The sequence below is a fragment of the Bifidobacterium sp. M0307 genome (genome assembly GCF_016100445.1).
GTDB classification, from domain to species: Bacteria; Actinomycetota; Actinomycetes; order Actinomycetales; family Bifidobacteriaceae; genus Bombiscardovia; species Bombiscardovia coryneformis.
In genome coordinates this window covers 576,715-1,499,460 of sequence record NZ_JACFSL010000001.1, presented here as the reverse complement: position 1 = coordinate 1,499,460, position 922,746 = coordinate 576,715, and the positions used below count along the sequence as shown (strand labels likewise).

Here is a 922,746-nt window from a genome sequence, read left to right as displayed (position 1 = left end):
CGCAGGCACGCCGCGCAAGGCTCACACGGAGGGGCGGAAGAACACCCCGCCGGCCGCCGAAACCGCCAAGACTGCCAAGACTGCCGAAACCGCCAGCCCCGCCAAGACCGTCAGCAAAGGCAAGGACGGCATGACCGCCAGGCCCGGCAAGGCCGCGCCGGCACAGACGGCCAAAAAAGACCGCAACGAATTCCTGACCATGCTCAACAAGCGCACCGAGCACAAGCTCGCCGAGAGCAAGGAAGCCCCCAAGCGGGCCATCAAGCACGGAAAGGGACGATGATGGACTACGCGACACGGCTCGCCATGACCGCCCGGATGCAGGACACCATCAACGACATCCGGGAGGAGGAACGCGGTCTCAACCCCATCGGCTGGGTCATCCAGGACGACACGCTGCGTGTCATCCAGCCCACGTCCATGAGCGGACCGACCGTGCGAAGAGGCCTGACGGTGGACCCCGACACCATACTGGTGCTCTCATACACCGCCGACCGGGAAACCGGGGAACTCTCCCAGTCGGAGTCATGGACCTTCCCCAACCCCATCGAAAACGACCTGCGCGGCCCCACCGACATGTACGCCAACCGGGTGCTGGGAGAGGCGCTGTTCGACCTGTCCAGACGCGACCAGCGCCCGATCGATGCCCAGGGTGCCAGTTTTTCCAAGCCCGTGACCCTCGCAGACCCCATCAGCGGTGCAGAACTCCCCAAAGGTTGGCACGCCGCCACCGAGGATACCGTGGCCAGACGGACTGCAATGGAGCCGGACCTGGTGCGCGCCTCATACCTGCAAAAGGCCCTGGACGAGACCCCCAGACCATTCGCCTGGGCGATGGAGGAGGGGGGGAAGGACATCCACATCGTGGCCTGGAGCGACCTGAAATCCCCCCAGGGGGCCGCCTACACGTTCACCCACATGCAGTACGACGACCAATTCGGGCGGCCGATTCTCGAGACCCGCGCCTACACGGAAGTACCCGAACGGGCCAAACCCGGACCCATGGACGAAAACCGGATGATGGACGAAAGCGTGAGACTGATCCACTACTACCAGCAGGAAGTCCGTCACCCGTTAGGCACCGAGCATCCGCCCGAACCCGACTACATCCAGGGCGGACTGGTCCGGCAGGGGCAGCAGCCGCAGATCCTCACGCCGCGCGGGACACCCGTCCCGCAATGGGACCGCATGATCGCCCGGTTCACCAAAGTCACCCTCGAAAGAGCAACAAGACCAACGTCCCGGGACCACGGGACGCCAAAGAAAGGAAAAACCATGGCAGAACAACCGCAGTATGACGAGGTTCACGGGATTCTCGTCGTCATCGACAACACCGAACGCCTCAACGCACGCATTGAGGGATACGCCACAGGGCTGTACGCGGCCTGGCGCGATAACCCTCAGGCAGAAGTGAGCGACGAGGGCATTGAGCAAGTTGCGGCGGCCATAGCCCAGGACGGCATCGAGCAGTACAGGGTCACCGAAGACCATCAGGTCCGCCCGTCGGCCGAGGTGATGGCCGGTGTCACTGCCGGTGTCGTGGAGCGCATGCGTGAACACATGGAGTTCCTGGGCATGGTCCGGGACTCGCCGGCCAAGGACGAACCGGGCGAAAAGAAAACCCAGTGGGCCAGGGTCGGCATTCCCTCCCAATATCTGCGCCCATACCAGATGAAGGCCAAGGACGGGCGGACCTTCGAAAAGGCCATCGTCAACATGCCCAATGGCACCAGGGTCAACGGTGTTGACGTTTCCGGGTACGCCCTCGACCGGTTCATGTCCGACTCCATGCGCCAGGCAAAGGCCAACGGGCGGCGCGTCACGCTCAGCTTCCCGACCGACAAGCGGATCGAACTCTTCAAAGGCAAGGGGGCCGAACGCAAGACCCTTCAGCTCGACAACCCGTGGGAACTTGTCAAAGGCATCAAGGCCAGCCTGCAACCCCGCAGGGAGGAGCAGGCCGCACGGCCCGGACAGGAGCCGGCCTCTCCCGCCCAGGAACCCGCCCAGGCTCCGCCCGCCCAGGCCGCGCCTGTCCAGGAACCCGGCCCGAACCCATCTCAGGACGGCCCCCACGAGCTGGCCGCCTACATCCAGGCCGACGAGAAGACCGGCAAGGCCATGAAATCGGTGCTGGGCTCGGCCGCCCGGGACATGGCCGCAGGCAACTACGACCGGGACCACGCCAGGGAGGTCGTGCAGCGAATCACCGACAAGGCGGCCGAACGGTACACCGGCCCCCAGGGGCCGCGCCCAGGAGGTCCCGCTTTCAGCAAGGAGTCCAGGGCCGCCGCCACCGAGGAAATCATGAAGTCCGTCGATGCTGGAATCCAGGCCAGGGCCGAAACCCCGCAACAGGCCCACCCGGCCCCGCAGCGGGACGGTGAGGCCACCGGCCGGCCGGCCGCCGCAGGCAAAAGCAGCTTCATGGCCGACCTTGTGCAGCGGACCGACAGCAGGATGCAGCAGCAGGCCCCGGCCATGGACGTGCAGAAACACGCACACTCCAAGGGGAGCCGCTGACCATGCCGGAGCAAGAACCCGTACGTGTGTGGGTGACCGGCCAACTGCTCACAGATCCACGGTACGACCAGGACGGGGCCGGCTTCGACCTGGTTCTCGCCCAACCCGACGGACAGGAGCTTGCCGTCGGGGTCATGGCCGGACCGGACCTCGCCGGCTACCTGAAGAGCCGCCAGGCCCGACAGAGGGACACCATCCTGGTCGTCGGGACCGTGGACGAGGAGGACGGCCGGCCGATGCTCACGGCACAGGTCATCTGCTGCGGCACCAGTCTGGACGGCTCCCATGCCGATTGACCCGACAGCAGGCTCCACCCTGCTGGTGACAGCACACCCCGGCTCCCATGCCTGCCAGCTGGCCGACATGGGGGCCGCCCCCGACCGGACCATCGACCCCGACACCCCCGCCGGGCGGCTTGTCGCCATCATGGCCGGCCGGGAAGATGCCCTCCTGTCCGACCAGGGGGCGATGGCCACGGTGGTGCCGTTGCCGGCCGGCAAGCCGGCGGCCGCCGGCGGCGGGAGCCATCTCCCCGTCCGCCAGGAGACGGACACGACACCGATCCAGGTCCAAAGCCTCCCGGACACCCTGGAGATCCCCGCCCTCCTGCGCCGAGAGGATCTTCTGGACCGGATATCGGAACGCGCCACCGACTACATCAGAAACGGCGATGGGAAGAAAAAACGGCGGAGCGGCCGCGCCCACGCCGGCACCAAGGAAAGGAAAACGCAACCATGCGCCACAGCAACCGAGCAGTGATCGCCGTCACCGAACTGGCTGCCTTCTGGGCGGCCGACCTTGTATGTATGCAGGTCCGCCACCTCGCCGCCGCCGGCTCGGACCTGACCGACATCCTGCAACAGGCACCCATGGTCCTGTACCAGGACCCGCTCAGGCTCAGCTTCGACCAGATGGACATGCTCGCGGGGCTGACGGCGGCCGGCATCATGGCCCTGGTCTGGTTCTACCGGTGGATCGACCGCAAGAACTACCGGGACCGTGAGGAATACGGCTCGGCCGAATGGGGCGAGGGTCGGGACATCGAACCCTACTGCGATCCCGAGCCGGCCGAGAATCTGCAAATGACCGCCACCGAGGCGCTGAGCCTGGACGTGAACGCCACCCACCGCAACCTCAACGTGGCCGTGATAGGTGGTTCGGGTTCCGGAAAGACCAGGGGATATGTCAAACCCAACCTGATGCGCATGAACATGAACTACGCAATCACCGACCCCAAGGGGGAGATCTACCGCTCCTGCTCCGATGCCCTCCGGGAACGGGGGTATGCGGTCCGAAAACTCGACCTGGTGGACATGGCCACAAGCGACAGGTTCAACCCCCTGGCCTATATCAACCCGGACAAGCCGGAGGAGTCCATCATGCTGCTGTCGGACAACCTGATCCGCAACACCGAGGAGCGGCAGAACGCAGGAGCCGGCGGCGACCAGTTCTGGACCAAGGCGGAGAAGGCCCTCTACAACGCGCTGCTCACGTTCGTGTACTACACGGCCGAGCATCCGTCCATGCCGGCCATGATTGACCTGGTGGCCGCCATGCAGGCCAGCGAGGAGGACGAGCAGGCCATGAGCGAGGTGGATGCCCGTATGTCCGCGTCCCGCGACATGATCCGGGAAGTGCGGGAACACCCCGACGAGTGGGACGACGAGGTGCACCGGATCGTGGATGGCCTCGACTTCGCAACAGCCCAGTACCGCACGTTCGAGCAGGGTGCCGGTGAGACCAAGAAGAGCATCATCATCAGTGCCGGCGTACGTCTCGCCCCCATGCAGGTTCCCCAGGTGAGGGCGCTCCTGGGTGGCCACGAGGGCACGGACACCATCGGCCTGGACGATTTCTGCGACGGGGGCCGGACGGCCCTTTTCCTGGTCCTGCCGGACACAAACAGGACGTTCAACTTCCTGGCCGCAATCCTCTACCAGATGCTTTTCGAGCGCACCATCTACGAGGCCGACCACACCCCCGAGGGCCACCTGCCCGTCCCGCTGCACTGCTTCCTGGACGAGTTCGCCAACATCGGACAGATTCCCAACTTCGAACAGCTGATAGGCACCATCCGAGGACGATGGATATCCGTGAGCGTCATCCTTCAGGACATCGCACAGATCAAGGCCCGCTACAAGGACAACTGGGAGACCATCGTCGGCAATTGCGACTCGATCCTGTGCCTGGGTGTCGGCAAGGGCGACGAGACCACCCCCAAATGGGTTTCCGGACTCCTGGGCAAGGAGACCATCGACCTGCGCGACAACAACATCACCAAGGGCAGCCACGGGTCATTCACGATCAACAACAGGCGCGCCGGGAGGGAACTCCTCACCCCGGACGAGATAGGCAAGCTCCCGGACGACCGGTGCATCTACCTGCTGCGTGGCGTAAAACCCTTCCTCAGCGCAAAGACCGACCCGGACCGGCCGGTGGCCAGTCCCAGGTCCAGCCTGCGCCATACGCCCGGCTGGGCGGCCATGTCACAGGCCGGGGTCCCGGTCAGGGAGTCCCGTATCAGGACCGCTTGGGGCCGGCACCGACCATGACGGCCGGCCGCCTCCCTGCCCCGCTCCGCCTCCGGCGGGCGGGGCATTGTTCTGTCCATCCACGAGCTGCGGCGCGACCGTCCCAGGACCCGGGGCCACGTACGTCGGTGACTGCGGTCGGGGCACATCCGCCTCCCTGGCCGCCGCTTCAGCAGCCTCCCGGGCCTGGCGTTCCGCGTCGGCCTGCACGGATGTGGCCAGGCGGTCGAGGTCGGTCGCGGCCTGGGCGGCCTCGGCGAGGTTGTCCCGGTCGACCCTGCGGCCCCGCCAGTCGTCGGCCAGGGCGGCCAGGGAGCGGTGGTCTTCGGAATCGGGCGCACCGGCCAGGCCGTCGGCCCTGCCGACAAGCCCATCCAGCATTCTGGCCAACTCTTCGGCCCGAGTGTCCATGAGCGACCCCCACACCTTGTCCAGCCGCCTGCACGCACGCCCGATTCTGGCCGCCTGGTCCGGTCCACGGCCATCATCGAGGGCGCTACGGACCTCAGCCACGGGGCCGGGAAGAGAGCCATCGTCGGCGACCGGACTGGCGGCCACCTTCTTCAGCAGATCCTCCGCGTCCCTCCTGGACCTGGCAAGCTGCCCCTTCTGGACCTGCCGCCGGTCATGACCGGCCTGGGCGGTCTGCCCGTCCACCGGACGCATCGCGAGGGTCACGCCGGCGTAGCCGATGCCGGCAAGCATGACCGTGGCGAGGGTGAACGCGACGGGCCGGGCCAGGCTGCGGACATGGCCGCGCCAGGCCATTCTCGGCCGTTCCTCGCATATCTCGGCCGGGGGGACGGCCGGGAACGTCTGTGTGGCCTCGGTGTCGCGGTCCGGGGCCGGGGCGGTGGATGCCGGCCTCCCGTGCTGGGTACGGCGGAACGGCCAGATCGAGCGTGCCCGCTCCGGGGGTTCGGGCGGCTCCCCGGCCAGCTCCGGGCCGACCTGCGCCGCCTGGTCCGCCCAACGGCGGAAGTCCGGCCAGGCGGCCGGCGAAGATGCCAGTTCCCCGATCAGGTCCCAGTATTCCGGGTCCAGGGCCATGCGGTACAGATCCCCGCACGACTCACGCCCCGACAGCGGCCCGCTCATGGGCGCGGCCCGCCGGAAAGGGTGTACGCCCCCTCGGCCGGACCCTGGACCATGACGGCCAGCCAGCCCGCCTCGTTCGTGTACCGGTACTGGAGTATCCACGGGGACTCCAGACCGGTCCACACGCTGCACACCGCCATCGACCGGTCCGCCCCGGTGTTCAAGGAACCGGTGAACGTCTCGACCGGCTGGGGGGCGATTCCGGACACGGGCACATCCAGACCCTGCGCATCTTCGGTGAACCAGGGGCCTTTCAGCCTGGAACGGTCCTCGCCCATGTACGCCTTCAATGTCCGGGGAGCCAGATCCACACAAGCCGCCGAGGCCGTGGCGGCCACGGACCTGCCGGGGGCGGTTTCCGGCCGAGGGGTCGCCGCCGGCTTCCTCGATGTCGCTACCGGCTCCGGTTCCGGCGTGGTCGTGGCCATCCGGCCATCATTCAGGCCCGAGAGCAGCCAGCCGGCCGCCAGGACGGCCAGGGCCGCCAGAATCGTCAGACCGGCCGACAGTTTCGCTTTTCCGCTCATGTCAATCCCCTTACCTGATGAAAGAGACCCCGCCGCCGAAACCGGCAAGCTGGGCCGCGCTTATGGTTTCCGTGACCACGGCCATCCAGCCCGTGCCGGACTGGCTGATCATGATCGACCCGTCCGCGTTCACCGCCTCGACCACGGCCACATGCCCGTAAATGGGGCTGCTCCCGTGCACGCCGCCCTGGAAACACATGACATCGCCCGGCGAGGGCTTGGACGACACCTGCCATCCCAGCGAGCGGGCCTTGCCCGCCCATTGCGCGCCGTTACCCATGAATGGATCCACCGGCCGGCCGATCTGCGCCCTCCGTATGGCCGCCCACCAGGTGCACTGGAACCTGTCGTAGGTGGGGGCCGCTCCCTCATTCGTGCCGGTGGCGGGCACATTCACATGCCAGCCATCCGAGTACATGACCAGCGGCGGTACCAGCTGCCCCGTGCCGCCCCCGAAATCGTCGTCGTCGCCTTCCCCCTGGTACTTGACCATGAGACTTCTGATCCGCGCCACATACTTTCGGGTCTCCTCATACGGGGGGATGCCCCCTGCGGACAGGACCGCGCCGGAGCCGGCGTTGTAAGCGGCCAGGGCCAGGTCCACCACATCGCCGCGCACCCGGCCCTGGTCGAGGTGCGACTGCATCTGCGCGGCCAGGGAGCACATGTAGTGCGCCTGGGTCCAGATGGCATCATGGGGGTTCATCACATCGGCCCTGCCGTCCCCGTCCCCGTCCATGCCGACGGAAGCCCAGGTGCCCGGCATGAACTGGGCGATGCCCTGCGCGCCGGCCGGCGAGCCGGCATTCGGGTTCCAGCCGGACTCAGCCTCGATCTGCGCGGCTATCAGCGGGGAGGTGATGACCGGGCACACCGTCCCGGCCCGTTCCACATCCGCCTGGTACTCGGCCGGAACATTGGATATCTTCGGCTGCCGGCTGGTGGCCATCCACGTCATGGCCGCCACCAGCACCAGGGCCACGGCCATGACTGCGGCGACCACGATCATCGCCTGCCCGCCCATGGCTCCGGCCACGGCCTGCGCGGTCCGGCCGACACGGGCCGCCAGCCGCGTCACCGCCCTCCCGGTCGCCTCCGCCGCCTGTTCGGCAGCCTTGCGCATCTGGCCGGCCGAACGGCGGGCCGCCGACCCTCCGCGTCGGATTAAAGTGGCCATCCTCCGGCCCGAGGCCCGGCCGGCCGAGGCGGCCACCCCGCCCGACCTGCGGACACCGGATGTGGCCAGTTTCGATATCCCGCGGCCCGTCTGCAAGGCGATTGCGCCCTCGGCCCCGTCGCTCCTGTCGGATGCGCCCGCCTGAATGGCCGCCCCGCTCCTGTTCGCCGCCTTGCGGCCCTTCCTGGACAGCGAGTCGGACCAGCTGCGTATCCGGCCACGTGCAGACGGGCGGGATGCCTTCCGTCCCGCGCCCGTCCCCGGCTGGGTAGGCTTGCGGTGTCCGGAGAGATTCCCCCTCCGAATGTCCGAGGTGATGGACAGGCGGCCCTTCTTGATGGCATCGGCCAGGCCGGCTCTGCGCGCCCCAGCTCCGCGCAGCCTGGAACGGAGCACATGGGAAGGGCCTTCGCCGGATTTGGACTCGCCGGCCATCAGTCCTCGAACTTCGTGTCGAACAGCCTGTACAGCTCGCCGTCACTCGGAATCCGGCCATCGAACGGCACATAGGCCGAATCCACCTTCATGAGGCCCTGGCCGGGGAGGACCCCGGTGAAAGCGGTACGTTCCTCGTCGCTGAGTTTCAGCAGGTCCTGTAGGGCATCCGCGTCGGTGGGCGTTTGGTCCAGAAGAACCAGGAAATCCGAGTTGGAGAGCATCTTGCGGGCCGAATCGTCCTCCAGCATGTCCTCGATGTTCTGGGTGATGCCCGTCACCCCGAGGCCGTACTTCCTGGCCCTCTTCCAGATGTCCAGGAACTGCTCGCTGGCGTAGACGTTCCTGAAGAACCGGTGGAACTCGTCGATATACAGCCATGTGCGCCTGCCGGCGGCGCGGTTGCTCCTGACCCGGTTCCACACCTGGTCCATGATGACCATCATGCCGAACGTCATTAGCTCCCCGCTCAGGTTGTGCACGTCAAAGACCGTGAACCGGTTGCCCAGATCCACGTTCGTCTGCCCGTTGAATCCGGACAGGCTGCCCCTGGCGTACTGCTCCAGCCCGATGGCCAGGTCGTGCCCCTTGGCCTCGCCCGTGGCCTCCAGCGCCTCATACAGGTCCAGGAGCGTGGGCTGTTCCCCCTCACCTCCCGTGTCGCGGAATTTGCGGAACAGGGCCATGGCGCACCGGTCCACAAGGCCAAGCTCGACCTTATCGAGTCCGTTCCGGCCGCCCAGAAGTCCGCCCACCATGTTGGTGACGGTCGCGGCCTTCTCCGCAACCACATCGACCACATCCGAAGGGTCCAGGTCAAGTTCCAGGTCCATGGGGTTGATGCGGTCCCTACCCCCGGCGCTCACCTCAATCCTTGACCCGCCGAAAGCCTCGCACAGCGGCAGGTACTCGCGTTCGGGATCTATCACGATGATGTCGTCGTTCCGTCCCAGGACCACGCCGGCCATTTCAGCCTTGACGGTGAAGCTCTTGCCGCCGCCAGACGTTCCCAGGAACACCCCGTTGGCGTTCATATGCCGCCGCCGGTCGAGGGAGATCAGATTACCGGACCTGGAGTTTCTGCCGTACACGATGCCCCCGGGGGTGTAGGCCTCCCTGGAGGAGAACGGGACCAGGATGGCCGCCGCGTTCGTGGTCAGGGTGCGCTTCATCGGCAACGGGTCGTGGCCCAGCGGCATTTCCGCGACAAGGCCCTCCGGCTGCATGTAGGTCAGGGTTTCGGCTTTGCAGGACTGACGGGCGGCGGCGGCCACCACGTCCTTCACCGTCTGATCCAGGGCTTCCCTGCTGTCGGCGCTGACCCCCACCACGATGATCGTGTTCACCAGCCGTTGGTTCGAATGCTGAAGGTCGGCCCTCAACGCCGTGATCTGGTCCTTGTCCTCCTGCAAGTCGGCGGGGATCATATCCGGGGGCAGGTGCTGTTTCTCGGCCTTCTTCCGTCGGTCGCCGATTTCCATGTCGAGTTCGGCATCACGTCGCTTGACGATGGACAGGCCCTCATTCTTGTCATAGGGTTCCAGATGCACCGACACCTCGATGTGGGCCTTGATGCCCGCTATGTCGCTGAGCAGTTGGTCCGACAGGTCTGGCGGGAACTCGCCTATCCACAGGCACCTATGCCAGGTCTGCCGCCCCATTGACTCCAGGACCAGGGTCTTGGGGTCCTTTCGGGTCACGGACCATGGGCAGATCCAGTCCTTCGCGCTGGTGCGGGAATCGGCGAACCGTTCCTCGGTGAAAGTGAAGTCGTCATAGGGGCGCAAAGTCTCGGACAGGAGACGCAGGCGGTCCGCACGGAGCAGGCGGGTGGCCTTGCAGCCGTCGATACCATTCAACTGCGCCGTGAGCCGCATGGCCACACGGTTCAGGGTCGTGGTCGCCCTGGACGGGTCGCTTTCCTCGATGCTCACCGTCAGGGTCTTCACGGTATCCGTGTTGCTGGTGGCCGAGCCGAGCAAATGCCGCAGGTTACGGTTGTAATCCCGCCTGAGCACGTCATAGGGGTCACCCCGGTCCGGCATCTCGCACTCCTCCAGCATCTTCTCCACGCCCTTGGTGCGAGAATGCACATTGATTTGCAGGCTCTCGCCCGCGCCGAAACCGTTCAGCACCCCGGCCCAGCGGTCGATGATGTCCAGCTGGTGGTCTTCCGGGGCCATTTCGTAGTTGATGTCCTCAATCAGCAACGACACCGACCAGCGGTTGTCTCCCAGGTAGGCAATGCCGTTTTTCAGCATGGAATCGAAGCCAAGCATCTCCTTGGCCGTCTTCTGCTTTTTCCTGTCTGGCTTGGCCGGTTCCTTCTGGCGGTCGCGGCCCTTCTTCTCCTTAGGGAACAAAACTCTCACCTCTCCTTCATGCTTGGCTTGGCCGGCGAAGCCGGCGCGGCGGCCGGACCATCCTGGAGCAGGGTCCGGGGTGTGGTCCAGTGGCGGATCACGTATACGAGATACTTTTCGGGTTTCAGCCCCTTGGGCCGCCACCATCCATAGGCGGCCAGCGGCAGGGCGATGGGCATGACCACCCAGTTGGCCTGTCCGCTGGGAATGCCCAGTTTCAGCCACAGCAGCAGATACAGCGGTATGCCCAGCGTCGTCATTAGACCGGCTGCCAGGCACTGCCTCCAGGTCATACCGAAGAACACCTTCGGCTCGACCGTGCTCACCTCCCGGTACACGGGCATTTGCAACATCAGTGTCTCCTTTCACTCCCCGCCGGTGATGGCGCGGGCGGTCTGCTGGGCGATCAGCACCATCCCGAGCAGCAGAAGGCTGGCCATGAGCAGCTGGCCGAAATTGCCGACGATCCAACCGGATACCGAGTCGCCCTCCTGGTAACTGCCTGCGCCCATGACCCCCTTGACCATCACCCGGTACAGATAGATCCCGAGCCACAGGCACGCGCCCCTCACCCCCACGGCCGCGTAGCTTTTGAAATAGCTCACCCCTATCGCCTTGGTCTCCTGATGGCACAGGAACACCAGAGGCAAGGCGTTGAAACATGTCAGCATGTAGAACTGGACGAACACCAGCATGATGACCACTGACACGATTACCTCTGCCAGCTTCGAGACCACAAACGGGATGATCAACAGGACGATGCACGCCACCTGCGTGCCCCATCCCCCGTCCTCGATGGGCTTGCGCATCTGGTCCCCCAGGCCGGCCGCCTGCTGCACTGCCTCCAGCTTTGCCACATCCGAGAACTTGCCGGTCATAAGACCCACCAGGTAATCAATGAGCTTGACGAACATATCGGCCGACCCGATGGCCAGCACCACCAGCGACCCCTTGAACATCGTCACTCCCACAAGCTTGGCCCCCGTCTCGCTGTCGCCCTCCGTGGTGGAGGTGATGCGCACGAACTCCAGGAGCATCACCACGGCAAACACCATCATGGCCACGGGCTTCACTGCCCAGTTGGCGATGTTGGTGCTTGCCTCGTACAGGCCCCTGTTGTACTGAATCGGACTCAGCAGCAGCTGGTTGACCGTATCATCCCCGACCCCGGACCCTATCGCGTTCAGCAGGGATACACAGGTGTCCGCCATGCCGCTGGCCAGAACCATCCCCTCCATATCAGACCACGTGTGAGAAAAGCTGGGCGGCGACGATAACCATGATCCCGCCGATGGTCTTCCATACGCCCTGCTTGAGCTCCGGGCCGTTCTGGTCGTTGAGAGCACCGGCGATGGCGACCACTCCCCATACGGTCCAGAGGGCCCCGCCAATGCTGACCCAGGTAACCATGATGCCTTTCACATCGCTGAAGATTGACTGGGCATCTGCGGCCAGCACTACGTCGGAAGCCATCCGGTACGGCAGGGCCTTGGCCCACAGGTGCACGGAACGGGCCGCCTCCAAGGCCGGCAAGGCGACGGTGTGTAATGAATGAAACATGACTACTCCTAGCGTGTATCGCACATGAAGTGTGCAAGAGAAGGAAAACGGAGTGACCGGCGACCGTTAGAAGGGGGGTAAAGTCACCGGTCCTCCGCCGACCCGTGGCCAGATTTGAACTGAGGGCCACGGGGATGGAATCCCGCCCGAAAGAGGAACATCGGGCGGGAAGTGTTAGGGGGTCCGCACCCCGCCGGGGGCGCGGACCGTGTGGCTCACCTGGAGCCGGGGATGTGCCGGTCGTCCGGCTGGGCCGTGCCCTGGCCGCCGGCAACGGAGGCGGTGCGGAGACGGCGGGATTGCAGCCACCGGCCGCCTCCCAGGGCGGCACCGGCGACGACCGTCAGCATGAGGGCCATCAGCAGGATCCATGCCACGTTGGAGCCGGTGTCGGCCAGGGCCTCGACCCTGCCGTTCCAGTCGTCGGTGTTGGATTCCACGGTGGTGTCCCCGCACATGGCCACACCGTCGATGACAACGGCATCCTTGGGTGCCTGGGCCGTGTCCGGACCGTTCTGGCCGAACGGGTCGTTGTCGGCCGGGACCGGGCATGGGGTCAGCGGTGTGCCGGTGGCCTTGACGCGATCCGTGTGGTGGTCCGTGACACCGCGCAGGGTGCCGTGGATGTCCACGTACCCGCCCGGCTTGAGCCGGTGTTCCGCCCACCCGTCGGGGTAGCGCCAGTCCACCACCTGGCCGTCACCGGCCACGGTGCGGTCGTCAAGCCGCAGGTCGCGGCCCAGGAAGACGGGGCCGGTGCCGGTCTCCGGGTCGATGCCCGAGTCGTTGAAGACGCGGACGGTGATATCCGTGTCCCCATCGACCGTCAGGGCCTGGGAGGGGTCGTTGCGGTCGCCCTCCTCGATGCCGGACGCGGTATCGAACTTGACCACCCGCAGGCGGGGGGTCATGTCCGGCGTGCGGGTCCAGACCACGTTGGAGACGGTTTCCTTGTCCTGGTAGTACTCGGTGAACCTGTTCTCATGCCGGTCGGTGGTGGCTATGCGCTGGCACTGGATGTAGGCCACCCAGCCCACCTCGCGGTCACCGGACGCGGACACCAGGGCCAGGTAGGCCGGGGTGGCACGCAAGGTCACCTTGCCGGTCTGGTCCTGGTCCATGGTGAACAGGTCCCCGCCGAACAGGGAGGTGTCCATCCCGGAGCCGGCTATCTTCTCGCCCTGGCGTGCCAGGGGGTGGCCGTTGCGGTACAGGTCCCGGCTGGCGTACACCGCCCACTGGCCGGTGAACCGGTCCACCGACGGGTCAAGCTGGTCCTCGATGCGCCACTGGTCGGTCTGCGGGTAGGCCCTGTCGGCGGGAAGGACGCTGCTCTCAAGCCGGTACAGGAACAGGCCGTCCTTGTAGATGCTCTTGCCGTTGGAACTCTCGCCGTTGACCTTCACCACCACGTCCTTGGCCGGATTCAGCGGGGCGAGGGGGGTGTGCACCTGGTTGGTGGCCTTGCGCACGGAGTTCGTGACCTGGACCGCCTCGTTCTTCACCACGTGGCCCTTCTCGACCTTGATGACCTTGAAGGGAACCACCAGGACGTAGGTGCGGCCGAGAAGCGCCTGATCGATGGCCGGGTCCCTGAGCGGGTCGTACCTGTCGGACTCGGCGTAGGCCTTGAGGTCGGACGGCTGGGGGTCGCCCTTGGCGGTCATGCCGGTGGCGGGGATCTCGGTGTCCACGGTCCTGGCGAACGCGTACACCACGCCGTCCCTGACCTGGATGTTGAACGCCTTGGTGTGGTCGCGCCCGTCGGACCCCTGGACCTCGATCCCCGCAGGGTCGATGCCCAGGTACTCCTCCTCGAAGTCGTCCACGACACCCAGCCTCCACACCCTGTACGCGGTGTCGGCCTGGAGCGCGTCGATGGTGACCCGGTACACGCCGGTGTCGCCCAGCATGAGGGTCTTCCCGTCGATGCTGATGGTCTGGTCCTTGGAACTGACGACCTGCTTGGACGGGTCCATCTTCGGGGGCGTGTTGAACACCTCGTTGCTCGGGGTCAGGCTGTTGTTGATGGTCAGCATCCACCGGTTCCCGACCTTGGTGTCCGTGGGGGCGTCCTTGGACACCGTGCCCTCGAAACGCACCTGGATACGGGGGTTGCCACCCGCCCTCCACTGGCCTATGAGCGCCTGGTCGGTGAAAACGACCTGCACCATGTGCGCGTCGTCGTCCCACACGGTCCGGTACCTGTTCTTGGCGACCACGCGCCCGTCGCCCAGGTCCATGATCTCCAGCGTCTGCTTGTCCACCTCAAGCCACCGGTCGTACACGTCGGTAAGCACGACCCGCTCGCCCTGGTAGGCCAGCAGGTCGGGCAGTTTCGGCTGGGTGGTCAACTGGTACTCGACCCGCTGGCCCGGATGCACCACCTTGCCGTCAACGCTGGCCTGGTCGCCGCCCTGGCTGGCCTCGGCCACCACGTCCTTCCTCACCGGGGGCACGTACCCGCAGATGCCCGGCTCGTTGGTGTCCACGGTCTGCCCGTTGACCCGCTCGGAACCCTTGTTCACGAACGCGGGGCCACCCGGGGTCCCGGCGCAGAAGGTCAGTTCGTCGCCCGGCCTGCGCCCATGGTCCTTGCGGACCTGCTCCGCGCCCTTGCCGTTGGCGAAGTTCACCGTGAACGGCACCAGCATCGTCACCTGGAGGCCGCCGCCCATGCCCTTGAGCCGGTCGCGGTACGCCTGCTTGGCCGTGGCCGTGGCCCGCCCTGCGGACACCTCGATGTCGAACATGTCGGTCACATCCCGACCCACGGCCGTGATGTCGTCCACACTGCTCTGACGATAATGGCCGTCCGCACCCGCAGCGGCATCAGCCTCATACACGCGGATAGCGTCACGACCGTCCTGATCGACCAGGTAATCCGCAGCCGACCAATCATCCGTCAGCACGAACACCCCGGGAACCTCGACCAGATCCGGGTCCACGGTCGCGTTCACCACACCGGCCACACGGTCGCCGTCCATGAACACATGCCCGTCACCGCCGGTCGCATCCGAACGCGAAGGATCCACCACCGCGTCCCACTTGCCGGCCGCGCCGTTCCACAACACCCACGACTTGTCCGGGTTGGGCTTCCACGTCGGAAACTCCCCCGAAGGGGTCTCCTGGTCCACCTCGACGGACGAACCCTTCCAATACACCGAACCCGTATCACGCACACGGCCCGTCTCCGGCCCATGCACCACAACATCAAGCTCATACACCAGCTCATGATCATCCGGAAGACGGCCACCCGTCCACGTCGCCGTCGCCAGATCGCCGGCGGGCGTGGAACCGTTCGGGGTGCCGAAAGCGAACTGCCCCGACACATCCCGGCCATCGGTCAAATCCGTGACGCGCTGACGCTCGATCGTATACTGCTTACCCTCCGGGAAGAACAGATCCCGGATGACCAGGGCCTTGACACCCCGGCCGGTACCCGTGAACACCTTCGTATGGTTGGACATGGAATCCGCACTCGTACCCGGCTGAACCGACTTCGACGGCGCAGCGGGCGGAACATCCGCAGGAATCGGCTCATACTGATTCAAAGTGACCACGACAATACTGGTCGAATCACTCGTATACTGATCCACCAGCGAATCAATCGACGTACCGGGCTGATCGGTAAAGGTCGAATTGTGCTTATAAGTTGCACCGTTGTTGCTGTATAACTGGCCACGGACGGTGTTCATCCAGGCGCTTATCCAGTCGCTTTTCAGGTGGTGGGCCTCGCCGCTGAACTGCTTGCTGGGGCCGGTCATGACACCAACGCCGGTCACGCGGCACTGCCCCTGGCCGAACTGGTCGGGGTGGGCCTCGTTGAACCGGGTCCAGCAGTTGGCGTTGGCTTCGTTCAACGCCTTCTGCGCGTGGGCCACGCCGCCCGGGAGCATGGTGACCCCCATCCGGGCGAACGCATTGTAGACACTGTTCAAATCCGCAGCGGGGCCGAACGCGCCATCATCCGCATCATGGTAGGCCCACGTCACCTGCGTGGCCATCACCCCGCCGCCGGAGCCGTCCGAATTGCCAGCACCGCCACCGGCGAATGCTGCGGGGACACCCGCCATCATCGAGGCCCCCGCCACGACGGCGGCAAGGCCCTTGCGCAGTATCGCCCCGGAGTCCAGTTGCCGGAGCCGACCGGCCCAGGCCCTGATCTTCCCTGACTTTTGCATATTATTAATTCCCTTCCGATATCATGAAGGGGACGGCCTTATGGTCGTCCACAGTAAAAGCCAGCGGGATCGAGTACTTGGTAGGTGTCAGTCCCGCTGGCACATCTTTAATCAATCACCCAATGCCGCAGCCGCCATCCGGCCTACAACCATGCATTGAGTTATCAGGCTCATTAAGAAAGTCATTCCAGCTCTGGCTGTTTCCTTGTGGTGTTGAAGGTGCGGGTGCGGCCGGCGCGGGGGCTGACCAGCCGCCGCCTCCGCCGCCCTGCCCGTAGGAGGGCCGGTAGGAGGGCGTGTACCCGCCGCCGTAGGAGGGGGCCGCCTGCTGGACGGGCTGAGCCGCTGCCTGTGCCGCTGCCTGGGCGGCTTGTTCTGCGGCCTGCTGGTCCGCCTGGGCCTTGGCCTGCATGGAGGCGTTCACCTGGTCGATGGCCGACTGGAGCGGACCGGCCGCATCACGCCAGGCCTTGGCCTTGCCGCCCTTGGTCTGCCCGGCCAGGGTGATGGCGTTCTGGAGGGCCTCTCGGGTGGCGTTGTCCGCCACCTTCCCGTCGCTGTCGCCCAGCAGCCTGGAGGCCTCTTCCTTCTTCGCGGCCAGGGCGGCGCGTGCGTCGTCCAGGTCCTTCGCGTCCCGGGAGGCCAGCACCGCCTTCGCGGCCCTGTCCAGCTTGCCGTACCTGCCGTTCAGATCCTCCGCCTTGTCGGCGGCGGCCTTCAGCTCCCCGGTCGTCATGGACGCATCGCACCTGACCGGCTGCGGCTTGATGCCGCCGGCGTTCTTGACGGCCCTGGCCATGTCCACCACCGTCTTGGCATCCTTGACCTGATCGGAACTGATGGCGGCGGCCTCCTGGTAGCGTGCCGTCCTCGCGGCTGCACCACCGGCCGGTTTCTCCAGACGCGCCACGGCCACAGAGCACCGCTCAACAGCCTCGGTATGCTGCACCCAGTCAAAAACGAAGAAAGTACCAAAGCCCATGCCCGCAATCACACCGCACCCCAACGCGAGCCGGAGGATCCAATCCCTGATCGCATCCAACTTGTTCCTGGTCTTCTCTTTCCTGAGTTGTGCCTCGCGTTTTGCCTTGAGGTCCTGATTGAGTTTGCGAAGCCGCGCGTTGTTTTTATCATCCGCGCCTGATGACGTGATCGTATCGGGTTCCCTTGTATCGGACTGGTCTTTCGTGCCCTGGTCGCCTGGGGCGTATTCCTTGTCCATGATTCCCTCTTTCTCGGCCTGGGCCGCTCAGTTCTTCTCCAGACTCGCACGAATCGGAGAAAAAACGGGTCCCAACGAGAAAAAACCCGATTTTTTTTCCGACCCGTCGTCCTGGGGTCCTCGGTACTTCTATACTTCAGTACTTCGATACTTCTGTACTTCTATATTTCTGTGGCGGCCTGCTTGTCCGCCTGGGTCTTGGCCTGCATGGAGGCGTTCACCTGGTCGATGGCGGCCTGGAGCGAATCGTACGCATCCCGGCAGTACCTGATCTTGCCCTTGGACAGGTCGGCCAGGATGATGGCCTTCTGCAAAGCCTCGCGGGTGGTGTTGTCCTCCACTTTCCCGTCGCTGTCGCTCAGTAGCCTGGATGCCTCCTTTTCCTTCATGCCCAGGTCGGCGCGGGCATCATCCAGGTCCTTCGCGTCCCTGGAGGCCAGAACCGCCTTAGCGGCCCTGTCCAGCTCCTCGTACTTGCGGTCCAGAGCGTTCCCTTCAAAAGCGGTGTCATCAAGCTGCCACCAATTCGCAGAGGCATCACACTTGATGATCTCGGGCTTGATGCCGCCGGCATCCTTGACTGCCTCGGTCATGTCGGCCACCGTCCTGGCATCCTTGACCTGATGGGAGTTGACGGCCCAGGCCTTCGTCCAGAGGTCTGCCCTGGATGCAGAGGCCTCCTCCAATCTGGTCGCAGCTCTGGAACACTGTTCTCTGCTTGAGTTGGTTAGGAATGTCCCGATGCCGAAAAGGAAGAGGGACACTACAAACAGTTGGAAAAAAATACGGAGGAAGATGCCCTGAGCAATCGTCTTCCAGTCGGGTCTTTCGTTTGCATATCCCGTGGATTCGGGCGTTGGAATGGTCTGGGTGTCCTCCATCTCGGATGGGGTCCTGGTCTCCTGCTCCCCTGGGGTGTGTTCCTTCTTCATGATTTCCTCTTTCTCGGCCTGGGCCGCTCAGTTCTTCTTCAGGCTTGCGCGGATCGGTGAAAACCGGGGAAACCCGATTTTTCCCGACCCGTCGTCCTGGGGCCGGCGGTACTTCTATACTTCGGTACTTCTATACTTCGGTAATTCGTTACTGTTCAGGTAGTTGCGCAGGGCGATGTCGATAACCTCCTGCATGTGTATGCCGTGTTCCAAGGCGTGCAGTTTCACGGCACGTCGTGTCCCCTCGCGCATTTTGATGCTGGTCTGCACCCAGGGGCCGGTTTCCGGCTCGGCGGCCGGCCTGGCGGTGGGGGAGGGGTCGGGTTCGGCGGAGAAGGCCTCTCCCAGGGCCTGCGCGTCGGTGCCGTGGACGGATACGGGGGTGAAGTTCAGATCCTTCATCAGAACAGCCTTCCAGTGAAGTGGAGGTATTCGCCGTAGACAAGGCCTGCTACGGCAATAAGGTTGATGACCTTGGTCATGATGGCCTCGATGGCGTTGAGAAGGGGGTCGTCCACCCATCGCCACAGCAAGGCCAGGCACACGCCCAGTAGGCAGTTGAGCAGCATGTAGGCCGCGAACACGGTCGTGAGCCAGGCCGCCTGGAATATCAGTTGGTGTTTCATGCCGGAATCTCCTTCATCATTGTTTCGAGTTCCCCGTATGCCTGCGCGTACTCATACAGTTTGCCGGGAGCCGTTCCCATGCATGACTTGATTGCCTGGCGTTTGCGGATGACGGCATCGAATCGGGGCGTGTGCTGGGCGCTGAGCGCTTCCGTCACGGCCCGGTACAGCCTGGTGCGTGGTTCGGTCCGGCACAGGAGGACGGCGGCCGGTACCCTGTTGCGGATGCCGTTGAGGGTGCTCCATGCCTGTTGCAGGTCCAGCTCGGTGTCGGTTGAGGGGACCACCACGAAGTCGGCGGCCTCGACGGCGGCCACGGCGATGGCCCCGGCCGGAGGGGTGTCGATGATGGTCAGGCCCTCGAATCCGTCGCGGTCCAGCCGCTCCACGTCCAGCAGTTTCGCGTCCTGGACCAGGAAGGGGAGGGTGTCGCCGGACTCCTGGGCCTCCAGCGCCCACCTGGCCGCGCAGGATTGTGGGTCGGCGGCCAACACCCTCACCCTCGCCTCGGGGTCCTTCCTGACAGCCGCCGCCGCCAGGTACATGGATGAAGTCGTCTTGCCCACCCCGCCCTTGGCTGCCGCCAGGGCCACTGTCTTGTTCATGATTCGCCTTTCCGGTTGGGTACTGAATTATTGAAGTATTGAATTATTGAAGTAATGAAGTACTGAAGTATCGAAGTGCTCCGGTACCTGTGCGTCGGGGGCGGGACCGTCCGGTTTGCCGGCCGGCCGCCGCCCGGTGGATTCATGCGGGGGAGGTCTGCCGCCTGGTGGTCCTTTCCGGGGCCTGCCGTGCGTCTGTGGCCCTGAAGCGGGTGAGGCTCTGCCTCCTGGCTTCGGGGATGGCCCAGGGATTACGTTCAAGCCAGGCGATGGCCTGCCGGTAGCGGTCCGCTTTGCCGTCCTTGCGTCTGCGCATGTCCAGGCCGTCCCGGCGCATCATCCTGGCCAGGGTCTGGAGACCTCTCCTGCGCAGTCCGCCACGGAGGGTCTCGTCGTCGCCCGGGGCGTAGACCAGGGCGTAGGCGACGCACTGGAGGAGCGCCGGGCACTGCATGCAGATTCGGGTGGCGTTGCGGATTTGGGACTTGGTCCTGTGGCTGCCCCGCCCGGTCGGGGTCCAGGCGGCCACTCTCTCGTCGGTGACGCGGCTGCACAGGCCTGTGGTCATTGGTTGTGCCGCGATCCTATGAAATTCCATTCCTGCCTCCATGGTTCGGGTTTCGGGGTCGGCTCCGGTTCGGGTCTGCGCTCTTGGCTCCTGCGCAGTCCCACGGCGTGCCATTCACGGTTTCGTTCGTCCTCTGCACAGCAGGGGCAGTTGTCCAGCTCGACCCCGCCATCGATGTGGTCGCGCAAGGTGTCCATTTTCCATGGGCGAGACTTGTACACCGGCACCCTGGCGGCCAAGCCGGTGGTGACCCTGACGGGGATGTTGCCATCTGGCGGCGGCTTGATGCCGCCTCGGCCGGATTTGCTGGGTCGGTCCCGCTGGAGCGTGAGCGTGGTCCAGTGCTTATCCAGGGCCTTGCAGGAGACGATGACGGGCCGCCAGAACCCGTCTGGTCCGTCCAAGGCCCACCGGGCCAGGTCCAGGCAGGCATCGACCCCGTGCCGGGCGGCCAGCCGTCTGGCGGCCTGGCGTTCGCGCCGGCTGTCGGCCGGGGCCGGGATGTGCCGGCTTTCGAGCAGGGCTGCAAGGCCGGTGCTGAGGAGATGACCATTTGAAGGCTCGGCTCCCCCTGGGGAGATGTCCCCTTTAGGGGACAAAGGGGATATAGGTTTATTGTTTATTGGTTTGTCTGCCACGGGTGTCACCCCTGAGGTACCTCCGGTGTCACCCCTGGTCTCCGGTCCCGGTGTCAGGGGTGTCAATTTGTCACCCCTGGTCTGCGGGTCCTTACCTTGGCTGTCGGTGTCCTCGGAATCGGCTTCGTTCCGCCCTTTTTGCAGGGGTGCCAATTTGTCACCCCTGGTTTTCTTGACCTCGGCGACGGGTTCGGGTTCCACCCCCATGCACAGGTCCCAAACCACGGGACGGTACCTGGCCTCGATGGCGTGCCCGTGCTCGTCGCACATGGACAGGCCCTGGTTTCCCCGGCGGATCACGCCGGCCTTCTCCAGCTCCGCCAGCTTGCGCCTGATGGTCCTCTCGCTTATTTGCAGTTCCTTTGTTAGCGTCCGCACGCTCGGCCATGCGGCCGACCCGTCGGGGTGGGCACGGTCCGCCAGGGCCACCAGCAGTAGCCTGGCCGTCGTGTCGCCACCCACGGGGGCCTCCCGCAATGCCCAGGTGGTCGCCTGCCAGCTCACCTGTCTTCATCCCCCCGAGAACCGCCAAAGACCGGATGCGAGACCATCAGGAACCGTACGGCGTATGCGAACCGGATGCCTTCGGCCAGGACCGGGACGTAACCATGATCGAACACAAATGGCCGGCTGGGGTTTGAGGTGATGTCCGTGACCCGACCGTAGGGGAAGACCCTGCCATCCATGCGCAGGTACACGGTGTCGCCCACCCGGACGTCCGCTTTGCGACGGATGACGACGCTCGAACCCCGTCGCCCGTCGAACCCTCTCGGGGGGTAAATTTCTCGTTGGGACCCGTTTTGCGGGAAACCCGCACTACCATAGAGATATGCCTCGCGCCGCGCGGCATTGGTAAAGTCGTACATGTGTGATGACGCTCCTAAAAGAGTGAAGAATCTCGGAATTCTGCCAGGAATAGAGCGAGATGCTTCGATGGGTTGTTGCACATACTGGCTCCGGATTGCAGTCCGGAGCCTTTTCTATGCCACCTCCATTTCTTGGACTGGCCTGGGTAGATTGATGACAAAATCGGCTGACAGACCATACTGCTCATTGATTTTCAGCAGGTCTTTCTCCTGCCAAGGCGTGATGCCGTTGACCTTGTTGCTGATATTTGCGGATGACTGGCCTAACAGGACCGCAAGCGAGGAATACGGTATCCCATGATCCTTGAGCCATTTCTTCATGTTTGACATGCGGTCTCCATCAGATAAATGTACTTGACAGTTACATCCTAACGTTAAGTTTGACTTAGTGCAAACCGGTAGTTACGATTAATGCTCAAATAGAGCAAATTCAAAGGTCAGGAGATGCGATGACTTCGCAGATAGTGATGCCGACGTTAACTGGGGAATCAGACCATGCAGACTATGAGGACAGTGTGCTCCGGTTCAACATCAAGCTGCTTCTGGCTAAATCGCAAAACGTTACGCAGACAGTGTTGGCAAAGAAGTTCGGAATAACCACGGCGGGCATGTCCCAGAAGATTAACAAGCCAGGAAGAATCAGCGTAAGGGACGCAGTAATCATCGCTGACGAGCTTGGGGTTACGCTCGGGGATCTCTTGGACGATCGAGCAATGGTTGAGGACATAGAACGTCGTGGGCGAGAAGTGGGCCAGTTGCTGGAACTCACCCAGCGCGGTCGAGCAAGCTCATACAAGCCTGGTGACCAGTCCGCCCCTGAATCGGGTCGCGGACGCGAAGCGAATGGTGCCCCCCGTGGGACTCGAACCCACAACCCACGACTTAAAAGGACGCTGCTCTAACCATTGAGCCAGAGGGGCAACACAACAAAAATACACGGCTGGGACGATATTTTCCAATCTCGCGGTTTCTTCCGAGGTGTGGTGTCAGATGAGATGGCGGAAAGAAGAGCAGTCACGGCTCCGTTTCGCGGCGTGTAGAATGGTTGGCTAATCAAGGAGCGGGTATGGCTATTCGATTGATTCGTCTCGATGCGGCTTCGACGGGGTATGCCGACGAGGCATGGGAGTACATGCAGGCATGCAAGGCCGTAGCCGGTGATGAACTGGCTGGTCTGGGGTGTCTGGAGGACTGCACGTCGCTTGAGCAGGTCAGGCGGCACTGGTTGCCCCAGGTCGTCAATGAGGCCGAGGGGGAAAACCTGCCTCCGGGATACGTGCCGGCCTTGCAATTCCTGGCCTTGGAGTCTGATGGGACCCTGGTCGGGATGATTCAGTTGCGCCTCGATTTGAATGATTATCTGCTGGAGCTGGGAGGAAATATCGGCTATTCGGTCCGCCCGGACAGGCGGCGTCGTGGGTACGCCAATCAAATGTTGGCAGACTGCCTGGGTGTGGCTCGGCAGGAAGGGCTGGCCAGGGTTCTGGTCACCTGCGACGAACATAATGAGGGCAGCCGACAGACCATCCTGTCAAATGGCGGCAGGCTGGAAGACACCCGATATACAGCAAACGGGCTTGGAATTCAGCGGTACTGGATTGACTTATAAGGTACGGGTCCGTCCGCTCATGTAGGTGATCTGCGCAGAGGCGGACCCACGAGCCGCGAGCAGTTCCGATAACCGTCGAGGGTCAGTGAATCAGTCCAGGCCGAGGTCGTAGGCGGCGTCCATGTCTTCACGGGAATATGTGCGGAAGGCCGTAAGGGTCTGGGTTCCGGTCACGCCGGGTACCTTGGCGATGCCACCGGGGATGACGGCGGTCAGATCGTCGAACTTGCCGGTGGAGACCACGGCCACCAGGTCGACCTCTCCAGCCACGGAATAGACATCCTTGACCCCGTCGATTTCGACAATGGCACGTGCCACTTCGTTGATTCTGTCGGACTGGACCGTAATCAGTACGATGGCGTTTGTCATGGCGGCTCCTTGCCTAGGTGTGCTCATGCCCAGTATATGGTCTGCCGGTCGGCCGCCGCGGGCATGGTCCACAGCGTGGAGCATCGCGGGTCAGCTTGTGAAATAGGTTGGCATATTCAACCATTGCCACCACATCGGCATCTCCGTCTGAGAGAATGAGACCATGGTCTGGGTGATTGTGCTCATATGGGTGCTGGTAGTGGTGGCATTCATCGTCTACGTCCTGCGTCTGGCGCGCGGGGAATCAGCGAATCGCGCCTTCTCCCAGTCTTTGAATGAGCGTGTGTTCAGGGGTGCCGGGCGGCGGCGTGAGGACAGGTTGCCCCGCATCGGTGGAGGCAGGCTCTCCTTTATTCCCAACCCGGACGGAAGCGCGGAGGGCTCCAAGGAGGGTAGGCCAGGTTCCATCAAGTGCCCGGTATATGTCAACTCCGCCTCGGTGGTGGAAATGAGAGCGCTTTTGTCTTCGGACTTTACGGACGAGATCGAGCTCTGGCAGACCAATGAGGGGAACTTGGTCACGCCTCTGAAACCGCATACGGACGATGGGTTCGAAGGATTCATCGTCGAAGAATCCGCACAGGCCGGTGAGCCGGTGGCGGTAACGTCGGATGTCATACCGGCGGTCGGCCCCACCGCCTGACAGGTCGTCTCAGGGAATCACCCTCTCCCTTGACGGCATAAGATACGGGAGCGGTCTCCTTCACCCGTCGTCGAGAGAATTGCGGATGTGGTTACCCGGTATCCGGTCCGTTGCCCGGCTTCCCAGCTGAACAAGTGACGGGCTATGCGTCTTGCCTTCCCCGTGTCCGTTCGCGACCCTAATCTTGTCGGTATGACTACGTCCTACCTGTTTATAGCCATAGCACTTGTCGTCGTTCTGGCCCTGGTCGTGGCAGGGGTATGTCTCCTGTCCAAGTCCCGGCACAAGAACGGGGACGGCTCGCAGCCCGCAGGATCCGATTCGAATCCGGCGAAGCAGCAAGAGGTCCCGGGCAGGACCGAAAAGGGTTCCGACGGGGGCACGCGGGCATCAGGAGATACCGCAAGGGGCCAGGACGGGGAACCCTCGAAGAGCGGGGCGTCTCTGGAACCGGAGTCTTCTGCCTCGCGTATGACCAGGCTCAAGGCCAAACTGGCGAAGAGCCCCAACCCTTTCGGGAAGGCACTTTTTGCCATCCTCACCAAGGACCATCTGAGTGAATCCGACTGGGAGGAGGTCGAAGACACCCTGCTCATGGCGGATGTCGGGGCTGAGGCCAGTGAGCAGCTGGTCGATCAGCTGCGCTCGGATGCCCGGGTCAGTGGTGAGAGGGATCCCAAGGCGGTTCGCGCTGGTCTCAGGAAGCGGTTGATCGACCTGGTGGATCCCGGCATGGACCGAACCCTGGAGGCCGATAAGCCCGAAACCGGCAAACCCTCGGTCATCATCATGGTCGGGGTCAATGGAACCGGCAAGACCACGACGGCCGGCAAACTGGCACGCCTCTTCGTTGCCGATGGCAAGACCGTGGTCATGGGGGCCGCCGACACCTTCCGCGCCGCAGCCGCCGACCAGCTGGAAACATGGGGCAGCAAGGTGGGTGTTCCGGTCGTCCGCAGCGACAAGGAGGGTGCCGACCCGGCCTCGGTTGCCTTCGAGGCTTCATCCAAGGCCAAGGAGATGGGTGCCGACGTCCTGATTGTGGACACCGCCGGCAGGCTTCAGAACAAGGCCAACCTGATGGATGAGCTGGGCAAGATCCGCCGCGTGATCGAGAAGAACCTCCCCGTGGAGGAGGTCCTCCTGGTCCTGGATGCGACCACCGGGCAGAACGGCATGATCCAGGCCAGGGTCTTTGCGGAGGCCATCGGTGTAACGGGCATCGTCCTGACCAAGCTCGACGGTTCGGCCAAGGGTGGTATCGTAATCTCCGTTCAGCGGGAGCTGGGCGTGCCGGTCAAGCTGGTTGGTCTGGGCGAGGGGCCCGATGATCTTTCCCCCTTCAATCCCGAGTCCTTCGTGGATGGGATTCTGGGCGAGGAGTGAAGCCCTGCCGGCCTGCTCTGAACCGGGTTGAACGAAGGTTGGACAGGAATACCGGGGATTACGTTCCGGTTACGGTTTCCCGGTCCAGGTTACTGATGGGAAACGAACGGTTGACCTGGATGAAACCCTTTGGCTGTTCTATGACCTTGAAGATGAACGACGATTGGCGTCGTCCGGGTCCGCCCGCCGCGACGCGGGACTTGACGGCTCCGGGCGTGGAAAGAGAGGTGTGAGCATGGATTCGGGAAATGCTGCATGGATGTTGATGGCCGCGGCCATGGTCTTCTTGATGACCCCCGCAGTGGCCTTCTTCTATGGAGGTATGGTCCGGGCCAAGGCTGTGCTGAACATGCTGATGATGTCAACGGTGGCCATCGCCGTCACAGGCATCATCTGGACCCTCTGGGGCTGGTCGATTGCATACGCGGGCAAGGATGTGGGTGGAATCTTCGGTGACCCGGTCACCGGCTTCCTCCTCAAGGACACGGTCACGGCCAAGGATGGGATTTTCACCTCGGTCGATCTGAAAGACGCCCCCTATCCCCACACCATCGATATCGCCTTCCAGGTCGCCTTCGCCATGATCTGCGTGGCCCTGATTTCCGGCGCCCTGGCAGAGCGCATCAAGGTCAGCACCTGGATGATTTTCGTGGCCCTCTGGATCACCTTGGACTATGCCCCCATGGCCCACATGGTCTGGAACGACGGTCTCCTCTCGGCTGACGGTGCCATCTCCAACGCCATCGGTGCCCCGGCGCACGACTTCGCCGGCGGTACGGTCATTCACATCAATGCGGCAGTGGCGGCCCTGGTCATCGTCATGATCATCGGGCGGAGGATTGGCTTCAAGAAGGAGCCTATGCGTCCCCACAACGTGCCCATGGTCATGCTGGGCGCCTTCCTGCTTTGGTTCGGCTGGTTCGGATTCAACGCCGGATCCGCTTTCGCGGCCAACGGCACCGCCGGGTACTCCTGGGTCTCCACCACCATCGCCGCCTCTGCGGCCACCCTGGGGTGGCTCTTCACCGAGAAGATCCGTTCCGGGCACTACACCGCCATGGGCGCGGCCTCGGGCATGATTGCCGGCCTGGTTGCCATCACTCCGGCAGCCGATGTGGTTTCCCCCCTCTGGGCCATCGTCATGGGCCTGGTGGCCGGTGTGGTCTGCTGCTTCGCCTGCGGTCTCAAGTTCCGGTTCAACTATGACGACTCCCTCGATGTGGTCGGTATCCACGGTGTGGGCGGTGTGCTCGGCACCCTCATGGTCGGGCTCTTTGGTGCGGGGACAGGTCTTCTGGCTGGTGGCGACTACAGGCAGCTGCTGGTACAGTTCCTGGTGGCGCTGATCGCCATGATTTACGCCGCGGTCGTGACCGGGGTCATCGCCTTCGCCCTTGAGAAGACCGTCGGCTGGCGCGTCAGCGACAAGGAAGAGGTTGTCGGTGTCGACCAGAGCGACCAGGGTGAGAGCGCTTACGAATTCGCCCTGTCCGCCAATTAATCATCAAAGGAGTGTAGAGACATGAAGCTGATAACGGCAATTCTCCAGCCTCAGAAGTTGGAAGACGTCAAAGAGGCACTCTCCCAGGCGGGTGTTCATGGCATGACCGTCTCCTCCGCAAACGGCTACGGTCGCCAGGGTGGGCACAAGGAGGTCTACCGCGGTGCCACCTACACGGTTGACCTGATTCCCAAGATTCGTGTGGAAGTGCTGTCCGATGACGCCAAGGCGCAGTCCCTGGTGGATGTCATCGTCCAGACCGCGGGCACCGACACGATTGGTGACGGGAAGGTCTGGGTCCAGTCCCTGGATTCAGTCACCCGTGTCAGGACGGGTGAAACAGGTGCCGCCGCCATCTGAGGGTGGCGCTGGCTGATGGATGACCGCCGACCAGGTCCCGGTAGGGGCTCGGTCGGCGGTTTTCGTATTTTGGCTGTCCCTGCAATCGGAGCGTTGAGCGGGGCGTGCAATGGCGCACTGCGTCCGGGCGGAGTCCGGTTGTTGCGGCAGGGAGGGGATACGCCGGGCGAGATGGGGTCAGTCGGCCACCAAGGCCTGGTCCATCCATGTATCCGTTCGGGCTCTCAGACCGTTGAAGATGGCACGGATGCCGATGAAGAGGATGTTGATTGCCCCCCACAGCATGGCGATCCGCCAGGTGTCCTCCCAGTCCTGCGCCAGGTTGGTCAGCCCCAGCAGGCAAGCCACGTAGATCAGGGCTGTGAGCGAGCAGGTGGCGGCCAGATACCGGTAGTCCTCGGCTCCGATCAGGATTCCGTCCAGGGCCCACATCCAGCCTGCTATGGGCATGAAGGCCCCCTGAACGATCATGCCGACGGTTATCAGGGAGCGGATGGCGGGGGTGGGACTGAAGAGCGGGGTGGCGAAGAGTCCCAGGGCAATCATGACCAGGCCCACCAGAACACCCATGATCATGCCGGCCTTTGCCGAGAGGTCCGTCATCATCCGGGCCCGTGCCTTGTGATGGGCCCCCAGTTCGGTGGCCACCAGGGACTGCCCTGCGATGCCAACGGCATCCAGCATGTTCAGGCCGAAGTTCCACGCCGAGTTGACCCCCTGATAGGCTGCCAGGACCCGTTCGCCCAGGTGGGCGGCCGCGACCACGGTCATGACCAGGCAGACCCGCAGGGCCAGGGTGCGCAGGAAGAGGGGGAAGCCGTCGCCCATGCTGCTGGCTATCCCGCTCATCCGGGGCCGCAGGCTGGCCCCCTCTCGCCTGGCCCAGATCAGGGCCGGGATGGTAAGGAAGAGACCCATGTACCACTCGGCGATCAGGGTGGCCAGGCCGGATCCGAGGATGCCCATGTGCAGTCCGAAAACGAAGAGCACCTCCAGGATTGTGTTCAGTATCGCCCCTGATATGGCGGCGACCAGGGTGATGTTGACCTTTTGCAGGCCGCGGAAGATACCGTTGGCTGCATAGACCAGGAGCATGGCGGGCAGGCCGAATATCAGCGCATTCAGATACTGCTGGGCGGCGTCCAGGACCTGCCCCGAAGCTCCCATGACCGAGCAGAGCGGGCGGCTGAAGATCATCAGGATGGCACAGACCACCACCCCGATGATGAAGGCCAGCCACATACCGTCGATTCCGATTTCCATCCCCTCCCTGCGGCGGCCCGCGCCCATCAGACGAGCAACCTGGGAGGTGGTCCCGTAGGCCAGGAAGACGCAGAGGCCCACGGTGGTTAGGACCACGGTCGATCCGATGGAAAGCCCCGCAAGGGCCGAGTCGCTGACGTGACCGACGATGCCCGTATCGATCATGACGAAGAGGGGCTCGGCGATCAACTGCCCGAAAGTTGGGATGGCCAGAGAGGCTATCGCGGCATAGGTGGAACGGCCTTGGCGTTTTCGGTCGGGCTTGTTCCTCGCCTGGTCCTGGTCTGATGAAGTCACGGATGCCATGCTACAACCGGGCTTCGGTCCTCTTCCCGTTGGGGCCTCATCGTGGCTGACGCAAGAGGCACTACCACTGATGAAGAGCAGGCGCAACTGCCAGCCGACGGAGAGAACTCTATCCCCAGGTTTTCCACACAGTTATACCCATGAGGTGGATAAGTCAGACATATATCCTCTATGACACGCCTAAAATGTGGATAACTTTTATTTTATGCACAATGGGGTGTGGCCCAGCTCACTTCACACGGTCATCCCTCTCGACATGCCTGTGGATGTGGAGTAATGGTGCCGAAGATTCCTGGTGTATTTGCGGTCCGAACCGGTCCCAGGGGTTTTCCAGCCTTTGTGCCTGGCCCGTAAAAGCCTTGGGCTAAAACCTGCCGAACCCTCGCAAGCGGTAGGTGCCGTCCGTAGAATCGAATCTATGGTTTCTGAAAACTCCACCGACTACACCCACCCCGAGCAGCGTCCGCTGCGAGAGGATGGCGGCTCGCGTGACGTGATCTTCGATCGGGTCCCCCCGCATGACGACGATGCCGAGATGGCCGTCCTTGGCGGGATGCTGATGAGCAAGGACGCCATCGGAGAGGTCAGTCAGATGATTGACGTGGCCGACTTCTACCAGCCCAAGCATCAGACCATTTATGAGGCCATCATCACCCTCTTCTCGGCCTCGCAGCCCGTGGATGCTGTTCTGGTGGCCAACGAACTCCTCAAATCCGGTGACCTGGACAAGATAGGCGGCACCGACTACCTCCACTCCCTGGTGGCCTCGGTCCCTACGGCGGCGAACGCTACCTACTACGCCGAAATCGTCCACCAGAGGGCCATCCTTCGCAACGTCATCGCCGCTGGTACCAAGATTGCCCAGCTGGGGTACTCGGCTGAAGGGTCCCAGGCTGAAGACATCGTCAACATGGCACAGGCCGAAGTCTACGAGATGAGTTCGGGCAAGGTCCGTCAGGATTACGAGGCCATCGGGCCGGTGGTCCACGACACCCTGGAGCAGCTGGACAAGCTGCAGAACGGATATGCAGAGCGTGGTGTGCCCACCGGATTCAAGAGCATCGACGATGTGACCCAGGGTCTTCAGCCCGGGCAGATGGTCGTCGTGGCAGGCCGCCCGGCCATGGGTAAGTCCACCCTGGGTATCGACTTCGCCCGTGCCGCCGCCCTTCACAACAACCTGACCACCGTTGTCTTCTCCTTGGAGATGAGCAAGACCGAGTTGGCCCAGCGCATCATCTCGGCCGAAACCGATATTCCCCTGGTCGCCCTGCGCAGGGCCGACGACATCACCCCTGAGCGTTGGAACACCCTCAACACTTTCTGGAGCAAGTTGCAGGAGGCCCCGCTCTTCCTGGATGATTCCCCCAACATGAGCCTGATGGAGATCAGGGCCAAGTGCCGCAGGCTCAAGCAGACCAATGACCTGAAGCTGGTCGTCATCGACTACCTTCAGCTGATGACCTCGGGCAAGCGGGTGGAGTCTCGTCAGCAGGAGGTTTCCGACTTCTCGCGCGCCCTGAAGCTCCTGGCCAAGGAGCTGGAGGTTCCGGTGGTGGCCCTGAGCCAGCTCAACCGAGGCCCCGAGATGCGTAACGATAAGAAGCCCATGCTGTCCGACCTGCGTGAGTCCGGCTCCATCGAGCAGGATGCCGATGCGGTCTTCCTGGTTCACAGGCCAGACTTCTACGACAAGGAGGACCGCCCGGGCGAGGCCGATATCATCCTGGCCAAGCACCGTAACGGCCCGACCGACACCTTCCAGCTGGCCTTCCTGGGCGAAAAGTCCAAGTTCAAGGACATGCCCCAGGATTACCAGCAGGGAGGGGTCTGATCATGGCTCGGCAGGTCGCGACGGGCGAGGGGAAACAGGTGGGCAGGACCCCCTCCCGGCACTGGTACTCCTTCCTGGCGCTGCCCGCAGGCAAGGCGGTCCGCGTCCTTTCCCGCCTTACCCGTCACGGAGGCTCCGCCCTTCCGGGCAAGGTGGTCGAACGGATCGACCCCACCTTCCTGGCCCGGACCCTTTCCCGTCTGCCCCGGGGCGTGGTCCTGGTGTCGGGAACCAACGGGAAGACCACCACCACCCGCATGGTCGCCTCCATGCTTGAGTCTCTCGGTCTGAAGGTCTTCACCAACCCGACCGGCTCCAACTTCACCCGGGGTGTGGTCTCATCCCTGGTCTCCACCCTCGGCCCGGGTGGGAAGTTGGATGCGGATATAGCCGTTCTGGAGCTGGACGAGGCCTACGCGGTCCACTTCGTCAGGCAGGTCAAGCCCCGCCATGCCCTCCTCCTCAACGTCATGCGCGACCAGTTGGATCGGTTCGGCGAAATCGATACCACCGCAGGCCTCCTGGCCCAAGTGGCCGAGGCCACCACCGGCACCGTGGTCCTGAATCGTGAGGATCCGCGCATCTCCGCCCTAGCGGCGCAGACCCCTGCCCGGACCAGGGTGGCCTATTTCGGTCTGGCCGATGACCTGCTGACCTATTTCCCGACTGATGACGACATGCATGCCCAGACCGAGACCGGGACACCCGGGGAGGACGCAGATGTTCCTTCCCCGAGGCCCGGTCATTCTCTTCCTGCGGATGTGGTCCTGGAAAAGGTCATGGACCATCGGGCCGTCTTCCGGGTGGATGGCAGGCGGCTGGAGACGGATGTGCGCTTGGAGGGTGTATACAACCTCTACAATGCCGCGGCGGCCCTTGCCCTTGTCCGTTCCGTACTGGCGGATAATGAGCCGGATGATGCCCGGTTGATGGCGGCCCTGGCGCAGGTGACCCCGGCCTTCGGGCGTGGTGAGGTCATTACCTATGAGGGGGCGCCGGTGGAACTGGTCCTGGTCAAGAACCCCATGGGATTCCGACTGGCACTTTCCTCCTTCGACCCTGATGGACGGGATACGATGATTGCCATCCGCGACGACTATGCCGACGGGCGCGATATGAGCTGGCTCTGGGATGTGGATTTCGCCTCACTTAGGAAGTCCGGTGTTGCCATGGTCTCTGGGACCCGGGCCTATGACATGGCCCTCCGCCTGGCCTATGAGCAGGTACCTGTTGATGCGGTCGATACCGATCTGGAGAAGGCCCTGGCCGCCTTCCTGGATGCTCATTCCGGCCGGCCCAAGCGAATCTACTGCACCTACACCTCCATGCTGCGTCTGCGGGCCGAGCTTGGCCGTGTGACCGAGGTCAGCGATGCCGGAGTGGGGGTATGAGCATGGAAGACACCGAGGTGGCCCAGATGGGCGCGGATGAGTCCCGGTCGAGCGAATCTGCCGGAAATGGAAAGGGGACTTCGAACATGGACCACCCACCCCTGCATGTCCTCTCCCTGTACCATCGCGACATGAACATCTACGGGGATTCCGGGAACATCCTCAGCGTGACCCGGCGGGCTGAGCTCTACGGGTTCCGGCCTATGATCCGGTACTACAATCCCGGTGACCCATGGCCTGACCAGGTCGATGTGATTCTCGGCGGCGGTGGGCAGGACCACGGCCAGGAGCGAATCATCCAGGACCTCCAGAAGAGAGGTTCCCTCCTCGCCGACCTGGCCGATCGGGGCACTCCCATGCTGATGATTTGCGGGCTCTATCAGCTTTTCGGCCATTACTTCGAGACCTCGGACCATGAACGCCTGGAGGGAATCGGCATCCTGGACGTGCACACCGTGGCCAGGTCGGACCGGATGATTGGCAATCTGGTTGAGCACAGTCCCGATTTCGGCCAGGTGGTCGGGTATGAGAACCACTCGGGTCTGACCTACCTGGGGGAGGGAACCCAACCTCTGGGGACCGTAGACCAGGAGGGGCGCGGCAACAACGGCGAGGACCACACCGAGGGTGCCCGCCGAAACAAGGTGATTGGCACCTATATGCATGGTTCCCTCCTTCCCAAGAACCCGGCCATCACGGACTATCTGATAGGGGCGGCCGCCGATGGACGGTATGGCGAAGGCTCTCTGGACCAGATGAAGCAGGCCATGACCGAGGACGCCAGGCAGGAACTGGCCCGTCTGGATTCCCTGGCCGAGCAGGCCAGCAGGATAGCCGTATCAAGACCCAGGTGAGGCCGGTGTGGCGGTAGCCGTCTGAATCGGATTCCCCTCATCGCACATATGCATTTGCGCGATGCTAGCGTGGGTGGTGATACATCCGTTGGCAGGAGGCGATGATGGGGTCGAAGAGACATTCAGTCGGCAAGGCCGCTCTGGGTCTGGGACTCGGGACCTTGGGGGCGTGGTGCTGGGCTTTGGCACCCGGTTTGCCGGTGGTGACCGGTCGGAGGAAACCCGTCGGTCTTTCCCGGAAGCCCTATGCCCATCGGGGATTGCATGATGCCGGATCGGGTATGGAGTCCGCCGAGCTCAGTCCCGGGCAGGAGGCCTATCGGAATCGGGTCCATGAGTGTCTGACGGCGGAGGTGCGGGCCGCTGACAACAAGGTGGTGGCGCCCGAGAACTCCCTGGCGGCCTTCGAAGCCGCGTGCAAGGCCGGTTACGGTATCGAGTTGGACGTGCATCTGAGTCGCGACGGTCAGGTGGTGGTCATCCATGATGGGGACCTGCGACGGGTGGCGGGCGACAATCGTGCCGTGGCGGATCTGACCTATGCGGAATTGCAACGGATTCCCCTCCGCTCCGGAGCGACGGTCCAAGGCGGGAAATCAGCTGAGACGAGCGCCGGAAGCCCTGAGGCCCAATACGTGCCGCTCCTGTCCGATGTGCTTGCCCTGGTGGACGGCCAGGTGCCGCTGGTCGTCGAAATCAAGATGGATCGGGGGCTGGACCGGGAACTCATGCGCAAGACCGACGTCCTCCTGTCTGGTTATCAGGGGGACTATGTCATTGAATCCTTCAACGTCCTTGCCCTCGCCTGGTATCGGAAGCACAGGCCGGAGGTGACCCGGGGGCAGCTGGCGGTTCCCTATCGCGGTAGGGTGGATTCTCCTGATTCGGCCCTGCGGTGGATGGCCGGTTCCCTCCTCTTCAATTGGCTGGGGCGCCCGGACTTCGTGGCTTATGAATGGCATGGCGGGCATTCCCTGCCCATGCGCATCTACCGGTTCCTCGGCGGAACACCAGTCGCCTGGACCGTTCGCTCCGAGCGGGCTCAGGAGGAGTCCCGCCCGGACTTCGATGGAATCATCTTCGAGTCTTATCTGCCCGGGAACTGAACCGGCCGTAAAGTCCGGAGACCACGGCGGCCAGGGCCAAGCCCAATCGCAAAAAGGTGCCACCACCCTATGCGGGGATGGTGGCACCTTCAGTGCAATCAGGGCGGAATCTATCGCGATGGTTGAGATTCCGCCCTATCGACGCTTGGTTCAGTCGATGACGCCGTAGAGACGGTCGCCGGCATCGCCCAGGCCGGGGACGATATAGGCGTGCTCGTTGAGTTTCTGATCGACTGCGCAGACCACGACCTTCAGATTGATGCTGGGGTCAACGTCCTGCTTCAGGCGCTCCAGGCCCTCCGGAGCGGCCAGGATGTTGATGGCGGTCACATCCTTGGCGCCGCGTTCTGCCAGATAGTGGGTGGCGGCGACCAGGGTGCCGCCGGTGGCCAGCATCGGGTCCAGGAGGAAGCACTGGCGACCGGAGAGGTCCTCGGGCAGGCGGTTGGCGTAGGTGACGATGTCCAGGGTGCTCTCGTCGCGCTTCATGCCCAGGAACCCGACCTCGGCGGTCGGCAGAAGGCGGGTCATGCCGTCGAGCATGCCCAGGCCCGCGCGCAGCACGGGAACGACCATGGGGCGAGGGGAGCAGAGCTTCTTGCCCACCATGGGTGCCACGGGGGTTTCGATCTGGCGGTCTTCGATGTCGAGATTGCGGGTGGCCTCATAGGCCTCCAGCATGACCAGCTCGCTGACCAGTTCACGGAAGGTGTTCGAGGGGGTGTTCTTGTCCCGCAGTACGGTCAGCTTGTGCTCAATCAGCGGGTGTTCCAGTACATGAAGTTCCATACCTTCTAGCGTAGCTCAGTCACTGGTCCGGTCCAAGAAAAGACGGGGTATTCCATGGCGGGCGTAAGCGAGTCCCCGATGCCGAGGCCGACTGCGATACGGCCACGGTGCCTTGCGGGTTGGTCAGAGTAAAGGAAAACGCCGAACCATGAAAGCGCCTGTCGGCGCAAACGCCGCTCGCAGCGGCAAAAAACGGAGCCCGGGGCTTAAGCATGGTCCGACGCATGCACCATTGTACGGCAAGAGTCCCAGCAGTCCAGATAGGAAACGCGCTTACTTTCCGGGATTCAAACTCGGGAGCAAGCGTCGAACAACCCTGCTCCAGGAGCCCTGCCGGGGAAATCCGGTCTGGGGATCGATACGCCTGCCCGAGACGTGGGCTGCCTGAGCCAGTCGGGGGGTGGAGCGGGTACCAGGGTTGACCGATTGAGCTGCGGAATCAACCTTTGTGCCTTACTCCAGGCGGCCCCGGCGCCAGAGGGCCGCCCCGTGCAGGAAGTCCCGGGCGGTGCCGTTCAGGGATGAGGCTGTGCGGAGAGCGGCCTCATCCTGTTCGGATTTGGTTTCCGCAGTGCCTGTGGACCTGCGGACCGAGGCCTTGATTCCTCTGGCTATGACATCACAGAATGCCCCCGCACGTTCCAGGGCCACTGCGAAGTCACCGGTGAAGGCGCCGGAGAGGATGGAATCGGCGGTCCTGGCTATGTCGTCGGCCTCCGGGGCCGGGTCCACGCCGGCTATGGCCGAGGCGGCCGTATCGGTCGGTTCGCCAAGGCGCCAGAGCCGGGATATCCCGTCGGCATCACGCCGCATCCAGGAGCGGAGCATATAGAGCCGCCAGAGGATGCCGGGCAGGGAGTCCGGATCGGTGTCGCTCCAGAGCTCCGCAATCAGGTCCACCCCCTCGCGGTCAACCAGGGTCAGTACCCGCTCCACCACCTCCGGATCCTCGGTATGGTGCACCTTGTCCAGGAGGGACGCGGCCGAGACATGGCTCATCTCGCTCACCTGCTGGGGGTCCATTCCTCCGGTGAGCTGGGCTGCTAGGGAAGGGTCCAGCTGCCCAGGTCGTGAGGGCCTGGACGACCCGGTGCCGGAGGCCACGAAGCCGGTACGTGAGGGGCGGATGGAGGAGGACCCGACCTGTGAGTTGCTGTCAGTAGACAATTGGAGTCACCTTCTGTACATCGATGATGGATGGATGTGCGGGGTCACCTGTCAGGCTGAGCACGATGGCGCTGCCGGTGGGCATGAAGGGGGACCCTTCAGGTAGGCGTTTCGCCATGCCCTTGCTATTGCACAACCCGCGTAGGTGCTCGAAAATTCCACCCAGAACGGGCCGGTGCATGCAGACCATCGCGGTCCTGTCGCCCAGGCTCAGAAGGTCCGCCATCTGGTCATCCATCCACTTGACGGCCTGGGTCGGATTCCTCTTGAACGCTGATTCGGTCAGACACCCCGCCGTTGTCAGATGCATGTTCGCTTCGTCTGTATAGGGTCGGAGGGTCTGTACGCAACGTACCCAGGGGGAACTGAGCGCCAGGTCCGGTGCGAAGGCTACCAATTCCCGGGCCAGGGCGTAGGAGGCTGCGGCGCCTTTCGGTGTTATCGGACGGTCGGCATCCCTGCCGGTCCATTCCTTGCGCGGCACCGCCTTGCCGTGCCGGACGATGATGAACTGCCGGGCATTGAGCGCCCCCTCGTCCACCCTGTCGATGAAGGCGGCCAGGACGGCTCGATCACTGTGATGGGTCAGGAGGCCCCTGGCGGTCTGTACGCTGACCCAGCGAATCTGATCGACTTCCTTGACGCGGGGTTTATGTATGGGACCCATGAGTGTGCGCTGCCTCTCGGCCCGGTCCTCCCCGGCAGGGGTCGCCATCCAGTACCGGATGTGCTTGAGGCGGCCTCCCCTGGAACTGCTGCGCCTGCCTTCGCTTTCCAGGGGGTATTCCACATCAGCCAGGTAGGGGCCCAGGCGCGCGATCTGACCGGTCTCCTCACCCACCTCGCGCAGGGCGGCATGCATGTGGGTCTCCCGGTTTTCCAGCTTGCCCTTGGGCCAGCTCCAGTCGTCGTATTTGGGCCGGTGGACCAGGCAGAGCTCCAGGTCATCCAGGGCGGCCCGGGGGCTGGTGCCTGCTGGGGGTCTGCCATCATCGCTGAACTTCATCCAACCTCGGAAGTCCTGCCGACTTCTGTAGAGGATGGCCCCGGCGGCTTCGACGGACTGGCTCATGGCATGGCCTCCTTACGGGCCGGTCCATCCGGTCCACTTGGTGCCGGCAGCCTCCATGAAAACCTCTGGAGGCTGCCGGCCAGGCCTCCGGCCTTCAACGGCGCCGGGACCTCAGCGCGCGGGTGTGCTTGTCGATCAGATACTCCTGGCAGTCCACCAGGGGGTCGCCCTTCTCGTTGTGGGAGTGGCGCACATAGGTGCCATCCGCCTGCATGTGCCAGGAGCTGGTCGTGTCGGCCATCTGCAGGTCCACGTACTCAATCAGCTCCTGGACCTGGTCCGGCGCAGTGATACGGACCAGGGCCTCCACGCGCCGATCCAGGTTGCGGTGCATCAGGTCCGCCGAGCCTATCCAGACCTCTGGGCCCGACAAGGGTCCCTCGCCAATCTGTGGGCCCTGTGAGTTGGCAAAGGCGAAGATGCGGCTGTGCTCCAGGAAACGCCCCAGTATGGAGTGAACCCGGATGTTCTCGCTCAGCCCCGGTACTCCGGGCTTCAAGGCGCAGATACCGCGCTCGACGATGTCGATCTTGACCCCGGCCTGGCTGGCCCTGTAGAGGGCGTCGATGGTCTTTTCGTCAACCAGGGCGTTGACCTTGATCTTGATCCAGGCCTCTTTACCGTCCAGGGCGGCCTCCTCTTCGCGGGCGATGCGCTGCAGGAGCCCCGACCTGACGGTGCGGGGGGCCACCAGGAGGCGGTGGAAGGAGGACTTGGGGGCATACCCGGAGAGCTGGTTGAAGAGCCTGGCAAGGTCCTGACCCACCACGGGGTCGCAGGTCAGCAGACCCAGATCGGTGTACTGGCGGGCGGTCTTCGGGTTGTAGTTGCCTGTGCCCACGTGGCAGTAACGCCGCAGGCCGTCTTCCTCCTGGCGGACCACCAGGGAGAGCTTGCAGTGGGTCTTGAGTCCGACGATGCCGTAGACCACGTGGACGCCGGCACGTTCCAGCTGCCGGGCCCAGGCGATGTTGGCCTCCTCATCGAACCTTGCCTTGATTTCAACCAGGGCCAGGACCTGTTTGCCTGCGTGGGCCGCATCCACCAGGGCGTTGATGATGGGGGAGTTGCCTGAGGTGCGGTAGAGGGTCTGCTTGATGGCCAGGACTTTGGGGTCGGCCGCCGCCTGCTCCAGGAAGGCCTGTACCGAGGTGGAGAAGGAATCGTACGGGTGGTGCAGGAGGACGTCGTGCTCGCGGATGGCGGCAAAGATGTCCTGGGCCTGGCTGGATTCCACCTCGGCGATCTGCCGGTTGGTCGTCGGGATGAACGGCCGGAACTTCAGGTCGGTCCGGTCGATGGACTGGAGCTCGAAGAGGACGGTCCAATCAAGGGGTGCCGGCAGACGGTATACCTCGTCCGGGTTGACCCGAAGCTTGGTGGCCAGGAGCTGGGAGAGGAAGGGGGAAGTGGTGTCCGAGATCTCCAGGCGTATAGGGGGGCCGAAACGGCGCTGGAGCAGTTCCTTCTCCATTGCGTTCAGGAGGTTCTCGGCATCGTCCTCCTCCACGTCGATGTCCTCGTTACGGGTGACGCGGAAGGAACGGGCCTCCTTGATGATCATGCCGGGGAACAGCGACTCCAAGTGGGCGATGATCAGGTTCTCCATGGTGATGAAGCCATAGCGTTCGTCGCGCCCCTCCTCGTCGGTCAGATCGTCGACGGGGACCAGGCGGGAGAGGTTGTCGGGAATCTTGACCCGGGCGAAGTGGGTCTTGCCCGAGGTCGGGTTCTCGACCAGGACGGCCAGGTTCAGGGAGTTGCCCGAGATGTAGGGGAAGGGGTGGGCCGGGTCCACTGCCAGAGGTGTCAGGACAGGGAAGACCTGGTTGCGGAAGAAGCTTGAAAGACGCTCCTGCTCCTGGCTGCTGAGCTGCTTCCAGCTGAGCAGGATGATGTGCTCCTTGGCCAGGTCAGGCAGGATGTGGTCGATGACGTAGTGTGCCTGTTCTTCCTGGAGTTTGTGGGCCTGCTCCGATATGGCGCGCAGCTGCTGGCGGGGGCTGAGGCCACTGGCTGCAGTGACAGCGATACCCGTGTCCACACGACGCTTGAGTCCGGCCACGCGGACCATGAAGAACTCATCCAGGTTCGAGGCGAAGATTGCGGCGAAATTCGCGCGCTCCAGCAGGGGGACAGTCTCATCCTGAGCCAGCTCAAGCACGCGCTTGTTGAACTTGAGCCAGCTGATTTCGCGGTCGAAATAGCGGTCCTCCGGCAGGGGTGCTTCCGGCTGGCCGTGCCTGACTGCGGGGCGGCGGGACTGCTTGTCGGTCTCGGCTATGTGCTCCGCGATCTGGCTCTTGAGTAGGGCCTTGGAGGGTGCGTCGAATTTCTGAACCATACTATAGAACTCTATTCCGTAGTGTGGTCCGGAGCAATCGCTGAACGGCAATAGCTCACACGCATGGAAAAGGGCGGCCCCCGAAAGGGCCGCCCTGCAAGGTCTGCTCCAGTGGAATCTCTGCACAACATCGTCGTTGCAACGGTTAAGTCTGCAATGCCCGTTCAACGCATTGGTCCATGTGGCCATACACTTTGTGGGCTTCCACTCTGTTGAGTTTTCCTTGTACTTGGTATTATGCCAGGTTCTTCAGGGGGCGCAAGCCTTGCCGGAGACCCTCTGAGGGATGGGAGGTTCTGTTCGGTACGGTGCGAGTGAACGGTCCCACAAGGAGGGCGATGGTCGTTTCGAATCGGCCTGTGTTCACATATGTGCTGAATCGGGGTTGAGTCCACAGGTTTCGTAGCAATTTCAGGCGTGTCGCGGTTTTGCGATCTGGGAGGTCCCAATCGGGCATTGACGCTTGTGCGGGTTGCATCCAGTCCTCTTGCTTTCCGGCCTCCTCCCGCTTTTCCTGTCTGTCGGTACACACTTGACCACATGGATCTCACCTCCTGGTCCAGGCGCGGATGCGCATGTGTACTTGCGTGTATTGGCAGTTGGATATCGGAAATCGGGTCAGGTCTGGACCGAGTGAGGCAGGTGGTGACGTCATGGGAATCTCGAACAGGGCGGATAAGACTGGCGTCGCCAATCGTAGGCCGTCTGATGGGGGTCTGGCTGACCGCCCTTGCGGAAGGGGCGAGGGGTTGCATGGCCTGGTCTTCCTCTGTGCTTCGGGCGGGGTGGGGTTGACCACCTTGGTTGCCCTGGTGGCAAAGAGTCTGGCAGGGCGTTCCCGTGTCTGCGCCTTGGCTGATCTGGATTTGACCGGTGGGGGAATGGATGTCCTTCTGGGAATTGAAGGTGTGCCAGGCCTACGACTTGAACAGATCCGTGCTCCACTGGGAAGGATGGACTCCCGGGCTTTGATGGAGGAACTTCCCGTCTGGGACGGTATCCCGGTCCTGAGCAATGACCCCTGGAATGGCCCTGCACCGGGCTGGTGGGATATGGATGCGGCCTTGAAAGCCATGTCGGGTTCTGCTGAGCTGCTTCTTGTTGATGCCGGACGGGGAACCGGTCTGCGGACTCTGCGTTCAATAGCGGGGTTGCCCCGGGTGCTCTTGGTTGACATGACCGTCCTGGGGCTGGCCAGGGCTCGATCTCTTCTTGCTGGTTCCAAGCCGCCGGGAGGGGTGAACAGGGAAACCGCTGATGCGCATGGAAGTTCCGATGCTCACTGGGCTGGTCAGGTGGATATGGGCAGGGGGAGGCGCGCGCCGGGTTCGACTGGAAGGGATGTGGCTGCGGGAGTCCCAGCCGGGTCAGAATCTGGCGGAGCGAATCCGATTGATGTGGATCCCCTGGTGGTCATAGGCGTCCGGCCACATGTTGGGCGGTCATCCGACCTGGTCGGGCAGGATGAGGCGGCTGATTTCCTTGGACTCCCGCTCATCTGTGTTCTGAAACCTGAAGCCTCGCTGGCTGGTTCGGTTCAATCGGGTCTGGGTTTACGGAAGATACCGCGATCCTATCAGAAGGCTCTCAAACCTCTTATCGATGTGATTGAGGATTCCCTTCCATTCCGTCCGGGCGGCATCGGTGGTTGAGGGATGGGAGTCGAGGTTGACCTTCGGGTACCTGAACGATTTGGTGCAGGACTCGGCCGTCACGGATATCGCCGTCACCGGAGAAGGAAGGGTCTGGGCTGACAGGGGGAGGGGCATGGAGGAAGAGATGCTGGAGCCTGGGTTTGCATCGCCCGGGGCCGTCCGCGATTTTGCGGTCCAGCTCTGCTCCCAGCTGGGCAAACGGTTGGACGATGCCCGCCCTATTGCGGATGCCTCAAATGAGGCGGGCATCCGCATCCATGCCGTGTTGGCCCCGCTGGTCCCCTCCGGGGCCTCCCTGTCCATACGACTTCCCTCGCATCGGCACCCTGGCTTGGAGGAGTTGGTCGCTTCGGGACTCTGCCCCCATAACTGGCTCTTCATTCTCAAAGCCCTGGTGGTGAACCGTGCCACCCTCCTGGTCACCGGGGGAACGGGGGTGGGCAAGACCACTCTTCTGCGGTCCCTCTTGGCGCTCTGCCCACCCTGCGAGCGACTGGTCACCGTTGAGGAGGTGCGTGAGCTGGGCACCATCGCAGGGCATGGCAACCAGGTCGCTCTGGCTGCGCGGGAGTCCAATGTGGAGGGGGCAGGTGCCGTTGGACTGGTTGACCTGGTCAAGGCCACCCTGAGAATGCGGCCGGACCGAATCATCCTGGGGGAGTGCAGGGGTGAGGAGGTATCCGACCTCCTGAGAGCCTTCAACTCCGGACATACGGGAGGGATGGTCACCCTCCATGCAGACAGCGTGGAGCGGGTTCCTTCACGGCTGGCCTCTCTGGGCCTTCTGGCTGGTCTGAGACCCACTGCAATGGCTGCCCTGGCCGAAGGGGCGTTCGATGTGGTGATTCATCTGGAGCGCGACGGGGGCCAGCGCCATATTGCACAGATAGGAAGGTTGACCATGGGGAGGGAGGGGGCGCTGGTGGGTTTGCCGGTCTGTACATGGTCGGGAAAAGGCCAGCCCCGATACGGTCCGGCCTGGGGTCCATTTGCCAAACAGTGGGGAATCAGGACCAGCACCGGGGATCGAGGCGGGGGATGAACGCCGACCTGCTTTCCGTCCAATTCGGTGTCCTGATTCTGATTGCAGGGGTGCTTGTTCTGTCGAGTCGAGGTGATGCCAGGCGCCGTCTGGAATCACTGACCAGGAAGAAGGCCCTGAATGCCGAGGCTGAAGGGTCGGCGGTCCTGATTGCCTCCCTGGCTGCCCTGGTCCGTAACGGCAGTGGTCTGGTGGAGGCGTACGAGGAGTTGTCCGACCAACGGTTTGCCACCAAGGAAGTCACCTATGACCGTGTTCACACCATGCTTCGGGAGTGGTGTCTACCCGATGAACAAGATGAGGGCATGGAAGCCATTGCCGTTGCACTGGTGGCTTCGTATCGATTGAGTGCCGATTCGGGGTGCAGGGCTTCGGACTGTCTGCGGGTGGTGGCCGACATGCAGAAACGTCAGGCTGCGATGAAGGATGCCCGTGACGGGGCCTTTGCCATGCCCAGGGCCACGGTGAAACTCCTCTCTGGTCTGCCGATTCTTACCGTTTTCCTAGGTGAGCTGATGGGTGCGCATCCGCTGTTCTTCCTTTTCCGGCCAGGCGCAGGATTGGGTTGTCTGGTTGTGGGGACCTGTTTTTACTGTGCCGGACTTATCTGGATGCGGGGGCTGCTCAACGGACTGGAGAAGGGGGAATCACTGTGACGAAGGCGTTGGGGATTGCCATGCTGGTTGCTCTTGCGCGGGTGTTGTTCCGTGACCCGGTCGCGCTGCGCTCGCGGTTGGGATGTGGCGGGAGGGTCAATCCTCCGCTCACGCTGGTTCTGGAGATGGTGGCGGTAAGCCTGCGTCAGGGTGCCTCGATTCCCTTTGCTCTGGAGGGTGTGGGGCGCACCCTTGGCGGTGCCTATGCGGAGACCATGATTCGGGTGGCCCGGTTGCTGGTCGAGGGCAATGACTGGTATTTTTCCTGGGCGCAGGCCATGAGGCATCCCCGGATCGGAGAGGCGATGACCGTTCTTTCGGGTTGTTTGGAATCCTCATGGTTACATGGAACTTCGCCCCTGAACCGGATGGACACCACCATTGAACAGGTGGAACGGAAGGCCCGCAGTCGACTGGATCAGGAGACTGCCAGGCTATCCATCCGGATACTGATGCCCACCGGGCTTTGCATCCTGCCGGCCTTTGTCCTCATCGGTGTCATTCCCTGTATTGCTGCCTTTGCGGGCGGGATGTTCTGAATCGAGCGTCTCGGCTGGGGTATCTTCCGTCTTGCTCCCCATTTCGTGGTGTTCTCATGTGATCCTCTGCGGCCCGTCTTTTAGATCTGGGCCATTGTCCGGTTTCTTGGGCGCCTCGGAGATGAGCCATACGGGAGCGGCAATCCACGGAGGATTTCATCGATGCCCATTCGACCACATGTGCATTGCCGGAGGTCTTGCACGGCACAACCGAGGCAGAGTGGGAGACGTCAGACGGGGAGGTTCCTTGGAATCGGCGGAACCCGATTGATTGGGGCTTGCGAAAATGAAAGGTGGCAGTAATGACAAGTATGCAATTGGTGGTTAATGGTCAAGATTCCTGCGGGGAAGGAATCGAATCCGCCCAGCTTGAGGAATGCGCTGATGCCGAAGTGGCTACCGTGCCCAAGGGGGGTCATGGATTCGCCAGACTGAAAGCGGTACGGGCGAGATTGTCCCAGGTGGTGTACGACCTGGTTCGCCGTCTGCGTCTTATGGCTCTCGTACTGATTCGACGAGGTGCCGCCAGGTTGAAGGTGCTGACCTCGCGGCCAGAGTCCGGAGCTGCGACGGCCGAGTATGCCGTGGTTCTGATAGCCGCGACGGCCTTTGCCGGTCTGCTCCTGGTCATACTCAAGTCCGATACCGTGCGTTCCCTCCTGTCGGCACTGGTCAAACAGGCCTTGAGCGTCTGATGGCGGGCCTGGATGTGGCAAGACCGGGTGGGCGCAGCCAGCCGGAGAAAGACGGGTCTGATTCGGGGACGGTAACGGCGGAGTTTGCCATAGTGCTTCCGGCTGTCATGGCTTTGGCCATACTGCTCCTGGCCCTGACCCAGACCGTTCGCACCGGCATGATCTGTCAGGAAGCCGCTAATGCCGCGGCTCGTGAAGTGGTGGTTCACCAGGGTGGGGGCGACCCGGCCGCAATTACGGCCCGGATGGCCGGGGGCTCTTCTGTTTTGTCGCGCGAACGTTCCGGTCACCAGGTCCGGGTCACCCTCTCCTGCCCCCTCGTCTCCACTCCGCTTGGGGTCCTGCCTCCCCGTATCCAGGGCAGGGCCGTAGCGATTCTCGAGGAGTGAGACTGTGGCTGTTGAAGGGAATCGTTTCCACCGACTGGCCCCAGCTGACGTCCGGAGGGATTCGCGCCGGGTGGGATCAGAGGCCGCTGAACCAGGGCAGATGGTGTTCGACCGGCGCGAACGGTCGGACTGTTCGTCGCTTTCCGGCAGTAGAGCAGGACGGTGTCGCTGGTGCAAGGCAGGAGTTGGCTCCGTGAGGCCGTGGTGGGATGGTGCAGATAACGGGTCCGGGTCGGTCTTGGGTATCGTTCTTGTTTCCTTGGCAGCGGTGGGGCTGGTGCTTGTCGCTACGGTGGGGAACCTGCTCATCTGCCGGGGCAGGGCGCAAACGGCAGCCGATGCAGCAGCCCTGTCCGCCGCGACGGCCTTGCACGAAGGCAGGGACTCACCCTGTGCCCGGGCCGCGTCTGTGGCTGCCGCCAATAAGGGGACCCTGACAACCTGTACGGTTGAAGAGGAGGATGTCCTGGTCGATGTCGGGGTTGATACCTCGGTTCTCATCGTTCCCAGGGTGGTCCAATCGTCTCGCGCCGGGCCGGTCGACTGCGGCTGAGGCGAACGGCGGCTAAAAGCGAACGTGTCTAAAGAAATGGATAGCCTTGAATCATGGCATTAGCACTCTATAGGCGGTATCGTCCTGACACATTTGACGGCATTATCGGTCAGGGCCAGGTCACGGTACCCCTGTCTCGGGCACTGGATGAGCACAAGCTCACCCATGCCTACCTCTTCTCGGGTCCCAGGGGATGCGGGAAGACCAGTAGTGCGCGAATCTTCGCCCGGTGCGTCAACTGCGCCGAGGGTCCCACCAGCCACCCCTGTGGGGAGTGTGACAGCTGCAAGGACCTGGCCACAGGCGGCCCGGGGTCAATCGATGTGGTGGAGATTGATGCGGCCAGCCACAACGGGGTCGATGATGCAAGGGAACTCAGGGAGCGTGCGGGCTTCGCGCCTGTGCGTGACCGGTACAAGATATTCATCCTCGATGAGGCCCATATGGTCACCCAGCAGGGATTCAACGCCCTGCTCAAGATTGTCGAAGAGCCGCCAGAGCATGTCATGTTCATCTTTGCGACCACCGAACCGGAAAAGGTCATCGGCACGATCCGTTCCAGGACCCATCATTACCCCTTCCGTCTGGTTCCCCAAGAGGTCATGGGGCCGTACCTGGAGGAAATCTGCTCCAAGGAGGACATCAAGGCCGAGCCTGGTGTGCTGAAGCTGACCATGCGGGCAGGCGGCGGTTCCGTGCGCGATACCCTCTCTGTTCTGGACCAGCTTATGGTGGGGGCCGTGGACGGTGCCATCACCTATGACTCGGCCGTGGCCCTCCTGGGCTTCACCCCCGAATCCCTGATTGGTGAGGCGGTGGATGCCCTGATCAATCATGACGGGACCGGCCTGTATGGAGTAATCCAGAAAGTGGTGGTTGGCGGATTCGAACCGCAGCGGTTTGTCGAGGATCTCCTGGCCCGTGTCCGCGACCTCCTGGTGTTGAAGTTGGCCGGCGACAAGGCCGAGAGTGTGCTGAGCGAGGACTCCGATGCCGATCAGGTCGCAGATCTGCACCGCCAGGCGGATGCCCTGGGATTGACCACCTTGACTTCGATGGCCGACTGTATCAACAAGACCCTGGCCAGCATGAGCGGGACCACCTCGCCCCGAATGCGGCTGGAATTGCTTGCGGCGCGCCTCCTTGCCATAGGGTGTGAACCCATGGAGGCCCCTCAGCAGGCCCGGTCTGCCGACTCTGCGGCCACCAGGCCGGCCGTGCCTGCTCGGTCAGGTTTTATCGGATCCGGCAACCGTACCGGTCAACAGGAACGCAATAACCCTGAAGCAATGCCGGACAAGACCGCATCGCAGACACATTCCAGCGATGGGCCAGTCCAGTCCCCAACCCAGCAGGCCCCAAGCACCAGGCAATCCCAGACTGACGACCAGACCGGCCCGGCTCGTTCGGAATCTGGGGCGCAGTCGGATACTGCTCCACAATCCTCTCCTGCTCCGCAGGGCTCGTCCTCTGTTGCAGGTGGCCAGGAACCGATTCCAAGCGGAGCCGAGCTGGACAGGCGTTGGGATGCCCTGGTTGCCGCCTTGCCGGATGAGGTCCGCGATTATGTGACCAGGAGCAAGGTGCCTACCGTGTCCTTGAAGACCGGTTCCTCAGGTAGGCAAATGCTGGCCATGACTTTCGACAGGCCACTGAGCCAGCACGCCTTCGCCATGGCTGTAACCTCCCAGAGCGTGGATGGCGAGACCAAGGTTCCCAAGATCGTCATGGTCCGGGCTCGGCAGGAGTTCGGCGACAAGACCATGATTGCCCCCTCCGGGACGGCCGCCAATGGTGAGCAGGTGGAGTCGGTCGCCAAGATGACGCCACAACGCCGTGCCGAGGTGAAGAAGGAAGTCGCCTTGGCGCGCGCCAACCTGTCGACCATGAATCTGGATTCGGCCGTCATGCCTCACGCCGCCTCCGACATGAACCACACGGGACGCGACACGGCAGGCACCAAGAGTGAAACCGGTGGGAAGAAGTCCCCTGCCGGTGACCAGGCGGAATCCGGCGACGGATCGGATGACGCCCACCACCCAGGAAGACCTACCGGCCCGGAAACGGCAGTAGGCCAGGTTGTTCCGGAGGGGCGGGCCGTTCCGGACATGGAGGCGGATTCGGCCAAGCAGTCGGCTTCCGGCCCCCTGCCGGCAGCAGGATTCGGCTCAACAGACTCCTATATGCAGGATGATGAGGATGACCCCTGGGCCCATCCGACACCTGTGCGAGCGACCGGGAAATCCGGCGACCGAAAGCAGGATGAACAGCCCGAGGAACATGAGACCAAGAAAGTCGCTGTTCCTGATCTGAGTGATGATATTGATCCCTGGGCGGTTCCCGAGCAGGCAGCCCCTGCTGCTGAGTCGGGTTCGGCTCCGATTGATTCCAGCGGGAGCACCGTGCCTGCCGCTGGGGATGCGGCAGCTGGCCTATCGTCCGGCAGTGCTGAGCGGATGACCGGGGATGAGGACGGGCAACCAGCAGGTAACCCTCGGAGCGGCCTTCGGCAGCAGCCGCAGACCGTTCCTGTCGGCTTCCAGAGCGAGCGATCCGACGTGGCCAAGCCGTCGAATCAGACGGTCGCTGGGCAGGATTCCGGCCCGCAGCCTGGCGGTCCCGGATCACCGGATGAGTCCGGATCGGATCTGGGCGGAACTCCCGCGCCTGCAGACGTCAGCCCCGATGAAGACGTCTACTCAATGCAGGATGCCCGGTTGGGGGCCGATATGACCCTGAACCAGGATGACCTGGCCAAGATGTTCGATGTATCCAAGGTCGAGAACTTCTCCGCCGACGATCCAGCCAATCCGCTGAATGTGCAACGCAGGCGACAGGAACGACAGGCGGGTGAATGATGGCGGGAACCTATGACGGAGCCATTCAGGATCTGATTGACTCATTTGCCAAACTCCCCGGGATAGGGCCTAAAGGGGCGCAACGGATAGCCTTCCACCTTTTGGGTGTGGACAGGCAGAGTGCCCAGGACCTGGCCGATGCCATCATTACGGTCAAGGAGAAGGTCCGCTTCTGCGAGATCTGCGGAAATGTCTGTGAAACCAGTCCCTGCCCAATCTGCCAGGATCCTCGCCGCGACCGATCCGTCATCTGCCTGGTCGAGGAGCCCAAGGATGTGATGAGCATTGAGCGGACCGGCGAGTACCGCGGTCTGTACCACGTTCTGGGCGGGGCCATTGACCCCATGTCCAACGTGGGGCCCGGCGACCTGCGAATCCCTGAGCTGCTGCAGAGGCTCAAGTCGGGCGAGGTCAAAGAGATCATCCTGGCGCTGGACCCCAATATCGAAGGCGAAGCCACAACCACCTACCTGGCCCGGCTCCTTGATCCGCTGGAAATCACAGTGACCAGGCTGGCCAGTGGTCTGCCTGTAGGCAGCGATCTGGAGTATGCGGACGAAATAACCTTGGGTCGGGCCATCTCCGGTCGTCGCGCGGTCTGAAACGAGGCCGACGACCGGGCCATCCCTGCAACCTTAAGTTCACGGATGTGGTGATGAAGAGGCGATGCGGAATCGGTCGCCGAAAGCCGGAGCAATCGGCGCCGACAGGTAGTCGTTCCCTCCATTCCCGACTGTAGCTGGTGGTTTTGGGTCCACATGCTGGTGACCTGGGGGTTCAGGACCATGGACGTTCATATAATGGCCTCTCGTAACGTAAGTTCAAGTGGCTCAACCTTCGCGGATGGAATAGCAGTGGCTCTTATCGTTCAGAAATTCGGCGGATCCTCGGTAGCGGATTCGGATTCCATCAAGCGTGTGGCCAAGCGCATCATCGAGACCAAGCATGCAGGCAACGATATGGCTGTCGTGGTTTCGGCCATGGGAGACACCACCGACGATCTGATTGACCAGGCCCTGGACGTGGACTCCAATCCTCCCGCCCGGGAGATGGACATGCTGATGACAGCCGGTGAACGTATTTCCATGAGTCTCCTGGCCATGACCATCCATGCACAGGGTGAGAGCGCCCACTCCTTCACCGGCTCCCAGGCCGGTTTCATGACCGATGCCCGGTATGGTGCGGCCCACATCCGCAATGTCAAGCCCTATCGCGTGATGGATGCGCTGAAGCATGGCGAGGTCGGTATCGTGGCGGGGTTCCAGGGAGTCAATGCCGACGGCGACGCCACGACGCTCGGTCGCGGGGGGTCGGACACTTCAGCGGTGGCCCTTGCGGTGGCCCTTCACGCGGATGTCTGCGAGATTTACACCGATGTGGATGGGGTCTTCACAGCGGATCCCAGAATCGTTCCCACCGCCCGCCGTATTTCCAGGATTTCATACGAAGAGATGATGGAGATGGCTGCGGGCGGATCCAAGGTTCTGGCCCTGCGCTGCGTGGAATACGCCCAGCGGTTCCGCATGCCCATCCACGTGCGCAGCTCTTTCTCGCACCGGCCGGGGACGCTGATCATGTCCCAGGATATGGATGTGGCGGATATTCCCAACCTGGCGCCGAATCAGTGTCAGGTGGCCCAGGCACAGCTGGACAACCAGCCGGACCGTGAAGGATGACGGAAGGATGAATATGGCAGGCGGCAAATCAATGGGCGACCTCTTCCCGGACCTGAACGGTCCCGAGGCACCCATCATCTCGGGCGTGGCCCATGATCGCAGCGAGACCCAGGTTACCCTGCGGTCGGTCCCCGACAAGACGGGTGTGGCCGCCAAGCTCTTTACCATCCTGGCCGAGGGTGGCATCAACATCGACATGATCGTTCAGGCTGGTGCCTCCACCGGCACCGTTGATATTTCCTTCACCCTGCCCAGTGCCCAGGCCGACCAGATCCACCCCCTGCTGGATCAGGCCAGGGACGTCATCGAGTTCAAGTCGGTCGATCTCAACTCCGATGTAGGCAAGGTCACCCTGGTCGGCGTGGGCATGAAGACGCACTCGGGCATCACCGCCACCTTCTTCCGGGCGCTGAGTGACAAGCACATCAACGTGCTGATGATCTCCACCTCGGAGATTCGTATCTCGGCCCTGGTCCCCCTTGAGGATCTGGATGATGCCGTCAAGGCCGTCCACACAGCCTTCGAATTGGATGCGGATCAGGTCGAGGCGGTCGTCTACGGCGGTACGGGCCGCTGACCCGCGGATCATCGTTACAATCAAAAACCAGGGAAAATCAAGCAATCCGGATCAATCCATGCAGGGAACCGGCGTAATTCCGGTCCGGTTCCATACGTCCGTTCTGCGGTGGATGGGTCGGAGAGGAGATTAGGATGACGACGATCAACGATCGGGGCATCAACGTTGCGGTGTTGGGCGCCACAGGGCAGGTCGGCATGGTTGTGCGTCGAATTCTGGCCGAGCGTGGTTTTCCCGTCAAAGACCTGAGATTCATGGCCTCGGCCCACTCCGCAGGGCAAGAACTTGATTGGTGCGGGCATCCCATCATCGTGGAGGACGTCGAGAAGGCGGACCTGGCGGGTATCGACCTGGCCATTTTCTCGGCCGGTGGCGCCACCTCGAAGGTCTGGGCTCCCCGCTTCGCCGAGGCGGGTGCCTATGTGGTCGACAACTCCTCCCAGTGGCGGATGGACCCTGAGGTGCCCCTGGTGGTTTCCGAGGTCAACCCCGAGGATCTGGATCGGATTCCTCGCGGCATCGTGGCAAACCCCAACTGCACCACCATGGCCTGTATGCCTGTGCTGAGCCCCCTGGCCAAGGCATATGGTCTCAATCGACTGATTGTCTCCTCCTACCAGGCGGTTTCCGGTGCCGGTCGGGCGGGAGTTCTCCAGCTCAGGAACGAGGCGGCTGCGGCGGTTGAGCAGGGCACGGACAAGCTGGCGTTCGACGGTTCGTCCATCGACTTCCCCGCCCCCACCAAGGTGGTCAGGACCATTGCGTTCGATGCGGTTCCCTTTATCGGTTCGCTGGCGGATGACGGAAGCGAGGAGACCGATGAGGAGCAGAAACTGCGCAATGAGAGCCGTAAGATACTCCACCTGCCCGGTCTCCAGGCCTCCTGCACCTGTGTTCGTGTCGGGGTCTTCACCTCGCATGGCATGAGCATCAACGCCGAATTCGACCAGGACGTGACACCGGACCAGGCCAGGGATCTCCTGGCAGGGGCTCCTGGTGTGAGCCTTTCCGATATCCCGACCCCGCTCCAGGCGGCGGGCAAGGATCCCAGCTTTGTTGGCAGAATCCGTCAGGATCAGGCCGTGCCGGGCAGGAAGGGGCTGTCCATGTTCGTCGCCAACGACAACCTGCGCAAGGGCGCCGCCCTGAACGCCGTGCAAATCGCCGAGGTCATCGTCGCCAAACACTTTGCGGACCGGGCCTGAGTCCTGGGGGTCGCCTTGAAGGGCATGGTCGGGGAGTGGGGAAGTGCGGATGCCTGACCGCTGAGCTGACGCACCCCCGGTCACGGCATCACTGCCGTTTTCTGCCCCCGGTTTGCCTATCATCCAGCTCCAGGATCCCCTCCGCGGTCTCCCTGTCGGTGGCCAGGGCCGAGATTAGCCCCGCCCTGAGGCAGGCCAGGATTCCCGGCACCTTCTGGTGCCCCCAGGCCACACCGATGACCAGGGGGATGCGCTTGAGCCGGTCGAAGTCGATGGATATGGTCCGCTCGCACAGGCTGGTGCGGATGTGGTTGCCCTGGGCATCGATATGGTGGCCGCAGATATGCCCCACCGCCTTCCGGGCTGTCACCTCCCGAACCAGGTCGGCGTTCTCGTAATCGTGGAAGATATGCCCGGAGCGCCCATCCTCCACGGACCCGACGCCGACCACGGCCACGTCCGCATGGCCGCCCAGGGTCAGGGTGTCGGCAATCTGCTTTTCCTTGAGCATGGCCTTGGCGATGGTCTTGGAGGAGAGAATCATGGGTACGGGCAGGGAGGTGTAGTTGCCTCCCAGGCGTTGGGCCAGCATCCTGCAGATCTCCGGCGAATCCGTCATGGGGTTGTTGGGGGAGAGGGAACCGATCATCTGCGCCACGTTGGTTTTGCCCCAGTTCTGGAGCGGTACCTCCCGCACCGTATAGGCCACGGCATTGCCGTTCGAGACCGTAACGAGGGAGTCGGGCCGGGTATGTTCCACCAGGAGGGACGCAGCGCTGCGTGGGACCACATCGTAGCCTGTGCATCCCGAAGGGGGCTCGGAAACCCTGGCATAGTGCAGGTTGAAACGGCCTATCAGCTCGTTTTCCAGGTTTTGCAGCCGCTCCAGGGGGTCCCTGATGGTGACGGAGACCAGGCCCTGGTCCTCGGCTTCCTTGAGCATCCGCGAGACGGAGGGCCGTGAGTACCCGACCCTTGCCGCAATCTCGGACTGAAGCATGTGGTCCTCGTAATACATGCGGGCGATTTTCAGGAGGAGCTGGACCCGGTCGCGCGCCTGTGCGGAGGTCATCAGCTGCACGTTGCTGAACATATGTACATCTTATCAAGTACTTGTGGTGCCAGCAAGGCAAAACAGAACTGGGCAGTTGATGAATAAATCAGCTATTTTTGCCCGGAAGGTCCCGGTTGTAGTAGAACTGGCAAGCATATGTACATTACCTGGGTTGCCATTGTGTTTGGTCCTTACCTATCCTGGACCCTGTACGAGGGCACCGGTGCCATAGGGTGGCCGGATGTGGTGCCCGACAGCCGCAGAGAAGACAAACAAAGGAGTTCGAATGGCATTCGCAAGAACGATCCTCGGAGATGTGGACCCCGGGACCCTGGGTGTCGTCAACAGCCATGACCATCTGATTCGCGTCGGGGCCGGAGAGGTCTACCTGGATGGTGACCACCAGCTGGATTCCGTCGAGAAGGCCCAGACCGAGGCCGGGTACTTCGCCAAGGCTTCCCTGAACTGGAGCGACCAGGGTGGCACCGTGGTCGATATGTGCCCGATCAACTGTGGTCGCGATATCGAAAAGCTGGTCGAGGTGGCCCGCTCCGTTGACCATCTGCAGGTCATCGGTGCCACCGGCTTCCACCGTGAACACGTCTACCTGGAGACCCAGTCGCACTGGATCAACCGCTACAGTGTGGACCAGATCGCCGACCTGGTCATCGCCGACATCACCGAGGGTATCGACCGCAACGACTACACGGGTCCTCTGGTGGACCGCAGCCCCTACAAGGCCGGTGTCATCAAGATCGGCACTGCTTACGGCAAGATCACCCCCTTCGAGCGCAAGTGCATGGAGGCCGCAGCCAAGGCCGCCATTGCTACCGGTGCCCCGATCAACACTCATACCACCTACGGCACCTGCGGCCTGGAGCAGGCCCAGACCCTCATCGAGCTGGGCGTCCCGGCCGATCAGATTGCCATCGGACACATCCAGCGCAATGCGGATGTCTACTACCTGGAGCAGATTCTCGACCTGGGCGTCTACCTGGAGATCGACGGTACCAACCGCATCAAGTACCAGCCCGATTCCAACAGGATCATGGAACTGAAGGCCTTCAAGGACGACGGCTTCGAGGACAGGATTCTCCTGGGCACCGATTCGGGCAAGCGCTCCTACCAGAAGGTCTACGGATCGGTCAGCGGCGTTGACTACAACCCCGCCGTGGACGGCCCCCGCATGATCGCCGAGGGGTTCGATCCCGCCTACGTCGATAAGCTGCTTATTGGCAACGCCCGCACCTTCTTCACCTTCCGCAAGGAGGCCTGATCGCCATGGCGAAGGAGAACCAGCCGGGCACCGAGGGAGCCCTGGAGCGGCCGCAGTTGCAGATTGCCCTGGACACCTTCGACATGCCTTCTGCCTTGAAGCCGCTTAACGCGGCCATCAGCAAGATTGACGTCATCGAGTGCGGTACAGTCCTGATCATTGCGGAGGGACTGAAGGCCGTCCGTGAGATCAGGGCGCTCTACCCCGGGAAGACCATCCTGGCCGATGTGCGTATCGCCGAGGCCGGAGCGGTCATTTCCAGGGCCTGCTTCGAAGCCGGTGCCAACTGGGTCTCGGTCGTGGCCGGGGCCAGCATGACCACGGTGGGGCAGGTCGTCAAGGTCGCCCAGGAGTTCGGTGGTGAGGTCCAGATTGAACTCGGGGAGAAGTACGACTCCGACCAGGCCAGGCAGTGGCGTGAACTTGGTGCCACCCAGGTCATTGTTCATCGTTCCCGGGATGCCGAGGCCGCAGGAACCTTGACCTGGGGTGAAAACGACAAGGCTCGCATCCGTGAACTGCATGATATGGGATTCAAGGTCACCGTCACAGGTGGCGTCACCGCCAAGGACCTCCCCTTCTTCGAGGGTGTTCCTGTCGGTGTGGTCATCTCGGGTCGCGGCATTGTCAAGGCTGACGCCCCGCTGGCGGCGGCGACCGAGTTGCGGGACACGATTGACAGGGTCTGGCCCTGACAGTCCCAGAGAATTCCGCTCGTCCGTAGTACGGATGAACGGTTCCGGCCCGGTGGTCCGGATGGATCCACCGGTGCCGGACCGTAACCCCTGCCGGAGTTGCCGGGCTTCGGCGGGGCAATGACCGACCAGGCAGTAGAAGGTTGAACCGGTGGACCACCACCGCAGGTGGTCCACCTGGACCTGATTCGTGTATGACGGATCGAACAAGGAAAGACCGGAAAGGGACATGGCTGTCCTGATACGGTTCGAGTGAAACAGACTAAGGAATACGATGGCAGAGCATACCTATGACCTTTCAACGATTGGCGAGGGTCAGATCAGACTTACGGTCAGGAGGGGCGAGCGCCTGATGAATGCGCGCTCCGTCCTGATGAACCCGGCATGTTCGGAGGCCAACGTGGCCGGTGTTCTGGCCCAGTTGCAACGCAAGACCCTCTGGACCTCGTCACTGCCCGAGGGTGATCTGGGCGAGTATGTGCTGAGCGAGTACCGCTCGGTGGGGGTGGACATGAGCACCATGGTCCGCAAGCCTGCCAGCCGTATCGCCCTCTACTTCATGGAGCCGGGCGAACCTCCGATGCCGGCCAACGTGATCTACGACCGGGAGTACACCCCATTCAGAACCACCGGGGTGAACGATTACGACTGGGACCGGATGCTTGATACCCGTCTGGTCTTTTTGACCGGCATCACCGCAGCCTTGACCGATACCACTGCCGAGGTGGTGACCTACGCCGCGGACCAGGCCGCCAAGCGGGGCATTGACATCGCCCTGGACGTGAACTTCCGTAGCAAGCTCTGGACGGGTGAACAGGCCCGGCACATCCTGGAACCCATCGCCGAGAAGGCCCGCATCCTCTTCTGCTCCATCAAGGACGCCAAGAGCGTCTTCGGGATAGAAGGAAGTGGGGAAGAGGTCTGCGAACAGCTCTATCGGCGCTTCGGCAATGAGTACATCATCTCCACCAACCATCTGGACGGTCCCTATCTGCATACCGCCAAGGGGGTCAAGAAGTACACGACCACCACGGTTCCCGTCGTTGACCGCCCCGGTGCCGGTGACTCCTTTGTGGCCGCGACCCTGCATGGCTTCCTCTCCGATGATGTGGATTGCGGCGTGCGCTGGGGCCAGCGGGCCGCCGAATACGCTCTGACCCATATGGGCGACCTGACCCGTATCCGCGCCCATGAACTCGATATCCCCCTGGGCGATGACATCAACCGTTGAGAGCCGAAACCGACTTTCAGCATACTTACGAAAGAGAACGCACCATGAGTGACACACAAGCCCAAACGGGTCGGGGAGGTCTGACCGCTTACGAGCAGATCGACACCCGCCCCCTGACCGGGCATCAGAAAAGCATCATCGGGCTGGCCATAGCCGGAAACATATCCGAGTTCTTCGATATGTTCCTGATCGGATTCGTGGTCTCCCTCCTGACCTCGGCCTGGCATCTGACCGGCGTCTCGGCCGGTATCATCCTGGCCTGCTCCGGTCTGGGCACGGTCATCGGTTCCATTGTCTGGGGCCGTCTGGCCGATCGTTTCGGACGCAAGCACGCCTTCCAGTGGTGCGTGCTCTGTTTCGTTGTCTTCACGGCCCTGTCGGTCTTCCTGCCGGACGGCGCCTGGATTCTCCTGGCCGTCCTCCGCATCGGCGTGGGTATCGGTGTCGGGGGTCTGAACATCATCTCCATCCCCTACGTCCAGGAATTCGTGCCGTCCAAGCAGCGCGGCATGCTCTCCGGACTGGCCTCGGTCTTCATCCCCCTCGGCCTTCTGCTCGGCTCGGTGGCCCAGAGCGTGATTGGGGAGAACTGGCGGATACTGGTGGCGCTGGGTGCCATCCCGGTCCTGCTTCTTTTCTGGCTGGCCATGGTTCCTGAATCACCAAGGTTCTACCAGAGCGTCGGGCGTGATGACGATGCCCGCAAGGCCCTGGGGTGGGCCCTGGAACTGCCGACCGACCAGGTCGGTGCCCTTCCCAAGGTCGAGCAGGAGCAGAAGGCCAGCTACGGCCTGCTCTTCTCCAAGCACCTGAAGCCGCTGATCATCATCTCGGTCGGTTCCTTCTGCTTCATCCTGGGTTCCTTCGCCATCCAATCCTGGGGTCAGACCCTGATGAAGGATGCCTTCGGTTTCTCCACCAAGATGGTGGCCTACCTCTTCATGGGTGTTTCCGTGGCGGACTGCATCGGGAGGTTCGGTTCGGCCTGGCTGGCCGACGTCATCGGCCGTCGCTGGACCATGTTCTCCTTCGGCATCATCGGTGCCCTGGGTTGCTTCTATGCAGCCTTCTTCCACAACTCGGGCTGGCAGTTCTACATCGCCGTCCTGGTCATCATGACCTTCGCCGACGGTGTCTTCGGTATCCTCAACGCCTTTGGAGGCGAGCAGTTCCCCAATGATGTGCGTTCGACGGGTCTGGGTCTGGGGTACGGCATCGGAGCCACGGCAAAGATCGTCGGCCCCATCTTCATGGGCCTCCTGGTCGGTGGGGATTATGTCTCCCAGCACATCAACATCGGTGTCGTCACCACGGCCTTCACCTTCTTCGGTGTCTGCCTGGTCATCGGAGCTGTTGTCTACCTCTTCGCCCAGGAAACCAAGGGCAAGGATCTGGAAAGCCTCTGATTTGGATTTCCACAGGGCGGGGCCGTCTTCACGGGAAGCGGCCCTGCCCCTTGCATGTCCGGGAGGTCCGGGCGCGAGTGCAGGATTGCCGGGTGGCCTTACACTTGATGGCATGACCAAATCATCTGACGAGGCTCGGCGGCAGCTGGACAGAATCGTGGCCCTGGGCTATCCGGACGTGGCCGACATCAGCGCCGCGGCCTTCAGATCCCTGGCCCAGCCGCTTATCTCGGCCCTGGAGGGGACCGAGTTGGGTGATCGGATCCTGCTCATACCGACCCGGGAGCTGGTCAGCCCCGAGTCCCTGATATCCCGTACCAGCATCAACCGGATGGCCGGATTCACAACCATGCCGCCCCGGGATATCGCCAGCTTCATGCCGCAGAACGGGTTCGAACCCCCCGAGGGACCCTTCTACATCGTTCTGGAACCCCACACGGGTACCTGCTATGTCAACAGGGAACCCGATGTGGCTCGCAAACTCATCGATTCCGATGACCGCCTCCCGCTCACCCTGGAGGAGGGGCTGGCCATAGCCACCCAGCATCCGGACTGGCTGGCGGTGAAGAACGGCTTCAACCTGCTGGGGTCCCATAGTGCGGACGGGCGCGTCCCCAGCATCTGGATGAGCCAGAACGCACCCCGGCTGGGGTCGGTCTGGCCCAACTCGCGCCATACCTGGCTGGGTAACGCATACTGCCTTGGTCGTCGCGGCATCTCACTGTTCAGGTAGGCCCGGCCCTCTCCGTCTGCCGAGGCATCGCCGAAGTCTGGACCTGGCGGTGGGCCAAGCACATATTTGGTGCACAATGTACAGAAAATGAAAACAAGAGAGCAGCAGAAGGAGGAGTGATGGATCGGGATCATACATCCGTATTCGATCTCGCGGCACAGGCCGCAGCGTCCAATGGAGGTAACAACGATCTGTTGCTGCCTCCCCGTCGGTTCGTGGGCTCGCCCCAGAAACCCAGCGCCATGCCTTACACCAAGTACGTGGCCTATAACAAGCAGGTTCCCTTCGATTATCCAGAGCGGACCTGGCCCGAGAAGACCCTGAAGCGGGCGCCCCGCTGGTGCTCCGTCGACCTGCGCGACGGTAACCAGGCCCTGGTGGACCCAATGGACTCCGAACGGAAGCTGCGTTTCTGGAACCTCTTGCTTTCCATGGGCTTCAAGGAGATCGAGGTGGGGTTCCCCTCGGCCTCCGAGACCGATTATGACTTCATCCGCCTCCTGATAGAGCGTGAGCTGATTCCCGACGATGTGACCATCGTGGTGCTGACCCAGGCCAGGGAGCATCTGATTCGACGCACGTACGAGGCCCTGCGCGGGGCCAATCGGGCCGTGGTCCATTTCTACAACTCGGTTTCGGTCCTCCAGCGTGAGGTGGTCTTCCGCAAGGACAAGGCCGGCATCAAGAAGCTGGCCACCGACGCTGCCGAGCTCTGCAGGTCCCTGGAGGCGGATGCCGGGGAGACCGAACTCTATTACGAGTACTCACCCGAGTCCTTCTCCGGGGCCGAGCCCGAGTTCTCCCTTGACGTCTGCAACGCGGTCATCGATGTGATCAAGCCGACACCGGAGCATCCGATGATCATCAACCTGCCCAACACGGTCGAGATGACCACCCCCAACGTCTTTGCCGACGAGGTGGAGTACATCTCGAACAACCTGCACGACCGAGATGCCGTGGTCCTCTCCCTCCACCCACACAACGACGAGGGCATGGCCGTGGCCGCCACCGAACTGGGCCTCCTGGCCGGTGCAGACCGGGTCGAGGGGTGCCTCCTGGGCAACGGGGAGCGTACCGGCAACGTTGACATCTGCACGGTCGGGCTGAACATGCTGGTCCAGGGCATCGACCCCCAGCTGGATTTCTCCGACATGCCGAATATCCGCAGAACCGTGGAGTACTGCAACCAGATCAAGATCTCCGAGCGGCACCCCTACGCCGGCAACTTCGTCTACACGGCCTTCTCCGGCTCCCACCAGGATGCCATCAAAAAGGGTCTGGACGCCCGCCAGCAGGCCGCTCTGCGTGACAACGCGAATCCGGAGGACTACCTCTGGCTGGTGCCCTATCTGCCCATGGACCCCAAGGATGTCGGTGGTAGTTATGAGGCCATCATCCGTGTGAACTCCCAGTCCGGCAAGGGGGGAATGGCCTATCTGCTCAAGGCCAACCACAACCTGGACCTGCCCAAGCGCCTGCAGGTCGAGTTCGAGCGACTGGTCCAGGCTTATGCCGACAAGACCAAGCACGAGGTCAAGGATGCGGATATCTGGCGCCTCTTCAAGGACGAGTATCTGCCCGTCGAGGAGAGCGGCAGCGTGGCCGGTGGCGAGTCCATGGCCGACAAGGACGATGAGTCCCTCAGCCAGTGGGGCCGCCTCAAACTGCTGAGTGTTTCCGTCTCCTCGGGCGAGGACGGCTCGGACACCGAGCTGGAAGCGACCGTGCTGGACAGGGGTCTGGGCCCCCAGGACGAGGAGAGCAAGCGCCGCATCAAGGGGCATGGTAACGGTCCCATCGCCGCCTTCCTGGATGCCCTGAAGTCGCAGGACCTGACCGTTTCGGTCCAGGATTACGCTGAGCACGCCATGACCGCCGGGACCGATGCCCTGGCCGCCTCCTATGTGGAGTGCAAGGTGGGTGAGCCCGCAGAAGCCCGAGTGATTTGGGGCGTCGGCATCGACTCGTCGATTTCGACCAGCTCCCTCAAGGCCATCATTTCGGCCATTAACCGGTTCGAACGAATCTGACCGGAGTGTCCGGTGACGCGGAAAGGCCGTTCCCCCGATTGGTGGGAACGGCCTTTCCGTTTCGCCTCACGGGCCGTTGCGTCCGGTCCTGCGGGCTCTGCTTTTCGGGTCTTCCCCGACTACTGCCCTGTCGCCGGCGGGCTGTTGCTCTGTGTTGTCTGACCTTCCTGGCCGCCTTCGCTTCCGGTATCGGTGCTTCCGCCCTGTGCCGGGGTTTTCTCATCGTCTGAGCCGCTGCCGGTGGAACTGCTCTCATCCTTTTTGGCTTCGGGCGTCGGTGTTTGGGAGGGTACGGCCTGTTCGTAGGACCGGGGGGTGTAGTTGCTGCGTCCTCCGCCGGTTCCCCAGGTCCCGTCCGGGCCGCCGATCTTGCCCTTGTCGACGGCGTTCGGGAACTTCTCGACCGGGCTGTCGCCCAAGGCGCCCTTCATGTACTGGGTGAAGAGGCGGACCGGGTAGAACTGGTTCTGGTAGACCTCGGGTACCTTCAGGGCGCTTCCATCCTCGCCCTGGTTCCAGACCGCGAAGGTGGTCAGGACCGAAGGGGTGAATCCGATGAAGGAGATGGCCGTCTCGTCGTTTGCGGTTCCGGTCTTGCCTGCGATGGGCCGCCCCAGGGACCGGGCATAGGAGCCGGTGCCGTACTGGACCGTCGAGGTCATGGCCTTCTGAAGGAGTGCTATCTGATCCTGATTGAAGACCTGGTCGCCCTTGATGACGGCTGTGTACAGTTCCTGATCCTTGGAATCCTTGACCTGGCTCACCAGGTGGAGCTCGGGCTTCTTTCCCCCGTTGGCTAGGGTGGCGTAGCCCTGGGTGGCGTCGTATACGGTCAGGGCATCCAGACCCAGGGTATCGAAGGTGGTCGTGTCATCGATCTTCCCGGTGATACCTGCCGTGTGGGCCAGCTGGGCGGTCTTCTGGGAGGTGACATGCTCGCCCAGGTCCATGAAGACGGTGTTGACCGAGTTGGCGAAGGCCGAGTAGAGATTGATGTATCCGTAGCTCACCTGACCTGCGTTGGCCACGGACTTGCCAACGCTGGAGAAGGTCCTGGGGGAGTTGCCGTTGAAGACGGTGTTGAGACTGACCCCTTCCTGGATGGCGCCCAGAAGGGTATAGGCCTTCATGGTCGAACCCACCTGGAAGGTGGCCTGATCCACGTTGTTGAGCTGTTTGACCAGGTAGTCGTCGCCCGCATAGAGGGCGATGATGGACCCGTCTCGCGGGTTGACCGAGAGGCCACCGGTCTGCAGGGTCGGCGGAAGGTCCTTGTCTCCGGTGGAGGGGCTGGCCACCTGGAACATCAGATCCTGCTTGTCCTTTTCGATGGTCGTGATGATCTTGTACCCGCCCGTGTCCAGGTCATCCGCGGTGAAGGGGGCCTTCTTTCCTTCCGTCAGCTCGTTGCGGACCATTCTCAGCAGGTACCCGTTCGGACCCTGGTAGACGTTCCTGGGGGAGTAGTCGATGGTCTGGGGCATTGATGCCTTGACCTTGTCGGCATGGCTGATGTAGTGGTCTTCCTCCATGATGCCCAGGACCCGGTGGAATCTGGACTCCGCCTGCTTGGGGCTGACTGCGGGGTCCCAAGTGGTCGGAGCTGGGATGATGCCCGACAGCATGGCGGCTTCGGACAGGGTCAGGTCCTTGGCGTTCTTACCGAAGTAGTTCTGGGCTGCCGCCTCGATTCCATAGGCCCCGCGCCCGAAGTAGATTGTGTTCATGTAGTTGCACAGAACCTTGTCCTTGCTTTCGGTCTGTGAGATCTTCAGGGCCAGGATGGCCTCGCGCAGCTTCCCCTTGTAGGTGGTCGTTTCGCCCAGGTAGTAGCGTTCGGCATACTGCTGGGTGATGGTGGATCCACCCTGGCGGGTCCCCTTGGTCACGTTGTTGAAGAGGGCTCGACCGATGCCTTTCAGGTCGATGCCGCTGTCGTTGTAGAAGGAGCGGTTCTCGGAGGCGACGATTGAGTTGCCTACATACTGGGGCAGGACGGCACAGTCGATGATTTCCCTGTCCTGGTTGGCGTAGGTGCCGATCGGGGTGGTCCCGTCAGCGAAGTAGACCGTGGTCTTCTGGGCCAGGGCCTGCTTCTCGGGCGGTACAATCTCGGTGGTCAGGTAGAGGTAGGCGAAGCATCCTATGGCGGCTACGATAAGGGTCGCCAGGATGCCCAGAATCCACTTGAGCAGGAGATGCCGCTTCTTCTTGGGCGGCTGACGGTGTCCGCCCCGGTCAGATCTCACATCCGAGCGGTGCGAGGGGGCCTTGTTGTTCTTCTTGCCCCTGATCTTGGTGGTTTGCCCCACCTGGCGGGTCGAGGGGGCTGGACGCCTTCCCTTCGCTGCCGAGTTGACTGTATGAGTCTGTTTGGCCATGAGAACCACGCTAACCGTCCTGGTTGAAAACCGTTCGACTCAAGGCTGAACGTTCATCATTCCCGTACGTTTCCGTCGCTCGGTATCTGCTGTTGCTTCCCCGGCGGGAGCGGGCAGGTGCAGGTATGTATATATCCTGTACACATATATGCGCCTGGTTCCAGGGTTTTGGCTGCGGTACGTCCGCACTCCCGCGGCATGAGGCTCTGTCCGGGGCCATTCTCGCTCCGGGAACGAATTCCTCGTCCTGTTCCTTGCAACTCGCTGGGAACAGGTATGCTTAGGTTGGAATAACTCAGTTAATCAGAGGAGTTTGTATGAGCATCCGTGTAGCTATAGCGGGCGTGGGCAACTGCGCTTCCTCGCTGGTGCAGGGAGTCGAATATTACAGGGACGCCAAGGATGATGACAAGATCCCCGGCATCATGCACGCCAATTTCGGTGGGTATCGCATCCGTGACATCGAATTCGTGACCGCCTTCGATGTGGATTCACTCAAGGTGGGCAAGGACCTGAGCGAGGCCATCTTCGCTTCCCAGAACAACACCTACAAGTTCAGCGACGTGCCCAACCTGGGTGTCGAGGTCATGCGTGGCCCCACCAACGACGGCCTGGGTGAGTACTACAGCAAGATGATCGAGGAGTCCGACGTCGAGCCCGTCGACGTGGCCCAGATCCTGCGTGACAAGAAGGTCGACGTCCTGGTTTCCTACCTGCCCGTCGGTTCCGAGGAGGCCGACAAGGCCTATGCGGCGGCGGCCCTTGAGGCCGGCTGCGGCTTCGTCAACTGCCTGCCCGTCTTCATCGCTTCCGACCCCGAGTGGGCCCAGAAGTTCCGCGATGCCGGCGTGCCGATCGTGGGCGACGACATCAAGAGCCAGGTGGGCGCGACCATCACCCACCGTGTCATGGCCCGTCTCTTCGAGGACCGCGGTGTCCGCCTGGATCGCACCTACCAGCTGAACGTCGGCGGCAACATGGACTTCATGAACATGCTGCAGCGTTCCCGCCTGGAGTCCAAGAAGATCTCCAAGACCCGAGCCGTCACCTCGATTGTTCCCCACGAGATGGATGAGCACAACGTCCACATCGGCCCCTCGGATTACGTGGCCTGGCTGGATGACCGCAAGTTGGCCTTCGTTCGTCTGGAGGGCACGACCTTCGGTGATGTGCCGCTGAACCTGGAGTACCGCCTCGAAGTCTGGGATTCCCCCAACTCGGCCGGTATCGTCATCGACGCGGTCCGCGCCGCCAAGATCGCCCTGGACCGCCACCTGGCCGGCCCGATCCTGGCCCCCAGCTCCTACTTCATGAAGTCCCCGGCTGTGCAGCATGAGGACAACGAGGCTCGTCAGCTGGTCGAGGATTACATCGTCGGCAAGGTCGAAGGCGACGAGGATGCCCTCAACGCCGATGTCAAGACCGCCAAGGACAACGGCAAGGACGTCTGGCACGCCTGAGCCAAAGCAGGTCCGCCCTGGTTCGGTCCTATGGGGCCGGATGGGGCGGCGTGCATGAAATCGCCAGTGTCCTGTTTCGCTGGCATTTGTGCTTATGGGAACGGCCGGTCACCTATCGCAGGTGACCGGCCGTTCGCCTATCCCAACCGGACCAAGGGTGCCGCCTCAGGACCAGGCGTGCATCCGCTCAGTCAATCAGAGGCTTGACCTTCTTTTCCCAGGCATCCAGGGCGGAGTTGATGACCTGGTGCATGTCGTAGTAGGCATAGGTGCCCAGGCGGCCCCCGAAGACCACCCGGGGCTCCTGCTCGGAGAGACCCTTGTACTGGGAGTACAGGGCTCGGTCACCGCTCGTGTTGATGGGGTAGTAAGGCTCATCTCCCTTGCCGGCGAAGCGGCTGTATTCCTCCCAGACCACGGTGCGTTCATGGTTCTGGCGGTCATGGCGTTCGGGGTTGAAGTTCTTGAACTCGATGGCCCGGGTGTAGGGGACGTCCGGATCGGAGAAGTTCATCACCGGGCACCCGAAGTGGTCGTCTTCGTCGTAGCGCCTCTCCTTGAAGTCGACGGTGCGCCACTTGAGTTCACCCAGGCGATAGTCGAAGTACCGGTCGACCGGGCCTGTGTAGACCAGGGGGACCTGGCCTACCAGGGCATCACGGTTCCAGGGCTGGGTGGTGTCGAAGAAGTCCGTGCCCAGACTGACCTCGATGCGGGGGTCGTCGATCATCCGCTCGAACCAGGCGGTATACCCCTCCTTGGGCAGCCCCTCCCAGGTGTCCTTGAAGTAGTGGTTGTCGTAGTTGAACCGCACGGGGAGGCGCTTGATGATTGATGCGGGGAGCTGGGAGGGGTCGGTCTGCCACTGCTTGGCCGTGTAGTTCTTGATGAAGGCCTCGTAGAGGGGTCGTCCAATCAGGGAGATGCCCTGGTCATTCAGGTTCGCCGGGTCAGTTCCTGCCAACTCGCCGGCCTGCTCCCGAATCAGGTCCCGGGCCTCCTGGGGGGTGTAGCGGGCTCGGAAGAACTGGTTGATGGTTCCCAGGTTGATGGGCAGGGGGAAGACCTCCCCCTTGTGGGTGGTGTAGACCCGGTGGGTGTAGTCGGTGAATTCCGTGAAACGGTTGACATACTCCCAGACCTTCCGGTTGGAGGTGTGGAAGAGGTGGGCCCCGTACTGGTGAATCTCGGCACCGGTCTCCTTGTCCATATAGGAGTACGCATTGCCTCCGATATGATTCCGCACGTCGATGATCCGCACCCGTGCTCCGGAGTGCTCGACGGCCTGTTGGGCCACGGTCAGGCCGAAAAGGCCAGCACCGACGATAACCAAATCTGCATCCATACTGTGACTTCTTCTGTTCTTCCGGTCCTGCCGGATTCCTAACTTCCTGGCTGGGTTCATGATATCGGAGCCTTCCTGGTGCCGGGAGCCGGCCCTGATGAAACAGACTGAATTTTTACCTCCACCCGGTAGGCCGGGCACGGCCTGGCCCTATTTCAATGAGGCGCGTCAATCGTTGTGGTCTGCTATCATGGTGACTTGCTCTCACGTGGCGTTATGTCACCCAATCCCCCCAGGGCAGGAATGCAGCAAGGGTAAGTGGCCTCTGTCGGGTGCGTGGGAGTTTTCTTATGCCCGGTGTTTGCGGATTGCCGTTTGGGTGTGAACGACATGCGCTTCTTATACGTCGGAGCCGTGTCCAGGGCCCGGGGTTTGGATAAAGTCGGGTGATATGACCGATATGCGAAATCAGGGTCAGGCCGAGCAGGTCTGGTATCAGGACCCGAAGGACCAGCACGTTGAGGACAGTGGGGCCTTGAAGGAGATGGACCCGCTGACGGTCCGCCCGCGCATGTCGAGCCGCATGCTCTGCCTGGTCCTCGGGCTGTTGATGCTGGCCGCCTCCGCCGGTGTCTGGTGGCTGGCCGTCTACACGATGGGCGGGCAGTCCTATGACGACATGGTCATTTCGAACTTCAACGGTTTCGTCGATCAGGTCCCCCTCATCAAGGCCTACCTGGGCATCTTCACCATGCCCTATGTGGCCGCCGGAATGTGCGTTCTGATTGGTCTGATTGCCCTGGTGGTGGTTCTGGTCCGCAGGCGTTGGTGGCTCCTGGGCCAGGTGGTGGTCTACCCCCTGCTCGCCTATCTGTCAGGGAGGATTCTCAAGAAGTACCTTCCCCGCCCCCTCCTGATCAATGTCCTGTCTACTAAGGAGAACTCCGCCCCCTCGGGGCACACCATCATGGCCGTGACCGCAGTTCTGGTCCTCCTGTTCGTGGTGCCGAGGGTCTGGCGGGCCCTGGTGGCTTTGATCGGTTTCGCTTTCACCCTCTCCATCGGCTGTTCCCTGATTCTGGGCGGATGGCATCGACCGGCCGATGTGGTCATGTCCATCCTCATCGCAGGGGGGCTGGGGCTGATCACGCTGGTCTTCACCCGGTCCTCCGGCATGGATCTGCCGGGAACCCGCATGTCGTCGGCATCGGTCCAGATCGTCTCCACCCTGATGATGACCCTCGGAACCCTGGGAACCCTCTATGCGGTTTTCGTCATCTGGCAGATTTCCTCCGGCTTGGAGATGAGCGCCAGGTGGACCTTCTACGGGGCCCACTGTTCCGCCGTCATCCTCATCGCCTCCCTCCTTTCGCTCCTGCTCGGCCTGTCCCTTGCCATGCGTCAGGTGACTGCCTCGCCCCTCACCCGTTTGGGGCTGGTCGGTGAACCCCCCGCCCCTCCGCGCGAAATCTAAGGCCGTCGGCGTATCTGCGAGAGCATCCGTCACGTCCATCCACGCACAGTGGCGTTGATTTGCGACATGACGACCTCTGGTGAGTAAGATGGCGTGCGAAGAACACTATATAAGGAGAGGCCATGGCATCCGGCAATAAGCTTGTCATTGTTGAGTCGCCAACCAAGGCAAGGAAGATCGGTGGATATCTGGGCAAGGGATACACCGTCATGGCCTCGGTCGGTCATATTCGTGACCTGGCCCAGCCCTCTCAGGTGCCTGCCTCCCAGAAGAAGGAATACGGCAGGTTCGGGGTCGATGTGACTGACGGGTTCAAGCCCTACTACATCGTGGACGATAAGAAGAAGAAAACCGTTTCCGAGCTGAAGAAGGCCCTGAAGGGTGCCGATGAGCTGTATCTGGCAACTGATGAGGATCGCGAGGGGGAGGCCATCGCCTGGCACCTGGTGCAGACCCTCAAGCCCAAGGTCCCCGTCAAACGCATGGTCTTCCACGAGATAACCCCGGAGGCCATCAAGGACTCCCTGGACCACACCCGCGATGTGGACGCCGACATGGTCGATGCCCAGGAGACCCGGCGGGTGCTGGACCGCCTCTACGGGTACGAACTCTCTCCCGTGCTCTGGCGGAAGGTGGGGCCTGGCCTGAGTGCGGGACGTGTCCAGTCCGTGGCCACCCGGCTGATTGTCGAGCGTGAGCGGGAGCGAATGGCCTTCGTCCGTGCGCCCTACTGGGATTTGGTGGCCGAGCTGGCAGCCGGATCGGCCGCTGATGCCGAGGATGACCAGCCTTCGACCTTCAAGGCTCAGATGGTCCAACTGGGTGACCGGCGCCTGGCATCTTCCAAGGACTTCACCAGCAAGGGGCAACTGACCGAGACGGCAGCCAAGGACCAGGTCCTCCAGATGGATCAGGCCCAGGCCGACCGGATCGCCGAAGCGCTCGCAGACCAGCCCTTCACCGTTGTCGGGATGGAGACGAGGCCCTATCGGCGCCGGCCCCAGCCCCCCTTCACCACCTCGACCATGCAGCAGGCTGCCGGTAACAGACTGGGGATGAGTTCGCGGGCTGCCATGAGGGCGGCACAGGGACTCTACGAGAACGGTTACATCACCTACATGCGTACCGATTCGGTCACGCTCTCCCAGGAGGCCATCGCGGCCGCACGAAAGAGCGTCACCAGGGTCTACGGGTCCGAATACCTCTCGGCCAAGTCCAAGCAGTATGTGACCAAGACGGCTGGCGCCCAGGAGGCCCACGAGTGCATCCGTCCCGCAGGTTCATCCTTCCGACGGCCCGAAGATCTGGCTTCCGTCCTGCCCCCTGACCAGCTCAAGCTCTACACCCTGATTTGGCGCAGGACCCTGGCTTCGCAGATGGCCGATGCCACGGGATCGACCGCTTCCGTACGCCTATCGGCCCAGGCCGGTGAGGATGGGGAGGCCATTTTCCAAGCCTCCGGTACCGTCATCGAGTTCCCTGGTTTTATGAAGGCCATGGGGTACGGGACCGAGAAACCCAAGGGCGCCGCCGGTAAGCGCGACAGGGCCGAATCGACCGATTCCGAGGCCGACAACGGGTCCCTGCCGCCGATGAAGAAGGGCGACCGGCTCAAGGCCTTATCGGTGAACCCCGATGGTCATGAGACCCAGCCCCCGGCCCGCTATACCGAAGCCTCCCTGGTCAAGACCCTTGAGGCCAAGGAGATTGGTCGGCCTTCCACCTACGCCAGCATCATCTCGACCATTATCGATCGTGGCTATGTCTACGAGCGTGGTCGCGCACTGATTCCCTCCTGGCTTGCCTTCTCGGTGGTCAGACTTCTGGAGACCAACTTCCCCCGGTATGTGGACTACCAGTTCACGGCCCAGATGGAAAACGGCCTGGACATGATTGCCCACGGCAAGGAGAAGGGGAAGGACTGGCTGACCCGCTTCTACTTCGGATCCGGAGAGGGTGCGGCGGAGAGCACCGACCAGGCCCACCAGGGACTCCAGGAGCAGGTTGCCCAGCTGGGTGACATCGATGCCCGGAAGATCAACACCATCGAAATCGGCGATGGACTGCAGGTCCGTGTGGGCCGCTACGGCCCCTACCTGGAGGATACGGCCGATTTGGATGCCGAAGGGAACCCCAAGCGTGCCTCCCTTCCTCCGACAATGGCCCCCGACGAGCTGACGCCTGCCGTTGGTCATGAGCTCATTGCTTCCAATGCGGGCGGCCCCAGGCAGCTGGGTATCGATCCGGAGACCGGTGGTCAGGTCGAGGTTCGCAAGGGTCGGTTTGGCCCCTATGTGGCCCTTGTCGATCCGGAGAGCCAGGAGGCCGAGGAGAAGAAGACGGTCGCATCCGCCAAGTCGGGCAAGGGTGGACACGCAGCCAAGTCCGAGGCCCCCAAGCCAAAGATGGCCTCGCTGTTCAAGACCATGGACCCCGATACGGTGACCCTGGAAGATGCCTTGAAACTGCTCGGTCTGCCCAGAACGGTGGGCACCATCGAGCTGGTCGATACCAAGACCGGGCAGATTGACCAGGCTACGGTCACTGCCAACAACGGGCGGTATGGCCCCTACCTGACGGCAACCAAGCCGGATGGCGGTACCGAGACCAGGTCCCTGAGCAACGAAGGCGAGATATTCACCGTCGACCAGGCCGCGGCCAAGGACCTCTTCGACCAGCCCAAGTATGGTCGCCGTACCCGTGGAAGCGCCAAGCCGCCCCTCCGTGAGCTGGGCCAGGACCCGGAAAGCGGGAAGCCCGTCACCATAAAGGATGGATTCTACGGGGTCTACATCACCGATGGACAGACCAATCGGACCCTGCCCAAGCAGTACACGGCTCAGTCCATAGAGCCCGAGGAGGCCTTCCGTCTCCTGGCCGAGAAGCGAGCGGCCGGTCCCAGGAAGCGTCGGACCAAATCATCCGGAACCAAGTCCAAGACCGCAAGAAAGACCACCAGGAAGGCGACGACGAAGACCGCTAAAACCACTCGCGCGAAGACGACCGCGGCCAGGAAGACCACCAGCACGCGCAAGAAGAGCGCGACTACGGAGAAGAAGGCATGAGCGACGGATTATTCATATCCTTCGAAGGCGTTGACGGGGCCGGAAAATCGACCCAGACCCAGCGGGTTCACGCCTACCTGCAGGAACGCGGGCTGAGGTCCCTGGTAACCCGGGAGCCTGGTGGTACGCCGGCCGGCCTGGCCATCAGGGAGCTGGTCCTGCATGGCATGGCCTCCTTCCCCTCCCTGGCAGTGACCGGGGGAACGGATGTGGTTGATTCGACCGATGACCTGGCACCCCGCACCGAGGCCCTTCTCTATGCGGCAGACCGTGCGGAGCACGTGGCCCAGGTGGTCAGACCCGCCCTGGACCGGGGTGACATCGTGCTGTGCGACCGGTACCTGGATTCCTCGGTGGCCTATCAGGCGGGGGGTCGTGAACTCTCGGCCGATGTGATCCGGCAGTTGAGTCTTTGGGCCTCGGACGGCCTTCTCCCCACCAGGACCTATCTTCTGGATGCCGATCCCAGCCAGTCCAAGCAGCGGTTGGACCATGAGCCCGACCGGTTGGAATCAGAGGGTGACGACTTCCAGCGGAACGTGAGGGAGGCCTTCCTTCGCCTGGCCGAGGAGGAGCCCGACCGGTTCGTGGTCATCGATGCCTCCCGGTCCGTGGAAGAGGTCTGGTTGCAGATTCAGCATGATTTGGACGGTCTGATTGAAGGCAGGACACCCAATCTTCCCGCCCCGGCCGAGGGGCCCGATGATTCGTCCTACGACGAAGACGGTGCGGATGGTGAATTGGATGCCGACGAGCCGGACCAGAATGACGATATCGAGGATGAGGATGCATCCGATTCCGAGGCTGGCGATGCTGGGAGGAATCATCCCCCTTCCGCGGCTGTGACGGCACGGGGAATCTTCAGGGGCCACCTCCTCAGGAAGGCACGATGAGCGTCTGGGATGCCATCGTCGGGCAGGAGCCCACGGTGGCCCTGCTTAAGCAGATTGTCGCCTCGCAGGGACACGACCGTGACTCGGTGGCCCAGTCCTGGCTGATTTGCGGACCTCCTGGATCCGGGAGGTCGAACCTGGCGCGTGCCTTTGCGGCGGCCCTGGTCAGTCCTGATCATGGGCTTGACGACCAGCCCAGCCGTATCACCCAGCAGGTCTTGGCCGGGACCTATCCCGATGTGACGGTCCTGTCGACCAACAAGGTCACCATCGGCATTAACGAGGTTCGTGAGCTCATCATGACCTCGGAGCAGATGCCGTCCACCTCGCCCTGGCGGGTCATCATCATCGAGGACGTGGATAGGATGCTGGAGCGGACCACCAATGTCCTCCTCAAGGAGATAGAGGAGCCCGCCCCCCACACCATCTGGCTTCTCTGCGCCCCCAACGCCCAGGACGTTCTGCCGACCATCCGCTCGAGGACCAGGGTCGTCAACCTGGCCATCCCTTCGAATACGGCCGTTGCCGGTTTCCTGACCGATCAGGTGGGTGTGGAACCACCCCTGGCGGCCAAGGCGGCCCGCCTGGCCCAAGGGCATATCGGAATCGCCAAGCTCTACGCCACCCGCGAGCAGGTACTGGTGGACCGTGACGACCTGGTGGTGGGTCTGCTCAACCTCCACCGTGCCTCGGATGCCGTGGTCCTGGCCGGGAGGGTTGTCGATGCGGCCAAGGACCAGGCCACCGATACGGTCAACGAGCAGGTCAAGCGTGACGAGCAGGAGTTCAGGGCCATCAACGGACTTACCCCGGACGAGCGCATTCCCAGGCAGCTAATCGGTGCCTACCACGCGCTGAGCAGCAAGGACCAGGTTCGTCGCCGCGTGACCAGGTTGACCAGGGACGTGCTGGATCGGAATCTGACCACCCTGGCAAGCGTCTACCGGGACGTGGGCGTTCTCCAGAACCAGGCCGAGGAGACGGCCGGACTGGTCAATCTCGAGAACCGTGCGGCCATCGCCGAACTCTCAGTACGGCTCTCCCGCGAGGATGCCATAGAGCGGCTGGAGATCATAGCCAGAACCCGTAGGCGTCTGGCTGCCAACGGCTCCACCCTACTGGACTTCGAGGCCCTGTTCTGCGGTCTCCTGGCATAGCCTTCTCTGGGTGGGCAGCCGGTTACGTCCGGATCCGTACCTTCCTCATGGAATTAGACTCCCGATTGGGAGCGGCAGGCATTAGAGTAAAAACATCGCAAGTCGGCCCCGAATCGGGCGCGGTCGTCCCGCTGGTCGTTCATCGGCAGTGGATCGGTCCCTCGTCGGGATTCTGATACATCCGAAGAAAGGGAGGCACGGTTTCATGCCCTGCACCACGCTGCTGATTGGCAAAAACGCCAGCTACGACGGGTCCACCATCATCGCCCGCAATGAGGATTCGCCCAACGGGGAGTTCCGCCCGAAGCGGTTCGTCGTGGTGGAACCGGACGAGCAGCCCCGCCACTACCGCAGCGTCCTGAGCCATGTGGAGATGGACCTGCCCGACAACCCCATGCGCTATACCTCGGTGCCCAATGCCGTACTGGATCAGGGACTCTGGGCCGAGGCGGGTGTCAACTCCGCCAACGTGGCCATGTCCGCCACCGAGACCATCACCTCCAATGAGCGTGTTCTGGGTGCCGACCCCCTGGTGGAGCTGGCACCCGCTCTGGGCAAGCCCGGTGAGGAAGGTTACCTGGCGGAGGTGCCCGGTGGCATCGGCGAGGAGGACCTGGTCACCATCGTCCTGCCTTACATTCGTTCCGCCCGTGAGGGCGTGCAGCGTCTTGGTGCCCTTCTGGAAGAGTTCGGCACCTATGAAATGAACGGCATCGCCTTCAGCGATCTGGACGAAATCTGGTGGCTGGAAACCATCGGCGGCCACCACTGGATTGCCAAGCGGGTTCCCGACGACTCCTACGTGACCATGCCCAACCAGCTCGGTATCGATGAGTTCGATTTGGACGACGCCCTGGGTGACCAGGAGGATCACATGTGCTCGGCCGACCTGCGCACGTTCATCGACGACAATCATCTGGACCTGGCCGTCGAGTCCGAGTCCCCCTTCAACCCGCGTGATGCCTTCGGTTCACACAGTGATTCGGACCATGTCTACAACACCCCCCGCGCCTGGTACATGCAGCGCTTCCTGAATCCGTACGACGAGGTCTGGGACGGGCCCGATGCCGACCATAACCCCACCAGCGACAACATCCCCTGGTGCCGTCAACCCGAGCGGAAGATCACCATCGAAGATGTGAAGTACCTGCTGGGCTCCCACTACCAGGGAACCCCCTACGATCCATACAGCGTGACCGGCGACGAGCACACCCGAGGTCTCTTCCGTCCCATCGGAATCAACAGGAACGATCAGCTGGCCGTCATCCAGCTGCGTCCCTACCGCCCCGAGTCCTGCCGGGCCATCCAGTGGATGTCGTACGGGTCCAACGCCTTCAATGCCCTCATTCCCCTCTATGCCAACGTCGATAGGACCCCCGAATATCTGAGCAACGCCACCAACCGGGTCTCCACCGACAGTCTCTACTGGGCCGACAGGCTGATTGCCGCCCTGAGCGACTCGGCCTTCGCTTCGACTTCGGCGGCCATCGAGCGGTATCAGCAGAGTGTGGGCGGGGCCGGTCACCGGATGATTGCCGCCGCCGATGAACAGGTCGGCCGCCTTGAGGGGGATGACCAGAGTACGGATAATCTCGAGGTTCGCCGGATTCTCGAGGCTGCCAACCAGGAGTTGTCCGACAAGGTTCGCAAGGAGACCGACGATCTCCTGGGTGAGGTCCTGTACACGGCCAGCATGTCGATGCGCAACGGCTATCACCTCTCCGACAACTGAGCCGGACCGAGCCGGTCCCCCTGTCCGATACGAGAAGAGAAGCGAACAAGTCCGCCGCCGCCAATGCCACGACGACACGGCGCAAGGAGGAGGAAATCATGACCGATTTCGAGGATTACGTCAGACCGTATGGGCTGTTCAGCAAGATTGATGCCTTCGGCTATCTGAAGGATCTTCAGGAGCATCCCGACCAGCCGCGCAAAGAGGGCAAGGTCATCCTGGTCACCGCGGATACCCCCCTGAAGGCCTCGCGCGGCGAGGGCAAGACGACCACCACCATCGCTCTTATCGATGCCCTGCGGGCAAGGGGTGTGGATGCGGCCGCCGTCCTGCGTCAGCCCAGCATGGGTATCACGGCGGCAGGATCCAAGGGGGGTGCATCCGGTGGCGGAAAGGCCTCGCTGACCCATCCGGAGCTGGTGGACTGGGGTCTGTGCGGTGAGATGGCCGCCATCGAGTCCGCCCAGAATCTTCTGGTCTCCTTTGCCGAGAAGGCCGTTGACGAGGGGAGGCTCGACACGGTTCTGGTGCCCAGGGTATCCGAGGTTCCTTCTCGTTCCCTCCGCCAGATTGCCGTGGATCGCGGCAAGGGGAACCTGTCCGAGCGGACCGTTCTGACCCCCACCTGCGAGCTGATGCAGATAGTGGTCCTCTCCCGGAGCATGGAGGAGATCGGGCAACGGGTCGCCGCCATGGTGGCGGGCACCCTGGATGGGAAGCCCGTCAGGTTCGGTGACTTCATCGATCTCTGGAGGATTACCGGTATCCTGACCGATGCCGTCAAACCCGCCTACACCGAAACCCTCCAGGGTTCCCCTGTCTACGTGCACTGCGGCCCCTTCGCCAACGTCTCCATCGGTATCCCCAGCCTGGTCAGTGTTCAGATGGCCTGTGCCCGACACGACGTGGTCATCGTCGAGGCCGGATACGGGGCTGATGCCGGAGCTCAGAAGTGGCTGGATATCGCCGCCCGTGAGTATGGGGCCCAATGGCCCGCCGCTGCGGTTGTCGTCACCCGGGCCACCACCTGGCGTGACGATCCCAAGCTCCAGTGGCGCTATCCCTTCCATGTCAACCGTCTGGAGAGCCTGGGCATCCCCACCTTCCCGATGATCAACCTGTGGGAGGGCGAGGACGGCCAGGCGGGCCAGCTCCGCCATACGGCTTCCGATTTGGGCTTCCGCAGTCCCATTATGGGGAATCTCTTCCGCGATGGCGGACAGGCCCTGGAGGACCAACTGGATGGTCTTATCGAGGCTTTGGGAGCGCCTGCCCCCGCTGATGCGGATACGGTCAGCCATCATGGGATGGACGTGATGGATCAGATTTGCTGGATTGCTCGGAGCGCTTATGGTGTTCCCGGCAACCGAGTGGTGGAGAAGGACGGGTTCGCCCAGTCCCTGGGGCAGGCCAGACAGCTCTGTGCCCAGGTTGGCGTGAACCTGGAGGATATGACCATCGTGGCGGTCAAGTCCCCGGCCACCATGACCGATGACGACACAGCCCCGGAGGATCAGCGAACGGTCACCCTGAAGAAGGTTGAGCCCCATGTTGGAGCCGGTCTGCTCCAGGTCAACCTGACCACCTCCCTGACCACTCCCATGCCCAAGATTGTCTGATGTGAGAGTACGCCCGGCCTTTCCGCACTGGACGGAAAGGCCGGGCAATCCCTGTACTTCGGGTGACGCGCCGTGTTGCACGGTATGGAAAACAGTGTATAGTTACATCTTGGCTCAGCTATGTGCCACACGCCCCTATAGCTCAGTTGGCTAGAGCAGCTGACTCTTAATCAGCGTGTCCGGGGTTCGAGCCCCCGTGGGGGCACAGAGTCAAAACCCTACAGCCGCAACGGTTGTAGGGTTTTCTTTTATCTGCATAGCCTCTCATTGGGGCGGAAATGTATACCAAATGTATACCAGAGTGAAGCGCAAAAACAGAACACTCCGGGCAAAGGGAAGTGTGCTGGAGTAGGACCATACGCAGTAATTGGTGACTTATAAGGCGAAGGTATTCGTGGCAAATCGCATAGGTGCGTTTGGCGTGACGGAGGACGGAATGGGGCACGCGGACCTATGCATTTGGACCATTCTTGAGTGGTTTTCCATATCGCGGATAATATGGGTCATAAACAGGATTCCTTATGCTGGTTCACCGGAGAAATGGAAAGCAGGTATGACTATGGGGCGTCTTCAAGGCAGGAAAGAACGTGAACCGTTTGTGCTGGAACACGCCAGCATCGCGACCGGTGACGAGGCGGGCACCGTTGAGACTGACATGTCCATCCTGGTGTCGGCGGATGGGCGCATCGAACAGGTCTGCCCCACCGAGTTGGCCTATGTACCTTCGGGGTACCATCGCATCGATGCCACCGGCAAGTTCGTGGCACCCGGTCTGATCAACGCCCATGTCCATCTTTTCGCCGATGGAAAGCCCCTTTCCGGCGGTGGCAATACTTCGCCTCGTGTGATCAACGGGGTCATGAAGGCCTTGCACAGTCCCGCGGGCAGGCTTCTCATGGACGCCCGAATCAAGAAGAACGTCTCCGCCCTGCTGAACTCTGGTGTAACCACGATTCGGACCCTGGGCGATATCGGCTATGAGGGGGTCCGCCTGCGCGACAAGATCGATGCTGAAGAGGTGACAGGTCCCCGTATCCTTGCTGCCGGGCCCCTGCTGGCCATTCCGGGTGGGCACGGCGATCCCTTCATCTCCCTTTCGTGCACTTCACCCGAAGAGGCCAGGCGCAGGACCAGGGAGAACATTGACCACGGTGTCAACGCCATCAAGGTTGCCGCAACCGGTGGTGTGACCGATGCCACCAAGGTCGGTGAGGCCGGCAGCCCTCAGATGACCCAAGATGAGATGGCCGCCGTCTGTGATGAGGCCCATGAGTTCGGCGTTCTGGTGGCCGCCCATGCCCAGAGCCCGGAGGGTGTCAAAGCCGCCCTGAAGGCCGGTGTGGATACGATTGAACACGGCAGTGCCATGGATGACGAGATTATCGGGCTTTTCTTGGATAATCCGCGCTCGCTGCGTGGCTTCTCGGGTCTGGACCCCACCCTGTGCGCGGGTCTGCCCTTGATTAAACTGCCTCAGGACCAGCTTGGGGTCAGTGATATCGTCCGCAGCAACTCCGAGTTGGTCGTTGATGGAATGGTCCAGGGGGCCAGGCAAGGCCGTGAGAATGGTATCTCGGTCGGCGTCGGCACTGATACCGGTATGACCTTCGTACCCCAGTACGGTACCTGGCGTGAACTGGACTACATGGTCAAGTATGCGGGCTTCACCCCCGCCCAGGCTTTCCACTCGGCCACCCAGGTCAATGCACGCAACCTTGGATTCAGCGATGTGACAGGTTCTGTTGAGGCTGGCAAGGATGCCGATTTGATTGTCCTGGCCGAGGATCCTGCCAAGAATCTGCGCACCCTGGCCAATCCCCAGCTGGTCATCGCCCGGGGCAAGCCGGTCTGGCACCCCGAGGTCAAGCACTTCGAGGACATCGACCACCTGCTCGATACCTTCTGATTCGATACCACCGCCCGTAACATGCCTACGGGCGGAGGCCGTCGATTTGTATGCGCAGCCTGCGGCCCTTTCGATATGCCCCCGCCTTCTCCCATGACGAGGTGCCGTGGGAGCATGGCGGTATGCAGAACGGAGATTCGGGACTGAACCGGTCGGGTTCTGCCCAGGTTGTCGGGAGGCTGGCGCCTTCGCCGACCGGGCGGATGCACCTGGGCAACATCTACGCATGCCTGGCGGCCTGGTTGGGTGTCAGGTCTTCTGGGGCTTCCGGGGTGTTGCGCCTGCGAATCGAAGACATCGACGGGCCTCGTGTGGTCGAGGGCGCCGACCGGTGGATCATGGATGACCTCGATTGGTTGGGGTTGGACTGGGATGGTCCTGTGGTCTATCAATCGCGGCGCAGGGCTGACTATGACCAGGCCTTGAACGTGCTGCAAGACCAGCATTTGACGGATGGCGAGCCCCTGGTATATCCCTGCTTCTGCTCGCGGGCTGATATCCGTGCGGCCTCGGCCCCCAATGAGGGTGATGGATTCCTGGTGTATCCGGGAACCTGCCGGAATCTTCCCGTGGATGTGGTTGCGGAACGGTTGGACCAGGGCGACCGGCACAGTCTGCGTATCGCGGTTCCTGCCGACTCTGTTGGTCCTGATGCCATCTGCCGGTTTGACGATCTGGTATTCGGGGCCAGGTCCTTCAACCTGCCCCGGGATGTGGGTGACGTGGTTATCAGGAGGGCGGATGGGTTGGTCTCCTACCAGCTTGCCGTCACGGTCGATGACCTGGCCATGGGGGTGAATCAGATTGTGCGGGGGCGGGACCTTTTGCGGTCAACGGCGATCCAGACCTGGATCCGGAGCCACCTGCGGATGGACGCCCAGCCCGTTCAGTATGCCCACCTGCCCCTGATAGACGGTGCGGATGGCAGGCGGATGTCCAAGCGGTTCGGCTCGCCTGATATGCAGACCCTCCGTGAACAGGGGTGGACTGCACGGCAGGTGATTGGAGTCTGTGGTTGGCTTCTTGGACTTCTGGACCATCCCGGGCCTGCAAGTGCGCAGGAGCTACTGGATTGCTTCACATGGAAGAGACTGGCCTGCAATCAGGAGGACCGTCGACTTGACTTCGAAGGGCCGAATCTGGCCGGGATTGGTTCGGAAGCCTCCAAACTGGCCTGATTTCCGGTGTTCACGGGTCGATGGTGGTTCCCCGGCGGACGCATATGATTCGGCCCGGTGGTAGGAACCCCTGGTTACCATGGCCTCAGTCGAAGCTTCCGAATATGAGGAGGTACTGGGGCATGGTCGCTTATATGGACCACAAGGATTTGTCTAATCGGATCATCAGCCAGGAACGGACCGTGCAGATTGCCGACGGGGTCAAGAAGGTGGCTGAGCGAATCGCCAAGGCGGAAGAAGCGGCGGGGCGGCGCGAGGGGTCGGTCGCACTCCTGGCGGCCACCAAGACCCGGGATGTGGGTGAAATCATGGCTGCCATCGATGCTGGCATCCATCTGATTGGGGAGAACCGGCCCCAGGAGGTCACGGCCAAGGCCGAGGGGCTGATTGAGTCCTGCCGCGAGAGGGGGCTGCGACTCGGCGGTGATTCGTCCGGCTCACAGACCGTGGGATTCCACCTGATAGGCCAGCTCCAGTCCAATAAGATCAACAAGGTCCTGCCCTATGTCGACACGGTCGAGTCCGTAGACGGTCTGGAGCTTGCGCGGAAGGTAGCCTCCCGTGCCCAGGCCAAGGGCTTGGTCAAGGGCATTTTCCTCGAAGTCAACGAATCGGGCGAGGAAGCCAAGTCGGGCTGTGGCCCCGACCAGGCCCTGGACCTGGCTTACGAGTTGGCAGGCATGGAGGGGATACGGCTGGATGGACTCATGACCATCGGAGCCCATGTGGATGACGAGGTGACGATTCGCCAAGGATTCAGCCACCTGCGAGGCCTACGTGACACCATTCGGTCCTCGGGTGAGCCCGGGGCCGATTCCTGCACCGCTCTTTCCATGGGCATGACGGGCGATCTGGACTATGCAGTGGCCGAAGGGTCCACAATCGTTCGCGTGGGTACCGCCATTTTCGGTCAGCGCGCTTTCATCTGAGGGGTGGACCGGCCTCCTCGACGGACTCTCCCAGGGGTTAGACTGTCCCTATGAGAATAGCGCGTTTTTCCATCGGTAATACTCCTCGCTATGCCTTCGTCCAGGAGGACAAGCAGGACGGCAAGGACTATCTGGTTGAGCTGAGCGGGTACCCTCTGACCGGGCAGCAGGTGGAGCCCACGGGTAAGCGTTATGCCCTGGACGACGAGAATGTACGCCTGCTGGCGCCGGTCATTCCGTCCAAGATATATGGTGCCGCCAAGAACTATCGGGCCCATGCCGCCTATATGGCGGAGAAGGGTCAGGCTGTGAACCCGGAGCCGCCTGAGCGCCTTATGGTCTTCATGAAACCATCCACCTCGGTTATCGGCCCTGATGATCCGATTATCAAGCCCTCCTACAGCAAGGACATGAACTACGAGCCCGAGGTGGCCGTGGTCATAGGGCGTATCGCACGCAAGGTCAGCGAGGCCGAGGCCATGGACTACGTGCTGGGATATACCTGCGTCAATGATGTGACCCTGCGCGACCTCCAGCAGGATGACCCCATGTGGACCCGCTGCAAGGGTTTCGATACCGCCTGCCCGCTCGGTCCCTGGATTGAAACCGATCTGGATTACCGGGATGCGAGGATATCCTTCAGGCTCAACGGCGAGGAGGTGCCCGAGGCCAGCGGTACCACGGCCAATCTGATTCACTCCATCCCCGAGCAGATTGCCTTCATCTCCAGTTTCGCCACCTTGCTTCCGGGTGACGTGATCATGACCGGCACCCCCAATGCATCAGGTTCCTTGCAGGGGCGGGATGAGGCCACTGTCCACGTTGATGGCATCGGTGACCTGCGCAACGTGGTCATCGACGAGTAAGGCCGATTTTCCGAATCGGTTGTTAGGGGTTGCAGGCGGCCCTGGGTCGCAGCCGGGATGACCCTCATCCGGTGTGACGTCTTCCTTGGTGAACGGGACCCTGTTCGATTGACGGGGTCCCGTTTTCTGTATCTGACTCACTTAAAAAACTTGAGTCATATAGACTCAAGTTTTGGGAATAAGTATGTCCATCTGTGGGTTGATTAATGCAGATATGACCGAAGCATGGTCTGATCGGGCGGCTCCGACGGGTCATGCGGAAGATTGTTGGAGGACAACCATGGAACAGAACTTCACCACCATGGCCCAGGAGGCCATTGGAGATGCTATTCAGTCCGCCTCGGCGGCGGGCAACCCCCAGGTGGATGTGCTTCACCTGCTGGATTCCCTGCTCAGGCAGCAGTCCGGAGTGGTTGGTGGATTGATTCAGGCGGCCGGCGGCGACAGCAAGCAGATAGGGGCCGCCGTCCGCAATGCCCTTGTGGCCCTGCCCTCGGCCAGTGGGTCGACGGCCTCTCAGCCCCAGGCCAGCCGCCAACTGAGCATGGCAATCAGCCAGGCCGAGAAGGAGATGCAGCAGATGGGGGACGAATACGTCTCCACCGAGCACCTGCTCATCGCCATCGCGGAGGTGCCCGGTCAGGCCGCGGACATCCTGCGTCAGGCGGGTCTCACGCCTGAGGCCCTGCGCAAGGCGACGCCCGATGTGCGCGGTGGCGCCAAGGTGACCAGCCCCGATGCCGAGGGCACATACAAGGCCTTGGAGAAGTACTCGACCGACCTGACGGCCCAGGCCAAGGAGGGGAAACTGGACCCGGTGATTGGTCGGGACCAGGAGATTCGTCGCGTCATGCAGATCCTGTCGAGGCGTACCAAGAACAATCCTGTTCTGATTGGTGAACCCGGCGTGGGCAAGACCGCCGTCGTCGAGGGCCTGGCCGAGCGGATTGTGGCCGGTGATGTTCCTACCACTTTGGAAGGCAAGAGGTTGATTTCGCTCGACCTCGGCTCCATGGTGGCCGGCAGCAAGTATCGTGGCGAGTTCGAGGAGCGTCTCAAGGCGGTCCTGAACGAAATCAAGAGTGCGAACGGGCAGATCATCACCTTTATCGATGAGATTCACACCATCGTCGGAGCCGGCGCCAGCGAGGGCTCCATGGACGCCGGCAATATGCTCAAGCCTATGTTGGCCAGGGGCGAGCTCCGTCTGATTGGGGCCACTACCCTGGATGAGTACCGCGAGAACATCGAGAAGGATCCCGCTCTGGAGCGTCGCTTCCAGCAGGTCTTCGTGGGTGAACCCACCGTGGAGGATACGGTGGCCATCCTGCGTGGTCTGAAGCAGCGGTATGAGGCCCACCATAAGGTGACCATCGGTGACGATGCCCTGGTGGCGGCCGCCACCCTGTCAAACCGGTACATCTCCGGCCGCCAGCTTCCCGACAAGGCCATCGACCTGGTCGACGAGGCCGCCGCCCATCTGAGGATGGAGCTGGATTCGCAGCCCGAGGAGATCGATGAGCTGCAGCGGAGGGTCACCCGCCTCGAAATGGAGGAGATGCAGCTGAAGAAGGCCGACGATCCGGCATCCCATGACCGCTTGGAAAAGCTCCAGGGTGAGTTGGCCGACTCCCGCGAAAAGCTGGTCGGGCTCAAGAGTCGCTGGGACCAGGAGAAGGCCGGGCACAACAAGGTTGGCGACCTCCGTGCACAGTTGGATGCCAAGAGGGTGGAGGCGGACAAGGCCACCCGCGAAGGCGATCTGGAGAAGGCCTCCAAGATTCTGTACGGTGAGATTCCCGGCATTCGTAAGGAGCTTGCCGAGGCGGAGAACGCCGCGGACAAGGCCAAGGCTGCTGCTGATTCGGAGGAATCTCAGCCGGACGGGGCGGACGCCGTCGGCGGTCCGGCGCAAGAACCCATGGTTCCCGACCATGTGGATGCCGATTCGGTGGCCGAGATCGTTTCCGATTGGACCGGTATTCCCGTGGGCAGACTCATGGAGGGTGAGAATGAGAAGCTGCTGCACATGGAGGACTACCTGGGCAAGAGGGTAATCGGGCAGAAGGAAGCCATCCGTGCCGTCTCCGATGCGGTTCGCCGCTCGCGTGCCGGCATATCGGACCCCGACCGTCCGACCGGGTCCTTCATGTTCCTTGGACCGACCGGCGTGGGCAAGACCGAGCTGGCCAAGGCCCTGGCCGACTTCCTCTTCGATGACGAGAAGGCCATGGTCCGCATCGACATGTCCGAGTACATGGAGAAGGCCTCCGTTTCTCGGCTGATAGGCGCGGCCCCGGGCTACGTCGGTTATGAGGAGGGCGGTCAGCTGACTGAGGCGGTCCGTCGTCGGCCATACTCGGTGGTCCTCTTCGATGAGGTGGAAAAGGCCAACCCTGAAGTCTTCGACATTCTCCTGCAGGTCTTGGATGATGGTCGCCTGACCGACGGGCAGGGACGGACCGTGGACTTCAAGAACACGATTCTGATCATGACCTCCAACCTGGGTTCCCAGTTCCTGATCAAGGATGAGCTGGACCAGGACGCCAAGCGGAAGGCGGTCTTGGATGCGGTTCAGGCCAACTTCAAGCCCGAGTTCCTGAATAGGTTGGATGAGCTGGTCATCTTCGACCCGCTCACCCGAGATGAGTTGGGCGGCATCGTGGATATCCAGGTCAGGCAGGTCTCCCAGCGTCTGACCGACCGCAGAATCACCCTTGATGTATCCGACTCGGCCAGGGAGTGGCTCGCCAGCATGGGGTATGACCCTGCTTTCGGTGCCCGCCCGCTGCGTAGGTTGGTCCAGACCGAGGTCGGGGACCAGTTGGCGCGGATGCTCCTGTCCGGCAAGGTGCATGACGGCGACACCGTACTGGTCGACCAGACCGGTGGTGAGCACCTGGAGCTGACCGCCTGGCCCACCGATACCCTGGTGGATGATGATGTGAGCGTCGGCAGCATCACCACCGACGGGGATGCTGCTCCCGGGGACGGGAGCCGTGGTAGGCACGCCGCGCCCGATGGGGGTCAGGACTCCGCACCGAAAGACTGATGCGGCGAATCGAAGAGAAGGCCGGCACTCCGTAGTTGTTATCGGAGTGCCGGCCTTTACTATGCGGAATCAGAACAGGATGCCATCGCCAGGTCTAACGGGTGTTGGGGTTGTCGGGATTCCACTGGCTGTCGACGATGATCTGGGGCCGACGCGCCGCCACTGTGGGCAGGTGGTCGGTGTCGATTTGGGCCAGGCCCCTCCAGCTTCGACGAAGGTGATGGAGATGGTGCAGGCGGCGGGTGTTTGCCATAGGCAGGATGGCGGCAATGGCCGCTGCCGCCGGGGCGATCATCGGATTGAGCATCCAGCCGAAGAGCGGATAAAGAACGCCTGAGGCGACAATCAGCGCCGCGATGTTGTAAACGGTCGACCAGGTCAGGTTCTCTTTGACTATTCGCTTTGTGGCTTGGCTCAGTTCGATGGCGCGGGCAATGCCGTCCAGGTCTCCGTTGCGCAGAATCAGGTCGGGTTCCGTATCTGAGGTGGATTCCCGCCCGGGTCGGGTCCCAAAGGAGATGTGGACCTGGGCCCTCTTCATGGCTTCGGGCTGGTCGTGGCTGTCTGCGGCCAGGGCCACCAGCCTGTCCGGACTGGGGGTGTGGCTCGTGTCTTCGATTCCATCGGAGGGGGCATCGCCCGTATGCTTCCCCAGGTCATGAATCAGCCGTTCCAGACAGTAGGCCTTACGGGTATCAGACAACTGGGTGACCAGCATATCCACTCCGGCAACCCGGGCTGCGCGCTCAATGCGTGCGCTGATGCTGTGACCTGATGCCTTGTCCGTTTCGGCCCTGGTGCCGTCCAGGACCAGGCTCATGACTTTCAGGGAGCGCAGGTGTGTGGCCGCCCGGATAAGGGATTCCTCGCATACCTGTGCCCCATCGGAGGAGTCTGACTGATCAGCCAGGGCCGAATCGTCTACGGCCACGGCCGCAACCCGACTCAGATTGCTCATGGCCCTGGGTGAGGTGAAGAGGACTCCGTTCTGTATCCCGGTATTCAGAGCCGTTCTGAACGCCAGAGGTACGGTCACGGTGGCTGCCGTCGGGCAGGTTACGGCCAGGACGCAGAAGGCGCTGGCGACGGCGTGTGCCAGGTTGGGATCGGGGCCGAAAAGGAGCCAGGCCATCAAGGTCCAGACGGTTGCAATCAGAATCCAGGCGATGGCGGTGTGTATCTTTCGGTCGATGGTGTGCACAGCGGGAGAACGGCCGGTCAAGGCATCGGGAATGACCTGCATGAGTCTGGATACATAGGTGTCCTTGCCCGATGCCTCGACCTTGATGATCAGGTTGCCTTCGACCAGTTTGGTGGAAGCAAGCACATGGTCACCAGGCCCGTACCTGAGGGGGGCCTCCGCGCCGGTCAGCTCCTTTTCGTCGATGGTGGCGAATCCGGCCACCACCTCTCCGTCGTCTGCCAGTCGCTCGCCTTGCCTGACTAGGAGCAGGCTTCCGGTGGCTATGTCGTCCTGGGCCACCTGATGTCCTGTCAGACCGGACCAGGATTCGTCCCCGCTGTCTGTATCCAGTCCCTGGAGTTCCGTAGTGTCGAGCACCCTGCCTGAGCCGGGTCGGGTCCGTGCGAGCAGTTCATATGACCGGGCCAGGGAGGAGTGGGTCCTGACCTCAAGGATCCGAGCAAGGAGGAGAAGGGTGATTACCACGCCCACTACGTCGAAGTATGGGGATCGGGATCCCTCAGGCAGGAGGGAACCGGCCACGCAGGTTGCCAGGCTGTACAGGTAGGCGATGCCGGTTGCCAGGGTGGCCAGGAGATTGGGGGTGCATCGTCGATGCTGTATGGCGCTCCAGCCGTCTAGGATGATGCCGCGTCCACAGTGGAAAAGGACCGGGGTGATCAGGATGGCCTGGATCCAAGGGTTTGCCAGCCATGAGGGGAGGGCATCGGGTGCGAACCGTCCGAAGAGGTCCAGAATCAGGACCGGGGCGGTCAGGATGGTACTGATTATGGCCAGACGCACCAGGTGGTGGCGTTCGGCATCGAGTCCATCGATCCGGCGACCCATATCGGTCCATTCGTCCCGTGCCGGCTCCTCGCCCCCGTCCCCCTCCTGCCCCTGCTTGGCATCCGTGCTGCCCGAGGGCATGAGGAAGTACCGGATGATGAACCAGGTTGCAGCGCAGGCTGCAACAAGACCGACTATCGCCAGAAAGATATCGATACCCACCGGTTCTCCTTCGTCATGGTCTATTGTTTCGGACGTCGCTGTACGGATTCGGGCCTCCGATATGTCTATTTTGCCCTCTTTGCATGGAATGCGTTCCCTGTTCCGACCGTTCCTTGCCGAATAAACTAATTACCTCACTGGTCTTCCTATATGGACATGCTGCCGGGCGGGTCCATGAGATGGGGTTTACTAGAACATATGTTCGATTCTATAGGTTCTGCAATCATCCTTGCTCTGGTTCTCCTGGTCGGGCTTGTCCTTGGAGGGGCAGTCGGCTATGCACTCGGGAAGGCCCAGGGTCGGCAGACCCCCCTGCCTGTTCGGGAGGGGGAGACGGAAGATCTGCGCTCGCAGCTGGAACAGTCCCGGCAGGAACTGCGTGAGTCGGAATCCGCCGCAGTGGAATACAGGACCAGGGTTGATGGACTCAGCCAGGAGTTGGCCTATGTCAAGTCCCAACTGGCCCAGGCCCAGCAGGCTGAACAGGTCCGCCTGGATCGGGAGAGGCTCCGAGCCCAGGCCCAGGAGGAGGAAAAGCGCCACAGACAGGCCGAGGCTCTGCAGGAGGAGAGCAAGGTCCTTTCCGCTTTGGCGCCGGTACAGAAGAACCTGGATGCCCTGCAGCAGAAGGTCTCTCAGATAGAGGAGGGCCGCAAGCAGGAGATGGGCTCCCTGGGGCAGCAGCTCAAGATCCTGGGGGAGCAGCAAGGCAGGCTCGATAAGGAGACCAGCTCCCTGGCATCGGCCCTGCGCAACAACAAGGTCCGTGGGGCCTGGGGTGAGGCGCAGCTCAAGAACATCGTCGAATCCGCAGGGCTGATGGAGCATGTGGACTTCGATACCCAGGTAGTGGTCACCTCGCCGGATGGCAGGACTCTTCGCCCCGACATGGTGGTTCACCTGCCCGGAGGCAAGACCATACCCATCGATGCCAAGGCCCCATACTCGGAGTACCAGCGGGCCTGCGAGATTCCCGATACTGCATCGGATGACGACCTCCGCCGTCGCGACGATCTCCTCAAGGCCCATGCCAAGGCTTTGCGCGACCATGTCAAGACTCTGGGCGACAAGCAGTACTGGAACGCTTTCGACACGGCTCCTGACTTCGTTGTGGCCTTCATACCCAATGACTCCCTCCTTCAGGCCGCTCTGGAAGTGGATCCGACCTTGATGGATGATGCCTTCGCGCAGAAAGTGGCCCTGACCTCCCCGGTCACCCTCTGGGCTGTGCTCAAGTCGGTGGCCTATGCCTGGCAGCAGCAGAACCTGACCGATGATGCCAAGACGCTTTTCACACTGACCCATGAGCTCTATGAGCGGTTCGTCGTACTGGGCGACCGTGCCAACAAGTTGGGCAAGTCCATCACCAGTACCGTTGCCGCCTACAACAATTTCGCCGCCTCGCTGGAATCCAGGGTCCTGGTCACGGCCAGGAAGTTGCAGAACCTGGATCCGACCAAGATCATCGACCCGGTGGATATGATCAATTCCGAAAAGGCCAATCTGCGGGAATTGACCGCTCCGGAGGTTCTGCCTGACGGTCCCCAGGATGAGGCCTGACCTGCCTGGACTGCCTGCCCGTTGGCAACCGGCGTTAGTCTGGTAGGCATGAGCAAGGCAACAGACACAGAACGGACCGGCTCCTTCCGTCCCACCGGGGCCCCCGACCTGGCGCTTGACCAGTCCGCCCGGAGCATGATGGAGCCGATCGATCAGCTGAGGGAACTTCTGTCACGTGAGATTGACGGGCGCCCCTTTACGGAACTCAGCGGGGTCACCTTCGACCATCAGGGTGCGGAGCTGGCCGGTCACGTCCTTCTGGATACCCTCGAAGATGCCGGCTACTCGGTCGATGATTACGATGCAGTCGGTGCCCTGACCGCTGCCGCCGTCCCCCTGGCCGATGCCATGCTCCACGCCGCCGCTTCAAGGGGGCAGGCCCTGAACGCCTTCGTCATGGATTTCGTCTACCCGTCCATCAAAGGACCATCCATTGAGGGGAAGAGGGTCATCCTCCTGGATGCCTGGCTCAGTCAGAAGTCCTATGTGCAGACATCATCACTGGTCACCCTGCGTAAGGGGAACGAACTCAGTCTCGATTGCAGCATCATCCGGCGGCAGGGTGCCGAACCTCTGGCCATCGCCTCCCTGGTCGGAGGGCTCGGCCCTGAAGCCGCTAGTGGGTTGGGCGAGCTCGACGGCGGACTGCCCACCATCCAGGTTGTCGATACGGTCGATGATTCGAAGACCAGCCTGCCCTTCATCTGTGCCTTCAACGAGCAGCAGTTCAACCCGGGCAAGGACCAGGAGCGATGAGGGAACCGAATCCCATCACCCAGGCGGCCAAAGAGTCGGGCGAACCTGTTTTCCGGCAAGTGGGATTGGGGCCCTGGGCCGAAGAACATCCTGATCTGCCCCGCCCGGACAATCCCGGTTCCGTCGCCTATGATCCGAGATTCGACAGCGATCTTCTGGACCAGGGCGATCGACGGAATGTGCTTGATCGCTATCGGTATTGGACTGTTGAGGCCATTCGGGATGATTTGGACCGCAGAGGTCGTCACGGGTTCGAAGTGGCTGTCGAGAACTGGACCCATGACTTCAACATCGGTTCCATGGTCCGCACGGCCAACGCCTTCGCCGCAGGTCGGGTCCACATCGTCGGCCCCCACAAGTGGAACCGCAAGGGTGCCCTGATGACCGAGCTGTACCAGCACGTGGTCCACCATCCCAGTATCGATACCATGGTCGATGACCTGCGAGACGAGGCCGGCAGGTCCGGTATCCCCATGCCCAGGCTGATCGCCATCGACAATGTGCCCGGTGCCGTTCCCATCGAGACCTACGACTTCCCGGATCGTTGCCTGATGATTTTCGGAGCCGAAGGGCCGGGTCTTTCCCAGAAGGCCCTGGACCTGGCCGATGATGTGGTCTATATCTCTCAGTTCGGTTCCGTCCGCTCCATCAATGCCGGGGCCGCTGCCGCCGTGGCCATGCATTCCTGGATTGCCCAGCGTGCAGGGGGCGGACGCCTTTCCTGAGGTTTCGGTGTGCATACGTGCCGCCCGTACCTCATTTGCATTGGCGTGGGGCCGGGCGGATGCACGACAGGTGTAGTGAGAAACTGTTATGCTCAGGACATGATAGAGGTTGAACATCTGACTAAGAGCTTTCGTGGCAAAAAGGCCATAGATGATGTCACCTTCACAGTCCCGGATGGCCGCGTCACCGGTTTCCTCGGACCAAACGGGGCTGGAAAATCCACCACCATGCGGGCCTGCCTGGCCTTGATCAAGCCTGAAAAAGGGCGTGCTCTGATAGACGGCAGGCCTTTCAACAAACTCGAGTCACCGATGACTTCGGTCGGGGCGGTGCTCAATCCCAGGTCAGCCCACAAGTCGCGCTCGGCTTATGCCCATCTGCGTTCCCTGGCCGCCTCAAACGGGATTCCTGTGGCTCGGGTCGACGAGGTCATGGAGATGGTGGGACTGACAGGCGTAAAGAACAAGAGCGCCGGCTCCTTCTCCCTGGGTATGAGTCAAAGGCTCTCCATTGCGGCGGCCCTTCTGGGCGATCCCAGGAACCTTGTCCTGGACGAACCCATCAACGGTCTTGATCCCGATGGGGTCAAGTGGGTGCGCGAACTCTGCAGATCCGCTGCCGCCCAGGGCAAGGCGGTCCTCTTGAGTTCCCATCTGATGAGCGAGGTGGCCTTGACCGCCGATGACCTGGTCATCATCGGGCAGGGCCGTATCATGGAGCGAACCACGGTCGACCGCTTCATCCAGGAGCACTCGCACGAATCCATCAGGGCGGTCACTCCTCAACCCAATGAGTTCATGGCCGCCCTGTCAACGGCCGCCGGAATCCACATCACCCGGCTGCCGTCGGACTCGGCATGCCCGCCCGACGCGGCCCTCTTCCGTATAGAGGGGGCGCCTCTGGCGTCAACGGCCACCATCCTGGCCAATGACCAGGTCGTCCTGTACGAGTTCTGCCAGGAGAAGGCCTCGCTGGAGGAGGCCTACATGAAAGCCACCCACGGGCAGGTCGAATATCGGTCCCGGGTTGTTGCCGACCCCGAGGCAGATGCCCGCAACAAGTCGAGGGGAGGCAGGCGATGAGACGTGTGGCGCACAGGGCCCCCGATGGTGCCCGACACATAGTCGATATCCGCGCAGCGTCCACCGGGAACAGGAGGGACCTCGCCCCCTCGCGGGTCCATCTCTCCTTCCTCCGGGCCCTGCATGGCGAAATGCTCAAGCTGAATTCGCTCAAGTCGACATGGATCATGGTCGCCCTGGCCCTGCTCCTTGAGCCTTTCGGAGCCTTCGCCTCGGCCTGGAGCTACAAGTACCTGAGCACGATCAATCCAACAACGGGGAAGCCTCTGAAAACCCCCGCTCCCATAGCCATGTCGGATTACTGGCTATCCACGGGGGCGGGGCTGAGCATGGCCATCATCGTGGTCGGCGTCATGGGTGTTCTCTGCATCAGTTCGGAGTTCACCGGATCCTCCATAACCGCCACCCTGACCAGCAATCCACGTCGCGGCACAGTTCTGGCCGCGAAGGCCACCTACCTGGCCGTCCTGACATGGATAACCTCCCAGATTGGGGTCTTTCTTTCCTGGGCTGCTGTGCAGCTCACCCTTTCAGCACCCGGCAAGACCGAACTCGAGGCCTCCCAGGTATCACTGCCCTGGTTGAACCTCCTGGGTGGTCCCCTCTTCCTGGCGGTTTTCGCCGTCATGGCCCTGGGCATCGGTGCCGCGTGCCGGTCGACTGTCGGCGGTGTCATGACGGTGTTGGGGTTGATTCTGATAGCCCCCATGCTTCTCAGCATCCTTCGGGCGGTAAGCAGGTACTTTGCCTGGTTGGATACCCTGACCAGCATTCTACCGATGGATCTGCTCGGTCTCTTTTTGGGCGGGCAGACTGCACCTCCATCTGACGTTACGGGTTTCCTTCCGCTGTGGTGGCAGGCTGGTCTGATCATGGTTGTGTGGGCGGCGGTCTTCTATTTCCTGGGAACCCTGATCGTGAAAAGGGTCGATATCAGCTGACCAATCCGCCGATTGGCGACGATCGGTTTGGGGACATGACACTGCAATTGGGCCTCTGTATCCGCGACCGATGAGGTGGCCTCCCGGGCGTCTGGACCGTTGCACGACCAGGCTTGGATCACCTCCCGAATGCCGACCCCTTCGTGTCACACAGCACCAATATGATGGGGGTATGCCAACTTTTACACGTGAAGAGATCAAGCATCTGGGCGATCTGGCCCGTATCGCTCTGACCGATGATGAGGCGGACCGTCTCAAGGGCGAACTCAACGTCATCGCCGAATCCATCGCCAAGGTCCAGGAAGTGGCCGGGGATGATGTGCCTCCCACAGCCAATCCGATACCCCTGGAGGCATACCTGCGCCCTGATGAGGCGGAGGAACCCCTGACCCAGGAGGAGGCCCTGTCGGGGGCCCCCGCCACCGAGTCGGGCATGTTCGTGGCACCGCGCATCCTGGGTGAGGAGTGAGTGAATCAATGAGCACTACAGAATTGGTCAAGGAATCCGCCTCCGAGATGGCCCGGCAGCTGCGGGCCAAGGAGATCTCCAGCCGTGAATTGGTCCAGGTCCAGCTTGATGTGATCGAGGCCGCGGAGCCCAGTATCGATGCCTTCCTGCAGGTCTCCGCCGACCAGGCTCTGGAACAGGCCGATGCCTTCGATAAGCGCCTTGCCGCCGGTGAAACCGAGGGCATGTCCGAATTGGCCGGCGTTCCAATCGCCATCAAGGACATGATTGTCACCAAGGGCATCCCCACCACTGCCGCCTCAAGGATTCTCGAAGGCTGGGTGCCTCCCTACGATGCCACGGTCATCGAGAAGATCAAGGCCGCAGGTCTGCCCATTCTGGGCAAGACCAACCTGGACGAGTTCGCTCAGGGGTCGTCCACCGAGCACTCAGCCTACAAGTCCACGCACAATCCCTGGGACACCGAGAGGGTGCCCGGCGGTTCCGGAGGCGGCTCCGCCTCTGCCGTTGCCGCCTTCGAGGCCCCTCTGGCTCTGGGCACCGACACCGGTGGCTCCATTCGCCAGCCCGGAGCCCTTACCGGCACGGTCGGTGTCAAGCCCACCTATGGTGGCGTCTCCCGCTTCGGAGCCATTGCCATGGCCTCTTCCCTGGACCAGATCGGTCCGGTGTCCCGGTCGGTCCTGGACTCCGCACTCCTGCAGGAGCTGATTGGCGGTTACGACCGTCGCGACTCCACCTCCATCCCCAAGCCGGTTCCGCCCCTGGCTGCCGCTGCCCGCGAGGGCATGAAGCGCGACCTGAAAGGCATGAAGGTCGGTCTGGTCAAGGAGCTGGGCGGTGAGGGTTACCAGCCTGGTGTCGAGGCCCGGTTCAATGAGGGAGTAAGACTCCTGGAGGACATGGGTGCCGAGGTGGTTGAGGTCTCCTGCCCCCACTTCCCCTATGCCCTGGCGGCCTATTACATCATCATGCCTTCCGAGGTGTCCTCCAACCTGGCCAGGTATGACGGCATGCGCTACGGCATGCGGGTCATGCCTCCGGAAGGGGTTGAACGGACCGCGGCCAACATGATGTCGGCAACCCGCGAGGCCGGGTTCGGTGATGAGGTCAAGCGACGCATCATCCTGGGTATCTACGCCCTTTCCGCCGGTTACTACGATGCCTGGTACGGGTCGGCGCAGAAGGTGCGCACCCTGATTATCAGGGACTTCGAACAGGCCTTCGAGAAGGCCGATGTCCTGGTCTCGCCCACCTCGCCCACAACCGCCTTCAAGTTCGGCGATAAGATGGACGACCCCCTGGCCATGTATCTGAACGATGTGGCCACCATCCCGGCCAACATGGCAGGCTCGCCCGCCATGTCGATCCCGGCCGGACTCAGTGATGACGGTCTGCCGGTGGGCTTCCAGTTCTTCGCCCCCCAGATGCGTGACGAGGTCATGTACAAGCCCGCTGCGGCCTTGGAGGCGGCTCTCCAGGAGCAGTGGGGCGGCCCGGTCTTCAAGGACCTCAAGGCCCCGTGGCTGGACGGCCTCACCAACGGATCTGCCAAGTAGGCATCGGAAGGAAACGGAATCACAATGGCTGAAAAACTCATGAAGTATGCCGATGCCGTGGCCAAGTACGACCCGGTGTTCGGCCTGGAGGTGCATGTCGAGCTCTCCACCAACACCAAGCTCTTCTGCCCGGCCCATATCGAGTTCGGCGGTGAGCCCAACTCCCAGCTGACCCCGGTGTCCCTGGGTCTGCCCGGCAGCCTGCCAGTGGTCAACAAGACCGCCATAGACTATGCCGTCAAGCTGGGTCTGGCCCTGCACTGCCAGATCAACGAGTGGAGCCAGTTCGCCAGGAAGAACTACTTCTACCCGGATATGCCCCGCGACTATCAGATATCCCAGTACGACAAGCCCCTGAACGGGGAGGGATACCTGGACGTGGAGCTGGACGATGGGTCCATCTTCCGCGTGCCCATCGAGCGTGCCCACGTTGAGGACGATGCCGGCAAGAACACCCATCTCGGTGGTGCCGATGGCCGTATCGAGGGCGCCGATCACTCCCTGGTTGACTACAACCGTGCCGGTGTGCCCCTGGTCGAGATCGTCACCAAGCCCATCGAGGGCGCCGGGGATCGCGCCCCCGAGGTTGCCGGGGCCTATGTGCGCGCCATCAGGGACATCGTGCGGTCCCTGGGCATCTCGCACGCCCGGATGGAGCAGGGCAATATGAGGGCGGACGTCAACGTCTCCCTTCATGCCGGTCCCGATACTCCGCTGGGTACCAGGTCCGAGACCAAGAACGTCAACACCTTCAAGGGCATCGAGAAGACCCTGACCTACGAGATTCGTCGTCAGGCAGCCCTGCTTGAATCCGGTGGGGAGGTCCTCCAGGAGACCCGCCACTGGGATGAGTCCACCCAGACCACGGCCGGTGGTCGCGTCAAGACCGACGCCAATGACTACCGTTACTTCCCCGATCCCGACCTGGTCATGGTTCATGTGACCAAGGACCATATCGAGGAGCTCAAGGCCGAGATGCCTGAGATGCCTCGTGAGCGCAGGGCCCGACTGAAGCAGGAGTGGGACTTCACCGATCGGCAGATGCAGGATGCGGTCAACGCTGATGCCGTGGACCTGATTGAGGAGACCGTCAAGGCCGGTGCCACGGCCGCCGGTGCACGCAAGTGGTGGCTTGGCGAGATTTCCCGTGAGGCCAATTCCCGCGGGGTCACCCTCCAGGAACTGCCCATCTCGGCCCAGGATGTAGCCGATGTGGAGCAGCTGATTGCTGAAGGAAAACTCAACGACAAGCTGGCCAAGCAGACCGTCTCCGGCGTGCTTGCAGGCGAAGGCGGCCCTGCCGAGGTCGTCAAGAAGCACGGATACCAGGTGGTTTCGGATGATGGTGCCTTGGATGCGGCCGTCGACCAGGCCCTCAAGGACAACCCCGATATCGTGGCCAAGCTCAAAAGCGGCAATATGAAGCCCATGGGCGCCATCATCGGTGCCGTCATGCGTGCCACCAAGGGCCAGGCCGATGCCAAGGCGGTCAACAAGATCGTCATGCAGCGCATCGCCCAGTGACCAATGTTTCGCGCCCCGGGGATTTTCATGGTTTTCCCAGGGGCGCGGGATATGATTAACTGTCATCGCGAGGTGGCGGTCATGGAGGTGACGTGATGTCGACAAGCGGCGGCGGTAATGAGGGACCGCAGACGGAACGCGGGGAATCAGAGGATGTCGAAGGCCGACAGCTGCCTGACCGTATAGAGATTCCTGTCATTCGCGGCGAGATGGTGCATCTGCGCCCGGCTGCGATATCCGATTTGACCGCTATGGACCATCTGGAGGCCTTCTACAATTCGACGGGCATCACCGGCAAGGGGCCTGAGGCCGAGCGGGCGGTGGTCAATGCCTGGGTGCGCAGATCGGTGGCCTGGTCCAAGGGTCTGGCCCCCAAGGAGTCTGGTGTGGGGGACCCTGAGTCCAGGCGTACGCTGGCTTGGGCCATGGTGAGCGATGCCGACTCCAGCCAGAGCGGCGCACCCGATACCAGCAAAACCGGCGGTGTCATCGGCATGATATTTCTCATCGATGTTGACGGTTGGTCGCGTTCCGCGCGGATCCAGGTGGTTCTGGGGAAGGACTTCCGGGGGCGCGGATACTCCCGTGACGCCATGCCCAGGGTTATGACCTACGGGTATGCCGCAGCTCCTACTGGACTTGGGCTCCACCGAATCTGGGTGGCCGTGCCCGAGAAGAACACCAGGTCCATATCCGTATACCAATCACTGGGCTTCATGGTCTCGGGAACCTCCCGCGATGCGCTTTGGGACATCGAGAATGGCAAGTACCAGGATCAGATCGTCATGGATGCCCTGGCCGACGAGTACGACCCCATCCAATCCCTGAACGCGTTCGGAATGCATGTCATCGATGAGAACCCCGGTGTTGCCCAAACCTTGATTGCCCGTGGGTATACCACCGAGGACGGAAGGCGAATGACCGCTGCGGGAGCCCAGCGACATGCCTCCGAGATCGAAGCCGGCCTGGCGGGGAACGCCGCAGAGCACGACCTGATCCGAGCGGCTGGGGAATCCACTGATTTCGAAGTGGGGACACCCGCCTCACCCTCCCCGTCGGAGGACACACCGCGGAGCGGGCCCCATACCGGAGCCGATGGGTCGGAAGCGGACCATGACGAAGAGGGCCAGCCCCAGGAGGGCGGAGGGCACAATTCCTCCGACTGGGCCTACGGGTCCTCCAAGGCCAAGCGGTCCAAGCGGGCCTGGTGGCGAAACCTTGGTCACGGTCGTGACCGTTCCAACGGAGGTGGCCGATGAGCGCCGAGGATCTCGACAACTATGAAACCGATGCCGAGCTGGCCCTGTACAGGGAGTACCGCGATGTCATCAAGCTCTTCACCTATGTGGTCGAGACCGAGCGTCGCTTCTACCTGGCCAACAAGGTCGATTTCAACGTGCGGTCAGCCGGTCAGGATGTGTACTTCGACGTATGCCTCACCGATGCCTGGGTCTGGGATGTCTACCGTTCCAGCCGTTTCGTAAAGAATGTACGTATCGTCACGTTCAAGGATGTCAATGTGGAGGAGGTCCAGAAGACGGACATCGACATCCCCGACTCCCTCTCCTGAGTTCAGGGTCACCTCACCTGGCCCGGTATCGTACCCGGGCTTTCCGGGTCAGAGGGGCAGGGTGGCTGGTGACTTGACCGAGGTAAATCCGATTGTCCCAGCAAATGGATTGTATGGCTTCTGCGGATTCATCTCCGCGGTTGAGTGGGAAGGTTCCGGAATGGCTGGGAATCGTGAGGGAAGTGGTCAAACGACCCGCGGTTCCAGAGTCCTGGGTAGAGTGAACATGATGTATCCGGTTTTCAGGAGGTTGGCAAGGTGAGCAAGCAGTCCGTGGTTATCGTCGGTGGAGGTCCTGCTGGACTGACGGCGGCATGGGAGCTGGTCAAGGACGGCGGAGACGACAAGTACGACGTCACGGTCCTGGAGTCCACCGATACCTTCGGCGGTATCTCGCGCACTGTCAGGCACAACGGGAACCGTATGGACATCGGCGGCCATCGTTTCTTCTCCAAGGACGATCGGATCATGGACTGGTGGAAGGAGGTGCTTCCCCTCCAGGGAGCCCCCTCCTACGACGACAAGAAGCTGGGTCGCCACCACGACCTGGAACCGGGTGGTCCCGATCCCGAGCAGACCGACAGGGTCATGCTCAAGCGTCACCGCGTCTCAAGAATCTACTGGAACCACCACTTCCTGGACTACCCCATCTCCCTTTCGCTCCAGACCTTGCGGGCAATGGGTTTCAAACTGACCATGCAGGCCGGTTTCAGCTACCTGAAGTCCTTGATCCACAAGCTGCCTGAAGACAACCTGGAGAATTTCTACATCAACCGCTTCGGGCGCAAGCTCTATTCCATGTTCTTCGAGGGGTACACTGAGAAGCTCTGGGGCCGTCACCCCCGCGAGATCAGTGCCGACTGGGGTGCCCAGAGGGTCAAGGGACTGAGCATCATGGGCGTGCTCAAGAACGCCTTCCAGAAGCTCCTCCCCAAGAAGCGTGATTCCCACGAGGTCGAGACCAGCCTGATTGAGGAGTTCTGGTACCCCAAGCTCGGGCCCGGTCAGCTCTGGGAGACCGTGGAGCGCCGCAACGTCGAGCATGGCGTCCACGTCATCACCGAAGCCGAGGTGGTGGGACTGAACCAGGAGGATGGGCGCATCTCCTCTGTGATCTACCGGGATGCCGACGGTCAGGAGGTCACTCTCAAGGCCGATCAGATCATCTCGTCCATGCCGGTCAAGGACCTGGTCGAGGCCATCGCCCGTGAGGATTCCTCAGCCGACAAGGAGATGGTCCGCGTTGCAGACGGCCTGCCATATCGTGACTTCGTTACGGTCGGTCTGCTCATCCGTCACCTGCGTATCCGCAACACCACAAAGATGAAGACCCTCGGCGATCCTCCCATTGTTCCGGATTGCTGGATTTACGTGCAGGACCCGGGCTACAAGATGGGTCGCATCCAGATTTTCAACAACTGGAGTCCCTACATGGTAGAGAAGGCGGATGATACCGTCTGGATCGGCCTGGAGTACTTCTGCGAAGAGGGTGATGACTTCTGGAACATGAGCGACAAGGAGGCCACGGACTTCGCCATTAAGGAACTGACCAGGATGGGAATCATCAACGGTCCCACCGACGTGATGGATTCCCACCGTGAACGGGTGGCCAAGGCCTACCCCGCCTACTTCGACACCTACGACGAGATGCCCGGACTGGTCGAGTGGCTGGATTCCTTCGGAAACCTCTACTGCGTGGGCCGCAATGGGCAGCACCACTACAACAACCAGGACCACTCCATGGCCACTTCCATGGAGGCCGTCAAGAACATCAAGTCCGGTAGGACGGACAAGGCCAACGTCTGGAACGTCAACACCGAGCAGTCATATCACGAAGAGAAGTAATCGCCTGGGGCATCTTCAGGGGCCGTCCCAGCAGCTGGGAGAGGAAGGCCACGGCCCCCTCGAAGAGAACTGCGTACATCTCGTCCTCGTTTGACGTGTCCAGGGCCATTTTCCTGTTGTCGATTACCGATGACATCCCATCACTGATCAGCCAGGCCAGTGTTTCGGTGTCGATTGCATCGGTCAGCACGGTCCGGGGCAGTTTTCCCTGCTCCAACCAGCGGCTCAGGGCCTGGGCGAGGTGGGAGATTATCTTCGTCATGAACCCGTTTACCAGATTCGCATTTGAACCCAGGTAGTTGTACCAGTTCTCGTTGTCGGCGAACGCCTCGCTCAGTTTCTGGATCCCGGCGATGAGCGGGATGGCAACACCGTCAAGGACATCCTGCACATCAAGGGAGGGGTCGTCCAGGATTTCGATGGCATCCTGGGCCTGGCGGTCGAAGTATGTACTCAGACAAGCATTGACCAGGTCGTCCTTGGACTCGAAGTAGTAATAGAAAACACTCATGCCGACACCCTTGCCGTCGTTCATGGCCTTGATGATATCGCGTAGCGAGGTGGTGGTTACACCGTTTTGGGTGAAGAGCCGCATGGCGGTCTCCACGAATTCACGACGGCGGTCTATGCGAGCTTTGTTTCTCTTGTCCACAATGGACAGTTTACGGCCTTAATGACACGCGGGGCCTGTGCTTGCGGGAATCCGGGCCTCGTTGTATCCTTTATTTAAGTTCGAACGGTTGAATCAGTATCGATCTTTCATTAGCGGTTTACCCGCATATTCTCAAGCTATTTGCCTGGTTGTGTTTGGCATGGCGTAGGAAAGGCAATATAACAGTGGCAACAAGCCAAGATTTACATTCTATGAAACTGCCTGAGCTCAAGGAACTGGCCAGACAGTTGGGTTTGCGTGGCATTTCCACCATGCGTAAGCCGGTCCTGATCGAGACCATAGAGGCCGCCCGTACCGGTGGCGAGGCCCCGGCAGGCGTTACCGTCAGGACTCCGGAGTCCGCGCCCCAGGCCAGGAAAGATGCAACCAGGTCCGATGTGGAAGTGTCCGTCAAGGAAATGGATCTGGATGGTTCCGATGAGGGGACCTCAGGCATGGAAGGCCGGACCACAGCGTCGCAGCAGAAGAGCTCGGACCGTCAGGACGGAAAGAAGATCGGCGACCTCTTCGATGTTCTGGGCATCGATGAGAAGGCCTCCGTCCACAAGGAAGGTCGGGACGGCAAGGAGGGAAGGTTCCCCCACACCGTGGCCGACGAGGAGAACGTGATCATCTCCCGCCGCCGTCATCGTTCCACTGATTCGACGCGTGGCAATAGGGCCGCCCGTTCTCGTAACGAGCGCGACCATGAGCGTGAGCCCGAGGGCAGCGAGGAGCAGGGCAGCGGAAACGTGCGTAATCTGGACGATATCCTGGCCGCCCTGCCCGCGCGCAATGACCACTCCCGCAAGCGTTCCTATGAGGAGGGCCGCGAGTACCGGCACAACTCCTTCGACCGTCGCAATCGTAATGAGCGCACCGATCGTACCGATCGGAACGACCGGCACAACAGTCGCAACAACCGCCGCAACTCCCGTGACTTCGAGCCCAGGGAGGAGCGGCGAGAGAGCTTCAAGGCAGAGGACATGGTCCCGGTGGCGGGCATCATCGATGTGCTGGACTCCTATGCCTTCGTGCGCACCTCCGGGTACCTGCCCGGCCCCAACGACGTCTATGTTTCCATGGGCCAGGTCAAGAAGTACGGCCTGCGCAAGGGCGATGCCGTCCACGGCTCCATCCGCCCCCCGCGCGAGGGTGACCACCGTAACCAGAGGCAGAAGTTCGTTCCCCTGCAGGCCATCGACACCATCAACGGGATGAGCGTCGAGGATGCCGGTGACCGTCCCCACTTCAACAAGCTGACCCCTCTCTATCCGCAGGAGCGCATGCGGATGGAATCCCAGCCCACGAACATCACCGGTCGTCTGATCGACATCGTTGCCCCCATCGGCAAGGGCCAGCGAGGTCTTATCGTTTCGCCCCCCAAGGCAGGCAAGACCCTGACCCTCCAGTCCATCGCCAACTCCATCAGTGCCAACAATCCCGAGGTTCACCTGATGGTGGTCCTGGTCGACGAGCGCCCGGAAGAGGTCACGGACATGGAGCGCACGGTCCAGGGTGAAGTCATCTCCTCCACCTTCGACCGTCCGGCGACCGACCATACGACAGTCGCCGAGCTGGCCATCGAGCGCGCCAAGCGCCTGGTGGAGCTGGGCCAGGATGTGGTGGTCCTCCTTGACTCCATGACCAGACTGGCCCGGGCCTACAACATAGCGGCACCGGCCTCCGGACGTATCCTCTCCGGCGGTGTGGATGCCCAGGCCCTGTACCCGCCCAAGCGTTTCTTCGGTGCCGCCCGCAACATCGAAAACGGCGGATCCCTCACCATCATCTCCTCGGCCCTGGTGGAGACCGGGTCCAAGATGGACGAGGTCATCTTCGAAGAGTTCAAGGGAACCGGCAACATGGAGCTGCGCCTGACCCGTGACCTGGCCGACAAGCGCATGTTCCCCGCCATCGACATCAATGCTTCCGGCACCCGCCGTGAAGAACTGATCACCTCACCCGATGAGCTGGCCGTGGTTTACCGGCTGCGTCGTCTCCTGGGCGGCATGGAGACCGAGCAGGCCTACCAGACCCTGGTGCCGAGGTTGAAGAAGACGGCCACCAACCGCGACTTCCTCGCTGCCATCAACCAGTCCATGCTGGGTCAGAAGTAGCCTGCGCCGACCGGCCCATGCCGGTCACCAAGCGTCATTGCTGCAGGGTCGTCCCCATCCGGTTCCAACGGATGGGGACGACCCTTGCTGTATCCGCGTCCTGCCAATCAGGTCAGGCGATAGACTGGGATGTTATGAGCAACCAGGAAGCAGAGACTTCGATTCATGACCAGGCCGGGGCGGGGGACCCGGAGGTGGCGAATCGGGCCCGTGAGGTGGAAGAACTCCGAGCCGGCGTGGACAATATCGATGCTGCGGTTATCCACATGCTGATCGAGCGTTTCCGGGTGACCAGGCAGATAAGCCACCTGAAGGCCGAGGCGGGTTTCGCCCCCGCGGATCCGGGGCGGGAGTCGGAACAGGTGGAGCGTCTGCGTTCCCTGGCCCAGGACGGCGGGTTGGATCCCGACCTGGCCGAGGCCTACCTGCACCTGGTGGCGGATGCCGCCAAGCGCATCCATTCCCGCGTGGCAGGGGGAGAGGCGTAGGGGTATCCTCTCCCGGCATCCGCCAGACGGAGGCGGACATTTCCGAGACGCATGGAAGGCAAGAGCGCCTGTGGAACCGGCAATCCGCCCGGTTCCACAGGCGCTCTTGTGTACCGTTTGTGGGGAGGAAAATCGACCCCGGTCCGAACTACTTCTTCGGCTTCTTGGCGGGAGGCTCGCCCAGCTGGCTGGCGGTCACCCGTATGCCCGCCTCCTCATCGGCGGGGCCGGTTGCACCTGAGCCATCGGATTCCTCGACGAGGCTCAGGTCTCCAGTCGCCCTTCCGGCCTCGGCCACATCATCCAAAGCGGCTCTGACGGCATCCATGCCTTCGGGTGCCACACTCAGGGTGACCGAAAGGATGGGGGTCTTCATGGAGACCTTGGCCTCGGACTTGATCCTGCGCAGGGAGGCCAGGGCCTTCCCCGCCCAGGTCAGCAGCTCCGGGTCCTGTCCCTGTGCGGCCTCCCGGTATGCCTCCGCCTGAGGCCAGGGGGCGCGATGCACGGAGCCTTCGCCCTGGTGCATCCACTGCCAGACCTCTTCGCTGGCGAAGGGCAGGAAGGGGGCAAGGAGGCGGTCGAGTGCATCCAGCACCAGCCCCAGGGTGGTCCGGGCGCTCAATACCTGGGCCTGATCGGGGGTCCTTCCGGTGGCTTCCGCTGTTCCGTAGGCGCGGTTCTTGGCCAGCTCGATGTAGTTGTCGCAGAAGTTCCAGAAGAAGGATTCCACTGTTTCCAGGGCCTTGGAGTGCTCGTAGTCATCGAGGGCCTGGGTGGCCTGGTCAATCACCCGGGCAAGCCCGGCCAGAACCGCGCGATCCAGGGGAACGGTCACATCCGCGGGGTTCCAAGTAGCCTTGGCGGCCTGGCCCACATGATGGTTTTCGTCCTCACGACCTATGGCCAGGGCGAACTTGGTGGCGTTGAGCAGTTTGACGGCCAGACGGCGGCCGATCTTCATCTGCCCCTCGTCGTAGGTGGCATCCAGTCCGAGTCGGGCCGATGAGGCCCAGTAGCGCACGGCATCGGCACCATACTTCTTGATGGGTTCGTCGGGGACCACCACGTTGCCCTTGGACTTGCTCATCTTCTTGTGGTCCGGGTCCAGGATCCACCCCGACAGGGTTGCATTGCTCCAGGGCAGGCAGCCGTTTTCCAGGTGTGCCCGGTCGATGGAGCTGAAAAGCCAGGTGCGGATGATGTCCTGGCCCTGGGGGCGCAGATCCATGGGGAAGGTGGCCTTGAAGAGGGCCTGGTCTTCTTCACCTGGTTCGGCCCAGTGGGTCACGATCTGAGGAGTCAGAGAGCTGGTGGCCCAGGTGTCCATGATGTCCTTCTCGGCTGTGAAGCCGCCGGGCTGGTCACGTTGGGTTTCGTCGAAGCCCTCGGGCACATCGGTGCTGGGGTCGATGGGGAGCCGGTCCTCCGCTGGGGTGATGGGGTGGGCGTAGTCGGTCTCCCCATCCTCGGTCACCGGGTACCAGAGGGGGAAGGGGACACCGAAGAAGCGCTGGCGGGAAATCAGCCAGTCACCGTTCAGACCCTCCACCCAATTGCTGTATCGGACCCGCATGAAGTCGGGGTGGAAGTCAAGCTCCCTGCCCCTTTCCAAGAGCTCCTGGTTGAGCTTCTTGTCGGTGCCGCCATTACGGAGGTACCACTGGCGTGAAGTCACGATTTCCAAGGGTTTATCGCCCTTTTCGTAGAAGTTGGTCATGCGCTTGGTGGGCTTGGGCTCCCCATCCAGGTCGCCGGCCTCACGCAAGGCGTCCACGATGATCTTCCGCGCGGAGAAGGTGGTCTTCCCCTCGATCTGCTCGAAGATATCCTTGCCGCCCTGGTCGGTGATCCAGTCCGGCGTTGCCATGATGATTCGGCCGTTGCGTTGGATGATGGAACGGGTGGGGAGCTTCAGGTCGCGCCACCATTCGACATCGGTCACGTCGCCGAAGGTGCAGCACATGGCTATGCCCGCGCCCTTGTCCATTTCGGCGGCCGGGTGGGCCAGGATGGGAACCTCCACCTTGAAGAGGGGGGAGTAGACCATCTGCCCGAAGTACTGCTGGTAACGCTTGTCGTCCGGATGGGCGATCAGAGCCCCGCAGGCCGCCAGGAGTTCCGGCCTGGTGGTCTCGATGTAGATGGGGGTGCCGTCCTGGAAGCGGAAGGCCACCCGGTGGTAGAAGCCGTCGTACTCGCGCGACTCGAGCTCGGCCTGGGCCACGGCGGTCTGGAAGGTCACGTCCCAGAGTCCGGGGGCCTCCTTCTGGTAGGCCTCGCCCCGGGCAAGGTTCCGCAGGAAGGCCTTCTGGGCCACCCGACGGGGATGCTCGCCGATGGTGTGGTAGGTCTGCGACCAGTCGATTGAAAGCCCCAGGGAACGCCAGAGACTCTCGAAGAGTTTCTCGTCCTCGGCGGTCAGCTCCTCGCAGAGCTCGATGAAGTTCTGCCGGGAGACCGGAACCTGGTCCTTGGCGTTTATCTTCTTCCCGTCCGTGCCGTGGAAGGGTGGCTTGAAATCCGGGTCATACTTGAGGGAGGTATCGACGCGCACCCCGTAGTAGTTCTGAACCCTGCGCTCCGTTGGCAGTCCGTTGTCGTCCCAGCCCATGGGGTAGAAGACGTCATAGCCCCGCATCCTCTTGAAACGGGCGATGACATCGGTGTGGGTGTACGAGAAGACATGACCCACGTGCAGGTGGCCGGACACCGTGGGCGGCGGGGTGTCGATGGAATAGACGGACTTGCGGTCGCGGGAGTTGCGGAAGCGGTAGACCTCGGACTGCTCCCAGTCCTGGCACCACTTCTCCTCCAGGCCATCCACGCCCACCCTGTCGGGCAGGGGGGTCAGGCTGGCGTTGACGATTCCTTGGTTTTCAGCAGACATACCAGCATTTTATGGACGAACAATGACAAGGAGCCGGCGTCTGCCGGGCATGTCAGTGCCTGACCTCCAGGTTCCACAGGGGGAGGTACTGGTCGACCATGGTATGGGGCATGCCCTGAAGTCTGGAGGAGGCCAGAATCCGGGGGGTGCGGGCATAGAGCCAATCACTGGGGGAGAGGTCGCTGACCTGGCGTGCGTATGCCCCGAGCCGAGTCGCATACTCCTCCTGATTGGCCGAGCCGAGTACCTGATTCCAGGCGTCCTGGACTGCACGGTTGTCGAAGAGCATGGTGGTGTTGGGGTCTGCAAACCGGCCGATCTGATCGTTATCCATGGTCAGGATGGTCATGTCGTAGTCGTGGCGGTTCAGGACCTGGTCGCGGAAGGTGGGGCGGTCCACCATGGTGACCCTGCTGGGTATCCCCACTGCCGAAAGTTGGGAGGCGATCATGTCTCCGATCTGCCTGCCGTAGGTGTCCTGATAGACCAGGCGCAGGCCGCCCTTGTAATAGGACTGGGAGTAGTAGGAGGCGAACTGGGAGGCCTTTTCGGAGTCGTGCGGGAAGGCCTGGAGCCCGGCATCAAAGCCCGGACTCATTTCATTCAGCGGCCCACCCAGGGGTTTGGCGCCTCCGGCCTCAAGACTGGCCAGGGACTGGCGGTCAAGGGCGTAGCGGACGGCCTCGCGTACGTGCTGGTCGGAGAACAGGGAGTCGGGACTGTTGTTGAAGGCCAGGACCAGGTTGTTCTGACTGGGGCTGGTGGAGAGTTTGACCTCACTCCCTGCCCCGTCCGCCGCTTCCTCGGCCGGGGCCGCCTCGGTGGGGGTGAGGTCGACGATGGCGTCGAGGGTTCCCTTCTGCACCTGCTCGACCGCGTTTGCATCCTGACTGTTGTAGGTCAGGACGACGGTCGCCGTTTTGGCCGTGTCCGGCCCCTTGTACTGGTCGTTTCTGGTCAGGATCAGCGATGATCCCGGTCGCCAGTCCTTGACCTTGTAGGGGCCTGATCCTGCGGATGCGACGGAGTAGTTCACCTGGGCCCGACGGTCGTAGACAATGCCTGCACGGCCGCAGAGGGCCCTGGGGAGGTGGGCATCGGGCTTGCTCAATCCGATGGTCAGGGTGGTGGTGGACGGGGTGTTGACTTTGGCCAGGTTGGTCAGCCACTCATGTCCGACATACTGTTTTTCGACAATCTGCTGGAGGGACCAGAGGGCATCGGAGGAGTCCAGGGCCCGTCCGTCCGCGAACCGTGCGTCGGCACGGATATGGAAGGTGTAGATGAGTCCATCGGTGGAGACGTCCCAGCTCTGGGCCAGACCAGGGGCTGGATTGCCCTGTGGATCGGGGGTGAGCAGGGTCTGGTAGACGTTCCCAAGGAGGGCCTGCTCGATCGGCAGGTCGGTTTCGGTACGGATGTCCAAGGACTGCGGGGCTTCGCGGGCGGCTATGTGGATGGTGTCATCGGATCTGAGGATTCCCAGGCGGGGATTGCCCCTGCCGATGATCAGAGGCCAGGCCAGATAGACACCGGCAGCCAGCATCGCGGCCACCAGGATGAAGACGATGCCTGATTTGGAGGCCTTGCCCTTGTGCTTTGCCATGCTCCCGATTCTAACGGGGCGGCGGGTCAGTCCAGGATTCCGGCGCTGGGGCAGGTTGCGGACAGCGGGCAGTTCAGGCAATCCGGCTTGCGGGCATGGCAGGTCTGCCTGCCGTGGAAGATCAGTCGGTGGGAGAGATCGGTCCAGTCCTCGGGAGGGAAACAGTCACATATCTCGTGCTCGATTTTGACGGGGTCGGGGTGGGTGCTGCGCCAGTCCGTCCTCCATCGCAACCGGCCCGTGACCCGAGTGACGTGTGTATCCACCGGGAAGCCGGGAATCCTGAAGGCATTGCCCAGGACCACGTTGGCGGTCTTGCGCCCCACTCCCGGCAGCTGGGTGAGCTCCTCCATGGTCTTGGGCACCGTTCCCTGGAAGTCGTCGACCAGCATCCGGGAGAGTCCCACCAGGTGCTCCGCCTTGGCGTGGTAGAACCCCACGGAGTGGATGATGTCCTCGATATCGAGGGGGTTCGCCCCGCCCATGGCCGCGGGGTCAGGGTAGCGCTCGAAGAGCTCCGGAGTGACCGAGTTGACCCGTTTATCCGTGGTCTGGGCACTCAGGACCGTGGCTACAAGAAGCTCGAAGGGGTTGTGGAAGCGAAGGGCGCAGTAGGCTTCCGGGTACACATCCCGGAGGATGTCATATTCGGCATGCATTCTGGCCAGGCGCTCGGCCTTGGACTCCCTTCCGCCGGTTCGCCTGCCTGCAGTGCCGTCCCCATCGGTATCGTTCTTGCCGGATTCTCTCCTACTGGTCACTGTCGTTCGACTTCTTTTCCTCTGCCTTCCCCTTCCGGGGTGAGGCGGTTGAAGGTGCAGGACCCTGGGTTTGGGGGTCGCCCTGCGATGGGGGCTGTACCCGACCCCTGCCTGCCTTGGCTGATTCGGGCGGGTCAAACCGGTATCCCACGTTTCTCACGGTCCCGATCAGGTGTTCGTATTCGCCACCCAGCTTGGCTCTCAGACGGCGGATGTGCACGTCGACCGTTCTGGTGCCGCCGTAGTAGTCGTAACCCCAGACCTCCTGGAGGAGTTGGGCCCTGGTGAAGACCCTGCCCGGGTGCTGAACCAGGTACTTGAGCAGTTCGAATTCCTTATAGGCCAGATCGATGGGGCGGCCGTGGACCCTGGCCGTGTAGCTCTCGGTATCCACCACCAGGTCACCGCAACGAACCCGGCCCGTGGGGACCTGATCCTCGGTGATGCGTTGATGCTGGTCGGCCTGGACCTGGGGGGTGTCCCGCTGGCAGACCAGGCGCAGGCGGGCCTCCACCTCGGCCGGGGAAGCGGTTTGGACCACCACGTCCGCCACGCCCCATTGGGCGTTGACCACGGTGAACCCTCCCTCGCTCAGAATCAGGATGATCGGTGTCGTCAGTCCCGAGGCGCGTAACAGGCTGCAGATGGTCTTGGCATTCGCCAGGTCGTCGCTGGCGTCGATGAAGAGGACGGTGTCCTCGGGCATCTTGACCAGTGAGGCGGCATCGAGGGGGAGGACCCTGACGCGATGGGAAAGGAGGGCCAATGCCGGCAGAACGGTCGCGGGATCCTTGGCAAAGGTCATCAGCGTCAGATCGGTCATGCCCCACCCTCCTTCATCGTGTGCAGTCCACTGTATGCGAACAGGATGAACAATTGTCATCATTGTACAATCAGGCTTGTCGCCGGTCTCACAATCCGATACAGGGTATTCCGTGCCGTGACCGTCCTCAGGGAGGGTGCCTGACTTAGGATTGTTGGTAACGATCGGTCAATGAAACCTGCCGAAACCGGCGAACAGGAGGATACGTGGTGGATACCGTCAAGCGGACCGGGGGTAAATCCCCCATGGTGGCCCAGCTGCTGACTCTTGCCCTGCTGATTCTGCCCTCCCTGGCGGCCTGGGCGCTGGGAGTCCTTGGTGTGTCCGGTATCCTTCAGTCCGTTCTTGTGGTGGTCGCCATATTCGCCCTGGTGGTCTGCTGGCCCTTCGTGGGTCCAGGTATCCCCATCGATCCGGATAGGGGTATCGCCGCCCTGCTGGGTCTGATATCGCTGGCTCTTGTCTTCATCCTGCCCGGCTTTACGGGTCTGGAAGGGATCTGGAGCAGTGGGGGCGACCCGGGTTCCACCTGGCCCCTGGCCAGGCTTTGGTTGGAGTCCACCGGCCTCCTGCTGACCATCCTGGCTGTGGTCATGTTCGTCCGGCAGATGGCCCGGAAGAATCGGCGAATGGTGATTCGCGGCATCTCCGCCACCGCCCTTTCCGGTCTGGCGGTGGTCTGTGCGTCGGGATGGGTCCTTCTTCCCTCCTTCTGCTCGCTTGTCGCCGGCTCCATGGAGGCCGCCCCTCTGGCCGTGGTGCTGGTTGTGGTGGTCGGTCTGATTCTGCTGGTGGGGCTTGTCCTGGCCGGTAGGGAGTGGGGGCGGGATCTGGCTATCGCGGATGCCGAAGAGGTCGAAAAGACCGGCCAGACCAATCGTGTTGGGCCTGCCTGGTTTGGGATGGCCCTGGTGCCGGTCATGCTTTCCGGAGCCTTGGTGGTGCTGTCCATCACGGCCCTGCACTTCCTGGTCTGACAACTCCCCTGTCTGCTTGTGGTTCAGGGGAGGATGCCCAGGTGCTCCATGAATATCTGGACGCCCATGGCGATAAGTATGATGCCGCCTGCTATCTGGGCCGGCTTGCACCATCGCGCCCCGAAGAGGTTGCCGATTCGCAGGCCGAGCATGGAAGCCAGGGCCGTCACCGTTCCTATGACCAGTACGGCCAGCCAGATATTGACATCCATCAGGGCCAGGCTGGCACCGACCCCAAAGGCATCGATGCTGGTGGCGATGGACAGGGGGAGCATGTTCCTCCAGGAGAAGGGTTCCTTGGCCTGGGTCGACGGCTGGTCCTCCTTGTAGGCAATCGCCTTCGATCCGGTCTCCTCTGAATCGGTTTCTTCCCGGCCTGCCTCGCCCTGTTCGGCTCCCTCCTCCTCATCGGGTTCGAAAACCGCCTCGCGAATCATGTTGATGCCGATGATTCCCAATAGTCCCATGATGATCCAGTGATCAACCGCTGTTACATAATCTTCAAGCAGGGAGGCGGCGAAGTAACCGATCAGGGGGAACAGGGCCTGGAACCCTCCGAACCAGAGTCCGACCAACCAGTGATGACGTACTTCAAGCTTACGGACGGTGAGTCCCTTGCCTATGGACACGGCAAAGGAATCTGCGGACACGCCTAAGGAAATCAGTATGAGTCTGATGAACACAGCATTCCTCGATACGTTCATCCCATAAGGGGATGGGCCTCGACCAGGTTTCCTCGAACCCGCCTACGCCTCGGGTGCGTTGACAGCGGAACTGCCGAATAGTCGGCTTTGAATTCGCTGAATGCTGTTCACTTGTCACGCCTACTAGATACGAGTGCTCAGTATACCCAACTGAGGCGGGGCGTGGCAAGGTGTCTTCATCGACGGGCCGCCCTATTTATCCCGATATGTGACCGCGTAGAGATTCCCGTTCTGATATCGGGCCATGTAGACGTCAGAGACCTTCCTGATCCCCTTGTCGTTCAGGCTCTTCATCAGCCACTCCTCGTCCTTGCCCATCATGTCCAGCACATCGGGATCGGCACGGCCGTCCAGGATTACCGGATAGCGCACGTCCTGGTCCTCCTTGGAGATGACCGTCAAACCGCCGTTCTGCTCGACGATGCATCGCTTGACGTCCCGGATATCGTTGATTCCCTTGGTCCGCAGCTTGAAATCAACCTCTTTGGCGGTCAGGTTCACCTTCAGGCAGTTCCTGACGAGGAGTTCCCCGTTTTTGATGATGGTGACCGGTTCCCCGTCAATGTACTTCCCCACGATGTGGATGTGGGTCTTGGCATACCTGGTCAGCAGAATCAGCGCAGCCCAGATCAGCAGGATGACGACATACTGGGCCATGGAAATGGAGTTGCTGTAGATCACGCCGCCGATGATGCCGCCCAGCACGTAGTTCTGCAACTGGTCCATGGGTGAGGTGGGGGCAAGGTTCCCCTTGCCGGTCACGTTGATCAGGAGGGTGATGAAGAGAAGACCGACAATCAGCTTCAGGGCCACGTTGACGTAGAAATTGATATCCATGGGTCACTCTCCAATCACGGTGATGTCGGGCTTGTAAAGGTCGGCCTTCTCCAGGAGGAACTCCGAGCCGGAACTGTTGAACACCAGGGTGTAGTAGCCCTTGGGTGTCTTGATGATCATGTCGTTGTTCCTGGAGGTGTCGTTGATGCTGATGGTCCGGGGGTCCACGTCCAGCTTGGCCGCCGACTTCTCGATGACGACGGTCAACTGGCCGCTCTGGACACTGGCCGTGCGCAGGTTGGTGAAGTCGCTGTACTGTATAGCGGCAGCCAGCAGGAGGAGGGTGCCCAGGATGATGGCCAGGTCCTTGAATTTCCGATCCCACTTACGTCGGGCATACATGACCAGGAAGAAGAGGAAGGCCAGGGCCAGGGCGACGATGATGACGATCTTGATCAGCCGCCAGTCGGTCTGGCCCCCTTTGAGATAGGTATAGGTATAAAAGGTCATAGCGGCTCCCTGCTATTACGGGCATCTCCTACTTCGCATGGTAGACGGGTCAAGCAGTAATCGATGGATTTGAGGCGGTGCGAGCGCCCTTGCTCGGCAACACTGTGAGCAGTTGCACATTCATCTGCGGATATGCAAGTGGTGTGCCGACAATACGGGGAATGTCGACACACCACTTCCGCCACAATGGGCGGTGAAATCAGAACGGTCCGTTGACCTTACTTCTGGTTGGCCAGGCGCTCGCGAGCGGCCTTGATCTCGGTTTCGGCAGCCTCGGCATTGGTCCAGAAGTCGCCGGGCATGACCTCCTTGCCGGGCTCCAGGGCCTTGTACTGCTCGAAGAAGTGCTTGATCTCCTGCTTGTGGAAGTCGGAGACATCGTCGATGTCCTTGATGTCATCGAAGCGGACATCGGCGGGCACACAGAGAACCTTGTCGTCACCGCCCGCTTCGTCGACCATGTGGTACAGGCCAACGGCGCGGCACTCGATGATGCAGCCGGGGAAGACGGAGTTCGGAATCATGACCAGCGCGTCCAGGGGATCGCCGTCCTCGCCCAGGGTGTCCTCGATGTAGCCGTAGTCGTCGGGGTAGCCCATGGAGGTGAAGAGGGTACGGTCCAGCATGATGCGTCCGCTTTCGTGGTCCACCTCGTACTTATTGCGCGAACCGCGGGGAATCTCGACCAGCACGTTGAAGGTCTCTGCCATAGTCCTGTCTCCTTTGTCTGGCCGTGGCCACGCGGGCTCGGCCGAATCGGGTGTTTTCTCATACACAGCATAGCCAGGCGGGCGCACATTCGACCACATCCTTTCCGGGGTGAGAGCCTGGCCGGTTCCCGGGGTCATACTCAGGGTCCGCGGGGTGGAGGATGCCTGGCTGGATGACTTTCGAAGACAGTGCATTTCCGCCCCTGCTCCCAGCCTTGACCATCCCTGGCCGAGGATTTCAATCCGAAGAAAAGGACGAAGATGAAACAAAGAAGACAAGGCCCCAGTCCGCTGGCTTTGGTGATTGCCCTGGTGGTCATGCTGGTGCCGCTGTCGCCGGCCATGGCGGGAGGTGGGTCCGGGCATGCCGGAGGCGGCGCAGTAGGGCATGGCGCCTTTTGGCAGGGCTGGGCCTACCGTGACGATGATTCGGGAGGGTTTGGTGGTTATACGGTAGCCAGTATCGACAAGGCCTTTGGGGTCATGCGTATCAGGGACGGGGCGAATGGCACCACGGCCCGGGTCAAGCGTGAGGCCTTGGAGGAGGCCAACAGGAACTGCATGGGCAGATTTGACCAGGCCCATCCCGACAGGGTCGGTCAGGGGAACTGCCGGGTCACCGGCGTGGGCGTCGTTGTCGGCATGAGTGATGGGCAACGGGTCTTCGACGGGGTGAGCATGGCCCAGCACTCCATTTGGATGGACAACTGGCGACGGTCCGTGGCGGTCCGGCCATACAGCAACCGGGGTGTCTCCTACCGAACAAGCCAGGCTTTTTGGGACCAGCCCGGAGATTCGCTGGATGGATTGGCCGAGCGGTATGCCGGCAACGAGCGCAGCATCTCCCTGGTGGTGCTCATGCTTAACGACTTCGAACCCAGGCCGGCCGATCAACCGCCAACCCAGGCCGACAAGCAGGTCGAGCTGGGGACCAGTGCGGACCAGATGACGAATCAGACGCGGATTACCACCGATACAGGAGCCAACGGCCGTGAACTGGTTTTCCGAGACGACTTCCAGCCCATGGGGCAGCGGTACACCGTCGGCAACCAAAGGGTGATTGACCTGACGGATGGGCAGGATCTGAGCGGTCGCTTTGACTTCAACACCGTGACCGGGGCCACCCCACCCGCGAATCGTGCCGTGGCCGTTTGGCGGGGAGGTGACATGCCGGCGAACCATGTCTGGCAGTGGGGCCTGGATGTGACCGTGCACCAGCCGACCATCAATATCCTGCAGGATACGGGTGCTGTCTGGTGGAAGGGGGTAACCCTTGAGGTCGAGCATCCTACCCCGACACGGAGCTTCCCCACCTGGGCGCCCAACCCCGACAAGTCTTGGGTGCTCCGAAACCCTTCAACAGGCCAGTGGCACACTGTCATCGATCCGGAACGCACCAACCGGACCGGAGCCGATGGTCATGTCTTTCTGGACGGTGACGAGGTCGGTGCCGTGGTCAACGCCACCGTGGATTCCGGCCTCATCCAGGCTCCCGACTTGCTTTCCTTGGATGACGACTGGTCCGCTGCCGACTATCTGGTTGATCAGGAAGGTGCCGAAAAGGTGCGGGTCTATGAGGCCAAAGGTGTAGCGGATGGTGATGGCCGTTACCGGCAAAGCAGCGTTTCGGACATCAGTGAGCATGGTGTTGACGTGACCGATCGGTTCGATATCACCGCTTCTGGAACGACGGTCAGAGCCAGGGCCAAGAGCGGTTACCTGGCGCGTCTGCAGAGGATGCCGAACCCCTTGCAGGTGACCATGCTGGTGCCGTTCGTCGTCAACTTCGCCAATGGTGGCGGGGCGGCGCAGGTCCGGCAGGATATGGGCAAGGGCCCGGGTGAAGAGGTGAACTTCTGTGCTGCCATGCCTGCCCAGCCGGGTGGGGACGGGTCCTTGACCAACAGGGGATTCCAGACCGTCAATGGGCAGACTGCTGAAACCAACCGTCCGGGTATCTGCGCCTACCTGCCTCCCGTCAGGAAGGACGTGGTCTCCGAGTCCAGCCAGGGAGGCACCCAGGGAAGTGTGGACGGAAAGATCGTCCATCCCGGCCAGCGACTGGAGTACCAGCTGGACTCACAGCCCTCCCTTCCCGCAAGCCTGGCCTATCCGGTCAAGGAGATTACCTTCACCGACACCTACGACCAGTGGTTCAGGCCGGACAAACAAACCCTTGAGATGATGGACCTTGCCAAGGGTAGGCCGATTCCCAAGAGCGGATACTCCACGCATTGGGACGATCGCCTGCACCTGGTCCGTGTTTCCCTGAAGGATGCAGGTCTGATTGGGCAGTGGCTGGCCTCGGGCAATCCCAGGGTCCAGCTTCGCTTCGAGGGAGTGGTGGATAAGGCGGCCCCGACCGATCATCGGGTGGACAACCAGTGGGTGCTCACCATCAATAACTCCCTGACCCCCTCGAATCGGGTCGTCAACCCGCCCCCGAAGGTCAACCCTGTCAAACGTGTTGTCAGCTCCCGCGATCAGACGGTCAACATCGATGGGCGGACCCTTCTCCAGGGGGATACGGGGGTTTACCGGATAACCATGGATGTCAGCCAGTCCGACCTGGCATACAAGGTATGGAGACTTGGCCTGGTGGATGACTTCGACGATGAGCACCTCAGCATTGATCCGGGCCACATCCGGGTCATGGGATCAGACGGGCAGGACTACACCGCTCGGTTCAACATTCAGATTCAGGGTGGGGTTGTGTACGCCTTCGCCAGGACCGTCGACACCTTCATCCCGGCAACCGGCCTGACTGTAAACGGCGATCCGCAGCCCGCGGATCTGGCGGCCTATGCTCGCAGAATCGGGCATAGCCCTCTGGGTGAACCGTCCATCGACCAGTCCCTGCTCGGGCGCACCTATGATCTCATCCTGCCCTACCGGGTCATCAGGGTCGGGCGCGGACAGGTGCTGAGGAACCAGGGCATACAGGTGTTGAATGACATCAGGCGCAAGACCAACGTCGTCTCCAACCCCCTGCAACCCCTCAATCCGACCAAGGACGTTGTGGTGGCAGTGGGAGGCAGGGGCTCAGATGGCAGGAGCGTCTACCGTGACGATTCCTTCCTGTACAGGTTGGACTCAAGCATCCTTCCCCCAGGCAGGGCCTACCCCCAGGTGGACCAATGGCGGATTGAAGACCAACTGGTCCCTGCCGTGGATCGGTTTACGGGGCAGTGGGCCGTCTACGCCTCTCGGGACCTGTACCGGGGTGGCAAGGTTCTGGTTCATAAGGGTGGGCAACTGGCTGGTTCCGACTTTGATGCTTCGCCATTGGGCGGTGATCTCTTCACCCTGGTTTCCGGGTCGGATGGGAAGGTTGCGATTACCGCCACGGCAACATATCTGGCCATGGTTTCCGCCATGCCCGACCAGGAGGTGGGGTGGCGAGCCTACCTGCAGTGTCGTCGCCTGGTCACCGTCGATAGGCATGAGAACCGCTTCACCGAGTACTACCAGGACAAGGTGATTCCCTCCAATGCGGTGTGGACCAGGACACCGGAGCTGACCCCAGGCCTGCATGTGGAGAAGTTCGACAAGGTCAGCGGGTATCCGGATGGCGATCGGGACCATCCCAGCCAGGCCCTGCCTGTCGCCGGTGATACGGATATTGTCTTCCGCATCACCAACGATTCCGGCAAGGATCCGGGTACAGGAGGAGGTCCCCTTTTCCGGGCCAAGGATCTCACTCTGGAGGATTGGACGGTCAATGGCGGTGGCCGGGTCATTGACTTCAGGTATCCGCAGGGGTGGAATGACCTGATTCTCAAACCCGGACAGTCAGTGGACGTTCATGGAACCCTGGTGGGGGTGTCCGGACACCATACCGACAGGGCGAGGGTAAAGGGAAGTCCACTGACCACCTGTCCGGTCGATTCTCCTGACTCCATGCCGGATCAGGACGGCTCCCTGACCCGGACGGCCGCAGCCGGAGGATCCGAGCCGGTCGAGGGGCAAACCCTGTGCGCAGACACCGAGGTTGAGTCCAACCTTGATGACTGGAATGGGACCTCGTCAGGCTTGTCGGCAACAGGTGCCCAGGTTTCCCTGGCCCTGGTCCTGCTCACCATCTCGTCCTTCGTCGGGTTGGTCGTCCTCCTTCTCGTCAGGAAGAGGCGGAAGTAGCCGGTGATCCGAAAAGGCAGCCGGTTTTGACCCCTGGAGACCCCTACCCTTTTGCCCGTCCTGGCCCCTGCTCTCCAGATTTCCTCCGGGAAACCTCAGAGTGGTGAGCGATGGCGGGAGAAAAGAAAAACCTGGAATTCCTCAGAATTCCAGGCCACTGGTAGCGGGGTCAGGATTTGAACCTGAGACCTCTGGGTTATGAGCCCAGCGAGCTACCGAACTGCTCCACCCCGCGTCGGCTGTGTTGCACAGCAGTTATCCATCTTACGGATTGGTCGACTTTTGTCAAGTTTCGGCGATTGCGTGGGTCACCAATCGGAAGTCCCGGGGTCGCAGAAACCGGATAGGGGATAATGGACCTATGCCTATCACCGTCCCCACCGGGTTGCCTGCCAGATCTATCCTGGATTCGGAGCGCATCTTTGCCCTGGAGACCCATGAGGCGGAGCGTCAGGAGATGCGCCCGCTCAGGCTGGTCATCCTCAACCTGATGCCCAAAAAGGTGGAGACCGAGACCCAGCTCCTGAGGCTGATTTCCAAGTCGCCCCTCCAGGTCGACGTCGACTTCATGAAGACCTCCACCCACGAGGCCACCCACACCAGCCAGGACCACCTGGTCAAGTTCTACGAGAACCTGGATGTGCTCCGGAACAACTGCTACGACGGCCTTATCGTAACCGGGGCCCCGGTGGAACAACTGGAGTTCGAAGAGGTCGACTACTGGGATGAACTGACCCGTATCCTGGACTGGGCCGGTAGCCATGTCTTTTCGACCATGTATCTCTGCTGGGGTGCCATGGCCGCCCTCTACCATCGGTACGGCGTCGCCAAGCACCTCCTCGACCGTAAACTCTTTGGGGTCTTCCCCCAGTACCTTCAGGACGAGTACTGCTTCATTACCAACGGGTTTGACGAGATTTCCCTTCAACCCCACTCCCGCCTGGCCGGTGTGGACGAGGACCAGGTGCGGGCCTGCCCGGACCTGCAGGTGCTGACCTGGGGCCCGCAATCTGGTCCCGGCCTGATCTGCACCCAGGACTTTTCGGAGATATTCTCCCTGGGCCACTGGGAGTATGACCGCGCCACCCTGGCCCAGGAATATCGCCGCGATACGGATAGGGGGCTCTGCAATGTCCCCTTCCCGACCAACTACTTCCCCCACGACGACCCCACCCTGGAACCCGTCTTTTCATGGCGGGCCCACGCCAACCTCCTTTGGCGCAACTGGCTGAACTGGGTATATGAGACCACTCCCTACGACCTGGCCATGGTTCCGGCCCTGCGTGCGGCCGGCAAGTTGGGCACGGACCGGTCCATCAGGCACGAGCCGGGTGCGCCCCGTCGTGACCGGTACCGCCCCCTGGAAACCGATGGATATGGGCTGGTCAGGGGAGGCTTCGACAAGGTCGATGAAGAGTTTTAATCTTCCTATCGGCCAGTTCCGGATGGAATTTTCGGTGCCCAATCTGATTTTCGTAACAAGCCTGTGAGGTGTCGGTTACGAGCAAGCGATGTGTTGGGCTACACTACCGATACGGTGCCGCTAAATAGAGCGTATCCGCGCTATAGTGAGCACTACGTCGTTTCAGGAGGCGATAGATGTTAGAGGCAATAGGGAGTGGGACAATCAGTCTGGCCATGGCCACGCCGAGCGAGCTCCCTTCCGTTGACGATTTTCTGCCTCCGGAGATCCTTTTCCAGGGGACGCCATTCGCCATGAACCGGATCATTCTGGTCAGGCTTGTCGCCATGGTGGTCATTCTTTTGGTCCTGGGCATTACGGCTTCCCGGGCCAAACTGATTCCCTCGCGCTGGCAGGGGGCTGTCGAGTGGGTCATCGAGTTCATTCGCGACTCCGTGGTCTACGACACCCTGGGCGAGGTACGTGGCAAGCGCTACGTACCCATGATCACGACCATCTTCCTGACCGTCCTGGTGTTCAACCTCTGCGGCATCATTCCTGGCATGAACATCGCGGCCACGGCCACGATCACCATGCCCCTGGTGTTCGCGCTCTGGACCTTCTGCCAGTACATGATCACCGGCATCCGGGAGCAGGGGTTCTGGGGCTACTTCAAGACCGAGCTCTTCCCCGCCGGGGTGCCCTGGCCCTTGTACATCATTCTTACCCCCATCCAGTTGCTTGAGATGATCATCGTCAAGCCGGCCTCCCTGACCATCCGGCTTTTCGCCAACATGGTCGCCGGCCACCTCCTGGTGGCCGTCAGCCTGGCCTTCACCCAGTTCTACGTCATCGAGGCCACCAACAAGCTTCTCGCCCTGGCGGGCGTCGGCTGGTTCGCTCTGGGCTTTGCCCTGACGGCCTTCGAGATTTTCGTGGCTGCCCTGCAGGCCTATATTTTCGCCATCCTTTCAACGGTTTATATCTCCATGAGTTACCCCGAGGAGGACTGAACCGATGAATCGCAACCGCAGACTCCGGTAAGGGGCATATCCTGGAGGCCCCGTACGGGAGTCTGACGTTTGCATCAATAGAGTTTTGCGGTACCGACAGGTTCACAGCGATCGGTACCGTGCCAAGATCCAAGAACCGGCAACGGTCTAGGAAAGGAAAATAAATGGACATCATCACTCTTGCTGAGGTCTCCGGCAATCTGAGCATCCTGGGCTACGGCATCGCCGCCCTGGGTCCTGCCCTGGGACTGGGCATCGCGGTGGGCAAGACCGTTGAGAGCATGGCCCGTCAGCCCGAGATCAGCGGACAGCTGCGTACCACCATGTTCATCGGTCTGGCCCTGATTGAGGTGCTGGCACTGCTGGGCTTCGTGGCTCTCTTCATCGCCTGATTCCATGCGGCGGATGCATCGCCATGATGCACAAGATGGCATGGCTTCGATAGCGGAAAGGAGGAGCCAATGAACGCAGTAGCAGCCGGCAACGGGATAGAACTGTTCATCCCCAAGCTCTACGACATCGTATGGTCTTTGATCATCCTGCTCATTCTTGCTGTCTTCTTCTATAAGTTCTTCATGCCGAAGTTCCAGTCGATTTTCGATGAGCGCTCGGCCAGGATCGAAGGCAACATCCAGAAGGCCAAGAAGGCGAAGGATGATGCCGATGAGGCCAAGAAGAAGTATGAGGACCAGTTGGGCAAGGCCCGCGTGGAGGCTTCGCAGATTCGGGATGATGCCCGGGCCGAGGCATCCAGGATAGTCGCGGATGCCCGTAGCAGGGCCGAGACCGAGGCGAGCCAGATTACCGAGAACGCCCAGCGTTCCCTGCAATCCCAGCAGCAGCAGGCCCTGGTCTCCCTGAAAGGTGAGGTGGGTACCCTGGCCACCGCACTGGCGGGCAAGATCCTGGGTTCCCAGTTGCAGGACAGTGCCGTGCAGTCCTCCATGATCGACTCGATCATCGCGGATGCCGACAAGGACGAAGCGGACAAGCAGAAGGCATGATGACTGACAGGCAGACTGCAGGATCATCGTTCACGCGGAAGGGGAGGTGAGATGCGAGGAGAGACTTCACTGGCCTCCGACAAGGAGACCCGCGACAAGTATGCACCCCGGCTGAAGAGCAAGGGGGAGGATGCTCTCCGTGTCGCCACGGAGCTCTATGCCTTCGTCAACCTGCTGGATGCCAACAAGACCCTGGAGAGGGCCCTGACCGACCCCTCCCGTTCGGCCGCCGACAAGCAGCAGGTGATCGACCTGATTCTGGGCCAGGAGGCCGACCCCCTGACCGTGGATATCCTCCACGACCTGGTGGGCCACCAGTGGAGCAGGATTGCCCACATCGCCAATGCCGCGGAGGACCTGTCCGTGGATGCGACGGCCTATTATGCCGACGCCCTGGGTATCACCAACCAGGTGGCCGGTGAGCTGGCGGAGATACACTCCGCCCTCCTGGGCATGCCCCTGGTGCTCTTCCACCTTTCGGATGAGTACGGCAGGCCCGAGGCCCGGGTGAATCTGCTGAAGTCCCTGTTGGACGGGCAGGATATGCACCCGGTCACTGAGCAGCTCGCCCTGAACGCCACCCAGGATCTACGCGGGCGGCGCTTCCCCGACACGGTCATGTGGCTGGTCGACAGGTTCTCCGAACACATGGACCAGGTCATGGTCACCGTCACCACGGCGGTCCCCATGAGCGATGAACAGTCCAGCCGTATCCAGGATGTATATGGACGCAAGTTGGGTAAACCGGTCCATATCAATTCGGTTGTTGACTCATCGGTCCTTGGTGGCATGAAGGTCCAGTACGGGTCGGTCTCCACGGACGGCACGGTGGCGACCCAGCTGAAGCACCTGCGACGGCGGATGACGACGGCGGGATGAGGCCGGAAAAAGAATGACAGACTTGAACAAGAACGAAAATAAGGAGTGATCATGGCAGAAATGACCATTGATCCCGCCGTTGTGCGCAAGGCGCTCGACCAGTTCGTCGAGTCCTACCAGCCGACGAATACCCCCACCGAGGAGGTGGGCTACGTTCGGACGGCCGGCGACGGTATCGCGCACGTAGAGGGACTGCCCGGCTGCATGGCCAATGAGTTGCTGACCTTCGAGGACGGCACGCTGGGCCTGGCCTTCAACCTGGACGCCAGGGAGATTGGTGTGGTCATCCTTGGTGACTTCGCAGGGGTCGAAGAGGGCCAGGAAGTCCACAGGACGGGGGAGGTGCTCTCGGTCCCCGTCGGTGACGGCTACCTGGGACGCACTGTCAACCCGCTGGGTGAGCCCATTGACGGTCTTGGTGAAATCAAGAGCGAGGGTCGAAGAATACTCGAGGCCCAGGCTCCTGACGTCATGCACAGGCATCCCGTCGACGAGCCCCTGTCCACCGGCATCAAGGCCATCGACGCCATGACCCCCGTTGGCCGGGGTCAGCGCCAGCTGATCATCGGTGACAGGCAGACCGGCAAGACGGCTATCGCCATCGACACGATCATCAACCAGAAGCGGAACTGGGAGTCGGGCGACCCCAAGAAGCAGGTGCGTTGCATCTACGTGGCCATCGGGCAGAAGGGCACCACGATTGCTTCGGTCCGTTCCTCCCTGGAGGAGGCCGGGGCCATGGAGTACACCACCATCGTGGCCTCCCCGGCTTCCGACTCCGCAGGGTTCAAGTACATCGCCCCCTACACCGGTTCGGCCATCGGCCAGCACTGGATGTACGGCGGCAAGCACGTTCTGATTGTCTTCGACGATCTGAGCAAGCAGGCGGAGGCCTATCGGTCCATCTCCCTCCTGCTCCGCCGCCCGCCGGGGCGTGAGGCGTATCCCGGAGACGTCTTCTACCTGCATTCGCGCCTGCTGGAACGCTGCGCGAAGCTCTCCGATGATTTGGGTGGCGGTTCCATGACCGGTCTGCCGATCATCGAGACCAAGGCGAACGACGTCTCGGCCTATATCCCGACCAACGTGATTTCCATCACCGATGGTCAGATATTCCTTCAGTCCGACCTCTTCAACGCCAACCAGCGTCCTGCCGTCGATGTGGGCATCTCCGTCTCCCGAGTGGGTGGCGCCGCCCAGACCAAGGCTCTGAAGAAGGTCTCCTCGACTCTGAAAATCTCCCTGGCCCAGTATCGTTCGCTCCAGTCCTTCGCCATGTTCGCCTCGGATCTGGATGCGGCCTCCAAGGCCCAGCTGACCCGTGGAGCCAGGCTGACCGAGCTGCTCAAGCAGCCCCAGTTCACGCCTTACTCCATGGAGAAGCAGGTTGTTTCCGTCTGGGTCGGCACCCACGGCAAGCTGGATGATCTGGACCTGGAGGACGTCCTACCCTACGAGTCCGGCCTCCTGGATTACCTGGACCACAACACGGACATCCTCAAGACCATCCGCGACACCGAGGACTTCACCAAGGAGACCGAGCAGGCCCTGGAGAAGGCCGTGGACGAGTTCGCCAAGACCTTTGTGACCCATAACGGCAAGACCCTGGACGGTCGTCAGGCCGAGCAGGATGAGGAGGACCAGCCGGTCGCGGTCCAGCAGGAGAAGCTGGTCGCCGAGGGTGGCAAGAGCGGTAAGGCCGGGAAGCGGTAGATCATGGCCTCACAACTCGCATTCAAGTCAAGGATCGCCTCTACACGGGCCTTGGAGAAGATCTTCAATGCCCAGGAGATGATAGCCTCCTCGCATATCGCCAAGGCCCGTACCGTGGCCCTGGATGCGAAGCCTTACTCCGATGCGATCTTCGATGCGGTCCAGGCTCTGGTGGCCCATACGGACGACATTCGTCATCCGATTGTCCGGAAGGACGAAAAGAACCCGCGTGTGGCCGTTCTGGCACTGACCGCCGACCGTGGCATGGCCGGTGCCTATACCTCCTCGGTCATCAGGGAGACGGAGTCCCTGCTGGAACGTCTGGACCGGCAGGGCCGTCAGCCTGAACTCTTCGTCTACGGACGTCGTGGTATCTCCTACTACAAGTACCGCAACCGAGACATCGCCAGAACCTGGGAGGGTGAAAGCGATCGGCCTGGGGTGAGTGTAGCCAGGGAGATATCGGATGCTCTCCTGGAGACCTATATGACTCCGGCCGAAAAGGGCGGGGTCTCCGAGCTCTATATCGTGTTCACGGAGTTCATCAATATGGTCGTCCAGAAGGTACGCGTCCTGCGGATGCTGCCGCTGGAACTGGTTCGTCCCGATGAGGAGGACCCTCAGCAGGCCGTGGATTCACCCGAACCGGGAGACCAGGGCACGGTTGGCGAGCCCGGCAGCCACTATGCGGCCCTGTATGACTTCGAACCCAGTCCCCAAGAGGTATTGGATGCAGTTCTGCCCAAGTACATCCAGTCACGCATCCACGAATGTCTGCTCACCTCGGCCGCCTCGGAGACGGCCAGCAGGCAGAACGCCATGCACACGGCAACGGACAACGCCAGAAGTCTGATCGACGATCTGACCAGGAAGCTTAATGCCTCCCGTCAGGCCTCGATCACCCAGGAACTTACCGAGATCGTCGGCAGTGCCGATGCGCTCAACAAAGAGGAAGAGTAGGAACGCCAATGGTTGCACAGCAAGCAGAGACGACCACAGCGAGCCACCAGCAGGATTCGGCCTCCAAGGGCCGGGTCACCCGTGTCCAGGGATCGGTCATCGATGTCGAGTTCCCGGCAGGCCACCTGCCGGATATCTACAACGCACTGACCGTCGATCTGAGCAAGTCCTCCGACACGGAGGGCGAGTCCCTGACCACAATCATGCTGGAGGTCGAGCAGCACCTGGGTGATTCCACGGTGCGTACGGTGGCCCTGAAGCCTACGGACGGTCTGGTCCGCGGTGCCACGGTCACCGACACGGGTGGCCCCATCGAGGTGCCCGTGGGTGATGTGACCAAGGGGCACGTCTTCGATGTGGCCGGAAACATCCTGAACAAGAAGGATGGCGAGAAGATAGAGGTCAAGGATCGCTGGCCCATCCACCGCAATCCTCCTGCCTTCGACCAGTTGGAATCCAAGACCCAGATGTTCGAGACGGGCATCAAGGTCATCGATCTGCTGACCCCCTATGTAGAGGGTGGCAAAATCGGTCTGTTCGGCGGTGCAGGCGTGGGCAAGACCGTGCTCATCCAGGAGATGATTCAGCGTGTGGCCCAGAACCACGGCGGTGTTTCGGTCTTCGCAGGCGTCGGAGAGCGTACCCGTGAGGGCAACGACCTGATCGGGGAAATGGAAGAGGCCGGCGTATTGGAGAAGACCGCACTGGTCTTCGGCCAGATGGACGAGCCCCCGGGGACCCGTCTGCGTGTCCCGCTGACCGCCCTGACCATGTCGGAGTACTTCCGCGACGTGCAAAACCAGGATGTGTTGCTCTTTATCGACAACATCTTCCGGTTCACCCAGGCCGGTTCCGAGGTCTCGACCCTGCTGGGTCGTATGCCCTCCGCCGTAGGCTATCAGCCCAACCTGGCGGATGAGATGGGTGCCCTCCAGGAGCGCATCACCTCGACCCGCGGTCATTCGATCACCTCCCTCCAGGCCATTTACGTGCCTGCGGATGATTACACCGATCCCGCACCCGCCACCACCTTCGCCCACCTGGATGCCACCACCGAGCTCAGCCGCGATATCGCCTCCAAGGGCATCTACCCGGCTGTCGACCCGCTGGCCTCGACCTCCAGGATTCTGGACCCCCGCTATGTCGGCCAGGCTCACTATGACTGCGCCAACAGGGTCAAGGCCATCCTGCAGAGGAACAAGGAGCTTCAGGACATCATCGCCCTGATCGGTATCGACGAGCTGGGCGAGGAGGACAAGACCACCGTCAACCGAGCCCGTAAGATCGAGCAGTTCCTGGGGCAGAACTTCTACGTGGCTGAGAAGTTCACCGGTCGCAAGGGTTCATATGTTCCGGCGGACGAGACCATCGAGGCCTTCACCCGCATCTGCGACGGCGCCTATGATGACGTGCCCGAACAGGCCTTCTCCGGTATCGGCGGTATCGATGACCTGGAGAAGAAGTGGCATGACATGCAGAAGGAATACCAGGCATAATGGCAGGCACTGAAAAGACCTCCATGCAGGTCACCATCGTTTCGGCCGACAAGCCTGTCTGGTCAGGGCAGGCTCGGTCGGTCACGGTGCCGGCCACGATGGGTTCCATGGGTATCATGCCGGGCCATGAGCCGATTCTCGCCCTGCTCAAGGAGGGGGATGTCTCGGTTCAGACTCCGGACGGAGGGAAACGGAGCTTCCACGTTGACAGCGGCTTCGCCTCTTTCGATACCAACATACTGACCGTGGCCGTCGACCACTCCATGGACGACCAACAGGGCTGAAATCGGTCCCGTCCGGCCGGTGGAGGCTCCGCTTCCACGGCCGGCCAATCCGGACCGTCGAGGGTCTGCCCCTACCGGGCAGGCCCTTTTCTGTTCCCTTATCAGGGCATCTTTGAATACCACGAGCGGACGGTCCGATGTCGGCTTGCTGATATATTGGCTCACGTGCGAATCATTGTTGCCGATTGCTCGGCCGAATACTCCGGACGACTCAACACCACCCTGGGTCCCGCCAAGCGGGTAATCCTGGTCAAGGCCGATCAGAGCTGCCTCATCTTCTCGGAACTCGGATCCTATAAGCCCCTGAACTGGATGTGCGCCCCCTGCACACTCAGGGAAATCGTTCCCGAGGAATGCCCCGAAACCAGCCCGGACAATGGGGGAGACGGTGATTCCGGCGACAAGAAGGCAGGCGATGCCGATATTGCCGGGCCGGGAGGCGAAGAAGGGGGCCCGACTTCCGCAGAGGAGGCGGACCAGGTCGAATCCGCAGCGCCTGAAAGCCTGATTGCCCAGGAGCAGGATGAGAACCAGTCCGGCTCGGTTCGTAAGGTGCTCAGGGTGTCTGCCGGCAAGAACAGCGATGTGCTGACCATACGGCTCTACCAGATCTACTCTGATCAGACCTTTGACCTCGGTGCGGACCCGGGGGTGGTCAAGGATGGAGTGGAGGCCCATCTTCAGCGTTGCCTGGCCCAGCAGATCGAACGGATCGGCGAAGGTGCCAGGTTGGTCAGGCGTGAGTATCCCACCCCAATCGGGCCTGTGGATATCATGGCCATTGACGGCGAAGGCATGCATGTGGCCGTCGAAATCAAACGAAATGGCGGCATAGACGGGGTGGAGCAGCTCACCCGTTACTGCCAGCTTCTCAACCGCGACCCTCTGCTGGCCCCGGTCCGTGGAATCTTTGCCGCCCAGACCATCACACCCCAGGCCCGTACCCTGGCCGAGGACAGGGGGTTCGAGTGTCTGGTGCTGGACTACGAGGAGATGAAGGGCACCGACGACGGCGAACTGACCCTCTTCTGATGGAATCGTCGCCACGTCGGTCGGGTTGTGAGACGGATATCACACATGCGTGATTTTCGGCCCGGAAGGGCCTGATATCACTAGATATAGTGACTCGACCTATGACACGCCACTACTGATGGTGTTGTGCTTTCTTGTGGGGCTGTGTACAGTGCAATCAACAGGTTCTGGTTGGACCCGGTTCGGTTTACCGGAAAAGGTGAGCTGAACGGACTTCCGAACGAGTGAAGGATACAAACCCTACCATCATGGGGAAGGCGATTATGTCGATTACGGTCTACACCAAGACGCACTGTCCGCAGTGTGATGCCACCAAGCGTCAGTTGACCAAGCAGGGCTTGGACTTCGACCAGGTGGATCTGACCGCGAATCAGGAGCTGGTTGACCAGTTCATTGCCAAGGGCTTCAAGCAGACCCCGATCGTGGTTACCGATGAGGATACATGGAGCGGATACCGTCCCGACATGATCAAGAAGGTAGCGGCGACAGCCAAGGTCTACGCCTGATCAACAGGACGAAGAAGGGCCCGGTTCATGGAATATGAACCGGGCCTTTCTGTATTTCTCCCAGGTTTCGTCCACTCGGCATTCGCTGCGCATGGTGGGGAAGTCAGGGAGCAGGTGGATAACACGATATCCGTTATTCATATAACCAGAAGCGCACAGGGGAACCCCACGTCCCCTAGGATGGGCACCAGATACCGGCCTGCATCAGAGGAAGCCTCGAACAGGGTACCGGAAAGGAGGCTGATGGCATGAACTGGTCCTTCATGGCACAGAATGTGCATTTCTTCGTCAATGCGGCTTACATGACCGTCTTCATCTCCTTCTTTGGTGTGGTCTTCGCTCTTCTGGTCGGGTTTCTCTGTGCTGCCGCCGAGGTCTCGCACATCCCCCTGGTGGCCCCCGTCGCCAGGGTCTACATCGAACTCTCCCGGAATACGCCACTTCTGGTTCAGCTCTACTTCCTCTACTTCGGATTGCCAAAGCTGGGAATAAGCTGGAGTGCCCAGACCTGCGCCATCGTCGGCCTGGCCTTCCTGGGAGGATCCTACATGGCCGAGGCCATGAGGGGCGGGTTTGAGGCCGTGCCCAGGGTGCAGCGTGAATCGGCCAAGGTCCTTGGGTTTTCACCGAGTCAGACTCTGATTCATATCATCCTCCCCCAGGCCTTGGGCAGCGCGATTCCCGGGGTGGTCGCCAACGTGATTTTCCTGGTCAAGGAATCTTCGGTGGTCTCCGCCATCGCCTTGGCCGATGTCATGTACGTGACAAAGGACCTGATGGGGATTTCATATGACACCTACGAGTCCCTGGCGCTGTTGATTGTCGCCTACCTGATCATTCTCCTGCCCATATCGATCATCGGAACGGTCCTGGAAAGGAGGTTTGACTATGCACGGCGTTGAAATCCTCTTCCAGCCTGGCGTTTTCCCCCGTCTTTTCACGGGGCTCTGGGTGACTGTCTGGATAGCCGGCATCTCGGTCATCCTATCGATTCCGGTCGGTCTTCTGGTGGGGTGGCTGATGACGGTCCGAAACGGACTGGTACGTGCTGCCATGCGCATATACCTGGATTTCATCCGGATTATGCCCCAGCTGGCCCTGCTCTTCATCGCCTTCTATGGGTTCGCTCGGGCCTTTGACTGGAATCTGGATGCGACCGGGGCCTGTGTCCTCGTCTTCGTCCTCTGGGGTGGGGCGGAGCTGGGTGACCTGGTCCGCGGTGCCCTCGAATCCATCCCACGCAGCCAGTACGAATCGGCTTACGTGCTTGGTCTCAGCTCATGGCAGACCTTCCGGCGGATTATCCTGCCCCAGGCACTCCGGCGGATGCTTCCTGCCAGCGTCAACCTGGCCACGCGCATCGTTAAGACGACCTCGCTGGCGGCGCTTCTGGGTGTCATCGAGGTGATCAAGGTGGGGCAGCAGATCATCGATGCGAACAGGTTTGCGTACCCTCAGGCGACCCTGTGGATATACGGGGTGATTTTCTTCATGTATTTCTTCATCTGCTGGCCCCTCTCCCTGGTGGCGCGGCATCTGGAAAAGAGGTGGGCTCATGACTGATGGACAGGAAAACCGACCATCCGCCGGGACCGTAGACCAGGTTCAGCCTGGTGAGACGGATGGCAGGATGGGTCTGGCCGGATACCCGGACCCCTCGGGGCATACGGGGATCCCTGCATCGGCTCAGGGTCCGGTCCTGGAGGTTGAGCACCTGGTCAAGCAATACCCGGGGGCTGCCGAGCCGGTCCTGAACGATGTGTCCTTCCGGATACCCAAGGGGAAGGTCTTCGTGGTTCTGGGCCCGTCGGGGTCTGGCAAATCCACCCTTCTGAGGACCATCGCCGGTCTGGAACCCATCCAGGGCGGCAGGATTCTCCTGGATGGGGAGACCGTCGAGGCAGGCAGTTCCGACAAGGGCGGGAAAGCGCCTGGGGGGAGCCGGATCCCGGGATCCCGGAGCGCCGATCTTCGTACCAGGATTGGCATGGTCTTCCAGAGCTATGACCTCTTTCCCAACAAAACCGTCCTGGACAACGTGATTCTGGCACCGGTCCTGGTGCAGAAGCGAACCAGGGATGAGGCCCGCCAGGAGGCCCTGGAGCTGCTGGCAAGGGTGGGGTTGGCCGACCGGAAGGATGCCTGGCCCAATGAACTCTCGGGTGGGCAGCGTCAGCGGGTTGCCATCTGCCGTGCGCTGATTCTCCACCCTGAAATCATGCTCTTCGACGAGGTGACCGCGGCTTTGGACCCGGAGATGGTCCGCGAGGTCCTCCAGGTCATTCTTGAGCTGGCCGACCAGGGATTGACCATGATGATCGTAACCCACGAGATGGCGTTCGCCAGAGGCATCGCCGACCACATCGTCCTCCTGGATGGGGGAAGGCTGGTCGAGGAGTCCGATGACCCCGAACGCTTCTTCATCAATCCGGCCACGGACCGGGCCAGGCAGTTCCTCTCCACCTTTACGTACGAGCGCAGGCGTGGTGACGGGAGCGGGGGAGCGGACCGATAAGCAGATGAGCAAGTCGTCAGGCTTGCAGAGCCGGCGATTGCGATTTGAGATTTTCCGGAGGGCAACCTCCGGGAGCCGTCCATGAGGGCGGATGACCAATATGGAAATCAAGGAAAAGAGGGACTATGGCGGCGAAATCGGTGAGCCGGTTGGTTCGAGCAGCGGTGGCGGTCGGAGCTTCGATCGTAATGATGGCCTCGGTTGCGGCCTGCGGTCCGTCCGCATCCGCACCCAGCGACGCGAAGGGTGACGAGGGCAAGTCGGCGGGCACATCCCAGTCGGCACGATCCCTGGATGCCATCAAGAAGTCGGGCAAGCTGAAGGTTGCCGTCTTCTCTGACAAGGCACCCTTCGGGTATGTGGACAAGGATGGGAAGTACCAGGGGTATGACGTGGTTCTTGCGGAGCGGCTTGCCAAGGACCTGGGTGTGGAACCGGAGTACACCTCGGTCGATCCGGCAGCCCGTGTGGATGTCCTGTCCAGCAACAAGGTCGATGTGACCCTGGCCAACTTCACGGTCACGGACGAACGGGCCCGCAAGGTGGATTTCGCCAAGCCCTACATGAAGGTCTTCCTGGGTGTGGTCTCCCCTGAGTCGGCTCCCATCCAGAACGTCGAGGACCTGGAGGGGAAGACCCTGATTATCGCCAAGGGCACCACCGCCGAGCCTTTCTTCGAGAAGAACTACCCCAAGGTGAAGCTCCAGAAGTATGACCAGTACGCCGACGCGTACAGTGCCCTGCAGGACCACCGTGGAGACGCCCTGAGCACCGACAACACCGAGGTCCTGGCCTGGGCCAAGGCCAACAAGGGATTCACGGTCGGCATCACCAAGCTGGGCGATGAGGCCACAATCGCTCCAGCCGTTCAGAAGGGCAACAAGGCCCTCCTTGATTACATCAATGAGGAGATCGCCAAACTGGGGAAGGAGAACTTCTTCCACAAGGACTATGAGAAGACCCTGGCTCCGGTTTACGGTGAGGCAGCCAATCCCGATGACATCGTCATCGAAGGCGGAGTGGGCTGAAGCCTGAAATGACCGGTACCTGTATCCGCCTATGAGCGGATATGAAGGAGACCGGATACGGAAAGGGCCGGAGATTCCACCCAGATTCATAGGGTGGGACCTCCGGCCCTTTATCGGTGTTGGCTGCTAAGCCGGTCCTGTCAGTATGCGGCCAGGATATCGACCACGAAGATTAGGGTGGAGTTTGCGGGTATGCCCGACTTCTCCTGATCCCCATACCCCAGATCCGGGGGAACGATGACCAGGACCTGTGAACCTACGGTCTGGCCTGCCAGCCCCTGCTGCCAGCCCTTGACGACCTGATCAAGGCTGAAGTCCGAAGCCTGGCCCCTGTCCCAGGAAGAGTCAAACTGCTTGCCGTCGCTGGCGAGCCAGCCCGTGTAATTGGCGCTGACTGTCTGGTGCTCGCCCACCTTGGTTCCCTTGCCCTTGATCAGGGTCTGGGAGACCAGCGTATTGGTCGGCTTGTAGTTGTTCAGATCCAGGGAGGGCTTGCCTGTATTGCTCAGGCTGATTTTGGGCAGGTCGGCGGGGATATCCTTGACCTTCTCGCCCTCGGCCCGCTTGAGGTCCTTGGTCTTGGAAACGAAGGTGAGAGCCATGATGTAGCTGGACCCCTGGCTGTCCTTGCTGCTGCCCGACTGGCTGCTTTCCTGCTGGTCGTCGATGCCGATGGCGATTGTGGTGTTGATCTTCTGGCCCCGGAAGACGTCATAATAGGCGGGGATCGAGGTCTTGTCGATTACGATGGAGCACTCCGGCTTTTCCTCGTCCCAGGTGGAGTTGATTTCCTTGCCGGTCTTGGAATCGATGGCAACGCTCCGGGTGCAGACCCTGTCCCCGTCCTGAATCACATCCCCATCACCCTTCTGGATGACCTGGTGGGACTGGTTCTCCACCTTGAGGGGGGTGTCAAAACTGATCTCGGGTTTTGAACCCGGCTTCCCCTTCGCCGAGACGCCGCTCATCGTGTCGGAGGCGGACTTGGGGGCATCGGAGCTTGACGAGCAGGCGGAAAGGCCTGCACAGAGGGCCAGAGCGGTCGCAGCACAGACGAACTGACGGATGGTGTCGCTTTTCCTGTTGAGTTTGGTCATAAGGCCCAAGTCTAGGGGGTAATGGAGATTTTGCCCCATGCAAAAAGACGATTATAAGTCCATGACTGTAGAATGTCGATGTTATGGAGCAAGAAACTGAAGGAACCGAACGCGCATCCCGGCCTGGTAAGCCGTCGCGACGCAGCACAATCATGCGTGGGGTGATCACGCCGATCTTCGGATTGCTGGCTGTGACCTGCATTGTGCTGGGTGTCATGAATGCCACGGTATGGAAGCCCTCCCCCCACGTTGACGCGCAGGGCAAGGCGGATACTCGATATGTGGTGACCGATCCGGGAGTGCTGCCCTTGGTCGACAATCGCGTCAGTATCCGTGCCACACCTGAGCGGACCAGGGGGAAGGCCCAGGTCTGCATGGCTCTGACCACGGCCCAGGACGCAGCCGGTTGGACGGCAGGCCAGGATGTGACCCGGGTCAAAGGGCTTGATGACTGGGAGACCCTTGACCTCTCACGGGGCAAGACCGCGGCCAAGCGGGCCAAGGATGGCGCTGATGGTGTCGCTTTCGCGGATTCCGATATGTGGCGTCAGGTCAAATGTGGTGGCGCCTCGACGGTGATGACGATCGAGGCCGACAGGCCTGATTTGGTCCTGTTGGTTGATACGCAACCAGGAGCAAGTGCCGACCAGCAGGAGGCCAAGGCCTCCGCAGCCCAATCGGCTGTGAAGCTGCAGCTTTCCTGGGAACGCAGCCAATTGCCCGATTTCGCCATCCCCTTCTACTTCAGTGGCGGCCTTCTGGTCATCATGGCGGTTCTTTCCGCCACGGTCTTTGCCATGGACCCCGCCAAACGTCGTAAGAAGCAGGCTGCATCGGTGAAGGAGCAGGAGCCGGAAGTGACCGTGGCCCAGGCTTTGGGCAGCATGGTGGCACCCGGATTGGGCAAGAAGAGGAAGAGTACAGGCCGGCATCGTCGGCACGCTGTCGAAGGTTCCACCCAGGTGCCCGGCTCGGGTACCGTACCCAATGGGCAGGCGCCGCAGGTGATTGATCCTACAGCCATGAATATGGTCGCCAATCAGGCGACTTCACAGCAGGGCACGGCCAATGTTGAGGGGCAGGGCCAGAGTCAGCCCCAGGGGTGGTCTCAGGTTCCGCCCCAACCAGGGCAAACGGAAGGCTCCCAAGGCTTCACCGGCAGTGCTCCGTCCCCCATGGGAGGAGAGAAGGCGGTTGCGGATTCAGCCGAGACCACCCAGTCCGAAGCGTTCGAGCCGGGCAGGTCCGTCACCGGTGACCGTGGTGCGGATGACATCTCACAGACCTCGGTCATTTCCCTGGAGGAGATGAGTTCCTACCTGGCCAGGCTGGCAAATGAGGGGAATATCAAGCAGGACGGTGAGGAGCAGTCATGAGCAGGATGCAACGAGTCGTAACCAGGTCCCTGGCGGCGTTCATGTCCTTGGGGTTGCTCTCATCCCTGGCGGCCTGCCAGGGCCAGGTGCCCAAGGTCCAGAAGCCCGGTGCCGCACCCGCGGGTGTCGCCACCAGTGCCCCAAATCTGACAACCAAACAGGAAGCCGCGATTCGCAAGGACATCGGTCAAGTACTCGACAAGGCCAACGAGTCCAAGGACCCGACTGGCCTGGATGCGCGGGTCACCGGTCCTCAGCTGCAAATCAGGACCAGTGAGCTTGAAATCGCCAGGGCGACAGGAAATCTGAATCCCAAGACGACCATTCCCACAACCATTGCCCAGACCGTTATACCGGGCGATCCGGGGTGGCCGCGTTCGGTTTTTGCCATCACGACGACCACAGAGGATCAGCAGTCTAAGCGCCTCCTGGTCCTCAACCAGGAATCGGCCCATGAGAACTACAAGCTCTGGGGGGTCGCCAGACTCTTCCAGGGGGCCCAGTTGCCCAAGTTCCCCGTGGACACCATCGGTGCCCAGATGGGCACTCCGGCCGACGAGGGCCTCAAGGCGACTCCGGCCGAGGCGGTCCGTCGATATGCAGATGTGCTGCAGAATCCTGGCTCCAGCCAGTATGCCAAGGAATTCGCCCAGGATGATTTCCGCACCTCAATGGACACCCTGACCCAGGCCGTTCAGAAAGGGATTGAAGCCAATCGTGGCTCGCAGGAGCAGACCTTCGCGCCTCAGGATGGAGAAATCCGGGTCATGCACTCCTCAGAAGGCGGTGACCTGGTGGTGGCGCAGATCAACTCTGTCTGGACCCGGCGTGCGGGGGAAGGACGGGAGTCCTCTCCGGCATCGGATTCCGAGAAGGCCCTTTTCGGTGACGGAAAGGCCACCAGCACGATGAAGGTCACCTATGTCAACGTCATAGCCCTGTATATTCCCTCCTCAACCTCCCAGGACCCGATTCGGGCGGTGGGTGCGGAACGAGAGCCCATCAAGGTGGAAGCGGTCTGAACCGGTGAGATTGCGGTGGGTGAAAGACGCCCGGACCGACTAGATTGAGTGGGAGAGACTTGACCGGGGTAGGGGTCGGAAGACTCAAGGAGATATGAGCATGGTGAGCAATGACAGACAGGGTCAGCCCGGTGTTTCACTGGCGGGTGCAGTCGATTTAGGTGCTCTCAAGCACCAGGTGGATGCCCAACCGGGCCAGACCGGTGGGGCTCCGGCGGCCGGTGGATATGTAGTTGATACCACCGAGGCCAGTTTCCAAGCCATGGTGCAGACCTCCGCCACCTTCCCCATCCTTCTCCTGCTCTGGGTGCCGACCGATGACAGGCTTTTCCCCCTGGCTACCAAGCTCGGGCAGGTGGTCAACGCCCAGGAGGGGAAGATTCAGCTTTCCCGTATCGACATCGCCTCCAATCCGCAGATTGCCCAGACCTTCCAGGTCCAGGGTGCGCCCGCCCTCTTTGCACTACTGGCTGGACGCCCCATGCCCATTATTGAAGGGCTGCCAACGGATGATGAACTGGCGCAGATTACAGATCAACTCATCCCTCAGGTCATCCAGATGGCTCAGCAGGCAGGTATCACAGGCACGGCGCCATACCAGGAGACCAGCCAGGAGGGATCTTCGTCCGCCGAGGACCCGGGTGTACAGGAGCAGGCCGTACCATCATCCCACCAGGAGGCCAACCGACTGGCCCAGGAGGGTGATTATGCGGGTGCCGCCGAAGCCTACGCCAAGGTGATTGAGGCTGATCCCAATGATGACCTGGCGCGGCGTGAACACGCCAAGGCTCTCCTCATGGACCGTTCCTCCGCGGCTGACGTCCGCCAGGTGCGGCAGATGGCGGCCGATGCCCCTGACGACCTGGATGCCCAGTTGGCCGTGGCTGACGTGGACATGATTGGTGGTCAGATTCAGGATGCCTTCGACCGCCTTTTGGATTTCCTCGGCAGCCACCGCGACCAGATGGAGCCGATACGTCAGCGGCTTCTGGAGTACTTCACGATTCCTGAGCCTGCCGACCCTCGGCTGACCAAAGCGCGTCGTCGGCTTTCGACGATGATGTACTGACGGCTGTTCCCCGGCGGGCCTATTCGTGCCTTTGCTGAGGGCGGGGTCTCCGCATTCAGCAGTTTCTCCGGTGGATTCCGGTAGAAGAGAGGGCACCAAACTCGCAGTTTTGCCTTCCTTGGCCACCGCATTCCTACAGGGTTGCGGTGGCCTCTGGTTTTACAGGTTCCCAGCGGTTGTGTCCGGGTATGGAAAACCCGGTCCCTGCGAACGGTGTCGGGGGACCGGGTCGGGTTGTTGATTACCGCGTTATCGAACTCTTGGAACTCTTGCGTGACCGAAGACGGGCTTGGCAGACAAGCCCGCCAAGCGCTATGGCCAGAGCTGTAAGCACCAGCCCCAGGAGTGCCGGCCCCGTGGATGCCAGGGTACCTGTCCAAGGTCCTCGTGCGATCGTGTCGGGGTTGACGGGAGTCGTTTGACTGACCGGGTTCTCCGGAATCAGGGGGTTAACGGGGGTTGGGGGTATGTCAGGGTTGACCGGCGTATCTGGGTTGACCGGTGTGCTCGGAGTATTGGGTGTGCTAGGTACCACCGGGGTTACCGGTGCTGTCACCGGTAACCACTGAGCGTACACGGTGGTGTCCTGTCCTATCTGCTGGGTGAAGTCCACGGATGTGCCGTTCTGCGCTGCGGTGGACCAGCCTTTGAAGGTGTATCCGGCACGGGTAGGGGCTGTCGGCTCCTTGGGTGCATGGTCGGCACGGACGGTCTGGGATGGCACGGCGCTGCCGCCCTGGCTGTCGAAGGTCAGGGTGTAAAGCGGGGTCCACCGCGCGGTCAATACGATGTCCTTGTTGACCCTTGTGCTGGCGAAGTCGAACGGGACTTCCTTCTGGGTGGTGTTGGTGTCCGTGGAATCGTCTTCTGCGGTGTCGTCGGAATCCGGGAGGTTCCTGGTCAGGGTATCGCCGGGGTTGGTGAGGTTCCTGGTCAGGATGTCTCCCATACCGGTGAAGTTCCGGCTAAGGGTGTCGTCCGAATCATCGGGGGTCTCGTCCGGGGTGGCGGGGTTCACCTTCATGTACCAGCCGTCGAAGTCGTGCTTGTACCGGATGGGATCGGGGACCTTGCTCGCCAGATTCCCCGAGTACACCAACTGATCGGGAATCCAGGAAGACGCAGGGTCGGTGCCCAGTTCGAAGCGAATCTGGCAGATGTCCCGTGCAGACAGGTCTCTGCGTGGCCGGTCGGTTACTGTTCCTTCGTAGTACCATGCGCCTTCTCGTGAGCTCTCTTCCGAGAAATCGAAACGGTGGGGTTTGTCCAGGACCGGGACTTCCCAGACCACCTCATAGTTGCTGGCGTCGTAGTGGCCCTGGTTTATTATTCTGCTGATGTCCGACTCCGCGTATTTTCCGTCTGGAGTAATGGGCACAGGCAGGGTCAGTTTGGTGCCGGGTAACTCATGCCGGTCTGCAACAATCTCCTGACCGGATATATCGATCATGGCTGCTGATGATTCGAAAGCCTTGAGAGGGCTTGCATCGGAGATATGATTCTCACTGAGTTCGACGTTTTGCAGTGAGGACAGGTCGCTGAGGGCTGCCAGCGGCCTGACATCAGTGATCTGATTATCGGTCAGGTCCAGTTCTGTGAGCTCTTTCATGTTTGTGAAAGACTCGATTCCGTTCGGACTCTTCAATCCTGCACCGTTGATGGAAATCTGCTCCATCTTTTCCAGCGTGGACAGGGGTGTGAAATCGGTGACCACGGGGGACATCGGCGTATCCTCGTCGGCCATGACGTACAGCCAGAATGCTGTGGTTTCTGTCAGTGCGGAGAGGGGACGTAAATCAACTGTGGGACGGTCCGTTCGAACCGACTCGTCTTGGGTGTAGTCGTAGTCCAGTGAGATGGTCTTGATGTTTTTGAGGATCTGTATGCCGTTGAGGTTCCATACGTCGTTGAGGGCGACGTCGTTGTTGAATTCGCGGTCGATGTCGTCCTGGGTGAGGGTGTCCTGGGGTTCCTTGCCGGCTGCGGCCGCGAGCTGTTCGGCGAGGTTCTCGTCGGGGAAGCACTGGGTGTAGGTCGAGGTTCCGGGTTCGCAGGCGACCTTTTCGAGTTCGGGGAGGGGCGTCTTGGTCTCGTCGGGGTCCGGGGTGGTGGTCCCGGTGGATCCGTTCTGGTCGTCGCCGGGGTTGTTGTCGGTGTCGCTGATCCACCGTCCGTACAGGGGGGTGTTCTCCATGACGGGCTTTTCGAAGTCGTAGTGTTCGCCTCCTATCCTGGGGGAGGTGTACCAGCCGACGAAGCGGTATCCGGGGCAGGCGGGATCGGCGGGTTTCGTGACGGTGCGGCCTTGGGCGACCTGCTGCCCGGTGGTGGGCTGCGGATCCACTGGCTGGTTAGGGGTGAAGGTGACCAACCTGGGCTCGGCGGTCACCACCTCCAACTGCACGGAGCCTTCAAAGTAGTAGTCTCGGTCCTCGTCGTAATCGGTTTCGAATCTGAAGGAGCGGGTGCCACCGGCTGCCGGTGCGGACCAGATGAGGTTGGTGCCGGCCTGTTCCATGCCTTCCGCCGGTTCGATGTCGATTGGGGTGACGGGTGCCCCGTTCTTGCCGATCGGGAGGGGCATGCTGACGGCCTGGTTGGGATCGTCCCGCAGGTCCTCACGGCCCAGATATATGGTCTGATCCGATACATCGAGGTCGCTGGGTTGCAGGTCTTTCAGGGGAGACAGGTCGAAAATGTGATTGTTTGACAGGCTGATGTACCTGGCGTTGGTGTAGTTCCTCAGGGGCGTGATATCGGAGATTGCGTTATCGCCGAGGTCCAACTCCGTGATGTTCTGTGTCAGAACAGGGTTGCCCAAGGGGGTCAGGTCGATAATACCGCCGTCACCGAGGTTCAGCTCGGTGAGGGCCGTGAGGTTTTCGATGCCCGCAATGTTGGAAACTCCGTAGGCAGAGAAGCGCGTCAACCCGTCCACATCAGTCTGCGTTATGATATCTGTTGGATTCTTGCTGGGCCTGGCATGCTCCGCCACCTGTTCCGCCAGTCTGCGATCAGGGAAGCAGTCGGCGAAGGTGGAGCTCCCGATTATGCAGCCTGAGGTATCGGCAGGCGCAGGTTCGGTTCCGTTCCCGTCTTCATATCCGAAGGCCGATTTGTTGGTTGCGGTCATTCCGCCGGCCAGGACAGTGGCTAGTGCCACGGCCGCCGCCAGCGGACGTAATTTGATAGAGACTGACATTTGTAATTCCCCTTTTGCCTGTTTCTCTGTTTTGGGGACGTGAAATCTGGGGTTTCGACTCGATTACACGGTCGAACCCACAATTCAACATCCCCTGTTATCCCTGCCTGTCAGAATACACGATTTCGCTAAAGGGGCCTCGCATGAGCCAATCATGTTGTTAAATCCCTCACAAAAGAGTTTTTGTTGGGGTGAGAGGCGGGGAAGTGACTGCTTGCTTCCGGGAAAATATGCGATGGTCTCGGGTTGCACCCCTTGATATACGAAACCCGGTCCCTGCGGACAGTGTCCGGGGGACCGGGTCTTTGGCTCAGGCGGATGCCTGAAGTACCGGGGCTATTCAGCCTGGATCGGATCCTTGTTTAGCGCGGCACCGAGCTCCTTCGTGACCGAGGGCGGGTCCGGCAGACAAGGCCGCAAATGGCTATGGCCAGTGTGGCAAACACCAGCCCCAGGAGAGCCGCACCCGTGGATGCCAAGGTGTCCACATGGGACCCTCGTGGTGCTGGATCAGTCGTTTGGATGATTGGGTTCTCGGGAACCAGGGGATTGCCGGGAGTCGCAGGGCTGATCGGTGTTGTTACCGGTGCCCATTGGGCGTATATGGTGGTGTCCTGTCCTATGTGCTGGGTGAAGTCGACGGGTGTGCCGTTCTGTGCTTCGGTGGACCATCCCTGGAAGGTGTACCCGGCCCGGGTCGGGGCCGTCGGCTCGTTGGGTGTCCGGTCTGCGCGGACGGTCTGGGAGGACACGGCGCTGCCGCCCTGGCTGTCGAAGGTCAGGATGTAGAGCGGGGTCCACCGGGCGGTCAGCTCGATGTCCTTCTTGACCCTTGTGCTGGCGAAATCGAACAGGACCTCATCCGCAGCGGTGCCCGAATCCGCCGAACCGTCGCTTGCGGTGCTGTCGGAGTCGCTGGAGTCGCGGAGGTTCCGGGTCAGGACATCGCCGGGTTCGCCCAGGTTCCTGGTCAGGATGTCGCTTGCGCCGGAGCGGTTCCAGGGCCAGATCGGCATGTCGTCCTCGTCCTCGTCCGTGGGGTCGGGGGTGTTCTCCATGTACCAGCCGTCGAAGTCGTGCTTGTACCGGATGGGATCGGGTACCTTGCTCGCCAGATTCCCCGAGTACACCAGCTGATCGGGAATCCGTGAGGATGTGGGTGCGGTGCCCAGATCGAAGCGGATCTTGTATATATCCCGCCCGGTCACATCACCAATCGGCCGGTCGCTTACAGTTCCTCCGTGGAACCAACCGCCTTCTCGCTGGCTCGCATCATCGAATGAGTAACTGTGCACTATATCCTGGACCGGGACATCCCAGACAACCCCATGGTTTTTAGGATCATAGCGGCCTTCAGCTGTAATCGTTCCGATTTGCCGCCTATCAAGGTAGCAGTTCCTGCCGTCCGGAAGCGTGGGCAGGGGCAGGGTCAGTTTGGTGCCGGGGAATTCGTGCCGGCCTACGATGATTTCTTGATCACCTACTAAAACCATGGCGATTGACTTATCCACGAATGGTATGAGAGGACTCGCGTCCAAAATACTGTTGCCGTCGAGGTTGAGCTGCTTCAGTGAGGGCAGGCCGCTGAGGGCCGCCAGCGGACCGGGATCAGTGATCTGATCATAGCTCAGCTCCAATTCCCTGAGCTCTTTCATGTTCGCTAAGGACTCGATTCCGTTCAGGCTTTTCAATCCTGCATTGCTGATGGAGAGGTTATCCATCTTTTCCATCTTGGACAGGGGCGAGAAATCGGTGACCAGGGGGAAGACAGGCGTGTTCTTGTCGGCTGTGCCGGTCAGCAGGAACGTTGTGGTTTCGGTCAGTGCGGAGAGGGGGCGCAGATCCACCGCAGACTGGCCGTGCGTGTAGTCGTAGTCCAGTGAGATGGTCTTGATGTTTTTGAGGATCTGTATGCCGTTGAGGTTCCATACGTCGTTGAGGGCGACGTCGTTGTTGAATTCGCGGTCGATGTCGTCCTGGGTGAGGGTGTCCTGGGGTTCCTTGCCGGCTGCGGCCGCGAGCTGTTCGGCGAGGTTCTCGTCGGGGAAGCACTGGGTGTAGGTCGAGGTTCCGGGTTCGCAGGCGACCTTCTCGAGTTCGGGGAGGGGCGTCTTGGTCTCGTCGGGGTCCGGGGTGGTGGTCCCGGTGGATCCGTTCTGGTCGTCGCCGGGGTTGTTGTCGGTGTCGCTGATCCACCGTCCGTACAGGGGGGTGTTCTCCATGACGGGCTTTTCGAAGTCGTAGTGTTCGCCTCCTATCCTGGGGGAGGTGTACCAGCCGACGAAGCGGTATCCGGGGCAGGCGGGATCGGCGGGTTTCGTGACGGTGCGGCCCTGGGCGACCTGCTGCCCGGTGGTGGGCTGCGGATCCACCGGCTGGGAGGGGGTGAAGGTCACCAACCTACGCTCGGCAGTCACCACCTCCAACTGCACAGTACCGTCAAAGCCAGAGAGGCTGTGAAAGTCGCCGAATCTGAAGGAGCGGAGGCCGTTGGCTGCCGGTGCGGACCAGGTGAGTTCGGTGTCGGCCTGCTCCATGCCTTCCGCCGGTTCGATGTCGATTGGGGTGACGGGTGCCCCGTCCTTGTCGATCGGGAGAGGCATGCTGACGGCCTGGTTGGGATCGTCCCGCAGGTCCTCACGACCGAGGAATATCTCTTGACCGTACGCTCTCATGGTTCTGGGATGCAGGTCCTTCAAGGGCGACAAATCTGAAATATGGTTCCACGACAGGTCTATGTACTCGGCATTGGTGTAGTTCCGCAGGGGAGTGACATCGGAGATTGCGCTAAGAGAGATTTCCAGTTTCGTGATGTTCTGTGTCAGAACAGGGTTGTCCAAGGGACTCAGGTCGGGAGTAAGGCCATCTTGGATGTGCAGCTCGGTAAGGCCGGTGAGGTTTTCGATGCCCGCCAGGTTGGCAACGTCGTTGGTATAAAGACGCGTTAACCCGTCTACGTCAGCCTGCGTCAGGATATCCGTTGGACTCTTGCGGGGCGTGATGTACCAGGCCACATCTTCCGCCAGCTCCCGATCGGGGAAACAGTCGGCGATGGTGGAGCTTCCGATTATGCAGCCCGAGGTGTTGGCAGGGGCGGGTTCGGTCCCTGTCCCGTCTTCATCCCCCAGGGCAGATCTGTTGGTTGCGGTCATCCCACAGGCCAGGACGGCGGCCATTGCCACGGCAGCCGCCAGCGGGCGCATCTTTATGGAGACTGACACTTGTGTTTTCCCCTCTTACCGGTTTCCTATTTCGGGAACGCGAAACTTGGGGTTTCGACTCGATTGCACAGTCGAACCCGTATTTCACATCCCCATTCCCCCATCTGTCAGAATACACGATTCAGCAAGGCGGCTCGCACGCGGCAATCTTGTCATTGAATCCCTCATAAAGAGCTTCGGCGGGGTCATGCGAGGGTGAAGTACTTCCCTGCTTACGAAGGTATGTGCTGGCCTCGGAATGTGCTGCACTCCCCTATATATAGCGAAACCCGGTCCCTGCAGACGGTGTCCGTAGGGACCGGGTCTTTGGCCCAGGCGGCTGCCTCAAATATCGGGGCTTATGCGGTCTGGGTCGGGTCGTCGTTTAGCGCGGCACCGAACTCCTTCGTGACCGGAGGTGGGCCTGGCAACCAAGGCAGCAGAGTACTATGACCAGTGCGGCAAACATCAGTCCCAGTAAATCGGAACCCGTGGAGGCGAGGGTACCCAGTCGGGACCCCCTTGATGTCGTAACGTACTTCCCGGTAGTCATTCGACTGACCGGAGAGTCAGTGCTGATCTGGCTGGTTGAGTTCCCGGAAACCAGGGGGTTATCAGGGGTCGGAGGAGTACCTGGGTTGACCGGGGTGTCCGGAGTAACGGGTGCTCCCGGGTTGACTGATGTATCCGGGTTGACCGGTGTGGTGGGTGTGTCCGGCACCGTGGGGTTTACCGGTGTCGTTACCGGTGCCCATTGGGCGTATATGGTGGTGTCCTGTCCTATGTGCTGGGTGAAGTCGACGGGTGTGCCGTTCTGTGCTTCGGTGGACCATCCCTGGAAGGTGTACCCGGCCCGGGTCGGGGCTGCCGGCTCCTTGGGTGTCCGGTCTGCGCGGACGGTCTGGGAGGACACGGCGCTGCCGCCCTGGCTGTCGAAGGTCAGGATGTAGAGCGGGGTCCACCGGGCGGTCAGCTCGATGTCCTTCTTGACCCTTGTGCTGGCGAAGTCGAACAGGACCTCATCCGCAGCGGTGCCGGAATCGGTCGAGTCGTCGCCCACAGTTGTGCTGGTGTCTGTGGATTCGTCGTTTGCAGTGTCGTCGGCGCCAAGGAGGTTCCTGGTCAGGATGTCGCCCGTGCCGGAGAGGTTCCTGGTCAGGATGTCGTCGGAGTCAGCGGGGGTCTCGTCCGGGGTGGCGGGGGTTTCCTTCATATACCAGCCGTCGAAGTCGTGCTTGTACCGGATGGGATCGGGGACCTTGCTCGCCAGATTCCCCGAGTACACCAGCTGATTGGGTATCCGGGAAAGTGTGGGAGCGGTGCCCAGATCGAAGTGAATCTGGTATATATCCCGCCCGGATACATCATCAGCAGGCCGGTCGGTTACGATTCCGTCGTAGTACCACGAGCCTTCTTGATAACCCTCATCCCAGAATTCGTAACTGTGAACCGTGTCCTGGACAGGGACGTCCCAGACCACCTCATAGTTGCTGGAGTTATAGTGGCCTTTATCCGAAATCGAATGGATGTTTTCTTCCCCGTTGAAGACGTACTTGCCGTCTGGACGAGTAGGCAGAGACAGGGCCAAGGTGGTGTCGGGTAATTCGTGCCGACCTACGATGATTTCCTGATCAGATATGGAAATGTAAGCGGGTGACTGTTCAAATGGTTTGAGGGGACTCGCATCCAAGATAGCGTTTCCTCTCAGGTCGATACCCGACAGTAAGGGCAGGCTGCCGAGGGCTGACATCGACCTGAGGTCAGAGATCCGGTTATTGCACAGGTCTATGTCATTGAGCTTGGTCATGCCCGTGAAGGACTCGAATCCATTCACGTTCTCCAATCCTGCCGTGTTGATGGTGATCGTCTCCATCTTCACCAACTTGGATAGAGGCGTGAAATCGGTGACCAAGGGGAAGGCCGTCGTGTTCTCGTCAGTTGTGCCGGTCAGCAGGAACGACGTGATTTCGGTCAGCTCCGAGAGTGGACGCAAATCCACCGCAGACTGGCCCTGTGAGTAGTTGTAATCCAAAACAATGGACTTGATGTTCTTCAGGATCTGTATGCCGTTCAGGTTCCATGCATCAATCAGGACAAGGCTATCAGCGAACTCCCTGTCAATGTCATCCTGGGTGAGGACGTCTTCGGGATACTTCCAGGCTTTGGAAGCAAGCTGCTCGGCAAGATTCTCATCAGGGAAGCACTGGGTGTAGGTCGAGGTTCCAGGTTCGCAGACGACCTTCTCGAGTTCGGGGAGGGGCGTTTGGTTGTCGCCCGCATCGGACCCGTCCGATGACCCATCCTGGCTGTTGCCGGAGTCATCGGTGTCGCTGACCCACCGTCCGTACAGGGGGATGTTCTCCACGATGGGCTTTTCGAAGTCGAAGCGTTCCCCTCCCACTCCGGGGGAGGGGAACCAGCCGACGAAGCGGTATCCGGGGCAGACCGGATCGGCCGGTTTCGTGGCGGTCAGGCCATGAGCGACCCGTTGCCCGGTGGTGGGCTGCGGGTCCACCGGCTGCAGGGGAGTAAAGGTGACCAGCCTGGGCTCGGCGGTCACCACCTCCAGCTGCATGGAACCATCGAAGAGGTAGGTCAGATTGTCACCGCCATCAAAGTTGAAGAAGCGGGGGCCGCCGGCTGCCGGTGCGGACCAGATGAGTTCGGTGTCGTTCTGTTCCAGACCTTCCATCGGTTCGATATCCGTCGGGGTGACGGGTACCCCGTCCTTGTCGATCGGGAAGGGCATGCTGACGGCCTGATCGGGATTGCTCCGGATGTCTTCACGGCCCAGATATATGTGCTGATCCGACGCCTTCAAAGTGTGGGGATGCAGGTCTTTCAGGGGCGACAAATCTGAAATGTGGTTGCATTTCAGATTTATGTACTCGAGGTTGGTGTAGTTCCGCAGGGGCGAGATGTCGGTGATTTCATTCTCGTCGAGTTCCAACTCCGTGATGTTCTGTGCCAGAACAGGGTTGTCCAAGGGGGTCAGGTCGGTAATGCCGCCGATGGCGACTGTCAGATCGGTGAGGGCGGTGAGGTTTTCGATGCCCTCCAGGTTGGAGACCCCCTCAGCATAGAGGCGCGTTAACCCGTCCACATCAGCCTGGGACATGATGTCTTCTGGGGTCTTGGCTTCGGGTTTGACTCTCTCCGCCACTTGTGCGGCCAGGTTGTAATCAGGGAAGCAGGAGGCGAAAGTAGAGCTCCCGACTATGCAGCTCGAGGTATCGGCACGGGTAGCTTCGTTCTCGTTTCCTTCTTCTCCGAAGGCCGATTTGTTGGCTGCGGTCATTCCGCAGGCCAGAACAGTGGCTACTGCCAGGGCCGCCGCCAGCGGACGTATCTTTATAGAGACTGACACTTGTAGTATATTCCTTTTCACCGGTTTCACTGTTTAGAGGGTGAGGAACCAGAGGATTCGACTCGATAAGGTTGCTGAACCCACACTTTCAACATCCCTAAATAACCCCGAAAGTAAGAATACACGATTAAACGGAGAGCAAATTACACCTGGTAGCCGTGCAGTCTGGCTCCTTGCAACCGGGTTTGTGTTTCGGATGGTGCCGTGTTCGCTGCTGTCAGCGGTTGTCCGGGTTTCATTCGGTTCGGTTGTGCCCGAAATTGCTCATGAAATGGGGGCCGCTTTCCGTGAGCTCCCTATCGAAGTCGTCTGCCCAGAGGCTGAAGGGTTTGTTGGCCAGGCCGTCGTTGGAGAATCTGGGATCGTCGGTGATCTCCGTCAGGCAGAAGTCGGGGATGGTCAGATCGGTGACGGGGCCGCTGCGTTCCACCTCGGCGACAACAAGCGGCGCATTCTCTCCGCCGAAGACATCCAGGTTCCACCAATCCTCATCGAGCCAGATGCCGTAACGGTTCTTGACGATTGGGGATCCGCCTCTGAGCATGAGCTCCTGGGCGATGCCGATGTCGATGGCGCGTTCCGCCTCGTACCGTGTTCCGCCGACTGATGGTCCCTTGGCCGTCATGGAGGCGGCGGTGAAATGGTCGCCTGTTTCCAGGAGAGTATGCAGGGCATCGGTCTTGCTGTTCATGTCAAGCTCGTGGTCGTCGGCCTGGAGGCGTATTCGGAGGGCGTAGTTGTCTTCGTGCACGTAGTAGCTCTGCACTATCAGGGTGGGGGTCTCCCCGCTCGTCAGCTTCTCCGGTAGGTTCCGGCAAAAGAAGCGACGTTCAAACTCGAAGTCCTTGTGTTCCTCTTCCAACGGCATTCCTTCATGGTACGTGGTGGCCTCTGACAGCGCCATTCATCGATGGGCTGTGGTCGGATATGGGAACCCGGTCCCTGCGGGTGGTAACCGGGGGACCGGGTTCATTGCCAAGGCAGCGGTCTGATACCTTGGGACTCTTCAGAGCGGGCTCGTGGCAGCGACTAGCGCGGCATCGAACTCCTGCGTGACCGAAGGTGGGCCTGGCAGACAAGACCGCACAGCGCTATGATCAGTGCGGCAAACACCAACCCCAGGAAATCGGAACCTGTGGATGCCAGTATGCCGGACAGGGAGCCCGGTGCTGCCGTGCCGGGATTGTAATCACCAGGGTTTCCGGGAGTGATGAGATTCGCGGGGGTTGGGTCCAAACGCCAGTGTGCATACACGGTGGTGTCCTGCCGCAGCGGTTGGGAGAAGTCCGCGGATTCGCCGTCCTGCGCTTCGGTGAACCAGCCCAGGAAGGTATGGCCGGCCCAGGTCGGATCTGTCGGTTCATCGACCGTTTCGCCGTCGCGGACGGTCTGGGAAGGCACGGCGCTGCCGCCCTGGCTGTCGAAGGTCATGGTGTAGAGCGGGGTCCACCGGGCGGTCAGGACGATGTCTCTGTTGATCCTTGTGTTGTCGAAATCGAACGGGTCCTCCTCCGCGGTGCTGTCTGAGTCACTGGGCCCCTCACCCGTTGTGGTGTCGGAGTCGGTCGGACTCTTGTCGTCGCTGCCGCCAGAAACAAGGAGGTTCCTGGTCAGGATGTCTCCCGGTTCGGCGAGGTTCCTGGCCAAAGCGTTGCCGGAATCAATGAGGGTTCCGCTCGAGCTGCCAGGGGAATCAGATTTGTTTCCGCTTGAGGAGCGGCTGGGGGTAAGGGGTTCCCCGTTCAGGTACCAGCCGTCGAAGGCGTGCTTGAAACGGACGGGATCGGGCACCCTGTTCGCCAGATTCCCCGCATAAACCAGTTGGTCGGGAATCTGGGCAGGAGAGGTGCTCCCGGTGCCCAGGTCGAATTCGATCTTATATATATCTCGCGCCGAAGATTTGTCGTCAAGGGGCCGATCCGTTACGGTCCCATCGAATTCCCATGAGTCGAGGCGGGACCCACCTTCCATGAAATCGTAGCTATGGACGCTGTCAACGACCGGGGCGTCCCAAACCACCGCATAATCGCTGCGCTTGTGATAACCGTTGCCACTTATCGAGTCGATATCCGTCTCGGCATATTTGCCGTCTGGGCGGATAGGAAGACTTATGGCCATGGCCTCTCCGGGTAGCTCATGTCGAGGTACGACGGCTGTCTGGTTGATGGCACTGAGCTCAATGGGGCTCTTGGAGAGATCCTTGAGGGGGGACATATCGAAGATGCGATTGCTCTCGAGAGAAAGAAGCTCCATACGGGGCAGGTCTTTCAGGACTGCCAGTGGCTTGACGTCGCTGATCTGGTTACCTTCCAGCTCCACTTCCGTCAGCCTGGGCATATCTGTAAAGGACTCGAATCCCTTCAGGTCTTTCACCCCTGCCTCGTCGATATAGAGTTCACTCAGTTTTTTGAGCTTGGACAGAGGCGTGAAATCAGTGATCAGGGGATCCATCTCTGTTTCCGCGTCCCCCGATCCGGACAGCCAGAATGACCAAATTTCAGGCAGCTCAGCTACGGGACGCAAATCTACCGCGACCTGGTCTGATCGCGGTGACTTTTGGTCCGGATAAGAGTAATCCAAATTAATGTACGTAGCCTTCTTCAGGATCTGTATCCCGTTCAGATCCCAGACATCGGTCAGGGAAATATCTCTGAACTGCGTGTCCACGTCCTCCACGGTGAGTACCGCATCGGGCTCTTTTTCAATTGAAGATGCCAGTTGCTTGGCAAGATCAGGGTCGGGGAAGCACTGGCTGTATGTCGAGACTCCGGGTTCGCAGACGATCTTCTCGAGTTCGGGGAGCGGCGTTTGGTCGTCATCCGAATCGGGGGTGCCTGGTCCGGGGATGTCGGGTTCGTCGTCATTGTCGTTGTTGGGGGTATCGCTGACCCACCGCCCATATAGGGCAGTGTTTTCCAAGATGGGTTTTTCGAAGTTAAAACGAACCCCTCCCATCCCTCGTGCGGACGTGTACCAACCCACGAAACGGTATCCGGGGCAGACGGGATCGGCCGGCTTTGGCACGGGTAGTCCCAGGCCTATCTGTCGCCCGGTTGTGGGTTGTGGGTTTACCGGCTGGGAAGGGGTGAAGGTGACCAGTCTGGGTTCGGCGGTCACCACCTCCATTTCCACGGTCCCCTGGAACTCGTAACTCTTGTCGTCGGTGGCCTCGCTGAAAGAGAATGACCGGGTGCCGCCGGCTGCTGGTGCGGACCAGACGAGATCGGTGTTGGTCTGTGTCATACCTTCGGTCGGGTTGATTTCACTTACGGCGACAGGCTCGCCGTTTTTCCCAAGCGGAAGGGGGATGCTAATGGCCTGATTGGGATTGTCGCGTATGTCCTTGCGGTCCAGGTATACGGTCTGCTCCAGTACGGTCAGTTCCTTGGGGTGGAGGTCCTTCAAAGGTGAAATATCGGAAATCCGGTTGAACATCAGGTCGATGATGTCAGCATTGGTGTAGTTCCGTAGAGGCGAAACATCGGTGATTTCGCATTCTTCGATGTACAGACGCTTGATGTTTCGGCTAAGAACGGGATCGTCCAGCGGGCTCAGGTCCGAGACTCCACCGGTATCGATGCTTAGCTCGATGAGGGAGGTGAGGCTTTGAATACCTTCCAGACTGGAGATCTGGTCGAGAGAGAGCTTGGTTATCTGATCCACATCGGCCTGGATCATTATGTCTGTGGGTTTCACGCCTTTACGTGGAACCGCTTCCGCTACCTGTACTGCCATTCGGTGGTCGGGGAAGCACTCTTCGTAGGTGGAACTTCCTATTACACAGTTGGAGGTGCCGATTCGGGTACTTTCATTCCCGTCTTCTTCGCCGAATGCCATTTTTACGGTTGCGGTCACCCCGCAGCCCAGGAGCATGGCTACGGACAGAACCGCAGCCAGCTGTCGTATTTTCACAGAGACTGACACTTGTAGTATTCCTTTTCCGGTTTCACCATCGTTATGGGCGTGGAACCAGGGGATTTGGCTCAATTGCGCAGCCAAATCCAACCCCCAACATCCGTAATAACCCCACCTATGAGGATACACGATTCGGCAACAAGTTGTTACGTTCCTCACATTTCAGGTTTTAATAGTGTAATGAGGTAGGCCAATCCAGAACCGTGGTGACGAATGTGAAGACCGCTTGAGGAGCGAAGGCGGAATCACTACAGTGGAACGCAACCCGAGGGAAGAAGTCGGGATCAGGTGGTGGCTTCGCGGGATTGTGGATGGTGCAACGGCGCGTCTGAGACGATTCTGCGGAGTCCTGCCATTGCGTGCTGTGCCGGTTCTCGTCGGTTTCCTGTGCTGACACACCGCGGGGAGGGCCGTATCGCGCGACACCAGACCCTGGGCTGGGTGCGGTTTTCGGCAAGGTGTCCTAATATGGTTTTTGTTGTCCGTTCTTGAACGGCCATAATCGGGTTCGTAGCTCAGTGGATAGAGCGTCTGTCTCCGGAACAGAAGGTCGAGGGTTCGAATCCCTTCGAGCCCACTCCATTTCGACTTCCTTTATATTGTGTTTCTTCTCATGCCCGGCTCAGGTATCTCCTGGACCCTTTGTGTGCCTTGAACGAGATCCTCCGAGCTGGTTTATCGGTGAGCCCATACTTGGTCACTGCCCGACATCCGGATTGCCGGCGGTTTATAGTTAAAGGCAATTCGACCGGAACCCGGTCGGCCACTGGTCCCTGCCTGACCGCCTGCTGGGCGGCATCGGAGGGGTATGTACAGGAGGAGGACGTTCATGGATGAGGGTCTTGAAGAGATTGGCACCCCGTATGCACCCCAGGCCTTGGGTGCCTATAGCCAGGCGGTCAGTGCGAACGGGTTTGTTTTTGTTTCCGGGCAGCTCGGTATCGACCCGGAGACCAGCGCACTGGTGGAGGGCACGGCCGGTGACCAGGCAGCCCAGGCCCTGAAGAACATCAAGAGCATACTCGATGCCGCCGGTACAGGAATGGAAAAGGTGGTCAAGGCTACGGTCTACATGCGGAATGTTGAGGATTTCGCCGAGATCGACAAGGCCTATTCCCAGGTCTTCATCGGCTCCGTGCGCCCCGCCCGCGTGGCCTTCGGCAACAATATGATTCCCAAAGGCGCCCTGGTCGAGATAGATGTGATTGCCCTGGCCTGAGTCCGGTTTGGGTTCGACGGCCATCTCGTCGCCAGGACCGTTAGACTTGGGGTCATGAGTCCTGAAGCACTTGCCCGTATCATTTCCTCAACCGCCGTCGAGTTGGCTCAGGCGGGCCGCCTGGGTGACCTGGATGCCTCCATGGTCCCCGCCGCCGAAAACCTGGCCGTCATGCGGCCCAAGGACCGTTCCCACGGGGACTGGTCAACCAATATCGCCATGCAGTTGGCCAAGAAGGCCGGCATGAATCCCCGTGATATGGGGCAGACCCTGGCCGAGGCCCTGGCCCAGGCCGACGGAATCTCCGGTGTGGATGTAGCCGGCCCCGGTTTCATCAACATCAGTCTGGACTCGGCTTCGGCCGCCGCTGTGGTCGACACCGTTCTCAGTGAGGGTAGGTCCTATGGGGCCAACAACCATCTACAGGGTCGGACCCTGAACCTGGAATTCGTCTCCGCGAATCCCACCGGCCCCATCCACATCGGTGGAACCCGCTGGGCTGCGGTCGGCGATTCCATGGCCCGGGTCCTGGAGGCCAACGGAGCCAAGGTGGTACGTGAGTATTACTTCAACGACCATGGCACGCAAATCGACCGATTCGCCCGTTCCCTGGTTGCTGCGGCACATCATGAGCCCGTACCTGCCGATGGATACAAGGGTGCCTACATCGATGAGATCGCCCAGAGGGTGGTTGACCAGGCCAAGGCCGAGGGGCTGGATGTACTGGCTCTGCCCCGGGTCAGGGACGAGGACGGTGCCGAGGGCGACAGCGAGCAGCGCGAGGCCTTCCGCAGTCGGGCCGTTCCGATGATGTTCGACGAGATACGAAGGTCCATGCAGGACTTCCGCGTTGATTTCGACGTCTGGTTCCACGAGAACAGCCTGTATGAGTCGGGTCAGGTTCAGGAGGCCATCGAAGAACTGCGCACCCGTGATGACATCTATGAGAAGGACGGAGCCACCTGGTTCCGGTCGAGCAGGTATGGCGATGACAAGGACCGCGTGGTCGTCAAATCCGACGGGAACGCCGCCTATGTGGCTGCCGACATCGCCTACTATCTGAATAAACGCAGGCGGGAGAAGGACCCCTGTGATGAGGCCATCTACATGCTTGGGGCGGACCATCATGGCTACATCGGCAGGATGATGGCCATCTGCGCCGCATTCGGCGATACGCCGGGCGTCAACATGCAGATTCTGATTGGACAGCTGGTCAATGTGCTCAAGGACGGTCAGACCGTGCGGATGAGCAAGCGGGCAGGCAATGTGGTCACCATCGATGACCTGGTCGAGGCCGTCGGGGTGGATGCGGCCCGGTACTCTCTGGCCCGTACCGACTACAACCAGACCGTCGATATCGACCTTGACCTCCTGGCCTCCCATACCAATGAGAACCCGGTCTACTATGTCCAGTACGCCCATGCCCGGTCCAAAAACGTCGACCGGAACGCGGCCGATGCGGGCATCGAATCCGCCAAGGCCGATTTGTCCCTCCTGGACACCGAGGCGGACAATGAGGTTCTGGCCACTCTGGCCCTCTATCCAAATGTTGTGCAGACCGCCGGTGACCAGAAGGCTCCCCACCGGGTGGCCCATTACCTTGAGCAACTGGCGGGTGTGTACCATCGCTGGTACAACCTGGAGCGGGTGGTTCCCATGGAGTTGACCGGGGCGGATGATCCGGCCCGGCAGACGGACAAGAATCCCGAACCGGCCCGCGCCGCTGCCAGACTCAGGCTCAACGATGCGGTCCAGCAGGTCATTGCCAACGGTCTCGACCTCCTGGGTGTCTGCGCGCCGGACAGGATGTGACCCGAACGTCCACAGGGAGAACACGCTGCCAAGGAGGGGGTGCCGTGAGTCAACGGAAAGAAGAAGGGGCGGCCCTGGGTGATATCTGGCCGCCCACTGTCAGGCGGGATGATGCCGGTGCAGTGGATGTCCGGAGCATCCCGGTAGAGGATCTGGCTGAGCGGTACGGCACCCCGCTCTATCTGATGGACACCTCCTTCATGGCCGACCGGGCCAGGATTTTCAGGGAGACCGCCAGCCGCAGTCTTCCCACAGCCACCACCCAGGTAAGCTACGCAGGCAAGGCCTTCCTGAGCAAGGAAGTCGTCCGGATCATGCTGGACAGGGGCCTCAACATCGATACCTGTACCCTGGGCGAGATGCTGATTGCCAAGGCAGCCGGTGCCCCCGGACGCCGCCTGGTGCTGCACGGCAACAACAAGTCCGATCGGGAGATATCCCTTGCCATAGAGGAGGGATATGGGAAGATCGTCATCGATGCGGCCGATGAGCCGGAGCGTATAGCGGCCATAGCCCATGGCCTGGGCAGACGGGCCCGGGTCATGCTCAGGGTCACGGTGGGGGTCCATGCCGGTGGGCACGAGTACATCTCCACATCGCATGAGGACCAGAAGTTCGGTGTCCCCATGCTGGCCCCAGGGGCTGATGCCAGCCCGCTTGATCGATTTGGCGCCGGCGACGGGCAGGAATCAATGTCCCGAACAGCGGAGGTTGGCAACGGGGTCTTGTCCGCGAACTCCTCCGACCTTTTCCACGTAGGTGCCGCCGGGGCTCCAATCAATCCGGTCCTGGCCGCCGCTTTGGACACTCTGGCCAACGGTCCTGCCATCAAGGTTCTGAAGGATATCCAGGCCCATGCAGACGACCTGGAACTGGTGGGGATCCATACCCACATCGGATCACAGATTCACGGGGATTCGGCCTTTGGGCAGGCAGCCAATCGGATGATGTTGCTCAGGCGGACCTTCTGGGAGACCGACGGTTTCCTGCTGCCCGAGGTGGATTTGGGTGGCGGTTTCTCCGTTCCCTACCTGCCGGACGAGGATCGGATGGACCTGTCGGGTGCTCTTGGCGACCTGGGTCTGGCCATCGGCAAGATAAACGACCGGCTGGGTATGCCCATGCCCATCATCTCCTTCGAACCTGGCCGGTGGATTGCAGGCCCCAGCGGTATGACCCTGTACCGGGTGGGGACGGTCAAGCCCGTGCCCCTCTCGGACGGGACCGTGCGGACTTACGTGTCAGTTGATGGCGGCATGAGCGACAATATCCGCCCGGCGCTTTACGGGGCGGACTATACGGCTGTTCTGGCCAACAGGAGGGGCAGCTCGGAGACCATCCGCGCCCGGGTGGTCGGCAAGCACTGTGAGTCGGGCGATATCGTCGTGCGCGATGTTTCCCTGCCCAAGGACATCCGTCGAGGGGACCTTCTCCTGGTGCCGGTGACCGGAGCCTACGGGCGGACCATGGCCAACAACTACAACCAGGTTCTGATACCGCCGGTCGTGGCGGTGGACGGTGCCGGTGACCACCTGATGCTGCGGGGGCAGGCCATGGACGACCTGCTCGAACTGGATCAGGGCTAGCATCACACAAGCCGGAAGGCAAGGAGAACGATCATGGATGTTCGCCAGGAGTTCCTGAGGATCATGGACACGCAAAAGCTCATGGCCCTGGCCACCAGTGTCGATGGGCAGCCTGATGTGAGGATGATCGGTTTCGTCTACGACAAGGTCAACAAGGTCATCTACTTCGTCACCTATCCGAAATCGGCGAAGGTGGAGCAGATCAGGCAGAATGACAAGGTGGCTTTCACCACCCTCCCCGCAGAGAGAATCGAGTGTGTGCGGGGCGAGGGAGTGGCCAGGCCCAGTTCCCGGACCCTTGAGGAGGTGGCGCCGGTCCTTGAGGAGAAACGGCCGGGATACATGGAGCACATCAGGCCGGTCCGAGACAGGGTGGCCCTCTTCGAAATCGTCGTCGATGAGGTCAGGGTGGTCCTGTCGGATAAGCAAGACCACTTGCTGCGGGTCTGAGGTTTCGTTCATGACCGCTCCGGACCAGCAGTCTGCGGCTTAGGATGATGGATTCCGGGGGGTGGAATCATCCCCGCAGGTGTCGGATTGATTCTTTAGGATGAGGAATCACAGTACCCGGTGCCTCGGGTGCAAGCTTAAGGAGCGCACATGTCCGCGAAGCCCGAAGTCGAGTCCGATAAACCCATCCGCATAGCCCTTCTGGGGGCCGGAACCGTAGGCTCGCAGACGGCACGCCTGCTGGTAGAGGAATGCGATGACCTGGCCAGCAGGGTCGGGCGCCCACTCGAATTGGTCGGCATTGCCGTGCTGGATCCCTCCAAGGTCACGGCGGATTGGATCGACCGTTCCCTTCTGACCACCGATTCGGAGGGCCTGGTCACCCGGGCCGATATCGTCATCGAGTTGATTGGCGGCATCGAGCCGGCCAGGACCCTCCTTCTCAAGGCCATCGAATCCGGTGCCTCCGTGGTCACGGCCAACAAGGCCCTTCTTGCCCAGCACGGGCCGGAACTCTACCGGGCCGCCCAGGACCATGGTGTGGATATCTACTTCGAGGCGGCCGTTGGTGGTGCCATTCCCATCGTCCGTCCTCTGCGTGAGTCCCTGGTGGGCGACAGGATCACCAGTCTGGTGGGAATCGTCAATGGAACCACCAACTACATTCTCGACGAAATGACCACCAAGGGCCTCCAGTTCGAGGAGGCGCTGAGCGATGCCCAGGCCAAGGGGTTCGCGGAGGCCGATCCCACGGCCGATGTGGACGGTCTGGATGCGGCTGCCAAGGCCGCCATCATGGCCACATTGGCCTTCCACCGGGATGTGAGGATGGATGACGTTCCGGTTGAGGGAATCAGGTCAATCACAGCGGACGACATCGCTGCGGCCAAGGCCGAGCGTCGGGTCATCAAACTTCTTGCCGTGGCGGAGCGGACGGACCAAGGCATCTCCGCCAGGGTCTACCCGGCTCTGATTCCGGACACCCACCCGCTGGCTTCCGTCCGGGGCAGCTTCAACGCGGTCTTCGTCACCGCGGAGGCGGCCGACGACCTGATGTTCTACGGACGTGGTGCCGGTGGTGCCCCTACGGCCTCCGCCGTGGTTGGTGATGTGGTCACCGAGGCAAGGCACATAGCCCAGCAGGGGATGGGACCAATCATTCCCATGTACGCCCGGATTCCCATGGCCCCGCTTGAGGCTTCGCGGGCGGCCTTCGCGGTTCGTTTCCTCATCCATGACAAGCCCGGCGTCCTGGCTGCCATCGCCCAGGTCTTCTCCCGGGAGGGAATATCCATCAACGGGGTCAACCAGGACATCAAACCCACCATGCACGATCCGGGCTACAGCGGGGAGATCCAGCAGCTCAGGGTCGTCACTCACCTCTGTGATGAAGTGACCCTGCGCCGAGTGGTCAAGCAGGTTTCCACCTTCGATTCGGTGACCGGTCAGGCATCCGTCCTGCGTGTCTTTGACCAGGATGCCCTCTGATGGGCGCGGACCGTCCCTGCGCGCGGACCGTCCGAATACGGGTGCCGGCGACCAGCGCCAACCTGGGTTCGGGATTCGATACCGTGGGCCTGGCGCTGGATTATCACGACGAGATCGTTTTCACCCGGTCGGACGACCCGGCCGACACGGGTGTCAAGGTCATCATCGAAGGGGAGGGAGAGGACACCCTTCCCAGGGATGAGACCCACCTGGTCGTCTCCGCATTCCGAAAGGCCTGCCAGGTTTTTGGCCTACCCAGGTTCGGCTTCCTCATGACTGCCCGCAATCGAATCCCGCAGGCCAGGGGCCTCGGATCCAGCGCCGAGGCCATCGTGGCCGGAATCAGCGCGGCTGCAGCCTTCGCCCACACGGGAGGATTCTCCAGGGATGCGGTCTTCGATCTGGCTGCACGGATCGAGGGGCACCCCGACAATGTGGCGCCGGCGGTCTATGGGGGCTTGACCGTCTCCTACGATCTCATCACTGATGAGGGGGTGGGGTCACTGCCCATAGCGGGAGGGACACCCTTGACCCCCGGTTTCCATAGTCTGCGCTACCAGGTTGACCCTGCCATCAGGGCCACGGTCTTTGTGCCCGACTTCCGACTGTCCACCCAGAAGGCCCGACAGGCCCTGCCCGACCGAGTGCCTTACGCCGATGCCATTCACAACCTGTCCAGGGTCGCCCTGATACCGGGAGCATTGAACCCTTCAGGCATGGCCGACATGGGGAGTGGTCAATTCGATGGCCAGGGGAATCTCGCTGCCAGGGCCAACGCGCTCCTGTTCGCGGCCACGCAGGACCGGCTCCACCAGCCTTACCGGGCGGGACTGATGCCACCTGCGACCGATCTGATCGGCCTTTTCCGCCGGCACGGGTATGCCGCGGCGGTCTCGGGTGCCGGTCCCTGTGTCATCGTCCTTCACTACGGGGATGCTTCGGAGGACTTGAAAACCCTGGCCAAGGGTGAGCTCGAATCGGGGCATTGGCAGGTTCTGCAATTGGATGTGGACCGTAATGGGGTCCAGGTGGAGAGTGACGAGGAAGGTGACCTGATTGGCAGTTGAAACCCGGAAACCAATGGCGGCAGTACGAACCGGAGGCAACGGGGAACACGTCCCCTTCATTCTGGCCTCCCAGTCCCCTTCCCGCCAGGCGCTCCTGGTCAAGGCGGGAATCAGCCCGGTGATTCGCAAGTCCCACCTTGACGAGCCCAGGGCCTTGGAGGACGCTGCCCGGTCGCGGGGATTGAAGGCGACGGACCTGTCCATAGAGGACCGGGTCTCTGTTCTGGCAGCAGGCAAGGCGGATCTGATTCTGCATACCCTGCAGTCGGTTGCCGAAACCGAGCATCGGGTCCAGGGAGACCTGGTTGTGGTTCGGCCCCTTGATGGGCAGGCCGCTTGCCCTGCGCAGGTTCGACCCATGCAGCAGGCCGTAAGGTCCTGGTCGGGTATGGCACAGGCCAAGGTTGGCCCCCTGCTGTTGGGATGCGACTCGCTTTTCACCCTGGACGGGCGAATTCTTGGAAAGCCCCACAGGCCGGAGGTTGCCTTGGAGCGGCTCATGGCCATGCAGGGCCGGACCGGCACACTGGTCACCGGACACTGTCTGATTGATGTGGCTACAGGGCGTCGGGTTCAGGGTGTCAGCCGGGCCAAGGTCTCATTCGGGCACTACGACCAGGCCGACATGGAGGCCTATATCGCCAGTGGAGAGCCCTTGGAGGTGGCTGGTTCCTTTACCTTGGAGGGCCTTGGGGGTGCTTTCATCACCGGAATCGAGGGTGACCCCAGCGGGGTCATGGGGCTGAGCATGCCCACCCTGCGTTCCATGGTCGAGGAATTGGGATTGCACTGGGCCGACCTCTGGGATCCCGTCCTGGTCGGGGCCGAGGAGCCGGTGGAAACCTGTGCCGATCCGGCCGGTGTAGTCCCACCCGAGGGGAATGTCCACCAACCGGGAGACGGGTGGGTGAAGTGTGCCTGCGGAAAGCAGCATTGGGGGCTGAATGGGGCGGCCGGTGTTCTCCTGGCCAGGCGTGACAAGCAAACCGGTGCGGTGACCGATGTCCTCCTTCAACACCGAGCCAAGTGGAGCGCCGAGGGTGGCACCTGGGGTGTGCCGGGCGGTGCCATATCCGATGGGGAGAACCCCCTGGAGGGTGGCCTGCGTGAGAGCTATGAGGAGGCCGATATCCATCCGGAGGATATCCAGGTGGTCGGTTCCCATTGTGAGGATCACGGTCCGTGGGGGTACACAACCATCCTGGCCTTCGAACGGCCCGGACATCGGGTGAGTCCGCATATGAACGATGACGAGAGCATTGAATTGGCCTGGGTTCCGGTCGATCAGGTCGATTCACGCCCTCTCCTGGGTGCCTTTGGCCAGGACTGGCCCAACTTCCGTCGTCGACTCGAAGGGTTGGCTGCCCGGAACTGAGCCGGTCCAGGACCCTCAACGGGCTCTTGTGCGGTCTTAGCCGAGAACGATGGCGATCAGGGCGATGACAACCGGCGAGGTTACCGTGCTGACCAGGATTCCGTCCCGGGCAAAGGTGGTGCCCACGTTATACCTGGCCGCGTAGTTGTAGACGTTCTGACCGGTGGGCAACGCGGCAAGAACCACGCACCCGTAGAGCTCGGCACCGCGGAAGCCCATGACGAACCAGGCCAGGAAAAAGGCGATGAGGGGCATGACCAGGTTCTTGAGGATGACCACGGTCAGAGTGGCCCGACGGTTGGTTTCCTTGCCGAATGGTCTGGAGCCGCGCAGGGACATACCGAAGGCCATCAGGATCATGGGGACGGCCGAGGCGCCGATCATGTCGATGGGCTTGAAAACGAAGTCGGGGATGACGTAGTGCCCGACACCGGCACTGATGGCCGAGACCAGGATGCCTCCCAAAGAACCGATCAGGATTGGTTGTTTCAACGGCTGCTTGGCGATGGTCTTCAGGGAGAGCCTTCCGGTGGTCGACGCGTCCAGCATGGTCAGGCCGATGGGTGTGAAGATGGCCTGCTGCATGACCAGGATGGGGGCGACCAGGGTGGGATTGCCCAGGATGTAGGTGGCAACCGGCAGACCGATGTTGTTGGAGTTCAGATACAGCGAATTCAGGACTCCGATTGTGGTGTTCGCCGCATCCATATGAAGGGAGACGGCATTGATGATGACGAAGACGAGTCCCACGGCCGCCGCCGAGAAGAAGGCCACAATGATGCTGGGATGGAAGATGACACTGAGCCGTTGCTTGGAGAGGATGGCGAACATCAGGCAGGGGGTGGAGACGAAGAAGGAGAACTTGTTCAGCACCATCTGCGCCGAGGGGCCTCCGATATGGAATCGAGCCGCCACGTAGCCTACGGCGATGACGACACCGATGATGAAGAAGCCTTCCATGGCGCTGAGCAGACCGGGCATCTTTATTGTTCACCAACTCCCAAAATCGTGGTCGTGCGGACGGCGGCAGGCAGAGGCTACGCCACCGGGCACACCTATTCTGCCACCCGGGCACCAGGTTCGTCAGGGATGTTCCACGCACGAGAGGCCATCCAAGGCTTGGAAGCTCATTCCGCCCCGGAGCCATCTGCCTATAGCATGGTCGTATGAATACGATCCCGCAGGATAAGACACCCCACCAGTTCGGTTCGCGGGTGGAGGGGCTCCTGGACGGCACTGCAAACATGCCCCAGGAAGAGGCCCTGGCCCTGATACTGGAGCGGATGGTGGCCACGGCCTCGGTCAGCGATGAGGAGGGCCCTCTGGCCGACGCGGTCCAGTCCGCGCTCGCGACCTGCCCTGGTTGGCGGGTCGACAGGCTGGGAGACACGGTAGTGGCGAGGACCGACTTGGGTAGGGACCACAGGATCGTCATGGCCGGGCATCTGGACACGGTCCCCATCAATGCGAACATGCCTCCGCGGTGGCTGGAGCCCGGGGATTCTGAAATCAGACCCGACGTGGCCGAAGCCCACCCGGATTCCCGGGTGCTCTGGGGGAGGGGCACCGCAGATATGAAGGCCTCGGATGCGGTCATGCTCCACCTGGCCGCCACACTCGACAATCCTGACTACGACCTGACTCTGGTCTTCTATGACCATGAAGAGGTGGCGGCCGAGAAGAATGGCCTGGGCAGGGTGGTGTCCGCCCATCCCGACTGGGTTCGCGGAGATTTCGCCATCATCGGCGAGCCGACCAATTGCGGCATCGAAGCGGGCTGCAACGGGACCATGCGCTTCGACGTGGTAACCCATGGGGTGGCCGCCCACTCAGCCAGGGCGTGGATGGGCAGCAATGCCATCCATGCCGCAGCCCCCATCCTGGCGAGGCTTGAGTCCTACCGGCCCCGGACCGTCACCGTGGATGGACTGGACTACCGGGAAGGCCTCAACGCCACAATGATCAGAGGGGGGACCGGAACCAACGTCATACCTGACTCATGCCGGGTTCACGTCAATTACAGGTTCGCGCCCGATAAGAGTCTGGCCGAGGCCAAGGCCCTGATGATGGGCGCAACTGCGGGGGCGGAACTGGGCAACGGTGAGCACAGGGCAACCGGAGGGGTCTTTGCGGGGTTCGATATCGAGATGCGCGACGAATCCCCGGCCGCCCGTCCCGGGCTTGTTTCTCCTTGGGCCCGCTCCCTGACGGACCTGATTGCCGGGGCCAATGGATCAACCCCCCAGCCCAAGCTGGGGTGGACCGATGTGGCCAGATTCTCCGCCCTGGGTATCCCCGCCGTCAACCTGGGTGCCGGGGACCCCCTTCTTGCCCATAAGGCCGATGAGCAGGTTCCTCTGGATGATTTGGTCTCGTTGGAGTCAATCCTGGTCTCCTGGCTCAAAGAACGCGATTAGTTTAGTTTTGTGTCATACTAGATAGTGGTGGTTCTGCCTGACCACTTGAAGCGTAGGCGTTGATCCCCCTGCTTGGATCCTTCCGAATCCATGCAGGCGACGGTGTCCGCCCGCGCCAGGAAGACTTTTTTCGAAGGCGTACCGACCTGCGCACCCCCGGGGTGGGCGGCCACAGTGAGAGTGTGGTGTGACAGGGTGTCGGAGCCATGAGCGCGGTTCGAGTCAGCGTGCCGCAAGGAGCATAGTGCCCAGGAACAAGAACGAGGACAGTCAGGAAGACTCCTCAGCAAACTCAATGCAGACCAGTCAGCAGGCAACCGACCAGCCTCAGGCCGAAAAGGGAACAACCCGGCGTCGTCGCAGTGGCAGGCGTGTGGTGCGCGTGGCCGGTGCGGCCGGTGCTCATGTGCCCGTCCAGGTCGAGGCCGATGAGCATGAGGAGGCGGCCCCCGACAAGGGGCGTCGTCGCCGTGTCAAGGTCCAGGACGAGGGTGGGGATACCCGTTCGGAGTCTGTCTCCCGTCGCCGGTCACGCAGGAACGATCCGGAAGAGGAATCGAGCCTGAGCGAATCGCAGGCTTCGGACAGGGATGCGACCGAAGAAGACGAGGAGGTGCCTACCTCCCGGCGGCGTAAGGCGCAGACCAGGTCACGCAGGTCAACCCGCGCCAAGGCCTCGGAATCGACTGAACCCGGTTCCCGCAGCCGTTCCGGCGCTGGCCGTGATTTCGAAGACGGTCGGGATGACCGCCAGGAACGTGCTCTGGAGGCCGTGGAGTCCCTGACCGGCACCGATCTGGGGGATGATGATCAGGACCACAAGTCCAGATCGACCAGGTCCCGGTCCCGTTCTTCTCGTTCCGATTCATCCAAGTCGGCACCGGCCCGGCCCATGACCTCCCTCCTCTTCCAGGAGCCGGTGATTCCGGTCGCGCAGGATGATGACGACGAGCCCGTCATGGAGGATGACGAAGAACCGGCACCGTCCAGGTCATCCCGCAGGTCCAGGAGTCGTCGCTCCCGCAATGCCATCGATCGTGAGCCTCTTGTCGAGGACGAGCAGCGTTCCGAATCGGGATCCCGCCGGTCGCGAAGGCTCAACGCCGAGGAGCGTCGTGCCGCCGATGAGGTGGAGCAGATCGAGGAGGACCTCGACCACGAGGGCATCACCTTCATCAACGATGAGGACGAGAGTGAGGAGGAGGTCACCTCCCGCTCTTCCAGGCGACGTCGTCGCAGCAAGGGCGAGCGCACCCATGAGGACGAAGCCGAGAAGTCCGGTTCTCGTCGCAATCGCCGCTCGCGCGACCATGAGAGTGAAGAGGAGGAAGAAGGGGGGCTGACCCGTCGACGCAGGCGGAGGCGCGGCTCCAAGTCTTCCGATTCCGAGACCGAGGAGACCGGCGGCACCCGGCGCTCCCGCAAGCAGCAGTACATCGACGAAATCACGGATATCGAGGGGTCCACCCGCCTGGAGGCCAAGAAGCAGCGCCGACGCGACAACCGTCGAGAGCGTTCGCGCCAGTCCCAGCTGGTGGAGCAGGACTTCCTGGCCCGCCGCGAGAGCGTAGACCGGCTCATGGTGGTGCGTGAAAAGGAACAACACACACAGATTTCGGTCATTGAGGACGACATCCTGGTGGAGCACTATGTCTCCGACATACAGGAGGTCTCCACGGTCGGCAACGTCTACCTGGGGCGGGTCCAGAACGTCCTGCCCAGCATGGAGGCGGCCTTTGTCGATATCGGGCAAGCCCGCAACGGCGTTCTCTATGCCGGTGAGGTCAACTGGGACACCACACGTCTGGAGGGGCAGCCCCGACGCATCGAGCTGGCCTTCAAGTCCGGTGATCCGGTCCTGGTCCAGGTCACCAAGGATCCGATCGGGCACAAGGGTGCCCGTCTGACCTCCCAAGTGACCCTGGCCGGACGTTTCCTGGTGCTGGTGCCCTCCGGGGGCATGACCGGCGTCAGCCGCAAGCTGGCCGACCATGAGCGCTCCCGTCTGAAGGGAATCATCTCACGTATCGCCCCCAAGGACATGGGGGTCATCATCCGCACCGCGGCCGATGGTGCCAGCGAGGAGGCCCTGACCAAGGACCTGGAGAACCTCCAACGCCAGTGGGAGGAGATCGAGTCCAAGCGCAAGGAGTTCCTGCACGGCAAGCGACCCAAGCTCCTTCAGGGCGAACCCGATGTTGCCATCCGTGTGGTACGAGATATCTTCAACGATGATTTCGCCAGTCTGGTTGTCCAGGGCGATCGGGTCTATGACCGGGTCGAGAACTACCTGGACACCATGGCCCCCGATCTCAGGGACAAGCTGGTGGGGTGGGACCCGTCCGAGCATGAGGGCAAGGACGTGTTCGACAAGTGGGGCATCGACAGCCAGCTGCGCAAGGGGATGGAGCGTCAGGTCTACCTACCCTCCGGCGGCTCCCTTGTCATCGACCGTACCGAGGCCATGACCACCATCGATGTGAACACAGGCCGATTCATCGGTAGGGGCAAGTCCCTGGAGGAGACCGTGACCAGGTGCAACCTGGAGGCCTCCGAGGAGATTGCCCGCCAGTTGCGTCTGCGCGACATCGGCGGCATGATCATGATCGACTACGTTGATATGGTCATGCCGGCCAACCGCGACCTGGTGCTTCGCCGCCTGGTGGAGTGCCTGGCACGGGATCGCACCAAGCACCAGGTGGCCGAGGTCACCTCTCTGGGCCTGGTCCAGATGACCCGTAAGCGGGTGGGCCAGGGTCTGGTCGAAGCCTTCTCGGAGGAGTGCCCCACCTGCCATGGGCGCGGGTTCATCCTCCATGATGAGCCGACCATCTCCGCCTCCTACGACGACCCCTATGCCGTCAAGGGCGGTGATCCCTTCGTCAAGACCAATAAGCACAGTCACAATGCGCCGGCCAAGGAGAGCACGACCACCGGTTCCACGCCCGCCGTCAAGGCCAAGCTGGCCAGGATCGCTGCGGCCGCCCAGGCCGCTGCAGACGAGGATGTGCAGGACAATGACGAGATGGAGGCCACGAATCCGCTGGATGTCGACAAGGAGTCGTAAGCTGAAACCCGTTTTGCGATCGGGCGAACGCATTTGACGATGCAGAGTGTTTGATTATATAGTAGTTAGCTGGTGTTCGGACTGAGGTTGCGGGCACGCTCAGCTTTAGACAAACAGGCAAGGTAGGGTTATGTACGCGATTGTGAAGGCCGGAGGCCATCAGGAGAAGGTCCAGGTCGGTGACCTGATCGAGGTCAACCGTCTGGGCGCCAAGAAGGGCGAGCCGGTCGAGTTCCCGGTCGCGCTGGTCGTCGATGGAGCCAAGGTGACCATGGCCGCCAAGGATCTGGCCAAGATCTCCGTCAAGGGCGAGATTGTGGACGATGAGGCCAAGGGCCCCAAGATCAACATTCAGAAGTTCAAGAACAAGACCGGTGTTGCACGCCGCAAGGGTCACCGTCAGAAGCTGTCCGTGGTCAAGATCACGGCCATTGCCTGATCAGGGTCGAAGAGCTTAGGAAAGGAATCCAGACATGGCACATAAGAAGGGCGCGTCCAGCTCTCGGAACGGGCGCGATTCGAATCCTCAGTACCTGGGTGTCAAGAAGTTCGGCGGCGAGGCCGTCGTGGCGGGCAACATCATCGTCCGTCAGCGCGGCACCAAGTTCCACCCCGGTCAGAATGTGGGTCTGGGCAAGGACCACACCCTCTTCGCACTGGTGGATGGCGAGGTCAGGTTTGCCGAGCGTCGTGACCGCAAGGTCGTTGACGTCGTCACGGCCTGAGCTGGCTTCAAGACTTCAGCCGCGCCCGGTAAGGACGCGGCTTTTTTCATTATTCGGACGGCGGCCGCTTGGTCGGAGAGCATAGAGGTTTGTTGGAATGAGTGCATTCGTGGATCGTGTCACCGTCCATGTCAAGGGTGGCGACGGCGGGAATGGAGCGTCCTCCATACGTCGTGAGAAGTACAAGCCATTGGCGGGACCTGACGGTGGCGACGGCGGGCATGGTGGATCGGTCATCCTGGAGGCCGATACCAATGCCACCAGCCTTTTGGACTACCGCTTCCTTCCCCACCGCAAGGCCGACTCAGGCACCATGGGTCTCGGCGGGGACAAGGACGGCAGCCGTGGGCAGGACCTGATCCTGCCGGTTCCGGTGGGCACGGTGGTATTCACCGCCGAAGGGCGTGAGGGTGAAATCAAACATCCCGGCAAACGACTGGCCGACCTGAATCATCCGGGGGACCGGTTCGTTGCCGCCCAGGGCGGTATCGGCGGCCTGGGTAATCGGTCACTGGCCAATAAGGCCCGGCGCGCACCCGGATTCGCCCTCCTGGGTGAACCTGGGCAGGACAGGGACCTGGTCCTGGAACTCAAGTCGATAGCTGATGTGGCCCTGGTGGGCTTCCCAAGTGCCGGCAAGTCCAGTCTGGTGGCAGCCATGAGCTCGGCCAAACCCAAAATCGCCGATTACCCCTTCACCACTCTGGTTCCTAATCTGGGTGTGGTTCAGGCCGGGGATGAGCGCTTCACCATGGCCGACGTTCCCGGGCTGATACCCGGCGCTTCGCAGGGCAAGGGTCTGGGCCTGGAGTTCCTTCGCCACATTGAGCGAACCGAGATCATCGCCCATGTGATTGACTGCGCCACCCTGGAGTCAGGCAGGGACCCGATCAGTGACTACCATGCTCTGGAGGACGAGCTGGCCAAGTACGCCGATCAGCTGGAGCTGCCCTTGGGGGTTATCCCTATCGAGAAGCGCCCCCGGGTGGTCATTCTCAACAAGGCAGACCTGCCCGAAGCCCGGGAGTTGGCGGAGTTTGTCCGCCCCGAATTCGAGCGCATGGGGTTGAAGGTCTTCGTGGTCTCCACCGCCTCCCACCAAGGGCTCAATGAACTGGGCTACTACCTGGCCGCCCTGGTGGCCCACCTGCGTGGCAAGCTCAAGGCCCAGGCCGCTGAGGAGGAGGCCAGGGTGGTCATTCGCCCCCTGGAAACCCAAAAAAGCCGCAGGGGTGATGCCAACGGCGCATTCACCGTGGAGCGGAAGCAGAACCGCAACGGGGAGCACTGGTTCCAGGTTCGTGGCGAGAAGCCGGAACGCTGGGTCCGTCAGACCAACTTCGACAACGAAGAGGCCGTGGGCTTCCTGGCTGACCGCCTGGCCGGTCTGGGAGTCGAGGACGCACTGCGACGTGAAGGCGCCCGGCCTGGTGATGAGGTCAGGATCGGACCCGGGGATGACGCCATGGCCTTCGATTGGGACCCGACCATCGCGGCCGGTGCCGAGATGTTGGATGGTACTCCCCAGATCGCCCGAGGCAAGGATATCCGCCTGGAGGAGACCGAGGGGCGCACCCGCCGCCGGACCAACAGCCAACGACGCGAAGAGTACCACCGGATGATGGATGCCCGCCAGGCCGTACGTGAAGTGATGGACCAGGAGCGGAAGGCCGGTCACTGGGCCGACCCCTCCGTGGCTGACGATCCCCATGATCTGGAAGGACTCCTGGGTCGGCCTGGAGCCGACGACCGGGCGGACCAGGCCGAGGGAGAGGACTGAGCAGCCATGGCCGCGCCCAGTCAGGATGAAATCCGGGCCAGGGTGGCCCAGGCCTGCACGATAGTGGTCAAGGTGGGTTCCAGCTCGTTGACCACCCCCGATGGGCACCTGGACCCCACCCGCCTGGATGCACTGGTCGGGGCCCTGGCATCGGCCGCCAATGATGGGGCCAGGCTGGTCCTGGTAACCTCTGGAGCCATCGCAGCTGGGTTCGGGCCCCTGGGTTTCCGCTCGCGGCCCGATGATGTGGCCACCCAGCAGGCCACCGCCTCGGTGGGCCAGGGACTCCTCATGGCCCGGTACGAGGCCGCCTTTGCCAGGCGGGGACTGAAGGTCGGTCAGATTCTGATTACGGCCCGCGATACCACCCTGGCCGTTCAATACCGCAATGCCCGGCGGACCCTCTGCCGCCTGCTTGATTTGGGGGTCATCCCCGTAATCAACGAAAATGATGCTCTTGCCAGCAACGAGATCCGATTCGGTGACAATGACCGCCTTTCGGCGCTGATAGCCAACATCGTCAGTGCTGATGCCCTGGTTCTGCTGACCGATGTGGATGCGCTGTATACCGCTCCTCCGAGTCATCCGGAGGCCAGACGGATGGAATTCGTCCCCGATGTGGACGAGGCCTTGAATCAGGTTGACGCGGCCGGATCCTCCTCGGGCCTGGGCACAGGAGGAATGACCACCAAACTGGATGCCGCCAGAATGGCTGCTTCCTCGGGAATCCCCGTGGTCCTGGCCAGGGCCGACCAGGCCGGGCCGGCCCTGGCCGGGGATCGTGTCGGCACCCTCTTCGCTCCGATCCATCGGCGGGGGTCATCGAACAGACTCTGGATCAAGTACGCCTCCCGCCCTCAAGGGGGCTATGTGGTGGATGCGGGCGCGGCCGAGGCAATCCGCGGTGGTCGTGCCAGTCTCCTGGCAGCAGGAACGGTCAGCATCAGAGGCGGTTTTTCGGCCGGCGACCCGGTCTGGGTATGGGACCGGTCCGGTACCCGGCTGGCAAAGGGGCTCTCAGGATACGACTCCGAGGAGGCGGAGGAGATGCTGGGCATGACCACAGCGGACCTTCGAAGAAGGCAGGGGGCGCATTTCGCCCACCCTTTGGTCCACCGGGATTCCCTGGTCCTTATCTGAGAAAACCGCGGCTTGGGCGGTACGATGGGAACCATGAGCATGGCTGAATGGCAGACCCTAAGCAACCGTATCGATTCCGTGGCGCCCAGCGCCACCCTGGCCGTGGACTCCAAGGCCAAGGCCATGAAGGCCCAGGGAATCGATGTAATCAGCTTCGGGGCGGGCGAGCCCGACTTCCCCACTCCGGACTTCATTGCCCGTGCCGCCTCGCAGGCCTGCCTGGACCCGCGCAATCACCGGTACACACCCACGGCAGGCCTGCCTGAACTTCGTCAGGCCATAGCCGACAAGACCGAGCGCGACTCGGGCTATGCCGTGACGCCCGACCAGGTGGTGGTCACCAACGGCGGTAAGCAGGCCGTCTACGAGACCTTCCAGATACTGCTCAATCCGGGCGACCAGGTCATCATTCCCGCCCCCTATTGGACCAGTTACCCTGAAATGGTCACCCTGGCCGGTGGGGAACCGGTACCGGTCCTGAGCGGAGCCGATCAGGGCTACCTTCCCTCCCTGGATGCACTGGAGGCGGCGAGGACCGAGCGGACCAAAGCCAGCATCGTCAATACTCCTTCCAACCCCACTGGGGTCGTCTGGGATGATGATCTGGTTGGGGCCATAGGCCAGTGGGCCCTGGAACACCACATATGGGTCGTCAGTGATGAAATCTACGAGCACCTGACCTACGATGGCGCTCACACTCCTTATCCGGGTGCCCTGGTGCCGGAGCTGCGCGACCAGCTGATTGTCCTGAACGGGGTGGCCAAGACTTACGCCATGACCGGATGGCGTGTCGGATGGATGGTGGCCCCGACCGCGGTATCTAAGGCGGCAGGCAAACTCCAGGGGCATATGACCTCCAACGTGGCCAACGTCTCCCAGCGAGCCGCCCTGGCAGCCATTCAAGGGCCCATGGACGCGGTGGAGACCATGGGGAGGGCTTTTGCCCTCCGCCGAAAGTCCATCATGGTCGCCCTGAACCAGGTGCCGGGGGTCGAGTGCCCTGAGCCCAAGGGCGCCTTCTACGCCTTCCCTGATGTAACGGGTCTCCTGAACCGCCCGCTCGGGCCTCATGGGACCATCAGCCGGACCTCGTCCGACCTGGCCGCCGCAATCCTGGAGGAGACCCATGTGGCCGCAGTGCCGGGAGAGGCTTTCGGGGCCCCGGGCCATCTGCGTTTCTCCTATGCCCTGTCCGACCAGGATCTGGCAGAGGGGATGCGACGGTTCCAGGCGTGGATCGGAGCTTGATTCGGGGTCTTGCCGGTACGATGACGGCACGCGGTTGGACTCAGACCACCCTTTGGGCTAAACTAGCGATTTGGCGGTTTTTCTCCAATAGAGGAGGCGGTTTCGTCTCCTTCGAGTACTGTTGAGAGAAGTTCCGATAGGGAAGTGGCGCAATTGGTAGCGCAACGGTCTCCAAAACCGTAGGTTGTGGGTTCGAGTCCCGCCTTCCCTGCTAAGTGTTGCAGCCGGCAGTGCACGACAGTGAAGGACAGTAGACCATGGCAAAGAAAGAAGACAAGCCAAACTTCTTCATGCGTATCGGTCTGTTCATCAAACAGGTCATTGATGAGATTCGCAAGGTGGTCGCGCCCACCGGGAAAGAGCTCCTGGGCTGGTCCGTGGCGGTCTTCATCTTCGTCCTCCTGCTCATGCTCTTCGTGACTGCTCTAGACTTCGGACTGGGTAAACTGGTCTTCCTCATATTCGGCTGAAGCGAAACAAGGTAGAAGGTGGAGTAATCCATGAGTGATGATCTGACGACTGAGGGTCTGGGCGACGATTTGGCCCAGGAACCGCAGGATACGGTCCCGGCCGTTGCCGAGGGGGAGAGTGCTGCCCCGATTCAGGATCAGCCTGTCGACCAGTCGGCTCAGGATGATGCCGCCCCCGCCTCCGACCAGGCCCAGGGTGGCCAGGCCGATGAATCGGCGCCGGAGTCCGCGGACGCGGATGCCCCCGATCAGGAGGATGCCGGGCAGAAGGCCGTTGACGAGTTCTCCAAGAAGCTGCGCACGCTCGAAGGCAAGTGGTACGTTCTCCACACCTATTCCGGGTATGAGAAGCGGGTAAAGGCCAACGTCGAGTCCCGTATCGTGTCCTTCGGTCTTGAAGACCAGATCTTCCAGGTTGAGATTCCTATGGAAGAGGTCGAGAAGCACACCGACAAGGGCAAGAAGGTCGTCACCCGCGTCAGGGTTCCCGGGTACGTGCTCATCCGTATGTGGCCCGACGAGAACGCCCGCCGCATCATTCGCGATACCGAGGGTGTCACCGGATTCGTCGGCCCGAGCAAGGAGCCTGCGCCTCTGTCCCGCAAGGAAGTCGTGCGCATGATGGCCCCGATGATTGCCTCCGAGGCCCTGAAGGCTGCGGGTGACAAGCCCGAGGCCGCCAAGAAGCGTACTGTGGAGGTCTCCTACGCCGTGGGCGACCAGGTCACCGTCACCGACGGACCCTTCGCCACCATGGCCGCCGTGGTCTCCGATGTGGAGCCGACCACCCAGAAGCTGACAGTGCTGGTCTCGATCTTCGGTCGTGACACACCGGTCGAGTTGGGCTTCGATCAGGTCGAGAAGATCTCCTGACCGTAATATCGGCCACGACCGGTTATGGTCGTCGGTACGTGTCATAATCAACAAGCTTGTGCGCCCCGTAGGGGGTGCATGCGGAAAGAACAAGTTGCGGGAGGAGGCTCAGGCCTCCGACATCACCGCTTCATAGAAAGAAGAACCAGCAATGGCTGCAAAGAAGAAAGTCACCGCGCTGATCAAGGTGCAGATTGAGGCCGGCAAGGCCAATCCTGCCCCGCCGCTGGGTCCTGCATTGGGTTCCCATGGCGTCAATATCATGGACTTCTGCAAGCAGTACAACGATGCCACCAAGGACAAGATGGGTCAGGTCATCCCCTGCGTCATCAGCGTCTATGAGGATCGTTCCTTCACCTTCATCACCAAGACCCCGCCGGCTGCGGACCTGCTCCGCAAGGCTGCTGGCGTGGCCAAGGGTGCCGGCAACCCGCTGACCACCAAGGTGGGCTCCGTCACCAAGGCCCAGGTTCGCGAGATTGCCGAGACCAAGATGGAGGATCTCTCGGCTCGCGATATCGAGGCCGGTATGAAGATCATCGAAGGCACCGCCCGTTCCATGGGCATCACCGTCACCGACTGAAATTGTTGTGAGCGGTAGGGCATACGCTTGCCCGCACCGCGACTGCTGATAGGAGAAGCAGATGACCAAGCGTTCCAAGAAGTATCGCGAAGCGGCCGAGAAGGTCGATCGTACCAACCTGTACAGCCCCGAAGAGGGTCTGGCCCTGCTCAAGGGCATGCCCAAGCGTGGGTTTGACGAGACCGTCGAGGCCGTCTACCGACTGAACGTCGATCCCCGCAAGGCCGATCAGCTGGTCCGTGGCACCGTGAGCCTGCCCAACGGCACCGGCAAGACCGTTCGCGTTCTGGTCTTCGCCCGTGGACCTCAGGCAACTGCGGCCACCGAGGCCGGTGCCGACGTGGTCGGCGATGACGAGCTGGTGACCAAGGTCGCCGGCGGCTTCCTCGACTTCGATGCCGTGGTGGCCACCCCCGACATGATGGGCAAGGTCGGTCGCCTGGGCCGCGTCCTTGGTCCCCGTGGCCTTATGCCCAACCCCAAGACCGGCACCGTCACCATGGACGTGGCTAAGGCCGTCTCCGAGATCAAGGCCGGACGTATCGAGTTCCGCGTCGACAAGAACGGCAACCTGAGCTTCCCCGTGGGCAAGGTTTCCTTCGATGAGAAGGCCCTGGCCGAGAACTTCCACGCCGTTGATGAGGAAGTCAAGCGCATGAAGCCGGCCACCGTCAAGGGCCGCTACATCACCAAGGCCACCCTGACCACGACCATGGGCCCCGGTGTTCCCCTGGATATCGCTCTGCTCTGAGTCCGGCGTTCGGGGCGTGTCCCTGACATAGAACTCGCAAGGACGGAAGGCTGTACGGCCTTCCGTCCTTTTTGTTGCCCGCCGTGTGTTTTCCGGCTCCGACCTCATCTGCTTCCGGTTGCCGACCGTGCTCGGGTGCTGACACCTGCTGTTTTGCCGAGGACTTCAGAAGGTTCACCACGGTCCTGGTGCCAAGGCGGTTAGTTCCTCCGAGTTCCTTCCCGGTCCGGAGAGCAATCGTCCTGATTGGCTCCGGCTAGGACGTGTCGGCGTTCGCAGGACATGGCCAGTATCAGGAAAGGTACGACCATGGCCACAGGGAGCATGTGACGTTCGAAATTGTTGGCCGGTGCGGTGACCATGACCCCCATGATCAACAGGAGGGGAAGGAACTCAAGGAGATGGCGCCATCGCCCGGCACTCAACCAGGCGGCAATCAGAATCAGAGCCAGAACCACCCAGAAGTTCCCCTGGGCGATCCAGCCCAGTACGGGTATGCTGGCCCAGGTCCTGGCCACGCCGGTGACTCCGTTCCTCCAGTCGCGGCACCAGTACTGAATCCAGGTGCTGGACTCTTGGACGTAGGAGTTGTTCAGGTAATACGACATGGCCACATAGGCCGAATCGTTGACGTCGAAGTAGCCGTAGCACTCGGCCATGAGGGCATCCAGGTAGGGGACGGCGTGCCCCTTGGCCAGGTTGAGCCAGGCCTTGTTGAACTTCTTCATCTGGTCGTCCGTGACCGTGCGCCACTTGTAGACAATCAGTTTGGGCTGGTTCCCGGATGACTTGACCCGGTCGGCCTCCCAGGGTGTGTAGTTGGAAGCGGCCGAATCCAGGTCAAGGATGGGGTCCAGATCCTGTCTGTTCTGACTGTCGATGCCAGACGGGTCCACTCTGGCTACTCTGGCCACCTGCTGGAGCTGGATGCTCTTACTCTCTATCGGGTCGCCCTTGATGACGTGCCCGGCCCCTTCCAGGCCACTGACCAGGGCCGTGAAGGCCATGGCGGGCAGGAGGAGGCAGATCAGATAGGTCTTCCAGTACCGGCGGCACATAATCAAGGCCAGCGCAATCTGGGCGATGACAATGTAGATGCCGTACTTGGCGCTGATCAGCATAATCAGGGTACTGACAGCCAGGCCGACAAGTGTTCTGGGGCTGGCGAAGGGGTGGTTGCCGGGCCCGTCCTGCCTGATGGCCTGGTACCAGATGCCGAACCACCAGACGAAGGAGAATGCGAAGAGGGGGGACTTCGTCAGGCTGATTGAGCTGAAGACGTTGAAGGGGCAAACAAGGAAGAAGAGGATGACCAGGGTCCGGGCCAGGGGTCCCGCCCGATAGGCATCGGAGTCCGTCACTGCCGTGGTCATATGGCGGCCGCTGTCGTCCGGATATCCTCCTGTGAAGAACCGGTTGGCTGTGACGGAACAGCAGAAGGCTCCGAAAACGAGTTGCAGGCCTGCCAGGAGAACGATTCCCGCATCATAGGATCCGGTTAGTCGCTGGGAGGCCAGGGCCGTCATCCCGTAAAAGAAGGTCAGGACCAGGTTGTGCTGGTCGGTCAGGAAGGTCGGCTCGGACGGCCAGAGGTAGTGGCCGATGGGGTAGACGTCCATCTGGGTGAAGGCGTTGCCACCATATTGGGGCACGTCACCACGCAACTGCAGAATCCAGTTGGTGCACTCGGCAATCTGGGCATAGAGGTCGGCTCCGTAGGCCGCCAGCAGGGTCACCAGGGCCCAGGACCAGCCGATGACCAGGAGGCGCATGATGGGTTTCCATCCCCGGGTCTCCCGCATGATAAAAGACCGGTAGGCTCTGCCTGCGGACCGAAGTCGCTTCCGCTCCGAGAGGGAGGCCCGAAGCTTCCCGATGGTCCTTCCAATGGCTCCATCCGATCTCCTCAACATGGACAGGGGAGACTCACCGCCGTAGAGAAGGTGTCTGACCAAGGCGACGAGGCCCAGGCAAACGGCCAGAGCGCACAGGAGAATCAGGGCATTCTGCCAGCCGAACTCGGCCATGGATCCGCTGCGGCGGTAGATAGGACCCACCGAGGTGCACCAGGCTATCCAGAGACAGATGAGAAAGGCCAGCACCCGGCCCAGAATGGTGCCGGGAGAATTCCGATGGTCACGCAGAGAGTTGGCGCTGGTGCCTGTGTCTGCTGCCAAGTGGTCCCCCTTGTGGACGGAGCGTGTGTTTCGGACCATGCAATTCTACCTTTGGGCCACAATCCTGACATGGCGGTGTCTCCCGTCGGTACGATTTGCTCAAAAGGACACATGATTTGTGAAAAAAGTATCAAATTGAATGACCGGTTTTGTTGATTCCCGGTTTTCGGGAACCGTGCATGATTTATAGTTAAGGATGTGCCTCATCAGAATACCGAGTGGCAACCATCGGCATCGCTGCGAAGTGGTGTTGTGTCTTCTATCGCGGTGCTCGATACCGTCGATTCGACCAATACCCCTCTGGCCCATGCTCTGGGAACCTGTCTGTATTCAGACGCGCGCCAACGGGTGGAGAAGCCGTTTGGGGACGACACGTCCACAACAGACGCGGGGACGGCGAAGGGGTTTGTAGTTCCTGGCACACGAGGGAAAGCCGAAGATATGCCTCGAAACGATGCCCGCGAGGGCATTCCTACGGCTGAGAGATATGAGGGAAGAGCCGCAAGTAGAGGTACTCGGCGATGGCCCGGCACCGGGCCTTGTAATCCGCCACGTAGTGTGGTTGTTGATGTACAGGTTCGGTGCCGCGGTCGTCTCGACCGTGGCTGGGCCAGCCAGACTGGTTGATTCCTTTTCCCGTGAACCGTGAACCTCCCTGCCCCTCAAAGGTGTCCTTCGCCCAGGGACCGGCTTTTCGTGGAGTGGTCGACGCAAGCACTGCCAGGGGCCCGCTCTATTTGTCCATTGAATACCGCCGTTTCCATGAGGACGGTCACGGCCTTGCCGCGACTGCGAAGTCGAGAAGGCCGAGCTTCTTGATCCAGGTACCCGACCGGGCGTCTATGGCCATCTCGACAAGGTCTGAACGGTTCAGGAGGTGGGGAAGAAAAACTTGTAGGAGCAGGTACCTCATCTGGTTAAAGGAGAGATACTCCCAATTGCATACCCAGGGAGGTTGATACAATATCCGACGGTAAGAAGGGAAGTGCATATGGTGACAGAATCCAAGGAATCATCCTCTGACCGGGTTCGAGGTTCATCGGGCGAAGTCCGGAACTCCAGCTTCGAGCTGTTGCGCCTCCTTGCCATGTACATGATAATCCTGCACCATTATGTGGTTCATAACCCGTTTCCCGTATATGACGAGCCTGCTTCGGTCAGCCAGTTCATATATACCTGCTTCTTGCCCTTGGGCAAGATCGGTGTGGACATCTTCTTCGGCATATCAGCCTGGTTCCTCTGTCAAAACCGTGATTTGAGCCCCAGGAAATCCCTAAAGCGCATTTGGGTGCTGGAGCGGCAGATGCTCTTCTACAGTGTTCTGCTGATGCTTGGGTTCGTCCTGTTCGACCGCAAGGGCATCTCCCGGTCGCAGATTGTCTACTCCGTCTTCCCCCTGATTTCGAATCTGTGGTGGTATCCGACCAATTATGCTCTCTTCCTCCTCTTCTATCCGTTTGTGACTGTGGGGCTGCGCAAGATGGGGCAACGTATGCACGGCTACCTGGCGGTGATTCTGCTGGTGGTCTGGGGTCTTATCTATGGACTGACACCCAATGATTACGTTGGTTTCCTGGCTTCTACATTTGTGAGTTTCATCTACCAATATCTGCTTATCTCGTACTATCGGTGGTATTTGAAAAAGGCATCGAAAACACTGGGCTGGTCAATGGTCGGCCTTGGGTCCGCGGCGGTCCTTGGCCTGATTTTGTTTGGTGATTGGATGCGGACGTTCACCCATGGCGGGTTTCCTCGGATGATTTTCGATTACATCAATCGGGAGAGCAAGCTGCCCCTCCTGCTTATCGCTTTTGGGGCGCTTCTGGTTGCGGATCGCATCCACATCAGGAGTCGGTTGATTAACTATCTCGCCAAGGGCACCTTCGGGGTTTACCTCATGCATGACTATCCGCCGGTCAGGGCTCTGCTCTGGGGGCGCTTCGATATTCGGAAGGTATGGGGGCAAGACGCTGCCGTGGTTTACTCCATGGCTTTGGTTCTTTTGATTTTCATGGTCTGCCTGGCCATCGATCTTATCCGCGACCGTCTATTCGCCCTCACCATCGATCGTCATAAGGGACGCTGGTTCGAGCTCCTTGCCGATCGGATCCAGTCAAGTCATGCCGCACGTAGGTGCAAACAGTATCTGTTGAGCATCCACCGGGGCGCTTTGGAATGAGTGAAACCTGATTCTGCCCCCGCTCGGGTGTGGTAGCACCATCGCCGCCTTTCCTGGTCATATCATGGTGCCCAGATGGGCCGCTCAGACGTTTGGCGGCTCTAGGAGAGAGGGGTAGAACATGAGTGAGCAAGATGAAAAAGACCAGGTCAGGAACCCGGAAACGGTGCAGAAGGAGACCGTGGTCGTCAAGGAGGAAACCGAGAAGCACCCCGTCAGTTCCATGGCCATCATCAGTCTGGTGCTGGGCGTGATCAGTCTCCTGGCATCGGTCTTCAAGGAGCTTGACCTGGTGGCTCTGTGTCTTGGTGCCCTGGGTGTGCTCTGTTCCCTGATAGGTTTCTTCACGGCCCGGAGTACAGGGCGGCACCGGGGTAAGTCCCTGGTTATCGTTGGCCTGGTCCTGAGCCTTCTGGCCATTGTCGTCGCCTTCTTCATGCATGGCGGCATCAACCAGCCCTTCGTGGTTCCCAGCATCAAGTTCTGAAGGACTTAATTCGGGGTGTTTCGGTTCTGGGTCGGCGGTCGTCATCTGCATCGCCGAGTGCTCGGTCACCGAACACACCGACGAAGCCGTATACCTGGATACTGGGCGCGGTGACCCAAAGCCGGCGCATAGGCCTCACTGATGCGGATACGCAGTCTAGGCCCTGCTACGGGCAGTGAGCCGCGCCCACTTCCACGGATAAGACTTTTTGCAGGCAGCGGTTGCATTCAGGTGCGTAGTTTGGCCGGGATATGGTTTCTCTCGATAGATGTCAGCGATATCCCTCAGTGAGTAGCCGCCGATGCCATTGGTGCAAAGGAGGCATGCTGTTTCAGGATTGTCTGATATAGGGAGCTCAGGGGCATACAGGTTGCAAAATCGCGAAAGGCAATTCCCAATACCCACAATTTGAATCGAAATGTGGGTCCAAGTGGAGCGGGCGACGGGAATCGAACCCGCGTAATCAGTTTGGAAGACTGAGGCTCTACCATTGAGCTACGCCCGCAAAGCCGTCGGCTCGTTACAGAGCATACCACATGGCCGGACAGGGGAGGACCTTGCCGTGTTCAGCGGGGCGAAGCTGCGGCGGGTGAGGGTGTCTTGATCCTGCTTCTGGTTCGGCCCGTATCCCCGATTGCGACTGAGGCGGGCGCCACCCGCTGTACTCGATTGCGCAGGTCGGTATAAGCTGTGTGACAGTGAATCTGTAAATGAGCGGGCTTTGGGATACGGGTGGACATGACGGAGCACAATCGACGAGATGTTGAGACAACCTCGGGGAAGGCGGACCGATCTTCGGTTTCTTCTGCGTCTTCGGTGCCTTCGACCACCATTCCGACCGCCGAACAGCGTCGCTTGGCTCACCTGGATGGTCCCGAGTCCAGTAATCCGGCTTCGGCCCACCCCGAGGCCACCATCGCCGAGTCGGAGTACTCCCTGGCGGACATCGAGCGGAAAAAGGCGCGGCCCATACGCTGGGTCATTTTCGCGCTGGCCATACTCCTGGCAATCATCCTGCCCTATGGATACGGGCGCTCGCTGGCAATCAACCACACGCAGGGGGTCCTGCACTATGCCTCGGTCATGGATCCGCGCGGCATAGCCCTGATTGCCTGGATGGTCACGGTCCTGGCCTTCATGGGGATCGGCATGTCGATCATCGAATCGCAATCCTGGTTCTGGCGGGTGGTCTTTGTGCTGGGGCTGGCCGCCGAACAGCTCATCGCCGGACTCTGCCTCCTGAAGATGAACTTCTGGTACGGTACCTTCGTCATCTACCAGCACCAGGCCGTCCTGGCCAACGCGGCCAATCTCGGCATCATCGCGGCCGGTCTTGGTGTGGCCGTCTTCGCCATCCTCTTCGTCGCCATCCTGGTCTGTGTCAAGAAGGACTCTCCTTGGAACGCCCTGACCCATAGCTGGTCGGCCCTGTCCATGTTCTTCATCATTGAACTGGTCGCCATAGCCGTCGTTCTCTTCGGGGGTATCATCACCGCGGTCTGAGGCGGCTTCGGTTGCGTCTGCCGTACATCGGTGCCGAGTGCTGCTCCCCATGCGGTCGGCGAAGTGTGTATAATTGCTCTTTGGCGTGTTTCGCCCGCGGATTCAGAGCGCTTCGGCATAGGGCCGGTGCACCGCGTAACGGAAGAAACAGAGGAGGAGCCGTGGCTCTTACGACTGAGCAGAAGCAGGCAATCGTCAAGGAATATGCGACGCACGAGGGCGACACGGGTTCTCCCGAGGTTCAGGTGGCCTTGCTGAGCAAGCGCATTGCCGACCTGACCGAGCATCTCAAGGAGCACAAGCACGACCACCATTCGCGTCGTGGCCTCCTGCTCATGGTTGGTCAGCGTCGCCGGTTGCTGGACTACCTCAAGAAGGTTGATATCAACCGCTATCGCTCCCTGGTGGAGCGTCTTGGACTGCGCCACTGAAATACACTTCCGCCCGGGCCTTGGTGCTCGGGCGCTTTTGCATGTTGGAAATGAGGATTGAAAACCGAGATGTGGATGAAACGGTCCCAGGATGGGACCGTGACCCGGGTAACGGGCTGAGTCCAATCGGGAGCCCCACAGGATGAAACAGTGCTGGACAGGGTCCGGCAGGGGAGTCCCGGTCAGCGCGATCAGGTATATCGCGTACGGCATGCACGAGAATGATGAAGTCAGTTGATAATCAGGTAATAGGAAGTAAACAAAGGAGGAACCCTATGGAGGGTCCCGAAATCACGGCTGTAGAAGCCACGATTGACAATGGTTCATATGGCAGGCGCACGGTGCGCTTCGAGACGGGTCGTCTCGCCCAGCAGGCGGATGGGGCAGTTGCCGCCTACCTCGATGATGATTCGATGGTCCTGTCGACCACCACCGCCGGATCCAGCCCCAAGGAGAACTACGACTTCTTCCCGCTCACCGTCGATGTGGAGGAGAAGATGTACGCCGCGGGCAAGATTCCCGGCTCCTTCTTCCGTCGTGAGGGTCGTCCCTCGACTGAGGCCATCCTGGCCTGCCGGTTGATTGACCGTCCCCTGCGCCCCCTCTTCCCGCATACTCTGCGTAACGAGGTCCAGGTTGTTGAGACCATCCTGGCCCTCAACCCCGAGGATTCATACGATGTGCTGGCTTTGAACGCCGCATCCGCCTCGACCCTCATTTCCGGGCTGCCCTTCGAGGGGCCGGTCTCGGGTCTGCGCCTGGCCCTCATCGACGGCCAGTGGGTGGCCTTCCCCCGCTGGAGCGAGCGTGAGCGCGCGGTCTTCGAGCTGGTTGTGGCCGGTCGTGTGGTCGAGGACGGCGATGTCGCCATCGCCATGATCGAGGCTGGCGCCGGCAAGAACGCCTGGACCCTTATCTATGACGAGGGCCAGATCAAGCCTGATGAGGAGGTCGTGGCCCAGGGTCTGGAAGCCGCCAAGCCCTTCATCAAGGTCCTGTGCGAGGCACAGGGTGAGCTCAAGGCCAAGGCGGCCAAGCCCACCAAGGAGTTCCAGCTCTTCCCCGAATACACCGAAGAGCTCTACACCCGTATCGATCAGATTGCCCACGCTGACCTGGATGAGGCCCTCTCCATCGCGGAGAAGCTGCCCCGTCAGGACCGCATCCATGAAATCAAGGAGAAGGTCCGCGAGGTCCTGGCCAATGAGTTCGTCGAGATGGATGAGGCCGAGAAGGAGAAGGAGCTGGGCAACGCCTTCAAGGAGCTCCAGCGCCAGATCGTCCGTCGTCGTATCCTGACCCAGGATTACCGCATCGACGGCCGCGGCCTGCGCGATATCCGTACCCTGTCCGCCGAGGTGGACGTGGTGCCCCGGGTGCACGGTTCGGCCCTGTTCCAGCGCGGTGAAACCCAGATCCTGGGTGTCACCACCCTGAACATGCTCAAGATGGAGCAGACCATCGACGCCCTGTCGGGTCCCTCCACCAAGCGCTACATGCACAATTACGAGATGCCGCCCTATTCGACCGGCGAGACCGGTCGTGTGGGTTCCCCCAAGCGTCGCGAGGTGGGCCACGGCAACCTGGCCGAGCGTGCCTTGATCCCGGTCCTGCCCAGCCGTGATGACTTCCCCTATGCCATCCGTCAGGTCTCCGAGGCCCTCGGTTCCAACGGATCGACATCCATGGGTTCGGTCTGCGCCTCCACCATGTCCATGCTGGCCGCCGGCGTGCCCCTGAAGGCCCCGGTCGCAGGCATCGCCATGGGCCTGGTCACCGGTGAAGTGGACGGCAGGCCCACCTACAAGACCCTGACCGATATCCTGGGCGCCGAGGATGCCTTCGGCGACATGGACTTCAAGGTTGCCGGCACCTCCGAGTTCATCACCTCCCTCCAGCTGGACACCAAGCTGGACGGCATTCCCGCCGATATCCTGGCCGCCGCCCTGCAGCAGGCCAAGGAGGCCCGTGCCACCATCCTGGACGTGATTGACGAGTGCATCGACGGTCCGGCTGAGATGAGCCCCTACGCACCGCGGATCATCACCACCAAGGTTCCTGTTGACAAGATCGGTGAGGTCATCGGGCCCAAGGGCAAGATGATCAACCAGATCCAGGAAGATACCGGTGCCGATGTCTCCATCGAGGACGACGGTACGGTCTACATCGCCTCCGAGGGTGGCGAGGCAGCGGCCAAGGCCAAGGAGGTCATCGACCAGATCGCCAACCCGCACGTTCCCGAGGCGGGCGAGACCTTCAACGGCAAGGTCGTGAAGACGACCAGCTTTGGCGCCTTTGTCAATCTGACCCCGGGCACGGATGGCCTTCTGCACATCTCGCAGATTCGCAACCTGGCCAATGGTGAGCGCATCGATGCCGTAGAGGACGTGCTCAAGGAGGGTGATACCGTCGAGGTCATCGTCCAGGGAGTGGACGATCGCGGCAAGATCTCTCTGGCAGTTCCAGGATTTGAGGACCAGGAGTCCGGTGCAGGTCGGGACCGCGGTGGCCGTGGAGACCGTCGCGATCGTGGAGGCCGCTCCGACAGGGGCGAGCGCCGTGAGCGTTCCGACCGCGGTGAGCGTCGCGAACGTCGCGATCATCATGACCACGTCGAGCGCCCCGAGCGCGAAGATGACGACCGGTACCCGTCGCGCAGGGCCTCCAGGCCCGAGCGTGAGGACCGCTACTTCGACGAGGACGACCGCGGGGAAGCCCCCCGTCGTCGCCGTCCCCGTCGTGACGGTGGATTCGAGGGTGACGACTGGTCGGAGGACGAGGATGGTGCCTCCCGTTATGACCGTCGCCGCCGCACCGGGCGTGATGACGAGGAGGAGCGTGGTGAGCGTTCCGGACGCCGCCACTCCGATCGCCGTGAGCGTTCCGACCGTGGAGATCGCGGAGACCGTGGCGGTGAGCGCTCTGGTCGTCGTGAGCACCGTTCCTCGGGTCGTGGTGGATACCGTGGCCGCAGGGAGAACCCCCGCTATGCCGCCGATGAGCATTACGACGAGTACCGTGCCGACCGCGAAGAGCGCTCCGAGCGTCCCCGCCGTCGGGTTCGCAGGGACTTCGATCCCTTCGACAGCGAGGACTGATACAGGCGACTACAGGTCGCTGAGCCCTTCCGAGGGCTAATCGCCTTAGGGTCCCGCCTCCGGGCGGGGCCCTTTTCCATGGTCGGGGCGTTAGAATCGTCTGGACAGGAAAACGGAACATCATATTCAAGCAATACCGAGGAGTGGATGATGGCATCATCGATGAGAGTACTGGGGCCTTTTACGACCACGTCGGTCGGTCTGGGCTGCATGGGTCTTTCCATAGAGGGGAAGCCCGATGAGCAGACCGGAATCGAGACCATCCATACCGCTCTTGATGCAGGATGCCGACAGCTGGATACGGCCTGGGCCTACTATGAGTCGGGCGGCCCGGAGCAAACCAACGAGCGGCTTGTCCGTGCAGCTCTGGAATCCTGGAAGGGACCCCGTGAGGAGGTCCTGGTGGCAACCAAGGTGGGGCACTACCGTAACTTCACCGATGGCAAGCCCACCTGGGCCGTCGATGGCCGCCCCGAGAGCCTGATCAGGCATGCCAAGGAATCGGCCCAGGCGCTGGGTGTCGACACCATCGACCTTCTTTACTTCCACCGTCCCGATCCCCAGGTGCCCTACCGCGAATCCCTGGAGGCCATGGAATCCCTGGTTCAGGAGGGTGTGGCCCGGACGCTGGGCGTCTCCAACGCCAACCGTGAGCAGATTGATATGGCCAGGGAAGTGATGGGTGGAGATCTGATTGCCGTTCAGAACCAGTTCTCTCCCACGTTCACCTCCAGCAGGGATGAGCTGGAGTACGTCTCTGGCCTGGGGCTGGCCTTCGTCTGCTGGAGCCCCCTGGGTGGCTTCCGCAAGGCCAAGGATGAAACAAAATACGATTCCTTCCGCAAGGTGGCCGAGGACCGGGGTGTGTCCTACCAGTCAGTGGTCCTCGCCTGGGAACTGGCGAAGAGTGAGCATGTGTTCGTCATTCCGGGGGCCCATAGGGCGTCCACCATCGTGGATTCCCTGACGGCGGCCCGGCTTGAGCTGAGCCCAGAGGATCTGGCGGTTCTGGGATAGTCCGGTCTTCAAATCCGGTGTTGGTTTCCCCAAACCCTCCAAACGGTTTGGATGACGATAAAAGGAGTGAATCCAGTATGACCAAAGGGGCGGTGGAACCCGGGTTCGGAACGGCCGATCAGTGGTCCGATACTCACGAGGTGGTGGACAGCTCAGCCATTGCCACCCATGATGTGGACGGGGCACCCATCCCGGTCACCATACCCGTCAACCTGGCACCGGGTGTCAAGGTGGTGTACACCACCCGTCTGGGTGGAGTCTCGCGAGGCGGCTATGCATCGCTCAACCTGGGGTCCAAGGGCAATGACGATCCCGCTGCGGTGGAAGCGAACCGCCGTGGCCTGGTCCGGGAGCTGGAGAAGCCGCTTCGCCTGGTCTCCCAGGTCCATTCGGCCCAGGTCGTGGATGCGGATGGACCGAACCCCCTCGATGCCGGCATGGAAGCCTCTCCTGGCGATGCCCAGGTGACAACCCGTACCGACCAGGCACTGGGTGTGTTCGCAGCCGACTGCCTGCCCGTCCTTCTTGCCGACCCGGAGGCAGGCGTCATCGGCGCAGCCCATTGTGGAAGGAAGGGGCTGATGGCCGGGGTCGTCGCCTCGGTGGTGGATGGCATGGTGTCCAAGGGGGCGGTCCGGAACAGGATCGTGGCCACCCCGGGTCCCTGCATCTGTCCGGATTGCTATCAGGTCGACGAGGAACTTGCCCACTCCTTCGATCAGCGCTTCCCCGGTACGGCAGGGGTGAGCCGGTTCGGAGGGGCATCCATCGATATCGCCATGGCGGCCCGGATGGATCTTCAGGAGGCCGGTGTTTCCGTGGTGGTCGATTCCGGTCCGCGCGTGGCCGCCGCCACCCACTATCTGAAGGACGACCAGGAATTGGAAGCCATTCGCAAGATCGACGATGGGGCCAAGCAGGCCCGCGACATCCGTGTCGACCAGGCGGGGCATTGGCTCTGCACGGTTGAGAATCCACTCTGGTTCTCGCATCGCCGGTCCGTCCTGGCAGGTACCGGGGACGAGGGCCGAATGCTGGCCTTGATCATGCGCGAAGGCTGAGCGTGCATAAGTTCAGTGCAGAAATTCTATCCCCGCTGATTTCATCCACAAGGGCCGATAGCGTGTGACTATGAGCGAGATAAGAGAACCTGAGGATGGAGTGCGTGCGGATGCCCCCCGGTCCTCCGCACCGGTCGTGGCAGTGATTTTGGCCGCGGGTCTGGGCGTTCGATTCGATACGGACAATCCCAAGCAGCTGTTCAAGGTGGGCGGCAAGCCGATAGTGGCCTGGTCCATCGAGGCCTTTGAGGCCAATCCGGGCGTCACCGATATCCTGCTGGTTGTCAACGACAAGGTGCGCTCGCCGATTGAAGCGATTGTGGCCGAAAATGCCTACCCCAAGGTCCGGATGGTCATCACGGGGGGTGCGGAGCGTGCTGACAGCACAGAGGCCGCCCTGCAGACCCTGGCCGAGGCCGGTATACCGAGCGATGCCAAGGTGCTGATTCACGATGCGGTCCGTCCCTTCGTCAGCCAGGAGTCCATTACGGGGTGCATCGAGGCCTTGGACGGTTTCAAGGCCGTGACGGTTGCAGTCCCCTCGACCGATACGATCCTCTATGCTCACGACCTGGGTGACCGCAAGGTGGTCCGTGACGTGCCGGACCGGGCTGATATGTTCCGCGCACAGACCCCACAGGCCTTCCGTTTCGATACCCTCCGCCTCGCCTATGCCAAGGCTGCCAGCGATCCTGAGTTCCATCCGACCGATGACACCCGCGTGGTGGTGGACTACCTGCCTGACGTGCCGGTGGCCATCGTGGCCGGCAGTGAGACCAACCTCAAGATCACCCTTGCCTCGGATATCCCCATCGCCGAGTGGATGGCACGCTCCTTCCAAGGGAAGTGAGGGGAGACCAACCCTACCTGACCTGTGTACCATGGATGGCATGGAGCAGATCAAGGTCATCGTCACTGGATACGACCGTTATCAGGGGGTTGACGTCAACCCCTCCTATCTGGTTCCCCAGGCCCTGGCGGACCGTGGCGTGGGTGGGCTGAACCGAGGCGGCACCCGGCTGGAGGATCCCCTTCTGGGAGTGGATCTGGACATCACAGCCGTCACCCTGCCCGTCAGCTTTGCCAAGGCATGGCCCATACTCCACCAGGCCATTGAGCGGGTGGAGCCCGACCTGGTCATCTCCACCGGACTGAAACGTGACGCCCGCGGCATATCCATGGAGAGGTGTGCGGTCAACGTCAAGGCGGTTGGCGATGACCGTGCCCGCCAGGAGGGAAGCGGACATGGGCGTACCGAGCCCGTCGATCCGGATGGGCCTGCCGCCTATTGGACCCGGCTTCCCCTTCGTGCCATCCTTCAGGAATTCGGCCACTGCGGGATTCCCGCCACGCTGAGCTCGGACGCCGGCACCTACGTCTGCAACGCCCTTTTCTACAACCTGCTGGGGTGGGCCACCAAGCATCCGGAAGTGCTGGCCGGGTTCGTCAGCCTGCCCCTGGCCAATGAAAACGACCGCCAAGGGCTGGGTCTGCCCATCGAACAGCAGATCCGGGCCGTCCAGGAGGTGGTGAGGGAGACCGTGCGGTACTATCGCCAGCCCTCGTCCAGTCCCATCCTTATCGCCTGACCACAGGATCGATGTCCTTGGCGAAAGAGCCAAGCCTGCGGTGAATGCGGCGCCGACCATGCACGGAATGCGGCCGGAACAGAGTAAAGTCAAAAGGGTCCGCCCTTGGCTTCAGCCTGGGCGGGTGCAGGTACGTTTTGGTGGCAAAGAGGAGTGAATCCATGGCCGAAGATCAGTTTCCGGTGGTTCTGCGCGGGTATGACAAGGAACGGGTCGACCAGGCCCTGGCGGTCTCGCGAGAGAACCTTGGCCGCCTCCGTCAGCAAATCAAAGCTGATGATGACCGCATACTGAAGCTTGAGGCCGAGCTTCAGGAGGTCAAGGCCCGCAAGGCCGCAGTCCCTGCGGGAAACTCCTTCGCCTCCCTGGGAGCCAATGCCCAGCAGCTCCTGGCCTCGGCCGAACAGACCAGCACCGAGCTGCTGAACCGGGCCAAGCAGGATGCTGCTTCCACCAGGACCTCTGCCCAGGAGAAGGCCACGACACTGGTCAATGAGGCCAAAATCGACGCCCAGCACATTGTGGATGATGCCGAAGCCAAGGCCAAGGCCATCATCGAATCCGCCAATGACGAGGCACGGACCGTGGCCACCACGGCCAAGCAGCAGACGGAGCAGGACAAGTCCTCGTCTGCCAGGGTGATCGCGGAGCGCAGGCAGGCTCTGGACCTGGAGCTGCAGAACTCGCGCGAGGAGCATGAGAAGCGCCTTGCGACGGAGAAGGCCGCCCATGAGCGTGAGCTGGCCGATGCGAAGGCTGCGGCAACCGAGGAGATTGCCGACAAGCGCCAGAAGAACGACCAGGAGATGGCCAAGCTCAAAGCCGAGGCCAACGACCAGATTCAACAGGCCTTGGCCGAGGCCAACAAGAAACTGGCCGATGTGCGTGAGCAGGTCTCCCAGACCCTGAATGGTGCCCGTCGCCAGGCCGGGGAGATTACCGACAAGGCCAAGGCGGAAGCCCAGCGAATCGTCGATGAGGCCAACGTGACCAGCGCCCAGACCATGGCGAAGGTCCAGTCCGAGGCCGAGCAGATCCGTGCCGATATCTCTAACCAGCAGGATGAGGCCACAGCCAAGGTGAGTGCCCTGTTGAAGAGCCTGGAAGACCGGCGCGAGCAGACCGAGAGGGAATCCCAGGAACTGATAGAACAGGCCAAGGCCGCCCGGAAGGATGCCGACTCCTTCGCCTCCTTCAAGCGGGAGGAGTCCGAGCGGAAGGCCGCCGAGATTTTGGAAGAAGGCAAGGAGCGGGCCCGGGCCGAGGTGGAGAAGCGCCGTGAGGCGGCGCAGTCCGAGCTGGACGGCCTTAAGGAGCAGATAACCAAGCTCCAGCATCGTGAAGCCGCCATTACGGCCCGTGTGGATGAGCTACGGTCCATCTTTGCCAAGTCCTTCGGCCAGTTCGACGGATTCCACGATGAAGATGCCATCCGGGACCGGGATGACACCCCGGCTCCAAGTGTGCCCGTGGTCAACGCGGTGCCGGTGGAGACGGTTGAACCGCCGGTGATGGATCCGGTCACCCCTGTCGCCCAGTCTGTAACGGAACCGATGGGAGGCAATGAGCCGGCTACCGTCACTCCCGAGACGAGGCCGGAGGTCCAGTCCGTCGACGATTCCGCCGAAGAGCCGATTCCGTCCCAGGTGACGGATGGGGCAACGACTGTCGAAAGCGGACATGAGGGCGACTCCGATGCTGTCCTTGAAGGCGACGGGGTGACTGATGGCTTGCCGTCTGTAACGGCCTCATCCCCGAGTATCGATGACCAGGAAACAACCGTGATTCCCCCGATTTCGCAAGCAGGTCCATTTTCCGGGGTTGACCGGTAAGGAACTGGGGAGACGGCTTTTCGACCGGCCCGGCAGGAGGGATTCCTGCCGGGCCGGTTTTCTTTTGCCGGGTCCGGGTTTCGCTGCGGTCCCTCACCCTGTTCCAGGCATAGAGTCAGTGGTACTACAGGCAAGAGAGGTGGGGCGAAATGAGCAGGGGACCAGTGCAGGACGATTCATCCGGGAAGGAGCCGGTCCATTCTGATGGGTGGGCCGAGTCGGGTGGCGGGTCTCAATCGGATGCGTATCGGCATTCGGGAAGGCGGTATGAGTCGGGAGCGGGGCCCCAGCCGGAAACGTCGGCCCGGTCAGGAGGTCAGGTCGGTTCCGGTTCCTGGGTCACCCGGGTCAGGAGAGCCGTCAACGAGCAGGGGTTCTATGCCCTGGTCTATCTGATTCTGGCCAACCTGATCATCTTCGTTCTGAACCTTCCGCAGGTTTCGCGATTCCTGGGGACTGCCGGTGTTCCCGGGCTCAATGATGCAATCAGTGAAGTGCTCCTGTTCCTCTTTCTCCTTGCCACCAGGTTCGACGAGGTGACCGGCAGGCGGGAGGATGGCGTTGGCTACCATTCATCCAAGGCACCGGGGGTCCTCTTCCTGGTGGGTGCCTTCATCCTGATGATCTTCTTCGGGAGCCTGGAGACCGGACTGACCGGTCTGGTCGACCGGGGCTCCCAAGCACTGGGGCTGGTCTATAGGTCCACCACAGCTCAGATAGAAGCCACCCAGTTCGGTATCTGGGCCCCGCTCGACACGGCCATACTGGTTCCGATTGTCGAGGAACTCCTCCTTCGTGGCGTGGTCGTGGCCAGGCTCAAGCCCTATGGGCGAACCTTCGCCATCGTCACCTCGGCTTTCATCTTCGCCTGCATGCATGGCGACCTGACCCAGGGCGTCTTCACCTTCCTCCTGGGACTCCTCCTGGGCTATGTGGCCATGGAGTACTCCCTGACCTGGTCCATCATCCTCCACATTGCCAATAACCTGATTCTGGCGGACGGTGTGATGTGGCTGACCCAGTCTCTCCCGACGTCAACGGGGGATATGGTTAACCGAGTTATCGCAATATTCGGTCTGGTTGCCGGTCTGGTCGTCCTCACCGTCTGTAGGCGCCCCCTGGTCGAATACGTCAGGACCCACCGCGCACCGAAGGGATCCTATAAGGGCTGGTTGGCCCTTGGACTGATTCTTCTCGTTCTCCTGGCCCTGGTCAGCGCAGCGCACCGCTTCTCCGTGGCCTGATCCCCTGTCGTTCCTGCCTGAGGCCGGGCCGAATCAGGCGGTGGACCAGATTTCGGCCTGGGCTGACCGGTCCTGTCATGCAGGCTTCCCACTATGCTTGAAAGTGGTGAACGCACATATCGATGAAAGGAATCAGGGATACCCCGTATGACATCAGCATTGACACCCCTTGATCAGTCGCAGTTGAACGACCTGGGCACCGCCTTCGACCAGCGCGAGGCCAACCGTATCGCCATGAACGCCGTCACCCAGGCCGGCATCGACCAGGTGGCCCACAACTATGACCGGTCCCGTCTGGTCCAGCACCGCTTCTCCGTCAGCGTCGACAACGGCAAGGTGACCTCCCAGGCCCATTCCGGTCGCTGCTGGCTCTTCAGCTCCCTGAACGTGGCCCGGTTCGTGGCACGCAAGGCCCTGAACATCGATGACTCCAGCACGGCCAACCCCATGGGCGACTTCGAGTTCTCACAGAACTACGCCATGTACTACGACAAGCTTGAGCGGGTCAACTACTTCCTCCGCGATATGGCCGCCCTGGTCCGCGCCGGGGAACCGACCGATTCCCAGCTCATGCAGTTCCTCCTGGGTGATGTCATGGGAGATGGCGGCCAGTGGATCATGGCCATGAACATCTACAAGAAGTACGGTGCCGTTCCCAAGCAGTTCTACCCGGAGACCGCCTCCTCCCAGAACACGGGAGAGATGGATCACCAACTGCGTCGCCTCCTCCATCAGGCTGTGGCCCATATGGTGGCTGACCCCTCCAAGATAGATCAGATCATCGCCGAGACCACACAGGCCGGGCACCGCATCCTGACCATCCACCTGGGCACCCCGCCCACCAGCTTCGACTGGGAGTGGACCGACAAGGACGGTGTCTTCCACCGCGATGGACGGATCACTCCCCAGGAGTTCTGGAAGAAGTATGTCGATGCCGGGCTCGAGGACTACGTCTGCCTGGTCGACGATCCCCGCCGCGAACACCCCAAGGGGACCAAGATCGGTATCGAACACCTGGGCAACGTTGCCGGTGGCGACCCCACCGAGTACCTGAACGTGCCTATGGACTTCATGAAGGACTGCGCTCGCAGGCTCATGGCCGAGCAGGGTCTGCCGGTCTGGTTCGGCGCCGACTGCCATCCGATGATGGACCGCAAGGCCGGACAGTGGGCCACCGACCTCTTCGAGTACGGCCGGGTCTACGATGTGGACTTCGACATGGACAAGGAGGAGCGTGTGCGCTTCGGCGATTCCGCCCAGAACCACGCCATGGCCTTCGTGGGTGTCGATGTGGCCGACGACGGCACCACCACCAACCGGTGGCGGGTCGAGAACTCCTGGGGTGGCGATATCGCCAACAAGGGCTACTTCACAATGAGTGATGACTGGTTCACCGAGTACGTGTACGAGGTGGCCGTACCCAAGTCCATGCTGCCTGAGGAGTACCGTAAGGCCTTCGATCAGCCGGCCCTCATGCTGCCGGCCTGGGATCCGATGGGCGCCCTGGCCTGAGCCGATAGAGAACGGCATCCGCCGCCTTCCTGCCCACATAGGGACATGGGGGCGGCGGATTCGTACCTGCCCAGGTACAGTGTGACCAATAGAGAGAAGCCCGATATGTGGTCGGGGAGGAGAACGCGATGGCAGTGATCAAGGGGCCTGGTAGCGGTCAGGACAAGGAGAGGCACAGGCTGGGGGATGAGGCCGTCTATCCCGAGACCGTCGATGTCAACATCAGCCAGCTTGATCCCATCCCGGCTCCGCGTCACTTCATCAAATCCCTGCCCCTGAATGCCGAACAGACGAGGTTGGTACTTGAGTCGCGCCAGGCCATCAAGGATGTTCTCCATGGCCGTGACGACCGGCTCCTGGTGATTGTGGGGCCCTGCTCCATTCATGATCCCAAGGCGGCCCAGGAGTATGCCCGACGTCTGGCGGCAGTGAATCAGGAGCTCAATGACCGTCTGGTCATCGTCATGCGGGTCTACTTCGAGAAGCCGCGTACCACAGTGGGATGGAAGGGCCTCATCAACGACCCCGACCTGGATGGTTCCTTCGATATACGAAAGGGCATCTGGCAGGCGCGGAAGGTCTTGACCGACGTGCTGTCCGCCGGTGTCCCTGCAGCCACCGAGTGGCTGGATCCCATCACCCCGCAGTATCTCTGTGACGCGGTGAGCTGGGGGGCCATAGGGGCCAGGAACACGGAAAGCCAGGTCCATCGCGAGCTCGCCTCGGGCATGTCCATGCCAATCGGCTTCAAGAACTCCACAGACGGGAATGTGGATGTGGTCGCAGACTCTTGCTATGCCGCCTCTTTTGACCACCACTTCCTCTCCATCAACCTGGACGGGCATGTCATTTCGGCTGAGACCAAGGGGAATCCGGACTGCCATCTGATCATGCGGGGATCCTCCAAGGGTCCCAACTATGATCGGGATTCGATTCGCCAGGCCCTCGAGGAGCTGGACAAGTCCAAGGCAGGGCCCGATGCATGCCCGGGGCTTATGATTGATGCCGCCCACGGCAACTGCGGCAAGGATCCGGATCGGGAGGCCGGAGTGGTCGAGGAGCTGGCCGCCCGCATCGGCGGGGGAGAACGCGGCATCCTGGGCATCATGATGGAGAGTTTCATCGAAGGCGGTCGGCAGGATCCCGCCCCATTGAACCAGCTGGTCTTCGGCAAGTCCGTGACCGATGCCTGCATCGCCTGGGACAGAACCGAGGAACTTCTGCATACCCTGGCTGATGCCATCGACCGCCGCCGTTCGGCCCGGGAAGGTGGCGAGCATCGTGAGCGGTAAGGACAGGGAAACAAGGGAAACTCCCGAGGATTCACTCAACGGGTTGCAGGATCCACCTCTGCGTAAACCGCGCAAGGCATACGAGGTGGAGCTCCTCCACAAGGCCATTGCCGAGGGGGTGGATCCCCTCAAGTCCGGGGCCGTGCCTCGGTGGGAGGATGAGGTCGGCATCGGGCGCATCGTCAATCGTCGCGTCTTTGAGCTGGACAGATTGCCCTCACCGGCCGAGGTCCTGACCAGGTACCCTCTGGATCGGGACGCCAGGAACCTGGTCATCCGTTCCAGACAGGAGATCAGAGCCTGCCTTCAGGGCGAGGACGATCGTTTCCTGGTCATCATCGGTCCCTGCTCCATTCACGACCCCAAGGCCGCCCTGGACTATGCCAGGCGCTTGGCAGCCATGAAGAACGAGCTCTCCGACCGTCTTCTGATCGTCATGCGGGTCTACTTCGAGAAGCCCAGGACCACCATCGGCTGGAAGGGGCTGATCAACGACCCCGACCTGGATGGGTCCCATCACATTCAGAAGGGACTACTCCTGGCCAGGAAGACGCTCTTGGGTGTCCTCGGGGCCGGTCTGCCCGCAGCTACGGAGTTCCTGGAACCCACGTCGCCCCAGTACATCGCAGACGCGGTGAGTTGGGGGGCCATAGGGGCCAGGAACACGGAAAGTCAGGTGCACCGTCAACTGGCTTCGGGCATGTCCATGCCCATCGGTTTCAAGAACGCCACCGACGGCAGTGTGGATGTTGCCGTTGACTCCTGCTACGCAGCGGCCCAGCGGCACACCTTCTTCGGCATCGACCACGAGGGGCAGGCCGCTGCCGTTGAGACCCTGGGCAACCCTGACTGCCACCTGGTCCTGCGCGGGTCCAAGCATGGGCCGAACTATGACAAGGAATCGGTGCGGCTGGCCCTGGAGGCGAGCCGTCAAAAGATGCCTGCCGACAGTGCGGCCACCCACGGTCTGATCATCGATGCATCGCATGGCAACTCCGGCAAGGACGAACATCGTCAGATTGGTGTGATCGAAGAACTGACCGACCGCATCGCCGCCGGGGAAGAGGGCATCACCGGGCTGATGGCCGAGAGCTTCATCAAGGGTGGCAACCAGTCTGCGGCCCCACTGGACCAGCTGGTGTACGGGCAGTCCGTTACGGACCGGTGCATCTCCTGGCCTGACACCGAGTCCCTGCTCAGGAACCTGGCCCGGGCGGTGGATGAACGACGCAGCCGACAGGGCTGAGAAGTCACACCAGGCGACCCCTGCGGGTCGTCTTGCTGTAGGCTGGACGGGCAGAGACAGTCGTGTAGCAGTGAGGAGACCCAGGATGAGCGAAGAGAACCGGCGGCAGGGTCGCGACCAGGTGGTCGCAATCATTGGTGCCATGGATGAAGAGGTGGCCCTGATTGCCAAGGGGTTGGAGGATCCGATCCATGATGAGAGGTCGGCTCAGGCCAGCCTGGACGTGGTCAGGGGGAGTCTGCAGGGTGCCTCGGGCCCCATCCAGGTCGTGGCGACCGTCGGCGGAATGGGCACGGTCAACATCGCGGCCACCACCCAGTACCTGATGGACACCTATCGTCCGGATGCCGTCATCTTCTCCGGCATTGCCGGCAACCTCAACAAGGACCTGCACATCAATGACGTGGTCCTGGGGGGAACCCTGCGGTACCTGGACACCGATATGCGGATGGTGGCCCAGTTCGCTCCCGGGACGGATGAGTTCCATTCCGATCCCCACCTCCTGGATCTGGCCCAGCGGACACTCGATACGATGGGAATCAAACACCTGGTCGGCACCATCGCCACCGGGAACTACTTCGTTGATTCGGCTGAAAAGATCGCCCAGGTCAAGGAGGCGACCGGAGCCGATGCCGTGGAGATGGAGGGGGCCGCTGTCTGCCACGTGGCTGCCCGTAACCATGTGCCGGCACTGGTGATTCGCGCACTGAGCGATAATGCCGATACCGACTACGAGGTCTTCAGGGATTTCGACATCTCGGAGTATGCGGACACCGCTGCCAGGCTGGTCCTGAACATAGCCAAGGGCCTCTGAGTCAGGATTCCCGAAGCGGACGGGTCACCGACCCCCGGTCTATCAGCCGGGGGTCGATGTATACGTGCTCGGTCTGCCGCGTCCTGTCGCCCATCCGCTTGGTCAGGAGGCGCAGGGCGGACTGGGCTAGATCGAACTCGGATGATCTCAATACGGTCAGGGGCCTGGTGCTGGGTGTGGTATACCCGTCGATGGAGATCAGGGAGACATCCTGGGGCACATGTTTGCCGCGCTGTTGCAGCGCCTGGGCCACGGCAATCGATAGGTAGTCGGGATGGACCAGGACCGCTGTGGCCCCTGTGCGGATGATGGCGTCGGCAATGTCATTGACGTCATCGGCTTCATAGGCCTCTCGTCCGGTCAGGAGGAAGGCCTCTTTCATCGTGTCTTCCCGGTCCTGCATCATCAGGCGCCAGCCCAGTTCTATATCACCGGAGGTGGGGGTGTACCCCAGAGCCAGCCCTATACGGGTATGACCGTGGTCCCTGAAGTGGAGCAGCGCCTTGCGCACACCTACGGGATGGTTGGTATGAACGGAATCGATGAAGTGGTCGCTCCAGAGTGGGGGTTCGCGCTCCAGTACGGTGACGGGGAGGGGGGAGTCGGCCAGCCACCGCCAGGTGGCCTCGGCGATTGCCGGGTTGATGCTGGGCGCCACGATGATGCCGCGCAGATGATCCGTCTTGGACAGTTCATCCAGAATGCCGGTTTCCGGGTAGTCCTCGTAGGAGGTCTCCCTGGCCACAATATCCATGTTGTACAGGTCACGCGCAATCTGCCTGATGTGCTCGGTCACCGCAGGCCAGAAGAAGCTGGGCTCGGGGAGCACCACACCGATGGTTCCCCGGCTGGTCTGGCCGGAGCCGATGGCAGGGGCTCCGGAAGAGACCGACATGAGCGATCCAACGCTATACAGATCGTTATCAGGATTGCTCTCCAGCATGGAGTGGGTCGATGCTCCTCCCACCGAGGCGCCGGGTCCTTCCCGTATCGGTTTTTCCTCGGCCTCCGGTGCGGCTTCCGTGGAATTGAGTGAGAGCGCACCTCCGCGGACCCGCCTGATGAGACCGGCCTTGCTGAGTGCATCCAGGTCCCGCCGGATGGTGATTTCCGTAGTCGACATCATCCGGGCAAGGTCGGGCACCCTGACCACGTCATCGCGGAGGAGGAGGTTCAGAATCATGTCCCGGCGCTGGGCCGGCAGCCAACCCTGGGGTGGCGGCGTAGGTAGGCCTGGTTGATTCCCCGGGTTGTCTTGTTGCACGTCGCTGTGTTTGGTCATGTCTGTATACCCACCCTATGGAATCGGCAATACGCCGTCCTCCTCTGGAAGAGTTCTCCTACATGTGAGAGTACACCCGGTAACTAACTGAAACAAACTGCAACAAACCAATAGAGGCACTTTTGTCGCCCATATACTTAAAAACAACTGTTGGAAGTGATGCTAAATCAATGGGGAGTGTTCTTTCCGTTATATTTTGCGGTCATTTGATAGCAGTAAGGAACCGGTGGGCAGTGCTCGCCTGATTCCTCGGCGGTGTAGCCGAAGGAAAGGAAAAACAATGAAGTTCAATTCAGCATGCAAGGCCTTGGCTGTAGCATCAGCGGCCGCCATGCTCTTGGCCGGTTGTGGTGGGGGATCCGGCACGGATGCCTCCGACAAGAGCGGCGCTGGCTTCGACGAGAACGCCAAAACCACCATCTCCCTTGCGGGTTGGTCACTCGACATGACCCCCGAATTCAAGACACTGGCCGATGGGTTCCACAAGGCCCATCCCAATGTGACAATCAACATCAAGCAGTATTCCGCAGACGATTACGACAAGCAGCTGACCGCTGACATTTCGTCGGGCGCCCAGCCCGATGTATTCCCCGTCAAGACCATGGTCAAGTATGTCACCTATGCGGACTCCCAGGGTCTGGCGGACATCTCCGACATCGCCAAGGGTTTCCATGGCGACAAGCACATCGACCTGAACGGGTACGACCACGATGGCAAGTACTTTGCCCTGCCGTATCGCAGCGATACCTGGGTGCTCTTCTACAACAAGGACATGTTCCACAAGGCCGGGGTGGAGGAGCCCAGCGCCAAGTGGACCTGGGACGATTACACCAAGGCCGCCAAGGAACTCAAGGAGAAGCTCCCGGAGGCGGGCTACGACGGCAACAGCGTCTACCCCATGTACATGCACAACTGGCAGTCCGTCGTGCAGTCCTTCGCTCTGGCCCAGTCCGGCAAGTCGGCGGACGACACCTTCCTCAAAGGCGATTTCTCCTACATGGAGCCCTACTACAAGAGGGCCTTGGAGTGGCAGGATGAGAAGTACACGATCGACTGGAACACCTCATTTACCAACAAGGTCCAGTATCAGCCGCAGTTCGGTACTCAGAAGGCTGCCATGATGCCTATGGGCACCTGGTATGCCGCCGTCCTGGTGAATCAGCAGCAGACAGGTGAGGCCGATAAGTTCAGCTGGGGCATGGCTCCTGCTCCGCAGAACCCCGACAAGAAGCTGCCTTCGACCCCTATTACCTATGGCAGCCCCACCAGTCTGGCAATCTCCTCCAAGATCTCCGGGCAAAAACTGGCCGTAGCCAAGGAGTTCGTCAAGTGGGCCGTCGGCCAGGGTGGAGCCGTCGAACTGGCCAAAATCTCCACCACTCCGGCCTACATCGACGACAAGGTGACCGAGGCCTTCTTCTCTCCTGAGGGCATGGCCTCCGACCAGGCCTCCAAGGATGCCTGGAGCAAGCACGACAGGAAGATGGAAGTCCCGGTAAGCGGGGCATCCGACACCATCAACTCCATCCTCAAGGACGCCCACTCATCGATTATGACCGGGGCCAAATCCCCGTCCGATGGGCTCAAGGAAGCAAGGCAGAACGTCAAGGATCAGGGCATCTTGGACGAGTAGTGCCCGCGGTGGTGGGGAGTCTCCGGGGAAGCAACAGGCCCTGGAGTCTCCCCGCCATCGGCCTTTGTGGCTTGGCCCGGTGAGAGCACGGATGGAATGAGCGTGCCAGGTGTTTTTCAAACCCGTGACACGGTGACGGCAGTAAGGAGTAGGGACAGATGACGGAAGAAACCGGAGTAATCGGCAGCCGACAGGCGGTTGCGGATCGCAAAACCGGGTCCCAGGGACCCGGCGATGGGCGGCGAGCCCCCAAATCCAGACAGGGCAAGTTCAACGCCAAGGCGATTTCACGAAGGAATCTGCGCAATGGCCTGATTTTCATTTCACCGAACTTCATCGGCTTCATCTGCCTGACCCTCCTGCCCACCCTGACCCTCTTCTATATAGCCTTTACCAAGTGGTCGGCCTTCGGCAAGCCTGTCTTCAACGGAGTGAAGAACTGGGTCAGGCTCTCCCATGACAAGATCTTCATGACCTCGGTGTGGAACACCTTCTACTACTCGATAGTCCACATCCCCCTGACCCTGATTCTGGCCTTCGCCCTGGCCGTCCTGCTCAATTCCAAGCTGCGTGGTCGAGCCTTCTTCAGGACGGTGGCATTCTTCCCTTACATCACCTCCCTGGTGGCTGCTGCGCAGGTATGGGGCATGCTCTTCGACCCCAAGTCCGGCCCCATAAATTCCTTCCTCAGGCTGTTCATCAGCAACCCTCCCGGGTGGCTGGGTTCAACGGCCTGGGCCATGCCCGCCGTCATCATCGTGGGCACCTGGCGTGAGGTCGGCTACTATATGATTCTGCTTCTGGCTGGGTTGCAGACCATCCCCTCCGAGCTTTATGAGGCGGCCGAGCTTGACGGTACCAGCGGATGGCAACGCTTCTGGCATGTGACCGTCCCCATGATGCGCCCCACGCTCTTCTTCGTCATGATCACCCTGACCATCGGATCCTTCAAGATTCTCGATCTGACACTGGTCATGACCGATGGCGGTCCCGGCACCAGCACCCTGGTGCTGGCCCAGTACATCTACCGTGTGGCCTTCGAGCGTGGTGACTTCGGCTACGCCTCGGCCGTCTCTCTGGTTCTTTTGGCCATCTGCATGGTGGTCACGCTGATTCAGTTCTGGTACAACAACCTGAAGGAGGACTGAGACCATGTCCACCAACACAGTGTCTTCGGCCCTTGCCTCGCCTGTCGTTGAGGAGATTCCCTGGAACAGGAAGAAGGCCTCTCCGACCAAGATCGCCGGGACCATCATCGGGTATCTGTCCATGGTCGTCGTCTCGGCCTTCGTCCTTCTGCCCTTCTTCTGGATGGTGCTTTCCTCACTGAAGCCCAACAACGAGGTGTATGCCATTCCCATCAAGTGGTTCCCCTCAGTCTGGCATTGGGAGAACTACGCAACCATCTGGACCAAGTCGGATATGACGACCTGGTTGCTCAACACCGTTTTCTTCGCTGTGGTCGTGACCCTCCTGCAGGTCTTCACCGGGTCCTTCGCGGCCTATGGTTTTTCGAAGATTCCCTTCAGAGGGCGCACCACGCTCTTCCTGATCTACATCGCCACCATGGCGGTGCCCTGGCAGGCCTACATGATTCCGCAGTTCAAGCTGGTCTCAGCCGTCGGCCTCTCCGATACCAGGTGGTCCATCATCCTTCTGCAGGCCTTCGGAGCCTTCGGTGTCTTCATGATGAAGCAGTTCTACGACACCATACCCGAGGACTTGTCCGAAGCGGCCAGACTCGATGGTCTGAGTGAGTTCGGCATCTATTGGAGGGTTGTTCTGCCCCTGTCCGGCCCATCCCTGGCGGCCCTGGCCATCATCACCTTCACCAACACCTGGAACGACTACATGGGTCCGCTGATCTACCTGCGCTCCCAGAAGCTCTATACGATCCAGCTGGGTCTGAAGCTCTTCATTTCCCAGTACAACGCTGATTTCGCAATGATCATGACGGGTTCGGTCATTTCGGTCCTGCCCATTCTGATTGTCTTTCTCCTTGGGCAGAAGCAATTCATAGCCGGTATCGCCACTTCCGGCATGAAGGGCTGAATTTCATACGCGGAGACAGCGAATCAAGCAAGGGCGGACCAGAGATTGGGGCATGGCGTGAGCGTTCGTGATGACCGTGACAGTGAGACCGCAGGTTCGAAGGGGCATGCCATGCGTGCCCTCCTGGGGGTGACCAATTCCGTTGCGGTTGTACTGGGTTCGGGGTTCTGCACCCTTATCGGCATGCTCCCCCTGGTTCTGGTCCTGGTGTTCATGCAGAGTCCGGAGTATTACCCTGCCTGCATTCTGGCCTGTGTCCTGAGTGCGCCTGGGCTGGCGGCACTCTTTGCGGTTTTCCGGGACCATCCCGGTCTGGCCTCGTCCTCCACGGCTATCCGGTTTCATGTGCTGGAGACCTTGGAAGAGGAGGGGCGGAGGTTGCCTGATTGGATTGCCCGGCCATACGTGGACCAGTCGGTCACTTCAGGGTTCTTCACCTATTACTTCAAGGCGTACGCCCGTCTGGCCGTGCGTTCCTGGATGGCATGGCTCCCCCTTGGCATCATCGCCTTCGCCCTGGTATATGACCTGCAGATTGCCGCGGCGGTCTCCTGGGGAGGGCTGCTCTGGCCTTTGATCGTGGTCTGCCTGGTCCTTCTGGTGCAGACGGCCTTCGTCTCCCTGGTTCTGGTCGTGGAATACCCCAAGGCCGTAATTCGGTGCCTCCTGGTCAATGCCCTCCTCCTCTCGGTCAGACGTTTCTACATGTTGCTGGTCTCCATCCTGGCTCTCGCCGGATATGTCTGGGGATTGCTCAGGTCGCCGATTCTGGTTGCCCTCCTGGGTACCGGGCTGATCTGGTATCTGATTTGGGCGGCCGCCCGTTGGCAGGCGCAGCCCTTCTTCCTGCAGATGGCCAAGGAAAGCCGCGACCCCGTAATCGAGTCCATGTACCGGCAGGGGTCCGGGTCCCCGTCCTTCTCCCCCTTGTCCGACTACCGGCAGTAGCGAGGCATCATGCTGTCTGATTCGAATCATGGAGGCGGGGCCGCCCCGGTACCTGACGGTCGGATTCGGATTCTTGTCGATGACCGGGTGAACCCGGTTGCCTTGGAACCCTATGAGGTTCCCCGGGTCAGATGGCGCCTTGACCCCATGTTGGCTGCGGATGATTCCGTTTGCTCGGCACGGGTCATCGTGGCTGACAGGCCGAATCCCGACATGGGGAACGGCTTTTCCCGAGATTCCGTTTTTACCTGGGAGAGCGGCATCCGTCCGATTGACGAACTCAACGGGGCTGCACTGCCTGAGGTCCCCATGGGACCCTCGGAGCGGTACTGGCTGATGGTGGAACTGCTGGATGCCCAGGAACAGGTGGTGTTCCGGTCCAGGGCCGCCACCCTCGGAACCGGCCCCGGTTCCAGATGGTCGGCCCAGGCCATCTGGACCGAGAGAGACGAATCCCCCCAGGCCCAGAACCGGCCCCAGAACGAAGGTGGAAACGCTTGGGGTTGGGCCTTTCTGCGTGGCGTGGTCGCATTGCCTGCCAAACCGGTACGGTGGGCGACCCTGAACGCCACGGCCTCGTCGACCAGGCCGGCCAGGCAATTCGTCTACAGACTCTGGATGAACGGTGCCTTCCAGGGGTGTGGACCGGTCTTCCCCCTGGGCGACGAGGCCCGCTACGACGGGTATGACGTAGGCGGGATCCTGCAGCCGGGCGGAGACAACTTCATCGGCGTCATCGCCTATGCAACGTCGGATCAGAGGTTCGCCGCCCAGCTCGATGTCTGTTTCGAAGACGGACAGGTGGAGCACTACGGCACGGACGCCTCCTGGAAGGCCCTGCCGGGTGGTGCCGCCTTCCCGGACAGCGCCTCCATCGGTACCGGGTACTACCGGGCTCCTGCCGAGGATATCGACCTGTCGTTCTATCCCGGGGGTCTTTCGGCGGCCGGCTTCGACGACAGGAACTGGCCGCCCGCCAGGGTGAAGGAGCCATTCGACCACTGCCTGGCTTCGCCTGTTGATTCTTTGCAGACCTCCTACCTGCATCCGAAGGATATCTGTCGCACCACGCCGAAAAGCGTGCTTCTGGATTTCGGCTCCGTGGTGATTGGGGGTATACGGCTGCGGGCGACCCTTTCGGGCGGTATGGATCTTCTCATCCGGTATGGGGAGGTTGTTCAGGACGATGACCGGGTCAGATACCATCTCACCGCAGGCAACGTGTATGAGGATCGCTGGCGGATGGCGGCAGGGGAGCATGCGGCCGAGACATGGGGGATTCGCGTCTTCCGGTATGCGGAGCTGAGCTGTGAGGAACCGGGGGAGGCCTGGGAAGAGCTGGTCTCGGCCGTCGCCGCCGGGCAGGTGGAGGCCGCCGCTCTTCTGACGCCGGCGATTGACACCCATGCCGACTTCCGATCCTCCCGGCCTGTCCTTGACAGGGTCTGGAAATTGGGGCGGGACACCGTCACGAGACTCAATGCCAACATATATGTTGACTCTTGGACCAGGGAGCGGGCTCCCTATGAGGCAGATGCTTGGATTCAGCAGCGGGCTCATCAGGCCCTGGATGACGCCCCGTCCATCGGCCGCTACACGGTGGATTATCTGGTGGAGAATCGAACCTGGCCGACCGAGTGGCCCCTGTATTCCATCCTGGCCGTGCACGATGCCTGGATGTCGACCGGCGACCTCGGTCAGATGCGCAGCCGATACCGGCGGCTCTGTAGTCTCCTGCCCTTCAGGTACCTCGACCGGGAGAGCGGCCTGGTGGTCAAGGAACCGGGCCGGTCAAGCCAAATGGACGGGGATCTGGTCGACTGGCCTGAGAGCGAGCGTGACGGGTATCTCTTCGGCAGGGTCAATACGGTTGTCAATGCCCTATCCTCCCGTGCCTTCGCCGATATGGCTGATATGGCCAAGGCCCTGGGCCGCCATGGTGATGCCGTCCTCTTTGCCCGCGTGGCCTCCAGGATGCGTGCCGCCATCAACGGTCGTCTCTATGACCCCTCTGCCGGTGCCTACTGGGATGGACTGGATCATGGACCCTCCGGACGTCCCCTGGCCCACCACTCCCTCCACGCCTCGGCCTTCGCCCTGGCCTTTGCGGAACCACCCAGGGCGAGAATCGAACGGGTGGGGGACTTCCTGCGCGGTCGGGGTATGGCGTGCAGCGTTTACGTGGCGGCCGTCTATCTGGATGGCCTTTACCGATCGGGCCTGGGGGCGGATGCCACTGCTCTGATCAGTGCAACCACAGGCTTACGGACATGGAATCACATGCTCAATCAGGGCAGTGGTGGAACCATGGAGGCCTGGGATCCTTGTCTTAAGCCCAATACCACCTACTCCCACCCCTGGGCCGCATCGCCCGTCTACCTCCTGCCCTCTGGCCTGATGGGAATTCGTCCCTTGGAGCCTGGGTACCGCTCCCTCGCCTGCATCCCGCAACCGGGTGATCTTGAACAGGCGTCTGTGGTCCTGCCCCTGCCCAGGGGTGACCTGTCCGTGGGTTACCGGACTTCAGGACAGGTACGGACCGCTGGTGGTCGGACCAGCCTCTCCGGCATCCGAGTGGAACTCGATCTGCCGCAGGGGTGCCGTGCCCATTTGGTTCTTCCCCCGATGATTGGGGTCGGCGCGGGGCAGGAAGTCGCCGTCACCGTTGATGGGGTCGATACGGTGGTCAAGGCCGAGGGGGATGGACTGGTGCTTGGCCGCACCGTATGCCCGAGGGGTTCCCTTCCCCTGGAGCCGCTGGGGGCGGGAGCCCATACGGTCAGTGCCTGCTCGCCCTTGACTTGACCTGGTCCACCCGGGTGTGTACAGTTTCACTCCGTACACCAAAGACTGTTGGTCGGGGCCGTAAGGTCCCCGAAGTTCGGTGCGCCGAGCCAGCACAGGTTGAGTTTATCGGGTTGTTCTATCCGATTCGTTTATGCTCCGCCTGTGAGTGGGGTATTCCCCTTTCTTCCGCTGGTTCCTTGTGCTGGGCTATGCCATGGTCTACTCAGGAAGGAACGCCATGAAAAGGCCCGAAAAGGAAGAGGTCGTCGCCAGGCTGACGGACAAGTTCCGTGACGCCGACGCGGTGATCCTCACCGAGTACCGCGGGCTCAGTGTTCCGCAGGTCGCCGACCTGCGAAGCAAGCTAGGCCGCGATACTTCCTACTCAGTGGCGAAGAACACGCTCGCCCGTATTGCAGCCGGGGAGGCTGGCATTGAGGGTCTCGATGAGATGCTCGCCGGTCCCTGCGCCATCACCTTCGTCAAGGGTGATTACGTCGAGGCTGCCAAGACGCTGCGTGATTTCGCCAAGGAGAACAAGGCACTGGTCGTCAAGGGTGGTTTCATTGATGGAACCGTCGTCGATGCCGATGCCGTGAAGAAGATCGCGGATCTGGAGTCTCGCGAGGTCCTGCTTTCCAAGATGGCGGGCGCGCTCAAGGGCACCATGTCCAAGGCCGCCAACCTCTTCGTCGCTGTGCCTACCAAGGCCGTGCGCACCTTCGATGCGCTGCGCGAGAAGCAGGAAAAGGCCGCTTGAGTTCAAGGCCCTCGGCCCTGATTCAAGCTGCTGTAAACAAAAGAATGTTCGGTGGCCGGTCAACCAAATACACCGGTTGCCACAAATGAAAGGAAGCCATCATGGCTAAGCTCTCTGCTGATGAGCTCATCGACGCGTTCAAGGAAATGACCCTGGTCGAGCTGTCCGACTTCGTCAAGAAGTTCGAGGATGAGTTCGACGTTGAGGCCGCCGCTCCCGTGGCAGCCGTTGCCGCCGCCCCCGGTGCCGCCGCACCGGCCGAGGAGGAGAAGTCCGAGTTCGACGTCATCCTCTCCAGCGTTGGCGACAAGAAGATCCAGGTCATCAAGGCCGTTCGCGCCATCACCAACCTGGGCCTGGCCGACGCCAAGGCTCTGGTCGACGACACCCCCAAGCCCGTTCTGGAAGGTGCCAAGAAGGAAGACGCCGACAAGGCGAAGTCCCAGCTGGAAGAAGCCGGCGCCACCGTCGAGCTCAAGTGATTGCAGGCTCCTGAAGGAGCTGCTTGAACTGCAAGCCCCGCACCATGGTTCTCCATGGAGCGGGGTTTTTCATATCGCAATGAGGTTTGGCCGGGTCGAAGCGGAGCCGACGAGGGGGAACCTTCATCGATGTAGATGGGGCGTTCGCGACCGTCGTGATGATCTATATCAGCAGTTGATTGTTTCTGACTCAAGTTGAGCAATAGTGATTAAATATGTTACTATGCCTCTGTATCTTGGTTTACTGCCCTGATTCTTCCCGTTCGAGGTCGACGTTAAGAGGAATGCAATGACGCACATGTTCAGCAACCAGTATTGGACCGTAACATCGGGAGACCTGTCGGACCGGCGGCGCCCCCTGGATTCGCCGGGGTTCGCCGATACCCCAGATGGTGCCACGCCGATAGTCATCGACCCGAGTCAACAGCATCAGCCCTGGTTGGGTGCCGGAGCCGCCATCACCGATGCCGCAGCCTCGCTGATTTGGGGATGCCAGTCCAAGGAACAGCGCCATGCCATGTTGGACGACATGTTCAATCCCGACAAGGCCGGGTTCTCCTGCATCCGCATTCCCCTGGGGTCCTGCGAACCGTCCTCCCAGCCGTATTACACCTATGACGACATTCCCTACGGGGACCATGACAAGGACCTGAAACACTTCTCCCTGGGTGAAGGGGAACCGGGCGCGCCCGATGCCACCAAGGACTTCAAGTACATCATCCCGGTCGTCAGGGAAATCCTCTCCATCAATCCGGCCGTGCGAATCATCGCCTCCCCCTGGAGCGCCCCGGCCTGGATGAAGAACACGGGGCATCTCTGCCAGGGTGGTCACCTCCGGTTCAATGAGTGGACAGGCAATGGGTATGACCCACTGGAGGATTCGTTTGAGGGGGTCTATGCACGCTACTTCGCCAGGTACGTGGACGAGATGGAGACCCTGGGCATCCCCATCTGGGCGGTTACGGTCCAGAACGAACCCTCCAATGCGGCTCCCTGGCCCGCCATGACATGGACCCTGGCCCAGCAGGCGGACTTCGCCCACAGATTTCTGCGCCCGGCTCTCGATAGGAGCCACCCTCAGGTCAAAATCTTCATCAACGATGATTCCGCGCACAGCCTGACCGGTCCGGTCGACCGGGATGTCAGCCCGGCCCAGGCTGGATCGATTGACGGCCTGACGCTCCATGTGTATGACGACGACTACACCAAGCTGCCCAACGCCACCAGGGTCTACCCCCAGTGGGTCTACGGGATGACCGAGCGCAGGTGCATGCTCAACGAGACGGTCGAGGACGCGGCCCACATCATGTCGGGCGTGATTGGAAACTGGCTTGTCCGGAACGGGGAATCCTTCATCACCCTCTGGAACATGGCACTGGACGAACGGGGCCTGCCCAACCAGATCGGAGCGGATGGCCGCCGTGGCGTCGTCACCATCGACCATGCCACCGGGCGGGTTCGCCGCAACCTCGAGTACTTCATGCTCAGGGCCTTCGGTCAGGATGTGGAACCGGGGTCCAGGGTCATCGAGTCCAGTAACTACACCCCCAACGGATGGAGCGGAGGCCTGGGGTCGGTGGCTTTCATGGCTCCGGACGGGTCCATCAGCGCCCACATCTACAACCCGACAGGTACCCCGATAAGGGCGGCCGTCACTGTGAACGGGTGGGGGAATCGCTGGCAGCTGGTGTCGGTGCCCGCCTGGGGAACGGTGACCATGCACCAGTCGGATGATTCAAGGATCAACAGGTCGTCGGTTCCGGATGATGAGGAGTTCGTCCTGGATATTCCCGCTTCGGGTCTTATGGATGACAAGGCCCCGGGCAAGTCCTGAACGTGACAGAGCGGCAGGGTGGGCCCGGGCAAACCCCAATGGCGGTAGTCGTGGAAATTCGTGAAACGAGGCAAGCATGAAAGAACTATGGACAATCACATCGGGTGACCTCTCCCAAAGGCGTCGGCCAATGGACTCTCCGGCCACGGTGGCCGATCCGGGCCAGGCCGTCCCGATTCAGGTTGATCCGACCCGGCAGTATCAGCTTTGGGAGGGTGCCGGAGCGGCCCTGACCGATTCCAGTGCCTACCTGTTCATGACCAGTATGGACGCTGGTCAGCGCAGCAGGATACTGACCGAGATGTTCGATCCGGCCCAGGGCGGATTCTCTACCCTCCGCATCTGCATCGGGTCCTGTGACTTTTCGAGCCAGCGTTACTACTCGTATGACGACCTGCCCGATGGCGTGGTGACGGATGCGGCCCTGGACCACTTCTCCATCGGCGAGGGGGAGCCCGGCTCTCCCGATGCCACCAGGGACATGAAGTATGTGGTACCGGTCCTTCAGGAGATCATGGCCATCAACCCCGGCATCCGTATCCTGGCCTCTCCCTGGACGGCTCCGGCATGGATGAAGACCAGCAACCGACTTGAGGGGTCGGGCCGGTTGCGGCTGGGTGAGTACTGCGGCAACGGGTACCGGAACAAGGACAAAATCGATTACGTCTACGCCCAGTACTTCGTCAGGTTCATCCGGGCCTACCGCGACTTGGGCATCCCGATTGCAGCCGTGACCATGCAGAACGAACCCTCCAACAATCCCTCCTGGCCCATGACCGTCTGGACCCCGGAGGAGCTGACACGTTGGGGCGTTGACTATCTGCGCCCGGCCCTGGACCACAGTTTCCCCGAGGTCGAGATATTCTTCGGGGATGATGGACTTCGGTTCTTCACCCGGCCTGTCGGTGAGTACATGACCCCGACCGAGTCCCTCAGCTTTGCCGGCTTCGCCCTCCATACCTATTCCGGCCTCCCGAAGTGGGTCTTCAACGCAAGCCGTCAGTTCCCCCAGTGGAGGGGCGTCATGAGCGAGCGTCGTTGCATGCTGGATGAGACCGTTGAAGAGGCCAGTCATGTCATGTTCGGCGAAATCGGCACGGGCCTGGTCCGCCAGGGCGTGGGCATGATCGATCTGTGGAACCTGGCCCTGGACGAGCGTGGTCTACCCAGTTGGGCCAAGACCGTAGGCCGCCGTGGCGTCATCACGATTGACTCAGGGACCGGCAAGGTGAAGCGGAACATGGAGTACTTCATGCTGCGCAACTATGGCCAGGATGTGCCGGTGGGGGCGCGCAGGGTTGCCTCCACCTCCTATACCCCTGATGGCCGTAGGGGTGGTCTTGGTTCGGTGGCCTTCGTCCGAGGGTGTGGAGAAATCAGTCTCATCCTCTATAACCCGACCGGAACCCCCGTTCAGGCGGCGGTAGGCATCAATGGGGAGGGGGCCGGATGGCGACTGGTTGAGGTCCCGGCATACGGGACGGTTTCCTACCATCGGGTTCCCGGCGAACGGATCAATGACTCCACTGTTCCTGATGATGAGGAGTTCGAGGTCTACATGACTCCCCACCCCGAGGATGACAGGGATGAGACCGATGTCTGACGGCACTCGGCACTCTTGACCGGCAGTGATCTGCTGCACGGTCGTATCGGTTCCGGCCGACGCCTTTCGGGGTGTCGGCCGGAACCGATTGTACTTTTGATCGTCCTTGCCGCCGGGCGTCCCCGGCGTTTGCGGATAAGTCCTGATTTCGTGTAATGGGGCTCTGGGATGGGTGCCCGGCCTGTCGATAATGTGGATGATGTGCCGGTTATCGGTCGATTCATATCGCGGGCGGACCTATTTCAGGATTTCATGACACAATAGCCTTATTACTGTGTGAAGGCGGCTGCAGATTGGGAGGTCCATAGCGTGAGTGACGGTCAGAGACCAAAGCTGGAGTGGATGATTAAGGTCAATGGGGTCGAAGAGACCAGACTGGAACCCGGTCAGAGCTTGGAGATTGGGCGTAAGCCCCTGAGGCCTCTCGGCGATGATGGCAGACGACGCCTTGAGGTTCCCGATGGGACCAAGTCCATGTCCAAACGCCATGCCGTCTTCACCTATGGCAAGGATGGTTCCGCTGTCCTGCGTGACATGGGATCCACCAATGGCTCCTATCTGGTTCAGGGCGATGGTTCCCTGGTCCGTCTGCCCAGCCAGGCCGACTTCCTTCTGCCGGGATCTTCCGTGCGTTTCCAGTTCGGGGATGTGCCGGTGGACTTCGTTCAGGTCGAGGCACAGGTCCTGGCGGAGGACAGCCAGGCCCGCCAGGTGCCTGATCTCTTCTCCTACGCGAATGAGCGGAGGGAACCAGTGGAACCGGATGCCTCCGGTATGTCGGTGGACGACATCCTTGACATGAGGGCGGGCGAACCCACGGGTATTTTCCGTGCCGACGGGGTCCGGAACCGGGTCAGTGCCCTGCATGACATGGCCTTGGGTGCAGGTGATGCCGCAGCCACCCAGTCGCAGATTCCTCCTCAGGGCAACCAGGCGCCAGCACAAGGTGGACAGTCTGCAGGAGTTCCATCACAGCCTCAGCCCGGTGTTGAACCCCAGCCCCAGGTCCGACAGCAGCCACCAGCCCAAAGCCTGCCCGAAACGTCTGAACGGCAGCAGGTGCCCGCCCGATCCGCACAAGGCAATCAGCAGGTGGACGGTCTGCCGGTCCTGGCCCAACCCGGAGGACAGGAAGGAAAGCCCCCGGTCCAGCGCAATCTGTTCGACGATGCCAGAAACGCCCAGGCAGGCGAGGCAGGTACTCCTGCTCCGGCTGAACAGGGTCAGCCGCAGGTTCGGCCGTATGCAGGTGCCATGCCCCAGTCGCAGGCAGAAGGCCAGTCTCAGCCTCAGGTCCAGCCTCAGGCTCAGGTCCAAGCCCGACCTCAGCCTCAAGCCCAGCCCCAGCCTCAGGTTCAAGCCCAGCCTCATGCTCAACCTCAGTCCCAGCAGCCGTTGCAAGCCCAGACCCAAGCCGGGATGCAGCCGGCTACCCAGCCTCAGCAGCACCCCACCCAGGTACAGCCTGAAGCCCCAGTCCAGCAGCCCACACAGGAGGGGGCCTTCCAGCCACTCGGCGCAGTCGAACTGGCCCGTATGGCCCAGCAGGAACAGGAAATGGCCGGGGAACGCCAGGAGATTGAGGTCAGTTCGGCAGATGCTGAGCAGACCTACCGGCCTGCATTCGAGCCGGGTTCCGTCTTTGATCGGGTTGCCAAGGGGGAGTATGGCAATCAGGAGGAAGTCATCGAAGTGGATGGGATGAGTTCGGACGACGCCAAGCGCACCTCGGATTTCGCCCTCCAGTTCGAGATGGCCAAACACACCCAGCTGCTGCCCTTCCTGGCCATGAATCCTGCCCTTTATGATGACCTTTACGCCTGGTTGTCCGCCCAGGGCAACGAGGATATCGATGAGGCCCTTCAGGCCAACGAGGGCTATCGCGAGTATCTGAATGCCATCGGGAAGTGAGTCAGGAATGAGCGAACAGATAGTGAACAGTGACGAGATGGCCCAGGAGCAGGGAAGCGTAGGAATGAGCCAGGAAGATCGAAACGGGTCCGCCCGCGAACCTGAGCGGGAAGAGACCGGCATGTCTGCCTTGGACCGCATCCGGTCGTGGAGGCAGGACTACCAGAACCAGGCCGGGGTCACCCCCCTGGAAAATGTTGGGCAACTGGCTGCGCAAATGGATCTGACCCATGCCCATCCCTCGGGAATCGCCCAGCTGTTCGCCAGCGGGCAGGTGCACCTGAATGCCCTCTTCCGGGACAGGGGGATGCTTCGCGCCGCCCATCGACGTCTGGAGCGGGTACTCGACGACCAGGCGGCAAAAGAGCGTATAAGCGGTTGCGCCCAGCTCTCCCTGGTGGTGGGTGTGGCGGCCTGGCAGGGCAAGGCCATGCCTGTCCTTCTCTACCCGGTCTGCATCGAGGAAGGGCGGGAAGGGGCATCCCGGGCCTCCATCCGCTTCACGGGAAAGGTCGACCTGAATCCGGTCTTTATCTCCGCCATGCGGGAGAGGGGGGTCAATCTGGACACCTCCAGGCTCTTCTCCGCCTCGCACTACGAAGGTGGCACCCCAGAGACCTCGTCCCTCTTCAAGGACATGACCGAGCTGATTGCCCCCAAGATCAACGACTTTACGATTGAACGGAAGATCGTTCTTGGATGCTACATCGAGCCCTCCGCCCAGCTGCTGGGGGAGAGCCTGACCATCCTGGACAGGATGGAGGCCGGGCCGACCGGCAATGATCTGCTGGATGCCATGGCGGGAGACCAGGAGGCCTCTGCCAGGCTCAGGGGCGAGTCCGTACCTGAGTACAGTCCTTTCGATGCCGACCCGCACAGTGAATTCGAGGCCGGAGACGTTGATAACCAGGTCAGGTATGCCGCCCAACTGGTTGGCTCGGGCCACAGCGTCCTCCTGGATGAACAGACCGGTCGGGAGAGCGCGGAAGATGCTCTGGCCATCGCAGCCCGCTGTGTCGCGGCGGGGCGGACGGTTCTCTACGTGCCCTGTGTGGTTGAGCAGAAGCGTCGGTTCCAGCACCGGCTTGAGGCCAACGGCATGGCTGATATGGTCCTTGATATGACCGACGGTCAGTTCAGTCAAGCCTTGGATAGACGTCTGATTGATGCTGTGGGCTTCAAGCCCGGTAAGGCGACCGAACACTTCGACCAGGTGGCCGACGAGTTGGTGGGCGTGCGTACCCGGCTCACCCGGTACCTTGGCGACCTGCACGGTGTGGACACGGGTTGGGGAGTCTCGGCCTACCAGACCATCCAGAATCTTGCCCAGATTGCCAACCTTCCCTCCCATCCTGTGACCAGGGTCCGCCTGAGTGCGGCTACGGCCCACTCCCTCCAGGCGCAGATGGATGTCTGGGCCGAGAAGTTGGAGCGTGCGGCTCAGCTGGGTGAATTCACCATCGGGCCCGACGACACCCCCTGGTTCGGGGCCACCCTGACCAGCGAGAATGAGGCCGTGGACGCCTATGCCAGGGTCGTCCGCCTCCTTCAGCGGCTTCTGCCCGCCACCCGTGAGCAGGTCAAGTCCACCGTGGAGACCTGCGGTTTCCCGGTGCCTGCCACTGTTCGTGACTGGGGAAAGCAGGTGGTTGTCCTGAAGAACCTGCGCCGGGTCCTCGACGTGTTCCAGCCAGCCATTTTCGAGCGTGATATTCCGGCCATGATCGAGGCCACCAAGTCCAAGGCCGACCGAAAGGTCAACGGAACCAATCTTGGCTTCTGGGAACGCCGTCGACTGGTCAAGGAGGCCAAGAGCCTGCTCAGGCCGGGTGCCCAGGCCGAAGACCTGCATGCGGCACTTCAGGTGGTGGCCAAGCAGGCCGACCAATGGCGCACCTTTGTTCCCCATGGCGGCTGGCCCGTTCTTCCGCCCAAGCTGGATACGATAATCGACACCCAGGATGCCCTGATCCAAGACATGACGGCCCTGGATACGGTCCTGACCACCACGCCCAGCGGCGGCGACCTGGAAATCATGGAATTCAACAAGGTGGAGGAGAGGCTCAAGGCCCTCTTTGATGACCACCTGTCCCTGGATACCCTGCCGGAGCGTTGCTCCCTGGAAGGGGAGTTCAAGGCTGTTGGGCTGGATGATCTTGTTCAGGACCTCCGCACCCGGCAGGTGGAGCGCGAGGCCGTCCGAGGAGAGCTGGGACTGGCCTGGTGGACCACGGTCTTCGATGACATCATGCACTCCTCCCAGATCATCTCCAACCAGGATGGCTCGGCCCTGTCCAATGCCGCTGAGCGTTTCAACCAGGTTGATGCACAGCACGTGGCCAGTGTTGGACCCATGGTGGCCCAGGAGAGCGAGAAGCGTCTTTCGGAGCTGCTCTTCTCCCGCACCCAGGAGGCCAACCAGTTCCATACCATGCTGGCCGGGAACCCCGGTGCATCCCTCTCGGCCTTCCAGCAGGCGCATCCCGGCATTCTGGCAGCTACAAAGCCCATCATCATCGCCACCCCTGCAACCCTGGCCACCCGGACCAATCCGACTCAGCTGGCCGATACGGTCATCATCGATGCCGGGGCCCATATGCCCTCCATCCAGGTCCTGACCGTCCTGGCCAGGGCCGGGCAGGTGGCGGTCATCGCCCATCGTCCGACCATTACCTCGGAGGGTCTCCTCCAGCTGGTCGACCAGCTGGTTCCGGTCCAGGCCCCCGCCCGCCCGTCCAGGCGCAGCCCGATCCTGTCCGGCTTCCTCCAGGAGCATGGGTATGGAACCCTTCCCGCTTCGCTGCCTTGTGAACGATCCTGCGGAAGGGTCAGGCTGACCAGGGTCGAAGGTACCGGTGTGCCTGTCATGGCGACCGGCCTGGTCGAGTCCAACCAGCAGGAGGTGATGGCCGTTGTGGACCTCCTCCGGCAGCGGGCGGCCTCCTTCTCCATCGTGCCTGCCTCATACATCCTGACTGTCGTGACCCTCTCCTCCAACCACCGTTCCAGGTTGGGGGCCGAGTTGAAGGCCGCGGCCGCCAAAGATCAGGCTTTCGGCAAGTTCCTCCGACATGTACGCATCATCGGTATCGATGAGGTATGCGGGGCCAAGGCCACGGATGTGGTGCTGACCCTGGGCTTTGCCAAGACCTCTCATGGTCGTCTCCTGCAACAATTCGGCGAGCTGGAGGGTGACGGCGGCAGCGGAATGCTCCTGGATGCTCTGGCTTTGGCCGACCGTGACCTGGATATCATCACTGCGTTCGAATCCCAGGACCTGGAGGATGATCGTCTCCACCAGCCTGGCCCCAAGCTCCTGAAGGAGCTCCTGGCCTGGGTTGAGGGCCTGGGTGATGAAGAACCCCAGCCGGGTTCGGCAGCCGAATCGACCAACGTCCTCTTCCGCGACCTGGCCCAGCGTCTGCGCTCGCGTGGATTGGATGTTGCGGTCGACTACGGATATGAGGATTCCCCCAGGATTCCGCTGGTGGTTGGTCTCAAGGACAAGCCCTACGCCCTGGCCGTCCTGACCGATAATGTCGAATTCATGCATACCCAGTCCACCCGTGAGCGCCATCGCTTCAACACGGAGGACCTGCAAAGGCTGGGTTGGTCCGTCATGACCGTCTGGAGCGTCTCGACCTTCGTCAATCCGGATAAGGAAGCCGACCGTATCGTTGCTCGCCTGGCGGATATCTACCAGCAGGCCCACTGATGGTGGAAGCGGAAAGTCCTGGTCGTCCCCGCCGACACCGTCGTGTGGTGCGCACGGGGACGGAACGGTTCGATGCCGACAGCACCTTCATGGATTCCACAGATAGGCAGACCGAAGAGGACCGACGGAGTGAGGATGACCGTCGCATCCTGGACGAGCTTCCTCCCCATTGGGGTCTCTTCCCGGCTGAGGGCAAGGACTGAGCATCGGATGGCCGGCTCTTTGTCTGCGGGCCGCTCTCCGGACCGGGAGTCCGTTTGAGTACTGAAAGTCCCTGCCTGCAACCGGTTGTTCTGGTTGCAGGCAGGGACTCTTTTTGAAATCCGGCCCCCGTCGGGAGCGTTCCCCTCGGGGCTCACCTTGCCATGATTCCAGGCTGTTTGAAATTCACAGGCTGGATTCGGGACGCTCTGCGGCATGCTCACCCTGGTTTTCATCCGTCCGGGTTGCGCGGATGTCGGCGGCAATCTGCTGCAGGAGCTGGAGGGTCTGGTCCTCGGTGGAGGGGGTTCCGGGCTTGTCCTTGACCCCTGAGGCCGCCCTGCTGATCTGCCTCAGCTTGTTGATCGGCAGGATGATGCAGAAATAGACGGCAAGGGCGATGAGGAAGAAGTTCAGCAGGGCCGTGAGCACCGCACCGAAGGATATGGTGGCGTTCCGGTAGGTGATGGTCAGTAGTCCCGACAGGTCCGGCTTGCCGAAGATCATGGCGATCAAGGGGCTGATCAGGTTGTTGACGATGGAGTTGACGATGGTGGTCACGGCGGAGCCCATGACCACACCGACGGCCATGTCGATCATCGACCCCCGGGAGATGAACTGCTTGAATTCTCCCACCACGCCCTTGTTGCTGACCTCGGAGATTTTCCTGGCCGCCTGTGTGGTCTCCTTGACTGCGAAATGATTGATTGAGTCCATGACTTTCCTCCCTATCCTTCACTGTGCTCAAGGCACATGTCTGGATTTCTGTTTTCATTATCGGTGTCATGGCCTCGGGATGGTGCTTATTGTCTTCGGAGGGTGTCGGACCGGGACCCTCGATACCGTCCCCGTTCTTCAGGCGGACGGCCACCAGGGGAGTGTCCGGGTCCATGGAGAGGACCCTCACAGCATCATCGGGCTCCATCGCCATGGTGACAAGGCGAGCCTCCTGCTTGGGCGTGGAGGTGTCCGGGCCGGTGGTTGATGAGGTCTTGGGCTTCGGGGGGAGGTCGAGAATCAGTGCCTGCTGTGATAGGACGCATGGCCCGTCAGAACCGGAGTCGCCGGTTGCCGAAGTGGGGTGGACGACAAGATTCGAAGGGACTGCTTCCTGAGGCCGACAACCGTGGGGAGCCAGCAGCTTGACCTGGTCGCCCGGGTCCAGGGAGTCGGTGCTGCTGGACAGGTGGAGGCTTACGGAGGTCGTCCCGGGTGGTTCCGGATGACGGCCGGCGACCATAACATCCAGAAGTGGGCGGTCTCGGGTGACGGATACCCGGGTGATTTGGCCCAGGACCTGGTCGGGTGAGGAAAAAGAGCCGGGCAGATCGTAGGAGCCGGTCATGGTTCTGGTCGAGACCATGGATGTGGTGATTGTATCGCCGCGGGCTATGTCAGAGGCCGCAACAAGAATCTCCCGGTGTCCCATCAGGCCCATCAATATCTGCAGGAGGGAAAAGACCGCCAGACCCAGGCAAAATGAGGCGCCCAATCGGCGTACCGTATGGAGGCGCCTTCGAACGGCCAGTTGGTTGTCTGTCCGACCGGAAGAGCCGTGTGCCCTGGAGAGATGAAAATCAGCCATGGACCCAGGCTGTCAGGTGATTACCTGATTTGCCGGGTTCCATGGCTGATGTGGTCAAGTATGACTGGGAGTGCTACTTGCCGGAGTCGGAGGACCCCGAGGCCCCATCGGTGCGATAGAAGCCGTGCCCCTTGAACTCGATGGGAACAGCGGAGAAGACCTTGCGGACCTGTTCCTCATTGCACTTGGGGCAGATGGTGATGGGGTCGTCGTCGAAGGACTGCTCCTCCGTGAAGTCGTAACCGCAGTTCTTGCAACGGTAATGATAGGTAGGCACCGTTCGTTCCCTCCGCTGGTAATCGTTCTCTACACGAGTCTGGTCAACACCCACATCCTAGCGGTACTGGCGACCATAGGCGGTGGGTTCTGACTCTTCCGACCCTTATTATGACCCGAAAGACGCTCGACGTGACCGGCCTGCCGCTGTAAGCGTGAATCCCGTCGGGGTCAGGACGGCATCGACCGGCAGGTCATGGGGCAGGTGGGGGAGAGGATCCGTGACCAGCTCCTCCTCCCAGCAGATGCCCACAACCAGGGCTCCGTCGGTCCGATTCACCAGGGCCCGGTCGTACCAACCGCCGCCCCGACCCAGCCTGGTCCCCAAGGTGTCTATGGAGAGGGCGGGTACCAGAATCAGGCGGGCTCCGGCCAGGCTTTCGGCAGGTAGGCTGACGCCCTCGGGTTCATCGGGCCGCCAGCCGCCGATGGTCTCCATCCGGCCTAGGTCGGTCGGTCCGCTCATGAGGCCCCATCCGACCTCCAAGCCGGTGCCCAGTTTGGGTATGAGGACCTGATAGCCGCAATCCAGGAGGGTCTTGAGGAGGTCGTCCGTAGGAACCTCGCCCCGTATGGAAGAGAAAGCGGCGGCCCTCGGGATGTCGCCAAGGACGGATCCCTCCCTGCCGTGATCTGACGCATCCATCCGGTTGTCTTCTTTCGATGCAACCATCGGGAGAACCGATTCGAGCAACTGCACGGCCAGATTCCGACCAGCCTTGGAGAGTCGGTCGTCGCTGATGTGGTGCCGCTCCGACAAGCGCCTCTTACGCAGGGCGTTCTTGCAACTTCCATTCTGGTCCATGACCCCACCGTGTGGGGTTTGGGCGCTCGCGCCCATCCTCCCCGTGCTCGGGTCGTTCTCCACTGGCATGGCTTCTCCTATCCGGTGGTTGACGAAACGCGACCGGAGACGTGAGCGGCAACATGACAGTGTGCCGGGCCGTCAGGGTCATAAGGACCGTTTTATCAGGAGATTCCCACGATTGGTAGTCCCCAGCGGTGGCCGGACGAGGATACCGGTGAGTTCGGGGCGATTTGGCGATCGTTTGGTGAGACCATGGAGATATGTCCGTCCTCCAGTCCTTGCGTGATGCCTGGCATGGCAGTCAGTCCCGTTATCAGACCCGTGCCCTGATTCTCCCCGATCGGCTCACTGCGCCACCGGGGCACGGTGATTTTTCCCTGAGACCCATCCGGGAGAGTGACCAGGAGGAGTGGAACCGGGTGCGGTGGGATAACCGGGACTGGCTTGCGCCTTGGGAATCCGGGGACCCCACGCACGGTCCAGGCATGAGTTACGCCCAATGGATGAGCTCCCTGGAGCGGTCCAGGCGTGAGGGAAGTTCGGCCCTCTTCCTGATGGAGTTTCAGACCAGGCTGGTCGGGCAGATATCACTTGGGGCAATCTGCTACGGGGCCATGCGAACGGCTGTGGTGGGCTATTGGGTCGCCGAGAAGTGGATCGGTCATGGTTTCGCACCGCTTTCCCTGGCCCTGCTGGCTGACTGGGCCTTCCGGGCCGATTCGGGCCCTCATCTGCATCGCATAGAGGTGGCTATTCTGCCGGAGAATCAAAGATCCCTTGCCGTGGCACGTAAGGTGGGTCTGAAGCCTGAGGGGCTGAGAAGGGGATACATGTATGTGAATGGGGCCTGGAGGGATCATCTGACCTTCAGTCTTTTGTCGGAGGATTACGATCCGCGGATTCTGGACCGGCTTTAGGGCCGTTCATGATCCGTCCCATTCGTCCAGGAAAGGTCCAGAAGGCCGACACGCCTCGCCTTCCCGGTCTATTTGGGGTATGCCGTCAACTAACGTAGGGCCTTATGGTTTACGAATCGCTCAGCAGCATCGTTATGGTGGTGATTGCGGCGATTCTGGTACTGGCTTGGTTGCCGGGGCGGACCGTAAGAGGTATGAAACGGGCCTCGGAGCACCGTCAGGACAAGCTGTCCACCTCCCTTCACATGGTTGGGGAGCAGGACGGCATGCGGTTCGGTGATGCCGGGCCGCAAACAGCGAAAGGGTTGGTCATGCAGCAGAAGCAGCAGGACAAAGCCTCGCTGGGTGAAGCCCAGCGAATCCGGCGCGTTCGGCAGATGCGCCGGGAGGCGATTCGCAGGCGGCGCATTCTGGTCGTCTCCCTGCTGGTGGTGACGGCCCTGGTTGCCGGGTTCTCCTTCCCTATGGAGTACAGCTTCTGGTTCATGCTCATTCCCCTGGCTCTGACGGTCATGGTTCTGATTGCCGGGGCCCATGCATCGGCTCAGGCCCGTGCCTGGGAGGCCAACCTGGCCCGGCGCAAGGCCCTCCAGCGTCGCCAGCGTGCCGCCAGCCTGACGAAAGGTGGCGGCCGTCCTTCCGGCAGGGCCGCCGTGGCTCCGGCTGATGGCGGGGAGTCCGTGGGGTCGCCCTCGGAGATTGCAACGGATGTCCTTGACCAACAGGAAATCAACCGGACCATTGCCAAGGCCCGCGAGGACAAGCGCGCTGCCCTGAGTGCCCGTAAGCGCAAGACCGAAAATGCGGCGGCGAATACCAGGACCGGCGAGAAGGGTGCAACCAAGGGCGGGAAGACCCCGTCGGCGGATGCCAAGATTGCCGATCGCTCCGAGCGCCGTGGCGGTGTACGGAATGCTCCTGAGAGGAACTCCACTTCAAGTGCCGAGAAAGCAGGGCAGCCTGCCGGGGCCGGGAAAACGGGGAAGGCTGTGCGGAAGGCAGGAAAAGGTACGGTCTCTCTTCGAGGACAGCAGGTCAACCTGGAGTCCTTCACTGCTGCTGCTGCTCCTGCTCAGGTATCGGGCGACGCGGGTCAGGATGCCACCCACGAACTGGAGCGGATCAAGCCCTCTCCTGCCCTGGACGCCTTTGAGATGGCCGCATCCCAGGATTTGATTTCCTTCTCCCTGGGTTCACCCCGGAATGGATCGATGCCGGAGTCCGAAGGGCCGCAGAGTCTGGAGATCAAGTCCACAAGGCAGGTCTCCAAGGCCGAGCCGGCCAAGGCGGAAACCCGAGGGAAGAAGGCAGGGAAGCGAAAGAACGCCGACCGTGCAGGCAAGACCGGAACCGACTCTTCCGAAAAGGGCCGGGTGGATATGCCCAAGGACTTCCATCAGCGTGAGATGGAGGCCGATGTGGAGGTTCCCAAGCAGAGCTCGGACTCGCTCTCCATCGGAGTCGAGGCCATCCTGGCCCGTCGGCAGCCGTCCAGGCAGGACTGAGTGCCCGACCCTGCGGTGACTGTTCACTGTCGGCATTAGCACTCAAGTTGGCAGAGTGCTAATTTCGCGCTACGATGACAGGTAGCGCAAAGGAATGCGTGGTGAGTGTTCGTCAGCCTCTCATCGACGTTCCGGCGTGGGTTTATTGGCTGTTCTCACAGATGTAGGGAGGTCCACAGTGTCGATTGCACTCACACCGTTGGAAGATAAGATCGTCATCAAGCAGGCTGAGGCGGAGACCAAGACCGCTTCGGGTCTGGTGATTCCTGATACCGCCAAGGAGAAGCCCCAGCAGGGCGAAGTCCTGGCTGCCGGTCCCGGACGCCGTGATGACAAGGGGGAGCGTATCCCCATGGATGTCAAGGTTGGCGACAAGGTTCTGTATTCCAAGTACGGCGGCACCGAGGTCACCTATGGTGGTGAGGACTACCTGATCGTGTCCGCGCGCGACGTGCTGGCCATCCTCAAGTAGGCTGGACCTTATCGATTTTTCTGGCCGGGTGCCCTGAGGGGCCCCGGCTTTTTCGTATCCGGGCGCCGTCCAGGTCCGCTATCCGAGCCCCTGTGGTGTCGTAAGTGGTCCTGAAGCTTGTGCCCGGCGCATGGCCCGCTACCATGGTGGCCATGGCATACAGACATCGCTCCTCCATTGATGCCCTGCCCGGCTACAGGCAGGGCAAGGCGGCTCCGGTCACCCCGGGGCTGACCCCCTATAAGATCTCCAGCAATGAGAACCCCTATCCTCCTCTGGCCGCTGTCAGGGAGGCCGTGTCGGACCGGGCCCTGGTGCACCTGAACCGCTATCCGGATATGCGTGGGACGGTGCTCGTCGAGCGCCTGGCCCGCCTGCACCAGGTTGCCCCGGAGAACATCCAGCTGGGGTGCGGGTCAACGGAGGTCATCACCCAGCTGGTCAATCTTGTGGCCGGCGAGGGGGATGAGGTGATGTATCCCTGGCGGAGTTTCGAGGCCTATCCCATCATCGTGACCGGTGCCGGAGCCACCTGCGTGCCGGTGCCGTTGAACGACAGGGGCGGGCACGACATCGAGGCCATGATTGCCTCTCTGACCGACAGAACGCGTCTGGTCATCGTCAATAATCCCAACAATCCTACGGGTACTTCGGTTTCGCAGGAGGAGGCGCTGCGTCTGCTTGAGGCGGTGCCCGATGATGTCCTGGTTCTCTTCGACGAGGCGTATTTCCAGTTCAATGACGATCCCGCCCAGGCCAAGGGGCTGGAACTCATGCGGAATCATCCCAACGTGGTTGTGGCAAGAACCTTTTCCAAGGCCTACGGCTTGGCCGGCCTGCGCATCGGCTACGCTGTGGCACCGGCCGAGGTGGTCCAGGGACTGAGCAAGGTGGCCCTGCCCTTCGGTGTCAGCGACATGGCCCAGGAGGCCGCCATGGTCAGTCTCGATGCGTCCGACCAGCTCCGGGATCGCGTGGAGGGCATCATGAAGGAACGTGCCAAGGTGGTTGCCGCCCTGGAGGGGCAGGGATGGCGGATTCCCCGCTCCCGGGCCAACTACTTCTGGTTGCCCCTGGGTGGGGCCACGGACCAGGCCTATGAGAGCTTCCTTGCCAACGGTCTCGCGGTCAGGGCCTTCCCGAACGAAGGCATCCGCATAACCATCGGGGAGGCCGAGGCCAACGACCGGGTCATCCGGGTCTGTTCCAATCTTAAGGAGCAGGGGCTGGTCTGAGGATTTGTGGGAGCCGCGGGCGGTCAAGGGAGACCGCCCGGCTCTGTATGCGCTGGCATGGCCTTTTCTGTCCTTCGCTTCTTTCCCCCTCTGTTTATGGCTTGTAGAGCAGGGATGCCAGGTCCCGAACAACCAATCTTTGAGGGGTCGAAGTTTTTGTTAGGTTTCTCACAAGCTGCCATAAACACCCGCTTTTAGGCTTGTGTCCGCTCTTGGGAGCCTATATATTGTGGTTGCCTGCAATGGAGATAACAATATCTAGTGCCTATACGGCAGTAGCCCTATCCATATCCGTCTGTTGCAGGGTACGTCCAAGGACTGCTGCGGACGAGAACCATATGAGCGGGGGTAGAAGACGTTATGAAAGGTAGGACGGACATGAGTGCGAAAGTCGAGACCGAGGCAGCCGGGGCCTATGCGGATGATGCGATGATGAAGGCCTCCATCACCCCGCCCGAGTACCGGGTCAATCCCGAGGGCAGGGTCCGACCGGTCAATTGGAATCACATCACCGATGAGAAGGACCTGGAGGTCTGGAATCGCCTGGTCTCCAACTTCTGGCTCCCCGAAAAGGTTCCTCTGTCCAATGACATTCCCTCCTGGAATGGTCTGACCGAGCATGAGCGGCAGACCACGGTCCGGGTCTTCACCGGTCTGACCATGCTGGATACCACCCAGGCCACCATCGGAGAGCTGGTCCAGATAGATCATGCCCGCACCGAGCAGGAGCAGGCCATCTATACCAATATCGCCTTCATGCAGTCGGTCCATGCCCGGTCCTACTCGTCGGTCTTCTCCACCCTCTGCTCCAGTGACGAGATAGACAAGGCCTATCGCTGGGCCGTGGCCAATGACGTCCTCCAGGAGCGGGTCCATGCGGTCCTGCAGGAGTATGTCAGCGATGATCCGTTGAAGCGCAAGGTGGCCTCCACCATGCTCTCCTCCCTCATGCTCTATGCCGGGTTCTATCTGCCGCTGTATTTCTCCAGTCACGCCAAGCTGATGAACACGGCTGATATGATTCGCCTGATTCTGCGCGACAAGGCCATTCATGGCTACTACTCTGGTTATAAGTTCCAGCGGGGCCTGGAGGATAGGACCGAGGGTGACCGCGTCATGCTGGAGAAGTTCACCAATGACCTTCTCGACAGGCTCTATGACATGGAGATGGTCTACTCGGGCCAGATCTATGAGGGGTTCCCCTTTGTGGACGATGTCTTCGCCTTTGTTCGGTACAACGCCAACAAGGCGCTGATGAACCTGGGCTATCCGGCACGGTTCGGATCGGACCAGACCGCTGTCAGTTCGGAGATTCTGGCCGCTCTGTCTCCGTCGGCCAATGAGAATCACGATTTCTTCTCCGGGTCCGGGTCATCCTATGTCATGGGACATTCGGAGTCCACGGATGACGGCGACTGGGATTTCTGAAATATTGCCCGGGATGGGCATCTATGTGAGATGAAGAACAGTTAGCACAATATGTGGTGCTCGTTTTGCGGCGAGTCCCCATATATAGTAGTTGAGGCTTCCTGATTTGAAGGCAGGGAGCACGCAGGTTTTATCCGGGGAGATCCGGAGGCTTCAGGAGGTCATCGTATGTCGGATATGGCGAAACCGGGTCCAGTCGGGCCGGGGGACCAGGGGGAGGTCAGCCCTCCGGAGCTGGCTGCAAAGGGGGACCGTGTAGGGTCGGTGGTCTATTTCTCCTCGGCCTCGCAGAACACGGCCAGATTCATCGCCAATTGCCATCTGGAGGATGAGGGGATTGATGTGTTCCGAATCCCCCTCCGTCCCAAGGATCCTGAGCTCAAGGTGAACCAACCTTACATTCTGGTGGTGCCGACCTACGGTGGCGGTTCGGCCAAGAAGGCGGTCATGCCCCAGATAAAGCGCTTCCTCAACGATCCGCAGAACCGGGCCTGCATCCGTGGGGTCATCGCTTCGGGCAACACAAACTTCGGCGACGCCTTCTGCATGGCCGGTGACATCATCTCACGCAAGTGCCAGGTGCCCTTCCTCTACTATTTCGAACTCATGGGCACCAAGGAAGACGAAGACAAGGTCCGTAAGGGTGTGCTCGACTTCTTCCACAATCATCCTGAATAAAAACAACAAGACACCGATACAGACAAGCCAGGAAAGGACGCAGATGGGCGCCTACGACGATACTTCGCTCAGTTTGGACAAGACGGGGACCCGTGAGGAGCAGGACCATGATCCAGCGCATGACTATCATGCGCTGAACGCCATGCTCAACCTCTATGACGCGGATGGCAGGATTCAATTCAACAAGGACAAGGAGGCCGAGCGCCAGTATGTCACCCACCATGTGGCTGCCAACACCATGGCCTTCCCCTCCACGGCCGAGCGGCTCAGGTATCTGCTGGATAACGAGTACTACGATCGGAAGGTCTTCGAGCGTTACACCCCCGAGTTCCTGGACAGGATCTACGACCACGCAGCCAAAAGCGGATTCGAGTTCGATACCTTCCTGGGTGCCTTCAAGTTCTATACCTCCTATGCGCTGAAGAGCTTTGACGGCAAGCAGTACCTTGAGGACTTCCCCCAGCGTTCAGTGGCCGTGGCCCTGGAGCTGGCGGACGGTGACGAGGACGCGGCAATCAAGTATGCGGATGAGATCATCTCCGGCCGCTTCCAGCCCGCCACGCCCACCTTCCTGAACCTGGGCAAGGCTCAGAGGGGAGAGCCGGTCTCCTGCTTCCTGGTGCGTATCGAAGACAACATGGAGTCCATTTCCCGTGGCGTCAATGCCGCCCTCCAGCTCTCCAAGCGCGGCGGTGGCGTCGCCCTTCTCCTCAGCAATCTGCGCGAGATGGGCGCACCCATCAAGCACATCGAGAACCAGTCCAGCGGCGTGGTGCCGGTCATGAAGCTCCTGGAGGACTCCTTCTCCTACGCCAACCAGCTTGGTGCCCGTCAGGGTGCAGGTGCCGTTTATCTTTCGGCCCACCATCCCGATATCATGCGCTTCCTGGATACCAAGCGTGAGAACGCGGACGAGAAGATTCGCATCAAGTCCCTCGCCCTGGGCGTGGTCATTCCCGACATCACCTTCGAGCTGGCCAAGCAGAGGGCCCCCATGGCCCTCTTCTCTCCCTACGATGTGGAGAGGATCTACGGGAAGCCCTTCGCGGACATCTCCATCAGCGAGCACTACGATGAGATGGTCAAGGACAAGCGAATCCACAAGAAGTACATCGACGCCCGTGACTTCTTCATGACCCTGGCCGAGATCCAGTTCGAGTCCGGTTACCCCTACATCCTCTTTGAGGACACGGTCAACAAGGCCAACCCGATTGACGGGCGCATCACCATGTCGAACCTCTGCTCGGAGATTCTTCAGGTCCAGGAGCCCAGCACCTATACCGAGAACCTTGACTACGACCATGTCGGTCGCGACATTTCCTGCAACCTGGGGTCCCTCAACATCGCCAAGGCCATGGATGGTGGTCTGGCCGACACGGTGGAGACCTCGGTGCGGGCCCTGACCTCGGTGGCGGACCATACCAACATCGAGGCCGTCCCCTCCATCAAGCGGGGCAACGATGAGGGTCACGCCATCGGTCTGGGGCAGATGAACCTCCATGGATTCCTGGCCCGTGAGGGAATTCACTACGGGTCCGAGGAGGGGTTGGATTTTACGGACATGTACTTCATGACCGTTGCCTACCACTCCTACAAGGCCTCGCATAGGATTGCCGTCGAGCGGGGGAAGGCCTTCGATTCCTTCCCCAGGTCCGACTATGCCAAGCCGGCCGGGCAGGGGAACTACTTCGATAAGTACACGGATGGCCGCAGGTCCCTGGAACCCAGAACCCAGCGGGTCAAGGATCTCTTCAACCAGTACGGGGTGGAGATTCCCACGGTCGAGGACTGGAAGCAGCTCCAGGCGGACATCCTCAAGGACGGCATCTACAACCAGAACCTCCAGGCCGTTCCCCCCACCGGTTCGATTTCATACATCAACCACTCAACCAGCTCCATCCACCCGATTGCCTCCAAGATCGAGATTCGCAAGGAGGGTAAGATCGGGCGCGTCTACTATCCGGCTCCCTATATGACCAATGAGAACCTTGAGTACTTCGAGGATGCCTATGAGATTGGTTGGCAGAAGATAGTGGATACCTACGCCGAGGCCACCCAGCATGTGGACCAGGGGCTCTCGCTGACCCTCTTCTTCCCTGATACGGCCACCACCCGTGACCTGAACAAGGCCCAGATCTACGCCTGGCGCAAGGGGATCAAGACCCTCTACTACATCCGCATCCGCCAGCAGGCCCTGGAGGGTACCGAGGTCGAGGGCTGCGTCAGCTGCATGCTCTGACCCCTGCGGGTCCGCCATCTCGGACCGCTACCGTGACCGGCTCCGCCCCTTTTGGGACGGGCCGGTCGCCCTCTGTCATGGCCCTGCATGTCGGTTCGTCCGATAGACTGGTCATTCCACCCGATGCCCGCCAGGCCGCGCCCCCGGTCGTCGGAATCAAACGTTGACTTATATAGAAGTAGTCAGGGCCGGTTTCAAGCCCGTCCCACCCAATAAAAGGAGCGTCATCATGGTCCCACCTATTTCCATCCCGCGCCAGCCGCTGAAACTGATCGATCGGGTCACCGCCATCAACTGGAACCGCCTGGAGGATGATAAGGACCTGGAGGTCTGGGACCGTCTTACCGGTAACTTCTGGCTGCCCGAGAAGGTTCCGGTCAGCAATGATCTGCCCTCTTGGCAGGCCATGACCGAAGAGGAGCACACGCTGACCATGCGTGTCTTCACCGGCTTGACCCTCCTCGACACCATCCAGGGCACGGTGGGCGCCGTCAGCCTGATCCCTGATGCCCTGACCCCGCACGAGGAGGCTGTCTACACCAACATCTCCTTCATGGAATCGGTGCATGCCAAGTCCTACTCCTCCATCTTCTCCACCCTGGCCTCCACCCCCGAGATCGATGCGGCCTTCCAGTGGAGCGAAGAGAACGAGTTCCTTCAGCGCAAGGCCCAGATCGTTCTGAACTACTACGAGGGTGACAACCCCCTGAAGCGCAAGGTGGCCTCCACCCTGCTGGAGTCCTTCCTCTTCTATTCCGGCTTCTATCTGCCCATGTACTTCTCCAGCCATGCCAAGCTGACCAACACGGCCGACCTGATCCGCCTCATCATCCGGGACGAGGCCGTGCACGGGTATTACATCGGGTACAAGTACCAGAAGGGCCTGGCCAAGGTCTCCGAGTCCGAGCGACAGGTCATGAGCGACTATACCTACGAACTTCTGGGTGACCTCTACGATAACGAGGTGGAGTACACGGAGAGTCTGTACTCGGGTGTGGGCCTGGTCGATGATGTGGAGAAGTTCCTGCGGTACAACGGAAACAAGGCGCTGATGAACCTGGGCTATCCCGCCCTCTTCCCCGCCGACACCACCGACGTGAACCCGGCCATCATCGCCTCGCTGAGCCCCAACGCCGACGAGAACCACGATTTCTTCTCCGGTTCCGGGTCCTCCTATGTCATGGGGAAGGCCGTGGAAACCGATGACGACGATTGGGACTTCTGAGTTCTGAGGATATTGCTCCGAGCAACCTGCGACACGGGGTCGGTTGGACTTGCGAAAAAAAACAAAACGTGTCATTATAGGCAAGTTGTCGTACGGAACCTTGGTTTTAGTGCGGCATGGCGGATTTCCCAAGCGGTCAAAGGGAGCTGACTGTAAATCAGCCGCGTAATGCTTCAGTGGTTCGAATCCACTATCCGCCACGCCTCGGTAGCTCAGTGGCAGAGCACTTCCTTGGTAAGGAAGAGGTCGTGAGTCCGATTCTCACCCGAGGCTCTCTGGCGGGGTAGCTCAGCTGGCTAGAGCGTACGACTCATAATCGTAAGGTCAAGAGTTCGAGTCTCTTCCTCGCTACTGTGGCCGACATACGTCGGTCGTGCAACGACTATAGAGGTGAACCATGGCAAAAGCCGCAGATATCCGTCCTGGCATTACGCTGGCGTGCACCGAGTGCAAGGAGCGTAATTACATTACGACCAAGAACCGTCGTAACACTCCTGACCGTCTGGAGCTCAAGAAGTTCTGCCCGCGTTGCGGCAAGCACACGCTGCATCGCGAGACCCGTTGATTGCATAGCGCTTACGGAAAAGGACCCGGTCATCTGGCCGGGTCCTTTCATATTCTCCCTGGGATGGGGTTTGGCTATCCTGGTCGCCTGGCTCAGTCCCAGTCCTGATAGGCCACGGCGAAGGCCTGATCCAGGTCGGCGATCAGATCGTCGGGGCTCTCCAGACCCACGGATATTCGAATCAGATCGTCACTCACTCCGGCGCTGAGGCGGTATGGCCCGGGGACCTCGCGGTGGGTGATGCGCGCTGGGTCCACAATCAGGGTCCTGCAGTCACCGATGTTGGGCATGTAGGCCAGGAGATGGACCGAGTCCACGATTCGCTTCACCTGCTCATATCCACCCCGGACCTTGAAGGAGAGGATCGTGCCTACTCCCTTGGGCAGCATGGTCGAGGCCAGACGGTCCTGCAGGTCCGCATCGCCCCTGTGCCGGCCCTCGGGAATGCCCGAGTAGTTGACATACTCCACCTGGGGGATGCTCAAGAGGTGACGGGCCAGGGTTTCCGCCGTCCTCACCTGGGTGGTGACCCGTTGGGCCAGGGTCTCCAGCCCAGTCAGCTGCAGGTAGGCCGTGAAAGGGCTCATGACCGCCCCGAAAGTGTGGAGATACTTGGTGTGGACCCTGTTGAGGAAGGCCAGGTTGCCGAAGGCATCGAGGAAACTGACCATGGATCCGCGGCGCTCGTCGCTGATGATCAGCTCAGGCTGGGTCATTTGAGGGTACCGTCCGTTGCCCCAGTCGAACCGTCCGGCATCGATGACCACGCCTCCTAGTGCGTTGCCGTGCCCGGCGACCCCCTTGGTGGTGGAGTGGACGACTATATCAGCCCCGAAGTCAATAGGATTGAGCAAGTATGGGGTGGGGACCGTATTGTCGATGATCAGGGCGACCCCGTGCCGGTGAGCCAGGTCCGCCAGTCCCGGTATGTCGGCTATCGCCGTGGACGGGTTGGACACGGACTCGGCGAAGATGGCCCTGGTGTCATCCCTGATGAGGGATTCCACCGCATCGAGATCGTTGATATCTTCGACGAAGTCGGTCTCGATGCCGAAGCTGGGGAAGAAGGTCTTCATGGCATCCACCGAGGTTCCGTAGAGGTCGACCGGTGAAATCAGCCTCCCGCCACCTTCGGCCGCACAGAGGAGTGCCGATGATACGGCGGCCATGCCCGAGGCCATGGCCACGGCCCCCTTGCCTCCCTCCAGACTGGACATACGGTCCTCCAGGACCTTGACCGTCGGATTGGACAGGCGTGAGTAGGAGAACCCTTCGATTTCGCCGGCAGCCAGGGCATCGCCCCGGTTGGCGGTGACCATGTCAAAGGCGGCCGACTGGTAGATGGGAACGCTGGCCGAGCCCCCTCCCTGGCTTCGACAGTCGTAGCCGCCATGGACGGCCCTGGTCGCAAATCCTTGGCTCATGGCGGTCAACCCCTCTTCATGTGATGGAAGCACCCATTTCACTCATTTATCAAACCCTCTTCAGGTGGCTGCGGCAACGGCACCACCATAGATGTTCCTTATAGGGCGTTATCGAGGGCGTATATTTCGTCAGTCGGACCATCTGGCGGGGGCGTGGTCGCGAATTTGTAGACCGATTGATGTTGCAATCGGCGACCGTCTACGTGTCTGGAGCCACTCTCCGGTGCGCGATGATACAGTGAAAGACATGCCAGAAGCATCTTCCACCAAGGCCTCCACTCCAACCTTTGCCGATATCACCACCATGGGTGTGGGAGGGCGGATTGCATCCTTCGTCCAACCCCATGACAGGGTCGGGCTGATCGAAGCGGTGGAGAACGCCGATTCCAATGGTCTGCCGCTCTGTATGATCGGCGGCGGGTCCAACCTCCTGGTTTCGGACAGGGACTTCCCGGGGGTGGTGGTGCGCGATACCCGACAAGGCATCTCGGTTCCTGACGAGGTGGCGCCCCCGGAGGGCGGGGACCCCACCGTCCACATCAATGCCCCGGCCGGGACCAACTGGGATGACCTGGTCTCCTACTGTGTCCGGATGCATCTGATCGGTATCGAGGGACTGTCGGGGATACCCGGAACGGTCGGCGCCTCGGTTGTTCAGAACATCGGTGCCTACGGACAGGAGGTCGGCGGCCTTGTCGACTCTGTCGAGGTCTGGGACCGTCGGGACAAGGTAACCGCCTATCTCAAGGCTGCGGATCTGAACTTCGGCTACAGGACCTCCCTTCTCAAGCAGACCATGTATCAGGCCCCGGCCGTTCCCGATGACCACTTCTTCCCGACACCACGGTATGTGGTCCTTTCGGTCACCCTGGTCCTGCGGCACGGTTCGTCCGCCCGGGTGGGCTCAGCCCAGCTGGCCAAGGCCCTGGGTGTGGAACCCGGGTCCTCCCTTCCTTTGGAGCGGATTCGCCAGGCGGTGCTGACCGTCAGGGCAGGCAAGGGGATGCTGGAGGACCCCTATCGCTATCTGACCGACTGGATGGGAGGTTGCCGAAGGGCGTCCGATCTGGAAGAGGCCTTGGCTGCTGTCCAGGGTGACCTCCAAGGTCCACGGGGTGAGCGGGTGCTCCTTGACCGCCACAGTTGCGGCAGCTTCTTCACCAATCCGATCGTCACCCGTGAGGTTGCGGATGCCCTGCCGACGGATGCCCCACGCTATTTCGTCGACGCCGTACACGGCGACCCGGCTGCCGGTCCATCCTTGGTCAAAACCTCGGCGGCCTGGCTGATCGACCATTCCGGTTTCCATAAGGGATTCTCTCTCGGGGAGGGGTCTGCTGCCGCCCTGTCCGACATGCATACCCTGGCCCTGACCAACCGGGGAGGGGCCGGGTCCGATGACCTGGTGGCCCTTGCCCGGGCCATCCAGGAGGGGGTGGATCGCACCTTCGGCATCCACCTGGTTCCCGAGCCCGTCACTCCTGGCATCAACCTGGCCTGACAGCCCCGGCGAATACTGCGCGTACGGGCGAGAGCCGTGTGGATGCCGATTTCGCGCGGCCCTCGTCTCTCTTCGGTTTTCTCGTGTTTCCCGCCCCTGAGCCTTATGTGCCTGCGGGTCTGATTTCCTCTCCTGCCATAGCTGTCGGGGCAAGCAACAGCTGGCAACTTATTCCTCCGTCCTCCTTCGTCCGCATAGCTTGAAAACAGCAGCGGACGTGTCAGGTCGTCCCCGCGTCGGCGCGGGATGTGACGGACCTGTTGGGTCCATCGGTCCTTGGCATGGAGGAATGGTATGGCGGCTTCCCACGACATGGTTGTCAGCGGTGTCCGTCCCGGAAAGGTCCTTCTGGTTGGCGAGAGCATGGGGCTTTTCTCGGCAGGTGAGGAAGGCCCATGCAGTGAGGTGGGGTCCTTCAGGGCATCGGTGGCCGGTGCGGAACTCAACGTTGCGGTCGGCCTGGAGCGGTTGGGTCAGCACCCGGTCTACATGACCCGCCTCGGTTCCGATCCGATCGGAGATCGGATTCGATGTTTCATGCGCCAGAACGGTCTGGATACCTCATTGGTAGGTACGGATGCCTCCCGCTCCACAGGCTTCATGATGAAGTCCAAGGTAGAGCGGGGCGACCCCAAGACCTACTACTTTCGCAAGGGGTCGGCGGCCTCGGCCATCAGCCCCTCCGATATCGGGTCCATCGATTGTGCAGGCATCTCCCTGATGCATATGACCGGTATCCTCCCGGCCCTTTCCGCCAGCACCATGGAAGCGAGCGAGGCCCTGATGGATATGTCCCGGGCAAACCGGATCTTCATCTCCTTCGATCCGAACGAACGCCCGGCCCTATGGAAGAGCGACGGGCATATGAGACGGACCCTCCTGTCCCTCTGTGCCAAAGCAGACCTGGTCCTGCCGGGCATCTCCGAAGGCAGGCACCTGTTCGGCCTGGACAAGGTCCGCGATATCGGCCAGGCCTTCATCGACAACGGTGCCCGCTACGCGGTCGTCAAGGACGGGCCGGACGGGGCCTACGCGACGGACGGCCACGAAGGGGTCTACGTTCCGGGTTTCAAGGTGGATGCGGTGGTGGACACGGTCGGTGCCGGTGATGGTTTTGCGGCAGGTGTCCTCTCTGCACTCCTGGAGGGCAGGCCCCTGTCGGAGGCTCTGGAGCGCGGGTGTGCCATCGGCGCCATGCAGACCCAGGTGGTCTCCGATAACGAAGGTCTGCCCACAAGGGCCGAACTGGACGACTTCATGGCCCGCCACGAACGGGCGGATGTCGCGGACGGGACGATGGAGCCGGTCTTGGTCGCCCCGGATTGAGACCCCGCAGAGGAATAAGAGACGAATCCGATTCCACTGAAGAAGGAAACAAGCATGAACGATGTCGAAAAGGCGGCCGTTGCGGAAGACGGAACAGGACTGATCGATCTGATTCGCCGGATCAAGGTGGTCCCCCTGGTCACCCTGCATTCGGTCGAGGAGGCGGTCCCTCTGGCCAAGGCTCTGGCGGCCGGTGGGGTGCCCATCGCCGAGATCACCTTCCGCTCCCCGGCGGCCCTTGAAGGGATGAGGGCCATCCACGACCAGGTGCCTGAGGTGACCCTGGTGGCCGGAACCGTGCACACCGTCGACCAGGCCCGCCAGGCGGTCCGGGTCGGTTGCCGTGGAATCGTCTCGCCGGCTTTCAGCGACGCCGTAGTCGACTGGTGCCTGGGGTCCCTGATTCCGGTGCTGCCCGGAACCGCGACCCCGAGCGACATAGAAAAGGCCTATGACCGCGGCCTGCGCTTCACCAAGTTCTTCCCGGCCGAGGCCTACGGCGGCGTCGGAACCCTCAGGGCGCTCTCCGGTCCTTTCGCTGAGATGAGCTTCCTGCCTACGGGGGGAGTGGGGTTGAAGAACGTTCGCGAGTACATGGCCCTCCCCAATGTCTTCGCCGTAGGGGGGAGCTTCCCCGTGCCGTCCCTGGCTCAGCGCCGGGGCGATTGGAAGGCCGTTACCGAAGCCTGCGTCCAGGCCCGGCAATTGGTGCAGGACTGACGGGAACCATCCTCCTGGGGTTGACCGGACCTGAGTCGTTCCCCACAAGACCAGTCGGCAACATCAGGCGCAAGCGGATACTTCCTCAACGGTTGTTCCGGTAGGCATCCCAAACGCCGAGCAGATACTGGATGCCCATGGCACGGTCATAGAGGCCGTACCCTGGGCGGGGTCTGCCGGCCTCGGTGTTCTCGCTCCACAAGTGCCGCCCATGGTCGGGGCGGATGTATCCCTGGTAATCAGCCTCGGCGTAAGCCTGCATAATGCCGACGGTGTCCACGTCGCCCTCACTGGCCCGGTGGCCCACCTCGAAGAAAGACCCCTCCTCGTCGGTGAAACGGATGTTGCGGACGTGGCTGAAGTGAATCCTGTCCATGAAGGTCCTGACCGCGTCGACTGCGTCATTCCCCCTCCTGGAGGAGAAGGAACCCAGGCAGAGGCAGAGACCGTTGTAAGGACTGGGATTCAGATCCAGTACCCGCTGGATCCCCTCCTTGCTGGAGACCACGCGCGGCCATCCGAACAGGTCGAAGGCCGGGTCGTCCGGGTGAACGGCCAGCCTGACGTCGTAGCGCTCGCAGGTGGGAATCACGGCATCCAGGAAGTACTTGTAGTTGGCGTACATAAGTTCATGGTCCATCCCCTGGTAGGCTTCCATCAGCTCGGGGAGATGGGCCAGACGCTCGGGCTCCCAGCCAGGTACGGTCAGGGTCCCGGCCCCTTTGAGGGTCTCGTCGATGATGCCCTGGGGGCTGAGCTGGTCCACCTGGTGCTGGTTGTAGTACAGGGCCGTCGATCCGTCGGGGCAGGGATGGAACATCTCCGTGCGTAGCCAGTCGAAGACCGGCATGAAGTTGTAGGTAACGACCCTGACCCCGGCCTTGCCCAGGTTGGCTACGGTTTCGATGTAGGCATCGATGGCCTGGTCGCGGCTCATTCCCAGGACCGTCGACCCGGTCTTGATGGATTCGTGGACATTGACCGACTCGACCACATCGGCATTGAAGGTCTTGGTTATGCCGACCGCGCGGTCCCTGGCCGAAAGCCCGGTTATTGTGGCCATGGCCTCTTCGATTTCGCCCGGCTGCCAGACCTCCCCGGCCTGCTTGTGGTGGAGGGACCAGACGATGGTCTCCACCCCCGGAATCTGGCGGATGTCATCCAGACTGATGGTGTCGTTGCCTTCGCCGTACCAACGGAATCCCATATGCATGTTGATCTCTCCTTATGGTGGGTCAGGCGGTCCTGACCCTTGCTTCCTGTCCGAGTGACCAGTGGGCCGGAATCGGAAGGGGTTCGGAATTCACCAGGTGCATGCGACCTGGTGGAGGGTGCCCGCCACTGCACCCGCGCCCTGGCACATGGCGGCCAGGGAGTCGGCGATTTTGGCTGCCAGCGGTGTGGCGTTCAAATCCGTGCCGAAGACAGATTTGTCGGCCAGGATGGGTCTGATGATTGTGGACAGGTTCTCTCTCCCGGCAGAACCGTTCAGGGGGATGACCGAGAGGATGCCCTGGAGTTCCTTGAGGCGGGGGTCGGGGCTGAGTTTGACCGGCATCCCGGCATCGTCGGTTCCATGTCCGTCCGAGCCGACCAGGAGCCGCAGCCAGGCGGCGATGATCAGGGGGATGGCTTCCAGGGTGTTTGCATCCAAGCCATCGGTGCGTAGGTACTTGCTGATGGTGTTTCCGTACCTGACCGGTATCTTTTGGGAGGTGTCGGTGCATATACGGGCAGGTGTATCGGGCAGACCGGGATTGGGTATCCTGACCTCGATTACCTGGCGGAGGAATTCCTTGGGGGAGAAGATGCCCGGGTCCTCGACCACCGGGAGTCCTTCCACATACCCCAGCCGGGTGACCAGGGCCTTGAGGTCCGGGTCGGCGATGGTCTCCGACATGGTCGGATACCCCAGGAGCATCCCGAAGACGGCCAGTGCCGTGTGGAGCGGGTTCAGGCAGGTGGTGACCTTCATCTGGTCGGCGGCGTTGACCGTATCCTTGTCGGTCATGTAGACCCCGGCCTTCTCCAGGGGCGGGCGGCCTGCGGGGAAGTCGTCTTCGACCACCCAGTACCAGGTCTCCTCGGTGTTGGCGTAGGGGGCCATGGCGGTCCCGCCTCTGGTTCGGAAGGGTGAAGCGTCGGCCATGCCCATGGCCTCAAGCCTTCGTCCTACCTCCTGGTCGGGGTTGGGGGTGATCCTGTCAATCATGGTCAGGGGGAAGGTTATCCTCATGCCGTCATCGAGGTAGCCCCCGAAGTCCTGCCCGGCCAGTCCCCTACTGATCCACTCGTCGGCCATCCGCCTGACTGACTGTCCGAACCTCTCCCCATTTCGGGAGAAGTTGTCGGTGCTGACCAGGGCCAATGGGAAGGCTCCCGCCTGGTAACGCTCAAGGAGGAGGGCCGTGATGACTCCGATGGCGCTCTTGGCCTTGGATGGACCGCCTTCGAATTCGGGGGCGATCCAGGGCAGCGCATCACCCTTGGAATCCACCAGTGCGTAGCCCTTCTCGGTGATGGTTGTGGTGACCATCTGCAGGCCGGGATCGCGGAAGACCTGCCTGAGGTCATGGAAGGGTTCGGGACCCTCTCCCAGAGGGTAGGTACCCGCCACGGAAGCGATCAGGGAGGCGTCCATGGACCCATCCGCCTTCAGAATGACCTGAAGAAAACGGTTGTTGAACGGGGTGTAGGCCTGGTCGATGATGGACGGGTCGAAGGACTCGGCCACCAGAATTCCCCGATCGGTGGCACCCAGGTCCAGGAGCCTCTGGGCGATTGGGGCATGAACGGCCCTGAAGAGGTTGCCAGCCCCGAAATGAACCCAGACGGGTGACTGGTTGGTGGCCTGGCGCATCGTGGTTGTATCGAATGCAGGCAGGGACACTCCGGCCTCCTGCCAGGCTGTGGTCTCGTTGTTCATGTCGTCGCCCAGGTGAAGCATCGGCGCCTTCCTTTGCTCAAAGAACCTTCTGCCGGAGCCGGACGTCGCCGTCTCGACCCCTGCCTTACCGAAGAACCTATCAAGTCGATTCGCGCATGTTCACGGAGTTGCCGTTTGTTTCCCATGATGGTCGTTTCGGTTGCCATGGGCAGGGCTGTGGCATTTATACTTGGATGCAGGAAGACTCGAAGACGCTGGCGTGCATTTCGGGCACCAGGGGCAGGCGTGGGAAGGCTGATTGGGACAGATGAAGACCGAAGCGGGTTCGGAGAACGGTTCCTCCAAGGTCACCATATATGATGTGGCCCGTCAGGCCGGTGTATCACCCTCGACCGTCTCACGCACCTTTTCCCGCCCTGATCGGGTCAGCATCTCAACGGCGCAGAGGGTTCAGCAAGTCGCGGATGCCTTGGGCTATCACAGCGACATGGTCGACAGCCGTTCGGGTTCCCAGGGTAGGGGATTGGTGGCCGTCATCGTGCCCGACCTGGGCAACCAGTTCTTTACCGGAGTCATCCGCAACATCCAGGACGAGTGTGAGCGCTTCCGCTTCGAGACCATGATCCTGGAAACCAGGGAATCCATCACCAAGGAGCGCCGTATCGTCGATACCGTGGCACCTGTGGTCTCCGGAATCATCTTGGTTTCCCCGAGAATGCCGGACGCCATGATACGCAAGTGCGCACAGTTGCGCCCCCTGGTCAGCGTCAACCGTGACGTCCGGGGTGTCTGCAGCATCAGTATCGACGTTTCGAAGGGGGCGTGTCAGGCGGTGGACCACCTGCACACCCTGGGTTATCGAAGTCTGACCTACTTGGACGGTCCGGCGGCCTCATGGTCGGGAGGCATCCGCTGGAGGCAGATATTCAGCGAGTGCGATGCCAAGGGGATAACGGTCAAGCGCTCGATGCCCTGTGCCCCGACCTTCTACGGGGGCTATTCCTTCGCTGAAAAATATCTGGAAGACCCGACGGGTGCGGTCATCGCCCACAACGACCTGATGGCCATAGGGCTGATTGTGGCCCTGAGAAAGCTAGGCTGTGAGTGCCCCCGGGATGTTTCGGTCATCGGGTTCGACAATGACACCATGTCCATGGTGAGCACGCCGCCCCTGACCACCATTCACATGTCCCTGTCCGCCCTGGGACGGGGGGCGGCCGATCTTCTCATGAGCCGTCTGGCGGGGGCCACCTCATCCACCCCCACTCCTTCCCCTACGGTGCCTGCCCACCTGATTATCCGGCAGAGCACCGGCGCCAAGTCGGATAAGTCCTAGGGGCGGGCAGGAAGCCGACGTCGGGATACGGCTGAGAGCGTCCGGCAATTCATGGCAACTCCATCCCCAAGGTCGTCCGGGCACGGATAGGCTGACTGGTGGTATACGAGAGTTTTGTTCCGTGACGGCTCCAATCGCCCATATGGTCTATATGTCCGGTTTTCGGGTAGCCGGGGAACAGGAACGCCGGACCTGCCATTTTCGACTAAGGAGTTAGTAGTGGCTTTCCTGGATGATGATTACCTGCTCGGGACACAGTTGTCCCGGGAACTGTTCCATGACGTGGCCGAGAATCTGCCGCTTGTGGACTACCACTGCCATCTGCGTGCCAAGGAGATCTATGAGGATCCCAATTTCGACAATATCGTCGATGCCTGGCTGACCGATGGGCACAACTACGGTGACCACTACAAGTGGCGGTTAGAGCGGGCAAATGGGGTGCCGGAACGTCTGATTACCGGAGACGGAGACCCCTGGGACAAGTTCCTGGCTTACGCCCGCACCATGGAGCAGGCTGTGGGCAGTCCCGTCTATATCTGGACCCATATGGAACTGCGCCGGTACTTCGGCATTTCCGAGCCCCTGACCGTCGAGACCGCCAGGTCCATCTTCGAACGGACCAACGAGCAGTTGGCCGATCCGGACTTCTCGCGAAGGGCCCTCCTACGCAGGATGAAGGCCAAGGTCATCTGCACCACCGACTCCCCCGAGGACAGCCTGGAATACCATGAGCGGTTCGGCGAGGAGGGAGAGTCCTTCAGGATGGTGCCGGCCTTCCGCCCGGATGAGGCCCTGAATCCGGCTGTCGGCGGATATGGGAGATGGGTCGGCACCATGGAGTCGGTCTGCGGAAGGTCCATGAACAGCTTCGGTGACCTGGTCGATGCCCTGCGGGAAAGGGTGGACTACTTCCATGAGCACGGTTCCCGGCTGGCTGACCACGGTGTGGATGCGGTGGAGTTCGCCCCGGCCACGAGCGATGAGCTGGACGCCATCTTCAACAAGGCCAAGGCGGGCCGGGAGCTCGACGGGCATGAACGGGCACAGTACCGTGCCGCCCTCCTTCTTGAGCTGATGCGAATCTACAAGAGCAAGGGATGGACCATGCAGATCCACCTTCATGCAAGCCGCAACAACAATTCGACGGCCTTTCGAAGGCTGGGCGCCGATACGGGGTACGATGCCATGGCCGATGGTGCAGTGGCTGCACCCTTGGTGGACCTTCTTGACCAGGCGCAGAGTTCGGGAGTCCTGCCGAAGACCATCATCTACTCCCTCAATCCCAACGACTACATGGCCATAGCCACCGACCTCAGCTGCTTCGGCGGCGAAGACCGTGGCCAGCTTCAGCTGGGCAACGCCTGGTGGTTCAACGACACAATCACTGGAATGCGCCGCCAACTGGAGGTCGTGGCCGAAACCTCCCTCCTGGGCAATTCGGTAGGGATGACCACGGACTCCCGCAGTTTCCTCTCCTTCCCCAGGCACGAGCTCTTCCGCAGGGTGCTCTGCGGTCTTCTGGGTGACTGGGCCGCCCAAGGCATCATCCCCGACGATGAGGGGTATCTGGCCCCCCTGGTTCGTGCGGTCTCCTACGAGAATGCCCTGGCGCTCTTCGAAGACTGATGGGGCGGCCGCCGTTCCCGTCCAAGAGACCCCAGGGCCGGAAAACCTCTCCGGATGAGGGTGGCGATAGACCGGTTACAGGGGCTCTACGGTTTCGAGGTGAACGATTCCTCTCCCGGAATGAACTGTCGTTCAGAACCGGTCTTATGCCTCGGATGGACTTTTGCTTGCGCCCCGCCCCCTGAGGGGTACTATCCGGTAGTGAACAAGGTCCCTGATTGCGGGTCCCCATCTCCTATGGTGACGGCCGGGGCCACTGGCGTGCACCGTGAGTCACGATTGGAAGAACGATGGAACTTTTCAGGAAAAAGTCGGTTGAGCAGACCCTTGCCGAAACCGGGGAGGAGGGACGCTCCCTGAAACGGACCCTGTCCACCTGGGATCTGGCCATCATGGCGGTGGCCGTGGCGGTCGGGGCGGGTATCTTCTCGGTTGGCGCCCAGGCTGCGGCCTTCCACGCCGGTCCAGCCGTCATCATCTCCTTTGTCATAGCGGGTGTCGTCTGTGCCTCTGCCGTCATGTGCTATGCGGAGTTCGCCTCGATGATTCCCGTATCGGGATCCGCCTATACCTTTACCTACACCACAATCGGGGAGCTGGTGGCCTGGATCATCGGATGGGATCTGATACTGGAAATGCTGATGGCCGCCTCGGTCATCTCCAAGTACTGGGGTGTCTACCTGAACGATTTCGTCCACCTGATGGGTGGGGAATCCTTCTCCACCAGCTTCCACCTTGGTTCCTTCGAGATTGATCTGGCACCCCTGGTGGTCGTGACCTTCTTCACGGTTCTCCTGGTTTTGGGCACCAAGCTGTCGGCACGGTTCGACGGGGCACTTACCGTCCTGAAGATCGGCATCGTGGTCTTCGTCATCATCGTCGGCTTCTTCTACATCAAGGCCGAGAACTACCATCCCTTCATCCCGCCTGCCGAACCCGCAGCCGACGTGCCTGGGGCCACGGTCTCGGGCATCATGGGTCAGCCCCTCTGGCAGTGGGCATCGGGCATGCAGCCGACCATCTACGGCATATCCGGCATCCTCTCCGGGGCTGCCCTGGTCTTCTTCGCCTTCGTGGGCTTCGATATCGTGGCCACCACGTCCGAGGAGGCCAAGGAGCCGCACAAGACCATTCCCAGGGGCATCGGTCTGGGCATGCTGATTGTCATCGTTCTCTACATCCTCGTCGCCATCGTCACCACGGGCATGGTCTCCTACAAGGATCTGGCCAAGTCCAAGAACCCCTCCCTGGCCACCGGCTTCGAGATGGTGGGAGCCTCATGGGCCGCCAAGATCATCTCCTTCGGCATCGTCATCGGCCTGACCACCGTGGTCATGGTCCTCCTGCTGGGATTGACCCGTATCGTCTTCGCCATGAGCCGTGATGGTCTCCTGCCAAGGTCCTTCTCCAAGACAGGAAGGCATGGTACCCCCGCCCGCATCCAGATTGCCGGGGGCATCCTGGTTGCCATTGTGGCCTCCTGCTTCCAGATCGATGTCCTCTCCGACATGGTCAACATCGGCACCCTTTCCGCCTTCCTCCTGGTGGCCATCTCCCTGCCCATCATGCGTAAGCGCCGCCCCGACCTGCCACGGTCGTTCAAGATGCCGGGGAATCCCTGGGTTCCGATCCTGATTGCCCTGGCCTGCCTGTGGCTCATGCTCAACCTGACCGTTCTGACCTGGATTCGGTTCGTGGTCTGGCTGGCCTGCGGCTTTGCCATCTACTTCTGCTACTCCTATAGGCACTCACGCCTGGGTCAGCATCGCTTGTCCGGCGAAGTCCCCGAGCCCACCTTGGCGGGCATCGAGGATTAGGGTCCCAGACCGGAGGTAGACTGAACCCAGTTATTCAGGAGGTTTACCTATGACGTACGTCATCGCCCAGCCCTGTGTTGATGTCAGGGACAAGGCATGCGTGGACGAATGCCCGGTCGACTGCATCTACGAGGGAGTGCGCTCGCTCTACATCAACCCCAACGAGTGTGTTGACTGTGGTGCCTGTGAACCCGTCTGCCCGGTTGAGGCTATTTTCTACGAGGATGATCTTCCTGACGAGTGGGCCTGGTACAAGGATGCCGCCAATGACTTCTTCGCCGAGGTCGGCGACGCCGGCGGGGCAGCCGCAGCCGGTGCCTATGATCACGATCCCGAGAAGGTGGCGGCTCTGCCTCCCCAGAAGTGAGGCCAACCGGGTCGTAAGGCCCGTTCCGTAATCTACATCCCAGGGGGTTCCATGGGTTTTCAGACCTTTTCATCTCCCTACGACTGGTCGCGCATAGATCGCTACCGCCGGATTGCATCGGCCGTGCCCGGCGGTGTGGCCGATCTCTCGGTCGGGTCTCCCGTGGATCCTGTTCCGGACTCCGTCCAAGATGCCCTGGCCCGTTCTGCCGACGGAAAAGACGCCCACGGATATCCCGTAACAGCCGGTAGCCCGGCACTTCGCCAGGCCTTGAAGGTTTGGTTCAGGAGTGAGCGCGGTGTCGATCTGGACTCCTGTGGGGCTTCCCTTTTGCCCACGGTCGGGTCCAAGGAGGCCGTCTCCCTCATGGCCTCGCTCCTGCACCTGGGGGAGGGGGATGTGGTGGTCCAACCCGCAGTCTCCTATCCGACCTACGCCATAGGTACCCAATTATCAGGTGCCCGCGTGGTCACAGTGAACGACCCGTCCGATGTGGAATCCTGGGTGTCCATCCCTGGGGTCAGGGCCATCTGGGTCAACTCCCCGTCCAATCCGACCGGCGCAGTACTCGATGCAGAGGATCTCGCCGCCATTGTCCGCGCGGCTCGCTCCATCGGTGCCGTCGTGCTGAGTGACGAGTGCTATGCCCTCCTGACCTGGACTCCTGAGGGCCCTGCAGGGGAACCTGCCCCCTGCATCCTCGATCCTGAGGTCTGCCAGGGGTCTGCTGATGGTCTGATATGCCTCTATTCCTTGTCCAAGCAGTCCAACATGGCCGGCTACCGCTCCGCCTTCATGGCGGGCGATCCGAATCTGCTCGGACCGATGACCACCTACCGCAAGCAGATCGGGATGATTATCAGCGGCCCTGTTCAGGCGGCCATGGTCGCGGCTTTGGCCGACCGGCAGGAGGTCCGTATTCAGCGTGACCGGTATTTCCGCCGCCTCCGTGTCCTGGTCGATGCCCTGCAGTCATTCGGGTATCAGGTGACTATGCCCCAGGGAGGCCTCTACCTTTGGGTCCGGTCCCGTGGTGGGGATTGCTGGGAGGACATGGAGACCCTGGCGAGTCTGGGTATCCTGCCCAGCCCGGGGGAGTTCTACGGGGATTCTTCCCATCTGCGCCTCTCCGCGACTGTCAGTGATGCCGTCATGGATCAGGTGGCGGACCGGCTCGGTAGCTGACCTGGGCTTGGTCATTGGTTCATCGATGACCACGGTTGCAGGCAATGGTTGATGTGGCTGGCTGCCTGCTTGCATGTTGTATTCCTCCGGACTACTACACGCCCAGGTGCACCGACCGCCTGCCATACCGGTTCCGGATCGTGTCGATAGCAGCTTCGGCGTTGTCCATCCTCTTGGCGCCTGAACCCGACTTGTGGTCGTCCTCCTCGAGTACATCCTCCAAGGATGGTTGAATCGGGGTCTCTTTGACCTTGCTCAGTCCTGAAGCACTCACGCCCGCCAACCGAATCAATCGAGGAAGGGGAGTGGTCATAGGCGCCAGATCGGGGATGCCCAGCATCCGTTTGAGGAGCTCAACTGCCCTGGGATAGATGCGCGTGGCCGTACTGACGGGGGTCTGAAGGGTCCTGGCCTTGGTCATATACCGCAGATCGTCGAAGCGCAGTTTGACGGTGATGGTCCGGGCGAACAAGTCCTGGGCCCTAAGACTGGTCGCCACCTCGTCGCTACATATACGCAGAAGACCACAGACCTGCTCCATGCTGGTCGTGTCGTGCATGAAGGTCCGTTCGGCGCCGATGGACTTCTCGGGTGGGCGGTGACGCACCTTGCTCTGATCGAGACCATGAGAGGAAAGGTAGAGCATCCTTGCCGAGATTTTCGACCCGGTAGCCCTGGCCAGGTCGTGCTCGCTCATTTTGGACAGGTCCGCCACGTCCTTGACGCCCCAGGCATTCAGTCGCTTCTCCAGGGCCGGTCCGATTCCGGGAATCCCCCGCAGGGGCATGAGTTGGACGAAATCGGCCTGTCGGTCCTTTGGGATGAGCAGCATCCCATCGGGTTTGGCATTGGTCGAGGCCATTTTGGCCACCAGCTTGTTGGAGGCGATGCCTACGGAACAGGTCACGTTAAAGTTCTCGGCCACGGTGCTTCGGATCCATCGGGCGATGCTCGTCGGTGAACCCCATCTCATCAGCGCTCCCGAAACATCCATGAAGCACTCATCCACCGAAACCTGCTCGATCCGGTCGGTGACGCGCGAGAATACGGTCTTGAAGATCTCATGGGAGACGTAATGGTAATAGGCCATATCAACGGGAAGGAAGATTCCCTGCGGGCATAGCTTGCGTGCCCTGCTGACGGCCATGGCCGAGTTTACCCCGTAGACGCGGGCCTCATAGCTGGCGGCGGATACAACGGATCGTGTGCCGGTGCCGATGATGACGGGTTTCCCCTTGAGTTCCGGATACCGGGCCACCTCGCAGGAGGCATAGAAGGCATCCATATCAATATGCAGTACTGTGCACCCGGTCTCGTCGTGTCCCCAGTCCTTCTTGGCGGCTGCCAGCCTTGGTGCAGTACTCATGGCTCCATGATAGGCAGAGTTCAGTGATAACACCCGATAGCAGATCTCGTATATGGGTCAAAGCGTCGCCCGGGAAGAATCCGGCGAGTCCCATCTTGGAGGGATGGTATTCTAGTGATTTGTTCTGGCCTTATCCGGACCTCTTCTCGGATTCCGGTGCTAGGGTTGGATACAGGGAGACGTGCCTGAGTGGCCGAAAGGGGCACCCTGCTAAGGTGTTGACTGCGCAAGCGGTCCAGGAGTTCGAATCTCCTCGTCTCCGCATGATCGCCGGGAACCGTTCGAGAGATACGGTTCCCGGTTTTCCATATTCAGGCTTACCGTCATGGGGCGTGCAAACCCGGGAATCAGGTCAGGGAAACAGGGCTTTGTACCGTCTCCAGTTCAGTTGGGGGAGCTCCTCCTTGGAGGAGATTGCTTAGGCTCCTGCCGAATTCCTCGGTCTGGTTGAGGGGAATGTCGTATGTCAGGGTCACGTTGTCTGTGAATGTCTCTTCGGCGACGGATCCTCCAACGGACTCCACAAGACGGAGCAGGGGGCCGTGGTCGGGGTAGGCGACGGATATTCGGTACCTGCGTGAGATCACTAACCTGGCCGGATGGGCAGCCTTCAGAGCCAGGGAGGCGGCCGAGGAGTAGGCGCGTATCAGTCCGCCCGAACCCAGGAGTATGCCGCCGAAGTACCTGGTTACGGTCACCACGCAGTCGGTAAGGTTCTGGCGGCGCATCACCTCCAGGATGGGCTTGCCTGCCGTGCCTGACGGTTCGCCGTCGTCACTCAGGCGCTCGCTGGTATGGCCTTCCGGGCCCCAGACGGCACAGTGGCAGACATGCCTGGCCTTGGGATTGGCTCTGCGGACCTGCTCCACGAAGTCCAGGGCCTCATCCTGGTTCCCGATGTGGCAGGCGCTGCCGATGAACTCGGATTTCCTGTCGACCAGGGACCCCATGGAGGGGTTGTCGGATGGGTCCAGGATGGTCTGCATGGTGGTCCCTTCCTGCGGCGGTCCGCTTCTGAGAGTTCTGGCTATATGGTAGGTGGGGGTGGGGGACCACCGCTCGCCTCGAGGGAACACCCTATGACCAGGCCGCGGAATCGTAGATCGTCCCCGCAATTCACAGGTGTGTCCAGGAAATCACGGAGTGGACATAAGCTGGCACCATGAGCAATCCCCAGGAACAGCCGGAATCGGAATCCCCGGCCCAGACAGGTGCAGACCAGGGGGAGGACCGTAATTCCCATGAGGCGCTGACGGTCTTCTATGAGCGGCTGAGGCACTCCACAGACTCCGAAGAACTGCATGAATTTGCCCGCCGCCCCCTGCCCGACCGCTCGGACCAGGCGGCATTTTCACGGTTCACGGCCCTGCTGGAGGCTGTTGCGGGCAATGACCACACGCCGGTCGACGATAGAGTTTTCCTGGCTGAGACCATGCCCTTCCCGAATATCCTGGTCAAGCTCTCCAAGGATGCCGACCCGAAGGTGCGTCAGGCGGTTGCGTCCAATAGGGACGACAAGAACTGGTTGGTGGGCATCCTGACCAAGGATGGGGATCCCCAGGTCAGGGCCGCCGCCCTTACCAATCCGATGGCCTCCTGGAAGATGCGGTTGGAGGGGGCCCAGGCTTCGACGACCGATGCGGACACCCTTGATTACCTGGGTGGCCTGGGAACAAGCACCGAAGAGGGTGCCCCCATGATTCTGGCCTCCATGGTGCGCAGGGCGGTGGCCCTGAATCCCAACACCCGTATGGAGACCGTGAAGACCCTGGCACAGGATGATCGGGTTGAGGTTGCCAATGCGGCGCAGAAGCGGTTGGACCAGTAATCTTCGACTCGCGTTTTGACGAACAGCCGTCAGGCGTTACAATTGTGGATTGTTGTGTTTCCCTAAGGGGTCCTCAAAGCGCTTTTCCCACTCGCCGTCTAGGACTTTCAGGGAGCCCACGGATAATATGGCCTCTCATCGGTATGGCATCATGCCGGGTGGGAAGCCCGAAACACAATGCAAGGAAAAGGTTGAATCGTGAAGACTTTCACCCCGAAACCAGCCGATCTGACTCATGACTGGTATATCGTCGACGCCACCGATGTGGTGCTTGGCCGTCTGGCTGCGCAGGTGGCCGACCTTCTGCGTGGCAAGAACAAGCCCACGTTCGCACCCCATGCCGATTCAGGCAACAACGTCATCGTCATCAATGCGGCCAAGGTCGCTCTGACCGGCGACAAGAGCGGCAAGGTGCTCTACACCCACTCCGGTCGTCCCGGCGGTCTGCGTCGCGACTCCTACGGCGAGCTGCTCCAGCACAACCCTGAGCGCATCATCACTACTGCCGTCAAGGGCATGCTTCCCAAGAACAAGCTGTCCAGGGCCCAGCTGACCCGTCTGCGCGTCTTTGCAGGTGAGGAGCACCCCCACACCTCGCAGCAGCCCGTTCCCTACGAGATTCACCAGACCTCCCAGCAGGCCAAGTAGAACCAGAGGAGATAGATCACCATGGCTGAAAACAACAACAGCTCCGCGGTTCTCGAGTCTGAGGAGACCGCAGCTTACACTTCGGAGACCAACGCCGGTGCAGGTACCGGTACCTCCGCCATCGAGCCCGGATATGGCACCGGCCGCCGCAAGGAGGCTGTCGCCCGGGTACGTCTGGTTCCCGGTTCCGGCAAGTGGACCATCAATGGGCACACCCTGGAGGAGTACTTCCCCAGCCGTCTGCACCAGCGCGAGGTCAACTCGCCGATCGTTCTGCTCAAGCTTGAGAACAAGTTCGACATCATCGTCCGCGTTGACGGCGGCGGCGTGACCGGCCAGGCGGGTGCAATCCGACTGGGTGTGGCCCGTGCCCTGAACGCCATCGACCGTGATGCCAACCGCCCGGCCCTGAAGAAGGCCGGATTCCTGACCCGCGATGCCCGTGTCGTGGAGCGCAAGAAGGCCGGTCTGCACAAGGCTCGCCGTGCACCTCAGTTCTCCAAGCGCTGACCTTCGGTCAACACTGCAATCCCCGTGGTCTTCGGACCCGGGGATTTTTCGTATCCTGCCCGCTCCGGTCTGAGACCGGGGAGACTCACAGCACTTCGCCAGAAAAACGAACGTGAAAATTAACGAAACCTGTTCTGTATTGACCAGAAAAAAGAACGAATATCCACACGACACGCGACAAGTGAACGTCGCCGCGCACACAATCGGGATTGGTAGCCCCTCTTCGCTATATTGTGACCTTGGTCACTATGCCGGGGTTGAGTGTTCACCCGGTAGGCACCGGATCATCCGGTTTCGTATGTCTGACAACTGCTCATCAAGGGAGGGCAAGTGGTCTCGGAAAAGAACAATGCGCACATCAATAAGGGGGCTTCCGCAAAGCAGGGAGAAGCTGCAGTGGTCAGCCCCGACAAGGAGGTCGATGTTCTGGTCACCAGAGCCCAGGCGGCTCTGAGGAAATTCGAGGAGCTCGATCAGGCCCAAGTCGATCGCATCGTCGCCAAGGCCTCGATTGCGGCCCTCAACAAGCACCTGGTTCTGGCCAAGATGGCCGTCGAGGAGACGGGGCGTGGTCTGGTCGAGGACAAGGCCACCAAAAACATCTTCGCCTGCGAGCATGTGACCAACCACCTGGCAAAGCAGCGCACGGTGGGCATCATCAACGAGAATGATGTGGACGGCATTGTTGAAGTGGCTGAGCCCGTTGGTGTTGTGGCCGGTGTTACCCCGGTGACTAATCCGACCTCCACCGCCATCTTCAAGTCTCTGATCGCCCTGAAGACCAGGTGCCCGATCGTCTTCGGTTTCCATCCCTTCGCTCAGAAGTGCTCAGTCGAAGCCGCCAGGATCGTTCGTGACGCAGCCATCGAGGCAGGCGCCCCGGAGGACTGCATCCAGTGGATCGAACACCCCTCGGTCGATGCCACCGGTGCCTTGATGAAGCACCCGGGTGTGGCCACCATCCTGGCCACCGGCGGTCCGGGTATGGTCAAGGCCGCCTATTCCTCGGGCAAGCCCGCCCTGGGTGTCGGGGCCGGAAATGCCCCCGCCTATATCGATAAGGATGTCTGCGTCCCCAGGGCCGTCAATGATCTGATTCTCTCCAAGCACTTTGATTACGGCATGATCTGCGCCACCGAGCAGGCCATCATCGCCCACCAGGACGTCTACGATCGGGTGATCGATGAGATGAAGCACCGCCGTGCCTACTTCGTCAATAAGGAGGAGAAGGCCAAGCTGGAGCAGTACATGTTCGGTGTCACCGCCTATGCCGGCAAGGATGCCCCCGCCCCCAAGCTGAATTCGGTGGTGCCCGGGAAGTCACCCCAGTTCATCGCCCACCAGGCCGGCTTTGAGATTCCCGAGGATGCGACCATTCTGGCTGCCGAGTGCCAGGAGGTCGGTGAGATGGAGCCCCTGACCCTGGAGAAACTGGCACCGGTCCAGGCTGTGCTCAAGGCCCGCAACAAGGAGGATGCCTTCACCAAATGCGAACAGATGCTTCGCCATGGTGCCGGACATACTGCCGCCATCCACACCGACAACGAGAAGCTGGTCCGCGAGTATGGTCTGCGCATGCATGCCTGCCGAATCATCTGGAACCAGCCCAGCTCCCTGGGCGGCATCGGTGACATCTACAACTCCATCGCTCCCTCCCTGACCCTTGGTTGTGGCTCCTACGGCGGCAACTCCGTGTCGGGCAACGTACAGGCGGTCAATCTGATCAACGTGAAGCGCATAGCGCGGAGGAACAACAACATGCAGTGGTTCAAGGTGCCGGCCAAGACCTACTTCGAACCCAACTCGGTACGGTATCTGCGCGACATGTTCGGCATCCACCGCGCCGTCATCGTCTGCGACAAGGTTATGGAGCAGCTGGGCATCGTCGACAAGATCATCGACCAGCTGCGTGCCCGTCCTGAGCCCGTCACCTTCCGCATCATCGACTATGTTGAGCCCGAGCCGAGCGTGGAGACCGTGGAGCGCGGTGCCGAGATGATGCGCGACGAGTTCGGCCCCGATACGATCATCGCGGTGGGTGGCGGCAGCCCCATGGATGCAGCCAAGATCATGTGGCTCCTCTACGAGCGTCCGGAGATATCCTTCGCCGATGTGCGCGAGAAGTTCTTCGACATCCGCAAGAGGGCCTTCAAGATTCCGCCGCTGGGTTCCAAGGCCAAGCTGGTCTGCATCCCCACCTCATCAGGCACCGGCTCGGAGGTTACCCCCTTCGCTGTCATCACCGACCACAAGACCGGCTACAAGTACCCGATCACCGACTATGCCCTGACCCCCAGCGTGGCCATCGTCGACCCGGTCCTGGCCCGGACCCAGCCCAAGCGGCTGGCCTCGGACTCAGGTTTCGATGCTCTGACCCACTGCATGGAGGCCTTCGTATCGGTCTACGCCAATGACTACACCGATGCCATGGCCCTGCGGGCAGCCAAGCTCATCTGGGACAACCTGGCCGTTTCGGTCGGTACAGAAGGCGGCCGGACCAAGACCCGGGCCCAGGAGAGGATGCACAACGCGGCCACCATGGCAGGTATGGCCTTCGGTTCGTCCTTCCTGGGTATGTGCCATGGCATGGCACATACCATCGGAGCGCTGTGCCACATCGCGCATGGACGGACCAACTCCATCCTCCTGCCCTATGTGATTCGCTACAACGGGCAGATCCCGCAGGAACCCACTTCCTGGCCCAAGTACAGCGAGTACATCGCGGCCGAGAGGTACCAGGAGATGGCACATGTGCTGGGCATCGAGTCCTCCACCCCTGAGGAGGGTGTGGAACTCCTGGCGCGGGCCGTCGAGGACTACCGTGACCAGAAGCTGGGCATGGACAGCTCCTTCCAGGCTGCAGGTGTGGATGAGGACTACTTCTGGAGTGTCCTTGATCAGATAGGCATGCGTGCCTATGAGGACCAGTGCACCCCGGCCAACCCCCGCATTCCCCAGATCGAGGACATGAAGGACATAGCCATTGCCGCCTACTACGGTGTTCCTCAGGAAGAGGGCCATCGTCTGCGCGTCAGCAGGGAGGGCGAGGCAGCCACGGAGGAAGCTTCGCAGCGCATCTGACCCTGTCTAAGACAGGTTGATTGGTCGGCCTCTTCACCGGGAGCTAACGCTCGGTGAAGAGGCCGACCATTTTCATGCGCGAGGCACTGGTATGAGCGGTTTTGGGATCCATAGCAGAACGACACGCCCGGATTATGCTAGGGGTGACCTCGTGGTTAAATATGAAAGTTGCCTGTTTTGGGCTCGCACTTTGTAATTCAAAATAGCGGGTACAGCTCGGGACCTGACCCCACTGGGTTCCGGACGGCTGTGCATGGATGCGGTTTTGGCTTGTCGGGTGGAATTCCCGCTGAGCCCTGCCGATCAGTGCCCTGCAACAGGCTGGATAACCAGTCATATAGATCGCTAGAAAGGGCGGACGGCAATGGCGGGACAGAAAATCCGCATCAGGCTAAAGTCCTATGACCATGAGGTCATCGACCAATCGGCGAAGAAGATCGTCGAGACGGTGACGAACGCGGGCGCAACTGTGGTTGGCCCCGTTCCGCTGCCGACTGAGAAGAACGTGTATGTCGTCATCCGTTCTCCTCATAAGTACAAGGACTCCCGCGAGCATTTCGAGATGCGCACTCATAAGCGTCTCATCGACATCGTGGATCCCACGCCCAAGGCTGTGGATTCTCTGATGCACATCGATCTGCCGGCGGACGTCAACATCGAAATCAAGCTGTAAGGGAGGAGGAAACCGTATGGCTGAAGATCAGAGGAACCGAAAGGCCCTCCTGGGCCGCAAGCTGGGCATGTCCCAGGTCTGGGATGAGAACGGCTTCTTCGTCCCGGTGACCCTGGTGGATGTTTCCACCAACGTGGTGACCGCGGTCAAGAACGAGGAGACGGACGGCTACAAGGCCATCCAGATCGGCTACGGCCAGATCGATCCCACCAAGGTGACCAAGCCCCTGGCTGGCCACTTCGCCAAGGCCGGTGTGACCCCTCGTCGTCACCTGGTCGAGGTCCGAACCGGTGATGCCGATAGCTACCAGCCCGGCCAGGAGCTCGGTCTGGAGCTGCTGCCCGAGGGCAGCGAGGTCGATGTGACCGGCACCACCAAGGGCAAGGGCTTCGCAGGCACCATCAAGCGTTGGGGCTTCAAGTCCTATCGCCGTACCCACGGCTCGCACAAGAACGAGCGTCGTCCCGGTTCTGTCGGCGCATGCGCCACCCCCAGCCGCATCCTCAAGGGGAAGCGGATGGCAGGCCGCATGGGTCACGACACCTCGACGGTCCAGAACCTGACCATCGTCTCCGCGGATACCGAGAAGGGCGTCATCGCCATCAAGGGTGCCGTCCCCGGCCCCCGCGGCGCCATCGTCCTGGTCCGTTCGGCAGTGAAGGGAGCCTGAAATCATGGCTAAGTTGACTCTGAACATCACGGACGCCAAGGGCAAGGCAGCCGGCAAGGTTGAGGCCCCCGAGGACATCTTCGGCATCGCCGAGGATGACGTCCAGGCCCACGTGCCGCTGATCCACCAGGTCGTTGTGGCCCAGCTGGCCGCGGCTCGCCAGGGTACCCACTCGGTCAAGACCCGCTCCACCATCTCCGGTGGCGGTCGTAAGCCTTGGAAGCAGAAGGGCACCGGTCGTGCCCGTCAGGGTTCCATCCGCGCCCCTCAGTGGGCCGGAGGCGCTGTGGTCCACGGACCCCAGCCCCGCGATTACTCCCAGCGCACCCCCAAGAAGATGAAGGCTGCAGCATTGCGCTACATCCTCTCCGACAGGGCCAATGCAGGGCGTATCCACGTGGTTGATTTCGGTATCGGTGAGACCCCGTCCACCAAGGCGGCCAAGGCAGCTCTCCTGCCCCTGGTCGAGAACCGCTTCACCACCATCGTGCTCTCCCGCGAGAACATCAACGAGTGGCTCTCCGTGAGGAATCTGCCCACCGTGCATGTGCTCTTCGCCGATCAGCTCAACACCTACGACGTGGTCACCGCCGAGGATGTCGTCTTCAGCAAGGACGGCTTTGATGCCTTCCTCGCTTCCAGGGGCGACGCCAAGTCCGAGACCGTCAAGGAGGCCTGATTTTCATGGCAGCAATCCATAAGCCCGCGCACGATATCATCCTGCGCCCGGTCGTCTCCGAGAAGAGCTATGCCAACTCGGATCGCGGCCAGTACACCTTCGTGGTGGATCCCTCCGCCAACAAGGTGGCCATCAAGCAGGCCATTGAGCAGATCTTCAATGTGAAGGTCACATCGGTCAACACCCTGAACCGCAAGGGCAAGCGTGTTCGTACCCGTGCAGGGTACGGCCAGCGTGCCAGCGAGAAGCGCGCCATCGTCAAGGTGGCCGAGGGGCAGTCGATCGATGTCTTCGGTAGTGGTAACTGAAGGCTAGCCGAGAAAAGTTAAGGAAGAACTACATTATGGCTATCCGTACATATAAGCCGACGACCGCGGGCCGTCGCAACGCTTCGGTTTCGGACTTTGCCGAAATCACGCGCTCCAAGCCCGAGAAGTCGTTGGTTCGCAAGCTCAGCAAGACCGGTGGACGCAACTCCTATGGTCGTGTGACCAGCCGTCACCGTGGTGGTGGACACAAGCGTCAGTACCGCCTCATCGATTTCCGTCGCTGGGACAAGGACGGCGTGCCCGCCAAGGTTGCCGAGATCGAGTACGACCCCAACCGTTCGGCCCGTATCGCCCTCCTGCACTTCGCGGATGGTGAGAAGCGCTACATCATCGCCCCCCAGGGCGTCAAGCAGGGTGATGTCATTGAGACCGGCCCCAAGGCCGATATCAAGCCCGGCAACAACCTGCCGCTGCGCAACATCCCGACCGGTACCGTGGTCCACGCCATCGAGCTGAGGCCTCTTGGCGGTGCCAAGATCGCTCGTTCGGCCGGTGCGGCCGTTCAGCTGGTCGCCAAGGATGGTGCTTACGCCCAGCTGCGTATGCCCTCCGGAGAGATTCGCAACGTGGATGCACGCTGCCGCGCCACTGTGGGTGAGGTCGGTAACTCCGATCATGCCAACATTCAGCTCGGCAAGGCTGGTCGCGCCCGTTGGCTCGGTCGTCGACCGATCACCCGTGGTGAATCCATGAACCCCGTCGACCACCCGCATGGTGGACGCACACGCGGTGGTAAGCCGCCGGTGTCTCCTTGGGGCAAGGGCGAGGTCCGCACGCGCAAGCCCAAGAAGGCATCCAACAAGATGATCGTGCGCCGCCGTCCAAATGGTAAGAACCGCAAGTAAGGGAGTGCCGAAGAGATGACTCGTAGCATCAAGAAGGGCCCATTCGTCGACGCCCACTTGCAGAAGAAAGTCGACGAGCAGAACGAAAAGGGAACCAAGAACGTCATCAAGACCTGGTCCCGTCGTTCCATGATCACCCCGGACTTCATCGGGCACACCTTCGCTGTGCATGACGGTCGTAAGCATGTCCCGGTCTTCGTGACCGAGGCCATGGTGGGCCACAAGCTCGGCGAGTTCGCCCCCACGCGCACCTTCAAGGGGCACGTGAAGGACGACAAGAAAGCACGCCGCTGAGGCGAGGGAGAGTAGAGACACATGGAAGCTAAGGCAATTGCACGTCACGTCCGCGTGACGCCTCGCAAGGCTCGCCGCGTCGTCGACCTCATCCGAGGCAAGCAGGCGACCGAGGCCGTGACCATTTTGAAGTTCGCCCCCCAGGATGCGGCCGTTCCGGTCCGCAAGTGCCTGGAGAGCGCCATCGCCAACGCCCGTGTCAAGGCGGATAGGGCCAATGAGCCCTTCCGTGAGAACGAGCTTGTGGTTCGTGAGACCTATGTGGACGAAGGCACCACCCTGAAGAGGTTCCGTGCCCGTGCCCAGGGTCGTGCGGCCCGCATCAACAAGCGGACCAGCCACATCACGGTCGTGGTGGCCGACAAGGAAGGAGCCCGGTAATGGGGCAGAAAATCAACCCGTTTGGGTACCGACTCGGCATCACCGAAGAGCACCGCAGCAAGTGGTACTCCGACTCCAGCAAGCAGGGGGAGCGTTACAGCGACTTCGTGCTTGAGGACGACAAGATCCGCAAGGAGATGAACAAGGACCTGGAGCGCGCAGGCGTTTCCAAGATCGTCATCGAGCGGACCCGTGATCGTGTACGCGTCGACATCCACACTGCCCGTCCGGGCATTGTGATTGGTCGCCGCGGTGCCGAGGCGGAGCGCGTCCGTGCCAAGCTGGAGAAGATCACCGGCAAGCAGGTTCAGCTGAACATCTTCGAGGTGAAGAACGCCGCGATTGATGCGCAGCTGGTTGCTCAGGGAATCGCTGAGCAGCTGACCAACCGCGTCACCTTCCGCCGCGCCATGCGCAAGGCCCAGCAGGATGCCATGCGCGCCGGGGCCAAGGGCATCAGGATCAAGCTCTCCGGCCGCCTGGGTGGAGCCGAAATGAGCCGCTCGGAGTTCTACCGCGAGGGCCGTGTGCCCCTGCAGACGCTCCGTGCCCTGATCGACTATGGCTTCTTCGAGGCCAGGACCACCTATGGTCGCATCGGCGTCAAGGTATGGATCTACAAGGGCGATATGACCGAGCGTGAGTTCGAGGAGCAGCAGGCTCAGCAGAACAACCGCCCGGGTCGTCGTGGAGACCGCCGTCCCCGTCGTGGTTCCCGTCCCACTGAGGGACGCACCAGGCGTGAGCAGGACGCAGCCCAGCAGAACAGCGGTGTGGCGACTCCGCCAGCGGCAGCTGAAGAGCAGACCGCAGCGGCACCCGTCGCAACTGAAGCAAAGGAGTGAGCTGTGCTTATCCCAAAGAGGACTAAATACCGCAAGCAGCATCGTCCGGTTCGTTCGGGGATGTCCAAGGGCGGCAACGAGATCGCCTTCGGCGATTTCGGCATTCAGGCTCTGGCTCCGGCTTACCTGACAAACCGCCAGATCGAGGCGGCCCGTATCGCCATGACCCGTTACATCAAGCGTGGTGGTCGAGTCTGGATTACGGTCTTCCCCGATCGCCCCCTGACCAAGCACGCCCTGGGATCCCGAATGGGTTCCGGTAAGGGTGCGCCCGAGTTCTGGGTGGCCAATGTCCGTCCCGGCAGGGTGCTCTTCGAAATCGGTGGCGTCTCTGAGGAAGTGGCCCGCGAGGCCCTTCGTCGTGCCGTCGACAAGCTCCCTATGAAGTGCCGGATTATCGCACGCGAAGGCGGTGACATCTGATGTCAGTCGGAACAGCCGAATATTCCATCAAGAATCTGAACGAGAAGACCGATGCGGAGATCGAGGACTTCCTGAAGAAGTCAAAGGAAGAACTCTTCAACCTGCGCTTCCAGTCCGCTACGGGCCAGCTGGAGAACACCTCCCGCCTCAAGGCCGTCAAGCACGACATCGCCAGGATGTACACGGTGCTGCGTGAGCGCGAACTGGGCATCAGCCAGGCGCCCTCCGATGCAAAGGCCGATAGCAAAGCTGAGGAGAAGTAAGCATGGCTGACAAGCAGGAGCGCAACTTCCGCAAGGTACGCACCGGATATGTCGTCTCCGACGGTATGGACAAGACCATCACCGTCGAGCTGGAGCAGCGTTCGACCCACCCCCTTTACGGGAAGGTCGTTCGCAGCAACCGCAAGGTCAAGGCTCATGATGAAAAGAACGAAGCGCATGTTGGCGACTTCGTGAGTATCATGGAGACTCGGCCTCTGAGCAAGACCAAGCGCTGGCGTCTCGACTCCATCGTCGAGCGCGCCAAGTAACAAGTTCGGCCAGGCTCCGCATCCATCCGCCTTTGGCAAGGTGTCTGCGGAGAACCAGCGCGGCTAAGGAGAATCAATGATTCAGCAGGAATCGCGGCTTCATGTCGCCGACAACACGGGTGCCAAGGAGATTCTGGCCATCCGCGTGCTCGGCGGGTCGAAGCGTCGCTATGCCGGCATTGGTGATGTAATCGTCGCCACCGTCAAGGATGCCATTCCCGGCGGGTCGGTCAAGAAGGGCGAGGTCGTCAAGGCGGTCGTCGTCCGTACAGTCAAGGAGCACCGTCGTCCCGACGGCTCCTACATCAAGTTCGACGAGAACGCGGCGGTCATTCTGGGCAATGGCCGCGAACCCCGCGGTACTCGTATCTTCGGGCCGGTCGGTCGTGAGCTGCGCGACAAGCGCTTCATGAAGATCGTGTCCCTCGCACCGGAGGTGATCTGAGATGGTAGCCAAGATCAAGACAGGCGACCAGGTCAAGGTCATCCGTGGCAAGGATCGCGGCAAGGAAGGAAAGGTCGTCAGGATTCTTCCCAACGACCGTCTGATCGTCGAGGGCGTCCAGATCGTCAAGAAGCACGTCAAGGCGACTCAGCAGGGTCAGGAGTCGGGCATCGTACCGACTGAGGCCCCGATCCACCGCTCCAACGTGATGGTCATCGATCCGGACACCAAGAAGCCGACCCGTGTCGGTGTCAACATCAAGGAGGAGGCGCGCGACGGTAAGGTCAAGATCGTGCGTACCCGCTTCGCCAAGAAGTCAGGCAAGGAGCTGTCATGAGCGATACAACCGTTGAAGCACCGGCAGTCCCTCGTTTGAGGCAGCAGTACAACGAGCAGATTGTGCCCGCACTGAAGAAGGAATTCAACTTCTCCAACCCCATGCAGGTCCCGAAGGTCGAGAAGATCGTCGTCTCCATGGGTGTAGGTGCAGCAGCTCGTGACTCCAAGCTGATCGAGGGTGCGGTCAAGGACCTGACGGCCATCACCGGCCAGAAGCCCAAGATCACCAAGGCCAAGAAGTCCGTTGCGCAGTTCCATCTGCGTGAGGGCCAGGCCATCGGCGCCTACGTCACCCTGCGTGGCGAGCGTATGTGGGAGTTCCTGGACCGCCTGCTGACCCTGGCTCTGCCCCGTATCCGTGATTTCCGCGGCATCAGTGGCCGTCAGTTCGATGGTCAGGGCAACTACAACTTCGGCCTCACGGAGCAGTCCATGTTCCATGAGATCGATCCCGATCAGATCGATCACCAGCGTGGTATGGATATCACCGTGGTGACCTCCACCAAGAACGATCAGGAGGCCAGGGCACTGCTGAAGCAGCTCGGCTTCCCCTTCAAGGAGAACTGATATGGCAAAAACCGCTCTGAGAAACAAGGCGGCACGCAAGCCGAAGTTCAAGGTGCGTGGCTATACGCGCTGCCAGGTCTGCGGTCGTCCTCATTCCGTCTATCGCAAGTTCGGCCTCTGCCGCATCTGCCTTCGCGAGAAGGCCCATCGCGGTGAGCTCCCCGGAGTTACGAAGTCCAGTTGGTAAAGATCGACGCTGAAGGTCCGCGGCTGTTGCAGGAATCTGCACGGCGGCGGAAACCACGGCGAGGAAGGGCATAAGCCCACATGACAATGACAGATCCCATCGCAGACATGCTCACACGTCTGCGCAATGCGAGTGCGGCCAAGCATGAAACAGTCGACATGCCGTACTCCAAATTCAAGGCGAACATCGCGCAGATTCTCAAGCGTGAAGGCTACATCGCCGACTTCCGGGCCAAGGAAGCACGGGTTGGGCAGGATCTGGAGATCACGCTCAAGTACGGCCCCGACGGACGTCAGTCCATCCAGGGCATCAAGCGCGTCTCCAAGCCCGGTCTGCGCCGTTACGCCAAGTCCGATTCTCTGCCCATGCCCCTGGGCGGGCTGGGAATCGCCATCATCTCGACCAGCTCGGGACTGATGACCCAGAAGGAATGCCTCGACCGAGGCATTGGTGGCGAAATCGTCGCCTACGTGTGGTGAGAAAGGAGAGCTGAACATGGCATCGCATATCGGTAAGCTCCCCATCGCCGTACCGGCAGGTGTGGAAGTCTCCATCAATGGCCAGGAATTCGCGGTCAAGGGTCCCAAGGGCTCCAGCAGCTACACCATCCCCGACGGGGTGGAAGGCAAGGTCGAAGACAACCAGATCATCATGGTTCCGGTCAATGATGAGCGTCCCACCAGGGCCAAGCATGGCCTGAGCCGCTCCATCGTGGCCTCCATGGTCGAGGGCGTCTCCAAGGGGTACAAGAAGCACCTGCTGATCGTAGGTACCGGTTACCGCGTGGTGGCCAAGGGCAAGAGCCTGGAGTTCTCTCTCGGTTATTCCCACACCATCACCGTGAACCCCCCGGAAGGCATCACCTTCGAGACCCCGAACGCCAACGAGGTGATTGTCTCCGGCATCGACAAGCAGGCCGTCGGTCAGGCTGCGGCCAACATCCGCCGCCTGCGCGCCCCCGAACCCTACAAGGGCAAGGGCATCAAGTACGCCGATGAGCACATCATGCGCAAGGCCGGAAAGGCTGGTAAGTGATATGACAGTCACGATTCTAGGTAAAGGCAAGAAGGTAGCCCGCCTGCGTCGTCACGCCCGTCTGCGCAAGCGCGTGGTGGGAACCGCAGAGCGTCCTCGTCTGGTGGTCACCCGTACCAACCGCAACATGATCGCCCAGATCGTCGACGACTCCAAGGGCGTCACCCTGGTGAGCGAGTCGACGATGGCCTCGGATTATTCCTCCTTCGAGGGAACCAAGACCGAAGCAGCCCGCAAGGTGGGCGAGCAGATTGCGGCCAAGGCCAAGGATGCCGGCATCACCGCCGTGGTCTTCGACCGTGGCGGCAACAAGTACCATGGCAGGGTCGCAGCGGTTGCAGAAGGCGCCCGTGAGGGAGGTTTGGCACTGTGAGCGACAACGAGAACACGAAGGAAACAACCCAGGTGACTGAAGATTCCAAGAACACTCAGTCCAGCCAGGGTGGCAGGAACGACCGGAACGATGACCGCCGTGGCGGTCGCCGTGGCGGTTCCCGGGATGGTCGTCGTGACGGTCGCCGTGGCCGTCGCGATCGTGACGATAACCGGGATGATCTCCTGGACAAGGTCGTGACCATCAACCGTGTGTCCAAGGTCCACAAGGGTGGACGTACCTTCAGCTTCGCGGCCCTCGTGGTCGTGGGTGATGGCAAGGGCACCGTCGGTGTCGGCTACGGTAAGTCCCGTGAGGTTCCGGCAGCCATCGCCAAGGGTCAGCTGGACGCCAAGAAGCACATGTTCACGGTTCCCCGCATCCGTGGCACCGTCACCCATCCGGTGATTGGCCACGATGCAGCAGGTACCGTCCTCCTGAGGCCTGCGGCCCCCGGTACCGGCGTTATCGCCGGTGGCCCGGTCCGCGCCGTCCTGGAGTGCGCCGGCATCACCGACATCCTCAGCAAGTCCATGGGTTCGGCAACGGCCGTCAACATGGTTCGCGCCACCGTGGATGCCCTGAAGCAGCTGGAGGAGCCCGAGGAGATTGCGGCCCGCCGTGGTCTGCCCCTGGAAGAGGTTGCACCCGATTCCCTGCTCCGCGCACGTGCCGCCGGCATTGCCGAGGCCCGCAAGGAGCGTGAAGAGGCCAAGGACAAGGCTAACGACGACGCTAAGGCAGGTGAGTGATGGCCAAGCAGATCAAGATCACACTGACCAAGGGCCTCGTGCACACAACTGCACGCCAGAAGGAAAACGTCAAGTCCCTGGGTCTGCACAAGATCGGGCAGTCCGTCATTCGTGAGGACACGCCCGTCTACAGGGGCATGGCCAACAAGGTCCGCCACCTGGTCACCGTAGAGGAGGCTGACTGACAATGGCTAGCGAGAAGCAAGAGCCCACGATTCTGCAGATGCATGATCTGCGCCCGGCTCCCGGAGCCAAGCGTGACCGCATTCGCGTGGGTCGAGGCGAAGGTTCCAAGGGTAAGACCTCGGGCCGTGGCATGAAGGGCACCAAGGCGCGCTATCAGGTGCGCCCCGGATTCGAAGGCGGCCAGCTGCCTCTGTACATGAGGCTGCCCAAGCTGCGTGGATTCCGTAGCCCTTTCAAGAAGCAGTATCAGGTTGTCAACCTCAACGCATTGAGCGAGCTCTTCCCCAAGGGCGGCGAGATCACGGTCGATGATCTGGTCAAGGGCGGGGCGGTCCGCAAGGGCTGCCCGGTCAAGGTCCTCGGCGAAGGTGAGGCCAAGTCGGCCTTCACCCTCAAGGGCATGAAGGCTTCGGCCACTGCCAAGAGCAAGATCGAGGCGGCAGGCGGGTCCATCTCCGAAGACTGAAAGTCGGAGGGGACATAACCTGCCTGGCAGGAATGGTTCATCGGTCCTCCCCGTTCTACGGGTGAGGGCCGATTCCAATTTCGAGCCGGTATGACTGACCCATCGGTTATGCTGGATTGAGCAAAAGATGAGCGCGGCTTTAGGGCAGGTCTCAGGCGCGGTAGGGAAGGAACATAGGTGAGGACGTTAATCCAGGCCTTCAGGACCAAGGAGTTGAGGAAGAAAATCCTCTTCGTCTTCGGTATCATCATCATCTATCGGATCGGTTCTTTCATACCGACCCCCGGAGTGGACTACCCTGCGGTGCAGAAGTGCATTACGACAGCGGGCAACGAGGACTTCATCGGCCTGGTCAACCTCTTCTCGGGTGGAGCCCTGCTCCAGCTCTCCATCTTTGCACTGGGCATCATGCCCTACATCACGGCTTCCATCGTGGTTCAGCTCCTTCGTGTGGTCATTCCTCGCTTCGAGGCCCTGCACAAGGAGGGGCAGTCGGGTGAGGCCAAGCTGACTGAGTACACCAGGTATCTGACCATCGGCCTGGCCATCCTCCAGTCCACGACCATCCTGGTCACTGCACGGTCCGGGGCCCTCTTCAACGGGGCCTGCCAGAGTCAGGTCATTCCTGACAGCTCTGTATGGAACCTGGTCGTTATGGTTCTGATTATGACTGGTGGCACCGGTCTGATTATGTGGATGGCCGAGCTCATCACCGAGAAGGGCATCGGCAACGGTATGTCGGTGCTCATTTTCACCTCCATCTGCTCGGGCTTCCTGCCCCAGCTCTGGAACATCGGATGGGGAACCACCGGCAAGAACGGCGACTGGACCAAGTTCGGCATCGTCGTTGCCGTTCTGGTCTTCATTCTTATCTTCGTCGACTTCGTGGAGCTGGCCCAGCGCCGCATTCCCGTTCAGTACACCCGCCGTATGATCGGCAGGAAGATGTACGGGGGATCCTCCACCTATCTTCCGCTGAAGGTCAACATGTCGGGTGTCATCCCGCCGATCTTCGCCTCTTCGATTCTGGCCATCCCCACCCTGATTGCGCAGTTCGGCAAGCCTGAGCAGAACTGGGTCAAGTGGATAGACGAGAACCTTGCCAACACCACGTCGGTCTGGTACATCGCCCTCTACTCGGTCATGATCGTCTTCTTCTGCTTCTTCTACACGTCGATTACCTTCAACCCGGATGAGACCGCCGACAATATGAAGGAGTACGGTGGCTTCATTCCCGGCATCAGGGCAGGACGTGCCACCAGCCAGTACCTGAGCTACGTCATGAACAGGCTCAACACCGTGGGCGCCATCTATCTGCTCTTCGTGGCTCTGATTCCCACCGTCCTGATCATGTTGCTCAAGATCAACTCGAAGCTGCCCTTCGGCGGTACCACCGTCCTGATCATCGCTGGTGTCGGCCTGGACACCCTACGGCAGGCCAAGGCACAGACCGAGCAGTTCCAGTACACCGGGTTCCTCCTGGACGGGGACCACAAGGAAGGCTGATTCCTCCTGTCGGTTCCGATCCGATTCGGCTGAAGAAGAGTTGAAGGTCCGACCACCATGCCGGTGGCCGGACCTTCCTGGTTTAGGGAATGGCCGCTTTGGACCGTGCAACCGCTAACATACGTAGATGAGGGTTCCGCGCGGCTGACGCGTCGGGGACCGGATAGACAAGGACTCGAGCAAAGGACGAGGAATGGTACAGCGACTGTTGATCATGGGACCGCAGGGAGTGGGCAAGGGTACTCAGGCGGCCCTGCTCAGCAAGCATTACGGCATACCCGCCATCTCCACCGGTGACATCTTCCGATACAACCTGAAGAACGGTACGGAGCTGGGCATGCAGGCCAAGGCCTATACCGACAAGGGTGAACTGGTGCCCGACGAGCTGACCAATAAGATCGTCAAGGACCGGCTGGGTATGGAAGATGCCGCTCAGGGGTGGATTCTGGACGGATACCCCCGCTCTTCCTCGCAGGTTGAAGCCTTGGACCAGATGCTCCAGGAGCTGGGTACCCCCCTTACGGCCGTGGTCGCCCTGGATGCCGATCATGACATCCTGATGAAGCGCATTGCCAAGCGTGCAGAGGAGGAGGGGCGCGCTGACGATACCCCCGAGGCCATCGCCAAGCGTCTGGATATCTACGCCGAGAAAACCGCACCTCTTCTGGACACCTACAAGTCCCGTGATCTCCTGGTTGCAGTCGATGGACAGGGCGAGGTCGACAGGATCTCCCAGACCATCATCGAAGAGCTGGACAGGCGCTGACCTTTGAGGATGTGCGCCGCGATAAGCAGACACGTCCGTTTGCGCGGCGGGATGGATGAGCCATCCGGCTCCCGGCGGCTGGCCTCCGGTTCCGGCGTCATCTGACCGGCATATTCTTCAAGGAAGTTGCATGACCTGAACGGTCGTGCAACTTCCTTTTTCGTGAATGGTTGAATACCAGCCCTAGTTACCCCAATAGGAAAGAACAAAGTGGTAGCGTTGATTCGTTCATTCCCATGCCTGCCGAATGCAGAAGCCGGTATGGATGAGACCGCACAGAAACCAGGGAGGGCAATTTGAAGGGTTCTACTACATCCGAGACGGAATCGGACAGGCAAGAACCAGCCCACCCGCAGCACACCGTCCGCACCATTCTGGGTTCTCTGCGCGAATACAAGAAGGCAAGCCTGCTGGCGCCGGGCTTTGTTTTCCTTGAAAGCGTCCTGGAGATAGTGATACCGACCATCATGGCCTCCCTGATTGATCAGGGTGTATCAGGACGCTCCATGCCGGCCATCATAAAATTCGGACTGATACTGCTGCTCTGCTCGGCGGTCTCCCTCTTCTCGGGATTCATGTCCGGAAGGTACGCGGCGATTGCATCCTCTGGCCTCGCAAAGAACGTCCGCAGTGACCTCTTCGCCCAGGTGCAGTCCTTCGGTTTCACCAACATCGACAGGTTCTCCACCGGGTCCATCATCACCAGACTGACCACCGACGTGACCAACCTGCAGAACGCCTACCAGATGGTTATCAGGGTCGGTGTCAGGGCACCGATCATGGTTATTGTGGCCTGGTTCTTCTCTTTCAGGATATCCAAACCCATATCGTTGGTCTTCCTGATCGTCATCCCCATCCTCGGCCTTGGCCTGATCGGTCTTTCCCTTCTGGTCCATCCGATATTCGAGCGGGTTTTCCACACCTACGACCGGCTCAACAATGTGGTGGATGAGAACCTTCAAGGCATCCGTGTGGTCAAGTCCTACAACCGGGAGGACTATGAGGAGGGCAAGTTCGGCAGGATTTCCCAGTCCATATACCGGGCCTTCTGCAAGGCCGAGCGAATTATGAGCCTGAATCCCGCCCTCCTCAACTTCTGCATCTATGCCTCTCTCCTGGTCATATCCTGGATGGGTGCCTCACAGATCGTGGCCTCCGGCAACAACGCCTCCCTGGGTCTGACCACGGGTGATCTGACTGCCCTGGTCACCTATGCCATTCAGATTATGATGGCCATGAACATGGTCTCCATGATTGTGGTCATGGTCGTCATCTCCCAGGCCTCAGCCGAGCGTATCTGCCAGGTCCTGCAAGAGGTGAGCACCGTGCAGGATCCCGCAGATCCCGTCATGGAGGTTGCCGACGGGTCCATCAGGTTCCAGGATGTGACCTTCCGCTATTCGGATCGGTCGGAGCGCCCCGTGCTGAGCCACATCGACCTGGACGTTCCTTCCGGCTCGACTCTGGGCATCGTAGGCGGGACAGGGGCCTCCAAATCCAGCCTGGTCCAGCTCATTCCCCGCCTCTATGACGTGACCGAGGGATCGCTTCAGGTAGGTGGTGTGGATGTGCGCCGGTACGACCTGACGGTCCTGCGCGACCAGGTGGCCATGGTGCTCCAGAAGAACGTCCTCTTCAGCGGCACCATTGCGGAAAACCTGCGCTGGGGCAACCCCCAGGCAAGCGACGAGGACCTGGTACATGCCTGCTCTCTGGCCCAGGCGGATGGTTTTGTACGGGAGTTCCCTGATGGCTACCAGACCCGTCTGGACGAGGGGGGGTCCAACCTTTCCGGCGGACAGCGCCAGCGTCTCTGCATAGCTCGGGCCCTGCTGAAAAAACCGGACATCCTGATTTTGGACGACTCCACCAGTGCCGTGGATACCAAGACCGACCAGCTGATTCGCCAGGCGTTCAGGCAGGAGATTCCCGACACCACCAAGATCATCATCTCCCAGCGGCTGGCTTCGGTGGAGGACGCGGACATGATTCTGGTTTTGGAGGAGGGGAGGATCCTCGATAAGGGTACGCACCAAGACCTCCTGCGAACATGTCAGGAATACCGATCCATATACGAATCACAGACCAGGAATAAGGACGGGGAGGACAAGGACCATGAGTGACGGATCATTCAAGAACCGCAAGCCCCGCCTGGACAAGGCCGCACCGGGAACGACCCGCCGCCTCCTGGGTTATCTGATGGCCTACCGCTGGCAGATGGTCGTGATTGTGGTTTGCATCATCATCAGCGCAGGGGCCCAGGCGGCATCCGCCTTCTTCCTCCAGCCCCTGATCGATCACTACATCCTTCCCCTGGTGGGAGTCACCGACCCGGATTGGGGCCCCCTGATGCGGACGCTGATTCTGATGGGATGCCTCTACCTGGTGGGGACCTTCTGCTCGTGGTTCTGGAATTGGCTCATAGTCGGGGTGGAGCAAGGCACGCTGAAAACCATCCGCGACCAGATGTTCGCCCACCAGCAGGAGTTGCCCATCGGCTTCTTCGACACCCACGAACACGGTGACACCATGAGCCGATACACCAACGACACGGACACTCTCCGCCAGGCCATCTCCCAGTCCTTCCCGCAGATGGTCTCCTCGGTCCTCTCCGCCCTGGCCGCTCTGATCTCCATGCTCTTGCTGTCCATTCCCTTCACCATCCTGACCCTGGTCTTTGCAGCGGTCCTGATTGTGGTGGTCCGGGTCCTGGTTACCAGGAGTGGTCGGTATTTCGTTCATCAGCAGCGCTATCTCGGCCAGGTCAACGCCTTCGTCGAGGAGGCCGTAAACGGGCAGAAGGTCATCAAGGTCTTCAACCATGAGGAGGCCACGGCGAAGGCCTTCGAGGCACGGAACGAGGAACTCTTCCACGCCTCGGCCCAAGCCAACACCTATGGGAACGTCACCATGCCCGTCGTGGGCAACATGGGGTACCTGCTCTATGTCATCCTGGCCATCGTTGGTGGCCTCGCCGGCATTGCAGGCATGGGGAACGTGGGGCTGACCGGAAAGGGGCCGCTCACATTGGGGACCATCGTCTCCCTCCTGACGCTCTCCCGGTCGTTCATCAATCCCATTGGTCAGGTGTCCATGCAGTTCAACATGGTCATGATGGCCCTGGCCGGTGCCTCCCGGATTTTCGACCTGATGGACGAGCCTGTGGAATCCGATCAGGGCTCGGTCAGTCTGGTTCATGTCGAGCTCGCCTCTGATGGACGAACCATGACCCCTGTCGATTATGAGACCGGGCACTGGGCTTGGAAGCGCGCCGCTGATGATGACGGCAGGCGCTCGCTGGAGGCCGCCATGAAGCTCCCCGGCGATGCCCGGGATGTGGCTCTTAAGGCCAAGGACCAGGCCATCACCTCGGCCGACGGTAGATACACCCTTCTCCAGGGGGACGTGCGGTTCACGGATGTCGGTTTCGGCTATGATCCGAAAAACCCCGTCCTGCATGACATCACCTGGTTCGCCAAGCCCGGGCAGAAGGTGGCCCTGGTCGGAGCCACCGGTGCCGGCAAGACCACGATCACCAATCTGATCAACCGCTTCTATGACATCCAGCAGGGGCAGATACTCTACGATGGGATAGACGTGAGGAACATCCGCAAGCCGGATCTTCGCCGCTCCCTGGGCGTTGTTCTCCAGGATGTCAATCTCTTCACCGGCACCGTCCTCGACAACATCCGGTACGGGCGCCTGGATGCCACGGATGAGGAGTGCATCGAGGCGGCAAGGATGACCAATGCGGACAGTTTCATCCGGATGCTTCCCCAGGGTTACCAGACGGTTTTGGAGGGGGACGGGAGCGGCCTCTCCCAGGGGCAACGGCAGCTGATATCAATTGCCAGGGCTGCCGTTGCCGACCCGCCGGTCATGATTCTGGATGAGGCCACGTCTTCAATCGACACCAGGACCGAAGAGGTGGTCCAACGAGGTATGGATGCCCTGATGCAGGGAAGGACCGTCTTCGTCATAGCCCATAGGCTGTCCACGGTCCGGAACTCCGACGTGATCATGGTGCTGGACCACGGCCGTATCATCGAGCGCGGCAACCATGATGAACTGATTGCCAAGCGAGGGGAGTACTACCAGCTCTACACGGGTGCCCTGGAGCTGGAGTGAGATAGGTGTCCGACCTCATTGTGGTCGGAGGTGCCGAACGTAATGGAGGGGGCCGACCCTGATGAGTCGGCCCCCTCCATTGATGTTTCCGGAGAATCAGGTAGCGGGTTCTTTTGCTGTTCCGCTTCGGCAGGTCGGTTCAGAGCACGCCCTGGGCCACCATTGCGTCTGCGACCTTGGTGAATCCTGCCACGTTGGCACCCAGCATCAGGTCGCCGGGGGTGCCGTACTCTTTGGAAGCCGCATAGGACTTCTGGAAGATGTCGGCCATGATGTCCTTCAGCCGCTGGTCCACCTCGTCGAAGGTCCACTGGAGACGGAGGGAGTTCTGGCTCATCTCCAGGCCTGAGACGGCCACGCCGCCTGCGTTCGCGGCCTTGGCAGGACCGTAGAGCACGCCATGGTCCTGATAGACGGCGATGGCCTCGGGGGTGGAGGGCATGTTCGCGCCCTCACAGACCACGGTGCATCCGTTGGCAACCAGGGTCCTTGCGGATTCCTGGTCGATTTCGTTCTGGGTGGCACAGGGAAGCGCGATGTCGCAGGGAACGGTCCAGACCCCCTCGCAACCCTCGTGATACTCGGCTCCGTCGACCCGGTCGGCATACTCCTTGATTCTGCCGCGGTGGCCCAGCTTGATGTCCTTCACGATATCGAGATCGATACCATTCGGGTCGAGGATGTACCCGTTGGAGTCGGATGCGGTCACCACCTTGGCACCCAGTTGCTGGGCCTTTTCAGTGGCGAAGATGGCCACATTGCCCGACCCGGAGATGGCCACGGTCTTGCCCTGGAAGGAATCCTGATGCAGGGCCTTCAGTGCCTCCTGGGTGTAGTAGCACAGACCATAACCGGTGGCCTCGGTACGGGCCAGGGACCCACCGAATGTCATGTCCTTTCCGGTGAGGACCCCCGAGTACTCATCGCGCAGACGCTTGTACTGGCCGAAGAGGTAACCGATTTCGCGACCGCCCACATTGATGTCGCCGGCGGGGACATCGGTGAACTGGCCGATGTGGCGCTGGAGCTCGGTCATGAAGGCCTGGCAGAAGCGCATGACCTCGGCATCGGAGCGCCCCTTGGGGTTGAAGTCCGATCCTCCCTTGCCTCCGCCCATGGGCAGGCCGGTCAGGGAGTTCTTCAGAATCTGCTCGAAGCCCAGGAACTTGACAACCGACTCGGTCACCGTGGGGTGGAAGCGCAGCCCTCCCTTGTAGGGTCCGATGGCTGAGTTGAACTGGACCCGGTAACCCCGATTGACCTGGATTCCGCCCTGGTCGTCCGTCCATGCCACTCGGAACTTGACGACCCGCTCAGGCTCGACCAGGCGCTCCAGAACGCCATTGGCCTCGTATTCGGGATGTTTGGACACAACCGGTTCCAGGCTCTCGAACACCTCGCGGACGGCTTGGAGGAATTCGGGCTGGTCGCCGTCGCGGCGCTCTACCTGCTGATAGACGCGATTGACGTATTCGTTGGTAAACACACAAGGCTCCTTAGTCTTGATGGTTCTTGACAGTCGGCTGCACGGCGGGAATCGTGTCCCCATCCACTGTTGCCGGTTTGGCAAATCGGTTTCATTCTAAAGTCCGGCCTTGTGCGGAAACAAGGGTCCGGCCCTGAAGTGTCTGACATATGGGCGGTTATCTCTCGGCAGACGGAATGCGCGGAAGCAAAACTTGAGTCACGTACACTCAAGTTTTTGCCTCAGAGTGAAATCCGGGCATGATCTGGGTGCCTGGGGGATTGAATACAGTGACAGGCAACGAAGAGGCGAAGACCTCGGATGTCTCGCCATCCATGTGTTTCCGAGTGGGGGTGCGGGGCGGCTGCCGGGATATTCGGACAGACAGTACTGAAGGAGCGCAATGATGGCTATGTTCCCTGCATTGATGAACAACTCGATTTTCGGTGATTTCTTTGACGATCCCTTCTTCAACAACTGGCATGACTCCCGTCGCCAGGGCGATGGAAAGGGGCTTGCAATGAACAGTATCCTGATGAATACGGATGTCCGCGAGACGGAAGATCAGTATCGGATCGATGTGGACATGCCTGGATTCGACAAGAAGGACATCGCACTGCGCCTGGAGAACGGGTATCTGGTGGTCTCCGCCCAGAAGAGCGGTGATCAGGGCGACAAGGACGACAAGGGGCGCTGGATTCGGCGTGAGCGGTACACCGGTTCATGCTCCAGGAGTTTCTATGTGGGCGACCAGGTCCGTCAGGAAGACATCCATGCCAAGTACACCAACGGGACCTTGGCGATCAGCCTGCCCAAGGCCAGTGTCAAGCCGGTCGAGAACAAGAAGACCATCGCCATCGAGGACTGAGGTTCCCCTATGGCCAAGGCGCTGAAGAGCGCGTACCGGGCGGTTTAAAAGCTCCGCGGGCTGAATCGGGTAATCTCCACCACCGATCGGTCCGCGGTTTTTCATGTCTGCTGGCTGATTGGAGAAGCCGTTCCGATACGCTGCTATGATTGGATTGCATAGCGGGTCGTATGGGTGCGGCTTTTTTTGCTATATCAACACGCCACTTTACTGAGCGCTATTGAAGGTGCTATACTTGCAAGTTGGCGTGTCTTCTGACACGTTGTGTAATCAGCCGAGGATCGGATAGAAGGCTTATGGCAAAAGATGGTGTGATTGAAGTTGAAGGGCGTGTCGTCGAGGCGTTGCCGAATGCAATGTTTCGCGTCGAGCTCGAGAACAAGCACATTGTCCTGGCCACCATTTCAGGCAAGATGCGCAAGAACTACATCCGTATCCTGCCCCAGGACAGGGTGGTGCTTGAAATGAGTCCCTACGATCTGAACCGCGGTCGTATTACGTACCGGTACAAGTGATAGGTACACAAGTAAAGGAAAACCATGAAGGTCAGCCCTAGTGTGAAGAGAATCTGCGAGAACTGCCGCGTGATTCGTCGACACGGCCGCGTCATGGTGATCTGCAAAAACCCGCGCCACAAGCAGCGCCAGGGCTGAGCGGATTTCCAGCGGCAATGTAACAAAGGCGCTAAGTCACAGCCGACAGGCTGAACCCCGGGTGCGCAGGCCCGGGCCGGGAGACCGGATGACTTGGTGCACGACCTGCGTAGAACAAAAGGAATCGCAATGGCACGTCTTGCCGGAGTCGACATCCCCAACGAGAAGCGCATCGAGATAGCCCTCACCTATATCTTCGGTGTCGGGCGCACTCGTGCCAAGGAAACACTTGCCGCGACCGGAGTGAATCCGGACACCCGCGTCAAGGATCTCACGGATGAGCAGCTGATTACGCTGCGTGATTACCTCGAAGGCAACTATAAGATCGAGGGTGATCTGCGTCGTGAGATTGACGCCGATATTCGCCGTAAGATCCAGATCAATTGCTATCAGGGCCAGCGCCACCGCAGGGGTCTGCCCGTGCGTGGTCAGCGCACCAAGACCAACGCCCGTACCCGTAAGGGGCCGAAGCGCACAGTCGCCGGAAAGAAGAAGGCGACCAAGTAAGGCCGGATTCGGGACCGGGGGAGCAGTGCTCCGACCGTCCCGGGCAAGCAATTCAGTAATTCGTTAGAAGGAAACGAGGATCAATGGCAGCAGCAAAGCAGGCCGCGCGCAAGCCTCGTCGCAGGGACCGCAAGTCGGTTCCCGTCGGGCAGGCGCATATCAAGTCAACATTCAACAACACCATCATCTCCATCACTGACCCCTCCGGCGCAGTCGTCGCCTGGGCCTCCGGTGGCGATGTCGGTTTCAAGGGCTCCCGTAAGTCCACGCCCTACGCAGCGGGTATGGCCGCGGAGTCTGCCGCACGCAAGGCCATGGAGCATGGCGTCAAGAAGGTGGACGTTTTCGTCAAGGGCCCCGGTTCGGGTCGTGAGACCGCCATCCGTTCCCTGCAGTCCGCAGGTCTCGAGGTCGGTTCCATCTCCGATGTGACTCCACAGGCACATAATGGTGTCCGTCCCCCCAAGCGCCGTCGCGTCTGAGCACTAGAAAAACCATGGAATCCACCCGCGAAGACCGGTGTGTGCACCGCCGGTCGGAGCTGAAAGGATAGCAACAGTGCTTATTGCACAGCGTCCGACACTTACTGAAGAAGTCGTCAATGCCCAACGCTCACGCTTCACCATCGAGCCCCTGGAGCCCGGTTTTGGTTACACACTGGGCAACTCGCTCCGACGTACCCTGCTGAGCTCCATCCCCGGTGCGGCCGTCACCTCGGTCCGTATTTCCGGAGCCCTGCATGAGTTCACCACCCTGCCCGGTGTGGAAGAGGACGTGACCGAGATCCTCCTCAACATCAAGGGCATCGTGCTGACCAGTGAGTACGACGAGCCTGTGGTCATGTACCTGCGTAAGAGCGGCAAGGGCGAGGCCACCGCCGGGGACATCACCCCGCCGGCCGGCGTCACCATCGCCAACCCCGACCTCCACATCGCCACCCTGGCAGATGATGGGGAGCTGGAGATTGAGTTCACCGTTGAGAGGGGTCGTGGCTATGTCCAGGCTCAGCTCAACAAGCAGGACGGCGACGAGATCGGCCGGATTCCGGTCGACTCCATCTACTCGCCCGTCCTGAAGGTCAGCTACAAGGTCGAGGCCACCCGTGTTGAGCAGCGCACGGACTTCGACAAGCTGGTCCTGGATGTCGAGACCAAGCCGGCCATCTCTCCGCGTGATGCCGTCGCCTCGGCAGGTTCCACCCTGGTGGAGCTCTTCGGTCTCTGCCGTGAGCTCAACACCCAGGCCGAGGGCGTGGAAGTCGGTCCGGAGCCGGTCGTGGAAGAGGCCGATCCGGAGATGTCCGTACCGATTGAGGACCTGAACCTGACGCAGCGTTCATACAACTGCCTCAAGCGCGAAGGTATCCATACCATCGGTGAGCTGGTTTCGCACACCGAGCAGGACCTGCTTGACATCCGCAACTTCGGTATGAAGTCCATCGACGAGGTCAAGGAGAAGCTCGAAAGCATGGGTCTCTCCCTGAAGGCTTCGCCTTTGGGATTCGATGCCAACAATCTCGAAGGAGGCACCTTCTTCTCGCCTGATGACGAGTGAGGATGCCGTCAGCCTTCGTAGGAGCGGATGCCGGAGTTCTGTCGCGGCGCCCGCTGAAGTAAGAGATCCCCGGGATCGGATGTTCGGGCGAATGCCCACCTGGTCACCGGGGCCTGTAAGGAGATAATCCAATGCCAAAACCCAGCAAGGGCCCACGTCTGGCCTCCAGCCCGGCCCATGAGCGGCTGATGCTGGCCAACATGGCCACCAGCCTGTTTGCCCATGGTCGTATCACCACCACCCTGCCTAAGGCCAAGAGGCTTCGTCCTCTGGCCGAGCGTCTGATCACCTTCGCCAAGCGTGGGGATCTTTCGTCCCGCCGCAGGGTCATGAGGGTCATCCGCGACAAGTCCGTGGTCCACATCCTCTTCACCCAGATTGCAGAGCAGATGGAGCAGCGTGAAGGTGGATACACCCGTATCACCAAGATTGCTCCGCGTCGTGGAGACAACGCCCCGCAGGCTGTGATCGAGCTCGTGACCGAGCCCCTCTCCGCCAAGAAGGCCACCGTCAAGGAGGCCGAGGCTGCCGCCAAGGTGGCTGCCAAGGATGAGGATGCCGAGGTTGCAGCAGCAGCCGATGCCGCCATCGCCGATGGTGCTGCGGATGATGCCGTGAACCAGGCTGTCGATGCCAATGAGTCCGGTGCGGATGTGGCCCAGGCTGATGAGGCCGCCGAGGATCTGGAGAAGACCGCTGATCAGGCTGACGAAGCTACAGACGCTGCTGAAGAGGCAGCTGACGTGGCCGCGGACGCCGAAGAGGCTTCCAAGAAGTAAGCCTCGAAGCAGGCGCCGGCAGGTGCCTGTTCAGGTCTGAACGAGGGTCGGGAGTTACATCCCGACCCTCTTCCGTATTCCGTCCCTCTTGTTTTGTTGACTCCGGCTTGGAGTGTGGGGAGGGCATACCAAGAGCAAAGGAAAGCCGATGGCTGAGAATCTGAGAGAGGGTGGCGTCCCGGAGGCGGATGAACCGTCAGATACCGTCAGGTTGCGCCTAGATCTGGCCTACCAGGGAGGGAATTTCTATGGATGGGCCCGGCAACCTTCGCTGAGGACCGTTCAGGGATGCCTGGAGGAAGTCCTGGCCCTGGTCACCCATCAACGGGGGAAACGGGCAGGCAGCCAGGGAGCGGTATGGAACCCCCGTCTGGTGGTGGCTGGTCGGACCGATACCGGTGTGCATGCATCCCATCAGGTCTGCCATCTGGATATGCCTCGACCCATCCTGGAGTCCTGCAGGGGCCACATGGATGTCGACCCGGCAGAAGCCTTGAAGAGACGGCTCCGGCATCTTCTGCCCTCTGATATTGCCCTTCATGATCTCTGCCCGTCTCCAACAGGGTTTGATGCCCGCTTTTCCGCACTTGAACGCACCTACGTCTATCGGGTCTGTGATCGGCCGGAAGACCTGGACCCAAGGATGCGCGGGTTTGTCCTTCCCGTTGATGGGCACCTTGATCTGGAGGCCATGAACCAGGCGGTTGGCTCCTGCCTGGGGTTGCATGACTTCGGGTCCTTTGCCACGGCCAACGAGGGTGGAACCACGATTCGGAAGGTTCTGCTGGCACACTGGGACAGGGTTGAAAGACGCTCGCTGATTGAACCGTCCGCCAAGTCGATCGAGGGTGCAGGCTCTGGCCGAATGAACTACGACACACCGATGATGGAGTCAGAGCTGGTCTGCTTCACGATTGTGGCCGATGCCTTCGCCCACAACATGGTCCGATCCCTGGTCAATGCCTCGCTCCGAGTCGGGTTGGGCAAACGGTCCGTCTCATGGTTCGCCGATAAGGTGGAGCATCCCGTCCGGGAAGGATCGACGGGTCCCATTGCGGCTTGCGGTCTGACACTTGAGCATGTGCAGTATCCTCCTGACGACCAGTTAGCGGCACGGGCTGCGTCCATCCGGGCCAGGCGTACTCTGTAGCTCTGCTCCTGCGCCACGCGGTTTGTCAGACGGGGAAGGTGTGGCATAATGGAAAAGTTGTTGTTCGGCAGCGTCGTGCAACGACATTGGTTGAGTGTCCGAGCGGTCTAAGGAGCACGCCTCGAAAGCGTGTGAGGGCAACCCCCTCCGAGAGTTCGAATCTCTCCTCAACCGCCAATGAGAGCCCTGGGATTCCCGGGGCTTTTTTCTTATGTTCTGTCGGACTCGTGCACGGAGATGTTCGAGTGCGGAGTCCCGTAGAAGAACGAAGAGAGGCTGAAAGCGGTCTATTCGTCAGGTTTCTCTCACCATGCAAGCAGTTGAACCAGACTGATGAATCACCGGGACGGCTCAGTGAGGGTGGCAGCCGTATGCCGGACACCCGTCAACGCAGGGGAGCAGGAACAGTGTTCACCATCCCCTACGCTGACTTGGTGATACCCCCCGTGTTCCAACGGAATAGCCGCTCGGAACACGTTCTATCTTAACACCGTTAGATACCGTCAACACCATGAAAATCAACCGGAACACGGGTTAATTCCCGACCTGCCCAACTGGGGGAGGAACTGGGGTCAGGATGCGGAGAGTGGCGCGAAGATGGCCGTCTTGGTATTGGGGTAACCGAATGCCAGGGAGAGGTATATGTGGGAGACGGCCAGGTCGGTCAACTCCCGCACGGCCTTCCGATGGTTCCTGGCGGCCTCGTCGGCCGAGCCTTCTTGGTGCTTACCGGTTCCTGATGTGGTCTTGGACATGGCATCGGTGGAGGCCAGGATGGAACGGGCCGCGTTCATTTCCACAAGGGCAGTGGTTGGGGCCCGAAGCCCGTTGGCCTTGTCGATGATGGTGTCAGGGTGGGCCAGGAGTTCCTGGACCGAGTAAGTGCCTGGCCGTGGGTCGGCTTCCAGGTGGGAGACCAGAATCTGCCCGGCCGTGGTATGGGCGTCCGAAAGGGAGAGCATCCATTCCGCGCCGGCATGGCGTGCCGCCAGGACCGACATGGCGAAACCAGCCATGTCCTCGCCTTTGGCCGCCTGGGTGGCCGCCTCCTTCCCCATGGTTGCGGCGGCGGTATCCAGGTTGTCGGACGAGGAGATGGCGAGGCTTGTGGACGGCTTCGCCCCTGATGCATCCCCACTCTTTACGCGCCAGGCCCGCATATGGGCGCGGGCGGCATAGACGGCCGCTTCATCACGTCTGGAGGGGCACTCGACGGCTGCATCTATCCACGACTGGGCGGTTTCTTCATAAGACTCCGCCGTGGCGATACCGAAAGGCCCCATATCCAGGTGCTCCCGCGTGGAGGCCCTGGAATAGGCGGTTTCACAGGTACTGGTCCGGAGACCGCCCGGCTCCTGGACGGATACCTTGATGGGGGTGGGATTGGAACATGCAGTCAGGGCGGGAGTCAGCAGAAGTCCTGCAAAAGCCGCTGACATGAGACGGAGGATTCGCCCCCTCGAACGCCCTGAAGAGCTGGAGGAGCGGAAATCCTGAAGTGTCTGCATGAATGGCTAGAATAGTAGGGATTGCAGACCAGGAAGAAGCAGGGTCTGATAACTTCATAGGAGGTCTTGACATGGAACTGGACCTGGCTGAGATTCATCAGCTGGCTAACGAGCAAGGGATTGATGCCGAGACCTTGGACCAAGCCTTGAGCGAGGCCCTTTTGCTTGCCTACCAGAAATCGCCGCATGCAGCCCGCCATGCCAGGGTGGAACTGGATTCACGGGCAGGTACATTCACCGTCTGGGCCCAGGACGAAACCCCTCGGGAGCCCACAGAATACGATCCTCACCCCGGATATGACCTTGGGGAGGAATACGACGACACGCCCAAGGACTTCGGCAGATTGGCCGCTTCCACGGCAAGACAGGTTATTCGCCAGCTCTTCCGCCAGGCTGAGGATGAACGGATTTTCGGTGCCTTCTCCGGGCAGAAGGGACACCTGATTACCGGCGTGGTCCAACAGGACGCCAATGACCCGGGCAATGTGCATGTGGCCGTAGGAGACGTGGAGGCCATCCTCCCCAGGCGCGAGCAGGTTCCTGGTGAACGCTACAGGCATGGCGAGCGTATCAGGGTCTATGTGGTCAACGTGAACCGTGGACTCAAGGGGCCTGAGATTGTGGTTTCCCGGTCCCATCCCGAACTGGTCCGTCGTCTCTTCGAGCGGGAGGTGCCGGAGCTGGTGTCCGGGGCCGTTTCCATCATGTCCATCGCCCGCGAGGCCGGTGCGCGCACCAAGATTGCGGTCCGTGCCACCTCCAAGGGGGTCAACCCCAAGGGTGCTCTGATCGGCCCGTCCGGTGCTAGGGTCCGTGCCGTCATGGAGAACCTGGGACCCGAGAAGATCGACATCGTCGACTGGTCCGAGGACCCCGCAAAGTATGTGGCTGCGGCCCTCTCACCCGCTGTGGTGAGGCAGGTCGAAATCGTCAGCGAGACCAACCGCACGGCCATCGCCTTCATCAAGGATGCCCAGCTCTCACTGGCCATCGGCAAGGAGGGGCAGAACGCCCGTCTTGCCGCCAAACTGACCGGTTGGAAGATCGGCATCGAGTCCGAGGAGGCTCGCCAGCAGAAACTGCGCGAACAAGCGACGGGGGAGACTTCTTCCACCGACGAAGAGAAGTGACCTGGAACATCCGACCAGGCGAGTATGCTGGACTTGATATTCCGAGCTTGGTGGCCCATGCCCCCAGCTCCGGCACTGAGACGAGGTAACACAATCATGGTCGCACGATGATACAGGATATGTTCGCCGTCATGGAAGAGTGATCGCGCCATTCATATGCGCGGTCCGGTAAAGGAGAAAAGTAAGTGCCCAAAGCACGCGTATATGAATTGGCCAAGGAACTTGGCGTGGACAGCAAGACTGTCCTTGAAAAGCTGAAGGACATGGGGGAGTTCGTCAAGTCCGCTTCCTCCACTGTCGAAGCGCCGGTGGTTCGCCGGCTCAAGAGCTCATTCCCCCAGGGCGGGGCCGGCCAGTCCTCCCCCGAGGGCGCAGCGAAGCCTGGACAGTCTGCCCGCGCAGCCTCGACGAATCGCACCAGTGCCAAGTCGGGCGCGGCGGCATCATCATCGGAAACCGGTCCCAAGCCTGGGGCCCCAAGTCCCAAACCAGGGCAGTCCCGTAAGGCCTCCCAGCCTGAGGCCCCTGTGTCTCAGCCCCAACAGTCTTCGGATGCACACGCACCCAAGCCCGGTTCCTCCTCGTCCCGCGAGGACGGCAGGCCAGAGCGTGGAGCTCAGGCCCAGCCCTCCAAGGGCCGTGAGGACGGACAGCCCCGTCAGGCAAGGCCTGCCTCCTCCGCCGGCCGTCCCGGCCCGCAAGCGCAGCGTGGTGGTCGTCCGGGTGCAGCTGCTCCCGGTACTCCTGGGGCTCATGGTGGGCGTCCTGGTGCTTCGGCACCCAGGCCCGGCAATAACCCCTTCAGTCGCAAGCAGGGCATGAAGGCACCGGTTCCTTCTGATATCCCCAGGCCGCATCCCATGGCAAAACCGACCGTCAACGATGGCCGGAGGGGCGGCGGTCATGGTGGGTTCCGCAATGGTCGAGGTGGCGGCGCTCCCAGGGGAGGCCAGGGAGCACGGCCGGGCCAGTGGGGCCATAACCGCCCCGGACAGCAGCAGCATCAGGGTGGTGGCAATAGGTTCGGAGCCTCATCGACTCCTGCTTCAGGCGGATTCCATCCTGGTGGCGGTAGCGCTGCCCCGCGTGGTCGTGGCCGGGGCGGTGCCGCAGGTGCATTCGGGCGCCAGGGCGGCAAGTCCTCCAAGGCCCGTAAGAATCGGATGGCCAAGAGGCAAGAATTCCAGGAGATGAAGGCACCTGTCATCGGCGGTGTGCGCATCCCCGCCGGTAACGGCCGTACCGTTCAGCTCCGTCAGGGCGCAACCCTGGCCGATCTGGCCGACAAGATCAACGTCAATCCCGCGGCCCTGGTCACGGTCCTCTTCCACCTGGGCGAGATGGCTACGGCCACGCAATCCCTGGACGAGGCCACCTTCCAGATTCTGGGTGAGGAGATTGGCTGGAACATCAAGATCGTCTCCGCCGAGGAGGAGGACAAGGAACTCCTTCAGCAGTTTGACATCGACCTTGATGAGGAGCAGCTGAGCCAGGACGACGAGAACCTGAAGCCGCGGCCTCCGGTGGTTACGGTCATGGGCCATGTCGATCACGGTAAGACGCGACTGCTGGATACCATCCGGCAGACCAACACCACGGCAAGCGAGGCCGGTGGCATCACCCAGAGGATCGGTGCCTACCAGGCCACCGTCAAGCTGGAGGGCGAGGATCGCAAGATCACCTTCCTGGATACTCCTGGTCACGAGGCCTTCACGGCCATGCGAGCCCGAGGTGCCGAGCTGACCGACGTGGCGATTCTGGTCGTTGCTGCGGATGACGGCGTTATGCCCCAGACGGTCGAGGCCATCAACCACGCCCAGGCGGCGCATGTGCCGATTGTCGTGGCGGTCAACAAGATCGATGTGGACGGGGCCAACCCCGAAAAGGTTCGTGGACAGCTGACCGAGTTCGGTTTGGTTTCCGAGGAGTACGGCGGCGACACCATGTTCGTCGACATCTCCGCCAAGATGGGCACCAACGTCGATAAGCTGCTCGAAGCCGTTCTCTTGACGGCTGATGCCGACCTGGATCTGAGGGCCAATCCCGACATGGATGCTCGAGGAGCCACCGTCGAGGCCCGACTGGACAAGGGCCGTGGAGCTGTAGCCACCGTGCTGGTCCAGCAGGGTACCCTGCACGTGGGCGATGCCATCGTGGCGGGTTCGGCCTATGGCCGCGTCCGTGCCATGTTGGATGAGAACGGCAAGCAGATGGATGCTGCGGGTCCCTCGACCCCGGTCCAGGTGCTTGGTCTCACCTCCGTGCCCACCGCAGGCGACCTCTTCCTTGTCGCCCCTGACGACCGCACAGCCCGCCAGATTGCGGAGAAGCGTGAGGCCACTGCCCGCGCGGCCCAGCTGGCCAAGCGTCGCAAGGTTGTCTCCCTGGAAAGCCTGAAGGAGCAGTTCGCAAAGTCCGAGGTCGACATGCTCAACATCGTCATCAAGGGCGATTCCTCCGGTTCCGTCGAGGCGCTGGAAGACTCCCTGATGAAGATCGAGGTGTCCGACGAGGTCGGTATCCAGGTGATTCACCGCGGTGTGGGCGCCATCACCCAGAACGATGTCAATCTGGCAACCGTCGACAAGGCCGTTATCATCGGCTTCAACGTGCGTCCCAACCGTCAGGTCCAGGAGTTGGCGGACCGCGAGGGTGTGGAGATCAAATACTACTCGGTCATCTACAACGCCATCGAGGATATCGAGGCCGCCCTCAAGGGTATGCTCAAGCCGGAGTACGAAGAGGCCACCACCTCCCACTCCGAGATCCGCGAGATATTCCGCTCCTCCAAGTTCGGCAACATCGCGGGTGTCATGGTCCAGGATGGTACGGTCAAGCGCGGCACCAAGGCTCGTATCGCCCGCAACGGTGTCGTCACCATCAACGACCTTGAGATATCTTCCCTGCGTCGTTTCAAGGACGATGTCAACGAGGTGTCCGAGGGGTACGAGGCAGGTATCAACCTGGGCTCCTTCAACGACATCGAAATCGGCGACATCATCGAGACCTTCGAAATGCGCGAGGTCGAGCGCAAGTAATCACAGACGGACGGTATCGGGGGACCGGTGGTTGAAGTCGCCGGTCCCCATCGGATGCCAGGTCTGGTCCTCCGCCCCGGTTCGGGTCATCCCGTCCGGGGCGGACTTCCATGACAGACCATGAGAAAGGAACCAGGATGGGAACCAATCCGCGCGCCGTACGAATCGCGGCGCTGATTCAGCGGGTCATTGCGTCATCCTTGGAATCACAACTGCACGATAAACGGCTGAGTGGTGTCACCATAACCGAGGTGAGGGTGACCAACGACCTGCAGATCGCCAAGGTCTACTGGACCCAGTTGGGCCGGGAGGGTCGAGAGCAGGGTGAGCGGAAGCGTGCCCAGCAGGCCCTTCGCCAGGCCAGCGGGCGTCTGCGCTCCCTGGTCGGTGCCAGGGCGGGCCTTCGCCTGACGCCGACCCTGCGGTTCATCTATGATGAGGTGCCGGCCGAAGCCACCGAAATCGAGGATGTGCTCACCGCCGCCCGTCACAGGGACGAGGAAATCGCCAAGGCCAGGGCCACCGCCCAGTATGCCGGAGACCCTGATCCCTACCGTCATGACGATGACGAAAACCAGGATTACGAAAACACGGACCAGGACGGGACCGCGACCGGTGACGTCGACTTGGGTACGGATGGGGAGCAGGCCGCGGAAGCTGCGGGGATTGCTGAAGAACAGGACGATCAACCCCTCGGCCCCGCCTCCCGGACGGCTTCCATGCTGTCCTGGCCGGACGAGCAGTGACTGGTTCCTGGTTGTCGAACAACCAGGAATGGTCTCATCCTCATACTTCCCGTCGCCAGTGGTGTGCCGGTTTCGGCATCATCGGAACCGGCGCCCGGTGGTATCGCAGAGCACGAGGATGAAACCCGCTCCCCGTATGTAAGTTGCGCTGTATCGGTTGTATATGTGCCGGAAAGGTGGATGGTATGAAGGGTTCCGGACAGGAAAACCGGTCTGGTATTGTCCTGGTCGACAAACCCCAGGGGGTGACCAGCCATGACCTGGTGGCGGCTGTGCGTTCCACGCTGGGCATGCGGCGGGTGGGACATGCCGGAACCCTGGACCCTATGGCCACAGGCCTGCTGATTATTGGGTTTGGGCAGGCCACCCGCCTGCTCAAGGTGGTCGTCGGTCATGACAAGACCTATCTCGCCACGATTCGTCTGGGACAGGCCACAACCACCGACGATGCCGAGGGAAGGATGCTTCCCTCCGGGCCGGACGTCCGGCAGGCTGTCAAGGGTCTGGACCGTGCTGCCGTGGAGCAGACCATCGCCGACCACCTTACGGGTGATATCAATCAGGTGCCCGATTCGTTCTCCGCCATCAAGGTGAACGGCCGTCGGGCCTATGATCTGGCCAGGCAGGGCAAGGAGGTCGAGCTGGCGGCTCGGCCCATACACATCGCTCGTTTCGAGGTGTTGGATTACCGCACTCTGGTCCTGCCGGGCAAGGACATGGGCGGTGTCGACCAGCAGCCTGAAACAGGTGAGTTCGATAGGTCGTCATCCTGCGAAGGTGCCTTACCTGCAGAAGCACCCGGTAGCCCGTCAGGCGGGCTGGAAGTGGTGGATCTGGATGTGGTGGTGACCTGTTCCAGCGGGACCTATATCCGTGCCTTGGCCAGGGACTTGGGTGACCTGCTGGGCACCGGTGGGCACCTGACCAGTCTGCGTAGGACCAGGGTGGGTCGGTTCGATCTTGAGGCTCCGGACCTGGAAGACAGGTTGGTCACCGGGCAGGTCTCGGCCAGGACCTATACGGACCGTCAAGGTCAGACGGTCTCCAGGAACAGGGTCGATCTGGACCAGTCTTCCGAGGAGATACTGCGAGGCTCCATCAGCCTGGTCGATGCTGCCAGGCTGATCATGCCCACCATCGAGGTCGATGGGGAGGAGGCCGCCATGCTGGCAAACGGCCGCTTCCTGAAAGCGGGGGTCGAGGGGGCCACGGCCGCCATCGCCAGGGATGAAACAGGCCCATACCTCGCTGCCGTCCTGGTATCCCATGGGGGCCAGCTGTCGAAACCGGATGTCGTCTTCCGCCGTGATTCCCAGCGGTGAATCGTATTGCCTGGCTTTCCAGGCTGGGTTAAAGTGCTAATGAGTCTGGCCTTGTCCGTTCCGGGAAGGCCTCAACAGTCGACGGGACACAGATGAAAGTCAGCAGGTTGAAACCGAATCCGGCCGGTATCGTGGAGTGGCCGGTGCTGAGTACGACCAGGGGTTCCGTGCTGACCGTGGGTGAGTTCGATGGGGTCCATCGGGGTCATCAGGCTGTTCTGGAACGTGTGGTGGACCTTGCTGCCGAATCGGACTCCACAGCGGTGGCCATCATGTTCGACCCAAGTCCCAAACGGGTTCATCTCTATGCGGACACGCATGCCATGGCTGATTTGCCCAATGACCTGCTGGGCCATGACCCCGAAGAGGTCATGGGGGTTGATGAGCGCATCCGCCTTATGGAGGAGATGGGGCTGGACCGGGTACTGATTGTTCACTACACATTGGCATTTGCTGCCAAGTCATACCGCTTTTTCATCAGGCAGTTGGTCGACAGGCTGGGCATGCAGACTCTCGTTCTGGGCCGGGATGCTCGGATGGGTGCCGGGCGGACCGGCGATGTCGCTGCCATCGGAGACCTGGCGGAAGAGACGGGCATGTTCCGTTTGGATGTAGTCGACGACAGGGGTCCGGGATATGTCTCCCTGGGCGGGGACGGGGCGGTTGAACCCAGCGAAGCCTCCTCTGGTGAAGGGCGCCGGAGGGTCCGGGTCTGGAGCACCACGAACCTGCGTCACCTCCTGGCCGAGGGGCGTGTTCGGGAGGCTTCCGAGATTATGGGTCGAGTCCACTCGGTCGAGGGGCTGGTGGTTCATGGGGAGCAGCGGGGACGGGAGCTTGGTTTTCCCACTGCGAATCTGAGCAGTGAGCATAGCGGATATATGCCGATGGATGGAGTCTATGCCGGCTGGCTGGTCGACATGGGGCCGGTACGTGATGCCAGCCGAGATGGTGAGGGGGAGGGGCCAACCGGGGGTGTGGCCAAGACGCTTGACAGACATGTTCGTCTGGCTTCCGGTTCTCCCTGGCGGATGCCGGCGGCGATCTCCATCGGTACCAAGGAGACCTTCCAGTCCGAAGGCGGGCATGCAGAGCGGGTGCTGGAAGCCAATGTCATCACCGATACCTGGCTGGAACTGTATGGGCACCGGGTCCGTATCGAGTTCCTTGACTTCCTGCGTCCCCAAGAGCGGTACGCGGGTGCTGACGAACTCAAGGACCAACTTGCATTGGATGCTCAGCACACCGGCGTCTTGACCGACAAGGCGGTAGGGTAACCCGACAGGGCTCCGGCGTGATGCGGCAGCCCCGCCCAGATTGGAATCGTGGATGGGGCCGGCCTGGCCGGGTGCTTGTTCCGGTTCTCAGATTCTGGTTGAGATGATGACGATCGTGCCGCTCAGTACCGGGCTCCGAGTCGAAGATGAGTGATTGACATATGGGTGTGCCCCACCGATTGCAACCGGTGGGGCACACCCATACATACCTTGTCTACAGGCCTCGGAAGTGGCTGAAGAACTCCTTGGTCTTGGGATTTTCCGATTCGTCCATGACCTCGCGGGGAGTTCCGTTTTCGGCGATGACCCCGTTCAGGAGGAGGACGATTCTGTCTGCCGCGTGGTGGGCGAAGCTCATCTCATGGGTGGCCATAAGGATGGTGGTTCCCTTGTCGGTCAGCTCTGAGACCATCTCCAGGACCTCGCCAACCAGCATCGGATCCAGAGCCGATGTGATTTCGTCAAGCAGAAGGAGCTCGGGGTCGGTCATCAGGGACCGCACGATGGCCACACGCTGCTGCTGGCCTCCGGAGAGCTGGTCAGGATAGGCGCCGGCTTTCTGCTTCATACCAATCCTGTCCAGGAGTTCCAGGGCCCTCTCCCTGGCCTGGTCCTTGGGGACACCGTGGACCTTGATGGCACCCAGGGTGACGTTCTTCAGAACGTTCATATGGGGGAAGAGGTTGAACTGCTGGAAGACCACACCAATCCGCGACCTGCATTGATCCCGGTTCACCCGCGGGTCGGTGATGTCGGTGTCGCCCAGCCAGATCTGTCCATCGTTGACCCGCTCCAGCAGGTTGATGCACTTCATCAGGGTGGATTTACCCGACCCGGAGGGACCCAGGAGGGCTACGGTCTCGTGGGGCTTGATGTCGAAGGAGATTCCCTTGAGAACCTCGTTGCCTCCATAGGACTTGCGAACCTGGTCCAGGCGCAGGACCGGGGTTTCCCCACCGGTTTCGGGAACGCGTGTCGTGGTGTTCATACCATCCCTCCACTCTGCTCACGCTTGCGAAGTCTGTTGGAATACCAGTCATTGAGAAGAATGAAGGGCACCGAGGTGCAGATGAAGAGGACCGATGCAACCACATAAGGTGTGAAGTTGTAGCTGGTGGCCACCACGATTTGGGCTGCCCGTACCGCGTCGACGGCACCCAAGACCGAAATCAGCCCCACATCCTTCTGCATGGAGATGAAGTCGTTCATCAGGGCAGGGGCCACCTTGCGCAGGGCCTGGGGGATGACCACGATACGCATGGTCTGGCCCGAGGTCAGGCCCAGGGAACGGGCCGATGCCCGCTGTGAAGGGCTTACATCCTCAAAACCGGCCCTGAGGACCTCGGCCACATACGAGGAGTAGGAGAGAATCACGGCCACCGTGCCCAGGAGAGCCACCGGAATCCGGCCGAAGATGGCCAGTCCGGGAATGCCGAACCCGATCAGGTAGAGGACCACAATCATGGGGATACCGCGCATGATTGTGGTATAGACCTGGGCCAAGGCCCGGAGCGGGAAGAGGAAGGGGGAACGGCTGGTCCGGATCATGGCCAGGAGGGTTCCCAGAATCGCCACCCCGATTACTGCGAAGAAGAGGACCTGGAGGTTGAGCCAGAGTCCCTGGAGCACCTTGGGGAAGGCGAGGGCGAAGTACTTGCCCGAGAAGAAGGATTCCTTGACCCTGGGCCAGCCCGGGGCGTAATGGAGACCCAGGGCCACCAGGAAGGCCAGCACCAGGGTGCTGACGATGCTGGTGGCCACTGACTTCAGGTTCTGGTGACGGTCATACTGCTCCCGTTCCCTCTGAACCTCACTGATGTGTATTTGCGCGGTTGAAGACATACCTGACCGATTCTGATCCGTCTGTTCCGACTCTGGTCAGCCCAGGGTGGGGGTGGAGGTGTACTCGTGCAGCCACTGCTCCTGCAGCTTCTTCAAGGTGCCGTCCTTGTCCAGTTCGGTCACGGCCTTGGAGGCTGCTTCCGTCAGCTTGGAATCCTTGGGGAGGACGATGCCCATGCCCTCGGGATCCTCGGACCCCTTGATCTGACCGAGTACGGCGCCCTCTTTGACCTGCTTGGATTCGACGATGTTGTAGGCCGAAGGGGTATCGATGACCAGTGCGTCGATCTGGTTGGTATCCAGTGCCTGGGCCAGGGTGGCGTTGTCGTTGAAGGTCTGGACGTCCTTCTTGAGCTTGTCCTGTGCCACAGTGTATGAGGTCGAACCCACCATGGCGCCGATCTTGGCGTCCTTGAGCTCGCTCAGGGACTTCGCCGAGGCGTACTTGGAATCCTTGTGGACAACCAGGGACTGGGTGGAGTTGTAGTAGCTGGGGGTGAAATCGACGGCATTCTTGCGTTCCGAAGTGATCGAGAACTGCTGGATGTTCATGTCGAAGTCCTTGGTGCCCGGGGCGATGGCGGCATCGAAGGAGGTGCGGGTCCACTTGACCTTGTCCTTGCTGAAGCCCATCTTCTCGGCGACCGCGTAGGCGACGGCGGCCTCATAGCCCTTGCCGCTCTCGGGATCGTTGTCTTCGACGTAGGGCGTGTATGCGGGATCCCCCGTGGCGATGGTCAGGGTACCGGGATTGATGGTCTCTTCGGTGATGGCTCCCGACTTGGTGTCGTCCTTGGCCGAGGACGAGCCGGAACCGCAGGCCGCTCCCGACATCAGGGTAGCGAAGGTGAGTGCTGCGACCATGAACCTGGTCGTTGTCTTCCTGGTGAAGAGGGTCATGTGTGGATTGCTCCTTAGTGACAATGACTGTGGTGGCTACTGGGATCGGATCCGGTCAACAACCAGTCTCGGCGATAATCTCCTCAACCGTCCGGACGGGAACCATACTAGCGGCAAAGGTCTACCGGAGCGCGCCCGTACAGACATCCATATGGAGGATAGCACTTCAGTTTTTCTTATAAGGGCCTCTAGATTTCATCTATGCGACCAATGTTTGTCGGCCATGTCGGCGACCATCGAACCATGGACAGGAAACAGATCAGCACCGTGACCATTCAATGCGCCTTGGACAGGGAAGCGGCCCCAATCAGGGCCGCACTGGAGGGGCGGCAGGAGCTTGTCCTGCTCGGGAACCATGTGTGGACCGGAACCTATGCCGGCATGAATCTGGCGGTCTGCGTCGGTGGTATGGGAGTGGCCAATTCGGCCTCCTGCGCCCAGTTCCTGATTGACCGGTTCAATCCGCAGGCGGTGATTTTCAGCGGAATCGCAGGATCGATCAACCCCAACCTGGCCATTGGAGACCTGCTTATCGGGGCCGAGCAGCATTATGCGGAAACCAACACGGCAATCATTGCCGAGTGTCCTCCCTACCTGGAGTACTTCCCGGCTGATTCGGACCTTCTCCAAGCCGCCACCTCAGCGGCCGAGGCACTGGGCTACCAGCGGGCTGAATCCGTAGGGGACCTGGTCGCATCGGGGCGTTGGAGGGGACGCGATGCCCGCCCGGCACCGATAGTGGAACCAGGAGGGGAAAGGAGTGGCCAGGAGACTCATTTTGTGGTCGGCAACATCTCGACCAGCGATCGCTTCAACACCGCTCCTGAGGTGTTGGACGAGCTGGTCACCAGGTTCCGGGCCGACGGGGAGGCCATGGAGGAGGCCTCCGCCGCTCAGGTCTGCGGTAAGTGTGCGGTGCCCTTCCTCTGTGTGCGGGGCATCAGCAACCCTTGCGGCCAGGCCTATGATGACCTGAACAGCCATGAGGCCGATATGGATAGGGCCGCCGATGCCGCCGCGCGGGTTGCCCTCAAGACGGTCAGTCTGTTGAATCCTCAAGGATGAAGCCGTCGAAGGTGAAGCCGGGGCTGACCACGCAGGAAACCAACGCATCGCCCTGGCCTGGGAGGGTCCTCTGCCAGCATCCCTCAGGAACCAGATAGTGCCCGCAAGGGGTTGCATCGGCTGCGGTGTCTCCGCCCTCGGTCAGCTGTGATCCCAGCGTGATATCGGTCAGCTGGTCCGGCTCCCGGGCGGGGGAGTCGCCGTATCCTCCCAGTTGCAGATGGACGGGTGCCGGTCCGTGCCAGAGCCAGATTTCGTCGGCATCCACCTTGTGCCATGCGCTGGCATCGCCCTGGGCCAGGAGGAAGTAAATCAGGGATGAGAGCGGCCTCTCGCTGGCGGTGTCCATACGGGTGCTCCGCCAATCACTCACATACCAGCCGCCTTCGGGGTGGGGCTCCAGTCCCAGGCGGTCCACCAGGGAACGTGCGTAGGGACTCATGTCCTGTAGTGCCAAGCTCATAAGGGTCTCCGTCCTTCTCGGTTCAATCAGAAGATACCGGCATTGTAGGCCACCCGGCCGGATATGAGGGTGGCTCGGTTGTGGCCGCCGCCGGAGGCGACCAGCTCCTCCAGGGTCCGATCGATGGCGTCCGCGTTTTCCGTCCGGACGGGAATATCCATGAAGGCGAGATCGGCCAGTGATCCGGCGTTGATCTGCCCTATCCGGTTGGCTGCCAGATGCAATCCCATGGCGGAGGCCCCGTTCAGGGTCAGCATGTGGATCAGTCTGCGGGGGAGGTCCCTGCCTCCGTACCCTTGTTGGCGTGCCAGCCGGTACAGCGCAGCGGCCTCGTCCATAAGGTCCAGGCTGGGGGAGCTGGAGAGGGAATCGGTACCCACGCAGAGGGCATTTCCCTCCTTGAGGTACCGGCTTACCGGTGCGTCCTTGCCGGTGTTGGTGATTCGGTTGGACCTGGGGCAGAGGGCCACGGAGACCTGGCGCTGACGGAGGGTTCGACGGTCCTCCTCATCCGCCCAGACCCCATGGGCGATGTGCACGTCCGGCCCCAGGGAGCCCAGCTGGTCCACGAACTGGATGGCCGAGAGTCCCTGTCCCTCCCGCTTGTATTCTCGATAGCTGGTCCAGGTCTCGTCGCCTCGGATGGCGGACGATATGGCCCGTTCCGATTCAGGGGCCTCCGTTCGTGCCTCCAGGGGTGTTTCAGCCAGATGGATGTGGAGCCGCATGTTCAGACGCCTGGCGATGTCGGGCAGGTCCACAAAAGGCTCGGCCTCCAGGGTGTAGGGGGCATGGGGGCTGATGCCCAACTGCCGGACATGCTCCTCCTCCAGTCGATGCAGCTCGAGGTTGAGGCGGTACCGGCCCCTGTCGTCCCAGTCCTCGTTTCCCCAGCCCATGACCTCCCAGTAGGTGATGCCGTGCATACCTTGGGACACCATGCCCGCAGCCGCGTCCAGGTCGGTGACGATATCGGCCGCGGCCGTGGTGCCGGACTCGACACACTGACGGGCTCCCTCCATGGCCCAGTAGCGCCAGGCGTGGGGCAGGCTCTCATCGTCGTAAATTAGGTTGAAGGCCTCTTCCCAGGCGTGGAAGTCCTTGTACTCGCCTTGACCCACCTCGGCCATGCCCGTGTACTGCAGGTGGGTGTGGGCGTTGACCAGACCCGGCATGAGAATCCCGTCCCAGTACCGTTCGGTCACCTTGCCCCCGGGTGCCTCCTCCTTGAGCTCCTGGAGGACCCAGGCCCGTGTGCCCACATGGACCACCCTGTCGCCGCTTACCGCAACGGCCCCATTGACGATGACCGGTGCGGTGACGGGGATGACGAGCTTGGCGGAGTATACGGTCACATCCGCCAAGCGGTCTTCTCCCAGCCCCAGGTTGCCCAGTGCCGATGATGCTGTCTTCATGCCTGCGATTTCTCCCTTCGGGCATCAAAACGGGTGGTTCTCCAATCCTGGACGGTCTCGGATGCCTGATGGCGTACCTGGTAGCCGCGGGCCTCCAATGCCAGTGAAGCGATGCGCCTGTCGACCTGATCGGGGAGCCGGTGGACCCTCCGATCCAACTCCCTGCCATGCCTGATCAGATGGGCCAGGGCGGATACCTGGACGGCGAAGCTCAGGTCCATGATTTCAATCGGATTGCCGCCCCCTGCCGTGTAGTTGACCCCATCACCCTGGCTGATCAGGGTGAGCTCCGGCCCGTCCGGGACACTGATGGTCATGACCTCATCGACCTGGGAAGGGAGCCAGTTCGGGATTCGGTCCAGGGCCACCTCATTGGCGATTCCCCCAATGACGGCCAGGACCGCTCCCGATTTCATGGCTTGCATGTCTTCCAGGTCGATGGTGTGGGTGACCCCCGTGGCCGAGATGACCATATCGGCCACGGGCAGGGCCTCCGAGGTGTCCTGGGAGGGGAAGCCATCAAATACCGCACGGAGCGCGGCCCGGGGGTCGGTGTCGCTGACGCTGACATGGGCGCCCAGAGCCCGGGCGCCCAGGGCGAACCCGCGCCCGACAGGTCCGTATCCGACAACAAGGACCCGCTGCCCTTGGAAACAGTGTGCCCCCAGGAGTGATTGCATGGTGGTCAGGCAGGTCTCACCGGTGCCGTGGGCGTTGTCGAAGTCCGTCTTCATCAGGCTGTCGTTGACGGCGATGACCGGGAAGGTCAGGGCTTCATCCCTTTCCATGGCGGCAAAGGCCCTCACTCCGGATGTGGTCTCCTCGGCGACGCCCATCAGGTCCGCAGCCATGTGCGGGCGCTCGCGGAGAGCCAGGCGGGCGAAGGAGGCGCCGTCATCGATGATCAGGTTGGGGTTGATCCTGTCCATCAGGTCCAGGGCACCCTGCCTGGCCTGGTCGTCGTCCCAGGAGGAGTCGGCGCATACGGTGATTCCCTCCTGCTTGAGCTGATCGGCGACCCGCTGGTCCACGGCCCCGGGTTCGCAGTAGACACCCACCTCGGCCCCTGCACGCTTCAGCTCCCTGAGCAGCACGGCGGTCTTGGGTTCCAGGATCAGACAGGTGGCGATCCGTGCCGAGCCGAAGTCCACTTCGGACTTGAGCCTTGCCATAAGCCCGGTCAGGATGGGCATCCGGGATTGGGCCCAGTCTATGGCCTCGCCCCCGCTGGACCGACGCATATCCACCATGGTCTCCGTGGGGCCGAATGGCAGGTCGAAGTCAGCGGGATGGGGGCGGGCGGAATCCTCGGATGCGGTGGCGTCCACACTGTCGACATCCTGCACGACCATTCCCCACTCCTGGGCCTGGCTGATCAGTCGCTGACGCTGGCAATCGGTCATGGTGTCGTCGGGCAGGACCAGCCTGGCTCCGGCCAGTGACCGGTTGCTGGTTTGCGACATGGCTGCCGCCCAGGTGGGGAAGTCAGGGACTTCCCCATGCGCGTGATTGATGGGCATGCTATCTCCTGAGACTAGGGTTTCCTGCCATCTTATAGCCTTTCGGGCACCGGCCCGTATGGCTGTGGTCAGCGGACCCCCAGGGCATCCAGGGCATCGGTCAGGGTGGATACCTCAACAACCTCCAACCCGGGAATGGGCTTGGTGGTTCTTTTCCCCCTGGCGACAGGTATCAGGGCACGGGTGAATCCCAACCGGGCGGCCTCGTTCAGCCGATGGTTCAGTTGGGGCACCGGCCGTACCTGGCCGGTCAGGGAAATCTCGCCGATGGCGCAGGTGGTCTTTCCGATGGGCTTGGCGCTGGCGGCGCTGGCCAGGGCCGAGACGATGGCCAGGTCGCAACCCGGCTCCTTGGCCAGCCCGCCGGCAATCGTGGACACGTACAAGTCCTTGGTAAGCAGGTTCACATGCCCGTGCCGGTAGAGGACCGCAGCCAGCATGGACAGACGGTTGGCGTCGATGCCGTTGGTGTTCCGCCTGGGTGTCGGCAGGACGGAGGCTGTGACCAGTGCCTGGATCTCGATGGGCAGGCTCCTGTGTCCGTCAAGTGTGAAGGTGACACAGGTCCCATCCACCTGGTCCTGGGAGGCCGAAAGGAAGAGGCCGGTGGGGTCGGTCACCTCTTCGATGCCCTGCTCGCCCATGTCGAAGCAACCGACCTCGTCGGTAGGGCCGAACCGGTTCTTGGTCGCCCTCAGCATGCGCAGGGCGGTCTGGGAGTCGCCCTCGAACTGGCAGACCACATCGACCAGATGCTCCAGGGTGCGTGGACCCGCAATGGACCCATCCTTGGTTACATGACCCACCAGGAGGACGGGAATGTCATAGGTCTTGGCCATGTCGATCAGGGATATGGCCACCTCCCGTACCTGGGTCGACCCTCCCGAGATTCCATCGACCTTGTCGGAAACGATGGTCTGGGCCGAATCGACGATGACCAGGTCGGGCTTCTCCTGTTCGATAAGCCCCAGCACCGTGGCCAGATCTGTTGTGGAGGCCAGGAGGAGTGAATCCTTGACGGCCCCGACACGGGTGGCCCTCATGCGCACCTGGGCCTGGGATTCCTCTCCGGATACATAGAGGACCTTGGTGCCGTCATTGTTCCTGCCGGCCACCCGGCCAGCCGTTTCCAGGAGAAGTGTGGACTTGCCGATTCCGGGCTCCCCGGCCACCAATATGACCGACCCGGGCACGATCCCACCGCCCAGGACCCTGTCGAACTCGGTGAATCCGGTGGGTACCCTGGTGGGGTCTTCGGAACCTACCCGGGTGATGGGTTTCGCCTCTTCCGAGCCGGGCTTGGCCGGGCGTGTGTGACCTCCGCCTGCGGCGGAACCCGGCCCCTCAGCACTCCTGGATCGGGGTTCGCGGAACTCTTCGACGGTTCCCCACTGCCCGCATTGAGGGCAGCGCCCGAACCACTTTGCGCCGGTCCATCCGCAGTCGGTGCAGACGTATTGCAATCCAGTCTTGGCCATACCAGCACGCTATCCAAATTGAGCGACAAGGGGTAGTCATATTCACTCGGAGGTGGATGGTTCATCGAAAGGCGAATCGCTTGCAACGACTCTTCGCATCGGTCGCGTCGCGCCTATGAGAGAATAGGGGTATGCCAACTACTCCATCAACTGCTGTTCGTCGTCGCCGTATCAGGCTGGTCATCGCCCTGGCTGCCGTGGTTGTTCTGGTCCTTCTCTCCGCATTCGTCTGGCCTCATTGGGCCGTTAAGGGTCAGGGGCCAAACGCGGGAGCGGCTGCAACGGCCGGGCAGAGCCAGGGGCAGTCAGCCAAGCCCAGTCCCAGGATCGCCGCCGTGCCGCTTCCGGAGAACTCAAGTGAGTTGCTCAAGGCCATGCCCGATGCGGTCTCCAATTTTGCCCGTACCGAGGCCGAAGCCGCCACGGACTGGGGGGCCAGGGTGCCGGTCGAGGAATATACCCTGGCCTATTCCACCGGTCAGGACGGCGAGGAGGTGACCCTCCACCTGGCGCAGTGGACCAAGGCGGCTGATGCCAAACAGGCCTACGACGCCTTTGCGGCCGGGATGACCGGCAAGGAGCTTGCTTCCGGCAGGGTCAAGGCTGAAGGCGGAGCCACCGGTGTCTATGTGGAGAGGGAAGTCGCCGGGGATGCCAAAACCGCCCAGGCGCTATGGCAGAATGACACTGTTGTCTTCCAGGCTCAGGGGCCCAAGGCGGCCCTGGAAGCCTTTTACAAGGCATTCCCTCTCTAGTAGTCGCCCAAGCGGTGTACTATTGGGCAAGTTGGACACTTCCAGGTATATAAGGATCGGAGGCTCGGATGGGTTCTGTCATCAAGAAGCGCCGCAAGCGGATGAGCAAGAAGAAGCACCGCAAAATGCTGCGTAAGACTCGTCACCAGCGCAAGTAGCTTTATGACTTACGGCCCCCAGGGTCGGAGAAACCCCCGAATCGGTATGATTCGGGGGTTTCTTGTTTCTTCTGCTGCCTACTTGTTGGAGTTCGTCATGACTCGTGGGCCGTTGGGGTCGCCGACAATGACGGTGTCGACCATGTTCAGGAAGAGTCCATGCTCCACCACGCCTACGGTGGTGATCAGGTCCTGGGCCAGATCCTCGGGATGCTCGATCTTCTCCATGTGGAGGTCGATGACGTGATTGTGCTCATCGGTCAGTACCGGCTGGCCCTGGTCGTCGAGACGGAGGACGGGTTCGTAGCCCCGCTCCTTGAAGCGGTCCAGGACGTGGCGCTCGCCGAAGGGGATGACTTCCACGGGCAGGGGGAATCGGCCGATGGTGTCAACGACCTTTGACTCATCGACGATCCAAACGATCTTGCTGGAATTGGTGGCGACGATCTTCTCCCAGAGCAGTGCGGCGCCGCCACCCTTGATGCCGTCGAAGTTCTTGTCAACCTCGTCGGCGCCGTCGATGGTGATGTCGATATGGTCCACATCATCCACGTCAACGATGTTGATGCCGTATCCCTCGGCCTGTTCCTTGGTGCGGAGGGAGGTGGTGACCCCCGTGAACGTCAGCCCCTCCTCCTGCACGCGGCGACCCAGTTCATCGACGAAGAATCGCACCGTCGATCCGGTGCCCAGGCCGACGATCATGTCGTTCTCGACCAGCTTGGCCGCTTCGATGCCGGCGGCCATCTTCAGCCTGTCCTGTTCGGTCTTGTCCATTGTTCTCCTTATCCAGCCCCATTACGAGGTGTGGCCTATACAAAGCTTGGTTCCATAGTACGCGAACCCGTTCGTCATCTTGCTGCCGGGCGGTCAGTCATCGATTTCGATGCCGTGCAGGCGGAAGGGGGCCTGGTCGATGACCACCCTGCCCTCCTGGTCTATGTACCCGTCGATTTCAATCGAGCCGGTGATGTGGAGCCTGTGTCCAGCGAAGCTGGGGCTCTGCGAAGGGGGCGGGGTTATGAAGACCTCACCCTTGGTCAGCAGCCCCCGGGAGGTCGGGGGAGTGTCCGTCGGCTCTGCTGATGATGGGGCCCCGTCCTCTTCGGGCGGACAGGCCATGTCTGGTTCTGTGCTCTCCGGGGAATCAGGGACCTGTGTGTTCATTGCCTGTGCCGGCGGATCGTCATTCCGCTCCTCAGGTGCTGCATCTGCCGATTGTTTTAAATCATCCTGCTCTTCCGGCTCCGCTTGTTCATTGATGTCAGAATCGTTCTCAGGCGGCTGTTCGGCTTGCGACTGGGTGTTTGTGATTGACGAATCTTCTGTTTCTGCGGTCGTTGCTTCCATCTCTTCCTCCTCGGCGGGAAGCGGCCGGTCGTCGGAGCTGGTGGCGCTGCGCTTGCGTCCCCGGGCATCCAGAACGGCGGGTCCCCCATCCAGCTCCTGCTGTACCTCATCCGGTACCTGCAGTCCCTGGGTGTAATCGGAGCACAGGAGCGACTGCCACCCCTCGATGGGCAGGCATCCGGTGCGTCCACCGTTCTTGGCTGATTCGGCGTACCCCCGGGCCAGAGAGTCGACCTTCTCGTTGAAGGTATCGCCGGCATGGCCCTTGACCCATACGAAGGTCACGGACCCCTCGCGTTGCCTGATTTCCTTGTCGATGGCCTCAATCAGCTGGCGGTTCTTGACCGGCTTGCCTGCGGCGTTCTTCCACCCCTTCTTCTTCCATCCGTGCACCCACTTGGAGGAGCAGTTGATGGCGTACTGCGAGTCGGTCTGAATTACCAGGGAGTCGCTTCCGGGGTGGGCACGCAGGGCCTGGAGCACGGCGCAGAGCTCGCCGATCTGGTTGGTGCCGTTGCTGGCCCCTCCTGCGTCTGCATCCCCACCCTGGTGGTCGGCCCAGGCCCATCCCATGGGTCCGTTGGGATTGCTCAGGGCGCTGCCGTCTGTTGAGACGACCACGGTCTTATCGTTTGTCATGGTTTCCAGATTAGACAGCATGTCAGAAAACCCCCGCAACCAGCCAGTTTGGTTGCGGGGGTTTGAGATTGCGTATGCGGCTCAGCCCAGGGCCTTGTCAACCACCTGGCCGGCCTCGTCCAGGACCTGGTCCAAGGCCTCGGGGGAGACGAAGGACTCGGCGTAGACCTTATAGATGTTCTCGGTGCCGGAGGGGCGGGCGGCGAACCAATTGTTCTTGGTGGTCACCTTGATGCCCCCTATCCTTGCCTGGTTGCCAGGTGCCTCGGTCAGCTTGGCGGTGATGGGTTCACCGGCCAGGGTCGAAGCGGTGACGTCGTCGCCGTTCAGACGGGTGAACTTCTGTTTCTGTTCCAGGGTGGTGGGGGTGTCGACACGCGTATACCAACTCTGACCGAAGCGTTCGACCTGCTCCTGGTGGAGTTGGGCCGGGTTCTTCCCTGTCCGCGCCGTGATTTCCGCGGCCAGGAGGTCGGGAATCAGTCCGTCCTTGTCTGTCGTCCAGACCCGGCCGTCCCGACGCAGGAAACTCATGCCGGAGCTCTCCTCACCGCCGAAGGCGACCTCACCCTTGAAGAGGGGGTCAACGAACCACTTGAAGCCCACGGGCACCTCGACCAGTCTTGCCCCGATGGAGGCGGCCACGCGGTCGATCAGGGATGAGGAGACCAGGGTCTTGCCGATACCGGCGCCCTCGGGCCATCCGGGCCGGTTGCCCGAGAAGAGGTACTCGGCGCAGACGGCGATGTAATGGTTGGGATTCATGACTCCACTGCCTGGGCAGACGATGCCGTGACGGTCCGCATCGGGGTCTGTGCCGCCTACCAGGTCGTAAGCATCCCAGGCCCCGGCTTCGAGCCTGTTCACCAGGCCCTTCATGGCAAAGGGGGAGCTGGGATCCATCCGTATTTTTCCGTCGTGGTCGACGGTCATGAACCGCCAGGTTGGGTCCACCTCAGGATTCACGACACCGATGTTCAGCCCATACCGTTCGTTTATCAGGGGCCAGTAGTTGACCGATGCACCGCCGAGCGGGTCGATGCCCAGACGTACGCCCGAGGAGCGAATCAGGTCGAAGTCGATGACGTTGCCCAGGTCTGCCACGTAGTGCTCTCGGAAGTCGAACCGCTCCACCAGATCGGACTCGATGGCCTGCTCGAAGGGAATCCGCCTTACCTGCCGGTAGTCGCCCAGAAGCTCATTGGCTCGTTCGGCGATGGCATTGGTCGTCTCGGCGGGAGCCGGCCCCCCTGTGGGCGGGTCATACTTGAATCCGCCGTCGGTGGGCGGGTTGTGTGAGGGGGTCACCACGATTCCGTCTGCCAGGTCAGAGCCAGTGAAGCGCTGGGTTCCGTCAGCGGCACGGTTGTGGGTCAATATGGCTTGGGAGACGGTGGGGGTGGGGGTGTAGTCGTCGTTGGCGTCTATCCGAACCCGGACCCCGTTGCCTGTCAGTACCTCGATTGCGGTCTTCCATGCAGGAAGGGATAGGCCGTGGGTATCCCGCCCGAGGTAGAGGGGGCCGGTGACCCCCTCGGCCTTGCGGCGTTCGGCAATGGCCTGGCTGATGGCGACGATATGAGCCTCGTTGAACGAGGTGGTCAGGGCCGACCCGCGATGACCTGAGGTGCCGAAGGAGACCTTCTGGGCATCGTTGCCAGGATCGGGAACAAGGTCGTAGTACTTGCCGATCAGGTCGTCCAGGTTGATCAGATCATCAGGTGTGGCGGGCATGCCCGCATTCTGTGCTGCCATGCCTTCTATCATGCCACCGGCATGGGAGAACTATCCGAGGGGAGTGGGGGCAGGGAGGAAGGCGTCAGTCGGTCTGGGGCACCCGGACATTCAGGGCCTGACGCTCCACCTCAAGGGCGATGTGGCGGGTCTCTCCCAGGATGTCCCCGTCAACCTGTGCCAGGGCAGGGTCATCCAGCTTGATTTCCGCCCGGGGCCCCTGGAGCTGGACGATGGTCGAGTTGGTGGAAAGGGGTGACTTGCTGGCCTTGCGGGTGATGGTCTGGTGCATGACATCGCCGAAGAGGTTGGCCCAGCCTATGAGTCCCGCCGAGGTGTCGATGATTTCGAAGTCAAGGTTTCCGTCGTCCCAGGACGCGTTGGGCATCAGGGAGAATCCCGGAATCTCGCCGCAGTTGCCGGCCATGAAGGTGCGGAAGGTCACTGATGTGTTGGTCTGGGTCACTTGGTCGGGGCGGGTGATGGATATGTCGCCGGTGTATTTGGGGGCGAACAGGTGCTTGGCTCCACTGATGAAGTAGGCCAGCCAGCTCACGGTCTTCTTGAGATTGGGGTCCGTGTCGTCGATCATCAGTGCGTCGAACCCGATTCCGGCGATGATCAGGAAGGCATGCCCGCGGTCCTTGTCCTGTCCGTCCAGGAGGAACATGCGGCCCACGTCCACCAGGTTGGATCCGTGTGAGGTCGCCACGGCCAGGGCGGCGTCCAGATTGCCGACGGGAATGCCCATGTTCCTGGCGAAGAGGTTGCCGGTCCCGATGGGAATGATGCCCATGGCCTGCCCGGTTCCAGCCAGGGCGCTTGCCACTGTCCGAACCGTCCCGTCGCCACCGACGGCGACGACCACCTGGGCCCCCTGTTCAAGTGCCATCAGGGCGCATGCCTTCCCATCCCTGTCCAGCCGGGTCTCAATGAAGCGAAACTCACGGATGTGTTTGGCCTTGCAGTAGGCCTGGATGTGTTTACGGGTCTCGGCGGCCTGGGGTTTGGAGGGGTTGATGATGAAGGCGTAACTGACCTGGTCGTCGTCCCTGGCCTCCAGTTTGCGTGCGAACTCCCGCTGTTTGTAAGCGCGCATGAGGAGGGCCACCGCCGCAAAGACAATGGCAAGTCCTGCCAGAGTGCACAGGAAGACGACTGCTGGAGTTGGCATGATTCCATTGTGCCGTCCCTGGTGGCGAGGCATCGGGAGCCGGCCAGACATGAACGAATCCTCTACGTTGCCTGTCACCTTGCGCATTCATGATTCGGGGTGTAAACAATGCAAGGACGTGATGTGCCGCTTGAAGTCGGGCGTGACTGCCGATGCAGGTGAGAAAACGATGGTTGAAGGGTGATGATGGGGCTCAGCAATGGGTAAGTACCGCAGTGTGTTCGACATCATCGGCCCTGTGATGATCGGGCCTTCCAGTTCCCATACGGCGGGGGCCGTCTCCATCGGGAGAATCGGTCATATCCTTGCAGGTGGCATACCTGACAAGGCCATGATTCATTACTATGAGTCCTTTGCCCGGACCCACAAGGGGCACGGTACCGATTACGCCATCGCCAGCGGTCTTCTTGGCCTGGCCCCGGATGATCCCAAGGTTCCCAACGCCTTGGCCATCGCCTGCGGCATGGGTGTGGATATCGAGTTCATCGAGGAGGATGGCGACAGCCCCATCCACCATCCCAATACGGCCGTCCTGGATATGGAAAAGGACGGGAAGGTCGTCTCCTTCTGGGCCTGTTCCATCGGCGGAGGGACCATCGAGGTCCGTCGAATCCGAATGGATGGTTATGACATGAGGCCTTCCGGTCTCCTGCCCATGCTCTTCATCGAGGAGAACCATTCCCGGAGTGACTCCGACAAGGCGCTTTCAACCGTTGAGGCAATGCTGGGCCGGGGCGGCCATGTCATGCAGAAGACCATATATCCCAAAATTGATGGCGAGGGTCGGCGGATGATTGGTTTTGAGTTGGAGCATCCCCTCTCCGCGGCTCAACAGGACGAGATCGATGTCCTCGCGTCGCGGCTGATCTACCTTCACTGAATTCAAATCGAGAAATAAGGAATGTGTCATGTTCGGTTCGATTGCTGAGTTGGTCGGCGCTGCAGAGAAGACAGGGACACCCATCTCCGAGCTGATGATCCAGCAGGAGTGCGCCAGATCGGGGCGGACCCGGGACCAGGTCTGGTCGAGGATGTCGCAGGATCTGGATGTCATGCTGGCCGCCGCCAAGAAAGGGTCGGAGGGCCGGGGCGTTTTCTCCAAGACCGGGCTGAGCGGGGGAGAGGCCGCGCTCCTGGACAGGTATAGGCGAAGTCGGACCACCTTGAGCGGTGACACCATGGTCGGGGCGGTGGTTGCGGCCATGGCCACCAATGAGGTCAACGCCGCCATGGGGGTTATCTGCGCAACGCCGACGGCAGGTTCCTCCGGCACTCTGCCAGGGGTCATCAATGCCCTCAGGGAGCGGATCGATCTTTCCAGGGAGGGGCAGGTCAGATGTCTGTTCACTGCTGGGGCCTTCGGTCTGGTTACTGCCAACAAGGCGATGATTGCCGGGGCCACTGGTGGCTGCCAGGCCGAGGTCGGGAGTGCGTCCGCCATGGCCGCGGCTGCCGCGGTCGAAGCCGCAGGTGGGGATCCGGCAACCTGTGCCGAGGCATTCGCCATGGCGTTGAGCAACCTCCTCGGCCTGGTCTGCGATCCGGTGGCCGGACTCGTTGAGGTTCCTTGTATCAAGAGGAACGCCATAGGTACGACCAACGCCCTGATTTGCGCCGACATTGCCCTCTCCGGAGGGACAAGCAAGATTCCTGCCGACCAGGTGGTTGCGGCCATGAAATCCATCGGAGAGGCCATGCCTGCATCCCTGCGCGAGACCGGGGCGGGTGGTCTGGCCGATACCCCTGCCGGCAGGGAGTTCAGAAAGACCGTTTTCGGCGAATAGGTGCCGTAGGCGGGGTGGTCCGATTCGTTGATTACCGCGCCCCGGCGAAGCCATCCGTGTCGATTGGCGGAAGTAGAATCCAACTATGCTAGATATCCAGTTCATTCGCGAGCATCCCGATGTGGTTAAGGAATCCCAGCGAAAGCGCGGCGAGTCCGTGGAACTCGTCGACGAGGTTCTCAAGGCCGACGACCAGCGCAGATCGGCGCTCCAGGCCTACGAAACCTCCAGGGCCGAGCAGAAGTCCTTGGGCAGACAGGTGGCCTCGGCATCAGGTGATTCCAAGGCGGAGCTGATTGCCGGGACCAAGAAGCTGGCCGAGCAGGTCGGACGCAACAAGACCGCTGCTGATGAGGCTACGGCCGAATACACGAATCTCCTGTGGCGATTCAGCAATCTCGTGGAGCCCGAGGCACCCGAAGGCGGAGAGGATGATTACGTGGTCGTCAAGCAGGTCGGCACGCCGCGGAACTTCAAGTCCGAAGGCTTCGACCCCAAGAACCATCTGGACCTGGGTGTGGGTGTGGCTGGAATCGACATGCGCCGGGGCGTCAAGATCTCAGGATCCCGCTTCTACTTCCTCCGGGGAGATGTGGCCCGTATGGAGATCGCCATGCTGACCATGGCCGTGGATCAGGCGCAGGAGCATGGCTTCATCCCGACCATCACCCCGACACTGGTCCGCCCCGAGGTCATGGCAGGCACCGGCTTCCTCAATTCGCATGCAGATGAGATATATCGTCTGCGTGAGCCCGATGACCAATACCTGGTGGGCACTTCTGAGGTGGCCCTTGCCGGTATGCATGAGGGCGAGATTCTCGATTTGTCCGATGGGCCCCTGCGTTACTGCGGATGGTCCAGCTGCTACCGCCGTGAGGCAGGCGCCGCCGGCAAGGACACCATGGGCATCATCCGCGTCCACCAGTTCAACAAGGTGGAGATGTTCGTCTACTGCAAGCAGGAGGACTCCCGCGAACAGCACCAGCAGCTGCTGGCCATGGAGCAGGAGATGCTGGAGAAGGTCGACGTGCCCTATCGCATCATCGATACGGCGGCGGGCGATTTGGGATCCTCTGCCGCAAGGAAGTTCGACTGCGAGGCCTGGGTGCCTACTCAGAACCGTTATCGCGAGCTGACCTCCACCTCCAACTGCACCGAGTACCAGGCCCGCCGTCTGAACGAGCGTGAACGCCTGGAAGACGGGTCGACCCGCTCGGTCAGCACCCTGAACGGCACGCTTGCCACGACTCGCTGGCTGGTTGCCATCCTGGAGAACCACCAGAACGCCGACGGATCCATAGTGGTACCGGAGGCCATGCGCTCCTATATGGGTGGCAAGGAGGTCCTTGAACCCACCAAGTGGGAGGTCTGAGCCTGATTTGCGGTGCGGCCCGCGACCCTCGGCGGAATGTCGATGGAGCGGATGTCGTATCATGATAGTTGTGCCTGATGGTTCAGGCTCATGGACAGGTGTCTGAGCGGTCGAAAGAGACGGTCTTGAAAACCGTTGAACGAAAGTTCCGCGGGTTCGAATCCCGCCCTGTCCGCACGGCTGGCCCTGGAAGAGATTCCAGGGCCTCTTTGTATATGGGGCGACGGGCGTGAAATGCGCGAGGACGGTGCGTCTTGGCCCTGTATCGGTACTATCGTGGCAGCGTCGGCGATGTTCATATGAAAGGTGCAGAATCATGACCTACTTCGTCACTATCGTCTCCCTGTTGGGTGACTGGCTCCTTTTCACCTTCCCCCTGTATCAAGGGTTGATGGAGCTGAACGACTACCAGGAGCTCCTGGTGGGTTTCGATGAGATAAGCGGGAAATGGAAGATGATATCGCCCTGGTGGTGGTTGGTTCCCGTGGTCAAGATACAAAAGGAACGTACCCGGGGGTACAGGATTTTGCGCGAGGCCACCAAGAGCAAGAGTGAGCGGCATCGGGCGCTCAGTTTCATCGATAAGGCCACAGCCTGGTACTTCGTCGCACTGGCCGGATGGTTGAAGATGATTGCCTCCTCCTACGAGGTCCTGGAGGCCTTTGGCTGCGGCGAGGCAGTTTGGCTCCTCATCGTCATGGTTGTGCTGATGACGGCCGGCGGCCTCTTCAATGCCTACTACCGTATCGGGAAGAAGCGTGTAAGCCGTAAGGAGGAGGAGCTCAAACCGGGGGATGAGGTCAGCAACGACTGACTTCTCGCCGCTCACCTAGCCTCCCCGCCAGGGCAGCTTACGTAAGGGTTTCAGATGGTGGCCAGGTGGTTCAGAGGATGGACAGGCACCTGTCGCATACCCTGATGACCTGGCTGTTGGTGATGGCGACGATGGGGAGGGAATCCCGGTACTGCTCGATGATCTGGTAGTTGGTTTCGGCGAAGGGTTCCTCGGTGTAATGCGGTAGTGGATGGAAATCCACCAGGTTGAGTCCCTCGGTGGAGGTCAGGTCCGGGGCTGCCGATCTCGGGTCCATGGCCTCCAGGTAAGCGATGTCCGGTCCGGTGACGACGGAGCCTGCTGACTCGCCGATATAGAGTTTGCCGCGGTTGACCTGGTCCTTGATCTGCTCGCCGGCACCGGTCTTCTGCAGTTCCTGCAGGAGAAAGAAGGTATTGCCTCCTGACAGGTAAATCAGCTCATCCTCTTCCAGGCTCTTCCTGATGGTGTCCTGGTCGGCGGTCGATATCTCCAGCTCGTCAATCCGGCATCCTAGGTCGGCAAAGGCCTTGCGGGCATCCTGTACGTACCAATCGGATTCCTCTGGCAGGTTGGCCGTAGCAATGAAGGCGACGGTCCGTCCTTTCAGGGAATCTCCGGCAGCGTCTTCAACCTTGTCGGCTACTTCGGCGAACGATGAAGTCAGGAAAAGCTGTTTCATTTCTGTCCTTAGACATATGGGCGAGACTCCGTGCCCGGGTTATGCAGACCTGGTTTCCATCTTCACCGCGTGGTCCGCCTGTTCACTTGCATTCCCCTGGCAGTATACCGCCGGTTGTTTCCAGGTCGGGGCAGGCAAGGAAAGGGCGTCTTGTAGTTCAGCCTGGTTACCATATGGACCATGGGTACGCGGGGAGAGGGAATCGGCGGTTTTCAAACGGATGAAGAGGACGGACGCATCCGTCATCTGCTGTTTTCCGCACGAGGGGTGCTGGTCGATTGGAACCCCCGCAAAGCGCTGGTAGGGCAGTATCCTCAGGGCGTCATCGACATGGTTCTGGATCCTTGCGACGAGTGGGGAATCTGGCGTTATCGGACCCTGATGAATCTGGGCTGGGACGAGGAGCGTGCCCTGGCTGATTACGAGAGTACCCATGGGCCTGCCGTGGCCTGGGTATTCCGCCTCTACCTGGAGCGATTCGCCCTGACGATCACGGGAATGCAACCCGGCATGGACGAGCTGCTTGATGACCTTCACGATCAGGGCTTCACCTTGTGGGGACTGTCCAATACCACACGGTCCCATGCCAGGTTGGCTGAACGGAAACTGGAGACGCTCGGCCTCCTGGATGGCGCCCTTATATCCGCTGAAGAGCATGTGCAAATGCCTGATTCTCTGTTCTTCCAGCTTGCCCTGCGCCGGTTTGGTATATCTCCCACCCAGGCGGTTTTCATCGGTGACTCACCAGATCAGGTGGAAGCCGCCGAGTCCTGCGGAATAAGGAGCATCCTCTTCAAAGGCGCAGACCATCTTCGTGAGGAAATACTGAAACTGTCATGACTTCCTGACTTTGATCCAGGGATCTCAACGTACGCATACAGCAGGCAGATGCGTCTTATCGGTAGGCGCCCGAATGCCTGTCCTGCATCAGACGATGCGGCGGTCAGCCGCCCAACGCGTGAGCTCGCTTCGGTTGGAGAGCTGGAGTTTGCGCAGCACGCTGGAAACGTGGGTCTCCACCGTCTTGACCGAGATGAAGAGTTCGGAGGCCACCTCCCGGTAGGTGTATCCGCGAGCAATCAGGCGCATGACCTCCTGCTCCCGGGAGGAGAGTCTGTCCAGTTCATCGTCCTGGGCGGGTAGGCCGGTCTCTGTGGCCTCGTCGTCCTGGAAGGCCGAGAGGACGAATCCCGCCAGTTTGGGTGAGAAGACCGCATACCCTTCGTGAACCTGGCGGATGGCTGAAATCAGATCGTTGGAGGAGATGGTCTTGGTCACATACCCCTGAGCACCGGCCCTGATGACCGAACCGACGTCCTTGGGCGAGTCGGAAACGGACAGGGCCAGGAAGACGGAGTTCGGCGAAAGGGGGTGGGACCTGGTCAGGATTTCAGCACCTCCGCCACCCTGCCCGCCCGGTACGTGAACGTCGAGGAGGACAACATCCGGCTGGGTCTCCCGCACCATGAGAATGGATGATTCCACATCCGGGGCCTGCCCGACGATGCTGAAATAGGGTTGGAGCGTGGCGATGACGCCGGTGCGGAACATCTCATGGTCGTCAACAACGGCGACACGTATTGACTGAGTATCATCCGGCCTGTCGGCGGAGGCATCGATGCCTGAATCCGGACCGTCCCCGACTGTCCTCCGACCGCCGTTCTTTGCGGTCAAATCATGGTTTTCCACAAGCAGAATCCTATCATTCCGTCGTCTGTCGGAGGTTTCGGCCTCCATTGGTCTCTTGCTGTTTGCCCGCCTGCTGGCTGGCTGTCGAAAGAGGCATGTGCATCCTCACCTCTGTGCCCCAGCCAGGTCGTGAAACTATCTCGACCGTACCGCCCTGTCGCTTGATGCGTCCCACGATGGACTGCCTGATGCCTAGACGGTCCGGTGGCACCTTGTCCATGTCGAAGCCGGAACCGTGGTCTCGCACGAACAACTCGACCTTGCTGTGCCCGGCCTCGCAGTATACCGATATGGGTTCGCCCCCGTGGGTCACCGCATTGACCAGGGCCTGGCGTGAGGCATCGAGAAGGGCGTCCGTCTGGGCGCAGGGCATGGCATCGCCGACGGTGACCACCTCGATTGGCCTTCCGAACGAATCCTCGATCTCGGCGGCTATGTCGCGGATACCGGTCCCTACCGACCGCTCCGAGGGGGTCCGGTCCTGGTAGAGCCAGTTGCGCAGGTCGCGTTCCTGGGACCTGGCCAGGGTGAAGACGGTCTGGGGATTGTCGGCATGGAGCTGGATGAGTGCCAGGGTCTGCAATACCCCGTCATGCAGGTGGGCGGTCATGTCGGCGCGTTCCTCCTCGCGTTCCTTCAAAGCGCTCTCCCTGCTGAGTTGGTGGATCAGGGAGCCGATCCAGGGTACGGCGACGGCCGTGATTCCCAACAGGAGTATGGCTGCCATCGACATCATGGTCAGCGCCCGGTTGAGCGGGAGGGTGGAAAGGAGGAAGGTGATGACCGAAGCGAGTATGAGGCCCAGGCTGGTCAGTAGGAGGGGGATGCGGAGACCGGAGTCCCCGGTTTGGATCCAGGAGAGGCCGATGCCGGTCAGGAAGAGGAGAGCCGGTATGACGACCGCGGGTCTCACGTTGCCGATGAGCATGAAGAGGGCCAGGAGCAGAAGGATGACGCCCAGACCTGCTATCAGTTTCGGCCTGGAGGTGTTACCAAAGAGCTGGCCCAGGACAGTGCGCTGCTTCTCTTCGGGGTGTTGACCAGGGTTGGGGGGTGTGTTGCCCCGTGAGAGAGGGGACCGACTCTGGGGAGGGACCATTGCTGCGGCAACCGGGTCTCCGGAGGGAAGTGTCAGCCAGAGGAAGACATACGGTATGGCGCCCACAAGAGTCAGAGCCAAAAGGAGGGCGACGATGCGCACCCACCCCACCTTGATGCCGAGATGAAGGCTGATTCCCATGCAGACACCGCAGACCATACGTCCGTCTTGGGGGCGCATCAGAGGAAGCCTTGCAGGATGGATGGGGGTCGGGAACTGTTCCGGATAGGGACGTTCCTGCCATTGGTATACCTGCTGGGGCGGCACCCCCTGCCGGTTTTCAGGATTCTGTTGCGAACCAAACCGACCTTGGAAGTTCCTCTGTGTCGAGTTCATGTTTCCATTATTTACCGTCTGGAGTAATCAGGGGGAGGTTTCAGGGTTTTTCAGGGTCGAATCAGGGTGTTTCCCTATGCCCGGGCAGACTTCTTTCTGCTGTAATACAAGTATGAGCGGATATCAAAACAATCGTAACGGGCAGCCCGATGAAAGGCTGAGCGATAAGCTGTTTCGGATGAGCCGGGAATCCTATCTGGTGCGTCCGGATGACAGGTGGATTGGTGGGGTCTGTGGTGCCATCGCCCGGCGTATGGGCTGGAATGTGGCCCTGGTCAGAGCCGTGATGATTCTCTGCGTATTCCTGTTCGGGGCTGGCGCAGCCTTCTACGGGTTCGCCTGGTTCGTATTCCCTGACAGCTACGGAGCCATCATCGCCGAGGATATACGTGACGGGCGGTGGCAGGGTTCCATGGTCGGCATCATCATCTGCTGGCTCTTGGCTGCAGGGGCCTTGGGAATCGGAGTGGCTTCCTTCCTTATTGCGGGACTCCTGCTGTATTGCCTCATCAGATGGAGCAGACAGGAGGCCTTGCGGTACTTTACCGGCAACGATGGCCCCGGCGGAGGTCCAAATGCCGCCCCGGGGTATGGCTCAGGACCGCTCGGTCCCTCCCCGGCAGGTCCTGGCCCATACGCTCCCGGGCCATGTGGTGCGCAGGGGCCATACGGAGCAGGTCCTTACGGTTATGGTGGCAATGGTTCCGGCGGCTACAACCCGGGTGCGGGTGCCCCAGGTGTCAATGGTCCCAATACCGGTGGTCCCGCCCCCTATGGGGCTGGTATAGGTAACAACGGTCCTGCTGGGCCCAACCCCCATGGTCAGGGGATTCAGAACCCTGGCCCCTACGCCTTGGGTTCCGGCGGTCCCGGTTGGCAGGGCGGACCGCAACCTCAGGCCCCCGATTCCTTCCCCGACGCAGGGCAACTCCATTCCACCGGAGTTGGTCCTGACCTGCATCGGTCCAGTGCCGGTGGCGGACCGGCCTCCCCAGGCGTTCACGCGGCTTCTTACCCTTCTGCGAGCGCTCCGGTTCCGGCCTATACCGGTCTGTCGCCGGAGCCTCGGCCCCGTGTACGCAGGCTGCGTCGGAAGCCCGCAGGCCCGGGGTTGGTCAGCCTGATGCTGGGGCTGATACTGGTCTCTGGCGGAGTTGTCTGGATAGTGGCCGTCAATCCATACCGCGGCCTTCCCGATACCATGCGGATAGCGCTGGTCTGGGCTGCTGCCGTGACCCTGGTGTTGGGAATCACCATCCTCGTTCTGGGATGCATCGGGCGGCGTTCCGGAGGGCTGACCCCGATTGCGATTATTTCGGCCCTGGTTGTTTTGGTTTTGAGTTGCATCAGTATATGGGTCGGTAATACGGAATACGCCGTTCGCTCCAACCTCGATACCTACCGCACGATCCGCGTGGGTGAGGGTGGCAGAACAATCGGATCGACCAGAGAGGAGATGGAGAGGTACAGGTCCGGAATTCTCCTGAAGGGTGATGTCGACCACCGGGGCAAGGCGATCATCGATCTGACCGACTTTGAAAAGAACAACGGCACCCATCAGGTCGAGATGACCGACTCGGACAGTTCGACCTCAGGCTGTCCGACCGGTGAAATCCGTCTTGCTGCGCTATTCGTCGATATTGAGGTCATCCTGCCCCAGGGTTGCACGTATTCCTTTGCACATCCGGGCGACGACCTTCTCAACTACGGACCCGATGTCGAGCCACGTCTCCTGATGAACGGGGACTGGTGGAAGCAGCAGATTCAGGACAGGAAAGAGCACAACCTGGTGCCTTGGTATTGGAGTAATTTCAATCAGGGCGACGACAAGCACAGGCCGGACAATCCGGAGTTGAATATCATGCTTCGGCCGGACATCGGAGGCCACCTCGAGGTCACTACAAGGGGTACCGCCACCCTGCCCGAGAGGAAGGTGGTTGAGAACGACAACCACCGAAACAGGTACCGTGACGACGATGATGATTGGTACTCGGATGAGGAGGATGGGGACGATGAGTGAACTGACGGATTCCGAGAAGGACAAGGGTGAGATGGGTATGGAGGAAGTGAAGCCGACCGGAGTGGAAACCGCTGAGACGGAATCGACGGGTACGGACCCATCCGTGACGAATACGGTTGAGGCGAACAAGGCCGCAAGGGATACCAAGGCATCTCTTGGAAGCGATGCGCCCGTTGAAGCTGCCGATAAGGGCGGGTCGGATACCGATACGTTACGTATGGATGAAACGAACACGACAGGGGCGCCGGCATCGGGGTCAGGTCCTCAGAAGGCACCCTTCCAGCCCAACTCCGCTCCCATGTATCGGGCCCCCAGGCAGCCCGAGCCTGCACCGATACGGCCTACCGGAGCAAGCACCCCGACCATCGTTCTGGGATGCATCATTTCCCTCTTCGCCCTGGTCTTCCTTATCCTGGGCCTGATTTACCTCCACTACGGGCAGAAGATGACACAGGCCCTCAACTGGTCGGTCATTTTCCCCGCTTTCTTTGCGGTCATCGGCTGCCTCCTGGTGGTCATTGCCATCATGTACTGGATGTCGGGAATGTACAGGCGGCACCGAGATTCCAAGAATCTGCGAGGAACAGCCGAATTCCAGGAGGATCAATCGTCACAGGTGAGCGAGAAGGACGCTTCGGCGGTCAATCGGTCAGATACCGGGCCCACGGTCAGAAGCTGAACAGCCCCCAGAAGGCCAGGGTGGCGAGAATCATGATGGATCCGGTCACGGTCAGGACCAGGGTGAGCCAGTGTTCCCAGCCTGCTGCCAGATGGATTACATGGGGCGGCACCTCAGTCCCTTCCTCCTGATTGTTTGAAGGAACCCTGATTACAGCCCGTGTAATCAGCGAGGCCAGGACCAAGCTCAGGACCAGGGCCAGGCATCTGAGCCCGGTCCATCCTGCCACGGATGCTGACGACAGAGGTTCGAGGGTCAGGGCGTGGCGAACAACACGCAGCGCATACCAGACCAGGAGCCCCATAACGACCAGTGACCCCAGACCCAAACCACATAGTCTGACGGCAATCCCGCTACCGTATCCGGTTGTTCCGGCCCGAGCCTCTTCCGGGTCGCGCTGCAATTTCCGCTTCCTGACCCAGGCTGCCAGGGCTGTCCCGCAGGAAGACAGGAGCGCAAGCAGGAGGAGGACAGGTCCGCCCACCATCAGTATCAGGAGTGTGTCCAGTGAGCGCAGGAGCCCAGGGCTGGTCTTCTGGGGTGCGGCAAAGAGCTGATCGGGGCTGCTTCCGGCAATCATGGGCGTTGCCCACTGGTCGGCACCGGTGCCCTCGGCAATCCCGTTGATCCAATCCTCCAGGTCGTGCGTGTAATGGGACTCCAGCGGGAGCCCATCCTTGGCCAGGCGCGATCCGGTTCTGATTTGATGGTTGGTGGGGTAATACCGGACGGTCATGTTCCGGTTGCCGGCATTCCGGGTGCGGCGCATGATTTCCCTGGTCCCCTGTTCCACTGGCATGGAGACATCCTCGGTACCGTAGTTGACCAGGGTCGGCTGGGTGATGTGGTCAAGATAGGGGAGGGATGCAAAGTCGGCATATTCGAGGCCCAGGGATGAGAAGTCCATCCCCAGGAGTTTCGGTATGACCTTCTTGATGCCCGACGGGGCCTTGATCAGATCGAGATATGAGGTTGCGGCCATGGGCATCTGCTGGCGTCCCGGATAGACGGGGGCGGAGGTCAGGATGGTGTAGGCCACGTCATGTCGGCGGGCGGTCATGATGCTTGAAATCCATGTGCCCTCGGATTCGGCGTATATGCCGACCATGGCCGGGTTGACTCCGGGCCAGGACCTCAGCTTTTCGAAGGACTTGTCGTAATCTCGCGACATGGCCTCGTAGTTCCTGTGCAGGGTGGAATACGTGTCCAGGCGCTTGTCGGGTACCAGGGTGGTGATGCCTGCCGAGGCCATGGCTGAGGCAAGATCTCCGTATACCTCGGAAGCCTTGCCGGTTCCTGCCCCGTGGATGAAGAGGCAGGCCGGCCTGGGGCCGGGGGCTCCCACGGGTTGGCGCACGATGGCATCGATGGCATGTCCAGGAGCCAGCTCGATTTGGATCTGGCTCTCCCGTACCTTGTAAGTGCCTTCAGGGGTTGTCGGCCCTTTTGTGGAGGCGATGGCCGTCTTCCTGGTGTCGACCTTGATATGGTCTTGGTACCGTTCCACCTGCCAGTTCGTGTTCATGGCCGAACCCAGCTGGACAAAGGCCACCAGGATGATGATGTATGTGGCCGCCAGGACCATCAAGCGTTTTCCGATTCGCACTGGACCAACTTTAGCGAGTCCCTGACCCATACATGGTGCGAGGAGGTCTCGCCCTGCCTAGGACTGCGCCCGCTCAGCCTCATCCAGGCTGTTGAACCCGTTCTGCTTGACTGTGAACAGGATTGTCTCCGCCGTCAGATTTCGCCCTTGGGATGCCATATCGGCAATCATCCGCTCATACAGGCCCAGGGTCCTGGCTGAATAGGTGCTCAACTCGCCTCGGAGGTAGGTTTCGAACGAGGTGGAATCAGGGGTGTCCTGGCTGGTTCTGAGCACCCTCATCTCCCTGCCAAGTCTGGGGTAGCGCTCGCGGAATTCCTTGGCCCAGGCCACCTGCTGGTCGATGATGGCCTCCTGTCGGGTCTGACGCTCGATGCCCAGTTTCGGCAGGTAGGGGGCGATGTCGCGCCGGTACTGGTCGGGGACCGTGGACTCCATCATCCTTCCGTACTTCTCGGTCAGGAGGTTGCGCCCCGTGGCATCGGCCTGGTTCAGGTCGTCACCATAGCTGGATAGGAGGTCGGCCGGCCAGGTCATGAACTGGCTCAGTCTCATCTGGTGGAAAACCAGCCAGTTCCCCTGGCAGTTTGCGGGGCCGCCCTCGTTGTTGACACCTTGGAACTGAGCCCACTCGTGCCTGACGATATCCTCCCGCAGGGATTCGTCGTCCCGCTGGTCTTGCTCGTCGCCTTCGCTCGTCATTCGACGTCCTTTCCGGATTCGCCCCGTTTTGCTGCCCTTCGAGGGTCCTTTAGATGCTGTGCAGGACCGGGTCGGTGCCATGGATATGTGCCTCGATATAGGGGCGCTGCCATTCCAGGAAGGTCTCCTGACTGTTCGTGAGCCCCTCGGCCTGCAGTTCATGGACGATCCGAGCGCAGATGCCCTCTATCTTCTCCTGTACCTGCTTGGCGGCAGGGCCTGCCCCCTGGCCGCCCTCGCCGAATCCGGCTCCGCCGTAGCAGGCGGCCGAGGCGAGCCTGAGAATGTCCTCCAGTTCCTGGGTGACCTCTCCCAGCCGGGCGGCCATGAGTCTGCTGAGACGACGCAGGGCCGCGAACTGCCACTTGTAGTAGGGGAGGTAACCGACGGTCAGGGGGTTGTTGACCAGGAAGACCAGGGAGGCGGTGGCCCGAACGAATTCGTTGATGGAGAGCATCGCCGCCGCCCCATCCCCACGTGCCAGGGACCTGGGAAGGTTGTACTGACCCGCCTGGGATATCATGCCCAGGCGGCGCGATATGAGGCTGAAACGCACGTCATCCGGCATGTTCTTGAAACCCTGCCGGACTGAGAGCATCCTGCCCAGGGGGTCGGCGAAGATCTTCCCGTTCGTGGCGGCGGCCAAGGTCGGCTCGTCCAGGAGGAGCCACTCGTGAGGATGATCCTCGGGAGGCGCCTGCCTGTACCCGGTCAGGGATTCGAAGAAGTCGCCGATTTCAAAAACGCCGACCCTCCTGTTGGCCCCCTTGGCCCGGACGCTGTCGGTACGGGGATGGAAGCCCATGAAGTCCTGGGGGAGGGCCAGGTAGTCGGCTTCCAGATCCTCTCCAATGGCCTGGTAGTCCTCCTCCGTCAGCCAGATGCAGAACCCTGGTCCGAAATCATGGTCCCTGGAGACGGCATCGTCAAAACCGTAACAGTCCGACCCGTGCCCCATCAGTCCTACCGCCATACGACTGAAATACCGGGGGTACCTTTCTTGAATCATGGGTTTGCCGATTTGCTCCCAGTATGCCTTTGATAGGGCCAGCCCACTGATGTCAGGTGTGGCCGAAGTCCTGTGGGAATCCGGGTTGTGTCCGGTATCTGAATCGTAGTCGGTGCCGGTATTCCCTTCATCCTTCAACGGATGTGCGGTGGTGGGTAGGGAGGCATCGACGGCATCGGGATTCTGTCCGGCCTCTTTGGCTGCCTCTTCGGCCTGGTCGAGGTTCTGGCTGGTGATGGTGTAGTAGTCGCTGCCCTTGCCATACCTGGACTCGGTGATTGCCAGGGATTGACGATAGGCCTGTACCGCCTGGTCGAACCGGCCGGCAAAGAATCTGACCTGGGCGTATCCGGCCAGCGCCGAGGCGTAGTGGGCGCTCTCCTCCAGATGGCCTTGCCGGTAGATTTCCAGTGCTTTGGCGGCGTGGTCCGTGGCATCCTGAACGATTGCCTCGCGTTTATCCTCGTGCTTGCCGTCCGTACCCTCCTGGAGGAGCAGGAGGGCCAAATTGGTGTTGGTCGATGCCAGATCCAGGTCTGCTGAGGGATCGGGGCTCGAGTCCTCCAATATAGTCATCGCCTGGCGTAGTTCCTGCTCGGCCTGGTCGAACCGCCCGGTCTCGCTGTAGAGCATGGAGAGGTTGTTGTGCAGGGCTGCCAGCCTTCTATCATCGGGTTTGAGGGTTTTTGCTGCCGAGGCCAGGGCCTGCCGGTAGAGGTCCTCTGCCTGGTCATACTGCTTGGCAGCGCGCAGGCCTGTGGCCGCATTGATCAATGTGGTGGTCCAGGCCTCGGAGCCTTCGATTCGCATCCGTGTGGCCAACTCAATGGCTCGCTGGATAATCCACATGTTCTCCTTGTGCCGTCCCTGGGAGCGATAGAAGCCCATGGTCTCGTTGAGTACGGTCAGGAGTCCTGCGTCGTCTCCGGCGTTTTCGGCATCCACCAGGGCCTGCTGTAGGTAAGGTTCGGCGTCGTCCTTGGCCTTGCCTGCCTGGAAGATGGCATCCAGGCCGTCCAGGAACGCCTGGCTGTCAAATTCCCCATCAGTCTGCATATGTGCCGCGGAGTCTTCCCCCTGATGATTGTCGGCCTGCCTGTCGTCGACCATGTGGCCTCCCTCGCCTTTGATGACACTGCGAACCTGGCGGTACGTAGAGCAGTGTTCCCATTCTAAATCCGCAAGCATGAACGAACGCGGGAAACGGACGTTGATTTGGTCACACCGTTGCTGTGGTCTTGCCTGCATCGGTGATGGAAGTGATTACGTGCAGAGGAACGTCCGGTTGCGATTACGGATAGACGCATTAGGGCAAATAAAACGCAAGGGCAGACGGTAACCGTCTGCCCTTGCGTGTGCATGTCGGGGTAGGGGGATTTGAACCCCCGGCCTCTTCGTCCCGAACGAAGCGCGCTACCAAGCTGCGCTATACCCCGTGACAAGTCCTTGATTTTACACGGTGGGGTGGTACAAGACCATTCGGCGTGGCGATTGGGGCTCATCTATAGGTGCCGTGTATCGGCTTTTGCGTACACTGTTGGGTTATGAGTGAGACTAGCGAAACCACGGAAAGACCACAGGACCAGGAGCCCGGCGAAGAGGTTATGAATACCATCCAGCGCGCCCAGATGTTGCTGGATCAGGACAATGCCATCGCTGCCCGGGTTGAATCCGGAGCCAGCCCCGAAGAGGCCATAGACTCCAGCAACAAGGAATTCGGCCCCCAGGCGCATCCTGAGCAGGTGCAGATCCGTGTGGCCAAGCGTGCGCAGATGCTCAAGGATGGCCTTGAGCCATATCCGGTTCATCTTGATGTGACGGAGACCATCAATCAGGTTCGGGACCGTTATGATGGCAAGCTTGAACCTGGCCAGGAGACCGAGGACGTGGTCGGCATCGCCGGGCGCGTCCTCTTCCTCCGCAACGGCGGTGGTCTCTGTTTCGTTCAGCTTTCCTCGGGCGACGGTACCCGTATCCAGGGCATGGTCTCCAAGAGGGAGATAGGTGCCGATTCCCTGAAGCGGTTCAAGCAGCTGGTCGACCTGGGCGACCACCTGTACCTGCGTGGCAGGGTGGTGTCCTCCAAGACCGGTGAACTCTCGGTCTTCGCCACCGAATGGGATATCGCCGCCAAGGCATTGCGGCCCATGCCGGCCCTCCACAAGGACCTGACCGAAGAGCAGCGTACCCGCAAGCCCTACCTGGCCATGATCGCCGATGAAAAGGCGCGCGATATGGTCAGGCACCGTTCGGCGGCCGTCTCCTCCCTGCGTCGCACCTTCGACGGGCATGACTTCATGGAGGTGGAGACCCCCATGCTGCAGACCGTCCATGGGGGAGCGGCGGCGCGACCCTTCACCACCCACATGAACGCCTTCGATATCGATCTCTTCCTGCGCATCGCCCCTGAGCTCTTCCTCAAGCGTTGCCTGGTGGGAGGCATTGAGCGGGTCTTCGAAATCAACCGTGATTTCCGCAACGAGGGCGCTGACGGCACCCACGCCCCGGAGTTCACCATGCTTGAGGCATATCAGGCCTATGGCACCTACGACACCATCGGTGATCTGACCAAGGAGCTGATACAGAACGCCGCCCAGGACGCCTTCGGTTCCATGGAGGTCACCCTGCTCGACGGGCAGAAGTACGACTTCGGTGGCGAATGGAAGCAGATCAGCATGTACGAGTCCCTGTCCGAATCCCTGGGTGAGGAGATCACCCCGGAGACGGGCAAGGATCACCTGCGGGCCATCGCCGACAAGCTGGGTCTGGAGGAGGAGCCGGCCGAGAACCACGGCAAACTGGTCGAGCATCTCTGGGAGCACTTCTGGCAGGACAAACTCTACGAGCCCACCTTCGTGCGGGACTTCCCTGTCGAGACTTCGCCCCTGGTCAAGGCTCACCGGACCAAGAAGGGCGTCGTGGAGAAGTGGGACCTCTACGTGCGCGGGTTCGAATTGGCGACCGGATATTCCGAGCTGAACGATCCGGTGGTCCAGCGCCAGCGCTTCGTGGAGCAGGCCAAGATGGCAAGCCAGGGCGATGTGGAGGCCATGGATATCGATGAGGACTTCCTGGAGGCCCTGGGTGTCGGTATGCCGCCGGCCGGGGGTATGGGCATGGGTATCGATCGGCTTCTGATTGCTCTGACCGGTGCCTCCATCCGGGAGACCATCACCTTCCCCCTGGTCAAGCCCCTGGCTTGATCATCCCACCGGCGCGACCGGCGGAAGCAGACGGACAAGGTGGCGGCAATCGCCAATGCATGAGGAGTCGTGATGAATACGAGATTGTGGATTACCGGCATGAGGCCCAAGACCCTTCCTGCCTCGGTGGCGCCTGTCTGTGTGGGCACGGCCGCCGCCCTGGTGGTCCGGGCCCGCCTCCAGGAGCAGTGCAGCAGTAGCTGCTCGGCCACCCCTCCCGATCCCAATCTGGTGCAGGCCACTCCCGGCAGGATTGCAGTGGTCTTCGTCCTGCTTGTTTTCCTGGCCCTGTCCATGCAGATTGCCGCGAACTTCTCCAATGACTATTCCGATGGCATACGCGGAACCGACGAGAATCGCGGGGCTGCCGAGGCGGTTTCGGGGAAGCCCCAGCGTCTGGTCGCAGCGGGGGTGGATCCCCGGAAGGTCCTTCGAGCCACCCTGATCGCTGCTGGAATTACCTGTGCCATGGGTCTGGCCGTCATGGCCATCACCGGTCACTGGTGGATGATTCTCGTGGGCATCTGCTGTCTGGCTGCCGGATGGTTCTATGTCGGTGGCAAGCACCCATACGGATACCATGGCCTGGGTGAGCTCAGTGTCTTCATTTTCTTCGGGCTGGTGGCAACCCTGGGTACCGAGTACTTCATCATCGGATCGGTGGACCTGACCGGAATCCTGGCCGCCTGTGTCTGTGGTCTGAACTCCGTGGGCCTGCTCATGGTCAACAACTATCGCGACATCGATTCTGACCGTGAGGCCGGCAAGCACACATATGCGGTCCTGGTGGGGAAGAAGATGGCCCGTATTTCCCTCTACCTGGTCTATGCAATCAGTATTCTGATTTCCCTGGTCCAGTTCGCCACGATTTCCTGGACTTTCGGCACGGTCTCCGTTCCGGCTGTCATCATTGTTATCCCCATCGCGGCCTTCCTCCTGCTCATCTGCATGAAGTTCGCCAAGGGGCATCAGTCCAAGGCCTCTGTGCTGGCAGGTAAGGGAACCTTGGTGTCGGCGCTGTGCTGGACTGTCGGGCTTCTTCTGGAACTGGTGTGACTCTCAGCCGATGAGTATCAGGTCTTTGAACCGTCGGTAGCTCTGTGACAGGTTGCGTTGCAGTGCTCCGCCCGTCTTGTTGGCGCCGCACTGATTTGGATGATCGACTGCGGCGACACTCAACCAACTGGGGCCGGGCGATTTCGGGATATCGCCCGGCCGATAGGCCTTCTGATGAGGTGTCTCATTCTCCCACGATATGGCCGTGTACTCGGGAGAACCTCGGTAATCCCCTCCGCTTGTTTCAGGATGGGGAACAGGTTGAGATAAACCTGGTCGGGAGTCCCACTCAAGTCTTAGACTCTTGTATATGACTTACAAACTAGTACTGCTCCGGCATGGCCAGAGCGCATGGAACAAAACCAATCAGTTCACCGGCTGGGTGGATGTCCCGCTGACCGAGCAGGGTGAGGCTGAAGCCAAGAAGGGCGGCAAGCTCCTCAAGGACAAGGGTGTTCTGCCTGATATCGTCTTCACCTCCCTCCTGCGTCGCGCCATCAACACCGCCAACATTGCCCTGGATGAGGCGGACCGTCTCTGGATTCCCGTCAAGCGTGACTGGAGGCTGAACGAGCGTCATTACGGAGCCCTGCAGGGTAAGGACAAGAGCGAGATTCGCGAAGAGTACGGCGATGAGAAGTTCATGCTCTGGCGTCGCTCCTATGCCACCCCTCCGCCCGAGATCGACCCGGATGACAAGTACTCCCAGTCGCATGATGCCCGTTACGCGGGCGATCCCGTGCCTCGCGCAGAGGCCCTGGCCAACGTGGTCACGCGCGTCACCCCGTATTGGGAGAGCGATATCGTTCCCGAGCTCAAGACCGGCAAAACCGTCATGATTGCCGCCCATGGCAACTCGTTGCGGGCCATCGTCAAGATGCTCGACAACCTGACCGAGGAAGAGATCGCCAAGGTGAATATCCCCACGGCCATCCCCCTGCTCTACGAGCTGGATGAGAACTTCAAGCCCATCAAGCCCCGTGGCGAGTACCTGGATCCGGAGGCGGCCGCCGCCGGTGCCGCTGCCGTCGCCGCCCAGGGCCAGAAGTGATTCTGAGTCGGTAATTCAGTCCGGCCTGGTATCACCAGTCCACATAAAAGGTGGTGCCCCCTCAATGAGGGGGCACCACCTTTTATATACCGGGCGAGTCTGGTGTCTTCCCGACGCCCAGTGATTGATTATCTGGTCTTGATCTGCAGGTTGATGCTTGTCCCGGGGGTGACTTCCTCCTCGACTCTGACGGCGGACCCGTCATGCAGGTGGAGCACGCTGGCCTGGTATCGTCTGCTCTCGCCATTCAGTGTCACATCTTCCAGCATGGTGTTTGGTTGCATGGCGATCTGAAGACTGACATGGAGGGTTTCGTTGGTCCGGTTGGTGAAATGGAGGGTGTTCCCATCCTGTCCGAAGTCGATTGTGCCCCCGCAGAAGGCCAACCCCTCCCAGGTGAAGCTCCTCCATGGCGTATAGGGGGCCACCTTGATGCTGCGGGTATCCTGGTCGCGCTCGATGCCCATGATGTCGTGGAGAAAGAAGCTGACGAATTCGCCAGCGCACCAACCGCACTTGCCCAGACCGCGCTTGACTCGGGTCGGGTCCTGCTCGGCATGTTCAAAGGGCCACCACCAGAATGAGCCGTCCAGATCGGTGGTCTTGCGCAGTTCGAGCAGGCTCCGATTGAGCTCCTCCCGGGTGTTCGCTCGGCAGAGGCCATGGATGTGACCGGGATAGGTGATTCCATTGCTGTCATCGAAGTCCCAGAAGTCGATTCCGCCGGTAACTGGGGCGTAGTAGGGGTCGCTGGTGCTGTGGGCCCAGATGGCGTGATTGCGGATTCGTTCGTCGTCGCGGCTGGCGAACCCGTAGACCGATGCCAGGGTCAGGTCGCTCTCTTCCCCGTCATGGACGCCGATGATCGTTCCATCCTCGTTGGCCCCTTCCACGTACATGGGCATGCCGTCGATGGTTTGGACGCACTCATCGTGCAGTGACCGGCGAAGTTGGTCCGCTATGTCGTCCAACTGCTCAGCCTGGTCTTCGTCCAGGAGGTCGGTGAAGTCCTCGGCCATGGCTTTGGCTGCCTTCCAGGCCAGTATGTTGGATCCGGTGTGGTAGTCGCCGCGAGAGGGTCCATCCGAGATGTATAGAGTCTCATAAAGGCGTCCGGGTTCCGGTCGTTTTGCGATCAGGTCCGAGGCCAGTCTGCGTATGTAATCGGAGAACACCACTTGGTTGACATGGAGGGCCTTCGCTCCGTACCGGTGCGTCAGCATCGAGGCCAGGACGACGGCCAGACAGGAGTTGCCCAGAGAGTGCTCGAATCCGCTGGCATCCGGGTGCATTCTGGCCTCGCGTTCCCAGGCCTGCTCTGGTATGCCGTATTGGGCCAGGAATTCGATCATCGGATTGGCCAGGTCAGGATTGCTGTCGACCAGCCCCATGGCGCAATATCCGAAGTCACGCGTCCACACATCAGGGAGTGGATTGGCGTTGGAGCCCCAGAACGAGCCGGCGGCCCGACCGTCGTCAAGGAGCAGGAGACTCTGCCGGGCCAGTTCGGCTGAGCGGGTCACCAGTTCGCCGTACCAGGGATCCCCGGGAATGGTCAGCCTGCCCAGGTGGTTGCGTCGGGCGGCCAGGGTCTCTTCAAGGGCCTTCCGGCAGTCTTGGATGCTGGCATATGTGGTTAGATTCCTCCGGTCTTCGGAGAAATCGAGAACTGCGGCCACGTCCTGGCTTTCACCTGCTTCCAGATGAATCTTTCCGGTTTCTTGAGGGGATATGCCAGGTTTTGAGGCATCTTGGTCAATATGGTCCTGGTACTTTGTTTGGTCGCGCAGGAGATTGACCGACAGGGGGAGGAGCGCCGTTCCCTCCTTTCCTTGAACGGAGGTGAGGGTGGACAGGTCCACGTCCACCGGCCCACTGCCCTTGTTGGTCAGCCTGCACAGCTGGATCAGGCTCAGGGGCCGCCGCCCGCCCTGCTGCGGCACGAAGACCGTGGTCCGACTGTGAAGGCCGTCGATGCTTGCGTCGAAAACTGGAATGAGGTCATCAATGAAGGAGAGTGCGGGGGACTGGCTCCTGCGGCCATGGCAGGAGACCTGCAACCCCATGTGTCCCTGGCGGAATGCCATTTTCTTATATACGTAGACACCGGGAATGGTTTTGCCTCGTACGTCATCAAGTCCGACCGCGGTAACGGTCCTTCTGACCTGACCGTTCCTGTCCAGGGCGGCCAGGAGGCGGTTGTTGGACACATCCACACTGAAGGGGTAGTCGGTGAACCTGCCCAGATCGCACTCCATGACCATACCGTCGGGCCATTCGAGACCGGCTGCGGCGAAGAGGCTGGTCCTGTTACGTGCAGCCCCTTTCCGGTCGTATCCCATCAGGGAGGTATCGGCAGTGGCTTCCTGAGTTTCCGGGGTTGGAACCGGCATCAATTGCTCCTTCCAGCAAGAGTGTGGAAAGTCCGTATCGCGCCGGGCATCGATCTTCGGCCGGCACATGATTCCAGGAATCACCTCATTGCGGATTCCTGCTTTCCTTAGCCAATGATAACGTATACATCAGCAAAATCAAATGTCGAGGTGGCATGACGGATGCCTGTCAGTGTTTCGGGGGTGCTGTGGTGCTACGGACCGCCAGGAAGGAGGGTTGGATCCGTACGCTTTCGGAGGGCTCCTGACCGGCGAGCAATCCAAGGAGGGTGGTGGCCGCTGACCGTCCCATTTCGTAAGGGTCCTGGTGAATGGTGGTCAGCCCGATCTCGCGAGCATAGGTCGAATCGTCGAATCCGACCACCGACATGTCCCGGGGCACCATCCAGCCTGAGCGCTGCATGCAGAATATGAGTGGGAGGGCGTATTCGTCGTTCATGCAGATTACGGCCGTGGGGGGTCGATTCATCCTGGACAGCTGGGAAAGGGCGTAATCCGCCCGCGTCTCGTCCTTGGGCGCATGGATGACTGTAGGTTCCACCTGGTCGCCGAGCTTGGAGCAGGAGGAAAGAAAAGCCTGGAGTCGAGCACGGCCGTTCCACTTGAAGGACTCGGTATCCGGGTCCAGGCATACGTAGGCAATGCTGCGGTGTCCCTGGTTGAACAGGTGGTTGACAACCAGTTCCATGCTGCTGGTCTCGTCAATGCCGACCGTTGCAGAGAACTCCGGAATCGGCTCGGTGTTGATTCCCAATAGGGGGATGCCGGTCGTTGCCAGTTTGTCCGCTTCGGTGTGGGATATCTGGAAGGACACGACCATGACGGCATCAGCGTTGCGTTTGATGGACATGTCGGAGAAGAAGGCGTGACGCTCCTGAACATCGGATACGGCATAGAGGGGTATGTCGTACCCCTCGTCATGGAGGATGGAGTTCAGTCCCGCCAGGACGTGGGAGTCGTACCAGGAGTCCAACTCCCCGCCTGTCAAGAAAGCGATTCGGGATGACTTCCCCGATTTCAGGGCCGATGCGGATCTGGATATGGTGTAGTCAAGTTCCCGGGCGGCTTCGAGGACCTTCTTCCTGGTTTCCGGAAGCACCTTGTCGGGGAGGGTGAAGGTCCGGGAGACTGTGGCTATGGAGACCCCGGCCCGTTCGGCCACGTCCTGTATGGATGCTCCCACGATGCCCCTCCATTCCCCCGCTCAGGCTTGCAATACCAAGGGAATACTATCATGGCGAGCTATGTGAGTGGATACGTATACATAGGATGCCTGGTTTTTAGTCAGCGCTCATCTCTTTCCCGGTGGCGCGAGTGTTAATAGAGCGCTGATTTTACGCCATTTCATCGTGACAACCTTATAAGGCTCTGATGAGGTTGCCAATCGCAGAAGTGGGTGCTAACGTTTACATCAACAATCGGGGTGCCAATGGCGGTTCAGGTGTTCACCATCCCGATGGGTTGCAATCGCAAGTCGAACTTCGTCATCAATCCAGGCCGGTTCGGACGGGCAGAGGAGAACTGTCAATGAAGATAAAAGAGAACAAGCTGATGCGTGCCATTACCGTGGGGCTAGCCGTGGTGGTTCTGGCACCCCTGTCTGCGTGTGCCGGCTCGGGAGGGGGCGAAGTGACAACCCTGAGCTTTTTCCAGACCAAGCCGGAAGCAGTGGAGGACTACTCCAGAATCATCGCGGATTTCGAGAAGTCGCACCCGAATATCAAGGTGGTGCAGAATCAGGTCTCATCCGCAGATACGGCTCTGAGGGCCCTCCTGGTCAAGGACCGCACCCCCGATGTCATAGCTCTGAACCCAAACGGAAGCATGGGCAAGATGGCCAAGGCCGGAGTCTTCTATGATTTCAGCAAGACGTCGATCGCCCCGCGGGTACGGCCGGCCATGCAGACTGTGATTAACGGGCTGGGGCGCGACGGTGGGCAGACCAATATGCTTCCATACGCGGGCAACGTCTGTGGCATCACCTACAACATCGATATTTTCAAACGGTACGGCATTGAGGAACCGCGCACCTGGAAAGACCTTGAGAATGCCGTGACCGTGCTGGAGGCCAACGGAGTGGCTCCCTTCATCGGTACCCTTGGCGACCCCAACCGTGTTTCCACGCCCTTCGACGGCCTGGCGCCGTATTACGACAATGACGGGTTCTGGGACAAGATGCGTGACGAGGGCAGGAGCGTGGGACCGGATTCCCCCGTCTCCTTCGAAAAGAACTTCAAGCCTCTGATGGAACGACTCCATTGGATATACCAGCACTCGACCAAGGATGTCAGAACCATGACATACGAGGACGGCAACTCGGCCTTCGCCAGGGGTGAGGGGGCCATGCTCCTGGCCGGGAACTGGTCCATGGCCCCGGTCACGCAGATCAACCCCAAGATACATATAGGCTTTTTCCCCTATCCGACGGACGATGCCAGGGATGCCATCCTGGTCTCGGGAGGGGATGTGGCCATCACCATGGGGGCCGATCCCAAGCATGAGAAGGAATCAATGGCCTTCATCGACTATCTCTTCTCCGATGAGGTGCAGCGCAGATTCGTCAAGTCCCAGCAGCTCATCCCCTCCCTCTCGTCCATTCCGGTCGATGAGGTCCCTACCCTGAAACCGGCGCAGTACTGGATCGATTCCGGCAGGATCAAGGGGTATGCGGATCATCAGATACCCTCAAGCATCAGTTACAACCCCATTCTGAACAAGGCCATGCTGGATGGCGACCTTGATTCGGCCCTGTCCACACTCGACAAGGAGTGGGGCAAGGTCGCGGCCAGGACCATCGAGTGAGCGGAGGCAATCCCATGACTATGACACAGGCTCGACCCGCAGTGGGCGGGGGTACGATGAGGCGCAAGCGCCGCAAACTGGCGGAGGCAACCTATTATTGGATGGTCTGGCCCTTTGTCATTCTGTTCGCCATCTTCCACACCATCCCCATGCTGGCCGGCATCTTCTTCAGCTTCACGAACTATGCCGGCTACGGCAAGTGGCACATGGTAGGGTTCTCGAACTACATCAACCTCTTCGGGGACGACAGGGTTCTGCACTCCTACCTGTTCACCATATTCTTCTCCTTGGTGGCCACGATACTGACCAATGTCATTTCCCTGGCGGTCGCCCTGGCCTTGAATGCCAAAATCAAGGCCAGGAACTTCTTCAGGGGGATATTCTTCATACCCTACGTCCTGTCCATGCTCATCATCGGCTATGTCTTCCAGTTCTTCTTCTCCAAGTCGGTGCCGAGGATATTCTCTTCGATTCCCCTGCTCAGGGACAACATCCTGACCAACGAGCACTGGGCCTGGATTCCCATCGTCATCGTGACGGTCTGGCAGGCCTGTGCTTTCGCCATCATCATCTATCTGGCGGGTCTGCAGACCATACCCGAGGACCTGTATGAGGCCGCTTCGCTTGATGGGGCCACGGGGTTCAAGGCCTTCAAGTCCATCACCCTGCCCCTGATCATGGGGTACGTGACCATCAACGTGGTGCTCAACATCAAGAACTTCATGCAGGCCTTCGACCAGATAGTCGCCCTGACCGATGGAGGGCCTGGCATGGCCACCGAGTCCGTGACTTTGCAGATATACCAGGGAGGGTTCACGGGAGGGGAATTCGCCTACCAGTCCGCCGATGCCGCGATTCTCTTCCTTATTATCACGGCCCTCTCCTTCATCCAGCTCCGTTACCTTAATCCGAAGGAGGATTAAGAGCCATGACCGCCAGTCAAGTTATGAACCCAGCCCCGGCACAGTCGGGCGATGCGTCGCCTCATACCGGAAGAAGCTTCGGCAGGCGCCTCCACGGTGTCAATTGGTGGTTGACGGCCCTGGTTGCCGTCTGCTCCCTGACCGTTCTGGTGCCGCTTTATTTCGCTGTTGCCATTGCCCTGAAGAGCCCTGAGCAGTTGGCCCAGGGAACCGGCTTCGAGTGGCCGAACCCGGTGCACTGGAGCAATTTCGCCGAGGCCTGGGAGCGGACCAACTTCCCCAGCGCCCTGCTGAACACGGCACTGATAACGGTTTGCTCGGTGGTTCTGACCCTGCTGACCAGTTCCGTATTGGCCTATGCCCTGGCAAGAAACATGCACAGGCCGTTCTTCAAGATCGTCTACTACTACTTCCTGGCAGCCATGTTCATCCCCTTCCCGATCGTCATGTTGCCGGTCGTGAAAGAGACGGGTCTGCTCGGGTTGGACAATCAGGCCGGTCTGATTGTGCTCTATACCCTGTATGGGTTCTCGATGAACATCTTCCTCTACACGACCTATCTGCACTCCATTCCCATGGAGCTGGAGGAGGCCGCCCGGGTTGATGGCGCCTCTACCTGGCGGGTCTTCAGGCAGATCATTTTCCCCCTCCTGATGCCGATGAACGCTACGGTGGGCATCCTGACCTGTGTCTGGGCATGGAACGACTTCATCATGCCCTTGGTGGTGCTGACGGACCCCAGCGCAAGGACCCTGCCGCTGGCCCAGTACGTCTTCCAGGGTCAGTACAACACCAACTACACCGTGGCATTTGCTTCCTATCTGATGGCCATGGCGCCACTGCTGCTTGTCTATATCTTCTCCCAGCGGTGGGTCATCTCCGGTGTGGTTCGCGGCTCCGTCAAGTAGACGGATGGTTTGACCGGTCGTCCTCCTTATCATCAGAGCTGTCCGACACCAGGGTGCCGGACAGCTCTGATTCATGCATCGATTGCCGTTTTACTCCGCTCAGGGAGCGTATGGAAAGGCGGCCCCTTCCAATGTCGGCCACGCCAGATGCGGGGGAGGGGTCAGTCCAGGTCGGTGTCCAGGTCCCTGGGGTCCTTTGACGGATCGAATCCCGATACGATGTAGACCACGCGGCGGGCGGCCGAGACGCCGTGGTCGCCAAGGCGCTCCATGAAGCGGGCCACCAGGACCATATCGATCAACTGTTGCCTGGACCCCCTCCAATCGTCGGAAAGCGCATATTCAAACGTCTTTTGGTGGAGTTTGTCCATTTTGTCGTCGTTGATGATGATCCGCTCGGCAATGGTCGTGTCCCTGTCGGAGAGCATATCGACCAGGCGGTCGGCCAGGACGTCCAGGAACTCCTGCATCTGTTGGAAGAGGGGGACAACCTCTTCGGGCAGGGTGGGGTCGGGGTAGGACCGGCGGGCGGTCTCGGCGATATGCCGTGCCAGGTCACCCATGCGCTCGAAGGTCGCCGAAAGACTCAGAGTGGAGACCACTACACGCAAGTCGGTGGCCACAGGACTCTGCTTGGCCAGTAGCCTGATGCACTGGTCGATGATACTGGCGTGGAGGCGGTCGATGTCGGCATCACCGTCGATGACTTCCTGGGCGGTCTCGACGTCGCACTTCAGCATGGAACGACCGGCCTTCTTGATGGCATCGCGGACACTCAGAGCCATACGGTCGAGGTCGTCGGCAACCAGCCCCAGTTCCTCGTTGAAGATCACTCGCATGTCTGTTCCCTTTCGGCCTTGGTCAACGGTATGGTCCCAGTCTATGCGACCGGGGCGGCAAGGAAAAGTCCGGAGCAAGCGGCGGGTGGGTGTGCTGAATCGGAATCGGGTATGCGAGAATGGTGCCGAAACGATCAATGGCAATCGGTCCACGGCACGACGTCCACCGTCGGTGCGGAGAGACCGGAGGGAGTCGGCATATGGCATCGATCATGGCACGTCTGTGCAGCTTCCTGGGAGACCATGGGGAGGATGACGATCAGGAGGAAGAAGAGGACCTGGACGATTCGACCGAGGCCCTGCTTTCCCTGATTCCGGCAGCCACTGTGGTGGTCGATGGGGACGACGAGGTGGTCAGATCCAGTCCTGATGCCTACAGACTCGGCATCGTCGGGAACGACGAGATATGCGACCAGCGAATCCTTGACGCAATCGCGCAGGTTCGCCGGTCCGGTGGGCGTCGGAGCCTGTCGCTGACGACAAGGACACCTACGGAATTCGCCGTCGATACCGTGGCCTCGATCGGAACGGACCAGGATGATAAGAATCCTCAGGGTACCGGTGCGTCGGATGAGGGGTTGCCGGAAGATGGGGATGAAGAAGACATCGTCCGCGCCCGGGCCGTGTCCAGGACCAACTGGCTCAAGGTCACCCTGGGACGAGTAAACGACTCCCTGGTCGTGGTCCTCATTGACGATGTGAGTGAGTCGGTCAGGTTCGCGCGGACCAGGGATGCCTTCATGACCAATGTCTCGCGGCAGTTGCTCAAGCCGGTCCAGGCCCTGGAGGAGCTGGCCGCACAGCTCAAGACCACCTCAGACCTGGAGGGTGACGACCCCGACCTCCTCCGTAGCCACCTGCGCAGCGTCTCAAAGGATGCCTCCTCCGTGCAGCGGTACAGCGCCTACCTGGGGCACGTACTCAAGGACCTGCTCCTCCTGATTCGTGCTCAGGAGCGAATCAAACCCAGCAAGGAGAACACCCTGGATGTGGCCGGGGAAATCGAGGAAGTGGTTCGCGATGAGCGGGATAGCGCGGACCTGGCCGATGTCAGGTTGCAGTGGCGGTGTGACAGACCCCTGACCATCCATGGCGACGGGCAGCAGATCAGGGTGGCCCTGGCCAAACTGGTCGAAAACGCCATCTCCTATTCACCGGAGGGCTCGACGGTCTCCCTGGTGGCGCAGCCGTCCAAGGACGGGCGCTTCGCGGTCATCAGGGTCATCGACCGCGGCAGGGGCATAGACAAGGCCGACCAGGGCCGGATATTCGAGCGGTTCTATCGTGCCGACAATCAGAATAAGCAGACAGCCATCGGTATCGGGCTGGGATTGTCCATCGTCAAGCATGTAGCCCTGACCCATCATGGCTCCGTGACGCTATGGAGTGCGCCAGGACAGGGGAGTACCTTCAGCCTGATCCTGCCCCTGGCCGGAGAAGGCGACGAAGAGGACGTTACTCGGCCAACCGGCGATAATCCCAACGATTGAAATGCTCCCAGACAATCAGGAGTATGCCGACTCCCACACCGGAAAGGCAGACAATCAACGGCTTCGTGGTTTCGAATCCGATCAGTTTGAGGACTGCCATGACGGCCAGGACCAGGGTCCACACCACTGTTCCGAAAAGGAAGATCTTGCGCAGGTCGACCTGGACCGGCTTGGGGGAGGGTCTGCGTACATCCGGGTCGAAAATTGGGGCAAGCTTCATGGCTACCACTGTATCCGATTTCTCGACATCGGGCCATGTAGGTAACACCCGCGTCTTTGTCAATCTTGCTCCGAAACCGAGTCCTGTCATATCATGACGTGATTGGCGGGGGCTTTGTGCCCGATCTGTGCAATGACTTCTTCAGAAAGGGGCTTGTGTGTTTCCGATCCGAGCCGTGGAGAAGCATTACGCCTGGGGGTCCTATGACCGACTGCAGCAGATGTTCCACCTTGGTCAGGAGGGTGGCGGCAGCTCCGAACCCCTGGCAGAGATGTGGTTCAGTGGCCACGCTGAATCCCCGTCGGCCCTGACTCTTTCCGGTGGGGACACGGTTCCCCTGACCGATGCCATCCGGCGCGATCCCATGACCATGCTGGGCGAGCAGGATTCGCGGCTCTTCGGCCCGACCCTGCCCTACCTCTTCAAGGTAATATCCGCCCGGATACCCCTATCCCTCCAGGTTCACCCCTTGGATTTCGAAGCCCGGGCAGGATTCAACCGGGAGAACGCCGCCGGCATACCCCGGGAGGCGCCTGACCGTTCTTTCAAAGACACCCTGGCCAAGAACGAGATGGTGGTGGCGTTGGAGCCCTTCACGGCCTCTGTAGGTTTCTCGCCGGTGGCTTTCCAGCTGACCCTCTTGCGCGCGGTCGACCACCCGCTGGCCCGATTGATGGCAGAGGCCCTGACTGCGCGGACCTTCCACATGGGGGTTCCCCCGGCCCAGTTCGCCCAGGCCGATGCCATGATGCCCGTCTCCTCGCTGATATGGCCGGACTCCAGGCGACGAGTCTTTCGGGCCTTCCATACCGCCATCACGGCTCCGGAGGAGTCATCCGCCGCGCTTGGTGCCGCGCTTGAGTCGGCCAGCCAGAAGGTCAAGGGGCGTAAGGCCCATGCCGTCATGGACAACGCTCTCCAGGCCGCACAAGCCTTCCCGGGAGACCCGTCGGTCCTGTGTCTGTTGATGCTCAACCCGGTCTGTCTGGAGGAGGGTGAGTCCGTTTATATTCCTGCGGGCACCCCTCATGCATATATTCACGGTACGGCGGCTGAGATCATGACCAACTCCGACAACGTGCTCCGTGCCGGCATGACCCCCAAGCACCGCGACATCCCCAACCTGTTGCGCAGTCTGGATTGCCAGCCCAACGCCCCTATCGACCCGTCCAGCTCCATGATCGCCACCCTGATCATGCACAACATGGTGACCTACAAGCCCAAGATCAGCGAGTACATGCTGGTATATGGGAATGTGTCGGCAGGTGAGGCGGCCTGGCCCCTGATGGCAAGACTGAACCAGCGGTACGGTGACCTGATCGAGAAGCTGGGGCCGCGCCGGCTCATGATTCCCCGCAAGGGTCCTCGCATCCTCCTCTGTACCGAGGGGGCGATTCAGTGTTCGACCGAGTACAGCTCCGTTACCTTGAAGCAGGGTCAGGCCGTCTTCATCCCGTCAGAGGACGGGCGGGTTGTCATCACCATGCCGGAACCTACCGCCCAGGAGTCTGGAACGGCGCCGGAGAACGGCTCCTTCCTCCTGGCCGCGACCCCTGTCTGAGTGGCGGCGCCAGTTCGCTTTCGGTGGATTGAGAGGCCGACACGCCCGGATAAACACGCCGCAATCAAGTGTCCAGGGTCACGATTGACCAACTTTTCGCCAGGCCGTATAATCCTTATGAACTTGCGGTTGCTCAAGTTGGGTGGCGTACAGGGAGTGGGTTGAGTACGCCAGTATGGACAACCGATCACAGTTGTCGAACGTAGTGGTTTGGTTTAAGGTGTTCACCTGTGAAGTTTTAGAGTGGTACGACACGATAGTCGTGTTGGAACGCAATAGGAGTGATTGATATATGAAGCATGCTGCGCACAGGGCTCCGGCCAGGAAAGGCGCACGTATAGGCAGATTAGTGTCCCCTCCTTCGAGCTCCACCCAGCAGGATGGCATGGATGCCGATGATGCCCTGGTTGCGAAACTTAATGAGGTGGCCCCTCCTACACGTCGCTCCATTCGCCTGGCCGCCAAGGCCGAGGCACGTCGCGCACACCTTGTGACCGGTTCGGCCCTGACCGTTCTGGTCGGTGCCGCAGCTTCTTCTCTGACTTTCTCGCAGAACAGGAATGATGCGGTTTCCCCCATGGCCAGCAGTACCGGGAGCTATCTGGCCACTCCGGCCGGGTCCCTGGATTCGACCGTCTATGGCAGCACCACCGTTTCCCGTTCGGAGACCCGTCAGAGTCTTCCGACCGAGTCCCAAACGAATGAGGGTTCCTGGCAGCTCGGTGATAGTGATCTTGATGCTAGCCAGATGTCCAAGTCTTTGGCTGAGAATCCGGTTGTCGCCAACCTGATGGACGAGAACCGGGACGCGATTCCCGAGGGGTTCAACCCCAACCATGCCACTGGTGAGAGAGGCAACGCTTACGAGTTCAGCCAGTGCACGTGGTGGGCCTATGTTCGCCGTCATCAGCTAGGCCTGCCTGTCGGTTCCCACCTGGGCAATGGCATGAACTGGGCTAATTCGGCCAGGGCGCTGGGGTACTGGGTCGACAACACCCCCCGCAATGTCGGCGATGTGATTGTCTTCCAGCCGGGTCAGGAAGGGTCCGACATGACCTATGGTCATGTGGCAATCGTCGAGAAGATCAACCCCGATGGTTCGATAGTTACTTCGGAGTGCGGTGCCGTCATGAACGGCAAGACCTATTCCCGCACCCTGACCAATGTTCACGCGCTGCAGTACATCCACTACTGAGTGCAATCCCCTGAATTCCCGGGCGGTATGTTCGGGAGTTCATCACTGTGCCGGGCTTCCCGCCACCTCGGTGCGTTCGCCAATTCCGTATCGGATGCACCTGAGCATTGAACAGTCATCAGTTGTTGTGTTAGGATTGTAATTGATGAATAACTTACACAAAAAAGTGACTCGTCTTGTGACAGCCGCCCTGTGCGGTTCCTTACTTGCAGGTATCCCTGCTGTGGCTAATGCCGCTGGTAGTGCGGATTCTGTTGTTGCCTCGTCACGATCTTTCACACCTCATAACAGGGTGAAGGCAAACCTTCTTGATGAGTCGATTTCGACTACGGTCGAAAAGGACTCCAACTGGGGTGGCATTGAATCCCTGGATGTTCCTGTGACCAAGTCCCAGGCGGAAAAGGATGCCGAGGCCCGTCAGGCGGCCCGCGCTGCTCAGGCTGCCCAGGCCGCTCAGAACGCCCAGACAAGGAGTCAGTCTGGAGTTGCCAGCCGCTCCAGTCAGCGGGCTACTCAGCAGGTTGCCGTTGATGATGCCCCGGTGACCGGGACCGGTCAGGATGTCGTTAGCTACGCCATGCAGTTCCAGGGTGTCCCTTATGTCTTTGGTGGTGAGACCCCGAGCGGATTCGACTGCTCAGGATTCACCAAGTACGTTTTTGCCCACTTCGGAATCGCGCTTCCGCACAATGCCGATGCTCAGGCCGGATTCGGCACGCCGGTCAGCACTCCTGCCCCAGGTGACCTGATGGTTGCTCCCGGGCACGTGGCCATCTATGTGGGTAACGGATACATGATTCATGCCCCCGCTCCAGGCCAGACCGTCAAGGTACAGGCTCCCTACCGGTCTTTCGAATACAGGAGACTGGTCTGACGTTACCGAGGTTGTTTAAGTAAAAAGGCCGACTGGAATAGGACTTGCCAAGCGCCCCCTTTTGGGGGCGCTTTTTGTGTGCAGGTCAGGTTTCTGCGGGTCGTTTGCGGCAGTTGGCATGAGTGCTGGAATCCCTGTCGCGGCAGACGCAGGTCATGGAAGGCGTTTTGTCCTTGGGCGTGTTCCCCGTCCGCCGACTTATTTGTCGAACGCGAGTGAGCTATTCTGACAGTAGAGCGATACCGGGTTGCAGTATCGCCTTGAGCACAAGGAGGTCGTCTCATGAGCAACGATAAGGCTGTTCTGGTAGGTGTCGACGGTTCGGATGCGAGTTACAAGGCTGCCTGGTGGGCTGCCAATTTCGCCAAGCATGCAGGTCTGACTTTGCAAATCGTATGCGCATACTCCCTGCCAAGCTATGCAGCGGTTTCATTCGATGCCACCTATACCACCATGGGCGATGATGTGGCCGCCCACAATGATGCTCAGGAGATCCTCTCCAAGGCCAAGGCCATCGCTGATGACCAGGGTGTCAGCGCGGCGACACTGATTGTCACCGGCGACCCCTCCTCGGTCTTTGTCGAGCTCAGCCGTAACTACAAGCTGATAGTCATAGGAAACAGGGGCAAGGGTGGACTGGCCGAGCGTCTGCTGGGTACCACCAGTTCAAGTCTGCCTGCCTACGCCTACTGCCCGATTGTGGTCGTGCCCTATACCGACGATGATGGGAACCTGATGCACCTGAACAATCAAATCAGGAGCGTGGCAGTCGGATCGGACGAGTCGAAGTGGGGACTGAAGGCCCTGCAGATTGCCGCCGGGTTTGCCGACAGCTGGGGGGCCGAGCTGAACGTCATGTCGGCCGTTCCCAACATCTCGGGCCTGACGGGTACCGGATCGGCGGAGGAGCAAAGCGTCATGGAATCGTACATGGACGATTTGAACACCCGTATCGCCCCTCTGCTGAAGACCTACCCCAATCTTCACGTGACCAAGAGTGTGGTGCCTGGTTCGGCTGTCGAGGCCCTTACCCAGGCCAGCAAGACCCATGATGTGGTGGTTGTCGGATCCCGAGGTCGCGGAGGCTTCACCGGTCTCCTGCTCGGGTCAACGAGCCAGGGCCTGCTGCAGCATGCCGTGAGCCCGGTCTATGTGGTCCCTCGTAAGTACGTGGAGGCCGAGGAGTCCGGGCTCAAGGCCGCCGCAGAGGGTGGTCTGATTGTCGAAACGAAGGACATCGATCAGATAACCGGAGTGGAACAGGTCTCCGTCGATACGGCGAAACCTGAGCAGCTGGCCGATATCGAGTCCACGATTGACCCGGAACGGCGGAAGTAAGGGCGAAAACCTGGCTCCTGACATTCGCGTAAGGAATTGAGCCTAGATGGTGGTACGTTGGCCGACTTTATGATTGCCGGGCAGGATTCAGATACAAGGAAGATCCTCTGGGAGGAACTCTAGCCCAGAGGGTCTTCCTTGTATGCGAGTTGACCTGCGCAGACCTCGTCCGGTGTCAGTGACGAACCTTGACGGACAGCCTGACCGGGGTCTCATGCTCATAGGTGTGCTCGACCGTGCAGGCCTTGGCGATGTGACGACGGATCCGCTCCTCGAGCTTGTCGGCATCCTCCTGGCTCAGATGGGCATCGGTGGCATCCACGTCCACCTGCTCTGTGAAGTTCAGGTAGGCGTCGTCATCAGGGTCATAGGTCCCGTCGACGACTATCCTGGCGCCCTTACCCTCGCCAAGTGAGTTCTCAATGGCGAACTGGCTGGACAGGGCCCCACAGCCGGCCAACGCGATTTTCATCAGGTCGCCGGGGTTGAACTGCCCCTTACCCTTGCCGAACTTGATGTGGGCGCCCTCATCCGAATAAGCGTCCCAGGAACCGTCCTTGTTGCGTTCCACCCACAGTCTCTTTCCCATGTTTCCTCCTTGGTCAGGTATCCCATAAAGGGGCACCGGTCGCCGTCGGCACCTGCCGTCGGTCCCGTTTTCTTCAATCTAACCCTAGCCGACCACATTGGGCGTTATTCTTTGTCACCGGCGTAGAGGTGGTGCAGGAAGGCAGCAGGCAGAGGATGAGGCGTCGATCTGGGGGAGGGGCAATGACCGGCGTCCGCGGTTGGGACTGCAGGAGGAGTCCTCCCGCTCCAGTACAGAGATTCAGCTCCTGGGGAGGATACGGCTTGGTAGACTGGCTACCATGGTTTTGTCCCAAGAACAGTTGCAGGAAATTCGTTCCAGGATTCCGGAACGCCCACAGACGGATATCCCCATGCCCTATGAGGATCTGGTCCGCAGGATACTCATGGAGGGCAACCTCAAATCGGACAGGACCGGGACGGGTACGATCTCCCTCTTCGGTCAGCAAATGAGGTTCGACCTCTCCTCCTTCCCCCTGCTGACGACCAAGAAGGTCTACTTCCGCGGCATTGCCTACGAATTGCTTTGGTTCCTCAAGGGGTCGCAGAACGTGCGCTGGCTTCAGGAGCACAACGTGCACATCTGGGACGAATGGGCGGACCCGGAGACTGGCGATCTGGGCCCTGTATACGGGGTGCAGTGGCGCAGCTGGCCCGCGCCGACCCCGGATGACCCCAACCGGACCATCGACCAGATTCAGAAGGTCATCGACCTTATCAAGACCCATCCCGACTCCCGTCGGATGATTGTCAGCGCTTGGAATCCCGCCGAAATCGATCAGATGGCCCTGCCGCCCTGCCATGCCCTCTTTCAGTTCTATGTAGCAGACGGTCGCCTGAGCTGTCAGCTGTACCAGCGCTCCTGTGACATGTTCCTGGGTGTTCCGTTCAACATTGCCTCGTACTCGCTTCTCACCATGATGATGGCCCAGCAGGCCGGCCTTGAACCCGGGGAGTTTGTATGGACTGGTGGGGACTGCCACGTTTACGACAACCATATCGATCAGGTCCTGGAGCAACTCTCCCGTGCGCCCTACCCCTATCCCGGGATGCGGATCCGGAAGGCTCCTTCGATTTTCGAATACCAATATGAGGACTTCGAACTGGTCGACTACCAGAGCCATCCGGCCATCAAGGCCCCGGTGGCCGTCTGAGAGTGTGCCCGGATAAGCTTGCGCCGTCAGTGCAGGCGATTATCATGGACTCGTATATCCAACTCTTCACGAGGAGTGAACGCAACAGATGGAGCATGACAGTAGTAGCCGTAGCGGCTATCACGAACCCGAGCCCGGGCAGGCCGGGCTTTTAGGTGGTGAGGATTGGCAGGATCTGGAAGGTGACATCGAACGTCCTTCGTCCGTCAATCTGATCTGGGCACAGGCGAGGTCCATGGATGGACGGCCTGGTGCCATAGGAAATCAGAATGGGATGCCCTGGCATCTCAGTGAGGATATGCGGCACTTCAAGGAGCTGACCATATCCCACCCCGTGGTCATGGGGCGTAGGACCTGGGAGTCCATGGGGTCCAAGCCGTTGCCCAACCGGGACAACATCGTCGTCACGACCGATCCCCGGTACCGGGCACCGGGTGCCACGGTGGTTTCGGCCGCAGAGGATGCCCTGGATCTGGCCCGGCAGGAGACCATACCTGCGGATGGGATGGACCGGGGGGAGATCTGGATCATCGGTGGGGCCAAACTCTTCGAGCACTTCTTCTCCCTGGCCGACCGTGCCTTTGTGACAGACCTGGACCTTGAGGTCCCCGCCGATACCTTCATGCCCGACATGGATGATTTGGTCCAGGAGCGGTTCTGGCGGGTGGCCGAGCAGGGGGAATGGCAGGTCCCGGCCGATTCCGAACAGCGCTCCAGGATTGGACGGTATCGTTTCACGACATATGAGAAGGTGCGATGATGGGCACAGGTAAGAAGGAAGGCACTCGCGAGTCGGGGCCATATACGGTCATGACGGTCTGCACCGGCAACATCTGCCGCTCGCCCATGGCGGAAATCATCCTCCGGAAGTTCTTTGCTGATCGGGGGTTTGAGAGCGATAGGGTCGTGGTCCAATCCAGTGGGGTCAGCGACGAGGAGTTCGGCAACCCCATAGACCGCCGTGCCCAGAAGGTCCTGCGTGATCGGGGGTACGAGGTGCCTGCCGATCACTTCGCCCATCGCATCAGCCGGGAGGAGGCTGACGAGTCGGATCTGCTTCTGCCCATGACCGCTGAGCATATGAGATCCCTGCTTCGTCTTCTTCCGGCGGAAAAGCGTCAGGCCGTCCATCTGTACAGGAGTTTCGATCCGGATCTGCCCAAGCCGGCACCCGGGCAGGAGAGCCGGATTGATCTGGTTGACCCCTGGTACGGCGGCGCCCATGAATTTGAGGTGGCCATCGACCAGATTGAGCACACGGCCCCCTATATTGTCGACTGGGTGGTTGAGCGGCTCTGAGCAAGGAAGGGCTGCACTGCTGTAGTTGCGCCCATTGCTGTCCCAGCAAGATCGCCTGGGGTTGCTGATTGCGGTGGTGGTCGGGGCGAATCTGCCTCGGCCATTTTTGTCTATTGGACCGTCTTGCCCAAGAGGTAGTCGCATCGACAGATATGAAAAATCCCTCTTACCGCAAGGGGAGAGGGATTTGTGCTGGTGGCTCCGAGCGGGATCGAACCGTTGACCTAGCGATTTTCAGTCGCTCGCTCTACCAACTGAGCTACAGAGCCATGAACAGTCGAAAAGACCCGGACGAACCGGGCCAGACCATTCAGAGCGACTCCGGCCGGACTTGAACCGGTGACCTCCGCCGTGACAGGGCGGCGCTCTAACCAACTGAGCTACGGAGCCGTGGCTGCGTGAACAGCCAAGAGAAAAGTCTACATGACGGCCGAGGGATTGCAAGCCCCCGGCGCGTCGTTGATGGAATCGCCGTATCAGTCGGTCTGGTTCCAGGTGGCCACGTCGATGTGATGGTCGGGATTGGCCTGCCATGCCTCCCATGCGGACTCGACGATGTCGTGCACGTTGTACTTGGCATGCCAGCCCATTTCCGTATTGATGCGGGAGGGGTCGCCGATGAGGTGTGGCGGGTCGCCTGCGCGGCGCGGTTTGACGGCCTCGGTGAAGGGGAGACCGGTGACCTTCTTGACTTCGTCGACGATTTGGCGGACCGAGGTGCCCTCTCCGGTTCCGACATTGAAGGCGTCGTACTTGCGTTCATCCTGGTTCAGGTATCCCAGGGCCGCGATGTGGGCATCGGCCAGGTCGGAAACGTGGATGTAGTCGCGTACGCAGGTGCCATCGGGGGTGGGGTAGTCATCGCCGAAGATGGCTGGCGCCTTGCCCTGCTTGAGTCTATCGAAGAGCATGGGAATGAGGTTGAGGATGGCGGGATCTTCGAGTTCCACGGGTCCGCAGCCGGCTACGTTGAAATAGCGCAGGGCGCAGAAACGGATGCCATGAGGTTTTTCGCAGGACCGGGCCATCCACTCGCCAACGAGTTTGGTCTGCCCGTAAGGGTTGATCGGGAGCATGGGCTGAACATCCTCGGGCACCACGTCGACAGGGGGCTCGCCGTAGGTGGCGGCCGAGCTGGAGAAGACCAGCTTCTTGGCGTCCGTCTTGGCCATGGCCGCCAGGACGTTGATCATGCCGTTCAAATTCTGTCGGTAGTACCAGATGGGCTTTTCCATCGATTCTCCGACCTGTTTGCGGGCGGCGAAGTGGATGACCGAGTCGACCCCGTTCTCTCTGATGATTTCGATCAGGCGTTCATCGGCTCCGGGTGCGGCTACGTCTGCTCCGTAAAGACGGGCATTGCCGATGCGGGTGGGTTTGCCGTAGCTCAGGTCGTCGACCACGACGACCTCCGTGCCGGCTTCCTGCAGGGCGTGGACCACATGGGCACCAATGTACCCACATCCACCTGTAACCATAACTGACATGCGCATGCCTTTCCTGTCGATAACCGGCCCGTAGGCTGTTCGGTTTTGCTATATTTTGTTATTTTTTGTTACATATTGAGTATATCACGGGCACATATTCTTGCCGTGCCCATATTCATGCACGTTCTAGGATATATAGGAGATGTGATGAGCACAGAAACACAGAGCAATGCGGGTCGGCGGTCCATCGTCTCTTATGTGAGGCGGTCCGAGAAACTCAACGACCGACTGGCGAGGGCCTGGGCCGAGTATTCCTCCCGATATCTTCTTGACCTGGGCCAGGCTGAGGGTTCGCTGGCGGTAGGCGAGGGTTTCCGCTTTGATTCCGAAACGGTCGAATCGATCTGGGGCAGGAAGGCCCGGCTGATTGTGGAAATCGGATCCGGTCAGGGGGAGAATGTTGTTGCTTCAGCCCGGGAGCATCCCGATTGGAATTACCTGGCCCTGGAGGTCTATCAGCCAGGGTTGGCCCATACCATGCTGATGGCGGGGAAATCCGAACTGGATAATCTGCGTCTTGCCCAGGTCAACGCCCCGGACCTCCTGACCCGAATGGAATCAGGACTGATCGCCGAAGTCTGGACCTTCTTCCCCGACCCCTGGCCCAAGATGAAGCATCACAAGCGTCGTCTGGTCCAACCGGCTCTGGCCGATGACCTGGCGGATTGCCTGGAACCTGGAGGGGTCTGGAGAATAGCGACCGACATCGAGGATTATGCGCTGCATGTGCACGAGGTGATGGACGTGAATCCGCGATTCAGAAACCTGGGCAATCTGCAGGTAAGTCTGCCCACCCAGCATGTCGGCAAGGGAACGGCAGACCAGGCCGGGACCCTTCCTCATGCCACTTTTATGGAATCTGATCGGTTCGACGGCAGAATCGTGACCAACTTCGAGCGGAAAGGCATCGAAGCAGGTCGGGTCATCCATGACCTGACCTATCAGGTCTCTTCCGAACGGTGATCAGGTCGGAAGGATATCTCGTTTGAATCTTCCGGGGCATGCGGAAGGCGGCTGGTGTCATCTTTTGGCCGTGAAGTTTGTCGAGGAGGTCCCCGGGAGGGCGGGGTATATGCCTGGTCGGTTCGGTCTGGGGGAGTGAGGGAGGCCCGCGATGGTCAAGAGGATAGTGGTGGGGATGCTGGCCCATGTCGATGCCGGCAAGACCACACTCTCAGAGGCCATGCTGTACCAGGGAGGGCGGATTCGCCGTCTGGGCAGGGTCGATCATGGCGATGCCTATCTGGATACCTCGGATCTGGAGCGGCGGCGTGGTATCACCATCTTCTCCAAGCCGGCCCAGCTGACCTATCGAGATGTGGATATGACCCTTGTCGACACACCCGGTCATGTGGATTTCGCCGCCGAGATGGAGCGGACCCTGTCGGTGTTGGACTATGCCCTGCTCGTTATCGATGCCACCTCCGGGCTGGAAGGTTATGCCGATACGCTTTGGCGACTTCTGGCCCGATACGGGGTACCCACCTTCATCTTCGTCAACAAACTTGACGCAGCCGGTGCCGATGCCACCCGTATTCTCGATGCGTGCAGGCGTCGTTGGTCCCCGGGCTGCTTTGATTTGAGTCGAGGACTTGATCGCGACAATGCAGAGGATGTGGCCCTGCTCGACGAGTCCGCCATGGATGAGTATCTGAAGTCCGGCGGTATTACGGATGAGAGTCTGGCAAGATTGGTGGCTGATCGCCGTCTCTTCCCCTGCTTCTTCGGATCCGCCCTGCGACTGGATGGGGTGGATGCCCTTCTTGAAGGACTGGATCGGTACACCCTATCGCCCGTGTACGGTACGGAGTTCGGTGCCAGGGTCTTCAAGATATCGCATGACGACAAGGGCGCCAGATTGACCTGGCTCAAGGTGACTGGTGGTGACCTGCCGGTCAAATCTTCTCTGGCTACGGAGGTGGGCAGACCCACCGGGAATTCCGGGAAGGCCGACTGCACGGAGACCGACGAGACGGTTGATCAGCTCCGAGTCTATTCCGGGTCCACCTATACCTTGACGGACTGTGCCCGGGCAGGCGGTATCGTGGCGGCAACCGGTCTGGACCTGACCCGACCTGGGCAGGGTCTCGGGTGTGAGAGGAGAGACCAGACACCGGTTCTGGAGCCGGTGCTCACCTATGCGGTGGTGACTGAGGGGTTGGACCCGCACCCGGTGTTGAAGGCCTTGCGCATCTTGGAAGATGAAGATCCCCTCCTGCACGTGGTCTGGCAGGAACGGCTCCGGGAGATTCACCTGCGCCTCATGGGCCAGGTTCAGTTGGAAGTGATACAGGAGGAGCTGGATCGACGGTTCGGTATACAGGTCTCCTTCAGTCAGGGCGGGATCCTATACAGGGAGACGATTGCGGCTCCGATTGAAGGGGTCGGGCATTTCGAGCCCCTCCGACACTATGCCGAAGTCCACCTGCTCCTGGAACCCACAGAGCCGGGGAGTGGTCTCAGTTTCGCGTCGGACTGCAGCCTCGACCGTCTAGACGGGAACTGGCAACGGCTCATCATGACCCACCTGGCTGAAAAGGAGCACCTGGGGGTTCTGACGGGAGCACCCATTACCGATATGCGCATCATCCTCTTGGACGGCCGCGGGCACATCAAACACACAGAGGGAGGGGATTTCCGCCAGGCCACCTACCGGGCCGTCCGACAGGGGCTGATGAAGGCGCGCAACATCCTGCTGGAGCCTTGGTATCATTTCAGGCTCACCATCCCCCAGGCGAATCTGGGCAGGGCCATGTCGGATATCTACCGGATGAAGGGGAACTTTGCGGAGCCGCAGACGGACGGCGATGCTGTCGAACTGGAGGGGGACGCGCCGGTATCGCAGATGCGCGATTATGCCATGGAGGTCAGCACCTACAGCCATGGCTGCGGACATCTGACATGCGTCTTTAACGGATATCGCCCCTGCCAGGACCAGGGAGCAGTGGTGGATTCCATCGGTTATGACCCTGAATCCGATCTGGAGAGCACCCCTGACTCGGTCTTCTGCGCCCACGGGGCCGGGTATACGGTCAAATGGAACAGAGTGGAGGATTTCATGCATCTTCCCGGCGGTGCGTATATCTGAATCCCGGAGTCCCCGTTTTGGAAAGTGCGGATCGGGTGTTCTCCAGGCAGGGGTTATGCCGTGACCACTAGTGGGTCAAGTGTGTACTAGGTTGGCTCGGAATAGCCTGAAACAGCTTGATTCGCGTTATTTGGGTGCAGTCTGCCAACTTCTGATTAGCGGTTGAATTCCGCCATTTTCCGGCCTTTTCTCTGGTACCCCCGGAGAGAGTCGAACTCTCGTTGTCAGATTGAAAGTCTGGTGTCCTAACCGTTAGACGACGGGGGCGAACGTGCCTATAATACCTGGCTCCCCCGGACCAGGCAAGCCTGGTGTGCCGTGTCGGGGGAGAGAGGCTGTATAGGGGGGCATGGAAGAAGGTTTGATCAGTCTTCCTGATCCATCTCCTGCTCATGGCGGTGGAAGAGCTCCATCTGCTCGCTGATCCATACCCGTTCCGCCGGGTTGATGTCAGCTGATTCCAGGTACTTCTGGTAAACGGGGTAGAAGGCCCGCAGAATCGGATAGAGGGCGTAAAGCGTGTGTTCCGGCTTCTGCTCGCGAGTGTGCTGGGGGTGGGCGTCGAAGGTGTTCTTGAACCGCTGCATGTAGTGACGGAAGGAGGTGAATGAGGTATCCATCCTGCGGGCCGATATGCCTGCGTTCATGTCCTTGCAGTAGACGGTTTTGAACCCCTGGTCGATCAGGTGGAGGGAGACATCGACATCCTCGTGCAGAATGTCGGCCTTGTCTCTGCAGACCTCGTTGCGGATGGCCTTCCATGCCGTGGCGCGAAGTGCCATGTTGGAGCCGTACAGCAGGTACTGGCCATCGTCGGCACGATAGATGGCCTTACGTATGGTGTCATCGCCCTTAAGGCCGATGTTCTTTCCGGGCATGTCGTAGTATGCGACAGGGCCGGTGGCCCCCATGGCATCCGGGTCCTCGGTGAAAGTACGGCTGACCACCTCGACCCAGTTCGGTCTCAGCATGCAGTCAGCATCGATTCGGCCGAGAATGTCACCCTTGGCCCTGTCCAGCCCGTAGTTCCGGCTGGGAATCAATCCCTGGTCCTTGTCCTGATGGAGAAGTTCCACGTGCTGGTCGGGATTGCGGTCGATGAAGTCCTGGACGATGGCCGCTGTGCGGTCGGTGGACTTGTTGTCCACGACCAGAACCTCGAGCGGGGCCTGACTTTGCCTGGTGGCATTGACGAGGCAATCACCTATGCGATCCTCCTCGTTCCAGGCAGGAATGACTATGGAAACGGTCAACATGGTTTACAGGATACGTGTCACGGGATACACCGGCAGAAAATCGGCAGGCCGGACGGATTACCGAGGGCTCTTTCCCCGGGGTCGAATCATGTCAGCATGATTGGGATAATGGAGACCATGGCGAACGATAAAAAGCAGCTGTTCGATTTTGCGACTGTCTTCCCGCCCAAGGGTGACCCCCGCAGGCCACCGGAGTGGTTCGGTCGGGCCCTCTTCTATGTGGTCATCGCGGTGTTCCTGGCCTGGTTCGCCTATTCATCCTGGTGGAAGCTTGAATTCCTGGTGCTGGACGTGATTATCTCGGTCTTCGTCGCCCTGGCCATGGAACCCCTGGTGGTCAACCTGGTTCGACACGGTTGGAAGCGGGGTGCGGCGTCGGCTGTCACCCTGATCGGGTTGATTATCGTTGTCATCGTCCTGATGGGTTTGTTCGGCAACCTTTTTGTCAAGCAGCTGATTGGCATGGTCAATGGGGCTCCGGCCTTCTATGACCAGATAGTGGATTTCATCGGGAAGTACACCCAGTGGCGCATGCCTCCCATGCAGGATCTGGGGGGTGAGATAGCCAAGAACATCCAATCCTCCTGGGTGACTGATTTCGCCGGTCAGGCCGTGAACACGACCGTGGGCTTCTTCGGGGTCATCATCAACATGATGACCGTCCTTCTGGTCACCTACTACATTTCCGCAGCCGGTCCGAAACTGCGCAGGAGCCTCTGCCAGTGGCTGGGTCCCAACAGCCAGCGGCGTTTCCTCTTCGTGTGGACCATCGCCCAGGACCAGATTTCCAGCTTCCTCTTCAGCAGGACCATCCTGGCCCTGATCTCGGCAGCCTGCATGTCGGTCTTCCTGGTCGCCCTCAATGTGCCCTACTGGTTGCCGCTGGCCCTGTTCTGCGGTCTTGTTTCCCAGTTCGTTCCCACCATCGGCACCTATATCGGCGGTGCCATACCGATTGTCGTGGCCTGGGGGAGCAAGGGGCTCCTGATTGCCGTGGCCGTCCTCGTCTACATCATCATCTACCAGCAGATCGAGAACCTTCTCCTGGCGCCGAAGATATCCGAGCGGACCATGGACCTGAATCCGGCCGTTGCCTTCCTCTCCGTCTTGGCATTCGGTGCAGTCTTCGGGGCTCTCGGAGCCTTCCTGGCCCTGCCCCTTGCCGCCAGCTTCCAGGCGATCTTCAATGCTTCCATCAAGCACTATGAGCTGATTGATTCCCCGCTGATGCAGGATCCCAAGCCGGTAGGAAAGTCCAAGGTGGTCGAGAGCGTCGAGGCCTTCAACGAGCACGTGGTCCAACCGGTCACCAATCACGTAGGTGCCCGGTCGGCCAAGGGGAGCAGTGCCCGGGTGAGCGTTCAGGACCCTGTTTCCAGGATTGCGGAACAGCTTTATCGGCCGCCGACGGCGGAGGACCTTGACGAGTCACGGACCGTTGCCATTCCCAAGTCCGACAAGGCCAAGGCCAAGGGCAAGAGTCCGCTCAAGGGGGCCGAGGGTGGTGAAGCAGGGCAGGGAAACCCTGAATCCGGAAGTCCTGCGCAATCCTCCCAAGAGGCTAATCCTCGTAAGGAGTGGCGCTGATGGCCTTTTTGAAGGTGCTTGACATCCTCATGATGATTCTGGGGTCGGTCGGCGTGGTCTATCAGGCCATCTGCATCGTAACCTCATTCGTGTCCAAACCTGTGGTCTTCCCCAAGGCCCCTTATGACAAACGTTTCGCGGTCCTGATTTCGGCCCGTAACGAGGAGGGTGTGGTCGGGACGCTGATCGACTCCATCCAGTCTCAAACCTATCCCAGCAGTATGGTCGACATCTGGCTGGTGGCCGACAACTGCACCGATGATACGGCCGGGCTGGCCCGGTCCAAGGGCTGTCACGTGGTCGAGCGGCAAGACTCCGAACGGATAGGCAAGGGGTACGCCCTCTCCTATCTTCTCGACAACATCATCAGCCAGGGGTACTCAGAGCAGTATGACGCCTTCTTCGTCTTCGATGCCGACAACCGGCTTGACCGTCACTACATCGAAGAGATGAACAAGGCCTTCCAGTCCGGGTTCCGTATCCTGACCAGTTATCGCAACTCCGTCAACTTCTCCGACAACTGGGTTTCCTCGGGATCGGCCCTGTGGTTCATCAGGGAATCACGCTTCCTCAATTCCTCCAGGATGGTCTTCGGGTCCAGCTGCCACGTGGGCGGTACCGGATTCATGTTCTCCAGGGAGGTCATGGAGCGCAACAATGGTTGGAAATTCCACCTTCTGACCGAGGATCTGGAGTTCACCATGGACTCCGTTCTCCACGGCGACAGAATCGGGTATTGCGGTACCGCAATCCTCTATGACGAGCAACCTGTGACCTTCAAGCAGAGCTGGCGACAGCGGTTGCGGTGGAGCAAGGGCTTCCTCCAGGTCTTCCGCTACTACGGGCCTGCCTTGATAAGTCGTGCTTTCAGGGAGCGTGACTTTTCGGCAGTCGATCTGACCATACTCATCTGCCCCTTGACCGTTCTTGCCGTCATCCGTTGCGTCTTCGGCGTCCTGTTCCCCGCCCTCGGCTTTGTGACCTGGGCGAGTCAGATAACGGAACTGGTGGATTGGGTGGCTTCTGCGCTCCTGGGCATTCTGGCATTGATGGGTCTGGCTGCCATCACCGTCCTGGCTGAGCGTGACAAGATCGGTGCCTCCAACAAGGAGCTCTTCGCATACTGCCTGAGTTTCCCAATCTTCATGTTGAGCTACCTGCCCATCTCCTTCCAGGCCATCTTCGCCAACCCTGGGTGGAAACCCATCGAGCACAGCGGGAAATAGGCTCTCCACGGAGACCCGGGCGTGAGGGCCGGGGTCGGGGTGGACTAGGCTGTCTGATGTTCATACCAGTTCCCCCGGGGTGGGGGTCTTCCTCGCAGGAGTGTTCAATTGGATGGTAGACACCAAGTGGTGCAGACCCGAAGGTCGCTGGTGGCGCGGCGGTGGAGAGTGGCCTTGTCCATCCTGATGTCGGTGATCCTGATCGGTGGGTATGCAGTTGCGGACGTCATGGACCTCCTGCCAGGTCCCTTGACCCTGGAAACATCCAGAACCAGAACCATATCGCCGGCCAGATCCGTCCGTACACCTGCAGATGACCTGGGGGATGACGGTGCCGGTGGTCCTGTTGACCAGGCTGTGGCCCGGCAGCTGGTAGAGGAGTTCACTACTACTCCGGGGTTGGGGCATGACTACTCCCTGGTCGTCCACCAGGCGGATGGGAGGCCGGTCGTTGAAGAGTCTGCCCAGGTGGTGCGGCAGCCCGCTTCGACCATGAAGACCCTGACGGCAGCCGCAGCCGCCTCCGAGCTGGATATGTCATCCTGTTTGACCACCGATGTGCAGCTCAGAGAGGTCTCGGGTGACCACGCTGTGCTGGTGCTCAAAGGGCATGGCGATATGCTGCTGGGGACAGGCAACAATGATCCCGCGCATGTCAACGGCCGTGCAGGTCTGTCCAGTCTGGCCGCGAAGACGGCTGGAGCCCTGCGTAAAGCCGGTGTCAGCCGGGTGTGGGTGGCCTATGACGACAGTCTCTTCGGTGAGGATGGGGAACCCGAAGGAATCCAGGAGAACAATCCCGATGGTGTTTACTTCCAGCATCCCACCTCCATGGCCATCGACCAGGCCCGTGACTGGACCGGCATCCAACAAGGCACCAATCCGGATGCAGGCGGTGTATATCTGCCCAGGGTCGTCGATCCGGCGGCCGAGGCCACCAAGGTCTTTGCCAGGGCCCTGGCAGGCAGCGGTATAGAGGTCGATAATCCGGATCAACCCAATCAGGCCGAATCCGGGCAGGGGTCGGTCATCGCCAGTGTTCAGTCAGCTCGTCTCAGTGAAATCATGGCTCTGATGCTCAGAACATCAGACAACACGCTGGCAGAGCTCTTCGGCCGACTGACCGCAGCCAAACTGGGCAAAGAGAACAGTCCCAATGGAGCCGTAAAAGCCGTTACAGAGGCACTTGACCACCTTGGAGTGAATACAGGTGGATTGGTCATGGCCGATTGCTCCGGGCTGGCCCCCGGGTCCGAGCTGAGTGTGAACACCCTGGTTCAGATACAGGAGCTTGCCCTTGAATCCAAGGGAATCACCCCCGTAGCCAAAGGACTATCGGTCGTTGGGCTGACCGGAACCGCAGCGGAGAGGAAAGTGAATGATCTTGCAGATGGTCTGGTCAGGGTCAAGACCGGCACCCTGGATCAGGTCACATCCATGACGGGCAACGTTTCCCGAAGATCCGGCGGGAGTCTGGTCTTCGCCGTCATCGTCAACAACCCGGAGGATATGGCTGCCGTCCGGCAGGCCGTGGATCGGTTGGTCACCTCCCTGGACCGTTTGTAACCGTGCGTACGCCGAGGAGGGATGGTGCATCGTGGTGTATTCCGCTCAGATGAAGAAGGCCGTGGGAGCCCTCCGCTCCAGTCTTGAGGACGCCGGGCTGGGCAGGCAGGGCGATCGGTTCACCCGACACGGCAGCCATCTGCCCGACCCCGATGCGCCGCTCGTACTTGTTGCCTGCTCCGGCGGGCGGGACTCCATGGCTCTGGCATCGGTTGCTGCTACGGTCTCGGCCATGTTGGGTCTGCGATGCGGGGCGATCCTGATTGATCATGGGCTCTCCGAGGGGTCCGATCGGGTCAGCCTCGAAGCCGCAGCGAACTGCCGGAAGCTGGGCCTGGACCCTGTCCTGGTCAGGTCCGTCCAGGTGCGCCGCACCAGTGCCGGTCTGGAGGCCGATGCCCGTGAGGCCAGGTATGAGGCCATAAGGGAAGAAGCCGGACGCGTCAACGCCTCGGCCGTCCTTCTGGCCCACACCATGGATGACCAGGCCGAGACCGTGCTCATCGGGCTTATCAGGTCCCAGGGTCTGGATGCCATCACCGGTATGAACCATCGGATGAAACGGGACGGGCTCGACTATCTGCGTCCCTTCCTGGGACTTACCCGGCAGGAGACGACGGAGATATGCCGGCAACAGGGGCTCTCCTGGTGGGATGATCCCACCAACGGCGACGGGTTCCCTGACGACCAGCCCCTTCCTGCGGACCTTCCCCTGCGCTCGCGGGTGCGGCATGACCTCCTGCCTGGACTGAGCCGGTTTGCCGGCCGTGACATGGTCCGTCGTCTGGCCCAGGGGGCGGACCATGCCAGGCGGGATGCCGCATATCTGGACCGGCAGGCGGATGCTCTGGCCGACCAGGTGGTCATGCCCCCCGAACCCGATGACGCCGATCAGGGGATTCTGGCTCGTCTGGATGCCCGTAGCCTCTCCACCCGGGATTCGGCCCTTCGCTTACGGTTCCTGGCCCACCTTCTGTCCAATCTGGGAGTCCCGGCAAGCTCCCAACAGGTTGCGTCGTTGGATGCCCTGGCTTCGGATTGGCACGGCCAGCAGGGGCCCGTTTTTCCCAGTTCGTATTCAGCTTTTCGTAAGTGTCAAGTCATTCTCATATGCAATGATGGAGTCCATGCGAATCGCTGATATTGAATCCCACATTGATCATGAGTTGGTATCCAAGCAACAGATAGAGGACCTGATTCAGAAGACGGCCGTCCGTATCAGCAAGGATTATCAGGACAAGGACCTGATGATGGTGGCCGTGCTCAAGGGGGCTTTCAATACCCTGGCCGCCATCTCCCAGGCCGTCACCATCCCGGTCCAGATCGAGTTCATGAGCATCTCCAGCTATCCCGGTCAGAAGACCACGGTTTCGAACGGTGACATTACGGTGCGGATGGATCTGGGGTGCGATGTACGCGGCCGGCACATTCTGATCGTCGAGGACATCATCGATTCCGGATACACCCTGCATTGGTTGGTGAACGAGCTGAAATCCCGTGGGGCCGCATCCGTAGAGGTCTTCGCCCTACTCGACAAGACCGTCAGGCATGAGGTTGAAGTGGACGTCAAGTATCCCGGATACACCATTCCCGATGAGTTCGTAGTCGGCTTCGGTCTTGATTATGACGAGCAGTACCGTAATCTTGACTCGATCGCCGTGCTCAAATCGGACGAGTATCTGACGCAGGAACAGAACGAGGGGGAAAGCGCATGAGCTACTCGCAGGGACCACAGCAGGGTCCGCCCAGGAACAACGGCGGCAACCGAAATGGGGGAAATGGCCCAGACAAGGGCAACAACCCCTTCTTCAACTTCAACCAAAACGGGGGAGACGGGAAAGGGCCGGACTCGAACCGGTCCTTCTGGCGTTCTCCCTGGCTCTGGGCGGTACTGGCTGTACTGATCATGATGGGCATCTTCGGCTTCTTCAGCAGCCAGAACAGCCCTCAGACCATCGATACCAAGGATGGTCTGGAGCTACTGGCCGGTAATCACCGGAGCGGGGCCGTCAAATCCGCTGAGATAACCGAGAAGATGCAGGTGGTCGAGCTCAAGCTCAACGACGATTTCACCAAGGACGTCGAGGGCTTCCAGGGGAAGAAGACCAACAAGAACTTCGGCAAGGACGTTCAGTTCTACTACGTGTTCGACCAGGGTCCCCAGGTGGTCAAGGCCGTTGAAAAGGCCAACCTGAGCGAGGGCTACAACTCGGTTGTTCCCCAGACCAGCATGATGAGCCTGTTGATTTCCTCGGTTCTGCCCATGTTGATCATCCTGGGTGTGTTCTGGTTCCTGCTTTCCCGGATGTCCTCGGCCGCCGGGGGCAACATGTTCGGCATGGGGGGCAAGAAGAACTCGGCCCGGCTCAATGACGGGCAGACTCCGAAGACGAAATTCGCCGATGTGGCCGGTGAGGAGGCCGCTGTACAGGAGGTCGAGGAGATCAAGGACTTCCTCAAGGACCCCTCGAAGTACAAGGCTCTCGGTGCCCGTATACCTCGCGGTGTCCTGCTCTACGGCCCTCCTGGAACCGGTAAGACCCTTCTGGCCCGGGCCATAGCCGGTGAGGCCAGCGTTCCCTTCTACTCCATGGCAGGTTCTGACTTCGTCGAGATGTTCGTCGGTCTGGGTGCATCGAGGGTCCGTGATCTCTTCGACGAGGCCAAGAAGAACGCACCGGCCATCATCTTCATTGACGAAATCGATGCCGTGGGTGGCAAGCGCGGCTCCGGCATGAGCGGTGGTCATGATGAGCGTGAGCAGACCCTGAACCAGCTTCTGGTCGAGATGGATGGTTTCGACAACGATACGAATCTGATCATCATCGCCGCCACCAACCGACCCGATATTCTGGACTCGGCCTTGCTGCGTCCCGGTCGTTTCGACCGCCAGGTGGCCGTTGAGGCACCTGACCTGGAGGGGCGTGAGGCCATTCTCAGGGTTCATGCCAAGGGGAAGCCGTTTGTGCCGGATGTCGACCTGCACACCGTGGCGGTCCGCACCCCCGGATTCACCGGTGCGGACTTGGCGAATGTCCTAAATGAGGCCGCGCTCCTGACGGCCCGCTCGGATGCGCAGCTGATCGACAACCGGGCCATCGACGAGGCCATCGACCGTGTGCTCAGCGGTCCCCGACGTCGTACCAAGGGGATGGCCCTGGAGGAAATGCGCAATACCGCCTACCACGAAGGTGGTCACGCCATGGTTGCCGCCGCCCTTCACCACACCGATCCGGTCACCAAGGTCACCATCCTTCCTCGTGGCCGTGCTTTGGGCTACACGGCCGTCATGCCCACCCAGGACCGTTACTCCCAGTCTCGCAACGAACTCCTGGACCAGATGGCCTACGCCATGGGTGGCCGTGTGGCCGAGGAGGTTGTCTTCCACGACCCGACCACCGGAGCCTCCAACGACATTGAGAAGGCCACCAGCATCGCCCGCCAGATGGTGGTCGAGTACGGGTTCTCCTCCAAACTGGGTGCCATCAAGTGGGCTGATGGAAGCGATCAGGATTCCGGTCTTGACGCCCTGAAGCCCCGGGCCTACTCGGAGCAGACTGCCGAAGCCATAGACAGGGAGGTCCTCGACCTGGTCGAGACCGCCCACACTGAGGCCTGGCAGATCATCAGCAGGAACAGGGATGTGCTGGATGAGCTGGTCCGTCAGCTCCTGGTCAAGGAAACCCTGAACAAGGATGAGCTGGCTGCAATCTTCGCCAATCTGAGAAAAGCGCCTGAGCGGGAGCTTTGGCTCTCCGATGTGAATCGGCCCGATTCCGAACTGCCACCGGTGGAAATACCCAAAGAGCTTGAGCAGAGTGTGACCGGCACGACCTCCCCGTCCGGTCCGGCATCGAATACCACCCCCGCACAGGGGTAGTGGGTTTTCACGCCACAAGCGCTGTGTGGCCTGTCGCCCTGGTCGTGATGGGGTATGGGGATTGCTGTGCCGCTGAGAGGGGCTGACGCATGGATTCGATTCAACTGAGCAGGATCAGGGCCAAGCCCCTGAGTCCTCCTGATGGACACGATTACACCTACCAGGTCGATGCCACGCTTTTCCTTGATTTGAGCGAGGCCGGCAGGTTTGATGATGCGACCGCAACCGTGGATTATGTCCAGGTGGTCAATAGGATTATCTCCCTGATCGAGCATGACTCCACGGATCTTCTTGAGGCCCTGACCACGAGAGTGGCTGATGCCATCCTTCTCTCGCATCAGGTCAGGCGGACCAGGGTATCGGTAACGCGTCTAGGTGCCGATGATCAGACCGAGGCGGACTTTCAGGTGACCGTGACCATCGAAAGGGCGGCTGAAGGGGATGACCAGGCTACCATGGCCTCCCTGGTTTCAGCCGAGGAGCATGAGGCTGTCCCGGTGGAGCCGGGATACGGGGAGGCCCACCGGATGCAGGCACGTTCCGCTTCTCATCCGGCCTTGGGCGCGGCGCTCGCCAGACATCATGACGAGGCGCGGAACCGGCACTATGCGGATGAAGACCATACGCGAATCGGCTCAGGTCCGGATGTGGATGGCGCAGATGGCAGGTGGACATCCGAGCCGCAGACGGATACATCCGAGGCTGAAGGCCCCGTCCAGATACATCAGGCGGTTGTTGCCATGGAGTGCGACGATGAGAATTCCAAGCAGGCCATGTATGTGGCCCTGGCATCCCTGGACGGGGTCCCGGGCAGTCAGGTAGTCGGGATATCGCCTCTGTACGCTTCCGTCCATCCGGGTGCCGGGCGTGGCACCAGCCTTTGCGCCGTGGTCTTGGTGCAGACACCATTGGGGCCTCGAGACCTCTACCGGACCCTGACCATGGTTGAGTCCACTTGCCGGGGCGGAGACTCCGGATCGGAGGATTCCGGCCCCCTCGCCCTGAATGTCGTTGATTATGAAGGCATGGAGGTCAATGAGGACGGGCTGAGGTTGCCCCTGGCCGGGGCATCCACCAGGGCTTCGATCCTGGTGCCTTGGGCCGCCCTGGACGCCGATGCTGTTCTGGTTGGTCCGGACGGCGGATCCGTGGCCGAACTCTCGCGGAGGGCACCGGATGTGGGATGCCTGCATCTCCTGTCCGAGGACTGGATATTGGATGGTTTGTCATGAGAACACGTCGTACGCCGTTGGCCTACTACCTGGTTGCGCTGATTCTGGGAATGGCAGGAGGCCTGACCATATCCGAAATCAGCATGTCATCCCGAACCGACCTGATGGGGGCGCCCTGGTTGGTCTCCCTCCTGCTCTTCATCCTCGGTGTCATGATTCTGCTTATGGCCATCCAGGTGCACAGGTACGCCAAGGGCGAGCGAAAAGAGATGGATTCCCGTTTTGCCGTCAACACGCTGGTCATGAGCAAATCTCTGGGAATTGCCTGCGCTGCCCTTCTTGGGTGGTACGGCAGCCAGGCCCTGGTCAGCATGGGGCATTCCAGTGCGCCCTACTATGCTGCGGTCATGCGGGAATGCCTGGCTGCTTCGGCAGTGTGTTTGATTGATGTAGTCATCGGGGCTGTGGGGGAGTGGCTCTGCCAGCTACCTCCGGATGAGGGGCCCGAGAACCCTGAGAAACGTAACTCGGGGAAACGTCGCTTGCCGGATGCGGCTCAGAAGGAGAGTCTGGACCGCTGAGCTAGACCGCAGGCTACATGCGACTCCGGCCTCGCAAAGACTAGACAGAGTCATATGCGAGGCCGGAAAGCAACCAGATGTCAGGCCTTCTCCTGGCTGTCTTGGGGAACCCGAATCATGGCTTCCTGCACCATTGTGGCGGCAAGAGCCCCATCCTGGGTGTAGACCTTGGCCACGCAGAGGCTACGACCATGGTCGGCGACAGGGGAATCCTGGACGAAGAGGTGCCACTGGTTGAGATCGATGTCCTGATACCACCACATGGAGTGGTCGATGGAAGCGAAGGAGATTCCCTTGGTGGTGATTCCCAGGCCGGAGCGCCGCAGGGCGGGCTCCATCATGATCTGATCGCACTCAAGCGCCAGGAGGGCACGGTTCATGGTCTGTGACATGTCCAGATGACCATCCGTCCGGCTCCATACCATCTGCCGGCCGGAATCGTTGGCAACGGCCTCCTTGTCGACACCCATCAGGACGGTCTTGCCCAGGTGGCGGATGTCGAAAGGCGACTGGGTCACGTAATAGTCAGCGAAGGGAGACTTCTCGGCATAGGGACGCATGAGGTCCTTTGCGCTGGTCAAATCCTCGGGGTCGGGCAGATCCGTGGGCATGGGGTCTGCGTACCTGACGCCCTGCTGTCCGGGTTCCTGATAGGAGAGGATGGTTGTCAGTATCGTGCCCTTGGACTGGGTCACATCGGCACGGCGCGAGGAAAAGGACCTGCCGTCACGCATGGTCTCCACATCGATTCCGACCTTCTCCTCGATACTGCCTGTACGGAGGAAGTAGGCGTGGGCAGAGTTGGGCTGCCGCCCCTCGGGGACGGTCCGTGACCCGGCCATGATGGCCTGAGCCACGATCTGCCCCCCGTATATTCTCTTGGTAGGGAAGTAGAGGGAATCCCCCTCAAACAGGGTGTGGGCACCCTCCTGGCCCGTCCCTGCGACATCCAGGACCTTTACCACGTGCTCCAATGGAGTTTCTTCAATGGTCATATTCTCCCCCATCCCTTGATGATTGTGTGCCGGAGCCGGTTCAACGGGTCAGCTTGCGGTGAATCCTATGAGGACGTGATGCCTCCTCGCCCAAACGCTGGATCTTGTTCTCCTGATAAGCCTGGAAGTTGCCCTCGAACCAGTACCAGTTTGCCGGGTTCTCATCCGTGCCCTCCCAGGCAAGGATGTGGGTGGCGACCCTGTCCAGGAACCAGCGGTCGTGGGATATGACCACTGCGCAGCCGGGGAATGCCAGCAAGGCGTTCTCGAGGCTTTCCAGGGTCTCCACGTCCAGGTCGTTGGTGGGCTCGTCCAGGAGGAGGAGGTTGCCTCCCTGCTTCAGGGTGAGGGCCAGGTTCAGTCTGTTGCGCTCACCACCGGAGAGGACCCCGGCCGGCTTCTGCTGGTCCGATCCCTTGAACCCGAAGGAGGCCACGTAGGCGCGGGTGGGAACTTCGACGCCGGCCACTTCGATGAAGTCCAGACCGTCGGAGACCACCTCCCAGAGGTTCTTCTTGGGGTCGATGCCTTCGCGGTTCTGATCCACATACGAGATCTTAACCGTATCGCCGACCTCCAGGGAACCCGAGGTCAGGGGCTCCAGGCCTACGATGGTCTTGAAAAGGGTCGACTTGCCGACGCCGTTGGGGCCGATGACGCCAACGATGCCGTTCCTGGGCAGGGTGAAGCTCAGATCGTCAATGAGGACCCGGTCGCCGAAGGCCTTGTGGATATGCTCGGCCTCCAGGACCTTGGATCCCAGGCGGGGCCCCGGTGGAATCTGAATCTCGGAGAAGTCCAGTTTCTTGTTGTTCCTGGCCTCGATCTCCATCTGCTCATAGCGCTCCAGGCGGGCCTTGTTCTTGGCCTGCCGGGCTTTGGGGGAGGAGCGGACCCATTCCAATTCGGAGTTCAGCCGCTTGGCCAGTCGGGCATCCTTCTGCCCCTGGACCTCAAGACGCTTGGCCTTGGTGTCGAGGTAGGTGGTGTAGTTGCCCTGATAAGGGTAGAGATGCCCACGGTCCACCTCGCAGATCCACTCGGCCACGTTGTCAAGGAAGTACCGGTCGTGGGTCACGGCCAGGACGGCTCCCTTGTAGGTGTGGAGATACTGCTCCAGCCAGAGTATGGACTCGGCATCAAGGTGGTTGGTGGGCTCGTCCAGAAGCAGGAGGTCGGGGGCCTCAAGCAGGAGCCGGCAGAGGGCCACGCGGCGGCGCTCGCCACCGGAGATGACCGAAACCGGGGTGTCCGGGTCGGGGCACTGCAGGGCATCCATGGCCTGATCCAACTGGGAATCCAGGTCCCATCCGTCTGCCGCGTCGATCTCCTCCTGGAGCTTGCCCATCTCGGCCATCAGCGCATCGTAGTCGGCATCGGGGTTGGCCATCTCCTCACCTATCTGGTTGAAGCGATGGACCTTCTCCATGATGTCGCCGTAGGCCATGCGGATGTTCTCTCCGACGGTCTTGTCCTCGTCCAGGGGCGGCTCCTGCTGAAGGATGCCCACCGAATAGCCCGGGGTTAGCTGGGCCTCGCCGTTGCTGACGGTCTCCAGACCGGCCATGATCTTGAGCAGGGTGGACTTGCCCATGCCGTTGGGGCCCACCACGCCAATCTTGGCTCCCGGGAGGAAGCTCAGCGTGACGTCATCGAGAATAACGCGGTCGCCGAAGGACTTGCGCGCCTTGATCATCTGATAGATAAATTCGGCCAAGGAAACTACCTCGCAAAGGGTTGGAAAACGACGGTTCAAACTCCATTAATCGTAATGGAGACTTCCGACTTACGCAGCAGGCCATCCGGGTCTCATCCCATGAGGGACCTATCAATTTTCCCTATACCCTCATGCGGGATTTGCTGAGCGACAGAGGGTAGCCTTGAGGAGGTGTTCCCGCCCGACATGCGCAGGTCAAGGAGCGCCGACCGGGTCTTTGCCGATACGGATGGGGCCGGGCCTTCGGCTGTGCGCATGAGGAATGGGCCGTGAGCTGTATGCGGTCGCAAGGGAGTATCAATGACAGAGAAACGGCAACATGGTCGGATTTCCGCAACCCATCGGTTGCGCTGGAGACCTCTTGATATTGCGGTCGGTGCCGGCTTGGGGGCGGTGTCAGGGTTGATTTACTGGGCTGCCAGTCTGCTCTCCTCATGGATATTCCCTCTGATGACGGCCATTCTTCCCGGGATGGCGGCCCTCCTGCATGGGGTCTTCTACTTCCCCTGTACCTTGTCCCTGCTGATATTGCGCAAGCCCGGTGCGGCCGTCTATGTTGGAATCATCAGCGTCCTGGTCGAGATTCTGCCAGGCAACGCCTATAACGGGCCGATGATTTTCGTGCAGGCCATCGTCGAGGCCCTCTGCGCGGAGCTGGCCTTCGCGATATTCCGCTACCGCCGGTGGACCCTGGGAACGACCATTCTGGGAGGTCTCCTGATAGCCCTGGCGTACAACGCCTTCCTCCTGGCTTTCTACTACCAGGGAGTCTCCCCGCTCAGCCCAAGGGGAATCATCGGCACCATCTGTGAACTGATCAGTGGGGTGGTCCTGGCTGGTCTGACCAGCTGGTTCCTCTTCCGGGCCATCGGCAGGACCGGAGCGCTGGATCGGCTTGCATCCGGGCAGGATGTCAGGCGGGTCTGAAAACCGACCCCTCCGCCCGCCAGTATTGACCATATGTTTGTGAATCTGTGACAAGGCCCGTACCGGGCAGGAAGGGTCCAACCATGACCAACCTTCGCTCCTACTTTGCGGCTGCGGTACTGCCGCTCATCCTGGCGGCGGGTGCCTGCGGACCCTCCCAGGCCTCCGAAGAACATCGGATTGACCCCCAGGCCGCCATCAGCGTCAACAACGTCGAACCCACGGCTCCGTTGATTCCTTCCAGCACCAATGACACCGCAGGTTGGAAAGTGGTGACCCAGCTCTTCGACGGGTTGGTCACCTTCGACGCCAAGGGTGGGATGACCCTGGTCGAGGCCAAATCAATCACCCCCAATGAAGATGCCAGCCGGTACACGATCGTCCTCAAGCCCGGACTCACGTTCAGCGATGGGGAGAAGATCACCGCCAAGACCTATGCCGACTCCTGGTCCTTTGCGGCGAATGCAGCCAATGGGCAGCTGGGGGCTTCGGCCTTTTCGACCATCGCCGGATATGAGCAGGTGCAGGATGAGCATGGCGACTCCAAGGCACCACTATCGGGTCTTCGCGTGGTTGACGACCTGACCCTGGAGGTGACCATGGATAAGCCGGATTCCTCCTTCCCCTACAAGGTGGGAGATGTGGCCTTCCTTCCCCTGCCGTCGTCCGCCTACAAGGACATCAAGGCCTTCGGCAAGAAACCAATCGGGAACGGGCCTTACCGCTTCAAGTCATGGGTGCCCAATCAGGGAATCAGGTTGGAGAGGGACTCCGCATACAAGGGACCACGCAAGGCCCGGAACGGAAGTCTGGAGTTCAGGGACTACCAGAGTCTTGATGCTGCCTATGCCGATGTTCAGGCCGGACACCTGGATGTGCTCGATACGGTTCCGGTTTCCCGTCTGAAAACGTTCCGTACTGATTCGGGTCTGCAACCCTTGGTCAGGCCGGGGCCGGCCTTCCGGTCCCTGACCATCCCGCAAGGCCTGCAGCATTTCCAAGGACAGGAAGGCGCCTTGCGCCGGGCGGCCCTGTCGTATGCCCTTGATCGAGCGGAAATAGCCGACAAGGTCTTCGCCGGTTCGGTCACTCCGGCCACCGATTTTCTTGCCCCCACCATCAGGGGGAATGCCTCCGACATCGGAGGCAGGAAAGTGCTGGACCACGATCCGGACCAGGCCCGTAGCCTCTGGAAGGAGGCTGACGCCATCTCTCCATGGGAAGGTACGCTCCGCATTGCCTACAGTGCCGACGGGACCGACAAGGACTGGGTCGATGCGGTTCTGCACGAGTACGCCCAGGTTCTGGGCATCAAGACGGAGTCGAACATCTTCCCGACTGGCAAGGAGTTCAATACGGCGGTTCATAATCGCCAGGTCGACAGTATTTTCAATTCCGGCATCACCTCGGACTATCCCCATCCCGAGGGTTACCTTGTTCAGGGGTATGCCTCCAGTCAGGCGGACGGCAAGGGGTTGAACAACGGGGACTACAAGAGTGCGGAGTATGACACCCTTCTTGCCCAAGCCGCCTCGAAGACCGACCAGGACGAAGCCATGCAGGATTACCGCCAGGCCGAGGCCGTCCTCCTCAGGGATCTTCCGGTGCTGCCGCTCTGGTACAGGAAGGTCTCCGCAGTGGCCGGCAAGCAGGTTCGTCAGGTTTCCTTCGGTTACATGGGTCTGCCGGTCTACAACCAGGTCACCAAGTAGGTTCGACGAACCGTACCTGGCTGATGACGAGTCGTTTTGATACCATGACTCTGGCCGATGTGATCGGCACGGGGCCTTAGCTCAGTCGGTTAGAGCAAACGACTCATAATCGTTCGGTCCAGGGTTCAAGCCCCTGAGGCCCCACCAGACGAAACCCCTACAGGCACAAAGCCTGCGGGGGTTCTCTGTTTCTTCCTGTCAGCAAATCTCTCGGTCCTGTGACGGGCAAGTTCTGAAGGATTGAAGCAAGACCGATTGCCCTATGTGCCGTGGCGAGATGTTCATGTGGGGACTTTGCCCTGGAACCGCTGGTTGTTGCTAGGCTTATTGAAAGGACGGACCGTGAGTGGTTCGCGGTCCGTCCTATCGCAGCCTAGCTCTAGCACCATGCTGTGTGCCGATTCCATATGGGTCGACGAACATGGCAGCCGGGGGAAATGGAGCTAGGCGCGTTTCCTCGTATCGAACCGACCTCTTCACTTCCCGGCCTGCGGCTGCCAGGTGAACGGGGTGATGAGCATGGTTCGGAATTGGTCTAGTGACCAAAAAGCTGTATATCGACTGGGCATATGGGCAGAGATATGCCTGATTCCTGGCACAGTCTGATAGTGATTGCGGTATATAGCCGCACAGATGGGAAAAACTGATACATGCGCTCTCCATACTGAGACTCTGCATAAGGCAGATTCTCAAGCGAAACTATCGTGTATACGTTTTCCCCCGTATAGAGATATTCTCTGGGTTACAGCATACACCCGCCCGTATCGGTGTCAAAGGGGTCGGGGCGTATTCCAGATTCAAATGGTCGTACACTCCGGCATACTGGAGGAAGCGGCTGGGTAGGGGCCTGTCCAGGGCGGAATCGTCAGGCCGGGCTTTGGTCATGAGTGTGTTCGTGAAGAAGGCTCCCGGTAGAATTCAGGATGGACACCGTTCCGGCGACGGCTACCGTCCTCTGATTGCAACTGGTGGATGCCGGCCTGTCATCCGAGGGAAAGGAAAACGATGAAGTACGATTTCACAACGATTATGGACAGGCATGGCAGGGATTCCATAGCGGTGGACGGGCTGGGTGCGGAGCCCGGTTTCGCCCCTGATCCCCCAAAGGCCGGGTTCGATGTGATTCCCATGTGGGTGGCCGATATGAACTTCCCGACCGTGCCCACGGTCCAGGAGGCAATAATCGAACGTGCCAAGCATCCGGCGTTCGGGTACTTCGATCCGACTGATGAGTATTACGATGCCATCATCGATTGGCAGCGTGCCCGTAACGGTGTGGAAGGTCTGACCGCTGAAGACATCGGTTATGAGAATGGGGTTCTGGGTGGTGTCGTATCCACCCTGACGGCATTCGCAGCGCCTGGAGACAAGGTCCTCCTGCATAGTCCGACCTATGTGGGATTCACCAACTGCATCGAGAACAACGGATACCATATCGTCCACAGCCCCCTGAAGAAGGATGAGCAGGGTGTCTGGCGGATGGACTTCGAGGACATGGACCGCAAGCTCAAAGAGAACAACATTCATGTGGCTGTCTTCTGCAACCCACACAACCCCTGTGGGCGCGTCTGGGAGAAGTGGGAGATCGAGAAGGCCATGGAGGTATACAAGGAGAACGACTGCGTGGTCATCTCCGATGAGATTTGGTCCGATCTCATACTGGCCGGTAACAGGCACACCCCCACCCAGTCGGTGAGTGAGGATGCCCGGAACAGGACAGCCGCTTTCTACGCACCAAGCAAGACCTTCAACCTGGCCGGTCTGGTGGGCTCCTACCACATCATCTACAACAAGTACCTTCGCGACAGGGCGGTCTCCAAGGGTTCCAAGGCCCACTACAACGATATGAACGTCCTGTCCATGCATGCCCTGATTGGAGCCTATAAACCGGAGGGGCAGGAATGGGTCGATGAACTGCGCCAGGTCCTGACCGGGAATGTGGACTATGCGTGTGACTACATCTCCAGGCATTTCGAGGGGGTGGATGTCTCCAAGCCCCAGGGAACCTACATGCTCTTCGCGGACTGTTCGCAGTGGTGCGAGTCCCACGGCATCAGCCTGGACCAGCTGGAGAAGCGGGCCTGGGATGTCGGCGTGGCGATCCAGGACGGACGGCAGTTCAAGGCCCCCTGTGCCGTCCGCATGAACCTCGCCCTGCCGCTGAGTCGGGTCGAGGAGGCCATGGAGCGTCTGGACAGGTACGTTTTCAACGCTTGAGTGACAGGGGGCTGCACAGCCCTGTAATCACTGGAACTGCATGCCTCCATCGACGATCAGCGTCTGCCCGGTGATGTAGTCGGAGTCATGGCCGGCCAGGAAGGCGACGGCGTTGGCCACATCGCTGGGCTCGGAAAGGCGGCCCATGGCGATGCCATCGGAGAAGGTCGACATGCCCCACTCGTCGTCCTTGCCGGCATTCTTGCCCACCTGATGGGCAATGTCCATCATCATGGGCGTCTTGACGATACCCGGGGCGTAGGCGTTGGCGGTGATTCCCTCCTTGGCCAGGTCCCGTGCGGCGACCTGTGTCAGGCCGCGGATGGCGAATTTGGTGGAGGAGTAGAGCATCAGATTCGGATTGCCCACTACGCCCGCCTGGCTGGTGGCGTTGATGATCTTGCCGCCGTGGTGCCGGGCACGGAACTGCTCGACCGCGGCCTGTATGCCCCATATGGTGCCTGCCACATTCACGTGGTAGACCTGATCGAACATCTCGGGGGTAATGGACTCGATGGGGGTGGTGGGTCCGAGACCGGCGTTGTTGACGATGACATTGAAATCACCGAGCTGTGTGGCGGCCTTTTCGACGGCGGAGCGGACCTGGACCTTGTCGGTCACGTCCAGGGTGACGGCGATGGCCCTGCCCCCGTCCTCAGTGATGGAATCGGCGACGCTGGTTGCCTTGTCGCCGTTCATATCGGCCACGGCCACAGCGAATCCGTCTGAGGCCAGACGCCGCGCAATGGCCTCTCCTATGCCCTGGGCGGCCCCCGTGACGAATGCGACTTCCTGTGTCATGCTCTCCTCCTTCATTGGATGAACCGCCAATCAGGTGGTCTGGTTGTTTGATTATAGGTACGGGGTATTGGAATCTTGGGGAAACCGTTCGGCGTGTGGCGCAATAGGTTCGGTTCTCCTGAAGGTGCGCTACAATTGTCTCCGGTTCCGGTTCACGTTGACCATAGGGGTCGGCGACCCGGTGCCCTTTGTCTCCTAGGAGTCCATTATGAAGCAGGGAATTCATCCCGATTACCATCCCGTAGAGGTCACGTGCTCGTGCGGCAACACCTTCATTACCCGTTCGACCGCCTCTGGCGATCATATGACGGTTGATGTCTGCTCGCACTGCCACCCCTTCTACACCGGCAAGCAGAAGATTCTGGACACCGGTGGGCGTGTGGCAAGGTTCGAAGCCCGTTACGGCAAGAAGAACAAGTAGCATTTCAACGCCAGTCCCGACCCGGGTCGTCTGCTATGCCCGGTTTGGAACTGGCGTTTTTCTATGCAAATCGGCCAGAGAGGGCAGGATTCGATGAGTGAGGAAGAGTTCCCGGCGGCCAAGGTCGCTCTGGAGGAGTACCAACGCCTGGAGCATCAGATGAGCCAGCCCGAGGCGGCCTCGGATCCGGCCCAGATTCGTAAGCTGGGGCGTCGTCATTCCGAGCTTGCCCCTATCGTCGAGGCATACCGTAGGTATACCGGTCTTCTTGAAGACCATGAAGCCGCCCAGACCATGGCTGGTGAAGACCCGGAGTTCGCTCAGGAGGCCAAGGACCTGGCCGACCGGATTCCAGCCGCTCGGGAACGCCTGCGGACTGCCCTGATTCCACGCGATCCCGATGACTCCCGCGATGCCATCATGGAGATCAAGGCCGGAACCGGTGGCGAGGAGGCCGCCCTCTTCGCTGGTGATCTGATGCGTATGTACATCCGCTATGCCGAAAAGCGCGGATGGTCCACTGAAATCATGAATGAGAACCGCACCGAACTGGGTGGGGTCAAGGACGCCGAAATGGCTATCCGTGCCAGGGGACAGGTGGCCCCTGCCGATGGGGTGTGGGCCTCTATGAAGTACGAGGGCGGGGTCCACCGGGTCCAGCGTATCCCCGTTACCGAGTCCCAGGGGCGGATCCAGACCTCGGCGGCAGGTGTGATTGTCTTTCCCGAGGCAGACGAGGACGATGACGAGATTCAGATCGACCCCAAGGACCTGAAGATTGATATCTTCATGAGTTCGGGGCCGGGCGGTCAGTCCGTCAACACTACATATTCCGCCGTCCGCATGACCCATATTCCCACCGGAATCGTGGTCTCCATGCAGGATGAGAAGTCGCAGATACAGAACCGTCAGGCGGCCCTGCGGGTGCTCAAGTCCCGGCTGCTGGCCATGAAGCATGAGGAGGAGGCCGCCCAGGCGGCCGACATGCGCCACTCCCAGGTGCGCTCCCTGGACCGGTCCGAGCGGATTCGGACCTACAACTTCCCAGAGAGCAGGATTGTCGATCACCGTACCGGGTACAAGGCCTATAACCTGGAGCAGGTGCTGGACGGGGATCTCCAGGCCGTTATCGATTCGGACATCCAGGCCGATGAGGCCCAGAGAATGGCCTCCCAGGAGTGACTTCCGCAGGCGGCGACCCCCAGGGCCTCCCAGCCCTGATACAGGAAGGGTGCAGCGTACTCCGCGCAGCCGGTTTGGAGACTGCTGAGCACGATGCCAGGGTTCTCCTTGCCGAAGCTGCCGGTGTGGACCTGCACGATCTTGACAAGGGACTTCTGCTCGGGTGGGACCTTGACCAGCTGGCAGTCCCGACAAGGAACGCGGCGCAGGCTCTAGGGGACTACCGCAGCTGGCTGCAGAGGCGGTCTGAACGTGAGCCCCTTCAGTACATCCTCGGCCATACGGCATTCAGGATGCTTGACTTGGCCGTGGGACCCGGCGTTTTCATTCCCAGACCCGAGACCGAGACCGTGGTCCAGACGGGATTGGATTGGATAGCCGCCCAGGGGTTGTCGGAACCGGTAGTGGTCGATCTCTGTGCCGGAAGTGGGGCCGTGGGACTTTCGGTCGCCGCCGAGGTCGGCGGGGCGCGGGTCTGGGCTGTGGAGATTTCGGATGAAGCGGCTGTCTGGACCCGCAGGAATGCCGATGCGCAGTCGGAGACCCTCGCCCGGTCCGGTTCTTCGTATCACCTGGTTTTTGGTGATGCCACCAGCGGGACGGTGCTCACCGAACTTGACGGTCGTGTTGACCTGGTCATCAGCAATCCCCCATACGTCCCCATGGATCGGGTGCCCACCCAGCCCGAGGTCAGGGACTGGGATCCGGCACTGGCCCTATACGGTGGTTCTCCCGACGGATGCCTGATACCGGAGGGCATCATCAAGCGCGCGGCGGACCTGCTCCGCCCCGGGGGCCTTCTGGTCATGGAACACGACTGCAGCCAGGGGAGGGCGCTGCGCAGTATGGCCAGGCGGGCTGGGTACGTGAATGTCTCAACAGGGCAGGACCTTGCCGGTCTGGATCGGTATCTCTTGGCTCAGGTCATATGATTGGACTGGCAACGGCCCTGACCATGGGGCACAATAGTGAGGTACGACCGGGATTGCCCTTTGACGGGCGGTTGATTTTTGGTGTGCCGATTGGTCGGCAGAAGCGGAAAGGGCAGTGAATCGGATGAGTCAGGTGCTGGATTGCAGCCATGATTCCCTGCTGCGTCTGGCAGAGGTCATTGGCAGGGGGGAACTGGCGGTTGTCCCGACGGATACGGTCTACGGCATCGTCTGCGACCCCTTCAACGACCAGGCCATTGCCAGGCTCTTCGCTGCTAAGCAGCGCGCAAGAACCAAGTCGATACAGGTGTTGCTGGATTCCGTCGAGGCCATACCCGCCCTGAAACTGAGCCTGCCCAGCCCCTTGGATATCCTGGCTGACCGCTTTCTGCCCGGTTCATTTTCGCCGATTTGCCTGGTCGGGGAGGAGTGTGGACTCTGCACCCCCCGCCAGGAATCTGATTGCAGGACACAGGCCATAAGGGTGCCTGATTCCGACGTGTGCCGCTCCCTCCTTGGGATGACCGGGCCCTTGGCCGCTTCCAGCGCCAACAGGTCCGGGAACCCCAGTGTCCGCACCGTTGAAGAGGCCCGCGAACAGTTGGGGGACTCGGTTGCGTGCTACCTGGATGGTGGGCCGACCCCCGGTTCGGTAGCCAGCACGGTCGTTGAGGCGGATGCCGACGACCCCGAGGGCATACGCATCCTTCGCCAGGGAGTGATTGACCAGGCGGCCCTGCGCAAGGTCATCAGGGAAGTCGCTGCGGAAGGCGGTCGGGCATGAGGGTCTATCTGTTCATCGCTGCAATCGCTGGCGGGGCCACCTGGCTGGTCATGCCCATGGTTCGGCATATCGCTATCCGTATCGGAGCGGTGGGGGAGGTCCGCGCTCGCGACGTGCATACCATTCCGACACCCAGATTGGGTGGCCTGGGCATGCTGATCGGGTTTGCCGTCGCCATGTTCTTTGCCTCGCGAATACCGTTCATTACGGGTCTTTTCCAGACCGGCCACCAGGCCTGGGTCATCCTGGGCGGGGCCGTGGCCATCTGCCTGCTGGGCATGGCCGATGATCTATGGGACCTGGACTGGATGCTGAAGTTGGCCGGTCAACTGCTCATATCGGTATTCGTCTCCTGGGGAGGGGTACAGATCATCTCCCTTCCGTTGGGCTCACTGGTGGCAGCCTCTCCCAGCCTTTCCATGGCCATCACGGCCTTCCTGATTGTGGCCTCCATCAATGCCGTGAATTTCGTGGACGGCCTGGACGGCCTGGCGGCGGGGATTGTGGCCATCGGTGGCATCGCCTTCGCCATCTACTCATACATCATCGCCCGCATTTCGCCTGACTACGCCTCCCTGGCCACCCTGATCGATGTTGCCATGGTGGGGACCTGCGTGGGATTCCTCCTCCACAATTGGCACCCCGCCAAGCTTTTCATGGGAGACTCGGGGTCCATGCTTCTGGGATACCTGATCACCTGCGCCTCCATCGTGGTCACCGGTCGTCTGGATCCAGCCACCATCCATACCAGCATCTATCTGCCGGCCTTCATGCCCATCCTCCTGCCCATCCTGGTCCTCTTCCTGCCGGTGCTCGATATGTGCCTGGCCATTGTCCGCAGACTCAGTCACGGTCAGTCGCCCATGCATCCCGACCGGATGCACCTTCACCACAGGATGCTGCGCATCGGTCATTCCGTCCGCTCCGCCGTCCTGATTCTCTGGGGCTGGGCGGCACTGATATCGTTCGGGTCCCTCTTCATCCTCTTCTATCGTCCGCTCTATGTGGGCATAGGCTTCCTGATTGCCACACTCATTCTGACCTTTGCCACCCTGTATCCCTATTACCGCAGGCGCATTCCTGAAATCCGGCAGGAAAACGCCCGCCTCAAGACGCAAGGGGCCGGTCATGCCGGGGACCTTGTTCGTCATGATGATTCGGACCGGGAAGACTGAGTATTCCCGGTCAACCAGGGTTTGTAGAATAACGACATGGCCTTAGATAATTCAAATATCGACTCTGCCCCATACTCGCCACTTCCCCCGATGTTCCAAAAGCTCGGACTCGCTTACGACGACGTGCTTCTGTTGCCCAACGAATCCGATGTGGTTCCCTCCGAGGTGGATACCACCACCCACCTCACCAGGAACATCACCATGAAGTCCCCGGTGCTCTCCGCGGCCATGGACACCGTCACCGAAGCCACCATGGCCGTAGCCATGGCCCGGAACGGCGGTATCGGCGTCCTCCACCGCAACCTGAGTATCGAGGACCAGGCCAGCCAGGTGGATATCGTCAAGCGGTCCGAATCCGGCATGATCTCAGATCCTCTGACCGTCACCCCTGATGCCACCCTGGCCGATTTGGACAAACTCTGCTCGGTCTATAAGGTGTCGGGCCTCCCGGTCGTCGACCGAGAACAGCGCCTGGTCGGCATCATCACCAACCGTGACATGCGTTTCGTCAATCCTGCTGATTTCGACAGGCTCAAGGTCAGCGACGTCATGACCAAGGATCACCTGGTTACCGGACCGGCCGACATCACCAAGGAAGATGCCCACGCCCTCCTGGCCAAGTACAAGGTGGAGAAGCTCCCGCTGGTGGATGGACAGGGCAAACTTGCGGGCCTGATTACCGTCAAGGACTTCGTCAAGACCGAGCAGTACCCGCAGGCCACCAAGGATGAGCAAGGTCGCCTGAGGGTGGCCGCAGCGGTCGGATTCTTCGGAGACGCCTGGCAGCGTATCACCGCTCTGACCGACGCGGGGGTGGATGTGCTCGTGGTCGATACCGCCCACGGCCACGCCAAGCTCATGCTCGACATGATTCGCCGGATCAGGTCCGATCATGCCTTCGACCATGTCGATATCATCGGTGGCAACATCGCCACCAAGGAGGGCGCCCAGGCTCTCATCGATGCCGGAGTGGATGCGGTCAAGGTCGGTGTGGGTCCCGGTTCCATCTGCACCACCCGCGTGGTGGCCGGCGTCGGTGTGCCCCAGCTGACCGCCGTCTACGACGCCGCCCAGGCCTGCAAGGCCGCCGGTATCCCCCTGGTGGCGGATGGTGGTATCCACTACTCCGGCGACATAGCCAAGGCCATCGTGGCCGGTGCCGATACGGTCATGCTGGGTGGTCTCCTGGCCGGTACCGAAGAGGCCCCGGGTGAGAAGGTCCTCCTGCGAGGCAAACAGTACAAGGTCTATCGCGGCATGGGCTCGCTGGGTGCCATGGCGCCTCGTGGCAAGAAGTCCTATTCGAAGGACCGCTATTTCCAGGCCGATGTGACCAGCAACGACAAGGTGGTTCCCGAGGGCGTAGAGGGAGAGGTTCCCTACCGCGGGCCGCTCAACTATGTGCTGTACGAGCTGGTGGGCGGACTCCATCAGACCATGTTCTACACGGGTGCGCGCACGATTGCCGAGCTTCAGGAGAAGGGCCGCTTCATCCGCATCACCGACGCGGGTCTGCGCGAGTCCCATCCCCACGACATCGTCATGACCAAGGAAGCCCCGAACTACTCCGGCTTTCATGACTGAGTGACATATTTCCACTCCGGAGATGAACGGCGCAGGACCTTTGGTGGTTCTGCGTCGTTTTGCATAAGCGTGCACCATCCGGTCGGTTCCCGCCTTGCGGATTTCGTGGCGCACAGGTATTGCCGGAAAAGCGGAATCGCCGAAGGGAAATCCGTTTCCGGTCATGTCCTGGCGGTATCTTGAAATGTTCCGTCCAAGGTGGCGGAAGGAGTGACCCGGGATGCCATCCGGGTCTGAAAGGTGAGCAGATGAGCGACAAGAATGATCTGACCTTCAGTACCGAGGAATCCCGCATGATTTGGATTGATTGCGAGATGACCGGTCTGGATATCTTCCATGACGAGCTGTGCGAGGTCTCCGTGGTTCCCACCGACTTCAACATGAAAGTCCTGGACAAGGGCATCGACCTGGTCATCAAGCCCTCCCAGTCGGCCCTGGACCATATGGATGACTTCGTCAGGCACATGCATACTTCCTCCGGACTGATCGAGGAGATGAAGACCGGTCTGACCCTGGACGAGGCCCAGCGCCAGGTCATCGAGTACATCACTCCCTTCCTTCCCGAGCATGGAAAGGCCCATCTGGCAGGGAACTCGGTAGGCTCCGACAAGAAGTTCCTTGACCGGTACATGCCCGACCTGATGGGGTTGCTGCACTACAGGGTCATCGACGTCAGCACACTGAAGGAGCTGTCGCGCCGCTGGTATCCCGATGTCTACAAGAACAAACCGGCCAAACACGGTGGTCACAGGGCTCTGGCTGACATCATCGAGTCCATGGACGAGTTGCGGTACTACCGCTCCATGTTCTTCACGCCCGCTCCCGGCCCGGATGCAGCCCGGTCCAAGGACGGGGCCGCGGAGATCGAGAGGACCAGCCTGCTCCGGCATTACGAAGAGTCCGGCAACCCGATCGAGGATGCGGGCAGCCCCGAGAAGACCGACTACTGACCACAGTTCTGTCCGAGTCCGGGTACAGTCCATGTACCTCAGGCGTGGCACCATGGAGACATGCAGCAATCCGAAGCCCTGACCATATTGAACGCGGGGGCCAACGTCTTCCTCACCGGTGCCCCCGGAGCGGGTAAGACCTATGTTCTGAACGAGTTCGTCAGCCAGGCCCGCAAGAACGGGGCGGCCGTATCCGTGACCGCCTCGACGGGCATAGCGGCCACCCACATCAATGGTCAGACCATCCACTCCTGGAGTGGGGTGGGCATCTCCACCTCCATGACGGAGTCTCTGCTGCGCCGCATCAAGACCCGGCGCGGTCGGCAGATCGAAGGAACCGACATCCTGGTCATCGACGAGGTCTCCATGATGCACGCCTGGCTTTTCGACATGGTGGACCAGGCCTGCAGGGCCGTTCGCCACAGCCCCGAACCATTCGGGGGAATCCAGGTGGTTCTTTCAGGGGACTTCTTCCAATTGCCGCCGGTGACCCGGCCCAACCATGTGGGTGGCACGATTCCCGGGCCTGAATTCCAGGTATCGCGGGAGCGTTACGCCCAGATGGGTAAGGACCCGGAGGGGTTCGTCACGGAATCCCTGGTCTGGGACGACCTTGATCCGGTCGTTTGCTATCTGACGGAACAGCACCGTCAGGATGATGGGCAGTTGCTGACCGTGCTGACCGACATCAGGGAGGGCGGGGTCACCCAGGAGGACCATGATGTCCTTGCCACACGGGTGGGTGCAGTACCTGCTCCCGGTACGGTGGCGGTGCATCTCTTCCCTGTCAACAGGCAGGCCGATGCCCTCAACGATCAGCGTCTGGCGGCCATAGGCGAGGAGGCCCACCACTACGAGGCCACATCGCGGGGTGAAACCAAGCTGGTCGAGCGGTTGAAGAAGAACATGTTGGCCCCGGATGACCTGACGCTGAAGACCGGAGCTGCGGTCATGGCCCTGCGCAATGACCAGGATCACCAGTATGTCAATGGTTCGATAGGCACGGTAAAGGGGTTCACCAGCCAGGCCAAGGGGGGCTGGCCGATTGTGTCCTTCCAGAACGGGAACGAAGTCACGATGAAGCCGGCGGCTTGGGAGACCATGGACGGGGACACGGTGCTGGCCGCCGTCAACCAGGTTCCCCTGAGGTGCGCCTGGGGAATCACCATCCACAAGTCCCAGGGTATGACACTTGACCGAGCAGTCATGGACCTGAGGCGCACTTTCGCCCCCGGTATGGGGTATGTGGCGCTCTCTCGTGTGGAGGGTCTGGATGGGTTATACCTGGCTGGCATCAATGAACGCGCCTTCCTGGTTTCACCGGATGCCGTTGTCCTGGACGCGGACCTCAGAGCCAATTCCAAGGCCGCCTGTGCCCGGCTGGGGGATGAGGGTGCCCGGTCCTTCACCAAGCGGTCGGTCGGTCAGGCTCCTGAGGATGAGTTCTCCCAGGACCAGCTCTTCTGACCTGGTGCCGCAGCTTTCCTGATTCAGGGGTGGGCGGGAATGCGGAGTTGTTCCGGGTTGCTGTGCGGATGAGGCTTATATTCGAAGGGGTATGTCCCTTTGCGCGAATATCTTTGAGGATATGAGAACCAAAGCCATGCGCATGTCAACACTGTTCCTGAGGACCCTTCGCGAGGACCCCGCCGATGCCGATGTGGACTCGGCCAAACTCCTGCAGAGGGCAGGATACGTGCGCAAGGTCGCGCCCGGCATCTTCACCTGGCTCCCCTTGGGGCTGAAGGTGCTCGAAAAGGTCCAGGATGTTGTCCGTGAGGAGATCAATGGAATCGGGGCACAGGAGGTCCACTTCCCGGCCCTCCTGCCGCGAGAGCCCTACGAGGCCACCCATCGCTGGGAGGAATACGGCGAGAACCTCTTCCGCCTCCAGGACAGGCACGGGGCCGATTACCTCCTGGCTCCCACCCACGAGGAGATGTTCACCCTCCTGGTCAAGGACATGTACTCCTCGTACAAGGACCTTCCCGTGGCCCTCTATCAGATTCAGACCAAGTACCGTGACGAGTTCCGTCCACGCGCAGGGCTGATTCGTGGCCGTGAGTTCGTTATGAAGGATGCCTACTCCTTCACGATGGATGAGGAGGGGCTGCAGAAGGCCTACCAGGACGAACGTGGGGCGTATGAGCGCATCTTCAAGCGGCTGGGCGTGGACTACGTGATTGTCCATGCCGTCTCCGGTCCCATGGGCGGATCCCAGTCCGAGGAGTTCCTCGCCCCCCTGCCCATCGGAGAGGACACCTTCGCCCTGGCTCCTTCGGGGAAGGCCTGGAATGTTGAGGCGCTGACCACGCCCGAGCCTGAGGGGATCGACTTCTCGGCCACCCCTGATGTGGCGGAAGTGGATACGCCTGATTCCAAGACCATCGAGAGCATGGTGGGCCGGCTGAACGAACTCCATCCCCGCAGTGATGGGCGCGAGTGGACCGCCGAGGACACCCTGAAGAATCTGATCATCGCCGTCAGGCATCCGGCCGATGATGACCATCCTGACGGATGGCGGGAGCTCGTGGCGATAGGTCTGCCCGGAGACCGTAAGGTCGACATGAAACGGCTTGAAGCGCAATTCGCCCCGGCGGAAATCGAGGAGGCCAACGAGGTCGACCTGGCCTCCCATCCGGAATTCGTCAAGGGATACATCGGACCCAGGGTCCTGGGACCGCAGCGTGATGACACCGAGTCCGCCGCCCATGTGAGGTATCTGATTGATGCCCATGTGGCTTCCGGTTCCGAATGGGCAACCGGGGCCGATGTTGAGGGGAAGCACCTTGTTCATGCCGTCTACGGGCGTGACTTCCAGGCTGACGGCGTGGTCGAGGCGGCGGAGGTCCGTCATGGCGACATGAGTCCGGACGGTTCGGGTCCTCTGAGCTTTGAGCGAGGAGTGGAGATTGGACAGGTCTTCCAGCTGGGGCTCAAGTACTCCCAGGCCCTGGACCTCAAGGTCCTGGATCAGAACGGCAAGGCTGTCCCTGTGTGGATGGGCTGCTACGGCATAGGGATCTCGCGGGTCCTGGCCTGCATCGCCGAGATGCACCACGACGAGCGAGGCCTGGCCTGGCCCCTGGCGGTGGCCCCGGCAGCGGTCCACGTGCTGGCTACAGGCAAGAAGGAGGAGGCCTTCCAGGCCGCCGAAGGACTCGTCTCCCAGCTGGAGGAGCAAGGGGTTGAGGTGCTCTACGACGACCGCCCCAAGGTATCGCCCGGGGTCAAGTTCAAGGATTCCGAGCTGATTGGTGTGCCTCTGGTCGCCATTGCCGGCCGTGACACCATAGAGAACGGGACCATTGAAATCCGCAATCGCGACGGTTCCGACTCGGTCTCAGTGCCTGTTGATCAGGCCGCCCAGGTCATCATGGGCAGGATTGCCGCCCTGGGCTGATGCGAATCAGGGCACTTTGCCGGAGCTGTGGATGAGGAGCGGCCCGGGTCAGCTTTCGAGCATGACCCGGACCGCCCGCTTGTATATGAAGACCGGGGGCCGGTCCGGTTCATCGCCTGCACCGGAGGCTGGTTGGTTCGAATCAGATTCTGAGCAGGATGGGCAAGTGGTCCCTGCGTGAGCCGGTATCGACCGGTTCGCAGGCCTGGACCCTGTCGGCCAGACGGTCGGAGGTCAGCCAATAGTCGATTCTCCAGCCGGAGTTGTTGGCCTTGCTGGTCATGGCCCGCTGGGCGAACCAGGTATAGATGCTTCGCTGATTATCGAAGAAACCCGCCGCCTGGCCATGCACCTTCCGGAAGGTGTCGGTGAAACCTGCATCCAACAGTTGCCCGAATTTGCTGCGCTCCTGGTCGGTGAAACCTGCTGAGTGGTGGTTGGACTGGGGGTTGGCGATGTCGATCTCCTCGTGGGCTACGTTGAAATCGCCGCATGCCAGGACCGGTTTGCTGGCATCCAGTTTCTTCAGATAAGCGCGGTAGCAGTCGTCCCAATGGCCGCGGGGTTCAAGGCGCACCAGTCCGGAACCGGCGTTGGGGGTGTAGACCGTGGTGACAAAGCAGTCGGGGAACTCCAGGGTGATCATCCTACCCTCGTCATCCATGGTGTCGGGAGCGCCAATCTTCGGATAGGTGACTTCGGGTTTCGGCAGGTCCTTCCTATAGAGCATCATCGTGCCGGCGTATCCGCGCCGGGCCGGCGGCTCGGAAATACGATGGACTTCCTCATAATCGGGGAAGTACTGCATCAGGGCTTTGAGTATCGTATCGGTCTTCTTCCGGTCATCATTGAGCTTGGTCTCCTGGATGGCCAGAACATCGGGGTTCAGGTCCCTGATGGATTCCACTACGTTCAGAGAGAGGGACCCGCGGGCACTGTTGCCGAGCAGGGCTGCGTTGAGGGAGTCGATGTTCCAGCTGACCAGTGTGTGCACCATGAGTGATGATCCTTCCGTGCCGGTATTCACTGTCTGTTTTCCTCAGTCTATCGTTGTTGCCCTCAGGCGGGGCCTGCTTTGCTCTGTAGGCTGCCGGGCCGAACTTACTGATGTTCTGCTCGTTCGCACAGGTAGTCGATTTGTTCACAAGTCATGGCTGAGGTGATGTTCGACCACATGGTATGGCTGCAGGGAGCGAAAGGTCCTTCCGAGCCCATGATGGGTCTACCACTTGATGGGATGCACCCGGAACGGAGGCCGTGTCCCCTTCCCCCGCTCTGGCAGTCGGTTCTTCCGGTCAGGGCCCATCGAGTGGCATTCAACGGGAATACCCGGTTACAACGAAAGAGGCAAGAGATGGCAGCCAATGAATCAAAGGTCAGCATGTTCGGATTTGTGGGGAAGGCCCCCGTGCGAATCGGGCAGCCGGAATCCGCTCCGGTGTGTACATTCAGGCTGGGTTCCACCCCGGCCTATTATGACGCGGCCAAGGGGGCGTGGATCAGAAGGCCCACTACCTGGATTACGGTCAAAGCCTTCAGAAACCTGGCTGTGAACCTGTTTCACTCTCTTCACAAGGGCGATCCCGTCATAGTGACCGGCAGCCTGATTACCGAGGAGTGGACCAAAGAGGGGCAGTTGCATTCGTCTCTGGTTCTGGAAGCCGACGGGGTGGGGCATGATCTGAACCTGGGACAGGGCGTCTTCACCAGAGTCAAGCCGGAAGAGACTGATTCACCGGGACGCAGAGACCCCTGGGACGATAGGGCCGATTCCAAGGCAGGGAATACCCCTGATGATTCTGAGGATCTTGGAGCCGCCACCAGGGAAGGGGTTTCTCCAGGACAAGAGATGGCGGGGTCGCATACCGCAAATGAAACGGCGAAGGCACCCACACAACCTGTGGATGCCTTCTGAATCTATGTGTCAGGTTCTGTCTGCGGGTTGACCGCAGACATGACCGGAACCGCATAACCTACCAGATATGGACCCGTTCTTTCGGGTCCAGCCACATCCCATCGGAGGTCTGCACCGTAAAGGCGTCATAGAACTTGTCGACGTTTCTGGCAATCCCGTTGGTTCGGAATTCGGCGGGGGAGTGGGGGTCGATCTGGAGATACTGCTCGGCCAGTTGGTCTCGGTTCTTGGTCCGCCAGATGGAGGCATAAGAGAGGAAGAACCGTTGGAGACCGGTGTAACCGTCCAGATACGGCGCCTGCTCCAGAGCCTCGTCCATCCCCCGGGCGCTGGTGTCGATATCGCTCCCTGCCTTGCACTGCAAGGCCAGGGCATAAGCCTTGATGGCGATGTTGACCCCGCCCAGGTCGCCTATGTTCTCGCCAATGGTCAGGGCTCCGTTGACATGCGGTGCCTTATCGGGTTCGTCCGCGTACTTCTCCGCCAACTGTTCGGGAACGAATCCGTTGTACTGCTCGATCAGTGCCTTGGTCCGCTTTTCGAAGTTGGCCCTGTCCTGAGGGGTCCACCAGTCGTTGAGTCTGCCGTTTCCGTCGTACTTGCTGCCCTGGTCGTCGAATCCGTGCCCGATTTCGTGTCCGATTACGGCCCCGATGCCCCCGTAGTTGGCGGCATCGTCGGCTGCGGGGTCAAAGAAGGGGGGCTGTAGGATGGCGGCAGGGAAGACGATGACGTTCAGGGTCGGTTCATAATAGGCGTTGACGGTCTGTGGGTTCATCAGCCACTCGTCATTGTCGACGGGCTTGCCGGCCTTGCCGAATTGATATCCGGACTCGTACAGGTTGGCCTGGCGTACGTTTTCCACCAACCCTGCATCCTCCGACACCCGCAGCGCCGAGTAATCGCGCCACTTGTCGGTGTAGCCGATTTTGGGAGAGAACTTGTCGAGCTTGGTCAGGGCTTTGAGTTTGGTCTCCTCACCCAGCCAGTCGGAGGTCGAAATCGAGATGCGGTAGGCCTCGATCAGGTTACCGACCAGCTCCTCCATGCGTTCCTTGCTGGACTGGGGGAAGTGCCGCCTGACGTATTCCTTGCCCACCTCTTCGCCGCTGATTCCGTTCACCAGGGAGACAGCCCGCTTCCAACGGTCACGCATCTGGGTGGTGCCTGAAAGGACCTTTCCGTAGAAATCGAAGCGGGCCGTGTCGAAGTCCTCGGTCAGGAAGCTGGCCCACTCAATCAGGACGTGCACCCGGGACCAGAGTTTCAGATCCTCAAGGTCGCTCTCCTTCCAGAACCCGTTGAAACCCTTCAGGAAGGTCGGCTCATGGACGATGGTGTGGTCCAGGGCCGCGGTAAGGTCTACGGGCTGCCATGCCGACGCCGTGCTGGCATCGTAGGCCGCCTGCCAGGCCTTGATCCAGGCGGATAGGTTGAAATCCGACAGGGTCTCCTGCAGCTGGTCCATGTCAGTGGGGTTGTAGGTCTTGTCCTCGTCCCTGGTCGATACGTTGTCCCAGTGATAGGAGGCGATGCGGGTCTCCAGATCCAGGAACCTGTCGGCCTGGTCCATGGCCTGGCTCTGGTCAGGGGCATAGGCGGCCAGCCTCAGGAGCCTGGCGACCATCTCCTTGTACTCCTGACGGACCGACTGATAGTTGGATTCGCGGTAATAGGCCTCATCGGGTAGTCCCAGTCCGGCCTGCTCGATGTGGGCCACGTTGGTGACAGGGTTGCCCGGATCGCCGTAGATGGCTATTCCGAAGAAATCGGGGCCGCCGGTGGGATTGAGCCGCCCCAGGAGGGACGTCAGTGAGGTCTTGTCCCTGGCGGCGTCGATGGCTGCCAGGTCGGAGCGAATCGGGTCCAGCCCCGCCGCCTCTATGGCCTGGGTGTCGAGGAAACTCCGGTAAAGAATGGCCGATTTGGTGGCGGGACTGTCCGAGTCCTCCAGGATGTCCCTGATCTGACTTTCGGCATCCTCGGCGAGTTTGTCGAAGGACCCGAACCGGGAGCGGTCCTCGGGAAGGGTGTAGGTATCGATCCAGGGCCCATTCACATAACGGAAGAGGTCGTCTTGGGGTCGGATGACGGAAGAAAAGGATGTTGGGTCCAGACCGGACCTGACAGGTGATTGTGCTGCATGTCTCATACCTTGCAAGCCTAACTGTTTTTTATGACATGGGCCATAATGCCCATCGATGCCTGGGCCTGGTCGATTCGGGGGCTGCATTGCCTTGCGCAGTGTGAGCGTAGGGATGAAAAACGCGGTCGAAGCTTCTGTCGCGCCTAGACTGAGCATAGGAGCGCGCACCTGTACAGGTGCGCCAACACCATCTGAAAGGGGCATCATGTCAGATCCCAACCAGGGCCAGGATCCGGATTGGTACAGCGACGGGCAGTACCAGGGTCCGTACGGTAACGGGAATCCCCAGGCCGGATACCCGCGGTCGGGGTCCATGCCCACCATGGACCCCTTCAGACTGATTGTCGAGGACATGGCCGGCGGAACCATGAAGGCCATACGCATCCTGCTTGGGGCCATGGGCGCCCTTGGAGTGGTTCTTGGCCTGGCTCTGCTGCTCTGGCCCGATAAGACCCTGATTGCCCTGACCGTTATTCTCGGTATCTACTTCATCATCTCCGGTGTGGTTAGGTTGGCTACCTCCATCGTGGCCCAGGGGCTGCCGGGCGGATGGCGTGTTCTGGGGATTCTCTTCGGCGCCTTGATTGCCATCGGCGGCATCGTCATCATTAAGAATACGGCCCTGTCGGCATCGGCCCTGACGATTCTGGTTACGATGATTGTCGGCATTGGCTGGATCATGGAGGGCGTCATGAGCCTGGCCGCCTCCTGGGGGATGCCTCACTCCGGTTGGGCCATCTTCTCCGGAGTCGTGTCGATCCTGGCCGGCATCTGCGTCATGATCTATCCGCTGGGTTCGGTCATGTTCCTGGTCATCTTCAGTGGATGCGCCCTTCTGGTTCTGGGCATCGTCTCCATCATCAGGGCGTTTTCGTTCGGCAGGCGATGACCCTCGTTCCATCGGTCCCTATTGCAGGATAAGACTGATACCAGAGCATGGGTGGGCCGGGCGGAGCAATGGCCACTCAGACCTGGTAGCCGCAGAAGCAAGGGCGGCAAGTGTGCGGAGAACCCGAAAGGATGTACAGGCATGATTGAGCTGAAGACCAAGCAGGAGATCGAGGAGATGAAGCCGGCCGGCAGGTTCGTTGGTCGTATCCTCAAGGAACTCAAGGCCATGAGCAAGCCCGGGGTCAATCTGCTGGACCTGGACAACCATGTCAAGGAGCGCATTCAGTCCCGCAAGGGGGCCACGTCCTGCTACGTGGATTATGCGCCAGACTTCGGCACCGGCCCCTTCGCCCACTACATCTGCCTCTCGGTCAATGACGCGGTCCTGCACGGGGTTCCCTTCGACTACGACCTCAAGGACGGCGACCTGCTTTCCCTTGACCTGGCCATCAATGTCGACGGGTGGGTCGGTGATTCGGCCATCAGTTTCGTGGTGGGTGATGATGCCGACCCCGAGGACCTTCGTCTGATCAAGACCACCGAGGATGCCCTGGCGGCCGGTATAGCCCAGGCCCAGCCCGGCAATCGTCTGGGAGACATATCCGCTGCAATCGGCGAGGTGGCCCACGAAAACGGCTACAGCGTCAACCTGGACTTCGGCGGGCACGGCGTGGGGCGCATCATGCACGGAGATCCGCATGTCCCCAATGACGGCACCCCGCATCACGGATACAAGCTGCGTCCCGGGTTGGTCATCGCCATCGAACCCTGGTTCCTGGCAACCACCGACGAGATATTCCAGGATCCCAAGGACGGCTGGACCCTGCGCTCAGCCGATGGTTCCCGCGGGGCTCACAGCGAGCACACCATCGCCATCACCGAGGACGGGCCGGTCATCCTGACCAGCCGGGACTGAATTCCCGTCACACCATGTTGCAAGGACTTACGCATCACACGATTTGACATCATCTTCCGGTAACGGAAGGAGTGATTCCGTCTGTTAGTATGACCGAAATTCCGCGCCGGTATAGGGAAACACCGCATCGTCGCCAGGATCCTGGTGGCTGTACCGGCAAGACGGTCCGTCGGTTGCAGATGGAGGTGTCGGATGTCAACAGCCCATTTGGTTGTCGGAGATGCGAAGTTCGATCTCCCTCTGGTCGAATCCACCGAAGGACCCAAGGGCATCCTGGTCTCCTCCCTCCGCAACGACGGATGGGTCACCTTGGACCCGGGGTTCCTGACCACGGCCCAGTGCGAGTCGGCCATAACCTTCATTGACGGCAGACGTTCCATCCTGCGCTACCGGGGATATCCCATCGAGGAGCTCTGCGAGGGGTCGAACTTCCTGGAGGTGGCCTGGCTCCTGATTCATGGGGACCTGCCCGACAAGAGGCAGTATGACGAATTTCGCGAGCGGATACTCCACCACACCTTTGTAGGGGAGGACTTCCGTAATCTCCTCTCCTCCTTCCCCAGGAGCGCCCACCCGATGAGTGTCCTCGCCTCGGCGGTCAACGCCCTGGCCACCTTCCATCCGGATACCTGCGGATTCGGCGACCCTAACGGGTTCGAGGAGGCCTGTGCCATCATCATGGCCAAGGTCCGCACCATCGTTTCCCTGATCCACCGTCGTCGTCGGAACGAACCGCTCCTCTACCCGGATGAGACCCGTGGCTACGTGGAGGACTTCCTCAGGATGAGTTTCGCCATTCCCTACGAGCCATACCAGATCAACCCGCTTATGGTCCAGGCGCTCGACAAGCTCCTCATCATCCATGCGGACCATGAACAGAACTGCTCCACCTCGGTCGTCAGGGTGGCAGGATCCGCCCATGCCAACCTGTATTCGGCTGTGGCGGCGGGTATAAACGCCCTCTCGGGGCCCCTGCACGGTGGTGCCAATGAAGAGGTGCTTCGACAATTGGAGGAGATTCGGGACTCGGGACTCGGCGTGCGCGCCTTTGTCGAGGAGTCCAAGAAGGAGGGGAGCAGGATTTCAGGCCTGGGACATCGGATATACAAGTCCTATGACCCCAGGGCCGCAATCGCCAAGAAATGGCTCTATGCCGTCATGGACGATGAGGTGAGCCAGCTGGGTTCAGCTGACAGGTCCCTCTTCGACGTGGCCCTGGAGTTGGAAGACATGGCCCTTCATGATGACTACTTCATCGAGCGGCATCTCTACCCCAATGTGGACTTCTATACCGGGCTGATCTATCGGGCCATCGGATTCGATCCCCAGATGTTCACGACCCTCTTCGCCTTGGGGCGCATACCTGGATGGATAGCCCAGTACCACGAGATGATGAACGATCCCACCTCGAAAATCGGACGGCCCCGTCAGGTCTATACCGGGCCGGGCAAGCGGGACTTCGTTCCCATCGAGCAACGCCGGTGATCAGGGCATGCAAATGGACCGGCGAAGGAATCGAATCACTTCAGCCGGTCCATTGTGGTGAGGCGGGGTCAGTTCGCGTGGAGGCTTTCGTTCAGTTCGATGCCCTTGGTCCGTAGACGGACCTGGACCTGTCCGGTCTGGGAGTTGCGGATGAAGAGCAGGTGGTCCTTGCCGCTGAGTTCGGACCCCTTGACCGTGTCCTTCCTTATCCCCAGGAACTTGGCCGCTTCACTTTCGGCACCCAGGGTAATCTTCGTTCCGGCGGTGACATAGAGGCCGGCCTCCACCACGCAGTTGTCGCCCAGGGATATGCCGATGCCTGCATTGGCTCCCAGGAGGGAGTGCTCGCCGATGGAGACCCGGTGCTTGCCACCGCCGGAGAGGGTGCCCATGATGGAGGCCCCACCGCCGATGTCGGAACCATCGCCCACCACGACCCCTTGGGAGATGCGACCTTCGACCATGGATGTGCCAAGCGTACCTGCATTGAAGTTGACGAACCCCTCGTGCATGACCGTGGTGCCAGGCGAGAGGTAGGCACCCAGGCGGACCCTGTCGGCGTTGCCGATGCGAACACCCGAGGGAACCACATAGTCCACCATCCGGGGAAGCTTGTCGATGGCGAGTACGGTCACGTCGGTTACGGGGATTCCCGGCATGGATCGGGCTGCGGTCCCGAGCAGGTCGGTCTTGCGCAGGGTGAAATCCTCCGGCGCGAAGGGGCCGTAGTTGGTCCAGACCACATTGGTCAGCTTTCCGAAGATCCCATCGAGGTTCATCGAGTTGGGCTTGGTCAGACGCATGCTGAGCAGGTGGAGGCGCAGGTAGGCATCGGCCGCGTCCTTGATGGGCTTGTCAAGCTCGGACACTGTAAAGACGGGCTGCCTGCGAACGCCGCGGGCATCAGGCTGGTCCTGCACAAGGTCCCCGAGCCCGTGTGCCGGACGATTCTCCGGACTGGGTGGGGTTGATATCTCCGCCTTGGGATACCAGACATCCAGGGTCCTGCCCTGGGCGTCCATGCTGGCCAGACCCCAGCCCCATCCTGTAGCTGTTGCTGTCATCGCGACTCCTTACCTGTCGTCCGGCGGGCCATCTGGTCCTCGTGTGCTCCACTCAGGATAGAACAGGATCGGTTCAGGGCTCCGGGCGGTCTTGGGGGTTGGGACCGGTCCTGGCTAAGATGGTGCCCTGTGAACAAGTACAGGGATGAACGCGAGCGCCGCGAGCGCAGACGCAGGAATGTGGCCCGGGTGGTCTGCCTCGTCATAGCCGTCGCCCTCCTGGGTTCCCTGCTTGTTCCTGCTCTTTTCAGTGGTCTTTGACACCATGCTTGCCGGTCTCCCCGCAGGGTCCGCTATCGGGGAGTGGGGAGTGGCCCAGTGGGATCTGGCGCTGCTCCGGTAATGGACGGTCGGGATGACCGTATCCGGATGAAACAGGTATGAAAACGTATGTTGTCGGCATGGTTCGGTGCCGACGTATGGAATGGTGAAACAGTATGGCAGAAGTTGATTTTTCACAGGCTCTGGCACAGGCCCGGGCAAAGTACGAGATGATCGCCAAGGCACTGGACCCGGAAGGTCTGCGCTCGCGGATTGCCGATCTCGAGAAGGAGGCCAGTGCCCCCGGGCTTTGGGACGACCAGGAGAACGCCCAGAAGGTCACCAGCAAACTCTCCTCCCTTCAGTCCCAACTCAAGCACCTGGAGTCCGCCTCCAGCAGGCTGGATGATGTGGAGACCCTGGAGGAGCTGGGGCGAGAGGAGAATGACCGGGATGTCCTGGCGGAGGCCAGCAGGGAGGTCGAATCCCTGAATTCCGACCTGGCTGACATGGAGATTCAGACACTCCTTGACGGCGAGTACGACGAGCGTGCGGCCGTTGTGACCATCCGCTCCGGAGCGGGTGGCGTGGATGCAGCCGATTGGGCGCAAATGCTCCTGCGTATGTACATGAGGTGGTCCGAGCGGCACGGATTCAAGACCAAGATCATGGACACCTCCTACGCCGAGGAGGCCGGTATCAAGTCGGCCACCTTCCAGGTGGACGCTCCCTACGCCTACGGTAGGCTCTCGGTCGAGGGCGGCACCCACAGGCTGGTCCGTATCTCCCCCTTCGACAACCAGGGCCGCAGGCAGACCTCCTTCGCGGCTGTCGAGGTCATCCCCCTGGTGGAACCCACCGATCACATCGATATTCCGGATTCGGACATCCGAGTGGATACGTATTGCTCCTCAGGACCCGGCGGACAGGGTGTCAACACCACCTATTCTGCGGTCCGCATCACCCACTTGCCCACCAATATCGTGGTCACCATGCAGGATGAGCGCAGTCAGATCCAGAACAGGGCGGCCGCCATGGCCGTCCTCCAGTCCCGTCTTCTGGTTCTCCGTCATGAGGAGGAGGCCAAGAAGAAGAAGGAACTGGCCGGCGACATCAAGGCCAGTTGGGGCGACCAGATGCGTTCCTATGTGCTCCATCCCTATCAGATGGTCAAGGACTTGCGCACCGGCTATGAGACCTCGGATACCCAGGGGGTTTTCGATGGAAACATCGACGCCTTCATCGAGGCAGGCATACGTTGGCGCCACCAGCAGCGTCGCGAGCAGCAGGAGGAGCGCGAGGCAGCCGGAGAGTGAGCCTCCGGCTCGCCGACGTGGAGATGATGCCATGATTTCGCCCCTCGGGCCTGATCGGGTGCTGCTCCGGTGAGTAAGGTCGTATTAGTTGATAATGTCGGTGTGATTACCGATGAACGGAGGGTCCATGGCGCTGATTTCACTTGATGGCGTGACCAAGATCTACCCAAGGGGGTCCCGCCCTGCCCTGGACAACATCAGCCTGGCAATCGACCGAGGGGACTTCGTCTTCCTGGTGGGTGCCAGCGGTTCCGGCAAGACCTCCCTGCTCCGTCTGCTCCTGCATGAGGAGGAGGCCACCGAGGGCGAGATCAGAGTGGCGGGGAACGACCTGCGGAGGTTGCGCAACAGCGAGGTCCCCGGTTACAGGCGTTCCATCGGTTTCGTTTTCCAGGATTACAAGCTTTTGACCAACAAAACGGTGTGGCAGAACGTCGCCTTCACCCTGGAGGTCATCGGTGCCCGTCGTTCCACCATCAAGACCCTGGTACCGCAGGTGCTGAAGACGGTGGGGCTGACCGGCAAGGAGGACAACTACCCTCACGAGCTGTCCGGCGGTGAGGCTCAGCGTGTGGCCCTGGCCCGTGCCTATGTGAACCATCCGCAGATTCTTCTGGCCGATGAGCCTACGGGCAACCTGGATCCGACCACGTCCCTGGGCATCATGGAGGTCCTTGACGCCATCAACCGCACGGGGACCACGGTGGTCATGGCAACCCACAACGAGGAGATCGTCAACTCCATGCGCAAGCGGGTGGTGGAGCTCCATGCCGGCAAGATCATGCGTGACCAGGCGCACGGCTCATATGATTCCTCGAAGTTCTTCCCCGACGCTGAGGTGGAGGCCAAGGCCCACCATGCCATCGGAGACCCGAATGACGGGGATGCCCTTGATGATGCCCGGCAGGGAGCGCGCCCGAAGGTGCGAGTCAGGGTTGAGGCTCCGAGAAACAAACCCATAAGCGATGGGACCAAGGGGGCCGTCGAGGTGGTTGAGGCCGTGGCTGAGGCCGTGCACGATTCGCAGTATGGGGATGAGGGAATAGCCCGCCTGGCGAATTCCGTTCACTCAGGTCGGACCGGACGCTATGGGGAGGTCTTTACCTCTGTGGAGAACACCCTTACCTGGGGCAAGGGAATCAAGAATCTGGATGAGGCCGGCCAGGCCCATGAGACGGAAACGGGCGATGAATCCCGCCGGGGGAGCGGTTCGGCCGATGGGCAGGCTGATGGGCCCGATGGCCAGGCCGATGCGGGAACCGGGAAAATGGACGCGCAGGTGGACGGGGTCCGACAGACCGGTGGTTTGACCCAAGAATCGTCCTCTTCTCGAAGTGGGGTGGAACCCAGTGCCGCTTACGACCGTTTCAGGCCGTCCACGGGACGGCCGGTTGCCACGGACGGCGGGCCGAGTCAGGCCGCTGTGCGTGACTCCGCCAAGGCCCCACATCCGACTTCCGGGCACCGGGTGAAATCCGCAGGCGAGGCAGGCACGGTCCCTGTTCAGGCACCGCCCGCCCCTCCGTCCCCGCCTTCGCAGCCAGGGGCTACGGAGGAACATGTTCAGGAGGATGATAGGCAATGAGACTTCGGTTCATTCTTTCCAGTACCTGGGATAACCTCCGACGGAACGGTTCCATGATTCTCTCCGTCATGTTGGTGACCTTCATATCCTTCCTCTTCATCGGGGCTTCAGGTCTGATGCAGGCCCAGATCACGAAGGCCAAGGGGGATTGGTACGAACAGGTCGAGGTCGTTGTCTGGCTCTGCCCGGACGGGACCAGCCAGGCCACATCCTGCGCGACCGGCAAGGCTCCGACCAAGGACGAGATCGTCAAGTTGGAATCCACGATTCACAATGAACTTCGGGACTCGGTGTCAAAAATCACCTACCAGAGCCGAGATGAGTTCTTCAAGAACACCTTCCTCAAGCAGTACCCCAACGGGACCTATGAAGGCCGGACCCTGACGGCGGCCGATATGCAGGATTCCCTCCGCCTGAAATTGAAGGACCCGACCAAGTACCAGGTGGTCTCCGAGGTGCTGAGCGGGCGTGACGGGGTTGAGGAGGTCTCCGATCAGCGGCAGATCTTCGACCCGGTGTTCAAGATCCTGAACAGGGCGACCGTGGTCACCCTGGTCCTGGCTGTGGTCATGGTGGTGGTTGCCATCCTCCTCACCGGTACCACGATCAGGATGAGTGCCGCCTCAAGGAAAAACGAAACGGAGATCATGCGTCTGGTCGGTGCTTCGAACTGGACCATCCGCCTTCCCTTCATCCTCGAAGGCGTCGTTGCCTCCTTCCTGGGGTCCCTCCTGGCTGTGGGGGCCCTGAGTGCCATCGTCAAGATCTTCATCACCGATTGGCTGGCTCAGACCGTTCAATGGATGCCGTATATCAACCAGACAACGGTCATGGTCATGGCCCCGGCCCTGATTCTGGGTGCCATGGTCCTTTCCGCTCTGGCCTCCTCCATCTCCCTGCGCCGGTATCTCAAGACCTGAGAGGTCTTGTGATGAGATTTCCCGGAATCTCCTGCCGGAAAGAGAAACTGACATAATGTCTACTGATTACTTGGAAGTGAATGAAAGGCCATGAACATGAAGCGTGCGAAGCGGATTGACACGGCGCTTGGCCTCGTGCTGTCCCTGACGACCCTGGTGGGCACCCTGGCCTTTGGGTATGTCGACCAGGTGCCACAGGCCCAGGCCGCCCCGACCTGGTATGACCTCCAGCAGAAGGTGCGGAACAATGAGGCCCTGAAGAGCAAGTTGGCCGGTGTGAACGAGGATTTGGCCAACCAGATTCTCAGTCTGGACGATCTGAACTCCAACCAGATTCCCGCAGCCCAAAAGGAGGCCTTGGACGCCCAGCAGAATGCGGAGCAGGCCAATAGCCTGGCACAAGCCACCAATGAACGCCTTGAGGCGGCCAGGCGCGACAAGGCCGACCTGGAAAAGAAGATCAAGCAGACCGGCATTGATTATGACGATGCCAAGGACGGCGTGGCTCAGATGGCCCGCAAGGGGTTCCACGGGTCCGATGCCTCCCAGGTCATGGACATCGTGACCAAGTCATCCAGTACCCAGGATTTCGTCGATAAGATGCAGTCTGACGCGGCAGTAACCAGATCCGAGGCCAATACGGCGAACGCTGCGGCCAATGCGTTGAATTCCTCCATGAACCGAAAGGATCGGCTGGAGGCCATTGAGAAGCAGATCTCAAGCTTGAAAACAAAGGCTGACCAGCAGGCCGCCGCTGCGCAGCAAGCTGCGGCCCAGGCCCAGGCCAAGCAGGACAGCCTTCAGGCCCTGCGTGATCAGGGTGCCCAGGCCAGGGCCAACCTGGAAAGCCAGAAGGGCATGCTGACAACCCAGGCCGCCCGTGAAGCCGCTGATATTGTGGCCACCCAGTCGATGATCCAGTCCCTGAACCAGCCCGGTATAGGCGGGTCAGCAGACCCCTCGGCTGGTGGTGCCCAGCAGACCGGTGGCGGCGGTGGCGGCGGAGCGCGTCCTCCAGCCCCTGCACCCCCCTCCGGCGGTGGTGGTAATGGCGGCGGTGGCGGCGGCTGGGCCAGCGGCATGGATTATGCCGTTCCCGGCAACTGCCCTGCGGGCTCGGGATACTGCTACGGCCACGCCACCGGCAACACCGTTGGTGGTGCTGCCTATCCTCCCCGCCAGTGCACCCTATGGGCATATATCCGTCGTTCGCAGCTCAGCCTGCCTGTTGGTTCATACATGGGCAATGGGGCCGAATGGGCAAATACGGGTCGAAGACTGGGCTACCTGGTCAACAACACACCGCACGTAGGTGCCGCCATGGTCTTTGCCAGGGGTCAGCGTGTGGGGTACTGGAATGCAGATTGGACCTATGGGCACGTTGCAATAGTGGAGCGTATCAATGCTGATGGATCCGTGCTGATTTCCGAGGGTGGGACGGGCTTCTCCTCGTTCCCTGCCTACGAGACCGTCTATGGAGCCAGCAACTACCAGTACGTGCACTACTGATTTCCTGTCCCGCCTTGGGCCGGGGAACCGCAATTTGCTGCAGGCGCCTTCCTTGCGGGAGGCGCCTTTGTGCTATTCTCGGTGCAGCACAGCCCTGGAGCAACGACCAAGACGGAAGGAGGATGCCATGGCTAAGGAGACCGGGACGACCCTGATTGCGCAGAACAGAAGGGCCCGCCACGATTATCAGGTCGAGGACAGATTCGAGGCCGGCATCGCCCTGACCGGGACCGAGGTCAAATCCCTCCGCGAGGGGAGGGCCTCGCTGGTCGAGTCTTTCGTCAGCATTGACAGGCATCATGAGGTCTGGTTGGAGAACGCCAACATTCCGGAGTATCTGAACGGCACCTGGAACAATCATGCCCCGAAGCGCAAGAGGAAGCTCCTGCTGCATGCCCGGCAGATTGTCAATCTGGAGCGACAAGTTCAGGCCAAGGGGTACACCATTGTCCCCCTGAGCATCTATTTCAAGGACGGCAGGGTCAAGGTGGAGATTGCTGTCGCCAGGGGCAAACGGGAGTACGACAAGCGTCAGTCCCTCCGTGAGGAGCAGGACAAGCGCGAGGCCCTGAGGGTCATGCGCTACAAGAACAGGCGCCGCTGACCTGGCGGGGATGCTGCATTGCTCCTGATTGGTCCGGTCAGCAGAGATTCCCCGCAATTCCCAATGCGTTTACTGGTATGAATAACGAATGATATTTATGCATACGACACGCCCGAGTGTTTCATGTGGCTGAAGTGAGAATTGCCCGATAAATACCGCAATAGTGCGGAAAAGGTGCGATGAAGCGAGAATGAACGGTAAGGTCATTTCGCTGTATCGAAGTGCATAAAAATGCAAAAGAGTGCATAATGGTGCATGTCAAGTAAGGACGGATGTGGAGACAGCTACCAGGTGGCTGCCTTCGGAGAGGGAGCTGAATGATGATGGGGAAGATGAAAGCAGCGGCTGCGGCCGCACTGAGCGTGGCCCTTCTGGCATCGGTCGGAGCCTGTGGAACGACGGATGAGGCCGACAAGACCAGCCAGGGAGGAAAGGCCGAAACAAGCTCCCACCCGGCAGCCTTCGACGTCAGCGGCATACAGAAGGACCCGGCAATCGCCGCCATGGTGCCCGAGTCGGTGGCCAAGGACGGGAAGCTGACCGTGGGCATGGAGACCACGTATGCGCCCGGAGAGTTCATGGATGAGGACGGGAAGACCCCTATCGGCTACGACGTGGACCTGTCGAAGGCCATCGCCAAGGTCATGGGGCTCGAAGGCGAAATGGTCAGCGCCTCCTTCGATACCATCATCCCCGCCATCGGCAGCAAGTATGATGCCGGCATCTCCAGCTTCACCATCACCAAGGAGCGGATGCAGTCGGTCGACTTTGTTTCCACCTTCAAGGCGGGCATGGCCTTCGCCGTCAAGAAGGGCAACCCCTCCAAGATTGATCCGAACGATATCTGCGGCGCCAAGGTCGGTGTGCAGACCGGCACCATAGAAGAACAGCAAGCCACCGACACGATATCCGCCGACTGCAAGGCCAAGGGCAAGAAGCCTGTGGATGTGCAGTCGTACAAGCAGCAGACCGATGCCGCCACAGCGGTGGTCAACGGCAAGATCGACGTGTTCTACGCTGACTCCCAGGTGACGGGGTATGCCATCAAGCAGACCGGTGGGCAGCTGGAGAAGCTGGGCAAGGACACCGATATCGTCCTGCAGGGTGCGGCCCTGAAGAAGGACAGTGGTATGGCCGAAGCCACACAGGCGGCCATGCAGAAGCTGATCGATGACGGCACCTATGCCAAGATCCTCAAGAACTGGGGGGTTCAGAGCGGCGCCGTCGAGAAGGCTGAAACCAACCCCGCAGTCTCCGACTGAGCAGGGTTGCGAAAGTCGTCAACAACTGACCCTGTATACACGCTTGGTCCGGCATTGGGTTCACGCACCCCACTGCCGGACCTTCAATGGTGAGAAGCGGGCGATGCCCGCCTCGCCACAGCAGTAGGCTGGACCTTAATCATGCCGGCCGTTCGGAAGGAAGCGCACGATGCAAACCAAGAAGAGGACGGAATCGGTTCGGATTCCCGACCGGATACAGGCCCGGCCTGTGCGCAAGCCGGGACCGATCGTGGCAGCCATCATCGTGGCCATTTTCGTTGCCATGTTGATTCACGGCATGGTGACCAACCCCAACTTCGACTGGCCCACGGTCTGGAAGTACCTCTTCAATGAGCACGTTCTGGACGGTATCAAGTGGACCCTCCTCCTGACCGTCTACTCCATGGTTCTGGCCACGGTTCTGGCCATCATCCTGGCTGTCATGCGCAAATCGTCCAATCCGGTCCTGCGCTGGGTCAGCTGGTTCTTCATTTGGTTCTTCCGGGGCACGCCCGTATACACCCAGCTGGTTTTCTGGGGCCTTCTTTCCGTTCTGATTCCCAAGCTGGCCATCGGGATACCTTTCGGACCCGAATTCTGGAGCATAGACACCAAGACTGTGTTGAACGCAACCGTGGCCACGATTCTGGGTCTGGGACTCAACGAGGCCGCCTACCTTTCCGAGATTGTCCGTGCCGGCATCGAGGCAGTTGACCCCGGGCAGAGCGAGGCTGCCAAAGCCCTGGGCATGCCCCCTTCGATGATCATGCGTCGAATCGTCCTTCCCCAGGCCATGCGCATCATCGTGCCGCCCACCGGGAACGAGACCATAGGCATGCTCAAAACAACCTCTCTGGCCCTGGCCGTCCCCTTCACCCTGGAGCTCCAGTTCGCCACCAATGCCATCGCCAACCGCATCTACAAGACCATCCCCCTCCTGATTGTGGCCAGCATCTGGTACCTGGTCATCACGTCGGTGCTTATGGTCGTCCAGGCCCAGCTTGAAAAGCACTACGGCAAGGGATTCGATTCACGGCCTCTGGCCAGCAAGTCCCCCAAGGGGACCGACGGCAGTGAGGACGGTCAGGAGGTTGACAAGATCAACCAGGTCCTGATGGCAGGGTTGAACGCATGAGCAGGAGAGCGGAGTCGGGCATGAGGACAGACCCAGAGGAAACGGAAGGACCGGTCGTGAAAACGGATCAAAGCGAGGATCGGAAGCAGCCGGACTCTTCAAAACCGGCCATCATCATCAGGGACGTGCACAAGGCCTTCGGTGACCTTCACGTGCTCAAGGGAATCAGCCTGGAGGTCATGCCGGGCACGGTGACCGCCATCCTGGGCCCTTCGGGGTCGGGCAAGTCCACCCTTCTGAGGATGATCAACCAGCTGGAGACCAGGACAGCCGGTGAAATCTACGTCAATGGGGAGCTCACCGGATACAGGCAGGTGGAGACGTCGCATGGTCCGGTCCTCCAGACTCTGGACGATAAGGCCGTCGCCCGCCAACGGGCCAGGATTGGCATGGTGTTCCAACGGTTCAACCTCTTCCCCCATATGACAGCCCTGGGCAACGTCATGGAGGCTCCCGTCCATGTCGGAGGGGTTTCCAAGGCCAAGGCGCGTGAGGAGGCCGAGGTCCAGCTGGACCGGGTCGGTCTGGGTGACCGCATGGACTACTATCCCGCCCAACTGTCAGGCGGTCAGCAGCAGAGGGTGGCCATTGCAAGGGCCCTGGCCATGCACCCTGACATCATGCTCTTCGATGAACCAACCAGTGCCTTGGATCCCGAGCTTGTCGGGGAGGTCCTGGGCGTCATGCGCCAGGTCGCCGGCGAGGGGATGACCATGGTTGTGGTCACTCATGAAATGGGCTTCGCCCGTGAGGTGGCCGATCAGATCGTGTTCATGGACGAGGGAGTGGTGGTTGAGCAGGGCGGGCCGAAGATCATCGACCACCCTGCCACGGATCGCTTCCGGAGCTTCCTCGATACCGTTCTGTAAGGAGGAAGGGACCGCTAAGCGGTTTGGTCGTTCCTTGTGGGGTTCCGGGCCGTTCCTTATTCCGATGCCTTTGGTCCGGTGGGCTTGTAGAAATTCAGGCAAGAAGACCCCCTGACGGCGGGGTCGCCCAGGCACCTGGCTAGACTAGTGGACCATGTGTGGAATCGTTGGATATGCCGGATCGGTTCATGCGGCCTGCGGAAGGCCGCTTGAAGTCTGCCTGAATGGCCTCGGGCGCCTTGAGTACCGTGGATACGACTCCACCGGTGTGGCCCTGGCGGCCCCCGGTATGGAAAAGGTCGAGGTGCGTAAGAAGGCCGGGCGGTTGAAGAACCTCCTTGCGGATATCGAGAAATCCCCCCTGCCTGACGCGACCGTGGGTATCGGTCACACCCGCTGGGCCACCAACGGTGAACCGACCGATCTGAATGCCCATCCCCACCAGAGCCGGGACGGCAAGGTCGCCATCATCCATAACGGAATCATCGAAAACGCTTCGCAGCTTCGACTGGACCTGCAGACCGAAGGGTACACATTCGCCTCCGCCACCGACACCGAGGTGGCCGCCAAGCTCATCGGCAAGGCCGCCCAGGAGATCATCGATACCGAGGGAGCCCCGGATATCTTCAAGGCTACCCGTCGTGTGGCCCGGATGCTCAAGGGCGCCTTCACCATCCTGGTCGTCGACAGCCGGCAACCCGACCTGGTTATCGGGGTCCGGCACGACTCTCCGCTGGTTGTGGGCCTGGGCGATGGGGAGAACTTCCTGGGTTCCGACGTGGCCGCCTTTGTCGCCTACACCAAGGAGGCTTTGGAGCTGGGCCAGGACCAGGCGGTCTGCATCAGCGCCGATTCGGTCATCGTCACCGATTTCATGGGGGAGCCCGTCCCCGAACCTCGCCGTTACACGGTCGACTGGGATGCCTCGGCTGCCGATAAGGGCGGCTGGGAGTCCTACATGGACAAGGAGATCCATGAGGATCCGGCCTCGGTATCCGATACCCTCCTTGGGAGGTATGACGACAAGGGGCACCTAGACCTGGACGAGGTCCACATTGATGCTGACGTCTTCCGCCAGATAGACAAGATCATCGTGGTGGCCTGCGGTACGGCCTCCTATGCCGGACTGGTGGCCAAGTATGCCATCGAACACTGGGTTCGGATACCGGTGGAGGTGGAGCTGGCCCATGAGTTCCGCTACCGGGACCCGATTCTGACATCACGAACCCTGGTCGTGGCCATCTCCCAGTCCGGAGAGACCATGGACACCCTGATGGCACTGCGGCACGCTCGGGAGCAAGGGTCGAGGGTCCTGGCCATCTGCAACACCCAGGGGTCCACGATTCCCCGGGAGTCCGATGCCGTGCTCTACACCCATGCCGGGCCCGAGGTGGCTGTGGCATCCACCAAGGCCTTCCTGGCACAGATCGTCGCCGCCTACCTCCTGGGGCTCTACCTGGCCCAGGTCAAAGGGACCATGTACCGCGACGAGATCCATCAGACCGTCGACAGCCTCAAGGCCATGCCCTCCAAGATCCAGTGGGTCCTCGACACCCAGTCGGAGAAGGTGCAGGAGACGGCTGCGCGGATGATCGATGCCCGTTCTTTCCTCTTCCTGGGTCGTCATGTGGGCTACCCGGTAGCCATGGAGGGCGCCCTGAAACTCAAGGAGATCGCCTACACCTTCACCGAGGGGTTCGCGGCCGGGGAATTGAAGCATGGCCCCATCGCCCTTGTCGAGTCGGGGGAGCCGGTCGTGGTGATTGTTCCCAGTCCGCGCGGGCGGGATGTCCTCCACAGCAAGGTCATCTCGGCCATCGAGGAGGTCAAGGCGCGTGGCGCCTTTACCATCGCCGTGGCCGAGGAGGGCGACGAGGATGCCGGACGGTATGCGGATGTGGTCTTCCGCAGGCCCCAGTGCCCGACCCTGATGAGCCCCCTGGTCGATGTGGTCCCCCTGCAGCTCTTCGCGCTGGACATGGCCCAACTTAAGGGTCTGGACGTGGACAAGCCCAGAAACCTGGCCAAGTCCGTCACCGTCGAGTAAGGGAGGTCATCCGGTGCCCGAGAGACCCCATCGGTGGGTTCTGGACGAACCGGATATTCTCTTCGACATGCCCATCCTCTATGAGGATTCCAGGATTATCGTTGTCGACAAACCGCACTTCCTGGCCACCACGCCGCGGGGGATGTGGTACAGGAGCACGGCTCTCATCAGACTCAGGGAGATGAGCGGCGAGAACAGTATCACTCCGGCCCACCGCCTGGACCGGGCAACGGCCGGGGTCCTGGTCTTCGTCCGGGACCCTGCGGCCCGAGGGGCCTATCAGATGCTGTTCCAGGAGCACCGCGTCAGGAAGACCTATGAGTGCCTTGCCCCGGTCCGTCCGGTCTGCCGGCCGGTGACCGGAACCGTGACCGGTCTGAACCGGCCCCGTCCCTTTCCCCTCCTGCGCCGGTCGCACATCGTCAAGGATCGTGGTCGGCTCCAAGCCTTCGAGGTGCCCGGCAGGGTCAATGCCGAGACCCGTATCGAGTCGGCCGCCGACAAGGGGCCGGTGTTCCGGTCATCATCCGGGCTGGTGGGTGCCTATACCCTCCATCCGCGAACAGGAAAGACCCACCAGCTCAGGGTTCATATGAACTCCCTGGGACTTCCCATCGTCGGTGACGACCTGTATCCCCGCGTCCTGGAGCGCCCTTACGACGACTTCAGCAACCCTCTTCAGCTGGTTGCGCGCTCCCTGGCTTTTGTCGATCCTTACTCAGGTCATGAGCGTTTGTTCTTCTCCAGCGTACCGCTCGGCTTCGTCTCAAACTCAGGTCATAATGAACGAGTGGCATCCGATACAAGGTCGTGACCATGCCAAACCCTGAGGATGGGGTCGAGGGATGGTTATCAGGAGCCCGGACAGTGCAGCGATGAAGAGCATCCAGGAGGTTTCATTCCATGAGCAAACCCGAACGTCGTCCCTACCGGTGGCCCAACCATCTCAAAAAGCAGGCATCCAAACTGTGGTATGGCTGTGACTACAACCCGGACCAATGGCCTGAGGAGGTCTGGGATGAGGATATCCGCCTCATGAACCAGGCCGGGGTCAACGTGGTGGCTCTGGCGGTCTTTTCCTGGTCGCGGATAGAACCCTCCGAGGGCGTGTTCGACTTCGATTGGCTTGATAGGATCATCGCCAAGCTGGGGAAGGCCGGTATCGGGGTCAACCTGGCATCCGCCACGGCCTCCCCGCCCGCCTGGCTGACCCAGTCACACCCGGAGATTCTCTGGAAGGATGAGCGCGGCGATACGGTCTGGCCCGGGGCACGTCAGCACTGGCGACCCACGTCGCCCATATTCCGCACATATGCCCTGAAGCTCTGCAAGGCCATGGCCGAACATTACAAGGACAACCCCTATGTGGTGGCCTGGCACGTGGGCAATGAGTATGGTTGCCACAACCGTTTCGATTATTCGGATGATGCCATGCGCGCCTTCCAGCGTTGGTGCAAGCAGCGTTACGGCACCATCGACGCGGTCAACGAGGCCTGGGGCACCTCCTTCTGGGCACAGCGGCTCAACGATTTTTCGCAGATACTCCCGCCGAGATACATCGGAGAGGGGAACTTCCAGAACCCGGGTCGGCTCCTGGACTTCGAGCGGTTCAGCTCAGACGCCCTCAAGGAGTTCTTCATCGCCGAGCGTGACGCCCTGGCCAAGATCACCCCGGACATCCCCCTGACCACCAACTTCATGGTCAGCTCCCAGGGATTCATCATGGATTATGACGACTGGGGATCCCAGGTGGACTTCGTCTCCAACGACCACTACTTCATGCCTGGAGAATCCCACCTGGACGAGCTGACCTACTCCTCCGGTCTGGTCGACTCCATCGCCAGGCGCAAACCCTGGTGGCTCATGGAGCACTCCACCTCGGCGGTCAACTGGCGACCCATCAACTTCCGCAAGGAGCCGGGGCAACTTGTCAGGGATGCCCTCGCCCACCTCTCCCTGGGGGCGGATGCCATCTGCTACTTCCAGTGGCGCCAGTCCCAATCCGGGGCGGAGAAATTCCACTCGGCCATGGTGCCCCACGCCGGCGAGGACTCACAGGTCTTCCGCGACGTCTGTGAGCTTGGCAGCGATCTGGTCGGCTTCTCCGATGCCGGGCTTGCCGGAACCGTGCTCGACAAGTCCCCGGTGGCCGTGGTCCTCGACTATGAGAGTGAGTGGGCCAGCAAACACTCGTCCGTTCCCAGCAAGAACGTCAGTCATGGCACCGAGCCGCTGGATTGGTACCGCGCCCTTCTGGACTTGGGCATCAGGGCGGACGTGGTGCCGGTTCGTTCCGACTGGGATACCTACCCGCTGGTCGTGCTGCCCTCCCTCTACCTGCTCAGCAGGGAGAACTCGGAGAGGCTGCATGACTACGTAGCCAAGGGCGGAAAGGTCATCGTCACCTATCTCAGCGGCATAAGCGACGCCCATGACCGCATATGGCTGGGTGGATACCCCGGGTCCATCCGGGATCTGCTGGGTATCAAGATCGAAGAGTTCGCCCCCATGGATCAGCACGTCGAAGGCGGCATGGACCACCTTGACCTGACCAACGGAACGGTGGCTCATGACTGGGCCGACGTCATCGCCTCCATATCCGATGACACCCGTGTCCTGGCCCGGTACCAGGCGGATTCATGGACGGGTATGGATGGCATCCCGGCCCTGACCCTGCATGACTGGAAGCAGGGGAAGGCGGCCTATCTTGGGTGCAGGCTGGGGCGTGAAGGTCTGAAGAAGACCCTGCCTGAACTTCTGAAGGCCCTGAAGGTGGAGGGTCTGCAGGAGGCCGATGAGGCCCGCGGTGATGTCCTGCGGGTGGAGCGGGTCGGCGAGGACGGACGCAACCGGTTCGTCTTCCTTTTCAACCGCTCCCATCACCAGGTCCAGGTCGACCGGGAGGGGAGCGTCCTGGCGGCATCCCTGGCCTGGGAGGATGCGGACGCGAAGACGGCCACCCTGGATGTGAACGGCGTCCTGGTTGAAAAGGTGGTCACCCGTCGGCATTGAGGTCGTGGATATAGGCCATGCCCTTGAAAATGAGTTCAGGGTCGTAGACGTCGATCAGGTCAGTGTCCTGTGAGAAGCTGCGACCCATGCCTCCGGTGGCGACCACCTGGAAATCCTGACTGATTTCGGTCTTGAACTGGGTGATGATACGCTCCAGGCCGCCGAGGAAGTTGTAGTAGAGACCCGCCTGCATGGCCGTCCTGGTACCTGTTGCCAGGATGGTATCCGGGCGGGTTATCTCGACCTGGGGCAGCTGTGCGGTCTTCTCGAAGAGTGCCCTGGCCCCGGAACGTATCCCTACGGTAATCAGCCCTGATCTGATCGTCCCCTTGGCGTCGACGTAATTGAAGGTGGTGGCCGTGCCGAAATCCACCACCAGGACAGGTCCGCCATAGACCCGATAGGCACCGACGCAATCGGCCAGGCAGTCCGCACCCAGGGAGCGGGGGTCGTCCAGGCGGATGTTCATGCCCGTCCTGACTCCGGGGCCGACCACCAGGGGCTCAATGCCGAAGAACTTGACCAGGCAGGCCTTGAGGGGGTGCATGACATCCGGTGCGACCGAGGAGATCACGGCATCGTCCACATCCTCCGGACGGTATCCGGCCATGGCCAGGTACTGGGTGAGCATGAGTCCGAACTCGTCGGCCGTATGGTCCGTATGGGTGGTCAGGCGGTAGGAGTCCCTGACCTGGCCCCCCTCCATGAATCCGACCTCGATGTTCGTGTTGCCAATATCCACGGCCACCAGCATGCTCGTCTCCCTTGCCATTCGGTTGGATTCCCTGAACGGGTGCCGACCTCTTGGACGGCTTCATCCCCTGGTTCCGATTCCATCATAGGGGGACGGGTGCGGTCATGTCGCCGCAATCCTGTTCCAGCCGGGTTTCGGGGCTATGCTGGTCAGTGGTGATCGACCAGTATGGCGGTCAACCGGAATTCGCAAGGAACACAGGTATGAGACCAGATGAACCCGGCGTGCATGCTCCTGGCAGCGCGACCGAAGCAGATAAAAACCATGACCCGCTAAGTCGGGGGACGGGTGCCGAGAGTCGTCCGGGCCCAAGCACCGATCCGACCCTGAACGAGGCGTACCGGCCCATGTCGTCCTACGGCAATCCTCTGCCCTGGAAACTGCTCAGCCTGGTCCTGGCGCTGGCCCTGGTGGTCTCGCTCTGGACCGGCCATAGCGGGGGGCGCTTGGACCGGACCGAGGGGGGCCTGGCCGATTCAATCAGCATTGGTTTGAAGCTGGCTCCCGGCAACCTGGACATCCGCAACCAATCGGGGACCGCCCTGGACCAGCTCCTGATTGGGAACGTCTACGAAGGCCTGGTCGCCCGGGATTCGAACAACACGGTGATTCCCGGTCTGGCCAAGGACTGGGACATCTCCAAGGACGGGCTGGAGTACGTCTTCCACCTGCACAAGGGGATGCACTTTTCAAATGGGCACACCCTTGATGCGGATGACGTGGTCTGGTCCCTGCAGGAGCTCATGGACCACCACTACCAGGGCAGCGAAATGCTCAAGAACTACAGGTCCATCGAACGGGTCGATGCCACAACGGTCAGACTGCGGCTGACCCGGCCATACCAATACCTGCTCTGGGAGTTGAGCGGACGGGCGGGATTGGTCTTCGACCGCCAGGCCACCTATGACATGAAGACCGCAGCCCAGGGATCAGGCCCCTATCTGATCGAGACCTTCCGTCCCAACGACTCGGTCCTTCTCAAGGCAGACCCCCACTACTGGGGGGACAGGAAACCCAAGACCAGGACCATCCGGATACGGTATCTGACCGATGACAATGCCGCCGTCAACGCCCTGCGAAGCGGGGATGTGCAGGCTCTGGCACCCATCACCGCCAACCTGGCCGGCCCCTTCCGGGGCGACCCGTCCTTCCAAGTTCGGACGGGGGAGGACACGGACAAGTTCGTCCTGGCCATGAACGGCAAGGGGGAGGCGACCTCCGATATCAGGGTTCGTCAGGCCATCCGGTATGCCATCGACCATGAGCAGCTGATTGCCTCCCGTGGCGGTGTCGACAAGGCCATGGGAGGGCCGATCCCCTCCCTGGACCCGGGATATGAGGATCTGACAGGCCTTTTCCCCCATGACCCCGACAAGGCCCGCCAGTTGCTGGGCGAGGCCGGTTACGGGCCGGGGCATCCTCTGCGATTGCGGTTGACGTATGCCAATACCTACGGCACCGAGCTGGGGGATCAGCTGCGCTCGCAGCTCAAGGTCGTCGGCATCGAGCTGGACGTCAGGGTGGTCGAGTTCTCGGTCTGGCTCCAGGATGTCCATGCCAACAAGAACTACGATCTCTCCCTGGTCGACCACGGTGAGAGTCACGATTTCTATCAATGGGCCACGCCGACCTATTACTACAACTACGATTCGCCCGAAGTGCGCCGGCTCTACGACCAGGCCATGGATACGGTCTCGCAGGAACGTTCGCAAGAACTCCTGACCCAGGCTGCGCGCAAGGTCAGCGAGGATGCTGCGGCCGACTGGCTCTTCAACTACCGGATCACCACAGCCTGGCATCAGGGTCTTGAGGGGTTTCCGGTCAATCTGAACCAGTCGCTCCTGCCCCTCTCGGACCTGACCTATCGGAGGGATTGACCATGGTGAGATTCCTGACCAGGCGCCTGGCCCTTTTTGCCCTGGCGCTGGTGTTCATCTCCATCCTGGTGTTCGCCGCGCTACGTATCCTGCCGGGCGATGTGGCATCCGTGATGGCCGGGCTGAATGCCCCTCCCGAGCGGGTGGAGATGCTGAGGCAACAGATGGGGCTGGATCATTCCTATCCCAGGCAATACCTGGATTGGGCGAACGGGCTGATTCATGGTGACCTCGGGCGATCCCTCCTGACAGGTCGTCCGGTCGCCGCTCAGGTGGGGGAGAGGGCCCAGGTCACTTTTCCGCTCATCCTGTGCGGTCTGGTCGTCGCCCTTGCGCTGGGTATTCCCCTGGGTTGTGCCTCGGCCTTGGCACGGAGTCCGAGGTTGAGGTCCTTCAGCCATATGGTCGCCATCGTGGGGGGAGCCGTTCCAGCTCTCTGGTCCGGTCTGCTGCTCATCATGCTCTTCTCCAAGGGGGGAGGTCTGGTTGGTCTCCTTCCATCCCAGGGCTTCCCCATCCAGGGTTGGGGCCAGCCGGGACGGGCCCTGGAATCCCTCATCCTGCCTGCCCTGTCAACGGGCATCATCGTGGGTGCCGGCATCATGCGATACACGCGCTCCCTCCTGGGTGACATGCTCTCCTCCGGATATGTGGACATGGGTATGGCCTGTGGGATGACACGGACCCAGGCCGCCCTGTGTATCGGTCTGCGGGTGGCTTCGCCGCAGCTGGTTTCCGTTGTGGGGCTGACCATGGCCGAGATGATTACCGGGGTCATGGTCAGTGAGAACCTGTTCGCCCTGCCGGGGCTGGGTTCCATGTTGGTCACCGATGTCGGGAATCGTGATCTTCCGGCCGTCCAGTCGGAGCTCTTCCTCCTGGCGGTCTTTTTCCTGTTTCTGGGATTGCTGGTGGATGTTGCCCATAGATTGATTGATCCGCGGCTGCGAGGCGCGGTCAGGCAGGAGGTGGATGCCTGATGAAGACGGAATATGCAGGCAAGGGACACTGTGGGAGGACCTCCGTCTTTCCCGGTCATCTGGGCTTTTCCGGACGGACCCGGGTTGTTCTGGGCACTATGTGGAAGAAGGCCTCGGGGCGGTATTCCCTGATTGTCCTGGCAATCTGGGCTCTGGTTTCCCTGATTTCCCGATTCTGGACACCGGTCCCTGTCTGGGCCACTGACGGCTACCGAATCTGGCAGACCCCAAATAGTGCCCATCTCCTTGGCACGGATGGCACCGGGGCCGACATCCTCTCCTGGTTGATGGCGGGGTCGGCGACCAACCTGGTCATCAGCCTCCTGTCGGTTCTCCTGTCGGGTGTGCTGGGGCTTGGCCTGGTCATGGCCATGGTTTCACGCCATTCGGGGTTTTCCCAGGCGGTCGTGGTCCTGGTGGATGCCTTGATTTCCCTGCCTACGGTCCTCCTGGCCTTGATTCTGGCGGTCCCCCTGGGGCCCAGTATGGCTGTCGTCATTGTGGCCTGCGGAATAGGCTACGGATTCAATCTGGCTCGAATCGTGCGACCGCAGGCTCTTTTGGTGGCCGGGTCGGATTATGTACAATCCGCCAGGCACAGCGGGGTGGGGTCCGTCAGGATATTCTTCACCCATCTGGTGCCCAATATTGTTCCGGTTCTCTGCGTTCAGCTCTCCATGTCGGCAGGGACATCTGTCCTGGCCGAGTCGGGTCTGACCTATCTTGGTGTGGGCGTTCCATCGGGTCTGCCATCCTGGGGGCACTCGTTGTCTACGTCGGTCAGGTTCATCGACATCTTCCCCCTGACCGTGGTCTGGCCCGGGCTGGTGGTCACCATGGTCGTGGTGGCTCTGAATCTCTTCGGTGATGCCCTGCGTGACGCAATCGATCCGGTCACCAACCCCGGCCTCAGGGCTGCCGTGGCCTCCGCCAACCGGCCCCTCCACCGGTCCGGGAGTGGGGAGGCCTCGGAATTGCGTCCATGCCGACTCGACCCCCAGGCCGGCCGTCCATGACGGTCGTGCGGATCACTCCACCCAAGGAGGCTGTGATGTCGCTGAAGATTGAAGGTCTCACCATGTCCATCAGCGGGCATCCCATCCTTGATGGGGTGGACCTCAAGGTGGCGGACGGGCAGCGGGTCGGACTGATCGGCTCCTCGGGTTCAGGGAAATCGATGATTGCCCGGAGCATCCTGGGGACTGCGCCTCTGACGGCATCATTGTCGGGTTCCATCCTGGTAGACGGATTGCAGGTTGTGGGTTCGGATGATCGCTCATTGGCGGACATGCGTGGCTCACGGGTGGGGATGGTCTTCCAGAACCCATCGACGGCCCTGAACCCGGTCAGGCCGGTCGGCACTCAAATCGAGCTCCCCCTTCGTCGTCACTACCGTCTGAACCCAGGGGAACGACGCCGGCGGGTCGCGGAGGTGCTGACCGAGGTCGGGTTGGATGAATCGTTGGCCGGCTCGTATCCGCATGAGCTGTCCGGTGGTCAGCAGCAGCGTGTGGCCATCGCTACGGCCCTGGTCACCAGACCGCGACTGATTCTGGCCGACGAGCCGACCACGGCCCTGGATGCCATCACCCAGCGGCAGATTGTGGACCTCCTGGTCTCCCTGGCCGAGAGGAGCGGGGCCTCCCTCCTCTTCATCACCCATGACTTCTCCGTCCTGACCAGGGTTGCCGATTACTGCTACTTCCTGGATGCCGGTCGGGTGGTCGAAGAGGGGGAGACCCGAAGGGTCCTGCGCAATCCCTCCAGCCATCAGGGTATGGCCCTGGTGCAGGCGGCCAAAGAACTGACTCTCGGTACGGAGGAGCGTGGACCCGGCGATAGGTCCGAACCCCGGCAGGGTACTGTGGCGGGACCGGTCGCGGAAGGGAGGCGGCCATGAACAGGCATGAAAGAGCGGGGCTGCCAGGTATGGCAGATCCCGAGGCTGTCAGGTCTTCGCCCGCCGTCCCCTCCACTCCTGATCCGATTCTGGTCGGGAGTGGGCTGACCAAGGCATATTCTTCAGTCGGCCGTGGGAAGGTGGGGAAGGCCGCAGTGTCGGGAGTCGACGTCTCCCTCTCCCCCGGGGAGTGTCTGGCGATCATCGGTGAGTCAGGCTCGGGCAAGACCACCCTCTCCCGCCTCCTCCTGGGCCAGTTGAGGCCGGATGCCGGGCAGGTGACATACCGGGGGGTGCCCGTCCTGGATGGGTTGTCGTCCGACAGGTCCCTCGCCCAGGACTCCGCCCTCGTCTTCCAGAACCCCTTCGCCTCCCTTGATCCCCGGTGGACCATCGGCCGCTCGGTTGCGGAACCTCTTCTGGCTGCGGAAAGGAGGGATGGCAAATGCGGATGGGGTCGCCGTCGTGTCGATGAAAGCGTCGTCGATAGGGTTGCCGATGTCCTGTCCCGGGTGCGGCTCGACCCGGCCCGGTTCATGGCTTCCTATCCGGCGGACCTTTCCGGTGGGCAGGCTCAGAGGGCTGCCTTGGCCCGAGCACTGATCGCGAAGCCGCGAATCCTCCTGGCCGATGAACCGATGAGCGCCATTGATGTTTCGGCCAGGGTGGGGATTCTTCATACGCTCCAATCGGTCATGGCCGAGTCCAGGCAGCAGTCCCGTTCATCCGACGCGATGGCGATGATTATCATCTCCCACGACCTGGGCGTGGTCCAGCACATAGCGGACAGGGTCATGGTGCTCAGGCGGGGAGTGGTTGTGGAGGAGGGGCCTGTGGAGGCCATACTTGCCCATCCCGGAGAGTCCTATACCCGGCAGCTCGTTGCTGCGGCGACCATGTGATTGGCTCCGCCCGAGATTCCGTCCATACGTGAGTCAGCGGGGACGGTGGCGGGCAGCCGCTCAGGGATCCGTCCCGATGGCGATTGACCACATGGTCATTTCGCCCACTGCGTCACTCCCGGCAAGGCAATAGACTGGAGAATCATGGTGGACGTAGAGGATGCAGGACGGGCGCTGAAGCGATATTTCGGGTATGAGTCCTTCAGGCCGGGTCAGGGTGATCTGGTCAAGGCCGTCCTGGGTGGACAGGACTGCCTGGGCGTTATGCCGACCGGGGCCGGCAAGTCGATTTGTTATCAGATTCCAGCCACCCTGCTGGATGGTTTGACCATGGTCATATCGCCTCTGGTCTCCCTGATGAAGGACCAGGTGGATGGGCTGGAGGATGCCGGTATTCAGGCTTCATTCGTCAACTCCACCCAGGATATGGATGAACAGGCCCTGGCTCTGGCCCAGGCGGCACAAGGGCGGAGCAAGATCCTGTATGTGGCCCCCGAACGGTTGGACGCCCCCAGGTTCAGGGACTTCGCCCAGCGTGTGAGGATATCCCTACTGGCTGTGGACGAGGCCCACTGTGTATCCCAGTGGGGACAGGACTTCCGTCCCTCCTACCTGGGTATCGGCGACTTCATCAGGTCCCTTCCGCAGAGGCCGACGGTTGCGGCCTTCACCGCCACGGCCACCGAGAAGGTGCGTCGCGACATCGTATACATGCTGGGCCTGAACGACCCTTATGTGGCGGTGACGGGGTTCGATCGTCCCAACCTCTTCTTTGATGTGATCAAGCTGGAGACCAAACACAAGAACAGTTGGGTTGCCCGGTACGCCCGGAAGCACCAGGACGAATCGGGCATCGTCTACTGCGCCACCCGTAAGGAGACCGAAGCCCTGGCCGATGACCTGACCAAGGTCGGCATTAGTGCCGTCAGCTACCACGCAGGCATGGATGCCCAGGACAGGGAGCGAGCGCAACGGGACTTCGTCAACGACAAGGTGCAGGTGGTTGTAGCCACCAACGCCTTCGGTATGGGCATTGACAAGTCCAATGTGCGATATGTGATACACCACAATATGCCGGAGAGCATCGAGGCTTACTACCAGGAGGCGGGCAGGGCCGGACGCGATGGGGAGCCCGCCAGATGCTCCCTGCTCTGGAATGAGAGTGACATAGTCACGCGCAGGCGGCTGCTCGACATGGATAGCGGGAATGACCGCCTGACCGGTGACCAGGCCGAAGCGGTCCGGGCCGAGCACCGGCGTCTGCTCAATGTCATGATCGGATACTGCCGGACCACCGGCTGCCTGCACCAGTACATGCTGCGGTACTTCGGTGAGGAGATGGCACAGGCCGCCGCCGGTCCGTCGCCTGCCGCCGCCGACAAGGGGGAATCCGCCCAGGTCGGACGCTCCGGAGCGGGGAGCGAGGAGGGTGAAGAAGGGTCAGGCCAGGATGGTTGCCGTAATTGCTCCAACTGTCTGAGCACCTTCGAGACCATCGATGTCAGCGACGTGGCCCGCGCCATCAGCAGGTGTGTGCATGATGTCAACCAGGGGTTCGGATCGGGGAAGATCACCCAGATACTGCGGGGGTCGCGGTCGCAGGACCTCCTTCGGCGTGGACTTGATCGATGCCCCAGCTACGGGGCCCTTTCCTCAGTTCCGGAGGCGCGAATCCGCGATGTGCTCAACCAGATGGCCTCGGACGGGTACCTGAATATCACCGAAGGCCGGTTGCCCATGGTCCACTTCGGACCCAAGGCCGCGCAGACGGTCGCTCCCCACTTCCACTATGAAATCAAGCGGACGGAGCGGCGGGGAGTGGCTGTTGCCGTGGACGACCAGGATACCGGCAGGGTCCACGGCGCCGGCTCCTCCTTGGGCGATGCCCCCTCCTCGATGATGGGGGAGGACGGCCTCGACCAGGCCGGGGTCGGCGATGTCAGCCCCGCTGATGAAGAACTCTTCCAGAAGTTGCGCGATCTGCGAACCGTCATAGCCAGGGAAATAGGGAAACCTCCCTACATCGTCTTCTCCGACAAGGCCTTGCGAGATATGTGCCGGCTCCGTCCCACCGATGATGCTGCCTTCCTGGCGGTCAACGGTGTGGGGCAGCACAAGCTGGAGCAGTATGGTACCCGGTTCATGAAGGCCATCGCCGATTTCTCCACCGAAGGCGGGGTTGAGGGTTAAGAGACGCAGAGATGGACGAAGAGGCAGATAGACCGGTCGGCCTACCATGAAACGTATACGATTTCATCAGGGTCGCCTTCCATTTGGGGGCGGCTGGCAGGAAAGGAAACGAATATGGACGACAAGCCTGTAGTCGAAAGCTTCGAACTTGACCACACCAAGGTCAAGGCCCCCTATGTCCGTCTGATTGACGAGGAGGAGGGCCCCAAGGGCGACATCATCTCCAACTATGACCTGCGCCTGGTCCAGCCCAACGAGAACGCCATACCGACCGGAGGCCTCCACACCATCGAGCACACCATCGCCGTGCTGTTGCGTGAACGGATTCCCGGCTACATCGACTGCTCACCGTTCGGTTGCCGCACTGGATTCCATCTCCTGGCCTGGGGTCGTCATTCCACCGAGGAAGTCGCCAAGGCACTGAAGGAGTCCCTGGAGTTCATCGCAGAGAAAGCCACCTGGGATGATGTACCCGGTACGGAAATCACCTCCTGCGGCAACTACCGTGACCATTCCCTTTTCTCCGCCAAGCAGTGGAGCCGCGACATCGTGGACGCCGGTATCAGCTCCGACCCCTACGAGCGCAAGCTGGTCTGACTTCGACAGAGATTTGATTCCGGGACCATCGAAGGTCCCGGTTTTTTGTGCCTGATGACGTATATGGGGTATGCCGCTTCCTGCTGCGCTAAGCCGGAGTATGCGGTTGCTGGCTTGCCGTGAGGGCCGGTCGTCCCAGGTTTTCGCACGACATTGGAACACGGAATGAGCAGGAGTATTCCCCGATTCGCTCAATGCGTAGTGGTTTTCCCACGACCCGCCATTGGTTACACTCGTACATCGGCAAAGCGCAGGGGCCTGGAAACCCCTGCCTCTCAGGTTAGAAAAGAGGTGCCAAGAGTGCGCAGGTACGAAATGGAAACGGCTCGTTGGATTCGCCATGCCACCATGGATGACTTCGATGCCATCATGTCGGTCTATGCCTATGCCCGCAAGAAGATGTCCGAAACAGGCAACCCACGCCAGTGGGGCGACAAGTATCCGTTGCCCGAACGTATCCAGGCGGACATCGAGGGAGGGCACACCCTCCTCCTGGTGGATGACGCGGCGGCCCTGGCCGACCCTCCCGAGGATCCGAACTACCCGGAACCTGAACTGGACGAGCATCGCGGCGAGCACGAGCGCATCATCGGTGTCTTCGCCATCTTCCATGACGAGGACCCTGACTACAGGGTCATCGACGGAGAGTGGTTGGATGACCAGCCCTACACCACCATCCACCGGGTGGCCTCCTCCGGTCTGGGACGTCATGCAGCCCACGACCTGCTGAGCTGGAGTATGCGCCATTTCGAGAACGTTCGTGCTGATACCGGAATGAAGAACTATGCCATGCAGCACATCCTTGAGACCCACGGATTCACCAAGTGCGGAAACATCGTCATGCCCCAGAACAAAGATATCGACCAGGTGAGGCTTGCGTATCAGCGCCATGACGTTACGGACGGCACCGCCTGTGGTCCGAAGGACACAGCCAGGCAACTGCTTTCCGTATAAACGAAGGCAGCAAGGATGATGTGCCGTTCATGCCCCGATAAGCGGAAGTCGTGGACGGTGTAAAGCAAGAGAATCACGGTCCCCCTCCTCTCCCGGAGGGTCTGTGGTCCACGGGACGGCAAGTGCCGGTATGGTCAGGGTATGGACCATACCGGCACTTTTTGACTCAGGCCTGTCGCACAATGGTCCCATGAGTTTGAATGCAGCACCGTCCTGGGACTTCTCTTCGGATGCCGGCCGAGATAACTACGAGAAGGCCCTGGAGGCTTATCCCGGCCAGGTCGTCGTCGACCTTGCAACCCTCAAGGCCAACATGGGGGAGCTGGTCAGCAGGGTCGGGGAGTCCGGGTCCGGTGCGCAGGTCATGGGTGTGGTCAAGGCCGATGCTTACGGTCACGGTCTGATACCGGCCGCCTTGGCCGCGCTCGCGGGAGGTGCCACATGGCTCGGAACCGCCCAGCCCCGTGAGGCTCTTCATCTTCGAAGGGCAGGTATCGGTCCGGACCGGTGCCGGATACTGACCTGGATGTACAACGTCGACAAGGCCCCCCTGGATGACCTCATTCACGCCGACATCGATTTGGCTGTCGGTTCCCTACACATCATCAATCGGGTGGAGGAGGCGGCCAGGCGGGTCGGCCGTCCGGCCAGGATACATGTGAAAGTCGATACGGGCTTCGGTCGTAACGGGTTCACGCCGCAAACCTTCGACTCGGCCCTGGAAGAGCTGGGCCCCCTGGCGGCAGAGGGTGTCCTTGACGTCGTCGGGCTCTTCAGCCACCTGGCAGTGGCCGATATGCCGGACGTCCCTGAGTTCGTTGCCTCGACCGACGCTCAGATCGCCTCCTTCGAGGAGTTCGCCCGTCGCCTGACCGCGGCTGGAATGAGGCCGATGATTCGCCATCTGGCCAATACCGCCGCAACCCTGAGCCGTCCCGATATTCACTACGAACTGACCCGCCCCGGTATCGGTATGTATGGGTACGAGCCGGACCCCTCCATGGGCAGGTCCGTCGATTATGGCCTCAAGCCAGCCATGACCCTCCAGGCCCAGCTGAGCACGGTCAAGGATCTGGAGGCCGGGCACGGGGTCTCCTACGGTCGCACCTATTTGACCAGCTCCGATACCTCTACGGCCATCCTGCCCCTGGGGTACGCGGACGGCATTCACCGATCCGCATCAGGATTCGATGTCCAGGGTTCCACCGGAACCATCCACCAAGGTGGTCCGGTTCGACTGATGACCAAGCAGGGGCCACGTCTTGTGCGAGTCTCGGGTCGGGTCTGCATGGACCAGTGCGTTCTGGACCTGGAGGGAAAGGCCTCGACCCTGGGGGTTGGGGAGGGCGACACGGTGGTCCTGTTCGGACCCGGGCGAGGTGAGTCTTTCTGCGAGCCCACCGCCGACGACTGGGCCAGGGCGGCGGGGACCATCAGTTATGAGATCTTCACCTGCCTGCGCAACCGGATACCCAGACTCTATCTGCATGCCTTCGAAGTCATCCGCCCCGAGGATATGCACCTCCTGGACCCGGCCACCGTTCTCTGAGATTGACGGTCATGCCCGATGATCCAGATCGAATCTTCCGCCTTGGGAAGATGGACAGCCGGTGGTGTCCGTGTCGGACCAATTGCTGCTGAGTCGCTCTGAATTGGTGAGATGTCCCACAATCCTTGCCCGGACGGGAGAATCGTTCCCCTATATCCTTGCCAAGCTCCCGTCTGCGTGATGAGATGAAGGCATGAGCACATATGCAGGTAAGGAACCAAGCAGCATTTCGTACACGGCAGTTGCCGACATCACTGGAGGCCGTAATGGTCATGCGGTCAGCCACAACCCTGATCTCGCCCTGGATCTGGACACTCCCAAGGCCATGGGAGGCCAGGAAAACGGAACCAACCCCGAGCAACTGTTTGCCATAGGGTGGGGTGCATGTTTCCAGGGTGCCATGGGGCTGGCCGGCAAGGAACTGAGGGTGGCGGCCACCAAGCTGGCCCAGAGCAAGGTCAGGGTCCATATCTCCCTGGGTGACGAGGGCGAATCCTTCGGTATCAAGGCCAGAATCGAGGTGGTCCTGCCCGGCATTGACCAGGAGACGGCCCAGCGCCTGGTTGACAGGACCCAGGAACTCTGCCCCTATTCCAAGGCCACAGCGGGCAATGTTCCCACAGAACTGGTGGTTGTCGATTCGCTGGACTGAATTCTTGGACTGATCGAGACCCCCACGTTTCGAAATACCTGGTAATGGACGGTGGCCCAGCCTTCCGGCAGGTGGTCCTCTCTATCGGAGCGCCATCTGGTTCCGAGTTGTGGTTCCCGTACCGGATGGGGGACAATTGGAACATCGGTAGGGGATAGGGCAGGTGATGTTTCTGCCGGCTCGCAAAAGACTGACGGTTGTTTTGGTTCGGAAGGAGGCCCACCCAGATGGAAATCAGTGGAAGGCAGCGCCTCAGTGATGAGGGCTACACGGCCTTCGATGAGGAGCGCTGGGCTCCGGAGCCTCCAAAATCCAACTCCCGTACAGCCTTCGAACGTGATCGGGCACGGCTGGTCCATTCCTCCGCCCTGCGCCGCCTCGGAGCCAAAACCCAGATTCTGGTGGCGGGAACCGATGATTTCGTCAGGACCCGTCTGACCCATACTCTGGAGGTCGCCCAGATAGGCCGCCAAATCGGCACCATGCTGGGTTGCGACCCCGATGTGGTCGATTGTGCCTGCCTGGCGCACGATTTGGGTCACCCGCCCTTTGGGCACAACGGTGAGCGGGCGCTTTCCTCCATCGCCTCCTCCATAGGGGGATTCGAGGGAAACGCCCAGACCATGCGGCTCCTGACTAGACTGGAACCAAAGGTCTTCCATCCTGATGGCCGCAGTGCCGGTGTCAACCTGACCAGGGCGGCCCTGGATGCCGCCGTCAAGTATCCCTGGACCTTGGCCGATGCGGCTAAACACCCCAAGGGGGAGCGGTCTGCCAAGTACTGCGTCTATCCCGATGATGAAGAGGTCTTCACCTGGCTGAAGCGGGATGCGCCCGTCAACACTACGCCGATGGAATGCCAGGTCATGGACCTGTCCGACGACATCGCCTACAGCGTGCATGACGTGGAGGATGCCATCGTCATGGGCTCATTCGATCCCCTTGTCCTGGCCGACCCGAGGGTCATGGATGGGGTGGTCGCTGCTGCTCGGTCCTGGTACGGCGAGCGCTGGGATGCGGATTTGCTCGTGCAGGCCCTGGGAAGGATGAAATCCATGCTTCCCCTGCATTTCAACGGTTCGCGTCGGTCCCTGGCCCAGCTCAAGAACATGACCAGTGCCTTGATAGGACGGTTCGCGGGGTCTGTTGAGGCCGCCACCCGTCAGAAATACGGGCAAGGCCCTCTTACTCGGTACTCGGCCACCGTGGTCATCCCCGAGGGAACATCATACGAAATCGTGGCACTGAAGGGGATCGCCGTCTACTTCGCCATGGAGCCCAGGGAACACGAGCCCTTCCATGAAGAACAGCTGAAAATCATCACCGACCTGGTGGAGGTCATGATGGCTGATTCCCCCAACCCCTCGGATGCGCTGGAAACGGTCTTCCTGGAGGACTGGGTAAAGGCTGGATCCGACGATGAACGTCTCCGCGTGGCTGTCGATCAGGTGGCCTCGCTGACCGATGGTTCGGCCTTGTCGCTCCATTCCATCATCTGCCAATAGGTTCGACAGGCCAGGGACCCCTACTGTTTCCCTGTCTGATCGAACCAGTTCCCGCGCCACGGCTAGGCTGGAGTATATGCCAGGACTGATCAAGAAAGACGACATCGAGAAGGTGCGGGCCAAGGCCGACCTGTATGAAATCGTATCCGAGAGCGTGACCTTGAAGCCCTCGGGTTCGGGAACATACGTGGGTCTGTGCCCCTTCCACGATGAGAAGTCTCCCTCCTTTTCGGTCCGACCCTCCATGGGGGTCTGGCATTGCTTCGGCTGCGGCTTGGGTGGAGATGTCTTCACCTACGTCGAGCGGGAAGAGAACGTAGAGTTCGGTGATGCGGTTGAAATCCTGGCGGACAAGTACCACATCGAGCTTCACTACGACAATGACCGCAGGGAACAACGGAAGGGGTCCAAGAGGGCCCGGCTGCTGGAAGCCAATGAAGAGGCCCAGCGGTTCTTCGTCTCACAGATCATGACCAAGGAGGCCCTGGCCGCCCGCAAACTCCTGGCAGGGCGAACCTTCACCCAGGCTGACAGCACCCATTTCGGATGCGGTTACGCCCCTCGCGGCTGGGACAACCTCGTTCGTCACCTCTCCACCAAGGGATTCACTCAGCAGGAGATGCTGGATGCGGGGCTGGTCAGACAGGGTCAGCGCGGTATCTATGACTACTTCCGCGGCAGGGTGACCTGGCCCATTCGCGACTCGACGGGCCGCACCCTGGGGTTCGGTGCCCGCAAGCTCTTCGAGGATGACAGCATCGGTGCCAAGTACATCAACACCCCCGATACCCAGCTCTACCGGAAGAACCAGGTTCTCTACGGTATCGACCTGGCCAAGGATGCCATCGTCAAGAAGCGCCAGGTGGTCATCGTCGAGGGGTACACCGATGTCATGGCCTGCCACCTTGCCGGTGTCGATACCGCTGTGGCCACCTGTGGAACAGCCTTTGGGGAGGATCACGCCAAGATAGTCCGCCGCCTCATTTCCGACGATGCCCTGGGGGCGATTCAGCTGGTGGGGCCTGTCCGGGGCTCCCGTGTGGTCTTCACCTTTGATGGGGACGCAGCGGGACAGAAGGCCGCCCTCCATGCCTTCGGGCTTGACGGCAGCTTCCTCACCCAGACCTTCGTGGCTGTGGCGCGGGACAACCTGGATCCCTGTGATCTGCGTATCCAGCATGGAGACCAGGCGGTCAAGTCCCTGGTGGACGAGGCAAGGCCCCTCTATGATTTTGTGATTGATTCGGCCATTGACATGTTCGATACCCAGTACACGACCGGACAGATGGGGTCGGTCAAGGCCGTGGCGCCTATCATCGCCCAGATCAGGGACCACTCGCTGGTGGACATCTATACCCGGAAGGCGGCCCGCAGAATCGGTGTGGATCTGGACCTGCTTCAGCGGGAGGTCAGTGCCACTCGGCGGAGTATGCACATACGCGACCAGAGCGCCTATGCAGTCAGGCAACCCCGGTACGGCAATGCTGGGAGGGAGCCGTCCGATCGGAATCCCTACGAGGAGTCTGCGCGTCGCCGGGAGCTGGAGAAGAAGGATGCGGCCGACCAGGGATACTACAGGATTGACGATTCCGTTTTTATCTGCGAGCAGCAGTTCATGGGCCTGTTGATTCAGATACCTCGCGCCGTCAATCGTGATGTGTATAGCCAACTGAGCGTCGACAGCTTCGTGGTTCCCATCTTCCGCACCCTCTATCAGGCCGTGGAAGCCGCAGGCGGGCTGCCAGCCGCAGACACCCCACAGGGTCTGTGGATGCACAATCTGAGCAAGGAGGCTGGGCCCTTGCTGGAGTCCGCCATCAATGAGCTGGCGGTCATGCCCCTGCCCTTGGCTGCTCCCGACAAGGATGCGCAGTCTCCGGTATCGGGCCGCGTCGGTCCTGCCGGTGGTCCGGGTGCCGGTCAGGAAGCGGAGCCTGCCGCAAACGCTGCGGCCATACAGCTCAGAGAGGCCACCGCAGAAGAGCGGCAATACGCCTCGGAACTTCTGGCCAGGCTTCTTGATGCCACCTATATGCGGTTGATTTCCGCCGCCCGTCACCAGATGAACCGACTTCCGGATGGTCAGGAGAAGTTCGACCTTCTGGGCAAGATCACCGAGTATGAAACCCTCCGTAAGGAACTCAGCAACCAGGTGTTCGGCAACGTCAACTGACTGAGGAATGGTAGTGGTCCGGTTTGCATCCTTGCTTGAAAAAGGGAGCGGACCGGGTCCGGGGTGGTGGTGAGTCCTGTCGATAAGCTGTCAGTATGGAAAACGACTGGCAGAGCGAAGTGCCTATATCCGGCGGCGAGGCTGTAGAAGCATGCGAAATCTCCGATTCGCCAAGGGGCGGTACCCGCTGCTCTGGCAGGATGGACGGGGATGGGCTCCCTCTGGCTGTCTTCTGGGATATGGACGGTACCCTCATTGATTCGGAGCCTTACTGGCACCAGGTGGAGATAGAGCTGACGCAGCAGTATGGCGGGTACTGGAACGACGAGATGGGGTGGCAGGTGTCAGGGAAACCGCTTCCCCAGGTTGCGCGACTTCTCAGGGAGCATGGGCTACAGGTTCCCGAGGAGGATATCCCCGGTATGCTCATCGATGGTGTTGCCCGCAAGGAGCAGGAGCGCATGCCTTGGATCAGTGGGGTGTTCGACCTCTTGAAGGCCCTGTCGCAATCAGGTGTCCCCTCTGTTCTGGTCACCACATCACCGCGGCGCATGGCCCGGGCGGTGGTCGAGCAGGCGCCCCGAGGTGCATTTGTGGATTTCGTCTGCGGCGATGACGGGCTGGCCCAGAAGCCTGATCCGGCACCTTATCTACATGCGGCGAAACTTGTGGGTATAAAAGAAGACGATTGCATGTCCGCCTGCATCGCCTTCGAAGATTCGGCGACGGGCATTAGATCGGCGGTTGCTTCCGGTGCCACAACGATTGCCTTCACCGGAGTCACCCCCAATCCACGTGTCGATGGCCCGCAATTCGCCTCCGTTGACAGCTATGTCGGTCTCGGCCCGAGCGATCTGGGCGCCTTCGTGGCAGGCAGGGGTTCCAGGCTGTAACCCTGACCGTGTGATAGCAAAGCCTGATGGATGACTTGCAGGCCCATTGCCTTTTTTGCAACCAGCTGTTTCTGTGTCGCCCTGGTGACTGGCTTTGGGCCGGGGGTAGACTGTCACGAACAAGCTGAGATTGGAGAAGTTGATGAGTAAGGGGAATCGGATGTCGGGGGACGTGTCGGGCAGGGTGTTTACCCGTCGGAATCTGGGTATCCTTGCAGGAATCATGGCCTTGGCGGTCATGTCACGGTTCGATTCCATCATCTCGCCTTCGGTTGCGGCCATCCAGGCCTCCTTCCCTCATGCCGACCCATCCACGGTGGAGTCGGTGGTGTCGGTAGGTGCGTCGGCCGCCATCGTTTCCGCCCTCCTTTTTGGTCAGCTCATGACCTGGATGAAGTTCAGAACCGCCGGCTGCATCAGCTGCTTCTGCATCGCCCTGGGCGGGTTGCTTCCCCTGCTCATCCATGACAACGTCAATCAGCTTCTTGTCTTCGCCCTGGTGGTTGGCTTCGGTGTGGGCATCACGACGACGATTCTTCCCAGTCTTTCCGCGCGCTTCTTCAGGGGGGATCGGCTGGCGGGACTCATGGGGGTGGTTCTGGCCGTCCAGGATGGTTCATCCATGCTCATCCTTGCGCTGGGAGGTTTCCTGGCTAAGGGCGGATGGCTCCATAACTACTGGCTGTATTTACTTGCACTGCCCGCCCTGGTCATGGTCTTCTTCCTGGTGCCCAATGTGGGCACGGTCGAGGAGGGCGAAGCGGAAACCTCCCGTTCGGATTCTCCGACACACGAAGTGGGGCAGCAGTGCTGGTGGGGTATCGCCTCCTGCATCCTGATAGGATTCCTCAGCATCTTTTTGGTGGCTGTTCTCTACAACAAGCTGGCGGTCTACATAGCCGGTTACGGCCTGGGGGATACTGGCGCGGCAGGTCTGGCATTGATGTTCAATACGGGGTCCTCCGTCGTGATAGGACTCAGCATCAACGGCATCCGGCGTCTACTCCGCGAATGGACGATTCCTGCCGCCTTTGCCCTGATGTCCGTGGGCGCGCTCCTCTTCCTGACCACCCGCTCATTCCCCCTGGTCTGCCTGTCCGCCTTCCTGGTGGGGTCGGGCAGTGCCATCATCATGGCCACAGGCCCCTTCCTTCTATCCAATCTGACCCTTCCCAAGCGGTACCCACTGGTAATGGGCATCTTCTCGGCCACCACCAGTCTGGGATTCACCACTTCGACCTGGGCCTTCAAGGGACTTTCCGGCCTTTTGGATTTGAATCCGGTGACCGGCAGCTTCGCCGGTATGCTCGTGATTTCCCTGGTGGCGGCGGTCATCCTTGCGGCAACGCGGTTCCAGAGGCGTATGGAGACCCACTTCATCAAAGGGTGAGTCGGTTCAAGGACGCAGTAAACCGGAGTGCCCGGAATGACCGTGGACGGGTCCGGTTCGACGTCTCAATCCTTGTCGATGGCCTTGTTGGAAGTCTGCACCTCCAGGAGGCATCCTTTCGGGGAGGCGAAGGGCTCCAATCGGGTCCTTGTCCGAAGTCCCCTGCCTGCCATGATCCCCTGGATCATGCCCAGGTGGATGGTGCAGATGATGGGGTGGGCTAGGGCGTCATCCATGAAGGGGCAGGCCGTCAGATAGCAGCTTCGTTGATCTTCTCCAACGGGTTCCGGCTTGAACCCCAGGTTTTCCAGGACGTTCAGTGGCGGTCCGGAAGGGTTTGACGGTGAAGATCCGCCGGCTGATCGGTGTTCCCGATTGGACAGGTGCCGGCCCCAGGTCCTCCCTGCTTCAAGGGCGGACTCGACTCTGGCCTGAGGGTCGGCGATGGATGATTCCAGGGCTATGCAGAGCGAGGCAATCATGTCCTCCCTTGCCTGCTCCTGGTCTGCCGGAGTGTAGATGATACTCGGCCTTCCGCGGCCGCTCTTGTGGCTGTTCGGAGAATTCGCTCCGGCGGTCTCCGCTTGGTGGCGAATCAGCCTGCTCTGCTTCACCAGATGTTCGAGATGGAAGCGGGCTGTTGTCGGATGGATGCCGAAGATCATCCCGACTTGATATGCGGAGAGGCCCGGGGCGCCGGAGCGGGTTTCCCCCTGAATGCGGTCGAGGATTGCGGAACGCAGAGCTTCCCCGTTTCGTCGTTTGGCGGGGGTCTCGTTTCCGCTGGAAGGGGTTTGAATTTCCTGACTCATCGATTAAATTGTATAACTATCCAATTAAATTTGAAACCACGGCAAGGTGGTCGATTCCATGCAGGATGACAAGACGACGCGCAGGACCGGAGACAAGGCTGCCCTGCCCAAAGCAAGGATTGCTCTCCTGGTCGGTGCGGGACTGGCGGCCCTTCTCGGTCTGGTTGCGGCACTGATTCGTGCCGACCTGATTCATCCCTCCGGCAGGGTCCCCCTGGCCGACCTACATGGAGGCTTGATGGTCTACGGGTTTCTGGGCTCGGCCATAGGCCTGGAACGGGCAGTGGCTTTCCGCTCTGGCGGTCCCGGCAAGCCGCGCTGGGGATTCCTGGCTCCGGCCATGGGCTTGCTTGGATCGCTCCTGGGCATCATGGTCCTGGTGGCTTCCGCTTTGGGTGCCCAGTCCGGGGTTCTCAGGATTGAGCTCTTGGCAGGTATTCCCTGGACCCTGTCCATGTTGGCCTTGACGGCTGTGTATGCGGCCATATGGCGCCGTCAGGCATCGGCTGAAGTGCTGATACAAACACTTGCGTCCTTGTTGGGTCTGGTCGGGGCCGCCGGTTGGGTGGCTGGATTGGACTCCGCCGTTCTTTCTCCCTCCTGGTTGCTCTTCCTGGTACTGACCATAGTGGGGGAGCGGGTTGAACTGACCAGGGCCGCTTTTTCGAGTGTTCGTTTGGAATCGGGGATACTCGGTTTGAGCCTCCTGCTGGTGCTGATGTTGCCTGCCCAGTGCATGGCTCCCCAGGTTGGGTATCCGCTTCTGGGATTGTCCCTGGCCCTGCTTCTTCTGGTTATGGCTGGTAACGATGTGGCCAAAACCACCTTCCGACATGGTGGACTGCCTGGATTCATGGGAACCTGCATGATGTCCGCCTACGGATGGGGTCTGCTGGCGGCTCTGATCTGGATGGTCGCCCCGTTGGATTCGCAGACCTATTGGGGAGACATGGCTCTGCATGCCCTGGCCATAGGGTTCATCCTGACCATGGTCATCGCCCACGTGTGCATGATCGTCCCCTCGGTCATCCGCAGGCCCCTGCCCTTCCACCCATTGCTCTGGGTGGCCTGGGGCTTCATGCAGGCCGGACTCCTCATTCGGCTCCTGGGTACCATTCGGCTCTTCACGCCCATGTGGAAGGTGGGGAATGCCCTGAATGTTGTGGGGATGCTGTCCATGATGATGACCGTGGTCTACCTGGCCGCCTGCGGGAAACGGATTCTGGCATCCAAGCGGCAGCACCGCCGGCAGGGTGAGAATTCGGTAGACGGAATGCCCGAGGCGATTGTGCTGCGCAACGATTTGGTCCTTACCGCCATTACCGTCCTGCTCCTGGTCGCTGGAATGGTTCTGATGGTGATTCGTCCCGGGCTGGTCAAGTCGGCAGGAGACACATCCGGTATCGGGAATGGTTCGGTCCACGCGGTGGAATCCGGCGTGATGCCGGCGGAAAATGTCAAACCCACCGGACATGTCACCCAGGTGACAGTTGGGGTGAAAGGCATGGCTTTTGCGCCTGACGTAATCACCGTGCCGGCAGGCGACCGCTTGGTCGTGGACTTCCGGAACACCGGCGACCAGAGACATGATTTGGTTTTTGCGAACGGTAAGGCGACAGGTGTGGTCCCGGTCGACGGGACCGCGCGTATCGATGTTGGCGTAATCGGGACGGATACTCTCGGCTGGTGCTCCCTGGCAGGGCACCGCCAGATGGGTATGGAGCTGAAGGTCAGGGCCAAGGGGGCGGCATCCACGGTCGGTGACCATCACATGGAGGGTATGGCGACGATGGGGTCTGGAGATGTCGCGGACTCCTCCATTCCGACAGCCGCCAAGCTCAAGACCCAGGCCGAGAAGTCCGATCCCGCATCAGCGGCCCTTCCGCCCCTGAAGGACGGAAATCGGGCGGGAGTCCGGCAATATGTATTGGATATCAAGGAGCGCAAGGAAAAGGTGGCTTCCGGGATCGAACGGACTGTGTGGAGCTTCGACAACGCCGATGACCCGCGTGATTCGGATTCGCGCCCCCGTGCCGAGGGCCCGGTGCTCAGGGGGCATGTGGGCGACACCTTCGAAGTGACCGTTCGGAACAAGGGCAGTATGAGCCACTCCATCGATTTCCATGCCGGCCCCGCTGTGCCGCAGGTCATGATGCGCAACATCGAACCCGGCAAGGACCTTCGATACACCTTCGAAGCAGAGCACGCGGGTATTTGGATGTACCACTGCAGCAGCGACCCCATGTCCAACCACATAGCCAACGGTATGCATGGGGCGGTGGTCGTGGATGATGGCACTCTGCCGGACGTTGATGCCGAGTATGTCCTGGTCCAGTCGGAAACATATCTGGGTGCCAGGGGTGGAACGGCCGATTCCGTCAAGGTGGCGTCCATGAACCCCGACATCATGGCCTTCAATGGTCGGGCATTCCAATATGACGCCCACCCGCTCGGGCTCAAGGTTGGCGGTCGGGTCCGCATATGGGTGCTGGATGCCGGTCCCAATCAGCCCCTGGCCTTTCATGTGGTCGGTACCCAGTTCGATACGGTCTGGACCGAGGGGCGTTATCTGATTGGCGGAACGTCTGCTGCGGACCCATCCGTATCGGCTTCTGCCGGTGCCCAGGTCCTGCCCCTCCTGCCTGCACAGGGTGGCTTCGTGGAATTCAGTGTTGACCAGCCTGGTGACTACCCCATGGTCAATCACACGATGAGCCTGGCCGAAAAGGGCGCACACGGACTCTTGCGGGTCTCATGAGTGATGACAATATAACTGCATATCGATGATGCCGCTTGACTTGACCTGGCTCGACTGACCGAGGCTGAGCGGGCAGGACCGCGAGCGCTTGGCGGAAATGTACGGCAGGTGAGGGCGGAGATAGCCTCCATCCGGTATGGGGCCAGGGAAAGCGAGGTCCGCGACCTGGAACGCAAATACAAGGGTGTGTGCTCGTGATTTGGCTTGGTTTCTTTTTGCAACTTTGTGTCGCACATGTGTCACACACTTTGGGGTGTTGTGATGATTGGTGAGCTATAGAGAAACCCTCACTTCCCAATGGGGAGTAGGGGTTTTTGGTTGGTGACCCCGGCCGGATTCGAACCGGCGACCTACAGATTAGAAGTCAGTTGCTCTATCCAGCTGAGCTACGGGGCCAAACGTTACCATTGTACCCACAGGGCCAGCCCGGCGAGTTACCGGCAGACGGTCGGTGCGCGAGGGCCGGTACTGGGCCCAATGGCATGGACTAGTCTTTACCGTGAAGGGCGGCGATGATGGAATCGGTCATATCCTCTGTGTTCAGCCCGTACCGCTGATTGAGGGTGGTCAATGGCACACGGTCATTGATTTCCTTGTCGGCGCCGAAGGTGAGGACTTGGATGGTGTTGGATTCGAGGCTGGCTGCGATTCCTTGTCCCCATCCGCCCAGGAGCTGCCCGTCTTCCATGGTCACCACCAGACGGTGGTTCCGGTCCAGTGCTTGCAGGGTGGTCAAGTCGGGATGTGAGTACTGATGGGGATCCATGACCGTCGCATTGATGCCGGCCCGCTCCCGGAGGGAATCGGCGACCCGGCAGGCTTGGGGAAGCATGTCGCCCAGCCCCAGGATTGCCACGGTATTGCCCTTTCGCACGATTCCGTAGGAGTCCCACGGGTCCTGGGAATCAGTGCCGGTTCCGGAGTGGTTGGAATCTGGAGCCATCCCGGGTTCCATGGACAGCCGACCCTCCAGGGTATCGGGCAGTCCGGCCGCACGTTCGGAGGCTAGGATGCGTTCTCCTGGCACTCGAATGACGACAGGACGGCGGGCGGGGCCGGTGGCCCAGGCCAACATCCGGAGGAAGTCGTCGCCGCTCCCGGGCGCCAGGCAGGTCAGTCCGGGGATGGAGTTCATCATGGCGATGTCGCTGGCGCCCGAGTGGGTTGCATCGGTCCCGGATATTCCGGTGGAGAAGTTCAGCAGGGTGATGGCGCTCCCATTGATGGCCATCTCTTGCTCGATTTGGTCATAGGCCCGCTGGAAGAAGGTGGATGAGGTCGCTACGACGGGGGTTCCGCCAGCCTTGGCCAGCCCGGCGGCGAAGGCCACGGCGTGTGATTCGGCGATACCCACATCCAGATAGTGCCGTCCCGCCTCGCTACGGAACTCGGGATCGATGCCATTGGACAGGGGGGTTGCGGGGGAGATGACGACCAGTCCGGGGTCGTTCTGGAATCGTGGCAGGAGAGCCTGCATGGCCATTCTCCCGTAGACCTTACGGGAATTGGCTGCCTTGCTGTTGGCTTTGATGCCGTTCTGCCAGTGGTTGGCCTCCACCTGCCCCTCGGCCGGCAGGGCCGGCAGGGTGGGGTCATCCACCCCGGCTCCGGGTTCTTCGCCTCTGCCCTGTCCGAGTCCGAGCCCCTTGCGGGTGTGGATATGGACCACCACCGGATGATCGATGTCCTTGACTTCCGAGAAGGCCTGCACCAGGGGGCCTATGGAATTGCCCTCCTCCACATATCGGTAGTCCAGGTTGAGATCCCGGAAGGGATTTCGCTCGGATTGGCCGCCGGTGGCCCGCAGGGCGGCCAGTGACCGGTAGAGTCCGCCGTGGTTCTCGGCGATGGACATTTCGTTGTCGTTGACCACGATGATCAGGTTGCCGCCCTGTTCGGCTGCCCAGTTCAGGCCTTCAAAGGCCGGGCCGCTGCTCAGGGCGCCGTCGCCTATGAGGGCGATGACGTTTCCCGTGCCTCCCGCAAGGTCTCGGGTCTTGGCCAGGCCGCAGGCCAGGGAGATGGAGGTTCCGGTGTGTCCAAGAACGAAGTCGTCGTATTCGCTTTCCTCCGGGGATGTGAAGCCGGAGACTCCGCCAAAGCGCTCGGGGTTGGTAAAGGCCTGCTTCCGACCGGTCAGGATCTTGTGGGTGTAGGCCTGGTGGGAGACGTCGAAGACCAGGTGATCATGGGGCAGGTCAAAAACCCTGTGCAGAGCGATGGTGGCCTCCACGACGGCCAGATTGGATCCGAGGTGCCCCCCGTATCGTCTGCAGTAATCGATCAACAGGGTACGGATTTCCTGGGCCAGGCGGTCCAGCTCATCCCCGGTCAGGTTTTTCAGGTCCTGAGGGGAGTCGATTCCATCGAGAAGTGTACCCATGCCTGTCAGCTTTCCCGTCCTTCCGGTCCGTAGACCACGACCAACACGATGCGGCAACGATTCTATCGGCTGGGTGATGCGATGTCTTCCAGAACCCCATATGTTCACGATGCCCGGCCCTAACATCCATCAGACTGACACGATTCGCATGGCAGGAGTTCCGGTTGGTCGATGAACTGGGTGATTCGGCCTGTTTTTCAACGGGAATCTCTCCGGGGATGGGTACTATCGAAACTGCCGAGCGAGGGAGATCCGAATGGTTGATACAGACGACGATAAGGCCCTGGTTGCAGTGGTGATGGGGTCATCCAGCGATTGGGAGACGATGCGGGAGGCCTGCGCGGTTCTGGACAGGTTCCAGGTCCCCTACATGAAGCAGGTCATTTCGGCTCACCGGACGCCGGGACTCATGGCTGACTTCGCCCATGAGGCTCGGTCCAAGGGCATCAGGGTCGTCATCGCCGGAGCGGGGGGTGCCGCCCACCTGCCTGGTATGTTGGCTGCCCAAACCACCCTGCCGGTCATTGGGATACCCGTTCAGTCACGTGCTCTGAGTGGCGTGGATTCCCTTCTCTCCATTGTTCAGATGCCCTCCGGGATTCCTGTGGCCACCACCGCCATCGGCAAGGCGGGAGCCACCAATGCCGGCCTGCTGGCCGTCAGTATCCTGTCCACAACGGACCAGGGTTTGGCGGCGGACCTGGCGGATTATCGCGAGGGACTCGCCAAGAAGGTGGAGGAGTCGAATGCCGAGCTTGTCTGAGGAAACGGCGGGGCGTATCGATCATCTGGAACCCGGCGCGGTCATCGGCATCGTCGGGGGTGGTCAACTGGGGCGGATGATGGCTCTGAGCGCCAGGTATCGCGGATTCCGCATCGGCGTGCTGGACCCTATGCCCGACTGTCCGGTGGGGCAGGTGGCTGATTTTCAGATCACGGCCGACTATGACGATCGGGATGCAATCCGTCGGCTGGCGGAGCGCAGCGATGTCCTGACCTACGAGTTCGAGAATGTTGACGCCGAGGCCTTGGACGGGGTCCGGGACCAGGTGGCCATTCCCCAGGGGACCGAGCTTTTGCGGGTCACCCAGGACAGGGTCCACGAAAAGACCTTCGTCAACCGGCACGGGTTTGCAACAGCGCCCTGGAGGCAGGTCGATGGGATGGACGACCTGGAGAAGGCCTTGGATGAGTTGGGTTACCCGGCCGTGCTCAAGACGCGCACTGGCGGCTATGACGGCCACGGGCAGATGGTCCTGCGGTCGGCGGACGACCTGGGGCAGGTGGCCGAGCGGACCAGACAGGACGCAGCAAGAGGAGCGGGGTTCCCGCCCTCGATTTTGGAGGGATTCGTCGATTTCGCCTTTGAGGCCTCGGTCCTGGTGACCGGCAACGGAAGCCAATATGTGACCTTCCCGATGGTCCGCAATGACCACCGACACAACATCCTGCACATGACCCTGGCACCGGCCGGGGCCGGCCGGGAGATCGAGGAGGAGGCCGGACGACTGGCCCTGAGTCTGGCTGAAGGATTCAGGCTGGCCGGCACCCTGGCCATAGAACTCTTCGTGATGCCGGACGGAGGCCTGGTGGTCAACGAGATGGCCCCCCGTCCCCACAATTCCGGTCACTACACCATCGAGGCCTGCTCCCTGGATCAGTTCGATGCCCACATCCGAGGTATCGCCGGATGGCCCCTGGCTCAGCCACGTCTGCTCAGTCCTGCCGTTATGGTCAACATCCTGGGGCAGCATGTAAGGCCGGTCTTGGAGCAGCTTACAGATCATCCTGAGTGGAACCTGCACGACTATGGCAAGGCCGAGGTGCGGACCGACCGGAAGATGGGGCATCTGACCGTCCTCACCGATGACCCCCGGGCCGCGGCTCGGGACCTGGAAGCCTCCGGCTGCTGGGATGACCTGCGCTGAGCCGAAACCACTTACCTCTTTAGTCGGGGTGCTGTAGGGTGGAATGGCTTAAGGAGGGCTCTGAACGATGACCACCAGTGCTTCCAGGAAGACCAGGCAGAAGGACGCCGTCTGGCAGGCCCTGCGCGCGCAGGATGATTTCGTTTCGGCCCAGGACCTGTATACGGTCCTGAACGATTCAGGGAGCCATATCGGTCTGGCCACTGTATATCGGCAACTCAGTGCCCTTCACCTTTCGGGGAACCTTGACTGTATAGAACACGGCGGAGTGCGTCTGTACCGGATCTGTGCAGCGCAACGCCGCCATCACCATCATCTGGTCTGTGAATCATGTGGAAGGACCGTCGAGATCACGCCCCCGGATGGGGGGTGGCTCGACTCGGTGGCGCAGGCATACGGCTTCACGGTCTCGTCCCATACCCTTGAGGTCTATGGCCTCTGCGGCGATTGTCAGGCGGCCCCGGTCGAGCAGTGAATCGGTGGTCTGGCCTCAGGCGGCCGGGTGGTCCGGTTGGTCGTTTTCCCTGTCGGTTTCTCCGGGTTGCCCGGTATCCGGCTTCCTTCTTCCGGCCCTCTCTTTGGAGGAGCTGCTGGGCATGATGGACTTCAAGGCATCCAGTGCCTGGGATGCCTTGAGATCGGGCAGATAGGCCTGGAGTACCGACAGCCCGATCTGTGCCAGCTGGGCGGGGTCGGGGTAGCAGATGTAGACAGGATGTTCAGCCGGTTGGAACTTCTTCTTGAAGAAGAAGAGTGAGTGGAACCCGTAGGCAGGCTCCATCAAATCGGCCACCATGCCCAGAACGTGCTGGAGGAACTCGGTGTTGCTTGGTGCCTCGTCCTGGTCGGGGTCCATTCCGGCCAGTGGTGCAGCCGAGAGGCTCATGAATTCGACGGTGCCCTGGTCGCGCAGCCTTTCGGCCATGCGGGCTATGAGGAACTCCATGATTCCGTTGGGGCTGTCGGTCCGGTGCCGCATGAAATCCAAGGTCCATCCGATGATCTGCCCCTGCCGGTAGGTGGGCATCCAGCTGGTCACCCCGAGGACCGTTCCCTCGGCGTCAATCGCATAGAGGATGGCCATGCGGGGGTCTCGGAGCTCGTCCAGACCGCCCAGGGTGAACTTCATTTCGGGCAGGGCCTTGAGCTCTGCCCACTGTTCGGATATATCCACGATCTGGGACTGGACATCCCAGGGTGCGTCGTTGAAGGTGGTCAGCACGTCGGTGATATTGTCCCGCTTGGCCTTGTTGATGGCGGTGCGGATATCCTGCCATTTCTTTCCTCGGGTCTGCCACTGGCTGGGGGTGACGACCATCTCCGAGCCCACTTTCAGGGTGGACCAGCCCCGGAGGGCCAGCTGGTCCCGCTGGGGCTTGTGGACGCTGTAGAAGACCGGGGACCAGGAGTGCTCGGAGCAGTACCGGGAGAAGTCATCCAGATCCGTCATGAATTCGTCCGGGTCGCCGAAGGGGCCGGTGGTGGTCAGGGCGATGCCGTGCATGACCCGGTAGGCGATTGCCGACCGGCCGGTGGGTGAGAACCAGTAGTTGTTGCCCTCCCAGGTGGTCATGAACGACATGCTTTCACCGCCGGTCTGAACCAGGGCGCCGGCCCGTAGGCGCTGGCTCTCATTCTGGATGACGGAGGAACGCATCCAGGCCAGGAGGACCACCAGGAAGACCATCCAGAAGATGAATCCGACCGCATCGCTGACCACCAGGCTGGTCAGCGTCCGGGGAACCATGAAGGGGCGGAACCGTCCGGCAATGCCGTTGGGGAGGTAGAGCTCAGGCAGTTCGGACATGACCGTGTTCAGTGTTGCCCTGGGCCGGAAGGACCAGGGGCTTGCCGTGGCGAAGGCGATGTACCCGACTGCCGTGGTCACGAATCCCACCAGGATCGCCACCCAGCCGATGCGGATACGGGAGGGTATGGTGCGCACCAGGAAGACATGCATGTTGCGGATGATGAAGAGGCAGAAAACCAGTGGAGGGAGGGCGATGACCAGGAGGGACGGGATGGCTCCGTGCCTGATGGCCTGAGGCAATCCGTCGCCGATGGTCATGGGGAAGACCAGATAGTAGAGCAGGGCGAGCACCACGGTCAGACCATTCAAAGCCAAGCTTGCGGCGGCCGCCACCCGCCGACCGTGGTAGATGCCCCAGGAAATGGCCAGCATGACCAGGGTCGGCATAAGCAGGGTCAGCAGGGCTCCACCGATGGTGTGGTTTGGCGTGAATCCATACTGGGCATAGCAGCTGGCCTGGTTGTCCCTGGACAGGCAGCGTGCCAGGCTGGTGCTGGTGGCATGGTTCGGACTCAGGAACATGCCCAGGGGGGTGAAGAACCCCGCCCTGACCTTGGATGAGACGGTTACCAGGGGGCCGAGCGCAAGGACCGTGGAAATGGCTCCGAGGAGGTGTCTGGTCTCATAGGCTCCGCTCTTGCCCGGCAGGTCGGCATCCTTGACGGGGCCGTGCCAGATGTGGCCGACCATGTGGCCGATCAGGGCCGCGGCCAGGGTGCAGTAAACGCCTGGATTGCCGGTGTAGAGGACCAGGAGGATAAGGGCCGTGTATCCGATCAGCCCGATTCTTCTGCGCCAGAGGAAATCGCTGAAGGGGATGGAGGCCATCAGGGCGCCGATGACCAGTGCTATCGGATTCAAGGTCATGGGGATGCGGAGGAACCAGGACCAATGGTCTTCCAGGGCATTGATGCCCGCGCATATCAGTAGGCCAACCACAGCCCCGCCCATGGCGCTGATCAGGGAGGCCATGATTGTTCTGCGCCTGCCCAGGCGGGTTTCCGCGATGCAGAGCACCACCAGAACCAGGAGGGAATCGACAATCAGCTGCCCGGGATTGCTGGTGATGAAGAGGGTGATGAGGAGTCGTGCGAATTGGAGGGGGAGCCCTGGCGCATGGGACCCGGGCGGGGGCGCCAGGTGCTGGCGGGCAATCAGGTCGGCCAGGGGGGTTCCCATGCGGGTGGAACGGGGTATGCCCAGGAACCATATGATCAGCCATGAAAAGAGATTGACGGTCACCAGGACCAGGGTGAAGGTCAGGGCAAGAACATGTCGCTTCATCCACCTGATTGCATCCTGGGCCAGAACGGCCCGGGCGGACTTCTCCATCATGCTCGGGCCTTGCTGCATTGTTTCCATGTTCGCTTCGATTCCTGTTCCTGCCGATGGTCTGTGGTGATTACTGCAACTGCAGTCTGGTGATATTGGGATGGTCTTCGATGGCTCGGTCCATGGGGCCCATCCCCATACGTTCTCCCAGCCATTCCAAACCGGGGCTCCAGGCGGTCCTGACCGTATGCCAGTCGTGGCCTGATCCTTGGGCCACGACCACCTCAACCGTCATTCCAGCGGATTTGGCGGCCTTGGCGATGGTCATCATGCTCTCCCGGGAGTGGGGGTCCTGGGAGCCGGCGGCCGTGAAGAGGGTCTGCTTGGACGGTGCTTTGGCGGCGATGGCCTTGGTCGGGACCTGGGCCAGGAACCTGGAACGGTCGCCGCCGAAGTAGTCCCGGATCATCTGTTCCTGCTTGCCCTGGGTGGGTTCCAGCTCCCCGTCGGCGGGAAGGATGTTCCCGTAGATTTCGGGGTGGCGTGGTCCGAGCTGGGTGGAGCAGGTGCCGCCCTGGGAGAATCCGCCGATGGTCCACATGGAAGGCTGGTTGGCGACTGGCAGGTGTTCCCTGATCCAGTTCGGTACGTCTCGGCTCATGTAGGCTTCCGCATTTCCGTAAACGGGGGAGTCCACACAGAGGCTGTTGTGGGTGGAGGATCCGTTCTGGTCGGGGGAGACGACGATGGGTGCCAGTCCGTTGTGACGGGTGGCGTAAGAATCCATGAGCGATGGGATGCCCGCGGCGGTGAAGAGACGGTCGGGGCTGCCGGGCTGACCTGCCAGGAGGACGAAGACGGGCAGTGCGGGTGGTTTGGGGCTCAAGGCCGCCGGTGGCAGATAGACATCGGCGGGGCGGGCGTGGAAGCTGGACTCGCTGCCGACGATTCTGACTGTATATGCCTGCCCCCGGGTTGGATGCGGTGGTGTCTCCCCCCTGGAGGCCAGGCCCTGCCAGTCCGCAACCGACATGACCGGCTGTTTAAGGGAGGACTCTTTCAGTTCCTGGTAGATGGGCACGCTGAAGATGGACCCGATGGTTGTGTATTCCCCGTATATGATGTCGATGCGCAGGGCTGCGGACAGAACCGTGAAAAGTATGGTCAGGGCGGCCAGGGCCCGTTTCCATCCATGATTGTGCATCAGGGCCATGGTTGCGAATCCGGCGGCAAGGCAGCCCAGACCAACGGTCAGGATGACCATCCAGCCCAGGGATACCCCGAAGACCATGAAGACATCGGAGACAAGCCAGGCCAGGAGGAGTCCAGTAGCGCCGCTGATGAGACCAACGGCCACTTGACGGAGCAGGTCCCTGGGGCGGCGGTCCAGGAGTGCCATGACAATCAGGGCCACCAGCGTCAAAGCGGTCAGGGTGAACAGGGTGGTGGGCAGTCCCCCTGATGTCAGACGAATCCGAGACAACCACTTGAGCATGGGTTCCTTCCAATCAAATCATCGTCCCGTTCGGTGTGTGGACCGTCCCGAACGGGGTGGAATTCCGTCTCTGCTGATGACTGTTTTACTCCTATTTGCCCCCGCATTACGTTCCCCTGGCGCAAACTTCAATACTATCCAGTTCTCTTCACGGGTAGCGCTACTCCGAACCTGGCCGAATCCCGTGGTGATACAGGCCGGGCCGTCGGCGTGTCGGCCCGGGGCACCGGGACTGTCCACAGGGTGGAGGATGCTACTCTTATTGATAATCAATCTCAGTAAAGTTATCCGGATGTAACAGGTCCGGAGAAGGAGCCCGTGAGCAACCATGCCCAAACGCAGTCTTCTCTCATCCCTCCCATCCATTGTGGCTGCCCTGGTCTGCCTGGCCCTTCTGGTTTCCACGGCAGCCTGTGGTGCCTCCGAGCAGGGTGGGCAGGGTTCCGGGCCGATTTCCGTGGTCACCAGCATCAACCAGTGGTCCTCCCTGGTCACACAGCTGGGCGGGGACCAGGTCGAGGTGAAGACCATCCTGAAGAACACCTCCACCGATGCCCACGACTACGAACCCACCACGGCCGATATCGCCATGATCAGCAAGGCCGACCTGGTCATCGTCAACGGGGCCGGGCTGGATGGATGGGCCACCAAGGCCGCCAAGACCAATGGGACGGAGCTCGTTGACCTGGCGGCCCGATCAGGGCACCGGACGGGCGACAATCCGCATATCTGGTTCTCCTCCCAGGCCCGGTCCGATGCAGCCAAGGCCGTCACCCAGGCTTACAAGAAGCTGCGGCCCCAGGAATCCAAGCAGTTCGACAGCCTCAATAAGGCCTGGAACCGGAAACAGACCGAGCTCAAGGAGCGTATCGCCAAGGTGGGGGAGGAGACCAGGGGGAAGCGGTTCGCGGCCACCGAATCCGTGGCCAACTACCTGACCGAGGACCTGGGCATGGAGGATCTGACCCCGCAAGGGTACCTGAGGGCGGCGGCCAACGAGAGCGAGCCGTCTCCGGACGATATCCGTCAGTTCCAGGAACTTCTCAGAGAGGCCAAGGTGGACCTTCTGGTCTTCAATTCCCAGGAGTCCAACAGCGTCACCGACCAGATCATGGGGGCGTCCATGGCCTCCAAGATTCCCGTTGTCCGGGTCAGCGAGCAGATGCCGTCCGAGTATCAGACCCTGGAGGATTGGATCGACGCTCTGATTGAGGAGTTTGCCACCGCCGCCGATTGAGTCCGGTAGTGCCCGACATGCCACCCTGGCCTCGCTGCCTGCGTGGAGGGGCCCCGGTGGAGGCGCGACGAACCGGTGCGGATCCGGAAAGGGATTCGGGTGAAGCCTCTTTTGCCTGCGGATTGTCTCATCGGCTGTGAAGAATTGCCTGGTATGGTGTTTCCGATGATTCCATCATCGTGCAGATTGTGAATTGTATTGAGGTCAGGAGTTTCCCGTGAGTCAAACAGATGCCAGCTCTGAGTCCGTCCAGGATTCTCAGACCCGGCAGGAGCGCCCGCAATCAAGGTTGGATGCCTTGAAGGACCGTTTCTCCCCGAAGGCATGGGTCTATGCCTTGGTTTTCATATGCATGGACTTCATGACGGTGGGCATCCTGCAGTGGGGTGTCTCCCTGGACAGCTCCCGGGTGGAGCTCTCCAATCCCCTGATCGGGTTCTGGGGATTCATCTCGGCCATGTGGACCGATTGCCGTTTCGTACTCATCCTCAACATGCTTGCCATCGGTCTGGTCTATGCCGCTCTGATTTTCCTGACCAACCGGTTCTGGGTCTCCTCCGGCATCATCGTGACCGTGGCTGCCGTCATTGCCGTCATCGAGCGACTCAAGGTCCAGTCCAGGTACGAGGTCATTCTTCCGTCCGATCTGAATTTCCTCCATGCCGATGCCGGTAATCTGGTCTCCTTCATACCCTCCGGTGCCCTGATCAAGATTCTGGCCGGTCTGGTGGCGTTGGCCCTGCTGGTTCTGATCTGCTGGCTTCTTACCCGTATGGACGCCGGGCGCGGTCGTTGGGTCCGTACCGGCAACAAGCCTCTGGGGGCATCGGTCCGCGTTGTCGGTGTTCTGGTTCCGACACTGGTGATTGCGATCTTCATGTCAACGGTCGGCACCTACGGCAGCCCTGCTTATCATGTCTCCCAGTGGATGGGCGACAAGCCCTCCATGTGGGATTCGGTCTATGACGCCCAGCGCAACGGTGTCTTCGTCTCCTTCTCCCGTCAGCTCAAGCCCAAGGTCATGGAAATGCCCGACGGGTACAGCAAGGACACCATGGAGTCCGTGGCCAAGCGGTACAGGTCCGAAGCCCAGAAGATCAACCAGAGCAGATCGGCCTATACCGATGAGTCCACCCTGGTCTACATCCTCTCCGAGTCGTATTCGGATCCGACCAGGGTGCCCGGAGTCCTTCTGAATGAGGACCCCATGCCCAACATCCGCCAGATCAAGCGGGAGACGACCAGTGGCCTCATGCTCTCCTCCGGCTACGGCGGTGGCACGGCCAACCTGGAGTTCCAGGCCATGACCGGCCTGAGTATGGCCAACTTCGACCCCTCGCTGACCTCGCCTTATCAGCAGGTGATTCCCCACCTGCAGTGGATACCGACCGTCAACCGCGCCTGGGCCAAGCCTTCACAGTCCCAGGCCTTCCATCCCTATGAGTCCTCCATGTACTCAAGGGCGGATAACTACAAGAAGTTCGGATTCTCGCATTTCTACTCCCTGACCGGCCCTGACTACATCGCCCATCAGGAGAGAATCGGTCGCAGCCAGTACGCCTCGGACAAGGCCTCCTATGACAGTGCCCTGGAGAAAATGGGCGATGACCAGGGCAACCAGTTCATCGAGATCATCACGATGCAGAATCACATGCCCTATAGCGACTGGTACGACGACAACCAGTTCTCGGTCTCCACGGATGACCCGTCAAGGCCCTTGGGTGATGACGAGATGAACTCGATCAGAACCTACGCCAAGGGGGTCAGTCTGTCCGACCAGGCGACCAAGGACTTCCTGGACGCTCTGGACAAGCAGGAAAAACCCGTAACCGTGGTCTTCTACGGTGACCACCTCCCCGGAATCTACGGCACGGCAAGCTGGGACAAGAACAACTCCCTGGCCCTCCACCTGACCGACTACTTCATCTGGTCCAACAAGGCCTCGGCTTCCTCGGGGCGGCAGATACCGAACAGCCAGTACTCGTCGCCGAACTTCTTCCAGGCCCAGGCGGCCGAGCACATGGACACCAAGGTGTCGCCCTATGTGGCCTTCCTGACCTCCTTGCATCAGCGGATCTCGGCCCTGGAACCGCCGGTGGCCAACCAGATTCAGGGATGGGACAGGATTCCCGAGGGGCAGACCAATTATCTGGATGGCCAGGGCAATCCCATGGATGCCAGGGAGTTCGATAAGAGAACCAAGCAGTTGATGGAGGATTACCGGCTGATTCAGTACGACATAATGGCCGGGGAGCAGTACCTGAAGGAAACGGACTTCATGTCCACGCCCACCAGGGCATCGGATGCCAAGGCCGCGCGGGAAAAGGCCCAGGCCCAGGCCGCGAAGAAGGTCAAGGCCACCAAGGCCGGGCAGCAGGTGCGTGAAGACCAGGAGGGGAAGCACACCTCTTCCGGGCAGTAGGATCAGGCTCCGGGAATACAGCAGGACCCGCCAACCATCACGGGGAGGCGGGTCCTTGTTGTTCCTCGGGTACGGACTTCAGAGCGTTTCCAATCCCTTGTGCCCTATGTCATGACGGTAGAAGAGGCCGGATGTGTCCAGGCCATCCAGGAGACCGTAGATTCTCTTTTGTGCCTGACGGAGGTCAGGGCCGCTTGCCCGGATTACGGCGGTTCTGCCGGAAGCGGCGGTCAGCCCGCCCTGGATGGACCCATCAATCCCGGCATAGTAGGCCTGAAGGCCCTCCTGCGGTTCAACCAGGGGTACCGGGGCACCCTTGTCGGGATGTCCGGGATACCCGTCGGCTGCCAGGACCACACAGATTTCACTCACATCCCGGCGCCAGGTGAAGGTCGGTTCCCCTCCGTCCATCAGCGTCCTGATGCCGAGGGCCAGGTCGCTGGTGAGGAGGGGGAGCACGACCTCGGTCTCAGGGTCCCCCATCCTGGCGTTGAATTCGACCACCTTGGGGCCCTGATCCGTGACCATCAGTCCCGTATAGAGGATGCCGGTGAAGGGTGTGCCTTCTTCAACCATGGCTCTGACCGTAGGCTTGACGATGGTCTCCAAGGCCATGTCGGCCAGGTCGTCACCGAACTGGGGGAGGGGGCTGTAGGCACCCATTCCCCCCGTGTTGGGCCCCTTGTCTTTGTCATAGGCGGGCTTGTGGTCCTGAGCGAGGGGCATGGGCCAGACCTGCTCGCCCCGGACGAAGCACATCAGGGAGCATTCCTGGCCGCTCATGTAATCCTCGATGACCACCCTGGCCCCGGCCTGACCGAAACGCCTGTCGACGAACACCTGCTCCAGGGCATCCAGGGCCTGATCCAGGGTCATGGCCACGGTCACCCCCTTGCCGGCAGCCAGTCCGTCGGCCTTGACCACAATCGGTGCGCCATGCTCCCGTACGTACTGTTGTGCCGGTTCCAGGCGATCGAAAGTGGCGTAGGCGGCGGTGGGAATCCCATGGCGCCTCATCAGGGCCTTGGCGAAGTCTTTGGAACCTTCGATCTGCGCGGCGGCCCGGGTGGGGCCGAAAGCGCGTACACCGGCCTCGGTCAGTTTGTCGACCAGACCTTCGATCAGGGGCTGCTCGGGGCCGACGAAGACCCAATCGATGGAGTGCTGATGGACATAATCCACCACTGCCGTCGAGTTCGTCGTGTCCAGGTCGGCCAGATGGATGCCGTCCAGGGCCATACCAGGATTGCCCGGGGCACAGAAGACCTCGTCCACGGTCTGCCCGGCCAGGAGTGTGACCGCTATGGCATGTTCCCTTGCTCCCGAACCGATGACCAGAATCCTATCCGACATTCTCCGTCTCCTTTTCCGATTCCGACGATTCAGTCGCCTCGGGTCAGAACGACCCGCTCGCCCCGGTCCTCGACCACTTGGCCAATCAGGTAAAAGTCCTCGTGTTCCTGATTCAGGGCCGCCTGCAGGGCATCAAGCTTGTCCGGATCGACCACCAGGACCATGCCGATACCCATGTTGAAGATGTTGTACATCTCCATATGGTCCACCTGGCCGTAGCGCTCGATCATGTCGAAGATGGGCGGCACCGTCCAGGAATCGACCCTGAACTCGGCCGCCGTACCTGCGGGCAGAATCCGGGGGACCTTCTCCACGAATCCGCCGCCGGTGATGTGGGCGACGCCATGAAGGAGGCCCTGCTCGAAAAGGGGTTTCAGTGCCGATACATAGATTCTGGTGGGTGTGAGGAGTTCCTCCGCCAGGGTCGGACCGCCCAGTTCCTCGGGTCGATCGCCTGGATTCAGACCACCCTGCTCGAAGAGCGCTTTGCGAATCAGGGAGAACCCGTTCGAGTGGGCGCCGGAGGAGGGCAGTCCCACCAGCACATCTCCTGGCCGGATGGCGCTGCCGTCAATGATTCCTTCCTTCTCGACCACACCCACCGTGAACCCGGCCAGGTCGTACTCGTCGGGCTGATACATGTCGGGCATCTCGGCGGTTTCGCCGCCTACCAGGGCGGCTCCGGCCTGCACGCACCCATCGGCGACCCCTTTGACCACCTGCTCCAGAAGGGCCGGGTCGTTGCGCCCGCAGGCGATGTAGTCCAGGAAGAAGAGCGGTTCGGCACCCTGGGCGATGATGTCATTGACGCACATGGCCACGCAGTCGATTCCGATGGTGTCGTGCTTCCCCGCCGCCTTGGCCACCATGAGTTTGGTTCCGACCCCGTCGGTGCCTGAGACCAGGACCGGTTGCCGGTATCCAAGGGAGGAGAGGTCGAAGAGGCCGCCGAATCCGCCAATCTGGCCGGCACCAGGCCTTGCCGTGCGGGCGGTATGGGACTTGATTCGCTCAATCAGCTCATAACCGGCTTCGACCTTGACGCCTGCCTGCTCATATGCTCCTGGCATGGTTCTGCTCTCCTGTCTTTCCGGAAGGATTGGTGGCCGTCGATGTCTGATGCATGGCCCGGCTGTTTCTGTCCACTGGCATGGTCAGCCCATAGGACCCCTTGGTTCCTGACAGCCCCTCCCTGTCCTGGGCGGTAAGGGAGGAGAGGAAGGAATCCTCGTAGTCGTCCAGGTCGGTCGGGTAGTCCCCGTTGAAGTAGGCCACGCAGAGTCCCTGATATGGACCCTCCTCATGCAGGCCTATGGACTCCACCAGCCCGTCCAGGCTCAGGTAGGCCAGGGAGTCCGCACCGATGAAGTCCCTGATTTCGTCAATCGACTTCTTGGCGGCGATCAGCTCGGAAGTGCGTTGTATGTCGATGCCGTAATAGCAGGGGTATCTCAGGGGAGGGGAGGCGATACGCATGTGGACTTCACTGGCCCCGGCCTCGCGCAGGAGCTGGACGATTCGGTGTGAGGTGGTTCCCCGGACGATGGAATCATCGATGACGACCACCCGTTTGCCGGCCACGACGCCGCGGACGGCTGCCAGCTTCATGCGTACACCCTGTTCCCGCAGTTCCTGGCTGGGCTGGATGAAGGTCCGGGCCACATACTGGTTCTTGATCAGTCCCATCTCATTCGGCAATCCCGAGGCCTCGGCGTACCCTGAGGCTGCAGAGAGGGACGAGTTGGGCACCCCGATGACCATGTCGGCGTCAACCGGGGATTCCAGGGCCAGTCTGGCCCCCATCCTCTTCCTGGCCGAGTGGACGTTGACCCCGTATATGTTGGAGTCCGGTCGGGCAAAGTAGATGAACTCCATGGAGCAGATGGCCAGTTGCGTGTGGTCGGTGTACGACTCGATACGGTAGCCCGAATCATCAACGCGGACGATTTCGCCGGGTCGGATGTCCCGGATGAGTCTGGCACCGACCACGTCGAGGGCGCAGGTTTCGGAAGCCAGGACATAGGCCCCGTTACTCAGCTGCCCCAGGGAGAGGGGGCGGAATCCGTTGGGATCCAGGGCCCCAATCATGCAGTCCCCGGTCATGAGGAGGTAGGCGAAGCCACCATGCACCTGGGCCAGGGCCTCTTTCAGGGCGGCCATGAAGTCGGAGTGGTGTGAGCGACGAATCAGGTGCATGAGCACCTCGGTGTCGGAGTTGGAACGGAAGATGGCCCCCTCGTCCTCCAGCTGCCTCTTGAGGCTCTGGCAGTTGGTCAGGTTCCCGTTGTGGGCCAGGGCCAGGTCCCCATCGCGGAACCGGAAGACGAAGGGTTGGATGTTGTCTATGGATGCGGACCCGGCGGTGGCGTAGCGCACATGGCCGATTGCCCTGTTCCCGGTCAGTTCGGAGATGCTGGCCTCGTCGGGGAAGACCTGGGTCAGGAGACCCAGGCCACGACGCCCTATCAGGTGACCCTGGTCGTTTGAGACGATGCCTGCTCCCTCCTGTCCACGGTGCTGGAGGGCATGCAGGCCGAAGTAGGTCAACCTGGCTGCGTCCGGATGGTTCCAGACCCCGAAGATCCCGCACTCCTCGTGGACGTTTTCAAGTTCCAAGGACATGGATTGCCTTCCTTCCTGGATTGGCCATATGTGCGGGGATTGGTGTGCGTGGCCTAGTCGGCAAAGTAGGTCACCCCCGAGCGGAAGAGTGGTTGGAAGCACCTGTCCGGGATGTTCCTGTACAGGTCGGGGCCGCTGCGTTCCGTGTGGCCCATCTTTCCCAGGACTCTGCCGTCCGGGCTGGTGATGGCCTCGATGGAGAGGCACGACCCGTTGGGGTTGATGTCCAGATCCATGGAGGGGTGTCCGTCGGCATCCACGTACTGGGCCGCCACCTGGTCCTGCTGTATCAGACTGTGCAGGGCCGCCTGATCGCCCACGAATCTTCCCTCCCCATGGCTGATGGCCATGGTATGGATGTCTCCCACCCTGCAGGCCGAGAGCCAGGGGGAGCGGTTGGAGCTGATTCGTGTGTTGACCAGTTTGCTCTGGTGGCGTCCGATGGTGTTGTAGGTCAGGGTGGGGGCTGTTGGTTCTGCGGCGACGATATCGCCGTAGGGGACCAGTCCCAGCTTGATCAGGGCCTGGAAGCCGTTGCAGATGCCCAGCATAAGGCCGTCCCGGTTCTTCAGGAGGTCGCGGACTGCATCGGCCACCCGGTCGGAGCGGAAGAAGGAAGCAATGAACTTGGCCGACCCGTCGGGTTCGTCGCCGCCGGAGAATCCGCCGGGGAGCATGACGATCTGGCTGGATCCGATGGCATCGGCCAGGGCGCGGCTGCTGGTGGAAACGTCCTCGGGGGTCAGGTTCTTGATGACCAGAGTCTCCACCTCGGCACCGGCCTCGATGAAGGCCATGCGGGAATCGTACTCGCAGTTGGTGCCGGGGAAGACCGGGATGACGACCCGGGGTTTTGCCCGACTGCCCAAGGTGGGCCCGGTGGTCTTGTCCCTGGCCTTGCCGCCTGCCTGCTGCGCCACCCCAGCCTGGTGGAAGGCTCCATCAGGTCCGGGCCGGCCTATGGTCTCGACCTTTTCACCCCTGCCTCGATAGGGGAAGACGTCCTCCAGGCCTTCCGCCCAGATCTCTTCCAGTCCATCCAGGTCAAGATCATCCTGCCCCAGAACCAGGTGATACTCCTCCTCGACCGTTCCCATCCTGGTCAGGGATGTGCCGGCAGGGCAGTCGGGCATCGGGGTGTTCCGGTCGAGCTCGAAGATGAAGCTGCCATATGCCGGGCGGAAGAGACGGTCTGCCTCCACGGAGGGGTCAAGGGTCAGTCCCAGCCGGTTGCCCAGGCACATTTCGAAGATGGACTGGGCCGGGCACCCGTATCCGGGCGTGGACGCAGCCCGGACCAGTCCACTGCCGGACAGGTCTTCCATCAGGTCCATCGCGGCCTTGAGACCGTTGGCCGAGGGAAGGAGTTCCTGGTCGGATGCGTCGGGGGTCAGGAGGTAGACCGGGTTGCCGGCCTGCTTGAACTCAGGTGAGACGACTGATTGGGCCTTTCCCAGGCTGACCGCAAAGCTGATCAGGGTTGGTGGAACGTCCAGGTCCTCAAAACTGCCGGACATGGAGTCCTTGCCCCCTATGGCTCCGACACCCAGGTCAAGCTGGGCCTGGAGTGCCCCCAGGACCCCAGCAACCGGCAGACCCCAGCGGTTGGGGTCCTGACCCGGCTTGGGGTAGTACTCCTGAAGACTCAGATAGGCTCTTGAACGGTTGAATCCGGATGCCACCAATTTGGACAGGCTCTCCGCAACGGCCAGGTAGGCGCCTGAGTAGGGGTTGCACTGGCTGATATAGGGGTTGAACCCCCAGGCCATGGCGGAGGCGGTCGATGTGGATCCGTCCACCGGCAGCTTGGAGACCATGGCCTGCGCCGGGGTCAGCTGCCGGGCGCCGCCGAAGGGCATGAGGACCGTGGAGGCGCCGATGGTGGAATCGAAACGTTCGGCCAGCCCCTTGTTGGAGCATACGTTGATATCGGCCAGGAGCTCCTTGTATCGCGACTCCAGCGACCCCGGGTGGTCCCAGGGGGTGCGGTAGTCGCGCCCGGCGGGGACATGGGCGCTCGCCTGATGCGGGGCACCGTTGGATCCCAGGAACTCCCTGGGGATGTCGACAATGGTCTTGGACCGCCAGGTCATATGCAGGCTGGGTTCCTCGGTCACCTCGGCGATGACGGTGGCTTCAAGGTTCTCCTCTCCGGCATACCCGATGAAGGTCTGGGCATCCCGGGCCGACACGGCCACGGCCATCCGTTCCTGACTTTCGGAGATGGCGATTTCCGTGCCATCAAGCCCCTGGTACTTCAGCGGAACCCGGTCCAGGTTTATCTTGAGGCCGTCCGCGAGCTCTCCCACGGCCACTGCCACGCCGCCCGCTCCGAAATCGTTGCAGCGCTTGATGAGGCGGCAGGCGTCCTTACGGCGGAAGAGACGTTGCAGCTTGCGCTCCTCAGGGGCGTTGCCCTTCTGCACCTCGGCTCCGCACTCGTCGAGGCTCTCGGTGTTCTGCGACTTCGAAGCGCCTGTTGCTCCACCTATCCCGTCGCGCCCGGTCCGACCGCCGACCAGGATGATCAGGTCTCCGGGGGCTGGTTCCTCACGGATGACATGGTCGGCAGGGGTGGCCGCCACGACTGCGCCGACCTCCATGCGCTTGGCCTGGTATCCGGGATGATAGAGCTCGTGGACCTGCCCGGTGGCCAGACCGATCTGGTTTCCGTAGGACGAATACCCGTCGGCCGCTGATTGGACGATGCGGCGCTGGGGCAGCTTGCCGGGCAGGGTCTGCTCCAAGGGTGTTCTGGGATCGGCCGCTCCCGTCACCCGCATGGCCTGGTAGACGTAGCTGCGTCCCGACAGGGGGTCGCGGATGGCGCCGCCGATGCAGGTTGCCGCCCCTCCGAAGGGCTCGATTTCCGTGGGATGGTTGTGGGTCTCGTTCTTGAAGAGGAACAGCCAATCCTGGTCCTCCCCGTCCACGTCGACGGTGGTGCGAACGGTGCAGGCGTTGACCTCTTCGGACTCGTCCAGTCCCCGCAGAATCCCCTCCTTCTTCAGGTATCGGGCACCGATGGTGCCCATATCCATCAGGCAGAGACGGCGGTCCTGGCGGTCCAGGTCCTTTCTGAGGGACAGATACCTGTCGAAGGCCTGGCGGACTACCTTGTCGTCGATTTCGATATTGGTCAGGTCGGTGCCGAACGTGGTGTGGCGGCAATGATCGGACCAATATGTGTCGATTACTTTCAGCTCGGTCAGGGTCGGGTCCCTGTCCTCTTGCCGGTAGTGGTCCTGACAGAAGCGGATATCGTCCAGATCCATCGCCAGGTCCTGACTGGTCATCAGATCATGCAGGGCCTGCTCGTCAAGGTCTCGGAAACCGGTCAGGACGGGCACCTCTTTCGGGCTGCCCGGATTCAACTGCAGGGTTTCGGGCTTCTCCAGGCCGGTCAATCGGGATTCGACAGGGTTGATGACGTAATCCTGGATGGCCGACACCTGGTCATCGCTGAGTTCGCCCATAAGCACATAGACGGTTGCGGTGGCCACGGTGGGCCGCTGCCCCTGTCCAATCAGCTGGACGCACTGGGCCGCCGAATCGGCGCGTTGGTCGAACTGGCCCGGCAGGGCTGCAACGGCAAAGACCCTGGAAGGATCGCCGTGGGCGTCCCTTCCAGGGTCTTTTGCCGCCAGTGCCTGGTCCAGGGTTCGGGAGACCCGGTCGGTCTGAGGCTGGCTGAATACCGTGGGCAGGCTTTCCTCGAAGAGTTCGGTATCGATACCCTCCAGGTCGTACCTGTTGATCAGGCGGACGGATTGCAGCTGGTGGATGCCCAGGACGGTATGGATCTGTTCGGTCAACTGGCGGGCCGCTACATCGAAGCCGGGCTGTTTTTCTGTATAGACACGGAAGACCAAGGAAGGTGCCTCTCTGAGTGCTGGCGTTTGAAATCAGAAGGAATGATGGGGGAGAAGGTGATCCAGGTTCGGCACAGACCGGCCTCAGTCCTGCCCGGTCTCTTCGGCCTGATCCAGGCGGGTAAGACCGTCCAGAATGGTCTGATAGGCAGGAATGATGCTTCCCAGGTCCCTGCGGAAGATGTCCTTGTCCAGGTGGGTGATGCCCTCATCCCGGTTCTGGGTTGACCATAGGCGGCAGGTGTCGGGGGTGATTTCGTCGGCCAGGAGGATGACCCCCTGGGAGGAGCGGCCCATTTCGATTTTGAAGTCCACCAATTCAACCTCGATGGCCTTGAAGATGGCGGTCAGGGCCTGGTTGATTTCACGGGTCTTGGCGGCGATGATGTCCAGGTCCTGCGCGGAGGCCAGGTCCAGGGCCAGAATGTCCTCCCGGTTGATGAAGGGGTCGTTCAAGGCATCGGACTTGTAGAAGAACTCGAGGACCGGCTGCTTGAGGACGGTCCCCTCTTCGACCCCGTACCGTTCCGCGAAGGAACCTGCGGCCTTGTTCCGCATGACAATCTCCAGAGGGAACATGGTCATGTGTCGGTTGAGTTGTTCGGTGTCGGAAATCCGACGGATGAAGTGGCTGGAAATCCCCCTCCGGGCGAGGAGTTTGAAGACCACCGAAGTGATTTGATTGTTGAGATGGGCCTTGCCGGCGATGTTCTCTTTCTTGGCCCCGTTACCTGCCGTCGCCTGGTCTGTGTATTCGACCCAGAGCACATCTGGATTATCCGTCTCGTAGAGCTTCTTAGCTTTGCCTTGGTAGAGCATTCCCAACTTTTCCATGGTTCGCCTTCCTGAGCCGTGCTCGCGAATTGGAAATAACCGGACTGCGGACGAGGCCAGAATACCAAGGCCGAGTTACAAATCCGGGACTCGTCAGGAGCGGCGTGGCGGTATGAGGAGTCTTACATCCGGCTTTTGACGGTTGACTCCGGCTTTCGGATTTGTGCTCAGCCTTTACCCACCCGGGCATGAAGTCCTTGGACCATCTGGTCGGTCTTCCGTCTGGCCTCATCCTGGTCGGGTCCCTGGGCCAGGGCAACGGCCATCCGTCGTTGACCATGGACTTCGGGCTTGGAGAAGATGCGCAAATCGGTGTCGGGTTCGGACAGGACCCGGGGAACTCCAGTGAAGGTGACCTCTCCCTCGCCCCGGGTGAGCACGGCCTGACTGGCGGCGCTCCATCCCGGAGGCAGGACGAGTCCCAGATCCCCTTGACGGACCGGGATGCCCAGGATGGCCCGGGCATGGAGGTCGAACTCCGAAAGCCGCTGGGAGATCATCGTGACCATGCCCGTATCATGCGGTCTTGGTGACACCTCGTTGAAGAGGACGCGGCCGTCTTTGAGAACGAAGATCTCCACCCCGTACACCCCCCAGCCGGTTTCCCCCTGCTTCCGGGCCAGGTTGGTCATGGCCAGGACCAGCTTTCGTGCCATGGAGGTTGCCCCCTCCAATATGGCCTGGTCCAGACCTGCGGGCTGCCAGGACTGTCGGTAATCCCCGTCCTCCTGGCACTGTCCGATGGGCTCGCAGATGGCGATTCCGGCACTGGAGGAGACGGTCAGGACGGTCAGCTCGTGGGCCAGGGGGGCCAGGGCTTCGACAATCACCCTGCAGGGTCGGCCCTCATGGACACCCGCCCGGGCATCCGTCTGGGCCACCCGCCAGGCCTCATCCAGGTCCTGCCAGGTGCGCACCATGGTCTGCCCGTGCCCGGATGAACTCATGACGGGTTTGACGATGCAGGGCAGCCCCACCTGCTCGGCTCCCAGGCGGAGCTGGTCCGGATTCTGGGCGAATCGATAGGGGGTCGTATCCAGGCCTACGGTGTCATGGGCGAAGGTTCGAAGGGCCTCCCTGTCCATGCACATGGCGGCCAGTCCGGAAGACGGAACAACCTGGATGCCCTGCTTGGCGGCCCATTCCAGTTGGTCGGTGGCGATGGCCTCTACCTCGGGCACAATCAGGTCCGGTCGGATTTCGGCAATCAGGGCACGCAGGCCCTCAGGGTCGGTCATGGGCAGAACCTTGGAAGACTGGGCCACCTGGGACGCCGGTGCGCCCTGGTAGGAATCGACGGCGCAGACCCACGCCCCCAGCCGAATCAGGCTGATGCAGATTTCCCTCCCCAGTTCACCTGATCCGAGCAGGAGAACCCTGGTGGGTTGACTGCCCAGTGGGTTACCCAGGGGGCGGTCGGTGGCGGATGGCGGTCCGGCGGACATGACGGAATTGGTCATGGTCCCATTCTGCCACCGGGTGCCCGCAGGAGGGTTCACTTGGCCCGGATGGCACACAGGTGGACCGCCTCCCGCCCCGCCCTTCCGCCCAGCAATAAGCGCTCATAAATAAGACCTATAAGGAATGGCTTGGTTCCTTGCCTTGGCGGTCGTTACCATGACACTCAGTCGACATGGAAGGCGGGAAGGTGAACGATCAGACACCGGCGGTGGAGATTCGTGATCTCACCAAGACATATCGCAGTGACGATGAAGAGGACAAGACGGCCCTGGCTGATGTCTCCTTGCGTATCGAGGAGGGGGACATCTTCGGCATCATCGGCCTGAGCGGAGCCGGAAAGTCCACTCTTGTTCGGTGCATCAATGGCCTGGAGGGGTACGACTCGGGCAGTGTCAGGGTGCGGGGACGGGAGGTGTGCGACCTGAATCCGGCCGATCTGCGCTCCCTCCGGCAGCGCACCGGGATGATTTTCCAGCACTTCAATCTGATGCCCTCCCGCACCGTGGCAGGCAATGTGGAGCTTCCCCTTCTTGGGGGCGGTATGCGGAAACCTGAGCGGGCATCCAGGGTGGCCGAACTTCTGGACCTGGTCGGATTGTCGGACCTGGCAGACCACTACCCCGCAGAGCTCTCGGGTGGTCAGCAGCAGCGTGTGGCCATCGCCAGGGCACTGGCCAACGAGCCGGACATCCTGCTCAGTGATGAGGCCACCAGCGCCCTGGACCCCAACACCACCAAGTCCATCCTCCAGCTTCTGCGTGACCTCCATGACAGCCTGGGCATCACGGTGGTCCTGATTACCCACGAAATGTCCGTCATCAGGCAGATATGCAACAAGATCGCTGTCATTGACCACGGCACGATCGTGGAGCAGGGGAGGGTCTTCGATGTCTTCGCCGACCCCCAGGCCCAGCTGACCAGGTCATTCGTGGACACCACCTCCAATCTTGACAAGATCACCGACCTCCTGGCCCAGGATTCGCCCTTGGTGGCCCTGGATCCGGGGCAGGTCATCCTGCGCATGTCCTATGTCTCCAAGGAGATATCAGAGGCCTTGGTTTCGCATATCTCCCGCGCCTTCGACCTGGATGTCAACATCATCTTCGGTGATATCGATGTGGTCGAGGGTTCTCCACTAGGGGGCCTGGTGGTCAAGGTCGCCGGGACGGAGGGGCACATCGAGGACGCCCTGGCGTACCTGAAGGGTCGCAATATCGGAATCGAGGTTCTCAAGTCATGACATCGTTGCTTACCGCCTGGTTCCCCAATGTGATGAGCCGGCTTCCTGAGTTCTTCGACAGCCTGGTCCAGACCCTGGTCATGGTCGGGGTATCCGGAGTCATCTCCTTCGTCCTGTCCCTGATCATCGGTGTGGGCCTGATTGTGACCCGCCGCAACGGCATCAGACGCAACGGTCTGGTCTTCAATGTCCTCGACAAACTGATCGACTTGTTCAGATCCATCCCCTTCATCATCCTGGCGGCCGCCCTGGTGCCGTTGACCAGGCTGTTGATGGGGACGGCCATCGGGCCCAAGGGTGCCATCTTCCCCCTGGTTGTGGGAATCACCCCCTTCTTTTCCAGACAGATAGAGTCCGCCCTGGCGGGTTTGGATCCGGGATACATCGAGGCCGCGGAATCCATGGGCATGTCCACCTGGCAGATTATCTGGCACGTATATCTTCGTGAAAGCATCCCGGCCATCATCCGGGTGACAACAATCACCATCGTCAGTCTGGTGGGGGAGACGGCCACGGTGGGTATCGTGGGCGGAGGCGGGTTGGGAGATTTCGCCATCCGGCTGGGCTACCAGCGGTACATGTATGACGTGACCATGGCCACAATCATCGTTCTGGTCATTTTCATCGCCCTGATTGAACTCTTCGGCCGGCTCCTGGCCGAGGTCATCGAGCACTGAGCGCCGGGTGGAGGGTCGAGCAGAGTGGCACAAACCAAACGTACGGGTCGGAAAAGCCGGGCAAAGAAGGAGCTGACGGTCCTGAGCCTGGTCATGATACTTCTCCTGACGGCAGTGGTGGGGGTCGACCTCCACCTGGATCGCACCGGTGCCGGAGCCCAGACGGTCACCATAGGGGTCATCGGCAGTTCCGACGATCAGATATGGAAGGCGGTCCAGCAGGAATTGGACCGCCGGAACGAACATATCAGGATTAGGCTGAAGCCCTTCCAGGATGCCATCTACGTCAACCAGGCCACGGCCAACCGGGAGGTGGACCTCAATGCAGCCCAGCACTATGCCTATCTGGAGGATGACGCCAGAACGAACCACTACAAGCTCTCGGTCATCGGGGACACCTACATTTCTCCGATGAACCTCTACTCACGGAGGTACTCCAAGCCCTCCCAATTCCAGGATGGCGACAAGGTGGCCATCCCCAACAACGCCACCAACATGGGTCGCGCATTGAAGGTCCTGGCAGATGCCAAACTGATTGGTCTGCGCGACCCCAAGGCCACCAACCCCCTGCCTGAGGATGTGGTTGAGAACCCCAAGCATCTCCGGTTGGAGCAGGTGGATCCGGCGGGGATCCTCAACCTCCTGCCCGATTATGCCGGTGGGGTGACCAATGCCAATTTTGTCGTGGATGCGGGCATGAGTGTGCACGATGCCATCCACGAGGTCCCCTACGACCTGCAGAATCCGGCCAACAAGCCTTATATCAACATCATCGTTACAACCAGTGATCAGAAGGACAATCCGACCTATGCCAAGGTGGTCAAGGCCTACCACTCCAAGCTGGTGGCCGACACAATCACCAGGGTGTACAAGGGGGCCTGTGTGCCGGCCTTCAAGGTTTGACAGGCGGGAACGGGGCGGCGCGCAGTCCGGGAAGAGGGGAAGAAGATGGCAAACAGAAGAACCAGGGCCAAGAGGGAACTGGCTGTCGTGTCCGTGCTCATGGTGGTTGTGGCCATCCTGATGGGCGTTGCATACGTCCGTATCAACCGGCCGACCCAGGGGGAGCGGGAAATCAGCATCGGTGTCGTGGGCAATGCGGACGAGGAGATATGGAAGGCAGTCCAGCATGAGCTTGATGCCCGCAACACCGGAATCCGGGTGAGGCTGAAGTCCTTCCAGTACGGGCGATACGCCAACCAGGCCTTGGCGAATAAGGAGACGGATCTCAACGCCTTCCAGCACTATGCCTTCATGGAGCAGGAGTCCAGGAAGAACGGGTACCACTTCGCTGCTATAGGCGACACTTACATCTCCCCGCTCAACCTCTATTCCAAGCGTTACGCCAGCGTCGACCAGATCAAACCGGGTGAGCGTCTGGCCATCCCCAATGATCCGATAGACCTGGGGCGGGCCTTGAAGGTCCTGGACAGTGCCGGGCTGATTACGTTGCGTGACCCCAAGGCCACCACACCGGTACCGGAAGATGTTGTGGGCAATCCGCGGGGTCTGGTCCTGGACCAGGTGGATCCGACCGGCATCGTGAACCTGCTGCCCGACTATGCCGCTGGAATCACCAACACCAACTTCATCATCGATGCCGGCATGAAGGTTGACGATGCCATCTACCAGGTGCCGGGCGGTCTCAAATCACCTGCCAACCACCCCTATGTCAACATCATCGTGGCCAGGGCCGCCGACAAGGATCGTGCGGATTTGAAAACCCTGGTTTCCGCCTATCACAGCAAGTATGTGGCCGACGCCATCAACCGTTATTACAAGGGGGCCGCCGTCCCTGCCTTTTCGTACTGATGCGTGGTGATGGGCCTGGAGCCGATATAAAGAGTTTCCGGGTCTAACTGCGTCAAGGGAGTATGCCAAAAAGGAAGAGGTGGGGAGTGGAGCGGGCAACGGGACTCGGACCCGCGGTCTCGACCTTGGCAAGGTCGCGCTTTACCAACTAAGCTATGCCCGCACTGATGGCGTTTCCGCCGGAAACGACATCGACGGCCCGCAATCGCGGGCAGTGCTGTACCAGTATACCGATGGGTGGGACGAAGTCGGGGTCGTGTCGTCACACGCTCCGTGCCTGGCCAGGTTCAATCAGAGCAGATCAATCAGGGCCTTGGTGTCCTCGATTGATGTGGCCCAGGATGTGGCGAACCTGATTATTGTATGGTCGGCATCGCTGCGCTCCCAGAAGTCAAATGCCACATGCTCTGCCAGCTCCTCCATCTTCCTGTTGTCCAGGCGCACGAAGGTCTGATTGGTGGGGGAGTCCATATAAATCTGATAACCCTTCTCCCTCAAGGCCTCCTTGATCATTGTGGCGGTGTCGATGGCATTGCGGCTTATCTGTTTGTACAGGTCATTGGTGAAGAGGGCATCAAACTGTATACCGAGCAGCCTTCCCTTGGCCAGGAGGGCCCCACGCCGCTTGATCATCGTGCTCATATGCTCGGGGGCGTCACCCTTGGGGAAGACCACGGCCTCCCCGCAGAGGGCGCCGACCTTGGTTCCGCCGATATAGAAGATGTCGCAGAGAGCGGCGATGTCGTCCATGTCCACATCCGTCCCCGGCGCCACCAGGCCGTATCCCAACCGGGCGCCATCCAGATAGAGGGGGATCTCATACCGGTGGCAGATTTCCGAGAGCTGCTCAAGTTCCTGCCGGGTGTAGAGCGTGCCGTATTCGGTGGGGTGGGATATGTACACCATGCCGGGGAAGACCATCTGTTCGTGGTTGCCGTCGGCGTAGAACCCTTCAAGATATGAATCCAGGGTGTCGGGGCGAATCTTCCCTCGGTCTCCCTCAACCGTAAGGACCTTGTGGTCGACTGCCTCGATGGCCCCTGCTTCGTGGACGTTCACGTGCCCGGTATCCGCGGCGACAAGGCCCTGCCAAGGTTTGAGGGTGCAGGAGACGATGGTCTGATTGGTCTGTGTGCCACCCGCCATGAAGAAGACCTGGGCCTGGGGGCAGGCGCAGGCTTCGGCTATTTTGCGTGCTGCCGAGCTGCAATACCGGTCCCTGCCGTATCCGGGGAGCTGTTCCATGTTGGTGTCGATCAGCCGCTGAAGGACTGCGGGGTGGGCGCCTTCGGAATAATCGTTGACGAATGAGAGCATGTCTGTCCTTTCTGTCCGGTCTTCATTTCCGGAGTCTGCCCGTGATGCGTGTGCCAATCTCTATCAGCATATGGCTTAGGGCTCCCATGCGGTGCAGGTGGGAGATGTGGCTGGACGGGTGCGGATGTGGCGAATGGGTGGGGCATGAGAATCAATGCCCCACCCATTTATCTCAGCATCTGGTGCGGGCGAGGGTGCAAAAGATGCAGATGGCGCAGATGGTGCACCTTTTGCATCCACACCCTATGCTGTCGGGATGGCTTTTGAGGATGCACAGCCGGTCTCATTCCCCGTCGGTCATTGTTTCGGAGGCAACGTCTCCTGTTGATCAGCGTCCTCCTTGGGCTGAGGTTTCGGGGCCTTGGAAGAAGGGTTGTGGCGGTAGATCAAGGCGAAGGCGGCGATGGTTTCGACCACGGTGGCAAGAATCCAGGTGATGATGACCGGGTTCTGGTACTTCTGGACCGACCCCATCCTGGTGAAGATGAAAACGTCCATGATGAATGTCTGGAGGACCAGGAGGACCGCAGTTATCACAACCGTCGTAGTGTGCCGGTCGGTTCCAGAGCCTGGTTCTGGTGCCTGGTCGGGGGATTGGAGACTGGCATAAGAAAGCAGCCAGATACCGATTCCGAAGAGGACCGCAGCCAAGGGGATGGAGAAGAAGATGGGTAGCGTGCTCAGACTGAGTCCCAACGCGGCCACCAGGAAGGCGGAGGCTAGGCCAAGGTAGAAGGAACCGAGATTCTTGGTCCTGCCGCGCTTGCCAGTTCCGGCACCTTCCTGCTTCTTGTTGCTATGCGGATTGTCCGGCCGACTTGTTCGTGGTGAGTCATCCTTGACGCGACCTGCCTTGCCGACCTCGGCTGCATCCGCTCGACTCATATCGGGCTTGGGCCTCTCGCCACCGGGAGCAGAGGGGCCTTCGTTGCCTGCTCCGACTTTGGCTTCCGGTTTCCGGCCGGGTCCTTCCACGTCAGGCTTATCCTCACCAGAATCGGTTTCCGCTGCTGATGTCATTTCTTGCTCACCTTCATCGGTTGCGGATTCTGTGGTTCCGGATTCATCTGTGCCAGCCCTGTCTGATTTGCCTGCGTTGGAGTGATCTTCATCGGTCTTGGAGGATTCAATCTCTCCACTTCCGGCGTCGTGGGCATCGGACCGGCTGGAGGCGTGGCTACCTTCTTCTGTATTTTCCTGATTTTGCTGTTGAGCCTCGCCCGGTTCAGGCAGCAGAGGCTCATCTGGTGCTGTAGATGGGACTTCATCCATCTCACCTGCGTCCGGGCGCTTCGGTTGCCCTGTATCGTCACTGTGAATCCTGTACCGATCCTGATGCCGACCGTTTCTTCTGTTCTGCTTACTGTTCATTTCAACTCCCACCTGTAAGCGCCCAGAAGGTCCGGGGAAGAAGAAGTCCGCCCGAATCTCGAGGGCTATATGACTGCCTTTTCTGTCAGTGTATGCAGCTGCGAATGGCAAAGCGGGTATTGAAGTGAAGAATGCAACCGAGTGTTTGTTGTGCCGAGGTAGGCCGGTTTTTCAAGGCCTGAGTCAAGCTTGATTGCGCTCTTTCGAAACCGTGAATCAGCGGTCGGCAGTAGGGGGGGGGGAGGTGACTTTACGACGGCACCAACGACTAGGGCGACATGTACTGATGTTCATATCGAGGTGAGTGAGAACTTATGGGCGAGTCCTATATACTCAGTCGCACGATTATCTTGGGCCGGTCAGTCGTACGGGAGCGTGCGGCGAGATCAGCTCCATCTATGTCAGGGACCCGGACAGGAACCTCGCTGAGCTCTCAGTTTACGAAAATCAGGAATCATAAGCGCACAGAGTCGACTCCTGTATTCCTGATGGGTAATTGTGCCAGCTAATTATCGGAGAATTGCAAATATCATGGGAGGTGCAACACCGAGTCGAGTCGGCTGTTTGTCACTGTACCGTCATGCCGATCGTATCGAACCTCGTCGTTGCGATTGTCTTGACAGGATCCATGCGAAAAGAGGAGGCCCCGACGGAGCGGGGCCAGGTTTATGCAGTCGGCAGGGAGATATCACATGCCCAGGCCGTGCTGCATCACGTCTGGTGCTGCCTGCATTTGCTGGGAAACCACGGAAACGGGGGCTTCCGCCTTGGTGCGGTGAGACAGTCCGCTGCCCACATTGGCGGCTACCATAGCGGCAAGCGCTGCTATGAGGATACTGGGCCACTTTGCCTTTTTATCCGGTTTCTTCTCTTCCTTCTTGGGCTCAGGAAGTGGATTCGGCGCCTTCGAGGGCCTCTGGTCCTGTTCGGGGTTGGTCATGATATCCCTTTCTTTTGCCTACACTGACGAAGCAAGCGTAGCAAAAGCTTTTTGTGTGGGGTGAAGAGGACCTGTTCTGCCCGCAAAGATCTCGAAAACCCCCTGGGACGGGGTCGTCGCTATCGGACTGAATGTGGGCAACATTTTTGCAAGCTTCGGGGTGACAGCGCAACCGGTGCCGAAGGTCAGCACACCTACAACTCTACCTGACAGCGGCATTTTGCCACAGGTAATGCCCCGGATGCCCGCGCAAATCGAATTCCTGGACGACGACTGGTGGCTGTGTGACACGGTATGCCGTCCAGATAAATAAGCGTCCCGTAGGTTCTTCTTCCCTTTGCCCTGTCCCAAGCTACAATTCTAGCCCTTGGACGGGAGCCGGGCACTTACCTGTTCTTACGTGGCCTTCCGCCGCCGACCCCACGGCCCGGTCTTGCGGCGTTCCAATTGTCGATGGTTTCCTCGCTCCAACCGCGTGTCCTGCCCACGAGGACGTCGGGCTCGGGCAGCTTGTAACCAGCGAGCGCGCCTGTGGTGATGCCGAGCCGGCGGGCCGCTTCGGTCATGCTGAGATACCTGCGAGTCACGGGCGTCGTCCTGAGGCGAGCCCGAACCCTCCTGCGGCGAAGCCGAAAATCCCTGCGGAGATCGGGTTCCAGAAGGCGAGGGCCAGGCTGTATGAGCCGAAGGCGAGCGCCACCCATCCTGATGTACTGAATCTGTTCATAAATGATTGCCGTTGGACTAGTCTGGAAGACCGGGGGTTCCGGTTTCTAAGGGTAACCGGAACCCTTATGTCATGTCACATCTTCCAGTTCTGGAAGATGGCAATTTCTGCGGCAACAGCCGAAACCACCGAAGCGATGGAGCTGATTGCCGTCCAGATGTTATCTGCTGGTTTTCTCCTTTCTGATGACCATTACTATAATGACAAATTGAGTAAAGTATCAAGTGAGGCGATCAAAATCAGTGCACGCCGACACCTGGCAGGAAGCTGGCACCGGCATCCGCCACTCGCCAGCAGGTGAAGACGGATATCGCTTCCATCAGGTATGGGGCCGGGAGAGCGAGGTCATTGGCCTGGAGCGCAAGTATGGAACACGCCGTTGAATTCTGTTTTGCTGATTGTGGATATTTGGTTTATCGGACTCGGAATCTGCATACAGTAAACCTCTGCTTCCCTGTCGGGAGTAAGGTCTGAGGTGGGGTGGTTACGAGTTTCGAACGCGCGACCTCCTTAACCACCCGTCGGCGCCCACTACGGTATCGGCGGCGACGGCGCCATACACCAGTACGTGGCCGAGACTGACGGATCATACTCGGATGCCAACTATGTGAGCAACAACTCCACCATCTCGATCAAACACGAGGGTGGTCTTCCTCAGGCTGCCTTCACAAAGGCCTGTATGGGATGCCTCGGCCGAGTTGTGCACTGACATTGCTTGCAGGCAGGGATGTAACCGCCTATGGCACGACCGCCTGGTCGGCAACGTCTGGCTACACCGAGTGATACCCGGCACGACCATGCAGGTTGCCCGGACCTGGCTCCCAACGGCCTGGATGTGGACTACGTGATATCAAATACCTGTGGGCCAATCCGCCGGAGAGTGACGAGCTCAAGCGATACTTCAACTTAATAGGGCGTCGGCTTTCCACTACTTCGGCGGGCGTGGGTTCCATCCATCCGGACTGGGGAACCGCGTCGCAGACGGTGGTGGTCCAAAGCGCAGGCCATTGCCTACTTTCGCCTTGAGTACTGCGGATGCCACCCTGGGTATCAGACTGGCTGGCCGTGGACAGCGCCGCCCTGGCCTGGTTTCAGCCTCCGTCGCCAACGGTTTCGACGTGGTCTACCCCCCCCCCAACTCACAGATAAGTAAGGGTTACAACAGGGTGCGTATTTCCCGCGGACATGCAATGGCCTGTTAATCCTGCCTATCACGGCACTCATATGAACAGCATCGCCCTTCCGCTGTCACGGCAGGGGAAGGGCGATTTCCTGCTTTACAAAAGCCGGCTGTTCGGGTTATAGGTTGGCGTGATAATAACGATAGGCAGTTTCAAAGTCCTCGGAGAGAAATAGTTCTAGGGTTTTGATTGCGGTGCAGAACTCGTCTCTTGATGTGCTGCGAGTTGTCGCTGAGAAAATCTGTCGGTACACTGGGGCGCGCCGGATTGTGAAATCATCCGTATTGTTTTCGTATTCGTCACCGAAGTAGCGGGTGAAAGCCACGGCATCAGATTCGCTTGAGTTGAAGGCGGCTAGTTTGCCGGAGAACGCGTTGATGCTTTCAACCTTCTCGAGTACGGTCTTAGGATCGCTGAAGTATCCGGGCACGTCCAGCGCCATGCCAAGCAGGAGTTTAAGCGTGCGCTTGCTTGTTCTGTTTCTGCGTACTGGTGATGGTAGCGCTGCTATGGAGTTGATGCCTTCGTTAAGGTGCTTGATGTAGGTTATCTGCGTAGCGTCCAGAAAATCGAGGTTGTCGACGAAATTAATGACGTTCTGGTCGGATGAGTTGATTTGAAGTTTGCCAAACCATAGACCAAGCATCGAATAGTATACCTTTTCAAACTCGGCGCGCTTATAGTGGAAACCGAGTTTTTCAAGGAAATCTTCGTATTTGACCCTCTCAAAATATGGACTCATGGGGTTGTCCGGAAGGGCGTTGATAATCTCCCCGGCCTTGAGTTTCTCCTGGTTCTGCAATACTTTGAAATAATCACGGATTTGTGCTGGGTCGGCCGCTTGCATAGTGTACACAGGGATGCCGTATGCTCCAAAATTCATCTGTATGCTGTGGGGTAGGTCCTTGTATGAAAGGCGTTTGGCCCGGTTCATCTTCTTGACGCCATCCGGGTCTGATTTTCCTACTATTTTCTCAATGATCTCTTTGGCTTGGTCGGATGTTTTCTTGCTTAGCTTGAACCAATCGTCTTCGTCGTCAATCCACTGCGATACGTTCCCGTTTTCGACGAACCTAAGTATCGTGGTGAGGCGCTGTTTGCCGTCTACCAGCTCCTGCATTGCATTTTTATCATTGACGGCATTGAGGTTGTTGATAACAATGTTGCCAATTGGGTAGTTCAGGATGATGCTCAAAATCAGTTGGTCCTTGAACTCGTTCGACCAAATATAGCCGCGCTGGTAATCAGGTGAGATGTCTAGTCCGTTCATCCTGACGTTCTTTATGCTCGATATGATTGACACCATGGGTAAAGTCGATGGTGTTATATTGAGTCTCGAAAAAACCACTAAAACTCCTTAGGCCCTATTGCTTTTTATTGATTATAACATCATTTTGATTCAGGGCCTAAGGTTTCGAGTAGAACAAAGCAAAGGCACGTGCTCGGTATCTGCTCGGCGACTATGAGCAGGTCCGCATACGCCTGGAGCGCATCAAGGACCAGATCATCGACCAGGAACACCAGCAGGGACTGACCAGACAGGAACGCGAACGCCTGTCCGGACTGCACCGGCAGGTGAAAGCGGATATCGCCTCCATCAGGTATGGGGCCAGGGAGGGCGAGGTGCGGGATTTGGAGCGCAAGTACAAAATCGGTCGCTAGTTTTTTGCCTCTTATGGCACACACTTGGCACGCAAGAACGATCTGGATGGTGCACTTGCTACATATAGTAAAACCCCTGCTTCCCTGTCGGGAGTAGGGGTTTGAGGTGGTGTGGCTAACGCGGCTCGAACGCGCGACCTCCTGAACCACAATTATGGGAAACGCTCTTCCGGTGGTAGACTTGTCAAAAAGGAAACGGCGGAATTCCAACGTTTGCCAGGCTATAACCATGCTGCAACCTTGCTGTAACCGTGCAGTAGGATGGGTCACACATGGGTCACACATGGGTCACACATGGGTCACACATTTGGTTCAGGAGGTCGTGATGCCGAAGCAGAGGGCCGCAGGCGCAGCCAAGCCGTATCGCTATTGGCACACCTACAAAGTCGTAGGCGAGGACGGGAAGACCGTCACCAGGCGCAGCCAGCGGTGGATGGTCAGGCTTGATCTGGGGTACGACTCCTCCGGTCGGCGCATACGCAGGACCATCACGGGGAAGACCAGCGAGGCGGTCAAGGAGAAGCTCAGGGAGGCCCGGGCGGAGCTCGCCGAGACCGGCACCGTTGACCGAGCTAAGGTCAAGCTGGGAGACTACGCGCACCAGTGGCTTGAACACAAGTCCCGCGAGGCCGACCCCAAGACGATTGAGATGTACCGTACCGTCATCGACCGCCACCTCGACAGGTACGCGGGCCTCCCGCTCGCGAAGATCGTGCCGAGCACGGTCCGGCGCATCCTCGAAGAGGCCCAGGCGTACGACCAGAAGGGCAGCCCGAAGGGTCCGGCAGGCGTGAGCCTGAAACGGCAGATACGCACCTGCCTGAACCAGGTCATGCAGGCCGCATGGGCCGACCGGCTCATACCCTCGAACCCGGTCCTGGCGGTCAAGACGCCAAGCCGGAAGGACCAGGGGGAGGGGCGCAGCGCGTTCAGCGTGCCCGAACTCCGCTCCATGCTCGACGTGTCATCCCGCATGCCCGTGGAGGAGGGCACCATCTGGTGGTGGCGGCTCCTGACCGGCATGCGGCAGGGGGAGATACTCGGCGCGACCTGGGACAGCCTCAACATGCGCACCGGCGTGTACACGGTGGACTGGAAGCTCCAGACCGTGACCAAGGCCCACGGCTGCGGAGAACCGGACCATGGCGCGTACCCGTGCGGCAGGAGGAATCCCGCCCTGTGCCCGGACGCGCGGTGGCTCACCCCGGACGGGTACGACATGCGCCCCCCTGTGCGGCTCCTACGCACTCACCCGGCCCAAGTCGCGCACCGGCAGGACCGTGCCCATCGTGCCGCCGCTCATGGAGGCCATGCGCCGCTACCGGAAGGCCACCAGGGACACCCCCAACCCGTACGGGCTCATCTTCCGGCGCGAGGACGGCATGCCCATCTCCAAGAAGAAGGACACCGAGGCCTTCGCCTCCCTCATGCGCGCAGCCGGTATCGACCCGTCCAAGCACACCGGCCACGAGACCAGGTACAGCGCGGTGACCCTCCTCGCCAGTCAGGGAGTCGACCTGCAGCTGATCCAGGAGATCGTCGGACACTCAAGCGAGGCCATGACCATGCACTACCGCACCGCAGGCCTCGAGGAACGCAAGCAGGCCATGCTCAAACTCGACTCGGCGCTCGGCATAGACTGAGCCGCAGCGGGAAGCAAAGATAACGAAAACGGGAGCGGGAATTGGCGCAAAGCCTCTTCTGTCAGACGCTGACGATGCTCTGCATGGTAGCTGGTCAGGCGTATCAGGGCTACCACTTTGCAGGGCTATCGCAAGTGAGGAAAAGCAGGGCGGTGTGCCCCCCCGTCTGTTAGGCTGAAACCAGATCGTGATAAGGAGGTGGCGAAAATGAGTACGAAACCGTCGAGAATCTCCAATGATGATATTCGGGTCTTTGCTGACGGACTGTCAATGTTCTTTCGAGAGTCGAATGAGCCGGGTGATTTGAAGCTCGACTTAGACCGTGTTTTGGAGGCACTGAATGTTGATGTTCTCCGCGTTCAGGGCATGGAATCTTCCCTCGTGGATGAGGATATTTATCCCCTCCATGACATCGAATCGCAGAAATCGCTTTACGATAAGCCACGAGATAGGTCATTATTTCCTGCATTACAGGTTACTTCCTCCCGAATCGGTGAAATTGCCTATCAAATACGGGCGTGGTGACAGGAACCGGGCCGAGACTCAGGCAAACGTGTTCGCTTCATCTTTCCTGATGCCCGAAAAGCTCTTCAAGGATGAGTATGAAAGGCTGGGTGGCGACTCTTGGGCTGTAGCGGAATCTTTCGATGTTTCACCTGCCGCCGCTGGGGTGCGAGCGCAGGTGCTTGATTTGGCATGACACTTTGAATGGGCAGGTTGGTATGGGTGCGAATTCTGGTATTCCGTTGGAGAGACCACAGACTCGACTGTTCTTTTCCGTGGACTTGGTAGGGTCCACTGCTTACAAGCAAACCGAACCGAAATGGCAGCCTAAGTTTCTGTCCTTTTACCGCGAATTCCCCCAGTGCTTAGCCAATTCACTGCGGGAGCAGGAGGCAAAACTGCCCAATGGGACAGAGTTGCCTAAGCCGGTTTTTGGGAAAGCGGTCGGTGACGAGCTTTTGTACGTGTGCCCGGTGGAGAGTATGGCACAGGTCAGGTTCGCGGTTGATGCCTGGCTTGAAGCACAAAAGAAATACAAGGAGAGCACCCTTAAGGGTGAGAGTCTTCAAAAGACAAAATGAGCTGTATTCGCAGCCACTTTTCCAGGTCCGGATTGCATGGTCGCCATTCCGCGTGATCCTGATGACAGTGCGGATAGCGACAGTTCCGTAATCAACCTGAACGACAAGGCCGTCAAAAAACTGGCACAAAGTAACAAGATGGCGGATGATAAGTACTTGCTCGACTTCTTGGGACCATCCATTGATACGGGATTTCGGATAATATCCCAGAGCACCGATCGGTACTTCACGATGAGTCTCGAGGTTGTCTGGGCTTATGCCGAGAATTCCAGTATCCGTGAAATCAACAATGCACACGAGATAGAGCTGCTGGGGGAGAAGCAGCTTAAAGGCGTGTGGAGGAGCCGGGCCTATCCGCTTTTTGCAATTGACCGTATGGCGAACGACCCAGTCAATGACGCTCTGAAGGAGATTCATGATCCTAGGTGCTCTCACGACAAAATCACCAAGATTTTCCTCGCATGCTCCCAATCGGAGAACTGGCCTTCGAGGTTGTACCTCAAAGATAGTATAGTGCCCTGTGTCAATTCTGAACCCGAGGACGTGATTCACGACGGCGATAACACGTCCACTGATACGGAAGGATACGAGCTACAGGATCAAGAAGAGGGAGAACGAGGTGCGCCAGATGGGTCCCCAATTGCTTATTCGACCATGCCAAAGGCTACTACGGCCGTAATAGAGTCAATGCTGGCGGATAAAGCAGCGTACCAGCGTAGTATTAACGCGCTTTCGGAAGGGCTTAAATCGCTCAGGTTCTACTCCGAAGAGAGTTAACGCTTTTCGCCTACTTCAGCAGGTCCAAGAGGCTGAAAGTGGTTCCTGTACATCTTGTTGTGATAGGCCTTCCTAGGGTTTCTTGGGCCATCCTGCGCCTTTCTTCCCGTATCCGGGTATGAAGCCTTCTTCGCGCGCCTCTCCCACGTGGCCGTGGTGTGTGCCTTGAACGAGCGACGGGGGGCTGAGCGTGTGCATGCCGTATTTCATGCCGTCTTCACCGGTGATGCCGGTCTCGTCGTCCACCTGCTTGACGATGTTTCACTTACTGTTTAACTTGGCGAATCTGCGGGATCGCTGCCGGTTTGTCCTTCATATTGGTCGTGGTCTCGGCAGTGCCGCAGACTGACAACGTCAGTACGGGCGCTAATGCGGCTGCGACAGTGGGTTCATGATGGTTCCTTGTCCGCTGTGACTGTAAGCAGGCCATCAGTCGTTTTGTATGGCGAATATGGCTGATTCGATTAGCGTGTTGCGTTGTAGTGCGAGTGGTTTGTGTCGAGTATCCGTTGGTAGTCCTGAATAATCTGGAGGGTCACGTCAAGTTCGCAGGCAATTTGGTAGGAGTCCCCCTCGTAGATGGTTTCGGCGGTCTGGTACTCGATTGGATCCACGAGCTTGAGTGCGGTCTCTCGTCGTGCTCGGTTCTCTATGCGCGACCCGTACACGCCTGAGCGGGTGGTGTCGGCATGCTGCCAATGGATGAGTTCATGGACGAGTGTGCAGCGTTTCTGGCAGTAAGTAAGCCTACGGTCGATGAGGATGGTTCTGGTGGCTTCATCGTAGAAGCCGGTCATGCCTTCCGGCAGGAGTGCGCTGCTGATGGTGACGTCCAGGGTGTCGGTGTAGCAGCGCATCTGCCCGTATGTCATCGTCGACATCAGGCCGTCCAGGAGCCTCGGGCCCTTATCTGCCATCGCCGCCTTCTGCTTCCTTCTCCTTGTTCGGGTCGTTCATGGCCGCCAACGCCTGGTCGTTTGCCTTGACCTTGTCGAGCACGTAGGCCACCTTCTCCTCCTCGGGGAGCCAGGAGAGATCCATATCGGTTCTTTTGGTTGCATCGGCTCTTTCGGCCGCGTCGCTGAGGATAAGGAATGGGTCGACTCCCATGGCTCTGGCCAGCGCGTCGATGTCTTCGGTGGTGAAGCTGGTATCCCCGCGCATCTTTCTGAAGAACGTGGATCGTCTGATTCCGGAACGTTGGATGAGTTCCTGAGTCGTCATGCCCACTTCCTGCCTGGTGGACTCAATCGTTTTGATTGCCTGGTCAGTGAATGCGTCTATCTCTTTCATGTTCCTCATAGTAGTCAATTTTGGCACTTTTTGCAATAAGTACCGTTCTTGGTTGACAGATAGTCCCAAATATGGCACTATCAGGATGTGCCAAAAATGAGACTCAAGCAATCCTCCACTCGGGTGATCCGGGCAGTGAGGGCGGAAGCGGCCCGTTGCGGATATAGCGGTAAGGACGTGGCAAAGGCACTGGGCAGGGACCCGAAATACGTATACGAGCGGTTCAGGTTTCAAAAGCCATTTTCGACCGAGGATCTGAATCAGGTGGCTGAATGGCTGGGTATCACCTTTAACGACTTGATCAAATCAGCTGAGTTCGATGCTGCCATGCGTAAGCAAGATTTGTCTGACAGCAGTCTGGTGGCGTGAGGTGGATTGGCTAAGGCTAGGTGAAGGACTGCTCGAACTTGTCGTTTCGTCTCACCCGGAGGGACCTGTCGCAACCCCGATGGAAGAGATGATCATGCTTCGCGTCCTATCGTCATCGCCTCTGTTTCTTGCCCAAGTAAGAAGAATGCCGCAGCTGCAACTGCGGCGATGACAAAGAAAGTAGGTAAGCAATCAATGTCGGATTTCAGTGTATCAACCGCTCCGACGCGAAGGGGTAATCCTGAGACGTCGTTTGCGGCTGCGGCTGAGGTGAGGACTGGTCGTATGCAGGCTCTTACCCTGCAGGCCTTGTCTCGCCTGTGTTCTGAAAGACCGGGGCCGTTCACGCAGTGGGAGGTTGAGGCTGAGGTGGAGCAGCGGTTGGGGCGCAGGCTGGCGGACAGCACGGTTCGTAGTCGTCTTCCAGAGCTCGTACGTAAGGGCCTGGTCTTGTGCGCGGACCGTGAGGGCATCAGTCCCAGCGGGCACGCCTGCTCCCGGTACCGTCTCTCGGATGTGGGGATGGCGGTATGAGCAGGGCATTGCTGAGTGAGGAGGAGGCCCGTGAGTATGTGGGCGGGATACCGGAGCGTACGTTCAAAACGCTCTGCGGTGACCGTGTGATTCGTCTGGGGAAACGGAACTATTGCAGACCGTCCGATCTTGACGAGGCGGACAGGGTGCTTGATGATGCGGCGGACAAGGTGGAGCGGTTGTCGCGGTGGGTGTTGGTCGCGAATAGTCGCGTGAATGCTGTCAATGCTGTGAATGCCGGTCGTCGTCATCGTCACCGCACGTTGAGGAGCAGGCGCAAGTCAAGGGAATCAAACAAAACAATCGTGAAGGAAACAGGAAATGAGTGTTCTATTTGACCGCTTGGACCCGGGGGAAATGACGGGCATGCATGTCCGCGCCAGGTTTGACAGCGACACCGTGATTGAAGGCCGAATTGAAGGGGGAAACTGATGGGGTTTGAGATTAAGGAGATGGCGGATCGGGAGTACTTCGCTGACCCGGCGTTGGATCAGTCTGCATTGAAGCGGTTCATGGTGTCGCCGTTGTCGTATGTGGATTATCTCGATCATGGTCTGGATGTGTCCGGTGATGCTCTGGATTTTGGCAAGGCGGCGCATGCGCTGGTGCTGGGCACTGGTGCGGAGGTCGTCGACAGGCCGAATCTGCGTACGAAGGCGGGCAAGGCCCTGATGGAGGAGCTGCGCGCTTCGGACGCGGTGGTTGTCTCCTCCGGTGACAGGGAGCGTCTGCGGAAGATGGGGGCTGTTTCGGCCGCGTATTTCCGTTCGCTTCCCGGCAGGCCGGAGATGGTGGTGGTCGCGGACGACCCGGGGAGTGGGCTGCGGTTGAAGGGCAAGTTCGACTGGCTGCCTGACGGTCCGGACGAGGACGGGGTACTGCGTATCCGTGATTACAAGACTACGAGCGCGGACCCGAGGGAGTTCCCCGGCGAGGTGGCCCGTTTCGGCTACCACATCCAGGCGGCCTTCTACATGATGCTGTACCGGCTGACCGGTTTCCAGGGCCTACTCGGGTTCGAGTTCGTGGTGCAGGAGAAGAAGCGTCCTTACGACTACATGGTGTGGCGGATGGACGAGGATGGCCCGGAGACCGTGCTGGCCGGTGAGCGTATCGCGCAGGCGTTGGATGAACTGGCCGGGTTCAGGCGTGACAGTCCGGACGACTGGAAGCGGCGCATGGGGGAGTACGGGCTGGACAAGACGCCCCGCACGGTGGCGTTCCCCGGCTGGCGGATCGACAGAGAGTGCGAGGAGATGGAAGTATGAGCGGTCAGGAAAACAAGACAAAGCAGGAGCAGGCTGAGCAGGAGCTGACGATGTGGGAGCGCCTGCAGAAGGCGCGCATGGAGATGAAACCGGAGCAGTCCGGCCAGCTGACCATCAGCGGTAACCGGGTCAGGTACTCGACGATCGACGACCTGTACAAGGCTGTCACCGATGCCCTGGCAAAGCAGGACCTGTGGCTGTCCACGCACCTGGCGGACAAGGCGGTGCGCGTCCGGGTCGTGGACGTGAAGACTGGCCAGGCCGAGGATCTGCTCGACTACCCCTGCGTGTTGACGGGGAAGGATGTGAAGAAGGACGCGGGCACATGGACCAGCTGCAAGCGGTACGCGATCACGAGCGCCTTCAACCTGTCTTCGGGCGACGAGGGCGGCTCCGAACAGGCGGCCGCAAGGGAGGCGGAGCGCCAGCAGCGGGGGTTTGTGAGCAGGCAACGGTTCGCTTCGGCCTCGGATTCGTCCCTGACGCGCATCCGTGCGGCCCTGGCGGCGGCGGGGGTGAGTGTACCCGCCGAGCAGAGGGAGACGGTGAGCCGCCTGATCGGCAGGCAGATCACCGGCAACCTGGGCTCCGCGAACCTGACGCCCGCCGAGGCGGACAGGATACTTGATGAACTCGGCAAGGTGGGTGATTCCGATGATGCCTCTCGTTGATTTCCTCTGGCTGTGCGCCGCCGGTTTCTGCGGCGCGGTGTGCGTGTTCGCTTCCTGCTGGACGCTCGCACACCCTCAGCTTGGTCTGCTTGACCTGGCCGCCCTGGCAGGGTTCGGCTGGTGCATGGAAAGGGGTGAGCGCTCATGAGCAAGCGCAAGGTGCATGGCTATACGGTGCACGTCCCCGAGGACGGGTGGCGGTTCGGCTGCGATGTGCCCAACTGCATCAGATTCATCTCCATCTGCAGGGACGGGCACGTAATCGACGGCACCCGTTTTCGCTCCGAGTTGCACCAGCTGGTGTGCGGAGTCGACGACGCGGAAACCGCTTTCGACCTGGGAGTCGTCAAGTACGGCTGGCAGAGGGGAGATGTGTTGGACCGGCTCTACTGCTGCCCGGAGCATCGAGAGGATGCCGACTCATGACGCTATCAACCAGGGCCGGCTGTCCTTGTTCGACTTGTTCCCGGCTCACCCAGGGCGAGTGCTGCAAGTGCTGGTCTCCGTCGTGTGCCAAGACCATCTGGCATGGCTATACATGCAACTGGGAAGCCGAGCGTTCACATCCTGTCACTCGCCGTTACCAGAGCGAGGACAACCCGATTGTAATCGACGACTTCAAGAAGGAGGCCTGACGTGGCCGGAGACGCCATCATTACCATCATCGGCAACCTGACGGCGGCCCCTAAGATTCGGTCGACGTCGAACGGGGGCAGAGTGGCGAACGTCACCGTCGCCTCCACGCCCAGGCAGTTCAACAGGACGTCGGGTCAGTGGGAGGACGGGGATGCTCTGTTCATGCGTTGCTCGGCATGGGATACGCAGCACCAGCCCCTGGCCTCGAACATGCAGGCGAGCCTGACCAAGGGCATGAGGGTGATTGCCCAGGGCCGTCTGGTGCAGCGCTCCTACCAGGACCGCAATGGCAACAACCGTATATTCGTGGAGCTGTGCCTGGACGAGATTGGCCCGGCCCTGACTCGGAGCACCGCCCAGGTGACTCGGAACAATAATAGTGGCGGCAATTCGGGCGGCGGTGCTGGGTTCGGCGAGCAGTTCGCGTGGGGTGGGGGAGCGTCCCCGATTCCCGCGTCATCGGCCTCATGCGCACCGGGACCGGCAGGTGGACAAACAGGTGCGCCGGAACAGGGCCCGTGGGTAGGGGGCGGCAATGACGGACCCGAGTTTTGACCCGTTCGCCGGGGTTGAGACGCCGCCCGAGCCTGACCGCGTGTGCCCCGAGTGCGGTGGCGCGGTCGGCATGGTGGGCCGCTGCTTGGGCTGCGGGTGGCCGTCCTGGGAGGCGTACGCATAAGCAGACGGAAGAGAGGACAAGGGTACGAGGTTCGAGACCGCCGTCTTGCGGCACCTGCGTGACCGTATAAGCGACCCCGAGGGCATGATCCGCCGGAAGACCCTACACGGGAACACCGATGAGGGCGACATCAAAAGCCACAGGGAGTCTGGTCCTGGCGTGCAAGAACGCCAACGGGTTCTCGCTCTCGGACTGGCTGGGTCAAGCTCTGCAGGAGGCGGCGAACGCGGGGTCGACTACGGGATGGTGGTCTTCCACCGTCTTGGCAGGGGCGAGGCGAACATGGACCAATTCGTGCCGATGGACTGGATACGCTCGCCCGCATCGTAGGAGCGGAGGACGTGAACAAGGAAAGGGAAGAACATGAGTGAACCGCACATCTTCGCAAGCTGTGTGCATAAGCGGGGCGGTCTCGGGCCGGGGGCAGTCGAGTGAGGTATGTGAGCCTGTTCAGCGGCATCGAGGCGGCGAGCGTGGCGTGGGGGCCGTTGGGTTGGGTCCCGGTGTCGTTCAGTGAGATCGACCCGTTCTCTTCGGCGGTGCTGGCCCGCCGGTTCCCGGACGTGCCGAACCTTGGTGACATCACGAAGATCGATTGGAGCAAGCATGGAGAGTGTGTATCAGCCGACCTTGTGGTCGGGGGAAGCCCCTGCCAGTCCTTCAGCGTCGCAGGGACCCGAACCGGTCTCGACGGTGCCTCCGGACTCATGTGGGAGTATGTTCGGGCGGTACGTGAGCTCCGTCCTCGCTGGCTTGTCTGGGAGAACGTCCCGGGAGCGCTCAGCAGTTCGGGCGGGCGTGATTTCGGATGCCTGCTCGGCGCGTTGGATGACCTCGGGTACGGTCTGGCATGGCGGGTACTGGACGCGCAGTTCTTCGGAGTGGCCCAGCGCCGCCGCCGTCTGTTCCTTGTCGGCAGTCTTGGAGACCAGCGTGCCGCAGAGGTACTTTTTGAGCCCGAAGGCCTGCGCTGGGATCATCCGTCGATCCGCGAAAAGAGGCAAATCCTTGCCGGACCGGCTCAAGGACGCACTGGAGGCGCAGATGATGGTGCCAGCTGCCTGACCCCGTGGGACGTCCAGTCGCGCAGTATCCACGACTGCGACCACGCCTGGCCTGCGCTTTACGCAGAAGAGGGTGGCGGCCACGGATGCACCTCCGTGCCCTACGCGAGCGGTAAGGCAAACTCCACGACGCTAGGCGAGGAAGAGAGCCCGACACCCAAGATCGACCATAACCCCGCCGTGTTGTGCGCCACGGACAGCGGTTCCAATTCGTCCATCGCCGAGGACCTCGCCCCCACGTTGACAGCTCATGAGGGCAAGGCCGCCAGTTATGTGACCGGCCCCTGCCCCATACGTCGTCTCACCCCCACCGAATGCGAACGCCTCCAGGGTTTCCCGGACGGATGGGCCGACATCCCGTACAGGGGGGCGAGCCACGCGCCTGACAGCCCCCGCTACAAAGCCCTTGGCAACAGCATGGCGGTGCCTGTCATGAAGTGGATCGGACAACGCATACAACACGTCGAGGGTGCTTTCCATGGCGTGGCTTGACAGGGGGAACACTGATGGTCACTTGCCGATTACGCCAAATCGACCCCAAGCACCACCAGCCGAGGACAAGCGCGAGCTGCACCCTCTCTAGGGGCTAGGGTCCTGTTTCCCGGGTGCGTGCGTCGCATCGAGGCTCCCGGGGACTGACGGCTCGGGATGCTGACCATGCTCGGCTATGCGGGACGAAGCGGGGCCGACGTCATGCTGGTATGCCGGTGCGATTGCGGGCAGGTCGGCACCAAGGCCGGGCGGAACCTGACGGGCGGACAGTTCAAGTCACGCGGATGCCAATGAGGCAGTAAAGAAAGGAAAAAGAAAGGAGGGCTGTCATGGCCGGTAGACGCGGTTACGCGAAGTTGAAAAACGACTTCTACCTGAACGGGAAGGTCAAGGAGCTACGTGTCGTCTGCCCATCTGCGGTGGGGGCGTTCGTGTTCGCCATCGCCTACTGCTCGGACAATCTGACAGACGGTCGCATCCCCGATCGTGACCTTCGTTATGTGCTCGGGGTCACCGATGAGGAGATCAACGCGCTGTGCAAGGTCGAGCTGTTGGAGCCGGACGGCAACAGCGGGTATGTGATCCATGACTACACGGAGCACAACAGCAGGCGTGACCAGGTGGAGAAAAGTAGGGAAAGGAACGCAGAAAACTACCGAAAGCGCAGATTCAACAGAGATTCAACAGCGACTCATCGTGATGAATCCGAGTTGAACCGGACTAAACACAAAAACACCAGAACACAAGAACATTTACCCGACGGTAAATCCCCCAACCCCCCAACGGGGGCCGACGCCGACCAGCAGCCCGTCAGGGAGCCGTCGTCGGATGAGACGGCCCAGTTCCGACAGTTCTGGTCGCTCTACCCGAACCACGACTACCCCGATGCCGCCGTCCGCGAGTTCAAACGCGTCCTGCGTCGGACCGGACCGGAACGCGTGAACCTCGTCGCCCTGCTTCAGGGAGCCCAGATGCTCCGGGACGAACAACGGGACCCCCGGTACATTCCCGCCGCATCCAAATGGCTCCACGATGGCGGCTGGAAGAACAAACCCAAACCGCGGGCCAGGCAGCCGGACCGGCAGGCGAGCAGGGCTCAGCAGAACCAGGATGCGAACGCCGCCCTCATAGCCCGGTATGCGCAGGAGGAAATTCCGCAGATCCAGAGAAAGGAGATACCCGCATGTTAACCCTCGCCGAAAGCACCCTCGTGCTTGCCAAGATCCGGGCGCACCACGGCAACGCACCCATCACCGACCTGGAGGCGCGCACCTTTCATGAGGAGCTTCGGGCCGAAGCGAACCTGGCCGACGCGATGGAATCCGTCAGACGTTTCTACGCGGACAACGAGACGGGCCGGTGGATGCTCAGCGGGGACGTCAACGCAGGCATCCGCCGCATCCAAGGCCCGCGAATCCCCGATGCGGTACGAATCCATGAGCTCATGGAGCAGGACGGCATCGGCATCAGCAGTCCCCGGTCAATCCCATACAGGCGGACCCTTATAGCCCAGACTCGCCAGGGGGCCCCAATCCAGGAGGCTCGCGTCAAGGCCATGAAAGCCGCCCAGCTTGTCATTGAACCGCCCAAGCCAGAACCAAAACCCCGCCTAACGGGCCACTTTATCGGCGGTGGGGTTGAGCGGCTTGGTGCCGAAGACCTCAGCAGCATGATAGGAGGCGCAAAGTGAGCAACCATACGAACCGCAAAAAGAACCCTCTGAGTGTCCGGCAAAACCTGGGTGCGGGTGGGACGAGGAACGGACGAGTAAGGGATGTAAAAGCATGTACGGGGACTATCCGGGAGGAAGTTTGAGCTACGCATCCGATCAAACCAAATCCCTGGCCGGTATCCACGAAACGGCCTCCGACCATGACATCACCCGCAGGTACAGGTACAGGCAAGCCGTCATCAATGCCATGCACGTCACCATCTCCTGGGAGTCGAACATCAAGAAGGAAGGACCTAAGTTTTGACCAGAAACCAATGCCCGATATGCGAAGGACTGCCGCGCGGACCCCTGTGCAAAGCCCACCGGCAGGAACTTGCCAAGACAATCCATGAGCTCAGGCTCGGCATGTACGAGCTGAAGCGTATGGAACGTCGCGAGGTGCGCCATAAGCCGCACGGTGAGAGAGCCGTCAGATCCGTGTTCTCGCCAACCCTCATAGACATGACCGCCGCCAGCCTGTACGACTATGCGGAGGAAATTATCCAGGACGTGGCGGGAGACATCGGCCTGTGGGCCGGCGAGGCCCTACAGCTCCTCACCAAGCTGGCCAGCAGGATGGGCAGGCTGGCGAACGCGCCTAACAGCGGACGTGACTACCGCGACCTCACTCGTACCAACCGGAAGGTCCAACTGCATATAACACCGCCTGAGGAGCGCATCATCCACGGACACTGCCTCAGCCCTACCTGTGGGGCCGAGCTGTCCGGACTGCCCGACGACACCATGTCCACCTGCAGCAAGTGCGGAAACGCGTGGGTGGTGGCCGAAGTCAGACGGGTACGCCGTGAGCGTATGGAGGGACAGTACATCATCGGGCAACCCAAGGTGGCCGCCCAGTGGGTCTGCCGGGAGACAGGGTTGGAGATCAAAAGGGGCGATGTGAGCAATTGGCGGAGTAGGGGACTGCTTCATCCTGTGGAGACCGAAACCAGGGGCGTATGGCAGTGGGCAAAACCCGAGCTGCTGGAGTGTGCCGAGGGAATGCGCCTGGCGACTTGACAAATTGTCATTTGAGTGCGATAGTTAAATATAGTTGATTTAACTGTAAGGGTCGGGCAATTGTGTCCGGCCTTTACTTTTTGTTTCCTTGCGCCTGGGATTCCGGTATCCGATCGGGCTATCTTCGTGATGAAGTAACGTGCCTCACCGCTCTCTTTATCATGAGCAGCACCTCTTCAAACCGGTTACAAAGGGCTATTACTGCTGGAGTCAACCAATCGCTCGAGTGCCCCAAGGAACATCGCGAGGTTGTCGCCGCCCGTTTGCCCCACTGGAAGCAAGACGCGAGCATCAAGCTGTGCAAAGCCCATGACGACCCAGAGACCGGGGCGGCAGGACAGCCTACGCATGACCACCTGACCACATCATTCCGCTATGGGTACATCCCCTGGGTCCCCACGCTGTTCGAACTCCTGAATAACGGCTGGCGGCTGAGCGACGCCGAATGCCAGCCAGCCTCATAAAACTTGCCCGCAGGCTTTCCTACCTTTCCCCTGTGGGCATCATTCTTGCCCGGCCGTGCCACAATTCCAATACTCGGACGTGAGCCGGGCAACTTCAACCGCGCGGGCCCTCATGGATGAGCTGCGTGAACAGACCACCAGGAACGCAACCAGTCAGGATGTCGTCGATGAAACCCGGTCGCCCATCGCCGCCGTCGTGGATGACTCCTGCTTCGGCTGATACCTGGTGGTCGACGACCTGGACGTGTTGGCCCGGATGATGATCGTCGAATACTCCGTTGTGGGCGAGCCTGTATAGCCCGCACGCCAAACCAACCCAAATGTGGGGGTCTCCGCCGTGGAGGCCCCTTTTTGTGATTCCCAAGGAGGATCAACATGGCACAGAACCAGACCGGCCCCGACAGTCAGGGCAACGACCTCATACGCGTCGGTGTACCCATCGGCGGGTATATCGCGTTCGCCCCGTACGCATCGGAGAACGTCATAGCCGATGACAAGCTTGGCAAGGTCCCGCTGGAGCTACCTGAAGGGTACCGCAAGCTTGGTCTCATCAAGGCGGACGGTGCACCGCAGAAGGGGCTCGAAGCGGGCGAGGCGACCGACCTCTGGCAGGAGGGTTACAGCATTCCCGGTGACGGCAAACGCAGCATCCAGGCCAGCCTCGCGGAGAACAACACCGCCGTGATGAAGCTGACCGAAGGCAAGGAACCTGACCAGAACGGCATCGTCTACGTGGATTCCGGCCTTCCTGCGGCAAAGGTCATCCTTCTGGCCGTCACCAAGTTCCGCAACGGCGATGAGGAACGGCTCCATGGTGTAGCCCAGGTCACGGCCATGGAGATGGACCAGGAGACCACCGGAGAGCCGCGCGGCAAGAGTGTGACCCTCGAATGGCGGCCCGACCCCTTGTTCAAGGACAAGCCCTATAAGCAGTTCGGCCCCCAGCCCCCCATCGAATCGTCGGCCCCTGAAGCCAGGCAGACCGGCTCATCCAAGTAGTCAGAAAGAAAGCAAAGGAGAACAGCGCAAATGAACCCCATCGATGAGCAGACACAGGCTGATTATGACTTCGACAATTTCGACGAGGACAAGATCATCGACGCTCTGCGAGATGAGCTGAGCGTCAAGTACATCATCCTGGAGAAGGGCAAGGCCTTCGTCGCCAAGTTCCATGACGGGAAGGTGGTCGAAGTGCCCCTGCTCTTCTCGGTGCAGGAGGTCGAAAAGCTCAGCTCCCTGGAGGAGCAGGGGGCGGTCGCGCAGCTGCGTGAACTGCTGGATGCCATGTGTGAGGACGAGAAGACGGCTCAGTTGGTTCTGGAGCATTCGTTCGCCGAGGTGCAGGACTTCGCGACGAAGTACTTCCGTGTCGTTGAGAAGATGTCCGGGGCCTCACTCCCGGAATAGCTTTCGTCGCCAGGGTGTACCACGAACACCCGGACACTCTGACGGCGACACTGAGGGGCTGCTACGGGATTGGAACCGGGCAGAAGGGGCCGGGTCTGCTGGGTGAGGCGGTGCGTCTCACCCGGCATGCCATGGCCGACACGTCCACGCCTCTGGGTGCTGAAGTGGCCGGGTGGGCCTACCCGGTCGGCATGAACGACCTGTTCCTGCTTGCGGCGTCCATCAAGGATCGGAAGACCTTTGAGAAGGCGACACCGTGGGCGGTCCAGGCGGACATCGAGGAGAAGGCCCGATATGAGGTCAGCCCGGAGGAACGGGAGCAGGCCCTCCGCGAACTCGACGCGGAAATCAAGTTCACTAGCTAGCGGCACACGCCAAGGAGACGCCATGACAGCCATCGTCGGCCAGGGGGCCATACACATCTTCCCGGTGATGACCGGTTTCAAAGCATCCGTCTCCAAAGGCGTGAAGTTTGCCGGCGAGGCCGGTGCCAAGGCCCTGGCCGACGCGTTCAAGGGCTGCGGCACAGGCATAGGGCGCACCCTCGGTAAGGAGCTCCAGTCCAGCATGGACAGGCTGACCCGGGACCTGTCCAGCACTGGTATTGACAAGCTTCGCGCGGATACGGCAGCGGGCGTCAAGCAGCTGGAAGCAGCCCAGTCCTCCCTATCCGCTGCCACGAGGACCGCAACAGAAACGACTGAGCATCAGACCGGCGTCCTGGGACAGCTCACGGCCCAGATCGACTCGTTGATCGGCAAGACCGGTAGCCTGGGCAGTGCTTTGAAGACCAGCTACTCCCTCGCATCCTCCGGGATTAGCGCAACACCTTTCATTTCATCCATCTCCTCCAGCCTGTCACTCCTAACTGGGGCCATCGCCAAGGCCCTACAGGACCTTTCCCTGGAGCTGACGAAGAGCGTAGCAGAAGTCGGGCAGGGGGTGTGGGCCGAACTCACCCGTGTAGGGACCCTCGTCGGGTCGTGGGCCACGAACCTGGTTTCGACGGTCGGGGCCGGTCTGTCGACGCTGGCCTACTCTGTCGCAGGGTTCTTTCAACCGGTGGTCTCATCGGTGTCCTCCGCAGTCGGCAGTATTGGCGCGGTTCTCTCCACGTTCTCAGGACCTGTGATCTCGGCCTTCGGGAACGTCTCGTACCAGGCCCTTGCCCTGTTCCAATCCACGGGGCAGAAGATTTCATCAATGTCCTCCACTGTTGCGGACGGTGTGGGGCGGGCGCTCCTGTCAACCGTGTCCATCGCAGAATCCGTCTCTTCCCAGGTGTCCGCCATCGCCTCACGGGCGGCTTCCGCTGTCTCCTCCGCATTCTCAACTCTCTCCTCGCAGACCTCAGCCGCGGCGGCATCCATCATGGCACCCTTGTCGGTGGTCGGGCAGAAGGCGGGAGAGTTCCTGTCCCCGGCTGTCAGCGCGGCAGGACGGGACATGACGGCTGTCGAGGGGCACGTATCTAACTTTGCGTCCTCCGCGGGAACGATGTTCCTCAATATGGGTTCCGCCATCAGCACCCCGTTCCAGGGTCTGGGGACCAGGTTCAAATCGGCTCTGTCCCCCATGATGCCGGCTGTCACACAGCTGGCATCGTCCCTCGGCGGCGCGCTCGGAGCCACCGTCGGCAAGATCAAGGGTGGATTTTCCGAGATCCCCCCAGCGGCCAAGGCGGCGTTTTCGCTCGTCATGGAGGTCGGGAAGGTGGTCGCCGAAGGCCTTGGCAAGGCGTTCGCCGTCGCCTTCTCGGGTATTGGCAAGATACTCGGTTCTCTGGCAAGCATGGTTACCTCTGCCTTGTCGGGCATAGGTAGGGGCATCGCGTCCGCCGTCAGCAGTGTGGGACAGACCGTCAAAAGCTTTGCCACCGGAGCTGTGGCCGCAGGGGCCGACAGCATAGGCGCGCTCATTAGCGATGGCTTCAGTCATATGAAAGGCATCGATGATCTCCAGGCGGCATGGAGCCGTATAGGCCAGAACCTGCAATCGGGCCTGCTCCCCAGACTTGCACCGTTGCTCAATGCCATTACCCAGGCCCTCGCACCAATCGAGGAGAAAGCCTCGGCCATAGGGGCCGCTTTGGGAGACAAGATCGGCCCGGTAGTGGACTGGCTGACCGACAGGTTCCGCGGATTCGGCGAGAACTCCGACGCACTCACCGGCAAGCTTGCATCACTCAAGCCGATCCTGGGGCCGCTCACGGCGGCATTCGTGGCCCTCGGCTCCGAAGGGCTCGCAGGCCTGCTCACGCGGGTGCCGGTAGTCGGCGGTATGCTCGGCGGCCTCAATGGACCGTTGAAGATTCTCAGCGGGCCGGTCGGCGTACTGACCGCAGCCGTCATCGGACTGGCCGCGACAGGCGGTGACATGACGGCGTTTAGTGGACAGGTGTCCAGGATGGCGGACGGCATCGCTTCGGGAATACCCAAGGCGGCGGAGTCGTTCGCTGGGATGGTGCCCGCCATCGTGCGCGCACTGGGCACGGCACTACCGGCGCTCTTGGATGCTGGAACCAGTCTCGTCAACGGTCTGATTTCAGGGGTCATGAGGTCTTGGCCGACACTGGCGCAGTCGTTCGGCGAGATTCTCGACAGCCTCGTGTCGGGACTGACACAGAGCCTCCCCGATATGGCGACCGCCGCCACTGACCTGATAAGCATGCTCGCACAGGGACTGGTGGACGCGCTGCCCGCTATCACCACGGCGGCCATGACCATCGTCAAGACCCTGGCCAAGGCCATTGCGGACAATATGCCCGCCATCATCACTGCGGCGACTACGCTCATCAAGGGCCTGGTCGATGGATTCACCACAAGTCTTCCGCAGCTTATAGAGGCGGCCCTGACCATCGTCAAGAGCCTGGCCCAGGGAATTGTGGACAACCTGCCCTCTCTGATTGAGTCAGCGCTCAAGCTCATACAAGGCCTGATCGAGGGAATCGACCAGGCTCTGCCGCAGCTGGTGGACGCGGCCTTGGACATCATCGCAGCCGTGGCCCAGGGGCTGATCGACAACCTTCCCCTGATCCTCGAAGTCGCCGTGCAATTCGTGGAAGCCTTGGTGAGAGGAATTGTTGACAATCTCGACAAGATCATCGAAGCCGCCTGTCAAATACTCGAAAATCTGGTAACGGGACTTATCAACAACATGCCAGAGATAACAGAAGCTGGACTCAAGATAATCTGGGCGCTCGCCGTTGGACTTATCAAAGCCATCGCTTACATCCTCGATGCGGTTGTCAAGATAGTCGAGGCCATATGGAACGGCATCCTCAACGCGGACTGGGGCGAGGTGGGCAGGAAGATCATCAACGGCCTGGTTGATGCCGCGCTCGCCCTCGGCGAATGGTGCGGTCAGATGTTCGGCAATGTCAAGGACTGGATCCTGGGCGCGTTCAGCGGTGCGGGTTCCTGGCTGAGCGACATCGGCAGGAATGCCATCGAGGGTCTGTGGCGGGGCATGGAGAATGCCAAGCAGTGGCTCAAGGACAGGATTGCGTCCGTGGCCGATTGGATACCCAAGTGGATCAAGGACCGTCTGGGCATCCACTCGCCCTCACGGGTGATGGCGAAGCAGGTGGGTCCCTTCATCCCCGCAGGCATCGCAAAGGGTGTCGAAGATGGCGCTCCTGCGCTCTATGACTCGGTGACCCAGATGGCTGACATGGCCGCACGTAAGGCCAGGTCTACGGTCGTCGCCATGCGGATTGGTGCCAGCGTCTCGGCGGATGGTCCGTCCTCCCAGGGCGGACACCCAGGCAAGGGGGCTCCTGCTTTCGCGCAGGAGGTCAACATCACCAACTATGGGGTGAGCAACCCCTTCGTCGAAGGCACCATCCTCGGTCGCCAGCTGGCGGCTGCGGCGATGCAGACGGTAAGGAGTCAATGATGGCTGACGCGTATCTCTACGACGGTGACCGTACGGTGCGATTCCATGGGGGCCGGTCCCGGCCTCCGGATGGGCGCGGCGTGATGATCGCCAAGGAAGGCATCGAGGGGTGGCTGTCCACCCCGCCGATCAAGACCGAGCTGGTGGAACGAGCATGGGGCAACGGCGCACACGATGTCCCCGCGGACGGTATCTCGTATTCCGCGCGCACCGTTACCATCCACATCGACCTTGTAGGCACCCTCCGTTCCGAGCTGCAGGCCCTGGCGCGGCAGGTGAACTCCATGAGCGGTCGAATGCTACGACTGCGAGTGGCTGACGAGGGCGAGGACACGTATGTCGAGTGCTATCTGCGCTCGGAGTACGGGTCGGACTGGAGCCGTCAGCTGCTTTCAGGCACGCTCACCTTTGTGTGTCCGAGACCTGAACGTCTGGCTTGGGAGGCGCAGACTGGACAGATCGTCGCCCCTGAGGCCACGCCTGGCGGGCTGTCGTACGGCGATGGGGGGCGTGGACTTGCATACCCGCTGGATTACGGGGTGCAGTCTGCCGACCAGAGCAGGCTTCTGTTGCGCAACGCGGGCACCACCTGTGCCTACCCGGTACTGACGGCCAACGGTGACTGGCCCGATGGTCTCCTGTTCATGTGGGGCAAGGGCGGCGGCCTTGAGTGGAGGGGGCGCGTGAGCCCAGGCGTGCCTCTGGTTCTGGACTGCCGTTCGCAGACCGCCACGATGGGCGGTGTGGATGTCAGCAGGGGACTGGTGCGGCGCGGTTTCCCCCAAATCGAGCCGGGCGGTGACATCATGCTTCGTCTGCTGAGTGCAGGCGGCGGCTGGGTGGACGTGCTTACGTGCGACACCTACATCTGACAGGCAAGCGAAATACATATAGAGGAGGTTCTTATGGTGACGGCTTTGGGTGTTGCCCAGGACGTAGATGGCAACGGACTTGATGCGTTGACGCACCGCCGCATCCTGGCGGCGCACTACGAAAATACGGGCGTGGTCGAAGGGCTGGAGGTGTCCGGCGACTCCGGACTCCGGTACAAGGCGGCTTCCGGGGTGGCTGTATGTTCCGACGGCCTGGCGGACGGGTTTGTGGAGGCGTACTGGCCTGGCGGGCCGACTGAGGAGGCTGTGTCGGCGGGAGACAGCGCCTACCCACGCATCGATACCGTCTACCTTTTAGCGGACACCAAGGCTGGCGGCCAGGTGAGCCTGCACGTGGCCGAAGGGACACCGTCCGCATCAACCCCGATGCCTGACCTGCCGTCAGGTGCGTTGCCGCTACGGTCCTTCGTCATGCCAGCGGGTGCGGCCTCCACGATGTCGGCCACATATGCGCAGAGCATGGAGTACGCCATCCCCTACGGAGGGTCGCTGGGCAGGCTGGGCTACGCACAGCGGACGGACACGGACGGCCTGCAGTGGGCCAGCATGGAGCAGCACCAGTTGTCCCTGACGACAAGCCGGCTTTCCACGGATCGCCTGGTGGACGTGGTGTGGGCCTACAGGGCGTCCACGTCGGGCGGGATAGGTTCGTTCGTGGCGAACCTGTACGTCGACGATCAGCCGGTCAGTGACGGCAAGGACGAATGCGCGGTGTTTGAACCCTGGGCGCGCCAGTCGTGCCGCTGGCGGGTGGCGTTGGCGGGCGGGGACACGCACAAGGTGCATGTCGCCATCAAGCCTGCTGTCAGCAGGCCGCGCTGGTGGTGGAGGGGGTTCCGGTCGCTCGAAGTGACCGATGTGGGGGTATCCAGGTGAGCTGGAGACACTACATCTGCGACGCCCGCGATGGACGGATCGTATGCCCCATCGACATCCCCAGCTTCCAGTGGGAGTCCAGTGGGCGGCAGCAGAGCTTCAACACGTCGACCAGGGAGATGGGTGACCGGTCGGCCAGTAACCTCACCGTCCCCTGGACGGCGGTCCCGGCTGACGACCCCATCGGGCGGAACCGGATGCTGGACTCGACCAGGCGGGCCCTGTGCGTGTGCTGGAAGGATGACGACACGGATGACCGGATAGGCGATCCCGTCCTATGGGGAGTCATCGGGGCCCGCCAGGACAGACAGTCCGATACCAGCTTCCCTCTTGAGTCACCTTTGGACATGCTGTCCGAGCGCATCGCGGTACGCGAGGGGACGTTCAAGGACGGATACAGCACCGACACGGTAAGTTACAACGGGCTCTCGTATCGGGCCATCATGAGTGACATCGGGCTGCTGGCTACGAGCCGCAAACAGGGTGGTGAACTCCCCATCGACTGGCCGTACGCGAACGAGAAGGGAACCAGGGAGAAAAGTTCGCTCCACGCATGGAACGTCCAGAACAACAAAGCAGACAAGCTCCTGACTGACATAGCCAATCTCGTCAACGGCCCCGATTTCGCCTTCGAACCCTATCTATCGGACCAGCAGCACATCCGGGTCAGGTTCGTGGCAGGCTCGGACGCCGACCTCGGACTTTATGCCGGAGCAACCCCCATCGAACTGACCTACTATCCAGGCACGGGCCATCTTAATGACCTCCAGGTGTCCCACGCCGCCCCGATTCAGAGGTGGTACGCCAGCGGTGCGGGAACCGATGAGGCGACGATAACCGCATATGCGGAGGACATGGCCGAGGTCGTAAGCCGCATGGACCCACAGATACTGCGTGAAAGCGCATACTCGGACACCGACACGGAGAACGTGGACGTGCTCAAGGACCATGTGCGGTCACGCCTTGCGGCGAACAAGCGCAAACTCATCCAGATATCGGCGGACATCGACTTCTCCGACACCGCCGCAGGTGGGATCCGTTGCTCGCCCGCAACCCTGCGCCCGGGAATGCCGGCCACACTCCACATTGGTGGCTTCCCGAGTCTGCTGGACGGCGACTACCCCGGAACGATCATGAAGATCTCTGGCAATCAGACCACAAAGGCACGAATCACCTTCGATGTCATGGACAACCCGATCCAGTAAGGAACAGGAATGGTATACCACCCAAACCTCACACTCAGCCCAATGGAACAGGTGCTGGCCGCCACCACCGACGCGCTCACCTCCTCGTCCCATCAGCAGACGAGTCTCTCGGCGAGCACCGCCTGGCATAACGTTGATGGTTCGCGGACCTTGGTAGGCCCCGCAGCGGGGAGCGAGGGCATCGTGCAGTGGGTGGGGGACACGACCGCCCCGGGGGTTCCGTCCGGCATCGATGTGGAATCGGCGGCGGGCATGGTGATGGTGTCCTGGGACGGCACCCTTGAGGGCGGTGTTCCCGCCGATTTCGACCATGTGCAGGTCCTGGTGGATAACGTGGAGGCGGGCAGAATGACGGCTCGTGGCACGCTGGCCCTAGGCCCATACGAGGTCGGGTCTTCGCATTCGGTTTCCGCTGTGGCATGGGATGACGCGCACGGTGAGGACGGCAGCCCCGCCCCCAACGGCAGCGAACCCACCGCGCCCGTACAAGTCGTTGTGTCGGGTGCCGACATCGACCCGGAGCGTCTGGGCATCGAACGCACCAGGAGCGAGACGCCGCCTCAAGGCGAGGGCAAGAACCGCGGTGATCTGTGGATGCAGTACGGGACGGGGGATAAGCCGGCCCTTGTGGCCGAGTGGTGGTGGGACGGGTCCGAGTGGGAGCCGATTCCGGTCGCCATGTACTTGGACCAACTGTCCGCACGCGACGTGCAGGTGGATGCGGCGGTCATCGGCCTGCTGTGCGCGGGTATCATCCGGTCAGGCTCGTTCACCACGGCTGATGGGCTGGTGGGCTTCGACAAGTCGGGCTTCTGGGCCAAAGACGAGGACGGTAACACTCTGTTCAAGGCGACCGGGGATGGCGTGCATGCGGTCGGTGGGTTGCAGACTGCTTCGAGCGGGGACCGTGTACAGCTGAGCCAGACACTGATCCAAGGCACCAAGACGGGCGGGCTGCAAGGCATCGGCGACGACAAGACGCACCCGTACTGGCTGATATGGGGGACCCATTCGGACGAGTTCGACCGTCTGTCGATGGGCACCAGCCCGCAGCAGCCCCAGTTCACGGCTGTAGCGAGCCGCGAAGGCGACTCAGCCTCGATGGTGGCGGGCAGAGTGGACCTCGCCGGGGGCAGCATCAACATGTATACGTCCAGAGTGACGGTGAATGAACTGCCTGCCGGGTTCAAGGACTACAACCCTTCCTCCTACCTGGGCTGGTCTGCGGACTACGAGGACTATAACGGCGCTACCCGCCTGTACAAGAGGGCCGGGGTGTACTTCCTGGAACTGAACATCAAGGTGAGGACAGGGGTCGTTCCCTCACAGAAGACCATCCCCGTGGTGCGCCTGGACCCGTCGATCATGCCCGACCACAGCCTGGACGTGCTGGCCTACGGCACCTCGTACGCCATGGGCCGCTTCCATGTGTTCGGACCAGGGGAGAGCCAGCCGCAAGGCACCATCAGCATCGGTACCGCGAATACGACCGCCAACTTCTTCAGTGGCCAGATGTTCTGGGCGGAGGCACGATGAATGAAGTGCTGATCGATCTGGTGGAGAACCTGGTGTCTCCCATGCTGATACCCGTCCTGACCGGTGTCTGCGGCTGGCTGCTGAACGGGCACCGCAAGGAGGAGGAGCGGGACCGTGCCGTGGAGGCCGGGCTACGCACACTCCTACGTGCCGAACTGCTGGAGATCCATGCCAGGTACGTTCCCTTGGGCAGTATCCCGCTGGTGGCCATGGAGGAGGTGGAGCGCATCTACCAGGCGTACCACAGCCTGGGCGGCAATGGGACGGGCACGAAGATCTATGAGGAGATTAAGGTCCTGTCAACCGTGGGCTGACCAGTCCCTTCCTCCATGCATGCCACTCCGTCCGGGTGGCTTTTCTTTTATCCCTTTGAGAGGAGGTCGTATGCGGCTGCCGAGATTGAAGACCGTCGCTCTGTTCTGCCTGACCTTGCTGGCCGTGGTCGCGGTCGGTGCGGTGGTGGTGGCGGCGGTCAGGCTGACGTTGTCGTGGTATGTGGGACGGCTCCTGGCGTTCTGCCTGGCGCTCATGTTGCTTACCGCCTGACCGCGTTCACGCGGTTCCGTTTTTGTTCGTGCCGCCCGCCTGGGTGGCGTTTTCCTGCGAGGAGGTATCCATGTCCTACCAGGACATTACCCAGTACAATGCCGCCTGTTTCACGCCCGGCAGGCCGTATGGCATCACATCCATCACGATCCACTGGTGGGGCGACCCGAGCGACGTCCCCACTTTCGATGGCGTCATCCGTACGTTCACGTCCGGTGCGCGCGGCACGTCCGCCCACTATGTGGTCGAGGACGGGCGTGTGGCCTGTCTCGTTGCCCCGGGTGACCGCGCCTGGGCGTGCGGGGACGGCGTGGGCGTCGGGTCGGGCGGCAACGACACGAGCATCTCGATAGAGTGCAACCCCCGCCAGAGCGACGGGGATTACCGGACGGTCGCCGAACTGGTGCGGGACCTGCGCGCCGTGTACGGGGACCTGCCCCTGTACCCGCACAGTCGCTGGTTCAACACCCGGTGCCCCGGCACTTATGACCTGTCCAGGATCGACCGGATCGCCCGGGGCCTGCCTGACACCGGACATACACCCCCCGCCCTTATGGGCACGTCCAAGGTCCGGCCCGGCCTCGCCGCCCATGTCCACTACCGGCTGCATCGGCAGGGCGGAGACTGGCTCGACGAGGTGACCGACTACGGGCCGGGCGACGAGGGGTTCGCTGGTCTACCCTGCTCTGCCCACGACCTGCTGACCGTGCGCGTGGATGAGGGCAACCTGCGCTACCGGGTCCACATGCTGGGCGGAGACTGGCTCGACTGGGTGGACCGCTCCGACATCAACGACACCGTGAACGGGTGCGCGGGCGTGCCGGGACATGTGATTGACGCAGTGCAGCTTCACTACGCGACACCGGCAGGGCGCACCCTCGCCCAGGCCTGGTACCGCAGTCAGACCGCCGCCCGCCAGGGATGGCTGCCCACCGTCTGCGATGACGGCACCAGCTATGGCGGGGATACCTTCGCGGGCATGTTCGGCGAACCTCTGGACCGCCTCCAGATCGCCATCAGTGACGGCAACCCCTTCTGACTGAGAGGAGACACTCATGACCGACCCTGAGACCATGCCCCGGCACGCCGCTCCCTGCCTGCCTCGGTCGCAGTCAGGCCTCGCCAACTGGGCCAAGGCCGCCGCCGTACGCGCGGTCAAGACCGCAGCCCAGGCGGCCTTGGCGGCTGTACCCGCCAGCGCCGCGACCATCGGCACGGTGGACTGGTCCCTGGTGGCCGGCACCGCTGCCCTGTCCGCGATGATGAGTCTTTTGACCAGCATCGCCGGCCTACCCGAGGTGGATTCCGGTGCCAGTGTCCGGCAGATGGCCGGCAGATAGATTGTGCCCTCGGTCGTCCGGCCGGGGGCGGAAACAATAGGAGGATAAATGAAATCAATGAATGGAGGTGATCCTGGTGGCGAGTGTCTCAAAGTTCATTGAGCGCATGAGATATTGGTGCGTGCAGGCCAACATGGGCTATTCGCAGTCCGACCGGTGGCATTTCGATCCCGCCGCCGGTAACTGTGACTGCTCTAGCCTGGTCATTCACTGTCTACGTGAGGCCGGTTTCGACACCGGTTCAGCCAATACGACCAGGGATTTGAGTGCGAACCTCACCGCTCGCGGCTGGGCGAGGGTGTCAAACGACGGGAATCCCTATCCGGGTGACATCCTGCTCAACGATGCCAACCATGTGGCCGTGTACATCGGCGGGGGCCTAATCGCCCAGGCTTCCGTCAGCGAGACCGGAGGTATCGCCGGTGCCCCCGGCGACCAGACCGGTGGTGAAACCAATGTGAACAATTACTATAACTTCCCGTGGAACTGCTACCTGCGGTGGACGGGGAACAACGATTTACAAGGAGAAATTGATATGCCAGTGAAGACTGATCCGATCAACTGGGACGGCATGAACACGACCGTGGAGTACGCTCTGCAGGACATCAAGCACAAACTGGATGCCTTGGGCAATGCCCAGAACATCAGCGATAAGATCTGGTTCGGGCCCGGCAACGGTGTCCTTGAGGAGACCCCGCTGTATGCGCTGCGGGAGATTCGAAACAGCGTCAATTCCAAACTCAAGTAGACTGACTCTCCCGGCGTTCTGTTACACGATGGGGGTCGGGTAGCTGTACGTGCACCCTCGCTCCGGGAGACCGGAGCGAGGGTGTTTTCTGCGTTTAGGAAGCGCTGAAAGAGGGTAATCAGCGTTCAATGGGGGCCTGTTTGATGGTCAGCCGGCCTTCCAAGAGCAGTTTGTGCAGCAGGTTCCTGCCGTGGTCTTCATTGTCGAGAGTGGTACCGTAAGCGGTGATGAGACGATTGACCTTCTCGAACATCTCCTCCTTCACGTCTTTCCCCTGGACCGTTTCATTTGAGCGGTTCTTGTTGTAGTAAAAGACCAGGTGCGTATCGCTCTCGTAAAGGTTCACCTCGTCGAATATGGCCTGGAAATACGAGTAGTCAGCATCGCCAAGCGAATGCCCGAAGAACTTGATTACCCCCGTCGCACTGCCGGGGAACCCTGCAACGTAAGGGTGGACCAGCGTTTGGTGCGGTCTGCCGCTCAGTGCCATGAGTCGGTAGGTCTTGGTGAATTTGACCGTGCTGGTGTAGTAGGGCTGGCCCAGACCTAGGTCCTTACCGTCCATACCGAAGATGATGTTGTGGTTTTCCGCCAGCCCATGGACGTTCAGCATGTCAGATGGGATATCTGAGGATGTCGGTATTGGCTGCGTGTAGTTAAAGTTGAGCGCGGTATCTTCTCCGTCGAGTTCTTCGCATGGTATGTTTTGCGTGGATTCCCTCTGATTGAGATGTACCCGGTCGGCCGCCAGCGTATTTAACAGCTTTGCGGCTTTGACCGCGTACCAGATGTTGTTTTCCTGTTGTTTTCTCAGGTAGTCAGCGAATATTTCCTCAAAACGATGCAGTTCCTCCAAGAGGACGGACAGGATTGAGGCTGGGTCCCCTTCCTTTCCGGTCAGGTACACATCTCGTGCGAAGAAGTACACTGCTCTCTCAGCTGTAGTTTCTATGCCAGGCCAATTCGGGTATCGCATGGAACGTATATGCTGCATGTGTTTTGAGCAGGGGGTAACCATGGTCCCCGTTCCGTAGTCCACCCATGTTCTGATGCACTCCTCGACGTCGTACCACGTTCGCTCCTGTTCATCCTCTTTCAGGATGTAATCCCACGCGGTCAGACCCATCTTCTTGAGCACGAGTGCTGAGCCATCCTCATCTGACAGCTCGCCATACGGTTCGTCCGGGCTTTTGCGTAGCGACGCCGAGTCCACGTCCCACGTCAAGGACGCTTTCTCCATTAGCTGGTCTCTTGGTTTCATGAAATCAGTGAAGGCTGACTTCAGTCCGCATTGAAGGTCGAATCCGTTGCCGAGAACCAATAACTGGTCGTGCTTGCCCACTGCTGACCCCTTCCTCTTCATCTCCGGTGGCGTCGTTGCCGGCTCTACCGTGCGTCCCGCATGGTAGAGCATACCCTCGCGCGAGAACCCGGGGCTGTCACAGGGGCCTTGCGGATGTGCTTTTGCGTCGTTGACAGATCTCAGGGACTGACGACGTATCATCCGGGTACGGTCTACTCCCTTCGATGATGTTTCACAGATACCCGACAACCATCCCGACTACATCCCCGCTCCTCCGACCAGAGGGCACGACTCATGGCCCTCATACACAAGCGCCTCGACCAGATTATCGACCAGGAACACCAGCTGTGGCTGACCAGACAGGAACGCGAACGCCTGGCCGGACTGCACCAGCAGGTGAAAGCGGACATCGCCTCCATCAGGTACGGGGCCAGGGAGAGCGAGGTAATGAGGCTGGAGCGCAAGTATGGAACACACCGTTGAATTTCGTTTTGCCGATTATGGGTCACACATTTGGTTTGTTGGTCTCGGAATCTACATACAGTAAAACCCCTGCTTCCCTGTTGGGAGTAGGGGTTTGAGGTGGGGTGGCTAACGCGGCTCGAACGCGCGACCTCCTGAACCACAATCAGGTGCTCTACCGACTGAGCTATAGCCACCATGGAACGAACACGTCACACGAGTCCGTACAACAAACGATAACTATACACGATATCCGGATTTGGCACGCCGGGATTCCAATCTAAGTTCAGGCATCCAGAGGGGGGAAACGGTCCACGCTATGAATTGTCGCCGTAATCATAGTGATTCGGATCAATCACTGGTTTCCAAGGCTGCTCTTATCGGGGCATAATCTGCAATGAGGTCGTCCAGGCTTTTGGCCGCGTTGGCTGGGCTGGTCGAGGGAAGATTCACCATGGTTACATCGAGCCCGATGGCATCGAGAGCCGGCTGGCAGTAGCGGGTGTAGAGCTGCCCCGCCTTCCGTCCTGTGGTGAATACAGTACGGATGGGGGCCGCAGTCAGGATGCTGCTGATATCGGTGGGGACTACGTCGGTGATGCTGGCGTCGCTGGCTCCATGGATGTCACATTCCTGGATGACGTCCCAGAGGGCTATATGATGCTCGAGCGCAAACCGCCGGCGTACGTCGGGGTCCGGTTCAGGTACAGGGCTGTCGAAGAGAGCGGCCAGTACCGGCCAGAAACGGTTGCGTGGGAACATGTAGTAAAAGCCGGCCTTGCGGGACATGAGGCTGGGCATGGAACCGAGAATCAGCACCTGAGACCGTGAATCCCACACCGGGCCGAAACCATGGGTCACATGTTGCATTGATACCGTCTCATGATGGGCGGTCGATGATGAACCCTGTTTGCGGTGTGTTTGCCGTGAAGGAGCCATACAACAGTTCTACCCTCGCATGAGTATTTCGCCGGGGTAGGGAAGAGCGCGTCAAGGAAAAGTGGCACCACGGTGGGCTGGGATGCCACCCTAGTATTAAAGGAACAGCCCCACTCCATGAAGGGCGGATGTGATTGGCCCGGCAGTTCCGATGGTCACCAAGAAGACTACAAGGCTGGCTATGCTCTCGACCATGCCTACCTGCTTGATGGGGATACGTCGCTTCCTGGCGATTGCAGGCAGTGCTGCGGCGCGAATCACCAGTATGAGCGCCGCGAACAGGGGCCAGAATCCGACCTCGGGCAGGATTAGCGCGGCACCGATTGTCAGCATCAGATTCCATACCACGGAGGCCACCGTGCACCATAGGTGCTTGCGCTCGCGAACCAGGGACTTCACATAAAGAACCGATCCGAACTCGGTATAGGCGAAGATAAGCGTAGCCACCAGACCGACTGGGGGAAATGCCTGTGCGGGGAAGAGTCCTCCGCTGAAGCAGTTGACGGCTGGATTGGGTGGGCAGCCGAAGTATCCGCCAGGGGAGTGGGTCGTCTGTGACTGGGGGCCGGACCCGAGCGAGTAGGCAATCAGGCATAGTGTGCAGGCGGCGATGATGGATACCAGGTTGTTCCACCAGGACCGCTCCACACGTCTCCAGGCGGCCAGGAAGGTCAGGGCCGCCAGGACCGTATATAAAGGAACCCATCGCAGAAGACCGGGTGTGGTAACCAGCAGGGCAAGACCGAAAACGCCGGTCACGGCTGCATAGGCGGCAACGGGAGGCAGGAAGCGTTTGGACATGCGGGAGGTCAGCCACCGTGCGGTGGTGAATTCCATGCAATAGCAGAGGACCCATGCAAGAAGCAGGAGGAGGTTGCGCCAGGAGACACCTCCCATGAACGTTCCGGCCAGTGGCGGCATAAGGGCCATGGCCCATGCACCAGGTTGGTTCGGGATCCACCGGCGGAGCGTATTCGAACGGGTGCCGGTTGGTTTCCGGTCGGACTGTTGGGGCTTGGCAAGCGTAGCCCCTCCAACGGCGCTCGCGTGACCATTGCTGCCGCTTGTGGTGTCTCTTTCCGGTCCCTGGTTCATGGTCTCCACCATATGCCTTCGCGGGATTCCGAACAAGGAAAAGCCTCGCGAAACGCTTCCTTACGAGCCGACTGCCACCTAGTCTGGAATCGTCATCAACCAGTCGATTCTGGAGGTGCACAGCAATGGGCGAGGTAAGAATCAAGCGGGTCTACGAGGAGTCGGACAAGGAGGATGGGGTCAGGATCCTGGTGGACCGCCTCTGGCCGCGAGGGGTCAGCAAAGAAGCCGCGGCCCTGGACGGCTGGCTCAAGGATGTGGCACCGAGCCCTGGCCTGCGTACATGGGGAGCGGGCTTGTCCCGCGTGATGGTATACTGATAACTTGTGTGTGCCGGCAGCATGCCTTATGTCACAGGTGTGTGGGCCGGGATATCCCCAAGTCCGTGGATTGCAGACAGTAATGTCCTGCAGGAGGGCAAGGGGCCATCGGGCCGGTGGACAGTGGCTGATTTCTCCCGTCTGTTCGGGTGACTGTGGCTGCAGTGTGGCGGCCTCACAGAGGAACGAACAAGAGTGACACCTACTGAATCGGAGAGAATCAGTTGCCAACAATTGAACAGCTCGTCCGCAAAGGACGTAAGGCCAAGCCTCGCAAGTCGAAGACCTTGGCACTGAAGGGCAGCCCGCTGCGTCGTGGCGTCTGCACCCGTGTGTACACCACCACCCCCAGGAAGCCGAATTCGGCACTGCGTAAGGTGGCCCGTGTCCGCCTGAGCTCCGGTGTGGAGGTCAGCGCCTACATTCCTGGTGAGGGTCACAACCTCCAGGAGCACTCCATCGTGCTGGTGCGCGGCGGTCGTGTGAAGGATCTGCCCGGCGTGCGCTACCACATCGTGCGCGGTGCGCTGGATACCCAGGGAGTCAAGGATCGCAAGCAGGGACGTTCCCTGTACGGAGCAAAGAAGGCCAAGTAAACCATGTCACGTAAAGGACCAGCCAAAAAGCATCAGCTCCTGCCCGATCCCATCTACGGTTCGACCGTGGTGGCCCAGCTGATCAACAAGATTCTGCTTGACGGCAAGAAGTCCATCGCCGAGGACATCGTCTACACGGCCCTGGAGCAGGTCAAGGAAAAGACCGACCAGGAGCCTGTGGCGGTGCTCAAGCGCGCCCTGGACAACATCCGTCCCAGCTTGGAGGTTCGCAGCCGTCGTGTCGGTGGCGCCACCTACCAGGTCCCCGTTGAGGTCAAGCCCAACCGTGCGAACACGCTCTCCCTGCGCTGGCTGACCGATTACAGCCGGGCCCGTCGTGAGAAGACCATGTCCGAGCGTCTTGCCAACGAGATTCTCGATGCTTCCAACGGTCTGGGCGCAGCGGTCAAGCGTCGCGAGGACACCCACAAGATGGCCGAGGCCAACAAGGCCTTCGCCCACTATCGCTGGTAATCAGAAGAGAGCGAGAACACAGGATTATGGCACAAGACGTGCTCACGGACCTGACCAAGGTCCGCAACATCGGCATCATGGCCCACATCGATGCCGGCAAGACAACGACGACGGAGCGCATCCTCTACTACACCGGCGTCAACTACAAGATTGGTGAGACCCACGACGGCGCCTCCACCATGGACTGGATGGACCAGGAGAAGGAACGTGGCATCACGATCACCTCCGCCGCCATCACGGCCTTCTGGAACCGTCAGTCGCACGACACCAAGGACACCTTCCAGATCAACATCATCGATACCCCCGGCCACGTGGACTTCACGGCCGAGGTGGAGCGCTCCCTGCGCGTCCTCGATGGTGCCGTCGCCGTCTTCGACGGCAAGGAGGGCGTTGAGCCCCAGTCCGAGACGGTCTGGCGTCAGGCCGACAAGTACGGCGTGCCCCGCATCTGCTTCATCAACAAGATGGACAAGCTGGGTGCTGACTTCTACTACTCGGTCGACACCATCAAGGACAAGCTGGGTGTCAAGCCCCTGGTCATGCAGCTCCCGATCGGTGCGGAGAACGACTTCCACGGCGTGGTCGACCTGATTCGTATGGTCGCCTACTACTGGAAGGACGAGGCCGATCTGGGTGCCAAGTACGACACCATCGACATCCCCGACGATCTCAAGGACAAGGCCGAGCAGTACCGGACCGAGCTCATTGAGGCCGTCGCCGAGTCCGACGAGGCGCTCCTGGAGAAGTACCTGGGTGGCGAAGAGATCTCCGAGGAGGAGATTCGCAAGGCCGTTCGTAAGATGACGATCGACCAGACCGCCTTCCCGGTCTTCTGCGGCTCCGCCTTCAAGGACAAGGGTGTGCAGCCCATGCTGGATGCCGTTGTCGACTTCCTGCCCAGCCCCGAGGACATTCCCGCCATCAAGGGCTACAAGGTTGGCGACGAGTCGGTTGAGATGGACCGCAAGCCCAGCGTGAACGAGCCCTTCTCGGCTCTGGCCTTCAAGGTTGCGACCCACCCCTTCTACGGCAAGCTGATCTATGTCCGGGTCTACTCCGGCAGGATTGCCCAGGGCGACACCATCCTGGATTCCACCAAGGGCAAGAAGGAACGCGTCGGCAAGCTCTTCCAGATGCACTCCAACAAGGAGAATCCGGTCGACGAGGCCATCGCCGGTAACATCTACGCCTTCGTCGGTCTCAAGAGCGTCACCACCGGTGACACCCTGTGCGACGAGAAGGAGCCGGTGGTGCTGGAGTCCATGACCTTCCCCGATCCCGTGATCGAGGTGGCCGTGGAGCCCAAGACCAAGGCCGACCAGGAGAAGATGGGCGTCGCCCTCCAGAAGCTCTCCGAGGAGGACCCCACCTTCCAGGTCAAGACCGATGAGGAGTCGGGCCAGACCCTGATTTCCGGCATGGGCGAGCTTCAGCTCGACATCCTGGTTGACCGCATGCGTCGTGAGTTCCATGTGGAGTGCAACGTGGGCAAGCCCCAGGTCGCCTACCGTGAGACCATCCGCAAGCCCGTCATGAACCAGGAGTACACCCACAAGAAGCAGACCGGTGGTTCCGGTCAGTTCGCAAAGGTGCTCATGAACTTCGAGCCCCTGGACACCACCGAGGGCGAAACCTACGTCTTCGACAACAAGGTCACCGGCGGCCACATCACCAAGGAATTCATCCCCTCGGTCGATGCTGGTGTGCAGGAGGCCATGGAGTCGGGCGTTCTGGCAGGCTTCCCGGTTGTGGGCGTCAAGGCGACCCTGACCGATGGTCAGATCCACGAGGTCGACTCCTCGGAGATGGCCTTCAAGATCGCCGGATCCATGTGCTTCAAGGAGGCCGCTCCCAAGGCCAAGCCCGTGATCCTTGAACCCATCATGGCTGTCGAGGTCCGTACTCCCGAGGAGTACATGGGCGACGTCATGGGCGACATCAACTCCCGCCGTGGCTCCATCCAGTCCATGACCGACGCCACCGGCGTCAAGGTCATTGACGCCAAGGTGCCCCTGTCGGAGATGTTCGGGTACATCGGCGATCTCAGGTCCAAGACCCAGGGACGCGCCATGTTCACCATGCAGATGGACTCCTATGCTGAGGTCCCCAAGGCCGTCAGCGACGAGATCATCAAGGCCCAGCGCGGCGAGTGATTCGTCAGGTCCGCCGACACGGCGGACCGCACCGTCAGGCGTTTTCTGTCACCAGTCAGCGCTACACTCTTGTAGCGCTGACTGGGCGGAGGGCATAACTGGCAAAGAACCCAATTACCCAGTAATATGTAGCGAGTGCTCTGTGCGTGGTTCGTGCAGGCAAACTACGAACGTCCAGGAGGACAAACACAATGGCAAAGGAAAAGTACGAGCGGACCAAGCCGCACGTTAACATCGGCACCATCGGCCACGTCGATCACGGTAAGACCACCCTGACCGCGGCCATCTCCAAGGTGCTGCACGAGGAGTTCCCTGATGTGAACCCTGAGTATGATTTCGCCGCAATCGATGCTGCTCCGGAGGAGAAGGAGCGCGGCATCACCATCAACATTGCGCACATCGAGTACCAGACCGAGAAGCGTCACTATGCCCACGTTGACTGCCCCGGCCACGCTGACTTCGTCAAGAACATGATCACCGGTGCCGCCCAGATGGATGGCGCCATCCTCGTGGTCGCCGCCACCGATGGCCCCATGGCACAGACCCGTGAGCACGTTCTGCTGGCCCGCCAGGTCGGCGTGCCGAAGATCCTGGTTGCGCTAAACAAGTGCGACATGGTCGAGGACGACGAGCTGATCGAGCTGGTCGAGGAAGAGGTCCGCGACCTGCTCGACGAGAACGGCTTCGATCGTGATTGCCCCGTCATCCGCACCTCCGCCTACGGCGCTCTGCACGATGATGCCCCCGATCACGACAAGTGGGTTCAGACCGTCAAGGATCTGATGGATGCCGTCGACGACTACATCCCCACCCCTGTCCACGACCTGGACAAGCCCTTCCTGATGCCCGTCGAGGATGTCTTCACCATCTCCGGCCGCGGCACCGTGGTGACCGGCCGTGTCGAGCGCGGCAAGCTGCCCGTGAACTCCACCGTGGAGATCGTCGGCATCCGCGACACCCAGTCCACCACCGTCACCTCCATCGAGACCTTCCACAAGCAGATGGATGAGGCCGAGGCTGGCGACAACACCGGTCTGCTCCTGCGCGGCATCGGTCGCGAGGATGTCGAGCGTGGTCAGGTTCTGGCCGCCCCCGGCAGCGTGACCCCTCACCACAAGTTCGAGGGCGAGGTCTACGTGCTGACCAAGGACGAGGGTGGACGTCACTCGCCGTTCTTCTCCAACTACCGTCCTCAGTTCTACTTCCGCACCACCGACGTGACGGGTGTCATCACCCTGCCCGATGGTGTCGAGATGGTCCAGCCCGGCGATCACGCCACCTTCACCGTCGAGCTGATTCAGCCCGTCGCCATGGAGGAGGGTCTGACCTTCGCTGTTCGTGAAGGCGGCCACACCGTTGGTTCAGGTCGAGTGACCAAGATCATCGACTAGTAGCTGTACTCGGGCGGGATTGATTCCCATCCGAAACTGAAGGGTCCGGTGCGCTTCGGCGTTCCGGACCCTTTGCCTTGCTTAGCCGGTCGTACGCGGACTGCCGATAGGGGAGATTGCCCCGAAGGTTCGTGTGTTCATGCACCGTGGCATAATAGGCGAGGATTCAACGCGAGCAGGTCATCCCCATGGGAGGGCCGTTTGGGAGCTGGAGGAACGGGCCGAGCGTCGGCCCTTGCGGATTCCCGCCCCAGTCATTCATGAGATAGGTGGTATCAAGGTGGCACAGACTTCAAACGACATCAAGAACGGATCGGTCATCAACCTGGACGGCAAGCTCTGGACCGTCATCAAGTTCCAGCATGTCAAGCCCGGCAAGGGGCCGGCCTTCGTCCGCACGACCATCAAGGATGTTCTTTCGGGCAAGATCGTCGACCGTACCTTCAATGCCGGTATGAAGATGGAATTCGAGACGGTGGACAACAGGACCATGCAGTTCTCCTACCGTGATGGAGACGCTTTCGTCTTCATGGATATGAACACCTACGATCAGGTCAACATCCCCGCCAGCCTGGTCGGGGACCAGGAGAACTACCTGCTTGAGGGCACGGACTGCATCATCAGCTTCCATGACGGGAACCCCCTTTCCGTGGAATTGCCGGCCTCCGTGGTCCTGACCGTGACCGAGACGGAGCCTGGTGTGCAGGGCAACCGCTCCAATGCCGGTACCAAGCCCGCCACGGTCGAGACCGGAGCCGAAATCCAGGTTCCCCTCTTCGTCGGGCAGGGTGAGAAGGTCAAGGTGGATACCCGCGACGGTTCCTACCTGGGCCGCGAGAACTGAGCCGTACGAATAGATGGCACGTTCCACAGCCCGTAAGCGGGCGCTGAACACTCTGTACGAAGCGGATGAGAAGGGACAGGATATCCTGTCCCTGCTCGATGAGCGCATAGCCCATCCAGGGGCCCAGACACCCCTGCCCGACTACGCCATCCAGATTGTCCGCGGCGTTGCCGAGCACAAGAGGAGTATCGACGCCACCCTTGATCGTCACTCGACCAGGTGGCCCCTGGGCCGGATGCATGTCATCGACAGGAATCTCCTGCGTATCGCGGCCTGGGAGATGCTCTACAACCCTGAGGTGCCCGACAAGGTGGCGATAGACGAGGCGCTTTCCCTGGCGAAGAGTCTGTCGGACTCTGATGCCCCATCCTTCATACATGGCCTGCTCAGCGCGGTTCAGCAGGAAAAGGATGAGGAATCCGAGCATGAGGAAGCCGAGACGGTCCGTCGCCAGGAGGCTTCCAGGATTGCTGACCTGGCACTTGCCGAGGCCGACAAGGCAGAACAGGAAACCTCCCGGATAGATGCCGAAGACACCCATGAGTCCGAACATCAAGTTGATGGTTCGGCGGGTAAGGGTGATGGCTTCGATCCAGATGTTACGACGAACGAGGACGAGAACAATGGTCTTCAGGGTGAGGAAGTTTCCCTTGCCGATCTGACTTTGACCATGCCGGAAGAACTATATGGTGAGTCTTCCGACCAATAGACCATCGTGATGTGACATGGCTCGCCGATACTGAACGTGCGGTGGCCTGGCGGATACAGCCGGGCTATCGCACGTTCCTGTTTGTATGACCTGTCTGCCGTCGTCCGTTTCGGCCCATCGGACCGTGAGGAACCGCAGCGGATGCAGAAGTGAAAAGGAACCGTGCTGCGCGGTTCGGATGCGTGGTTGTTATCCACGGGTCTGACTAGTGTGGTTTCGAATATCCACGGTAATCAAGGGGGTTCGGTGAACCTGAAGGACACCAACGCCATCACCTCCGATAGCCGTTTTTCCAATCGGGCCTTGCTCATCCTTGAGGATGGGGAAGTGTACCTGGGGAGAAGCTTCGGAGCGGTGGGCACTACCATAGGTGAAATTGTTTTCTCGACCGGGATGACGGGGTATCAGGAAACCCTGACGGATCCCAGCTATGCTCGGCAGATCGTCGTACAGACCTTCCCCCACATCGGCAATACCGGTGTCAACGACCAGGACGGGGAGTCGGACAGGATCTGGGTGGCTGGATACGCGGTCCGGGAACCCAGCCCCAACGTCAGCAACTGGCGGGCCCGGGGCGGTCTCCATGACCAACTGGTCGATCAGGGCATCGTCGGTATCAGTCACATAGACACTCGCCGGCTCGTGCGGCACTTGCGTTCTGCAGGTGTTATGCGGGCCGGCATTTTTTCAGGCCCGAACATCATGCTCAACGATGGCGGCATGCCCAGAACCATGCAGGAACTCCTCGATGAGGTTCGTTCGGCCCCCCAGATGAGTGGGTCCCACCTGACCGGCGAGGTCAGCACGGATGGATCCTATATCGTCGAACCGGTCGGAGACCATGAGGGGAAAGAGCCCGTCTGCACGGTGGCGGCGGTGGATTTGGGAATCAAGTCCATGACACCTTACCGGCTGGCTGAGCGTGGGTGCAGGGTCCACGTGCTTCCCGTAGATGCCACCATCGAGGAGATACGGGCCCTGGGGCCTGACGGGGTCTTCTTCTCCAACGGTCCAGGCGACCCTTCGACCGCAAACGAAGAGGTGTCGCTCCTCAGACAGGTCCTGGATGCCGGGCTGCCCTTCTTCGGGATCTGCCTCGGCAATCAGCTCCTGGGGCGTGCTCTGGGATTCGATACCTACAAGCTCAAATTCGGTCATCGTGGCATCAACCAGCCGGTCATGGACCTGACGACCGGCAAGGTGGAGATAACCGCCCACAACCACGGATTCGCCGTGGACGCCCCCAAGGGCGAGCCGGTTCCGGCCCCTTACGGAGACGGTCGTTATGGTCGCGTCCGCGTCTCGCACATCGACCTGAACGATGATGTGGTGGAAGGACTGGAGTGCCTTGACATTCCGGCTTTCTCGGTCCAATACCATCCGGAGGCGGCGGCCGGGCCGCACGATGCCTCCTACCTGTTCGACCGGTTTGTCGATCTGATGCGGAACGCCAAGGGAGGGAAGGCACATGCCTAAGCGGCAGGACATCCATTCGGTCATGGTCATCGGCTCCGGCCCCATCGTCATCGGTCAGGCTGCCGAATTCGATTACTCGGGAACCCAGGCTTGCCGGGTCCTCAGGGAGGAGGGAATCAGGGTAATCCTGGTCAACTCCAACCCCGCCACCATCATGACGGATCCCGAGATGGCCGATGCCACCTACATCGAGCCCATCTCCGTTCCCTTCCTGGAGCGCATCATCGCCAAGGAGAAGCCTGATGCCATCCTGCCCACGCTGGGCGGGCAGACGGCCCTGAACGCTGCTGAAGCCCTGGGCAAGGCCGGTGTGTTGGAGAAGTACGACGTTGAGCTGATCGGTGCCTCCCTTGAGGCCATCGACAGGGGAGAAGACAGGGAACTCTTCAAGAAGGTCGTGGACGAGGCCGGTGCCGAGTCCGCCAGGTCCCGAATCATCCACACCCTGGATGAGGCTGATGCCGTGGCCGACGAACTCGGCTACCCCCTGGTGGTGCGTCCATCCTTCACCATGGGTGGTCTGGGATCCGGCATCGCACATGATCAGGAGGAGCTTCACCGAATTGCCGGTGCAGGCATCCACTATTCGCCCACCGATGAGGTCCTGCTTGAGGAGGGCATCGAGGGGTGGAAGGAGTATGAGCTGGAGCTCATGCGCGACCGCAATGACAATGTGGTCGTGGTCTGCCCCATCGAGAACGTCGACCCGGTCGGTGTTCATACGGGCGACTCCATCACCGTGGCTCCTGCTTTCACCCTGACGGACCGCGAGTATCAGAAGATGCGCGACATCGGCATCGCCATCATCCGTGGTGTGGGTGTCGATACCGGTGGCTGCAACATCCAGTTCGCCGTCAATCCCGACAATGGGCGCATCATCGTCATCGAGATGAACCCCCGTGTTTCGCGGTCCTCGGCCCTGGCCTCCAAGGCGACCGGGTTCCCCATCGCCAAGATTGCGACCAAGCTGGCCCTGGGTTACACCCTGGATGAAATCGAGAACGACATCACCAGGTCGACCCCGGCCTCCTTCGAGCCGACCATCGACTACGTGGTGACCAAGATTCCGCGCTTTGCCTTCGAGAAGTTCCCCGGTGCAGACACCACCCTGACCACCTCCATGAAGTCTGTGGGTGAGGCCATGGCCCTGGCCGGCAACTTCCAGGAATCCCTGGGTAAGGCCATGCGGTCCATCGACAAGCGGCATATGACCTTCGACTGGGACGGTCCACGCCCCGACCAGGCCGAGGTGGACCGTCTCCTTGAGCTCATGCACACTCCCACGGAGCATCGCTATCTGCAGATCCAGCGGGCGCTCTGGGGTGGGGCCAGCATAGATCAGATATTCGAGGCCACCAAGATCGACCGCTGGTTCCTGGAGCAGTTCAGCCTGATCAACCAGCTCGCCATGGAGATCCGTGGCAGTGAGTTCCTCGATGATGATCTCCTGCGCCGGGCCAAGCAGGCAGGGCTGAGCGACCTGCAAATATCCCATCTGCGTGGTCTGGGAGACCAGGGGGAGTCCGTCATCCGCGAGCTGCGCGGTGCCTTCGGCATCCACCCGGTCTATAAGACCGTCGACACCTGCGCGGCCGAGTTCGATGCGGCAACCCCCTACTACTACTCCTGCTATGCCGATGAGTCCGAGCTGAGGCCCAGGGACCGTGAGGCGGTCATCATCCTGGGTTCCGGTCCGAACAGGATTGGACAGGGCATCGAATTCGACTACACCTGCGTCCACGCGGTCCAAGAGCTGGGCAAGGACTATGACACCATCATGGTCAATTGCAACCCCGAGACCGTCTCCACCGACTACGACATGTCCGACAGGCTCTACTTCGAGCCCCTGACCTTCGAGGATGTACTGGAGATTTACCAGGCCGAAAAGAAGATGGGCCCGGTCAAGGGCGTCATCGTCCAGCTGGGCGGCCAGACCCCGCTATCCCTGGCGGCCAGGCTGAAGGCTGCTGGTGTGCCCATCCTGGGCACCAGTCCCGAGTCGATCGACCTGGCGGAGAACCGCGAGCTCTTCGGCGAGGTTCTGAAGAAGGAACACCTGAACGCACCCAGGTATGGCACGGCCCTCTCCCTGGAGGAGGCCCAGGAAGCGGCCCACGGCATCGGATATCCGGTACTGGTCAGACCCTCCTATGTGCTGGGAGGCAGAGGCATGGAGATCGTCTATGACGATGCCCAGCTGGAGAAATATGTTGACAGGGCCCTGCAGGAAGCCAAGGCCGATACGGTCGTCTCCGGCCGCCTGCCCTCACCCCTCCTGATCGATAAGTTCCTTCAGGATGCCATAGAGGTTGATGTCGACGCCTTATACGACGGCAGCGATCTGTATATCGGCGGCATCATGGAACACGTGGAGGAGGCCGGGGTCCATTCCGGTGATGCGGCTTGCACCCTGCCCCCGTCCACCCTCTCCGACGACCAGATCGAGCGACTTCGCCAGGCCACCAAGGCCATCGCCGAGGGGTGCGGGGTCCGGGGCCTGATCAACGTGCAGTACGCCTTCATGGCCAACACCCTCTACGTCATCGAGGCCAATCCCCGAGCCTCCCGCACCGTCCCCTTCGCCTCCAAGGCCACCGGCACCGCCCTGGCCAAGGCGGCGGCCCGGATCATGGTGGGGGAGACCATAGCTCAGCAGCGGGCCAACGGTCTCCTCCTGCCCCTCCAGGACGGGGGTACGGTCCGGGTCGGGCAGCCGGTGGCGGTCAAGGAATCGGTCCTGCCCTTCAAGCGCTTCAGGACACCGGTCGGTAGGACGGTTGACATCCTCCTGGGGCCCGAGATGCGTTCCACCGGTGAGGTCATGGGCTTCGACAGGGACTTCCCCCACGCCTTCGCCAAGAGCCAGTCGGCTGCTTACGAGGGCGGTCTGCCCACCTCCGGGGTGGTCTTCCTCTCGGTCAATGATTCGGACAAGCGCCAGCTGCCCATGCTGGCCGCCCGACTCCAGGAACAGGGCTTCACCATCTGCGCCACCGAGGGAACGGCATCCGTCCTGCGCAGGTACGGGATTGATGTGGCCGTGGTGGACAAGATCACCGCAGGTTCTGCCGACCAGGCATCCGGCCCCGGTGAGGATGATGGTGTCAGGCGCATGGGAGGAAACCCCGTCCAGCTGATTGAGGAGGGGCGGATTGACATGATTCTCAACACCCCGAGTTCCAGGGATTCCCGCTCCGACGGTTATCTAATTCGAGTCTCGGCCATCGCGGCGGATATTCCCCAGTTCACGACCATCACCGAGTTCTCTGCCGCCTTGATGGCCATCGATGCCGTCAAGACGGGCGACTACGAGGTGCTGAGCATCCAGGAACACGCCCAGCGTCTTTTGGAGCTGGAAGGTCTGGGCCGGTAGGCCGGAGCCTGGTCATAGGACCGGAACCGAACCGGTTGGTCGTCCTGCACCGATGAGGTAGGGGCAGGACCGGATGATTGGTTTGCCACGGGGACCGGGAACGGATGGGCAGTGCCCCGATCCGTTCCCGGTCCCCGCTATTCTGGCTGTGTAAGTGCTCATCAGGGCCGTCTGCGGAAAGGAAGATTCATGTCAGCTAGCAGTGACGCCGTCAGGGAATCAGATCAAGAGATTCTCACCCAGGGCAAGGGGCGTAGGAGGCTGATTGTCCTGACCGGTCCGACAGCGGTCGGCAAGGGGACCGTAGAGGCGGCACTGCGCGCGGCACATCCGCAAATATGGGTTTCGGTCTCGGCCACGACCCGCGCACCCCGCCCGGGTGAGAGCAACGGTATTACCTACTGGTTCATGGATGAAGAGGAGTTCGCCCGGAAGGACAAGGCCGGCGAGTTCCTTGAAAGTGCCCTGGTGCATGGCATGTCGCACTACGCCACCCCGCTCAAGCCTGTTCTGGAGCATATGGAGGCAGGGGTGCCCACCATTCTCGAAATCGACCTTCAGGGGGCGCAGCGGGTACGTCAACGCGCCGAGGAGCTGGGTCTGGATGTGGTCTATGTCTTCCTGGCCCCGCCCACCTTCGACGATCTGGTCATCCGGCTGAACAAGCGGGGGACCGAAAACGAGGAGCAGCGTAAAAAGCGTCTGGAGACCGCCAAGGTCGAGCTGGCGGCAAAGGACCAGTTCGATGTGGTCGTCGTCAATGACTCCGTGGAGAAGGCCTCCGATGCGCTCTGGCAGATTATCAGCCGGGAGTATGACCTTCCGGCCTGATATGCGGTGATTCGCGGTCAGGGGCGCAGGGTTCCCGACCGTCTGCCCCGGCCTGCGCGGTCCCCGCTCTCCGAGAGCGATATTGCAAGTGCCGCACTGGTTTCCGAATACCGGTGCGGCACTTGCAATATCGGGTTACTGCGCAATCACTCCAACCCGGAGAGCCTGTTGATCAGTTCAGGGTCCCTGGTGGCGCCCTTGTCGGCGGACCTGGCGAAGGCCGCGTACGCCTTGAGGGCCAGGGAGACCTTCCTGTCGCGGTGGGCCACATAGCCGTCGCCGGCCTCCACCTCCGCGCGTCGTTGACTCATCTCCTCATCGGTCAACTCCACGTCCACCTGCCGGTTGGGGATGTCTATGCTGATCATGTCGCCGGTGCGAATCAGGGCAATGGGTCCCTTGTTCGCCGCCTCGGGGGCGATGTGCCCGATGGAGAGACCCGAGGAGCCGCCGGAGTACCGCCCGTCGGTCAGAAGCGCCACATCCTTGCCGATACCCTTGCCTTTGACGAAGGAGGTCGGGTAGAGCATTTCCTGCATACCGGGTCCCCCCTTGGGACCCTCGTAGCGGATGACCAGGGCCTGGCCCTTCTTCAGGGTGCCGTTCAGAATGACCTCGACGGCCTGCTCCTGGGACTCGACCACCAGGGCCGGCCCGCGGAAGTTCCATATCTCCTTTGGAACACCGGCGGTCTTGACCACACACCCGTCGGGTGCCAGATTGCCCCGGAGAATGGCCAGACCGCCCTCCGTTACCGCAGGGTGTTCCAGGTCGTGGATGGCTCCGTGGACCCTGTCCGTATCCAGGTCGTCCCATTCCTTGGACTGGTTGAAGGGCTCGGGGGAGGTGATGTGCCCGGGTGCCGCGTGGTAGAGCTCCTTGGCCTCATCCAGGCAGGTGGGGCGCATGATGTCCCACTCTCCGAGTTTGGATTCCAGGTCGGGGTAGTCGATGGAATGGGTGTTCCTGTGCAGGGCGCCGCCCCGGTCGAGCTCGCCCAGGATGCCGCAGATGCCCCCGGCCCTGTGGACATCGGATATCTCCCAGTCGCCTGACGGTGATGCCTTGCAGATACAGGGGACCGTATGGGAGATGCGCTCGATGTCGTCGAGGGTGAAGTCCACGTCGGCGGATTGGGCTGCGGCCAGAATGTGCAGGACCGTGTTGGTGGACCCTCCCATGGCCACATCCATGGTCATGGCGTTCTCGAAGGCCTCCTTGGTGGCGATGGCCCGGGGGAGTACCGATTCGTCGTCCTCCTGGTAGTACCGGTTGGCGATTTCGACCACCATCCTGCCGGCCTTTTCGAAGAGCATCTTCCTGGCTGTGTGGGAAGCCAGGGTGGTGCCGTTGCCGGGCAGGGCCAGGCCCATCGCCTCGGTCAGGCAGTTCATGGAATTGGCGGTGAACATCCCTGCACAGGAGCCGCATGTTGGGCAGACGGACTTCTCCAGGGCCAGGATCCCCTCGTCGTCGACGGCGTCGTCGGCCGAAGCGTACATGACGTCGATCAGGTCGGTGTTCTCCTTGACCGTTCCATCAGGCATGACCGTTCGGCCGGATTCCATGGGGCCTCCGGAGACGAAAACCGTCGGTATGTTAAGCCGCAGTGCCGCCATGAGCATGCCAGGAGTGATCTTGTCGCAGTTGGAGATGCAGATCAGGGCATCGGCACAGTGGGCGTTGACCGAGTACTCGACGGCGTCCGCGATGATGTCCCGGGAGGGAAGGGAGTACAACATGCCGGTGTGGCCCATGGCGATGCCGTCATCGACGGCTATGGTGTTGAACTCCCGGGGAATGCCACCCGCTGCCTGAACGGCCTTGGAGACCAGTCGGCCCACCTTGTTCAGGTGGACGTGGCCGGGAACGAACTCCGAGAAGGAATTGGCGATGGCCACGATGGGCTTGCCGAAGTCCTCACCCTTGACGCCGGCGGCACGATAGAGAGCACGGGCGCCCGCGAACTCACGTTCCTTCATCAACTTGGCTGATCTCATCTGCATATTCTTATTCAAGTGACCGGGCCAGGACCGTGCCGGAGCATGGCCGCATAGTGGAATACGGCAATCTTCGTCCGGATGTGAACACTCATTCCGAATATCCAACCTGAGCGGTAGAATCGTGACCGATTGAACGGTTGTTCATCCACTTGAATTGGAGTATGAACTTATGGCATTTGGCACCGAGCCCCATCCACAGGGATTTGCGAATCCTCCCATCGACGATCTGATGCAGCACGCCGATTCGAAGTACGCCCTGTCCATCTTTGCGGCCAAGCGCGCCCGCCAGATCAATTCCTACTTCACCCAGCTCAACGAGGGCCTGCTGCAGAACGTCGGCCCCCTGGTCGAATACCAGAACCAGGAAAAGCCCCTCTCCATCGCCTTCCGCGAGATCGATGAAGGACTGCTGGAGGAGACCCTGGGCGAGGATGATCTGAGCGAAGGCAACTGAGTCTGCCCTTATACACCGGTATATACGGGGAAGGCTCGGGAATCGAAGCGTCCCACGGCTGAGTCGGTCGTTCACGCAGAAAGCAAGAGGTGGTTGTAATGGCAGAGCGACGGTTGATTTCGGCTGAATCCGTGACGGAGGGACATCCCGACAAGGTATGCGATCAGATTTCGGATGCCATCCTCGACGATCTGATAGCTCAGGACCCCCACTCCCATGTTGCTGTGGAGACTTCTGCCGCGACCGGGCTTTTCCTGATTTTCGGAGAGGTCTCCTCGCAGGGCTATACCGACATTCAGAGCCAGGTTCGTTCGGTCCTGCGTCGGATCGGATACACCTCTTCTGAAATTGGTCTGGACGCCGACTCCTGCGGTGTCACCGTATCCTTGAGTGAGCAGAGCCAGGAAATCAACCAGGGCGTGGCCCGTCTGAGCGGAACCCAGGAGAGCGCGGCCACCCGTGAGGAGCGGTACGAGTCCCAGGGGGCGGGCGATCAGGGCGTCATGTTCGGATACGCCTGCGACGAGACCGACACCCTGATGCCCCTCCCGATTTATCTGGCGCATAAGCTGTCCTACCGCCTGTCCCAGGTTCGCAAGGAGGATATCGTCCCCCACCTACGTCCCGATGGGAAGACCCAGGTCACCATCGAATATGACGAGAACGACCGACCGGTTCGCGTCGACACGGTTCTCATTTCGACCCAGCACGACCCCGAGGTTGACCACGACTGGTTGCTGGACCAGCTTGTGGAGCATGTCATCACCCCTGTCCTTGACGAGGTGTGCGGTGATTCCATCGAACACCAGGGATACCGTATCCTGGTCAATCCGACCGGTTCCTTCGTTCTGGGCGGTCCTGCCGCTGACGCTGGTCTGACCGGTCGCAAGATTATCGTCGATACCTATGGTGGGGCTGCCCATCATGGTGGCGGAGCCTTCTCGGGCAAGGATCCGAGCAAGGTCGACCGTTCCGCGGCCTATGCGGCTCGCTGGGTGGCCAAGAACATCGTTGCCGCCGGTCTGGCTCATCGCGTCGAGGTCCAGGTGGCCTACGCCATCGGGGTGGCTGACCCGGTGAGCGTCAATGTTGAGACATACGGCACCGAGGAGGGGGTGACCCGCGAGCGGATTCAGCAGGCCGTCCGCACGGTCTTCGACCTGAGGCCCGCCGCCATCATCGATGAGCTTGACCTCCTCCGTCCCATCTATTCGAAGACCGCGGCCTATGGGCACTTCGGACGTAACGATCCCGATTTCACCTGGGAGCGGACCGACAAGGTCGATGAACTCAAGGCCGCCGTCGGCATGGACAGGTAAGGACCACAAGGAATCCACGGACCACGATGCACTCCTGGAGGAACCTGGGGCGGTCGTGGTTCTTTCGTATCAGGGTCTGGTGTAGTCGATGAGGGAGCGGGGGCAGGCCCTTCCCGGGAGGTGCCGATTCCGCATCAGGATTTTTGGAGGCACGAATAAGCGTCGGTGCGGATATCCTGGAGGCAGGCCGCCCACCGGGTCATGAACCCGGCATTACAAGAAGCACGTCAGGAGGTCGGAGCCGATGAGTGAGGCTGATGCCCAACAGCTTGTCCTGGATGGTCTTGCCCAGGGGAAGCCGCGCAAGCCACGCGTTGCAAGGCGCCGAACCCCTGCCGGCCAGGATCCGGTGGCCCAGGTGGTCCTGAACGTCCAGGCAACCCACTTGGGGGGCACCTTTGACTATCTCGTCGACCAGGATCAGGACAAGGGTGCACAACCTGGGTCCCTGGTCAGGGTCCGCTTTGGACGTCAACTGATCAACGGGGTGATCTGGGGGCGGCAGTCGACCAGTGAGGTTCCCGAGTCGTCCCTTCGCTACCTGGAGCGTGTCATCACCCCCCACGCCCTGGTCTCGGACTCCATGCGGGAAGACATCACCCTGATAGCGCGGGCCTATGGGGGTACAGAGGCCAATATCCTCCGCCTGGCCGTACCCCCCAGGGTGGCACGGATAGACAAGGAGCAGCAGCTGGTTCCAGGTCAGCCCAGGCTGGCCTCCGACACTGACTGGGTGGCTGGGCTGGACCGGGCTGCAACCGATGCAAGGGCCGACCTGAATCGGGATTACGACCGTCTTGAGGAGTTTGACCAGGCCCTGCAATCCGATGGGTTCTCCGCCTTCCTTGCCGATATAGGGCCGGGGCCAGGCCGTGCCGAACACCTGGCAGCCTGGTCCCTGGCCGCTGCCCTCTTGTCCGGGAGGTCGGCCGTTATGGTCCTGCCGGATATGCAGGTGGTTGAGCGCCTTTCCGCTGCCTTGCAGGCCTTGGAACTGGTGCCTTTCGGTCCTAGGACAGGAGGCGGTGGCGACCCCGGCGGGCCGGGTTGGGCAGGGGACTACACCATCCTGGATTCCTCCATGGCCCCGGCAGAACGATATCGGTCCTATCTGGCCCTGGCCTCCGGTCAGGTTCGATGCGTCATCGGGCTCCGTGCGGCCATGTATGCCCCGGTGGAAGGTCCGGCCCTGTTCGCGGTCATGGACGACGCGGCCTATCAGAGTGCCGATGGGATGATGCCCTATGCCAATGCCAGGGGGGTTCTGAGGCTCCGGGCCAAGTCCCATGGTGGCGTCTTCCTTGCCCTGGCGCGGTCAAGGAGCGTCCGTTCCCAGTGGGAGAGTACTCCGGAGGCCGAGGAGGTTGGCTCCGGCGTTACCGGACCGATTCGTTCTTTGGACTCTGCACACACCCCGGGTAGGGACCGTCTGCCCTGGATCAGATGGCTGAACAGGGAGGAACTGTCCCGTCTGGCCGACCCCACAATCGGTGCCAGGGTACCCCACACCGCAGTCGTCGCACTGCGGAAGGCCTTGGATGATGGTCCTGTCCTCTTGTCGATTCCCCAGGACGGATACAGCCAGGCCCTGAGTTGTGCCCGTTGCCACCACCAGGCTCGTTGCCCGCGCTGTACAGGACCACTCCGCTCCGACCGTGAATCTGCACCCCGTTGCGCCTGGTGTGGTGCAGCGGCCACCAACTGGAGTTGCCCGAACTGCGGTGGGGAGCGGCTGCGAGTGATCAGGGTCGGGGCGGCCGGAACAGCCCAGGAGCTGCGGATGCTCTTCCGTAACGTCCCCATTCTCATCTCTTCGCCGGGGCAACCCCGGGGGCCGGTCTTCGAGGTGGATCAGAAGCCCCGGTTGGTCATCGCCACACCAGGGGCCGAGCCGATTGTGATTCAGCGAGGTAGGGGTGACGGTGATGGTGATGCTGCCAGGCAGGACCCTCTCCCCGAGGCCCATCGGGCAGGATACACCGCCGTCGCCATACTGGACGCGTGGACCAGCCTGTATGCACTGGGTGTGGATGCCCGTGTCGATACCCTGTCGTCCTGGATGCGTGCGGCCTCCCTTTGCCGGTCCCGCGATAGTGGGGGGCAGGTCCTCCTTCTGGGGGAGACGGACCCTCAGCTGGCCCAGGCCCTGGTTACATGGAGGAGCCCCCTCCTGGCCGGAGCCGAGCTGGAGGACAGGCGCATGACGGGAATGCCTCCGTCCTGCTCCCTGGCTACGGTCTGGGGCGGACGCAAGGCCGTTATGTGGATACTGGACCGTATCGGGGCGACCACGGGTGAACTGTCCCTGCTTCGGACCGAGGAGGGCGAGGTTCCATCCATGCTGGGCCCCGTACCGATTCCACCCCCGAAGACCCTTGCGGCCAGGCAGCTGGAGGGGACCCAGGATCGTGTCCGGGCCCTGGTCCGGGTCCCCTTGGAGAAGCGTGACTTCCTGGCCGATCGACTCAGGGAAGGGCTGTCGGAGTACTACGCCAAACGAGGACGTGAGGAATTGAAATTCCAGATGGATCCCAAGGATCTGACGTAGCGAATCCCGGGGTCTATGAGGCGTGCTTGCATGGGAAAGACGATGAGGTGCGAGGAAGGTGACGTGAACGATGATTGGATGGCCCGGAGAGGTTGAAGTGCCCACTGATGTCATCCTGGCCGATGACCAGGCGGAATCAACCAAGGGCAGGCCCATCAGGCAGGTCATCTTCGACTTTGGCAACGTCCTGATCTACTGGAAGCCCGAAGCGGCCATGGTGTCCTGGTACGGCCCTGAGGCCATACGGGACATGCTGGATAACGACAAGTCCGGTTTCTTCGATGCCAACAACATGATGGACGGTGGCGCGCCATGCGCGCAGGCCCAAGCCTGGGTCCAGGAACACCATGGTGCCCCCTGGGATGAGATGTTCACCTATTACTGCGACAATTTCGTTGATTCGCTGACCGGTCCCGTTCCCGGTGCCAGGGTATTGGTCAAGGATCTCAAGGCCGCCGGGGTCGGGGTCTGGGGTTTGTCGAACTGGGGCACCGAACTCTTTCCCTACGCATGGGGGCAGTACCCCATTCTGCATGAGCTGGATGATCTGGTCGTATCCGGCCCCATCCATATGCGTAAGCCCCATCCGGATATCTATCTTCATGCCCTTGAGCGGTTCGGCATCAGGGCAGAGGATGCCCTCTTCGTGGACGACAAGGGGATGAATGTGGTTGCGGCCAACAAGGTGGGTATCAGGAGCGTCTGCTTCACGGATCCCTATAAGTTGCGGAACTTGCTGATTGAATCCGGGCTCGACATTCCCCGGGTCCGGTAAAAGGTACGGTTGTTCTCGCGGGCCGATTCGTATTTTCGGACGCGACAGGTTATGGAGGAGTGAATCCACATGGTGATGAGGTTATTGTTTGCGGGAACACCTGATGTGGCCCTGCCGTCCCTGAGGCTTCTGGCCGGCGACCCGGAGCACTTCCAGGTGATGGCCGTCCTGACCAGGCCCGATGCCCCCAAGGGGAGGGGCCGGAGATTGGAGCCGAGTCCGGTGAAGGCGGCGGCCTTGGAACTTGGCATTCCGGTCATCGAATCCGACCCCGGGGAGGCCGACTTCATCGACACGATCCAACGGACGGGAGCCGAGTATGCCGCCGTCGTGGCCTACGGGAAGATTCTGAAACGACCGGTTCTGGATGCCATGCCCGGTGGCTGGTACAACCTTCATTTCTCCCTCCTGCCCCAGTGGAGGGGCGCTGCCCCGGTCCAGCGTGCCATATGGTCCGGCGAGACGATTACCGGAGCCACGGTCTTCCGGCTGACTCCGGGCATGGACGAGGGGCCCATCCTTGCCCAGTCCACGGTCGAGATCGGGGCCCACGAGACGTCCGGGCAGCTCCTGGAGCGACTGGCCGAGGATGGTTCCCATCTGCTTGGTGCGTCGCTGGAGGCCCTGGCCGAGGGGCGGGCCCTTCCCATTGAGCAACCCCAGGGTGCCTATGAGGTGGCGCGGAAGGTCACCAGCCAGGATGCCCATATCCGCTTTGATCGGCCCGTATTCGCCCCGGACCGGCAGATTCGGGCCTGCACCCCCAATCCCGGTGCCTGGTGCCGGATTCACGAGGATGGGGAAAGCGGCAACCGGATAACCCAGGTCCAGGTGATTGAGGCCGCACCCGCCCAGCCGGACCAGCCGGGCCTGCCCGAGGACCTGAAACCCGGTCGTCTGGGAATGAGCAAGAAGCATATTTGGGTGGGGACCGCTTCGGCACCCCTGGAGCTGCTGCAGGTCAAAGCGGCCGGGAAGAAGGCCATGAAGGCCATCGACTGGGCCCGTGGTGCGCGGCTTGAGAAGGATGCCTTCTGCGACTGACGGGTTGCAGATGGGGATGAATCCCTGATGGGAGGCTGCTGCACCGGTATGCGGAACCAAAGGTCCGAGTGGGTCTCTGGTCCGGCTAGCATCTTGGGAGAGCACAGTCGGATTCACAATGGGGGCCGAGGAGGATACGGTGAGCAGACAGGACAGTGGGATTGCCGGTGACGCCCTGAAGGACGACGGTTCATCACCCTCCGCTTCCGAGGGAGATGGTCCGGGAAATCAGGCCGCGGTCATGGATGCCCTTAGGGAGCGTAACCACGCCCTGGCCCAGGCCCTGAATCGGGCGGGTAAGGAACTGACCAAGGCCAAGACACGGCTGGCCCAGATGGCGTCGCCTCCCTTGAACTTTGCCCTGGCGCTGGGAGTGGATTCGGTCTCGTTCGATGAGATGGGTGTCCAGCATGCCTCCCTGGAGGTGTTTTACGGGTCCCGGCGTATGGTCCTGGCCCTGGCACCGGGGGTGAGGGCCGACAGAATCAGACCCGGACAGACCCTGTTGCTTGACGAGAACATGGTGGTGGTACAGGTGCGTGACCAGGCGACCACCGGACCGCTGCGCCAGGTCAGCCGAATCATGGACTCCGGCATATTGGAGGTCAAGGATGCTTCGGGCGCCTCAAGCCTGGTCGGGCGTTCAGGTGCCCTGATGGATGCCGACCTGAGTGTGGGGAACCAGGTCATGGTCGACCCCGCAGGGCAGCTGGCCCTGTCGTTGGTCCCGGAGCATGAGCAGAACGACCTGGTCCTGGAGGAGGTGCCGGATGTCACCTTCGCCGACATCGGTGGCCTGGACAGACAAATCGACCGGATTCGCGATGCCGTCCAGCTTCCCTTCCTTCACAAGGATCTTTTCCGCCGCTTTTCCCTCAACCCACCCAAGGGTCTTCTCCTTTACGGTCCTCCCGGGAATGGGAAGACCATGATCGCCAAGGCCGTGGCCAACAGTCTGTCCAAGGGGTCGGGCACGCCGGGTGTCTTCCTGTCGGTCAAGGGGCCGGAGCTGCTCAACAAGTTCGTAGGGGAGTCGGAACGGCTCATGCGACGGATTTTCGAACGGGCCCGTCAGCGGGCCGGTCAGGGCGGTCCCGTCATCGTTTTCATCGACGAGATGGATTCCCTCCTGCGTACCAGGGGATCGGGCATCTCATCGGACGTGGAGACGACGATTGTCCCCCAGTTCCTGGCCGAACTGGATGGGGTTGAAGCCCTGGATAATGTTATGGTCATCGGGGCCTCCAACAGGGTCGACATGATCGATCCCGCCGTGCTGAGGCCGGGTCGGCTGGATGTGAAGGTTCGTATTGACAGGCCGGACAGGGATGCCGCGGCATCCATTCTTTCCCGATATGTGACGCCTGATCTTCCCTTGAAGCCTGAAGAAGGGGGAGTGGATGATCTGGTCCAGGTCCTGGTGCGCGATATCTATCGCGAGGATCAGGGGCGTAAGGTCTGTGACCTGCTCGACCAGGATGGTCGCTGGTACCCCTTCTACATGAGCCAGCTGATTTCCGGGGCGGTCCTGCGCAACATCGTCGACAGGGCGAAGACCATGGCCGTCAAGGACTCCATCCGGCAGGACCGTGAGGTTACCCTCGATGCCGACCGATGCCTGCAGGCCGTTCAGGAGGAGTATCTGGATATGCTCGATTCCGTGGGTGACCAGAACCCGCAGCAGTGGGCTCGGACGGCCGGTCTGTCCGTGGGGCGGGTGGCCGACATCCGTCTGATCGGCCGGACGGATACCGAATCATGAGGGTGGAGCGTGTGGTCGGCACGGAAACCGAATACGCCATCGCCGCCGAGGATGGATCACCGGCCAATCCCGTGTCCCTTTCCATGGCGGTGGTCAGGGCCGCGGCCGATCCTGAACGCTCACACATTCACTGGGATTACGGCCGGGAGGACCCTGTCAACGATGCCCGTACCGGACGGCTGCCCAGGGCCATGGCCAGCCCCGGTATGCTGACGGATTCACCCCAGTCGGCCCTGATGAATGTGCTGGCCCCCAATGGCGGTCGCATCTACGTTGATCATGCCCATCCCGAGTACTCCTCTCCTGAGACCACCGATCCCTTCCAGGCCCTTGCCTATGACCGGGCCGGAGACCTTCTCATGTCCAGAGCGGCAAGATGCGCCGGTCGGAAGGGGGCCACGCATGGTGTGCGGCTCTATAAAAACAACGTGGATGGGAAGGGGGCCTGCTGGGGGACCCATGAGAACTACCTGATGGACCGATCCGTCCCCTTCAGCCGGGTGGTTGCGCTGATGACCATCCATTTCGTGACCCGCCAGATATACACCGGCTCCGGCAGGGTGGGCCTGGGGGTCGATGGTCGGGAACCCGGTTTCCAGATCGGGCAAAGGGCCGATTACCTCCAAACACGGGTCGGTCTGCAGACCACCTTCGACCGCCCAATCATCAATACCAGGGATGAATCACACAGTACCGCCTCCACCCGCAGGTTTCATGTCATCACCGGGGACGCGAACCGGATGGATCTGCCCCAGGTCCTCAAGCTGGGGACAACCAGCATGCTTCTGGGACTCCTGGAAGATGCCGATGCCGCTGGATTCGACCTGGATGCCCTCCTGGACCGACTGGCTCTGAACGACCCCGTGTCGTCTCTGAGGACCGTCTCGCGTGACCTCAGCCTCAATGCGCCGCTCGTCTTGGAGTCAGGCAGGCGGGAAACCGCCCTGCAGATTCAGCAGGACCTGTTCCAGGCGATCTGCCGGGTTGGGGTCATCCTCTACGGTGAGGACAGGGAGGGGAGGCCCGCCTGGCCTGGTCAGGTCACAGGGCGGCTCATGAAGTTGTGGGAGGCGATTCTGGATGACCTGGACCGGGTCCGCAGGGCTGATGCCGACGAACGGCTGGGTATGTCCGACCAGGCGGGGCGTCTGGAGTGGCTCATGAAGTGGCAGCTCCTTGAGAGCCTGCGTCGTCGTCGCTCCATCCATGATTGGTCCGATCCCCGCCTGGCGGCCCTGGATATCGAGTGGGCCTGTCTGGATCCCGGTCACGACCTGCCCTCCAGACTGGGGTCGCGAATACAGCCCGTAACCTCCCAGCCGGCTGTCGAGGATGCGTCTGACATGGGTCCTGACGGTACCAGAGCCTGGTTCAGGTCGCGTATCCTGCATGACTGTCCGGATATCATCCGCTCCATGTCCTGGAGTCGGGTGGTTCTGGAAGATCCGGAAAACGATGAGGGTCGGCCCCTGATTGTGGATTTGACTGATCCGTCGGGTCACACCAAGGCCGACTGCCCGGGGGTATTGGAACATTCTGGGGATATTGCCCGGTGGCTCCTCAAGGGGGAGGGTCGCGACCTATACTGCTGATATCGGAGGAGCGGGGTCATGCTCGAGGACGTATCTGATTCGGATTCTCCCCCGGGCTACGTTGCGAAAGAGAGAGATATGGAATTGCGTGAATTGGCCATGCAGGTCGCAACCATAGCGGTCGAGGCAGGTCGTCATGCCCTCCAGGACCAGATCAACCCCCACGATCCGCGCAGCACTTCCGCCATCGACCGGGGAACCCAGTTCTCATCCGGTATCGATACCCGACTGATTCGCTACTGCCGGACCAGGATTGCCGATCTGGAGCCCTTTGACGGATTCTGGGAGGAGGAGGCCGGTAACCGCAAGCCGGGCGGTCGCTACTGGTGCATCGGGCATATCGATGGGCCGGTCAACTATGTCAGGAACATGGCCGAATGGACCGTCACCGTCTCCCTCTTCGCAGTCGATGAGACGGGCCACGCCTCGCCCATATTAGGCATCGTCCATGCCCCGGTGCTGGGTCTGACCTACCTGGCCGCCAAGGGCCAGGGCGCGATACGTATCCGCCGGACCATCGTCGGGGATAAGAGGGAGAAGATCATCCCCTCCACCATGGATACCCTCAAGGGTTCGGTCGTCAGCTTCGGTATGTCATACTTCCCCAACGAGTCTGAGCAGGTGCTTCAGATTGTCTCCAGGATGGCCGGGAAACCGGCCGATATCAAGCGTGTGGGTCCGGTTTCCCTGGATCTGTGCAGGGTTGCGGACGGCAGCTATGACGCCTACTTCGAGCCTGCCCTCCATTCCTGGGACATCCCTGCCGTGTCAGCGGCCGCTGTGGTGGTCCGTGAGGCCAAGGGGACCCTCTGGCGCTGGGACGGCGGCCACGTCCGCTGGGAGGGCAGCAACGACGTCGTGGCCACCAACGGAATCATCGACAAGGAACTGGGTTCCTATCTGGTATTCGACTAGTCCCTGACGAGTGAAAACGATATAAGGGTCGGCGGTTGTGCCGGGATGCGTCCGGGCACTGGAGCAGGAGGACAGGATCATGCCACAGGAGTTCAGCCAGCGTTCATCTTCGGCACAGTCGGGTCAGGAGGGGATGGAAGAGGGAACCCTGTCCGGTCGTGCATCGGCCCGTTCTCAGGACACCTCCCTGGATTCCGTGCTTGACGACATCGAATCCACCCTGGAGGACAACGCCGAGGAGTATGTCAAGGGGTTCGTGCAAAAGGGAGGGGAGTGAACTGATGCATCAGGCCCCCGGCATCGATCATCGTCGTATCTTCGGCATCGAGACCGAGTACGGGGTCAGTCTGACCGGAGGAGATGGGGCCTGTAGTGCTGGGCAGGTGGCCATGGCCATGTTCCACCGCCTGGTGGAGCAGCACAGGTCGACCAATATCTATCTTTCGAATGGTGCCAGACTCTACCTGGACGTCGGCTCCCATCCCGAGTACGCCACGGCCGAGGCGCTGACCCCCATGGATGCCCTGGAGCAGGATTTGGCTGGGGAGCGGATCATGGCCGATCTGGCCCGTGAGGCATGTTCGGTCCTTGCCGACAGGTTGGGGCCAGGGGTCACGGTGCATGTGTTCAAGAACAACGTCGATGCCCAGGGGCATTCTTTCGGCTGCCATGAGAACTATCTCCTCCGTCGCCAGGTTCCCCTGGACGTGGTCAAGGAGCAGTTGGTGCCCTTCCTGGTCACCCGCCAGCTGTTCGCAGGGGCCGGGCGATTGGGGGAGGCCGGCTATCAGCTTAGCCAGCGCGCGGATTTCCTGGATGAGGCCGTATCCTCCGCCACAACGCGAGCCCGCCCCATGGTCAACACCCGCGATGAGCCCCATGCCGATCCTGACCGGTACAGACGCCTGCATGTCATTCTCGGGGATTCAAACCGTTCTCAGACGGTCACCTGGCTCAAGCTGGCCACCACCCACCTGGTCCTGAGTCTGATTGAAGAGGAGGTGCTGTCCGGACGGCCCCATGGCTTCGGGGCCTGTGCCCTGGCCAATCCGGGTGAAGCCATGAGGGCCACCAGCAGGGACATGACGGGAAGGGCCTCCCTGGACATGGAGGGCGGCGGGGTCATGTCGGCCCTCGATATCCAACGCCGGTACTGGGAGGGTTGCCGGGCCTATGTCGATGAGCTGGGCGACCAGGTCGACACCGTTCTTCCTATGGCCGATGAGGCCCTTGGCCTGTGGCGGTCGGCCCTGGATGCCCTGGATGATGGTCACTGGGAGGCCTTGGCCGGTTGGGTTGATTGGGCTGCCAAGCTCAGACTACTCAATGCCGAAGCGGCTCGTGATGCGGATATCTTCAAGGCCAGGCGGCTGGATTTGGACTACCATGACGTAGCTGCCGGTCGGTCCTACGGGGCGCTGGTAGACCACGGGATGATGGACACCCTGGTGGACGTGAACCGGATAGGGGAGGCTGTGAGAAGGCCGCCGCAGACCACCCGTGCCCGTCTACGTGGCGACTTCGTATCCAAGGCGGAGGCGACAGTCCTGTCGTGGTCCTGCGATTGGACCCATCTGGTCATCAAGGGCACCCACAGGCACGAAGTGACCCTGATGGATCCGTTCGCCTGCGACCCAGACGAGTCATACAGGGCCTTGTCCGAGGAGTTGAACCGCGAACGGACAAGGCCGGACTCGGTCTAGGTTTCCTTGTTTGGGGCGTTCGTCCGGTTGAACGCGAGGTGAAAAGCGGGAATGCCGCAAAGGGCCACTGGTGGACAGAAGGCCCCTGACATACAGAACGGACCTGATCACCGTGGATCAGGCCCGTCGAAAAACCTATGAGGTTGTCAGCACATCACTTGTCGGAGACAGCCTTCTTCAGCAAGGAGCCGGCGGAAATACGAACGCCGTAGCTTGCCGGAATCTTGATGGTCTCGCCCGTGCGGGGGTTGCGGCCGGTGCGAGCGGCGCGCTTGACGCGCTCGGCGGAGAAGAGACCGGTGAGCTTCAGGCCCTCGCCGGACTTCATGGCCTCAACGAAAACGTCCTGGAAGGCGTTGACGGCTGCCTCGGCCTGGGCCTTGGTCAGGTTCGACTTCTGGGCGATCTTCGAAACGAGATCAGATTTGTTGTATGCCATAGAGCATCCTTCTTTCGGGGGGCTCCCCTTTTTTCCTGTATTCACGGAAAGCCCAACGGTCAATGACTGATATTAGCGCAGGTGAGAGTCAAGTACCTCATTTTTCGGGGGTTTCCCGCCAATTCTGCCTCATTTGGCCCTAAAATTCCATCTTTCGGACCTCTAGAGACCCCCAAAACGACGCCCAAAGGTCCGAATCCGGCTCAGGATAAGGTTGAAACCCCTATACATCAGATCAGATTATGGCGACCGAGCCACCGCATGGCCAGTGCACCGAGGGGGATGCGTAGCCAGTAGTTGGCGACGCGGAAGACCAGGGTCGCCGAAATGGCCACGCCTGAGGGCACACCCGCAAGGCGGAATGCCGAGAAGAGGACCGCCTCGATGGCGCCCAGACCACCCGGTGTAGGTACCGCGGAACCAAGGGTGTTGGCCAGGAGGAAGACGAAGGTGGTCTCGAAGATGTTGGTCCTGCATCCGAAGGCCATCAATGCCGCCCAGAAGCTCATGCCCAGGGCTGCCGACTGGACGACGGACCCCGAGGCGGCCAGGGCGAGCTGACGGGGCTGGGTCAGAATGTCGAGCAGGTGGCGGGCGTACGAGGCGACGATTGGCATGAGCTTGTCCATGATCAACCGCCTGGTATAGGGGATGGCCATGGCCAGGGCGGCCACGATGGCCACCACCCCGATGACGATGACCAGGGTGTTGGTGGGGATCATGCCTGAAAGGGTGTTCCTGCCGGTGAAGAGACCGATGACGATCAGGAGGACAAAAGTGGTGGCGAACTGAACCGCCACCACGGCGCTCATGATGGCCGTCGCCATGGTGTTGCCGTATCCGCTCTTGCGCAGGTACTGGAGGTTGACGAAGGCAGGGCCCACACCTGCGGGCATGGATACCGAGGTGAATGAGGAGGCCACCTGGGAAAGGAATATCCCCGGGATATTCCGCTTCTTTTTGTCGACCAGGACTCCGAGGGTGATGGCGCCGCCCACCCAGGAGAAGGACCCCAGCAGGAAGGAGAGCCCCGCCATCCAGGGATTGGCGTTCCTGACGGCCTGGATGACCTGTTGGAGGTTGAACTGGGTGAAGATGACGACGACCGCGATGACCAGGAGGACCAGGGCGAGGAAGCTGCGCAGGCTGAATCTGGATAGGGTGACCTGGTCCGTGGTTTCGACCGACTCCGGCGGGGCCAAGGAGCGTAGGCGGGCGCGCAGGTCCGACATGACCTGGCGGTTCCATCCGGGCAGGGCCTGGGTCTGGGATGGGATTGCCACCATCTGAATAAAGGGCATCAGGGCAATGAGGGTGTCCTTCCCCCAGGATTCCAGTGCAATCCTGACTGTTTCCTCGACACCCAGTGAGGCGGCGATCAGGCTGAGGAGCTGGACCCTGTCCAGGGCGATGTTGGCCGAGGAACTGGCGCTGTCGCTGTTCTCCCAGCCCGCTATGACGGCATGGCCCTCATTGTCGGTCGCCAGGGTGTTCGGGGTGATGCGCCGATGGGTATACCCCCGGCTGTTGGCCCTGGCCAGGAAGTCCATGAGCTGACGGGCCTGGTCGGCATCCAGGAGGTCCGGCTCGATGGATGTCAGGTGGGTATCGTCATAAAACACCAGGATGGATGATTCGGCGCTTTCGGTCAATCCGTAAGGGTGAAGGGCGGATAGGTCAAGGTCGCGCAGTTCGAAGAGGACGGCCATATGGTGTTGCATGGAGTCCATGGCGGAACGGTCACGGCGCATGGAAACCCCGGAGAGCTTGATCCACTGCCACAGCTGCATCAGATAACCGGCGGTATGGAGCTGTCCATCCATGACCGAGACGGTGTACCTGGTCCCGCTCGCGTCCTTGGCCCGGTAGATGCGTGAGGCTTCGATCAGGTCGTCATTCAGGCAGGGGATGGGCTGTCCGTCCTTGTCCAGCGTGGCATCGACACGGGTCAGTTCGGTCAGGTCGATGCCGATGGAGGCGACGGCCTGTGCCACGGCCTCCCCCCAGGCACCCTTGTTCTGGGTCCCGACGATGTAGCGGATGACCATGCCGGCTATCCTGCCCAGGAGCAGGGAGACGAGGACCCCGCTGACCGAATTCGAGGAAATGATGATCATGATGACGGCCACTGCATAGAGGGCGTTCCAGCCCCACTTGACCGTGCTTCGGAGGCGGCGGGGCCCGGCGGCGCTCAGAAAGGCCGCCAAGCCGGCATATATGTCGGGCAGGAGAACCGTTGAGCCGAAGGCGTTCTGGGGATTGAAGGATGCAATCAGAGTCGTGTTGCGGGTGGAGACAATCAGGTTGGAGATGATCAGGACCAGGCTGTACCCCACGAACATGGCCAGGGGTGCGGTAATGGACTGGAGCCACTCCCGGTTGACCAATAGGTGGATCAGAACCGCAAGGACCACGGTTACGGTCACGATCTGCTGGAGGAAGTTGGTGGGTACATCCATGAGCCAGTCCATGGCGTGACCGGCCTGGCGCATGTCCGACTCGACACCCGCGGCCGTTCCCCTCAAATAGACGGCGGCCAGGGTGACCAGCAGCCCCAGAATAAGTGATACCAGGGCACGAAGCAGATCCCCGGCATCATGGACCCGCTGTGGAGGGGTATCCACCACGACGGGGCTGTGTGTGGAAGAGGGTCGATCATTCCGGATTGTCTTCCGGTCTTGGTTGGGAACGTCGGTCATGGTCAGGCGCGGTCGAAGTCCACCAATGTCCCGGCGGCCCCGGTGTAGGAGGACGGGGTCAGCGTCTTGAGCCGTTCGGCCATGGCAGGCTCCAGGTCCAGTGTGTCGATGAAGTCCTCGACGTTCTTCTTGCCGATCTGATGGCCTCGCATCAGCTCCTTGACCCGTTCATAAGGGTCGTCCATGCCGTTCCGGCCGGCAAGACCAGCAGCCCGCATGGCGGTCTGGATAGGTTCGCCCAGGACCTCCCAGTTCTGGTCCAGTTCCTCCTGCATGGCCTTGATGTTGGGGTGGATGGCCGCCAGGCCCCCCTTCAGGTTGTCCAGGGCCAAGAGGCTGTATCCCAGGGCGGAACCGACGTTGCGTTGGGTGGTTGAGTCGGTCAGATCGCGTTGCCACCTGGTCTCGGTCAGCGTGGACGACAGGCTATCCAGAAGGGCGCAGGAGATCTCCAGATTGGCCTCGGCGTTCTCGAAGCGAATCGGGTTGACCTTGTGGGGCATGGTGCTGGAACCCGTGGCACCCTTGACCGGCTCCTGGGCGAAGATGCCCCGGGAGATGTACATCCACACGTCAACGGCCAGGTTATGCAGAATCCGCCCGGTATGGCTGATGGCCGAGTACAGCTCGGCCTGCCAGTCGTGGGACTCGATCTGGGTGGTCAGGGGATTCCAGACCAGGCCCATGCGATTGGTGACGAACTCCTTGGAGAGCCGGACCCAATCCACATCGGGAGCAGCGGCCAGGTGGGCGCCGAAAGTGCCGGTGGCCCCGTTGAGCTTGCCTAGATAGTCCTGGTGCCGGATGTGGCCAAGTTGGCGGTTGAGCCGGTATACGTAGACGGCCATCTCCTTACCCAGGGTGGTGGGGGTTGCGGGCTGACCGTGGGTCAGTGCCAGCATGGGCAGTTCGCGATGTGTGACAGCCATTTCGGACAGACGGTCCACAATGGTCTGGGCCGCAGGGAGCCAGACCTGCTCCACTGCGCCACGGATGCACCGGGCGTAGGAGAGGTTGTTGATGTCTTCACTGGTGCAGGCGAAATGGACCAACGACTTCAATCGGGGCAATTGAGTATCGGCTCCCAGGCTTGCCTCGGCCTGTTCCAGACGCCGGTCCAGGTAGTATTCCACGGCCTTGACGTCATGATGGGTCTTCGCCTCGATCTGAGCCAATTCCATGATGCCCTGGTCATCGAAATCCTCGGGTATGGCGCGCAGGTAGGACTGTTCGTCATCGGTCAGAGGCTCAACGCCTGGCAGAACAGGGTGGTTGCCCTGCTCCGGATACCCGTTGGCCAGCAGAATCATCCACTCGACCTCCACCCGCAAGCGCTCGCGGTTCAGGGCCGGTTCGCTCAGATAATCCACCAAAGGTGAGGTCTGCATCCGGTATCGACCGTCGAGAGGACTGAGTGCAATGGCAGGCGTGATTCGGCTCAGGTTCATGACCTCCAGTCTAGGCGAAACCGCCAACCGAACGACATTCACCGCCGGGTTCGGAATGTTCGGCTCCACCTCTTCATCGATCGGCTGGCTGCCTCCCCTCATAGTAGGTGGTCTTCACCAGGTCGCCGCTGGTCGATTGGGCAAAGTGACGGTCCTGTTCGTTTGCCTTGGGCACGCCCTTGTTCAGGGCGTTCCGCCAGGCGGCCCTCTGGTAGTTCATGCCGTGTGTAGATTCCACGGCTTCTGAGGAAAACTCGACAGGTTGCCTGGCATAGGAGCCGTTTACAGAGGCCGGTGAGATGCCTTCGTCCCTCCCGCGGACGGTCAGACGGTTGGTTGCATCGGTATTGTCCCGGGCATCCAGGCTGGAGACCAGCTCTTCCTTCATCTCCACGCTGGTGACCCAGGTTTGTGGTGCTATGGGATGGTTGGCGATGGGGGCGCCTGCCGTAACCACGTGTTCGAAGCGGTATTGGTCCGCCATGTCGCTGGACAGGGTGGCAGCCACTATTCCTCCCTGGGAGTGACCGACCAGACTGACCCGGTCTCCGGGTGCTATTCCGGACCTGCGCATGGCCTCCATCACCAGGCGGGTAGATGCGGCCTCCGCACGGGTGCTCGCTGTGTCACTCATGAGTTGGAGATTCTGACCCCATCCTATGGCTGAGTCACGATGGGAACTGGTTCCCGGTATGTAGACCACCCAGTGTGTGCTTCCATCCGTGTCCCTGTACTTTTGAACGGCGACGGTATCGTAGGCGAACCCCTTATCGCGTGAGCCGAGATTCTGTAGGTTCTCCAGGGCCTGGTCGATGCTGTGGGCGCTTCCCAACCCACCGCCGGTCGGACTGACCTGGGTCACCTCCAACCGGTGCTGGGACCCATGGGCGGCCAAACACGACCACTCCGCAATGCGGCCTATGGGGGACGCCGAACGCGGAGCGATTCGACTGGACAGGTCACTGAGTGCTTCCTGGTGGAGGGAGCCCGTCTTTTTGAGGAATTCCGCCATGGTGATCATATGGCCTTCAAAGAGGGACAGTCCCAGATAACCGGCGATGGATATCCCCGCCGCAGTCAGCAGGTTTCCCACTGGTGTGGGCCAGGAGGGGGTCATGAGAAGGCCTCTCAGGAGCAAGGTTACGAATGACTCCGCTGAAGAGTAAAGGGAGTAGGCCTCGGTCAGGGCCGCAGCCTGGTCGGACAGGATGGTGGCCAGGGTCCGGCAATCGTCGCACCGGCAATCGCAGGTCCTGATGGCGCAGTCGAAGGGGAAGGCTGCGTGCCCTTGAATCAGGACCTGCCCTCCATCTAGGCAGGGACAGGTCTGAATCATCCTGTTTCGTTCCAGCTGCAATCCGGTCAGGTTCCATTCTCCCTGCAAGGACAGGAGGTTGCCGGACAACTGGTTGAGGCTGTCCGCCACGCGGGTCATTTGGTCGAGTTGGACCCGGGTATATCCGCTGGAACTGACCTGGGAGGATACCTGGCGACTCATGCTCGGGTCTCCTCCTCAAGGAGCCGCCTGGCCTGCACCAAGGAGAACAACTGGCCGTCGGCCATGTCGGAGGCTCTGACCAGACCTGCCCTGAACGCCTGGGCGGCCTCGCCTTCCCAGTCGATTGTGCCGGCCTGATCCATCAGGACTCGCGCATCACCCAGCACCCTTTCGGTCTGGTCGATGAGGTTGGTCATCGTCTCGAAAGACCTGGCCACGATTCGATGACAGCTGCAGGAGAGCATACGGTCGACGCTTGGTCCGTCCGGTCCTGCAGCCGGTTGCATCGAAAAGGCGGGCGGTGTGAAAGAGGGGGAATCGATCATGGACCAATTCCACCAAGCCGGACAGGATGGAGGAACTTCGGGGATAAATGTGGTCGAACGTGCGCAAGGAACCGGATATGCAAGTCGTGGTTCGGTTCAGCGCCAGCTAGTCAGGGGAGCAACAGGCCCGTCGACTGTGGTGCCTTGAAGTTCATGCTTACCACGGCTTGACTGTTTTCGGGTCTTCTTTCCCCTGACTGGTTTGGGGGCCTGTGGACGGATCCTGGACCTGCTGGTTCTGTCTCAGGATTTCGTCCACCTTGTCCTGCTGTTCCTGGGTGAGTCCTTGCTGCCCCTGGCCGTTCTGTTCCTGCAAGTCGGCGGCCTGCCCTTCCTCGCCCTTGGCGACCTCCTGACTGCGAATCTGCCTGGTAACCCTTCTGGTCAGTTTGTCACTGACGGCCTTGCTCTTGTGTATGGCCTGTCTGGTTCCCGGCAGGAGGATCGGACCCAAGGATTCCGCCTGATGGAAGAGCTTATCGGTCTGGTCCTGGATGGCCTTGATCCTGTCAGGGTCCGCATCGGACCGGTTGGCTTCGGCAATGCTGGTGTTCAGGGACCGGGTGGCCTCATTGTAGGTACTGATGGCGTGGATGTTGGCCAGCCCCCAGACCGCCACCAGGGCCATGACCAGACCCAGGATGACCAGGATTATCCTGACACCCGGCAGGGGTTTCCTGTTTGCTGGTTTTGTTTCCATCCCCGCGGGCTGTTGCTGTTTTGCCGAACTCATAGGAGTCTCCTTGAGGTGCGGATCCAATCGGCCAGTTCCCAGATCAGGAGGGCGGCTTCCACCAAGGTCAGAGGCCAGACCAGTGGTGTGACATGCTGCCGGGTCTTGGTCACCGTGGTCACCCGATACCGCTTCGAGGCCTTGGCCGTGTTCCCGGAATCCAACGTTCGCCCCTGGCCGAGATGCTCGTATGAGCCGCTCATTTCGTCTGCCAAGGCCTTCAGGTTCTTTTCGTCCATGACGGAGATACCGGGCTGACCGGTCTGGGGGTCATTGACCCATTGATCCGCTTCGGTAGGTGGGTTCTCTTCATCGGTGCCCAGGGAGTCCGGGCTGACGGGGATCCGCCCGCCCTCGCTGGAGCCTGTTCCCAGCACGAAGGCATCGTCCAGATAGGCGCGCAAGGCCGAGAAGGAGCGTCTGGAGTGATTGCTTGTCTGCTCACCGTCGGTGATCAGATAGAGCAGTATGCGGTCATCCGGGTGGTGCTCACGGGTCTCCTTCATGGAGAGGACAAGCTGGTCCAGGGGGGCATCCAGGTTGGAGCCCGTCGATTGGGAGGTGGGCTCCGTCCGCAACCCCCGGGCCCAGTTTCCGACGGCCCTGTCATCCGGCGTCAGGGGAAGGTCCAGGGTGCCGGATGCCCCAAAGCGGAGAGCCGCGAAAGAGGCATCCGGATAGGCACTGGTCAGGTCGGCAACGGCGAGGCGCGCGGCTTCCAGACGTGAGATGCCGGTGTGATCCCCGTAGGCGGCATCCTTGACGGACATGGATCCTGTCACGTCGACCGCTATATATACATCGGTGGCGTTGACTGCCCGGTTGGTGGTCTGACTGACTGAGCTGGGTGTCAGAACCATAAGAGCCAGGACGAGCACCATGGCCGTTCGCCGCACCATCGACAGGGTGCCTGCGTCCGTATGGCCCCTGGCCCTGTGGTGGGCGATGGGGATGGATATTGCCAGGATCACGAGGACGGAGGCCAGTATTCCTCCACCCACCCATCCCAGGGAGGGGGACAGGGTCAGACCGTTCAGGATGTTCACCGCTTCAGCCTCCAGACCAGAATCAGGTATCCGCCCAGGGTCAGGCTCATGGCAAGGACCCACCAGCCGGGGGAGTCCACCTGACTCGATTGCCTGATGGTGCCCGGGTTGCCGCCATGGCGTTGTTCGATCTGCCTTACCAGTGAGTCGATGGAATCACCGTTCTGTTGAAGCAGGAATATGCCTTGGTGCGATTCGATCAGACGGCGCATCTCCTGGGTGCTGTCGTCCGAGATGCTCTCCTTGGGGCCCGAGTAGAGGCCGTCCACGGCGATTCCGGTTCTTGAGGTCAGATTGAGGGCCTCCTCCAAGGTGTACGTCGGCTCTCCCGAGACCACGTTGTCGGTGGCCAGGACCACCGAGGCGGCGCGCCCCTTACCCTGTTGCTTACCTGCATCCTTAGTGGTGAAACCGGGAAGGAGGCTGGCGCAGCCGATGAGACCATCGCCGATCAGGGAGGTGGTGTCCTTGCGGTTCTGGGTTCCTTCCAGCCAATCGCTGACGTCCTGGTACTGCTGGTCGCTCATCTTGTCGATTTCGTCCTGGGATTGGACCCCTTTGAGGATGTCGTTGGCCCTGCGCAGTTCCTTGGTGACCATGTCGTAGTCGTCTGTCAGGGGGAAGACTGTGCGCGAGGTGGAATTGAAGATGCTCAGGGCGATTCGTTCCCCCCTGAACCTCCCGACAAGGTCCAGGTAGGATGCCAGGACCTGTTGGTCATAGGGGAGGGTGGAACCGGAGACGTCCAGGCAGAGAACGATATCCCTGCTGTGACCGGTTTCCTGGGTTGCATCGACGGTTGAAGGACGTCCTGCCAGACCGATACCGGCCAGGAGGGTCAGAATCAGGAGCAGGCAGGCCAGACGACCCAGACTCCGCCACTGGCGGAAGAGCCCGACACCGGCCTCGGTATTCAGGTCATCGTCCAGGCTCCAGACCTCGATCCGTGCTTCTTCCTGCTTGTTGTTCCGTCCATGGACATCTCGTCTGGATTCGACCCAGAAGACCGCCAGGACCACCACTATGGATACTGCCAGGACCAGGGCCATGATCCAGGGCCAGCGCCAGGTCACTTGACCGATGCTCATCAGCGCCACCTTTCGATCAGGGCCCGTACCCACTCGGCGGCCTGGTCCACGGAGACGGGGGAGGAGCCGCTCATTTCAGCCGGCGGAGCGAACTCCGGCGGATACAGAGCGTCGATGGTCTGACGGAGGAGGTCAAGCCCCTGTGACGTACTGCTGGTTCTGGGCTGAATTTTGATCTCTGTCAGGGTCTTCGCGCTCATATCCCGGCTCCATGCCTGGGAGGCGAACCGGCGGGCTATCCCCGCCAGATCCTTCAAGGCCTGATCCCGTGTTGACTTGCCGGCCTTGTAATCGGTGACGACCTGATCGATTCGGGCCAGGCAGTCTTCCTTGGGGCTGACCTGCACAAGGCTGCTCCTGGATTTTTCCTGTACCTGGCGGAATCGGGGGAGGAATATGGCCAGGGCAATCGTCAGAACGGCAAGGAAGATGCAGATCAGAGTGAGTCCGAGGAGCCATCCGGGCTGTTCCATGGAGGGAAGGGGTTCAAGTTTCTGAGCTGATATCGGTTGGTTCTGCATGGGTGTCACCGGCCCGTCCTCCCAAGTCCTGAAACCAAGCCGGGCCGTCCTGGGGGATTCCCCAGGGAAGACGCGGGCAAGGCGACCGACAAAAGATGGATGAACTGATCGAACATGGTCTGACTGGATTCGGCCCTGACCAGTGTGGAACCACTCCGGGCCAGTTCTTGCTTCAGGGCGGCGGCCATGTATTCCCGGTGCACCGCCACCTCCTGCCCGGTACGCTCGGTCTGCAGGAAGGCCGGGACCTTTCGGCCGGTCTGGGCCTCATAGACCGGGCCCGGCCCGCCCTCCGCGCGTAGGGGGTTGAGGAGGCGTACGGAGACCAGGTTGAGCGGGTGGGTCTGGGCCAATCGGTGAATCATGTCCAGATGGTCCCCGTTCAGGGCGGTCTCGTCCGTGGCCAGGACCAGGAGGGAGTGCCTGTCCTGGAGCCTGTTGGCATAGTCCAGGAGAGCCTCGATGTTCCTGCCCGTGCTTTGGCGGTTCAGGAGGGTTCGGTCAAGGGTCTGCTCGAACTGCGCGAATCCTCCGTGGCAGGGTATACGGGTGATGGTGGAGCTGTCGGCCAGGACCAGGCTTACCTCGTCGGATCGTCTCAGCGAGAGTGCCGCAAACATGCAGAGTGCATTGGCTGCGACCTGTATCGCCTGCTCGCCACTGGGGCAGGTGCCGGTCATCTCCCGTCCGACGTCGAGGAGGAGCCAGACCTTGCTGGTCAGCTGTCGCTCCTTGTCGACCACCATGGGCCTGCCTATCTTGGCTGAGGATTTCCAGTCGATCAGCCGGGTTTCATCGCCGGGCTCATAGGCCCGGATTCCGGCCGTATCATACCCGTTTCCACGCAACCCCGAGGGGTGTTCCCCCTCGAGGATTCCCATGGCCTTGCGTACGGTGGGCAGGCTCAAGCTGGACCCCAGTGCTTCGATTCGCCGTCTGACCGGGTCCTGGTGTCCGCGGTCACCGATCATGGCACAGGCACCGTTTCCAGGATGGTGTCGATGATGTCATCGCTGCTGATTCCATCGGCCATGGCCTCGAAGGTAAGCAGGATGCGATGGCGGAGGACCTGGTGGGCGAAGCCCTTCAGGTCCTCGGGAACGACAAAGTCGCGACCGCTGATCAGGGCCTGGGCCTGTCCGATGCGGATCAGGGCGATTGAGGCTCGGGGGCTGGCACCGAGGCGGACCTTTGAAGAGAGTCCCTGGATGGGCTTGGGGCCGCTGCCTCGACTGGTCGCCACCAGATCGACCGCGTACTGCATGATTGGCTCGGCCACGTGGACACGACGGGCGCTGCGACGGAGGAACTCCACGTCGGCGATGGTCAGCCTGCCCTGCTCGTCAGCCAGGGGCATGTCTGTTCCCCGGGAGGTCAGGAGCTGAAGCATCCGAGTTTCCTGGTCCTTGTCGGGGTAGGTCATGACGGCTTTCAGCATGAACCGGTCCATCTGGGCTTCAGGCAGGTTGTATGTGCCCTCCTCCTCGATGGGGTTCTGGGTGGCGATGACCATGAAAGGTTGGGGGAGGGCAATCCGCTGACCGCCGATGGTCGTGGCCCCTTCGGCCATGGCCTCCAGCATTGCCGACTGGGTCTTGGCGTTGGACCGGTTGATTTCGTCCAGCAGGACGAAATTGGCGTGGATGGGTCCCAGCTGGGTGGAGAAGCGCTGATTGGAGAAGTCGTAGACCTGGGTGCCCACCAGATCCGAGGGCATCAGGTCGGGTGTGCACTGGACCCGCTTGAAACTACCCGAGACCGAGGTTGCCAGGGTCTGGGCGGCCGTTGTCTTGGCCAGTCCGGGTACGGACTCGATCAGAATGTGACCCGAGGCGACCAGGGTGGCGATCATGGCCTCGCGCAATCCCTCTTGCCCGACCAGGTTCTTGGCGAACCGGGTTCGAATCCGGTCAACCAGCTGCCGGGAGCGTTGCAGGTCGTCACCGCTTACCAGTGGTGTGGCCTGACGCGGTTGAGGCTGCGGCTGGGGTTTGGGCGATTGTTGTGTGCCTGCACTTGGTCTTGGTGGGAATAAAGACATAGGTGCCATGGTAACGGTCTTTCCTGACGAGGGCCGAAAGCCGCATGGAAAGACTCCTGGCCGGGCAGGGTTTGGTCAGGTCAGGGACCAGTCAATCGGACTGGTCCCCATGCTCTCAAGGGCTTGGTTGGCCTTGGAGAAGGGTTTGGATCCGAAGAACCCGTACCGTGCGGACATGGGGCTGGGATGGGGCGATTTGATGATGGCCGCCTTGGTCAGGAGGGGTTCCAGGCTTTGCGCCTGCCTGCCCCAGAGGATGGCCACAAGAGGAAGGGGTCGCCCCTGGGCATCCTGCCGGTCGTTCAGGGCCCTGATGGCCTCATCGGTGATTTCCTCCCAACCCTTGTTGCGGTGGCTGGCGGGTTTGCCCACCTGAACGGTCAGGCATCGGTTCAGGAGCATGACACCCCGTTGGGTCCAAGGGGTCAGATCTCCATTGGAGGGGGTGGGCAGACCCAGGTCGTCGGTCAGCTCCGTATAAATATTGCGCAGTGAACCGGGAATGGGACTGACTGCCGGGTCCACGCAGAAACTGAGACCGACAGGATTGCCAGGGGTGGGGTAGGGGTCCTGGCCGACTATCAGAACCTTGATGGAGTCAAAGGGGATCGTGAATGCCCGGAGGATGTTCCTGCTTGCCGGCAGGTATCGGTGCCCCTGTGCCAATTCCTGGCGCAGGAAATCACCCATGTGGTGGATGTTCGGTTCCACGGGGGCCAGAGCCTTGGCCCAGCCCGGATCGACCAGCTCGCCCAGGGGTTTGCGGTGTGTGCTCCCCTGTCCTTCCTTGACGGCCTGGCGGGTATCTGGCGAACTGGGGACCGACTCGCCCGAAGGGGTTGGAGATGACTGGTCTGTGCTCATGTGGACACTATAACGCGCCTGGGAATCGTATGGGCAGGTGGGGTCTGCAGGGTCATGACCTGACTGCTCGCTAAGCTTACATATAATAGTGCCGGTTTCAGGCGAGCAGAGGAGTGTTTCATGGCTAGCATTCAGGCGGGTCAGGCCGACAAGTCCCCACAGGGTCAGGATGAATTCGACAATCCACCCAAGGGGCCTGTGGGTGTGCATCGCGGTCCCAAGTCCCTGTGGATCAGGGCACTGCCATACCTGATTGTGATTCTTCTTGCCGTCGTGTGCGGTGTGGGCGTCTGGGCGGGTGTCAGTGGATCCCTTCCCTGGCAGCAGCAGAAGCCTGCAACGACCTCTCAGGCCATCAAGAAGCCTTCCATCAGCAGGAAATCGACCTCCACACCGAGCAAGAAGGCAAAGGAAGCCACGCCGGCCCCGTCTTCACCGGTTCAGGAGCCTAGCCAGACGCCCTCCACGCCGGCTCCGGTGATTGACAAGAACACCCGGGTGCTGATTGTCAACGGCACGGGTGTCAGCGGCTATGCGGGGAGCAAGCGCCAGATTCTGGTCAATGCAGGGTATGGTGCGGTCACCGCAAGCAATCCGACAGGAAGTCTGCCCTCATCCGACGTGGTCTGGTACCAGAACGAGGCCGACAGGGCAACCGCTCAGGATGTGGCTGCCCAGCTGGGTATCGCCCGGGTCGAGCAGTTGGCCGAGGCCGGAAGCCCCGTCGAGGTTGTCCTGATGCGGTAGGTGGCCTGCCCTTGCCGTCCGCACGGTATGGGTTCTCCCGGGCGAGGGTGTCTCACAGTTTGGTACTGCGTGTTTTGCTTTTCTTCCGAGGTTTGCCGTACAATAATTTTGCCGACCAGACAGATGCGGTCAGTCTCGTATCTGCTGTGACGCGGCACCTATGTTAAGGAAGTTAGTTATGGCACAAGGCACTGTGAAATTCTTCAGCGCTGGCAAGGGTTACGGATTCATCAACCCCGACGATGGCGGGGAAGATGTCTTCGTCCACTATTCGGCTATTCAGTCGGATGGTTTCAAGACCCTTGATGAGGGAGATAAGGTCGAATATCAGGTTGAGCAGGGCCCGAAGGGCCTTCAGGCAACCGAGGTCGCCAAGATCTGATTGTCGTTCTGAATTCGTCTTTTTCATAAAGGCCCTGGTCTGACTGGGGTCTTTTTTTATGCCGATATTACGGTGGTGGATTCCGGTCGGAGAAGGTGCGTTTCTAGCCAGAAGCATATTTGACTATCCGTGTTGGCAGTCGGTGGGTTCGAGTGCTAATCTGCTGAATTAGCACTCGAGGTGTGGGAGTGATAACGAGGCAGCTGACGGTTTCGTCCATTCCGCATCGACGGTGGGTCATATACCTCAAGCCATTACGGAGGAAGCAACGATGGCAAAGATCATTGAGTATGACGAGGAAGCTCGTCAGGGAATGCTGGCCGGTCTGGACAAGCTGGCCGACACCGTCAAGGTCACCCTGGGACCCAAGGGCCGTAACGTGGTTCTGGACAAGTCCTACGGCGCACCGACGATCACCAACGATGGTGTCTCCATCGCCAAGGAGATCGACCTGGAGGATCCTTACGAGCGCATCGGCGCCGAGCTGGTCAAGGAAGTTGCCAAGAAGACCGATGACGTTGCAGGTGATGGCACCACCACCGCTACCGTTCTGGCCCAGTCCCTGGTCCACGAGGGTCTGAAGAACGTGGCCGCCGGATCCAACCCGATTGCCCTCCGTCGTGGCATCGAGAAGACCGCTGACGCCATCGTCAAGGAACTGATCGCCCAGTCCAAGGATGTCGAGACCAAGGACCAGATTGCGGCCACCGCGACCATTTCCGCCGGCGACCCCGAGATTGGTGCTGAGATTGCCGAGGCCCTCGACAAGGTGGGCCAGGATGGTGTGGTCACCGTCGAGGACAACAACCGCTTCGGTCTGGACCTGGAGTTCACCGAGGGTATGCGTTTCGACAAGGGGTACATCGCCCCCTACTTCGTCACCAACAATGACGAGCAGACGGCTGTTCTGGACGACCCCTACATTCTGCTGACCTCGGGTAAGGTCTCCAGCCAGCAGGACGTGGTGCACATCGCCGAGCTGGTCATGAAGACCGGCAAGCCCCTGCTGATTGTTGCCGAGGACGTCGATGGTGAGGCTCTGCCCACTCTGATCCTCAACAAGATCCGCGGAACCTTCAACTCCTGCGCTGTCAAGGCTCCCGGCTTTGGCGACCGTCGTAAGGCCATGCTGCAGGATATGGCCATCCTGACGGGCGCACAGGTCGTCTCCGAGGAGCTGGGCCTGAAGCTTGACTCCATCGATATGAGCGTCCTGGGCACCGCCAAGAAGGTCATCGTCTCCAAGGACGAGACCACCATCGTTTCCGGTGGCGGTTCCAAGGACGAGGTGTCCGCCCGCGTGGCCCAGATCCGTTCCGAGATTGAGAACACCGATTCCGATTACGACCGCGAGAAGCTCCAGGAGCGTCTGGCCAAGCTGGCCGGCGGCGTCGCCGTTATCAAGGTCGGTGCGGCAACCGAGGTTGAGGCCAAGGAGCGCAAGCACCGCATCGAAGATGCCGTCCGCAACGCCAAGGCCGCCATCGAGGAGGGCTTGCTGCCCGGCGGTGGTGTCGCTCTGGTCCAGGCTGCTGCCAAGGCCGAGAAGACCGTCAAGCTTGAGGGTGACGAGGCCACCGGTGCCTCCATCGTCTTCCGTGCCATCGAGGCTCCGATCAAGCAGATTGCCGAGAACAGCGGTGTCTCCGGTGACGTAGTCATCAACGAGGTTCGTTCCCTGCCTGCCGGACAGGGCTTCAATGCGGCCAACAACGAGTACCAGGATCTCCTGGAGGCCGGTGTCGCCGACCCCGTCAAGGTGACCCGTTCCGCCCTCCAGAACGCCGCTTCGATCGCTGGTCTCTTCCTGACCACCGAGGCCGTTGTCGCCAACAAGCCTGAGCCCCCGGCACCCGCTGCCCAGCCTCAGGCCGACATGGGCTACTGACAGTCCTCGGGACTTCCTGGCCCTGACCTAACGGCAAGGCCAGGAAGTCCGGATTATCGATATACAACAGACCGCCGCTTCCTTGAAAAGGGGAGCGGCGGTCTGTTGTATTCGTTGAGCTTCGCTGGGTGATTCGCCTCGACCCATTTCCCGCCGAGTTGGATGTGTCGTGACTTCATTGACGACATGAAGGTTGCCGATAGAACTCAGGGCAGGCGGAGCGTTGAGACCCTGATATCGGGTATGCCAGGGCCAGCAAAAGCCAAGGGGTCCTGATCCTTTCAGGAGCTGGCAAAGAGTCGGGTGGCTTGGTCCTCGGTGTCTGCGTAGAGGCTGGATGCTTGGGCCAGGGCCGCTTGAATCCCCTCAAGGGATTCCTCCATCTGTTGTTGGGAGGCTCTCCACTGTTCGGCTACCGTACTGAACTGAGTGGCAGCCCCGCCCCTCCAGACGTTCTGTAGGTTGCCCAGATTGGTATACATACCTGATACTGCATCGCGGATGGAGCCAATCGATGAACTGACCGCTCCGGCGGCGGATTGCATCTCTTCCGAGTCGACTTGAAACTGTGGCATGACTGTCCTTTCCATAGGTAAGTGGTGACGCCTGCAAGACAACGCAAGGAAGAACCACTACTCTGTAACCTATGGCAGTTCAGCACGAAGAATATCTCTCACCCGGCCATGTGGTCGAACGTGGTATCGGCAACATCCTGGATTCACGAAGGGGGCGACCTGCTCGATGTGCTTGCCGGTTTGCCCTCCTTCTCGTCGTGGCCTTGCTTATCTTCCCGCTGGTCGGAGGGGTGGAAGCCAGAGCTGAGGAAGGTCAGACGGACTCAGGGGAGGGGACCGTTTCGGAGCAGATAACCGATACCCAGAACCTTCTTGGCTCCGATGTCGGTTCGATCACCGATGCCATCAAGTCGACGAAGGAGGAAACAGGGGTATCCGTTCGCCTTCTCTATCTGCCCAGCTTCTATCAGAAAATGAAGCCGGAGGATTGGGCCAAGCAGGTGCTGGCATCCATGAAACCGGCCCCCAACACGGTCCTCCTGGCCGTAGCGTCCCAGGACGGCAAGTTGGTCGTGGCCGTCTCCAACAACTCAGATGAGTGGCTGCGTGACCAGAAGACCGTCGATCAACTCTCCCAGGATGCCCTCGGTCCGATCAGCAAGGCCGGTAATCCCGACTGGGTCGGTTCGGCCAAGGCCCTGATGGATGGAATCTCACGAATCGATGCGCAGCGCAAGCAGCAGCGACAGGTCACCATCATCCTTGTTGTTCTCGCGGTTGTCGTGGTTCTGGGGGTTGGTGCATTCCTGCTGATTCGGAAGAGGCGGAAAAAGTCCGGGAGCGTCGTTGAAGCAAAGCCAGATGTTGATACGGGAAAGAAAGCTGCGAATGACGCAGGTAAAGAGACCGTGTCCAAGGCCGGAACTGAGCGTAATGGCGGGACCGATACCGGGACCGACACCCTTGACGGCATGAAGAGCGCTGATGCCGGTGATTCGGCCGATGCCAGATTTGCGCCTCGCCGGGAGGACGAGGACAAAACCCGGCCCGGAGCCAAGTAACCGGTCCGCTTCCACGTGTCTTGATGAGGTTTCAGCAGGTTTTCAGATAACCTTCAGGAAAGGGCGGCAATCTTAGGGCATGAGCAAACCAACCGAAGCACGCCTGGTCGTTGTAGATGACGAGCCTTCCATCAGGGATCTTCTGGTGGCCTCTCTCCACTTTGCTGGATTTGAGGTGACCACTGCGGCATCGGGTTCCGAAGCCATCGAGGTCATAGAGAAAACCAAGCCGGACCTGATTGTTCTGGACGTGATGTTGCCCGACATCGATGGTTTCACGGTTACCTCCCGCATTCGCCAGGAGGGGATCGACGCGCCGGTCCTCTTCCTCACCGCCCGGGACGACACCCAGGACAAGGTCATGGGGCTGACCGTGGGCGGGGACGACTACGTCACCAAGCCCTTCAGCCTGGAAGAGGTCGTTGCCAGGATCAAGGCCATCCTTCGCCGCACCAGGGAGCATGAGGAGGATGACCCCCTGATCAGGGTGGGAGATCTGGAGATCAATGAGGACTCCCACGATGTGACCCGCGCAGGTCAGCCCATCGGCCTGAGTCCCACCGAGTACAAGTTGCTGCGCTATCTGATGGACAACGAAGGAAGGGTCCTGAGCAAGGCGCAGATTCTGGATCATGTATGGCAGTATGACTGGGGCGGTGACGCAGCCATCGTCGAGTCCTACATCTCCTACCTGCGCAAGAAGGTGGACGGCATCAAGGTCAAGGATCAGGATGGTCGCCTCCGCAAGGTGACCCCGCTGATTGAAACCAAGCGCGGCATCGGCTATATGATTCGCAGTCCCAAGGATTCAACCTCGCCTCTGACAGGGGACTGAGGCCGAACGGCGGCAGGTATGAAGTCATCAACGTACAGAGCACCCGTCAGACCCGAGGGCGGACAGCAGGGGCAGAGGCGCCCACGCCATGATTCACTCCTGGCGGGTATACCCCTGAGTACCAAGTTGGTGGCCTCCATGCTGATTCTTCTCATCGTGGGTACGGTCGGCATCTCGGTGGCCATCTGCCAGATGGCCGATGATTACCTGATGAAGAAGACCGATACCCAGCTGATTCGCCAGGCAAACCTGGGCATTAGGAATGCCACACTTCTCAAGCAGGAGGACCTGAGCAAGAGTGGTCTCGGGCCAACCGATTACTTCCTGCAGATTCGTGACGACCAACTGCAGATCATCGCCGATGACCTCAACCCCATGCAGTTCAACGGGGTTGTTTCCCGGCCCAGGCTGCCTGCCAACGGCACCATGGGGTCGATACCCCTGGGGCAGCCGACCACGGTCCCCGCTTATGTAAAGGTGAATTCGAAGGCATCGCCGGATCGGGATTCCCTCAAAAGGGCCGGGGCCTCATGGCGGGTCGTGGCCATGCAGTGGAGACTGCACAGCGACCTGGAGGACTCCGATATCAGCGGGGTGCTCTACATCGGTCTGTCCATGAGCGACCAGAATGAGGCCCTTCATGCCCTGACCACCTTCTGCCTGGTCATGTCGGTGATTGTCGTTCTCCTGGGCGGGGTCGTGTCCGCCCTGCTCATCCAATCCACCCTGGTGCCTCTCAAACGTATAGAGAAGACAGCTGCCATGATTGCCGCGGGCAACCTGCACCAGCGCATTCCCAGCTTCCCCGAGAACACCGAAGTCGGATCCCTGGCCGCGTCCCTGAATGTCATGCTGGCCCGGATAGAGCAATCCTTCAATGAGCAGAAGCGGACCACAGAGAAGATGAAACGCTTCGTCTCCGATGCCAGCCACGAGCTGAGAACACCCCTGGCCGCCATCCATGGATATGCCGAACTGTATCGGATGCAGCGCGCCTACCCTGGGGCCCTGGAAAGGGCCGACGAATCGATCAAACATATCGAGGACTCCAGCAGCCGGATGACCGATCTGGTCTCCGACCTCCTCTCCCTGGCCAGACTGGACGAGGGTAGGGGTATCAACACCAACCTTCCGGTCGATATGACCGGCCTGGTGCGGGACTCGGTGGATGATCTGCATGCTCTGGACCCGGAGCGTCAGATCATCTGTGGAACCGTCACGGTGGTGACCGATACTCGCGAGGACCCGTCTTCGCCTCCCGCTCCCAAGGGGCGGGGATCGGCCAAGGGCAAGGGGCGCGTTCGCACAAAACCGGTCGGTCGTGTCGGGGTGGTCACCTCTCTGTCCCTTCAGGAGGGTCCACTGCCGGGGGTTGAGGTTGTGGGAGATCCCAGTCGCCTGCGTCAGGTGGCGACCAACATCGTAGGGAACATCCATCGATACACACCCTCCGATTCGCCGGTCCAGGTATCGATGGGGCTCCTCAACGCGGCCATACCCCCTGAGGCCATGGCCAGGCTGGAGTCTGATGAAACAGGCATGGCGCATTTCCTCGATGCTGTGCAGGTGGCTCAGAACAGTCGTGTGGGCACTCCCTATCTGGTTCTGCGCTTCATCGACCATGGGCCGGGTGTGCCAGCGGAATCCAGGGCGAGGCTCTTCGAACGCTTCTATACGGCAGATCCCTCCCGCGCCAGGGAAAAGGGCGGGACCGGCCTGGGGCTGGCCATCGTCCAGTCCATCGTCAAGGCACATCATGGGCTGATATGCGTGGAGGAGACCCCGGGTGGCGGGCTGACCTTCACTATGGCGATTCCACAGGGCCAGGTTGAGTCTCTTCGGCAGACCCCGGGTTCGGCCGAGCCGGACAGGTCGGGACGACAGGGCCCGCACTCGCAGGAGTCGGTACGGACCTCTCAGGGGTTGAGGACTCATCCTGAGCCGCCGAAACAGCAGGTTGGGAGCTCGGGCTGTACGCCTTTGACGTGATGGCCCCACATGCACAGGGCATTGGGCTAGACTGGACAGGTATGCAGCAAGGCCGGTAAAACGGCTCGGAATCATCCAGTGAGGAAGTGCCAGACTATGCCCAGTGGGAAAGTGCGTTGGTTTGATGCCAATCGTGGGTTCGGTTTCATCACGGGCGATGAGGGTCAGGACGTTTTCCTTCCTGCCTCAGCCCTTCCTGCCGGCATCTCCACGGTTCGAAAAGGTGCCCGTGTGGACTTCTCTGTTGCCGAGGGGCGCAAGGGGCCCCAGGCCTTGGACCTGAAACTGGTGGGTTCCGCACCCTCGATCGTCAAGGCCACCCGGCCCGCCCCGGATGACATGGCCGCCATAGTCGAGGACCTGATCAAGCTGTTGGATTCCGCGGGCAATGGTCTGCGACGACATCATTATCCCGCCCCTGCGGAGTCGAAGAAGCTGGCCACCCTGCTCAGGGCGGTGGCGGACGACTTCGACGTACCTGCGTGAATCACGGCGGGGCAGGAAGAGACATGGGCCGGCCTGGTGCCGGGCCCATCAGAGTATGAAGGTGTGATACATGGCTGAAGTGGATTTTGACCCCGAGGAACTGGCCAGGAGCGTGGCTTTGAGTGTGGCCTCCAAGAGTTCCGAGGTGGGCGATTTCATCACCAGCACCATGCTTGAGGACGGTGTGTACGACTACCGGTTCGACTCCCATATCACCGGGTATGAGGGTTGGCAGTGGTCGGTGACCCTCTATCATGACCAGGATGCAGATACCTGGACCGTTGATGAGTCCTCCCTCATTCCCTCGGCCGAAGCCCTGCAACCGCCCAAGTGGATTCCCTGGAAGGATCGGCTGCTTCCCTCCGACCTGAGCGTGACCGATGCCATGGGGACCGACCCGGATGACCCGAGACTTGTCAAGGGATACGAGGCTCCCCAGGTCGAGGAGCCCTCTGACCAGGAGACGGAATCGGACCCTGAATCGAATCCGGGTCAGGAGACCGCTACCAAGAATGATGAGGGCGGGTCAGGTGCCGTTTTCCGCATCGACGATGAATCCGGCACCGGTCAGTCAGCGGCGGAAGGTGATCCGGATCTGGATGATGAAGGCGACCCACAGACCTCTCAAGAGGACTTGGAAGAGGTCGTCGACGAGTTGATCCTGAGCCGCCGTCACGTCATGACCGCCGAGGCGCGAGCAGCTACAGCCAAGCGTTGGTATGAGGGGCAGCATGGCCCCAAGTCCCTGTCGACAAGGACGGCCAAGGGCAATGCCTGTGAAACCTGTGGGTTCCTGATTCCCCTCAAGGGGGAGCTGGGCACCATGTTTGCCGTCTGTGCCAATCGGTGGAGCCCCGATGACGGGCGGGTGGTGTCCCTGGACCATGGCTGTGGGGAACACTCGGAGATTCTGCCCCAGGAGGATACCCACCTATGGGTCCAGTCCGAGCCTGCCTTTGATGACCTTCATATTGATGTGGTCCGCCAGAAGCCCCGTGAGGAGCGGCCCGAGGTGGAGCTGATGGAGGAGCTGACCGCCGAAGAGGATGAGGCCGAGTCCGGACTGGAATAGGAATCCCTGGTTGGAACACCTGGGTTAAGGCCTGATATTCCAACGCTTTGCGTTGAGAGCGCAATCAGGGGCAGGCCGAGAATAAACGTCACCGCGAATCTGTAGAGTGAGGTACAGATCAAAGGGAAGGACAAGTATGTTCGAACGGTTTACCGACCGTGCGCGGCGGGTGATTGTGCTGGCGCAGGAAGAGGCCCGCACCCTTCAGCACAATTACATCGGCACCGAGCACCTCCTGCTGGGCCTGATCCGTGAGGGGGACGGTGTTGCCGCAAAGGCCCTGGCTTCCAAGGGTGTTGAACTAGAAGCGACCCGCAAGCAGGTCGAGGAAATGATCGGCAAGGGCAATGCCGCTCCCAATGGGCATATTCCCTTTACACCACATGCCAAGCAGGTTTTGGAGCTCTCACTCAGGGAGGCTCTGCAGCTGGGACACTCCTACATCGGTACCGAGCACATTCTGCTGGGCCTTATTCGAGAGGGCGAGGGCGTCGGCACCCAGGTCCTGATCAAGATGGGCGTGGACCTGGGAGACCTGCGGACAGCCACGATTGACATGATTCGCGGCAACCACGAGGGCGGGGAGTCCGGCAAGGGCGACCTGGCCAATGCTGGTGGGGTGCAGAACAAGGGCGGGCAGACCGGTTCCGCCATCCTTGACCAGTTTGGCCGAAACCTGACCCAGGAAGCCGCCGAAGGCAAACTTGACCCGGTCATTGGGCGTGCCAACGAGATAGAGCGGGTCATGGTGGTCCTGTCCAGGCGCACCAAGAACAACCCGGTCCTGATTGGCGAGCCCGGTGTGGGCAAGACGGCCGTGGTCGAAGGTCTCGCGCAGAAGATTCATGAGGGTGACGTTCCGGAGACCCTGAGGGGCAAGCAGGTATATTCTCTTGATCTCGGCTCCATGGTGGCCGGTTCCCGATACCGGGGTGATTTCGAAGAGCGGCTGAAGAAGGTCCTCAAGGAGATCAAGACCCGCGGCGACATCATCCTTTTCATCGACGAGATTCACACCATCGTCGGTGCCGGCTCCGCGGACGGTGCCCTGGGTGCCTCCGATATGCTCAAGCCCCTGTTGGCCCGTGGCGAGCTCCAGACCATAGGTGCCACCACCACCGACGAGTACCGCAAGTACATCGAGAAGGATGCGGCCCTGGAGAGGCGGTTCCAGCCCATCCAGGTCTCCGAGCCGACCATCGCCCAGACCATTGAGATACTCAAAGGTCTGCGTGGTCGCTACGAGCACCACCACCACGTCACCATCACCGACAAGGCCCTGCAGTCGGCTGCGGAACTGTCCTCCAGGTATATCCAGGACCGTAACCTGCCCGACAAGGCCATCGACCTGATTGATGAGGCCGGTGCCCGGCTTCGAATCAAGCGTCTGACCGCACCGCCTGAGCTCAAGGAACTGGATGCCAAGGTCGATAAGGTCTCTGCCCAGAAGGATCAGGCCATAAAGGACCAGGACTTCGAAAAGGCCGCTGAACTGCGCGACAGCCAGGAAAAGCTTGAGGCCGAGCGCAAGGAGAAGGAGAAGGCCTGGCGCCAGGGCGAGTCCGATGTCAAGATGGTTGTGGATGAGGATGTCATCGCCGAGGTGGTCTCTTCGACCACAGGAATTCCGGTCTTCAAACTCACCCAGGCCGAGTCCAAGAAGCTTCTGGGCATGGAGAAGGAGCTCCACAAGCGGATCATCGGTCAGGATGAGGCCGTTTCCGCCCTGTCGCGCTCCATCCGTCGCACCCGAGTCGGCCTCAAGGATCCCAAGCGTCCCGCCGGTTCCTTCATCTTCGCCGGCCCGACCGGTGTGGGCAAGACCGAGCTGGCCAAGTCCCTCGCCCGGTTCCTCTTCGACGATGAGGACGCCTTGATTCGCGTCGACATGTCGGAGTTCTCGGAGAAGTACGCGGCTTCCAGGCTCTTCGGTGCCCCTCCGGGGTACGTCGGATACGAGGAGGGTGGCGAACTGACCGAGAAGGTCCGTCGCAAGCCCTTCTCCGTGGTCCTCTTCGATGAGATCGAGAAGGCCCACCCGGACATCTTCAACACCCTCCTCCAGGTCCTGGATGATGGGCACCTGACCGATGGGCAGGGACGGACGGTGGACTTCAAGAACACCATCATCATCCTGACCACCAACCTGGGTACCCGTGACATCGCCAAGGCGGCCAACACCGGCTTCAACGCTTCGGGCAACACCGAGACCTCATATCAGCGGATGAAGGACCAGGTGACCAGTGAGCTCAAGCAGCAGTTCAGGCCCGAGTTCCTGAACCGTCTGGACGATATCATCGTCTTCCAGCAGCTGACCGAACCCCAGGTGCGCCAGATCGTGGATTTGGATGTCAACCAGCTCAATGACCGTCTCTTCGAGCGTCATATGTCGCTGGATCTGAGCGCCAAGGCCAAGGATCTTCTGGCGGAGAAGGGCTTCGACCCGCTCCTCGGTGCCCGGCCCCTGCGTCGTGTCATCCAGCGTGACATAGAGGATGCCATCTCTGAGAAGATACTAATGGGCGAACTCAAAGACAATGAGTCGGTCCGTGTGGATGCCGAAGGTGAGGGTATCCTCGGCGAGTTCACCTTCAAGGGTGTGCCCTTCGAAGGTGGGGACGAGGATGCATCAGGGGAGCGGGAGCCAGAGCTGGTACGTGCTCAGGTTTCCACCTCGACCGAGGATGATTCGGACTCTGACCTTGCCCAGCCGGAACAGGCGGACAGTGAATCATCCGAGCTGCCGGGTTCCGGGTCTGACGGAGCCCCTGTGCAGGAGTGACATGAGTTCCCGCTGAAACCGTACTGCCGGCCGCGGCAAGCAGATTGTAGTCAGGAAGGGACGGAACCGTAACGGTTCCGTCCCTTTTTGCATGGCGCTTAGCCTACCGAGACACGGAAGTTCCGCACATGCATGTCAGAGGAAAATCAGGACCACCAGGAGGACGAAGTAGACGGCGACCAGAGTGACGAACCCGTAGTCTATGCCGTGCATCCGGGAGACCCGGTAGTGGGTGCGGCCCTTCCCGCCTTGGTAGGAGCGGGCGTCCAGTGCCTGCCCCAGATTGTCTGCATGGCGCAGGGCGGCGGCGAAGACCGGTATGATGATGGCGGCCATGGCCCGAGCCCGTCGGGAGGGGCTGCCACTTTCGATGCTCCCGCCTCTGGCGGCCTGGGCTTCGCGGATGGATTGCATCTCCCGAACCAGGGTGGGGATGAACCGCAGGGCCAGGGAGAGGACCAGGGATATCTCGCTGGTATGGACTCCGAGCTTGCCCAAGGGGGAGAGGAGGGATTCGAAGGCATCGGTCATCTGTGTCGGCGTTGTGGTCATGAGCAGGATGGCCCCCAGGATGAGGACAAGGCCAAACCGGCAGGTGTATACCAGAGCGGCCCATAGCCCCTGGTCGGTAATAACCAATGGTCCCCATCGGATCAGGGCGGTGCCGTCGCGGGCGACCAGGAGATTCAGCACGGCGACCATTACCAGGAGGGCCAGGAGTCCACTGACCGATTTCGCCAATTTCAGCGGGGATATTCGCGCTGCCATGATGATTGCCAGAGTGACCAACGCCCCCAGGATGAGCTGTAGCCCAGTTCCGATGAAGAAGGAGGTGACCATGAGCATCAGGAAACAGACCATCTTGGCTCGGGGATCCAGGCGAGCAATCAGGGAAGGCCTGTCCGCCTGGCCTTTTGCCTTGCTCTCGGATGCTGGTTCTTCGATTTGTTCGGTCCCGGAGTCCTCCTTGTGGTTTCCCGAAGAGCTGATATGGGCCCGTAGGTCGTGGTAATCCTTGAGGACCTTCTCCACATCGCCGTGCGAGACCACGTGTCCCTGGTCCATGAGGAGGGCCTGGTCGGCCAGGCGGATGACCTCTTCTTCGTCATGGGTGATGAGAATGATCGTCACACCCTCACCTTGGAGGCGCTCCAACACGGTCATGATGGTTTCGGACGCCTTGGGATCCAGACCGGCCGTCACCTCGTCCAGTACCAGAATCTTCGGAGATGAGGCCAGAACACCAGCCAAGGCGACCAGGCGCTGCTGACCACCTGAAAGGTCGAAGGGGGAGCGGTCGGACAGCCCTTCCAATCCCAACATGGTGAGAACCTGTTTCACGCGTAAGGCAGTAGCGTCCTTGTCGAAACCGAGATTGCTGGGGCCGTAAGCCACATCCTGCGCCACGGTTTCGGCGAAGAGCTGGTGTTCGGGCTTCTGCATCACATATCCCACCCGCTGCCGCAGCATGCCGAGCCGACGTTTGCGGGCCCGTCGTGGGGTGTTTCCCTCAACGGTCAGCGGTATACCCGCTACTGAGAGATCCCCTCCGGTCGGGCGAATCAGCGCACAGGTCAACCGGGCAAGGGTCGATTTGCCGGAACCGTTGGGTCCTAGTACGGCCAGTGTCCGTCCCTTTTCCAGTCTCAGGTCAAGGTGATCCACCACCTGGCGTCTTCCCTCACCGAACCTGTAGGAAAGGCCCTTGGCCTCCACAGCGGGTTCCTCTTCGTCGGAGGTGTCGTGCCGGTGCTCGTTGCGCAGACCCGAACCGACCCCTGATGTGTCGGCATCCCACTCGGCTACATGCCCACTTGCCGCTGATGCGGGGGAGTCGGTGTTGAGTTGCCGGTACAGGGTGGGCAGCGCCTGGTCGGGAGGACCGTCGGCGATGATGCGACCCTGATCGAGGACAATCACCCTGCTGGCAGTGCCGGCCTCGTCGAGATGATGGGTGATGTGAACCACCGTCTTACCCTGCTCGGCCATGGTGGCCATGATGGCGGAGATTCTGCTTCGACCGGACGAGTCCAGCATGGCGCACGGCTCGTCCATCACCAACATGTCAGGGTCCATGGCCAGGGCACCGGCAATGGAGACCCGCTGCTGCTGGCCGCCGGACATCCTGGTCGGGTCAGACCGTTCGCGGCCGGACAGATCGACCTCCTTGAGAGACCTCACGACGGACGCCTGCATGGCAGGTCGTGCCATGCCCTGATTCTCCGGTCCGAAGGCAACGTCATCCTCAGTGACGGTGGTGACTATCTGATCCTCCGGATTCTGGAACACCATCCCGATGCCTTCCCTGACCTGGCGGTAGGCATCGGTGTCCACCCGTTCGGCCCAGGGGCGGGCGGAGTCGAATACAACCTGCCCTCTCAGCTTGATGCGTCCCCGGTCAGGTGCCAGGGCGCCGGCCAGCAGGAGGGCAAGGGTTGACTTGCCTGACCCATTGGCCCCGACGACGGCAACCCGTTCTCCTCGATGGATGGTCAGGCTCACATGGTCGAGTACCCAGGTTCGACCCTGGTCATAGCTGAAAGAGACCTCGTCCAGGACGGCCAAGGGTTCGTCGTCCCGAATCGTCTGTACCGGTTTATAACTCACGGTTCGTCCAATCCCTGCTGAGGAAGCTGTTCCGGAACTGTCAGGGATGTTCAGTGGTTGACCAGGACTGAGATGGGCTTGTAGATCAGGAAGGTGATGACCCCGTGGATTGCGAACTTCATGAGGTTGAAGGGCAGGAGGACGGGGATGATCATGCCTAGAACCTGCTGGAAGCTCATGTGGGCGTATATGGGGGTGATGATCACATTGCAGAGTATGGCGGCAGCCAGACCCGCCACCGATCCGACCAGAATGCCGATGACCGCACCCTTTCGAGTGCGGATCCGCTTGTAGATGAAGGCCGCCGGCAGCCCCAGGGCCAGGGCGACGATGATGGCGATCAGGGCCCCGAAGGGATTACTGAAGATGTGGGGCACGAATCCGAGAGTGCCGACGACGGCGGCGGCCAAGGGACCGAAAGCAAATCCTGCCACCAGGACCACGATTCCGGAAGGGTCATACTTCAGAAAGGGGGCAGCAGGGAAAATCGGAATGGAAACATAGCTCAGGACGATGGTCAAGGCCACGAAGAGGGCGTATATGGAGATGCGCTTGGTTGACCAACGTCCTCCTCGTCCTGCCGTCGTTGAGTGGGATTCGAAGGACCCACCGAGATTCGCATCGTGGTGTTCCTGGTTTTCGGTATGCGAAGGCATGCTCATATAGAGCCTCGTTTCTTTCATCCGGACTGTAACCGTTGGCTTCGGACTCTCACCGATATCCACCGCTCGCGCGGGTCGCGGGCTCCCGGATTGCAACCGGATACCGCCAGTAAGGACTCTCACCTTCCCTGAAACTTGACGGTTTCAATCTAGCAGTGGGCCATATGGAGGTCAAACCTCTGTATCCAATGACACATCGGCCCAATACGGATCGATACCCACACTGCGGGGAGTACATCCTGCGGATGTTCCGCCGCGCTCGCCTGTTCGGTCTCCGGAGGTGCAACAATGGAGGCATGGAAAAAGTGATAGACAAGGTCGCCATGGTCGTCGTGACCTACAAACGGCAGGAACTCCTGTCCAATCTTTTCGAGTCCATCCTCAGCCAGACCGTCGCCCCCTGGCGGATTGTTGTGGTGGACAATGAGAATTCCGACCGGACCCGGCAGATGGTTGAGGCATTCTCCGAGCAGATCGATCGACTCTGGGGGAAGACCGTCGTGGACGGTCAGGGCGGTGAGCACCGGGTGGTCTACCTTCCTCAGGAGCACAATGGTGGTGGTGCCGGTGGGTACTCGGCCGGTGTGGGCAAGGCCTACCGTCTTGGCGCACAGTGGTTCTGGGTCATGGATGACGATGTGGCCGTGGAACCTGAGGGGCTGGAGCGCCTGTCCAAGTGGACCGACCGTTTCCAGGTCATCCAGGGGTCTCGCCTGGACTACGACGGTGGACCCTTCTACTGGCAGTACCATTTCATCGTTCCCATGGGCATTCCGGACCCCGTTGCCCCGGCTGCCTTCGATTCATCGGGATACAGACCGATGAACACCATGTGCTTTGAGGGTGCCCTCTTCTCGCGCACGGTGGTTGAGCAGATCGGACTGCCCGACCCCAGGTTCTTCATCTACTGGGATGACACGGTGTACGGGTATCTGTCCAGCAAGGTGACCAGGGCGGTACAGGTCAGCGACGTGGTCATGCGGCGGACCAGAAACATCGACAATTGGGACATGGGCGGTATCCGTCAGCTGAATTCCACCTCGGACATCAACCGCTATCACATCATGCGAAACCGCGGGTACATGGCCAGGTACTTCATGCTCCACGGTGACTACCGCCCTCTGGCTTTCGCCCTGGGAACCATGGCGACGGCCGCCAAAGAGGTCATCCGCCTCCTGGCCGTGGACCGGGGGCACCTCATGACCGGCATTCCCAAAATCATCCAGGGGTGGGTGGATTCGCGCAAGATCCTCCACGATCCGGATTGGAAGCCCATGGAGCCGCTCCAGAAGTAACCTGCCGGAGTCGGGGGAGAGCGGTTTGCCTACTCTTCCCCGCCGGCCTGGAAATACTCCATGGAGGCCAGCGGCCCGGCCAGGCTGAACCTGCCGTTGGCATAGGCGACCTTGGTGACCGACGTGTTGGCCATGTCGGGTACGTCGATGTCGTCTCCCAGGGTGATCAGGAACTGTTGGAGGGACATGCCGGAGCTGACGACCAGCACGTTGCCTCCGCCGCGGGCCAGTGCATCCTCACCGATGCCGGTCAGGGCCCTCTTCATACGGGTCAGGACCTGCTCGGTGGTCTCGGCCCTGTCCTCCGGAGCCAGATCGGTGCCCAGCGGATTTTCCAGGTCCAGTCGGTGGAAGGCGTCCTGCATGTAGGCCGATATCATCCGACCCTTGGCCTCGCGCAGCTGGTCGCGGTTCTCATACCCCATGTAATTGCAGACGGTCGTCAGCGTTTCGATTTCGTCGCGGCCCTCATAGCTGCCGAAGTTGTCCTCACGCAGGTCGGGATCCACTTGAATTCGAAGATCACTCTGGCCGGAAGCATCCAGGGCTTCGCGGGCTGTGTCGTAATGGCGGGTCAGGTTGCCGCACCAGGCGGAAACAAAGTGTATTCCCCGTAGTCCCCGCCCGAACCGGCGGACACCCTCCCTGCCCTCCTTGGTCAGGGGGAAGTCGGACCACCCCTGCATCAGGCGCATGCTGTTTGCTGTGGTCCTGCCGTGCCGGGTCAGGAAGAGGGTCACCCGGCCGGTGGAATCGGGGTCAAGGTTGTTCAATACTGCTGATGATGCTCCATTGGTCATGGCGCACAACCCTACACGGTGGTCCTGCCACAATTCCCATGCAGGGTTGGAGATTCAGGCCCTGATGAAGTGGCCTTCGTTGCCCCATACCCAGGTGCCGCCACCGGCCCCGATCTGGAAGTTGAGCTTTGCTATGCCCAGGTCGACTGGCGAGCCGGTCTCCGCGGAATCATCCAGGCGGGCAAGGGCATCGCCCGATTCCCGGTCCCAGGTGAAGAGGATGGGTTGACCATTCATGCTCGACGGAGCCTTGGCGGCCGCGTTCACCCCGGACTTGAACCAGTCCGGGGCCGAAGCCCTGTCTTCCTGGCTCATGGGGGCTGTCAGTTCCTCATAGGACTTGGATGGCCTGTGCCTGGCCTGGCGTTGACATAGCTGGTCGTAATCCTGATTTCCATAGTCCGCCTCTGTGGCCGAGTTGCCCAAGGTGATGCCCAGATAGAGATCTTGACTGGGTGTTACGCGGCAGTACCGCTGAGCCGCCTCGCTGTCCCAGCTCCCGGCCACCCAACCGGTTCCCAGTCCGTACAGGGTGGCCGTCAGGACCAGACGCTGACCATAGAAACCCGCTTTTTCCATGCTCTCCAGGTCGCCCCTAGGGCCGACCAGGGCCAGGTAGTTGGCGGCGTTGGCGAAGTGCCCGGAGGTATTGACTTCCGAAAATACGTCGGGTGCATCGGTCACCAGCTGGATATCCAGGCCGCTCAGCATGTTGATCGCGTTCAGGGTGCTGGATAGCTGCCGGATTGTGTCCATGTCGATGGGGGAGGGGTCGTAGTGCCTGGTGGTGATGCGTACATTCAGTGCGTCGATGAGTTGGGTGTGTTCTGTCATATTGCCCATTATCCACCTATATACTGCTCAATGAGGGTTGATGGTTCCACCCCTTGCCTGGGTGTAATCCATCGGGGTCGGGGGAATCAAGTCATGCTATGGGGTACAATTCCTACGTGCCGGTTCGTCATCCTAACTAGTCAGCACCTGAAGGAGCAGCAATGATTGATACAGCGCAGGCTTTTGGAGTGGATATCGGCGGATCCGGCATCAAGGCTGCCCCGGTTGATCTTACCGTTGGCGACTTTGCCGAGCCCCGCAAGAAGATTCTCACTCCGGAGCACTCCACCCCTGAGGCGGTGGGCGCGGTGGTCAAGCAGCTCCTGGACCAGTTCGAAGTCACTGATGATATCCCCGTGGGCGTGGCCTTCCCCGCCCCGGTCAAGCCCGGACAACCGCTGAACTTCATGGCCAACCTGGATCAGTCCTGGGTGGGTGCCGACGTGGAGGCCGTCTTCTCTGAGGCCTGCGGGAGGCCCATCACCGTGGTCAACGATGCGGATGCGGCTGGCCTTGCCGAGGTGCAGTACGGCGCCGCCAAGGGGCAGAAGGGTCTGGTCATTGCCACCACCCTGGGCACCGGCATCGGTACGGCACTTATATACAACGGTGTGCTTATTCCCAACAGCGAGCTGGGTCACCTGGATCTGGACGGTAAGGACGCCGAGAAGTATGCGGCCTCCTCGGTCCGTGACCGCAAGAAGCTCAGTTACAAGAAGTGGGCGAATCGCCTGACCAAGTACTACCGTCTGCTTGAGCACTACCTCAACCCTGACTTCTTCGTTGTGGGTGGCGGCGTGAGCAGGATGAGCGAGAAGTTCCTGCCCCACATCGAGATCGAAACGCCTATCGTGGCCGCCAAGCTGCGCAATCAGGCAGGCATCGTTGGTGCCGCATACCTGGCCGATCTCCAGCAGAAGCATCTGGGGTGACCTCGGGGGACGAAAACGACGGTGCGGTGCGTTTCTCCCATCGCACTGGTCCTGAGCATCCCAACCCCATAGCCTTGGCCGAAGCACGGTCCAGGGCTATGGGGATTCGCTTAGGAGGGCTCAACGACTCCAACCCGACAAGGTTCGGACTGTCTCCGGATTTCCTGCCGCAGACGTACCAGGCACAGCCCAGGGGCCCCCTCCAGGCCCGTATTGATCTGGCCTCCTTCCTTTCTTCACGCAGTTCGGGTGAGGCTTGCGGCAGAGACGGGTCAGCCGGATTGCCATCCGAACAACCCTGGGCAGCCCCGATATCATCGGTGGCGACGTATGCCGATTCAGGGCCTTTGAGGCTTTCATCTTCTCGTTCGAGTTCTCTCGAGCAGCTGCTTGTGAATCCCGACGATCTTTATCTGCTCTCCTCTACCTCCCAGGCTTATTCCTGGCTGATGAAGCTCCTGTGCGACCCCGGAGACATCATCCTGGAACCCCGGCCGGGATACCCGCTGATCGAGTCCATCGCCGGCCTCGAATGCGTGAGGACCATGCCTTACCGTCTTTCCTATGACGGGTCTTGGGCCCTGGACCTGGCAAGCGTCAGGCAGGCTCTGGAGGGGCCTGCGGGGGAGAGGATTCGGGCCATTGTCCTCATCAACCCCAATAACCCCACCGGGTCATATGTGCATCCTGAGGAACGTGGAGCCATCCTTGACCTCTGCAGTGAGCATGGGGTGGCCATCATCGCCGACGAGGTCTTCTATGACTATCCTCTGGATTCCTTGCCCGGACGGGCCCGGCTGGCGGGAGAGGACCGTGTCCTGACGTTTGCCTTGGATGGGTTCTCCAAGAGTCTGGCCGCTCCCCATGCCAAGGTAGGGTGGATTCAGGTTTCAGGGCCGGAAAGCCAGGTGGCCGAAGCCAAGCGTCGCCTGGATTTAATTGCCGATGACTACCTGCCCATGAGTCAACTGATTACCGACCGGATGGGGACCATGCTCGATGCCGTCCCCGTCCAGACGCGCCGCGTGGGCGATCGGATCCGAGGCAACCTGGACCAGGTGCGCGGCCTTCTGAGCGAGGGGGATTCGTGTATATCCCTGCTCAGGCCCGAGGCCGGATGGAACGTCCTCTTACGGTTCCCCGCCGTCATCGACGAGGATGAGCTGATTCTTCATCTGATTCACTCTTACGGGTTGACCGGCCAGCCTGGGTACTTCTTCGACATGCCGAGCAACGGATATCTTGCTCTTTCTCTTCTTCCGAGAGCCACGGAATTCCAACGGAATATCCAGGCAGTGAGTTCAGCTATCAGCGAATTGCTGTAAATGGTCCCGCCTGTTGTTGATTTCGCTCTCTCGATAGTGTGAGATTGAAGAGTTGACTATTTCCGAAAGGGGAAAGGCAAGTAAGGGCTCAAAGTTGAGCCGTGATGATTGCAATGTAGCAAAATAACAAGGGGTATCGAATCATGCACAATTCAATACAAGGGGATGAGGATTTCCTGACACCGTCTGCTGATGCAGTGGTCGGTGCGACCATTGATCCGACACTGGCGCCGGATTCAGGTAGGAAACTCACCACCTCGGAGAAGGGTCGCTTCGCCGTCGGATTTGCCCTCATATCCATATTGTGGGCCACACCCTTCGCCATGGGATCCGGAGTGCTTCTACCTCAGGTCTTCAACACGATTCCGGGAGTCAGCGCCGAGGCCGCCCTTGGCACCATGAACTCCATCGGCTGTGTTTTCGCCCTGATAGCGAATATCCTCTTCGGGGCCCTGTCTGACATGTCCCGGTTCAAACTGGGCAAGCGCACACCCTGGATTGTTCTGGGCGGCATCATCGGAGCGGTCGGATTCTTCATCGTCTTCCAGTCCCATACCCTCTGGCCCATTATCGTGGGCTGGTGCATAGTCCAGGTCGGTATCAACTGCCTGATTGCGCCGGCTGTGGCCGTTCTCTCGGACAGGATTCCAGAAGCAACCAGGGCAACCTTCTCCTCCCTCTACGGTGCCAGCATGGTCGTGGGCACCCAGCTGGGCAACTTCATCGGCAGCTACTTCCTGAAGAATGCCTCCACCGGATTCGCCATCGGGATGGTCATCTTCTTCTTCTCGGGCATCGTAACGGTTCTGGTCTGGCCCCGTGAGGCGTCGGCAGCCAGCAACAGGGCGGAACGCTCCTGGGCCGACGTAGCCAGGTCCTTCATTCCGCCGACCAAGAACTGCCGTGACTTCTATCTGGCCCTATTCGGCCGTCTCGCCTTCGTTCTTGGTTGCTATATGATCATCGGGTACCAGCTCTACATTTTGCAGAAGTACTGCAATATGAATGATGACGTGGCCTCTTCGACCATGAAGATTCTTGCCGTCATCACCACAATCACGACTATCCTGGCGGCAGCCGTATCCGGGCCGCTCTCGGACTACCTGCAACGACGCAAAATCATCGTGGCTGCCAGCAGTGTTGTCATCGCCGTGGGCATGCTCTTCCCGATCTTCATGCCCAACGCCATGGGCATGTACATCTACGGTGCTCTTGCCGGCCTGGGCAACGGTTGCTATATGTCCGTCGATCAGGCCTTGAACGTTGATGTGCTGCCCAACGGGGAAGAGGCAGGTAAGGACCTGGGCATCCTCAACCTGTCGAACACGATCGGGCAGGTGCTGGCCCCGGTCTGCACCACGGCCGTCATCGGCATCTTCGGCGGGTATCGGATGGTCTTCCCCGGAGCCATCATCTGCCTCCTCCTGGGTACCGTTTTCATCATGATGATTCGTAAGGTGAAATAAGCTGGGCACATCATCGTCGAACTGCCGCAGTCTGAAAGGAAGAACCACTATGACCACTGACAAGCATCTACAAGCCAAGGATCTGGATATCGAAAAGGAGGCCTCGCTGACCTCCGGCTCGGACGCCTGGCACCTGCAAGGAGTACCGGACCAGGGCTATCCGGAGTACATGATCACGGATGGGCCCTACGGGTTGCGCAAGGCCACAGGATCGGATGTATACGGTTCCGTCCCCGCCACCTGCTTTCCGCCGACCGCCGGCCTGGCCTCATCCTGGAACCCGGATTTGACCTATCAGGTCGGGCAGGCCATGGGTGAGGAGTGCATCCAGGAGGAAGTGGCCGTTATCCTCGGCCCTGGCATCAACATCAAGCGCAGTCCGCTTGGGGGCCGCAACTTCGAGTACTATTCGGAGGACCCGGTCCTGGCCGGTCATCAGGCCGCAGGCCTGGTCGATGGGGTCCAATCCAAGGGCGTGGGCACCTCCTTGAAGCACTTCGCTGCCAACAACCAGGAGACCGATCGTCTCAGGGTCAGCTCCGACATCGATGAGCGCACCCTGCGCGAGATATACCTGCCCGCCTTCGAGTATGTAGTCAAGCACGCCAAGCCCTGGACCATCATGTGCGCCTACAACAAGCTCAACGGGGTGTATGGATCGGAGAACCGCTGGCTGCTGACCGACGTGCTGCGCGGTGAGTGGGGTTATCAGGGTCTGGTCATGTCGGACTGGGGCGCCGTGCATGACAGGGCCGCGGCCCTTCGTGCCGGTCTCAACCTTGAGATGCCGCCATCCGCCAGCGACCATGAGGTTGTCGAGGCGGTCAGGGCCGGAAACCTGGATAAGGATCAGCTCGACAGGATGGCCCAAGGGGTTCTGGACCTCATCGAGAAGGCCAAGCCCGCCATGTCGCAGAAGGGCTACCGGTATGACGTGGAGGCCCATGACCAGGTGGCCCGCCGGGCCGCCCAGGAATCCATCGTCATGCTCAAGAACGAGGATGGTGTGCTTCCACTGGCTCCGGGCGAAAAGGTCGCTCTGATCGGCGAATTCGCCCGCACCCCGCGCTACCAGGGTGGCGGTTCCTCCCACATCACCCCCACCAAGGTCACCACGGCCCTGGACTCCTTCAAGGAGACGGGCATGGATGTGGACTTCGTTCCAGGGTTCACCCTGGATGAGGCTCCCCAGGATCCGTCCCTGACCGACCAGGCCGTCAAGGCCGCGGCGGATGCCGATAAGGTGGTCCTCTTCCTCGGTTTGCCCGAGGACGCCGAGTCCGAAGGGTTCGACCGCACCGATATTGATTTGCCGACCAAGCAGCTCGATCTTCTCAGGGCTGTGAGCCAGGTCAATGACCAGGTGGTTGTAGTACTTTCCAACGGTTCGGTGGTCTCCGTAGTGGACTGGCTTCCCCAGGCCAAGGCGGTTCTGGAATCCTGGCTCCTGGGTCAGGCAGGCGGACAGGCCGTCGTTGACATTCTGACTGGTGGGGCCAACCCCTCCGGCAGGCTGCCGGAGACCATTCCCGTGCGCCTGGAAGACAATCCCTCCATCACCTCCTTCCCCGGCGAGGAGGGACACTCGCGCTATGGGGAGGGTATCTATGTGGGCTATCGCTACTACGACACCTTCAATAAGCCGGTTGCCTTCCCCTTCGGTTTCGGTCTTTCCTATTCGACCTTCGAAATTTCGGATGTCCGCGTGGAGAAGACCGGCCCCAATGCCGTCCGGGTCGACCTGACCGTGACCAATACCTCGGGTATCGATGGGGCTGAGACCGTCCAGGTCTATGTGGCTCCCTGTGCTTCCAAGGTGGGTCGCCCCTCCCACGAGCTCAAGTCCTTCGCCAAGGTCTTCCTCAAGACGGGCGAATCCCAGGAGATCAGCTTGGACCTGGATGAGCGTGACTTCGCTTACTGGTCGACCGCCATGAATGAGTGGCATGTGGAGGCCGGCACCTATGGCATCGAGGTGGGTACCTCCTCCAGGGACCTGGTTTCCAAGCTGGACGTGGACCTTGACGGGGATGGGCTTTTTGTCAGGCTCAACTCCAATTCCACCATGGAGGAATGGCGTGAGGATCAGGTCGGTGGGCCGATCATGAAGTCCCACGTTGAGGGTGGAAAGGTTCCCCTTCCCAATGATCCCAATACGGCCAAGCTCTTCGACAGCATGCCGCTGGCTTCGGTCATCACCCTCTCCGGAGGGGATGGCAACAGCGTGGTCGCCGATATGATTACCGACTACCAGAAGGCAATCGAACAGCAAGGGCTGACCGGGGCTTCTAGGGGGAGCGAGTAAGGACCGGACAGATTCGGTTAACCGATAAGAGGTAGGGGCCGGCATCCATCCCATATGAGGTGGATGCCGGCCCCTCTGTATGCTTCACCATCCAGCACGGCAGCTCATGGAGCATGCCGTTTCCGCCGGGCTACAGGCAGGTGAACCAGACTTCGATGGTGGAGAATATCGAGGTCTCGAAACGGGAGAGGAGGACCAGAACATATCCGGTCATCAGCAGGACGGATACCAGGCAGGACAAGGTCAGAAGGAATGATACCGGTTTTCCGACCGGTCCATCCGTCCGATCGGTGTACCCTGCCGTTCCGTTCAGTTTCCTCAGGGTATCCTGACCAGACCGGTCGCAGGAGGATATGACCACGACCGCCACCAGGGCCAGCAGCCAGGCGAAATCAATCATGTACCGGTCGGAGAATCCACCCAGGTAGGCATCCATAATCATGACCAGAAGAGCCAAGGGAATGGACAGAAGGGTCAGCCCGTACAGGTTCCGGTCCTTCAGATTTCGGCGCACCCGGATTGAGCAGAGGAGAATCAGGCAGACCAGGATCACCGGTGTGGTGACCAGGAGCCCTCCGATGCCCGGTTCGGTGTAGTGCCATACATTCAGGGGGGCGGGTGAGGTTCTCAGGAAGGGGAAGGAGGCCTTGGTGGACAGCGGCTGGAATAGGTAATAACCAAAAAGCCGGGGGAGGCTGCCAAGGTCGGGATGATATCGGGTCAGGTCCACAACGGTCATCTGGTATCTGTTGCCGAAATCCAGGGCGGAACCGAACCGCCAGTGGTTGTACCAGAGTAGAGGGGCTGCCACGATGAGCAGAGGAAGCAGGGCGGTACCGAGCAGGGTGGCGGAAACGGCTGGTGAGGGCCCGACTCCTTCCTTGGCTGAAGAGGTCCCTGTCCGAGGGTGGAGGGAGCTCACCATATCCTTGATTTCCTGGGAGAAGATGGGGATGGCCAGAAGACCGGCCACTATGAAAGTGGGCCGGCACCCCAGGGTGGCCGCCATGCAGAGCGACCCCAGGAATACGCGTGGCTTTGACAGTGTCCACCCTGGCTCCTGAGCTCTCGGGGTATGGAGCCATTCGCCACCATCTGCCAGGGTCCACATCCGGGTTCCTCCCCCAACCGAGTGGACCCTGCGGGCTCCGAGCCAGATCCATAGGCCGGTCATCACAAAGAGCAATCCTGCGGCAAAGGGCGCCGTGTAGAAGTTCTTCCTGCACCAGAGGTAGGCGATGTTCGACCCGGTCAGGATCGCTGTCAGGGACAGGATGGTCGAGGCCAGGCTGATACCCGGGAAGTGACGGTCCAGGAGGCGGATGATCGCCAGGACCATCGCGACAGTAGCCAGGAGGGTCAGGAGGGAGGCTGCGGCCGAGGTGGGCAGGGCGTACCCGCCGGGATGGAAGAGGGAGGTCAGGACCCGATAAGGCATGAAGAGGAGGATGGCGGGGAGGACTCCGAAGTAGGAGTACCAGTGACCCTTCCAATAGACATAGTCCCAGTAAATGGGTTTTTGATCCTGGGCCAACAGATTGTTCCTGGTGACGATGTCATAGGGGTTCTCGGCTGTGGCCAGGCCTGGTGCCTGGTCAAGATCCAACCAGGGGCGACCCTGGAGAAGGGCCTGGGCCACATGGTCATATTGGTTGAAGTCGTAGGTGTAGGAATCTGGATTGTGGAAGTCCCCGGGCACGAAGGTCGACAGGTCGTTCAGTATGGAGCAGATTGCCCAAACGGTCAGCGGAGCCAGGGCCAGGGTCAGGGCCAGCCGTTGTCCCCGTGATTTCGTATTCAGCGGTGTCCTCCAGAGGCGTGAACCAGGCAGGAAGGCCGCAATCAGGAGGATTAGGGCCGCCATGGCGATCAGGCGCACAGGATTGATGTTCAGAGGAACCCTGACATCGGGAGTCATGGTTCTGATGGACAGTCGCGTTTCTGCCGGTTCTTCCACCCAGAGCCGCAATGCGGTCAGTCGGGCCCCTGTCTGTGGTGGTTTGGCCGTGTTCCTCAGGTAATGCGATCTGGTTGATCGGTACACCACCATACCGCTGCCGCCTCTGGTCCACCCTGCCGAGGGGGAATACCTGGCATCCAGTCGGACATGGACCCGTCCGGGGACATGGCCTTCGTGGTGATTGCCGTCTTTTGCCTTGGACGTCTCTACTTTGACGAATTTCGCCCCACGGGTGGAAGCGGGGATCTGAATCCAAGCCCCGGCAGGGTCCGTGACCATCAGACCCCCACCTGGAAGGGACTCCAGACCCGGACCGAGTTCGGGTTCGGTGTCTGCCTGCCGGGATGTTTCAGGGGTCTGCCCTCCCAGGGATTGCCAGTGGGACAGGTTGAACACACCAACCTCCAAGACCAGGACGAGGAGGATGCCCAGGCAGAGGGCAAGACGGCCTGATGCCCTCAGTCGAGGTATGGCGGGGGTTCGTTTCACCCCTTTATTCTATAAGCGACATGTCTGGATGAATTGGGACAATTGTGAACATGTCCAAGAGCGTGAACAAGTCTGACGGCCTGGGGGATTTTTCTAGGAAGGCGCGTTCCCTGTGGTCGACCCTGGCGGGGAAGGCCGAGGACTTCCTGGACGGGGATACGGCCGATCACGAGCAGCCGCTGAATGACCTTGTCAAAAAAGCGGCACAGGTTTATGCCCAGACAGGAAAGCGCCCTGATGACCAGTTCATGCACGATCTGCTGACTTCAACCAGCCACCAGCTGGGCCCCATGGTCAAGCGTCATCTTTTCCCCGAAATCCAAGGGGTGCCCGAGGGATTGACCCTGGGCTGGGTCCAGTGGCCCGGGACGCGGGGGAGGTTCTTCTCGCTCGGGGTCTTCACCGATCGTTCCCACTTCGCCCAGATCGCCTTGGCCGATGACCATGGCCGGGTCTTCGTCGGCCAGCAGAGGCAGATGGATGTACAGAACCAGCAGGCGGCTTTCATGCTGGGAAAGGAACAGGAGATCTCCCTGCCCTACGGACGCCGATTCGGTCGCCAGGAAGGTGACGGTCGGGTTCCCACCGTCCGCGCCATTCAAGGCGGCATCGTGGGAAGGGACCAGACCGGCAACCTCTGCTGGTTGGCTTCCTGGCTTCGGTATGACGGCCGGTACACCCTGGAACAGCTCCGACCCCAGCTACCGCCCGACCTCCGATTCAACCTGGAGTACCGGGACGCTGTGGCCATCTCCTTTTTTGCGGCCTACATGCTGCCCCATATCCAGGGGGTTTTCACTGGGTTCGGCTCCGGCAACATCTTCCACAGACTCAATCGAGAGGCTCCCATGGGAGCCATCCGTCGCAGCGTTCAGGACACGGTCCGGGCCAGGTCCAGTGGTCAGCGCGTCTCGGGCCTGGAAGACCTCTTCTCCGACCTGATGCAGGAGTCGGGCGCCCTGGGAGAGGTTCCCGGTCTGGAGGCCGTACATGGGGCCGAGCCGCTCCACCTCTACGCCTCTTCATATTCCGGAGCCTACTTCCTGACCTGGGATACCGGGCTGGAATTTTCGGCTGCCCTTCGGGCCTTGCAGATTGAGGGGAACCTGAACCGGTTCGCTTCTGTCAGTGCCTGGCTGGAACGCAATGCGGACCTGGGTATCTACCCCACCGAGGACACGGTGACCAGGGTTCAGGCCGCCCGGTTGGATCAGGCCCTCTTGGACGATCCGGCCATTGCCGCCCTGCTCAGGTCGGGCGACCTGGACCGGGACTTCGACCCCATCCATAATGATGGGCGGACGGCTCTGAATGCCATCCTGTCAAAGGCGGCAGCCACAGCCGAGAAGGTCCGCCAGGAGGCCCCACGAGCGGTGCCGGTTCGGGCCGACCAGGGTGAGGTTACCTCGTCGGAGTGGGTTTACCGCCAGACTTTCGCCCTGTTGATGCGCAGCCTGCGTCTGCCCTTCCGCTTCGATGTCGAGTTCCGTTCGAACCTCGAAGAGGGGGAGGTTGCCATTGCCTTCACGTCGGCGGGGCGGGCCATGATGCCATCCAGCCGATACGATGATGACCGCCATGCTTGGGTTGACCTGGACGATGACCAGAGAGCGGCCATGAGCGCTGATTACAACCTCCGGGTGGGACTGATTATGGCCGCCTTGGCCTTCGGAGTGGATCCCTCGGTGCGACAGGTCAGTCTTCAGATTGATTCGGTCGGTCTGGAGGAGGCTGTTGATGAGCAGAATTCCGCCATACGCACCATGATGGGTCAGGCCTTGGAGGCCTTTGAGAGGATGCGGTCGGGCGATATGGGGACGACTGGGTCCAAGGCCGATCCCAAGGACGGTGACATTCACGGTGATCCAACTCACCCAATCGTCACCGATGCGGTGTCTCCCCAGGAGGAGACCCCTGAAACCTCGAACAGATCCGAAGCGGAGCCGTCCGGGAACGAGGGGGAAACCGGAGATGATCGGTCTGAGCGCGACGGCGGGTCGATTGCCGAGGACTCGCCGAGCGAACGTCCGATCAATACGGAGGACGAGAGTGAGGTCAACCAGGAATTCAGGGATCTGATCAAGGGGGTGGACCTGGATGAGGTGGCCTTCGCCATGCCTTCCAGTCAGAACCCCGCCCAGGATTCGGATGACGGTGCAGGTGCGGATGCCTCCGGCGACACGTCCGGCCGTCCTCGCAGCGAGGGCAACGAACAGAACCCGTTGAGTGCTCTGCAGAGCAATCCTACGGTACGCAACCTGGTCACCGTCACGTTCAGCAGGGAACTCTTCCTTTCCCGTGTCAGGCAGGCGGGGGTCACCGATCCCAAGGCCGTCTTCAGCTTCTTCGACGCTGCGATGGAGGTCACCCCCGCAGGTGGCCTGGCCCCGGTTGATGCGGATTTCGACATGCGGGACGATCGATTTTCACCCCGGGCCTCCCAGGAGGAACCCGAGTTCTCCGATACGGTCTTCACGCCCCAGGCCGCCGAGGTCCTCGGTGCCGACCATGCATCTGGCCTGTCCATCCAGCGGGCCGATCTCCTCCAGCATGCACTGGGTCTCTTCCATGCGCTCAGCGGGAACCAGAACATGTCCTCAGCCGAAAAGGCCCAGGAAGCCACGCGAATCATCAAGGAGATCGCGGACCCGGAATTGGACCAGCTGGCCCCCCAGGTGGCTTCCGCAATGATAGACGAGACCAAGGTTCCGGATTTCGACTTCGCCCTTTCCTCCCAGCTCGACAAGGAGCGGATTCGGGCCAGGGACCTCCTCTTCTCGGGTGCCGCCCCCCAGGCCATTCAGGTGGAGCAGGATGCCATCGACCGCATGGACGCCTTCTTTTCGACCGATGGTCGCGTGCCGCGTTACTTCAATTCCTACGCGGAGCGGGTGGTCTATAACCGGCTCTTCGCCACGCCGGGGGAGCAGACCCTGCTGATTCCCGACAACCTCTTCTACGCCCATCTGGAGATCGCGGACGTTCTCTCCCAGCTCAAGGAGGACCAGGCGGCCCTGCAGCATCTGAATGCCATGGTGGCGTATGCCCCCGCCTATCCGCTCTCCCACCTGAAGTTGGCTGTCATGCTGGCCAACCAGGAGGACTGGGACTCGGCCCGGGCGGCCACCCTGAATGCCCTGAGGGTGGCTCTGGACAGGGACGATGCCTCTTTCGCCTATTATCGTCTGGCCTACGCCGCCTGGATGCGTGACGAATTCGACGTGGCTGCCGCCGCCTATATCATGAGTGAGCACATCAGTCCTGACAGGATTCCCGCCCTGAAGGAGGAACTGTCCGAACTGAGGAGTCGTGCCCAATCCCAGTGCATGGTCCTGCCGGATGACTTCAGCTCCGCACGGGCGGTTCTGTCCGAGCATGGGCTGCCGATATGGCCCCATACCGAGGTTGCGGGCATAGTGCGGGATGCGGCACGCATCTGCGTTGATGGGGGCATGTTCGTTCCGGCCCGAACCCTCTCAATGGCGGCCGCGAGGATGAACGACGACGATAATGAGGGTGTTGACGTGGTACAGGCACAATTCATGAGGTCACTCAATGCGTAACGAAGAAGACGAATATACGGGCGGTGGAACCGGGCACGAGGGTGCCTCGGAAGAGAGGCCGGCAATCGGGAGTGACCGCTGGATAGCATCACTGCAACCCGATGATGCCGATGCCATGCGGCTGGGTGAGCTGGATGCCGGTTCCCTGAGGGCCGAGGCGGCCCAGCGTCTCTGGTCCAAGCTGGCGGCCTGGGTCGAGTCGGACCAGGTGGCCTATTACATCGATGACGCCCCGGTCTCTTCCGACGCGGCCTATGATGCCAGGATGCGCTGTCTCCAGGAATTGGAGTCAAGCTTCCCCAGTCTGGACACCCCCCAGTCTCCCACCCACCGGGTGGGCGGAACCTTCTCCAACGATTTCACCTCCGTTCGTCATCCCTCCCGGATGCTCAGCCTGGACGACGTATTCAGCATCAACGAACTCCGCCAGTGGTACGACGGAATCCGCAAGGACCTGGATTGGCCCGAAAACAAGGCCCTCGCCATGACCAGCGAGGTCAAGATCGACGGGCTGGCCCTGAACCTCCTCTACCACAATGGGGTCCTGGAGCAGGGACTGACCCGGGGAGACGGGGTGACCGGCGAGGACATCACCCTGAACGTCCGAACCATTCAGACCATCCCGCAGAACCTGTCGGGGCCGGCCGAGGACATCCCCGAGTTTGTGGAGGTCCGTGGCGAGGTCTTCATGCGGTTCGACGATTTCCAGGCCCTGAATGAGCAGCAGGCAAAGGAGGGCAAACCTCCCTTTGCCAATCCGCGCAACGCTGCCGCCGGGTCCTTGCGTCAGAAGGACCCCCGCATTACGGCAACCCGCCGACTGAGCTTCTACGCACATGGTATGGGCTCCCTGCGGTGGGGAGCGGCCCACCCCAAGGGGTCACACGATGAGGTCATCGACCAGTCCCAGGCCTATGGGCTCTACAAGCAGTGGGGGATTCCGGTTTCACCCCACAACAGGGTCGTTGCCTCCTTCGATCAGATTCTCGACATGATCGACTACTACGGACAGCACCGCAACGACATCGAGCATGCCCTGGACGGCATCGTGGTCAAGCTTCAGGACAGGGACCTTCAGCGCAGGCTGGGTGCCACCTCCCGTGCACCCCGCTGGGCCGTCGCCTACAAGTATCCGCCCGAGGAAGTCAATACGAGACTTCTGGATATCACCGTCCAGGTGGGCAGGACCGGGCGAATCACCCCGGTGGCCATCCTGACCCCCGTCTCCGTGGCCGGTTCCACGGTCTCCCGAACCACCCTCCATAACGCCTCCGAGGTCAAGCGTAAAGGGATTCTGATTGGCGACACGGTCGTGGTCCGTAAGGCCGGTGACGTGATTCCCGAGCTGGTCGGTCCCGTCATGGAGGCCAGGAAGGGACGGGAAAAGGACCTGAAATCCTTCGTCATGCCCGAGACCTGCCCCAGCTGTGGTGCCCGCCTGGCCCCGGCCAAGGAGGGGGACGTGGATATCCGTTGCCCCAACGTGGAGTCATGCCCTGCCCAGCTGACTGAGCGGGTCATCCATATGGCCTCTCGGAAGGCGCTGGATATCGAGCACCTGGGGGAGCAGAGCGCCATCGCCCTGACCAACCCCGATGAAAACCGCCCCGACTCCGTTGATGTCTATGCTCCCGGATTGCGTGAGGTCCTGGTGGACCAGGGTGGGCAGGCGGCGCCTTATCAGCCCGCACCCGATCTGGAGCTCCCTCCCCGGCAAAGCCCGGTCCTGACCAGTGAGGCTGGTCTGTTCGACTTGAAAGTCGATGACCTGCGCCACGTGCATGTCTGGCGTGAGGTTCCGCTGATGGAGCAGGTTGAGGTGGAGGGGAAGGATGGGCCTAGCACCAGCAAGCGTCGTGTCGGAGGCAGTGGTCTCTGGTACCGGGTGCCGGCCTTCTACAACCTCCCCAAGAGCGACCAGGCTGCCCAAGGTGACAGGGCCATGAACAGCTACGAGGTCCAGGCGGAGGATGCGGCCCTGGGCAAGGCCGGTGCAGAACCTTCCCGAACCACTTTGCAGATGCTTCAGGAAATCGACAAGGCCCGACATGCCGACCTGTGGAGGGTCCTGGTTGCCTTGTCCATACGACACCTCGGCCCCACCTCGGCACGGGCCATAGCCACCCGCTTCCCCTCCCTGGACGCCATTGAGCATGCCGGGATCGATGAATTGTCGGAGCTGGACGGGGTCGGCCCCGAGATCGCCTCCTCCATAGTCGATTGGTTCACCGGCGCCCGCCAACCGGGTGACTGGCGTGGGAAGATTCTGGATGCCTGGAAAGCGGATGGTGTGGGGTCCCATGTGGAGCGCAGCACCAAGCCCCAGACCCTGAAGGGCATGACGGTTGTGGTGACCGGAAGTCTGGAGGACTTCTCCCGGGATTCGGCCAAGGAGGCCATAGTCGAGCGCGGAGGCAAGGCCTCGGGGTCGGTCAGCAAGAAGACCACTTATGTTGTGGTCGGGGACAGCCCCGGTTCCAAGGCGGAGAAGGCCGAGAGCCTTGGTGTGCCCATCCTCGACGAGGCGGCCTTCCACCGTCTCCTGGATACAGGCAGTCCCGATGGACAGGGTGACCAGGCAGAGGGCTGATCAGGCTCTTCGCAATATCCGACCAGTCCCGCTCTGGAGATGCGCCCTGGTCTCGGGCTATGGTGGGCGGCATGGGTCAAGAGCAGTTTGGAACGGAAAACGGTGGTAACGGAGTGAACGACCAGACGGATTGGGAGGATTTCCCTCGTCGCATCAAGGGCGAGGTCTTCGAACGTCTAAGCAAGGTCATCGACCCCGAACTGGGCCGATCCATCACTGACCTGGGCATGATAACCGACATCGTGGTGGTACCCCGCCGTGATACCACCGAGGCCGACTACGATGTGACGGTCAGGGTGGAGCTGACCATCAAGGGGTGCCCCCTCTCCCAAACCATCACCAACCAGATCAACGGGGCCGTTTCCTCCTACCCCCGGGCCAGGCTGCACTCCCGGATTGATGTGGCATCCATGAGCAAGGAGAAACTGAATAACCTCGTTGCGGACCTCAAGGCTGCCAGGCGAAGCAACCCCTTCACCAAGCCGGGTATCAAGACACGGATTTTCGCCATTGCCTCGGGGAAGGGCGGTGTAGGCAAGTCCTCGGTCACGGTCAACCTGGCAGCCACCCTGGCAGCTCTGGGGTACGACACCGCCGCCATTGATGCCGATATCTATGGGTTCTCCCTGCCCAACCTCTTCGGTGTGGACACCCAGCCCACGAATCTGAACGGGATGCTCATGCCTGTCACGGCTTGGGGGGTCAAGCTGATATCCATCGGCATGTTCGCAGGGTCCGACCGGGCCATCCTCTGGCGGGGTCCACGGCTGCAACGTTCCTTGGAACAGTTCCTCTCGGATGTCTGGTGGGGCGACCCGGATGTGCTCCTGCTGGACCTTGCCCCCGGGACCGGGGATATGGCGCTTTCGGTGGCCCAGGCCCTGCCCAACAGCGAGCTGGTGGTCGTCACCACCCCCCAGCCCAGTGCCTCTGATGTGGCGGTCAGGTCCGGTCTGGTGGCGCTTCAGGTGCCCACCAGGGTCCGTGGGGTCGTGGAGAACATGTCCTGGTACGACCATCAGGATGAACACCTGGAGATATTCGGCAGTGGCGGTGGGCAACGGGTTTCCGACCAACTGACCGAGGCCCTGGAGTACCAGGTCCCCCTCCTTGCCCAACTGCCCCTGCAGCCAGAGGTCCGGACCGTGGGAGAATCCGGCCGGCCTGCCGTGCTCAAGCCGGATGGTTCACTGGATGATTCCGACCTGTCGCACCGCTTTGTGGACCTGGCCAAGACCCTGATGTCCGCCACCTCCTGATGGATCGGGCGGCATGACGCCCGGTTGCAATCGGTTTGCAGTCCAGACCAGGAAGGTCTGCATGAGGTCTTCGACCGCCAGGCAAGGGGTATCGGAGACGAGTGAATATCGGGATTATTGACTAAGCGCGACGTTCACCCGAGGGAATGAAGAGGAGCCAGGGAAGACTGACCACGATCAGGCCGATGGCGCACATGGCAAGGAGTGGTATGGTCTCATGGCCGGCCAGTATGTATGACGCAAACATGGGGCCGAAGATATAGCCCAGGGAAGCCGCCGTATTGAGCAGACCGAACATCCTGCCACTGTAGGCGGGTCCAGCCAGTTCTGCGGCAACCACGGGCTGGGATATCCCCATCATGACCTCGCCCAGTCCGAAGACGATGATTCCCAGGGAGGCCACGGTCAGGGCTCCGAAGGTGGTGGTCAGTCTCAGGCCCAGGACGATGATGATCCAGGCGGCGGCCCAGAAGACCGGGACCGTGCGCAGGATTCGGACATGGTTGCGGTCCTTCAGCCTGGGGAGGAGGATGATGTTCAGGATGACCACCGAGAAGGTGTTGACCACATCGACCACGGAGAGCGACCACCGGGGGATGTGCTGATCGGATATGAGCGTGGTGACCAGGCCGGCGTCGAACTGGGAGTATCCGAAAAGGTCCATGAAGAAGCTCCCGCAGACCAGGAGTCCCATGGTCACCAGTACGTAGGTCAGGGACCTGGTGGAGCCGCCATAGGTGCCGCTTTGGGCACTCTCAGCTGTGCTGCCGTCTTCTGCGCTCGCGGAGGCAGGTGAGTCCTTCTCGTTCTCTTCCTGGAATTCGAGCTTGAGTCGGGCTGTCAGCGCGCGTAGGTCGTAGTGCCGTTCGATGATAAGAAGGGTCAGGCTGAGCAGGGCGAACCCCAGTGCGCGGCCGCCGAATCCCCACCGGTAGAGGTAGTCCTGGCCGCCTGCCGCCAGGAGTCCGCCGACCGCAGCTCCCAGGCCGATACCCAGGTTCACTTCAGCCTGGTTGATTCCGTAGACGATTCGATGCTGCTCACGGGTCGATATCTGCGTCAGGATGCTGGACCAGGAGGTCTGCATCCCCATCCCCAGACCGGAGACGAAGGCTCCTATGGCCCCCGTTGTGAAGTCATGGGCCAGGGTGAAGATCAGTGGCCCTATCACGGAGAAGATCATCGCCGTGTGCATGGCCAGCCAGGAGGATCGCCGGTCGGAGACCCAGCCGATGATCGGGTTGGAAATCAGGGAGCCGATGGAGCTGATGGTGACCAGCAGGGCAGCCTCGCTCATGGTGGCTCCCAGCGAGTGGGTGGCGAAAAGAAGCTCGATGGGCATGACCAGGCCGATGCCGAAGGAACACATCAGGTCGACTATCAGCATGGTCCGGAGGTAGTCCGGAAGGCTCATGAACTCGCGTACCCAGCGCACCGCCACCTCCATCGGTCATGGCTTTCTTCTCAACTCCATATCACCATCGGGGAGGGACCAGGAGTGTCGGATCGCATTGCCTATACGGAAAAACAAGCCCCCCGACCTGGCGCCAAGGCGTCGGGCCGGGGGGGGGGTGAACCCATACCGGAAGAACCGAGTCTTTATCGATTTGTCCGGCGCATAGGGGTCAGATATGGAAGTAGAGCTCGTACTCCAGGGGGGTGGGGGCCAGGCGGGCCTGGGCCAGCTCACCGCGCTTGAGGTCCAGCCAGGTCTCGATCAGATCGTCGGTGAAGACGTCTCCCTCGCTCAGGAAGTCATGGTCCTCCTCCAAGGCGTTCAGGGCCTCTTCCAGGGAACCGGGGACCTGCTTGATCTGGTCGTGCTCCTCCGGAGGCAACTCGTAAAGATCCTTGTCCACGGGAGCCGGAGGCTCGGTGTGGTTGAGGATTCCGTCCAGTCCGGCCATGAGCTGGGCCGAGAATGCCAGGAAGGGATTGCAGGAGGGGTCCGGGGCCCGGAACTCGATGCGCTTGGCGGCGGGCGAGGTGCCGGCCAGCGGAATACGGATGGCGGCGGAACGGTTCCTGGCCGAGTAGACCAGATTGACCGGTGCCTCGTATCCAGGCACAAGACGCTTGTAGGAATTCATCGAGGGGTTGGTGAAGGCCAGAACCGCCGAGGCGTGCTTGATCAGACCGCCCACATACCAACGGGCGATGTCGGAAAGGCCGCCGTAGCCCTTCTCATCGTAGAAGAGCGGCTTGCCGTCCTTCCAGAGGGACTGGTGGCAGTGCATGCCGGTGCCGTTGTCGCCTGCAATGGGCTTGGGCATGAAGGTGGCAGCCTTGCCGGCCAGGGCAGCGGTCTCATGGACCACGTACTTGTACTTCATCAGGTCGTCGCCCGCATGCAGGAGGGTGTTGAAGCGGTAATTGATCTCCTGCTGTCCGGCACCGCCGACCTCGTGGTGGGAACGCTCCAGAATCAGGCCCACCTTCTGCAGGTTGGCAACCATGTCATCACGCAGATCCTGGTAGTGGTCGATGGGGGGAACGGGGAAATAGCCCTTCTTGATACGGTTCTTGAAACCGATGTTGGGGGAGCCGTCCTCCTCGACATCCACCCCGGTATTCCAAGGGGCTTCAATGGTGTCAACCTCGTAGAAGGAGCGCTGCATGCTGTTCTCGAAGCGGACCTTGTCGAAGATGAAGAACTCGGCCTCGGGGGCGAAGGAAGCGGTGTCGGCGATTCCGGTCGACTTCAGGTAGGCCTCTGCCTTGGCTGCAATCTGTCTGGGGTCGCGTGAATAAGGCTCATCGGTCAGCGGGTCGACGATGGAGAAGGCGACATCCAGGGTCTTGTGCTTGCGGAACGGATCCAGGTAGGCGGTCTCCGGATCGGGGATCAGCTTCATATCCGACTCGTTGATGGCCTGGAATCCCTGTACGGAAGAGCCGTCGAAGGCCATGCCGTCCGTGAATGCGTCATTGAGGAACTCGCTTGCCGGGACGGTGAAGTGCTGCTGAACCCCGATCAGGTCGGTGAACCTGACGGAGACATACTCCACGCCCTCCTGGTTGATCAAAGCTTCGCAATCGGCCTTTGATTTCAGTTCTGTCACTGAACCGCTCCTTTCATGAGAACCGTTATGGTCATACAGTCTAAAAGACCCGAGTTTTCGCCAACCCGCAACTTAAGTTACGGGGTTGTTTCGTACTGCCGAGGCGGTAACACGGGCGTGAAGAGTCCTGATACGGAAAACCCCGACACTAAGCCTGGAGGTTCGGTGTCGGGGTGGAAACATGGGCAGATCAGCGGCCGCGCATGGCCTTGCGGCTGACGTGGACCTTGGTGGGGTCGATGCCCTTCGGCATGCCCAAGGCGTTCTGCCTCTTTTGGAGGGTGATCAGACGCTCGTTGAGGATGGCCAGCTCGTCCGCAGTCATCTTGACCTTCTTCTTGATGACCTCTTTCTGGAGCCTGTTCAGGGGCACCTGGTTGGGACCCTGGCCGACGCTGATCTTGTAGATCGGGATGTCCGAACCCTTGGTGATGCGGCGAATCTTGTCCTCTTCGCGTTTCATGGCCTTGGTGACCCTGGCATAGTCGCCTTCGCCAACCAGATAGACACCGGTGCGACCGGTGCCGCGCCAGATGGCATCCTTGGTCTTGGCGTCAATCCAGACGGGATCCTGGGGGAACCTGAACCCGGCCTTGGAGATGTTGCTCAGCACTGCGGCCGCAGCGCCGGGGCGACCCTCCATCTTGGCGTACCCCACCTTGTCGGAGCGCCTGGTCAGGGTCATGGTCCCCAGGAGGAGACCCACCATGATGCCCAGGAGGACGAACAGTATCCAACTCAGCCAGCCGACATGGAAGATGAAGCAGACCGCAACGGCCACCACGATGGGCACCAGGACGGCCACCAGAAGGAACCAAGGCAGGGCCTTGTCCTCTGCATGGGTGAATTGGTAGATTTTCCAGATTTGGGAAAACGTGCCATTCTTCTTTTTCGGCTTCTTGGCCTTGTCCTCTTGTGCCATATGATCCTCACTCGGAAACGTTCACTGGTTGACCAGTCTACCGCAAGTTCAGGGGGCGCCCATCGGCTTTGAGCAGAGCCTCACCAATCGCCTCGCTAAAGGTCGGATGGGGGTGAATCAGGCCCGCCGCCCTGTCCAGTGGAACCCTGTTGCCCACCAGCTGCTGAACTTCGGCGATGTTCTCCGATGCCTGTGGGGAGACCATCTCCAGTCCCACCACGATTCGGGTGTCCAGGTCGGAGGAGAGGCAGGCCGTAACCAGGCTCAAAGTGCCCTGATACCCGCTCATCCTCATTCGGGAATTGGCCTGCATGGGGTATATGGTCTCCTCCACCTGGTTCAGGGTGGGGTCGTCCTGTGCCTCCTGCTTGGTGTACCCCACGGCGGCTGCCTGGGGGGAGGAGTAGACCACCCGGGGAATGGTGGATTCCTTGACGGGTTCAGGATCCAGACCTGCCGCGGCCTCGGCCAGTGTGATGCCCTGCTGGAAGGCCCGGTGGGCCAGATGGTTACCTGGGGTGATGTCACCCAAAGCCCAGACACGTTCCCGGCTGGTCCGGCCCTGGGAATCGGTCAGAATCTGCCCGGCATCATCGGTGTCGATTCCAAGTCCTTCCATCCAATCCTGGTCGGTCTGGGGATCCCTGCCGATGGCTGCCAGAACCAGGTCGGTCTCCAGGGAAGACGTCTCACCCCCACCTTGGCTGGGGCCATAGGTGACTGTCAGGGGTTTGTCGGGAGATGATTCGGTGATGGCCTGGCAGGTGGAATCGGTTATGACGTTGATGCCCTGTCGTTTCAGTTCACGCGTCATGACCAGTCCGGTACGGCGCCCCCAATGGGAGAGGACCCGGTCACGTCTGATCATCAGCGTCACCTCGGTCCCGGCCTGATGCCATATGGTGGCGAATTCCATGGCCACGTCCCCGGATCCGATGACCAGGGCCCTATTGCAGAAAGGCTTGAGTCGAAGTGCCCGGTCGGAATCGATGACACGATCGCTGAACGGTATGCCGGGCAAAGGGCGCGAGCGGGAACCCATGGCCAGAACCGTGTCGCAGGTGGTCAACCGGCGGACAGTGCCGTCAGGGGTCCTGACCGAAACCAGTCCATCGCCGACGATGGAGCCCTCTCCTTGAATAAGGTCCACCTTTCGCTGGGTCAGCAGCTGGGTAAGCCCACTGGTCATGGCTTCGACCATCTCATCCTGGTAGGCGGCCAGGCGTTGGTAGTCGATGCCCTTTGCCTGCATCCGGATACCCATGGCTTCACCAAGGGAAGCCTGCTCCAGTACCTGTGTGGCCGTCAGTAGGGCCTTGGTGGGTATGCATCCCCGGTTCAGACAGGTCCCACCGGGTACGGGATCACGCTCGATCAGCGCGACCCGGGCGCCGAGTTCGGCCGAGCGCAGGGCCGCGGAGTATCCACCCGGTCCCGAGCCGATGATGATGACGTCATATTGACGTTTGGAACTGTCCAGGGGGTCCGACGAAGCGGGGTCAATGCCATCCTCTGTGTGTTTCATAGTTGCCCATGCTAGCGAAGAGAGGAGGAGCGGGCTTGAGTGTTTGCACACTGTGAACGCTTCCCAACGTCCGATTTCGCTCCTTGATTCTTCCGAATCCGGTTGGGAAAAGGAAAGCCGCCCTGCCCCGGGCGGGGAGGACGGCAGTGCTTGCTTACAGGGTCTCTTTCGTGACCGAAGATGTTGCTTTTACTTGGGCCAGTTGCCGCGTTTGGGAGAGGTCGGCTTGGGGACCCGCCAGCGTCGTACCATCATGGCCCGCTGCCAGGCATAGCTGGCCGAGCGGGAGCCTTTGGCCACGGAGCGTTCGCCGAACTTCTCGATCAGCTTCACCTTGAGCCTGCGCCACATCAGCCAGGTATCGATGATGCCGACGATGATGAAGGCGTAGACGACCACAATCAGCATCATGTAGATGCTGTTGGCGGTCACCGGATCGACCACGGAAGTGGCGAACATGGATGCAAACATCCCTACGAGCATGACGATGATGGCCGGGAAGGTCCATTCAAGCAGGTTGAACCGGGCATCCACGTAGTCGCGGATGTAGATTCGCCAGGGGAGCCTTTCCGACTTGGGCATGTGGGCGACATCGCCGGTCCTCATGGCCTCATACTGGGCATCCTCCCTGGCCCTGATGCGGGCCTTGGCGGCCTTACGGCTTGCCTTGCGGTCCTTGGGGACCAGAGGACGGAGAGTCTGGGCCTCTGCCACCTTGCGCTTGGGGGTCGGACGCCCCTTGCCGCCGGTACGGTCCTGAATCTCCTTGGTGTCCGATTCCTGGTCCTGTACCTTCTTGTCCTTGCCTTTGAAGGGGTTCCATGTCATGCGAACAGGTTACGGTGACGCCTAGACTCATCAGCATTTTCAGGAGGTAGGACATGACAGATTTGGGCTTGGAAGAGATTCAGGGCCGGGTAGGGGCCGACTGGACCAGGATCATCGATCTGCTCAAGGGGAAAATAGCCCTGGGTTCGGTTTCCGCCAAGGGAATCACGGGGGAACACATGCGCAGCTCGGCTGAATTCGTGGCCGAGGAGCTGACGAAGGTGGGCATCGATGCCAGGGTGGTGCAGTCCACCAATGCGGATGGCACGCCTGGTGCCTTCGAAGTGGTCGGCTCCAGAATCGTCGACGAAACCGCTCCCACGGTCCTTCTCTATGCCCATCATGATGTTCAGCCCGTTCCCGACCCGACGGCCTGGGATACCGACCCCTTCACCGGTGTGGAACGCGACGGGAGGCTCTACGGACGTGGATCGGCCGATGACGGTGGCGGCATCGCCATCCATTCCGGTGCCCTGCATGCCCTTGGTGACGACCTCAAGGTCAATATCAAGGTCTTCATCGAAGGGGAGGAGGAGATGGGTTCGCCCAGTTTCATTCCCTTCATTGAAGCCCACAAGGAGGAGTTCGAATCCGACCTGATCATCGTGGCTGACTCCGGCAACTGGTCCGACCGGATTCCCAGCCTGACCACTTCACTGCGAGGCAATACGGATCTGGATGTCACAGTCAAGGTCCTGGAACACCCGGTCCATTCCGGGCAGTTCGGCGGTCCCATCCTGGACTCCAACACCCTGGCGGCCATGCTGATCGCCTCCATGTACAACGACAAGGGCGAGCTGGCGGTCCCCGGTATTGAGGGAGGACAGCCCGTAGGTGGGCTCCAGCGCGACCTGGATCCCGACCAGGTGCGTAAGGATGCCGGAGTGGTGGACTCCTACCGTCTGGCGGGCACCGACTCCCTGGCTTCCAGGCTCTGGACCAAGCCCTCTGCGTCGGTTATCGGATTCGATGCCCACCCTGTCGAAGGATCCTTCAATGTCCTGGCGGATCAGACCCGCTTCCGCATCTCGCTGAGGACGGCCCCCACCCAGCGTCCGGAGGAGGCTCAGAAGGCCCTGGTCGATTTCCTGCGCTCGCATGCCCCCCTGGGTGCCCAGGTCGAGTTCTCCTGCGGAGAGAACGGGATGGGATGGGCCATGGATCCCGACAGTCAGGTGGTCAGGAACGCCGAGGAGGCCATGCGCCAGGCCTTCGGATGCGACCCGGTCAACAAGGGCGAGGGTGGCTCAATCCCGTTCATACCGGAGCTCAAGCGTCTCTTCCCCAAGGCCCAGGTTCTGGTCACAGGACCAGAGGATCCCAAGGGCAACGCCCACAGTCCGAATGAGTCCATCTCCCTCTATGGTCTGGAACGCAACATCGTCACTGAGGCGCTGCTCCTGGACAGTCTGGGGGCTTGACCAAGGCAGGTCCTAAAGTAAATAGTGACACGGGGGCCGCATGCTGCAAAGCAGCGTGTGGCTGAGAGGAGGCTCAGCCTCGACCGGACGAACGTTTACCGGGCAATGCCGGCGCACGGATGTCACTCAACCCGTGCCTTGAACAGGATGCGCACCCAAGGGTGTGCTTACGGAAAGGCACAGTAATCATGAACAGTCAGAATCAGACCCGATTCCAAGGCGAGGATGACAAATCCAGAGGTGACGGGGAAGTCACCCATATCAGGCACTCCAATCGTTGGCGGGTGGTCGATATCGCCGTGGCTTCGGTCATCGGTGTGGCCAGCGCATTCATCTACTGGGTGGTGGCCATCGTCACGTCGGTGCCTTGGTCTCTCCTCGATGGCATCATCCCCGGTCTGGGCGGAATCCTCAACGGGCTGTATCTCTTTGCGGCCCCTCTTGCCCTTCTTATCGTGCGCCGCCCCGGGGCAGCCGTCTATGCCGAGGTCGTCGCCGCCGTTCTGGAATCCCTCCTGGGCAGCCAATGGGTTCCGGTCGAAACCTTCCTGATAGGACTTCTCCAGGGTGCCATGGCCGAGCTGGTCTTCGCCCTGTGCCGGTATCGCCGTTGGAATCTGCCCACGGTCACCCTGTCGGGGATGGCTGCCGGGTTGGGCTGCTGGGTATACACCTTCTGCACCCATCTCCAAGCCATCAGTCTGACCGGCCCTTATGGTCTGATCTACCTGATGGCCACCCTGGTCTCCGGTGCCCTCCTGGCGGGGGTTCTGGTCTGGTATCTCTATCTGGCCATAGCCAGGACCGGTGCCCTCGATCGCTTCGAGTCGGGCCGCCTGCCCAGGAACGGAAGCCGTAAAGGAACCAAGGCGTGACCCAAGCCGATTCAGCACAGCCCAGGGATGGATCGGATCTGACCAGGCCGGCAGGTCTGGACCTGGATCACTGGGGGTATCGTCACGCCTATCGGAGTCATTTTGCGGTCCGTGACCTCTCCCTGTCCATCCCTGCCGGGCAGCGTGTGCTCCTCCTAGGGGCCTCCGGCATAGGAAAGTCCACAATTCTAGAGGGCATTGCCGGGATTCTGGGTGACCAGGAGGGAGCCCTCAGGGCCCAGAACGCCGGTGCCTCTGGCGGTCAGCCCATCGAGGTGGAGGACGCCGATGGGGGAGTGACCAGGGGGAGGATACTGGTCGATGGTCAACCAGCCGGTGTGGTCGGCGGCCGCGTGGGGCTTGTTTTGCAGGATCCCGATGCTCAGGCCATCTTCCAGCGGCTTGGTGATAACGTCGCCTTCGGTCCCGAGAATATGGGGGTCCCCCGGGAGGAGATATGGCGGAGGGTCGAGGAGTCCCTGTGCGCCGTGGGGCTGCGGGACCTGCAACTGACCAGGTCCACCATGCATATCAGTGGTGGACAGATGCAACGCCTGGCACTTGCTGGTGCCCTGGCCATGGAACCGGGTCTTCTGCTTCTTGACGAGCCCACGGCCAACCTGGACCCTGACGGGGTCCATCAGATTGTCGGAGCGGTTCGACAGGTTCTCGACCGCCGTCATTCCACAATGATTCTGGTGGAGCACCGGGCGCAGCCCTGGATGGAAATGATCGACAGGGTCATCGTGCTGGGTCTGGGTCCTCAGGAGGGTCAGGAAGGCAGGGCAGGAGGTGACGGTTTCCGCCGCACCGTCGTTATGGCCGATGGCACGCCCGAGCAGGTCTTCTCCGACAGAAGTCTCGACCTGGCCGCTTTGGGGATATGGGTACCCGACCCCTATAAGGGGCCGGGGGACCAGGTGGACCGCATTTCGAGCCGCCCCCGGTTGGGCGAAGACCCGGGTAGCACCGCTGGCGATCCGATTCTGGAGACGGTCGATCTCGCCGTCGGGCGTGACGGCAGGGCCATCGCCTCCGGTATCAATCTAGCCTTCCACGCGGGGGAGGTAACGGCCCTGGTCGGAGCCAACGGGGCCGGTAAATCAACCCTGTCCATGACTCTGGCAGGTCTTATGGAACCCGTCTCCGGTCGTGTGGTCGCCTCGGCCGAGCTGGTCGGAGGTGACGGTCCCGACCAGCCGATGGCGGACGGATCCGCTCCGTCGGCTTGGAAATCCACCGACCTGGCCTCACGTATCTCCTATGTCTTCCAGAATCCGGAGCATCAGTTCGCCCGGGGCTCTGTGCTTGAAGAGGTCATGGTGGCCCCGCTCAGGACCGGAGCCACCGAGGAAGAGGCCAGGGAACGGGCCCGAAATCTTCTGAAGCGGTTCAACCTGAACCAATACGCCAGTGCCAATCCCTATACCCTCTCAGGGGGGGAGAAGCGCCGATTGACGGTGGCTGCCGCTCTGGCGGCGGCCCCCTGCGTGCTGATACTCGATGAACCGACCTTCGGGCAGGACAGGGTCACTTGGACCAGTATGGCCCAGTTGATCGATTCCCTGCGCGCCGACGGAATCTGCATCATCGTGGTCACTCATGATATGGACCTGGTCAAGGCCCTGGGTGCCCGTGTGGTACGCCTGGTGCCGGGCGAATCGGTCGGGAGGTCTTCGCAGGCAACGGTCTGTGCATCGGCGCGGCGGGAAGTCGGGCAAACACCGGTGACCGCTGCCGCACAGGCGAAGACCGCCCCTGAGGGTGGGCGGGACGTGCCGGCTACGGTCGTCCTGCCGGTTGCGGCCATGAATCAACGTGACGAGCCTCCGAGAATGTCAAGCCGCTCGGCCTATATCGCCTCCATCAATCCGGCTTTTCGCCTGCTGGGGGCCTTCCTGACCGCCCTTCCCCTCCTGATCAGTCTGGATTGGGTCTCCGCCACGGTGGCTCTGGGGCTTGAGCTGATTCTCCTCATGGCGGCCGGCTTCACCCCGTGGAGGATTGTCAGGTCAGCCTGGCCCATCTTCCTGGGGGCTCCGGGGTCGGCCCTGGCCATCATCCTGTACGGGAAGGCCGGAGGAGCCACGTACTGGACCTGGGGGATGATTCATGTCACCCAGCGTTCGGTGGACCTGGCCCTTGCCACTGCCCTGCGCATCCTCGCCATCGGAATACCCGCCATCATCACTGTCCTGGGCATTGATGCCACTGATCTGGCCGATGCCTTCAGTCAGGTTCTCCACCTGCCGGAGCGGTTCGTGTACGGGGGGTTGGCGGGGCTGCGACTCTTCTCGGTCCTGCGGGATGACTGGACCGCTCTTGCGGCTTCAAGGCGGAGCAGGGGGTTGGGTGATGAGAACAGGTTCAAGGCCTTCTTTCCGCAGGCCTTCGCCCTCCTGGTCCTGTCCATCAGGCGCTCGACCACCCTGGCTACGGCCATGGAAGCCAGAGGGTTCGGTGGACGTGTGGAACGCACCCATGCCCGGATTTCGAAAGTCAGCCTCAGGGATTGGTGCTACCTGTCGATCTGCCTTGCCGTTCCGGTGGTGGCCCTGACCGTGGCCGGATTGACGGGTGCCATCTCCTACTTCGGCAATTGACGGTAGTCCGCTCCCCGTTCCGGTGGTGTCGATCCGGTAGTTCTCAGACTCCTGGACAGCACGCTTGAGCGTCATATATGAAAAGAGATCCGGATACCGCTTCCGCCCGCCATGCTCGGCGGTTCGGCGTAAGGGTATCCGGATCTCTTCCCTGCTCGTGCCCAGGAGAGGCACGGGGACGAAGGCTACTTGACCAGGTTGGTATTCAGGTTGCGAACCTCGTCGAAGCGCTTGGAGGCATCCTCCCAGTTGACGATGTGCCACCAGGCCTTGACGTAGTCTGCCCTGACATTCAGATAATCCAGGTAGTAGGCGTGCTCCCAGAGATCCAGAAGAACCAGCGGGAAGATGGTGACGGGCAGGTTGCCCTGGTGGTCGTACATCTGCAGGGTGACCAGGCGCTCACCCAGGGAATCCCATGCCAGGACGGCCCAGCCGGAACCCTGGATGCCGGCGCACATGGACTCGAAGTACCGCTGGAAGCCCTCGAAGGAACCGAACTGGTCCTCGATGGCCGCCTTGAGTTCGCCAGTGGGTTCCTGTCCGATGGACGGGGCCATGTTCTTCCAGAAGATGGTGTGGTTCTTGTGACCGGCCAGGTTGAAGGCCAGGTTCTTCTCCAGGAGGTTGGACTGTGCCACATTGCCGGACTCGGCAGCGTCGTGAATTTGTTCCAGTGCCTGGTTGGCGCCGTTGACATACGCCTGATGGTGCTTGTCATGGTGGAGTTCCATGATCTTGCCGGACACGTAGGGCTCGAGGGCCGAGTAGTCATAAGGTAGCTCAGGAAGTGTATATACGGGCATGGTGTCTCCTTACATTCGCCTCCGCAGGGCATCAACCCTTGATGGAAAACCCGAACGGCAGGCTCGGAATACCAAGTCGATTTGGCTTGTCTACTCAGACTATCCCCGGGGAAGCAGTGTGCCAAGGCATTTGCAGGGGTCAGTTCAGTGAACTTGATTACAGAGAGTTAGAGTGGTGGGTATGCCCCTGACAGAAACACTGATGGATAACCCGCGTTCGCAGCGCATACGCCGGCTTGCCGAGCTCAAAGAGAGAAGGGCCCGGCAACGTCATGAACGCTTTTTGATCGAAGGGCCGCAGAGTGTCCGGGAGGCAGTGGATTGCCGGTCCGACCTGGTCACGGACCTCTATGTGCAGACCGGGGATGCATCGGGCCAGGAGGGTATCGGGTTTCTGAATCCGATCGTGGCCACCATTGCCGAGAGCGCCCTGCAGCACGACAACATATACGTACACCCGGTAACGGAAAGGGTCATGAAGGCCATCAGTACGGATGCCCAGGGGATTGTCGCCCAGGGTGATACCCGGGGGATGGCGGTCGACCCTGCCGATCTGATGGTGCCAGGCGATGACGGTGGGCGGTATGGTCAGGGAGGCCCGGACCTGATTGCCGCCTTCTGGCAGGTGCGTGACCCCGGCAATGCGGGGACCGTCATCAGAACGGCCGATGCTGCAGGTTGCAGGGCCCTGGTCCTGGTGGACGACTGTGTGGACCCCCTCAACCCAAAGGTGCTCAGGTCTACTGCGGGTTCGGCCTTCCACATTCCGATTCTGACTATGGGGACCGATGACTTCCTTGACTGGGTGCATGGCCGCGGAGATGGAATCACTGCCGCGGATGTCTACGGAACGCCTGATCGCAAGCCCACCGATCTGCCGGACCTGCTGGCCAGGGAAGGTGTGCAATCCGGATCCGGCGGCACGACCGGAGGGCCAGCCCGGGGCAGGGTCGTTCTATTCGGGAACGAGGCTCGCGGGCTACCTCCGGAGCTTCTGCAGCGGGTGGATTCCATCGTTTCCATACCTATTTATGGCCGGGCGGAATCACTCAACCTGGCTACCTCGGCGGCGGTCCTTCTGTATGGCCTGGCCATGTCGAGTCGTATTGAAAGAATGTAAAGGTTATAAAGACCGATATAACACTGTTTTCAGGCTCTTACAAGGTGAAAGGTCCCAAGGTGGCAGAGGTAGAGTTCGACCCTACAGCAGTGACGGATGAGGTCAGCGAGGGTATTGGGAAAATACGGGAGGCCTCCGATCTGGAGGAGCTGAAGGCGCTCAGGTCCCGCTACTCGGGTGCCGACTCCGCCATGGTCAGGGCCAGCAAGGCCATCGGTGTCCTGCCCGCAGACCAGAAAAAGACGGCCGGGCAGCTCGTGGGCAAGCTCAAGGCCGATTTCGGTAGGGCCTACGGTCTCAAGGAAGGGCAGTTGCGCCAGGAGGAGGAGACCCGTCGTCTACGGGCCGAGCGGGTCGACATGACCCTTCCTGTCGAGCGCAAGCCCCAGGGCGCACGTCATCCCCTCTCCAAGCTGATGGAGGACGTGGAGGACTTCTTCGTCTCCATGGGCTGGCGCATCGCCCAGGGTCCTGAGCTTGAGGCCGAGTGGTACAACTTCGACGCCCTGAACTTCGGCCCTGATCACCCGGCCCGCCAGATGCAGGACACCTTCTACGTCAAGGGAAACCAGGCCAAGGATGCCGCCGGCTTCGTCGGGTCCAATATGGTCATGCGCACCCATACCTCCCCGGACCAGGCACGATCCCTGATAACCCGTGGTGTGCCGCTCTATGTAGCCTGCACGGGCAGGGTCTTCCGCACCGATGAACTGGATGCCACCCATACCCCCGTCTTCCACCAGTGCGAGGCCCTTGCTGTCGATGAGCATCTGACCATGGCCGACCTCAAGGGAACCCTCGACAAGTTGGCCGTGGCTATGTTCGGTCCCGAGGCCCGGACGAGGCTGCGTCCCTCCTACTTCCCCTTCACCGAGCCCAGTGCCGAAATGGACCTTTGGTTCCCCGACAAGAAGGGTGGACCCGGATGGATTGAGTGGGGCGGCTGCGGTATGGTCAACCCCAATGTTCTGCGTTCCGCCGGTGTGGATCCCGATAAGTACTCGGGGTTCGCCTTCGGCGTGGGGATGGAGCGGACCCTCCTGCTCCGCCATGACATCAACGACATGCACGACCTGGTCGAGGGTGACGTGCGGTTCAGCCAGCAGTTTGAGATGGGGGAGTGACCCGATATGCCGATGGTAGATATTGATTGGCTCAAGGAACATGTCGAGGTTCCCGGTGATCTGACCTATCCGCAACTGGCCAAGGACCTGGTCCGGGTCGGTCTTGAGGAGGAGGAGATCCACCAGTCCACGGTGACCGGACCCATCGTGGTCGGTTACGTGGTCGATGCCGCCCCCGAACCCCAGAAGAATGGCAAGGTCATCAACTGGTGCCATGTCGACGTGGGTGAGACCTACAACGCCGTTGATGAAGACGGGAAGAAGGTTCCGCGGGGAATTGTCTGCGGTGCCCCCAACATGGCCGCCGGTGAAAAGGTCGTCGTGACCCTGCCGGGCGCGGTCCTTCCCGGTGATTTCAGGATCGAGCCGCGGAAGACGTATGGACACATCTCGGATGGCATGTGTGCCTCCGAGCGTGAGCTGGGACTCGGCTCGGACCACAACGGTATCATCCTCCTGCGGCAGTATGGGTTCACCGATCAGGAGTACGAGGACCTCAAGCCGGGTGATGATGCCATGGCCCTGCTCCACATGGACAATCCGGTTCTGGAGATCAACATCACCCCCGACCGGGGTTATGCCTTCTCCTACCGTGGAGTGGCTCGCGAGTATCATCACTCAACCGGTGCCGCCTATACGGATCCGGTCTTGGAATTGAACAAGGCCCTGCCTCAGGCGGTCGACCAGAGTGACCAGGGAGCCGTCGAGGTGCGGATCGAGGATGACGGCCCCATTCACGGTGTGCCGGGATGCGACCGCTACTACGTTCGTCCGGTCCAGGGCTACCGAGCCGGGTCCGCCACCCCCGCCTGGATGCGTAGGCGGCTGACCAGGGCCGGGATGCGCTCCATTTCACTTCCCGTGGATGTGACCAATTACGTCATGCTGGACCTGGGCCAGCCCCTGCACGCCTATGATGCGGACAAGATCGAAGGTCCTATTGTGGTTCGCAGGGCCAGGCAGGGAGAACGTCTGACCACCCTCGACGGCAAGGACCGTGAGCTGAGCACCGAGGACCTGCTGATTACTGATTCACCCAAGGGCGAGGCCGGTTCCCGAATCCTTGGACTGGCCGGTGTCATGGGCGGTCTCTACGGGGAGGTGACCGACCAGACACAGAACATCCTGATCGAATCGGCCCACTTCGACCAGGTGACCATCGCCCGGTCGGCCCGTCGTCACAAGCTGCCCTCCGAGGCTTCCAAGCGCTTCGAACGTGGGGTGGACCCCCAGATGCAGCCTGCTGCTGCGCAGATGGCGGCCGGGCTTTTGCAGGAATTCGGAGGCGCCAGGATTGGCGCCAGGCCCGTGGATGTGAATCGGACCGGTTCCGCGCCGGCGATTGATTTCGATCCTGCCCAGGTGGCCCGACTGACGGATCTGGATACGGACCGTGACCAGATCGCCGCCATTCTGGAGGATATCGGCTGCCGGGTCGAGTCTGTCGATGACCGGACCCTGTCCGTTACGCCGCCCTCATGGAGGCCCGACCTGGGCGAGGCATGCGACCTTGTTGAAGAGGTGGCCCGTCTGGTCGGTTATGACAGGATTCCGACCAACATCCCCTCTGCCAAGGTCACGGGTGAAGTGGGTCTGACGGGCCGTCAGCTCCGGAAGCGCTGGGTGGCCGATACCCTGGCTGAATATGGGCTGACCGAGGTGCTGGACTATCCGTTTGTCGGCAGGCAGGACCTGACGGCCTTCGGCTACGATCCCGACCAGGAGGAGACGGTCAGTGTCGAACTGGCCAATCCCATGGCCGCTGACCGTCCATTCCTGAGGCGATTCCTCATGCTGCCCCTGGCCAATACCGTGGCCCGGAATCTGCGGCGGGGCAACACCAATGTCTCGCTCTTCGAGGTTGGATACACCTTCACCCGCGATCCCAAGGCTCCGGCTGTGCCGACCCTGCCTGGGGGCACCCGTCCCAGTGACGAGCAGCTGGCCGATTTGGATGCCGGACTGCCAGTGCAGCGGTTGCACGTAGCCGCCTTGCTGACGGGTCTGGCCCAGGAGGATGGGTGGCTCAAGGACAGGCGCCAGGTGGACTGGACCGACGGTGTCGAATCGGCCCGCCGGGTCCTGGACCGTCTTGGTGCCCGGTACCACCTGGAGCAGCCGGATGCCGACCAGGTCCCTGTCCAGTGGCATCCTGGCCGTGCCGCGCAGGTGGTCCTTGATGATGGAACGCTCGTGGGCATGGTTGGAGAACTCCACCCGCATGTCATTGCGGCCCTGGACTTCCCCGATCACTCCGCGGCCTTCGAGCTGGACCTGGATGAGATTTTCGATCATCTGGACTTCGAACCACTTCAGGCCAAGCCCATTTCGACCTTCCCGCCGGTCCGTCAGGACCTGGCCTTCACGGTCCCCGAATCGGTCACGGCCGATCAACTGACTTCCGCCATCAGAGAAGCCGCGGGGACTAGTCTTGAGTCCATTGAGCTCTTCGATGTCTTTACCGGCGACCAAATCGGTCAGGATGCCAAGTCCCTGGCCTTCGCGGTCACCTTCAGGGCTCCGGACAAGACCCTGACATCGGAGGACAGCGAGGCGCTGAGGGGTGCCATCGTGGCGAAAGCCTCGGAGCTTGGCGCGCAGTTGCGTGCCTGAGCCTGAACACGGATAAGAGGGGACGTGATGGACATGGAAGACCAGCAGGGAAGTCAGAACTTCCGCGAAGCCGGTCAGGCCGACCAGACCCAGCCCCAGTACGGGCAGCGTGTGGAGCCGGCATACGGCGCACGTGCCGACCAGTACCCGGGCTGGAACCCTTATGTCTTCGGGAAGCCCGACCCTGAACCCGATAAGCCCGAAAGCGGGTCTGCATCGGATGCGGGTCGTCAGCCATCCGTCGGACAGGGGGTACCCGGGTATCCCACGATGAATGGCCAGGGCAATCCCGGGAATGGGCCCAGACATGTGGTCAACGGTATCGATCTTGATGATCCTGCCCAGAATCCCAGCTATGGTCATTGGGACCCGTACGCCATTATTTCCTTCGTCATGGCCCTGTTCCTGCCGGTTCCACTGTTGTCGGCCGTCTTGGGGGGAATCTCCATCTACCGGACGCGGGTTCTGCATATGAAGGGATTCGGTCTGGCTCTTGCCGCCATCATCCTCAACGTGCTGTACACCCTGGGTTGGCTGTGGATGGTTGTTTCCGGGGTTTCCGTGGATGATCTGACCAGGCAGATGCTTCAGTCGGCCATACCGTCCCTGCCAGGTGATTCCGGTGGTACCGTCGGAACCGGCGGCGCAGACGGGGTGAGCGCTTGAAGGACCGGAGACGTATCGGATACGGTGCGGCCTGAAGCAGGTTGTTCGTGATGATGAGGACCGTTCGAACGCAATGTTCGGGCGGTCCTTTCGTATTCCTGCGAGTTCGAGGGCGACACGCCGAACTGCATAAATATGCAATAACGTGCATGAATATGTAGTATGGTTGGTGGTCGGTGAGGGGAGCGGATATGAAGGAATACTCGGTGGCGGTGGCTGGAGCCACGGGCTATGCCGGAACCGAAGCGGTCCGGTTGCTCTGTGGTCATCCTGCATTCAGGGTCGATACCCTGACCGGGGCATCCTCGGTGGGGGACTCCTTTGCATCCCACTCGCCCCATATCCCGGCCTTGGCTGATATGCCCATACAGGAGACCCGGGCCGACGTTCTCAACGGGCACGACATCATCATCATGGCCCTGCCGCACGGGCGCTCAGGAGCCCTGGCCGAGGATTTGGATCCTGAGGCCCTGGTGGTGGATCTGGGGGCTGATCATCGACTGGAAAGCAGCGGGGACTGGAATGACTACTATGGTGGTCCCTTCCATGATCACTGGTCATACGGCCTTCCTGAACTCATGCTCGGCGGAGGCGGGAAGCAGCGTGATCGTCTGGCCGGGACCCACCGGATTGCCGGCCCGGGATGCAACGTAACCGCAGTGACCCTGGCCATACAGCCTGCCGTATCGGCCGGGCTGGTTCGGACCGATGACCTGGTTGCCGATCTGGTTGTGGCCTATTCCGGAGCGGGGAAGACCCCGGGCAGGGTCGATCTTCTGGCCGCGCAGGCGCTTAATTCAGCCCATCCCTACGGGGTCGGCGGGGCGCATCGGCATATTCCCGAGATAATTCAGAACCTCAGGCATGCCGCAGGTTCCGATGGTGTCCGGACCGAATTCAAGCTAGGGTTCACTCCGATTCTGGTGCCCATGTCGCGGGGGATACTCGCCACGGTATCGGCCCCTCTGACCGAGAGGGGGTTATCCCTGTCGGAAGAGGAAGTCCGATCCATCTGGATTGAAGCCTATGCGGGAGAGCCCTTCGTCCAGCTCCTGCCTGAGGGGGTCCTGCCTTCGACGGCGGATGTGCTGGGATCCAATGCGGCCCAGATACAGGTTGTCCTGGATAAGCGGGCGCAACGACTGATCGCTTTTGCTTCCATTGACAACCTGATCCGGGGAACCGCCGGTCAAGCCCTGCAATCCATGAATCTGGCCCTGGGCCTACCTGAACAGACGGGATTGACGACCATAGGAGTGGCACCATGAGCGTGACGTATGCGGCAGGATTCCAGGCAGGGACCGCCAAGGCCCATCGGCCAGGCGGGTCGGAACGGAAGAACCTGACCATGATTGTGAATCAGGGGCCCATGGATACGGCGGTGGGAGTCTTCACGCCGAATCGTTTCCGGGCGGCACCGGTCATCTGGACCGAACGCATCCTGACCGACGGCCATGCGGGGGCTGTGGTCATCAACTCGGGGAACGCCAATGCCTGCACAGGGCAGGAGGGGCTTGAACAGACCAGGAACACAGCCATCAGGGCTGCCGGCCTGTTGGGGCTGGAACCGGAACAGGTGGCGATTTGCTCCACCGGCATCATCGGTCATCTGCTCCATTTGGATGCCATCCTCTCCGGAGTGGACCAGGCCCATGCCGACCTGGCCGGGGATGATCGGGCCGGCGCCAATGCAGCCAAGGCCATCATGACCACCGACACCACCAGCAAGACCGTCACCCTCGACGGGGCGGGCTACCGGCTGGGCGGCATGGTCAAGGGGTCGGGGATGATAGCTCCGCAGCTGGCCACGATGATCTGCCTGATGACCACCGACGCCGTCCTCGATCCCGTCCAGGCGCGGACCGCACTCAGGAGGGCCTGCGATACCAGCTTCAACCGGATAGACGTGGACGGGTGCATGTCCACCAACGACACCGTTCTCCTCATGGCATCCGGTGCTTCGGGCGTCCGGCCCGACATGGAGGAGTTCCAGGCCCTTCTCGACCACGCTTGCTCCGACCTGGCCCGTCAGATCATCGGTGACGGAGAGGGCGCCCATCACCAGATACGTATCCGTGTCCAGGGGGCCGACGATGAGTATGCAGCCCTTGCCTGCGCCAGGGCTGTGGCGGGGTCCAACCTGCTGAAGTGTGCCGTTGCCGGAAACGATCCGAACTGGGGCAGGGTGGTCTCTTCCCTGGGTACCGTTCCCGAATCCGAGGCGGCCTACGATCCGGCGCGGGTCAGTGTGGACTTCAACGGCATCAGGGTATGTGACGGGGGCAAGCCGGGTCAGGACCCCGACCTGGTGGATCTGACCCTCCCCGAGGTCCACATCGATATCGACCTGCACCAGGGGTCGGCCCAGGCCGATGTGTGGACCGATGACCTGACACACGATTATGTTGCCATCAATGCCGACTACACCAGCTGATGGCAAAGGGCGGAACCTTGGGGACGATCACCGAATCGAAGGAGGGGGCGATGTGTGGACAGCCGGATTTGCAGACCGGAATCCATGCCGATCTGGATGATGACCGGAAGGCGGAGGTCCTGATAGAGGCCCTGCCTTGGCTGGAGGAGTTCAGTGGCCAGCGGATTGTTGTCAAATACGGCGGGAACGCCATGGTGGACGAGCACCTGAAACGGTGCTTCGCCCAGGACATGGTCTTCCTTCGCCAGGTAGGGATGCATCCCGTGGTCGTCCATGGAGGAGGCCCGCAGATTACCCGGATGCTTGACGCTCTGGGAATCGAATCCGTCTTCCGCGGTGGTCTGCGGGTCACCACCCCTGAGACCATGGAAGTGGTGCGGATGGTCCTGACCGGGCAGGTCTCTCGGGATCTGGTCGGTCTGATAAACACCCACGGTCCCCTTGCGGTGGGACTTTCCGGAGAGGATGCCTCCCTCTTTTCGGCCAGCCGGTGCCGGCCCCTGGTTGACGGTAAGCCCGTAGACGTAGGACTGGTCGGTGAGGTGGTTGGGGTGGATGCCTCCGCCGTAGAGGACCTGATCGAGGCCGGGAGAATTCCCGTGGTCTCTTCGGTGGCTCCCGATGAAAACGACCCCACCCAGGTATTGAACGTCAACGCCGATGCGGCGGCAGGTGCCCTGGCCTCGGCCCTGGGTGCCAGGAAGCTTGTCATCCTCACCAATGTGGAGGGGCTCTACCGGGAGTGGCCCAAGAAGGAATCCCTGGTATCCAACATCGGCACCGACTATCTTGAAGAGGTGATGGACCGGATGCAGGCCGGAATGAGGCCGAAACTTGAAGCCTGTGTACAGGCGGTCCGGGGCGGGGTGGAGGAGGCCCACATCATTGACGGGCGCCGACCCCACTCCATTCTCAATGAGATTTTCACCAAGAACGGCATCGGGACCATGGTGGTTCCCGGCGACGGCATAAGAATGAGGGGGACCCATGACCACCGGGGCGAGTAAGGCCGGAACAGGGCAGACGGGGAAGGCCGCCTGTGCCTTGGTTGAAACCCCGGTCGGTCCCTGCAGCCGGGACTGGCTGAAGCGTTACGGCCATGCCCACATGAATGTCTTTGGCAGTCCGGCAAGGGTCATGGACCATGGTCAAGGTGTCCACATCTGGGACCTGGATGGGAATCGCTACCTGGATATGATGGCCGGGATCGCCGTCAACTCCGTGGGGTATGCCCACCCCGCCTGGAACAGGGCGTTGGAGGACCAGGCCTCCCGCATGGCCCATATCAGCAACTACTTCGCCTCCAGGCCGCAGATCGAGCTGGCCGAACGCCTCCTGATCATATCCGAGGCACCGGAGGGCTCCCACGTTTACTTCGCCAATTCGGGAACCGAGGCCAATGAGGCCGCACTCAAGATGGCCCGGCTCCATGGCAGCGGTCTACTGTCCGGAAAAGGCGGAGGGCCAGGCAGAATCGTCGCCCTGACCAGGGGATTCCACGGGCGCAGCATGGGGTCGCTGAGCCTTACCTGGAAACCGGGTATCCGGGAGCCCTTTACGCCCCTTGTCCCGGGTGTGGAGTTCGTTCCGGCTGGAGATATCGATGCCATGGAGTCGGTTTTCGCGGACACGGCCGGGGGACCGGTGGCAGCCGTCATCATGGAACTGATCCAAGGGGAAGCCGGGGTCAGGCCGCTTGACCCCGCCTATGTTTCCGCGGTGCGCAGCCTCTGCAATGACCACTGCGCCCTGATGATTGTTGACGAGGTCCAGACAGGCATGGGTAGGACCGGATACTGGTTCGCCTTCCAGGACCCGACCCTCTCCGGAGGAGTCAGGCCGGACCTGGTGACCTTTGCCAAGGGGGTGGCAGGCGGTTTTCCCATGGGGGGTGTCATCGCCTTCGGGCAGGAGCTGTCCGACTTGCTTGCTCCGGGCCTGCACGGGTCCACCTTCGCCGGAAACCCCCTGGCCTCCGCACTGGGGTTGGCCACGCTCGATACGATTCAGAACGAGGGTCTCCTTGAGAATGCCAGGACGGCCGGCAGTCGGCTGCGTCAGGGAATGATGGATACGGGGAATCCACTCTACGCCGGCACCCGGGGGAGGGGCCTCTTGGATGCGGTCCAGCTGAACCATCCCTGCTCGCATGCCTTGGCGGCCTGGGCTCTTGACCACGGGCTGATTGTCAATGCTGTGGCTCCTGATGCCATACGCCTGGCACCGCCCCTGATCATCGGGCCGGGCGATATAGACCAGGCTGTCGGTATTCTGGCCCAGGTACCCGGTGATTTGCCCGATGATTGATTGGTGCCGACCGGTATATCAGGAAAGGCGGGCAGCGCCCACCGGGTGTTACGGGCGCATCAAGGCTAATGGAAACATGTGGAAAGGAAACGGAGGAAACCGATGGCAGACAGACTGAGGCACATGCTCAGGGATGACGATTTGAGCCATGACGAGCAGGCGGAGGTATTGAAACTGGGTCTGGCCTTCCGTCAGGACAGGTACCTGGCCCGCCCATTCGAAGGTCCCCAGGCCGTGGCCGTCATCTTCGACAAGCCCAGTACGCGTACCAGGTCCAGCTTCTCCGTTGGGGTTGCCGAGTTGGGTGGATACCCCCTGGTCATCGACAAGGACGGCTCCCAGCTGGGTAGGGGTGAGCCTGTGGCGGATACGGCCCGGGTCCTGACCCGGATGACATCCGCCATCGTGTGGCGCACCTTCGGACAGGATCGGGTGGAGACCATGGCGGATGAATCCACCGTCCCTGTGGTCAACGCCTTGACCGATTCCTTCCACCCCTGCCAGATACTGGCCGACTTCCTGACCTTGGCCCAGCACCGGGGCGGGGTGGATGCCCTGCAAGGGATGACCATCGCCTATCTGGGCGACGCTGCCAACAACATGTCCAACTCGTATCTGCTCGGTGGGGCGGTCGCCGGGATGCATGTCAGGGTGGCCGGTCCCAACGGTTTCCTGCCTGACCCGGGCATCGTCGAAGAGGCCAGCGCCCTGGCCGAGCAGAACGGGGGATCCGTCCTGGTCACCACCGACCCGGTCCAGGCTGTCGACCAGGCGGACTGCGTTTTCACCGATACCTGGGTATCCATGGGGGAGGAGGACCAGGCCGCAACCAGGTCCAAGCCTTTCTGGGACTACCAGGTCAATGCCTCGCTGATGGACAAGGCCAAACCGGATGCCCTCTTCCAGCACTGCCTTCCGGCATATCGGGGCAAGGAGGTGACCGCCGATGTCATTGACGGCCCAATATCCGTGGTCTGGGATGAGGCGGAGAATCGGCTCCATGCACAGAAAGCGCTCCTGACCTGGCTGGTGGCCCAGTCCACCGGGCGGATGGACCTGATTGAGGGGGTGTGCCGATGAGGCCGACTTCCAAGGTGGCCCGCCTGGATGCCATTCGGCAGGCTCTGGCCCGTACCCGTGTCAATTCCCAACAACAGTTGGCCGACATTCTTGAGGAGCAGCAGATCGATGTGACCCAGGCAACCCTGAGCCGTGATCTTGATGACCTGCATGCCACCAAACTGCGCTACCCCGACGGAACCATGGCCTATTGGATTCCCGACGCCACAGACCAGTCCGCCCTGGAGGCGGGGGTGCCGGTCGGAATCGATGCCGGATCGGAGAACAAGACCGACCTTTATCTCTCCAAGGTCCTGACCGGTCTGATTACTTCGGTGGTGCAGGCCAAGAACCTCCTGGTGGTCAGAACACCGGCGGGTGCGGCCCAGTATGCGGCCTCCGCCTTGGACCGGCAGCCCCTGGAGGGCATCCTGGGCACCATCGCAGGGGACGATACTGTCCTGATCATCGCCGCGGATGACGCCAGCGCCAAGAGTCGTGCAGACTGGCTTCTCTCCATCACCTCGGGTGAGGACACCCCCTCCGCCTGAGGGGGCATCGGAGCAGTGATCGAGCCACGCGGCCGGCAGGTCAATGCAGGGAACCGTACGCGCAGAAGAATCGTCAAGCCAAACAAGCACCAAGGAAAGAAGCAGAGTCATGAGTGAGAAGAACCGCATTGTACTTGCCTATTCGGGCGGTCTGGACACCTCGGTGGCCATCCCCTACCTGAAGGAGCGCACCGGTAAGGACGTGGTGGCCGTCTCCTTGGATGTTGGTCAGGGCGGGGAGCGCCTCCAGACCATCAAGAAGCGGGCCCTGGACTGTGGGGCTGTGGAGTCCTACATCGTCGATGCCCGTGACGAGTTCGCCTCGGAGTACTGCATGATGGCCCTGAAGGCCAATGCCATGTATGAGGGCGTCTACCCGCTGGTATCCGCCATTTCCAGGCCCCTGATCACCAAGCACCTGGTCAGAGCCGCCCACCAGTTCGGGGCCGACACCATCGCCCACGGTTGCACCGGCAAGGGGAATGACCAGGTCCGTTTCGAGGTATCGATCATGTCGATAGACCCGACCATCAAGGCCATCAGCCCGATTCGGGATCTGGGTCTGATGCGAGATGTGGAGATTGCCTACGCCAAGGAGCACAACCTTCCCATCGAGCAGACAGAAAAGAGCCCCTACTCCATAGACCAGAATGTCTGGGGGCGGGCCATCGAAACCGGCTATCTGGAGGACCCTTGGAATGGTCCCACCAAGGACGTCTACTCATACACCGAGGATCCGGCCTTCCCCCCGGTCGAGGATGAGGTCACCATCGACTTCGAGAAGGGCATTCCCGTCAGGATTGACGGCAGGGAGGTGACCCCCCTTCAGGCCATCGAGGAGATGAACCGACGTGCAGGTGCCCAGGGTATCGGACGGGTCGATCTGATCGAGGACCGCCTGGTCGGCATCAAATCCCGGGAACTCTATGAGGCACCGGGCGCCATCGCCCTGATTACCGCCCACCAGGAGTTGGAGAACTGCTGCCTCGAACGTGAGCAGCACCGGATCAAGCGCGACATCGACAAGCGGTGGGGAGAGCTTGTCTACGATGCGCAGTGGTTCTCGCCTGCGGTCAGGTCCCTGAACGCCTTCATCGAGGAGACCCAAGAGTATGTCAGCGGCCAGATTCGTATGATTCTGCATGGCGGGAGGGCTGTGGTGACCGGGCGGCGCTCCGACACCTCCCTGTACGACTACAGCCTAGCCACATACGAATCCGGAGACAGCTTCGACCAGAACGCCTCCAACGGGTTCATCGAGATCTACGGTCTGCCCGACAGGGTCGCCGCCGCCAGGGACGTCCGCTTCGGCAAGGGTGTTGAGGTGCCCGGGCAAGCCGTCGAGTAAAGGGACCCGGAACAGGAACAGGGGTGCGCTCGCAGGAGGGTGGTCATGGCTTGCGGGTGCAGGGAAGAGGAGAAGAGATGCAAGAGGCTAATCAGGACGCGAAGAGTCCCCAGGACCAGGGAATGGCCCTTTGGGGCGGGCGGTTCAGTTCCGGGCCTTCGCCGGAGCTTGCCAGACTCAGCAAGTCGACCCAGTTCGACTGGCGGCTGGCCGATGACGACCTGGCAGGTTCACGTGCCCATGCCAGGGCCTTGGCCGGAGCCGGTCTCCTCACCTCGGAAGAGCTGAAGACCATGGAGGAGGTACTGGACCGACTCCAGGATCAGGTTGATTCAGGAGCCTTCACCCCCAACGAGTCCGATGAGGACGAGGCCACAGCCCTTGAACGTGGTCTGATTGCCCTGGCAGGCGACCAGCTGGGTGGGAAACTGCGTGCCGGCCGCTCGCGGAACGACCAGATAGCGGCCCTGATTCGCATCTGGCTGCGCCGTCATGCCCGTATCGTGGCCGGGCAGATTCTGGCACTGGCCCGGGCTCTGATGGACCAGTGCCGAAAGGCCGGATCCACGGTCATGCCTGGACGGACCCATATGCAGCATGCCCAGCCCGTCCTCCTGTCACACCAACTCCTGGCACACGTCTGGCCCCTGATTCGCGACTTGGAACGACTGGTGGACTGGGATAAACGGGCCGATGCCAGTCCGTACGGGTCGGGTGCCCTGGCCGGAAACACCCTCGGCCTGGACCCCGAGGCCGTGGCACATGAGCTCGGATTCTCCAGGGTCAGTGCCAACTCCATCGACGGAACGTCCGCCAGGGATGTCGTGGCCGAGTTCTCCTTCATCGCAGCCATGGTTGGGGTGGATGTCTCCCGTCTGGCAGAGGAGGTCATCATCTGGAACACCCAGGAGTTCGCCTTCGTCCGCCTGGACGATGCCTACTCGACCGGTTCATCGATCATGCCGCAGAAAAAGAACCCCGACATCGCAGAGTTGGCCAGGGGGAAGGCCGGCCGTCTGATCGGTGATCTGACAGGTCTTATGGCCACCTTGAAGGGACTGCCCACAGCCTATGCCCGGGATCTTCAGGAAGACAAGGAGGCGGTCTTCGACCAGGTCGATACCTTGGAGGTGCTCCTGCCGGCCTTCACGGGGATGATCGCCACCCTGACCTTCAACAAGAACAGGCTTGAGGACCAGGCTCCCACAGGGTTCGCCTTGGCCACCGACCTGGCCGAATGGCTGGTCAAGCAGGGCATTCCCTTCAGGCATGCCCACGAACTCTCCGGGGCCTGCGTCAAGCTGGCAGAGGGGAGGGGCTGCGAGCTTTGGGATCTGACCGATCAGGACTTCATCCGGGAATTCCGGAACTACCTGCCGGACGATCAGGCTCCGAAGGTGCGCGAGGTTCTCTCCGCGGCTGGTTCCGTACAGGCCAGGAATGGTCGCGGTGGCACCTCGCCCGGACGTGTGGCGGAGCAGATGGAGGAGGCCGGGAAGCTCCTGGATGACCTTGAACAATTCGCCAGGTCGACTTCCGATGGCCCCGCCTACCATTCTCCCCGGTGAGTCTGGGCCTGTCGCCTGAGATACAATGCCATCTCGGTATATAAGGTGAGGCGGGCTCCGGCCATCTGTGTGGTCTGTGGGTCCGCTGATTCCTTGATTTTCAAGGGAAGGCAGTGGTAGGTATGAACCCGGTGGTGCTGGTCGAGGCCTGGTGGGCCAAGCATCATGTGAAGTTGGCGGCGGAACCGGCGGGGGAACGCCAAGGGATCTGTTCGGTGCCGGAGGGGTCGGATACCCACCATTCCGGGGCCGGTCCGCTGACCCTGGTCGTCATTGGAGACTCCATGGCGGTCGGATGTGGCGTTACGGATCAAAACCAGGGATTCATTCCCGCCATCGCGCAGGCACTGGCATCACGTATGGGCAGATCGGTGCAATGGTCGGCCCACGGTCGGCTGGGGGCCACCATCCGGCGGGTGCGTTACCGGCTTCTTCCGGGCTTCACCGGCCATGCCGACCTTCTGGTGGTTTGTGCCGGTTCCAATGACATCATGGCCAATAGGTCCTGGGATGAATGGCGGACCGATCTGGCCGCCACCATCGAAGAGGCCAAGTCCAAGGGGAACCGGGTCCTGGTCCTCAGTTCGGGCCAACTCTATCGCGATCCCGCCCTGGGCAAGGCCCTGCGGGCTGAGGTGGAGCGGCGGATCGACCGGCAGACCGCGATCAGCAAGGAGGTCTGTGCCCGGGCGGGTGTGACCTACGTGGATGCCACTCATGACGATGTCGGTACGGACCGGGAGGACTTCTGGGGTATCGATCACTTCCATCCTGGGCGTGAAGGCTATCGACGCATGGCTGGTTGTGTGGTGGGCAAGTTGCCCGAGTCCTTCATATCTGAGCTCCGTGCCGCCTGATCGGACCTCCGACGTCCCGTCATGCTTTTGGGTGAAATATCAGGCCTGAAAGCGGGTCTCGGTGTCGCCCTCATTTGCAAGAATGGATAGGTTACGACTACATTCACGATAATTTGATAGGGAGTTGCCTCACATGGCGCAGGTCACTGATTTCAAGGAAGCGGGCTTCGACTCGCTCTTCGACGAGCTCAAGTGGCGCGGTCTCATAGCCCAGTGCACGGATGAGGCCGAGCTCAAGAAGACCCTGAGCGATGAATCGGTGACCTATTATTGCGGATTCGATCCGACCGCCCCCTCCCTTCACGTGGGTAATCTTGTCCAGCTGCTCAACATGCGTCACCTCCAAGCCGCAGGTCTCCATCCCATAGCCGTGGTCGGCGGTGCCACCGGGCTGATTGGCGATCCCCGCCAGTCGGGGGAGCGGACGCTGAACCCCAAGGAGACCGTTTCCGAGTGGACTGAGCGCCTGCGCAGGCAGATTGGCCGCTTCCTGGATACCGAGGGCGAGCAGGCTGTCCGTTTCGTCAACAACTTCGAGTGGACCGGGTCCATGAGCGTCATCGACTTCCTGCGTGACGTGGGCAAGAACTTCCGCATGGGGACCATGCTGGCCAAGGACACCGTGGCGCGCCGGCTCAACTCCGACGAGGGGATCTCCTTCACAGAGTTCAGTTACCAGGTTCTGCAGGGCAATGACTTCCTGGAGCTCTTCGATTGCTACCACTGCACCCTTCAGCTGGGTGGAAGCGACCAGTGGGGGAATCTGACCTCCGGGCTCGACCTGATCCGCAAGGTTCGTGGAGCCTCGGTCAATGTCATGACCAGCCCACTGATTACGGATTCCCAGGGCAAGAAGTTCGGCAAGTCCGAAGGGAACGCCGTCTGGTTGGACTCGACCATGTTCAGTCCCTACCGCTTCTATCAGTTCTGGTTCAACCAGCCCGACGACCAGGTGGTCAAGCTTCTGAAGACCTTCACCTTCCTCCCCAAGACCAGGATCGAGGAACTGGAGCGTGAGGTGGCCGCCAATCCTGGAGCCCGCGAGGCCCAGAAGGTCCTGGCCTGGGAGGTCACCAGCTACGTACACGGCGATCATGCCGCCCAGGGGGCCATTGATGCCTCCGGTGCCCTCTTTGGCCGTGGAAAGACCCTGGAGGAGTTGGACGAAGATGTGCTCGACAGCGCCCTGGACGGCCTCAAGGTGGAGGGAGCCGACGGTAGTCGGGTCTTCGCCGCCGCTCAGGTTGGACAGCGCGTAGCGGAGGCCGGAGTTGGTGCAGGCCTTTTCAAATCGGTATCCGAGGCCCGGAAGACCATCAAGTCGGGTGGTCTCTATCTGAACAATCAGCGGGTGGAGGACCAGGACATGGTCCTGGACGAGAATGACTTTCTGCATGGGCGCTTTGCCCTGATTCGCAGAGGAAAGAAGGCCTTGGGCGCTCTCGAACGCCAGGCCGCCAAGTAGGAATAAAGGACACAGATGGCAGAAGAATACAATCACTCCCGCAACGACCGGGGCCACTCCGACGGCCCTCGCTCGGGAGGTTTCCGCTCCGGCGGCCAGCACTCGGGCTACCGCGGCAAGGGCGGCTACAAGGGCCACGGGTCCTCGGATTCCAGGGGTGGCGGCTATCGCGGAGGTTCCCGTTCAGGCGGGTTCCGTCACGGCAGGGATGACTTCCACGGCAATCGTGACCGGCAGGAGGGCCAGGGCGGTGACCGCAGGCGCGATGACCGGCAGGGTTCGTACCGCCATAACGACCATGACCGTCGTGATGATCGGCGCTCCGGGTATGGTGACCGCCGGCAGGATGGTGACCGCCGTGGTGGCTACCAGGGTCGCCGCAACGAGGGCAACGGTCATGGCGGATACGACCATCGCAGGGGGTACGACCGCCGCGATGGTGACGATCGTCGGGACTTCCGGAACAGGGATAATCGTGATGACCGCGGGGGCTACCGCTCCGACAACAGGGATCGCGACGGATACCGTGGCCGTTCCGGTGGTCGTGGCGGGTACGGCTCCAACCGTGGCGGCGGCTTCCATGACCGTCGACAGGGTCAGGATCGTGGGTATCAACGCCGAGACGATCGGCGTCAGGATGACAGGCGCCGTGAAGACGGGCATCAGGGCCAGGACCGCAGGTTCGAGCGTCGTGATGACCGGGGTGGATTCCGCAGGGACGACAACCGCGGATATTCACGGGGCAATGATCGCCGCAACGACCGCCGTGATGACAGGCATGGGAATGGCCGTACCTATGGTCGCAGGGATGACAACCACCAGCGTCGTGATGACCGTGGGTATCAGCGCCGCGACGATCGTTACGACAATCGCAGGTCCGGCGGCTACGGCGAGGGTCGCCGGGATCGAAACGACGATCGGCGCCGCGACAACGGCTTCGACCGCCATGGTGACCACAGGGACCAGCGCGGCTACAACAGGCGCGACGACCGTGGCGGCAACCGTGGCTATGATCGGAGAAACGATCGCGGCGACAACCGCAGGGGCTTCTATCAGCGGGACCGCCACGAAGGATATGACCAGGCCCGCCGCAATTCGGACGGAACCATCTCCTATCCCTCGCAGAATCCGTATACGGACCGCCGTCCGGGCGAGCCGAAAATGCCCAAGGGCCTTGAGTGGTCCATGCTCTCCAAGGATGAACGTGAGCGTCTGCGCGGTCTGAGCAAGGAGCATGCCGAGAACATAGGCCTGCATGTCCTGGCCGCCTACGCCCTGGAGGAAAGCGATCCGGAGGGTGCGCTGGACCACGCCAAGTGGGCTGCCAGGCAGGCTTCCAGGATTGACCTGGCACGGGAGACCCTGGCCCTGGTGGCATACAGGCAGGGCGACTACAAGCTGGCCCTGAAGGAGTTCCGCACAGCCTATCGGATGAACGGGTATCAGGATTATCTTCCCTTCATAGCGGACTGCGAGCGGGGACTGGGCAATGCCCGCAAGGCCATTGAAGAAGCCACCTCGGAAGAGGCGCAGAGACTGACGGGTGAGTCAAAGGTCGAGATGTTCCTGGTCTATGCCGGTGCCCTTGGCGATCTGGGTCTGTGGGACAAGGCCATTGAAACCGTTCAGGCACTGGTCAAGGCCAGAGGGCTGAGCGGGGACTACCGGATGCGCGCTGTCCAGGCTGAGCAGAATTTCCTGGATCAGGCCGGAAGGTCCGAAGATGCCTTGAAGCTTGAGCCTCTCCTGGAGAAACTCGAGGCACAGTACGCCGACGAGGAAGAGGACCCGGACGCTCCCCCCAAGGAGATTCTGATTGACTATGACCTGGAACATCTGGATGACTCGATGATGGAGGAACTCTCCATCGATCCAAGTGAAGGCGACTATCTGGATGAGCTGGATTCGCAGCGGTCCGGCGCCTTCGTCTGGGGTCAGGATACCGTCCGACCCGAGGTCATCCCGGCCCAGGTCGGCTGGATCCCTTCGGTCATTGCCGGTCAGGGCAAGAAACAGAACGATGCAGAGATTGACGGCAATCCTGAGCGCTTGGGCGCCACCCAGGCTCCTGTTGCCGATGAAGTCCTGGAAGATCAGGCCTCAGACGATGCAGGCCAAATGGGCCAGACCTGGGAGGATTGATCGATGACCGTATTCCTGAAAGGTATCGAGACCTCACCGTCCCGGACCTACCGTCTGGCCCTTTTGGACCTGGACGGTGTGGTCTACCGCGGTGCCGACCCCATCAGGAATGCGGCCACGGGTATATCCCAGGCCGAGTCGCAGGGGATGACCATTTCCTATACCACCAACAATGCGTCAAGAACCCCGAAAGTCGTGGCGGACCAGTTACGTGGATTCGGGCTGGAGCTCGATGACCGTCAGATTGTCACCTCCTCCATTGTCGCTGCCAGGATGCTTCGCCATAATCTCCATGAGGGGGCCAAGGTCCTGGTCATCGGCGCAGACCATCTCCGCGAGGAGGTCAGGGCCAACGGGCTGGAAGTGGTGGATGCGGCAAGCGACCATCCCGAAGCCGTGATTCAGGGTTGGAACCCCAAACAGAACTGGGAAGAGCTGGCGGAAGCCGCTTACGCCGTCGGGCAGGGTGCCCGCTTCTTTGCGACCAACATGGACAGGACCATCCCTCGGGAGGGGGGTATAGCCCCGGGGAACGGTGCCATGGTCGAAACGGTGGCAATCGCCAGTGGCAAGTCACCGGAGGCTTCGGCCGGCAAGCCCGAGTCTGCCATGTATGACGAGGCCCGACAGATGCTGGCCGACGGAGCCGAGCCGATTCCCGCCAAGGAGTGCCTACCGGTTGGTGACCGGTTGGATACCGATATCGAGGCGGCCAATCGGGGCGGGTATGATTCCCTGGTCGTTCTGACCGGCGTGGCCAGTGTCGAGTCCATCATCCTGGCTGAGCCCAGATATCGTCCCACCTACATCAGCGCTGACCTGCTCGGGCTGGTTACGCCGCACGCAGCCCCCGAGAAGTCTGCCGATCAGATATGGCATTGCGGGCGCGCCGCGGCTGTTCTGAGGGAGGGGACTGTGGAACTGCATTCCTCCGAGGCACAGGATGATGTCGAGATCACCTACGATCCCAGGACGGATCTGGATGCCGTTCGGGCCAGTGCTTGCGCCGTTTGGGAGTACATGGACCAGGGGCACGATGTGCACGACCTGGGTCTTCCCCAATTCAGAATCGGTGCCTGACCATATGGACAACCAGGGAACCGACCAGGGTGGCAGCAAGGCTACCCCCTTGAAAATGATGGCCCGAGCTGCCGGTGAAGCCGGATGGGTCGATGCCTCCTCATCGCAGGAGCCGACGGCCCGCGGGGAGAATGCTACGGCCATGAAGGAGCTGGTCGGGCGATTCCCCGAGTTGGACCACATTGATGACTTGGGTCTTGAGGAACAGGTCAAGGTATATCAGAGTGCCCTTGCCGCACTCCAGAAGGAGTTGCATGGTCAGGACTGATTTCACCGAATCCTTGGAAGATGCGGGGTCGGGTGCCCAGGTCGTAGAACCGGGTCGTCTGGATCGTGCCATCCAGGATCTGGGACTTGCGGATTCCCGCTCCAGGGCCCAACGGTTGATTCAGGACGGATCGGTGCGCCTCTCGGGCACCGTTTGCACAAAGCCGTCGACCAAGGTGAAGACAGGCGAACTGATCGAGGTCGACAAGGGGCCCGACTATGCCTCCCGTGGTGCCTATAAGTTGGCCGGTGCCTTTGAAGCCTTCGAACCCATGGGGCTACCGGGGCCGGAAGGCCGTCATTGTCTGGACATCGGTGCTTCAACCGGTGGTTTCACAGATCTCCTTCTACGCAGGGGGGCTAGCAGGGTGGTTGCCCTGGATGTGGGGCAGGATCAGCTGATTGACCGAATTGCCCAGGATTCCAGGGTCCTTGAGATGAGCGGCGTCAATATCCGCGATGTCGGACCTGACGATCTGCCCTACCGGCCGGACTATGTGGTCTCTGATGTCTCCTTCATCTCCCTGACCTATGTGATTCCCGTCCTGCCGGCCCTCGTTGCCCCGGATACCCACTGCCTCCTCCTGATAAAGCCCCAGTTCGAAGTCGGCAGAACGCTCCTCGGCCACCATGGCGTGGTCACCGAGGAGGATCGTCGTGTCCAGGCTGTGGAGCGTGTGACCAGGTGTGCCGAGGAGTCCGGCTTCGAAGTCAGGGGGCGGATACCGTCGCCCATTACCGGAGCACACGGCAATATCGAATACCTGCTCTGGCTTTCGAGCGGTCCCAGGCCCTGATACGTCGGTAGCCTGATTGATTGATGGCCTGCCGCATACCCGGCTGAGGCGGGCCGGCAAGGTCACCGGTGACCAATGCTATATTGGTTCATGCCCAGTTTCCCCTTGTTGCAGGAGGTCACGTGGCCGGAATCAAAGACGTTGCCGCTCAAGCTGGAGTCTCTATCAGCACCGTTTCGTATGCTCTCTCAGGAAAGCGTCGGGTCAGCGACGAGACCAAGCTGAGGGTCCTGGAGGCTGTACGTCTTCTGGACTACCGCCCGAAGAAGGGGGCGGTCATGCTTCGGCAGGGGGCGCGGACCAGGTTGATTGCCCTGAGTTCCCCCATGCACAGCTATACCGACTACAGCAACTACGCCACCTTCTTCTTCGCCGTCGTGGCCAGGGCTCGCCGATATCGCTACAACGTGGTCCTGCTGACGGATGAGAACGAGGAGGATGAGCTTCTGCGCATGTCGTACAGCGGCATGGTTGATGGAGTTCTCCTGCTGGACGTCAACACCGACGATGAACGGGTGGCGCATGCTCGGACCTCCATGGTGCCTTATGTTTCAATCGGTTGTGCCGAGAATCATGCCGATGTCGTTTCCGTGGACATGGACTTTGAGTCCATGGGCAGGATGGCCATGGATGAGTTCTACCGGTTGGGGCACAGGGAGGTGCTTTTTATCGGTGCCAGTGAGGAGAGCTACCGGTTCGGTTCCAACTTCCTCGTCAGGACAAGGGAGGCCATCGAGTCGCGCGCAAAGGTACTGGGGGTGCACCTGGATTTCAGGTATTCCACCGGGGATGACGCCAGGCACGTAGAGGAGGTCATCGCTGAGGCGTATAAAGCGACACCGGGGATTACTGCGATCATGGCCCAGACCAACATCAGCCATATGAATAACGTCATCGGCTCTTTATCCAGGCGCGGAAAATCCATCCCCGGCGATGTATCGCTCCTGGCCCTGAGCACCTTCGGCAATGCGTCGGTTATGGAGCGGCCCATCGATGAAATCCCCATGCAGCCCAACAAGACGTGCTCGCGTGGGGTGGATATGCTCATGGATCGGCTTGAGGGGCGCAATCTGAGCCTTGGGTCCGTTGAACTGATTCCCTCGAATTACCTGCGGCGGGGGTCTGTCGGGCCTGTTTCCACCAGAGGATGAGCCTTTCGGCGGTCAAATAGAAGCTCCTTATCGAAAATTATCGAAATAGTCGGTCGATAATAGTGCAATGAATAAATTAAGTACTGGTTGTTCATGGCGAACGACCATCAAGCAAAGAGGCTGAAAGGAGAGGACTCCTATGAAGGTGTCTAAAAAAATCATGGCGGCGGCAACGGCTGTGGCAAGTCTCGTGGGACTTGCGACACTGTCTGGCTGCGGCGGCAGTGACAGCGCCCAGGAGGAGCACCCGGACTCCATCAAGATCTGGTACTACGAGGAGGACAACGGCTCCCAGGGCAAGGCCTGGAAGCAGGCCATAGCCGACTACGAGAAGAAGACCGGCGTGAAGGTCAACTTCGAAAAGAAGACCTTCGAACAGATCCGGCAGAATGCCAGCCAGATTCTGAACTCCGATGACGCCCCCGATGTCATGGAGTACAACAAGGGCAACGCCACGGCAGGTCTGCTGTCGAGCCAGGGGCTTCTGGCCAACCTCGATGATTACGTCAAGAAGTACAACTGGGACAAGAAGATCACCGGTTCCCTGGCCGTGCCGGGGAAGTATGACGAAAAGGGCGTCATGGGGTCCGGCGACTGGTACGGCATCACCACCTACGGCGAAGAGGTGATGATGTACTACAACACGGAGATGTTCGACAAGTACGGCATCGCCATCCCCGAGACCATGGCCGAGCTGGAATCGGCCATGCAGCAGTTCAAGGAGAATGGTGTAACACCCCTGTCCGAAGGTGTGGCCGAATATCCCCTTCAGCATCTTTGGTGGCAGCTGGTCCTGCAGAAGGCGGATTCCAAGCTGATTGACGCCTACCAGCGCTATGATGGCAAGGTCGACTGGGAAGGGCCTGCCATGACCTACGCCACCGAGACCATCAAGGACTGGGTCGACAAGGGGTACATCAGCAAGGACTCCACCGGTCTCAAGGCCGAGGATGCCGGGCAGAACTTCATGAAGGGCACCTATCCCATGTTCTTCTCCGGATCCTGGTGGTTCGGACGCTTCCAGAGTGATGTCCCCGACCTCAAATGGCAGGTCGGTCTCTTCCCGGAGTCCAAGAAGATCCCCGGTGGATCCGGTAACATCTGGGTCATTCCCGAGCGTTCCAAGAAGAAGGACGCCGCCGCGGAGTTCATCAACATGACCCTGACCAAGGAAAATCAGAACCTGATGGGCAATGCCGGCGGTCTGCCCATTGCCGCCGACCCCGACAAGATCACCGATCCCAAGAGCAAGGAGTTGATAGCCGGGTTCAATGAGGTCATCAAGGATGATCGGCTGGGCTACTATCCCGATTGGCCCACGTCCACCCTGTACGACGAGCTGAACGCGGGCCTGCAGGAACTGGTCAACGGGACCAAGGCCCCCAAGGACGTGCTCAAGGAATTCCAGGGCAAGTACGACAAGGGTGTTGAAACGTCAGGTGTGAAGCAGCAGTAGTCGCTGGGCGGTTCAGACCAGCTGAACCGCCAACAAGAGTCTGGTTTATTCGCCGGACCATCCCGCAGCATTCGGCCGGAGGGCCTGCCTCCGCAAGGGAGCGGGTCCTCGGCCTTGCGGGCCAGTATCCGAGCAGCAATCGTGCAAGAGGAAGTGAGAAATGCGATCTCGAAAGAAAGGCGCGAAGTCGGCCCCCTCCAGGACCGACGAAGAGCGCGGGATGTCCCGGATACCGGGCAATCCGTCAAGCCGTTTCTGGTGGTACCTGATACCGGGCCTAGCGGTCCTGCTCTGGATCATCATCATTCCGGCCCTGTGGAACATCTATCTGAGCTTCACCAACTACCGCGGCATACGGCCGCCTCGCTGGATCGGACTCGACAACTGGTCCAGGCTGATGAGGGATGCCACCTTCTGGGCCTCATTCCGAAATTCAATCTGGATGATTGTGGCCATGGTGGTCATTCCCATCCTGGTCGGCCTGGTTCTGGCCTCCCTGGTATTCGACGTGGTGCAGAAGCGCTTTGGGGCAAAGACCGCCTCGACCATGCGGGCCGTGTATTATTTCCCCCAGCTCCTGCCCATCTCCGTGGCGGCCCTGGTCATGGGGTGGATATTCCGGCCGGAGAACGGGGCGTTGAACGCGATTCTTGAGGGGGTGGGCCTGGGTCGCTTCCAGCACAATTGGCTGGGGTCTCCTGATACGGCGCTGATATTCCTCATGGTCATCATGATCTGGATCCAGCTGGGCTACCCGCTCGTTATCTTCATGTCGGGTCTGCAGAGGGTCGATCCGGAACTCTATGAGGCGGCCAGCCTGGATGGGGCCAACTGGTGGCAGAGATTCAAGGTCATCACGCTGCCGGCCATCAAGCCCGAGATTTTCGTGGTCGCGCTCACCTGCACCATCGCGGCCCTGAAGGTCTTCGCCCCTGTATACATGCTGACCAAGGGTGGTCCTGGCGACAGCACCATCGTGCCTTCCTACTACTCCTACACCCAGTTCTTCCAATCCCAGCAGGTGGGGTACGGAGCGGCCATAGCCACGGCCCTGACGGTGGTCATCATCGTCATATCGATAGTCTTCACCAACCTTCAGCAGCGGGTTGAGAAAGAGGATGAGGAGTAAGCCATGAGTGCACATATCACCGTTCCCAAGGCAAGGAAGAACCGGACGGTAGGGGACTGGGTCATCCTGGCCCTGCTGATCGTCGGTGGACTGATCATGCTCTTCCCCTTCTTCATACTCCTTCTCAACGCCTTCAAGACCGCGGCGGATTACAACGCCTCGGGTCCGCTCTCATGGCCCAGTGAATTCAGTCTGGCCGGACTGGAGAAGTTCTGGACCAGGGTCAGGTTCCCCCAGAAGGTCTGGAACAGCATCTGGATCAGCGGTCTGGTGTCGGTTCTGGCGGTCGTCCTTTCAGTGCTGAACTCCTTTGCGCTCGGAATCGGCCGGGTCAAGGGGCGGCGTTGGATCGTCCTCCTGATTATGCTGGCCAACATGATGCCCCAGGAGGCCCTGCTCTACCCGCTCTACATGATGTTCAAGAGCATGGGGCTGTACAACTCCCAATGGGCCATAGTCATCATCTTCACCGTCATCCAGAGTGCCTTCGGTACCTATCTGCTCTCCTCGGTCTATGGGACCTTCCCCAAGGCCATCCTGGAGGCTGCGACCATAGATGGGGCCAGCAGGTGGAAGATACTCAAGGACATCGTCTTCCCCATATCCACGCCAACACTGAGCGTCATGCTGGTCTTCTTCTTCATCTGGACATGGAACGAGTACATGATTCCCATGGCCTTCCTGATTGACAACTCCAAGCAGACCGTCCCCATCGCCATCGCCTCGCTGACCGGAGACAGGCTCATGGATGTGACCACCACGGCGGCGGCCTCCCTGATCAGCATCGTACCCACGCTGATCTTCTACCTCATATTCCAGCGCACCCTCTCCAGGGGTATTACGACAGGAGCAGTGAAATAAGATGAAATTCACCAATGGATACTGGCTGGCCAGGCCAGGGGTCGAAGCTCTGTATGCCCGTTCGCCATACGAACTATCGGTGGGCGATGACGGCAAGAGCATAGATGTGCTTGCCGCCACGAGGGTGATTCATGACAGGGCTGATACGCTCAATCTTCCTACCTTCCGGATTCACGCATCGTCACCCGCCGAGGGGGTCATACGTGTCCAGGCCTCGCACTGGAAGGGGAGCCGGATTTGCCCGGGTTTCCCTGTCAATGAGCAGGAGGCGGATGCGGGGAGCATAACCGCCAGCGCGCAGGGCCCCGGGGACGGGGAAATCGGTCAGGACGGGGCCACCGTCTGCCTGACCAGCGGCGACCTGAGCCTGACCATGACCAAGGGTGACTCCTTCGACATGACCTTCAGCTGCGGCGAGAAGGAACTGACCCACGCCAGGGGCAAGTCCCTGGCCAGGTTCCTCCTTACCCCGGATGCTGCGGTGTCCACCCAGCCGGTGGGGGAGTTCGGTGTCTCGCCCACGGCCCAGGCCTACGACGAGTCACCGGTCTTCACCTCCATCCAGCTCGGACTGGAGGTGGGGGAGCGGGTCTACGGCTTCGGAGAACGCTTCGGCCCGTATGTGAAGAACGGCCAGACCATCGACATCTGGAATGAGGATGGCGGTACTGCGAGCGAGCAGGGTTACAAGGACATCCCGTTCTACATGACGAGCAACGGGTATGGGGTCCTGGTCAACAACAGGGGGCATGTCTCCTTCGAGGTGGCCTCCGAAAACACGGAGACCGTCCAGTTCAGCGTCCCCGGTGAGGCCATTGACTTCTACCTGATTTCGGGGCCAGACCCCAAGCGGATCCTGGAACGGTACACCGCCCTGGTCGGCAGGCCCGCCGAGGTTCCGGCCTGGTCATACGGACTGTGGCTGACCACCTCGTTCACCACCAAGTATGACGAGCAGACGGTCACCTCCATGATCGACGGCATGGCCGAAAGGGACATACCGCTCAGCGTCTTCCACTATGACTGCTACTGGATGCGTGAGTTCCACTGGACGGACTTCCAATGGGACAAGCGTTTTTTCCCCGACATCGAAGGGACTCTGAGCCGCCTCCACAAAGACAAGGGTTTGCACGTCTGCGCCTGGATCAACCCCTACATCGGGCAGGAGAGCATCCTGTTCGATGAGGGAGCGGACAAGGGCTACCTGGTACGCAAACCGGACGGTGACATCTGGCAGACGGACCTCTGGCAGGCCGGCATGGGACTGGTGGACTTCACCAACCCCGCCGCCCGTGACTGGTACAAGGGGAAGGTCAAGACCCTCCTCGCCCAGGGGGTCGACGCCATCAAGACCGATTTCGGCGAACGTATCCCCTCGGATGTGGTCTGGTTCAATGGATCGGACCCGGCCTCCATGCACAACTGGTACACCCAGCTCTACAACCATACCGTCTTCGAGGCCATCGAAGAGGTGAAGGGCAAGGGGCAGGCCTGCCTGTACGCCAGGTCGGCGACCGTCGGCGGGCAGCAGCAGCCGGTCCACTGGGGTGGCGACTGCGAGTCGACCTTCAACGGCATGGCCCAGACACTGCGGGCCGGACTGTCCCTGGTCAGCTCGGGCTTCGGATTCTGGAGTCACGATATCGGTGGCTTCGAAGGCGCCCATCCCGATCCGGCGGTCTACAAGCGCTGGATCGCCTTCGGCCTCCTGTCATCCCACTCCCGCCTGCACGGTTCCACCGTCTACCGGGTGCCCTGGCTCTTTGACCAGGAGGATGAGCGGCGCGGTGTAGTCAATCCACCTGAGCAGACCGCCGTCAGTGTGCTGAGGAAATTCACCAGGCTGAAAATCTCACTGATGCCGTATCTCTACCAGCTCGGACTTGAGGCACATGAGGATGGGCAGCCCGTCATGCGGTCCATGTTCATGGAATTCCCCGAAGACAGGACAGCTCTGGACTGCGACAGACAGTACATGCTGGGTTCCTCCCTCCTGATGGCCCCTGTTTTCTCCTACTCCGGAGATGTGGAGTACTACCTGCCCAAGGGCGTGTGGACCAACTGGTTCACCGGTGAGCAGGAGGATTGCCGAGAGGCAGGTCACTGGATGAGCGGACGAGAAGGCTTCGATACCGTACCGCTCTGGGTCCGTGACGGAACCGTACTGGTTACCAGGCAGGGGCAAGCCAGCACTGAATATGCCTACGGAACGGATGCCACGGTCTCAGCTTTCCTGGCTCAGGATGGTAAGGCCGAGGCGCGCGTTCGTGACGAGGCAGGCGATGATGTGGTCTTCACCGCTGAACGTAACGGTGATCAAGTGACCATCGTCTCCTCCGATGGCCGCGACTTCACCGGATGCCTGGGCAGGGGAGAGGGCGTGCGCTCCCAGAACGGACAAGTGGTGCTGACTGTTGCATGACAGCCGACCGGGTGTCGCCGCAGTTCGACAGCCGAACTGCGGCGACACACCAGGCTGGACGGCAGTGCCAAATGCGGTAATATATATGAGTTGTCAAAAGCAAGAAGTTGTTCGAGATGACATGCGCCAGTAGCCCAATGGATTAGAGCAGCTGACTACGGATCAGCAGGTTGCAGGTTCGAATCCTGTCTGGCGCACCACACGGAAGTCCTACGGCCACAACGGCTGCAGGGCTTCTCCTTTACCTCGCCGGTTCTTCCGGAAGTCGATTTTGGGTGACATTTGTGTGACAAAAGTCCCCGTAAAAAACCCCGCCGAAGCGGGGCCGGTCATCTGGGTATCAATTGGTTATTTGCGTTCGAGGATAAGCGTGAGCCCGGAATCGCCGTTATATGACCAGGTCGCCTCTAGATTGTCCCAGGAATCCGACCGCATCCCGGAAAACCCGTTTGTCTGCCCGATCTTCGTTTTGGTTGCCTCCGGCATGCCGGACGATTCGGCGACGCACTTGTATGTCTCGTAGTTGTTAAGAGGGGTGTTGGGCGATATCAGCGTCAGTGTGGCGGTGCCGTCCGTCAGTGTGAGTTCATCTTTGTTGAAGGCATCGCCCTTATTCGTCAACCCAACGCATCGGTTGAACGTGCGCTCCAGGACACTGCGCTTCCGTTCTCTAAGTTGTTTTTCCCTTTCCGCCTTGGCCTCGGCTGCGGCCACTTGGGCTTTGTGCGTTTGGACTGCCCGCACTGCAAAGCCAGCGCCGCATACCGTGAACGCGACGACAAGCACGGCGATAAGCCAGATAGGCACCTTCCTGTGTTTGCCTGGCTGCCTGTGTGAAGCCGCGGCTTCTGTCTGCCTTCGCATGGTTCGTCTCATGTCCTCTATGACCATCAGTGAGGCACTTTGTATGTGCGTTCCGCATACAAACCTTAAGATTACCTGATTTCGGGTGTAGCGAACAAGGACGCGCTCTGGCCGTGAACGCTAACGGCAGCCGGCTGTCCGGCGAGTCGGTCTCAGCACGGTCGTTGCAACGGTCCAGGCGGATAGTTCGAGGGGTCGAATACCAGTGATTCCAACGGATGTAACGTTTCCGCATATCGGGAGTGTCGTGTATGGTTGTTGGAACAAATCAACTAATCCGCCTCGCAGACGGACAGATTAAGGAGCTCCTCTCGGTGAACAACCGCAGTCTCTTGAAATGCGACCAGCCCCCTCTGGCACCGCTATACCCAAATTGACACAATTCGTGTCTCACAGTATCTTTAACTTAGTCGAACATGTGTTCGAACAGGGAACGAAGAAGCAACATGGCGTCTTATCGAAACGACCCCTCGATGAAGATGGAAACGCCTGACTAGGACAAGAAAAAGGGAAGCCACCCACCTGCAAGTGATCGGCTCCCCTTCAACAAAGACACCCTAAGGAGGTGCTTGCTATGTAGTCTACACGGATTCTGTAATCGGTGCGTCGGATTAGGCGCAGAACGCAAGAGACACGTAGACAAGGAATTGAATTGTATGCAGCCGTAGGCGCCCACGTAGTGATGAAACTGTGTTGCACGGAGCGTGCGCTACTTAACGGCAATACATCATTAACGGCGATGAAAGAACTGCATGATGGGCAATCCGCGAGGATGCCGTTATCTTTGCCCATCATTCTTAGGAAGACCGCGCGCCATATCCAGCAGGGCAAACCCATTGGGCAGGCCGAAGTACTTGGCAAGGGCATCAACATCATCTACAGACCATGATTGAAGCCCTGAGCAGCGCGTTTGCACATAGGACTGCGATCTGCCCAGCATTCTGCCTAGATCGGTTTGCGTCACTCCTTTTGCTTTGGCTAGCTGATTGATATACTCTGCGGTTACTTTGGAGACGCTGCTGGTCCCGGGGAACTTCTGTTTTCTAGACATAACGCCATAGTACCGCATATACGGTTTTCGACAAGTCTTATACCCTATAGTGAATCACTCCAATAAAACGAATGTGCGTTTGATAAACGTATTGAAACTTCAGCTATTTGTCTTAACAGAAACGAAGATACGGCAAAAGTGAGTATCATAAACATAGCGAACCTGCAATCTCTATGACTATCAAGATATAGTCAAAACGAGCAGACGTTTTCAATAAACAGTTTGTGGAAGCTATGGGGAAATCACGTGACGCTTTCTGCTGGCGTATTAATAACCGCATTGCATGGCTCCAGAGTTCGGCCTCTCTAACGGAGGGACTCTACTCGATCTGGTTCGGTAGGAGCAGTGTCATGCCGACAGTGGGTTGTCGGGGTGATTTGGATTGGCTGAAGCTAGGTGAAGGACTGCGCGAACTTTCCGCTTTGCTTCACCTATGTGACGGCGAGGTCGGTTCTGACGTTTCCTGTGCCGACAACCGGTTTTGTCGGATATTTGTGCGACAGAAGTTTTCTCTAAAAACCGCAGACATGGCCCTGTGTGCGGACTAGTGGTCTACTGGTTGAGGAGCTGATAGTGTAGTCTGCTTCCTCATTGGTGATCTGCTTGAACTTGTTGATCGGACGCGAGTAGACTCCCAGCTGCTCATGCATATCATGCTGGAATATGTCTCCACTATAGATGTTGCCGGCATGCATTTTAGGGCGCGTTGGCAGCTGCTTGGGCGGTCTTCTGTTGGGTGGTGTACGCCGTTAATGAAGCTCATGTGGTTACGAGAATGTGTGATGCGTTCGCCTCGGATATCGTTAAACCCCTAAAAGGTCTTACTCTGTGGCACGGTCGGTAAGAAAGGACTTAGGGCGCTTACCGATGAGGCAAGTCAACCCGCCGGCTCGGGCAATGGGTAAGAGTGGAATCAATATTGATTAATGAGTTGATTCGGTGTGATGTCCCAGGCATCGCAAATGCGTTCAATGTCAGATAATGCCCATTCCTTTTCGTCGTTGACCCTAGCTTGCACATACGAGTAGCTTCTGTTTATCTGCAACCCGAGGGCTCGTCCGGACATCCTGCGTATGCCCATACCGGCCCTTATGGACTTGCTTATTTGCAGTCCAAAGTCGCTCATTCCTATCCTTTGCTTTCCCATGGTTTTCCATGATATCTGATTGGTGACGAGTTTTGCACTCATGTGAGGGTTAAAAAATAAACTCCTATCCTATGACTCGCATTTGGTGATAATAAGAGTCATGCTGAGGTTATGAGCATCAGAGCCTTTAGCCGGTTGGTAAGTGTAGAGATTCGTGCGGCTTTGGCGGTTCAAGAGTGTGTGGTTGCCGTCACCTTCGAATTACAGGGCACATCACGATATTTATTGTCTAACCGTTTGTCTGATAACTCGGTCAAACTCAATCGGTCGGCAAACTTGCAAGGCACCCCAAACTTCTTTGCGTCGTTGCAGTCACCTATTGCTGCTAAACAAGATGGCATGAGTAGCAGAATCCTATTAGTTCTGCCTGCTCGCGCCACCCAATTTAAGTTATAAACCGCAGATGCAACTTTGGCGAGTGACAAAAAGTAGATAAGAACTCAACGTCAAATAACATTATACTGTCTTGTAATTTCAAAGGTCAACAGGTTAGAGTGCTCATGCTTAGGACTGGTGAGGCCTGGTGGAATCTCAAGGACGTGTGTGGCGCTCTTGGTCTATTCAAACCGAGTCAAATGGTGCAATACCTGAATGCTGATGAGGTAACCAAGTTCAACATTAACGCCAGGTTAGGGTCGAACTGCAGCGAGCCGGTCAATATGGTCAACGAGTCCGGGTTGTACAAGATTCTGCTCAGGTCAGACAAGCTGCAATCTAGAGAGTTCCGGCGTTGGGTGGCGCATGAGATATTGACGCTTTATCGGCGCGAAAGCGCTTTCGAAGCACCTGAAGTGATTGAAGGTATTCTGCTATCTCCGGACTATCTGAGTCTTTTGGGCAAGACGTTGAAAGAGGAGCAAGAAGTCAGGCAAAGGCAGATCGGAAGATAGCCGCTCAGCGGCCGAAAGTGTTATTCGCTGATGCTGCGCGGACATCCTTTAGCAAAGATGCTCAAGGGGAATGGTGTGGATATTGGAGCTATACGTCTTTTTGCGTGGATGCGAGATAAGGGGTATCTGATGAAAACTGGCGGCGCGAGGAACATGCCTACTCAGAAGGCCATGAATCTCGGACTGTTCACCGTGAAGGAGACAACGGTGGTTCATTCCGACGGGCGTATCACGGTCAAAAAGACTCCCAAAGTCACGGGTCGCGGTCAGGAGTACTTTGTCAGCTGCTTCCTGAAAGACTCAAAGCAAAGTCTGGCTGTTGGGGTAATCGCAGTTAGCCGGTATTAATTGTCCTTCCTGGTGAGAGTGTTTCCGCGTTTAGTCGCCAGGGCAATCGAGATTTATGCTCGACAACAGTAACGCGCAATATGCGCTCGCGAAAATGGTCGTAGCGCCTAAAAGCCTACGCGAGAGTAGGCCGGTTAATCTCTGTCAGTTCTAACCGCTATTTGACTTGTCTGTGATATAGGTGAGGCCTGCAACGGTGAGCTGGATCAGCAATTGGACATGGGATGGTCTGTTTCGACCGGGATGGTTGAGCTCCGTCTTTCTTTATCCGTTATTGAATCGAGTTTTAGAACTGAGAAAACGGCAGATATGGGTATAGGTAAGACCACGGGTCAGTGTTGACAGGGGTACTGATCTAGACGACAAGCAGCTTTGAGTTTATTTCTTTACCTCGGTGCAAAGTTCCTGCTCAGGGTTTTCTCGAACTGCAGTGAATTGCGTGATAAGTTGGCCCTTTAACAAAATAGGGAGGGCGTATCAACTCCTCCGGTGTCGGCTTCCGGCAGGATAGTGCTACTGGCTTGCTGTCGCTGAATCCCGCATCCTTCGTGCAAGTGCTAGCTGAGAGAAACTGTGTGTTGGCGATACTTCCTGCGAAGTTCGGATATTCCGGCTAGTTCTGAACGTTGGTACGCTCTAAGATGCGTTGTGCGTCCTCCATGATTTGAGAAGGAGTGAGGTCCATGGCTTGCCCTAGCGATGCAACCTGGGTTACTTTTATCTCTCCCTTAGCTCCAAACACGCGATAGATGGTTTGTATGTTCATTCCTGTTTTCTTTGCTAGCTCGTCATATGTAAGACCGCTGACTACTCTAGCGGCATGAAGAGCCTTAGCTGTTGCTTGGTTAAAGTTCATGACGTATACATTACTGCCGAAGTTGAAGGGCAGATATGAACTGCTGATAGTTAGCAATTAGATGCTATTGGAAGGAAGAGCTCCAAGACGTTGACAGTTTGATGGCCCGACCAGGTGCCCATTCATTTGTATTGCATTTGGAGTTGCAAGAGGCGGCGCAGTGAAAACAGAGTCCGCGGTATTGAGAGTGCCGCTGGGAGAAGGGTGCGTGCTTCCACGACTTTGAAGCTACCCGGCAGAGAGCTGGATCTCCTGGTTATGAGGGCAGTATGAGCATTGCTTGCAAATTGAAGCAGGGTAGTTAACACCGGATGGGTAGGAGGCTAAATGTCCGTGAAACTGAGGGCGCTATTGTTATGGATGATGAGTGCCTTAGCTTCTCACCAAGGGCGTCACGCGGGACTACATGCTATTTGATGGTTATAAGCTATCAGTTGAGGCCTGAACTGAGCAGCATCTTGCTAGTAGCAGATGGATGAGATTTAATTCCCTGGACGGCGTAGGACTCAGATTGACAGTGAGTCTCTCTTTCATCCACAATCACGTAGTAGTGTTTGGAAGATTGAGAAAACAATGACTATAAAACTCTCAATTACATATCTGGATATGATCGCACTTATGGAAGTGTATGTAGTGCAACCGCCTGCTTTGAAAGAAACCAAGATACCAGTGAATATAAACGTGGAGGCCCCTGCCTGCGGGATATCCTTAGTAACACAGTGCAGCAGCCATGAAAGAAAGAGCATTCGGATAGCCAAATAGCGGGGCAATGGCCTCCACGTCATCCAGTCGCCAGGTGTCTGTACCTGACAAGTGTTTCGCAATATAAGACTGTGCATGATTTGAAGCAATAGCCATATCAATTTGAGTGACGCCTTTGGCTATCATGGTGTCTCTCATGTATGCGGTGAGTCGATCGTTGGATTGACGCTTACCGTTCCCCATGACTTTGAGTATACCTCCATGAGGAGTAGCGTAAAAAGTATGGCTTGGATTGAACTTGAAGTAACGTCTGCTCTATCTCTGTGGTGATTCAGGAAAGTGATTTGTTTAAAACGAGCAGATTAACTACCTCAAAAAGCTAGAGCGACCTGGTGATATGGCGTGCTCTGAGACAGTTTGCAGAGGTGACTACATGGATTAGCGTATTGCCGGACAGCGCGCTGATCTCGGTAGCTGAGACTGCATCTTCTTCGTTCGGGCGGTCGGGGTTTTAACTTCCGCAAATGGTTCCGGGTTTTAAACGTCCTAGTGCTGGCGGTAGAAGATAAGCTAGCTCAAGTTAACGAGGCGCGACTTCAGTCTGGGGGATTACTGTTGCGCTTCCATTATCTTCTCCGCGTCTTCTATGATGCGGGCCATAGGGACCTGCATGGCTTGTGCGATTTTGGAGAGAGGCTCAATTTTGATGTCTCGTTTTGCGCCAAACATGCGGTAGATAGTCTGGATGTTCACACCTGACTTTTCAGCTAGTTGACTGTAAGACATGTTCTCCGAGATTCTGTGTACCTGTAGTGCTTTGGACACGGCTTGATTATAGTTCATGATGCACGTTTGCTTTCTGTACGAATTGGGGCTGGATTTCCGTTATTCCGACGGGCACCTCTGGCTTTATCGAGTAGGGCAAAGGAGCTGGGGAGAAGCCGAAGTACTTGTCCAACGTATCGATGTCACCCAAGGGCCAGGATTGTAGTCACGAACAACGGGTCTGCACACAGGAAATCTCTCGAGTACTCTCTCCCTCTGTCGGTTTTGTTTGTCCTCCCCCCCCCCCCCCCCTGATTTGCCAGATGGTTTATGTGATTGGCAACGAACTTGTTCCAGGGGAATCTCTGCTTTCTGGGCACATGATAGATTGTCGCATATATCGTCTCTATCGTGGTAACTGCTCTGTTGGACACCTTTAGCGAAAAGAGTATGCGTCTGAAACTCGTCTCTCGACGGATACAGTGTAGACGAACAGGGTCTGCTGTTCAGTTTGCTTTGTCGGAATCTGACCGTATGCGAGCTTCATCTATAACATGGAAGCCGTTTGTGTAACCGAAGAGGAGCGCAAGTTCATTCAGATCGTGAGTGTCCCATGCGTCAAGACCTCTCATGCGTAGAGACACGTAGGTCTGAGATTTGCTGATTTGCCCCGCTATATAAGCGTTCGACATCCGCCTTCTTGTGGCTAAGCTCTTGACAGATGCGGATATCAATTGTGAGAACGGCTCCATTTCAGGCAGTTCACTGTTCCTGACCATACGCTAATAGTAGTGCAATAGAGCTGAGTGTCAGTTCTATTTAAGTTGCCTTCTGTGGAGGACAGTGGGTTATAGTCCAAAATTAATCCACATCAGTAGCAAACAACCAAATTCAGTTGCTGCTGAAGAGCTCTGATTAGCTAAACTGAGGGGCTGCAGTTTGGAGCCTTGGAGAGACATAATATAACAGAGGGGATTCAAGGAAAAAGCTAGATATTAGAAAACTGTTGAAGGACAGGATGCCCAAGTTCTTTGAGTTTCCCGTTGAACAGTCGTTGCCTGATTTATTCGATAAAGCAATGGCTGTCTGATAATCGGTCGCAGGGGTGAGGTGGATTAGGTTGATTTGCTATCCAGACGGTACTAGCTCTTTGGGTCTCGTCATATGTTGTGAGAAATCACAGTCTAAAGGCGAGGAACAGAGTTGCAGATAGGTGGAAGTGCCAAAGGCGCTTGGCTCATAAGTTGTCGGACGGTCTTGTAGCTGAGCAGTTTGCCTAAAACAGTTATCTCCAAGTTATGCGGCAAGTCAAGAGGAAGCGAGTATCTGGCTGGCTCGCATGAGACGAATGGCGACAGTGCAGTAAGGTTGTGTGGTTGGGCCTTCCCATCTTACGAGGGGGAGGCCCAACCTGCAGACGTATGAAGGAACGCGTGAGTCAGTCTGCTTGGCGCTCCCTCAGCAGCGAGTCGGTATCTGTGATGGTGATTAACGGTGTGAACAGAGCCATCGTATCGATTGCCAGCTTGTGATTCTCCAACGTAGATCCGGCGCAGGCATCGGCTGCCAACCGAACGGCAACGCCTTGGTCTGCAGCCGCCAAGGCTGTCTGCAACACACAGGCATCGGTGGCAACACCACAAAGGGCTATCCTCTGGGATTCATCGACAGCCGCCTGCAATTCAGGCCCCCACTTGCCGTATGTGCTGAGCGAGACGATTGGATGCCCCTTGGCGAGTTCAGCGGTCTCTGGTGTGAGGTCGTACATGGGATCATCGGGGGCTACCAGAAATTCCGACCAGTCCTTCATGTATTCCACCCAGGCACCTTTTGGCGGTTGCGGCGCAATGTATCTGGTGTAGGCAACGCGGTTGCCGTATGCCTTGGCGAGGCGGGTGTAGTTCTTGCCGGTCTGATAGTAGGTGCCGTCGGAGCAGGCCCAACGGGACCACTCATTGTGGGCGAATACCTCCTGGCGGTCAATGACCACCAGCCATTCGTCGTCATTGATCATGGCTGTTTCCTTTCACGCAGAGGGTGCGGAACACATCCCTCTGTGTTTTCAGCTTCAGTCGGTGGTTTTAGTGGATTCGGCCGGCTCCCGGATGCTCTCCTGCCGGCGGACGCCGCCCTTCTGGAAGAGGAGAGTCCCCAGGAATCCGATAGCCAGGGCCACGATGACACCCAGGTTTGCTGCCGCCCAGGTCCCGTCCTTGCCTCCGATGGGGCCCAGGAGGTACCCCTGCCAGTTGAGCCAGCTGGCCGCAGAATTCACCACCAGCCCCCATCCGAGGAAGGTGGCGATGGCAAGGATGGCAAAAGCGGTGATGTTCCAGGAACCGTATCGTCCTTCGGGCCGGTAGAGATCGGTGGTGTCATAGTCCTTTCGGCGAAGCAGAACATCGGCCACGAACATGCCTGCCCAGGCGGCCATGGGTACGCCGAGCGTAATCAGGAACCCTTGGAAGGGGCCGATGAACGTGGAGGAGAAGAAGGTCACGTAGACTACGCCGATCACGGTGAGTATGGCGGTGATGGCTGCCGCAAGTGTCCGGGGGAGCCGGATGCCGAAGGAGAGCAGGGCCAGACCGTTGGAGTAGTTGTCCATGATGGCCCCTGACATCAGCCCCAGCACCGAGACGATGGTGAACGGGATCAGATACCAGGTGGGCAATACACTGGCCATGGCGCCGATGGGATCGTTGCCTACGTTTTCGGACAGGGCCCCGTTGGAGATGGCGAGGAGCAGGCCGTAGACGATGAGGAAGATGTTGGCGATGGATGCGCTGAAGGTTGTCCAGACGACGATTCCGGTGTTGGAGGCGCTATGCGGCAGGTACCGGGAGTAGTCTGCCGCGATGTTGACCCACCCCAGGCCGAAGCCTGTCATGACGAAGAAGCAGCAGCCCAGCATGGCGGGCAGTGAGCCGGATTGGGCGGAGGAGATTGCCGAGAAGTCGATATTGCCCCAGCCGATGATGAAGAAGCCGGCAATCACGATGGCGGTGACGATGGTGATGACCTGCTGAAGACGCATGATCAGGTCATATCCGTAGATGCCCGCAACCACAACCAGCCCGGTGATTACCAAGGTTGAGATGATTTTGGGGCCTGCCCCTGAACCCCAGTCCAGCTTTTCGACGGTCGAAGACGATGCCAGTACAGCCGTGGTCGTCAGGGATATCTCCCAGCCCAGTGTCGCTATCCATGACATGGCGGCCGGCACCTTGGCGCCCTTCACGCCGAAAATGGCCCGGGTGAGGACCATGGTCGGAGCGTTGCCGCGCTTGCCTGCAATGGAGATGATGCCAACAAGCAGGAAGGAGATGACGACACCTGCGATGGTGGTCAATGTGGCCTGCCAGAAGGAGATGCCGAATCCCAGCGCCCAGGCTCCATAGGACATGGCCAGCACCGAGATGTTGGCGGAGAACCAGGGCCAGAAGAGGCTTGAGGGCTTGCCCTTGCGCTCGGACTCGGCGATGGTGTCGATGCCTTGGGCCTCAACGCTTAGGGCTGAGGCTTTGCCGGTCCCTTCTCTTGGTGCATTGCGCTCATTCATGTTGCTTCCTTATTCGTGTGGTGCTCGTTGCCGGATTGTCAGGCGGATGTCATGTTGGTATTGGCGAAGTCCTGGATTTCCTGTGGTGTGGGGCAGGTGGCCGGGCCGGTTTTCGTCACGGACAAGGCCGCGGCTGCATTGGCGTAGGAGATTGCGTCGGACAGGGGCACCCCCTTGCTCAGTAGCGCACAGAGAACTCCAGTATGGCAGTCGCCTGCCCCATTGGTGTCCACCGGAATGACAGGGAAGCCGGGTATGTGTCGGACCTGGTCGTCCTGACAGAGCCAGGCACCATGGGGACCGACGTGCACAATCAGAGTCGATCCAAGGGCTTGGGACAGGCGCAGGTAGGCCTCTGGGTCGCCGTCTTCCCCTCCGTCTGTATCGTCAGGCCATTCCATACCGATTTTCCGTGCGATGATTGGCGCTTCTCGAAGGTTGCAGGACCAGATGGGGGAGTAGTCCACCAGGGCTCGCACCACTGCCTTGTCTTCGGCCTGCCCGAACACGGGTGAGGCATCGAAAATCGTTGTGAAACGCCTTGGGCCTGGGTGGGATTGAAGAAATCGGAGCAGCGCCTGGGCAGTACGGTGCACCAAGGTGTACCCGCTGAGATACACCACGTCCGCGGGCTCGGGGTCTACCTGGTCGAAGGCTTCGGGGTCGCCCTCCGCTTCGGCACCGCGCACGGAGATGAAGGTGCGTTCTGCCTGATTGTCTGTGAGAACGATGGAGAAACCGTTGTCGCAGTCAAGGCAGGTTGCGCCAATATGCTTGATGTCCTCGTCTTCCAAGGTCTTACGGATGAGTGCGGCATTGGGTCCGGTTCCCAGAAGTCCGGCGAAGCAGGCCTGCTGTCCCATCTGCCGTACAGCGTGGAGGAGGTTGTATCCACCCCCCACCAGCTGGGAGGAACTGGAGGCGAAGATGTCTTCGCCTGCGACTGGAACGTTTGGCACTCGCAGGGTGGTATCCACCACGATCTGACCCAAGGATATGACATTGCCCATGGTTACTGTGCCCGCCTGTCCTGGCGATTCCGCAGGTTCACCAGCCGCTTGGCAATGGGTGCCAGGTCGAGCTTGGACACGGATGCCACCTGGTCAAGGAGGTCTTTGGGGAAACCGCCGACACCGTTGCAGGCCCCGAGCATGGCACCGGTCATGGCGGCAATGGTATCCGTATCACCGCCCAGGTTGGCTGCGCTAAGAAGTGCTTCCGTGGGCTTTTCCGCGAACCTCCATGCCAGCGCGAAGGCCGCCGGCACGGACTCGTTGGCTTCCACGGAGCTGCCGCACTCCGCGCGTAGCCGGTCCTCGAACTCCTCGTTGCTGATCGACATGCTGGCCTGGGCAAGGTCCATGGAGATTCGTGTACGGGTCAGCACGTTGGCCTTGGGGCTCCATGCTGCCGGAACCTGCATGCCGGACACTGAGGTGAGCGCCGACTGGAGCGCCTGATGAGTATCCGCTCCATCTATCCCGTAGCTTACGGCTGCAGCGACCAGGGCCGCTCCCTGGAAGCCGGGGAGGGTGTCGTGGGTGACCTGACAGGACTCGTATACGTGCCGGGCGAAACGGTCCGTGTTGCCCTTGATTGGCGTGGCGATGCCTACGGGTGTTACACGCATGGCGGCACCGTTGGTGCAGCCGGTTTTGCCGGTGCTCGCAATGTCAGCTCCGGCCCGTACCTCCTCCAAGGCAAGCTTGGTGGATGGGCCCAGTAGGTCGTGGGATCCACGGGCTCGCATGCTGTCCTCCCAGCGCAGCAGGCTCTGAGCAAAGGTCTGGGGGTCGATATGGCCTTCGCCCTGGATGAGCAGGTCAGCCACGATGAAGGCCTGATCGGTGTCGTCCGTAACTGACCCGGCTGGCATGTCAGGAGCGATGGGTTGCTCGTGCACCGCATCGCGCAGGGTCGAGATGCGCCCGTAGGTCGTTTTGATGTCCTGGTCGCTCATGCTCTGGGTGGGCATACCCAGGGCGTCGCCAAACGAAAGGCCGGACAGCGCCCCCAGCGCCCGGTCCATGGTCTGACTGTCACATGTTGTCATGGTTGAGCCTTACCCTGCGATTGGAGTCTGTGACCATTGTCGGTTGGTCTGGTCTTCCGTGTCATATCTTCAGTATCGCAAGAGTTGTGTACCTGTCCAGCCCGGGTCTGGCTCAGTGAGGTTTCCGGGAACTGAGCTGAGGAGGGGCTCTAAAGTGTCTTCCGCATGATTGCGATTCGACCAGTCTCTGAACTCACTGCCTCGCTTGGTCTTGCTAGTAGGAGTACAAGGTGCTTCACGGATCCGTGAGACTTTTGTCTTTATGCCAAGTTGTCGTGAAACAGGCGATAATGATATTGAATTGGTGAAGTAATGAGAGACGCCTACATGTTGTTCGCAGCTGTTTGGCACTGGCACGCTGTATTTCGGTCCAGGCTTGTGGGGCGAAGAGGGGACCTGGCAAAGGAGTACGAAGTGACCATACCCGGTACGGTTTTGGAGTCTCATCGATATCCGCAACATGCTCTGCTTCGGGACATCGTCTTGCCCGGTGGAGCGACGCTGTCGCGACTGGAGTGGGAAGACAACTGTTGCGGTCTGGCATGTATCCAGACGATTCTGGATGACGAAGGACTTCCTGTACCGACTCTTGATGCCTTGTTGGTTGAGGGGATTGAGAGCGGAGCCTATGATGCTGCGAAAGGGTGGATACTGCGGGGTCTTCTTGAATTGGGACGTTCCTATGGCTTGGATGGTGAGGTTTTCCCGGAAGCATCGATTGGTTTTTTGGAGAGTCTACCTGCAGTCCAAATCACTCCGATTGTTTCCGTGTCCTGCAACTTCCCAATAACCCCAAGTGCAAAAGGCGGACACTTGGTCGTATTCCGTGGCACTCAAGTATCGAACGCAAAAGGTGAAGTCTGCTATTGCGATGATCCCTCGACCCAGGGAGCCATCGTCGATGAAGTGGAGCGGACCAGATTTTGGTCGAGTTTCTCAGGCCGTGCGCTCATTTTGAAAAGCGCGAGAACCTGGCAGGGGCTGAGCTCGGTTATCGCGGATAAGCACTAATAAGCACAGCTGTTATGCGCAGAAGAAGAGATCATGGAGACCGGCATGATCGGGTGAAGGCGGGCAAAGATGCGCGCTATCTGGGAGCGAGCACCACGTACGCCTGGCAGTTCGAGAAAGCCCAGTTCGTTGCGGCAGGCCACGGATGGCCCCCTTGTTTCCATGCAGAGCAACATGAACCTGCTCTACAGGGAGGAGGAACGTGAGATGATTCCCCTCTGCCAAGCGGATGCAGCGCTTGCAGCGAGCTCAATTGCTGCGATTGTTCAACTCGCGCCAAACGATCGGGGCAACTCCGGTTTCCCGGGTGAAAGCCGCGCTGAATGAGCTGGGGCGCTCGTATCCGACCTGCCGTCCAATCCAGGCAACGTCCTCCTCGGTGGACGAGAGGAGATGGCGGGCCCGGTTCATTCTTCGCTCTCTGATGTACCTGGCCAGACTTGTGCCGGTCTGACTCCTGAAGGCGAGACATAAACGTGTTCGTCCTACATACAGGGACCGGGCTATCTGTTCGAGGGAGAGGTCGCCGCCCAGGTGGGTTTGGATGTGGGTTTTGACCTGTTGGACCAGGTCCTGGTCGCGTGACGATTCGTGGCCATGCGCCAAGGCGGAGGAAGTTTGGGCCAGCCTTGCCAGGAGGAGGTCGATGTGTGCTTTTATGAGGAACTCCGTCTGGTCCGGTCTTCCGGGGGCGAATGTCGACAGGGCGGTTGAAGCTGCCAGGGCAATATCGGACGGCCAGGGTTGGACGAAGGTGTCGAAGAGTCCCTTGACCTGGCCGGGCCACTGGCTTTCCAGCTCCATGAAATACTCGGGCAGGATGCAGATACTCCGGGTCAGCGAGCGTGAGCCCGCCGGTATGCGGTAGGTGACTGATCCCGCCTGTTGGACCAGAGAAACCATATTGCCTTCCTGCATCGTAAACGGTTGCACTCCATAAGGGCAGGCATTGGATGCCAGGCTCTCGTCCATGGTCAGGCAGGCGTAATCGGTCATGGAGTACTCGCTGAAGTTCACCTCGCGCAGGAAGGTGATGTCATGCCATATGACCAGGCAATATGGACCCGCCGGATTGGCTTGGAACCTACCTCGGCAAATGTCGTTATCGACCCGCCCCACCAGTCTTGCCGATAGGCGATGGAGTTTCATGCCGAGTTGCTCCGCCTGGGGGCGGTACAGGGTCTGTAGCTCGCGGGACTCGGAGCGTATTGCGTGGTCTGTCATTGCTCACCTGGTTTCATCCTGCCGGCTTTTACGACAATCTCGGCAGACTTTCGCTTTCGTCCCCACCTTTTATGGATTCATCCGCCGCTCGGTGACGGTCTTTCGACCAGTGGCTTCTCAGATTACGTTCGATGGCAGCGGACGACAAGGGTTTTGGGTGAAAATCAGGAGGAAAGAGATGACCACAGACCAGTCGGATTCGGGAAGCGAACCGAATCCTGTAGAAGGCAGGGCACAGGGCGGGGGAGGTGCGCCCGACCGTGAGAGACCGCATGGGCGTAGCTCCTTGATGCAATTGCTGGATTTCGCCGGACCGCGTAAGGTGTTCTCCTATCTCGGCTGTTGCCTGTCTGCCCTCTCCACGATTGCCGGTTTTGGGCCATACATCTGCATATGGTTGGCGGTAAAGGACCTTCTCGCTGTTGCTCCGGGGTGGTCACAAGCTACGGGAATCGCCGCATACGGATGGATAGGATTAGGGCTTGCGGCGGCTTCCGTCATTCTGTATTGTGCAGGGCTGCTGATGGCGCACCTGGCGGCTTTCCGGAGCGCATCCAACATGCGAAAAGCGGCCATAGGCCACTTGCTGAGCCTTCCTCTGGGGTATTTCGACCTCCATGCCTCCGGCGAGCTGCGCCGAACCATTGATGGCTCGGCGGGTGATACCGAGAATCTTCTCGCCCATATCCTCCCCGACGCGGCTGGATCCTTCGCCATGATTCTGGGCATGCCGATACTGATGCTGGTCTTCGACTGGCGTATGGGCCTGGCCTGCCTCTTCCCCATTCTGATTGCCCTGGTCTGCATCCGCATGATGATGAACGATCAGGGACAGTCCTTTATGACGGAATACCAGGATGCGCTGGTGCGGATGTCGAAGACCGGGACCGAATATGTCCGCGGTATTCCGGTCGTCAAGGTCTTCCAACAGACGGTGTACTCCTTCAAGGCGTTCCATGAGGCCATCGAGCATTACAGCCGAATAGCCAGGACCTATTCCATGAAGGTCTGCCACCTGCCCCAGACCATTCAGATGACTGCCCTGAACGGGACCGTGATCTTTCTGATTCCTGTGGCCATCCTGCTGGCTTCTGGGCAGGGTGACTTCACTTCATTCCTGACTGATTTCGCTTTCTATGCAGTCTTCTCGGGTATGGTTCCTACTGCCATGACCCGTCTCCAGTTCTCCAGCGAGTCCTTCAGCAAGGCCGATGACGCCTTGAACAGAATCACTGGTGTGCTCAGCATTGATCCCCTCGCGGTGTCTACCGAACCGGAACATCCGAAGTCTGCGGATGCTTCCTTGGATCAGGTGTCGTATACCTATCCGGGTGCCGATCACCCGGCACTGGAGCGGATCGATTTCGAGGTGCCGGAGGGTGAAACCGTGGCCCTGGTCGGCCCTTCAGGAGGCGGCAAATCGACCTGTGCCAGTCTGTTGCCGCGTTTTTGGGATGTGGATTCGGGCAGGGTCGCTGTGGGTGGTATTGATGTCAGATCCATCGATCCACACGATCTGATGGGGCAGGTCGCCTTTGTCTTTCAGACCAACAGGCTCTTTTCGACCACCCTCCTGGAGAACGTTCGCGCAGCCAGACCGGACGCCACTCCTGAGCAGGTCATGGACGCGTTGAGAGCGGCTCAGTGCATGGACATCGTTGACAAGCTTCCCGATGGGCTTGACACCATGCTCGGTTCAGGTGGAATCTACCTTTCCGGGGGAGAGGTCCAGCGCGTGGCCCTGGCCAGGGCAATTCTCAAGGAGTCTCCCATTGTGGTCCTGGATGAGGCGACTGCTTTTGCCGATCCCGAGAACGAGGTCTTGATACAGAAGGCTCTGACCAAGCTGACCCGGGCCGAAGGAGACCGTCGGCGAACCGTGCTCATGATTGCCCACCGTCTATCGACTGTGGCTGATGTCGATCGAATCCTGGTGCTGGATGGGGGCCGCCTGGTTGAGCAGGGTACTCATCGCCAGCTTCTTGACGCGCAGGGTACCTATGCCCGTATCTGGTCTGATTACGAACGGGCGGTCTCCTGGAAGGTCGACAACTCTCCGAAGGCTGCCGGTGAAGCGGGGCGAAATCCCGCAGACTCCACCGGGGATGAGGAGCACACCGTTCCCGGTACAGGACCGTTCGTTGCGGACTTGTCTACCGATGATTCCGACATCCAGAGGGAAGGAGGTGAGGCATAAGTGTTCGCCTCATTCAAGAAGAAGTATGCCCTGTCCGACCAAGGCATGAAGATCGTAGTTCTGGGAACGCTGTGGACCACACTGACCAATCTGATTATCATGGCGGGAACGGCCTCCCTTCTGCTGGTCATGAACGCTTTTGTTGAGCATCTGACGGCAGGGGCGCCTCTGCCGAAAGTCCTGTCCTATCTGGCCGGTCTCCTGGTCTTTGCGTTTATCCTCTTCGGCACCTCCTGGTTCCAGTACAGTTATTCCTACGGTGCGGTTTTCAGTCAGACCGGAACCCAGCGGATCGACCTTGCCGAGCGATTGCGCAAACTGCCGCTCTCCTTTTTCGGGCGGCGTGACCTGGCTGATCTGACCGATACCATTCTGGGTGATGTAGCCACCATGGAACATGCCTACGCCCATGCGCTGAGCCAGCTCTACGGTGCGGTCGTCTCATCCGTCCTGGTCTTCCTGGCCCTTCTGCCCATCAATTGGGCTCTTGATCTGGCTGCCTTCTGGAGTGTGCCGGTGGCCTTCGCCATCATCTTTGCCACTCGGCGATTCGTCGAAGCTGCGTCACAGCGTACGAGACAGGCCCAGATTCGTGTTAGCGACGGTATTCAGGAGGCGCTTGACTGCGTTCGGGAGATTCACGCCACCAACCAGGAAGGCAGGTATCTGGAGAGGCTCTTCTCGACCATCGACGACACCGAAGCCACTACGGTCCGAACCGAGATGACCAATGGTCTCATAATGAACTCCGCCATGGTGGTTTTGAGGTTGGGTGTAGCAACGACCTTCCTGGTGGCTGCCGGATTGATCATTCAGGGCAGAATCGACTTCATGGTCATGTTCCTTTTCCTCCTGATGGTCTCACGGATCTACTCGCCCTTTGATCAGGCGCTGATGCTGGTTTCGGAGCTCTTCCAGTCCCAGGGTTCGGCCCGACGGATTCGCTCCATCACCGAGGAACCTGTAGCTGAGGGGAGTATGGAATTCCATCCCGTAGGGCACGATATCGTCTTCAACCATGTTGCCTTCTCCTATCCTGGCCTTGCGGGTAAGGCGGCAGGTGAGCCGGTTCTTGAAGATGTCGGTTTCACTGCCAAAGAGGGGGAGATCACGGCCCTGGTTGGCCCCTCGGGATCAGGGAAATCAACCTGCGCTCGGTTGGCGGCTCGTTTCTGGGATGCCGCTTCAGGTTCCATCACCGTAGGAGGGGTGGATGTGAGCAAGGTGGATCCGGAGGTTCTCCTGCGAGACTATGCCGTGGTTTTCCAGGACGTGATGCTCTTTGACGACACGGTCATGGGCAATATTCGAATGGGGCGGTGCGGTGCCAGTGACGAGGAGGTGCTGGCTGCGGCCAGGGCCGCCAACTGCGACCAGTTCGTCTCACGCCTGCCACAGGGGTACGAGACGATGATTGGTGAAAACGGTTCCAGGCTTTCCGGAGGTGAGCGGCAACGAATCTCCATTGCCAGAGCCATTCTCAAGGACGCCCCGATTGTCCTGCTTGACGAGGCCACTGCCTCCCTGGATGTGGAGAACGAGACGCAGGTGCAGGAAGCCCTGTCGCAACTACTGGTGGAGAAGACCGTCATGGTCATTGCCCACCGGATGCGCACTGTTGAGCAGGCCGACAAGATTGTCGTTCTTGACCATGGGCGTGTGGTCGAGCAGGGTTCTCCGCAGGAGCTTATGGCTGCAGATGGTGAGTTTGCGCGGATGGTTCGCTTGCAGGGCGAGAGCGCAGACTGGTCCTTATAGGGAGAATCGAGGTTCGACTCATGGTGTTGCCTTGTTGTCTATTTCGCCCATCAGTCCTTGTGGCAGATGCAGTCCGAGGAGGTGGGGTAACCGGGGTGGAGACGAGGGCGTTCTGTCCAAATCTGACCCAACTCGCCTGACCAGGTTCCATCCTGGAAGGGTCGGCTCAGCAGGTTCAGTTCCTCTTCGCTGATTCCTGACAGGGTATTCCAGTCCTTGCCTTCGTTGGTGTCCATCAATCCCTTCCCCTCGTGAGGAACTCCCGTAGGGTTTTGCGTGAAGGGGGAGTCATGGCATGGAAGACCATCCAGAGCCTGGCGTCGTCGTTGACGGAGGCCAGCTCCATCAGCCTTCCCTGCCCGTCGAAGCCCAGGGTCAGCCAGACCTTTCGGCTTCCCTGGCTGTTGATGACCGGTGCTGAAACAAGGGCATTGCGCCAGACCTCCAAGATGTCCTGCTGGTCAATGTCGGGATGCGTACGATGAATCCTCGGATGGATCATGGGCTGAAATTCCATGGGTTGCTCCCTGCTGGTATTTTGGCGGGTTTCTTGGGCGGGACCTGGCTGTGCGGCATGTCAGGGGGATTACCGTCTGCGCACCTGCCGATTATAGGATATTCCATTGTGCTAAGTGGGTGTTCGTCCCCGCCTTTGACCGCCGATCGAGCGTAATGGACCGGATATGGTCTGGTCCATTAAAGTAAGGTGGGGTGTTCGACTGGTTGAGTCGTGCTCCTGATGGATGATATTGCTGGAGTATATGAGGCAGGTACCCGGATGTTGGCGGCCGGGAGGGTCTGGAACCCACGCAGAATCAACTTCAGCAGGTGAATTGGGACGAAGAGGTACAGAAGATGGGGAGATCGACGATGGAAGACCAAAACATGAGGGAACAGGCGAAGATGCTGAACAAGGGCGGCAAAGCTTTCGAAGAGGAGCAGGATATGGGGAGGACCTACCATAGTGGTCCGGTCATCATGCGAGGCCCCATGATTCCGTCAAGTGATTCGAACGCCAGCCTGCTCTCCGCGGATGCCGATACGGACTGGCTTCATACGGACCCATGGCGGGTGCTGCGTATTCAGGCCGAGTTCGTCGATGGGTTTGGCGCTCTTGCCGAGCTGGGGCCGGCCGCCACAATCTTCGGTTCAGCCCGAACCGACGAGGGCGGTCCTGACTATCGAGCTGCTCAGCGGATGGGGGCCGGACTGGCAAAGGGAGGCATGGCTGTGATCACCGGTGGTGGCCCGGGCATCATGGAGGCCGCCAACAAGGGTGCCGCCCTGGCCGGTGGAAAATCGGTAGGGTTGGGAATCGAACTTCCTCATGAGCAGGGAATCAACCGGTGGGTCAATCTGGGTATTACCTTCCGTTACTTTTTCGTGCGGAAGATGATGTTCATGAAGTACTCGTCCGGTATCATCGTCTGCCCGGGAGGCTTCGGTACCTTGGATGAGATGTTTGAGGTGCTGACGCTGGTGCAGACCCACAAGGTGGACACCATGCCCATTGTCCTCTTCGACAAGAAGTACTGGGATGGCCTCTTTGACTGGCTGCTGACCACTGTCAGGGACCGTGGCATGATTTCGGATCTGGATCCGGGGCTGGTGGTCCGTACCGACGATCCGGATGAGGCTGTGCAGGTCATACTGCGGAACCGTCAGCCTTAAGAGGGTGTCATCGCCGCTCTGACTACGGAGCTTGTGGAGGACTGCTGCTGTCATGAGAAACACAGCCGGAGCAATACGTGAAAACCATGCGTTGACATAGCCTCGGATGTGGTCCTACATCGTATGAGAAGTGCGGGAAGGAACTAGGCCTGCTTGTCCTTCGCGGCCAGAACCATACCATTACCGACAGGAATCAGGCAGGATTCGAGATGGTCCTCCTGCGACAGGGTGTCCATGAGGGTTCGGAGCGTAACTGCCTTGTCGGAGCGATTGGCCGGATTCATTATCCCGCCCTTTTTCGGTTCTGCATCCAGGGCGAAGGCATCGGTGAAGACCAGCTGACCGCTGCTCTTCAGCAGACGGGGGGCGTGGTCTATGGCATCCTGGTAATTCCGGCAATCCCCGGAAACCACAATCAGGTCGTAGTCGGCAGGGTTCAGCCGGGGAAAATAGGTGCCCGCAGAGGTATTGACCGCGCGCAGACGCAGAACCGAGTTCCTTCGCTCTTCCTCCTGGAAGGTCTGACGAATCAGCGAGGCACCCTCGGGGGAGGAATCGACAGCCGTAAACTGGCCCCGACCGCTTAGACCATCCATGAGACGAATGGCTTCGACCACTGAACCTGTTCCCAGAAGGATGATGGAAGCGGCATCCGCTCTGCCTGCCAGGAATCGCAGGAAGGAGCCCTGTGCCACTGAGCACTGTGGGAACCCTGCTGATTCAGCCCGGGTGCGAAAGGCTGCCAGTGTTCCGGATTCGCTGTTGAGTGTGCTCTTCTCGGCTAGCTCCCACCCTTGGGCATGATTGCTGTATGCGGTCTTATCCATAGTGATAACTCTAACGTCTGGTGTTCACAAATGGCGACATGGGGCCGGTCAGCGGTTGACTGCCTCGACCAGTCGCCACATTTCTTCGCCGACGTCAATTCCCTTTGGGCACTGACGGGAGCAGGCGCGAACGGATTCGCAGGCCAGGATTCCGTCCTCCTGGTTGATATCGTCGAGGCGCTCCTGGCGGTGCTGGTCACGCGAGTCATTGATGAAGCGGGAGGCTGCGATCAGGGCGGCGGGGCCCGCGAAGGCCTCTCCACCGGCATAGACGGGGCAGGACCCCTCGCAGATTCCGCAGGCGATGCAGTTGCTGAGCAGCTCAAATTTGGACAGCTGGGCCGGGGTCTGCAGGTTTTCCGTTTCGGATTCGGGGCCCGCACCGTCGCGTAGATACGGATGGAAACGGCGGATCTGCTCGAACATGGTGTCGGTGTCGACAATCAGGTCGCGTAGGGGTGTAAAGCCGGGAAGGGGCTTGATTTCTATGATTCCGAGCCAACCTGTACGGACAGCTTCTGTATTCTGCCGCGGCTCGGGGTGGGCATCCCTGGCTTGTCCGGTTCGACGGAATCCTTGCGAGGAGTCGGCTCCCTCGTCTGTTCCCTGAACCGGCGCCTTGGCATGGTCGCCGATGGTGGCTGTGCAGAGGAGCGTGGGCGTGGAATTGACCAGGACAGCATCCGAACCGCACATGCCATGTCCACAGGAGTAGCGGAAGTTCAGGGTCGGGTCCTGCTCACGTTTGATTTGCAACAGGCAGTCCAGGATTGTTTGCTCAGGCGAGGTGTGCACCTTGTACTCCTGAGTCCACCGTTTTCCACGCGGACGTCCTGGTCTGGAGCCGAAAGGCGATGAGGTGGCGGCGAAGGGGTTGGAAGCCGTGCGGCCCGGGCGGGCCTGCCGCGGCGTGAACCTGGCTACGCGTATGGTGACGCTGGTGATGGTTGTACTGGAGTCTGTGGTGCTGCCAGAGTCGAGGCTTCCGGTGTCTGCGGTCTGTCCGCATGTTCCGATTGAGGGTGTGCTCTGCCCTTCAGCGCCTTCGAATTTCATAGGTTCAGGCTCCGTTTCATCGTGCGCATTGATGGTCCCGTACATCATTCGGGAATCAATCACTCATTCATCCTAGTGACTCGACCCGTCATCGGTCACTCGTCCAGGCAGATCTGCTTCTAATCCAAACGAAATGAACGTAATTGAGAGGGCGTGCATCCAGGAAGACCAAACAACCGGTTTTGGATTCGATCCTGCCTTGTCTGCAATCGGACAGTGGCGGCCTTAATTTCGATTCAAGTGTGGTCTCAGGTTCAGCTTGGTTTCCGGCCTACGCGGAGGACCGCAACGTATCCAGTCCTGTACCGAGGTGGACACTGATCATGATGCTGTTCTGATGTTCCCTGTCAGTACTGCCTACCCTTTGGAGGCATGTCGACGATGTGAACCGGTTGCCAATCCACGTTGCCATCACCATCGACCATGGAGTGCGAAAGGAAGTGTACGTCGTCACGTTCCGGGTGGTCTTGGCGGAGGAGGGCTCCGCGTGATTCCTTTCGATTGCCGCTCGCAATCAGGACTGCGTCGGACAGAGTCAGAAGGTTGTCGACCTCCATTATCGCCGTCAACTCCTGGTTGAAGGCCGCCTCGGTACTATGTGATTTGAGAGTAAGGGCCTTGCTGCGCAGGTGGTTGATCTGACTCATGGCCTCCTCGATGCTGGTCTGGTCGCATCGGACCGCCACCGCCTTCTCCATGATTCGCCCCAGCTCCTGCATGAGCAGGTAGGCGTTGATGTCAGCAGACGATTCCATGTCGGGGGAGCCTTCATTGCTGCTTTCAGGCTCCGATGAAGACAGCAAGCGATCCATTGCCGATTGCCTCTTGGACAAGGCCTGATTCATCAGTGTCTCGTTGCGGGTGATCCGGTCATCTGGAGCGTGATCGGATGCTTCTTTCTTGTCTGGGGATTGGTTCTCCTGACGGGAGGATGTAACGGAGATGATACGGCTGGCCATGGCTTCACCTGCCCGGGTGCCGAAGAGACAGGCATCCAGGAGACTGTTGCCCCCGAGTCGATTGGCACCATGAACGCTGACGCAGGAACACTCGCCAGCAGCGTACAGGCCTTCGACAGAACGGCGTTGGCCGTCCTCCCATTGATAAACCTGCCCCCGGGTGGTGATGGGGATGCCTCCCATGGTGTAGTGGGCGGTCGGTTTGACGGGAATCAGGTCGACGGCAGGGTTCAGATTCGCATACTTGCGGATGGTTTCATAGACCTGGGGGAGGAGTGACTTCATGCGCTCCTCGCCGATCTCCCTCATGTCCAGCCAGACGCAATCATGTGGACCATCGGGGTCTCTGGGGTCGGCTACGCCTTGGCCCGCATCGATTTCGGCCATGATGGATCGGCTGACCACATCCCTGGCCGCCAGGTCGCCGTGTTCAGGCGCATAGTCCTGCATGAAGGCCCTGCCCTCCGAGTTGCGGAGGATTCCACCCTCTGCCCGGGATGCCTCGGATAGGAGGAATCCGGTATGGCCGAGACCGGTGGGGTGGAACTGGACGAATTCGATGTCTTCAAGCTGCAGTCCGGCCTTCAAGGCCAGCGCCATACCATCCCCGGTGAGGTCCCAGGAGTTTGAGGTGGTGTGGAAGAGCCTGCCGGCGCCTCCGGTGCAGAGCATAATGGTGTCGGACGATATGGCACGGGTCTGTCCGGTATGGGTGTCCAGGACCACCAGACCGCATGCCGTGGCCCAAGGCTGTGCTGGAGTGGTACCTGTAGCATCATCCTCTGCGGAGGCGTTTTCGGTTTTTGCCTTCTTGTTCGCAGTCTTGGACTTGTCCAGGACCAGATCTGTTACGTACCATTCCTCGGCGAAAGTCACTCCCATCTGTACGCACTGCTGCCAGAGCGAGTGGAGGATCTGGTGGCCGATGCGGTCAGCGGCATAAGCTGCTCTTTTTACCGGTTTTCCGCCGAATTCTGACGTGTGGCCGCCGAACTTGCGCTGGGCGATACGGCCGTCTTCACGCCGGGAGAAGGCCACCCCCTCATGTTCCAGGCGAGTCACCGTCTTCTTGGCCTCTCGGGCCAATACCTCTACGGCGTCCTGGTCGGCGAGCCAATCACCACCCTTGATGGTGTCGTAGTAATGCCAGTGCCAATCGTCCTGTTCCTCATTGCCCAGGCTGGCTGCGATGCCACCCTCGGCCGATCCGGTGTGCGACCGGAGAGGTTGCAGTTTTGAAATGACGAGAATCGATGGGCTTTCCCCGCCTTCCTGATTGTCCTTTTTCAGTGACCGGGACAGGCTCAATGCTGCTGACATGCCGGCGGCCCCGGCGCCTACGATGATGGCCTCATAGTGATTCTTGATTGTCGCAGGACTCATAAAGCCGATATTCTCACAACCCTTTGATAGCACCAGGAGGTTTGGGCATGTGATCTTGTCCCTTTGTTCGCGGACAATGAAAAGCATGGGTCGAGAGCAGTCCTTTTCGCAGATGGTCTATCAGGTTGTCAGCCGCATACCTGCTGGCAGGGTCGCCACGTATGGTCAGATAGCGGCTTTGACGGGGAAACCCAGAAATGCAAGATTTGTTGGATTCGCCCTTCATTCCAACCCCGAACCGGGTGTGATTCCATGTCATCGGGTTGTCTTCAAGGATGGTTCCCTGGCTCCGGGCTTTGCCTTTGGTGGTCCTGAGCGACAGAGGGAGCTGCTGGAATCCGAAGGGGTTGTCTTCATTCCACCTGCGCATGACGAGAACGCCGGTCAATCGGGATGGGTGGTTGACCTCGAACGCTGTCAATGGGATGCCTGATCCTGCTTGACCAGGTGCGCTGAACCGTTGACCGTCTCGATTTTCCCTTCGAGCTCAAGCCGTCCGAGATGGCGTAGCACCAACTGGACAGTGTCGACCTGCGATGAAGTAGCCATGCCGGAGAATCGACTCCCTTCCAGCGTTCTGATCAGTGCATCAACCGTTGCAGCTTCGCCCTTTTTGCAGCAGGCTCGTATCGCTTTCAGAATCACCTCCTCCGGGTCCACATGAGGGCAGTTCTCTGCCTCCGTGAGGTATTCCAGTGCCGGAGGTATTTCCTCCAGGGGCGGTAAGTCGTCCTCGCTTCCTTTGCCGGGCTCAAGTTCCTTGTCGGACTTACTGCCGATCTTCTTGCTCATAGGTTGCCGTTTGACGGCGATTTCCTGCTCGGGGAGCGACTTTTCAATTTGGTCTGAGGTATCTTCTCTCGATTTCGCCGTCCCGGTATCATCCTCAAGGCCCGACGATTGGAAAGAGCCAACGACGGGGTAGGTTCCTGACTGATGCGGAGCATGGCAGATACCGCTTATATCGGTTGCCGAGATAAGAATGGTTGCCTTGCCCTGGTGGATCAGGCGGTTGCATCCGGTGTTCTCCGGAGTGTCGATTCGACCTGGAGCCGCATAGATCTCCCTCCCTAATTCTGCCCCCCAGGTGGCCGTGTTGAGGGCCCCCGATCGATATCGGGCCTGGGCCACCACTATCGTCGAGGCGAGGGCGGCGATGATTCTGTTGCGGAGGAGGAAGCGGCGGCCTTCGGGTATCGTTTCCGGATGCATCTCACTGATCAAGGCCCCGCCATGTCGTTCAATGGCTTGAAAGAGCTCTCGATTGCGTAGTGGCCCCATTCGTTTCAATCCACCTGCGAATACAGCCACGGTCGATCCGGCATCGCTCGTATATTCCTCTCCTCGGGCGGCTAGGGCGCCCCAGTGTGCTTGTGCGTCGGCTCCCATAGCCCCTCCGGAAACCACCAGGTGGCCTTGGATCGCTGCCTGTCTGCCAATTTCGTGAGCGATGTAGCTGCCATAAAGGTCGCAGGTCCTGGAGCCGACGACTGCCACGGGTTTGCTGCAGCTGATCAGACCATCCTTATTGCCCCTGCCCCATAGGCAGAGGGGCGGAGCCCAGTCAGATCGTTGGGAGAGGTCGTTGAGCTGGGATGGCCAGGCGTCCGATGTTGGCGTCAGTACCCACAGGGTTCCTCCATCGGTCAGACTTTCTTTCAACCTGTCCGCATCCCAATTTCGTACGGATTCCACTCGGGATCGCCATGTGGTGCTGACCCGTCGGAAGCGGTCCATGTCCTTGCTATTTATCTGCCTGCCCCATCGGATGGCTCCCTGGATGAAAGCCCGATCCAACTGTGTGCGGGCCTGAGACTGCCGTGCGGAGATGGGTAAGGAAGTGTCGGGTGAGATTTCCAGCAGTGTCTGACATAGGTCCAGCGGGCACTCCGACCCCAACAGACTGGCGTGCATGAGGGCATCGGGTCCATCAGCCGCGAAGTTCAGTACCGCTCGAGCCAGCCAATCATCCCTGATTCGTAGGTGGGCAGCTTGAATGCCTACGGGCCGATTTCCAGCTCGCACAGGTCTCTGTATTTCCGTCGGCGAGGAGTGTTCCGGTCTGGCCTCTTCTGGTTCTTCCGGTATCGTGCCTGTACGCCGCGGTTGTTTCTGTTCCGGCTGCCCGGTCGCCGCCTGCTCCATATCGGACCTTTCGAACTCGGGTTTCTTTTGTTCCGGGCATCCTGCTGCCATCTCATGCCGTCCTTGTCCGCATCATGATTCCGACGGCTACGTCATCGACGTTCGGTCCGTATCTCCCGTCAAGGTCGGCCAGCGTCCATGCCAGACGTAAGGTCCTGTCCGCACCGCGCAGACTGAGGTGCTTCTTCCGCATGGCCTCGTTGACGACGGCCAGTGACTTCTGCCCCGTATTGGCCCGTAACCACTCGCCGCCGGCCTGGGCGTTGCAGGTCCAACCCTCCTCCTTGAACCGTTTTCCGGCAGCCTCGCGGGCCATGATTACCTGCTGCCTGATTTCGGCGCTGGATTGTCTGTGACCGGCATCACCATGACCGAGGCCTGTCACGTTTGGGCTGACACCACCCAGGTCGGAAACAGGGGGAACCGTTGTCTGTATATCGATACGGTCCATGATTGGGCCGGAAATCCGGTTCCAATACCTGGTTCGTTCCCTTGGGGAGCAGGTGCATCGTTCACCTGTCCCATAGCCATACCCGCAGGGGCAGGGATTGGCGGCCATGACCAGCTGGAATCTGGCAGGGAAGGATGTGGACCCCTTGGCCCGGGAGAGGATTATCTCCCCGATTTCCAGCGGTTCACGCAGTGCTTGAAGGACCCGGGGTGAGAACTCGGGGGCCTCGTCCATGAAGAGCACGCCACAGTGGGCCTTGGTGATGGCGCCAGGGGTTGCAAGTCCGCTGCCGCCACCGACCAAGGAAGCCATGGACGCGGTATGATGGGGTGCTTCAAAAGGTGGAATGTCGCTGACCCCATACTGCTTCAGGGTGCCGCAGAGGGAACGGATGGATGCGACCTCCAGCTGCTCCTTGGCCCCAAGTGGGGGCAGGATGCCAGGTAGACACCGGGCCATCATGCTCTTGCCTGCACCTGGTGGTCCGACCATGAGTATGTGATGCCCGCCGGCGGCCGCCACGGTCAAGGCCCACTTGGTCCCCTCCTGGCCTATGACCTGGTCCATGTCCAGATTCGTCGCCCCTGGGGCGTTCTGGTCCTGGATGGTTATGTCCGTCGTCTGTCCTGAATCAACTACGGTGCCCGGTATGTGGTAGATCGCGCGACCTCCCATGTGCTCCACCAGCTGGCCAAGGTGCATCAATCCGATCACTTCGATTCCGGGTACGATTGCAGCCTCCTCCATATTGGCTTCCGGTAGGAAGACCCTTTGCACGCCAAGTTCTTTTGCATAGGCCAGGATGGGAAGAACGCCGGTAATCGGCAGAACGCTTCCATCCAGATTCAGCTCGCCCAGGGCTATGGTCTGTTCGAATCCTTCAACGGGTACCACGCCTCCGGCGCCCAGAACACTTGTAGCGATTGCCAGGTCATGCGAGGAACCGCGCTTGGGGCGCGAAGCCGGCGAGAGGTTGACGGTAACCCTTGTCTGAGGCCAGCGGAACCCGCAGGACGAACAGGCTGATTTGACCCTTTCCCTCGATTCCGACAGGGAGGCATCCGGCAGACCGATGATGGAGAAGTAGGGGAGACCCGGCGAGATGAATGCCTGGGCGTTGATGACAAACGCCTTGAGTCCCACCAGGCCGATGGACTTCGCTGATCCAAGCCGCATCAGAAGGCCTCCCGTATATGACGGAGGAATATGGAGTCGGGAGACCATCCGCATGCCTGGGGCCGGAGTCTTTCGGGACGGTCATCCGTGGCCGTGTGAATTCTCATATCGGAATCCATGACCCCAGATGATATACCGGAATTGAGTGTCTGGTCCCCAATCGTGAGGGTGACGACATCGAAACGGGTGCCCTGGTGTCGGATAAGAGGATTCCGGTCGTGTTCAATCAGCCACTGCACCGCTGCACGTCTGCAACGTTGCTGTTTCGCCGGCCCCACAGCTTCACAGGGTGGGCCGTACCTGGTCGACCGCCTGGTCTTGACCTCGATGAAGACCAGGTTCGGCGAGGGGTCCAGGGCGATGATGTCCAATTCCCCATATCTGCAGTGCCAGTTGCGGGTGACGATGTGCCACCCTTGATTCTGTAACCATAGGCTGGCATATTCTTCGCCAAGCCTCCCGAGTTCCCTGCCACTCAGGCCGGTTCTCCTGATTAGACGTTCGACTTCGGCCAAGGTACCGGCCCTGTCATGAACGTCTTCAAGGGGTTTGTGATTGCGGGTTATGGTGTGCTTTCGGGTATCCATGACTCAAGGAGACCATGGATAGGGAAAAGAGCATCGCTAATTATGCGAATGTGCGTATGTGGATAAGCCTGGCCCTGTTTTCCGGCAACGTCTAGGAAAACAGGGCCAGGCTATCTGACTCTACGGTTGATGTTGAAACCTATCGAGAGAGCCGAATCCCATACCGGATGGCCCTGGTTGATTAATCGGTGTGCCTGATCAGTCAACCATTCCGGTCAGCAGACCGAGGTCCAGTTCGAAGCTGACTCCCCGCTCCTGGTAGTTGGGCTGGTTGCGGGTGTGCTGCATGGCCGAGCGGACGAACTCACCGGCGATCTCCGTGGCTTCGGAAAGATCTTTCCCGGCGAAGACGGCCCCGCAGAGGGAGGATGCGAAGGCGTCGCCGGTCCCGTGAATCATAAAGGGCAGCTTGTCGTGAACCAGCTCCTGCTTGTCGTTGCTTCCGCCCTGTTGTGCCGAAGCCACGAAGTTGCGCAGCTTGCCGTCACCACGATCGATTCCCTTGATGATTACGTTCCGGGCCCCCATCTCCAAAAGCCGGGCCAGGCGCGTCTCCACCTGCTCGTCGCTCAGGTTCTGACCCTCGTAGGGCAGTCCGGTCAGGAGGCTGACCTCGGTCAGGTTGGGCATGAGCAAATCCGCTCCGTCCACCAGGCGAATCACGGCCTTGCACATCTCCTCGGTGTAGGTGGGGTACATGGAACCGCCGTCGCCCATGACGGGATCGACCAGGCGCAAGGCCTTGGGGTAGTCCCGATACATGCGCAGGATGATGTCGACCTGTTCGGCGCTTCCCAGGAATCCACTGTAGATGCCGTCAAGATCGACCCCTTCTTTCTGCCAGGCATCCAGGTACCCGGTCAGGATCTCGGTGGTGTCGTGGAAGGTGTAATCCTTGAACATGGTGTGGGCGCTGAACAGGGCGGTCGGCACGGGGCAGACATCACAACCGGCGGCCGAAAGGATGGGGATGGCTGCGGTCAGCGAGCACTTGCCATATCCGCACATGTCATGTACGGCGGCGACCCTGGGGATGTAATCGGCATCGCGCTGGTAGAGCCTGTTCTGATTGTCCCTTTGTCCGGCCATCTTTTGAACTCCTTCATGCCTGCTGCGGCTGTTCGGAACGGAGTCTTCTCCGCTGCTCTCTCGACTCTACAGTGAGCAGGCCGGGCGTGCACCACCCATCTGGCATGGCGAGACGGGAAAGGCCTGCTTTCAACCTTCTGCAAGCTGCCATAAAAAAGGGCGATACCAAAATGTCCCTTCAAGCTTGAACCGACTGTCCTGCGTCGCTTATGGTCACAGGCAAGGGCGGCTGCGGACGCGATCCGGTCCACCCGATCAGCCGGGACACAGATAGGAGTCGATATGACCGACCAGAATCCGCACAAGTACCATTTCGAGACCCTGCAACTCCATGTGGGGCAGGAACAGGCAGATCCCGCCACGGATTCGCGTGCCGTGCCGATCTATGCCACCACCAGCTATGTCTTCCACGACTTCGACCATGCTGAGGCCCGGTTCGCTTTGAAGGATCCCGGTAATATCTATGGCCGTCTGACCAACTCCACCCAGGGGGTCTTCGAGGATAGGATCACCGCCCTGGAGAACGGCACTGCGGGTCTGGCTGTAGCCTCAGGAGCCGCAGCAGTAGAGTACGCCTTCCGCAACATCACCCAGACCGGCGATCATATCGTAGCCTCCAAGAACATCTACGGGGGGACCTTCAACCTCCTCAAACACACCCTGCCGCGTGATGGTGTGGAGACCACCTTCGTCGATCCCTCAGAGCCGGGCAACTTCGAGTCGGCCATCCGGGATACCACCAAACTGGTCTTCTTCGAGACCTTCGGCAACCCCAACGCCGATCTGCCTGATTTCGAGGCCATATCCGCAATCGCCCATGCCCACAACCTGCCGGTTATCGTTGACAACACCTTTGCCACCCCGTACCTGTTCCGGCCTCTGGAGCATGGAGCGGATGTGGTCGTGGAGTCCGCCACGAAGTTCATAGGCGGCCACGGCACCACCCTGGGTGGGGTCATCGTAGAGGGAGGCGGATTCGACTGGGCGGCGGTGCCGGGCAAGTTCCCCACCCTGACCGAGCCGGACCCCAGCTACCATGGTCTGCGCTTCTACCAGGATCTGGGTGCCTCGGCCTTCGTCACCCGGATCAGGGCCATTCTCTTGCGCGATACGGGCGCCGTTCTCTCGCCCTTCGCGGCCTTCCTGCTTCTGCAGGGGACCGAAACGCTCTCCCTGCGGGTCGAACGACATGTCCAGAACGCTCTGAAGGTGGTGGATTACCTGAGGACCGTGCCCGAGGTTGAATCGGTCAGCCACCCCTCCATCCCGGACCGCCCTGACCATGAACTGTACAAGCGCTACTTCCCGAACGGGGCCGGGTCCATCTTCACCTTCGACCTGAGGGGAGGGAAGGATGCGGCAAGGGTCTTCATCGACAACCTCCATCTTTTCTCCCTCCTTGCGAATGTCGCAGATGTCAAGTCCTTGGCCATCCATCCGGCGTCGACCACACACTCCCAGGAGACCGTCGAGGAGCTGGAGGACCAGGCCATTCATCCCGGTACCATCAGACTCTCGATCGGTACGGAGAATATCGATGACATTCTGGACGACCTTAAGGGAGCCTTCCGGGCCGTGAAGGAGTCGGGGCTGGCGGTCAGGCGGTAGTCTGCTTCCTTGCCTCGGTTGCAGCCTGCGAGGGGCTGCAACCCTAGGACCTCACCTGTGAATCCTTGAGTGGCTGTTCTGCACAGTGCCCTTCACCGTCAGGTTGAACCCTCTCAACCGGTTGCTCTTGCTCAAGAGCGGCGAAACAGCACATACGCAATCGGGGGTTACCGGCAAAAACTGTCGGTAACCCCCGATTGGTGTCGGATGCAAGCGATCTGGTGCTCGGAGTCGAACTCAGGCGAAGCGGTATCTGATTTGTTCCGCCGAACCGTACGAGGCCTGGGCACCCTGCCCCGTGGCTGCGTAGGCCGAGACATACGAGGCCAGCTGCGCGGACTCTACCAACGACATGCCTGAGGAGAGTCCAGCCAGGATGGTTCCCATGAAGGCATCGCCGCATCCGGTGGTGTCAACGGCATCGACCTTGACGGCGTGAATCCGGTAGTTCTTGCCCTGGTCAAGGACCATGGACCCCTCGCCACCCAGGGTCACGATGGCCCTATGGAAGCCGAAGTCCTGCATTGTCTGGTTCGTCCGATCCCAGTCGGCCTTGGTCCAATCCCCATCCTCGGGCTCATCGATGCCCAGGAGCTGGGCCATCTCATGCTCATTGACCAGAATCAGGTCGGAGTAGGCAATCAGATCAGCGGGGAGGTCGGCCCGGAACGGGGAGTCGTTGAGGAGGACGGTCATACCGGCCTCATGACCCATCCTGGCGGCCTCGGTCACCGTCTCTATGGGGCTTTCCAGGCAAAGTCCCAGGACCTTCGCCGAAGTCAGCGCCTTCTGGGAGCGGTGGGCATAGTCCACGTCGACCTTGGCGTTGGAGCCGGGGGAGTAGACGATGGTGTTCTCCCCCTGGGCGTCCACGGTTATGACTGTGGTTCCACTCGGACCGGGGACGGTCATCACCTGGGAGGTATCGACTCCCGCGTTGCCCAGCTGTCCCAAAAGGAAGTCTGCATTGGGATCGGACCCTACGGCTCCAAAGAGTTGGACATGGGCCCCGATGCGGGCAGCAGCGGCTGCCTGGTTGGCTGACTTGCCTCCGGGAAGGATCTGCAAGGGGCCACCGTTGATGGTTTCACCCGGGTTGGGCAGCCGGTCTGTGGTGACCGTGTAGTCCGCGTTCATGGATCCGACCACCGAAATGGACCCGTTGATGGTATCCAGTCCTTGCAGCACCTGGTCGGGTGTCGCCGCCATGTCTTGAATCATGTTTCTCCATTCATTGTTAACGATTTGCTGACCTGTTTATCCGCGTCAGGGATACTGCCCGGCTTGCCCTGGGGGTTGCCCTACGGAGGCCCGATGGAGATACTTGGTCTTCAACCGGACCGAGTCGGTCTGCGACCCGGCCATCAGGTTCAGGAGCATCCTTACGCAACGGGTTCCCATGGAATCAATTTGCTGTGAGATCGTGGCGATGGCTGGTGTCAGAATCCTGAAGACCGGCAGGTCGTCGAAAGTCACAATGGAGAGGTCGCGCCCGATACCGATACCGATGGCCTGGCAGGCTTTGATGACCTGAATGGCATCCTGCGAGCGTCCGAAGATAACCGCACTGACCCCCTGGTTTCTCCACTGCCGCAGCAGCTCAGGGTTGAAGGCGCCCTCCTTGGAAGGGGTATCGTTTCGGGTGCAGGCAACATCGCGGGTGGGGTCTTGAAGATCGCCCATTTGATTGAGCAGGTCATCGAAGACCTCTTCGCGCTCACGGAAGGTACCGGACTCTTCCAGGGGTCCCGGGACCATGGTGATTCGGCTGTGACCATGTCTGACCAGGTCCTTGAATGCATCCCTGAGACCTGGAAGGGGATCGGAGTCGATGGAGGGCACTGGGCGGCCGTCGACTTGCCGTCTGTCGCCGCTGGTCCGGTCCACGTACACAACGGGAAGTCCCCGGCGAGTGAGTTCATCCAGCGTTTCCTGAGATCGTGGTCCGGGTACGATGATGGCCCCGTCGATGTGCTGGCCGAGGAGGTTGCGCACCTGAATCCTGCTTTCGTGGGAATCGCCCTGGGTCGAGGTGCAAATCAGGGTTTGGAAGCCGTGCGCCAGCAGTTCGCCCTGTATCAGATAGGCCAGGTCGGCGAAGTAGGAGTTCCTGATGTCGGGTATCAGCAGGCCGATGGTGCGCGAGTGGGGGGAGTGCATGGATCGGGCCCTGGAATCGGGAACGTAGTGAAGTTCCTTGATGACCTGATTGATCCGGGCCCTGGTCCTCTCCGAAATTCGACCTGAATCATTGAGCGCCCGCGAAACGGTCGATACGGAGACGCCGGCCTGTTGGGCCACATCCCGAATCGTCGCGTATGCCATCATTGCCTTTCGATCTGATCGGCAGTCGGCACCCAGGAGACACCGGCTCTTTGGCCTCGACAGCAGTACCGGCGAGGCTTCGCAACCATTATTTATATCAGTGCGGTAACGATACCGCAAATCGATTCGCGTTCAGCCGCATGGTGCCGGGATACCCTTTCCTACTATGTCGCTCTTCTGTGCGGGGACTGGGGTCGAAACCGGTTCCAGGCATCGGCCCCAGTGGGATACGGGTGTACATAGACCTCGATTTTGGGGGAGGAGATTGTATCTTTGCTCCCGTTTGCCGAACTCGTCTGCAATATCCATCAGGATTTCCGCTTTCGGTTTGCAGGAGGCCGCGGGCCCCTCCAGCCCTTGCTGCGATTCCTGTCAGTGGAAAGGCCATTCGGGTCGGTCAGGTCTTGTCCTTCTTCCCTGCCTGAGTCAAACACGGCGGGCCCCCGTCCAGCGCCATGGGGAGAATGATGCCATCCACGGGTTCGCAGGCTTCACTGGAATAGGGTGTTGATGCGGAGTCGTCTGAGGTGCTCATGAAGGGAGCGGTGATCATGGCAAGCCAGGGATACTACCTGCCGGGACTTTATGTGGAGGAAGGGTCCGTCCCGGTCCCCCTGGACTGGGCTGATTCGGAACCCGGATCGTGGAGACCCGATGGGAACCCTGGTGAGCCGACCATCTCCTGCTTCTACCGGACCATCTGCTCCCCCCAGCATGTCCATGACGACCTACCCCTGCTTGTTTACCTCCAGGGTGGACCGGGGTCCGGGGGACCCCGACCCTTGGATCCGACCAGTGACGGGTGGATCGCCGAGGCCGTCAAGCACTTCAGAATCGTCCTGCCCGACCAGCGTGGTACCGGACGGTCCTCGGCCATCGATTCGCACACCATGCGAGCGCTGGGTCAGCCGCAGGCGCAGGCCTCCTACCTCAAGCACTTCCTGGCCGACTCCATCGTCCGCGACTTCGAGCATCTCCGTCGTACCGTCTTTGCCGGGCGGGCCTGGGTCACTCTGGGCCAGAGTTATGGCGGCTTCCTGACCCTGGCCTACCTCTCAGCCTTCCCCGAAGGGGTGGCGGCATCCTTCACGACCGGCGGTATCCCACATGTCCCGGCAGACCCGACCGAGGTCTATGCGCACACCTTCCCCAGGATGAAGGCCAAGACGGAGGCCTTCTATCAGCGATATCCCCAGGACCGGGAGCGGGTGGCCGCCATTGCCGACCGCCTGAGCCAGGGGGATGTGACCCTGCCTGGGGGAGACCCCTTGACTGTGGAGCGATTCCAGACCCTGGGTGCCGACCTGGGCAGGCAGTCCGGTGCGGCCCGCCTGCACTGGCTCCTCGATACGGCCTTCCTGGAGGATGACGGATCCATCCCGGCCAAGGGGGACGTGGCCCTCTCCGATACCTTCCTGGAGGGGGTGCGGACCGCAACGGCATCCACGCCCCTCTACTGGCCCCTCCAAGAGTTCATCTATGCGGACGGGGATTGCGGCCCGATTCGATGGGCCGGGCAGCGTGTGCGTGATCAGCACCCCGAGTTCCGGGTTGATTCCAGCCCCCTCCTCTTTACCGGTGAGGTCATCTTCCCCTGGATGTTCGAACAGGAAGAGGCCCTGAAACCCTTCGCTCCAGCAGTGAATCTGCTCATGGAAGACGGGCATTGGGGGAGACTCTACGACCAGAACCGTCTGGCCTCCAATTCCGTTCCCCTCCAGGCGGCCGTCTACTTCGATGATCTGTACGTTGACTCCGGTCTGCAGTTGGATACCTTGTCGCGCGTGGGGAACTCCCATGCCTGGGTGACCAACCAGTTCGAGCATGACGGGCTTCATGGGAATGAGGTCTTTGCGCACCTTTACAGGGAGGCTCTGAATCGCGGAGACCTGGAGCGACTGTTCTGATCCTCCCTGTTGTAGGTAAACTGGGACCATGACTGCAGAGAGACCCACCATCGGATTCATCGGATACGGGAATATGGCTCAGGCCATGGCCCAGGGGCTGGTAAGAGCCGGGGTTCTTCCGGGTGAGCGAATTGTGGCCTGTGCCAACCACTATGAGAAGCTGGCCGAAAATGCCGGGAAGCTTGGGGTGCGCCCCCTTCACTCCGCTCAGGAAGTTGCATCGGTTGCAGATATGGTCGTCATCGCCGTCAAACCCGGCCAGGTGGCCAGGGTCTGCGAGCCCATCCGCGATGAGCTGGGAGATGGGGGGCGAATGGTCGTTTCCATCGTTGGTGGGTTCCGGATGGAAGACTATGACGATCTGCTCAATCCGGGCACTCATCTGATCTGTTCCATTCCCAACACCCCCATAGCGGTCGGGAAAGGGATCATGGTCACCCAGAGTGAGGACACCCTGACCAGTGACCAGCGTCGACTCTTCGATCGGATCTTCGAACCGGTGGCTCTGATTGAGCGACTCGGATCCGATCTGACCTCCGTGGCCACGACCATCGCCGGTTGTGCCCCGGCTTACACGGCAATGTACATGGAGGCCCTGGCCGATGCCGGTGTCAAGCATGGTCTGCCGCGTCAGACGGCCTACAGGCTTGCTGCCCGCATGACCGAGGGGACCGGAGCGCTCTACACGGATACGGGAACGATTCCGGCCGCCATGAAAGATGCTGTATGCTCGCCCGGAGGAAGTACCATCCGTGGTGTTGCCGCCCTGGAGAAGAGCGGGTTCAGGGGGAGCGTCATCGACGCCATCGATACGGTCGAAGGGGTCTGACGGGGTTCGGTCCCGCGTCTTTCCTGTTTCGGTTTCTGGTGCCGGGGTGGTGAATCTGACCAGCGTACCTGCCCGGAAAATAGGTGGATTCCAAGGTGCACATGCCGGTCAGGGGGCACTGTCGCCATCGTCGGGATATCCTGCCGCCACGCCAGGGCAGTGCGGGCAATAGACTGGTGGTTATGTCGCTTACCATCGGAATCGTCGGACTGCCCAATGTGGGTAAGTCAACACTGTTCAATGCACTGACCCGGAACAACGTGCTGGCGGAGAACTACCCCTTCGCCACCATCGAGCCTAATACGGGCATCGTCCCCCTGCCTGATGACCGGCTGCCGGTCCTGGCCGATCTGGTTCACACCGACAAGATCGTCCCGGCCACCGTAACCTTCGTTGATATCGCCGGCATCGTCAAGGGCGCTTCAGAGGGGGAGGGGCTGGGCAACCAGTTCCTGGCCAACATCCGAGAGGCCGATGCCATCTGCGAGGTGGTACGTGCCTTTGAAAACGACGACATTGTTCACGTCAACGGCAGGGTGGACCCAGGCGATGACATCGAGACCATCAACACGGAACTGATCCTGGCGGACATGCAGACCATCGACAAGGCACTCCCCAAGCTGGAGAAGGACCTCAGGGGTGGCAAGATCAAGCAGGCCTACCTGGATGCCGTGAAGAAGGCCAGAGAGATTCTGGGGCAGGGGCAGACCATAGACCAGGCGGCACAGGCCGGCACCATTGACAAGGACGACCTATACGACCTCCATCTGATGACCGCCAAACCGTTCATCTATGTCTTCAACCTGGATGATGACGAGCTTCAGAATGATGACCTGAAGCAGCGGCTGTCGGAGTCCGTAGCCCCTGCCAAGGCCATCTTCCTTAATGCCCAGTTCGAAGCCGAGCTGACCGAGTTGGACCCGGCTGATGCCCGAGAGATGCTGGCTGATGCCGGTCTGGAAGAGTCAGGCCTTGATCAGCTGGCCCGAGTGGGCTTCGACATACTTGGACTTCAGACCTTCCTGACGGCAGGTGTCAAGGAGGTGCGGGCCTGGCAGATTCACAAGGGTTGGACCGCCCCCCAGGCGGCGGGCGCCATCCACACGGACTTCGAAAAGGGGTTCGTCAAGGCCGAGGTGGTCTCATACGAGGATTTTGTCGCCGCAGATGGGTCCTATACCAAGGTCCGAGAAGAGGGCAAGATGCGTCTGGAAGGCAAGGACTACATCATGCAGGACGGGGACATTGTGGAGTTTAGGTTCAACGTGTAGAACCGTGCAATCATGCGGTTCTAGCCTGCTGCAAACGGTGTAGCAAGGGCTGCTTGTAGCGGCTTGTATCAGCGTGAAGGGCGTGTCGCACTTTCGTTTCAGCGCCACACGGTCTTGTAAGGATTATCGTACCGGTCTCGAATCTGGACGAAGTGGGTTCACTTCATCGGCATTGCGACACGCTTCACGGCCGTGATGATGTGCCTCTTGATGTTATCCGAGCCGACGGCGTAGAACACGCTGGCATACTGTCGGTCGTCTCGGAAGGCGCGCATGATAGCATCCAACGAGGCGCCCTCCTTCGCCGTCAATTCGGTCTCGACCGCATAGAAGAGAAGACGGGCTTCTCGCTCGTTCGCGTGTGCTCGCAGTCGATGATGAAGTCCGTCCGGTGTGAGCATCGGGTCTCCATGTCGTAGGGAATATAGACAGCACCCCAGATCGCGGTGAGCTTGTCCCATACTCACCTCGCCGTCAATTGCTTGCTTTCGTACTTTGATGACCTCGGGGCGTCCCTGCATCTGCGCTCTGTTCTGATCTTATTTCGATAACAGAAGGGAGACCACAGCAGGAACGGGAGCAAGAGGTATGCGCACCCGAATGAGACTATTCACAACAGCAGTCAGGTCACCGTCCGCGTATCCCTGATCCCCGGTGCGCCCTCGCTGTCTTTGTCCGACGAGCGTTCGCAGAGGGAGAATCGGTCGAGATCGCGCCTGCTGTCTTCGTCCCCGAGACCACAGAAGAGCATCAGGGCGACTTCATCTCCGGTTACAGCGTCTTTCTTGATGACGAGTCAGGCGACGTTTCATCGCCGTCATGCTCGGTTACGGCGGACTCTACAACCATTCAGAAAGCTCAAATTTCTCCCTGACCTTCTGTCTGACAGAGCGCGCGGCGATCTTCACTGCATTGCGCGACACCGAGGAAAGCGAGGAACTCTTCATCAACTACGAAACTTCTACTGGTCATCGAGGGAAGAAACTCCTTGCTGACCCCGCCATCAGCCTCGAAACAAGCGTCCTCTCAAACCCTGAGTTGATGAGAACGAGGCTGCCATCGGAGAGATGTGCAGTTTTTCATTGGCCGACACCACTTCCGGCCTCAACACACCATTTTCAAAACCCTTCTCAAAAGGTCGGTATCTGTGGTATTTCATAACTACGATATGAGTCGAGTTTCGAGAATCTCCAAGAAAGGCGTTCAGAGAGGCAGGTGTAACGGCGATCTATGGATACTGTCGCGTGAGCACGGGGCGCAGGCGAGAGAGGGCATATCTCTGGCACCGCCGGAAGACGCGTTGAAAAAGTCCGGAGCCGAGCGCATCTTCACCGATGCGGGCGTATCAGGTGCGAAGGCCAATCGCCCCGAGTTGGATGTGATGCTCGACCACCTTCGCGAAGGCGACACTGTGATCGTAGTGAACCTAGACCGTCTCGGACGCTCGCTGTCGCATTTCATCGCTCTTGTCGAGTGGTTCAGGGAGATGGGTGTGGTTTTCATAGTCATCCTGAGGGGGTCGACAGTGGCATGCCGAGCGAGGGCTTATGCTCGACGTCTTCGGCGCGCTGGCGGAGTTCAAACACGACATGATCGCGGAGCGCACATCCGTTGGGCGAGAGGCGGTACGAACACGGCGGGATGTCGAGGAAGTATGACCGCGCCCTTGCTGGCAGGGATCGGCGGCACCACGCGAGCGACGGGCTGACCGCGAAGGAGTGTGCGCGGCGCTCGACGACGTTCTACCGGCTCATCCACATGGCGGAGGAGACGCGGACAGTAGTTGTCCACAGACCCCGTTCGTCGCTGGCGGCGCGTCAGAGGTCGGTGGGACAATGGCTCTTCAAGGCACGATGAGAGGCGGCGGACGATGACTACCACTGTTGATGTGGGGATGCTAACGGTGTATGCCTCGGACTTCTCGGCGTCTCCGCAACCTCAGCCCTTCCCCTTACAAGGCAGCAAGCGTGGGCAGGTGCCGATAATCAACAGGCTCTTGCCCATAGACTGTGCGCGCATCGTGGAGCCGTTCTGTGGCTCAGCAGCCGTGAGTGTAGGTGCCCGCTACCATCGAAAGACTGATCAGGTCGCTATCTCAGACTCGAACCTGTCGCTCATGCGTCTCTGGCAGACCATCCTATCTGACCCTTCCGGTCTTGGAGATAGATATACGCAGGTGTGGTCTGATCAGTTGGAGCCTTACGGCGCTTCGCGGAAGGCTGACACGCGCGCCTACTTCAACATGGTGCGTGAGCGTTACAACAATGCGGGTGCGGAGGAAGGAGACCCCGCCGATTTCCTCTTCCTTCTGAACAGGATCGTGAAAGGAGCTCTTCGCTATGGCAGCAGCGGGCGTATGAACCAGAGTGCCGATGGTCGCCGTCTGGGAGCTAAGCCAAGCACCGTGCGCACGAGGCTCATGGCCACGAGTGCTGTCCTACAAGGAGCATCCGCAACCTGCCGCGACTATGCGGACGTTCTCGAAGAGTCATCTCCCGAAGATGTGATTTATCTCGACCCGCCGTATCAAGGGACGACGGACACGCGCGACAAGCGATACATCTCCGGGCTTTCAGTGGACGACTTCGAGCAGGAAGTCCGGGGTGCCACCGAGCGAGACCTGTCCCTCATCATCTCCTACGATGCGCTTCGGGGGGAAGCCATCTATGGCAGACCCCTTGACCCTGCTATCGGTCTCGTGCCACTCGATGTCGTAACAGGGATCAGCGCTCAGGGAACGCTGCTTGGCCGTAAGCAGGAGGCTCACGAGACGATCTACCTGTCGCCTGCTCTAGTGGAACGGCTCGGTGGAGTTGATGAGGTGGGGTTACGCGTGTCTACTGGCGTGTCGGACCAGAGTGGACTACTACTTGGAGAGTGAGCAACACCTCCTTCGACCCTGCCCTTCGCGCCCGTGTGGAGGCACAGATGGAGCGCGGTCATGCCTCGAAGCGAGCGCACGATGTGGCGCACATCATTTTCGAGAACGGCTCATGTACCACGACAGACATTGAGAGCCTTGGCTATAAGCACGCGCCGCGCGCAGTGGGTGACTTGCGAGATGCAGGTATCGAGGTTTCCAAGACGATGGAGCAATACGTTGAGCAGCCGTCTGGCGCGAAGAAGCGTCGAGCACGGTATTTCATCTCTGGCACAACGGACGGCAAAGTGAGCCGTCATCCCTTCTCGAGGGCATTTACGCAAGTCGTCAAGGTCTCAGGTCACTGTGAAGTCTGCGGTGCGCTTCCGCCATTACAGATCGACCATCGAGTCCCCTTCGAAATAGGCGGTGAGAGATTTCCTCATCAGGCGGAGGACTTCATGCCACTCTGCCCTTCATGTAATCGAAGCAAGTCATGGGCTTGCGAGCATTGTCCGAACAGAGAAGTCAAGGACATCGCTGTCTGTAAAGCCTGTATGTGGGCTTCTCCAAAGGGCTATAAGCATGTCGCCATGCAGCAGGTACGCGAGTTTCGTGGAACCCTCTATGACCTCGACGACATTAGACGATACGACGAGCAACGTCCCGATGTTCCCGAAGTGCTTTCGGAATACATGCAGCGTGTAGACGAGGGAACTCAGGAACCGCTCGCAGAACATCTTCGAGACAGTAGCAAACAATCAGATCGAATAGAATACGGGAGATAAAATGGCAGTCTTTTATATCATTTCATTATGATCGAGACACTTGTCGAGAGGAAATTATCGAGAACATTCGTGCTCTCGATAATCTGACGATTCTCAATCACCAAGACTGGGAGTAGGTCAAACGCGGAGGGCGCGCGGCAATCGAGAAGTGGTTTGACTTGCAGATGAAGTATATAAGCGCCGTAAATCGTCCTAATCGGCAATGAAACCCACCACGTTCTTGGGTTCAATACGAGATCAAGAAGGCTTGGGACGAGAAGCGCCGACTTCTCGGGATTTACATTCACAGGCTGCTTTGTTCCATGAATGGTGGAGTAGGTTTAAGGACGCTACCCCCCCCCCCCCTGAAGCTGTTGATGGAGTGTACGGACTACCCACATTCGATCCGACACAGATTGATCCTTTCACTCGGAACATTGACACAAAGGCGATTTATAAGAGGCTTTCAGATAGTCTCCAATCGTGGCCAACACAGGGCAAGGCTCGCCCTTAGTGGCTGATCTGAACTGTCCGTTCTGCGTGATTGCGGAGCGAGCGACAGGGATGTGCATGAGGTGTATCGGGACGAGGAGGCTGTTGCCTTCTTCCCGACCGAGCTTGCTGTGCTCGGGCACACTCTGGTGATTTCGCGTCGGCACGTTCCTGTCGTCTGGGAACTCCCAGAAGATGAGGCGCAACATCTTGGACTTCTGATCTCCTGTATGTCCCGCGTGATTGGTGAGACAGTCAATGCAGAGGTTTCAACGATCATTCAGGTCGAACAAGAGAGGCGACCCAGAGCGTTCTTTGCGTCCATTTCCACCTTGTTTCGCGGTGATCTGACGACTCAATTGGACGTATCTGGCCGCCTCAGACGAACTACTCGGAGCATGCCAAAGACAAGACTTGGGACGCACTGCGTGATACTTGCGGGGAGATTCATCTATGATGAAACAGGATCTGTTAGAGCCTGAGGCGAGGAGGGAGACGGCGCGCTTGAAACATCTTGACTTCATTCAGGCGCTCATCGCTCGCATGTCGCACTCTTTCGTTCAAGCGAAGAGTTGGCTGCTGCCGGTTGCAACAATGACGTTCGACTTCGCGCTCACGCCTTATCCGGAATCGTAGCCCTGTTGGGCATCGCCGGCGGATACATTGACGCTTGCTGTCTTCGACTCGACAGGAACGGGCATACAGACATCTCTACAACGCATTCATTAAAGTAGATAAGCAGATTCCTTTGTTTCGCTTGACCGCGTGACGACGACAAGAGCGTTCCCCAAGCCGACGACGACCCGTCGCCGGGTGAGAAGAGTGGCCCTGGCTACAAGGGAGAAGTCCTTTTGGAAGAAGTGCGGTGAGTTAGTCCGTGAGTGGTTCTTCCTCGATCCGGAGGTCTGGTTCTCTTGGTTAATTGTCCTGTTTTATGGTGGGTTCCTCGTCGCCGGCGTTGCCGTTCTTGGTATGCGGTTGCTCATTGAGCGCCCTTGTGTCCTGCCGATGAGGGTTTCTCATTCTCCGGCTTGCTCTGCCCGAGCCGGATCGTGCGCGGTACCCATTCACTGATGATATTCGGTGGCAGGGTCGTCTCTCGCTTCTCCTTGCTGTCTTGTGCTTCGTCCGGTGAGGTCTCTTCTCTGTCATTCTGCTTCTCTCCATACCGTTCGTAGTAGTCAAATCTCGAGCCCTCGCGCCTTGATGGTGAGTCGTCCATGAGGTGTCCGTAGCGGTCGAGGGTGAGGAAATGTTCTTGTGCCCTGTCTAAGCGCTGACTTGCGCAAGCGATACGAGAGGACTTGCGAGCCAGCAGGATACTGCGCAGTGCCTCAGCCCCTGTGGTGTCCAACCTTTGCGCCCGGTCTTCTTCTGGATTCGGTGTGCCGGATGGTAAGGAATCGCTCCGCCAATCTTCTTGCTGCCGTAATCGAAGAGCGGGTTCAGATAGTACCGGCGAGTCCGGTTGTTGCCTGATAAACTCGGGTTTCCGGAACGATTCGGGCATCGTGAGGCCAGAGCTTCGCGTATCTGATGTTCGGCTGGAACTCTCCATGCTGCTTTCTGACTGGGTTGTGCGTCGGAAAGACGAGAAGCGATTGGAAAGTGTGCGCCTTCGCCTCGGCCGTCTGCTGACCTTGAACGGCGTCGCTTATCCACATTTGGTGGAGCCTGAGCCACAGCATGAAGGCGAGCGGGGGCTGTTCTTTTTTATTCAAAGGTCAAGTGTGCCTTCTTTGCGTATCATCGTCCATAGGGAGACCATTGGATCGGTCAAATCTCGGCACGATGCGCGCTGCTCTCTGGTACGTCGTCGTGTCTGTCATAAACTGTTGCCCGCCGTTTGCTGAAGGATCGCCGGTAGCTAGACGGTCTCGTCCGTTTCATCTTCGGTGCTGTCAGGTAAATCGCTCCGTGGCTGGCCTGTGATGCCTGTTCGCAGACACCCACGCTTCCAAGGTCGGACATGAACAGGGTGTATTCTCATCGCTGCCTTCGTGTGTCAGCGTTCCAAACGGAAGAAAGGAAGCGTCAGGAATGGTGGGCCGAGCGCGCAGTTCGAGAAGTTCTCCGACTCTCAGACCGCCGCCTGTTGCCTTCGCAAGGGGGGGGGCGAACATTTGGAAACGGCTTTTCAATATCGTGTCTTCCTTGACACGATGTTCCACAAGTTTCTTATAGTGTTTCGGAACGCCACGTCGCAACCTCAGTATCATCTCCGGTGAAGCGCCCGTGTTGTAGTCGAGCGGTGTGATCTCGACCTCTCGACCGTTGTCTCGCTCGACCTAGTTTAGTGTTGTATAGGAGTTTTGATGAGCGCATTGACATACTCGATGCTTGGGATGACCCTCGTAAGACCTGTGTTGCGCGTTCTTTATCCTTGGTGCCACTGACCACCACCGCCTGCTGAACCATCGGAGCCTGCGCTCCGGGCTTCACGTCGTCCGGCACGTAGTCTCCGAGGATGGCGAGCACCTTGGCGGTTGCCTCCTCCGTTGATGATGTGGTGCTTCTGAGTGATGGAATCGGCGTAGGTAATCTGTTACGTCTGTCTGCGCTCGGAGGAATGGATGAGCAGCGCCCTACCCCTGAGGGCAGGGATCGACGGTCGACTCTTCTGACCTATTATGACTCTGTTGTAGCATGATTCATGTAGCCGACGAGCCATTGAACAGCTTGGGAGCGCGTGGATTGGCCGAATAAGCAACGGAAACTACTGAATACCTGAGTTTAGACCGGCATACTCTCAGGGGGCAAGAAATAGCGATACGACTCACTGGGGTAGGGAATTTCTTCCTTGCCCCAGTCGCTGTGCGACAGCAAACGTCGCATCGTATTGCTTACGGTGCCGCTTCCCACAGTATCCCGGAGAGACACTCGTCCCAGGTGCGGTTGCGGATGTCGTGAGAGATATGCAGGCCCTCGCGCTGAGCATGGTTTCAAGCACTGAAACCGAAATATAAAGTGTCTCTACAAAGGCCGCCCAGGAAATATCCCAGAACGCCGATCGCAATGGGCAGAATCAGGCAGGCCAGGAAGTAGCAGATTGCCATCAGTCGGGTTCGTGCCCGAAGCATGACCACCACCTCGTTGATGGCTGTCGAGAAGGTTGAAAAGCCTCCCAAGAGTCCTGTTGCCAGGAGTAGATGGATTTGAGGACCCATAAGGGATTGAGAAAAGAGAGCGGCAACCAGGCCTGCGAAGAATCCCGCGGTTAGGTTGATGACCAGGGTGGAGAGGGGGAAAGGGCCTCCCCAACGGGCTTTGATGGCGGTGTCAATCAGATACCGCAGGCTGGCACCGAGACCTCCGCACACGCAAATCAGCAGGGTGGTCATCGGCTCTCACCTGCTGATGTTCCGTGCGGACGACGCCCCGCCGCCGTCTGGCCGAGTTCAGCCATGACGGCAGCAAGAGCGAGTGCCAGTATGAAACTGCTCAGAAGATAGACGAACGAGCCCAGGATATGACCTTCCATCACATCCTGGATAACCTCGACCACCATCGTCGACATGGTGGAAAGCCCCCCGCACAGGCCCATGCCCAGGGCCCGACCGGTGTAGTCCCTCCGTTGCCTGGCGATATCGGTCCGTGCGGCCAGGTAAGAGGTCAGGAAGGCGTAGCCGGTGCAGGCCAGCATGTTTGCCACGAAGGTGCCTGGGTGGAAGCCACCAATAGGGGCGGCAATACCACCCATAACCCAGCGCAGCCAGGTCCCCAGTGCTCCTCCGATGAAGACCACCAGGGACATGCCCAACCGGGGCCCCTCGGGCGAGGACCCACCGGTCGTTCCGACGGCTTCGCCCGTGTTCCTATCCCTGCTTTGCCCGTGAGCCATGGGCTTATTCGGCCTCCTGGGTATCCTCGGCCGTCAGGGTCAGCCGGTCGTCGTCGGCATCGTAGTCGAAGAGCTCACCGTATCGGCCCCAGGTTATGGCCGTCTCGAACTGCTGGATGGCCTCCTTGTCGGAGTGGTGCGAACGGAGCAGATCCAGGATAAGGCTGCCGTGCAGATTGCCGTGCTCGCTGTTTCTCAGAGCCCGGTCAATCACCCGGATCAGGGGCACCCTGTCCAGGAGCATCTGCGAGAACATCTCCTTGCTTTCCAGAATGTCGGCATCGTGCCAGGTCTGCCCGAGGCTGGTCAGAGAGATGTGACCGTTATCGGCCTGGAAGATTCCCAACATCAGCCCGGCGTCTATCAGGGGGAAGAGGTCATCCACCTCGAAGGAGAGCTGGGCGGCGAGATCGGCCAGATCGATCCCCTTGGGATGGTCCACCAGTACGTCGGCAAGTCCGGCCAACCCACCCGGAGTGGCATCGGGCAGGTTCTTCTCGGTCATGTTCTCGTCGCGCAGGGAGTTCTGCACGGCCTCCTTGTTGCGGACCTTGGTCTGTAGCTGCTTGCGGATGTCCTCGGTGTTGTTCTGCCCGGTAAGGATCGAGTAGAGGTAGTCCACACTGGACTGGAAGATGTCGGACTGCTTGTCGCGCGGCCGCTCCATCTTGATCGGCACATCGGCGATGACCCTGCCGGGGTGGGATCCCAGGACGACGACCCGGTCGGCCATCTCGACGGCCTCCTCGATGTTGTGGGTCACCAGAAGCACGGACCGGATGCTCCCGGCCTCCTCGGACCAGACCTTGAGCACCTCCTGGCGGAGATTCTCGGCCGTCAGTACGTCCAGGGCGGAGAAAGGTTCATCCATGAAGAGTGCATCGGGCTTGAGCACCAGGGCACGGGCGATGCCCACACGCTGGCGCATGCCTCCGGAGAGTTCCTTGGGGTAGGCGGATTCGAACCCGTCCAATCCGATGGCATCGATGGCCGCCAGGGCCAGGCGTTCCCGTTCGGCCCTGGGCACCCCGCGGGCCTGGAGCCCAAGCTCCACGTTGTCCTTGACGGTCAGCCAGGGCATCAGGGCGAAGCTCTGGAAGACCAGGGCGACACCTGGATTGGGACCGGCCAGTTCCTTGCCTCGGTAGGATACCTTGCCCGAGCTTGCGGGAACCAAACCGGCCAGAATCCTCAGCAGGGTGGACTTGCCGGCGCCGGACCTGCCGAGGATGGCCACCACTTCTCCCTCGTGCAGGGTGAAATCGATGGAGTCGAGCACGTTCAGGTCACTGCCGGCGTCGGACTTGTAGGTCTTGTTCACCTGTTCGGCCTGGATGATGGGGGCGCGGTCCGTGCCTGCGGTCATGGTTGCGGTGTTCTTGACTTCGATCTTGGTCATGTTCTTGTCCTTTTGCTTTCAATATGTCTGTTCTGTTTCAGTTCAGGGCGTAGCGTCGGCGGGCCAGGCTCTGCATGGGCGTCCAGAAGAGGCGGTCCACCGCCACAACGAAAACGCTCATCACGACCACGCCCACCATCACCCGGGTCATGTCGCCGGTGGCGGTGAACTGTGCGATGTAGGCACCCAGTCCCTTGGCGGTCAGTTCGGTCTTTCCGTAGGTGACCACCTCGGAGACGATGGACGCGTTCCAGGCACCCCCGGCAGCCGTAATGCCACCTGTGCACCAGGAGCTGAAGACGGCGGGGAGGATAAGGGTCTTCCATCGCTGCCAGGTGGTTTGCCTGAGGCTGCGCGACATCTCCAGGAGGTCATCGGGAATGGCCGAAGCCCCTGCAATGACATTGAAGAGGATGTACCACTGGGTACCCAGGGCCATGAGGAAGATGCTTCCCCAGTTGATGTCGATTTTCCAGGCCACGAAGATGAGGGTGATGAAGGGGAAGATGAAGTTGGCCGGGAAGCTGGCCAGGATCTGCACCACAGGCTGGAGGATCCGCGATATCTTCGGATTCATACCGATGATGGCACCGATCGGAACCCAGATAAGGGAGCAGATCACCATCAGGACAACCACCCTGATGAAGGTCAGGCAACCCAGGAGGAGGGCATGACCGACCTCTCCGTATCCCACAGTCGTTTTGATCAGGTCGAAGAGCTCCCAGATGCCCCAGAGGCAGGCCAGACCGACAAGGATATACCAAATCAGGTCGCCGGCACGGCTCTTCCTGCTCTGGACCTTCCACCGGGCTCCGGTCCTGCCCAGGGGTCGGGTGATCCTGTCAAGAGCGGTCGAAATCGGCCGCCCCAGGCGGGCCAGCTGATCGTTGATTCCCGAGAGCCGAAGGACCGTCAGCACCAGGCTCCTGCGTGGTTCCGAAGACTGGTTCTGGGTCAACCGGAACTTCTCGGCCCAGGCGGTCAGTGGCTTCCAGAGTACGAAATCAATCAGGACCACCACGATGATCATGGTCAGGATGGCCAGGCCCACCCGGCCCAGGTTCTGCTCACCGGCAGCCTCTTCCACATACGAACCTATGCCGGGAAGGGTCAGGGTCCGGTTGTTCACCGAAATCATCTCCGAGGCCGTCAGGAAGAACCAGCCCCCACCCACGCTCATCATGCAGTTCCAGAGGAGGGGGATCATGGAGTTGGGAACATCCAGCTTCCAGAAGCGCTGCCACCGGGTCAGTCGCAGAATTCTGACCGCCTCATCCAGGTCAGACGGCTCCGTGGTCAGGGAGTTGTAGAAGGAGAAGGCCATGTTCCATGCCTGGCTGGTGAAGATGGCAAAGATGGATGCCGCCTCAACACCCAGGATCGACCCGGGGAAGATGACCAGCCAGATGGAGATGGTCGCCGAGAGGAAACCCAGAATCGGCACCGACTGGAGGATATCCAGCAGGGGGATCAGAACGGTTCCCAGACGCTTGGACCTGGCCGCCGCCAACCCATAGACGAAGGCGAAGATCAGGGAGAACACCAGTGCGATGAACATCCTGAACACGGAGCGGAGGGCGTAATAGGGCAGGTTGGCGGGATCCGTCGATACGTGCGAGGGTATGCCCGACGGACCGATCGGGGCCGAGAAACCCGGAAGGATGTAGGCGATGGCTCCGAGGAGGGCCATGGCTCCCAATGCAACCGCGAAACTGGTCAGGATCCTGGTGCCAGGGGAGGCCTGTTTTCGGTCATCGTTCAGGGTGATGGTGTGTCGAATGATTGGTGCCTGTAGACGCATTATGGCCTCCCTTCAAGGTGCGGATGTCTTTGTCGGCAACCTTGAGGATGGCATGCAGAAGTCGGCGCAAGGCCGACTGGGTCGTCATCGTTCAAGCTTCGGCTTCGCATGGCATTTGGCTCTGCATTAGTCCCAGCCTTGATCCGACTGGGACTGTTGACCTGCGCGGGGTGTCTCCACCATTTTGCGGCAGCAGGCCGTGTCCATGCGGTAGCTTCACCTACCGACTGACCATAAGGATAGGTAGGGGCCGGAGAGATGTCAAGCACCTCGACATGCCGGGGTTTTTCCACGTTTTGGTCTTTGCCTGGCCGCAGAATGGAAGAAAGCGTCGCGCTCGCGGACACCAGTCTCATGGATGTTGGCTGGATGGAATGGCCCGCGAACGCATGCATCACGTACAAGGAGATGGGCTACATGAAAATCGTTGCTGTCACTGCAAATCCCGATCCCCTGAGCATGACCAATGCGGCCGGCAATGCCCTGTTGGACGGTGCGGCCGAAGGAGGAGCGCAAACAGAGCTGATTGACCTCTGTGCAGAAGGCTTCAATCCGGTTTACGGCATGGAGGATCGCGAGCACTATCTCGGACGTGGGCCCATGCCTGATGATGTGCTGGCCATGCAGTCGCGGATTCGCGATGCTGACGCGCTGGCCTTGGTCTTCCCCATTTACTGGTACACGATGCCCGCCATCATGAAGGGCTTTTTTGACAGAGTGCTCTGCCGCGGGTTCTCCTATGACGCCGATGGAACACCGGGCGCCTTGGCCGGCAAGACCATCAGGATTGTCATGCTCAGCGGGGGCGGAGAGGACTGGTACCGCTCCAGTGGCATCGGTCAGGCCCTGGACAATCAGATACGCCAGCAGACCTTTATCAAGTACTGCCAGGCGGGCGATGTCTCCTTCACCTACATCGACAACCTCAGATCGGGCGATGACGAACCTGAGGCAAGACAGGCGGCGGATAGGCACCTGGTTTCTCTGGCCCTGATGGGGCGCGAACTGGCCTTGGGCGACAGGACTTCGGCGGAATCTGGTGATGCTGGGGCCCGGTCCTGATCGGAGCGGTTACGGCAAGTCGGGTCCGGTAGTTCGGTGAAGGGGCGATGAGCGCCCGGATATGGATGATGGGGCAGTCTAGTGAGAATAGGGTTCGTGTTCGATGACACCCTGGACGTCTTCGATGGTGTCCAGCAACATATCCTCACCCTGGGCAAGGCACTCAGGGAACGGGGTCATCACGTGGAGTATCTGGTCGGACAGACCGCCCATCCTCCGGTCGGTGGTGTCCATTCCATGTCGCGCAACATGATGGTCTCCTTCAACGGGAACAGGATGCGCATCCCCCTACTGGCCCCGGTCCGCGGTATCAGAAAGGTACTGGATGAAGGGCGCTTTGATGTTCTTCACGTCCAGGCGCCGTACAGCCCGCTGATGGCCGGGCGGGTCATCAAACGAGCCGACCCTGGTACGGGCCTGGTTGCCACCTACCACATCGCACCCACCGGGACCATGCAACTTAAGGGAGGCCAGGTTCTGGGGAGGATCAATGCCGGCAGTCACCGTCGCATCGATCAGGTGATTTCAGTCTCCAAGGTGGCTGCGGATTATGCCAGAACCACGGCTGGGGTGGAAAGCCGAATCATCCCCAATCCCATTGATGTCGCGGCTATCAGGGCCAACAGGGACCGAGCCGGGACCGAATCCATCGATCGGCTGCATGGTCAGGGTCCGCACCTGGTCTTCCTGGGCAGGTTCGTTGCGCGTAAGGGAGCCGACCTGCTCATTGAGGCCATCGCTCAGGGTGAACGCCGGGGGATACTGCCGGAGGGCCTTCACCTGACCATGGCCGGAAAAGGGCCCCTTCTGGAACGCTGCCGACAGCGTGCCCAAGACCTCGCCACTCCGATTGACTTTCCCGGCTTCGTCACCGAGTCGGACAAACCGGCTCTGTTGGCCAGCGCGGACCTGGCCGTCTTCCCATCCACCGGTGGGGAGTCCTTCGGTATCGTCCTCCTGGAGGCTATGGCATCCGGGGCCGGGGTGATTCTGGCAGGTGACAATCCGGGGTACCGTTCCACCCTCCAGGATGATGAAGAGGCCCTGGTCAGGGTCAACGACCCACAGACCCCGATCATCCTGGCCGAGCGAATCGCCCGTGTATTCGGGAATCCGGACTGGGCCAGGGGTATCCATAGGCGACAGACGGCGCTTTTGAGCCGCTATGACGTGCATTCGGTAGCGGACCAGGTTGAGGAGGTATACGAACAGGCCATACAGGACCGCCTCATCAGGTAGGGTTGGTTTATGTCTTTCTATGATTTGTTCGGAGCCATGTTCGATCCCGACCAGGATTCCCATAAGCGGGGTCGTCGCCGGGATGAGGATGATCCGGTCATCCTTGATGTGCAGACCGATGGTGACCAGGAGAGTTCCACCTCTCGTGGCCCCGACAGGGGGTTCCGGTTCTCAGGGCCCTCAGCTCCTCGGATTACCAGGTCAGGCAGGCCTGAAGGTGGTCCCTCCAAGGGGACCAGGGTTCTGGCTGTGGTTGTTGCCATCGCTCTCGTGGTGTTTGCCCTCCTCTTCGGCTTGAGCAGGTTCATCACGGATGTCATGTGGTACTCCCAACTGGGTGCCGGACGGGTTATCTGGACCCAATTCGGCGTCAAGGTGGGACTGTGGGTCGCCTATGCCCTTGTACTGGCGGCCGTCACCCTCTTCTCGTCCATCCTGGCCATTCGAGCCCGTCCGGACTCTCCTGACGGATCCACGATCCGCGTCAAGGGTGACCTGATAGAGGTCGGCAAGGGCATATCTTCGAAGAGCGCCTTGAAGGTTGCCGTGGTGGTCTCCCTGGTGGTCGGCATCTTCTTCGGTTCGCAGTTCAATGTGGACTGGAAACAGGTTCTTCTCCTCTTCAATTCCCAGTCCTTCGGCGTCAAGGATCCCCAATTCGGTCTTGATACAGGCTTCTACGTTTTCGTTCTGCCGGGTCTGGAACTGGTCGCCTCCTCTGTCATGATGATTCTTCTCGCCGCCCTGGTCTTCAGCCTGGTTACCAACTTCCTCATGGGGGGCATCAGGCTCACCATGCCGGTCGATGGGAAGGGCATCCTGTCGATGACGGGTCGTGCGCGTAGGCAGGTTGCCATCTGGTTCATGCTGTTCATGCTGGTCTGGGGTGGAAGGACGGCCCTGGGCGTTTTCAATAGGCTCACCGAGGAAGGTGACAGGATTACCGGCGCCTCCTACACCGCGGTCAAGGCGAATATCCCCGTCACCCTGGTCATGGCGGTGCTGATTGCCGCACTGGGGATCATTCTCGGGGTCTGGATACTCCGGTCAAAGACCCTGGCGGAGGTCAGACCTGCTGCGGATTCGGTGGCGATGGCGGTGAAGCAGTGGCGTCTGCCCGTCATTTCCATTGCGGGCACCATTGTCGTTGCCATTCTTCTGACCGGTGTCTGGCCGGCAGTGGTCCAGCGATTCCGTGTCAGCCCGAATGCCCAGGAGATGGAGTCGGAGTACATACAGCGCAATATTGCGGCCACCACTCAGGCCTATGGTCTTACCAACCTGAAAAACGAGTCCTACGACGCAACCACTGAGGTTCAGTCCGGAGCCCTGTCGCAGGATGCAGAGACCACGGCGCAGATCAGACTTCTCGACCCCCAGGTGGTTTCCCCGACCTTCCGCCAGTTGCAGCAGTCCAAGCAGTACTACACCTTCGAAGACACCCTTGCTGTTGACAAGTATGAGATCGACGGGATCAGCCAGGATACGGTCATCGGTGCCAGGGAGCTGGATCTGGAGGGCAACGACAATCGCAACTGGGTCAACGACCATACGGTCTTCACCCACGGTTATGGCATTGTGGCGGCCTACGGAAACAAGGTGACCCCTGATGGGCAGCCCGAGTTCTTCGAGCAGGACATTCCCACCAAGGGCAAACTGACCGAGTCCCAGCACTATGAACCCAGGATTTACTTCTCTCCCAATGCCCCCGAGTATTCAATCGTGGGTGCGCCGGAGGGGGCGAGTGGTTGGGAGTTCGATTACCCGACCGGTTCGAAGGGGGCCACCAATACCTTCAAGGGTGATGGCGGACCCTCGGTCGGCAACTTCATGTCCAGGGTGCTGTATGCCATCCGATTCGGCTCCGACCAGATACTCTTCTCGGACCGTGTGACCCCCGACTCCCAGATTCTCTACAATCGCTCACCCAAGGAGAGGGTGGCCAAGGTCGCCCCCTATCTGACCCTGGATGGCAGGGTGTACCCTGCAGTGGTCGACGGCCGTGTCAAGTGGATTGTGGACGGATATACCACATCCGATGCCTATCCGTACTCGCAGAAGGTCGATTTGGGGCCGATCACCCAGGACACCACCACCCTGAGTTCCGAGGCAGTCAAAGGATTGGGATCACAGGATGCCAACTACATCAGGAACTCGGTCAAGGCAACTGTCGACGCCTATGACGGTTCCGTCGACCTCTACGCCTGGGACCAGGACGACCCGGTACTCAAGGCCTGGCAGCAGGTGTTCCCCGGTCAATACAAGCCGCTCTCGGAAATCTCGGGTGACCTGATGAGTCACATGCGTTATCCGGAGAGCCTCTTCAAGGTTCAACGACAGCTTCTCTCGCGGTATCACGTCAACTCGGCCAGCCAGTTCTTCTCAGGGGAGGATTTCTGGCAGACCCCCGTCGATCCCACAGGAAGCAGCAGGGAGCAGAACGATGGGGTCAAGCAGCCGCCCTACTACCTGACCCTGCAGACCCCGGGAACCGATAAGCCGGCCTTCTCCCTGACCTCGACCTTCATTCCCGCAGGCACCTCCACCCGTGAGATATTGACGGGATTCCTCTCCGTCGATTCGGACGCGGGCTCCAGGAAGGGCGTGATAGGGCCGGATTACGGGACAATCAGGCTGATGGAACTCCCCAAGAACTCCAATGTTCCAGGGCCGGGACAGGCGCAGAACAACTTCAATTCCGATGCGGCCGTCTCCACCGAGTTGAACCTGCTCCAGTCGGGATCGACCAAGGTCAAACGCGGCAACCTCCTGACCCTGCCGATAGGAGGGGGCCTCATCTACATCCAACCGGTTTATGTCCAGTCCAGTGGGTCCACCAGCTTCCCTCTCCTGAAGCGGGTTCTTGTGGCCTTCGGCGACAAGGTCAGCTCGGCCCCCACCCTTGATGATGCGCTGAACAAGACCTTCAAGGGGAACTCGGGCGCAGCTGCTGGGGATGCGGAGAACGCCACCGCACAGACATCGGCTGCTGCACAGTCGGTTGCGGGACAAGGCCAGGATGACGGAGACGGGGAGGGGCATAACGCCTCCCAGCCTGCCTCAGCCGGGACTTCAGGAAACACCGAGGCCCTGCGCCAGGCCCTGAATCAGGCCAATCAAGCCATGTCCGATTCTGATGCGGCTTTGAAGAAGGGCGATTTCAGCGCCTATGGGGAGGCGCAGGACCGTCTGAAGGAGGCCCTGAAGCTGGCCACCGAACAGGAGGGCGAGAGGCAGTGACTGCCGCCGGGTCCGATTCGCAGGTCCAGGACCCGTTGATCCGGCTCTGCTGTGAGCAGGACCTGGGGCGTCTTACCGAGATATACAACCAGGCGGTGCTCGACGGAGGTTCCACCGCCGACCTGGAGCCGGTCAGTCGGGAGGCCCGTCGTGACTGGCTCCGCGTTCACCGGCCTGACCAAGGGCATCCCGTCATGGTGGTCGAGGTCGAAGGTGAAGTGCAGGCTTTCGGTTCCCTGTCTTCGTATTATGACCGGCCGGGCTATGCGAATACCTGCGAACTGGGGTATTACGTTGACCGGTCCGCCCGGGGGAGGGGCCTGGCCACTGTTCTGGTAAGGGCCCTTATCGATGCGGCGAAGAAGTCGGGTATGCGAATGGTCGTCGCAGTCATCTTTGATGACAACCCCGGCACCAAGGGTGTTCTGGGGCATTTTGGGTTCCGGAGGTTCGGCCTTCTGCCGAAGGGGGCATCGGACCGATATGAAGTCCACGATGTCTCCTACTGGGTCCTCACCCTCTGAGTGAACAAGGCTGCCGGACAAGGGAACCGGTCGCGAATCCTGTGTAGAATCTCAACGATCCGACGAGAGCAGGAGGCAGGTACAGGCATGGCATCAGATTTCTGGCTTATAGCCGGACTGGGCAATCCCGGGAGCAGGTACGAAGGAACGCGCCACAACATGGGATTCATGTGCGCCGATGTCCTGGCCGAACGGTGGTCCGTCTCCTTCGCCGATCATAAGGGTCTGGCCATGCTGGGACGGGGGGTCATGAACCTGGATTCCCGTCAGGTCAAGTTCCTTCTTGCCAAGCCGCTGACTTTCATGAACGATTCCGGTAACGCCCTGGCTTCCATCAGTGCGTATTACCATATCGACACCAACCATATCGTGGTCATTCACGACGACATGGACCTGGAATTCGGCAGAATCAAGGTCAAGGCCGGTGGATCTGCCGGCGGACACAACGGCATCCGTTCCATAGATCGGTCCCTGGGCAGTAACGCGTACTCCCGTGTGCGGCTGGGGGTGGGCCATGCCCAGCGCGGGCAGGATGCCCACCGCAAGACGGTCGACTGGGTCCTGGGAGGGTTCTCGGGTGCCCAGCGCAGTGAATTGCCGGACTTCCTGGCTGACGGAGCCGATGCGGCAGAGACCATCGTCTTCAAGGGGGTTCCCCAGGCCCAGGAGCAGTTCAATGGCCGTTGATCACACCACGGATTCAGAGGATTCCCGGCAGGGAGAGACCGAGCACCTCGTTGCCCTGGACGGTGCCCTGCATGACCTCCTTGAGCCTCTTTTTGATGACGAGACCTTTGCCCGACTTGCCGACGGGAAGATCGAGCCTCCCGCTTCGGACATAGATCCCTCCCTTCTGGTCCAGGCCCCATTGGGTGCCCGCCCGGCCCTGGCCGTGGCAGCCGCGGGGCAGGGGCCGGTCGTCATGGTGGTGCCCTCCGAGCATGATGCCCAGGAGATGGGCCGATCCATCAGGTCCTGGTACGGGGGCGATCCCCACGATGTGGCCACGCTGGAAGCCTGGGAGACCCTGCCCCACGAGCGCCTGTCGCCCAGGGCTGACACGGTGGCCTCGCGAATGGCGGTTTTCCGCCGCCTGGCGCATCCCATAGAGGGTGATCCGATCTTCGGACCGATCAGGATTCTGGTCATGCCCATCCGTTCCCTTCTCCAACCCGTGGTGAAGGGGCTTCAGGACGTGGAGCCCCTGGTATTCACGGTCGGTGCCGAGATGGATATGGGCCGTGCCGCCGAAGCCTTGGTCCGTAACGCTTACACCCGGGTCGACCTGGTGATGGAGAGGGGCCAGTTCGCCGTCAGGGGAGGCATCCTGGATGTCTTCGTGCCCACCATGCCCCACCCCGTTCGCATTGAGTTCTTCGGCGATGAGGTTGACACCATCCGTTCATTCCATGCTTCGGATCAACGCACCTTCGGCGATGGGCTGGATCGGATCTGGGCTCCTCCATGTCGTGAACTACAGCTGACCGACCAGGTGCGGCAGCGGGCCAAGGCCCTGATTGGGAGCATCCCCAACGCTGATGACATGTTGGAGTCCATCGCCCAGGCCATACCGGTCGAAGGCATGGAGTCTCTCCTGCCTGCCCTGGTGCCCGACCTTGTGCCGGTGCAGAGCATGCTTCCCGACAGTGCCCTGGTTCTCCTCTCCGAACCCGAACTCCTGCGCCGGTCGGCCCAGGATCTGACCAAGACCGCGAACGAGTTTCTTGCGGCCAGCTGGCATGTGGCGGCCTCGGGACATGGAGCCGGTGCCCCCATCAGCTTCGACCAGGCCAGTTTCCTGGAGTACGACCAGATCATTTCCGCGCTGGAATTCAGCAAGCACCAGGTCTGGAAACTGACGGAGCTGTCTGTGGACACAGACCGCGAGGGGGCGGAACGCCTCGACGCTCAGACGCCTGACGAATACCGCGGGGACGAGGATAAGGCCCGGTCCGGCCTGATGGGTCTGACCAAGGCGGGCGACCGGGTTGTGGTCACGGCAGCCGCCCAAGGGACCCTGAGTCGACTACGCCGGGCTCTGGAATCCGCTGGTATTACCGGGGTGGAGTATCTGCGCTCCATGGCCGTTGACGGATTCGTCGATTCGTCTGCTCGCCTGGCTCTCCTGACCGAGCGTGACCTGACTGGTCGGACCAGTGTGGCCGCAGGTCAGAAGACCTCGGGCAGGCGACGCAAGGCCATCGACCTGACCGAACTCAAACCAGGCGATTTCGTGGTGCATGATCAGCATGGCATCGGAAAGTACCTGGGCATGAGGCAAAGGACCATCGGCAATGGCCCCACGAAGGGCAGCCGAGAGTATCTGGTTCTGGAATACGCTCCGAGCAAGCGCAATGCTCCACCCGACAAGCTCTTCGTTCCGGCCGACCAGCTGGATCAGGTCAGCAAGTACATCGGTGCAGAGATACCGAAGCTCAACAAGCTCGGCGGTTCGGACTGGTCGGCCACCAAGGCCAAGGCGCGGAAGCACGTTCACCAGATAGCCCAGGGCCTGGTCAAGCTCTATTCCGCGCGCCAGCGAACCAAGGGATTTGCCTTCAGCCCGGATACACCCTGGCAGAAGGAACTTGAGGATGCCTTCCCCTTCCAGGAGACCCCCGATCAGCTGACCACCATCGATGAAGTCAAGGCCGACATGGAACGCCCGGTGCCGATGGACCGCTTGATCTGTGGTGACGTGGGCTTCGGGAAGACCGAGATTGCCATCAGGGCTGCCTTTAAGGCGGTCCAGGACTCCAAACAGGTCGTGGTTCTTGTGCCGACCACTCTTCTGGTTCAACAGCACCATCAGACCTTCGTCGACCGCTTCGAGGGATTCCCGGTCAATGTAGCAGCCATGAGCCGCTTCCAGACCGCCAAGGAGAACCAGGCCACCATGGCGGGACTGGCCGACGGGAGTGTCGACGTGGTTATCGGCACCCACAAGCTCCTCAACCCCAAGATCCGGTTCGAGGACCTTGGGCTGATGATCATCGACGAGGAGCAACGCTTCGGGGTTGAAGACAAGGAGACCCTGAAGGCCATCAGGACCAACGTCGATGTCCTCTCCCTCTCCGCCACCCCCATACCCCGTACCTTGGAGATGGCAGTGACCGGAATCAGGGAGATGTCCACCCTCGCCACGCCTCCTGAGGACCGGCTGCCGGTCCTGACCTACGTCGGGGCCTATGAGGATGCCCAGGTCACGGCTGCCGTCCGTCGTGAGCTCCTGCGCGGTGGGCAGGTCTTCTACATCCACAACCGGGTTGAGGATATCGGCAAGGTGTCGGCCAAGGTCCAGGAACTGGTCCCTGAAGCCAGGGTCGGTGTGGCCCACGGCAAGATGGGGGAGAAGCAGTTGGATGGAATCATCCAGGACTTCTGGCGCCGCGACATCGACGTCCTGGTCTGCACCACCATCGTCGAGACCGGTCTGGATATACCCAACGCCAACACCCTGATTGTAGACAGGGCCGATAGGTTCGGCCTCTCTCAGCTGCACCAGCTGCGTGGCAGGGTGGGCCGGGGCCGTGAGCGCGCCTACGCCTACTTCCTCTATGATCCCAGCAAGCCCATGACCCAGACAGCTCATGACCGTCTGGCCACCATCGCCCAGAGCACGGCCCTGGGTTCCGGATACGATGTGGCCATGAAGGACCTGGAGTTGCGCGGAACGGGTAACCTCCTGGGTGATGAGCAGTCGGGACACATCGAGGGGGTCGGGTTCGACCTATACGTCCGGATGGTCTCCCAGGCCGTTGAGGAGTACAAGGAACCACAGGCTGCCCCATCGGTCAACGTCAGCATCGACCTGCCCATCGAGGCCTCGGTTCCGGTGGATTACATAGACTCCGACAAGCTCCGTCTTGAGGCTTATAGGAAGTTGGCGTCGGCTCGTAACGACCAGGACCTCCAGGATCTTCATGAGGAACTGACCGACCGATACGGTCAACCGCCCGCCGAGTTCGACACCCTCTTCGCCATTGCCCGGCTTCGGGCCAAGGCTCGGAAGTTGGGCATCGCGGAGATTGCCACCCAGGGTGGGCGTGTCCGGGTCAGACCCTTGAATCTGCCGGAGTCGTTGCAGTCGAGGATGGAGCGCATCTACAAGGGATGCCAATACCGACCTGTCACCAGCACGCTGCTGGTTCCCGCCCCGTTCGCAGGGTCCCTGGGATCGGGTCCGATGGATTCCGGCCAAATGGTGGAATGGGTTGACCAGCTTCTGGATGACCTGGCGTGGCACCACGAAGAGTTGTGAGCGTGAGCGCTAACGGGTTGGTATTGTATCTGGTCCAACAAAACTAGTATTCTGTAGGAGACATCACAACAACAGTCTTAAAGGAGCAGTTGTGGCAGCAATTGAAAGCGTATATGCGCGCGAAATACTTGATTCCCGTGGAAACCCGACCGTAGAGGTCATCCTGCAGACCGAAGACGGTGCAGAAGGCCACGGCCTGGTGCCCTCGGGTGCTTCGACCGGTGAGGCCGAGGCCTGGGAGCGTCGCGACGGCGACAAGAAGCGTTACATGGGCAAGGGTGTACTGGACGCCGTCAAGGCGGTCAACGAGACCATCGCCCCCAACGTCATCGGCATGGATGCCAGCGACCAGCGTGCCCTGGACGAGACCATGATCGACCTCGATGGAACCCCCAACAAGGGCAAGCTGGGCGCCAACGCCATCCTGGGCGTCTCCCTCGCTGCTCTCTATGCTGCGGCCGAGTCCGCCGAGCTGCCCCTCTACCGTTACCTGGGCGGCACCAACGGACACATCCTGCCCGTTCCCAACATGAACATCATGAACGGTGGCGCTCACGCCGACTTCGCCACCGACATCCAGGAGTACATGATCTCCCCCTACGGTTTCGATTCCTACAGTGAAGCCCTGCGCGCCGGTGTCGAGGTCTACCACACCCTCAAGGGCATCCTGAAGAAGGACGGACACGATACCGGTCTGGGTGACGAGGGTGGCTTCGCCCCCAAGATGAAGTCCAACGAGGACTCCCTGAAGTACATCGTCGACGCCATTCAGGCCGCCGGCTATGAGCCCGGCAAGCAGATTGGCCTCTGCCTTGATGTAGCCTCGTCGGAGTTCTACAACAAGGACACCGACAAGTACCACTTCGATGGTGCCGATCGTGATGCCGATTACATGCTGGACTACTACCAGGGCCTGGTCGAGCGTTACCCGCTGGTCTCCATCGAGGATCCCTTCGCCGAGGAGGATTGGAACGCCTGGCAGAAGATCACCGCCGCCATGGGCGACCGTCTGCAGTTCGTCGGTGATGACCTCCTGGTCACCAACCCCAAGAGGCTCCAGAGGGGCATCGACCTGAAGGCCGCCAACTCCCTCCTGGTCAAGCTGAACCAGATCGGTACCGTCACCGAGACGCTGGACGCCATCGAGCTGGCCACCGCAAACGGCTTCACCTCCATGGTCTCCCACCGTTCCGGTGAGACTCCTGATACCACCATCTCCGACCTGGCTGTTGCCAAGAACACCCGCCAGATCAAGACCGGTGCTCCGGCCCGTGGTGAGCGTATCGCCAAGTACAACCGCCTGCTCGAGATCGAGGAGGAGCTGGGCTCCACCGCCGAGTATGCAGGTTACAGCGCCTTCAAGGCCTGCAAGCAGTACACCAAGTAGTAGAGCAAGGTCCCAGGTTTCGGCTGTTCTGGCCGGAACGTGACACCTTGAAACCCGTGGCGGCCCGAGTCGGCTGTCACGGGTATTTTTATAGGTATGGCCAAGAACTCAACCAAGTCCTCCCGAAAAGGCGCAGGCACTCAGAATGACAGGAAGCGGACCAGTCGCAGCTCGGCCGGTCCCATATCCTTCTTTCTGGCTCTCATCATCATGGCCCTGGGGCTGATTCATCTTGCCGCCACATTCCACTCCTATGCCATCAACCTGTCCGAACTGAACGGTCTGAAAAACCAGGAAGCTCAGTTGGTGGCCAGGAAACAGAACCTGGAGAACCAGATTCAGCGATGGAATGACCAGGCCTACGTCACAGCCCAGGCCAGGGAGCGCCTCGGATTCATCTTTCCAGGAGAACAGGCCATCAGGGTTCTTCATCCCGAAGCCGTGACCGGCCAGGATGACCAAAGCGCCAAGACCAACAAGGGTATTCAGGCCCCACGCAAGAACACCCTGCCCTGGTATCAGGAAATGGCATACTCGTTCAAGAAGGCCGACCAGAGACCTGATGCTCTTGCGTCTGCCCAGGGGGTGACCGCCCCGGGGCAGTCCAGGTCCCAGGGCCAGGCCGGGCAGAATTCCAATCAGGACGGGCAGGATTCATCCATTCCTCCGAACAGCGAAGAGTGGGATGAGGACAGTGAATAGGCAGTGGTAGGCGTACCGTCGGCCAGCGGTCCGGAATTCCTGCTGATAGAAGGAACTTGAAGAGCGGTGGCGATAGACGGCCCGCAACCAGGTTCCTATGCTCAGGAGTCTGGCCTGATTGCATAACGGTCCCATGCTGGACCGTACAGAACAGGGTGAGGTCTCGGCCTTCCCGATTTTACGGATATTCGGACATATAAGGAGCATGAGTACTGATGCAGGATGAGAGAGTGGGAGCAGTCCAGGCCGGATCGAACGAGGCCATGGAGATCCTGGTGGACAGCATCCTGGCACAACCTGCAACCGAAAAGGAGATTGCCGGGGTTCAAAGCCAGTTGGGTCGCTACCCTCGTGGAATGGTGGCCGTCGGCGCGCGGTGTGTCTGTGGCAACCCCCTGGCCGTCGTGACCAGGCCTCTTCTGCCAGACGGGACCCCCTTCCCCACAACGGCGTATCTGACCTCTCCAGAGGCCGTCAAAGAGGTCTCCCACTTGGAGGCCAACGGTATCATGAACGATTTCAACCAGGACCTGGCCGATGATGAGGACCTGGCACGGCTATACCGCCAAGCGCATCAGACCTATCTGGACTTCCGCCATGCCCTGGCGCTCAGGCTTGGCGACAGCGAGGAGCATATCCGCAAAATCTCGGCCGGCGGGATGCCGACCAGGGTAAAGTGCCTTCATGCGCTGACCGGGCAATCGCTCGTCATGGGGGCCGGTGTCAATCCTCTGGGTGATCGGGTCCTGTCCATGATCAGGCCGGCCTTCGACCCCATGGTCTGCAGGTGCGCCCGACCCTGGGGAACGGACTTGGAGCAGGAATGAGCAGGAGAGCGTCCATCGGAGCGGTCAGGATGCTGTGTGCAGGGCGGCATACGGAAACAGGGGAGGACAAATGACGGATCAGGTGACTGTCGCCGGTGTCGATTGCGGTACCAATTCCATCCGGCTGCTGATTGCGCGGGTGGATGAACAGGGTTTGCACCCCCTGGCACCCAGGAGCATGGAGGTCATACGGCTGGGGGAGGGCGTTGACAGGAACCACCGCTTCGCGGACCAGGCACTTGAGCGGGCCTACCGGGCCTGTCGGCTCTTCGCGGACCAGCTAGATTCGTACAAGGTGGACGGTATCCGTTTCGTGGCCACGTCGGCCACCAGAGACGCGGCCAACCGCAACGATTTCGAAGAGGGAGTACAGTCCATACTCGGTGTCAGACCCGAGGTGATTTCCGGTACCGAAGAGGCCGAACTGAGTTTCCTGGGGGCTATCAGTGTGCTGAAGTCGTCCCCTCGCACCGCACCCACCCCCAAAGCCCCCTACATGGTGGTCGATTTGGGTGGAGGATCCACAGAACTGGTCGTCGGAGGCGATGGGAATCAATCACCGGTGGACAGGGCCGGATCCTCATACTCCATGAACATCGGTTCGGTCCGGATCACCGAGCGCCATCTTCTCGCTGATCCGCCCGCCCAGGATCAGATTGACCAGGCGGTCGAGGATGTGGACCGCCACATCGATCGGGCATTCGAAACTGTGCCCGTTGCAGGGGTAGGCACGCTTGTGGGGGTCTCCGGAACGGTCACCACCATGAGTGCCCTTGCTCTGGGCTGCACCGAGTACGATTCCCGACGCGTTGATGGGGTGACCGTACCGGTAAGCCAAGCCAGGCAAACCAACCAGGAAGTGCTCCATATGAGCCGACAGGAACGTCGTGGTCTCAGTCCCATACACCCTGGCCGCATCGATGTGATTGGTGGCGGGGCATTGATCTGGGACCGTCTTCTTGAGCGGATATCCCAGGCCTGCCCAGCGGTCCAGGCAGGTGGTGCCTACATTGCCAGCGAACACGGCCTCCTGGACGGGCTGGTTCTGGATTACGGGCGTAGTCTCCTGCATTCTTGACCGGTCTGGTTGCGCGGAGGCTGTTCCGCCTGTGCGCTATGATATGACGGTACGGGTCCTTGGCCCCGGTGGCGAAATGGTAGACGCATCGGACTTAAAATCCGCCGCCTGTACTGGCATGTGGGTTCGATTCCCACCCGGGGCACAAGCGGATAGGTCTCGTTGACCAGGTGGACGAACGTACCGACTTGTGACCAGGCCAGTGAACCGATACTCTGGAACGCGACGAAAACCAAAGGAGTTGTCATGAGTGACCAGTCCATGCCCAAGGTGAATGCCGTCTTTGGTGCCACACCCGAGGTTGAGTTTCAGGGGGCGGCCCCTCAAGGTCTGCGAACCGTGGAATTGGTGGAGGGTGACGGCCCCGTTGTGAGGAAGGGCGACACGGTTACCGTCAACTACCACGGGCTTATCTGGGGAACCGACAAGGTTTTCGATTCCAGCTTTGAGCGTCACCAGCCTGCAAGCTTCGGCATCGGTGTCGGTCAGGTTATTCGCGGTTGGGACCAGAGTGTCCCCGGCCACAACGTGGGTTCCAGGCTGGTGGTTTCCATACCGCCCGAATACGGTTACGGCAGCAGGGGTGTTCCCCAGGCCGGTATCGGGGGCGATGACACCCTGGTCTTCGTGATCGACATCATATCGACTCGATGACCATCAATCTGTAAGGTGCCGGTGAGGGCCGGCGCCTTTTCCATATCCCGGTCGTATAGGTGAACGAGTTGGACCGGAAGAGCGAATCGACACAAGGAGGAGACCATGGCTGAGGAAAAAACGATCCTGCTGACACAAGCCGCCTATGACAAGCTGAAGGAGGAGCTGGACCGCCGCCAGGGTGAATACCGAGATGAGATCACCGAGCGAATCGCCGCAGCCCGTGCCGAAGGTGATTTGAGTGAAAATGGCGGCTATCAGGCCGCCCGTGAGGAGCAGGGGAAAAACGAGGGCAGAATCAACGAGCTGATCGTCAAGCTCCGTAACTCACAGATTCTCAAGGCTCCCAAGTCCGGCAAGGTGGGCAACGGCTCCCTGGTGACCCTGACCATAGCCGGAAACGACATGGTCTACGTTCTGGGATCCCGTGACCTGGCCGTGGCCACGGAGTATGACGTAATCAGCCCCGAGTCTCCGATTGGAGCAGCCATTCTTGGTGCCAAGGAGGGCGATACGGTCAGCTACAAGGCTCCCAACGGCAAGGACATCTCGGTTACCGTCAAGGAGGCCAAGCCTCTCAAGTAGTGAGGAATCCGGGAGGAGCGCTCCTGTAAGGAAGAATCCAGGCGCCTCGGCCGATTAAGCCGGGCGCCTTTCTTATGACTCGGACCATCCCATACCGGACTGGTCATACGGCTTAGCGCAGGTTACAGACCACCAGGAAGATGGCTACGGTGTGGCAGACGTACCCGATGACGGTTCCGCAGTGGAATATCTCATGGAACCCGAAAACGCGGGGCCAGGGGTCAGGTCGACGCAGACCGTAGGCAATGGCTCCCAGGATGTAGGCCGCGCCTCCAGCTACAATCAACCAGACTACGGGAGGTCCGGCGACAGGGGACTGCCAGAAGAGTCCCAGGAAGAAGACCCCCGAAACTCCGAAAACCACGTAGACAAGGGTGTACAGCCAGCGAGGGGCATTGATCCAGAAAACGTGGACCACCATGGCGACCAGGGTTGCCGACCACATGCCAATGATGATGGTCCGCCTCCAGAAGGTGTCCAAGGCAAAGGCGACGGGAGTATAGGTGCCTGCAATCAGGAGGAATATATTGACGTGGTCGAACCGTCGCAGGACATCGGTGACTGCTGGTGACCAATCGCCCAGATGGTAGAGGGCGGAATTGCCGAAAAGGGCCAGCGAAGAGACCATGAAGACGGTGCAGGCCAGTTTCATGGGCAGACCCCGGCCCAGGCAGATCAGGACGATGCCGGCCGCCAGCGCCAGGGGAGCGGCAACGGCATGGATCCAGCCTCGCAGGAGGGGCTTGGGGCGGCCGTGAACATCCAGCCTGACCTTCCGCTCAATCTCCTCGCTTGGGAATCCCTCGATTTTGGCAGCCTTGGCTTCGGCCTTGGCCATGATTCTGGCCGCCTTTTCCCTGCCTTTTGCTCGTATGGCATCCGCCTTGGCCTGCATGTGTGCCTCGTGGGCCAGATCAGCATCCTTGCGCAGGTATATCAGCTCCTGGCGGCGTTTGCTCCTTCTGAGGTCCAGATCGGGGTTCTGTTCGGTGTTCGAGGATTCGGAGACCGGAGTGGACCCGCGTTGCTGGTCCCTTGTTGCCTTGCCTGCCATGGGTCTCCTTCAAGAGTATTGCGAGCCCGGGTCGCCTGGCTAGTCCAGGTTCGTCTCCGGCTGTGACGGCTGCAATCCAGCCTACCCCCATACCTGCTTTCCAGGGTGTCATAAGCGGGGCCTTCCTGCTTGGAGAAGACCTGCGTGGGCCGCTGAGGTCAGAGGCTATGATGTTGGATATGGCTGATTTTTCGGAGATTCTGGCTTCATGTGATGATTGCGACGAGGAGGATCGGGAGTGGCTCCACCATCTGGTGGCGGACTGGCAGGTCATTGCCGATTTGAGCTTTGCCGACCTCCTGCTTGTACTGCGGACCAAGGGCGGTACATTCAAGGTGGCCGAACAGTGCAGACCGTCCACGGTCATGTCCTTGCGAACAGAGGACGTTGTCGGCACTGTGCCTCCTGAGGATCGGCAGGAGGAGCTGGAGCAGGCCATGAAATCCAAGGGGGTGCTGCGTTCGAATAAACTGAGCACTTTCGGCAAGGCCACGGTCTGCGATGTCTATGCCCCCATCCGTCACAAGGGGAAAACCCTGGGACTGGTGGTCCGGGAGACCAACATGGCCACCAGGGAGTCCAACGGGCGGTACGAGAGTGAGAGCATCAACGCCGGCAAGGAACTCTTCGAGATGATAACCCGGGGGGAGTTCCCCTATTCGGACTCGGTCCTCAACCAACGCCATAACGCCAGGGTTGCGGACGGGTTCTTTGTGCTGACGGCCGGGGGTATAGTCCGATACGCCTCACCGAACGCCATCAGCTGTTTCCGTAGGCTTGGCTCCGTCGACACCATGACAGGGCAGTATCTGAGTGAAATCGGTACCTCCCTCCTGCATAAGAACGATCCCGTCCCCGATTCGCTGCCCCTGGTGCTGAGCGGTAAGGCCGCAGTGGACTCGGAGCTGGACGCCAACGGTTCGGCTGTTTCCATGCGTTCCCTCCCTCTTTACGGGCGGCACGGCAGGATCGGGTCCATCGTCCTGTGCAGGGATGTGACCGAGTTGCGCAGACGTGAGAAGGAACTTCAGACCAAGGACGCGACCATCTCGGAAATCCACCACAGGGTCAAGAACAACCTACAGGCTGTTTCGGCCTTGCTGAGGCTTCAGGCCCGGCGAACCAAGTCCGACGAGGTCCGAAAGGAGCTGGAGGAGGCCCAGCGCCGTGTGCAGACCATCGCCGTGGTTCATGAGGGGCTCAGCCAGACCGCTGATGAGATTGTGGACTTCGACAAGGTCATATCCAACCTCCTCAAGATGAGTGTCGATCTGGCCACTACGAGCGACCAGCACATCTCCATTTCATACGTAGGCAAGTTCGGCATGATGCCTGCCCAGGATGCCACTCCGCTCTCCCTGGTCCTGACCGAGCTGGTCAACAATGCCGTCGAGCATGGGTTCGAGGGGCGCACGGAGGGCCATATCACGATTTCCGTGGGAAGGGGCGGCAACAACCTGAATGTGGTCGTCGAGGACGATGGTAACGGTTACAGCACCGAGTCCGACGAGGGCAGGGCCAAGTCCAGCGGGTCCGGTCTGGGCACGCAGATCATCAACACCTTCGTTACCAACGACTTTGGAGGTACGGTCCGTTGGGAGCCCCGACGCGATGGGGGAACCCGGGCCGTCATCAACATCAAGCTCCGCGTGGCGCAGGATGTCTGACAGGTCATAGGAAAGCGAAGAGGCCACGGGGTTCAACCCGTGGCCTCTTCTTATTGATAAGATCCGCCTGCCGATGGGGCAGGTACAGAGCCTGAATCAGGACTGCATCTGCATGGCCTGAGAACGCCGTGCCCGCATGGCCCTGCGCTTCAATGCCCTGCGCTCATCCTCACTCAGGCCTCCCCAGACACCATAATCCTGGTTGGTATCCAGTGCACACTTGAGGCAGGCATCAATCACCTTGCAGGAGCGGCAAACGGCCTTCGCCTCTTCGATCTGCTGATAGGCGGCACCGGTATTGCCAACCGGGAAAAAGAGCTCCGGATCCTTATCGCGGCAAGCGGCTTTTGCACGCCAATCAAACGCATTACTCATTTACCTGTTCCTCCAAGTCGTTCCACTGGACTCACTTGTTTTTCTGTATGCAAGATAAGCACGAAACGGGATATTTTTCAAGGGTTATTTCCCAAGGAATCACTGGGAAAACACTGAATGGGAAGAGCCTGACCGGGTGACATGAAGAGCCCCCGACCCGGAATGGTGCAGACTGGGCGGCCCGGGCCGTCGAGGGAGGCGGAAGGTATGCCGCAGGCCATATCCACGCTTCGTTCGCCAAAGGGGAACACCAGGCGTTGTCTGAAACGCTCCGGTCGTCGTATGGCAGCAGCGGAATCCACGGCCAGGATCACCGCCACCCCGTCCATGGACAGGGCCTTGTTCACCTGTCCTGCCAGGGGCTGTCTGCTCATAGGGTCGAGAAGGTCCTGGGCATCGTCAATCAGCCATATCAGACCCTCATAAGGTTCCTCGCTTTTCTCGGGGGACGAAGATGCTCCGGCGGATGAAGTCGCTTGACCGGATAAGGCATTTCTGAGGGACGGCTCCGACCCAGAGGGTGATGGCAATCGGGAGGGGTCGGATGATGAAACCGATTGCCTCCGCCTGGTGTGCAGGTCGAGGCTGGAATATGCATCACCTTTCCGGAAGGACAGGCGCAAATCAAAGGAATCAGGAATACAGGTAGTCTTCGACAGATCTCCCGGTTTGGATCCCATCTCTTCCAACAGGCGAAGGAGGCGCTGGGTCAGTGCTCCGATGAGGGTTGTCTTCCCCCGCCCCATCGGGCCGATTAGTGCTGTGTTGCCGATAATCGGCATCCTGCAGGTATGAAGTAACACCCCGTCATCCAGCCATCCGATGGGAACCAGTGGGTGCCCGTTCTGAAATGTTGCACGAGTTCCGTATCCGGCGCCCCGCACTCCATTCCGCTCGGTGTCGGGCAGGGGAGTGGAGAAGAGGGGAGGCGCAGGTCTGAATCCGCAGAAAGAGGCCGCTTTGGCTATTTGCGCCACCAATCCACCTGGATTGTCCGCCTGACAGGTCCTGAAGGCTCTGATTCCATCTCCACCTTCGCAGAAACCCTGTCCAGGGTTGGTGGAGCTGATATGGGCCGCACAGGCGGAGCCCAGAAGTTCCTTGGACTGCACCGGATCGCGGACTCGCAGACAGATGCCGAGATTCATGTTGGCCCTCATCTGGGCGCTGACCTGACCCATTGTCTGCTGGGTGCATGCAATCAGGTTCATGCCGAGGGACCGTCCTTGTGAAGCCAATCTGACCAGGTCATCCTGGTAGTCGGGCAATTGCTGACGGAGGGCCTGGAACTCATCAATCACAACCAGAAGGCGGGGAGGAGGTGAGACCAGTTCCTTAACATCCGCAACGCCCTCCCGGGCCACCAGAGTCTCCCTGCGTTTCAGCTCTTTCCGGATTCCAGCCAGGGATCGGACGGCCTGTTCGAGGTCAAGGTCGTTGACACAGCCGACCGTGTGGGGGAGCCCTGCAAGGAGATTGAACCCGGAGCCACCCTTGAAATCCAGCAGCACCACGTTCAGTCTGCTGGGTGGAATGCTGCATGCCAGGGACAGGCACCAGGTCTGGAGAAAGACGGACTTTCCCGAGCCGGTGGTTCCGGCCACCAGGGCATGGGGGCCATCCGCTGCCAGGTCAATCAGAAAGTCCTCGCGTGTCCCGCACCCGATCATGGCCTGGTAGGAAGTGGCCCCCTCCAAGGATGACAGCCAAGTGTGGACGATGGACTGCCAGTGCTGCCCCTTGCCGGTTGGGCGGGGATTGTTGTCGAAGAGCTTGGACTCAAGGCGCGGCAGATCCAAAGAGGCCAGAGCCGTCATATCCGCATAGGTCGATTCAAGCTCAAGGACATCGTGAGTGCGTGATCCGGGGGAGTACCTCTGGCCTTGCCTGCGTTTGGCGGTCGATTGTGATCTCAGCAGGGTAAGGATGCACAGGGCAAGATTGCCTGCCAAACCCGGTAAGAGGAGGGCAAGGAACCCCCATCGCCCTTGAGCAATCATGTACCAGAGCAGGGCTGTCTGGGCCAGAAGAGGGGTGCATTGGGCCAGCACAGTCAGGAAGGTGTCAGCGGATGGACGGAGCTTCCCCGTCCTTTCCGACTGTTCCCCATTTGAATCCTCGAGGTTCTTCATACTGTGAAGAATGACTGACCGCCTGATGTATGTCAGTCAGGGGCGCTTCATGTGGTCGAGTGTGTCCCCATGCCCTGGATAAAGAGGGGTGGAATGGAGGGGCTTACATTCCCCCGACCTGGCCAGGAGCGTGTGACCCTTGCTCCAGCTCCTGGAAGAGGCTGGTATTGCGTGCGTCGTCCAGGAGGACCGTGGAGCCGATTCCACCGGGGTAATAGTCAGGATCGGTCCAGTAGAGACTGCCGCTGATACCGCCTTCGCCTGTAGCGTCGCGGAAGGCCATGACCATTCTGAAGAGGGTCCAGGCATTGGACTTTTCGTCCACGACAATGGCATCGAGGCCGGCATCAATGACCTTGTTGGCTGAGGATGGGTTGAGCGCAACAGATGGTTTCATCACCTTTTTGGATATGGCTCCTATCACCTGCCGCTGGCGTTCGGCCCTGCCGAAGTCGCCTTTGGGGTCCGAGTACCGCATCCTGGAAAAGGCCAGGGCGGCACCTCCATCAGCGAGATGGCAACCGGGGGTCCATACCATTCCTGAGTTGGGGTCGTCGACGCTGTCGTCATAGCAGAGCTCAACTCCGCCCATGGCATCGACGAGTCCCCGCAGGCCGCCGAACTTGATGATGGCCACGTGGTCGATTTTGTTCCCGGTGATCTCTTCGATGTGCGCCGTCAGGGACTTGTATCCGGATGTATAGGCGAGAGCATTGATTTTCATCGCCTCTCCGTCCTGCTTGACCAGGGAATCCCTGGGGACCGAGATGAGGGAGGCTGCTCCGTGCCGGGGCTTGGTCAAAACCAGGATGGTGTCCGTCCTGAACCCTGTGATTTCCCCGTCTTCTCCTGCCCCAGGTGTTCCATCTCGCTGGTCGGACCCTAGGATAAGCCAGGTGGAGGCCTGTGAGCCTGGCATATTGGTCAGCATTTCACCATGGTTCAGCTTGCCGTTGATCCAGAACCAACAACTGCCTGCCAGTGCCATGAGCAGCAGTAGGAGGATGACCAGGGTGGCCGCTGTGATACGCAGGCCTCGATGACGCTTCCTGACCACGGTTGCGGATGATATCGATGCCTGTTTATGAGGAGAGGCGGCGGGAGATACTTGCCGGGAGGGTCTGGATGTCGAAGTGGGCTTGGCCGGTGTTTTCCGCGAGGAGCCTGCCGTTCTGCGTGCAGGAGATGCAGACCCACCTGTCTGATTGGCTCTTGTGCCGATAGTGGAGGTCGACTTGGGCGAGGAGGTCCGTGAAGAAGGTGAGAAGCTGGGGGGCATCTGGGATCCCGCCGACGTTGGAGCCGCCTGCCTGCGATGCGACTGACCATGACCGTACGGCATGAAACTCGGTGGCTCCTGCGGGTGTCGGCTTTCATCTGGTCCTGGTTGCATACCTTAATCCCTTGTCCTACTCATCTATCCCAACTAGGTCATGAATACCACTGACGGATATGAGCGTGGGTCACGGACACTATTTCTGCGCGGGAACGGCACAGACCGTTGCGAAGAGGTACCGGTCTGCCATGCCTATGTACTGCCCGGTCACCTTGTCCTTGATGGTCCCGTCCTTTGGATTGACGATGCCTCCGGTATCGGGATCAATCAGAGTCTTATCGGGCATGGTAATCAGACCTGTAAGGGGATCGGGGGCCGGGGTTGTCGGGGCGTCCTGAGAAGCGTCGGCTGCAGTGTCGGGGGTGGCGGACTGGGTTGACTGGGTCTGCTGGTCCTGGCTTGCTGTCTGCTGGCTCTGCTGGTCGCTGTCGGTGCTGCCGTTGAGTGGCTTGCCCTCCCTGAGGGTTTTCCATACGGTGTCGGCCTCATCCGTCCAGACGACCCGGTTAATATCCTGGGACCAGGGTTCCACTGGCAGGGTACGGGCGTAGATGTTTGAGGGCTGCAGGTCCTTCAAAGAGTCACCCAGTCCAAGAAGGGTCTGGAAGTCGCCCAGGCCACTGCTGATCTGCAGGGCGGAAAGAGAGGTGGTGACCAACCGGTAGGCCTTGGGCAGGTCGGAGAATATATCGACTTTGCGTGCCTCGTTTGCGAGGGTCTTGATCAGGTACTGCTGGCGGGTGGTCCTCATGATGTCCGAGCCGTCGCTGCCGGTATCGTGGCGCATCCTGGCATACTCTGTGGCCTGGGTGCCATCCAAATGGTGCAGTCCCCGTTGCAGGTCGATACCGGTGGTCTCGTCGTAGGTCCTGACGGGAATGCAGACATCAACTCCTCCCAAGGCATCGATAATGGACTTGAACCCATTGAAATCGGCGACGACGAATTGGTCGATGTCCAGCCCGGTCAGGGACCGGACCGCCGTCAGTGTGCAGTTGGCTGCCGATTCCACATCGCCGCCTTGGGAGTACCCGTCGGCGAAGATGGAGTTGAACATGACCTTGTAACGAGCTGGTATGGTCTCGCCCTTGCTGGTGGTGCAGCTGGGTGCGTTCACGATGGAGTCCCTGGGAATGGAGACCACATTGGCGTAGGTCCTATCGGCGGAAATCTGCACGACCAGGGCGGTATCCGACTGGTGGTTGCCTTCCAGATCGTCTGTGGCCCCACCTATTGCCGCATTGCCCTCGCCGTCTCGGCTATCCTGCCCCAGGAGCAGGATGTTCAGGGTCTTGCCTTTATAGATGTCTTCGGGCGCCTTGTGCTGGTTCTTCGACGCAACTTGGGGAACAACGGTGAGCCTGCCGTTGAGATCGATCCAGAAGGCGGCAATGGTCGAAGCCACGAAGCAGAGAATGAAGGCCAGTGTCATGCAGACGGCTGAACGCACTCGGTGATTGGTGCGGTACCCAAGGCTGTGCCGGGGCTTGTTGCCTTTGCCTGCCTTGACGTTGGGCGATTGCGCCTGATTGCTTTTGGTCGTCAATGATATGCCTTCCTCATTGGCTGCTATCCAGCAAGCCCGCAGGGGGGTTCCGCCTGCTTGGTCATGCCTATCCGAACTGTTCAAATTGTAGACCTTGGCGTGGCGAGGGTGGATGTCTTCCTCGCATACCCCCGAATCCCTCACCTATACCGGGACGTATGGGAATCCAAGACGTTTTCCTCTGCCCAGAGCGAACCTTCCCGAAACCATAAGAGAATTTTGATTCTCCTAAAAAGCGGGAATCCCGGAACCATTTGAGATAAAGCGATTGACAAAAACAATAAATATGCTTGCATTAGCCTCTGCGAGGAAGGTGGTTGCCGATAATCGGTTATCAGTTCCACAAAGTCCGAAAAGCCTTGTGGCGCTTGACAAAGGTCCACCCAGAGTTTCTAATTAAGGTGTGCAATGACACATTAGGGACTGGGGGGTCGCTATGAGTGGTTTTATAGACACTCGATATAACGGAGTAGTTGGGCAGCGCGTGCAGCCGTTGATTGAGTGGTTGGAGTCCAACAACTCCATGTCCTGGCGCAGCGATGCGCTCTGTGCCCAGACGGATCCTGAGGCCTTCTTCCCTGGCAAGGGGGGATCCACTCAGGAGGCCAAAAAGGTCTGCGCAGATTGCACCGTCCGCAAACAGTGCCTTGAGTGGGCTATAGACCACGATGAACGTTTCGGCATCTGGGGAGGTATGAGCGAGCGCGAACGCCGTCGCTACAAGAAGCGGACGCGTCATCAGTGAGCAGACCGAATCGCCGGTTCCACGCGGCTGAGTCGGTGTGTGCCGGGGCTTGCGTACACTGGAGCCTATGAGTTCTGTCCCGCCTCAGGCATTGGATATCAAGCAGGTCCTCGCTTCTGTCATAGACGGCCGACCGGCCGACACCACCCAGGAGGTGGATTCCTCGGTTGCGGCCCTGGTGACGGTTGAGCAGGACCTCACCTACCTTTCCGATACGCTTGCCGAGCTGGTTGCGCAGACCGTCCTGCCGGGGGTCATCATCATTGCCGATTGCTCCGGTTCCACCGTTGAGCCCCTGTATTCCGAGTTCCAGGTCCTCAGACCGCGGCTGACCGATCGCCAGATTGTCGGATCCCGCGATCCCTGCACCGTTGAGGTCCAGGTGGTCAGGGCAAAGGGAGCCTCGTCTTTCGGTGATGCCATTGGCAAGGCCCTCGGATATGCCCGTCTTCCGCAGATTACGCGTGGACTTTGGCTTCTGCATGACGATTCCAGGCCTATGGACCCCAACTGTCTGGAGACCCTGATTGAGTCCTGGCACAGGTCTCCCACGGTTTCGATTCTCGGAGCCAAGCAGTTCAACTGGGAGGGCGAAGGCCTCCAGGATGTCGGCCGATATGCTTACGGGCACTCGACTGTCGGGCTGGTCGTCGATCAGGAGCCCGACCAGGAGCAGTACGATTCCCGGCAGGATGTCTTCTCGGTGAGTCTGGCCGGTTCCCTGGTGCCCCTGGAGACCCTGAAGAATCTGAGGGGGTTGGAACGTTGGTCGGGCACCTTCGGACAGTCTGACGACCTATGCCGGAGAATCTGCCTGTCCGGGGGGAGGGTCGTGGTGGTCCCGGAGGCCAGGGTCGCCCATGCGCAGGCTCGGTACCGTGGTCTGCGAGATAGGGCAGGACGACCGATTGATCCGGAGAACCCAGCAGATGCCTCCATGGCTACGATTGATGCCAGCGAGCGCTATCTCCTTACGGACTTCCCCTCGATCTGGTGGCTTCCTGTCTGGATATGGAGACTGCTTGCGGCTGTCTGGTTCGCGATTGCAAGCCTTATCGACAAGCGCCCGTACACGGCTCTCTGCCATCTGTGCGCCCCCTGGAGACTTCTGGGGCATCTGCGCTCCAGCGTCATGATGCGCCGTAGACTCAGCTCGGTCAGTGTCACGGGTCTGAATCACCTTGATGTCCTCCAGGCCAATCGCCAGCAGGTGCGGCAGTGGCATCAGCGGCAGCAGGCTTTCCGCGACCAACTGGATCACCCCCTGATCGGACACCTGGCCCTGGCTCACCTGAAGAAGCAACGGGCCAGACGAACGGTATGGGCCCTGGGCATGACGGTTCTGGTCCTGCTCGTCCTCCTGGCCACCAACTGGTCCACCTGCCAGGCCGTGTTTTCCGGTGGGTCCATATATTCGAAGACCATGCTCTCCTCCGGAGCCGATTGGAATCAGCTGGTCTCGTCTGCCACTACCTCGTGGACATGGGGTGGTGGAACCGGTATGCCTGCGGCTCCCACTCCGTTCCTGCTTGTGCTGATGGCCTTCACCGCCCTGACCGGCGGCCATGTCGCCTGGGCCATGGGGCTGATGCTCTTGGTGGAGGTGCCCCTATCGGCTCTGTCGTTCTGGGCCCTTGCGGGTATATTCACCAGGTCCAATCCAGTGCGTGTGGCCGTTGGCCTGCTCTGGTCCTGCCTGTCGCTAGCCCTGGGGGTTGTGGAGTCGGTCAACCTTCCTATATTGACGGTTCTGGCCTTTATGCCTGTCGCTTTCGCCTTCGTTTTCAAGGCCGTGGGCCTCTATAGAACGGAATCACCCTCCACACCTCACGCCTCCATACAGGATGCGGCCCTGGCTGCTATCTGCTTCGTGCCGGTCATCCTTGCTGAGCCCCAGCTCCTCCTGGCTCTGATTCCGATTTTCATCATCGTGTTTTGCGTGGTTCCCCGGCACAAGGCCATGCTGATGCTCATTCCGATTCCTTCGGCCCTGGCCCTGGCCCCGACCCTGGTCAACCTGGTCCGTCACTTCCACGATGGACTCTGGCGTCAGCTCTTCGGTGACGTGACCGTCCCCTCCTCGCTGACCCAAGGCCAGCCCCGATCCGACAACCTGGGTGATATGGTGGCCAGAATTCTGGACCTGGACGTATCGCAGGGATGGTTGGGTTGGCTCCATAGCGGAGACTGGCAGGGGTTGATTCTTATGGGAGCCTTGCTGGTGCTGGTCCTCCTGGCCTTTATCTCCCTTTTCCTGCCTGCGGTCGTTCGCGCGTCCAGGATGATGTGGGCCATGGCTCTGATCGGGGTGATGTTGGCCATGGTGTCTTCATCCATCACCGTCAGTCTGGATCAGACAGGTCCTGTAGCGGGGTCCCCCCTGCCCGGTCTCCTTCTTGTTCTTCTGTCCCTGATGGCCTGTATCTGTCTGGTTGCAGGCGGGGCTGTCAAACCCTTCCACTCACTGGCCGTCCGCGGGGACAAGCACGAGGGGGTTTCCATCTGGCGCACAGGTGAATCCGGCATCAGGGCCATTGAAGATGGCTCTGATATGAATCCCGGATCCACCGTGACTCTTGTCCTGGTTCGGGTGGGACGTGGACTCCTTACTCTTGCTCTGGTGGCTGTTATGGCTGCCTTGGCGCTGGGAAGTCGCGCGGGAGGGCATGAGTCCGCCATTCGCGCGGACAGTGACGGTCTGCCCATGGTGGCTGTGGACTATCTCTCCAAGGCGGACAACCACCGCGTTCTGGTTCTCTCCGCCCCAGGGCAAAACCAGGTCATGTATGGGTCCATGCGGACATTCCGGGGCGACCTGATTGACGTGTCGCCGGCGGCCAGGGCCCAGGCGGTCGCCGGCAGTCTGGATCCAGCGACGGAGGGGCTGTCCTCGGCCGGCGCTTCCCTGATTGTCAGTGCCGACTCGTCGGCCATTGAGACCATCGACGGACTGGGCTACGGAGGCATATACGTACCCAGCGATGCCGGTGGATCAACAGGCGGGGCCACCACCCCCAACGAGAACCTGGTCTCCAATATCACGGCCAGTGACGGGACCCAGCAGGTGGTGAGCAACGCCCAGGGAACCTACTTCAGGTTGACCCTCAATACCTCGAGCAAGCATGGTGTCGACATGTCGGCATACCAAGCTGTGGCGGATTCGCCCTGGCGAACGGCATGGCTTTGGACGCTGGGGCTGGCCCTGGTCGCATACTGCCTGGTGGCCCTGCCGCATCGTCGTAGTTCAGGACAGGAGCAGTGATGAGCAAGGAAACCAAGAAGCCAGCTGGTCGAGGAAGTCTCTGGAGACTGTCTCTGGGCGGGTTTTCCATCCTGATTGTCGTGGCCCTGGTGGCCTGTCTCGTCTTTTTCCGTCTGCCCTCCTTCATAGTGGACAAGACCGATGCCACGTCCACCAAGACCCACGAGGTGAGTCAAAGGACCATCACCTCATACTGCCCGGCCAGGATGAGCCTGGATGACGCCGAAAAGGTTGGTGATGAGCAGTTCCGCGCATCCGAAGGAGACTTGTCCGCTTCAGCCATGATGGGCTCCTTCGGTTCTGTTCTGACCTCAAGAATTTCACCCATGGGCGAAGGGCAGTCCAAGACCCTGTCCGATCCCGACCCTCTGGACGGGGAGAAGGCCATGGTGGGCTCCCACGATGTGGGGTCGGAGGCCCTGACTTTCACATCCAACCTGTACAAGGTGGAGTCGGGTGCGGGGAGTACGGCTTCCATGGTCTCCTGGGCGACCGAGGGTGACTTCAAGGGGGTGCAGGGACTGCGATGCCCGGATGCTGCCATGGAGTCATCCTTCCTTCTTCCCTCTACCAAGCAGGGATGGACCCAGCAACTGGTTGCATACAACCCCTCATCCAAGGCAACCAAGGTCACCATCTCCATCCACGGCTCAGCATCGGGGTCCAGGATGAATCTGGCGAACGGCAACATGATGACGGTGGCTCCTGGTGGTCATGCCTCCTTCAATCTGTCCGCGGCGGCACCTGACCAGGATGGAATCTATGTCACCGCCACCAGCTCCCAGGCTCCGGTGGCGCTGATGGTTACCATCAGCGCCATGAGTGGTCTTGAATCGCGTGGCTCCGATTATGCGACTGCATTGGAGGCAGCCAGCAGGGACTTGATTATTCCCGGGGTCCGTGGAGCCGACAAGGTTCTTCTCCTGGCCCGGTCCGAGAAGAACACGTCGCTGAAGTTGACCTGGCTGGATGGCCAGGGAGGTCAGGGATCCGATGATCGGAAACTTGAGGCAGGACGGACCGCGGCCATCGACCTGGGCGAGGTGCCCGAAGGCAAGACGGCCCTGCGTATCACCGCGGATGAGCCGATCAACGCCGTGGTAAAGATCCAAGGCGACTCGGAGAAGGATCAATCGGACTTCGCCATTCTCAATCCGGGTGAAGCGGCCGTATCAGGCGCCTTGACCGTACCTGAAAACACCAAGGGACGACTTACTCTGGTCAACGGTTCGCAGAAGCAGGCCTCCGTTTCCCTTACAGGATTTGACAAGACGGGGAAAAAGACTGGCTATAAGGAGGTCGTTCTGGATCCATCCAAGGCCGAGGACTTCGCCCCTGAAGACCTGGGTGCCGACACCGCAGCCGTTCGAATGGATGAGGCCGAGCAGGTTATATGGAACGCCCGTATCGAGGTGGATAAGGTCAGGGAGGCGGGACTGGTCGGTTTGGCATCCGTGATGCCGACAGCCCTCATGCCGCGAACAGCCGTCATCCATGCCGGTCCCGATTCGGCGATCCTTCCCTGAGCTCACTTGCCCCACATGGGGTCGATTTGCTCGGGTGAACGGCCATACAGCTCGGCTAGTTGCTGAACCAGCTCGTCCCTGATGATGAGCTCCAGCTCCATGCGATTTCTGGTCTGATGTTGGATGGGCATCCGGTAGAGGATGATCCTGGGTGGCACGCCCCTGCCCGCAGGGAAGGACCGGGAATATACCCCGGAGGTCCCATCCCACGGTGTCGGGTCGGAAGGCGGCACATCCTCGACGCCGAACTGGACGGATCTGACCAGTTCGGGCCAGCCCGCGCTGAGTCTGCGGATTTGCGCGGCTACCAAATCGTCGAATACCCCGCACCTGGTGCGATATCTGGGCAATCGGGTACCAAAGGTCGGCCTGCGGACGCCACGTCCGTGGGTGTTGCGGTAGACGGCTCGATGCCAGGGCGGCAGCTCATGGGTCATAATTCCTACCATAGCTGTCGGTGGGTCGGGAGGCATGGTCTCAGGGTGTTCTGTACCATTGGCTGAATCGATTGCGATGCAAGGAGGATCCATGGCAGCAGGTGACGGTGATATCAAGGTGCCGGGGTGGCGCGATATGGACCTGGATGTGGTTTCCGGCAAGGCCGACGTACTTGCCTTCGATCTGGACAACACCCTGGCCCTGTCGAAGACCAGGATGGATGAGGCCATGGCTCGTCATTTTGCCGCTCTGACCCACCTGCGCCCCGTGGCCATCATCTCCGGCGGGCGTTTCCTCCAGTTCAGGAACCAGGTCCTGGCCGCCCTGCCCGAGGACACCGACAGGACCCAGCTTCACCTCATGCCGACCAGTGGTACCAGATACTACCGGTGGAAAGGCGACGACTGGGACCAGGTGTATGCCCATGACCTGAGTGATGAGGACCGCAAGGCCGCCGCCACGTCCCTGGAGAAGCATGCCCGGGAGTTGGGCGATTGGGAAGAAGAGACCTGGGGGCCACGGATCGAGGACCGGGGGAGTCAGATTACCTTCTCGGCCCTGGGTCAGGAGGCTCCGGTCGGAGCCAAGGAGGCCTGGGACCCGGACAACAAACGTAAGGACCGCCTGGCAGCGGCTGTTGCGGCGGATCTACCCCATCTGCAGGTTCGCTCCGGTGGGTCCACCAGTGTCGATATCTCGGCCAAGGGAATTGACAAGGCCTACGCGGTTTCGACCCTGGCCGAGATTCTGGGGGTCCAGGTCGACCGGATTCTTTTCGTGGGTGATCGCATGGATCCTGATGGGAATGACTACCCGGCGGCACTTGCGGGCACCTTGGCTGCCAAAGTGGACAATCCTGCCGACACCTTGGAACTGATACGGACCCTGGAGCCTCGTCTGGCACGCTGACGCACATCTTCTCCTTATGGCCTCCACCCTGGAAGGGTGATGCTTGCCTGAGTGCATGCGTTTATCTCGTGCTGCAACAAGGGGTTCTTCCCTGACCAAGAGGGTTATCGGGGAATTGACAGGGCTTCTTCTGCCCAGGGGCTGTGCCGGTTGCGATCGGCCCGACGCCCTGCTCTGTCCCGATTGTGCCCGACTGTTGACCAAGCCGGTCTTTTCCGAGGCCCCCTCCTATGTCCTGGGGCGAGCCCTTGCGTGCGGTGCCTATAGGGGGCCGGTGAGGCGAGCCATCCTGGCTTGGAAGGACCATGATGACCGGGCCTTGGACCGCCCGCTGGGTCATGCCATTTCCCTGTTGACGGGGCGACTGCTGGCAGGTGGACGTTTTCGTGCCGGTCTGCCGTCCGGCACGAACGGTACGCCGATTCTGGTCGTCCCTGCCCCCTCGACCCCACGGTCGTTGAGAAGGCGTGGGCGAGCGCATCTGAATCCTGTGGCTGCGGCAGTGGCCCGGACTCTGATGGATGCAGGTTTCCCGTCGGTATCGACACCGGTCCTGACCATGCATGACATCCGTGGGAAGTCCGTAGGGGCAGGAGGTCGTTCGGAGCGTGCCAGTAGGGTCTCGGGGCGTATTGTGGTCAGGGATGCCTCATCAGTGGCGGGGCATCCGATCCTGGTCATTGATGACATCGTTACGACGGGTTCGACAATCCGGCAGTGCGCCCGTGCCCTGACCCTGGCTGGTGGCTTCCCCCTTACATGTCTGACCCTTGCCGCCACGGACCAGGGTTGATTCGGAGATTCAGCGGGCGTAGGCCACGGCCATTTCATCCCATCGGGTGGTGGATCTGGGGGAGAGGACGCGACGGTTCATGGACCAGGTGGCTCCGGTATCGTCATCGTGTCGGCCATGACCCCGGATGCCTCCGTATCCGACCCCTACCCGGAAGGGGCCGAAGCGCCGCGATGCTGCTTCCATGATGTCTCCCAACTCGTGGGTGTCACGGGCTGCGTCCAACCCTTCCAGCGTTTGGAAACTTCTGGCATCACTCAGCTCCAGAAGAACCACGCCGGCCCTGATGTAATAGGCATGGGGGTCCACGTGTCCCTTGATGGCCTGGCTGGCGGCCCTGGAGATGACCAGGGGGTCATCACTGGGATCCTCCAGGTCGACGGTCCTGCTGATTGCTGAGAACTGCTGGGGGGCGTAGGGGCTGGTCGAGCAGAACACCTTCACCTTGGAGCAGAGGCTGTGTTGCCGGTGCAGCCTGTGGCAGGCTTTCTGGGCGTATATGCTCAGGGCCTGGGCCAGCGACGTGTATCCCTCCACCGGGTGCGAGAACATCCGCGAGCACAGGATCTGATCGGTCCGTATACCCTTGTTGGCATCAGCACCGTCCTCGATGCAGGCCGTCCCGCGCAGTTCCAGTGCCGTGCGCTGGACCATGACGGAGAATCGTCGTCTGATCAAGACCGGGTCGGCATCGCGCAGATCCAAGGCGGTGACGATTCCCATGCTCATCAGCTTTCTGGTCAGTTTGTGCCCCACTCCCCAGACCTGATCGATGGGGACGGAGGCCAGGGCACGGTCCCCATACTCGGCCTCGATCTGGTCCCAGAGGGTCACACCATCAATGCTGGGATGGGTCTTGGCCCAGTGGTTGGCAACCTTGGCCAGGGTCTTGGTGGGAGCCACCCCCACGCTGACGGGTATGCCGGTCGACCGCAGGACCGCGTCATGCAGGTCCCGGCAGATTTGACCGGTCCGCTGGTCGTTCCAGATGCTGGTCATGAAGCACTCGTCGATGGAGTATATCTCCTGGTTGGGCAGAAACCGGGCCATGACCCCCATCATGCGCTGGGAGAGGCTGGCGTAGAGCTCATAGTTGGAACTCCGCGCGACCACTCCGTCGTGTGTGGCCTGGTCGCGGATTTTGAACCAGGGGGTCCCGTTGGCGATGCCCAACTGCTTGGCCTCCCGGTTCCGGGCCACCACGCAACCGTCATTATTGGAAAGCACCACCACAGGCCGGCCTTCCAGGGAGGGGTCGAAGACCTTCTCGCAGGAGGCATAGAAGGAATTGGCGTCCGCCAGAACCACTCGTGGTGTCAGGGCGGCCTCTTCTCCCTGGATTGCCGAGGGGCGGTCGTTCTGTTGCTCAGGCATGGTGCCCCCACTCGGCGGTGGGATAGGCGGGCTGGAAGTGGCTGGTCTTCCTCTTGGTCGTGCCCTGCTGTTCGGAGGTGGTCCGGCCCTCCTGCCCCACAGGCGATTCCCGCCTGCCTGGATAGGTGACCTGGGGGAGGGGTTGGGTATCGAACCCTCCGGTTGAATCTACCCGCTGCCAGTGGTAATTGCCGGTAACCACCCCCCAGATGACCAGGCACTCACCGTCCCGGGGGATGAAATCGGGATAGGAGGGGTTCTCGGCGTGGAGGATGGTGTGTCCGTCCTGCCGGACCAGGCGTTTGACCAGCATTTCGTCATCGAGGATGGCGATGACGATATCGTCCTGGCGAGGCTCCAGGGATCTGTCCACCACCAGGAGATCCCCGTCGAAGATGCCGGCCCCGGTCATGGACTCGCCTGCTACGTGGATGATGTAGGTGGAACTGGGGTGGATGATGACGTTCTGGTCGAAGCTGAAATCCCCGTTGAAATAGTCCTGCGCCACCGAGGGAAAGCCGGCATGGACGGCTTCAAGGGCCACGGGTACCGGGATGGGGCGGCCGCCGAAGGAGGACAGGGCGTCGACCTTACAGGCCCCTGCAAGTAGCGTGTTCGACAGGCGGGACGGGCTGGATGACCTGGACATGAACGCACCTCGACTCATATGCAATCGAACAAATGTTCGACTCTATTATGTGTCGAGATGGGGGGCCGCGTCAATGTGGCGAGTCGGATGGGGAGGTGTCCTTCCTGCCGTCGGACCGCGCGGAGGAGAGGGACTGCTCGTTCTAGTCCTGCTCGATGTGGTACTTGGGCAGGGTGATTTCGAAATCGACCCCTCTCGGGTCATCCACCACCTGCACCTGACCGCCGTGGAGCTGGGCCGCCCACCGCGCGATGGAAAGACCCAGGCCGGTTCCTCCTGATTCGGTTCCCGGGCCTGCCTTCCCCTTGACGAACCGTCGGAAGATGTCTGTGCGGGCCTCGGGTGGTATCTGTGATCCGAAGTTGATCACGTTGGCTACCACGTTCCCGTTCTCGCGATCTTCATGGGCCTGCACCAGGACGGTGGTCCCGTCAGCCGAGTGCTTCAGGGCGTTCGATATGATGTTGGTGAAGAGCTGGCGGAGTCGGTCCTGGTCTCCTTCCATGGTGATTCCCTCTTCCAAATCCACCTGGATGTCGTGGGCGTGCCCGGCATCGGCGATGATCAGAGGCTCAACGGTCTCATCGATGAAATCGGCAAAGTCGAAGTTCTCGATTTGCAGGCTGGCCGCCCCGGCCTCCATCCGTGAGAGGTCAAGAAGGAAGGCGATCAGATCGGAAAGGCGGTGGGCCTGGTCCAGGATTCCTTCCAGGTTGGCCGGTGTCGGCTCGGTCACCCCGTCCGCCATGTTCTCCACCATGGCCTGAAGTGCCGAGACCGGGGTCCGGAGCTCATGGCTGACATTTGCCACCATGTCCCGTCGCATCTGGTCGGCATGCTGGAGTTCCTCGGCCATCTCGTTGAAGGATACGGCCAGAAGCCCAACCTCGTCACGACTGGAGGCGCTGGCATGGACCCGGACCGTGTAGTCGCCGGCGGCCATGGCTTCGGCCGCGTCCCGCATCTGCCGCAAGGGGGCCGTCAGCCCGCGGGAGAAGAAGTAGGTGATGCCCAGCGCCACAATCAGGGTCAGGGGCATGGCAATCCATCCGCTCCACTTCATCTTGAGCAGGAACCAGGCCATGACGAAGGCGATGGCGGTCGAAATGATGATCAGGACGCTCAGTTCCACCTTCAATGAGGCGAAACTGCCGATGGGGCGCTCGCGGTCAACCCTGTCCCGCAGCGATGAACCGGTACGCCGGGTCTTCCTGTCTGTCATACCTGCTCCCTTACATGCGTGGACCCGGGCCATCCCGCTCGGGGACCCGGGTCCACAGCTTCCAGTTACCGTCTCACAGCATATACCGCGGCTAGTCCTTCTGGCCATCCTCCGGCGGCTCGAAGGCGTAGCCCACTCCGTGTACGGTGCGGATCATCTGGGATCCCAGCTTGTGGCGGAGGGCCTTGACGTGGGAATCCACGGTCCTGGTGCCGGAGGCATCGACCCAGTCCCAGACCTCTTCCAGGAGCTTCTCCCTGGTCAGGACGGACTTGGGCTTACGGGCCAAGGTGGCCAGGAGGTCGAATTCGGTCGGGGTCAGGTGGACCTGCTCCCCGTCGAGGTTGACGATGCGTTGTGCCGGATCGATGACCAGGCTGCCGAAGTCCAGGACCTTCTCGTTCTCGGAGTTCTTGGCGATGACCTTGGCCCGCTCGACCCGACGCAGGAGGGCCTTGCAGCGGGCGATCAGCTCGCGCATGGAGAAAGGCTTGGTCATGTAATCATCGGCCCCGGCGCCCAGACCGATGACCTTGTCCGCTTCGTCATCACGGGCGGTCAGAATCAGGACCGGGACCGGACGCTCGGCCACGATTCGTTTGGTGGCCTCCAGGCCATCCATGATCGGCAGCATGATGTCCATGATGACCAGGTCGGGTTTGATCTGCGAAGCCGCCTGGACGGCACTGGCCCCATCAGAGGCAACACGGGCGGTCCATCCTTCGGCGGTGATGCGCTGGGCGATGGCCGTGGCCAGGGTCGGCTCATCCTCGACCACCAGGATGGTGCTGGGCGTTGTGTAGCGGCTTGTGTTTCTGATCATGCCTACCTCTGTTTTCGGTCTCTTGTATTCCACAAGGCGGATACCCGCTCCTATCGAGGCGGTCCCGGTTCTTCCTTCATCACGCGTACTTACAAGGATAGTCGCACCAGGGCATTGGGGAAGCCTCTGCCTGGGCGAATACTGTGCAGGCCCCGCACCTTCCGCAGATTCCTGCCAACCACAGGAAGAGCCGATATGCCATGCCCGCAAGTCCACGCCAAATGACAATATTACATGGTACTTTATAGACTCGTCCTGGAGGATACATGGGTTACAGCGTCGGTGATATGGTCGTCTATCCGCGTCATGGAGCCGCCAGGGTCGATGCCATCACCGAACGGACGGTCAAGGGCATCACCCGGGAGTACCTCCAGCTCACCGTCCTCTCCTCAGATGGCCTGGTCATCAACGTTCCCATCGATAACGCCAAGAAGGTCGGCGTCAGGGACATTGTCGACGCCAAGGAAGTGGCCAAGGTCTTCGAGATCCTTCGCACACCAGTCGTTGAGGAAAAGGAGATGAACTGGTCGCGCCGTTACAAGCTGAACGTCGAGAAGATCGCCACCGGTGAGGTCAACAAGATCGCCGAAGTGGTACGTGACCTCTCCCAGCGTGATGTGGACGAGCACGGGCTTTCCGCAGGAGAGAAGCGGATGCTGATCAAGGCCAGGAAGATTCTTACCTCCGAGATAGCCCTTTCCGAGAAGCTTGATGAGGATGAGGCCCAGCGTCTTCTCGACGTCAACCTGGGCTATGCACAACCCCAGCCTGGCGACGAGAAGCACCATAGCAAGTCCCCCAAGGAGCCTGCATCTCAGACCCTGGCACGGGTGGCCGAGGAGGCCAGCAAGGCCAAGGCTAAGGCCAAGACGAAGCGGTAACCGCCATGCCGTCCGCAGGGGAGGACCCGGATCGGATGATTCCGGATGTATCGACCGGCATAGGTTTCGATGCCCACAGGTTCGCCGATTCCGGCGAAAGACGCCCCCTATGGCTGGCCTGCCTGCAGTGGGATGATGGCACGCCGGGCATTGCGGGTGACTCCGATGGTGACGTTGCCGTCCATGCGCTGATCGATGCCATGCTGTCGGCATCACACCTGGGCGATATCGGTTCTCATTTCGGTCAGGGTCCGCAATCCAAAGGCGCAGGCATGCATGGTGCCGAAATGCTGCGCTGGACGGCCGATCTTCTCCGCGAACATGGTTGGTCCCTGATAAATGCCTCGGTGGTCGTGGTTGCTCGCGCCCCGCGCCTGTCCGCGCGCCGTGACCAGGCCCAGGAGTCCATGAGCCAGGCTCTGGGGGCGCCGGTTTCCCTGACGGCCACCACGACGGACGGACTGGGATTCACCGGTAGCGGTGAAGGGGTCGCTGCCATGGCGACCGCCTTGGTGCGCCGCCGAGAGGCGGTCTGATTCCCTGTTCCGAACGCTCGGGAAGATTCCTGCGCTGGTGTTGATCGGATTCGTGTGCCTTGCCCTTAGCGGCTGATGGCTTCCCACCCCTTGCCCAGGGCCCAGAAGAGGGTGGAAATGGTCACGATGATGAAGCTGGGTGGAGCCGGGAACATGGCCGAGAGAACCAGGCCGCCCCAGATCGATACCAGGCAGATAAGCCCCGAGAGCAGCATGGACCTGAGAGGCGATGCGGCGAAGATGTTGGCGGTGGCGGCGGGGGTGATGACCAGCGCAAAAATCAGCAGGGTCCCGACCGCAGGGACCGCAATGGTGATGACTCCGGCCATGATGGCCATGAAGACCAGGTTCATGAGCCCAATCGGTACCCCCCTGGCCTGGGCCACCTGCTCGTCCAGGGAGCTGAAGAGGAGGGGTCTGTAGATCACGGCCAGGACGGCGAGAAGGACCAGGTCGAATATCAGGAAACCGATGACCTGGCCCTTGGTGATGGTCAGGATGGATCCGAAGAGGATGGACTGCATCTGTTGTGAGGCCGAGCTGGACATTCTGGCGAAGAAGAGTCCCAGGCCTGTGGCGAAGGCCAGGACGGTACCGGTGGCAATCTCGCGTTGGGAGGCTTTTTTGCCCAGGGCCCCGATGACCAGGGCACCGCCGAGGGCGAAGAGTCCAAGCCCGGCGGAGACGGGAATTCCAAGGAGCACGGCTCCAGTGGCGCCTGGAAGGCCGATATGGGCCAGGGCGTGGGCCGCGAAGGTGGAATGACGTGCGATGGTGAAGTATCCCATGGCCCCTGCGGCGATGGAGATGAAGAGCCCGGCCATAAAAGCGTGGACCATGAAGGGCGCCGTCAGGGTGTCCATCCAATGCGGGTCGATGATGCTCATGTTCATGAAACTCCTCCCTGTCTCAGTCCTGCTGGTTTGCGGTCGGATTTTCGTATGCTTCCCCGGCCTCGGGGTGCCGGGGGTGGAGGTCGACCATTTCGGTTGTCTTGAACCGGTCATGTGCCACCCCGTCTGATACATCCGTATCCGGGGCCACGAACATGTCACCCTGGGGTGTGGTGACCACCTCCACCTTGGTCCCGTAGAGGTGGGTCAGGAGGTCCGAGTCCAAAACATCGTCCATTGGGGCGTAGTGGGGATGCCCATCGAGTAGGTAGACGGCTCCGGTCAGGATGGGCAGAAGCATGTTCAGATCATGGGCCACCACCTGGATGGTCATGCCGAGTTGTCGGTTGAGTTGAGCCAGGAGGTGCACGGTGGCCCTTTGGCTTGCCAGATCGAGGTTGGCCAAGGGCTCGTCCAACATGAGGAGTTTGGGGTTGCAGACCAGCGCCTGGGCGATGGCCACGCGCTGTCGCAATCCGCCCGACAATTGGGAGAGACGGGCGTGGGCCCTGTCCTCCACTCCGACGAAGCGCATGGCCCTGGCTGCACGTTCCTTGTCCTGCCTGTTTACCGGGTGGATGCCGAAACGGGTCCCCGTCAGTCCCAGGAGTACGGATTGCTCGGCGGTGAGGTTGGAATCGATGTCAGAGGTGTAGCTCTGGGGGACGTACCCGATTCGGTCGTTGGCCTGCCCTGCCGGTTGCCCGAGAACCTCGACCCTGCCGTTCGAAAGGGGGAGGAGGCCCAGCTCGGTCTTCATCATCGTGGTCTTGCCGGTTCCATTGGTGCCCACGATGGCGGTCACCGAGCCGCCGGGTATGGAAAAGGTGCCATCCGACCAGATCAGTCTGCCCGAGCGCTCGACGGAGGCGTGGTCAAAACGGATGCAGACATCATCGCTCGCGGGTTTGCGCATATCTTCCTCCCTGGCATGCTGTCTCCGACCGGTTGTTCGAATCGTGATGGACGATCGAAGCTTAATGAGCATTGTTCTCATTATGGATGCCGTCCGGGACTTTGCCTCATCCGAATTCAGAAGGCATGACCGAGGCGCCGATAAATCGTCCGGCGACGAAGGTTAGGTGGGCCGGACGGGTGCGATTCGAATTCCGATAGTGCACTGTGGTGCCCGCTTTATGGAAGTGCCGAAAGGCAGGTGGGGGCAGGGTACTAGGCTGGTCCTCCATACACCAGGCGGTCCAAGGCCGCCCTGTGGAATCGGAACCCCTGACCCATGTGGAGGAAGGGGCTGGACACGAGAGGGAGTCGGGCTTTGACGGCGTTGAGACTGGATGGTAAGGCGGCGGCCGCACAGGTCAAGGAGGACCTGCGTCAGCGGGTGGAACGTCTGGCGGCCCAAGGGTCGCGTCCAGGCCTGGGAACCATCCTGGTGGGGGACGACCCTGGCTCGGTGAAGTACGTCGAAGGTAAACACAAGGACTGCCAGGAAGTGGGCATAAGGTCCATCCGGGTGGACCTGCCGGGAGATGCCGGCTTCGATCGGATTGTTGAGGCGGTGCGCTCGCTGAATGCGAATCCCGACTGCACCGGTTACATCGTGCAGCTTCCCCTGCCTAAGGGGGTGGACCCAACCGCCATCATCGAAGAGATCGATCCGGGCAAGGATGCCGATGGGATGCACCCGTACAACCTCGGACAGCTCGTACTGCACACTGATGGGAAGGTGAATACCCCCCTCCCGTGCACCCCGCGCGGGATACTCTGGCTCCTCGACCACCATGGGATCGATCTGAACGGCAAGGAGGTCTGTGTGCTGGGTAGGGGGCTGACCGTGGGCCGCACAGTGGGCCTGATGCTGACCAACAGGTCCATCAACGCCACCGTCACCCTTTGCCATACCGGTACTGCTGATCCCGGCTCGGCCATGCGTCGGGCCGACCTTATCATCGCGGCGGTGGGTCAGGCCGGCTTCGTCAAACCGGCAGACGTGAAGCCGGGGGCGGTCCTGGTCGATGTGGGCGTCTCGCGGGTTTGGGACGAGGACCAGGGGAGATGGAGGATCAAGGGGGACGTCGATCCGGCCGCCCGTGAGGTCTGCTCCGCATACACCCCCAACCCCGGTGGTATAGGGCCCATGACGCGTGCCATGCTCCTGGCGAATGTGGTCGATGCGGCCGAGCGGGAAGTGCGTATGAGGCCGACCGGAAAGCCCCAGCGCGACACGCCCGGCAGTTTGCGGTGAAAATGACCTTGGTCCCGCCTAGTATGGATTTTGTTCGTGTGTGATTATGCGAACGCTATAACTTAAAACGGAAAAACAACCCACTATACAAGAAACAACTCAATTAATGGCAGAGAACAAGAAGGAAGTTCCCCAGGTCGCTATCAACGATATCGGCACTGAGGAAGACTTCATCAAGGCAGTCGATTCCACCATCAAGAACTTCGAGGACGGGGATCTGGTCGAGGGCACGGTCGTCAAGATCGATCACGACGAGGTTCTGCTGGACATCGGCTACAAGACCGAGGGCGTCATCCCCTCACGTGAGCTTTCCATCAAGAAGGACGTCGATCCCGACGATGTGGTCCAGGTTGGTGACACGATCGAGGCACTGGTCGTCACCAAGGAGGACAAGGAAGGCCGTCTGATCCTCTCCAAGAAGCGTGCACAGTATGAGCGCGCCTGGGGCGACATCGAGAAGATCAAGGATGCCGACGGAATCGTCGAAGGTACCGTCATCGAGGCCGTCAAGGGTGGTCTCATCGTCGATATCGGTCTTCGTGGCTTCCTGCCCGCCTCCCTGGTTGAAATGCGCCGTGTGCGCGACCTCTCTCCCTACATCGGGCAGAAGATCAAGGCCAAGATCCTGGAGCTGGACAAGAACCGCAACAATGTGGTCCTTTCCCGCCGCCAGTATCTGGAGGAGACCCAGTCCGAGGTCCGCGAGACCTTCATGGCCCAGCTCAAGAAGGGGCAGATTCGCGAGGGCACGGTCAGCTCCATCGTCAACTTCGGCGCCTTCGTCGATCTGGGTGGTGTGGACGGACTGATTCACGTCTCCGAACTCTCCTGGAAGCACATCGACCACCCCAGCGAGGTCGTCAAGGTGGGCGACAAGGTCACCGTCGAGGTCCTGGATGTCGATATGGATCGCGAGCGCATCTCCCTCTCCCTCAAGGCCACCCAGGAAGATCCCTGGCAGCGCTTCGCCCGGACCCATGTGCCCGGACAGATCGTCAAGGGCAAGGTCACCAAGATTGTGCAGTTCGGTGTCTTCGTTTCCGTCGAGGACGGCATCGAGGGTCTCGTGCACATTTCCGAGCTGGCCAACCGCCACGTGGAGAACCCGGAGACCGTCGTCAAGCAGGGCGAGGAGATCTTCGTCAAGGTCATCGACGTCGACCTGGATCGCCGCCGCATCTCCCTGTCGCTCAAGCAGGCCGACGATTCCGTCGATCCCTCCTCCGAGGACTTCGATCCGGCAATCTACGGTATGCCCGCCGAGTACGACGAAGAGGGCAACTACAAGTATCCCGAGGGCTTCGATCCGGAGACCAACGAGTGGATCGCCGGTTACGAGAAGCAGCGCGAGGAGTGGGAAGCCCAGTATGCCGCTGCCCACGACCTTTGGGAGCAGCACAAGGCCTTCGTCGCCAAGGAGCTGGAGAATGCCGAGGCTTCTGCGGCCGAGGACAGCAAGTCCACTCCCGCCCCCGCTGCCGCCAATGGCCACGGTGGCAACCACCAGGGTGCCGAAGAGGCCACCAACTACACCTCGGAGACCAATTCCGAGGGCACCCTGGCCTCCGACGACCAGCTTGCCGCCCTGCGCGAGCAGCTCCTCAAGGAGAAGAAGTGACACCATCCGTTCCTTGGGCCGCAAGGTCTGAATGAACGATAGTGGTTGAGAAAGGTCCGGCCCACGGCCGGACCTTTCTGTATGCGTGTAAACCTATGCGGCGGCAGTGCGATGCGACCGCCTTCGATTCCGGGCGGTATCCTTGAACCGGTTCGACCATATGAGGAGGAGTCCGGATGATACGGGTGGGGCTGACCGGCGGTATCGCCGCAGGTAAGAGCACGGTCGCGGCCCGCCTTGCCTACGACGGGGCCAAGGTCGTCGACTATGACCGTCTGACGCATCAGGTACTCGGTCCCGGTGGGGCAGGGGTGGACCCGGTCCTGGATCGGTTCGGAAGGGACTGCGCCGATGCCGAAGGAGGGGTTGACCGGTCGGTCCTGGCCGCCAAGGTCTTCGGAGGTTCCGGGAAGGATCAGGCCAGGCACGACTTGGATGCCATCGTGCATCCCCTGGTCTATGACCTGGCGGGTCAGGTCGAGGAACCATGGTTGCACCGCCCACTCGTGGTGGTGCATGATGTGCCCCTTCTCGCCGAGGTCGGCGACTCCATTCCCTTTGCCTTTGACCATGTTATCGCCGTGGAGGCGCCTGATGAACTGCGGATTGCGCGCATGGTGAATGGACGGCATATGACCCGTGCGGAAGCTGTTGCCCGTATTGGTTCGCAGACTTCACAGGAGACCAGACGCCACATGGCCGACCTGATTGTGGATGGGTCGGAGCCCATCGAACAGATGTTCGAGTTTATTGATAGGGTGTATGTACGGCTTCGGTCCGAGCAGGACCGTTCCCGTTGACCTTCCGCCCGGCGGGCCGGTTAGGAATTCCGAAGGAGATTCATGGGTTTCAACATTGAGCGCATCAACAAGCCTTTCGTGGTCAAATCCCCCTACAAGCCTTCGGGGGACCAGCCTGAGGCCATCAATCAGCTGGCCGCCAGGATCGAGAACGGCGAGAACGATGTGGTGTTGATGGGCGCCACAGGTACAGGAAAGACAGCCACCACAGCCTGGCTGATCGAGCGTCTTCAGCGTCCCACCCTGATTCTTGAACCCAACAAGACCCTGGCCGCCCAGCTTTGTGCGGAGTTCCGTGAACTCATGCCCGACAACGCGGTCTCGTACTTCGTTTCCTACTACGACTACTTCCAGCCCGAGGCCTACATACCCCAGACCGATACCTTCATCGAGAAGGACTCAAACATCAACGAAGACGTTGAACGGTTGCGCCATGAGGCGACGGCCAACCTCCTGACCAGGCGGGATTGCGTGGTCGTGGCCACGGTCTCCTGCATATACGGTCTGGGTACTCCCGAGGAGTATGCGGGCATGATGCTCTTCCTTCACGAGGGGGACCAAATCAACCGCGATGACCTCCTGCGCGAGTTTGTCGGCATGCAGTACAAGCGCAACGACATCGCCTTCACCCGTGGCACCTTCCGTGTCAGGGGAGACACCGTCGAAATCATCCCTGTCTATGAGGAACTGGCCATACGCATCGAGTTCTTCGGCGACGAGATTGACCGTATCTCCACCCTCCACCCGCTGACCGGCGACGAGATCGCCCATGAAACCTCGGTTCATATCTTCCCGGCCACCCACTATGTAGCAGGACCGGAGCGGATGGCACGTGCCCTGAAGGGAATCAAGGAGGAAATGGATTGGCGAGTGGGGGAGTTCCGCAAGCAGGGCAAGGAGCTTGAGGCCCAGCGACTGACCATGCGTACAACCTATGATCTGGAGATGCTGTCCCAGGTCGGTGTATGCGCCGGGGTGGAGAATTACTCCCGCCACTTCGAAGGGCGTGAACCAGGGTCGGCCCCTCATACGCTGTTGGACTTCTTCCCTGACGACTTCCTCTTGGTCATCGACGAATCACACGTCACTGTTCCTCAGATCGGAGGCATGTACGAGGGGGATGCCAGCAGGAAGCGTACCCTGGTCGAGCATGGATTCCGGCTTCCCTCGGCCATGGATAACCGTCCGCTCAAGTGGCCTGAATTCCAAGGGAAAATCGGCCAGACCGTCTACCTCTCGGCAACGCCCGGTGATTACGAGGTCGGATTATCCGATGGGGTGGTGGAGCAGGTCATCCGTCCGACGGGACTCCTGGATCCGGAGATCGAAGTCAGACCGGTCAAGGGACAGGTGGACGACCTTCTGGATGAGATCAAGGCACGAGTGTCCAAAAACGAACGCGTCCTGGTCACCACCCTGACCAAGAAGATGGCGGAGGACCTGACCGATTATCTTCTTGAACGTGACATCAAGGTGGAGTATCTCCATTCGGATGTGGATACACTCCGCCGTGTCGAGCTCCTGCGTGAGCTGCGCGAGGGGAAGATCGACGTGCTTGTCGGCATCAATCTTCTACGCGAGGGACTGGATCTGCCCGAGGTCTCCCTTGTCGCCATCCTGGATGCCGACAAGGAGGGCTTCCTTCGTTCTTACCGTTCTCTGATTCAGACAATCGGTCGAGCGGCCAGGAACGTCTCGGGCAAGGTCATCATGTACGCAGACGAAACGACCGAATCCATGGAGCAGGCCATCAGTGAGACCAATCGCCGAAGGGCCAAGCAGATCGCCTACAACAAGGAGCACGGGGTCGATCCCAAGCCGTTGCTCAAGAAGATCAGTGATGTCAATGACATGCTGGCCAAGGAGGACGTGGATACCCAAACCCTCCTGGAGGGCGGGTACCGGAACGCCAACAAGGCCGGGAACTCCCACCTGGGTGTGCCCATGTATGACAAGGAGGAGTCCGACAAGCGCCACCAGGAGATCCTCTCGGCTGGTCTGCCCGCCCAGGACCTGGCCGACCTGATACGCCAACTCAGTGACCAGATGCATACGGCTGCCCAGCAGCTCCAGTTCGAGCTGGCAGCGCGACTCCGAGATGAGATCAAGGATCTGAAGAAGGAACTGCGTCAGATGACCGAGGCCAGCAAGTAGTCCTCTCGGCTCAGCTTCGGAAGGGGCTGGAGCCGGGTATGCGGGTCTCGGTCCGGAGGCCGGGTCTCCTGTCTTCTTTGCCCACTAGACTCGGTCATTATGACCGAGACCCCTATGCCCTTCATGGTGGCGACCCTGGCTGTTCTGGCCGTCTTCTTCGCTGTCGACATTTTGGTCATCGGCCGCAGGCCTCACGTTCCATCAACCTCCGAGTGCCTCCGCCATATAGCGTTCTTCGTAGCCATGGCCCTGATTTTCGGAGGTCTGGTCTGGTGGGTGTCAGGGTCGGGGCCGGCCATTGAGTTCTATTCAGGATGGTTGACCGAGTACTCGCTGAGTATCGACAATCTTTTCGTTTTCGTTATCATCATGGGTAATTTCGCCGTTCCCAAGGACCTGCAGAAGTATGTGCTGAGCATCGGCATCACCATTGCCCTGGTCCTGCGCGGCATCTTCATCCTGGCGGGAACGGCATTGATCACCCGCTTCACCTGGGTCTTCTTCATCTTCGGCGGCTTTCTTCTGTACACGGCCTGGTCCATGGTCTCGGGCAAGGACAAGGAAGAAGAGGAGTATCGCGAAAATGGCCTGATCAGGGCCCTGCGCAAGGTCATCCCCATCACCGACGAGTATGAAGGAGAGCACCTGCGCGTGACCAGGAACGGGACTCGGTTCTTCACTCCGCTTCTGGTCGTCTTCCTGGCCATTGGCACCACGGATGTCATGTTCGCCTTCGACTCCATCCCCGCCATCTTCGGACTGACCAAGGACCCCTTCATCGTCTTCACGTCCAATGTCTTTGCGCTTCTCGGGTTGCAGCAGCTTTACTTCCTTCTCGGCTCCCTCCTGGACAAGCTGGTCTACCTGCCCTACGGTCTGGCCGTGGTCCTGGCCTTTATCGGGGTGAAGCTGATTATGGAGGCGCTCCACGGCAACACCCTGCCTTTCATCAACGGTGGCGGTCCACTGGAGGCCGTTCCCGAGGTCCCCACCTGGCTGTCCCTCCTGGTCATCGTCCTGGCCATAGGCATAGCCGCTGTAGCCAGTCTGCTCAAGGCGCGAGGGCAAAAGGGGCATGGGTTAGATGACGTTTCAAAATCAAACTCCAGGTAAATGGGAGACAGGCTGTTAGCGCTAACGGAAACGACTGGTCCTTATCCTGCGGACACTGTAGAATAGGCATGTAATTCAATGAAAGGGGTCCCTTGCGGACTCCATACAAGACCTATGAATAGGCAGGCATTAGATGCGCAAAGCCAAGATTGTGGACACTATCGGACCGGCTTCGGAGTCTCTGGAGAACCTCACCAAGCTCGTTGAGGCGGGTATGGATGTCGCCAGGCTGAACCGTTCGCACGGCACCCCCGAGGACCATCTCAAGGTCTACAACAACGTGCGCCAGGCCAGCAAGGAGACAGGGCGCAACGTAGCAGTCCTGGTTGATCTCCAGGGCCCCAAGATTCGTTGTGGCTGGTTCAAGAAGAACGAGCAGGGCGAGGACAAGGTCCAGCTCAAGAACGGTCAGGAATTCATCATCACCACCGACGATGTCGAGGGTGACGAGCACATGACCTCCACCACCTTCAAGGGACTGCCCGGTGACTGCCACCCCGGCGACCCCATCCTGATCGACGACGGCAAGGTCCGCCTGGAGGTCACCAAGGTCGAGGGCAACAAGGTATACACCAAGGTCATCGTGGCCGGCCCCGTCTCCTCCCACAAGGGCATCAACCTGCCGGGCGTGGCCGTCAGCCTGCCTGCGCTGACCGAGAAGGATGAGGACGATCTGCGGTGGGGCATCCGCACCGGTGCCGACATCATCGCCATGTCCTTCGTCCGCTTTGCAAGCGATATCGATCGTGCGCATGAGATCATGGACGAAGAGGGACGTCGTATCCCGATCGTGGCCAAGATCGAGAAGCCCCAGGCTGTCGATAATCTGGAAGACATCGTCAAGGTCTTCGATGGCATCATGGTCGCCCGCGGCGATATGGCCGTCGAGATGCCTTTCGAGGAGGTCCCCCTGGTCACCAAGCGCTGCATCGAGCTGGCACGTCAGTACGCCAAGCCGGTCATCGTGGCCACCGAGGTCCTGGGATCCATGGTTCACTCCCCGGTTCCGAGCCGTGCAGAGGCCTCTGACTGCGCCAACGCCGTCCTGGATGGCGCTGATGCGACCATGACCTCCAACGAGACCGCTGTCGGAGACTATCCCGACACCACGGTCACCACCATGTCCAGGATTTCCGGCTACGCCACCACCCATGGCTTCGACAGGATCCCCAGCCTGCAGAACTTCGACATGTCCAATTCCGGTGCAGTCTCCTCGGCTGCCGTGGACCTGGCCGATAAGCTCAACGCCAAGGCCATCGTCGCCTTCACCCAGACCGGCAACACGGTTCACAGGATCTCCCGTGAGCGTCCTGCGGCCCCGATCTATGGCCTGACCACCAACGAGCACACCTTCCACTGGCTGGCCCTGAGCTGGGGCACCGAGGCCTTCCTCTGCGAGGACGACTACCATGACTTCACCAGGGTCAACCTGATGAAGTACGTCGACAAGGCGCTCAAGGATGCCGGTAAGGTCGAGGACGGCGATCAGCTGGTTGTGCTCAGCTGCGCCCAGGGTGAGCACGAACCCGGCAACACCGACTCGATTTATGTCCACACGGTGGGTGAGACCGAGTGATTCAGTTCTGAATACACTAAGTGCCCGGTTTTCCCGAGAGGGGACCGGGCACTTTCGTATGATTATCGCTTGATTGATCTTGCCTGACCGTCAGTGCAGATCCGAGAGACCGATTTTGGCCCTGAGCACTGCGATGGTGGTCTTGGCATCCAAGATCGTTCCGGCAATGACCATGTCGTAGGCTTCGTCGATGGTAAACAGCCGCACGTCCTGATGAGGTGTTTCCGGAGCCAGGCTGGCCGGGGCGACAGGAGTGAGTCCCTCCGCGTAGAAGAGGGTGGTGTGCTGGGTGGAGAAGCTGGGTGTATTGATGAAGCGTGCGAACTGGTTATAGGAGGTGGCTACGTAACCGGCCTCTTCCCTGAGGCGTCTGGTTGCGACATCGATTGGAGCCTCCTTGTCGTTCAGAGGGTGTCCTGCCGGCAGTTCAAGTGTCCACCGGTGTGTGGGGAGCCTGTACTGCTCAACCAGGGGAATCCGACCATCATCGGTGATGGCGAGAACGGCTATGGTGTCACCGTTCTTCTCGCTGACGATGCTCCTGTCGAACTGCTCATTGTCGCTGGAGGCATAGGTGACCTTGTCGACGCTGAAATAGTGGCTGTCCATTATCTGCTTGCGTGACTTCTCTTCGACAGGGGATGGACGCCACGGATCGAACCGCCTATAGATCTGGCTGGTCATCATGCTCTCCTTTGATAGATGAAAGGGATACGTTCCCTCCTTTTGTATTGTAAGGCTGAATCAACACGAAAGCACTTGCTTCGTCTCTAAAGTATGCTAAATTCACTGTGGTATGGAAAGCCCCCGTATCCCAATTGGTAGAGGAAACGGCCTCAAAATCCGTGCAGTGTGAGTTCGAGTCTCACCGGGGGCACGATAAAATGAGCCCCGTGCTCTTGACATCCACTTGGATGGGGAGCGCGGAACATGATGAAATGAGGTTTGAAAGTGGCTTCGGATATTGCGGACCGCGACGATTCCCCCAAGGGGCGCACAGTAGTCGTGGCTGAGGATGAGGCTTTGATCAGGCTCGATACCGTTGAAGCACTTGAAGATGCAGGATACGACGTGGTTGGGCAGGCTGCCAGCGGGCAGGAAGCCATCGACCTTACCCGTGAGCTGCGCCCGGATGTGGTGGTCATGGACGTCAAGATGCCCGGCACCGATGGCATTACTGCAGCCACCGAAATTGCCGAGGAGAACCTTGCACCGGTGGTCATGCTGACGGCTTTCTCGCAGCAGAACCTGGTGGAAAAGGCTGCTGATGCAGGGGCCATGGCCTACGTGGTCAAACCGTTCGCCCCCGAGAAGCTTCTTCCTGCCCTTGAGGTGGCCATTTCACGCTTTGACCAGATCAACACGCTCAAGGATGAGGTCACGGACATGAAGGCCCGGTTCGAGGCCCGCAAGCGGGTGGACAGGGCCAAGGGCCTCCTGATGGAGAATATGGGGCTGACCGAGTCCGAGGCATTCCGCTGGATTCAGAAGACCTCGATGGATCGCCGTCTGACCATGCAGGAGGTTGCAGACGCGGTGATTTCCCAGGTCCAGGGCTCAGACAACTAAGCGGCGCGTGATGGAAGAGGCCAAGACCCAAAACGGTGCAAGCGGCAAGCTTCTGGTCGTGGACGGTCATTCTTTGGCCTTCAGGGCTTTTTACGCCCTTCCTGTCGAGAGCTTCACCACCACGACCGGCCAGCCGACCAATGCGGTCTGGGGCTTTGCCACCATGCTCGCCGATATCATCGCCAAGGAGAAGCCCACCCATATGGGAGTCGCCTTCGATGTCAAGGGCGGCACCTTCCGCAACAAACTCATGCCCGATTACAAGGGCACCCGTGAGGCTGCGCCTGAGGATCTCCTTTCCCAGCTGCCCCTGGTGGAGGACCTTCTTGAGGGTCTCGGCATCACCTACATCGTCAAACCCGGGTACGAAGGTGATGATGTCATCGGCACCCTGGCCACCATGGGAGAGGCCGCGGGCTTCGACACGTTGGTCCTCTCCGGCGACAGGGATGCCTTCCAGCTGGTGAGCGACAAGGTGACGGTCCTGTACCCCGGGCACCATTTCAAGAACCTCAAGCACATGACCCCGCAGGCCATCGTCGACAAGTACAAGGTGACCCCCAGCCAGTATCCGGATCTGGCGGCCATGCGCGGTGAGGGAGCGGACAATATCCCGGGTGTGCCCGGAGTCGGTGACGGATTCGCGGCCAAGTGGATCAACACTTACGGCAGCCTGGAGAACATCCTCGATCACGCTGAGGAGATAGGCGGCAAGAAGGGGCAGGCCCTGGCAGAATGCAGGGACCAGGTCATGCTGAACAGGAAGGTCAACGCCCTGGTGCGTGACCTGGATCTGGGGGTCACGGTCAAGGACCTCGCCTTCGGAACCATCCACACCGATAAGGTGGTGCCGATTTTCGACAAGCTGCAGTTCAGCCCCACCACACGCAAGAAGATTCTTCGTGGATTCAATACGGTGGAGGATTACGACTACTCGTCGGCCTCGGCCGTGGCAGGCGGAGAGGACCAAGTGGTCTTCAAGGAGCCCGTTTCGGACACGGTCGATGATCCGAAGGCCCTGGAAGAATGGGCCGACAAGCATCTGCCTGACAAGGAAGGGTCGATTCGCTCGGCCCAACAGGTCAACGACATGGCAGATACCCTTAGCCGGGATGTGGACACCAGGCAGTCGGCCGACAGGGATACGGAATGCGCCGAGGCCATGAAGGATCACTGGGTCCTGTATGCCAGAGGCGCCTCCAATCATGGTGACTACAACCTTCAGGAACTTTCCATCCTGTCGATCGACGGCCATGGAATCGCCTTCGCAGCCGATGACCTGGATACCGGTATGGTGAAGGCCATCCAGGGATTGCTGGATGCTCGCGTAGGTTCATGCGTCGTGCACGGATACAAGGAGCACCTGCATTTCCTGGGAAGTCGGAACCTGCATGTTCCCATGCCACTCTTCGATACCAAACTGGCCGGGTATCTGGCCGAGCCGGATTTCCACGCCGATGATGTGGAGGGGGCTGCGGCCCACTTCCTGGGCATCCCCATCGAAAAGGAACCTGAGGCGACCCAGGGCAGTCTCTCCCTTGACGGGTCACCCGAAGAGGACAAGGAGAGCCGAGGGTCCAGGATTCTTCGTCAGGCGCAGTATGTGATGATGCTGGCCGACCGGCTCCAATCACTCATTGATGAGCGTCATCAGTATGGCCTGCTCCGTACCATTGAGCTGCCCACCTCCAGGGTCCTTGCGGATATGGAGACCGAGGGGGCCAAGGTGGATGATGCCCGCCTCAAGGCCATGCATGACCAGTTCTCAGCGGAGGCCAGACAGGCCCAGGACATTGCCTGGCAGCGTGCCGGTACACAAGTCAACCTTCAGAGCCCCAAGCAGCTGCAGAAAGTCCTCTTCGAGGATATGGGCCTGGCTCCCTCCCATAGGACGAAGACCGGCTCCTATTCCACCAACGTTGCGGTCCTTCAGGACCTTTACATCAAGTCCGTAAACAATGAACGGGCAAACGACTTCCTTGGTGCCCTGCTCAAGCACAGGGAGACCAATAAGCTCAAGCAGATCGTCCAGACGCTTCGCGAGGCCATAAACCCGCACGATGGCCGCCTCCACACCACCTATGAGCAGACCGTGGCTGCCACGGGCAGACTGAGCTCGGTTGACCCGAACCTGCAGAACATCCCCAACAGGGATGCCCGAGGCCGGGAGATTCGTTCCGCCTTCGTTCCCGGTGAGGGGTACGAGGCCCTGCTGAGTTCGGATTACTCCCAAGTGGAGTTGCGCATCATGGCCGACCTGTCCGGCGACCAGGCTTTGATTGAGGCATTCAAGTCGGGTACGGACTTCCACCGTTACGTGGCAAGTCTGGTCTATGACATACCCATGGATGAGGTCAGCAGCGACCAGCGTTCGCACGTCAAGGCCATGAGCTACGGCCTGGCCTACGGGCTCAGCACCTATGGGCTGGCCCAGCAGCTTAAGATAAGCCCGGCTGCGGCTGATGTGCTGAAGGCCAAGTACTTCGCCACCTTCGGCAAGGTCCACGAGTATCTTGAGTCCCTGGTGGCGGATGCCCGTGAGAAAGGCTATACGGAGACCATGTTCGGCAGGAGGCGCTACTTCCCCGGATTGCGCTCCAATCGACGCCCAACACGTGAGGCGGCTGAACGCGGCGCCCTGAACGCACCCATCCAGGGGTCCGCTGCCGACATCATGAAGATCGCCATGATCAAAGCCAGCCGTGCCCTTGATCGGGAGGGTTTGAAGAGCCGTATCTCCCTGCAGATCCATGACGAACTTCTGGTGGAGATTGCGCCGGGAGAGGCTGAAAAAGCCACCAAACTGGTCAAGGACTCCATGGAGCACGCGGTCAGCCTTGCCGTCCCGCTGGATGTGTCTACAGGCATCGGGCAGGACTGGCAGCTGGCGGCCCACTGATTCGGTTAGGAGGGGGGGCATGTCCATGTCGGCCGATGAGAGTCGCAAGGGAGCCGTTGCGCCTGTTCTGGGTCAGGTGGTCAAGGTCCTTGAAGCACTCTACCCACTGGACTATGCCGAAGACTGGGACCACCCAGGGCTTGTTGTTGGCGACCCTTCCTGGCCGGTTCGCCGGATTGTATGTGCCGTTGATCCCAGACCTGATGTGGTCGAGGAGGCCATCGCTCTTGAGGCGGATCTTCTGATCACCCATCATCCGCTCTTCTTCCGGTCGGTCCATGAGGTGTCCGGCATGGGCTTCCGCGGGGCCATCGTCAATAGGTTGATAAGTGGCCGTTGCGGGCTCTGGGTCGGACATACCAATGCCGATGCGGCCTATAGGGGAGTGGCCCAGGCTGCAGCTGATCTCTTTGGCCTTCAGGAGACCAGGCCCCTGGTTTCCGCCGGAACGTCGGACCATGACCTTCACGCCGGAGAGGACATCCAGGTCGGGCTGGGACGTCTGGGAAGGCTCCCTGAGCCCCTGTCATTGGTGGATTTGGCACGTCGGGTGGCTGATATTCTGCCCAAGACCCAGATGGGTATCCAAGTGGCTGGCCCCGAGTCCGCCATGGTTTCCACAGTGGCGGTCCTTCCGGGTTCCGGTGATTCGGAATTCGAAGCGGTCCGGACCGCGGGGGCGGATGTCTACATCACCAGTGACCTCCGTCACCATCCCGCAACCGATGCCTTCCAGGAGGCCTTGTACGCGGCCGGGCTGTCGGATTCCATTGGGGCGGACGGACCGAAGGAGCACCATCCCAGGCCCATGCTGATCAACACCCCCCATTCGGCCATCGAGGGATTATGGTTCCGCTACGCCTTGGAAGACATACCTGCGGCCGTCCACGAGGCGACTGGATTCACTCCCGACATACGGGAGTCCTCGATACAGACCGATCCATGGACTCTGGTGCTGCGCTGATTCTTCGGCAGTGCTTCTGAACCTGATTCATGAGCCCACCCTGAACGTCGGGCCATAAGCCGGTCGTCGGCGCCCGTTGCCCGGGGCCGGGATGTTTGGAAGGACAGTGGGAGAAATGACCGATACCAAATACCAGGCGAGTCTTGGAAACACCCATGGCACCGATGGTGCCGCGGGGCCCACCATTGATCAGCGTCTGGCTGAGCTGGGTGGAGAGGGGACCGACATGTCCATCGAACCCCGGGAGATCCATAGCCAGGAGGTCTTTTCGGGTCCCATTTTCACTGTTCTGGACAAGCTCATAGAGCTGCCCCAGACCGACGGTTCCACGGACCGTATTCGGCGACAGCTGATCCATCATGACCCCTGTGTGGTCATACTGGTTCATGACTTGGCCGTCGACACCTACCTACTGACCAGGGAGTACAGGGTCGGTGCGGGTGGGTACGTCCACGGTCTGCCCGCCGGCTTCATCAACCGGGGAGAGACACCGGTCCAGGCCGCCCTGCGTGAGCTGCATGAGGAGACCGGTCTGGTGCCGGGCAGTGAGAAGTCTCACGGCTCTGCGGAGGGTGGTCGGTTGGACCTCGACCAGGACTCAGGCTTCTTCGACAAGGGTCCGGGGGTCTACTCTTCCCTGGGAATGAGCGATGAGTTCGGTCATACCCTGGTCTTGCACTTGCATAAATGGCACAAAGAGGGGCGACGTTTCGACCCTGGAGAGCACATCCAGTCGACCTGGGTGACATGGGAGGAATTGGTGGCAGCTCGTATCCAGGATTCCAAGGCTGTTGTGGCCATCCAGCACGAGGCCATCAGACGCCTCCAGGAGGGGAAGAGTCGGGCTAGCCGGATTTGAACCGGCGACATCCTGCTCCCAAAGCAGGCGCGCTACCAAGCTGCGCTATAGCCCGTTGCCCGGAGGTGGTCCCGCCAGGCACAATTCATCAATATAGCACGATGGCCCAACCGTCTGGTTTCGGTCAAGCTCCGCGCTTGCGGCTACCATGGGGACCATGACAGTGGAAGAGATATGGGCGGCACCGCAGGCCACCGAATCCTTGAATGCCGAGGTAACCATACCGGGGAGCAAATCCCTCTCCAACAGGTATCTGGTTTTGGCGGCACTGGGAAGTCGACCTGTCAGACTGACCGGTCTGCTCAGGTCACGGGATACGGACCTGATGATCCGGTCCCTGGAGGCTCTCGGGGTGGATTGCCGGATCGATCCGGACAACCCGACGAGTTTGGAGGTCCTTCCACCAGCTGATGGTCGCTTCACCGGTGGGGCCCGGGTGGACTGCGGGCTTGCCGGAACCGTCATGCGGTTCGTGCCTGGTCTGGCCATGCTGGCGGATGGTCCCACTCGCTTCGACGGGGATCGTCAGGCCTATCATCGTCCCATGGGCCCCCTTCTTGACGGGTTGGCCCAGTTGGGGGCCAAGATTGAGTATCTGGGGGAGGAAGGGTTTCTTCCCTTTGTGCTGACGCCACCGGATCATCTGACCGGCAGAGTGGTCACCATCGATTCTTCGGCCTCATCACAGTTCATTTCCGGACTTCTGCTTCTGGCTGCCAGGGCGGATGGCACCATGACCATCGTCCACTCAGGTGAGCATCTTCCCAGTCTTCCGCACATCGCCATGACCGTTGAGGATCTTCGCCAGGCCGGGCTCGAAGTCATGGCGGATGAAGCACACTGTCGGTGGAGTGTTGAAGGCAGGGGAGCGGCGGGGACGCAGTTACCCAATCGGGTCCAGGTGGAACCCGACCTGTCGAATGCCGCTCCCTTCCTTGGGGCTGCCCTGATAGGAGGCGGACAGGTCTGTGTGCCCAACTGGCCTGACCGGACGACCCAGCCTGGCGGCCTGCTGCCGGGATATCTGGAGACACTGGGGGCGACGGTTGAGATGGTTCTCGACGGGCAGGGGGGCACCTCATGCAGGGTGACGGGCGGAGATGTCATCCACGGCCTTGGTGACATCGACTTGTCACCGGCAGGTGAGATCGTTCCCTCCATTGCGGCGATGCTGGTCTTTGCGGACGGTCCGAGCCGTCTTCACGGCATTGCCCATCTGCGAGGACACGAGACCAACAGGCTCAAGGCGTTGGTGACGGAAATCACCAAGGTGGGAGGCTGCGCCCGTGAACTGGATGATGGACTGGCCATTGAACCCGTGCCCATCCAGGACATGCATGGGGCTGTCATGGAGACCTATGCCGATCATCGCATGGCCACCTTTGCCGCAATGATTGGACTGAGGATACCTGGTATCCGGGTGCGCAACATCGGCACTACGGCCAAGACCATGCCCGACTTCCCCGGCATGTGGGCTGGGATGCTGGCGGAAGGCAGGCGAGGCTGAGCCGCCTCGGGGATTCAGCGAAAGGAACCGTATCATGAGCATCGAGGCTGAGGAGTGGTCCTTGCAGGACGATCTGGACCTGGCCATTGCCATGGCCGGACAGGCGGACCTGGTCACTACGGACTATTTCAATTCGCCGCATCTCCACGTCGAACGGAAAGCGGACAATACACCTGTCACCCAGGCCGACAGGGAAGCGGAAGCGGTGATCCGTCGCATACTGGCCGAGGTCAGGCCTGATGACACCGTCTATGCCGAAGAGCTGGGAAGGCAGGAGTCCAACGGACGACGATGGATCATCGACCCTATTGACGGAACCAAGAACTATGTGCGTGGTGTCCCCGTATGGGCAACCCTGATAGGGCTGGAGGTGGATCACCAAATGGTGGTCGGTGTGGTTTCCGCCCCTATGCTGGGTACCATCTGGTACGCCGCCCGAGGGATGGGTGCCTATATGGTGCGGCAGGGCGAAGCCCCCCAGGCAATCCACGTATCCAAGGTGGATCGTATGGAAGATGCCTCCATGTCCATATCGTCCCTGACCGGGTGGAAGGCCATCGGCCGGCGGGAGCAGCTTATCGACCTGACGGATAGGATATGGCGTTTGCGCGGATTCGGCGATTTCTGGCAGTACATGCTCCTGGCCCAGGGAGCCATAGATCTGGCTGCCGAGCCGGAGCTGGACCTCTACGATATGGGGGCGCTGGTCCCCATTGTGACCGAGGCAGGAGGCACCTTCACAGACCTGTCAGGCAATCCAGGTCCCTGGGGAGGCAATGGCCTGGCCAGTAACGGACTTCTGCACAAGGAGGCCTTGTCGGCTTTGGGCCGATGACGATATGAAATGAGGTCGTCAACCACACTTGAACTGTGGTTGACGACCTCATTTCATACCTGACCGCCTACCCTATGGTCTCACTCCCCGGAGGGGATAAGGCGAGGGTTGGACAGCCCGGTCTCAGGCCTGAAACTTGTTGCCGTAGGAATCACCCTCGTTGGCGACGACCTCTGCCTGACGGGCGATGGAGAGCTCTTCGTTGGTGGGGACGATGCAGACCTTGACCGAACTGTCGGGGGTCGAGATGATTCTGCGTTCCTTGGACCGCACATCGTTCTTGGCCTCATCCAGCTTGATGCCGAAGGGAGCGAGCTGCTGGATGACGCGCCTGCGGACGATTTCATCGTTCTCACCGACACCAGCGGTAAAGGTGATGGCATCCAGGCCGCCCATCTGAGCGGTGTAGTTTCCGATGTAGCCGACGATGCGGTGAACATAGATGTCGAGTGCCAGCTTGGCATCCTTGTCGCCCTCGGCGATCAGGCGGTGAATCTCACGCATGTCACCGAAGCCGGTCATGCCGGTCATGCCGGAACGCTTGTTGAAGAGGGTGTCCAGTTCGTCGACGCTCATGTGGGCGTTGCGAATCAGGTGGAAGACCACGGCAGGGTCGATGTCGCCGGTACGGCCGCCCATGACCAGACCTTCGAGAGGGGTCAGGCCCATGGAGGTCTCAATCGGTTTGCCGGAGACCTGTGCAGAGGCTGAAGCTCCGTTACCGATGTGCAGCACAATCTGGCGCAGACCTTCGGCGGGCTTGCCGATCAGGTCGGGGACCAGCTGCCCCACATACTGGTGGCTGGTGCCGTGGGCACCGTAGCGACGGATCTGATACTGCTCGGCAATCTCCTTGTTCAGTGCGTACGTGGAGGCTTGTTTGGGCAGATCGAAGAAGAAGGAGGAATCGAAGACGAAGACCTGCGGAGTATCGGGCATGAGCTTGCTCATGACTTCGGCCCCCTCGGCCTCGGGACCGTTGTGGAGGGGAGCGAGAACCGCCAGATCCTTGACCTGGTTCAGGGTCTTTTCTGTCAGCAGTGCAGGCTTGGGGAAGAGGGAGCCGCCCTGGACCACCCTGTGGCCGACAGCGATGATTCCGGCTTCGTCCAGATTCGGGCCATACTCTTTGAAGAAGTCCAGAACACGCTTCAGGCCGGTCTCGTGGTTGTGGATGGGCTCTTCCAGCTCATGCTTCTGACCCTGATACTCATGCTTGTAATGTCCGTCAACGGGTTCGCCGATCTTCTCGACCAGGCCGGAGGCCAGGGCCTGGCTGGTCTCCAGATCCACCAGCTGATACTTGATCGAGCTGGAACCCGAATTGATGACTAGGACGGTTTTCGCCATTGGGGCATCCTCCTGATGTACTGGATGGAGCATACAGCTCCTCAATCAGTCAACAGATTACTCGCCACCCCTTACAAATGGCTTTGAAATGCTGTTTTTGATACCTGATCCTCCGGTGGATCCAAGTGCACGCGAGAGGCCCCGGCCTGTATAAAGTGCCGGGGCCTCAGAAGGATGCCATACAACCCTGTAAGTGTGTGTCGCTATCGGGCTCAGTCCTGCTGGGCTTCGACGGCGGTCAGGGCCACGGTATTGATGATGTCGGCCACCAAAGCACCACGGGAGAGGTCGTTCACCGGTCGGTTCAGACCCTGAAGAACAGGGCCTATGGCCAGGGCGCCCGAGGTGCGCTGGACGGCCTTGTAACCGATGTTTCCTGCACAGAGATTGGGAAAGACGAAGACGTTGACCTGGCCGGCGACGGGGTCTCCCTGGGCCTTGGTGGCGGCTACGGTGGGGGACCAGGCCGCATCGAACTGGATTGACCCGACGATGGGCAGGTCAGGGGCCTTCTCCTTGGCCAAACGGGTGGCCTCCTCGACCAGATCCACATCGGGACCCTTACCGGAGCCCAGTGTGGAATATGAGAGCATACCGACCTTGGGCTCGATGCCAAACGACTTCGCGGTCTGGGCCGATTGGATGGCGATATCGGCCAGTTGCTCGGCGTTGGGGTTCAGGTTGATTGCACAGTCGGCGAAGACGGCCACATGGTCTCGGAAGCACATGAGGAAGGCCCCGGAGACGAGGGAGGCATCAGGTTTGGTCTTGATGACCTGGAGGGCGGGACGGACTGTATTGGCTGTGGAGTTGATGGAACCGGAGACCAGACCATCGGCCCTGCCCATGATGACCAGCATGGTGCCGAAGTAGGAGGCATCAGCCAGCTGCTGACGTGCCTGGTCGTGGGTCATTCCCTTCTTGGCTCTGAGTTCACAGAGTTTATCGGTCATGGGTTCCAGGACACTCTCATCGTCCATGGCCTGGAAGGTGGCCTTGTCAAGACTGGTCAGCCCCAACTCCTTGCCGCGTGCCAGTATGGCGTCCTCTTCGCCGACGATGATCAGATCGACGATGTCGCGGGCCAGCAGGTAGTCAGCGGCCTTGATGATGCGGTCCTCGCCTCCCTCAGGCAGCACAATGGTCTTCTTGTCCGCCTTGGCTCTGGCCAGGAGGTCGTTCTGGAAGGCTACAGGGGTGGTAACTTGAGGATTGGTCTCATCAACGGCCTTGAGCACTTGGTCGATGTCGACATCGCTGCTGAATGCGCTGTAGGCCTCTTCGCGTACCTGCTCAGCTTCCGGAGCTGTGTCGAATTCCCTCTTGGAGACGGTCCAGATCGGGCGATCATAATCCCTGAAGACCTCTTGCAGGGGTTCTTTCTGATCTTCCTCGCAACCTGAGATGAATACCCCTGCCAGGGTGGTGCCACTGGCTTCGACGGTCTTGCGGCAGGCCTGAACGGTCTTCAGAACCTGCCCGGGTTCGCGTCCGATGGTGCAGACCACCAGAAGGACGGGGGAGCGGAGGTCTGCGGCGATGTCAGAATTCAGCTCCATGATCTCAGGGTCAAATACTTTGGAATGGTCGCTGCCCACCACCAGAAGCATATCGGGGTCGGTCTGCGCAATGACCCGGTCGCGGGCCACCAAGGCATCTGCGCGGGTCTGGACCGTGTCCTGTGTGGCCTTGCAGGGGCATGTCCCTCGGCTATCTGCTGCGGTCAGGTCCTGAGCACTGCTGGCTGCGATGAGGGTGTTGGTCAGCATCTCCTTGTGGCAGGCCACCGGACGCAGGATGGCCGTCTTCATCCGGGCTGAAAGGGCCTTTGTCAGACCGTAGGCCACGACGTTACGGCCGTTCGCCGCCTCCGGGCTGATGATGGTGATGCTTGTAGGTCTCACTGTGCCTCTCCCGTTCATACGTTGTATGTGACTGCCTTGTTCACAACCATTCATCAGTATAGTGCCGATGGCAGCCGAAGTGCCTGCCTGTTGTGCACACCGATGTCATGCCTTTCGGCAAAGTAAATCGACCTGATGGTTTTCAGAAGCCGCCCTTGGGGATCTTCATGGGTAGGAAAAATCCCCACCGCCCGAAGACGGTGGGGATTTCGGAGTTTACCGGTGCCGGGACTGACGAATCAGCCCAGGGTGCCAACCGGTGATATTACTCGTTGTCTCCAGCGGTCGCGGCGGTTGCGGAGATGGTCTCCTGTCCGGCGCGGTTGGCATCGGGCCAGACCCAATCGGTGTAATCGGGGTGGTCGTAACCGTTGTCCACGGCGAACTGGAAGGCCTCGTCGCGGAACTTGGTCCACTTGTCGATCTGGTCGGCGTACTTCTGTGCGTCCACCATCTGCAGGGCGGAGGCCGCCAGGCACCAACGATCCATGTTGTTGACGCGCACCATATCGAAGGGTGTGGTGGTGGAACCCTGCTCCTCGTAACCGTGAACCTTGAAGCTGTCATGGTTGGGACGGCCGTGGATCAGGCGGTAGATCGAGCCCGGATAGGCGTGGAAGGCGAAGAGGACGGGCTTGTCCTTGCTGAAGAGCTCAGTGAACTCCTCATCGGACAGGGCCTGGTCGTTCTCCTCGACATCCTGGATCTTCAGCAGGTCGACAACATTCACGAACTGGACCTTCAGACCCAGCTTCTGAAGCATGTCATCGGCTGCCAGAGCCTCCTGGGTGGGGACGTCACCAGCGGTGGCGATGACGACGTCGGCGTCCTCGGCGTCCTTGGCGTTGGAAGCCCAATCCCAACGTGCAGCGCCCTTCTCCAGCTCGGCTGCCGCTTCGTCCACAGTCTGATAGGTGGCTGCGGGCTGCTTGCCGGCGAAGATGGCGTTGATGCAGTTGGTGGACTTGTAGCAACGCTCACCGACGTTCAGCAGCATGTTGGCATCCGCAGGGAAGTAGATGTTGCTGACGTGGTCGTTGTTGAAGTTCTTGTTCAGCAGGATGTCGACGAAGCCGGGATCCTGATGCGAGAACCCGTTGTGGTCCTGGCGCCAGACGTGCGAGGTGACCAGGAGGTTCATGCCGGCGATGGGCTTGCGCCACGGAATCTCGCGGACCGTTGCCTCCAGCCACTTGGCGTGCTGGTTGATCATCGAATCGACAACGTGCACGAAGGACTCATAGGAGCTCCAGATGCCGTGACGACCGGTCAGGAGGTAACCCTCCAGGAAGCCTTCCATCTGGTGCTCGGAGAGCTGCTCAATGATCTGGCCGGTGTGGGCCATGTGCTCGTCGGTCAGCTCGGAGAGGTAGTCGGCGTCCCACTGCTTGTTGGTCACATCGAAGGCGGCGGCCAGACGGTTCGAAGCCGTCTCGTCGGGGCCGAAGATGCGGAAGTCGGTGGGGTTCTTGGCCATGACGTCGCGGGTGTAGTAACCCAGGACGCGGGTAGCCTCGGTGGCGCCCCAGCCGTGACCATGCTTCTTGACGTCGATCTCGTAGTCGTGAACGTCAGGCAGCTCCAGCGGCTTCAGGAGACGTCCGCCGTTGGCATTCGGGTTCTCGCCGATACGCAGGTCGCCCTTGGGCATGAAGCTGGTCACCTCGGGCCGCAGAGCGCCCTTCTCGTCGAAGAGCTCGCCGGGGTTGTAGGAGGACAGCCAGTCCTTGAGGACCTGGAAGTGAGCCTCGGTGTCGCGCGCGGAAGCCAGCGGCACCTGGTGCGAACGCCAGGAGCCCTCGGTCTTCTTGCCATCGATGAACTTGGGGCAGGTCCAACCCTTGGGCGTGCGGAAGATGATCATCGGGTAGAAGGGACGAGTCATATCGTCGGTCTGTGCACGAGCCTTGATGTCGCAGATCTTGTCGAAGACGGTCTCCATGAGTTCGGCGAACCGAGCGTGGATGGAGATGTGGTCCTCATCGTCGAAGCCGGCGACGAACTCGAAGGGCTCGTAACCCATACCGTGGAAGAACTCATGGAGTTCCTCGTCGGAAATGCGCGACAGGATGGTCGGGTTGGCGATCTTGTAGCCGTTCAGGTGCAGGATCGGCAGGACGATGCCGTCGGTGCGGGGGTTGACCAGCTTGTTGGACTGCCAGCCGGTGGCCAGGGGGCCGGTCTCAGCTTCGCCGTCGCCGACGATGCAGGGCACGAAGAGGCTGGGGTTGTTCATGATGGCGCCATAGGCGTGGGAGAGGGCATAGCCCAGCTCGCCGCCCTCGTGGATGGACCCGGGGGTCTCCGGGGCGAAGTGAGAGGGGATGCCGCCCGGATAGGAGAACTGGCGGAAGAACTTCTGCATCCCGGACTCATCATTGGTGATCTGGGGGTAGTACTCGTTGTAGGTACCGTCCAGGTAGGACTGGGAGGTACCGGCGGGGCCGCCGTGGCCCGGTCCCATGATGATCACGGTGTTCTGCTGATGGTCCGCAATCAGTCGGTTGATATGGCCCAGCAGGAAGTTCAGGCCGGGGGTGGTGCCCCAGTGGCCTACCAGACGGTGCTTGACATCCTCCCGGGTGAAGGGTTCCTTCATCAGGGGGTTGCTGCGAAGATAGATCTGTCCGATGGAAAGGTAATTGGCGGCGCGCCAATACTTATCGACGGCCTCGAGGGTCTCCTCGGCGATGGGGGTTTCCAGCTTCGCCCAGGGGGTGCCAATAACAGGATTCGTCATGTGTACTCCTGCACTTTAGTGCGATTGTTTATTATCCTCGGTTACAGGTCATAATGTCGTTTCTTCAACGCCAGTCAGGACCCATATCCAATGCCTCTTATGGTACGTGAGAGAGCCGACTTTCTGAGCGTTTTCTTACTGTGGGTGTTCACTATTGTGAGGAAAAGCGCATATTTTGTCTGGTTTCACTCATCTTGGCAGTCCGGAACAAGGCCATTTGAGGCTGAATGATATAGGACCGAAAGGCCTACGGGGGTTTACGTGGCATCCGTGTGCCTCAACCAGTCAACGGGGGCGAATGCGGGTACTATCATTGTCTGAAACACCGGCAATACTATAGGTATCCTTATGTCCGGAATCCAGGTTCCGGTGCAGGTAAGGTCACCAAACTAGATACACGTATATATAAGGAGTCATATGGCACAGGGTCCCGTCCTGGTGGTCGATTTCGGCGCACAGTATGCACAGCTTATTGCCAGGCGCGTCAGGGAGGCGGGCGTCTATTCGGAGCTGGTTCCGCATTCCATGTCAGTGGATCAGATGCTGAATAAGGACCCCCAGGCCATCATCCTCTCGGGCGGACCTGCCTCTGTGTATGTGGACGGCGCCCCCACCATCGATAAGCGCATCTTCGAAGCGGGCGTACCTGTGTTGGGTATCTGCTACGGCTTCCAGGTCATGGCTCATGAACTTGGCGGGCGGGTCGATAAGGCGGCCCTGGGTGAGTATGGCAAGACGGAAGCTGCGATTGATGCCTCCAAGGGGATTCTTCAGGATTCCCCGGCAAGTCAGGATGTCTGGATGAGCCATGGTGTGGCTGTCATCCAGGCCCCTGAGGGCTTCGAGGTTCTGGCCCATACCGAGGGGGCCCCGGTCGCGGCCATGCAGGATCCGGCCAGGGGACTCTATGGGGTTCAGTGGCACCCCGAGGTCACCAACACTCCTTTGGGGCAGGACCTCATCGAACACTTCCTTCATGACTGTGCCGGTCTGCCCTCCAACTGGAACGCCTCAAATATCATCGAGGATCAGGTTCAGGCGATCCGCCGCGAGGTAGGCCCTCACCAGGTCATCTGCGGACTCTCGGGCGGTGTGGACTCGGCCGTTGCGGCCGCACTGGTCCATAAGGCGGTAGGGGATCAGCTCACCTGCGTCTTTGTTGACCATGGCCTCCTGCGTAAGGGTGAGGTGGAGCAGGTCAAGCATGATTTCGTCAAGGCCACCGGCATCAAGCTGATTGCCGTGGACGCTTCAGATGACTTCCTTGCCGCCCTGAAAGGCGTTTCCGAGCCTGAGCGCAAGCGGAAGATCATCGGCGAGAAGTTCATCCGTACCTTCGAGAAGGCTGCAAGACAGGTTGTCGAGCAGGCCGGGCAGAAAGGGGAGGAGGTTCGCTTCCTGGTCCAGGGAACCCTCTACCCGGATGTGGTGGAGTCCGGTGGCGGGGATGGTGCCTCCAACATCAAGTCGCACCATAATGTCGGTGGTCTTCCTGATGATTTGAACTTCACCCTTGTGGAGCCTCTGCGGGCCCTATTCAAGGATGAGGTACGTGCCATCGGCACCGAGTTGGGGCTGCCTGACGAAATTGTCTGGCGTCAGCCCTTCCCCGGTCCCGGTCTGGGCATCCGCATCATCGGTGACATCACCAGGGAGCGACTTGACCTCCTGAGGGATGCTGATGCCATCGCCCGTGAGGAAATGACCAAGGCCGGCCTGGACAGGGATATATGGCAGTGCCCGGTGGTCCTTCTGGCCGATGTCCATTCCGTCGGTGTTCAGGGCGATGAACGCACATACGGCTCACCCATCGTTCTGCGCCCAGTCAGTTCAGAAGATGCCATGACGGCCGATTGGTCTAGGCTTCCCTACGATGTGCTAGCCACCATCTCCACTCGAATCACCAACGAGTGCATAGGCATCAACCGTGTGGTTTTGGATGTCACCTCCAAGCCGCCGGCAACCATCGAGTGGGAGTAGACTGACAGGGCTTTGACCTGCGCTTTTGAGTGCCGCGCAGTGCCGGCTATATGCCGCAACTGCGCGTGCCTCTTCATCGCGCCAGTCCTGCAGGTTATCGACTGCGTCCGCTATGCGCTTTACGCCTCGCTCAGCTTGGGCCCGAAGACGCGCTCAACGTAGGCGTCCAGCGTGCCCTCCTCGGCAAGCTGTGCAGAGTCCGCGAGTTCGAAGTTCGAGTCGCATCCCCGGCCGACCTCGTCGTGGAAGCCCAGGATGAAGTGCGTGGCGATTTCATAGATGATCTTGGTGGGGGCGATGCCGAACACCTGACGCTCCAGGATATGGTTCAGTCGTTCCCTGTCGTCCGGGAAGGCGGCCTTCATACCGTCGCTTCGGTACAGCCGCTTGATGATCTCGGTGATATAGAGGCCAGACTTCATATACAGGTCGGCAAAGGTGTGGTTCGGGTCGTCGAAGCAGCCCGGGTTCTCCTTCTCAAAAAGATCCACCATCTCGACTACGACGTTGCGCGGCGTGAAGATCTGGTTGGTCTTCTGTGGTGGCACATAGTCGAAGATGTCCTCCGTCTGGGATTCGTCGAGATAGTTTGCCAGGCGCTTGCGCAGCTTGATGAACTCGCTCACGGAGTCGTTGAACACCACCTCGTCGAAGAGGTGCCCGACGAAATGCTTCGTTTCGCCGGTCTCGGCGTCCGTGTAGTCGCCGCCGTCGCGTAGGAAGCGGAACTCGTCCACGGTGATGCTCGTTACTTCAAGGAAAACGTCGGAGGGAATCACTGTGTCGAAGTTCGCTAGCGTTGTGTCCTCCTCGCCATAGGCCATGAGGAACGACGGGATGGTACGCGAGAAGCCGCGCAGATGGGCGCGCACCTGATCCTCGATGCCCTGCTTCTCGTCCTCTTTCTTCGCTGTCTCTACTTCGCGCACCACGGTCTCACCCGCGCTCTGCACGAGCTCCTCGCGGGAGTCCTCGAGCTTCTGGGTGAGTGCCTGGAATGCCTCGGCTTTCTGCTCGTCATACCGTTGGTTCACCTCGGTGCGTTCGGCTGCGCTGGTTGCCGCCTCGAGCTCGTCCTCGCGCGACTGCTCGAGGCGGCGCGCCTGGATCTGATAGTCGCCAACCTGCCGGTTGAGCTGAATGTCGGCATCCGCCTGAACCTTACGCTCGATCTGCTGCTGCTGGCGTGGCTTGAGTTCACTACCGTAGCTTTCTTTGGCGGTCTGCACCAAAGGTATGGTCACGCTCTGCTTGAAAGACTCCTTGAGTTTGTCGAGCAGCTTCCTGACATCGTCTTCGTCATTGGCCTCATGATCCCTTGCGATGTTGTCCACGTGGCTTGAGAATTCCGAGGTGATGTCGCTGTAGACCTTCGGTCCGAAGATGTCCGCCGCCTTGCCAACGACCTGCTCGTTGGGAATTTCCACCTCACCCTCGTCGTTGATCGAGAGCTCGTCGGCTGTGCCCCCATCGATCTCGACTTTGTTCCTCTCGGCGTTCTGCGCCTTGCCTTGCTCGTAGGGATCGAAGCGCTGGATTATCTCCACGACCTCTGCTGGCGCGCGGAAGACACTCGCGATGTTCTGAAACAGGAAGTTGCTCATGAAGCCGCGCTTAACAACCTCGCGAGCGTGTATGCGCCTCGGCACGCTGAGCACATGTTCGGCGTCGAGCTCGACCATCTGCCCCTCGTCGTCCTCACCGTAGACGGGGAAGAAGTTCAACAGCTGGCGGATATGGTGCTCTCGCGTCTCCACGTCTCCGCCGCCTCGTGCAGTCTCTCCATACAGGTCGTTGGCGAACTGCTCAAAGACGGTGAGTGTGCGTGCGGGGTCGAAGTCGAAGACATAGGCGTTCTCCTTGCGAGCGTAGTTGCCTCCGCCTAGGTCGAACAGATGTGGGTTCTGGCTGCGGAAGGCCGCCTGCATGTACAGCGCGGGGCTCGTTATGTTCGAGAGCATGAGCACGGCGGTCCACTCAGGTACGGTCACGCCCGTGGTGAGCTGACCCACCGACAGCGTGATGGTCTTGTCGTGGTCCTTGATCGCGCGGCGTACTTTGTCGAGCGACTCCTCGTTCTCGTCGTCGGTGTCGACCTTGCCGTCGCCGGCGGCGAACACCACCTCGTAGTCCCTGAAGACGCGGTGCGCCTGTAGCTTCTTGGCGAGGGCGCGGGCGGAGTCGACGCGGTTGAGCATCCAGAACGTGTGGCGCAGCTCTTCGCGCAGCTCGGGCGTCGAGAACGGGAACTTCTCCTGTGTGGTGAGCGCGTCGAGGAACTTATCCACGTCGGCGTCGTGCACGAAGCAGCCGTTCTGTCCGGTCGAGAAGAACTCGTTGAGGTCGAAGGCGAACTCCGTCTGCTCACCGTCGATCTCCATGCCGCTGCGGGCCTCCTGCTCAACGATGTCGCTCATCTTGTAGGTGAGCAGGTTGAGCTTAGGGAGGTTGGAATAGGGGTTCGGTTGCTCAGAATCGACCGGCCAGTCGCGCTTGGCCTGCTGCTCGTCGGCGTAGGTCCAGTTGTAGATGGCGTCGTCGGCGAACTTCTCGTTGGCGATGGCCTTGAAGGGAGTGCCGGATAGATGCAGCGTGAAGCAACGCTTGATGTGGCCGAAGGCTACGTCGGTCTTGAAAGTGTCCACGCCCTCGTGTGCCTCGTCGATGATGAGCACGTCCCAGGTGAGGTCGGCCACCTCGTTGAGCTTCTGGTATACGCCGCCGAAGCGGATGGAGCCCTTGAGGTCTTGAAGGCTCACGAACTCGATGAACCCTTTGACGCCATCCGGGTCGTTGCGGATAGCGCGTAGGTATTCCTCGCGGCTGATGCAGTAGGGTTTGCCGTTCAGGGTGTCCACACTGCTGATGAAGCGGTAACCGCCCTCTACTCCTACGAACTTCTCGTAGTCGTCGTACCAGGAGTTGGCGATGGCGGGACGGTTGGTGACGATGAGTACCTTCTGCGCGCCAATGCTGCGGCACAGGTCATAGGCGGTGAGTGTCTTCCCGAAGCGCGGTTTGGCATTCCACAGGAACTCGCCGCCATGCACACCGCTCTCGTCCCAATGGGCGTGGGCGAAGGCGCTCGTTTGCTTCACAGCACGCTGTTGCTCGGTGCGCAGGATGTAGGAGGCGGTGCCAGGGGTGTCGAGTACGCCGCCGGTGTCGCGGAATCGGTAGAACTGCCGGCGGGACTCCTCGCCGCTGATCTTGAACCATTCCTTTTTGGGTTCGCGCTCGACGCCCTGCTTTTCTAAATACGCGTGGAAGTCGGTGTCGTGGAACGTGCCCGCCTGATGCTCCCACGTAGCGTTACCGCTCCACTCCAGGTGCCACTGCACATCGGCGGTGTGCGTCTGCTGCTTGATGCGCTTGCGTACGTCCTGCTCGGTGTAGCCGATTTTTGTCCAGCCGTTATGGCGAACGATTTCGGGCGTGGTATAAGCGTAAATCTGCGGCACCGCAGGCGCAGTGGTCTCGATGATTTGGGTGATGTCGATACCTGCCATAGCTAGTTCATCTCCTTCACGTGAGACTCGATGAACTCGATTTCCTCATCATCGAGGCCGTACTTCGCATAGAGCTGACGGTCGATGTCAGCCACGGGCTGCGACCAGTCGATGTCGGAGCTGGAATCGAAATCCTGGAGGGGGACGTATTTCCACGTAGAAGCAGGGTTATGCTGCGTAATCTTTAAAACACCGAGCATGGTTCTGGCGAACTTACTTTTAATGTACGTGAGACAATTCTGCGCTAGGGTATCGCACTCAAAAGAGCCGATGCTGATAAAAGTATCGGTATGACCAGTTCCAGGGGGAGCAATAACCGGCGTTGAGAGAATTTCGCCCAAGGCTCCAGATCCATTTCCTTCAGGAACAAGCACGTTGTAAGTTGGCAAGTAATCGTTGTCAATAATATATTTACGTGAGATATATCTAAACACTCGTTCCTGATTTTCCCGTCCATACAGTCGGACGCAGTCAGGCTCGCTAGAATCAGCTTTAAAAATGCCGGGCATAGAATCAAACGCGTTTGAAGTAATCATATTGCCGGTGCCTTTTTCTGGCTGGATATCAGGATGATCCGCAAAAAAGCAGTCAGTTAACCTATACATGCCCCTGCTTGAAATTGTACTATCCAGGAAAAGGCCGTCTTCCTGCCCTCTAAGTACCTTTTGCACAATATCGTTTAACTCATCATAGGGTGTGAAAATCCTAATCGCTTCGTATTCTTTTTCTTCATCACGATACGAGACAACAACGCCACCTTTTATGTCTGTGTCAGCAAAGACTAACGAGCTGTCTTGCTCGTAGTAAAGAACTTTAAAATGTGGATCGTTTAGCATTTTCCTATTCCACGCTTTAGGCGTTTGACCGGCGTTGAATAGAAAACGGGCGGGAGTAATGAGCTCTACTTTGGGTGAAACCTTATAGGATTCATCCATAAAATAGTTGTATATAGGTGGCATACGAGTATTGTTGTCGCTTGCCTGCTCCTGATATGGAGGGTTTCCAATCACCGCATAGAATTTCTTCCCCATAACTGCCGTCTTACCTTTCAATGAGACGAACTCGAAGGGCTCGTCGTTCTGCCAGTCGTATATCACGCAAAGGGGAACCGTTTCCTTTGGCCCCTCTTCTCTAGTTTCTTCGGTTGCCTCGTAGTCGAACCGGTCGAAAAGAAACGGTTGTATCAGCTCCGGCTTGGACTTCTCGAACGTTTCCAGTGTTGACTCCACCTCGGCGCCCATCTTATTGGTGGGTACGGCATCTGTGAAACCGTTCATCTGCCAGAGGTTCCAGGAAATGATCAACGCTGCCTGCTCAAGTTCGTCCTGCTTAGCGTCCGACCCCCAGCGGTCGCGAAGATACTCGACAAATGTTTCGAGCACGTTGATGCGAGCGATGAGCAGGTTGTCACCTTGATACTCGAAGCCGTAAGTCGCCCGCAGTGCGTCGAGCGCTCGGCGCACCCATTCCTTTCGGGTCTTGGTCTTCTCGGTCACGACACGCAGTTTGCGGTCTAGGAAGCCCACGCGGTTGCACACGGGCAGCTCGTCGCCTGTCACGGTGTCGTAGCGGGAGCATACGAATGGCGCCTCGCCGCACGTGATCTCGAGCCGCGGAGCCTCCACGTAGGCATGCCAACCATGCCCTTTCGACTTGGGAAATTCAATCGGGTCATTAGCGGTCGTCCATGTATTGGCGCCATCGTCCGCAATGACCTCGGTGTTGAAAACATCGCGCCGACCGAACCATGTCTCGTCCAGGTCGTTGTTCATCTCGTTGCACAACCATGATGGCGTGAATACTTCAGCGCGGCTCTTGGTGCGCTTGGATTGTTTCTCTTGCTCCTTGGCGATGCGCGGCTTGACGACGCCGGAGTTCATGCCCGTAATCTTCTCGACTGTTATCTCGTCGTCACCCATGTAGCCGTCGCCCAGGGTCTCGTATTCGTTGTCGGCCCATATGATGTTGCGTCCCGTCGTGCGATCGCACAGTAATGTCTTAAGAATGAAAGTCGGGTATCGGCGGTTGAAGGACTCTATGAAGCCCTCGACCGATATATCATGGATTGGCTCGGTCACGGACTACTGCCCCTTCTTCGCGAGCTCTTCGATCATGCACGTGCGCGCGAATGCCGAGAAGCTCATGCCCCCAAGGGTCGCCTCCTCCTTGGCCGCGTCACGCAGGGTATCGGGGATGTGCAGGGACACGGAGACCTGGTCGCCGTCTACCAGGAAGCTTCTGATCGCAGTCTCGTCGGGGACACTCTTGATGAGCTCCTTGTAGCCGTCAGACACTTGCGCCCCTATCGCTTTAATGCAGTACAAATGCGTTTTTATCATTATAGCGCAGCAGTACGGCGTGACACTGGGGATATAGGGATAGCCGATGTTCATGTTCTAAGCGGAGGCGGGCGGCAGGAGAAGCTTCCGCTTAGAACATGAGAGCAGTTTCCGGCCCGTGCCGTGTTTCATAGCATCTGTCAACTTGTTATAAGTAATAACAGTGGAAATGCAGTCGTGTGGTGAATCACAATTGGAAAAAGTGCTGCTAAAGCGTCAGATGGTGTGATTCCACCTGACGCTTACGTTTACCGTCGATACGGCTCTATCGGAAGAGGAATTCAGTCCTCGTTGGGAGCAAAGGTGACGGTCCCGGTATCCGCATCCATGCTCTCCACAATGGCCAGCGACTTGAGGTTGTATCCCTCCCGTCGAAGGCCCTTGCCGCCCTCCTGGAACCCCTTTTCAACGGCGATACCGATGCCCTCGATGATTACCTCGGCATCATGGCAGATGTCGATCAGGCCGTGCAGGGCGTTCCCCTTGGCCAGGAAATCATCGATCAGCAGCACGTGCTCGCCCTTGGTCAGGAAACGCTTGGCAACGATGACGGGGTAGACCTTCTGCTTGGTGAAGGAGTAAATCTCGGCCATGTACTGGTCTCCATCCAGGTTGATGGATTGGGTCTTCTTGGCAAAGACGACCGGTACGTTGCCGAAGTGCCTGGCGGCCAGGCAGGCGATGCCGATGCCTGAGGCTTCGATGGTCACAATCTTGTCCACTTGGCGGTCTTTGAAAAGCCGGGCCCATTCGGCGCCCATCTGATCGAAGAGGGATACGTCGCATTGGTGATTGAGGAAGGCGTCCACCTTAAGTACATTGCCGGGCTTGACCGTTCCCTGGCGTCGGATTCTCTCCTCAAGTTCCTTCATAGTGCATTCCTTATATATTGATGCGACCGGGCTCGCGCGCCCAACGATAGCCTCTAAGATAACCCTGCAGGAAGACCACACCCGAGACGAGGGTGGGCAAAAGAAACAAGTCGGGAGTTTCCTGGCCCCATTTTGGCGTGTCACCCCGTAAATCCGCGGATTCAGACCAGGCGTTGCTACTGTGAAAAATGAAACAAATGGTCACGTATCTTTCAGATACGTTCACATACAAAGGAGGACCATATGGGGATTCTGAATGATGCAAAGGATGCCATGAAGTCTGCCGGCGAGAAGATTGCTGATGTCGCCGGGGACGTCAAGGACAACGTCATGGATAAGGCTTCCGACGCCAAGGACGCCGTTGCCGACAAGCTTGGCGATGCCAAGGACGCTGCCTCCGATAAGATGGGCGATGCCAAGGATGCCGCCTCTGACAAGATGGACGAGGCCAAGGCCAATGCGAATGTGGCCCAGGCCAAGGCCAAGCAGGGCGCCACAGAGGCAGCCAACAATGCCAAGGAACAGTTCCGCGACTGAACCTTCCCATACTCATCTTCCTGGAAACCCCGCCGGTCCATGTGACCGGCGGGGTTTCCCTTTGCTCTGCAATTGGCGTTTGGAGCCCGGCACCCGTTGCAGGACGATGACCGGATTCCCGACAGGATTTCGGCAGGCATGTTTGACACTGCTCTGTGGTACAAATGACTACTCGGTGGGTGATTCCCATTCATCGTACCCAAGCAGCTGTGACAGATGGCAAGAGGTGGCATGTGAGCGAAGAACCGGACATGATCCAGCGCAGTGCAGGGGACCTGCTCAACGGCCTTAACGACAGGCAGGCGGAGGCTGTCCAGTACCGGGGACCCGCCCTGCTGATCGGAGCAGGTGCAGGCTCGGGCAAGACCCGCGTGCTGACCCGCCGAATCGCTTGGATACTCAGTCAGTTCGGTGCCTGGCCCAGCCAGGTCCTGGCCATCACCTTCACCAACAAGGCGGCCGCAGAGATGCGGGAGCGTCTGGGTGGGCTCATTGGCCCTGTCGCCGAGCGCATGTGGGTCTCCACCTTCCATTCAGCTTGTGTCAGAATCCTCAGACGCGACGGGAAGGCCATCGGTCTGCGTTCCGGGTTCTCCATCTATGACACTGCTGATTGCGAGCGGCTCATCAAGCTGATCGGGCAGGACCTGAATATTGACCTGAAACGGTATACTCCCAGGAACATCCTTTCCCACATCTCCGATTACAAGAACAACCTCCAGGGTTGGCAGACCCAGCTGGCAGAGTACGCTCCCGATTACAAACCCGGCGAAAAGGGACAGCAGATCGTTGCTCGGTTCGGCAATGAGGAGGAGCTCTATTCGGTCGTCTATGCCGAGTACCAGCACCGGTTGGCCATGGCCAATGCCGTGGACTTTGATGACCTGATAGTCCGAACCGTGGAACTCCTGCAGAAGGCACCCATGGTGGCCCAGTACTACCATCGTCGCTTCCGATATATCCTGGTCGATGAGTACCAGGACACCAACCATGCCCAATATGTGCTCATGCGAGAACTGGCTGGGGTAGGTCAGGGGCGGGAAACCCATGAAGATGTAAAGCACATGAATGGGTTCGGTGCTCCTGGGGCACCTGGAGCGAACGTGGCCGCCATCCCGCTAGGAGCGGGGAGGGAGGGTCCCGCCTGGATTACCGTGGTCGGTGATTCCGATCAGTCCATCTATGCCTTCCGAGGTGCGGATATCAGCAATATCCGCGATTTCGAGAAGGACTTCCCCGGAGCCAGGACCATCCTTCTGGAGCAGAACTATCGGTCCACGCAAACCATTCTGGACGCAGCCAATGCCATCATCGTCAAAAACGAGGGCAGGAAGCCAAAGAAACTCTGGACTGCACTGGGTAAAGGGGAACCGATTGTCGGCTACGCGGCCGACAATGCCCAGCAGGAGGCCGCCTGGATTGCGACCGAAATCGCCCGTCTCCGCAATGAGGAGGGCATACACTACTCCGACATGGCCATCATGTACCGGGCCAACGCCCAGTCGCGGGCACTTGAGGAGGCCCTGATCAACGCAGGATTGCCCTACCAGCTGGTCGGTGGGACGAAGTTCTATGAACGCCGGGAGATCAAGGATGCCCTTGCCTACCTGCATGCCATAGCCAATCCCGAAGATGATGTGAATATGAGGCGCATACTGAATGTGCCCAAACGCGGCCTGGGTGCAAGGGCTGAGGCGGCGGCTGCCACCTATGCCGACCTTCATGGCACGAGTTTCTGGACCGGGGTGGAGCACCTGGACGAGGTGGAGGGTATCTCCACGCTTACCTCCAAGCGGATGGCTGCCTTCCGAGATCTCATCAGGTCCCTGACCGCCTTTGCCGCCGAGCATGACTCCAAACCCTCGGAGATTGTGGCGGAGGTACTTGATGAGTCGGGGTTGCTGGAAGAGTTGAACAAGTCGACTGATCCGCAAGATGCATCCCGAGTCGAGAATCTTTCGCAGCTGCAGTCCGTGGCAGCGGAATTCGAGCAGAAGACCCCGGACGCCTCCTTGGCCGGGTTCCTGGAGACCACCGCCCTGGTTGCCGATTCCGATCAGCTGCCTGGTATCGGCGACGATTCAGGGAAGGTGACCCTGATGACGCTCCATACGGCCAAGGGACTTGAGTATCCTGTCGTCTTCCTCACTGGAATGGAGCAGGGCACATTCCCTCATTCCCGAAGCCTGGAGGATGCCACCGAGTTGCAGGAGGAGCGACGCCTGGCTTATGTCGGTGTCACCCGAGCCAAACAACGGCTCTACCTGACCAGATCCGCCGTCCGTGCCCAGTGGGGGCAGTCCAACGAGATGTTGCCCAGCCAGTTCCTGGATGATATTCCCGAGAACCTCCTTGATTGGAAGCGCAAGGAGGCGGGCTTCGAGCGTATGCACTCAGGCTGGGGCTTAGGCGACGATGACGAGGAGTTCGGTGGGTTCGAAGACAATGGTGATGGAGCCTCCTTCGGCCGCAGGGCCTTCGGTGGAAGCGGTACGGAATCGCGATCAGGATCTTCGTGGTCACGTGGGTCCAGCCGCTCGGGCGGTTCCGCGCGCAGTTCATACGGGTCCAGAGGGTACGGTTCGCAGCGGGGTGGTGGATCATCGTGGTCTTCAGGTACCGCGCGGAATGGAAGGGTCACCACCAGGCGCAGCGGTCAAGTTTCGGGATTGAAATCCAAGCCAGCCGCAGCATCTGCCGAGCCACGCTCGAACGGGCTGTCCATTCAGGACTTCTCTATTGGCGACAGGGTGGCTCATGATCAATATGGTCTGGGCAAGGTGGTTGATGTCCAGGATAAGGGACACAACTCGGTACTGACCGTGGACTTCGGCTCCGAGGGAACCAAACGACTGATGCTACGCCTGGCCCCCATCGAGAAACTCTGAACCCTGCGGTTGTTCATGGGAACGGAAACGGCCTCCGATTCGTCCTGAAATCACGAATCGGAGGCTGTTGTAATCGGTAGGGCCTCAGAGCAGGGCTTTCCGGCGGATGGCCAAGACTCCCATTGCTGTTGCGCAGTGATGCGGCCGGTGTAGCGGCGATCAGGGAATCCGAATCGGTAAGAGCGAGGCGCTCCGGACCTCCGACAGGTGCCTTGGACCACAGTACGCTGGTCTGCGGGTTTTGCTGGCTTTCCGGTCTCGGATATGCCGATACCGGGAGCCTCGGTAACGACACCATCACCGGTGCGCAATCACCGTTAAGAAAAGTGCTTGTGACTCGGACTCTCAGGGCTTGCTGACTTGGAATCGCTCTTCACCCGGGAGAACCAGATTGAGTATGACAGCCACTACGAAGGCTGCTGCAATGCAATTGTTGGAGAAGATGGACTGGAAGAGGGCTGGGAAGGCCACAAAAATATCCTTCACCTGGGTGAACCCAATACCGATGGTCAGGGAGAGGGCCGCAATCGTGATGTTGCGCTGGGTGAATCCGGCCTCGGCAATCATCTGGAAGCCGGAGAGGATGATGTTGCCGAACATCATGATTGTGCATCCTCCGAGAACGGCCTGGGGGAGGGAGTCGAAAACAGCCGCAACACCCGGAACGAAAGAGGCCAGGATCAGAATCAACCCTCCGGAGAGTATGACCTTGCGGTTGACCACCTTGGTCATGGCCACCAGGCCGATGTTCTGGGCGAAGGATGTCAGTGGAAGGCAGCCGAAGAGCCCCGAGACCATGGAGATAAATCCGTCACCCGCGATGGCACCGCTCATTTCGCGGTCTGTCGGTTTGCGGTCCATACCGACCTTGCAGAGGGCTGTGGTGTCGCCGATCACCTCGACCGAAGACACCACATAGAGCAGGGCGAAGGAGATGATGGCCCCTGTGTCGAACTCCGGCTTGAATGGCATGAGTCGTGGCAGTGAGAAGATGTGCAGGTTCTGGAATCCGGAGAGATCCACTTTGCCCATGAACAGGGCCACGATATAGCCGACCACCAGGCCGAAGAGTACCGAGAGCTGCTTGGCGGTTCCCTTCATGAGGAGCTGGAATGCCAGGCAGGCCACCAGGGAAATGACTGCCAACGTCAGGTTCTGCCAGGACCCGAAGTCCTTGGCTCCGGCGCCGCCGCCGAAGGATTGTGCGCCGACCGATAGCAGGGAAAACCCGATGGAGGTGACGACTATGGCTGAAACGATCGGTGGAACGAATCGACGCCAGTAATCAGCGGTCAGGCCGAGGATGAGCTCTACCAGCCCACCGGCCAGAACGGCACCGACTACGACCCCATATCCCTGATTGGCCACGATGGCCACGGCCGCCGCCACGTAGGTAAAGGAGATGCCGGTGACCATGGGCAGGCGGCCACCTACACGCCAGAGCGGATACAGTTGAAGGCAGGTACCCAGGCCGGCCACCAGGAGCCCATTCTGGATGACCATGGCCGATTCCGCCGGAGACATCCCGGCTGCTGCGGCCACCAGGAAAATCGGAGCCAGGTTGGCGACGAACATGGCCATGACATGCTGCAGGCCAAAGGGGAGGCCCTTCCAGAAGGAGATACTCCCGTTCATGTCGGTAAGGGCGTTCATCGTTTTTCCGGAGTCCTTCGTGGCGGACTTTGTGCCTGGTTCCGCGAGATTCGTTGCGTCGCTCATCTTGTCTGATGCCCGTTCTGGAGTCTGTCGCGTTTCTGACTGATTACGGCTCTGCTCGACCATGGCTCTCCTTTTTGCCAGGCGGCCCTCCGTGCATGCCGTCTGTGCTTCCCGATCTGGAAGAATGCCTGAACCACACGATCAGTGGGGATGGTTCTGATCGGTGCTCCGGGGCTATTACGATTTGCCAGTCAGGAGCATACATGGAGGCCTGGAATCGTCCTTCGTTCCCCTGGTCAGGGATCTGTGGTTAAATGAACTCTTGGTGTGCGCGTTTGTGTGCTCATCTATCTGGAGTCTCAGCCCATCAATGGGTCGGCGGCCGTAAGGTCGTTCGTGCTTGGCACGGTGAAGCATTGGAGAGGCCTGACTCGACGGTTTCGACCGTCTTCGTTCAGATAACGACAGAACCAAGTAAGGAATGAAGTAATGACCAAGATTCAGCGTGCGCGCAGGCAGGTCCGTCTGTCCCGCGCCCTGGGCATCGCCCTGACCCCCAAGGCTCAGCGCCTCTTCGAAAAGCGCCCCTATGCTCCCGGTGAGCATGGTCGCACCCGCCGCAGGACCGAGTCCGATTACGCAGTCCGTCTGCGCGAAAAGCAGCGTCTGCGCGCACAGTACGGCGTCTCAGAGAAGCAGCTGAGGGCCACCTACGAGCGTGGCACCCATGAGTCCGGACAGACCGGTGAGGCCATGCTGCGCGAACTCGAGTGCCGTCTGGACAACCTGGTTCTTCGTGCAGGCATTGCACGGACCACGGCCCAGGCTCGTCAGTATGTGGTTCACCGCCACATCCTGGTCGATGGCAACATCGTCGATCGCCCCTCCTACAGGGTCAAGCCCGGCCAGACCATCCAGGTCAAGCCCAAGAGCCAGACAACCGTGCCCTTCCAGATCGCAGCCGAGGGTGTCCATCGCGACGTCCTGCCCGCGGTTCCCGGATATCTGGATGTGGACCTGGCCTCTCTGAAGGCAACCCTGGTCCGTAAGCCTGAGCCGGAGGAGATTCCGGTCCAGGTCAACATCCAGTACGTGGTCGAGTTCTACGCCCGCTGACCCTGGAACAGGATTTACCGAAGACCCCGGATTCGTCCGGGGTCTTTTTGAATCTGCAGTCTGAGCAGAGGTCCACCGGCATGGGAGCCATCAGTGGTCGGGGAGTGGGATAATGAAGTCATGTTGCTCCATTTGCATGCGGTCCGTCATGGTCAGACCTACTTCAACCGATACAACCGTCTCCAGGGGTGGACCAATGCGCCTTTGACGGAGGAGGGGCTGGCGGACGCCGATAGGGCAGGACGCAAGCTTGCCGACCTGGAGTTCAAAGCCGCCTATTGTTCCGACACCACCAGGGCTCAGATAACAGCCGAGCGGATTCTTGAAGCGAACCAATCGGAGGGCAAGCCGGGAATAGTCAGTGACATGCACTTCCGTGAGCAGTTCTACGGGTACTTCGAGGGTCAGGATATGAGCATGGCATGGTGGGCGGCCGGTGCACCTCACGGGGCCACGACCTACAACCAGATTGTCGACAGGTTCGGCCTCGCGGCCAGCAGGGATTTCCTCAAGGAAGCCGACCCGTTCGGTGATGCCGAGTCTGACGAGGAATACTGGGCGCGGATTCGTGGCGGGTTCGACTTGATATCGGGTAACCCTGCCCTGCGTGATGGAGATGATGTCCTGCTCATCTCGCATGGCAATACGCTCCTCAGCCTTATGTACAGGTTCGCGCCTGAGGGGTATGACCTGAGCAGTCGCCCGAAGAACGGGAGTGTTACGGTTTTCGATTTCCATACCGAGCTCCCCTTCGAACAGGCGTTGGAGGTACGGTCCTACAACAGGTGAGCCTGTCCGTGAGGCAGGAATCGCTCCTGTATATACGGCACGTGGTACCGTTGACCGATATACATCCTTGACAGAAGAGAGGTAGGAGATGGACATAGGACAGATTGCCGGTCTCATAGCAGCCATCGCCTTCGCAGTGGTGGCGGGATTCCTGATCTATCCGTTGATTCGTCTGGGCAAGCTCTTCGATCAGCTGGCCGACACGGTGAAGCAGGCGGGCGACCATGCCATTCCAACTCTCGATGAGTCAGCCAACACCGTCACCCAGCTCAACCAGACCCTGGCGGACGTGAACAGGATTTCCTCCGCTGCTTCGACTACAGCCAACAATGTCGGAGCGCTGACGGATCTGTACGGTTCCATGCTGGGCAAGCCCGTCATCAAGACGGCCGCCTTCTTCTATGCCATCAGGAAAACGGCTTCCTCCTTCTTCTCGGGCGGTCGCAAGTCCGATCAGCCTACTGGTTCGCGAGCCCCTGAAGCCTCTACAGAAGCAAAAGAAGTCTCACGTCATGGTGGGGCACCTTTCCCGACCGGTACAAGCCAGGGAGGCAAGTAATGTTCAAACGGATCTTTTGGGCCGGACTGGGTGTCGCGGCCGGTGTCGTCTTGGTCTCCAAGGCTGAGGCCTATGTCCGTGCCAACACTCCCAAGCAGGCGCGTGAATTCGTTTTCGGTGCTGATCAGGAGCAGGTGCCCCAGCGGACCCTGGCTGGTCTCCTATCGGAATTCCGCTCGGCCCTCAGTCAGCGCCAGAGCGAATTGAACAAGACGTACATGGATCGGTTCCAAGGCTGATCTGTCGTTTTTCACCTGTCCATGGAGGATTGGACGTTGTAGAATCGGCATTATTCAGCTATCAAGGGTGACGCGCGACAAGTCAGGTCGTGCGTCCCGAAACAAGTGTTCCGCCTACGGATGGCCGGGTGCGGAACTGATATCTGCCTTGCAAAGGTAGAGGCCATGCCGGGCGGCATGGCCTGAAGGAGTACAAGCAGCATGCGCACTTCGGAAATCGCCAAGCGCTTCCTCGATTACTTTCAGCAGCAGGGACATATGGTTGTCCCATCCGCCTCGCTGATTTCGCCCAACCCGACCACCCTCTTCACCATTGCAGGCATGGTTCCCTTCATTCCCTACCTCCTGGGTGAACAGACCCCTCCGAAGAGCCGGATGGCAAGCAACCAGAAGTGTGTGCGCACCTTGGACATCGAAGAGGTGGGCAAGACCACCAGGCACGGCACCTTCTTCCAGATGGTCGGGAACTTCTCGTTCGGCGATTACTTCAAGGAGGAGGCAATCCACTATGCCTGGGATCTTCTGACCCGTCCCCAGGACCAGGGCGGGTACGGTTTCGATCCGGAGACCCTTTGGGTGACCACATACACGGATGATGACGAGGCCCGCTCCATATGGAGGAACGAAGGTTTCGATCCGGAGCACATGGAAATCCTCGGCATGGAGGACAACTTCTGGACCACCGGTGGCCCTGGGCCCGGTGGACCCTGCTCGGAGATATATGTCGATAGGGGGCCGAAGTACGGAGTCGAAGGTGGCCCGTCCGCCGACGAGAACCGGTATATCGAGATATGGGACCTGGTCTTCGAGAACTATGAGGTCGACAACGTCAAGTCCAAGACCGACCTGCACATCGTGGGCGAACTCGAACACAAGAACATCGACACCGGTGCGGGTCTGGAACGCCTGGCATACCTCCTCCAAGGCAAGGAGAACATCTACGAGACCGATGAGGTATACCCGGTCATTGAGGCTGCGGAGAGGATCTCAGGTCGCAAGTACGGCGAGAACGAGGAGGACGACGTCCGTTTCCGCGTCGTTGCCGACCATGTCCGCTCGGCTCTGATGATCATGAGCGACGGGGTGCGTCCCAGCAACGTGGGCCGGGGATATGTGCTCCGTCGGCTCCTGCGCCGTTCGATTCGGTCAATGCGCATGCTGGGCGTCAGGGATGAGGTTCTGCCTCAGCTCTTCCCGGTTTCCAAGGATGCTATGGCCCCCAGTTACCCAGAGCTCAACAATACCTTTGCGGAGGTCTCAGAATCGGCCTATGGCGAGGAGAGCGCCTTCCGTCGGACCCTTGACAAGGGAACCACGATTCTTGATGCCGCTGTGGAAAAGGCCAGGAAGTCATCCTCAGAAGAGGTCTCTGGCGATGACGCTTTCACCCTTCACGACACCTATGGGTTCCCGATTGAGCTCACTCTGGAAATGGCCGAGGAGCAGGGGGTCAAGGTCGATGAGGCCAAGTTCCGCGAGCTCATGAACGAGCAGAAGTCCAGGGCAAGGGCGGATGCTCTCAAGAAGCGCCATAATGTGGATCTGAGCGTATACGACGATCTGCGTAAGAACCTGGCCGAGCCGCAAAAGTTCCTTGGGTATACGGACTTTTCGAGCCGTTCAAGGGTAATCGGCATCATCCAGGAAGGGAAGGGCGCCGTTCCGGCGGTCACGGCCCCGGCCACTGTCGAGGTCCTTCTGGACAGGTCGCCGTTCTATGCCGAGGCAGGCGGTCAGCTTGCCGACCAGGGCGAGATACTCTCTGACGACGGAGCCGTTCTGGAGGTTGACGACGTCCAGAACCCCATCAAGGGTCTGACCGTGCATCAGTGCCGCCTGACCGAGGGAACCCTGACCCTTGAGGCCCAGGTTACGGCCACCATCGACCGGGTCAGGCGCGGGGCCATCGCACGTTCGCATACTGCGACCCACATGGTGCACAAGGCGTTGCGCGAGGAGCTCGGCCCTCAGGCCACCCAGCGCGGTTCCGAGGATGCGCCCAACAGGCTGCGTTTCGATTTCCAGTGGTCCCAGGCCCCCAGCAGGAGTGCCATGGACGCGGTTGAGGCCAGGGTCAACGATCGCCTGCGCGACAATCTGGCCGTGACCACCGAGGAGATGAAATTCGACGACGCCATCGCTTTGGGTGCCATGCATCTCTTCGGCGAAAAATACGGCGACATCGTCCGTGTGGTTTCCATCGGCGAGGACGGTTGGAGCCGCGAACTTTGCGGCGGTACCCACGTCGATCATGTCGGCAAGATTGGTGCCGTCTCGATTATGTCCGAGGCCTCGGTCGGTACCGGTGTACGACGAGTCGATGCCGTGGTGGGCCAGGGCGCATACCAATACAACGCCAGGGAGCATGCCCTGGTTTCGCAGCTCTCCGATACGCTCAATGCCCGCCCCGACGAGCTGGAGGCCCGCGTGGCCACCCTCCTTGCCAAGCTCAAGGAATCCGACAGACGTCTGGCCGCGGCCTATGAGAGTCAGCTGGCCCAGTCCGTGCCCGACCTGGTGGCACAGGCTCAGCAGTCTCCCGCTCCGATCAAGGTTGCCGCAAAGAACGTGGGCCACTTCGGATCCGCGGATGCCCTGCGCAAGACAGTGACCGATATCCGCGCACGTCTCGGTGAGGATGATCCGACTGTTGTGGCCCTTGCAGGTGTCACCGAGGATCAGAAGCCTGTGATCTATGTGGCCACCAACGAGAAGGCCCGTAAAGATGGCATCAAGGCAGGAGACCTGGTGCGTGGCGCGTCCAAGATCCTTGGAGGCGGTGGCGGTGGCAAGCCCGACTTCGCCCAGGGCGGCGGACAGGATGCCGACAAGATCGACCAGGCCCTGTCGGCCCTTACCGACCAGGTCCTGAAAGGCTGACCGTCCTGTATGAGCACACCCATATGGATGGGAATAGACCTGGGAGAGGCCAGGATCGGTTTGGCTTTATGCGACCCGGAGCTGACCTTGGCATATCCGGCGGGCAATATCGAGGTTCAGGGCGACTACTTCCGAGGCCTCTGGCCTGTGGTCGATCTGATCCGAGAGCATCATGTCGATCAGGTCATCGTTGGTTACCCCCTTCTCCTCAACGGTACCGAGGGGAGGAGCGCCAAAAATGCGAAACGATGGGTCAGGAACCTCACCCGTATACTGACAGACGAGGAGAATGACGGTCTGGAAGGGGAGTCGGCGGTCCGAGTGGTGTTGCGAGATGAACGATTGACCACGGTCAGCGCCCATCAGCAGCTTTACGATGCACAGGTCGGTGGGCGTGGGCACCGACCTCGGGTGGATCAGCAATCCGCTGTTGTGTTGCTGCAGTCGGCCCTGGATGAGTACAAGGTCAGCAAGGAGCTGTAATTGGCTGAAGATATACAGGACTTTTTTGAAGACAAGGTTCAGTGGGTGGAGCCGGGGCAGGACCCGATTCCGGTCCAACCCCCGCGTCCGCCCAGGTCCAGGCGCGAGATGCGTAGGCGTCGACAGAGGAGGCTACGACGCCGTCGTGTGACTGCTGTCGTCATCGTCTTGGCCCTGGTCGTCGTAACCATCTGTGCCCTTTTTGTCACCAGGTCACTGAAAGGTGCATCCTCCCGGATGACAGCAACCAAGGAAGTCGCTCTGGATTACCCCGGTCCAGGGGAAAAACCCATCCAATTCACCGTGGAGAGCGGTCAGGGCGCCGAGCAGATTGGTATGAACCTTCTCCATGCTGATATTGTCCGTTCCTCGGAAGCCTTCGTTCAGGCAGTCACCAATGAACAGGCGGAAGGCAAGCTCTTCCCGGGCACCTTCGATCTCAAGACCAAGATGAAGGCATCCGATGTGATGGCTGTTCTGACCGATCGAAGCAAGGCGCGTGGCATGTTGCAGGTCCGCTCCGGTGACCGTGCCGAGGATGTCATGGCGCGTGCGCAGCAGCTGTCTGGGTTGCCGGAGGAGGACTTCGATGCAATCGTGGACAACAAGGGGCAGGGTATCCTCCCCGTCGAGGCCCAGGGGAACTTCGAAGGGTGGCTGGAACCGGGCGAATATGACGTCAAATCGCTGGGGTCGGCCCAGGAGATCCTGTCGACATTGGTGGGGAAGCGCATCCAGAAGCTCGATAACCTCGGGGTTCCGAAAGGCTCCGAGCGTCAGGACATACTCGTCAAGGCTTCAATAACCGAGGCGGAGGTCAACAAGCCCCAGTATTACGGGAAGGTGGCCCGGGTCATAGACAACCGCCTTTCCAGGAACATGCCCTTGGGGATGGATAGTACAGTCGCTTACTCCAACAAGGTATCGGCCCTGGAATTGACCAATCAGATGCTGCAGGACCCTGATGATACGTACAACACCAGGGTGCATAGAGGTCTGCCGCCCGGGCCTATCGGGTCGGCAGGTGACAACGCGATCAGGGCGGCCTTGACCCCAGACAATGGGGACTGGCTCTACTTCGTTACCGTCAACCTCGATACCGGTGAGACCAGGTTCAGCAACAACGAGGACCAGTTCAACGCCGATGTCAAGCTATACAAGCAGTGGGAGTCGGAGCACAATCAGTAAGTGTGCTGACTGGTGATCAACCACCCAGCAGTGCCGTTGCGGCAGTGGCAACCGCTGCCGCAACAAGTATGACGGGAACGAAGGCAAGGGTGTCAGCACGTTTGCCCCGGTCTTTGCCTATTCGTCCGACTACCAGGGAGCCCAGGCCAAACACCCCCATGAGCAACCACCAGACCAGGGTGGTGGTCCAGCCCAAGGGGCCGATGGTGAAGGCCATCAGGGATGTGGCGGTGACGTCCCCCAACCCTAGGGCACCCGGCCGTACCAGGGCCAAAAAGAACTGGATCCCCGTTGATCCCAGACACAGGACAACAGCGGTGACCAACGGTGCGATACCGTGTCCGGCCAGACTGTAGACCACGAGGGTGAGTCCCTGTACCAGAAACCCGAGCAGGACGATTGAACGCGGCACAAGGCGGGTCCTGATGTCGGTCCAGGCAAGGTAGAGGGTAAAAATGAAACCGGGAAGGGTCATGAGGTAGGCCATCTCCTAAGATAAGCATATACATGAGAAAACCGGCAAAAGGAGTTCATATGTTGCGCTGGCAGACGGCGGGGGAATCCCATGGAGAAGCCCTGGTGGCCATGATGGAGGGCTTACCGTCCGGGGTCAGCGTCGATACCGATGACATTGTCGGGGCTCTGGCGCGTAGGCGCCTGGGCTACGGGCGCGGCGCCCGTATGGGATTCGAACAGGACAGGGTTCGTCTCCTGACCGGAGTACGCCACGGATCCACACTCGGATCCCCCATTGCTCTTGAGATCGGCAACACGGAGTGGCCCAAGTGGGAGCAAATCATGAGCGTTGACCGGCTTCCTGAAGGGGTGGAACTGCCTGCTGAGGGGCGAAATGCTCCTCTGAGTCGGCCCAGGCCTGGCCATGCTGACCTGACTGGTATGAGAAAGTACGGCTTCACCGACGCACGCCCGATCCTTGAGCGCTCCTCGGCCAGGGAGACGGCCTCACGCGTGGCTCTTGGTGCCATTGCTGCCCGCTTCCTTGAACAGGCCTTGGGAATCAGAACGGTCTCACATGTCCTGTCCATCGGTGGGGTGGGTACGGAAGACCGTTCCGTCCTGCCTGGCCCCGACGATGGTGCTGCACTGGACGAATCGCCGGTGCGCACCCTGGATAAGGATGCCGAGCGTCGGATGATGGATAGGATCGACCAAATCAAGAGGGATGGCGATACGGCAGGTGGTGTCTTCGAGGTCATTGCCTACGGTGTGCCGGCCGGCCTGGGGACCTACGTAGAGTCTGATAGGCGTCTCGATGCGGCGCTGGCATCGGCCTTCATGGGTATCCAGGCCATCAAGGGAGTTGAAATCGGTGACGGGTTCGATGAAGCCGACCGCCCTGGATCCCAGGCCCACGATGAGATGGTTCCCGGTGAGGACGGAACCATTGAACGACTCTCCAACCGGGCGGGAGGTCTGGAGGGCGGCATGTCGAATGGGCAACCCATCCGTGTCCGTGCGGCCATGAAGCCCATCTCCTCGGTGCCCAAGGCCCTGAGGACCGTAGACGTTCTGACCGGTGAACCGGCCACCGCCATTCACCAGCGTTCCGATGTCACTGCGGTACCTGCCGCTGCGGTCGTCGGCGAGGCCATGATGCACCTCACACTGGCTGCTTTCGTGCTGGAGAAGTTCGGCGGGGACAGCCTGGAGGAGGTCTCTCGGAATGCCGAGGCGTATCAGAACTCATGGGATGAGGGTCTCAGGTAAGGCGGAACAGGCATGATCAGGCACTCTCTCGTCGGGCATGGGCAGGAACCCCATATTCCCAAGGCGGTCATCATCGGGATGCCGGGAGCCGGGAAGACCCGCATCGGTAAGGAGGCGGCCTCCCTGATGGGGGTACCTTTCAAGGACTCGGACCGCATTGTCGAGCAGGATGCGGGCCGGTCGATCAACGAGATCTTCGAAGCCGAGGGGGAGGCCTCCTTCCGTCAAAGAGAGAGTCGGATTGTTGGCGACCTCTTAAAGGACTTCGACGGGGGTGTCCTCTCCCTCGGGGGTGGAGCCCCGATGACGGCTTCCGTTTACGAAGCCCTGCGGGAGTACCGTAATCATGGTGGCAAGGTGGTCTATCTTGATGTGGACCCGGAAGAAGCGAAATCGCGGTCCCTGCGTGTCAAGAACCGGCCCCTGCTGCGGGGGCAGACCCATGAGAAGTGGATGGAGCTGTACAAGGAGCGTCGTCCGGTTTACCAGAGCGCTTCGAACATTTCTCTGAAACCCAGGGGAACCACACCGGATGTCATAGCCCAGCGGCTTGCCGATGCCCTCTCAGAGCGGGTGGTTCATGTCAGCAACCTCGATCCGTATGATGTACGCATCGGCGCGGGGGTGACCAGCCGCCTCCAGGTCCTTCTGGGTGAAGAGGTCATGCGGGTGGCTCTCATCCATACCACACCGGTCCAGAGGCACTCCGACAGGGCACGGGCCCTCTTGAGGCAGGCTGGTTACCAGGTCGTTGACATGGTCATTCCAGATGCCGAAGCAGGGAAGACCGTTGCCGTGGCACAGGGAATCTGGGAGCGTCTTGCTGACGAGGGATTCACCCGCTCAGATGCCATCGTGGGGCTCGGAGGTGGTGCGGCCACCGATTTGGCGGGCTTCATCGCAGCCTCCTGGATGCGCGGTATCCGTTATGTCAACTGCCCGACCTCATTGCTCGCCATGGTGGATGCCTCGACAGGCGGCAAGACCGGAATCAACCTGAACCAGGGCAAGAACCTGGTCGGGAGCTTCTATACACCGGTGGGGGTCCTTGCTGATTTGAGGACCCTGAGAACCCTGCCCAACGACATTTTTGTGGAGGGGCTGGGAGAGGTGGCCAAGTCCGGATTCATCATGGATTCCGAGATTCTTGGAATCCTTGAAGAGAAGGCCGAGTCCCTGCGTTCCTTCGACGGAAACGAACCCGAGCAGTGGCTGGAGGGCGTGGTCGAGGATCTGATTGAGCGCACCGTTCAGGTCAAGGCACACCATGTTTCCGTCGATTTGCGTGATGTCGGAGTGCGTGAGTTTCTGAACTACGGACACACCCTTGGGCACGCCATCGAGAAAACAGAGCACTTCTCCTGGCGGCATGGGCAGGCGGTATCGGTGGGAATGGTGTTTGCTGCCGAATTGGCGTCACTGACAGGACATCTCGACAGGGATATGGTTGACTACCACCGCAGTCTTCTCTCTTCCTTGGGGCTGCGCACCACCTGGGACGGGGGTGATTTCGACCAGGTTCTTGCCCTGATGCACAAGGACAAGAAGGCCAGAGGGAATAAGCTCAGATTCATCATCCTCGACGGAATCGGCAAACCGACCCACCTGGACGATCCTCCCCTGGATGCAGTCCGGGAAGCCTTCGGACGAATCCGAAGCAAGGCCTGAGTGCAGGGCCGGTAAAAGGAAACAAGGCAAGAAATGGAGTCGGATATGGGTACCAGGGTCGTTGTGGTCAATGGTCCGAACCTGGGCAGGTTGGGTGTCAGGGAACCTGATGTCTATGGACATCTGGACCTGGAAGCGCTCCGCAGAGACTGCACGACCTGGGGGAGTGAGCTGGGCCTGGACGTGGAAGTGCGTCAGTCCGACGACGAGGGCCAGGTCATCTCCTGGATGCACCAAGCGGTTGATGAGCGAACCCCGGTGGTCATGAACCCGGCGGCCTTCACCCATTACAGCTATGGCCTGGCCGATGCGGCCGCCCAGGTGACCGAAGCCGGGCTGCCTCTGATGGAGGTGCACATCTCCAATCCCGCTTCCCGCGAAGCCTTCCGTCGGCATAGTGTCATATCACCGGTGGCCACCGGCACCATTACAGGCTTGGGATTCTATGGGTACCGTTTGGCCCTTGAATCGGTGGCCCACCTCATCGAGAGGTCGTGAAGTCCAGTGCCGCGGTTGCCAAGGTCCGGCGGGAGGGCCGGAGGAGCGGCGGACGGGCTGCCCGCGCCAACAGGTGAGCAACCGGCAAGGGTGCCGAAGACCATTCAGGTCAGGGGTGCCCGGGTCCACAACCTTCATGGTCTGAATCTTGATATACCCCTGAACCGCCTGGTCGGTATCGCCGGGGTATCGGGTTCAGGCAAGTCATCACTGGCACTTGGAGTCCTCTATGCAGAAGGCTCAAGGCGATATTTGGAATCCCTGTCAACCTATACCCGAAGAAGGATGACCCAGGCCCAGCGGCCCGAGGTCGACTCCGTTCGTTTCCTCCCTCCGGCATTGGCGCTCAGACAGCGCCCCGGGGCTGGTGGGATGCGCTCGACCTTCGGGACTTCCACCGAACTCCTCAATGTTCTTCGGCTCATGTTCTCCCGACTGGCCTCGCACGTCTGCCCCAACGGGCATTATCAGGAACCCACCATGCGAGTGGCGGCTGAAATGCCCATCATCTGCCCGGTCTGCGGGGAGCGCGTCCAAACCCCCAGCGCCGAGGAACTGGCGTTTAACTCACTGGGCGCCTGCCCGACCTGCCAGGGAACGGGGACGGTTCGGGAAGTGGATGACGCCACGCTGGTTCCTGACCAGGATCTGACCATCGATCAGGGTGCGGTGGTTCCCTGGAGGACATTCGGTTTCAACGTCCAGCCTGATATCGTCCGAGAATTCGGGGTGCGTACTGATGTGCCCTGGAAGGACCTGACGGCTGACGAGAAGGAGATCGTCTTAAACGGGCCTTCCGAAAAGAAGCACATCACCATCACCTCCGTCAAAGGGGTCCATGAGCTGGACTTCACCTTCCGTAACGCAAGATTGACGGTGGCCGAGGAACTCAAACGTGCCACCGATGACAAACGCCTGTCCAAGGTGGCGAAGTTCCTGACCGAAAGGACCTGCCCGGACTGTGGTGGAAGTCGCCTCAACGAGGTTGCTCGACAACCTCGGATAGGGCAGGACAACCTGGCCGCAGTCACCTCCTGGCCGTTGAGGAGGGTGCTCCACTGGTCCGAGAACCTTCCCGCCACCTTGCCTGAGTCAATGCAAGCGATGGCGCGGTCCCTGGCGGATACACTGCAAAGTATGGGTCGCCGCCTGCTGCAACTGGGCCTGGGGTACCTGACCCTGGACAGGTCCACCGTCTCCCTGTCGACGGGGGAACGGCAACGTACCCAGCTCTCCCGCGCTGTCCGCAACGAGACAACCGGTGTCCTCTATGTTCTTGATGAACCCTCGACAGGTCTTCACCCGGCCAATATCGAAGGTCTCATTGGGGTCATGCGTGATCTCCTGGCCAGTGGAAACTCGGTGGTTTTCGTGGATCATGATGTATCGGTCCTCGCAGCGGCCGACTACTTCATCGAGATGGGACCTGGTGCCGGTAGCAAGGGTGGCAGGGTGATAGCGCAAGGCACTCCCGAGCAGGTGGAGGACGCCCCCGAGTCCCGCATAGGTGGCTTCTTAAACGGGCGAGAAGAGGTTCTGGTCAGAGAGCACCGGGACATTCCGGCTTCACCGACACCCCTGTCAACCGATGAAAACAGGGAACAAGGGTCGGTGAGTACCGGGGGAAAACGAACCCACAGTGATTCGTCCCGTGCCGCCTCCTGCGACTGGATCCGGATGAGTACCGGCCCCATCCATACGGTCCGGCCGCTGGATGTGGCCATACCCCGGGGTCGCATGACGGCTGTGACAGGGGTGTCCGGCTCAGGGAAAACGACCATGGTCTTGGAATGCCTGGTACCTGCTCTCCAAGCCATACAGGAAGGACGGTCCCTGCCGGAGCCGGTCAAGTCCATATCGTCATCCGGCATAGATCGGGTCAGGCTGGTCGATTCCTCACCCATCGGAATCAACGTCAGGTCCACCGTGGCAACCTATTCGGGCATCATGGATCATCTGCGACGTCTCTTCTCGAAAACCGCAGCCGCCCATGAGGCGGGGTACAGGCTCTCGGACTTCTCCTACAACACAGGATCGCTCAGGTGCCCGCAATGCGAAGGGACGGGGCAGATCAGCCTTGATGTGCAGTTCCTTCCGGATATTCCCATCACCTGCCCAACCTGCCGGGGAAGCCGGTTCAAGCCTGAAATCGAACGGATAAGGATGTCCACCAAGGCCCATCCCGACCCCATGAGTCTGACAGACCTCCTCTCCATGGAGGTCGGGGAGGCCATGGAGGTCTTCGCTGCCGCCGGTTCCAGGGGAGCTGATGCGGGTGAGTACCCAAGCATCCACCGATCCCTGCGCATCCTGAACGATCTTGGTCTGGGCTATCTGACCCTGGGAGAGGATACGCCTTCATTATCCGGTGGCGAGGCCCAGCGGCTCAAGCTCTCCAATGAACTCGGGCGGAGGCAGAACACCTCCCTCTTTGTTCTGGATGAGCCAACGACCGGCCTCCATCCCCTGGACGTCCGTACGCTGATCGGGGTCCTGGAGCGCCTGGTCGACAGGGGAGCCACGGTGGTGTTCATCGAGCATGACCTGGATATGATCGCCAATGCCGATTATGTGATTGACATGGGTCCCGGTGGAGGAGAAGAAGGTGGCATGATTGTCGCCACAGGGAGACCTGAAACAGTCTGCGCAAGTCCGGTTTCCCTTACCGGGCAGTACCTTGCCAGGCATATCCAGGGGAGATGACCGGGGGAGGGGCTCATCGCCGCGTCGTCGTCTGCCATACCTGATAGGCTGAAGTTCCATGGTCAGAGAACATGGAAATTCGCAAGGGCATATCACAAAGCACATTTTCGTCACCGGTGGCGTCGTTTCTTCGCTGGGTAAGGGACTGACTGCGTCCTCCCTCGGCAGGCTGTTGAGAAGCCGCGGAATCCGGGTCCTTCAGCAGAAGCTGGATCCCTATATCAACGTTGATCCCGGTACCATGAACCCCTTCCAGCATGGTGAGGTCTACGTGACCGAGGATGGGGCCGAGACCGATTTGGACATCGGCCACTACGAGCGATTCCTGGATGTCTTCCTCTCCCAGAAGGCCAATGTGACCACCGGGCAGATATACCAGTCCGTCCTCCGCAAGGAGCGTGCCGGCGAGTACCTGGGGCAGTGCGTCCAGGTCATCCCTCACGTCACCAACGAGATCAAGAGCCGCATGCGTGCCCAGGCCGGTGATGATGTGGATGTGATCATCACCGAGATCGGCGGCACGGTAGGTGACATCGAATCACAGCCGTTCATGGAGGCGGCCCGTGAGGTCAGGCGCGACATCGGGGCGGACAACTGCATGTTCGTCCATGTTTCGCTGGTTCCTTACATCGCTGCCGCCCATGAGCTGAAGACCAAGCCCACCCAGCATTCGGTCATGGCCCTGCGCCAGTTGGGCATCGCCCCCGATGCCCTGGTCCTCCGGTCGGACCGTCCTCTGAGCCAGTCCATTAAGGACAAGATTTCGCTTATGTGCGATGTCGATGCCGAAGGTGTGGTCAACTGCGTGGACGCCCCCAGCATCTATGACGTGCCGAAGATCCTGTACTCGGAGGGTCTGGATGCCTATGTTGTCCGCAAACTTGAGCTTCCCTTCCATGACGTGGATTGGAACGAGTGGGAGGACCTCCTGGAACGTGTCCATAATCCCCGCAACCGGGTCACCGTGGCGATTGTCGGCAAGTACATCGACCTGCCCGATGCCTATCTTTCGGTGATCGAGGCCATAAAGGCCGGTGGGTTCGCCAACTGGGCCAAGGTCGACGTCAAACTGGTTACCGCCGACTCCTGCGAGACCATGGATGGCGCTCGCGAGGCTTTGCAGGGAGTGGATGGAATCGTCATTCCCGGTGGATTCGGCGTACGAGGCATCGAAGGCAAACTCGGCGCTCTCCGCTATGCCCGTGAAACCAAGCTGCCCGCTCTGGGAATCTGCCTGGGCCTGCAGTCCATGGTCATTGAGTATGCCCGCCACGTCCTTGGTCTGGAGGATGCCAACTCCTCCGAATTCGAACCGAACTGCGAGCATCCGGTCATCGCCACGATGGAGGAGCAGAAGGACATCGTTGCCGGACACGGTGACATGGGCCATACCATGCGTCTGGGTGCCTACCCTGCCATTCTTCGCCAGGACTCACTGGTTGCTGAGCTCTACGGGAAGACCGAGGTATCGGAGCGCCACCGCCACCGCTATGAGGTCAGCGTGGCCTACAAGCAGGATCTGGACAAGGCCGGCCTGCACATCTCAGGCACCAGCCCTGACGGCCAGCTGACGGAGTTCGTGGAGCTTCCCAAGGACCGTCACCCCTTCTATGTGGGCACCCAGGCCCACCCGGAGTTCAAGTCCCGCCCGACCAAGCCCCACCCGCTCTTTGCTGGTCTGGTAAAGGCCAGCATCGAGCACCAGCAGGCAGCTGACTGATTCCTGTACGGCACAGACCATACGACGATTCCGCCCGTTCTCCGATTCGAGGACGGGCGAAATCGCTATTCGGGCCTTTTGGGTATCTTCGGGTCATAAATGTGACTTAATTCCCTATAGAGCGTAACCTCAATCTGGCGGGTCAAGTTCAGGTTGTTTATCCTTGAAAACGTAGGCGGTCGTCGGCAAGCGACAATACATGTGTGAGGAGGTCTGAGCTCGTGGATAATACCTCGCAGCAGACGGACACATCACGGGATGTGGAGATGAGCCAGTACGTGGCGGATCGCACCCGTGTCAATGAAGATAAAATCAAAGAGGACGACGAAATCATCTCGCAGTTCGGCGAGTACAACTATGGCTGGCACGATTCGGACAAGGCCGGAGAAGCCGCCCACAAGGGAATCGACGAGAACGTCGTCCGTGCCATCTCGGCCGACAAGGGCGAGCCTGAATGGATGCTCGAGATGAGACTGAAGGGCTACAGGTCCTTCATGGAGAAGCCCATGCCGGACTGGGGCGTGGACCTGTCGGGATTCAATGCCGATGACTTCAAGTACTACGTCAAGCCCCTCAAGGAACAGGCCAAGTCCTGGGAGGAGCTTCCTGACGATATTCGCAACACGTATGATCGACTTGGCATCCCTGAAGCCGAGAAGAACCGCCTGGTCTCGGGGGTCGCGGCCCAGTACGAGTCCGAGGTGATCTACAACTCCATCCGTGACGACCTGGAAAAGCAGGGTGTCATTTTCCTGGATACGGACACCGCCCTTCAGAAGCATCCCGATCTCTTCAAGAAGTACTTCGGCACGGTCATTCCCCCGGATGACAACAAGTTCGCCGCCCTGAACACGGCGGCCTGGTCCGGCGGTTCCTTCGTGTATGTGCCGAAGGGGGTCCACGTGGACATCCCCCTCCAGGCCTACTTCCGTATCAACACCCCGAACATGGGTCAGTTCGAGCGGACTCTGATCATTGCCGACGAAGGGTCATACGTCCATTACGTCGAAGGTTGCACGGCTCCCATATACTCGACCGATTCCCTTCATGCGGCCATCGTCGAGATCATCGTCGAACCTCATGCCCGGGTGCGGTACACCACGGTCCAGAACTGGTCCAACAACGTCTACAACCTGGTGACACAACGTGCCTATGTCCGTGAGGGCGGCACCATGGAATGGGTGGACGGAAACATCGGCTCCAAGGCCACCATGAAGTACCCAGCCTGCATCCTGGCCGAGCCTTACGCCAAGGCCGAGACCCTATCCCTGGGCTTCGCGGGCAAGGGGCAATACCAGGACACCGGTGCCAAGATGATTCATCTGGCACCCCATACCTCGTCGACCATCGTCTCGAAGTCCATTTCGCGTAACGGAGGAAGGGCGGCCTATCGCGGCCTGGTCAAAATCGTCAAGGGCGCTGAGAAGTCATCCTCGTCGGTGGTCTGCGATGCCTTGCTGGTCGACGACTACTCGCGCTCCGATACCTACCCTCACGTTGATGTCCGTGAAGATGACGTCTCCATGGCTCATGAGGCAACCGTATCCAAGGTCTCAGAGGACCAGCTCTTCTACCTGATGAGTCGCGGTCTGGAGGAAAAGGAGGCAATGGGCATGATTGTTCGAGGTTTCGTTGAACCGATTTCCCGTGAGCTGCCCATGGAATATGCACTTGAGCTCAACCGCTTGGTCGAATTGCAGATGGAGGGTTCGGTAGGCTGATGTCACAGACAAGCGAAATCACGATTCCCAAGGCGGATCCAAGGGACCCCTATGCCATTCCGGCGACCATGCCATCCAGTGCCGACAAGGAGCCGCGCTCCTTCGACCCGGATGATTTCGTGGTCCCCACCGCCAAGCAGGATGACTGGCGATTCACACCGATCGACCGCATAGGGGAGTTCTTCCAGGTATTCAAGCCCAGTGGCCTGACGGCGGTGACGGTCACCATGATGGACGGAACCCCTGTTGACCCAGACCGGGTGAGCGTATCCAACGTTCCCATGGGCCAGGACCCCTGTGGTTCCGTACTCAAGCCCAGCGACCGTGCGGCGGCCGTGGAATGGGCTAGCGAAAGCGAGGCCACGGTGGTCAGCCTGCGTGGACGTCTGGATCAACCTGTTCTGGTGCAGATCCAGGGCGGAGGAATGGACCTTGACGCCTTCCATCTGGTCATCCGGGCCGACGACGAAGCCAGTGCCGACCTGGTGGTGGAACACACAGGGCAGGCCAGGCTGGCCGAAGGCACGGAGATTGTCACAGGAAAAGATTCCCATGTCTCCACCACCTTCATTCAGGAGTGGGCGGCCGGATCGAAGCACGTGGGCAACCACCGCATCCATGTCGGAGCCGGGGCCACACTGCGGCACTCCGTGGTCACCCTGGGTGGTGACTTCGTCCGTCTGCGTATGGACCAGGACTTCGGCGGGGAACAGAGCGACCTGAACATGCTGGGCATCTACTTCGTCGATCCGGGCCAGCACATCGAGCACCGGACCATGGTGGTCCACAACCACCCCGAGTGCAAGTCCCGAGTGGTATACAAGGGAGCCCTCGACGGGGCTGGGGCCCACTCCACCTGGGTGGGCAATGCCCTTATCAAGCCCGCGGCCCCCGGTACCGACTCGTATGAGCTCAACCGGAACCTGGTACTGACCCCCGGGGCCATTGCGGACTCCGAACCCAACCTGGAAATCGAGAACGGGAACATCATCGGCGCCGGCCATGCCAGCTCGGTTGGCCGCTTCGATGACGAGGAGCTGTTCTATCTCCAGTCGCGAGGCGTACCCGAAAAGGAGGCCCGCAAACTGGTTGTGCGCGGGTTCTTCGGTGAACTGGTGGAGGAGATTGGCGTTCCCAGTGTCTCCGACCACCTGATGGGTGTGATCGACCGCAGACTGGCCAAGGGCGAAGACGAAGAGATGCAGCACGTTTTGGAGGAGAACTGACATGTCAACACTGGAAATCAAGGATCTGTACGCCTCGGTCGAGACCAAGGAGGGTCGCAAACAGATCCTCAAGGGTGCCACACTGACGGTTCGCTCGGGTGAGACCCACGCCATCATGGGGCCCAATGGTTCGGGCAAGTCCACCCTCGCCTACACCCTGGCCGGGCATCCCAAGTATGAGGTGGATTCCGGTCAGGCCCTCCTGGACGGGGAGGACATCCTGAAGATGACCCCGGATGAACGGGCCAAGGCAGGGCTGTTCCTGGCCATGCAGTACCCGGTTGAGGTGCCCGGAGTCTCCATGACCAACTTCCTCCGGACCGCCAAGACGGAGGTTGACGGAAAGGCGCCGGCCGTACGGACATGGGCCAAGGACCTGAACGCCGCCATGAAGAAGTTGAAGATGGATCCCAAATTCGCCCAGCGCTCGGTCAACGAGGGCTTCTCCGGAGGCGAGAAGAAGAGGGCCGAGGTACTCCAGCTGGAGCTTCTCAAGCCCAAGTTCGCCGTTCTGGATGAGACCGACTCCGGTCTTGACGTGGACGCCCTGCGCATTGTTTCGGAGGGGGTCAACAGGGCCAAGGAGAACACAGGTTTGGGCATCCTGATGGTGACCCATTACACCCGTATCCTCAAGTACATCAAGCCCGACATCGTCCACGTCTTCGCCCAGGGGCACTTCGTCAAAACCGGCGGCCCCGAACTTGCCGACACCCTGGAGGAGACCGGGTACGACCAGTACCTTCCTGAAGGCTCCGACTCGGAATCGGCATTGGCCTGAAAGTGGGCGGCGGTCAGGGGATGGAGGTGCGCAATGGTTGATGAGGCACAGATTCGGAGTCAGTTCCCGATCCTGGAACAGGAAGTGCACGGGCACCCTCTGGTCTATCTGGATTCGGCAGCGACCGCCCAAAAACCGCTGTGTGTTGTAGATGCGGAGCGGGATTTCTACCTGCATGACAATGCGGGTGTGCACCGAGGGGCTCATGAGTTGGCCGCCCGCAGCACCTTGGCCTTCGAGGAATCCCGGGCCAAGGTGGCGAAACTGGTAGGGGCGGAATCGCAGGATGGCGGTGAGGAGATTGTCATCACCGCCGGGGCCACGGCCGCTCTCAATCTCCTTGCCACGGCCTTTGGCAATGCAACTCAGGGGAGGGGAGGGAAGGCCGCTCAGAGATTTGCCTTGCAACCGGGCGATGAGATTGTGACCAGCAAGGCCGAGCACCACTCCGTTCTCCTTCCTTTTCAGGAGCTTGCATACCGCACGTCAGCCGTCCTGAAGACCTTTGATTTGGACGATCAGGGCAGAATCATGGCGGACACGGCCGATGAGGTCATCACCGAGCGTACCAAGGTGGTGGCTGTGACCCATGTCAGCAATGTGACCGGCGCCGTAACCGATATCGCTCCAATTGTCAGGAGAGCCCATCAGGTTGGTGCCCTGGTGATTCTGGACATCTGCCAGTCGGTGCCCCACCTGCCGGTCGACCTGCATGGCCTGGGTGTTGATTTCGCGGTATGGAGCTCCCACAAGATGTACGGTCCAACCGGGGTCGGCTTCCTATATGGCCGTCGCGAGCTGCTTGAGGCTCTGCCCCCTGCATCGTTCGGCGGGTCCATGGTTGAGCTGGCGTATACGGACAGGCCCGCCCGGTATATGAATCCTCCTGCTCGGTTCGAGGCAGGTACCCAACCGGTTGCACAAGTGATTGGTGCCGGTGTGGCCGCCGACTGGCTGCGTGCCATCGGCATGGATCGGATAGCCTCCCACGAGGCCGCCATCACCAAAGGGCTGCTCAGATTGGGGCAGCTTGACGGAGTCAGGATTCTTGGCCCGACTTCGACTGAGAACCGGATCGGTACGGTTTCCTTCGACGTGAAGGGTGTCCATCCTCATGATGTGGGGCAGTTCATCGATTCCAGAGGCATCGCCATCCGGGTTGGACACCACTGCGCCCAACCGGTTCACAGGCACTTCGGGGTGTACGCTTCGAACAGGGCATCGACCGGGGTCTACAATACGATGGCCGATACGGATGCCCTGCTTGAAGCAGTCTCCGGGGTCAGGAGATTCTTCAAGGCGGACTGAACGTTCACCAGGGGCACAGCGACAGGTGAAAAACCAGCAATGCAGGTAGGTTGAAGGCATGGCAGATTTTGGGATGAGCGATCGGGAACTGGAGCAGATGTATCAGGAGGTCATCCTGGAGGCGGCCAGGGACCCTCATGGACGTGTGCCGGAGGATCAGTCAGTCTCAACTGACCCTGATGCTGATGTGACCATGAAGGTGGAGCATGAGTACTGCGTGCCTGCCGAGTCCCATCAGTTCAATCCCACCTGTGGCGACCACGCCACCATCCACGTCGAGGTATCCGACGGCACGGACGGCCAGCCAAAGTCCATCAGGCGAATCGTCTGGCAAGGAGATGGGTGCTCCATCTCCCAGGCCAGCCTCTCGGTCATGGTGGATCTGGTGGAGGGGAAAACCGTGGACGAAGCCATGCGGCTAGCACAGGAGTTCCACACCCTTATGGAATCTCGCGGGGAGGGTGTCCAGGAAGAGGATGCCGAGGAGGAGCTTGGCGACGCGGTGGTTTTCCAGGGTGTATCCAAATATCCCATGCGCATCAAGTGCGCTCTTCTGGGCTGGGAGGGCATGAAGGCCTCCGTGGCCAGGGCTCTGACGGATATGGACAAGAAAAAGGAGCAGGCGTGATGAGTTCTTCGGACAATCTGGTACCAGAGCCACAGGATTCCATCCTGGCCTCGGTCAACCGTGCCATCGACGATGAAGGAAAGGCCAGGGCCCTGGCACAGAATCCGACCCAGGCGGAGTCCATCATGGGAATGGGAACCAGGTCCGATCCTGCACCTGTTCGTTCCACTGTGGGATCCCAGAAGGTGGCGGACCAGTCCAAGGACAAGGCTGAGAGTTCACATGGCGAGGAGGGTGCCGACCCTGACAATCAGGTTGCGGAGGAACCGGTGGGAGAGACCTCGGCCATTCCACTGAAAGCCGTTGACGATATCGGTCGGGCGACAGCCCAGGATGTGCGGGAGGCCCTCCACCAGGTCATCGACCCTGAATTGGGTATCGATGTGGTGGACCTTGGGCTGGTCTACGGAATCGAAATCGACGAGCTGGGCCGCGCCATCATCACGATGACCTTGACCACCCCGGCCTGCCCTCTGACCGACCTGATAGAGGACCAGTGCGCCAGCGTCCTGGCGGGGCTGGTCGAGGAATTCCGGATCGATTGGACCTGGACACCGCGGTGGAGTCTGGACATGATCACTCCTGACGGGCGTGAGCAACTGGCCGCCATCGGCTTCAACTTCGAGAACATGCCCACTTACGACTGAGCCCAGGTCCGACCCAGCGAATACAATGATGATTCCGGTCCGCCGTGACCGGCACGGCGTATGAGAGAAAGCACGCGATATGTCATTTTCCATGGGCTGGAAACTACACGGCGACGGAAAGACACTGGCACCCGGCGAAGTCGTGGAACCGGATGAACGACTGACCTGGCCGCGCACAGCGGGTATAGGCGCACAGCATGTCGTAGCCATGTTCGGATCGACCTTCCTGGTGCCGATTCTGACCGGATTCGATCCGTCGACCACACTCTTCTTCACGGCCTTTTCCACGGCCCTCTTCCTGCTGATCAACAAGAACAAGCTCCCCTCATATCTGGGAAGTTCCTTCGGCTTCATTGCGCCGATTGCGGCAGTCACCTCAGCTCATAAGGGTCTGGCCGTCGCTTCTTTCGGCATCATGGTCACAGGTGCTCTTCTGCTTCTGATTGGCGTCATCGTGCACTACGCAGGCTCCAGGTGGATCGATATGGTCATGCCACCCATGGTCACTGGTGCCATCGTGTCGATTATTGGGTTCAATCTGGCCCCCTCCGCCTGGAATAACTTCAGCTCTGCGCCTGTGACCGCCCTGGTCACCCTGGTCGCGGTCATGCTTATTTCGGTCCTCTTCAAGGGGCTCATAGGTCGACTCAATATCCTTCTTGGTGTCCTGGTGGGGTATGTCTTCGCCATAACCCAAGGCGAGGTGGACTTTACAGCTGTAAAGGAGGCCGCTTGGCTCGGGTTGCCTCACTTCCAGTTGCCGCAAGCCGACATGAGTGTCCTGGCCATGTTCATTCCGGTCGTTCTGGTTCTGGTCGCTGAGAACATCGGCCACGTCAAGTCGGTCTCCCTGATGACCGGGCGCGACTATGACGATCAAATAGGCACGGCCCTGATTTCCGACGGTCTGGGTACCTTCTTCGCCGGACTTGGCGGCGGGTCGGGCACCACCACCTATGCCGAGAATATCGGTGTTATGGCCGCCACCAAGGTCTACTCCACGGCCGCCTACTGGTGTGCAGCCTTCTTCGCCTTCCTCCTCAGCCTCTGCCCCAAGTTCGGTGCTGTCATCAACACCATTCCGGCCGGTGTTCTGGGCGGGGTCACAACCATGCTGTACGGCATGATCGGCATGCTTGGCATCCGCATCTGGGTGGAGAACAAGGTTGATTTCGGCAAGTCGGTCAACATGACCGTTGGTGCCATCGTCATGATTGTGGGCATCGCGGACTTCACTTTTGCGGTTGCGGGAATCAGCTTCAACGGCATTGCAATCGGCTCGGTGGCCACCCTGGTCATGTACCACGGCCTCAAGGCCATCGGTCGCTGGCGTGGCACCGTTGACGGCGACGACTACATCCACGAAGACCAGACGAGTCCATCCGAGGCCTGATCCGGGACTCCTATGCAGAAGGCACCCATGCTGCATAACAGCATGGGTGCCCTTCCTTATAGTCGATGTGCCGCCGGTAGTCTCGCTGATGTGGTTCGGTTCCTGAGTGTGTCGGGTGCTGGCTGATCAGATCAGGGGCGCGTCGCATAGAAGGCCACTGCACTCGAGGCGGCGACGTTCAGACTGTCCACATGGTGGCTCATGGGTATCCGCACCGTCAGGTCGGCATGGGCTATGGTCTGTTTGGACAGCCCGTCGCCCTCTGTGCCGAAGACCAGGGCGAGTTTGTCGATGTGTCCGGGATCCGAAGGGGATGAACGGGGGGAGAGGCGTGCGGTCAGGTCGTCGAGGCTGATCGAGTCGTCACTCAGGGCCATGGCGGCAGTCGTGAAGCCCAGACGGTGCAGGTCCTCCAGTCCCTGGACCGGCCAGTAGCTCTTGTCGTCCCCGCCGATTCGGGTCCAGGGCACCTGAAAGACCGTGCCCATGGAAACCCGGGCTGCCCGCCTGTACAACGGATCCGAGCAAGACGGGGACACCAGGACGGCGTCCACATCCAAGGCTGCCGCAGACCGCATCAGCGCGCCGACGTTGGTATGGTCGACGATATTCTCCATGACGGCTACCCTGGTTGCGGTCCTGCACAGCTGGTCCACAGAGGGGAGGGGCCAACGACGCATGGCAGCCAGGGCACCCCTGTGGAGGCGATATCCTGTGATGGACTTCAACTGCTCGGGACTTGCCACATAGACGGGGACATCCGGCCCGAAGGCGGTATCGACCTGGTTGAACATGCTGGACATCCCATCCAACCAGGGTTCCTCCACCAGGAAGGAGATGGGTTCCACTCCTGCATCCAAGGCGCGGGCAATCACCTTCGGTGACTCGGCGATGAACAGTCCCTTGCTTGGTTCAAGCCTGTTCCTCAGCTGCATTTCCGTGAGGTGCGTATATGCCTCAATGCAGTCGTCATCGACAGACCTGATTCGAACGGTGCGCATGCTTCTTCCTCCTTCGTGACGAAGCCTAGATGAGTGACGACGCCTCTAAGCCCGAAGGTTGTCCCCTTCGACTTAACTAAAAATGGCCATCTCTACTAGGTCACGATGACAGTCGCGAGTATAAGAAACGAGTATGACTCTTTAGTGTACGCCTGTCAGATGTTCCAGAGTAGGTTCAGGATTTGTTGTCTTGTTGTGCGATGGGTTTGCTGAATCGTCTGTGTTTCAATTGCGCAATGCTTGTCGTCTAATTGGTAGGCCTATCTCTTTTAGAGTTGGCCGCGTCCTGCTACTGTTCGTTGGTTGTTGTGGGAATCAAAACGCAGTGCCCGAATCTGACGGGTTTTCTAGAACTTGAGTGCCCTGCTACAGTCGGCGCGTAAGGTCTGTCTGACGCTAAGTCTTCAAGGCCATAGGTCGTGCAATATTGGTGGCAGGACCTATCAGGAGGTGGCCCTTGGGACGACTCAATTGGTCTGACGGCCTTTTGGTTAGCGCATTGGCTATAGTCTGATGGATTCGACATTATCGGAACTCCTGAGTGTGCCAGCATAGCTAGGGCGACTGCTAGCAGCGGTTAGGCCGAAGATTGCCACTCGTATAGCACCACCGGCTGCATCAGTCTCACCACAAGCCATTTTCAGCTTGTTGACTTCTCCGGCGTTTGGTGTAAGGATTGGGATTTTTCCTGCTCCCCTTAAGAGGTAAGTCTGGCGGAGACCTTTGCTGCTGGTTGGGGCCTCCTAGATGAGCTCCAAGTTGGCTTGGGATAGTCTCATCGGCGCGCTTCTCCCATCTAATGTGTCAGCCGATGATGAGGGCAGAACAGACGAGTAGGATGTCAACACTCTACAGATATATCACATCCACTTACCCTTGATTCCACTAGAGCAGGTATAGGAAAGTGGTACAGCGTATGCTTAGAATGTCTCGAGGTGAGGGTCGTGGTTACGGTCGAAGGTGTCCTCAGTTTGGTTTGTGGGATTCCGAAGGCTGGTGCGCGTCGGGGTATGTGCCGGATTGTGTTGGCTACGACTCTTCCCTTAAGATGAAAATCAAAGCCGTATGCCAGGTAAGGCTCCCTTCGAAGGATGTGAATTAATGAACGCTGCTGACTACCTATTGGGTTACTTCAAGAGTAATTCGGCAACATCAGCAGAGGCTATTGGGTATCGGTTTGCGGATATCGTCGCTGCCGTGCAAGAAGTAGCTGATTTTGTTGATTCGTTGAAAGAACAAGGTGAAGACATGGACCTCTACGAAGATTGCATGTCTCGTATCAAACGTTCTGCTCTCAAACCTTTCGGAGGGTATACGTTGAATTGGTCAGCAGATTTCGGTGTAGATACGAGGGGGGAATTAGAGTCCGGTGATCTTCTGGGTTTGAAGACTTTGAGTACGCGTATGAAGGATTCTTCTTTACAGTTCACTGAATCCCAACGGAAGACTATCGATGATTTGGTTGGGCAGGCCAGAAAAGCGCTAGGTGAAGTAAGTGAGGACTTGCCCGTCGGATTGGCGCTATATATCAATCGCCTAATGCGCGAGACGGAAATTGCTTTAGATGAATATTCGATAACCGGCGATTTCGCCTTAGAGATAGCTTTCGCGCGGCTACGCGAGTCTTTGAATATAGCTATCGAGGAAACGTCCGAAGAGAAGAAGGGGAGGTGGGAAAATGTACGTCAGACATTTCACGATTTGGCAATTGGCTTTATAGTCGAGGCCCCCAGTCTTGCAATGACTGCTGCGCAGATTTTCCCTCAGATTGGTTCTTGATGGCGGCTCAGAAGCTTCTCGTTCTGTTATTGTAATCGGCGGGGGATTTTCGGATACGATTCCGTTCTTCACCAATCTTTGAGGGCCTTTCGGCATGTCGGGTATAACGCTAAACGTAAGGTCCAAGTCCTTTCCATGGTTCAAATAGCCCTTCATCCGCGCTCTTCCATTAATGGTGTTTTGTTTGCGGCAGTGCGCGACATACCGGCATCTATGCGAACATACAGAAGTAACCCGTTAGCTTGCCACCGCGACGTTCGAAACGCTGCTCAAAAGGGCGATATACAAATGTGCCAGATTGAATTGTCTGACCCAGTAAACTGTCTCACCGGGTTGTGTAGGTTTATCGGTCAAGAGTTTGAACAACTCGAGTGAAGCACGGTCATCTATTGATTTGCCATCGGTTGCTATGTACAAGCTTGAAAAGTAGAGCGTTGCGCCCATTAGCTGACTGACGACACTGAAGCTCGTGGACGCGGCGGACTATCCGAACGCCTCTTCGAAGCGTATCCTTGGCGGGCAGTGGGCCCAACTTCCGTGCGTTTCAGGCATCAGCACTGGTACTTTCAATTGCTACCTTCGGTGCTTTAGAGGCCTTGACGATATACTTCTGAGACGCAAGAATAAAGCAAAACCGGAAGGCAGTGTGATAGTAGGATATCTTGCGAGAGCAAGATATCGTTCATGTGTGGAGTGTCCGGAACGGGAGTTGAACCCGTACGCCTGTATAAATAGGCACTAGCACCTCAAGCTAGCGCGTCTACCATTCCGCCACCCGGACAGGTGCGTTTTCGCAACAGAGGATACTATAGCATCTTCCGGCCGGTTTCGCATAGGGAAGGGGTTTGCGTGTCGCATCAGCAGGCGCCGGACACCTGGCAAACACCCCTTGCAGGAGCGGTTTTCGACCGCCACCGGTAGCCTGAAAGCATGACCGCACCACTCTTCCTATTGGACCCGCAACAAGATGACACCCCCCTTGCAAGCGACGAACTGCATACGGGATGGAAACTTGAGTTGCCCCCGCGCATCAGGCGACATGCCATCCAATCGATGAGGCTGACTGAAGGCAACGAGCTGCAGCTTTCCGATGGTCATGGACTCAGGCTCCAGGCCATCATCAGGGACGCTTCGACCGGTCTGGTCGAAGTGACGGCCGTGGGACGGGAGAGCGGGCCCAGGGTGTCCCTGGTCTTGGTCCAGGCCCTGGCAAAAGGGGGTCACGACGAGAGTGCCATAGACATGGCAACACAGATCGGGGTCGATGCAGTCCGTCCTTGGCAGGCGGACAGGTCCATCGCCAAGTGGAAGGAAGGCCGTACCGATCGTAAGTGGCGTCAGGTTCTGGATGCCGCAACCGAGCAGTCCAGACGTGCCATAACGCCGGAACTCCTGCAGGCCATGACCAGTCGGTCCCTGGTCCAGGACTGCCGCGAGGCAGCAGCCAGAGGTGATCTGACGGTGGTGCTCCACCAGGATGCCACCATGGCCTGGAGGGATGTCGAGGCCCAGGTCGCCGACATGGCGGAAGGCGGCAGCGTACGTGTTGTAATCGGCCCGGAAGGGGGGATCAGCATGATGGAGGTTCAGGCCATGATTGAGGCCGGTGCTGTAGCCACTGCCTTGGGTACCAATATCATGCGAGCCTCGACTGCGGGACCGGTCGCCCTCTCCCTCCTGGCAGGTTCCCTTGGCCGCTGGGAGCGCTGACCGGGTGTTTACGCTTCAATCCGGGCGAAATATCTGGCAAGAACCATATGATGGGAATAGTGCATTTCAGACTCGGCAGGGTTCGGACAAGGAGCGACTATGAGTGATTCCGCGCGCGGTGATGACTGCGTCTTTTGCAAGATTATTGCCGGTGATATTCCCAGCCGGAAGGTCTACGAGGACGAGAGCGTCTATGCCTTCCAGGACGCCCATCCCAAGGCCAAGGTCCATGTTCTGGTTGTTCCCCGGAATCACTATGCCAATGTGGCTGAGCTGGCCAAGGCCGAGCCTCAGACCCTGGCCCATATCGTCGAGGTGGCCCAGTCCATCGCCGACAAGGAGTTCAATGGGGCTTATCGTTTGGTCTTCAACTCGGGGGAGGATGCCGGTCAGTCGGTATTCCACGTCCACGCGCACGTCCTGACAGGTGAGGTCCTCCCCGAGTGAGGGGTGCCGAGTCGACGGGGAGAATGACGTGGCGGTAACGACGCGAACGCTGGACATACCAGCGGAAATCGATCCCGTTCTTGTTCTGGGACCCGGAGATGCGGTTATGGAGCGAATCGAACGCGCATTTCCTCATGTGAATACGCTGATTCGCGGGAACAGGATCGTTCTGACCGCGACCGAGCCAAGGGGCGACAGGGAGGCCAGCCAGGTATACGACCTGCTTGCCGAACTGGTTCAGGCCGCATATCAAGCGCCCTTGGATGCTGACCAGGTTGGCAGGCTCCTCGATCACCGTCGTATGGGCGATTCCACCCTGACCGGTGCCGTCCCGGTTTCTGCTCCGGGGCAGGTTCCCCGCGACCTGCGCGCGGAAAGCGGCGACCACACGGTTGTCGGGAAGGTCCGGTTGGCAGATGAAGATTCGGATGAAGTCCGTGAAGAGGGCAATACCAGGTATACGAGCGGAGATATATCAAATATCGAAGGTTCTGACGGTCATACCGAAAATCAAACCGTGGTGACCTCTGACTTGTGGAACTTCGCCGGTGCAAGGGATGAGGGAAGCACCAAAGGGAACCGGACGAACCCACGGCATGATGGAGACGGTGGAATTCCAGGAGAGCACATGGGTGACGGTATGACGCCGGATACTGATGATCGGGACTCGCTTCGACAGGCGGGATCAGGCGAAGGAACGAATTCCGAGACGACCTTCTCCGTGGCATCGGTCATGAGAAGCCCTCTGGCGTACTCGTCAAAGGGCCCCATCCGCCCCAAGACCGCAGGCCAGATGGCCTATGTCTCATCCATCCAGACGCATACCATCACCTTCGGTATCGGACCGGCGGGAACCGGCAAGACCTATCTGGCAGTGGCCAAGGCGGTGCAGGCCTTCCGGGCCAAGCAGGTCAGTCGTATCATCCTCACCCGCCCGGCGGTCGAGGCCGGTGAGAGTCTCGGCTTCTTGCCTGGAACCCTGAATGAGAAGGTGGATCCGTATCTGAGGCCCCTCTACGATGCCCTCTCCGACATGCTGGGCGCCGAGAGGATGCACCATTATCTGAGCAACGAGACCATCGAGGTGGCGCCCCTGGCATACATGCGCGGTCGTACCCTCAACGATGCCTTCGTCATCCTGGATGAGGCACAGAACACCACCCGTCAGCAGATGAAGATGTTCCTGACCAGGCTTGGATTCAACACCAAGATGGTCATCACCGGCGACATCACCCAGGTCGATCTGGGCCTGCCGACATCCGGACTCGCCACCATCGAGGAGATTCTTGGCGGGATTGACGACATCGCCTTTGTGCATCTTGAGGCAGGGGATGTGGTTCGTAACCGGCTGGTGGGCAAGATCGTACAGGCCTACGACAAGGTGGGGGCAAAGGCAGACAGGAGGCCCAACAAGGCATGAGCGTCGAAGTCACCAACGAAACCCAGTGGGAGATCGATGCAAAGACCTTCTCGGACCTGGGGGTCTGGGTACTGGATCAGATGCAGGTCAGCACCCAGTCAGACATGACAATCATCTTCAACGACCCGGACCCCATGGCCTCCTTGCATGAGCGATGGATGAACCTTGAGGGGCCGACCGATGTCATGAGCTTCCCCATGGATGAACTTCGCCCCGGTGACGGGAGCCGGAAGGTGGAGGGCATTCTGGGCGATATCGTCATCTGCCCGTGGGTTGCGGCCCAGCAGGCGCAGGCGGCCGGGCACTCGGTGATGGAGGAGATGCTCCTCCTGACCATTCACGGCACCCTCCACCTGCTTGGCTATGATCACACCACCAGGGCCCAGGAAGGTCAGATGTTCGGCTTGCAACGTCAGCTCCTGCTGACCTTCCTGTCACTGAGGCAGGGTCCCATGGGCGAGGTCTCGTTGCCATCCGGAGCCTTCAATGCCCTGGCGGCATATGAAGACAGCAGAGACCCTGGTCATGGTCCCGGGACGGGCGTGGTCGGTCATAGGAGTCGTTCATGAATCAGGAAGAGGAGTCGCGATGACCAACCGTTCGATTCTGATACTGGTTGCCCTGGCACTGGTGGTACTGATCCTCGTCGGTCTCTCCCTGATCCTGGCTGCGGCCGAAGGATCGGTGACCAGAGTAACCAGATCCAGTCTGAACAATCTGATTCTGGGCCTACAGACGGACCAGGACCTGAGCCAGTTCTCCCGGATGAAGAGGATCGACAGGATACACAAGGCCCAAAAGCTGATTTCGCAGCGCCAGGCGACCTCAAGCGGGTGCGCCTACTTCAGGATCATCTGCGACATCCTCATCGGCCTTCTGGTGGGCGGAATGACCCAGGTTGCCGGTTTCCCGGTCTGGGAGCAGGTTGTCTGCGGCCTCGTGGCAGCTGTTCTGGTGGCCATGATTTCGGTCACTATTGGTCCTCGGAGGAATGGAGCCAAGCAGCCGCTGGAAATCCTGCTCAGGTACGTTCGCATCATTTCCATCGCTGTTCGACTGGCGCCTTTTAAGAAGAGGCGCATGAACGGTTCCGTATCCATGGGCTCCAGACGGAGTGACCTCTCGGATGACGAGGAGTTGGAGAAGATTCAGATCGAGCAGGGCCGGGCCATGGTCGACCAGCTGGTTGAGGCCGGGGCCTTCGATCCTGAAATATCGGAGATGCTCAAGAACGTCCTCACCCTTTCCACCACCCTGACACGTGAGATCATGGTTCCCAGAACGGATATGATCTGCATGGGGAAGGACACTAGTCCTGAAGCGGCTTTGAAGCTCTTCTCCCGTTCGGGATTCTCCAGGATACCGGTCATCGGAGAGGACATGGATGACCTGATTGGCGTGGTCTACCTGAAGGATGTGGTCAGAGCCATATCACTGGGACGACGGAAGGATGAGGGATCCATCGAGTCCTTCGTGCGTGAGCCGGTACTGGTTCCAGAGTCCAAGCCCGTGGATGACCTCTTCCACTACATGCAGAAATCCAGACACCACCTGGCCGTGGTGGTTGACGAGTACGGTGGCATCGCGGGGCTTGTCACCATCGAGGATGCCATCGAGCAGATCGTCGGTGAGCTGGAGGATGAGCACGACAGGGTCCAGCACGATCAGCCCAAGCAGGTGGGGCCGCATACCTGGAGTCTGCCTGCGCGTACATCCATTGCTGACCTTGAAGAACTCTTCGAGATAGATATTGACGAGGACGATGTGGACACGGTCTACGGACTCCTGACCAAACTGCTCGGCTCGGTACCCGTTGAAGGGTCCTCTGCGGTGACCAGGGGGATCAGACTGACGGCAGCGGACGCAACCGGACGGCGGAAGAAGATAGCGGCCATCATCGTGGAACCAGCTGATGATTCGGACATCACCCTGGAAGAGGAACCGATGGACCAGGAAGTTGCCGGCAATGAGCAGAACTGACGACAAGGAACAGGAACTGATGAAGGAAAAGAACACCGAGGTGACCGTCCCCGGGAACAATCCGGGAACCTCCAATATCGGGGAAGCCGACGAGGCCGTTGCGGACCAGCCTTATCGCTCGGGCTTCGTGGCCGTAGTGGGCAGACCCAATGTGGGTAAGTCGACCCTGATGAATGCCCTGGTGGGCAGACCCATCGCCATCGCATCGTCACGCCCGGAAACCACCCGCAAGGCCATCCGTGGCATCGTGACCGATCCTCATGCCCAGCTGGTTCTCGTTGATACCCCCGGCATCCACCGGCCCCGAACCCTTCTTGGGCAGAGGCTGAACGATGTGGTGGACGCATCCCTTTCGGATGTCGATGCCATCGCCTTCCTTCTGCCTGGTGACCAGGTCATCGGTCCGGGCGACAAGAGGATTCTGAGCAGGCTCAGGTCGGACTTTGCCCGCAAGGACAAGGACGGGAAGTGGCAGTGGCGTAAGCCCCTGATCGCAGTGGTGACCAAAATAGACCGATTGGACAGGGACTCGTTGGTGTCCAAGCTCATCGAGATATCGACCTTTGCTGATTTCGACCAGATCGTCCCGGTCAGCGCCCTGACCGAGGACAACGTCCAGGAGGTCAAGCAGGTCCTTATCGATGCCATGCCTGTAGGGCCTCAGATGTATCCGGAGGACCAGCTGACCGAGGAGCGGCCCGAGGATCTTATCGCAGAGCTGGTTCGTGGGGCCTTCCTTGAGGAGCTGGATGATGAGCTGCCCCATTCGCTGGCGGTGACCGTCGATTCGATCGAGCCGCCCGAGGATGGGCAGAAGGCACAGGTGCACGTTTCCATCTATGTTGAGCGTGATTCCCAGAAGCCCATCATCATCGGCCATCGAGCCGAGCACCTGGTGAGGGTCAAGAAGAAGCTGCGGACTGCAGTTAACCGAACCCTCGGTCAGAAGGCAACGCTCGATCTGCATGTCAAGGTGGCCAAGAACTGGCAGGGGGATCCGAAGCTGCTGCAAAAGCTCGGCTTCTGATTCAAACCCGGTTTCTTTCTGCGGTCGGAGGGGTTGTCCGATGCGGATTGAACGAGGTGCAGTGATACGAAAGCAGGCGGCCGTCAGTCGGTATGAACCCGATTGACGGCCGCCTGTCTGTCCGGTGGAACTCTGTTTACCGGCGGGTGGCTTTCGTCTTCTTGGAAACGTACATCCTCGTATTGAGCAGGTCGGCGTACCGCTTGATGACCTTGGGCCGAATCACCTTCATGGAGGGGGTCATCAACCCATTCTCCTGGGTGAATTCCTCGGGGAGAATGATGAACTTGCGAACCGACTCCGCCCGGGAAACGCCCTCATTGGCCTTGTCGACGTACTTTTGGACCTCCGCCTTGACCACGGCATTCTCCGCGGCTTCCTGCGTGGACATGTTCTGGTCGAGCCCCTTGGAGGCCAGCCAGGGACGCAGTGCCTCCTCGTTCAGCGTCACCAGGGCGGAGATGAAGGGCCGCTTGTCGCCGAGTATCAGAGCCTGGGAGACGATTTCAGATCGTTCGATGGCCTCTTCGATGGGCCTGGGGGAAACGTTCTTCCCGCCGGCAGTGATGATAAGGTCCTTCTTCCTTCCGGTAAGGGAGAGGAAACCGTCGCGTGAAATCCGCCCAAGGTCGCCGGTTGCATACCATCCGTCGGGAGTGAAGGCATCCTCAGTGGCGGAATCGTTCTTGTGATAGCGATGGAAGACGCAGGTTCCCTTGATCTGCACCTCGCCGTCCTGGGCGATGCGAATGGTGAATCCGGGGAAAGGAATGCCGACGGAACCCTTATGGTAAGGGGTACCCAAGGGGCTGAATGCACAGGGGGCCGTGGTCTCGGTAAGGCCATACCCCTCATAGACCGGCACATTGGCACCGCGGAAGAAGCCGAGGAGCTGGGGGTCCAGGGGAGCGCCGCCTGAAACAATCCACTTCGTCTTGCCGCCAAGGACCTGCCTGAGTGAGTTGTAGACAATCGGGTCGTACATGGCTCTGCGCATGGCATCGCGCTTGGTGGGCCACCCCTGGACGGAGATGTCGGTCATGTACTTGCGTGCCGCCTCGGCGGCTCCGGAGAAGATCTTGCCCTTGATGCCGTGGCCCGCTTTTTGGGAAGCGGCATTGTAGACCTTTTCGAAAACGCGGGGTACGCCGATGATGACCGTTGGTTTTGATTCCTGGAGGTCGGGGAGGAGGGTCGCCAGGCCAGAGGAGATGTAGACCTGCATTTCGCCATAGATCACCCCGTAGCTGATGGCTCGGGCGAAGGTATGGGCCTGGGGGAGGAAGAGGAGGATGGACCCCTCCGGATCGTACGTCAGATTGGGGATGAAAGCGTTCAGGTTCCTAGCGAGCTGGCAGTAGTGCTCATGGGTCATTTCCACACCCTTGGGCGCAGCCGTGGACCCGGATGTGTAGACGATGGAGCAGAGGTCGCTCTTTCTGATTGAGTTGATCCGCTGGTCCAACTCGGCATCGCTGATTGATTCCCCATAGGCCTGGAGCTCCTGAAGGAGGCCGGATTCAAGGCAGGAGATGCGCTCGAGGGTGGGGCAGTCCTTTTCCGCTCCATCGGCCTTGGCTTTCATATCGGCCGTCTGGACGACCAGAAGTCGTGCATCGGAGTTGTTGACGATGAACCGGATCTGCTCTGCAGAATCCGTGTCGTAGATGGTGGCGATGACCCCGCCTATGGAAAGGACCGCTGCATCGATGATGTCCCACTCGTAGCTGGTGCGGCACATGAAAGCCACGGCATCGCCCTTCTTGATGCCGTAATGCAGGAAGCCCTTGGCGGTCTTGCGGATATCGTTCAGGACCTCCCGTCCGGTCCTATAGGTCCAGGCGCCGTTTTCGACGAAGTGAAGCACAGGCTTGTCCGGGGTGCGGCGGGCACGGTCCGCGTAGATGTCATACACAGTCATGGTGTCCGGTACCGGGTCCATGCCATCGGTCCGGGCCGTCATCAGACCCTGGTCCATGAAGGTGGTGGTGGCATAGTCCGCAGACCAGAAGTGCTTGGTGGGTAGTCCTGTATTGTCCTGGTCGGTCATGCGGCCAGTCCCTGCAGTGTTCGCCGTGTTCGGGTTCCCCTTCGGGTCATCCTCATGGCCCACATAGTGCGTCACGTAAGACTTGACCGATGTTAATATCGACACATTGACTCCTTATGACAATCAGATATGTCAAGGATACCCGTGGTCTTGGAAATTCCCGGTCTATTGTCCACCTTGGCAACTGGCAGAGGAAGTGGTATATTTGTCGGGTTGCTTTGGCGAGGGAGGCCTTCCGTCTCCGTGATCGACTCGGCGTGATTGTCATCGACCTCCTTACGGGATGGCCCTGGAATCCGACGCGGCGATGCGCCAGGATCGGCACAGGCCGATCCTTTACCAACCAAGGAGGAAACAACATGGCGAATACCATCCAGCTCACGGGAGAAGTCCGCGACCAGTTCGGCAAGGGCGCAGCCCGCCGTATGCGCGTGGCCCAGGAGATTCCGGCCACCATCTACGCCGGTGGTGCCCAGCCCGACTACATCAAGCTTCCTATGCGTGAGACCACCCTGGCTCTGCGTCGCGCCAACGCACTGTTCAGCATCGAGTTCGATGGCAAGACCAAGATGGCCGTCGTCAAGGACGTGCAGCGCAACCCGGTCAAGCGCCAGGTGGAGCATGTCGACTTCTACGAGGTCCGTGCGGGCGAGAAGGTCACCGTTGAGGTTCCCGTCTTCATCAATGGTGAGACCAAGGGTGCCGCCGTTGCCTTCATCGACACCCAGAACCTTCAGGTCCGCGCCGATGTCTCCAACCTGCCCGAGCGCATCGATATCAGCGTCGAAGGCCTGTCCGACGGCGACAAGGTCCTGGCCAAGGACATCAAGCTGCCCGAAGGTTCCGAACTGATCATCGACGATCTCGAGGATTCCATCGTCTCTGTCGAGATCCCGAAGGAAGAGGCCGCTGCTCCTGAAGCCGGTGCCGCCTCTGCCGAGGGTGGGGCCGAAGGTGCGGCCTCTTCGGAGGAGTCCGCCGAGTGATTCACCGGTAGCCTTACTTCCGGGGCCGGATTGGCGTGTGTAGCCTTTCCGGCCCCTTTGCTTATTCGGACACCATGCGGATGGCCTCGGTCAGAATGTGAAACATGAAACTCCGCATCCTGGTGTCTATGTCATAGTTCCCTTAACGGCCGCCGTCATAAGCGCAGCGCCCAACAACCCAACCAGCAGTGAGAAGAAGTGGCAAGAATGGCAGATCAATCACATCATGAATCGGCAGCACTGGAGAGCATGGCGAGTTCCTTCCGGGTTGTGCCCAACGACCATCCGGCCAGCGACGAAGAGCGAGCCGGGCTGATCGACAAGCCGGCTTTCGGGCAGCTCTTTTCCGACAATATGGCCCACATGAGGTGGACCCAGGATGAAGGATGGGGTGATCGCAGAATCGAACCTTATGGTCCGCTGGCCCTGAATCCGGGAGCCTCTGTGCTGCATTATGCCCAGGAAGTGTTCGAGGGGCTGAAGGCCTACCATCACGAGGATGGCTCCATCTGGCTCTTCCGTCCTGATGCCAACGCGGAGCGATTCCATAATTCCGCCAAGCGTCTGGCCCTCCCGCCCCTGAGCAAAGAGGACTTCCTTGGCTCGGTGGCGGCCCTGGTCCGACAGGATGCCGGTTGGGTCCCGACGCGTCGCGAGTACACCCTGTATATGCGTCCCTTCATGTTCGCCTCGGAGCCCTTCCTGGGTGTGAGGGCCCCGCATGAGGTTGATTACTGTGTCATCGCCTCGCCATCCGGCCCTTATTTCGCAGGTGGAGTCAAACCGGTCAGCATCTGGGTTGAGGACAAGTGGTTCCGCACAGGCCCCGGAGGCACCGGTTTCGCCAAGTGCGGCGGTAACTACGCCGCCTCCCTCCTGGGAGAGCAGCGAGGCAAGGCCGAGGGGTGCGAACAGGTCTGCTTCGTCGATGCGGCGAGCAAGACCTTCCTGGAGGAACTGGGGGGCATGAACATGTTCGCCGTTCACAAGGATGGACATCTGGAGACCCCCAGCCTGACGGGAACCATCCTCCCGGGAGTGACCAGGAACTCCCTGATCCAGCTGGCCAATGACCAGGGACGCGACGTAGTGGAGACCATGATCCGTCTCCAGGACCTTCTTGAGGACATCAGGTCGGGTGAGGTCACCGAGGTCTTCGCCTGCGGAACCGCAGCCATCATCACACCCATCGGTCGCTTCAAGTCGGAGGAGTTCGACGTCCAGGTCTCCGACGGTGGCTCAGGCCAGGTCACCATGGATCTGCGCAACGAGCTCCTGGGCATTCAGCTGGGTGAAAAAGAGGACCCGCACAACTGGATGTGGAAAGTCTGCTGAGACTGATTTGAGAGCGGACGGCGGACCGGTATTCTTCGAGAATACGGTCCGCCGTTTTTATGTGGTTTCAGTTTCTGCAACCGGCATGTGGCGGACAGACCTCCGTTAGGCTTGGACCGAATACAGACCGGGGCCGGTTCAACCTGGCCCGTTTGAAAGGCAGGGGCATGAAGACCGTCTTGGAGGGCAATCTGATCTTCCTGGCCATCGAGTATCTGGGTATCTTCAGCTGCGGGCTTGCCGGTGGTCTGGCCTCTGTACGCAAGCAGTTCGACATCATATCCATCCTTCTGGTTTCCTGGATCACGGCCCTCGGGGGAGGAATCGTCCGTGATGTAATGCTGGGGCAGGTGCCGCCGGTTGGCATCACGGACAAGGGAGCCGTGCTGGCAACCATCCTCTCCGGCCTGGTCGTGGCCGTGGCCCATCCCGAGATAGACCGAATGAAGTGGCTCCTCCTTGTCACCGACGCCATGGCCCTGGGGGCCTTCGCGGTCAACGGCACGGCCAAGGCCCTTGGTCTGGGAAGCGGCGGGATGACGGCCATGTTCCTGGGGATGGCCACAGCCCTGGCCGGTGGTCTTCTGCGGGATGTCCTCCTCAACCAGATACCGGCGGTCATTCAGGACAAGCATTGGTACGCCATGCCATCATTGATAGGCTGCTTCCTGACGCTGGTGGTTGTGCGGTGCCGGGAACGGGGGCTCTACACCACTGAGGTTGAGATGCTGCTGGAACTCTTCGTCGTTGCTCTGATTGTGGCCCTCAGGTTGCTCTCGGTCAGATTCGACATCGTCATCCCCGGGGCGGTCAAGCGCAGCAAGGCCCATCTGCCGATGAGCGATGAACAGATAGGTGCGGCCATCAGGCACATGCTTCGTGGAAGGTCGGATCTGAAAGTGACCATATCGTCCAAGCGCTCGGTTCACCGTCGTCGGGGCATCAAAAAAGACCACCATCCCAGCGCTTAGGATGGTGGTCCAGTTCGGTTCGAAAACCGGTGAGGTCAGAGCGCGTTGATGGCGGTGGCCAGACCGGACTTGCGGTTGGCGGCCTGGTTGCGGTGAATCACACCCTTGCCGGCGGCCTTGTCCAGGCGGCGGGCGGCAACCTGGTAGGCGGCCTGTGCGGCCTCCTTGTCACCTGCATCCACGGCCTTGCGGACGGAACGAACGGAAGTCTTGATGGCGCTCTTGACTTCCTTGTTGCGCAGGTGTGCCTTCTCGTTGGTGATAACCCGCTTCTTCTGCGACTTGATGTTTGCCAATGTTGCTCCAAACGATGTATGTAATCTGTACAGACAAGCGTAAATACTAGCACGGGTTGCGGATAAGAAGCCGCTCCCGGAGGATCATGGCCCAGGGCATCGGCTAGAATCGATAATCCAAGCTTAGATAGGAGAACAGCCCGGTGGAGCATGCCAAGAATCAACCAGGATTCACCGACCAGTCGCTGATCCGTAATTTCTGCATCATCGCCCACATCGACCATGGCAAGTCCACGGTGGCCGACAGGATCCTGCAACTGAGCGGAATCGTATCTCAGCGAGAGATGCATGACCGCTTCCTGGACAGGATGGACATCGAGCAGGAGCGGGGAATCACCATCAAATCCCAGGCGGTCCGCCTTCCCTGGATGAAAGACGGCACGGAGTACACCCTGGGCATGATTGACACCCCGGGCCACGTTGACTTCACCTACGAGGTATCGCGCGCACTGGAAGCCTGCGAGGGGGCCGTCCTTCTGGTGGACGCCACCCAGGGTATAGAGGCACAGACCCTGTCCAACCTGTATATGGCCCTGGATGATGATCTGACCATCATTCCCGTCCTGAACAAGATCGACCTTCCCTCTGCCGAGCCCGACAAGCACGCCGAGGAAATCGCCAACCTGATCGGATGCGATGTGGACCAGGTCCTCCGCGTCTCGGGAAAGACCGGTGAAGGGGTAAGGGAGCTGGTCGACAGGATAGTTGATGAGGTCCCCCCTCCCGAAGGCGACCCCAAGGCCCCGGCGCGGGCATTGATTTTCGACTCCGTCTACGACTCCTATCGGGGGATTGTGACCTACATCCGCATGGTGGACGGGGAGCTCAAAGCCCGGCAGCGAATCCGGATGATGAGTCTGGGCACCGTTCACGATCCCATCGAGCTCGGCGTGATCAGCCCCGATATGACACCGACCAAGGCTCTGGGGGCCGGCGAGGTGGGCTACGTGATCACCGGCGTCAAGGATGTCAGCCAATCCAAGGTCGGCGACACGGTAACCTCCGAGGCCAACCCGGCGGCAGAGCCGCTACCTGGGTATCAGGACCCCCAACCCATGGTCTATTCGGGTCTCTTCCCGATTGACAACGCACAGTTCCCCGAGCTCAGGGACGCCCTGGACAAGCTCAAACTCAACGATGCCGCCCTGGTCTACGAACCTGAGACCTCCGTGGCCTTGGGCTTCGGCTTCCGGTGCGGATTCCTCGGGTTGCTCCACATGGAGATTGTGACCGAGCGCCTGAGCCGCGAGTTCGACATGGATCTGATCGCCACAGCCCCCAACGTCACCTACCAGGTGACCATGGAGGACGGGAGTGGACACCTGGTCAAGAACCCCAGCGAGTTCCCGGAGGGGAAGGTCAGGAAGATCACCGAGCCGGTGGTCAACGCCGACATCATCACCCCCAAGGAGTTCATCGGGTCGGTGATGGAACTCTGCCAGGATCATCGTGGACAGATGGGGACCATGGAGTATCTGAGTCCTGAACGCGTGGAGATGCACTACAAGATGCCCCTCGCCGAGATTGTCTTCGACTTCTTCGACCAGCTCAAGAGCCGGACCAAGGGGTACGCCAGCCTGGACTACCAGAGCGCAGGCACCCAGTCGGCCGAACTGGTCAAGGTCGATATTCTCATCCAAGGAGAAAAGATCGATGCCTTCTCGGCCATCGTCCACAAGGACAAGGCATACTCCTATGGAGTCATGATGACCAAGAAGCTTCGCAAGCTCATACCGCGGCAGCAATTCGAGATTCCCATCCAAGCGGCAATCGGATCAAGGATCATCGCCCGCGAGACCATCAGCGCCTTGCGTAAGGACGTGCTTGCCAAGTGCTACGGCGGCGACATCACCCGAAAGCGCAAGCTCCTTGAAAAGCAGAAGGCAGGCAAGAAGAGGATGAAGATGCTGGGGCATGTGGAGGTTCCCCAGGAGGCCTTCATCGCGGCCCTGAGCACCGAGCAGGCCAATGACCGGGATACCAAGGATAAGATTCGCGCAGCGGCCAAGAAGGAGGGGTGAGGTGGAGGAACGGCCTCCCTTCGAGGTTTACATCCATGTTCCCTTCTGCCTGAGGCGTTGCGGGTACTGCGACTTCAATACCTATACGGCCACCGACCTGGGCGGGGGAGCCAGCAGGGGAAACTATGCCGATCTTGCCATTCGCGAGATGCGGATGGCAAAGGCCTGGCAGGAGTCGCGAGGTATAACCGAGCCGGCGATATCCTCTATCTTCTTCGGCGGCGGTACCCCCACCATCCTCCCGCCTGGCGATCTTGTTCGGATGGCTCGTGCGGCAGGTGACCTCTGGGGCCTCGAAGAAGGGGCTGAAATCACCACAGAGGCCAATCCCGATACGGTTGATTCAGCCTATTTGGAAACCCTGCTTCGTGGTGGGTTCACCAGGGTATCCTTCGGGATGCAGTCGGCTGTCAGTGACGTACTCAAGACCCTGGACCGTACTCATACGCCGGCCAATGTAGACGCCAATGTACAGGCTGCGCGGTCCCTGGGACTCGAAGCCAGTGTGGATCTGATCTACGGGACGCCGGGGGAGAGTCTTGAGGATTGGCGGACCAGTCTTGAGGCGGCCTTGGACCTCGGTGTTGATCATGTCTCGGCCTATGCCCTGACCCTGGAGCCCACCACCAAGATGGGCAGGGCGGTGGCCGCAGGCCGTCTTCCCGGCCCCAACGATGACGACGAGGCCGCCAAGTACGAGTTGGCCGATGACCTCCTGTCGGCGGCCGGCCTCGGATGGTACGAGGTGTCGAACTGGTCCCGACCCGGATACGAGTGCAAGCACAACCTTGGGTACTGGCACAACGTGGACTGGGCAGGCATAGGGCCGGGGGCCCATTCCCACTACCTTCCGGCTGAGGCGGGCAATGAGCGCCGTGGCGATGACCTCCAGAACGTATCGGCCGCGAGTGCTCCCGCGTCGGGATTCCGCCGTACCAACTCCCCGGAAGTCGCCTCAACGGGGAGTGGAGAACTCCAGGACCCATGCAATATCGACGGCACGGCATCACCGGGAGCTGTGCGGGATAATGAAGTGACCCTGCCCTGGTGGCAGCGTCCCCATCCCGACTCCCATGAACTGACGGGCGCCTCGCTACGCTCTTGGGACATCTCCCATCCCAGGGCCTGGGCCGAGAGCATGAGTCATGGCCTGATCCCCTGGCAGGGGGCGGAAGTGCTTACCGGATCCCAAAACCTGGAGGAAACGGTCATGCTTGGGCTTCGTCTGAGCGAGGGGCTGGACCTGAATAGGCTTGAAACCATGTCGGGCCGCCGCCCCTCCCGGGAAGTCCTGCAGGGGTTGATTCATCAGGGTCTTGTCGAAGTGGCTGGCCCAAGGGTCAGAGCCACCCGGCAAGGCAGGCTGCTGAACGACCTGGTCGTCGAGCGGGTGCTGGAGTCCATCGGAACCTGGTAATCGGCGGGTGGGCGTTCCGCCCGGCCTTTTCATCTTGCGTCGCCTGAAACGCGACCTTCGGTTCTCCGATTGTATGGAAAGAGGCAGTGGAGATTCCACGGGCCGCACTTCCGATAAGTAACACGGTTGTGATACGCGGATGGGTTATTCTATGAAGTCACTACTACTCTGTCGCCGAATGGGGCATCCGAAGCGTCCCCGTCGTGCTACCGGTCCAAGAATGGGGTGATTGCGGTGTCCTTCCAGGCTCCTCTTGATCTGCACGTCCATCAGCCCCGGGGTCTTTATGACCCCTCTGCGGAGCATGATGCCTGCGGTATCGGCATGGTGGCCACCCTCAACAAGCAGGACGAGCGGAGAATCATCGACGAGGCCATCCAGGTTCTGGTGAACCTGGACCATCGAGGTGCCGTGGGTGCCGAGCCCAACACGGGCGACGGGGCGGGAATCATGATTTCCATGCCCGACCTGTTCATGAGGAACAGCCTGGATGTCGATCTGCCTCAAGCAGGTCACTACGTGGCGGGCCTGGCCTTCCTTGACAGGGATCCGGTCAAGGCCTCGGAGGAAGAACAGGCCATTGCCGCCATTGCCGTCGAAGAGGGGCTGGAGGTCCTGGCCTGGAGAGTGGTTCCCACAAACCCGGATGGTCTGGGTCTTCAGGCCCTTTCCACCATGCCCCTCTTCAGAACCCTGGTCCTGCAGGATGCCGACCAGGCCCGACGGAGCGGTATCGATCTGGACAGGCTTGCCTATCGGGTCCGCAAAAGGGCCGAGCATGAAGTCGGCGTCTATTTCGCCTCCCTTTCCTCCAGGACCATCACCTACAAGGGAATGCTGACCACCATGCAGCTGACAGGGTTCTTCCCTGACCTGTCGGACCCGACGATGAAGGCCCGGGTGGCCATCGTCCACTCCCGCTTCTCCACCAACACCTTCCCATCCTGGCCCCTGGCTCAGCCCTTCCGACTCATTGCCCATAACGGGGAGATCAACACGATTCAGGGGAATCGGAACTGGATGTCCGCCAGAGAGGGTCGTCTCAGGTCCGAACTTCTGGGCGATATGGAGCCACTCCTGCCCATCACCACCCCGGGGGGATCCGATTCCGGCACCTTTGATGAGACCTTGGAACTCCTCCACCTGGCCGGTCGCTCCCTGCCGCACGCCATATCCATGATGCTCCCGCCCGCATGGGAGAAGGACCCGGACATGGACCCCGACCTGAGGGCCTTCTACGAATACAACAACACCCTGATCGAGCCTTGGGACGGCCCTGCTTCAATCGTCTTCACGGATGGGCGTCTGGTCGGTGCCCAGTTGGACAGAAACGGACTGCGTCCCGGGCGCTGGCAGGTCACCGACGATGGACACCTGGTTCTGGCTTCCGAGGCCGGGGTGCTGGATAAGACCCCGCAGGATCACATACTGAGGAAAGGCCGCCTCGAACCAGGGAAAATGTTCCTGGTGGACACGGATGAGGGCAGGCTCATCTCCGATGATGAGATCAAACACGAACTGGCCAGTAGCCATCCGTATCGCAAGTGGGTGTCCGAGAACACCTTCTGCCTTGACGACCTTCCCGAGCGTGCCCATGTCAACCACTCAAGGGTTTCGGTGCAGCGTCGTCAGCGTGCCTTCGGCTACACCCAGGAGGATCTGAAGCTCATCCTTGGACCCATGGCCCAGAACGGTGCGGAGCCGATAGGCTCCATGGGCAACGATGCGCCCATCGCCGTCCTGTCCGACCGGTCGCGGATGCTGTTCGACTACTTCACCCAGAAGTTCGCGCAGGTCACCAACCCGCCCCTGGACTGGGAGCGCGAGGAGGTTGTGACCAGCATCGCTTCCGCCATCGGTCCGGAACCGAACCTTCTGGAGGATCTGCCACAGCACGCCAAGAAGATTCGCATAGATCTGCCTGTGGTTGATTCCGACCAGATGGCACAACTGAAGCGTCTGGAGCATGCCAGCATTCTGGGCGGCCATTACAAGCCCTATCTGGTGCGCGGCCTCTATCAGGTTGCCGGAAAGGGACCTGCCTTGAAGGAGCGTCTGGACCAGATATTCCAGGAGGTTGATCAGGCCATAGCGGTAGGCAGCAACGTGCTGATTCTCTCGGACAGGGATTCCAACCACACCTGGGGGCCCATCCCTTCCCTTCTCTTGACCAGCGCCGTCCAGCATCACCTCCTGCGTAGCCACACCCGAACCCAGGTCTCCCTGGCGATCGAAGCCGGCGACGTGCGTGAGATACATCATGTTGCCCTGCTCATTGCTTACGGAGCCGCCTGTGTAAACCCCTATCTGGCTTTGGAATCGGTGGAGAACCTCGCCAATTCAGGCTATCTGAGTGTCACTCCGGACCAGGCCTCCGCCAACCTGGTCAAGGCACTGAGTACCGGGGTCCTCAAAATCATGAGCAAGATGGGCGTCAGCACCATCATGTCGTACCGGGGAGCCCAGCTCTTCGAGGCCATAGGACTCAGCCAGGAGGTGATCGACCGGTACTTCACCGGGACCACGTCGCGGGTGGGAGGCATAGGTCTCGACGAGATAGCGGAAGAGGTGGCCATCAGGCACCGGGTGGCCTATCCCAATCAATGGACCGCCAGGCCCCACAGAAACCTCAAGACCGGAGGCGATTACAAGTGGCGCCGCACCGGTGAAAACCATCTGAACGACCCCCAGGCCATCTTCCTCCTTCAACAATCGACACAGCGTGGCGACTACGGGCTGTTCAAGGAGTACAGCCGTTATGTCAATGACACCTCCAACAGGATCATGACCCTGCGCGGACTGATGAAGCTGGTCCCCAAACGTCAACCGATTCCCCTGGACCAGGTGGAGCCCGCTACTGAAATCGTCAAGCGGTTCTCCACCGGAGCCATGAGCTACGGGTCCATCTCGCAGGAGGCCCATGAGACACTAGCCCTGGCCATGAACCGTATAGGGGCAAGGTCCAATTCCGGTGAGGGCGGTGAATCCCAGGACAGGATCGACGATCCGGAGCGGACCAGCAGGATCAAGCAGATAGCCTCTGCACGGTTCGGGGTCACCAGCGACTACCTGGTTTCGGCCACCGACCTGCAGATCAAGTTGGCCCAGGGAGCCAAGCCCGGCGAGGGTGGACACCTGCCCGGGGCAAAGGTGCCGCCCTGGATAGCGGAGGTGCGCCGTGCAACCCCCGGTGTTGAGCTGATTTCCCCTCCTCCCCACCACGACATCTACTCCATCGAGGATTTGAAGCAGCTGATTCACGACCTCAAGATGGCCAATCCCAAAGCCCGGATCCACGTCAAGCTGGTTTCCGAGTTCGGTGTGGGGACTGTCGCCGCCGGTGTAGCCAAGTGCCATGCCGATGTGGTCCTGATCTCCGGTCAGGATGGTGGAACCGGGGCGGCCCCCCTGAATGCCATCAAACATGCAGGCACCCCCTGGGAGATTGGTCTTGCGGAGACCCAGCAGACCCTGATCATGAACGGGTTGCGGAGCAGGGTGGTCGTCCAGTGCGACGGCGAGCTCAAAACTGGTCGAGATGTGGTCGTAGCGGCACTTCTCGGGGCTGAGGAATTCGGGTTCGCCACCACCGCCCTGATGGTGGAGGGGTGTGTCATGATGCGCGCCTGCCAGAAGAACACCTGTCCCCAGGGCATAGCCACGCAGGATCCGGAGCTTCGAGCCAGGTTCCAAGGCAAGCCCGAGCACGTGATCAACTTCTTCATGTACATCGCCGAGGAGGTACGCGAAATCCTGGCTCAGCTTGGATTCGCCACCCTTGAGGAGGCGGTGGGTCATGTGGAGTGCCTGAACCAAGACAAGGCGGTAGAGACCTGGAAGAGCCAGGGCATCGATCTCGCCCCGGTGCTTGTGCAACCCGGTCCCACACCTGGAACCATCCTTCATCACACCGAGGATCAGGATCACGAACTGTCCGGCTCCATGGACAGGGGGCTGATAGAGATGGCTCGCCCGGCCCTGGAACGCAAGGAGCCGGTCCGGATCGAAGAGCCTGTGAGAAACGTCGACAGGACCGTCGGTACCATGCTGGGGTACGAGATCACCCGCAGATACCGTGCCGAGGGGCTTCCGGAAGACACCATCGACATCACTCTCCATGGGTCTGCCGGACAGTCGGTGGGTGCCTTCATTCCCAAGGGTGAGACCATCAGGGTCTATGGCGAAGTCAACGACTATGCAGGCAAGGGGCTCTCCGGCGGATGCCTGGTCGTCAGGCCCGAGGAGGGTATCCGGTTCGATCCGCACACCAATGTCATCTGCGGGAACGTGGCCGGTTTCGGCGCAACGTCAGGTTCCATGTATGTGGCAGGCCAGGCCGGAGAACGATTCGCCGTCAGAAACGGTGGTGGCCGCTTCGTGGTTGAAGGTGTTGGAGACCATGGTTGCGAGTACATGACCGGTGGGACCGTGGTCGTCCTGGGGCCGACCGGACGCAACTTCGGTGCCGGTTTCTCCGGTGGGGACGTTTACGTCCTGGACCTGGATATGACCAAGGTCAACCCCGAGGCCAAGGAGAACGGATCTCTGAAGTTCCTGGTCCCCGACGAGAGCGATGCCGAGGAGCTATTCGGCCTGGTCAAGTCCCATGCCGAGCAGACCGGTTCCGTCACGGCCGAGACACTGGTGCGCAACTGGACCGCATCCCTGCGCCGCTTCACCCACGTGGTCCCGAGGCAGTATCTGGCCATGAAGGAGGCCATGGAACTGGCCCGACGGAACCAGGTGGACTTCAACGCCCCGGGTGTTTGGGAGCAGACATACGAGCAGGTCATGGAAGGAGCTCACTGACATGGCAGATCCCAAAGGATTCCTCAAGGTCCGTACCCGGCATGAGCTGGCGGAGCGACCCGTCGCCGAGCGGCTCCGGGACTGGAACGACGTACATGCCGAGTCGGGTCTTCAGCCCTGGACGACCGAGCAGGCGGCCCGCTGCATGGACTGCGGCACCCCCTTCTGTATGACCGCATGCCCCCTGGGCAACATCATTCCCGAGTTCAACGACCTCGTGCGCCAGGGCAAGTGGGACGATGCCTATGACCGCCTCTCGGTGACCAACAACTTCCCTGAGGTGACCGGAAGGATATGCCCGGCCCTGTGTGAATCCTCCTGTGTCCTCTCCATCCACCAACCGGCAACGATGATCAAACTGGACGAACAGACCATCATCGACCAGGCTTGGAAACTCGGACTGGTGCGTCCCAAGCCCCCGCAGCGGCTGACTGATATGACCGTTGCCGTGGTGGGTTCTGGTCCCGCTGGACTGGCCTGTGCCCAGCAGCTGACTCGCGCCGGTCACACCGTGGTCGTCTATGAACGGGCCGATGCCATAGGCGGACTGATGCGGTACGGGATTCCCAATTTCAAGTTGGAGAAGTCTCTCCTGGACCAGCGCATCCAGCAGATGGAATCAGAGGGGACCCGCTTCCATACAGGTGTTGAAATCGGGCGCGACATCGGCTGGGACGAACTGCGCTCGCGGTATGACGCCGTGGTAGTGGCGATCGGATCCACGGTCCCCAGGAAGGTCGACCTGCCGGGTGGTGGCCTGGAGGGTATCCACTACGCCATGGACTATCTGCCTGACCCCACCCGTGAACTGATGGGTAAGGCGCCGCTGCACAACATCGATGCCAGAGGCAAGGACGTGGTCATCATCGGGGGAGGGGACACGGGTTCCGACTGCCTGGGTACGGCCCTGCGTCAGGGAGCCAGGTCTGTCACGGTCCTTCAGATACGTCCCTGTGAACCCACGGAACGCCCGGACGACCAGCCCTGGCCCACCTACGCGAGGCTCTACCAGAAGACCACTTCCATGGCTGAAGGCGGTACCTATGAGTACAGCGTCGACAGCCTGGAGTTCCTGGACAGGGACCAGGTACTGCGCTCCTCCGGGTTGGACGAGGGCGATCCCCGGGCCCGGGTCGACAGGGTCATGGCACCTGCAGGGTTTGAAGAGGACGGGCAGGGCCATATCAGCGGTGTCCGAGTCGTCAAGGTGGAGGAGGATGACCTGCATCACCTGGTTCCCGTCGAGGGGACCGAGCGGGTACTACCGGCCGACCTGGTCTTGATTTCCGTGGGATTCGCCCACCCTGAGACCGGTACCCTGACGGATCAGACGCAGGTGAACCTGGACCAGCGTGGAAACGTGGCCCGTAACGACGGGTATGCCACCAACGTTGATGGTCTCTTCTCCTGTGGTGACGCAGGCCGGGGTCAGTCCCTGGTTGTTTGGGCCATCGCCGAGGGACGTTCCTGTGCGGCCTCGGTGGACCGCTACCTGACCGGGGCAACAGAGCTGCCGGCCCCCATCGTATCTTCGCAACGCCCGATGGCTCTTCCCATCGCACGCTAAGATAGGTTGGTACGGTATCCGGATGGTGCGCCACATGCTGGCGGCCATCCGGTTCATTGACGAGCAACGGATTATTGGAGGCGTGCGATGACCAACCGCGCGGAACGCAGGGCACAGGCCAAGCGCAGTCGTAGGGGAGGACAGGACTCATACCGGGGAGCCGATCGCGGCCGGGCCGGAGTGATCGATGAAAGGACCCTCCAGGAGCGCTCTCGCAGGCTTGCGGCGGGTGAAAGCGGGGAATGGAAGCCCAGGGGCCACTCCGAACTGTCTGATGAAAATCCGGTCGGTAACCCCAACTATCGCAATCCCAAGCTGGTCAAGGCCCCTCACTCTCTGCGACAGTGGTTGCGCATTTTCGCCTGGATGCTGATCATCGGCTCGGGCATCGCCTTCCTGGTCTGCATGTGGTTCCCCTCCATTCCGCTATGGGGCACCATCACCATGGCCGGTGTCTTCTGTTTCGGAATCGTCCTGCTCTTTTTCGTTGGAGGCTCATACAAGGACAACCCCAACCTGGACTCCTACGGTACGGCGGTGTGACGAACCCAGGTCCAAAGGTCCGAGATTACTGAGAGGTCGTGGAGGAACATGGCGGGTAGCAAGGGGACTGCAAAGCGCGGGTCGGATACCGTGGAGCGCCGGGAACCTGCCATCAGGCTCAAGGACGTCCAGTACAGGCGTCAGGGACGCATCATCCTCGACCATGTCGACCTTGAGATAGGCCGGGGTGAGAAGTGGGTGCTCTTCGGCCCCAACGGCGTGGGGAAATCAACGCTCATCTCCATGATGAGCACCCGAGGTTTTCCGTCAAGCGGCACCGTTGAAATCCTCGGAAATCGTCTGGGCAAGGTGAACGTGTTTTCCTACCGGTGGAGGATAGGCCTCGCTTCGGCCGAGCTGGCCAAGACCATCAACCCCCAGGAAGACCCTTACGATGTGGTTCTGACCGCCTTCAGCGATACGACGGGCCGGTGGCGTGAAGAGTTCACACAGGGTCAGGAGGATGCCGCCATGCAGCTCATGGACCGGTTCGGTATCGCCTACCTGCGTGGAAAGCGGATGTACAGACTCTCTGAGGGGGAGCGGGGAAGGGTGCTGATATGCCGGGCCCTCATGGCCAATCCTGATCTGCTCATCCTTGATGAGCCAACGACGGGTCTGGACCTGGGTGGACGTGAGCTGGTTCTCAAGGCCCTGAGCCGTATCGGGCAGGAGGACAAGGACAGGACAGTCGTTCTGGTCACGCATCGTCTTGAGGAGATTCCAGAGGGCTTCGACAAGGTGGCCATGATGGGGCGCCGCCCCATGTCGGATTCCGTCCGCGCCCAGACCCCAGGCGATCCGGACCCCGGCACCATAACATTCCAGGGGCCGGTCGAGGAGGGGCTGACAGGAGGCCGACTGAGCGACCTATTCGGCCTGAACCTGAAGGTGATACATGACGAAGGCCGTTGGGGCGCCTTCGCCACTGCAACGGTCTGAAACCAGAGGGACACAGCCCTGCCTCCTGGCTTGATTCCCGCCCCTAAACTCAGCTCAAGGAAAAGCAAAACTCCCTTACATCCTGCTGTTGTACACTAAAACGGTTCTAGTCCTGATAGCGCCGGGGACGCGCATGCTCGGAAGGGTGTTGAAGTGCTTAAGATATGGACCCGCTACTTGAAACCCTACTGGATACAGGTTCTTGTGCTGGTTATCTTCCAAGTTGCACAGACCGCGCTTAACCTCTACCTGCCCAACCTCCAGGCGGACATCATCGACAAGGGCGTGGCCATTGGCGACCAGGGCGCCATTTACCGCATCGGCTGGCAGATGATGGGTGTCACGGCCCTACAGATCATCGCCAACATCGTGGCCGTCTACTACGCCACCCGGCTGGCCATGAGGATGGGATATGAGCTTCGGCGTGACCTGTTCTCCGCGGTCGAAGGATTCAGCCTTAACGAGATAGAGCGTTTCTCTGCGGGATCCCTGATAACCCGAACGACCAATGATGTTCAACAACTGCAGATGACCACCATGCAGACCCTTATGATCATCCTCCAGGCACCCGTCATGCTGGTTGGCGGACTGGTTCTGGCGCTGCGTCAGGACGGCCCGCTCACCTGGTCCCTTGCCGTCATCATCCCGGTGATTCTGGTTATCGCCTTCTTCCTGCTGCGGCAGATGGGGCCGCTCTTCACCCGGATGCAGAATATGCTGGACTCGGTCAACCGACTTGTTCGCGAGCAGATTTCCGGCGTCAGGGTCATCCGGGCATTCGTCAGGGAAAAGACCGAGGCGCAACGATTCGATAAGGCCAACAAGGATGTCTATGACGTTCTGATTTCGACCGGCCGCCTGATGAGCATGCTGGTACCCCTCCTCTGGTTCTTCCTCAACCTCTCCAACATCGCCATCATGTGGTTCGGTGGCAAGCGGATTGAATCGGGCGGGATGCAGATAGGTGCCCTTCAGGCCTTCATCCAGTATCTGATGATCATCCTCTCGGGCCTGGTGATGGCCGCAATGATGTCGGTCATGCTGCCTCGTGCCACCGTGTCGGCAAAACGAATCAATGAGGTTCTTGAAGCGACCAGTGAAATCCAGGCTCCTGAGAATCCGTACAGGCCCGAAAACCCGAAGGGGGTGCTTGAGTTCAAGCATGTCGGCTTCTCCTACCCTGGAGCAGAAGACCCCGTCCTCAGCGACATATCCTTCTCGGCCAGGCCCGGCACCACTACGGCCATCATAGGGGCGACGGGTTCGGGCAAATCAACCATAATTCGTCTCGCCAGCAGGATGTTTGACGTGACTGAAGGTGAGATTCTGGTTGACGGGCACAACCTGCAGGAGTACGACCCCGACCAGTTGGCCACCCTGTTCGGACCGGTGCCCCAGAAGGCCAATCTCTTCACCGGAACCGTCCGCAGCAATATGCTGTTCGGAGACCCCGACGCCAGTGATGAGCAGATATGGCAGGCCCTGAACATTGCCCAGGCTGCGGACTTCATCAAGGAGAACCCGGCAGGATTGGACGCCCGCGTATCCGAGGGTGGCACCAACTACTCAGGAGGTCAGAAGCAACGACTCTGCATGGCCCGAGCCATTCTTCGCAACCCTCTGATCTACACCTTCGACGATTCCTTCTCCGCTCTTGACATGACCACGGACCGGGCCCTCCACCAGGCCCTGGTTCCGGTGACCCGGCACGCCACGCAGATTGTCGTGGCGCAGAGGGCTGCCTCAATCCGTACGGCCGACCAGATCCTGGTCCTTGACCAGGGCCGGATAGTCGGTACGGGTACCCATGACCAGCTCATGAAAACCTGTGCCACCTATCAGGAAATCGTTGAATCCCAAGGAGGACAAGGACCGGACGTGGAGGATCTCAGCATCGACGAAGGGAGGGCCGAGTGATGACGTCGGAGATCGAGATGTCACAGGCCCCCGTACTGCCGAAAGGCGAGCGGAGACATACTGTTTCGCGTCTGGTGCGTTATCTCCTGGCCAGCCCCTGGAGAGCCGTCCTCATGATTCTTGCCGGTATGGCCGCCGTGGCTTTGATCGCCATCGGTCCCAAGATCATGGGCCAGGCCACCAACGTCCTTTTTGAAGGTGTTTTGGGAACGATGCTGGTCAAGATGGGTGTCAAGCCCGGAACGCCCAAGGAGGTTGTCGTCTCCCACCTGGAAAGCAGGGGAGAGGACAAGTTCGCGCAGATGATCGCATCCATGGATGTTCAGGTCGGTGTGGGGATTGACTGGAATCACCTCGCCGCCATCCTGATTTTCGTCACTTGCGTCTATGTGGTCTCCATCCTGGTGCGTCTGGTCCAGAACTTCCTGATGACCAGGCTGGTCTCCGATGCGGTCTACACCATGCGTCGGCAGATCGAGGAAAAGATGGACCGTCTGCCTCTGGAGTACTTCGACCGGACACCGCGTGGCGAGGTCATGAGCCGGACGACGAACGATATCGACAACATCTCGGGCAATCTTCAGGAGATTCTTGGCGAACTGCTCTTCTCGGTCTTTTCGCTCATCGGTGCCTTCATCATGATGCTGACCATATCGCCCCTGCTGACGCTCATTGCCTTCGTCATCATCCCGGTCATGGCCCTGTGTGCTGGCATCATCCTCAAAAAGACCCAGCCCCAGTTCACCCGGCAATGGATACAGACCGGCCAGGTCAACAGCCATGTGGAGGAGATGTTCTCAGGCCACATGGTGGTCAGGGCCTTCGGCCACCAGGAAGCGGCTGAGGCGGAGTTCGAGGAGAAGAACCGCGAACTCTATCAGGCCTCATTCAAGGCGTCCTTCTTCTCGGCCCTGGTCACGCCCATGTCGACCTTCTTCGGAAACCTGAGCTTCGTGGTGGTGGTGATCGTCGGAGGGGTTCACGTGCTGAGCGGAACCATGACGCTCGGTGGCCTCCAGGCATTCACCCAGTACACGCGGCAGGCTTCACAGCCCATCGGCCAGTTGGCCTCCATGGGTACCATGCTCCAATCCGCCCTCGCCTCCTGCAAGAGGGTGTTCGAATTCCTTGATGAGCCTGAGGAGCGTCCTGACCCGGATCACCCCGACCACCTGGGCAAGGATGGCAGTGGACACATCGATGGGCTGGTCCGTTTTGATCACGTCCGCTTCTCGTACAAACCGGAAGAACCACTGATTACGGACCTGACCATCGAGGCCAAGCCCGGCCAGACCATCGCCATCGTGGGCCCGACTGGTGCCGGCAAGACCACCCTGGTCAACCTCCTCATGCGTTTCTACGATATTCAAAGCGGGAGCATCACGATCGATGGGGTGGATATCTCCAAGGTCAGCCGCAAAGAGCTGCGAAGCCACTTCGGCATGGTCCTCCAAGACACCTGGCTGTTCGATGGAACGGTTCGCGACAACCTTCTTTACGGTCTGAATGAGGGGACGACCATCCCTGATGAGCAGATGATCGAGGGAGCCAGGGCCACCCATGTCGATGAGTTCATCAGGAAGCTGCCGGATGGCTACAACACAGTCCTGACTGAGGACAGCAGTGAACTCAGCCAGGGGGAGCGCCAGTTGATGACCATCTGCCGTGCCTTCCTGTCCGACCCCGACATCCTGATCCTGGATGAAGCCACCTCTTCGGTCGATACCAGGACTGAACTTCTGGTGCAGCAGGCCATGAACACCCTCCGCGCGGGCAGGACCAGCTTTGTCATCGCCCACCGGCTTTCGACAATCCGTGATGCCGACCTGATCCTGGTAGTCAACCACGGGTCGGTCGTCGAACAGGGCACACATGCCCAACTCCTGGAGAGGGGCGGAGCCTATGCCTCTCTCTATAACTCGCAGTTCACAGAGGGGAACGAGGAATCCTGATGGGTGTACGACGCGGTCCGCTGACCTATGGCGAGCGAGTGCAACTGACAGACAAAAAGGGCCGGTTGCTTACCGTCATGCTTTCGCCGAACGGGGTTACACAGACCGATAGAGGGTTTCTGCCCCATGACGACATGGTTGGCCTTCCAGAAGGATCGGTCGTCACCTCCATTTCCGCCAGCGCCTGGCATGACCGTCATGTCGGAGACGATACAGACACGGGCGGGAGTGCACCGGCCGAGCGTGACCGCGCCAAGCCGTGGAAGTCGGCGCGGGCCATCGGCGGGTGGCAGTATACGGTCATGCGCCCCAGGTTGGAGGACTTCATCCTCTCCATGCCACGCGGGGCCCAGATCATGTACCCAAAGGACATCGCCCAGGTCATTTCCCTGGGTGATGTCAGGCATGGTATGCGCGTCCTGGAATCGGGAGCCGGATCCGGTGCCATGAGCCTCGGCCTGCTTGATGCCGTAGGGCCGGATGGGTCCCTTACCACCATCGAGGTGCGGCCCGAGTTCGCTCGGGTGGCGATGGGCAACGCCACGGTCTACTACGGGAACAGCCCCGCCTGGTGGAATCTCCTGGTCGGTGATTTCGACACCAGGGCGGCCGGCCTGGACGAAGGCTACTTCGACAGAATCGTCCTGGACATGCTGGACCCATGGAACAGGCTGGATGCCGCTTATCGGGTACTGGCACCCGGCGGTGTGCTGACGGCCTACATCACGACGACCACCCAGATGAGTCGAATGGTCGAGTCGTTACGCAGGAGCGGGCACTGGACTGAGCCCGAGATTCAGGAAACGATGGAGCGATCCTGGAAGGCCGATGGGTTGGCGGTCCGACCGGAACATCAGATGATCGGGCACACCGGCTTCCTGGTGGTAGCCCGGGCCATGGCCCCTGGTCAGACGGCCCTTCAGAAGAAAATCCGGGCCACCAAGGACTACACGACCGACATCGACCAGGTGCAGGAAACACGAAAGGACGACCAGGATCTGGATTCCCTGGAGCTGCGGGATATCTCCGACAGGAAACTGCGCAAGGTCCTTCGTGATCTGGACAAGGAAATCGGCACCATGGACCAGTATCCGGGCCCAACAGAGGAAAGGTCCGACTCGTAGGGGTCGAATCTGTCATAATGGACAGGTCGGCTTTCTTGCGGAGTTGTCGACCCTTCGAAGAGAGGACTCGGAATGGGTGTCAATATCAAGAAGATCGCCAAACATGCTGGCAAGTGCACCTATACGTTGATGTTGATGCGCCATGCCAAGACCGAATCCGAAGCTCCTGAGGGGGACAGGAACCGGCAGCTTACCGAGAAGGGACTCAAGCAGGCCAGAAAGGTGGGTAAGGGACTGGTCAAATTCGACCTGGTCCCCGACAGAATCGTCTGTTCAGGGGCCCGACGCGCCCGCCAGACCCTGGACAGGATGCTCAAACCGTTTGGTGATGGCCCCGAGGTGGACTACCGCGAGGACCTCTACGAGTCGGGAATGCAGGCCGTTTTCGACCAACTGGCCGAGACCAAGCCCAAGCAACACAGACTCATGGTCATAGGCCATGAACCCATCATGTCGATTTGCAGCCAGTGGCTGGCCAAGCCCGAGTCCGACCCGGATCTGCTCGACCTTCTGAATCTCGGCCTCTCTCCGGCCAACCTGGTCATCTTCGGCTCCGAGAAGCCCTTCAAGGAGTGGCAGACCCACACTGCCCGTCTTCTGGGGATTCTGGAACCGCACGACTTCTCGAACTAGCCCGCCGAGACCTGCCGAACCGCTCTCCCGTAAGCGATTCGAATGGGTATCAATTGAATTTATAACGACACCTTACCCCCACCGATTACCTGGTCCTGACCGGCGCTGTTAACCTGACCTGAGATATCACCACCAATGGGGAGGTTTCATGTCAGCCAGCACATCCGTGATCGGTTTCCCGCGCATCGGAGCACAGCGGGAGCTCAAGAAAGCCATCGAGGGCTACTGGAAGGGAAAGCTGGACCTGGACAGTGTCAGGGAAACGGCCCTTTCACTGCGTTCCGAGCACTGGAATCTCCAGAAGGAAGCAGGCATAGACCTGATTCCCAGCAATGACTTCAGTTACTACGACCAGATGCTGGACACAGCCATCCTGCTCAATGTGGTGCCCCGCCGTTACGCCGATCTGGGTCTTGGCCCTGAAGATATGCTCTTTGCCATGGGCCGTGGCTATCAGGGTGATCAAGGCGATGTGACCGCCCTGCCCATGAAAAAGTGGTTTACGACCAACTACCATTACCTGGTTCCTGAAATCGATGCCGATACGCATGTGGAGCTTGCGGGTTCGAAGCCGTTCGACGAATATCAAGAGGCGAAGGACCAGGGAATCGCCACCAAGCCTGTGGTGATCGGCCCCTACACCTTCCTCAAGCTGGCACGTGGTCCCGAGGGGGAGAGAATCGAACCTGGACAGGATCTGGTATCGGCCCTGTCCAAGGCCTATGCTGACATCATCCGCCGTTTTGCCGACCTTGGCGCCGACTGGGTTCAGCTTGATGAGCCCTACCTGGTTCTTGACAAGGAGGACGGCGACCTGGACCTCTTCCGAAACCTGTACCGGGCCATTCTTCCTGCCAGGCAAGGCGGCGAAGGGTATGTCAGGATACTTCTGCAGACATACTTCGGCCATGTGGGGGACTGTCTGGCCTGTATCAATGAGCTGGGATTCGACGGTATCGGTCTGGACCTGGTCGAGGGACGTGACGAAAATCTGGCGGCTCTTAAGGAGCACGGGGTCAAGCAGGGGACCACGGTCTTCGCCGGTCTGGTCAACGGGCGCAATATCTGGCGAAACAACTACGCGGTCAGTCTGGGTATCCTCGATGCGGTCCGTCAGGTCACTCCGGATGTGGTCGTCTCCACCGCCTCATCCCTCCTTCATGTTCCCTTTACGGTAAGGAATGAGGAGGGGCTAGACGCCAAGACGGTCCGTCCCCATTTCGCCTTCGCCGTGGAGAAGCTGGATGAGCTGCATGACCTGGCCATCCTTGCGGCAGCCGACGACGAAGAAAAGAAGGATTCCCGCGTTCTGGCCGATAACCAGCGCCTCTTCGACGGTACCAGGGTGGAGAGGGACCAGGCGGTCTCCAACCGCCTTGAAGCCCTGGACGAACAGGACTTTGTCCGTCAACCTGCCCGGGCTGAGCGTCAGCGGATTCAGGCCGAAGAACTCTGTCTCCCTGATCTGCCGACCACGACAATCGGATCCTTCCCCCAGACCGCCGAGGTGAGGTCTTACCGCGCCAGACTGCGCAAAAAGGAAATCAGCCAGGAGGAGTACGACGGGTTCATCGCCTCGCAGATCGACCAGGTCATCGACCACCAAGAGCGGATCGGCCTGGATGTCCTGGTGCATGGCGAGTTCGAGCGCAATGACATGGTCGAGTACTTCGGGCAGAACCTGAATGGGTACCTCTTCACCAAGAACGCCTGGGTGCAGTCGTATGGTACGCGTTGCGTCAAGCCCCCCATAGTATGGGGTGACGTCTCCCGCGCCAGGCCCATCACCGTACGGTGGAGTTCCTATGCCCAGTCATGTACCAAGCACGTGGTCAAGGGCATGCTGACGGGGCCCGTCACGATATTGAACTGGTCCTGGCCCCGTGAGGACATCACCCATGAGGAGCAGACGCGGCAACTGGCCCTGGCCATCCGCGACGAGGTGCTTGACCTGGAGGCTGCGGGTATCAAGGTCATCCAGATAGACGAGGCCGCGCTTCGTGAAAAACTGCCCCTGAGGCGCTCCGACTGGCACACGGGGTATCTGGACTGGGCGGTTCCCGCCTTCCGACTGGTTCATTCGGCCGTAAAGCCGACAACCCAGATTCACACCCATATGTGCTACTCGGAATTCAACGACATCATCAAGGACATTGACGCCATGGATGCTGACGTCATCTCCTTCGAGGCTTCCAGGTCGGATCTGACTGTTCTTGATGCCATCGAGGAGGCGCACTTCGAGACAGAAGCAGGACCGGGTGTCTATGATATTCACTCGCCCCGCATCCCCTCCGAGGAGGAGATCGTCGAGCGGATACATGCCATCCTTGACAAGCTGGATGCCCGAAAGGTCTGGATCAATCCCGACTGCGGGCTCAAGACCCGAGGCAATGAAGAGACCTGGCCCAGTCTGGAACATATGGTCGCTGCGGCCAAGCTGGTCAGGGAAGAACTGTCGTCGTCACAACGGTAACAATGGCGGCCGGTGGCCTGTCCGCCGGCGAAAGCAGGGATGATTCATCATGCATGAGCCCATATTCTCGCTGGAAGTGTTTCCTCCGAAGCGCGATGCGCCGGTGGGGACCATCTACGATACCTTGGATGGTCTTGAGGGGCTCATGCCTGATTTCATATCCGTAACCTACGGCACGGGCAAGCAATCCGACCGTACAGCCACAGCAAGGATCGCCCGCACCATTCATACCGAGTACGGCATTCCCTCCGTGGCCCACCTTACGGCCCAGTACGCCGACAAGGAGATTGTTGACCAGGCCCTGGATATGTTCGACAGGGCCGGTGTGGCAGCGGTTCTTCCTCTGCGCGGGGACAGTGTGGAGGGGAGGACCCCTGCGGGGGTCTTCGATCATGCCAGCGACCTGGTGGCCTATATTCATGCCAAGCGCCCTGATATGACCATCTTCGGTGCCTGCTATCCGGAAACCCATCCAGAGGCGGCATCACCCCAGGCGGATTTGGATAATCTGAAGATCAAGGTCGATGCGGGTGCCTCCCATTTGATATCGCAGCTCTTCTACGACAACGATTACTTCACCGACTTCCTGGGCAGGGCCAGGGGGACGGGGATCGACGTACCCATCGAGGCAGGCATCATGCCCATCACCAATGCCGGTCAGGTTCGCCATATGAGCGAGGTCTGTGCAGCGAGCATCCCTCCGGCGGTGAATACCATCCTGGACAGATGGGGCGATGACCGGACGAGTCTGCGGGAGGCGGGAATCATCTATGCCTCTCAACAGATTGCCGACCTGGTCTCCCAAGGGGTGGACGGCATCCACCTGTATTCCATGAACCAGGCCGGTGTCACTCGTCGCATCTGGCACAATGTCCGTCATCTGTTCAAGGTCCGCCAGGCATCGTCATCGATGTTGAGCCTCTGACGGTGGCGAAGGACCTTATCGCCGGGTTGAACGATGATGCCCTTCCATGTCGGGACGGTGCTCAGTTTTTCTTTTTTGATTTCCCGGTAGGGGAGGACTTGCCTCCGGTTTGCTTCCCATGGGATTGCTTCTTGCCTGCTGCCGCCCGGTCGGATTCCACCTCAGGTTGCAACCAGGCGAACCTGGTCTGCATAACCGTCTTGACTGGTGGAACGATGCCAATGATGATTCCGGCTATCATGGCTGCGATGGCCGCCCAGGAGGCAGTATCCTGCCCGATGAGGATGAGCACCACTACCAGACCGATGCCAATCAACGATGCCACTTGGGACCAGGTGCGCTGGCTGGGGGTCAAGCGTTCGCTGTTCATGGGCATCAGACCGAGGAAAAATCCATCCAGGAGAGCCAGGATTCCAGCCCCGATGATGATGGCATAGTCTATTGACGGCAATTTTGCCCCCCTTTCAGATCTGGTCCAGGCATATCGCCCGTGTACCCCTGAGGGTGTGGGCGCGGGCTTGTGCGTCGGTCAAGGCATCGATTCGCTCGGTTTCACTCATGACGGTTTCCGGGTCGATACCGGATATCAGTGCGACAACCGTCTCATATGACGTTTTTGCGGTTTCGAGTACGCCGACGAGACGCCCCTGGCGCATGACGGCGATTCTGTCGGCCACGGCGAAGACATCTGGCAGGTCGTGGCAGACCATGACGATGCTCTGCCCCTCGGCCCTCATTCGTTTGATGTAGTTGAGGACCTCGGCGGTCTGCATGACCGAGAGCGCGGAGGTGGGCTCGTCAAGCAGTATCAACTGCGGGTTGTCCAGCAGGGTCCTGGCGATGGAGACGGTCTGCTTCTGCCCCATGGAAAGCGAAGCCATGGGCTGACCCACCCGAATGGCGGACGAGAGGGATTGGAGGACCTGGCGCGTCCTCTCCTGCATGGTCTCGTCGTCCCTGCGAAGGTGATTGTCGCGCAGCTCCTTGCCCAGGAAGAGATTGGCCGACACATCAAGGTTGTCGCAGAAACTCTGTCCCTGGAAGACCGCAGCCACGCCCAGCTGTGCGGCCGCCCGAATGGAGGGCAAGGTGACCGCTTCGCCCTGCCATTTCATCGTGCCTGAATCTGGGTGAAGCAATCCCGACATGATCTTGATCAGGGTCGACTTGCCTGCACCATTATCGCCTACGACGGCCAGCACCTCGCGATGCCGCACACTGAGACTCACCTGTTTAAGGGCATGAACGAATCCGAATTTGACTGAGATGTCACTCATCTCCATCAATGGCGTGACGTCACTCAAATCGGTCACCTCCTCTATGACGTTTGACCTGCGGATTGCGAGGACACAGCGATGTGTTCGTTGACCTTGTCGACTGCCATCATAGCCGCCCCCAGCGCAGGGCCGGTAATCGGGTATCGGGCAGGCAGGACTTCCATAGGCACCATGGCATCGGGGAAGAGCATGCGTTGCAAGGTCTCCTGCAGTGGGTCCAGGAAGACCGAGCCGGTGGTTCCGAGTATGCCGCCCAGCACGACAACTTGGGGATCCACGGCGTTGCACAGGTCGGCGACCACGTTGCCTATGCGGATGGCGGCATCGGCAACGATACGCCGACAGCCCGGGTCTCCCTGGTTGACGCTGGACACCAGGTCTTCCAGGGTCATGGTGCCGTGGGTCACGCTCAGGAGGGAAACCAACCTGCTCTCGTCAACCACGGTGTTCAGGCATCCCCTGTTGCCGCAGATGCAGATGTCGCCGAGCGGATCGACCTGAACATGGCCGATTTCACCAGCCAGCCCCGTGGTGCCGCGCCATGGCTCACCGTTGATGATGATGCCTGCACCGACTCCATCATTGGCGTGGACATAGACGAAATGGCGTTTTCCCGCTGCAATTCCCATTCGTAGTTCTGCCAAGGCCGCGTAGTTGGCATCGTTGTCAACGCTGACAGGCACGTTGAACGCCTCACGGAAGGTGCCTATGAGATCATGGTTGTCCCATCCCTTGAGGATGCCCGGAATGGCAAGCTGATGTGTGCGGCAGTCCACTGGTGCTCCCAAGGCTATATCCAGCCCCACCAGCTCATCCATGCCGGCACCGATGGAAGTCAGCGTTTCCTTGATCAGGATCATGGCCCGCTCCAGCGTCGTGTCGGGCTTGTGATTGTGGGGAAGGGCGAGATTGTGCTCGGCCAGGATGGTGTGCGAGGCATCGACCAGTTCCAGGCGCATCTCGTGACGCCCGATATAGAGCCCGGCACCGAGTCCCTTCTGCCGCGCCAGCATGACCAGGGTTGCCCTACGGCCGTTTCGGGTCGTTGAAGAGGTCTCTAGAAGGTGCTGCTCACCCATTTGCCGAACCAGGTTCGAAATGGTGGCCGTCGAGAGCCCTGTGTTCTCGGCGAGTTCAATCTGGGTCATGGCACCGAATCTCCGAATGGTGTCCAGAAGCAGGGCGCGATTGGCCTCACGCAAGGAGGTCTGGGAGCCGAACAATCGATGTGCCATAAAACTCAAGTGTAGCCAAGACCCCCAGTCCTCGGCACATGCTTGGCAATCCACACCGTCCGGCGCAAGCGGAGCACTCCTATGAGCGGAGTAAGAGCCGAGACGATACTTTAAGTTCATATAGATAATGCAAAACAGATTTATAACAATTCTTGAATTGATGTTTTGAACGCAAGGATGTATGCTGACTCCTGAACCTCATCATCGAGGCTGGTGGGCACAGCGGCCCACAGCGCATTCAAAGAAGAAGGAGTCTCCATGAAAATGATGAAACGTACCCTGGCGGCAGCGGTCGGTCTGGCCATGCTGGCTGGCCTGGGTGCCTGTGGCGGTTCCCGCTCGGGGGATAATGGCAGCGGTTCCGAAGCCGTGGGGAAGGGAGCGACGATCGGCGTTTCCATGCCCACCAAGTCCGAGGAGCGATGGAACAAGGATGGCAACAACCTGAAATCAAAGCTGGAGAAGGCCGGGTACAAGGTCGTGCTCTCCTTTGCGGACGACAAGCCGGCCCAGCAGAATGCCGATATCGAGAACATGGTCAACAAGGGCGCCAAGATAGTGGTGGTGGCCTCAAAGGACGGAACCGCAGTGGGGCCGGCTGTCGAGAAGGCCAAGGATGCGGGTGCCAAGGTCATCGCCTATGACCGGCTGATCATGAACACCAAGGCGGTGGACTACTATGCCACCTTCCAGCTGGAGCGCACAGGCGTACTGGAAGCGCAATGGCTGATCGACCAACTGGGTCTGGAGTCCGGAGCCAAGGGTCCCTTCAACGTCGAGCTCTTTACCGGATCGCCTGATGACAACAATGCCAAGTACTTCTTCAAGGGTGCCTGGGATCTCCTCCAGCCTTACTTCAAGTCAGGCGTTCTGGTCAGTCCCTCCCAGCATGGTGGCGGCGTGAACAAGGACTTCAAGCTGTCCGATTGGCAGAAGATCTCGGTCCAGTCCTGGAAGACGGAACAGGCGCAGAAGGATATGGAATCCATCCTGGACTCCACATATGCCCATGGCGAGAAGCTGGATGCGGTGCTCAGCCCCTACGACGGCATCAGCCAGGGCGTAATCAACGCCATCCAGTCCAAGCGTCCTGACATGCAGCCCAATTCTCCGAACTGGCCCAAGATCACCGGGCAGGATGCGATGGAGATTTCGGTCGCGAACATCTCCAAGGGTCTCCAGGGTCAGACGGTCTTCAAGGACGTCAACAAACTGGCCGATGCCGTGTACGACATGATCATCGAGCTGGCCGAGGGCAAGAAGGTCTCGGGGCTGAACGGCAAGTTCAACAACAACACCATCGAGGTGCCTTCCAAGCTGCTTGATCCCAAGGGAATCACCAAGGAGAACCTGACGGATCTGGTCAAGGCCAATTACCTGACCCAGGACAGATTCGACCAGCTGACCAAGTAGTTTCACCGGTAGGTCCGTCATCGTGGGTCCTTCCCTGCTGGGAAGGACCCCGGTACGGACAGGAGGTAGCAGTCATGTCCCAACAGGACATCATCTTACGAATGAAGAACATCACCAAGACGTTCGGTCCGGTCACGGCCTTGTCGGATGTCACCATGGAGGTGCGCAAGGGCGAGATTCATGCCATATGTGGTGAAAACGGAGCCGGCAAGTCCACACTGATGAATGTGCTTTCGGGTGTATATCCCTATGGAAGCTACAAGGGGGAGATCGAGTTCGACGGAAAGGGGTGCAGGTACCGCACCATCAATGACTCCGAGGCCGACGGTATCGTCATCATCCACCAGGAGTTGGCACTGAGTCCCTTCCTTTCGATTGCCGAGAACATCTTCATGGGCAACGAGCAGGCGAAAAGCGGAGTGATGGACTGGAACCAGACCCGGGCCAAGGCGGCCAGGCTCCTTGCCAAGGTGGGGCTGGACGAGAATCCTGACACCAGAATCATGGATCTTGGTGTCGGCAAGCAGCAGCTGGTCGAGATAGCCAAGGCCCTGTCGAAGAACGTCCGGCTGTTGATTCTTGACGAGCCAACAGCCGCGCTCAACGACGAGGATTCGGACCACCTGCTCAACCTGGTCAGGCAACTGAGGGATGACCAGGGGGTCACCAGCATCCTCATAACCCACAAACTGGGGGAAGTTGCGCAGATAGCTGACGGGGTCACCATCATCCGCGACGGGTCAACAGTCGGTTCCATGGAGATTACTCCTGAGAACCCGTTGGATCAGGACCTGCTGATTCAGAAGATGGTGGGAAGGGAACTGACCAATCTGTATCCGGACCATGAGCCCAGGATCGGGGATGAGGTCTTCAGAATCAAGGATTGGACAGTCCACCACCCCTTGGATCCCTCCAGGGTCATCGTGGACCACGCCAATCTGGTGGTCCATAAGGGCGAGATCGTCGGCTTGGCCGGACTCATGGGAGCCGGCAGGACAGAGATGGCGCGAAGCATCTTCGGTCGCTCCTACGGCAGTCACATCAGCGGAACCATCGAAATGCACGGTCAGGAGGTCCATCTGCACAGCGTCCAGGCCGCCATCGATTCAGGCCTGGCCTATGCCACCGAAGACCGGAAGGTTTACGGACTCAACCTTCTGCAGAACATCAGGGAGAACGCCTCCATGGCATCCCTGAAGAAGCTGAGCCGGTACGGCGTTATGAAAGAGAACGTCGAACGCGGCGAGGTGGAGGAGTACCGCAGGGACTTCAACATCAAATGCAGCAACATCGATGTTCCGGTATCAACCCTGTCCGGCGGCAATCAGCAGAAGGTCATGCTGGCCAAGTGGGTCATATCCGACCCCGATGTGCTCATCCTGGATGAACCCACACGAGGCATCGATGTCGGTGCCAAGTACGAAATCTACGAAATCATTGACAAGCTGGTCGACCAGGGAAAGGCCGTCATCGTCATCTCCTCCGAGCTCCCCGAGCTCATCGGCATCTGCGACCGGATATACACGGTCAGCCAGGGAGTGATAACCGACAACGTAGACCGTTGTGACTTCTCTCAGGAGTATCTGATGAAGGGCATGACACAGGATAAGAAGGGAGCAGTGACGCGATGAGCTCGCCAACCACTCAGAACAGGACCTCAAACCAGATCGAAGAGAATGCACCGGGCGAGGGGATGCTGGCCTCCCTGGCCAGCAACGCCCGCCAGTATGGAATAGTCGGCGCCCTTGTCGTCATCGTGGTCGTATTCGAAATCCTGACCAAGGGGGTCCTTCTCAAACCCAACAGCTTCGTTTCGCTGATTCAACAGAACGCCTATGTGATCATCCTGGCCATCGGCATGGTGATGGTCATCATCGCCACCCACATCGACCTCTCTGTGGGTTCACTGGTGGCCTTCATAGGCGGTGTATGCGCCATTCTCATGGAACACATGGGAGTCAACTGGATGCTGGCCATCCTCCTCTCCCTGGTGGTCGGTCTGCTTATCGGGGTTTGGCAGGGCTTCTGGGTTGCCGTGGTCGGCATCCCCGGATTCATCACCACCCTGGCCGGCATGTTGATCTTCCGCGGTCTGGCCACGGTCATCGTCGGTGAGTCCGTTCCCATCACCTCCCTGGAGTTCAGGGGAATCGCCCGCGACTACCTCCCCAATATCCTGGGATGGTGGGGGCCTTTCGACGGTCTTACCATCGTTCTCGGTCTGCTCTGCATCCTCGCCTATTCCTGGTCGCAGATATCCAAGCGCCGCAAGACCCTGGCTGTGGGCCTGGTTCCCGAGCCGAAGGGGCTGATGATCGGCAAGATCCTGGTTGCCTCCGTCGTCATCGTTTTCGTGACCTACCTCCTGGCCTCTTCCGGAAACGAGACCCAGGGAGGGACACCCATCATGCTGGTCATCGTTGCTGTCCTGGTCCTGATCTACAACTTCATCCTGACCAGGACGGTCTTCGGTCGTCATGTCTATGCAGTGGGTGGCAACCGAAAGGCCGCTGTGCTTTCTGGCATCAACGCCAAGCGGGTTGACTTCACCCTCTTTGTCCACATGGGCTTCCTGTCTGCTGTAGCCGCTATCTGCATGCTCTCCCGTCTGGCATCTGCAACTGCCCAGGCAGGTATGGAGTTCGAGATGGACGCCATTGCCTCCTGCTTCATCGGTGGAACCGCCGTTACCGGTGGTATCGGCACCATCCCCGGCGCCGTGGTGGGTGCCTTCGTGATGGGTGTCATCAACCAGGGCCTGTCGATCATGGGTGTTGATACGGCAATCGTCAAGACCATCAAGGGTCTGGTGCTGCTTCTGGCCGTCGCCATCGACGTCATGTCCAAGCGTCGCAAGAGCTGACCCAGCGCCAAGGGCCTCCATGTACTGACCCCGGGTCCCGTTTGCAAAGACGGGTGCCCGGGGCCGGCTCATAGGTTCCCATCTTGGTATCCGCAGAGGAGTTTCATATGAAGATCAACGACAAGGCCCGCTCAAGGATGTACGGGCTTACCGCCGTGGCCTGCGCCCTTTGGCTGATCCAGTCGCTGGCGGAGGCATCGCGGGACGGAAGTCTGCTGAGCTGGTCCACCATCGTGTTCTCGCTCTGCCTGACGGTGGTGACAGCATACTGTGGAACCTGTGCCTGGAAGGAGGGCCGGAAGGCGGCCAGCGGGACCGTCGATGAGAACGGGCAGGACCAAGCAAGCCCGGAGGAATGAGTACCCTGCTTCAACCTATGTCCGGGCACGCTCCATCTATATAATGCCGATAGGATACGGGTACGGATGAAGGACGGGGGTGGCGGTATGGCGGACGGAGGAGCAGCACAGTTCAAGGCCTCGGATCTGATACGGCTTGGATTGCAGGACCTGGACCGCGCCAGGAGGGATTTGGACCGCCTGGACCGGATTGGTCTTGACCCACACATCAAGCAAACCGCAATTGGTTCACTGGAGTCGGCCTGCGATCCGGATGCCGCCCTCTCCTCCCTGGTCATGGTCCTCGACCAGTACACCTCCAGCGGTCTGCCCGACTTCCTCCAGGAAGGGAACGATCGGGACAGCTCGGCAATCAAGTCACTTATCCGGGTTCTCGGAGCCTCCGAGGCCATGGGAAGACTGATGCGCTCCCGTCCATCCCTGGTTGAAGCCGTGGCCTGTGACCCCTGTCGGTCAGGTGATTGTCCCCTCCAGACGAGGAAGGCCCTCATTTCCGATGCCCTTAGTCAGGCAAGCATGGGATTGCCGGGTCAGGAAGTCCTGGCTCGCCAGGTCGACACCCTTCGCGCGCAATACCGGTTGCAGCTTGCTGCGATTATGGCAAGAGACCTGGCTGCAGAGGAGCCCGAGAAGGTGCAGCCGCGTATAAGCCAGGCCCTGTCCGATCTGGCCGAGGCGACTCTGGAGGGGGCCTTGGCCATTGCCGAAGGTCAGGTACCATCCTCTGACAAGTGCCGCTTCACTGTCATCGGCATGGGCAAGCTGGGCGCCAGGGAGCTGAACTATGTTTCCGACGTCGACCTTATTTATGTGGTGGAACCCGCCGGAGAGATATCCGACCATGACCTGACCTCCATAGGTACCAAAATCGCCATCCTTCTCCAGAAGATATGCCAGTCCATCATCCCGGGCACCCTGGAGCCTCCGCTTTGGAAGGTCGACACCGCCTTGAGACCCGAGGGGAAGGACGGCCCTCTCGTCCGCCGGCTGGAGGCCCATGCCGATTACTACCGATCCTGGGCCGAGAGCTGGGAGTTCCAAGCACTGCTCAAGGCCCGCCCCGTGGCAGGGGATGTCGAGTTGGGGTCGGCCTACGCCGAGATGGCCCGGGAATTCGTCTGGAAGGCCTCGCAGCGCAGGAACTTCGTCTATGACTGTCAGGCCATGAGAGCGAGGGTTGAGCAGAACATACCCGAAAAGCTCAGGGAGAGGGAGATCAAACTCGGTCAGGGTGGCCTGCGGGATGTCGAATTCACCGTCCAGATGCTCCAATTGGTCCACGGGCCCAGTGATGAGACCCTGCGCGTCCCCTCAACCATCCAAGCCTTGTCCGCCTTATCCAAAGGAGGGTACATCTCCCAAAAACACGGGGAGGCCTTGGATGGGGATTACCGGTTCGAACGCGTCATGGAGCATCGCCTGCAGATGTGGCAACTCCGTCGAACGCACCTCTTCCCCGACATTCACCAGGGATCATCCAAGCACCGTCAGCGCCCCAGTCTCAGCGACCTTGAGGGGAACCCGGATTTGCGGCGACTTGCCAGGGCCTTCGGCCTCCATGCCGATCAGATGCTCGACAGGTACGAGGCCACCAGAATCCAGGTGCGCCAGCTCCACCAGGCCATCTACTTCCGCCCAATGCTCCCCATCAACGCCCAGGTGGATGAGGATGAGGTCAGTCTGCGACCGGATGCAGCCAGGGAGAGGTTTGCATCCATAGGATTCACCGATCCAGACGCGGCCATTCGTCACATCGAGGCCTTGACCAGTGGTGTATCCCGGTCGGCCCGGATCAACCGGATTCTCATGCCTGCCGTCCTGAACTGGCTGGGGGAGGGGCAGGATCCCGATATGGGACTACTGGGATGGAGAACCTTGGAGGAGCACTTCGGCGGTAAGAGCACCTATCTGGGTTTTCTCAGGGACTCGACCTCGGCGGCCCGCAGGCTTTGCCATGTCCTCTCGAATTCAAGGTACCTCTCCGGCGCCCTGTCCAAGTCGGTCCAGTCCGTCACCTGGCTGGGCAGGGATGAAGACCTGCAGCCCAGAAGCCGGGAGAATCTTGACGACCGGGGTCATTCCTACCGGGTCCGTCACGCAGATCAGGCAGGGGCCTTCGCTTCGGCGATTCGAGCCATGCGTCGTCACGAAATCGAACGTATCGGCCTGGGTTGGATGAGCGGGGTCAACGATCAGGGGAGATGCCTGACAGGTATGGCGGACGTTTACGATGCCGCCATCGGAGCAGCTCTGGATTGGTCGGTGGACAATCGTCTCCATGAGGTCGGGCTGGATTCTGCACCCGCCGTCCTGTCCGTAATCGCCATGGGACGATACGGCGGCCGTGATGTGAACTTCAACTCGGATGCCGATGCCATGCTGATCTACCGTCCGGTACAGGGTGCCGACGACCAGAAGGCCGGCAACTTTGCGCGGGATGTGGTGACCGACCTCCGTTCGGTCCTGGGCGGATCCCTCACCCTGGAGCCGAAGATTGACCTGGATCTGGATCTACGGCCTGAGGGGCGAAACGGCCCTCTGGTCAGATCATTGGACTCCTACCGCGAGTATTACCGGTCCTGGTCATCGACCTGGGAGCATCAGGCCCTGATCAGAGCCAGGTTCGCCGCCGGAGACCAGGACCTCGCGCGGGAATTCCTGGACACGGTTGCAGACCCCCTACGGTATCCGAATCAACCTCTGAGCGAGGAACAGGTGGGGGAGATACGCAGGCTCAAGGCGCGGATGGAGGCTGAGAGGCTGCCGAGGGGGGTAAGGCGCGACCGGCACCTGAAACTCGGCAGAGGAGGACTCTCCGATGTCGAGTGGACCGTCCAGCTCCTCCAGCTCCGTCACGCCCACGACTGTCCGGAGCTCAGGGTCACAGCCACCATGCCCGCTCTGGATTGTCTGGAGGCTCAGGGCCTGATCGACCACGATGACGCCGAGGTCCTGAGAACCAGCTGGAACTTGTGCACAGCTGCCAGAAACGGGAACTTCCTATGGACGGGACGGGTCAACCAGGCCGACATTCTTCCGGATGACGGTTTCATACTTGGCGGTATCGCCGTGTACCTAGGCTATCCGGCCCACCGGGGGCAGCAGTTCGCCAACGAACTCCTGGCCGCCATGCGACGTTGCCGGGAGGTCATGGAACGACTCTTTTACGGAAACTGACGTCGCGGAGGTCCCCGGGGCGGATTATGATTGTTCAGGTCACGCGAGGTGGCCACCTGAGAAAGGTGAGCCTTTGTCTGAACAGTTTGATGATCATTCGGGGGAACCCCCCTTCACAGATTCCGTTTTTCCCGATTCAGGTTCGACTCCGACCCTGAAAGGTCGCAGCGTCGTCACCCTTGATGACATTCCCCTGCCTCGCATCGAGGATCTTCTGGATCGGGCTGCGTATATCGACTCACACCGGCGCGAGGTGGCCCATACCTGCGACGGACGGGTCTTGGCCACCCTGTTCTACGAACCCAGCACCAGAACGCGGTTGAGTTTCGAGACCGCCATGCTTCGCCTGGGCGGGCAGGTCATCGGGTTCGCCGGAGCTCAGCTGGCCAGTGTATCCAAGGGCGAATCCATCAGCGATACCCTGAAAACAGTCTCCAACTACGCCGATATCGTGGCCATGAGGCACCCCAAGGAGGGTGCGGCCCTGGTGGCTTCCCGCGCGGCTTCCGTCCCGGTCATCAATGCCGGCGATGGAGGGCACATGCACCCCACCCAGACCCTGACCGACCTGGCGACCATTCGTGCCCGAAAGGGGCGGCTGACCCATCTGACCATCGGCATGTGCGGAGATCTCACCTTCGGCCGCACTGTCCATTCCCTGATATCCACCCTCTGCAGGTGGGGCCACGTGGACTTCGTTCTGATCAGCCCAGATGAGCTCAGAACCCCGGAATACGTCCTGGAACGCATAGATGCCTCCCCGACCTGCACGTATCGTGAAACCAGTGATTTGGGTGGGGCCATCGGCGACCTGGATATTCTGTACATGACCAGGGTCCAGAAGGAGCGCTTCTTCAATGAGGACGACTACCTGCGTCTGCGCGACACCTACATCCTCGACGAGGCGAAGCTGAAGTCCGCCAAGTCGGACATGGCCATCCTTCACCCCCTCCCCAGGGTCAACGAGATCACCACCGAAGTGGATAAGGACCCCAGAGCGGCCTACTTTGAACAGGTGCGCAACGGGATGCTGGTCAGAATGGCCTTGGAAAGTGCCCTTCTGGGCGATGAACTACCCGGTTACGAAACAAAGATGGAGGTGGAGGCATGAAGGTCACCAGCATTGTTGACGGAGCCATCATCGACCATGTACAGGCTGGCACGGCCCTGAAGGTCCTGCACTATCTGCACGTGGATCCCGCCAGCACGCGGCTTGCCCTGATCATGAACACGGACAGCCGCAAGTATGGGCGCAAGGACATCATCAAGATCGAGCAGACCGACGACCTGGATCTGACGGCCTTGGGCTTCATAGCCCCCCAGGCCACGGTCGATCTGGTTCGTGAGGGGCGCATAGTCAGCAAGCACAAGCCGGATAGACCCAAGCATCTGGTCAATGTCATCACCTGTGTCAATCCACGATGCGTCACATCCGTGGAGCGTGGGGTTGATCAGCGTTTCCACCTGGATGGTTCAGGGATCTACCGCTGTGACTACTGCGACGAGAAGGCAGAACTCTGAAGACCGAAGGAGTCAGGGCATGAGGATACGTTTCCAGGGGCTTCGATTATGGCGGACAGGTCGCTGTGTCGACCTGGTTGTCGACACGGCCGCCGCCACGGAGCTGATCGACGAGACCGGAGCCCTGGCCGGGTCGGAGTCTGCGGCAACCAGCACTGTCGACATGTCGGGTATGGTGCTGGCTCCCGCCTTCCAGGATCCCCACGTGCACTTCCGCGATCCCGGGCAGGTCGATAAGGAGGACATGGTCACCGGCTGTACGGCGGCGGCTGCGGGAGGGTATGGACAGGTTCTGATCCTGCCGAACACGGAACCCGCCATGGATGGCCAGGCCCGGATGGATGACGGGCGTACGGTCATCGAGTACCTCCAGGACTACGAAGAGAAGCTTGGTAGGTCCCTACCGGTCCATTATGCGCTCTGCGTGGCAGCCTCCAAGGACCGGGCCGGGCAAGAACCGTCCAATCCTGATGACTGGCGGGTTCACCTGCCGTCAAGGGAGCCTCATGGGAGCCATCCGGGAGCTGTGGCCCACCCTGTGCTGGCCATCAGTGACGACGGCTCGGCAGTGACCGACCGGACCCTGGACGATGTGGCCAGAATTGCGCGCGATGCCGGTCTGCCCATCCTGGACCACTGCGAGCACCACGAATCGGGTTTCATCAATGAAGGCGAAGTCAGCCGCCGTCTCGGCTTCGCTGGCGTACCTGCCTCGACCGAGTTGGATATAGTCCAACGAGACATCGAGCTTGCCCGAAGGACAGGCACCAGGGTCCACCTCCAGCATGTCAGTACAGCCGCGGCTTTCCAGGCCATTCGCCGCGCCAAGGAGGAGGGGTTGCCGGTCACCTGCGAGACGGCCCCCCATTACCTGGCCCTCTGCGACGAGGACGTGCTGGAGCTTGGCGCCATGGCCAAGATGAACCCTCCGCTCAGATCCCGGAGCGACAGGGAATCCACACTTGAAGCCGTTGCCGACGGTACCGTCGACATGATTGCCACCGACCACGCCCCCCATACCGTCAGCGAAAAGGCAGGCGGGCTGGTCAAGGCACCAAACGGAATCATAGGCCTGGAAACGGCCTATGCCATCTGCAACCAGGCACTGGTCGAATCGGGTGTCATCTCACACCAGCGATTGGTTGAACTGATGAGTCTGGCTCCGGCCGAGCTGCTTGGTACCGCGATTACCGATATTGAGGATATGACCCAGGACAGGAACCTTCTGGACCTGACCAAATCCGAGGGTGCGGGATTGGTCGTTCTGGATCCGGCCGGGGAGTGGACCGTGGATGCGGGCAACTTCCATTCCAAGGCGAGCAACACCCCCTTCCAGGGCTGGGAGGTCAGGGGAAGGGTTCTTGCCACCATAAAGGACTCCCACCTGGTCTTCTCCCGCCTTACATCCGGGCAGGTCAAGGGGTCCAGGGAAGGGAGACAAGCATGGATAGGCTGATAGGACTCATCCAGGAGAAGGGGAATCCGACCGTGGTGGGTCTGGATCCCCGCCCGGAGCTTCTGCCCCCGCAACTCATAGACCAGGCCCGAAAGGAAACCAGGGAAAGCCTGACTTCAGCTGGCTTCCTTGAGGACACCTGGTCGAATGACCAGGTCCAGGCGATCTGGGCCCATCATCTGGCCCAGGCCTATCTGAAGTTCAACCTGGCCATCCTCGACGGAGTAGCCGACCTGGTCCCTGCCGTCAAACCCCAGATCGCCATGTATGAGGCCCTTGGTCCATCCGGCATCAAGGCCTACACCAGCACCTGCAAGGCTGCCGCCGACCGGGGGCTGTACGTTATCGGCGACGTCAAGCGAGGCGATATCGGTTCCACTGCCTCGGCCTACGCCGCCCACCTTTCGGGAATGCCCCTGGCCTTGCGGGAAACCGAACAAGGGGGCGAAACCAAGCCCGGCTATGGAACCGGCACCACCCAAGGCCTTGGCTTTCCCTGGTACGAGGACGCCATCACGATCAATCCATACCTCGGCAACGACGGGGTGGACCCCTTCAGTAAAGCTGCAGACGAGGCCGATGGCGACATCTTTGTCCTCGTACGGACCTCAAATCCCTCGTCCAGCCAGATACAGGAGCTTCGGGTCAGACACGACCGAGGTGAGGACAGGATGCTCTTCGAGCAGGTGGGGGACCTGGTTGAGGAGTGGGGGGCATCACTGCGAGGTGACCACGGATATTCCCGACTGGGGGCAGTGGTCGGGGCGACCCATCCCGCGGCAGGGGCCACCCTACGCAAGGCCATGCCGCACACCTTCTTCCTGGTCCCCGGGTACGGCGCCCAGGGAGGTGCGGCGGACGACGTGGTGCCCATGTTTGATGCTCGCGGGAGTGGTGCCATCGTCAACTCATCACGGGGCATCATCGCCGCCTGGAAGAAAGACCCGTCCTTCACGCCGGCCATGAGTCTTCCGGCCGCCCTGCACCTGGTGAGCCAGGCAGCAAAGACCGCGGCACAGACCATGAGGGACGACCTGAATCGAGCACTGAAGGAGAGTAGATGAGACAGCCTGTCTTCACGACCACAGAACCGGTCATCGACCGTGCACGCCGGGCCGGACGCCGGCCTGGACGACGCACCGACGTAATCACCGGGATGGAGGCTCTGGACCAGGATGTCTGGAGGATGACCATCGAGGATCCCTTCGCTGCCCAGGAAGCCCTTCCGGGTTCCTTCGTCAATCTCTACCCGACCGACTCGATGACCCTCCTTCCCCGTCCGTTGGGAATCAGCAGGGTCCTGGGCGGCAACCAGATTGAGGTCATCTTTGGTGTGGTCGGCAGGGGAACACACGAGTTCTCAGAGCTCCGACCCGGCGATTGCATCGACCTGCTCGGTCCTCTCGGCAAAGGGTTTGACCTTTCCGGAAGCGGCCATTACATCCTCGTGGGCGGAGGGCTGGGGGTTCCTCCGCTGATACGGGCTGCCCAGGTCCTCCGGGAGCAGGGTGGTGCACGATCAACCGCCCTGCTCGGGTACCGGTCCGTACACTTCGCCGACAGGTTCATGAATCCCCTGGTGGACGATCTGCGTTCCATCGACAACGGGCGGGGCGATGTCATTACCCTGCTTGATGGTCTTGAACCGACCCTGGACCCTGAAGACGCGATCATCCTGACCTGCGGCCCGACCCCGATGATGGGGGCTGTGGCCGCCTGGGCCGGTAAGAGGTCCATCCCCACCCAGTGCTGCATGGAAGCCAGGATGGGATGCGGGTACGGCACCTGTGTGGCCTGTGTCGTGGACACCGTAAATGGACGTCTCAAGGTCTGCAAGGATGGGCCGGTCTTCAAAGCGGATGACCTGCTCTGGAAAGGCGGCAAGCACTGATGGGCGAAATTGCAGTGAATGACGGAAGTATCATGCAGGAAGATAAGGCGATGTCTGCTGGCCGGGATATCACCCCCGGTATGGACCCCCTGGAACCTCACCGTTGGAAGCATGGCACGGTCGTGGCAGGTGTGCCATGGAAGAATCCGGTGGGCACCGCCTCCGGCACCTTCAATCTGGATGCCTGCCAGGACTACTATGATGTGGCGGACATGGGAGCCATCGGCACCAAGGGTGTCTCGCCCGTCCCCTGGGAGGGCAACCCCTCTCCAAGGACGGCGGAGACCCCAGCTGGAATGGTGAACTCCGTAGGACTGCAGAATCCTGGCGTGGACCGCTACCTGGTCGACGAGCTTCCCAGACTCAAGGCCTTGGGGGCCACGGTGGTCACCAACGTGGCAGGTCACAGTGATGATGATTATGCCCAGGTGGTGGAGCGCCTGGCCGATTCCCCTGCTGACATGTTGGAAATCAACGTCTCTTGCCCCAATGTCTCCCATGGGGGCATGTCTGTGGGAACCGATCCCGAAGCTCTGAACCGGCTCATTCATCGCCTACGCACCATGACCGACAAGCCCATGGTGGTCAAACTGTCCCCGAATGTCACCGACATCGTGGCTGTGGCCCAGGCCAGCGTGGAGGGTGGGGCAGATGCCCTGAGCCTGATCAACACCCTGGTCGGCATGCGTATCGACATTGATACAGGTGAACCCATCCTGGCCCAGGAGACCGGGGGAGTGTCAGGCCCCTGCGTCTTCCCCATAGCCCTCGGTTTCGTTTGGAGGGTTCGCAAGGCCCTGCCCGATATTCCGATTATCGGCATAGGAGGTATTGATTCAGGGGAGAAGGCCCTTGAGTTTCTGTACGCGGGTGCCAATGCCGTTGAGGTAGGCGCCGCCGCCCTCCTGGATCCGGTCGCCCCCGTCAGGGTGGCCAGGGAACTGGACGACCTCCTGGACTCACGACCCGAACTTGCTGATTTGCTCTCGAAAGGAAAGACATGGAAATGAACAGGATCGACTCAACCGAGATACCTGCGGAACAGACGGAGGGTCTTCGGCAAGGCTTCACCCGCTTCCTCCTGGAAAGTGGCGCACTGAAGTTCGGGGACTTCACGCTGAAGTCAGGCAGGCGCTCTCCCTACTTCATTAATGCCGGTGCTTTCAATGACGGTCCAAAGATAGCCCTGCTGGGGGAGTTCTACGCAAGGACCATAGTCAATGCCGTCAAGGCGGGAACGCTCCCGGCCGATATCGACACGGTCTTCGGGCCTGCCTACAAGGGGATTCCCCTGGCCGTCTCGACGGCCATTGCACTTGGAGGTGCCCATGATATGCACCTGGGCTACACGTTCGACCGGAAAGAGGTCAAGGACCACGGCGATGGCGGCCTCATGGTGGGAACCCAACTCGAAGATGGTATGAGGGTTCTTCTGGTCGATGATGTTATGACTGCGGGGACCGCAGTCCGTCAGGCGGTGCCGAAGATACTCGATCAGGCGAAAGTGGAGATCGTCGGTCTGGTCCTCTCGGTGGACCGGATGGAGAAAACGGGTCAGGGCAAGGGCTCAGCAGTCGAGGCCATCATGGAGGAGTTCCACTTCCCCGTGCTCAGCATTGTCAATGTGCAGCAGATTTTCCAGGCTGCGAGCGCCATGAAGGACAACCAGGGCAGGCCTTTCCTGACCGACCAGGTGGCTTCGGACGCGAAGGACTATCTGAACCGCTACGGAGCCTGATTTGGTGTAGATTGGAGCAAGTCGATGCAGGCCGCCGACCAGCGGTCTGTGCAGGTTGACCGCGCAGGGCGTGGTCCCGGCCCATCAAGAAGGACCTCATGGACATGAACCCTACAGAGCAGAGCACACCAGATCAGAACGGACAGCCAGGGCAGCAGGAGACCGTACCCCCCGGGCGACGCCGTGGCATCATCATCTCAGCAGTGGCCCTTGTTCTGGTCCTGGTCATCCTTGCAGCCGGACTCTATGTCTGGCATCGCAAGGACCAGGCTGACAGGGATGCGCAGGCAACGGTATCCGGGGAGACCGTCGCCAAGGGGCCGACCGGAAGCAAGACGGCCTATAAGGAGCTCCAGGAGGTCAAGGTCAAACCATCTGTTGCAGATAAAGAGGGTGGACTGACCATATCGGCCGGAGGAATCAACACCAAGGCACCCAATGCTCCATCAGTCCATGTCTTCGTCGACCCGATGTGCCCCTGGTGCGGCAAGGTGGGACGCGTCATCGACCCCGAACTGGAGAAGATGGTCAAGGCAGGTCAGATCACTGTCACCTACACCTTCCTCAACTTCCTGGATAAGGTCTCCAGTGACCAGTACTCAACGCGGGTTGGGAATGCCTTGGCCACGGTGGCCGAGCAGGATCCCAATCACTTCCTCGATTTTGAGGCCGCCGTCTTCGAAGAGGGCTTCCAGCCTGACGAGGAGGACTACCAGCCGGTCTCGGACCAGGATCTTGCCAATCAGGCTGTCAAGGTGGGGGTTCCCGAATCCGTGGCCGCACAGTTTGCCGAAGGCCGCTACAAGGACTGGGTCCAGAAGGTGAACGATTACACCATCACACGCACGGACGTCGAGGATGCCAAGGGTGAATTCACCACACCCACCATCATGGTCAACGGCCGTCTCTGGGACATCAGTGGTGCAGGCAAGGCTTCCGGCGGCCTACAGCACCTCGACAAGGCCCTGCTGAAATCCCTGGGGATTGATGACGACAAGGTGGGTATGCAGGGTGTCATGCCCTCCATAGGTTCCACGGGAAAAGCACTGCCGTTCTGATCGGTGTCGTCCATCGCTACTGAATCGTTGACAAATCGAAGGGGCGTCCTCAAATGGGACGCCCCTTCGATTTGCATACCCGTCAGCTCAGGATATGGTCTCTGCCACTGGGAGGGGGGGGGGGTGCCCCTACTCGATGAGGGAGTAGCCATGATTGGAGAGCACTTCCTTCAGCTTGTCGAGGTAGAGCTCTGCGGCATGGGATATCTTGGTCCTGCTGTTGACTATCCAACCCAGAAGCATGGATTCGTCAGACTGCAGGGGGACACTGACGATCTTCTCATTGTTCAGGTCCTCATTGTCGATACCGGTGCAGACCGTGTAGGCGTTGAGTCCCACGATGAAGTTCAGCATCGTGGCACGGTCGGTTACGGTGATCTGCTTGGAGGAGTAGCTGGGCCAAACCGCCTCTTCTGCAAAATAGAAGGAACCCTCGTCGCCTTGCTCATATTGCAGGAAGGGGTAGGGTTCCAGGTCTTTCATGGTTAGGATCTTGCGGCTGGCGAGCGGATTCGTTCTGGCGAGGAAGACATGCAGGTCGGCTCTGAAAAGAGGGTGGAAGTCCAGGTGTTTCTCGCGCAGCATCTTGGAAAGTACCTGTTGGTTGAAGCCTGATTGGTAGATGATGCCGATTTCGGATTGCAGGGTCGAAACCTGGTCTATGATATCCCTGGTTCTCGTCTCCCTGATGGTGAACTCATACTCTTCGGAGTCGATTGAGTTGATCATCTCCACAAAGGCCTCGACTGCAAACATGTAGTGCTGGGTGGAGACTCTGCAAAGCTGCTTGCGGGGTGTTACCTGCTTGTAGCGGGACTCCAGAAGATCGGTCTGGTCCAGGATCTGCCGGGCATAGGTCAGAAATTCGGCACCATCGACGGTCAGGGCGATTCCCTGGGAGTGGCGGGTGAATATCTCGATCCCCAATTCGTTCTCCAGCTCCTTGACCGAGGAACTCAGGGCCGGCTGGGAGATATACAGCTCATGCGAAGCCTCATTCATGGATCCGCACTCGACGATCTTCACGATATATCGCAGCTGGAGCAGTGTCATGGTTTCAATCTATACCAGCCCCGTTACGGCTCACGCCCACCCTTCTTTCATCGTGGTACGCCAAGCTAGACAGGCGATGGTCGGTTCAGCCGGACTGGTTCCCGGGGGAAGTGGAGTGGGGTTGCGCCCCTGGCGGGAGGGGGCTAAAACCGTAACCAGTCTCGCCTAGAGGTGCCGTCCGAGTGCGGCTATCTCCTCCATACCCCTGGTTGCCGCCTGCTGGTCCAGGTACCGTCCCCTTCCTTCCACGCATAGATTGCCGTGGACATCGGTTGTGAACCCGTAGACCATGGGTACTCCTGTAGGCACATTGATGGAAGCTATGTCCTTGTCCCCGATACCTTCCAGGACCTTGATCAGGGCCCGGACAACCGACCCATGGGTGACCATCAGAATCGTGAGTCCCTCTTTCAGTACCGGGGCGATTCGTGCCTGCCAGTATGGTTGCAACCGCGCCAGGAGGTCCTTCAAAGACTCGGCTCTGATTTCGGCCGGGACGAGCGAGTCCAGATGGTCCTGCATGGCAGGAGCATACCGCGGGTCGTCTTCCTGAAAGTAAGGGGAAGCCGGGTCGATGTCAGGAGGCCGCACATCAAACGAGCGCCGGTAGGCATTGAAACGGTCCTGGCCGTAGCGTTTCAGCATCGCCGGTCGCGTCTCACCCTGGAAAGCCCCATAATGGCGCTCATTCAGTCGCCAGGTCCTCTCTACGGGTATCCAGCTGCGGTCGGTCAGATCCAGGACTATATCAGAGGTCAGAATGGCCCTGGACAGGAGCGACGTGAAGACCATATCGGGAGCGAGACCGGCCTGACTGAGGAGTTTGCCCGCCTGCATGGCCTGGTCTCTACCTCGGGTGGTCAGTGGAACATTGACCCAACCGGCGAACCGGTTGACGGATTTCTGGGTCCAGGTGCTTTCTCCGTGACGCATCACTATCAACTCAGCCTGCATGGACCCGTTCCTTTCCTTGGGGGCTTGCCACCCAAGCCCCGTACTCCCGTGCGTCGGTTCTCAGAACCAGAGCGAACTGTGCTCGAAAAAGAGGGAGGACTCCCTGTCCTGGTTGTTGTCACCCCTGTTCGATCCTGAATCCAGGGCGGTATGCCCGCTCAGGAGCGTGCCGACAGCCTGGGGAAGATGTTCGGCGATTTCCGAGGCACGGATCGGGTGACCCAAAGGACCGTGGGCGTGGTTGCTTCCCTCGTTGGATTCTTCCTGGATTTGTTCGATGAAAGCTTGGGGATGCCTTGGCTGGAAGACCAGAGGTGCCTCCCAACCGGCTTGCCCGGATTCCGAAGCCAAGGCCCCGGCCAGCCCATGCAGGTAGGTTCCGGCTGCGACGAGATCGACTACGGCTTCCGGCTCGTCCTCAATAAGGTCTGCGTTCTGCGCCAGAAGGGCACCGATGGTTCCTGCCAGGACATCGCCAGAGCCCGCGGTCGAGAGCCAGGCCGGACCGAACCCGGTGGTCATGACCCGTGGCTGGCCGGTCCCGTCATCGCCGACAACCACTGTCACTGCCCCTTTGAGCAGGACCGTGGCACCGGTCAGTTCCCAGGCGCGGATGGCCCATTGGACCGGTGCAGCAAGGACATCCTCAGATTCGACGCTTTCGCCACGGGCTCCAAGGAGGGAAGCCATCTCTCCTGCGTGGGGGGTCAGTATGCCCAAGGGGCCGATTCTGTCGGGCAGGAGATCCAGTGCACCTGCGTCGATGACCATGGCCGGATCAGTACCGGTATGGCCCTCCTCCTCATCCTGCGCCTGCCTGTTCAGCAGGGAGGAGATCAAATCCCGTTGCCCTTCTCCGTTCGAATCCGGGGCATCGTCCATCTGGTTCAGAGCCGCCTGAGTCGGTACACCTGATCCCAGAACCCAGGATTCCACCCGTCCGGTACCCAGCACGGCCTCTGGTATGGAGGAGAGGATGAGCTGACCAACGCTGTCGGGCCCATGGTAACGAATCATCCCCACATTTGCATTGGCGGCTGCGGTGGAGGAGAGCAGGGCTGCACCGTGGTACTGGTCCGAACCCGTGACGAGGCCCACCACTCCACGACTGTATTTGGTGTCATCGATCCGGGGAACCCTGAGAAGGCTTGCACAGGTACCGCTGGTCATACACTCGACGGTCGGTGCCAGGGCCGAGGTATTGAATCCGAAATCCACCAGAACGAGGCGCCCGCAGATGTATGCGGCAGGGGGGAGCATCAGGCATGGCTTCAGGGCGCCCATGGTGACGGTCACATCGGCGGGGATGTAAGCCCCCGGCAGGGTGCCCCCGTCAATATCGACGCCGGAAGGGGCATCGACCGCCAAAACAAGTGGGGTCCGCCTGCCTGATGTGGCGGAAGGAACGAGACGATGGGGAAGTCTTCCGTCTTCTCCGATTTCGATGGCCAGGGCGGCTGGAATCCCGCGTAGTGCACCCCTGAGCCCGATGCCGGCCATGGCATCAATCACCAGGTCGGCATCCTGGCATAGCTCAACGGCTTCTGCCAGCGCGTCCGCAGCCTGACTGGCCCCCTCAGGTATGTCGCAGTCCGGAATGGTTGCCAGGGGGTCCAAGGCCATGACAACCCCACCTGCCCTGAGCAGTGCGCTCGCTCCTTCACGATCGAGGCTGCGCCCGGTGGCGATCACGGTCACATCGGCTCCACGCCTGGCCAAATCGGCCGATGCCAGCAGTCCGTCACCCCCGTTGTTTCCGGCTCCCGCAAGAAGGACTATCCGGGCGGTATCAGAATCGATATTCGCCTCACGCATCATGAGCCGGGCCACTGTGGTCAGGGAGTCGGCTGCCATCCTCATCAAGGGCACCCCTTCTTCCAGGAAGGGTTCCTCCAGGGATCTGATCGTATCAGCGCTGTAGGCTTTGGTGGTCAGGTCCCCATACGTCCGGTTTTTGTCTTCAAGCGACGGCTTCATGCCTGCTCTCCTCACTGCTCCGGTGTCTCTCAGGTGGACGCCCTTGGTTACCCACTCTATCCGATTGCCTCATCCGTCATCAATTTTCCTGGTCCGGTATGGCCGGTGTTTCGCCGAGGGTATCCCTATATGGGTCCGGTCTTGTCAGGCAGGGGAACTATGGTCGGGCACATCGTTGGTCCGTTCCGAAGGAGTGATGCGATGCAAGGATTCACCATGCCCGATACCGGACAAATCATGGCTCTGGTCATGACCCTTCTCCTTTGTGGCCTGATCGGCTTTGAGCGTGAATTCCTCAAGCATGATGCCGGCATCCGCACCCACATCCTTGTAGGCATGGGCAGCTGCCTCTTCACCATGGTCTCCATCTACGGCATCCAGGCCGCAAGCGGGAGCTATTCCTGGGACGCCTCCAGGATTTCCGCCTCGGTGGCATCCGGTATCGGCTTCATAGGTGCGGGGGTCATCTTCTTCAACCACGACTCGGTGCGGGGTCTGACCACAGCCAGTGCCATTTGGGTGGCCTCCGCAGTGGGTATGGCCTGCGGGGTGCAACTGTTCTCCCTGGCCATCCTCACCGTGGCCTTCTATTTCTTCGCGGTCCTGGTCGTGGCTCCGGTCCTGAAGTGGCTGTTGCGTAACAGGCAGAACACGGTCCTGCGAATCACCTATGAAAACGGACGGGGTTCCCTACGTGAGTCCTTGCTCCTATCCACCCGGATGGGGTTCGAATCACGAGTACTGACCACCCACGAGGTCTCTCATGATGATTGGCTCGGGGCTGAGGTGACCGTCAACCTCCTTGGCAAGGGGGATGTCTCGGAGCTGGTCGAGTCCATAGGCCAAACCGTCGGCGTCAAGGCCGTGCAGGTTCTGGGAGAGGACGATTGACCGGTTTCACCCAACCATATTGAGAGGGCTGCATCACGTGAGCCAAGGATGATGGGGGAGGGGAGTCGACTACTCTTCGGCAACCAGGTCCAGGTACCCGTCATTCCATAGGTCCTCATCACCATCCGGCATCAGCAGAACCCGCTCCGGGTTCAGGGCCTTGACGGCTCCCTCATCGTGGGTGACCAGGACGATGGCGCCCTCATACTTGGCGATGGCCTTGAGGATCTCATCCCTGGAGGCGGGGTCCAGGTTGTTGGTGGGCTCATCGAGAAGGAGCACATTGGCCCTGCTGGTCACCAGTGTGGCCAGAGCCAAACGTGTCTTTTCTCCGCCGGACAGAACCTTGGTGGGCTTCATGGCATCCTCCCCGGAAAAGAGGAAGGACCCCAGGATCGTTCTTGCCTGGGTGTCGTCCAGATCCGGAGCCACATGCTGGAGGTTCTCCAGGACAGACACGGACTCATCCAAGGTGTCATGCTCCTGGGCGAAGTATCCTATCTTGGCACCGTGCCCCAGAACAACCCGGCCCGTATCAGGCTGTTCGACACCGGCCATGAGTCGAAGTGTCGTGGTCTTGCCGGCTCCGTTGTAGCCGAGGATGACCACGCGGGACCCTTTGTCGATGGCCAGGTTGATGCCGGCGAAGACGATGTTGGACCCATATGCCTTGGAGAGCTCCTCGGCCATGATGGGGGTTTTGCCGCAGGGGGCCGGCTCCGGGAAACGCAGATCGGCCACCTTCTCCGCCCGCTCCGCCTCCTGGGTGGAATCCAGCAGTCGCTGGGCACGCTTCATCATGTTCTGAGCGGCCACCGCCTTGGTTGCCTTGGCGTGCAGACGGATGCCCTGCTTCATGAGCCGCTCGGCCTTCTTCTCGGCCACCTCCCGCTCACGGCGACGGCGTTCCTCATCCACAACGCGCTGCTTCAGATAGGCTTTCCACCCCATGGAGTACATGTCGATGCTGGCCTGCTGGGCATCCAGGTGCCAGACGCGGTTCACCGTCTCGTCCAGAAGTTCGGTGGAGTGGGATATGACCAGGAAGCCACCCTCGAACTTGCGCAGATATTCCTTGAGCCATTCGATGGAATCGGCATCCAGGTGGTTGGTCGGCTCGTCCAGAATCAAGGTGTCTGCATCCGAATAGAGGATTCTCGCCAATTCGATACGGCGACGCTGGCCTCCGGAGAGGGTTCCCAGCGGTTGTCTGAGGGTATCCTGACTGAGACCCAGACTCTCGCCCATGACGATGGCCTGGGATTGGGCTGCATACCCGCCGGCATTCTCAAAGTCCTGCTGGGCCCTGTCATACCGTTTCATGGCCTTTTCCATGATTTTCGGGTCAGGGTTGGTCATATCTATTTCGGCTTTTCGCATCCTGCTGATGGTGGAAGCGATGTCGCGGGCGCTCATGACCCTGTCCAGGGCGCTCTGGTCCGGGTCCCCCGTGTGGGTGGACTGGGGCAGGTACCCCAAGTGTCCGCTGATCCTGACCTTGCCGGCCGACGGGAGCATATCGCCCGTGATGACCCGGGTCAGAGTGGTCTTGCCTGCACCGTTGCGCCCGACCAGACCAATCCTGTCGCCCTTGCTGATATGGAAGTCGGTGGCTTGCAAGAGGAGTCGGGCCCCAATGCGGATTTCAAGTCCCTGTGCCTCTATAGCCATGCCGTGCCCGACCCCGCTTTCGTGATGGTTGCAATCGAATGAAGGCCGGTTGACAAGGTCCGACCCAAGGGACCATGGTAGCAAGTACCTGTCCCTTGGGTCGGGCGAATCGGCTCAGGGGTCAACGCCTGGTCAGTTTGAACCGGTTCCAGGGGAAGTAGATGATCAGCGCACCGACGGCGGTCATGGCCAAGACCAGAACTCCGAGCACGGTCACGGTCGAGAATATCCTGATTCCAATGCCGAGGCAGGCCCAGACGATGACCAGTCCGAACACCCAATCGCTCAGTTTCTGCATCATGAGGAAGGCAAGAGCCAGCAGCAGACCGACGACTATCACCGTGGTGAATCCTTGAATGAGGTCGGAGACCCTGGATCCTGAATCAAGGATGGCGTAGGCAGCGTTGACCAGGGTGGCCACGCTCAGCCAGGATGCGTACAGGGATAGGGGAGCCCAGTCCAGAACCTTGGCCACCTTTGGGGTGCCCTCTTTGGTTGCGTCACGTCTCACCAAGGCATAGAGCATCCACACCAGGAGGGTCAGCACTGCGATGATGATCAGGGAAACCAGTGTTTGCTGCCGGTGCCAGAAGATCAACCAGGCGACGTTCAGGCAGCATGTGACCACGAAGACCAAGCCACTCAGCGTAAAGGGAAGGAACCCGAACTTCTTCCTGCTCGGCCCTGCGAGACTGAACCTGACCAGCCATACGGCCAGTGCGATGTAGATGACTCCCCAGATAGCGAAGACGTATCCAGCTGGCATGATCCACACGTTCACCCTCTTGGCGATCAGCCCGGTCGTGGTTCCGTTGAATTTGAAGACCTCGGCGTAGCCGTTGAAAGCGACCATGATGAGCCATGCCGCCCAAAGGAGGACATCCTCGAAGAGCTTCCAGGAGCCGCTCTCTTTTTGCTCATCGCCTGCCTGGGTCTTGTTGCCGGCATCGTCTTTAGATGACGCGCCTGGTTGGCTTTCGTCCTTCCTGTCCTGAGACAGGCTGCGGTTCCTTCCCTCGGAGGATTCCTCCGACTGCTTTTGAGACCTGAATTGCCCAGCCTTAGTGCCGTCGGACTTCGATTCGTTCTTTGTCTCTGTTTGTTCTCCCGCTTGAGTCCGCTCTTCCCCGCTGTCACGCTCATGCATGGCCGCAGAAGTCCGCCTGGCTTTTTCTCTGGGGTCCTCATCGTCTTCCGACCACAGTCGGCGGGGATTATCGGAGATTCGTTCCCCGGTTCCGGTCCTGCCCTTGTCGCTCATTCTGCCTGCTCCTCTCCGGTCCGGCCCGCTCGCAATCCGCACGGGTCCTCCCCGGCTGCGGACCATTCCGCCTATATACCCCTACTGTATGCTGGTAAATGGCTCCGAGGCTGTATTGAACCTGCCGGAGTCCTTTCCGCCACGATCAGGGAGAACATCATGATTGAGACGCTTGGAGTAGACCAAACAGCACAGGCAACACCCCAGAAGCGATGTGACTGGGCACAAAGTGACCCCCTGGAGCGCACCTACCACGATGAGGAGTGGGGGGTGCCCAAGCACGGCTCCCAGGCCCTCTTTGAGATGCTCAGCCTCGAGATATTCCAGTCCGGGTTGAGTTGGCAGCTTGTTCTACGCCGGAGGGAGGCCCTTCGCAAGGCGTTTGCGAATTTCGATATACAGACCGTCGCCGGATATGACCAGGCTGACGTGGACCGGTTGGTTCAGAATGCCGACATCATCAGAAACCTCGCCAAGATCAAGGCAACCATAAACAATGCCCGCGTGATTGCGGACATGTTCCCCGGAGAGGAGTTTGACCGATACTGCTGGTCATTCACCGGCGGCAAGACCATCAATCATGATTACCTGACCATTCTCACAACACCCCGGTATGACCACCTGGCCGAGATTGTCAGTACGGACATGAAAGGGATCGGACTCAAATTCGTTGGACCCGTTACGGCGCAGTCCTTCATTCAGTCCGTAGGAATCGTCAACGATCACATGCATGGGTGCTACTTGAACGCGTTCCAGGAGTGACATAGCTCAGTCCTAAGTAGAAGTCAAGGCCGTTCGAGCGAAAGAGTCTTCGCCATCATCGAACACTTGTTCGAACAATCCTCTCCCGGCGGTATCATGAGCACACTTACGGTATCAGCCAGCTAGGGAAGCGGACGGGATCAAGTGAATCAGAAACAGCAGGCAAGAACAGCGGTCGAACCGGCAATCGAACAGCCGAAGATGATCGAATCCAACGGATCATTGGTGGCGGATCTCTCCCAGGTTCCCAATGACCGCAAGATCGTCATTCAAGGCGCTCGCGCGCACAACCTCAAAAACGTCAACCTGACCGTACCGCGGAACAGGATGGTGGTTTTCACCGGCCTGTCAGGATCGGGCAAATCCTCCCTGGCCTTCGACACCCTCTTCGCCGAGGGGCAGCGCAGGTACGTGGAGTCCCTGTCCTCATACGCCCGCCAGTTCCTGGGGCAGATGGACAAGCCCGACGTTGACTTCATCGAGGGACTAAGCCCAGCGGTTTCCATCGACCAGAAGACCACCAATCGCAATCCCCGCTCCACGGTGGGAACCATCACCGAAATCTATGACTACCTGCGGCTCCTCTTCGCCCGTACCGGCATTCCGCACTGCCCGGTCTGCGGCGAGGAGGTCCGGGCGCAATCCCCGCAACAGATTGTTGACACCCTCCTGGGCAAACCGGAAGGAACGCGCTTCCAGATTCTGGCTCCCATTGCCAAGGGCCGCAAGGGCGAATTCGTCGAGACCCTGGAGCTTCTGCGCTCGGATGGGTACTCCCGGGCAATCATCGACGGGGAGATGCGCCAACTTTCCGAGAAGATCAAACTGCCCAAACAGAAGAAGCACACCATAGAGGTGGTGGTTGACCGCCTGGTCATCAAGCCTGCAGCCCGGCAGCGTCTGACCGACTCCGTGGAAACGGCCCTCCGCCTTGCCAAGGGAACCATCGTTGTCGACTTCGTAGATCTTGACGAGAAGGACCCTGGCCGACGCCAACCTTTCTCCGAGAAGCGTTCCTGCCCCAACGGACACGAACTGGAACTGGACGAGATCGAACCCCGCACCTTCTCCTTCAACGCCCCCTATGGTGCCTGCCCGACCTGTACAGGTCTGGGGTTCAGTCTGGAGATCGACCCGGAGCTGGTCGTACCGGATCCCGACAAGAGCCTCAAGGATGGGGCGATCGAGCCCTGGAACGGGACCAAGACCCAGCAGCAGTTCTACGGGCACCTCCTGGAAGCCCTTGCCAAGGAGATGGGCTTCTCCATGAAGACACCGTGGAAGGACCTTTCCGAGGAGGTTCGTCATGCGGTCATGTACGGGCACGATTTCAAGGTCAACGTCTCCTACAGGAACCGCTGGGGCCGCCTGCGCGAGTACTCCACCGGTTTCGAGGGTGTAGTCCGTACACTCATGCGTCGTCATGATGAAACGGAATCGGAAGCGATGAAACAGTTCTACGAGTCATACATGCGTGAGGTGCCCTGCCAGGTTTGCCATGGGAAGCGTCTCAAGCCGGAAGTCCTCGCTGTGACCGTCGATGGGCTCTCAATCGCCGAAGTGTGTGACATGCCCATCGCAAAGAGCCTGGCCTGGGTCAACGGACTGCACCTGGAGGGTGCCTTGGCCAAGATCGCCGGGGAAGTCCTCAAGGAAATCAAAGCGCGGTTGCGCTTCCTGAGCGACGTGGGTCTGAACTACCTGACCATGTCGCGTGCTGCCGCCACCCTGTCCGGAGGTGAGGCCCAGCGTATCCGTCTGGCTACTCAGATCGGCTCCGGCCTGGTCGGGGTCATGTACGTCCTGGACGAGCCGTCGATCGGCCTCCACCAGCGCGACAACGACCGACTCATCAGCACGCTTCAGCGTTTGCGGGACCTGGGCAACACCCTGATTGTGGTTGAACATGATGAGGACACGATCCGTCAGGCCGACTGGCTGGTCGATATCGGTCCAGGCGCCGGCGAGCATGGGGGTGAAGTCATCTTCTCGGGCCGATCCGGGGACCTGACCAAGGCCACCAGGTCGGTCACCGGCGACTACATTGCCGGTCGCAGATGCATAGAGGTGCCCAAGGCACGTCGCAAGATTCACAAGACGAAGCAGCTGACTGTGGTCGGTGCCCGTGAGAACAACCTGAAGAACCTGAAGGTGTCCTTCCCCCTGAGCGTCATGACCGCAGTCACAGGAGTATCAGGTTCGGGCAAGTCCACCCTGGTCAATTCAATCCTCTACCCGGTCCTGGCCGACAAGCTCAACAACGCCCGCATAGTCCCGGGCAAGCACACCAGGGTGGAGGGTGTGGATCAGCTGCGCAAGGTCATCCATGTGGACCAGAACCCTATAGGCCGAACCCCGCGCTCAAACCCGGCCACGTACACCGGAGTCTGGGACAAGATACGACAGCTCTTCGCCCAAACACCGGAAGCCAAGGTGCGTGGCTACGGGCCCGGCCGGTTCTCCTTCAATGTCAAGGGTGGTCGTTGCGAGACATGCCACGGAGACGGGACCATCAAGATAGAGATGAACTTCCTTCCGGATGTCTACGTTCAGTGCGAGACCTGCCATGGAAAGCGGTATAACCGGGAGACGCTGGAGGTGACCTACAACGGGAAGAACGTCTCGGATGTGCTTGATATGCCCATCGAGGAGGCGGCCCGGTTCTTCCAGCCCTACACCTCCATCGCGCGTTACCTGAATACCCTGGTCGAGGTGGGGCTTGGGTACATCCGTCTTGGACAGCCCGCACCTACCCTTTCCGGTGGTGAATCCCAGAGGGTCAAGCTTGCCACCGAGCTCCAGAAGCGGTCCGACGGGAAAACGGTCTACATCCTGGATGAGCCCACGACGGGTCTTCACTTCGAAGACGTACGCAAGCTGCTCCGGGTTCTGCAAGGACTGGTGGATAAGGGCAACTCGGTCATCGTCATCGAGCACAACCTTGATGTGATCAAAACGGCTGACTGGATCATCGATCTCGGGCCTGAAGGCGGCGACGGGGGAGGTACGGTCGTTGCGCAGGGGACTCCGGAGGAGGTGGCGGCCAACCCGGACAGCTGGACCGGGCGGTATCTCAAGCCCATGCTGGATGCCGGCAAGGTCGCTCAAACCTCCAAGACATCCAAGAGAGCCGGGAAGGCCAAACAGGAATCAACCAAGTAGAATCCAAGCCAAGCAGAAAGGGAGGTAACCATGACGCGTAGCTGCTTTGAACGCCACACCCAGCAGGTCTGGCGACAGACCGCCCGTGCGCTCGAAGCCGAATCGCGTACCGGTTCCTCCGCAGGGGAGGAGGCGCCCTCGGGATTGAACAAGAACGGCGCCCCCCTCCTCGGTGATACACGTGACGGTTTCCGCCCGAAGACCTCCGACATACCCACCCAGCCCGGCGTCTACAAGTGGAGGGATGAGGAAGGCAGAGTCATCTACGTTGGCAAGGCCAAGAACCTGCGCAACCGGTTGACCAACTACTTCCAGCCACTCGCCAATCTCCATCCCCGCACACAATCCATGGTTCTGACGGCCAGAAGTCTGGAATGGACCGTGGTGGCCACCGAATTGGAATCCCTGACGCTCGAATACACCTGGATCAAGGAATTCGACCCCAGATTCAACGTCGTTTTCCGTGACGACAAGACATACCCCTATTTGGCCGTATCGGTCGGCGAGGAGATCCCCCGAGTCTGGATGACCCGCGTCAGAAAACGGCGTGACACCAGATATTTCGGCCCGTACGCCAAGGTCTGGGACATCCGTCATACACTTGATGGCCTCCTCAAGACCTACCCGGTCCGCACCTGCACGTCCGGCGTCTTTCGCAAGGCTCAACTCAGTGGTCGTCCCTGCCTTCTGGCATCGATCGGCAAGTGCTCGGCCCCATGCGTGGGCAGGATCAGCCCAAAGGAGCATCGCAAACTCTGCGCCGAACTGACCGGGGTGATTACAGGTCGCCTGGGTAAGCCCTATCGCGCAAACCTAACGCGGCAGATGAAGGCGGCCAGCGATGACCTTGACTTCGAGAAGGCCGCACGCCTGCGGGACCAGATAGCCATGCTGGATACGGTCATTGAGCAGAACGCAGTGGCCTTCGGCTCCAATGTGGATGTTGACGTCTTCGGCGTCGAATCGGATGAACTCGAAGCTTCGGTCCATGCCTTCTTCGTTCGGGCGGGAGCCATTCGAGGTGAGCGTAACTGGAGCGTGGAACGGGTTGAGGATGTCTCCGACGAGGACCTGATTGGCGACCTTATCGTCCAGGTCTATTCGGACCTGATGAACGAGACCAGCAGCGAGCTATCCAGGACCGCGCCCCACAATGAGATGGCCTTGGAGACACCCGCCGATGAAGATTCAGGCGTTTCCATCAGTCAGGCCAGGGATGCCATGGGATCGACCCAGCGGGTTACCGCCTTGGATGCCGAGGATAGGGCCCGCGCCACGAAGAAAAGGAATACCTATCAGGAACAGACCGGGAGGGCCGACCTCCTTGCTCCCATCTCACCTATTCCTCCGGAGGTTGTGGTCCCCATCCAGCCTTCCCGCACAGAATCCCTTGAAGAGTGGTTGCGGGGACTTCGTGGGTCCTCGGTCAGGATACGAGTGGCCAGCAGGGGCGAGAAGAAGTCTCTGATGGACCGGGCCAATGCCAATGCCCACCAGGCCCTCCAACGTAGCAAGATGAGCCGTATGAGCGACATCGGCACCCGCACGGAAGCCATGAACGACGTTGCCAGGGCCCTGGGCCTGGATAAGGCGCCCCTGCGGATCGAGTGCTACGACATCTCCAACACGGTTGGAGGCCAATTTCAGGTGGCCTCGATGGTTGTTTTCGAGGATGGCATCCCCAAGAAATCCGAGTATCGCCGCTTCGCCATTCGGGGAAAGGACGGGAAGGGGGCCGTGGATGATGTGAGCGCCGTCTACGAGACACTTACCCGCCGATTCCGCCATGGGAACATCGCCGGCGACAGTGGGGAAAGCATGGAAGCCGAGCGGAAAGTCAACCAGGCGAATCTGAAGGGGGAGGGAGTCGACAGGAAGGATGATTTGGGCAGCGACACGGGAACCGAGGAGGCCATCGTCCAGCAGAACGCCTCGGCGCATCACTTTGCCTACAAGCCCAACCTGATTGTCGTTGATGGAGGCAAACCTCAGGTTTTGGCGGCGGCAAAGGCCCTGCATGATTGCGGTGTCGACGATGTGGCTCTTTGCGGTCTGGCCAAGCGTCTTGAAGAGGTTTGGGTGCCGGATGACGACTACCCGATCATCCTCAAACGTCAGTCTGAGGGAATGTACCTTCTTCAACGGGTGCGTGACGAATCCCATCGATTCGCCATCACCTATCACCGTCAGGCCAGGCGAAAGGGTGCTTTGCGCTCCGCGCTGGATGATATCCCAGGCATCGGAAAGGCGTACCAGAAGCGACTGCTCAACCATTTCGGCTCCGTCAAGAAGATGAAGGAGGCAAGTCTTCAGGAGCTGGAAGGCGTCAAAGGCATAGGCCAGGCCAAGGCCGAATCGATCTATAAGGCCCTTCACCAGGGGGAGGGGCGACCTGCTCCGGAAGCGGACTCCAAGCAAGGCCAGGAAACCATCACCGGGTAGACTGGCTCAAGGTGGAAGCGATGGCACCGATCAAGCGAACCAGATAAGGAGCGGGGATGGATCAGACCGTGAGACGCTGTGCAGTGTTGGGCGATCCCATCGACCACTCCCTCTCACCCGTCCTTCATAGGGCGGCCTATAAGGCACTGGGCCTGGAAGGTTGGCGATACGATCGTATCCGTGTCGGCCATGGAAGCCTCCCTACCTTTTGGGAGTCACTCGACCCTACCTGGGCAGGTCTGAGCCTGACCATGCCACTGAAGAAGGCCATCAATCAGATGGGAACTGCCACGGACCATTGGTCCGGTGTTCTCGGGGTCTCCAATACAGCTGTTCTTTCTTGGAGTCAGGCAAATCGGAAAGGCAGCGGACCGGCCGTCAGCCTGACCAATACCGATGTCGAGGGGATTGTGTGCGCCTTCAAGGAGGCCGAGGGTTTCCTGAAGGATCCGGACCAGTCCATCGACATCATCAAGTCGGTAAGCACAGGAACGATGCTCCCTCAGCCAGGCAAACAGCTGCGAGCGCTGATCTTGGGCAACGGAAACACGGCCGAATCAGCACTCTGCGCCCTGGGCTTCCTGGGCGCTGGCCACATCGATCTTGTGGCCCGTCGTCCTGATGCCACCGGGAGACTGATTGAATTGGCCAAGGAATTGAACATCTCGGTTGGTGCGGCGCATGGCATGGATGACAGTGACTGTGTTTCGGACCTGCTCTGCCAGGCCGATCTGGTGGTCTCGGCCCTTCCCGCCCATGCGGCGGATCCCCTGGCTGACCTATTGGACAGCCGTTCAAACCGTCATTCCCCGCAATCAGCAGGTCTTTCAAAGGCACCCCACCTTCTTCTCGACGTAGCCTATGAGCCTCGTCCCTCCAGGCTCACCCAGGCCTGGAAGAATCGGACAGGGGGCAGGGCGATCAGTGGCGACAGGATGCTGCTGTACCAGGCGGTCAGGCAGGTGGCACAGATGACTGGACAACCCCTTGAATCCATCCCCGTCAAGGCTATGGACAGAGCGCTGAAGGAGGAGATGCAATGAGCACCGACGCGACCTCGCCCACACCCAAGGCCGAGACCATCCCGCCTTTCCAAGGCTTCGAGGTGATGCTCATCACGGGTATGTCAGGAGCTGGGCGTTCCCGGGCCGCTGACTGCATGGAAGACATGGACTGGTACGTCGTCGACAACATGCCGCCCCGTCTTCTGGTCCCCCTGGTCGACATGATGACCTCCTCGGGCAGTACCCTGCATCGTCTGGCAGCGGTGGTCGATGTAAGGTCCCGGTCATACTTCGACGACCTCTCGGCCGTTCTGGGGCATCTTGACGACCTCGGCGTCAAGTGCCGGATACTCTTCCTGGATGCATCCGACCAGGTCTTGGTCAAGCGCTTCGAATCCGTCCGGCGTCCCCATCCTCTCCAAGGTTCCGGCCGCCTGATCGACGGCATCCATGAGGAGCGCAAACTCCTGGACAACCTCAAGGAGCGGGCCGATATGGTGATTGATACCTCGGCTTTGAGCGTCCACGATCTCTCGACCCGTCTCTACGAACTCATGCTCGGCTCCGGACCCACAACAGTCGGAATCCACATCATGAGTTTCGGGTTCAAATACGGGATTCCCATTGATGCTGATTTCGTCGCCGACCTCCGCTTCCTTCCCAATCCCTTCTGGGTTCCGGATTTGCGCGAACTCAACGGGCACGATGAGCCGGTGCGCGAATACGTCCTCGCCAGCAAGGGTGCAGAAGAGTTCATCGAAGCCTACACGCAGGCAATTCTGACGGCCGTCGACGGGTATGCCCGGGAGGACAAGCACTATGTCACCATCGCCTTCGGCTGCACGGGTGGTCAGCACCGTTCAGTGGCCATGGCCGATGAATTGGCAAGGCGCCTGAGAATCAAGGGGATGGACGTCACCGTATCCGCTCGGGAACTCCCGCATAAACCCCACTGAGGCCCCGATTTGGGACTGATAGCCAAGGGCGGAATTTGTCCAACTTATTCGATATCACAGTAATCCGGTAGTTCGTTCGACCGGCGAGTCGCACGGACCACAGCATTCAACATCGGTTTTTCCTAGGAGGACGGCTCTTGGCCCTACTTGATGATGTCAAAAGCGAGCTGGCCGCTATTGACAACGAACTCCCCGCAGCCAAAAAAGCCCAATCCGCCGCGATGATTCGCTTTGGCGGAGGTCTTCACATCATCCAGCGTCATATTGTGGTCGAAGCCCAGTTCGATTCCCTTCCTGCAGCGCAGTGGTTGCAGAACACCATCAAGGACGTCTACGGGCATGACTCGGACCTGATCCAGGTCAATCGTCAGACGCCTGCCGGCAATGTAATCAGGTATTCGGTCCGAGTACTCCGTGCCGGTGGGGCCTTGGCCCTCCAGACAGGGCTGCTGGACCGGCGCAAGCATCCGGTCCGTGGTCTCCCTGCCGACATCGTCTCAGGCAACATCGCCCAGGTAAAGGCCGCCTGGCGTGGTGCCTTCCTGGCTCATGGCGAGCTCTCCGACCCCGGCAAGGCGTCGTACCTGGAAATCGTCTGCCCGGGGTCGGAGGCCGCCTTGGCTCTGGTCGGTGCAGCCCGCCGTCTCGGAATCAACGCCAAAGCCCGTCAGGTCCGCAGCTCGGAACGCGTGACCCTGCGTGATCCGGACGTGATCGAGCGGATGCTCAACCTCATGGGTGCCCCCAAGTCCTCCAGGGAGTGGACAGGTAAGCGCAGCGACGGTGAGTCCCGCGGCAAGGCCAACCGCCTGGCCAATTTCGATGATGCCAACATGCGCCGTTCAGCCAAGGCCGCCGTCGAGGCCAGCGCCAAGGTGACCAAGGCCTTCCAGATTCTGGGTGAGGACATCCCCGAAAACCTCAGAGCAGCCGGTCAGCTGCGCCTTGACCACCGTGATGCATCCCTGGAGGAGCTGGGCCGTCTGGCCGATCCGCCCGTTACCAAGGACGCCATCGCAGGCCGCATTCGTCGTCTTCTTCAGTTGGCCGCCAAGGTGGAGAAGCAACAGGCCGAGGGTCTCAACACCACCCAGGACCAGAAAGACTGATTACTGTTCCAACCGTCGGCTTGCCTTAGTACCATGGACTACAACGCGGGTTTCATAGCCCGAGGTTGCGCAGACCGGCGGTTTCGTCATGTCTGCAGCTAGGAAAGGAATGGCATGAAAACACTGAAGAGCCTCGGTGATCTCAAGGGCAAGCGCGTCTTGGTGCGTGCAGACTTCAATGTGCCGCTTGACGGCACAACCATCAAGGACGACGGCCGCATCAAGGCCGCTCTGCCCACCATCAAGGAACTCCGCGGCCAGGGCGCCAAGGTCATCCTGATGGCCCACCTGGGCCGTCCGAAGGGTAAGGTCGTTCCCGAACTCAGCCTGGCGCCGGTCGCCGACCGACTGGGTGAGCTCCTGGGTGTCTCCGTCCCCTTGGCCGATGACACCTATGGTCCCGATGCCGAAGCCAAGGTTGACGCCATGCAGGATGGTGACGTAGTCCTTCTGCAGAACGTCCGCTTCAACCCCGAAGAGACCAGCAAGGACGAGGCGGAGCGCGATGCCTACGCCGAGAAGATCGCCAAGCTGGGTGACGCTTTCGTTTCCGATGGGTTCGGCGTTGTCCACCGTGCCCAGGGTTCCAACTACTCCGTGGCCAAGTTCCTGCCCTCTGCTGCAGGACTCCTGGTCGAGAAGGAAGTCAAGGCGCTCTCCAAGGCGACGGAGAACCCCGAACGCCCCTTCACCGTGGTCCTGGGCGGATCCAAGGTCTCCGACAAGCTTGGGGTCATCGAGAACCTGCTCAGCAAGGCCGACCGTCTGGTCATCGGCGGCGGCATGGTCTTCACCTTCCTTAAGGCCAAGGGCTACGAGGTCGGTTCCTCCCTGCTTGAGGATGATCAGGTCGATACCGTCAAGGGGTACATCCAGACTGCCCAGGAGAAGGGTGTCGAACTGGTTCTGCCCACCGATATCGTGGTGGCTGACGAGTTCAAGGCCGATTCGCCCCACGAAGTGGTTGCCGCAGACGCCATGCCCGCCGGCAGGATGGGCCTGGATATCGGCCCTGATTCCCAGAAGCTCTTCCATGACAAGATCGTCGACTCGAAGACCGTTGTCTGGAACGGACCCATGGGAGTCTTTGAGTTCCCGGCCTTCGCCGAAGGCACCCGTGCCGTGGCCCAGGGCCTGGTGGATGCCACCAAGGCGGGAGCATTCACGATCGTTGGTGGAGGCGACTCCGCTTCGGCGGTCCGTAACCTGGGCTTCCCCGACGATGGCTTCTCGCATATCTCCACCGGCGGTGGTGCCTCCCTCGAGTTCCTCGAGGGCAAGGAACTGCCTGGCCTGAAGGTGCTGGAGTAAAGTCCGTTCATCCAATGCCGGACCACCGGGTCTTGCATCCGGTGGTCCGGCATTGGCGTTTCGTTCCCGAGTCCCGTTTCTCATCATTAGGTTGGAAAGATCTGGTATGGCACGCACTCCTTTGGTGGCCGGCAATTGGAAGATGAACTTCGACCACCTCGAAGCCACCTACTTCGTTCAGAAGTTGGCCTGGCTCCTGAGAGATGCCCATTTTGACCACAAGCGCTGCCAAGTGGCCCTTCTGCCTGCTTTTACAGCCCTGCGCTCAGTCCAAGTCCTTGTGGAGGCCGACAATCTTCCCATCAGTTACGGAGCCCAGTCCGTGTCCGTCACTTCTCAGGGAGCCTTCACCGGCGATGTCTCCGCTGACATGCTGGCCCAACTTGGGTGCGAGTACGTCATCGTCGGTCATTCGGAACGCCGCAAGTACCATCCCGAAGATGATGCCAACATTGTCGATCAGGTACGAGCGGTCCTGGCAGCCGGCATGAAACCCATCCTTTGCGTCGGCGAGAGCTATGAGGAACGACGCCAGGGCATAGAACTCGAGTTCGCCGTGAGCCAGGTCAATGACGTGACCCGTGACCTCTCTCAGGAGGACATGGAGAACCTGATTGTTGCCTACGAACCCGTCTGGGCCATCGGAACCGGCATGGTGGCCACTCCTGAGACGGCTCAGGAAGCCGCCCAGGCCATTCGTGCCCATATCGGCAGACAGTTCGGCAAGAAGTCCGGTGAGGCCGTGAAAATACTCTATGGTGGATCAGTCACTTCAAAGAACGCCTCGCAGATGATTCAAGAGCACGATGTCGATGGCTTCCTGGTGGGAGGTGCCTCCCTGGACGTCCAGGAGTTTGCACGTATCGTCCGCCTGGCGGCAAAAGGCTGAATGGGAATCTTCCCCGGGTATCTGTACAATAACCAGTATTCACGTTCATTGGAGGTTGTCGTGGCCATTGTCAAGATTGTCCTGGAAGTCATCGTTGTTATCGCCAGTATCCTGTTGACCCTGCTGATTCTGATGCATAAGGGCAAGGGCGGCGGCCTGTCCGACATGTTCGGCGGTGGCATCAGCGCCAACGCCGGCACCTCAGGTGTTGCCGAGAAGAACCTGAACAGGTTGACCATCATCGTCGCCCTGATTTGGGTCGCCATTATTGTCGCCCTGAGTCTGATGGCCAAGTACAAGATCGCCTGAGAAACCCATCATCGAAAAGCCCCGGCGCATCCCGCCGGGGCTTTTCCGTATCAGGTGAAGACCCTTGCAGGAGCGTGGAGGCAGGCATTCCCAAGAGAATCATCGAGTCGATGCCGACCACTACAGGGACTCTTGTTTTTGTTATCGGTCTATTCCGATCCCTTTTCCTGCTTGAGTAAACATGGTCTTCTGCTCTTAATAGAGTCATACAAAACAGGGTGCCCCGTCCGGTCTGATACCGGACGGGGCACCCTGCTCATCAACAGCTGTCAGTCAGTGACCGACAACTGCGATTCTCACGATCAGGCTCTCAGCCGTTGACGCGGTCGATGCCCTTCTGGACGTCGGAGAGGACTGAATCCCAGGAAGCAATGAAGGAAGCCACACCATCGGCCTCCAGCTTGTCGGTCACGTCCTTGATGCTGATGCCCAGGTCGGCCAGCTTCTGCATGATCTGGTGGCTCTCCTCATAGGTTCCCTCGATGGAGGGCGAACCATCACCATGGGCGGCAAGGGCCTCAAGGGTCTTTTCGGGCATGGTGTTGACAATCTGAGGAGCAACCAGCTCATCCACATACTTGCAGTCGGAGTAGGCGGGGTTCTTGGTGCCGGTCGAAGCGAAGAGCGGACGCTGACGGCGTGCGCCCTTGGCCTCCAGGTCGGCCCAACGGGGATCCTTGTCGAAGGCCTGCTCGAAGAGCTCGTAGGCCAGGCGGGCATTGGCCACAGCGGCCTTACCTTCCAGGGACTTGGCCTCATCCGAGCCGTTGGCTTCCAGGAGCTTATCCACGGCGCTATCGACACGGGAGACGAAGAAGGAGGCAACGGAGCCCATGTGCTTCAGGTCATGTCCGTTCTTGTCGGCCTGGACCATGCCCTCGATGAAGGCATCGATGACCTGCTGATACCGCTCAAGGGAGAATATCAGGGTGACGTTGACGGAAATTCCCTTGGCCAGGGTAGCGGTGATTGCCGGCAGTCCTTCGAGGGTTGCAGGAATCTTGATCATGGCGTTGGGACGATCGACCTTGGCCCACAGCTGCTCGGCCTGCTTCTCGGTCTCTTCGGTGTTGTGGGCCAGACGGGGGTCCACCTCGATGGAGACACGTCCATCCACGTAATCGGTCTTCTCGGCGACTTCGCGGAAGATGTCCGTGGCGTTACGCACATCGGTCGTGGTCAGCTCGCGGACAGCGTCCTCGACATCGATGCGACCCAGCTGCTTGAGCTGCTCGTCATAGGGACCAACCTGGCTCAGGGCCTTCTGGAAAATCGAGGGGTTGGTGGTCACACCCACGACGTTGCGCTCTGCAATAAGCTGCTGCAGGTTGCCCGACTCGATGCGGGTACGGCTCAGGTCGTCCAGCCAGATCGAGACACCTGAATCGCTGGTGCGCTGCGTGTTTGCATTTTCTGCCATCTTGTAACTCCTTCTTGGGTTCCTGTTGGGAACACAAACTGCATTTTCTGCCACGATTGTGGCCGGTATTCCGGCCGGGCGACGAACTGTCGCACCGGCCGGGGGAGGGGGACGAGAACCTCTGTTCATCCCCCGGAGAATCAGAAGGCCTTGCGGACTTCCTCGATGGAGGCCTTGGCGGCTTCAACCACATGATCCGCGGTGATACCGAGATCACGCATGTTCTCGTCGCCGCCACCCTGCAGCCCGAACTGCTCGATGGAAACGGGCTTGCCGTAGGAGCCGAGGTACTTGTACCAGGGCATGGCCAGACCGGCCTCGACCGAAACGCGAGCCTTGACGGACGCGGGGAGGATCTCCTCCTTGTAGTCGTCGTCCTGCTCCTCGAACCACTCCATGGAGGGAACCGAGATGACACGGGCCTTGACGCCCTGATCACCCAGGGTCTTGGCCGCGGCGACGGCATGCTGAACCTCGGAACCGGTGGCCATCAGCAGCACATCGGGCTGGCCGTCGGTATCAACCAGGACATAGGCTCCCTTGCGGACACCCTCACGGGCCTTGGCCTTGGTCTCCTCCAGGGTGGGAACACCCTGACGGGTCAGAATCAAGGCCGCAGGATGGCTGTTGTCCTTCTCGAAGAAGGCACGATAAGCCTCGGCGGTCTCGCACTGATCGGCCGGTCGCACAACCTCCATCTGGGGGATACCACGCATGGCGGCCAGGTGCTCAATGGGCTGATGGGTGGGACCATCCTCGCCAAGGGCCACGGAATCATGGGTCCAGATGTAGAGGTTGGGGATGTCCATCAGAGCGGCCAGGCGCACCGAGGGACGTTCATAGTCGCTGAACTGGAAGAAGGTTCCGTTGAAGGGCCTGGTGTCAGAACCCAGCAGGATACCGTTGGTGATGGCTCCCATGGCGAACTCACGCACACCGAAGTGGAGCTGGCGGCCATACTTGCTGGTCTCAGGCCACTGGGTGGTCTTGTAGGCTTCGGGAGCGAAGGAGACAGCACCCTTGATGTCGGTGTTGTTGGAACCACCCAGATCTGCGGAACCACCCCAGAGTTCGGGCATGATGGGTGCCAGAGCATTGATCACGGCACCGGATGCCTTGCGGGTGGCGACCTTGGAACCGGGCTCGAAGCCTGCCTCCAGGTCGTCGATCGCCTTGTCGAAGCCCTCGGGCAGCTTGCCGGCGTGAATCCTGTCGTAGAGCGCAGCCTTGTCGGGGTTGGCCTTGCGCCAGGCCTGGTAACGCTCATCCCACTCGCTGTGCGCTGCAAGACCGCGCTGAGCGACCTCGCGTGCATGAGCCAAGGCCTCTTCATCAATCTGGAAGGACTGCTCGGGATCGTAACCCAGGGTCTGCTTCAGGCCGGCGACAGCCTCGGCACCCAGGGCGGAACCATGGGCGGAAGGATCGTTGGTCTTACCAGGGGTCGGCCAGGCCATCAGGGTATCGACCTTGATGAACTTCGGCCTGTCGGTAACCTGCTGTGCCTTTTCAAGCACGGCGGCCAGGCCCTCGGTGTCCTCCTTGTAGGACCCGTCAGGCTGGATGAAGCTGAACTCATCGGTGTACCAACCGTAGGCCTCGTACCGCTTGAGAATGTCCTCACTCAGCGCGATCTTGGTGTCGCCCTCGATCTGTATGTGGTTGGCATCGAAGATGACGGTCAGGTTGCCCAACTGCTGGTCGCCCGCGAGAGAGCTGGCCTCGGACGAGATGCCCTCTTCCACATCGCCTTCGCCGCAAATGACCCAGATGTTGTGGTCGAAGGGGGACTGCCCTGCGGGGGCATCCGGATCCAGCATGCCACGCTCGTAACGCTGCCCATAGGCGAAGCCCACAGCCGATGCCAGACCCTGGCCCAGAGGACCGGTGGTCATTTCGATGCCGGGGGTCAGACCATACTCGGGGTGACCGGGCGTGCGGGTACCAGCAGTACGGAAACGCTTCAGGTCATCCAGGGTGAGGCCGTAACCGGAGAAGTACAGCTGCACATACTGGGTCAGTGAGGCATGACCGCCCGACAGGATGAACCGGTCGCGACCGGCCCAGTCGGGATCGTTCGGGTCATGCTTCAGGAAGTGCTGATAGAGGGTGTAGGCGATGGGCGCCAAGGAGATGGGGGAGCCGGGGTGGCCGCTGCCGGCCTTCTCAACGGCATCGGCCGAGAGGACCTTGGCCATCTTGACCGCCCGCTCGTCGAGTTCAGACCATTTGAAATTGGACATATGGTGTCTACTTTCCTTCCAATTGAGAGGTCTTCATGTTCGACTTATGTCGAAAATGTTCGATTACCTTCACATTGCACTCCAATGATATATGTGCGAGCCGACACAATTCGGCTCTTCGTACCATCTTTTTGGCACTCTCAGTATCAGAGTGCTAATACTGGAGACATGACGGAAGGAGCACCTTTGGCCACTACCAGACGCATGCTGGTCCTGCGCGCTGTCGTAGAGGACTATATCCGCTCCCAGGAGCCTGTCGGTTCGGGGTCGCTGACCAGAAACCACCATCTAGGAGTCAGTTCAGCAACGGTCAGAAATGACATGGCGGCCTTGGAGGATGAAGGCTATCTCATTCAGCCCCACACCTCTGCGGGCCGTATTCCCACGCAAAAAGGCTACCGCTACTTTGTCGACCGTCTGGCCACGGTCGTTCCCCTGTCGGCCGCCCAGCGTCGGGGCATCGACATCTTCCTGTCAGGGTCGGTCAGCCTGGAGGACACCCTCCAGCATGCCGCCCGTCTCCTGGCGCAAATCACGGGGCAGATAGCCGTGGTCGCCTCACCCTCCTTGGCCCATTCGAACCTGAGGAGGGCCGAGCTGATCAAACTGGACAGGGGGTCCGTGCTGGTGGTTGTCATCACCGATACGGGGAGGGTGGTGCAGCGCACCCTTCATGGCTCCCACCAGCCTGGGTCCGATACCCTGTCAGGATTGTCCGACATGATCAACCAGCAATGCCACGATCTGTCACTGACCCAAGCAGCGGAACGGTGCCAGATCTTGGCCGATTCCAGCCCAGAAGCCGACACCAAGTCCATGCTGCGGATACTGGCTGGCGTCTTCGAGGAGATGGCGACCAAGGAGCAGACGAGCGGACTCTATATGGCTGGCACTTCACAGCTGACACACAGTCAGGTCGTTTCCATAGGCGACCTCGCCCCCCTCCTTGACGCCCTTGAGGAGCAGGTGGTCCTGATGCGCCTTATGAAGGCGCAAAGCGAGCTCTCCCGTGAGAACAACGGGGTCAGTGTGGCCATCGGTACTGAAACCCAGACCCCGGAACTGGTCCATGCATCCGTGGTCACCTCGGGTTACGGCCATGCCCAACAGCCACTGTCGGGCAAGAAAGGCGATGGCCTGACCGATGAGCCGATAGCCTTTGTGGGATCGATAGGCCCCACCCATATGGACTATGCGGTTACCATGAGTGCAGTGCGAGCCGTGGCGTCCTACCTGACCAGTTTCCTGGCCGGGACAGATGACCAGTAAACAGGGACCAGCACACTCAGTCGGACCAACCTGACCCAGGTCTATGGAAAAATAAGCCAGAACAGCAGCACAGAAGGAATACCGGTGGCAGATTACTACGAGGTTTTGGGCGTCGATCGCACGGCGAGCGAAGATGAGATCAAAAAGGCCTATCGAAAGATGAGCCGCAAATACCATCCGGACATCGCCGGAACTGAATACGAGGACAAGTTCAAGGAGGTCAACAGCGCTTACGAGGTACTCTCGGACCCTCAGAAGCGTCGCATGTACGACCAGGGTGTTGACCCCAATGACCCCCAGGCATCCGCGGCGGGTGGCTTCGATATGGGCGATGTGTTCAGTCAGTTCTTCGGAGGTGGATTCGGAGCTGACGCACAAGGCCCCATTCCTCGTACACAACCCGGACGCGATGTGCTTGCCGGGGTCGATATAGACCTGAAAACCGCCATCTTCGGAGGTACCGTCCACACCCAGCTCCACACCTTCGGCCTATGCCAGGAGTGTGGCGGTTCCGGCGCCCAGAAGGGGACTTCTCCCGTTACCTGCCCGGTCTGCCAGGGGAGGGGATACGCCCAGAAAGTGGTACGGACCCTCCTCGGTCAGATGATGAGCCAGGCACCTTGCGAACGATGCGAGGGGCACGGCACAATCATCGAAAACCCTTGCCCACAGTGCCTGGGGCACGGCAGGTCGAGAATCAAGAGGGATGTGGGCATCAATATCCCTGCCGGTGTGGCCGACGGATCTCGACTCCGCCTGAACTCACAGGGCGAGGTAGGAGAGGGTGGAGGTGCCGCCGGTGACCTCTACATCGACATCAGCATCAAGCCCGACAAGCGGTATACACGCAGCGGCCAGGACCTGCACTGCTGGATTTCCATACCCATGACCTGGGCCGTGCTGGGTCATGCCGTCGATCTGGATACCTTCGACGGGCCGCGTCAGATTCAAGTGCCGGCCGGGAGCCAACCCGATGACGAGGTAACGCTGAAAGGCCTTGGTGTCTCCAAGCTGGGCAACAAGGAGGAACGAGGCGACATCGTCGTTCACGTCCTGGTGCAGATTCCGACCAAGCTTGATGACAAGGAGCGGGATCTGATAGAGGACTTCGCCAAGAGCCACGACTCCGACGCCAGGGAGATCCCCCAGAAATCCAAGCCGACCGCGGCAGGAGCAAAGAAGGGGATCTTCGATAAGCTCAAGGACATCTTCAACTAGCAAAACCCGAGCGAGGCAATCGGTCCGGAGTCAGCACGATAACCTGCTGACTCCGGGCCGATCTGCGAGTGGATCGGACTCGCTCAACCCAGAAGAGACCGGCACATGGACCGATACTCACTGACATAGCCGCCACCGAAGAAGGCGCAGTGTCCTGCAATGGCATAGAGCTGCCAAAGGGTAACCCGGTTCTCGTACCCCTTGGCAAGCGGATGAACCGATTGGTATCCATCAAGTATCTGGCTCAGATAGGGAATGCCGAAGAGGTGGAGCATCGCCAGGTCCTCTTCACGGTGCCCCCCATGTGCTGCTGGGTCTATCAGGACGGCCTCGGTCTGCCCTTCCTCCTTGGTCCACATCACGTTGCCGCTCCACAGGTCCCCATGAACCCTGGCAGGCTTGTCGTCCGCAGCGGCTCCCAGAAGATCCGGAAGGGCCTGGATAATCTCCTGGGTTACATCCATATCATTGCGGTTCAGAGCCCGCCTGTCGATGGCCATCCTGACCATAGGCTCCAATCGCCCCTGACCCCAGTAGGTCATTGGGTCGTCCCAGTCGCCGGTATCCATGGGTAGGGGGTCCTGGAGTGGTCCGAAATAGCAGGTGCCGGTATATCCATCCGGCGCCGAGCCAAAGTGATCAGCACCGGCATCATGCATCCGCGCCAGCTGTGCCCCGAAACGGTAGGCCGCGCCCCCGTTTGGCGAGGTCGATTCCACCTCTTCGATGTCCAGGAAGTCCCCGCCCCAGTCATATACGTCGACCACGCGTGGTCCACCAACCGACTGTGCTTGGCCCAGCCAGCGGAGTCCCAGCCCTTCGCATTCGAAGAATCCGGCAGGAGCCCCGCCTCGTGTTTTCCTATATGTTCTGACCATCGCCATACCCTCCTTGAGGAACAGTCCGATGATTCCATTGTGGGCATTCTGCGCGACATGCAGCGCTCCCACGCCGTACATCCTAGGAGGGGGGCTAAGCTGTCGAATCATGAACTTCTTCGAATCCATCCTTTTTGGTCTGGTGCAGGCGCTTACGGAGTACTTCCCCGTCTCATCGAGTGCTCATATCCGTATCCTCGGAGGATTGCTGGGGCAGGATCCAGGTGCTGCCTTCACTGCAATCATCCAGTTCGGCACCGAGCTGGCGGTCCTCCTCTACTTCCGTCATGACATAGCGAGAATCCTGACTCACTGGTTCCGCTGCCTCCTGGGCAAGGATGGGACATCCTGGCGCGAACGTCTGGGCTCCAAGGACCACGATGCCGCCATGGGTTGGTACATCATCATCGGCACCATCCCCATCGTCCTTGCAGGCCTCATTTTCCAGAAGCTGATAGAGACCAAGCTGCGTAACCTGTGGATTACCGTAGTGGTGCTCATCGTCTTCGGTCTTCTTCTCGACTACTACGATCGCCATGGCCGTGAGGTCAAGGAAATCAAGCAGATGAACGCCAAGGATGCCATCCTCTTCGGTGTGGGGCAGATGCTGGCACTGATCCCCGGCGTATCACGCTCCGGAGGCACCATCACCTTCGGCAGGGCGCTCGGCTACACCCGGGAGGCCGCCACCCGAGTCAGCTTCCTGATGGCCATCCCAGCGGTATTCGGAGCTGGCATCCTGGAGACCTACAAATCGGTTAAGGACATCAATGCCGACGCCGCTTTCCCCGGTTGGGGTGCTACCATCTGCGCTACGGTGGTCAGCTTCGTGGTCGGCTATCTGGTCATCATCGCCTTCCTGAAAATCGTCTCAAGGTTCTCTTATCGAGGCTTTGTCATCTACCGGGTATGCCTCGCCATAGTGGTTGCACTGCTCCTGATCTTCAACGTCCTTCCTGCTGTCGGCGGCGTAGCCGCAGCCTGATCAGGATAGTTCCGGGTTTTGTGAGCCCGCCCGTCAGGGGGGGCTCACAAAACCATATTTACCGCCATACGCGGGAACCGGATGGCAATCTTCCTCAAGCGACTGCTTTGGCATCTTTGCAAGAAGACGGCGATTCTCTCTAAGCGTCTTCATCTGGTCTGAGGTACCGGTATTACCTGTCATCTTCACACCGATGCAACTCTTCATCCATCCAAATCCAAGCAATCGTTCCGGGCAGTGGTATAAGAGAAGTAAGACAGAGATGGTAGCAGAGATTCAACAGCAATCACCATCGCTGCGCCGAACCACATTTGACTCTTCACACGAGTAAGGATCGGGACTTCTGCAACGTCTCCGATCGCGAGGGGCGGCCACCCAACATCCCCAATACAGGTCGCCCCTCCTTTTCACCCTGAGCTGAGACGCAGGGCTGTTCAAATATTACCGCAATTCTGAGAGTCGCGCGAAGAGCCAATGTTACGTCTCAAACGTACGGGTGTCACCGATTCTGGTTGTAGTCGGAGAGGAGCATACCGCTGCGCCGATCACAGAGATTGATGATGAAGGCGATAACCAGCAGTACCAGACCTACCAGGAAGATGCAGTGGAGTCCCTGATAGACGATTTCGCGGGCTGGTTCCAGGTATTCCATTGGGACCTGACCGGCGGTCTGCGGATTGATCATCCGATTCATCATGTCGTTGGTCAGACCCGGTTGTGCTGCCACACCGTGGGCCGTGACCACGTTGAGAACGATGCCGAAGATTGAAATCATCAGAGTCTGCCCAAGCGATCGCGCCAGAGTGTTGAAGCTGGTTGCAGCTCCGACCTGGTCGAAAGGCACCACACTCTGAGACGTCACCGTGGAAACAGTGACTGCAGTGCCGAACCCAAACCCATATAGGCAGGAGATGGCAAGAAACACGGCGAACGGTGTGTGCTGGGGGAGGAAGACATAGATGGTGCAGGCCACCAGGAGGAAGATAAGGGCCAGCCCGGTCACTTTATGGGGCGGATGCTTGATAATCAGCCGTCCAGCCACAAAGGAGCCGACAAGCCAGACAATGGAGGAGGGGGTCACGGCGAATCCACCCATGGACGGATTGAGGCCGAGGACGGACTGCATCCAGATGGGCAGGTATGTTTCGAACCCCATCAGGAAGCCAGAGATCAGAAGTATCACCACGTTCTGGATCACGAATGATCGATTCGAAAAGAGGTTCAGGGGCAATATCGGATCGGTCTGTCGGGTTTCCACCCTGACCAGAGCCACCACGGTAAGAGCGCAGATCAGGAACAGCACGAGACTTACCCACAGGTAGCGGACTTCAGCCAGGTTCTGCAATCCAAGCATCAGCGTGACCAAGGCCAGCACCAGGAGGGAGATACCCTTATAGTCCGCGGCCGAGGTATGCCTGTCGCCTTCCTCATGGAGGAATACCTGAACCAGCAGAACAACAATCAGCCCGATGGGGACGTTGATGGCGAAGACCCAATGCCAGCTGAGCTGCTCTACGATGAACCCTCCCAGGAGTGGGGCGATGATGGAGGCAATACCCCAGGATGAGGAGTTCAGCCCTATGACCTTGGCTCGTTTCGCCAGGGGATAGATATCGGCCAGGACAGTGAATGTCAGGGGTTGTATGGCTCCGGCTCCCAGGCCCTGAACGAACCTGCAGGCAATCAGCTGCGGCATGGACTGCGCTAGGGCGCAGAGGGCGGAACCGACAACAAAGACCAGGAGGCCAATGGTCAGAAGGGGTTTACGTCCGTACTGGTCGGAGAGCTTCCCATATATGGGCGTGGTCACGGCGGTCATCAGGAGATAGATGGAATAGACCCAGTTCATGACGGACAGGCCATGAAGATCAGAGACAATCGTCGGCATTGCCGTCGACACTATGGTTCCCTCGATGGCCGTCATGAACGTGGCTACAAAGGCCGCCAGGGTAACCAAGGCCACATTCGTTCTTCTGCCTGTGGCTCGCGCTGTATTCGACACTGCTACTGCTTCCTTTAAAATCCGTATCACACTGAACCCACATATCCTACAACCCACCCGAGCAACACTCGACAGGCCGCGCGGACCGGTCAAAGAACAAAATGCAATTCGGATGGGATAATATTAGATTTGCTTCAACACCTTTATGGTGCGCTATGCCGGCTTACGGGCCGGGCCGGGTCCGGGGGCGGGAAGACGAAGGATTCGGAAACATAACAGAACAGGAAGCTGATACGGATGGATACGTCCGCTTCCTACGACATCAACCGGTAGAGGAATCTGCCCTGTTAGGATGTTGAGGACCAGCAATGCACTTCACAGTCACCAATCTCGAAGAGGTTTTCCCACTGGCTGAGTTCCTGTCCGATGCCTTCGGACCAATGGCCGAAATTGCTGTACACGATCTGGACAGACCACATGCCTCCATCGTGTTCATACGCAACGGTCATCTGTCGGGTCGCAAGAAGGGCGACTCGATGACCAAGGAAACACTGGAGTTGGCGCGAAAAGCCAAGGACAGTGGCATTGACTTCATTTCCGACTACCGGGTCGCGATTTGAACGATCACCAGTTCAGGGTTTCCTCATTCTTCATCCGAGACAAGGAAGAGGAAGTCATTGGTGCGCTTTGCATCAATATCAACATCACCGAGCTTCAACGGGCCGCCCATCTCCTTCAGACCATCAGTGAAACCGATTCGGTCAACGGTATGGTCACCTCGGGTATACCCAGTCAGGAGCTGGAAGAAAACCCCGAAGAGAACATCCGTAGGGTCACCCGTGAGGTGATCAAGCAGGTTCATATACCTATCGATAAGCTGAGCAGGATCGAACGCCTGGCCATCATCAAAGACCTCAAGGACCGGGGTATATTCCTGATCAAGGGGGCAGTGGGTGTCGTGGCGCCCGAACTCAAAGTTTCTGTACCGACGCTCTACAGGTACCTGCAGTCACTCAAATAGGTGCAATCCGTCGCCACCCTTTCCCCCAAAAAGTAAAAGAAACCTCCGACAGGGGAGAGGGGGGTATATTTCTTCACGCTGTCGGAGGGGAATTAAAAGTCGGTCTTTCAGAATCTCCGTAAAGACCGGAGTGTGACCCACCGGAGCGAATCACAAAAGCCCAAAAGCATCACGAGAATATCCTCGGGTTGAGGATTCCGGCTAGCTGCTGTCTCAATCTGGCAAGTACCATTGTCTGGGTTGTATGAGTCCGCCTATTAGGACTCAACACCTCATACATGGTTCCACCTCTCAAACCAGATGTTCAATGAACAACCTGATGGTCAGTTCTCAATTAATAGTAATTTATCACACAATCAGGTTGACCACAAGCTCAACATTTCGCTTAACGCCTTTGTTTTGTCAGAATTACCAACTGATCGCTTACGAAATGTCCGACCTGGAGTTGACACTCCCCATCCAGATAAATCATTATTCTGCTCGCGCTCTCACCGCATCCGGTTTACTGACATGTCTATGTTCAGTCATTGCCACGCACCAAACAGGATGTCGACAACATGCATGCGGACCAGCGGCAGTAAACAAGGAGCGACTGAAAAGGGGAGTGCAGATGATGAGCAGTGGATTGAGGGTGGGCGATGCAGGAATCGAACCTGCGACCCCTTCGGTGTGAACGAAGTGCGCTAGCCGCTGCGCCAATCGCCCGGAATCCTGAACGATCGCATAACCGCGATCCTCGTGGGCGATACTGGATTCGAACCAGTGACCCCTTCCGTGTCAGGGAAGTGCGCTACCTCTGCGCCAACCGCCCGGGTCATTCTCTTTCGAGAGAGGTGGGTACGAGAGTCGAACTCGTCTATACGGCTTTGCAGGCCGCTGCCTAACCGCTTGGCTAACCCACCGTATTGGTTAAACTGCTCGGAAACCTCGAGCGGGCAACGGGACTCGGACCCGCGGTCTCGACCTTGGCAAGGTCGCGCTTTACCAACTAAGCTATGCCCGCACTTCAAACAATCACTCACATGACTGCCTGAGCACGAGAAACTACTATATCCGCGATTACGGATTGTGGCAACAAGAGCGTGTCGCCGCCCCTCCGCTGATGGCATACCCCGCCCTTGGATGCCTGTACACCGGTAATCTGAAAGATATGAGTGAAGAAGCCAAGCAGCACTGCGTCATGGTATCGGCTTTTGACGGATGGAATGATGCCTGCTCAGCCTCGACCAATGTGATTCGTCACCTCCTTGAGGCCTACGACTCGCATGAGGTCGGCAACATCCATGGCGAGGGGTTTTACGACTATCAGATATCACGCCCCATGCTCTGCCATGTACAGGGTCGGAGGCGTATTGTCTGGCCCGCAACCAAGTTCTATCGGGTGCGGATCAATGCCAGTCTCACCCTGCTTTTGGAGATGGGGCCCGAGCCGAACTACCGCTGGACTGACTTCTGCCGTCAGAGTATCCACATGGCCGAAGACTACGAAGTGGACTCCATCATCACCCTGGGTTCCATGTTTGCCGATTGTCCTCACACCAGACCACTGCCCATAGACGACCTGGCAGGAGACCAGGCCACCATGGACACGGATGGTCATTCCGGCCCCATCGGCATTCCGACCGTCCTCGACTCCCTGGCAGCCCAGGACGGATACACAACCGAATCCGTATGGGTCTCAGTACCGCAGTACCTGGGAAGCGATGAATGCGCCCAGGCCACTCTGCAACTGTTGGAACGTCTCTCTTCGATGTTGGGTGTCGGTCTGGAGCGGGGGCATCTGCCCCGTAAGGCCGAGGAGTGGAAAGCCCAGGCCGCAGTCCTCCTGCACTGCAACGACGACCTGGCTGGTTATGTACATCGCCTGGAGATGGAAGCCGACAAGCAATCGGCCGACCGGATGAACATGCAGGTTGACGAACCGACAGCCCATGAACTGGTCAAGGAAGCGGAGGACTTCCTGAGATCGATGGGGGACAAGGGCCAGGGTGGGAATTCCAATGGCTAGGACAGGAACCGGCTCATCTTTCGGCTTGTCTGACTGACGGCATAATCTGTGCTCGATAACCATGTCCAGCCTGCACCCTGTAACGCGGGCTCCGATAGCAAGGACGGCATTCATGACGCAGTCGAACATCTCCATACAGTTGAGCGGTGAAAACAAGGAGGTGGCAGCGGATCTGACTGGTGTCCAGCTATTTGCTGATGACAAGGACATCGTTGCGGTCAGAATCAATGGGCAACCGCGCGACCTTTATACCCCCCTTCACGATGGTGATTCAGTTGAGCCCATCGAGCTGGCCAGCGAGGACGGACTGGCCATCATGCGGCACTCCGCGACCCATGTCATGGCCCAGGCTGTCCAGGAAATCAGGCCGGATGCCAAACTGGGAATCGGCCCGGTGATCAAGGACGGGTTCTACTACGACTTCGATGTTGAGCAGCCCTTCACTCCCGACGATCTCAAGGAGATCGAGAAGCGGATGAAGCGGATCATCAAATCCTCCCAGCGCTTCCAGCGGCGGGTGGTGAGTGAGGAAGAGGCCCGTGCCGAAGAACAGGGTCAGCCTTACAAACTGGAGCTGATAGGGGCCAAGGAGGCCGAAATCAGCGGTGAGGAAGCCACAGAGGTAGCCACTGGTGGTGAGCTGACCATGTACGACAACCTCGATCGTGACGGGAACACGGTGTGGACGGACCTTTGCCGCGGGCCCCACCTGCCCAATACTCGCTATATTCAAAGCTTCAAACTGATGCGTACGGCCGCGGCCTACTGGCGTGGCGACGAGAAGAATCCCATGCTTCAGCGCATCTACGGCACCGCCTGGGCCTCCAAGGAGGACCTGAAGGCATACTTGGCCCGGCTGGAGGAGGCCGCCAAGCGCGACCACCGCAAGTTGGGCGCCGAAATGGACCTGTTCTCGTTCCCGGACGAAATCGGTTCCGGCCTGCCGGTCTTCCATCCCAAGGGTGCCGCAATCATCAACGCCATGGAGGACTACTCCCGCCAGATGCACCGCCGCAACGGGTACTCCTTCGTCCAGACCCCGCATATCACCAAGGGGCATCTCTACGAGATTTCCGGGCACCTGCAGTGGTACAAGGACGGCATGTACCCTCCCATGCATCTGGACGAGGAGCAGAATGAGGAAGGGCAGGTGACCAAGCAGGGGTTCGACTACTACCTGAAGCCGATGAACTGCCCCATGCACAACCTGATCTTCAAGTCCCGCCAGCGCTCATACAAGGAACTGCCGCTCAGGCTCTTCGAGTTCGGCACGGTCTACAGGTATGAGAAGTCCGGCGAAGTCCACGGTCTGACCCGTGTAAGGGGATTGACCCAGGACGACTCCCACATCTACTGCACCAGGGAGCAGATGAAGGGGGAGCTGACCAGCCTGCTCCAGTTCGTACTGAAGGTACTCAAGGACTTCGGCCTGAACGACTTCTACCTGGAACTCTCCACCAAGGACCCGCACAAGTTCGTCGGATCGGATGAGGTATGGGAGGAAGCCACCAACACCCTCGCCCAGGTGGCGAAGGACTCAGGTCTGGAACTGGTGGATGACCCCGAGGGCGCCGCCTTCTACGGCCCCAAGATCTCCGTCCAGGCCCGCGACGCCATAGGGCGTACCTGGCAGGTATCGACCATCCAGCTGGACTTCAACCTCCCCGAACGTTTCCAGCTTGAGTATGTTGCGGCCGATGGTTCCCATCAACGTCCGGTCATGATCCACCGGGCCCTCTTCGGATCCATCGAGCGGTTCTTCGCCATCCTCCTGGAGCACTATGCCGGCGCCTTCCCGGCGTGGCTGGCCCCTGTCCAGGTGCAGGCCATTCCCGTGGCCGACGAGTTCGCCCCGCATCTTGAATCCTTCCTAGAGGAACTCAGGGACGATATGGTCCGTTGCGAAATCGACCGCTCCGACGACAGATTCGGCAAGAAGATCCGTAACGCCTCCAAGTCCAAGGCTCCATTCATCCTGATTGCCGGCGAGGAGGATGTCTCCAGGAACGCGGTGTCCTTCCGCTTCCGTGACGGCAGCCAACTCAACGGAGTCCCGGTTGACTCCGCCCGCAAGTGGATTGCCGAGGCCATCAGGGCACGGGCACTGATCAATTCAGTCGACGACTTCACTTCGCAGACATCCGCCACGGATTCGCAGCAGGACTGAGGCAGGACCGAACCATGTTCGAACATTTACGTGGCCCCTGGAAGCGCATCATCGCACCGATAGCCAGGGGGCTGGTACGGATTGGAATCAGTGCCAACGGGGTAACCATCATCGGCGCTGTCGGTACCGTTGTGGTGGCAATCGCCACAGGTTTGACCGGGTGGCTCCTGCCCGGTGCAGTGGTCCTGGCCGTTCTGGTTGCGTTCGACTCCCTGGACGGGTCCGTGGCCGCACTGACCGGTGGCGGCACACAGTTCGGGGCCTTCCTGGATTCCACCCTGGACAGGATTGCCGACTGGGCGGTCCTGGCCGGTGTCATCATCTACTTGCGCCGTCATGAGGTGCTCTGGGCTTCGGATCCGACCCATCATGGACCTGATGTATGGGCGCAGATCGGTATGGCTGCGGCCCTGTTCGCCATCATGACCTCTTTCGTCACTTCCTATGCCCGCGCCAGAGCCGAGGCTGAGGGTTTCGAAGCCAAGAACGGCATCGCCACCCGGTCCGACCGTCTGGTCATCATTCTGGTGGGGATGGCCCTGACCGGTGCTGGCCTCCCCTTGGCGGTCCTCAGCTGCTTCCTGGTGGTTCTCGCTCTTCTCGGCATCGTCACGGTCTGGCAGCGGATCAGTCTTGTCAACCGTGCCATGAGCAAGAATCCACAACCTGCCGATCCCAGCCACGAGTGAGGCCATATGCTGGACCGCTTGTTGATCCTGACTGCGAGGTATGCCCGCTGGATACCTGAAACCCTTCTGCGGGGGTTTTTCCTCCTGGCGGCCGATGTCTCCTGGCTTCTGCATGTCGGTGGGGTCAGGCAGCTTGAGGCCAATCTGGCCCATGTAGTGGGACCAGTAGGCAGGAAACAGCTTCGACATATCAGCAGACGGGGCATGCGGTCCTATTTCACGTACTTCTCCGAGGCGCTGACCGTGGGCGCCAGGACGACAGAGCAGCTCAAGGCACGAATCAGACCAGCAGGGACCGGGTATCCCGAGCCAGCCAAGACCATGATTGAATCCCGCTCAGTGCCTATCGGCATGGGTCACCAGGGTAATTGGGACTATGCCGGGTTCTGGGCAGGCAGGGCTGTCGGCCCCGTCACTACCGTTGCCGAACGTCTGTCCAACGAGGAGCTGTTGGAGACCTTCGCCCAGATTCGCCGTGATCTGGGGATCAACATCATACTTACCGGAGAGCATGGCATCACGGAGCGGTTGTCGGACACACTTGCGAGTCCTGAACAGGTGGTTCCCCTCCTCGCCGACCGTGATCTGAGCCGAAACGGGGTCTTCGTCAGGGCATTTGACTCCTGGATTCGAGTGGCGGCTGGCCCTGCCGTCATCGCATTGGATTCCCACCTTCCCCTGTACACGGTCAACATGTATCGCGAACGATTGACCGGTGACCGCAGGCATCAGGCCGGAACGCCCCTGGGCTACATCTGTTCGATCGACGGCCCGATAGACACCGATGCCTTCCAAGGTCTTCCACGAGACCAGGCCGTCCAAGAGCTCAGCCAGGCCTGGGTGGACCAGTGGTCGCGCGGTATCATGGAACATCCTGAGGACTGGCATATGCTCCAGCCGATCTTCATCGATGACCTTGATCTGTCGCGGATGCACGCGGTACCTGAACACATATCCGCCGAAGTAGAGCTGAGGCGGGGAAAGGCACGGGGGAACCGGTCTTGAGTGCAACCAAGGAAAACACGAATCCGGATACCACCAGGATGGATCCCCTTGAAGGCCGGCATCTCCGGGTCGGTATCATCTCTCCCTACTCCTTCGAAACCCCAGGCGGGGTCCAACTCCACATACGAGACTTCGCCCAGCAGCTCTTGAAGCGCGGACACCACGTCCAGGTCCTGGCTCCGGGGCGAAGAACCAACGACATGCCCCTCTGGGTGCAGACCACGGGGTCTTCATTCTCCGTGCCTTACAACGGATCGGTGGCCAATCTCAGCTACTTCGGGTCCGCTGGCCGCGTCACCCGTCAGTGGGTGCGTCAGGGGCGTTTCGACATTCTCCATCTCCACGAGCCCGAGGTGCCCAGCCTTAGTCACAAACCGCTAATCAAGGGTTTCCTTCATAGTCCCTGCGTGGCCACCTTCCATGCCTCCTTCGATACCTACCCGCTGGCCATGAGGCTCACCCAGCCCTATCTGCGCTCACGGCTGTCCGGAATCAGCCAGGCCATCTGCGTCAGCAGGTCAGCCATGCAGACCGCCCAGCACATCCTGACGGACCGTACCAATACGCAGATCATCCCCAACGGCATCGATGCCGGCTTCTTCCGCGATGCCGCCCCCAAACCCGCCTGGCAGGGAAGACCAGGAGCCCCCACCATAGGTTTCCTGGGCAGAATGAAAGAAGACCGCAAGGGATTCCGTATCCTTGCCCAGGCGGCCCCGACCATTCTCGATGCCGTACCCGATGCCCGGTTCCTCTGCGCCGGAGACGGGGAGGCTGAGGCAAGGCGGATGCTCGAGGAGATCGATCCCGGTCTGCTCAGCCATGTCACCTTCCTGGGAAGAATCAGCGACGATGACAAGGCCGCCTTTTACCACAGTCTGACCGCCTACGTGGCACCACAGACCGGCGGCGAGAGCTTCGGAATAGTCCTGACCGAGGCAATGGCCGCCGGTTGCCCCATTGTGGCTTCGGACCTCCAGGCCTTCCGGGACGTCTCCCAGGAGGGAACAAGGGCCAGGCTCTTCACCAATGGCGACCCCATGGACTGCGCACGGGCGGTCCTCGAACTCATCGGTCAGGACGACACCCGGCGTGATCTGTCAAGACTGGGCCAGGAGCGTGCCTTGGACTATGACTGGGACCATGTGGCCGAGCAGGTGCTCGAGGTATACGCCCAGGCACTTGCAGAAGAGGCTCCCGGCAGCAGGGGATGGAACCCTTTGAAGAAACATTTCGGGAAGTGAACACGACACCGTCGAACCGGGCATTTCCCAGAGCGAAGACAGTTGGCACCCGGCCCTCTCGACCTTTATGATTGTCAAAGAGCCAAATTAGAATTCCATTCGTTTACGCATTCGTACCGTCAGGAGTCATATGTCAGGGCATTCGAAGTGGGCCACCACCAAGCACAAGAAGGCAGCCATCGACGCCAAGCGTGGAAAGCTCTTCGCCAAGCTGATCAAGAACATCGAGATCGCCGCCCGTACCGGTGGCGGTGACCCCGACGGCAACCCGACCCTTTACGATGCCATCGTCAAGGCCAAGAAGTCATCCGTTCCCGCCGACAACATCTCCAGGGCCGTAAAGCGCGGTTCCGGTGAGGAGGCCGGGGCTGCCAACTACGAGACCATCGTCTATGAGGGCTATGCTCCTGCCGGCGTAGGCATCATCATCGAGTGCCTGACGGACAACAGGAACCGCGCTGCGGCAGAGGTTCGCTCCACACTGACCAAGGGTGGCGGCTCCCTGGCCCAGAACGGGTCCGTCAGCTTCAACTTCGAGCGCAAGGGTCAGATTGTGGTCCCCGCTGAGGGCACTGACTACGATACGGTCTTCGAGAAGGCCGCCGAGGCAGGTGCCGAGGATGTCGAAGACAACGGTGAGAGCTTCACCGTCCTGACCGACCCCAGCGATATGGTCGCGGTCCGCAAGGCCCTTCAGGACGCAGGAATCGACTACGATTCCGCCGACCTGGTCCTTAACCCCAAGAACGAGGTCTCCCTGGATCTCGATTCTGCCCGCAAGGTCTCCAAGTTGATTGACAATCTGGACGATCTTGACGACGTTCAGGAAATCTACAGCAACTGGACCGCCCCTGACGACGTCCTGTCCCAACTGGACGAAGAGTGAATCAGTGATTGTTCTCGGCGTCGATCCGGGCCTTACCCGTTGCGGCGTCGGCGTTATAGAAGCCGGTGCATCGCGCCGGCTTTCCTTTATTCACGTCGATGTGGTCCGCTCCGACCCGGACCTGTCCCAGGACCTGCGTCTGCTGGCCATATACAACGGCCTGAGCGACAAGATCGACCGGTTCAGCCCCGATGTCGTTTCCATCGAGCGGGTCTTCGCGCAGTCCAACCGGAATACGGTTCTTGGAACAGCCCAGGCCGCAGGACTGGCCATGTTGGCAGCCGCTCAACGTGGCATCCCTGTAGCCCTCCATACGCCGACCGAGGCCAAGATGGCAGTGACGGGCAATGGGCAGGCCGAGAAGATACAGGTTGAGCGCATGGTTGCACGGATACTGAAGCTGGACAGGCTGCCGCAACCGGCTGATGCGGCCGATGCCCTGGCTCAGGCCATCTGTCACGCGCTCCGGCCAGCAGGAGCCCTACAGGGCGGGGAGCGGGAGGAACACTTGACACCCGCACAGCGTCAGTGGGCACGGGCAGCCGCGCGACAGGGCAATCATGGGGGAGTCCACAGAGGAATGTAAGCTGATTCGAACAGACGTTCGAATATCTGGGACAACAACCGTAGAGGTGATTAATTGCTGGCTATGCTGACAGGACGTGTGTCCGCCATCGAGGCGGGATGCGCCGTCATCGACGTATCCGGGGTGGGGTATGAGGTCCGTATGCCCCAATCCGACCTTGGGTCAATGAGATCGGAATCGACCGTTACGGTTTTCACCTCCTTGAACATCTCCCAGGATTCCGTGACTCTTTATGGGTTCCTCTCCCGTTCCTCCAAGACCCTCTTCATCCAGCTGCAGAAGGTGAGCGGCATCGGCCCACGTGTGGCTCTCTCCATCCTTTCGACCCTTACCCCGGACCAGCTGGCGCAGGCCGTGGCGGACGGCGATTCCACAGCCCTGTCTCGGTCACCGGGCCTGGGAAAGAAAGGTGCCCAGAAGATAATCCTGGAGCTCTCAGGAAAACTGGACATCAGCAGTATCGGAAGCACTCAACCCCGTAAGAACATCGATTCAGGCAGTCGACAGGTAGTCGAGGGTCTTGTCTCCCTTGGGTGGCAGCAGCACGATGCCGAGCAAGCCGTCAACAAGGTCTGCAAGGAGAACGATTTCCCGATGCCACTGAGCAAGCAGGATGTCCCCAAGGTCCTCAAGCAGGCCTTGACCCTCCTGGATAGGGGGCGCTGACGTGCCGATCTTGTCGAATGAGCCCTCAAACGAGGACGCCAACGAGGAATCCCTCCGCATGGTTTCGGCCAGACCCATTGAGGGGGAACCAGTCAGTGATGAGGAGCTGCGGCCGGATTCCCTATCGGGTTTCATTGGCCAACCCAGGCTTAAAGCCCAGCTCAAGCTCTTCCTTGAAGCCGCCGTCAAGCGGGACGTTGCCCCCGACCACATACTCCTTGCAGGTCCTCCCGGATTGGGCAAGACAACCCTGGCCATGATTGTGGCGCATGAGCTCGAGGTCCCGATTCGGGTGACATCGGGACCTGCTGTCCAACATGCGGGTGATCTCGCCTCCATTCTGAGTTCACTGGAGGCGGGCGAGGTCCTCTTCATCGACGAGATTCACCGTCTGCCCAGGGCTGCGGAGGAGCTCTTATACATAGCCATGGAGGACTTCCGTGTCGATGTCATGGTGGGCAAGGGTCCCGGCGCCTCGTCGATTCCCCTGACCCTGCCCAGGTTCACGGTCATCGGCGCCACCACCCGTGAAGGCATGTTGCCCTCCCCGCTTAGGGCCAGGTTCGGCTTCACGGCCCATTTGGACTTCTACCCCCATGGGGAATTGGAAAAACTGATCGAGCGTTCGGCTTCGGTCCTGGGCCTCTCCCTGGAGGACGATGCCGCCCGCCAGCTCTCCCTAAGGTCCCGGGGCACACCCCGAATCGCAAACAGATTGCTGAGAAGGGTCCGAGACTGGGCCATCGTCCACGATCTCCCCTCCGTTGGTCCGAATGACGTCAAGGAGGCCCTCGCGCTCTACCAGATTGATTCCGAGGGACTGGACAGGCTGGATATGGCAGTTCTCAAGGCCATTGTCAATAGCTTTGACGGGGGACCTGTCGGCCTGAACAATCTCGCTGCCATGGTGGGGGAGGAGTCCGAGACCGTGGAAACCGTCTGCGAACCCTATCTGGTCCGTGAGGGCTTCCTGGTACGAACCCCCAAGGGCCGCGTTGCCACTCCTAAAGCATGGGAACACTTGGGTAAAAAACCCGCCAAGGATGTCATGAAGCTGTTTTAGACTAAGTATTTCAGACAGTATGCATGGCCGACTGTTTATTCCGGCCACAATATGAGGAGTCGACAGGAATTATGGAATCCATGCTATTTATGATTGTCATCATCGCGCTGATGATTCTGATGATGTGGGTTAGTGGCCGCAAGAGCAAGCAGCAGCAAACCGCCATCCAGGACTTTCGCCAGTCTCTGAAGCCCGGCGACGAGGTGGCCACCAGCACCGGACTATTGGGGAAGATCGCTTCGGTGGACCAAGAGAAGGAGCAGGTGGTCATAGACTCCGAAGGCTCCCTGTCCCGTTGGCGCATCCAAGCCATCACCAAGCCGCCGATTGTCCCTGCATATGTGCATGACGACGAGGTCGATGAGGAGGGCAATCCCCTGCCAGAAGTTGAAAACGAGCAGGATGACTCCCCGTCTGATTCGTCAGAGCAGAGTTTCAAGGCAGACAAGGTCGACGACGAATCCAAGGATTCCACCGACAAGACCACATCTGCAGATTCCCGAGAGTAGGCTTCTGCTGAACCTATCCGAGCAGTGACAACTGCCATTACAGGGTTTGTCGATTAAAAAACGCCTCGTGTGACATCGAACAGGTATGATTACAGAGTCTTATCAGTTCAAAGGAGCGAGACAGAAAGAAGAACATGGCTCATTCTGGCGATATTGAAATCGGACAGCTCGAGGTTGTAGGCGAGAGCGACGCCAATTATCTCATCTCCTTGATTCGCACCATACCCGATTTCCCCAAGCAGGGGATTCTTTTCAGGGACTTCATCCCCGCGCTCTCTGACTCACGCGGCCTGGGCATCCTGCTCGATGCCATGGAGAAGACCCTTCCGGTTCCTGTCGATCAGTTCGATCTGGTTGCCGGACTGGAGGCCCGAGGATTCCTGATTGGGCCTCAGCTTGCCGCCAAGACGGGCAAGGGGTTCCTGGCCATCCGCAAGGAGGGGAAGCTCCCTCCTGAAACCCTGTCCCAGGAGTACTCACTTGAGTATGGCAATGCCAGAATCGAGATAGAGAAGTCCTGCATTCAGCCCGGTCAGCGTGTCCTCATAGTCGACGACCTCATTGCCACGGGTGGCTCCGCCCAGGCCGCCGCCCGCCTAATTGAGCAGGCTGGGGGTCAAGTGGCAGGGTTCAGCTTTGTCATGGAACTCAATGGCCTTAAAGGCCGCGAAGCTCTGGGGTCTTACCCGGCATCCAGCCTGCTCAATATGCCGGCCTGATCGCAAAGGAGGAGCAGACCCATGGATCTCTATGAGTACCAGGCCAGGCAGCTGCTTGAGGAGCACGGGATTCCCCAACCGCGTGCCGTCTATGCCTCCACAGTCGAAGAGGCCGGAGAGGCCGCGGATACCATCGGCTACCCCTGTATGGTCAAGGGACAGGCCACCATTGGCCATCGCGGTCAGGCCGGTGCCGTGAAGCGTGCGCACAATAGGGAAGAAGCCATGCAACTGGCCGAGCAGATTCTTCCCATGACCATTTCCGGTCATCCGGTCAGGGGAGTCCTGATCACCAAGGCTGAGAACATCCTGCATGAGTACTACGTGTCCATCTCCGTGGATCGCGCTTCAAGGGATTACGATGTCCTCGCCACTGCCAACGGTGGAACCGAGGTTGAGGCGGTCGCCCTACAACACCCGGAGTCGGTCAAGCGCCTGCACATCAGCCCCCTGGAGGTCTTCGACCGTCAGGCCGCAAAAGCCATGGCTGGTCGCATCGGTTTCTATCATGCCGATTTGGACCAGGCCGCCGACATCCTTCTTCATATGTGGGAGACCTTCCAGGAGTGTGATGCCACACTGGTGGAAATCAATCCTCTGGCCAAGGTCGGTGACCCGGACGATGAATCGACCAAGCACCTTGATGCCTTGGACGCCAAAATCTCTTTGGACGGAAATGCGGCCTTCCGCCATGATGGCTGGGCTCGTTTCTCCGACAGTGACCAGGATGATCCCTATGAGCGCAAGGCCAAGGAAAATGGCCTGCACTACGTACATCTCAACGGTCAGGTCGGAGTAATCGGAAACGGAGCCGGTCTTGTCATGAGCTCTCTGGACGCGGTCTCCGGAGCAGGTAAAGAGCAGGGAACCGCAATCAAGCCCGCCAACTTCCTCGACATCGGAGGTGGTGCCTCGGCCCAGGTCATGGAAACCAGCCTGGATGTGGTTCTGTCCGACCCCCAAGTGCGTTCCGTTATGGTCAATGTCTACGGTGGCATCACCTCGTGCGCCCAGGTCGCACAGGGGATCGTGCAGGCAGTTTCCCACCGGGACGACCCCAGGCCCATTGTGGTCCGCTTTGACGGCAACGCAGCCCAGGAAGGGCTGAGCATCATCGCAGAGAGCCACGATTCCCGCCTTACAGTGGCGGATACCATGGAGGAGGCCGCAGCCCAGGCTGTCCGCCTGGCCAAAGCCAGCACAGCTTCCGATTCCAAGGAGGGTGAGTGATGGCCCTGTTCATTGATGACGGAGCGCCGGTGATCGTCCAGGGGATGACCGGGCACCAAGGCATGGTCCACACCGCCAGGATGATTCAGGCAGGGACCAGGATCGTTGGAGGGGTCAACCCCCGCAAGGCCGGAACCAGCGTCGACTTCGCCGCGACTGACAGTACCACCGTCATACAGGTCCCGGTCTTCGCCGACTGTGCCCAAGCCGTCGCTGCCACACATGCCGCCGCCTCGGTCATCTTCGTGCCGCCCAGGTTCGCCAAGGATGCCATGGTTGAGGCCATCCTCGCGGGTATTCCCCTGATTGTCGTCATTACAGAAGGTATCCCCGTAGCGGATACGGCATACTGTGTGGCTCTGGCCCACGACAAGGGCTGCCGCATCGTAGGCCCCAACTGCCCTGGGTTGATGACCCTGCCGTCGCGGACAGACGCAAAAGGCACCAATCTGGGCATCATCCCCGACGGGATTGTGGGACGCGGGCCAATCGGTCTGGTCTCCAAGTCCGGCACTCTGACTTATCAGCTGATGGGAGAGCTGGCCTCCATCGGATTCACCGCCTGCCTGGGCATAGGCGGCGACCCCATCGTGGGCACGACGATCCTTGAAGCACTCCAGGCCTTCAACAGGGACGAGGAGACCAAGGCCTGCGTTCTGATTGGCGAAATCGGTGGCACGGCCGAGCAGGATGCCGCCCGTTGGGCCTCCACCCATATGACCAAGCCGATTATTGCCTATATCGCCGGATTCACGGCCCCGGAAGGTAAGCAGATGGGCCATGCAGGAGCAATCATATCCGGCGGCAAGGGAACTGCCGCAGACAAGCAAGAGGCGCTGGAATCCATCGGCATAAAGGTCGGCACTACACCCGGCCAGACCGCTGAACTGACCAGGACCGTACTCTCGGAGCATGGCATCATATGATCGCACGTCTCAGGACCTGGGGTAAGGGAGCCTTGGAGGCCCTCCTCGCCATGTCCATCTACGCTGTGACCCTAGGGGCGTGCATGGCCCTGATGCTGCTCATCATCTCGATAGAGGAGGGCGGTCCTTCCCTGTCGATTGCCACGGTCCCTCTTACCGAGACGCTGATTCTACTCACCCAGGGAGCGGGCTTCGCCGCAGGGTCCTTGACGTTGACCATCATGCCTCTTCTGCTGACCATCGGTCTGCTGTGGCTGATCAAAGCCCTGGTCTCCTGGCGCGGCCTATCTGTGGGCGGCTGCTGTCTGGGTACCCTGACATGGATGATCCTGAACCTGGTCATCCTCCAGGGCACGCAGACGATTCAGGTGGACACCACGCCAGTCATCATATTCAAGGCCGCCCTGGTCTTCCTATCCGGCTATGCCCTGGCCGTGGTGACGTCCAAGGAGTTTCATACCTGGTGGGAGAGCGTTGTTCAGGAGAGAATCCCCACCTGGTTGCGTCGTTCAGTTCGCTTGGGTCTATCGTGGGGTGCCGCACTGGTAGGTCTATTCCTCGCGGCTGGACTGATCGCCTTAATCTGTTGGGTTGTCTTATACCATGGCGCCGTTGCCAAGCTCTTCAACCTGGCTCGGATGGGACCAGCATCTTCCGTCGTCACCTCCATCGCCTCACTGGCCTGGTTGCCGACCCTGGTGATCTGGGCTTATTCCTGGCTTATGGGTGACGGGTTCTCCATAGGAGAACTGGCCTCCTTCACTCTTTGGTCAGGGCATGCCAAGAGCCTTCCTTCCGTACCGCTCTTTGGTCTCTTCCCCGACCCCGTTGCCGACCAGGGTGTAAGGACACTCCTCCTCAACATCCCACTATTGGCCGGGCTTGTTCTGGGTGTCCTATTGCTCCTGGGCTCACGGAACCACCGACTCTTCACTGCAGTTCGCGAGCACGGCGTACTCTCCTGGACCGTTATCAGTCATTTCCTCCAGTCCACCCTGTCCATGGTCCTGGCCTGGATGACCTGCCTGATCATCTCCTGGCTGGGCTTCCTCTTCTCCAATGGATCACTCGGCACGGAGCGCCTCGCATCAGTTGGTGTCTCGATACCCGCTTCCATGAAAATGATCGCAACCTCCCTGGGCATGGGTCTTATGACCAGCTGGGTTCTTGCCATCCTGTCCGGATCATTGCTGGTGTTGTGGAAGCAGGTCCAATCGCACATCCAGATGAATGGCGCCTTGGTCAACGGTATGGCGACTTGGGATGGCGATACCGAAGAACAGGACGAGGACAATGAACCAGCAACTGATGCCTCGTCAGAAGACCTCCCGGAAAATCGCAGTCAAAACAGCAAAAGGAAAACGAACGAAGGGCAATCCGATCACCGGGAAGGATCCGGCAACGCTTCCCGTCGCGTCACTTCCACCGGGAAAAAGCCCAATCACCCTCGAACCGCGAGCAGTACCCGAAGCGCAAGGTCCAGCAGTCAGGAAAACCAATAACCAACCTATCGAAGGAGAGCCATGGCTGACACCACCAGAAGAATCGCCAGGGCATTGGTATCGGTCTATGAAAAAGAGGGACTAGAGGAGCTGGCAAGGGCCTTTGTCCAAGCCGGCACCCAGGTCGTTTCCACAGGCAGCACGGCTACAGCACTGGAAGCGATGGGGGTTCAGGTTACTCCGGTCGAAAAGGTGACAGGATTCCCGGAGAGCCTCGATGGGCGCGTCAAAACACTTGATCCCCACATCCACGCAGGCATCCTGGCGGATATGACCAACCCCAATCATGCCCGCCAACTCAAGGATTTGAAGATTCAGCCTTTTGACCTGGTCGTAGTCAACCTTTACCCCTTCGCTCAAACTGTCCTTTCGGGTGCAGACCCTGCCTCCTGCCTGGAGAAGATCGACATCGGCGGCCCTGCCATGGTCCGCGCAGCTGCCAAGAACAATGCCAGTGTTGCCATCATCACCGACTCCGCGGATTACTCCTTGGCTGCGGACCGCGTAAGTTCCGGCACCGGCTTTGACCTCGCTGAGCGCCAGGCACTCGCTGCAAAGGCCTTCGCCATGACGGCAGCCTACGACGCCGCAATCGCAGAGTGGACCGCGGAACACTGGACCTGTACTGCAGAAGACAGTTCAAGCCAGACCGTTGCATCCGGTAATCTGACCAGGACCTGGAATCTCTCACATGAGCTCCGGTACGGAGAGAACCCCCACCAGCATGCCGCCTTATACCTTGATCCGCTGGATCGAACAGGATTTGCCTCCGCAAACCAACTGGGTGGAGCCAAGGCCATGAGTTATAACAACTACGTGGATGCGGATTCGGCTTGGCGTACGGTCTGGGACTTCGCCGACCGTCCTGCCGTGGCCGTGGTAAAGCACTCCAATCCCTGTGGTCTGGCCATCGGCGAGACTATCGCTCAAGCCCACCTCAAGGCCCATGCCTGCGACCCCATGAGCGCCTACGGCGGAGTCATCGCCGCCAATCGCCCAGTCACCCTTGCCATGGCAAAACAGGTCAAACCAATCTTCACCGAGGTCATCGTGGCCCCGGATTACGAGGACGAGGCCCTTGACCTCCTCAAAACCAAGAAGAACCTGCGTATCCTCAAGGTAGAGCGTCCGCCCCGACATCTGCCATTCCTGCGTCCCATCGACGGAGGGGTCCTGGTGCAGTCCGAAGATCTGATTGACGCCCCGGGTGACAACCCGGACAGTTGGCGACTGGTTTCCGGCCCGGAACCCGACGACCGGACCATGAACGACCTGATGTTCGCCTGGCGCGCCATTCGCTCAGTCAAGTCCAATGCCATCCTTCTGGCCCATGATGGTGCAACCGTGGGCATCGGTATGGGCCAGGTCAACCGAGTCGATTCCAGTCATCTGGCTGTAGAGAGGGCCAACACCCTGGCCGAGGGCCTTAACCGTGCCAAGGGCTCCGTTGCGGCTTCCGACGCATTCTTCCCCTTCGCCGACGGTCTGGAATACCTGGCCAAGGCCGGAGTGGTGGCTGCAGTCCACCCGGGTGGATCCATCAGGGACGAAGAGGTCATCGAGGCTGCCAAAAAAGCCGGCATGACCATGTACCTTACCGGAACCAGACACTTCTTCCACTGAAGCGCATCAAAGCGGGGGAGGGCAGGCGTCCCTTCCCCCCGCTTGTTATACCCCGACATACACCCTCCCGATGAGGCTACGGTGATAGGATAAGTGGACTGTCAGCGAGGAAGCTGCTGGATGCCTATGACTCAAAGGAGACCAAGGTGACATATCAGACCGTAAACCCGTATACGAATGAGCTCATCAAGACCTATCCCGATGCCACTGATGCGGACCTGGAGGATGCCCTGGCGACCGGGCATGCCCTCTACAAGCGCTGGAGGAGAGAGGATGGTGCCTCGGAACGTGCCGGGCAGCTCCGCCGGGTAGCGGATATCTTCCGTCAGGAAAAGGATGCCCTTGCCGCAAATCTGACCAAGGACATGGGGAAGCTGATTACCGAAGCTCGGGCAGAGGTTGAGCTCTGTGCAAACATCGCCCAGTACTTCGCCGACAAGGCCGAAGACCTGCTCAAACCGACTCCTTTGGACAACCCCGCAGGCAAGGCCTATTACGTCAAACAGGCCACCGGCGTATTGGTCATGGTCGAGCCTTGGAACTTCCCCTACTACCAGATCATGCGGGTCTTTGCCCCCAACTTCATCCTGGGCAACCCGATGATCCTCAAGCACGCCTCCAATGTACCCGCCTCGGCAAGGGCCTTCGAGGACGCTGTTCTGCGCGCCGGTGCACCCGAGGGCAGCCTGACCAACCTCTTCATCAACTATGATCAGGTCGACAAGGCCATCGCGGACAAGCGGGTGGCAGGTGTGGCATTGACTGGTTCGGAGCGCGGCGGGGCCTCAGTGGCCAAGTCGGCCGGGATGCACCTGAAGAAGTCCTCCATGGAGCTGGGCGGCAATGACGCCTTCATCATTTTGGATGATGCCGATTGGAACCTCCTCAGGAAGGTGGCGCCGGGTGCCAGACTGATGAATGCAGGCCAGGTATGCTGCGCCTCCAAGCGCTTCATCGTCATGGCCGACAAGTACGACGATTTTGTCTCCATGATGGTGGAGTCCTTCTCCAAACTGGTGATGGGTGATCCAAGCAACCCTGAGACCACCATGGCCCCCATGTGCACGACCCATGCTCGCGATGGCCTCCAGAAGCAGCTGAATCAGGCCGTCGCAGCCGGCGCCAAGGTCGCGTACGGAAACAAACCTGTCGATTCCCCCGGGGCTTTCCTGATGCCTACCATCCTTACGGACATCACCAAGGACAATCCGGCATACGACCAGGAGATGTTCGGACCTGTGGCGACCATCTACAAGGTCAATTCCGAAGACGAGGCCATCGAACTGGCCAACGACTCCAGCTACGGCCTGGGTGGAACGGTCTTCTCGCAGGACATCGAGCACGCCGATGAGCTGGCCCGTCGGATCGAGACCGGGATGACCTTCATCAACGGCGGCTGGGTGACCGTGCCGGAACTGCCCTTTGGCGGGATCAAGAACTCCGGCTATGGAAGAGAGCTCTACAGTCTGGGCTTTGACACCTTCGCCAACGAGCATCTCATTTTTGACCACGACCACTGATTGAACAACTGATCCAGCGTTATAAGAGAGGTGTCAACGTCCTTCGCGGGGCGTTGACACCTTTTGTTGATTCGCTCGGTCCGGGAATCTTCTATGCGAAGAACCGGGATCGCACCAAGAACCGTCCTTCAATACGCTCAGGCGGCCAGGTGAATCGTAACCGGGGGCCATTCCTTGTTCCATTCTTCCTGAACTTGCCGCGTAGGGGAGGGGTACCCTGTTGGCACAGGTTGGTAGACTGCGGAGAAGAAAAAGCGATATCACAGGAAGGCCAATGATGAAATCGGCGGCGCAGCATGCAGACTCCGGGGCTCTGACCTCTTCCGTACAAGGTCGCGAGCAGGCGAATGAAGTTGAGAGAACGCCGAACCGGGAGTCGCATGGACATCCTTTCGTTTCGGAGTCGCATGAGGGGCATCCCATCTTCGAGGGGGTCATCTTCCTTGTTGTCATCGCATCGGCACTGGTAGCCATATCCGGAAATACGATGGCCGCGACGGTCATTGTGTCCGTCGCGGCCATCGTATCAGGAGTACTCCGCCTGATACTCAGGAAGAAAAGCCCCTGGAAGGTCAGGTCGGTCGCTTTCGACTCCTTCATCGGCATCTGCCTGGGAGTCGGGCTCCTTCTGACCTATCTGAGTATCCAGCTCCTGCTTTAGTCTTCCGAGTCTGAGGAAGCCTTGGCCTGCTGGTCCTCTTTCAGACGATTCAGGTAGGAATCCACCTCGGAGGAGTGCAGATGTACCGTCGCCCCAGCGGCTGTCACTTCTGATGCGTCCTTTTCTTCCTCTGCAACGGACTTCGGGTCAGACGCCACACTGGTGTCATCGTTGCCCTTATCCTGCGACTCGTCAGAAGGATCCATTTCCTCGTTCTCGGCTACAGAAACCTCGGCGATCCGAGCGCGGTTGCGCAGACCGTCGGTGACGATGCCCGACAGGATGACAATCAATGCCACCAGGGAGGCCGCCAGAAGCGGGCAGATCCAGAAGAGCCAGAGCTGGGACAGCGGAGAAACAGCCATATCCTTGGACTGGGCAAAGACGGCGATGCCAGTGGAGCGAGCGGGGTTCAGACCGGCATTGGTGATCGGGTAGGTGATGAGGGTGCCGGCACCGTAGGCAAGGCCGGTATAGAGGGCATGGTTCTTATGCGGCCGCCCGTCCTTGCGGAGCGTGGCTACCGCTGTACCGACGACAAGCAAACCGCCGACCAGCTCGACGATGATGGCGAGGCCCGTGCCGAAGGAGATGTGGTGCTGGGCAAGCGTGGCTGCGGTGGGGGAGCCTGATCCAAAGCCGTTCACAGTAAACATGAGCCAGGTCTTGGCGGGGAAGGTCTCGTTGGACGGAACGAAACCGATCAGGACCGCTGCCGCACAGACGGCACCCACCAGTTGGGAAACGATGTAAAGGATGCCGTCAATCACCGAAATCTGCGAGGTGAACATGGCAGCCACTGTTACGGCGGGGTTGAAGTGCCCACCTGAGATTGACCCCAGCATGGCGGTGACCACGATGTAGATCACAGCGGTGCCGATGACGGGAAGGGTCACCGTGGGAACGTCCAGGAGAATCTGGCTGAACGTGAAGGTCAGGTAGAGTGCCAGGCAAATCAGGAGAGTGCCGGCAAACTCCGCTCCAACCCTGATCCATCTGATGTCCCTGGCATGGAAACCGACCTTGCCGGACGGCTTGTCGGCGGTTCCCTTGGTTTCGTTGGTCTCCTCTGCCGTGTTGTTCTGCCCGAGCTGCTGGGCAAGCGGTTCTACGGTTGGATCCACGTTCATTTCCCCTACCTTTTATCAGACTAGTCACTTGTGGCGTGAGCAATACTACTCGAAAGACATCACAACCATCCGTTATACTATATCGAGGTCTTACCGGTCCTCTTGCCTGGTCTGGCCACCAGCCCTGTTCGGGGCTTTCCTATGCAAGTCACATGTCTTTTCAGACAGGCCACGTTGGGAGAACGATGCCACATCCATATTCACAAGCCATCCGCGCACGTCAGAACGACGAGGAGGGGATTCGCCTCCAGAAGATTCTGGCCCAGGCCGGATTCGGATCCCGCCGCAAGTGCGAGGAGATCATCACCCAAGGCAGGGTCGAAGTCGACGGTGAACTGGTCACCGAACTGGGCAGCCGGGTCGATCCTCAACACCAGCAAGTCCGCGTTGATGGATCCCGTATCCATCTGAACGACAAACACGTCACCCTGGCCCTGAACAAGCCTCGGAGGGTCCTTTCCACCATGGACGACCCCAAGGGCCGCTTCACCCTCCGCGACATCATCGGCGACAGGTACGAGCGGGTCTTCCACATGGGCCGGTTGGACTACGATTCCGAGGGGCTGATCCTCATGACCGACGACGGGGAGCTGGCTCAGCATGTCATGCACCCCAAGTATGAGGTCCAAAAGACCTATATGGTCACCCTGAAAGGCCACATCGGCGGGAACGTCTGCCGCCGCCTGGTCAGCCAGGGGGTTGAGCTGGACGACGGCCTGATTCGCCTCGACCACTGCGCCATCGTCGACCACAACAGGGAGCACACCATGGTCAAGGTCGTGCTCCACTCCGGCAAGAACCGGATCGTCAGGCGCATCTTCGGAGCCATCGGTTTTCCCGTCATCCGCCTGGTGCGCACCCAGATTGGCCCCATCAAACTCGGAGAGGTCAGGCCTGGGTCCTATCGCGTCCTGTCACCGGCCGAAATCAAGTCCCTCGACAAGGAGGTGGGTCTGTGATCACCGTAGCCATCGACGGACCTGCCGGAGTCGGCAAGTCATCCACCTCCCGTGCCCTGGCCAAGCACTTCGGCCTGGCATACCTGGACACCGGAGCCATGTACCGGGCCAGCGCCCTCTGGTGCATCAGGCAGGGGATGGACCTTGATACCGACAGACCGGACCAGGAAGCCATAACCGAAGCCGTAGCAGCCTCCATCACGGATGGGCACCTGGAAATGGGATTGGACCCCGACGACCCCAAGGTCAGCCTGGACGGTGAGGATGTCGGTCGTGAGATTCGTTCCAGTCAGGTATCGTCGCACGTCTCGACGGTTTCCTCAATTCCCTCCGTCCGACGGGTGCTGATTGCCGCCCAACAGGCCATCATCGCCGAACAGGGCCAGGAAGAGTCCATAGCCCAGGGCCGCGGCATCGTGGCCGAGGGACGTGACATCACCACAGTGGTGGCACCCGATGCCCAGGTCCGCGTCCTCCTTACGGCTCGCGAAGAGGTCCGTGAGGCCCGCAGATCCGGACAGACCGCATCCGGGGCCGGCACCGACTCCGACAATGTTGCTGCAAGGGATGCCAAGGATTCCAAGGTCACCTCATTCACCGACGCCGCTCCAGGAGTCACCACGGTCGACAACTCCGACATGACCTTTGAGCAGACATTGGATACTCTGATCGATCTCGTTTCCGGTGTCATGGAGGAGGATTCCTTCGACCAGTACGCCCAGGCCCTTGACGAGTATGAGCTGAGCGAGGAGGATCGCGCCCTCCTGGCTGGGTCGGGCGATACGAAGTCCGATGAGGACGCTCCCAGACCGGTCGGTGTCCTGGCCGTCGTAGGAAGGCCCAACGTCGGCAAGTCCACCCTGGTCAACAGGATTCTCGGTCGTCGTGCCGCCGTTGTGGAGGACACCCCGGGTGTCACCCGCGACAGGGTCAGCTACGAGGCGGAGTGGGCCGGGACCGACTTCAAACTGGTCGATACCGGTGGGTGGGAATCCGATGTGGAGGGTATCGAATCCGCCATCGCCTCACAGGCTCAGGTCGCAGTGGGACTTGCCGATGCCGTCATATTGGTAGTGGATGGTCAGGTGGGTTTGACGGCCAGTGACGAACGCATCGTTAAGATGCTTCGAGCATCCGGTAAGCCTGTGGTTCTGGCCGTCAACAAGCTGGATGACAGGATGGCGGACTATACAGCCTCCGAATTCTGGAAACTGGGATTGGGTGAACCCTATGCCATCTCAGCCATGCACGGCAGAGGGGTCGGCGACCTCCTTGATGCCGCCCTTGACCAGCTGAAGAAGGCCGACAAGACTTCAGGCTTCCTTACGCCTGAGGGACTGCGTCGGGTCGCTCTTGTGGGCAGGCCCAACGTAGGCAAGTCATCCCTCCTCAACCAGCTGGCGCACGAAGAACGGGCAGTGGTTCACGACCTTGCCGGCACCACCAGGGACCCTGTCGACGAGGTGGTCAGTGTGGACGGTGAGGATTGGCTCTTCATCGACACCGCCGGCATCAAGCGTCGCCTCCACAAGATCTCAGGTGCCGAGTACTACTCCAGCCTGCGTACCCAGGCGGCCATCGAGCGGTCCGAATTGGCCCTCATCCTTTTCGATACCTCGCAGCCCATCGCCGACCAGGATCTGAAGGTCATGAGCCAGGCCGTGGATGCAGGCAGGGCCATTGTGCTTGTCTTCAACAAGTGGGATCTCCTGGACGACTTCGGGCGTCAGCGATTGGAGCGACTCTGGGAGACCGAGTTCGATCGTGTCACCTGGGCCGAGCGGGTCAACCTGTCGGCAAAGACAGGTTGGCACACCAACCGTCTGGCCCGGGCCATGCGCACCGCCTTGGAATCATGGGACCAACGGATTCCCACAGGCAAACTCAACTCCTTCCTAGGCAAGGTTCAGGCCGCCCATCCCCACCCCTTGAGGGGTGGGAAGCAGCCAAGGATTCTCTTCGCCACCCAGGCCTCAACCAGACCGCCGCGGTTCGTTATCTTCGCTACAGGATTCCTGGAGCACGGATACCGCCGCTACCTGGAGCGTTGTCTACGTGAGGAGTTCGGTTTCGAAGGGTCGCCAATCCAGATATCGGTTCATATCCGCGAGAAGAAGCGGAAGTAAGCCCCTATCTAGAACGAACGTAAAGACGGGGTCCCCGGTCCGGCCTGTGGGTCGGCAGGGGACCCTTTCCGTGTTTTCGCGGTAGACCCCATTTGCGCCTATCCAAGCCTGTCACCTTCACCCTCTCGCAGTCGCGGTACAGGGCCTGCAACGAACTGTTGCTGATGCTGACAGCCTTGATGAGTACTGATAAAATAGTCTAAAGCCGGCCTAGTGCCGAGCAGAGTAATTCAAAGGACCGATAATGCCGATACAGGACCTACTTCCCGAACTGCGCAAAGCAGCAAACATGACCCAGGCCGATTTGGCCGCCAGACTCTATGTCACCCGACAGGCGGTCTCACGATGGGAAACAGGGGAGACCACACCCAGTATCGATATGGTTAAGTTGATTTCTTCGGTACTTGATGTACCGGTGTTGAAACTCCTGGAGATTCCGGATGAGCCCGTCTGCCAGTCCTGCGGTACGGCCTTCTCCGCACCAGGCACAGAGCACGGCAAGGACAGTGACGGGAAACCGGACTCTGATTACTGCCAGTGGTGCTATAACTGCGGATCCTTCACCCAGGAGTGCATGTACGAACTTATCGAGTCGACCGCTCCTTTCTTTGCCGAAGCAACCGGCGTAAGCGTTGAAGTGGCCATTTCCTATCTTGGCGCCTTCATTCCCAGTCTGAAGCGCTGGCATCAGCAGCAACAGCACCATGAGAATCATCAAGAATCAAACTCTCAAAAAGACTGCAAGGACTGCTGAGGTCCGAACAGAAGACACCATCGGATTTCAATCCACTGTTAAGGAGATATACGAACCATGCCAAGGCCCCGGACCAAGGACGAGCTGGTTACAGCAAGCACCACGAACTTCGACAAGCTCATGTCTCTTTTGGACTCGATGAACGGCGAAGAGCTCAATGGTGAATTCCACTTTGATGTGACCAAGGAGAAGGAAGCCCATTGGAAGCGTGACCGTACCATCAAGGACGTGCTGATTCATCTGTACGAGTGGCAGGTCCTGCTCCTGGACTGGGTCGAGAGCAACCAGAAGGGCATCAGCAAGGAGTTCCTGCCCGATGGCTACAACTGGCGCAATTACGGCGAGATGAATCAGGAGTTCTGGAAGAAACACCAGGACACCACCTACTCCCAGGCACTTGATCTGCTTAAGGGTACCCACCGTCGGGTCATGGATCTGATGAACTCCTTCAGCAACGAGGAGCTCTTCACCTCTGGATACTTCCCCTGGACCGGCAACTACCCCCTCGGCACTGCCTTCGTCTCCAATGTCTCAAGCCACTATGAGTGGGCCCTGAAGAAGATCAGGAAGTATGCTCGGTCTCTGAAATAGGATCGAATCGCAGACAGCGAAGGGCCGAGACTGCAAGGTCTCGGCCCTTTTCCATGCTGAAATTGAATCTCAAACAGCGTCTCCTGCGACCTCGGTTTCGACTGAGCAAACTGTCATTCCTTGATAATCAACAGTGCAGTGGTAAACTGAAGTCGGTTATAGACACCGTCATCAAGCAATTGTCAGAACAGCGAATCGTAGACGATTCTGGCGGAGTGACGCATCCGTATTTGTCTTTAATCGGATAGTTCTCTTCGTTTCATTTGAAGACGGTAAGCGTGTTGTCTTATTTGCGTTTCCATAAATGAAGGGCTGGAGGGGAAACTATGATTTTGATGAATAACAACAATCCAAGGGAAGAAATCGCTAAGATATTTGCCAACTGCGAAGACCCGATGGACACAGCGGTGAAATGGGCCCAGAACATCGCCGCGTCTAAGGAGATGAATCCAAACAAGGACAAGATTGTGTTTATCCGTGAACTCAGGCGAGAGGAGCCGCGGCTGGAACTGAAAATAGCTACGTACCTTGCCCAGATGACAGCGAGAGTTTCCTGAACCAGGTAACTCATTCTCTCGTCCGTGTGTCCGTCGGCTTGTAATCGCTCAGAGTGCATCAATTCGGCGAACCTCCGAGAACCATCATGAGCTCTCACTGCGATTTCGATGACGTTCTTTATCCGATTCGGCGCTAAAGAGCTAAGTCGCCGGCATGCCTTGAAAGCGATAGGCAAATCTGAGAGGACTTTGCGTCTCCAATTGAAGCCATATCAGCATGCCAATATAAGGGTTACAGGAAGGTTGCCTCAAGCAGCTCACTTTAGTGCTCGATCACACTGCCGAGCCTCAGTGAGAGTCCGTACTCTTCAGCCATTTGCATTACTTGACTGTCGGTCATCTTATCGGCGTTCTGTGTTTTGGCCAGGTTGTCCTTTTCGAAGGTAGCTATATCCGCTTGGTGAATCCTCGCCATACCTGCTTTCCTGTTGATCTTCTCCAAGAACACCTCCTGAACCCCAACTTCTCTCAGTTCATGCAGAAGGCGGGACATACGGTCCTCTTCGTAGAACATATACGGGAAAAGAGGGCCTATAAAAGCGTATGTTCGAATACCTGAATCGGCCAGTTGCGCAAGGGCCTTTAATCGCTTCCTTATGGGATACCCTCTGGGCTCAATCATGCTGATCGGTTCATCTTCTTCGATGTAGTGCACGGTCATTCCGACCTCGCAGTTAGGGAGTTGACTCAGAATATCCCTGTCACGGACAACAATAGGCGAGCGCGTCAGAACTTCGATGCTGCCGTCGATTTCCGCAGAGGTGAACTCCTGTAAAATTGATCTGGTCAGCTGATAGCGGTTTTCACATGGCTGGTAAGGATCCGTTACAGAAGACAAGAGGATTCTTTTCCCGAAGTATTTGTCTTTTCTTCTACCACTCAGCTCTTTCTTAATCAGTTCCGGAGCGTTTACCTTCGCATACACAAAATTGCCCCACGATGATTCTACGATGCCGGCAAAACGTGCCATAAAGCTTGCATAACAGTATTTGCATCCGAAAGAGCACCCGAGGTAGGGATTAATGACATAATCCGCATCAGGAAGATTGCTGGGCGTAATGATGGATTTGACAGCCACTTCGTTGACTTCCACTTTCATTTTTAGCCCCGTCTGCTTATATCGACATAGATATTGCTTCTCAAAAGAACTCCAGAGAATAACGCTAACTCTAAAACGTAACGAGAATCAAAGTGCACTGGACTCGTTGCTGATGAGACAGATCATTCCCAGCTTCTCCGAGCCGCACTAGCCGAGTAGGTATACACAAACAACGAAGGCCTTGGTTAGCATATAAAGCGAGACAAGAGGGGCAAACGGCCTAACAGCTCGCAGTTCGCCCTTTTCACGTACTAGCTATCTCGAATGTAGTTAGTCTTTTCTGCTTCCTCGCCAGTGTCTGATCATCATGAAGACAATCATTATCACCCAAGCTGCCGGGTATGTGCACAAGCCCCAGAACCGAGAATCTGTAACGAACGATATAACATGAGCCAGGATTAGTGCCAGTCCAAAAAAACTGACTGCAATGACTAGTGGTTTATCCGACATCATGATGTGCAACAAATAACCACATCGGATGGTTTCCGCGTCGAAGAGGTAAGTCTCATGGCGGTTCCTTTGCCGTCGTACATAATGCACAGGGTATGCATAAGAACAAAATACGCGACAATCAGCATTCACCTAAAACAAGTCCGCATACTGGATATACGTATACGCGTTAGGGGAGCGGGCTTTTTCACAGCCAATTCCCACGTCCTGTAGACGATTCATGACGTCGACCGAGTTCTGGTCATTGCGTCTTAGCCATTCAAATTCGGTAAATACACACTGTCTCGGAAGAAATACCGGCATATATGTCCACCTGGGGGGACATATACGCTTTTCGCGTTGCCCGCACTGCCGAAAGTAGCTTCCATAGAGTTAGAAACCACTTAATTACGGAGGCAGCAATGAACGGATATCAAGACATTCAACCTCAGGCGGCTGTTGTGACGAAAGACCTGGTCAAATCCTATGGCACCTTCAAGGCTGTGAACGGACTGAACCTGCAGGTACCCACCGGTGGTGTCTATGGACTGCTGGGGCCTAACGGTGCAGGAAAGTCCACAACTATGAAACTCCTGCTCGGTTTAACGGATGCAACTTCAGGTAGGATGTGGATGCTCGGACAGGAGGTGGAACGTCACAGCCATATCCAACCAGGTCGTGTGGGATCCATGATCGAAGGCCCCAGTTTTTACCCGAACTTGTCTGGTCTGGACAACTGCCGAATGGTGGCTGATTATTTGGGTCTGCCTTCCAGCTCGTCCACTGCTGTGTTGGCTAAGGTGGGGCTAAGAGGACATGAGGACAAGAAGGCCAAAGACTACTCCCTGGGGATGAAGCAGCGTTTGGGCATCGCCATGGCGCTCATATCCCATCCTGAGCTACTGCTTCTGGACGAGCCAACCAACGGTTTGGATGCCGAGGCGGTAGTCGAGGTCCGCCAGATGATCATGGATCTTGCAGCTAGCGAAGGTGTTACGGTCATCCTCAGCAGCCACATTCTCTCCGAAATCGAGAAGATGGCACCAATGGTCGGCATCATCGCGGCCGGACGACTGCTCTACCAGGGCTCCTTGGAAGATCTGCGCGACGAGGGGCACATAGACCTGCGCGTTTCCGACCCTCAACTGGCGGCAGGCACGCTTGAGCACGACGGCATCGATTATGGGTACATTCAGGAAAGCAGGACCTTGCGAATCCCGGAGTCCGATGATCGGCTAGTCGGTAGTCTAGTCGCCCAGCTGGTCTCCCAAGGACTGCAGGTCTATCGTGTGGCCTCCGAACGCAAGAGCCTTGAGGACGCTTTCTTGGAATTGGTGGAAAGTACCCAGGCCCATGTACCACAGATCGGACTCCAGCAGGGGGCATCGCGATGAGTATCGTCACAACAAGCATCCCGAAATCCGTGGAGCCCAGGAAACATGACGGAGCCGGAACCACACGCTCCAGCAGTCCGTTGATGCTCATCTCCATGGAGATGCGCAAGACGAAGGGCTCATCCTTCTGGTGGATGATCATAGGTATGGTTACCCTGGTTTCCTTATGGTCAGGATTCGCCCTTATGAAACGGGCCGGTGGCAATCCAGCGACGCGAACCTTGACCTTGACACAAGGCGACATCTACCAGACCATCAGTCTGCTAGCCCCAATCCTTGCCGCCCTCCTTACCAGCCGACTGGCCATCATGGAAACCAGCGAGCGCATGGACCTTAAATGGCAGTCCTTAGGGCAGGGGGAGACCGGGAGATTCTTCGCCAAGCTAGCGGTGGCAGGAATAGCCTTATCCCAAATATTTATAGTCCCCTTGACATGGACACCTCTGGCGGCCTTGGCTATGGGCTTCAAATCTGATGGTGACCTGTCTTCTCTGATACTTGCATCAGACCTCATTGCTTTTCTGTCATCCTTTGCCGTAGCCGCCATCCAGCTGATGCTTTCCATGACCATAAACAAGCAGGCAATCGGCCTGGGTGTAAGTGTGATCGCCGGTTTAGTGGGTTCAGGTCTGGGACCGATGAACGTAGCCCGACTGGGCTGGTTCTTCCCAGCCGGCATCAGCTCGGCCGCCAGTCCTTTCCTGACCACAGCCACACCGGACGGTTACGCCAGAATGGCGCTCGCCACCAATCCCTGGATCTTGGTACTCACCAGTCTGATTGCTTGCATCAGCTGGACCAGCATTTCAGCATTCGTCATCACAGTAGGGGAGTCACACCGATGAGCAAGCAGGCACTCAGTCCTATCAGAATCAGCAGCCAAATGGGCAAGATCCGCAAACGACCCTCCATTATGGCGGCCTTCCATTGGGAGCTGCATAAGGCTGGCAACCTGTGGTACTGGCTTGCCACCGTATTATTCGATGCCATCGGCATGTTCAACGGTTGGGACCAATACATCAGCTACCGTCGAGATTTCCAATTACAAGGGGTGACTTGGACTGCTGTCTGGGGACAGGCCATCCTCCTGCCCAGCATGGTCTTTATGCCAATCTTGGTTGCTGCTTTTGCTGCCCAAATCGAAGCCAACGAACATAGGGGGCGCAACTGGCAGCGATTAAACGCATCAGGAACAGCCGATACAGCCATAGCGGGCAAGATGCTCCACGGATTATTCGCGTCGTTCCTGACCGTCCTAATCTTCGAGCTGGAGTTCATCGCTGTAGGTATGAATGAGGGCTTCAACTTACTTCAGATTGGCCCCTACCTTCTGCGGGCCATCCCCATGATCATGTCCGTCTGGGCCATCATGACCCTGACGCAGGCCATCGCCGCCAGAGCCGAGTCATTCGCCTCTACCATGTCCATCATGCTCCTACTCACCTTGGCCGGTTGTGCCCTCTCGGTCATAGCCCCTACTTTGGCCATGCCCTACCCGCTGGCCCTGATAACAACCGCATCAGCAGCTAGAGACCTAGGCAACATCACATCGGTCACCTCCATCATCGCATCAACCGTGGTAGCTGCCCTCTGGGTTCTTATTGGGGCACTTATTTTCCGCCGGCTGACCAGGAAAGCCATTTGACCAGTAGAACTTGAAAATTGTAGGAAAAGACATACTCCATGACCATCACCGCTGACAAGGCATGTACCCCTGTACTTCATTTCACCCGCTGCCTGATCATGTTCATTACGGCGTTACTGGCACTATCCACTCTTTCAGGATGCTCAACCGGTCTAGGGGTTAGCAGACAGAACGATTTGATAGGAACACGATCAGACGCTACTAATTCGTACTCAGGCAAGTACACAGCCCCTATCATGGATTCACCGGCACGGAGACCCTCTTCGGGGGAACCGGCAAACACGCGACCATTCACGTCACCGGCAGCCTCACTCTTATCTCACAAGAGGAGTAATTAGTTCATGAACAAGAAGATCCGTTCAGTACGAACATGCACCACACCTCACACTCATTGCAACAACGATTCCACCTGGCGACTTCTTCCTTTTCGCCAGGTGACAGCATAGTGAATAATGATATTGAGGAGGGGACCGGAACGATGAAGTCGAACAGGAAGCTGACTGATTGGTTCGAGTACTGGAACCAGCCAACTACAACTTACGTAATGGTCTTCTTGTGCGCCTTGTACGAAACAATGATGCTCACGCGACTGATCCTAGCTCCCGACAGCGCCAACCGAACTCTGCGGCGGTCTCTGGACAATACCGAATGGGGACTGCCTCTATTTGTTGCTATCATCACCCTGTCCCTGGTTTTGCTCTGCTTACGCCGTCGACGACCTACAGCAACTCTGCTAGCCTCTACCATCCTCATGCTCTTGACCGCAGTAATCTACGGTTCTGCATATACCTACCTGCTGCTGGTATGGTTTATCGACCTTTACGCCTGCACAGTTGAGACCAAGAACCCCAAAAACCTCATCGCCTGCTTGATTCCAACCGTTCTTTTGGGATTAGCGACCACAATCCTGGCGACCTTGTGGCGTCAGGATGCCGACCTCATCGGTCTGCTCTACCCTACAACCATGTACTTCGCCTTATGCGTAGGCTTAGGACTGGTATCCAGGACACAGCGAGAACGACACCGGTCCGAACAAGCACTTTCGAATGAGCGAAAACGGAGCCAACACCTGACACAAGAACGCGACCAGGCAGTCAACCAATCCCGAATTGCAGCAGAGCTCCATGACAGTGTAGGGCATGATCTGACCGCCATCATCGCCCTGTCTGAGGGCCTGGGCCAAATCACCGGAAAACCAGATGTCGACGACGCTATCACCATGATTAACCAATTGGCACGTCAGGGACTGACCGATACCAGGACAGCGGTGAAAGCACTCCAGCCTCCAACCGATACAGACGGACTTCAACTCGCGCCGGTAGGGCAGAAACAGGCATACCACTGGGATGATATCAACCCGATTATCAATCACGCACGGCAAATCGGAATGACCGTCGCACTCACCGAAACCGGACGCAGACCGCAGGACCCTGGACAAGCTAATCTGAGCTTCATCGTAACCAGAGAGGCCATCACCAACGTACTCCGACACGGGTGTCACGCCGATCGTATCGTAATCTCCTGGGACCATGACAGCCACGACGGCATAACCATCTCAGTCAGAGACAATGGTGAACCAGTTCAGGAAACATCCAGCATCGGAACCGGACTGAACAGACTCCAAGAAGCTCTTCGAGGATACGGTGGTTTTCTGAAATCAGGGCAGACATCCAACGGATGGCTCCTACAAGCCCGTATCCCTTCACTCAAAGAACCCGCAGACAGCGAGGAATAACATGATCCGTGTCATGATCGTAGATGACCAACGTCCCGCCAGAATGGGATTTGCGCTCATGGTGGCCAAAGATCGTGAATTGCAGGTAATAGGTCAGGCATCGAACGGCAAAGAAGCCCTTGACTTCCTGGAATCCGCCGAGAAGCAACAACAACTTCTTCCCGACGTAATTCTGATGGACGTGCGAATGCCGATTATGGACGGTCTTGACGCTACCAGCCTCATCAAGGAACGATACCCCTCCATCAGGGTTATCGTCCTGACCACCTACGACCAGGACGACTATGCCTTCGGCGGCCTTAGTGCAGGTGCTTCTGGATTCCTGCTCAAAGATGCCAAAACAGCAGACCTGTGCAAGGCAATCCGATCGGTATATGCAGGTGATGCCATCCTCACTCCCCGTATAACAGGTGAAGTTATACGTAGGGGGATAACCACAGCGAAAACAAACAGCGAAGAAATGGAGTTGCAACAGCAATTCGCCACCCTCGGCAAACGCGAGTTTGAAGTCGCCTCCCTCATCAGCGAAGGCATGACCAACGCTGAAATAGCGCAAAGATTAGGCATACAGGCCGACTCAGTCAAAAAGACTGTAAGCCGGATACTCAATAAACTCGGCGTCAGAGAGAGGCTGAACATAGCCGTTCTCTGGTACAAAGCTGCGATGGACACACAAAACCAGTAAGACATCATCCTCAAAGCACTGAAGGAAACCTCCCTAAGTCATGGGGGAGGCCTTCTTCAGTGGCGTGCCTGATTGAGTACACCTCAACTCCATCCGATGCAGACATGTATTGATTAGTGTTTAGTTCTCTCAGGTGGACAAAGCAAAGACTTCATGCCCCCTGTAAATGAGCCTAAATGGGTCCGATTCGGGACATAAAAAAAATCCAAGGCCCGGAAGCCTTGGATCTGTTGCTATCTCGTCGGGCCGGCGGGATTTGAACCCGCGACCCCTTGACCCCCAGTCAAGTGCGCTACCAAACTGCGCTACGGCCCGATGTGCATTAGCACCGAGGAGAAATATTAGCACAGCACCTCGGTCGGTCCAAGTCTTGGCGAGTCTCGCGAGCGCAGCATCCTTCCATCACGAGGTAGAAGCCCAAACTCGGTTGCTATCATGGGATGTTTAGGAGCACTCCATACGGATGTTCCCGCGGTACTGCTGTAACCCGAAAGGGGATTCATGAGCGAACAAGGGTTTGATCTCTCATCCGCAAAGATGCATGCAGAAGGCATGAGCGATCTCTCGGTCCAACAATTCAGGCACTTGTATGAGACGTGGAGCAGCGGCGACTTCGGCGGGAAGGTCCGAGAATCCCAGGTACAGCCCCTCAAGGATGTCCCTCGCATCAGCGAGATTCACGACACCATGGACATGGACATGGCCCTGGATGCCTTCTCCCGGACGGCTTTCCTCAAGCTCAACGGAGGTCTGGGGACTTCCATGGGGCTGGAAAAGGCCAAATCCCTCCTGACCATCCGGCGGCACAAGGCCCGGCGGATGAGGTTCCTGGACATCATTCTGGGGCAGGTGCTGACTGCTCGAAAACGCTTGGAAGTGCCCCTCCCTCTGATTTTCATGAACTCCTTCAGGACCTCCAAGGACACCATGCGGGTGGTTCACCAGGACAAGCGATTTACGCCTGAAACCATGCCCACGGAGATTATCCAGCACATCGAACCCAAGCTCATCGCAGATACCGGCGAGCCCGTCTCCTATCCGGACCAGCCTGAGCTGGAGTGGTGCCCCCCAGGTCACGGCGACATATTCTCGACCATATGGGAATCGGGTCTCCTCGACACTCTTGAAGCCCAAGGAATCGAGTACCTCTTCATCTCGAACTCCGACAACCTGGGTGCCAGGCCATCCAGGACCCTCGCCGGTCATTTCGCCCAATCGGGCTCACCGTTCATGATTGAAGTGGCCAGGAGGACGGAGTCCGACAGGAAAGGCGGCCATATCGTCATCGATCGTGAGACGGGCCACCTCCTCCTGCGTGAAATGACCCAGGTCGACCCCCACGACAGGGCCTCGGCCATGTCCATCCACAAGCACCCTTACTTCAACACCAACAGCATCTGGGTCCGGGTGGATGCCCTCAAGGAGAAGTTGGAAGAATACCGGGGCGTACTGCCCCTGCCCATCATCGAAAACAGAAAGTTCGTCGACCCCACCGACCCATCAACCACCCCCGTCGTACAGCTGGAGACGGCAATGGGGTCGGCCGCATCGCTTTTCGAGGGCGCCACCTGCGTTCAGGTCGACAGGATGCGATTCCTGCCCGTCAAGACCACCAATGACCTTTTCATCATGCGGTCCGACCGTTTCCACCTGACGGACTCCTACGAAATGGAGGACGGAAACTACGAGTTCCCCAACGTAAATCTGGACGAGCGCTACTACAAGTACATCTCGGACTTCGATGATCGTTTCCCTTACGGGGTCCCTAGTCTGGCAGCCGCCAAGTCGGTCACCATCGAGGGGGATTGGACCTTTGGCCGGGATGTCACCCTCTACTCGGATGCTCATCTGGCAGACCGAGGAGCGTCCTCCTACATACCCAATGGACAGTATGTGGGACCCCAGGGTGTCGAGCCTGACGAATGGGTCTGATGTCAAGGCTTCGGACCATGTTCAGCCTGTCAAGAAATGGTACTGTATTTGGGTGTTTGGTACCCACGCGCCATAAAAAGAACCTATTATATTGAGAAGTGCGTTTCGGGCGCACTGGTGTTCTACACATTAACGATACGCGAGGACTGATGGCAGAAGGCACAAACGGAAGACGGCGATTCTCGGATAAGTGGGGCAAGCACGAACTTGATGTCCTAGCCGTTTTATCCTCAGCCTTCCCGCAATGGTTGACCTCCAGGCAGATTGCGCAGCGGGTCAAGGCCTATGCGGATTCATACGGCGAATTGGCCGATCAGGCAGCCAAGGCCGCCTTTGCCAAGCAGTTCCAGAGGGATAGGGCCAAGCTGGCCGCCATGGGTATAGCCATCGAGTCCCGGCAGCCCGAGTATTCTTCCAAGTCCGAAGGGCAGGACTTCGCCTCCTACCGCCTGCAGTTGGGGGATGAACCGCGTATACGTATGCACTTTGCCCAGGAGGACATGCCGGTCCTGGCAGCGGCAAACTACCTGGCCCGGTCCATCGCCATGTCGCAAGAGGCCTGGGAAGAGCCGGTCAGGCCCGTATCGCGCACAACCCCACGAGTACCCCAGGTACCCATCCCCGGGCTGGGGCTTGACTCCATAGCGCCCGGTCTGGGAACCCAGCACCTGCCTGACGATCTGGTAAGGGTCATCGATTCCCGACGTTTTGCCGCAACAGTGGATGTGGACGGCGAGAATCTGAATGTGGCATATGCGGATTCCGACGATTTGGCCATGTTCGTCCTGGAACATCCCGGTGCATCGATCGTAAGCCCCCAGGAGGCCGTCGACGCCTTCCACCGCAGGCTGGAAGCCGCCACCCGGTTCCAGCTTGCCGACGAATCCATCAGCCCCGGGGCGGCGACCGTGGTTTCCCCGGAGATTGTACGTTCCAACCCGGCGGAGCACATCGCAACCGACATGGACGATGACGACATGGACCTGCCTCACGCAAGGCGGGCCAGCGCCTCATCCTTCCAGACGGGCTCCGAAGTTGACCGCCGCCTGAGGCTCATGCTCTTCCTCTCCGCACATCTGGGGGAGGAGTTCTCCCTGAGCGAGCTGGCCGACCGCTTCATCGGCACACCCCGGAGCAAGGAAGAGCTGCGCAAGTTCGTCAACACCATCCACAAGGACATCAACACCCTGACCACGGTCTCGGACGACGGAGAGATGGCCGGCAGCCAGTTCTTCGACATCGACTGGTCCCTCCTGGATGAGAACGGCATCGTCTCTGCGACCAACTCCTTGGGTCTGGAACGCCTGGCCGGCATTTCACCCCAGTACCTGAGCATGCTCACGGCATCGCTCAACTATCTGGCCCACTCGCCCCTCCTGCCGGAGGAGTCCCGAGCCCAGGCCGAGTCCCTCTATGAGCGCCTGCGTACCCATGTCGGCCCGGGGGAGACCCCCTGGCTGAGCCTGACCGGGTACGAGACCGAACCCAAGAGCTTCTCGGTGGTCCGTCGGGCCATCAAGACCGGTTCACTGCTGGACATGGAGTACACCGATGCCGCCGGCCGGACCAGAAGGAAGGTGGTGGCACCCGCTAAGATCTTCGTCGATGAGGGTGTCTACTACGCCGCCGTCTGGACCGATATCGGCGATGCCGCCAAGGGCACCTCGGCCGAGGACACTCCCTCGGATTCCGGCTCGGAATCCAAAGGTACCCACCATCTCAAGCAGGGGACTGGCAGGAACCGCCAATGGCAGGTATTGCGGATTGCCAGAATCGAACATGCTGACATCGTCCAACCCAGCCACAAGGTCGAATTCCCGGATGTGCCAGTCAGTGAATTGCGTAAGTGGAGCTTCGACAACGGTACAGCCGCGGTCTTCATCACGGATCGGCCCGATCTCATGTACATCAAGTCGCTGCCTGGCGCCTCGGTGGAGCCCTGCGGCACCGGGCAGAAGGTACATTTGACGGTCTCTTCGGACTCCTGGTTCGTGGCCTTCTGCATCGCCCACGCCAAGCACATCACCGCAGTCGCCCCGGAGACCCTGCGTACAATGATATTGGCCAGGGCCCAGAGGGAGATCACCATCAGCGACTCAGCCGAGGAAAACCAGAGCGACGAGTGAAACTCGGGCTTACGAGCCCCAAAAAGGAGCCGATTATGCCGGGATGGGTTTGGATACTGCTGGTCCTGTTCATGATTGCCATGCTGGTCATCGGGGCCGTCTATGCCATAGTCCATGCCATTCGGGCCGGAAAGACCGTGGGCCAGGTCGGTGAGTCCGTCAGCAGACACATGCCACAGCCGGTTGACAAGGATGCTCGCCCCCGAGAATCGACAGGCCCCTTCTTTGCCCAACCGCTGAACAAGGCTTCCGAGCGGTATTCCCAGGCACATGCCGATCTGCTCAGACGAAAGAACTACAAGCGAGACAGGCACGCATCAGCCTGGGCCCGGTGGAAGCACTTCAATCGGTAGTGAAGGCACTCGAGGCCAACCATTCCGGAGCATGGCATAGGACCGGCTCCATCATCGGAGGAAAATGTCAGGTCGCCATCAGGACAGTCAGGAATCTGACCAGACGCTCAGCCCATCGCAGCGGTATGCCAGGTTCAGCAAGCGCCGTAAGCGTATAACCGGAGCCTCGGGACGCTTCCAGAACATGCAGCCTTTCGCTCTGGACGGGTTCCAGGTCGAGGCGATTGAAGCCCTGGAGGACGGCCAGAACGTCCTGGTCGCGGCTCCGACAGGGGCCGGCAAGACCATCGTGGCTGATTTTGCCGTCTTCCTGGCCCACGAGCAGAACGTTAAGACCTTTTACACCACACCCATCAAGGCTCTGAGCAACCAGAAGTACCACGACCTGGTGGCCCGGTACGGTGAAGACCATGTGGGACTGCTGACCGGCGACACCTCGATCAACTCCGAGGCAGACATCGTCGTCATGACCACCGAGGTCCTGCGCAACATGCTCTACGAGCGTTCATCCACCCTCTCGGCCCTGCGATACGTGGTTCTGGACGAGGTTCACTTCCTGGCCGACAAGTTCAGGGGGCCGGTCTGGGAGGAGGTCATCATCCACCTGCCCAGCTCCACCCGAATTGTCGGACTCTCGGCTACGGTCTCGAACGTGGAGGACTTCTCTGACTGGATTTCATCGGTCCGGGGCAAGACCAAGCTGGTGGTCTCGGAGCGACGTCCGGTGCCATTGGAGCAGCATGTCCTGGTCCAGGCCGACAGGCACACCGAGCCCGAAATCATCGACCTGTATCGACATGATGGCTCCGGACGACAAACAAACAAGATCAATCACGGTCTGATTAACCGATTGTCGCAGCTCAACAGGCAGGGCGAGTCCCGCAGGAGCGCGCGGGGACAGGCCAGCAATCACCGGCATGGTCGCCATGGCCGCGGGGGAGAGGGACCCCAGAGCCGCCGTCAGGGGGAGCGGTACCGTCCCAGCCGTGCGGCTGTTGTTGACGAGCTGGATTTCGTGGATATGCTGCCGGGAATCTACTTCATCTTCTCCCGTACCGGCTGTGACCAGGCCGTTCAGCAATGCACGCGTGCAGGTCTGCAGCTGACCACCGACACCGAAGCACGTAGAATCCGTCAGATTGTCGACTCCATGGCCGAAGGTCAGCTGAGCCGCGATGATTTGAAAGCTCTGGGTTTCGCTCAGTTCAGATTCGCCCTGGAGCAGGGCTTCGCCGCCCACCATGCCGGGGTGGTGACCCTCTTCCGCCAGATAGTCGAACACCTGTTCGAACTGGGATTGGTCAAGGTCGTGTTTGCAACCGAAACCCTGGCTCTGGGCATCAACATGCCCGCTCGCTGTGTGGTGGTCGAGAAGCTCGAGAAGTTCGACGGGACCGGGCACGTCGGTCTGACCCCGGGGGAGTTCACCCAGTTGACAGGGCGCGCCGGACGTCGCGGCATCGACGATATCGGTCACGTGGTGGTCGTGGATCATCGGGACTTCAGCCCCGAAACAATGGCGGCCCTATCCAGCAAGCGCGTCTACCCGCTGCACTCCAGCTTCAAACCCACCTTCAACATGGCGGTCAACCTGCTGAACAGCAGCACCTACGACAGGGCCCGCAAGACCCTGGACCACTCCTTTGCCCAGTGGGAGGCGAACAGGTCGTCCTCCGAGCTTGAAGCCAGGATACAGACCCTGACCGAAGCCCTGGATGGATATCGTGAAGCGGCTCAGTGCAGTCACGGAGACCTGATTGAGTTCATGGAAATCCGTGCCGATCTCTCCTCCGCTCAGAAGAACGAGCGCCGCCAGCTGAAGAAGCAACGTTTCAGCAATGAGCGAGAGCGTACCCAAGCCTTCAGGAACCTGGACGAACGCATCGAGCAGCTTCGCGAAAAGGAGCGCAACCATCCCTGCAGGCAATGCCCGGACCTTCCCCGTCATATGCGGTGGGGGAATCGCTGGATCCGTGAGCACAAGGAACTTCAGAAGGCCGAGGACAGGTACGAGTCGCGCACCGGTTCGGTCTCAAGGCAATTCGACCGGATATGCACCATCCTGACCGACCTGGGATACATCCGACAGATCGATCTGGAGGATTACCAACTGACCCAGCGCGGGCAACTTCTTCGACGAATCTACAGCGAACAGGACCTGACCCTGGCCCAGATTCTGGACAAGGGAATACTGGACGACCTGGAGCCGGAAGAGCTTGCCGCGGCCGTGTCCGGCTTGGTCTATGAATCACGTAGGGGAGTCGCCGACAGGGATGATTCAAGGCGGCAATCCGCCCCGCTGGCAGGTGCCATTGCCAGCATGAACCGAGAGTGGGAACTGGTGCGGGATGAGTGTGAAGACGCAGGTCTGGATCTTCCTGGTGAGCTGGATTTCGGCCTGGGAAGAACGGTCTACGACTGGGCCTGCGGGGATTCCCTGGCAACCATCCTCAAGGACACGGACCTCACGGCCGGGGATTTCGTCCGGAATGCCAAGCGCCTTTCGGATGTTCTGACCCAGATTGTCCAGGTTGAACCCTTCCTTGGGTCAGGCGGCCACCGCCTGGCACTCCGGGCAAGCATGGCGGCCGACCAGGTCAACCGCGGCATCGTGGCCTACACGGGCGTGGAGTAGAGCGCCGGACCCGGGCCAGGGAATAAAAAGCAAGTCAAACCTGTTCTGTAGCTTGGGAGTACAGGACCTGAACGTTATGGAGGAAGTATGGCAGAGCGCAGCTTACGCGGCATGAGCATCGGTGCAAAATCACTGGAGTCTGACCAGAACGTGGATTTCGCAGCCCGCAGTGAGGTCGCCTATGTCTGCCCCAACGGCCATCGGACCATCCTGCCACTGGCTGAGGGCGCCGAGATTCCGCAGGAGTGGGAGTGCCGGTGTGGCCAGATTGCCCGTCTGGAAGGCAATGACGACGAGGAAATCGGCAAGAGCGGGAAGCCGACCAGGACCCACTGGGATATGCTCCTTGAGCGCCGTTCCGAGGAAGAACTTCAAACAGTTCTCGACAAGCGCCTCAAGATGCACAGAGAAGGCTGGTTCCCGGACTACGAGTAACCTGACCATCGGTTACATCATTTTTGCTCTTATGCCTATACGCAGGTAAGGGGATACAGACCTTGAACACGACGACCGCCGGGGCGAATCGAAACGTGGTGCTGCTTGACCTTGACGGCACTCTGACCGCCTCACATCCAGGCATTCTGGCCTCGGTGGTCAAGGTCTTCGAGGAACTTGACCTGCCCGTGCCCGATGAAGCTGCTTTACGCCGGTTCATCGGCCCGGCCATCTCGGTCTCCCTGAGACGAAACCATGTACCGGAAGACCAGATCGAGCACGGCGTGCAGATTTATCGACATTACTATGCCGATGTAGCCGACTTCGAAGACCCAGAGCATCCGGATACTTTGGTGCCCGGCCGTCTCTACGCCTCAGTTTTCCCTGGCATAATCGACCAACTGGATGAAATGAGACAACTCGGGTTCACGCTGGCCGTGGCCACCTGCAAGCCCGAGTATCAGGCCATACCCGTCTGCGAGCATTTCGGGCTGAGTGACCATCTCGATGCCGTCTACGGGGCCAGCGTCGACGATAGCCGCACCACCAAGGACAAGGTCATCGCCTATGCCTTCGAAGGTCTGGGCTTTTCAGCTGACAAAGGTGACCGGGCGCTCATGGTCGGCGACAGGTGGACCGACGCAGATGGTGCCCGAGAGATGGGTCTTGACTGCCTGGGCTGCGGCTGGGGCTACGCCGAGCCCGGAGAGCTGAAAGACCACGGCGCATACAAGGTCATCGACCGAGTTGATCAACTCACCGATACCGTTAAGGGGTACTTCGCCTGAGGGTATTCTGCAACAGAAAAGCCTCTACAGCCCACCAATACGGTGGAATGCCGGATATGCATCAATAAGCCCGTAACGCCGATAATGTACGTTATGTCAGATTCGATAAACAATGCAGTCAGAGAACCATCAAGCCTCACTCGCCCAGAGCTGGTGACACTGCCGGGTATGGCACATTATCATCCTGACCAGGCAGGTGCCCTGGTTCATAAAGACAGCCCGCCTTGTGCAGACAGTCGCTATCCGCCTGGACAATGTAGGTGGTCAGATTCAAGCTGCTATCTTCCAACAGGTCGCAAAACCGGTAAACCCTGTATGCCCGCATAACCGTGACCCAGACAAATGGCGACACAGATACCGAGGGTGAATCAGGAATGTCGAGTGGCTTATCCGGAGCCCACTGCAAGGCAGCGCCATCTTTGAATTGCCTGTCCTCACTGATGGTTTCAATCAATGTCTGGTTGGTATAGGCAGCATCCAGAACATTCCTGTAAGCCAACTCAGTCTTTCCATAATGCCTGTTCGCATCATTTGCCAGAAACCAGGTGCCGAGTAGGCACATCCCGTAGGCAATCAGACAGATGAGCGCAACTTTCGCGGCTTTTCTGGCTTTTGAATTTCCCTGTGCGTGAGTCATCCTCGTCCCCTCTACACTCAGATCCATGGATAGAGCCCAGTGCAGAAGGAAAAGGTGCTCTCTAGGCTTTACTGCTGCATGCAGGTTGTTCAGGCCTGCTGACGTTGCCTGTGCTGAAGTTCCAAACGCTTGCGCATACGCATGGCCGTCAACTCATCAATTGGCCTGTCGGGCACCCCGGAACGAATCTGACCGCTTTCCAGATCAACATGGTCGCACGCCTCCAGGTCCGCTTCCATGCGTCGCCAGATGGCGCCCACGGAAATGGCGAACACGGCCCTCCCGGATTTCATCAGTGAAAAGACCTGATCGGGACCGCTGCATTCGATGACCTGATCCCCATCACAGACCACGGTCACATCTTCGAGCTGGGTTATGGTTCTCCTGGACAGATAGTTCACTGTTGCCGTGGCATTGACCAGATTGACACCCGCATCCAGGAGCCGTTTCAACACGGCGAGGATAACCACGTCCTTAAATGAGTAAAGCCTCCGGGAACCGGATCCGTGCGATGATTTGATGGACGGCTCGACAATCCTCTTCCGGGCCCAATAGTCCAGCTGTCGGTATGTGATGCCGGCCACCTTGGCGGCTACCGTACCGCGGTAACCACGTGTGATTCCTTCGGCCTGCTCAGGAGTGAAGAGCTCCCCCTGGACCGGCTGATGTGCAAGGCCAACATGAGAGACCACTCCCCCATCTTCGGATTCCGTCCGATTTGCCATCGGCTTCTCCCCCTGCCCTGCAGAAACGATCACTACCTGGATGCAACCGCCGTGTTGTCAAAAAAGACAAGCCGGAACTTGCCAATCATGATCTCGTCGCCATTATGAAGATCGGCCTGTTCAACCCGTTCGCGGTTGACGTAGGTTCCGTTCAGGCTTCCCGTGTCCTGGACCTGAAAGCCATTGGGCACCTTCCTGAAAATGGCGTGGGTCCGGGAGACCGTGGAATCATCAAGGAGAATATCCGCCTTGGGATCCCTGCCCACGCTCACCTGGTCCTGATCAAGCAGGTATCGGGAACCCGACACCGCACCCCTGGTCGAAATGAGCAGGGCCGTCCCTTCGGGCAGACGGGCCATCGTCTCCAGGTCATCCTTGGTCAGAGGCCTGTCACCATTGGACGTCACCGGGATGTTCAGTGCGGGCATGCCGATGACGGTGGTCTCACCCGCAGTTGGAATAGGTTCTGTCATAGTCCTCTATTCTACAGTCTTTGCGTACTGATAATCCTGGCCGCGGCGAACCTGGTCGATTTTGACACTATCGGACTGTTCGACGCTGATTGAGGCATGGTATTGGACCTTGATCCTGGAACCGACTCCACCCGCGATCTGTATGGCGTTCTGAAGGGCATCCGGGTCCCCTATCGCCTTGATGGTATAGGGCGCCGCAATCTTTCTTCCATCACACTGCAGACCCGACTTGGTGTCCAGGAAGTAGGTACTGGTAACGACGCGCACATCGCCGAAGGAAATGACTTCGGCGCCGGCATTACGCAGCTCCTCGATCAGGTTGAACATGGTCGATGCATCAATCCTGTCCGAGGTTTCGGAAATGGTGATGGTCACTCCCCTGCCCTGAGCCGGAAGCCGCCCGGATAGGATGCCCGAGTTCTGCTCGTTCTGTTGTGCCACCCTGGCCGCCTCTTTTTGCTTATCCGCGGCCGATTTGATGGACGTCAGCTGTTGGTTGAGCTGGCTCTTGCGCTCTTCCAGCTTGTCGACCTGGGTGCTGGTCTCATCCAGGAGGCGGACAAGCTCCTCTTCGGAAAGGGTCTCATAGGACGACCGGTTGTTGTGAACCTGGACGGCATACCCGAACCCCAGGAGTGCACACATCAGGGCCACCAGGACACTGGTAATGATCCTGACCCTCGTGGCATTGGCGTTGAGCGACTTGGGTGGCTTGCGGCGAACCACAGGAAAGGCGCCGGTCTCGATGTCATCGTCGCTGGTATGCACCTGCACCTTGGTCTTCGGTGGAATGCTCACGGGCATATCGCCCGCATTGTCTTTTCTGCTGTGCCTCATATTGCGGTCATCCCTTGAAGATGAAACGACGGATGGAAGAGACGTTGGAGAAGATGCGGATGCCCAGGACCACAATCACCGCCGTGGAGAGCTGGGATCCGACACCCAGCTGATTGCCCAGGAAGACCAGGAGGGTCGCGGTGATGACGTTCGATATGAAGGAGACCACGAAGACCCTGTCGGAAAAGCTGCGCTCGAAGTAGGAGCGGACAGCCCCCATCAGGGCATCCAGGGCCGCCACCACCATGATGGGAAGGTAGGGTTGCAGTCCGATGGGTATGTCGGGTTGCAGGAAGATACCCGCTACAACCCCTAGGACCAGTCCGAGAATTGCCGCCATAATCACTGACTCCTTTTGGCATAGGAAAGGTTGGGAAGCCCGACTGCATTCATGGTGATGTCGTTCTCCTTGGAGATGTTGACCGTGATATTGGCCTTCTTGAAGCCGTTGAGCCTCCCCTGTAGGTCCTCACGGTCGAGGATGCTCTCCAGACTGGACTGATCGCCGATGGCTTCGATCTGGTATGGGGCCTGGATGGAGGTCGTCCCCACAAGAATCGTCTGCCCGGCCGTCCTGACTGAGGTCTGCGTACCGATTCGGTTCCCGTTGATGGCTATGGCCTCGGCCCCGGCGGACCAGAGCTTGGTCAGGAACCACTGGAGGTCCTGATCGGTCACCGTTTTGATCTGGTCGTTCTTTTCGGGAGAATCCTTGGAAGAAATGGGGTTGGCCAGGTTCAGGACAATACCGTCCCCCTTGACGCGGGATGACCCGTTGGCCACGTCATCATTTGCCTGTGTCCTACCGACGGCAGAAGCACCGGCCTCGGAAGAAAGACCGTCGATCTGTCCCCTGAGTGACGATATATCATCGGAGAGCCCGTCGGAACGCTTGTTTACCACCTCTACCTGGGTGATCAGTTTCTCGCGGACCTTCTGACGAGGATCCTTATGCAGCACCTGAACGATACCTGTGCCGGCCAAACCCACCACGAGACAGATGACGAAAACGAGAACCCTGTTGAACCAGATGCTGAAGGTCGAACGACCCTCCCGAGGCAGAAGCCGGGCATCTTCGAACATGGGGTCCATAGGCCGGTTGGTCAGATCATCAATCAGTCTCAGGGACTCGTCGGCCATGCGCCTGCGTCGAGTCGCCGCCACCGCAACCGTTTCCGTCGGAAGGTCCACATACCTTGTTCCCAGATTGGCCGTCGAATGCGAAAAGACCGCCCTCCGGTGAATCAAGGCCCGGTCGGGCGGTACTGGGAAGGAGTCCGGAGTCAGCCTGGGCTCAGTCATGGGTACTGTCCGCCCTAAGGAGGCCTATTCCCTGATAGGCATATATCAACCCGGCAAGCCAGTAAAGCGCAACGCCCCAAATGACGGCGCCCAGAGCCACCAGGTGGAAGACACGGAAGAACGTGTTGTGGCCCACATCGGCAAAAATCAGCGCGGGTATGGCCAGCATCAGGACCGCCGTGCCGGTCTTCCCGGCGAAGTGAACAGGAAGGGGGCCGTAATCATGCTGGGCCAGGACCAGTGTCAGAATACCCAGGAGAACATCTCTGACACCCACCAGGACCATAAGCCACCAGGGCAGGATATTGGCCATGCTCAGAGCCAGAATCGAGCATAGAATAAGCAACCGGTCGGCCACCGGGTCAAGAATCTGCCCCAGCTTGCTCACCTGGTTGAAGCGTCGGGCGATGATGCCGTCCACCCCATCCGACAAGGCGGATATGAGCAGAACCACCAGCGAGATAATCAGGTGGCGATTGGCTACCAGATAGGCGATGAGGGGTATGGAACAGATGCGAAGCAGGCTAATGACATTCGGCACGGTGAGAATCACCGACCTGGGTTCGGGACTGTACCTGCTGCGTGAGATTCGATCGATCAGAGCCATCATGCTACATTCTAGAGGCTTGCAGGGCTGTTACGATAATGGCGCGCGCACCGACACCATAGAGACGGTCCATGAGGTTGTTGACCTGGTCCTTCGGGACCATAGCCCTGACTGCCACCCATTGCTTGTCATGCAGGGGCGAGACCGTTGGCGACTCGAAACCGGGGGTGATACCGACGGCTTCGGCAACACGTTCGACCGGAATGTCGTAATCCATCAGCACATAACGCTGGGCGGTCAGAACCCCCTCCAGCCTGCGAGACAGGACGGACAAGCGTTCATCATCAGGCTTCAGGTGCGGCGACCTGATGAGAATTCCCTCCGAATGGAGGATGGGGTCACCAAAAACCCGAAGTCCCGCATTGCGCAGGGTGGTTCCGGTGGAGACCACATCGGCAATCAAGTCTGCCACTCCGAGCTGGACCGAGGACTCCACAGCCCCGTCCAGGTGGATCAGCTCTGCCTTGAGACCCTTGCCGGCCAGATAGTCTTCAAGCAGACGATCGAAGGAGGTCCCGATCCGCTTGCCGTCCACGTCCTCAAGGGATTTGACAGGACTGGATTCCGGGGCTGCAAATCTGAAAGTGGAGGCGCCGAATCCCAACTGCATGGTCTCGACCGCGCGGGTGCCGGAGTTCAGGAGGAGATCACGACCGGTAATGCCCAGATCGACGGTGCCCAGGCCAACATAGACCGCTATGTCGTTCGGGCGGAGGTAAAAGAGCTCGATACCGTTGTCCGCATCCTCAACCACCAGTTGCCGGTCATTGGAGCGCAAACGGTAGCCGGACTCCGACAGCAGCCTCCATGCAGGCTGTGACAACATACCCTTGTTGGGCACCGCGACCTTCAGCACGGCAACCTCCTTATAGAGCGGAAGTGATTCTACTACGGGATGGTGGAAGGCTCACAGATGCCTGTATACATCCTCCAGGCTGATGCCCCGATCAATCATCATGACCTGTAGATGATACAGCAGCTGGCTCATCTCCTCGGCCGTCCTGTCCGCGCCCTCGTACTCGGCCGCAATCCAGGTTTCCCCGGCCTCCTCGACAATCTTCTTACCGATGAAATGCGTACCCTTGTCCAGCTCGTCCACGGTCAGCGAACCTGCCGGGCGGGACTCGGCCTTGGTCGAGAGTTCCTCGAACAGCTCCTCGAAGGTCTTCATCTGGTCATCCCCATTCTCCCCATGGACCAATCAGTCCCTATAGCTCTCCTGGGCGGCCTGCCGAATCTGGTCGATGGCCTTGGCCGGGTCATCTGCACCATATACGGCTGAACCCGCCACCAGGACATCGGCTCCCGCCTCTGCCACGATTGGTGCCGTAGCGGGGCTCACTCCGCCATCCACCTGGATGCGGGTATCCAGACCCCGTGCGGTTATCTGGTCACGGAGACGACGGGTCTTGGCCATCTGATTGTCCAGGAACTTTTGCCCGCCAAAGCCCGGCTCTACGGTCATGACCAGAATCATGTCAAACTCGTCGAGAATGTCGAAAATCGGCTCGACCGGTTCGGCAGGACGCACGGCCAGGCAGGCCTTGACCCCCATGTCGTGCAATTGGCGTGCCAGCCGGACAGGAGCATGGACAGCCCCGGTATGGAAAGTGACGGATGCAACGCCCAGCTTGGCGAATTCCGGAGCCCAGCGGTCGGGATCCTCGATCATCAGATGCACATCCACCGGAAGATCCGTCACCTGGCAGATGCGTTCCACTACGGGCTCACCAAGCGTCAGGTTGGGAACAAAGTGGTGGTCCATCACATCGACATGGACCATATCGGCGTTGGCAATGGCCCTGAGGTCCCTCTCCAGGTTGGCGAAATCGGCGGACAGGATGCTAGGTGCTATCTGAATGCTCATGAAGATTATTCTAGGGTGTACGACAGACCTGTGGAACTAATTCATGTCCCTGTTGTCCGCATCCTTGGCCTTGGTTCCGTCACCCTTGTCTCGTCTTCCCTCGGCCTGGGCCTCCTGACGTTCCTCCAACTCGGTGATGGTTCGCAGTTTTTCAGATAGCAGAGGGGTCGGCTTGCCTGTGCGAGCATTAATCACAAGAGCGATACCCGCCAGGATGAAGACCACCACGGAAACCCAGACATTGACTCTCACACCGAGGAACTCGTGCGCGAAGTCGATACGAAGTGACTCGATCCAGGTGCGGCCCAATGTGTACCACATCACATAGAGGGCAAACAGGGAACCAGCCTTGAGTACCTTCACCGCCTTGTGTCCCACCCATACCAAGAGGGCGGCACCGATCAGATTCCAAATCATCTCATACAGGAACGTCGGATGGAACAGGGTGCCGACAGGACAGGTGGCCCCGTCATAGCACTGTTCACTGCTGCCGATGGCGGAACCTGCAGCATCGATCTTCAGACCCCAAGGAAGGGTGGTCGGAGCACCGTACAGCTCCTGGTTGAACCAATTGCCCAACCGCCCGATGGCCTGGGCAACCAGGAGTGCGGGGGCCACACTATCCGCCAGGAGGGCGGTCGGATAGTTCTTGTGACGGCACCAGGCCCATGCCGCCAAGGCCCCAAGGAGCACGGCCCCCCAGATGCCCAGGCCGCCCTGCCAGATTCGTAGGATATTTGCCGGGTTGCCATTGGCCCCGAAGTACCGTTCAGGCGTGGTGACAACGTGGTAGAGCCGTGCGCCGATAATGCCGGCGGGAACCGCGCAGATGGCGATGTCCAGAATCTGATCGGACCGGCCGCCCTCCTTTTTCCAGCGGCGGGCCGTGATCCAGGCGGCCACAATGATGGCCAGGAGCATGGTCAATGCGTAGAACCGTATTGTGACCGGGCCCAGATGAATGCTGGATACCCCTGGCGATGGAATGTAGGCAAGCGTCATAAGGCCCACAGTTTAGACCCTGGGCTTTACAGCCCGCTCACTTCTTGGACTGGGAAATTCCCCAATGCAGATCGGAGCAGGTCGAAGCCAGGGCATCCAGTGCCTGCCTGCGGTCCCTGCGTGGTCTGCCCTGGTCATCCAGGAAGCAGTGCACAAGAGCCGACCCGACTATGACCCCGTCCGAATAGGTACCGACCTGGGAGGCCTGCCGAACGGTCGAAACGCCTATGCCCACGCATACGTACGGAGCTCCGGCCTGCCTGACCCTTGCCACCAGTGCCTCTGCCGACTCGGACACGCTTGCTCTTTCCCCGGTCACTCCCATCCGAGAGGTTGCGTAGACAAATCCTCTGGCTGCACGGGCCGTGAGCTGCAGACGCTCATCAGTCGAATCCGGCGAGACAAGATAGATTCGGTCAAGGCCATACCGGTCAGACTGTTCTATCCACTCCCCCGATTCGTCGACAATCAAATCAGGAGTGACCAGTCCAGCCCCGCCAGCCTCAGCCATGTGCTGGGCAAATGTTGCCACACCGTGGTGCATGATCAGGTTCCAGTAGCTCATGACCAGGGCCTTTGCCCCGGCCTCCTGGACCTGCTGTACCGCCTCGAAGACACCCTCAACCTTGACCCCATTGTCGATGGCGCACTTGCTGGCGGCCTGAATCACCGGGCCATCCATGACAGGGTCGCTGTAGGGCAGTCCAATCTCAACGATATCGACCCCGTTTTGGACCATGACCCGCATGGCCTCCAAGGATGTGGGCACGTCGGGGAATCCGTACGGGAAGTAGCCGATGAAGGCAGGCCTGCCCTCCTGACGGAGGGTCTCCAGGTTGGTCGCCACCGGACTGATCGCACGGCTGAAACCCCTGGGCTGGGCGGGTGATTCCTGCTTTGACTGGTTGACCATCATCGGGCCTCCTCATCCACTCGACCGTTCTGGTCATGTCCGCCATCGGATTCCGGGGTTCCGGCCTCGTCCTCGGCCAGATAGCCGAACCACCTACCCGCGGTGTCCATATCCTTATCTCCCCTGCCGGAGATGTTGATCAGAATCACGGGATCCTTGACTCCCTTTGAAAGGAGATCCGCTGCGGCTTTGCTGGCACCAGCCAGGGCATGCGAGGACTCCAGAGCCGGGATTATGCCTTCGGTCCGGCAGAGTTCCCTGAAGGCCTGCATGGCTTCCTGGTCGGTCGCATAGTCGTACTTGACCCGGCCGATGTCGCGCAACCAGGCATGTTCCGGTCCGACCGAGGCGTAATCCAGACCTGCTGAAATCGAGTAGGTGTCCACGGTCTGGCCCTGTTCGTCCTCCAGGAGGTAGGACTTCGCCCCCTGAAAGACACCGACCTGACCTGTTCCAGGCGTCAGGCGGATGGCGTGCTTGCCGCTCTTGGGTCCATTTCCACCGGCCTCGTAGGCATAGAGAGAGACCCGGGAATCATCCAGGAAGGTGTTCATGATGCCGATGGCGTTGGAACCCCCACCAACGCAGGCCACCACTCCGTCAGGGTGGTCGATGCCGTAAGCAGAGAGCTGTCCGGACGCCTCTTCACCGATGATCTTCTGGAAATCCCTGACAATGGTCGGGAAGGGGTGGGGACCTGCAACCGTACCCAGGAGGTAGTGCGTTGTCTCCACATTGGTCACCCAGTCGCGCAGGGCCTCGTTGATGGCATCCTTGAGTATCCTGGTCCCCGTGGTCACCTCTACGACCTCGGCGCCCAGCATCCGCATCCTGGCCACGTTCAGAGCCTGCCTTTGGGCATCTATCTGCCCCATGTATATCCGGCACTCCAAGCCGAGGAGGGCGCAGACGGTGGCCGTGGCCACCCCATGCTGACCGGCACCGGTCTCGGCAATGACACGTTTCTTCCCCATACGCTTGACCAGCAGACCCTGACCCAGGGCGTTGTTGATCTTGTGGGCTCCGGTATGGTTCAGGTCCTCCCTCTTCAGGAAGACCCTGACCTGACCGCCGACGCGATCACTGATCAGCTTGGCGAACCGGGGCGCGGGGGTCAGAGCTGAGGGCCTACCGACATAAACCTGGTTGAGCCTGCTCAGCTCCGCCTGGAAGGCTGAATCAGCCTTGGCGTCCTTGTAGACCCTTTCCAATTCGTCCAGTGCACCTACCAGGGCCTCGGGGATGTACCGTCCGCCGTAAGGACCGAAGTACGGACCGTCATGGGTCGAGAAGGGCAAAGCCTCAGCGGCCTTGAACTTGTGCCCGGCCTGGACCAGCACCCTGACCGCCCCCTCCTGGTCCTGGGCGGTGACCAGACCCTCGCCGATCAGGACCGCATCGGCCCCGGCCCTGGCATACTGCTCAAGTTCAACCGTTCCGAAAACCCCGGATTCCGCCACCTTGACGACATCAGCAGGCAGGTTGGCGGCCAAGCGTGCATACTGGTCCACATCGACGCTCAGGTCCTTCAGGTTCCTGGCATTAATACCGATTACCTTGGCACCAGCCGCAATCGCCCGCTCGATCTCCTCCCGATCATGGGTCTCGACCAGAGCTGTCAGTCCCAGGCTTTCGGCCAGGGCAAGCAGGTGCTTGAGCCTGGTATCATCCAGGGCGGCAACAATCAGGAGGATCATGTCAGCCCCGTTGGCCCGGGACTCCCAGACCTGATAGTCGGAGACGATGAAGTTCTTGTTGAGGACGGGGATGCCCACGGCCTCCCTGACCTTACGGAGGTCATCCAAGGACCCCAGGAATCGCCTGCCTTCAGTCAGGACCGATATGGCCGCGGCCCCTCCGTTGGCATACTGACGGGCAAGGGCGGCGGGATCCTTGATATCGGCAAGATACCCCTTGGAGGGGGAAGCACGCTTAATTTCCGCAATGACCGGGATGCCGGCGCTCTCCTTGAGGAGGCGGGCGACGTCCAGCGGTCTACGCTTCATACCCCCGACCTGCTCCTTGAGCTTCTCCAGGGGAATCTCCCGTACCCGGGCCCTGGCATCCTCCACGGCACCGGCCACCAGTTCGTCCAAGACAGTCATAGAGCCCTTCCCTCCAACATCCTCTGTTTCACCTGCACAACCTTAGCGTCTTTCTGCACGCGACTCCCCCTCCACGCCAGGAATATCCGCCTGACCAAGGCCACCTTGGACAGCCGGCAGGGGTCCTCCCGCCTCGAAGCATGACCTCGTCCCTGTATGGCAGGCCGCACCTACCTGGTCGACCTCGACAAGAAGGGCGTCACCGTCACAGTCCAGGCTGACCCCCTTTACATACTGGACATGTCCGGAGGTATCCCCCTTACGCCAGTACTCCTGTCGGGAGCGGGACCAGAAGGTGACCCTCCCTGTGCTCAGGGTTCGTCTGAGGGCCTCTTCATTCATATATCCCACCATAAGCACCTGACGACTGTCGTACTGCTGGATGACAGCGGTCACCAGACCCAATGAATCTTTCTTGAGCCGGGCCGCTATGGCCGGGTCCAACTGCGGTCCCCTATCGTCCGAAGACTGTGACATAGGTCCCCAACCTCCTTGGTTCAAGTGATTTGCCCGACCAATCCCGGGCCACCCATCTTCCATGGTTCGGTTTTTGCGCTCGGACTGGATAATCCTCGTTGCGCCAGAATCCCAACAGATCCGGTCAGGCCTGCCATCGAACCGGGTATCCGGCCGCATGGAGCGCTTGTTTGACATCCTCGATGGAAACCTGGCCGAAGTGGAAAACAGAAGCCGCCAGAACCGCGTCGGCCCCTGCCTTGACAGCTGGAGGAAAATCGGCTGCATGGCCGGCACCGCCACTGGCGATGAGAGGCAGGGTGACGGCCTTGCGCACATCGGAGATCATCTCAAGATCGAACCCTTGACGGGTACCATCCGCATCCATGGAATTGAGCAGAATCTCGCCTGCTCCCAGCTCCTGGGCCCGCTTAACCCAATCAATGGCATCGATGCCCGTGGACCGATGCCCTCCCATGGTGGTCACTTCGTATCCTGAAGTGATTCCTTCCGCATCCGAACGGCGGGCATCCACTGAAAGCACAAGAACCTGGCGCCCAAAGCGCCTGGCTATATCACCAATGACCTGAGGGTTTGCAATGGCTGCCGTGTTGATACCGACCTTGTCGGCGCCTGATCGCAGCAAGGTGTCGACATCCTCGGGGGTACGCACCCCTCCGCCGACCGTCAGTGGGATGAAAATCTGGTCGGCGGTGCGCCTGACCAGGTCCACCATGGTGGCCCGACCATTCCCCGACGCAGTAACATCCAAAAAGGTCAGTTCATCGGCACCCTGCTTGTAGTAAGCGGATGCCAACTCGACAGGGTCCCCTGCGTCTCGCAGATTTTTGAAATGGACACCCTTGACCACACGGCCCTGATCGACATCCAGACAGGGAATGACACGAACCGCTACCGTCATGCCATCCACCTTCCTCCCCGAATCAAGCGCCTGAAAGCCATTCTAGTGACCGCACCCATCAGCCTTCAAAGCACGTCCACATTGCAGACCGGGAACATCCGGAGTGCGAACCCGCCATATCAGGCCTGAAGCTTGATGGACTTGGCGGCGAGCTGCCCACAGGCACCATCAATATCCGATCCACGCGTATCCCTCATGGTTGCAGCAATACCGGCCCTGTGGAGGATGTCCAGGAAGCGTTTCTCGTCTTCCGGCTTGGATGCCGTCCAGCGCGATCCTTCAATCGGGTTCAACGGTATGGGGTTGACATGTGCCCAGTCGTCCCCGTAGTGGTTAAGCCGCTTGGCCAGAAGCTGGGCATGTTCGGCCTGATCGTTGATGCCTCGCATCAGGGCGTACTCGATGCTCACACGTCTGCCGCTCGCCAGATAGTAATCGTGCGCCGCGTCCAGGACCTGGGCGGTGTTGAAGCGTCGGTTCATGGGAACCAGTTCATCACGAAGCTTGTCGCTGGGAGCATGGAGGGATACGGCCAAACGGACCGGAATCCCCTCGTTGATCAGCTTGCGGATACCGGGGACCACGCCGACCGTCGAGACGGTGATATTCCTGGCCGAGATGCCGAATCCCTTGGGTGGAAGAGCGCTGATTTGCCTTACTGCAGAAAGGACGGCCTTGTAGTTCCCCATGGGCTCCCCCATCCCCATGAAGACGATGTTGCTCAGACGACCCGGACCACCGGCGACCTGGCCTGACTGCATCATCCGGGAGGCTGCCCTGACCTGTTCGAGAATTTCGCCAGTCGACATGTTCCTGGTCAGTCCCAACTGGCCGGTTGCACAGAAGGGGCAACCCATGCCGCAACCAACCTGGCTGGAGATACACAGGGTGGCCCTGGAGGGATAGCGCATCAGTACCGACTCGATCCGCGAGCCGTCGAAGAGCTCCCAAAGGGTCTTGATGGTCGTTCCCCGATCAGCTTCCTGTACAGTGACCGGGGTAATCAACTCCGGGAAGAAGCGCTGCGCGGCCTCTGCACGGCTTGCAGCCGGGAAATCAGTGAAATCAGCCGGGTCCGTGGAGAGATGATTGAAGTAATGGTTGGCAAGCTGTGAAACGCGGAATTTCGGCAGTCCCATTCCGGTACATACTTCCTGCCGCTCCTGCTGATCCATGTCCGTGAAGTGGCGCGGCGGTTTGCCCCTTCGGGCATGGTCCGCCGCCAGGACGTCTCTGAAGGCACCGTCCCTGCCTCCCGGGGTAATGCCGGTCTCAGGTTCGGTACCGGTCACCTCAAGGTCTGTCATACCTCTACCTCATCAAGTATCTGCTGTTTACAAGAGTTGGTGCCGCTCACCCGAAGACACCAGGAGATGCACATGTGAATCGGACCATCTTTCCCGGTCACAGGCCGGTGACCAAAAGGACAAGGGTGATGAAGGGCGCAGACATGAGGATGGAATCCACCCTGTCCAGAACACCTCCGTGCCCCTTGAGCAGGTGGCCCATATCCTTGATGCCAAGGTCACGTTTGATCAGTGATGCGCTCAGGTCACCGACGGTGCCTGTCACTCCCACCATAACGCCCATGACCAGGGCCACCCACCATATCTGACCCCATTGCGCTACGGGATAGGTTGACGCAAAGATGACCAAGGCTCCTATCAGGCAACAGAGCATGGAACCAACCAACCCCTCCAGGGACTTACTCGGGGAGATGCGGGGCGAAATTTTGTGCCTGCCGAAAAGGGAACCAAAGAGGAGACCACCGATGTCGCTCAGAGCCGGCAGGAAGATCACCATGAAGGCGTGTGCGGCAGGGTGGCCGCCTGATGAGATGGGTAGGGTGATCAAACAGGCCAGGAGGGTGACGTAAACGACGGTCAGGATGGTGACTCCCACGTTTGCGACTGTGCTTGAGCGCGCTCGGACCATATCGCCATCATATGAGGCATCGGCCATGGTATCGGCATTCTTCCCCGATAACTTGGCATCAACGGCCTTGACCAGACGACCTCCAAGATGATGCTCACGGGTGGCTGCAAGAGCCCCGACCAGGGCTGTAATCAGGACACCCGCAGCCATAACTGCGACGTGATCCGATGCGTAGAAAGAAGCCAGCATGGTGGCAGCCGAACAGACCCATAGCTCAACCACCGGTATATGCAAGCCGACGGTGGCGAAGTCCACCCTGAGCTCCCACAGACCCAGGGTCATGAAGACGACGATCAGGTAGATGAACGCGTCTATACGAATCAGGATGCAGGCCAGGATGAGAATGACCAGAAGTGCACCCGTGGCCACCGCCTGCGGCATGTTGCGCCCGGTCCGCTTGTTCAGGGATGCGACGGCATCCTGCCCTGCCTTCTCGGCGGAACTTTCCTTAGTGCTCATGAACAGTGGATTCTCCCGAGTGGTTCAGACCTCGAGAATCTCCTTCTCCTTGGCTTCCAGCAGCTGGTCAATCGTGTCGCTTTTCTGCTTGGTGACGGTCTCCAGCTCCTTCTGGAGCCGGTTGCCCTCATCCTCGCCAAGATCCCCATCCTTGACCTTGGCTTCAAGATCCTCCTTGACCTTACGGCGGATATTGCGGACGGCGACCTTGCCTTCCTCCGCCTTGGTCTTGGCGATCTTGACATAGTCGCGGCGACGATCCTCGGTCAGCTCGGGCATGGTCACCCGGATTACGTTTCCGTCACGGTTCGGATTGACGCCCAAATCGGAATCCCTGATGGCCTTCTCCACTGCACCGGCCTGAGAAGCATCAAAGGGGGTCACAGCCAGGGTTCGGGGTTCAGGTACACCGATGGAGGCCAGAGCCTTGATCGGGGTGGGAGCACCGTAATAGTCCACCATGATGTCATTGAGGAAGGAGGGATTGGCCCTTCCGGTCCGTATACCCGCGAAGTTCTCCTTCGTGGCCTCGATGGTCTTATCCATCTGGTCCTTGGCCTGATCCACCACTGTGGTCATGATCTGCTCCTTGCTGCTGGGTGCACTCCTGCTTATGCAGGCTCTGCCTATCAACTACTGTAAGGCCTGTGGCCTGCTGGGCCAAGACGGCGGCCTGCCGTCAGAGGGCGACGTCCTCCCCGTTCATGACCAACGTGCCAAGCTCCTTACCCTGGAGGGCGCCCGTAACGTTGCCTTCCCCTTCCAGACCGAAAACACGAATCGGCATAGAGTTGTCCCTGGCCATGGACAGGGCCGAAGCATCCATTACCGCCAGGTTGTCGACCAGGGCGCGCTGATAGCTCAGGCGCGTGAACATGTTGGCCGACGCGTCCTTACGGGGGTCGGAGGTATAGACGCCATCCACACCGTTCTTGCCCATGAGAACCTCGGAACAGTGAATCTCCAAGGCACGCTGGATGGAGACCGTATCGGTCGAGAAGTATGGGAGTCCGGCACCGGCACCAAAAATCACAACACGGCCCTTTTCCAGGTGCCTGATGGCTTTCAAGGGAATATAGGGTTCTGCAACCTGGCCCATGGTGATTGCGGTCTGAACACGTGTGGCCTGCCCTTCCTGCTCAAGGAAGTCCTGAAGGGCAAGACAGTTCATGACCGTTCCCAGCATACCCATGTAGTCGCCTCGTGAACGCTCTATGCCTGCCTGGCTGAGTTCTGCACCACGGAAGAAGTTGCCTCCGCCGACCACAATCGCCACCTGGACACCGGTCCTGACGGCCTCAACAATCTCTTTGGCCACACGCTGAACGACTTCGACGTCGATGCCGACCTGTCCGCCGCCAAAGGCCTCACCCGACAGCTTGAGAAGGACCCTCCTGGGGGTTGTATGACCACCACTTTCAACATTGTCTACGATGCACTGCAAAGAACGTCCTCCGAACGATTCGCCTTCAAGTCTGCCAGATCGGGTCATGCAAGAACCATCCTTAATGCTGATATACCAGGCCTATGAACCGTCACTCAGGCTACCTTCAAAGACCGACAACACCGGGACGGACAGGGTTCCGAAGAGGCGGGCCGTAGAACACGGTCAGTAAAGGTCTACAAAACGAGCCCCGCCGGAATACAACAAGGGAGGCGACCACACGGGCCGCCTCCCTTGAGCGGAACATCCTATCGGGCCGAAGAGGCACCGGTCACGACTTACTCCTCGTCGTCACCTGTGCCGACCTCGATGCGGGCAAAGGACAGAGCCTTGCCGCCCGTCTCCTTGAAGAGGTCGCCGACAGTCTTGGAAGAATCCTTCACGTACTGCTGCTCAAGCAGAACACTCTCCTTGAAGAAGGCGTTCAGGCGCCCTTCGACAATCTTGGGGATGATCTGCTCGGGCTTGCCTTCAGCCTGTGACTTCTCAGTGGCCACACGACGCTCGGACTCCACCACATCAGCAGGGACGTCCTCACGGGAGAGCCACTTGGGGCTCATGGCCGAAATCTGCAGGGCAACCTCATGAGCTACCGAGGCGCCGGCCTCATCAGTGGCAATCATGGCCACGATGGACGGGGGCATTTCAGCCGACTTCCGGTGGGCGTAGATCTCGACGTGCGGACCCTCGACCCTGGCGACCTGACCGATCTTCACATGCTCATGGAAGAGGGCACCCGCCTCCTCAACGGTATCGTTGACGGTACCGGCCTTGGAGGGAGCCTTGGAGACCTGGTCGGCATCAAAGGCGTCGGCCTTGGCCACATCCTCGATGATTTCCTTGCCGAAGTCCACGAACTGGGGGGTCTTGGCCACAAAATCGGTCTCGGAATTGAGCTCGACTGCATAGCCGATCTGTCCCTGCCCACCATCAGTGATGGTGGAGGCGATCAGACCCTCCTGGGCCTTGCGACCCTCGCGTGCTCCTGCCGCCTGGATACCGGTGGCGCGGATAATCTCCTTGGCGCGGGCGATGTCACCATCGGCCTCGGTCAGGGCCTTCTTGACGTCCATCATTCCGGCGCCGGTCTGGTCACGCAGCTCCTTGATCAGTGCAGCGGTGATCTTTGCCATAACAACTCCTCACTAAACCGCCCCGACACCCGGTCGGGACGGAAAGAAACAATATGGTGGTTCAGGAAGCCCGTATCACTCGGCTTCGGCGGCAGGAGCAGCCGGGGTCTCCTCGGCAGGCTTATCTTCGCCTTCCTTGTTCTCGAGCAGGTTCTTCTCCCACTCGGCCATGGGCTGATCACCCGTCTCTTCGGCCTTGGCGGCCTTCCCGGAACGCTCCAGAAGACCATCGGCCACGGCATCCGCCATGAGGCTGGTCAGGAGCTCCACGCCGCGGATTGCATCATCGTTGGCGGGAATCGGGTAGTCGACCAGTTCGGGATCCGTGTTGGTGTCGACCAGGGCCACAACCGGAATACCCAGCTTCTTGGCCTCCGCGACCGCCAGGGCCTCCTTGTTGATGTCGACCACAAAGAGCACGGAGGGGGTACGGTTCATGTTGCGGATACCGCCCAGCTGGCGCTCCAGCTTGTCCTTCTCACGACGGAGCAGGAGCAGTTCCTTCTTGGTCAGACCGGAGCCACGGACGTCGTCGAAGTCCATCTCCTCAAGTTCCTTCAAGCGACCGACCCTCTTGGTGACGGTCTGGAAGTTGGTCAGCATGCCGCCCAGCCAACGCTCGGAGACGTAGGGCATGTTCACCCTAGTGGCCTGGGTCTTGATGGCTTCCTGGGCCTGCTTCTTGGTGCCGACGAAGAGGACGGTGCCGTTGTGGGCCACGGTCTCCTTGATGAAGTCGTAAGCCTTGTCGATCATGTCGAGCGACTTGAAGAGGTTGATGATGTGGATTCCGTTACGCTCCACCAGGATGTACTGCTTCATCTTGGGGTTCCAGCGACGGGTCTGATGCCCGAAGTGAACGCCGGCCTTCAACATCTCGCTCATGGTGATCTGTGCCATGTCATTGCCTTTCATTGTCGGTTATTGCCTGGTCATGCGCGCCTGCGTGCAGCTCTTGACAGGGCCGACCGACACAGGGCGTCGCGGACATGACGCGATTTATGCGTGCCTGGTTGGGTACAGGATTGCGGAAGACCACCCGTGACAGCGACTTCCACCATATGGCACACTCTTTCCAGTGTACCACCCCAGGGCGATTTCAGATCAGGTAACCGACTAGCCGTTCAGACCGTCATCGACCTGAACGAAGTTCGCGCATGGCCTTCCGCCTGGCTTCCTTCTCAAGACGATCGATGTACACGTGCCCATCCAGGTGGTCGCACTCATGCTGAATCATCCTGCCCATGATTCCGCGACCCTCCAGGGTGACGGTCTGCCCATCCAGGTTGATTCCGTGCGCCTTGGCATATTCGGCCCTTCGGGTCGGATACCAGAGATTCGGAAGGGAGAGGCAACCTTCCTCACCGTACTGCTCCCCCTGGGTCTCATCGATGACGGGATTGATGATATACCCCACCTTGCCGCCGATGTTGTAGGAGAAGACTCGCAGACCGACCCCGATCTGGTTGGCCGACAGACCAGCCCTGCCTGGATCATCAACGGTGTCGACCAGGTCCTGCACCAGACTCCTCACGGCCGGTGTAATGGTCTTGACCGGATCGCAGGGGGTGCGCAACACCGGGTCGGGAACCACTCTGATCGTACGAATCGCCACTACTCTTACTCCTTGTTTGTATTCTCGTCCTGATTGTCGGAATCGGTCCTGGTCTCTACGCGGGCTGTGGTCTCACGGAACTTACCCGATACGCTGGCCAGTGAGTCGCTTACGGTCGTCTTCGCCTTGGTCACCAAGGGGTTGGCAGTCGGGGCCTTGCCTGTGCTCCTGGGGGCGTAAAGGACCTTGTCGATCACATCCGCATACTGCCGAAGGACCTCTGGTCGAACGACTTTCATGCTCGGCGTCAGGGTCTTATCCTCTTCGCTGAAGTCCTTATCGAGGATGACGAACTTCCTGACCGATTCGGCACGGGAGACATCACTGTTGGCCTGGTCCACGTACTGCTGGATGAAGGCTCGGATGGCGTCGTTGCGGCTGGCCTCCTCCATGGTCATGTCAGCATCCAACCCCTGTGATGTCAGCCAGGACTTGAGCATCCCCTCGTCCAGGGTCAACAGGGCACCGATGAAGGGCCTTCCATCGCCGACGACCACAGCCTGGGAGACGATCGGGCAGGTGCAGATGGCATCCTCCATGGGGGCCGGACTCACGTTCTTACCACCTGCAGTGATGATGACATCCTTCTTGCGGCCGGTGATGTAGACGAAGCCCTGGTCGTCTATCTGGGCCAGATCACCGGTGTGGAGCCAACCGTCCTTGTCCAGAACGGTCTTATTCAGCTCGGGGTTCTTGTAGTACCCCGAAAAGACGCTGGGACCCTTGACCATGAGTTCGTCATCATCGCTCAACCTGGCCGTGATTCCCGAGCCGGGCCGACCGACCGAACCCACCTTGTTGGCATCCTCGAAATTGACGATGCAGGGGGCTGCCGTTTCGGTCATCCCATATCCCTGAATGAAGGTGATGCCATCGATTCCGTTGAAGAAGTGGGCCAGGTCGGCGTTCATGGGTGCGCCACCGCAGGCCAGGAAGCTTAGGTTGGAACCAAGGGCGGAGTTGATTGTGCTGCCTACCGTCTTGCTGTAGAACGCGTGGGCCAGACGGGTGAGCGGCGAATGTCCGCGTCCCTCCTGTTCGTCCTTGGACCACTTGGTGAAATGTTCGGCGGCCTTAGCGAATACCTTGCCGGCCAGTCCGGTGCCGGCCTTCTGCGAGGCGGCGTTGTAGACCTTCTCGAAGACCCTGGGGACGCCCAGAAGGTAGGTGGGACGGAAGGTGCGCAAATCGCTCAGGAGGTGCTTTGATCCGGAGACGTATCCGACCACACCCTGGGCGCCGATGGCGACATATTGAATGTAGCGGGCGAAGCAATGGGCCAGGGGCAGGAAGAGCATCAGGCGGGACGGGGCCGCCAGCATATGGTAAAGCACGTCCCAACCGACGAAGACGATATGCATGAAGTTGCGATTGGTGAGCATGGCCCCCTTGGGCTCACCTGTGGATCCCGATGTATAGACGATGGTGGCCAGGTCGTCGGTCTTGATCTGGGCGATGGCCTGGTCGAGCTGCTCATCCGAGATGGACTGCCCGAAGTCGCTGACCGCGTTCAGGCCGCCCGCCTGGAAGTTGAAGACATACTTGAGTTTGGGTGATGAACCTCTGACCTGTTCCAGTATCTGGGAATGGTCGGAATCGCCCGCGAAGGCCAGGACGCAGTCCACATCCTGAACAATCTTCTGGGCCTGACGGGCTGAATCGGTCTCATAGATGGGAACCGAGACGGCTCCGATGGCGGCACAGGCGAAGTCGGTCACTCCCCAGTCATAACTGGTCGGGGCGTATATCACCACGGTGCTTCCCTTGGTGACCCCAAGGGCCAGCATTCCCTTGGCCACGGCGCGGACCCGCTCCGACATCTGCCCTGCTTTGACGTCGTGCCAGTTCCTGGTCATTGGATCCTGCCATTGGGCTATCAACTCCTCCGGATCCCTGGCCGTACGATTGGCCAGAAGGGAGTAGATGGTGTCTTTGTCGGTCGTGGGATGTTGGATTTCGACCGTATATTCGCGCAACATAGGAACCATCATATGGCGGATACCTGCCAAGATGGTTCATTATCCCAAATCCAGTTCCGTGCAAACCCACCGGGAGCCAAGCAATCTCACGACTTCAGTGGCAAGAATCGGTGATTCTCCCACCATAAAGCCCAAGGTGACGCTGTATTCCCTGGGTGAAGAGCGGTAAATCTCCACGGTCCTGGGAACAAGCGGCAGATGTATCTCGGCTCCTTTGGCACCCACTTCGGCAACCCCCAACTTGGTGGCACCCAGCAACCCGGCGAAGACACGCAAGCGTTTCCGACAGCCGTATGAGCAGATATGTTCCAAAGGGGCGAGAGGCAGCCGACCACGCAGGAATTCGAATGACCGCATGACCAGGGAACAGAGATTGGACACGAAGGTCTCCATGGTTCGACCTTCGGTGGCTTCTTCGGCACCGAAGTGATTGACGGTTCTGACATTGACGGGAATCTTCGACTCGCCTATCAGCACCGTCTCTTCATAACCGCTCAGCCTTTGCAGGGGCCTCCCCCACTTGTCGTTGTCGGCTGGTGCTTGGTTTTGCTTGTCTTCCCACACGGGAACAAGATCTATGGCGTTCGGATTTGTATTGAGCATAATAATCATGCGCCAGAGGCGCGGTCCTCCCCCGAGGAACAACTTCGCGGCATGGCCGCCCGGAGGATTCCGGGCCGGTCGACAACACGCAACCAACGCTATGAACAGGCAGAGGAAAAGTGAAGTGTGTGTCAGGTCACATTTGCAGGCTTCCGAACAGAATCCTGCCCATACCACCATCAACAACCTTGGCGCCAATGCAGTAAACCGTAATGAAAAACCGGCCGTAGCAAACAAGCCCGGCCGGTTGACACCTGCAATCAGAAACGAATCAGACCTGGAGTCCTGCCGCCACAGCGACCTTGCAACGCTGGAAGCTCTTCATGTCCACATACCCGGTCGATGCCATAGCTCGACGAAGGGCACCAATCATGTTGAGGCTCCCGTCAGTCCTGCTGCTCGGGCCGAAGAGGATGTCATGCAGACTACCAACCTGGTCAACCCGTACACGACGGCCCCTGGGCAGCTCTGGATGGTGCGCCTCGGCACCCCAGTGCATTCCCCGGCCTGGGGCATCCGTCGACTTGGCGAGGGGGGTACCCAGCATGACCGCGTCCGCCCCCATGGCCAGTGCCTTGATGAAGGATCCGGATGTACCGGTCTCACCGTCGGCGATGACCTGAACATACCTGCCGCCGGACTCATCCATGTAGTCCCTGCGTGCCTCGGCCACGTCAGCGATGGCAGTTGCCATGGGTGCCTGGATGCCGACTGTGGCACTGTCGGTGGATGAGGCGCCCCCACCGAACCCCACCAGGACGCCCGCCGCACCGGTACGCATCAAATGAAGGGCGGCCTGATAGGTGGCCGCTCCGCCCACGATGACCGGGACATCAAGGTCATAGATGAACTGCTTCAGGTTGAGGGGCTCGTGATTGCTTGACACGTGTTCCGCCGAAACGGCCGTACCGCGAATCACAAAGAGGTCCACGCCGGCTTCCACCACCGTCGAGTAGAACTCCTGGGTCCGCTGGGGTGACAAGGCACCCGCCACGGTAACCCCGGCTTCCCGAATCTCGTGCAGGCGCCGAGTGATCAGCTCGGGCTTGATGGGTTCCCGGTAGACACTCTGCATGACCTTGGTGGCTTGGTCGGGATCGGCTCCGGCGATGCGCTCGAACTGCGGCCTGGGATCTTCGTATCTTGTCCAGAGACCTTCCAGGTCCAGAACACCCAATCCTCCCAACTTGCCGAGCTCAATGGCGGTTTCGGGACTGGTGACCGAATCCATGGGGGCCGCGACAAGGGGGATGTCGAATTCGTAGGCATCCACCTGCCAGGACGTGGATACGTCCTGCGGATCGCGGGTCCTCCTCGAGGGGAGGATGGATACGTCGTCGAGGGTATAGGCCACCGTGGCCTTCTTGCCGAGACCGATTTCAATTTCCTGTGTCATAGCCACCAAGGGTAATGCCCCTCTATGACCCCGAAGGCACCACTGTGGTCCTTCCCGACTCTTGCTACGGGCAGGTTACGCCACTGTGACCGCGGGAAACAATCGTGGTCTAGATATGACAGGTAATGAGGCGCGTGTCGCGTATCCCGATCGGGTTGACGCCTCGGTTGCTCTGCAGAGGGAGTCTCAATGAAGAAAATCACGGTCAAAGGACGTATTGTCGAGCTGGATGGCGACGAGATGACCCGTGTCATCTGGAAAATGATCAAGGATCAACTGATCAGGCCGTATCTGAATCTGGATCTGGACTACTACGACCTGGGTATCGAAAACAGGGACGCCACCGATGACCGAGTGACCATTGAGGCGGCAAGGGCCATCCAGCGCGAACACGTAGGGGTCAAATGCGCGACGATAACTCCGGACGAGGCCAGGGTCAGGGAGTTCGGTCTGAAGAGGATGTGGAAGTCGCCCAATGGAACCATACGCAACATCCTCGGCGGCACCATCTTTCGTGAGCCGATTGTGATAGACAGGATCCCCCGTCTTGTTCCCAGCTGGACCAAGCCCATCGTCGTAGCCCGCCATGCCTTCGGTGACCAGTACAAGGCGACTGATTTCAGGATTCCAGGCAGGGGAAGCCTGACAGTGACCTTCACCCCGGAAGACGGCGGCCAGCCGATTGAACATCTGGTCTACGACTACCCCGGTGCCGGCGTTGCGCAGGTCCAATACAACCTTGACCAGTCAATCGCCGATTTTGCCCGAGCCTGCCTCAACTACGGCCTCATGCGGCATTATCCCGTATGCCTGAGCACCAAGAACACCATCCTCAAGGCCTATGACGGCCGCTTCAAGGACATCTTCGCCCAGATATACCAGGAGGAATACCAGAAGCGGTTCGAGCAGGAGGGACTGACCTACGAGCATCGGCTGATTGACGATATGGTGGCTTCCTCCCTGAAATGGCCTGGGGGCTATATATGGGCCTGCAAGAACTACGACGGCGACGTGCAATCCGACTCGGTGGCACAAGGATTCGGCTCGCTAGGACTGATGACCTCCGTTCTGATGACAGCAGACGGGCGCACCGTCGAGGCGGAAGCCGCCCATGGCACCGTCACACGCCACTACAGGCGTTGGGTCAAGGGCGAAGAAACCTCCACCAATCCTATTGCCTCCATCTATGCCTGGACGGGCGGGCTCAGACAGCGCGCAAAGATGGATCGAACACCCGACGTGGAACGGTTCGCCCAAACCCTCGAGAATGTGGTCATCAGAACGGTAGAGTCGGGGAAAATGACCAAGGACCTGGCGGCACTGGTAGGACCAACCCAGACCTGGCTGAACACAGAGGATTTCATGGATGCCCTGGCCCAAGGACTCGCCGTCCGAATCAGTCAGGACCAGGACTGAGTCCGTACCCACCAGCATCGGGGAATGCCCTTTGGGAATGAATGTGAATTGAACTACTGCTTTTGCCATCCGGCCCTTGCCTACCCATACAATGGGAATCCGAGACCCGGCCCTCGCCGGGTCCGAGTTGAATCTTAGGGAGCGGATGTGAAACGGTCGGGCGGTAAAAATCGTGCAATCAGTATCCTGTCATTGCTGGCTTCCCTGGCTCTGGTCCTGGCGGCAGGGGCCTGCAAAGACCAACCGACAGAACAATCGACAGCCGCGTCAACCGTCACCAAGGCGGCAGACAGAGGAAACGTTGCCATCTTCACCCCCGCTGACGGAATCACCCTCTCCCAGCACACCCCTCTGAACAAGTGGGCCGCGCTGGTCCCTGAACTCGAAAAAGGGCTGTCCAAACACCACATCGACGGCAAGAAGGTCTCAACCTTCACCGATTCCAGTCTTGACGAGCAGAGCAAGAATCTACAAGACTACGTGGTCTCGCATCTGGCAGGAGGCAAAAAAAGTGGAAAGGCCGTCTCTCCTACCACCCTGGTGATTGCCCCATTCACCTCGCCTGACTCCATCACCCGGCAGTACGGCGACTACGTCAGCCAACCTCGGATCGGGACCAAACAGGACGCTGCCAAAACAAAAAAAGCTGGAGAGGCAGATACATCCCAGAACAACTCTTCAAACAACCGATCGGAAAACGGCACGGCAAGCGATTCGGATTCCGCAAACCGAAATAGCGAGGTCAAAGCCCACGACCGGCTGGTTTCATCGATCAGGCTGGCCAAGGAGGCTGGGATGCATGTGGTTCTCCTGGCAAATGACATACCCGAGGTGACACCGGACCTGTTTGTCGATATGTCCAATGCCCGCAGCATCGGTGAACTCCAGGCGACCAAGCTGGCCAGCAAACTGGAACTGGATAAGGCCAGCAAGGAGAACCCCGCCAGAATCGAGGTCCTCCTGCCCAGGATGCCTCCTGCCGGTGAAGCGGCAAATGCACAGATCGAGGAAGAGGAAGACGAACCGACAACCGTCCCTGATACTGATTCCTTCCCCAGCCAGGCCTTCGCCGGCATCTGGCAGGTCCTGGGGCCTTACTTCAAGGACGGTCGTGCTGTCAGCCCCTCAGGCCTCCTCACTGAAGAGACCACCGAGAAGGACTGGGCAAATGTGGCCTTCGATCCAGGCAAGGATGCGACAGCCACCAAAAAAGAGGTCGCAGCACGCCTCCACATGGACTCACAGGCAAAGGGCCATACGGCAGTGGATGGAATCCTGGCCATGAACGACTTCATTGTTTCCGGTGTCGTCTCGGAACTGAATGACCTCGGATACTCCGGCTCGGCCGCTGACATCAACCCCGAGATATCAATATCCGGCATTGTGGGATCCATGACAGGCAAGCAGGATCTGCATCGGAAGAGGGTGCCGAGACCGGCCCAGGGCGACGCTTCACGTCAAAGCGCAGACCCGACACGGGGCGGAACCGAGTCCTCGGGCCAGCCGACCGAGAAGGACGGGAACGCCGCAGAATCGGATGCGGACAGCGCCGACCATCCTGCTTGGCCCATCATCAGCGGTTACGGTGCCTACATCGACAACATCCCCCAGATTGTTGACGGGGAGCAGTGGATGACCGCCATCGAGGACAGGAAAGGCCTTGCTTCAGACCTGGCTACCGCCTGTGCGGGCCTGAACAAGAATGGCGTCCTGCCGGACAACCTCTCCTCCTTGGTGCAGGATGCCGGATCGGAACGCAAGGTGAATCGGCTGACTCGCCCCCTGGTGGCGGTATCGGCATCAAACCTGAAGAGCACCCTGATTGACACTAATTACATCAAGCCGGCCGAAGCCGGTCTATGACGGAATCCAGTCGATAGCCACCGCTTGGAGCAATGCCCACCAAGACCTCAGACCGGCTTCAGGGCGATGCGATGCCGGCCCAGCTTGGACATCGGATTCACATACTCCCTGTCCCTGGTCCGCAACCCCCAGTGCAGGCACCCATCATCACAGTGGTCCGAGTGCCCATGGACCGAACCCCAGGCCGTGCCGCGTTTCACTCTGTCACCAGGATGCAGATGCGTGACCGCCGGTTCAAAGGTGGAAGTCAGATTTTCCTTGGGTCCATGGCGAATCGAAACCACCGATTTCCCTGCAACCTCGCCGGCAAAGATAATCGTTCCAGCTTCAGGTGCCAGGATATCCGCATCCTGTTCGGCCGCTAAATCCACCCCGCGGTGCCCAGGCAACCAATTATGAGCGGGTCTGTCGAAAGCCCTGAGGGGTTTCGGTGCCCCTCTTTCACCTTCCACCCTGATCGGCGGTATCCATCCGCCCTGACAGCCCCGGACATCCGAAGACTGAGGTGTTGCGTCGGTGGGGTTCACCGTTGGGCTTGCCCCGTGCCGAATAGCGGTTCCAGAATTCATCGCGGCACCTAAGGAATACCCTTCGGTAAGCGCTTTATAGGAAGTGGCTCCGCACCGAGCAATCACAGTACCCTGAATCGCGCCGGACAAGCGACCTTCTGACTCCGGGAAGGGGGCAAGCAGTAGACAGAGAAAGAAACTGACGGCAATCCTCCATGACCGAAGTCCAGCAGCGCTGCGGCCGGCAGACAGGAACCCTACAACCGGCTTGATCCATACAGTTTTGATTTGCACAGTGACTCCTCAGCTTGACTATATTCCTGTCATTCTGGAGCTCCCATGAAGACCCACCTGTGTCGTACACAAAGTGTGGTCAACTATGCCTTCGACAGATTCGCCAAAATCGGCAACACTCGAAGGAAACACCTGATTGGTCCACTCGTTCTCTCCTCTTGGGTGAAGCGGACCCAGATAGGCGTACAAGGCCGATGAAGCAGGAAAACAGGACTGAGTTAGTTGAGAACAAAAGAAAAGCCGCCGGAAAACCGGCGGCCAATGTGCTCCCGCAGCTGGGCTTGAACCAGCGACATTTCGATTAACAGTCGAACGCTCTGCCAACTGAGCTATGCGGGAATATCCCGTTCAACTCTCGCTGAACACAATTTCTATATACTAGCCGCGAGGACTGTCCCTAGCAAATTGGCGTGTCGATACAGCCCGGCATGGAACTCACATGACGATTTTGTCCATGGGCATGGCCGAATCTATAGGAAAGTCCGGTGCAGAAGGTCGTATGCCGGCCCGTACCAGGTTGACGCCCAGCATGGCCACCATGGCTCCATTGTCGGTGCAGAGTTCAATCCGGGGAATACGTACCTTGATGCCCTCCCGTTCTCCTGCCTCCCGCAGCCCAGTCCTCAGCTGCGAGTTGGCCGAGAAACCGCCACCGACAATCAGGGTATCCGAATCAAACCGCTCGCATGCCGCCACTGCCTTTCGTGTCAGCACGCTGGACACGGAATCGGCCAGGGAGGCGCATACATCGTCCACGGGAATCTCACGCCCTGCTGCTTCCTGATTTTCGATCCAGCGCGCCACAGCCGTCTTGACTCCAGAGAAGCTGAAGTCATAAGGGTGTTCCGCACCTGCCTTGCCCTTGGTGAGACCCTGGGGCACCTGAATGGCCCCAGGGTTGCCAAGTCGGGCATGGCGGTCGATGTGCGGCCCTCCCGGGTAGGGGAAACCGAGCAGGCGGGCAATCTTGTCGAAGCACTCACCGGCGGCATCATCCAGCGTGGAACCAACTACGTCCACCTGCCTGGCGATATCCCGGACATGCAGGAGGGAAGTATGCCCTCCGGAAACTATCAGGGCAAGGGTATTATCCGGGAAAGGTCCAAATTGAAGCTGGGTGACTGCGATATGCCCAATTACGTGGTTGATGCCGTAGAGGGGCTTCTTCGCTGCCCAAGCCAGGGCCTTGGCACCGGAAACACCGACAGCCAGGCACCCCGCCAGCCCAGGGCCGGCGGACACCGCTATAGCGTCAACCTGCGCCAGGTCCATATCCGCCTCACAAAGGGCACGGGAGACCACAGGCACGAAGGATTCGGCATGTGCACGGGAGGCGATTTCGGGGATGACACCGCCATAGCGGGCATGTTGGTCCATGGATGAGGCCACCACGTTGGAAAGCAGGTTATCACCCTGAATCAAGGCGGCAGCGGTCTCATCGCAGGTTGATTCGATGCCCAATACCACCGGCTCACTCATTGTCCGTCTCGCTTTCCGTTCCCGGGTCATTCCTGTCTCCGCCCACTGGGCCGATACGCTTCGTCAGGTCCTTTACCATCGTATAGGCGTCGACTCCTTCCGGCTGATAGTATCCCCGTCTCAGGCCGATTCGCTGAAAGCCCATATCCCGATACAGATTCAACGCAGGGTCGTTGTCCACACGGACCTCAAGGAACATCCGATTGGCTCCTTGCTTTCGGGCCTGCTTGATGAGCTCCGCAAGGAGGGTCCTGCCCAGTCCCCTGCGGCGGGCCGAAAGAGCCACACCGAGGGTAAGCAGTTCAGCGTCTTCCCCATTGAACCAAAATCCTCCGTAGGCCAGGATATCCCCCTCCTCGTCCCAGGCCAGATAGGTCCGGGCAGAGGCATTCAGTTCCGACTGAAGCACGCCAAGGCTCCAAGCGGACTTGGAAAAGATCTCCTCCTCCATGCGGGCCAGGACCGGCAGGTCCTGTTCTTTCACCTGACGAAGCATCAGGATTTCACCACATGCTTGAGGGGGTTGGGGACGGACACATCCGGCCTCCGCAGATAGAGCGGTTCAACCAAATCACGCCCCGGGTTCGCCGAATCCCGGCTTCTGGCACAATCAACCATGAGGGCCAGCCCGGGAGCACCGCTATCAAGGAAGGACTCCCCCGAAACAAGGGCTTCGGGTAGCCGTGCCCGCCAGTTGTCCTCATACCGCCTTGCTCCGTGACCACTGATGACCACCTGGACCTCTTGTCCTGCGGCCTTCCGATCATCGACAATCCCGGAAACCCGTTCAGCTATCGCATCAGGATAATCGATATCCATCGGAGCAAGCGAACGGACGGAGTCGAACTCCTCACCAAAGTCATCAAAGAGCTGGAAATACAGCTGGTGCCTGCGAGCATCATTGACGGCCAGGGTCAGTATCCGCACCCCTTCACCCATCCGGGCCTGCCCGGATGTTGTTTCACCATATGCGGCAAGGGCCTGCTTATAGGCGAACCTGGCCTGCGGAAGAAGGATGTCCTGTCCCAGCAATTTCGCACCAGTGGCATAGGCCAGGGCCTTGGCCGTTACTATACCGGCCCTGAGACCGGTGAACGGTGCGGGACCAAGTCCGACCACAACCGTGTCCAGGTCGTCGGGAGCCAAGCCCGCATCGGCCATCACTGCGGCGATATTGACCTGAAGATGCTCCACATGGGATCTGGAATCAGTTTCGACCCTGGGCTCGCGGCCCAGGACACCAACCGTCGAGCCGAACGAAGTATCAATCACCAGGACCGATCCGGTCGCCTCATCCATGGAGTCATGACCCTCCTGGCCACTCATGCCTGAACCGCCTTCCGCAGAGACCTCATTCTGGATTTCCATGACGAGCCTACTCCACGCAAGGTAACTTCACGCTTTCCTAGGCTGGTCGGGGGCTGGTCGGGATTTACTCCCCCCTCCAGGGGGCGGTCGATGATGACCTCCAGACGCTGATTCGCCAGCACCGATGCCATCTGCTCCCCCCATTCCATCAGCACAACCGTCTCCTGGCCCGGCTCTTCCAACTCTTCGTCCAACCCCAGGGATTCCAGCTCATCGAGCAACCGATTCACACTGTCCTCCCCGGGGTCGTATCCTTCCCCACCGAGACGATAGGCATCCACGTGAATCAGGTTGACCGGTCTGCCATCATTCAGACGGCCGTGGAGTTCGCGAGCAATCGTAAACGTAGGTGAAACCACGGACCCGTCCACCTCAAGGCCCTTGCCCAATCCCTGCGCAAAGGTTGTCTTCCCTGCCCCCAGAGGCCCCGACAGCAGCACAACATCACCGCCTCGAAGGCAGTCGGCCACCATACCGCCGAGCTCCTGCATGTCTGGACTCTCCGGGACGGACAGGCGCATTTCATCGATTTCGGCACCCATCAGTTTCAGACTCATGCCCTTGCCCTCCCCTTGGCGGCAATGAGCTCCACAGCCCGCTCCAACGCATACACAGCGTCACCACCGTTGGTCTTGCACTCTTCATCGGCAGCTGCCAGGGCTTCGAAGCAGGTCGCCAGTCCGTCAGAGGTCCAACCGCGCAGTTGCCTTCGGGCGTCACGCAGCTGCCAGTATGCGGACTTGGCTTCTGCCTGACTGATCGTACCCGCCTGAATAGCCGCTTGTTTGCCCAAAACCCTGAGCTTCAGAGCCAGGACACCTATCAGTGAGATGGGATCGTTGCCCTGCTCGATTGAGGACCGGAGCGCGACCACAGCCTGGGCGCTGCGACCGGCCAGGGCCATGTCGGCTACTGCGAACCCGCTGACGGCAGGATTATCCGTCAGATATGCGTTCACGGTATCCAGCGTGAGTGGATTCTGGTCAAAATCATCGCATAACTGGGAGCACATGGAAGCCAGCTCGGGGGTCCGCTCCCCCAGGACGTCCACCAGCTGCTGGGCCGCCCGTGGTTCCACCCGTCTTCCGCGTTGTTCGAAGCGGGAAAGCACGAAGTTGACCTTCGCATCGAACTTCTTCAGGTCCGGCACCTGCTCCTTGACAGCTCCACCCTTGGTCATCTGATCAAGCAGACGTCTACCCTTGTTGCCTCCGTCATGGCGGCAGATGAGGATGCTGCTGTCTTGCGGATTCTTGACGGCTTCCTTGCAGAAGGCGATGAGCGTTTCACCCAGGGACTCGTCGGCGAGTTGCATATCGTCCAGAAGAACGACGGCCCGATCACTCAACAGGGAGGGGCTGACCGCCTCATCGAAGGTATAGGAGTCGCAGGTGGAAGCGTTAAGCTCCATGAATTCACAGTCCGGATTTGACTGACAGGCTTTGGCGCAGAGTTCCTTGACACGTTGCCCGTTAAGGAAGGTATCTCCGCCGACAACCATCATGACAGGCGCATTTCCCTGTTGAGCTTTCGTCATGATTCAAATCTCCCCGTATCGCTGGACATTGCGGGAGGTGTTCAGCTCCCCTTGTCGGGATTGCCTCGGGAAGCGAAACGCATCGAGGATACCTGCTCCCGTGTCTGACGAAGCCACCGTTCCGCCTTGAACCAGGTGGAAGGTCTGAACGGTACCCCGACTCCTTCCATGTCGCCCTGATCAGGATCCAGCCCAAGCAGCCCGGTGAATCTGATCATGTGTACACAGAGGAGGATGCCAACCTCGACCAGCACCAGGGACAGGATGCCGAGACCACCCGGAGGCCAAGCCAGCGTGCCTATGTTGGATTCTCCCAACCAGGTTGCACCAACCTCCATGACTCCGGTTCCCCATGAGGACACCCAGGCCAGGAGGTGCCCAGCCTCCGGGCAAAACCACGAAATCATCATCCCGGCCAGGCCTGAGATGGTGGCAAAATCCACAACCGGGGCAACAATCAGATTGGCCAGGGGTGAAAAGAGCGATATCTGTTGGGACATGAGAATCTGTATGGGAAGGGTTCCGGCCTCGGCTGCCAAGGTCATTGCCAATGGCCCGGCCAGCAGAGTCGGCATATGGTCCACCAATCGATCCAATATGGCTTCTCCAAGCATGCTGATACCCAATACAGCGGCCGCAGACAAGGCAAATCCGAAACTGGAAGCCATGGACGGTTTCAACACCAGCGTCAGGATGACGCACCATGAAAGGGCATTGATGGATTGAGAACGCCTCCTGCATGCCGTGGCCATGGCAGCCATAAGCCCCATGGTCTGGGCCCTGAGCACGGAATCAGAGGGAACCATGATCAAGCCCAGACCCAGATAGGATCCCGCCAGAACCACACCCGTAAGCAAGGGCGGCGAGCGCAGAGCCCGCATCAACCGAATCAGTCCTGCAGCCAGAATCATGAAGTGCCCGCCGGATACCGCCATCAGGTGGAGAATGCCTGACCTCCTGAAGTCCTCTTTCAACCTGGCTGCATAGACAGGTTCCACCACCTGTGCAGGCCTGCCATCGACCCACTCGTCGAACACTATGCCTTCACTACCCAGCATTCCCATGGTCAACCCGGGTACCAGCACCCTGCCTTGGTCGCTCAGCGGCCGAGTCTGCGCCAGGAAGGACTCCTGCATCCGATTGACCAGTCGGTGCAGGAAGCCGGGGCGTTCCAGTTCCTCAGCCTTGGCCCCCTCTTGTACCTCCACCCACAGGGGCTCCTGACCGAACGCGGCCGCAACCAGAAGCCCGGATACCCGATACCGTCCAGCCATGGCCATCTGGCATGACTTCCCTCTTGCATATACGACTGCCTCCTCGGAAGTGGGCGTACCGACACCGTTTATCACGATGAAGTTCATGCCCAACTTCGCCCGACAATCCCATCCCCTTCGTTCCGATACCTTCACCGGCGACACCAGTCGACCTTGAATCTCCGCTTGGGCCTTACCACTCATGACCTGTCTGTATGCAGGTCCTGCCTGTTCGGAGACCTGCGAGACCAGGGTGACCACGGTCATGACCATCATTGCGCCACCCACGACCGCTATTCCAGGAAGGCGGGTCCTGACTCCACTCAGAAACCTGTCCAAATCAATGTTCCGCGCCTCCATAGCGGTGGAACGTGCCTTGTTCCTCCCCTCGGGTGACTTCCGCCTTCGGCCGCATGCGAATAGAAAGAGCCCCAGGCTGAGCATGATCGCCAGCAGTAATCCGGTCATGCTCCACCAATATCCGCCCCGCAGGCCCTGGTTGGCGAGTCCGTCCATTTGAGCAATTCGTGCGCTCTTCGGCCCCGGCCTGTCCAGTCCGGGATGGGCTCGACGGAAGAAGGTCCGTACCAGGAGAACCGTTATCCAGGCGGTACAGGCTACTGGGAGGAGTCTCCAGTCCCGACTACCTTGCTCCCGCATCCGGTATTCGGTTCCATGCCCTATAAGCGATAATCGGCATACCAAGGAGAAGAGGCCGGCGCTCCGCCCAGGTTGCCGCTTCACTGGACCACCAGGAAGGGTCGCAGCTTATCGAGCGTCTTGGGCCCTATCCCCGGTATGTCCAGCAATTGATCCACCGAGGAGAATCGTCCTGTACGGTTGCGGTGCTCAACGATACGTTGAGCCATGACCGGACCTATCCCCTTGATTCCCTGCAACTGGTCGGCAGTTGCCGTATTGATATCAACCCGGCTCCCGGAGACTCCCCCTTGTGAGGTTGGTGTCCCGGCTCCCGGTGCCTCAACGGCGTCCGAAGGAGAGGCTGGCCCCGGTACGTTTTCGGCCCCCATCGCACCGTTCGCGGTTGCAGCGGGATCAATCCCACCCGCCGGCTCTGAGGCGAGGCCTGAGCCACCTGCCGGGGTCTTGATGCCTTTACCTGACCTCTGGCGCTTCCCACCTACAGGTTTTCCACCCGTCGCCCTGTCCGCAGCTTCGCCTGCCTGCGGTGCCGAACCCGCAAGCGAGATGGACTGCTGGACGAAGAGTGTCAGACTTGTGGCGAGAGCAAGGACCAGAACCAGGATGGCAGCCAGGGCATGACTCGGTTTGAAAATCAGCCTGGGGCGGTCCCTGATGATTCCGGCCGGCTCCGCTTTCGGGAGGGAGGATAGGGGCCGGCCAAGCAGAGGCGGCTCCGGAGGAGGCAGCCGGGGAGGCATCTCCTTGGTGTCAGGATTCCCCGACCTGTGTTCACCGTGGACCGGGACCGGAGGAAGACCCCGTCTCCTGGCCCGCCGACCGTCGTATGCAGGATCTGTCTTCATTGGCCCATCCTGGCATGCAAAACCCCTCCCCGGTGTCGGGAAGGGGGATGTGGTCGAAGGTGGACCCGGTCAGGAACCGAGTCCACTCAATCAGGCGCTCCGCTGCCGGGGAATCCTCAGGCCGGAACCACCGATACGATCTTCGGCGCCTTGACGATGACCTTGCGCGGTTCCTTACCGCCCAGACGTTCCTGGATTGCCGGTAGGGCAAGGGCCTTGGCCTGGAGTTCCTCAGCCGAGATGTCGGGGCTGACCTCAAGCTTGCCGCGGACCTTTCCCTTGACCTGGACCACAGCTGTTACGGTGTCCTGCCCAAGATAACCCTCCTCCCAGGTAGGCCAGTCGGCATGGGCAATGGACTCCTGGTGACCAAGTCTGCTCCAGAGCTCCTCGCAGATGTGCGGGGCAATGGGCGAAAGCATGAGAATCAGGGGCTCGACGGCCGCTCGTGGTGTTGCCTCGAGCGATGTCAGATGGTTGTTGAGCACGATCAGCTTGGAAATGGCCGTATTCGGCCGCATTCCCTCCATCTCGATGGTCACATCGTGGATGGTCTGGTTGAGCAGCTTCAACGTCTTTTCATCCAGCTCGCCCTCCTCCACATGCACCTGACCTGTCGCCTCATCAACGACGTTGCGCCAGAGCCTCTGCAGGAACCTCATACCTCCTACGACGTTCCTGGTGTTCCAGGGGCGCGACTCGTCCAAGGGCCCCATGCTCATCTCATAGAGCCGGAAGGTATCGGCCCCATAGGTGCGGTACATGTCGTCCGGGGTGATGATGTTCTTCAGGCTCTTGCCCATCTTGCCGAACTCACGGTTGACCCGCTGTCCCTGCCAGGTGTAGACGGTTTCCCCATCTTCCTCGCTCTCCTCCACCTCGGCGGCCGGGATGTACTGTCCGCGCTGATCGGTGAAAGCGTATGCCTGGATCATGCCCTGGTTGAAGAGTCTGTGGAACGGCTCCTTGGAGGAGACGAAGCCCAGATCGTAGAGCACCTTGTGCCAGAAGCGGGCATAGAGCAGGTGGAGAACGGCATGCTCGACGCCTCCCACGTAGAGGTCCACGCCACCTGATTCTCCAGCCGTGTCGTTGTGATTGGGCCCCAGCCAGTAGTCGAATTCATCGGATTCCACCATATGCTGGGCATCATGCGGGTCGATATACCTCATGTAGTACCAGCAGGAACCAGCCCAGTTGGGCATGGTGTTGGTGTCCCGATGATAAACCTTGGGGCCATCGCCCAGGTCCAGGGTCACGTCGACCCAGTCCTGGTTTCGGCTGAGCGGAGCCTCGGGATTCGACTCGGAATCCTCCGGATCAAATGTCTTGGGCGAATAGTCCGGCACGTCAGGCAGGGCGACAGGCAGCTGGTCGTCGGGAATCAGGTGGGGCAGTCCCTGGTCATCATAGACAACCGGGAAGGGCTCACCCCAGTAGCGCTGACGGGAGAACAGCCAATCGCGCAGGCGGTAGGAGACGGTTCCCTTGCCGACTCCTGTCGATTCCAGCCAGGCGGTCACCTTTTCGATGGCCTGGTCAACGCGCAACCCATCGAGACTGAGGGCGCTCCCCTCCTCCTCGGTGGCTTCGGTTGAGGAGTTGATGACGATGCCGTCATGGGAGACGAAAGGCGCCTTCCCCTCGAATTCGGCCAGCTCCTGACCTGAACCCGGTAGGGGCTTGACCGTGTAGATGACCGGCAGACCGTACTTCGTCGCGAAATCGTAATCCCGCTGGTCGCCACCCGGAACAGCCATGATTGCTCCGGTACCGTAATCCATCAGGACATAGTCGGCCGTGAAAATCGGAAGGCGTGCCCCTGTGATGGGGTTGACTGCGTAAAGACCAGTGAAGAGACCTGTCTTCTCACCGGCCTCATCCACCCTGTCCTTGGCTGTCTTGGCTTCGGCTGCCTGCCGATAGGCCTTGACAGCGGACTGCGGGTCAGGGTATCCGCCCTTCCAGTCCTCGGCGATACCCTCAGGCCACTGGTCGGGTACATGCCTGAGGAGGTTATGTTCGGGCGACACCACGGCGAAGGTGGTCCCGAAAAGAGTGTCGGGTCTGGTGGTGTACACCTCCATGGTCTCCTCGCCGTCCTGGACGGGAACCTTGAAGAGCACCGATGCACCATGCGATTCGCCGATCCAGTTGCGCTGCATGAGCTTGACCTTTTCGGGCCAGTCCAGGATGTCCAGATCCTCGACCAGACGATGCCCATACGAGGTGATCCGCATGGACCACTGCTTGAGCTCACGCTGGTAGACCGGGTAGTTGCCACGCTCCGACCGGCCCTCGGCCGTCACCTCCTCATTGGCCAGGACCGTACCCAGACCGGGGCACCAGTTGACCGGCGACTTGGAGATGTACGCCAGCCGGTGGTCATTGAGAATGTCCGAGCGCTCGGCCTGGTCGAGTTCATCCCATTTCCGGCCGGGATGACCCGGAATGGGGCGAGAACCGGATCTGAAGGCATCCTCCAGTTCACTGATGGGACGAGCCGAGCCCAGCCCTCCGTCCTTGCGGCGATAGTCGGGGTCATACCAGGATTCATAAATGCGAGAGAATATCCACTGGGTCCACCGAACATAGTCGGTGTCAATCGTGGCAAAGGAGCGGCGGTCATCGAAACTCAGTCCGAGCCGATGAAGCTGCCAACGCATGTTGGCAATGTTCTGCTCGGTGGTCACCCGGGGATGCTGCCCGGTCTGGACGGCATACTGCTCTGCCGGAAGACCAAAGGCGTCATACCCCATGGCATGGAGAACGTTCTCCCCCTTCATCCTGTGATAGCGGCTGACCACATCCGTGGCGATGTAACCCAAAGGGTGCCCCACGTGAAGTCCCTTGCCCGAGGGGTAGGGGAACATGTCGATGACGTAGTAGGGTTTGCGGCCATCGGCGTTCCTGCCTTTGGAATCCTTCAGGTCCCCAGCCACATTCGCGGCCCAGAAGGTGCCGTCCTGGTCCCATTCCTTCTGCCAGTGCTCCTCAATGGTCTGCGCCATCTGTGCATCGTAGCGGTACCTGGGTTGATCGGGTTCCTGGGGCCGGTCCTGGCCCCTGTTCTCATTCGCGTTCATAAGCTGAATTATCGCCATTCACATGGACACGAGCCACCTGAGGTCCATTTGTCGAGTCAGTCCGGCGACCGGGGCCGGCCCGAACCACTTGCGTCGCGACGAGCTCACGCCCCCATCAGATTCAATATTGGGTCGTGAGCATCACATGCCCACAAACCACTGCCCGTCCGATCACTCTTGCGAAGGCGCCCCGTCCAACCGGTCTGGGCGGCGTGCAGCGGGGTCCGTCTTCAACCCTATGCTCCGGGCGGCACGCATAAGGGCCTGCTTCCATACCCCCTCGCTCATCATCTTCTCCAAGGCTGCGTTGATCGTTGCCACCAGTTCAGGGTCGTCCTTGCGTACGGCGATACCGTAGTGCTCCTGGGTGAAGGGGGCTCCCACCAGTCGTAGCTGATTGCCTCCTCGCACCTTGGCAAGGCCGGCCAAGGCAAAATCGTCACCACCCACGGCATCGGCATCTCCACTCAGAAGGGCCGTAATACACTCCGTGAACTGGTCTCTTTCCTCAACCTGAGCATTGGGGGCATGACGACTGACCACCTCGGCCGTGGAGGAGCCCCTGGCCACACAGACCCTCTTCGTGTCCAGGGAATCAACGCCTGTTATCTCATTCTGTTCACGCCGGACAAGCAGATCCTGACCGGCAAGCAGGTAAGGCCCTGCAAAGTCCACCAACTCCCGCCTGGCGCGGGTTATGGAATAGCCGGCCACGACCAAGTCGACCTTGCCTTCGACGAGCATTCGCTCACGGTCGACGGGCCGAACCTCCTGCCAGACGATTTGGGTATGGGAGTACCCGAGTTCATGGACCACATACTTGGCCACATCCACGTCAAACCCCTGATGGTCTCCTGACTGGACGAACCCAAGTCCCGGCTGGTCAAAGGAGACACCGACATGGATCTTGGGGCCTATCGAGCTGACATCGTATTGCGCCGCTGATTGCCCGCAACCTGCCAGGGGCAGTGCCATTACCAGGGCGACCAGGGATGCCAATAACTTGCGAGCTTTCATGGTTCTCCTACTTGAACATCTTGGAACGGGTCAGGAACCATGTGACCATTCCGGCGACCAGCATGGAGACGACGACCACCACCGCGAACCCCCAGGGCTTGTCGGTGAAGGGCATGCCGAACATACCCTCGTTGAAGTTCATGCCATACATGGAGAAAATCAGAGTGGGCACCGACATGCTGATGGAAATAATCGTGAAAATCCTCATGACGTTGTTCACGTTGTTCGACACGATCGAGGCGAATGCATCGGTCATGCCTGAAAGCACGCTGGAGTATATGTTGGCCATCTCGATGGCCTGCTTGTTCTCCGTGATGACGTCCCCCAGAAGATCCTCGTCATCGGGATATTGCTTGATTCGTTCCAGGCTGGTCAGCTTTTCGAGGACGATTTCATTCGACTTGAGGCTGGTGGCGAAGTAGACCAGGGTCTTGTTCAGCTCCAGGAGCATCAGAATCTCCCGGTTCTGCATGGAATGGCGAAGCTTCAACTCCAACCTGTCGGACTCCCGGTCGATGATGCGCAGGTAGCGCAGGTACATGGTGGCGTTCCGGTACAGTATCTGCAGGATGAACCGGGATTTCATGAAGGTGTTGAATCCGCGAATGGTCCCCTCCATGAAGGGGTGGAGGAGAACGGTGTCCTGCATACAGACCGTCACAATCAGGTTCTCGGTGACGATGATCGAGAGGGGGATGGTCTCATAGTAATCGCGTCCGTCACGTTCTTCGGCCCGAGGAATGTCAACGATGACCATCGTGTAGTCGTCTTCGGCATCAACGCGCGAGCGCTCCTCGTCATCCAGCGGTGCACGCAGGTCGGCCAGGTCGATACCGGTGCTTTGCGCCACATTGGCAAGTTCCACATCGGTCGGTGCTGAGAGGCATATCCAGGAGCCCTTTTCGCCCTGTTTGATTTGCTCAATCTGACCATTCATGGTGCTGAATACCCTCATCATCGCCATCACCGCCTCTCGCTCACCACCGTGCTCGTCTGCAGAAACCGATACTAACAAAGCCCCAACCGGTACCGATACCAATCATGCAGAATAGTCGTAACCACCCCCATCGCGAGTCCACGGGGAGGTCGCCCCGCGAAACTCGGGGCATCACCGGCGTGCACGGAGCAGGAAGTGACGGCCCGTCACCCGTTCCATGGTTTCAGAACGCTTTGGGGAATCCTGGAGGCGTCAAATCTGAAGTGACCCGTGATGATGCGGTGGGAATCGGATCCCAGGTAGTCGTTCTCACGGTGCTTCTGGGCCATGTTGTGCAGGAGGAGCGGCACGCCCTGCTTATCACGCCGGTCGGAAACCATGCCTATGTGCCATGAAGTGTCGAAGATGACGATATCCCCCTGCTGCCACTGGTCATGGGCTGCCGTATCGGTGGTCAGCTCCTGGGCATACCTGCCGAAAAACACGCCAAGTACATTGGTTCTGCGGAAGTCGATATTGGGATCAGGCCGTGTTATGACACCGGAATAGGCCGTAGGGTTCGCGGCGATATCCGCATCGACCATGGCCTTGAGATCGTAGCCGGCATGGCTGAAGTCGCGCCAGATTTCGTCGGTACAGGCTCCCCTGTCGTCGGGAGGGTACCCTCCCTGGTAGTAGCCGGTGTCATACTTGCGATGCCGCTCGGCCCCCTCGTGGGCGCCCTGAACCAGGTCGGTATAGTCATCGATACCGTCATTGTCATAATCAACGCTTGATTTCAACCGGGGGTAGGCGGCGGTCTGTTTAAGCGACAGGCCGGGCGTATTGTCCTCCTCCTTGTCGGATTGTCCACGACCAGCCGTCTCGGCCGTCTGGTCGGAGGTTGTGTCGAGACCACGATTGCGGAAAGCAGGCAGACCATGAACCAGACAGGCTCCAAGGATAACGAGGACCACAATGGCGGCAAGCCAGACCAAGAAGTGGTTCCCACTATGCCTCGGATGGTTCCTTCGGGCGTTTGATTCCATGGTTACCTCACTCGGTTGCGCAAAGGTTGTCCTGCCCGATAGCGACGCAGATTATCCAGGCATATTTCGATGATCTTATCGACGTTTGATGCCAGATGGGCCCCTCCGGCGACGTGTGGGGTAATCAGGCACCGCGGCTGAGACCAGAGGGGATGGTCCGCAGGAAGCGGCTCCGGTTCCGTCACGTCGAGTCCAGCACCCAGGATACGTCCGGCTTCCAGGGTTTCAGCCAAGGCCAGGCAATCGACGGCATCTCCTCTGCCTGCATTGACCAGGACGGCGTTCTGCTTCATCAGGGCCAGTCGCTCCTTGCTGATGATGTGGTGGGTTGCCGCCGAAGCCGGCAGAGCCAGGGCCACGATATCCATATCAGGCAGAAGCTGATCCAACCGGTCGGTTCCCGCCATGTGATCAAACCCGTCCACTTGCTTGTCGGGATGACGGCGGATGCCATAGGTCGTTCCTCCTACGGCCTTGACCAATCGGGCGAAGCTCGATCCCAGGTCACCCGTTCCCAAAACGAGTGCCTTGGCTCCCCGCGGCGAATAGACGGCTCCCCTGGGCTTCCATAGTCCCTTGTTCTGGTTGTCCCTGTATGCGGGCAGGTCCTTCATAAGCGCCCACATCATCGCGAACATCTCCTCGGAAACGGACTGCCCGTAGGCTCCCGAGGCACTGGTCAGAAGGGCGCCGTCCGGCATAAGGCCAGGTTGGAGATATGCGTCCACACCTGCACTCAAGGTCTGGAGCCATGCCAGGTTTTGGCAATCGGCCACCTGGTCGGCAGGCGGATTGCCGAAAATGATCGTTACCTCGTCCCTGTTCCCTTCCGGCAACCGCATCGGCCACTGCATCCGTCCACGCTGGGCAGGATCCAGAACGAATATCTGCCGCACACCGTCCGCGGCCTCTATGAACTCCCCCCGCTCCTCATCGGTCAGCGGCAAGCAGTTCACAATCAGCGGTTCCGTCGCAGCGCTGTAGGCCCTCAACCTGTTCCCCATGGCTACGGCACCACCTTTCTTGCGATACATCAGGATTACGACCATGTACCTGCACGCTCACGAATCGGCGCAAGTGCCTGCTGTATGCCCCATCCTATCGTAGAAGGCCCTGCAAAGCCCTGATTCGGTCACTCCAATACCGGCTCTGCGCTACTTGTTTGTCCAATCCTTGGAAAATCAAGGCAACACACTGATTTGCTCACTTCTGCGACCTTGGTGTAATATAGCCAAGGCTTCACAAGCACGGGGCTATGGCGCAGCTGGTAGCGCGTCTCCATGGCATGGAGAAGGTCGGGGGTTCGAACCCCCCTAGCTCCACAGAAGTCAGCCGTCCGATTCAGTCGGGCGGCTTTTTTATATCGGTAACTCCTGACACCATTCTGTCGGACAGTTATGTGAGCTTCAATCTCGTCACCCCATCCTCAGCCAGCGTGAAGTAGCCGACCTTGAACCACTGACGTCGCATCCCATCCAGGCTCTGCCTGTGAGAGTGGCCTCATACATACAGAAAAGGCCACAGGCTCCACGCCCGTGGCCTTTCCATCAGATGGCGAATCAGAGGTTCTTGCCCACCTCGTCGGCTGCACGCAAGGCGTTGGCCACGTCGACAGGGGTCACCTCGAAGGGCATGTTGCCCATGGTCTCGTCGGGGCCACAAGCGAGCTCGCCGACACGGAGCAGGTCCTCGTCGGTGGCATCTCCTATGCCGATCTCTTCCAGGGAGGTCGGCAGGCCGACCTGACGGAAGAAATCGTAGACCTCTGCCGTTTCGTCCAAGGAGCGATCCTCCAGGACGAACTGGGCCAGGGTTCCGAAGGCCACCTTTTCGCCGTGAAGCATCTTGTGGGTACCTTCAAGAGCGGTCATACCATCATGGATGGCGTGTGCCGCAGCCAGACCGGAGCTTTCGAAGCCCAACCCGCTGAGCAGGGTGTTGGCCTCGATGATGTTCTCCAGGGCGGCGGTACGCACACCGGCCTTGGCGGCAGCGACAGCCTTGACGCCATCTTCCAGGAGGGTGTCATGGCAGAGCTTGGCCAGGGTGAAGGCTGCGTTGGTGGCGTGGCCGCCGGTCATGGTCACGGCGTTCGAACGAACGCAGGCCGCCGCCTCATAATAGGTGGCAAATGCGTCACCAAGGCCGGACACCAGGAACCGCACCGGAGCCTTGGTGATGATGTCCGTGTCCATCAGGACAACATCGGGATTGGCAGGCAGGGGAAGATACTTGTCGAAAACACCATCTGGACGGTAGAGAACGGACAGGCGCGAGCACGGCGCGTCGGAGGATGCCGCGGTGGGCACAATCATGACAGGCAGATTGGCATAGAAAGCCACTGCCTTGGCCGTATCCAGAGTCTTGCCTCCACCGATGCCGATGACCACATCATTGGATCCGATGTGCTCGCGATGACGGTTGACCTCTTCCGAGGAACACTCGCCCCCAAACTCCATGAGCTGGTAGGGCGTCCCCTTCGCATCAAACGATGAGACGATCTGATGGTGATAGAGCTTGTCGATCATCGGATCGACGATGATATGGGCGCCCTTGGAGCCGATGGCCGCATATTCGTCGGCCAGTTGTCCCATGGCGCCTTCTTGCTGGATATAGCTTCCGGGAGAGCAGAGAACCTTACGCATACAGTTCCTTTCGTAATAACATCCATCGGTCGAACCGACGTTGGTCGCTTAAGGGGATTTCGTTATCCACCTAATTCGGACCATACCGTCAAGCCGTGACTGGAGATGACCTCACGAAGGACGAAACCGTCTTATTGTGCCGTTTTTTGAGGTGTCGGCGTAGAGGTCGAATCGGGAGAATCTCCTGGAGAGGGGGAAGTCTCCGGAATTTCGGGGGTCTGGGAAGTGGATGCTGACGGACTGGGCACCGGCTCCTGCTGTGTCGGAGCAGTGGTCTGCTGAGGCGTCTGGGTCTGCTCATGACTGGGCTGATTGGTCACACCGGGCTGACCTGGTTCACTCTGATTCCCATGGGTGTGAGTGGTCTCCGACGGTCTGTTTTCCTCGGGGGTCTGCACGACGGTTGATGGACTGACGACATTACGCACCACATGATCGGTGCCTTCACCCTTGGTCAGCAGGTTGATGGCAAGAGCGCTCAAAATGACCGCCACCAGGGCGCTGACGACGGAGACGATGACGATGTTGCGCTTCCTGCGTTTGATTTGCTCTGCGGAAGAGTTCGCCACATGGTCACCCTGGACGGCGCCATCAAGGCGATCGGCTGCCGTAGGGACTTTTCCACCATTGGAGGAGGCCACGGTCCTACCGGTCTGCGACTGCCCCGTCCCTGCCGGAACAGGCTCCATGACACTGGTGCCACCTATATCCGGATCAGACGGCGACAGAACGGTTGTTTCACCATCCACCTGACCGCCCACAGGACGGAGCACTGTCGTTTCCTGCCCGACCTGGGGAATGGGCCTGGTCTCCTGACCTGCATAAGGGTCGTGATGGCCTCCCTGGGCAACCCGGGGAGTGACTTCGGTTTCCTCTTTTGATGCCATGCTCGTCGACCCCCCGGTATCGTCACCTTCGTCTCCGCCGATGACGGTCTCCTGCAACTTCTGCCCCGAAGCCTCAAGGACGTTCTTGTACAACTGTGACGCCACCGCAGAAACGATGGAGCCAATGGCCACACCGATGATGGACCCGGCCACGCCGATTTTCGCAGCCAGCCAGAAGGAGGTCATGGCAGCTAGGGCTCCTGCAACAATCTGAGCCCACGATATGTCATGGAAGAAATTCTTCAAACCCCGGCTCCTTCATACCCATCAACCGTACCTACTGATGAATCATGATATCGCCGGCCTGTGTCGGACGTGTGATAGGCGCTCCCGGCACACCGGTTGCACTCGCGCAAGGCCGAATTCGAACCGAGCAGAATGCGGAACCCTCTCGTATCCTGCCGCATGGTCCAGCGGTCAGTCCTGAACCACCAGACCCATGGGACGATCCCAGTCGCCACGCATGGCTATGGCCGGCCCCCTGTTGAAATCGATCATGGACCAACGCAACTGACCGTCCAGCATGTCCCTGGCCACCAGCCTGGCCCAATGCGCGTTACGCATCGTAACCATGCCCACGTACTCAGGATAGGTCCTGGCCATACCCAGAAGGGCTTGGAGCGACTGGGAGATGAACGACCCATGGGAGAAGACGAACAGGTCGGTATCGGCATCGGCCGACCGGGTCCATTCATTGATGGCTTCAAGTCCGCGCCGACCCACCTCGATCTTGGACTCGGCACCGTGGTTGAGCTCACCGCCTCCGCCGCTCATCCATGAGGCATAGTCCTCAGGCCAACGCTCCATGGCCTCTTCGGTACTGACACCTTCCCAATCGCCGAATCCGCGCTCGCGCAGACGGGGATCGGGATGGACCTCCAGCCCCAGGGGGTCGGCAAAGGCCCGGGCCGTATCCATGGCCCGGCCCAGGTCGGATGCGATGACCAGTTGCTTCCGTCCCTCGGGAGCAGTATCGACATATTCGCGTCGCAGCTCCTCGGCAGAGCGCTCAACCTGCCAACGACCGACCGTGTTCAGGGGGATGTCGATCTGCCCCTGAACACGGTGCTTGGCATTGTAATCGGTCTGCCCATGCCTGACCAGGGTCAGGGAACGCACATGCGGAAGCGAACCGGCTCCCCCGCTCATGACCGCTTCCCCTCATCCTCTTCCTGACGGGCGAACCGACTGCGCATGTCGGCATCGTCGAATCCGGCCATCAGGGAGTCGGAATCCTCCTCCTCGGACTGGTCATCATCCAGGGTGAATTGATGCTCCAGCTGGAGGTCAACCTGAGGGCAGTCCTTCCAAAGGCGCTCAAGGTCGTAGTACTTCCGGGCCTGCTTGTGCATGATGTGGATGACGAAGTCCCCATAGTCCAACAGGATCCACTGCGCCTCTTCGACCCCCTCACGAGAGCGGGTGTCGCGCCCACACTGGATGTGGAGCTGCTTCTCCACCTCTTCGGCGATGGCCAGGACCTGCCGCTCGTTTCCGCCGGTTGCCACCATGAAGATGTCGGTAATGGCGATCGGCTGGGAGACGTCGAAGGCGACGATGTCCATGGCCTTGATATCGTTGGCGGCTTGCGCGGCCACCCGTACCGCGTCTATGGAATCCTGCAATGCTGGCACTGAAACGCCTTTCAATCGGAAGTGTCCGAGGTTTCGAACACTGCTCTATGTACTGTATCCACCATTATTCCCCAAGCCTTGACCCTTTGAAAAGGGAGCCTGGCTTCAGGTCGCGGGTTACCTCGGAGGAACGACTCAGCGCTCCCACTCCGGTTTCCAGTCCTCGACCGTGTGCTGGTCGTTGGTGGAATAGACCATGGCATCGTCAGGGACCTCATGGCGAATCACTGTGCCTGCACCGGTCGTCACCCTGTCGCCGACCTGAACGGGGGCCACGAAGAGATTACCTGCGCCGACATGGACACCTGACCCTATTTCGGTCCGATTCTTGTGCACCCCGTCATAGTTGGCCGTGATGCTCCCGCCGCCGATATTGCTGTCATGACCGATATGGGTATCACCCACGTAGGAAAGATGGGGAACCTTGGTCCCATGGTCGATTTTGGCCTTCTTCATCTCGACGAAGGCTCCGGCCTTGGTGTCCTCGGCCAGGTCATTACCTGGTCTCATATAGGTCCACGGCCCGATATTGGCCCTGGCACCGATGTGGGTCTCCTGCACTCTTGAGCGTTCCACGGTGGCGTCCTGGTCGATGACGGCATCGATAAGGGTCGTATAAGGGCCAACCGTCGCATTCGAGGCGATGGTGGTATGCCCCTGAAGGAAGCAGCCCGGCAGAATCGTGGCGTCGGGCTCGATGGTTACGCCGTCCTCGATCCAGGTGGTCTCCGGATCCAGGATGGTCACCCCGGATCGCATCAGCTCGTGGCATACCCGTATGTTGTGTTTTTTGGACAGGGAGGCCAGCTGGACCCTGTCATTGACGCCTTCGACACTGAGTGGGTCAGGAGCCGTGAAGGCACCCACCGTACCCGACTGGCGGGCCGTCTCCAAGGCATCGGTCAGGTAGAACTCCCCCTGGGCGTTGCTGTCCTTGAGGCCCTTGATGGCCTGGCGGAGCACATCGACATTGAAGACGTAGACGGAGGTATTGACCTCCCTGACGGCAAGCTCGGTACCGGTGGCATCCTTCTGCTCGACGATGCGGAGCACCCGCCCATCCTGGTCCCGAATGATGCGACCGTAGCCGGTCGGGTCATCCAGACTCACGGTCAGGACCGTCGCCCCGTCTCCGGCCTGGATATGGTGGTCAATCAACCCGCGAAGGGTGTTCGTATCAAGAAGCGGCATGTCGGAAGCGGCAATAAGCACGTATCCATCGGGGTCGAGACTCCGGTCAAGCTGGTCCATGGCGCACTGGACTGCGCGGCCCGTACCGGGGCGATCATCCTGCTGGACGATACGGACCCGGTCATCATACGAACGCGCTGCGGCGGCGACCTTTTCGGCCTGGAAATGGACCACGACAGCAGTCAGTCCCGGATCCAGGGCCGTGACCGATGCCATGACCCGCTCAAGGAAGGTCTTGCCTGCCAACTTGTGCAGGACCTTGGGACGGGAGGACCGCATGCGGGTCCCCTCACCGGCTGCAAGGATGATACCGGCCGTCAGGCCCGATTCCCGTGTCAAAACTCCACTACCCCGCTCTCGGCGACATCAATCAGGTTCTTGATCGAATCAACCACCTTGTCCGGCCTGAAGGGGAAGGTCTCCACCTCTTCACGCTTGGTGATGCCGGTCAGGACCAGGAAGGTGTTGAGACCCGCCTCGACGCCGGCCACCACATCGGTATCCATCCTGTCGCCAATCATGGCAGTGGTCTCCGAGTGCCCACCGACGCGGTTCAGGGCGGTGCGGAACATGATGGGATTGGGCTTGCCTACGAAGTAGGGCTCGCGGTTGGTTGCCTTGGTCACCAGGGCGGCCACCGATCCGGCCGCGGGCAGAATACCATTCTCACTGGGCCCGGTCGCATCGGGGTTGGTGCAGATGAAGCGGGCTCCCCCAAGTATCAGCCGTATGGCCGTGGTAATCGATTCGAAGGAGTAGGTCCTGGTCTCGCCGAGGATGACATAGTCCGGATTGATATCGGAGAGGATGAATCCTGCCTCATGCAGGGCCGTTGTCAGACCGGCCTCGCCAATCACGTAGGCGGAACCGCGAGGAATGGTCCGGGCGACAAAGTCCGCGGTGGCCAGGGCCGATGTCCATATCCGGTCCTCGGGCACATCGATGCCGCTACGCCCCAGTCTGGCAGAGAGGTCACGCGGGGTGTAGATCGGGTTGTTGGTCAGGACCAGATACTGTCGATCATGTTCCTTCAGGGTCTCGATGAATTCGGCAGCTCCGGGCAAGGCGGTATTCTCATGCACCAGCACCCCGTCCATATCGGTGAGCCAGGTTTCGATCTTCTTGACTGCCAAGTCAGTTCCTTTCGGTTGATCACCGACCCCTTAAGGCCGTCTCCGACCGGAAAATCGGCGAGCGTAAGCTCCCCCACCTGGATTCGAACCAAGACTAAGGGTTCCAAAGACCCGTGTGCTGCCATTACACCATGGGGGAAGGGCGGAATCTAGCGACCCGCCAGGTTTTATTATGCCACAGACCAGCGATTGCGGCACGCCCGGTACAGACCGGGCGCCGTCCGGAACAGCCGAGTCGTCCGAGACCCTCTCAGGCGAAGAGGAATCCCTGACCGTGATGGGCAGGGTAGGTATCAAAGAGCTTGGCGACCGAGCCGTCCTCGAAGACCGCCCTGATGGCCGAGGACAGGAGCGGGGCGATGGAGAGCACCGTCAGTCCGTCCCAACGCTTTTCGGAAGGAATCGGAACCGTATCGGTCACGACCACTTCCTTGGCCTGGCAATCGCGGAGCCTCTGCACGGCAGGGCCGGACATGACGCCGTGGGTGGCCACGATGGTGATGGAGTTGGCGCCGGCATCGCGAAGCACGTTGCAGGCCTCGGCAATGGTGCCACCCGTATCGATCAGGTCATCGACCAGGACGCAGTCCAGTCCCTTCACCTCGCCGACCACACGGTGTGCCACGGCCTTGTTGGGCTGGGTCACATCACGGGTCTTGTGGATGAAGGCCAGGGGAACGCCACCCAGTCGCTGGGCCCACTGCTCTGCCACACGGATGCGGCCGGCATCGGGAGAAACGACGGCAACCTTGGAGAGGTCCATCCGGTCGCGGACGTAATCCACCAGTACAGGCATGGCAATCAGGTGGTCCACCGGGCCGTCGAAGAAGCCTTGGGACTGCGACGCATGCAGGTCCACCGACATGATTCGGTCAGCACCCGCAGCCTTGAGGAGATCGAACATGAGACGGCAGGAGATGGGTTCACGACCAAGGTGCTTCTTGTCCTGGCGCGAGTAGCCCAGCAGGGGGCATACGGCGGTGATGCTGCGCGCGGAGGCACGCTTCAGGGCATCAATCATGATCAACTGCTCCATGATTGACTTGTTGATGGGATCGGCATGGCTCTGGAGAACGAAGACATCCGCTCCTCGCACCGATTCCGTATACCGTACGTACATCTCGCCGTTGGCGAAGTCGTAGGCCGTGGTCTCAAGAACATCGATGCCGAGTTGATCGGCCACATCCGCAGCAAGCTTCGGGTGGGTTCTACCCGTTACCAGTATGAGATTTTTGCCTGGTCTGCCTTCGAGGATTGCGCTCACCATATCTCCAAACGTTGTTGTCGCTGAAGCGGACAGGACCCATGATAATCGCGCACACTGACACTATCGGTAATTCGTGTTGCCCGGACCCGTTGCGCCCCTGACATGCCCTCAATCCGTTTCGGTCTCGCCGCCTCTGTGTCTGTAGAGCCCGTGCTTGTTGATGTACTGGACAACCCCATCGGGGACCAGATACCAGACGGGCATGTCCTTCACCGATCGGCGACGGATGTCCGTGGAGGAGATGGCCAGAGCGGGGATCTCCAACATATCGACCTTATGATCGGGCACGTTCAGGGCGGGCAGGCTGGACGAGTACCCCGGTCGGGATACGGCCACGAAGTGGGCGAGATCCCACATGGTATCGGCATCCTTCCAGCGCATGATCTCGGCAACCGCATCAGCCCCGGTGATGAAGAAGAGATCGCTGTCGGGCCTCAGTCGCTGGATATCGCGGAGGGTGTCAACGGTGTAGGTGACACCCGGTCGGTCGATATCGACCCGGGAAACCGTGAATTTTGGATTGGAAGCCGTGGCTATGACCGTCATCAGATATCGGTCCTCGGCATTGGTCACGGCCTTGTCGAGCTTGAACACAGGCCGCCCGGTAGGCACGAAGATGACTTCGTCCAGGTCATAGACCCATGCCACCTCCGAGGCGGCGACCAGGTGCCCATTATGGATCGGATCGAAGGTTCCGCCCATGATCCCAACCCTGGTCCTCTTACCCGGCTCGGGAACATCGGTATGAAGCCGGGTAGGGTCCGTCGGCCCTGGCTGGTCAATCTTGGACAAATCGGACATTCTGCGGTCCCCGTCCGACTTTCCCGGATTCACCTGGCATCACCAGCCCCGTGCCCATCACCTGCTGATTCGCGGTTTTCCTGCCTGACAAGGGAGGCGTTCTCCTCCCTCTCGGCAATGACCTCCTCCTTGAGCTGCTCGGCACTGGGACTGACCCGATCGGAACCGATACGTTCCATATCGGCGTCCCATTCCTCTTGCACAACCCGCCGAATCTCGGCGAAGGTCGGCAGGGGAAACTCGGGCTGGTAGGCGCGACGCACCTGTGCCACGCATTGGGTGATGATGACCAGGGAGGCCGCCAGATCGGCTATCTTCCCGTCCTGTTCCTGATTGCGGAAGGTAGGGACGTGATCCTCCATGACCGTAATCTGACGACGGACCTCGTTGAGCTCCTCCTCATTCAGATCATGTACCTGATCGGAATCCTCATCCGGCCAGCCAATCAAGACAGCATCGGCGTATTCAAGGCATGCCCGTTGTTCGGCATCGGGAATGCCGTCCTCTATCTGAACCAGGAAGACATATCTGAGTATGCTCAGCCGCTCTGATGCCACCCGAAGCCATATACGCGGATTGTCGCGCTCTTGGCAGAACAGTTCCTCAACCTCTTCATTCACGGGCGCACCTGCCCCCTTCCGTAACCGACCCACTTGGTAGTTGTCAACTCCTGCAGGCCCATGGGTCCTCGCGCATGGAGCTTCTGGGTGGAGATGCCGAGTTCGGCCCCCATTCCGAATTGGCCTCCGTCGGTGAACCTGGTCGATGCATTGACCATGATCACAGCAGAGTCCACCCGTTTGGTGAATTCCTCGACAGCCTCATAGTCCTCAGCCAGAATTGCCTCGGTGTGACCTGTGGAGTACCGGTTGATGTGATCGATGGCCTCGTCGAGGGAATCGACCACCTTGACCCCCATCTTCATATCCAGGTACTCGGTCCCCCAGTCCTCGGACTCCGCCTCCCTGAGCAGTTCCGGGGGTAGGTCGACTCCCTCGCCGTCATTGCCGGCGCCACGGGAACAGAGGATGTCCATGGAAACCGTATCCAGACGAAGTTCCACCTGGGCGGTGGTCAGGGCACGTGCAATACGGGGAAGGAAGTCAGCAGCCACATCGCGGTGGACAATCAGCTTTTCAGCGGCGTTGCAGACACCGACCCGTTGGGTCTTGGCGTTGACGATGATCGGGATGGCCTTGTCCGGATCCGCGGACCTGTCCAGATAGATATGAACGTTACCTGCACCGGTCTCGATTGTCGGTACCGTTGCCTGGGAGACGACGCTCTGGATTAGATCCTTACCACCGCGCGGAATCAGGAGGTCGATATGACCGCGGGCCTGCATCAGGGCCTGAGCACCCTGCCTGCCGAATTCATCGACCGAGGCAACCAGGGACGGGTTCAACCCCTCTTGCTCCAATACCCCGCCAATCAGATCGACCAGGACCCGGTTGGTTCGTTCCGCCGCATGACCGCCACGCAGAAGAACGGCATTGCCGGATTTCAGGCAGAGGGAGACAACATCGATGGTTACGTTGGGGCGGGCTTCGTAAATCATGGCTACGACCCCAAGAGGCACCCTGACCTGGTTGAGCCGCACACCGTTGGGCATTTCATGCCCCTGCACCAGGCTGCCAAGGGGATCTGGAAGGGCGGCCACTTGACGAACTCCCCTGGCGGCCGCAGCCACCCTGATCGTGTCCAGACGCAGCCTGTCAATCAGACCTGCCGACATGCCGGATTCGAAGGCTTCATCCAGGTCGGATCGATTGGTTGCCTCGATATCGCCAGCCGAGGCGATGAGGGCATCCGCCAGGGCCATAAGCAGGGCGTTCCTGGCCTCGCCATCCATCAGGGCCAATCCGGTCTGGGACTGGGCTGCCCTGTCCGCCATGGCACAGACCCTGGCAGAGATATCCGACTGACTCAGGGAGGTCTGCTGATCACTCATCCTGTGGTCCTCTCGCAATCCAGGGCCGGGGCCCAATCTGGCTATTGCTCCGATTGTAACCCTGACGGCACGGTTGCCCGACTTTCCCACCCGTGGCATCCGTCACAGGAAGTCAGTGATTCCTTGAATCCCGAGAGGATGAATGAGTGGGGTTCCCCGATTACCTGCCCCGGCGAAGCGCCAGTCCCCGCCCACTGAGACAGCAGGAAGACCCGGCCAAGTCACGACCAGGTCTTCCGGTTACCGGGAATCGATGATTCCGAGTCTTCCAATCAGTGGGTCTGTTCGAGCCCGGGGTAAAGCGGGAACTCCTCGACCAGACGGTCCACGCGAGCCTTGAGGGCATCAACGTCGGCGTTCTTGCCTTGAGCAAGGGCGGTACCGATCACGTCGGCCACCTCTTCATACTGTGCGTCGCCGAATCCTCGGGTGGCCAGTGCCGAGGTGCCGATGCGCAGACCCGATGCCACGGAGGCCGGACGCGGGTCGAAGGGAACCGTGTTCCTATTGACCGTGATGCCGACGCGCGCCAGAAGGTCCTCACCCTGTTGACCATCCATTTCGCTGTTGCGCAGGTCGACCATGACCAGATGAACGTCCGTTCCACCGGTCAGGACGGTGATTCCATTTGCCGCAACATCGGGAGCCATCAGTCGCTCTGCGAGAATCTTGGCCCCATCCAGGGTGCGCTGCATGCGCTGCCTGAACTCGGGGGTTCCCGCCAGCTTGAAGGCAACGGCCTTGGCTGCGATGACATGCATGAGGGGCCCACCCTGGTTACCGGGGAAGACGGCGGAGTTGATCTTCTTTCCGTATTCCTGCTTGGCCAGGATGAAGCCTGAACGTGGCCCGCCCAGGGTCTTGTGGGCCGTGGAGGAGACCACATCTGCGTAGGGAACCGGACTCGGATGCAGTCCGGCTGCCACCATACCCGCAAAGTGGGCCATGTCCACCCAGAACTTGGCACCGACCTCATCGGCTATCTCTTTCATGGCCTTGAAATCCTCGATACGGGGATAGGCACTCCAGCCGCCGATAATCAGGGCCGGATGGGCTTCCTTGGCACGCTGACGGATTATCTCAGGATCGATGCGATAGGTCTCGGGATTGACCCCATAGGCCTCAGCCCGATAGAAACGTCCTGAGAAGTTGATCTTCATGCCATGGGTCAGGTGACCGCCATGGTCCAGGGCAAGACCCAGGACGGTATCCCCCGGCTTGATCAGCGCCTGATAGACGGCGGCGTTGGCCTGGGCGCCGGCATGCGGTTGCACGTTGGCGTATTCGGCGCCAAAGAGCTCCTTGGCACGGTCGCGGGCCAAGGTCTCGACCTGATCGACCCACTCACAACCGCCGTAGTACCGTCTTCCGGGATATCCCTCTGCGTACTTGTTGGTCAACACGGAACCCTGGGCCTGCAGAACGGCCTTGGGGACGAAGTTCTCGGAGGCGATCATCTCCAGTCCGCCACGTTGACGGTCCAACTCGCAATCCAGCAACCGGGCGATCTCAGGGTCGACCTGCGAAATCGAAGAGTTGAAGGCATCGTTTGATCGCTGTACCAGATTCTCTTCGACCATAGGTCTCTCCTTTTGTTTGACGCACAGCCACACGTATTCAAGGCTGGTTGGCAATACTGTACGCTGGACACCTTAACGGAATCGCCATTTCTCCTCGAATCTGTCCACATTATGAACCCACCTCTTGGCAGGCAGGAGCCTATAAAGCCCTGTCCGGCCTTGAACGAACAGGGTTGCGGCCCTTGGCCACAATACGGCTTCCCGACCTTACCCAGGAATAGAATTGTGATCTACCTCCTTGTATTTCAAGGCGGACCATCAGGAGAGACCAGGGCGGAAGGGCACTACCGCATGAAGGTATTCCACAGCACACGCAGCACAGAACAGACCGTGACCTCCAAGCAGGCCATACGTCAAGGAATCGCCCCGGACGGCGGTCTCTTCGTCACCGATCAACTGGCATCGATCCAGGTCGACCCAGCCTGCCTGGCCGGGCAGACCTACCGGCAGACGGCAGCCAGAATTTTGGGGCTGCTTCTGGATGACTACACGGCCGATGAACTGGACCGGTCGATTCGGGCAGCCTATGGCGAACAATGGTCCACCCCCGCGATCACCCCACTGACCCAGGTGGGCGATGACTATGTGCTCGAGCTCTTCAACGGCCCGACTTCGGCCTTCAAGGATGTGGCCCTCCAGATACTGCCCAGACTGATGAGCCAGGCCCTCCCCCAGGGAAACGACGACCAACGAATCATGATTCTGACGGCAACCTCGGGCGACACCGGCAAGGCTGCCCTGTCAGGATTCGCCGACACCCCGGGCACGGGCATCACGGTCTTCTACCCGGAAGGCAAGGTCAGCCAGGTACAACGGCTGCAGATGGTCACCCAGGCAGGTTCCAACGTTCGTGTCTGTGCCGTCCGAGGCAACTTCGATGATGCCCAGTCAGCCGTCAAGACCATCTTCGCCGACCGGGAGCTGGCCTCCACCTTGGCAAACGGAGCCGGAACCGCCCTGTCATCGGCCAATTCGATAAACGTGGGTCGTCTGGTCCCCCAGGTCGTCTACTACTTCCATGCCTACGGTTCCCTCCTTGATCAGGGTGCCATCAAGGCCGGGGACCCTGTGGAGTTCTTCGTGCCCACCGGCAACTTCGGAGACATCCTGGCTGGTTACTACGCCAAGATGATGGGGTTGCCGGTGGAACGGCTGACCGTTGCCTCGGATCGGAACAAGGTCCTGTCGGACTTCCTGACCTCCGGAGTGTATGACAGGAACCGCCCCTTCTACACCACCACCTCCCCCAGCATGGACATCCTCATCTCCTCCAACCTGGAGAGGATGCTCTACTACATGTCTGACGGCGACACGAAACTGATCGCCTCCCTGATGGAAGACCTCGCCACTACCGGCCGATATCAGGTCCCGTCCGGCCTCCTGAGACGAATCCAGTCTCTCTTTGCATGCGGCTGGGCCGATGAAGACGAGGTGTCTGCAGCGATACACGATTGCTGGCAGGACCACAACTATCTGATGGACCCCCATACTGCCTGCGGCTACCATGTAATGAACCGCGGGCACCGCCGCGACGGCATCCCCCGCATCCTTCTTTCGACCGCAAGCCCATACAAGTTCCCCCGTGTGGTCGGACAATCACTGGGGCTTGCCACCCAGGGCAGCGACTTCGCCTGCATGGATGTCCTCTCTGATGCGACCCACACCCAGGCACCGTCCAACCTGCGCAACCTGGAAACGGCCAAGGTCCGCTTCGCGGACTGCATAGATATCGCGGAAATGCCGGCATACGTTCGCCGTGCCGCCATGGAAATGAACAGCTAGGGAACCCACCTGCCGGGACGCAGAGAGGAAGCGGCTTCTCTCAAAGTCGGAGCGGTGCCTGGTCGAAATCGCGAATGACTCCATCCGCTTCCTTGCGGATACGTTCCCAATCACCTTGGGAGGATGCATCAAACATGGCCCAGACCTGCATTCCTACTGACTTTGCCGTACGGACAGCGATGAGTATATCCTCGAAAACCGTACAATCTTCAGGAGCCACACCGAGGTTCTTCGCAGTATAGAGGAAGATGTCGGGGCGTTCCTTGCCTCCAAGACCGGCGTCATCGACACTGCAGACCACATCAAAACAGTCCCTGATGCCTGCATGCAGCAGGGCAGCATCCCTCAATCTGGGTGCCAGGCTGGTCGCAACGGCCAATTTGGCCCCGGTGCTGCGCAGGTGATGCAGGTACTCGAGTGCGTGCGGTTTCGTCCGGACCTGGTTCGCATACAATTCCTCTGCCGTATCAGTCCATTCCCGCATCAGGTCCTCCCTGTCCTCATCCAAGGAGAATCGCCTGATGGTGTAGTCGGCTATATCGCCTGACTGCATGGCCGCCACCGCATGGGCATAGTCGGGCGGCATGGAGATGCCACGGCGTTCGAAGAACAGCCTGTCCACTTCCTTCCAGACCCCCATGGAGTCCAAGAGGGTGCCATCCAAATCGAAAATGGCGCCCTTACCCTCATTGACGAGCTGTGTCATCACTACCGATCACCTTCCCGAGTTGTGAACCTGCGGCAACCACTACAGGTTTGCAGGATGTTTGAGATTCTCTATGCAGGCGGATCTCTGGCTAATCCAGGTCACCTGCAAGACCGCTGGAGTGGAAAAGGCAGGTCACCCACCGGTTCAGAGGCCTGACAGCGATTACCTCACAAGCGACTGGAGTCAAGAAGCTCCCGCGCATGTTCCAAAGAGGTCGTCGATTCGCTTCCCGACAGCATTCGTGCTATCTCACGCTGCCTGGTTTCGCCGGCAACCTCATCGACGACGGTTTCCACTCCCCCGGACTGCCCGTCATGTTTGGATACGACAAACTGGGCATCGGCCCAAGAAGCCACCTGAGGCAGGTGGGTGACCACAATCACCTGGGATGTGACCGCCAACCTGGCCAGGCGACGACCGAGCTCAACAGCGGCACGTCCTCCCACGCCGGCATCCACCTCATCAAAGATGAACGTCATGGATTCCCGCATGGCCTGATTCTGGTTCGGCAGGACATCCCCGCCTCCATCCGAGGCCTGGCCATTACCCGCACCGGGCTTCATGCCGGCCGTCCTTGCTTCAGCCGCCACCAGTTCCATGGCCAGCATCAGACGACTCAACTCACCGCCCGAAGCACTCTTGCCCATAGGCAACTGGGGCGATCCCGGATAGGGGGTGAAGAGGAAGGATATGTCATCCAGTCCATGCTGGTCCAAGGCATCGTCGTCTTGCTGGACGACCTTGACCTCCAGGCCAGCCCCTGCCATTGCCAAGGATTCCAGCTCTTCGGAAACCCTGTCGCCCAGGGTATGACCTGCTATGGCCCGGGCCCGGGAAAGTGCTCGAGCCGCCTTCAGGGCGGCATCCCTATCATGGCTGCACTGGTCCTGCAGCTCCTGGAGCTTCTCAGGCGAGGCATCCATGTCTTCCAGATCCAACCGGGACTTGTCTCTCCAGGCCAGCACGTCATCTATGGTGGGGCCCCACCTCCTGGTCAGCTCTCCCAGGTCGTGAATCCGGGCATTTATCTTGTCCAGATCCCCCTCTTGAACCTCATCATCCATCTCACTGCTGAGGGTGAAGACCAGGTCCGACAGGTCCGTGTTCATTGAACGCAACCGTCGGGCGCTCTCCTGGAAGACGCCACCAATCCCGATTCCTTCCAGGGCTGATATGGCCTGCTCCAGCAGTCCCGACACCGACGGACCGTCACCGTCCGGATCCACCTGGGCGGCATCCAAGGCACCCAGGGCCATCCTCAATCCCTGGCTTATCTGGGCAGCATGTTCAATCCTGTCACGCTGCTGGTGAAGGTCCTCGTCCTCACCGGGGTGGGGGTCAACCTGGTCAATCCTGTCGATGGACTCACGTAGGTAATCGGCCTGGGCCGCCAGACCTGCCTCCTGATTGCGCAGGGAATCAAGACGCTTCCGGCTGGACTGATAGCTGGACCAGGCCAGCCGAAACTCGGCCAGTTCGTGCTCATCCTGGGCATAGGCATCCAGAAAATCGCGCTGACGACCGGGATTGGCCATCCTCATCTGATCAGTCTGCCCATGCACGGTGACCAGGTCGGAGGAAATCCCCTCCAGAAGTGACCGAGGGGCAGACCTCCCGTTGACGGCTGCCCGGGATCTCCCCCCGACGGGTATCGAGCGGGAGATGAAAATCTGACCATCATCTTCGGCAGGCAGCCCCGCCTGGTCGATGATTCCAAGTACCGGCGCCCCCTCTTCCTGGGTGAATATGCCCTGCACCCAGGCCTCTTTGCTACCCGGTGACACAAGGTCGCCCCTGGCCGGAACCCCGGAAAGCAGCCTTATGGCGTTGAGCAGCATGGACTTCCCGGCCCCGGTTTCACCGGTGATGGCCGTCATGCCGGTCGCAGGCTTCAACAGGGCATGATGGATCGGACCCAGATCACGGACCTCAAGCTCCTCCAACATCAGCGCCTCCCCTCAGATTGCCCAGGACCCGCGCCCCGCTGATTGGGCTTATGCTGCTCACGCCAGCCGACCACAGGCAGGTCGAACTTGGAAACCAGACGTTGGGTGAAGGGGACCCCGGAAAGACGCGCCAGACGCAGGATGTCTTCGGATTGGCGGACGACCACCCTTGACCCCGTGGGCACAAGCCGCTGCCTGCGACCGTCATTGCAGATCCATCCCGCGGACTGGGAGTCGTCAAGAACATCCAGGGTAAAGCGCGAATCCGGTCCGATGATGAGTGAACGGGCAAAAAGGGCGTGAGCCGCAATCGGCACCATTTGAAGGGAGTTGGCGTCGGGCCAGATGATGGGACCACCCACAGAAAAGGCATATGCCGTGGACCCAGTGGGCGTGGACACAATCATCCCGTCGCACCCGAAGGAGCTCATCTCCACATCGTCAACCCGAACTGATACCTCAATCATCTTGCCCCGGTCGTAACGTTCGAGGGTCATATCGTTCAGGGCCCAGTCAGATATGGGCTCATCGACCCCGGGCAGCCACAGATCCACATGGGCCAGCATCCGCTCGTCTATGGAATAATCATGATCGGCCACCCGTCGGATGGCCTCGCCTATCTGGAAGCTCTCGAACTCCGCCAGGAAACCCACGTGCCCCGTATTGACACCGAGAATGGGGACCTTGGTGCCCTTGACCAGTTCGGCGGCACGAAGTATGGTCCCATCTCCGCCAAGAACGATGACGATTTCCGTATCATCGCTGACCTGCTGAGAGCCTTGCCCGAACTCTGGAGCCTCGATATTGTCTATGATGTCGACTTGGAACCCATCGGTCTGAAGCTGCTGAACCGCCTCATTGACCAGATTGCCACTGGAGCGCACACGTCTGTGCGTGACCACCACGGCATTGCGTTTGCCCATGGGCGTTCCTTCCGAAGACACCATTTGCGAACTGAGACGGGCATCCTATGCGGGACCCGCCTGTGTCCGCACCGGTTACCATCCTATCCGGCCCGGTCAACCGGGCACCCCGACCATTCCGATCAGCTCTTGCGACGACCGGTCCTGCCCGTCCCGCCCTGTTCCATCACATACTGGGGGGGCCTCCTGCCTTCCACCGCGTCGGCATCGACCAGAACCTTGGTCACATCCTGCCGGTCGGGAATCTCGAACATGGCCCCTTCCAGGATCCTCTCGATGATGCCACGTAGTCCTCTGGCCCCCACACCGCGCTCCAAGGCGATCCCAGCCACCCGGTCCAGTGCCTCATCGGTGAATTCCAGATCCGCCCCATCATCCAGGAACATGCGGCGGTACTGGTTGACCAGGGCATCGTCGGGTTGCGTCAGGACCTGCTTGAGCTGGTCTACGGTAAGCGGGCGCAGGGTCGTCACCACAGGCAGGCGTCCGATGAACTCCGGAAGAAGTCCGAACTCCTCCAGGTCGTCGGCACTCACCTCCCCCAGGATGTCCTCATCCGCCACCCGCTTCTCCTGCTCCCTAGCGGCGGAGAACCCGCTCTCATGCACCCCCAAACGCCTGCGGACGATATCATCCAGCCCCACAAAGGCTCCACCGCAGATGAAGAGTATGTCACGGGTGTTCATCTTGACCGTCTTGATCTCACCATGCTTACGGGTCCCCTCAAGGGGGACGGAGGCCATGGTCCCCTCGATCACCTTGAGCAGGGCCTGCTGGACCCCTTCGCCCGACACATCCCGGGTGATGGAGGTGTTTTCGCCCGATTTGCGGGCGATTTTATCGATTTCGTCGATATAGATGATGCCGTGCTGTGCACGGTCAAGGTCACCGTTGGCTTCCTGCAGGAGGCGCTGTAGGACGGTCTCCACATCGTCTCCCACATACCCGGCTTCGGTGAGTGTGGTGGCGTCGGTGATGACAAAGGGAACATCCATGATTTTGGCCAGGGTCTGGGCCAGGTATGTCTTCCCCACCCCCGTAGGGCCAAGAAGCAGGATGTTGGACTTATCCACCTGCGCATGCAGGGCAGGGTCCTCGACCTGGCCCGCAGGCTCACTGCTCGGACCTTTGAGCGTCATGGCGCTCCGGCCACCATCCCCCGCAGTGGTCTGGAGATCGTTCAACTCCAGGTTGACCCGTTTGTAGTGATTGTAGACCGCCACCGAGAGGGTCCTCTTGGCGGAATCCTGACCAATCACATACCGGTTCAGATAATCGAATATGCGGCTGGGCACCGGCAGAGACTTCCTGTCTTTGGCGGCATCCTTGGCCTGGTCCTCCTGGATGATCTGCGTGCAGAGTTGGATGCACTCGTCGCAGATGGCCGACGAGGGGCCCTTGACCAAACGACGCACCTGATGCTCGTCCTTGCCGCAGAACTCACATCTGCTCAGGCCGTCGTTATAGCTGACCACTCGTCCCATTCTCAACCTTCCCGTCGAATCGGTAAGGACCCGCAGAAATCCCACCGTCATATTTCATGATAGGCCCTGCCCGCCTCCAGGATATGAAAATTCCCCGACCTGCCCATCTTCATAGACCAGTCGGGGAATTGCCCTGCCCGGAAAACCGGGTGGGACCGAATCTACTTGCGGTGTTCCAGAACCTCGTCCACCATGCCGTAGTCCTTGGCCTCCTGGGCCGTCAGGATCGTGTCGATTTCAATATCCTTGCGAATCTTCTCGACAGGCTGGCCGGTGTGCCTGGAAAGGGTCTCTTCCAACCAGGTCCGCATACGCAGCATTTCCTTGGCCTGAATCTCTATCTCCGTGGCCTTGCCGAAGTCCTGTTCCATGGCCGGCTGGTGAATCAGCACACGGGCATTGGGCAGAATCAGCCGCTTGCCCTCGGCGCCGGCAGCCAGGAGAATGGCGGCGGCCGATGCCGCCTGCCCAAGGCAGACGGTCTGTACGTCGGGCTTGATGTACTGCATGGTGTCATAGATGGCCGTCATGGCAGTCATGGAGCCGCCGGGCGAGTTGATGTAGATAATCACATCGCGATTGGGATCCTGGCTTTCCAGGACCAGCAGCTGGGCCATGATGTCGTCGGCGGAAGTGTCGTCGACCTGAACACCCATGAAGATGATTCGATCGTCAAAGAGCCTGGTGTACGGATCCTGACGCTTGTATCCGTAAGGGGTGCGCTCCTCGAACTGAGGAAGCACGTACCTGCTCTGAGGCATGGCCGCAAGGCCGCGGGGGCCAGCCAGACGCTGGGCCCGTGCCACGAATTTCGCTTCTTCTGATGCCATGAAAAGCTCACTTCCCTCCCTGGGCACCCATGGTACCCGGGGTTGTTACGATCTTGTCGACGAAGCCGTATTCCAGGGCCTGCTGGGCTGTGAACCAGTGGTCGTACTCGTTATCGCGGTAAATCTCTTCCACGGTGTGACCGGTCTGCTCTGCGGTCAGCTCCGAGAGAGTCTTCTTCATATCCATGATCAGCTCTGCATTGATCCTGACATCGGTGGCCGTACCACCCACACCGCCCGAGGGCTGATGCATGAGAACCCTTGCATGCGAGGTGACGAAACGCTTGCCCTTGGCTCCGCTGGACAGGAGGAACTGCCCCATGGACGCTGCCATGCCAACCGCAACCGTCGCCACATCGGGCTCGATCAGCTGCATGGTGTCGTAGATGGCCATGCCGGCAGTGATGGAACCGCCTGGCGAATTGATGTAAAGCCAGATGTCCTTCTTGGGATCCTCGGCCGCCAGCATCAGCATCTGGGCGCAGATGACGTTGGCATTGGTGTCCTTAACCTCATCGCCCAGCCAGATGATCCTGTCCTTCAACAGCCTGTTGAAGATGGGGTCCGCAGGTGCAGCGGCCTCCCCCTCTTCCATGACAGGGCTGGTTGCAAGTGTATTGCTCACCGTGTCTCCTTCGATAAACGTGTCATGCCTTAGAGCCTAGCGCCCACAACCGACGCTTGGGGGAACTTCCGCTCTTTGCGCAACCATGGAAGGGCTAGGCCGGTCTACGGGGAATCCCTGGAGAGCGGCCGCAACAAAAAGGACGCCCGGCGACAATTCGCCGAGCGTCCTCTGATCAAACGGTCATATCACAGTAGGTCCGCAACCGCTCCTGAGAGCAGGTCCGACCCGCCGGATGAAGACGTCAGTCCTTGTTTTCCGCCTCTTCGGCCGAACCTGAATCCGAGAGTTCGTCGGCCACAGCGGCAGCGGCGGAAGCAGCCTGGACGCTCTCGTCCTGGTCTTCCATGGACTGTCCGTCCTCTTCATCACCACCCAGGAAGCGGGTCAGATCGACCTCGTTCCCTTCGGGATCCTTGAAGGTGACGGCACGCATGCCGGCGAGCATACCCTTGGAACGTCCGACCTCCTGAACGGCAGAACCCAGCTGACCGTTCTGGACGATGGAGTTGATGAAGGCGGAGGGGTCCATGCCGTACTGCTGGGCAATCGAAGCCAGGAAGTTGGTCACATCCACCTGGCTGACACTGACCTCCATCTTTTCGGCCAGGGCATCCAGGGTCATCTGGTCACGGAGTTCCTTCTCGACGTTCTTTTCGGCCTCGGCCTTCTCGTCCTTGGTGGCCTTCTCGGAATCCTTGCCGGTGTTCTTGAGCTGATCGGCGACCATGTTGGCCTTGATGCCCTTGGGGACCGGAATTTCCAGGCCGTCCTGAAGCTTGGCGATGAAGGCATCGCGGGCGTCGGTTGCCTGGCGGCCCTCGGCGTCGATCTCGCACTGCTTGCGCACATCGGCCTTGAGCTCTTCCAGGGTGTCGAACTCGGAAGCCTCCTGGGCGAACTCGTCATCCAGCTCAGGCAGCTCCTCGGCCTTTACCGAGTTGACCTTGACCTTGATCTGGGCCTTCTCGCCCTGGTGATCGCCGGCCTCCAGGGTGCCTTCGAAGGTGGTCTCCTCACCGGCGGAGAGGCCGTCAAGGGCCTCATCCAGACCGTCGAGCATGGTGTTGGAACCCAACTCGTAGCTGATGCCCTGCTGGGAATCCACAGATTCCCCGTCGATGAGGGCATCCAGGTCGATGCTGGCGAAATCACCCTTCTTGGCGGGGCGATCCACGCTGACCAGGGTGCCGAAGCGCTGACGGAGGTTGTCCAGACGCTTGTCGACATCCTCATCGCTGACTTCGGGCTTGGGGACCTCAATCTCCATGCCGTCCAGGTCGGGCAGGTCGAACTTGGGGCGAATCTCCACCTCCGCAGTGAACTTCAACTTGGTCTCATCCTTGGCGGACTGGGGAACATCCTTGACATCAATCTGCGGCTGGTCCATGGCGTGGAGCTTCTTCTCCGCCAGGGCCTTGGAGTAAATCTCGGGGACGCCAGCATTGATGGCTTCGCCTGCAACGCTGGCGAACCCGACACGCTGGTCGACGATGGGGCCGGGCACATGTCCCTTGCGGAAGCCGGGGATGGTGACCTGCTTGCCGATCTCCTTGCGGGCCTGGTCCAGGTACGGGTCCAGCTCCTCCGAATCGACGGTGATTGTGAGCCTGACCTTGGTGGGCTCGAGGTTCCTGACGCTGATTTTCACGCTGCGCTCCAATTCATCAAAACCGTTTGATCTGCCAGTAAGGCAACCGTTACATGATAGCGCGACTTAGGGACTCTGACAGGAGGGAAACCTGCCAGGGCCTGGCGCCCTGCTCTTCGAGGAAGTCGGCCACGTCCCTTTTTCCGGGCTCATCGGTCCAGCAGAGGTTACGCAGGTACTTGGGCTTTATCAGAACATCGACCGGGGTATTGGTTTCCTGCCCTATCCTGGCCACGGTCTTCCGAGCCGCTTCGAGCCTCGCCATACGCTCCGGATGGCGCTGCCGCCACACCTGCATGGACTTGGGGGCGTTGTTCTGGTCAGCCTGCGGTTTAGGCCCCACGGGGAGTTCATCAGCAGGCAGATCGAGCGCCTCCAAGATGGTCTCCCTCCAGACCTTCGGTCGAACCTTGCGCTGAATGGGAGCGTACCGTTCGAACATCCTGTCCTGCTCCCCACCCGCATGGATCCTCACCCGCTCATTCAAGGAGCGGATGGCACGGAACTGGGCGGCATTACGTGGTTTCGCCTGGGCGGCGGCAATGATGGACCTGTCGGTCAGGAGAAGGCTGGGAGCGATGTCATACTCCCTGCCCAGTTCCTCGCGCTTGGTCCATAGGGCCCTCGCAACAGCCAAGCCGCGTCGGTCCTTGCGGAGGGTGCTGATCTGCGACAAATGCCGCCAGGGTTGCTCGGGTCTGGGCTTGCGCTGTGACCGCTTGTCCAGCAGCCAGACGAATTCCTGCCGGGCCCATTCTTCCTTGCCCTGCCTTTCCAGCTCCAGCATCATGCGCTCACGCAGGGGAACCAGGAGCTCCACATCCAGGGCGGCGTAGTTGCGCCAATCCCTGGGAAGGGGGCGGTGCGACCAGTCGGCGGCGGAGTGTTCCTTGGCCAGGGAGAGACCGAGGAAGTGCTCGGTCACCGCAGAGAGACCGAAATGCCGGAGGTTCAGCATTCGCGCGGTCAACTCCGTATCGAACAACGATGAGGGCTTCATGCCCAGGTCGTGGAAACCGGGAAGATCCTGAGGTGAGTCATGGATGATCCACTGGGCACCATCAACGGCCCGGTTGAAATCGTCCCAGTCACATCCTGCACGGTTCAGTGCCTGAGGATCCAGAAGGAAGATATCCGATGACCCGCGCTTGAACTGGACCAGGTAATCATCATGTCCATAGCGAAAACCCGAAGCCCGCTCGGCATCGGCAGCAAGAGGGCCGCGTTCCTGGGAGAGTTCACGGCATGCCCGCGCAAACCCCTGCGCATCATCGATAACCGGTGGGACACCACCCCTGGGTTCGGCCAGCAACCGGGCTGGTTCGGGGTCTGACTCTCCTTGACCTGGACGCTCTTCCTGGCGACCGGTCATGTCCTGCCGACGGGCACTATCCTCCATACCTGTTCTCTTTCCGGAGGTGCCTCACCCGGGTCCCTCGCACGGCAGAAAGCATAGCTCAACAAGAGGGCCCCGGCCAACTTCCCGGCCGGGGCCCTCCGTCATCTCATCAGTAGACCACGAAACCATGGGCTTCGAGCTGCTCGGTCACACGCTTCTTCAGTGAGGCCGAGGGGCCCTTGGCATCCTCCAGGGGGTAGGGTATGCGCAACTCATGCCACTTGGGTCTGCCCAATTGGTGGAAGGGCAGAACGTCGATGTGCTCGATGGCATCCTTGAACTGCTCACATACCTCGGCCACCTTTTCGACGTTCTCCTCCGAATCGGTCAGGCCGGGGACCAGGACGAAACGTACCCAGATCTTGCTGCCCCGCTCTGCCAGCCTCTTCCCGAAGGCGATTGTCGGAGCCAGCGTGCCTCCGGTGACCTCCTTGTATGTCTCCTCGTCACCCGACTTGACATCCAGAAGGCACAGATCGATGTCGTCTATCATGTCGTCAGTGTAGTTGCGGTTGAGGAAGCCCGAGGTGTCGAGACAGGTGTGGACACCCATCTCCTTGGCTGCACGGAAGACACGAGATACGAAGGCGGCCTGCATCATCGATTCGCCCCCACTGAAGGTGATGCCCCCGCCCGTGGCCTTGAAGAGGTCCTGGTAGCGCGCCACCTTGTCAATCATGGCCTGGAGGTACACGGGCTGACCGTCACGCATCTTCCAAGTATCGGGATTCTGGCAGTACTGACACCTGAGCGGGCATCCGCTCATGAATACGGTCATCCTGGTTCCGGGACCATCCACCGAAGTATTGATGTCCCACGAATGCACAAATCCGATATCACCCGTGCGCAAGGCCGCCATCCGGTCGTGCCGGTCCAGCCCGATGGGTGATTCGAATCCCGATAAGCCGCCCATCAAAGTCTGGCTCTGGTATACCTTGGACTCCTTGAGCATGTGCGGCTGGGTGGTATGGAAGGTCATGGTGTCCGTCATTGGAACCTCCTGATTACGAATTTGAAGGGGGCGGGGTGTCTTCCCCGCCCCCTTCGGCTCACCGTCTTTCAACGGATAGGACCACCGATGTCAATCAGTCGGTCACTGCTCCCTGATGGAAGGTGCGGGAGATCACATCGAGCTGTTGCTCGCGGGTCAGCTTGACGAAGTTGACCGCATAGCCCGAAACGCGCACGGTCAGATGCGGGTACTTTTCGGGATGCTCGACCGCGTCTTCAAGCTGCTCCTTGCGCAGGACGTTGATGTTGGCGTGATACAGACCGTGTCCATTGCCGGCGTCCAGGATGCCCACCAGGTTGTTGATCCGTTCGTCCTCATCGCGGCCCAGGCCGTCAGGGGTGATCGTATTGGTCAGCGAGATGCCGTCGAGGGCATCGTCGTAGTCGATCTTGCCGACGGAGAACATGGAGGGCAACATACCGTGGGAATCCATGCCGTTCTCGGGGTTCGCACCAGGGGCATACGGGGTGCCCTTCTTGTGACCCGAGGGGAAGGAACCGGTGTTCTTGCCGTACTCCACGTTCGAGGTGATGGTCAGGATGGACTGGGTGGGGACAGCGCCACGGTAGACGGGCAGGCGCTTGATCTGGCCCATGACCGTGGAGACGGCCCACTTGGCCAGGTCGTCGGCGCGATCGTCGTCATTGCCGTAGACAGGGAACTCACCCACGGTCTTGTAGTTGACGATCAGATCGTCGGCAGCACCTTCGACATACTCCGGCGTACCCTCGGCATCCTTGTTGTAGATCGGGTAGACCTTGGCGTACTTGATGGCAGCCAGGGAGTCGGCGGCAATCGACAGACCGGACATGCCGCAACCGAGGGTGCGGTAGACCTCCTTGTCGTGCAAGGCCATCTCGATGGACTCGTATGCATACTTATCGTGCATGTAGTGGATGATGTTCAGAGCCTCGACATAGGTCTCGCTCAGCCACTGCAGAGCCTTCTCGTAGTTGTCCTTGACCTCCTGGAAGTCCAGGGAGCCGTCCTCCTTGGGGGTGACGGGCTTGATGACACCCTCGTCGATGACCTGCATTCCGGTCATCTCATCGCGGCCACCGTTCATGGCATAGAGCAGGGCCTTGGCCGAGTTCACACGCGCACCGAAGAACTGCATCTGCTTGCCGACCCTCATCGGAGAAACGCAGCAAGCAATGGCGGCGTCGTCTCCCCAGTGGGCGCGGATGTCCTTGTCGGACTCATACTGGATGGCCGAGGTGTCGATGGAGATACGGGCGCAGAAACGCTTGTAGCCTTCAGGCAGCTTCGGATCCCAGAAGATGGTGATGTTGGGCTCGGGGCCGGGTCCAAGATGCTCCAGGGTCAGGGTTGCCAGCAGACGGAAGGAGGTCTTGGTGACCAGCGGGCGGCCGTCATCGCCGAAGCCTGCATCCGACCAGGTTGCCCAATAGGGATCGCCGGAGAAGATGTTGTCGTAGTCCTTGGTACGCAGGAAGCGGACGATGCGGAGCTTCATGACGATGTTGTCGACAATCTCCTGGGCATCCGTCTCGTCGATCAGGCCGCTCTGGAGGTCGCGCTCGAAGTAGATGTCGAAGAATGCGGACAGACGGCCGATGGACATGGCCGCACCATCCTGGCTCTTGACGGAAGCCAGGTAGGCCATGTAGGTCCACTG

776 protein-coding genes, 33 tRNA genes, 1 other RNA gene, 12 pseudogenes and 2 riboswitches (2 of these 824 cut by a window edge) are annotated in these 922,746 nt (G+C 60.3%); of the genes and pseudogenes, 541 read left to right on the top strand and 281 right to left on the bottom strand.

Going from position 1 to position 922,746, the window contains the following annotated elements; translation table 11 throughout:
* The 5 genes in view from H3V08_RS06300 to H3V08_RS06280 are tightly spaced (at most 2 nt apart) and all read left to right on the top strand, a layout consistent with a single transcriptional unit that may run on beyond the window.
* Positions 1 to 283, top strand: partial view of a DUF3801 domain-containing protein gene (locus tag H3V08_RS06300; protein WP_198181980.1) — the final stretch only. Its footprint begins 860 nt before the window's first position; only the last 283 of its 1,143 coding nucleotides appear in the window; the start codon falls outside the window, past its left edge; the stop codon is at positions 281 to 283.
* Entirely contained in the window at positions 280 to 2,523 is a 2,244-nt protein-coding gene (locus H3V08_RS06295) for a hypothetical protein (RefSeq protein WP_198181979.1), read from the top strand. The genes H3V08_RS06300 and H3V08_RS06295 overlap by 4 nt, the downstream gene beginning before the upstream one ends.
* A gap of 2 nt (positions 2,524 to 2,525) precedes the next feature.
* Positions 2,526 to 2,819: a hypothetical protein gene (locus tag H3V08_RS06290; protein WP_198181978.1), complete on the top strand. Its 294-nt coding sequence runs from the start codon at positions 2,526 to 2,528 to the stop codon at positions 2,817 to 2,819.
* The gene (locus H3V08_RS06285) at positions 2,809 to 3,282 is read left to right on the top strand and encodes a hypothetical protein (RefSeq protein ID WP_198181977.1); all 474 of its coding nucleotides are present in this window, start codon (positions 2,809 to 2,811) and stop codon (positions 3,280 to 3,282) included. The genes H3V08_RS06290 and H3V08_RS06285 overlap by 11 nt, the downstream gene beginning before the upstream one ends.
* Entirely contained in the window at positions 3,258 to 5,075 is a 1,818-nt protein-coding gene (locus H3V08_RS06280; protein WP_198181976.1) for a VirD4-like conjugal transfer protein, CD1115 family, read from the top strand. Before H3V08_RS06285 ends, H3V08_RS06280 begins: the two co-directional genes overlap by 25 nt.
* On the opposite strand, the gene H3V08_RS06275 is transcribed toward H3V08_RS06280, so the two are convergent.
* From H3V08_RS06275 to H3V08_RS06195, 17 genes are all read right to left on the bottom strand, one after another.
* Positions 5,010 to 6,152 (bottom strand): hypothetical protein, encoded by a 1,143-nt coding sequence (locus tag H3V08_RS06275; RefSeq protein WP_198181975.1) that lies wholly within the window; start codon positions 6,150 to 6,152, stop codon positions 5,010 to 5,012. The genes H3V08_RS06280 and H3V08_RS06275 overlap by 66 nt on opposite strands.
* The gene (locus H3V08_RS06270) at positions 6,149 to 6,679 is read right to left on the bottom strand and encodes a hypothetical protein (protein WP_198181974.1); all 531 of its coding nucleotides are present in this window, start codon (positions 6,677 to 6,679) and stop codon (positions 6,149 to 6,151) included. The genes H3V08_RS06275 and H3V08_RS06270 overlap by 4 nt, the downstream gene beginning before the upstream one ends.
* Positions 6,680 to 6,689: 10 nt before the next feature.
* Positions 6,690 to 8,291, bottom strand: coding sequence for a lytic transglycosylase domain-containing protein (locus H3V08_RS06265; protein ID WP_198181973.1), 1,602 nt, complete (start codon positions 8,289 to 8,291; stop codon positions 6,690 to 6,692).
* A complete protein-coding gene (locus H3V08_RS06260; RefSeq protein ID WP_232340433.1) occupies positions 8,291 to 10,654 on the bottom strand; it encodes a VirB4-like conjugal transfer ATPase, CD1110 family in 2,364 nt (787 codons plus the stop codon). Before H3V08_RS06260 ends, H3V08_RS06265 begins: the two co-directional genes overlap by 1 nt.
* 5 nt (positions 10,655 to 10,659) lie before the next feature.
* A complete protein-coding gene (locus H3V08_RS06255) occupies positions 10,660 to 11,007 on the bottom strand; it encodes a PrgI family protein (RefSeq protein ID WP_232340159.1) in 348 nt (115 codons plus the stop codon).
* A gap of 12 nt (positions 11,008 to 11,019) precedes the next feature.
* Positions 11,020 to 11,883 carry a hypothetical protein gene (locus tag H3V08_RS06250; protein WP_198181971.1) on the bottom strand — a complete coding sequence of 288 codons (864 nt, stop codon included), beginning with the start codon at positions 11,881 to 11,883 and terminating at the stop codon, positions 11,020 to 11,022.
* Between the two features lie 10 nt (positions 11,884 to 11,893).
* Positions 11,894 to 12,214 (bottom strand): hypothetical protein, encoded by a 321-nt coding sequence (locus H3V08_RS06245; protein WP_232340157.1) that lies wholly within the window; start codon positions 12,212 to 12,214, stop codon positions 11,894 to 11,896.
* A gap of 215 nt (positions 12,215 to 12,429) precedes the next feature.
* Complete coding sequence (locus H3V08_RS06240) at positions 12,430 to 16,398, bottom strand: LPXTG cell wall anchor domain-containing protein (RefSeq protein ID WP_198181969.1); 3,969 nt, start codon at positions 16,396 to 16,398, stop codon at positions 12,430 to 12,432.
* Between the two features lie 115 nt (positions 16,399 to 16,513).
* A complete protein-coding gene (locus H3V08_RS06235; protein WP_198181967.1) occupies positions 16,514 to 17,620 on the bottom strand; it encodes a hypothetical protein in 1,107 nt (368 codons plus the stop codon).
* Between the two features lie 161 nt (positions 17,621 to 17,781).
* Positions 17,782 to 18,552, bottom strand: a complete 771-nt coding sequence (locus tag H3V08_RS06230) for a hypothetical protein (protein ID WP_198181965.1) — start codon at positions 18,550 to 18,552, stop codon at positions 17,782 to 17,784.
* 114 nt (positions 18,553 to 18,666) lie between these two features.
* Entirely contained in the window at positions 18,667 to 18,954 is a 288-nt protein-coding gene (locus tag H3V08_RS06225) for a hypothetical protein (RefSeq protein WP_198182165.1), read from the bottom strand.
* Entirely contained in the window at positions 18,954 to 19,178 is a 225-nt protein-coding gene (locus H3V08_RS06220; RefSeq protein WP_198181963.1) for a hypothetical protein, read from the bottom strand. Before H3V08_RS06220 ends, H3V08_RS06225 begins: the two co-directional genes overlap by 1 nt.
* Positions 19,175 to 19,783, bottom strand: coding sequence for a ParA family protein (locus H3V08_RS06215; protein ID WP_198181961.1), 609 nt, complete (start codon positions 19,781 to 19,783; stop codon positions 19,175 to 19,177). The genes H3V08_RS06220 and H3V08_RS06215 overlap by 4 nt, the downstream gene beginning before the upstream one ends.
* A gap of 142 nt (positions 19,784 to 19,925) precedes the next feature.
* A complete protein-coding gene (locus H3V08_RS06210; protein ID WP_198181959.1) occupies positions 19,926 to 20,381 on the bottom strand; it encodes a WhiB family transcriptional regulator in 456 nt (151 codons plus the stop codon).
* Entirely contained in the window at positions 20,348 to 21,493 is a 1,146-nt protein-coding gene (locus H3V08_RS06205; RefSeq protein WP_198181957.1) for a helix-turn-helix domain-containing protein, read from the bottom strand. Before H3V08_RS06205 ends, H3V08_RS06210 begins: the two co-directional genes overlap by 34 nt.
* Positions 21,490 to 21,699 carry a hypothetical protein gene (locus H3V08_RS06200; RefSeq protein ID WP_198181955.1) on the bottom strand — a complete coding sequence of 70 codons (210 nt, stop codon included), beginning with the start codon at positions 21,697 to 21,699 and terminating at the stop codon, positions 21,490 to 21,492. Before H3V08_RS06200 ends, H3V08_RS06205 begins: the two co-directional genes overlap by 4 nt.
* A gap of 270 nt (positions 21,700 to 21,969) precedes the next feature.
* Positions 21,970 to 22,185 (bottom strand): XRE family transcriptional regulator, encoded by a 216-nt coding sequence (locus H3V08_RS06195; protein WP_198181954.1) that lies wholly within the window; start codon positions 22,183 to 22,185, stop codon positions 21,970 to 21,972.
* Between the two features lie 119 nt (positions 22,186 to 22,304).
* Here H3V08_RS06195 and H3V08_RS07685 point away from each other — a divergent pair.
* Positions 22,305 to 22,547 (top strand): annotated as a pseudogene (locus H3V08_RS07685) (helix-turn-helix domain-containing protein); the annotation flags it as partial.
* A gap of 152 nt (positions 22,548 to 22,699) precedes the next feature.
* Here H3V08_RS07685 and H3V08_RS06185 read toward each other — a convergent pair.
* Positions 22,700 to 22,775 (bottom strand) — tRNA-Lys (locus H3V08_RS06185).
* A 146-nt stretch (positions 22,776 to 22,921) separates the two neighbouring features.
* On the opposite strand from H3V08_RS06185, the gene H3V08_RS06180 reads away from it, so the two are divergent.
* Positions 22,922 to 23,464 (top strand): GNAT family N-acetyltransferase, encoded by a 543-nt coding sequence (locus H3V08_RS06180; protein ID WP_198181952.1) that lies wholly within the window; start codon positions 22,922 to 22,924, stop codon positions 23,462 to 23,464.
* A gap of 90 nt (positions 23,465 to 23,554) precedes the next feature.
* On the opposite strand, the gene H3V08_RS06175 is transcribed toward H3V08_RS06180, so the two are convergent.
* Positions 23,555 to 23,833 (bottom strand): Lrp/AsnC family transcriptional regulator, encoded by a 279-nt coding sequence (locus H3V08_RS06175; RefSeq protein ID WP_033491119.1) that lies wholly within the window; start codon positions 23,831 to 23,833, stop codon positions 23,555 to 23,557.
* A gap of 163 nt (positions 23,834 to 23,996) precedes the next feature.
* Between H3V08_RS06175 and H3V08_RS06170 the strand changes: the two genes are divergently transcribed.
* From H3V08_RS06170 to H3V08_RS06155, 4 genes and pseudogenes are all read left to right on the top strand, one after another.
* The gene (locus H3V08_RS06170; RefSeq protein ID WP_198181950.1) at positions 23,997 to 24,476 is read left to right on the top strand and encodes a hypothetical protein; all 480 of its coding nucleotides are present in this window, start codon (positions 23,997 to 23,999) and stop codon (positions 24,474 to 24,476) included.
* Between the two features lie 450 nt (positions 24,477 to 24,926).
* A pseudogene (gene ftsY / locus H3V08_RS06165) lies at positions 24,927 to 25,862 on the top strand (signal recognition particle-docking protein FtsY); the annotation flags it as partial.
* A 235-nt stretch (positions 25,863 to 26,097) separates the two neighbouring features.
* Positions 26,098 to 27,363, top strand: a complete 1,266-nt coding sequence (locus tag H3V08_RS06160) for an ammonium transporter (protein WP_198181947.1) — start codon at positions 26,098 to 26,100, stop codon at positions 27,361 to 27,363.
* Positions 27,364 to 27,384: 21 nt separating this feature from the next.
* On the top strand, positions 27,385 to 27,723 hold the full coding sequence (locus H3V08_RS06155) for a P-II family nitrogen regulator (protein WP_198181945.1): 339 nt from the start codon (positions 27,385 to 27,387) through the stop codon (positions 27,721 to 27,723).
* A 177-nt stretch (positions 27,724 to 27,900) separates the two neighbouring features.
* Here H3V08_RS06155 and H3V08_RS06150 read toward each other — a convergent pair whose 3' ends face one another.
* Positions 27,901 to 29,283 carry an MATE family efflux transporter gene (locus H3V08_RS06150; protein WP_442859350.1) on the bottom strand — a complete coding sequence of 461 codons (1,383 nt, stop codon included), beginning with the start codon at positions 29,281 to 29,283 and terminating at the stop codon, positions 27,901 to 27,903.
* 427 nt (positions 29,284 to 29,710) lie between these two features.
* Here H3V08_RS06150 and dnaB point away from each other — a divergent pair, with 427 nt between their 5' ends.
* The 4 genes from dnaB to H3V08_RS06130 all read left to right on the top strand — a co-directional run bounded on the left by dnaB (position 29,711) and on the right by H3V08_RS06130 (position 34,477).
* Positions 29,711 to 31,126 (top strand): replicative DNA helicase, encoded by a 1,416-nt coding sequence (gene dnaB, locus H3V08_RS06145; protein ID WP_232340155.1) that lies wholly within the window; start codon positions 29,711 to 29,713, stop codon positions 31,124 to 31,126.
* 2 nt (positions 31,127 to 31,128) lie between these two features.
* The gene (locus H3V08_RS06140; protein WP_198181942.1) at positions 31,129 to 32,517 is read left to right on the top strand and encodes a Mur ligase family protein; all 1,389 of its coding nucleotides are present in this window, start codon (positions 31,129 to 31,131) and stop codon (positions 32,515 to 32,517) included.
* 86 nt (positions 32,518 to 32,603) lie between these two features.
* Complete coding sequence (locus H3V08_RS06135) at positions 32,604 to 33,371, top strand: type 1 glutamine amidotransferase (RefSeq protein ID WP_198182146.1); 768 nt, start codon at positions 32,604 to 32,606, stop codon at positions 33,369 to 33,371.
* Positions 33,372 to 33,475: 104 nt separating this feature from the next.
* Positions 33,476 to 34,477, top strand: a complete 1,002-nt coding sequence (locus H3V08_RS06130; RefSeq protein ID WP_232340154.1) for a glycerophosphodiester phosphodiesterase family protein — start codon at positions 33,476 to 33,478, stop codon at positions 34,475 to 34,477.
* Between the two features lie 150 nt (positions 34,478 to 34,627).
* Here H3V08_RS06130 and upp read toward each other — a convergent pair whose 3' ends face one another.
* From upp to H3V08_RS06110, 4 genes are all read right to left on the bottom strand, one after another.
* Complete coding sequence (upp, locus tag H3V08_RS06125) at positions 34,628 to 35,266, bottom strand: uracil phosphoribosyltransferase (RefSeq protein ID WP_033491129.1); 639 nt, start codon at positions 35,264 to 35,266, stop codon at positions 34,628 to 34,630.
* Between the two features lie 453 nt (positions 35,267 to 35,719).
* On the bottom strand, positions 35,720 to 36,394 hold the full coding sequence (locus H3V08_RS06120; RefSeq protein WP_198182145.1) for a thymidine phosphorylase: 675 nt from the start codon (positions 36,392 to 36,394) through the stop codon (positions 35,720 to 35,722).
* A gap of 28 nt (positions 36,395 to 36,422) precedes the next feature.
* A complete protein-coding gene (locus H3V08_RS06115; protein WP_232340152.1) occupies positions 36,423 to 37,505 on the bottom strand; it encodes an NUDIX hydrolase in 1,083 nt (360 codons plus the stop codon).
* Between the two features lie 94 nt (positions 37,506 to 37,599).
* A complete protein-coding gene (locus tag H3V08_RS06110) occupies positions 37,600 to 39,849 on the bottom strand; it encodes an RNA degradosome polyphosphate kinase (RefSeq protein ID WP_198181938.1) in 2,250 nt (749 codons plus the stop codon).
* A gap of 653 nt (positions 39,850 to 40,502) precedes the next feature.
* Between H3V08_RS06110 and H3V08_RS06105 the strand changes: the two genes are divergently transcribed.
* The 12 genes and pseudogenes from H3V08_RS06105 to H3V08_RS06050 all read left to right on the top strand — a co-directional run bounded on the left by H3V08_RS06105 (position 40,503) and on the right by H3V08_RS06050 (position 51,694).
* Positions 40,503 to 41,501, top strand: coding sequence for a hypothetical protein (locus H3V08_RS06105; protein ID WP_198181937.1), 999 nt, complete (start codon positions 40,503 to 40,505; stop codon positions 41,499 to 41,501).
* Positions 41,502 to 41,517: 16 nt separating this feature from the next.
* Positions 41,518 to 42,546 carry a CpaF family protein gene (locus H3V08_RS06100; protein ID WP_198181935.1) on the top strand — a complete coding sequence of 343 codons (1,029 nt, stop codon included), beginning with the start codon at positions 41,518 to 41,520 and terminating at the stop codon, positions 42,544 to 42,546.
* The gene (locus H3V08_RS06095; RefSeq protein ID WP_198181933.1) at positions 42,543 to 43,202 is read left to right on the top strand and encodes a type II secretion system F family protein; all 660 of its coding nucleotides are present in this window, start codon (positions 42,543 to 42,545) and stop codon (positions 43,200 to 43,202) included. The genes H3V08_RS06100 and H3V08_RS06095 overlap by 4 nt, the downstream gene beginning before the upstream one ends.
* Entirely contained in the window at positions 43,199 to 43,741 is a 543-nt protein-coding gene (locus tag H3V08_RS06090) for a type II secretion system F family protein (protein ID WP_198181931.1), read from the top strand. The genes H3V08_RS06095 and H3V08_RS06090 overlap by 4 nt, the downstream gene beginning before the upstream one ends.
* Before the next feature lie 524 nt (positions 43,742 to 44,265).
* A pseudogene (locus tag H3V08_RS06085) lies at positions 44,266 to 44,436 on the top strand (DUF4244 domain-containing protein); the annotation flags it as partial.
* Positions 44,436 to 44,825: a TadE/TadG family type IV pilus assembly protein gene (locus H3V08_RS06080; protein WP_198181929.1), complete on the top strand. Its 390-nt coding sequence runs from the start codon at positions 44,436 to 44,438 to the stop codon at positions 44,823 to 44,825. The pseudogene H3V08_RS06085 and the gene H3V08_RS06080, both read left to right, overlap by 1 nt.
* Before the next feature lie 193 nt (positions 44,826 to 45,018).
* Positions 45,019 to 45,378, top strand: coding sequence for an Rv3654c family TadE-like protein (locus H3V08_RS06075; protein ID WP_198181927.1), 360 nt, complete (start codon positions 45,019 to 45,021; stop codon positions 45,376 to 45,378).
* 53 nt (positions 45,379 to 45,431) lie between these two features.
* On the top strand, positions 45,432 to 48,236 hold the full coding sequence (dnaX, locus tag H3V08_RS06070; RefSeq protein ID WP_198181925.1) for a DNA polymerase III subunit gamma/tau: 2,805 nt from the start codon (positions 45,432 to 45,434) through the stop codon (positions 48,234 to 48,236).
* Positions 48,236 to 48,838, top strand: coding sequence for a recombination mediator RecR (gene recR, locus H3V08_RS06065; RefSeq protein WP_033491289.1), 603 nt, complete (start codon positions 48,236 to 48,238; stop codon positions 48,836 to 48,838). Before dnaX ends, recR begins: the two co-directional genes overlap by 1 nt.
* Before the next feature lie 252 nt (positions 48,839 to 49,090).
* Positions 49,091 to 49,912: an aspartate kinase gene (locus H3V08_RS06060; protein ID WP_051875734.1), complete on the top strand. Its 822-nt coding sequence runs from the start codon at positions 49,091 to 49,093 to the stop codon at positions 49,910 to 49,912.
* Between the two features lie 7 nt (positions 49,913 to 49,919).
* Complete coding sequence (locus H3V08_RS06055; protein WP_423774896.1) at positions 49,920 to 50,489, top strand: ACT domain-containing protein; 570 nt, start codon at positions 49,920 to 49,922, stop codon at positions 50,487 to 50,489.
* A 134-nt stretch (positions 50,490 to 50,623) separates the two neighbouring features.
* Positions 50,624 to 51,694, top strand: a complete 1,071-nt coding sequence (locus H3V08_RS06050) for an aspartate-semialdehyde dehydrogenase (protein WP_198181921.1) — start codon at positions 50,624 to 50,626, stop codon at positions 51,692 to 51,694.
* Positions 51,695 to 51,782: 88 nt separating this feature from the next.
* Here H3V08_RS06050 and H3V08_RS06045 read toward each other — a convergent pair whose 3' ends face one another.
* Positions 51,783 to 52,787 (bottom strand): sugar-binding transcriptional regulator, encoded by a 1,005-nt coding sequence (locus tag H3V08_RS06045; protein ID WP_033491141.1) that lies wholly within the window; start codon positions 52,785 to 52,787, stop codon positions 51,783 to 51,785.
* Positions 52,788 to 53,034: 247 nt separating this feature from the next.
* On the opposite strand from H3V08_RS06045, the gene H3V08_RS06040 reads away from it, so the two are divergent.
* The 6 genes from H3V08_RS06040 (at position 53,035) to leuA (ending at position 60,119) form a co-directional block, all read left to right on the top strand.
* Positions 53,035 to 54,024 (top strand): phosphotriesterase family protein, encoded by a 990-nt coding sequence (locus H3V08_RS06040; protein ID WP_198181919.1) that lies wholly within the window; start codon positions 53,035 to 53,037, stop codon positions 54,022 to 54,024.
* A gap of 5 nt (positions 54,025 to 54,029) precedes the next feature.
* A complete protein-coding gene (locus H3V08_RS06035) occupies positions 54,030 to 54,719 on the top strand; it encodes a 3-dehydro-L-gulonate-6-phosphate decarboxylase (RefSeq protein WP_198181918.1) in 690 nt (229 codons plus the stop codon).
* A gap of 274 nt (positions 54,720 to 54,993) precedes the next feature.
* Entirely contained in the window at positions 54,994 to 55,950 is a 957-nt protein-coding gene (locus H3V08_RS06030; protein WP_198181917.1) for a sugar kinase, read from the top strand.
* Between the two features lie 44 nt (positions 55,951 to 55,994).
* Positions 55,995 to 57,356: an MFS transporter gene (locus H3V08_RS06025; RefSeq protein WP_110445107.1), complete on the top strand. Its 1,362-nt coding sequence runs from the start codon at positions 55,995 to 55,997 to the stop codon at positions 57,354 to 57,356.
* A 112-nt stretch (positions 57,357 to 57,468) separates the two neighbouring features.
* Positions 57,469 to 58,089, top strand: a complete 621-nt coding sequence (locus tag H3V08_RS06020) for a DUF5701 family protein (protein ID WP_033491146.1) — start codon at positions 57,469 to 57,471, stop codon at positions 58,087 to 58,089.
* A gap of 119 nt (positions 58,090 to 58,208) precedes the next feature.
* Complete coding sequence (gene leuA / locus H3V08_RS06015) at positions 58,209 to 60,119, top strand: 2-isopropylmalate synthase (protein ID WP_198181916.1); 1,911 nt, start codon at positions 58,209 to 58,211, stop codon at positions 60,117 to 60,119.
* A gap of 119 nt (positions 60,120 to 60,238) precedes the next feature.
* On the opposite strand, the gene H3V08_RS06010 is transcribed toward leuA, so the two are convergent.
* Positions 60,239 to 62,500 carry a transglycosylase domain-containing protein gene (locus tag H3V08_RS06010; protein WP_198181915.1) on the bottom strand — a complete coding sequence of 754 codons (2,262 nt, stop codon included), beginning with the start codon at positions 62,498 to 62,500 and terminating at the stop codon, positions 60,239 to 60,241.
* Between the two features lie 317 nt (positions 62,501 to 62,817).
* On the opposite strand from H3V08_RS06010, the gene H3V08_RS06005 reads away from it, so the two are divergent.
* The gene (locus H3V08_RS06005; protein WP_198181914.1) at positions 62,818 to 63,960 is read left to right on the top strand and encodes an inositol-3-phosphate synthase; all 1,143 of its coding nucleotides are present in this window, start codon (positions 62,818 to 62,820) and stop codon (positions 63,958 to 63,960) included.
* A 187-nt stretch (positions 63,961 to 64,147) separates the two neighbouring features.
* Here the strand turns inward: H3V08_RS06005 and glf are convergent, their stop codons facing one another.
* Positions 64,148 to 65,305: a UDP-galactopyranose mutase gene (gene glf / locus H3V08_RS06000; protein ID WP_198181913.1), complete on the bottom strand. Its 1,158-nt coding sequence runs from the start codon at positions 65,303 to 65,305 to the stop codon at positions 64,148 to 64,150.
* A gap of 198 nt (positions 65,306 to 65,503) precedes the next feature.
* On the opposite strand from glf, the gene ffs reads away from it, so the two are divergent.
* From ffs to clpB, 13 genes and pseudogenes are all read left to right on the top strand, one after another.
* Positions 65,504 to 65,594: signal recognition particle sRNA small type (gene ffs / locus H3V08_RS05995), an RNA gene on the top strand.
* A gap of 102 nt (positions 65,595 to 65,696) precedes the next feature.
* Complete coding sequence (locus H3V08_RS05990) at positions 65,697 to 66,719, top strand: phosphatase PAP2 family protein (RefSeq protein WP_198181912.1); 1,023 nt, start codon at positions 65,697 to 65,699, stop codon at positions 66,717 to 66,719.
* A 122-nt stretch (positions 66,720 to 66,841) separates the two neighbouring features.
* A complete protein-coding gene (topA, locus tag H3V08_RS05985; RefSeq protein ID WP_198181911.1) occupies positions 66,842 to 69,784 on the top strand; it encodes a type I DNA topoisomerase in 2,943 nt (980 codons plus the stop codon).
* Positions 69,781 to 70,434 (top strand): annotated as a pseudogene (gene tmk, locus H3V08_RS05980) (dTMP kinase); the annotation flags it as partial. The gene topA and the pseudogene tmk, both read left to right, overlap by 4 nt.
* A gap of 239 nt (positions 70,435 to 70,673) precedes the next feature.
* Positions 70,674 to 71,834: a DNA polymerase III subunit delta' gene (locus tag H3V08_RS05975; protein ID WP_198181909.1), complete on the top strand. Its 1,161-nt coding sequence runs from the start codon at positions 70,674 to 70,676 to the stop codon at positions 71,832 to 71,834.
* Positions 71,835 to 72,039: 205 nt separating this feature from the next.
* A complete protein-coding gene (locus H3V08_RS05970) occupies positions 72,040 to 73,566 on the top strand; it encodes a C69 family dipeptidase (RefSeq protein ID WP_198181908.1) in 1,527 nt (508 codons plus the stop codon).
* A 98-nt stretch (positions 73,567 to 73,664) separates the two neighbouring features.
* Positions 73,665 to 75,185, top strand: a complete 1,521-nt coding sequence (locus tag H3V08_RS05965) for a formate--tetrahydrofolate ligase (protein WP_198181907.1) — start codon at positions 73,665 to 73,667, stop codon at positions 75,183 to 75,185.
* Between the two features lie 131 nt (positions 75,186 to 75,316).
* A tRNA-Lys gene (locus H3V08_RS05960) sits at positions 75,317 to 75,390 on the top strand.
* 354 nt (positions 75,391 to 75,744) lie between these two features.
* Positions 75,745 to 77,091, top strand: a complete 1,347-nt coding sequence (locus tag H3V08_RS05955) for an amidohydrolase family protein (RefSeq protein WP_442859360.1) — start codon at positions 75,745 to 75,747, stop codon at positions 77,089 to 77,091.
* A 122-nt stretch (positions 77,092 to 77,213) separates the two neighbouring features.
* Positions 77,214 to 78,269: a tRNA glutamyl-Q(34) synthetase GluQRS gene (gene gluQRS / locus H3V08_RS05950; RefSeq protein ID WP_198181905.1), complete on the top strand. Its 1,056-nt coding sequence runs from the start codon at positions 77,214 to 77,216 to the stop codon at positions 78,267 to 78,269.
* 122 nt (positions 78,270 to 78,391) lie between these two features.
* Positions 78,392 to 79,198: a YggS family pyridoxal phosphate-dependent enzyme gene (locus H3V08_RS05945; protein WP_033491161.1), complete on the top strand. Its 807-nt coding sequence runs from the start codon at positions 78,392 to 78,394 to the stop codon at positions 79,196 to 79,198.
* Between the two features lie 50 nt (positions 79,199 to 79,248).
* Complete coding sequence (locus H3V08_RS05940; RefSeq protein WP_033491162.1) at positions 79,249 to 80,064, top strand: fumarylacetoacetate hydrolase family protein; 816 nt, start codon at positions 79,249 to 79,251, stop codon at positions 80,062 to 80,064.
* A 280-nt stretch (positions 80,065 to 80,344) separates the two neighbouring features.
* A complete protein-coding gene (gene clpB, locus H3V08_RS05935) occupies positions 80,345 to 83,116 on the top strand; it encodes an ATP-dependent chaperone ClpB (protein ID WP_198181904.1) in 2,772 nt (923 codons plus the stop codon).
* A gap of 94 nt (positions 83,117 to 83,210) precedes the next feature.
* Here the strand turns inward: clpB and H3V08_RS05930 are convergent, their stop codons facing one another.
* On the bottom strand, positions 83,211 to 85,310 hold the full coding sequence (locus tag H3V08_RS05930; protein WP_198181903.1) for a P-type ATPase: 2,100 nt from the start codon (positions 85,308 to 85,310) through the stop codon (positions 83,211 to 83,213).
* Between the two features lie 198 nt (positions 85,311 to 85,508).
* On the opposite strand from H3V08_RS05930, the gene rmuC reads away from it, so the two are divergent.
* The 11 genes from rmuC (at position 85,509) to H3V08_RS05875 (ending at position 97,342) form a co-directional block, all read left to right on the top strand.
* The gene (gene rmuC / locus H3V08_RS05925; RefSeq protein ID WP_198181902.1) at positions 85,509 to 86,870 is read left to right on the top strand and encodes a DNA recombination protein RmuC; all 1,362 of its coding nucleotides are present in this window, start codon (positions 85,509 to 85,511) and stop codon (positions 86,868 to 86,870) included.
* Positions 86,871 to 86,918: 48 nt separating this feature from the next.
* Complete coding sequence (locus tag H3V08_RS05920; RefSeq protein ID WP_198181901.1) at positions 86,919 to 87,626, top strand: orotate phosphoribosyltransferase; 708 nt, start codon at positions 86,919 to 86,921, stop codon at positions 87,624 to 87,626.
* A complete protein-coding gene (locus tag H3V08_RS05915; protein WP_033491171.1) occupies positions 87,623 to 88,351 on the top strand; it encodes a TrmH family RNA methyltransferase in 729 nt (242 codons plus the stop codon). Before H3V08_RS05920 ends, H3V08_RS05915 begins: the two co-directional genes overlap by 4 nt.
* Positions 88,352 to 88,450: 99 nt before the next feature.
* Positions 88,451 to 89,434 carry an ATP-binding cassette domain-containing protein gene (locus H3V08_RS05910; protein WP_198181900.1) on the top strand — a complete coding sequence of 328 codons (984 nt, stop codon included), beginning with the start codon at positions 88,451 to 88,453 and terminating at the stop codon, positions 89,432 to 89,434.
* The gene (locus tag H3V08_RS05905) at positions 89,431 to 90,375 is read left to right on the top strand and encodes a hypothetical protein (protein ID WP_198181899.1); all 945 of its coding nucleotides are present in this window, start codon (positions 89,431 to 89,433) and stop codon (positions 90,373 to 90,375) included. The genes H3V08_RS05910 and H3V08_RS05905 overlap by 4 nt, the downstream gene beginning before the upstream one ends.
* Before the next feature lie 172 nt (positions 90,376 to 90,547).
* On the top strand, positions 90,548 to 90,844 hold the full coding sequence (gene gatC, locus H3V08_RS05900; RefSeq protein ID WP_033491175.1) for an Asp-tRNA(Asn)/Glu-tRNA(Gln) amidotransferase subunit GatC: 297 nt from the start codon (positions 90,548 to 90,550) through the stop codon (positions 90,842 to 90,844).
* Between the two features lie 8 nt (positions 90,845 to 90,852).
* The gene (gene gatA, locus H3V08_RS05895; RefSeq protein ID WP_198181898.1) at positions 90,853 to 92,403 is read left to right on the top strand and encodes an Asp-tRNA(Asn)/Glu-tRNA(Gln) amidotransferase subunit GatA; all 1,551 of its coding nucleotides are present in this window, start codon (positions 90,853 to 90,855) and stop codon (positions 92,401 to 92,403) included.
* Between the two features lie 24 nt (positions 92,404 to 92,427).
* Complete coding sequence (gene gatB / locus H3V08_RS05890) at positions 92,428 to 93,927, top strand: Asp-tRNA(Asn)/Glu-tRNA(Gln) amidotransferase subunit GatB (protein WP_198181897.1); 1,500 nt, start codon at positions 92,428 to 92,430, stop codon at positions 93,925 to 93,927.
* A gap of 209 nt (positions 93,928 to 94,136) precedes the next feature.
* Positions 94,137 to 95,186: a GNAT family N-acetyltransferase gene (locus tag H3V08_RS05885; protein WP_232340428.1), complete on the top strand. Its 1,050-nt coding sequence runs from the start codon at positions 94,137 to 94,139 to the stop codon at positions 95,184 to 95,186.
* Positions 95,183 to 95,497: a DUF2469 domain-containing protein gene (locus tag H3V08_RS05880; RefSeq protein ID WP_033491179.1), complete on the top strand. Its 315-nt coding sequence runs from the start codon at positions 95,183 to 95,185 to the stop codon at positions 95,495 to 95,497. The genes H3V08_RS05885 and H3V08_RS05880 overlap by 4 nt, the downstream gene beginning before the upstream one ends.
* A gap of 258 nt (positions 95,498 to 95,755) precedes the next feature.
* Positions 95,756 to 97,342: an NAD(P)/FAD-dependent oxidoreductase gene (locus H3V08_RS05875; protein WP_198181896.1), complete on the top strand. Its 1,587-nt coding sequence runs from the start codon at positions 95,756 to 95,758 to the stop codon at positions 97,340 to 97,342.
* On the opposite strand, the gene H3V08_RS05870 is transcribed toward H3V08_RS05875, so the two are convergent.
* Positions 97,308 to 97,994 (bottom strand): TetR/AcrR family transcriptional regulator, encoded by a 687-nt coding sequence (locus H3V08_RS05870; protein WP_198181895.1) that lies wholly within the window; start codon positions 97,992 to 97,994, stop codon positions 97,308 to 97,310. The two genes, H3V08_RS05875 and H3V08_RS05870, sit on opposite strands and share 35 nt — an antisense overlap.
* Positions 97,995 to 98,179: 185 nt before the next feature.
* Here H3V08_RS05870 and rho point away from each other — a divergent pair, with 185 nt between their 5' ends.
* Both rho and H3V08_RS05860 read left to right on the top strand, forming a co-directional pair.
* Positions 98,180 to 100,114 (top strand): transcription termination factor Rho, encoded by a 1,935-nt coding sequence (rho, locus tag H3V08_RS05865; RefSeq protein ID WP_198181894.1) that lies wholly within the window; start codon positions 98,180 to 98,182, stop codon positions 100,112 to 100,114.
* A gap of 134 nt (positions 100,115 to 100,248) precedes the next feature.
* On the top strand, positions 100,249 to 100,602 hold the full coding sequence (locus H3V08_RS05860; RefSeq protein ID WP_198181893.1) for a chorismate mutase: 354 nt from the start codon (positions 100,249 to 100,251) through the stop codon (positions 100,600 to 100,602).
* A gap of 148 nt (positions 100,603 to 100,750) precedes the next feature.
* Here H3V08_RS05860 and valS read toward each other — a convergent pair whose 3' ends face one another.
* The 4 genes from valS to H3V08_RS05840 all read right to left on the bottom strand — a co-directional run bounded on the left by valS (position 100,751) and on the right by H3V08_RS05840 (position 106,682).
* Positions 100,751 to 103,492, bottom strand: coding sequence for a valine--tRNA ligase (gene valS, locus H3V08_RS05855; RefSeq protein WP_198181892.1), 2,742 nt, complete (start codon positions 103,490 to 103,492; stop codon positions 100,751 to 100,753).
* A gap of 52 nt (positions 103,493 to 103,544) precedes the next feature.
* Positions 103,545 to 105,098, bottom strand: a complete 1,554-nt coding sequence (locus tag H3V08_RS05850) for an ABC transporter substrate-binding protein (protein WP_198181891.1) — start codon at positions 105,096 to 105,098, stop codon at positions 103,545 to 103,547.
* Between the two features lie 26 nt (positions 105,099 to 105,124).
* A complete protein-coding gene (nth, locus tag H3V08_RS05845) occupies positions 105,125 to 105,757 on the bottom strand; it encodes an endonuclease III (RefSeq protein ID WP_198182142.1) in 633 nt (210 codons plus the stop codon).
* 91 nt (positions 105,758 to 105,848) lie between these two features.
* Positions 105,849 to 106,682, bottom strand: a complete 834-nt coding sequence (locus H3V08_RS05840) for a winged helix-turn-helix transcriptional regulator (RefSeq protein WP_033498360.1) — start codon at positions 106,680 to 106,682, stop codon at positions 105,849 to 105,851.
* 206 nt (positions 106,683 to 106,888) lie between these two features.
* Between H3V08_RS05840 and H3V08_RS05835 the strand changes: the two genes are divergently transcribed.
* Positions 106,889 to 107,659 carry a hypothetical protein gene (locus tag H3V08_RS05835; protein ID WP_198181890.1) on the top strand — a complete coding sequence of 257 codons (771 nt, stop codon included), beginning with the start codon at positions 106,889 to 106,891 and terminating at the stop codon, positions 107,657 to 107,659.
* A gap of 23 nt (positions 107,660 to 107,682) precedes the next feature.
* Here H3V08_RS05835 and H3V08_RS05830 read toward each other — a convergent pair whose 3' ends face one another.
* The 4 genes from H3V08_RS05830 to H3V08_RS05815 form a co-directional block, all read right to left on the bottom strand.
* Entirely contained in the window at positions 107,683 to 108,342 is a 660-nt protein-coding gene (locus H3V08_RS05830; RefSeq protein WP_198181889.1) for a manganese efflux pump MntP, read from the bottom strand.
* Positions 108,343 to 108,555: 213 nt separating this feature from the next.
* The gene (locus tag H3V08_RS05825) at positions 108,556 to 109,200 is read right to left on the bottom strand and encodes a DUF421 domain-containing protein (protein WP_198181888.1); all 645 of its coding nucleotides are present in this window, start codon (positions 109,198 to 109,200) and stop codon (positions 108,556 to 108,558) included.
* A 3-nt stretch (positions 109,201 to 109,203) separates the two neighbouring features.
* On the bottom strand, positions 109,204 to 109,650 hold the full coding sequence (locus tag H3V08_RS05820) for a DUF3290 family protein (protein WP_033491195.1): 447 nt from the start codon (positions 109,648 to 109,650) through the stop codon (positions 109,204 to 109,206).
* 218 nt (positions 109,651 to 109,868) lie between these two features.
* Entirely contained in the window at positions 109,869 to 110,360 is a 492-nt protein-coding gene (locus H3V08_RS05815) for an inorganic diphosphatase (RefSeq protein WP_033491197.1), read from the bottom strand.
* A 261-nt stretch (positions 110,361 to 110,621) separates the two neighbouring features.
* On the opposite strand from H3V08_RS05815, the gene H3V08_RS05810 reads away from it, so the two are divergent.
* A complete protein-coding gene (locus tag H3V08_RS05810) occupies positions 110,622 to 114,497 on the top strand; it encodes an LPXTG cell wall anchor domain-containing protein (protein ID WP_198181887.1) in 3,876 nt (1,291 codons plus the stop codon).
* Between the two features lie 158 nt (positions 114,498 to 114,655).
* Here the strand turns inward: H3V08_RS05810 and H3V08_RS05805 are convergent.
* Positions 114,656 to 114,732: transfer RNA gene (locus H3V08_RS05805), tRNA-Met, on the bottom strand.
* 126 nt (positions 114,733 to 114,858) lie between these two features.
* Between H3V08_RS05805 and H3V08_RS05800 the strand changes: the two genes are divergently transcribed.
* From H3V08_RS05800 to H3V08_RS05730, 15 genes are all read left to right on the top strand, one after another.
* Positions 114,859 to 115,920 (top strand): homoserine O-succinyltransferase, encoded by a 1,062-nt coding sequence (locus H3V08_RS05800; protein ID WP_198181886.1) that lies wholly within the window; start codon positions 114,859 to 114,861, stop codon positions 115,918 to 115,920.
* A gap of 176 nt (positions 115,921 to 116,096) precedes the next feature.
* The gene (gene atpB, locus H3V08_RS05795) at positions 116,097 to 116,912 is read left to right on the top strand and encodes a F0F1 ATP synthase subunit A (protein WP_033498371.1); all 816 of its coding nucleotides are present in this window, start codon (positions 116,097 to 116,099) and stop codon (positions 116,910 to 116,912) included.
* 164 nt (positions 116,913 to 117,076) lie between these two features.
* The gene (gene atpE / locus H3V08_RS05790; RefSeq protein ID WP_015022486.1) at positions 117,077 to 117,304 is read left to right on the top strand and encodes an ATP synthase F0 subunit C; all 228 of its coding nucleotides are present in this window, start codon (positions 117,077 to 117,079) and stop codon (positions 117,302 to 117,304) included.
* 69 nt (positions 117,305 to 117,373) lie between these two features.
* Positions 117,374 to 117,916 (top strand): F0F1 ATP synthase subunit B, encoded by a 543-nt coding sequence (locus H3V08_RS05785; protein WP_033498373.1) that lies wholly within the window; start codon positions 117,374 to 117,376, stop codon positions 117,914 to 117,916.
* A 51-nt stretch (positions 117,917 to 117,967) separates the two neighbouring features.
* Positions 117,968 to 118,795, top strand: coding sequence for a F0F1 ATP synthase subunit delta (locus H3V08_RS05780; protein ID WP_198181885.1), 828 nt, complete (start codon positions 117,968 to 117,970; stop codon positions 118,793 to 118,795).
* A 51-nt stretch (positions 118,796 to 118,846) separates the two neighbouring features.
* The gene (atpA, locus tag H3V08_RS05775) at positions 118,847 to 120,508 is read left to right on the top strand and encodes a F0F1 ATP synthase subunit alpha (protein WP_033491210.1); all 1,662 of its coding nucleotides are present in this window, start codon (positions 118,847 to 118,849) and stop codon (positions 120,506 to 120,508) included.
* Between the two features lie 3 nt (positions 120,509 to 120,511).
* Positions 120,512 to 121,468, top strand: a complete 957-nt coding sequence (locus tag H3V08_RS05770; RefSeq protein ID WP_198181884.1) for a F0F1 ATP synthase subunit gamma — start codon at positions 120,512 to 120,514, stop codon at positions 121,466 to 121,468.
* 8 nt (positions 121,469 to 121,476) lie between these two features.
* On the top strand, positions 121,477 to 122,964 hold the full coding sequence (gene atpD, locus H3V08_RS05765) for a F0F1 ATP synthase subunit beta (protein WP_033498380.1): 1,488 nt from the start codon (positions 121,477 to 121,479) through the stop codon (positions 122,962 to 122,964).
* Positions 122,964 to 123,248: a F0F1 ATP synthase subunit epsilon gene (locus tag H3V08_RS05760; protein ID WP_198181883.1), complete on the top strand. Its 285-nt coding sequence runs from the start codon at positions 122,964 to 122,966 to the stop codon at positions 123,246 to 123,248. Before atpD ends, H3V08_RS05760 begins: the two co-directional genes overlap by 1 nt.
* Positions 123,249 to 123,413: 165 nt before the next feature.
* Positions 123,414 to 124,280: an endonuclease NucS gene (gene nucS / locus H3V08_RS05755; RefSeq protein WP_198181882.1), complete on the top strand. Its 867-nt coding sequence runs from the start codon at positions 123,414 to 123,416 to the stop codon at positions 124,278 to 124,280.
* A gap of 263 nt (positions 124,281 to 124,543) precedes the next feature.
* Positions 124,544 to 124,786, top strand: coding sequence for a glutaredoxin-like protein NrdH (nrdH, locus tag H3V08_RS05750; RefSeq protein WP_033491216.1), 243 nt, complete (start codon positions 124,544 to 124,546; stop codon positions 124,784 to 124,786).
* Positions 124,787 to 125,034: 248 nt separating this feature from the next.
* On the top strand, positions 125,035 to 125,688 hold the full coding sequence (locus H3V08_RS05745; RefSeq protein ID WP_198181881.1) for an amino acid ABC transporter permease: 654 nt from the start codon (positions 125,035 to 125,037) through the stop codon (positions 125,686 to 125,688).
* A complete protein-coding gene (locus H3V08_RS05740) occupies positions 125,675 to 126,349 on the top strand; it encodes an amino acid ABC transporter permease (RefSeq protein WP_198181880.1) in 675 nt (224 codons plus the stop codon). Before H3V08_RS05745 ends, H3V08_RS05740 begins: the two co-directional genes overlap by 14 nt.
* 67 nt (positions 126,350 to 126,416) lie before the next feature.
* Positions 126,417 to 127,301, top strand: a complete 885-nt coding sequence (locus H3V08_RS05735) for an amino acid ABC transporter ATP-binding protein (RefSeq protein WP_198182141.1) — start codon at positions 126,417 to 126,419, stop codon at positions 127,299 to 127,301.
* Between the two features lie 125 nt (positions 127,302 to 127,426).
* The gene (locus tag H3V08_RS05730) at positions 127,427 to 128,329 is read left to right on the top strand and encodes a cysteine ABC transporter substrate-binding protein (protein WP_033491221.1); all 903 of its coding nucleotides are present in this window, start codon (positions 127,427 to 127,429) and stop codon (positions 128,327 to 128,329) included.
* A 140-nt stretch (positions 128,330 to 128,469) separates the two neighbouring features.
* Here H3V08_RS05730 and H3V08_RS05725 read toward each other — a convergent pair whose 3' ends face one another.
* Complete coding sequence (locus H3V08_RS05725) at positions 128,470 to 129,426, bottom strand: FKBP-type peptidyl-prolyl cis-trans isomerase (protein WP_198181879.1); 957 nt, start codon at positions 129,424 to 129,426, stop codon at positions 128,470 to 128,472.
* A gap of 83 nt (positions 129,427 to 129,509) precedes the next feature.
* Here H3V08_RS05725 and H3V08_RS05720 point away from each other — a divergent pair, with 83 nt between their 5' ends.
* The 3 genes from H3V08_RS05720 to H3V08_RS05710 all read left to right on the top strand — a co-directional run bounded on the left by H3V08_RS05720 (position 129,510) and on the right by H3V08_RS05710 (position 132,893).
* Complete coding sequence (locus H3V08_RS05720; RefSeq protein ID WP_198181878.1) at positions 129,510 to 130,802, top strand: hypothetical protein; 1,293 nt, start codon at positions 129,510 to 129,512, stop codon at positions 130,800 to 130,802.
* A 5-nt stretch (positions 130,803 to 130,807) separates the two neighbouring features.
* Entirely contained in the window at positions 130,808 to 131,824 is a 1,017-nt protein-coding gene (locus tag H3V08_RS05715; RefSeq protein ID WP_442859359.1) for a hypothetical protein, read from the top strand.
* Between the two features lie 94 nt (positions 131,825 to 131,918).
* Positions 131,919 to 132,893, top strand: a complete 975-nt coding sequence (locus tag H3V08_RS05710; RefSeq protein WP_442859349.1) for a tetratricopeptide repeat protein — start codon at positions 131,919 to 131,921, stop codon at positions 132,891 to 132,893.
* A 241-nt stretch (positions 132,894 to 133,134) separates the two neighbouring features.
* On the opposite strand, the gene H3V08_RS05705 is transcribed toward H3V08_RS05710, so the two are convergent.
* The 5 genes from H3V08_RS05705 to H3V08_RS05685 form a co-directional block, all read right to left on the bottom strand.
* Positions 133,135 to 136,095: an InlB B-repeat-containing protein gene (locus H3V08_RS05705; RefSeq protein WP_198181876.1), complete on the bottom strand. Its 2,961-nt coding sequence runs from the start codon at positions 136,093 to 136,095 to the stop codon at positions 133,135 to 133,137.
* A gap of 362 nt (positions 136,096 to 136,457) precedes the next feature.
* Complete coding sequence (locus H3V08_RS05700) at positions 136,458 to 139,316, bottom strand: InlB B-repeat-containing protein (RefSeq protein WP_198181875.1); 2,859 nt, start codon at positions 139,314 to 139,316, stop codon at positions 136,458 to 136,460.
* Positions 139,317 to 139,680: 364 nt separating this feature from the next.
* On the bottom strand, positions 139,681 to 142,662 hold the full coding sequence (locus H3V08_RS07540) for an InlB B-repeat-containing protein (RefSeq protein WP_198181874.1): 2,982 nt from the start codon (positions 142,660 to 142,662) through the stop codon (positions 139,681 to 139,683).
* Positions 142,663 to 142,897: 235 nt separating this feature from the next.
* Complete coding sequence (locus H3V08_RS05690; RefSeq protein WP_198181873.1) at positions 142,898 to 143,530, bottom strand: CYTH domain-containing protein; 633 nt, start codon at positions 143,528 to 143,530, stop codon at positions 142,898 to 142,900.
* A 161-nt stretch (positions 143,531 to 143,691) separates the two neighbouring features.
* Positions 143,692 to 146,586: an InlB B-repeat-containing protein gene (locus H3V08_RS05685; RefSeq protein WP_198181872.1), complete on the bottom strand. Its 2,895-nt coding sequence runs from the start codon at positions 146,584 to 146,586 to the stop codon at positions 143,692 to 143,694.
* Positions 146,587 to 147,081: 495 nt separating this feature from the next.
* On the opposite strand from H3V08_RS05685, the gene H3V08_RS05680 reads away from it, so the two are divergent.
* From H3V08_RS05680 to H3V08_RS05645, 8 genes are all read left to right on the top strand, one after another.
* Positions 147,082 to 147,154: transfer RNA gene (locus H3V08_RS05680), tRNA-Arg, on the top strand.
* Between the two features lie 252 nt (positions 147,155 to 147,406).
* The gene (locus H3V08_RS05675) at positions 147,407 to 147,796 is read left to right on the top strand and encodes a Rid family detoxifying hydrolase (RefSeq protein WP_198181871.1); all 390 of its coding nucleotides are present in this window, start codon (positions 147,407 to 147,409) and stop codon (positions 147,794 to 147,796) included.
* 54 nt (positions 147,797 to 147,850) lie between these two features.
* Entirely contained in the window at positions 147,851 to 149,608 is a 1,758-nt protein-coding gene (argS, locus tag H3V08_RS05670; RefSeq protein ID WP_198181870.1) for an arginine--tRNA ligase, read from the top strand.
* A gap of 44 nt (positions 149,609 to 149,652) precedes the next feature.
* The gene (locus H3V08_RS05665; RefSeq protein WP_442859348.1) at positions 149,653 to 151,194 is read left to right on the top strand and encodes a diaminopimelate decarboxylase family protein; all 1,542 of its coding nucleotides are present in this window, start codon (positions 149,653 to 149,655) and stop codon (positions 151,192 to 151,194) included.
* Between the two features lie 33 nt (positions 151,195 to 151,227).
* Complete coding sequence (locus H3V08_RS05660; RefSeq protein ID WP_033497565.1) at positions 151,228 to 151,644, top strand: pyridoxamine 5'-phosphate oxidase family protein; 417 nt, start codon at positions 151,228 to 151,230, stop codon at positions 151,642 to 151,644.
* 150 nt (positions 151,645 to 151,794) lie between these two features.
* Positions 151,795 to 153,132: a homoserine dehydrogenase gene (locus H3V08_RS05655; protein WP_198181869.1), complete on the top strand. Its 1,338-nt coding sequence runs from the start codon at positions 151,795 to 151,797 to the stop codon at positions 153,130 to 153,132.
* Positions 153,132 to 154,199, top strand: a complete 1,068-nt coding sequence (locus H3V08_RS05650; RefSeq protein ID WP_198181868.1) for a homoserine kinase — start codon at positions 153,132 to 153,134, stop codon at positions 154,197 to 154,199. The genes H3V08_RS05655 and H3V08_RS05650 overlap by 1 nt, the downstream gene beginning before the upstream one ends.
* Before the next feature lie 13 nt (positions 154,200 to 154,212).
* Positions 154,213 to 155,574 (top strand): Maf family nucleotide pyrophosphatase, encoded by a 1,362-nt coding sequence (locus H3V08_RS05645; RefSeq protein WP_198182138.1) that lies wholly within the window; start codon positions 154,213 to 154,215, stop codon positions 155,572 to 155,574.
* Positions 155,575 to 155,610: 36 nt separating this feature from the next.
* Here the strand turns inward: H3V08_RS05645 and H3V08_RS05640 are convergent, their stop codons facing one another.
* Positions 155,611 to 156,555 (bottom strand): AEC family transporter, encoded by a 945-nt coding sequence (locus tag H3V08_RS05640; protein WP_198181867.1) that lies wholly within the window; start codon positions 156,553 to 156,555, stop codon positions 155,611 to 155,613.
* 263 nt (positions 156,556 to 156,818) lie between these two features.
* On the opposite strand from H3V08_RS05640, the gene dapE reads away from it, so the two are divergent.
* The 12 genes from dapE to rplA all read left to right on the top strand — a co-directional run bounded on the left by dapE (position 156,819) and on the right by rplA (position 168,628).
* On the top strand, positions 156,819 to 157,991 hold the full coding sequence (dapE, locus tag H3V08_RS05635; RefSeq protein ID WP_232340422.1) for a succinyl-diaminopimelate desuccinylase: 1,173 nt from the start codon (positions 156,819 to 156,821) through the stop codon (positions 157,989 to 157,991).
* A gap of 295 nt (positions 157,992 to 158,286) precedes the next feature.
* Positions 158,287 to 161,058: an Rne/Rng family ribonuclease gene (locus tag H3V08_RS05630; protein ID WP_198182137.1), complete on the top strand. Its 2,772-nt coding sequence runs from the start codon at positions 158,287 to 158,289 to the stop codon at positions 161,056 to 161,058.
* 130 nt (positions 161,059 to 161,188) lie between these two features.
* Positions 161,189 to 161,497 carry a 50S ribosomal protein L21 gene (gene rplU / locus H3V08_RS05625; protein WP_198181865.1) on the top strand — a complete coding sequence of 103 codons (309 nt, stop codon included), beginning with the start codon at positions 161,189 to 161,191 and terminating at the stop codon, positions 161,495 to 161,497.
* Positions 161,498 to 161,531: 34 nt separating this feature from the next.
* Entirely contained in the window at positions 161,532 to 161,783 is a 252-nt protein-coding gene (gene rpmA, locus H3V08_RS05620) for a 50S ribosomal protein L27 (RefSeq protein WP_033490730.1), read from the top strand.
* A gap of 97 nt (positions 161,784 to 161,880) precedes the next feature.
* The gene (obgE, locus tag H3V08_RS05615; protein WP_198181864.1) at positions 161,881 to 163,563 is read left to right on the top strand and encodes a GTPase ObgE; all 1,683 of its coding nucleotides are present in this window, start codon (positions 161,881 to 161,883) and stop codon (positions 163,561 to 163,563) included.
* Between the two features lie 6 nt (positions 163,564 to 163,569).
* Entirely contained in the window at positions 163,570 to 164,703 is a 1,134-nt protein-coding gene (gene proB / locus H3V08_RS05610) for a glutamate 5-kinase (protein ID WP_198181863.1), read from the top strand.
* Positions 164,704 to 164,742: 39 nt separating this feature from the next.
* Positions 164,743 to 165,951 (top strand): pyridoxal phosphate-dependent aminotransferase, encoded by a 1,209-nt coding sequence (locus H3V08_RS05605; RefSeq protein WP_198182136.1) that lies wholly within the window; start codon positions 164,743 to 164,745, stop codon positions 165,949 to 165,951.
* Positions 165,952 to 166,089: 138 nt separating this feature from the next.
* A tRNA-Trp gene (locus tag H3V08_RS05600) sits at positions 166,090 to 166,162 on the top strand.
* Between the two features lie 46 nt (positions 166,163 to 166,208).
* Positions 166,209 to 166,421 (top strand): preprotein translocase subunit SecE, encoded by a 213-nt coding sequence (gene secE, locus H3V08_RS05595; protein ID WP_033490724.1) that lies wholly within the window; start codon positions 166,209 to 166,211, stop codon positions 166,419 to 166,421.
* Between the two features lie 30 nt (positions 166,422 to 166,451).
* Positions 166,452 to 167,294 (top strand): transcription termination/antitermination protein NusG, encoded by an 843-nt coding sequence (gene nusG, locus H3V08_RS05590; protein WP_198181862.1) that lies wholly within the window; start codon positions 166,452 to 166,454, stop codon positions 167,292 to 167,294.
* Positions 167,295 to 167,445: 151 nt separating this feature from the next.
* Positions 167,446 to 167,877, top strand: coding sequence for a 50S ribosomal protein L11 (gene rplK, locus H3V08_RS05585; protein WP_198181861.1), 432 nt, complete (start codon positions 167,446 to 167,448; stop codon positions 167,875 to 167,877).
* Positions 167,878 to 167,938: 61 nt separating this feature from the next.
* A complete protein-coding gene (gene rplA / locus H3V08_RS05580) occupies positions 167,939 to 168,628 on the top strand; it encodes a 50S ribosomal protein L1 (RefSeq protein ID WP_033490719.1) in 690 nt (229 codons plus the stop codon).
* A gap of 200 nt (positions 168,629 to 168,828) precedes the next feature.
* Here rplA and H3V08_RS05575 read toward each other — a convergent pair whose 3' ends face one another.
* Complete coding sequence (locus H3V08_RS05575; protein ID WP_198181860.1) at positions 168,829 to 170,805, bottom strand: DUF6020 family protein; 1,977 nt, start codon at positions 170,803 to 170,805, stop codon at positions 168,829 to 168,831.
* A 991-nt stretch (positions 170,806 to 171,796) separates the two neighbouring features.
* Between H3V08_RS05575 and H3V08_RS05570 the strand changes: the two genes are divergently transcribed.
* Both H3V08_RS05570 and H3V08_RS05565 read left to right on the top strand, forming a co-directional pair.
* Complete coding sequence (locus H3V08_RS05570; RefSeq protein WP_198181859.1) at positions 171,797 to 172,984, top strand: acyltransferase family protein; 1,188 nt, start codon at positions 171,797 to 171,799, stop codon at positions 172,982 to 172,984.
* A gap of 121 nt (positions 172,985 to 173,105) precedes the next feature.
* Positions 173,106 to 173,471, top strand: coding sequence for a hypothetical protein (locus H3V08_RS05565; RefSeq protein ID WP_033490715.1), 366 nt, complete (start codon positions 173,106 to 173,108; stop codon positions 173,469 to 173,471).
* Positions 173,472 to 173,902: 431 nt separating this feature from the next.
* Here H3V08_RS05565 and H3V08_RS05560 read toward each other — a convergent pair.
* Positions 173,903 to 173,976 (bottom strand) — tRNA-Gly (locus tag H3V08_RS05560).
* Between the two features lie 233 nt (positions 173,977 to 174,209).
* Here H3V08_RS05560 and H3V08_RS05555 point away from each other — a divergent pair.
* From H3V08_RS05555 to mtnN, 13 genes are all read left to right on the top strand, one after another.
* Complete coding sequence (locus tag H3V08_RS05555; RefSeq protein ID WP_198181858.1) at positions 174,210 to 174,974, top strand: hypothetical protein; 765 nt, start codon at positions 174,210 to 174,212, stop codon at positions 174,972 to 174,974.
* A gap of 161 nt (positions 174,975 to 175,135) precedes the next feature.
* Positions 175,136 to 175,405 (top strand): 30S ribosomal protein S15, encoded by a 270-nt coding sequence (gene rpsO, locus H3V08_RS05550; RefSeq protein ID WP_033490713.1) that lies wholly within the window; start codon positions 175,136 to 175,138, stop codon positions 175,403 to 175,405.
* 275 nt (positions 175,406 to 175,680) lie between these two features.
* Complete coding sequence (locus H3V08_RS05545; RefSeq protein WP_110445049.1) at positions 175,681 to 178,503, top strand: polyribonucleotide nucleotidyltransferase; 2,823 nt, start codon at positions 175,681 to 175,683, stop codon at positions 178,501 to 178,503.
* Between the two features lie 150 nt (positions 178,504 to 178,653).
* Complete coding sequence (locus H3V08_RS05540; RefSeq protein ID WP_198182135.1) at positions 178,654 to 179,520, top strand: aldo/keto reductase; 867 nt, start codon at positions 178,654 to 178,656, stop codon at positions 179,518 to 179,520.
* 77 nt (positions 179,521 to 179,597) lie between these two features.
* Positions 179,598 to 180,581 (top strand): polyphenol oxidase family protein, encoded by a 984-nt coding sequence (locus H3V08_RS05535; RefSeq protein ID WP_198181857.1) that lies wholly within the window; start codon positions 179,598 to 179,600, stop codon positions 180,579 to 180,581.
* A gap of 70 nt (positions 180,582 to 180,651) precedes the next feature.
* On the top strand, positions 180,652 to 181,431 hold the full coding sequence (locus H3V08_RS05530; protein WP_051875724.1) for an IspD/TarI family cytidylyltransferase: 780 nt from the start codon (positions 180,652 to 180,654) through the stop codon (positions 181,429 to 181,431).
* A 40-nt stretch (positions 181,432 to 181,471) separates the two neighbouring features.
* Entirely contained in the window at positions 181,472 to 182,170 is a 699-nt protein-coding gene (locus H3V08_RS05525; protein ID WP_198181856.1) for a pyroglutamyl-peptidase I, read from the top strand.
* A gap of 161 nt (positions 182,171 to 182,331) precedes the next feature.
* Positions 182,332 to 184,002 carry a DivIVA domain-containing protein gene (locus H3V08_RS05520; RefSeq protein WP_198181855.1) on the top strand — a complete coding sequence of 557 codons (1,671 nt, stop codon included), beginning with the start codon at positions 182,332 to 182,334 and terminating at the stop codon, positions 184,000 to 184,002.
* A 149-nt stretch (positions 184,003 to 184,151) separates the two neighbouring features.
* The gene (locus tag H3V08_RS05515) at positions 184,152 to 185,246 is read left to right on the top strand and encodes a CPBP family intramembrane glutamic endopeptidase (protein WP_198181854.1); all 1,095 of its coding nucleotides are present in this window, start codon (positions 184,152 to 184,154) and stop codon (positions 185,244 to 185,246) included.
* Between the two features lie 147 nt (positions 185,247 to 185,393).
* Positions 185,394 to 186,758: a C1 family peptidase gene (locus H3V08_RS05510; RefSeq protein WP_198181853.1), complete on the top strand. Its 1,365-nt coding sequence runs from the start codon at positions 185,394 to 185,396 to the stop codon at positions 186,756 to 186,758.
* 128 nt (positions 186,759 to 186,886) lie between these two features.
* On the top strand, positions 186,887 to 188,050 hold the full coding sequence (locus H3V08_RS05505) for a 3-deoxy-7-phosphoheptulonate synthase (RefSeq protein ID WP_198181852.1): 1,164 nt from the start codon (positions 186,887 to 186,889) through the stop codon (positions 188,048 to 188,050).
* A 43-nt stretch (positions 188,051 to 188,093) separates the two neighbouring features.
* Entirely contained in the window at positions 188,094 to 189,296 is a 1,203-nt protein-coding gene (locus H3V08_RS05500) for a 3-deoxy-7-phosphoheptulonate synthase (RefSeq protein ID WP_232340421.1), read from the top strand.
* Between the two features lie 85 nt (positions 189,297 to 189,381).
* The gene (gene mtnN / locus H3V08_RS05495) at positions 189,382 to 190,110 is read left to right on the top strand and encodes a 5'-methylthioadenosine/S-adenosylhomocysteine nucleosidase (RefSeq protein WP_198181850.1); all 729 of its coding nucleotides are present in this window, start codon (positions 189,382 to 189,384) and stop codon (positions 190,108 to 190,110) included.
* Between the two features lies 1 nt (position 190,111).
* Here mtnN and H3V08_RS05490 read toward each other — a convergent pair whose 3' ends face one another.
* Positions 190,112 to 191,392 (bottom strand): substrate-binding domain-containing protein, encoded by a 1,281-nt coding sequence (locus H3V08_RS05490; RefSeq protein WP_198181849.1) that lies wholly within the window; start codon positions 191,390 to 191,392, stop codon positions 190,112 to 190,114.
* Between the two features lie 280 nt (positions 191,393 to 191,672).
* Between H3V08_RS05490 and H3V08_RS05485 the strand changes: the two genes are divergently transcribed.
* The 12 genes from H3V08_RS05485 (at position 191,673) to H3V08_RS05430 (ending at position 209,320) form a co-directional block, all read left to right on the top strand.
* Positions 191,673 to 193,025 (top strand): ABC transporter substrate-binding protein, encoded by a 1,353-nt coding sequence (locus H3V08_RS05485; RefSeq protein WP_198181848.1) that lies wholly within the window; start codon positions 191,673 to 191,675, stop codon positions 193,023 to 193,025.
* A gap of 158 nt (positions 193,026 to 193,183) precedes the next feature.
* Positions 193,184 to 194,173, top strand: a complete 990-nt coding sequence (locus H3V08_RS05480; RefSeq protein ID WP_198181847.1) for a carbohydrate ABC transporter permease — start codon at positions 193,184 to 193,186, stop codon at positions 194,171 to 194,173.
* 4 nt (positions 194,174 to 194,177) lie between these two features.
* A complete protein-coding gene (locus H3V08_RS05475) occupies positions 194,178 to 195,077 on the top strand; it encodes a carbohydrate ABC transporter permease (protein WP_198181846.1) in 900 nt (299 codons plus the stop codon).
* Between the two features lie 57 nt (positions 195,078 to 195,134).
* Positions 195,135 to 196,025: a hypothetical protein gene (locus H3V08_RS05470; protein WP_198181845.1), complete on the top strand. Its 891-nt coding sequence runs from the start codon at positions 195,135 to 195,137 to the stop codon at positions 196,023 to 196,025.
* A gap of 9 nt (positions 196,026 to 196,034) precedes the next feature.
* Positions 196,035 to 198,830 carry a family 78 glycoside hydrolase catalytic domain gene (locus tag H3V08_RS05465; protein ID WP_198181844.1) on the top strand — a complete coding sequence of 932 codons (2,796 nt, stop codon included), beginning with the start codon at positions 196,035 to 196,037 and terminating at the stop codon, positions 198,828 to 198,830.
* A gap of 220 nt (positions 198,831 to 199,050) precedes the next feature.
* A complete protein-coding gene (gene rplJ, locus H3V08_RS05460) occupies positions 199,051 to 199,572 on the top strand; it encodes a 50S ribosomal protein L10 (RefSeq protein ID WP_033490702.1) in 522 nt (173 codons plus the stop codon).
* Positions 199,573 to 199,673: 101 nt separating this feature from the next.
* On the top strand, positions 199,674 to 200,054 hold the full coding sequence (rplL, locus tag H3V08_RS05455; protein WP_033490701.1) for a 50S ribosomal protein L7/L12: 381 nt from the start codon (positions 199,674 to 199,676) through the stop codon (positions 200,052 to 200,054).
* 298 nt (positions 200,055 to 200,352) lie between these two features.
* The gene (locus H3V08_RS05450) at positions 200,353 to 201,888 is read left to right on the top strand and encodes a glycoside hydrolase family 30 protein (protein ID WP_232340148.1); all 1,536 of its coding nucleotides are present in this window, start codon (positions 200,353 to 200,355) and stop codon (positions 201,886 to 201,888) included.
* 130 nt (positions 201,889 to 202,018) lie between these two features.
* Complete coding sequence (locus H3V08_RS05445) at positions 202,019 to 203,491, top strand: glycoside hydrolase family 30 protein (RefSeq protein ID WP_232340145.1); 1,473 nt, start codon at positions 202,019 to 202,021, stop codon at positions 203,489 to 203,491.
* A gap of 342 nt (positions 203,492 to 203,833) precedes the next feature.
* The gene (locus H3V08_RS05440; RefSeq protein WP_198181841.1) at positions 203,834 to 205,402 is read left to right on the top strand and encodes a variant leucine-rich repeat-containing protein; all 1,569 of its coding nucleotides are present in this window, start codon (positions 203,834 to 203,836) and stop codon (positions 205,400 to 205,402) included.
* A gap of 7 nt (positions 205,403 to 205,409) precedes the next feature.
* On the top strand, positions 205,410 to 209,117 hold the full coding sequence (locus H3V08_RS05435; RefSeq protein WP_442859347.1) for a helicase: 3,708 nt from the start codon (positions 205,410 to 205,412) through the stop codon (positions 209,115 to 209,117).
* Positions 209,117 to 209,320, top strand: coding sequence for a hypothetical protein (locus tag H3V08_RS05430; protein WP_033490697.1), 204 nt, complete (start codon positions 209,117 to 209,119; stop codon positions 209,318 to 209,320). The genes H3V08_RS05435 and H3V08_RS05430 overlap by 1 nt, the downstream gene beginning before the upstream one ends.
* A 184-nt stretch (positions 209,321 to 209,504) precedes the next feature.
* On the opposite strand, the gene mscL is transcribed toward H3V08_RS05430, so the two are convergent.
* A complete protein-coding gene (mscL, locus tag H3V08_RS05425; RefSeq protein WP_198181840.1) occupies positions 209,505 to 210,035 on the bottom strand; it encodes a large conductance mechanosensitive channel protein MscL in 531 nt (176 codons plus the stop codon).
* A 364-nt stretch (positions 210,036 to 210,399) separates the two neighbouring features.
* Between mscL and H3V08_RS05420 the strand changes: the two genes are divergently transcribed.
* The gene (locus H3V08_RS05420) at positions 210,400 to 210,627 is read left to right on the top strand and encodes a hypothetical protein (RefSeq protein WP_198181839.1); all 228 of its coding nucleotides are present in this window, start codon (positions 210,400 to 210,402) and stop codon (positions 210,625 to 210,627) included.
* Here the strand turns inward: H3V08_RS05420 and H3V08_RS07680 are convergent.
* From H3V08_RS07680 to H3V08_RS05405, 3 genes and pseudogenes are all read right to left on the bottom strand, one after another.
* A pseudogene (locus tag H3V08_RS07680) lies at positions 210,613 to 210,681 on the bottom strand (hypothetical protein); the annotation flags it as partial. The gene H3V08_RS05420 and the pseudogene H3V08_RS07680 overlap by 15 nt on opposite strands.
* 295 nt (positions 210,682 to 210,976) lie before the next feature.
* Positions 210,977 to 211,180, bottom strand: a complete 204-nt coding sequence (locus H3V08_RS05410) for an FmdB family zinc ribbon protein (protein WP_033490694.1) — start codon at positions 211,178 to 211,180, stop codon at positions 210,977 to 210,979.
* 108 nt (positions 211,181 to 211,288) lie between these two features.
* Complete coding sequence (locus H3V08_RS05405) at positions 211,289 to 212,053, bottom strand: 5-formyltetrahydrofolate cyclo-ligase (RefSeq protein WP_198181838.1); 765 nt, start codon at positions 212,051 to 212,053, stop codon at positions 211,289 to 211,291.
* A gap of 194 nt (positions 212,054 to 212,247) precedes the next feature.
* On the opposite strand from H3V08_RS05405, the gene H3V08_RS05400 reads away from it, so the two are divergent.
* The 12 genes from H3V08_RS05400 to rpmG all read left to right on the top strand — a co-directional run bounded on the left by H3V08_RS05400 (position 212,248) and on the right by rpmG (position 222,251).
* Positions 212,248 to 212,904 carry a GNAT family N-acetyltransferase gene (locus tag H3V08_RS05400; RefSeq protein WP_198181837.1) on the top strand — a complete coding sequence of 219 codons (657 nt, stop codon included), beginning with the start codon at positions 212,248 to 212,250 and terminating at the stop codon, positions 212,902 to 212,904.
* Positions 212,905 to 213,008: 104 nt separating this feature from the next.
* Positions 213,009 to 214,409 carry a hypothetical protein gene (locus H3V08_RS05395; RefSeq protein ID WP_198181836.1) on the top strand — a complete coding sequence of 467 codons (1,401 nt, stop codon included), beginning with the start codon at positions 213,009 to 213,011 and terminating at the stop codon, positions 214,407 to 214,409.
* Positions 214,410 to 214,587: 178 nt separating this feature from the next.
* Positions 214,588 to 214,881 carry a co-chaperone GroES gene (gene groES / locus H3V08_RS05390; RefSeq protein WP_033490691.1) on the top strand — a complete coding sequence of 98 codons (294 nt, stop codon included), beginning with the start codon at positions 214,588 to 214,590 and terminating at the stop codon, positions 214,879 to 214,881.
* Positions 214,882 to 215,033: 152 nt separating this feature from the next.
* Complete coding sequence (hisC, locus tag H3V08_RS05385; protein ID WP_198181835.1) at positions 215,034 to 216,116, top strand: histidinol-phosphate transaminase; 1,083 nt, start codon at positions 215,034 to 215,036, stop codon at positions 216,114 to 216,116.
* A 432-nt stretch (positions 216,117 to 216,548) separates the two neighbouring features.
* Positions 216,549 to 217,544, top strand: a complete 996-nt coding sequence (gene nrdF, locus H3V08_RS05380; protein ID WP_442859358.1) for a class 1b ribonucleoside-diphosphate reductase subunit beta — start codon at positions 216,549 to 216,551, stop codon at positions 217,542 to 217,544.
* Positions 217,545 to 217,721: 177 nt separating this feature from the next.
* Positions 217,722 to 218,222, top strand: coding sequence for a class Ib ribonucleoside-diphosphate reductase assembly flavoprotein NrdI (gene nrdI / locus H3V08_RS05375; RefSeq protein ID WP_045921885.1), 501 nt, complete (start codon positions 217,722 to 217,724; stop codon positions 218,220 to 218,222).
* 43 nt (positions 218,223 to 218,265) lie between these two features.
* On the top strand, positions 218,266 to 220,461 hold the full coding sequence (nrdE, locus tag H3V08_RS05370) for a class 1b ribonucleoside-diphosphate reductase subunit alpha (RefSeq protein WP_033490690.1): 2,196 nt from the start codon (positions 218,266 to 218,268) through the stop codon (positions 220,459 to 220,461).
* 229 nt (positions 220,462 to 220,690) lie between these two features.
* Positions 220,691 to 221,686: a class 1b ribonucleoside-diphosphate reductase subunit beta gene (gene nrdF / locus H3V08_RS05365; RefSeq protein WP_033490689.1), complete on the top strand. Its 996-nt coding sequence runs from the start codon at positions 220,691 to 220,693 to the stop codon at positions 221,684 to 221,686.
* A 118-nt stretch (positions 221,687 to 221,804) separates the two neighbouring features.
* Positions 221,805 to 221,886 (top strand) — tRNA-Tyr (locus H3V08_RS05360).
* 1 nt (position 221,887) lies between these two features.
* A tRNA-Thr gene (locus H3V08_RS05355) sits at positions 221,888 to 221,959 on the top strand.
* A 4-nt stretch (positions 221,960 to 221,963) separates the two neighbouring features.
* Positions 221,964 to 222,037, top strand: a tRNA-Met gene (locus tag H3V08_RS05350).
* Between the two features lie 46 nt (positions 222,038 to 222,083).
* Positions 222,084 to 222,251: a 50S ribosomal protein L33 gene (gene rpmG, locus H3V08_RS05345; RefSeq protein WP_081830819.1), complete on the top strand. Its 168-nt coding sequence runs from the start codon at positions 222,084 to 222,086 to the stop codon at positions 222,249 to 222,251.
* Positions 222,252 to 222,343: 92 nt separating this feature from the next.
* Here rpmG and H3V08_RS05340 read toward each other — a convergent pair whose 3' ends face one another.
* The gene (locus H3V08_RS05340) at positions 222,344 to 223,675 is read right to left on the bottom strand and encodes an O-acetylhomoserine aminocarboxypropyltransferase/cysteine synthase family protein (protein ID WP_198181834.1); all 1,332 of its coding nucleotides are present in this window, start codon (positions 223,673 to 223,675) and stop codon (positions 222,344 to 222,346) included.
* A gap of 247 nt (positions 223,676 to 223,922) precedes the next feature.
* Between H3V08_RS05340 and H3V08_RS05335 the strand changes: the two genes are divergently transcribed.
* The 3 genes from H3V08_RS05335 (at position 223,923) to eda (ending at position 227,222) form a co-directional block, all read left to right on the top strand.
* Entirely contained in the window at positions 223,923 to 225,176 is a 1,254-nt protein-coding gene (locus tag H3V08_RS05335; RefSeq protein ID WP_198181833.1) for an FAD-binding protein, read from the top strand.
* Between the two features lie 294 nt (positions 225,177 to 225,470).
* On the top strand, positions 225,471 to 226,502 hold the full coding sequence (locus tag H3V08_RS05330) for a sugar kinase (RefSeq protein ID WP_198181832.1): 1,032 nt from the start codon (positions 225,471 to 225,473) through the stop codon (positions 226,500 to 226,502).
* Between the two features lie 54 nt (positions 226,503 to 226,556).
* Positions 226,557 to 227,222, top strand: a complete 666-nt coding sequence (gene eda, locus H3V08_RS05325; RefSeq protein WP_198181831.1) for a bifunctional 4-hydroxy-2-oxoglutarate aldolase/2-dehydro-3-deoxy-phosphogluconate aldolase — start codon at positions 226,557 to 226,559, stop codon at positions 227,220 to 227,222.
* A gap of 85 nt (positions 227,223 to 227,307) precedes the next feature.
* On the opposite strand, the gene H3V08_RS05320 is transcribed toward eda, so the two are convergent.
* Both H3V08_RS05320 and H3V08_RS05315 read right to left on the bottom strand, forming a co-directional pair.
* Positions 227,308 to 228,435, bottom strand: coding sequence for a mannonate dehydratase (locus tag H3V08_RS05320; protein WP_198181830.1), 1,128 nt, complete (start codon positions 228,433 to 228,435; stop codon positions 227,308 to 227,310).
* Between the two features lie 90 nt (positions 228,436 to 228,525).
* Positions 228,526 to 230,169: a mannitol dehydrogenase family protein gene (locus H3V08_RS05315; RefSeq protein ID WP_198181829.1), complete on the bottom strand. Its 1,644-nt coding sequence runs from the start codon at positions 230,167 to 230,169 to the stop codon at positions 228,526 to 228,528.
* Between the two features lie 247 nt (positions 230,170 to 230,416).
* On the opposite strand from H3V08_RS05315, the gene H3V08_RS05310 reads away from it, so the two are divergent.
* The 5 genes from H3V08_RS05310 (at position 230,417) to dapC (ending at position 236,440) form a co-directional block, all read left to right on the top strand.
* Positions 230,417 to 231,445, top strand: coding sequence for a LacI family DNA-binding transcriptional regulator (locus tag H3V08_RS05310; protein ID WP_198181828.1), 1,029 nt, complete (start codon positions 230,417 to 230,419; stop codon positions 231,443 to 231,445).
* 219 nt (positions 231,446 to 231,664) lie between these two features.
* A complete protein-coding gene (gene uxaC, locus H3V08_RS05305; protein ID WP_198181827.1) occupies positions 231,665 to 233,071 on the top strand; it encodes a glucuronate isomerase in 1,407 nt (468 codons plus the stop codon).
* Between the two features lie 290 nt (positions 233,072 to 233,361).
* Complete coding sequence (locus H3V08_RS05300; protein WP_198181826.1) at positions 233,362 to 234,888, top strand: amino acid permease; 1,527 nt, start codon at positions 233,362 to 233,364, stop codon at positions 234,886 to 234,888.
* 49 nt (positions 234,889 to 234,937) lie between these two features.
* On the top strand, positions 234,938 to 235,255 hold the full coding sequence (gene fdxA / locus H3V08_RS05295) for a ferredoxin (protein ID WP_033490682.1): 318 nt from the start codon (positions 234,938 to 234,940) through the stop codon (positions 235,253 to 235,255).
* A gap of 51 nt (positions 235,256 to 235,306) precedes the next feature.
* Positions 235,307 to 236,440, top strand: a complete 1,134-nt coding sequence (gene dapC, locus H3V08_RS05290; protein WP_198181825.1) for a succinyldiaminopimelate transaminase — start codon at positions 235,307 to 235,309, stop codon at positions 236,438 to 236,440.
* A gap of 94 nt (positions 236,441 to 236,534) precedes the next feature.
* On the opposite strand, the gene dinB is transcribed toward dapC, so the two are convergent.
* On the bottom strand, positions 236,535 to 237,806 hold the full coding sequence (gene dinB / locus H3V08_RS05285) for a DNA polymerase IV (protein WP_198181824.1): 1,272 nt from the start codon (positions 237,804 to 237,806) through the stop codon (positions 236,535 to 236,537).
* Positions 237,807 to 237,981: 175 nt separating this feature from the next.
* On the opposite strand from dinB, the gene H3V08_RS05280 reads away from it, so the two are divergent.
* Positions 237,982 to 238,068: transfer RNA gene (locus H3V08_RS05280), tRNA-Ser, on the top strand.
* 85 nt (positions 238,069 to 238,153) lie between these two features.
* Here H3V08_RS05280 and H3V08_RS05275 read toward each other — a convergent pair.
* Positions 238,154 to 238,792, bottom strand: a complete 639-nt coding sequence (locus tag H3V08_RS05275; protein WP_198181823.1) for an IMPACT family protein — start codon at positions 238,790 to 238,792, stop codon at positions 238,154 to 238,156.
* 176 nt (positions 238,793 to 238,968) lie between these two features.
* On the opposite strand from H3V08_RS05275, the gene H3V08_RS05270 reads away from it, so the two are divergent.
* From H3V08_RS05270 to H3V08_RS05130, 29 genes are all read left to right on the top strand, one after another.
* Positions 238,969 to 239,634 (top strand): AbrB family transcriptional regulator, encoded by a 666-nt coding sequence (locus tag H3V08_RS05270; RefSeq protein WP_198181822.1) that lies wholly within the window; start codon positions 238,969 to 238,971, stop codon positions 239,632 to 239,634.
* Between the two features lie 198 nt (positions 239,635 to 239,832).
* A complete protein-coding gene (rplM, locus tag H3V08_RS05265) occupies positions 239,833 to 240,282 on the top strand; it encodes a 50S ribosomal protein L13 (protein WP_033490674.1) in 450 nt (149 codons plus the stop codon).
* Between the two features lie 21 nt (positions 240,283 to 240,303).
* Positions 240,304 to 240,792 (top strand): 30S ribosomal protein S9, encoded by a 489-nt coding sequence (rpsI, locus tag H3V08_RS05260; RefSeq protein ID WP_033490672.1) that lies wholly within the window; start codon positions 240,304 to 240,306, stop codon positions 240,790 to 240,792.
* 357 nt (positions 240,793 to 241,149) lie between these two features.
* Positions 241,150 to 243,873, top strand: coding sequence for a bifunctional acetaldehyde-CoA/alcohol dehydrogenase (adhE, locus tag H3V08_RS05255; protein WP_198182132.1), 2,724 nt, complete (start codon positions 241,150 to 241,152; stop codon positions 243,871 to 243,873).
* A gap of 364 nt (positions 243,874 to 244,237) precedes the next feature.
* The gene (rpsJ, locus tag H3V08_RS05250) at positions 244,238 to 244,546 is read left to right on the top strand and encodes a 30S ribosomal protein S10 (RefSeq protein ID WP_006295278.1); all 309 of its coding nucleotides are present in this window, start codon (positions 244,238 to 244,240) and stop codon (positions 244,544 to 244,546) included.
* A 16-nt stretch (positions 244,547 to 244,562) separates the two neighbouring features.
* Positions 244,563 to 245,216 carry a 50S ribosomal protein L3 gene (gene rplC, locus H3V08_RS05245; RefSeq protein ID WP_033490670.1) on the top strand — a complete coding sequence of 218 codons (654 nt, stop codon included), beginning with the start codon at positions 244,563 to 244,565 and terminating at the stop codon, positions 245,214 to 245,216.
* A 4-nt stretch (positions 245,217 to 245,220) separates the two neighbouring features.
* Positions 245,221 to 245,895 (top strand): 50S ribosomal protein L4, encoded by a 675-nt coding sequence (gene rplD, locus H3V08_RS05240; RefSeq protein WP_198181821.1) that lies wholly within the window; start codon positions 245,221 to 245,223, stop codon positions 245,893 to 245,895.
* A 5-nt stretch (positions 245,896 to 245,900) separates the two neighbouring features.
* Positions 245,901 to 246,203, top strand: a complete 303-nt coding sequence (rplW, locus tag H3V08_RS05235; protein ID WP_033490668.1) for a 50S ribosomal protein L23 — start codon at positions 245,901 to 245,903, stop codon at positions 246,201 to 246,203.
* A gap of 35 nt (positions 246,204 to 246,238) precedes the next feature.
* Positions 246,239 to 247,069, top strand: a complete 831-nt coding sequence (gene rplB, locus H3V08_RS05230; RefSeq protein WP_033490667.1) for a 50S ribosomal protein L2 — start codon at positions 246,239 to 246,241, stop codon at positions 247,067 to 247,069.
* Between the two features lie 15 nt (positions 247,070 to 247,084).
* Positions 247,085 to 247,363, top strand: a complete 279-nt coding sequence (rpsS, locus tag H3V08_RS05225; RefSeq protein ID WP_033490666.1) for a 30S ribosomal protein S19 — start codon at positions 247,085 to 247,087, stop codon at positions 247,361 to 247,363.
* Between the two features lie 21 nt (positions 247,364 to 247,384).
* Positions 247,385 to 247,744: a 50S ribosomal protein L22 gene (rplV, locus tag H3V08_RS05220; RefSeq protein WP_033490664.1), complete on the top strand. Its 360-nt coding sequence runs from the start codon at positions 247,385 to 247,387 to the stop codon at positions 247,742 to 247,744.
* On the top strand, positions 247,744 to 248,589 hold the full coding sequence (gene rpsC / locus H3V08_RS05215) for a 30S ribosomal protein S3 (protein WP_033490662.1): 846 nt from the start codon (positions 247,744 to 247,746) through the stop codon (positions 248,587 to 248,589). The genes rplV and rpsC overlap by 1 nt, the downstream gene beginning before the upstream one ends.
* Before the next feature lie 3 nt (positions 248,590 to 248,592).
* Entirely contained in the window at positions 248,593 to 249,012 is a 420-nt protein-coding gene (gene rplP, locus H3V08_RS05210) for a 50S ribosomal protein L16 (RefSeq protein WP_033490660.1), read from the top strand.
* Positions 249,012 to 249,275 (top strand): 50S ribosomal protein L29, encoded by a 264-nt coding sequence (rpmC, locus tag H3V08_RS05205; RefSeq protein WP_033490659.1) that lies wholly within the window; start codon positions 249,012 to 249,014, stop codon positions 249,273 to 249,275. The genes rplP and rpmC overlap by 1 nt, the downstream gene beginning before the upstream one ends.
* Before the next feature lie 2 nt (positions 249,276 to 249,277).
* Positions 249,278 to 249,544, top strand: coding sequence for a 30S ribosomal protein S17 (gene rpsQ, locus H3V08_RS05200; protein WP_033490658.1), 267 nt, complete (start codon positions 249,278 to 249,280; stop codon positions 249,542 to 249,544).
* Between the two features lie 76 nt (positions 249,545 to 249,620).
* A complete protein-coding gene (gene rplN / locus H3V08_RS05195) occupies positions 249,621 to 249,989 on the top strand; it encodes a 50S ribosomal protein L14 (RefSeq protein WP_033490657.1) in 369 nt (122 codons plus the stop codon).
* 1 nt (position 249,990) lies between these two features.
* A complete protein-coding gene (rplX, locus tag H3V08_RS05190) occupies positions 249,991 to 250,326 on the top strand; it encodes a 50S ribosomal protein L24 (RefSeq protein WP_033490656.1) in 336 nt (111 codons plus the stop codon).
* Positions 250,323 to 250,895 (top strand): 50S ribosomal protein L5, encoded by a 573-nt coding sequence (gene rplE / locus H3V08_RS05185; RefSeq protein WP_033490654.1) that lies wholly within the window; start codon positions 250,323 to 250,325, stop codon positions 250,893 to 250,895. The genes rplX and rplE overlap by 4 nt, the downstream gene beginning before the upstream one ends.
* Position 250,896: 1 nt before the next feature.
* The gene (locus tag H3V08_RS05180; protein ID WP_015022346.1) at positions 250,897 to 251,082 is read left to right on the top strand and encodes a type Z 30S ribosomal protein S14; all 186 of its coding nucleotides are present in this window, start codon (positions 250,897 to 250,899) and stop codon (positions 251,080 to 251,082) included.
* 80 nt (positions 251,083 to 251,162) lie between these two features.
* The gene (gene rpsH / locus H3V08_RS05175; protein ID WP_033490652.1) at positions 251,163 to 251,561 is read left to right on the top strand and encodes a 30S ribosomal protein S8; all 399 of its coding nucleotides are present in this window, start codon (positions 251,163 to 251,165) and stop codon (positions 251,559 to 251,561) included.
* A 16-nt stretch (positions 251,562 to 251,577) separates the two neighbouring features.
* Positions 251,578 to 252,117 carry a 50S ribosomal protein L6 gene (rplF, locus tag H3V08_RS05170; protein WP_033490650.1) on the top strand — a complete coding sequence of 180 codons (540 nt, stop codon included), beginning with the start codon at positions 251,578 to 251,580 and terminating at the stop codon, positions 252,115 to 252,117.
* Position 252,118: 1 nt separating this feature from the next.
* Positions 252,119 to 252,490 carry a 50S ribosomal protein L18 gene (rplR, locus tag H3V08_RS05165; protein ID WP_033490648.1) on the top strand — a complete coding sequence of 124 codons (372 nt, stop codon included), beginning with the start codon at positions 252,119 to 252,121 and terminating at the stop codon, positions 252,488 to 252,490.
* Positions 252,487 to 253,242: a 30S ribosomal protein S5 gene (gene rpsE, locus H3V08_RS05160; RefSeq protein ID WP_033490644.1), complete on the top strand. Its 756-nt coding sequence runs from the start codon at positions 252,487 to 252,489 to the stop codon at positions 253,240 to 253,242. The genes rplR and rpsE overlap by 4 nt, the downstream gene beginning before the upstream one ends.
* On the top strand, positions 253,242 to 253,427 hold the full coding sequence (rpmD, locus tag H3V08_RS05155; protein WP_033490643.1) for a 50S ribosomal protein L30: 186 nt from the start codon (positions 253,242 to 253,244) through the stop codon (positions 253,425 to 253,427). Before rpsE ends, rpmD begins: the two co-directional genes overlap by 1 nt.
* A gap of 2 nt (positions 253,428 to 253,429) precedes the next feature.
* Positions 253,430 to 253,894: a 50S ribosomal protein L15 gene (gene rplO / locus H3V08_RS05150; RefSeq protein ID WP_033497622.1), complete on the top strand. Its 465-nt coding sequence runs from the start codon at positions 253,430 to 253,432 to the stop codon at positions 253,892 to 253,894.
* Positions 253,895 to 254,071: 177 nt separating this feature from the next.
* Positions 254,072 to 255,400, top strand: coding sequence for a preprotein translocase subunit SecY (gene secY / locus H3V08_RS05145; RefSeq protein WP_033490640.1), 1,329 nt, complete (start codon positions 254,072 to 254,074; stop codon positions 255,398 to 255,400).
* Between the two features lie 193 nt (positions 255,401 to 255,593).
* Positions 255,594 to 256,166: an adenylate kinase gene (locus tag H3V08_RS05140; protein WP_198181820.1), complete on the top strand. Its 573-nt coding sequence runs from the start codon at positions 255,594 to 255,596 to the stop codon at positions 256,164 to 256,166.
* 296 nt (positions 256,167 to 256,462) lie between these two features.
* Entirely contained in the window at positions 256,463 to 258,289 is a 1,827-nt protein-coding gene (locus tag H3V08_RS05135; RefSeq protein ID WP_198181819.1) for an ABC transporter ATP-binding protein, read from the top strand.
* Complete coding sequence (locus H3V08_RS05130; protein ID WP_198181818.1) at positions 258,282 to 260,294, top strand: ABC transporter ATP-binding protein; 2,013 nt, start codon at positions 258,282 to 258,284, stop codon at positions 260,292 to 260,294. The genes H3V08_RS05135 and H3V08_RS05130 overlap by 8 nt, the downstream gene beginning before the upstream one ends.
* A gap of 139 nt (positions 260,295 to 260,433) precedes the next feature.
* Here the strand turns inward: H3V08_RS05130 and gdhA are convergent, their stop codons facing one another.
* Complete coding sequence (gene gdhA / locus H3V08_RS05125) at positions 260,434 to 261,780, bottom strand: NADP-specific glutamate dehydrogenase (RefSeq protein ID WP_198181817.1); 1,347 nt, start codon at positions 261,778 to 261,780, stop codon at positions 260,434 to 260,436.
* A 385-nt stretch (positions 261,781 to 262,165) separates the two neighbouring features.
* Here gdhA and H3V08_RS05120 point away from each other — a divergent pair, with 385 nt between their 5' ends.
* From H3V08_RS05120 to H3V08_RS05080, 9 genes are all read left to right on the top strand, one after another.
* Positions 262,166 to 262,627 carry an Hsp20/alpha crystallin family protein gene (locus tag H3V08_RS05120; RefSeq protein WP_110445279.1) on the top strand — a complete coding sequence of 154 codons (462 nt, stop codon included), beginning with the start codon at positions 262,166 to 262,168 and terminating at the stop codon, positions 262,625 to 262,627.
* Positions 262,628 to 262,923: 296 nt separating this feature from the next.
* Positions 262,924 to 263,142: a translation initiation factor IF-1 gene (infA, locus tag H3V08_RS05115; protein ID WP_004268611.1), complete on the top strand. Its 219-nt coding sequence runs from the start codon at positions 262,924 to 262,926 to the stop codon at positions 263,140 to 263,142.
* A gap of 24 nt (positions 263,143 to 263,166) precedes the next feature.
* Entirely contained in the window at positions 263,167 to 263,280 is a 114-nt protein-coding gene (gene rpmJ, locus H3V08_RS05110) for a 50S ribosomal protein L36 (protein WP_015022330.1), read from the top strand.
* Between the two features lie 129 nt (positions 263,281 to 263,409).
* Complete coding sequence (gene rpsM / locus H3V08_RS05105; RefSeq protein ID WP_015022329.1) at positions 263,410 to 263,787, top strand: 30S ribosomal protein S13; 378 nt, start codon at positions 263,410 to 263,412, stop codon at positions 263,785 to 263,787.
* An 83-nt stretch (positions 263,788 to 263,870) separates the two neighbouring features.
* Entirely contained in the window at positions 263,871 to 264,269 is a 399-nt protein-coding gene (gene rpsK / locus H3V08_RS05100) for a 30S ribosomal protein S11 (protein ID WP_015022328.1), read from the top strand.
* Positions 264,270 to 264,345: 76 nt separating this feature from the next.
* Complete coding sequence (locus H3V08_RS05095) at positions 264,346 to 265,341, top strand: DNA-directed RNA polymerase subunit alpha (RefSeq protein ID WP_033490629.1); 996 nt, start codon at positions 264,346 to 264,348, stop codon at positions 265,339 to 265,341.
* Positions 265,342 to 265,472: 131 nt separating this feature from the next.
* On the top strand, positions 265,473 to 266,120 hold the full coding sequence (gene rplQ / locus H3V08_RS05090; protein WP_198181816.1) for a 50S ribosomal protein L17: 648 nt from the start codon (positions 265,473 to 265,475) through the stop codon (positions 266,118 to 266,120).
* Between the two features lie 148 nt (positions 266,121 to 266,268).
* Entirely contained in the window at positions 266,269 to 267,270 is a 1,002-nt protein-coding gene (locus H3V08_RS05085) for a tRNA pseudouridine synthase A (RefSeq protein WP_198181815.1), read from the top strand.
* Positions 267,271 to 267,358: 88 nt separating this feature from the next.
* Positions 267,359 to 267,447, top strand: a tRNA-Ser gene (locus H3V08_RS05080).
* A 395-nt stretch (positions 267,448 to 267,842) separates the two neighbouring features.
* Here the strand turns inward: H3V08_RS05080 and H3V08_RS05075 are convergent.
* Positions 267,843 to 268,778, bottom strand: coding sequence for a hypothetical protein (locus H3V08_RS05075; RefSeq protein WP_198181814.1), 936 nt, complete (start codon positions 268,776 to 268,778; stop codon positions 267,843 to 267,845).
* Between the two features lie 71 nt (positions 268,779 to 268,849).
* On the opposite strand from H3V08_RS05075, the gene nusA reads away from it, so the two are divergent.
* The 5 genes from nusA to ribF all read left to right on the top strand — a co-directional run bounded on the left by nusA (position 268,850) and on the right by ribF (position 276,291).
* Positions 268,850 to 269,908, top strand: coding sequence for a transcription termination factor NusA (gene nusA, locus H3V08_RS05070; RefSeq protein ID WP_033497632.1), 1,059 nt, complete (start codon positions 268,850 to 268,852; stop codon positions 269,906 to 269,908).
* A gap of 185 nt (positions 269,909 to 270,093) precedes the next feature.
* Positions 270,094 to 272,946 carry a translation initiation factor IF-2 gene (infB, locus tag H3V08_RS05065; RefSeq protein ID WP_198181813.1) on the top strand — a complete coding sequence of 951 codons (2,853 nt, stop codon included), beginning with the start codon at positions 270,094 to 270,096 and terminating at the stop codon, positions 272,944 to 272,946.
* 137 nt (positions 272,947 to 273,083) lie between these two features.
* Positions 273,084 to 273,692: a 30S ribosome-binding factor RbfA gene (gene rbfA / locus H3V08_RS05060; protein WP_198181812.1), complete on the top strand. Its 609-nt coding sequence runs from the start codon at positions 273,084 to 273,086 to the stop codon at positions 273,690 to 273,692.
* Between the two features lie 185 nt (positions 273,693 to 273,877).
* On the top strand, positions 273,878 to 275,014 hold the full coding sequence (gene truB, locus H3V08_RS05055) for a tRNA pseudouridine(55) synthase TruB (RefSeq protein ID WP_198181811.1): 1,137 nt from the start codon (positions 273,878 to 273,880) through the stop codon (positions 275,012 to 275,014).
* Positions 275,015 to 275,106: 92 nt separating this feature from the next.
* Entirely contained in the window at positions 275,107 to 276,291 is a 1,185-nt protein-coding gene (gene ribF / locus H3V08_RS05050; RefSeq protein ID WP_198181810.1) for a bifunctional riboflavin kinase/FMN adenylyltransferase, read from the top strand.
* 214 nt (positions 276,292 to 276,505) lie between these two features.
* Here the strand turns inward: ribF and H3V08_RS05045 are convergent, their stop codons facing one another.
* From H3V08_RS05045 to H3V08_RS05035, 3 genes are read right to left on the bottom strand one after another with little or no spacing between them, the layout of a single operon-like run.
* Positions 276,506 to 277,279, bottom strand: a complete 774-nt coding sequence (locus H3V08_RS05045; protein WP_198181809.1) for an amino acid ABC transporter ATP-binding protein — start codon at positions 277,277 to 277,279, stop codon at positions 276,506 to 276,508.
* Complete coding sequence (locus tag H3V08_RS05040; RefSeq protein ID WP_033490611.1) at positions 277,276 to 278,133, bottom strand: amino acid ABC transporter permease; 858 nt, start codon at positions 278,131 to 278,133, stop codon at positions 277,276 to 277,278. The genes H3V08_RS05045 and H3V08_RS05040 overlap by 4 nt, the downstream gene beginning before the upstream one ends.
* Positions 278,134 to 278,169: 36 nt before the next feature.
* Positions 278,170 to 279,033: an ABC transporter substrate-binding protein gene (locus H3V08_RS05035; RefSeq protein WP_045921510.1), complete on the bottom strand. Its 864-nt coding sequence runs from the start codon at positions 279,031 to 279,033 to the stop codon at positions 278,170 to 278,172.
* Between the two features lie 243 nt (positions 279,034 to 279,276).
* On the opposite strand from H3V08_RS05035, the gene H3V08_RS05030 reads away from it, so the two are divergent.
* Positions 279,277 to 280,098, top strand: coding sequence for a 5'-methylthioadenosine/S-adenosylhomocysteine nucleosidase (locus H3V08_RS05030; RefSeq protein WP_198181808.1), 822 nt, complete (start codon positions 279,277 to 279,279; stop codon positions 280,096 to 280,098).
* Here H3V08_RS05030 and H3V08_RS05025 read toward each other — a convergent pair.
* The 4 genes from H3V08_RS05025 to radA all read right to left on the bottom strand — a co-directional run bounded on the left by H3V08_RS05025 (position 280,073) and on the right by radA (position 284,974).
* Positions 280,073 to 280,561 (bottom strand): cupin domain-containing protein, encoded by a 489-nt coding sequence (locus H3V08_RS05025; protein WP_033490609.1) that lies wholly within the window; start codon positions 280,559 to 280,561, stop codon positions 280,073 to 280,075. The genes H3V08_RS05030 and H3V08_RS05025 overlap by 26 nt on opposite strands.
* A gap of 26 nt (positions 280,562 to 280,587) precedes the next feature.
* A complete protein-coding gene (locus tag H3V08_RS05020) occupies positions 280,588 to 281,976 on the bottom strand; it encodes an amidohydrolase family protein (RefSeq protein ID WP_051875713.1) in 1,389 nt (462 codons plus the stop codon).
* Positions 281,973 to 283,496, bottom strand: a complete 1,524-nt coding sequence (locus H3V08_RS05015) for an adenosylhomocysteinase (RefSeq protein ID WP_033490608.1) — start codon at positions 283,494 to 283,496, stop codon at positions 281,973 to 281,975. Before H3V08_RS05015 ends, H3V08_RS05020 begins: the two co-directional genes overlap by 4 nt.
* Positions 283,497 to 283,564: 68 nt before the next feature.
* Positions 283,565 to 284,974 (bottom strand): DNA repair protein RadA, encoded by a 1,410-nt coding sequence (radA, locus tag H3V08_RS05010; protein WP_198181807.1) that lies wholly within the window; start codon positions 284,972 to 284,974, stop codon positions 283,565 to 283,567.
* A 131-nt stretch (positions 284,975 to 285,105) separates the two neighbouring features.
* Between radA and H3V08_RS05005 the strand changes: the two genes are divergently transcribed.
* Together H3V08_RS05005 and H3V08_RS05000 are read left to right on the top strand one after the other, a co-directional pair.
* Positions 285,106 to 285,729: a hypothetical protein gene (locus H3V08_RS05005; protein ID WP_198181806.1), complete on the top strand. Its 624-nt coding sequence runs from the start codon at positions 285,106 to 285,108 to the stop codon at positions 285,727 to 285,729.
* A 68-nt stretch (positions 285,730 to 285,797) separates the two neighbouring features.
* The gene (locus H3V08_RS05000; protein ID WP_003817716.1) at positions 285,798 to 285,887 is read left to right on the top strand and encodes a 30S ribosomal protein bS22; all 90 of its coding nucleotides are present in this window, start codon (positions 285,798 to 285,800) and stop codon (positions 285,885 to 285,887) included.
* A gap of 78 nt (positions 285,888 to 285,965) precedes the next feature.
* Here H3V08_RS05000 and rpiA read toward each other — a convergent pair whose 3' ends face one another.
* From rpiA to H3V08_RS04980, 4 genes are all read right to left on the bottom strand, one after another.
* Positions 285,966 to 286,664 (bottom strand): ribose-5-phosphate isomerase RpiA, encoded by a 699-nt coding sequence (rpiA, locus tag H3V08_RS04995; protein WP_033490605.1) that lies wholly within the window; start codon positions 286,662 to 286,664, stop codon positions 285,966 to 285,968.
* 93 nt (positions 286,665 to 286,757) lie between these two features.
* Complete coding sequence (locus H3V08_RS04990; protein ID WP_198181805.1) at positions 286,758 to 287,876, bottom strand: ribonuclease H family protein; 1,119 nt, start codon at positions 287,874 to 287,876, stop codon at positions 286,758 to 286,760.
* An 81-nt stretch (positions 287,877 to 287,957) separates the two neighbouring features.
* Positions 287,958 to 289,631, bottom strand: a complete 1,674-nt coding sequence (gene pgm / locus H3V08_RS04985; RefSeq protein WP_198181804.1) for a phosphoglucomutase (alpha-D-glucose-1,6-bisphosphate-dependent) — start codon at positions 289,629 to 289,631, stop codon at positions 287,958 to 287,960.
* Positions 289,632 to 289,695: 64 nt separating this feature from the next.
* Positions 289,696 to 290,784 (bottom strand): diacylglycerol/lipid kinase family protein, encoded by a 1,089-nt coding sequence (locus tag H3V08_RS04980; protein ID WP_198181803.1) that lies wholly within the window; start codon positions 290,782 to 290,784, stop codon positions 289,696 to 289,698.
* 199 nt (positions 290,785 to 290,983) lie between these two features.
* Here H3V08_RS04980 and H3V08_RS04975 point away from each other — a divergent pair, with 199 nt between their 5' ends.
* From H3V08_RS04975 to H3V08_RS04955, 5 genes are all read left to right on the top strand, one after another.
* Entirely contained in the window at positions 290,984 to 291,664 is a 681-nt protein-coding gene (locus H3V08_RS04975; protein WP_198181802.1) for a serine dehydratase beta chain, read from the top strand.
* 28 nt (positions 291,665 to 291,692) lie between these two features.
* Positions 291,693 to 292,568, top strand: a complete 876-nt coding sequence (gene sdaAA, locus H3V08_RS04970; protein ID WP_198181801.1) for an L-serine ammonia-lyase, iron-sulfur-dependent, subunit alpha — start codon at positions 291,693 to 291,695, stop codon at positions 292,566 to 292,568.
* 85 nt (positions 292,569 to 292,653) lie between these two features.
* The gene (gene serS / locus H3V08_RS04965) at positions 292,654 to 293,940 is read left to right on the top strand and encodes a serine--tRNA ligase (RefSeq protein ID WP_033497659.1); all 1,287 of its coding nucleotides are present in this window, start codon (positions 292,654 to 292,656) and stop codon (positions 293,938 to 293,940) included.
* A 92-nt stretch (positions 293,941 to 294,032) separates the two neighbouring features.
* A tRNA-Ser gene (locus H3V08_RS04960) sits at positions 294,033 to 294,115 on the top strand.
* A 141-nt stretch (positions 294,116 to 294,256) separates the two neighbouring features.
* Positions 294,257 to 294,754, top strand: a complete 498-nt coding sequence (locus H3V08_RS04955) for a hypothetical protein (RefSeq protein WP_198181800.1) — start codon at positions 294,257 to 294,259, stop codon at positions 294,752 to 294,754.
* Positions 294,755 to 294,824: 70 nt separating this feature from the next.
* Here H3V08_RS04955 and H3V08_RS04950 read toward each other — a convergent pair whose 3' ends face one another.
* Positions 294,825 to 295,436, bottom strand: a complete 612-nt coding sequence (locus H3V08_RS04950; RefSeq protein WP_198181799.1) for a Type 1 glutamine amidotransferase-like domain-containing protein — start codon at positions 295,434 to 295,436, stop codon at positions 294,825 to 294,827.
* Between the two features lie 180 nt (positions 295,437 to 295,616).
* On the opposite strand from H3V08_RS04950, the gene H3V08_RS04945 reads away from it, so the two are divergent.
* Positions 295,617 to 296,276, top strand: a complete 660-nt coding sequence (locus tag H3V08_RS04945) for an HAD-IA family hydrolase (RefSeq protein ID WP_198181798.1) — start codon at positions 295,617 to 295,619, stop codon at positions 296,274 to 296,276.
* 87 nt (positions 296,277 to 296,363) lie between these two features.
* Here H3V08_RS04945 and H3V08_RS04940 read toward each other — a convergent pair whose 3' ends face one another.
* Together H3V08_RS04940 and H3V08_RS04935 are read right to left on the bottom strand one after the other, a co-directional pair.
* Positions 296,364 to 297,056 carry a response regulator transcription factor gene (locus H3V08_RS04940; RefSeq protein ID WP_332461852.1) on the bottom strand — a complete coding sequence of 231 codons (693 nt, stop codon included), beginning with the start codon at positions 297,054 to 297,056 and terminating at the stop codon, positions 296,364 to 296,366.
* Positions 297,057 to 297,138: 82 nt separating this feature from the next.
* On the bottom strand, positions 297,139 to 298,404 hold the full coding sequence (locus H3V08_RS04935) for a PspC domain-containing protein (RefSeq protein ID WP_442859357.1): 1,266 nt from the start codon (positions 298,402 to 298,404) through the stop codon (positions 297,139 to 297,141).
* A 268-nt stretch (positions 298,405 to 298,672) separates the two neighbouring features.
* Between H3V08_RS04935 and H3V08_RS04930 the strand changes: the two genes are divergently transcribed.
* Positions 298,673 to 300,580 (top strand): PspC domain-containing protein, encoded by a 1,908-nt coding sequence (locus H3V08_RS04930; RefSeq protein WP_198181795.1) that lies wholly within the window; start codon positions 298,673 to 298,675, stop codon positions 300,578 to 300,580.
* Positions 300,573 to 301,259, top strand: coding sequence for a Yip1 family protein (locus H3V08_RS04925; protein WP_198181794.1), 687 nt, complete (start codon positions 300,573 to 300,575; stop codon positions 301,257 to 301,259). The genes H3V08_RS04930 and H3V08_RS04925 overlap by 8 nt, the downstream gene beginning before the upstream one ends.
* Here H3V08_RS04925 and H3V08_RS04920 read toward each other — a convergent pair.
* From H3V08_RS04920 to H3V08_RS04905, 4 genes are all read right to left on the bottom strand, one after another.
* Entirely contained in the window at positions 301,249 to 302,865 is a 1,617-nt protein-coding gene (locus tag H3V08_RS04920; protein ID WP_198181793.1) for an alpha/beta hydrolase family protein, read from the bottom strand. The genes H3V08_RS04925 and H3V08_RS04920 overlap by 11 nt on opposite strands.
* Positions 302,866 to 302,922: 57 nt before the next feature.
* On the bottom strand, positions 302,923 to 303,567 hold the full coding sequence (locus tag H3V08_RS04915) for a DUF4125 family protein (RefSeq protein WP_198181792.1): 645 nt from the start codon (positions 303,565 to 303,567) through the stop codon (positions 302,923 to 302,925).
* A gap of 49 nt (positions 303,568 to 303,616) precedes the next feature.
* Positions 303,617 to 305,686, bottom strand: coding sequence for a DUF4037 domain-containing protein (locus tag H3V08_RS04910; protein ID WP_198181791.1), 2,070 nt, complete (start codon positions 305,684 to 305,686; stop codon positions 303,617 to 303,619).
* 252 nt (positions 305,687 to 305,938) lie between these two features.
* A tRNA-Pro gene (locus H3V08_RS04905) sits at positions 305,939 to 306,012 on the bottom strand.
* A 108-nt stretch (positions 306,013 to 306,120) separates the two neighbouring features.
* Here H3V08_RS04905 and lysS point away from each other — a divergent pair.
* The 3 genes from lysS to H3V08_RS04890 all read left to right on the top strand — a co-directional run bounded on the left by lysS (position 306,121) and on the right by H3V08_RS04890 (position 309,886).
* Positions 306,121 to 307,779, top strand: a complete 1,659-nt coding sequence (lysS, locus tag H3V08_RS04900) for a lysine--tRNA ligase (RefSeq protein ID WP_198181790.1) — start codon at positions 306,121 to 306,123, stop codon at positions 307,777 to 307,779.
* A gap of 72 nt (positions 307,780 to 307,851) precedes the next feature.
* The gene (gene menA / locus H3V08_RS04895) at positions 307,852 to 308,835 is read left to right on the top strand and encodes a 1,4-dihydroxy-2-naphthoate octaprenyltransferase (RefSeq protein ID WP_198181789.1); all 984 of its coding nucleotides are present in this window, start codon (positions 307,852 to 307,854) and stop codon (positions 308,833 to 308,835) included.
* A 310-nt stretch (positions 308,836 to 309,145) separates the two neighbouring features.
* Positions 309,146 to 309,886: a phosphoglyceromutase gene (locus tag H3V08_RS04890; RefSeq protein WP_198181788.1), complete on the top strand. Its 741-nt coding sequence runs from the start codon at positions 309,146 to 309,148 to the stop codon at positions 309,884 to 309,886.
* Positions 309,887 to 310,014: 128 nt separating this feature from the next.
* Here H3V08_RS04890 and H3V08_RS04885 read toward each other — a convergent pair whose 3' ends face one another.
* Both H3V08_RS04885 and H3V08_RS04880 read right to left on the bottom strand, forming a co-directional pair.
* Positions 310,015 to 312,279 carry a hypothetical protein gene (locus H3V08_RS04885; protein ID WP_198181787.1) on the bottom strand — a complete coding sequence of 755 codons (2,265 nt, stop codon included), beginning with the start codon at positions 312,277 to 312,279 and terminating at the stop codon, positions 310,015 to 310,017.
* 169 nt (positions 312,280 to 312,448) lie between these two features.
* Complete coding sequence (locus H3V08_RS04880) at positions 312,449 to 313,462, bottom strand: LacI family DNA-binding transcriptional regulator (protein WP_198181786.1); 1,014 nt, start codon at positions 313,460 to 313,462, stop codon at positions 312,449 to 312,451.
* Between the two features lie 344 nt (positions 313,463 to 313,806).
* On the opposite strand from H3V08_RS04880, the gene H3V08_RS04875 reads away from it, so the two are divergent.
* From H3V08_RS04875 to H3V08_RS04865, 3 genes are read left to right on the top strand one after another with little or no spacing between them, the layout of a single operon-like run.
* Positions 313,807 to 315,081 (top strand): ABC transporter substrate-binding protein, encoded by a 1,275-nt coding sequence (locus tag H3V08_RS04875; protein WP_198181785.1) that lies wholly within the window; start codon positions 313,807 to 313,809, stop codon positions 315,079 to 315,081.
* Positions 315,082 to 315,095: 14 nt separating this feature from the next.
* Positions 315,096 to 316,004: a carbohydrate ABC transporter permease gene (locus H3V08_RS04870; RefSeq protein WP_082066382.1), complete on the top strand. Its 909-nt coding sequence runs from the start codon at positions 315,096 to 315,098 to the stop codon at positions 316,002 to 316,004.
* 23 nt (positions 316,005 to 316,027) lie between these two features.
* A complete protein-coding gene (locus H3V08_RS04865) occupies positions 316,028 to 316,912 on the top strand; it encodes a carbohydrate ABC transporter permease (RefSeq protein ID WP_442859356.1) in 885 nt (294 codons plus the stop codon).
* Positions 316,913 to 317,073: 161 nt separating this feature from the next.
* Here the strand turns inward: H3V08_RS04865 and phoU are convergent, their stop codons facing one another.
* On the bottom strand, positions 317,074 to 317,751 hold the full coding sequence (gene phoU / locus H3V08_RS04860) for a phosphate signaling complex protein PhoU (RefSeq protein WP_033497683.1): 678 nt from the start codon (positions 317,749 to 317,751) through the stop codon (positions 317,074 to 317,076).
* A gap of 200 nt (positions 317,752 to 317,951) precedes the next feature.
* On the opposite strand from phoU, the gene H3V08_RS04855 reads away from it, so the two are divergent.
* On the top strand, positions 317,952 to 319,241 hold the full coding sequence (locus tag H3V08_RS04855) for a sensor histidine kinase (protein WP_232340141.1): 1,290 nt from the start codon (positions 317,952 to 317,954) through the stop codon (positions 319,239 to 319,241).
* On the opposite strand, the gene H3V08_RS04850 is transcribed toward H3V08_RS04855, so the two are convergent.
* Positions 319,207 to 319,461, bottom strand: coding sequence for a hypothetical protein (locus tag H3V08_RS04850; protein WP_033490566.1), 255 nt, complete (start codon positions 319,459 to 319,461; stop codon positions 319,207 to 319,209). The two genes, H3V08_RS04855 and H3V08_RS04850, sit on opposite strands and share 35 nt — an antisense overlap.
* A 157-nt stretch (positions 319,462 to 319,618) precedes the next feature.
* Between H3V08_RS04850 and manA the strand changes: the two genes are divergently transcribed.
* The 4 genes from manA (at position 319,619) to H3V08_RS04830 (ending at position 324,429) form a co-directional block, all read left to right on the top strand.
* Complete coding sequence (manA, locus tag H3V08_RS04845; RefSeq protein WP_198181783.1) at positions 319,619 to 321,022, top strand: mannose-6-phosphate isomerase, class I; 1,404 nt, start codon at positions 319,619 to 319,621, stop codon at positions 321,020 to 321,022.
* Positions 321,023 to 321,314: 292 nt separating this feature from the next.
* Positions 321,315 to 322,217 carry a CHAP domain-containing protein gene (locus H3V08_RS04840; RefSeq protein WP_045921487.1) on the top strand — a complete coding sequence of 301 codons (903 nt, stop codon included), beginning with the start codon at positions 321,315 to 321,317 and terminating at the stop codon, positions 322,215 to 322,217.
* Positions 322,218 to 322,509: 292 nt separating this feature from the next.
* A complete protein-coding gene (locus tag H3V08_RS07590; protein ID WP_273387940.1) occupies positions 322,510 to 323,091 on the top strand; it encodes a C40 family peptidase in 582 nt (193 codons plus the stop codon).
* A 282-nt stretch (positions 323,092 to 323,373) separates the two neighbouring features.
* A complete protein-coding gene (locus H3V08_RS04830) occupies positions 323,374 to 324,429 on the top strand; it encodes a universal stress protein (RefSeq protein WP_033490558.1) in 1,056 nt (351 codons plus the stop codon).
* A gap of 175 nt (positions 324,430 to 324,604) precedes the next feature.
* On the opposite strand, the gene H3V08_RS04825 is transcribed toward H3V08_RS04830, so the two are convergent.
* Positions 324,605 to 325,018: an OsmC family protein gene (locus H3V08_RS04825; protein ID WP_033490556.1), complete on the bottom strand. Its 414-nt coding sequence runs from the start codon at positions 325,016 to 325,018 to the stop codon at positions 324,605 to 324,607.
* A 280-nt stretch (positions 325,019 to 325,298) separates the two neighbouring features.
* Between H3V08_RS04825 and H3V08_RS04820 the strand changes: the two genes are divergently transcribed.
* The 3 genes from H3V08_RS04820 to H3V08_RS04810 all read left to right on the top strand — a co-directional run bounded on the left by H3V08_RS04820 (position 325,299) and on the right by H3V08_RS04810 (position 327,470).
* A complete protein-coding gene (locus H3V08_RS04820) occupies positions 325,299 to 326,171 on the top strand; it encodes a thymidylate synthase (RefSeq protein ID WP_198181781.1) in 873 nt (290 codons plus the stop codon).
* An 88-nt stretch (positions 326,172 to 326,259) separates the two neighbouring features.
* On the top strand, positions 326,260 to 326,931 hold the full coding sequence (locus H3V08_RS04815; protein WP_033497692.1) for a dihydrofolate reductase: 672 nt from the start codon (positions 326,260 to 326,262) through the stop codon (positions 326,929 to 326,931).
* The gene (locus tag H3V08_RS04810; RefSeq protein WP_198182130.1) at positions 326,931 to 327,470 is read left to right on the top strand and encodes a low molecular weight protein-tyrosine-phosphatase; all 540 of its coding nucleotides are present in this window, start codon (positions 326,931 to 326,933) and stop codon (positions 327,468 to 327,470) included. The genes H3V08_RS04815 and H3V08_RS04810 overlap by 1 nt, the downstream gene beginning before the upstream one ends.
* 193 nt (positions 327,471 to 327,663) lie before the next feature.
* On the opposite strand, the gene H3V08_RS04805 is transcribed toward H3V08_RS04810, so the two are convergent.
* The 3 genes from H3V08_RS04805 to galE all read right to left on the bottom strand — a co-directional run bounded on the left by H3V08_RS04805 (position 327,664) and on the right by galE (position 328,957).
* A tRNA-Phe gene (locus tag H3V08_RS04805) sits at positions 327,664 to 327,739 on the bottom strand.
* A 47-nt stretch (positions 327,740 to 327,786) separates the two neighbouring features.
* Positions 327,787 to 327,860 (bottom strand) — tRNA-Asp (locus H3V08_RS04800).
* 86 nt (positions 327,861 to 327,946) lie between these two features.
* Complete coding sequence (galE, locus tag H3V08_RS04795; RefSeq protein WP_033490978.1) at positions 327,947 to 328,957, bottom strand: UDP-glucose 4-epimerase GalE; 1,011 nt, start codon at positions 328,955 to 328,957, stop codon at positions 327,947 to 327,949.
* Positions 328,958 to 329,104: 147 nt separating this feature from the next.
* Between galE and trmB the strand changes: the two genes are divergently transcribed.
* Both trmB and H3V08_RS04785 read left to right on the top strand, forming a co-directional pair.
* The gene (trmB, locus tag H3V08_RS04790) at positions 329,105 to 329,920 is read left to right on the top strand and encodes a tRNA (guanosine(46)-N7)-methyltransferase TrmB (protein WP_232340139.1); all 816 of its coding nucleotides are present in this window, start codon (positions 329,105 to 329,107) and stop codon (positions 329,918 to 329,920) included.
* A gap of 151 nt (positions 329,921 to 330,071) precedes the next feature.
* Positions 330,072 to 332,045, top strand: coding sequence for an elongation factor G (locus H3V08_RS04785; RefSeq protein WP_198181779.1), 1,974 nt, complete (start codon positions 330,072 to 330,074; stop codon positions 332,043 to 332,045).
* Between the two features lie 192 nt (positions 332,046 to 332,237).
* Here H3V08_RS04785 and H3V08_RS04780 read toward each other — a convergent pair.
* Together H3V08_RS04780 and H3V08_RS04775 are read right to left on the bottom strand one after the other, a co-directional pair.
* Positions 332,238 to 332,312 (bottom strand) — tRNA-Glu (locus H3V08_RS04780).
* A 98-nt stretch (positions 332,313 to 332,410) separates the two neighbouring features.
* Complete coding sequence (locus H3V08_RS04775) at positions 332,411 to 333,301, bottom strand: glycosyltransferase (RefSeq protein WP_033490550.1); 891 nt, start codon at positions 333,299 to 333,301, stop codon at positions 332,411 to 332,413.
* Between the two features lie 117 nt (positions 333,302 to 333,418).
* On the opposite strand from H3V08_RS04775, the gene H3V08_RS04770 reads away from it, so the two are divergent.
* The 8 genes from H3V08_RS04770 to H3V08_RS04735 all read left to right on the top strand — a co-directional run bounded on the left by H3V08_RS04770 (position 333,419) and on the right by H3V08_RS04735 (position 343,313).
* Positions 333,419 to 334,888, top strand: a complete 1,470-nt coding sequence (locus tag H3V08_RS04770) for an AI-2E family transporter (protein WP_198181778.1) — start codon at positions 333,419 to 333,421, stop codon at positions 334,886 to 334,888.
* Entirely contained in the window at positions 334,888 to 336,114 is a 1,227-nt protein-coding gene (locus H3V08_RS04765) for a glycosyltransferase family 2 protein (RefSeq protein ID WP_198181777.1), read from the top strand. Before H3V08_RS04770 ends, H3V08_RS04765 begins: the two co-directional genes overlap by 1 nt.
* Before the next feature lie 108 nt (positions 336,115 to 336,222).
* Entirely contained in the window at positions 336,223 to 337,680 is a 1,458-nt protein-coding gene (locus H3V08_RS04760; RefSeq protein ID WP_198181776.1) for a D-alanyl-D-alanine carboxypeptidase/D-alanyl-D-alanine-endopeptidase, read from the top strand.
* 31 nt (positions 337,681 to 337,711) lie between these two features.
* A complete protein-coding gene (gene tilS, locus H3V08_RS04755; RefSeq protein ID WP_198181775.1) occupies positions 337,712 to 338,821 on the top strand; it encodes a tRNA lysidine(34) synthetase TilS in 1,110 nt (369 codons plus the stop codon).
* The gene (gene hpt / locus H3V08_RS04750) at positions 338,808 to 339,395 is read left to right on the top strand and encodes a hypoxanthine phosphoribosyltransferase (protein ID WP_198181774.1); all 588 of its coding nucleotides are present in this window, start codon (positions 338,808 to 338,810) and stop codon (positions 339,393 to 339,395) included. Before tilS ends, hpt begins: the two co-directional genes overlap by 14 nt.
* A complete protein-coding gene (ftsH, locus tag H3V08_RS04745) occupies positions 339,392 to 341,560 on the top strand; it encodes an ATP-dependent zinc metalloprotease FtsH (protein ID WP_198181773.1) in 2,169 nt (722 codons plus the stop codon). Before hpt ends, ftsH begins: the two co-directional genes overlap by 4 nt.
* 89 nt (positions 341,561 to 341,649) lie before the next feature.
* Complete coding sequence (locus tag H3V08_RS04740; RefSeq protein WP_198181772.1) at positions 341,650 to 342,792, top strand: dihydroneopterin aldolase; 1,143 nt, start codon at positions 341,650 to 341,652, stop codon at positions 342,790 to 342,792.
* The gene (locus H3V08_RS04735; RefSeq protein WP_198181771.1) at positions 342,789 to 343,313 is read left to right on the top strand and encodes a DUF3180 domain-containing protein; all 525 of its coding nucleotides are present in this window, start codon (positions 342,789 to 342,791) and stop codon (positions 343,311 to 343,313) included. The genes H3V08_RS04740 and H3V08_RS04735 overlap by 4 nt, the downstream gene beginning before the upstream one ends.
* A gap of 80 nt (positions 343,314 to 343,393) precedes the next feature.
* Here H3V08_RS04735 and H3V08_RS04730 read toward each other — a convergent pair whose 3' ends face one another.
* A complete protein-coding gene (locus H3V08_RS04730) occupies positions 343,394 to 344,308 on the bottom strand; it encodes an acyl-CoA thioesterase (RefSeq protein WP_442859346.1) in 915 nt (304 codons plus the stop codon).
* A 40-nt stretch (positions 344,309 to 344,348) separates the two neighbouring features.
* Entirely contained in the window at positions 344,349 to 346,025 is a 1,677-nt protein-coding gene (ettA, locus tag H3V08_RS04725) for an energy-dependent translational throttle protein EttA (protein ID WP_110444965.1), read from the bottom strand.
* A gap of 300 nt (positions 346,026 to 346,325) precedes the next feature.
* Here ettA and H3V08_RS04720 point away from each other — a divergent pair, with 300 nt between their 5' ends.
* From H3V08_RS04720 to H3V08_RS04705, 4 genes are all read left to right on the top strand, one after another.
* The gene (locus H3V08_RS04720) at positions 346,326 to 346,952 is read left to right on the top strand and encodes an ECF transporter S component (RefSeq protein ID WP_198181769.1); all 627 of its coding nucleotides are present in this window, start codon (positions 346,326 to 346,328) and stop codon (positions 346,950 to 346,952) included.
* A gap of 83 nt (positions 346,953 to 347,035) precedes the next feature.
* A complete protein-coding gene (locus H3V08_RS04715; RefSeq protein ID WP_198181768.1) occupies positions 347,036 to 348,664 on the top strand; it encodes a peptide ABC transporter substrate-binding protein in 1,629 nt (542 codons plus the stop codon).
* A gap of 70 nt (positions 348,665 to 348,734) precedes the next feature.
* Positions 348,735 to 348,811: transfer RNA gene (locus H3V08_RS04710), tRNA-Ile, on the top strand.
* Positions 348,812 to 349,669: 858 nt separating this feature from the next.
* A complete protein-coding gene (locus H3V08_RS04705) occupies positions 349,670 to 350,881 on the top strand; it encodes a MalY/PatB family protein (protein WP_198181767.1) in 1,212 nt (403 codons plus the stop codon).
* Positions 350,882 to 350,908: 27 nt separating this feature from the next.
* Here the strand turns inward: H3V08_RS04705 and H3V08_RS04700 are convergent, their stop codons facing one another.
* Positions 350,909 to 351,682 carry a (S)-acetoin forming diacetyl reductase gene (locus tag H3V08_RS04700; RefSeq protein ID WP_198181766.1) on the bottom strand — a complete coding sequence of 258 codons (774 nt, stop codon included), beginning with the start codon at positions 351,680 to 351,682 and terminating at the stop codon, positions 350,909 to 350,911.
* Positions 351,683 to 351,890: 208 nt separating this feature from the next.
* On the opposite strand from H3V08_RS04700, the gene rpmE reads away from it, so the two are divergent.
* From rpmE to H3V08_RS04655, 9 genes are all read left to right on the top strand, one after another.
* Positions 351,891 to 352,103 (top strand): 50S ribosomal protein L31, encoded by a 213-nt coding sequence (rpmE, locus tag H3V08_RS04695; RefSeq protein WP_033490525.1) that lies wholly within the window; start codon positions 351,891 to 351,893, stop codon positions 352,101 to 352,103.
* A gap of 93 nt (positions 352,104 to 352,196) precedes the next feature.
* On the top strand, positions 352,197 to 353,285 hold the full coding sequence (gene prfA / locus H3V08_RS04690; protein WP_110444959.1) for a peptide chain release factor 1: 1,089 nt from the start codon (positions 352,197 to 352,199) through the stop codon (positions 353,283 to 353,285).
* Entirely contained in the window at positions 353,282 to 354,217 is a 936-nt protein-coding gene (gene prmC / locus H3V08_RS04685; protein ID WP_332461764.1) for a peptide chain release factor N(5)-glutamine methyltransferase, read from the top strand. Before prfA ends, prmC begins: the two co-directional genes overlap by 4 nt.
* Before the next feature lie 124 nt (positions 354,218 to 354,341).
* Positions 354,342 to 355,001 (top strand): L-threonylcarbamoyladenylate synthase, encoded by a 660-nt coding sequence (locus H3V08_RS04680; RefSeq protein WP_198181765.1) that lies wholly within the window; start codon positions 354,342 to 354,344, stop codon positions 354,999 to 355,001.
* Positions 354,998 to 356,176: an MraY family glycosyltransferase gene (locus H3V08_RS04675; RefSeq protein WP_045921463.1), complete on the top strand. Its 1,179-nt coding sequence runs from the start codon at positions 354,998 to 355,000 to the stop codon at positions 356,174 to 356,176. Before H3V08_RS04680 ends, H3V08_RS04675 begins: the two co-directional genes overlap by 4 nt.
* Positions 356,177 to 356,212: 36 nt before the next feature.
* Complete coding sequence (gene guaB / locus H3V08_RS04670) at positions 356,213 to 357,760, top strand: IMP dehydrogenase (protein WP_198181764.1); 1,548 nt, start codon at positions 356,213 to 356,215, stop codon at positions 357,758 to 357,760.
* Between the two features lie 248 nt (positions 357,761 to 358,008).
* On the top strand, positions 358,009 to 358,710 hold the full coding sequence (orn, locus tag H3V08_RS04665; RefSeq protein ID WP_198181763.1) for an oligoribonuclease: 702 nt from the start codon (positions 358,009 to 358,011) through the stop codon (positions 358,708 to 358,710).
* Between the two features lie 60 nt (positions 358,711 to 358,770).
* Positions 358,771 to 360,177: a PIF1 family DEAD/DEAH box helicase gene (locus H3V08_RS04660; RefSeq protein WP_198181762.1), complete on the top strand. Its 1,407-nt coding sequence runs from the start codon at positions 358,771 to 358,773 to the stop codon at positions 360,175 to 360,177.
* Between the two features lie 121 nt (positions 360,178 to 360,298).
* Positions 360,299 to 362,113 carry a proline--tRNA ligase gene (locus H3V08_RS04655; RefSeq protein WP_198181761.1) on the top strand — a complete coding sequence of 605 codons (1,815 nt, stop codon included), beginning with the start codon at positions 360,299 to 360,301 and terminating at the stop codon, positions 362,111 to 362,113.
* Positions 362,114 to 362,255: 142 nt separating this feature from the next.
* Here the strand turns inward: H3V08_RS04655 and H3V08_RS04650 are convergent, their stop codons facing one another.
* Complete coding sequence (locus H3V08_RS04650; protein WP_045921460.1) at positions 362,256 to 363,110, bottom strand: exodeoxyribonuclease III; 855 nt, start codon at positions 363,108 to 363,110, stop codon at positions 362,256 to 362,258.
* 357 nt (positions 363,111 to 363,467) lie between these two features.
* Between H3V08_RS04650 and H3V08_RS04645 the strand changes: the two genes are divergently transcribed.
* The gene (locus H3V08_RS04645; protein ID WP_198181760.1) at positions 363,468 to 364,028 is read left to right on the top strand and encodes a single-stranded DNA-binding protein; all 561 of its coding nucleotides are present in this window, start codon (positions 363,468 to 363,470) and stop codon (positions 364,026 to 364,028) included.
* 58 nt (positions 364,029 to 364,086) lie between these two features.
* Here H3V08_RS04645 and H3V08_RS04640 read toward each other — a convergent pair whose 3' ends face one another.
* Complete coding sequence (locus H3V08_RS04640) at positions 364,087 to 366,180, bottom strand: M13 family metallopeptidase (protein WP_198181759.1); 2,094 nt, start codon at positions 366,178 to 366,180, stop codon at positions 364,087 to 364,089.
* Between the two features lie 199 nt (positions 366,181 to 366,379).
* Between H3V08_RS04640 and H3V08_RS04635 the strand changes: the two genes are divergently transcribed.
* The 3 genes from H3V08_RS04635 (at position 366,380) to H3V08_RS04625 (ending at position 369,466) form a co-directional block, all read left to right on the top strand.
* Positions 366,380 to 367,063, top strand: coding sequence for an HdeD family acid-resistance protein (locus tag H3V08_RS04635; RefSeq protein WP_198181758.1), 684 nt, complete (start codon positions 366,380 to 366,382; stop codon positions 367,061 to 367,063).
* A gap of 141 nt (positions 367,064 to 367,204) precedes the next feature.
* Positions 367,205 to 367,981 (top strand): type I methionyl aminopeptidase, encoded by a 777-nt coding sequence (gene map / locus H3V08_RS04630; RefSeq protein ID WP_033490506.1) that lies wholly within the window; start codon positions 367,205 to 367,207, stop codon positions 367,979 to 367,981.
* Between the two features lie 192 nt (positions 367,982 to 368,173).
* Entirely contained in the window at positions 368,174 to 369,466 is a 1,293-nt protein-coding gene (locus H3V08_RS04625; protein WP_198181757.1) for a citrate synthase, read from the top strand.
* 68 nt (positions 369,467 to 369,534) lie between these two features.
* On the opposite strand, the gene dapD is transcribed toward H3V08_RS04625, so the two are convergent.
* Positions 369,535 to 370,530, bottom strand: coding sequence for a 2,3,4,5-tetrahydropyridine-2,6-dicarboxylate N-succinyltransferase (dapD, locus tag H3V08_RS04620; protein ID WP_198181756.1), 996 nt, complete (start codon positions 370,528 to 370,530; stop codon positions 369,535 to 369,537).
* Positions 370,531 to 370,659: 129 nt separating this feature from the next.
* Between dapD and H3V08_RS07585 the strand changes: the two genes are divergently transcribed.
* From H3V08_RS07585 to H3V08_RS04565, 12 genes are all read left to right on the top strand, one after another.
* Positions 370,660 to 370,791, top strand: a complete 132-nt coding sequence (locus H3V08_RS07585) for a hypothetical protein (RefSeq protein WP_258323549.1) — start codon at positions 370,660 to 370,662, stop codon at positions 370,789 to 370,791.
* A 176-nt stretch (positions 370,792 to 370,967) separates the two neighbouring features.
* Positions 370,968 to 372,107, top strand: coding sequence for a peptide chain release factor 2 (prfB, locus tag H3V08_RS04615; RefSeq protein ID WP_198181755.1), 1,140 nt, complete (start codon positions 370,968 to 370,970; stop codon positions 372,105 to 372,107).
* A gap of 127 nt (positions 372,108 to 372,234) precedes the next feature.
* Positions 372,235 to 373,692, top strand: coding sequence for a cell division ATP-binding protein FtsE (ftsE, locus tag H3V08_RS04610; protein WP_198181754.1), 1,458 nt, complete (start codon positions 372,235 to 372,237; stop codon positions 373,690 to 373,692).
* Positions 373,689 to 374,612, top strand: coding sequence for a permease-like cell division protein FtsX (ftsX, locus tag H3V08_RS04605; protein ID WP_045921455.1), 924 nt, complete (start codon positions 373,689 to 373,691; stop codon positions 374,610 to 374,612). The genes ftsE and ftsX overlap by 4 nt, the downstream gene beginning before the upstream one ends.
* Before the next feature lie 90 nt (positions 374,613 to 374,702).
* A complete protein-coding gene (locus H3V08_RS04600) occupies positions 374,703 to 376,121 on the top strand; it encodes a CHAP domain-containing protein (RefSeq protein WP_442859345.1) in 1,419 nt (472 codons plus the stop codon).
* Positions 376,122 to 376,248: 127 nt separating this feature from the next.
* On the top strand, positions 376,249 to 376,725 hold the full coding sequence (smpB, locus tag H3V08_RS04595) for an SsrA-binding protein SmpB (protein ID WP_033490497.1): 477 nt from the start codon (positions 376,249 to 376,251) through the stop codon (positions 376,723 to 376,725).
* Between the two features lie 317 nt (positions 376,726 to 377,042).
* Entirely contained in the window at positions 377,043 to 377,987 is a 945-nt protein-coding gene (locus H3V08_RS04590; protein WP_198181753.1) for an ABC transporter substrate-binding protein, read from the top strand.
* Positions 377,988 to 378,156: 169 nt separating this feature from the next.
* The gene (locus H3V08_RS04585) at positions 378,157 to 379,122 is read left to right on the top strand and encodes an amino acid ABC transporter permease (RefSeq protein WP_198181752.1); all 966 of its coding nucleotides are present in this window, start codon (positions 378,157 to 378,159) and stop codon (positions 379,120 to 379,122) included.
* Between the two features lie 56 nt (positions 379,123 to 379,178).
* On the top strand, positions 379,179 to 379,991 hold the full coding sequence (locus tag H3V08_RS04580) for an amino acid ABC transporter ATP-binding protein (protein ID WP_442859344.1): 813 nt from the start codon (positions 379,179 to 379,181) through the stop codon (positions 379,989 to 379,991).
* Between the two features lie 154 nt (positions 379,992 to 380,145).
* Positions 380,146 to 382,038, top strand: a complete 1,893-nt coding sequence (glmS, locus tag H3V08_RS04575) for a glutamine--fructose-6-phosphate transaminase (isomerizing) (RefSeq protein WP_198181750.1) — start codon at positions 380,146 to 380,148, stop codon at positions 382,036 to 382,038.
* A gap of 67 nt (positions 382,039 to 382,105) precedes the next feature.
* Positions 382,106 to 382,852 (top strand): pseudouridine synthase, encoded by a 747-nt coding sequence (locus tag H3V08_RS04570; RefSeq protein ID WP_232340377.1) that lies wholly within the window; start codon positions 382,106 to 382,108, stop codon positions 382,850 to 382,852.
* Positions 382,853 to 382,941: 89 nt separating this feature from the next.
* A complete protein-coding gene (locus tag H3V08_RS04565) occupies positions 382,942 to 385,050 on the top strand; it encodes a beta-galactosidase (protein WP_198181748.1) in 2,109 nt (702 codons plus the stop codon).
* Here the strand turns inward: H3V08_RS04565 and H3V08_RS04560 are convergent.
* Positions 385,034 to 385,804, bottom strand: a complete 771-nt coding sequence (locus H3V08_RS04560) for a type III pantothenate kinase (RefSeq protein WP_033497756.1) — start codon at positions 385,802 to 385,804, stop codon at positions 385,034 to 385,036. The two genes, H3V08_RS04565 and H3V08_RS04560, sit on opposite strands and share 17 nt — an antisense overlap.
* Positions 385,805 to 386,007: 203 nt before the next feature.
* Here H3V08_RS04560 and H3V08_RS04555 point away from each other — a divergent pair, with 203 nt between their 5' ends.
* The 14 genes from H3V08_RS04555 (at position 386,008) to H3V08_RS04490 (ending at position 403,366) form a co-directional block, all read left to right on the top strand.
* Positions 386,008 to 387,681 carry an ABC transporter substrate-binding protein gene (locus H3V08_RS04555; protein WP_198181747.1) on the top strand — a complete coding sequence of 558 codons (1,674 nt, stop codon included), beginning with the start codon at positions 386,008 to 386,010 and terminating at the stop codon, positions 387,679 to 387,681.
* Positions 387,682 to 387,686: 5 nt separating this feature from the next.
* Complete coding sequence (locus H3V08_RS04550; protein WP_198182127.1) at positions 387,687 to 388,661, top strand: ABC transporter permease; 975 nt, start codon at positions 387,687 to 387,689, stop codon at positions 388,659 to 388,661.
* A 98-nt stretch (positions 388,662 to 388,759) separates the two neighbouring features.
* Complete coding sequence (locus H3V08_RS04545) at positions 388,760 to 389,677, top strand: ABC transporter permease (RefSeq protein ID WP_232340376.1); 918 nt, start codon at positions 388,760 to 388,762, stop codon at positions 389,675 to 389,677.
* Between the two features lie 35 nt (positions 389,678 to 389,712).
* A complete protein-coding gene (locus H3V08_RS04540) occupies positions 389,713 to 390,561 on the top strand; it encodes an ABC transporter ATP-binding protein (protein WP_198181745.1) in 849 nt (282 codons plus the stop codon).
* 29 nt (positions 390,562 to 390,590) lie between these two features.
* A complete protein-coding gene (locus H3V08_RS04535; RefSeq protein ID WP_232340131.1) occupies positions 390,591 to 391,463 on the top strand; it encodes an ATP-binding cassette domain-containing protein in 873 nt (290 codons plus the stop codon).
* Between the two features lie 144 nt (positions 391,464 to 391,607).
* The gene (locus tag H3V08_RS04530) at positions 391,608 to 393,653 is read left to right on the top strand and encodes a RecQ family ATP-dependent DNA helicase (protein ID WP_198181743.1); all 2,046 of its coding nucleotides are present in this window, start codon (positions 391,608 to 391,610) and stop codon (positions 393,651 to 393,653) included.
* A gap of 114 nt (positions 393,654 to 393,767) precedes the next feature.
* Positions 393,768 to 394,250 carry an S-ribosylhomocysteine lyase gene (locus H3V08_RS04525; RefSeq protein ID WP_033490487.1) on the top strand — a complete coding sequence of 161 codons (483 nt, stop codon included), beginning with the start codon at positions 393,768 to 393,770 and terminating at the stop codon, positions 394,248 to 394,250.
* A gap of 315 nt (positions 394,251 to 394,565) precedes the next feature.
* Entirely contained in the window at positions 394,566 to 395,204 is a 639-nt protein-coding gene (locus H3V08_RS04520; protein WP_198181742.1) for an N-acetyltransferase, read from the top strand.
* Positions 395,205 to 395,394: 190 nt separating this feature from the next.
* Positions 395,395 to 396,753: an alanine racemase gene (alr, locus tag H3V08_RS04515; protein WP_198181741.1), complete on the top strand. Its 1,359-nt coding sequence runs from the start codon at positions 395,395 to 395,397 to the stop codon at positions 396,751 to 396,753.
* 193 nt (positions 396,754 to 396,946) lie between these two features.
* A complete protein-coding gene (locus H3V08_RS04510; protein WP_033490485.1) occupies positions 396,947 to 397,405 on the top strand; it encodes an Ohr family peroxiredoxin in 459 nt (152 codons plus the stop codon).
* A 227-nt stretch (positions 397,406 to 397,632) separates the two neighbouring features.
* Positions 397,633 to 398,910, top strand: a complete 1,278-nt coding sequence (locus H3V08_RS04505; RefSeq protein ID WP_198181740.1) for a deoxyguanosinetriphosphate triphosphohydrolase — start codon at positions 397,633 to 397,635, stop codon at positions 398,908 to 398,910.
* A gap of 76 nt (positions 398,911 to 398,986) precedes the next feature.
* Positions 398,987 to 401,083, top strand: coding sequence for a DNA primase (gene dnaG / locus H3V08_RS04500; RefSeq protein WP_198181739.1), 2,097 nt, complete (start codon positions 398,987 to 398,989; stop codon positions 401,081 to 401,083).
* A gap of 95 nt (positions 401,084 to 401,178) precedes the next feature.
* A complete protein-coding gene (locus tag H3V08_RS04495) occupies positions 401,179 to 401,976 on the top strand; it encodes an HAD family hydrolase (protein ID WP_442859343.1) in 798 nt (265 codons plus the stop codon).
* A 142-nt stretch (positions 401,977 to 402,118) separates the two neighbouring features.
* Positions 402,119 to 403,366: an MFS transporter gene (locus H3V08_RS04490; protein WP_198181738.1), complete on the top strand. Its 1,248-nt coding sequence runs from the start codon at positions 402,119 to 402,121 to the stop codon at positions 403,364 to 403,366.
* Positions 403,367 to 403,431: 65 nt separating this feature from the next.
* On the opposite strand, the gene H3V08_RS04485 is transcribed toward H3V08_RS04490, so the two are convergent.
* On the bottom strand, positions 403,432 to 404,178 hold the full coding sequence (locus H3V08_RS04485; protein WP_198181737.1) for a helix-turn-helix transcriptional regulator: 747 nt from the start codon (positions 404,176 to 404,178) through the stop codon (positions 403,432 to 403,434).
* A gap of 58 nt (positions 404,179 to 404,236) precedes the next feature.
* Here H3V08_RS04485 and H3V08_RS04480 point away from each other — a divergent pair, with 58 nt between their 5' ends.
* Complete coding sequence (locus H3V08_RS04480) at positions 404,237 to 406,936, top strand: multicopper oxidase domain-containing protein (protein ID WP_198181736.1); 2,700 nt, start codon at positions 404,237 to 404,239, stop codon at positions 406,934 to 406,936.
* Positions 406,937 to 407,255: 319 nt separating this feature from the next.
* On the opposite strand, the gene H3V08_RS04475 is transcribed toward H3V08_RS04480, so the two are convergent.
* A tRNA-Arg gene (locus H3V08_RS04475) sits at positions 407,256 to 407,332 on the bottom strand.
* Positions 407,333 to 407,423: 91 nt separating this feature from the next.
* Positions 407,424 to 409,319, bottom strand: coding sequence for a 1-deoxy-D-xylulose-5-phosphate synthase (locus H3V08_RS04470; RefSeq protein WP_198181735.1), 1,896 nt, complete (start codon positions 409,317 to 409,319; stop codon positions 407,424 to 407,426).
* 256 nt (positions 409,320 to 409,575) lie between these two features.
* Between H3V08_RS04470 and purE the strand changes: the two genes are divergently transcribed.
* The 3 genes from purE to H3V08_RS04455 all read left to right on the top strand — a co-directional run bounded on the left by purE (position 409,576) and on the right by H3V08_RS04455 (position 411,722).
* Positions 409,576 to 410,082 (top strand): 5-(carboxyamino)imidazole ribonucleotide mutase, encoded by a 507-nt coding sequence (gene purE, locus H3V08_RS04465; protein ID WP_198181734.1) that lies wholly within the window; start codon positions 409,576 to 409,578, stop codon positions 410,080 to 410,082.
* The gene (gene purK / locus H3V08_RS04460; RefSeq protein WP_198181733.1) at positions 410,066 to 411,247 is read left to right on the top strand and encodes a 5-(carboxyamino)imidazole ribonucleotide synthase; all 1,182 of its coding nucleotides are present in this window, start codon (positions 410,066 to 410,068) and stop codon (positions 411,245 to 411,247) included. Before purE ends, purK begins: the two co-directional genes overlap by 17 nt.
* 67 nt (positions 411,248 to 411,314) lie before the next feature.
* Positions 411,315 to 411,722, top strand: coding sequence for a Fur family transcriptional regulator (locus H3V08_RS04455; protein ID WP_033490467.1), 408 nt, complete (start codon positions 411,315 to 411,317; stop codon positions 411,720 to 411,722).
* Positions 411,723 to 411,737: 15 nt separating this feature from the next.
* Here the strand turns inward: H3V08_RS04455 and H3V08_RS04450 are convergent, their stop codons facing one another.
* Together H3V08_RS04450 and H3V08_RS04445 are read right to left on the bottom strand one after the other, a co-directional pair.
* Positions 411,738 to 414,419, bottom strand: a complete 2,682-nt coding sequence (locus H3V08_RS04450) for a bifunctional lysylphosphatidylglycerol flippase/synthetase MprF (RefSeq protein WP_232340129.1) — start codon at positions 414,417 to 414,419, stop codon at positions 411,738 to 411,740.
* A 40-nt stretch (positions 414,420 to 414,459) separates the two neighbouring features.
* On the bottom strand, positions 414,460 to 415,824 hold the full coding sequence (locus H3V08_RS04445; protein ID WP_198181732.1) for an alpha/beta hydrolase: 1,365 nt from the start codon (positions 415,822 to 415,824) through the stop codon (positions 414,460 to 414,462).
* A 328-nt stretch (positions 415,825 to 416,152) separates the two neighbouring features.
* Here H3V08_RS04445 and H3V08_RS04440 point away from each other — a divergent pair, with 328 nt between their 5' ends.
* Together H3V08_RS04440 and H3V08_RS04435 are read left to right on the top strand one after the other, a co-directional pair.
* Positions 416,153 to 417,061, top strand: coding sequence for a metal ABC transporter solute-binding protein, Zn/Mn family (locus H3V08_RS04440; protein ID WP_198181731.1), 909 nt, complete (start codon positions 416,153 to 416,155; stop codon positions 417,059 to 417,061).
* A gap of 217 nt (positions 417,062 to 417,278) precedes the next feature.
* Positions 417,279 to 419,483: an LTA synthase family protein gene (locus tag H3V08_RS04435; RefSeq protein ID WP_332461765.1), complete on the top strand. Its 2,205-nt coding sequence runs from the start codon at positions 417,279 to 417,281 to the stop codon at positions 419,481 to 419,483.
* 78 nt (positions 419,484 to 419,561) lie between these two features.
* On the opposite strand, the gene purD is transcribed toward H3V08_RS04435, so the two are convergent.
* The 6 genes from purD to purT all read right to left on the bottom strand — a co-directional run bounded on the left by purD (position 419,562) and on the right by purT (position 429,624).
* Positions 419,562 to 420,836 carry a phosphoribosylamine--glycine ligase gene (gene purD, locus H3V08_RS04430; protein WP_198181730.1) on the bottom strand — a complete coding sequence of 425 codons (1,275 nt, stop codon included), beginning with the start codon at positions 420,834 to 420,836 and terminating at the stop codon, positions 419,562 to 419,564.
* 29 nt (positions 420,837 to 420,865) lie between these two features.
* The gene (gene purM / locus H3V08_RS04425; protein WP_198181729.1) at positions 420,866 to 421,906 is read right to left on the bottom strand and encodes a phosphoribosylformylglycinamidine cyclo-ligase; all 1,041 of its coding nucleotides are present in this window, start codon (positions 421,904 to 421,906) and stop codon (positions 420,866 to 420,868) included.
* Positions 421,890 to 423,458 (bottom strand): amidophosphoribosyltransferase, encoded by a 1,569-nt coding sequence (purF, locus tag H3V08_RS04420; protein WP_198181728.1) that lies wholly within the window; start codon positions 423,456 to 423,458, stop codon positions 421,890 to 421,892. Before purF ends, purM begins: the two co-directional genes overlap by 17 nt.
* A gap of 53 nt (positions 423,459 to 423,511) precedes the next feature.
* A complete protein-coding gene (locus tag H3V08_RS04415) occupies positions 423,512 to 427,330 on the bottom strand; it encodes a phosphoribosylformylglycinamidine synthase (protein WP_198181727.1) in 3,819 nt (1,272 codons plus the stop codon).
* A gap of 84 nt (positions 427,331 to 427,414) precedes the next feature.
* Positions 427,415 to 428,164: a phosphoribosylaminoimidazolesuccinocarboxamide synthase gene (gene purC, locus H3V08_RS04410; protein ID WP_198181726.1), complete on the bottom strand. Its 750-nt coding sequence runs from the start codon at positions 428,162 to 428,164 to the stop codon at positions 427,415 to 427,417.
* Between the two features lie 167 nt (positions 428,165 to 428,331).
* Entirely contained in the window at positions 428,332 to 429,624 is a 1,293-nt protein-coding gene (gene purT / locus H3V08_RS04405) for a formate-dependent phosphoribosylglycinamide formyltransferase (protein ID WP_198181725.1), read from the bottom strand.
* Positions 429,625 to 429,797: 173 nt separating this feature from the next.
* Here purT and H3V08_RS04400 point away from each other — a divergent pair, with 173 nt between their 5' ends.
* Genes H3V08_RS04400 through H3V08_RS04385 form a run of 4 tightly spaced genes read left to right on the top strand, consistent with a single transcriptional unit; the run spans position 429,798 to position 433,354 of the window.
* Positions 429,798 to 430,865, top strand: a complete 1,068-nt coding sequence (locus H3V08_RS04400; protein WP_232340125.1) for a methionine ABC transporter ATP-binding protein — start codon at positions 429,798 to 429,800, stop codon at positions 430,863 to 430,865.
* Positions 430,862 to 431,542, top strand: a complete 681-nt coding sequence (locus tag H3V08_RS04395) for a methionine ABC transporter permease (RefSeq protein ID WP_033490451.1) — start codon at positions 430,862 to 430,864, stop codon at positions 431,540 to 431,542. The genes H3V08_RS04400 and H3V08_RS04395 overlap by 4 nt, the downstream gene beginning before the upstream one ends.
* Positions 431,543 to 431,566: 24 nt before the next feature.
* Entirely contained in the window at positions 431,567 to 432,445 is an 879-nt protein-coding gene (locus H3V08_RS04390) for a MetQ/NlpA family ABC transporter substrate-binding protein (RefSeq protein ID WP_332461766.1), read from the top strand.
* Between the two features lie 45 nt (positions 432,446 to 432,490).
* Complete coding sequence (locus H3V08_RS04385) at positions 432,491 to 433,354, top strand: MetQ/NlpA family ABC transporter substrate-binding protein (RefSeq protein ID WP_198181724.1); 864 nt, start codon at positions 432,491 to 432,493, stop codon at positions 433,352 to 433,354.
* A gap of 87 nt (positions 433,355 to 433,441) precedes the next feature.
* On the opposite strand, the gene H3V08_RS04380 is transcribed toward H3V08_RS04385, so the two are convergent.
* The 6 genes from H3V08_RS04380 to H3V08_RS04355 form a co-directional block, all read right to left on the bottom strand.
* Positions 433,442 to 433,517, bottom strand: a tRNA-Gly gene (locus H3V08_RS04380).
* A 128-nt stretch (positions 433,518 to 433,645) separates the two neighbouring features.
* Positions 433,646 to 434,671: a threonine aldolase family protein gene (locus H3V08_RS04375; RefSeq protein ID WP_198181723.1), complete on the bottom strand. Its 1,026-nt coding sequence runs from the start codon at positions 434,669 to 434,671 to the stop codon at positions 433,646 to 433,648.
* 297 nt (positions 434,672 to 434,968) lie between these two features.
* A complete protein-coding gene (locus tag H3V08_RS04370) occupies positions 434,969 to 435,691 on the bottom strand; it encodes a hypothetical protein (protein ID WP_198181722.1) in 723 nt (240 codons plus the stop codon).
* A gap of 1,039 nt (positions 435,692 to 436,730) precedes the next feature.
* Positions 436,731 to 436,982: a hypothetical protein gene (locus H3V08_RS04365; protein ID WP_198181721.1), complete on the bottom strand. Its 252-nt coding sequence runs from the start codon at positions 436,980 to 436,982 to the stop codon at positions 436,731 to 436,733.
* A gap of 386 nt (positions 436,983 to 437,368) precedes the next feature.
* Positions 437,369 to 437,548 carry a hypothetical protein gene (locus H3V08_RS04360; RefSeq protein WP_232340372.1) on the bottom strand — a complete coding sequence of 60 codons (180 nt, stop codon included), beginning with the start codon at positions 437,546 to 437,548 and terminating at the stop codon, positions 437,369 to 437,371.
* 17 nt (positions 437,549 to 437,565) lie between these two features.
* Entirely contained in the window at positions 437,566 to 437,709 is a 144-nt protein-coding gene (locus H3V08_RS04355; protein ID WP_198181719.1) for a hypothetical protein, read from the bottom strand.
* A 224-nt stretch (positions 437,710 to 437,933) separates the two neighbouring features.
* On the opposite strand from H3V08_RS04355, the gene H3V08_RS04350 reads away from it, so the two are divergent.
* Complete coding sequence (locus tag H3V08_RS04350) at positions 437,934 to 438,092, top strand: hypothetical protein (protein ID WP_198181718.1); 159 nt, start codon at positions 437,934 to 437,936, stop codon at positions 438,090 to 438,092.
* Positions 438,093 to 438,241: 149 nt separating this feature from the next.
* Positions 438,242 to 438,418, top strand: a pseudogene (locus H3V08_RS07615) (peptidoglycan recognition protein family protein); the annotation flags it as partial.
* A 590-nt stretch (positions 438,419 to 439,008) separates the two neighbouring features.
* On the opposite strand, the gene H3V08_RS04340 reads toward H3V08_RS07615, so the two are convergent.
* The 3 genes from H3V08_RS04340 to H3V08_RS04330 all read right to left on the bottom strand — a co-directional run bounded on the left by H3V08_RS04340 (position 439,009) and on the right by H3V08_RS04330 (position 441,134).
* Entirely contained in the window at positions 439,009 to 440,160 is a 1,152-nt protein-coding gene (locus H3V08_RS04340; protein ID WP_232340123.1) for a GmrSD restriction endonuclease domain-containing protein, read from the bottom strand.
* A gap of 119 nt (positions 440,161 to 440,279) precedes the next feature.
* On the bottom strand, positions 440,280 to 440,783 hold the full coding sequence (locus H3V08_RS04335; RefSeq protein WP_198181717.1) for a hypothetical protein: 504 nt from the start codon (positions 440,781 to 440,783) through the stop codon (positions 440,280 to 440,282).
* A gap of 147 nt (positions 440,784 to 440,930) precedes the next feature.
* Complete coding sequence (locus tag H3V08_RS04330) at positions 440,931 to 441,134, bottom strand: hypothetical protein (protein WP_198181716.1); 204 nt, start codon at positions 441,132 to 441,134, stop codon at positions 440,931 to 440,933.
* 560 nt (positions 441,135 to 441,694) lie between these two features.
* Here H3V08_RS04330 and H3V08_RS04325 point away from each other — a divergent pair.
* The 5 genes from H3V08_RS04325 to H3V08_RS04305 all read left to right on the top strand — a co-directional run bounded on the left by H3V08_RS04325 (position 441,695) and on the right by H3V08_RS04305 (position 444,057).
* Positions 441,695 to 442,195, top strand: a complete 501-nt coding sequence (locus tag H3V08_RS04325) for a tyrosine-type recombinase/integrase (protein ID WP_198181715.1) — start codon at positions 441,695 to 441,697, stop codon at positions 442,193 to 442,195.
* Positions 442,196 to 442,402: 207 nt separating this feature from the next.
* Positions 442,403 to 442,720, top strand: coding sequence for a hypothetical protein (locus H3V08_RS04320; RefSeq protein ID WP_198182164.1), 318 nt, complete (start codon positions 442,403 to 442,405; stop codon positions 442,718 to 442,720).
* A complete protein-coding gene (locus H3V08_RS07675; RefSeq protein ID WP_198181714.1) occupies positions 442,602 to 442,895 on the top strand; it encodes an ImmA/IrrE family metallo-endopeptidase in 294 nt (97 codons plus the stop codon). The genes H3V08_RS04320 and H3V08_RS07675 overlap by 119 nt, the downstream gene beginning before the upstream one ends.
* A gap of 22 nt (positions 442,896 to 442,917) precedes the next feature.
* Positions 442,918 to 443,280 (top strand): hypothetical protein, encoded by a 363-nt coding sequence (locus H3V08_RS04310; RefSeq protein ID WP_198181713.1) that lies wholly within the window; start codon positions 442,918 to 442,920, stop codon positions 443,278 to 443,280.
* A 138-nt stretch (positions 443,281 to 443,418) separates the two neighbouring features.
* The gene (locus tag H3V08_RS04305; protein WP_198181712.1) at positions 443,419 to 444,057 is read left to right on the top strand and encodes a hypothetical protein; all 639 of its coding nucleotides are present in this window, start codon (positions 443,419 to 443,421) and stop codon (positions 444,055 to 444,057) included.
* A gap of 72 nt (positions 444,058 to 444,129) precedes the next feature.
* Here H3V08_RS04305 and H3V08_RS07520 read toward each other — a convergent pair whose 3' ends face one another.
* The 3 genes from H3V08_RS07520 to H3V08_RS04290 form a co-directional block, all read right to left on the bottom strand.
* Positions 444,130 to 444,303 carry a hypothetical protein gene (locus H3V08_RS07520; protein ID WP_232340122.1) on the bottom strand — a complete coding sequence of 58 codons (174 nt, stop codon included), beginning with the start codon at positions 444,301 to 444,303 and terminating at the stop codon, positions 444,130 to 444,132.
* Between the two features lie 218 nt (positions 444,304 to 444,521).
* Positions 444,522 to 444,974 (bottom strand): hypothetical protein, encoded by a 453-nt coding sequence (locus H3V08_RS04295; RefSeq protein ID WP_232340121.1) that lies wholly within the window; start codon positions 444,972 to 444,974, stop codon positions 444,522 to 444,524.
* On the bottom strand, positions 444,964 to 445,350 hold the full coding sequence (locus H3V08_RS04290; protein WP_110444921.1) for a helix-turn-helix domain-containing protein: 387 nt from the start codon (positions 445,348 to 445,350) through the stop codon (positions 444,964 to 444,966). The genes H3V08_RS04295 and H3V08_RS04290 overlap by 11 nt, the downstream gene beginning before the upstream one ends.
* A gap of 177 nt (positions 445,351 to 445,527) precedes the next feature.
* Between H3V08_RS04290 and H3V08_RS04285 the strand changes: the two genes are divergently transcribed.
* The 6 genes from H3V08_RS04285 (at position 445,528) to ssb (ending at position 449,383) form a co-directional block, all read left to right on the top strand.
* On the top strand, positions 445,528 to 445,719 hold the full coding sequence (locus H3V08_RS04285; RefSeq protein ID WP_232340120.1) for a hypothetical protein: 192 nt from the start codon (positions 445,528 to 445,530) through the stop codon (positions 445,717 to 445,719).
* 530 nt (positions 445,720 to 446,249) lie between these two features.
* Positions 446,250 to 446,591, top strand: a complete 342-nt coding sequence (locus H3V08_RS04280; protein WP_198181711.1) for a hypothetical protein — start codon at positions 446,250 to 446,252, stop codon at positions 446,589 to 446,591.
* 93 nt (positions 446,592 to 446,684) lie between these two features.
* Entirely contained in the window at positions 446,685 to 447,521 is an 837-nt protein-coding gene (locus tag H3V08_RS04275) for a PD-(D/E)XK nuclease family protein (protein ID WP_198181710.1), read from the top strand.
* Positions 447,518 to 448,192 carry a hypothetical protein gene (locus H3V08_RS04270; protein WP_198181709.1) on the top strand — a complete coding sequence of 225 codons (675 nt, stop codon included), beginning with the start codon at positions 447,518 to 447,520 and terminating at the stop codon, positions 448,190 to 448,192. The genes H3V08_RS04275 and H3V08_RS04270 overlap by 4 nt, the downstream gene beginning before the upstream one ends.
* 144 nt (positions 448,193 to 448,336) lie before the next feature.
* Positions 448,337 to 448,618: a hypothetical protein gene (locus H3V08_RS04265; RefSeq protein WP_198181708.1), complete on the top strand. Its 282-nt coding sequence runs from the start codon at positions 448,337 to 448,339 to the stop codon at positions 448,616 to 448,618.
* A gap of 210 nt (positions 448,619 to 448,828) precedes the next feature.
* Complete coding sequence (ssb, locus tag H3V08_RS04260; protein ID WP_198181707.1) at positions 448,829 to 449,383, top strand: single-stranded DNA-binding protein; 555 nt, start codon at positions 448,829 to 448,831, stop codon at positions 449,381 to 449,383.
* Positions 449,384 to 449,743: 360 nt separating this feature from the next.
* Here the strand turns inward: ssb and H3V08_RS04255 are convergent, their stop codons facing one another.
* Positions 449,744 to 449,887, bottom strand: a complete 144-nt coding sequence (locus tag H3V08_RS04255) for a hypothetical protein (RefSeq protein WP_198181706.1) — start codon at positions 449,885 to 449,887, stop codon at positions 449,744 to 449,746.
* Between the two features lie 60 nt (positions 449,888 to 449,947).
* Between H3V08_RS04255 and H3V08_RS04250 the strand changes: the two genes are divergently transcribed.
* The 19 genes from H3V08_RS04250 to H3V08_RS07515 all read left to right on the top strand — a co-directional run bounded on the left by H3V08_RS04250 (position 449,948) and on the right by H3V08_RS07515 (position 466,706).
* Positions 449,948 to 451,063: a DNA cytosine methyltransferase gene (locus H3V08_RS04250; RefSeq protein WP_332461767.1), complete on the top strand. Its 1,116-nt coding sequence runs from the start codon at positions 449,948 to 449,950 to the stop codon at positions 451,061 to 451,063.
* A gap of 329 nt (positions 451,064 to 451,392) precedes the next feature.
* Complete coding sequence (locus tag H3V08_RS04245; RefSeq protein ID WP_198181704.1) at positions 451,393 to 452,253, top strand: hypothetical protein; 861 nt, start codon at positions 451,393 to 451,395, stop codon at positions 452,251 to 452,253.
* Positions 452,247 to 452,753, top strand: a complete 507-nt coding sequence (locus H3V08_RS04240; protein ID WP_198181703.1) for a hypothetical protein — start codon at positions 452,247 to 452,249, stop codon at positions 452,751 to 452,753. Before H3V08_RS04245 ends, H3V08_RS04240 begins: the two co-directional genes overlap by 7 nt.
* A 121-nt stretch (positions 452,754 to 452,874) precedes the next feature.
* Entirely contained in the window at positions 452,875 to 453,039 is a 165-nt protein-coding gene (locus tag H3V08_RS04235; protein WP_198181702.1) for a hypothetical protein, read from the top strand.
* Entirely contained in the window at positions 453,036 to 453,794 is a 759-nt protein-coding gene (locus tag H3V08_RS04230; RefSeq protein ID WP_198181701.1) for a hypothetical protein, read from the top strand. Before H3V08_RS04235 ends, H3V08_RS04230 begins: the two co-directional genes overlap by 4 nt.
* 543 nt (positions 453,795 to 454,337) lie before the next feature.
* Positions 454,338 to 454,478, top strand: coding sequence for a hypothetical protein (locus H3V08_RS04225; RefSeq protein WP_198181700.1), 141 nt, complete (start codon positions 454,338 to 454,340; stop codon positions 454,476 to 454,478).
* Between the two features lie 155 nt (positions 454,479 to 454,633).
* Positions 454,634 to 455,257 (top strand): hypothetical protein, encoded by a 624-nt coding sequence (locus tag H3V08_RS04220; RefSeq protein WP_051875689.1) that lies wholly within the window; start codon positions 454,634 to 454,636, stop codon positions 455,255 to 455,257.
* A gap of 30 nt (positions 455,258 to 455,287) precedes the next feature.
* The gene (locus H3V08_RS04215) at positions 455,288 to 455,665 is read left to right on the top strand and encodes a hypothetical protein (RefSeq protein WP_033497975.1); all 378 of its coding nucleotides are present in this window, start codon (positions 455,288 to 455,290) and stop codon (positions 455,663 to 455,665) included.
* Positions 455,666 to 455,679: 14 nt separating this feature from the next.
* Positions 455,680 to 456,030, top strand: a complete 351-nt coding sequence (locus tag H3V08_RS04210) for a hypothetical protein (protein ID WP_198181699.1) — start codon at positions 455,680 to 455,682, stop codon at positions 456,028 to 456,030.
* Positions 456,031 to 456,052: 22 nt separating this feature from the next.
* The gene (locus H3V08_RS04205) at positions 456,053 to 459,562 is read left to right on the top strand and encodes a phage tail protein (protein WP_198181698.1); all 3,510 of its coding nucleotides are present in this window, start codon (positions 456,053 to 456,055) and stop codon (positions 459,560 to 459,562) included.
* On the top strand, positions 459,559 to 460,434 hold the full coding sequence (locus H3V08_RS04200; RefSeq protein WP_198181697.1) for a phage tail family protein: 876 nt from the start codon (positions 459,559 to 459,561) through the stop codon (positions 460,432 to 460,434). The genes H3V08_RS04205 and H3V08_RS04200 overlap by 4 nt, the downstream gene beginning before the upstream one ends.
* Positions 460,435 to 460,467: 33 nt before the next feature.
* Positions 460,468 to 461,331 carry a hypothetical protein gene (locus tag H3V08_RS04195; RefSeq protein WP_051875687.1) on the top strand — a complete coding sequence of 288 codons (864 nt, stop codon included), beginning with the start codon at positions 460,468 to 460,470 and terminating at the stop codon, positions 461,329 to 461,331.
* Positions 461,328 to 462,536, top strand: coding sequence for a hypothetical protein (locus H3V08_RS04190; RefSeq protein WP_198181696.1), 1,209 nt, complete (start codon positions 461,328 to 461,330; stop codon positions 462,534 to 462,536). Before H3V08_RS04195 ends, H3V08_RS04190 begins: the two co-directional genes overlap by 4 nt.
* Before the next feature lie 42 nt (positions 462,537 to 462,578).
* A complete protein-coding gene (locus H3V08_RS04185) occupies positions 462,579 to 464,072 on the top strand; it encodes a hypothetical protein (protein WP_198181695.1) in 1,494 nt (497 codons plus the stop codon).
* Entirely contained in the window at positions 464,069 to 464,386 is a 318-nt protein-coding gene (locus H3V08_RS04180) for a DUF2170 family protein (protein ID WP_051875686.1), read from the top strand. The genes H3V08_RS04185 and H3V08_RS04180 overlap by 4 nt, the downstream gene beginning before the upstream one ends.
* A 70-nt stretch (positions 464,387 to 464,456) precedes the next feature.
* Positions 464,457 to 464,618, top strand: coding sequence for a hypothetical protein (locus H3V08_RS04175; protein WP_198181694.1), 162 nt, complete (start codon positions 464,457 to 464,459; stop codon positions 464,616 to 464,618).
* A 43-nt stretch (positions 464,619 to 464,661) separates the two neighbouring features.
* Entirely contained in the window at positions 464,662 to 465,657 is a 996-nt protein-coding gene (locus tag H3V08_RS04170) for a peptidoglycan recognition protein family protein (protein WP_198181693.1), read from the top strand.
* Between the two features lie 16 nt (positions 465,658 to 465,673).
* On the top strand, positions 465,674 to 465,958 hold the full coding sequence (locus H3V08_RS04165; RefSeq protein WP_198181692.1) for a holin: 285 nt from the start codon (positions 465,674 to 465,676) through the stop codon (positions 465,956 to 465,958).
* 106 nt (positions 465,959 to 466,064) lie between these two features.
* Positions 466,065 to 466,706: an NlpC/P60 family protein gene (locus H3V08_RS07515; protein ID WP_232340118.1), complete on the top strand. Its 642-nt coding sequence runs from the start codon at positions 466,065 to 466,067 to the stop codon at positions 466,704 to 466,706.
* Between the two features lie 118 nt (positions 466,707 to 466,824).
* Here the strand turns inward: H3V08_RS07515 and H3V08_RS04150 are convergent, their stop codons facing one another.
* Positions 466,825 to 468,210 carry an AbiH family protein gene (locus H3V08_RS04150; RefSeq protein ID WP_198181691.1) on the bottom strand — a complete coding sequence of 462 codons (1,386 nt, stop codon included), beginning with the start codon at positions 468,208 to 468,210 and terminating at the stop codon, positions 466,825 to 466,827.
* A 93-nt stretch (positions 468,211 to 468,303) separates the two neighbouring features.
* Between H3V08_RS04150 and H3V08_RS04145 the strand changes: the two genes are divergently transcribed.
* On the top strand, positions 468,304 to 468,492 hold the full coding sequence (locus tag H3V08_RS04145; RefSeq protein WP_198181690.1) for a hypothetical protein: 189 nt from the start codon (positions 468,304 to 468,306) through the stop codon (positions 468,490 to 468,492).
* Between the two features lie 100 nt (positions 468,493 to 468,592).
* Here the strand turns inward: H3V08_RS04145 and H3V08_RS04140 are convergent.
* From H3V08_RS04140 to H3V08_RS04130, 3 genes are all read right to left on the bottom strand, one after another.
* Positions 468,593 to 468,668 (bottom strand) — tRNA-His (locus H3V08_RS04140).
* Between the two features lie 154 nt (positions 468,669 to 468,822).
* Positions 468,823 to 469,341, bottom strand: coding sequence for a DNA-deoxyinosine glycosylase (locus H3V08_RS04135; RefSeq protein ID WP_232340115.1), 519 nt, complete (start codon positions 469,339 to 469,341; stop codon positions 468,823 to 468,825).
* Positions 469,342 to 469,506: 165 nt separating this feature from the next.
* On the bottom strand, positions 469,507 to 470,505 hold the full coding sequence (locus H3V08_RS04130) for a YwiC-like family protein (protein WP_198181688.1): 999 nt from the start codon (positions 470,503 to 470,505) through the stop codon (positions 469,507 to 469,509).
* Positions 470,506 to 470,630: 125 nt separating this feature from the next.
* Here H3V08_RS04130 and H3V08_RS04125 point away from each other — a divergent pair.
* The 10 genes and pseudogenes from H3V08_RS04125 to gmk form a co-directional block, all read left to right on the top strand.
* Positions 470,631 to 470,792: pseudogene (locus tag H3V08_RS04125) on the top strand (DUF488 domain-containing protein); the annotation flags it as partial.
* A gap of 257 nt (positions 470,793 to 471,049) precedes the next feature.
* A complete protein-coding gene (gene rpsL, locus H3V08_RS04120; protein WP_198181686.1) occupies positions 471,050 to 471,421 on the top strand; it encodes a 30S ribosomal protein S12 in 372 nt (123 codons plus the stop codon).
* 3 nt (positions 471,422 to 471,424) lie between these two features.
* Positions 471,425 to 471,895 (top strand): 30S ribosomal protein S7, encoded by a 471-nt coding sequence (rpsG, locus tag H3V08_RS04115; RefSeq protein ID WP_033490414.1) that lies wholly within the window; start codon positions 471,425 to 471,427, stop codon positions 471,893 to 471,895.
* Positions 471,896 to 471,921: 26 nt separating this feature from the next.
* Positions 471,922 to 474,048, top strand: coding sequence for an elongation factor G (gene fusA, locus H3V08_RS04110; protein ID WP_033490412.1), 2,127 nt, complete (start codon positions 471,922 to 471,924; stop codon positions 474,046 to 474,048).
* 191 nt (positions 474,049 to 474,239) lie between these two features.
* Positions 474,240 to 475,439 (top strand): elongation factor Tu, encoded by a 1,200-nt coding sequence (gene tuf / locus H3V08_RS04105; RefSeq protein ID WP_033490410.1) that lies wholly within the window; start codon positions 474,240 to 474,242, stop codon positions 475,437 to 475,439.
* Positions 475,440 to 475,719: 280 nt separating this feature from the next.
* Entirely contained in the window at positions 475,720 to 476,283 is a 564-nt protein-coding gene (gene efp / locus H3V08_RS04100; protein WP_033490946.1) for an elongation factor P, read from the top strand.
* Positions 476,284 to 476,296: 13 nt separating this feature from the next.
* On the top strand, positions 476,297 to 476,992 hold the full coding sequence (gene nusB, locus H3V08_RS07510; protein WP_232340113.1) for a transcription antitermination factor NusB: 696 nt from the start codon (positions 476,297 to 476,299) through the stop codon (positions 476,990 to 476,992).
* Positions 476,993 to 477,238: 246 nt separating this feature from the next.
* Positions 477,239 to 478,468 carry a glutamine-hydrolyzing carbamoyl-phosphate synthase small subunit gene (gene carA, locus H3V08_RS04090; RefSeq protein ID WP_198181685.1) on the top strand — a complete coding sequence of 410 codons (1,230 nt, stop codon included), beginning with the start codon at positions 477,239 to 477,241 and terminating at the stop codon, positions 478,466 to 478,468.
* Positions 478,461 to 481,841, top strand: coding sequence for a carbamoyl-phosphate synthase large subunit (gene carB, locus H3V08_RS04085; protein WP_198181684.1), 3,381 nt, complete (start codon positions 478,461 to 478,463; stop codon positions 481,839 to 481,841). The genes carA and carB overlap by 8 nt, the downstream gene beginning before the upstream one ends.
* A gap of 189 nt (positions 481,842 to 482,030) precedes the next feature.
* Positions 482,031 to 482,672: a guanylate kinase gene (gene gmk / locus H3V08_RS04080; RefSeq protein WP_198181683.1), complete on the top strand. Its 642-nt coding sequence runs from the start codon at positions 482,031 to 482,033 to the stop codon at positions 482,670 to 482,672.
* A gap of 146 nt (positions 482,673 to 482,818) precedes the next feature.
* Here gmk and ilvD read toward each other — a convergent pair whose 3' ends face one another.
* Positions 482,819 to 484,678, bottom strand: coding sequence for a dihydroxy-acid dehydratase (gene ilvD, locus H3V08_RS04075; RefSeq protein ID WP_198181682.1), 1,860 nt, complete (start codon positions 484,676 to 484,678; stop codon positions 482,819 to 482,821).
* Positions 484,679 to 484,844: 166 nt separating this feature from the next.
* On the opposite strand from ilvD, the gene rpoZ reads away from it, so the two are divergent.
* From rpoZ to H3V08_RS04025, 10 genes are all read left to right on the top strand, one after another.
* A complete protein-coding gene (rpoZ, locus tag H3V08_RS04070; protein ID WP_033490402.1) occupies positions 484,845 to 485,129 on the top strand; it encodes a DNA-directed RNA polymerase subunit omega in 285 nt (94 codons plus the stop codon).
* Between the two features lie 98 nt (positions 485,130 to 485,227).
* Positions 485,228 to 486,448 carry a methionine adenosyltransferase gene (gene metK, locus H3V08_RS04065; RefSeq protein WP_198181681.1) on the top strand — a complete coding sequence of 407 codons (1,221 nt, stop codon included), beginning with the start codon at positions 485,228 to 485,230 and terminating at the stop codon, positions 486,446 to 486,448.
* 244 nt (positions 486,449 to 486,692) lie between these two features.
* Positions 486,693 to 488,996 carry a primosomal protein N' gene (locus H3V08_RS04060; RefSeq protein WP_198181680.1) on the top strand — a complete coding sequence of 768 codons (2,304 nt, stop codon included), beginning with the start codon at positions 486,693 to 486,695 and terminating at the stop codon, positions 488,994 to 488,996.
* 70 nt (positions 488,997 to 489,066) lie between these two features.
* On the top strand, positions 489,067 to 489,771 hold the full coding sequence (locus H3V08_RS04055; RefSeq protein WP_198181679.1) for an HAD family hydrolase: 705 nt from the start codon (positions 489,067 to 489,069) through the stop codon (positions 489,769 to 489,771).
* 72 nt (positions 489,772 to 489,843) lie between these two features.
* Positions 489,844 to 490,815: a methionyl-tRNA formyltransferase gene (gene fmt / locus H3V08_RS04050; RefSeq protein WP_198182120.1), complete on the top strand. Its 972-nt coding sequence runs from the start codon at positions 489,844 to 489,846 to the stop codon at positions 490,813 to 490,815.
* A gap of 241 nt (positions 490,816 to 491,056) precedes the next feature.
* Positions 491,057 to 492,577: a proteasome ATPase gene (arc, locus tag H3V08_RS04045; protein WP_198182119.1), complete on the top strand. Its 1,521-nt coding sequence runs from the start codon at positions 491,057 to 491,059 to the stop codon at positions 492,575 to 492,577.
* On the top strand, positions 492,574 to 494,169 hold the full coding sequence (dop, locus tag H3V08_RS04040; RefSeq protein ID WP_198181678.1) for a depupylase/deamidase Dop: 1,596 nt from the start codon (positions 492,574 to 492,576) through the stop codon (positions 494,167 to 494,169). Before arc ends, dop begins: the two co-directional genes overlap by 4 nt.
* Positions 494,170 to 494,247: 78 nt before the next feature.
* Positions 494,248 to 495,084, top strand: coding sequence for an inositol monophosphatase family protein (locus H3V08_RS04035; RefSeq protein WP_198181677.1), 837 nt, complete (start codon positions 494,248 to 494,250; stop codon positions 495,082 to 495,084).
* 79 nt (positions 495,085 to 495,163) lie between these two features.
* Complete coding sequence (locus tag H3V08_RS04030) at positions 495,164 to 495,361, top strand: ubiquitin-like protein Pup (protein WP_198181676.1); 198 nt, start codon at positions 495,164 to 495,166, stop codon at positions 495,359 to 495,361.
* A gap of 4 nt (positions 495,362 to 495,365) precedes the next feature.
* The gene (locus H3V08_RS04025) at positions 495,366 to 496,787 is read left to right on the top strand and encodes a proteasome accessory factor PafA2 family protein (RefSeq protein ID WP_198181675.1); all 1,422 of its coding nucleotides are present in this window, start codon (positions 495,366 to 495,368) and stop codon (positions 496,785 to 496,787) included.
* Positions 496,788 to 496,941: 154 nt separating this feature from the next.
* On the opposite strand, the gene H3V08_RS04020 is transcribed toward H3V08_RS04025, so the two are convergent.
* From H3V08_RS04020 to H3V08_RS03965, 12 genes are all read right to left on the bottom strand, one after another.
* The gene (locus tag H3V08_RS04020) at positions 496,942 to 497,226 is read right to left on the bottom strand and encodes an HU family DNA-binding protein (protein ID WP_033490389.1); all 285 of its coding nucleotides are present in this window, start codon (positions 497,224 to 497,226) and stop codon (positions 496,942 to 496,944) included.
* 230 nt (positions 497,227 to 497,456) lie between these two features.
* Positions 497,457 to 499,853: a lysylphosphatidylglycerol synthase transmembrane domain-containing protein gene (locus H3V08_RS04015; protein WP_258323541.1), complete on the bottom strand. Its 2,397-nt coding sequence runs from the start codon at positions 499,851 to 499,853 to the stop codon at positions 497,457 to 497,459.
* Between the two features lie 74 nt (positions 499,854 to 499,927).
* Entirely contained in the window at positions 499,928 to 501,373 is a 1,446-nt protein-coding gene (gene purB / locus H3V08_RS04010; protein WP_198181674.1) for an adenylosuccinate lyase, read from the bottom strand.
* A 73-nt stretch (positions 501,374 to 501,446) separates the two neighbouring features.
* Positions 501,447 to 502,871: a PGAP1-like alpha/beta domain-containing protein gene (locus H3V08_RS04005; RefSeq protein ID WP_198181673.1), complete on the bottom strand. Its 1,425-nt coding sequence runs from the start codon at positions 502,869 to 502,871 to the stop codon at positions 501,447 to 501,449.
* Entirely contained in the window at positions 502,868 to 503,089 is a 222-nt protein-coding gene (locus H3V08_RS04000; protein ID WP_148301983.1) for a hypothetical protein, read from the bottom strand. The genes H3V08_RS04005 and H3V08_RS04000 overlap by 4 nt, the downstream gene beginning before the upstream one ends.
* A gap of 265 nt (positions 503,090 to 503,354) precedes the next feature.
* On the bottom strand, positions 503,355 to 503,930 hold the full coding sequence (locus tag H3V08_RS03995) for a DUF6466 family protein (RefSeq protein WP_033490386.1): 576 nt from the start codon (positions 503,928 to 503,930) through the stop codon (positions 503,355 to 503,357).
* Entirely contained in the window at positions 503,927 to 504,967 is a 1,041-nt protein-coding gene (locus H3V08_RS03990) for a vWA domain-containing protein (protein ID WP_198182118.1), read from the bottom strand. Before H3V08_RS03990 ends, H3V08_RS03995 begins: the two co-directional genes overlap by 4 nt.
* A gap of 5 nt (positions 504,968 to 504,972) precedes the next feature.
* Positions 504,973 to 506,064 (bottom strand): VWA domain-containing protein, encoded by a 1,092-nt coding sequence (locus H3V08_RS03985; RefSeq protein WP_110444893.1) that lies wholly within the window; start codon positions 506,062 to 506,064, stop codon positions 504,973 to 504,975.
* Positions 506,064 to 506,537 (bottom strand): hypothetical protein, encoded by a 474-nt coding sequence (locus H3V08_RS03980; RefSeq protein ID WP_146208235.1) that lies wholly within the window; start codon positions 506,535 to 506,537, stop codon positions 506,064 to 506,066. Before H3V08_RS03980 ends, H3V08_RS03985 begins: the two co-directional genes overlap by 1 nt.
* A gap of 53 nt (positions 506,538 to 506,590) precedes the next feature.
* The gene (locus tag H3V08_RS03975) at positions 506,591 to 507,556 is read right to left on the bottom strand and encodes a DUF58 domain-containing protein (protein WP_198181672.1); all 966 of its coding nucleotides are present in this window, start codon (positions 507,554 to 507,556) and stop codon (positions 506,591 to 506,593) included.
* Positions 507,553 to 508,626 carry an AAA family ATPase gene (locus H3V08_RS03970; RefSeq protein ID WP_033490381.1) on the bottom strand — a complete coding sequence of 358 codons (1,074 nt, stop codon included), beginning with the start codon at positions 508,624 to 508,626 and terminating at the stop codon, positions 507,553 to 507,555. Before H3V08_RS03970 ends, H3V08_RS03975 begins: the two co-directional genes overlap by 4 nt.
* A 75-nt stretch (positions 508,627 to 508,701) precedes the next feature.
* On the bottom strand, positions 508,702 to 509,490 hold the full coding sequence (locus H3V08_RS03965) for a uracil-DNA glycosylase (protein WP_198181671.1): 789 nt from the start codon (positions 509,488 to 509,490) through the stop codon (positions 508,702 to 508,704).
* Between the two features lie 120 nt (positions 509,491 to 509,610).
* Between H3V08_RS03965 and H3V08_RS03960 the strand changes: the two genes are divergently transcribed.
* The 3 genes from H3V08_RS03960 to groL all read left to right on the top strand — a co-directional run bounded on the left by H3V08_RS03960 (position 509,611) and on the right by groL (position 512,507).
* The gene (locus H3V08_RS03960) at positions 509,611 to 510,237 is read left to right on the top strand and encodes a LytR C-terminal domain-containing protein (protein WP_198181670.1); all 627 of its coding nucleotides are present in this window, start codon (positions 509,611 to 509,613) and stop codon (positions 510,235 to 510,237) included.
* Between the two features lie 178 nt (positions 510,238 to 510,415).
* Positions 510,416 to 510,619, top strand: coding sequence for a cold-shock protein (locus H3V08_RS03955; protein WP_033490377.1), 204 nt, complete (start codon positions 510,416 to 510,418; stop codon positions 510,617 to 510,619).
* A gap of 271 nt (positions 510,620 to 510,890) precedes the next feature.
* Positions 510,891 to 512,507 (top strand): chaperonin GroEL, encoded by a 1,617-nt coding sequence (gene groL, locus H3V08_RS03950; protein WP_033490376.1) that lies wholly within the window; start codon positions 510,891 to 510,893, stop codon positions 512,505 to 512,507.
* A gap of 281 nt (positions 512,508 to 512,788) precedes the next feature.
* Here groL and H3V08_RS03945 read toward each other — a convergent pair whose 3' ends face one another.
* The gene (locus H3V08_RS03945) at positions 512,789 to 513,082 is read right to left on the bottom strand and encodes a WXG100 family type VII secretion target (protein WP_033490374.1); all 294 of its coding nucleotides are present in this window, start codon (positions 513,080 to 513,082) and stop codon (positions 512,789 to 512,791) included.
* Between the two features lie 71 nt (positions 513,083 to 513,153).
* Between H3V08_RS03945 and H3V08_RS03940 the strand changes: the two genes are divergently transcribed.
* The 6 genes from H3V08_RS03940 (at position 513,154) to H3V08_RS03915 (ending at position 521,247) form a co-directional block, all read left to right on the top strand.
* Complete coding sequence (locus H3V08_RS03940) at positions 513,154 to 514,083, top strand: TPM domain-containing protein (RefSeq protein ID WP_198181669.1); 930 nt, start codon at positions 513,154 to 513,156, stop codon at positions 514,081 to 514,083.
* A 79-nt stretch (positions 514,084 to 514,162) separates the two neighbouring features.
* Entirely contained in the window at positions 514,163 to 514,918 is a 756-nt protein-coding gene (locus tag H3V08_RS03935) for a response regulator transcription factor (protein ID WP_033498014.1), read from the top strand.
* 18 nt (positions 514,919 to 514,936) lie between these two features.
* On the top strand, positions 514,937 to 516,907 hold the full coding sequence (locus H3V08_RS03930; RefSeq protein WP_269748704.1) for a sensor histidine kinase: 1,971 nt from the start codon (positions 514,937 to 514,939) through the stop codon (positions 516,905 to 516,907).
* 96 nt (positions 516,908 to 517,003) lie between these two features.
* Positions 517,004 to 517,393 (top strand): cold-shock protein, encoded by a 390-nt coding sequence (locus H3V08_RS03925; protein WP_033498016.1) that lies wholly within the window; start codon positions 517,004 to 517,006, stop codon positions 517,391 to 517,393.
* A gap of 70 nt (positions 517,394 to 517,463) precedes the next feature.
* Positions 517,464 to 518,465: a DUF3027 domain-containing protein gene (locus tag H3V08_RS03920; RefSeq protein WP_198181668.1), complete on the top strand. Its 1,002-nt coding sequence runs from the start codon at positions 517,464 to 517,466 to the stop codon at positions 518,463 to 518,465.
* Positions 518,466 to 518,601: 136 nt separating this feature from the next.
* Positions 518,602 to 521,247, top strand: coding sequence for an ATP-dependent Clp protease ATP-binding subunit (locus H3V08_RS03915; protein ID WP_198181667.1), 2,646 nt, complete (start codon positions 518,602 to 518,604; stop codon positions 521,245 to 521,247).
* Positions 521,248 to 521,382: 135 nt separating this feature from the next.
* Here H3V08_RS03915 and H3V08_RS03910 read toward each other — a convergent pair whose 3' ends face one another.
* Together H3V08_RS03910 and H3V08_RS03905 are read right to left on the bottom strand one after the other, a co-directional pair.
* Complete coding sequence (locus H3V08_RS03910; protein ID WP_198181666.1) at positions 521,383 to 523,854, bottom strand: energy-coupling factor transporter ATPase; 2,472 nt, start codon at positions 523,852 to 523,854, stop codon at positions 521,383 to 521,385.
* Positions 523,855 to 523,904: 50 nt separating this feature from the next.
* The gene (locus tag H3V08_RS03905) at positions 523,905 to 524,537 is read right to left on the bottom strand and encodes an ECF transporter S component (protein ID WP_198181665.1); all 633 of its coding nucleotides are present in this window, start codon (positions 524,535 to 524,537) and stop codon (positions 523,905 to 523,907) included.
* Positions 524,522 to 524,656, bottom strand: a riboswitch (FMN riboswitch). It overlaps the preceding gene by 16 nt.
* A gap of 156 nt (positions 524,657 to 524,812) precedes the next feature.
* Here H3V08_RS03905 and H3V08_RS03900 point away from each other — a divergent pair.
* The gene (locus H3V08_RS03900) at positions 524,813 to 525,811 is read left to right on the top strand and encodes a glycosyltransferase (protein ID WP_232340110.1); all 999 of its coding nucleotides are present in this window, start codon (positions 524,813 to 524,815) and stop codon (positions 525,809 to 525,811) included.
* A gap of 29 nt (positions 525,812 to 525,840) precedes the next feature.
* Here the strand turns inward: H3V08_RS03900 and H3V08_RS03895 are convergent, their stop codons facing one another.
* On the bottom strand, positions 525,841 to 526,584 hold the full coding sequence (locus H3V08_RS03895) for a histidine phosphatase family protein (protein ID WP_198181664.1): 744 nt from the start codon (positions 526,582 to 526,584) through the stop codon (positions 525,841 to 525,843).
* A gap of 81 nt (positions 526,585 to 526,665) precedes the next feature.
* Positions 526,666 to 527,445 carry a nitroreductase family protein gene (locus tag H3V08_RS03890; RefSeq protein WP_198181663.1) on the bottom strand — a complete coding sequence of 260 codons (780 nt, stop codon included), beginning with the start codon at positions 527,443 to 527,445 and terminating at the stop codon, positions 526,666 to 526,668.
* Between the two features lie 161 nt (positions 527,446 to 527,606).
* Between H3V08_RS03890 and ppgK the strand changes: the two genes are divergently transcribed.
* The 4 genes from ppgK to H3V08_RS03870 all read left to right on the top strand — a co-directional run bounded on the left by ppgK (position 527,607) and on the right by H3V08_RS03870 (position 533,473).
* Entirely contained in the window at positions 527,607 to 528,377 is a 771-nt protein-coding gene (ppgK, locus tag H3V08_RS03885; protein ID WP_033490366.1) for a polyphosphate--glucose phosphotransferase, read from the top strand.
* Between the two features lie 26 nt (positions 528,378 to 528,403).
* Positions 528,404 to 529,702 (top strand): pyridoxal phosphate-dependent aminotransferase, encoded by a 1,299-nt coding sequence (locus H3V08_RS03880; RefSeq protein ID WP_442859355.1) that lies wholly within the window; start codon positions 528,404 to 528,406, stop codon positions 529,700 to 529,702.
* 143 nt (positions 529,703 to 529,845) lie between these two features.
* Positions 529,846 to 531,168, top strand: a complete 1,323-nt coding sequence (locus tag H3V08_RS03875; RefSeq protein WP_232340109.1) for an MFS transporter — start codon at positions 529,846 to 529,848, stop codon at positions 531,166 to 531,168.
* A gap of 49 nt (positions 531,169 to 531,217) precedes the next feature.
* Positions 531,218 to 533,473 carry an exo-alpha-(1->6)-L-arabinopyranosidase gene (locus H3V08_RS03870; protein WP_198181661.1) on the top strand — a complete coding sequence of 752 codons (2,256 nt, stop codon included), beginning with the start codon at positions 531,218 to 531,220 and terminating at the stop codon, positions 533,471 to 533,473.
* A gap of 130 nt (positions 533,474 to 533,603) precedes the next feature.
* Here H3V08_RS03870 and H3V08_RS03865 read toward each other — a convergent pair whose 3' ends face one another.
* On the bottom strand, positions 533,604 to 535,523 hold the full coding sequence (locus H3V08_RS03865) for a hypothetical protein (protein WP_198181660.1): 1,920 nt from the start codon (positions 535,521 to 535,523) through the stop codon (positions 533,604 to 533,606).
* Between the two features lie 57 nt (positions 535,524 to 535,580).
* Here H3V08_RS03865 and H3V08_RS03860 point away from each other — a divergent pair, with 57 nt between their 5' ends.
* The 4 genes from H3V08_RS03860 (at position 535,581) to H3V08_RS03845 (ending at position 543,334) form a co-directional block, all read left to right on the top strand.
* Positions 535,581 to 535,886 carry a hypothetical protein gene (locus H3V08_RS03860; protein ID WP_198181659.1) on the top strand — a complete coding sequence of 102 codons (306 nt, stop codon included), beginning with the start codon at positions 535,581 to 535,583 and terminating at the stop codon, positions 535,884 to 535,886.
* A gap of 86 nt (positions 535,887 to 535,972) precedes the next feature.
* Positions 535,973 to 539,485, top strand: coding sequence for a tetratricopeptide repeat protein (locus H3V08_RS03855; protein ID WP_198181658.1), 3,513 nt, complete (start codon positions 535,973 to 535,975; stop codon positions 539,483 to 539,485).
* On the top strand, positions 539,478 to 542,075 hold the full coding sequence (ligA, locus tag H3V08_RS03850) for an NAD-dependent DNA ligase LigA (protein ID WP_198181657.1): 2,598 nt from the start codon (positions 539,478 to 539,480) through the stop codon (positions 542,073 to 542,075). Before H3V08_RS03855 ends, ligA begins: the two co-directional genes overlap by 8 nt.
* Before the next feature lie 71 nt (positions 542,076 to 542,146).
* Complete coding sequence (locus tag H3V08_RS03845; protein WP_198181656.1) at positions 542,147 to 543,334, top strand: Mrp/NBP35 family ATP-binding protein; 1,188 nt, start codon at positions 542,147 to 542,149, stop codon at positions 543,332 to 543,334.
* A gap of 121 nt (positions 543,335 to 543,455) precedes the next feature.
* On the opposite strand, the gene H3V08_RS03840 is transcribed toward H3V08_RS03845, so the two are convergent.
* The 5 genes from H3V08_RS03840 to H3V08_RS03820 all read right to left on the bottom strand — a co-directional run bounded on the left by H3V08_RS03840 (position 543,456) and on the right by H3V08_RS03820 (position 549,671).
* The gene (locus H3V08_RS03840) at positions 543,456 to 544,769 is read right to left on the bottom strand and encodes an MFS transporter (RefSeq protein ID WP_198181655.1); all 1,314 of its coding nucleotides are present in this window, start codon (positions 544,767 to 544,769) and stop codon (positions 543,456 to 543,458) included.
* Between the two features lie 190 nt (positions 544,770 to 544,959).
* Positions 544,960 to 546,396, bottom strand: a complete 1,437-nt coding sequence (gene glnA / locus H3V08_RS03835) for a type I glutamate--ammonia ligase (RefSeq protein WP_033490355.1) — start codon at positions 546,394 to 546,396, stop codon at positions 544,960 to 544,962.
* Positions 546,397 to 546,586: 190 nt separating this feature from the next.
* The gene (locus H3V08_RS03830; protein ID WP_198181654.1) at positions 546,587 to 547,318 is read right to left on the bottom strand and encodes a DUF4191 domain-containing protein; all 732 of its coding nucleotides are present in this window, start codon (positions 547,316 to 547,318) and stop codon (positions 546,587 to 546,589) included.
* Between the two features lie 37 nt (positions 547,319 to 547,355).
* A complete protein-coding gene (locus H3V08_RS03825; protein ID WP_198181653.1) occupies positions 547,356 to 548,843 on the bottom strand; it encodes a dihydrolipoyl dehydrogenase family protein in 1,488 nt (495 codons plus the stop codon).
* A gap of 189 nt (positions 548,844 to 549,032) precedes the next feature.
* On the bottom strand, positions 549,033 to 549,671 hold the full coding sequence (locus tag H3V08_RS03820; RefSeq protein ID WP_033490351.1) for a DUF3043 domain-containing protein: 639 nt from the start codon (positions 549,669 to 549,671) through the stop codon (positions 549,033 to 549,035).
* A 53-nt stretch (positions 549,672 to 549,724) separates the two neighbouring features.
* Here H3V08_RS03820 and H3V08_RS03815 point away from each other — a divergent pair, with 53 nt between their 5' ends.
* From H3V08_RS03815 to H3V08_RS03805, 3 genes are all read left to right on the top strand, one after another.
* Positions 549,725 to 551,092, top strand: a complete 1,368-nt coding sequence (locus H3V08_RS03815) for a dipeptidase (protein WP_198181652.1) — start codon at positions 549,725 to 549,727, stop codon at positions 551,090 to 551,092.
* A 188-nt stretch (positions 551,093 to 551,280) separates the two neighbouring features.
* The gene (locus H3V08_RS03810) at positions 551,281 to 551,967 is read left to right on the top strand and encodes an ECF transporter S component (protein ID WP_198181651.1); all 687 of its coding nucleotides are present in this window, start codon (positions 551,281 to 551,283) and stop codon (positions 551,965 to 551,967) included.
* Positions 551,964 to 554,570: an ATP-binding cassette domain-containing protein gene (locus tag H3V08_RS03805; RefSeq protein WP_442859342.1), complete on the top strand. Its 2,607-nt coding sequence runs from the start codon at positions 551,964 to 551,966 to the stop codon at positions 554,568 to 554,570. Before H3V08_RS03810 ends, H3V08_RS03805 begins: the two co-directional genes overlap by 4 nt.
* A 185-nt stretch (positions 554,571 to 554,755) precedes the next feature.
* Here the strand turns inward: H3V08_RS03805 and H3V08_RS03800 are convergent, their stop codons facing one another.
* A complete protein-coding gene (locus H3V08_RS03800) occupies positions 554,756 to 555,376 on the bottom strand; it encodes a superoxide dismutase (RefSeq protein WP_198181650.1) in 621 nt (206 codons plus the stop codon).
* Between the two features lie 181 nt (positions 555,377 to 555,557).
* Between H3V08_RS03800 and H3V08_RS03795 the strand changes: the two genes are divergently transcribed.
* From H3V08_RS03795 to H3V08_RS03680, 24 genes are all read left to right on the top strand, one after another.
* On the top strand, positions 555,558 to 556,496 hold the full coding sequence (locus tag H3V08_RS03795; protein WP_198181649.1) for a TrmH family RNA methyltransferase: 939 nt from the start codon (positions 555,558 to 555,560) through the stop codon (positions 556,494 to 556,496).
* Between the two features lie 59 nt (positions 556,497 to 556,555).
* On the top strand, positions 556,556 to 557,620 hold the full coding sequence (gene pheS / locus H3V08_RS03790; protein ID WP_198181648.1) for a phenylalanine--tRNA ligase subunit alpha: 1,065 nt from the start codon (positions 556,556 to 556,558) through the stop codon (positions 557,618 to 557,620).
* A 6-nt stretch (positions 557,621 to 557,626) separates the two neighbouring features.
* Positions 557,627 to 560,233, top strand: coding sequence for a phenylalanine--tRNA ligase subunit beta (pheT, locus tag H3V08_RS03785; protein WP_198181647.1), 2,607 nt, complete (start codon positions 557,627 to 557,629; stop codon positions 560,231 to 560,233).
* Positions 560,234 to 560,260: 27 nt separating this feature from the next.
* Positions 560,261 to 560,899, top strand: coding sequence for a DUF4190 domain-containing protein (locus H3V08_RS03780; protein ID WP_198181646.1), 639 nt, complete (start codon positions 560,261 to 560,263; stop codon positions 560,897 to 560,899).
* Between the two features lie 191 nt (positions 560,900 to 561,090).
* Positions 561,091 to 562,167, top strand: a complete 1,077-nt coding sequence (gene argC, locus H3V08_RS03775; protein WP_198181645.1) for an N-acetyl-gamma-glutamyl-phosphate reductase — start codon at positions 561,091 to 561,093, stop codon at positions 562,165 to 562,167.
* The gene (gene argJ / locus H3V08_RS03770) at positions 562,164 to 563,333 is read left to right on the top strand and encodes a bifunctional glutamate N-acetyltransferase/amino-acid acetyltransferase ArgJ (RefSeq protein ID WP_198181644.1); all 1,170 of its coding nucleotides are present in this window, start codon (positions 562,164 to 562,166) and stop codon (positions 563,331 to 563,333) included. Before argC ends, argJ begins: the two co-directional genes overlap by 4 nt.
* 50 nt (positions 563,334 to 563,383) lie before the next feature.
* Positions 563,384 to 564,340: an acetylglutamate kinase gene (gene argB, locus H3V08_RS03765; protein WP_198181643.1), complete on the top strand. Its 957-nt coding sequence runs from the start codon at positions 563,384 to 563,386 to the stop codon at positions 564,338 to 564,340.
* A complete protein-coding gene (locus tag H3V08_RS03760; RefSeq protein ID WP_198181642.1) occupies positions 564,321 to 565,640 on the top strand; it encodes an acetylornithine transaminase in 1,320 nt (439 codons plus the stop codon). Before argB ends, H3V08_RS03760 begins: the two co-directional genes overlap by 20 nt.
* Before the next feature lie 102 nt (positions 565,641 to 565,742).
* Positions 565,743 to 566,720: an ornithine carbamoyltransferase gene (argF, locus tag H3V08_RS03755; RefSeq protein WP_198181641.1), complete on the top strand. Its 978-nt coding sequence runs from the start codon at positions 565,743 to 565,745 to the stop codon at positions 566,718 to 566,720.
* The gene (locus tag H3V08_RS03750) at positions 566,717 to 567,250 is read left to right on the top strand and encodes an arginine repressor (protein WP_198181640.1); all 534 of its coding nucleotides are present in this window, start codon (positions 566,717 to 566,719) and stop codon (positions 567,248 to 567,250) included. The genes argF and H3V08_RS03750 overlap by 4 nt, the downstream gene beginning before the upstream one ends.
* A gap of 109 nt (positions 567,251 to 567,359) precedes the next feature.
* Positions 567,360 to 568,598 carry an argininosuccinate synthase gene (locus tag H3V08_RS03745; RefSeq protein WP_033490304.1) on the top strand — a complete coding sequence of 413 codons (1,239 nt, stop codon included), beginning with the start codon at positions 567,360 to 567,362 and terminating at the stop codon, positions 568,596 to 568,598.
* 77 nt (positions 568,599 to 568,675) lie between these two features.
* Entirely contained in the window at positions 568,676 to 570,166 is a 1,491-nt protein-coding gene (gene argH, locus H3V08_RS03740) for an argininosuccinate lyase (protein WP_198181639.1), read from the top strand.
* Between the two features lie 122 nt (positions 570,167 to 570,288).
* A complete protein-coding gene (locus tag H3V08_RS03735) occupies positions 570,289 to 571,023 on the top strand; it encodes an SGNH/GDSL hydrolase family protein (RefSeq protein WP_198182113.1) in 735 nt (244 codons plus the stop codon).
* Between the two features lie 133 nt (positions 571,024 to 571,156).
* Positions 571,157 to 572,488, top strand: a complete 1,332-nt coding sequence (gene tyrS / locus H3V08_RS03730) for a tyrosine--tRNA ligase (RefSeq protein ID WP_198181638.1) — start codon at positions 571,157 to 571,159, stop codon at positions 572,486 to 572,488.
* A 15-nt stretch (positions 572,489 to 572,503) separates the two neighbouring features.
* On the top strand, positions 572,504 to 574,630 hold the full coding sequence (locus H3V08_RS07505) for a tetratricopeptide repeat protein (protein ID WP_232340108.1): 2,127 nt from the start codon (positions 572,504 to 572,506) through the stop codon (positions 574,628 to 574,630).
* Positions 574,631 to 574,633: 3 nt separating this feature from the next.
* Entirely contained in the window at positions 574,634 to 575,710 is a 1,077-nt protein-coding gene (locus tag H3V08_RS03720; protein ID WP_198181637.1) for an HAD-IIA family hydrolase, read from the top strand.
* A gap of 4 nt (positions 575,711 to 575,714) precedes the next feature.
* A complete protein-coding gene (locus H3V08_RS03715; RefSeq protein ID WP_198181636.1) occupies positions 575,715 to 575,978 on the top strand; it encodes a hypothetical protein in 264 nt (87 codons plus the stop codon).
* Positions 575,965 to 576,774, top strand: a complete 810-nt coding sequence (locus H3V08_RS03710; RefSeq protein ID WP_198181635.1) for a TlyA family RNA methyltransferase — start codon at positions 575,965 to 575,967, stop codon at positions 576,772 to 576,774. Before H3V08_RS03715 ends, H3V08_RS03710 begins: the two co-directional genes overlap by 14 nt.
* Positions 576,775 to 576,896: 122 nt before the next feature.
* A complete protein-coding gene (locus H3V08_RS03705; protein ID WP_198181634.1) occupies positions 576,897 to 577,925 on the top strand; it encodes a LacI family DNA-binding transcriptional regulator in 1,029 nt (342 codons plus the stop codon).
* Between the two features lie 139 nt (positions 577,926 to 578,064).
* On the top strand, positions 578,065 to 579,381 hold the full coding sequence (locus H3V08_RS03700; RefSeq protein WP_198181633.1) for an ABC transporter substrate-binding protein: 1,317 nt from the start codon (positions 578,065 to 578,067) through the stop codon (positions 579,379 to 579,381).
* Positions 579,382 to 579,541: 160 nt separating this feature from the next.
* The gene (locus H3V08_RS03695) at positions 579,542 to 580,510 is read left to right on the top strand and encodes a carbohydrate ABC transporter permease (protein ID WP_045921369.1); all 969 of its coding nucleotides are present in this window, start codon (positions 579,542 to 579,544) and stop codon (positions 580,508 to 580,510) included.
* A 3-nt stretch (positions 580,511 to 580,513) separates the two neighbouring features.
* The gene (locus H3V08_RS03690; protein ID WP_198181632.1) at positions 580,514 to 581,371 is read left to right on the top strand and encodes a carbohydrate ABC transporter permease; all 858 of its coding nucleotides are present in this window, start codon (positions 580,514 to 580,516) and stop codon (positions 581,369 to 581,371) included.
* Position 581,372: 1 nt separating this feature from the next.
* On the top strand, positions 581,373 to 583,793 hold the full coding sequence (gene yicI, locus H3V08_RS03685; protein ID WP_198181631.1) for an alpha-xylosidase: 2,421 nt from the start codon (positions 581,373 to 581,375) through the stop codon (positions 583,791 to 583,793).
* Positions 583,794 to 583,916: 123 nt separating this feature from the next.
* Positions 583,917 to 583,993, top strand: a tRNA-Arg gene (locus H3V08_RS03680).
* 148 nt (positions 583,994 to 584,141) lie between these two features.
* On the opposite strand, the gene H3V08_RS03675 is transcribed toward H3V08_RS03680, so the two are convergent.
* Positions 584,142 to 584,684 (bottom strand): hypothetical protein, encoded by a 543-nt coding sequence (locus H3V08_RS03675; RefSeq protein ID WP_198181630.1) that lies wholly within the window; start codon positions 584,682 to 584,684, stop codon positions 584,142 to 584,144.
* A 751-nt stretch (positions 584,685 to 585,435) separates the two neighbouring features.
* Positions 585,436 to 585,708 carry a helix-turn-helix domain-containing protein gene (locus tag H3V08_RS03670; RefSeq protein WP_198181629.1) on the bottom strand — a complete coding sequence of 91 codons (273 nt, stop codon included), beginning with the start codon at positions 585,706 to 585,708 and terminating at the stop codon, positions 585,436 to 585,438.
* A 1,647-nt stretch (positions 585,709 to 587,355) separates the two neighbouring features.
* Between H3V08_RS03670 and H3V08_RS03665 the strand changes: the two genes are divergently transcribed.
* Together H3V08_RS03665 and H3V08_RS03660 are read left to right on the top strand one after the other, a co-directional pair.
* Complete coding sequence (locus H3V08_RS03665; RefSeq protein ID WP_198181628.1) at positions 587,356 to 587,745, top strand: BRO-N domain-containing protein; 390 nt, start codon at positions 587,356 to 587,358, stop codon at positions 587,743 to 587,745.
* 30 nt (positions 587,746 to 587,775) lie between these two features.
* A complete protein-coding gene (locus H3V08_RS03660) occupies positions 587,776 to 588,093 on the top strand; it encodes a phage antirepressor KilAC domain-containing protein (protein WP_198181627.1) in 318 nt (105 codons plus the stop codon).
* Between the two features lie 613 nt (positions 588,094 to 588,706).
* Here H3V08_RS03660 and H3V08_RS03655 read toward each other — a convergent pair.
* The 7 genes from H3V08_RS03655 to H3V08_RS03625 all read right to left on the bottom strand — a co-directional run bounded on the left by H3V08_RS03655 (position 588,707) and on the right by H3V08_RS03625 (position 596,031).
* The gene (locus H3V08_RS03655) at positions 588,707 to 588,949 is read right to left on the bottom strand and encodes a helix-turn-helix domain-containing protein (RefSeq protein WP_198181626.1); all 243 of its coding nucleotides are present in this window, start codon (positions 588,947 to 588,949) and stop codon (positions 588,707 to 588,709) included.
* 708 nt (positions 588,950 to 589,657) lie between these two features.
* The gene (locus H3V08_RS03650; RefSeq protein WP_198181625.1) at positions 589,658 to 589,894 is read right to left on the bottom strand and encodes a helix-turn-helix domain-containing protein; all 237 of its coding nucleotides are present in this window, start codon (positions 589,892 to 589,894) and stop codon (positions 589,658 to 589,660) included.
* Positions 589,895 to 590,260: 366 nt separating this feature from the next.
* The gene (locus H3V08_RS03645; protein WP_269748703.1) at positions 590,261 to 590,494 is read right to left on the bottom strand and encodes a helix-turn-helix domain-containing protein; all 234 of its coding nucleotides are present in this window, start codon (positions 590,492 to 590,494) and stop codon (positions 590,261 to 590,263) included.
* Between the two features lie 1,360 nt (positions 590,495 to 591,854).
* Positions 591,855 to 592,430, bottom strand: coding sequence for a cysteine hydrolase (locus tag H3V08_RS03640; RefSeq protein WP_198181623.1), 576 nt, complete (start codon positions 592,428 to 592,430; stop codon positions 591,855 to 591,857).
* A 54-nt stretch (positions 592,431 to 592,484) separates the two neighbouring features.
* Complete coding sequence (locus H3V08_RS03635; RefSeq protein ID WP_198181622.1) at positions 592,485 to 593,978, bottom strand: purine-cytosine permease family protein; 1,494 nt, start codon at positions 593,976 to 593,978, stop codon at positions 592,485 to 592,487.
* A 38-nt stretch (positions 593,979 to 594,016) separates the two neighbouring features.
* Complete coding sequence (locus H3V08_RS03630; protein WP_198181621.1) at positions 594,017 to 594,988, bottom strand: PfkB family carbohydrate kinase; 972 nt, start codon at positions 594,986 to 594,988, stop codon at positions 594,017 to 594,019.
* 2 nt (positions 594,989 to 594,990) lie between these two features.
* Positions 594,991 to 596,031 (bottom strand): ADP-ribosylglycohydrolase family protein, encoded by a 1,041-nt coding sequence (locus tag H3V08_RS03625; protein ID WP_198181620.1) that lies wholly within the window; start codon positions 596,029 to 596,031, stop codon positions 594,991 to 594,993.
* Positions 596,032 to 596,445: 414 nt separating this feature from the next.
* Between H3V08_RS03625 and H3V08_RS03620 the strand changes: the two genes are divergently transcribed.
* Entirely contained in the window at positions 596,446 to 597,042 is a 597-nt protein-coding gene (locus tag H3V08_RS03620) for a hypothetical protein (RefSeq protein ID WP_198181619.1), read from the top strand.
* Between the two features lie 249 nt (positions 597,043 to 597,291).
* Here the strand turns inward: H3V08_RS03620 and H3V08_RS03615 are convergent, their stop codons facing one another.
* Positions 597,292 to 598,266, bottom strand: coding sequence for a helix-turn-helix domain-containing protein (locus H3V08_RS03615; protein WP_198181618.1), 975 nt, complete (start codon positions 598,264 to 598,266; stop codon positions 597,292 to 597,294).
* Positions 598,267 to 598,444: 178 nt separating this feature from the next.
* On the opposite strand from H3V08_RS03615, the gene H3V08_RS03610 reads away from it, so the two are divergent.
* Complete coding sequence (locus H3V08_RS03610; protein WP_198181617.1) at positions 598,445 to 600,463, top strand: ABC transporter ATP-binding protein; 2,019 nt, start codon at positions 598,445 to 598,447, stop codon at positions 600,461 to 600,463.
* A complete protein-coding gene (locus H3V08_RS03605) occupies positions 600,464 to 602,221 on the top strand; it encodes an ABC transporter ATP-binding protein (RefSeq protein WP_198181616.1) in 1,758 nt (585 codons plus the stop codon).
* 50 nt (positions 602,222 to 602,271) lie between these two features.
* On the opposite strand, the gene H3V08_RS03600 is transcribed toward H3V08_RS03605, so the two are convergent.
* Both H3V08_RS03600 and H3V08_RS03595 read right to left on the bottom strand, forming a co-directional pair.
* Positions 602,272 to 602,457: a hypothetical protein gene (locus tag H3V08_RS03600; RefSeq protein WP_198181615.1), complete on the bottom strand. Its 186-nt coding sequence runs from the start codon at positions 602,455 to 602,457 to the stop codon at positions 602,272 to 602,274.
* Positions 602,457 to 602,738: a hypothetical protein gene (locus tag H3V08_RS03595; protein WP_052115188.1), complete on the bottom strand. Its 282-nt coding sequence runs from the start codon at positions 602,736 to 602,738 to the stop codon at positions 602,457 to 602,459. The genes H3V08_RS03600 and H3V08_RS03595 overlap by 1 nt, the downstream gene beginning before the upstream one ends.
* Positions 602,739 to 603,124: 386 nt before the next feature.
* On the opposite strand from H3V08_RS03595, the gene H3V08_RS03590 reads away from it, so the two are divergent.
* The gene (locus H3V08_RS03590; RefSeq protein WP_232340331.1) at positions 603,125 to 603,892 is read left to right on the top strand and encodes a TIGR00730 family Rossman fold protein; all 768 of its coding nucleotides are present in this window, start codon (positions 603,125 to 603,127) and stop codon (positions 603,890 to 603,892) included.
* Between the two features lie 143 nt (positions 603,893 to 604,035).
* Here H3V08_RS03590 and H3V08_RS03585 read toward each other — a convergent pair whose 3' ends face one another.
* The 3 genes from H3V08_RS03585 to H3V08_RS03575 all read right to left on the bottom strand — a co-directional run bounded on the left by H3V08_RS03585 (position 604,036) and on the right by H3V08_RS03575 (position 608,117).
* Positions 604,036 to 604,719, bottom strand: coding sequence for an O-methyltransferase (locus H3V08_RS03585; protein WP_033498525.1), 684 nt, complete (start codon positions 604,717 to 604,719; stop codon positions 604,036 to 604,038).
* A 48-nt stretch (positions 604,720 to 604,767) separates the two neighbouring features.
* Positions 604,768 to 605,775, bottom strand: a complete 1,008-nt coding sequence (locus tag H3V08_RS03580; protein WP_198181613.1) for a succinate dehydrogenase/fumarate reductase iron-sulfur subunit — start codon at positions 605,773 to 605,775, stop codon at positions 604,768 to 604,770.
* Positions 605,776 to 606,122: 347 nt separating this feature from the next.
* Positions 606,123 to 608,117, bottom strand: a complete 1,995-nt coding sequence (locus tag H3V08_RS03575) for an FAD-binding protein (protein WP_198181612.1) — start codon at positions 608,115 to 608,117, stop codon at positions 606,123 to 606,125.
* Positions 608,118 to 608,202: 85 nt separating this feature from the next.
* On the opposite strand from H3V08_RS03575, the gene H3V08_RS03570 reads away from it, so the two are divergent.
* Positions 608,203 to 608,550, top strand: a complete 348-nt coding sequence (locus H3V08_RS03570; protein WP_033498526.1) for an MGMT family protein — start codon at positions 608,203 to 608,205, stop codon at positions 608,548 to 608,550.
* Here H3V08_RS03570 and H3V08_RS03565 read toward each other — a convergent pair.
* From H3V08_RS03565 to H3V08_RS03550, 4 genes are all read right to left on the bottom strand, one after another.
* Positions 608,535 to 609,854 carry a DNA-processing protein DprA gene (locus H3V08_RS03565; protein ID WP_232340107.1) on the bottom strand — a complete coding sequence of 440 codons (1,320 nt, stop codon included), beginning with the start codon at positions 609,852 to 609,854 and terminating at the stop codon, positions 608,535 to 608,537. The two genes, H3V08_RS03570 and H3V08_RS03565, sit on opposite strands and share 16 nt — an antisense overlap.
* 460 nt (positions 609,855 to 610,314) lie before the next feature.
* A complete protein-coding gene (locus tag H3V08_RS03560) occupies positions 610,315 to 611,889 on the bottom strand; it encodes a YifB family Mg chelatase-like AAA ATPase (RefSeq protein WP_198181610.1) in 1,575 nt (524 codons plus the stop codon).
* Entirely contained in the window at positions 611,889 to 612,476 is a 588-nt protein-coding gene (locus H3V08_RS03555) for a YraN family protein (RefSeq protein WP_198181609.1), read from the bottom strand. The genes H3V08_RS03560 and H3V08_RS03555 overlap by 1 nt, the downstream gene beginning before the upstream one ends.
* Positions 612,477 to 612,674: 198 nt before the next feature.
* Positions 612,675 to 613,565 carry a pyridoxamine kinase gene (locus H3V08_RS03550; protein ID WP_198181608.1) on the bottom strand — a complete coding sequence of 297 codons (891 nt, stop codon included), beginning with the start codon at positions 613,563 to 613,565 and terminating at the stop codon, positions 612,675 to 612,677.
* A 282-nt stretch (positions 613,566 to 613,847) separates the two neighbouring features.
* On the opposite strand from H3V08_RS03550, the gene H3V08_RS03545 reads away from it, so the two are divergent.
* Positions 613,848 to 615,173: an O-acetylhomoserine aminocarboxypropyltransferase/cysteine synthase family protein gene (locus tag H3V08_RS03545; RefSeq protein WP_198181607.1), complete on the top strand. Its 1,326-nt coding sequence runs from the start codon at positions 613,848 to 613,850 to the stop codon at positions 615,171 to 615,173.
* A gap of 237 nt (positions 615,174 to 615,410) precedes the next feature.
* Here H3V08_RS03545 and H3V08_RS03540 read toward each other — a convergent pair whose 3' ends face one another.
* Together H3V08_RS03540 and H3V08_RS03535 are read right to left on the bottom strand one after the other, a co-directional pair.
* Entirely contained in the window at positions 615,411 to 616,394 is a 984-nt protein-coding gene (locus H3V08_RS03540; protein ID WP_420796632.1) for a ribokinase, read from the bottom strand.
* A gap of 45 nt (positions 616,395 to 616,439) precedes the next feature.
* Positions 616,440 to 617,501 carry a LacI family DNA-binding transcriptional regulator gene (locus H3V08_RS03535; RefSeq protein WP_198181606.1) on the bottom strand — a complete coding sequence of 354 codons (1,062 nt, stop codon included), beginning with the start codon at positions 617,499 to 617,501 and terminating at the stop codon, positions 616,440 to 616,442.
* A 548-nt stretch (positions 617,502 to 618,049) separates the two neighbouring features.
* On the opposite strand from H3V08_RS03535, the gene H3V08_RS03530 reads away from it, so the two are divergent.
* From H3V08_RS03530 to ychF, 3 genes are all read left to right on the top strand, one after another.
* On the top strand, positions 618,050 to 619,405 hold the full coding sequence (locus H3V08_RS03530) for an alpha/beta fold hydrolase (protein ID WP_198181605.1): 1,356 nt from the start codon (positions 618,050 to 618,052) through the stop codon (positions 619,403 to 619,405).
* 28 nt (positions 619,406 to 619,433) lie between these two features.
* Positions 619,434 to 620,234 carry a pyrroline-5-carboxylate reductase gene (gene proC / locus H3V08_RS03525; protein WP_198181604.1) on the top strand — a complete coding sequence of 267 codons (801 nt, stop codon included), beginning with the start codon at positions 619,434 to 619,436 and terminating at the stop codon, positions 620,232 to 620,234.
* 182 nt (positions 620,235 to 620,416) lie between these two features.
* On the top strand, positions 620,417 to 621,505 hold the full coding sequence (gene ychF, locus H3V08_RS03520; protein WP_198181603.1) for a redox-regulated ATPase YchF: 1,089 nt from the start codon (positions 620,417 to 620,419) through the stop codon (positions 621,503 to 621,505).
* 158 nt (positions 621,506 to 621,663) lie between these two features.
* Here ychF and H3V08_RS03515 read toward each other — a convergent pair whose 3' ends face one another.
* A complete protein-coding gene (locus tag H3V08_RS03515; protein WP_198181602.1) occupies positions 621,664 to 621,906 on the bottom strand; it encodes a hypothetical protein in 243 nt (80 codons plus the stop codon).
* A 418-nt stretch (positions 621,907 to 622,324) separates the two neighbouring features.
* On the opposite strand from H3V08_RS03515, the gene H3V08_RS07670 reads away from it, so the two are divergent.
* From H3V08_RS07670 to H3V08_RS03480, 7 genes and pseudogenes are all read left to right on the top strand, one after another.
* Positions 622,325 to 622,666 (top strand): SET domain-containing protein-lysine N-methyltransferase, encoded by a 342-nt coding sequence (locus H3V08_RS07670; RefSeq protein ID WP_198181601.1) that lies wholly within the window; start codon positions 622,325 to 622,327, stop codon positions 622,664 to 622,666.
* A gap of 7 nt (positions 622,667 to 622,673) precedes the next feature.
* Positions 622,674 to 623,213, top strand: a complete 540-nt coding sequence (locus H3V08_RS07665) for a recombinase family protein (RefSeq protein ID WP_198181600.1) — start codon at positions 622,674 to 622,676, stop codon at positions 623,211 to 623,213.
* A gap of 162 nt (positions 623,214 to 623,375) precedes the next feature.
* Positions 623,376 to 624,386, top strand: a complete 1,011-nt coding sequence (locus tag H3V08_RS03500; RefSeq protein ID WP_198181599.1) for a DNA adenine methylase — start codon at positions 623,376 to 623,378, stop codon at positions 624,384 to 624,386.
* 47 nt (positions 624,387 to 624,433) lie between these two features.
* Complete coding sequence (locus H3V08_RS03495; protein WP_198181598.1) at positions 624,434 to 625,153, top strand: HNH endonuclease signature motif containing protein; 720 nt, start codon at positions 624,434 to 624,436, stop codon at positions 625,151 to 625,153.
* 224 nt (positions 625,154 to 625,377) lie between these two features.
* Positions 625,378 to 625,653 (top strand): annotated as a pseudogene (locus H3V08_RS07660) (hypothetical protein); the annotation flags it as partial.
* A gap of 45 nt (positions 625,654 to 625,698) precedes the next feature.
* Positions 625,699 to 626,106, top strand: coding sequence for an HIT domain-containing protein (locus H3V08_RS07655; RefSeq protein ID WP_198181597.1), 408 nt, complete (start codon positions 625,699 to 625,701; stop codon positions 626,104 to 626,106).
* On the top strand, positions 626,078 to 626,260 hold the full coding sequence (locus tag H3V08_RS03480; protein ID WP_198182163.1) for a hypothetical protein: 183 nt from the start codon (positions 626,078 to 626,080) through the stop codon (positions 626,258 to 626,260). The genes H3V08_RS07655 and H3V08_RS03480 overlap by 29 nt, the downstream gene beginning before the upstream one ends.
* Positions 626,261 to 627,069: 809 nt before the next feature.
* Here the strand turns inward: H3V08_RS03480 and H3V08_RS03475 are convergent.
* The 5 genes from H3V08_RS03475 to H3V08_RS03455 all read right to left on the bottom strand — a co-directional run bounded on the left by H3V08_RS03475 (position 627,070) and on the right by H3V08_RS03455 (position 632,665).
* Positions 627,070 to 627,345: a hypothetical protein gene (locus H3V08_RS03475; protein ID WP_198181596.1), complete on the bottom strand. Its 276-nt coding sequence runs from the start codon at positions 627,343 to 627,345 to the stop codon at positions 627,070 to 627,072.
* Positions 627,346 to 628,566: 1,221 nt separating this feature from the next.
* Positions 628,567 to 628,965, bottom strand: a complete 399-nt coding sequence (locus H3V08_RS03470; protein WP_198181595.1) for a fluoride efflux transporter FluC — start codon at positions 628,963 to 628,965, stop codon at positions 628,567 to 628,569.
* Positions 628,962 to 629,465 carry a FluC/FEX family fluoride channel gene (locus H3V08_RS03465; protein ID WP_198181594.1) on the bottom strand — a complete coding sequence of 168 codons (504 nt, stop codon included), beginning with the start codon at positions 629,463 to 629,465 and terminating at the stop codon, positions 628,962 to 628,964. Before H3V08_RS03465 ends, H3V08_RS03470 begins: the two co-directional genes overlap by 4 nt.
* Positions 629,466 to 629,469: 4 nt before the next feature.
* The gene (locus H3V08_RS03460; RefSeq protein WP_033498534.1) at positions 629,470 to 630,864 is read right to left on the bottom strand and encodes an ABC transporter ATP-binding protein; all 1,395 of its coding nucleotides are present in this window, start codon (positions 630,862 to 630,864) and stop codon (positions 629,470 to 629,472) included.
* Positions 630,865 to 630,901: 37 nt separating this feature from the next.
* Positions 630,902 to 632,665, bottom strand: coding sequence for an ABC transporter permease subunit (locus H3V08_RS03455; RefSeq protein ID WP_198181593.1), 1,764 nt, complete (start codon positions 632,663 to 632,665; stop codon positions 630,902 to 630,904).
* Positions 632,666 to 632,741: 76 nt separating this feature from the next.
* A riboswitch (M-box (ykoK) riboswitch) is annotated at positions 632,742 to 632,901 on the bottom strand.
* A 181-nt stretch (positions 632,902 to 633,082) separates the two neighbouring features.
* Here H3V08_RS03455 and H3V08_RS03450 point away from each other — a divergent pair.
* The 13 genes from H3V08_RS03450 to H3V08_RS03390 all read left to right on the top strand — a co-directional run bounded on the left by H3V08_RS03450 (position 633,083) and on the right by H3V08_RS03390 (position 648,224).
* The gene (locus H3V08_RS03450; RefSeq protein ID WP_045921813.1) at positions 633,083 to 633,727 is read left to right on the top strand and encodes an NAD(P)H-dependent oxidoreductase; all 645 of its coding nucleotides are present in this window, start codon (positions 633,083 to 633,085) and stop codon (positions 633,725 to 633,727) included.
* 96 nt (positions 633,728 to 633,823) lie between these two features.
* Positions 633,824 to 634,966 carry a glycosyltransferase family 4 protein gene (locus tag H3V08_RS03445; protein ID WP_332461769.1) on the top strand — a complete coding sequence of 381 codons (1,143 nt, stop codon included), beginning with the start codon at positions 633,824 to 633,826 and terminating at the stop codon, positions 634,964 to 634,966.
* A gap of 9 nt (positions 634,967 to 634,975) precedes the next feature.
* Positions 634,976 to 638,206: a UPF0182 family membrane protein gene (locus H3V08_RS03440; protein ID WP_198181591.1), complete on the top strand. Its 3,231-nt coding sequence runs from the start codon at positions 634,976 to 634,978 to the stop codon at positions 638,204 to 638,206.
* On the top strand, positions 638,203 to 638,730 hold the full coding sequence (locus H3V08_RS03435) for a GNAT family N-acetyltransferase (protein WP_198181590.1): 528 nt from the start codon (positions 638,203 to 638,205) through the stop codon (positions 638,728 to 638,730). Before H3V08_RS03440 ends, H3V08_RS03435 begins: the two co-directional genes overlap by 4 nt.
* Positions 638,731 to 638,817: 87 nt before the next feature.
* Entirely contained in the window at positions 638,818 to 639,417 is a 600-nt protein-coding gene (pth, locus tag H3V08_RS03430) for an aminoacyl-tRNA hydrolase (RefSeq protein ID WP_033498538.1), read from the top strand.
* Complete coding sequence (gene mfd / locus H3V08_RS03425; RefSeq protein ID WP_198181589.1) at positions 639,407 to 642,991, top strand: transcription-repair coupling factor; 3,585 nt, start codon at positions 639,407 to 639,409, stop codon at positions 642,989 to 642,991. Before pth ends, mfd begins: the two co-directional genes overlap by 11 nt.
* A gap of 91 nt (positions 642,992 to 643,082) precedes the next feature.
* A complete protein-coding gene (gene eno, locus H3V08_RS03420; RefSeq protein ID WP_198181588.1) occupies positions 643,083 to 644,378 on the top strand; it encodes a phosphopyruvate hydratase in 1,296 nt (431 codons plus the stop codon).
* A gap of 96 nt (positions 644,379 to 644,474) precedes the next feature.
* A complete protein-coding gene (locus H3V08_RS03415) occupies positions 644,475 to 645,080 on the top strand; it encodes an FtsB family cell division protein (protein ID WP_198181587.1) in 606 nt (201 codons plus the stop codon).
* Between the two features lie 215 nt (positions 645,081 to 645,295).
* Positions 645,296 to 645,907: a DUF501 domain-containing protein gene (locus tag H3V08_RS03410; protein ID WP_232340106.1), complete on the top strand. Its 612-nt coding sequence runs from the start codon at positions 645,296 to 645,298 to the stop codon at positions 645,905 to 645,907.
* Between the two features lie 70 nt (positions 645,908 to 645,977).
* Complete coding sequence (locus H3V08_RS03405) at positions 645,978 to 646,985, top strand: Ppx/GppA phosphatase family protein (protein ID WP_198181586.1); 1,008 nt, start codon at positions 645,978 to 645,980, stop codon at positions 646,983 to 646,985.
* Positions 646,986 to 647,047: 62 nt separating this feature from the next.
* Positions 647,048 to 647,130, top strand: a tRNA-Leu gene (locus H3V08_RS03400).
* A gap of 101 nt (positions 647,131 to 647,231) precedes the next feature.
* Complete coding sequence (locus tag H3V08_RS03395) at positions 647,232 to 647,639, top strand: FKBP-type peptidyl-prolyl cis-trans isomerase (protein WP_033490226.1); 408 nt, start codon at positions 647,232 to 647,234, stop codon at positions 647,637 to 647,639.
* Between the two features lie 105 nt (positions 647,640 to 647,744).
* The gene (locus tag H3V08_RS03390; RefSeq protein WP_033490225.1) at positions 647,745 to 648,224 is read left to right on the top strand and encodes a GreA/GreB family elongation factor; all 480 of its coding nucleotides are present in this window, start codon (positions 647,745 to 647,747) and stop codon (positions 648,222 to 648,224) included.
* Between the two features lie 112 nt (positions 648,225 to 648,336).
* Here H3V08_RS03390 and trhA read toward each other — a convergent pair whose 3' ends face one another.
* Entirely contained in the window at positions 648,337 to 649,278 is a 942-nt protein-coding gene (gene trhA, locus H3V08_RS03385; protein ID WP_232340105.1) for a PAQR family membrane homeostasis protein TrhA, read from the bottom strand.
* Between the two features lie 179 nt (positions 649,279 to 649,457).
* Here trhA and H3V08_RS03380 point away from each other — a divergent pair, with 179 nt between their 5' ends.
* Positions 649,458 to 650,945: a sensor histidine kinase gene (locus H3V08_RS03380; RefSeq protein WP_033490898.1), complete on the top strand. Its 1,488-nt coding sequence runs from the start codon at positions 649,458 to 649,460 to the stop codon at positions 650,943 to 650,945.
* Between the two features lie 96 nt (positions 650,946 to 651,041).
* Here the strand turns inward: H3V08_RS03380 and H3V08_RS03375 are convergent, their stop codons facing one another.
* The 4 genes from H3V08_RS03375 to H3V08_RS03360 form a co-directional block, all read right to left on the bottom strand.
* Positions 651,042 to 651,320, bottom strand: a complete 279-nt coding sequence (locus tag H3V08_RS03375; protein WP_033490224.1) for a WhiB family transcriptional regulator — start codon at positions 651,318 to 651,320, stop codon at positions 651,042 to 651,044.
* 77 nt (positions 651,321 to 651,397) lie between these two features.
* Entirely contained in the window at positions 651,398 to 653,452 is a 2,055-nt protein-coding gene (locus H3V08_RS03370) for an FtsK/SpoIIIE domain-containing protein (RefSeq protein WP_198181585.1), read from the bottom strand.
* 103 nt (positions 653,453 to 653,555) lie between these two features.
* Positions 653,556 to 654,509 carry an LCP family protein gene (locus H3V08_RS03365; protein ID WP_332461770.1) on the bottom strand — a complete coding sequence of 318 codons (954 nt, stop codon included), beginning with the start codon at positions 654,507 to 654,509 and terminating at the stop codon, positions 653,556 to 653,558.
* A 415-nt stretch (positions 654,510 to 654,924) separates the two neighbouring features.
* Positions 654,925 to 656,334 carry an LCP family protein gene (locus tag H3V08_RS03360; RefSeq protein WP_198181584.1) on the bottom strand — a complete coding sequence of 470 codons (1,410 nt, stop codon included), beginning with the start codon at positions 656,332 to 656,334 and terminating at the stop codon, positions 654,925 to 654,927.
* A 523-nt stretch (positions 656,335 to 656,857) separates the two neighbouring features.
* Between H3V08_RS03360 and H3V08_RS03355 the strand changes: the two genes are divergently transcribed.
* The 3 genes from H3V08_RS03355 to H3V08_RS03345 all read left to right on the top strand — a co-directional run bounded on the left by H3V08_RS03355 (position 656,858) and on the right by H3V08_RS03345 (position 661,867).
* The gene (locus tag H3V08_RS03355) at positions 656,858 to 657,079 is read left to right on the top strand and encodes a WhiB family transcriptional regulator (RefSeq protein ID WP_081870414.1); all 222 of its coding nucleotides are present in this window, start codon (positions 656,858 to 656,860) and stop codon (positions 657,077 to 657,079) included.
* A gap of 67 nt (positions 657,080 to 657,146) precedes the next feature.
* Complete coding sequence (locus H3V08_RS03350; protein WP_198181583.1) at positions 657,147 to 660,341, top strand: glycosyltransferase family 2 protein; 3,195 nt, start codon at positions 657,147 to 657,149, stop codon at positions 660,339 to 660,341.
* Complete coding sequence (locus H3V08_RS03345; protein WP_198181582.1) at positions 660,341 to 661,867, top strand: DUF5719 family protein; 1,527 nt, start codon at positions 660,341 to 660,343, stop codon at positions 661,865 to 661,867. The genes H3V08_RS03350 and H3V08_RS03345 overlap by 1 nt, the downstream gene beginning before the upstream one ends.
* A gap of 2 nt (positions 661,868 to 661,869) precedes the next feature.
* Here H3V08_RS03345 and H3V08_RS03340 read toward each other — a convergent pair whose 3' ends face one another.
* The gene (locus H3V08_RS03340) at positions 661,870 to 662,304 is read right to left on the bottom strand and encodes a metallopeptidase family protein (RefSeq protein ID WP_232340102.1); all 435 of its coding nucleotides are present in this window, start codon (positions 662,302 to 662,304) and stop codon (positions 661,870 to 661,872) included.
* Between the two features lie 91 nt (positions 662,305 to 662,395).
* Between H3V08_RS03340 and H3V08_RS03335 the strand changes: the two genes are divergently transcribed.
* Positions 662,396 to 663,214 carry an HAD-IIB family hydrolase gene (locus H3V08_RS03335; protein ID WP_045921334.1) on the top strand — a complete coding sequence of 273 codons (819 nt, stop codon included), beginning with the start codon at positions 662,396 to 662,398 and terminating at the stop codon, positions 663,212 to 663,214.
* A gap of 196 nt (positions 663,215 to 663,410) precedes the next feature.
* On the top strand, positions 663,411 to 664,007 hold the full coding sequence (locus H3V08_RS03330) for a ComF family protein (protein ID WP_198181580.1): 597 nt from the start codon (positions 663,411 to 663,413) through the stop codon (positions 664,005 to 664,007).
* 9 nt (positions 664,008 to 664,016) lie between these two features.
* Here the strand turns inward: H3V08_RS03330 and H3V08_RS03325 are convergent, their stop codons facing one another.
* The 4 genes from H3V08_RS03325 to H3V08_RS03310 form a co-directional block, all read right to left on the bottom strand.
* Positions 664,017 to 665,381, bottom strand: coding sequence for a Y-family DNA polymerase (locus H3V08_RS03325; protein ID WP_198181579.1), 1,365 nt, complete (start codon positions 665,379 to 665,381; stop codon positions 664,017 to 664,019).
* Complete coding sequence (locus H3V08_RS03320; RefSeq protein WP_198181578.1) at positions 665,374 to 666,030, bottom strand: LexA family protein; 657 nt, start codon at positions 666,028 to 666,030, stop codon at positions 665,374 to 665,376. The genes H3V08_RS03325 and H3V08_RS03320 overlap by 8 nt, the downstream gene beginning before the upstream one ends.
* 142 nt (positions 666,031 to 666,172) lie before the next feature.
* Positions 666,173 to 667,252, bottom strand: a complete 1,080-nt coding sequence (locus H3V08_RS03315) for a sensor histidine kinase (RefSeq protein WP_045921332.1) — start codon at positions 667,250 to 667,252, stop codon at positions 666,173 to 666,175.
* Between the two features lie 91 nt (positions 667,253 to 667,343).
* Positions 667,344 to 668,075, bottom strand: a complete 732-nt coding sequence (locus H3V08_RS03310) for a response regulator transcription factor (RefSeq protein ID WP_033490211.1) — start codon at positions 668,073 to 668,075, stop codon at positions 667,344 to 667,346.
* A 266-nt stretch (positions 668,076 to 668,341) separates the two neighbouring features.
* On the opposite strand from H3V08_RS03310, the gene H3V08_RS03305 reads away from it, so the two are divergent.
* Positions 668,342 to 668,956, top strand: coding sequence for a CarD family transcriptional regulator (locus H3V08_RS03305; RefSeq protein ID WP_045921330.1), 615 nt, complete (start codon positions 668,342 to 668,344; stop codon positions 668,954 to 668,956).
* Positions 668,957 to 668,961: 5 nt separating this feature from the next.
* The gene (ispF, locus tag H3V08_RS03300) at positions 668,962 to 669,492 is read left to right on the top strand and encodes a 2-C-methyl-D-erythritol 2,4-cyclodiphosphate synthase (RefSeq protein ID WP_232340100.1); all 531 of its coding nucleotides are present in this window, start codon (positions 668,962 to 668,964) and stop codon (positions 669,490 to 669,492) included.
* A gap of 65 nt (positions 669,493 to 669,557) precedes the next feature.
* Here the strand turns inward: ispF and H3V08_RS03295 are convergent, their stop codons facing one another.
* On the bottom strand, positions 669,558 to 670,385 hold the full coding sequence (locus tag H3V08_RS03295) for a metal ABC transporter permease (protein ID WP_110444803.1): 828 nt from the start codon (positions 670,383 to 670,385) through the stop codon (positions 669,558 to 669,560).
* Between the two features lie 16 nt (positions 670,386 to 670,401).
* Positions 670,402 to 671,301 carry a metal ABC transporter ATP-binding protein gene (locus H3V08_RS03290; RefSeq protein ID WP_198181577.1) on the bottom strand — a complete coding sequence of 300 codons (900 nt, stop codon included), beginning with the start codon at positions 671,299 to 671,301 and terminating at the stop codon, positions 670,402 to 670,404.
* A 357-nt stretch (positions 671,302 to 671,658) separates the two neighbouring features.
* Between H3V08_RS03290 and H3V08_RS03285 the strand changes: the two genes are divergently transcribed.
* From H3V08_RS03285 to pyk, 6 genes are all read left to right on the top strand, one after another.
* Positions 671,659 to 672,588, top strand: a complete 930-nt coding sequence (locus H3V08_RS03285; protein WP_231570914.1) for a bifunctional methylenetetrahydrofolate dehydrogenase/methenyltetrahydrofolate cyclohydrolase — start codon at positions 671,659 to 671,661, stop codon at positions 672,586 to 672,588.
* 106 nt (positions 672,589 to 672,694) lie between these two features.
* Entirely contained in the window at positions 672,695 to 674,206 is a 1,512-nt protein-coding gene (gene rpsA, locus H3V08_RS03280; RefSeq protein WP_033490204.1) for a 30S ribosomal protein S1, read from the top strand.
* 176 nt (positions 674,207 to 674,382) lie between these two features.
* Positions 674,383 to 675,006: a dephospho-CoA kinase gene (coaE, locus tag H3V08_RS03275; protein ID WP_232340098.1), complete on the top strand. Its 624-nt coding sequence runs from the start codon at positions 674,383 to 674,385 to the stop codon at positions 675,004 to 675,006.
* A gap of 42 nt (positions 675,007 to 675,048) precedes the next feature.
* Entirely contained in the window at positions 675,049 to 677,160 is a 2,112-nt protein-coding gene (gene uvrB / locus H3V08_RS03270) for an excinuclease ABC subunit UvrB (protein ID WP_033490201.1), read from the top strand.
* A gap of 99 nt (positions 677,161 to 677,259) precedes the next feature.
* Entirely contained in the window at positions 677,260 to 678,273 is a 1,014-nt protein-coding gene (locus tag H3V08_RS03265; protein WP_198181576.1) for a TerC family protein, read from the top strand.
* 133 nt (positions 678,274 to 678,406) lie between these two features.
* Positions 678,407 to 679,849 carry a pyruvate kinase gene (gene pyk, locus H3V08_RS03260; RefSeq protein WP_033490199.1) on the top strand — a complete coding sequence of 481 codons (1,443 nt, stop codon included), beginning with the start codon at positions 678,407 to 678,409 and terminating at the stop codon, positions 679,847 to 679,849.
* 90 nt (positions 679,850 to 679,939) lie between these two features.
* On the opposite strand, the gene H3V08_RS03255 is transcribed toward pyk, so the two are convergent.
* Positions 679,940 to 680,533, bottom strand: a complete 594-nt coding sequence (locus tag H3V08_RS03255) for an NUDIX domain-containing protein (protein ID WP_198182106.1) — start codon at positions 680,531 to 680,533, stop codon at positions 679,940 to 679,942.
* 119 nt (positions 680,534 to 680,652) lie between these two features.
* Here H3V08_RS03255 and H3V08_RS03250 point away from each other — a divergent pair.
* The 5 genes from H3V08_RS03250 (at position 680,653) to H3V08_RS03230 (ending at position 686,140) form a co-directional block, all read left to right on the top strand.
* Positions 680,653 to 680,726: transfer RNA gene (locus H3V08_RS03250), tRNA-Leu, on the top strand.
* A gap of 68 nt (positions 680,727 to 680,794) precedes the next feature.
* On the top strand, positions 680,795 to 681,418 hold the full coding sequence (locus H3V08_RS03245) for a response regulator (protein ID WP_033490198.1): 624 nt from the start codon (positions 680,795 to 680,797) through the stop codon (positions 681,416 to 681,418).
* A gap of 10 nt (positions 681,419 to 681,428) precedes the next feature.
* Positions 681,429 to 684,317, top strand: a complete 2,889-nt coding sequence (gene polA, locus H3V08_RS03240; RefSeq protein WP_198181575.1) for a DNA polymerase I — start codon at positions 681,429 to 681,431, stop codon at positions 684,315 to 684,317.
* A 19-nt stretch (positions 684,318 to 684,336) separates the two neighbouring features.
* A complete protein-coding gene (locus H3V08_RS03235; protein WP_198181574.1) occupies positions 684,337 to 685,281 on the top strand; it encodes a Nif3-like dinuclear metal center hexameric protein in 945 nt (314 codons plus the stop codon).
* A gap of 115 nt (positions 685,282 to 685,396) precedes the next feature.
* The gene (locus H3V08_RS03230) at positions 685,397 to 686,140 is read left to right on the top strand and encodes an NUDIX hydrolase (RefSeq protein ID WP_198181573.1); all 744 of its coding nucleotides are present in this window, start codon (positions 685,397 to 685,399) and stop codon (positions 686,138 to 686,140) included.
* Here the strand turns inward: H3V08_RS03230 and H3V08_RS03225 are convergent.
* Positions 686,122 to 686,195: transfer RNA gene (locus tag H3V08_RS03225), tRNA-Pro, on the bottom strand. The genes H3V08_RS03230 and H3V08_RS03225 overlap by 19 nt on opposite strands.
* A gap of 93 nt (positions 686,196 to 686,288) precedes the next feature.
* Here H3V08_RS03225 and aroA point away from each other — a divergent pair.
* Together aroA and H3V08_RS03215 are read left to right on the top strand one after the other, a co-directional pair.
* Positions 686,289 to 687,647 (top strand): 3-phosphoshikimate 1-carboxyvinyltransferase, encoded by a 1,359-nt coding sequence (aroA, locus tag H3V08_RS03220; protein WP_198181572.1) that lies wholly within the window; start codon positions 686,289 to 686,291, stop codon positions 687,645 to 687,647.
* 34 nt (positions 687,648 to 687,681) lie between these two features.
* Positions 687,682 to 688,482 carry an inositol monophosphatase family protein gene (locus H3V08_RS03215; RefSeq protein ID WP_198181571.1) on the top strand — a complete coding sequence of 267 codons (801 nt, stop codon included), beginning with the start codon at positions 687,682 to 687,684 and terminating at the stop codon, positions 688,480 to 688,482.
* 123 nt (positions 688,483 to 688,605) lie between these two features.
* On the opposite strand, the gene H3V08_RS03210 is transcribed toward H3V08_RS03215, so the two are convergent.
* The 3 genes from H3V08_RS03210 to H3V08_RS03200 form a co-directional block, all read right to left on the bottom strand.
* The gene (locus H3V08_RS03210; RefSeq protein ID WP_045921319.1) at positions 688,606 to 689,832 is read right to left on the bottom strand and encodes an acetate/propionate family kinase; all 1,227 of its coding nucleotides are present in this window, start codon (positions 689,830 to 689,832) and stop codon (positions 688,606 to 688,608) included.
* A gap of 212 nt (positions 689,833 to 690,044) precedes the next feature.
* Positions 690,045 to 691,754 carry a phosphate acetyltransferase gene (pta, locus tag H3V08_RS03205; RefSeq protein ID WP_232340095.1) on the bottom strand — a complete coding sequence of 570 codons (1,710 nt, stop codon included), beginning with the start codon at positions 691,752 to 691,754 and terminating at the stop codon, positions 690,045 to 690,047.
* A 247-nt stretch (positions 691,755 to 692,001) separates the two neighbouring features.
* The gene (locus H3V08_RS03200) at positions 692,002 to 694,476 is read right to left on the bottom strand and encodes a phosphoketolase (protein WP_198181569.1); all 2,475 of its coding nucleotides are present in this window, start codon (positions 694,474 to 694,476) and stop codon (positions 692,002 to 692,004) included.
* Between the two features lie 417 nt (positions 694,477 to 694,893).
* Between H3V08_RS03200 and guaA the strand changes: the two genes are divergently transcribed.
* Complete coding sequence (gene guaA / locus H3V08_RS03195; RefSeq protein ID WP_198181568.1) at positions 694,894 to 696,456, top strand: glutamine-hydrolyzing GMP synthase; 1,563 nt, start codon at positions 694,894 to 694,896, stop codon at positions 696,454 to 696,456.
* A 119-nt stretch (positions 696,457 to 696,575) separates the two neighbouring features.
* Here the strand turns inward: guaA and H3V08_RS03190 are convergent, their stop codons facing one another.
* From H3V08_RS03190 to H3V08_RS03175, 4 genes are all read right to left on the bottom strand, one after another.
* Entirely contained in the window at positions 696,576 to 699,965 is a 3,390-nt protein-coding gene (locus H3V08_RS03190) for a DEAD/DEAH box helicase family protein (RefSeq protein ID WP_198181567.1), read from the bottom strand.
* 2 nt (positions 699,966 to 699,967) lie between these two features.
* The gene (locus H3V08_RS07610; protein WP_198181566.1) at positions 699,968 to 702,043 is read right to left on the bottom strand and encodes an Eco57I restriction-modification methylase domain-containing protein; all 2,076 of its coding nucleotides are present in this window, start codon (positions 702,041 to 702,043) and stop codon (positions 699,968 to 699,970) included.
* Positions 702,044 to 702,046: 3 nt separating this feature from the next.
* On the bottom strand, positions 702,047 to 702,259 hold the full coding sequence (locus H3V08_RS03180) for a hypothetical protein (protein ID WP_332461771.1): 213 nt from the start codon (positions 702,257 to 702,259) through the stop codon (positions 702,047 to 702,049).
* Positions 702,260 to 702,585: 326 nt separating this feature from the next.
* On the bottom strand, positions 702,586 to 703,176 hold the full coding sequence (locus tag H3V08_RS03175; RefSeq protein WP_033490186.1) for a xanthine phosphoribosyltransferase: 591 nt from the start codon (positions 703,174 to 703,176) through the stop codon (positions 702,586 to 702,588).
* A 243-nt stretch (positions 703,177 to 703,419) separates the two neighbouring features.
* Here H3V08_RS03175 and H3V08_RS03170 point away from each other — a divergent pair, with 243 nt between their 5' ends.
* On the top strand, positions 703,420 to 703,713 hold the full coding sequence (locus H3V08_RS03170) for a hypothetical protein (RefSeq protein ID WP_033490184.1): 294 nt from the start codon (positions 703,420 to 703,422) through the stop codon (positions 703,711 to 703,713).
* A gap of 233 nt (positions 703,714 to 703,946) precedes the next feature.
* Positions 703,947 to 706,601 (top strand): UvrD-helicase domain-containing protein, encoded by a 2,655-nt coding sequence (locus H3V08_RS03165; RefSeq protein WP_198181565.1) that lies wholly within the window; start codon positions 703,947 to 703,949, stop codon positions 706,599 to 706,601.
* A gap of 345 nt (positions 706,602 to 706,946) precedes the next feature.
* On the opposite strand, the gene H3V08_RS03160 is transcribed toward H3V08_RS03165, so the two are convergent.
* Positions 706,947 to 708,254, bottom strand: a complete 1,308-nt coding sequence (locus tag H3V08_RS03160) for a nucleobase:cation symporter-2 family protein (protein WP_232340319.1) — start codon at positions 708,252 to 708,254, stop codon at positions 706,947 to 706,949.
* A 495-nt stretch (positions 708,255 to 708,749) separates the two neighbouring features.
* Between H3V08_RS03160 and rpsD the strand changes: the two genes are divergently transcribed.
* The 7 genes from rpsD to H3V08_RS03125 all read left to right on the top strand — a co-directional run bounded on the left by rpsD (position 708,750) and on the right by H3V08_RS03125 (position 715,514).
* The gene (gene rpsD / locus H3V08_RS03155; RefSeq protein ID WP_198181564.1) at positions 708,750 to 709,376 is read left to right on the top strand and encodes a 30S ribosomal protein S4; all 627 of its coding nucleotides are present in this window, start codon (positions 708,750 to 708,752) and stop codon (positions 709,374 to 709,376) included.
* Between the two features lie 120 nt (positions 709,377 to 709,496).
* Positions 709,497 to 710,165 carry a histidine phosphatase family protein gene (locus H3V08_RS03150; RefSeq protein ID WP_198181563.1) on the top strand — a complete coding sequence of 223 codons (669 nt, stop codon included), beginning with the start codon at positions 709,497 to 709,499 and terminating at the stop codon, positions 710,163 to 710,165.
* An 88-nt stretch (positions 710,166 to 710,253) separates the two neighbouring features.
* Complete coding sequence (locus H3V08_RS03145; protein WP_198181562.1) at positions 710,254 to 710,724, top strand: DUF948 domain-containing protein; 471 nt, start codon at positions 710,254 to 710,256, stop codon at positions 710,722 to 710,724.
* The gene (locus H3V08_RS03140; RefSeq protein ID WP_033490174.1) at positions 710,724 to 710,963 is read left to right on the top strand and encodes a hypothetical protein; all 240 of its coding nucleotides are present in this window, start codon (positions 710,724 to 710,726) and stop codon (positions 710,961 to 710,963) included. The genes H3V08_RS03145 and H3V08_RS03140 overlap by 1 nt, the downstream gene beginning before the upstream one ends.
* A gap of 201 nt (positions 710,964 to 711,164) precedes the next feature.
* The gene (gene alaS, locus H3V08_RS03135) at positions 711,165 to 713,843 is read left to right on the top strand and encodes an alanine--tRNA ligase (protein WP_198181561.1); all 2,679 of its coding nucleotides are present in this window, start codon (positions 711,165 to 711,167) and stop codon (positions 713,841 to 713,843) included.
* Positions 713,844 to 713,852: 9 nt separating this feature from the next.
* Entirely contained in the window at positions 713,853 to 714,326 is a 474-nt protein-coding gene (ruvX, locus tag H3V08_RS03130) for a Holliday junction resolvase RuvX (RefSeq protein WP_198181560.1), read from the top strand.
* Entirely contained in the window at positions 714,327 to 715,514 is a 1,188-nt protein-coding gene (locus H3V08_RS03125) for an endolytic transglycosylase MltG (RefSeq protein WP_198181559.1), read from the top strand.
* 16 nt (positions 715,515 to 715,530) lie between these two features.
* On the opposite strand, the gene H3V08_RS03120 is transcribed toward H3V08_RS03125, so the two are convergent.
* Entirely contained in the window at positions 715,531 to 716,001 is a 471-nt protein-coding gene (locus H3V08_RS03120) for a prepilin peptidase (protein WP_198181558.1), read from the bottom strand.
* A gap of 47 nt (positions 716,002 to 716,048) precedes the next feature.
* Here H3V08_RS03120 and aroC point away from each other — a divergent pair, with 47 nt between their 5' ends.
* From aroC to H3V08_RS03060, 12 genes are all read left to right on the top strand, one after another.
* Positions 716,049 to 717,242 (top strand): chorismate synthase, encoded by a 1,194-nt coding sequence (aroC, locus tag H3V08_RS03115; protein WP_198181557.1) that lies wholly within the window; start codon positions 716,049 to 716,051, stop codon positions 717,240 to 717,242.
* Between the two features lie 12 nt (positions 717,243 to 717,254).
* Positions 717,255 to 718,910 (top strand): bifunctional shikimate kinase/3-dehydroquinate synthase, encoded by a 1,656-nt coding sequence (locus H3V08_RS03110; protein WP_198181556.1) that lies wholly within the window; start codon positions 717,255 to 717,257, stop codon positions 718,908 to 718,910.
* Between the two features lie 45 nt (positions 718,911 to 718,955).
* A complete protein-coding gene (aroQ, locus tag H3V08_RS03105; protein ID WP_033490884.1) occupies positions 718,956 to 719,408 on the top strand; it encodes a type II 3-dehydroquinate dehydratase in 453 nt (150 codons plus the stop codon).
* A gap of 90 nt (positions 719,409 to 719,498) precedes the next feature.
* Positions 719,499 to 722,111: an ATP-binding cassette domain-containing protein gene (locus tag H3V08_RS03100; protein WP_198181555.1), complete on the top strand. Its 2,613-nt coding sequence runs from the start codon at positions 719,499 to 719,501 to the stop codon at positions 722,109 to 722,111.
* Positions 722,112 to 722,169: 58 nt separating this feature from the next.
* Positions 722,170 to 723,831, top strand: a complete 1,662-nt coding sequence (locus H3V08_RS03095; RefSeq protein ID WP_033490160.1) for a CTP synthase — start codon at positions 722,170 to 722,172, stop codon at positions 723,829 to 723,831.
* 266 nt (positions 723,832 to 724,097) lie between these two features.
* Positions 724,098 to 725,552: a Fe-S cluster assembly protein SufB gene (gene sufB / locus H3V08_RS03090; protein WP_051875797.1), complete on the top strand. Its 1,455-nt coding sequence runs from the start codon at positions 724,098 to 724,100 to the stop codon at positions 725,550 to 725,552.
* Positions 725,552 to 726,778 (top strand): Fe-S cluster assembly protein SufD, encoded by a 1,227-nt coding sequence (gene sufD, locus H3V08_RS03085; RefSeq protein WP_198181554.1) that lies wholly within the window; start codon positions 725,552 to 725,554, stop codon positions 726,776 to 726,778. The genes sufB and sufD overlap by 1 nt, the downstream gene beginning before the upstream one ends.
* Position 726,779: 1 nt before the next feature.
* Positions 726,780 to 727,559 carry a Fe-S cluster assembly ATPase SufC gene (sufC, locus tag H3V08_RS03080; protein ID WP_033490154.1) on the top strand — a complete coding sequence of 260 codons (780 nt, stop codon included), beginning with the start codon at positions 726,780 to 726,782 and terminating at the stop codon, positions 727,557 to 727,559.
* Between the two features lie 33 nt (positions 727,560 to 727,592).
* A complete protein-coding gene (locus H3V08_RS03075; protein ID WP_198181553.1) occupies positions 727,593 to 728,867 on the top strand; it encodes a SufS family cysteine desulfurase in 1,275 nt (424 codons plus the stop codon).
* Between the two features lie 58 nt (positions 728,868 to 728,925).
* Entirely contained in the window at positions 728,926 to 729,495 is a 570-nt protein-coding gene (gene sufU / locus H3V08_RS03070; protein ID WP_198181552.1) for a Fe-S cluster assembly sulfur transfer protein SufU, read from the top strand.
* Positions 729,495 to 730,142 (top strand): metal-sulfur cluster assembly factor, encoded by a 648-nt coding sequence (locus tag H3V08_RS03065; protein ID WP_198181551.1) that lies wholly within the window; start codon positions 729,495 to 729,497, stop codon positions 730,140 to 730,142. Before sufU ends, H3V08_RS03065 begins: the two co-directional genes overlap by 1 nt.
* A gap of 79 nt (positions 730,143 to 730,221) precedes the next feature.
* The gene (locus H3V08_RS03060; RefSeq protein WP_198181550.1) at positions 730,222 to 731,535 is read left to right on the top strand and encodes a uracil-xanthine permease family protein; all 1,314 of its coding nucleotides are present in this window, start codon (positions 730,222 to 730,224) and stop codon (positions 731,533 to 731,535) included.
* A 131-nt stretch (positions 731,536 to 731,666) separates the two neighbouring features.
* Here H3V08_RS03060 and H3V08_RS03055 read toward each other — a convergent pair whose 3' ends face one another.
* A complete protein-coding gene (locus tag H3V08_RS03055) occupies positions 731,667 to 732,536 on the bottom strand; it encodes a TrmH family RNA methyltransferase (RefSeq protein WP_198181549.1) in 870 nt (289 codons plus the stop codon).
* Positions 732,537 to 733,637: 1,101 nt separating this feature from the next.
* Here H3V08_RS03055 and H3V08_RS03050 point away from each other — a divergent pair.
* Entirely contained in the window at positions 733,638 to 734,315 is a 678-nt protein-coding gene (locus tag H3V08_RS03050; protein WP_198181548.1) for a hypothetical protein, read from the top strand.
* A gap of 694 nt (positions 734,316 to 735,009) precedes the next feature.
* Here the strand turns inward: H3V08_RS03050 and H3V08_RS03045 are convergent.
* Positions 735,010 to 735,096 (bottom strand) — tRNA-Leu (locus H3V08_RS03045).
* A gap of 149 nt (positions 735,097 to 735,245) precedes the next feature.
* Here H3V08_RS03045 and H3V08_RS03040 point away from each other — a divergent pair.
* The 6 genes from H3V08_RS03040 to era all read left to right on the top strand — a co-directional run bounded on the left by H3V08_RS03040 (position 735,246) and on the right by era (position 740,899).
* Entirely contained in the window at positions 735,246 to 736,025 is a 780-nt protein-coding gene (locus tag H3V08_RS03040; RefSeq protein ID WP_198181547.1) for a 16S rRNA (uracil(1498)-N(3))-methyltransferase, read from the top strand.
* 99 nt (positions 736,026 to 736,124) lie between these two features.
* On the top strand, positions 736,125 to 736,472 hold the full coding sequence (locus H3V08_RS03035) for a histidine triad nucleotide-binding protein (RefSeq protein WP_198181546.1): 348 nt from the start codon (positions 736,125 to 736,127) through the stop codon (positions 736,470 to 736,472).
* A 28-nt stretch (positions 736,473 to 736,500) separates the two neighbouring features.
* Positions 736,501 to 737,892 (top strand): PhoH family protein, encoded by a 1,392-nt coding sequence (locus tag H3V08_RS07490; RefSeq protein ID WP_332461772.1) that lies wholly within the window; start codon positions 736,501 to 736,503, stop codon positions 737,890 to 737,892.
* Positions 737,889 to 738,461, top strand: coding sequence for an rRNA maturation RNase YbeY (gene ybeY, locus H3V08_RS03025; RefSeq protein WP_051875652.1), 573 nt, complete (start codon positions 737,889 to 737,891; stop codon positions 738,459 to 738,461). The genes H3V08_RS07490 and ybeY overlap by 4 nt, the downstream gene beginning before the upstream one ends.
* A gap of 19 nt (positions 738,462 to 738,480) precedes the next feature.
* Entirely contained in the window at positions 738,481 to 739,872 is a 1,392-nt protein-coding gene (locus tag H3V08_RS03020; protein WP_045921297.1) for a hemolysin family protein, read from the top strand.
* Complete coding sequence (gene era, locus H3V08_RS03015) at positions 739,859 to 740,899, top strand: GTPase Era (protein ID WP_442859341.1); 1,041 nt, start codon at positions 739,859 to 739,861, stop codon at positions 740,897 to 740,899. The genes H3V08_RS03020 and era overlap by 14 nt, the downstream gene beginning before the upstream one ends.
* A 136-nt stretch (positions 740,900 to 741,035) precedes the next feature.
* Here the strand turns inward: era and H3V08_RS03010 are convergent, their stop codons facing one another.
* A complete protein-coding gene (locus H3V08_RS03010) occupies positions 741,036 to 743,054 on the bottom strand; it encodes an AMP-dependent synthetase/ligase (RefSeq protein WP_033490137.1) in 2,019 nt (672 codons plus the stop codon).
* Between the two features lie 254 nt (positions 743,055 to 743,308).
* Between H3V08_RS03010 and H3V08_RS03005 the strand changes: the two genes are divergently transcribed.
* From H3V08_RS03005 to H3V08_RS02995, 3 genes are all read left to right on the top strand, one after another.
* Entirely contained in the window at positions 743,309 to 743,935 is a 627-nt protein-coding gene (locus H3V08_RS03005) for a 50S ribosomal protein L25/general stress protein Ctc (RefSeq protein ID WP_033490135.1), read from the top strand.
* A gap of 207 nt (positions 743,936 to 744,142) precedes the next feature.
* Entirely contained in the window at positions 744,143 to 745,270 is a 1,128-nt protein-coding gene (locus H3V08_RS03000) for a branched-chain amino acid aminotransferase (protein WP_033490134.1), read from the top strand.
* A gap of 167 nt (positions 745,271 to 745,437) precedes the next feature.
* The gene (locus tag H3V08_RS02995) at positions 745,438 to 746,241 is read left to right on the top strand and encodes a trimeric intracellular cation channel family protein (RefSeq protein WP_198181545.1); all 804 of its coding nucleotides are present in this window, start codon (positions 745,438 to 745,440) and stop codon (positions 746,239 to 746,241) included.
* A 35-nt stretch (positions 746,242 to 746,276) separates the two neighbouring features.
* Here the strand turns inward: H3V08_RS02995 and rpsT are convergent, their stop codons facing one another.
* A complete protein-coding gene (gene rpsT / locus H3V08_RS02990; protein WP_033490132.1) occupies positions 746,277 to 746,537 on the bottom strand; it encodes a 30S ribosomal protein S20 in 261 nt (86 codons plus the stop codon).
* Positions 746,538 to 746,680: 143 nt separating this feature from the next.
* Here rpsT and lepA point away from each other — a divergent pair, with 143 nt between their 5' ends.
* The 13 genes and pseudogenes from lepA to metF all read left to right on the top strand — a co-directional run bounded on the left by lepA (position 746,681) and on the right by metF (position 766,860).
* Positions 746,681 to 748,558 carry a translation elongation factor 4 gene (lepA, locus tag H3V08_RS02985; protein WP_198181544.1) on the top strand — a complete coding sequence of 626 codons (1,878 nt, stop codon included), beginning with the start codon at positions 746,681 to 746,683 and terminating at the stop codon, positions 748,556 to 748,558.
* Position 748,559: 1 nt separating this feature from the next.
* Positions 748,560 to 749,975: a radical SAM family heme chaperone HemW gene (hemW, locus tag H3V08_RS02980; protein ID WP_332461773.1), complete on the top strand. Its 1,416-nt coding sequence runs from the start codon at positions 748,560 to 748,562 to the stop codon at positions 749,973 to 749,975.
* Positions 749,976 to 750,209: 234 nt separating this feature from the next.
* Positions 750,210 to 754,784: a glutamate synthase large subunit gene (gltB, locus tag H3V08_RS02975; protein ID WP_198181542.1), complete on the top strand. Its 4,575-nt coding sequence runs from the start codon at positions 750,210 to 750,212 to the stop codon at positions 754,782 to 754,784.
* Between the two features lies 1 nt (position 754,785).
* Positions 754,786 to 755,856: pseudogene (locus tag H3V08_RS02970) on the top strand (glutamate synthase subunit beta); the annotation flags it as partial.
* Between the two features lie 84 nt (positions 755,857 to 755,940).
* Positions 755,941 to 756,351, top strand: a pseudogene (locus H3V08_RS07650) (FAD-dependent oxidoreductase); the annotation flags it as partial.
* A gap of 87 nt (positions 756,352 to 756,438) precedes the next feature.
* On the top strand, positions 756,439 to 756,894 hold the full coding sequence (locus H3V08_RS02965) for a hypothetical protein (protein ID WP_033496972.1): 456 nt from the start codon (positions 756,439 to 756,441) through the stop codon (positions 756,892 to 756,894).
* 48 nt (positions 756,895 to 756,942) lie between these two features.
* Positions 756,943 to 757,836 (top strand): ABC transporter ATP-binding protein, encoded by an 894-nt coding sequence (locus H3V08_RS02960; protein ID WP_198181541.1) that lies wholly within the window; start codon positions 756,943 to 756,945, stop codon positions 757,834 to 757,836.
* Between the two features lie 153 nt (positions 757,837 to 757,989).
* On the top strand, positions 757,990 to 759,753 hold the full coding sequence (locus H3V08_RS02955; protein ID WP_198181540.1) for an ABC transporter ATP-binding protein: 1,764 nt from the start codon (positions 757,990 to 757,992) through the stop codon (positions 759,751 to 759,753).
* Complete coding sequence (locus tag H3V08_RS02950) at positions 759,753 to 761,705, top strand: ABC transporter ATP-binding protein (protein ID WP_232340093.1); 1,953 nt, start codon at positions 759,753 to 759,755, stop codon at positions 761,703 to 761,705. Before H3V08_RS02955 ends, H3V08_RS02950 begins: the two co-directional genes overlap by 1 nt.
* Positions 761,705 to 762,829, top strand: coding sequence for a tRNA (adenine-N1)-methyltransferase (locus H3V08_RS02945; protein ID WP_198181539.1), 1,125 nt, complete (start codon positions 761,705 to 761,707; stop codon positions 762,827 to 762,829). The genes H3V08_RS02950 and H3V08_RS02945 overlap by 1 nt, the downstream gene beginning before the upstream one ends.
* Before the next feature lie 72 nt (positions 762,830 to 762,901).
* Positions 762,902 to 763,462, top strand: a complete 561-nt coding sequence (locus H3V08_RS02940; protein ID WP_045921288.1) for a SixA phosphatase family protein — start codon at positions 762,902 to 762,904, stop codon at positions 763,460 to 763,462.
* Positions 763,463 to 763,610: 148 nt separating this feature from the next.
* Positions 763,611 to 765,935, top strand: a complete 2,325-nt coding sequence (gene metE, locus H3V08_RS02935; protein WP_198181538.1) for a 5-methyltetrahydropteroyltriglutamate--homocysteine S-methyltransferase — start codon at positions 763,611 to 763,613, stop codon at positions 765,933 to 765,935.
* Between the two features lie 49 nt (positions 765,936 to 765,984).
* The gene (gene metF, locus H3V08_RS02930) at positions 765,985 to 766,860 is read left to right on the top strand and encodes a methylenetetrahydrofolate reductase [NAD(P)H] (protein ID WP_198181537.1); all 876 of its coding nucleotides are present in this window, start codon (positions 765,985 to 765,987) and stop codon (positions 766,858 to 766,860) included.
* Between the two features lie 61 nt (positions 766,861 to 766,921).
* On the opposite strand, the gene H3V08_RS02925 is transcribed toward metF, so the two are convergent.
* From H3V08_RS02925 to H3V08_RS02915, 3 genes are read right to left on the bottom strand one after another with little or no spacing between them, the layout of a single operon-like run.
* The gene (locus H3V08_RS02925; RefSeq protein WP_198181536.1) at positions 766,922 to 767,311 is read right to left on the bottom strand and encodes a hypothetical protein; all 390 of its coding nucleotides are present in this window, start codon (positions 767,309 to 767,311) and stop codon (positions 766,922 to 766,924) included.
* A gap of 13 nt (positions 767,312 to 767,324) precedes the next feature.
* A complete protein-coding gene (locus H3V08_RS02920; RefSeq protein WP_198182101.1) occupies positions 767,325 to 768,143 on the bottom strand; it encodes an ATP-binding cassette domain-containing protein in 819 nt (272 codons plus the stop codon).
* 35 nt (positions 768,144 to 768,178) lie between these two features.
* Positions 768,179 to 769,372, bottom strand: coding sequence for an ROK family transcriptional regulator (locus H3V08_RS02915; RefSeq protein WP_198181535.1), 1,194 nt, complete (start codon positions 769,370 to 769,372; stop codon positions 768,179 to 768,181).
* 258 nt (positions 769,373 to 769,630) lie between these two features.
* On the opposite strand from H3V08_RS02915, the gene H3V08_RS02910 reads away from it, so the two are divergent.
* The 13 genes from H3V08_RS02910 to H3V08_RS02850 all read left to right on the top strand — a co-directional run bounded on the left by H3V08_RS02910 (position 769,631) and on the right by H3V08_RS02850 (position 784,848).
* Positions 769,631 to 770,785, top strand: a complete 1,155-nt coding sequence (locus H3V08_RS02910) for a substrate-binding domain-containing protein (protein ID WP_033490116.1) — start codon at positions 769,631 to 769,633, stop codon at positions 770,783 to 770,785.
* Positions 770,786 to 770,859: 74 nt separating this feature from the next.
* On the top strand, positions 770,860 to 772,416 hold the full coding sequence (locus H3V08_RS02905) for a sugar ABC transporter ATP-binding protein (RefSeq protein WP_198181534.1): 1,557 nt from the start codon (positions 770,860 to 770,862) through the stop codon (positions 772,414 to 772,416).
* Between the two features lie 62 nt (positions 772,417 to 772,478).
* Positions 772,479 to 773,648: a multiple monosaccharide ABC transporter permease gene (mmsB, locus tag H3V08_RS02900; RefSeq protein WP_232340304.1), complete on the top strand. Its 1,170-nt coding sequence runs from the start codon at positions 772,479 to 772,481 to the stop codon at positions 773,646 to 773,648.
* A gap of 107 nt (positions 773,649 to 773,755) precedes the next feature.
* The gene (locus H3V08_RS02895) at positions 773,756 to 774,007 is read left to right on the top strand and encodes a carbon starvation protein (RefSeq protein WP_232340084.1); all 252 of its coding nucleotides are present in this window, start codon (positions 773,756 to 773,758) and stop codon (positions 774,005 to 774,007) included.
* Between the two features lie 87 nt (positions 774,008 to 774,094).
* Positions 774,095 to 777,184: a bifunctional [glutamine synthetase] adenylyltransferase/[glutamine synthetase]-adenylyl-L-tyrosine phosphorylase gene (locus H3V08_RS02890; RefSeq protein ID WP_198181533.1), complete on the top strand. Its 3,090-nt coding sequence runs from the start codon at positions 774,095 to 774,097 to the stop codon at positions 777,182 to 777,184.
* A 154-nt stretch (positions 777,185 to 777,338) separates the two neighbouring features.
* Positions 777,339 to 778,295, top strand: a complete 957-nt coding sequence (gene pyrB / locus H3V08_RS02885; RefSeq protein WP_198182100.1) for an aspartate carbamoyltransferase — start codon at positions 777,339 to 777,341, stop codon at positions 778,293 to 778,295.
* A complete protein-coding gene (locus H3V08_RS02880; protein WP_198181532.1) occupies positions 778,292 to 778,705 on the top strand; it encodes an aspartate carbamoyltransferase regulatory subunit in 414 nt (137 codons plus the stop codon). The genes pyrB and H3V08_RS02880 overlap by 4 nt, the downstream gene beginning before the upstream one ends.
* 19 nt (positions 778,706 to 778,724) lie before the next feature.
* Positions 778,725 to 780,161, top strand: a complete 1,437-nt coding sequence (locus H3V08_RS02875) for a dihydroorotase (protein WP_198181531.1) — start codon at positions 778,725 to 778,727, stop codon at positions 780,159 to 780,161.
* Positions 780,149 to 781,225 carry an orotidine-5'-phosphate decarboxylase gene (gene pyrF, locus H3V08_RS02870; protein WP_198181530.1) on the top strand — a complete coding sequence of 359 codons (1,077 nt, stop codon included), beginning with the start codon at positions 780,149 to 780,151 and terminating at the stop codon, positions 781,223 to 781,225. Before H3V08_RS02875 ends, pyrF begins: the two co-directional genes overlap by 13 nt.
* Positions 781,222 to 782,052 carry a dihydroorotate dehydrogenase electron transfer subunit gene (locus H3V08_RS02865; RefSeq protein WP_198181529.1) on the top strand — a complete coding sequence of 277 codons (831 nt, stop codon included), beginning with the start codon at positions 781,222 to 781,224 and terminating at the stop codon, positions 782,050 to 782,052. The genes pyrF and H3V08_RS02865 overlap by 4 nt, the downstream gene beginning before the upstream one ends.
* Positions 782,053 to 782,102: 50 nt before the next feature.
* Positions 782,103 to 783,062, top strand: a complete 960-nt coding sequence (locus H3V08_RS02860) for a dihydroorotate dehydrogenase (protein WP_045921793.1) — start codon at positions 782,103 to 782,105, stop codon at positions 783,060 to 783,062.
* On the top strand, positions 783,059 to 783,790 hold the full coding sequence (gene pyrE / locus H3V08_RS02855) for an orotate phosphoribosyltransferase (RefSeq protein WP_198182099.1): 732 nt from the start codon (positions 783,059 to 783,061) through the stop codon (positions 783,788 to 783,790). Before H3V08_RS02860 ends, pyrE begins: the two co-directional genes overlap by 4 nt.
* A gap of 104 nt (positions 783,791 to 783,894) precedes the next feature.
* Positions 783,895 to 784,848: a DsbA family protein gene (locus H3V08_RS02850; RefSeq protein ID WP_198181528.1), complete on the top strand. Its 954-nt coding sequence runs from the start codon at positions 783,895 to 783,897 to the stop codon at positions 784,846 to 784,848.
* 129 nt (positions 784,849 to 784,977) lie between these two features.
* On the opposite strand, the gene H3V08_RS02845 is transcribed toward H3V08_RS02850, so the two are convergent.
* The 3 genes from H3V08_RS02845 to H3V08_RS02835 form a co-directional block, all read right to left on the bottom strand.
* The gene (locus H3V08_RS02845) at positions 784,978 to 785,901 is read right to left on the bottom strand and encodes a LysR family transcriptional regulator (RefSeq protein WP_033490106.1); all 924 of its coding nucleotides are present in this window, start codon (positions 785,899 to 785,901) and stop codon (positions 784,978 to 784,980) included.
* Positions 785,902 to 786,066: 165 nt separating this feature from the next.
* Complete coding sequence (locus tag H3V08_RS02840) at positions 786,067 to 786,855, bottom strand: 2,3-bisphosphoglycerate-dependent phosphoglycerate mutase (protein ID WP_198181527.1); 789 nt, start codon at positions 786,853 to 786,855, stop codon at positions 786,067 to 786,069.
* A 60-nt stretch (positions 786,856 to 786,915) separates the two neighbouring features.
* Entirely contained in the window at positions 786,916 to 788,832 is a 1,917-nt protein-coding gene (locus tag H3V08_RS02835; protein ID WP_198181526.1) for a bifunctional ADP-dependent NAD(P)H-hydrate dehydratase/NAD(P)H-hydrate epimerase, read from the bottom strand.
* Between the two features lie 201 nt (positions 788,833 to 789,033).
* On the opposite strand from H3V08_RS02835, the gene H3V08_RS02830 reads away from it, so the two are divergent.
* The gene (locus H3V08_RS02830; RefSeq protein ID WP_198181525.1) at positions 789,034 to 789,723 is read left to right on the top strand and encodes an MgtC/SapB family protein; all 690 of its coding nucleotides are present in this window, start codon (positions 789,034 to 789,036) and stop codon (positions 789,721 to 789,723) included.
* A 69-nt stretch (positions 789,724 to 789,792) separates the two neighbouring features.
* On the opposite strand, the gene H3V08_RS02825 is transcribed toward H3V08_RS02830, so the two are convergent.
* On the bottom strand, positions 789,793 to 791,394 hold the full coding sequence (locus H3V08_RS02825; protein WP_033490870.1) for an ABC-F family ATP-binding cassette domain-containing protein: 1,602 nt from the start codon (positions 791,392 to 791,394) through the stop codon (positions 789,793 to 789,795).
* Between the two features lie 121 nt (positions 791,395 to 791,515).
* Positions 791,516 to 792,655 (bottom strand): TspO/MBR family protein, encoded by a 1,140-nt coding sequence (locus H3V08_RS02820; RefSeq protein WP_198181524.1) that lies wholly within the window; start codon positions 792,653 to 792,655, stop codon positions 791,516 to 791,518.
* A 159-nt stretch (positions 792,656 to 792,814) separates the two neighbouring features.
* On the opposite strand from H3V08_RS02820, the gene H3V08_RS02815 reads away from it, so the two are divergent.
* The 9 genes from H3V08_RS02815 to secG all read left to right on the top strand — a co-directional run bounded on the left by H3V08_RS02815 (position 792,815) and on the right by secG (position 804,599).
* Positions 792,815 to 793,417: a DNA-3-methyladenine glycosylase I gene (locus tag H3V08_RS02815; protein ID WP_198181523.1), complete on the top strand. Its 603-nt coding sequence runs from the start codon at positions 792,815 to 792,817 to the stop codon at positions 793,415 to 793,417.
* A gap of 201 nt (positions 793,418 to 793,618) precedes the next feature.
* Positions 793,619 to 796,579: an excinuclease ABC subunit UvrA gene (gene uvrA, locus H3V08_RS02810; protein ID WP_198182098.1), complete on the top strand. Its 2,961-nt coding sequence runs from the start codon at positions 793,619 to 793,621 to the stop codon at positions 796,577 to 796,579.
* 30 nt (positions 796,580 to 796,609) lie between these two features.
* Positions 796,610 to 799,021, top strand: coding sequence for an excinuclease ABC subunit UvrC (uvrC, locus tag H3V08_RS02805; RefSeq protein ID WP_198181522.1), 2,412 nt, complete (start codon positions 796,610 to 796,612; stop codon positions 799,019 to 799,021).
* Positions 799,022 to 799,077: 56 nt separating this feature from the next.
* Positions 799,078 to 800,064 carry a shikimate dehydrogenase family protein gene (locus H3V08_RS02800; protein ID WP_198181521.1) on the top strand — a complete coding sequence of 329 codons (987 nt, stop codon included), beginning with the start codon at positions 799,078 to 799,080 and terminating at the stop codon, positions 800,062 to 800,064.
* Entirely contained in the window at positions 800,061 to 800,981 is a 921-nt protein-coding gene (rapZ, locus tag H3V08_RS02795) for an RNase adapter RapZ (protein ID WP_033490098.1), read from the top strand. The genes H3V08_RS02800 and rapZ overlap by 4 nt, the downstream gene beginning before the upstream one ends.
* A gap of 137 nt (positions 800,982 to 801,118) precedes the next feature.
* Positions 801,119 to 802,090 carry a DNA-binding protein WhiA gene (gene whiA / locus H3V08_RS02790; RefSeq protein WP_033490096.1) on the top strand — a complete coding sequence of 324 codons (972 nt, stop codon included), beginning with the start codon at positions 801,119 to 801,121 and terminating at the stop codon, positions 802,088 to 802,090.
* A 114-nt stretch (positions 802,091 to 802,204) separates the two neighbouring features.
* Entirely contained in the window at positions 802,205 to 803,401 is a 1,197-nt protein-coding gene (locus H3V08_RS02785; RefSeq protein ID WP_033490094.1) for a phosphoglycerate kinase, read from the top strand.
* Between the two features lie 106 nt (positions 803,402 to 803,507).
* The gene (tpiA, locus tag H3V08_RS02780) at positions 803,508 to 804,290 is read left to right on the top strand and encodes a triose-phosphate isomerase (protein WP_198181520.1); all 783 of its coding nucleotides are present in this window, start codon (positions 803,508 to 803,510) and stop codon (positions 804,288 to 804,290) included.
* A gap of 60 nt (positions 804,291 to 804,350) precedes the next feature.
* Complete coding sequence (secG, locus tag H3V08_RS02775; protein ID WP_033490867.1) at positions 804,351 to 804,599, top strand: preprotein translocase subunit SecG; 249 nt, start codon at positions 804,351 to 804,353, stop codon at positions 804,597 to 804,599.
* A gap of 310 nt (positions 804,600 to 804,909) precedes the next feature.
* Here secG and tal read toward each other — a convergent pair whose 3' ends face one another.
* Both tal and tkt read right to left on the bottom strand, forming a co-directional pair.
* Positions 804,910 to 806,019: a transaldolase gene (gene tal / locus H3V08_RS02770; protein WP_033490090.1), complete on the bottom strand. Its 1,110-nt coding sequence runs from the start codon at positions 806,017 to 806,019 to the stop codon at positions 804,910 to 804,912.
* Positions 806,020 to 806,159: 140 nt separating this feature from the next.
* The gene (gene tkt, locus H3V08_RS02765) at positions 806,160 to 808,262 is read right to left on the bottom strand and encodes a transketolase (RefSeq protein ID WP_033490088.1); all 2,103 of its coding nucleotides are present in this window, start codon (positions 808,260 to 808,262) and stop codon (positions 806,160 to 806,162) included.
* 186 nt (positions 808,263 to 808,448) lie between these two features.
* Here tkt and hrcA point away from each other — a divergent pair, with 186 nt between their 5' ends.
* Entirely contained in the window at positions 808,449 to 809,531 is a 1,083-nt protein-coding gene (hrcA, locus tag H3V08_RS02760) for a heat-inducible transcriptional repressor HrcA (protein ID WP_198181519.1), read from the top strand.
* Between the two features lie 84 nt (positions 809,532 to 809,615).
* Positions 809,616 to 810,749, top strand: coding sequence for a molecular chaperone DnaJ (dnaJ, locus tag H3V08_RS02755; RefSeq protein WP_033497016.1), 1,134 nt, complete (start codon positions 809,616 to 809,618; stop codon positions 810,747 to 810,749).
* 83 nt (positions 810,750 to 810,832) lie between these two features.
* On the opposite strand, the gene H3V08_RS02750 is transcribed toward dnaJ, so the two are convergent.
* Positions 810,833 to 811,627: a fructosamine kinase family protein gene (locus H3V08_RS02750; protein WP_198181518.1), complete on the bottom strand. Its 795-nt coding sequence runs from the start codon at positions 811,625 to 811,627 to the stop codon at positions 810,833 to 810,835.
* A 109-nt stretch (positions 811,628 to 811,736) separates the two neighbouring features.
* Between H3V08_RS02750 and H3V08_RS02745 the strand changes: the two genes are divergently transcribed.
* Positions 811,737 to 812,612, top strand: a complete 876-nt coding sequence (locus tag H3V08_RS02745) for an undecaprenyl-diphosphate phosphatase (RefSeq protein ID WP_033497017.1) — start codon at positions 811,737 to 811,739, stop codon at positions 812,610 to 812,612.
* A gap of 499 nt (positions 812,613 to 813,111) precedes the next feature.
* Here H3V08_RS02745 and H3V08_RS02740 read toward each other — a convergent pair whose 3' ends face one another.
* Complete coding sequence (locus H3V08_RS02740) at positions 813,112 to 814,614, bottom strand: MDR family MFS transporter (RefSeq protein ID WP_332461774.1); 1,503 nt, start codon at positions 814,612 to 814,614, stop codon at positions 813,112 to 813,114.
* 308 nt (positions 814,615 to 814,922) lie between these two features.
* On the opposite strand from H3V08_RS02740, the gene H3V08_RS02735 reads away from it, so the two are divergent.
* Together H3V08_RS02735 and H3V08_RS07580 are read left to right on the top strand one after the other, a co-directional pair.
* Positions 814,923 to 815,174, top strand: coding sequence for a PAS domain-containing protein (locus H3V08_RS02735; RefSeq protein WP_198181517.1), 252 nt, complete (start codon positions 814,923 to 814,925; stop codon positions 815,172 to 815,174).
* Positions 815,171 to 815,575 carry a helix-turn-helix domain-containing protein gene (locus H3V08_RS07580; RefSeq protein WP_198181516.1) on the top strand — a complete coding sequence of 135 codons (405 nt, stop codon included), beginning with the start codon at positions 815,171 to 815,173 and terminating at the stop codon, positions 815,573 to 815,575. Before H3V08_RS02735 ends, H3V08_RS07580 begins: the two co-directional genes overlap by 4 nt.
* 632 nt (positions 815,576 to 816,207) lie before the next feature.
* Here the strand turns inward: H3V08_RS07580 and H3V08_RS02725 are convergent.
* From H3V08_RS02725 to H3V08_RS02710, 4 genes are all read right to left on the bottom strand, one after another.
* Positions 816,208 to 816,280, bottom strand: a tRNA-Val gene (locus H3V08_RS02725).
* Positions 816,281 to 816,314: 34 nt separating this feature from the next.
* Positions 816,315 to 816,386: transfer RNA gene (locus H3V08_RS02720), tRNA-Val, on the bottom strand.
* A 20-nt stretch (positions 816,387 to 816,406) separates the two neighbouring features.
* Positions 816,407 to 816,477: transfer RNA gene (locus H3V08_RS02715), tRNA-Cys, on the bottom strand.
* A gap of 28 nt (positions 816,478 to 816,505) precedes the next feature.
* Positions 816,506 to 816,578: transfer RNA gene (locus tag H3V08_RS02710), tRNA-Gly, on the bottom strand.
* A gap of 147 nt (positions 816,579 to 816,725) precedes the next feature.
* Between H3V08_RS02710 and H3V08_RS02705 the strand changes: the two genes are divergently transcribed.
* The 17 genes from H3V08_RS02705 (at position 816,726) to H3V08_RS07480 (ending at position 834,579) form a co-directional block, all read left to right on the top strand.
* Positions 816,726 to 817,583, top strand: a complete 858-nt coding sequence (locus H3V08_RS02705; RefSeq protein WP_198181515.1) for a PAC2 family protein — start codon at positions 816,726 to 816,728, stop codon at positions 817,581 to 817,583.
* Between the two features lie 112 nt (positions 817,584 to 817,695).
* Positions 817,696 to 819,750: a threonine--tRNA ligase gene (gene thrS, locus H3V08_RS02700; protein ID WP_198181514.1), complete on the top strand. Its 2,055-nt coding sequence runs from the start codon at positions 817,696 to 817,698 to the stop codon at positions 819,748 to 819,750.
* A 14-nt stretch (positions 819,751 to 819,764) separates the two neighbouring features.
* Positions 819,765 to 820,439 (top strand): phosphatidylinositol phosphate synthase, encoded by a 675-nt coding sequence (gene pgsA, locus H3V08_RS02695; protein ID WP_033490076.1) that lies wholly within the window; start codon positions 819,765 to 819,767, stop codon positions 820,437 to 820,439.
* Between the two features lie 6 nt (positions 820,440 to 820,445).
* Entirely contained in the window at positions 820,446 to 821,444 is a 999-nt protein-coding gene (locus tag H3V08_RS02690) for a phosphatidylinositol mannoside acyltransferase (RefSeq protein WP_198181513.1), read from the top strand.
* Positions 821,445 to 821,482: 38 nt separating this feature from the next.
* Positions 821,483 to 822,688 (top strand): glycosyltransferase family 4 protein, encoded by a 1,206-nt coding sequence (locus H3V08_RS02685; RefSeq protein WP_198182096.1) that lies wholly within the window; start codon positions 821,483 to 821,485, stop codon positions 822,686 to 822,688.
* Positions 822,689 to 822,818: 130 nt separating this feature from the next.
* Positions 822,819 to 823,574: a YebC/PmpR family DNA-binding transcriptional regulator gene (locus H3V08_RS02680; RefSeq protein ID WP_033497026.1), complete on the top strand. Its 756-nt coding sequence runs from the start codon at positions 822,819 to 822,821 to the stop codon at positions 823,572 to 823,574.
* A gap of 4 nt (positions 823,575 to 823,578) precedes the next feature.
* Positions 823,579 to 824,160 (top strand): crossover junction endodeoxyribonuclease RuvC, encoded by a 582-nt coding sequence (ruvC, locus tag H3V08_RS02675; protein WP_033497028.1) that lies wholly within the window; start codon positions 823,579 to 823,581, stop codon positions 824,158 to 824,160.
* Positions 824,161 to 824,214: 54 nt separating this feature from the next.
* Positions 824,215 to 824,826, top strand: a complete 612-nt coding sequence (gene ruvA, locus H3V08_RS02670; protein ID WP_198181512.1) for a Holliday junction branch migration protein RuvA — start codon at positions 824,215 to 824,217, stop codon at positions 824,824 to 824,826.
* Positions 824,827 to 824,884: 58 nt separating this feature from the next.
* The gene (gene ruvB, locus H3V08_RS02665) at positions 824,885 to 825,889 is read left to right on the top strand and encodes a Holliday junction branch migration DNA helicase RuvB (RefSeq protein WP_198182095.1); all 1,005 of its coding nucleotides are present in this window, start codon (positions 824,885 to 824,887) and stop codon (positions 825,887 to 825,889) included.
* Between the two features lie 71 nt (positions 825,890 to 825,960).
* The gene (locus H3V08_RS02660; RefSeq protein WP_232340082.1) at positions 825,961 to 826,398 is read left to right on the top strand and encodes a preprotein translocase subunit YajC; all 438 of its coding nucleotides are present in this window, start codon (positions 825,961 to 825,963) and stop codon (positions 826,396 to 826,398) included.
* Positions 826,399 to 826,532: 134 nt separating this feature from the next.
* The gene (locus H3V08_RS02655; protein ID WP_198181510.1) at positions 826,533 to 827,117 is read left to right on the top strand and encodes an adenine phosphoribosyltransferase; all 585 of its coding nucleotides are present in this window, start codon (positions 826,533 to 826,535) and stop codon (positions 827,115 to 827,117) included.
* Between the two features lie 21 nt (positions 827,118 to 827,138).
* Complete coding sequence (gene sucC, locus H3V08_RS02650; protein WP_198181509.1) at positions 827,139 to 828,347, top strand: ADP-forming succinate--CoA ligase subunit beta; 1,209 nt, start codon at positions 827,139 to 827,141, stop codon at positions 828,345 to 828,347.
* Positions 828,347 to 829,273 (top strand): succinate--CoA ligase subunit alpha, encoded by a 927-nt coding sequence (sucD, locus tag H3V08_RS02645; RefSeq protein WP_198181508.1) that lies wholly within the window; start codon positions 828,347 to 828,349, stop codon positions 829,271 to 829,273. Before sucC ends, sucD begins: the two co-directional genes overlap by 1 nt.
* Positions 829,270 to 830,775 carry a cell division protein PerM gene (locus H3V08_RS02640; RefSeq protein WP_198181507.1) on the top strand — a complete coding sequence of 502 codons (1,506 nt, stop codon included), beginning with the start codon at positions 829,270 to 829,272 and terminating at the stop codon, positions 830,773 to 830,775. Before sucD ends, H3V08_RS02640 begins: the two co-directional genes overlap by 4 nt.
* Before the next feature lie 21 nt (positions 830,776 to 830,796).
* Positions 830,797 to 832,398 (top strand): bifunctional phosphoribosylaminoimidazolecarboxamide formyltransferase/IMP cyclohydrolase, encoded by a 1,602-nt coding sequence (gene purH, locus H3V08_RS02635; protein ID WP_198181506.1) that lies wholly within the window; start codon positions 830,797 to 830,799, stop codon positions 832,396 to 832,398.
* Positions 832,399 to 832,544: 146 nt separating this feature from the next.
* Positions 832,545 to 833,918, top strand: a complete 1,374-nt coding sequence (locus H3V08_RS02630) for an NAD-dependent succinate-semialdehyde dehydrogenase (RefSeq protein ID WP_198181505.1) — start codon at positions 832,545 to 832,547, stop codon at positions 833,916 to 833,918.
* A 274-nt stretch (positions 833,919 to 834,192) separates the two neighbouring features.
* Entirely contained in the window at positions 834,193 to 834,579 is a 387-nt protein-coding gene (locus H3V08_RS07480) for a DUF3017 domain-containing protein (protein WP_231570907.1), read from the top strand.
* Here H3V08_RS07480 and H3V08_RS02620 read toward each other — a convergent pair.
* Positions 834,576 to 835,709, bottom strand: a complete 1,134-nt coding sequence (locus H3V08_RS02620; protein WP_198181504.1) for an MIP/aquaporin family protein — start codon at positions 835,707 to 835,709, stop codon at positions 834,576 to 834,578. The two genes, H3V08_RS07480 and H3V08_RS02620, sit on opposite strands and share 4 nt — an antisense overlap.
* 185 nt (positions 835,710 to 835,894) lie before the next feature.
* On the opposite strand from H3V08_RS02620, the gene H3V08_RS02615 reads away from it, so the two are divergent.
* From H3V08_RS02615 to H3V08_RS02595, 5 genes are all read left to right on the top strand, one after another.
* Complete coding sequence (locus tag H3V08_RS02615; RefSeq protein ID WP_033490054.1) at positions 835,895 to 836,668, top strand: pseudouridine synthase; 774 nt, start codon at positions 835,895 to 835,897, stop codon at positions 836,666 to 836,668.
* On the top strand, positions 836,665 to 838,794 hold the full coding sequence (gene der, locus H3V08_RS02610; RefSeq protein WP_198181503.1) for a bifunctional cytidylate kinase/GTPase Der: 2,130 nt from the start codon (positions 836,665 to 836,667) through the stop codon (positions 838,792 to 838,794). Before H3V08_RS02615 ends, der begins: the two co-directional genes overlap by 4 nt.
* Positions 838,795 to 839,038: 244 nt before the next feature.
* Positions 839,039 to 839,548, top strand: a complete 510-nt coding sequence (locus H3V08_RS02605; protein ID WP_045921258.1) for a zinc ribbon domain-containing protein — start codon at positions 839,039 to 839,041, stop codon at positions 839,546 to 839,548.
* 57 nt (positions 839,549 to 839,605) lie between these two features.
* The gene (locus H3V08_RS02600) at positions 839,606 to 840,139 is read left to right on the top strand and encodes a ClbS/DfsB family four-helix bundle protein (protein WP_033490050.1); all 534 of its coding nucleotides are present in this window, start codon (positions 839,606 to 839,608) and stop codon (positions 840,137 to 840,139) included.
* A gap of 326 nt (positions 840,140 to 840,465) precedes the next feature.
* Positions 840,466 to 840,696: a hypothetical protein gene (locus H3V08_RS02595; RefSeq protein WP_198181502.1), complete on the top strand. Its 231-nt coding sequence runs from the start codon at positions 840,466 to 840,468 to the stop codon at positions 840,694 to 840,696.
* 262 nt (positions 840,697 to 840,958) lie between these two features.
* On the opposite strand, the gene H3V08_RS02590 is transcribed toward H3V08_RS02595, so the two are convergent.
* Entirely contained in the window at positions 840,959 to 841,795 is an 837-nt protein-coding gene (locus tag H3V08_RS02590) for an SPL family radical SAM protein (protein WP_198181501.1), read from the bottom strand.
* Positions 841,796 to 842,646: 851 nt separating this feature from the next.
* On the opposite strand from H3V08_RS02590, the gene H3V08_RS02585 reads away from it, so the two are divergent.
* The 5 genes from H3V08_RS02585 (at position 842,647) to H3V08_RS02565 (ending at position 847,683) form a co-directional block, all read left to right on the top strand.
* On the top strand, positions 842,647 to 843,618 hold the full coding sequence (locus H3V08_RS02585) for an ABC transporter ATP-binding protein (protein ID WP_198181500.1): 972 nt from the start codon (positions 842,647 to 842,649) through the stop codon (positions 843,616 to 843,618).
* A complete protein-coding gene (locus H3V08_RS02580; protein ID WP_198181499.1) occupies positions 843,615 to 844,463 on the top strand; it encodes an ABC transporter permease in 849 nt (282 codons plus the stop codon). The genes H3V08_RS02585 and H3V08_RS02580 overlap by 4 nt, the downstream gene beginning before the upstream one ends.
* Positions 844,460 to 845,263 (top strand): ABC transporter permease, encoded by an 804-nt coding sequence (locus tag H3V08_RS02575; RefSeq protein WP_232340080.1) that lies wholly within the window; start codon positions 844,460 to 844,462, stop codon positions 845,261 to 845,263. Before H3V08_RS02580 ends, H3V08_RS02575 begins: the two co-directional genes overlap by 4 nt.
* 478 nt (positions 845,264 to 845,741) lie before the next feature.
* Complete coding sequence (locus H3V08_RS02570; protein ID WP_198181498.1) at positions 845,742 to 846,998, top strand: sensor histidine kinase; 1,257 nt, start codon at positions 845,742 to 845,744, stop codon at positions 846,996 to 846,998.
* Between the two features lies 1 nt (position 846,999).
* Positions 847,000 to 847,683 carry a response regulator transcription factor gene (locus H3V08_RS02565; protein WP_198181497.1) on the top strand — a complete coding sequence of 228 codons (684 nt, stop codon included), beginning with the start codon at positions 847,000 to 847,002 and terminating at the stop codon, positions 847,681 to 847,683.
* Positions 847,684 to 847,924: 241 nt separating this feature from the next.
* Here the strand turns inward: H3V08_RS02565 and H3V08_RS02560 are convergent.
* A tRNA-Pro gene (locus tag H3V08_RS02560) sits at positions 847,925 to 847,998 on the bottom strand.
* A 186-nt stretch (positions 847,999 to 848,184) separates the two neighbouring features.
* Here H3V08_RS02560 and H3V08_RS02555 point away from each other — a divergent pair.
* The 7 genes and pseudogenes from H3V08_RS02555 (at position 848,185) to H3V08_RS02530 (ending at position 855,952) form a co-directional block, all read left to right on the top strand.
* Positions 848,185 to 849,615: a UTP--glucose-1-phosphate uridylyltransferase gene (locus H3V08_RS02555; protein ID WP_033497070.1), complete on the top strand. Its 1,431-nt coding sequence runs from the start codon at positions 848,185 to 848,187 to the stop codon at positions 849,613 to 849,615.
* Positions 849,616 to 849,764: 149 nt separating this feature from the next.
* Positions 849,765 to 850,548 (top strand): annotated as a pseudogene (locus H3V08_RS07645) (helix-turn-helix transcriptional regulator); the annotation flags it as partial.
* Between the two features lie 77 nt (positions 850,549 to 850,625).
* A pseudogene (locus H3V08_RS07640) lies at positions 850,626 to 851,741 on the top strand (helix-turn-helix transcriptional regulator); the annotation flags it as partial.
* Positions 851,742 to 851,776: 35 nt separating this feature from the next.
* Entirely contained in the window at positions 851,777 to 852,094 is a 318-nt protein-coding gene (locus H3V08_RS02545; protein WP_198181496.1) for a hypothetical protein, read from the top strand.
* A 64-nt stretch (positions 852,095 to 852,158) separates the two neighbouring features.
* Positions 852,159 to 854,729 (top strand): DEAD/DEAH box helicase, encoded by a 2,571-nt coding sequence (locus tag H3V08_RS02540; RefSeq protein ID WP_198181495.1) that lies wholly within the window; start codon positions 852,159 to 852,161, stop codon positions 854,727 to 854,729.
* An 87-nt stretch (positions 854,730 to 854,816) separates the two neighbouring features.
* On the top strand, positions 854,817 to 855,164 hold the full coding sequence (locus tag H3V08_RS02535; RefSeq protein ID WP_198181494.1) for an RNA polymerase-binding protein RbpA: 348 nt from the start codon (positions 854,817 to 854,819) through the stop codon (positions 855,162 to 855,164).
* Positions 855,165 to 855,226: 62 nt separating this feature from the next.
* Positions 855,227 to 855,952, top strand: coding sequence for an HAD hydrolase-like protein (locus H3V08_RS02530; RefSeq protein WP_198181493.1), 726 nt, complete (start codon positions 855,227 to 855,229; stop codon positions 855,950 to 855,952).
* A gap of 136 nt (positions 855,953 to 856,088) precedes the next feature.
* On the opposite strand, the gene H3V08_RS02525 is transcribed toward H3V08_RS02530, so the two are convergent.
* The 25 genes from H3V08_RS02525 to H3V08_RS02405 form a co-directional block, all read right to left on the bottom strand.
* A complete protein-coding gene (locus H3V08_RS02525; RefSeq protein WP_198181492.1) occupies positions 856,089 to 856,589 on the bottom strand; it encodes a hypothetical protein in 501 nt (166 codons plus the stop codon).
* Between the two features lie 89 nt (positions 856,590 to 856,678).
* Complete coding sequence (locus tag H3V08_RS02520) at positions 856,679 to 857,314, bottom strand: MerR family transcriptional regulator (protein ID WP_198181491.1); 636 nt, start codon at positions 857,312 to 857,314, stop codon at positions 856,679 to 856,681.
* Positions 857,315 to 857,346: 32 nt separating this feature from the next.
* Entirely contained in the window at positions 857,347 to 857,787 is a 441-nt protein-coding gene (locus H3V08_RS02515; protein WP_033490012.1) for an FHA domain-containing protein, read from the bottom strand.
* 6 nt (positions 857,788 to 857,793) lie between these two features.
* Positions 857,794 to 858,624: a DUF881 domain-containing protein gene (locus H3V08_RS02510; protein ID WP_081870327.1), complete on the bottom strand. Its 831-nt coding sequence runs from the start codon at positions 858,622 to 858,624 to the stop codon at positions 857,794 to 857,796.
* Positions 858,625 to 858,631: 7 nt separating this feature from the next.
* Positions 858,632 to 858,964 (bottom strand): small basic family protein, encoded by a 333-nt coding sequence (locus tag H3V08_RS02505; RefSeq protein WP_033490011.1) that lies wholly within the window; start codon positions 858,962 to 858,964, stop codon positions 858,632 to 858,634.
* 2 nt (positions 858,965 to 858,966) lie between these two features.
* Positions 858,967 to 859,926: a DUF881 domain-containing protein gene (locus H3V08_RS02500; protein WP_198181490.1), complete on the bottom strand. Its 960-nt coding sequence runs from the start codon at positions 859,924 to 859,926 to the stop codon at positions 858,967 to 858,969.
* A complete protein-coding gene (locus H3V08_RS02495; RefSeq protein ID WP_110445229.1) occupies positions 859,919 to 860,533 on the bottom strand; it encodes a CDP-alcohol phosphatidyltransferase family protein in 615 nt (204 codons plus the stop codon). The genes H3V08_RS02500 and H3V08_RS02495 overlap by 8 nt, the downstream gene beginning before the upstream one ends.
* Before the next feature lie 4 nt (positions 860,534 to 860,537).
* Complete coding sequence (gene hisG / locus H3V08_RS02490; RefSeq protein WP_033490007.1) at positions 860,538 to 861,389, bottom strand: ATP phosphoribosyltransferase; 852 nt, start codon at positions 861,387 to 861,389, stop codon at positions 860,538 to 860,540.
* A gap of 51 nt (positions 861,390 to 861,440) precedes the next feature.
* Positions 861,441 to 861,704 carry a phosphoribosyl-ATP diphosphatase gene (locus H3V08_RS02485; protein ID WP_033490849.1) on the bottom strand — a complete coding sequence of 88 codons (264 nt, stop codon included), beginning with the start codon at positions 861,702 to 861,704 and terminating at the stop codon, positions 861,441 to 861,443.
* A 30-nt stretch (positions 861,705 to 861,734) separates the two neighbouring features.
* Positions 861,735 to 862,400, bottom strand: a complete 666-nt coding sequence (gene rpe, locus H3V08_RS02480; RefSeq protein WP_033490006.1) for a ribulose-phosphate 3-epimerase — start codon at positions 862,398 to 862,400, stop codon at positions 861,735 to 861,737.
* Between the two features lie 36 nt (positions 862,401 to 862,436).
* Entirely contained in the window at positions 862,437 to 863,402 is a 966-nt protein-coding gene (lgt, locus tag H3V08_RS02475) for a prolipoprotein diacylglyceryl transferase (RefSeq protein WP_198181489.1), read from the bottom strand.
* A gap of 37 nt (positions 863,403 to 863,439) precedes the next feature.
* On the bottom strand, positions 863,440 to 864,315 hold the full coding sequence (gene trpA, locus H3V08_RS02470) for a tryptophan synthase subunit alpha (protein WP_198182093.1): 876 nt from the start codon (positions 864,313 to 864,315) through the stop codon (positions 863,440 to 863,442).
* Positions 864,315 to 866,420 carry a tryptophan synthase subunit beta gene (gene trpB, locus H3V08_RS02465; RefSeq protein ID WP_033490005.1) on the bottom strand — a complete coding sequence of 702 codons (2,106 nt, stop codon included), beginning with the start codon at positions 866,418 to 866,420 and terminating at the stop codon, positions 864,315 to 864,317. Before trpB ends, trpA begins: the two co-directional genes overlap by 1 nt.
* 42 nt (positions 866,421 to 866,462) lie before the next feature.
* On the bottom strand, positions 866,463 to 866,897 hold the full coding sequence (gene hisI / locus H3V08_RS02460; RefSeq protein ID WP_198181488.1) for a phosphoribosyl-AMP cyclohydrolase: 435 nt from the start codon (positions 866,895 to 866,897) through the stop codon (positions 866,463 to 866,465).
* Positions 866,898 to 867,021: 124 nt separating this feature from the next.
* On the bottom strand, positions 867,022 to 867,798 hold the full coding sequence (gene hisF / locus H3V08_RS02455) for an imidazole glycerol phosphate synthase subunit HisF (protein ID WP_198181487.1): 777 nt from the start codon (positions 867,796 to 867,798) through the stop codon (positions 867,022 to 867,024).
* A 119-nt stretch (positions 867,799 to 867,917) separates the two neighbouring features.
* Entirely contained in the window at positions 867,918 to 869,105 is a 1,188-nt protein-coding gene (gene rlmN, locus H3V08_RS02450; protein ID WP_198181486.1) for a 23S rRNA (adenine(2503)-C(2))-methyltransferase RlmN, read from the bottom strand.
* A gap of 97 nt (positions 869,106 to 869,202) precedes the next feature.
* On the bottom strand, positions 869,203 to 870,192 hold the full coding sequence (locus H3V08_RS02445) for a phosphatidate cytidylyltransferase (protein ID WP_198181485.1): 990 nt from the start codon (positions 870,190 to 870,192) through the stop codon (positions 869,203 to 869,205).
* A 24-nt stretch (positions 870,193 to 870,216) separates the two neighbouring features.
* A complete protein-coding gene (frr, locus tag H3V08_RS02440) occupies positions 870,217 to 870,771 on the bottom strand; it encodes a ribosome recycling factor (protein ID WP_033489998.1) in 555 nt (184 codons plus the stop codon).
* A 100-nt stretch (positions 870,772 to 870,871) separates the two neighbouring features.
* Positions 870,872 to 871,684: a UMP kinase gene (gene pyrH / locus H3V08_RS02435; RefSeq protein WP_232340078.1), complete on the bottom strand. Its 813-nt coding sequence runs from the start codon at positions 871,682 to 871,684 to the stop codon at positions 870,872 to 870,874.
* Positions 871,685 to 871,914: 230 nt separating this feature from the next.
* Positions 871,915 to 872,769: a translation elongation factor Ts gene (gene tsf, locus H3V08_RS02430; protein ID WP_198181484.1), complete on the bottom strand. Its 855-nt coding sequence runs from the start codon at positions 872,767 to 872,769 to the stop codon at positions 871,915 to 871,917.
* Between the two features lie 75 nt (positions 872,770 to 872,844).
* Positions 872,845 to 873,669 carry a 30S ribosomal protein S2 gene (rpsB, locus tag H3V08_RS02425; RefSeq protein ID WP_033489996.1) on the bottom strand — a complete coding sequence of 275 codons (825 nt, stop codon included), beginning with the start codon at positions 873,667 to 873,669 and terminating at the stop codon, positions 872,845 to 872,847.
* A 232-nt stretch (positions 873,670 to 873,901) separates the two neighbouring features.
* A complete protein-coding gene (locus H3V08_RS02420; protein WP_033489995.1) occupies positions 873,902 to 874,384 on the bottom strand; it encodes a peptide deformylase in 483 nt (160 codons plus the stop codon).
* 5 nt (positions 874,385 to 874,389) lie between these two features.
* Positions 874,390 to 876,363, bottom strand: coding sequence for an AMP-dependent synthetase/ligase (locus H3V08_RS02415; protein WP_198181483.1), 1,974 nt, complete (start codon positions 876,361 to 876,363; stop codon positions 874,390 to 874,392).
* A 39-nt stretch (positions 876,364 to 876,402) separates the two neighbouring features.
* A complete protein-coding gene (locus H3V08_RS02410) occupies positions 876,403 to 876,966 on the bottom strand; it encodes a hypothetical protein (protein ID WP_198181482.1) in 564 nt (187 codons plus the stop codon).
* Between the two features lie 271 nt (positions 876,967 to 877,237).
* Positions 877,238 to 878,362 (bottom strand): GuaB3 family IMP dehydrogenase-related protein, encoded by a 1,125-nt coding sequence (locus H3V08_RS02405; RefSeq protein ID WP_198181481.1) that lies wholly within the window; start codon positions 878,360 to 878,362, stop codon positions 877,238 to 877,240.
* A 189-nt stretch (positions 878,363 to 878,551) separates the two neighbouring features.
* Between H3V08_RS02405 and H3V08_RS02400 the strand changes: the two genes are divergently transcribed.
* Both H3V08_RS02400 and H3V08_RS02395 read left to right on the top strand, forming a co-directional pair.
* The gene (locus tag H3V08_RS02400) at positions 878,552 to 879,778 is read left to right on the top strand and encodes an NADP-dependent isocitrate dehydrogenase (protein ID WP_198181480.1); all 1,227 of its coding nucleotides are present in this window, start codon (positions 878,552 to 878,554) and stop codon (positions 879,776 to 879,778) included.
* A gap of 192 nt (positions 879,779 to 879,970) precedes the next feature.
* Entirely contained in the window at positions 879,971 to 881,641 is a 1,671-nt protein-coding gene (locus tag H3V08_RS02395; protein WP_198181479.1) for a hypothetical protein, read from the top strand.
* A gap of 47 nt (positions 881,642 to 881,688) precedes the next feature.
* Here the strand turns inward: H3V08_RS02395 and H3V08_RS02390 are convergent, their stop codons facing one another.
* The 14 genes from H3V08_RS02390 to H3V08_RS02325 form a co-directional block, all read right to left on the bottom strand.
* Positions 881,689 to 882,012 carry a M23 family metallopeptidase gene (locus H3V08_RS02390; protein ID WP_332461775.1) on the bottom strand — a complete coding sequence of 108 codons (324 nt, stop codon included), beginning with the start codon at positions 882,010 to 882,012 and terminating at the stop codon, positions 881,689 to 881,691.
* Positions 882,013 to 882,710: 698 nt separating this feature from the next.
* Positions 882,711 to 882,783, bottom strand: a tRNA-Asn gene (locus H3V08_RS02385).
* 96 nt (positions 882,784 to 882,879) lie between these two features.
* Entirely contained in the window at positions 882,880 to 883,923 is a 1,044-nt protein-coding gene (gene tsaD, locus H3V08_RS02380) for a tRNA (adenosine(37)-N6)-threonylcarbamoyltransferase complex transferase subunit TsaD (RefSeq protein WP_198181477.1), read from the bottom strand.
* On the bottom strand, positions 883,916 to 884,419 hold the full coding sequence (rimI, locus tag H3V08_RS02375) for a ribosomal protein S18-alanine N-acetyltransferase (RefSeq protein ID WP_198181476.1): 504 nt from the start codon (positions 884,417 to 884,419) through the stop codon (positions 883,916 to 883,918). Before rimI ends, tsaD begins: the two co-directional genes overlap by 8 nt.
* On the bottom strand, positions 884,419 to 885,222 hold the full coding sequence (tsaB, locus tag H3V08_RS02370; RefSeq protein WP_033497378.1) for a tRNA (adenosine(37)-N6)-threonylcarbamoyltransferase complex dimerization subunit type 1 TsaB: 804 nt from the start codon (positions 885,220 to 885,222) through the stop codon (positions 884,419 to 884,421). Before tsaB ends, rimI begins: the two co-directional genes overlap by 1 nt.
* A 23-nt stretch (positions 885,223 to 885,245) precedes the next feature.
* Complete coding sequence (gene tsaE, locus H3V08_RS02365) at positions 885,246 to 885,833, bottom strand: tRNA (adenosine(37)-N6)-threonylcarbamoyltransferase complex ATPase subunit type 1 TsaE (protein ID WP_198182091.1); 588 nt, start codon at positions 885,831 to 885,833, stop codon at positions 885,246 to 885,248.
* An 11-nt stretch (positions 885,834 to 885,844) separates the two neighbouring features.
* Complete coding sequence (gene holA, locus H3V08_RS02360) at positions 885,845 to 886,828, bottom strand: DNA polymerase III subunit delta (protein ID WP_033497098.1); 984 nt, start codon at positions 886,826 to 886,828, stop codon at positions 885,845 to 885,847.
* 41 nt (positions 886,829 to 886,869) lie between these two features.
* Entirely contained in the window at positions 886,870 to 888,549 is a 1,680-nt protein-coding gene (locus H3V08_RS02355) for a ComEC/Rec2 family competence protein (protein WP_198181475.1), read from the bottom strand.
* 272 nt (positions 888,550 to 888,821) lie between these two features.
* Positions 888,822 to 889,589, bottom strand: coding sequence for a ComEA family DNA-binding protein (locus tag H3V08_RS02350; protein ID WP_198181474.1), 768 nt, complete (start codon positions 889,587 to 889,589; stop codon positions 888,822 to 888,824).
* Positions 889,590 to 889,705: 116 nt separating this feature from the next.
* Positions 889,706 to 892,675, bottom strand: coding sequence for a leucine--tRNA ligase (gene leuS, locus H3V08_RS02345; protein WP_198181473.1), 2,970 nt, complete (start codon positions 892,673 to 892,675; stop codon positions 889,706 to 889,708).
* A 171-nt stretch (positions 892,676 to 892,846) separates the two neighbouring features.
* Positions 892,847 to 893,692, bottom strand: coding sequence for a glutamate ABC transporter substrate-binding protein (locus H3V08_RS02340; RefSeq protein ID WP_198181472.1), 846 nt, complete (start codon positions 893,690 to 893,692; stop codon positions 892,847 to 892,849).
* A gap of 7 nt (positions 893,693 to 893,699) precedes the next feature.
* Positions 893,700 to 894,650, bottom strand: coding sequence for a magnesium transporter CorA family protein (locus tag H3V08_RS02335; protein WP_045921231.1), 951 nt, complete (start codon positions 894,648 to 894,650; stop codon positions 893,700 to 893,702).
* A gap of 185 nt (positions 894,651 to 894,835) precedes the next feature.
* Entirely contained in the window at positions 894,836 to 895,657 is an 822-nt protein-coding gene (locus H3V08_RS02330; RefSeq protein ID WP_198181471.1) for a DUF1287 domain-containing protein, read from the bottom strand.
* Between the two features lie 2 nt (positions 895,658 to 895,659).
* Positions 895,660 to 896,661 (bottom strand): D-2-hydroxyacid dehydrogenase, encoded by a 1,002-nt coding sequence (locus H3V08_RS02325; protein WP_198181470.1) that lies wholly within the window; start codon positions 896,659 to 896,661, stop codon positions 895,660 to 895,662.
* A 245-nt stretch (positions 896,662 to 896,906) separates the two neighbouring features.
* On the opposite strand from H3V08_RS02325, the gene H3V08_RS02320 reads away from it, so the two are divergent.
* Positions 896,907 to 896,979, top strand: a tRNA-Ala gene (locus H3V08_RS02320).
* A gap of 237 nt (positions 896,980 to 897,216) precedes the next feature.
* On the opposite strand, the gene H3V08_RS02315 is transcribed toward H3V08_RS02320, so the two are convergent.
* The 12 genes from H3V08_RS02315 to glyA form a co-directional block, all read right to left on the bottom strand.
* Entirely contained in the window at positions 897,217 to 898,302 is a 1,086-nt protein-coding gene (locus H3V08_RS02315) for a glycerol dehydrogenase (RefSeq protein ID WP_033489980.1), read from the bottom strand.
* 131 nt (positions 898,303 to 898,433) lie between these two features.
* Entirely contained in the window at positions 898,434 to 899,435 is a 1,002-nt protein-coding gene (locus tag H3V08_RS02310) for a hypothetical protein (protein ID WP_198181469.1), read from the bottom strand.
* Positions 899,436 to 899,606: 171 nt separating this feature from the next.
* Entirely contained in the window at positions 899,607 to 900,338 is a 732-nt protein-coding gene (locus tag H3V08_RS02305) for a histidine phosphatase family protein (protein WP_198181468.1), read from the bottom strand.
* Complete coding sequence (gene rsfS, locus H3V08_RS02300; RefSeq protein ID WP_033489976.1) at positions 900,335 to 900,823, bottom strand: ribosome silencing factor; 489 nt, start codon at positions 900,821 to 900,823, stop codon at positions 900,335 to 900,337. Before rsfS ends, H3V08_RS02305 begins: the two co-directional genes overlap by 4 nt.
* A gap of 135 nt (positions 900,824 to 900,958) precedes the next feature.
* Positions 900,959 to 902,335: a bifunctional UDP-N-acetylglucosamine diphosphorylase/glucosamine-1-phosphate N-acetyltransferase GlmU gene (gene glmU / locus H3V08_RS02295; protein WP_269748716.1), complete on the bottom strand. Its 1,377-nt coding sequence runs from the start codon at positions 902,333 to 902,335 to the stop codon at positions 900,959 to 900,961.
* Positions 902,336 to 902,349: 14 nt separating this feature from the next.
* Positions 902,350 to 903,147 (bottom strand): HAD-IIA family hydrolase, encoded by a 798-nt coding sequence (locus H3V08_RS02290; RefSeq protein ID WP_033489974.1) that lies wholly within the window; start codon positions 903,145 to 903,147, stop codon positions 902,350 to 902,352.
* Between the two features lie 68 nt (positions 903,148 to 903,215).
* Positions 903,216 to 903,286 (bottom strand) — tRNA-Gln (locus tag H3V08_RS02285).
* Positions 903,287 to 903,397: 111 nt separating this feature from the next.
* Complete coding sequence (locus tag H3V08_RS02280; protein ID WP_033489972.1) at positions 903,398 to 904,414, bottom strand: ribose-phosphate diphosphokinase; 1,017 nt, start codon at positions 904,412 to 904,414, stop codon at positions 903,398 to 903,400.
* Between the two features lie 108 nt (positions 904,415 to 904,522).
* Positions 904,523 to 905,215: a nicotinate-nucleotide adenylyltransferase gene (nadD, locus tag H3V08_RS02275; RefSeq protein WP_081830865.1), complete on the bottom strand. Its 693-nt coding sequence runs from the start codon at positions 905,213 to 905,215 to the stop codon at positions 904,523 to 904,525.
* A 29-nt stretch (positions 905,216 to 905,244) separates the two neighbouring features.
* On the bottom strand, positions 905,245 to 905,835 hold the full coding sequence (locus tag H3V08_RS02270) for a hypothetical protein (protein WP_045921228.1): 591 nt from the start codon (positions 905,833 to 905,835) through the stop codon (positions 905,245 to 905,247).
* Positions 905,832 to 907,166, bottom strand: a complete 1,335-nt coding sequence (locus tag H3V08_RS02265) for a glutamate-5-semialdehyde dehydrogenase (RefSeq protein WP_198181467.1) — start codon at positions 907,164 to 907,166, stop codon at positions 905,832 to 905,834. Before H3V08_RS02265 ends, H3V08_RS02270 begins: the two co-directional genes overlap by 4 nt.
* 272 nt (positions 907,167 to 907,438) lie before the next feature.
* Positions 907,439 to 908,746 (bottom strand): serine hydroxymethyltransferase, encoded by a 1,308-nt coding sequence (glyA, locus tag H3V08_RS02260; RefSeq protein ID WP_110444690.1) that lies wholly within the window; start codon positions 908,744 to 908,746, stop codon positions 907,439 to 907,441.
* Between the two features lie 291 nt (positions 908,747 to 909,037).
* Between glyA and thrC the strand changes: the two genes are divergently transcribed.
* A complete protein-coding gene (gene thrC / locus H3V08_RS02255; protein WP_198181466.1) occupies positions 909,038 to 910,528 on the top strand; it encodes a threonine synthase in 1,491 nt (496 codons plus the stop codon).
* A 40-nt stretch (positions 910,529 to 910,568) separates the two neighbouring features.
* Here thrC and H3V08_RS02250 read toward each other — a convergent pair whose 3' ends face one another.
* From H3V08_RS02250 to pflB, 10 genes are all read right to left on the bottom strand, one after another.
* Positions 910,569 to 911,234, bottom strand: coding sequence for an HAD family hydrolase (locus tag H3V08_RS02250; RefSeq protein ID WP_033489965.1), 666 nt, complete (start codon positions 911,232 to 911,234; stop codon positions 910,569 to 910,571).
* 170 nt (positions 911,235 to 911,404) lie between these two features.
* The gene (locus tag H3V08_RS02245) at positions 911,405 to 913,183 is read right to left on the bottom strand and encodes a DNA repair protein RecN (RefSeq protein ID WP_198181465.1); all 1,779 of its coding nucleotides are present in this window, start codon (positions 913,181 to 913,183) and stop codon (positions 911,405 to 911,407) included.
* Entirely contained in the window at positions 913,183 to 914,106 is a 924-nt protein-coding gene (locus H3V08_RS02240; protein WP_051875628.1) for an NAD kinase, read from the bottom strand. Before H3V08_RS02240 ends, H3V08_RS02245 begins: the two co-directional genes overlap by 1 nt.
* A 122-nt stretch (positions 914,107 to 914,228) precedes the next feature.
* Positions 914,229 to 915,590 (bottom strand): ATP-dependent Clp protease ATP-binding subunit ClpX, encoded by a 1,362-nt coding sequence (clpX, locus tag H3V08_RS02235; RefSeq protein ID WP_198182089.1) that lies wholly within the window; start codon positions 915,588 to 915,590, stop codon positions 914,229 to 914,231.
* A 161-nt stretch (positions 915,591 to 915,751) separates the two neighbouring features.
* Positions 915,752 to 916,420 (bottom strand): ATP-dependent Clp protease proteolytic subunit, encoded by a 669-nt coding sequence (locus tag H3V08_RS02230; protein WP_033497113.1) that lies wholly within the window; start codon positions 916,418 to 916,420, stop codon positions 915,752 to 915,754.
* 7 nt (positions 916,421 to 916,427) lie between these two features.
* Entirely contained in the window at positions 916,428 to 917,045 is a 618-nt protein-coding gene (locus H3V08_RS02225) for an ATP-dependent Clp protease proteolytic subunit (RefSeq protein ID WP_033489959.1), read from the bottom strand.
* Between the two features lie 244 nt (positions 917,046 to 917,289).
* Positions 917,290 to 918,696 carry a trigger factor gene (tig, locus tag H3V08_RS02220; protein WP_033497115.1) on the bottom strand — a complete coding sequence of 469 codons (1,407 nt, stop codon included), beginning with the start codon at positions 918,694 to 918,696 and terminating at the stop codon, positions 917,290 to 917,292.
* A 49-nt stretch (positions 918,697 to 918,745) separates the two neighbouring features.
* Positions 918,746 to 920,068, bottom strand: a complete 1,323-nt coding sequence (locus H3V08_RS02215) for an HRDC domain-containing protein (protein WP_198182088.1) — start codon at positions 920,066 to 920,068, stop codon at positions 918,746 to 918,748.
* Positions 920,069 to 920,204: 136 nt separating this feature from the next.
* Positions 920,205 to 921,086 (bottom strand): pyruvate formate-lyase-activating protein, encoded by an 882-nt coding sequence (pflA, locus tag H3V08_RS02210; RefSeq protein ID WP_033489955.1) that lies wholly within the window; start codon positions 921,084 to 921,086, stop codon positions 920,205 to 920,207.
* A gap of 94 nt (positions 921,087 to 921,180) precedes the next feature.
* Positions 921,181 to 922,746 carry the 3' portion of a formate C-acetyltransferase gene (gene pflB / locus H3V08_RS02205; RefSeq protein WP_198181464.1) on the bottom strand. Its footprint extends 810 nt past the window's final position, so only the last 1,566 of its 2,376 coding nucleotides appear in the window; its start codon lies beyond the right edge, outside the window; it ends in the stop codon at positions 921,181 to 921,183.

What these genes read in the sequence shown, in the direction of transcription:
- H3V08_RS06295 (WP_198181979.1), top strand. Translation starts at nt 280, where the DNA reads ATGATGGACTACGCGACACGGCTCGCCATGACCGCCCGGATGCAGGAC.
- H3V08_RS06290 (WP_198181978.1), top strand. Translation starts at nt 2,526, where the DNA reads ATGCCGGAGCAAGAACCCGTACGTGTGTGGGTGACCGGCCAACTGCTC.
- H3V08_RS06285 (WP_198181977.1), top strand. Translation starts at nt 2,809, where the DNA reads ATGCCGATTGACCCGACAGCAGGCTCCACCCTGCTGGTGACAGCACAC.
- H3V08_RS06280 (WP_198181976.1), top strand. Translation starts at nt 3,258, where the DNA reads ATGCGCCACAGCAACCGAGCAGTGATCGCCGTCACCGAACTGGCTGCC.
- H3V08_RS06275 (WP_198181975.1), bottom strand. Translation starts at nt 6,152, where the DNA reads ATGAGCGGGCCGCTGTCGGGGCGTGAGTCGTGCGGGGATCTGTACCGC.
- H3V08_RS06270 (WP_198181974.1), bottom strand. Translation starts at nt 6,679, where the DNA reads ATGAGCGGAAAAGCGAAACTGTCGGCCGGTCTGACGATTCTGGCGGCC.
- H3V08_RS06265 (WP_198181973.1), bottom strand. Translation starts at nt 8,291, where the DNA reads ATGGCCGGCGAGTCCAAATCCGGCGAAGGCCCTTCCCATGTGCTCCGT.
- H3V08_RS06255 (WP_232340159.1), bottom strand. Translation starts at nt 11,007, where the DNA reads ATGTTGCAAATGCCCGTGTACCGGGAGGTGAGCACGGTCGAGCCGAAG.
- H3V08_RS06250 (WP_198181971.1), bottom strand. Translation starts at nt 11,883, where the DNA reads ATGGTTCTGGCCAGCGGCATGGCGGACACCTGTGTATCCCTGCTGAAC.
- H3V08_RS06245 (WP_232340157.1), bottom strand. Translation starts at nt 12,214, where the DNA reads ATGTTTCATTCATTACACACCGTCGCCTTGCCGGCCTTGGAGGCGGCC.
- H3V08_RS06240 (WP_198181969.1), bottom strand. Translation starts at nt 16,398, where the DNA reads ATGCAAAAGTCAGGGAAGATCAGGGCCTGGGCCGGTCGGCTCCGGCAA.
- H3V08_RS06235 (WP_198181967.1), bottom strand. Translation starts at nt 17,620, where the DNA reads ATGGACAAGGAATACGCCCCAGGCGACCAGGGCACGAAAGACCAGTCC.
- H3V08_RS06230 (WP_198181965.1), bottom strand. Translation starts at nt 18,552, where the DNA reads ATGAAGAAGGAACACACCCCAGGGGAGCAGGAGACCAGGACCCCATCC.
- H3V08_RS06225 (WP_198182165.1), bottom strand. Translation starts at nt 18,954, where the DNA reads ATGAAGGATCTGAACTTCACCCCCGTATCCGTCCACGGCACCGACGCG.
- H3V08_RS06220 (WP_198181963.1), bottom strand. Translation starts at nt 19,178, where the DNA reads ATGAAACACCAACTGATATTCCAGGCGGCCTGGCTCACGACCGTGTTC.
- H3V08_RS06215 (WP_198181961.1), bottom strand. Translation starts at nt 19,783, where the DNA reads ATGAACAAGACAGTGGCCCTGGCGGCAGCCAAGGGCGGGGTGGGCAAG.
- H3V08_RS06210 (WP_198181959.1), bottom strand. Translation starts at nt 20,381, where the DNA reads ATGGAATTTCATAGGATCGCGGCACAACCAATGACCACAGGCCTGTGC.
- H3V08_RS06195 (WP_198181954.1), bottom strand. Translation starts at nt 22,185, where the DNA reads ATGTCAAACATGAAGAAATGGCTCAAGGATCATGGGATACCGTATTCC.
- H3V08_RS06180 (WP_198181952.1), top strand. Translation starts at nt 22,922, where the DNA reads ATGGCTATTCGATTGATTCGTCTCGATGCGGCTTCGACGGGGTATGCC.
- H3V08_RS06175 (WP_033491119.1), bottom strand. Translation starts at nt 23,833, where the DNA reads ATGACAAACGCCATCGTACTGATTACGGTCCAGTCCGACAGAATCAAC.
- H3V08_RS06170 (WP_198181950.1), top strand. Translation starts at nt 23,997, where the DNA reads ATGGTCTGGGTGATTGTGCTCATATGGGTGCTGGTAGTGGTGGCATTC.
- H3V08_RS06160 (WP_198181947.1), top strand. Translation starts at nt 26,098, where the DNA reads ATGGATTCGGGAAATGCTGCATGGATGTTGATGGCCGCGGCCATGGTC.
- H3V08_RS06155 (WP_198181945.1), top strand. Translation starts at nt 27,385, where the DNA reads ATGAAGCTGATAACGGCAATTCTCCAGCCTCAGAAGTTGGAAGACGTC.
- dnaB (WP_232340155.1), top strand. Translation starts at nt 29,711, where the DNA reads ATGGTTTCTGAAAACTCCACCGACTACACCCACCCCGAGCAGCGTCCG.
- H3V08_RS06140 (WP_198181942.1), top strand. Translation starts at nt 31,129, where the DNA reads ATGGCTCGGCAGGTCGCGACGGGCGAGGGGAAACAGGTGGGCAGGACC.
- H3V08_RS06135 (WP_198182146.1), top strand. Translation starts at nt 32,604, where the DNA reads ATGGACCACCCACCCCTGCATGTCCTCTCCCTGTACCATCGCGACATG.
- H3V08_RS06130 (WP_232340154.1), top strand. Translation starts at nt 33,476, where the DNA reads ATGGGGTCGAAGAGACATTCAGTCGGCAAGGCCGCTCTGGGTCTGGGA.
- upp (WP_033491129.1), bottom strand. Translation starts at nt 35,266, where the DNA reads ATGGAACTTCATGTACTGGAACACCCGCTGATTGAGCACAAGCTGACC.
- H3V08_RS06115 (WP_232340152.1), bottom strand. Translation starts at nt 37,505, where the DNA reads ATGAGCCAGTCCGTCGAAGCCGCCGGGGCCATCCTCTACAGAAGTCGG.
- H3V08_RS06110 (WP_198181938.1), bottom strand. Translation starts at nt 39,849, where the DNA reads ATGGTTCAGAAATTCGACGCACCCTCCAAGGCCCTACTCAAGAGCCAG.
- H3V08_RS06105 (WP_198181937.1), top strand. Translation starts at nt 40,503, where the DNA reads ATGGGAATCTCGAACAGGGCGGATAAGACTGGCGTCGCCAATCGTAGG.
- H3V08_RS06095 (WP_198181933.1), top strand. Translation starts at nt 42,543, where the DNA reads ATGAACGCCGACCTGCTTTCCGTCCAATTCGGTGTCCTGATTCTGATT.
- H3V08_RS06080 (WP_198181929.1), top strand. Translation starts at nt 44,436, where the DNA reads ATGGCGGGCCTGGATGTGGCAAGACCGGGTGGGCGCAGCCAGCCGGAG.
- dnaX (WP_198181925.1), top strand. Translation starts at nt 45,432, where the DNA reads ATGGCATTAGCACTCTATAGGCGGTATCGTCCTGACACATTTGACGGC.
- recR (WP_033491289.1), top strand. Translation starts at nt 48,236, where the DNA reads ATGGCGGGAACCTATGACGGAGCCATTCAGGATCTGATTGACTCATTT.
- H3V08_RS06055 (WP_423774896.1), top strand. Translation starts at nt 49,920, where the DNA reads ATGAATATGGCAGGCGGCAAATCAATGGGCGACCTCTTCCCGGACCTG.
- H3V08_RS06050 (WP_198181921.1), top strand. Translation starts at nt 50,624, where the DNA reads ATGACGACGATCAACGATCGGGGCATCAACGTTGCGGTGTTGGGCGCC.
- H3V08_RS06045 (WP_033491141.1), bottom strand. Translation starts at nt 52,787, where the DNA reads ATGTTCAGCAACGTGCAGCTGATGACCTCCGCACAGGCGCGCGACCGG.
- H3V08_RS06040 (WP_198181919.1), top strand. Translation starts at nt 53,035, where the DNA reads ATGGCATTCGCAAGAACGATCCTCGGAGATGTGGACCCCGGGACCCTG.
- H3V08_RS06035 (WP_198181918.1), top strand. Translation starts at nt 54,030, where the DNA reads ATGGCGAAGGAGAACCAGCCGGGCACCGAGGGAGCCCTGGAGCGGCCG.
- H3V08_RS06030 (WP_198181917.1), top strand. Translation starts at nt 54,994, where the DNA reads ATGGCAGAGCATACCTATGACCTTTCAACGATTGGCGAGGGTCAGATC.
- H3V08_RS06025 (WP_110445107.1), top strand. Translation starts at nt 55,995, where the DNA reads ATGAGTGACACACAAGCCCAAACGGGTCGGGGAGGTCTGACCGCTTAC.
- H3V08_RS06020 (WP_033491146.1), top strand. Translation starts at nt 57,469, where the DNA reads ATGACCAAATCATCTGACGAGGCTCGGCGGCAGCTGGACAGAATCGTG.
- leuA (WP_198181916.1), top strand. Translation starts at nt 58,209, where the DNA reads ATGGATCGGGATCATACATCCGTATTCGATCTCGCGGCACAGGCCGCA.
- H3V08_RS06010 (WP_198181915.1), bottom strand. Translation starts at nt 62,500, where the DNA reads ATGGCCAAACAGACTCATACAGTCAACTCGGCAGCGAAGGGAAGGCGT.
- H3V08_RS06005 (WP_198181914.1), top strand. Translation starts at nt 62,818, where the DNA reads ATGAGCATCCGTGTAGCTATAGCGGGCGTGGGCAACTGCGCTTCCTCG.
- glf (WP_198181913.1), bottom strand. Translation starts at nt 65,305, where the DNA reads ATGGATGCAGATTTGGTTATCGTCGGTGCTGGCCTTTTCGGCCTGACC.
- H3V08_RS05990 (WP_198181912.1), top strand. Translation starts at nt 65,697, where the DNA reads ATGACCGATATGCGAAATCAGGGTCAGGCCGAGCAGGTCTGGTATCAG.
- topA (WP_198181911.1), top strand. Translation starts at nt 66,842, where the DNA reads ATGGCATCCGGCAATAAGCTTGTCATTGTTGAGTCGCCAACCAAGGCA.
- H3V08_RS05975 (WP_198181909.1), top strand. Translation starts at nt 70,674, where the DNA reads ATGAGCGTCTGGGATGCCATCGTCGGGCAGGAGCCCACGGTGGCCCTG.
- H3V08_RS05970 (WP_198181908.1), top strand. Translation starts at nt 72,040, where the DNA reads ATGCCCTGCACCACGCTGCTGATTGGCAAAAACGCCAGCTACGACGGG.
- H3V08_RS05965 (WP_198181907.1), top strand. Translation starts at nt 73,665, where the DNA reads ATGACCGATTTCGAGGATTACGTCAGACCGTATGGGCTGTTCAGCAAG.
- H3V08_RS05955 (WP_442859360.1), top strand. Translation starts at nt 75,745, where the DNA reads ATGGGGCGTCTTCAAGGCAGGAAAGAACGTGAACCGTTTGTGCTGGAA.
- gluQRS (WP_198181905.1), top strand. Translation starts at nt 77,214, where the DNA reads ATGCAGAACGGAGATTCGGGACTGAACCGGTCGGGTTCTGCCCAGGTT.
- H3V08_RS05945 (WP_033491161.1), top strand. Translation starts at nt 78,392, where the DNA reads ATGGTCGCTTATATGGACCACAAGGATTTGTCTAATCGGATCATCAGC.
- H3V08_RS05940 (WP_033491162.1), top strand. Translation starts at nt 79,249, where the DNA reads ATGAGAATAGCGCGTTTTTCCATCGGTAATACTCCTCGCTATGCCTTC.
- clpB (WP_198181904.1), top strand. Translation starts at nt 80,345, where the DNA reads ATGGAACAGAACTTCACCACCATGGCCCAGGAGGCCATTGGAGATGCT.
- rmuC (WP_198181902.1), top strand. Translation starts at nt 85,509, where the DNA reads ATGTTCGATTCTATAGGTTCTGCAATCATCCTTGCTCTGGTTCTCCTG.
- H3V08_RS05920 (WP_198181901.1), top strand. Translation starts at nt 86,919, where the DNA reads ATGAGCAAGGCAACAGACACAGAACGGACCGGCTCCTTCCGTCCCACC.
- H3V08_RS05915 (WP_033491171.1), top strand. Translation starts at nt 87,623, where the DNA reads ATGAGGGAACCGAATCCCATCACCCAGGCGGCCAAAGAGTCGGGCGAA.
- H3V08_RS05910 (WP_198181900.1), top strand. Translation starts at nt 88,451, where the DNA reads ATGATAGAGGTTGAACATCTGACTAAGAGCTTTCGTGGCAAAAAGGCC.
- H3V08_RS05905 (WP_198181899.1), top strand. Translation starts at nt 89,431, where the DNA reads ATGAGACGTGTGGCGCACAGGGCCCCCGATGGTGCCCGACACATAGTC.
- gatC (WP_033491175.1), top strand. Translation starts at nt 90,548, where the DNA reads ATGCCAACTTTTACACGTGAAGAGATCAAGCATCTGGGCGATCTGGCC.
- gatA (WP_198181898.1), top strand. Translation starts at nt 90,853, where the DNA reads ATGAGCACTACAGAATTGGTCAAGGAATCCGCCTCCGAGATGGCCCGG.
- gatB (WP_198181897.1), top strand. Translation starts at nt 92,428, where the DNA reads ATGGCTGAAAAACTCATGAAGTATGCCGATGCCGTGGCCAAGTACGAC.
- H3V08_RS05885 (WP_232340428.1), top strand. Translation starts at nt 94,137, where the DNA reads ATGGTGCATCTGCGCCCGGCTGCGATATCCGATTTGACCGCTATGGAC.
- H3V08_RS05880 (WP_033491179.1), top strand. Translation starts at nt 95,183, where the DNA reads ATGAGCGCCGAGGATCTCGACAACTATGAAACCGATGCCGAGCTGGCC.
- H3V08_RS05860 (WP_198181893.1), top strand. Translation starts at nt 100,249, where the DNA reads ATGAGCAACCAGGAAGCAGAGACTTCGATTCATGACCAGGCCGGGGCG.
- valS (WP_198181892.1), bottom strand. Translation starts at nt 103,492, where the DNA reads ATGTCTGCTGAAAACCAAGGAATCGTCAACGCCAGCCTGACCCCCCTG.
- H3V08_RS05850 (WP_198181891.1), bottom strand. Translation starts at nt 105,098, where the DNA reads ATGGCAAAGCACAAGGGCAAGGCCTCCAAATCAGGCATCGTCTTCATC.
- nth (WP_198182142.1), bottom strand. Translation starts at nt 105,757, where the DNA reads ATGCATGCCGAATATGACATCCTCCGGGATGTGTACCCGGAAGCCTAC.
- H3V08_RS05840 (WP_033498360.1), bottom strand. Translation starts at nt 106,682, where the DNA reads ATGACCGATCTGACGCTGATGACCTTTGCCAAGGATCCCGCGACCGTT.
- H3V08_RS05825 (WP_198181888.1), bottom strand. Translation starts at nt 109,200, where the DNA reads ATGGATATCAATTTCTACGTCAACGTGGCCCTGAAGCTGATTGTCGGT.
- H3V08_RS05820 (WP_033491195.1), bottom strand. Translation starts at nt 109,650, where the DNA reads ATGACCTTTTATACCTATACCTATCTCAAAGGGGGCCAGACCGACTGG.
- H3V08_RS05815 (WP_033491197.1), bottom strand. Translation starts at nt 110,360, where the DNA reads ATGGCAGAGACCTTCAACGTGCTGGTCGAGATTCCCCGCGGTTCGCGC.
- H3V08_RS05810 (WP_198181887.1), top strand. Translation starts at nt 110,622, where the DNA reads ATGAAACAAAGAAGACAAGGCCCCAGTCCGCTGGCTTTGGTGATTGCC.
- H3V08_RS05800 (WP_198181886.1), top strand. Translation starts at nt 114,859, where the DNA reads ATGCCTATCACCGTCCCCACCGGGTTGCCTGCCAGATCTATCCTGGAT.
- atpB (WP_033498371.1), top strand. Translation starts at nt 116,097, where the DNA reads ATGTTAGAGGCAATAGGGAGTGGGACAATCAGTCTGGCCATGGCCACG.
- atpE (WP_015022486.1), top strand. Translation starts at nt 117,077, where the DNA reads ATGGACATCATCACTCTTGCTGAGGTCTCCGGCAATCTGAGCATCCTG.
- H3V08_RS05785 (WP_033498373.1), top strand. Translation starts at nt 117,374, where the DNA reads ATGAACGCAGTAGCAGCCGGCAACGGGATAGAACTGTTCATCCCCAAG.
- H3V08_RS05780 (WP_198181885.1), top strand. Translation starts at nt 117,968, where the DNA reads ATGCGAGGAGAGACTTCACTGGCCTCCGACAAGGAGACCCGCGACAAG.
- atpA (WP_033491210.1), top strand. Translation starts at nt 118,847, where the DNA reads ATGGCAGAAATGACCATTGATCCCGCCGTTGTGCGCAAGGCGCTCGAC.
- H3V08_RS05770 (WP_198181884.1), top strand. Translation starts at nt 120,512, where the DNA reads ATGGCCTCACAACTCGCATTCAAGTCAAGGATCGCCTCTACACGGGCC.
- atpD (WP_033498380.1), top strand. Translation starts at nt 121,477, where the DNA reads ATGGTTGCACAGCAAGCAGAGACGACCACAGCGAGCCACCAGCAGGAT.
- H3V08_RS05760 (WP_198181883.1), top strand. Translation starts at nt 122,964, where the DNA reads ATGGCAGGCACTGAAAAGACCTCCATGCAGGTCACCATCGTTTCGGCC.
- nrdH (WP_033491216.1), top strand. Translation starts at nt 124,544, where the DNA reads ATGTCGATTACGGTCTACACCAAGACGCACTGTCCGCAGTGTGATGCC.
- H3V08_RS05745 (WP_198181881.1), top strand. Translation starts at nt 125,035, where the DNA reads ATGAACTGGTCCTTCATGGCACAGAATGTGCATTTCTTCGTCAATGCG.
- H3V08_RS05740 (WP_198181880.1), top strand. Translation starts at nt 125,675, where the DNA reads ATGCACGGCGTTGAAATCCTCTTCCAGCCTGGCGTTTTCCCCCGTCTT.
- H3V08_RS05735 (WP_198182141.1), top strand. Translation starts at nt 126,417, where the DNA reads ATGGGTCTGGCCGGATACCCGGACCCCTCGGGGCATACGGGGATCCCT.
- H3V08_RS05730 (WP_033491221.1), top strand. Translation starts at nt 127,427, where the DNA reads ATGGCGGCGAAATCGGTGAGCCGGTTGGTTCGAGCAGCGGTGGCGGTC.
- H3V08_RS05725 (WP_198181879.1), bottom strand. Translation starts at nt 129,426, where the DNA reads ATGACCAAACTCAACAGGAAAAGCGACACCATCCGTCAGTTCGTCTGT.
- H3V08_RS05720 (WP_198181878.1), top strand. Translation starts at nt 129,510, where the DNA reads ATGGAGCAAGAAACTGAAGGAACCGAACGCGCATCCCGGCCTGGTAAG.
- H3V08_RS05715 (WP_442859359.1), top strand. Translation starts at nt 130,808, where the DNA reads ATGCAACGAGTCGTAACCAGGTCCCTGGCGGCGTTCATGTCCTTGGGG.
- H3V08_RS05710 (WP_442859349.1), top strand. Translation starts at nt 131,919, where the DNA reads ATGAGCATGGTGAGCAATGACAGACAGGGTCAGCCCGGTGTTTCACTG.
- H3V08_RS05705 (WP_198181876.1), bottom strand. Translation starts at nt 136,095, where the DNA reads ATGTCAGTCTCTATCAAATTACGTCCGCTGGCGGCGGCCGTGGCACTA.
- H3V08_RS05690 (WP_198181873.1), bottom strand. Translation starts at nt 143,530, where the DNA reads ATGCCGTTGGAAGAGGAACACAAGGACTTCGAGTTTGAACGTCGCTTC.
- H3V08_RS05675 (WP_198181871.1), top strand. Translation starts at nt 147,407, where the DNA reads ATGGATGAGGGTCTTGAAGAGATTGGCACCCCGTATGCACCCCAGGCC.
- argS (WP_198181870.1), top strand. Translation starts at nt 147,851, where the DNA reads ATGAGTCCTGAAGCACTTGCCCGTATCATTTCCTCAACCGCCGTCGAG.
- H3V08_RS05660 (WP_033497565.1), top strand. Translation starts at nt 151,228, where the DNA reads ATGGATGTTCGCCAGGAGTTCCTGAGGATCATGGACACGCAAAAGCTC.
- H3V08_RS05655 (WP_198181869.1), top strand. Translation starts at nt 151,795, where the DNA reads ATGTCCGCGAAGCCCGAAGTCGAGTCCGATAAACCCATCCGCATAGCC.
- H3V08_RS05650 (WP_198181868.1), top strand. Translation starts at nt 153,132, where the DNA reads ATGGGCGCGGACCGTCCCTGCGCGCGGACCGTCCGAATACGGGTGCCG.
- H3V08_RS05645 (WP_198182138.1), top strand. Translation starts at nt 154,213, where the DNA reads ATGGCGGCAGTACGAACCGGAGGCAACGGGGAACACGTCCCCTTCATT.
- H3V08_RS05640 (WP_198181867.1), bottom strand. Translation starts at nt 156,555, where the DNA reads ATGCCCGGTCTGCTCAGCGCCATGGAAGGCTTCTTCATCATCGGTGTC.
- dapE (WP_232340422.1), top strand. Translation starts at nt 156,819, where the DNA reads ATGCCCCAGGAAGAGGCCCTGGCCCTGATACTGGAGCGGATGGTGGCC.
- H3V08_RS05630 (WP_198182137.1), top strand. Translation starts at nt 158,287, where the DNA reads ATGCAGACCAGTCAGCAGGCAACCGACCAGCCTCAGGCCGAAAAGGGA.
- rplU (WP_198181865.1), top strand. Translation starts at nt 161,189, where the DNA reads ATGTACGCGATTGTGAAGGCCGGAGGCCATCAGGAGAAGGTCCAGGTC.
- rpmA (WP_033490730.1), top strand. Translation starts at nt 161,532, where the DNA reads ATGGCACATAAGAAGGGCGCGTCCAGCTCTCGGAACGGGCGCGATTCG.
- obgE (WP_198181864.1), top strand. Translation starts at nt 161,881, where the DNA reads ATGAGTGCATTCGTGGATCGTGTCACCGTCCATGTCAAGGGTGGCGAC.
- proB (WP_198181863.1), top strand. Translation starts at nt 163,570, where the DNA reads ATGGCCGCGCCCAGTCAGGATGAAATCCGGGCCAGGGTGGCCCAGGCC.
- H3V08_RS05605 (WP_198182136.1), top strand. Translation starts at nt 164,743, where the DNA reads ATGGCTGAATGGCAGACCCTAAGCAACCGTATCGATTCCGTGGCGCCC.
- secE (WP_033490724.1), top strand. Translation starts at nt 166,209, where the DNA reads ATGGCAAAGAAAGAAGACAAGCCAAACTTCTTCATGCGTATCGGTCTG.
- nusG (WP_198181862.1), top strand. Translation starts at nt 166,452, where the DNA reads ATGAGTGATGATCTGACGACTGAGGGTCTGGGCGACGATTTGGCCCAG.
- rplK (WP_198181861.1), top strand. Translation starts at nt 167,446, where the DNA reads ATGGCTGCAAAGAAGAAAGTCACCGCGCTGATCAAGGTGCAGATTGAG.
- rplA (WP_033490719.1), top strand. Translation starts at nt 167,939, where the DNA reads ATGACCAAGCGTTCCAAGAAGTATCGCGAAGCGGCCGAGAAGGTCGAT.
- H3V08_RS05570 (WP_198181859.1), top strand. Translation starts at nt 171,797, where the DNA reads ATGGTGACAGAATCCAAGGAATCATCCTCTGACCGGGTTCGAGGTTCA.
- H3V08_RS05565 (WP_033490715.1), top strand. Translation starts at nt 173,106, where the DNA reads ATGAGTGAGCAAGATGAAAAAGACCAGGTCAGGAACCCGGAAACGGTG.
- H3V08_RS05555 (WP_198181858.1), top strand. Translation starts at nt 174,210, where the DNA reads ATGACGGAGCACAATCGACGAGATGTTGAGACAACCTCGGGGAAGGCG.
- H3V08_RS05545 (WP_110445049.1), top strand. Translation starts at nt 175,681, where the DNA reads ATGGAGGGTCCCGAAATCACGGCTGTAGAAGCCACGATTGACAATGGT.
- H3V08_RS05540 (WP_198182135.1), top strand. Translation starts at nt 178,654, where the DNA reads ATGGCATCATCGATGAGAGTACTGGGGCCTTTTACGACCACGTCGGTC.
- H3V08_RS05535 (WP_198181857.1), top strand. Translation starts at nt 179,598, where the DNA reads ATGACCAAAGGGGCGGTGGAACCCGGGTTCGGAACGGCCGATCAGTGG.
- H3V08_RS05530 (WP_051875724.1), top strand. Translation starts at nt 180,652, where the DNA reads ATGAGCGAGATAAGAGAACCTGAGGATGGAGTGCGTGCGGATGCCCCC.
- H3V08_RS05525 (WP_198181856.1), top strand. Translation starts at nt 181,472, where the DNA reads ATGGAGCAGATCAAGGTCATCGTCACTGGATACGACCGTTATCAGGGG.
- H3V08_RS05520 (WP_198181855.1), top strand. Translation starts at nt 182,332, where the DNA reads ATGGCCGAAGATCAGTTTCCGGTGGTTCTGCGCGGGTATGACAAGGAA.
- H3V08_RS05515 (WP_198181854.1), top strand. Translation starts at nt 184,152, where the DNA reads ATGAGCAGGGGACCAGTGCAGGACGATTCATCCGGGAAGGAGCCGGTC.
- H3V08_RS05510 (WP_198181853.1), top strand. Translation starts at nt 185,394, where the DNA reads ATGACATCAGCATTGACACCCCTTGATCAGTCGCAGTTGAACGACCTG.
- H3V08_RS05505 (WP_198181852.1), top strand. Translation starts at nt 186,887, where the DNA reads ATGGCAGTGATCAAGGGGCCTGGTAGCGGTCAGGACAAGGAGAGGCAC.
- mtnN (WP_198181850.1), top strand. Translation starts at nt 189,382, where the DNA reads ATGAGCGAAGAGAACCGGCGGCAGGGTCGCGACCAGGTGGTCGCAATC.
- H3V08_RS05490 (WP_198181849.1), bottom strand. Translation starts at nt 191,392, where the DNA reads ATGACCAAACACAGCGACGTGCAACAAGACAACCCGGGGAATCAACCA.
- H3V08_RS05485 (WP_198181848.1), top strand. Translation starts at nt 191,673, where the DNA reads ATGAAGTTCAATTCAGCATGCAAGGCCTTGGCTGTAGCATCAGCGGCC.
- H3V08_RS05480 (WP_198181847.1), top strand. Translation starts at nt 193,184, where the DNA reads ATGACGGAAGAAACCGGAGTAATCGGCAGCCGACAGGCGGTTGCGGAT.
- H3V08_RS05475 (WP_198181846.1), top strand. Translation starts at nt 194,178, where the DNA reads ATGTCCACCAACACAGTGTCTTCGGCCCTTGCCTCGCCTGTCGTTGAG.
- H3V08_RS05465 (WP_198181844.1), top strand. Translation starts at nt 196,035, where the DNA reads ATGCTGTCTGATTCGAATCATGGAGGCGGGGCCGCCCCGGTACCTGAC.
- rplJ (WP_033490702.1), top strand. Translation starts at nt 199,051, where the DNA reads ATGAAAAGGCCCGAAAAGGAAGAGGTCGTCGCCAGGCTGACGGACAAG.
- rplL (WP_033490701.1), top strand. Translation starts at nt 199,674, where the DNA reads ATGGCTAAGCTCTCTGCTGATGAGCTCATCGACGCGTTCAAGGAAATG.
- H3V08_RS05450 (WP_232340148.1), top strand. Translation starts at nt 200,353, where the DNA reads ATGTTCAGCAACCAGTATTGGACCGTAACATCGGGAGACCTGTCGGAC.
- H3V08_RS05445 (WP_232340145.1), top strand. Translation starts at nt 202,019, where the DNA reads ATGGACTCTCCGGCCACGGTGGCCGATCCGGGCCAGGCCGTCCCGATT.
- H3V08_RS05440 (WP_198181841.1), top strand. Translation starts at nt 203,834, where the DNA reads ATGATTAAGGTCAATGGGGTCGAAGAGACCAGACTGGAACCCGGTCAG.
- H3V08_RS05435 (WP_442859347.1), top strand. Translation starts at nt 205,410, where the DNA reads ATGAGCGAACAGATAGTGAACAGTGACGAGATGGCCCAGGAGCAGGGA.
- H3V08_RS05430 (WP_033490697.1), top strand. Translation starts at nt 209,117, where the DNA reads ATGGTGGAAGCGGAAAGTCCTGGTCGTCCCCGCCGACACCGTCGTGTG.
- mscL (WP_198181840.1), bottom strand. Translation starts at nt 210,035, where the DNA reads ATGGACTCAATCAATCATTTCGCAGTCAAGGAGACCACACAGGCGGCC.
- H3V08_RS05405 (WP_198181838.1), bottom strand. Translation starts at nt 212,053, where the DNA reads ATGCCAGTGGAGAACGACCCGAGCACGGGGAGGATGGGCGCGAGCGCC.
- H3V08_RS05400 (WP_198181837.1), top strand. Translation starts at nt 212,248, where the DNA reads ATGTCCGTCCTCCAGTCCTTGCGTGATGCCTGGCATGGCAGTCAGTCC.
- H3V08_RS05395 (WP_198181836.1), top strand. Translation starts at nt 213,009, where the DNA reads ATGGTTTACGAATCGCTCAGCAGCATCGTTATGGTGGTGATTGCGGCG.
- hisC (WP_198181835.1), top strand. Translation starts at nt 215,034, where the DNA reads ATGGCATACAGACATCGCTCCTCCATTGATGCCCTGCCCGGCTACAGG.
- nrdF (WP_442859358.1), top strand. Translation starts at nt 216,549, where the DNA reads ATGAAGGCCTCCATCACCCCGCCCGAGTACCGGGTCAATCCCGAGGGC.
- nrdI (WP_045921885.1), top strand. Translation starts at nt 217,722, where the DNA reads ATGGCGAAACCGGGTCCAGTCGGGCCGGGGGACCAGGGGGAGGTCAGC.
- nrdE (WP_033490690.1), top strand. Translation starts at nt 218,266, where the DNA reads ATGGGCGCCTACGACGATACTTCGCTCAGTTTGGACAAGACGGGGACC.
- nrdF (WP_033490689.1), top strand. Translation starts at nt 220,691, where the DNA reads ATGGTCCCACCTATTTCCATCCCGCGCCAGCCGCTGAAACTGATCGAT.
- rpmG (WP_081830819.1), top strand. Translation starts at nt 222,084, where the DNA reads ATGGCAAAAGCCGCAGATATCCGTCCTGGCATTACGCTGGCGTGCACC.
- H3V08_RS05340 (WP_198181834.1), bottom strand. Translation starts at nt 223,675, where the DNA reads ATGAGCCAAGGATTTGCGACCAGGGCCGTCCATGGCGGCTACGACTGT.
- H3V08_RS05335 (WP_198181833.1), top strand. Translation starts at nt 223,923, where the DNA reads ATGCCAGAAGCATCTTCCACCAAGGCCTCCACTCCAACCTTTGCCGAT.
- H3V08_RS05330 (WP_198181832.1), top strand. Translation starts at nt 225,471, where the DNA reads ATGGCGGCTTCCCACGACATGGTTGTCAGCGGTGTCCGTCCCGGAAAG.
- eda (WP_198181831.1), top strand. Translation starts at nt 226,557, where the DNA reads ATGAACGATGTCGAAAAGGCGGCCGTTGCGGAAGACGGAACAGGACTG.
- H3V08_RS05320 (WP_198181830.1), bottom strand. Translation starts at nt 228,435, where the DNA reads ATGCATATGGGATTCCGTTGGTACGGCGAAGGCAACGACACCATCAGT.
- H3V08_RS05315 (WP_198181829.1), bottom strand. Translation starts at nt 230,169, where the DNA reads ATGCTTCACCTGGGCGACGACATGAACAACGAGACCACAGCCTGGCAG.
- H3V08_RS05310 (WP_198181828.1), top strand. Translation starts at nt 230,417, where the DNA reads ATGAAGACCGAAGCGGGTTCGGAGAACGGTTCCTCCAAGGTCACCATA.
- H3V08_RS05300 (WP_198181826.1), top strand. Translation starts at nt 233,362, where the DNA reads ATGGAACTTTTCAGGAAAAAGTCGGTTGAGCAGACCCTTGCCGAAACC.
- fdxA (WP_033490682.1), top strand. Translation starts at nt 234,938, where the DNA reads ATGACGTACGTCATCGCCCAGCCCTGTGTTGATGTCAGGGACAAGGCA.
- dapC (WP_198181825.1), top strand. Translation starts at nt 235,307, where the DNA reads ATGGGTTTTCAGACCTTTTCATCTCCCTACGACTGGTCGCGCATAGAT.
- dinB (WP_198181824.1), bottom strand. Translation starts at nt 237,806, where the DNA reads ATGAGTACTGCACCAAGGCTGGCAGCCGCCAAGAAGGACTGGGGACAC.
- H3V08_RS05275 (WP_198181823.1), bottom strand. Translation starts at nt 238,792, where the DNA reads ATGCAGACCATCCTGGACCCATCCGACAACCCCTCCATGGGGTCCCTG.
- H3V08_RS05270 (WP_198181822.1), top strand. Translation starts at nt 238,969, where the DNA reads ATGAGCAATCCCCAGGAACAGCCGGAATCGGAATCCCCGGCCCAGACA.
- rpsI (WP_033490672.1), top strand. Translation starts at nt 240,304, where the DNA reads ATGGCTGAAAACAACAACAGCTCCGCGGTTCTCGAGTCTGAGGAGACC.
- rpsJ (WP_006295278.1), top strand. Translation starts at nt 244,238, where the DNA reads ATGGCGGGACAGAAAATCCGCATCAGGCTAAAGTCCTATGACCATGAG.
- rplC (WP_033490670.1), top strand. Translation starts at nt 244,563, where the DNA reads ATGGCTGAAGATCAGAGGAACCGAAAGGCCCTCCTGGGCCGCAAGCTG.
- rplD (WP_198181821.1), top strand. Translation starts at nt 245,221, where the DNA reads ATGGCTAAGTTGACTCTGAACATCACGGACGCCAAGGGCAAGGCAGCC.
- rplW (WP_033490668.1), top strand. Translation starts at nt 245,901, where the DNA reads ATGGCAGCAATCCATAAGCCCGCGCACGATATCATCCTGCGCCCGGTC.
- rplB (WP_033490667.1), top strand. Translation starts at nt 246,239, where the DNA reads ATGGCTATCCGTACATATAAGCCGACGACCGCGGGCCGTCGCAACGCT.
- rpsS (WP_033490666.1), top strand. Translation starts at nt 247,085, where the DNA reads ATGACTCGTAGCATCAAGAAGGGCCCATTCGTCGACGCCCACTTGCAG.
- rplV (WP_033490664.1), top strand. Translation starts at nt 247,385, where the DNA reads ATGGAAGCTAAGGCAATTGCACGTCACGTCCGCGTGACGCCTCGCAAG.
- rpsC (WP_033490662.1), top strand. Translation starts at nt 247,744, where the DNA reads ATGGGGCAGAAAATCAACCCGTTTGGGTACCGACTCGGCATCACCGAA.
- rpmC (WP_033490659.1), top strand. Translation starts at nt 249,012, where the DNA reads ATGTCAGTCGGAACAGCCGAATATTCCATCAAGAATCTGAACGAGAAG.
- rpsQ (WP_033490658.1), top strand. Translation starts at nt 249,278, where the DNA reads ATGGCTGACAAGCAGGAGCGCAACTTCCGCAAGGTACGCACCGGATAT.
- rplN (WP_033490657.1), top strand. Translation starts at nt 249,621, where the DNA reads ATGATTCAGCAGGAATCGCGGCTTCATGTCGCCGACAACACGGGTGCC.
- rplX (WP_033490656.1), top strand. Translation starts at nt 249,991, where the DNA reads ATGGTAGCCAAGATCAAGACAGGCGACCAGGTCAAGGTCATCCGTGGC.
- rplE (WP_033490654.1), top strand. Translation starts at nt 250,323, where the DNA reads ATGAGCGATACAACCGTTGAAGCACCGGCAGTCCCTCGTTTGAGGCAG.
- H3V08_RS05180 (WP_015022346.1), top strand. Translation starts at nt 250,897, where the DNA reads ATGGCAAAAACCGCTCTGAGAAACAAGGCGGCACGCAAGCCGAAGTTC.
- rpsH (WP_033490652.1), top strand. Translation starts at nt 251,163, where the DNA reads ATGACAATGACAGATCCCATCGCAGACATGCTCACACGTCTGCGCAAT.
- rplF (WP_033490650.1), top strand. Translation starts at nt 251,578, where the DNA reads ATGGCATCGCATATCGGTAAGCTCCCCATCGCCGTACCGGCAGGTGTG.
- rplR (WP_033490648.1), top strand. Translation starts at nt 252,119, where the DNA reads ATGACAGTCACGATTCTAGGTAAAGGCAAGAAGGTAGCCCGCCTGCGT.
- rpmD (WP_033490643.1), top strand. Translation starts at nt 253,242, where the DNA reads ATGGCCAAGCAGATCAAGATCACACTGACCAAGGGCCTCGTGCACACA.
- rplO (WP_033497622.1), top strand. Translation starts at nt 253,430, where the DNA reads ATGGCTAGCGAGAAGCAAGAGCCCACGATTCTGCAGATGCATGATCTG.
- H3V08_RS05140 (WP_198181820.1), top strand. Translation starts at nt 255,594, where the DNA reads ATGGTACAGCGACTGTTGATCATGGGACCGCAGGGAGTGGGCAAGGGT.
- H3V08_RS05130 (WP_198181818.1), top strand. Translation starts at nt 258,282, where the DNA reads ATGAGTGACGGATCATTCAAGAACCGCAAGCCCCGCCTGGACAAGGCC.
- H3V08_RS05120 (WP_110445279.1), top strand. Translation starts at nt 262,166, where the DNA reads ATGGCTATGTTCCCTGCATTGATGAACAACTCGATTTTCGGTGATTTC.
- infA (WP_004268611.1), top strand. Translation starts at nt 262,924, where the DNA reads ATGGCAAAAGATGGTGTGATTGAAGTTGAAGGGCGTGTCGTCGAGGCG.
- rpmJ (WP_015022330.1), top strand. Translation starts at nt 263,167, where the DNA reads ATGAAGGTCAGCCCTAGTGTGAAGAGAATCTGCGAGAACTGCCGCGTG.
- rpsM (WP_015022329.1), top strand. Translation starts at nt 263,410, where the DNA reads ATGGCACGTCTTGCCGGAGTCGACATCCCCAACGAGAAGCGCATCGAG.
- rpsK (WP_015022328.1), top strand. Translation starts at nt 263,871, where the DNA reads ATGGCAGCAGCAAAGCAGGCCGCGCGCAAGCCTCGTCGCAGGGACCGC.
- rplQ (WP_198181816.1), top strand. Translation starts at nt 265,473, where the DNA reads ATGCCAAAACCCAGCAAGGGCCCACGTCTGGCCTCCAGCCCGGCCCAT.
- H3V08_RS05085 (WP_198181815.1), top strand. Translation starts at nt 266,269, where the DNA reads ATGGCTGAGAATCTGAGAGAGGGTGGCGTCCCGGAGGCGGATGAACCG.
- H3V08_RS05075 (WP_198181814.1), bottom strand. Translation starts at nt 268,778, where the DNA reads ATGCAGACACTTCAGGATTTCCGCTCCTCCAGCTCTTCAGGGCGTTCG.
- nusA (WP_033497632.1), top strand. Translation starts at nt 268,850, where the DNA reads ATGGAACTGGACCTGGCTGAGATTCATCAGCTGGCTAACGAGCAAGGG.
- rbfA (WP_198181812.1), top strand. Translation starts at nt 273,084, where the DNA reads ATGGGAACCAATCCGCGCGCCGTACGAATCGCGGCGCTGATTCAGCGG.
- truB (WP_198181811.1), top strand. Translation starts at nt 273,878, where the DNA reads ATGAAGGGTTCCGGACAGGAAAACCGGTCTGGTATTGTCCTGGTCGAC.
- ribF (WP_198181810.1), top strand. Translation starts at nt 275,107, where the DNA reads ATGAAAGTCAGCAGGTTGAAACCGAATCCGGCCGGTATCGTGGAGTGG.
- H3V08_RS05045 (WP_198181809.1), bottom strand. Translation starts at nt 277,279, where the DNA reads ATGAACACCACGACACGCGTTCCCGAAACCGGTGGGGAAACCCCGGTC.
- H3V08_RS05040 (WP_033490611.1), bottom strand. Translation starts at nt 278,133, where the DNA reads ATGTCTTCAACCGCGCAAATACACATCAGTGAGGTTCAGAGGGAACGG.
- H3V08_RS05035 (WP_045921510.1), bottom strand. Translation starts at nt 279,033, where the DNA reads ATGACCCTCTTCACCAGGAAGACAACGACCAGGTTCATGGTCGCAGCA.
- H3V08_RS05030 (WP_198181808.1), top strand. Translation starts at nt 279,277, where the DNA reads ATGGACAGGAAACAGATCAGCACCGTGACCATTCAATGCGCCTTGGAC.
- H3V08_RS05025 (WP_033490609.1), bottom strand. Translation starts at nt 280,561, where the DNA reads ATGAGCTTGGCACTACAGGACATGAGTCCCTACGCACGTTCCCTGGTG.
- H3V08_RS05020 (WP_051875713.1), bottom strand. Translation starts at nt 281,976, where the DNA reads ATGAAGACAGCATCATCGGCACTGGGCAACCTGGGGCTGGGAGAAGAC.
- H3V08_RS05015 (WP_033490608.1), bottom strand. Translation starts at nt 283,496, where the DNA reads ATGCCCATCAATCACGCGCATGGGGAAGTCCCTGACTTCCCCACCTGG.
- radA (WP_198181807.1), bottom strand. Translation starts at nt 284,974, where the DNA reads ATGGCCAAGACTGGATTGCAATACGTCTGCACCGACTGCGGATGGACC.
- H3V08_RS05005 (WP_198181806.1), top strand. Translation starts at nt 285,106, where the DNA reads ATGCCAACTACTCCATCAACTGCTGTTCGTCGTCGCCGTATCAGGCTG.
- H3V08_RS05000 (WP_003817716.1), top strand. Translation starts at nt 285,798, where the DNA reads ATGGGTTCTGTCATCAAGAAGCGCCGCAAGCGGATGAGCAAGAAGAAG.
- rpiA (WP_033490605.1), bottom strand. Translation starts at nt 286,664, where the DNA reads ATGGACAAGACCGAACAGGACAGGCTGAAGATGGCCGCCGGCATCGAA.
- H3V08_RS04990 (WP_198181805.1), bottom strand. Translation starts at nt 287,876, where the DNA reads ATGACAAACGATAAGACCGTGGTCGTCTCAACAGACGGCAGCGCCCTG.
- pgm (WP_198181804.1), bottom strand. Translation starts at nt 289,631, where the DNA reads ATGGCAGCACAGAATGCGGGCATGCCCGCCACACCTGATGATCTGATC.
- H3V08_RS04980 (WP_198181803.1), bottom strand. Translation starts at nt 290,784, where the DNA reads ATGCCAACTCCAGCAGTCGTCTTCCTGTGCACTCTGGCAGGACTTGCC.
- H3V08_RS04975 (WP_198181802.1), top strand. Translation starts at nt 290,984, where the DNA reads ATGGGTAAGTACCGCAGTGTGTTCGACATCATCGGCCCTGTGATGATC.
- sdaAA (WP_198181801.1), top strand. Translation starts at nt 291,693, where the DNA reads ATGTTCGGTTCGATTGCTGAGTTGGTCGGCGCTGCAGAGAAGACAGGG.
- serS (WP_033497659.1), top strand. Translation starts at nt 292,654, where the DNA reads ATGCTAGATATCCAGTTCATTCGCGAGCATCCCGATGTGGTTAAGGAA.
- H3V08_RS04955 (WP_198181800.1), top strand. Translation starts at nt 294,257, where the DNA reads ATGACCTACTTCGTCACTATCGTCTCCCTGTTGGGTGACTGGCTCCTT.
- H3V08_RS04950 (WP_198181799.1), bottom strand. Translation starts at nt 295,436, where the DNA reads ATGAAACAGCTTTTCCTGACTTCATCGTTCGCCGAAGTAGCCGACAAG.
- H3V08_RS04945 (WP_198181798.1), top strand. Translation starts at nt 295,617, where the DNA reads ATGGGTACGCGGGGAGAGGGAATCGGCGGTTTTCAAACGGATGAAGAG.
- H3V08_RS04935 (WP_442859357.1), bottom strand. Translation starts at nt 298,404, where the DNA reads ATGCGCCCCCAAGACGGACGTATGGTCTGCGGTGTCTGCATGGGAATC.
- H3V08_RS04930 (WP_198181795.1), top strand. Translation starts at nt 298,673, where the DNA reads ATGAGCGGATATCAAAACAATCGTAACGGGCAGCCCGATGAAAGGCTG.
- H3V08_RS04925 (WP_198181794.1), top strand. Translation starts at nt 300,573, where the DNA reads ATGAGTGAACTGACGGATTCCGAGAAGGACAAGGGTGAGATGGGTATG.
- H3V08_RS04915 (WP_198181792.1), bottom strand. Translation starts at nt 303,567, where the DNA reads ATGACGAGCGAAGGCGACGAGCAAGACCAGCGGGACGACGAATCCCTG.
- H3V08_RS04910 (WP_198181791.1), bottom strand. Translation starts at nt 305,686, where the DNA reads ATGGTCGACGACAGGCAGGCCGACAATCATCAGGGGGAAGACTCCGCG.
- lysS (WP_198181790.1), top strand. Translation starts at nt 306,121, where the DNA reads ATGAGTGAGACTAGCGAAACCACGGAAAGACCACAGGACCAGGAGCCC.
- menA (WP_198181789.1), top strand. Translation starts at nt 307,852, where the DNA reads ATGAATACGAGATTGTGGATTACCGGCATGAGGCCCAAGACCCTTCCT.
- H3V08_RS04890 (WP_198181788.1), top strand. Translation starts at nt 309,146, where the DNA reads ATGACTTACAAACTAGTACTGCTCCGGCATGGCCAGAGCGCATGGAAC.
- H3V08_RS04885 (WP_198181787.1), bottom strand. Translation starts at nt 312,279, where the DNA reads ATGCCGGTTCCAACCCCGGAAACTCAGGAAGCCACTGCCGATACCTCC.
- H3V08_RS04875 (WP_198181785.1), top strand. Translation starts at nt 313,807, where the DNA reads ATGAAGATAAAAGAGAACAAGCTGATGCGTGCCATTACCGTGGGGCTA.
- H3V08_RS04870 (WP_082066382.1), top strand. Translation starts at nt 315,096, where the DNA reads ATGACTATGACACAGGCTCGACCCGCAGTGGGCGGGGGTACGATGAGG.
- H3V08_RS04865 (WP_442859356.1), top strand. Translation starts at nt 316,028, where the DNA reads ATGAACCCAGCCCCGGCACAGTCGGGCGATGCGTCGCCTCATACCGGA.
- phoU (WP_033497683.1), bottom strand. Translation starts at nt 317,751, where the DNA reads ATGCGAGTGATCTTCAACGAGGAACTGGGGCTGGTTGCCGACGACCTC.
- H3V08_RS04855 (WP_232340141.1), top strand. Translation starts at nt 317,952, where the DNA reads ATGGCATCGATCATGGCACGTCTGTGCAGCTTCCTGGGAGACCATGGG.
- H3V08_RS04850 (WP_033490566.1), bottom strand. Translation starts at nt 319,461, where the DNA reads ATGAAGCTTGCCCCAATTTTCGACCCGGATGTACGCAGACCCTCCCCC.
- H3V08_RS04840 (WP_045921487.1), top strand. Translation starts at nt 321,315, where the DNA reads ATGAAGCATGCTGCGCACAGGGCTCCGGCCAGGAAAGGCGCACGTATA.
- H3V08_RS04830 (WP_033490558.1), top strand. Translation starts at nt 323,374, where the DNA reads ATGAGCAACGATAAGGCTGTTCTGGTAGGTGTCGACGGTTCGGATGCG.
- H3V08_RS04825 (WP_033490556.1), bottom strand. Translation starts at nt 325,018, where the DNA reads ATGGGAAAGAGACTGTGGGTGGAACGCAACAAGGACGGTTCCTGGGAC.
- H3V08_RS04820 (WP_198181781.1), top strand. Translation starts at nt 325,299, where the DNA reads ATGGTTTTGTCCCAAGAACAGTTGCAGGAAATTCGTTCCAGGATTCCG.
- H3V08_RS04815 (WP_033497692.1), top strand. Translation starts at nt 326,260, where the DNA reads ATGGAGCATGACAGTAGTAGCCGTAGCGGCTATCACGAACCCGAGCCC.
- H3V08_RS04810 (WP_198182130.1), top strand. Translation starts at nt 326,931, where the DNA reads ATGGGCACAGGTAAGAAGGAAGGCACTCGCGAGTCGGGGCCATATACG.
- galE (WP_033490978.1), bottom strand. Translation starts at nt 328,957, where the DNA reads ATGTCAGTTATGGTTACAGGTGGATGTGGGTACATTGGTGCCCATGTG.
- trmB (WP_232340139.1), top strand. Translation starts at nt 329,105, where the DNA reads ATGAGCACAGAAACACAGAGCAATGCGGGTCGGCGGTCCATCGTCTCT.
- H3V08_RS04785 (WP_198181779.1), top strand. Translation starts at nt 330,072, where the DNA reads ATGGTCAAGAGGATAGTGGTGGGGATGCTGGCCCATGTCGATGCCGGC.
- H3V08_RS04775 (WP_033490550.1), bottom strand. Translation starts at nt 333,301, where the DNA reads ATGTTGACCGTTTCCATAGTCATTCCTGCCTGGAACGAGGAGGATCGC.
- H3V08_RS04770 (WP_198181778.1), top strand. Translation starts at nt 333,419, where the DNA reads ATGGCGAACGATAAAAAGCAGCTGTTCGATTTTGCGACTGTCTTCCCG.
- H3V08_RS04765 (WP_198181777.1), top strand. Translation starts at nt 334,888, where the DNA reads ATGGCCTTTTTGAAGGTGCTTGACATCCTCATGATGATTCTGGGGTCG.
- hpt (WP_198181774.1), top strand. Translation starts at nt 338,808, where the DNA reads ATGCGAATCGCTGATATTGAATCCCACATTGATCATGAGTTGGTATCC.
- ftsH (WP_198181773.1), top strand. Translation starts at nt 339,392, where the DNA reads ATGAGCTACTCGCAGGGACCACAGCAGGGTCCGCCCAGGAACAACGGC.
- H3V08_RS04740 (WP_198181772.1), top strand. Translation starts at nt 341,650, where the DNA reads ATGGATTCGATTCAACTGAGCAGGATCAGGGCCAAGCCCCTGAGTCCT.
- H3V08_RS04735 (WP_198181771.1), top strand. Translation starts at nt 342,789, where the DNA reads ATGAGAACACGTCGTACGCCGTTGGCCTACTACCTGGTTGCGCTGATT.
- H3V08_RS04730 (WP_442859346.1), bottom strand. Translation starts at nt 344,308, where the DNA reads ATGACCATTGAAGAAACTCCATTGGAGCACGTGGTAAAGGTCCTGGAT.
- H3V08_RS04720 (WP_198181769.1), top strand. Translation starts at nt 346,326, where the DNA reads ATGACAGAGAAACGGCAACATGGTCGGATTTCCGCAACCCATCGGTTG.
- H3V08_RS04715 (WP_198181768.1), top strand. Translation starts at nt 347,036, where the DNA reads ATGACCAACCTTCGCTCCTACTTTGCGGCTGCGGTACTGCCGCTCATC.
- H3V08_RS04705 (WP_198181767.1), top strand. Translation starts at nt 349,670, where the DNA reads ATGAAGTACGATTTCACAACGATTATGGACAGGCATGGCAGGGATTCC.
- H3V08_RS04700 (WP_198181766.1), bottom strand. Translation starts at nt 351,682, where the DNA reads ATGACACAGGAAGTCGCATTCGTCACGGGGGCCGCCCAGGGCATAGGA.
- rpmE (WP_033490525.1), top strand. Translation starts at nt 351,891, where the DNA reads ATGAAGCAGGGAATTCATCCCGATTACCATCCCGTAGAGGTCACGTGC.
- prfA (WP_110444959.1), top strand. Translation starts at nt 352,197, where the DNA reads ATGAGTGAGGAAGAGTTCCCGGCGGCCAAGGTCGCTCTGGAGGAGTAC.
- H3V08_RS04680 (WP_198181765.1), top strand. Translation starts at nt 354,342, where the DNA reads ATGAGTCAGGTGCTGGATTGCAGCCATGATTCCCTGCTGCGTCTGGCA.
- H3V08_RS04675 (WP_045921463.1), top strand. Translation starts at nt 354,998, where the DNA reads ATGAGGGTCTATCTGTTCATCGCTGCAATCGCTGGCGGGGCCACCTGG.
- guaB (WP_198181764.1), top strand. Translation starts at nt 356,213, where the DNA reads ATGGCCTTAGATAATTCAAATATCGACTCTGCCCCATACTCGCCACTT.
- orn (WP_198181763.1), top strand. Translation starts at nt 358,009, where the DNA reads ATGAGCGACAAGAATGATCTGACCTTCAGTACCGAGGAATCCCGCATG.
- H3V08_RS04660 (WP_198181762.1), top strand. Translation starts at nt 358,771, where the DNA reads ATGCAGCAATCCGAAGCCCTGACCATATTGAACGCGGGGGCCAACGTC.
- H3V08_RS04655 (WP_198181761.1), top strand. Translation starts at nt 360,299, where the DNA reads ATGAGAACCAAAGCCATGCGCATGTCAACACTGTTCCTGAGGACCCTT.
- H3V08_RS04650 (WP_045921460.1), bottom strand. Translation starts at nt 363,110, where the DNA reads ATGGTGCACACACTGGTCAGCTGGAACATCGACTCCCTCAACGCAGCC.
- H3V08_RS04645 (WP_198181760.1), top strand. Translation starts at nt 363,468, where the DNA reads ATGGCAGCCAATGAATCAAAGGTCAGCATGTTCGGATTTGTGGGGAAG.
- H3V08_RS04640 (WP_198181759.1), bottom strand. Translation starts at nt 366,180, where the DNA reads ATGAGACATGCAGCACAATCACCTGTCAGGTCCGGTCTGGACCCAACA.
- H3V08_RS04635 (WP_198181758.1), top strand. Translation starts at nt 366,380, where the DNA reads ATGTCAGATCCCAACCAGGGCCAGGATCCGGATTGGTACAGCGACGGG.
- map (WP_033490506.1), top strand. Translation starts at nt 367,205, where the DNA reads ATGATTGAGCTGAAGACCAAGCAGGAGATCGAGGAGATGAAGCCGGCC.
- H3V08_RS04625 (WP_198181757.1), top strand. Translation starts at nt 368,174, where the DNA reads ATGTCAACAGCCCATTTGGTTGTCGGAGATGCGAAGTTCGATCTCCCT.
- dapD (WP_198181756.1), bottom strand. Translation starts at nt 370,530, where the DNA reads ATGACAGCAACAGCTACAGGATGGGGCTGGGGTCTGGCCAGCATGGAC.
- prfB (WP_198181755.1), top strand. Translation starts at nt 370,968, where the DNA reads ATGGCAGAAGTTGATTTTTCACAGGCTCTGGCACAGGCCCGGGCAAAG.
- ftsE (WP_198181754.1), top strand. Translation starts at nt 372,235, where the DNA reads ATGGCGCTGATTTCACTTGATGGCGTGACCAAGATCTACCCAAGGGGG.
- ftsX (WP_045921455.1), top strand. Translation starts at nt 373,689, where the DNA reads ATGAGACTTCGGTTCATTCTTTCCAGTACCTGGGATAACCTCCGACGG.
- H3V08_RS04600 (WP_442859345.1), top strand. Translation starts at nt 374,703, where the DNA reads ATGAACATGAAGCGTGCGAAGCGGATTGACACGGCGCTTGGCCTCGTG.
- smpB (WP_033490497.1), top strand. Translation starts at nt 376,249, where the DNA reads ATGGCTAAGGAGACCGGGACGACCCTGATTGCGCAGAACAGAAGGGCC.
- H3V08_RS04590 (WP_198181753.1), top strand. Translation starts at nt 377,043, where the DNA reads ATGATGATGGGGAAGATGAAAGCAGCGGCTGCGGCCGCACTGAGCGTG.
- H3V08_RS04585 (WP_198181752.1), top strand. Translation starts at nt 378,157, where the DNA reads ATGCAAACCAAGAAGAGGACGGAATCGGTTCGGATTCCCGACCGGATA.
- glmS (WP_198181750.1), top strand. Translation starts at nt 380,146, where the DNA reads ATGTGTGGAATCGTTGGATATGCCGGATCGGTTCATGCGGCCTGCGGA.
- H3V08_RS04570 (WP_232340377.1), top strand. Translation starts at nt 382,106, where the DNA reads ATGCCCATCCTCTATGAGGATTCCAGGATTATCGTTGTCGACAAACCG.
- H3V08_RS04565 (WP_198181748.1), top strand. Translation starts at nt 382,942, where the DNA reads ATGAGCAAACCCGAACGTCGTCCCTACCGGTGGCCCAACCATCTCAAA.
- H3V08_RS04560 (WP_033497756.1), bottom strand. Translation starts at nt 385,804, where the DNA reads ATGCTGGTGGCCGTGGATATTGGCAACACGAACATCGAGGTCGGATTC.
- H3V08_RS04555 (WP_198181747.1), top strand. Translation starts at nt 386,008, where the DNA reads ATGAGACCAGATGAACCCGGCGTGCATGCTCCTGGCAGCGCGACCGAA.
- H3V08_RS04545 (WP_232340376.1), top strand. Translation starts at nt 388,760, where the DNA reads ATGTGGAAGAAGGCCTCGGGGCGGTATTCCCTGATTGTCCTGGCAATC.
- H3V08_RS04540 (WP_198181745.1), top strand. Translation starts at nt 389,713, where the DNA reads ATGTCGCTGAAGATTGAAGGTCTCACCATGTCCATCAGCGGGCATCCC.
- H3V08_RS04535 (WP_232340131.1), top strand. Translation starts at nt 390,591, where the DNA reads ATGGCAGATCCCGAGGCTGTCAGGTCTTCGCCCGCCGTCCCCTCCACT.
- H3V08_RS04530 (WP_198181743.1), top strand. Translation starts at nt 391,608, where the DNA reads ATGGTGGACGTAGAGGATGCAGGACGGGCGCTGAAGCGATATTTCGGG.
- H3V08_RS04525 (WP_033490487.1), top strand. Translation starts at nt 393,768, where the DNA reads ATGGACGACAAGCCTGTAGTCGAAAGCTTCGAACTTGACCACACCAAG.
- H3V08_RS04520 (WP_198181742.1), top strand. Translation starts at nt 394,566, where the DNA reads ATGGAAACGGCTCGTTGGATTCGCCATGCCACCATGGATGACTTCGAT.
- alr (WP_198181741.1), top strand. Translation starts at nt 395,395, where the DNA reads ATGAGTTTGAATGCAGCACCGTCCTGGGACTTCTCTTCGGATGCCGGC.
- H3V08_RS04510 (WP_033490485.1), top strand. Translation starts at nt 396,947, where the DNA reads ATGAGCACATATGCAGGTAAGGAACCAAGCAGCATTTCGTACACGGCA.
- H3V08_RS04505 (WP_198181740.1), top strand. Translation starts at nt 397,633, where the DNA reads ATGGAAATCAGTGGAAGGCAGCGCCTCAGTGATGAGGGCTACACGGCC.
- dnaG (WP_198181739.1), top strand. Translation starts at nt 398,987, where the DNA reads ATGCCAGGACTGATCAAGAAAGACGACATCGAGAAGGTGCGGGCCAAG.
- H3V08_RS04495 (WP_442859343.1), top strand. Translation starts at nt 401,179, where the DNA reads ATGGAAAACGACTGGCAGAGCGAAGTGCCTATATCCGGCGGCGAGGCT.
- H3V08_RS04490 (WP_198181738.1), top strand. Translation starts at nt 402,119, where the DNA reads ATGAGTAAGGGGAATCGGATGTCGGGGGACGTGTCGGGCAGGGTGTTT.
- H3V08_RS04485 (WP_198181737.1), bottom strand. Translation starts at nt 404,178, where the DNA reads ATGAGTCAGGAAATTCAAACCCCTTCCAGCGGAAACGAGACCCCCGCC.
- H3V08_RS04480 (WP_198181736.1), top strand. Translation starts at nt 404,237, where the DNA reads ATGCAGGATGACAAGACGACGCGCAGGACCGGAGACAAGGCTGCCCTG.
- H3V08_RS04470 (WP_198181735.1), bottom strand. Translation starts at nt 409,319, where the DNA reads ATGGGTACACTTCTCGATGGAATCGACTCCCCTCAGGACCTGAAAAAC.
- purE (WP_198181734.1), top strand. Translation starts at nt 409,576, where the DNA reads ATGGTTGATACAGACGACGATAAGGCCCTGGTTGCAGTGGTGATGGGG.
- purK (WP_198181733.1), top strand. Translation starts at nt 410,066, where the DNA reads ATGCCGAGCTTGTCTGAGGAAACGGCGGGGCGTATCGATCATCTGGAA.
- H3V08_RS04455 (WP_033490467.1), top strand. Translation starts at nt 411,315, where the DNA reads ATGACCACCAGTGCTTCCAGGAAGACCAGGCAGAAGGACGCCGTCTGG.
- H3V08_RS04450 (WP_232340129.1), bottom strand. Translation starts at nt 414,419, where the DNA reads ATGGAAACAATGCAGCAAGGCCCGAGCATGATGGAGAAGTCCGCCCGG.
- H3V08_RS04445 (WP_198181732.1), bottom strand. Translation starts at nt 415,824, where the DNA reads ATGCTCAAGTGGTTGTCTCGGATTCGTCTGACATCAGGGGGACTGCCC.
- H3V08_RS04440 (WP_198181731.1), top strand. Translation starts at nt 416,153, where the DNA reads ATGCCCAAACGCAGTCTTCTCTCATCCCTCCCATCCATTGTGGCTGCC.
- purD (WP_198181730.1), bottom strand. Translation starts at nt 420,836, where the DNA reads ATGTCGGATAGGATTCTGGTCATCGGTTCGGGAGCAAGGGAACATGCC.
- purM (WP_198181729.1), bottom strand. Translation starts at nt 421,906, where the DNA reads ATGCCAGGAGCATATGAGCAGGCAGGCGTCAAGGTCGAAGCCGGTTAT.
- purF (WP_198181728.1), bottom strand. Translation starts at nt 423,458, where the DNA reads ATGTCCTTGGAACTTGAAAACGTCCACGAGGAGTGCGGGATCTTCGGG.
- purC (WP_198181726.1), bottom strand. Translation starts at nt 428,164, where the DNA reads ATGGAAAAGTTGGGAATGCTCTACCAAGGCAAAGCTAAGAAGCTCTAC.
- purT (WP_198181725.1), bottom strand. Translation starts at nt 429,624, where the DNA reads ATGACCAATTCCGTCATGTCCGCCGGACCGCCATCCGCCACCGACCGC.
- H3V08_RS04400 (WP_232340125.1), top strand. Translation starts at nt 429,798, where the DNA reads ATGGAAGGCGGGAAGGTGAACGATCAGACACCGGCGGTGGAGATTCGT.
- H3V08_RS04395 (WP_033490451.1), top strand. Translation starts at nt 430,862, where the DNA reads ATGACATCGTTGCTTACCGCCTGGTTCCCCAATGTGATGAGCCGGCTT.
- H3V08_RS04385 (WP_198181724.1), top strand. Translation starts at nt 432,491, where the DNA reads ATGGCAAACAGAAGAACCAGGGCCAAGAGGGAACTGGCTGTCGTGTCC.
- H3V08_RS04375 (WP_198181723.1), bottom strand. Translation starts at nt 434,671, where the DNA reads ATGCTCTCATTCGTCAACGATTATTCCGAAGGCGCCCACCCCGCAGTC.
- H3V08_RS04370 (WP_198181722.1), bottom strand. Translation starts at nt 435,691, where the DNA reads ATGACATCAGCAGCGGAAACCGATTCTGGTGAGGATAAGCCTGACGTG.
- H3V08_RS04365 (WP_198181721.1), bottom strand. Translation starts at nt 436,982, where the DNA reads ATGACCAACCCCGAACAGGACCAGAGGCCCTCGAAGGCGCCGAATCCA.
- H3V08_RS04360 (WP_232340372.1), bottom strand. Translation starts at nt 437,548, where the DNA reads ATGACCGAAGCGGCCCGCCGGCTCGGCATCACCACAGGCGCGCTCGCT.
- H3V08_RS04355 (WP_198181719.1), bottom strand. Translation starts at nt 437,709, where the DNA reads ATGAACAGATTCAGTACATCAGGATGGGTGGCGCTCGCCTTCGGCTCA.
- H3V08_RS04340 (WP_232340123.1), bottom strand. Translation starts at nt 440,160, where the DNA reads ATGAACGGACTAGACATCTCACCTGATTACCAGCGCGGCTATATTTGG.
- H3V08_RS04335 (WP_198181717.1), bottom strand. Translation starts at nt 440,783, where the DNA reads ATGGTTATAGCCTGGCAAACGTTGGAATTCCGCCGTTTCCTTTTTGAC.
- H3V08_RS04325 (WP_198181715.1), top strand. Translation starts at nt 441,695, where the DNA reads ATGGCGCGTACCCGTGCGGCAGGAGGAATCCCGCCCTGTGCCCGGACG.
- H3V08_RS04320 (WP_198182164.1), top strand. Translation starts at nt 442,403, where the DNA reads ATGAGTACGAAACCGTCGAGAATCTCCAATGATGATATTCGGGTCTTT.
- H3V08_RS07675 (WP_198181714.1), top strand. Translation starts at nt 442,602, where the DNA reads ATGACATCGAATCGCAGAAATCGCTTTACGATAAGCCACGAGATAGGT.
- H3V08_RS04310 (WP_198181713.1), top strand. Translation starts at nt 442,918, where the DNA reads ATGGGTGCGAATTCTGGTATTCCGTTGGAGAGACCACAGACTCGACTG.
- H3V08_RS04305 (WP_198181712.1), top strand. Translation starts at nt 443,419, where the DNA reads ATGGCGGATGATAAGTACTTGCTCGACTTCTTGGGACCATCCATTGAT.
- H3V08_RS04295 (WP_232340121.1), bottom strand. Translation starts at nt 444,974, where the DNA reads ATGGCAGATAAGGGCCCGAGGCTCCTGGACGGCCTGATGTCGACGATG.
- H3V08_RS04290 (WP_110444921.1), bottom strand. Translation starts at nt 445,350, where the DNA reads ATGAAAGAGATAGACGCATTCACTGACCAGGCAATCAAAACGATTGAG.
- H3V08_RS04280 (WP_198181711.1), top strand. Translation starts at nt 446,250, where the DNA reads ATGAGCAGGGCATTGCTGAGTGAGGAGGAGGCCCGTGAGTATGTGGGC.
- H3V08_RS04275 (WP_198181710.1), top strand. Translation starts at nt 446,685, where the DNA reads ATGGGGTTTGAGATTAAGGAGATGGCGGATCGGGAGTACTTCGCTGAC.
- H3V08_RS04270 (WP_198181709.1), top strand. Translation starts at nt 447,518, where the DNA reads ATGAGCGGTCAGGAAAACAAGACAAAGCAGGAGCAGGCTGAGCAGGAG.
- H3V08_RS04265 (WP_198181708.1), top strand. Translation starts at nt 448,337, where the DNA reads ATGAGCAAGCGCAAGGTGCATGGCTATACGGTGCACGTCCCCGAGGAC.
- H3V08_RS04255 (WP_198181706.1), bottom strand. Translation starts at nt 449,887, where the DNA reads ATGTGCGGTTCACTCATGTTCTTCCCTTTCCTTGTTCACGTCCTCCGC.
- H3V08_RS04245 (WP_198181704.1), top strand. Translation starts at nt 451,393, where the DNA reads ATGGCCGGTAGACGCGGTTACGCGAAGTTGAAAAACGACTTCTACCTG.
- H3V08_RS04240 (WP_198181703.1), top strand. Translation starts at nt 452,247, where the DNA reads ATGTTAACCCTCGCCGAAAGCACCCTCGTGCTTGCCAAGATCCGGGCG.
- H3V08_RS04220 (WP_051875689.1), top strand. Translation starts at nt 454,634, where the DNA reads ATGGCACAGAACCAGACCGGCCCCGACAGTCAGGGCAACGACCTCATA.
- H3V08_RS04215 (WP_033497975.1), top strand. Translation starts at nt 455,288, where the DNA reads ATGAACCCCATCGATGAGCAGACACAGGCTGATTATGACTTCGACAAT.
- H3V08_RS04205 (WP_198181698.1), top strand. Translation starts at nt 456,053, where the DNA reads ATGACAGCCATCGTCGGCCAGGGGGCCATACACATCTTCCCGGTGATG.
- H3V08_RS04200 (WP_198181697.1), top strand. Translation starts at nt 459,559, where the DNA reads ATGATGGCTGACGCGTATCTCTACGACGGTGACCGTACGGTGCGATTC.
- H3V08_RS04195 (WP_051875687.1), top strand. Translation starts at nt 460,468, where the DNA reads ATGGTGACGGCTTTGGGTGTTGCCCAGGACGTAGATGGCAACGGACTT.
- H3V08_RS04185 (WP_198181695.1), top strand. Translation starts at nt 462,579, where the DNA reads ATGGAACAGGTGCTGGCCGCCACCACCGACGCGCTCACCTCCTCGTCC.
- H3V08_RS04180 (WP_051875686.1), top strand. Translation starts at nt 464,069, where the DNA reads ATGAATGAAGTGCTGATCGATCTGGTGGAGAACCTGGTGTCTCCCATG.
- H3V08_RS04175 (WP_198181694.1), top strand. Translation starts at nt 464,457, where the DNA reads ATGCGGCTGCCGAGATTGAAGACCGTCGCTCTGTTCTGCCTGACCTTG.
- H3V08_RS04165 (WP_198181692.1), top strand. Translation starts at nt 465,674, where the DNA reads ATGACCGACCCTGAGACCATGCCCCGGCACGCCGCTCCCTGCCTGCCT.
- H3V08_RS07515 (WP_232340118.1), top strand. Translation starts at nt 466,065, where the DNA reads ATGAGATATTGGTGCGTGCAGGCCAACATGGGCTATTCGCAGTCCGAC.
- H3V08_RS04150 (WP_198181691.1), bottom strand. Translation starts at nt 468,210, where the DNA reads ATGATACGTCGTCAGTCCCTGAGATCTGTCAACGACGCAAAAGCACAT.
- H3V08_RS04145 (WP_198181690.1), top strand. Translation starts at nt 468,304, where the DNA reads ATGGCCCTCATACACAAGCGCCTCGACCAGATTATCGACCAGGAACAC.
- H3V08_RS04135 (WP_232340115.1), bottom strand. Translation starts at nt 469,341, where the DNA reads ATGCAACATGTGACCCATGGTTTCGGCCCGGTGTGGGATTCACGGTCT.
- H3V08_RS04130 (WP_198181688.1), bottom strand. Translation starts at nt 470,505, where the DNA reads ATGAACCAGGGACCGGAAAGAGACACCACAAGCGGCAGCAATGGTCAC.
- rpsG (WP_033490414.1), top strand. Translation starts at nt 471,425, where the DNA reads ATGTCACGTAAAGGACCAGCCAAAAAGCATCAGCTCCTGCCCGATCCC.
- fusA (WP_033490412.1), top strand. Translation starts at nt 471,922, where the DNA reads ATGGCACAAGACGTGCTCACGGACCTGACCAAGGTCCGCAACATCGGC.
- tuf (WP_033490410.1), top strand. Translation starts at nt 474,240, where the DNA reads ATGGCAAAGGAAAAGTACGAGCGGACCAAGCCGCACGTTAACATCGGC.
- nusB (WP_232340113.1), top strand. Translation starts at nt 476,297, where the DNA reads ATGGCACGTTCCACAGCCCGTAAGCGGGCGCTGAACACTCTGTACGAA.
- carB (WP_198181684.1), top strand. Translation starts at nt 478,461, where the DNA reads ATGCCTAAGCGGCAGGACATCCATTCGGTCATGGTCATCGGCTCCGGC.
- gmk (WP_198181683.1), top strand. Translation starts at nt 482,031, where the DNA reads ATGTCAGCTAGCAGTGACGCCGTCAGGGAATCAGATCAAGAGATTCTC.
- ilvD (WP_198181682.1), bottom strand. Translation starts at nt 484,678, where the DNA reads ATGCAGATGAGATCAGCCAAGTTGATGAAGGAACGTGAGTTCGCGGGC.
- rpoZ (WP_033490402.1), top strand. Translation starts at nt 484,845, where the DNA reads ATGGCATTTGGCACCGAGCCCCATCCACAGGGATTTGCGAATCCTCCC.
- metK (WP_198181681.1), top strand. Translation starts at nt 485,228, where the DNA reads ATGGCAGAGCGACGGTTGATTTCGGCTGAATCCGTGACGGAGGGACAT.
- H3V08_RS04060 (WP_198181680.1), top strand. Translation starts at nt 486,693, where the DNA reads ATGAGTGAGGCTGATGCCCAACAGCTTGTCCTGGATGGTCTTGCCCAG.
- H3V08_RS04055 (WP_198181679.1), top strand. Translation starts at nt 489,067, where the DNA reads ATGATTGGATGGCCCGGAGAGGTTGAAGTGCCCACTGATGTCATCCTG.
- arc (WP_198182119.1), top strand. Translation starts at nt 491,057, where the DNA reads ATGGATGCCCTTAGGGAGCGTAACCACGCCCTGGCCCAGGCCCTGAAT.
- dop (WP_198181678.1), top strand. Translation starts at nt 492,574, where the DNA reads ATGAGGGTGGAGCGTGTGGTCGGCACGGAAACCGAATACGCCATCGCC.
- H3V08_RS04035 (WP_198181677.1), top strand. Translation starts at nt 494,248, where the DNA reads ATGGAATTGCGTGAATTGGCCATGCAGGTCGCAACCATAGCGGTCGAG.
- H3V08_RS04030 (WP_198181676.1), top strand. Translation starts at nt 495,164, where the DNA reads ATGCCACAGGAGTTCAGCCAGCGTTCATCTTCGGCACAGTCGGGTCAG.
- H3V08_RS04025 (WP_198181675.1), top strand. Translation starts at nt 495,366, where the DNA reads ATGCATCAGGCCCCCGGCATCGATCATCGTCGTATCTTCGGCATCGAG.
- H3V08_RS04020 (WP_033490389.1), bottom strand. Translation starts at nt 497,226, where the DNA reads ATGGCATACAACAAATCTGATCTCGTTTCGAAGATCGCCCAGAAGTCG.
- purB (WP_198181674.1), bottom strand. Translation starts at nt 501,373, where the DNA reads ATGAACCTGAGCCGAATCACGCCTGCCATTGCACTCAGTCCTCTCGAC.
- H3V08_RS04005 (WP_198181673.1), bottom strand. Translation starts at nt 502,871, where the DNA reads ATGAGTCGCCAGGTATCCTCCCAGGTCAGTTCCAGCGGATATACCCGG.
- H3V08_RS03995 (WP_033490386.1), bottom strand. Translation starts at nt 503,930, where the DNA reads ATGAGTTCGGCAAAACAGCAACAGCCCGCGGGGATGGAAACAAAACCA.
- H3V08_RS03985 (WP_110444893.1), bottom strand. Translation starts at nt 506,064, where the DNA reads ATGAGCATCGGTCAAGTGACCTGGCGCTGGCCCTGGATCATGGCCCTG.
- H3V08_RS03980 (WP_146208235.1), bottom strand. Translation starts at nt 506,537, where the DNA reads ATGGAACAGCCCGGATGGCTCCTCGGACTCACTCTGATCTGCATCTTC.
- H3V08_RS03975 (WP_198181672.1), bottom strand. Translation starts at nt 507,556, where the DNA reads ATGATCGGTGACCGCGGACACCAGGACCCGGTCAGACGGCGAATCGAA.
- H3V08_RS03970 (WP_033490381.1), bottom strand. Translation starts at nt 508,626, where the DNA reads ATGTCTTTATTCCCACCAAGACCAAGTGCAGGCACACAACAATCGCCC.
- H3V08_RS03965 (WP_198181671.1), bottom strand. Translation starts at nt 509,490, where the DNA reads ATGAGCACAGACCAGTCATCTCCAACCCCTTCGGGCGAGTCGGTCCCC.
- H3V08_RS03960 (WP_198181670.1), top strand. Translation starts at nt 509,611, where the DNA reads ATGGCTAGCATTCAGGCGGGTCAGGCCGACAAGTCCCCACAGGGTCAG.
- H3V08_RS03955 (WP_033490377.1), top strand. Translation starts at nt 510,416, where the DNA reads ATGGCACAAGGCACTGTGAAATTCTTCAGCGCTGGCAAGGGTTACGGA.
- groL (WP_033490376.1), top strand. Translation starts at nt 510,891, where the DNA reads ATGGCAAAGATCATTGAGTATGACGAGGAAGCTCGTCAGGGAATGCTG.
- H3V08_RS03945 (WP_033490374.1), bottom strand. Translation starts at nt 513,082, where the DNA reads ATGCCACAGTTTCAAGTCGACTCGGAAGAGATGCAATCCGCCGCCGGA.
- H3V08_RS03940 (WP_198181669.1), top strand. Translation starts at nt 513,154, where the DNA reads ATGGCAGTTCAGCACGAAGAATATCTCTCACCCGGCCATGTGGTCGAA.
- H3V08_RS03935 (WP_033498014.1), top strand. Translation starts at nt 514,163, where the DNA reads ATGAGCAAACCAACCGAAGCACGCCTGGTCGTTGTAGATGACGAGCCT.
- H3V08_RS03930 (WP_269748704.1), top strand. Translation starts at nt 514,937, where the DNA reads ATGAAGTCATCAACGTACAGAGCACCCGTCAGACCCGAGGGCGGACAG.
- H3V08_RS03925 (WP_033498016.1), top strand. Translation starts at nt 517,004, where the DNA reads ATGCCCAGTGGGAAAGTGCGTTGGTTTGATGCCAATCGTGGGTTCGGT.
- H3V08_RS03920 (WP_198181668.1), top strand. Translation starts at nt 517,464, where the DNA reads ATGGCTGAAGTGGATTTTGACCCCGAGGAACTGGCCAGGAGCGTGGCT.
- H3V08_RS03915 (WP_198181667.1), top strand. Translation starts at nt 518,602, where the DNA reads ATGTTCGAACGGTTTACCGACCGTGCGCGGCGGGTGATTGTGCTGGCG.
- H3V08_RS03905 (WP_198181665.1), bottom strand. Translation starts at nt 524,537, where the DNA reads ATGAAAGAAACGAGGCTCTATATGAGCATGCCTTCGCATACCGAAAAC.
- H3V08_RS03900 (WP_232340110.1), top strand. Translation starts at nt 524,813, where the DNA reads ATGGAAAAAGTGATAGACAAGGTCGCCATGGTCGTCGTGACCTACAAA.
- H3V08_RS03890 (WP_198181663.1), bottom strand. Translation starts at nt 527,445, where the DNA reads ATGACAGAACACACCCAACTCATCGACGCACTGAATGTACGCATCACC.
- ppgK (WP_033490366.1), top strand. Translation starts at nt 527,607, where the DNA reads ATGATTGATACAGCGCAGGCTTTTGGAGTGGATATCGGCGGATCCGGC.
- H3V08_RS03875 (WP_232340109.1), top strand. Translation starts at nt 529,846, where the DNA reads ATGCACAATTCAATACAAGGGGATGAGGATTTCCTGACACCGTCTGCT.
- H3V08_RS03870 (WP_198181661.1), top strand. Translation starts at nt 531,218, where the DNA reads ATGACCACTGACAAGCATCTACAAGCCAAGGATCTGGATATCGAAAAG.
- H3V08_RS03865 (WP_198181660.1), bottom strand. Translation starts at nt 535,523, where the DNA reads ATGGTGGTGTACCGATCAACCAGATCGCATTACCTGAGGAACACGGCC.
- H3V08_RS03860 (WP_198181659.1), top strand. Translation starts at nt 535,581, where the DNA reads ATGGACCCGTCCGGGGACATGGCCTTCGTGGTGATTGCCGTCTTTTGC.
- H3V08_RS03855 (WP_198181658.1), top strand. Translation starts at nt 535,973, where the DNA reads ATGTCCAAGAGCGTGAACAAGTCTGACGGCCTGGGGGATTTTTCTAGG.
- ligA (WP_198181657.1), top strand. Translation starts at nt 539,478, where the DNA reads ATGCGTAACGAAGAAGACGAATATACGGGCGGTGGAACCGGGCACGAG.
- H3V08_RS03845 (WP_198181656.1), top strand. Translation starts at nt 542,147, where the DNA reads ATGGGTCAAGAGCAGTTTGGAACGGAAAACGGTGGTAACGGAGTGAAC.
- H3V08_RS03830 (WP_198181654.1), bottom strand. Translation starts at nt 547,318, where the DNA reads ATGGCACAAGAGGACAAGGCCAAGAAGCCGAAAAAGAAGAATGGCACG.
- H3V08_RS03825 (WP_198181653.1), bottom strand. Translation starts at nt 548,843, where the DNA reads ATGAAACACACAGAGGATGGCATTGACCCCGCTTCGTCGGACCCCCTG.
- H3V08_RS03820 (WP_033490351.1), bottom strand. Translation starts at nt 549,671, where the DNA reads ATGACATGGAACCCCTTCAAAGGCAAGGACAAGAAGGTACAGGACCAG.
- H3V08_RS03815 (WP_198181652.1), top strand. Translation starts at nt 549,725, where the DNA reads ATGACAGATTTGGGCTTGGAAGAGATTCAGGGCCGGGTAGGGGCCGAC.
- H3V08_RS03810 (WP_198181651.1), top strand. Translation starts at nt 551,281, where the DNA reads ATGAACAGTCAGAATCAGACCCGATTCCAAGGCGAGGATGACAAATCC.
- H3V08_RS03800 (WP_198181650.1), bottom strand. Translation starts at nt 555,376, where the DNA reads ATGCCCGTATATACACTTCCTGAGCTACCTTATGACTACTCGGCCCTC.
- H3V08_RS03795 (WP_198181649.1), top strand. Translation starts at nt 555,558, where the DNA reads ATGCCCCTGACAGAAACACTGATGGATAACCCGCGTTCGCAGCGCATA.
- pheT (WP_198181647.1), top strand. Translation starts at nt 557,627, where the DNA reads ATGCCGATGGTAGATATTGATTGGCTCAAGGAACATGTCGAGGTTCCC.
- H3V08_RS03780 (WP_198181646.1), top strand. Translation starts at nt 560,261, where the DNA reads ATGGACATGGAAGACCAGCAGGGAAGTCAGAACTTCCGCGAAGCCGGT.
- argC (WP_198181645.1), top strand. Translation starts at nt 561,091, where the DNA reads ATGAAGGAATACTCGGTGGCGGTGGCTGGAGCCACGGGCTATGCCGGA.
- argJ (WP_198181644.1), top strand. Translation starts at nt 562,164, where the DNA reads ATGAGCGTGACGTATGCGGCAGGATTCCAGGCAGGGACCGCCAAGGCC.
- argB (WP_198181643.1), top strand. Translation starts at nt 563,384, where the DNA reads ATGTGTGGACAGCCGGATTTGCAGACCGGAATCCATGCCGATCTGGAT.
- H3V08_RS03760 (WP_198181642.1), top strand. Translation starts at nt 564,321, where the DNA reads ATGACCACCGGGGCGAGTAAGGCCGGAACAGGGCAGACGGGGAAGGCC.
- argF (WP_198181641.1), top strand. Translation starts at nt 565,743, where the DNA reads ATGGCAGACAGACTGAGGCACATGCTCAGGGATGACGATTTGAGCCAT.
- H3V08_RS03750 (WP_198181640.1), top strand. Translation starts at nt 566,717, where the DNA reads ATGAGGCCGACTTCCAAGGTGGCCCGCCTGGATGCCATTCGGCAGGCT.
- H3V08_RS03745 (WP_033490304.1), top strand. Translation starts at nt 567,360, where the DNA reads ATGAGTGAGAAGAACCGCATTGTACTTGCCTATTCGGGCGGTCTGGAC.
- argH (WP_198181639.1), top strand. Translation starts at nt 568,676, where the DNA reads ATGCAAGAGGCTAATCAGGACGCGAAGAGTCCCCAGGACCAGGGAATG.
- H3V08_RS03735 (WP_198182113.1), top strand. Translation starts at nt 570,289, where the DNA reads ATGAACCCGGTGGTGCTGGTCGAGGCCTGGTGGGCCAAGCATCATGTG.
- tyrS (WP_198181638.1), top strand. Translation starts at nt 571,157, where the DNA reads ATGGCGCAGGTCACTGATTTCAAGGAAGCGGGCTTCGACTCGCTCTTC.
- H3V08_RS07505 (WP_232340108.1), top strand. Translation starts at nt 572,504, where the DNA reads ATGGCAGAAGAATACAATCACTCCCGCAACGACCGGGGCCACTCCGAC.
- H3V08_RS03720 (WP_198181637.1), top strand. Translation starts at nt 574,634, where the DNA reads ATGACCGTATTCCTGAAAGGTATCGAGACCTCACCGTCCCGGACCTAC.
- H3V08_RS03715 (WP_198181636.1), top strand. Translation starts at nt 575,715, where the DNA reads ATGGACAACCAGGGAACCGACCAGGGTGGCAGCAAGGCTACCCCCTTG.
- H3V08_RS03710 (WP_198181635.1), top strand. Translation starts at nt 575,965, where the DNA reads ATGGTCAGGACTGATTTCACCGAATCCTTGGAAGATGCGGGGTCGGGT.
- H3V08_RS03700 (WP_198181633.1), top strand. Translation starts at nt 578,065, where the DNA reads ATGAAGGTGTCTAAAAAAATCATGGCGGCGGCAACGGCTGTGGCAAGT.
- H3V08_RS03695 (WP_045921369.1), top strand. Translation starts at nt 579,542, where the DNA reads ATGCGATCTCGAAAGAAAGGCGCGAAGTCGGCCCCCTCCAGGACCGAC.
- H3V08_RS03690 (WP_198181632.1), top strand. Translation starts at nt 580,514, where the DNA reads ATGAGTGCACATATCACCGTTCCCAAGGCAAGGAAGAACCGGACGGTA.
- yicI (WP_198181631.1), top strand. Translation starts at nt 581,373, where the DNA reads ATGAAATTCACCAATGGATACTGGCTGGCCAGGCCAGGGGTCGAAGCT.
- H3V08_RS03675 (WP_198181630.1), bottom strand. Translation starts at nt 584,684, where the DNA reads ATGGTCATAGAGGACATGAGACGAACCATGCGAAGGCAGACAGAAGCC.
- H3V08_RS03670 (WP_198181629.1), bottom strand. Translation starts at nt 585,708, where the DNA reads ATGTCTAGAAAACAGAAGTTCCCCGGGACCAGCAGCGTCTCCAAAGTA.
- H3V08_RS03665 (WP_198181628.1), top strand. Translation starts at nt 587,356, where the DNA reads ATGCTTAGGACTGGTGAGGCCTGGTGGAATCTCAAGGACGTGTGTGGC.
- H3V08_RS03660 (WP_198181627.1), top strand. Translation starts at nt 587,776, where the DNA reads ATGCTGCGCGGACATCCTTTAGCAAAGATGCTCAAGGGGAATGGTGTG.
- H3V08_RS03655 (WP_198181626.1), bottom strand. Translation starts at nt 588,949, where the DNA reads ATGAACTTTAACCAAGCAACAGCTAAGGCTCTTCATGCCGCTAGAGTA.
- H3V08_RS03650 (WP_198181625.1), bottom strand. Translation starts at nt 589,894, where the DNA reads ATGGGGAACGGTAAGCGTCAATCCAACGATCGACTCACCGCATACATG.
- H3V08_RS03645 (WP_269748703.1), bottom strand. Translation starts at nt 590,494, where the DNA reads ATGAACTATAATCAAGCCGTGTCCAAAGCACTACAGGTACACAGAATC.
- H3V08_RS03640 (WP_198181623.1), bottom strand. Translation starts at nt 592,430, where the DNA reads ATGATCAATGACGACGAATGGCTGGTGGTCATTGACCGCCAGGAGGTA.
- H3V08_RS03635 (WP_198181622.1), bottom strand. Translation starts at nt 593,978, where the DNA reads ATGAATGAGCGCAATGCACCAAGAGAAGGGACCGGCAAAGCCTCAGCC.
- H3V08_RS03630 (WP_198181621.1), bottom strand. Translation starts at nt 594,988, where the DNA reads ATGGGCAATGTCATATCCTTGGGTCAGATCGTGGTGGATACCACCCTG.
- H3V08_RS03625 (WP_198181620.1), bottom strand. Translation starts at nt 596,031, where the DNA reads ATGACAACATGTGACAGTCAGACCATGGACCGGGCGCTGGGGGCGCTG.
- H3V08_RS03615 (WP_198181618.1), bottom strand. Translation starts at nt 598,266, where the DNA reads ATGACAGACCACGCAATACGCTCCGAGTCCCGCGAGCTACAGACCCTG.
- H3V08_RS03610 (WP_198181617.1), top strand. Translation starts at nt 598,445, where the DNA reads ATGACCACAGACCAGTCGGATTCGGGAAGCGAACCGAATCCTGTAGAA.
- H3V08_RS03600 (WP_198181615.1), bottom strand. Translation starts at nt 602,457, where the DNA reads ATGGACACCAACGAAGGCAAGGACTGGAATACCCTGTCAGGAATCAGC.
- H3V08_RS03595 (WP_052115188.1), bottom strand. Translation starts at nt 602,738, where the DNA reads ATGGAATTTCAGCCCATGATCCATCCGAGGATTCATCGTACGCATCCC.
- H3V08_RS03590 (WP_232340331.1), top strand. Translation starts at nt 603,125, where the DNA reads ATGCTGAACAAGGGCGGCAAAGCTTTCGAAGAGGAGCAGGATATGGGG.
- H3V08_RS03585 (WP_033498525.1), bottom strand. Translation starts at nt 604,719, where the DNA reads ATGGATAAGACCGCATACAGCAATCATGCCCAAGGGTGGGAGCTAGCC.
- H3V08_RS03580 (WP_198181613.1), bottom strand. Translation starts at nt 605,775, where the DNA reads ATGAAATTCGAAGGCGCTGAAGGGCAGAGCACACCCTCAATCGGAACA.
- H3V08_RS03575 (WP_198181612.1), bottom strand. Translation starts at nt 608,117, where the DNA reads ATGAGTCCTGCGACAATCAAGAATCACTATGAGGCCATCATCGTAGGC.
- H3V08_RS03570 (WP_033498526.1), top strand. Translation starts at nt 608,203, where the DNA reads ATGGGTCGAGAGCAGTCCTTTTCGCAGATGGTCTATCAGGTTGTCAGC.
- H3V08_RS03565 (WP_232340107.1), bottom strand. Translation starts at nt 609,854, where the DNA reads ATGGACCGCTTCCGACGGGTCAGCACCACATGGCGATCCCGAGTGGAA.
- H3V08_RS03560 (WP_198181610.1), bottom strand. Translation starts at nt 611,889, where the DNA reads ATGCGGCTTGGATCAGCGAAGTCCATCGGCCTGGTGGGACTCAAGGCG.
- H3V08_RS03555 (WP_198181609.1), bottom strand. Translation starts at nt 612,476, where the DNA reads ATGGATACCCGAAAGCACACCATAACCCGCAATCACAAACCCCTTGAA.
- H3V08_RS03550 (WP_198181608.1), bottom strand. Translation starts at nt 613,565, where the DNA reads ATGGCCGGACAAAGGGACAATCAGAACAGGCTCTACCAGCGCGATGCC.
- H3V08_RS03545 (WP_198181607.1), top strand. Translation starts at nt 613,848, where the DNA reads ATGACCGACCAGAATCCGCACAAGTACCATTTCGAGACCCTGCAACTC.
- H3V08_RS03540 (WP_420796632.1), bottom strand. Translation starts at nt 616,394, where the DNA reads ATGATTCAAGACATGGCGGCGACACCCGACCAGGTGCTGCAAGGACTG.
- H3V08_RS03535 (WP_198181606.1), bottom strand. Translation starts at nt 617,501, where the DNA reads ATGATGGCATACGCGACGATTCGGGATGTGGCCCAACAGGCCGGCGTC.
- H3V08_RS03530 (WP_198181605.1), top strand. Translation starts at nt 618,050, where the DNA reads ATGGCAAGCCAGGGATACTACCTGCCGGGACTTTATGTGGAGGAAGGG.
- proC (WP_198181604.1), top strand. Translation starts at nt 619,434, where the DNA reads ATGACTGCAGAGAGACCCACCATCGGATTCATCGGATACGGGAATATG.
- ychF (WP_198181603.1), top strand. Translation starts at nt 620,417, where the DNA reads ATGTCGCTTACCATCGGAATCGTCGGACTGCCCAATGTGGGTAAGTCA.
- H3V08_RS03515 (WP_198181602.1), bottom strand. Translation starts at nt 621,906, where the DNA reads ATGCTCACACCGGACGGACTTCATCATCGACTGCGAGCACACGCGAAC.
- H3V08_RS07670 (WP_198181601.1), top strand. Translation starts at nt 622,325, where the DNA reads ATGCTCGGTTACGGCGGACTCTACAACCATTCAGAAAGCTCAAATTTC.
- H3V08_RS07665 (WP_198181600.1), top strand. Translation starts at nt 622,674, where the DNA reads ATGAGTCGAGTTTCGAGAATCTCCAAGAAAGGCGTTCAGAGAGGCAGG.
- H3V08_RS03500 (WP_198181599.1), top strand. Translation starts at nt 623,376, where the DNA reads ATGACTACCACTGTTGATGTGGGGATGCTAACGGTGTATGCCTCGGAC.
- H3V08_RS03495 (WP_198181598.1), top strand. Translation starts at nt 624,434, where the DNA reads ATGGAGCGCGGTCATGCCTCGAAGCGAGCGCACGATGTGGCGCACATC.
- H3V08_RS03480 (WP_198182163.1), top strand. Translation starts at nt 626,078, where the DNA reads ATGATGAAACAGGATCTGTTAGAGCCTGAGGCGAGGAGGGAGACGGCG.
- H3V08_RS03470 (WP_198181595.1), bottom strand. Translation starts at nt 628,965, where the DNA reads ATGACCACCCTGCTGATTTGCGTGTGCGGAGGTCTCGGTGCCAGCCTG.
- H3V08_RS03465 (WP_198181594.1), bottom strand. Translation starts at nt 629,465, where the DNA reads ATGGCTCACGGGCAAAGCAGGGATAGGAACACGGGCGAAGCCGTCGGA.
- H3V08_RS03460 (WP_033498534.1), bottom strand. Translation starts at nt 630,864, where the DNA reads ATGACCAAGATCGAAGTCAAGAACACCGCAACCATGACCGCAGGCACG.
- H3V08_RS03455 (WP_198181593.1), bottom strand. Translation starts at nt 632,665, where the DNA reads ATGCGTCTACAGGCACCAATCATTCGACACACCATCACCCTGAACGAT.
- H3V08_RS03450 (WP_045921813.1), top strand. Translation starts at nt 633,083, where the DNA reads ATGAAAATCGTTGCTGTCACTGCAAATCCCGATCCCCTGAGCATGACC.
- H3V08_RS03440 (WP_198181591.1), top strand. Translation starts at nt 634,976, where the DNA reads ATGTCTTTCTATGATTTGTTCGGAGCCATGTTCGATCCCGACCAGGAT.
- pth (WP_033498538.1), top strand. Translation starts at nt 638,818, where the DNA reads ATGGCATCAGATTTCTGGCTTATAGCCGGACTGGGCAATCCCGGGAGC.
- mfd (WP_198181589.1), top strand. Translation starts at nt 639,407, where the DNA reads ATGGCCGTTGATCACACCACGGATTCAGAGGATTCCCGGCAGGGAGAG.
- H3V08_RS03415 (WP_198181587.1), top strand. Translation starts at nt 644,475, where the DNA reads ATGGCCAAGAACTCAACCAAGTCCTCCCGAAAAGGCGCAGGCACTCAG.
- H3V08_RS03410 (WP_232340106.1), top strand. Translation starts at nt 645,296, where the DNA reads ATGCAGGATGAGAGAGTGGGAGCAGTCCAGGCCGGATCGAACGAGGCC.
- H3V08_RS03405 (WP_198181586.1), top strand. Translation starts at nt 645,978, where the DNA reads ATGACGGATCAGGTGACTGTCGCCGGTGTCGATTGCGGTACCAATTCC.
- H3V08_RS03395 (WP_033490226.1), top strand. Translation starts at nt 647,232, where the DNA reads ATGAGTGACCAGTCCATGCCCAAGGTGAATGCCGTCTTTGGTGCCACA.
- H3V08_RS03390 (WP_033490225.1), top strand. Translation starts at nt 647,745, where the DNA reads ATGGCTGAGGAAAAAACGATCCTGCTGACACAAGCCGCCTATGACAAG.
- trhA (WP_232340105.1), bottom strand. Translation starts at nt 649,278, where the DNA reads ATGGCAGGCAAGGCAACAAGGGACCAGCAACGCGGGTCCACTCCGGTC.
- H3V08_RS03380 (WP_033490898.1), top strand. Translation starts at nt 649,458, where the DNA reads ATGGCTGATTTTTCGGAGATTCTGGCTTCATGTGATGATTGCGACGAG.
- H3V08_RS03375 (WP_033490224.1), bottom strand. Translation starts at nt 651,320, where the DNA reads ATGAGTAATGCGTTTGATTGGCGTGCAAAAGCCGCTTGCCGCGATAAG.
- H3V08_RS03370 (WP_198181585.1), bottom strand. Translation starts at nt 653,452, where the DNA reads ATGAAGAACCTCGAGGATTCAAATGGGGAACAGTCGGAAAGGACGGGG.
- H3V08_RS03355 (WP_081870414.1), top strand. Translation starts at nt 656,858, where the DNA reads ATGTCCTGGCGCAGCGATGCGCTCTGTGCCCAGACGGATCCTGAGGCC.
- H3V08_RS03350 (WP_198181583.1), top strand. Translation starts at nt 657,147, where the DNA reads ATGAGTTCTGTCCCGCCTCAGGCATTGGATATCAAGCAGGTCCTCGCT.
- H3V08_RS03345 (WP_198181582.1), top strand. Translation starts at nt 660,341, where the DNA reads ATGAGCAAGGAAACCAAGAAGCCAGCTGGTCGAGGAAGTCTCTGGAGA.
- H3V08_RS03340 (WP_232340102.1), bottom strand. Translation starts at nt 662,304, where the DNA reads ATGACCCATGAGCTGCCGCCCTGGCATCGAGCCGTCTACCGCAACACC.
- H3V08_RS03335 (WP_045921334.1), top strand. Translation starts at nt 662,396, where the DNA reads ATGGCAGCAGGTGACGGTGATATCAAGGTGCCGGGGTGGCGCGATATG.
- H3V08_RS03325 (WP_198181579.1), bottom strand. Translation starts at nt 665,381, where the DNA reads ATGCCTGAGCAACAGAACGACCGCCCCTCGGCAATCCAGGGAGAAGAG.
- H3V08_RS03320 (WP_198181578.1), bottom strand. Translation starts at nt 666,030, where the DNA reads ATGTCCAGGTCATCCAGCCCGTCCCGCCTGTCGAACACGCTACTTGCA.
- H3V08_RS03315 (WP_045921332.1), bottom strand. Translation starts at nt 667,252, where the DNA reads ATGACAGACAGGAAGACCCGGCGTACCGGTTCATCGCTGCGGGACAGG.
- H3V08_RS03310 (WP_033490211.1), bottom strand. Translation starts at nt 668,075, where the DNA reads ATGATCAGAAACACAAGCCGCTACACAACGCCCAGCACCATCCTGGTG.
- H3V08_RS03305 (WP_045921330.1), top strand. Translation starts at nt 668,342, where the DNA reads ATGGGTTACAGCGTCGGTGATATGGTCGTCTATCCGCGTCATGGAGCC.
- ispF (WP_232340100.1), top strand. Translation starts at nt 668,962, where the DNA reads ATGCCGTCCGCAGGGGAGGACCCGGATCGGATGATTCCGGATGTATCG.
- H3V08_RS03295 (WP_110444803.1), bottom strand. Translation starts at nt 670,385, where the DNA reads ATGAACATGAGCATCATCGACCCGCATTGGATGGACACCCTGACGGCG.
- H3V08_RS03290 (WP_198181577.1), bottom strand. Translation starts at nt 671,301, where the DNA reads ATGCGCAAACCCGCGAGCGATGATGTCTGCATCCGTTTTGACCACGCC.
- rpsA (WP_033490204.1), top strand. Translation starts at nt 672,695, where the DNA reads ATGGCAGAGAACAAGAAGGAAGTTCCCCAGGTCGCTATCAACGATATC.
- coaE (WP_232340098.1), top strand. Translation starts at nt 674,383, where the DNA reads ATGATACGGGTGGGGCTGACCGGCGGTATCGCCGCAGGTAAGAGCACG.
- uvrB (WP_033490201.1), top strand. Translation starts at nt 675,049, where the DNA reads ATGGGTTTCAACATTGAGCGCATCAACAAGCCTTTCGTGGTCAAATCC.
- H3V08_RS03265 (WP_198181576.1), top strand. Translation starts at nt 677,260, where the DNA reads ATGACCGAGACCCCTATGCCCTTCATGGTGGCGACCCTGGCTGTTCTG.
- pyk (WP_033490199.1), top strand. Translation starts at nt 678,407, where the DNA reads ATGCGCAAAGCCAAGATTGTGGACACTATCGGACCGGCTTCGGAGTCT.
- H3V08_RS03255 (WP_198182106.1), bottom strand. Translation starts at nt 680,533, where the DNA reads ATGACCAGCCAGATCTATAGGCGGTTCGATCCGTGGCGTCCATCCCCT.
- polA (WP_198181575.1), top strand. Translation starts at nt 681,429, where the DNA reads ATGGAAGAGGCCAAGACCCAAAACGGTGCAAGCGGCAAGCTTCTGGTC.
- H3V08_RS03235 (WP_198181574.1), top strand. Translation starts at nt 684,337, where the DNA reads ATGTCCATGTCGGCCGATGAGAGTCGCAAGGGAGCCGTTGCGCCTGTT.
- H3V08_RS03230 (WP_198181573.1), top strand. Translation starts at nt 685,397, where the DNA reads ATGACCGATACCAAATACCAGGCGAGTCTTGGAAACACCCATGGCACC.
- aroA (WP_198181572.1), top strand. Translation starts at nt 686,289, where the DNA reads ATGGGGACCATGACAGTGGAAGAGATATGGGCGGCACCGCAGGCCACC.
- H3V08_RS03215 (WP_198181571.1), top strand. Translation starts at nt 687,682, where the DNA reads ATGAGCATCGAGGCTGAGGAGTGGTCCTTGCAGGACGATCTGGACCTG.
- H3V08_RS03210 (WP_045921319.1), bottom strand. Translation starts at nt 689,832, where the DNA reads ATGGCGAAAACCGTCCTAGTCATCAATTCGGGTTCCAGCTCGATCAAG.
- pta (WP_232340095.1), bottom strand. Translation starts at nt 691,754, where the DNA reads ATGAACGGGAGAGGCACAGTGAGACCTACAAGCATCACCATCATCAGC.
- H3V08_RS03200 (WP_198181569.1), bottom strand. Translation starts at nt 694,476, where the DNA reads ATGACGAATCCTGTTATTGGCACCCCCTGGGCGAAGCTGGAAACCCCC.
- guaA (WP_198181568.1), top strand. Translation starts at nt 694,894, where the DNA reads ATGGCACAGGGTCCCGTCCTGGTGGTCGATTTCGGCGCACAGTATGCA.
- H3V08_RS03190 (WP_198181567.1), bottom strand. Translation starts at nt 699,965, where the DNA reads ATGGCAGGTATCGACATCACCCAAATCATCGAGACCACTGCGCCTGCG.
- H3V08_RS03175 (WP_033490186.1), bottom strand. Translation starts at nt 703,176, where the DNA reads ATGAAGGAACTTGAGGAGAGAATCCGACGCCAGGGAACGGTCAAGCCC.
- H3V08_RS03170 (WP_033490184.1), top strand. Translation starts at nt 703,420, where the DNA reads ATGGGGATTCTGAATGATGCAAAGGATGCCATGAAGTCTGCCGGCGAG.
- H3V08_RS03160 (WP_232340319.1), bottom strand. Translation starts at nt 708,254, where the DNA reads ATGAACGCCCTTACCGACATGAACGGGAGTATCTCCTTCTGGAAGGGC.
- rpsD (WP_198181564.1), top strand. Translation starts at nt 708,750, where the DNA reads ATGACCAAGATTCAGCGTGCGCGCAGGCAGGTCCGTCTGTCCCGCGCC.
- H3V08_RS03150 (WP_198181563.1), top strand. Translation starts at nt 709,497, where the DNA reads ATGTTGCTCCATTTGCATGCGGTCCGTCATGGTCAGACCTACTTCAAC.
- H3V08_RS03145 (WP_198181562.1), top strand. Translation starts at nt 710,254, where the DNA reads ATGGACATAGGACAGATTGCCGGTCTCATAGCAGCCATCGCCTTCGCA.
- H3V08_RS03140 (WP_033490174.1), top strand. Translation starts at nt 710,724, where the DNA reads ATGTTCAAACGGATCTTTTGGGCCGGACTGGGTGTCGCGGCCGGTGTC.
- alaS (WP_198181561.1), top strand. Translation starts at nt 711,165, where the DNA reads ATGCGCACTTCGGAAATCGCCAAGCGCTTCCTCGATTACTTTCAGCAG.
- ruvX (WP_198181560.1), top strand. Translation starts at nt 713,853, where the DNA reads ATGAGCACACCCATATGGATGGGAATAGACCTGGGAGAGGCCAGGATC.
- H3V08_RS03120 (WP_198181558.1), bottom strand. Translation starts at nt 716,001, where the DNA reads ATGGCCTACCTCATGACCCTTCCCGGTTTCATTTTTACCCTCTACCTT.
- aroC (WP_198181557.1), top strand. Translation starts at nt 716,049, where the DNA reads ATGTTGCGCTGGCAGACGGCGGGGGAATCCCATGGAGAAGCCCTGGTG.
- H3V08_RS03110 (WP_198181556.1), top strand. Translation starts at nt 717,255, where the DNA reads ATGATCAGGCACTCTCTCGTCGGGCATGGGCAGGAACCCCATATTCCC.
- aroQ (WP_033490884.1), top strand. Translation starts at nt 718,956, where the DNA reads ATGGGTACCAGGGTCGTTGTGGTCAATGGTCCGAACCTGGGCAGGTTG.
- H3V08_RS03095 (WP_033490160.1), top strand. Translation starts at nt 722,170, where the DNA reads ATGGTCAGAGAACATGGAAATTCGCAAGGGCATATCACAAAGCACATT.
- sufB (WP_051875797.1), top strand. Translation starts at nt 724,098, where the DNA reads ATGAGCCAGTACGTGGCGGATCGCACCCGTGTCAATGAAGATAAAATC.
- sufD (WP_198181554.1), top strand. Translation starts at nt 725,552, where the DNA reads ATGTCACAGACAAGCGAAATCACGATTCCCAAGGCGGATCCAAGGGAC.
- sufC (WP_033490154.1), top strand. Translation starts at nt 726,780, where the DNA reads ATGTCAACACTGGAAATCAAGGATCTGTACGCCTCGGTCGAGACCAAG.
- H3V08_RS03075 (WP_198181553.1), top strand. Translation starts at nt 727,593, where the DNA reads ATGGTTGATGAGGCACAGATTCGGAGTCAGTTCCCGATCCTGGAACAG.
- sufU (WP_198181552.1), top strand. Translation starts at nt 728,926, where the DNA reads ATGGCAGATTTTGGGATGAGCGATCGGGAACTGGAGCAGATGTATCAG.
- H3V08_RS03065 (WP_198181551.1), top strand. Translation starts at nt 729,495, where the DNA reads ATGAGTTCTTCGGACAATCTGGTACCAGAGCCACAGGATTCCATCCTG.
- H3V08_RS03060 (WP_198181550.1), top strand. Translation starts at nt 730,222, where the DNA reads ATGTCATTTTCCATGGGCTGGAAACTACACGGCGACGGAAAGACACTG.
- H3V08_RS03055 (WP_198181549.1), bottom strand. Translation starts at nt 732,536, where the DNA reads ATGCGCACCGTTCGAATCAGGTCTGTCGATGACGACTGCATTGAGGCA.
- H3V08_RS03050 (WP_198181548.1), top strand. Translation starts at nt 733,638, where the DNA reads ATGAACGCTGCTGACTACCTATTGGGTTACTTCAAGAGTAATTCGGCA.
- H3V08_RS03040 (WP_198181547.1), top strand. Translation starts at nt 735,246, where the DNA reads ATGACCGCACCACTCTTCCTATTGGACCCGCAACAAGATGACACCCCC.
- H3V08_RS03035 (WP_198181546.1), top strand. Translation starts at nt 736,125, where the DNA reads ATGAGTGATTCCGCGCGCGGTGATGACTGCGTCTTTTGCAAGATTATT.
- ybeY (WP_051875652.1), top strand. Translation starts at nt 737,889, where the DNA reads ATGAGCGTCGAAGTCACCAACGAAACCCAGTGGGAGATCGATGCAAAG.
- H3V08_RS03020 (WP_045921297.1), top strand. Translation starts at nt 738,481, where the DNA reads ATGACCAACCGTTCGATTCTGATACTGGTTGCCCTGGCACTGGTGGTA.
- era (WP_442859341.1), top strand. Translation starts at nt 739,859, where the DNA reads ATGAGCAGAACTGACGACAAGGAACAGGAACTGATGAAGGAAAAGAAC.
- H3V08_RS03005 (WP_033490135.1), top strand. Translation starts at nt 743,309, where the DNA reads ATGGCGAATACCATCCAGCTCACGGGAGAAGTCCGCGACCAGTTCGGC.
- H3V08_RS03000 (WP_033490134.1), top strand. Translation starts at nt 744,143, where the DNA reads ATGGCAGATCAATCACATCATGAATCGGCAGCACTGGAGAGCATGGCG.
- H3V08_RS02995 (WP_198181545.1), top strand. Translation starts at nt 745,438, where the DNA reads ATGAAGACCGTCTTGGAGGGCAATCTGATCTTCCTGGCCATCGAGTAT.
- H3V08_RS02965 (WP_033496972.1), top strand. Translation starts at nt 756,439, where the DNA reads ATGACCAACCGCGCGGAACGCAGGGCACAGGCCAAGCGCAGTCGTAGG.
- H3V08_RS02960 (WP_198181541.1), top strand. Translation starts at nt 756,943, where the DNA reads ATGGCGGGTAGCAAGGGGACTGCAAAGCGCGGGTCGGATACCGTGGAG.
- H3V08_RS02950 (WP_232340093.1), top strand. Translation starts at nt 759,753, where the DNA reads ATGACGTCGGAGATCGAGATGTCACAGGCCCCCGTACTGCCGAAAGGC.
- H3V08_RS02945 (WP_198181539.1), top strand. Translation starts at nt 761,705, where the DNA reads ATGGGTGTACGACGCGGTCCGCTGACCTATGGCGAGCGAGTGCAACTG.
- H3V08_RS02940 (WP_045921288.1), top strand. Translation starts at nt 762,902, where the DNA reads ATGGGTGTCAATATCAAGAAGATCGCCAAACATGCTGGCAAGTGCACC.
- metE (WP_198181538.1), top strand. Translation starts at nt 763,611, where the DNA reads ATGTCAGCCAGCACATCCGTGATCGGTTTCCCGCGCATCGGAGCACAG.
- metF (WP_198181537.1), top strand. Translation starts at nt 765,985, where the DNA reads ATGCATGAGCCCATATTCTCGCTGGAAGTGTTTCCTCCGAAGCGCGAT.
- H3V08_RS02920 (WP_198182101.1), bottom strand. Translation starts at nt 768,143, where the DNA reads ATGGAGATGAGTGACATCTCAGTCAAATTCGGATTCGTTCATGCCCTT.
- H3V08_RS02915 (WP_198181535.1), bottom strand. Translation starts at nt 769,372, where the DNA reads ATGGCACATCGATTGTTCGGCTCCCAGACCTCCTTGCGTGAGGCCAAT.
- H3V08_RS02910 (WP_033490116.1), top strand. Translation starts at nt 769,631, where the DNA reads ATGAAAATGATGAAACGTACCCTGGCGGCAGCGGTCGGTCTGGCCATG.
- H3V08_RS02905 (WP_198181534.1), top strand. Translation starts at nt 770,860, where the DNA reads ATGTCCCAACAGGACATCATCTTACGAATGAAGAACATCACCAAGACG.
- mmsB (WP_232340304.1), top strand. Translation starts at nt 772,479, where the DNA reads ATGCTGGCCTCCCTGGCCAGCAACGCCCGCCAGTATGGAATAGTCGGC.
- H3V08_RS02895 (WP_232340084.1), top strand. Translation starts at nt 773,756, where the DNA reads ATGAAGATCAACGACAAGGCCCGCTCAAGGATGTACGGGCTTACCGCC.
- H3V08_RS02890 (WP_198181533.1), top strand. Translation starts at nt 774,095, where the DNA reads ATGGCGGACGGAGGAGCAGCACAGTTCAAGGCCTCGGATCTGATACGG.
- H3V08_RS02880 (WP_198181532.1), top strand. Translation starts at nt 778,292, where the DNA reads ATGAAGGTCACCAGCATTGTTGACGGAGCCATCATCGACCATGTACAG.
- H3V08_RS02875 (WP_198181531.1), top strand. Translation starts at nt 778,725, where the DNA reads ATGAGGATACGTTTCCAGGGGCTTCGATTATGGCGGACAGGTCGCTGT.
- pyrF (WP_198181530.1), top strand. Translation starts at nt 780,149, where the DNA reads ATGGATAGGCTGATAGGACTCATCCAGGAGAAGGGGAATCCGACCGTG.
- H3V08_RS02865 (WP_198181529.1), top strand. Translation starts at nt 781,222, where the DNA reads ATGAGACAGCCTGTCTTCACGACCACAGAACCGGTCATCGACCGTGCA.
- H3V08_RS02860 (WP_045921793.1), top strand. Translation starts at nt 782,103, where the DNA reads ATGTCTGCTGGCCGGGATATCACCCCCGGTATGGACCCCCTGGAACCT.
- pyrE (WP_198182099.1), top strand. Translation starts at nt 783,059, where the DNA reads ATGAACAGGATCGACTCAACCGAGATACCTGCGGAACAGACGGAGGGT.
- H3V08_RS02850 (WP_198181528.1), top strand. Translation starts at nt 783,895, where the DNA reads ATGAACCCTACAGAGCAGAGCACACCAGATCAGAACGGACAGCCAGGG.
- H3V08_RS02845 (WP_033490106.1), bottom strand. Translation starts at nt 785,901, where the DNA reads ATGACACTGCTCCAGCTGCGATATATCGTGAAGATCGTCGAGTGCGGA.
- H3V08_RS02840 (WP_198181527.1), bottom strand. Translation starts at nt 786,855, where the DNA reads ATGCAGGCTGAGTTGATAGTGATGCGTCACGGAGAAAGCACCTGGACC.
- H3V08_RS02835 (WP_198181526.1), bottom strand. Translation starts at nt 788,832, where the DNA reads ATGAAGCCGTCGCTTGAAGACAAAAACCGGACGTATGGGGACCTGACC.
- H3V08_RS02830 (WP_198181525.1), top strand. Translation starts at nt 789,034, where the DNA reads ATGCAAGGATTCACCATGCCCGATACCGGACAAATCATGGCTCTGGTC.
- H3V08_RS02825 (WP_033490870.1), bottom strand. Translation starts at nt 791,394, where the DNA reads ATGGCTATAGAGGCACAGGGACTTGAAATCCGCATTGGGGCCCGACTC.
- H3V08_RS02820 (WP_198181524.1), bottom strand. Translation starts at nt 792,655, where the DNA reads ATGAGCGACAAGGGCAGGACCGGAACCGGGGAACGAATCTCCGATAAT.
- H3V08_RS02815 (WP_198181523.1), top strand. Translation starts at nt 792,815, where the DNA reads ATGATTGAGACGCTTGGAGTAGACCAAACAGCACAGGCAACACCCCAG.
- uvrA (WP_198182098.1), top strand. Translation starts at nt 793,619, where the DNA reads ATGATCGAATCCAACGGATCATTGGTGGCGGATCTCTCCCAGGTTCCC.
- uvrC (WP_198181522.1), top strand. Translation starts at nt 796,610, where the DNA reads ATGACGCGTAGCTGCTTTGAACGCCACACCCAGCAGGTCTGGCGACAG.
- H3V08_RS02800 (WP_198181521.1), top strand. Translation starts at nt 799,078, where the DNA reads ATGGATCAGACCGTGAGACGCTGTGCAGTGTTGGGCGATCCCATCGAC.
- rapZ (WP_033490098.1), top strand. Translation starts at nt 800,061, where the DNA reads ATGAGCACCGACGCGACCTCGCCCACACCCAAGGCCGAGACCATCCCG.
- H3V08_RS02785 (WP_033490094.1), top strand. Translation starts at nt 802,205, where the DNA reads ATGAAAACACTGAAGAGCCTCGGTGATCTCAAGGGCAAGCGCGTCTTG.
- tpiA (WP_198181520.1), top strand. Translation starts at nt 803,508, where the DNA reads ATGGCACGCACTCCTTTGGTGGCCGGCAATTGGAAGATGAACTTCGAC.
- tal (WP_033490090.1), bottom strand. Translation starts at nt 806,019, where the DNA reads ATGGCAGAAAATGCAAACACGCAGCGCACCAGCGATTCAGGTGTCTCG.
- tkt (WP_033490088.1), bottom strand. Translation starts at nt 808,262, where the DNA reads ATGTCCAATTTCAAATGGTCTGAACTCGACGAGCGGGCGGTCAAGATG.
- H3V08_RS02750 (WP_198181518.1), bottom strand. Translation starts at nt 811,627, where the DNA reads ATGGTCAGAACATATAGGAAAACACGAGGCGGGGCTCCTGCCGGATTC.
- H3V08_RS02745 (WP_033497017.1), top strand. Translation starts at nt 811,737, where the DNA reads ATGAACTTCTTCGAATCCATCCTTTTTGGTCTGGTGCAGGCGCTTACG.
- H3V08_RS02735 (WP_198181517.1), top strand. Translation starts at nt 814,923, where the DNA reads ATGCACTTCACAGTCACCAATCTCGAAGAGGTTTTCCCACTGGCTGAG.
- H3V08_RS02705 (WP_198181515.1), top strand. Translation starts at nt 816,726, where the DNA reads ATGAGTGAAGAAGCCAAGCAGCACTGCGTCATGGTATCGGCTTTTGAC.
- thrS (WP_198181514.1), top strand. Translation starts at nt 817,696, where the DNA reads ATGACGCAGTCGAACATCTCCATACAGTTGAGCGGTGAAAACAAGGAG.
- pgsA (WP_033490076.1), top strand. Translation starts at nt 819,765, where the DNA reads ATGTTCGAACATTTACGTGGCCCCTGGAAGCGCATCATCGCACCGATA.
- H3V08_RS02690 (WP_198181513.1), top strand. Translation starts at nt 820,446, where the DNA reads ATGCTGGACCGCTTGTTGATCCTGACTGCGAGGTATGCCCGCTGGATA.
- H3V08_RS02685 (WP_198182096.1), top strand. Translation starts at nt 821,483, where the DNA reads ATGGATCCCCTTGAAGGCCGGCATCTCCGGGTCGGTATCATCTCTCCC.
- H3V08_RS02680 (WP_033497026.1), top strand. Translation starts at nt 822,819, where the DNA reads ATGTCAGGGCATTCGAAGTGGGCCACCACCAAGCACAAGAAGGCAGCC.
- ruvB (WP_198182095.1), top strand. Translation starts at nt 824,885, where the DNA reads ATGGTTTCGGCCAGACCCATTGAGGGGGAACCAGTCAGTGATGAGGAG.
- H3V08_RS02660 (WP_232340082.1), top strand. Translation starts at nt 825,961, where the DNA reads ATGGAATCCATGCTATTTATGATTGTCATCATCGCGCTGATGATTCTG.
- H3V08_RS02655 (WP_198181510.1), top strand. Translation starts at nt 826,533, where the DNA reads ATGGCTCATTCTGGCGATATTGAAATCGGACAGCTCGAGGTTGTAGGC.
- sucC (WP_198181509.1), top strand. Translation starts at nt 827,139, where the DNA reads ATGGATCTCTATGAGTACCAGGCCAGGCAGCTGCTTGAGGAGCACGGG.
- sucD (WP_198181508.1), top strand. Translation starts at nt 828,347, where the DNA reads ATGGCCCTGTTCATTGATGACGGAGCGCCGGTGATCGTCCAGGGGATG.
- H3V08_RS02640 (WP_198181507.1), top strand. Translation starts at nt 829,270, where the DNA reads ATGATCGCACGTCTCAGGACCTGGGGTAAGGGAGCCTTGGAGGCCCTC.
- purH (WP_198181506.1), top strand. Translation starts at nt 830,797, where the DNA reads ATGGCTGACACCACCAGAAGAATCGCCAGGGCATTGGTATCGGTCTAT.
- H3V08_RS07480 (WP_231570907.1), top strand. Translation starts at nt 834,193, where the DNA reads ATGATGAAATCGGCGGCGCAGCATGCAGACTCCGGGGCTCTGACCTCT.
- H3V08_RS02620 (WP_198181504.1), bottom strand. Translation starts at nt 835,709, where the DNA reads ATGAACGTGGATCCAACCGTAGAACCGCTTGCCCAGCAGCTCGGGCAG.
- H3V08_RS02615 (WP_033490054.1), top strand. Translation starts at nt 835,895, where the DNA reads ATGCCACATCCATATTCACAAGCCATCCGCGCACGTCAGAACGACGAG.
- H3V08_RS02605 (WP_045921258.1), top strand. Translation starts at nt 839,039, where the DNA reads ATGCCGATACAGGACCTACTTCCCGAACTGCGCAAAGCAGCAAACATG.
- H3V08_RS02600 (WP_033490050.1), top strand. Translation starts at nt 839,606, where the DNA reads ATGCCAAGGCCCCGGACCAAGGACGAGCTGGTTACAGCAAGCACCACG.
- H3V08_RS02595 (WP_198181502.1), top strand. Translation starts at nt 840,466, where the DNA reads ATGATTTTGATGAATAACAACAATCCAAGGGAAGAAATCGCTAAGATA.
- H3V08_RS02590 (WP_198181501.1), bottom strand. Translation starts at nt 841,795, where the DNA reads ATGAAAGTGGAAGTCAACGAAGTGGCTGTCAAATCCATCATTACGCCC.
- H3V08_RS02585 (WP_198181500.1), top strand. Translation starts at nt 842,647, where the DNA reads ATGAACGGATATCAAGACATTCAACCTCAGGCGGCTGTTGTGACGAAA.
- H3V08_RS02580 (WP_198181499.1), top strand. Translation starts at nt 843,615, where the DNA reads ATGAGTATCGTCACAACAAGCATCCCGAAATCCGTGGAGCCCAGGAAA.
- H3V08_RS02575 (WP_232340080.1), top strand. Translation starts at nt 844,460, where the DNA reads ATGAGCAAGCAGGCACTCAGTCCTATCAGAATCAGCAGCCAAATGGGC.
- H3V08_RS02570 (WP_198181498.1), top strand. Translation starts at nt 845,742, where the DNA reads ATGAAGTCGAACAGGAAGCTGACTGATTGGTTCGAGTACTGGAACCAG.
- H3V08_RS02565 (WP_198181497.1), top strand. Translation starts at nt 847,000, where the DNA reads ATGATCCGTGTCATGATCGTAGATGACCAACGTCCCGCCAGAATGGGA.
- H3V08_RS02555 (WP_033497070.1), top strand. Translation starts at nt 848,185, where the DNA reads ATGAGCGAACAAGGGTTTGATCTCTCATCCGCAAAGATGCATGCAGAA.
- H3V08_RS02545 (WP_198181496.1), top strand. Translation starts at nt 851,777, where the DNA reads ATGCCGGGATGGGTTTGGATACTGCTGGTCCTGTTCATGATTGCCATG.
- H3V08_RS02540 (WP_198181495.1), top strand. Translation starts at nt 852,159, where the DNA reads ATGTCAGGTCGCCATCAGGACAGTCAGGAATCTGACCAGACGCTCAGC.
- H3V08_RS02535 (WP_198181494.1), top strand. Translation starts at nt 854,817, where the DNA reads ATGGCAGAGCGCAGCTTACGCGGCATGAGCATCGGTGCAAAATCACTG.
- H3V08_RS02525 (WP_198181492.1), bottom strand. Translation starts at nt 856,589, where the DNA reads ATGACTCACGCACAGGGAAATTCAAAAGCCAGAAAAGCCGCGAAAGTT.
- H3V08_RS02520 (WP_198181491.1), bottom strand. Translation starts at nt 857,314, where the DNA reads ATGGCAAATCGGACGGAATCCGAAGATGGGGGAGTGGTCTCTCATGTT.
- H3V08_RS02515 (WP_033490012.1), bottom strand. Translation starts at nt 857,787, where the DNA reads ATGACAGAACCTATTCCAACTGCGGGTGAGACCACCGTCATCGGCATG.
- H3V08_RS02510 (WP_081870327.1), bottom strand. Translation starts at nt 858,624, where the DNA reads ATGAGGCACAGCAGAAAAGACAATGCGGGCGATATGCCCGTGAGCATT.
- H3V08_RS02505 (WP_033490011.1), bottom strand. Translation starts at nt 858,964, where the DNA reads ATGGCGGCAATTCTCGGACTGGTCCTAGGGGTTGTAGCGGGTATCTTC.
- H3V08_RS02500 (WP_198181490.1), bottom strand. Translation starts at nt 859,926, where the DNA reads ATGACTGAGCCCAGGCTGACTCCGGACTCCTTCCCAGTACCGCCCGAC.
- H3V08_RS02495 (WP_110445229.1), bottom strand. Translation starts at nt 860,533, where the DNA reads ATGGCTCTGATCGATCGAATCTCACGCAGCAGGTACAGTCCCGAACCC.
- H3V08_RS02485 (WP_033490849.1), bottom strand. Translation starts at nt 861,704, where the DNA reads ATGAAGACCTTCGAGGAGCTGTTCGAGGAACTCTCGACCAAGGCCGAG.
- rpe (WP_033490006.1), bottom strand. Translation starts at nt 862,400, where the DNA reads ATGAGCATTCAGATAGCACCTAGCATCCTGTCCGCCGATTTCGCCAAC.
- lgt (WP_198181489.1), bottom strand. Translation starts at nt 863,402, where the DNA reads ATGACGCTTGCCTACATTCCATCGCCAGGGGTATCCAGCATTCATCTG.
- trpA (WP_198182093.1), bottom strand. Translation starts at nt 864,315, where the DNA reads ATGGTCAACCAGTCAAAGCAGGAATCACCCGCCCAGCCCAGGGGTTTC.
- trpB (WP_033490005.1), bottom strand. Translation starts at nt 866,420, where the DNA reads ATGACTGTCTTGGACGAACTGGTGGCCGGTGCCGTGGAGGATGCCAGG.
- hisI (WP_198181488.1), bottom strand. Translation starts at nt 866,897, where the DNA reads ATGTCACAGTCTTCGGACGATAGGGGACCGCAGTTGGACCCGGCCATA.
- hisF (WP_198181487.1), bottom strand. Translation starts at nt 867,798, where the DNA reads ATGACGGTAGCGGTTCGTGTCATTCCCTGTCTGGATGTCGATCAGGGC.
- rlmN (WP_198181486.1), bottom strand. Translation starts at nt 869,105, where the DNA reads ATGACAGACCTTGAGGTGACCGGTACCGAACCTGAGACCGGCATTACC.
- H3V08_RS02445 (WP_198181485.1), bottom strand. Translation starts at nt 870,192, where the DNA reads ATGAGCACTAAGGAAAGTTCCGCCGAGAAGGCAGGGCAGGATGCCGTC.
- frr (WP_033489998.1), bottom strand. Translation starts at nt 870,771, where the DNA reads ATGACCACAGTGGTGGATCAGGCCAAGGACCAGATGGATAAGACCATC.
- pyrH (WP_232340078.1), bottom strand. Translation starts at nt 871,684, where the DNA reads ATGACCCGATCTGGCAGACTTGAAGGCGAATCGTTCGGAGGACGTTCT.
- tsf (WP_198181484.1), bottom strand. Translation starts at nt 872,769, where the DNA reads ATGGCAAAGATCACCGCTGCACTGATCAAGGAGCTGCGTGACCAGACC.
- rpsB (WP_033489996.1), bottom strand. Translation starts at nt 873,669, where the DNA reads ATGGCACAGATCACCATGAGCGAGATGTTGAAGGCCGGCGTTCACTTC.
- H3V08_RS02415 (WP_198181483.1), bottom strand. Translation starts at nt 876,363, where the DNA reads ATGTTGCGCGAATATACGGTCGAAATCCAACATCCCACGACCGACAAA.
- H3V08_RS02410 (WP_198181482.1), bottom strand. Translation starts at nt 876,966, where the DNA reads ATGCTCAATACAAATCCGAACGCCATAGATCTTGTTCCCGTGTGGGAA.
- H3V08_RS02405 (WP_198181481.1), bottom strand. Translation starts at nt 878,362, where the DNA reads ATGACACAGGAAATTGAAATCGGTCTCGGCAAGAAGGCCACGGTGGCC.
- H3V08_RS02400 (WP_198181480.1), top strand. Translation starts at nt 878,552, where the DNA reads ATGAAGAAAATCACGGTCAAAGGACGTATTGTCGAGCTGGATGGCGAC.
- tsaD (WP_198181477.1), bottom strand. Translation starts at nt 883,923, where the DNA reads ATGAGTGAGCCGGTGGTATTGGGCATCGAATCAACCTGCGATGAGACC.
- rimI (WP_198181476.1), bottom strand. Translation starts at nt 884,419, where the DNA reads ATGCTTCGTCAGGTGAAAGAACAGGACCTGCCGGTCCTGGCCCGCATG.
- tsaB (WP_033497378.1), bottom strand. Translation starts at nt 885,222, where the DNA reads ATGGATGAGGCGACCGGATCGGTCCTGGTGATTGATACTTCGTTCGGC.
- tsaE (WP_198182091.1), bottom strand. Translation starts at nt 885,833, where the DNA reads ATGGGTGCCGAAATCGATGAAATGCGCCTGTCCGTCCCGGAGAGTCCA.
- holA (WP_033497098.1), bottom strand. Translation starts at nt 886,828, where the DNA reads ATGACGAAAGCTCAACAGGGAAATGCGCCTGTCATGATGGTTGTCGGC.
- H3V08_RS02355 (WP_198181475.1), bottom strand. Translation starts at nt 888,549, where the DNA reads ATGACCGGATTACTGCTGGCGATCATGCTCAGCCTGGGGCTCTTTCTA.
- H3V08_RS02350 (WP_198181474.1), bottom strand. Translation starts at nt 889,589, where the DNA reads ATGAAGACAGATCCTGCATACGACGGTCGGCGGGCCAGGAGACGGGGT.
- leuS (WP_198181473.1), bottom strand. Translation starts at nt 892,675, where the DNA reads ATGAACGCGAATGAGAACAGGGGCCAGGACCGGCCCCAGGAACCCGAT.
- H3V08_RS02340 (WP_198181472.1), bottom strand. Translation starts at nt 893,692, where the DNA reads ATGAAAGCTCGCAAGTTATTGGCATCCCTGGTCGCCCTGGTAATGGCA.
- H3V08_RS02335 (WP_045921231.1), bottom strand. Translation starts at nt 894,650, where the DNA reads ATGATGAGGGTATTCAGCACCATGAATGGTCAGATTGAGCAAATCAAA.
- H3V08_RS02330 (WP_198181471.1), bottom strand. Translation starts at nt 895,657, where the DNA reads ATGGAATCAAACGCCCGAAGGAACCATCCGAGGCATAGTGGGAACCAC.
- H3V08_RS02325 (WP_198181470.1), bottom strand. Translation starts at nt 896,661, where the DNA reads ATGGGGAACAGGTTGAGGGCCTACAGCGCTGCGACGGAACCGCTGATT.
- H3V08_RS02315 (WP_033489980.1), bottom strand. Translation starts at nt 898,302, where the DNA reads ATGCGTAAGGTTCTCTGCTCTCCCGGAAGCTATATCCAGCAAGAAGGC.
- H3V08_RS02305 (WP_198181468.1), bottom strand. Translation starts at nt 900,338, where the DNA reads ATGAGCGGGGGAGCCGGTTCGCTTCCGCATGTGCGTTCCCTGACCCTG.
- H3V08_RS02280 (WP_033489972.1), bottom strand. Translation starts at nt 904,414, where the DNA reads ATGGTGAGCGCAATCCTCGAAGGCAGACCAGGCAAAAATCTCATACTG.
- nadD (WP_081830865.1), bottom strand. Translation starts at nt 905,215, where the DNA reads ATGTCCGATTTGTCCAAGATTGACCAGCCAGGGCCGACGGACCCTACC.
- H3V08_RS02265 (WP_198181467.1), bottom strand. Translation starts at nt 907,166, where the DNA reads ATGAGTGATCAGCAGACCTCCCTGAGTCAGTCGGATATCTCTGCCAGG.
- glyA (WP_110444690.1), bottom strand. Translation starts at nt 908,746, where the DNA reads ATGGTCGAAGAGAATCTGGTACAGCGATCAAACGATGCCTTCAACTCT.
- thrC (WP_198181466.1), top strand. Translation starts at nt 909,038, where the DNA reads ATGAAGGTATTCCACAGCACACGCAGCACAGAACAGACCGTGACCTCC.
- H3V08_RS02250 (WP_033489965.1), bottom strand. Translation starts at nt 911,234, where the DNA reads ATGACACAGCTCGTCAATGAGGGTAAGGGCGCCATTTTCGATTTGGAT.
- H3V08_RS02245 (WP_198181465.1), bottom strand. Translation starts at nt 913,183, where the DNA reads ATGTTGGAGGAGCTTGAGGTCCGTGATCTGGGTCCGATCCATCATGCC.
- H3V08_RS02240 (WP_051875628.1), bottom strand. Translation starts at nt 914,106, where the DNA reads ATGGGCAAACGCAATGCCGTGGTGGTCACGCACAGACGTGTGCGCTCC.
- clpX (WP_198182089.1), bottom strand. Translation starts at nt 915,590, where the DNA reads ATGGGACGAGTGGTCAGCTATAACGACGGCCTGAGCAGATGTGAGTTC.
- H3V08_RS02230 (WP_033497113.1), bottom strand. Translation starts at nt 916,420, where the DNA reads ATGGCATCAGAAGAAGCGAAATTCGTGGCACGGGCCCAGCGTCTGGCT.
- H3V08_RS02215 (WP_198182088.1), bottom strand. Translation starts at nt 920,068, where the DNA reads ATGACCGGTCGCCAGGAAGAGCGTCCAGGTCAAGGAGAGTCAGACCCC.
- pflA (WP_033489955.1), bottom strand. Translation starts at nt 921,086, where the DNA reads ATGACGGACACCATGACCTTCCATACCACCCAGCCGCACATGCTCAAG.